This is a genomic window from Vibrio sp. NH-7, from assembly GCF_053643215.1.
Window position 1 is genome coordinate 691,942 of sequence record NZ_CM132187.1, and the last position, 922,746, is coordinate 1,614,687.

806 protein-coding genes, 6 tRNA genes, 1 other RNA gene, 4 pseudogenes, 3 riboswitches and 1 other annotated feature (2 of these 821 cut by a window edge) are annotated in these 922,746 nt (G+C 46.3%); of the genes and pseudogenes, 477 read left to right on the top strand and 340 right to left on the bottom strand.

Annotated elements, in window-relative coordinates:
* The 3 genes from mepA to ACUALS_RS03405 form a co-directional block, all read left to right on the top strand.
* A protein-coding gene (gene mepA / locus ACUALS_RS03395) for a penicillin-insensitive murein endopeptidase (RefSeq protein ID WP_005471495.1) crosses the window boundary here: on the top strand, window positions 1-737 show its 3' portion. It extends 121 nt beyond the left edge of the window; the window shows 737 of its 858 coding nt (coding positions 122-858); the start codon falls outside the window, past its left edge; the stop codon is at window positions 735-737.
* A 322-nt stretch (window positions 738-1,059) separates the two neighbouring features.
* Entirely contained in the window at window positions 1,060-2,391 is a 1,332-nt protein-coding gene (locus ACUALS_RS03400; RefSeq protein ID WP_454448853.1) for a cytochrome ubiquinol oxidase subunit I, read from the top strand.
* Between the two features lie 2 nt (window positions 2,392-2,393).
* Window positions 2,394-3,386: a cytochrome d ubiquinol oxidase subunit II gene (locus tag ACUALS_RS03405; protein ID WP_038139902.1), complete on the top strand. Its 993-nt coding sequence runs from the start codon at window positions 2,394-2,396 to the stop codon at window positions 3,384-3,386.
* 48 nt (window positions 3,387-3,434) lie between these two features.
* Here ACUALS_RS03405 and ACUALS_RS03410 read toward each other — a convergent pair whose 3' ends face one another.
* From ACUALS_RS03410 to rdgC, 3 genes are all read right to left on the bottom strand, one after another.
* A complete protein-coding gene (locus ACUALS_RS03410) occupies window positions 3,435-3,689 on the bottom strand; it encodes a YfhL family 4Fe-4S dicluster ferredoxin (RefSeq protein WP_038189740.1) in 255 nt (84 codons plus the stop codon).
* 2 nt (window positions 3,690-3,691) lie between these two features.
* Window positions 3,692-5,089, bottom strand: coding sequence for a prephenate-dependent tRNA uridine(34) hydroxylase TrhP (trhP, locus tag ACUALS_RS03415; RefSeq protein WP_038139905.1), 1,398 nt, complete (start codon window positions 5,087-5,089; stop codon window positions 3,692-3,694).
* A gap of 164 nt (window positions 5,090-5,253) precedes the next feature.
* Window positions 5,254-6,168 (bottom strand): recombination-associated protein RdgC, encoded by a 915-nt coding sequence (gene rdgC, locus ACUALS_RS03420; protein ID WP_005471494.1) that lies wholly within the window; start codon window positions 6,166-6,168, stop codon window positions 5,254-5,256.
* Window positions 6,169-6,375: 207 nt separating this feature from the next.
* Here rdgC and phoB point away from each other — a divergent pair, with 207 nt between their 5' ends.
* From phoB to ACUALS_RS03435, 3 genes are read left to right on the top strand one after another with little or no spacing between them, the layout of a single operon-like run.
* A complete protein-coding gene (phoB, locus tag ACUALS_RS03425; protein WP_004747931.1) occupies window positions 6,376-7,065 on the top strand; it encodes a phosphate regulon transcriptional regulator PhoB in 690 nt (229 codons plus the stop codon).
* Window positions 7,066-7,097: 32 nt separating this feature from the next.
* Window positions 7,098-8,396 carry a phosphate regulon sensor histidine kinase PhoR gene (gene phoR, locus ACUALS_RS03430; protein WP_454448854.1) on the top strand — a complete coding sequence of 433 codons (1,299 nt, stop codon included), beginning with the start codon at window positions 7,098-7,100 and terminating at the stop codon, window positions 8,394-8,396.
* The gene (locus ACUALS_RS03435) at window positions 8,396-9,352 is read left to right on the top strand and encodes a PstS family phosphate ABC transporter substrate-binding protein (protein ID WP_038139906.1); all 957 of its coding nucleotides are present in this window, start codon (window positions 8,396-8,398) and stop codon (window positions 9,350-9,352) included. Before phoR ends, ACUALS_RS03435 begins: the two co-directional genes overlap by 1 nt.
* A 25-nt stretch (window positions 9,353-9,377) precedes the next feature.
* Here ACUALS_RS03435 and ppx read toward each other — a convergent pair whose 3' ends face one another.
* The gene (ppx, locus tag ACUALS_RS03440) at window positions 9,378-10,877 is read right to left on the bottom strand and encodes an exopolyphosphatase (protein WP_454448855.1); all 1,500 of its coding nucleotides are present in this window, start codon (window positions 10,875-10,877) and stop codon (window positions 9,378-9,380) included.
* Entirely contained in the window at window positions 10,852-12,969 is a 2,118-nt protein-coding gene (ppk1, locus tag ACUALS_RS03445; protein ID WP_454448856.1) for a polyphosphate kinase 1, read from the bottom strand. Before ppk1 ends, ppx begins: the two co-directional genes overlap by 26 nt.
* Before the next feature lie 201 nt (window positions 12,970-13,170).
* Between ppk1 and ACUALS_RS03450 the strand changes: the two genes are divergently transcribed.
* From ACUALS_RS03450 to phoU, 4 genes are read left to right on the top strand one after another with little or no spacing between them, the layout of a single operon-like run.
* Window positions 13,171-15,354 carry an ABC transporter permease subunit gene (locus ACUALS_RS03450; RefSeq protein ID WP_454448857.1) on the top strand — a complete coding sequence of 728 codons (2,184 nt, stop codon included), beginning with the start codon at window positions 13,171-13,173 and terminating at the stop codon, window positions 15,352-15,354.
* A gap of 26 nt (window positions 15,355-15,380) precedes the next feature.
* Window positions 15,381-17,024, top strand: coding sequence for a phosphate ABC transporter permease PstA (gene pstA, locus ACUALS_RS03455; protein WP_454448858.1), 1,644 nt, complete (start codon window positions 15,381-15,383; stop codon window positions 17,022-17,024).
* Window positions 17,025-17,027: 3 nt separating this feature from the next.
* Entirely contained in the window at window positions 17,028-17,846 is an 819-nt protein-coding gene (gene pstB, locus ACUALS_RS03460) for a phosphate ABC transporter ATP-binding protein PstB (protein ID WP_005471455.1), read from the top strand.
* A gap of 27 nt (window positions 17,847-17,873) precedes the next feature.
* Window positions 17,874-18,572: a phosphate signaling complex protein PhoU gene (phoU, locus tag ACUALS_RS03465; RefSeq protein WP_005471437.1), complete on the top strand. Its 699-nt coding sequence runs from the start codon at window positions 17,874-17,876 to the stop codon at window positions 18,570-18,572.
* A gap of 5 nt (window positions 18,573-18,577) precedes the next feature.
* On the opposite strand, the gene ppk2 is transcribed toward phoU, so the two are convergent.
* From ppk2 to ACUALS_RS03485, 4 genes are all read right to left on the bottom strand, one after another.
* A complete protein-coding gene (ppk2, locus tag ACUALS_RS03470) occupies window positions 18,578-19,354 on the bottom strand; it encodes a polyphosphate kinase 2 (RefSeq protein WP_005471453.1) in 777 nt (258 codons plus the stop codon).
* Window positions 19,355-19,421: 67 nt separating this feature from the next.
* On the bottom strand, window positions 19,422-20,174 hold the full coding sequence (locus ACUALS_RS03475) for a copper homeostasis protein CutC (protein ID WP_454448859.1): 753 nt from the start codon (window positions 20,172-20,174) through the stop codon (window positions 19,422-19,424).
* A gap of 140 nt (window positions 20,175-20,314) precedes the next feature.
* Window positions 20,315-20,620: a YebG family protein gene (locus ACUALS_RS03480; RefSeq protein WP_038139926.1), complete on the bottom strand. Its 306-nt coding sequence runs from the start codon at window positions 20,618-20,620 to the stop codon at window positions 20,315-20,317.
* Between the two features lie 124 nt (window positions 20,621-20,744).
* Window positions 20,745-21,647 (bottom strand): LysR substrate-binding domain-containing protein, encoded by a 903-nt coding sequence (locus ACUALS_RS03485; RefSeq protein WP_454448860.1) that lies wholly within the window; start codon window positions 21,645-21,647, stop codon window positions 20,745-20,747.
* Window positions 21,648-21,751: 104 nt separating this feature from the next.
* Here ACUALS_RS03485 and ACUALS_RS03490 point away from each other — a divergent pair, with 104 nt between their 5' ends.
* From ACUALS_RS03490 to recD, 4 genes are all read left to right on the top strand, one after another.
* Window positions 21,752-22,729: a TDT family transporter gene (locus tag ACUALS_RS03490; protein ID WP_454448861.1), complete on the top strand. Its 978-nt coding sequence runs from the start codon at window positions 21,752-21,754 to the stop codon at window positions 22,727-22,729.
* Between the two features lie 155 nt (window positions 22,730-22,884).
* Complete coding sequence (gene recC / locus ACUALS_RS03495) at window positions 22,885-26,331, top strand: exodeoxyribonuclease V subunit gamma (protein WP_454448862.1); 3,447 nt, start codon at window positions 22,885-22,887, stop codon at window positions 26,329-26,331.
* 264 nt (window positions 26,332-26,595) lie between these two features.
* Window positions 26,596-30,216: an exodeoxyribonuclease V subunit beta gene (recB, locus tag ACUALS_RS03500; protein ID WP_454448863.1), complete on the top strand. Its 3,621-nt coding sequence runs from the start codon at window positions 26,596-26,598 to the stop codon at window positions 30,214-30,216.
* Window positions 30,216-32,336 (top strand): exodeoxyribonuclease V subunit alpha, encoded by a 2,121-nt coding sequence (gene recD / locus ACUALS_RS03505; RefSeq protein ID WP_454448864.1) that lies wholly within the window; start codon window positions 30,216-30,218, stop codon window positions 32,334-32,336. Before recB ends, recD begins: the two co-directional genes overlap by 1 nt.
* A gap of 11 nt (window positions 32,337-32,347) precedes the next feature.
* Here the strand turns inward: recD and ACUALS_RS03510 are convergent, their stop codons facing one another.
* Window positions 32,348-32,527 (bottom strand): hypothetical protein, encoded by a 180-nt coding sequence (locus tag ACUALS_RS03510; protein ID WP_038139940.1) that lies wholly within the window; start codon window positions 32,525-32,527, stop codon window positions 32,348-32,350.
* 204 nt (window positions 32,528-32,731) lie between these two features.
* Complete coding sequence (gene argA / locus ACUALS_RS03515) at window positions 32,732-34,069, bottom strand: amino-acid N-acetyltransferase (RefSeq protein ID WP_005471480.1); 1,338 nt, start codon at window positions 34,067-34,069, stop codon at window positions 32,732-32,734.
* Between the two features lie 236 nt (window positions 34,070-34,305).
* Between argA and ACUALS_RS03520 the strand changes: the two genes are divergently transcribed.
* The 12 genes from ACUALS_RS03520 (at window position 34,306) to ACUALS_RS03575 (ending at window position 46,693) form a co-directional block, all read left to right on the top strand.
* Window positions 34,306-34,710, top strand: coding sequence for a DUF2850 domain-containing protein (locus tag ACUALS_RS03520; protein ID WP_454448865.1), 405 nt, complete (start codon window positions 34,306-34,308; stop codon window positions 34,708-34,710).
* Between the two features lie 69 nt (window positions 34,711-34,779).
* The gene (gene mltA, locus ACUALS_RS03525) at window positions 34,780-35,883 is read left to right on the top strand and encodes a murein transglycosylase A (protein ID WP_269979115.1); all 1,104 of its coding nucleotides are present in this window, start codon (window positions 34,780-34,782) and stop codon (window positions 35,881-35,883) included.
* An 85-nt stretch (window positions 35,884-35,968) separates the two neighbouring features.
* On the top strand, window positions 35,969-36,778 hold the full coding sequence (gene tcdA / locus ACUALS_RS03530) for a tRNA cyclic N6-threonylcarbamoyladenosine(37) synthase TcdA (RefSeq protein ID WP_005471489.1): 810 nt from the start codon (window positions 35,969-35,971) through the stop codon (window positions 36,776-36,778).
* An 18-nt stretch (window positions 36,779-36,796) separates the two neighbouring features.
* A complete protein-coding gene (gene csdE, locus ACUALS_RS03535; protein WP_454448866.1) occupies window positions 36,797-37,225 on the top strand; it encodes a cysteine desulfurase sulfur acceptor subunit CsdE in 429 nt (142 codons plus the stop codon).
* Window positions 37,226-37,396: 171 nt separating this feature from the next.
* Window positions 37,397-38,521 carry a bifunctional tRNA (adenosine(37)-C2)-methyltransferase TrmG/ribosomal RNA large subunit methyltransferase RlmN gene (locus tag ACUALS_RS03540; RefSeq protein ID WP_005471486.1) on the top strand — a complete coding sequence of 375 codons (1,125 nt, stop codon included), beginning with the start codon at window positions 37,397-37,399 and terminating at the stop codon, window positions 38,519-38,521.
* A gap of 323 nt (window positions 38,522-38,844) precedes the next feature.
* Window positions 38,845-39,789 (top strand): cytoskeleton protein RodZ, encoded by a 945-nt coding sequence (gene rodZ / locus ACUALS_RS03545; protein ID WP_454448867.1) that lies wholly within the window; start codon window positions 38,845-38,847, stop codon window positions 39,787-39,789.
* A gap of 8 nt (window positions 39,790-39,797) precedes the next feature.
* The gene (ispG, locus tag ACUALS_RS03550) at window positions 39,798-40,916 is read left to right on the top strand and encodes a flavodoxin-dependent (E)-4-hydroxy-3-methylbut-2-enyl-diphosphate synthase (protein ID WP_005471599.1); all 1,119 of its coding nucleotides are present in this window, start codon (window positions 39,798-39,800) and stop codon (window positions 40,914-40,916) included.
* A gap of 46 nt (window positions 40,917-40,962) precedes the next feature.
* Entirely contained in the window at window positions 40,963-42,231 is a 1,269-nt protein-coding gene (gene hisS / locus ACUALS_RS03555) for a histidine--tRNA ligase (RefSeq protein WP_005471530.1), read from the top strand.
* 57 nt (window positions 42,232-42,288) lie between these two features.
* Entirely contained in the window at window positions 42,289-42,903 is a 615-nt protein-coding gene (locus ACUALS_RS03560; RefSeq protein ID WP_005471593.1) for a YfgM family protein, read from the top strand.
* A 10-nt stretch (window positions 42,904-42,913) separates the two neighbouring features.
* Entirely contained in the window at window positions 42,914-44,077 is a 1,164-nt protein-coding gene (bamB, locus tag ACUALS_RS03565) for an outer membrane protein assembly factor BamB (RefSeq protein ID WP_038139948.1), read from the top strand.
* Between the two features lie 168 nt (window positions 44,078-44,245).
* Window positions 44,246-45,730, top strand: a complete 1,485-nt coding sequence (der, locus tag ACUALS_RS03570; protein WP_005471526.1) for a ribosome biogenesis GTPase Der — start codon at window positions 44,246-44,248, stop codon at window positions 45,728-45,730.
* An 87-nt stretch (window positions 45,731-45,817) separates the two neighbouring features.
* A complete protein-coding gene (locus tag ACUALS_RS03575) occupies window positions 45,818-46,693 on the top strand; it encodes an alanyl-tRNA editing protein (protein WP_454448868.1) in 876 nt (291 codons plus the stop codon).
* Window positions 46,694-46,731: 38 nt separating this feature from the next.
* On the opposite strand, the gene ACUALS_RS03580 is transcribed toward ACUALS_RS03575, so the two are convergent.
* Window positions 46,732-48,138 carry a DASS family sodium-coupled anion symporter gene (locus ACUALS_RS03580; RefSeq protein ID WP_454448869.1) on the bottom strand — a complete coding sequence of 469 codons (1,407 nt, stop codon included), beginning with the start codon at window positions 48,136-48,138 and terminating at the stop codon, window positions 46,732-46,734.
* Between the two features lie 270 nt (window positions 48,139-48,408).
* Here ACUALS_RS03580 and ACUALS_RS03585 point away from each other — a divergent pair, with 270 nt between their 5' ends.
* The 3 genes from ACUALS_RS03585 to ACUALS_RS03595 all read left to right on the top strand — a co-directional run bounded on the left by ACUALS_RS03585 (window position 48,409) and on the right by ACUALS_RS03595 (window position 51,213).
* Window positions 48,409-49,995: a GHKL domain-containing protein gene (locus ACUALS_RS03585; RefSeq protein ID WP_454448870.1), complete on the top strand. Its 1,587-nt coding sequence runs from the start codon at window positions 48,409-48,411 to the stop codon at window positions 49,993-49,995.
* On the top strand, window positions 49,988-50,659 hold the full coding sequence (locus ACUALS_RS03590) for a response regulator (protein ID WP_454448871.1): 672 nt from the start codon (window positions 49,988-49,990) through the stop codon (window positions 50,657-50,659). The genes ACUALS_RS03585 and ACUALS_RS03590 overlap by 8 nt, the downstream gene beginning before the upstream one ends.
* Window positions 50,660-50,991: 332 nt before the next feature.
* A complete protein-coding gene (locus ACUALS_RS03595; RefSeq protein WP_005471497.1) occupies window positions 50,992-51,213 on the top strand; it encodes a zinc ribbon domain-containing protein in 222 nt (73 codons plus the stop codon).
* Between the two features lie 10 nt (window positions 51,214-51,223).
* Here the strand turns inward: ACUALS_RS03595 and xseA are convergent, their stop codons facing one another.
* Window positions 51,224-52,555, bottom strand: a complete 1,332-nt coding sequence (gene xseA / locus ACUALS_RS03600) for an exodeoxyribonuclease VII large subunit (protein ID WP_454448872.1) — start codon at window positions 52,553-52,555, stop codon at window positions 51,224-51,226.
* A 232-nt stretch (window positions 52,556-52,787) separates the two neighbouring features.
* On the opposite strand from xseA, the gene guaB reads away from it, so the two are divergent.
* The 5 genes from guaB to ACUALS_RS03625 all read left to right on the top strand — a co-directional run bounded on the left by guaB (window position 52,788) and on the right by ACUALS_RS03625 (window position 59,497).
* Window positions 52,788-54,251 (top strand): IMP dehydrogenase, encoded by a 1,464-nt coding sequence (guaB, locus tag ACUALS_RS03605; protein ID WP_005471456.1) that lies wholly within the window; start codon window positions 52,788-52,790, stop codon window positions 54,249-54,251.
* 115 nt (window positions 54,252-54,366) lie between these two features.
* Window positions 54,367-55,920: a glutamine-hydrolyzing GMP synthase gene (guaA, locus tag ACUALS_RS03610; RefSeq protein ID WP_454448873.1), complete on the top strand. Its 1,554-nt coding sequence runs from the start codon at window positions 54,367-54,369 to the stop codon at window positions 55,918-55,920.
* A 208-nt stretch (window positions 55,921-56,128) separates the two neighbouring features.
* On the top strand, window positions 56,129-57,826 hold the full coding sequence (locus ACUALS_RS03615; protein WP_454448874.1) for a chitinase: 1,698 nt from the start codon (window positions 56,129-56,131) through the stop codon (window positions 57,824-57,826).
* Window positions 57,827-57,979: 153 nt separating this feature from the next.
* Window positions 57,980-58,813: a hypothetical protein gene (locus ACUALS_RS03620; protein WP_454448875.1), complete on the top strand. Its 834-nt coding sequence runs from the start codon at window positions 57,980-57,982 to the stop codon at window positions 58,811-58,813.
* Window positions 58,814-58,900: 87 nt separating this feature from the next.
* The gene (locus ACUALS_RS03625; RefSeq protein WP_005471594.1) at window positions 58,901-59,497 is read left to right on the top strand and encodes an acetate uptake transporter; all 597 of its coding nucleotides are present in this window, start codon (window positions 58,901-58,903) and stop codon (window positions 59,495-59,497) included.
* Between the two features lie 127 nt (window positions 59,498-59,624).
* On the opposite strand, the gene ACUALS_RS03630 is transcribed toward ACUALS_RS03625, so the two are convergent.
* Window positions 59,625-61,163 (bottom strand): alanine/glycine:cation symporter family protein, encoded by a 1,539-nt coding sequence (locus tag ACUALS_RS03630; protein ID WP_005471470.1) that lies wholly within the window; start codon window positions 61,161-61,163, stop codon window positions 59,625-59,627.
* 286 nt (window positions 61,164-61,449) lie between these two features.
* A complete protein-coding gene (locus ACUALS_RS03635) occupies window positions 61,450-62,697 on the bottom strand; it encodes a D-amino acid dehydrogenase (RefSeq protein ID WP_454448876.1) in 1,248 nt (415 codons plus the stop codon).
* Between the two features lie 99 nt (window positions 62,698-62,796).
* Here ACUALS_RS03635 and ACUALS_RS03640 point away from each other — a divergent pair, with 99 nt between their 5' ends.
* The 8 genes from ACUALS_RS03640 to ACUALS_RS03675 all read left to right on the top strand — a co-directional run bounded on the left by ACUALS_RS03640 (window position 62,797) and on the right by ACUALS_RS03675 (window position 69,842).
* Window positions 62,797-63,693, top strand: a complete 897-nt coding sequence (locus ACUALS_RS03640; RefSeq protein ID WP_454449217.1) for a LysR substrate-binding domain-containing protein — start codon at window positions 62,797-62,799, stop codon at window positions 63,691-63,693.
* An 86-nt stretch (window positions 63,694-63,779) separates the two neighbouring features.
* The gene (locus ACUALS_RS03645; protein ID WP_038139965.1) at window positions 63,780-64,757 is read left to right on the top strand and encodes an ion channel; all 978 of its coding nucleotides are present in this window, start codon (window positions 63,780-63,782) and stop codon (window positions 64,755-64,757) included.
* A 206-nt stretch (window positions 64,758-64,963) separates the two neighbouring features.
* Window positions 64,964-65,731, top strand: coding sequence for a DUF3450 domain-containing protein (locus ACUALS_RS03650; RefSeq protein WP_454448877.1), 768 nt, complete (start codon window positions 64,964-64,966; stop codon window positions 65,729-65,731).
* A gap of 2 nt (window positions 65,732-65,733) precedes the next feature.
* Window positions 65,734-67,098, top strand: coding sequence for a MotA/TolQ/ExbB proton channel family protein (locus ACUALS_RS03655; protein ID WP_454448878.1), 1,365 nt, complete (start codon window positions 65,734-65,736; stop codon window positions 67,096-67,098).
* Window positions 67,098-67,652 carry a MotA/TolQ/ExbB proton channel family protein gene (locus tag ACUALS_RS03660; protein ID WP_454448879.1) on the top strand — a complete coding sequence of 185 codons (555 nt, stop codon included), beginning with the start codon at window positions 67,098-67,100 and terminating at the stop codon, window positions 67,650-67,652. Before ACUALS_RS03655 ends, ACUALS_RS03660 begins: the two co-directional genes overlap by 1 nt.
* Window positions 67,649-68,053, top strand: coding sequence for an ExbD/TolR family protein (locus ACUALS_RS03665; protein ID WP_454448880.1), 405 nt, complete (start codon window positions 67,649-67,651; stop codon window positions 68,051-68,053). Before ACUALS_RS03660 ends, ACUALS_RS03665 begins: the two co-directional genes overlap by 4 nt.
* Window positions 68,053-68,673: an energy transducer TonB gene (locus tag ACUALS_RS03670; protein ID WP_454448881.1), complete on the top strand. Its 621-nt coding sequence runs from the start codon at window positions 68,053-68,055 to the stop codon at window positions 68,671-68,673. Before ACUALS_RS03665 ends, ACUALS_RS03670 begins: the two co-directional genes overlap by 1 nt.
* Complete coding sequence (locus ACUALS_RS03675) at window positions 68,670-69,842, top strand: tetratricopeptide repeat protein (protein ID WP_454448882.1); 1,173 nt, start codon at window positions 68,670-68,672, stop codon at window positions 69,840-69,842. The genes ACUALS_RS03670 and ACUALS_RS03675 overlap by 4 nt, the downstream gene beginning before the upstream one ends.
* Before the next feature lie 54 nt (window positions 69,843-69,896).
* Here the strand turns inward: ACUALS_RS03675 and ACUALS_RS03680 are convergent, their stop codons facing one another.
* Window positions 69,897-70,622: a DUF3581 domain-containing protein gene (locus ACUALS_RS03680; protein WP_454448883.1), complete on the bottom strand. Its 726-nt coding sequence runs from the start codon at window positions 70,620-70,622 to the stop codon at window positions 69,897-69,899.
* A 197-nt stretch (window positions 70,623-70,819) separates the two neighbouring features.
* Here ACUALS_RS03680 and ACUALS_RS03685 point away from each other — a divergent pair, with 197 nt between their 5' ends.
* Window positions 70,820-72,067, top strand: coding sequence for a S1 family peptidase (locus ACUALS_RS03685; RefSeq protein ID WP_454448884.1), 1,248 nt, complete (start codon window positions 70,820-70,822; stop codon window positions 72,065-72,067).
* A 21-nt stretch (window positions 72,068-72,088) separates the two neighbouring features.
* Here ACUALS_RS03685 and ACUALS_RS03690 read toward each other — a convergent pair whose 3' ends face one another.
* From ACUALS_RS03690 to ACUALS_RS03700, 3 genes are all read right to left on the bottom strand, one after another.
* Complete coding sequence (locus ACUALS_RS03690; RefSeq protein WP_454448885.1) at window positions 72,089-72,616, bottom strand: hypothetical protein; 528 nt, start codon at window positions 72,614-72,616, stop codon at window positions 72,089-72,091.
* Between the two features lie 104 nt (window positions 72,617-72,720).
* Entirely contained in the window at window positions 72,721-73,041 is a 321-nt protein-coding gene (locus ACUALS_RS03695) for a hypothetical protein (RefSeq protein ID WP_038215352.1), read from the bottom strand.
* Between the two features lie 135 nt (window positions 73,042-73,176).
* Window positions 73,177-74,547: an endonuclease/exonuclease/phosphatase family protein gene (locus ACUALS_RS03700; protein ID WP_454448886.1), complete on the bottom strand. Its 1,371-nt coding sequence runs from the start codon at window positions 74,545-74,547 to the stop codon at window positions 73,177-73,179.
* A gap of 244 nt (window positions 74,548-74,791) precedes the next feature.
* Here ACUALS_RS03700 and ACUALS_RS03705 point away from each other — a divergent pair, with 244 nt between their 5' ends.
* A complete protein-coding gene (locus ACUALS_RS03705) occupies window positions 74,792-76,060 on the top strand; it encodes an O-acetylhomoserine aminocarboxypropyltransferase/cysteine synthase family protein (RefSeq protein ID WP_039476222.1) in 1,269 nt (422 codons plus the stop codon).
* Between the two features lie 70 nt (window positions 76,061-76,130).
* Here the strand turns inward: ACUALS_RS03705 and ACUALS_RS03710 are convergent, their stop codons facing one another.
* The 4 genes from ACUALS_RS03710 to ACUALS_RS03725 form a co-directional block, all read right to left on the bottom strand.
* Window positions 76,131-77,666, bottom strand: coding sequence for a bifunctional GNAT family N-acetyltransferase/carbon-nitrogen hydrolase family protein (locus ACUALS_RS03710; protein ID WP_038189859.1), 1,536 nt, complete (start codon window positions 77,664-77,666; stop codon window positions 76,131-76,133).
* Window positions 77,667-77,750: 84 nt separating this feature from the next.
* Entirely contained in the window at window positions 77,751-79,037 is a 1,287-nt protein-coding gene (locus ACUALS_RS03715; RefSeq protein ID WP_454448887.1) for a hemolysin family protein, read from the bottom strand.
* A 168-nt stretch (window positions 79,038-79,205) separates the two neighbouring features.
* Entirely contained in the window at window positions 79,206-80,231 is a 1,026-nt protein-coding gene (locus ACUALS_RS03720; RefSeq protein ID WP_454448888.1) for an alpha/beta hydrolase, read from the bottom strand.
* Window positions 80,232-80,386: 155 nt separating this feature from the next.
* Window positions 80,387-81,277: a LysR family transcriptional regulator gene (locus ACUALS_RS03725; protein ID WP_454448889.1), complete on the bottom strand. Its 891-nt coding sequence runs from the start codon at window positions 81,275-81,277 to the stop codon at window positions 80,387-80,389.
* A gap of 114 nt (window positions 81,278-81,391) precedes the next feature.
* Between ACUALS_RS03725 and ACUALS_RS03730 the strand changes: the two genes are divergently transcribed.
* Complete coding sequence (locus ACUALS_RS03730; protein ID WP_454448890.1) at window positions 81,392-82,252, top strand: MBL fold metallo-hydrolase; 861 nt, start codon at window positions 81,392-81,394, stop codon at window positions 82,250-82,252.
* 79 nt (window positions 82,253-82,331) lie between these two features.
* Here the strand turns inward: ACUALS_RS03730 and ACUALS_RS03735 are convergent, their stop codons facing one another.
* On the bottom strand, window positions 82,332-83,096 hold the full coding sequence (locus tag ACUALS_RS03735) for a 1-acylglycerol-3-phosphate O-acyltransferase (RefSeq protein WP_038189871.1): 765 nt from the start codon (window positions 83,094-83,096) through the stop codon (window positions 82,332-82,334).
* Between the two features lie 165 nt (window positions 83,097-83,261).
* Between ACUALS_RS03735 and ACUALS_RS03740 the strand changes: the two genes are divergently transcribed.
* The 3 genes from ACUALS_RS03740 (at window position 83,262) to ACUALS_RS03750 (ending at window position 87,935) form a co-directional block, all read left to right on the top strand.
* Window positions 83,262-84,950 (top strand): methyltransferase domain-containing protein, encoded by a 1,689-nt coding sequence (locus ACUALS_RS03740; RefSeq protein ID WP_454448891.1) that lies wholly within the window; start codon window positions 83,262-83,264, stop codon window positions 84,948-84,950.
* 267 nt (window positions 84,951-85,217) lie between these two features.
* On the top strand, window positions 85,218-87,590 hold the full coding sequence (locus ACUALS_RS03745; protein WP_454448892.1) for a S8 family serine peptidase: 2,373 nt from the start codon (window positions 85,218-85,220) through the stop codon (window positions 87,588-87,590).
* Window positions 87,591-87,599: 9 nt separating this feature from the next.
* Complete coding sequence (locus ACUALS_RS03750) at window positions 87,600-87,935, top strand: ATPase (RefSeq protein WP_454448893.1); 336 nt, start codon at window positions 87,600-87,602, stop codon at window positions 87,933-87,935.
* Between the two features lie 36 nt (window positions 87,936-87,971).
* Here ACUALS_RS03750 and ACUALS_RS03755 read toward each other — a convergent pair whose 3' ends face one another.
* Together ACUALS_RS03755 and ACUALS_RS03760 are read right to left on the bottom strand one after the other, a co-directional pair.
* Window positions 87,972-89,291: an aminotransferase class III-fold pyridoxal phosphate-dependent enzyme gene (locus tag ACUALS_RS03755; protein ID WP_454448894.1), complete on the bottom strand. Its 1,320-nt coding sequence runs from the start codon at window positions 89,289-89,291 to the stop codon at window positions 87,972-87,974.
* Between the two features lie 96 nt (window positions 89,292-89,387).
* Complete coding sequence (locus tag ACUALS_RS03760) at window positions 89,388-90,281, bottom strand: LysR family transcriptional regulator (RefSeq protein WP_005471500.1); 894 nt, start codon at window positions 90,279-90,281, stop codon at window positions 89,388-89,390.
* A 166-nt stretch (window positions 90,282-90,447) separates the two neighbouring features.
* On the opposite strand from ACUALS_RS03760, the gene glaH reads away from it, so the two are divergent.
* Window positions 90,448-91,407, top strand: a complete 960-nt coding sequence (gene glaH, locus ACUALS_RS03765) for a glutarate dioxygenase GlaH (protein ID WP_454448895.1) — start codon at window positions 90,448-90,450, stop codon at window positions 91,405-91,407.
* A gap of 106 nt (window positions 91,408-91,513) precedes the next feature.
* A complete protein-coding gene (gene lhgO, locus ACUALS_RS03770; RefSeq protein WP_454448896.1) occupies window positions 91,514-92,776 on the top strand; it encodes an L-2-hydroxyglutarate oxidase in 1,263 nt (420 codons plus the stop codon).
* Between the two features lie 74 nt (window positions 92,777-92,850).
* Here lhgO (ACUALS_RS03770) and ACUALS_RS03775 read toward each other — a convergent pair whose 3' ends face one another.
* A complete protein-coding gene (locus ACUALS_RS03775; RefSeq protein WP_038215375.1) occupies window positions 92,851-93,783 on the bottom strand; it encodes a LysR family transcriptional regulator in 933 nt (310 codons plus the stop codon).
* A 153-nt stretch (window positions 93,784-93,936) separates the two neighbouring features.
* On the opposite strand from ACUALS_RS03775, the gene ACUALS_RS03780 reads away from it, so the two are divergent.
* The 5 genes from ACUALS_RS03780 to ACUALS_RS03800 all read left to right on the top strand — a co-directional run bounded on the left by ACUALS_RS03780 (window position 93,937) and on the right by ACUALS_RS03800 (window position 99,147).
* The gene (locus ACUALS_RS03780; protein WP_454448897.1) at window positions 93,937-95,376 is read left to right on the top strand and encodes an NAD-dependent succinate-semialdehyde dehydrogenase; all 1,440 of its coding nucleotides are present in this window, start codon (window positions 93,937-93,939) and stop codon (window positions 95,374-95,376) included.
* Window positions 95,377-95,678: 302 nt separating this feature from the next.
* Window positions 95,679-96,710, top strand: coding sequence for a TRAP transporter substrate-binding protein (locus ACUALS_RS03785; protein ID WP_038189890.1), 1,032 nt, complete (start codon window positions 95,679-95,681; stop codon window positions 96,708-96,710).
* A 112-nt stretch (window positions 96,711-96,822) separates the two neighbouring features.
* Window positions 96,823-97,401: a TRAP transporter small permease subunit gene (locus tag ACUALS_RS03790; RefSeq protein WP_005471461.1), complete on the top strand. Its 579-nt coding sequence runs from the start codon at window positions 96,823-96,825 to the stop codon at window positions 97,399-97,401.
* Entirely contained in the window at window positions 97,398-98,720 is a 1,323-nt protein-coding gene (locus tag ACUALS_RS03795) for a TRAP transporter large permease (protein WP_454448898.1), read from the top strand. The genes ACUALS_RS03790 and ACUALS_RS03795 overlap by 4 nt, the downstream gene beginning before the upstream one ends.
* A gap of 1 nt (window position 98,721) precedes the next feature.
* The gene (locus ACUALS_RS03800) at window positions 98,722-99,147 is read left to right on the top strand and encodes a universal stress protein (protein ID WP_454448899.1); all 426 of its coding nucleotides are present in this window, start codon (window positions 98,722-98,724) and stop codon (window positions 99,145-99,147) included.
* 48 nt (window positions 99,148-99,195) lie between these two features.
* Here ACUALS_RS03800 and ACUALS_RS03805 read toward each other — a convergent pair whose 3' ends face one another.
* Together ACUALS_RS03805 and ACUALS_RS03810 are read right to left on the bottom strand one after the other, a co-directional pair.
* Complete coding sequence (locus tag ACUALS_RS03805) at window positions 99,196-100,347, bottom strand: amidohydrolase (protein ID WP_454448900.1); 1,152 nt, start codon at window positions 100,345-100,347, stop codon at window positions 99,196-99,198.
* Window positions 100,348-100,473: 126 nt separating this feature from the next.
* The gene (locus tag ACUALS_RS03810; protein WP_454448901.1) at window positions 100,474-100,905 is read right to left on the bottom strand and encodes a VOC family protein; all 432 of its coding nucleotides are present in this window, start codon (window positions 100,903-100,905) and stop codon (window positions 100,474-100,476) included.
* 376 nt (window positions 100,906-101,281) lie between these two features.
* Here ACUALS_RS03810 and ACUALS_RS03815 point away from each other — a divergent pair, with 376 nt between their 5' ends.
* Window positions 101,282-102,076 carry a M15 family metallopeptidase gene (locus ACUALS_RS03815; RefSeq protein ID WP_454449218.1) on the top strand — a complete coding sequence of 265 codons (795 nt, stop codon included), beginning with the start codon at window positions 101,282-101,284 and terminating at the stop codon, window positions 102,074-102,076.
* Window positions 102,077-102,458: 382 nt separating this feature from the next.
* Here ACUALS_RS03815 and ACUALS_RS03820 read toward each other — a convergent pair whose 3' ends face one another.
* The gene (locus ACUALS_RS03820) at window positions 102,459-102,983 is read right to left on the bottom strand and encodes a hypothetical protein (protein WP_069491619.1); all 525 of its coding nucleotides are present in this window, start codon (window positions 102,981-102,983) and stop codon (window positions 102,459-102,461) included.
* Between the two features lie 300 nt (window positions 102,984-103,283).
* Between ACUALS_RS03820 and ACUALS_RS03825 the strand changes: the two genes are divergently transcribed.
* The 5 genes from ACUALS_RS03825 to ACUALS_RS03845 all read left to right on the top strand — a co-directional run bounded on the left by ACUALS_RS03825 (window position 103,284) and on the right by ACUALS_RS03845 (window position 109,506).
* Window positions 103,284-103,523 carry a helix-turn-helix transcriptional regulator gene (locus ACUALS_RS03825; protein ID WP_053310372.1) on the top strand — a complete coding sequence of 80 codons (240 nt, stop codon included), beginning with the start codon at window positions 103,284-103,286 and terminating at the stop codon, window positions 103,521-103,523.
* Window positions 103,516-104,301: a hypothetical protein gene (locus tag ACUALS_RS03830; RefSeq protein ID WP_187567322.1), complete on the top strand. Its 786-nt coding sequence runs from the start codon at window positions 103,516-103,518 to the stop codon at window positions 104,299-104,301. The genes ACUALS_RS03825 and ACUALS_RS03830 overlap by 8 nt, the downstream gene beginning before the upstream one ends.
* Before the next feature lie 328 nt (window positions 104,302-104,629).
* Window positions 104,630-107,893 (top strand): hypothetical protein, encoded by a 3,264-nt coding sequence (locus ACUALS_RS03835; RefSeq protein ID WP_454448902.1) that lies wholly within the window; start codon window positions 104,630-104,632, stop codon window positions 107,891-107,893.
* Window positions 107,886-108,341 (top strand): response regulator, encoded by a 456-nt coding sequence (locus tag ACUALS_RS03840; RefSeq protein ID WP_187567320.1) that lies wholly within the window; start codon window positions 107,886-107,888, stop codon window positions 108,339-108,341. The genes ACUALS_RS03835 and ACUALS_RS03840 overlap by 8 nt, the downstream gene beginning before the upstream one ends.
* The gene (locus ACUALS_RS03845) at window positions 108,334-109,506 is read left to right on the top strand and encodes an alpha/beta hydrolase (protein WP_187567319.1); all 1,173 of its coding nucleotides are present in this window, start codon (window positions 108,334-108,336) and stop codon (window positions 109,504-109,506) included. Before ACUALS_RS03840 ends, ACUALS_RS03845 begins: the two co-directional genes overlap by 8 nt.
* Before the next feature lie 63 nt (window positions 109,507-109,569).
* Here ACUALS_RS03845 and ACUALS_RS03850 read toward each other — a convergent pair whose 3' ends face one another.
* From ACUALS_RS03850 to smpB, 3 genes are all read right to left on the bottom strand, one after another.
* Window positions 109,570-110,799, bottom strand: coding sequence for an integrase domain-containing protein (locus ACUALS_RS03850; protein WP_187567318.1), 1,230 nt, complete (start codon window positions 110,797-110,799; stop codon window positions 109,570-109,572).
* Window positions 110,800-110,989: 190 nt separating this feature from the next.
* Window positions 110,990-111,356: a transfer-messenger RNA gene (gene ssrA / locus ACUALS_RS03855) on the bottom strand.
* 67 nt (window positions 111,357-111,423) lie between these two features.
* Window positions 111,424-111,909: an SsrA-binding protein SmpB gene (smpB, locus tag ACUALS_RS03860; RefSeq protein WP_454448903.1), complete on the bottom strand. Its 486-nt coding sequence runs from the start codon at window positions 111,907-111,909 to the stop codon at window positions 111,424-111,426.
* A gap of 119 nt (window positions 111,910-112,028) precedes the next feature.
* Here smpB and ACUALS_RS03865 point away from each other — a divergent pair, with 119 nt between their 5' ends.
* Both ACUALS_RS03865 and ACUALS_RS03870 read left to right on the top strand, forming a co-directional pair.
* Window positions 112,029-112,472 carry an SRPBCC family protein gene (locus tag ACUALS_RS03865; protein WP_005471451.1) on the top strand — a complete coding sequence of 148 codons (444 nt, stop codon included), beginning with the start codon at window positions 112,029-112,031 and terminating at the stop codon, window positions 112,470-112,472.
* On the top strand, window positions 112,462-112,815 hold the full coding sequence (locus tag ACUALS_RS03870) for an RnfH family protein (protein ID WP_005471572.1): 354 nt from the start codon (window positions 112,462-112,464) through the stop codon (window positions 112,813-112,815). The genes ACUALS_RS03865 and ACUALS_RS03870 overlap by 11 nt, the downstream gene beginning before the upstream one ends.
* A 57-nt stretch (window positions 112,816-112,872) precedes the next feature.
* Here ACUALS_RS03870 and bamE read toward each other — a convergent pair whose 3' ends face one another.
* The 4 genes from bamE to nadK form a co-directional block, all read right to left on the bottom strand.
* Window positions 112,873-113,232 (bottom strand): outer membrane protein assembly factor BamE, encoded by a 360-nt coding sequence (bamE, locus tag ACUALS_RS03875; RefSeq protein WP_005471536.1) that lies wholly within the window; start codon window positions 113,230-113,232, stop codon window positions 112,873-112,875.
* A 176-nt stretch (window positions 113,233-113,408) separates the two neighbouring features.
* Complete coding sequence (recN, locus tag ACUALS_RS03880; protein WP_005471568.1) at window positions 113,409-115,073, bottom strand: DNA repair protein RecN; 1,665 nt, start codon at window positions 115,071-115,073, stop codon at window positions 113,409-113,411.
* Between the two features lie 165 nt (window positions 115,074-115,238).
* A complete protein-coding gene (locus tag ACUALS_RS03885) occupies window positions 115,239-116,426 on the bottom strand; it encodes a DUF3103 domain-containing protein (RefSeq protein WP_454448904.1) in 1,188 nt (395 codons plus the stop codon).
* 228 nt (window positions 116,427-116,654) lie between these two features.
* Complete coding sequence (gene nadK / locus ACUALS_RS03890) at window positions 116,655-117,539, bottom strand: NAD(+) kinase (RefSeq protein ID WP_005471457.1); 885 nt, start codon at window positions 117,537-117,539, stop codon at window positions 116,655-116,657.
* 144 nt (window positions 117,540-117,683) lie between these two features.
* On the opposite strand from nadK, the gene grpE reads away from it, so the two are divergent.
* The 4 genes from grpE to dnaJ all read left to right on the top strand — a co-directional run bounded on the left by grpE (window position 117,684) and on the right by dnaJ (window position 123,367).
* On the top strand, window positions 117,684-118,280 hold the full coding sequence (grpE, locus tag ACUALS_RS03895; RefSeq protein WP_038140035.1) for a nucleotide exchange factor GrpE: 597 nt from the start codon (window positions 117,684-117,686) through the stop codon (window positions 118,278-118,280).
* A 284-nt stretch (window positions 118,281-118,564) separates the two neighbouring features.
* The gene (locus ACUALS_RS03900) at window positions 118,565-119,833 is read left to right on the top strand and encodes a dicarboxylate/amino acid:cation symporter (RefSeq protein ID WP_454448905.1); all 1,269 of its coding nucleotides are present in this window, start codon (window positions 118,565-118,567) and stop codon (window positions 119,831-119,833) included.
* Window positions 119,834-120,074: 241 nt separating this feature from the next.
* A complete protein-coding gene (gene dnaK / locus ACUALS_RS03905; protein ID WP_038215401.1) occupies window positions 120,075-121,985 on the top strand; it encodes a molecular chaperone DnaK in 1,911 nt (636 codons plus the stop codon).
* 239 nt (window positions 121,986-122,224) lie between these two features.
* Window positions 122,225-123,367: a molecular chaperone DnaJ gene (dnaJ, locus tag ACUALS_RS03910; RefSeq protein WP_454448906.1), complete on the top strand. Its 1,143-nt coding sequence runs from the start codon at window positions 122,225-122,227 to the stop codon at window positions 123,365-123,367.
* Between the two features lie 133 nt (window positions 123,368-123,500).
* Here the strand turns inward: dnaJ and ACUALS_RS03915 are convergent, their stop codons facing one another.
* Window positions 123,501-123,938: a type IV pilin protein gene (locus tag ACUALS_RS03915; protein ID WP_038140045.1), complete on the bottom strand. Its 438-nt coding sequence runs from the start codon at window positions 123,936-123,938 to the stop codon at window positions 123,501-123,503.
* A gap of 103 nt (window positions 123,939-124,041) precedes the next feature.
* Between ACUALS_RS03915 and ACUALS_RS03920 the strand changes: the two genes are divergently transcribed.
* The 6 genes from ACUALS_RS03920 (at window position 124,042) to tadA (ending at window position 129,587) form a co-directional block, all read left to right on the top strand.
* Window positions 124,042-124,551, top strand: coding sequence for a GspH/FimT family pseudopilin (locus ACUALS_RS03920; protein ID WP_038140047.1), 510 nt, complete (start codon window positions 124,042-124,044; stop codon window positions 124,549-124,551).
* Window position 124,552: 1 nt separating this feature from the next.
* Window positions 124,553-125,188, top strand: a complete 636-nt coding sequence (locus ACUALS_RS03925; RefSeq protein ID WP_039482532.1) for a PilW family protein — start codon at window positions 124,553-124,555, stop codon at window positions 125,186-125,188.
* 1 nt (window position 125,189) lies between these two features.
* Window positions 125,190-126,515, top strand: a complete 1,326-nt coding sequence (locus ACUALS_RS03930) for a hypothetical protein (protein ID WP_454448907.1) — start codon at window positions 125,190-125,192, stop codon at window positions 126,513-126,515.
* Window positions 126,505-126,936: a type IV pilus modification PilV family protein gene (locus ACUALS_RS03935; RefSeq protein WP_334473248.1), complete on the top strand. Its 432-nt coding sequence runs from the start codon at window positions 126,505-126,507 to the stop codon at window positions 126,934-126,936. The genes ACUALS_RS03930 and ACUALS_RS03935 overlap by 11 nt, the downstream gene beginning before the upstream one ends.
* Window positions 126,937-127,207: 271 nt before the next feature.
* The gene (locus tag ACUALS_RS03940) at window positions 127,208-128,767 is read left to right on the top strand and encodes an AbgT family transporter (RefSeq protein WP_005476408.1); all 1,560 of its coding nucleotides are present in this window, start codon (window positions 127,208-127,210) and stop codon (window positions 128,765-128,767) included.
* Window positions 128,768-129,020: 253 nt separating this feature from the next.
* On the top strand, window positions 129,021-129,587 hold the full coding sequence (tadA, locus tag ACUALS_RS03945) for a tRNA adenosine(34) deaminase TadA (RefSeq protein WP_454448908.1): 567 nt from the start codon (window positions 129,021-129,023) through the stop codon (window positions 129,585-129,587).
* A 47-nt stretch (window positions 129,588-129,634) separates the two neighbouring features.
* Here tadA and ACUALS_RS03950 read toward each other — a convergent pair whose 3' ends face one another.
* Both ACUALS_RS03950 and mltF read right to left on the bottom strand, forming a co-directional pair.
* Complete coding sequence (locus ACUALS_RS03950; RefSeq protein ID WP_269977436.1) at window positions 129,635-129,772, bottom strand: hypothetical protein; 138 nt, start codon at window positions 129,770-129,772, stop codon at window positions 129,635-129,637.
* Window positions 129,773-129,982: 210 nt separating this feature from the next.
* Window positions 129,983-131,512, bottom strand: coding sequence for a membrane-bound lytic murein transglycosylase MltF (mltF, locus tag ACUALS_RS03955; protein WP_454448909.1), 1,530 nt, complete (start codon window positions 131,510-131,512; stop codon window positions 129,983-129,985).
* Between the two features lie 350 nt (window positions 131,513-131,862).
* On the opposite strand from mltF, the gene purL reads away from it, so the two are divergent.
* Window positions 131,863-135,759, top strand: a complete 3,897-nt coding sequence (purL, locus tag ACUALS_RS03960; RefSeq protein WP_454448910.1) for a phosphoribosylformylglycinamidine synthase — start codon at window positions 131,863-131,865, stop codon at window positions 135,757-135,759.
* 209 nt (window positions 135,760-135,968) lie between these two features.
* A complete protein-coding gene (locus tag ACUALS_RS03965) occupies window positions 135,969-136,295 on the top strand; it encodes a DUF3622 domain-containing protein (RefSeq protein ID WP_038140070.1) in 327 nt (108 codons plus the stop codon).
* 72 nt (window positions 136,296-136,367) lie between these two features.
* Here the strand turns inward: ACUALS_RS03965 and ACUALS_RS03970 are convergent, their stop codons facing one another.
* From ACUALS_RS03970 to purM, 5 genes are all read right to left on the bottom strand, one after another.
* Window positions 136,368-136,559, bottom strand: coding sequence for a DUF4250 domain-containing protein (locus ACUALS_RS03970; RefSeq protein ID WP_454448911.1), 192 nt, complete (start codon window positions 136,557-136,559; stop codon window positions 136,368-136,370).
* The gene (locus ACUALS_RS03975) at window positions 136,559-136,765 is read right to left on the bottom strand and encodes a YaeP family protein (protein ID WP_005476399.1); all 207 of its coding nucleotides are present in this window, start codon (window positions 136,763-136,765) and stop codon (window positions 136,559-136,561) included. Before ACUALS_RS03975 ends, ACUALS_RS03970 begins: the two co-directional genes overlap by 1 nt.
* Before the next feature lie 106 nt (window positions 136,766-136,871).
* Window positions 136,872-137,528 carry a tellurite resistance TerB family protein gene (locus ACUALS_RS03980; protein WP_454448912.1) on the bottom strand — a complete coding sequence of 219 codons (657 nt, stop codon included), beginning with the start codon at window positions 137,526-137,528 and terminating at the stop codon, window positions 136,872-136,874.
* Between the two features lie 103 nt (window positions 137,529-137,631).
* Window positions 137,632-138,276, bottom strand: coding sequence for a phosphoribosylglycinamide formyltransferase (gene purN, locus ACUALS_RS03985; RefSeq protein ID WP_005476405.1), 645 nt, complete (start codon window positions 138,274-138,276; stop codon window positions 137,632-137,634).
* Between the two features lie 2 nt (window positions 138,277-138,278).
* Window positions 138,279-139,319: a phosphoribosylformylglycinamidine cyclo-ligase gene (gene purM / locus ACUALS_RS03990; protein WP_454448913.1), complete on the bottom strand. Its 1,041-nt coding sequence runs from the start codon at window positions 139,317-139,319 to the stop codon at window positions 138,279-138,281.
* 178 nt (window positions 139,320-139,497) lie between these two features.
* On the opposite strand from purM, the gene upp reads away from it, so the two are divergent.
* Window positions 139,498-140,124 carry a uracil phosphoribosyltransferase gene (gene upp / locus ACUALS_RS03995; protein WP_038140072.1) on the top strand — a complete coding sequence of 209 codons (627 nt, stop codon included), beginning with the start codon at window positions 139,498-139,500 and terminating at the stop codon, window positions 140,122-140,124.
* 60 nt (window positions 140,125-140,184) lie between these two features.
* Here upp and rluF read toward each other — a convergent pair whose 3' ends face one another.
* The 3 genes from rluF to ACUALS_RS04010 all read right to left on the bottom strand — a co-directional run bounded on the left by rluF (window position 140,185) and on the right by ACUALS_RS04010 (window position 142,196).
* Entirely contained in the window at window positions 140,185-141,222 is a 1,038-nt protein-coding gene (gene rluF / locus ACUALS_RS04000; RefSeq protein ID WP_454448914.1) for a 23S rRNA pseudouridine(2604) synthase RluF, read from the bottom strand.
* A 94-nt stretch (window positions 141,223-141,316) separates the two neighbouring features.
* Complete coding sequence (smrA, locus tag ACUALS_RS04005; RefSeq protein ID WP_038189971.1) at window positions 141,317-141,898, bottom strand: DNA endonuclease SmrA; 582 nt, start codon at window positions 141,896-141,898, stop codon at window positions 141,317-141,319.
* Window positions 141,899-142,055: 157 nt separating this feature from the next.
* A complete protein-coding gene (locus tag ACUALS_RS04010) occupies window positions 142,056-142,196 on the bottom strand; it encodes a DUF3149 domain-containing protein (RefSeq protein WP_005476401.1) in 141 nt (46 codons plus the stop codon).
* Window positions 142,197-142,461: 265 nt separating this feature from the next.
* Here ACUALS_RS04010 and ACUALS_RS04015 point away from each other — a divergent pair.
* Window positions 142,462-142,538: transfer RNA gene (locus tag ACUALS_RS04015), tRNA-Pro, on the top strand.
* Between the two features lie 390 nt (window positions 142,539-142,928).
* On the opposite strand, the gene ACUALS_RS04020 is transcribed toward ACUALS_RS04015, so the two are convergent.
* Window positions 142,929-143,798, bottom strand: a complete 870-nt coding sequence (locus ACUALS_RS04020; protein WP_454448915.1) for a TraB/GumN family protein — start codon at window positions 143,796-143,798, stop codon at window positions 142,929-142,931.
* Window positions 143,799-144,201: 403 nt separating this feature from the next.
* Here ACUALS_RS04020 and ACUALS_RS04025 point away from each other — a divergent pair, with 403 nt between their 5' ends.
* Window positions 144,202-146,853, top strand: coding sequence for a beta-N-acetylhexosaminidase (locus ACUALS_RS04025; RefSeq protein ID WP_454448916.1), 2,652 nt, complete (start codon window positions 144,202-144,204; stop codon window positions 146,851-146,853).
* Window positions 146,854-146,948: 95 nt separating this feature from the next.
* Here ACUALS_RS04025 and ACUALS_RS04030 read toward each other — a convergent pair whose 3' ends face one another.
* Complete coding sequence (locus ACUALS_RS04030; RefSeq protein ID WP_454448917.1) at window positions 146,949-148,340, bottom strand: peptide MFS transporter; 1,392 nt, start codon at window positions 148,338-148,340, stop codon at window positions 146,949-146,951.
* Between the two features lie 308 nt (window positions 148,341-148,648).
* Between ACUALS_RS04030 and rfaH the strand changes: the two genes are divergently transcribed.
* Window positions 148,649-149,146, top strand: a complete 498-nt coding sequence (rfaH, locus tag ACUALS_RS04035) for a transcription/translation regulatory transformer protein RfaH (protein WP_005476728.1) — start codon at window positions 148,649-148,651, stop codon at window positions 149,144-149,146.
* Window positions 149,147-149,187: 41 nt separating this feature from the next.
* Here the strand turns inward: rfaH and asnB are convergent, their stop codons facing one another.
* The 4 genes from asnB to nagA form a co-directional block, all read right to left on the bottom strand.
* Window positions 149,188-150,852: an asparagine synthase B gene (gene asnB / locus ACUALS_RS04040; protein ID WP_005476726.1), complete on the bottom strand. Its 1,665-nt coding sequence runs from the start codon at window positions 150,850-150,852 to the stop codon at window positions 149,188-149,190.
* A 220-nt stretch (window positions 150,853-151,072) separates the two neighbouring features.
* Window positions 151,073-152,662, bottom strand: a complete 1,590-nt coding sequence (locus ACUALS_RS04045) for a cation:proton antiporter domain-containing protein (protein WP_454448918.1) — start codon at window positions 152,660-152,662, stop codon at window positions 151,073-151,075.
* Between the two features lie 84 nt (window positions 152,663-152,746).
* A complete protein-coding gene (gene nagC / locus ACUALS_RS04050; protein ID WP_038189982.1) occupies window positions 152,747-153,961 on the bottom strand; it encodes a DNA-binding transcriptional regulator NagC in 1,215 nt (404 codons plus the stop codon).
* A gap of 2 nt (window positions 153,962-153,963) precedes the next feature.
* Window positions 153,964-155,100: an N-acetylglucosamine-6-phosphate deacetylase gene (gene nagA / locus ACUALS_RS04055; protein ID WP_005476730.1), complete on the bottom strand. Its 1,137-nt coding sequence runs from the start codon at window positions 155,098-155,100 to the stop codon at window positions 153,964-153,966.
* A 480-nt stretch (window positions 155,101-155,580) separates the two neighbouring features.
* Between nagA and nagE the strand changes: the two genes are divergently transcribed.
* Together nagE and glnS are read left to right on the top strand one after the other, a co-directional pair.
* The gene (gene nagE / locus ACUALS_RS04060) at window positions 155,581-157,155 is read left to right on the top strand and encodes an N-acetylglucosamine-specific PTS transporter subunit IIBC (protein WP_454448919.1); all 1,575 of its coding nucleotides are present in this window, start codon (window positions 155,581-155,583) and stop codon (window positions 157,153-157,155) included.
* 258 nt (window positions 157,156-157,413) lie between these two features.
* Window positions 157,414-159,084 carry a glutamine--tRNA ligase gene (gene glnS, locus ACUALS_RS04065; RefSeq protein WP_038140105.1) on the top strand — a complete coding sequence of 557 codons (1,671 nt, stop codon included), beginning with the start codon at window positions 157,414-157,416 and terminating at the stop codon, window positions 159,082-159,084.
* Between the two features lie 121 nt (window positions 159,085-159,205).
* Here glnS and fcrX read toward each other — a convergent pair whose 3' ends face one another.
* Complete coding sequence (gene fcrX / locus ACUALS_RS04070) at window positions 159,206-159,655, bottom strand: ferric iron uptake transcriptional regulator FcrX (protein ID WP_038140106.1); 450 nt, start codon at window positions 159,653-159,655, stop codon at window positions 159,206-159,208.
* Between the two features lie 199 nt (window positions 159,656-159,854).
* Between fcrX and ACUALS_RS04075 the strand changes: the two genes are divergently transcribed.
* The gene (locus ACUALS_RS04075) at window positions 159,855-160,355 is read left to right on the top strand and encodes a DUF4442 domain-containing protein (protein WP_322413854.1); all 501 of its coding nucleotides are present in this window, start codon (window positions 159,855-159,857) and stop codon (window positions 160,353-160,355) included.
* A gap of 46 nt (window positions 160,356-160,401) precedes the next feature.
* Here ACUALS_RS04075 and fldA read toward each other — a convergent pair whose 3' ends face one another.
* The 3 genes from fldA to ACUALS_RS04090 form a co-directional block, all read right to left on the bottom strand.
* Complete coding sequence (fldA, locus tag ACUALS_RS04080) at window positions 160,402-160,935, bottom strand: flavodoxin FldA (protein ID WP_038140110.1); 534 nt, start codon at window positions 160,933-160,935, stop codon at window positions 160,402-160,404.
* Between the two features lie 44 nt (window positions 160,936-160,979).
* Complete coding sequence (locus ACUALS_RS04085; protein WP_004413180.1) at window positions 160,980-161,201, bottom strand: DUF2788 domain-containing protein; 222 nt, start codon at window positions 161,199-161,201, stop codon at window positions 160,980-160,982.
* Window positions 161,202-161,294: 93 nt separating this feature from the next.
* Window positions 161,295-162,059 carry an alpha/beta fold hydrolase gene (locus tag ACUALS_RS04090; protein ID WP_454448920.1) on the bottom strand — a complete coding sequence of 255 codons (765 nt, stop codon included), beginning with the start codon at window positions 162,057-162,059 and terminating at the stop codon, window positions 161,295-161,297.
* Window positions 162,060-162,151: 92 nt separating this feature from the next.
* Between ACUALS_RS04090 and seqA the strand changes: the two genes are divergently transcribed.
* The gene (seqA, locus tag ACUALS_RS04095) at window positions 162,152-162,694 is read left to right on the top strand and encodes a replication initiation negative regulator SeqA (protein WP_038140114.1); all 543 of its coding nucleotides are present in this window, start codon (window positions 162,152-162,154) and stop codon (window positions 162,692-162,694) included.
* 89 nt (window positions 162,695-162,783) lie between these two features.
* Window positions 162,784-164,430 (top strand): phosphoglucomutase (alpha-D-glucose-1,6-bisphosphate-dependent), encoded by a 1,647-nt coding sequence (gene pgm, locus ACUALS_RS04100; protein WP_038140116.1) that lies wholly within the window; start codon window positions 162,784-162,786, stop codon window positions 164,428-164,430.
* Window positions 164,431-164,486: 56 nt separating this feature from the next.
* Here the strand turns inward: pgm and ACUALS_RS04105 are convergent, their stop codons facing one another.
* The gene (locus tag ACUALS_RS04105; protein ID WP_454448921.1) at window positions 164,487-165,236 is read right to left on the bottom strand and encodes a DUF1853 family protein; all 750 of its coding nucleotides are present in this window, start codon (window positions 165,234-165,236) and stop codon (window positions 164,487-164,489) included.
* A gap of 122 nt (window positions 165,237-165,358) precedes the next feature.
* Between ACUALS_RS04105 and ACUALS_RS04110 the strand changes: the two genes are divergently transcribed.
* Window positions 165,359-166,117, top strand: a complete 759-nt coding sequence (locus tag ACUALS_RS04110) for a Nif3-like dinuclear metal center hexameric protein (protein ID WP_331398867.1) — start codon at window positions 165,359-165,361, stop codon at window positions 166,115-166,117.
* Between the two features lie 82 nt (window positions 166,118-166,199).
* On the opposite strand, the gene ACUALS_RS04115 is transcribed toward ACUALS_RS04110, so the two are convergent.
* Window positions 166,200-167,489 (bottom strand): citrate synthase, encoded by a 1,290-nt coding sequence (locus tag ACUALS_RS04115; RefSeq protein WP_005476008.1) that lies wholly within the window; start codon window positions 167,487-167,489, stop codon window positions 166,200-166,202.
* 397 nt (window positions 167,490-167,886) lie between these two features.
* Between ACUALS_RS04115 and sdhC the strand changes: the two genes are divergently transcribed.
* From sdhC to sucD, 8 genes are all read left to right on the top strand, one after another.
* Window positions 167,887-168,279, top strand: a complete 393-nt coding sequence (gene sdhC, locus ACUALS_RS04120; RefSeq protein ID WP_038140119.1) for a succinate dehydrogenase cytochrome b556 subunit — start codon at window positions 167,887-167,889, stop codon at window positions 168,277-168,279.
* Window positions 168,273-168,617, top strand: a complete 345-nt coding sequence (sdhD, locus tag ACUALS_RS04125) for a succinate dehydrogenase, hydrophobic membrane anchor protein (protein ID WP_038140120.1) — start codon at window positions 168,273-168,275, stop codon at window positions 168,615-168,617. Before sdhC ends, sdhD begins: the two co-directional genes overlap by 7 nt.
* On the top strand, window positions 168,618-170,384 hold the full coding sequence (gene sdhA / locus ACUALS_RS04130) for a succinate dehydrogenase flavoprotein subunit (RefSeq protein ID WP_038190004.1): 1,767 nt from the start codon (window positions 168,618-168,620) through the stop codon (window positions 170,382-170,384).
* An 18-nt stretch (window positions 170,385-170,402) separates the two neighbouring features.
* Complete coding sequence (locus ACUALS_RS04135) at window positions 170,403-171,113, top strand: succinate dehydrogenase iron-sulfur subunit (protein WP_005476046.1); 711 nt, start codon at window positions 170,403-170,405, stop codon at window positions 171,111-171,113.
* A 96-nt stretch (window positions 171,114-171,209) separates the two neighbouring features.
* A complete protein-coding gene (gene sucA / locus ACUALS_RS04140) occupies window positions 171,210-174,035 on the top strand; it encodes a 2-oxoglutarate dehydrogenase E1 component (protein WP_331398868.1) in 2,826 nt (941 codons plus the stop codon).
* A gap of 28 nt (window positions 174,036-174,063) precedes the next feature.
* Window positions 174,064-175,272: a 2-oxoglutarate dehydrogenase complex dihydrolipoyllysine-residue succinyltransferase gene (gene odhB / locus ACUALS_RS04145; RefSeq protein WP_454448922.1), complete on the top strand. Its 1,209-nt coding sequence runs from the start codon at window positions 174,064-174,066 to the stop codon at window positions 175,270-175,272.
* A 205-nt stretch (window positions 175,273-175,477) separates the two neighbouring features.
* Window positions 175,478-176,644, top strand: coding sequence for an ADP-forming succinate--CoA ligase subunit beta (sucC, locus tag ACUALS_RS04150; RefSeq protein ID WP_004744517.1), 1,167 nt, complete (start codon window positions 175,478-175,480; stop codon window positions 176,642-176,644).
* A complete protein-coding gene (gene sucD / locus ACUALS_RS04155; RefSeq protein WP_005476019.1) occupies window positions 176,644-177,516 on the top strand; it encodes a succinate--CoA ligase subunit alpha in 873 nt (290 codons plus the stop codon). The genes sucC and sucD overlap by 1 nt, the downstream gene beginning before the upstream one ends.
* Before the next feature lie 64 nt (window positions 177,517-177,580).
* On the opposite strand, the gene ACUALS_RS04160 is transcribed toward sucD, so the two are convergent.
* From ACUALS_RS04160 to ACUALS_RS04170, 3 genes are all read right to left on the bottom strand, one after another.
* Window positions 177,581-179,077, bottom strand: a complete 1,497-nt coding sequence (locus ACUALS_RS04160; RefSeq protein ID WP_005475994.1) for a diguanylate cyclase domain-containing protein — start codon at window positions 179,075-179,077, stop codon at window positions 177,581-177,583.
* A 2-nt stretch (window positions 179,078-179,079) separates the two neighbouring features.
* Entirely contained in the window at window positions 179,080-180,066 is a 987-nt protein-coding gene (locus tag ACUALS_RS04165; RefSeq protein ID WP_454448923.1) for a BMP family ABC transporter substrate-binding protein, read from the bottom strand.
* A 269-nt stretch (window positions 180,067-180,335) separates the two neighbouring features.
* Window positions 180,336-180,617, bottom strand: coding sequence for a hypothetical protein (locus ACUALS_RS04170; RefSeq protein ID WP_005476007.1), 282 nt, complete (start codon window positions 180,615-180,617; stop codon window positions 180,336-180,338).
* Between the two features lie 832 nt (window positions 180,618-181,449).
* On the opposite strand from ACUALS_RS04170, the gene ACUALS_RS04175 reads away from it, so the two are divergent.
* The gene (locus tag ACUALS_RS04175) at window positions 181,450-181,968 is read left to right on the top strand and encodes a GNAT family N-acetyltransferase (protein ID WP_038217789.1); all 519 of its coding nucleotides are present in this window, start codon (window positions 181,450-181,452) and stop codon (window positions 181,966-181,968) included.
* Here ACUALS_RS04175 and ACUALS_RS04180 read toward each other — a convergent pair.
* Both ACUALS_RS04180 and ACUALS_RS04185 read right to left on the bottom strand, forming a co-directional pair.
* Window positions 181,916-182,215, bottom strand: a complete 300-nt coding sequence (locus ACUALS_RS04180; RefSeq protein ID WP_039477971.1) for a DUF3301 domain-containing protein — start codon at window positions 182,213-182,215, stop codon at window positions 181,916-181,918. The genes ACUALS_RS04175 and ACUALS_RS04180 overlap by 53 nt on opposite strands.
* Window positions 182,216-182,218: 3 nt before the next feature.
* A complete protein-coding gene (locus ACUALS_RS04185; protein WP_454448924.1) occupies window positions 182,219-183,256 on the bottom strand; it encodes a DUF3549 family protein in 1,038 nt (345 codons plus the stop codon).
* Between the two features lie 76 nt (window positions 183,257-183,332).
* Here ACUALS_RS04185 and ACUALS_RS04190 point away from each other — a divergent pair, with 76 nt between their 5' ends.
* A complete protein-coding gene (locus ACUALS_RS04190) occupies window positions 183,333-183,647 on the top strand; it encodes a YqcC family protein (protein ID WP_331399327.1) in 315 nt (104 codons plus the stop codon).
* The gene (gene truC, locus ACUALS_RS04195; protein ID WP_454448925.1) at window positions 183,647-184,369 is read left to right on the top strand and encodes a tRNA pseudouridine(65) synthase TruC; all 723 of its coding nucleotides are present in this window, start codon (window positions 183,647-183,649) and stop codon (window positions 184,367-184,369) included. The genes ACUALS_RS04190 and truC overlap by 1 nt, the downstream gene beginning before the upstream one ends.
* A 53-nt stretch (window positions 184,370-184,422) precedes the next feature.
* Here the strand turns inward: truC and dxs are convergent, their stop codons facing one another.
* The 3 genes from dxs to xseB are packed head-to-tail and all read right to left on the bottom strand — an operon-like array spanning window position 184,423 to window position 187,456.
* Complete coding sequence (gene dxs / locus ACUALS_RS04200; RefSeq protein WP_454448926.1) at window positions 184,423-186,288, bottom strand: 1-deoxy-D-xylulose-5-phosphate synthase; 1,866 nt, start codon at window positions 186,286-186,288, stop codon at window positions 184,423-184,425.
* A gap of 20 nt (window positions 186,289-186,308) precedes the next feature.
* Window positions 186,309-187,193 (bottom strand): (2E,6E)-farnesyl diphosphate synthase, encoded by an 885-nt coding sequence (gene ispA, locus ACUALS_RS04205; RefSeq protein WP_038140151.1) that lies wholly within the window; start codon window positions 187,191-187,193, stop codon window positions 186,309-186,311.
* A gap of 20 nt (window positions 187,194-187,213) precedes the next feature.
* A complete protein-coding gene (gene xseB / locus ACUALS_RS04210; RefSeq protein ID WP_005476034.1) occupies window positions 187,214-187,456 on the bottom strand; it encodes an exodeoxyribonuclease VII small subunit in 243 nt (80 codons plus the stop codon).
* Window positions 187,457-187,706: 250 nt separating this feature from the next.
* Here xseB and pomA point away from each other — a divergent pair, with 250 nt between their 5' ends.
* From pomA to rlmM, 7 genes are all read left to right on the top strand, one after another.
* A complete protein-coding gene (pomA, locus tag ACUALS_RS04215) occupies window positions 187,707-188,471 on the top strand; it encodes a flagellar motor protein PomA (protein ID WP_005476021.1) in 765 nt (254 codons plus the stop codon).
* A 10-nt stretch (window positions 188,472-188,481) separates the two neighbouring features.
* On the top strand, window positions 188,482-189,426 hold the full coding sequence (locus tag ACUALS_RS04220; RefSeq protein ID WP_038217777.1) for a flagellar motor protein MotB: 945 nt from the start codon (window positions 188,482-188,484) through the stop codon (window positions 189,424-189,426).
* Window positions 189,427-189,591: 165 nt separating this feature from the next.
* Entirely contained in the window at window positions 189,592-191,040 is a 1,449-nt protein-coding gene (gene thiI / locus ACUALS_RS04225) for a tRNA uracil 4-sulfurtransferase ThiI (RefSeq protein WP_269977468.1), read from the top strand.
* A 378-nt stretch (window positions 191,041-191,418) separates the two neighbouring features.
* Window positions 191,419-192,327, top strand: coding sequence for a transcriptional regulator GcvA (locus ACUALS_RS04230; protein ID WP_038140155.1), 909 nt, complete (start codon window positions 191,419-191,421; stop codon window positions 192,325-192,327).
* On the top strand, window positions 192,320-192,946 hold the full coding sequence (locus ACUALS_RS04235; protein ID WP_454448927.1) for an alpha/beta fold hydrolase: 627 nt from the start codon (window positions 192,320-192,322) through the stop codon (window positions 192,944-192,946). The genes ACUALS_RS04230 and ACUALS_RS04235 overlap by 8 nt, the downstream gene beginning before the upstream one ends.
* Complete coding sequence (locus ACUALS_RS04240; RefSeq protein ID WP_005471814.1) at window positions 192,936-193,334, top strand: DUF423 domain-containing protein; 399 nt, start codon at window positions 192,936-192,938, stop codon at window positions 193,332-193,334. Before ACUALS_RS04235 ends, ACUALS_RS04240 begins: the two co-directional genes overlap by 11 nt.
* The gene (gene rlmM, locus ACUALS_RS04245) at window positions 193,331-194,422 is read left to right on the top strand and encodes a 23S rRNA (cytidine(2498)-2'-O)-methyltransferase RlmM (protein ID WP_038140159.1); all 1,092 of its coding nucleotides are present in this window, start codon (window positions 193,331-193,333) and stop codon (window positions 194,420-194,422) included. Before ACUALS_RS04240 ends, rlmM begins: the two co-directional genes overlap by 4 nt.
* 66 nt (window positions 194,423-194,488) lie before the next feature.
* Here the strand turns inward: rlmM and ACUALS_RS04250 are convergent, their stop codons facing one another.
* The 6 genes from ACUALS_RS04250 to queF all read right to left on the bottom strand — a co-directional run bounded on the left by ACUALS_RS04250 (window position 194,489) and on the right by queF (window position 202,636).
* Window positions 194,489-195,238 carry a DNA/RNA non-specific endonuclease gene (locus tag ACUALS_RS04250; protein ID WP_005471847.1) on the bottom strand — a complete coding sequence of 250 codons (750 nt, stop codon included), beginning with the start codon at window positions 195,236-195,238 and terminating at the stop codon, window positions 194,489-194,491.
* Window positions 195,239-195,452: 214 nt separating this feature from the next.
* Window positions 195,453-196,232, bottom strand: coding sequence for a flap endonuclease Xni (xni, locus tag ACUALS_RS04255; RefSeq protein WP_454448928.1), 780 nt, complete (start codon window positions 196,230-196,232; stop codon window positions 195,453-195,455).
* 62 nt (window positions 196,233-196,294) lie between these two features.
* Window positions 196,295-197,656 carry a nucleotide 5'-monophosphate nucleosidase PpnN gene (gene ppnN / locus ACUALS_RS04260; RefSeq protein WP_038190039.1) on the bottom strand — a complete coding sequence of 454 codons (1,362 nt, stop codon included), beginning with the start codon at window positions 197,654-197,656 and terminating at the stop codon, window positions 196,295-196,297.
* 173 nt (window positions 197,657-197,829) lie between these two features.
* Window positions 197,830-199,395, bottom strand: coding sequence for a GGDEF domain-containing protein (locus ACUALS_RS04265; protein ID WP_454448929.1), 1,566 nt, complete (start codon window positions 199,393-199,395; stop codon window positions 197,830-197,832).
* 110 nt (window positions 199,396-199,505) lie between these two features.
* Window positions 199,506-201,776, bottom strand: coding sequence for a tetratricopeptide repeat protein (locus ACUALS_RS04270; RefSeq protein ID WP_454448930.1), 2,271 nt, complete (start codon window positions 201,774-201,776; stop codon window positions 199,506-199,508).
* Between the two features lie 14 nt (window positions 201,777-201,790).
* Window positions 201,791-202,636 carry an NADPH-dependent 7-cyano-7-deazaguanine reductase QueF gene (gene queF / locus ACUALS_RS04275; RefSeq protein WP_454448931.1) on the bottom strand — a complete coding sequence of 282 codons (846 nt, stop codon included), beginning with the start codon at window positions 202,634-202,636 and terminating at the stop codon, window positions 201,791-201,793.
* Between the two features lie 82 nt (window positions 202,637-202,718).
* On the opposite strand from queF, the gene syd reads away from it, so the two are divergent.
* The 5 genes from syd (at window position 202,719) to ACUALS_RS04300 (ending at window position 208,858) form a co-directional block, all read left to right on the top strand.
* Complete coding sequence (gene syd / locus ACUALS_RS04280; protein ID WP_454448932.1) at window positions 202,719-203,264, top strand: SecY-interacting protein; 546 nt, start codon at window positions 202,719-202,721, stop codon at window positions 203,262-203,264.
* A 2-nt stretch (window positions 203,265-203,266) separates the two neighbouring features.
* Window positions 203,267-204,043: a Zn-ribbon-containing protein gene (locus ACUALS_RS04285; RefSeq protein ID WP_454448933.1), complete on the top strand. Its 777-nt coding sequence runs from the start codon at window positions 203,267-203,269 to the stop codon at window positions 204,041-204,043.
* 233 nt (window positions 204,044-204,276) lie between these two features.
* Window positions 204,277-206,424 carry a TonB-dependent receptor plug domain-containing protein gene (locus ACUALS_RS04290; protein ID WP_454448934.1) on the top strand — a complete coding sequence of 716 codons (2,148 nt, stop codon included), beginning with the start codon at window positions 204,277-204,279 and terminating at the stop codon, window positions 206,422-206,424.
* A gap of 2 nt (window positions 206,425-206,426) precedes the next feature.
* Entirely contained in the window at window positions 206,427-206,957 is a 531-nt protein-coding gene (locus ACUALS_RS04295; protein WP_454448935.1) for a YfiR family protein, read from the top strand.
* On the top strand, window positions 206,954-208,858 hold the full coding sequence (locus tag ACUALS_RS04300; RefSeq protein ID WP_454448936.1) for a diguanylate cyclase domain-containing protein: 1,905 nt from the start codon (window positions 206,954-206,956) through the stop codon (window positions 208,856-208,858). Before ACUALS_RS04295 ends, ACUALS_RS04300 begins: the two co-directional genes overlap by 4 nt.
* A gap of 15 nt (window positions 208,859-208,873) precedes the next feature.
* Here ACUALS_RS04300 and ACUALS_RS04305 read toward each other — a convergent pair whose 3' ends face one another.
* Genes ACUALS_RS04305 through ACUALS_RS04320 form a run of 4 tightly spaced genes read right to left on the bottom strand, consistent with a single transcriptional unit; the run spans window position 208,874 to window position 211,235 of the window.
* Window positions 208,874-209,047, bottom strand: coding sequence for a DUF2897 family protein (locus ACUALS_RS04305; RefSeq protein WP_454448937.1), 174 nt, complete (start codon window positions 209,045-209,047; stop codon window positions 208,874-208,876).
* Between the two features lie 8 nt (window positions 209,048-209,055).
* Window positions 209,056-209,730, bottom strand: a complete 675-nt coding sequence (locus tag ACUALS_RS04310; RefSeq protein ID WP_454448938.1) for a M15 family metallopeptidase — start codon at window positions 209,728-209,730, stop codon at window positions 209,056-209,058.
* A gap of 2 nt (window positions 209,731-209,732) precedes the next feature.
* A complete protein-coding gene (dapE, locus tag ACUALS_RS04315; protein ID WP_454448939.1) occupies window positions 209,733-210,866 on the bottom strand; it encodes a succinyl-diaminopimelate desuccinylase in 1,134 nt (377 codons plus the stop codon).
* Between the two features lie 21 nt (window positions 210,867-210,887).
* On the bottom strand, window positions 210,888-211,235 hold the full coding sequence (locus ACUALS_RS04320) for an ArsC family reductase (RefSeq protein WP_454448940.1): 348 nt from the start codon (window positions 211,233-211,235) through the stop codon (window positions 210,888-210,890).
* Between the two features lie 201 nt (window positions 211,236-211,436).
* Between ACUALS_RS04320 and ACUALS_RS04325 the strand changes: the two genes are divergently transcribed.
* A complete protein-coding gene (locus ACUALS_RS04325) occupies window positions 211,437-211,724 on the top strand; it encodes a winged helix-turn-helix domain-containing protein (RefSeq protein ID WP_038140190.1) in 288 nt (95 codons plus the stop codon).
* Here ACUALS_RS04325 and ACUALS_RS04330 read toward each other — a convergent pair.
* Together ACUALS_RS04330 and ACUALS_RS04335 are read right to left on the bottom strand one after the other, a co-directional pair.
* The gene (locus tag ACUALS_RS04330) at window positions 211,721-212,074 is read right to left on the bottom strand and encodes a DUF4156 domain-containing protein (RefSeq protein ID WP_454448941.1); all 354 of its coding nucleotides are present in this window, start codon (window positions 212,072-212,074) and stop codon (window positions 211,721-211,723) included. The two genes, ACUALS_RS04325 and ACUALS_RS04330, sit on opposite strands and share 4 nt — an antisense overlap.
* Entirely contained in the window at window positions 212,055-212,396 is a 342-nt protein-coding gene (locus tag ACUALS_RS04335) for a DUF2956 domain-containing protein (protein WP_005471769.1), read from the bottom strand. The genes ACUALS_RS04330 and ACUALS_RS04335 overlap by 20 nt, the downstream gene beginning before the upstream one ends.
* Before the next feature lie 88 nt (window positions 212,397-212,484).
* Between ACUALS_RS04335 and ACUALS_RS04340 the strand changes: the two genes are divergently transcribed.
* The gene (locus ACUALS_RS04340; RefSeq protein WP_454448942.1) at window positions 212,485-213,024 is read left to right on the top strand and encodes a TPR domain-containing protein; all 540 of its coding nucleotides are present in this window, start codon (window positions 212,485-212,487) and stop codon (window positions 213,022-213,024) included.
* Window positions 213,025-213,104: 80 nt separating this feature from the next.
* On the opposite strand, the gene nrfA is transcribed toward ACUALS_RS04340, so the two are convergent.
* Window positions 213,105-214,472: an ammonia-forming nitrite reductase cytochrome c552 subunit gene (gene nrfA, locus ACUALS_RS04345; protein WP_005471723.1), complete on the bottom strand. Its 1,368-nt coding sequence runs from the start codon at window positions 214,470-214,472 to the stop codon at window positions 213,105-213,107.
* A gap of 534 nt (window positions 214,473-215,006) precedes the next feature.
* Here nrfA and nrfB point away from each other — a divergent pair.
* From nrfB to flhB, 33 genes are all read left to right on the top strand, one after another.
* Window positions 215,007-215,594: a cytochrome c nitrite reductase pentaheme subunit gene (nrfB, locus tag ACUALS_RS04350; RefSeq protein WP_038217740.1), complete on the top strand. Its 588-nt coding sequence runs from the start codon at window positions 215,007-215,009 to the stop codon at window positions 215,592-215,594.
* Window position 215,595: 1 nt separating this feature from the next.
* Entirely contained in the window at window positions 215,596-216,288 is a 693-nt protein-coding gene (nrfC, locus tag ACUALS_RS04355) for a cytochrome c nitrite reductase Fe-S protein (protein ID WP_039477941.1), read from the top strand.
* Window positions 216,285-217,256 carry a cytochrome c nitrite reductase subunit NrfD gene (nrfD, locus tag ACUALS_RS04360; protein ID WP_331402246.1) on the top strand — a complete coding sequence of 324 codons (972 nt, stop codon included), beginning with the start codon at window positions 216,285-216,287 and terminating at the stop codon, window positions 217,254-217,256. The genes nrfC and nrfD overlap by 4 nt, the downstream gene beginning before the upstream one ends.
* 2 nt (window positions 217,257-217,258) lie before the next feature.
* Window positions 217,259-219,166 carry a heme lyase CcmF/NrfE family subunit gene (locus ACUALS_RS04365; RefSeq protein ID WP_454448943.1) on the top strand — a complete coding sequence of 636 codons (1,908 nt, stop codon included), beginning with the start codon at window positions 217,259-217,261 and terminating at the stop codon, window positions 219,164-219,166.
* On the top strand, window positions 219,144-219,692 hold the full coding sequence (locus ACUALS_RS04370; RefSeq protein ID WP_454448944.1) for a DsbE family thiol:disulfide interchange protein: 549 nt from the start codon (window positions 219,144-219,146) through the stop codon (window positions 219,690-219,692). The genes ACUALS_RS04365 and ACUALS_RS04370 overlap by 23 nt, the downstream gene beginning before the upstream one ends.
* Window positions 219,682-220,116, top strand: coding sequence for a cytochrome c-type biogenesis protein (locus ACUALS_RS04375; protein WP_454448945.1), 435 nt, complete (start codon window positions 219,682-219,684; stop codon window positions 220,114-220,116). The genes ACUALS_RS04370 and ACUALS_RS04375 overlap by 11 nt, the downstream gene beginning before the upstream one ends.
* A 73-nt stretch (window positions 220,117-220,189) precedes the next feature.
* Window positions 220,190-220,648, top strand: a complete 459-nt coding sequence (locus ACUALS_RS04380) for a DUF2919 domain-containing protein (RefSeq protein ID WP_454448946.1) — start codon at window positions 220,190-220,192, stop codon at window positions 220,646-220,648.
* Between the two features lie 81 nt (window positions 220,649-220,729).
* A complete protein-coding gene (locus ACUALS_RS04385; protein ID WP_454448947.1) occupies window positions 220,730-221,632 on the top strand; it encodes a Dyp-type peroxidase in 903 nt (300 codons plus the stop codon).
* A gap of 113 nt (window positions 221,633-221,745) precedes the next feature.
* The gene (locus ACUALS_RS04390; RefSeq protein WP_005471846.1) at window positions 221,746-222,879 is read left to right on the top strand and encodes a flagellin; all 1,134 of its coding nucleotides are present in this window, start codon (window positions 221,746-221,748) and stop codon (window positions 222,877-222,879) included.
* 264 nt (window positions 222,880-223,143) lie between these two features.
* On the top strand, window positions 223,144-224,277 hold the full coding sequence (locus ACUALS_RS04395) for a flagellin (RefSeq protein ID WP_038140221.1): 1,134 nt from the start codon (window positions 223,144-223,146) through the stop codon (window positions 224,275-224,277).
* Window positions 224,278-224,536: 259 nt separating this feature from the next.
* Window positions 224,537-225,667: a flagellin gene (locus tag ACUALS_RS04400; protein ID WP_005471766.1), complete on the top strand. Its 1,131-nt coding sequence runs from the start codon at window positions 224,537-224,539 to the stop codon at window positions 225,665-225,667.
* 69 nt (window positions 225,668-225,736) lie between these two features.
* A complete protein-coding gene (gene flaG / locus ACUALS_RS04405; RefSeq protein ID WP_005471797.1) occupies window positions 225,737-226,165 on the top strand; it encodes a flagellar protein FlaG in 429 nt (142 codons plus the stop codon).
* Window positions 226,166-226,186: 21 nt separating this feature from the next.
* Complete coding sequence (gene fliD / locus ACUALS_RS04410) at window positions 226,187-228,208, top strand: flagellar filament capping protein FliD (RefSeq protein WP_454448948.1); 2,022 nt, start codon at window positions 226,187-226,189, stop codon at window positions 228,206-228,208.
* The gene (locus ACUALS_RS04415) at window positions 228,195-228,518 is read left to right on the top strand and encodes a flagellar protein FliT (protein WP_039482426.1); all 324 of its coding nucleotides are present in this window, start codon (window positions 228,195-228,197) and stop codon (window positions 228,516-228,518) included. Before fliD ends, ACUALS_RS04415 begins: the two co-directional genes overlap by 14 nt.
* 11 nt (window positions 228,519-228,529) lie before the next feature.
* Window positions 228,530-228,940 (top strand): flagellar export chaperone FliS, encoded by a 411-nt coding sequence (gene fliS, locus ACUALS_RS04420; protein WP_005471670.1) that lies wholly within the window; start codon window positions 228,530-228,532, stop codon window positions 228,938-228,940.
* Window positions 228,941-229,197: 257 nt separating this feature from the next.
* Complete coding sequence (locus ACUALS_RS04425) at window positions 229,198-230,664, top strand: sigma-54 dependent transcriptional regulator (RefSeq protein ID WP_331399690.1); 1,467 nt, start codon at window positions 229,198-229,200, stop codon at window positions 230,662-230,664.
* Window positions 230,665-230,789: 125 nt separating this feature from the next.
* Window positions 230,790-231,848 (top strand): sensor histidine kinase, encoded by a 1,059-nt coding sequence (locus ACUALS_RS04430; protein WP_454448949.1) that lies wholly within the window; start codon window positions 230,790-230,792, stop codon window positions 231,846-231,848.
* 2 nt (window positions 231,849-231,850) lie between these two features.
* A complete protein-coding gene (locus ACUALS_RS04435; protein ID WP_038190094.1) occupies window positions 231,851-233,257 on the top strand; it encodes a sigma-54-dependent transcriptional regulator in 1,407 nt (468 codons plus the stop codon).
* Window positions 233,258-233,354: 97 nt separating this feature from the next.
* Window positions 233,355-233,666, top strand: coding sequence for a flagellar hook-basal body complex protein FliE (gene fliE / locus ACUALS_RS04440; RefSeq protein ID WP_005471738.1), 312 nt, complete (start codon window positions 233,355-233,357; stop codon window positions 233,664-233,666).
* A gap of 15 nt (window positions 233,667-233,681) precedes the next feature.
* Window positions 233,682-235,430 carry a flagellar basal-body MS-ring/collar protein FliF gene (fliF, locus tag ACUALS_RS04445; protein ID WP_038217714.1) on the top strand — a complete coding sequence of 583 codons (1,749 nt, stop codon included), beginning with the start codon at window positions 233,682-233,684 and terminating at the stop codon, window positions 235,428-235,430.
* Entirely contained in the window at window positions 235,423-236,481 is a 1,059-nt protein-coding gene (gene fliG / locus ACUALS_RS04450; protein WP_005471842.1) for a flagellar motor switch protein FliG, read from the top strand. Before fliF ends, fliG begins: the two co-directional genes overlap by 8 nt.
* Before the next feature lie 23 nt (window positions 236,482-236,504).
* Window positions 236,505-237,305 carry a flagellar assembly protein FliH gene (gene fliH / locus ACUALS_RS04455; RefSeq protein ID WP_038140232.1) on the top strand — a complete coding sequence of 267 codons (801 nt, stop codon included), beginning with the start codon at window positions 236,505-236,507 and terminating at the stop codon, window positions 237,303-237,305.
* A complete protein-coding gene (gene fliI, locus ACUALS_RS04460) occupies window positions 237,305-238,627 on the top strand; it encodes a flagellar protein export ATPase FliI (protein WP_005471816.1) in 1,323 nt (440 codons plus the stop codon). The genes fliH and fliI overlap by 1 nt, the downstream gene beginning before the upstream one ends.
* 6 nt (window positions 238,628-238,633) lie before the next feature.
* Window positions 238,634-239,074 (top strand): flagellar export protein FliJ, encoded by a 441-nt coding sequence (gene fliJ, locus ACUALS_RS04465; RefSeq protein WP_038190095.1) that lies wholly within the window; start codon window positions 238,634-238,636, stop codon window positions 239,072-239,074.
* A 109-nt stretch (window positions 239,075-239,183) separates the two neighbouring features.
* Window positions 239,184-241,445, top strand: coding sequence for a flagellar hook-length control protein FliK (locus ACUALS_RS04470; protein ID WP_454448950.1), 2,262 nt, complete (start codon window positions 239,184-239,186; stop codon window positions 241,443-241,445).
* A gap of 35 nt (window positions 241,446-241,480) precedes the next feature.
* Window positions 241,481-241,978 carry a flagellar basal body-associated protein FliL gene (gene fliL / locus ACUALS_RS04475; RefSeq protein WP_039477418.1) on the top strand — a complete coding sequence of 166 codons (498 nt, stop codon included), beginning with the start codon at window positions 241,481-241,483 and terminating at the stop codon, window positions 241,976-241,978.
* Between the two features lie 7 nt (window positions 241,979-241,985).
* Window positions 241,986-243,035: a flagellar motor switch protein FliM gene (gene fliM / locus ACUALS_RS04480; protein ID WP_038140243.1), complete on the top strand. Its 1,050-nt coding sequence runs from the start codon at window positions 241,986-241,988 to the stop codon at window positions 243,033-243,035.
* 20 nt (window positions 243,036-243,055) lie between these two features.
* Window positions 243,056-243,466 (top strand): flagellar motor switch protein FliN, encoded by a 411-nt coding sequence (fliN, locus tag ACUALS_RS04485; protein WP_005471831.1) that lies wholly within the window; start codon window positions 243,056-243,058, stop codon window positions 243,464-243,466.
* A 3-nt stretch (window positions 243,467-243,469) separates the two neighbouring features.
* Complete coding sequence (gene fliO, locus ACUALS_RS04490; RefSeq protein ID WP_038217705.1) at window positions 243,470-243,886, top strand: flagellar biosynthetic protein FliO; 417 nt, start codon at window positions 243,470-243,472, stop codon at window positions 243,884-243,886.
* Entirely contained in the window at window positions 243,873-244,748 is an 876-nt protein-coding gene (gene fliP, locus ACUALS_RS04495; RefSeq protein ID WP_038140250.1) for a flagellar type III secretion system pore protein FliP, read from the top strand. Before fliO ends, fliP begins: the two co-directional genes overlap by 14 nt.
* Before the next feature lie 12 nt (window positions 244,749-244,760).
* Window positions 244,761-245,030, top strand: coding sequence for a flagellar biosynthesis protein FliQ (gene fliQ, locus ACUALS_RS04500; RefSeq protein WP_005471695.1), 270 nt, complete (start codon window positions 244,761-244,763; stop codon window positions 245,028-245,030).
* 3 nt (window positions 245,031-245,033) lie between these two features.
* Window positions 245,034-245,816, top strand: coding sequence for a flagellar biosynthetic protein FliR (fliR, locus tag ACUALS_RS04505; RefSeq protein WP_005471856.1), 783 nt, complete (start codon window positions 245,034-245,036; stop codon window positions 245,814-245,816).
* Window positions 245,817-245,831: 15 nt separating this feature from the next.
* Window positions 245,832-246,962 (top strand): flagellar biosynthesis protein FlhB, encoded by a 1,131-nt coding sequence (flhB, locus tag ACUALS_RS04510; RefSeq protein ID WP_454448951.1) that lies wholly within the window; start codon window positions 245,832-245,834, stop codon window positions 246,960-246,962.
* Window positions 246,963-247,073: 111 nt separating this feature from the next.
* Here the strand turns inward: flhB and smrB are convergent, their stop codons facing one another.
* Window positions 247,074-247,604 (bottom strand): endonuclease SmrB, encoded by a 531-nt coding sequence (gene smrB, locus ACUALS_RS04515; RefSeq protein ID WP_005471744.1) that lies wholly within the window; start codon window positions 247,602-247,604, stop codon window positions 247,074-247,076.
* Window positions 247,605-247,666: 62 nt separating this feature from the next.
* On the opposite strand from smrB, the gene prmB reads away from it, so the two are divergent.
* Together prmB and aroC are read left to right on the top strand one after the other, a co-directional pair.
* A complete protein-coding gene (gene prmB, locus ACUALS_RS04520) occupies window positions 247,667-248,599 on the top strand; it encodes a 50S ribosomal protein L3 N(5)-glutamine methyltransferase (protein ID WP_038140256.1) in 933 nt (310 codons plus the stop codon).
* Between the two features lie 190 nt (window positions 248,600-248,789).
* Window positions 248,790-249,875 carry a chorismate synthase gene (aroC, locus tag ACUALS_RS04525; RefSeq protein WP_454448952.1) on the top strand — a complete coding sequence of 362 codons (1,086 nt, stop codon included), beginning with the start codon at window positions 248,790-248,792 and terminating at the stop codon, window positions 249,873-249,875.
* 56 nt (window positions 249,876-249,931) lie between these two features.
* Here aroC and ACUALS_RS04530 read toward each other — a convergent pair whose 3' ends face one another.
* Together ACUALS_RS04530 and ACUALS_RS04535 are read right to left on the bottom strand one after the other, a co-directional pair.
* Window positions 249,932-250,156: a hypothetical protein gene (locus tag ACUALS_RS04530; protein ID WP_331400139.1), complete on the bottom strand. Its 225-nt coding sequence runs from the start codon at window positions 250,154-250,156 to the stop codon at window positions 249,932-249,934.
* 188 nt (window positions 250,157-250,344) lie between these two features.
* Complete coding sequence (locus ACUALS_RS04535; RefSeq protein WP_454448953.1) at window positions 250,345-252,351, bottom strand: DUF885 domain-containing protein; 2,007 nt, start codon at window positions 252,349-252,351, stop codon at window positions 250,345-250,347.
* A 563-nt stretch (window positions 252,352-252,914) separates the two neighbouring features.
* Between ACUALS_RS04535 and ACUALS_RS04540 the strand changes: the two genes are divergently transcribed.
* Entirely contained in the window at window positions 252,915-254,819 is a 1,905-nt protein-coding gene (locus tag ACUALS_RS04540; protein ID WP_454448954.1) for a bifunctional metallophosphatase/5'-nucleotidase, read from the top strand.
* Window positions 254,820-254,855: 36 nt separating this feature from the next.
* On the opposite strand, the gene ACUALS_RS04545 is transcribed toward ACUALS_RS04540, so the two are convergent.
* The gene (locus ACUALS_RS04545; protein WP_005471875.1) at window positions 254,856-255,479 is read right to left on the bottom strand and encodes a trimeric intracellular cation channel family protein; all 624 of its coding nucleotides are present in this window, start codon (window positions 255,477-255,479) and stop codon (window positions 254,856-254,858) included.
* 219 nt (window positions 255,480-255,698) lie between these two features.
* Here ACUALS_RS04545 and ACUALS_RS04550 point away from each other — a divergent pair, with 219 nt between their 5' ends.
* Window positions 255,699-256,229, top strand: coding sequence for an elongation factor P hydroxylase (locus tag ACUALS_RS04550; RefSeq protein ID WP_039477436.1), 531 nt, complete (start codon window positions 255,699-255,701; stop codon window positions 256,227-256,229).
* A 74-nt stretch (window positions 256,230-256,303) separates the two neighbouring features.
* Here ACUALS_RS04550 and ACUALS_RS04555 read toward each other — a convergent pair whose 3' ends face one another.
* Together ACUALS_RS04555 and ACUALS_RS04560 are read right to left on the bottom strand one after the other, a co-directional pair.
* A complete protein-coding gene (locus tag ACUALS_RS04555; RefSeq protein ID WP_454448955.1) occupies window positions 256,304-256,747 on the bottom strand; it encodes a hypothetical protein in 444 nt (147 codons plus the stop codon).
* A 10-nt stretch (window positions 256,748-256,757) separates the two neighbouring features.
* Window positions 256,758-258,896 carry an LruC domain-containing protein gene (locus tag ACUALS_RS04560; RefSeq protein ID WP_454448956.1) on the bottom strand — a complete coding sequence of 713 codons (2,139 nt, stop codon included), beginning with the start codon at window positions 258,894-258,896 and terminating at the stop codon, window positions 256,758-256,760.
* A 157-nt stretch (window positions 258,897-259,053) separates the two neighbouring features.
* Between ACUALS_RS04560 and ACUALS_RS04565 the strand changes: the two genes are divergently transcribed.
* Window positions 259,054-259,317, top strand: a complete 264-nt coding sequence (locus ACUALS_RS04565; protein ID WP_005471697.1) for a YfcL family protein — start codon at window positions 259,054-259,056, stop codon at window positions 259,315-259,317.
* Window positions 259,318-259,447: 130 nt separating this feature from the next.
* A complete protein-coding gene (locus tag ACUALS_RS04570; RefSeq protein ID WP_454448957.1) occupies window positions 259,448-259,972 on the top strand; it encodes an NADPH-dependent FMN reductase in 525 nt (174 codons plus the stop codon).
* A gap of 65 nt (window positions 259,973-260,037) precedes the next feature.
* Here the strand turns inward: ACUALS_RS04570 and mnmC are convergent, their stop codons facing one another.
* The gene (gene mnmC, locus ACUALS_RS04575; protein WP_454448958.1) at window positions 260,038-262,056 is read right to left on the bottom strand and encodes a bifunctional tRNA (5-methylaminomethyl-2-thiouridine)(34)-methyltransferase MnmD/FAD-dependent 5-carboxymethylaminomethyl-2-thiouridine(34) oxidoreductase MnmC; all 2,019 of its coding nucleotides are present in this window, start codon (window positions 262,054-262,056) and stop codon (window positions 260,038-260,040) included.
* Between the two features lie 128 nt (window positions 262,057-262,184).
* On the opposite strand from mnmC, the gene fabB reads away from it, so the two are divergent.
* The 10 genes from fabB (at window position 262,185) to purF (ending at window position 277,243) form a co-directional block, all read left to right on the top strand.
* Window positions 262,185-263,396 carry a beta-ketoacyl-ACP synthase I gene (fabB, locus tag ACUALS_RS04580; RefSeq protein ID WP_039484595.1) on the top strand — a complete coding sequence of 404 codons (1,212 nt, stop codon included), beginning with the start codon at window positions 262,185-262,187 and terminating at the stop codon, window positions 263,394-263,396.
* A gap of 248 nt (window positions 263,397-263,644) precedes the next feature.
* The gene (locus tag ACUALS_RS04585; protein WP_039477388.1) at window positions 263,645-264,778 is read left to right on the top strand and encodes a 4-phosphoerythronate dehydrogenase; all 1,134 of its coding nucleotides are present in this window, start codon (window positions 263,645-263,647) and stop codon (window positions 264,776-264,778) included.
* Window positions 264,775-265,788, top strand: coding sequence for an aspartate-semialdehyde dehydrogenase (locus ACUALS_RS04590; protein ID WP_038190124.1), 1,014 nt, complete (start codon window positions 264,775-264,777; stop codon window positions 265,786-265,788). Before ACUALS_RS04585 ends, ACUALS_RS04590 begins: the two co-directional genes overlap by 4 nt.
* A 203-nt stretch (window positions 265,789-265,991) precedes the next feature.
* Window positions 265,992-271,280 carry a FimV/HubP family polar landmark protein gene (locus ACUALS_RS04595; RefSeq protein WP_454448959.1) on the top strand — a complete coding sequence of 1,763 codons (5,289 nt, stop codon included), beginning with the start codon at window positions 265,992-265,994 and terminating at the stop codon, window positions 271,278-271,280.
* 98 nt (window positions 271,281-271,378) lie between these two features.
* Complete coding sequence (gene truA, locus ACUALS_RS04600; protein ID WP_038141519.1) at window positions 271,379-272,173, top strand: tRNA pseudouridine(38-40) synthase TruA; 795 nt, start codon at window positions 271,379-271,381, stop codon at window positions 272,171-272,173.
* Between the two features lie 176 nt (window positions 272,174-272,349).
* Window positions 272,350-273,276: an acetyl-CoA carboxylase, carboxyltransferase subunit beta gene (gene accD / locus ACUALS_RS04605; protein ID WP_005471616.1), complete on the top strand. Its 927-nt coding sequence runs from the start codon at window positions 272,350-272,352 to the stop codon at window positions 273,274-273,276.
* A gap of 44 nt (window positions 273,277-273,320) precedes the next feature.
* Window positions 273,321-274,586 carry a bifunctional tetrahydrofolate synthase/dihydrofolate synthase gene (gene folC / locus ACUALS_RS04610; protein WP_454448960.1) on the top strand — a complete coding sequence of 422 codons (1,266 nt, stop codon included), beginning with the start codon at window positions 273,321-273,323 and terminating at the stop codon, window positions 274,584-274,586.
* Window positions 274,587-275,138 carry an SPOR domain-containing protein gene (locus tag ACUALS_RS04615; RefSeq protein ID WP_454448961.1) on the top strand — a complete coding sequence of 184 codons (552 nt, stop codon included), beginning with the start codon at window positions 274,587-274,589 and terminating at the stop codon, window positions 275,136-275,138.
* A gap of 63 nt (window positions 275,139-275,201) precedes the next feature.
* Window positions 275,202-275,693, top strand: a complete 492-nt coding sequence (locus ACUALS_RS04620; protein WP_005471775.1) for a CvpA family protein — start codon at window positions 275,202-275,204, stop codon at window positions 275,691-275,693.
* A 35-nt stretch (window positions 275,694-275,728) separates the two neighbouring features.
* Complete coding sequence (gene purF, locus ACUALS_RS04625) at window positions 275,729-277,243, top strand: amidophosphoribosyltransferase (protein ID WP_454448962.1); 1,515 nt, start codon at window positions 275,729-275,731, stop codon at window positions 277,241-277,243.
* A 48-nt stretch (window positions 277,244-277,291) separates the two neighbouring features.
* Here the strand turns inward: purF and znuB are convergent, their stop codons facing one another.
* Complete coding sequence (gene znuB / locus ACUALS_RS04630; RefSeq protein WP_454448963.1) at window positions 277,292-278,077, bottom strand: zinc ABC transporter permease subunit ZnuB; 786 nt, start codon at window positions 278,075-278,077, stop codon at window positions 277,292-277,294.
* Window positions 278,070-278,855, bottom strand: coding sequence for a zinc ABC transporter ATP-binding protein ZnuC (gene znuC, locus ACUALS_RS04635; RefSeq protein ID WP_039477763.1), 786 nt, complete (start codon window positions 278,853-278,855; stop codon window positions 278,070-278,072). The genes znuB and znuC overlap by 8 nt, the downstream gene beginning before the upstream one ends.
* Window positions 278,856-278,933: 78 nt before the next feature.
* Between znuC and znuA the strand changes: the two genes are divergently transcribed.
* From znuA to ACUALS_RS04660, 5 genes are all read left to right on the top strand, one after another.
* The gene (gene znuA, locus ACUALS_RS04640; protein WP_454448964.1) at window positions 278,934-279,812 is read left to right on the top strand and encodes a zinc ABC transporter substrate-binding protein ZnuA; all 879 of its coding nucleotides are present in this window, start codon (window positions 278,934-278,936) and stop codon (window positions 279,810-279,812) included.
* Window positions 279,813-280,034: 222 nt separating this feature from the next.
* On the top strand, window positions 280,035-283,361 hold the full coding sequence (locus ACUALS_RS04645) for a helix-turn-helix domain-containing protein (protein WP_454448965.1): 3,327 nt from the start codon (window positions 280,035-280,037) through the stop codon (window positions 283,359-283,361).
* A gap of 655 nt (window positions 283,362-284,016) precedes the next feature.
* On the top strand, window positions 284,017-284,244 hold the full coding sequence (locus ACUALS_RS04650; protein WP_005471674.1) for a FeoA family protein: 228 nt from the start codon (window positions 284,017-284,019) through the stop codon (window positions 284,242-284,244).
* A complete protein-coding gene (gene feoB, locus ACUALS_RS04655) occupies window positions 284,244-286,520 on the top strand; it encodes a Fe(2+) transporter permease subunit FeoB (protein ID WP_454448966.1) in 2,277 nt (758 codons plus the stop codon). Before ACUALS_RS04650 ends, feoB begins: the two co-directional genes overlap by 1 nt.
* Complete coding sequence (locus ACUALS_RS04660; RefSeq protein WP_038191740.1) at window positions 286,517-286,747, top strand: FeoC-like transcriptional regulator; 231 nt, start codon at window positions 286,517-286,519, stop codon at window positions 286,745-286,747. The genes feoB and ACUALS_RS04660 overlap by 4 nt, the downstream gene beginning before the upstream one ends.
* A gap of 45 nt (window positions 286,748-286,792) precedes the next feature.
* Here the strand turns inward: ACUALS_RS04660 and ACUALS_RS04665 are convergent, their stop codons facing one another.
* Window positions 286,793-287,221, bottom strand: coding sequence for an HIT family protein (locus ACUALS_RS04665; RefSeq protein WP_038141006.1), 429 nt, complete (start codon window positions 287,219-287,221; stop codon window positions 286,793-286,795).
* Window positions 287,222-287,327: 106 nt separating this feature from the next.
* Complete coding sequence (argS, locus tag ACUALS_RS04670; protein WP_038141007.1) at window positions 287,328-289,061, bottom strand: arginine--tRNA ligase; 1,734 nt, start codon at window positions 289,059-289,061, stop codon at window positions 287,328-287,330.
* A 242-nt stretch (window positions 289,062-289,303) separates the two neighbouring features.
* Between argS and ACUALS_RS04675 the strand changes: the two genes are divergently transcribed.
* A complete protein-coding gene (locus ACUALS_RS04675; protein ID WP_454448967.1) occupies window positions 289,304-289,903 on the top strand; it encodes a VOC family protein in 600 nt (199 codons plus the stop codon).
* 12 nt (window positions 289,904-289,915) lie between these two features.
* Here ACUALS_RS04675 and ACUALS_RS04680 read toward each other — a convergent pair whose 3' ends face one another.
* Window positions 289,916-292,690 carry an insulinase family protein gene (locus ACUALS_RS04680; RefSeq protein ID WP_454448968.1) on the bottom strand — a complete coding sequence of 925 codons (2,775 nt, stop codon included), beginning with the start codon at window positions 292,688-292,690 and terminating at the stop codon, window positions 289,916-289,918.
* A gap of 317 nt (window positions 292,691-293,007) precedes the next feature.
* Between ACUALS_RS04680 and sixA the strand changes: the two genes are divergently transcribed.
* From sixA to ACUALS_RS04795, 23 genes are all read left to right on the top strand, one after another.
* On the top strand, window positions 293,008-293,472 hold the full coding sequence (gene sixA / locus ACUALS_RS04685; RefSeq protein WP_005471726.1) for a phosphohistidine phosphatase SixA: 465 nt from the start codon (window positions 293,008-293,010) through the stop codon (window positions 293,470-293,472).
* A gap of 200 nt (window positions 293,473-293,672) precedes the next feature.
* Window positions 293,673-295,766, top strand: a complete 2,094-nt coding sequence (gene flhA / locus ACUALS_RS04690; protein ID WP_038141013.1) for a flagellar biosynthesis protein FlhA — start codon at window positions 293,673-293,675, stop codon at window positions 295,764-295,766.
* 30 nt (window positions 295,767-295,796) lie between these two features.
* Window positions 295,797-297,281: a flagellar biosynthesis protein FlhF gene (gene flhF / locus ACUALS_RS04695; RefSeq protein ID WP_454448969.1), complete on the top strand. Its 1,485-nt coding sequence runs from the start codon at window positions 295,797-295,799 to the stop codon at window positions 297,279-297,281.
* Between the two features lie 12 nt (window positions 297,282-297,293).
* Complete coding sequence (locus ACUALS_RS04700) at window positions 297,294-298,181, top strand: MinD/ParA family protein (protein WP_038141016.1); 888 nt, start codon at window positions 297,294-297,296, stop codon at window positions 298,179-298,181.
* Window positions 298,174-298,908 carry an RNA polymerase sigma factor FliA gene (locus ACUALS_RS04705; protein WP_038141019.1) on the top strand — a complete coding sequence of 245 codons (735 nt, stop codon included), beginning with the start codon at window positions 298,174-298,176 and terminating at the stop codon, window positions 298,906-298,908. Before ACUALS_RS04700 ends, ACUALS_RS04705 begins: the two co-directional genes overlap by 8 nt.
* Window positions 298,909-298,951: 43 nt before the next feature.
* On the top strand, window positions 298,952-299,320 hold the full coding sequence (cheY, locus tag ACUALS_RS04710; RefSeq protein ID WP_009600177.1) for a chemotaxis response regulator CheY: 369 nt from the start codon (window positions 298,952-298,954) through the stop codon (window positions 299,318-299,320).
* Window positions 299,321-299,356: 36 nt separating this feature from the next.
* The gene (locus ACUALS_RS04715) at window positions 299,357-300,076 is read left to right on the top strand and encodes a protein phosphatase CheZ (protein ID WP_005471768.1); all 720 of its coding nucleotides are present in this window, start codon (window positions 299,357-299,359) and stop codon (window positions 300,074-300,076) included.
* A gap of 9 nt (window positions 300,077-300,085) precedes the next feature.
* A complete protein-coding gene (locus ACUALS_RS04720; protein WP_454448970.1) occupies window positions 300,086-302,314 on the top strand; it encodes a chemotaxis protein CheA in 2,229 nt (742 codons plus the stop codon).
* Between the two features lie 24 nt (window positions 302,315-302,338).
* A complete protein-coding gene (locus ACUALS_RS04725; protein ID WP_005471743.1) occupies window positions 302,339-303,460 on the top strand; it encodes a protein-glutamate methylesterase/protein-glutamine glutaminase in 1,122 nt (373 codons plus the stop codon).
* A gap of 9 nt (window positions 303,461-303,469) precedes the next feature.
* Entirely contained in the window at window positions 303,470-304,246 is a 777-nt protein-coding gene (locus ACUALS_RS04730; RefSeq protein ID WP_005471673.1) for a ParA family protein, read from the top strand.
* Complete coding sequence (locus tag ACUALS_RS04735) at window positions 304,239-305,399, top strand: chemotaxis protein CheW (RefSeq protein WP_454448971.1); 1,161 nt, start codon at window positions 304,239-304,241, stop codon at window positions 305,397-305,399. The genes ACUALS_RS04730 and ACUALS_RS04735 overlap by 8 nt, the downstream gene beginning before the upstream one ends.
* A gap of 37 nt (window positions 305,400-305,436) precedes the next feature.
* Window positions 305,437-305,931 carry a chemotaxis protein CheW gene (locus tag ACUALS_RS04740; RefSeq protein ID WP_005471655.1) on the top strand — a complete coding sequence of 165 codons (495 nt, stop codon included), beginning with the start codon at window positions 305,437-305,439 and terminating at the stop codon, window positions 305,929-305,931.
* On the top strand, window positions 305,931-306,425 hold the full coding sequence (locus ACUALS_RS04745; RefSeq protein ID WP_005471638.1) for a DUF2802 domain-containing protein: 495 nt from the start codon (window positions 305,931-305,933) through the stop codon (window positions 306,423-306,425). Before ACUALS_RS04740 ends, ACUALS_RS04745 begins: the two co-directional genes overlap by 1 nt.
* A gap of 192 nt (window positions 306,426-306,617) precedes the next feature.
* Window positions 306,618-307,238 carry a cytochrome c biogenesis heme-transporting ATPase CcmA gene (gene ccmA, locus ACUALS_RS04750; RefSeq protein WP_005471661.1) on the top strand — a complete coding sequence of 207 codons (621 nt, stop codon included), beginning with the start codon at window positions 306,618-306,620 and terminating at the stop codon, window positions 307,236-307,238.
* Window position 307,239: 1 nt separating this feature from the next.
* Complete coding sequence (gene ccmB / locus ACUALS_RS04755; RefSeq protein ID WP_038139041.1) at window positions 307,240-307,908, top strand: heme exporter protein CcmB; 669 nt, start codon at window positions 307,240-307,242, stop codon at window positions 307,906-307,908.
* Between the two features lie 110 nt (window positions 307,909-308,018).
* A complete protein-coding gene (locus tag ACUALS_RS04760; RefSeq protein WP_038139038.1) occupies window positions 308,019-308,771 on the top strand; it encodes a heme ABC transporter permease in 753 nt (250 codons plus the stop codon).
* Window positions 308,772-308,773: 2 nt separating this feature from the next.
* Window positions 308,774-308,980 carry a heme exporter protein CcmD gene (gene ccmD / locus ACUALS_RS04765; RefSeq protein ID WP_038139035.1) on the top strand — a complete coding sequence of 69 codons (207 nt, stop codon included), beginning with the start codon at window positions 308,774-308,776 and terminating at the stop codon, window positions 308,978-308,980.
* The gene (ccmE, locus tag ACUALS_RS04770) at window positions 308,977-309,462 is read left to right on the top strand and encodes a cytochrome c maturation protein CcmE (RefSeq protein ID WP_005471672.1); all 486 of its coding nucleotides are present in this window, start codon (window positions 308,977-308,979) and stop codon (window positions 309,460-309,462) included. The genes ccmD and ccmE overlap by 4 nt, the downstream gene beginning before the upstream one ends.
* Window positions 309,459-311,417 (top strand): heme lyase CcmF/NrfE family subunit, encoded by a 1,959-nt coding sequence (locus ACUALS_RS04775; RefSeq protein ID WP_334472988.1) that lies wholly within the window; start codon window positions 309,459-309,461, stop codon window positions 311,415-311,417. Before ccmE ends, ACUALS_RS04775 begins: the two co-directional genes overlap by 4 nt.
* Window positions 311,417-311,971: a DsbE family thiol:disulfide interchange protein gene (locus tag ACUALS_RS04780; RefSeq protein WP_038139030.1), complete on the top strand. Its 555-nt coding sequence runs from the start codon at window positions 311,417-311,419 to the stop codon at window positions 311,969-311,971. The genes ACUALS_RS04775 and ACUALS_RS04780 overlap by 1 nt, the downstream gene beginning before the upstream one ends.
* Window positions 311,968-312,447, top strand: coding sequence for a cytochrome c-type biogenesis protein (locus ACUALS_RS04785; RefSeq protein WP_454448972.1), 480 nt, complete (start codon window positions 311,968-311,970; stop codon window positions 312,445-312,447). Before ACUALS_RS04780 ends, ACUALS_RS04785 begins: the two co-directional genes overlap by 4 nt.
* Window positions 312,447-313,664 carry a c-type cytochrome biogenesis protein CcmI gene (ccmI, locus tag ACUALS_RS04790; RefSeq protein ID WP_269977543.1) on the top strand — a complete coding sequence of 406 codons (1,218 nt, stop codon included), beginning with the start codon at window positions 312,447-312,449 and terminating at the stop codon, window positions 313,662-313,664. The genes ACUALS_RS04785 and ccmI overlap by 1 nt, the downstream gene beginning before the upstream one ends.
* Window positions 313,665-313,729: 65 nt before the next feature.
* Window positions 313,730-314,500, top strand: a complete 771-nt coding sequence (locus tag ACUALS_RS04795) for an MlaA family lipoprotein (RefSeq protein WP_005471878.1) — start codon at window positions 313,730-313,732, stop codon at window positions 314,498-314,500.
* Window positions 314,501-314,568: 68 nt separating this feature from the next.
* On the opposite strand, the gene ACUALS_RS04800 is transcribed toward ACUALS_RS04795, so the two are convergent.
* The 4 genes from ACUALS_RS04800 to ACUALS_RS04815 all read right to left on the bottom strand — a co-directional run bounded on the left by ACUALS_RS04800 (window position 314,569) and on the right by ACUALS_RS04815 (window position 319,049).
* Window positions 314,569-315,867: an outer membrane protein transport protein gene (locus tag ACUALS_RS04800; protein WP_454448973.1), complete on the bottom strand. Its 1,299-nt coding sequence runs from the start codon at window positions 315,865-315,867 to the stop codon at window positions 314,569-314,571.
* 324 nt (window positions 315,868-316,191) lie between these two features.
* Window positions 316,192-317,496 carry an outer membrane protein transport protein gene (locus ACUALS_RS04805; protein ID WP_039477238.1) on the bottom strand — a complete coding sequence of 435 codons (1,305 nt, stop codon included), beginning with the start codon at window positions 317,494-317,496 and terminating at the stop codon, window positions 316,192-316,194.
* Window positions 317,497-317,761: 265 nt separating this feature from the next.
* A complete protein-coding gene (locus ACUALS_RS04810; RefSeq protein WP_331399368.1) occupies window positions 317,762-318,493 on the bottom strand; it encodes a DUF3379 domain-containing protein in 732 nt (243 codons plus the stop codon).
* Window positions 318,486-319,049 carry a sigma-70 family RNA polymerase sigma factor gene (locus tag ACUALS_RS04815; protein ID WP_038139014.1) on the bottom strand — a complete coding sequence of 188 codons (564 nt, stop codon included), beginning with the start codon at window positions 319,047-319,049 and terminating at the stop codon, window positions 318,486-318,488. The genes ACUALS_RS04810 and ACUALS_RS04815 overlap by 8 nt, the downstream gene beginning before the upstream one ends.
* Window positions 319,050-319,670: 621 nt before the next feature.
* On the opposite strand from ACUALS_RS04815, the gene fadI reads away from it, so the two are divergent.
* The 3 genes from fadI (at window position 319,671) to ACUALS_RS04830 (ending at window position 323,747) form a co-directional block, all read left to right on the top strand.
* The gene (gene fadI / locus ACUALS_RS04820; protein ID WP_038192973.1) at window positions 319,671-320,978 is read left to right on the top strand and encodes an acetyl-CoA C-acyltransferase FadI; all 1,308 of its coding nucleotides are present in this window, start codon (window positions 319,671-319,673) and stop codon (window positions 320,976-320,978) included.
* The gene (fadJ, locus tag ACUALS_RS04825) at window positions 320,978-323,101 is read left to right on the top strand and encodes a fatty acid oxidation complex subunit alpha FadJ (protein ID WP_454448974.1); all 2,124 of its coding nucleotides are present in this window, start codon (window positions 320,978-320,980) and stop codon (window positions 323,099-323,101) included. Before fadI ends, fadJ begins: the two co-directional genes overlap by 1 nt.
* A gap of 97 nt (window positions 323,102-323,198) precedes the next feature.
* Entirely contained in the window at window positions 323,199-323,747 is a 549-nt protein-coding gene (locus ACUALS_RS04830) for an NAD(P)H nitroreductase (protein WP_038212861.1), read from the top strand.
* Window positions 323,748-323,789: 42 nt separating this feature from the next.
* On the opposite strand, the gene ACUALS_RS04835 is transcribed toward ACUALS_RS04830, so the two are convergent.
* Entirely contained in the window at window positions 323,790-324,665 is an 876-nt protein-coding gene (locus ACUALS_RS04835) for a LysR family transcriptional regulator (protein ID WP_038139001.1), read from the bottom strand.
* Between the two features lie 250 nt (window positions 324,666-324,915).
* On the opposite strand from ACUALS_RS04835, the gene ACUALS_RS04840 reads away from it, so the two are divergent.
* The 6 genes from ACUALS_RS04840 to recR all read left to right on the top strand — a co-directional run bounded on the left by ACUALS_RS04840 (window position 324,916) and on the right by recR (window position 330,629).
* Window positions 324,916-326,016: a response regulator gene (locus ACUALS_RS04840; protein WP_454448975.1), complete on the top strand. Its 1,101-nt coding sequence runs from the start codon at window positions 324,916-324,918 to the stop codon at window positions 326,014-326,016.
* 342 nt (window positions 326,017-326,358) lie between these two features.
* Entirely contained in the window at window positions 326,359-326,724 is a 366-nt protein-coding gene (locus ACUALS_RS04845) for a YbaN family protein (RefSeq protein ID WP_454449219.1), read from the top strand.
* Window positions 326,725-326,894: 170 nt separating this feature from the next.
* Window positions 326,895-327,440 (top strand): adenine phosphoribosyltransferase, encoded by a 546-nt coding sequence (apt, locus tag ACUALS_RS04850; protein ID WP_005471880.1) that lies wholly within the window; start codon window positions 326,895-326,897, stop codon window positions 327,438-327,440.
* A 28-nt stretch (window positions 327,441-327,468) separates the two neighbouring features.
* Window positions 327,469-329,607 carry a DNA polymerase III subunit gamma/tau gene (gene dnaX / locus ACUALS_RS04855; protein ID WP_454448976.1) on the top strand — a complete coding sequence of 713 codons (2,139 nt, stop codon included), beginning with the start codon at window positions 327,469-327,471 and terminating at the stop codon, window positions 329,605-329,607.
* Between the two features lie 73 nt (window positions 329,608-329,680).
* Complete coding sequence (locus tag ACUALS_RS04860) at window positions 329,681-330,010, top strand: YbaB/EbfC family nucleoid-associated protein (RefSeq protein ID WP_005471689.1); 330 nt, start codon at window positions 329,681-329,683, stop codon at window positions 330,008-330,010.
* 16 nt (window positions 330,011-330,026) lie between these two features.
* Window positions 330,027-330,629, top strand: coding sequence for a recombination mediator RecR (gene recR, locus ACUALS_RS04865; RefSeq protein ID WP_005471790.1), 603 nt, complete (start codon window positions 330,027-330,029; stop codon window positions 330,627-330,629).
* A gap of 56 nt (window positions 330,630-330,685) precedes the next feature.
* On the opposite strand, the gene ACUALS_RS04870 is transcribed toward recR, so the two are convergent.
* The 5 genes from ACUALS_RS04870 to ACUALS_RS04890 all read right to left on the bottom strand — a co-directional run bounded on the left by ACUALS_RS04870 (window position 330,686) and on the right by ACUALS_RS04890 (window position 335,564).
* On the bottom strand, window positions 330,686-331,729 hold the full coding sequence (locus tag ACUALS_RS04870; protein ID WP_454448977.1) for a PKD domain-containing protein: 1,044 nt from the start codon (window positions 331,727-331,729) through the stop codon (window positions 330,686-330,688).
* A gap of 15 nt (window positions 331,730-331,744) precedes the next feature.
* Entirely contained in the window at window positions 331,745-332,746 is a 1,002-nt protein-coding gene (locus ACUALS_RS04875) for a DUF2860 family protein (RefSeq protein WP_454448978.1), read from the bottom strand.
* Window positions 332,747-332,862: 116 nt separating this feature from the next.
* A complete protein-coding gene (locus tag ACUALS_RS04880) occupies window positions 332,863-334,461 on the bottom strand; it encodes an ATP-binding protein (protein ID WP_454448979.1) in 1,599 nt (532 codons plus the stop codon).
* Between the two features lies 1 nt (window position 334,462).
* Window positions 334,463-335,170 carry a winged helix-turn-helix domain-containing protein gene (locus ACUALS_RS04885; protein ID WP_454448980.1) on the bottom strand — a complete coding sequence of 236 codons (708 nt, stop codon included), beginning with the start codon at window positions 335,168-335,170 and terminating at the stop codon, window positions 334,463-334,465.
* A 145-nt stretch (window positions 335,171-335,315) separates the two neighbouring features.
* Window positions 335,316-335,564 (bottom strand): YkgJ family cysteine cluster protein, encoded by a 249-nt coding sequence (locus ACUALS_RS04890; RefSeq protein ID WP_072016683.1) that lies wholly within the window; start codon window positions 335,562-335,564, stop codon window positions 335,316-335,318.
* A 134-nt stretch (window positions 335,565-335,698) separates the two neighbouring features.
* Here ACUALS_RS04890 and ACUALS_RS04895 point away from each other — a divergent pair, with 134 nt between their 5' ends.
* Entirely contained in the window at window positions 335,699-336,136 is a 438-nt protein-coding gene (locus ACUALS_RS04895; RefSeq protein WP_038138978.1) for a YcgN family cysteine cluster protein, read from the top strand.
* Between the two features lie 139 nt (window positions 336,137-336,275).
* A complete protein-coding gene (locus ACUALS_RS04900; RefSeq protein WP_454448981.1) occupies window positions 336,276-337,949 on the top strand; it encodes a mechanosensitive ion channel domain-containing protein in 1,674 nt (557 codons plus the stop codon).
* Window positions 337,950-337,980: 31 nt separating this feature from the next.
* On the opposite strand, the gene ACUALS_RS04905 is transcribed toward ACUALS_RS04900, so the two are convergent.
* From ACUALS_RS04905 to gap, 15 genes are all read right to left on the bottom strand, one after another.
* Window positions 337,981-338,268 (bottom strand): putative quinol monooxygenase, encoded by a 288-nt coding sequence (locus tag ACUALS_RS04905; protein WP_039483696.1) that lies wholly within the window; start codon window positions 338,266-338,268, stop codon window positions 337,981-337,983.
* 11 nt (window positions 338,269-338,279) lie between these two features.
* Window positions 338,280-338,675, bottom strand: a complete 396-nt coding sequence (locus ACUALS_RS04910) for a VOC family protein (RefSeq protein WP_038192947.1) — start codon at window positions 338,673-338,675, stop codon at window positions 338,280-338,282.
* Window positions 338,676-338,756: 81 nt separating this feature from the next.
* A complete protein-coding gene (locus tag ACUALS_RS04915; RefSeq protein WP_005471854.1) occupies window positions 338,757-339,062 on the bottom strand; it encodes a ribbon-helix-helix domain-containing protein in 306 nt (101 codons plus the stop codon).
* A 124-nt stretch (window positions 339,063-339,186) separates the two neighbouring features.
* Window positions 339,187-340,764, bottom strand: coding sequence for an alkaline phosphatase (locus ACUALS_RS04920; RefSeq protein ID WP_454448982.1), 1,578 nt, complete (start codon window positions 340,762-340,764; stop codon window positions 339,187-339,189).
* A gap of 166 nt (window positions 340,765-340,930) precedes the next feature.
* Complete coding sequence (locus tag ACUALS_RS04925) at window positions 340,931-342,820, bottom strand: BCCT family transporter (RefSeq protein ID WP_454448983.1); 1,890 nt, start codon at window positions 342,818-342,820, stop codon at window positions 340,931-340,933.
* 115 nt (window positions 342,821-342,935) lie between these two features.
* On the bottom strand, window positions 342,936-343,289 hold the full coding sequence (locus ACUALS_RS04930; protein ID WP_038138962.1) for a hypothetical protein: 354 nt from the start codon (window positions 343,287-343,289) through the stop codon (window positions 342,936-342,938).
* A gap of 176 nt (window positions 343,290-343,465) precedes the next feature.
* Window positions 343,466-344,395, bottom strand: coding sequence for a ChaN family lipoprotein (locus ACUALS_RS04935; RefSeq protein ID WP_454448984.1), 930 nt, complete (start codon window positions 344,393-344,395; stop codon window positions 343,466-343,468).
* Window positions 344,396-344,474: 79 nt separating this feature from the next.
* The gene (gene rlmA / locus ACUALS_RS04940; RefSeq protein WP_454448985.1) at window positions 344,475-345,296 is read right to left on the bottom strand and encodes a 23S rRNA (guanine(745)-N(1))-methyltransferase; all 822 of its coding nucleotides are present in this window, start codon (window positions 345,294-345,296) and stop codon (window positions 344,475-344,477) included.
* A gap of 95 nt (window positions 345,297-345,391) precedes the next feature.
* Window positions 345,392-347,428 (bottom strand): methyl-accepting chemotaxis protein, encoded by a 2,037-nt coding sequence (locus ACUALS_RS04945; protein WP_454448986.1) that lies wholly within the window; start codon window positions 347,426-347,428, stop codon window positions 345,392-345,394.
* A gap of 321 nt (window positions 347,429-347,749) precedes the next feature.
* Complete coding sequence (locus ACUALS_RS04950; RefSeq protein ID WP_454448987.1) at window positions 347,750-349,447, bottom strand: NAD-dependent malic enzyme; 1,698 nt, start codon at window positions 349,445-349,447, stop codon at window positions 347,750-347,752.
* A gap of 73 nt (window positions 349,448-349,520) precedes the next feature.
* Window positions 349,521-350,963 carry an SLC13 family permease gene (locus ACUALS_RS04955; protein ID WP_331401958.1) on the bottom strand — a complete coding sequence of 481 codons (1,443 nt, stop codon included), beginning with the start codon at window positions 350,961-350,963 and terminating at the stop codon, window positions 349,521-349,523.
* Between the two features lie 222 nt (window positions 350,964-351,185).
* Entirely contained in the window at window positions 351,186-352,544 is a 1,359-nt protein-coding gene (locus ACUALS_RS04960; RefSeq protein WP_005471705.1) for a sigma-54-dependent transcriptional regulator, read from the bottom strand.
* On the bottom strand, window positions 352,531-354,282 hold the full coding sequence (locus tag ACUALS_RS04965) for a sensor histidine kinase (RefSeq protein WP_005471758.1): 1,752 nt from the start codon (window positions 354,280-354,282) through the stop codon (window positions 352,531-352,533). The genes ACUALS_RS04960 and ACUALS_RS04965 overlap by 14 nt, the downstream gene beginning before the upstream one ends.
* Before the next feature lie 195 nt (window positions 354,283-354,477).
* The gene (locus tag ACUALS_RS04970) at window positions 354,478-355,353 is read right to left on the bottom strand and encodes a D-hexose-6-phosphate mutarotase (RefSeq protein ID WP_454448988.1); all 876 of its coding nucleotides are present in this window, start codon (window positions 355,351-355,353) and stop codon (window positions 354,478-354,480) included.
* A 125-nt stretch (window positions 355,354-355,478) separates the two neighbouring features.
* The gene (gap, locus tag ACUALS_RS04975) at window positions 355,479-356,474 is read right to left on the bottom strand and encodes a type I glyceraldehyde-3-phosphate dehydrogenase (protein WP_006878169.1); all 996 of its coding nucleotides are present in this window, start codon (window positions 356,472-356,474) and stop codon (window positions 355,479-355,481) included.
* Window positions 356,475-356,809: 335 nt separating this feature from the next.
* On the opposite strand from gap, the gene msrB reads away from it, so the two are divergent.
* Window positions 356,810-357,214 (top strand): peptide-methionine (R)-S-oxide reductase MsrB, encoded by a 405-nt coding sequence (gene msrB / locus ACUALS_RS04980; RefSeq protein WP_038192921.1) that lies wholly within the window; start codon window positions 356,810-356,812, stop codon window positions 357,212-357,214.
* Between the two features lie 39 nt (window positions 357,215-357,253).
* Here msrB and ACUALS_RS04985 read toward each other — a convergent pair whose 3' ends face one another.
* Window positions 357,254-358,081 (bottom strand): DUF2989 domain-containing protein, encoded by an 828-nt coding sequence (locus ACUALS_RS04985; protein ID WP_322413862.1) that lies wholly within the window; start codon window positions 358,079-358,081, stop codon window positions 357,254-357,256.
* 105 nt (window positions 358,082-358,186) lie between these two features.
* Here ACUALS_RS04985 and ACUALS_RS04990 point away from each other — a divergent pair, with 105 nt between their 5' ends.
* A complete protein-coding gene (locus tag ACUALS_RS04990) occupies window positions 358,187-358,471 on the top strand; it encodes a YeaC family protein (protein ID WP_038138929.1) in 285 nt (94 codons plus the stop codon).
* 36 nt (window positions 358,472-358,507) lie between these two features.
* Here ACUALS_RS04990 and ACUALS_RS04995 read toward each other — a convergent pair whose 3' ends face one another.
* The 4 genes from ACUALS_RS04995 to ACUALS_RS05010 all read right to left on the bottom strand — a co-directional run bounded on the left by ACUALS_RS04995 (window position 358,508) and on the right by ACUALS_RS05010 (window position 361,604).
* The gene (locus ACUALS_RS04995; protein ID WP_454448989.1) at window positions 358,508-359,002 is read right to left on the bottom strand and encodes a YchJ family protein; all 495 of its coding nucleotides are present in this window, start codon (window positions 359,000-359,002) and stop codon (window positions 358,508-358,510) included.
* A gap of 14 nt (window positions 359,003-359,016) precedes the next feature.
* The gene (locus tag ACUALS_RS05000; protein WP_454448990.1) at window positions 359,017-360,231 is read right to left on the bottom strand and encodes an EAL and HDOD domain-containing protein; all 1,215 of its coding nucleotides are present in this window, start codon (window positions 360,229-360,231) and stop codon (window positions 359,017-359,019) included.
* A 93-nt stretch (window positions 360,232-360,324) separates the two neighbouring features.
* The gene (lpxH, locus tag ACUALS_RS05005; RefSeq protein WP_038192913.1) at window positions 360,325-361,056 is read right to left on the bottom strand and encodes a UDP-2,3-diacylglucosamine diphosphatase; all 732 of its coding nucleotides are present in this window, start codon (window positions 361,054-361,056) and stop codon (window positions 360,325-360,327) included.
* Window positions 361,057-361,109: 53 nt separating this feature from the next.
* Window positions 361,110-361,604, bottom strand: a complete 495-nt coding sequence (locus tag ACUALS_RS05010) for a peptidylprolyl isomerase (RefSeq protein WP_038138919.1) — start codon at window positions 361,602-361,604, stop codon at window positions 361,110-361,112.
* A 203-nt stretch (window positions 361,605-361,807) separates the two neighbouring features.
* Here ACUALS_RS05010 and cysS point away from each other — a divergent pair, with 203 nt between their 5' ends.
* Together cysS and ACUALS_RS05020 are read left to right on the top strand one after the other, a co-directional pair.
* Window positions 361,808-363,190, top strand: a complete 1,383-nt coding sequence (cysS, locus tag ACUALS_RS05015; protein WP_038138917.1) for a cysteine--tRNA ligase — start codon at window positions 361,808-361,810, stop codon at window positions 363,188-363,190.
* Window positions 363,191-363,265: 75 nt separating this feature from the next.
* Window positions 363,266-363,844 (top strand): thymidine kinase, encoded by a 579-nt coding sequence (locus ACUALS_RS05020; RefSeq protein WP_454448991.1) that lies wholly within the window; start codon window positions 363,266-363,268, stop codon window positions 363,842-363,844.
* Window positions 363,845-364,109: 265 nt separating this feature from the next.
* Here the strand turns inward: ACUALS_RS05020 and infA are convergent, their stop codons facing one another.
* From infA to aat, 3 genes are all read right to left on the bottom strand, one after another.
* A complete protein-coding gene (infA, locus tag ACUALS_RS05025; RefSeq protein WP_001040192.1) occupies window positions 364,110-364,328 on the bottom strand; it encodes a translation initiation factor IF-1 in 219 nt (72 codons plus the stop codon).
* Between the two features lie 80 nt (window positions 364,329-364,408).
* Window positions 364,409-365,107 carry an arginyltransferase gene (locus tag ACUALS_RS05030; protein ID WP_038192906.1) on the bottom strand — a complete coding sequence of 233 codons (699 nt, stop codon included), beginning with the start codon at window positions 365,105-365,107 and terminating at the stop codon, window positions 364,409-364,411.
* A complete protein-coding gene (gene aat, locus ACUALS_RS05035; RefSeq protein WP_454449220.1) occupies window positions 365,097-365,825 on the bottom strand; it encodes a leucyl/phenylalanyl-tRNA--protein transferase in 729 nt (242 codons plus the stop codon). Before aat ends, ACUALS_RS05030 begins: the two co-directional genes overlap by 11 nt.
* 16 nt (window positions 365,826-365,841) lie before the next feature.
* On the opposite strand from aat, the gene ACUALS_RS05040 reads away from it, so the two are divergent.
* Both ACUALS_RS05040 and aroA read left to right on the top strand, forming a co-directional pair.
* A complete protein-coding gene (locus ACUALS_RS05040; protein ID WP_454448992.1) occupies window positions 365,842-366,297 on the top strand; it encodes a glycine zipper 2TM domain-containing protein in 456 nt (151 codons plus the stop codon).
* A gap of 158 nt (window positions 366,298-366,455) precedes the next feature.
* Complete coding sequence (gene aroA / locus ACUALS_RS05045; protein WP_454448993.1) at window positions 366,456-367,736, top strand: 3-phosphoshikimate 1-carboxyvinyltransferase; 1,281 nt, start codon at window positions 366,456-366,458, stop codon at window positions 367,734-367,736.
* A gap of 76 nt (window positions 367,737-367,812) precedes the next feature.
* Here the strand turns inward: aroA and ACUALS_RS05050 are convergent, their stop codons facing one another.
* Window positions 367,813-368,061: a YciN family protein gene (locus ACUALS_RS05050; RefSeq protein WP_038138902.1), complete on the bottom strand. Its 249-nt coding sequence runs from the start codon at window positions 368,059-368,061 to the stop codon at window positions 367,813-367,815.
* Between the two features lie 367 nt (window positions 368,062-368,428).
* Between ACUALS_RS05050 and topA the strand changes: the two genes are divergently transcribed.
* The 5 genes from topA to ACUALS_RS05075 all read left to right on the top strand — a co-directional run bounded on the left by topA (window position 368,429) and on the right by ACUALS_RS05075 (window position 376,982).
* Complete coding sequence (gene topA, locus ACUALS_RS05055) at window positions 368,429-371,062, top strand: type I DNA topoisomerase (protein WP_454448994.1); 2,634 nt, start codon at window positions 368,429-368,431, stop codon at window positions 371,060-371,062.
* A gap of 196 nt (window positions 371,063-371,258) precedes the next feature.
* The gene (locus tag ACUALS_RS05060) at window positions 371,259-372,956 is read left to right on the top strand and encodes a GGDEF domain-containing protein (RefSeq protein WP_454448995.1); all 1,698 of its coding nucleotides are present in this window, start codon (window positions 371,259-371,261) and stop codon (window positions 372,954-372,956) included.
* Window positions 372,957-373,343: 387 nt separating this feature from the next.
* Window positions 373,344-374,561: a glucose-1-phosphate adenylyltransferase gene (gene glgC, locus ACUALS_RS05065; RefSeq protein WP_038138894.1), complete on the top strand. Its 1,218-nt coding sequence runs from the start codon at window positions 373,344-373,346 to the stop codon at window positions 374,559-374,561.
* A complete protein-coding gene (gene glgA, locus ACUALS_RS05070; RefSeq protein ID WP_454448996.1) occupies window positions 374,551-376,011 on the top strand; it encodes a glycogen synthase GlgA in 1,461 nt (486 codons plus the stop codon). Before glgC ends, glgA begins: the two co-directional genes overlap by 11 nt.
* Window positions 376,012-376,178: 167 nt before the next feature.
* Window positions 376,179-376,982 (top strand): alpha/beta fold hydrolase, encoded by an 804-nt coding sequence (locus tag ACUALS_RS05075; RefSeq protein WP_005470478.1) that lies wholly within the window; start codon window positions 376,179-376,181, stop codon window positions 376,980-376,982.
* On the opposite strand, the pseudogene ACUALS_RS05080 reads toward ACUALS_RS05075, so the two are convergent.
* From ACUALS_RS05080 to torD, 5 genes and pseudogenes are all read right to left on the bottom strand, one after another.
* Window positions 376,979-377,283, bottom strand: a pseudogene (locus tag ACUALS_RS05080) (putative signal transducing protein). The gene ACUALS_RS05075 and the pseudogene ACUALS_RS05080 sit on opposite strands and share 4 nt — an antisense overlap.
* Window positions 377,280-377,975: a TVP38/TMEM64 family protein gene (locus ACUALS_RS05085; RefSeq protein WP_038192887.1), complete on the bottom strand. Its 696-nt coding sequence runs from the start codon at window positions 377,973-377,975 to the stop codon at window positions 377,280-377,282. The pseudogene ACUALS_RS05080 and the gene ACUALS_RS05085 overlap by 4 nt, the downstream one beginning before the upstream one ends.
* A 170-nt stretch (window positions 377,976-378,145) precedes the next feature.
* Window positions 378,146-378,739, bottom strand: coding sequence for a TfoX/Sxy family DNA transformation protein (locus ACUALS_RS05090; protein WP_005470434.1), 594 nt, complete (start codon window positions 378,737-378,739; stop codon window positions 378,146-378,148).
* 201 nt (window positions 378,740-378,940) lie between these two features.
* A riboswitch (cyclic di-GMP riboswitch) is annotated at window positions 378,941-379,027 on the bottom strand.
* 145 nt (window positions 379,028-379,172) lie between these two features.
* Complete coding sequence (gene purR / locus ACUALS_RS05095) at window positions 379,173-380,180, bottom strand: HTH-type transcriptional repressor PurR (RefSeq protein ID WP_005470597.1); 1,008 nt, start codon at window positions 380,178-380,180, stop codon at window positions 379,173-379,175.
* A gap of 215 nt (window positions 380,181-380,395) precedes the next feature.
* Complete coding sequence (gene torD / locus ACUALS_RS05100; protein ID WP_454448997.1) at window positions 380,396-381,043, bottom strand: molecular chaperone TorD; 648 nt, start codon at window positions 381,041-381,043, stop codon at window positions 380,396-380,398.
* A gap of 235 nt (window positions 381,044-381,278) precedes the next feature.
* Between torD and torR the strand changes: the two genes are divergently transcribed.
* Window positions 381,279-381,992: a two-component system response regulator TorR gene (gene torR / locus ACUALS_RS05105; protein WP_005470487.1), complete on the top strand. Its 714-nt coding sequence runs from the start codon at window positions 381,279-381,281 to the stop codon at window positions 381,990-381,992.
* Between the two features lie 48 nt (window positions 381,993-382,040).
* On the opposite strand, the gene elyC is transcribed toward torR, so the two are convergent.
* On the bottom strand, window positions 382,041-382,847 hold the full coding sequence (gene elyC, locus ACUALS_RS05110) for an envelope biogenesis factor ElyC (protein WP_454448998.1): 807 nt from the start codon (window positions 382,845-382,847) through the stop codon (window positions 382,041-382,043).
* 113 nt (window positions 382,848-382,960) lie between these two features.
* Here elyC and cmoM point away from each other — a divergent pair, with 113 nt between their 5' ends.
* The 4 genes from cmoM to mukB are packed head-to-tail and all read left to right on the top strand — an operon-like array spanning window position 382,961 to window position 390,258.
* Window positions 382,961-383,755 carry a tRNA uridine 5-oxyacetic acid(34) methyltransferase CmoM gene (cmoM, locus tag ACUALS_RS05115; protein ID WP_454448999.1) on the top strand — a complete coding sequence of 265 codons (795 nt, stop codon included), beginning with the start codon at window positions 382,961-382,963 and terminating at the stop codon, window positions 383,753-383,755.
* A complete protein-coding gene (gene mukF / locus ACUALS_RS05120) occupies window positions 383,755-385,092 on the top strand; it encodes a chromosome partition protein MukF (protein ID WP_454449000.1) in 1,338 nt (445 codons plus the stop codon). The genes cmoM and mukF overlap by 1 nt, the downstream gene beginning before the upstream one ends.
* The gene (mukE, locus tag ACUALS_RS05125; protein ID WP_038138875.1) at window positions 385,073-385,798 is read left to right on the top strand and encodes a chromosome partition protein MukE; all 726 of its coding nucleotides are present in this window, start codon (window positions 385,073-385,075) and stop codon (window positions 385,796-385,798) included. Before mukF ends, mukE begins: the two co-directional genes overlap by 20 nt.
* Before the next feature lie 2 nt (window positions 385,799-385,800).
* On the top strand, window positions 385,801-390,258 hold the full coding sequence (gene mukB / locus ACUALS_RS05130) for a chromosome partition protein MukB (RefSeq protein ID WP_454449221.1): 4,458 nt from the start codon (window positions 385,801-385,803) through the stop codon (window positions 390,256-390,258).
* A 140-nt stretch (window positions 390,259-390,398) separates the two neighbouring features.
* On the opposite strand, the gene ACUALS_RS05135 is transcribed toward mukB, so the two are convergent.
* From ACUALS_RS05135 to ACUALS_RS05160, 6 genes are all read right to left on the bottom strand, one after another.
* Window positions 390,399-391,388 (bottom strand): alpha-L-glutamate ligase-like protein, encoded by a 990-nt coding sequence (locus ACUALS_RS05135; protein WP_038212957.1) that lies wholly within the window; start codon window positions 391,386-391,388, stop codon window positions 390,399-390,401.
* Window positions 391,389-391,391: 3 nt separating this feature from the next.
* Window positions 391,392-392,897 carry an inactive transglutaminase family protein gene (locus tag ACUALS_RS05140; protein WP_039626244.1) on the bottom strand — a complete coding sequence of 502 codons (1,506 nt, stop codon included), beginning with the start codon at window positions 392,895-392,897 and terminating at the stop codon, window positions 391,392-391,394.
* Between the two features lie 11 nt (window positions 392,898-392,908).
* On the bottom strand, window positions 392,909-393,649 hold the full coding sequence (locus ACUALS_RS05145; protein WP_454449001.1) for an ATP-dependent zinc protease family protein: 741 nt from the start codon (window positions 393,647-393,649) through the stop codon (window positions 392,909-392,911).
* 241 nt (window positions 393,650-393,890) lie between these two features.
* Window positions 393,891-394,862, bottom strand: coding sequence for a tRNA 5-methoxyuridine(34)/uridine 5-oxyacetic acid(34) synthase CmoB (gene cmoB / locus ACUALS_RS05150; RefSeq protein ID WP_005470563.1), 972 nt, complete (start codon window positions 394,860-394,862; stop codon window positions 393,891-393,893).
* A gap of 58 nt (window positions 394,863-394,920) precedes the next feature.
* Entirely contained in the window at window positions 394,921-395,658 is a 738-nt protein-coding gene (gene cmoA, locus ACUALS_RS05155; RefSeq protein WP_038138861.1) for a carboxy-S-adenosyl-L-methionine synthase CmoA, read from the bottom strand.
* Between the two features lie 111 nt (window positions 395,659-395,769).
* Window positions 395,770-396,651 (bottom strand): DUF72 domain-containing protein, encoded by an 882-nt coding sequence (locus tag ACUALS_RS05160; protein ID WP_454449002.1) that lies wholly within the window; start codon window positions 396,649-396,651, stop codon window positions 395,770-395,772.
* A gap of 275 nt (window positions 396,652-396,926) precedes the next feature.
* Between ACUALS_RS05160 and aspS the strand changes: the two genes are divergently transcribed.
* Window positions 396,927-398,705 (top strand): aspartate--tRNA ligase, encoded by a 1,779-nt coding sequence (gene aspS, locus ACUALS_RS05165; protein WP_454449003.1) that lies wholly within the window; start codon window positions 396,927-396,929, stop codon window positions 398,703-398,705.
* A 125-nt stretch (window positions 398,706-398,830) separates the two neighbouring features.
* A complete protein-coding gene (locus tag ACUALS_RS05170; protein WP_454449004.1) occupies window positions 398,831-399,865 on the top strand; it encodes a GGDEF domain-containing protein in 1,035 nt (344 codons plus the stop codon).
* Between the two features lie 13 nt (window positions 399,866-399,878).
* Here the strand turns inward: ACUALS_RS05170 and ACUALS_RS05175 are convergent, their stop codons facing one another.
* Window positions 399,879-400,574 carry a pseudouridine synthase gene (locus tag ACUALS_RS05175; RefSeq protein ID WP_454449005.1) on the bottom strand — a complete coding sequence of 232 codons (696 nt, stop codon included), beginning with the start codon at window positions 400,572-400,574 and terminating at the stop codon, window positions 399,879-399,881.
* Between the two features lie 289 nt (window positions 400,575-400,863).
* On the opposite strand from ACUALS_RS05175, the gene ACUALS_RS05180 reads away from it, so the two are divergent.
* Window positions 400,864-403,089, top strand: a complete 2,226-nt coding sequence (locus ACUALS_RS05180) for an NADP-dependent isocitrate dehydrogenase (RefSeq protein ID WP_454449006.1) — start codon at window positions 400,864-400,866, stop codon at window positions 403,087-403,089.
* A gap of 90 nt (window positions 403,090-403,179) precedes the next feature.
* Here the strand turns inward: ACUALS_RS05180 and cspD are convergent, their stop codons facing one another.
* Window positions 403,180-403,401 carry a cold shock domain-containing protein CspD gene (cspD, locus tag ACUALS_RS05185; protein WP_005470476.1) on the bottom strand — a complete coding sequence of 74 codons (222 nt, stop codon included), beginning with the start codon at window positions 403,399-403,401 and terminating at the stop codon, window positions 403,180-403,182.
* 465 nt (window positions 403,402-403,866) lie between these two features.
* Here cspD and clpS point away from each other — a divergent pair, with 465 nt between their 5' ends.
* Both clpS and clpA read left to right on the top strand, forming a co-directional pair.
* Window positions 403,867-404,187, top strand: coding sequence for an ATP-dependent Clp protease adapter ClpS (clpS, locus tag ACUALS_RS05190; RefSeq protein ID WP_005470535.1), 321 nt, complete (start codon window positions 403,867-403,869; stop codon window positions 404,185-404,187).
* Between the two features lie 42 nt (window positions 404,188-404,229).
* Window positions 404,230-406,500, top strand: coding sequence for an ATP-dependent Clp protease ATP-binding subunit ClpA (clpA, locus tag ACUALS_RS05195; RefSeq protein WP_005470436.1), 2,271 nt, complete (start codon window positions 404,230-404,232; stop codon window positions 406,498-406,500).
* Between the two features lie 60 nt (window positions 406,501-406,560).
* On the opposite strand, the gene ACUALS_RS05200 is transcribed toward clpA, so the two are convergent.
* Genes ACUALS_RS05200 through ACUALS_RS05210 form a run of 3 tightly spaced genes read right to left on the bottom strand, consistent with a single transcriptional unit; the run spans window position 406,561 to window position 408,921 of the window.
* The gene (locus ACUALS_RS05200) at window positions 406,561-407,157 is read right to left on the bottom strand and encodes a YdcF family protein (protein ID WP_454449222.1); all 597 of its coding nucleotides are present in this window, start codon (window positions 407,155-407,157) and stop codon (window positions 406,561-406,563) included.
* A gap of 55 nt (window positions 407,158-407,212) precedes the next feature.
* Window positions 407,213-408,034 (bottom strand): NAD-dependent epimerase/dehydratase family protein, encoded by an 822-nt coding sequence (locus ACUALS_RS05205; RefSeq protein WP_454449007.1) that lies wholly within the window; start codon window positions 408,032-408,034, stop codon window positions 407,213-407,215.
* Window positions 408,031-408,921, bottom strand: coding sequence for a LysR family transcriptional regulator (locus ACUALS_RS05210; protein WP_005470324.1), 891 nt, complete (start codon window positions 408,919-408,921; stop codon window positions 408,031-408,033). The genes ACUALS_RS05205 and ACUALS_RS05210 overlap by 4 nt, the downstream gene beginning before the upstream one ends.
* A gap of 91 nt (window positions 408,922-409,012) precedes the next feature.
* Here ACUALS_RS05210 and ACUALS_RS05215 point away from each other — a divergent pair, with 91 nt between their 5' ends.
* Entirely contained in the window at window positions 409,013-409,432 is a 420-nt protein-coding gene (locus tag ACUALS_RS05215) for a PACE efflux transporter (RefSeq protein WP_454449008.1), read from the top strand.
* A 57-nt stretch (window positions 409,433-409,489) separates the two neighbouring features.
* A complete protein-coding gene (locus ACUALS_RS05220) occupies window positions 409,490-410,230 on the top strand; it encodes a substrate-binding periplasmic protein (RefSeq protein ID WP_038189560.1) in 741 nt (246 codons plus the stop codon).
* 4 nt (window positions 410,231-410,234) lie between these two features.
* Here the strand turns inward: ACUALS_RS05220 and ACUALS_RS05225 are convergent, their stop codons facing one another.
* Window positions 410,235-410,471, bottom strand: coding sequence for a TIGR02647 family protein (locus tag ACUALS_RS05225; RefSeq protein ID WP_005470448.1), 237 nt, complete (start codon window positions 410,469-410,471; stop codon window positions 410,235-410,237).
* Window positions 410,472-410,967: 496 nt separating this feature from the next.
* On the opposite strand from ACUALS_RS05225, the gene focA reads away from it, so the two are divergent.
* Window positions 410,968-411,810, top strand: coding sequence for a formate transporter FocA (gene focA, locus ACUALS_RS05230; RefSeq protein ID WP_005470547.1), 843 nt, complete (start codon window positions 410,968-410,970; stop codon window positions 411,808-411,810).
* Window positions 411,811-411,858: 48 nt separating this feature from the next.
* On the opposite strand, the gene ACUALS_RS05235 is transcribed toward focA, so the two are convergent.
* Together ACUALS_RS05235 and ACUALS_RS05240 are read right to left on the bottom strand one after the other, a co-directional pair.
* Window positions 411,859-411,984: a hypothetical protein gene (locus ACUALS_RS05235; RefSeq protein ID WP_005470556.1), complete on the bottom strand. Its 126-nt coding sequence runs from the start codon at window positions 411,982-411,984 to the stop codon at window positions 411,859-411,861.
* Window positions 411,985-412,200: 216 nt separating this feature from the next.
* Window positions 412,201-412,995, bottom strand: coding sequence for an ABC transporter permease (locus tag ACUALS_RS05240; protein ID WP_454449009.1), 795 nt, complete (start codon window positions 412,993-412,995; stop codon window positions 412,201-412,203).
* A gap of 471 nt (window positions 412,996-413,466) precedes the next feature.
* Here ACUALS_RS05240 and torE point away from each other — a divergent pair, with 471 nt between their 5' ends.
* Genes torE through torA form a run of 3 tightly spaced genes read left to right on the top strand, consistent with a single transcriptional unit; the run spans window position 413,467 to window position 417,368 of the window.
* Window positions 413,467-413,646, top strand: coding sequence for a trimethylamine N-oxide reductase system protein TorE (gene torE / locus ACUALS_RS05245; RefSeq protein ID WP_005470508.1), 180 nt, complete (start codon window positions 413,467-413,469; stop codon window positions 413,644-413,646).
* 49 nt (window positions 413,647-413,695) lie between these two features.
* Window positions 413,696-414,880: a pentaheme c-type cytochrome TorC gene (gene torC, locus ACUALS_RS05250; RefSeq protein WP_005470444.1), complete on the top strand. Its 1,185-nt coding sequence runs from the start codon at window positions 413,696-413,698 to the stop codon at window positions 414,878-414,880.
* A 25-nt stretch (window positions 414,881-414,905) separates the two neighbouring features.
* Window positions 414,906-417,368 (top strand): trimethylamine-N-oxide reductase TorA, encoded by a 2,463-nt coding sequence (gene torA / locus ACUALS_RS05255; RefSeq protein ID WP_005470414.1) that lies wholly within the window; start codon window positions 414,906-414,908, stop codon window positions 417,366-417,368.
* A gap of 27 nt (window positions 417,369-417,395) precedes the next feature.
* Here torA and ACUALS_RS05260 read toward each other — a convergent pair whose 3' ends face one another.
* The gene (locus ACUALS_RS05260) at window positions 417,396-418,166 is read right to left on the bottom strand and encodes a substrate-binding periplasmic protein (RefSeq protein WP_454449010.1); all 771 of its coding nucleotides are present in this window, start codon (window positions 418,164-418,166) and stop codon (window positions 417,396-417,398) included.
* Window positions 418,167-418,542: 376 nt separating this feature from the next.
* Between ACUALS_RS05260 and ACUALS_RS05265 the strand changes: the two genes are divergently transcribed.
* The 21 genes from ACUALS_RS05265 to ACUALS_RS05365 all read left to right on the top strand — a co-directional run bounded on the left by ACUALS_RS05265 (window position 418,543) and on the right by ACUALS_RS05365 (window position 437,538).
* Window positions 418,543-419,538, top strand: coding sequence for a porin (locus tag ACUALS_RS05265; protein WP_005470354.1), 996 nt, complete (start codon window positions 418,543-418,545; stop codon window positions 419,536-419,538).
* Window positions 419,539-419,832: 294 nt separating this feature from the next.
* The gene (locus tag ACUALS_RS05270) at window positions 419,833-421,572 is read left to right on the top strand and encodes a glycoside hydrolase family 36 protein (RefSeq protein ID WP_454449011.1); all 1,740 of its coding nucleotides are present in this window, start codon (window positions 419,833-419,835) and stop codon (window positions 421,570-421,572) included.
* Between the two features lie 53 nt (window positions 421,573-421,625).
* The gene (gene ruvC, locus ACUALS_RS05275; RefSeq protein ID WP_005470321.1) at window positions 421,626-422,147 is read left to right on the top strand and encodes a crossover junction endodeoxyribonuclease RuvC; all 522 of its coding nucleotides are present in this window, start codon (window positions 421,626-421,628) and stop codon (window positions 422,145-422,147) included.
* A gap of 99 nt (window positions 422,148-422,246) precedes the next feature.
* A complete protein-coding gene (gene ruvA, locus ACUALS_RS05280) occupies window positions 422,247-422,861 on the top strand; it encodes a Holliday junction branch migration protein RuvA (protein ID WP_454449223.1) in 615 nt (204 codons plus the stop codon).
* A 17-nt stretch (window positions 422,862-422,878) separates the two neighbouring features.
* Window positions 422,879-423,883: a Holliday junction branch migration DNA helicase RuvB gene (ruvB, locus tag ACUALS_RS05285; protein ID WP_005470368.1), complete on the top strand. Its 1,005-nt coding sequence runs from the start codon at window positions 422,879-422,881 to the stop codon at window positions 423,881-423,883.
* Window positions 423,884-424,342: 459 nt separating this feature from the next.
* Entirely contained in the window at window positions 424,343-425,929 is a 1,587-nt protein-coding gene (gene cydA, locus ACUALS_RS05290) for a cytochrome ubiquinol oxidase subunit I (RefSeq protein WP_038189546.1), read from the top strand.
* An 18-nt stretch (window positions 425,930-425,947) separates the two neighbouring features.
* Complete coding sequence (gene cydB / locus ACUALS_RS05295; RefSeq protein ID WP_038189543.1) at window positions 425,948-427,084, top strand: cytochrome d ubiquinol oxidase subunit II; 1,137 nt, start codon at window positions 425,948-425,950, stop codon at window positions 427,082-427,084.
* A 12-nt stretch (window positions 427,085-427,096) separates the two neighbouring features.
* On the top strand, window positions 427,097-427,204 hold the full coding sequence (gene cydX, locus ACUALS_RS05300) for a cytochrome bd-I oxidase subunit CydX (RefSeq protein ID WP_000270284.1): 108 nt from the start codon (window positions 427,097-427,099) through the stop codon (window positions 427,202-427,204).
* Window positions 427,197-427,499, top strand: a complete 303-nt coding sequence (ybgE, locus tag ACUALS_RS05305; protein WP_038138814.1) for a cyd operon protein YbgE — start codon at window positions 427,197-427,199, stop codon at window positions 427,497-427,499. The genes cydX and ybgE overlap by 8 nt, the downstream gene beginning before the upstream one ends.
* A gap of 165 nt (window positions 427,500-427,664) precedes the next feature.
* A complete protein-coding gene (gene ybgC, locus ACUALS_RS05310; RefSeq protein WP_334472832.1) occupies window positions 427,665-428,084 on the top strand; it encodes a tol-pal system-associated acyl-CoA thioesterase in 420 nt (139 codons plus the stop codon).
* Window positions 428,074-428,772 carry a protein TolQ gene (gene tolQ / locus ACUALS_RS05315; RefSeq protein ID WP_454449012.1) on the top strand — a complete coding sequence of 233 codons (699 nt, stop codon included), beginning with the start codon at window positions 428,074-428,076 and terminating at the stop codon, window positions 428,770-428,772. Before ybgC ends, tolQ begins: the two co-directional genes overlap by 11 nt.
* A gap of 5 nt (window positions 428,773-428,777) precedes the next feature.
* Window positions 428,778-429,221 carry an ExbD/TolR family protein gene (locus ACUALS_RS05320; RefSeq protein WP_005470524.1) on the top strand — a complete coding sequence of 148 codons (444 nt, stop codon included), beginning with the start codon at window positions 428,778-428,780 and terminating at the stop codon, window positions 429,219-429,221.
* A 13-nt stretch (window positions 429,222-429,234) separates the two neighbouring features.
* Window positions 429,235-430,302, top strand: coding sequence for a cell envelope integrity protein TolA (gene tolA, locus ACUALS_RS05325; RefSeq protein ID WP_454449013.1), 1,068 nt, complete (start codon window positions 429,235-429,237; stop codon window positions 430,300-430,302).
* A gap of 30 nt (window positions 430,303-430,332) precedes the next feature.
* Entirely contained in the window at window positions 430,333-431,673 is a 1,341-nt protein-coding gene (tolB, locus tag ACUALS_RS05330; RefSeq protein ID WP_416200452.1) for a Tol-Pal system beta propeller repeat protein TolB, read from the top strand.
* Window positions 431,674-431,707: 34 nt separating this feature from the next.
* Entirely contained in the window at window positions 431,708-432,235 is a 528-nt protein-coding gene (gene pal / locus ACUALS_RS05335) for a peptidoglycan-associated lipoprotein Pal (RefSeq protein ID WP_005470537.1), read from the top strand.
* A gap of 16 nt (window positions 432,236-432,251) precedes the next feature.
* A complete protein-coding gene (gene ybgF, locus ACUALS_RS05340; protein WP_038138802.1) occupies window positions 432,252-433,034 on the top strand; it encodes a tol-pal system protein YbgF in 783 nt (260 codons plus the stop codon).
* 141 nt (window positions 433,035-433,175) lie between these two features.
* Window positions 433,176-434,237, top strand: coding sequence for a quinolinate synthase NadA (gene nadA, locus ACUALS_RS05345; protein ID WP_038138800.1), 1,062 nt, complete (start codon window positions 433,176-433,178; stop codon window positions 434,235-434,237).
* Between the two features lie 106 nt (window positions 434,238-434,343).
* Window positions 434,344-435,387: a potassium channel family protein gene (locus ACUALS_RS05350; RefSeq protein ID WP_454449014.1), complete on the top strand. Its 1,044-nt coding sequence runs from the start codon at window positions 434,344-434,346 to the stop codon at window positions 435,385-435,387.
* Window positions 435,387-435,803 (top strand): DUF350 domain-containing protein, encoded by a 417-nt coding sequence (locus tag ACUALS_RS05355; RefSeq protein WP_005470379.1) that lies wholly within the window; start codon window positions 435,387-435,389, stop codon window positions 435,801-435,803. The genes ACUALS_RS05350 and ACUALS_RS05355 overlap by 1 nt, the downstream gene beginning before the upstream one ends.
* Window positions 435,804-435,811: 8 nt before the next feature.
* Window positions 435,812-436,372, top strand: a complete 561-nt coding sequence (locus tag ACUALS_RS05360) for a DUF1190 domain-containing protein (protein WP_454449224.1) — start codon at window positions 435,812-435,814, stop codon at window positions 436,370-436,372.
* 2 nt (window positions 436,373-436,374) lie between these two features.
* The gene (locus ACUALS_RS05365; protein WP_454449015.1) at window positions 436,375-437,538 is read left to right on the top strand and encodes a glutathionylspermidine synthase family protein; all 1,164 of its coding nucleotides are present in this window, start codon (window positions 436,375-436,377) and stop codon (window positions 437,536-437,538) included.
* A gap of 52 nt (window positions 437,539-437,590) precedes the next feature.
* Here ACUALS_RS05365 and ACUALS_RS05370 read toward each other — a convergent pair whose 3' ends face one another.
* From ACUALS_RS05370 to ACUALS_RS05395, 6 genes are all read right to left on the bottom strand, one after another.
* Window positions 437,591-438,049: a copper chaperone PCu(A)C gene (locus tag ACUALS_RS05370; protein WP_454449225.1), complete on the bottom strand. Its 459-nt coding sequence runs from the start codon at window positions 438,047-438,049 to the stop codon at window positions 437,591-437,593.
* A gap of 24 nt (window positions 438,050-438,073) precedes the next feature.
* Complete coding sequence (locus ACUALS_RS05375; RefSeq protein WP_005470402.1) at window positions 438,074-439,213, bottom strand: porin family protein; 1,140 nt, start codon at window positions 439,211-439,213, stop codon at window positions 438,074-438,076.
* On the bottom strand, window positions 439,210-440,373 hold the full coding sequence (locus tag ACUALS_RS05380; RefSeq protein ID WP_334472812.1) for an MbnH family di-heme enzyme: 1,164 nt from the start codon (window positions 440,371-440,373) through the stop codon (window positions 439,210-439,212). Before ACUALS_RS05380 ends, ACUALS_RS05375 begins: the two co-directional genes overlap by 4 nt.
* Before the next feature lie 5 nt (window positions 440,374-440,378).
* Window positions 440,379-441,275 carry an MbnP family copper-binding protein gene (locus ACUALS_RS05385; RefSeq protein WP_005470552.1) on the bottom strand — a complete coding sequence of 299 codons (897 nt, stop codon included), beginning with the start codon at window positions 441,273-441,275 and terminating at the stop codon, window positions 440,379-440,381.
* Window positions 441,276-441,407: 132 nt separating this feature from the next.
* Window positions 441,408-441,821, bottom strand: coding sequence for a hypothetical protein (locus tag ACUALS_RS05390; protein WP_334473511.1), 414 nt, complete (start codon window positions 441,819-441,821; stop codon window positions 441,408-441,410).
* A 218-nt stretch (window positions 441,822-442,039) separates the two neighbouring features.
* Window positions 442,040-442,609 (bottom strand): UPF0149 family protein, encoded by a 570-nt coding sequence (locus tag ACUALS_RS05395; RefSeq protein ID WP_038214734.1) that lies wholly within the window; start codon window positions 442,607-442,609, stop codon window positions 442,040-442,042.
* Between the two features lie 126 nt (window positions 442,610-442,735).
* Here ACUALS_RS05395 and ACUALS_RS05400 point away from each other — a divergent pair, with 126 nt between their 5' ends.
* From ACUALS_RS05400 to ACUALS_RS05425, 6 genes are all read left to right on the top strand, one after another.
* Window positions 442,736-445,168 (top strand): ATP-binding protein, encoded by a 2,433-nt coding sequence (locus tag ACUALS_RS05400; protein WP_454449016.1) that lies wholly within the window; start codon window positions 442,736-442,738, stop codon window positions 445,166-445,168.
* A 222-nt stretch (window positions 445,169-445,390) separates the two neighbouring features.
* Complete coding sequence (locus tag ACUALS_RS05405) at window positions 445,391-445,840, top strand: L-alanine exporter AlaE (RefSeq protein WP_038138780.1); 450 nt, start codon at window positions 445,391-445,393, stop codon at window positions 445,838-445,840.
* A 146-nt stretch (window positions 445,841-445,986) separates the two neighbouring features.
* Window positions 445,987-446,074, top strand: a tRNA-Ser gene (locus ACUALS_RS05410).
* Window positions 446,075-446,370: 296 nt separating this feature from the next.
* Window positions 446,371-447,108, top strand: a complete 738-nt coding sequence (gene pnuC / locus ACUALS_RS05415; RefSeq protein WP_331400315.1) for a nicotinamide riboside transporter PnuC — start codon at window positions 446,371-446,373, stop codon at window positions 447,106-447,108.
* A gap of 4 nt (window positions 447,109-447,112) precedes the next feature.
* On the top strand, window positions 447,113-447,844 hold the full coding sequence (locus tag ACUALS_RS05420) for a nucleoside phosphorylase (protein WP_454449017.1): 732 nt from the start codon (window positions 447,113-447,115) through the stop codon (window positions 447,842-447,844).
* A gap of 122 nt (window positions 447,845-447,966) precedes the next feature.
* Window positions 447,967-448,647, top strand: a complete 681-nt coding sequence (locus tag ACUALS_RS05425; RefSeq protein WP_331400313.1) for a Crp/Fnr family transcriptional regulator — start codon at window positions 447,967-447,969, stop codon at window positions 448,645-448,647.
* A gap of 113 nt (window positions 448,648-448,760) precedes the next feature.
* Here the strand turns inward: ACUALS_RS05425 and ACUALS_RS05430 are convergent, their stop codons facing one another.
* Together ACUALS_RS05430 and ACUALS_RS05435 are read right to left on the bottom strand one after the other, a co-directional pair.
* A complete protein-coding gene (locus tag ACUALS_RS05430) occupies window positions 448,761-450,380 on the bottom strand; it encodes a methyl-accepting chemotaxis protein (protein ID WP_454449018.1) in 1,620 nt (539 codons plus the stop codon).
* A 246-nt stretch (window positions 450,381-450,626) separates the two neighbouring features.
* Complete coding sequence (locus ACUALS_RS05435; RefSeq protein WP_454449019.1) at window positions 450,627-452,693, bottom strand: PAS domain-containing sensor histidine kinase; 2,067 nt, start codon at window positions 452,691-452,693, stop codon at window positions 450,627-450,629.
* Window positions 452,694-452,856: 163 nt separating this feature from the next.
* Here ACUALS_RS05435 and ACUALS_RS05440 point away from each other — a divergent pair, with 163 nt between their 5' ends.
* From ACUALS_RS05440 to lhgO (ACUALS_RS05455), 4 genes are all read left to right on the top strand, one after another.
* Window positions 452,857-454,215: a sigma-54-dependent transcriptional regulator gene (locus tag ACUALS_RS05440; RefSeq protein ID WP_454449020.1), complete on the top strand. Its 1,359-nt coding sequence runs from the start codon at window positions 452,857-452,859 to the stop codon at window positions 454,213-454,215.
* Between the two features lie 303 nt (window positions 454,216-454,518).
* Entirely contained in the window at window positions 454,519-455,529 is a 1,011-nt protein-coding gene (locus ACUALS_RS05445; RefSeq protein ID WP_454449021.1) for a TAXI family TRAP transporter solute-binding subunit, read from the top strand.
* Between the two features lie 91 nt (window positions 455,530-455,620).
* Window positions 455,621-457,756 (top strand): TRAP transporter permease, encoded by a 2,136-nt coding sequence (locus ACUALS_RS05450; RefSeq protein WP_454449022.1) that lies wholly within the window; start codon window positions 455,621-455,623, stop codon window positions 457,754-457,756.
* Window positions 457,757-457,763: 7 nt separating this feature from the next.
* Window positions 457,764-458,978 carry an L-2-hydroxyglutarate oxidase gene (lhgO, locus tag ACUALS_RS05455; RefSeq protein WP_334473507.1) on the top strand — a complete coding sequence of 405 codons (1,215 nt, stop codon included), beginning with the start codon at window positions 457,764-457,766 and terminating at the stop codon, window positions 458,976-458,978.
* 6 nt (window positions 458,979-458,984) lie between these two features.
* Here the strand turns inward: lhgO (ACUALS_RS05455) and ACUALS_RS05460 are convergent, their stop codons facing one another.
* The 5 genes from ACUALS_RS05460 to ACUALS_RS05480 form a co-directional block, all read right to left on the bottom strand.
* Window positions 458,985-459,440 (bottom strand): hypothetical protein, encoded by a 456-nt coding sequence (locus ACUALS_RS05460; RefSeq protein ID WP_334472791.1) that lies wholly within the window; start codon window positions 459,438-459,440, stop codon window positions 458,985-458,987.
* Between the two features lie 195 nt (window positions 459,441-459,635).
* Window positions 459,636-461,033 carry a fructose-specific PTS transporter subunit EIIC gene (locus ACUALS_RS05465; RefSeq protein WP_334472789.1) on the bottom strand — a complete coding sequence of 466 codons (1,398 nt, stop codon included), beginning with the start codon at window positions 461,031-461,033 and terminating at the stop codon, window positions 459,636-459,638.
* 12 nt (window positions 461,034-461,045) lie between these two features.
* A complete protein-coding gene (locus ACUALS_RS05470; RefSeq protein WP_334472787.1) occupies window positions 461,046-461,486 on the bottom strand; it encodes a PTS sugar transporter subunit IIA in 441 nt (146 codons plus the stop codon).
* A 249-nt stretch (window positions 461,487-461,735) separates the two neighbouring features.
* The gene (manA, locus tag ACUALS_RS05475) at window positions 461,736-462,953 is read right to left on the bottom strand and encodes a mannose-6-phosphate isomerase, class I (RefSeq protein WP_454449023.1); all 1,218 of its coding nucleotides are present in this window, start codon (window positions 462,951-462,953) and stop codon (window positions 461,736-461,738) included.
* A gap of 64 nt (window positions 462,954-463,017) precedes the next feature.
* On the bottom strand, window positions 463,018-464,922 hold the full coding sequence (locus tag ACUALS_RS05480; protein WP_454449024.1) for a PTS fructose transporter subunit IIABC: 1,905 nt from the start codon (window positions 464,920-464,922) through the stop codon (window positions 463,018-463,020).
* Window positions 464,923-465,303: 381 nt separating this feature from the next.
* Between ACUALS_RS05480 and ACUALS_RS05485 the strand changes: the two genes are divergently transcribed.
* Window positions 465,304-466,143 (top strand): helix-turn-helix transcriptional regulator, encoded by an 840-nt coding sequence (locus ACUALS_RS05485; protein WP_334472781.1) that lies wholly within the window; start codon window positions 465,304-465,306, stop codon window positions 466,141-466,143.
* Between the two features lie 2 nt (window positions 466,144-466,145).
* Here ACUALS_RS05485 and ACUALS_RS05490 read toward each other — a convergent pair whose 3' ends face one another.
* Both ACUALS_RS05490 and ACUALS_RS05495 read right to left on the bottom strand, forming a co-directional pair.
* Window positions 466,146-466,922: a PTS sugar transporter subunit IIA gene (locus ACUALS_RS05490; protein WP_454449025.1), complete on the bottom strand. Its 777-nt coding sequence runs from the start codon at window positions 466,920-466,922 to the stop codon at window positions 466,146-466,148.
* A gap of 24 nt (window positions 466,923-466,946) precedes the next feature.
* A complete protein-coding gene (locus tag ACUALS_RS05495) occupies window positions 466,947-467,249 on the bottom strand; it encodes a PTS fructose transporter subunit IIB (protein WP_038214772.1) in 303 nt (100 codons plus the stop codon).
* A gap of 201 nt (window positions 467,250-467,450) precedes the next feature.
* Here ACUALS_RS05495 and ACUALS_RS05500 point away from each other — a divergent pair, with 201 nt between their 5' ends.
* Window positions 467,451-469,316: a fructose-specific PTS transporter subunit EIIC gene (locus ACUALS_RS05500; protein WP_454449026.1), complete on the top strand. Its 1,866-nt coding sequence runs from the start codon at window positions 467,451-467,453 to the stop codon at window positions 469,314-469,316.
* Window positions 469,317-469,368: 52 nt separating this feature from the next.
* Here ACUALS_RS05500 and ACUALS_RS05505 read toward each other — a convergent pair whose 3' ends face one another.
* Entirely contained in the window at window positions 469,369-470,463 is a 1,095-nt protein-coding gene (locus ACUALS_RS05505; protein WP_454449027.1) for an HD-GYP domain-containing protein, read from the bottom strand.
* Window positions 470,464-470,568: 105 nt separating this feature from the next.
* Between ACUALS_RS05505 and ACUALS_RS05510 the strand changes: the two genes are divergently transcribed.
* A complete protein-coding gene (locus ACUALS_RS05510; RefSeq protein ID WP_454449028.1) occupies window positions 470,569-474,522 on the top strand; it encodes a response regulator in 3,954 nt (1,317 codons plus the stop codon).
* 73 nt (window positions 474,523-474,595) lie between these two features.
* On the top strand, window positions 474,596-476,332 hold the full coding sequence (locus tag ACUALS_RS05515; RefSeq protein WP_454449029.1) for a methyl-accepting chemotaxis protein: 1,737 nt from the start codon (window positions 474,596-474,598) through the stop codon (window positions 476,330-476,332).
* Here ACUALS_RS05515 and ACUALS_RS05520 read toward each other — a convergent pair.
* Window positions 476,329-476,634, bottom strand: coding sequence for a DUF1496 domain-containing protein (locus ACUALS_RS05520; RefSeq protein ID WP_038189490.1), 306 nt, complete (start codon window positions 476,632-476,634; stop codon window positions 476,329-476,331). The two genes, ACUALS_RS05515 and ACUALS_RS05520, sit on opposite strands and share 4 nt — an antisense overlap.
* A 4-nt stretch (window positions 476,635-476,638) precedes the next feature.
* Window positions 476,639-477,553 (bottom strand): pyridoxal-phosphate dependent enzyme, encoded by a 915-nt coding sequence (locus ACUALS_RS05525; RefSeq protein WP_454449030.1) that lies wholly within the window; start codon window positions 477,551-477,553, stop codon window positions 476,639-476,641.
* A 408-nt stretch (window positions 477,554-477,961) separates the two neighbouring features.
* On the opposite strand from ACUALS_RS05525, the gene ACUALS_RS05530 reads away from it, so the two are divergent.
* From ACUALS_RS05530 to fabV, 3 genes are all read left to right on the top strand, one after another.
* Window positions 477,962-478,588, top strand: coding sequence for a TetR/AcrR family transcriptional regulator (locus tag ACUALS_RS05530; RefSeq protein ID WP_454449031.1), 627 nt, complete (start codon window positions 477,962-477,964; stop codon window positions 478,586-478,588).
* Window positions 478,589-478,658: 70 nt separating this feature from the next.
* Window positions 478,659-480,950, top strand: a complete 2,292-nt coding sequence (locus ACUALS_RS05535) for an acyl-CoA dehydrogenase (protein ID WP_038138727.1) — start codon at window positions 478,659-478,661, stop codon at window positions 480,948-480,950.
* A 202-nt stretch (window positions 480,951-481,152) separates the two neighbouring features.
* On the top strand, window positions 481,153-482,355 hold the full coding sequence (gene fabV / locus ACUALS_RS05540; protein WP_454449032.1) for an enoyl-ACP reductase FabV: 1,203 nt from the start codon (window positions 481,153-481,155) through the stop codon (window positions 482,353-482,355).
* 73 nt (window positions 482,356-482,428) lie between these two features.
* Here fabV and xthA read toward each other — a convergent pair whose 3' ends face one another.
* On the bottom strand, window positions 482,429-483,235 hold the full coding sequence (gene xthA / locus ACUALS_RS05545; RefSeq protein ID WP_454449033.1) for an exodeoxyribonuclease III: 807 nt from the start codon (window positions 483,233-483,235) through the stop codon (window positions 482,429-482,431).
* 209 nt (window positions 483,236-483,444) lie between these two features.
* On the opposite strand from xthA, the gene ACUALS_RS05550 reads away from it, so the two are divergent.
* Entirely contained in the window at window positions 483,445-485,562 is a 2,118-nt protein-coding gene (locus tag ACUALS_RS05550; protein WP_454449034.1) for a methyl-accepting chemotaxis protein, read from the top strand.
* A gap of 58 nt (window positions 485,563-485,620) precedes the next feature.
* Here ACUALS_RS05550 and ACUALS_RS05555 read toward each other — a convergent pair whose 3' ends face one another.
* From ACUALS_RS05555 to dinG, 5 genes are read right to left on the bottom strand one after another with little or no spacing between them, the layout of a single operon-like run.
* Window positions 485,621-486,748 carry a JmjC domain-containing protein gene (locus tag ACUALS_RS05555; protein ID WP_454449035.1) on the bottom strand — a complete coding sequence of 376 codons (1,128 nt, stop codon included), beginning with the start codon at window positions 486,746-486,748 and terminating at the stop codon, window positions 485,621-485,623.
* A complete protein-coding gene (rsmS, locus tag ACUALS_RS05560) occupies window positions 486,748-486,903 on the bottom strand; it encodes a pleiotropic regulatory protein RsmS (RefSeq protein ID WP_454449036.1) in 156 nt (51 codons plus the stop codon). The genes ACUALS_RS05555 and rsmS overlap by 1 nt, the downstream gene beginning before the upstream one ends.
* Window positions 486,904-487,452, bottom strand: coding sequence for a primosomal replication protein (locus ACUALS_RS05565; protein WP_454449037.1), 549 nt, complete (start codon window positions 487,450-487,452; stop codon window positions 486,904-486,906). It lies immediately after the preceding gene.
* Window positions 487,449-488,228, bottom strand: a complete 780-nt coding sequence (locus tag ACUALS_RS05570; protein ID WP_454449038.1) for a sulfite exporter TauE/SafE family protein — start codon at window positions 488,226-488,228, stop codon at window positions 487,449-487,451. Before ACUALS_RS05570 ends, ACUALS_RS05565 begins: the two co-directional genes overlap by 4 nt.
* A gap of 38 nt (window positions 488,229-488,266) precedes the next feature.
* The gene (dinG, locus tag ACUALS_RS05575; RefSeq protein WP_454449039.1) at window positions 488,267-490,342 is read right to left on the bottom strand and encodes an ATP-dependent DNA helicase DinG; all 2,076 of its coding nucleotides are present in this window, start codon (window positions 490,340-490,342) and stop codon (window positions 488,267-488,269) included.
* A gap of 518 nt (window positions 490,343-490,860) precedes the next feature.
* Here dinG and ACUALS_RS05580 point away from each other — a divergent pair.
* Both ACUALS_RS05580 and ACUALS_RS05585 read left to right on the top strand, forming a co-directional pair.
* Window positions 490,861-491,817, top strand: coding sequence for a porin (locus ACUALS_RS05580; RefSeq protein WP_005470355.1), 957 nt, complete (start codon window positions 490,861-490,863; stop codon window positions 491,815-491,817).
* Window positions 491,818-491,881: 64 nt separating this feature from the next.
* The gene (locus tag ACUALS_RS05585; RefSeq protein WP_454449040.1) at window positions 491,882-492,538 is read left to right on the top strand and encodes a YccT family protein; all 657 of its coding nucleotides are present in this window, start codon (window positions 491,882-491,884) and stop codon (window positions 492,536-492,538) included.
* Between the two features lie 64 nt (window positions 492,539-492,602).
* Here the strand turns inward: ACUALS_RS05585 and bioA are convergent, their stop codons facing one another.
* Window positions 492,603-493,883, bottom strand: coding sequence for an adenosylmethionine--8-amino-7-oxononanoate transaminase (gene bioA / locus ACUALS_RS05590; protein ID WP_454449041.1), 1,281 nt, complete (start codon window positions 493,881-493,883; stop codon window positions 492,603-492,605).
* A 128-nt stretch (window positions 493,884-494,011) separates the two neighbouring features.
* On the opposite strand from bioA, the gene bioB reads away from it, so the two are divergent.
* From bioB to bioD, 4 genes are read left to right on the top strand one after another with little or no spacing between them, the layout of a single operon-like run.
* On the top strand, window positions 494,012-495,064 hold the full coding sequence (bioB, locus tag ACUALS_RS05595) for a biotin synthase BioB (protein ID WP_038138701.1): 1,053 nt from the start codon (window positions 494,012-494,014) through the stop codon (window positions 495,062-495,064).
* A complete protein-coding gene (locus ACUALS_RS05600; RefSeq protein WP_454449042.1) occupies window positions 495,036-496,202 on the top strand; it encodes an 8-amino-7-oxononanoate synthase in 1,167 nt (388 codons plus the stop codon). The genes bioB and ACUALS_RS05600 overlap by 29 nt, the downstream gene beginning before the upstream one ends.
* A gap of 4 nt (window positions 496,203-496,206) precedes the next feature.
* Window positions 496,207-497,010, top strand: a complete 804-nt coding sequence (gene bioC / locus ACUALS_RS05605; protein WP_454449043.1) for a malonyl-ACP O-methyltransferase BioC — start codon at window positions 496,207-496,209, stop codon at window positions 497,008-497,010.
* Complete coding sequence (gene bioD, locus ACUALS_RS05610; RefSeq protein WP_005470440.1) at window positions 497,007-497,693, top strand: dethiobiotin synthase; 687 nt, start codon at window positions 497,007-497,009, stop codon at window positions 497,691-497,693. The genes bioC and bioD overlap by 4 nt, the downstream gene beginning before the upstream one ends.
* 50 nt (window positions 497,694-497,743) lie before the next feature.
* Here bioD and ACUALS_RS05615 read toward each other — a convergent pair whose 3' ends face one another.
* Window positions 497,744-497,911 carry a hypothetical protein gene (locus ACUALS_RS05615; protein ID WP_005470396.1) on the bottom strand — a complete coding sequence of 56 codons (168 nt, stop codon included), beginning with the start codon at window positions 497,909-497,911 and terminating at the stop codon, window positions 497,744-497,746.
* Between the two features lie 306 nt (window positions 497,912-498,217).
* Between ACUALS_RS05615 and htpX the strand changes: the two genes are divergently transcribed.
* From htpX to ACUALS_RS05660, 9 genes are all read left to right on the top strand, one after another.
* Entirely contained in the window at window positions 498,218-499,081 is an 864-nt protein-coding gene (gene htpX / locus ACUALS_RS05620) for a protease HtpX (protein WP_005470593.1), read from the top strand.
* Window positions 499,082-499,262: 181 nt separating this feature from the next.
* A complete protein-coding gene (locus ACUALS_RS05625; protein ID WP_038138692.1) occupies window positions 499,263-499,682 on the top strand; it encodes a nuclear transport factor 2 family protein in 420 nt (139 codons plus the stop codon).
* Window positions 499,679-500,404 (top strand): SDR family oxidoreductase, encoded by a 726-nt coding sequence (locus ACUALS_RS05630; RefSeq protein WP_454449044.1) that lies wholly within the window; start codon window positions 499,679-499,681, stop codon window positions 500,402-500,404. The genes ACUALS_RS05625 and ACUALS_RS05630 overlap by 4 nt, the downstream gene beginning before the upstream one ends.
* 10 nt (window positions 500,405-500,414) lie before the next feature.
* Complete coding sequence (locus tag ACUALS_RS05635; RefSeq protein WP_454449045.1) at window positions 500,415-501,695, top strand: NAD(P)/FAD-dependent oxidoreductase; 1,281 nt, start codon at window positions 500,415-500,417, stop codon at window positions 501,693-501,695.
* Window positions 501,695-502,486: a DUF1365 domain-containing protein gene (locus tag ACUALS_RS05640; protein WP_005470503.1), complete on the top strand. Its 792-nt coding sequence runs from the start codon at window positions 501,695-501,697 to the stop codon at window positions 502,484-502,486. The genes ACUALS_RS05635 and ACUALS_RS05640 overlap by 1 nt, the downstream gene beginning before the upstream one ends.
* Window positions 502,483-503,727 (top strand): class I SAM-dependent methyltransferase, encoded by a 1,245-nt coding sequence (locus ACUALS_RS05645; RefSeq protein ID WP_454449046.1) that lies wholly within the window; start codon window positions 502,483-502,485, stop codon window positions 503,725-503,727. Before ACUALS_RS05640 ends, ACUALS_RS05645 begins: the two co-directional genes overlap by 4 nt.
* A gap of 1 nt (window position 503,728) precedes the next feature.
* Entirely contained in the window at window positions 503,729-504,253 is a 525-nt protein-coding gene (locus ACUALS_RS05650; RefSeq protein ID WP_454449047.1) for a DUF2878 domain-containing protein, read from the top strand.
* Complete coding sequence (locus tag ACUALS_RS05655) at window positions 504,210-504,770, top strand: chalcone isomerase family protein (protein WP_454449048.1); 561 nt, start codon at window positions 504,210-504,212, stop codon at window positions 504,768-504,770. The genes ACUALS_RS05650 and ACUALS_RS05655 overlap by 44 nt, the downstream gene beginning before the upstream one ends.
* Window positions 504,770-505,294 carry a DUF3833 domain-containing protein gene (locus ACUALS_RS05660; RefSeq protein ID WP_454449049.1) on the top strand — a complete coding sequence of 175 codons (525 nt, stop codon included), beginning with the start codon at window positions 504,770-504,772 and terminating at the stop codon, window positions 505,292-505,294. Before ACUALS_RS05655 ends, ACUALS_RS05660 begins: the two co-directional genes overlap by 1 nt.
* A gap of 79 nt (window positions 505,295-505,373) precedes the next feature.
* Here the strand turns inward: ACUALS_RS05660 and purB are convergent, their stop codons facing one another.
* From purB to mnmA, 3 genes are all read right to left on the bottom strand, one after another.
* Window positions 505,374-506,744: an adenylosuccinate lyase gene (purB, locus tag ACUALS_RS05665; RefSeq protein ID WP_454449050.1), complete on the bottom strand. Its 1,371-nt coding sequence runs from the start codon at window positions 506,742-506,744 to the stop codon at window positions 505,374-505,376.
* A 158-nt stretch (window positions 506,745-506,902) separates the two neighbouring features.
* Window positions 506,903-507,523 (bottom strand): high frequency lysogenization protein HflD, encoded by a 621-nt coding sequence (gene hflD / locus ACUALS_RS05670; protein ID WP_005470549.1) that lies wholly within the window; start codon window positions 507,521-507,523, stop codon window positions 506,903-506,905.
* Window positions 507,524-507,552: 29 nt separating this feature from the next.
* Complete coding sequence (mnmA, locus tag ACUALS_RS05675; RefSeq protein ID WP_005470427.1) at window positions 507,553-508,677, bottom strand: tRNA 2-thiouridine(34) synthase MnmA; 1,125 nt, start codon at window positions 508,675-508,677, stop codon at window positions 507,553-507,555.
* Window positions 508,678-508,871: 194 nt separating this feature from the next.
* On the opposite strand from mnmA, the gene ACUALS_RS05680 reads away from it, so the two are divergent.
* Together ACUALS_RS05680 and ACUALS_RS05685 are read left to right on the top strand one after the other, a co-directional pair.
* Window positions 508,872-509,141: a hypothetical protein gene (locus tag ACUALS_RS05680; protein WP_005470329.1), complete on the top strand. Its 270-nt coding sequence runs from the start codon at window positions 508,872-508,874 to the stop codon at window positions 509,139-509,141.
* Window positions 509,142-509,294: 153 nt separating this feature from the next.
* Window positions 509,295-510,599, top strand: a complete 1,305-nt coding sequence (locus ACUALS_RS05685) for an inosine/guanosine kinase (protein WP_038138668.1) — start codon at window positions 509,295-509,297, stop codon at window positions 510,597-510,599.
* A gap of 78 nt (window positions 510,600-510,677) precedes the next feature.
* Here ACUALS_RS05685 and ACUALS_RS05690 read toward each other — a convergent pair whose 3' ends face one another.
* Window positions 510,678-511,091, bottom strand: coding sequence for an H-NS family histone-like protein (locus ACUALS_RS05690; protein WP_005470435.1), 414 nt, complete (start codon window positions 511,089-511,091; stop codon window positions 510,678-510,680).
* Window positions 511,092-511,646: 555 nt separating this feature from the next.
* Window positions 511,647-511,828: riboswitch (Lysine riboswitch) on the top strand.
* A 113-nt stretch (window positions 511,829-511,941) separates the two neighbouring features.
* Between ACUALS_RS05690 and tet(35) the strand changes: the two genes are divergently transcribed.
* The 9 genes from tet(35) to hisIE all read left to right on the top strand — a co-directional run bounded on the left by tet(35) (window position 511,942) and on the right by hisIE (window position 521,100).
* Entirely contained in the window at window positions 511,942-513,543 is a 1,602-nt protein-coding gene (gene tet(35) / locus ACUALS_RS05695) for a tetracycline efflux Na+/H+ antiporter family transporter Tet(35) (RefSeq protein WP_005470493.1), read from the top strand.
* 177 nt (window positions 513,544-513,720) lie between these two features.
* Window positions 513,721-513,857, top strand: a sequence feature (His leader region).
* Window positions 513,858-513,912: 55 nt separating this feature from the next.
* Window positions 513,913-514,809, top strand: coding sequence for an ATP phosphoribosyltransferase (hisG, locus tag ACUALS_RS05700; protein WP_038189418.1), 897 nt, complete (start codon window positions 513,913-513,915; stop codon window positions 514,807-514,809).
* A gap of 5 nt (window positions 514,810-514,814) precedes the next feature.
* Complete coding sequence (gene hisD / locus ACUALS_RS05705) at window positions 514,815-516,125, top strand: histidinol dehydrogenase (RefSeq protein ID WP_039626395.1); 1,311 nt, start codon at window positions 514,815-514,817, stop codon at window positions 516,123-516,125.
* A gap of 12 nt (window positions 516,126-516,137) precedes the next feature.
* On the top strand, window positions 516,138-517,178 hold the full coding sequence (gene hisC, locus ACUALS_RS05710; RefSeq protein ID WP_454449051.1) for a histidinol-phosphate transaminase: 1,041 nt from the start codon (window positions 516,138-516,140) through the stop codon (window positions 517,176-517,178).
* Window positions 517,179-517,248: 70 nt separating this feature from the next.
* Window positions 517,249-518,322: a bifunctional histidinol-phosphatase/imidazoleglycerol-phosphate dehydratase HisB gene (gene hisB, locus ACUALS_RS05715; RefSeq protein WP_454449052.1), complete on the top strand. Its 1,074-nt coding sequence runs from the start codon at window positions 517,249-517,251 to the stop codon at window positions 518,320-518,322.
* A 26-nt stretch (window positions 518,323-518,348) separates the two neighbouring features.
* Window positions 518,349-518,963: an imidazole glycerol phosphate synthase subunit HisH gene (gene hisH / locus ACUALS_RS05720; protein ID WP_454449053.1), complete on the top strand. Its 615-nt coding sequence runs from the start codon at window positions 518,349-518,351 to the stop codon at window positions 518,961-518,963.
* Window positions 518,964-518,975: 12 nt separating this feature from the next.
* Window positions 518,976-519,713, top strand: coding sequence for a 1-(5-phosphoribosyl)-5-[(5-phosphoribosylamino)methylideneamino]imidazole-4-carboxamide isomerase (gene hisA / locus ACUALS_RS05725; RefSeq protein ID WP_454449054.1), 738 nt, complete (start codon window positions 518,976-518,978; stop codon window positions 519,711-519,713).
* Window positions 519,695-520,468 (top strand): imidazole glycerol phosphate synthase subunit HisF, encoded by a 774-nt coding sequence (gene hisF, locus ACUALS_RS05730; protein WP_004749837.1) that lies wholly within the window; start codon window positions 519,695-519,697, stop codon window positions 520,466-520,468. Before hisA ends, hisF begins: the two co-directional genes overlap by 19 nt.
* The gene (gene hisIE / locus ACUALS_RS05735; protein ID WP_454449055.1) at window positions 520,465-521,100 is read left to right on the top strand and encodes a bifunctional phosphoribosyl-AMP cyclohydrolase/phosphoribosyl-ATP diphosphatase HisIE; all 636 of its coding nucleotides are present in this window, start codon (window positions 520,465-520,467) and stop codon (window positions 521,098-521,100) included. Before hisF ends, hisIE begins: the two co-directional genes overlap by 4 nt.
* A 102-nt stretch (window positions 521,101-521,202) precedes the next feature.
* Here hisIE and ACUALS_RS05740 read toward each other — a convergent pair whose 3' ends face one another.
* Window positions 521,203-522,411, bottom strand: coding sequence for a putative manganese transporter (locus tag ACUALS_RS05740; protein ID WP_454449056.1), 1,209 nt, complete (start codon window positions 522,409-522,411; stop codon window positions 521,203-521,205).
* A gap of 183 nt (window positions 522,412-522,594) precedes the next feature.
* Between ACUALS_RS05740 and ACUALS_RS05745 the strand changes: the two genes are divergently transcribed.
* On the top strand, window positions 522,595-523,500 hold the full coding sequence (locus tag ACUALS_RS05745) for a manganese-dependent inorganic pyrophosphatase (protein WP_038189393.1): 906 nt from the start codon (window positions 522,595-522,597) through the stop codon (window positions 523,498-523,500).
* A gap of 87 nt (window positions 523,501-523,587) precedes the next feature.
* On the top strand, window positions 523,588-523,968 hold the full coding sequence (locus ACUALS_RS05750; protein WP_454449057.1) for a DUF2750 domain-containing protein: 381 nt from the start codon (window positions 523,588-523,590) through the stop codon (window positions 523,966-523,968).
* Window positions 523,969-524,001: 33 nt separating this feature from the next.
* Here the strand turns inward: ACUALS_RS05750 and ACUALS_RS05755 are convergent, their stop codons facing one another.
* The 8 genes from ACUALS_RS05755 to pspF all read right to left on the bottom strand — a co-directional run bounded on the left by ACUALS_RS05755 (window position 524,002) and on the right by pspF (window position 532,720).
* Window positions 524,002-525,591, bottom strand: coding sequence for a hypothetical protein (locus tag ACUALS_RS05755; protein ID WP_454449058.1), 1,590 nt, complete (start codon window positions 525,589-525,591; stop codon window positions 524,002-524,004).
* Window positions 525,578-526,360 (bottom strand): DUF2927 domain-containing protein, encoded by a 783-nt coding sequence (locus ACUALS_RS05760; RefSeq protein ID WP_454449059.1) that lies wholly within the window; start codon window positions 526,358-526,360, stop codon window positions 525,578-525,580. The genes ACUALS_RS05755 and ACUALS_RS05760 overlap by 14 nt, the downstream gene beginning before the upstream one ends.
* Before the next feature lie 7 nt (window positions 526,361-526,367).
* Window positions 526,368-527,153, bottom strand: a complete 786-nt coding sequence (locus ACUALS_RS05765; protein ID WP_005470433.1) for a peptide ABC transporter ATP-binding protein — start codon at window positions 527,151-527,153, stop codon at window positions 526,368-526,370.
* On the bottom strand, window positions 527,150-528,163 hold the full coding sequence (locus ACUALS_RS05770; RefSeq protein WP_005470366.1) for a peptide ABC transporter ATP-binding protein: 1,014 nt from the start codon (window positions 528,161-528,163) through the stop codon (window positions 527,150-527,152). The genes ACUALS_RS05765 and ACUALS_RS05770 overlap by 4 nt, the downstream gene beginning before the upstream one ends.
* A complete protein-coding gene (gene sapC, locus ACUALS_RS05775) occupies window positions 528,163-529,050 on the bottom strand; it encodes a putrescine export ABC transporter permease SapC (RefSeq protein WP_038189384.1) in 888 nt (295 codons plus the stop codon). Before sapC ends, ACUALS_RS05770 begins: the two co-directional genes overlap by 1 nt.
* Window positions 529,037-529,999 (bottom strand): ABC transporter permease, encoded by a 963-nt coding sequence (locus ACUALS_RS05780; protein ID WP_038138643.1) that lies wholly within the window; start codon window positions 529,997-529,999, stop codon window positions 529,037-529,039. The genes sapC and ACUALS_RS05780 overlap by 14 nt, the downstream gene beginning before the upstream one ends.
* Window positions 529,999-531,612, bottom strand: a complete 1,614-nt coding sequence (gene sapA, locus ACUALS_RS05785; protein ID WP_454449060.1) for an ABC transporter substrate-binding protein SapA — start codon at window positions 531,610-531,612, stop codon at window positions 529,999-530,001. Before sapA ends, ACUALS_RS05780 begins: the two co-directional genes overlap by 1 nt.
* 115 nt (window positions 531,613-531,727) lie before the next feature.
* The gene (gene pspF / locus ACUALS_RS05790; protein ID WP_454449061.1) at window positions 531,728-532,720 is read right to left on the bottom strand and encodes a phage shock protein operon transcriptional activator; all 993 of its coding nucleotides are present in this window, start codon (window positions 532,718-532,720) and stop codon (window positions 531,728-531,730) included.
* Window positions 532,721-532,939: 219 nt separating this feature from the next.
* On the opposite strand from pspF, the gene pspA reads away from it, so the two are divergent.
* From pspA to ACUALS_RS05825, 7 genes are all read left to right on the top strand, one after another.
* Entirely contained in the window at window positions 532,940-533,608 is a 669-nt protein-coding gene (gene pspA, locus ACUALS_RS05795) for a phage shock protein PspA (RefSeq protein ID WP_454449062.1), read from the top strand.
* 168 nt (window positions 533,609-533,776) lie between these two features.
* The gene (pspB, locus tag ACUALS_RS05800; RefSeq protein WP_005470370.1) at window positions 533,777-534,010 is read left to right on the top strand and encodes an envelope stress response membrane protein PspB; all 234 of its coding nucleotides are present in this window, start codon (window positions 533,777-533,779) and stop codon (window positions 534,008-534,010) included.
* Window positions 534,003-534,392 (top strand): envelope stress response membrane protein PspC, encoded by a 390-nt coding sequence (gene pspC, locus ACUALS_RS05805; protein WP_038138641.1) that lies wholly within the window; start codon window positions 534,003-534,005, stop codon window positions 534,390-534,392. The genes pspB and pspC overlap by 8 nt, the downstream gene beginning before the upstream one ends.
* 134 nt (window positions 534,393-534,526) lie before the next feature.
* On the top strand, window positions 534,527-535,558 hold the full coding sequence (locus ACUALS_RS05810) for an efflux RND transporter periplasmic adaptor subunit (RefSeq protein ID WP_454449063.1): 1,032 nt from the start codon (window positions 534,527-534,529) through the stop codon (window positions 535,556-535,558).
* A 1-nt stretch (window position 535,559) separates the two neighbouring features.
* On the top strand, window positions 535,560-536,648 hold the full coding sequence (locus ACUALS_RS05815) for an efflux RND transporter periplasmic adaptor subunit (RefSeq protein ID WP_454449064.1): 1,089 nt from the start codon (window positions 535,560-535,562) through the stop codon (window positions 536,646-536,648).
* The gene (locus tag ACUALS_RS05820; protein WP_038138633.1) at window positions 536,641-539,742 is read left to right on the top strand and encodes an efflux RND transporter permease subunit; all 3,102 of its coding nucleotides are present in this window, start codon (window positions 536,641-536,643) and stop codon (window positions 539,740-539,742) included. The genes ACUALS_RS05815 and ACUALS_RS05820 overlap by 8 nt, the downstream gene beginning before the upstream one ends.
* Before the next feature lie 70 nt (window positions 539,743-539,812).
* Window positions 539,813-540,373, top strand: a complete 561-nt coding sequence (locus tag ACUALS_RS05825; RefSeq protein ID WP_038138630.1) for a DNA-3-methyladenine glycosylase I — start codon at window positions 539,813-539,815, stop codon at window positions 540,371-540,373.
* On the opposite strand, the gene ACUALS_RS05830 is transcribed toward ACUALS_RS05825, so the two are convergent.
* The 4 genes from ACUALS_RS05830 to cls all read right to left on the bottom strand — a co-directional run bounded on the left by ACUALS_RS05830 (window position 540,370) and on the right by cls (window position 545,110).
* On the bottom strand, window positions 540,370-541,227 hold the full coding sequence (locus ACUALS_RS05830) for a lipase secretion chaperone (protein WP_454449065.1): 858 nt from the start codon (window positions 541,225-541,227) through the stop codon (window positions 540,370-540,372). The genes ACUALS_RS05825 and ACUALS_RS05830 overlap by 4 nt on opposite strands.
* 10 nt (window positions 541,228-541,237) lie before the next feature.
* The gene (locus tag ACUALS_RS05835; protein WP_454449226.1) at window positions 541,238-542,152 is read right to left on the bottom strand and encodes a lipase family alpha/beta hydrolase; all 915 of its coding nucleotides are present in this window, start codon (window positions 542,150-542,152) and stop codon (window positions 541,238-541,240) included.
* 235 nt (window positions 542,153-542,387) lie between these two features.
* Entirely contained in the window at window positions 542,388-543,593 is a 1,206-nt protein-coding gene (locus tag ACUALS_RS05840) for a cystathionine beta-lyase (protein WP_454449066.1), read from the bottom strand.
* Window positions 543,594-543,655: 62 nt separating this feature from the next.
* Window positions 543,656-545,110 (bottom strand): cardiolipin synthase, encoded by a 1,455-nt coding sequence (gene cls, locus ACUALS_RS05845; protein WP_454449067.1) that lies wholly within the window; start codon window positions 545,108-545,110, stop codon window positions 543,656-543,658.
* Between the two features lie 429 nt (window positions 545,111-545,539).
* On the opposite strand from cls, the gene ACUALS_RS05850 reads away from it, so the two are divergent.
* From ACUALS_RS05850 to ACUALS_RS05940, 19 genes are all read left to right on the top strand, one after another.
* Window positions 545,540-546,910 (top strand): sodium-dependent transporter, encoded by a 1,371-nt coding sequence (locus tag ACUALS_RS05850; RefSeq protein ID WP_231566159.1) that lies wholly within the window; start codon window positions 545,540-545,542, stop codon window positions 546,908-546,910.
* Between the two features lie 130 nt (window positions 546,911-547,040).
* Entirely contained in the window at window positions 547,041-548,657 is a 1,617-nt protein-coding gene (locus ACUALS_RS05855; RefSeq protein WP_454449068.1) for a methyl-accepting chemotaxis protein, read from the top strand.
* A gap of 71 nt (window positions 548,658-548,728) precedes the next feature.
* Window positions 548,729-549,424 (top strand): TIGR01621 family pseudouridine synthase, encoded by a 696-nt coding sequence (locus ACUALS_RS05860; RefSeq protein ID WP_454449069.1) that lies wholly within the window; start codon window positions 548,729-548,731, stop codon window positions 549,422-549,424.
* Window positions 549,425-549,435: 11 nt separating this feature from the next.
* The gene (locus tag ACUALS_RS05865) at window positions 549,436-550,371 is read left to right on the top strand and encodes a class I SAM-dependent methyltransferase (RefSeq protein ID WP_454449227.1); all 936 of its coding nucleotides are present in this window, start codon (window positions 549,436-549,438) and stop codon (window positions 550,369-550,371) included.
* 385 nt (window positions 550,372-550,756) lie between these two features.
* On the top strand, window positions 550,757-550,966 hold the full coding sequence (locus ACUALS_RS05870; protein ID WP_454449070.1) for a Flp family type IVb pilin: 210 nt from the start codon (window positions 550,757-550,759) through the stop codon (window positions 550,964-550,966).
* An 87-nt stretch (window positions 550,967-551,053) separates the two neighbouring features.
* On the top strand, window positions 551,054-551,410 hold the full coding sequence (locus ACUALS_RS05875) for a hypothetical protein (protein WP_454449228.1): 357 nt from the start codon (window positions 551,054-551,056) through the stop codon (window positions 551,408-551,410).
* A gap of 9 nt (window positions 551,411-551,419) precedes the next feature.
* The gene (gene cpaB / locus ACUALS_RS05880) at window positions 551,420-552,223 is read left to right on the top strand and encodes a Flp pilus assembly protein CpaB (RefSeq protein WP_454449071.1); all 804 of its coding nucleotides are present in this window, start codon (window positions 551,420-551,422) and stop codon (window positions 552,221-552,223) included.
* A 53-nt stretch (window positions 552,224-552,276) separates the two neighbouring features.
* A complete protein-coding gene (locus tag ACUALS_RS05885) occupies window positions 552,277-553,569 on the top strand; it encodes a type II and III secretion system protein family protein (RefSeq protein ID WP_454449229.1) in 1,293 nt (430 codons plus the stop codon).
* Window positions 553,566-554,081, top strand: a complete 516-nt coding sequence (locus ACUALS_RS05890) for a hypothetical protein (protein ID WP_454449072.1) — start codon at window positions 553,566-553,568, stop codon at window positions 554,079-554,081. Before ACUALS_RS05885 ends, ACUALS_RS05890 begins: the two co-directional genes overlap by 4 nt.
* A 3-nt stretch (window positions 554,082-554,084) precedes the next feature.
* Window positions 554,085-555,320, top strand: a complete 1,236-nt coding sequence (locus ACUALS_RS05895) for an AAA family ATPase (protein WP_454449073.1) — start codon at window positions 554,085-554,087, stop codon at window positions 555,318-555,320.
* Entirely contained in the window at window positions 555,320-556,603 is a 1,284-nt protein-coding gene (locus tag ACUALS_RS05900; protein ID WP_005470579.1) for a CpaF family protein, read from the top strand. Before ACUALS_RS05895 ends, ACUALS_RS05900 begins: the two co-directional genes overlap by 1 nt.
* Window positions 556,600-557,520 (top strand): type II secretion system F family protein, encoded by a 921-nt coding sequence (locus tag ACUALS_RS05905; RefSeq protein ID WP_454449074.1) that lies wholly within the window; start codon window positions 556,600-556,602, stop codon window positions 557,518-557,520. Before ACUALS_RS05900 ends, ACUALS_RS05905 begins: the two co-directional genes overlap by 4 nt.
* Complete coding sequence (locus ACUALS_RS05910; protein ID WP_454449075.1) at window positions 557,520-558,410, top strand: type II secretion system F family protein; 891 nt, start codon at window positions 557,520-557,522, stop codon at window positions 558,408-558,410. Before ACUALS_RS05905 ends, ACUALS_RS05910 begins: the two co-directional genes overlap by 1 nt.
* The gene (locus ACUALS_RS05915; RefSeq protein ID WP_454449076.1) at window positions 558,403-559,164 is read left to right on the top strand and encodes a tetratricopeptide repeat protein; all 762 of its coding nucleotides are present in this window, start codon (window positions 558,403-558,405) and stop codon (window positions 559,162-559,164) included. Before ACUALS_RS05910 ends, ACUALS_RS05915 begins: the two co-directional genes overlap by 8 nt.
* A complete protein-coding gene (locus ACUALS_RS05920; protein WP_052125097.1) occupies window positions 559,161-559,652 on the top strand; it encodes a TadE/TadG family type IV pilus assembly protein in 492 nt (163 codons plus the stop codon). The genes ACUALS_RS05915 and ACUALS_RS05920 overlap by 4 nt, the downstream gene beginning before the upstream one ends.
* Complete coding sequence (gene tadF / locus ACUALS_RS05925; protein WP_039472765.1) at window positions 559,642-560,193, top strand: tight adherence pilus pseudopilin TadF; 552 nt, start codon at window positions 559,642-559,644, stop codon at window positions 560,191-560,193. Before ACUALS_RS05920 ends, tadF begins: the two co-directional genes overlap by 11 nt.
* Window positions 560,194-560,197: 4 nt before the next feature.
* Entirely contained in the window at window positions 560,198-561,445 is a 1,248-nt protein-coding gene (locus ACUALS_RS05930) for a TadE/TadG family type IV pilus assembly protein (protein WP_454449077.1), read from the top strand.
* Window positions 561,446-561,470: 25 nt separating this feature from the next.
* Window positions 561,471-562,097 carry an OmpA family protein gene (locus ACUALS_RS05935; protein ID WP_454449078.1) on the top strand — a complete coding sequence of 209 codons (627 nt, stop codon included), beginning with the start codon at window positions 561,471-561,473 and terminating at the stop codon, window positions 562,095-562,097.
* 287 nt (window positions 562,098-562,384) lie between these two features.
* A complete protein-coding gene (locus ACUALS_RS05940) occupies window positions 562,385-563,779 on the top strand; it encodes a phosphoethanolamine transferase (protein ID WP_454449079.1) in 1,395 nt (464 codons plus the stop codon).
* On the opposite strand, the gene ACUALS_RS05945 is transcribed toward ACUALS_RS05940, so the two are convergent.
* From ACUALS_RS05945 to ACUALS_RS05975, 7 genes are all read right to left on the bottom strand, one after another.
* Window positions 563,776-565,263, bottom strand: a complete 1,488-nt coding sequence (locus tag ACUALS_RS05945; protein ID WP_454449080.1) for a diguanylate cyclase domain-containing protein — start codon at window positions 565,261-565,263, stop codon at window positions 563,776-563,778. The genes ACUALS_RS05940 and ACUALS_RS05945 overlap by 4 nt on opposite strands.
* Window positions 565,263-566,279: a BMP family ABC transporter substrate-binding protein gene (locus ACUALS_RS05950; protein ID WP_454449081.1), complete on the bottom strand. Its 1,017-nt coding sequence runs from the start codon at window positions 566,277-566,279 to the stop codon at window positions 565,263-565,265. Before ACUALS_RS05950 ends, ACUALS_RS05945 begins: the two co-directional genes overlap by 1 nt.
* A 158-nt stretch (window positions 566,280-566,437) precedes the next feature.
* Window positions 566,438-567,043 carry a CDP-alcohol phosphatidyltransferase family protein gene (locus ACUALS_RS05955; RefSeq protein ID WP_454449082.1) on the bottom strand — a complete coding sequence of 202 codons (606 nt, stop codon included), beginning with the start codon at window positions 567,041-567,043 and terminating at the stop codon, window positions 566,438-566,440.
* Window positions 567,036-567,683 (bottom strand): ATP-binding cassette domain-containing protein, encoded by a 648-nt coding sequence (locus tag ACUALS_RS05960; protein ID WP_454449083.1) that lies wholly within the window; start codon window positions 567,681-567,683, stop codon window positions 567,036-567,038. Before ACUALS_RS05960 ends, ACUALS_RS05955 begins: the two co-directional genes overlap by 8 nt.
* On the bottom strand, window positions 567,649-569,355 hold the full coding sequence (locus ACUALS_RS05965) for an ABC transporter permease (RefSeq protein WP_454449084.1): 1,707 nt from the start codon (window positions 569,353-569,355) through the stop codon (window positions 567,649-567,651). The genes ACUALS_RS05960 and ACUALS_RS05965 overlap by 35 nt, the downstream gene beginning before the upstream one ends.
* Window positions 569,356-569,379: 24 nt before the next feature.
* Window positions 569,380-570,522 carry an ABC transporter substrate-binding protein gene (locus ACUALS_RS05970; protein ID WP_005470385.1) on the bottom strand — a complete coding sequence of 381 codons (1,143 nt, stop codon included), beginning with the start codon at window positions 570,520-570,522 and terminating at the stop codon, window positions 569,380-569,382.
* A 182-nt stretch (window positions 570,523-570,704) separates the two neighbouring features.
* Window positions 570,705-571,151: an META domain-containing protein gene (locus ACUALS_RS05975; RefSeq protein ID WP_005470520.1), complete on the bottom strand. Its 447-nt coding sequence runs from the start codon at window positions 571,149-571,151 to the stop codon at window positions 570,705-570,707.
* Between the two features lie 191 nt (window positions 571,152-571,342).
* On the opposite strand from ACUALS_RS05975, the gene ACUALS_RS05980 reads away from it, so the two are divergent.
* Entirely contained in the window at window positions 571,343-571,591 is a 249-nt protein-coding gene (locus tag ACUALS_RS05980; protein ID WP_039472739.1) for a DUF1289 domain-containing protein, read from the top strand.
* 128 nt (window positions 571,592-571,719) lie between these two features.
* Here ACUALS_RS05980 and ACUALS_RS05985 read toward each other — a convergent pair whose 3' ends face one another.
* The 7 genes from ACUALS_RS05985 to ACUALS_RS06015 form a co-directional block, all read right to left on the bottom strand.
* Window positions 571,720-571,941: a hypothetical protein gene (locus ACUALS_RS05985; RefSeq protein WP_454449085.1), complete on the bottom strand. Its 222-nt coding sequence runs from the start codon at window positions 571,939-571,941 to the stop codon at window positions 571,720-571,722.
* A 298-nt stretch (window positions 571,942-572,239) separates the two neighbouring features.
* Window positions 572,240-572,638: a GspS/AspS pilotin family protein gene (locus tag ACUALS_RS05990; protein WP_454449086.1), complete on the bottom strand. Its 399-nt coding sequence runs from the start codon at window positions 572,636-572,638 to the stop codon at window positions 572,240-572,242.
* A 2-nt stretch (window positions 572,639-572,640) separates the two neighbouring features.
* Complete coding sequence (locus ACUALS_RS05995) at window positions 572,641-572,937, bottom strand: YciI family protein (protein ID WP_038189306.1); 297 nt, start codon at window positions 572,935-572,937, stop codon at window positions 572,641-572,643.
* 101 nt (window positions 572,938-573,038) lie between these two features.
* A complete protein-coding gene (gene yciA, locus ACUALS_RS06000) occupies window positions 573,039-573,437 on the bottom strand; it encodes an acyl-CoA thioester hydrolase YciA (RefSeq protein ID WP_038138566.1) in 399 nt (132 codons plus the stop codon).
* Between the two features lie 177 nt (window positions 573,438-573,614).
* Window positions 573,615-573,842, bottom strand: coding sequence for a hypothetical protein (locus tag ACUALS_RS06005; protein WP_038138563.1), 228 nt, complete (start codon window positions 573,840-573,842; stop codon window positions 573,615-573,617).
* A gap of 182 nt (window positions 573,843-574,024) precedes the next feature.
* Window positions 574,025-576,520 carry a response regulator gene (locus ACUALS_RS06010; protein ID WP_454449087.1) on the bottom strand — a complete coding sequence of 832 codons (2,496 nt, stop codon included), beginning with the start codon at window positions 576,518-576,520 and terminating at the stop codon, window positions 574,025-574,027.
* A complete protein-coding gene (locus ACUALS_RS06015) occupies window positions 576,513-577,715 on the bottom strand; it encodes an acyl-homoserine-lactone synthase (RefSeq protein ID WP_005476971.1) in 1,203 nt (400 codons plus the stop codon). Before ACUALS_RS06015 ends, ACUALS_RS06010 begins: the two co-directional genes overlap by 8 nt.
* A 576-nt stretch (window positions 577,716-578,291) precedes the next feature.
* Between ACUALS_RS06015 and ihfA the strand changes: the two genes are divergently transcribed.
* A complete protein-coding gene (ihfA, locus tag ACUALS_RS06020; protein WP_005476979.1) occupies window positions 578,292-578,588 on the top strand; it encodes an integration host factor subunit alpha in 297 nt (98 codons plus the stop codon).
* Window positions 578,589-578,691: 103 nt separating this feature from the next.
* Here ihfA and ACUALS_RS06025 read toward each other — a convergent pair whose 3' ends face one another.
* Window positions 578,692-579,012, bottom strand: coding sequence for an HI1450 family dsDNA-mimic protein (locus ACUALS_RS06025; RefSeq protein ID WP_038138556.1), 321 nt, complete (start codon window positions 579,010-579,012; stop codon window positions 578,692-578,694).
* Between the two features lie 2 nt (window positions 579,013-579,014).
* Window positions 579,015-579,581, bottom strand: a complete 567-nt coding sequence (yeiP, locus tag ACUALS_RS06030; RefSeq protein ID WP_322413891.1) for an elongation factor P-like protein YeiP — start codon at window positions 579,579-579,581, stop codon at window positions 579,015-579,017.
* 129 nt (window positions 579,582-579,710) lie between these two features.
* On the opposite strand from yeiP, the gene ACUALS_RS06035 reads away from it, so the two are divergent.
* Together ACUALS_RS06035 and ACUALS_RS06040 are read left to right on the top strand one after the other, a co-directional pair.
* Window positions 579,711-580,478, top strand: a complete 768-nt coding sequence (locus ACUALS_RS06035; RefSeq protein WP_005476892.1) for a nucleotidyltransferase domain-containing protein — start codon at window positions 579,711-579,713, stop codon at window positions 580,476-580,478.
* Between the two features lie 90 nt (window positions 580,479-580,568).
* Window positions 580,569-582,632: a PTS sugar transporter subunit IIC/EAL domain-containing protein gene (locus ACUALS_RS06040; RefSeq protein WP_043887543.1), complete on the top strand. Its 2,064-nt coding sequence runs from the start codon at window positions 580,569-580,571 to the stop codon at window positions 582,630-582,632.
* Here ACUALS_RS06040 and ACUALS_RS06045 read toward each other — a convergent pair.
* From ACUALS_RS06045 to ACUALS_RS06055, 3 genes are all read right to left on the bottom strand, one after another.
* On the bottom strand, window positions 582,624-584,987 hold the full coding sequence (locus tag ACUALS_RS06045; protein ID WP_454449088.1) for a DNA polymerase II: 2,364 nt from the start codon (window positions 584,985-584,987) through the stop codon (window positions 582,624-582,626). The genes ACUALS_RS06040 and ACUALS_RS06045 overlap by 9 nt on opposite strands.
* A gap of 69 nt (window positions 584,988-585,056) precedes the next feature.
* A complete protein-coding gene (locus tag ACUALS_RS06050; protein WP_454449089.1) occupies window positions 585,057-586,910 on the bottom strand; it encodes an Lnb N-terminal periplasmic domain-containing protein in 1,854 nt (617 codons plus the stop codon).
* Window positions 586,911-587,044: 134 nt separating this feature from the next.
* Window positions 587,045-587,530: a DUF3015 domain-containing protein gene (locus ACUALS_RS06055; protein WP_454449090.1), complete on the bottom strand. Its 486-nt coding sequence runs from the start codon at window positions 587,528-587,530 to the stop codon at window positions 587,045-587,047.
* Between the two features lie 352 nt (window positions 587,531-587,882).
* Between ACUALS_RS06055 and uvrY the strand changes: the two genes are divergently transcribed.
* From uvrY to ACUALS_RS06100, 9 genes are all read left to right on the top strand, one after another.
* Window positions 587,883-588,527 carry a UvrY/SirA/GacA family response regulator transcription factor gene (gene uvrY / locus ACUALS_RS06060; RefSeq protein ID WP_038138544.1) on the top strand — a complete coding sequence of 215 codons (645 nt, stop codon included), beginning with the start codon at window positions 587,883-587,885 and terminating at the stop codon, window positions 588,525-588,527.
* Entirely contained in the window at window positions 588,527-590,359 is a 1,833-nt protein-coding gene (gene uvrC, locus ACUALS_RS06065; RefSeq protein WP_454449091.1) for an excinuclease ABC subunit UvrC, read from the top strand. Before uvrY ends, uvrC begins: the two co-directional genes overlap by 1 nt.
* Before the next feature lie 72 nt (window positions 590,360-590,431).
* Window positions 590,432-590,989 carry a CDP-diacylglycerol--glycerol-3-phosphate 3-phosphatidyltransferase gene (gene pgsA / locus ACUALS_RS06070; RefSeq protein ID WP_038138539.1) on the top strand — a complete coding sequence of 186 codons (558 nt, stop codon included), beginning with the start codon at window positions 590,432-590,434 and terminating at the stop codon, window positions 590,987-590,989.
* 240 nt (window positions 590,990-591,229) lie between these two features.
* Window positions 591,230-591,303, top strand: a tRNA-Cys gene (locus ACUALS_RS06075).
* A 3-nt stretch (window positions 591,304-591,306) separates the two neighbouring features.
* Window positions 591,307-591,382: transfer RNA gene (locus ACUALS_RS06080), tRNA-Gly, on the top strand.
* Window positions 591,383-591,466: 84 nt separating this feature from the next.
* Window positions 591,467-591,553, top strand: a tRNA-Leu gene (locus tag ACUALS_RS06085).
* A gap of 16 nt (window positions 591,554-591,569) precedes the next feature.
* Window positions 591,570-591,645: transfer RNA gene (locus ACUALS_RS06090), tRNA-Gly, on the top strand.
* 158 nt (window positions 591,646-591,803) lie between these two features.
* A complete protein-coding gene (locus ACUALS_RS06095) occupies window positions 591,804-592,313 on the top strand; it encodes a hypothetical protein (RefSeq protein WP_005470624.1) in 510 nt (169 codons plus the stop codon).
* Window positions 592,314-592,321: 8 nt separating this feature from the next.
* Window positions 592,322-593,791, top strand: a complete 1,470-nt coding sequence (locus ACUALS_RS06100) for a sensor domain-containing diguanylate cyclase (protein ID WP_454449092.1) — start codon at window positions 592,322-592,324, stop codon at window positions 593,789-593,791.
* 12 nt (window positions 593,792-593,803) lie between these two features.
* Here the strand turns inward: ACUALS_RS06100 and ACUALS_RS06105 are convergent, their stop codons facing one another.
* Entirely contained in the window at window positions 593,804-594,880 is a 1,077-nt protein-coding gene (locus tag ACUALS_RS06105) for a PQQ-dependent sugar dehydrogenase (RefSeq protein ID WP_454449093.1), read from the bottom strand.
* Window positions 594,881-595,107: 227 nt separating this feature from the next.
* On the opposite strand from ACUALS_RS06105, the gene ACUALS_RS06110 reads away from it, so the two are divergent.
* From ACUALS_RS06110 to ACUALS_RS06130, 5 genes are all read left to right on the top strand, one after another.
* On the top strand, window positions 595,108-595,896 hold the full coding sequence (locus ACUALS_RS06110; protein ID WP_454449094.1) for a TetR/AcrR family transcriptional regulator: 789 nt from the start codon (window positions 595,108-595,110) through the stop codon (window positions 595,894-595,896).
* A 174-nt stretch (window positions 595,897-596,070) separates the two neighbouring features.
* Window positions 596,071-598,446, top strand: a complete 2,376-nt coding sequence (locus ACUALS_RS06115) for an efflux RND transporter permease subunit (protein WP_454449095.1) — start codon at window positions 596,071-596,073, stop codon at window positions 598,444-598,446.
* 46 nt (window positions 598,447-598,492) lie between these two features.
* Window positions 598,493-599,254, top strand: coding sequence for an outer membrane lipoprotein-sorting protein (locus tag ACUALS_RS06120; RefSeq protein ID WP_443088963.1), 762 nt, complete (start codon window positions 598,493-598,495; stop codon window positions 599,252-599,254).
* Window positions 599,255-599,257: 3 nt separating this feature from the next.
* Window positions 599,258-600,442 carry a hypothetical protein gene (locus ACUALS_RS06125; RefSeq protein ID WP_454449096.1) on the top strand — a complete coding sequence of 395 codons (1,185 nt, stop codon included), beginning with the start codon at window positions 599,258-599,260 and terminating at the stop codon, window positions 600,440-600,442.
* A 187-nt stretch (window positions 600,443-600,629) separates the two neighbouring features.
* A complete protein-coding gene (locus tag ACUALS_RS06130) occupies window positions 600,630-601,793 on the top strand; it encodes a GGDEF domain-containing protein (RefSeq protein WP_038189277.1) in 1,164 nt (387 codons plus the stop codon).
* Here ACUALS_RS06130 and ACUALS_RS06135 read toward each other — a convergent pair.
* Entirely contained in the window at window positions 601,730-602,215 is a 486-nt protein-coding gene (locus ACUALS_RS06135; RefSeq protein ID WP_038214936.1) for a GNAT family N-acetyltransferase, read from the bottom strand. The genes ACUALS_RS06130 and ACUALS_RS06135 overlap by 64 nt on opposite strands.
* Before the next feature lie 253 nt (window positions 602,216-602,468).
* On the opposite strand from ACUALS_RS06135, the gene pheS reads away from it, so the two are divergent.
* Window positions 602,469-603,452 carry a phenylalanine--tRNA ligase subunit alpha gene (gene pheS, locus ACUALS_RS06140; protein ID WP_004413586.1) on the top strand — a complete coding sequence of 328 codons (984 nt, stop codon included), beginning with the start codon at window positions 602,469-602,471 and terminating at the stop codon, window positions 603,450-603,452.
* Window positions 603,453-603,470: 18 nt separating this feature from the next.
* Window positions 603,471-605,876 carry a phenylalanine--tRNA ligase subunit beta gene (gene pheT, locus ACUALS_RS06145; RefSeq protein WP_454449097.1) on the top strand — a complete coding sequence of 802 codons (2,406 nt, stop codon included), beginning with the start codon at window positions 603,471-603,473 and terminating at the stop codon, window positions 605,874-605,876.
* Window positions 605,877-606,016: 140 nt separating this feature from the next.
* On the opposite strand, the gene ACUALS_RS06150 is transcribed toward pheT, so the two are convergent.
* Both ACUALS_RS06150 and ACUALS_RS06155 read right to left on the bottom strand, forming a co-directional pair.
* Window positions 606,017-607,651, bottom strand: a complete 1,635-nt coding sequence (locus tag ACUALS_RS06150) for a hypothetical protein (protein ID WP_454449098.1) — start codon at window positions 607,649-607,651, stop codon at window positions 606,017-606,019.
* A 320-nt stretch (window positions 607,652-607,971) separates the two neighbouring features.
* Complete coding sequence (locus tag ACUALS_RS06155; protein WP_454449099.1) at window positions 607,972-609,480, bottom strand: DUF3360 domain-containing protein; 1,509 nt, start codon at window positions 609,478-609,480, stop codon at window positions 607,972-607,974.
* Window positions 609,481-610,296: 816 nt separating this feature from the next.
* Between ACUALS_RS06155 and ACUALS_RS06160 the strand changes: the two genes are divergently transcribed.
* Window positions 610,297-614,010 (top strand): AAA family ATPase, encoded by a 3,714-nt coding sequence (locus tag ACUALS_RS06160; RefSeq protein WP_454449100.1) that lies wholly within the window; start codon window positions 610,297-610,299, stop codon window positions 614,008-614,010.
* Window positions 614,011-614,180: 170 nt separating this feature from the next.
* On the opposite strand, the gene ACUALS_RS06165 is transcribed toward ACUALS_RS06160, so the two are convergent.
* On the bottom strand, window positions 614,181-615,620 hold the full coding sequence (locus ACUALS_RS06165) for a sucrose-specific PTS transporter subunit IIBC (protein ID WP_454449101.1): 1,440 nt from the start codon (window positions 615,618-615,620) through the stop codon (window positions 614,181-614,183).
* A 243-nt stretch (window positions 615,621-615,863) separates the two neighbouring features.
* On the opposite strand from ACUALS_RS06165, the gene ACUALS_RS06170 reads away from it, so the two are divergent.
* Window positions 615,864-616,853 carry a LacI family DNA-binding transcriptional regulator gene (locus ACUALS_RS06170; RefSeq protein WP_454449102.1) on the top strand — a complete coding sequence of 330 codons (990 nt, stop codon included), beginning with the start codon at window positions 615,864-615,866 and terminating at the stop codon, window positions 616,851-616,853.
* Between the two features lie 155 nt (window positions 616,854-617,008).
* On the top strand, window positions 617,009-618,637 hold the full coding sequence (locus ACUALS_RS06175) for a glycoside hydrolase family 32 protein (RefSeq protein WP_454449103.1): 1,629 nt from the start codon (window positions 617,009-617,011) through the stop codon (window positions 618,635-618,637).
* 69 nt (window positions 618,638-618,706) lie between these two features.
* Here ACUALS_RS06175 and ACUALS_RS06180 read toward each other — a convergent pair whose 3' ends face one another.
* Window positions 618,707-619,627 carry an aminoimidazole riboside kinase gene (locus ACUALS_RS06180; protein WP_454449104.1) on the bottom strand — a complete coding sequence of 307 codons (921 nt, stop codon included), beginning with the start codon at window positions 619,625-619,627 and terminating at the stop codon, window positions 618,707-618,709.
* Window positions 619,628-619,853: 226 nt separating this feature from the next.
* On the opposite strand from ACUALS_RS06180, the gene ACUALS_RS06185 reads away from it, so the two are divergent.
* Window positions 619,854-620,870: a substrate-binding domain-containing protein gene (locus tag ACUALS_RS06185; protein ID WP_454449105.1), complete on the top strand. Its 1,017-nt coding sequence runs from the start codon at window positions 619,854-619,856 to the stop codon at window positions 620,868-620,870.
* Here the strand turns inward: ACUALS_RS06185 and ACUALS_RS06190 are convergent.
* Together ACUALS_RS06190 and ACUALS_RS06195 are read right to left on the bottom strand one after the other, a co-directional pair.
* Window positions 620,849-621,304, bottom strand: coding sequence for a hypothetical protein (locus ACUALS_RS06190; RefSeq protein WP_454449106.1), 456 nt, complete (start codon window positions 621,302-621,304; stop codon window positions 620,849-620,851). The genes ACUALS_RS06185 and ACUALS_RS06190 overlap by 22 nt on opposite strands.
* Window positions 621,305-621,341: 37 nt before the next feature.
* Window positions 621,342-622,682 (bottom strand): MATE family efflux transporter, encoded by a 1,341-nt coding sequence (locus ACUALS_RS06195; RefSeq protein WP_038189214.1) that lies wholly within the window; start codon window positions 622,680-622,682, stop codon window positions 621,342-621,344.
* A 103-nt stretch (window positions 622,683-622,785) separates the two neighbouring features.
* Here ACUALS_RS06195 and ACUALS_RS06200 point away from each other — a divergent pair, with 103 nt between their 5' ends.
* Both ACUALS_RS06200 and ACUALS_RS06205 read left to right on the top strand, forming a co-directional pair.
* The gene (locus ACUALS_RS06200) at window positions 622,786-623,745 is read left to right on the top strand and encodes a LysR family transcriptional regulator (RefSeq protein ID WP_454449107.1); all 960 of its coding nucleotides are present in this window, start codon (window positions 622,786-622,788) and stop codon (window positions 623,743-623,745) included.
* Window positions 623,746-623,935: 190 nt separating this feature from the next.
* The gene (locus ACUALS_RS06205) at window positions 623,936-625,408 is read left to right on the top strand and encodes a C69 family dipeptidase (protein WP_454449108.1); all 1,473 of its coding nucleotides are present in this window, start codon (window positions 623,936-623,938) and stop codon (window positions 625,406-625,408) included.
* Between the two features lie 49 nt (window positions 625,409-625,457).
* Here ACUALS_RS06205 and pncB read toward each other — a convergent pair whose 3' ends face one another.
* A complete protein-coding gene (gene pncB / locus ACUALS_RS06210) occupies window positions 625,458-626,711 on the bottom strand; it encodes a nicotinate phosphoribosyltransferase (protein WP_454449109.1) in 1,254 nt (417 codons plus the stop codon).
* A gap of 264 nt (window positions 626,712-626,975) precedes the next feature.
* Between pncB and ACUALS_RS06215 the strand changes: the two genes are divergently transcribed.
* Both ACUALS_RS06215 and ACUALS_RS06220 read left to right on the top strand, forming a co-directional pair.
* Window positions 626,976-627,689 (top strand): NUDIX domain-containing protein, encoded by a 714-nt coding sequence (locus ACUALS_RS06215; protein WP_454449110.1) that lies wholly within the window; start codon window positions 626,976-626,978, stop codon window positions 627,687-627,689.
* 19 nt (window positions 627,690-627,708) lie between these two features.
* Window positions 627,709-628,365: an isochorismatase family protein gene (locus ACUALS_RS06220; protein WP_454449111.1), complete on the top strand. Its 657-nt coding sequence runs from the start codon at window positions 627,709-627,711 to the stop codon at window positions 628,363-628,365.
* A 51-nt stretch (window positions 628,366-628,416) separates the two neighbouring features.
* On the opposite strand, the gene ACUALS_RS06225 is transcribed toward ACUALS_RS06220, so the two are convergent.
* The gene (locus ACUALS_RS06225; RefSeq protein WP_454449112.1) at window positions 628,417-629,370 is read right to left on the bottom strand and encodes an AEC family transporter; all 954 of its coding nucleotides are present in this window, start codon (window positions 629,368-629,370) and stop codon (window positions 628,417-628,419) included.
* A 217-nt stretch (window positions 629,371-629,587) separates the two neighbouring features.
* Between ACUALS_RS06225 and ACUALS_RS06230 the strand changes: the two genes are divergently transcribed.
* From ACUALS_RS06230 to ACUALS_RS06250, 5 genes are all read left to right on the top strand, one after another.
* Window positions 629,588-631,123, top strand: coding sequence for an ABC transporter substrate-binding protein (locus tag ACUALS_RS06230; RefSeq protein WP_454449113.1), 1,536 nt, complete (start codon window positions 629,588-629,590; stop codon window positions 631,121-631,123).
* The gene (locus ACUALS_RS06235) at window positions 631,116-632,060 is read left to right on the top strand and encodes an ABC transporter permease (protein WP_454449114.1); all 945 of its coding nucleotides are present in this window, start codon (window positions 631,116-631,118) and stop codon (window positions 632,058-632,060) included. Before ACUALS_RS06230 ends, ACUALS_RS06235 begins: the two co-directional genes overlap by 8 nt.
* Complete coding sequence (locus tag ACUALS_RS06240; RefSeq protein ID WP_454449115.1) at window positions 632,057-632,842, top strand: ABC transporter permease; 786 nt, start codon at window positions 632,057-632,059, stop codon at window positions 632,840-632,842. The genes ACUALS_RS06235 and ACUALS_RS06240 overlap by 4 nt, the downstream gene beginning before the upstream one ends.
* The gene (locus tag ACUALS_RS06245) at window positions 632,839-634,272 is read left to right on the top strand and encodes an ABC transporter ATP-binding protein (protein ID WP_454449116.1); all 1,434 of its coding nucleotides are present in this window, start codon (window positions 632,839-632,841) and stop codon (window positions 634,270-634,272) included. The genes ACUALS_RS06240 and ACUALS_RS06245 overlap by 4 nt, the downstream gene beginning before the upstream one ends.
* A 157-nt stretch (window positions 634,273-634,429) precedes the next feature.
* Complete coding sequence (locus tag ACUALS_RS06250) at window positions 634,430-634,984, top strand: hypothetical protein (protein WP_454449117.1); 555 nt, start codon at window positions 634,430-634,432, stop codon at window positions 634,982-634,984.
* A gap of 87 nt (window positions 634,985-635,071) precedes the next feature.
* On the opposite strand, the gene ACUALS_RS06255 is transcribed toward ACUALS_RS06250, so the two are convergent.
* Window positions 635,072-636,031 (bottom strand): chromosome partitioning protein ParA, encoded by a 960-nt coding sequence (locus ACUALS_RS06255; protein ID WP_454449118.1) that lies wholly within the window; start codon window positions 636,029-636,031, stop codon window positions 635,072-635,074.
* Entirely contained in the window at window positions 636,028-637,356 is a 1,329-nt protein-coding gene (locus tag ACUALS_RS06260) for a sphingomyelin phosphodiesterase (RefSeq protein ID WP_454449119.1), read from the bottom strand. Before ACUALS_RS06260 ends, ACUALS_RS06255 begins: the two co-directional genes overlap by 4 nt.
* A 183-nt stretch (window positions 637,357-637,539) precedes the next feature.
* Here ACUALS_RS06260 and ACUALS_RS06265 point away from each other — a divergent pair.
* The 4 genes and pseudogenes from ACUALS_RS06265 (at window position 637,540) to ACUALS_RS06280 (ending at window position 643,397) form a co-directional block, all read left to right on the top strand.
* Window positions 637,540-637,879: pseudogene (locus ACUALS_RS06265) on the top strand (GFA family protein).
* 235 nt (window positions 637,880-638,114) lie between these two features.
* Window positions 638,115-640,532, top strand: coding sequence for a M9 family metallopeptidase (locus tag ACUALS_RS06270; protein ID WP_454449120.1), 2,418 nt, complete (start codon window positions 638,115-638,117; stop codon window positions 640,530-640,532).
* 409 nt (window positions 640,533-640,941) lie between these two features.
* Window positions 640,942-641,928, top strand: a complete 987-nt coding sequence (locus tag ACUALS_RS06275; RefSeq protein ID WP_039476891.1) for a cytochrome-c peroxidase — start codon at window positions 640,942-640,944, stop codon at window positions 641,926-641,928.
* A 188-nt stretch (window positions 641,929-642,116) separates the two neighbouring features.
* Window positions 642,117-643,397, top strand: a complete 1,281-nt coding sequence (locus tag ACUALS_RS06280) for a DEAD/DEAH box helicase (protein WP_005470718.1) — start codon at window positions 642,117-642,119, stop codon at window positions 643,395-643,397.
* Window positions 643,398-643,451: 54 nt separating this feature from the next.
* On the opposite strand, the gene ACUALS_RS06285 is transcribed toward ACUALS_RS06280, so the two are convergent.
* The 12 genes from ACUALS_RS06285 to ACUALS_RS06340 all read right to left on the bottom strand — a co-directional run bounded on the left by ACUALS_RS06285 (window position 643,452) and on the right by ACUALS_RS06340 (window position 655,135).
* On the bottom strand, window positions 643,452-643,949 hold the full coding sequence (locus ACUALS_RS06285; RefSeq protein ID WP_454449121.1) for a copper resistance protein NlpE: 498 nt from the start codon (window positions 643,947-643,949) through the stop codon (window positions 643,452-643,454).
* 187 nt (window positions 643,950-644,136) lie between these two features.
* The gene (locus ACUALS_RS06290) at window positions 644,137-644,985 is read right to left on the bottom strand and encodes a tetratricopeptide repeat protein (protein ID WP_038138390.1); all 849 of its coding nucleotides are present in this window, start codon (window positions 644,983-644,985) and stop codon (window positions 644,137-644,139) included.
* A 135-nt stretch (window positions 644,986-645,120) separates the two neighbouring features.
* On the bottom strand, window positions 645,121-645,786 hold the full coding sequence (locus ACUALS_RS06295) for a response regulator transcription factor (RefSeq protein ID WP_454449122.1): 666 nt from the start codon (window positions 645,784-645,786) through the stop codon (window positions 645,121-645,123).
* Window positions 645,787-645,875: 89 nt separating this feature from the next.
* The gene (locus ACUALS_RS06300; protein WP_454449123.1) at window positions 645,876-646,754 is read right to left on the bottom strand and encodes a hypothetical protein; all 879 of its coding nucleotides are present in this window, start codon (window positions 646,752-646,754) and stop codon (window positions 645,876-645,878) included.
* The gene (locus ACUALS_RS06305; RefSeq protein ID WP_454449124.1) at window positions 646,744-649,224 is read right to left on the bottom strand and encodes a fimbria/pilus outer membrane usher protein; all 2,481 of its coding nucleotides are present in this window, start codon (window positions 649,222-649,224) and stop codon (window positions 646,744-646,746) included. Before ACUALS_RS06305 ends, ACUALS_RS06300 begins: the two co-directional genes overlap by 11 nt.
* Window positions 649,205-649,879 (bottom strand): fimbrial biogenesis chaperone, encoded by a 675-nt coding sequence (locus ACUALS_RS06310; RefSeq protein ID WP_334475278.1) that lies wholly within the window; start codon window positions 649,877-649,879, stop codon window positions 649,205-649,207. The genes ACUALS_RS06305 and ACUALS_RS06310 overlap by 20 nt, the downstream gene beginning before the upstream one ends.
* A gap of 1 nt (window position 649,880) precedes the next feature.
* Complete coding sequence (locus ACUALS_RS06315; RefSeq protein WP_005470849.1) at window positions 649,881-650,585, bottom strand: fimbrial biogenesis chaperone; 705 nt, start codon at window positions 650,583-650,585, stop codon at window positions 649,881-649,883.
* A gap of 66 nt (window positions 650,586-650,651) precedes the next feature.
* Complete coding sequence (locus ACUALS_RS06320; protein ID WP_005470712.1) at window positions 650,652-651,146, bottom strand: hypothetical protein; 495 nt, start codon at window positions 651,144-651,146, stop codon at window positions 650,652-650,654.
* An 85-nt stretch (window positions 651,147-651,231) separates the two neighbouring features.
* Window positions 651,232-651,732, bottom strand: coding sequence for a hypothetical protein (locus tag ACUALS_RS06325; protein WP_454449125.1), 501 nt, complete (start codon window positions 651,730-651,732; stop codon window positions 651,232-651,234).
* A gap of 187 nt (window positions 651,733-651,919) precedes the next feature.
* A complete protein-coding gene (locus ACUALS_RS06330; protein WP_331399619.1) occupies window positions 651,920-652,525 on the bottom strand; it encodes an alpha-ketoglutarate-dependent dioxygenase AlkB family protein in 606 nt (201 codons plus the stop codon).
* Between the two features lie 19 nt (window positions 652,526-652,544).
* Window positions 652,545-653,489: an endonuclease/exonuclease/phosphatase family protein gene (locus ACUALS_RS06335; protein ID WP_331402452.1), complete on the bottom strand. Its 945-nt coding sequence runs from the start codon at window positions 653,487-653,489 to the stop codon at window positions 652,545-652,547.
* 164 nt (window positions 653,490-653,653) lie between these two features.
* Window positions 653,654-655,135, bottom strand: a complete 1,482-nt coding sequence (locus ACUALS_RS06340; protein WP_454449126.1) for a carboxypeptidase M32 — start codon at window positions 655,133-655,135, stop codon at window positions 653,654-653,656.
* 191 nt (window positions 655,136-655,326) lie between these two features.
* On the opposite strand from ACUALS_RS06340, the gene ACUALS_RS06345 reads away from it, so the two are divergent.
* Window positions 655,327-655,974, top strand: a complete 648-nt coding sequence (locus ACUALS_RS06345; RefSeq protein WP_454449230.1) for a LysE family translocator — start codon at window positions 655,327-655,329, stop codon at window positions 655,972-655,974.
* Window positions 655,975-656,006: 32 nt separating this feature from the next.
* Here the strand turns inward: ACUALS_RS06345 and ACUALS_RS06350 are convergent, their stop codons facing one another.
* On the bottom strand, window positions 656,007-657,374 hold the full coding sequence (locus ACUALS_RS06350) for an alanine/glycine:cation symporter family protein (protein ID WP_454449127.1): 1,368 nt from the start codon (window positions 657,372-657,374) through the stop codon (window positions 656,007-656,009).
* A 108-nt stretch (window positions 657,375-657,482) separates the two neighbouring features.
* Window positions 657,483-657,584: riboswitch (glycine riboswitch) on the bottom strand.
* 391 nt (window positions 657,585-657,975) lie between these two features.
* Between ACUALS_RS06350 and ACUALS_RS06355 the strand changes: the two genes are divergently transcribed.
* Window positions 657,976-658,218, top strand: a complete 243-nt coding sequence (locus tag ACUALS_RS06355; protein WP_454449128.1) for a hypothetical protein — start codon at window positions 657,976-657,978, stop codon at window positions 658,216-658,218.
* A gap of 56 nt (window positions 658,219-658,274) precedes the next feature.
* Here the strand turns inward: ACUALS_RS06355 and ACUALS_RS06360 are convergent, their stop codons facing one another.
* The gene (locus ACUALS_RS06360; RefSeq protein ID WP_038138362.1) at window positions 658,275-658,613 is read right to left on the bottom strand and encodes a YggL 50S ribosome-binding family protein; all 339 of its coding nucleotides are present in this window, start codon (window positions 658,611-658,613) and stop codon (window positions 658,275-658,277) included.
* Between the two features lie 252 nt (window positions 658,614-658,865).
* Between ACUALS_RS06360 and ACUALS_RS06365 the strand changes: the two genes are divergently transcribed.
* The 4 genes from ACUALS_RS06365 (at window position 658,866) to ACUALS_RS06380 (ending at window position 663,710) form a co-directional block, all read left to right on the top strand.
* On the top strand, window positions 658,866-659,024 hold the full coding sequence (locus tag ACUALS_RS06365; protein ID WP_005470825.1) for a hypothetical protein: 159 nt from the start codon (window positions 658,866-658,868) through the stop codon (window positions 659,022-659,024).
* Between the two features lie 18 nt (window positions 659,025-659,042).
* Window positions 659,043-659,777 carry a chromosome partitioning protein ParA gene (locus ACUALS_RS06370; protein ID WP_038215048.1) on the top strand — a complete coding sequence of 245 codons (735 nt, stop codon included), beginning with the start codon at window positions 659,043-659,045 and terminating at the stop codon, window positions 659,775-659,777.
* A 187-nt stretch (window positions 659,778-659,964) separates the two neighbouring features.
* Entirely contained in the window at window positions 659,965-661,746 is a 1,782-nt protein-coding gene (locus ACUALS_RS06375) for a putative bifunctional diguanylate cyclase/phosphodiesterase (RefSeq protein ID WP_005470672.1), read from the top strand.
* A 188-nt stretch (window positions 661,747-661,934) separates the two neighbouring features.
* The gene (locus ACUALS_RS06380) at window positions 661,935-663,710 is read left to right on the top strand and encodes a putative bifunctional diguanylate cyclase/phosphodiesterase (protein ID WP_454449129.1); all 1,776 of its coding nucleotides are present in this window, start codon (window positions 661,935-661,937) and stop codon (window positions 663,708-663,710) included.
* A gap of 33 nt (window positions 663,711-663,743) precedes the next feature.
* On the opposite strand, the gene ACUALS_RS06385 is transcribed toward ACUALS_RS06380, so the two are convergent.
* Window positions 663,744-664,850, bottom strand: a complete 1,107-nt coding sequence (locus ACUALS_RS06385; RefSeq protein WP_043886702.1) for a M20/M25/M40 family metallo-hydrolase — start codon at window positions 664,848-664,850, stop codon at window positions 663,744-663,746.
* Between the two features lie 355 nt (window positions 664,851-665,205).
* On the opposite strand from ACUALS_RS06385, the gene hppD reads away from it, so the two are divergent.
* Genes hppD through maiA form a run of 4 tightly spaced genes read left to right on the top strand, consistent with a single transcriptional unit; the run spans window position 665,206 to window position 669,074 of the window.
* Window positions 665,206-666,279 (top strand): 4-hydroxyphenylpyruvate dioxygenase, encoded by a 1,074-nt coding sequence (gene hppD / locus ACUALS_RS06390; protein ID WP_454449130.1) that lies wholly within the window; start codon window positions 665,206-665,208, stop codon window positions 666,277-666,279.
* Entirely contained in the window at window positions 666,272-667,399 is a 1,128-nt protein-coding gene (locus tag ACUALS_RS06395; RefSeq protein ID WP_454449131.1) for a homogentisate 1,2-dioxygenase, read from the top strand. Before hppD ends, ACUALS_RS06395 begins: the two co-directional genes overlap by 8 nt.
* Before the next feature lie 17 nt (window positions 667,400-667,416).
* Window positions 667,417-668,427, top strand: coding sequence for a fumarylacetoacetate hydrolase family protein (locus ACUALS_RS06400; protein ID WP_454449132.1), 1,011 nt, complete (start codon window positions 667,417-667,419; stop codon window positions 668,425-668,427).
* Window positions 668,427-669,074 carry a maleylacetoacetate isomerase gene (gene maiA / locus ACUALS_RS06405; RefSeq protein WP_454449133.1) on the top strand — a complete coding sequence of 216 codons (648 nt, stop codon included), beginning with the start codon at window positions 668,427-668,429 and terminating at the stop codon, window positions 669,072-669,074. Before ACUALS_RS06400 ends, maiA begins: the two co-directional genes overlap by 1 nt.
* Before the next feature lie 97 nt (window positions 669,075-669,171).
* On the opposite strand, the gene ACUALS_RS06410 is transcribed toward maiA, so the two are convergent.
* The 5 genes from ACUALS_RS06410 to ACUALS_RS06430 form a co-directional block, all read right to left on the bottom strand.
* Entirely contained in the window at window positions 669,172-669,354 is a 183-nt protein-coding gene (locus ACUALS_RS06410; protein ID WP_005470666.1) for a hypothetical protein, read from the bottom strand.
* Window positions 669,355-669,524: 170 nt separating this feature from the next.
* Window positions 669,525-670,559 carry a hypothetical protein gene (locus ACUALS_RS06415; protein ID WP_454449134.1) on the bottom strand — a complete coding sequence of 345 codons (1,035 nt, stop codon included), beginning with the start codon at window positions 670,557-670,559 and terminating at the stop codon, window positions 669,525-669,527.
* 114 nt (window positions 670,560-670,673) lie between these two features.
* Window positions 670,674-671,342: an OmpA family protein gene (locus tag ACUALS_RS06420; protein ID WP_038139069.1), complete on the bottom strand. Its 669-nt coding sequence runs from the start codon at window positions 671,340-671,342 to the stop codon at window positions 670,674-670,676.
* 132 nt (window positions 671,343-671,474) lie between these two features.
* Window positions 671,475-672,158, bottom strand: a complete 684-nt coding sequence (locus tag ACUALS_RS06425) for a DUF2786 domain-containing protein (protein ID WP_454449135.1) — start codon at window positions 672,156-672,158, stop codon at window positions 671,475-671,477.
* A gap of 179 nt (window positions 672,159-672,337) precedes the next feature.
* The gene (locus tag ACUALS_RS06430) at window positions 672,338-673,018 is read right to left on the bottom strand and encodes a DUF3334 family protein (RefSeq protein WP_038139067.1); all 681 of its coding nucleotides are present in this window, start codon (window positions 673,016-673,018) and stop codon (window positions 672,338-672,340) included.
* 201 nt (window positions 673,019-673,219) lie between these two features.
* Between ACUALS_RS06430 and ydiJ the strand changes: the two genes are divergently transcribed.
* From ydiJ to ACUALS_RS06445, 3 genes are all read left to right on the top strand, one after another.
* Window positions 673,220-676,252, top strand: coding sequence for a D-2-hydroxyglutarate dehydrogenase YdiJ (gene ydiJ / locus ACUALS_RS06435; RefSeq protein ID WP_454449136.1), 3,033 nt, complete (start codon window positions 673,220-673,222; stop codon window positions 676,250-676,252).
* Between the two features lie 67 nt (window positions 676,253-676,319).
* Complete coding sequence (locus ACUALS_RS06440; protein WP_454449231.1) at window positions 676,320-676,781, top strand: methyltransferase family protein; 462 nt, start codon at window positions 676,320-676,322, stop codon at window positions 676,779-676,781.
* A gap of 278 nt (window positions 676,782-677,059) precedes the next feature.
* Window positions 677,060-678,658: a S1 family peptidase gene (locus ACUALS_RS06445; protein WP_454449137.1), complete on the top strand. Its 1,599-nt coding sequence runs from the start codon at window positions 677,060-677,062 to the stop codon at window positions 678,656-678,658.
* 35 nt (window positions 678,659-678,693) lie between these two features.
* Here ACUALS_RS06445 and hutH read toward each other — a convergent pair whose 3' ends face one another.
* From hutH to hutC, 5 genes are all read right to left on the bottom strand, one after another.
* On the bottom strand, window positions 678,694-680,232 hold the full coding sequence (hutH, locus tag ACUALS_RS06450; protein ID WP_454449138.1) for a histidine ammonia-lyase: 1,539 nt from the start codon (window positions 680,230-680,232) through the stop codon (window positions 678,694-678,696).
* A gap of 20 nt (window positions 680,233-680,252) precedes the next feature.
* Window positions 680,253-681,950, bottom strand: coding sequence for a urocanate hydratase (gene hutU / locus ACUALS_RS06455; RefSeq protein WP_269977777.1), 1,698 nt, complete (start codon window positions 681,948-681,950; stop codon window positions 680,253-680,255).
* 88 nt (window positions 681,951-682,038) lie between these two features.
* On the bottom strand, window positions 682,039-683,052 hold the full coding sequence (gene hutG, locus ACUALS_RS06460; protein WP_454449139.1) for a formimidoylglutamase: 1,014 nt from the start codon (window positions 683,050-683,052) through the stop codon (window positions 682,039-682,041).
* A complete protein-coding gene (gene hutI, locus ACUALS_RS06465) occupies window positions 683,045-684,274 on the bottom strand; it encodes an imidazolonepropionase (RefSeq protein ID WP_454449140.1) in 1,230 nt (409 codons plus the stop codon). The genes hutG and hutI overlap by 8 nt, the downstream gene beginning before the upstream one ends.
* A gap of 107 nt (window positions 684,275-684,381) precedes the next feature.
* The gene (gene hutC, locus ACUALS_RS06470) at window positions 684,382-685,095 is read right to left on the bottom strand and encodes a histidine utilization repressor (RefSeq protein ID WP_454449141.1); all 714 of its coding nucleotides are present in this window, start codon (window positions 685,093-685,095) and stop codon (window positions 684,382-684,384) included.
* Window positions 685,096-685,305: 210 nt separating this feature from the next.
* Here hutC and ACUALS_RS06475 point away from each other — a divergent pair, with 210 nt between their 5' ends.
* A complete protein-coding gene (locus ACUALS_RS06475; RefSeq protein WP_005470689.1) occupies window positions 685,306-686,049 on the top strand; it encodes a sporulation protein in 744 nt (247 codons plus the stop codon).
* A gap of 55 nt (window positions 686,050-686,104) precedes the next feature.
* Here the strand turns inward: ACUALS_RS06475 and ACUALS_RS06480 are convergent, their stop codons facing one another.
* Complete coding sequence (locus ACUALS_RS06480; protein ID WP_038215080.1) at window positions 686,105-686,878, bottom strand: nucleotidyltransferase family protein; 774 nt, start codon at window positions 686,876-686,878, stop codon at window positions 686,105-686,107.
* Window positions 686,879-687,192: 314 nt separating this feature from the next.
* Between ACUALS_RS06480 and ACUALS_RS06485 the strand changes: the two genes are divergently transcribed.
* Window positions 687,193-687,840, top strand: a complete 648-nt coding sequence (locus ACUALS_RS06485) for a thiopurine S-methyltransferase (RefSeq protein WP_454449142.1) — start codon at window positions 687,193-687,195, stop codon at window positions 687,838-687,840.
* 44 nt (window positions 687,841-687,884) lie between these two features.
* Here ACUALS_RS06485 and purT read toward each other — a convergent pair whose 3' ends face one another.
* A complete protein-coding gene (purT, locus tag ACUALS_RS06490; protein WP_454449143.1) occupies window positions 687,885-689,060 on the bottom strand; it encodes a formate-dependent phosphoribosylglycinamide formyltransferase in 1,176 nt (391 codons plus the stop codon).
* Window positions 689,061-689,429: 369 nt separating this feature from the next.
* Between purT and ACUALS_RS06495 the strand changes: the two genes are divergently transcribed.
* Complete coding sequence (locus ACUALS_RS06495) at window positions 689,430-690,635, top strand: HD-GYP domain-containing protein (protein WP_454449144.1); 1,206 nt, start codon at window positions 689,430-689,432, stop codon at window positions 690,633-690,635.
* Between the two features lie 49 nt (window positions 690,636-690,684).
* Here the strand turns inward: ACUALS_RS06495 and cdd are convergent, their stop codons facing one another.
* From cdd to ACUALS_RS06545, 10 genes are all read right to left on the bottom strand, one after another.
* The gene (gene cdd, locus ACUALS_RS06500; RefSeq protein ID WP_334475254.1) at window positions 690,685-691,572 is read right to left on the bottom strand and encodes a cytidine deaminase; all 888 of its coding nucleotides are present in this window, start codon (window positions 691,570-691,572) and stop codon (window positions 690,685-690,687) included.
* Window positions 691,573-691,827: 255 nt separating this feature from the next.
* Complete coding sequence (locus ACUALS_RS06505; RefSeq protein WP_454449145.1) at window positions 691,828-692,505, bottom strand: CidB/LrgB family autolysis modulator; 678 nt, start codon at window positions 692,503-692,505, stop codon at window positions 691,828-691,830.
* Window positions 692,505-692,870, bottom strand: a complete 366-nt coding sequence (locus tag ACUALS_RS06510) for a CidA/LrgA family protein (protein ID WP_038138294.1) — start codon at window positions 692,868-692,870, stop codon at window positions 692,505-692,507. The genes ACUALS_RS06505 and ACUALS_RS06510 overlap by 1 nt, the downstream gene beginning before the upstream one ends.
* Window positions 692,871-693,025: 155 nt before the next feature.
* Window positions 693,026-694,450 (bottom strand): exodeoxyribonuclease I, encoded by a 1,425-nt coding sequence (gene sbcB / locus ACUALS_RS06515; RefSeq protein ID WP_039484820.1) that lies wholly within the window; start codon window positions 694,448-694,450, stop codon window positions 693,026-693,028.
* 144 nt (window positions 694,451-694,594) lie between these two features.
* The gene (locus ACUALS_RS06520) at window positions 694,595-695,389 is read right to left on the bottom strand and encodes a TrmB family transcriptional regulator (RefSeq protein ID WP_038189096.1); all 795 of its coding nucleotides are present in this window, start codon (window positions 695,387-695,389) and stop codon (window positions 694,595-694,597) included.
* Window positions 695,390-695,441: 52 nt separating this feature from the next.
* Window positions 695,442-696,338 carry an ROK family protein gene (locus ACUALS_RS06525; protein ID WP_454449146.1) on the bottom strand — a complete coding sequence of 299 codons (897 nt, stop codon included), beginning with the start codon at window positions 696,336-696,338 and terminating at the stop codon, window positions 695,442-695,444.
* Complete coding sequence (locus ACUALS_RS06530) at window positions 696,338-698,119, bottom strand: glycoside hydrolase family 13 protein (protein WP_454449147.1); 1,782 nt, start codon at window positions 698,117-698,119, stop codon at window positions 696,338-696,340. Before ACUALS_RS06530 ends, ACUALS_RS06525 begins: the two co-directional genes overlap by 1 nt.
* Before the next feature lie 18 nt (window positions 698,120-698,137).
* Window positions 698,138-698,971 carry a sugar ABC transporter permease gene (locus ACUALS_RS06535; protein ID WP_005470771.1) on the bottom strand — a complete coding sequence of 278 codons (834 nt, stop codon included), beginning with the start codon at window positions 698,969-698,971 and terminating at the stop codon, window positions 698,138-698,140.
* Window position 698,972: 1 nt separating this feature from the next.
* Window positions 698,973-700,256 (bottom strand): carbohydrate ABC transporter permease, encoded by a 1,284-nt coding sequence (locus ACUALS_RS06540; protein WP_454449232.1) that lies wholly within the window; start codon window positions 700,254-700,256, stop codon window positions 698,973-698,975.
* Between the two features lie 8 nt (window positions 700,257-700,264).
* Window positions 700,265-701,491, bottom strand: a complete 1,227-nt coding sequence (locus ACUALS_RS06545; protein ID WP_454449148.1) for a sugar ABC transporter substrate-binding protein — start codon at window positions 701,489-701,491, stop codon at window positions 700,265-700,267.
* A gap of 404 nt (window positions 701,492-701,895) precedes the next feature.
* On the opposite strand from ACUALS_RS06545, the gene ACUALS_RS06550 reads away from it, so the two are divergent.
* The 7 genes from ACUALS_RS06550 (at window position 701,896) to ACUALS_RS06580 (ending at window position 710,292) form a co-directional block, all read left to right on the top strand.
* A complete protein-coding gene (locus ACUALS_RS06550; RefSeq protein ID WP_454449149.1) occupies window positions 701,896-702,921 on the top strand; it encodes a porin in 1,026 nt (341 codons plus the stop codon).
* A 29-nt stretch (window positions 702,922-702,950) separates the two neighbouring features.
* A complete protein-coding gene (gene lpxD / locus ACUALS_RS06555; protein WP_454449150.1) occupies window positions 702,951-703,943 on the top strand; it encodes a UDP-3-O-(3-hydroxymyristoyl)glucosamine N-acyltransferase in 993 nt (330 codons plus the stop codon).
* Window positions 703,944-703,995: 52 nt separating this feature from the next.
* A complete protein-coding gene (locus ACUALS_RS06560; protein ID WP_005470722.1) occupies window positions 703,996-704,478 on the top strand; it encodes a hypothetical protein in 483 nt (160 codons plus the stop codon).
* A 108-nt stretch (window positions 704,479-704,586) separates the two neighbouring features.
* Complete coding sequence (locus ACUALS_RS06565; RefSeq protein ID WP_454449151.1) at window positions 704,587-705,708, top strand: ABC transporter ATP-binding protein; 1,122 nt, start codon at window positions 704,587-704,589, stop codon at window positions 705,706-705,708.
* 121 nt (window positions 705,709-705,829) lie between these two features.
* Window positions 705,830-707,677, top strand: a complete 1,848-nt coding sequence (locus ACUALS_RS06570; protein WP_454449152.1) for an alpha-amylase family glycosyl hydrolase — start codon at window positions 705,830-705,832, stop codon at window positions 707,675-707,677.
* A 206-nt stretch (window positions 707,678-707,883) separates the two neighbouring features.
* Window positions 707,884-709,218, top strand: coding sequence for a YadA-like family protein (locus ACUALS_RS06575; RefSeq protein ID WP_454449153.1), 1,335 nt, complete (start codon window positions 707,884-707,886; stop codon window positions 709,216-709,218).
* A gap of 138 nt (window positions 709,219-709,356) precedes the next feature.
* Entirely contained in the window at window positions 709,357-710,292 is a 936-nt protein-coding gene (locus ACUALS_RS06580) for a LysR family transcriptional regulator (protein ID WP_454449154.1), read from the top strand.
* Window positions 710,293-710,324: 32 nt separating this feature from the next.
* Here ACUALS_RS06580 and ACUALS_RS06585 read toward each other — a convergent pair whose 3' ends face one another.
* Together ACUALS_RS06585 and ACUALS_RS06590 are read right to left on the bottom strand one after the other, a co-directional pair.
* The gene (locus ACUALS_RS06585) at window positions 710,325-711,698 is read right to left on the bottom strand and encodes an L-cystine transporter (protein WP_038215113.1); all 1,374 of its coding nucleotides are present in this window, start codon (window positions 711,696-711,698) and stop codon (window positions 710,325-710,327) included.
* Window positions 711,699-711,884: 186 nt separating this feature from the next.
* The gene (locus tag ACUALS_RS06590; protein ID WP_454449233.1) at window positions 711,885-712,496 is read right to left on the bottom strand and encodes an oxidoreductase; all 612 of its coding nucleotides are present in this window, start codon (window positions 712,494-712,496) and stop codon (window positions 711,885-711,887) included.
* Window positions 712,497-712,752: 256 nt separating this feature from the next.
* Between ACUALS_RS06590 and ACUALS_RS06595 the strand changes: the two genes are divergently transcribed.
* The 10 genes from ACUALS_RS06595 to btuD all read left to right on the top strand — a co-directional run bounded on the left by ACUALS_RS06595 (window position 712,753) and on the right by btuD (window position 723,894).
* Window positions 712,753-714,711: a methyl-accepting chemotaxis protein gene (locus tag ACUALS_RS06595; RefSeq protein ID WP_454449155.1), complete on the top strand. Its 1,959-nt coding sequence runs from the start codon at window positions 712,753-712,755 to the stop codon at window positions 714,709-714,711.
* Window positions 714,712-715,430: 719 nt separating this feature from the next.
* Window positions 715,431-716,042, top strand: a complete 612-nt coding sequence (locus ACUALS_RS06600; protein ID WP_454449156.1) for a flavin reductase family protein — start codon at window positions 715,431-715,433, stop codon at window positions 716,040-716,042.
* Entirely contained in the window at window positions 716,042-717,076 is a 1,035-nt protein-coding gene (gene cobT / locus ACUALS_RS06605; RefSeq protein WP_454449157.1) for a nicotinate-nucleotide--dimethylbenzimidazole phosphoribosyltransferase, read from the top strand. Before ACUALS_RS06600 ends, cobT begins: the two co-directional genes overlap by 1 nt.
* Window positions 717,073-717,849: an adenosylcobinamide-GDP ribazoletransferase gene (locus tag ACUALS_RS06610; RefSeq protein ID WP_454449158.1), complete on the top strand. Its 777-nt coding sequence runs from the start codon at window positions 717,073-717,075 to the stop codon at window positions 717,847-717,849. Before cobT ends, ACUALS_RS06610 begins: the two co-directional genes overlap by 4 nt.
* A gap of 1 nt (window position 717,850) precedes the next feature.
* On the top strand, window positions 717,851-718,390 hold the full coding sequence (cobU, locus tag ACUALS_RS06615) for a bifunctional adenosylcobinamide kinase/adenosylcobinamide-phosphate guanylyltransferase (protein WP_454449159.1): 540 nt from the start codon (window positions 717,851-717,853) through the stop codon (window positions 718,388-718,390).
* A complete protein-coding gene (locus ACUALS_RS06620) occupies window positions 718,383-719,018 on the top strand; it encodes a histidine phosphatase family protein (RefSeq protein WP_454449160.1) in 636 nt (211 codons plus the stop codon). The genes cobU and ACUALS_RS06620 overlap by 8 nt, the downstream gene beginning before the upstream one ends.
* A gap of 2 nt (window positions 719,019-719,020) precedes the next feature.
* Window positions 719,021-720,811 (top strand): M3 family oligoendopeptidase, encoded by a 1,791-nt coding sequence (locus ACUALS_RS06625; RefSeq protein ID WP_038192071.1) that lies wholly within the window; start codon window positions 719,021-719,023, stop codon window positions 720,809-720,811.
* Window positions 720,812-721,014: 203 nt separating this feature from the next.
* A complete protein-coding gene (locus tag ACUALS_RS06630; RefSeq protein ID WP_005470831.1) occupies window positions 721,015-722,043 on the top strand; it encodes a succinylglutamate desuccinylase in 1,029 nt (342 codons plus the stop codon).
* A 113-nt stretch (window positions 722,044-722,156) separates the two neighbouring features.
* Window positions 722,157-723,152, top strand: a complete 996-nt coding sequence (gene btuC / locus ACUALS_RS06635; RefSeq protein ID WP_038192075.1) for a vitamin B12 ABC transporter permease BtuC — start codon at window positions 722,157-722,159, stop codon at window positions 723,150-723,152.
* Window positions 723,139-723,894 carry a vitamin B12 ABC transporter ATP-binding protein BtuD gene (btuD, locus tag ACUALS_RS06640; protein WP_454449161.1) on the top strand — a complete coding sequence of 252 codons (756 nt, stop codon included), beginning with the start codon at window positions 723,139-723,141 and terminating at the stop codon, window positions 723,892-723,894. The genes btuC and btuD overlap by 14 nt, the downstream gene beginning before the upstream one ends.
* A 317-nt stretch (window positions 723,895-724,211) precedes the next feature.
* Here the strand turns inward: btuD and ACUALS_RS06645 are convergent, their stop codons facing one another.
* On the bottom strand, window positions 724,212-724,787 hold the full coding sequence (locus ACUALS_RS06645; protein WP_038139055.1) for a nucleoside triphosphate pyrophosphohydrolase family protein: 576 nt from the start codon (window positions 724,785-724,787) through the stop codon (window positions 724,212-724,214).
* 185 nt (window positions 724,788-724,972) lie between these two features.
* On the opposite strand from ACUALS_RS06645, the gene ACUALS_RS06650 reads away from it, so the two are divergent.
* Entirely contained in the window at window positions 724,973-726,034 is a 1,062-nt protein-coding gene (locus tag ACUALS_RS06650) for a diguanylate cyclase (RefSeq protein ID WP_454449162.1), read from the top strand.
* Window positions 726,035-726,097: 63 nt separating this feature from the next.
* Here the strand turns inward: ACUALS_RS06650 and ACUALS_RS06655 are convergent, their stop codons facing one another.
* Entirely contained in the window at window positions 726,098-726,658 is a 561-nt protein-coding gene (locus tag ACUALS_RS06655) for a DUF1415 domain-containing protein (protein ID WP_038192081.1), read from the bottom strand.
* A complete protein-coding gene (locus ACUALS_RS06660) occupies window positions 726,655-727,902 on the bottom strand; it encodes an MFS transporter (protein WP_454449163.1) in 1,248 nt (415 codons plus the stop codon). The genes ACUALS_RS06655 and ACUALS_RS06660 overlap by 4 nt, the downstream gene beginning before the upstream one ends.
* A 101-nt stretch (window positions 727,903-728,003) precedes the next feature.
* Between ACUALS_RS06660 and ACUALS_RS06665 the strand changes: the two genes are divergently transcribed.
* The 3 genes from ACUALS_RS06665 to ACUALS_RS06675 all read left to right on the top strand — a co-directional run bounded on the left by ACUALS_RS06665 (window position 728,004) and on the right by ACUALS_RS06675 (window position 730,810).
* Entirely contained in the window at window positions 728,004-728,873 is an 870-nt protein-coding gene (locus ACUALS_RS06665) for a LysR family transcriptional regulator (protein ID WP_331403102.1), read from the top strand.
* Window positions 728,874-728,980: 107 nt separating this feature from the next.
* Window positions 728,981-730,435 (top strand): molybdate ABC transporter ATP-binding protein ModF, encoded by a 1,455-nt coding sequence (gene modF, locus ACUALS_RS06670; protein ID WP_454449164.1) that lies wholly within the window; start codon window positions 728,981-728,983, stop codon window positions 730,433-730,435.
* A gap of 15 nt (window positions 730,436-730,450) precedes the next feature.
* Complete coding sequence (locus ACUALS_RS06675; RefSeq protein ID WP_454449165.1) at window positions 730,451-730,810, top strand: hypothetical protein; 360 nt, start codon at window positions 730,451-730,453, stop codon at window positions 730,808-730,810.
* Between the two features lie 30 nt (window positions 730,811-730,840).
* Here the strand turns inward: ACUALS_RS06675 and ACUALS_RS06680 are convergent, their stop codons facing one another.
* Window positions 730,841-731,071: a glutaredoxin family protein gene (locus tag ACUALS_RS06680; protein WP_038138206.1), complete on the bottom strand. Its 231-nt coding sequence runs from the start codon at window positions 731,069-731,071 to the stop codon at window positions 730,841-730,843.
* A 129-nt stretch (window positions 731,072-731,200) separates the two neighbouring features.
* Here ACUALS_RS06680 and ACUALS_RS06685 point away from each other — a divergent pair, with 129 nt between their 5' ends.
* Window positions 731,201-731,704 (top strand): M48 metallopeptidase family protein, encoded by a 504-nt coding sequence (locus ACUALS_RS06685; protein ID WP_005470726.1) that lies wholly within the window; start codon window positions 731,201-731,203, stop codon window positions 731,702-731,704.
* A gap of 5 nt (window positions 731,705-731,709) precedes the next feature.
* On the top strand, window positions 731,710-732,735 hold the full coding sequence (gene rlmF / locus ACUALS_RS06690; RefSeq protein ID WP_454449166.1) for a 23S rRNA (adenine(1618)-N(6))-methyltransferase RlmF: 1,026 nt from the start codon (window positions 731,710-731,712) through the stop codon (window positions 732,733-732,735).
* 213 nt (window positions 732,736-732,948) lie between these two features.
* Here rlmF and pilW read toward each other — a convergent pair whose 3' ends face one another.
* A complete protein-coding gene (gene pilW, locus ACUALS_RS06695) occupies window positions 732,949-733,659 on the bottom strand; it encodes a type IV pilus biogenesis/stability protein PilW (RefSeq protein WP_454449167.1) in 711 nt (236 codons plus the stop codon).
* A gap of 164 nt (window positions 733,660-733,823) precedes the next feature.
* Window positions 733,824-734,765, bottom strand: coding sequence for a homoserine O-acetyltransferase MetA (gene metA, locus ACUALS_RS06700; RefSeq protein WP_038138192.1), 942 nt, complete (start codon window positions 734,763-734,765; stop codon window positions 733,824-733,826).
* A gap of 179 nt (window positions 734,766-734,944) precedes the next feature.
* Between metA and ACUALS_RS06705 the strand changes: the two genes are divergently transcribed.
* Both ACUALS_RS06705 and ACUALS_RS06710 read left to right on the top strand, forming a co-directional pair.
* On the top strand, window positions 734,945-735,382 hold the full coding sequence (locus ACUALS_RS06705) for a DUF3859 domain-containing protein (RefSeq protein ID WP_454449168.1): 438 nt from the start codon (window positions 734,945-734,947) through the stop codon (window positions 735,380-735,382).
* A gap of 127 nt (window positions 735,383-735,509) precedes the next feature.
* On the top strand, window positions 735,510-738,224 hold the full coding sequence (locus tag ACUALS_RS06710) for a bifunctional diguanylate cyclase/phosphodiesterase (protein ID WP_454449169.1): 2,715 nt from the start codon (window positions 735,510-735,512) through the stop codon (window positions 738,222-738,224).
* A gap of 61 nt (window positions 738,225-738,285) precedes the next feature.
* Here ACUALS_RS06710 and ACUALS_RS06715 read toward each other — a convergent pair whose 3' ends face one another.
* From ACUALS_RS06715 to ACUALS_RS06750, 8 genes are all read right to left on the bottom strand, one after another.
* Window positions 738,286-738,918: a MarC family protein gene (locus ACUALS_RS06715; RefSeq protein ID WP_038212049.1), complete on the bottom strand. Its 633-nt coding sequence runs from the start codon at window positions 738,916-738,918 to the stop codon at window positions 738,286-738,288.
* Between the two features lie 78 nt (window positions 738,919-738,996).
* A complete protein-coding gene (locus ACUALS_RS06720) occupies window positions 738,997-740,124 on the bottom strand; it encodes an ABC transporter permease (RefSeq protein WP_454449170.1) in 1,128 nt (375 codons plus the stop codon).
* The gene (locus ACUALS_RS06725) at window positions 740,121-741,290 is read right to left on the bottom strand and encodes an ABC transporter permease (RefSeq protein ID WP_454449171.1); all 1,170 of its coding nucleotides are present in this window, start codon (window positions 741,288-741,290) and stop codon (window positions 740,121-740,123) included. Before ACUALS_RS06725 ends, ACUALS_RS06720 begins: the two co-directional genes overlap by 4 nt.
* 10 nt (window positions 741,291-741,300) lie before the next feature.
* The gene (locus ACUALS_RS06730) at window positions 741,301-742,278 is read right to left on the bottom strand and encodes an HlyD family secretion protein (protein ID WP_038138175.1); all 978 of its coding nucleotides are present in this window, start codon (window positions 742,276-742,278) and stop codon (window positions 741,301-741,303) included.
* A gap of 9 nt (window positions 742,279-742,287) precedes the next feature.
* Window positions 742,288-743,688, bottom strand: coding sequence for a TolC family protein (locus ACUALS_RS06735; RefSeq protein WP_038192107.1), 1,401 nt, complete (start codon window positions 743,686-743,688; stop codon window positions 742,288-742,290).
* Between the two features lie 168 nt (window positions 743,689-743,856).
* Window positions 743,857-745,383, bottom strand: a complete 1,527-nt coding sequence (locus ACUALS_RS06740; protein WP_005470690.1) for a tripartite tricarboxylate transporter permease — start codon at window positions 745,381-745,383, stop codon at window positions 743,857-743,859.
* Window positions 745,384-745,401: 18 nt separating this feature from the next.
* The gene (locus ACUALS_RS06745; protein WP_334475214.1) at window positions 745,402-745,920 is read right to left on the bottom strand and encodes a tripartite tricarboxylate transporter TctB family protein; all 519 of its coding nucleotides are present in this window, start codon (window positions 745,918-745,920) and stop codon (window positions 745,402-745,404) included.
* A 195-nt stretch (window positions 745,921-746,115) separates the two neighbouring features.
* A complete protein-coding gene (locus ACUALS_RS06750) occupies window positions 746,116-747,087 on the bottom strand; it encodes a tripartite tricarboxylate transporter substrate binding protein (RefSeq protein WP_038138167.1) in 972 nt (323 codons plus the stop codon).
* A gap of 357 nt (window positions 747,088-747,444) precedes the next feature.
* Between ACUALS_RS06750 and ACUALS_RS06755 the strand changes: the two genes are divergently transcribed.
* From ACUALS_RS06755 to ACUALS_RS06805, 11 genes and pseudogenes are all read left to right on the top strand, one after another.
* On the top strand, window positions 747,445-750,579 hold the full coding sequence (locus tag ACUALS_RS06755; RefSeq protein WP_454449172.1) for an HD domain-containing phosphohydrolase: 3,135 nt from the start codon (window positions 747,445-747,447) through the stop codon (window positions 750,577-750,579).
* Window positions 750,580-750,767: 188 nt separating this feature from the next.
* Entirely contained in the window at window positions 750,768-751,463 is a 696-nt protein-coding gene (locus ACUALS_RS06760; protein WP_038138162.1) for a GntR family transcriptional regulator, read from the top strand.
* 11 nt (window positions 751,464-751,474) lie between these two features.
* Window positions 751,475-752,371, top strand: a complete 897-nt coding sequence (gene prpB, locus ACUALS_RS06765; protein WP_039626691.1) for a methylisocitrate lyase — start codon at window positions 751,475-751,477, stop codon at window positions 752,369-752,371.
* A 111-nt stretch (window positions 752,372-752,482) separates the two neighbouring features.
* Window positions 752,483-753,607, top strand: coding sequence for a bifunctional 2-methylcitrate synthase/citrate synthase (gene prpC, locus ACUALS_RS06770; RefSeq protein ID WP_005470692.1), 1,125 nt, complete (start codon window positions 752,483-752,485; stop codon window positions 753,605-753,607).
* Between the two features lie 71 nt (window positions 753,608-753,678).
* Window positions 753,679-756,264 (top strand): Fe/S-dependent 2-methylisocitrate dehydratase AcnD, encoded by a 2,586-nt coding sequence (gene acnD / locus ACUALS_RS06775; RefSeq protein WP_454449173.1) that lies wholly within the window; start codon window positions 753,679-753,681, stop codon window positions 756,262-756,264.
* Between the two features lie 19 nt (window positions 756,265-756,283).
* On the top strand, window positions 756,284-757,471 hold the full coding sequence (prpF, locus tag ACUALS_RS06780; protein ID WP_454449174.1) for a 2-methylaconitate cis-trans isomerase PrpF: 1,188 nt from the start codon (window positions 756,284-756,286) through the stop codon (window positions 757,469-757,471).
* A 48-nt stretch (window positions 757,472-757,519) separates the two neighbouring features.
* The gene (locus ACUALS_RS06785; RefSeq protein WP_454449175.1) at window positions 757,520-759,403 is read left to right on the top strand and encodes a propionyl-CoA synthetase; all 1,884 of its coding nucleotides are present in this window, start codon (window positions 757,520-757,522) and stop codon (window positions 759,401-759,403) included.
* A pseudogene (locus ACUALS_RS06790) lies at window positions 759,369-759,548 on the top strand (glutathione S-transferase N-terminal domain-containing protein); the annotation flags it as partial. The gene ACUALS_RS06785 and the pseudogene ACUALS_RS06790, both read left to right, overlap by 35 nt.
* Window positions 759,549-759,762: 214 nt before the next feature.
* Window positions 759,763-760,137, top strand: coding sequence for a VOC family protein (locus tag ACUALS_RS06795; protein ID WP_454449176.1), 375 nt, complete (start codon window positions 759,763-759,765; stop codon window positions 760,135-760,137).
* 151 nt (window positions 760,138-760,288) lie between these two features.
* Window positions 760,289-760,768 carry an N-acetyltransferase family protein gene (locus ACUALS_RS06800; RefSeq protein ID WP_454449177.1) on the top strand — a complete coding sequence of 160 codons (480 nt, stop codon included), beginning with the start codon at window positions 760,289-760,291 and terminating at the stop codon, window positions 760,766-760,768.
* Between the two features lie 7 nt (window positions 760,769-760,775).
* Window positions 760,776-762,203, top strand: a complete 1,428-nt coding sequence (locus ACUALS_RS06805) for a bifunctional NUDIX hydrolase/phosphatase PAP2 family protein (protein WP_454449178.1) — start codon at window positions 760,776-760,778, stop codon at window positions 762,201-762,203.
* 20 nt (window positions 762,204-762,223) lie between these two features.
* Here the strand turns inward: ACUALS_RS06805 and ACUALS_RS06810 are convergent, their stop codons facing one another.
* Both ACUALS_RS06810 and ACUALS_RS06815 read right to left on the bottom strand, forming a co-directional pair.
* Complete coding sequence (locus tag ACUALS_RS06810; protein WP_454449179.1) at window positions 762,224-763,861, bottom strand: methyl-accepting chemotaxis protein; 1,638 nt, start codon at window positions 763,859-763,861, stop codon at window positions 762,224-762,226.
* Window positions 763,862-764,008: 147 nt separating this feature from the next.
* Window positions 764,009-764,815 carry a Cof-type HAD-IIB family hydrolase gene (locus ACUALS_RS06815; RefSeq protein WP_454449180.1) on the bottom strand — a complete coding sequence of 269 codons (807 nt, stop codon included), beginning with the start codon at window positions 764,813-764,815 and terminating at the stop codon, window positions 764,009-764,011.
* A gap of 165 nt (window positions 764,816-764,980) precedes the next feature.
* Here ACUALS_RS06815 and queE point away from each other — a divergent pair, with 165 nt between their 5' ends.
* Together queE and queC are read left to right on the top strand one after the other, a co-directional pair.
* Window positions 764,981-765,631, top strand: coding sequence for a 7-carboxy-7-deazaguanine synthase QueE (queE, locus tag ACUALS_RS06820; RefSeq protein ID WP_005470618.1), 651 nt, complete (start codon window positions 764,981-764,983; stop codon window positions 765,629-765,631).
* Window positions 765,632-765,643: 12 nt separating this feature from the next.
* Window positions 765,644-766,351: a 7-cyano-7-deazaguanine synthase QueC gene (gene queC, locus ACUALS_RS06825; protein ID WP_334475201.1), complete on the top strand. Its 708-nt coding sequence runs from the start codon at window positions 765,644-765,646 to the stop codon at window positions 766,349-766,351.
* Here the strand turns inward: queC and ACUALS_RS06830 are convergent.
* The 4 genes from ACUALS_RS06830 to ACUALS_RS06845 form a co-directional block, all read right to left on the bottom strand.
* Window positions 766,299-768,269 (bottom strand): diguanylate cyclase, encoded by a 1,971-nt coding sequence (locus ACUALS_RS06830; protein ID WP_454449181.1) that lies wholly within the window; start codon window positions 768,267-768,269, stop codon window positions 766,299-766,301. The two genes, queC and ACUALS_RS06830, sit on opposite strands and share 53 nt — an antisense overlap.
* 138 nt (window positions 768,270-768,407) lie before the next feature.
* Window positions 768,408-768,761, bottom strand: coding sequence for a DUF2750 domain-containing protein (locus tag ACUALS_RS06835; RefSeq protein WP_038192139.1), 354 nt, complete (start codon window positions 768,759-768,761; stop codon window positions 768,408-768,410).
* Window positions 768,762-768,849: 88 nt separating this feature from the next.
* Window positions 768,850-769,461, bottom strand: coding sequence for an OmpA family protein (locus tag ACUALS_RS06840; protein ID WP_005470626.1), 612 nt, complete (start codon window positions 769,459-769,461; stop codon window positions 768,850-768,852).
* Window position 769,462: 1 nt separating this feature from the next.
* Window positions 769,463-770,767 (bottom strand): TolC family outer membrane protein, encoded by a 1,305-nt coding sequence (locus tag ACUALS_RS06845; protein ID WP_038138120.1) that lies wholly within the window; start codon window positions 770,765-770,767, stop codon window positions 769,463-769,465.
* A gap of 416 nt (window positions 770,768-771,183) precedes the next feature.
* On the opposite strand from ACUALS_RS06845, the gene ACUALS_RS06850 reads away from it, so the two are divergent.
* Window positions 771,184-791,961 carry a Calx-beta domain-containing protein gene (locus ACUALS_RS06850; protein WP_454449182.1) on the top strand — a complete coding sequence of 6,926 codons (20,778 nt, stop codon included), beginning with the start codon at window positions 771,184-771,186 and terminating at the stop codon, window positions 791,959-791,961.
* Window positions 791,962-792,090: 129 nt separating this feature from the next.
* On the opposite strand, the gene ACUALS_RS06855 is transcribed toward ACUALS_RS06850, so the two are convergent.
* Window positions 792,091-793,284 carry a class I SAM-dependent methyltransferase gene (locus tag ACUALS_RS06855; RefSeq protein WP_454449183.1) on the bottom strand — a complete coding sequence of 398 codons (1,194 nt, stop codon included), beginning with the start codon at window positions 793,282-793,284 and terminating at the stop codon, window positions 792,091-792,093.
* Between the two features lie 97 nt (window positions 793,285-793,381).
* Window positions 793,382-794,785, bottom strand: a complete 1,404-nt coding sequence (locus tag ACUALS_RS06860; protein WP_322413906.1) for a methyl-accepting chemotaxis protein — start codon at window positions 794,783-794,785, stop codon at window positions 793,382-793,384.
* Between the two features lie 95 nt (window positions 794,786-794,880).
* On the opposite strand from ACUALS_RS06860, the gene yccX reads away from it, so the two are divergent.
* Complete coding sequence (yccX, locus tag ACUALS_RS06865) at window positions 794,881-795,153, top strand: acylphosphatase (RefSeq protein WP_454449184.1); 273 nt, start codon at window positions 794,881-794,883, stop codon at window positions 795,151-795,153.
* Here yccX and ACUALS_RS06870 read toward each other — a convergent pair.
* The 6 genes from ACUALS_RS06870 to ACUALS_RS06895 all read right to left on the bottom strand — a co-directional run bounded on the left by ACUALS_RS06870 (window position 795,148) and on the right by ACUALS_RS06895 (window position 800,643).
* Window positions 795,148-795,477 (bottom strand): TusE/DsrC/DsvC family sulfur relay protein, encoded by a 330-nt coding sequence (locus ACUALS_RS06870; protein WP_038141429.1) that lies wholly within the window; start codon window positions 795,475-795,477, stop codon window positions 795,148-795,150. The two genes, yccX and ACUALS_RS06870, sit on opposite strands and share 6 nt — an antisense overlap.
* A gap of 127 nt (window positions 795,478-795,604) precedes the next feature.
* The gene (locus ACUALS_RS06875; RefSeq protein ID WP_038141430.1) at window positions 795,605-796,267 is read right to left on the bottom strand and encodes a Bax inhibitor-1/YccA family protein; all 663 of its coding nucleotides are present in this window, start codon (window positions 796,265-796,267) and stop codon (window positions 795,605-795,607) included.
* Window positions 796,268-796,465: 198 nt separating this feature from the next.
* Window positions 796,466-797,215 carry an amino acid ABC transporter ATP-binding protein gene (locus tag ACUALS_RS06880; RefSeq protein WP_005475576.1) on the bottom strand — a complete coding sequence of 250 codons (750 nt, stop codon included), beginning with the start codon at window positions 797,213-797,215 and terminating at the stop codon, window positions 796,466-796,468.
* A 22-nt stretch (window positions 797,216-797,237) separates the two neighbouring features.
* Window positions 797,238-798,335, bottom strand: a complete 1,098-nt coding sequence (locus ACUALS_RS06885) for an amino acid ABC transporter permease (protein ID WP_005475562.1) — start codon at window positions 798,333-798,335, stop codon at window positions 797,238-797,240.
* A gap of 1 nt (window position 798,336) precedes the next feature.
* Window positions 798,337-799,542, bottom strand: a complete 1,206-nt coding sequence (locus ACUALS_RS06890) for an amino acid ABC transporter permease (protein ID WP_454449185.1) — start codon at window positions 799,540-799,542, stop codon at window positions 798,337-798,339.
* Between the two features lie 72 nt (window positions 799,543-799,614).
* Complete coding sequence (locus ACUALS_RS06895; protein ID WP_005475574.1) at window positions 799,615-800,643, bottom strand: amino acid ABC transporter substrate-binding protein; 1,029 nt, start codon at window positions 800,641-800,643, stop codon at window positions 799,615-799,617.
* A 458-nt stretch (window positions 800,644-801,101) separates the two neighbouring features.
* On the opposite strand from ACUALS_RS06895, the gene ACUALS_RS06900 reads away from it, so the two are divergent.
* Window positions 801,102-802,040, top strand: coding sequence for a siroheme synthase (locus ACUALS_RS06900; protein ID WP_454449186.1), 939 nt, complete (start codon window positions 801,102-801,104; stop codon window positions 802,038-802,040).
* Between the two features lie 48 nt (window positions 802,041-802,088).
* On the opposite strand, the gene ACUALS_RS06905 is transcribed toward ACUALS_RS06900, so the two are convergent.
* On the bottom strand, window positions 802,089-802,574 hold the full coding sequence (locus ACUALS_RS06905) for a YajQ family cyclic di-GMP-binding protein (protein WP_005475578.1): 486 nt from the start codon (window positions 802,572-802,574) through the stop codon (window positions 802,089-802,091).
* A 23-nt stretch (window positions 802,575-802,597) separates the two neighbouring features.
* Window positions 802,598-803,647: a 3-deoxy-7-phosphoheptulonate synthase gene (locus ACUALS_RS06910; RefSeq protein WP_454449187.1), complete on the bottom strand. Its 1,050-nt coding sequence runs from the start codon at window positions 803,645-803,647 to the stop codon at window positions 802,598-802,600.
* Between the two features lie 211 nt (window positions 803,648-803,858).
* On the opposite strand from ACUALS_RS06910, the gene ACUALS_RS06915 reads away from it, so the two are divergent.
* Together ACUALS_RS06915 and ACUALS_RS06920 are read left to right on the top strand one after the other, a co-directional pair.
* Entirely contained in the window at window positions 803,859-804,746 is an 888-nt protein-coding gene (locus ACUALS_RS06915) for a putative PEP-binding protein (RefSeq protein WP_454449188.1), read from the top strand.
* Window positions 804,747-804,857: 111 nt separating this feature from the next.
* The gene (locus ACUALS_RS06920; protein WP_038186821.1) at window positions 804,858-805,337 is read left to right on the top strand and encodes a PaaI family thioesterase; all 480 of its coding nucleotides are present in this window, start codon (window positions 804,858-804,860) and stop codon (window positions 805,335-805,337) included.
* Here ACUALS_RS06920 and ACUALS_RS06925 read toward each other — a convergent pair.
* Window positions 805,306-806,691 carry a hypothetical protein gene (locus ACUALS_RS06925; protein ID WP_038141444.1) on the bottom strand — a complete coding sequence of 462 codons (1,386 nt, stop codon included), beginning with the start codon at window positions 806,689-806,691 and terminating at the stop codon, window positions 805,306-805,308. The two genes, ACUALS_RS06920 and ACUALS_RS06925, sit on opposite strands and share 32 nt — an antisense overlap.
* Window positions 806,692-806,780: 89 nt before the next feature.
* Here ACUALS_RS06925 and ACUALS_RS06930 point away from each other — a divergent pair, with 89 nt between their 5' ends.
* Window positions 806,781-807,614: a CvfB family protein gene (locus ACUALS_RS06930; RefSeq protein ID WP_454449189.1), complete on the top strand. Its 834-nt coding sequence runs from the start codon at window positions 806,781-806,783 to the stop codon at window positions 807,612-807,614.
* Window positions 807,615-807,805: 191 nt separating this feature from the next.
* Here ACUALS_RS06930 and rsmF read toward each other — a convergent pair whose 3' ends face one another.
* The 4 genes from rsmF to ACUALS_RS06950 all read right to left on the bottom strand — a co-directional run bounded on the left by rsmF (window position 807,806) and on the right by ACUALS_RS06950 (window position 815,039).
* On the bottom strand, window positions 807,806-809,230 hold the full coding sequence (gene rsmF, locus ACUALS_RS06935; protein ID WP_454449190.1) for a 16S rRNA (cytosine(1407)-C(5))-methyltransferase RsmF: 1,425 nt from the start codon (window positions 809,228-809,230) through the stop codon (window positions 807,806-807,808).
* Window positions 809,231-809,317: 87 nt separating this feature from the next.
* Window positions 809,318-811,951, bottom strand: a complete 2,634-nt coding sequence (locus ACUALS_RS06940; RefSeq protein WP_334474720.1) for a PqiB family protein — start codon at window positions 811,949-811,951, stop codon at window positions 809,318-809,320.
* Complete coding sequence (locus ACUALS_RS06945) at window positions 811,944-813,209, bottom strand: PqiA/YebS family transporter subunit (RefSeq protein WP_454449191.1); 1,266 nt, start codon at window positions 813,207-813,209, stop codon at window positions 811,944-811,946. The genes ACUALS_RS06940 and ACUALS_RS06945 overlap by 8 nt, the downstream gene beginning before the upstream one ends.
* Before the next feature lie 33 nt (window positions 813,210-813,242).
* The gene (locus ACUALS_RS06950) at window positions 813,243-815,039 is read right to left on the bottom strand and encodes an ABC transporter ATP-binding protein (protein ID WP_454449192.1); all 1,797 of its coding nucleotides are present in this window, start codon (window positions 815,037-815,039) and stop codon (window positions 813,243-813,245) included.
* A 91-nt stretch (window positions 815,040-815,130) separates the two neighbouring features.
* On the opposite strand from ACUALS_RS06950, the gene ACUALS_RS06955 reads away from it, so the two are divergent.
* From ACUALS_RS06955 to rmf, 14 genes are all read left to right on the top strand, one after another.
* Complete coding sequence (locus tag ACUALS_RS06955) at window positions 815,131-815,604, top strand: GAF domain-containing protein (RefSeq protein ID WP_454449193.1); 474 nt, start codon at window positions 815,131-815,133, stop codon at window positions 815,602-815,604.
* Between the two features lie 98 nt (window positions 815,605-815,702).
* Complete coding sequence (proQ, locus tag ACUALS_RS06960; protein ID WP_454449194.1) at window positions 815,703-816,332, top strand: RNA chaperone ProQ; 630 nt, start codon at window positions 815,703-815,705, stop codon at window positions 816,330-816,332.
* A gap of 17 nt (window positions 816,333-816,349) precedes the next feature.
* Window positions 816,350-818,347: a carboxy terminal-processing peptidase gene (gene prc, locus ACUALS_RS06965; protein ID WP_454449195.1), complete on the top strand. Its 1,998-nt coding sequence runs from the start codon at window positions 816,350-816,352 to the stop codon at window positions 818,345-818,347.
* A gap of 132 nt (window positions 818,348-818,479) precedes the next feature.
* Entirely contained in the window at window positions 818,480-819,142 is a 663-nt protein-coding gene (locus ACUALS_RS06970; RefSeq protein WP_038141466.1) for a hypothetical protein, read from the top strand.
* A gap of 230 nt (window positions 819,143-819,372) precedes the next feature.
* Complete coding sequence (pepN, locus tag ACUALS_RS06975; protein ID WP_454449196.1) at window positions 819,373-821,979, top strand: aminopeptidase N; 2,607 nt, start codon at window positions 819,373-819,375, stop codon at window positions 821,977-821,979.
* A gap of 90 nt (window positions 821,980-822,069) precedes the next feature.
* A complete protein-coding gene (locus ACUALS_RS06980; RefSeq protein ID WP_038141471.1) occupies window positions 822,070-822,288 on the top strand; it encodes a DUF2835 domain-containing protein in 219 nt (72 codons plus the stop codon).
* 189 nt (window positions 822,289-822,477) lie between these two features.
* Window positions 822,478-827,319, top strand: a complete 4,842-nt coding sequence (locus ACUALS_RS06985; protein WP_454449197.1) for an NAD-glutamate dehydrogenase — start codon at window positions 822,478-822,480, stop codon at window positions 827,317-827,319.
* An 87-nt stretch (window positions 827,320-827,406) separates the two neighbouring features.
* Window positions 827,407-828,417: a quinone-dependent dihydroorotate dehydrogenase gene (pyrD, locus tag ACUALS_RS06990; RefSeq protein WP_038186851.1), complete on the top strand. Its 1,011-nt coding sequence runs from the start codon at window positions 827,407-827,409 to the stop codon at window positions 828,415-828,417.
* A 191-nt stretch (window positions 828,418-828,608) separates the two neighbouring features.
* Window positions 828,609-829,154, top strand: coding sequence for a cell division protein ZapC (locus tag ACUALS_RS06995; protein WP_454449234.1), 546 nt, complete (start codon window positions 828,609-828,611; stop codon window positions 829,152-829,154).
* 480 nt (window positions 829,155-829,634) lie between these two features.
* The gene (gene rlmKL, locus ACUALS_RS07000; RefSeq protein ID WP_454449198.1) at window positions 829,635-831,758 is read left to right on the top strand and encodes a bifunctional 23S rRNA (guanine(2069)-N(7))-methyltransferase RlmK/23S rRNA (guanine(2445)-N(2))-methyltransferase RlmL; all 2,124 of its coding nucleotides are present in this window, start codon (window positions 829,635-829,637) and stop codon (window positions 831,756-831,758) included.
* 9 nt (window positions 831,759-831,767) lie between these two features.
* Window positions 831,768-832,010 (top strand): glutaredoxin family protein, encoded by a 243-nt coding sequence (locus tag ACUALS_RS07005; protein ID WP_072036472.1) that lies wholly within the window; start codon window positions 831,768-831,770, stop codon window positions 832,008-832,010.
* Complete coding sequence (locus tag ACUALS_RS07010; RefSeq protein WP_454449199.1) at window positions 831,988-833,904, top strand: ABC transporter ATP-binding protein; 1,917 nt, start codon at window positions 831,988-831,990, stop codon at window positions 833,902-833,904. Before ACUALS_RS07005 ends, ACUALS_RS07010 begins: the two co-directional genes overlap by 23 nt.
* Before the next feature lie 6 nt (window positions 833,905-833,910).
* Complete coding sequence (locus ACUALS_RS07015; RefSeq protein ID WP_454449200.1) at window positions 833,911-835,497, top strand: DUF3466 family protein; 1,587 nt, start codon at window positions 833,911-833,913, stop codon at window positions 835,495-835,497.
* 166 nt (window positions 835,498-835,663) lie between these two features.
* Window positions 835,664-835,837, top strand: coding sequence for a ribosome modulation factor (gene rmf, locus ACUALS_RS07020; protein ID WP_008078149.1), 174 nt, complete (start codon window positions 835,664-835,666; stop codon window positions 835,835-835,837).
* Between the two features lie 148 nt (window positions 835,838-835,985).
* On the opposite strand, the gene fabA is transcribed toward rmf, so the two are convergent.
* Window positions 835,986-836,504: a bifunctional 3-hydroxydecanoyl-ACP dehydratase/trans-2-decenoyl-ACP isomerase gene (fabA, locus tag ACUALS_RS07025; protein WP_038141483.1), complete on the bottom strand. Its 519-nt coding sequence runs from the start codon at window positions 836,502-836,504 to the stop codon at window positions 835,986-835,988.
* A 91-nt stretch (window positions 836,505-836,595) separates the two neighbouring features.
* Window positions 836,596-838,242: a S16 family serine protease gene (locus ACUALS_RS07030; RefSeq protein WP_454449201.1), complete on the bottom strand. Its 1,647-nt coding sequence runs from the start codon at window positions 838,240-838,242 to the stop codon at window positions 836,596-836,598.
* Window positions 838,243-838,413: 171 nt separating this feature from the next.
* On the opposite strand from ACUALS_RS07030, the gene matP reads away from it, so the two are divergent.
* The 7 genes and pseudogenes from matP to ACUALS_RS07065 all read left to right on the top strand — a co-directional run bounded on the left by matP (window position 838,414) and on the right by ACUALS_RS07065 (window position 842,224).
* The gene (matP, locus tag ACUALS_RS07035) at window positions 838,414-838,860 is read left to right on the top strand and encodes a macrodomain Ter protein MatP (RefSeq protein WP_038141497.1); all 447 of its coding nucleotides are present in this window, start codon (window positions 838,414-838,416) and stop codon (window positions 838,858-838,860) included.
* A gap of 12 nt (window positions 838,861-838,872) precedes the next feature.
* Entirely contained in the window at window positions 838,873-839,184 is a 312-nt protein-coding gene (locus tag ACUALS_RS07040) for a DUF3634 family protein (protein WP_038211878.1), read from the top strand.
* 102 nt (window positions 839,185-839,286) lie between these two features.
* Entirely contained in the window at window positions 839,287-839,601 is a 315-nt protein-coding gene (locus ACUALS_RS07045) for a hypothetical protein (protein ID WP_334474708.1), read from the top strand.
* 58 nt (window positions 839,602-839,659) lie between these two features.
* Window positions 839,660-840,886, top strand: coding sequence for an HDOD domain-containing protein (locus ACUALS_RS07050; RefSeq protein ID WP_454449202.1), 1,227 nt, complete (start codon window positions 839,660-839,662; stop codon window positions 840,884-840,886).
* A 514-nt stretch (window positions 840,887-841,400) separates the two neighbouring features.
* Window positions 841,401-841,711, top strand: a pseudogene (locus ACUALS_RS07055) (DUF3693 domain-containing protein); the annotation flags it as partial.
* Window positions 841,712-841,802: 91 nt separating this feature from the next.
* Window positions 841,803-842,042 (top strand): hypothetical protein, encoded by a 240-nt coding sequence (locus ACUALS_RS07060; protein ID WP_454449203.1) that lies wholly within the window; start codon window positions 841,803-841,805, stop codon window positions 842,040-842,042.
* Window positions 842,042-842,224, top strand: coding sequence for a hypothetical protein (locus ACUALS_RS07065; RefSeq protein WP_039438199.1), 183 nt, complete (start codon window positions 842,042-842,044; stop codon window positions 842,222-842,224). Before ACUALS_RS07060 ends, ACUALS_RS07065 begins: the two co-directional genes overlap by 1 nt.
* Before the next feature lie 4 nt (window positions 842,225-842,228).
* On the opposite strand, the gene ACUALS_RS07070 is transcribed toward ACUALS_RS07065, so the two are convergent.
* On the bottom strand, window positions 842,229-843,428 hold the full coding sequence (locus ACUALS_RS07070; protein ID WP_454449235.1) for an ISNCY family transposase: 1,200 nt from the start codon (window positions 843,426-843,428) through the stop codon (window positions 842,229-842,231).
* 123 nt (window positions 843,429-843,551) lie between these two features.
* Here ACUALS_RS07070 and ACUALS_RS07075 point away from each other — a divergent pair, with 123 nt between their 5' ends.
* Window positions 843,552-843,920, top strand: a complete 369-nt coding sequence (locus ACUALS_RS07075) for a regulator (RefSeq protein ID WP_454449204.1) — start codon at window positions 843,552-843,554, stop codon at window positions 843,918-843,920.
* On the opposite strand, the gene ACUALS_RS07080 is transcribed toward ACUALS_RS07075, so the two are convergent.
* From ACUALS_RS07080 to ACUALS_RS07135, 12 genes are all read right to left on the bottom strand, one after another.
* A complete protein-coding gene (locus ACUALS_RS07080) occupies window positions 843,917-844,864 on the bottom strand; it encodes a hypothetical protein (RefSeq protein WP_454449205.1) in 948 nt (315 codons plus the stop codon). The two genes, ACUALS_RS07075 and ACUALS_RS07080, sit on opposite strands and share 4 nt — an antisense overlap.
* A complete protein-coding gene (locus ACUALS_RS07085) occupies window positions 844,861-846,042 on the bottom strand; it encodes a hypothetical protein (protein ID WP_454449206.1) in 1,182 nt (393 codons plus the stop codon). The genes ACUALS_RS07080 and ACUALS_RS07085 overlap by 4 nt, the downstream gene beginning before the upstream one ends.
* 325 nt (window positions 846,043-846,367) lie before the next feature.
* A complete protein-coding gene (locus ACUALS_RS07090; protein WP_454449207.1) occupies window positions 846,368-846,751 on the bottom strand; it encodes a hypothetical protein in 384 nt (127 codons plus the stop codon).
* A gap of 358 nt (window positions 846,752-847,109) precedes the next feature.
* Complete coding sequence (locus ACUALS_RS07095; RefSeq protein ID WP_454449208.1) at window positions 847,110-848,489, bottom strand: zonular occludens toxin domain-containing protein; 1,380 nt, start codon at window positions 848,487-848,489, stop codon at window positions 847,110-847,112.
* A 1-nt stretch (window position 848,490) separates the two neighbouring features.
* Window positions 848,491-848,832 (bottom strand): DUF2523 domain-containing protein, encoded by a 342-nt coding sequence (locus tag ACUALS_RS07100; protein ID WP_454448018.1) that lies wholly within the window; start codon window positions 848,830-848,832, stop codon window positions 848,491-848,493.
* Entirely contained in the window at window positions 848,832-850,439 is a 1,608-nt protein-coding gene (locus tag ACUALS_RS07105) for a hypothetical protein (RefSeq protein ID WP_454448019.1), read from the bottom strand. Before ACUALS_RS07105 ends, ACUALS_RS07100 begins: the two co-directional genes overlap by 1 nt.
* 130 nt (window positions 850,440-850,569) lie before the next feature.
* Window positions 850,570-850,776, bottom strand: a complete 207-nt coding sequence (locus ACUALS_RS07110; protein ID WP_005473248.1) for a hypothetical protein — start codon at window positions 850,774-850,776, stop codon at window positions 850,570-850,572.
* Window positions 850,777-850,811: 35 nt separating this feature from the next.
* Window positions 850,812-851,054, bottom strand: coding sequence for a hypothetical protein (locus ACUALS_RS07115; RefSeq protein WP_043887106.1), 243 nt, complete (start codon window positions 851,052-851,054; stop codon window positions 850,812-850,814).
* Window positions 851,055-851,067: 13 nt separating this feature from the next.
* Complete coding sequence (locus ACUALS_RS07120) at window positions 851,068-851,370, bottom strand: hypothetical protein (protein WP_005473268.1); 303 nt, start codon at window positions 851,368-851,370, stop codon at window positions 851,068-851,070.
* Window positions 851,361-852,623, bottom strand: coding sequence for a replication initiation factor domain-containing protein (locus ACUALS_RS07125; protein WP_454448020.1), 1,263 nt, complete (start codon window positions 852,621-852,623; stop codon window positions 851,361-851,363). Before ACUALS_RS07125 ends, ACUALS_RS07120 begins: the two co-directional genes overlap by 10 nt.
* On the bottom strand, window positions 852,613-852,837 hold the full coding sequence (locus tag ACUALS_RS07130; protein WP_454448021.1) for a hypothetical protein: 225 nt from the start codon (window positions 852,835-852,837) through the stop codon (window positions 852,613-852,615). The genes ACUALS_RS07125 and ACUALS_RS07130 overlap by 11 nt, the downstream gene beginning before the upstream one ends.
* A 10-nt stretch (window positions 852,838-852,847) precedes the next feature.
* A complete protein-coding gene (locus tag ACUALS_RS07135) occupies window positions 852,848-853,408 on the bottom strand; it encodes a 3'-5' exonuclease (protein ID WP_454448022.1) in 561 nt (186 codons plus the stop codon).
* Window positions 853,409-853,617: 209 nt separating this feature from the next.
* Here ACUALS_RS07135 and ACUALS_RS07140 point away from each other — a divergent pair, with 209 nt between their 5' ends.
* Window positions 853,618-853,986 carry a DUF3693 domain-containing protein gene (locus tag ACUALS_RS07140; RefSeq protein WP_454448023.1) on the top strand — a complete coding sequence of 123 codons (369 nt, stop codon included), beginning with the start codon at window positions 853,618-853,620 and terminating at the stop codon, window positions 853,984-853,986.
* Between the two features lie 137 nt (window positions 853,987-854,123).
* Here the strand turns inward: ACUALS_RS07140 and ACUALS_RS07145 are convergent, their stop codons facing one another.
* Genes ACUALS_RS07145 through ACUALS_RS07155 form a run of 3 tightly spaced genes read right to left on the bottom strand, consistent with a single transcriptional unit; the run spans window position 854,124 to window position 857,408 of the window.
* Window positions 854,124-855,845 carry an ATP-binding protein gene (locus tag ACUALS_RS07145; protein WP_454448024.1) on the bottom strand — a complete coding sequence of 574 codons (1,722 nt, stop codon included), beginning with the start codon at window positions 855,843-855,845 and terminating at the stop codon, window positions 854,124-854,126.
* 9 nt (window positions 855,846-855,854) lie between these two features.
* Window positions 855,855-857,039 carry an FIST signal transduction protein gene (locus tag ACUALS_RS07150; RefSeq protein WP_454448025.1) on the bottom strand — a complete coding sequence of 395 codons (1,185 nt, stop codon included), beginning with the start codon at window positions 857,037-857,039 and terminating at the stop codon, window positions 855,855-855,857.
* Window positions 857,040-857,408: a hypothetical protein gene (locus ACUALS_RS07155; protein ID WP_454448026.1), complete on the bottom strand. Its 369-nt coding sequence runs from the start codon at window positions 857,406-857,408 to the stop codon at window positions 857,040-857,042. It lies immediately after the preceding gene.
* 258 nt (window positions 857,409-857,666) lie between these two features.
* On the opposite strand from ACUALS_RS07155, the gene ccoN reads away from it, so the two are divergent.
* From ccoN to uspE, 10 genes are all read left to right on the top strand, one after another.
* Window positions 857,667-859,094 (top strand): cytochrome-c oxidase, cbb3-type subunit I, encoded by a 1,428-nt coding sequence (ccoN, locus tag ACUALS_RS07160; RefSeq protein ID WP_038134667.1) that lies wholly within the window; start codon window positions 857,667-857,669, stop codon window positions 859,092-859,094.
* A 12-nt stretch (window positions 859,095-859,106) separates the two neighbouring features.
* Complete coding sequence (gene ccoO, locus ACUALS_RS07165) at window positions 859,107-859,727, top strand: cytochrome-c oxidase, cbb3-type subunit II (protein WP_005476573.1); 621 nt, start codon at window positions 859,107-859,109, stop codon at window positions 859,725-859,727.
* A 14-nt stretch (window positions 859,728-859,741) separates the two neighbouring features.
* Window positions 859,742-859,918 (top strand): CcoQ/FixQ family Cbb3-type cytochrome c oxidase assembly chaperone, encoded by a 177-nt coding sequence (locus tag ACUALS_RS07170; protein ID WP_005476581.1) that lies wholly within the window; start codon window positions 859,742-859,744, stop codon window positions 859,916-859,918.
* A complete protein-coding gene (ccoP, locus tag ACUALS_RS07175) occupies window positions 859,915-860,892 on the top strand; it encodes a cytochrome-c oxidase, cbb3-type subunit III (protein WP_454448027.1) in 978 nt (325 codons plus the stop codon). Before ACUALS_RS07170 ends, ccoP begins: the two co-directional genes overlap by 4 nt.
* 104 nt (window positions 860,893-860,996) lie before the next feature.
* Window positions 860,997-861,476: a FixH family protein gene (locus ACUALS_RS07180; protein WP_005476564.1), complete on the top strand. Its 480-nt coding sequence runs from the start codon at window positions 860,997-860,999 to the stop codon at window positions 861,474-861,476.
* Between the two features lie 9 nt (window positions 861,477-861,485).
* Window positions 861,486-863,858, top strand: a complete 2,373-nt coding sequence (locus ACUALS_RS07185; RefSeq protein WP_454448028.1) for a heavy metal translocating P-type ATPase — start codon at window positions 861,486-861,488, stop codon at window positions 863,856-863,858.
* Complete coding sequence (gene ccoS, locus ACUALS_RS07190) at window positions 863,859-864,029, top strand: cbb3-type cytochrome oxidase assembly protein CcoS (protein ID WP_038134660.1); 171 nt, start codon at window positions 863,859-863,861, stop codon at window positions 864,027-864,029.
* Window positions 864,026-864,700, top strand: a complete 675-nt coding sequence (locus tag ACUALS_RS07195; RefSeq protein WP_454448029.1) for a sulfite exporter TauE/SafE family protein — start codon at window positions 864,026-864,028, stop codon at window positions 864,698-864,700. Before ccoS ends, ACUALS_RS07195 begins: the two co-directional genes overlap by 4 nt.
* Before the next feature lie 88 nt (window positions 864,701-864,788).
* On the top strand, window positions 864,789-865,538 hold the full coding sequence (locus ACUALS_RS07200) for an FNR family transcription factor (protein WP_005476583.1): 750 nt from the start codon (window positions 864,789-864,791) through the stop codon (window positions 865,536-865,538).
* 140 nt (window positions 865,539-865,678) lie between these two features.
* Window positions 865,679-866,626 (top strand): universal stress protein UspE, encoded by a 948-nt coding sequence (gene uspE, locus ACUALS_RS07205; protein ID WP_038134656.1) that lies wholly within the window; start codon window positions 865,679-865,681, stop codon window positions 866,624-866,626.
* Between the two features lie 58 nt (window positions 866,627-866,684).
* On the opposite strand, the gene ttcA is transcribed toward uspE, so the two are convergent.
* From ttcA to ACUALS_RS07225, 4 genes are all read right to left on the bottom strand, one after another.
* Window positions 866,685-867,578, bottom strand: coding sequence for a tRNA 2-thiocytidine(32) synthetase TtcA (ttcA, locus tag ACUALS_RS07210; protein WP_454448030.1), 894 nt, complete (start codon window positions 867,576-867,578; stop codon window positions 866,685-866,687).
* A 209-nt stretch (window positions 867,579-867,787) separates the two neighbouring features.
* Window positions 867,788-868,447 carry a DUF2987 domain-containing protein gene (locus ACUALS_RS07215; protein ID WP_454448031.1) on the bottom strand — a complete coding sequence of 220 codons (660 nt, stop codon included), beginning with the start codon at window positions 868,445-868,447 and terminating at the stop codon, window positions 867,788-867,790.
* A gap of 52 nt (window positions 868,448-868,499) precedes the next feature.
* Entirely contained in the window at window positions 868,500-869,339 is an 840-nt protein-coding gene (locus ACUALS_RS07220) for a glucosaminidase domain-containing protein (RefSeq protein WP_454448032.1), read from the bottom strand.
* The gene (locus ACUALS_RS07225) at window positions 869,332-870,135 is read right to left on the bottom strand and encodes a DUF2189 domain-containing protein (RefSeq protein WP_038134759.1); all 804 of its coding nucleotides are present in this window, start codon (window positions 870,133-870,135) and stop codon (window positions 869,332-869,334) included. Before ACUALS_RS07225 ends, ACUALS_RS07220 begins: the two co-directional genes overlap by 8 nt.
* A gap of 384 nt (window positions 870,136-870,519) precedes the next feature.
* Here ACUALS_RS07225 and potA point away from each other — a divergent pair, with 384 nt between their 5' ends.
* From potA to ACUALS_RS07255, 6 genes are all read left to right on the top strand, one after another.
* On the top strand, window positions 870,520-871,653 hold the full coding sequence (gene potA / locus ACUALS_RS07230) for a spermidine/putrescine ABC transporter ATP-binding protein PotA (protein WP_150114021.1): 1,134 nt from the start codon (window positions 870,520-870,522) through the stop codon (window positions 871,651-871,653).
* The gene (gene potB / locus ACUALS_RS07235; protein ID WP_038134647.1) at window positions 871,634-872,494 is read left to right on the top strand and encodes a spermidine/putrescine ABC transporter permease PotB; all 861 of its coding nucleotides are present in this window, start codon (window positions 871,634-871,636) and stop codon (window positions 872,492-872,494) included. Before potA ends, potB begins: the two co-directional genes overlap by 20 nt.
* On the top strand, window positions 872,494-873,264 hold the full coding sequence (potC, locus tag ACUALS_RS07240; RefSeq protein WP_038134645.1) for a spermidine/putrescine ABC transporter permease PotC: 771 nt from the start codon (window positions 872,494-872,496) through the stop codon (window positions 873,262-873,264). The genes potB and potC overlap by 1 nt, the downstream gene beginning before the upstream one ends.
* A gap of 99 nt (window positions 873,265-873,363) precedes the next feature.
* Window positions 873,364-874,398, top strand: coding sequence for an extracellular solute-binding protein (locus tag ACUALS_RS07245; RefSeq protein WP_038186892.1), 1,035 nt, complete (start codon window positions 873,364-873,366; stop codon window positions 874,396-874,398).
* 173 nt (window positions 874,399-874,571) lie between these two features.
* Window positions 874,572-875,609 (top strand): extracellular solute-binding protein, encoded by a 1,038-nt coding sequence (locus tag ACUALS_RS07250; RefSeq protein WP_454448033.1) that lies wholly within the window; start codon window positions 874,572-874,574, stop codon window positions 875,607-875,609.
* 58 nt (window positions 875,610-875,667) lie between these two features.
* Window positions 875,668-876,444 (top strand): GGDEF domain-containing protein, encoded by a 777-nt coding sequence (locus tag ACUALS_RS07255; RefSeq protein WP_454448034.1) that lies wholly within the window; start codon window positions 875,668-875,670, stop codon window positions 876,442-876,444.
* A 22-nt stretch (window positions 876,445-876,466) separates the two neighbouring features.
* Here ACUALS_RS07255 and cobB read toward each other — a convergent pair whose 3' ends face one another.
* The 11 genes from cobB to ACUALS_RS07310 all read right to left on the bottom strand — a co-directional run bounded on the left by cobB (window position 876,467) and on the right by ACUALS_RS07310 (window position 887,625).
* Entirely contained in the window at window positions 876,467-877,204 is a 738-nt protein-coding gene (gene cobB / locus ACUALS_RS07260) for a Sir2 family NAD+-dependent deacetylase (RefSeq protein ID WP_005475808.1), read from the bottom strand.
* A 160-nt stretch (window positions 877,205-877,364) separates the two neighbouring features.
* Window positions 877,365-878,585, bottom strand: coding sequence for an ammonium transporter (locus tag ACUALS_RS07265; protein WP_005475804.1), 1,221 nt, complete (start codon window positions 878,583-878,585; stop codon window positions 877,365-877,367).
* A 316-nt stretch (window positions 878,586-878,901) separates the two neighbouring features.
* A complete protein-coding gene (locus ACUALS_RS07270) occupies window positions 878,902-879,318 on the bottom strand; it encodes a hypothetical protein (RefSeq protein WP_005475807.1) in 417 nt (138 codons plus the stop codon).
* The gene (locus ACUALS_RS07275) at window positions 879,302-880,369 is read right to left on the bottom strand and encodes a formate dehydrogenase subunit gamma (RefSeq protein ID WP_005475792.1); all 1,068 of its coding nucleotides are present in this window, start codon (window positions 880,367-880,369) and stop codon (window positions 879,302-879,304) included. Before ACUALS_RS07275 ends, ACUALS_RS07270 begins: the two co-directional genes overlap by 17 nt.
* A gap of 14 nt (window positions 880,370-880,383) precedes the next feature.
* Window positions 880,384-880,992, bottom strand: a complete 609-nt coding sequence (fdh3B, locus tag ACUALS_RS07280) for a formate dehydrogenase FDH3 subunit beta (RefSeq protein WP_038134624.1) — start codon at window positions 880,990-880,992, stop codon at window positions 880,384-880,386.
* An 11-nt stretch (window positions 880,993-881,003) separates the two neighbouring features.
* Entirely contained in the window at window positions 881,004-883,859 is a 2,856-nt protein-coding gene (locus ACUALS_RS07285; protein ID WP_454448035.1) for a formate dehydrogenase subunit alpha, read from the bottom strand.
* Between the two features lie 10 nt (window positions 883,860-883,869).
* Window positions 883,870-884,067 (bottom strand): twin-arginine translocation signal domain-containing protein, encoded by a 198-nt coding sequence (locus ACUALS_RS07290; protein WP_005475799.1) that lies wholly within the window; start codon window positions 884,065-884,067, stop codon window positions 883,870-883,872.
* 61 nt (window positions 884,068-884,128) lie between these two features.
* Window positions 884,129-884,764, bottom strand: a complete 636-nt coding sequence (locus ACUALS_RS07295) for a TorD/DmsD family molecular chaperone (protein WP_454448036.1) — start codon at window positions 884,762-884,764, stop codon at window positions 884,129-884,131.
* 9 nt (window positions 884,765-884,773) lie between these two features.
* Window positions 884,774-886,435, bottom strand: a complete 1,662-nt coding sequence (locus tag ACUALS_RS07300; protein WP_454448037.1) for a 4Fe-4S binding protein — start codon at window positions 886,433-886,435, stop codon at window positions 884,774-884,776.
* Between the two features lie 190 nt (window positions 886,436-886,625).
* A complete protein-coding gene (locus tag ACUALS_RS07305) occupies window positions 886,626-887,171 on the bottom strand; it encodes a DUF3306 domain-containing protein (RefSeq protein WP_454448038.1) in 546 nt (181 codons plus the stop codon).
* The gene (locus ACUALS_RS07310; protein WP_038134608.1) at window positions 887,161-887,625 is read right to left on the bottom strand and encodes a DUF3305 domain-containing protein; all 465 of its coding nucleotides are present in this window, start codon (window positions 887,623-887,625) and stop codon (window positions 887,161-887,163) included. The genes ACUALS_RS07305 and ACUALS_RS07310 overlap by 11 nt, the downstream gene beginning before the upstream one ends.
* Before the next feature lie 193 nt (window positions 887,626-887,818).
* Between ACUALS_RS07310 and fdhD the strand changes: the two genes are divergently transcribed.
* Window positions 887,819-888,643, top strand: coding sequence for a formate dehydrogenase accessory sulfurtransferase FdhD (gene fdhD, locus ACUALS_RS07315; RefSeq protein WP_005475816.1), 825 nt, complete (start codon window positions 887,819-887,821; stop codon window positions 888,641-888,643).
* Between the two features lie 127 nt (window positions 888,644-888,770).
* Complete coding sequence (locus ACUALS_RS07320; protein WP_454448039.1) at window positions 888,771-890,660, top strand: methyl-accepting chemotaxis protein; 1,890 nt, start codon at window positions 888,771-888,773, stop codon at window positions 890,658-890,660.
* Window positions 890,661-890,738: 78 nt separating this feature from the next.
* On the opposite strand, the gene ACUALS_RS07325 is transcribed toward ACUALS_RS07320, so the two are convergent.
* From ACUALS_RS07325 to ACUALS_RS07335, 3 genes are all read right to left on the bottom strand, one after another.
* On the bottom strand, window positions 890,739-892,331 hold the full coding sequence (locus ACUALS_RS07325; RefSeq protein ID WP_005475831.1) for an ABC-F family ATPase: 1,593 nt from the start codon (window positions 892,329-892,331) through the stop codon (window positions 890,739-890,741).
* A gap of 171 nt (window positions 892,332-892,502) precedes the next feature.
* Window positions 892,503-894,530 carry a sensor histidine kinase gene (locus ACUALS_RS07330; RefSeq protein WP_038186919.1) on the bottom strand — a complete coding sequence of 676 codons (2,028 nt, stop codon included), beginning with the start codon at window positions 894,528-894,530 and terminating at the stop codon, window positions 892,503-892,505.
* The gene (locus ACUALS_RS07335; protein WP_454448040.1) at window positions 894,520-895,965 is read right to left on the bottom strand and encodes a sigma-54-dependent transcriptional regulator; all 1,446 of its coding nucleotides are present in this window, start codon (window positions 895,963-895,965) and stop codon (window positions 894,520-894,522) included. The genes ACUALS_RS07330 and ACUALS_RS07335 overlap by 11 nt, the downstream gene beginning before the upstream one ends.
* A 260-nt stretch (window positions 895,966-896,225) precedes the next feature.
* On the opposite strand from ACUALS_RS07335, the gene ACUALS_RS07340 reads away from it, so the two are divergent.
* From ACUALS_RS07340 to ACUALS_RS07365, 6 genes are read left to right on the top strand one after another with little or no spacing between them, the layout of a single operon-like run.
* A complete protein-coding gene (locus ACUALS_RS07340; protein ID WP_038134597.1) occupies window positions 896,226-897,044 on the top strand; it encodes a substrate-binding domain-containing protein in 819 nt (272 codons plus the stop codon).
* A gap of 5 nt (window positions 897,045-897,049) precedes the next feature.
* The gene (locus tag ACUALS_RS07345) at window positions 897,050-897,748 is read left to right on the top strand and encodes an ABC transporter permease (protein ID WP_038186927.1); all 699 of its coding nucleotides are present in this window, start codon (window positions 897,050-897,052) and stop codon (window positions 897,746-897,748) included.
* 9 nt (window positions 897,749-897,757) lie between these two features.
* Complete coding sequence (locus ACUALS_RS07350; RefSeq protein WP_454448041.1) at window positions 897,758-898,474, top strand: energy-coupling factor ABC transporter ATP-binding protein; 717 nt, start codon at window positions 897,758-897,760, stop codon at window positions 898,472-898,474.
* Window positions 898,452-899,039: a molybdenum cofactor guanylyltransferase MobA gene (gene mobA, locus ACUALS_RS07355; protein ID WP_038211905.1), complete on the top strand. Its 588-nt coding sequence runs from the start codon at window positions 898,452-898,454 to the stop codon at window positions 899,037-899,039. The genes ACUALS_RS07350 and mobA overlap by 23 nt, the downstream gene beginning before the upstream one ends.
* Window positions 899,036-900,814: a bifunctional molybdopterin-guanine dinucleotide biosynthesis adaptor protein MobB/molybdopterin molybdotransferase MoeA gene (locus tag ACUALS_RS07360; RefSeq protein WP_454448042.1), complete on the top strand. Its 1,779-nt coding sequence runs from the start codon at window positions 899,036-899,038 to the stop codon at window positions 900,812-900,814. Before mobA ends, ACUALS_RS07360 begins: the two co-directional genes overlap by 4 nt.
* A 60-nt stretch (window positions 900,815-900,874) precedes the next feature.
* The gene (locus tag ACUALS_RS07365) at window positions 900,875-901,141 is read left to right on the top strand and encodes a DUF2960 family protein (protein ID WP_005475809.1); all 267 of its coding nucleotides are present in this window, start codon (window positions 900,875-900,877) and stop codon (window positions 901,139-901,141) included.
* A 38-nt stretch (window positions 901,142-901,179) separates the two neighbouring features.
* Here ACUALS_RS07365 and ACUALS_RS07370 read toward each other — a convergent pair whose 3' ends face one another.
* From ACUALS_RS07370 to ACUALS_RS07385, 4 genes are all read right to left on the bottom strand, one after another.
* Complete coding sequence (locus ACUALS_RS07370) at window positions 901,180-901,638, bottom strand: GNAT family N-acetyltransferase (protein WP_454448043.1); 459 nt, start codon at window positions 901,636-901,638, stop codon at window positions 901,180-901,182.
* A 32-nt stretch (window positions 901,639-901,670) separates the two neighbouring features.
* A complete protein-coding gene (locus ACUALS_RS07375; protein ID WP_454448044.1) occupies window positions 901,671-902,144 on the bottom strand; it encodes an N-acetyltransferase family protein in 474 nt (157 codons plus the stop codon).
* A 71-nt stretch (window positions 902,145-902,215) separates the two neighbouring features.
* A complete protein-coding gene (gene nagK / locus ACUALS_RS07380; protein ID WP_005475795.1) occupies window positions 902,216-903,124 on the bottom strand; it encodes an N-acetylglucosamine kinase in 909 nt (302 codons plus the stop codon).
* Window positions 903,125-903,268: 144 nt separating this feature from the next.
* The gene (locus ACUALS_RS07385; RefSeq protein ID WP_454448045.1) at window positions 903,269-904,009 is read right to left on the bottom strand and encodes a tRNA-uridine aminocarboxypropyltransferase; all 741 of its coding nucleotides are present in this window, start codon (window positions 904,007-904,009) and stop codon (window positions 903,269-903,271) included.
* Between the two features lie 81 nt (window positions 904,010-904,090).
* Between ACUALS_RS07385 and ACUALS_RS07390 the strand changes: the two genes are divergently transcribed.
* Window positions 904,091-904,879, top strand: a complete 789-nt coding sequence (locus ACUALS_RS07390; protein WP_454448046.1) for a sterol desaturase family protein — start codon at window positions 904,091-904,093, stop codon at window positions 904,877-904,879.
* A gap of 6 nt (window positions 904,880-904,885) precedes the next feature.
* Here the strand turns inward: ACUALS_RS07390 and ACUALS_RS07395 are convergent, their stop codons facing one another.
* Window positions 904,886-906,916 (bottom strand): methyl-accepting chemotaxis protein, encoded by a 2,031-nt coding sequence (locus ACUALS_RS07395; RefSeq protein WP_454448047.1) that lies wholly within the window; start codon window positions 906,914-906,916, stop codon window positions 904,886-904,888.
* A 95-nt stretch (window positions 906,917-907,011) separates the two neighbouring features.
* Here ACUALS_RS07395 and ACUALS_RS07400 point away from each other — a divergent pair, with 95 nt between their 5' ends.
* Window positions 907,012-907,521: an NlpC/P60 family protein gene (locus ACUALS_RS07400; RefSeq protein ID WP_454448048.1), complete on the top strand. Its 510-nt coding sequence runs from the start codon at window positions 907,012-907,014 to the stop codon at window positions 907,519-907,521.
* Between the two features lie 6 nt (window positions 907,522-907,527).
* Here the strand turns inward: ACUALS_RS07400 and ACUALS_RS07405 are convergent, their stop codons facing one another.
* Entirely contained in the window at window positions 907,528-907,872 is a 345-nt protein-coding gene (locus ACUALS_RS07405) for a DUF3802 family protein (RefSeq protein WP_038134570.1), read from the bottom strand.
* 362 nt (window positions 907,873-908,234) lie between these two features.
* Here ACUALS_RS07405 and ACUALS_RS07410 point away from each other — a divergent pair, with 362 nt between their 5' ends.
* Complete coding sequence (locus ACUALS_RS07410) at window positions 908,235-909,101, top strand: fructosamine kinase family protein (protein WP_038134567.1); 867 nt, start codon at window positions 908,235-908,237, stop codon at window positions 909,099-909,101.
* 236 nt (window positions 909,102-909,337) lie between these two features.
* Entirely contained in the window at window positions 909,338-909,541 is a 204-nt protein-coding gene (locus tag ACUALS_RS07415; protein ID WP_038134565.1) for a CPXCG motif-containing cysteine-rich protein, read from the top strand.
* An 80-nt stretch (window positions 909,542-909,621) separates the two neighbouring features.
* Here the strand turns inward: ACUALS_RS07415 and ACUALS_RS07420 are convergent, their stop codons facing one another.
* Window positions 909,622-910,227, bottom strand: coding sequence for a riboflavin synthase subunit alpha (locus ACUALS_RS07420; protein ID WP_454448049.1), 606 nt, complete (start codon window positions 910,225-910,227; stop codon window positions 909,622-909,624).
* A gap of 145 nt (window positions 910,228-910,372) precedes the next feature.
* Here ACUALS_RS07420 and ACUALS_RS07425 point away from each other — a divergent pair, with 145 nt between their 5' ends.
* Window positions 910,373-911,743: an MATE family efflux transporter gene (locus tag ACUALS_RS07425; RefSeq protein WP_454448050.1), complete on the top strand. Its 1,371-nt coding sequence runs from the start codon at window positions 910,373-910,375 to the stop codon at window positions 911,741-911,743.
* A gap of 93 nt (window positions 911,744-911,836) precedes the next feature.
* Window positions 911,837-912,835 carry a DUF3080 family protein gene (locus ACUALS_RS07430; RefSeq protein WP_454448051.1) on the top strand — a complete coding sequence of 333 codons (999 nt, stop codon included), beginning with the start codon at window positions 911,837-911,839 and terminating at the stop codon, window positions 912,833-912,835.
* A gap of 3 nt (window positions 912,836-912,838) precedes the next feature.
* On the opposite strand, the gene ACUALS_RS07435 is transcribed toward ACUALS_RS07430, so the two are convergent.
* On the bottom strand, window positions 912,839-913,690 hold the full coding sequence (locus tag ACUALS_RS07435) for a DNA ligase (RefSeq protein WP_454448052.1): 852 nt from the start codon (window positions 913,688-913,690) through the stop codon (window positions 912,839-912,841).
* 283 nt (window positions 913,691-913,973) lie between these two features.
* Here ACUALS_RS07435 and ACUALS_RS07440 point away from each other — a divergent pair, with 283 nt between their 5' ends.
* The 8 genes in view from ACUALS_RS07440 to ACUALS_RS07475 are tightly spaced (at most 24 nt apart) and all read left to right on the top strand, a layout consistent with a single transcriptional unit that may run on beyond the window.
* On the top strand, window positions 913,974-914,294 hold the full coding sequence (locus ACUALS_RS07440) for an STAS domain-containing protein (RefSeq protein ID WP_005473746.1): 321 nt from the start codon (window positions 913,974-913,976) through the stop codon (window positions 914,292-914,294).
* A 24-nt stretch (window positions 914,295-914,318) separates the two neighbouring features.
* On the top strand, window positions 914,319-915,155 hold the full coding sequence (locus tag ACUALS_RS07445) for an OmpA family protein (protein ID WP_039486061.1): 837 nt from the start codon (window positions 914,319-914,321) through the stop codon (window positions 915,153-915,155).
* Window positions 915,142-917,241 carry an SLBB domain-containing protein gene (locus ACUALS_RS07450; RefSeq protein WP_454448053.1) on the top strand — a complete coding sequence of 700 codons (2,100 nt, stop codon included), beginning with the start codon at window positions 915,142-915,144 and terminating at the stop codon, window positions 917,239-917,241. The genes ACUALS_RS07445 and ACUALS_RS07450 overlap by 14 nt, the downstream gene beginning before the upstream one ends.
* On the top strand, window positions 917,241-917,936 hold the full coding sequence (locus tag ACUALS_RS07455) for a chromosome partitioning protein ParA (protein WP_454448054.1): 696 nt from the start codon (window positions 917,241-917,243) through the stop codon (window positions 917,934-917,936). The genes ACUALS_RS07450 and ACUALS_RS07455 overlap by 1 nt, the downstream gene beginning before the upstream one ends.
* Window positions 917,937-917,944: 8 nt before the next feature.
* Complete coding sequence (locus tag ACUALS_RS07460; RefSeq protein WP_454448055.1) at window positions 917,945-918,748, top strand: phosphate/phosphite/phosphonate ABC transporter substrate-binding protein; 804 nt, start codon at window positions 917,945-917,947, stop codon at window positions 918,746-918,748.
* Window positions 918,749-918,757: 9 nt separating this feature from the next.
* The gene (locus ACUALS_RS07465) at window positions 918,758-921,082 is read left to right on the top strand and encodes a response regulator (RefSeq protein WP_454448056.1); all 2,325 of its coding nucleotides are present in this window, start codon (window positions 918,758-918,760) and stop codon (window positions 921,080-921,082) included.
* A 19-nt stretch (window positions 921,083-921,101) separates the two neighbouring features.
* Window positions 921,102-922,571 (top strand): sigma-54-dependent transcriptional regulator, encoded by a 1,470-nt coding sequence (locus tag ACUALS_RS07470; RefSeq protein ID WP_454448057.1) that lies wholly within the window; start codon window positions 921,102-921,104, stop codon window positions 922,569-922,571.
* Window positions 922,549-922,746, top strand: partial view of a glycosyltransferase family 4 protein gene (locus ACUALS_RS07475; protein ID WP_454448058.1) — the beginning only. 822 nt of this gene lie beyond the right edge of the window; the window shows 198 of its 1,020 coding nt (coding positions 1-198); it begins with the start codon at window positions 922,549-922,551; its stop codon lies beyond the right edge, outside the window. Before ACUALS_RS07470 ends, ACUALS_RS07475 begins: the two co-directional genes overlap by 23 nt.

Here is a 922,746-nt window from a genome sequence, read left to right on the forward strand (position 1 = left end):
CAATCGGCAGTTATGCTAATGGGTGTCTTGCTGGCGGTGCCTCTCTACCGTTAAGTGGCGATGGTTATCAAGTGATTCGAAGTCAGCGGGCTCGTTACTATGGTCACCCTGACGCAATTGGCTTTATCCAGCGTCTTGGTGCCTTGTCTCAGCAGCAGCTCTCCACACATATTTTGATCGGTGATATGTCACTGCCTCAAGGCGGCCGATTCTCTTCAGGGCATTCCAGCCATCAAACCGGATTAGATATTGATATCTGGTTAAAACTGGCCGATGAGCCGTTGTCACAGACTCAGTTGGCAGAGCCTAAACCGCTTAGTGTCGTTAACATCGAGCAATACCAACTGCTGAAAAACAATTGGAACCCGCGACATTTTGAGCTGGTTAAACTGGCTGCAAGCGATGAGCAGGTGGCGCGAATTTTTGTTCACCCTGTGATTAAAGAGAAGTTATGTGCCAGTGAACAAGCGAGTGATCGGGCTTGGTTACGCAAAGTGCGCCCGTGGTGGGGTCATCACTACCATATGCACGTGAGGTTAAAGTGCCCGCAAGATAGCCGTCACTGTAAGCCACAAGCAGCGCCACCACAAGGTGATGGTTGTGGTGCTGAGTTGGCGAGTTGGAAACCACAGCCTAAGCCGGCAGCCCCAAAAGCCGCTTCTGTAAAAGCGAAGAAGAAATCACCAAAAGTGATGCCCGAACAGTGTCGACAACTTCTGGCTGTAAATGGTCGTTGATAAATTCATAATAGCCACACAGTTACTCTTGTTTTTGTAATTTTATTTCATATATCCCGAACTCTAAGTACGAATAATTCGAACTCTGATTTTTCGTCTCTATCTCGTTACATTTCTTTTCTCTTTTTCAATTTTCGCTACGCTTTCACGTCTTTTGTGACGATTTTTACGGCTCTTTTTATCACTTGAGTTGATATAAATCATGGCTGTAGAGAACCAGAGCCCCTGATTTTCTCTGACCATAAATCCAAACGGTCTCTTTTTTCGTAAAAAAATTACAGTTAACTACGTTTTAAGCACGACACGTTATTGAGGAACCGAGATGTTAGATACCCTCATGCTGTCGCGGATTCAGTTCGCGGCCAATATCAGCTTTCACATTCTTTTTCCGACCATCACTATCGCTTTGGCTTGGATGCTGGTCTTTTTTAAGTGGCGCTACAATCGCACTCAAGCACCTGTTTGGCTCGATGTTTATTATTTCTGGGTCAAAATTTTCGCCCTGACATTCGCTTTGGGCGTCGTGTCGGGCATTACGATGAGTTTTCAATTTGGAACCAACTGGCCTGGTTTTATGGAGCGAGTCGGCAATGTCGCAGGACCGCTATTGGGCTATGAGGTGATGACTGCATTCTTTATGGAAGCGACTTTCCTTGGGGTGATGTTGTTTGGTCGAGGCCGCGTCCCTGATTGGTTTCATACCCTTGCGACGGTATTGGTTGCGGTGGGGACAACCATGTCAGCGTTTTGGATCTTAGTACTCAACAGTTGGATGCATACGCCAAGTGGCTACGAAGTGGTCGATGGCATCGTGCACGTCACCAGTTGGAAAGAAGTGATTCTCAACCCATCGCTGCCTTACCGCTTTGCTCATACTTTGCTCGCCTCTGCCTTGACGGCAAGTTTCTTGATCGCCGGTATCTCAGCTTATCAAGTGATCAAGCAACCGAATCATCGAGCCGCTAAATTGGGCTTGAAAGTCTCTCTATTTGCGGCAGCAGGATTTATACCACTGCAGATAGTCGTTGGGGATTTACATGGATTGAATACCCTAGAGCATCAACCTGCCAAAATCGCGGCGATGGAAGGGGTTTGGGAAACGGAGCAAGGAGCACCTTTGCTGTTGTTTGCAGTGCCGAACGAAGAGACGCGAAGCAACGATTTTGCTGTTGGCATTCCTAAGCTCGCGAGTCTGATATTGACGCATGACCTTAACGGGGAGATTGCGGGGTTAAATGAGTTTTCGCCGGATCACCCACCGGTTAAGCCGCTTTTCTTTGGTTTCAGAGTCATGGTTGGGGTCGGTGTGTTGATGTTATTGGTCAGTTGGTTTGGGGCGGCTAGGTTGGCTCGCAAAAAAGCACTGCCGAAGCCATATCTTTATACCGTGCTGGCGATGACGTTTTCCGGCTGGGTAGCAACATTGGCGGGATGGTACGTGACAGAGATAGGCAGGCAGCCGTGGCTTGTGAGTGGAGTTCTGAGAACCTCTGAAGCCGTGACCCCAGTTGCGAGCAGCCAAGTCATGATTTCGCTGGTTATGTATTTAGTGATCTACGCGATTTTGCTGGTGGCGTACATTCACACTCTGTTCTATTTGGCACGTAAAGACGTGGCAGCGCATCAAGTTACCCTAGAGCAACAAGAGGCCTAATCATGCTCGACTATTTACCAGAAATTTATCTTTTGCTGCTTGGCTTTTCGGTCTTTATGTATGCAGTGCTAGACGGCTACGATTTGGGCGTGGGGATCTTGTTGCCTAGTGATAATGAAGTTCAACGCGATAGGATGATTGCCTCGATCGGACCATTTTGGGATGCCAATGAAACCTGGTTGGTACTCGCAGTAGGTATTTTGTTGATCGCTTTTCCTACCGCACACAGTTTGATTCTTACCGAGCTTTATCTACCAACGGCGATTATGCTGATTGCGCTGATCATGCGTGGGGTAGCGTTTGATTTCCGAGCCAAAGCAAACGCTGACCACAAACCGCGCTGGGATTGGTGTTTTAGGATCGGATCATTGGTGACTGCGCTGACTCAGGGTTACATGGTTGGCCGATACATCATGGGCTTTGAGCACAGTAGTGAGGCGTTTGGTTTTGCTTGGTTAAGTGCTTTATGTGTCGCGGCCGCGTATGTCTACATTGGTGGTGCTTGGCTGGTACTCAAAACGGAAGGGGATTTACAGGTCCGTTCAGCGCGATGGTCAAGGCGCGCGGGTTGGCTTGCTGCTCTGGGCATTCTGGCTGTGAGTGTGATTAACCCTATCGTCAACGAGCAGGTTGCTCTTCGCTGGTTCAGCTTCCCAGAAATCTTGCTATTAACCCCTGTACCACTTGTGGTGCTGGCTACGATATTTCTAGTCGACCGTTATTTGCGTCAAGTCCCTATGGTCAATGACCTCGGTGTCCGCTGGCCATTCTTTGGCGTTACTCTGATTTTTGCTCTCAGCTTCCTTGGCTTAGCGTACAGCTTTTTCCCTGAGGTGGTACCGGGCACCATGTCAGCAAAAGAGGCGGCGTCTTCTCCTGCAACTTTGATGATTGTCGGGTATGGGGTAATGATCGTGATGCCGATGATCTTGCTTTATACCTTCGCGGTGTATCGAATTTTTAAGGGGAAAGCGACGGAGTTGAGCTACAAGTAAAACATCAGATACGAAAACGCCGCTCGAGGATGAGCGGCGTTTTATTTATTAAGCTAAGCCCTGAATAATAACGAACTTTTCGAGCAGTTCTTCTTCAGTCTCAACATGGTCTGGATCGGTGATGATACATTTAGTAATCGGACACACCGACTGACACGTTGGCTTCTCGTAGTGACCTTTACACTCAGTGCAGAGATCGGGGTCGATCTCAAAGATAGTGTCACCCATAGTAATCGCGCCGTTTGGGCACTCTGGGTCACACATATCGCAGTTAATGCACTTGTCAGTGATCAGTAAAGCCATGCTTATTTACCTGTTGGGTTACGGGTATCCTGACCTGCATTTAAGTTACGCATTAATAGGCCGTATTCTAGGTCCATGTCTTGTGGAACTGGGATGAATACGAAGTGGCCGTTTCCTTTTGCGTCGTCGATAACTTCTGACTTGCGGTTTTCCATCGCTTCAAGTGTGAAGATTACATTGCCTTTTGGTGTCATCAGCTCAAGGCTGTCACCGACAACGAATTTGTTCTTCACTTCAACTTCAGCAAGGTCACCACGGCGTTTGCCAGTGAACTCACCCACAAATTGCTGAGCGTCAGATACCGAGTAACCGTAGTCGTAGTTTTGGTACGCATCATGCGTGTGACGACGTAGGAAACCTTCGGTGTAACCACGGTGCGCTAGGCTCTCTAGTGTACCCATTAGGCTTTCATCAAATGGTTTGCCTGCAACTGCGTCATCAATCGCTTTACGGTAAACCTGAGCAGTACGAGCACAGTAGTAGAATGATTTAGTACGACCTTCGATCTTCAGTGAGTGAACACCCATCTTAGTTAGACGCTCAACGTGCTGAACAGCGCGCAGGTCTTTAGAGTTCATGATGTAGGTACCGTGCTCGTCTTCGTAAGCGGCCATCTTCTCTTCTGGACGGTGCGCTTCCGAAAGCAGAACCACTTCATCAGTAGGTTTGCCACGACCGATAGTCGTTTCAGGACGCTCGTCTTGAACTTCAACCGCTTGCGCTTCTGCCGGGTCAAATTTCTCTACGATGTCGCCAGTGTCGTTTTCCTTGCCTTCTTCAACTTTGTATTCCCAACGACATGCGTTAGTACATGTACCTTGGTTAGGGTCACGTTTGTTGATGTAACCAGAAAGTAGGCAGCGGCCAGAGTAAGCCATACATAGAGCGCCGTGAACAAATACTTCCAGTTCAGTCTCAGGACAGTGCTCACGAATCTCTTCGATCTCTTCTAGAGAAAGCTCACGAGAAACAATCACACGCTCAACGCCGTTAGCTGCCCAGAACTTCACTGTTGCCCAGTTTACTGCGTTCGCTTGAACAGACAGGTGGATTGGCATTTCAGGGAAGGCTTCACGAACCATCATGATAAGACCAGGGTCAGACATGATTAGTGCGTCAGGGCCCATCTCAACAACCGGTTTAAGATCGCGGATAAAGGTTTTTAGCTTAGAGTTGTGCGGTTGGATGTTACATACCACGTAAAGCTTTTTGCCTAGGGCATGAGCTTCATCGATACCGATTTTTAGGTTTTCGTGGTTGAACTCGTTGTTACGTACGCGAAGGCTGTAACGAGGTTGGCCTGCGTATACCGCGTCTGCGCCGTAGGCAAATGCGTAACGCATGTTTTTAAGGCTACCTGCAGGTGACAGTAGCTCAGGTACGAATGCTTTCTCAGTCATGTGTAATTCTCTTAATCTGATCTCAAGTCAGGCCGAACCCACCAGATGGGATCGGGGGCGCAAATTTTACGCCAAAATGTGACTTGTGACTAGGAAAAAGTCCATGACTACGGTGAGGGAATTGGCAAGCAGGTGCCCGACGGGTCGAGCACCTTAAAGAGAAGTTAAGCGTTAGGGTGAGGCAAACCGCCTAAGCACTCGTACAAGTTTGGTAAGAAGGCACTGAACTCACCGCACATTAGAGAAAAATCGGCATCGAAGCGAGCTGCTTGATCTTCGCGAGGAATATCATCGTTTTGATCTTTCAGTTCATCTGAGAATTTCAGGCGTTTGATACTGCCATCTTCTGCCAGAATAAACTCGATACGCTCTTGCCACCAAATCGCCAGCTTGGTCACCATCTTATCTGCTTCGATATGGCTGCGAATTTCATCGGCGGTCAGTTCTTGTTTCTTACAACGGATCACGCCGCCTTCTTCGAGTACTGATTTAAGCTCTGCTTCATCAAGCATTTGGATACCAACGGGAGTTTCACCCGTTTTGACCCACTCTGTCAGCGTGTTTTCAATCGGCTTTTCAGGGATTGCAGGCACAACAGGTAGGCTACCCATGGTTTTGCGCAGCAGAGCTAGTACATCTTCAGCTTTCTTCGAGCTGCTTGCATCAACCAGAATAAAGCCTTCTTTTGGCAGGATGAGCACGTAAGTATGGCTGCTGCGGCTAAATGCACGTGGCAGAAGATCCATCACGATATCGTCTTTTAGATTGTCTTTCTCTTTCTTTTTAAGAGGGCGACCTTCTTGTGCTTCCATCGCTTCAATTTTTGCGTTCAATGAATCTTTGATCACTGACGCAGGCAGCATTTTTTCTTCTTTTTTGGCACACACAAGAATGCGGTTTTCAGAGACGTGAGTCATCATGTCGCCATGTTTACCCATCGCTGTAACCCAGCCAAACTTTTGCTTATCTTGGCTGCCACATGGGGTAAAACGAAACTCAGCTAACTGCTTTTCTAGTTGATCTGCATTGAATTCGATTTCACGGTTAAAACGATATACCAGACAGTTTTTAAACCACATACTCTTTCTCTATACCTTAAAAATTGCAGCTAATCATAAAGACTTTTGTCGAGTTTGTCTTACTGCAAACACACAATAGTGGGATGAAAGTTATATGAAAATTTGTTTTCAAAGGTCACAAAAGTGTCATAATTGCTAGTAATAATGCTTATCGTTGCAAAGGGTTAATGCCCGATTAAATTCAACTAAAACAAAGGTTATTCAATTATGTCTAGAAGGATTCTGGTTGTTGAAGACGAAGCGCCAATTCGCGAAATGCTATGCTTTGTTCTTGAGCAAAAAGGTTACCAAGCAGTAGAAGCGGAAGATTACGACTCTGCGGTAACTAAATTGGCTGAACCCTTCCCAGATCTAGTACTGCTAGATTGGATGCTACCTGGTGGCAGTGGTATCAACTTCATTAAGCACATGAAGCGTGAAGAGCTGACGCGTAATATCCCAGTTGTGATGTTGACTGCGCGTGGTGAAGAGGAAGACAAAGTTCGCGGTTTGGAAGTGGGTGCAGATGATTACATCACTAAGCCATTTTCACCGAAAGAGCTGGTGGCTCGACTAAAAGCGGTGATCCGTCGCGTTACTCCGACGGCGCTAGAAGACGTCATTGATGTCCAAGGTCTTAAATTAGACCCCGTTTCTCACCGAGTGACCGCGAATGATGAAGCGCTCGATATGGGACCAACTGAATTTAAAATGTTGCACTTCTTTATGACGCACCAAGAGCGCGTGTATAGTCGTGAGCAATTGCTTAACAACGTATGGGGCACCAACGTGTATGTCGAAGATCGTACTGTTGATGTTCACATTCGTCGTTTACGTAAAGCCTTAGAAGCCGCCGGTCATGATAAGCTGATCCAAACAGTGCGCGGTGCTGGCTACCGTTTCTCGACCAAAGCGTAATTGAGAGACGAATTCGAAACACGGAGTATTAGGTGGTAGAGCGGTTAACTTGGAAGAAGCTAGCCTGGGAGCTGGCTTTTTTTTACGCCCCTTGGGTTATCGTGGGCTGGATTTTTGGTTACATGCCTTGGTTGCTGTTGGCAGCAACGGTATTGCAGCTTGGATGGCACTTGCATAATCAAATGCGCTTGTCCGCTTGGTTGTGGGATGAAAAGCGCCTAACACCACCTTCAGGGTCTGGAAACTGGGAGTCGCTTTTTAATGGCATCTACCGCTTACAGCAGCGCCAACGCAAAAAGCGCAAAGAGCTGACCAATCTTATTCGCCGTTTTCGCAACGGTGCTGAATCTCTGCCCGATGCGGTCGTGGTTTTTCGTAGCGAAGGCAACATTGTGTGGTGTAATAAGCTCGCACAGCATCTCCTTGGCTTTAAATGGCCCGATGATACGGGTCAGCCCATCTCAAATTTGATCCGCACGCCAGACTTTATTAAGTACCTCAATAAACAGAATTTCGCCGAGCCACTCGAAATGCGTTCGCCACTCAATGTTGAGCGTATGCTCGAGTTGCGTATTGTGCCTTACACAGAAGGCGAGCACCTGATGGTGGTACGTGATGTGACTCAGCTTAAGCAACTTGAGGGTATGCGTCGCAACTTCTTTGCCAATGTCTCCCATGAGCTACGCACGCCAATGACGGTACTGCAAGGTTATCTCGAGATGACGGAAGACCCAGATATGGTCGTTGGGCCTATGTGGCCGAAAGCTCACGGAGTGATGACGGAGCAGCTCAACCGAATGAACAGTTTGGTGAACCAGCTGCTGACCTTATCCAAGATTGAAGCGGCGCCGATGCACGACCTCGATGAAGTCGTGAATGTGCCTGCAATGCTCGATGTACTTGAAAAAGAGGCGGCGAGCCTTAGTGGCGAACAGGGGCACCAACTCCGATTTGAAGTAGATACTGGATTGCGAGTGTTTGCCGATGAGGACCAACTGCGCAGTGCGATTTCCAACCTTGTCTACAATGCCGTGAAGTATACGCCCGCTGGCGCTGAGGTTTACGTCCGCTGGTATCAAACGCCTCAAGGTGCGCATTTAGAAGTTGAAGATAAAGGTGATGGTATCGAGCCCCAACACTTGCATCGCTTAACAGAGCGTTTCTACCGAGTTGATAAAGCACGTTCGCGCGATACTGGTGGTAGTGGTCTTGGCCTAGCCATTGTGAAGCATGCGTTGACCCACCACGATTCTCATCTAGAAATTCAGAGTGAAGTGGGAGTGGGGAGTAAGTTCTCATTTATCTTGCCACAGCGTTTGGTGGTGAGTTAATGAAGTTAGTGCTTACTACGATTCTATCTTCTGTTTTGGCTCTTTCTGCTCATGCTGCTGAATTGTCTGAGTACACAAAAGTGCCGGGCGTCACAGGCACTTTGACCAGTGTAGGATCCGACACGTTAGCAGGTATGACCACGCTTTGGGTTGAAGAGTTTAAGCAGCAGTACCCGAGCGTTTATGGTCAGGTTCAAGCGTCTGGTTCATCGACGGCACCTCCAGCCTTGACCGAACGCACGGCACAGTTTGGCCCGATGAGTCGCCCGATGCGAAATCGAGAAATCGAAGCGTTTGAGCGGGCGCATGGTTATAAGCCGACAGAGTTGCGAGTCGCGATCGATGCGATCGGCATTTTTGTTCATCGAGACAACCCGATCAAAGGGCTGAACTTCTCTCAGCTCGATAGTATTTTCTCTGCCACGCTGCGTTGCGGTGCTAATGCGCCTGTTGAGACGTGGTCAGAGTTGGGGTTAGATTATCAATGGGCCAAGCGTAGCATTCAGTTGTTTGGCCGTAATTCCGTATCAGGAACGTATGGTTACTTTAAGAACAATGCTTTGTGTGGTGGTGACTTTAAGAACAGCGTCAATGAGCAGCCTGGATCGGCTTCTGTGGTACAATCGGTGGCTTCTGCTATCAACACCATTGGCTATTCTGGGGTCGGCTATCAGGTGTCGGGAGTAAAGTTGCTGCCAGTAGCCAAAAATGGCACCGACTACATACAAGCAAGCCAAGAGAATATTCTTTCAGGTAAGTACCCACTTTCACGTTACCTTTATGTTTACGTGAATAAACATCCCTCTAAACCACTTTCTCCCATCGAACGAGAGTTCATACGTTTCATTTTTTCGGTGCAGGGGCAAGCGTTGGTGAAGAAGGATGGTTACATTCCTATTTCCGCAGAACTAGCAGAGCAAGAGCTCAAAAAAGTAGGCATTAAGCGCGACCGCTAACCGATCAATTAGCGGTCACTCAGGCTTAAAAGTTTAACGCCCACCCAGCATTTTCCCACTGCTGCCGTTCTGTCATTAGGTCAGCGTGAAGCAGAAGGTTGTTTTGCAGCCACTGCTCATCTTTTGAGGTGAGTGTCCAAGTATCTCCTTCAATCGACAACTCAAGCTCCGGAAGTGGGTCATCATTGCGCTGACCGTGGACCAAAATCGCCAGTCGCAAGACGCGGATTAAGCCGATAACATCTTTCTTTTTGAATAGAGAGAACTCTTCCATCTCGTGAAGTTTAAGGGCTTTACGTTGGAATCGTACTAACATCGCCAACACGCGTTGCTGTTCTTGGTTGAAGCCGGGCATATAGGTATGGCGCAAAATATACGCGGAATGACGGTGAAACGCTTGCAAGCTGATACTTAAGCCGACTTCGTGCAGTAATGCTCCCCAGTCAAGCAAGTCAAACAGCTCAGAGCTGCGTTTAATACCCAAGACTTGGTGGACTTGTTGCAGAAACTCTTGCGCTTGTCCTTTGACGCGCGCAGCATGCTCTAAATCCACTAGATGCTTACTGGCCAGATTTTCGGTGGTTCGCATACGAATATCCGAACGCTTGAAGTTGTCTTCCATCTCAAACAGTAAGCCCTCTCTCAATGCGCCTTGAGAAAAGTGCATTTCTGAAATCTTGAGCGCTTTGAATATGGCAGACAAAATGGCGACGCCAGCAGCAAAAACCGGTTTTCTTTCCGCTGTTAAACCATCAAGTTCGATCTCATCAATGGTTTGCCATTCACACAACTTTTCAATCAGTTTGTCTAGGCGTTTGCTGGTGACAATGCCATCGTCATGGCCCATGCCAATCAACACTTCACGGATGGCTTTGATGGTTCCTGAAGAACCAAAAGCGATGTCCCAACCTTTTTTACGATAGCGTGATGCAATGGATTCAAGACGCTGCTCGGCGGCAAGGGTGGCCTGCGCAAAGTTCTTTTTGGACAGTTTGCTGTTTGCGAAATAACGGTTGGTGTAGCTCACGCAGCCCATCTGTTTGCTGTTGATAAGCTCTGGCTCGAACCCTTTACCTATGATCATCTCCGTACTGCCACCGCCGATATCAACGACCAGTTTGGAGTCGGATTCTGGTTGGGTATGCGCGACACCTAAATAGATCAGACGGGCTTCTTCGACTCCGGGGATCACTTCGATGGGGAAGGGCAATACCTCTTTCGCTCGTTGGAGGAAAATGTGCGCGTTGTTTGCTTGGCGCAATGTATGGGTGGCGGCTATGCGGACGTTTTCGACGTCAAACCCTTGCAGGCGTTCAGCAAACATGGCTAAGCATTCAAGCCCACGTTCAATGGCGGCATTGTCTAAATTTTTTTGCGCATCAAGGCCTGAAGCGAGGTGAACACGCTGTTTGTGGCGGCTAACGAGTTGCAAATCTTGGTCGACGACACGAGCTACCACCATATGGAAACTGTTGGAACCAAGGTCTATCGCAGCAACATCACGAATTTCCTGTGCTTGAGTCATAACTCTCCGACTGCTGTTTACGTTTTTGATTTTTCGTTTGTTTCTCTACTTGTTTAAGATAGTCGTAAATGGCAATTTGTGAGCGAAGTTTCTTGCGATTTCCACGCGGAACATAGGTATTGCTCATTTCTTTGTCTATCCAACGCGCCTTTACTGTATCGGTAAAGTGAATGTTAATGATATCAATAATGCGTTGTTTAAGACGTGGGTCACGAACTGGCGCGGTCACTTCAATTCGGTGATCGATGTTGCGAGTCATCCAGTCGGCGGACGAGATGTAAACTTGCGGGTCACCATCGTTGTGTGTGATGAGTACTCTCGGATGCTCTAAGAAGCGGTCAACAATACTGATGATTTTGATGTTGTCACTGATCCCTTCGACGCCCGGAACCAGAGAACACATTCCGCGAATGATCATATTCACTTCGACCCCAGAAGCGCTCGCGCCGTAGAGTTTGTTGATAAGCCCCTTATCCACCAAGTTGTTCACTTTTAAGGTGATTGACGCCGGTTTGCCGATTTTCGCGTTTGCAATCTCTGCATCAATAAGACGATATAACTGCTTGCGCGAGTTACGTGGTGACACAATCAGATGTTCAAACTTGACGGGGCGGTATGGGTTTTCAATGTAACCGAAGACGCTACGCACCTCATTGGTGATTTCTGGGTCCGCGGTTAGCAGGGCAAAGTCAGTGTAGATGCGAGCGGTTTTTTCGTGGAAGTTACCTGTACCAATGTGAGCGTAGCGTACGATCTCTTCTTCTTCACGGCGGCTGATGAGAAGAAGTTTTGAGTGAATCTTCAAACCGGGCGCACCGAAAATAACGTGTACACCAGCGTCGGTGAGGATTCGCGCCCACTCGATGTTTGCTTCTTCGTCGAAACGCGCTTGCAGCTCAACTACCACGGTGACCTGTTTACCATTGTGAACCGCATCGATGAGCGAGTTCATCAAACGAGAGTGTTTTGCGACACGGTAAATGTTGATTTTGATGCTCAGAACCTTAGGGTCGAATGAAGCTTGGCGCACCAATTCAGAGATATGTTCAAAGGTGTGATACGGGTAGTAGAGCAGAATATCTTGATTTTTGATCGCATCGAACTTGTTGGCATAGCCGTCGAAGTCGGCGCATTTCATCGGCGGCAGAGGTTTGTTTTCGAGGTAGTCACGTCCAACGTTAGGGAAGCCAATAAAGTCTTTGAAGTTGTGGTAGCGACCACCAGGGATCAAGCTGTCGTAGTTGGAAATTTGCAATTTATCACATAAGAAATCGAGCATTTCGCTTGGCATATCACGCTCATAAACGAAACGCACTGGCATCGCGGTTAGGCGCTGACTTAATCCCTCAGACATTTGTTCAAGCAGACTGTGTTCCACTTCATGGCTCAGATCGTATTCGGCGTCGCGAGTCATTTTCACTGCGTAGCCATTGAGCTCGTCGTAATCGAAGAAGCCACTAAACAGTTCGTCTAAACAGTAGCGAATAATGTTGTCGAGTAAGATGATGGTTTTGCGCCGCTTGCCTTTTTGTTCTGGCACCATAACAAAGCGCGGAAGGTGATCGGTGGGGATTTCAATAAGCGCATAATCGCTCTGTTCTTTCTTATGTAAATCGACAGCGATGTAGGCGTATTCATCTTTGAGGAATTGCAGCACATCGATATCTTCACGGAGTAACAGTGGGGTGATATGCGGAAGCACCTCATTACTGAAATATTTTTTGACCCACTTTTGTTGCACTTCATCCAGCTGCGTCTCGTTTACGAGAAAGATTCGACGTCTCGCCATCTCTCTGATCAAGTCTGCGTAGAGTTCATCAAAACGTTCGTTGAGTCGCAGCGCTTTGGTCTGCATTTTCGTCAGCAGGTGTTTGGAATTATCATTGCCTCCACGCTCTTGGTTAATCAAAATTCGGCGTTTAACGTCGGCGAATCTGACTTTATAGAACTCATCTAAGTTATTGGAGAATATGCCTAAAAATCGAATTCTCTCAATCAAGGGTACGTCTTTGTCTGCCGCTTCTTGGAGGACTCGCTCATTGAATGATAACCAGCTCAGTTCCTTTTCGATGTAGAGTTTTTCTGCGCTCATGAACGTACCTTTTTAACCTGACTGACGAAGAGAGTGAGAGGGGGGCGATCCCCTTTAAGCGTAAGCAAATTAAGATCTTTGTGTGACATTTTTATTGCAATTTTTTATTGCATTGTTTTCAGCAGTTTAATGCGATCTGTAATATAATTGTCACCTAAATTAAATATTATACGTCTGGGCAAATCTAGTTAAGTGGGACAAATGGCTAAAGCCGAATTTTCATTGCGAGAACGTGATCGTAAGCGACTAATTAAAGATCGTTTTGTTCGGCTTGCAGTATCGACCGGAGGAGTCGGCGTTTTGGCGGCTCTCGTTTTGATCTTCGTCTATCTGGCGATGATGGTCTTGCCTCTGTTTGCTGATGCCCAATTTTCCCCAAATATCGCCCGCAAAAACATTCACCACACTCAATCACTCGCGCTGGGCGTGGACGATTATGGCGAGCATGCGTTTGTGGTGTCGCGGGACGGCAATGTGGACTTTTGGCGATTAGATGCCCAATCTGACTCGCCGGAATTTCGTCAGAGTGTCGCTTCAGGCTTTCCATTGTTTGCTCAGTCGGTGGCGTCTCAAGGCTGGTTTGCCTTTGCCAATGAAGCCGGAGAAGTTCAAATCTTTCGTCCAGAAATGAACAGCACCCTAGAAGGGCAAGCGCGTGTTTTTAAGCCGAGAGTTGAAACGTTTAAGACGGCTTTACGCTTTAATGAATCCTCGCTACTTACCGCTCTGAGTTTCTCCGTTGACGCTTCTCCGACCTTGGCTGGCTTTTTTGCGGACAAGTCGGTGGTAGTGCAGTGGCTCAACGCACAAGGTCAAGAGCAGCGCTATCGTTTCAATGTCCCCTTTCCTAACTTAGACCAAATTTTATTGACTCCGGATGGTTCGACCCTGTATCTGCGTAGCGGCTCTGAGCTGGTGGTCGCGAAAAAGACAGAATCTGAGTTTGTTACTCGTGAGGTCGTAGACTTAAGCCTCGGTCAAGAAAAGCACGCGGTGACCGACGTTAAGCTACTCAGCGGAGCGTATTCTTTGTTGGTCAGTCATGCTGATGGGCTGGTCTCGCAATGGTTTGATGTGCTCGAAGATGGCCAGCGAACCTTAACTCATATCCGCGAATTTAAGTTGGCATCTGAGCTGCAATTTCTCCTGCCCGATACGTTTCGCAAAGGCTTTTACAGTTTCTACATTAACGGCACGGTGCAAAGCCATTACACCACGAGCGAAAAACTGGTGATGTTCAACCGCGCCTACGATAAAGCGCCCGATCTCGCGGCGATGTCGAGTAATGAAAAGTATCTGGTTGCGATTACCGGCTCGACCATTTTGTTAGCAGGTATTGATAATCCGTTTCCTGAAATTTCAGTTTCGTCGCTTTGGCAGAAAGTCTGGTATGAAAGCTACCCTGAGCCACAGTATGTATGGCAAACCACTTCCGCCAACGATGAGTTCGAAGCTAAGTTCAGCTTGGTTCCGATAGCGTTTGGTACCTTGAAAGCGGCGGCGTTTGCGATGCTGTTTGCTGTGCCAATTGCAGTATTTGGCGCGATTTACACCGCCTACTTTATGACGCCGAAAATGCGCCGTGTAGTGAAACCTTCGATTGAACTCATGGAGGCACTGCCTACGGTGATCATCGGCTTCTTAGCGGGGCTTTGGTTTGCGCCCATCGTTGAGCGCAATCTCGCCGCAGTTATTGCTTTGATGCTGTTTTTACCGCTGTCGACCGTTATTATTGGTGCGATTTGGCACAAGTTGCCACGCGCTTGGGTGGGACGTTTTCCCAATGGGTTGCATGCGATGATCCTGATGCCAGTGATCGTCGTGTTGGCTGTCATCATTCTTTCTCAAAGTGCCAACATCGAGCAGTGGCTTTTCGCTGGCGATGTGCGAGTCTATCTTGCAGAGCATGGCATTGACTTTGATCAGCGCAACGCTTTGGTGGTTGGCTTTGCAATGGGTTTTGCTGTGATTCCCACGATTTTTACCATCGCCGAAGATGCCATTTTCTCTGTGCCAAAGCACTTGTCGGATGGCTCCCTCGCTTTGGGAGCGACGCCTTGGCAGACCCTCATTCACGTTGTGTTACTTACTGCCAGTCCGGGAATTTTTTCAGCCATTATGATGGGGCTTGGGCGTGCAGTAGGCGAGACCATGATTGTCCTGATGGCGACAGGTAACACACCAATTATGGATTGGAATATTCTTGAAGGGATGCGTACCTTGTCTGCGACTATCGCGGTAGAAATGCCTGAGTCTGAGGTTGGAAGCTCCCATTATCGAATTCTATTTTTGGCTGCGTTAATTTTGCTGATTTTCACCTTTGCAGTGAACTCAATCGCTGAGTGGGTAAGACAACGATTGAGAGAAAAATACCGTGCGTTGTAATCGAATTTTTGTGGGAAGCGTTATTTGTGTTTAAGTGGCTAAAATCGGGTTCACCTTGGATATGGTTAACAGGCGGTGCGGTGAGCATCAGCTTGTTGTCTGTGTTGGGGCTGTTGTTACTGATTGGCTGGAAGGGGCTCTCTTACTTTTGGCCAGCGCCACTTTATCAATGGCAAACCCAGCAAGGGGATAGCTTAGTGGGTCAACTCTACGCCGAAGAGTATGTGCCCATAAGCCACTTGCGAGAGATGGACATTGTTCTGCCCGCGACGGTAGAAAAAAAAGGGCAGGTCAAACGGCTCAGTATCAAGGTGGCCAACCGAGATATCTACCCTGCGGATTTTATCTCACTGTTGGAATTAGACTTGCTCGAAGCAACGCGACCGCAAGGCTGGGCTGTAGTGGAGCGGACGCGTGGGGGAGACTTCTTTGGTATCCCTCGTGGCTACTATCACGGTGAAGAGGTTTCTGACGATCATTTAACCCATATTACTCGCGGTTTGGCTTTTGCAGGTGAACTGCGTGACGACATTGATCGATTGGTCACCAAGCAAATTCGTGTCTTGAGTGGTCAAGCTGAGCAATTGCGCTTAGAGAAACGCCGACGAGAGTTGAATGGAAAACTCGAACAAGCCTTTATCACCCGCTACGACACGCAGACTCGTATCATCAGCCAGCAACTTGTTGATATGGAAGCCGAGTTAGATAGATTGAGATCGCAACTGCTCGAACAAGGGCTGGTGATTGAAGATATGCATGGCGATCAATACCGAATTCCTTTGAGCGATATTCTCGATATTTGGTATCCGAATCAGATGTCGATGCTGGATAAAATTGGCCATTGGGCGCAGCAAGCGTGGAAGTTTTTGTCTAGCGACCCTCGTGAGTCCAATTCTGAAGGCGGGGTTTTCCCTGCAATGTTTGGTACAGTGTTGATGGTACTGATCATGTCGATCGTTGTGATGCCATTAGGGGTTATTGCGGCGGTCTATCTTCATGAATACGCGAAGAACAATGCGTTTACACGAATCATCCGTGTGGCAGTGATTAACCTTGCAGGTGTCCCATCGATTGTATACGGTGTGTTTGGTTTGGGCTTTTTTGTCTATACCTTAGGTGGCTCAATTGATGCGTTGTTTTACACCGAGCGGTTGCCATCGCCGACCTTTGGTACTCCGGGGCTGTTATGGTCGGCGCTGACACTTGCGGTATTGACACTCCCGGTAGTGATTGTCGCGACCGAGGAAGGGTTAACTCGAATCCCGAGTTCCGTTCGACATGGTTCACTGGCGTTGGGTGCGACGCAATTTGAAACCATGTGGCGTATCGTTCTGCCTATGGCAAGCCCAGCAATTATCACCGGACTTATTCTTGCGGTTGCTCGCGCAGCGGGAGAAGTGGCGCCATTGATGCTCGTAGGTGTGGTTAAGTTGGCTTCGACACTGCCTGTTGATAGCCAGTTTCCGTTTCTACACTTAGAAAGAAAGTTTATGCACCTAGGCTTTCATATCTACGATGTTGGTTTTCAAACCACCAATATTGAGGCAGCAAGACCGTTGGTTTATGCGACCTCTTTCTTGCTCGTGACGGTCATCATCGGACTTAACTTAACGGCAATCAGTATTCGTAATAACTTGCGTGAAAAATACCGCACATTAGGACAAGATTAGAGCATGTTTTCAGTCGATCAAACATTGGGCTATCAGCCGCCATTAGATGTAAATAATTTGAGCGATGAGCAGACCTCGATTTCGATCGAGGGGCTTAACTTGTTCTATCAAAATGCTCAGGCGCTCACCGATATTTCGATGCGAATCCCAAAAGGTCAGGTGACTGCGTTTATCGGCCCGTCAGGTTGCGGTAAGTCGACGCTGCTTCGCTGCATCAATCGTATGAACGACTTGGTGGAAGGGTGTCAGGTATCTGGCAAAGTAAAACTGCACAATAAAAACGTCTATGACGCTGACGTTGATGTCGCCACCTTACGCCGCCGAGTTGGCATGGTGTTTCAACGACCGAATCCATTCCCGAAATCGATCTATGAAAACGTTGTTTATGGCTTGCGTCTTCAAGGTATCAAAAATAGCCGAGTCTTGGATGATGCAGTAGAGCGTTCGCTCCGATCCGCCGCTTTGTGGGATGAGGTTAAAGACCGATTACACGAAAATGCGTTTGGTTTGTCTGGCGGTCAGCAGCAGCGTTTGGTGATTGCAAGAGCGATCGCGATTGAGCCCGAGGTTTTATTATTGGATGAGCCAACATCCGCGTTGGACCCGATTTCGACGCTAACCATCGAAGAGCTGATCAACGATTTAAAAACCAAGTACACGGTTGTGATAGTCACACACAACATGCAACAGGCGGCTCGTGTGAGCGATCATACGGCGTTCATCCACATGGGTAAGTTGATAGAGTACTCAGATACTGACTCTATTTTTACCTCTCCATTGAAAAAGCAGACCGAAGACTATATTACAGGTAGATACGGTTAATACACTTATAGGATTTAAGGATAATTAATGAACTTTGGGCGCCATATTTCAGGTCAATTTAATGTCGAACTCGAATCCATTCGAACCCATGTTCTGACTATGGGCGGATTAGTAGAGCAGCAATTGTCATTTGCGATGCAAGCTCTGCACAAAGAAGACATTGAGTTAGCGCGCAAAGTGGTCCGCGATGATCATAAAGTGAATGCGATGGAAGTGTCGATTGATGAAGCCTGCACTCGGATCATTGCCAAGCGTCAGCCAACGGCCAAAGATTTGCGCCTCATTATGGCGATCATCAAAACCATCACCGATCTTGAGCGTATTGGGGATGTGGCGACGAAAATCGCCTACGTTGCGATAGAGAGCCCATCTTCTAAAGAGCGTCAGTTTCAAGTGTCGCTTGAACCCTTGTGTCGCCAAGCCATTGCCATGTTACACCAAGTACTGGATGCCTTTGCACGAATGGATGTCGATGCCGCCGCTGAAGTGTATAAGCTTGATGACAAGATAGACGCGGAATATGAGGCGGTCATTCGCCAGTTAATGACCTACATGATGGAAGACCCTAAGAACATTCCGAATATCTTGCAGGTCATGTGGTCTGCGCGTGCGATTGAGCGCGTTGGCGATCGTTGTCAAAACATTTGTGAGTACATCATCTACTTTGTCAAAGGCAAAGATGTTCGCCACTTGGGCGAACAAAGTATTGATGATGCGTTGAAATAAAATTTCTAATACTTTTCGGGGACAAACGTTTGATCTTCAATAGGCGCTCGAATATACCCTTCTTTGTTTAATTCAGGTAGTTCTACGGCAGGGTATTCTACTTCGTGATAATCAATTTGGCTCAAAAGGTGACTGATGCAGTTGAGGCGAGCGCGTTTTTTATCATCAGAAGGGACCACCCACCAAGGGCAATGCTTGGTATCGGTATAGGCGAACATTTTGTCTTTAGCCTCTGAGTATTCAGCCCAGCGGTTGCGTGACTCTAAGTCCATGGGGCTGAACTTCCAGCGCTTGATTGGGGTGTTGATGCGTCCTAAAAAGCGTTTTTCTTGCTCTTCATCGGATACGGAAAACCAATACTTGAGCAGAATAATCCCAGAACGCTGCAACATGCGTTCGAACTCAGGGCATGAGCGCAGGAACTCGTCGTATTGATCATCACTGCAAAAGCCCATTACTTTCTCTACACCCGCGCGGTTGTACCAACTGCGGTCAAACAGTACGATTTCTCCAGCGGCAGGCAAATGCGCCACGTAACGTTGAAAGTACCATTGAGTTTTCTCTTTTTCGGTCGGAGTCGGCAGCGCGGCAATTCGACAAATACGTGGGTTAAGTTTTTCGGTGATGCGTTTAATAACACCGCCTTTACCGGCGGCGTCTCGTCCTTCGAAGATAACAACGACCTTCAGACCTTCTTGCTTAACCCACTCTTGTAGCTTGACCAGTTCGACTTGAAGCTTCTCGAGTTCGTTCTCGTAAAACTTTTTATCCAGTTTCGCCATCTGCTTCTCCCTACTGCGGCTGCTCTAACTATCAATATGTTAGCACTAGAGCCGAGTAAGATAAGAATTACCGCTGAGAACTGAGAGCCTTTACGACCTTTTGAATTTTGTCTGCGCAGGTAACCGGAATGGTGAAGTCATCTACGTCATTCGCGCCCATCTTAGCTTTACTGTCGGCGAGCGCCATGTGACTGCGACGAGTCGACTTCCCTGAAAGGTGAACCTCTCTCACGCCAGTCTTCGTAACGATTTGAACCACGTTGCTATCGGTTAATCCCGCGCCTGCCATGATAGAGACACGTCCGTCGGCTAAGCGCACCATCTCTGCGAGCACATCAATGCCTTGTTCAACATTTTCCGCGAGTCCAGAGGTGAGTATACGTTCACAGCCTAGTGTTGTGATTTGCTCAATGGCTTCGCGGTAATTACTGCATTGATCAATGGCTCGGTGAAAGGTTGTTCCTAAGCCATACAGGTTAGCGCGGTCCATGATTTGTTGAGCCAAAGCGATATTGATTGTGCCGTCGGCATTCAACATACCAAATACGATGCCTTGTAAGCCCGCTTCTGCCGCAGCTTCAATGTCGAGCAGCATGGCATCTATATCATCTTGATCGTAAAGAAAATCCCCTTGGCGAGGACGAATCATGGCATAGACTGGGACGGTGGAAATCTGCGCCGCTTTTTTCATAAAACCAAAGCTCGGTGTGAGTCCGCCTAAAGCAAGAGAGGAGCAGAGCTCTATTCGAGTCGCGCCACCTTGAATGGCTTGATGGAGGGATTCTAAGTTGTCGATACAGACTTCGATATGATGGTTCATCGTGATTCTCGGTAGCAGGAAACTGTCTCAATCATAGCGCGAGGACTCATCAGGTATTAGGGTAAAGCTGAGGAATTTACTTTCCCTAAAAGCAAAAGCCTCAGCGTAGTGCTGAGGCTTGAATGCATTTTGGAGGTTGATTAAGCGGCGTCTTCTTGCGGCTCGTCAGCAGTATCTTCGACTGCTTCAACTTTCTTTGCTTTCTTCGGAGCTGGCTTGCGCTTCGCTCCAAGTGCATACAGCACTTCTTCTTTGTTTTGAGCTAGGAACATCGCCAAGTCTTCTTGCTTGCCTTCGTCTTCTAGCAGGTCACTTTTACCCAGTAGCTCGAACAGCTCATCCGCCATATCAAGCATTTTGTCATATGCGTCAGCTTCCGCTTTAGAGGTAAAAGTCATTTTCTCTTCTCCATTGCGTTCTACCACGTACTTGACGATTACAGCCATGGTTGGTCCTCTAGTCAAAATTTATCAAAATCATTACTGGCTTTTTATACAGTTTTTGACCAATTAAGTCTAGATGAGGCGGTGATTCTGAGATCCAAGTGGCTACTCTTTGCGCCCGTGCTGTCTAACTTGTTGAATCTTTCCGCCACTGATAGCAAAACTCAATAAAGGTTTTCAGCAGTGGGCTTTGATACTTCTCTTTATGGACCAGCAACCAGTAGCGTCTTTTCATATCGAGAGGCAACTTGAGCTCAACAACGCGGCCGTTTTGAATCGCGGGCTCAGCGGATAATCTCGACAAACAGCCCAACCCCAACCCTGCTGAAACACTATTAATCAATGCTTCGGTGGTATTGAGCTGAAAGGACTCATGCCAATGCTCAAGGCGAGGCGCTATCACGCGAAGGAAAAACTCTCTTGAGCCCGAGCCTGGCTCTCGGAGTATCCACTCGCTGTTTTCTAAGTCGCCCACGCGAACGTGAGTTTGTTTCACTAGCGGGGAATCTGGCGGGCAGATTACGCACATTTCATCCTCACTGAACTGCTGAGAGATTAATTGCGGATGCAAGGTCTTCCCTTCGATCAACGCGAGATCGAGTTCATAGTCGACCAACTTTTCGCAGATCAACGCTGAGTTGGAGATAAACAAGCTTTGCGACCTATGTTGCGTCTGTTGACGAAAATCACTAAGCAGATAAGGCGCGACTTGGTTGCCTATGGTGTCACTGGCGCCAATTTTCAGCTCGCCCGACAAGGTTTGGTCGTTATCGAAGAGTTGCTCAATATCTTGCGCTCGCTCAATAAGCTCATCAGCCAATGGCAGTAACTTCTGCCCCTCTTGATTGAGAATAAGACGGTTGTTTACCCGGTCAAATAGGGAGTGGCCGATCTGTTTCTCGAGTTCTGAGAGCGCCATGCTGACGGCGGCTTTGGATAGAAACAGCGCTTCAGACGCGGAGGTGAGCGTCTTGTGCTGAGTAATCGTGATAAACACTTTGAGTTGTTTGAGCGAAATATTGGCTGCCATAAAGTCGTTTAGTTTGGTTGAACAAGTGTTTTAAATAATTAGATGTTTTCGAACGTTTGGCAAGCGTAAACTGAACGCCTAAACAAAGAGTGTGTGAGGCAACAATGATTAAAGCAGCAAAAGCAAAAGTGATGGGTGCGCCAACCCCAATGGCTGGCTTAGCGCTAGGGATTGCCAGTTTAGGTTGGTGTTGGGAAAACGCCGCGTCGTTTAGTGGTTATGCGCAATGGACAGGAGCTGCGCTAGCGAGTGTGTTGCTCATTGTGCTAGCCGTTAAATTTCTTTTTCACCGTCATTTGTTGAGTGAAGATTTAGCGCACCCTGTCGTGGGCAGTGTGGTGCCGACCTTCGCGATGGGCACCATGGTGGTGTCTAACTCTTTGGGGCACTTTCACCCGATGCTAGGAGATGGACTGTGGCTGGTGGCCGTTGGTTTACACGTTGTCTTTTTGGTGAGTTTTCTTTACCACCGCGCTAAGGACTTTGAGCTACACCATATGGTTCCGAGCTGGTTTGTACCACCGGTAGGCATTATCGTTGCCGATGTATCGTTTTCAGGTAACCCTGCACTGAGCGGTATTGCTAATGGTGCCTTGATGTTTGGTATGTTGGCGTATGCGGTCATGCTACCCATGATGATTTATCGCTTTATGTTCAGTCAGGAAATTCCTGATGCTGCTAAACCGACAATGGCAATTCTTGCGGCGCCTGCAAGCTTATCACTGGCGGGCTACCTAACAGTGAGTAGCGAGCCTTCACCAGTGATCGTGGGTCTGCTGTTTGGCATTGCGGTATTAATGACTGCGATCATCTATCTGGCCTTCTTTAAACTACTGAGATTGCCATTTAGTCCTGGCTATGCGGCGTTTACCTTCCCAATGGTGATCGGCTCAACGGCGCTCTATAAACTTGCAGCATGGATGGAACACGTTGGCGTAGCGGCAGAGTATGTTTGCCAAGTGCACTGGCTGGCTGGGTTTGAACTGGTCATCGCGACCGCGGTGGTGAGCTACGTGGCGCTGCGTTACTTAGCCTTTTATCGACCAGTCAGTCAGGCTTTGGGTTTTACTGCCCGCCCTTAGAATTGCATCTGTAGGATCTGACTTGCCGCTCAACTTGTTCAAGGGTTGAGCGGCTATTTTGATTCGAGCCAAATCATACGCTTATAGTGCTCTGCTAACCGTCTTGCTTGTGCTAGTCTCAATCCTAATTAGGGCAAGATCAGCGTGAGTACATTTTGTTTACTGTTTATCATTCCAATCAAGTCGATGTTTTAAAGTCACTCCTCGTTGAGCTGGTAAGACTCAATCCACTAGAAAACCCTTTTGAAGCCGAGCAAATTCTGGTGCAAAGCCCGGGTATGTCGCAGTGGCTGAAGATGGAGCTTGCCAAAGAATTTGGTGTTGCTGCCAACATTGAGTTTCCGCTGCCAGCGACCTTCATCTGGAACATGTTTACTGAAGTGTTGCCTGACGTTCCCAAACGCAGTGCCTTTAATAAAGAAGCGATGACTTGGAAGTTAATGCGCATCTTGCCTGACATGCTGACGCAAGCGGAATTTGAACCGCTGCGCCGCTACTTGGACAAGGATCAAGACAGCAGCAAGCTCTATCAACTGTCCGAGAAAATTGCCGATATCTTTGATGGCTATTTGGTTTACAGACCTGAGTGGATCGCCAGTTGGGAAGCAGGTCAGCCTGTTCTAGAACTGGAAGAGGAGCACCCATGGCAGCCCATTTTGTGGCAAGCGCTGTATGACCATACCATCGCGTTAGACCAATCACCTTACCATCGCGCCAATCTGTACGAGCATTTTATCGACACCTTGGAAAACTATAACGGTGACTTTTCACATCTGCCTAAGCGTCTGTTTGTCTTCGGTATTACTTCGCTTCCACCCCGTTATATGGATGCTTTGAAAGCGATTGGTGAGCACATTGACGTCCACCTTATGTTTACCAACCCGTGCCGTTATTACTGGGGGGAAGTGCGAGACAGAAAATACCTTGCGCGTTTGGCGGCGAAACATCGTAAACATCTGGTTTGGAAAGAGAACCACTCAGAACTGGAAGGTGAGTCCGCACAGCTAAAAGGCGGTATTGACGATAACCTAGATGATGAGCTACACACTGACGTTGTCGGCAACAGTTTGTTGGCGTCCATGGGCAAACTTGGCCGCGACAACATGTACTTACTATCGCAACTTGAATCGAACGAGATTGAAGCCTTTGTTGATGTCGAGCGAGATTCTCTGCTCCATCAACTGCAAGCCGACATTCTCAATCTAGAAGAGCATCAAGACGATGAGCAGCTTGAAACCAGCCAGCATAAGCAAGTCGTTATTGGTGGGGACAACTCGGTATCTTTGCACGCTTGCCATAGCCCAATGCGCGAAGTGGAAGTGCTTCATGATCAGTTGCTAGGGATGTTTGATGCAGATCCAACGCTAAAACCACGCGATATCATCGTGATGGTGGCAGACATCAATGCTTACAGTCCTGCGATTCAGGCGGTGTTTGGTAATGCGCCAGGTGAGCGCTTTATTCCTTACTCTATTTCTGACCGAACCGCTGATCAAGAGAGCCCCATTCTCAACGCTTTCATGCAACTGGTGAACTTACCCAACACACGTTGTCTTGCTTCAGAACTATTGGAGCTGCTAGAAACGCCCGCTATTTTGGCTCGTTTTGGTTTGACGGAAGATGACTTCATTCAGGCTAAGCAGTGGGTCGAGGAGTCGGGGATTCGCTGGGGGCTAAATAGAGCCACAGGGCGCGAATTTGAGTTGCCAGACACTCAGCAAAATACGTGGCAGTTTGGTATCGAGCGTATGCTGCTTGGCTACGCAATGCCTGAATCGGCGGGCTTGTTTAATGGTGCGAATGGCGCGCTTGCACCCTATAACGAAGTGCAAGGAATGGGTGCTGAGTTGGCAGGGAAACTGGCGCACTTTATTCAGTGTATCGAGGCATACCGGGCCCAACTCAGTTTGACTCAGTCGATTGACGCATGGCGGGAAACCTTAACGCACCTTCTCGATGATTTCTTTTCGGTAGAATTAGAAGGTGAAGTTGCATTAAAGTCTATTCGCGATACGTTATCGGCGTTAAAAGAACAATTAAGTGACGCCGCGTTTGAACAAGATCTAACCCCTTCGGTTATCACTCAGTATTTGCAAAACAAGCTTTCGGGGACCAGAGTGAGCCAGCGCTTCCTAGCGGGTCAAGTAAACTTCTGTACCTTGATGCCGATGCGCTCAATACCGTTTAGAACCGTCTGTTTGCTGGGCATGAATGACGGAGTGTATCCGCGTTCAATGCCACCTGAAGGTTTTGATTTGATGACAGGGCGAGCAAAGCCCGGCGATCGATCTCGCCGAGATGATGACCGCTATCTGTTCTTAGAAGCGATGCTCTCTGCGCAGCAGACGTTATACATCAGCTATGTGGGACGCTCGATTCAAGACAACACCGAGCGCGTCCCTTCGGTGCTGGTGTCTGAGTTGTTGGAGTATTGCCATCAAAATTACTGCTTAGAAGGCGATCAGGCACTGGCGTGCGATGAATCGGGTGATCGTTTGTTGGCTTCCTTAATCTCCCATCATCCGATGGTGCCGTTCAGCCCAACCGCATTTATTGGCACGCAGCCAAGCTATGCGAAAGAGTGGTTACCCGCGGCCAATCGGCAAGGGCAGCAAAGTGGTCTGTTTAATCGCCAGCTTGAAGATTATCTTTTGGATGCTACTTACCCACTGGAGTTGGATCTCGTTGAGTTGCAGCGTTTCTGGCGATTGCCTGTGCAATATTTCTTTAACCGCCGTCTAAAAGTGATGTTTGAGCCGCCATTACCTGTTATGGAAGATGATGAGCCATTTGTGCTTGGAGGGCTAGAGAGCTACCAAATTCGAGACAGTTTGTTAGCTGCGTTATTAGAGCCGCAACAAGATAGCCAAACCGTGATTGAGCAATTTATTGCTACCCAACGTGCGCAAGGCAAACTGCCCGTTGGCGCATTTGGCGATATCGAGTTTGAAACCAATCGCGTCCAAACCGAAGAGTTGGTCGAGAAGATTGGCTTCTTGTGCCAATCTGCCGCTGACGATCTTGAAGTCAAGCTTGAGTTTGATGCGTTAGGAGAGAACAAGCCTGTGCTGTTTACTGGTTGGCTTACCCAGTTTTATCAGTCGGGGCTGATTCGTTTTCGCAGTGGTCAAATCCGCTCGCAAGATTACCTATCGGCATGGATTGATCACCTTGCTATGTCTGCAATGGGGCACGCTAAACGAACGCATATGATTGGTTACGATCGCAAAGAAGGCGTGGTGCACTTAGTCTACCCAGCAATGGAGGATGCACAGCAAGCGAAAGCTCTGCTGGCCGAGCTCATTGGCCTGTTCTACCAAGGGATGACCGAGCCTTTGTGCTATTTCCCGAAAACGGCATTGGCTTGTATTGAGGCTGGATTTAGTCGAGGGAATTGGGTGGACGATGAAGAAAAGTCACGCAAGAAAATGGCGGACGTCTTCAACGACAGTTATATGGCGACTGGTGAAGGCAACAATGCATACATTTCCCGGATTTGGCCCGCTTGGAACGAAGAGTTGGCGACCAAAGCTCGAGACATATCAGTAAGGGTGATTCAAGCACCAAGGCTCATGGTGAAATCAAATGATGAGTTGGAATAAGAAAGTAGGTGGCCGCCAGTAAATCATTATAGTGTAGGGCGTTCGCTGTACGGCCACAGGTCAGAGGGACCATGATTCGGTTGGTCTCTTGCAGCACAGATGGCTGCTCAACACGTGGGGCGCATACTAACGGTTAGAATAATATTCTGCTGTGAGAGGGATCGCATAAAACTCTCACTTTTAAAGGATATTTATTAATAAGTCGCATTTTTAAGCCGGGATCACAGTTGGTTGTCGGCTTTACATTCAAAGGGCAAATATTCTATGACTGCATCGTCTATGGTGACTCCGCTAAATACCATGACTTTTCCTCTTCATGGCGCACGTCTGATAGAGGCTTCTGCGGGTACAGGTAAAACCTTTACCATCGCAGGTCTCTATTTGCGGTTGTTATTGGGGCACGGTAGTTCAGAAACTCAACATCAAACTCCGTTAACAGTCGATCAAATCTTAGTTGTGACGTTTACCGAGGCGGCAACCGCAGAGCTACGAGATCGAATTCGAGCGCGAATCCATGATGCTAGATTAGCCTTTGCCCGAGGCCAAAGTCATGACCCTGTGATTCAGCCCTTGCTTGACGAGATTGACGATCACAAGCAGGCGGCTAACATTCTTCTGCAAGCAGAACGGCAGATGGACGAAGCGGCGGTCTACACCATCCACGGTTTTTGCCAAAGAATGTTGACTCAAAACGCCTTTGAATCTGGCAGTCGATTTAACAACGAGTTTGTGACCGATGAAAGCCACCTAAAAGCGCAAATTGTTGCCGACTACTGGCGACGTAATTTTTATCCTCTGCCGATTCAATTGGCAGGTGAAGTGCGCCGAATTTGGGGATCGCCAGCTGCATTGCTGTCGGAAGTGTCCAGTTACCTAACCGGAGCGCCGTTGGCATTGTCGGTGAAGGCTATGCAGGGCAGCTTAGCGGATCTTCATCAACAAAACCTTGCGGCGATTGATGCGCTTAAAGCGCAGTGGCGTGCTGGACAAGATGACTATTTAGCGTTGATCAGTGAGTCTGACATCAACAAACGTAGCTACAGCAAAAAGTCGTTGCCGGCATGGCTAGAGACCGTCAATGTCTGGGCTAGCACTGAGACGGTCAGTTATGACTTTCCTGATAAGCTGGAAAAGTTTGCCCAAACCGTATTGATAGAAAAAACGCCGAAAGGCAGTGCGCCGCAGCACGATACTTTTATCGCGATTGACGATTTTCTTGCCAATCCAATCAGCTTAAAAGCGCCGATCTTGGCGCACGCGATTGAACATTGCCGTGAGATGCTTACCAGCGCGAAACAGCAGAAGCAGTGGCTATCATTTGACGATTTACTCACCCAGCTATCGGCATCGATAGACGGTGATGAAATGGGCTTACTTGCTGAGCGAATTCGCACCTTGTATCCAGTGGCGATGATCGATGAGTTTCAAGATACCGACCCACTACAATACAGCATTTTTAGCCGTATCTACCTCGACCATCTTCAGTGTGGCTTGTTTATGATCGGAGACCCGAAACAAGCCATCTACGGTTTTCGCGGCGCTGATATTTTTACTTACATCAAAGCAAGAAATCAGGTCTCTTCCCATTTCACCTTGGGCACTAACTGGCGTTCGAGCGCGGATATGGTTGCGGCGGTCAACCAAATTTTCTCTTTGCCGACAAGCCCATTTATCTACGACCAAGATATTCCCTTTCTTCCTGTTAATCACAGTCCAAACGCTGAAAAAAGGGTTTGGACTATGGCAGGCCAAAAGCAACCCGCGCTGACGTATTGGCTGCAAGATGCCGACGAAAAGCCGCTGCCAAAAGGGGAATATTTGTCGGCAATGGCGAAAGCAACGGCGGACCAAATTCAAACCATTCTTTCAGCGGCGCAAATTGGTGAAGCCCACTTTGAAGATGGTAAAGGAGCGCAGGCAGTTCAAGCCGGCGACATTGCGGTGCTGGTGAGAACTGGCAGCGAAGGACGAATGGTGAAAGAGGCATTGGCGAAACAAGGGATCGCCAGTGTCTACCTATCTAACCGAGACAGCGTATTTACCTCAGTGGTGGCGGCAGATTTACAACGTTTGCTGCAAGCGGTGCTGACGCCGGAAAATGATCGGGCACTGCGAGCGAGTTTGGCGTCTGAACTGTTTGCCTTAGATGCCGGAACCCTAGACAAGCTCAACAACGATGAAAATGAGTGGGAAAGCGCCATCAATGAGTTCAAAGAGTATCGTAAGCTTTGGGTTCAGCGAGGTGTTCTACCTATGCTGCGTAGTGTGATGAGCAAACGTCACATTGCAGAACGACTCCTCGAAGAAGACAACGGTGAGCGTAACCTGACCGACTTAATGCACATCGGCGAATTGTTGCAGCAAGCCAGTACAGAACTGGACAGTGACCATGGGTTACTGCGTTGGTTGGCGCAAGCGATCAGCGATGCACAAAATGGGCTCGGGGGCAGCGAAGACCAAATCCAACGCTTAGAATCTGAACGTAACCTCGTCCAGATTGTGACGATTCATAAGTCGAAAGGTTTGGAATATGACTTAGTCTTTTTGCCTTTTGTGCTCAGTTACCGCGAAGCAAGCGAGGCCAAATACTACGACGCGACTCAAGACAGAACCATTCTCGATATCACCAAGCATGAAGCATCCCTCAAGCAAGCGGATAAAGAGCGTTTAGCGGAGGATCTCCGTTTGATTTATGTTGCATTGACGCGTGCGGTCTATGGTTGTTTTATTGGCGCTGCACCACTGAGAAATGGCCGCTCAACCAAGGAGCCAACAGGCGTTCACCACAGTGCGATGGGCTATCTTCTTCAAGACGGGCAAGAAGGTGGAATCAATGATTTAGCGCGAGCGATTCAAGCTCAGGTTGAAGCGTTGGATCCGGTGGTTTGCACGGGATTACCTGATGAGCATGAGGCACCGTTGCACGTTGTGGCAACGGAGACAGAGACGCTTCACGCTCGCACCTTGGCGCAAAGCATCGACCGAAACTGGCGGATCACCAGTTATTCTGGCTTAGTGAAGCAAGGACACAGTCACCATGGTGATGACGCGCTAAGTGATTTGATGCGTCTGGATGTGGACTCATCCGGTGAGCAAGATGAAGACGAGCTTTTAGAGCCTGAGCAGACGATCTTTACCTTCCCACGTGGCGCAAGGCCGGGGACGTTCTTGCATAGCTTATTTGAAGAGATTGAATTCACTCAGCCAGCCTGCAGTGAAGAGAATCAACACGCGATCATCACGTTAATGGAGAGTGAGCAATTAGACCCAAGTTGGTTACCTATTTTGCAGTCGCTGATTGATACCGTATTGGCCACACCGTTAGACGGCAAATCGATCATCTTGAACCAGAAAAAGCCATCACAACGACTGGTTGAGATGGAGTTTTTACTGCCGATTGAAGTACTGTCAGCTCCCGCCTTAAATCGCGTTATTCAACGTCACGATCCGCTCTCGGCGAAAGCGGGGGATCTTGGTTTTCAAAACGTGCAAGGGATGCTAAAGGGCTTTATCGATTTGGTCTTTGAAGACAAGGGTAAATACTACGTCTTGGACTGGAAATCGAACCATTTGGGGGACGATGTTTCTTACTATCATGGCGAGGCGCTGAAAGCCGCGATGGCCGATCACCGCTACGACTTGCAGTACCAGATTTATGCATTGGCGCTGCACCGTTTCTTGCGCAGCCGCTTGCCCAACTACGACTATCAGCAACATTTTGGTGGGGTCTACTACCTATTTTTGCGTGGTATGGACGGCGAGAGCAGCCATGGTATTTTCTCAGCAAAACCGAGCTTGGAGTTTCTCGATGATATGGATCGCTTGATTGACGGCTTACCCATTGATACCAAATACAACAGTGCAGGTCAGGGGGAGTTAATCTGATGGCATTACCACTCATTTCAACATTAGAACAGCTAGCCCACAAAGGTTTATTACGCCAATTGGACTATCAGTTTGCGCGATTTATTTACGCTCAATCCAATGATGAAGCGTTGGCGTTTATATCCGGTGTGGTCAGTAGCGAATTGGGCAAAGGCCATGTCTGTTTGCCGCTGTTTGATGGGGAAGGTCAAGCTGTCGACTTGGCGAGTAAACTGGGCTTGTTTGGTGACGGTGCAATGGCGCTGAACTTATTATTAGTCGGTGTTGACTGGATCAAACTGCTAGAAAGCTCGCCATGGGTAGCAAAAAGTGCCCAAGCTCTGCCATTGGTCTTTGATGGCGAACGGCTTTATCTGCATCGTTATTGGCATTACGAAGTGACGTTGGCCGAGCGGTTAAACAGCTTTGGGACACCCATGATCCTAAAGCCCTCTGAACAGCAAAAATTGACTGAACTTCTTAATCATTTGTTTGCCAGAAATTATCGATATTTATTTGAAAGCATTGAAAATTCTCCTTCTCTGACTGCGGTTCAAAGGCAGCAGTTAGTGTGTGACCATTTGGACGTGGTGGCAGAGGAACAGATCGATTGGCCTGCCATAGACCAAAAGCTCGCAGAGGTGCGAACAATCGAGCAATTATCAGTGCTCGATGAACTTGTCCCACAGGCTGCCTGTGTAAACTGGCAAAAAGTGGCGGCGGCGGTGGCATTAACGCGTCAATTCGCAGTTATTTCGGGTGGACCTGGTACGGGCAAAACGACGACGGTGACCAAATTACTGGCAGCGCTTATCGAACAGGCTAAACAATCTGGCGATGTGCCGACCATCAAACTGGTCGCGCCAACGGGCAAAGCCGCAGCGCGATTGACTGAGTCAATAGGTAAAGCCATCTCACAGTTACCCGTTGACCCTAAGCTCAAAGAGGCGATTCCAACCGATGCAAGCACGCTTCATCGCTTGTTGGGCGCTTTGCCAAACAGCGCTGAATTTCGCCATAACCAAAACAACCCGTTACACCTCGATATTTTGGTTGTCGATGAAGCGTCAATGGTCGATTTGCCTATGATGTACAAATTGGTCGACGCTCTGCCCAAACATGCGCGACTGATATTGCTAGGGGACAAGGATCAGCTGGCCTCAGTGGAAGCAGGGGCGGTGCTTGGTGATATCTGTTCATTCCATCAATTTGGCTATGGCAGTGCTCAAGCTCAGCAGATCAGCCAACTGACGGGATATCAAACCTTGGCACATAGCCATCATAACGCCGCGACCATTGCCGATAGCTTATGCATGCTACAAAAAAGCTACCGATTTGACGCTCGTTCGGGGATCGGTCAGCTAGCGAAAGCGATCAATGCGGGCTCGGCACAGCAAGTGGATTGGGTTTGGCAAAAAGAGTTTACTGACATCGCTAAATTCCCCATTGATAGCCAACACTACAGTCAGATGGTTCAGAGCTTGGTGAGTGAGTATCGCGTTTACTTAAAGCGTATTGAGCAGACATTGACTGATCCTGAAACCGGTAAGCTTGAAACCACCAAGCAAATGGCGAAAGCGGCACTCGACGCCTTTAGCCGATGTCGACTTTTGTGCGCGATTCGCGAAGGTGACTTTGGCGTATCTGGATTAAACCAGCGCATTGAGCGAGCGTTACTTAATCGCAAGCTAATTCAAGTTCAAGATGAGCTTTGGTATCACGGTAGGCCAGTGATGGTGACGCGAAACGATCACGCTCTGGGTTTGTACAATGGTGACATTGGGCTGTGTATTCGCGATGAACAAGAGGGCAAGCTGAAAGTCTTCTTTGAGTTACCTGATGGCAGTGTCAAAGCGGTGTTACCGAGCCGAGTGCCCGAGCATGAAACGGCGTACGCCATGACGATCCATAAATCTCAGGGGAGTGAGTTCGAGCATACGCTAATGATTCTACCGCCAGACTTTACGCCAATACTGACTCGAGAACTTATTTATACCGGTATTACCCGAGCTAAAAAGCGTTTGAGTTTGTATATCGATGAGCGAGTGATGAAGCGAGGTATTCGAGTTCAAACTGAACGGGCGAGTGGTCTAATAAAGCGTCTGAGTGAGGTGCTTAACCATCCCTGGTTAGCGAAATGAGTGTGCAGCGTTTAAGCAAGAGCGGTTGAAAAAGAGATACTGCGGATTTGATACTTTTCTTGGTAGTTCAAGATAAAGGCTTTCAAACCTTCCGTAACGGGAAAGACACAGTGTACATCTAAGCCTTCTAGCAGTTCATTGTCCGCCATATCCCAAAAGCTCTGGACTGAGTTACAAATAATAGTTTTCATCGAATAGTGCTCTTAGTGACGTTGTTATCAACCTAAAGCAATCCGTGCAACCTAACTTGAAAAGTTAAGTAGAGATGAGTCCCATGGGCTCCTTGAACAAGGAGCCGAAATTTTAACCAAATGAAGATATGAAATAAAGGGAATAAAGTAGGTTTTTTATGTCAATTTTATGAAATCATGTCTCCAATATGAGAATTTCATAACCTAGAGCTCGATCGCAAGCACTTTGGACTTTCGTTGGTAGTTGTACAAGTTTTGCTTCTGTGACGGTAGAAAGTTGACATCCATCTCATGGAAACCCTGTTCTCTGAACCAATGTAGGCTGTGTGTCGTCAACACAAATATCTGCTTAATGCCTTGCGCTTTTGATTGTAGACGCATGTGGTTAAACAGCAGCAAACCACGGTTGCCATCGCGATATTCCGGGTGGATTGCGACACAAGCCATTTCCGCCATTTTCTCTTCAGGGTACGGGTAGAGTGCTGCGCAGCCAATGATCAAACCATCTTTCTCGATAATAGTGAATTGGTGGATCTCTTGCTCAAGCTGTTCACGAGAGCGGCGCACCAAAATGCCTTGCTCTTCTAATGGGCGAATCAAATCTAAAATCCCCCCGATATCATCAATATCCGCTTGTCTGACTTGTTCTGCACTGGCTTGAACCACTTGGGTGCCTATTCCGTCCAATGAGAACAGCTCTTGTACTAAGGCTCCGTCGACTTTATAGCTAACTAAGTGGCTACGAGGTACACCAGCATGACATGCTGAGATGGCCGCTCGAAGAAAGCGCAATGTACCTGAAGAGTTATCGCTGCTTGCGTCGATATCTTGTTCTAGTTTTTGCAGTATTTGCTCTGCTTCGCGAGGGAAGAGCTCCGCGACCGCATCACCGTTTTCATCAATAATGCCTTGCTCAGAACAAAAGCCGATAAGTTTGTCTGCTTTGAGTTTGATCGCGACTTGAGTCGCAACCTCTTCAGAGAGGAGATTAAATGACTCACCAGTTACCGAGCTTGCGATTGGGCCAAGTAAGACAATAGATCCTTGATCGAGCATTCTGTTGATGCCTTCCACATCGATGCGGCGAATACGACCACTGTGGCAGTAATCAATGCCGTCATCAACGCCCAATGGCTGAGAGATAATAAAGTTTCCACTCACCACATTCAGTTGAGTACCTGCCATAGGCGTATTGCTTAAGCTCATCGAAAGTTGCGCTGTGATGGCTAGCTGAAGTTGCCCAGACGCTTGCATGACATAGTTGAGTGACGTTTCATCGGTCACTCGAATGCCTTTGTGATAGGGTGAGTTGTGGTTATTTTGCTGTAAGATGGCATTGATCTGCGGGCGAGCACCATGGACTAAGACGATCTTAACCCCAAGGCTATGTAACAAAGCTAAATCGCTAATAATGTTTGAAAAATTCCCATCTGCGACCGCTTCACCGCCCAGCATGATGACCATGGTTTTACCGCGGTGTGCGTTAACATAAGGAACGGACTGTCTGAATCCTTTTACGAGTGCTGTGTTTCTTATTTTCATGGTACGACTTGAATGAATTTATATTTAATAATACTGCAATTTTATTCCTTTTTGGGCAAGCGGTATTTTGGAACAATTGTCAAAAAGCCATTTACAGAGAGTGGTTCTGTTTATCGTTAAGTGGTATAGAATGACCCAATATGTCCGGTATGTTGGTATTGAACCAACTTATGGCCTGATTTCGTCGTACACTAGTAGAAGGTGAGCTTATCAGTAGCGCAACGGTCAAGAACAAAGTGGACAATTCGAGTTCTTATAAAAAGAAAATAGTCGAGCGTACGATTCAACTGCTTTTTATCGCGGTATTCGCTGCAGTGGTCGCGTTGTCTATTCCTCTGTATCAACACTATCTTTCGGTCACGTTTCCTAAGTCGAGCGTATTTGGCACTTGGATTGAGCAAGATGTAGCGCTCTATTCTGCCGAAGAGTTCACCTTGGGACCGAATGGCGTTTCCATCAACGGCGGTATTGTCGATACAGCGTTCAGCTTTGATGGTCAGTTCGTTGAGTATCGCGTCGGAGACTCCGTTCGCCGTTATAAAATGCTCAATGAATCCTTTAGTGAGATGAAGTTAGTCTCTCAGGCGCATTATCAACCCGTGTTTCGTTTGTCAGAAAAATTCAAAAATAACATTCGTTAACCTCTCTTTGATTGCGCAATTTGGCTCAGTTTGTCATGCTGAGCCCATTGCTGGAGAGGAATCTAACCTGTGTTAAAAAAATATCTTCCTATCGTTGCAGCCACCGTACTGTTTGGCTGCGCACAACCAACCGAGCGAGCTCAACAATATCGTGATGGTGAATTCAATTCGATTTTGAATAAAACGGCAGTGGTCGAGTCCGACAAGCCGCGTGATTTTACCGAGTTCCACCGTCAAGCCGAGCAAGTGGTTGTGAATTCCCCGTCCATGGCTGCGTTGTATCAACCGCTCTACGAGAAGCTCAATGAGTGGGTGTTACAAAGTGGTGAGCCAAGCGAGCTAAGCCAATTTGGTATTCAAACCGCGCAATTAGGTGGCGGTGACAAACAAGGTAATGTGCTTTTTACAGGCTACTTTTCACCGGTTATGGAGCTCCGCCACCAACCGAACGAAACATACAAATACCCTGTGTATCGCAAACCCAACTGTGAGGCCGAGTGCCCAACTCGCGCTGAAATCTATTCAGGTGCATTGGAAGGGTTAGGGCTTGAGCTAGGTTATGCAGCCAACATGATCGATCCCTTTTTAATGGAAGTGCAGGGGAGTGGCTTTGTTCATTTTGAAGATGACGACACACTTGAATACTTTGCCTACGGCGGTAAAAACAACAAGGCTTACGTTAGTATTGGTCGAGTGCTGATTGAGCGTGGTGAAGTCCCACGCGAGAAAATGTCGATGAAAGCCATCAAGGAGTGGGTACTTGCCAATGATGAAGCGACGGTCCGTGAGTTGTTAGAGCAAAACCCTTCCTATGTATTCTTTAGCCCTAGAGCTGATGCACCAGTGACTGGTTCCGCAGGGATCCCTCTGTTGCCTATGGCGTCGGTGGCGGGCGATCGTTCTATCTTTCCTATGGGCACTCCTATTTTAGCCGAGGTGCCGTTACTCAAACCGGATGGCACTTGGAGCGGTGCTCACCAATTACGCTTACTGATTGTGCTTGATACCGGTGGTGCGGTGAAACAGAACCACCTTGACCTCTACCATGGAATGGGGCCAAGAGCGGGCACTGAAGCTGGTCACTATAAGCATTTTGGTCGAGTGTGGAAATTAGGCCTAGAGGGCACAGCCACGCAAGCGCCTTGGGCATTGCCACCAGAGAAGCTACAATAGGCGTTCTCATCTAGACTTTTCAATAAAGAGTGCGTATAAATCGCACTCTTTGTTTTTGTACTCGAACCTAGCGGAAGATAGCACCATGCGCGAACTCGACACTCCAGCTTCTGACAACTACAACCAACGATTTGGTGGTACTCGCCGCCTTTATGGTCACAGTGAGGTAGATATCCTGCGCGCAGCGCATGTCTGTGTCATTGGTATTGGTGGAGTGGGCTCTTGGGCGGTCGAAGCTTTAGCTAGAACAGGCGTTGGTGAGCTCACCCTGATCGATATGGATGACGTCTGCGTGACCAATATTAACCGCCAGATTCATGCGATGTCTGGAACGGTAGGGCAAAGTAAAATTGAAGTCATGGCAGAACGTGTAAAGCTTATCAACCCTGAGTGCAAAGTGAATTTGATCGATGACTTTATTACGCCTGATAACCAGCATGAGTATTTGAGTAAAGAATATGACTACGTGCTTGATGCGATAGATAGTGTAAAAGCGAAAGCATCACTATTGGCGTATTGCCGCAGTAATAAAATCAAAGTGATTACAACTGGTGGAGCTGGCGGACAAATCGACCCAACACAGATAAAAGTGGCCGATTTAACCAAGACCATTCAAGACCCGTTAGCGAAAAAGATCAAAGATACTTTGCGTCGCCATCATAACTTTCCAACCAATCCTGCACGTAAGTTTGGGATCGACTGTGTCTTCTCGACCGAACAACTTAAGTATCCACAGCCAGATGGCAGTGTGTGCGGTGTGAAATCTACAGCAGAAGGGCCGAAGCGTATGGATTGTGCCAGCGGTTTTGGTGCTGCGACAGTGGTGACGGCGACATTTGGTTTTGTTGCGGTTTCACGCATCGTAGAAAAACTGATTCAGAAATACAGTAAGTAATCGAGTTTGGAGAAAAGAATGTCCCCCTTTGCAAAGTCGCCATTTGGTCAAGAAATTAGCGCTGATGATATCGTTCAAACCATGCAAGGTTTTAAAGGCTGGGAAGACCGCTACCGCCAGGTGATTCAATGGGGTAAAAAGCTGCCGATCATGTCGGATGCGTTGAAGTCAGATCAAGTGACAGTATCTGGCTGTGAGAGCCAAGTGTGGCTTGTTAGCCAACAAGTGGACGGTAAATGGTACTTCTGCGCTGATTCAGACGCGCGAATTGTTCGCGGCTTAATTGCGTTGGTGATAGCCGCCTACGATGGTAAGAGTGTTCGAGAGATTCAGGCATTTGATGTAGACGACTACTTTGACAAGCTCGGTTTGATCGCTCACTTAAGCCCATCAAGAGGTAATGGCTTGAAAGCGATTGTGGAGCAAATTCAACAGATCGCCCAGTAACGATTGATTACCACAACCCGCCGAATTGGCGGGTTGTTTGTTTCTGTGCAAAATTTAATCGCTTTGATATTAAAGTCTTAAAAAATACGTGGCTTTACAACCCTTGTTGTCCCTGCATAAAGGCTGTACAATTCGCGCCCTTAATTAATGTTCCGTCGCTTGAGAGGCCACATGACCACTGAAAAAATCAATCTACTCGACTTTGATCGCCAAGGTATGCGTAAGTTCTTTGCTGATGAACTCGGCGAGAAGGCGTTCCGTGCAGATCAGGTTATGAAGTGGATCTACCATTTCGGGGTCGATAACTTCGACAACATGACCAACATTAACAAGAAGCTCCGTGAGAAGTTGCAACACCGCTGCGAAATCAAAGCGCCGACGGTTGCTGAAGCTCAGCATTCTTCGGATGGCACTATCAAATGGGCGATGAAAGTCGGCGACCAAGACGTTGAAACGGTCTACATTCCAGAAGATGACCGTGCGACATTGTGTGTGTCATCTCAGGTTGGCTGTGCTCTTGAATGTAAATTCTGTTCAACTGCGCAACAGGGTTTCAACCGTAACCTAAAAGTGTCAGAAATCATTGGTCAGGTTTGGCGTGCTGCACGTGAAATTGGTCTAGAGAAAGAGACGGGCCGTCGTCCTATTACTAACGTCGTAATGATGGGAATGGGTGAGCCACTGCTTAACATGAAGAACTTGATTCCAGCTCTGGAAATCATGCTCGATGACTTAGGCTTTGGTTTATCTAAGCGTCGCGTGACCGTATCAACATCGGGTGTTGTTTCTGGTCTAGATCAAATGACAGGCAAAATTGACGTCGCGCTGGCGATTTCTCTTCATGCGCCAAATGACAAGCTTCGCAGTGAGATCATGCCTATCAACGATCGTTGGGATATCCAAGATTTCCTTGCGTCAGTGCGTCGTTACATCGCTTCTTCTAATGCGAACCGTGGTAAAGTGACGGTTGAATACGTACTGCTTGATCACGTTAACGATGATATGGATCACGCCCGCGAACTCGCTGAGCTAATGAAAGATACGCCTTGTAAGATTAACTTGATTCCGTTTAACCCATACCCAGGGTCACCGTACAAGAAGCCAAGTAATTCACGTATCGATCGCTTCCAAAAGACATTGATGCAATACGAACACACGGTGACGATTCGTAAGACACGTGGTGATGATATCGATGCAGCGTGTGGTCAATTAGTCGGGGATGTTATTGACCGTACTAAACGAACTGCGATGATCAAAGCGGCGAAAGGTGACACCATCGAAGTAAAAGCGGTGTAATACTTAAGTCTAAAGTTGTACAGCCAGAGCCTAGCTCTGGCTTTTTTGTTACATCGGGACACAGATATTGTGTCAAATTACGGAAAAACCTTGAGCTGACTGTAAATTATGCACATCTCTTGTGTTGTTTCATCCTTGATATCTATTAGAATTGATAGTTAACGCTCTAAAGAGTCATCTTTGAAATTTTGTGGAGTGTTGTTTGATTCGGAGCGTTAGTCTCCAGCGAATAATTATTGAGTCGGCTCAATCTGTCACTACCCATAACGAATAACAAAAGTGATGAAAACCGCGCTCATTCAGTCAAGAGAACCATTACGACCATGACAGCTGATAAAGACATGACAGCACCAGAGCAGACTCAGTCTGCCGTCGAAGCAGGGACGCTGCTAAAACAAAAACGAGAACAACTAGGACTGAGCCAAAAGCAAATCGCTGATCGCTTGCGTTTGCGTGTCTCGATCATCGAAAGTATCGAGAGTAACCAGTTTACTACCGACCTTGTTGCCACTTTCACTAAGGGTTACCTTCGCTCTTACGCCAAGGCCGTTGGACTTGATGAATCAGAAGTGCTTGCAGCGTATGCGCAGCACAACAAGGTTGAGACCGAAGAACAACCAATGCAGAGTTTTTCGCGTCAGACCAAGCGTGAAAAACACGACAGCAGAATCATGATCATTACTTGGGGGATCCTGCTTGTTATCGTGGGCATCTCCTCGGTTTGGTGGTGGCAGAATCAACAATCTTCCATTGTGGATTTAACGGAAGTTACCGAGCAAGAACTTGAGCTCGAGCAGCAACTTGAAAACGCTCAAATGACAGAGCTGCCTGCCTCAATCATTCCAGAGGTCGATCACGAAACAGAACTCAATGTCGTTGAAGAGCCAATTCTTCAGGAGCCAGCAGAGGAAGTGCCAGCTTCAGAAACCGTGGACACCGTGCAAGAGACGGCTCAACAAGAGCAAGTAACGTCAGTGGAGGAAACCGCTGAAGTAGCTGAGCCGGTCGAAGAATCTGTTCCTCAAGTTGCGGCCAACCTATTGGTCATGACTTTTGAAGGTGATTGCTGGATTCAAGTAAAAGACAAATCGGGCAAAACCGTTTCGACTGGGGTTAAAAAAGCAGGCGAAACGTTGGAGTTGAGCGGCGAATTACCTTACAAACTGGTTTTAGGCGCGCCTGAAAACGTTTCAATGACATTAGCAAGTGAACCTGTCGACCTTTCTGGGTATACTTCAGGCAAAGTAGCAAGATTCACCTTACCTTAGAAATTACTATGCAATACGAATCTCCTATCAAACGTCGCCCATCGACTCGTATCTATGTGGGCGATGTGCCTATTGGTGACGGCGCACCTATCGCGGTGCAGTCTATGACAAACACTCGAACAACAGACGTGGAAGCGACTGTTGCTCAAATCCGTGCACTGGAAAATGTGGGTGCGGACATTGTTCGTGTCTCCGTACCGACCATGGACGCCGCTGAAGCGTTTAAGCAGATCAAACAACAAGTGAACGTACCGTTAGTCGCGGACATCCACTTTGACTACCGAATTGCGCTTAAAGTTGCTGAATACGGCGTTGACTGTTTACGTATCAACCCTGGCAACATTGGTAACGAAGATCGAATTCGTTCAGTTGTCGATTGTGCTCGCGACAAAAATATCCCAATCCGAATTGGCGTGAATGGTGGCTCTCTGGAGAAAGATATTCAGATGAAATACGGTGAGCCGACACCAGAAGCGTTGGTTGAGTCCGCAATGCGTCACGTTGATATTCTTGACCGTTTAAACTTTGACCAATTCAAAGTGAGTGTCAAAGCATCGGATGTTTTCCTAGCAGTAGACTCATACCGTTTACTCGCCAAAAAGATCGACCAGCCACTTCACTTAGGTATTACCGAAGCCGGTGGTGCTCGTGCTGGCGCTGTGAAATCCTCGGTTGGTTTAGGAATGCTACTCGCGGAAGGCATTGGTGACACGCTGCGTATCTCGCTAGCGGCAAACCCGGTTGAAGAGATCAAAGTCGGTTTTGATATTCTTAAATCGCTGCGCATTCGCTCGCGCGGAATTAACTTTATTGCTTGTCCAAGTTGTTCACGCCAAGAGTTTGATGTTATTGGCACGGTCAACGCACTTGAAGAGCGTCTAGAAGACATCATTACTCCGATGGATGTTTCGATTATCGGATGTGTCGTGAATGGCCCTGGTGAAGCAGAAGTTTCTCACCTTGGTTTAGCGGGCAGCAATAAAAAGAGTGCTTTCTACGAAGATGGCAAACGTCAAAAAGAACGTTTTGACAACAACGATCTCGTCAATCAACTGGAAGCAAAAATTCGAGCGAAAGCGTCAACGCTTGATGAATCGAATCGCATTGACATCAAAGTACAAGATTAATCTCAACGTAACGTAAATTACGGTGACAACTTTACGGTAAACAACTGTGGCAAAGAAAATCCAAGCAATTCGAGGCATGAATGACTGCCTCCCAACTCAATCACCACTGTGGCAAAAGTTAGAAAACACAGTGAAAAACGTAATCAGCGCCTACGGTTATAACGAAGTGCGCATGCCAATCGTTGAGATGACACATCTATTTAGTCGCGCTATCGGTGAAGTGACCGACGTGGTTGAAAAAGAGATGTACACGTTTGAAGACCGTAACGGTGACAGCCTAACGCTGCGTCCTGAAGGCACTGCTGGTTGTGTACGTTCGTGCATTGAAAACAGCCTTATAAACCGCGATGAGCAACGCCTATGGTACATGGGACCAATGTTCCGTCATGAGCGTCCGCAAAAAGGTCGTTACCGTCAGTTCCACCAATGTGGCGTGGAAGTGTTTGGTCTAGAGGGGCCAGATGTTGACGCAGAACTTATCATGATGACAGCTCGTCTATGGCGTGAGCTGGGCATCGATAAGCATGTTCGCTTAGAGCTGAACTCGATAGGCTCTCTAGAAGATCGTGCTAACTACCGTACCGCATTGATTGAGTTCCTTGAGCAGCATATTGATATCCTTGATGACGACTGCAAACGTCGCATGCACACAAACCCGCTGCGTGTTTTGGATACCAAGAACCCAGACGTACAAGCGATTTTAGGTGATGCTCCTCGTCTATCGGATTACCTAGGTGAAGAGTCAAAAGAACATTTTGCTGGTCTTTGTGAACTTCTGGACGCTGCAGGTATCGAATACACAGTTAACGAGCGTTTAGTTCGTGGTTTGGATTACTACAACCGCACGGTATTTGAGTGGATCACAGAAAGCCTAGGTGCTCAAGGCACAGTATGTGGCGGTGGTCGTTACGACGGTCTGGTTGAGCAACTTGGCGGTAAAGCAACACCAGCGGTTGGCTTCGCAATGGGTCTAGAGCGTTTGGTGCTTATGCTAGAAACGCTTGAACTGACTGACGTTCGTCGCAGTGTTGATGTGTACATGGTTACAGCGGGCGAAGGCACCATGCTAGCCGGTATGAAGCTGGCTGAAACGCTACGTGAGCAAGTACCAGGATTACGTGTAATGAGCCACTTTGGTGGTGGTAACTTTAAGAAGCAGTTTAAGCGCGCTGATAAAGTAGGTGCTGCGGTTGCCCTCGTTCTTGGTGAGAACGAAGTTGCCGACAATACCGTCGTGGTTAAGGATCTGATTGGCGGTACGCAAGATACCCTGAGCCAAGCAGATGTTGTCGCTAAACTGGCTGAACTGGTTTAATTTTTTGATTTTTGAGTGGCAGTTAAGGCTGCCACTTTTGATGTAAGAGGACAGGAAGTGGAACTCTACGATTCTGAAGAACAACAAGTAGAAGCAATCAAAGATTGGTGGAAAGAGAACGGTAAAGCCGTTATTTTCGGCGCGGTTCTTGGCCTTGGTGGCCTGTTCGGTTGGCGATACTATCAAGATTCGGTGACGGCGGCTCAAGAAGCGGCATCTGAAAGCTACACTCAAGCGGTTCAAGAGTTGGCTGCGAACGGTGCAGCGGGTGAAGCAGCAGTACAGAGCTTTATTGACGCAAATAAAGAGACTCAATATGCCGTACTAGCAGCGTTGCAACTGGCTAAAGTACAAGTTGAAGCGAACAATCTAGACGAAGCGCTTGCGCAGCTCGAGTGGGCAAAAACGGCAACCAAAGATGAAGCGGTTCTGTCTGTGATCAATTACCGTCTAGCACGTCTGAAAGCAGAGCAAGGTAACTTTGATGCGGCATTAAGTGAACTTGCTGCTATTACAGATGAAAGCTGGGCTGGTCGTGTGGCAGAGCAAAAAGGCGACATTTTACTGCGCAAGGGTGACGAGCAAGCGGCTTATGCAGCTTACACCGAAGCACAGCAGTCAGGTGATGCGAGCCAGACGCTACAAATGAAGTTGGATGACCTAGCCAAGTAAGGGCGAAAGCATGAAGGAAATGCTGAAAAAAGCACTTGCAGTGGCCGTATTGACCGGTGTTCTTGCAGGTTGTGCAAGTGAAGAAGATACCATTGTCATGGCGCCTGTCCCTCAGGTAGACAGTGAGTTCACACCAAGCGGTGTATGGAGCAACTCCATTGGAAATGGTGTTGACACTTACTACTCAAAGCTTTCACCAGAATATGCTTATGGCAAAGTGTTTGTCGCAAGTCGTGACGGTAAGGTTAAAGCGCTAGACCCAGAAACAGGGAAAACGCTGTGGGAGCAAACCATCAAAGCAGAGGGTGTTTCTCCGCGTCTTGCGGGTGGTATCACTGCTGGTTACAGCCAACTTTTTATCGGTAGCGAAAACGGTGAAGTGATTGCCCTAAATGAAGAAACCGGTGAACTCAATTGGCGTGTTGCGGTAGATGGTGAAGTACTCGCTGCGCCTGCCACAGACAGCAACCTTGTCATTGTTCATACCAATGAAGGTACGGTACTCGCGCTTGACCAAAAAGATGGCAATCAAAAATGGGCCATTAGTACCGAAGTTCCAAACCTGACTCTACGTGGCAACAGTGCTCCTGTTACCGTTTCTGGTGGGGTATTCTGGGGCACGGCAAATGGTCGTCTTGCTGCTGCGATTGCAGAGCGTGGGCAGCTAATTTGGCAACAACCAATTGGTCTTCCTCAAGGTGCGACTGAAATTGATCGTCTAGTCGATGTCGATGCCACGCCACTTGTTTTGGGTAGCACGCTTTACATCATCGGCTATAACGGCCAACTGACTGCGATTGATTTGCGCTCGGGTAAACCGGCTTGGAAGCGTAATTACTCATCAGCAACCGATATTGCCAGTGACGGCAGCCGTTTGTTTGTCGTCACAGACAAAGACCATCTGGCTGCATTTGATGCTCGAAGCGGTACTGAGCTGTGGAAAAATGAGCGTCTCGAGCACCGTCTATTAACCGCTCCAACTGTGATTAACGGTTATGTGGTTGTGGGTGATAATGAAGGGTACTTGTACTGGATTGATCGCAACAGTGGCGAGTTTGTTTCTAAGCAGCTTGTCGACAGCAGTGGTTTTGCTGTACCGCCAGTGGTTATTCCTGGTGGTTATGTGCTTACCACGCGTGATGGCAATGTAAAGAAACTGACGATCAACGAGTAATCGTGTGATATAATTCACATTCGGCTCCTAGCTGGTAACAGTTGGGAGCCGTTTGTTTGTTTTGAAAACAAGAAGTTATGTGTGGTTATAGGTAAATCGCTGTAAGTATGATTTTAGGCGAATTGTTACCTATAACTACATAAAGAAAAGTATATTGTAGAGGTTGTTATGGTACCTGTTGTTGCTCTAGTAGGGCGTCCAAACGTTGGTAAATCAACGTTGTTTAACCGACTGACTCGCACTCGTGACGCTTTGGTTGCGGACTTCCCTGGCTTAACTCGTGACCGTAAATATGGCCAAGCCAAGCTTGGTGAACACGAATTTATCGTTATCGATACCGGCGGTATCGATGGTACGGAAGAAGGTGTAGAAACCAAAATGGCGCAGCAGTCGCTGGCAGCAATTGATGAAGCTGACGTTGTGCTATTTATGGTGGACGGTCGCGCTGGCTTAACGGCAGCAGATGAAGCGATCGCCAAGCACCTGCGTAAACTTGAAAAGCCATCCATGCTTGTGGTGAACAAGGTTGATGGAATCGATGCTGACGCAGCAAGTGCAGAGTTCTGGCAACTTGGTGTAGAGAACATGTATCAAATTGCCGCAGCGCATGGCCGTGGCGTGACTGCATTGATCGAGCTAGCCTTGAATCCGTTTGCCGAGAAGCTACTGGATGAGAGCAAAGGCGAACTCGAAGATTTGACTGAGTTTGAAGATGAAGAAGAGAAGCTAGATTACAGCGAAGAAGAAGCTGAAGAAGAGTTTACTCGTCTGCAGGATCAACCTATCAAGTTAGCAATCATCGGTCGTCCAAACGTAGGTAAATCGACACTTACTAACCGCATTCTTGGTGAAGAGCGAGTGGTTGTCTACGACATGCCGGGCACAACGCGTGATTCTATCTATATTCCGATGGAACGTGATGGCCGTGAGTACGTATTGATCGATACTGCAGGTGTTCGTCGTCGTACCCGTATCAATGAAACGGTAGAGAAGTTCTCGGTTGTTAAAACGCTAAAAGCCGTTGAAGATGCTAACGTTGTGCTTCTTGTTATCGATGCTCGTGAAAACATCTCAGACCAAGATTTAAGCCTACTTGGCTTTGCCCTAAACGCGGGCCGTTCAATTGTTATTGCGGTCAACAAGTGGGATGGTCTGGATATGGATGTGAAAGAGCACGTGAAAAAGGAACTCGACCGTCGTTTAGGTTTCGTTGATTTCGCGCGTATTCACTTCATCTCAGCATTGCACGGGACAGGCGTTGGTCACCTATTTGAATCGGTACAAGAAGCGTACAAGTCGGCGACGACACGTGTTGGTACATCTGTTCTAACTCGCATCATGAAGATGGCAACAGAAGATCACCAACCGCCAATGGTTCGTGGTCGTCGTGTTAAGCTGAAATATGCACACGCTGGTGGTTACAACCCGCCTATCGTTGTTATTCACGGTAACCAAGTAAACGATCTGCCTGATTCGTACAAACGTTATCTAATGAACTACTTCCGTAAATCATTAGAGATCATGGGCACGCCAATTCGTATCATCTTCCAAAACAGCGATAACCCGTTTGAAGGCAAGTCGAATAAGATGACACTCTCTCAAGAGCGCAAACGCAAGCGCCTAATGAGTGTGATGAAGAATCGTAAGAAGTAACTCTAGCGGATAATTTCTAGAGATTTTATATATTGTAAAAGCGCCGTTGTTCTCCAGTGGCGCTTTTTTGTATTTATAGGTTAAGACATGCAAGTTACTCCAACCATAACCCAATTTTGCCACAACCTCTGGCAGCTTGACGCTAAGGTTCAACTGCTCAAGCAAGAGGGGGAACTGCTCTACGTGGTGACTGATAAAACGCCATTTCACCCAGTAAGTCATATTTGGCCAGACCATCCTGCCGATCGCGGTCAACTTAACGGTTGTTCAGTCGTTGATTGTCAAGTCGGGGCGGTAGAGCTTGCGACTAATGAGCTTTATGTCGGTCAAGCCATCCCTGTGAAGCGCAATGAAGCAGGTTGGGCGTTTGTGGTCGTCCACTGTTTAAATAAAGGCGTGTTGGAGTTATCTGTTGGTGAAAACGTTAAGCTTAACGTTGATAAGCATTATCAAGATGCGTTGAGCCGAGGTCACAGTGCGGGTCATATTGCCTATTTAGCACTCAACAAAGTCTTGGTTGAAGGCCAGTATTGGCGAAAGGATGCAGACCGAAAAGATCCTCATGGTTACTACGACTTCAACAGTTACGCACAAGAAACCAGTTTTGTGAGCGAAGATCGCTGCCTCGACACTTACCGCTTAGGAAAGACACTGCGTAAGCGCGGCCTCAATAGTGCGGATGTCGTGGCAGATTTGAAGTCAATCGAGAGTCGAGTTAATGAGCAAATTCGGTTGTGGCTGACCTTGCCATCGAGTATTGAGGTTTTCTGCGATGGGGATGCCCTCACCGATTCTCGCTATTGGCGCTGCGATCTTAACGAAGCTCAGTTGGCAGAGATCCCTTGTGGCGGAACTCACGCAACATCGTTAGGCGTTTATGAGCAAATCTCAGTAACCCTGACTCAATTAGATGAACAGAACATCGAAATGGATACACGCGTGATAGCGAAAGCGGCGTTGTAAAGGAAAAGCCCGCTGTTTCATCAGCGGGCTTTGCGTGATTACCACATTCCTAGAAGCTTCCACCAAGCCCCGCCGATAAATAAGAACACAGGAATAACGATGAGCGAGAAAACGAATCCTATCTTCCACCAGTTCTTTAGGCTCAAGAAACCTGCGCCAAACAGAATCGGTGCAGGGCCAGAGGAGTAATGGGTGGTTGACATATAAAGGTTACTAAAAATACCCAACACAATGGCAGCCAGCATTGGCGGTGCGCCCGCTGCTATCGCAATGGCTAGGAACGCCGAGTACATGGCACTGATGTGCGCCATGGCACTGGCCATCAAATAGTGGCTGTAGTAGTAGACCAGCAGCAGCACGACTAAGGTCATCCCCCATTCAAATCCTGACAAAGAATTACCCACGATGTCACCAAACCAAGCGATAAAGCCGAACTTGTTGAGCTGAGCGGCCATCATCACCAAGACCGCAAACCAAGTGATGGTATGCCACGCTTCTTTCTCTTGAAGAACTGCATCCCAAGTTATGGTTCGAGTGATCAACAAGAAGACCAAACCGAGTAGTGCCGTTACCGTTGAGTGAATACCAAGTGTCGGACCTAAAACCCAAAGACTCACCATGCCGATAAAGGTGATGCACACCATCCATTCATCGCGTGTCATTGCGCCCATTTCTTGCAGTTTTTGGCGAGCAATCAGGCGCATTTCCGGGGTTTTCTTCAGTTCAGGTGGAAAGACGTAGTACATCACTAACGGGATTAAAAACAGACACACAAGCCCAGGTACGATGGCGGCAATTGCCCAACCTGCCCAAGTGATTTCGACACCTTGCTCTTTAGCAAAGTTAGCAGCCAGAGGGTTACCTGCCATAGACGTTAAGAACATGGCACAGGTAATCGCATTACACTGAAAAATACATTGAACAAGAAATGCGCCGATTTTGTTTTCCGTGCCTTTTTCAGGATCCGAGTCATAAGCGCTGGCGACTGAGCGAAATAGGGGAGAAATGATCCCGCCACAGCGAGCGGTGGTACTCGGTGTTGCAGGTGCAAACAGCAAATCGGTCAACACCAGTCCGTAAGCCAATCCGAGTGAACTGTTGCCCAGTTTAGCGATAAACCAATAGCCGACGCGTCGCCCAAACCCTGTGCTGATGAAGCCACGCGAAATGAAGAATGCCGCGGCGATCATCCAAATCGTTGGATGAGCAAACCCGGTTAATGCGGTGCGTATCGGGAGCACATCCAACAGTGTCGCGGCGGTCAATCCCATCAAAGCCATCGCTCCAAGTGGCAGTGGAGCGATGATCAAACTCAGAACCGTGACCACGAAGATGGTCATCATGTGCCAAGCCTGAAGCGTAAGCCCCTCAGGGACTGGGCTAAACCATAAAATAGCGCCGATAATGACCAGCATGAGTAGCCGTATATTGCTTGAAGTCAGCATAATAAACTCCTTAGTTTTTTTGCTAACTTACTCAGTGGTAGAAGATGGAAACCTGTTGTAAATCAAAAAGCTGACCGCTCGAGGTTTTGGCTTTTAAGCTATCAAATCGAGTCCTAACTCTGTTTGAAAAAAGGGTGAGATAAGGGTGATTAAAATAATAAAAGCCATTAACGTTATTACTGGGATCTTGTTCAACTTCACCATCAATAGCGCTGAAGTTGTGTCGATTTGACCGTATTCTATGAAATTATTGAGTAAGAAAAAGATCTCATGGCAACACAACTATTCCCTCGCTCTTTTACCATGCATTTGACTCTGCTGTTGTGCGGCGCGCTTTCTTTGGGCTCTGTTGGATGGTGGCTAATGAGCACGGAGCGCTTGAACCAAGTGTTGGCAGAGCAAGTCGCGCTCAGAGCGCAAGTTCAGTCTCAACAACTGTCGCGTCTGCCATCACTGCTTGATGCTGTGGCTAGGCAAGACGCCGTTGCGGTGACAAGTATTGTGGAGCAGTTGCAAAAAGCAACCGACGCTGATTTTATTACCGTGAGCGATAAAAACGGTATTCGCTTAGCACACCCCGTAAAAAGCCGAATCGGTTTTCCAGTTGTCGGTGGCGACATCGAACATGCTCTTGAAGCGGGGGAGTCTTACCTATCACATAGCGTTGGCTCACTTGGCCCTTCGGTGCGCTACATTACTCCGCTTTTTGGTCACAAAGGTGAAGTTATTGGGATGATCAAAGTGGGTTACTTGAAACAATCCATCGCGATTCTCAACGATCAAATGCTCTCCCCGTTACTTTTATTTGCTGGCTTCAGTTTACTTGTTTCAGGCCTAGCCGCATGGCGATTCTCACGCTATGTGCGTGACAAAATGCAGCATTTGGAGCCCTGGCAGCTACAGCAAGCATTACGCACCAGTCAAGGTGTCTTGCAAGCTGCTCATGAGGGACTGGTTGCGGTTAACTGCCGTGGGGAGATTTATCTCGCAAATGACAGCGCAAGGCAGCTACTGAGTATTCCACCTGATGCGACGCTTCCTCTGCCTGTTGAATTCTACATTCCTGATAGCGCAGCATTTGCCTTGTCGGGAGAGGACTTTATCGACCAGCTTGTTCGGGTAAATGGCATGAACCTGGTGCTAACAAGAGTCACCTTGCAAGTCGATCATCGTAGTGACGGGGCGGTGTTTAGCTTGCGGGCGCAAAAAGAGTTGCAGCTGCTTTCGAACAAAATTTCCCAAGTGAGCAGTTATCTAGACTCAATTCGCGTTACTCGGCATGAATATCAGAACAAGTTATCGACGGTGACGGGGTTATTGCAACTTGGCCACGCTGAACAAGCGCTAGAAGTATTGTTGTCACAGGCGCAAGAAAGCCAAGCCAATATGGATAGACTCGCTCAGTTGCAATCTCTACCTTTGGTGTCGGGATTGTTACTTGCCAACTTAGGTAAAGCGTCAGAGCGTGGTATTCATATTGATCTCAACGAGTTAGATGGATGGCGTTCACTGCCCAGCAAGCTAGATGAACAGCTGCTCAGTACCCTAGTCGGGAATTTAGTCAGCAACAGCATAGAGGCACTTCATCGAGTGGATAACGGGCAAATCCGCATTGCAATGTATCAAACGGAATACGAGCGCATACTGGCTGTTGCCAATAATGGTCCAGTGATTAATGTTGGACTAGATGTTTTATGCCAGCTTGGATACACCACGAAAGGTGAGTTCCGTGATCATGGCATTGGCTTGCATTTGGTCCAGTCGATTGTCGAAGAAGCCGGTGGATACATGGAAATGGATAGTGATTGTGATGAAACCGTGTTTACGGTCTATTTTCCGGAGGAACAAGGTGTTTAATGTACTGATTATTGAAGATGACCGAAATATCGCTGCGTTGCACAGCCAATTTATTAGCCGAGATAATCGGTTTCAGGTGTTAACGATTGCGGAGAATCTTGCTCAAGCGCACTCCAAACTGGCGCAAACCGTTTTCGATCTCGTGATTATCGATAATTACCTTCCGGATGGTTTAGGAATTGATTTTCTGCAACAGATGCGCAAACTTCCCAACCCGCCGGAAAGCATTTTAGTGACTGCGGCGAACGATGTTGAAACCGTGCAAAAAGCGTTGCGTTGCGGCGCACTCGATTATTTGGTCAAACCACTCGATTATCAACGCTTTGCCCAAAGTTTAGAGAAGTTCGCGCTGGTTCAACACACCTTGAGTCATGGAATAAGCCTTGCGCAAGGAGAGCTTGATGCACTATTTCAGAAAGGAGTGCCGAGTAACAAAAAGTCGTCAACCGATGCCCATACTTTGAAGCAGATTTTGGATGAGTTTTATCATGCGAATGTGGAGCTCAGCGTTAGTGCGATCGCTGAGAGTTTTTCTATCAGCAAGAGCACCGCAAGACGTTATCTAGATAAAGGTGTAGAGCAAGGCGAGCTTGAAGCCTTTTTGGCTCATGGAAAGGTAGGGCGCCCTACGCGGATTTACCGCCGGATACGTTTCGAGCTATAACTTGAATTACGGGTATCTGTAAATCAAGGTTTCTAAAATACGATCTTTTTATTAAATTCTGATTTTTCTTCTCATGTAAGTGTAATTGGTGTTTTATTCTTTTTAAAATGCAAATGCAGCACATGTAACTTATGCTTTCGGTGTGTGGTGATATAAATATTCTTATTGAGGCAGATCGCTGATCAAAATGGATTTAGCCGATGATCTTGTTTCGATCTTTAACTCTGTGTGAGTTGGAGAGGAGAGTGATTGATTTGCCTATGAGCCAGATCATAGTAACAAGGGTACAAAACCTTAAAGTGACAAGTAAATAAAGAGTTAAGGGGTCACCAATGAACGAAAATCATTGTCCAACATGTGAGCAAGAGTTGGAGTGGCAAGGGCACTACCACTGTAATCAATGCGATATCGATTATACAAAAGTCGGTTTTTGCCCAGACTGCAATGCGCAGCTAGAAAAACTGCAAGCGTGTGGTGCGGCGAACTATTTTTGCAATACTTGCAACGAGTTGAAGTCTAAATCTCGAGTGCGCTTCGAGTTTCAAGCTAATTAGGGAGCGGCGCTTAATGGGCGGTGGAACGAATTTCACCATCAGACAAACGGGTGACTAAGGTGTCGCCCGTTTTGGTTTGTGACGCCTTAGTAATGACGTCGCCTTGTTGATTTTGTGTAATTGAATAGCCGCGCTTGAGTGTAGCGAGTGGGCTAACCGTATCCAGTTTTTCTGCAGCCAAAGCCAGTTGATGGCGCGTGTTCAGCAGTTTTCTATCCATCGCATCCAACAGTTTTTGTTCGAGTCTTTGCAGTGAAGAGGCTTGTTCATTGAGGCGCTTGATAGGTGAATGAAGCTGCAGCTTATGCTGCTGGCGTTCAATCTTCTGAGCTCGGCCGCTGAGATAGCGCTCCATCCCTCGCTGTAGGCGCATGTCCAGATCATCCAGTTGCTGGCTTTGGCGTTGCAATTGATGACGAGGATGCTGCTTTTCTAAGCGATGCAGTAGACTTGCATTGGTTTGCTTATGTTGCGATAGGTAGTGGCGCATTGCACTGGCGAGCTTATGTTGTCGGCTCGCAATGACTTGATCTTTATGACTGTTGTCGCGGCTAACTAACTCTGCTGCAGCAGAAGGCGTCGGTGCGCGCATATCGGCAACAAAATCGGCGATGGTGACATCAATCTCATGCCCAACGGCACTGATGATTGGAATTTGGCTCGCCGCTATCGTTCGTGCCAAGATTTCATTATTGAAACACCAAAGGTCTTCTAAGGAGCCTCCACCACGGCCGACAATTAGCACATCACACTCATTACGGCTATTGGCACAACCAATTGCTTGAGCAATCTGAATGGCCGCCTCTTCACCTTGCACCATGGTCGGGTAGATGACGACAGGAAGAGAAGGATCGCGACGTTTAAGTACATCAAGAATATCGAAAAGTGCCGCCCCAGTTTTAGAGGTGACAATACCCACGCATTTTGGATGCTCTGGCAAAGGCTGCTTACTGGTTTGAGCAAACAAGCCTTCTCCCGCCAGTTTCATCTTAAGCTCGTCAAACTGCTGCTGCAGTCGACCGTCGCCTTCAGGCTGCATGCTTTCAATGATCAGCTGGTAGTCACCACGAGGCTCGTAAAGCGATAAACGGGCTTTAACCAATACTTGATTACCATTTTGTGGCTTGAACGTAACGCGACGATTGTTACCACGAAACATGGCGCATTTTACTTGAGCGCGAGAATCTTTAAGAGTGAGGTACCAGTGTCCAGAAACCGGAGCGGAGAAGTTAGAGATTTCACCCACCAACCAAACGATACCCATTTCATTTTCTAGTAACAGGCGTACTTCAGAATTAAGACGAGAAACCGTGAAGATATTTTGATTGGTCAGAGAAGACAAGACTAATTCCGTAGACGTGAGTATGGAAATTAGCGGCAATATAATACATAGCAAGGGGGTAAATGCAAGAAAAAAATTAAAAAATTTGTGGTCAAGCGATTACGTAAGCCGTATAATCCGTCCGCAATATCTAATCCAAATGTAGCCAACAACCTAAAATCGGTTACCCTCATTATGCGAAACGATGAGATTGGATTGTTCTTTTTACTCCTCTAATTGTGAGATATTGCAAATGCTAAGAATTGCCAAAGAAGCGCTGACATTCGATGACGTACTCCTTGTGCCAGCACACTCCACCGTTCTCCCAAACACAGCTGATCTTCGCACTCAGCTTACTAAGAACATCACCCTAAACATCCCAATGATTTCAGCGTCTATGGACACTGTTACTGAAGCTCGTCTAGCAATCGCGCTAGCGCAAGAGGGTGGCATTGGCTTTATCCACAAGAACATGTCTATTGAGCAGCAAGCTCAGATGGTTCACCAGGTGAAGATTTACGAAGCGGGCGTGGTTTCTCACCCAGTAACCGTAAATCCGGATGCGACAATTGCAGATGTTGTTGCACTTACAGAAAAGCACGGTTTTGCAGGTTTCCCAGTAGTGACGGACAACAATGAACTTGTTGGTATCATTACTGGCCGTGACGTTCGCTTTGTTACAGACCTTTCTAAGAAAGTTGAAGTTGTAATGACGCCAAAAGAGCGCCTTGCAGCGGTAAAAGAAGGTGCAACTCGCGAAGAAGTTCAAGAGAAAATGCACAAAGCGCGTGTTGAAAAAGTACTGGTTGTTAACGACGAGTTCCAACTAACCGGTATGATCACCGCAAAAGATTTCCACAAAGCAGAGCGTAAGCCTAACGCATGTAAAGATGCGCAAGGTCGTCTACGTGTTGGTGCAGCAGTTGGTGCTGGCGCTGGTAACGAAGAGCGTGTTAAAGCTCTAGTTGAAGCAGGCGTTGACGTACTACTTATCGACTCTTCACACGGTCACTCTGAAGGTGTTCTTAACCGTATCCGCGAAACTCGCGCAGCATACCCAGATCTAGACATCATCGGTGGTAACGTTGCGACAGGCGCAGGTGCCAAAGCACTTATCGAAGCTGGCGTAAGCGCAGTGAAAGTGGGTATTGGCCCTGGCTCTATCTGTACAACTCGTATCGTAACGGGTGTGGGTGTTCCTCAAGTGACTGCAATCGCAGATGCTGCAGAAGTGGCAAACGAGTATGGTATTCCAGTGATCGCTGACGGTGGTATTCGTTTCTCAGGTGACATCTGTAAAGCAATCGTAGCGGGCGCATCTTGTGTCATGGTTGGTTCAATGTTCGCAGGTACTGAAGAAGCACCAGGCGAAGTAATCCTATACAACGGCCGCTCATACAAAGCTTACCGCGGCATGGGTTCACTTGGCGCTATGTCTCAAGGTTCTTCTGACCGTTACTTCCAGTCTGACAACGCAGCAGACAAGCTAGTACCAGAAGGTATCGAAGGCCGTATCGCATACAAAGGTCGCCTAAAAGAGATCGTTCACCAACAAATGGGTGGTCTACGTTCAAGCATGGGTCTAACAGGCAGCGCAACCATTGAAGATATGCGTACGAAAGCTGAATTCGTTCGTATCTCAGGCGCTGGCATGAAAGAGTCTCATGTACACGACGTTCAAATAACCAAGGAAGCACCAAACTACCGTCTAGGTTAATCTCGCTAGAGATTTATACACCTAACGTAAACGTTTGCTTTTTTCCTTGAAGCATTAAGAAGAGGCGAGTACACTCGCCTCCGTTTTAATAACCTAGCTTATAAGACTGCTCAAAATGACTAAAAATATCCATGACCAACGTATTCTGATCTTGGACTTCGGTTCTCAGTACACTCAACTTGTAGCGCGCCGCGTACGTGAAATCGGCGTTTACTGTGAGCTTTGGAGCTGGGATGTAGAAGAAGCGGATATTCGTGAATTCAACCCAGATGGCATCATCCTATCTGGTGGCCCTGAGAGTGTTACAGAAGACAACTCTCCACGCGCTCCTCAATATGTATTTGACTCAGGTGTTCCCGTTCTTGGTGTATGTTACGGCATGCAAACCATGGCAGAACAGCTGGGTGGTAAAGTTTCAACGTCTGATGAGCGTGAATTCGGTTACGCAGCGGTTCAGGTTTCTGGTGAGTCTTCGATCTTTAAAGATCTAGAAGCATCACAAGACGTTTGGATGAGCCACGGTGATAAAGTCGTAGAAATCCCTCAAGGTTTCGTGAAAGTTGGCGAGACAGACACGTGTCCTTACGCTGCGATGGCGAACGAAGAGAAGAAATACTACGGCGTTCAGTTCCACCCAGAAGTAACGCACACTAAAAACGGTCTGCAAATGCTAGAGAACTTTGTTCTTGGCGTATGTGGCTGTGAGCGTCTATGGACTTCAGAATCCATCATCGAAGATGCAGTTGCTCGTATTAAAGAGCAAGTGGGTGACGACGAAGTGATCCTAGGTCTATCTGGTGGTGTTGATTCATCGGTTGTTGCTATGTTGGTTCACCGCGCAATCGGCGACAAGTTAACGTGTGTATTCGTTGATAACGGTCTGCTTCGTTTGAACGAAGGCCAGCAAGTAATGGATATGTTTGGCGATCAGTTCGGTCTAAACATCATTAAAGTAGATGCAGAAGAGCGCTTCCTAAAAGCACTTGAAGGCAAATCTGATCCAGAAGAGAAGCGTAAGACAATTGGTCACGTATTCGTAGACGTATTTGATGAAGAGTCTAAGAAGCTTAAGAATGCTAAATGGCTAGCTCAAGGTACTATCTACCCAGACGTCATCGAATCAGCGGCATCTAAGACAGGTAAAGCGCACGTAATCAAATCTCACCATAACGTTGGCGGTCTGCCAGATGATATGGAAATGGGTCTTGTTGAGCCACTACGTGAGCTGTTCAAAGATGAAGTACGTAAGATCGGTCTAGAGCTAGGTCTACCTTACAACATGCTTTACCGCCACCCATTCCCAGGTCCTGGTCTAGGTGTTCGCGTGCTTGGCGAAATCAAGAAAGAGTACTGTGACTTGCTACGTCGTGCTGATGCTATCTTCATTGAAGAGCTGCACGCTGCTGACCTATACAACAAAGTCTCTCAAGCGTTCACGGTATTCCTACCAGTACGTTCGGTTGGTGTAATGGGCGATGGCCGCAAGTACGATTGGGTTGTATCGCTACGTGCTGTTGAAACAATCGACTTTATGACAGCGCATTGGGCGCACCTACCATATGATTTCTTAGGTAAGGTTTCTAACCGCATTATCAACGAAATTGACGGTATTTCTCGTGTCGTTTACGACATTTCTGGTAAGCCACCAGCGACAATTGAGTGGGAATAATTCTGCTGAAAATTGAACGCAATTAAGCACATATGAAACCAGCCCTCGGGCTGGTTTTTTTGAACCCAGCTATCGATTCTTACGATACAGTTAAAGGTTTATTACGTTGCTTTTGGCCTTGCCTCGCAAGTTGACTTTTGATTGAGTCTATTCGGATCTCTCCTCAACTATTCTCATACAACTTCGAAACGAAAGGAGTTGTAAAACAATGAAAACCCTACCTATTATTGCTGTAGCCAGCGCGCTGAGTATGAGCTCTTCCGCTTGGGCGGCAATGAACATTCAACCCGATCCACAGAACCCTACAGGCTACGTGGTCTCACGCGCAGACATTACGGCTGCGGAGCAGCAAAAAACGTCAAACCCGATGTACGGGATATGGTCGCAAGCACTAAGAACGGCACCAAATACCGTGGTCGATGCGATCGATGCTGGGCTCGCCACCAACCCAGATAACGTTAAGCGCGCAGAACGCGTTTTTCCACGAGCTGAGTGGGATTTTCTTACTCAGATGGCCGCTCCAGAATACACCTACACTCGATTTCTGAAAGCGATTGGTAAGTTCCCAGCGTTTTGTGCGGAGTATACCGATGGCCGTGATTCTGATGCGATTTGTAAGCGTTCTATCGTGACTGCTTTCGCTCATTTTGCGCAAGAGACGGGCGGCCACATTGCCAAAGACAACATCTCAGATAACCCTCAGGCACTAGAAGAGTGGCAACAAGCTTTGGTTCATGTCCGTGAAATGGGTTGGTCTGAAGGTCAAGAGGGCTACACCACTGGCTGCGGTCAAAATGACTGGCAAAACAGAAAATGGCCATGTGCCGCAGGGCAGGGCTACTTTGGGCGTGGGGCAAAACAGCTTTCTTACCACTTTAACTACGGCGCGTTCTCTGAGGTAATGTTTGACGGAGACGCATCTGTGTTACTAAACAACCCGGGTTTAGTCGCAGATTCATGGTTGAATCTTGCTTCTGCGGTGTGGTTCTTTTTAACCCCGCAAGCACCAAAACCAGCGATGCTGCACGTGATTGATAAAACGTGGACGCCTTCTCAACGCGAAATTGATGCAGGTATCGGCTACGGTTTTGGTACCACAATCAATATCATCAACGGCGGTATCGAGTGTGGTGAGCAAAATAAAGATAAAGGCCAGCCAGTTAACCGAATCCGCTACTGGGAAGGCTTGGCAGCCCATTATCAAATCCCTATTGGCGCAGATGAAAAGAACACCTGTTGGCAACAAACTCCATACGGTAGCTTGAACTTAAATGGTGCGACCGATGTGCTTTACACCAACTGGGATGGCAACTGGAAGTACTACGCTGATCGCCCTGGTGGTTACTCATTTGAATGTGAATTGGTTGGATTCCAAACGGCATACTCTGCCTTGGTTCCGGGCGATTACGAGAAGTGTGTAACGAACTTCTACGGCTCTCACTCAAGCTGGCCTGAGGTTCGAGTGGTTGAAAAACTTGACCCTGTTGATCCCGGCACAGGTCCAGGTACGGGGACTGATTGGGATGCAAACAAAGTTTATACCGGCGGTGAGCAGGTGACTTACAAAGGCGCGACGTACAAAGCGAAGTGGTGGACTCAAGGGGATGATCCAAGCTTAGGTGGACCATGGGAACTGATTGCCGGCACGCCAACTGAGCCTACTCCGGATCCCGTTCCAACCCCTACGCCAGATCCTGAGCCGACTCCAACACCCGACCCAGAGCCTACTCCAGAACCAACTCCGGTTCCAGGTACCTTTATTCAGTGGGAGCCAGGTGTAACACAAGTGGCCAATGGTGAGAAAGTAACATTCAACGGTAAATGCTTTATTGCCAAGAATGGACCGGGAGTGTGGGAAAGCCCGACACAATCTAACTGGTTCTGGGATGAAATCAGCTGCCAGTAGTTAACCTCTTTTAACTCCTATGTAAGCAAGTCTCCTAGAGGCTTGCTTTCTCTGTGACAATCCCACGACACTCTCCTTACGTTTCATTACAGTACCTTCTGCTGAATCTCTATACAATTGCGGCATCAGTTATAGGGTTTAGAGGTAATAAAGATGAAAGCAAAGATTTCGTTATTAACAATCCTGGTTGCCAGTGTGGTCGGTTGTGCTAACGCTGAAACAGCAGAACCAGTAGAAACGCCAAGCTGGCTAACCGTTAACAATGAAGGGAGTAATCCGCATAGCTGGAACAATTTCGGTAGCCTAAGCTTTGAAGCGAGCACCAGCGGCGTTGCCACGCAAAAGTATGAAATCCACAAAGCACCAGTTGGTCAGGTTATGTCAATTACAGGACCAGATGGCCAGTTTTACATGATTGGAACACAGCAAAATGAGTTACTCAAAGGTGTTGGTCTGTCAGGTGTACTGTCACATGAAGAGTGTATGGAGCAGATCGGCGAGATCGGAACCGCGGCAAAAGCTCAACCTTCTGTTGTTCGATTTTTCTTAGAGCAGGGGAGACCACAGGGTCCTCGTTCCATTACATCTGCACAAGATTTTAGCGTGAATGAGTCTGTTAACGATGCAGAGATTGCAATTGGAGAGGCGACCACTGTTGAGATCGAGGGAGAGAGTTACCCTATTGGCCCAATGCTCGAATTGCCTGCCCCGTGGGGAGCCTCTGGCACCATAACTCCGACTAAATCTATTGAGTTTGCCTTTCAGTACTACTCAACAACGGATGGTCAAAAAGAGACGGTCAATATTTCAGGTAAATGGAGCCCAGAGATGGGACCAATGGACAAGTTTAATCATGAACCAATGACGAAGTGGCTGGCGTGTGTGACACCGGAAGTGAAGGCAACATTGGTTGAACAGAAAGTTAAGTTAGTGGGTGAAACGCTCGAAATCATGACCCAAGCAGAACTTGCTAACGGTGCAATCTAAGATTGCGATTTAGCTATCTATCTTTTTACGGCGTTCGGATTAAACTTTGCGCGTAATTTTTATTAACTTTTTTTAAAGGCGCGCAAAATGTCAACTAAATTGGCGAACCCAGCCCCATTGGGTCTAATGGGTTTCGGTATGACAACCATCTTACTTAACATCCACAATGCAGGTTTTTTCCCGATTGACTCGATGATCCTAGCGATGGGTATTTTTTATGGTGGTCTTAGCCAAGTTTTGGTGGGCATGATGTGTTTCAAACGCGGTGACACATTTGGTACTACGGCGTTCACTTCTTACGGTCTATTCTGGCTGACATTGGTTGGCCTGATTGTTATGCCTTACATGGGGCTGCCAGCAAGTCCTGCTAGCTTTATGGGTTGGTACCTATTGCTATGGGGTGTGTTCACAGGCTTCATGTTTATCGGCTCGCTATGCTACCCAGTTGCTAAGCAAATTGTCTTTGGTTCTTTGACCATTCTATTTTTCCTATTGGCGGCGCGTGACTTTACAGGCAGTGAGCTTATTGGCACGATTGCCGGATTTGAAGGTATTTTCTGTGGCGCGAGCGCAATTTACTTTGCGATGGCACAGGTGCTTAACAATGAGTACGGCCGTACCATTTTGCCTATCGGTGAAAAGAAGGCAGAGCAGCACGTAGAGCTTGAGCAAGTTGCTGCGTAATGAAATAAATATGATGTTACGCTGCTTGCCTGAAGCATCGTGACGGACATATACGGGAACAGTAAATGAAAGGGGTTAGCCGATTGGCTAACCCCTTTTTTTACCACTGCATTTCTTATTGAATGAATTAGGTTGATGGCTGCTCGACTGGCGTCGCTTCAACCTCTTCACTTGGCTCTTTACCCGTTTTGCGGCGGTACTTATCTTCCCAGTAGTCCGCGCCTTTGATACCAAGTTTTACAGGGTTAAAGGTGTACTCTTCAACGCCTTTCTTTTGTTGTTCTTCGTAATCGTGCAGCGCTTTAAGTGCTGGCTTAGACATAAAGAAGATAATCAAAATACCCACAATGTTGAGCCAAGCCATGAGACCTACGCCCACATCACCCATAGCCCAAGCTAAGTTAGCCGTTTTCACCGTGCCGTAGAAGACAACCGCGATAAGTGCGACTTTTAGCATGAACATCAAACCGCTCACTTTGAATGTGCGACGGATGTAAGCGATGTTTGTTTCTGCGATGTAGTAGTAAGCCAGAATGGTGGTGAAAGCAAAGAAGAACAGTGCAATCGCAATGAAGGGTTTACCAATGCCTGGTAGCGCACTTTCGATAGCCATCTGGGTGAACACAGGGCCGTTGGCTGCGATGTCTGCCGCAACGTTTTGCACTAGGAAACCCTCTGCGCCATGTACGTTGTAAGCACCAGTAATGATGATCATAAACGCGGTTGCAGAACAAACCAACAGGGTATCAATGTAAATTGAGAAAGATTGAACAAGACCTTGCTGAGCTGGGTGATCAACACTTGCTGCTGCTGCCGCGTGAGGACCTGTACCTTGGCCTGCTTCGTTTGAGTAAACGCCGCGTTTCACGCCCCAGCCGATTGCTGCACCTACACCTGCCATAGGGGTAAAGGCATCACCAACAATCATCGCAAATACGCGTGGTACTTCACCGATGTTGAGTAGAATGATGACAAACGCGGTGATGATGTAAGCCAGAGCCATAAACGGCACGACGATCTGCGTGAAGTTTGCAATACGCTTAACACCACCGAAAATGATGAAGGCAAGAATGACAGAAATCAGCGTACCAGTGAAAATTTTCGCAAAACTGAATGTACCAATCGCGGTTTCAATCATTTCACCTGAGCCGAATGCTGCTTCTACCGCGTTACCAATACTGTTAGATTGCACGCCTGGAAGTAAGAAGCCACATGCAAAGATGGTCGCGATCGCAAAGATCCAAGCGTACCATTTTTGTCCCATCGCTTTTTCAATGTAGTAAGCTGGACCGCCACGGAATTCGCCGTTGTCTTCCTCTTTATAAATCTGCGCGAGTGTTGATTCTGCGTATGCCGTTGCAGCGCCGAAGAAAGCAACCACCCACATCCAGAATACCGCTCCTGGGCCACCAAAACCAATGGCTGCTGCAACACCTGCGATGTTACCGGTACCCACACGGCCTGAAAGTGACACGGCTAAAGCTTGGAACGATGAAATGCCTTTCGAAGAACTTTTTCCTGATAGAAGTAAGCGCCACATTTCCCCAAAGTGACGAACTTGAACAAAACGAGTCATGATTGAGTAGAACAAACCAGCGCCTAGACACAGATAGATCAGTACCGGGCTCCAGATGATTCCATTCAAAAAATCAACAAGTGACTGCATAAGTATTTCCCTGTTATTAGTTTGTAATGGTTGTTTTCTGAGCAGAATATTACCCTTTCTGTAACTCAATTGTTAATGAATTTGTTCTTTAAAGTTGATTTGCGTGAACTTAGGCACAAAATGCTAAATAAATGTTAAAAATTGAAGCTAATTCTCAAAATGTGCGGATTTGGTAAGGTTTTGTGGGTGAAAATGCACGAAAAGCCGATAACTTAATCATTATCGGCTAGGTGTGTGGGGTGTTTATATATTCTGTAAATTGATAAATGCTTGGCGATAGCTTCTATTATTGGTATCGATCGCAGCTCAACTCGCGATATTGGGCAGCATCGGCCGTCATTATTTGAGTGAGAATTTCCGCAGAGCCACAGGCCATTGTCCAACCTAAGGTGCCATGTCCGGTGTTGGTGTAAAGGTTGCGAATCGGAGTCTGCCCTATGATCGGTGTGCCATCTGGCGTCATTGGGCGAAAGCCTGTCCAATACTCTGCTTTCGCTAAATCGGTACCCTGCGGGAACAAGTTGGAAACCACATGATTAAGCGTCGCGAGTCGCTTGTCGGGCAGCGCCGGATCAAAGCCTGCCAATTCGGCGGTACCAGCGACACGAATTCGTTGCTCAAAGCGTGTCACCGCGACTTTATAGGTTTCATCCATAATCGTTGACTGAGGGGCGCTGAGCTCATCAATCACCGGTAAGGTCAGCGAATAACCTTTGACAGGGTAGATGGGCAAATCCACGCCGACAGATTCCAGCAAATGCTTAGAGTAGCTACCTAACGCCACGACAAAGCGATCCGCCGTTATCTCCCCATGACGGGTTTTGACGGCCTTTATCTCACCATCTTGCTGAATCAATCTATCGATATCGGTGTTGTAGAGGAAGGTGACACCTGCTTGCTGCGCCATTTTCTGAAGCTGCTGGCAAAATAGGTAGCAATCACCAGTTTCATCGTCTGGCAGATACAAGCCTCCGACCAAGTTGCCGCGCATATTGGCCAGCCCGGGCTCTTGGGCCAAGCATTGATGGCTATCCATGAGTTGGTAGCGTGTTCCACTCTCTTCGAGTAAAGCGATGTCTTTTTCAACCGCTTTGAGCTGCGCGGCAGAGCGAAATATCTGCAAAGTGCCTTGGGTTCGACCTTGGTATTCAATTGCGTATTGCTTGTTTAACTCAGCTAAACATTCTCGGCTGCGATTAGCGATCGTCAACATTCGTGCTTTGTTGATTCGGTATCGATCAAGCTGACAATTGAGCAGCATTTTACTTGCCCAACTCATTAGTTCAGGGCTAAGGGAAGGCTTTACTTTCAATGGTGCGTGCTCTTCAAATAGCCACTTGAGGGCTTTCATTGGTATGCCAGGCGCCGCCCAAGGTGACGAATAGCCATAAGAGATTTGACCCGCATTGGCAAAGCTGGTCTCCTCTGCGGCTCGCGGTTGACGATCAATAACCGTGACCTCACACCCTGCTTGAGATAAATACCACGCCGTGGTTAAACCTACGACACCACTTCCTAATACAACGACCTTCACTGTTTACTCCTGAAGAACAATTTTGCCAAGAATGGGGTGTTTACATCTGGTTAACAATCGATAAGAATTAATATCACCCTTTAGAAAAACTAAATGCTTATGAAGTCTGCTTTATTACATGGTGTTCATCTGATTTGCATTGTGTCTCGCCATGCGAGCTTGACCAGCGCCGCTCGCGAGCTGAATTTGACAACGGGAGCGGTGAGTCAGCAATTGCAAGCAATCGAAGAGCGCTTGGGTTTTAGTGTATTTGAACGCCATGCTCGTGGGATTCGGCTGACAGACTTGGGGCAAAAGTTGGTCGATTCTGTTGCTCATCACCTGTTGGCGATTGAAGAAAACGTCTATCAACTCACCCGAGTGTCAGACAGTCAGCAGATCCGTTTGAAACTCACGCCATCGCTCGCCTTTAAATGGTTAGTGCCAAGGCTAGAAGATTTTCAAAAGCAGTATCCCGAGATCCAAATACACACCTTTGCCGAAGGTGCCCTAGTTGACAGTGACAATCGAAACTTTGACGTTGCCATTGATTACGGAGCGATTCCGTACAAGCTGACGGAGGCGGAATTGTTGATGGAAGAGTGTTTAGTTCCAGTGATGAGCCCAAGCTATTTGTCGAAGCATCAAGCGACGCTCGAAGCGGGGCAGTTTTGGCAGAGTGTGACGCTTTTGCATGATGCTATGCCGTGGCAGGGAGCGCCGAAAGATTACGAGTGGCTTTATTGGGCGTCACAGCAACAACTCGATTTTAATACCCAGCAAGGGCATTTCTTTAACCGTACAGATATGGCAATGTCGGCCGCCGAAGCCGGGGTTGGCGTCGCGCTGGCACGAACCGCACTGCTCGGTGATGAAATCGCTCAGGGTCGGCTGGTGGCTCCCTTTGAACCAATCAAAGCCAATGCTGGCTATTTCATTATCACTCATGTCGACAATCCGCCAACACGACTGTTCAAACAGTGGCTTCGTCAGCAGAGTGTTATTGATAAATCATAAAATAGTCTTACATCTTCATATGCACCCACTACACTTTAGGGTGAACAAGCGATAACGCGACGTTTGTACACTTTAGGGCAGCAACTATGAAATCTGAACATGGCCAATGCAGCTATCGAAACCCTGATGGCTGGTGCTGCGATCAACCGAGTGGAGAGTCCGGGCTTTGTTACTGGCACGATCCCGATATAGATAAAAGCAACGATGACGTAAAAAATAAGGTTGAGCAATGGGCCGCAGCGGGTAAACCTCTCGACGGATTTCAGTTGGCAAAAACAAACTTGGTTGACATCGATTTGGTCAACCGAGGGTGCAAAACAGGCTTTTCTTGTCGGGATGCGGATTTTTACCGTGCCGATTTATCTGATGCTCACTTTTTTGGCTTAGATCTACGTGGTTCTTCGTTGATGAAGTCAAAAATGCTTGGCGCAAATCTACATTGTGCCAAGTTAGACAACTGCAACTTGCTTGGGGCAGAGCTTGGGCGAGCTAAGTTAGAAAACGTAGAGTGGGGCAAGCGGCTTAAACAAGAAGTGCAGGCTAAACAAGCGTTGAAGCGGCGAGACTCCTCAATGGCGGCTTCACTTTACCAAGAAGCGGAAGAGGTGTGCCGCAATATCCGTAAGCAGTGTGAGAAGCAGGGTTTATTTGAAACCGCGGGCGAGTTCTTTAAGCGAGAGATGCGCTTTCGGCGTTATCAAATGCCGAGACTGAGCATGAAGCGCTGGATATCTAAATCGGTCGATATGTTTTGTGGCTACGGCGAGGATCCGCTTAGGGTAGTCCTGTTCTCTATCTTCTTAATTTTTGTCTGTGCGATGGCGTATTTCTTTTTAGATACCACAGGGGCGCACCCCATCTATGAAGGCGTAACTGGATGGCAGTTTTATCTGCTTGAGTTCTTTAACTCGCTTTACTTTAGTGTGGTGACATTCACAACCTTGGGTTACGGAGACATATCCCCAGTGGGAGTCGCTCGGTTTATAGCAGCGTTTGAGGCCTTTTTAGGCAGCTTTACCATGGCGCTGTTTGTGGTGGTCTTCGTGAAGAAAATGACCCGTTAAAGAGTTGAGAATGTATTGGATAATCAGGCTCTGGTCGGAGTTGGTGGAACAAGCATTAAGCAAAAAAGGGCGAGTGGTGTAACATTAGGCTCAGACCGAAACTACTTGGCGACAATTCGGTTCAAACACTGAATACAATCAGTTCGTTTAAAGGGGAGGAGATGTCTTCCCCTTTAGTAGTTTTTAGAAATCAAAATGTAGCTTGTATGAATCTAATTAAACCCAGTATTGCGTTGTTGATCTCATCGACTTTGATTCCCGCCTACGCGGATGCTCTTAGTGATGCGCAAGCGGTTCAGAGTAAAACCAATCAAGCCTCAGCCGTGAGTCAGAAACGCATCGACGCAAGTGCTGAAAAGGCATTGACGCTCGAAGCAGAAATTGAACTGTTGCAAGAGGAAGTCAGCAACTTAACGATCTATCGCAACCACCTTTCTAGTTTGGTCAACAGCCAAAATGAAGAGGTGGCGAGTCTCAATGAGCAAATCGAGCAAATTGCGCAAACTCGACAGGGTGTGGTGCCATTGATGTATCACATGATTGATGGCCTCAAGCGCATCGTGGCTAATGACAAACCTATTCGAAAAACACAACGTGAAGAGCGCATTGCCAAGCTAGAGGCAATGATGACGCGTGCTGATGTCGCTGACGCGGAAAAATTTCGTCGTATTTTAGAGGCGCACCAAATTGAGATGGACTACGGCACGAAGATGGGCGTCTACCAAGGCAAGATTGCATTAGATGGTGATGACCAAGTGGAAGCCGACATTTTTTACTTAGGGCGGATATCACTTGTGGCGCGCAGTTTGTCAGGCGAACGCTTCTGGAGTTGGTCACAGCAGCAACAATCATGGCAAGCGGTTGGCAGTGAGCAAAAAGCGGAACTAGATAAAGCGTTTGCCGTCGCGAACAAGCAGATTGCCCCGAGCATGCTAACTCTGCCTATCTCTCTGAATGTTAGGGAGGGAAATTAGCGATGAAAAAATGGCTATCGGTTGTGTTGATTTCTACTGCGGCTCTTTTCCCTCATTTCACTGTGGCGAGTGATACGCTACTGGACAAAGCGCAACAAGAAAATCGTCAGCAGCAGTCACACAATGTGGCTCGTGAAGCGGGGTTTAAGAAAACTCAGCAAGAATTACAAGCCTTGAAGAACCAGCTTGTTGCCGAGCGTGCAGCGTTGCAAGCAGAAGCCGATTCTTTGAGTGTGACCTTCAGCGATAACGAATCGCAGCTTGCCCAGCTTGAAGAGAAACTTCGCCTAGAAACCGGCAGCTTAGGTGAGCTTTTTGGCGTCGTGCGTCAAAATGCCAAAGAGCTGCAGTCAGAGCTTAAGTTCTCTGTCACAGGGGTTGATGCCAACTCATTTCAACAAAACATCGATGATATCGTTGCTGCGAAATCATTGCCGACATTGTCTCAATTACGCGCAATGTGGCGCAGTATGGAAGAGCAAATTAAAGCCAGTGGTGAAATCGCCAATGTGCAATTTGCTTTGCTAGATGGTGAGGGCCGCGAACAAACCGCTAACGGTGTTCGTCTCGGGTCTATGGCGCTATTGAATGATGCGGGCTACGTGAAGTGGAATGGTCAGCGCGGCGATGCCGTGAGCTATCTACGCCAGCCAGAAAATGGTCCCACGGCAAGCAGCCTGAGCTCAGGTGATATTGACTCACTGGTGGTTGACCCTTCCAGAGGCATTTTGCTAGAGCAATTGGCAAACTCTCCAAGCATGACCGAACGGCTGAATGCTGGTGGTATCGTGGGTAAGATTATCCTTGGCTTGCTCGCCATAGGTTTGATCATCGCGCTGGTCCGTGGTGTCTCATTGTTCATCGAACGGCAAAAGATTGCGAAGCAGTTAAAGAGTCCAACTCAGCCAAGCGACAATCCACTGGGGCGTATTCTTTCTGTATATCAAAAAGACAAACATCGCAGTGTTGAAGCGCTGGAACTGCGTTTATTAGAAGCAGTCGTTGATGAGCAAACTCACCTTGAGAAAGGCTTGTCGATGCTAAAGTTGCTTGCCGCCCTTGCCCCTATGCTGGGTCTGCTTGGTACGGTAACGGGGATGATTGAAACTTTCCAAGTGATCACTCAGTTTGGCAATAGCGATCCAAAAGTTATGGCCGGGGGGATCTCGATGGCACTTGTGACGACGGTTCTGGGTCTAGTGGCTGCAATGCCGTTGCTTCTGGCGCACAACCTACTGAGTTCTCAAGCTGAGAACATTCGCAATATTTTAGAAAAGCAGGGGATTGGCCTTGTGGCTGAGCAAGCTGAACGCGATACGTCCACAGGGAGCATGGCGTCGCATACGGTCGCGGAGAGCGCAGCGTAATGGAGCCGATCCTACTCAACACATTGGGTTTGATCAGCGAAGATTGGGCCTCAACCTTAGTGCGATTTATGCACCAAGGCGGCCCTGTTTTATGGTGGTTGGCGGCGGTTGTGACACTATGCTGGCTGCTGGTTATGGAGCGCATTCTCTACCTTGTGGTGACTTTCCCTAAAGTGAAGAATCGGCTTTGTGAGCAGTGGTCTGCAAGAGCGGAACACCACTCTTGGTACGCGTATCAAATCCGTAACGGATGGATTGCAAAGGCTCAAATTGAACTGCGCCAAAATCTATCAACCATCAAAGTTTTGGTCGCGATTTGCCCAATGCTCGGTTTGTTGGGTACGGTCACCGGTATGATCGCGGTCTTTGACGTGATGGCGACACAAGGCAGCAGCAATCCTAAATTTATGGCTTCCGGCATTTCACTGGCAACATTGCCCACAATGGCTGGTATGGTTGCCGCACTTGCTGGTATGTTTGCTCACGCTCGTTTAAGCAAAGTGTGTCAGCGCAAAGCCCTCCAGTTAGAACAATCTTTAAGGAGTCAGAAGTGAGACTCGGACGTAGAGACCGCCGTCAAGAGGAAGCGCAAATCGACTTAACCTCAATGCTCGATATCGTGTTCATCATGCTTATCTTCTTCATAGTGACGAGTTCATTTGTGCGTGAGTCAGGCGTAGAGGTGAACCGCCCACAAGTGTCGAATGTGGCGAGCCAGAAAGACGCAGGGATCTTTATTGCCATTAACGCCGCGAACGATGTGTTTATTGATAAACGTATGGTTGATATTGAACGTGTTGAAGCCACTATCGAGCATCTATTACTTGATCAACCTGAGGCGTCGCTGGTGATTCAAGCGGACCAACATGCTTACAATGGCACGGTGGTGAAAGTGATGGATGCAGCAAAAGGCGCTGGCGTTAAACGCATTGCATTGGCGGCGGAGAAGCCTTAATGGCAAGACTCTTCCTTGCGTTGCCTCTATCAGTGCTGATTTCGCTGAGCTTGTTTAGCTTGATGGCCTGGATGGTGGATAAAAGTCATCAAGGGGCACCTCAGGCTTCTGAAGCCGTGCGGTTTGATATGGTGATGTTAGAAAACGATGCGGATGTGCAACGTCGCCAACGCTCAGTACCAGAACTGCCAAAGCCGCCTTCGTCTCCCGAACCGATGAGCCTAGCGCAAGTGCAGACGCAGATTAAGCCAGTTAGCCCAGTGATACCTATTAGTGCCTTGGGGCTCAATACCGCTATTGACGGCATTGCCATCAGCGCTCCAAATCTAACAGGGGCGATGGGAAACCAGCGTGCTCTGCCTTTGTATCGTGTAGAACCTCGTTACCCAAACAAAGCATTGAAAAGGCGAATGGAAGGGTATGTGATCATGCAGTTCACGATTGATGCTGCTGGGCGCCCTAAAGACATTAAGGTGATTGAAGCAAATCCAAAACGTGTGTTTGAGAAAGAAGCGGTTAACGCCCTGAAAAAATGGAAGTATCAGCCAAAAATTGAAGCGGGCGTATCGGTTGAGCAGTTTGGGCAAACCGCTAAAGTGGAGTTCAAATTAGCCAAATGATGAAAACGCTCTTAATCGGGGTGCTGCTGAGTATGAGCACCTTTGCCACCCTCGCCAACGAGCTCAGTGAATATAACGCTGTGCGAGTTCAACGCGCGCATAACTTGGCTCAAGAAGGCAAGCTCCAAGACGCCATCTCAGCACTGGAAACACTGGAAACGTCTCGTGATTACGATCGGGCATTTATCGCCCGTATGCTGGGGATACTTTATTGGCAGAGCGATCAAGTAAGTTCGGCGATAAAACAGCTTGATACAGCGGTCACAAGTGGGCTCTTAAATGACGATCAAGCTTGGCAAACGCGTAAGATGCTGGCGGATTTATTGCTTAATGAACAGCGATTTTCGCAAGCGTTGCCTCATTACTATGAGCTAAGCCAGTCGGTGCCTGAAAACCAGAAAGCGCATGAAGTGTGGCTACGTATCGTTCAGTCTCATTACCAACTAAGACAATGGCGAGAGGTGCTCTCTTCGATGGCTCGTTATGAGCAATTTGGCTTACCCGATGCGTTGTCGTCATTGTCGATTAAGCTCTCTGCAGAACTTGAACTCAAACAATGGGCGTCTGCCATAGACACGATTAAGCGTTTAATTGTCATTGAACCTGAGCGTATGGAATGGTGGCGACAGCTTGTCGCTTTGTACCTGCGGATTAATGACAGTAAACGGGCTTTGGATACGCTCGCCTTAGCCAAACTGCAAGGTGCGGCGTTCACTCAAGATGATGTTATGTTGCTGGCTCAGTTGTACGGCCAAAGGGGAATTCCAGAACGTGCTGCCAAGGTGCTAGGTGAGCTAAAAGACCTAAACTCAGACAGTAAGCTCAAAGCGCAACAAGCGACGTTTTGGCAAATGGCGAAGGAGTGGGATAAGTCGATTGCAAGCTGGCGAGTCGCCGCCAAACTCGATCGCCAGTACTATTGGAACTTGTCTCAGCTCTTGGTTCAAGAAGGTCATTATGAGCAAGCATTGGTCGCGCTAAAGCAGGTGCCTGGACGAAAGGCCGAGGTGGCACTGATGAAAGCCAGAGCTTACTACAAGTTGCAACGCTTTGAGGATGCACTGGCAAGTGCGAAACGTGCCAATGCGATTGAGCCTTCAGCTCAAGCTGAGAGTTGGGTGAAATATCTAACTCAACTGCGCAAAACAAAAGCGCGCCAAAGTAGCTAATAGAGTGTTGTCGAGCGGAAAACAAAAAAGGCTACCCGAGGTAGCCTTTGTCGATTATGCCGCGTTAGCAAATTGCGCTAGGAAGGTATCTTTACGAGCGTTAAAACGTTCGACCAAATCATCTACAGAGGCTTGGTCGTAAGGTTTTAGACCACTTGCCACCATACGCTTGATGCCTTTGCCAACCACTTCGCCATCTTCTTTAAAGGCAAAGTTTAACGTCACCACACCACGCTTGCCATCCACGTCGAAGGTCGCGCCAGTAAAGTCGACTTCAGGGTGAGTCAAATCTAAGCGGTCAAACTCCACTTCCATGCTTTCATAAATAACCAAAGGACGCTGGCAGTTGATCATCGCCTGTTGCTCTTCCATCAGCGGTACCATGATGTGCGGGAAGTTCATACCAGAAAACTGCACGTAGCTTGTTACGACGTGTTCGATGAACTCTGGGTTACGGTTTACTTCACCTTCATGGGACATGTGTAGGTATTCTTTACCGTTGGCATCGACAACCGCACTCTCTTTTTCGCATTTATTATCCACCGATAACGCGACGCCATCATTCACCATTCCTGAGAAATCAAAACGCATTTTCTGGCTGATGCCTTCTTTGCTAAGCAAAACGGCAAAGAGGAGATCGCCAGGTACACAGAAGCGTTTGTTGTCTTCGTCATGGATTGGGTTGAAATCACCCGCCACTTTCTTAGCGAAATGGCTCGCTTGTTGACGAGTAAACTGAAATTGGTCGCTATTTTGCGAAAAATACGGTGTCAGAAACATAGTTGAATTCATGTGGCTATAACTGGAGCGAAGTATACATGAAGGCAGTCAATCAAATGGTCTATCCAGATGAGAAGCTGCAGTGAATATTGAAAATAATATTTTTGTGCGATATTTGCACAACTGGTCAATACTAAGATAAGTGATTAGTTTAGTAACAGTGTCATTCTAACGTTAAGTTTGGACAAGGAGGTGACATGTCACGACTTCACCTAACCTGGGTGGCTTTCTCTCTTTGGCCGCTTTCTGTTTATGCGATAGTTTCAGGCAATGCCGTCAGCCAAATTGAGTACACAAGTGATTACAGTCATGTGGTATCAGTGGGAGCGAGTGTTAAGGCTGAAGACCACTTTTGTGGTGGTACCATCATCGCTCCGCAATGGGTATTGACTGCGGCGCACTGTTTAGTTGCATCAAGCTCTAGCCAAGAAGACTCGGAAGAGAACCCAGAGAACATAACGCAATACGATGTTGCGAAACCAATAGAGTTGTCGGTGACAGCAGGTGTGGCTGATTTGAGTGATACCGCCATTGGCAATTTGTATCGCGTTACGCATGTTGTCATACACCCAGATTACTATCCGACTGCCGGCGCAACCACAACAGCTTATCAAAATGATATTGCGCTACTTTATGTTGAGCGCACTTTCTCTGGTACCCCAATCTCTTTAGTTGATTCGACAAGATATACTGAATTGCTCGCGCTAGGACCTCTATGGGATCCTGCTAACCCGCAGCCTAATGTAAAAGTAGCAGGTTGGGGAGATGGTGACACCTCGGAGCCGGATCCCGCTTTTGGTGGTAGTGATACCATATTGGATGAAGTCGACGTTGCTTTTAACCCTATCGCCGATTGTTATGCTCGTCTAGAGAGCGGACGTGATACGCCCAGATACATTGCGTCGACAACCGATCCTACCAAGCTATGCACGATGTCGACGTTGGTCGTGACAAATGACCAAGATGAAGCGTATGGAAACGGAGCCTGTGAGGGTGATCCTGGCGGCCCTTTGACCTTTGTTGCTGCTGACTCTAACACTTACCAAGTTGGCATTATTAGCGCTAGCCCTGTGAGCAACACGATATGCAGTTCTGCGACTATTCCAGCTTGGCACACCAATCTCAATCACTATCTGACTTGGATATCGACATACACAAGTGCGCCAACACCACCGACTCAAACTGTCATCAAGCCGACATTTTTGACCTCAACCACGACTCCTGATCCCGGCGATACCCCCGATGAAGAGGCAGAAGAAGGCAGCACCACACCTGAAACCTCGCCCAACTGTTCGGGCAGTGCCAATATCGGCGTGGGCAGTGGGACGGCGCAGCTTGGTTGCGATTCGGGCTCAAGCAGTGGTGGCAGCAACGGGTGGTTAACCATGATTGGGCTGAGCTTGATGTTTTACCGTCGTTATCGGCTCCCAGCACCCAAGAGCTAAGGTTTGTGAAAACTGAGCAAGTTACCGCTCCGCAAGCCAAGTCTCAGCCAAGATCTCATCATCTTTATATTGATTTGAAAAATGCTCTAATAGCGCTGCCAAATGTTCGCCCGTATCGCAAAGCGTGTTGGCGACTAAATCTTCAGACACATGAATTGGGCTGGCTTGGGGCTGAGCTTTTGGTGTTACCAGAACTGGAATGATGAACTTGTCTCGACTTGGTTGATGCTGCTCTTTGAACTGGCGAGCAAAGTGATGGACTTGGTCGGCTTTGGCACAATCGTAATCGTGACTGACGTGATCAATTAATAGCACGAAAATCAAACCGCGATAGAGAACCACGCAATCCACGTTTTCAGACGAGTTTGGCACTGGAACTGACAAGAAAAGGTGTCCGGCTAAGTGGGGAAGCTCGTTCAGTGACGTTTTCAGTAGTTCGATGTCTTGGCTGTGTTTTGCAACTGTGGAGTTGGCTGAATCTTGAGTGAGTAAAGGCGTGTTGGGGGTATGACAAAAGTCAAACAAAGGAATCGAAAGTTGTGGGTTCATTGTGCGTTGTGGTCTGGCTATATCAAAGCCCTAGTATAAAAGGCGCAAAGCAAGAGTGCGACGAGGCCGGTTGCAAAATGCGCCTAGAAGCCAGATACACGTCTTTAGAACATGTATTGAGATACCGAGTGGTGCACACCATGATCGGTTTTTGCTTTCGCAGGTAAGTTAGTTTGAGCCAACACCAGTTGGTTATCTTTTATTTTGAATTGGATCTCTTCGCCAGATTCAAACGTCAGCGTATAGCCTGTCGTGATAGAGCTGAGCATGCCTGCTCCTTCAAAGTACTGTTCAATCGCTTTGAAGTTAGCCACGGTTCTAAGTTGGATACCATCGTTGAACAGATAGGTCGTTTCAGATGGAAAGGTTTCATCCTGCAAGTAACGACACATAGTCAGCAGAGAGTCATTCGTGAAGGTAATCATAGTGCTTTCCCGATGGTTGTTGGTCGAAAATCAGGAACGGACTATAGCGGAATTTATAATTGATATTTAAATCACTTACTTTTGCTTACGTGTCAGGAAAAGTAAGCCCTACCTATGCAGTAGGGCTTGTTCAGATTAGAACTTGGCCTTCACCCAAATCATGCGGTGATCTGAAGAAACATCTTTTCCATTGCCATATTTGCCGACACGTTTGTCGTTAAACAGACGATAGCTTTCTTCCGTTGGCGTCGACCAGTATACGCCCGAGTCGATCACGTTTAGCGTTGCAGATGGCATTGCGTAATCCACTCCTAACCCGAAGGTTGAGGTCACATGTTCAGGCTTTGGATGGCGCTTACCACTTGCTTCGATGTGTTTGACCGCGCCTTGGCTTGATGGGTAGAGCTCACCATTCATCACTTTTTGATTGAGCAATGGGTCATTGTGCAGCGTTTGCATCACCGAGCTTACTCCGTCGCCAGCTACAGGGTCGAGGTTTAGGTCACCCATGATCACAAAGTGTTTGCCCTTTTCCAGACCGCCCGTGTTACCCGCATCGTCATAGAAGTATGGCTTACCTTGAATGTATTGATGCCAGAAGGCGACTTCAGCTGCGTTTTGCATCTGGTTTTTGCCAGTATCGAACACAGGTGGTGTTGGGTGTGACATCAATAGGTGAACCACTTGGTCGCCCTTGTCAGTTGGGATAATGATTGGCGCATCGACGTGGTTTTTCGACGAGAGACGAACCTGTTGCCACTCTTCGTCGCTGTACCAAGGATCACCACATTTCATGCCTTGCGGGATCTTATTGTACTTATCATTGCATTTGGTGATGGTTGGGATCGTTGCACCGGCGAGATCTTTCCATTTGAACTCTTGGAAAGTACGCGTGTTTTCAGTGTCAATCTCATACTTGGACATTAAAGCGAACGCGTATTGGCCATGGTAAAAACCAAAGCCCCATGCATCGCCTGGCAGTTGACCTTTCTTGCCATTGTTGTCCAAGTCGAGATCGCTCAATAACCCCGTGTTAGTCGCGTAAGATTCAAAAAACGGGTACTCAATAGCGGTTAGGTTAGGTTGGCCGCCCGCGCCCTCACTGCTTTGCGGAACTGACAGGTAGTTGGTTTGAAAACCAATAAGCGCGGCTTTATCTTCGCCGGCACCGTCGTTGTTGAATTCAGCCATCATGATCACATCAGGGCGGTTTTTCTGGATGATTGCCGCAACGTTGCGAATCTGAATGACTTTCTCAGCCGTTTGCTTGTCTTCCTCACTGATCGAGCCATCAAGGTAGCGAGTAACTAAAGCCGTTTGTTGCTTAGGTTCGATCTGCATCTCTTTCACTAAGTCTTCGAAGGTCGCTCGGTCGAAAGAGAGGTTGTAAGTCGCGATGGTTACTTCAGTCATTGGGGACTCGGTCGTTTGGGTGGTCATAGCGCCGCAGCCAGTTAGCAGTGTTGCGCTAATGGCGAGAGCCAAAGGAGTTGTTAGCTTTTTCATCTAAGAAGCATTCTGGTTATGAATATCAAAGGAATGGTAGTGTGAATACCCTAAATGTAAAGTGACCCGAGTCGCGGTGTAATTGTTCTGTCGACCGTTTGCAGGATTTATGAGCACAGTCTCAAGGTGCATAAAAAAATGAATGTGATTCACCGCCCATATTTGCATTAATAATCAGCATGCTTGGTTTTTATCGGGTTAATTGGTTGGACACTATTTCACCGATAACAAGCAAGGAAAGCGCATGAAAGACGAAACGCTATCTATCCATTTTGGCTATGAGACAGACCCAACCACCAAATCAGTCGCGACGCCCATCTATCAAACGGTTGCCTACGAGTTTGACAATGCACAACATGGTGCTGACCTATTTAACCTCGAAGTTCCTGGCAATATCTACACCCGAATCATGAACCCAACCAACGATGTGTTGGAAAAACGCATGGCGGCCCTAGAAGGCGGAATTGCGGGTTTGGTTGTTAGTGCAGGCAGCGCCGCGATTAACTACGCAATTCTCACGCTAGCACAAGCGGGGGATAATATCGTCTCAACGCCGCAGCTATATGGTGGTACCTATACGTTGTTTGCCCACATGCTGCCAAACCAAGGCATCAAGGTGAAATTTGCCAAAGACGATAAGCCGGAAAGTTTGGCTGAACTTATCGATGAGAATACCAAAGCGGTGTACTGTGAAAGTATCGGCAACCCCGCTGGCAATATCATTGATCTAGAGCGAGTGGCGGAGTTGGCGCACGCACAAGGCGTTCCTGTGATTGTTGATAATACTGTAGCCACTCCTGCGCTGTGCAAACCGATAGAGTTTGGTGCGGATATTGTTGTTCACTCATTGACTAAATACGTGGGCGGCCATGGCACCACGCTAGGCGGCATTATTATCGATTCCGGTAAGTTTCCATGGGCGGAGCACAAAGAACGATTCCCGGTCTTTAATCAACCAGAGCCTTCGTATCATGGTGTGGTCTACACTGAGGCATTCGGTGAGGCGGCGTTTATTGGTCGTGCACGCACGGTTCCGTTAAGAAATACCGGTGCGGCGTTATCGCCAATGAATGCGTTCATGTTGATGCAAGGTTTAGAGACCTTATCTTTGCGCATGGAACGACACACTGAAAACGCCATGAAAGTGGCGCAGTACCTTGAGCAGCATGACAAAGTCAGTTGGGTGAGCTACGCGGGATTACCGAGCTCCGAGTTCTACCCACTGGCGGAAAAATATATGCAGGGCAAGCCGTCTGCGATTCTCTCGTTTGGTTTGAAAGGTGGCTATGATGCTGGCGTCAGCTTCTATGATGCGCTGCAAATCTTCAAGCGTTTGGTCAACATTGGTGATGCTAAATCATTGGCTTGCCACCCGGCGTCTACCACGCACCGTCAATTGAGTGAGGCGGAGCAAAAACAAGCGGGCGTTTCACCAGAGATGATTCGCCTGTCAGTGGGCATTGAGCACATAGATGACATCATCGCTGACCTAGAGCAAGCCTTAAACGCTTAACGGTCATAAACAGCAAACGGCGCTGAAATTGTCAGCGCCGTTTTTTATTTTACCCTAGTGACCTTTGGGCTTACTCGTTGGTTGGCTTGATGAAAGAGCCATAAATATCATGACGTCGGTGTTTCAGGTTGGTGACCGAGCCTTCGGTATTGAGCTGCTTGAGCTTAGTAAGATCGACATCGGCAAAGATGATCATTTCAGTATTGGCACTGGCCTCTGTGAGCGTGGCATCGTGGGGGAAGTAGATGTCAGAAGGTGAGAAGACCGCCGATTGCGCGTACTGAATATCAACGTTGTCCACGCGCGGTAGGTTGCCCACACTACCACCAATCGCCACATAACATTCGTTTTCAATTGCCCTTGCTTGAGAACAGATTCTGACTCGTTGATAACCATTTTTGGTGTCTGTCCAGAAGGGGACAAAAATGATCTGCACGCCTTGCTCTGCCATCATGCGGCCAAGTTCCGGAAATTCGCTGTCGTAACAAATCAAAATACCAATTCGACCCGCGTCGGTTTCGAACACTTTGACGTTGTCTCCACCATCAATAACCCAATCTTTCTCTTCATGAGGGGTAATGTGGATTTTGTATTGCGCCTCAATGTGACCATCACGCTGCAACAAATAGGAGACATTGTAGAGCTTGTCATCCTCCAATACCGGCACACTACCCGCGATGATGTTGATGTTGTAGGTCACCGCCATTTGTGAAAATCGGTTTTTGATCTCTTCACTAAATTGGGCAAGGAAGCGAATCGCCTCTACAGAGTTTTGACCTTTTTGCATACCCATCAGCGGTGCATTAAAAAATTCGGGGAAGAGGGCGAAGTCCGCTTTGTAGTTAGATAGCGAGGTCACAAAGAACTCCGCTTGATCCATCAAGTCATCCAAGTCTCGCATGGCGCGCATTTGCCATTGCACCACCCCAATGCGAACTAACGTCTTTTCGATATCGTGTACAGACTGAATGTCTTCTTCATAAAAGAAGTTATCCCACTCAAGCAAGGTTGCGTAACCTTGCGAGGCGTCGTCTTCGGGCAGGTAGTTGCGCATCAAGCGTTTGACGTCGAAATCGTTCGCCAGTTGGAACGACAAGATAGGATCATGCAGCTCACGACGTTTTATTTTGTCGATGTATTCTGGAACCGTCAGTGAATCAGCGTGCTCCTGATAATTAGGAATACGGCCGCCTGTGAGAATCGCTTTAAAGTTTTTACTGCGACATAACTCTTTACGTGCGTCGTAGAGACGGCGTCCTAATCTGAGCCCGCGATAATCAGGGTGAACGAAGACATCCAAGCCATACATGGCATCGCCTTTCGGGTTGTTTTGGATGACATTGTTTTCATCAATGATGTCGGTGTAAACGTGCGGCAAAGAGAAGCGATTGTAGTCGACTTTGATAGTCAGAGCGGCGCCAACGATCTTTCCATTATCCTCGATACACACTTGCCCATCAGGGAACTGGCGAATCAATTCCATGATGGTACTGCGTGGCCAAGCGCCTCCAACATCTGGGAAGACGAGATCCATGAGCTCGGCAATTTCTGGGTAGTCCTCTTTCTCGATGGTTCGTAGAGAAAGTTTTGGCGTCGTGTTGTCCATAACAGTGTTCCATTTTTTACAGCATTAACATAAGCCTAACACATTCAGGCTCAATGCTTAATGAGCCTGAATGAAGGAAAGGCGTTACTCTGGGAGGGTATCGGCTCGCGTCGCTTTGACCTGAAGAATCCGGTTGTTATCGACCTTGATGATCTCAAACTGCCATTCTTGATAGCGAATGCACTCGCCTACATCTGGTACTCGACCGATCATCCAAGTCAACAATCCGTTCAGTGTTTGGAAGCCTTCTGTCTCTTCGCCCTCAATAACACTGATTTCTAAGCGATGCTTAAGCTCATTGAGTGGAATCAAGGCATCCATCCACCAACTGCCATCATGTTGCTGTTTTGCCCACGAGTGCAGTGGAGTCATGCCCAGCTCGCCAGCAATCGATTCGAGCAAATCGTAGTGGGTAACTAAGCCTTGAACATCGCCGTATTCGTCGACGATAAATGCCATCTCACTGTTGCTTTTCTGCATATCGTTCAGCAGTGGTAAGCCTTTGATAGACTCTGGCACATAACGTGGTCGGCGAGCTTGTTTCACTATGGTGGTGATGGAGAGCTCGTCATATTGATCGAGCAGCACTTTGGATGAAATCGTTCCTATGATGTTATCTAAACTGCCGTGAACCAAAGGCCAAACGGAGTGCTGAGTTTGGCGCATCTGTTTGAGAACCTGTTCAATCGGCTGGCTGACATCCAGATATTCAATATCGCAGCGCGGCGTCATTAGTGACGTCGCTAAGCGGTCATTCAGGTGGAGCAGATTGCTGATCATTTGCTGCTCTTGCGGTTCAATCGCTCCAGACTCTGACCCTTCTGTCACCAAGGCGACGATGTCTTCTTCAGTGACTTGATCGCTGTCATCTCCGTTTTGACGCAGCAGCGTTAACAGAGCGTCGGTCGAGCGGCTTAGCAGCACCACAAACGGAGTGGTCAATATCGCCAGCCAGTGGATAGGGTAAGCCACGATCACCGCGATGTATTCGGCGTTCCTTTGTGCGAAGCGTTTCGGTACCAACTCACCGACCACAATGGCGAAGTAGGTGATCAAAATAACCACACTCGCGGTCGCAACAATAGAAGCGAGTTCGGCTTCAAGCCCTTGTGATGTCAACCAAATTGCAAACGGGGCAGATAAGGTCGCCTCACCGAAAATACCGCTCAAAATACCGATCGCGGTAATACCGATTTGAATTGTAGAGAGGAATCGGGTTGGGTTGTTCTTTAGCTCTAATGCGAGTTGTGCGGAGGGTTGCGTTTCAGCGAGCTTTTTCAAGCGGCTTGATTTTGCTGCGACGAGCGCCAGTTCTGACATGGCAAAAATGCCGTTAAGGGTGATAAGCCCCACCAGTATGAAAATATCCATTGATTGTTCCAGTAATAAACACGTCGTCAGGATAACGAGAGCAACCTATAAAAGATAGGCAATAAGTCCACGATAACGCTAAATATTTTTACGGTGACGATAGGATATTCTGATTGAAAGTTTGAGCCAAGTTTCGACCTACCTTGTGGTCGGTAGGTCGAATCTTCATTATTGCTCGCTCACTTTGAGGTGCAACTCACCATCGATCTTTTCACGAGTCTCGATACTGGCTCGGTCAACATCCCCTTGCAAAGTAAACAGCAGATCGCGAGCAAACTGTTTGTCGTCAAAATGCCAAGAATGTGTCCAATTGGCGTCTGGGTGAACGGCGCTTTTATCTTCGTCGAGTTGCTTCCAGTGACGATCCACTCGGACATTGACCAAGTTGTCGGGGGCGCTGTCATCAAGTCCCACACGGCCGACTCTCGGGGCGGCACCGAGCCGTTTTATGTTCGAGATCTTCAGTGCGTTGTCGTGCGGATTTTGGTAGTTAGTGATACGAATGGCGTGTTCAAAGAGGGCTTGAGATTTGCCATCTTTTCGGTGCGTGGATTTACGTGCGATATCGCCACCAATCAAAGCGATTTGGCTGACGTTCCATTTAATGCGTTGCAAATAGCGATCGAACTTGGCTTCATAAAAGGCCTCACGAATGACGTAAGCGCCAGTGGAATGACCAAGCAGGTGGACATCAATATCGCAGTGGTTTCTGTCTTGCTCCAGTTGGTTTTTCGCTAACACTACGATACCGTCTTTGACTAACTTTAGTGCGGTCTGCTTGGCGTCGCAGCGATCTTCAGCGTAGTTAAGGGTGCATTGCGCACTTGGCCAATCGAAGCTAACGATAGCGCCTTTATAACCGACCTCTCGCAACCTTTTTTGCAGCAAGTCATGTCGATGCATGATGGCGGTAATCGAATTGTTGTACCCGTGAACAAAGATAAGAATATCGCCAATGGTGTAGCCTGAAACGGGCGATTTCTCAATGGTGTCGTGCTGGCCTGTGCGGGCCCTTATTAACAAGCGTTCTAGCCACTCGGTTCGTGTCAGCCTGTGCTGTTGAGGGTGAGGGGACTGCCCATCAGGTACTTCCAAGTAACGGGTTGTCCCGGGCTCATTACCAAACTCCGCCTGTTCCCCTTTACCTTTTACGTTACGAACACTGATAACAAAATTGCTGCTCATATCACTCATAGCCACACCTTTATTGTTGGTTTTTCACAGCTTAATTGTGGAAGGTGTCGCGGTAATCCTGCTGTCACAAAAATTGGAAACCAAACAATATCTTTAGGTAATTGCGTTGTTTGTCATATTGATTCTGTGAGACCCAGAGAAGCGCTCGAATTCGATTACCGTGAGCTGCGTGTTTTAAAGTGGTCGATGATAAAGTCGATCAGTGCTCGTACCGGCGGTGAGAGATGTTTGCGTGACGGATAAAGTAAGTACATTTGCAAAGTCATCAACTGCCATTCAGGCAATACCCAAACCAGTTTACCTTGGTCAATCCACTCTTGAGCCAAGTAGTCCGGCTGCATCGAGATGCCCAAGCCCGCCAAAGAGCCATGCAGTAACACCGTTGCTTCATTGGCGGTCACGTCACAGTTCACCTCGACATCGTGCTGCTGTTCTCCTTGTGTGAGCTGCCAGATCTGACGACCAAAATTCTTATAGCCCAAACAAGCGTGACGGGTTAAGTCTTGAGGGTGAGTAATTGGATCATGGCAGGCCAAATACTCGGGCGCGGCCACCAGCTTTGAATAGCACACTGAAAACGGACGACCAATCAAAGCAGGGTTAGGCTCATTGGTGGTGCGAATCGCCAAATCAATGCGCTCTGCCACCATATCTACCGCACGATCTTGGGCATCAATGTCTAGCTTAATGCCGGGATAGCGTTGGCGAAATGCTTGCAGTGCAGGCATCAATTGAGAAAATCCAAAAGACATACTCACCGACAAGCGCACGTAACCTGTGACGGCTTGCGATGGCATCAAGCTCTCTTCCATTTGCTGCGCTTGCTCAACCCAGTGCTGCAAGTTCGGTAGCAACTGCTCTCCTGCGCTGGTTAAAGAGACTTTTCTTGTAGTGCGCTGTAGCAAGCGTGCGCCCAACCAGTTTTCAGCTGCTTCCACGTAGCGAGTCACCATAGGCCGAGACATCTCTAGCCTTTCGGCTGTGGCAGTAAAACTTTCTGTTTGAGCGACGTCTAGCATCACTTTAGCGGCGGTCAGTTTATCCATTTACTTGCTCGAATTAAGAAATAATGATGCAAAGAATAGGCTCTATTTCGAAATAAAACCAGTCGCTACTATGACGACGACTGAACAGAAAACCTTCGAATTAGGACACAGACTATGAAAAACATCACCACTTTAGCACTACTCCTTGCGACTTCTCAGGCGGCCATGGCGAAAGGTGATCTCACGTTTGACGTCTACAACGCCGACGAGAACAGCTTCAACGTGACATCGACGCTCGTTATCGGCGAGACGGAAACTCTGCTGATTGATACTGGTTTTACTCGCGCCGATGCACTGCGTATTGCGGCCAAAGTGATGGATGCGGGCAAACCATTGAAAACAATATTCATCAGCCAAGCGGATCCTGACTACTATTTTGGCGCGTCTCAGCTGCTTGAGATATTCCCTGAAGCGAACGTGATCACCACTCCGGCGGTTCGAGAGGCGATTGCCAAAAAGCTCGAAACCAAAGTGAGCTTCTGGGGGCCAAAAATGGGGTTAAATGCGCCAGAGAATCCTAAGTTACCAACTGCGATTAATGCGCGTCAGATTACGGTAGACAACAAAATTATCGAGATTCGCGATGCCGAAGGTGTGCTTGCTCATCGCCCTTACTTATGGGTACCGAGCGAGAAAGCCATCTTAGGTAACGTGGGCATTGTGCAAGGCATGCACGTATGGATGGCAGACACCCAATCTCAGCAAGAAGTGGATGCTTGGCTAACTCAGCTTGAAGAGATGCAAGCCCTTAAACCTAAGCTGGTGGTGCCGGGTCATATGATGGAAGACGGCAAACTCGATGCAAGCACGATTTCGTTTACTCATACGTGGATTGAACGTTTTGAAGCGGCGAAGAAGCGCAGTGACAATAGCGCAGAGGTGATCGACGCGATGGTAAAGCATTACCCTCAGTTCGGTTCCGATTTTAGCCTAGAGCTTGGCGCTAAAGTTCACATGAAAGAAGCGAGTTGGTAACGGATACTCTGTGTTCAGTCAGCGGCGAGTCCACTGACTGAACATTCATTTGTTACGTGTGAGCTAACCTTAGACTCCCTCAAACGAAGCGGTTTGGGCTCTCTTTATGATTGGCCGCCTGAGCCTCTAATTGCGCGACTTCCTCATCCAGTTGCGCAATCTTTTCAGCCATAAGTTGATGGCAGTGATCGGCGAGTGCACGAGCATCTTGTAGCTCATAGTTTGAGACATCAATGGGCGCTAACATTTCGGTGATGACAATGCCGTTGTTGGCGCGATTAAGTTGGATCTTGTTATGCGTGGTGCTGGTGCACATAGGGGTAATTGGCACGCCAGCTTCAATGGCCATACGAAACGCCCCCGTTTTAAACGGAAGTAAACCTCGCCCTTTACTGCGCGTCCCTTCCGGATAGACCCACACCGATAAGTCACGTTGGTGAATTGCCTCGGCGACTTGCTTGATGGTGTCCCGCGCTTTGGATTTGTCTTCTCGGTTGATCAAAATATTGCCGGTAATCCAATAAAGCTGTCCAAAAAAAGGAATCCACAGCAGATCGCGCTTACCCAGAGAGACCGCCCGAGGTCTGAGCATTCCGGGATCCGTAACAAAATCAAACACGCTTTGGTGGTTGGAAATATAGACACTGTTTTTTGGCGTTGGCGCGTTCTCTAATCCTCTTTGGATTAGCGTTAAGCCCACGATCTTGTGCAGTTGATTGAACCAGCGGCAAAAGAAATAGACGTGTTTTGGGTTCCTTGGACTAAACAAACAATAGATCAGGGCGAATAGGGTGGTAAACACCACAAAAACCGCAGCCAAGATTAAACGTAGAACAGCAAGCACAGCTAACTCCTTCTGGGCTCTAGGCGAGTAGAACGCATGGGTTGGAATAAGATTAGAGTTTTAATTCTATTTAACGAAATTGCAACAATTTTTCTGAGAGCTGTCGGTGGTAATCACTTTTGAAGCGATTTATGATGCAACGAGTTTAATCACCAATGTTGATTTATGTCTTCAACTCTCTCTTTTTACGAACAAAATGCCAACCAACTGATGGAGCAATACCAATCGGTGGCGTTTGAACGCGTGCATCAAAGTTGGCAGTCTTTCTGGCCATTGACAGGCGACAAGGTGCTTGATGTTGGCGCTGGAAGCGGAAGAGATGCGAAGTGGATGGCAGAGCAAGGTTGTGAGGTCATTGCGATTGAGCCTTGTCATTCATTGAGAGAGTTGGGCAATCAGTTTACGGGGCACTCTGTGACATGGTTGGATGACGCCCTGCCAGAGTTAACGGCGACACAAAACCTCGGGATGCGTTTTGATCTGATTTTGGTCAGTGCCGTTTGGATGCATTTGGCACCCAGCCACAGAGAGCGCGCGTTTCGAAAACTGTCTAATTTGCTGGCACCAAATGGTAAGTTGGTGGTTTCACTTCGTCATGGTGAGTTTGATGATACGCGTAAAAGCTTTCCTGTTTCTGTTGAGGAGTTAGAAAGGCTAGCGAAAAACAGCGCCTTACTCGTGCGAGAGATTTCAGACAGTGATGACCAAATGCGCCGTCAAGATGTGTGGTGGCAGACGGTTGTTTTAACACTGCCTGATGACGGTTCTGGTGATTTGAATAAAGTGCGCCACATTATCGTCAATGACAGCAAATCGGCGACGTATAAGTTAGCACTGTTAAGGACAATTTTACGGATTGCAGATGCGCATTCTGGTGCGGTGGTTGACCGCTCTGAAGGGAAAGTAGCCATTCCGTTGGGGTTAGTGGCCTTGTATTGGGTTCGCCAGTTTAAACGTCTGATCGATAAAGAAAACCTTCAGCAAAGCTCCGATGTGTCGAAAGGTTTGGGTTTTGTGAAGCCTGATGGTTGGGGCAAACTCGCACACTTGTCGGCGGATGATTTAGCGATTGGGGCGCTTTTTATCGATGGCGAGGCTAAAGCATTAGATAAAGCGATTCGTGACACCATCAGCACATTAAAGAGTGGCCCTGTTAAATTCACCTACCACGGCGATATTTCCAATCCTTACTTCCACATCCATCGAAAAACGCCCAAGAAATCTGATTCTTGCCTCATCGATAGTCAGTTTTTGCAAAGCTATGGTGTACTTACCTTAGATGAGAGTCTTTGGGACTGTTTCCGACTTTACCATGCGTGGATTGAACCTCTGGTAGTCAATCAATGGATCATGGAGATGCAGCGATTTAGTCGCAATCAAGAGCGAAACATCACGCTGCAAACCTATCATGACTGCTTGGTATGGCTGGATAAAGTCCACGATACTAAAGATGTCAGAAGCAGGGTTGATGAGCTGCGAGTTGCCGATATCGATGTTCGCAGTGTCTGGAGTGGTTCGAGTCTGGCAAAAGGGTATCACGTCGATCATTGCTTGCCGTTCGCCCATTGGCCAAATAATGACAGATGGAACCTTGTTCCAACCACAGCAAAAGAAAACCTAGATAAAAAAGATCGCCTGCCCGCCAAGAAGCGCTTGTCGGACTCTAAGCATCGTATTGTCAGTTGGTGGCAAACGGCTTGGGATTCTCCGAACGAGCAAACGCGATTTTTCTCAGAGGCCTCCTTGTCTCTACCCAATATTCCACCTCAGTGTCGCGACTTCGAGGAAGTCTTTGATGCGATGGGACTCCAAATCCGCGGCGTGAAAAGCCGCTTACTCGTCAATGAGTGGTAATAAGCGTCTCTCCTGAGCCCACTTTGTTCATATTTACCCACTTTTAGCGTTACTAAGTAATTGCTTTTTAAAGCCTTATTTTTCTATTGAGTGTTCACTCTTTTTATTTATTTGGTGATATTCAGTCTGGATATAGTGTATTTGCTCTATAAATTTTTGGTGATTTTATCAATCTGCCTTATAGCTAAAGCGCTTATGCATAGTCAGCTTTAATGACTAGACATAGCAAAAAAGTGAATAAAAATAGCTCAATAAGGAAACGAGCAGATGCACAACATTAATAATAAAACCAAGGGCTTATTTGCCCTTTCAACAATCGCAGTGGCTTTGGCCAGTACATCAGCAGTCAACGCAGCACCACTGATGGGGTTCAATGAGGCAGACTTGCCAACCAAATACATCGTTAAATTCAAGGAAGATGCGCCAGTGCCATTTTCACGCTCTGGTGAGGCTTTAATGGCTCCAACAGAGGTGCGTGAAAATGTACTGCAAGCGGTGCAAGCACGTCAGGTCGAAAGGCTAGGCTCAGACACGATTTACAGCGTTGAGATGGATGACAGTGAAGTGTCTAACCTACGTGGCAATGCACAAGTCGAGTATGTCGAGGTGGATCCGCCGCGCTACCTACTGAGTGAGACAACGCCATGGGGTTTTAACGCGGTGAACGCGCAGCTTCTTAGTGACGCCAATGCGGGTAATCGCACTGTGTGTATTATCGACTCGGGCTATGATCTTAGCCACAACGATTTGAGCGGTAACCGTGTGACTGGAACTAACGACAGCGGCACGGGCTCTTGGAGTTCTCCAGGTAATAACAATGCGCACGGCACTCACGTTGCGGGCACCATCGCGGCTATCGCTAACACGGAAGGTGTGAAAGGCGTGATGCCAAATCAAAACGTTAATCTGCACATTGTAAAAGTGTTCAATGAATCGGGTTGGGGCTATTCGTCAAGCCTAGTTAAAGCGATTCAAACCTGTGCGGACAACAATGCCGATGTGGTCAACATGAGCCTAGGGGGCAGTCAGTCGAGCCGCACGGAACAAAACGCGCTGCAAGATCTGTATGACCAAGGCGTATTGCTGATCGCGGCGGCGGGTAACTCTGGTAATACCGCACACAGCTATCCTGCATCTTACGATGCGGTGATGTCAGTTGCAGCGGTCGATACTAATAACGATCACGCGGCCTTCTCTCAAGCGACTGACCAAGTCGACATCGCAGCTCCGGGTGTGGCGGTACTGTCGACCGTTACGGTTGGCGAGGGTGTACTTTCTGACATTACCATCGGCGGTGTGAGCAACTTTGATCGCGGTGTGGTGCCGCATAACCGTAAGAGCAAAACATCGGGCAGCTACGTGTCGGATCCTGTTGCTGGCAGCGTGACTGGCGCGCTGGCAAGTTGTGATATCTCATCGGGCAGTTACAACTGTGGTGATATGAGCGACAAAGTCTGTTTGACTGAACGTATCGAAAACCAACGTAGCGGCGTTCGCCCGGAAATCGATCCTGTCAAAGCGTGTTACAACGCGGGGGCGAAAGCGGCGATTGTTTACAGTAACGCTGATTTGCCAGGTCTACAGAACCCATTTGTACTCGATGATTACGATCGCTACCGCTTGGTGTCGGTTACGGTTGACCGAGCGTTTGGTCTTGAGCTTGCTGGCCAAGTAGGTCAAGAGGTGGCGGTATCTACGACGACAGGAGAAGATTACGAGTACTACAACGGTACATCAATGGCAACGCCGCACGTGGCGGGTGTTGCTGGCTTGGTATGGAGCTACCACCCAACCTGTACGGCGCAGCAAGTACGTAAAGCGCTAACCGCGAGTGCGACGGATATTGATGTCGCAGGTCGTGATAACCGCACCGGCTATGGTCTAGTGAATGCTGATGCCGCCAAGACCTATTTAGACGCGGGCTGTAATGGTCCAGATGGTGGTCAAACGGACAATGTTTTGGAAAACGGTGTTGCAAAAGGCCCGCTATCAGGCGCATCTAAATCAGGCATCTTATTTACCTTTGACGTTCCAGCCGATGCCACGCAAGCCAGCTTTACGCTAGCAGGCGGCAGTGGTGATGCAGACATGTACGTACGCTTTGAAGGCACGCCAACAACGCGCACCTACGATTGTCGTTCATGGGAAAGTGGTAACAACGAGAGCTGTACGCTGAATGTGACGTCAGCAGGCACTTATCAAGTTCTGATTGATGGTTACTCTGCCTATTCTGGCGCGACGTTAACGGCCACTCACAATGGCAGTACGGGCGGTGGAAACTCTGGTGGTGAAGCGCCATCAAGCTACAGCAATACCAACGCGGTGAGCATCCCAGATAACAGTGCGTTAGGTGTTGTTAGCGATATTGATGTTCTGCGCTCGGGCGATTCAGGCACGGTTTCGATTGATGTTGATATTAGCCACAGCTACATTGGTGACCTTAAAGTAACGCTGACGTCGCCAACTGGCGGTCAAGTGGTGCTACACGAAAATACGGGTGGCTCGGCAAACGATATTAACACCAGCTACCAAGTGGATTTCACTGGCTTTGAATCCAAAGGTAAGTGGGAGCTTAAAGCAGTCGACAGTGCTCGCCAAGATACCGGTACGATCAACAGTTGGACACTATCCTTTCAGTAAGGAGTCAATATGAAGAAGCAAATCGTGGCAAGTGCGCTGTTTATGGTGCTTGCTGGTGGTGTAACGACATTGGTTGTCGCGGGCAACTCGGCGTTTCCTCCGGTGGATGACCGCGTCGCAGAGGCTGAGCAGCAAATGCCTCGTTTCTTTGTGAAGTATTATCCAGAAAAAGAAGGGCAAGCGCGTGCGCTTCTTCAGCAACATCAACTGGAAATTGTGGAAACCCTGAGCAAGCAAGAGGTGTTTGTGGTGAAGGGGAGCAAAGATAAGCTCGATCAACTCATCATTAGTGAGTTCATTGATTACATTGAGCCTGAGCCCATCCGCAGTTTGTACTCTCAATAAGCAAAACGCCCCGTTTGGGGCGTTTTTTGTAGCTTGCTATTCGCTTGGCAGTTCTTTGGCGACTTGACCCAGGGTGTCGACGATAACATCGATGTGCTGTTTTTCGATGATAAGCGGCGGCGACAAGGCGATGGTATTACCCATGCTGCGCACCATAACGCCCTTGTCATAACAACGCTTCAAAATATCGAAACCAATCGGTTTACCATGAGCGGGCTGGGCAAACTGTACCGCGCCAATCAAGCCATAGTTACGAATGTCGACGATAGAGCCGACCCCTTTAAGTGAGTGCAGCCCCTGCTCAAAGTATTGGCCGATTTCACCACTGGCTCTATTAAGTAGCCCTTCCTGCTCGTAGATATCGAGCGTCGCCAAACCCGCTGCACAAGCTACCGGATGACCGGAATAGGTGTAACCATGGAAGAATTCAACGCTGCCTAGTGGGGCACTGTTGACGACCGTTTGATAGATCTCGTCTTGAGCGAACACCGCGCCGAGTGGCACAACGCCACTGCTGATGCCTTTCGCTGAGGTAATCAAATCAGGAATCACATCAAACTCTTCGGCCGCAAATGCAGAGCCAAGGCGTCCCCATCCGGTAATCACTTCATCGAAAATCAAAACAATATCGTGTTGAGTACAGATTTCGCGTAAACGACGCAGGTATCCTTTTGGCGGGAGGATAACACCGCCCGCTCCTGAGATAGGTTCAACAATCACGGCTGCGATGGAGTCTGCGCCATGGAACTGAATGAGTCTTTCTAGTTGCTCGGCTTTTTCTACCCCATGTTCAGGCAGGCCGCGGCTAAAGGCGTTACGTTCAATATCGAGCGTATGATCCAGATGATCGGTTGGCAGCAGTGGGCCAAAGCCTTTGCGGTTTGGTGTTAAACCTCCCACAGAAATGCCGCCAAAGTTCACGCCATGGTAGCCAAGCTCGCGACCAATCAATTTGAACTTTCCAGTGTTGCCTTTGGCTTGTTGGTAAGCCAGTGCGATTTTTAGTGCGCTTTCGACGGCTTCAGAACCAGAGTTAGTAAAGAAGACTTTGTTTAGCCCCGGCGGTGTGTATTTAACCAATCGCTCGGCGAACTCAAACCCAATGTCGTGACCAAAGTTAAACGGCGAGCTGTAATCCAACTCGGCCACTTGTTTTGCCATCGCCTCGCCAATTTCTTTGCGTCCATGACCAGCGTTGACACACCAAAGGCCGGCGGTAGCGTCAAGCAGTTGGGTATTTTGGTCTGAGTAGCAATACATGCCTTCAGCTCGATTAATGATACGAGGGTTCTGTTTGAAATCACGGTTCGCGGTAAATGGCATCCAGAAGGCATCGTAACTGACTTTTCTTTCCATGTTCGACAAGCTCTGCGGTTGTTAATGTTGCAGAGATGTTATCGATGCCAGTAGGGCGGTAAAATCACGCGCGATAAATATAAAGGTTTAGATACATCAAACTTTCTCTGTGTCGCTTTGCTTTAGCGTGCCTTGGAGAAAATCAACAAAGGCTTTTGCGGCGGTCGATAGATAGTGACTCGATTTCCAACCAATGCCCAGTTGCAAAGGGATCGGCGGGTCAAATGGGATCGCTTTTAACTCGGGATCATCGGCGACCAAAATGGGCAGACAGGTGCCAATTCCGACTTGGCGCCTAACCATGGATTTGAGTAGTTCAGGGAGGTTGGTCTCAAAATGCACTTGCGGGGTGAGTTTGTTTTGCTGGCAATAGCTGTTCACCGTTTCACGCAAAAAGTAGCCGTTTTTAAACAGCACTAAAGGTTGTTGGCAAAACTCATCAAGGGTGATGGCGCTGCGCTTTGCGAAAGGGTGAGAGATAGGTACACAAGCGGCGATTTGATCTTGAGCGAGCAAACTTTGGCGGATTTGTTCGTGCTCGCGATCGCCACGAATAAGGGCCAAGTCAAGCTCACCGTTAACCAGCATTTGTGCCAATGTCGCGGTCCCTGCCTCGTGAATGTTGATTTGAATACCTGGGTAGGCTTTTTTGAACTGCTCTAACGCATCGGGCAGAAAGTAAGAGGCGAGCATTGCCGGGGCACCAAACTTGATCACTCCGCTTGTCAGCCCTTTGAGCTCTTGGAGCTCTTTTTCCGCTTGTTCGACATCTTCCAAAATGATTTTGGCGTGGCGCAGTAGCACTTGGCCTTCGGCGGTCAGGCTCATTTGTCGTTCGGTGCGGTTCACCAGTTTTAGACCGAGCTGCTGCTCAAGTTTTTTGATACTGGTACTTAAAGCGGACTGCGCAATCCCTAGCTGATCCGCCGCCTTGGTGAAGTTACCGGTCTTGGCCAGTTGATTGAAATAGTGCAAGCGTTTGAGATCCATTATTAACTCACTATCTATTTTGTATATGAAAACTATACATACCATATATTGTTAATATGATCTCGCAATCGTTATAGTTTTGTTAACTCAAGTGTCGACGCTTAGCCAAAACAACAAATGACGACAACGGCAGATTTGCTGCTTAGCCAAATAAGGAAGTGAAACAATGAACATTGCGAAGGTTTTTAATCAAAACGTCGAAGAACGTAGCGGGTTTACCATCTCTTTGCACCCAGAAAGCCCACGTTTACAAGTGGTGACGTTAGCCAAAGAAACCTTGGATGCCTTTGGCGATTTAATCCAAAACTACAATTTGCAATCGTTGGAATACAAGCCATTTCTCCGCTTTGCAGTGGCTGATGCATTGGACAAAGCGTGTGATTATCAACTTGGTAAGTTCTTGGTCGAAACGATGGAAGATCGTGAAACTGGCGCGTTTCTACTGGAGCCGTCTGAAGAGGCGAAAGCGGCATTTGACGACAGTGATGAGCAGCGCGACTTCTTTGTCATCTTATCCACTGCGATTTCTCACCTTATCGGGATTCCTAACTTCGACGCGATGTATGGCAAATATTACGCGCGCTTCACAGTAAAAAATGAGGACAACAGTGATAGTTACTTGCGTCAAGCGCATCGTCGTATGGAGCTGCACAATGATGGTACTTACGTGAATGAGCGTACCGATTTTGTCCTGATGATGAAAATGGATGAGAAGAACATGCAAATGGGGGACTCGCTGCTGCTTCATGTGGATGATTGGCAAGACCTTGAGCGTTTTTATCATCACCCAATGGCGAAGAAAAACATTGTTTGGGGGGCGCCACCGAGTAAAAATGTTGGCTACACCATCGAGCATCCAGTGTTCTTTGAAGAGGACAAGAATGGTAAACCGCACATGTTGTTCATTGACCAGTTTGCTCAACCACAGAACATGCAGCAAGGGCTCTATTTGCATCAGATGAGCGAGTCACTAGAGAGTGACAGCAACTGTTTCAATGTTCGCGTCAACGTTGGCAGCATGCTGGTGGTACAAAACCACTGTTGGCTGCATGGTCGCGATAAGTTCGTCGCGCACGAAGGGTTGAAGCGTGAACTGTTGCGCCAACGCGGTCACTTTACGCGTTAGCGGCTAGCCTCTAAACGGGGCGTATAGTCAAACGGCTTTGCTGGGGAGTGGTGAAGCCGTTTCGCTATAAACAACAATAACAACGGCAGTGAAGGAGCAGGTAAGCGTGGAAAAAATGTATGACTACATCGTAATTGGTGGTGGCATTGTGGGTGTCTCGACAGCGTGGCAGTTGCAAAGTCGCTATCCAGAGAAAACGATATTGCTGATCGAAAAAGAATCGGGCTTTTCGCACCATCAAACTGGTCACAATAGCGGCGTGATTCATGCGGGCGTTTACTATGCTCCGGGCAGTTTAAAGGCAGAGTTTTGTAAAGCAGGCGTGGCAGCGACAACGGAGTTCTGCGCCAAACACGATATCCCAGTGGAGAACTGTGGCAAGTTGCTGGTGGCAACCTCAGAGCAAGAAGTCGAGCGGATGCAAGCACTGTACGAGCGTTGTCATCAAAATGGCTTAGACGTAGAACTGATCGATCAAGCTGAGCTGAAAAGGCGTGAACCGAACATCGTGGGCTTGGGCGCGATTGCAGTATCGACCACCAGCATTGTCAACTATCGCCAAGTGACGGAAAAAATGGCGCAGGAGTTCGTTGCCGCGGGTGGTGAAGTGCAGCTCAACACTCAAGTAACGGGACTGGTGGAAACGCCTGAGCTGATCACGGTTCAAGGTGAGTGTCAGCAGCATAGCGTCGATTTTCATGGTCAGTTCTTGGTCGCTTGTTCAGGGCTAATGGCCGACAGATTAACCCGTATGCTGGGCCTCGAAACCGATTTCCAAATTGTGCCTTATCGCGGCGAGTACTACCGTTTGCCAGAGAAGTACAACAACATCGTTAATCACCTTATCTACCCGATCCCTGATCCTGATTTGCCGTTTTTGGGTGTTCACTTAACACGGATGATCGATGGTTCAGTGACGGTTGGCCCCAACGCGGTCCAAGGCTGGAAGCGTGAAGGTTACGGCAAAATTAATTTCAACTTGCGCGATGTGCTCGACATGGTGAGCTTCAGCGGATTTTGGAAAGTGAGCGCCAAACACCTCAAAACAGGCTTAATTGAAACAAAAAACTCGTGGTGGAAACCGGGCTATTTAAAGCTGGTTAATAAATACTGCCCGCAGATAACCGTAGAGGATCTGCAGCCCTACCCAGCGGGTATTCGCGCACAAGCCGTGTTAAAAGATGGCACCTTAGTGCATGACTTTTTGTTTGCGGAAAGTGAGCGCAGCTTGCATGTTTGCAATGCGCCATCGCCTGCGGCCACCTCTGCCATTCCAATCGGTGGTTATATTTGTGACAAAATTGCCACCAAACAGGGGATAGGCAATCCTCAGCAAGATTCAAATGAGCCTATCTCAGAGGTCGCATAACGATTAAATTCCCTTGAGTCAAAAGCCTGAACATCGCTTCAGGCTTTTTGCTTTTTGGTGCACACGGCGCACCGCTATTTATTATGCTTGCGGTAGTAATCGCGCATGGTCTTAATAAATAGTGAGCGCACCTTGTTCAGCGCATTGGTCTTTTTGGTAATGGCCATGATCTCAAGGTGGTAGTAGCGACGCTCTGGTGCGATTGTTACCAGCTCACCAGAGTCAACGTAAGGTTTGGCGTAGTGTTCTGGCAAGTAACCAATAAAGCGCGAAGAGAGCAACAGCGCCATGCGAGACTCATAGTTGTACGCAGTGGCTTTGAGGTTCATATTGGCAAGATGGCCGTTAATGCGCTCTTGGGTTTTCATTCCGGCATAGGCGACGGGGAAGCCGTCAATGATCTCATCGGTCAGTTCGTCATCAGACAGCGCCGCCAACGGATTCTCTTTACTCGCATAGAGGTAGCAAATGTCGGTATAGATATGTTCGTATTCCAATCCATCCAACTCACGGTGAAAAGGAATAAAGCCAATATCGGCCTCTTCTTGCATTACCATGCGCTCAATTTCTGTCATCCGAGCGACTTCGGCGGTGAGATAGACCTCTTGTGCCAATTTTGAAAACTTACCAACCACCTCAGGAATGCAGGCTCGTTGATCTAAACTGATGGTGTCACTAAACAGAACTGTCAGGCTGCCTGACAGCTGTATGTCTAGGTGATTGATCGTGTTTCGAAAATCCTCCAGTTCGCCGAGCAGTTTGACTGTCGCTTCATAGACAACCACGCCTTCTTCGGTTAGCGCAAAGCCAGAACGGCCACGACGGCAGAGGATGAGATTAAGTCGAGACTCCAAGTTTGAAATGTGGATACTGATGGTGGAGCGGCTGATATTCAGCTCGGTTTCCGCCGCAGAAAAGCCACCGCAATCTGCGACAACTTTAAAGATTTTGAGTTGCTTGATTTCGTAGTCACCAATTTGACCGACAGGCGAAGGGTTTTTAGTCATAGTTTTAGGCTCATAAAACTTCATGTTTAGCCAAGGGCATTTATATACCTCGGCTGTTTGTTATTATTTTGTTATGTGTTTTGGTGATTATGCGCGATTTAGATTGATTAATCTTTGACGTTGATAATATTTATAACAGTAGGAATCTAAGTGATGAGAGATTTGGTTCTATCCCAAGGTTGGATAAACGGAGAATGGGTCGATGCTAACGATGGTAAGCGAGTCGAGGTACTCAATCCCGCGACCGGAGATGTCATTACCACTGTGCCAGATATGGGAAAAGTGGAATCGGAAGCCGCGGTTAACGCAGCGCATACGGCATTCCAAGAGTGGCGTAAAACCACGGCGAAGCATCGTGCGGGATTACTCAAACGTTGGTTTGACTTGATTGTTGAAAACGCGGATGGGCTCGCTAAGTTGCTGACTAGTGAGCAAGGTAAGCCTTATAAAGAAGCCTACGGAGAAGTGATGTATGGCGCGTCGTTTATCGAATGGTTCGCTGAAGAAGCGAAGCGAATGTACGGCGATGTGATTCCTGCTGCCAACCCTAACAATCGCTACATGACCATAAAACAACCCGTCGGTGTTGTGAGTGCCATTACGCCGTGGAACTTTCCAGTTGCGATGATCACCCGCAAAGTCGGCCCTGCGCTCGCGGCGGGCTGTACCGTGGTGGTAAAACCTGGTGAAGATACGCCGTTGTGTGCATTGGCGATGGCTTCTCTTGCTGAGCAAGTAGGTATTCCTAAAGGGGTGATTAACGTGGTGACCACGTCTCGCCCAGCCGAAGTTGGTGAGGTACTGTGCTGCCATCCTTTAGTTCGTAAGGTGTCATTTACGGGGTCCACTCCCGTTGGCAAACTGATTTTGCGTCAAGCGGCTGATACGGTGAAAAAGGTCTCCCTTGAGCTGGGCGGTAACGCGCCATTTATTGTTTTTGAGGACGCAGATCTAGACAAAGCAGTGCAGGGTGCGTTGATTTCCAAGTATCGTAATGCCGGTCAAACCTGCGTTTGTACCAACCGTTTGTACATCCATGATGCGATTTACGATGAATTTGTACAGCGCTATACCCAAGCTGTGAGTGAGCTGAAAGTTGGTCAAGGTCTTGCAGAAGGAACGGACATCGGGCCTCTGATTAATCAAAAAGCCATCGACAAAGTGGACGAGCTGGTGGCAACGGCGCAGCAACAAGGTGCCCAGTTAGTGCTAGGCGGCGCGGTCTCATCGGTCGGTGAGCACTATTACCTACCGACGATTTTAACGAATGTGACCGAAGCGATGGATATTGCGCATCAGGAGTTGTTTGGCCCGGTCTCTACGATATTCCGTTTCGATGATGAACAAGATGTGATCCGCCGAGCCAATGACACCCCATTTGGTCTGGCTGCCTATTTTTATACCCAAAACCATAGCCGTGTGTGGCGAGTGAGTGAGGCGCTGGAATACGGCATTATCGGCATCAATGAAGGCATTATCTCAACCGAAGTTGCGCCGTTTGGTGGCGTGAAAGAGTCTGGTTGCGGGCGTGAAGGATCCAAATACGGTATTGATGATTATTTAGAGATCAAATACCTCTGTCACGGGTTGTAATCAACTCGTTTAAAACAGTTTCCCTATCATTGTTAGTTTGTTCAGGCCCCCTGGGGTTCATGCTTTGAGCAGCACTTCGGTGCTGCTTTTTTTGTTTTTGTAGTTTGTAACAGGTGCATAGTTAAGCACCAAAAATGAAAAGGTTTGATGATGGTAAAACTTTAGGTGGATAAATATGAATTTAATAAATGTAAATGAATTGTAATTATTTCTAACAAGGTGACAACGAGGAAGAGAAATGTCACGTCAATACTGTGCCTGACTCAGTCAGAGTAAACAGGAATAATTCAAGGAGAACCTTCATGTTTAAAACCTTACGCAAGCTGCACTCTAAAAGCATTACCAAGATGGTCGCAGGGTACGCACTGGCCATTTCCAGTACTTTTTTTACTGCGTCGCAAGCCTTTGCCGCTGAGCATAACTGGCGTTTTGTAAACCTTTATTCACGCGGTACCGCTTATGGTGAGGTGTATAAAAGCTTTGCGGAAAATATTGAAGCGATGTCGAACGGACGAATCTCAGTACAAGTTATGTATGCCGGAGAAGGCGTTGGACAAACTGGCGTTCTTGGCTCGGTGAAATCTGGCTTAATGACCATGGGAGCGCCTTTTCAGCCAATGCATGCGGGTGAGTTTCCTGCCGGCGTGGTGGAAGTTGGTCTACCGGGAATGACGGACGATGTCGGTGAACTCAGCGCGCTATTCCACGAAAAAGGTTGGGGTGACGTTTTAGAGGAGGCTTATGACAAACAAAACCTTGTTTGGCTAGAACCTTACATTCAGTTGCCTGTTTACGTATTAACCAAAAAGCCGATTAACTCCGTGGAAGAGTTTAAAGGGCTGAAGATCCGCGCGCCAGGGGCATACGGTAAGTTCCTTCGCAATCTAGGCGCTTCACCTGCCTCACTTTCTTGGAGTGAAATCTACACCAGTCTAGCCACTGGGGTTATTGATGGCTCAATTGGTAGTAACCTCATCGACCACCGAGATGGTAACCACGTCGAAGTTGCGAAGTACATGTACCGCTTACCGATTGCTGGCGCTCAGGCGTTGCCAATCGTGGTGAACAAAAGCGCGTGGAACAAACTTCCTGAAGATCTACAAGCGATCGTTCGAGCGGCAAGCGCAGTACATGCTCGTGAGCAGATGACAAAGTCGAGACTGTGGGAATCTCAAGCTATCGCAGATATGGAAGCGAAAGGCATGAAGTGGAGCCCAGAGCCAAGTGCTGAAGATGTGGCGAAATGGAACGATGCGGCAGGCTCACTGTGGAGCGAGTACGCCGATTCAGACAAGTACAGCCAACGTCTAATTAAGATTGTACAAAATAACTAAAACTTGCCCACTTCGCTTTGTTCAAATCTTGGGGTAGATATCGAATTACAGGCGAAGTGGTCAATCTAGGGGGCTTGCCCCCTTTTCTCATTTGCTGGCAGGGATAGCGTCTATGTTAAGTAAGGTTTTGGCAGCGTATTGCCTTGGTATTAATCGCTTGGTTTATTGGATTGGTGTGTCCGCATCGGTATTGATGCCGATATTAGCACTCACCGTTGCCTTTGAAGTGTTCTCTCGTTACGTGCTTGGTAAACCCACTATTTGGGCATATGACGTGTCATTGTTTCTGTTTGGCTATATTGCTGCCTTGGGTGGCGCGTTAGCCCAGCAGAATAAAGCGCACATCAATGTGGATGTGTTCTACCTTTCCGTTTCTATGCGCGTTCGCTCGCTGTTTAATCTCGTTTCTTATTCACTGGCAATCTTCTTCTTGTCGGTTGTGCTGATGATGGCACTGGGCAAGTTTGAAGAAGCGATTGAGTTTAACTATCGACGCCAATCCGAGTGGGCTCCGTCTATGGCTCATTTCTGGGTGATGATGATGGTGGCATGCGGCGCATTTATTGTTCAATTTACCAGTGACATGATCCAAGACCTTTACTATGTGGTGACGGGAAAATCGCTGATTGAACAGCAGGTTGAAGAGCAACAACCAAGCGAAAGCTTACTTGAACAGGCGGGGGATGTATGAGTATTGAAGTATTAACCCTGCTGTTAATCGGCTGTATTTTATTTAGTTTCGCACTCGGTGCGCCGGTTGGCCTTGCTCTGGGCGGCATTGCTATGGGCATGGGGTACATGACGTGGGGAGAGGGAATTTTTAACCTTGTGCCTACTACGATAGAAAGTAACTTTTTCAGTTTTATCTTGCTCGCTATTCCGCTTTACATCTACATGGGGCAATTGCTGACTCGCTCTGGGATTGGTGATGCGATGTTCAACGCCAGCCAAATGGTGATAGGCCGTTTGCGAGGATCGTTGGCGATCAGCGTGATCGGCGTTTGCTCAATGATTGGGGCGATGGTTGGCATCATCGGTGCGGGCATCATGACGTCAGGCAGTATCGCGCTCAAGCCAATGCTTGAAAGAGGTTATGACAAGCGATTGGCTCTCGGGGTCATTATGGCGGGCGGTGGTTTGGGGATTCTGATCCCGCCGAGCATTCCAATGATAATGTATGCCGCGACGACGCAAAACTCGGTTGGGCGTATGTTTCTTGCCGCCATCATCCCCGCGCTTATCTCGATCAGCTTGCTGATTGCTTATGTCATTATTAGTTGCAAGCTCAACCCAAAAAAAGCGCCGTTAGGCACAGGTGTGGAAAGCAGCATGACAGGCAAAGAGAAGGTGCGAACAGCTCGTGATGGTTTGTTCTCACTACTGCTGATTGTTGCTGTACTTGGCAGTATTATAACGGGGATTGCGACGCCCACTGAGTCGGGAGCAATTGGTGTGGTTGGCGCCATTTTGCTTGCGGTGATCTTTAAACGCTTCCGTTTTGAGATGTTTAAGTCATCAGGGTTTGAAACGGCCATGTTGGTCAGCGTGTCGATGTGGATCATTCTCGGCGCATCTTTGTTTAGTAATTTCCACATGCTCAGTGGAGTGCAAAACATGGTGGCGCAAATTACCCAAGATCTCGGCTTGCCTCCGCTTGGCGTCATCATATTACTGCAGGTTATCATGCTGCTTCTGGGCTTCATCATTGATGAGCTGATCATTGTATTAATGTGTGCACCACTCTTCACACCGATTGTGGTATCGCTGGGCTATGACCCGATATGGTTTGGCATTTTGATGATTTTGAACATCGAAATCGCGGTCCAAACACCGCCATATGGGTTTGCCCTTTTCTATCTCAAAGGTATTGCGCCGCCGGGGGTGAGCATGATGGATATCTACCGTTCGATATTGCCATTTATCTTGCTCAAGCTCTGCGTCTTGGTGCTTTGTATGCTGTTCCCTGAAGTGGTGATGTGGCTGCCTAATAAAGTGATGGGAGTAAGTTGATATGAGCCTGCAACGAATCTTAATGCCAGTAGATTTGGCTTACCCAGATGTGGTTAAACTAGAGGTTGAAATGGCACTCAAATTGATTGCTGAAGATGGGGTTATCGACATGCTGTATGTGGATGATGCCAGAGTGCACCACAGTATGGTTCCGACGGTGACAGGAAACGCGTTTTCTGAACACCACCTTAGTGCCTTTGACCGCGTACAAATCATGCTTGAACAGCTTGTTCCTCGGCCACATCGCGGCAAAAGTATCGTCAGAAATGGCGTTGTGTTTGATGAAGTCGTGGCTCAAGCCAAGCGTTCAAATGCGGATGCCATCGTGATGGCGTCTGCCAAACCTAGGTTAGGTTCCTATTTGTTGGGTTCGAATGCCGCCAAAGTGGTGCGTCATGCGCCGTGTTCGGTGTTTGTCGTTCGTTAAAAGCTGAACAATAGAGCCTGAGCCGAAACTTGGGCTCTATTTGGAGATTCAGTCTAATCCATTGATTTGCTTTATTAGATCTAAAAACAGCGCTTTGCCAATCGGAATCAGTTGGTCATCGAAGTCGTAGTCTGGGTTGTGAAGCTGTGGGCTAGTTTCTCCTGCGCCTAGGGCAAACATCGCACCTTGTTTCGCGACCGCGGTAAACTGGCCGAAATCTTCTGACCAGCGCATTGGCTCGTCCATCAATACATAGTCAGTATTTGTGTGGCGACATGCAGCCACGACCCGCTTGCATCCTTCATCGCTATTGACGCTCGCTTGGAAGACATCATCGTAAGAAAAGCTCACCTCAAGCCTAGACTCCTTAGCATACAAACGAGCCCAAGTTTCTGCTTGCTCAACCAAGGTTTGCATGCACAAGTTTGTTTCACTGCGTAACGTTGCCATAACCACCGCTTCACCTGGAGAGGTGCCGAACGCCACTTCCCCAAGTTTGGCGTGGATAACCGTCACCCAACTTTTACCCTTGAGCCCTTGCTGTGTAAGTAGTGTTGGCAGTTGGTTGAGCTGTTGAATAATTTGGCACATGGCAATCGCTGGGCTAATGCCATCTTCTGGATGGGCTGCGTGTGAGGTTTTTCCACTCAATTTGATGATCAGCCCGCGAGAGGCGCAATTGAAGGTGCCGCTTCTTACTGCCACCTTGCCAAGCGCTAGCCCCGGATAATTGTGCAATGCAAAGGCGTAGTCTGGCAGAATCTTGGCAAATTGCGCATCTTTTACTACATCAATGGCACCCGTTCCGGTTTCTTCTGCGGGTTGAAAGCAAAGCACAACGCGCCCATTTTTCGGTCTTTGATCACTTAATGCTGCTCCTAGCGATGAAACAATCGCCATATGACCATCGTGGCCGCATTTATGGGAAACCCCATCCACGACTGAGCGGTGATCAAACTGATTGATTTCTTGGATGGGCAACGCATCGAGTTCACTACGAATCAAGGTGGTAGGGCCCGCCTGTGCGCCATTAAACACAAAGGCTAAACCATGACCGCCCAAGTTTCGATAGGTTTCATCCGGCGAAAATTGCTCGAATAGTGATTCAACGCGTGCGGCTGTATTTGCCTCGCAACACGATAACTCAGGGTGTTGATGAAGCTCCTTCCGTAAGTCAGTCAGTTGAGCGTGGGTTAGCATGGGCGGTTCCTAGTTCTGGATCTGAGCAATAAGGTTTTGACTATACGCCGAGCCAAAACCTCAGACATTGATGAGGCTCTGATTATTGAATGTGCCCAGCTTGGAAGAGTGGGACTTAGCCTTCTGCTAACATTCATCGATGGGCTTAGACGGCTTTATTTCAACGACATTGCCCTCAGGATCGGTGAGGTAGACTGAACGACCAAATCCTTGGGCTCCATAGCGCTCTGCAAAGTCTTCCACGGTAATGTTGTGGCGATTGAGATATTCTCGCAGTTGTTGCTCGTCAAAAGGTGCGACCTGAAGGCAAAAGTGATCCATGTTGCGTCCATTTTGGCGTGGTGGTTCACCGCCAAGTTTCCCGAGTTCACTGTCTACTGTCACAATATCAATCAAGGCACTGCCTGCCCGCAGCTGCGTTAAGCCAAGATCAGGCAGTTCTCGCTCAAGCTGACACCCCAAAATTTGCTGATAGAAGTGGAGCATGGCGTCAAGTTTAGTGGTGCGTAGCACGACATGATCGAGTGCAAGAACCGAAATCGGTGAATGAGCAGTCATTAAAATACTCCGAGTCGTAGTACAAATCAGTATATACCGCACGACGTGATTATCTAGGATCAGACTTTGACGCTATGCCCCTAAATGCACCAATGTCACTCCAAATTGTCACTAATCCTAAAGTTTAGCTCAAACTATTTTCGTAAATAGATGGCGAAGAGAACGCGCACAGCAAAGTTCATTTTTTTATGTATGAAGGGAAATACTCACTCGATGAATACCTCGATTTAGCGTGGATGTCATCGTCGTATTAAATAACGATGGGTAGTCCGCGACTTGGATTGAGAGCATTGCAAAAATCGTTATTCAAGGCACACTACCTCTATATAAGTATATCTTTTTTGGGAATGCCATGTTTTACCTCAAGCGAGCTTCTATGATGCTCGCGGCGTCGATATTTAGTGCTTCAAGCCTTGCTAAAGTCGCTCCTATCTCACAATGGCAATGTGACATGATGCTCAAGACCAACGTGTTAGCTCAGGGCGCGCCAGTGGGGTGTGAGCGCCTATCCAAAGTAGACTTTGAGTTTATCGATTTTCAAGGGCAGTCAAAGCAGGGGAGTGTGATTGTTCTTGATGTCGTTGCGCCTTCAGTTGAGAAAATATTTTCTGATCTCAAACAGCGAAACTTCCCTCTACACTCTGCTCGCTTAATGCGAGAGTTCAAAGGCGATGATGATGCCTCAATGAACGCTAATAACAGCAGTGCTTTCAACGCGAGGCCAATAACCGGTGGTTCCAGCTGGTCTAAACATGCCTATGGTGTCGCGATTGATATCAACCCAGTGCAAAACCCATTCTTAGAGTTTAGTGATAACGGCACTATTAAGGTTAAGCCGATTCAGTCAGCGGCCAAGTACATTAACCGAACTCAGTTTAGAGCAAGAGATGAAATAGAACGCTCAGGTATGGCGGAAGCGGTGGTGGATCTCTTTGCTCATCATGGTTTTCTAATTTGGGGCGGGGATTGGAACACACCCATCGATACTCAGCACTTTGAAGTTGGCTCTAGGCAGTTCGTAAACCAATTAGTTTCCAAACCTAAGCCTGAAGCGACGAAACTGTTTAACCGTTATATCGTGTCGTACCGAACGTGCTACCTGCGAAACAAAGCGCAAGGGGTAGAGAAAGCGAGAGCGATGTGTGCTTATAAAACGGTAAATGCATTCTAGTAGAGAATCAAATACCTCATGGAACAAATCATTTGGTATTTTTGTGTTGGAATAATTGATGCTTTGGATTTAGTTTCATCGCTTTGAGATTACGCGGTTTAGTACCTATTTTTAGTTCCAACCGCGATAAGTATAAGTTGTTAAATACAAAAAAGGCGCTAACTCAAATAGTTAGCGCCTTTCCCAAACGTTTGGTGGAGCTGGCGTCATCTGAATTCTATTTTTAAGTTTTTGATATTAAAGGCTTTTTATCGTGCGAGTGATTTTTTTGGGTAAATATTTGGGTAACTACCAAATATGTGACGTTCTTCAAATAAATCATTGGTGTTTAGCATTGGGTAAGTTATTGCACTCACATTTAGATGAGTGAGTCACTGAGTAATCACAAAACACTTCTAATCAAGTTTAATCTGGAAATGTAATCATCAACTCTCTTTTTATCGCTTAATTTGGCAACTAAATTCCTCGTCCACTCAACTGGGCAGTAGACAACAGTGTCGTAATCATCGATTGCCGAACCTTGTCTTGCTATGGCTGGGGGAGTGCAGTGAGCCCAGGAATTCATGAAATCAACGATACTTGCGTTGTCTTTACCATTGGATTTGAGATGTTTAACTATGAGGTGATACTTCCAAAGTTGCAACGCGAATTTGGAACTCGGTGGATCATTAGCGAAATCATCTTCCTCATTAAAATGCATGTCATACGCATTAGTAATACAGTATTCGACAAGAAGGGATAAATTTTCTTCTTGGTTTAACACTTTGTAGTCAAATCCTAGCTCCGTAGCTAAAAAACTAAGACCATCAAGAGAATATTCTGAGAGGTGTATTTTCTTAGTCGTCAACCCAGACTCTTTTCGCCTTGTACTAATATCACGCCTTCTTTCCGCGCTAGTTTTAGCCATACAACTACCTGCCAATGATGTCTTATGCGTTTAGATTTTATAGAAGTGTGATTCTCACGTAAAACACTAATTAACCTATTGATTATATGAAGATTAGTTTTATGTGATCTCGTTAGATAGGTTTAAGTTAGAGCTAATAGCGTTCTCTTAGTGTGAGTCTCACGGTTTTGTTTTATTATCTTGTTGATTTTAAATGCTTTATTTCGTGAGGCTCACGGTTGTTTGTGACAAAAAATCATGAAAAACAGTAAAACTGTAAAGCAGTTCATGGGTTAACCACAAAAGGGAAAATTCGTGAACATGAAAAACGAGTTCGAAATCGAACTATTAAGCGTAGATAACGTCGCTAAGATTTTGGATGTACACAGGACGACTGTTTATCGTTGGTCTAAGAAGGGAATCTTACCTGCACAAGTAGATATGGTAGGTAAATCTAGGTGGGATAAGGCTGAACTTTACGCATGGATTAGAAAGCTTCCAAAAGCTACTTCAGTCGATACAGGAGAAGAGAATCTGCTGAGGAGTGTTTTCCATGACTAGAGGAAAAATGACATCAGTAGTTCAGATGCGTAAATTTGAAACTGTTAGAAAAGCGGTCGAGGAAAACTACACTAGAATTTCGATACTAAGAGGTGTCAGTGGTGAACAGAATCTTGAGCTTGCAAGGCGGCTAGATGAATGTTCGGAAGGTATAAAGAAGTGTAACAGTCTTGCTTGCAAGCTCTGTAACAGGACATATCGACTTATGAGAGTTAATGAACTAGTCCACAAATTAAGATGTAGTAAGGTTAAAAAGGGGTGGTGGCTAATCACACTGGTTGACTACACGCGAGCGTTCAATCATGAGGAGCTTGATAGATTTGATGTTGGAAAAGCAAAGGGACGCTTAAGTAAGCTTCTCAAAAGGTGCGGGTTTGAGGGACCGGTGCTTGGTTGCTTTGAAATTGACTTTCATCAGTCATGCGGCGTATGGCTTCCTCACTTCCATGTTATATGTCCAAAAACAGAAGACAACATCAGAGCTGCCAGTAAGCTGAAGAATCGCCTAAGTCTTCAGCAGATATCACACATAAGGGAAGGAATAGAGCCAAGACCTTGCAAGTTTCAGAAGATTAAAAACCCTTATCGCCAGATCAGTTACATACATAAATTAGTATATTCAAGGGTTGTTCACTTTGAGAGTTGCTTCACTGGTACGGAAAGATCTGTCAAGAGACGTCCAAAGGCTGAAATGTACTGTGACTCTCTTCGTTGGGCTGATCGAATTGGCAGGATGGGAGTATTGTTCAGGTATGGAGAAAGGAAATGGAATCCATAGAGTGTCATAGTTTTAAAATATTGGGTTACGGATTAGATGGGTTCTACGGCAGCTATACCTCCGAGTATGGTGTATATACTATATCTACCTAGTAACACTAGATGAGTTAACTGTTTGAATGCTTTGCTAGCAGCTGCAGAGCAGTTAACTCGAATGGATCTGTTCGTCGAACGAAGCGATAAAGTGTCTGTTTAGTCCTAGTCTTGGGTATTGATGAGGAAGGATCTAAATATTTAGTTAATCAAGTGATATACTCTTTATAACAATAACTTATGTATGATAAAAAGTGTCAATCACAGATTGAAACAAGACAAAAAGCGAAAAGATAATGAGAAGGTTTCGTAACAACAAAGAAGTAGACCTCAGGGTTTTTTTTAGAAAAGAGCTTAGTACTCTTGTTAGCATTGGCGCTCTAAGTGATTTTAGAAAAGCTTTAAAACTAAAGCAGAGAAACCCACTGTTTCAATCAACCTATTTTTTCAATAGAAATCGATTTAAGCTTTCAGGGTTTGGTGGTGATAATATTCAGTTTCCTAGCTCTAATCTGGAATATCTACTATCAGTTATTTTTGATAAAATTAATAGAGAGAAAAAACTTCTAAACAACTATATTTCAAAAAAAGAGAAGTATGAAGAATTAATATTAAATGGGGATTATTGCTCTGCTCTGGAAGTTGTTGAAGAAATAGGTAAAGAATCTGGGTATTCTTTTTGGTATTTAGAGGCTAAATTTTCCACATTGTCTCTTCTAGAAGATGTTGACGAAATACGAAGTTTCTACGACAAGGTTGCAAGTAAAAAATTAACTGATGTTGAGCAAAGAGATTTAGACCTTATTTTTGACAGAACGTCTCCAATTAGTAAGGTCGAACGAATATCATATTCTCTAGATTCTTTGAAAGATGGACTAGCTATAGATGATGCTATTGATAGTTACATAATTGACTTCATGCATAGATTTAACTGCTCAAACAAATATAATTCTACACAGGTATTATCTTATTATTGGCAATGTAATATTGTTGATATTTATAATGCAGTTTTAAGATTGATATTTACGGAATCGATTGACTTTGGTGAGTTAGATCAATCTTTATATGAAGAGTTTAAGTCGTTAAAGGAAAGTATTAAAGATAAAAAATTATCTAACTACTTTGTAAGAGCTGATGACTGTGATGACGATCTTAAAGATTGTTATTTGAAAATGTGTGATTTATATATATATGGAGATTATCATGGATGTAAGGAATTCTATGAAAATAACTTTAATAATAATCCATTAGTATTCTCTCTTTATGAGTTATACATTAATTCTTTAATCAATTTGGGATTGGAATCAGGCATAGATAGAAATGGTGTTCTACGAAAGATAATTGATCATGCTATAATTTCTGGATCGAAGTACGAGAAAAAAGAAGAAATTGATAAGTTGTTTTATATGTTAAATCATATAGATGCTTTACAGTATTCCTGCTTAAGAGAAGAGAAGCGCGTAGTCAATTTTGAAAAACAGAGAATTGAAAAGATTTATAGGTATTTCGAGTGCACCTCATTTCCTTCAAACCCTTTTAACCCTAACAATTGTTATGAAAACTGCATAAGTTCAAAAATTACGTTGTCGAGTATTGATACAGATCTTGGAATGGCTATACCAGAATATAGAAATAAAAAAAGAATTGCTGATTTTTATTTTCATAGAAAGGATTTTTCAAGCGCAATTAAAGTGTATTTAAGTATAAATGATGCACCGGAACACATGAAGGATGAAATAAGTAACAAGATAATATTATGTCATTTTTATAACAATGAAATTTCAAAGGCATGTGTTTTTATCTGTGATTTATATTTTAATGGAATGCTCAATATAAATCGCATAGATGGTAAAAAAATATTAGAGGTTATGGAAGAGTGTGAACCTCCTGAAGAAACATCTATAAATATACCGATAGCGGTTTATTTAATAGCATCGAATTTGTCTGAAGATCAAGTAATTGCATTATATTTGGATGACTTCTTGGACTTTTCTAATGTGGAAAAACCGAGTGAGTTGAGTGCGCTAGATGAAAAACATAGATTTTTAATGCATAAAGTATGTAACCTTAATGTGCTGGAATCGTTGCACACAGTAAGGAATATATATGCTTCGTCATCAGATAGGCTTTTGGATAGAATGCTAATACTATCAAAGTTAGACTCTAATGATATGCCAGAAATTAAAAAAGAAATTAAGTTTCTAACTACACAATACTCGAGGAACCTTTGTGTAAAAGATGTTGGTGGCGGTAAGATTAATATAAATTTTGAAGTTCTTTTGGAAATCATTAAAGAAGAAAAGTCTCTATATATAGAAAACATGAATGATGCATATTATAGAGAGAAGGATGATTTTGATTTTGATTTTGATTGTATTGAAAAACAAAAGAATACTGACATATATAATTCAGTTTATGAGTTTTTAAGTGCAGTAAGAGATGTATATAGCCTAGATGGAAAATACGGTCTGGATTATCAACTAAACACTAAAATACGACATAATGGTATAGTACCTGCTATAAGATCTATTTTTGAGAAAGAAGGGATATTGTGTAAGAGGCTAGAAGGCAAATACATTGATAATGAAAATTTTGAACATGAATGTAAACACTTGTTATTAGAGTCCTCTTATAATACAGCTCAACAAAAAATAAAATACTTTTCTAAACATATAGACACTCGATTGTCAAAATTAAAGAGTGTTTATATGCAAATAATGACTAATGACAAGACAGAAAAGGATAGGCTATTCAGATTCCCTATTACTGGAAAAGATATAGCTAGCTTCATTTTATATTTAGACTCGGATAGGACAAAAGATGACTATGTCATTCAAGCTCTAGAGTTAATGAAGTCAAAAACGAACTCTTGTCTTTCTGTTGGTAGAGCATTAATCGCTGAAGGGTTAGCGAATGATTTCTCCAATGAATTAAAAGAGTTAAAGAATTCATTTAGAGCTGGATATGGTAAAAATTATAAATCAGCTCTTTCTTTAGTTCTAAATGATATTGATTCTAAGCTTTTGACCATCTCTGAGTGGCTGTCTTTTTCTGAAGTGATAGGTGAAAATTTTAAGCTTGATGTTGCTATTTTTGAGGCAGAAAATTTTACTAAAACAATATTTCCACAAGTAAACCTTAATGTAAGTGTAAATAATGAAGAAGAGCTTATCTTTGATGGCAAACATCTAGATTCATTTGTACATATGTTTATACTGCTTTTTGAAAATGCTTCCAAGAGAAGAAAAGAACATAGCTTTATAAATATTAATGTTTCTATTACTCTATCCCAACATGGATTTATAGAGATGCGTGTATCTAATGAATCTTCTAGTATTGACCTAGAGGAATTAGAAAGAATTAATTCAGAGATAAATAATCTTGATTTCTTACATAATGCAAATAGAGAAAAAAGAAGTGGAGTTTTTAAAGTTAAAAAAATACTAGAGCTGGATTTTCAGTGTAGAAATAAAGTTACTCTAGAGGCAGAGAAGGATATATTTACGTTTGTGGCTAACCTTGACGTGTCTAATTTAATAGAGGGTGATTGCAATGAATAATAGTATTAATTTTCTTGTGGTTGAAGATAATCCGAGTAAAGTGTCTTCAATCCAAGATCTATTAGATGGTCTAGAGGTGGAGTTCACAGTAGATTATGTAATGACTCCTTCCGAAACTATCCAAAAATTAAAAAAGAATAATTACGACTTTTTTATATTAGATATGAGTCTACCTGCGTATAGCGAAGAAAGCCACTCTATCGGTTCGCTTTCTGGCAAACAAATATTGCAGACAATGAAACACAAAAAGATATCAGTTCCAACTGTAATATTGACTCAATGGGATGTATTTGGTCATCACGAAAATACCATTTCATTAAATGGGCTTAAAAAAGAATTATTAGACAAATTCGACAAATTTCTATTAGGGGTGGTTTTTTGGGATTCATCGAGCGAGTTATGGAAGGAGCAAATTTTGGAATATATAGCGGTATCTGTTAATGATTGATTTTCTTATTGTTGAGGATAGTTGTGAAAAATATGATAACATCTGTAAAGTTATCCGAACTATTCAAGCTGATTTTGATATTAAAAGAGCTGAAAATGTAGCTGATGCTATTACTTTGGTTAAAAAAAGAAAGTTTTCATTTCTTATAGTAGATATCCAATTGCCGGATTCTCAAAATGAGAATGGTGAAGTTAATTCTAATGCCGGATTGGAACTCATCAAATGGATTAAACATAGCCAAAAAAGAAAGAAGTGTTTGCCGCCAGACAATATATTGATATTGAGTCAATATTCAGAACTGATAGAAAAACACAGTAGTGACTTTACAAGAACAAGAGTTTTTTCTTATCTTTATAGCCACGAAGATTGTAAATGGGAGTCCGATGTTAAAGATTGTATAGAAGAATATATACTAAAGAAAACTGACAATATTAAAAAATCAGACGAAGAAAATATCATTTACTCTGTGCATGGCATTAATACCTATGGAGAGTGGCAAGATGAACTGAGCCAATTTATTAAGTCTAAGTTTAATGGTTTATTTAATCATATTCCTTATAAGTACCAATACTATCCAATATACTCTTTTTTAATTCCTTTTCTGAGAAAAAGTGAAGTTAACCGTCTTGTTAAAGACTTAGAGCATTGCGCAAGAAGAGCTCCAAATGCGACTGTTCACTTAGTTGGACACAGTTTTGGTACACATGTAATTTGTGAGGCGTTGGATAAAATATCGGTTGAGTTATCCCCTAAAATAGGAAATGTCATATTAGTCAATTCTGTAATAAAAAGTGGCTATGACTGGTCTAATACAGTGAAAAAACACGGGATAAATAAAATCGTTAATGAGTGTGGTATTAATGATAGAGTACTTATTTTAAGTCAAATGACAGCCGTTGGTTTAGGGATGGCTGGAAGAACTGGATTCAAAGGCAAGCTATACGATACTTTAACGAATAGGTATTTTAAGGGGGGGCATAGCTCTCTTTTTACAGACCAACATTTTCATGATTGGTGTACTGTATTAGCTAGTGATACCATCAAAAATATTGATGAAAGAGGTAAAGTGACGAAATCAGATGCGTTTAAAAACTCTTTAATAATTGCATCGCCATATGTATTGGGTTTGTTTCTTTCATATTTATCTTATAGAGTGTTTTTTTAACACCTAACTATTGAGGAATATATTAAGTATTCCTCAATAGATTATATAGTGTCAGTTTTTATTTTAGCTATTTTTCATATTTATCGTCGAAAGTCTTATATGAGAGGAACTCATAATAAAGTTGCTCCACCATTCCATCATTGGTATTCGCTGATCGAGAAAATCAGTTCTACAATACACTTTTCTTGTCTTGACCTTGATTGTATGAGCCAATGCTGCTTCGATGTGATCGCCTGCAAATCCATGCTCATTAAGAGCAGTGCTCGCTATTGAGCGAAAACCATGAGCGACTAACTTTCCATAGTAACCCATTCTTTTAAGTGCAGAATTTGCAGTTTGGTTGTTCATATGTTTTTTGGGATTTCGGTCTGCCGGAAAAACATACTCAAGGTGACCAGATATATCTCGCATTATATTCAGAATTTCCAATGTTTCGTTTGTGAGAGGGACTCGGTGCTCAAGTCTTTTTTTCATTCGCTCTGGTGGAATAGTCCAAAGTCTTTTATCTAAGTCAATTTCGTCCCATCTGGCTCCTGCTGCCTCATTTGGTCTTGTCATAGTATGCAATTGAAATTCTAATAGACAACGCGTAGTGCGCTTTATGCTCGCATTTGCGATGGTGCACATCAATCGTGGTAGTTCAGATGGCTCAATAGCTTTCATGTTTTCCTCTACGGGCTTTTTAAAGGCTGATTTAATACCCGATAGTGGATTGTCTGTCCTGAGCCCACTGTTCATTGCGAATGTCATTATCTCGTTCAACCTCTGGCATAAGCGCCTGACTGTCTCAAGAGAGCCTTTCTGTTCAAGTCTTTTGAGGACCTTTATTACATCTGGAGCACTTAGCATTGCTATTGGAACATTTTTCAATTCAGGGAAAATATGTAGTTCTAAGGATCTCCAAGTATCATTAGCATAATCTTCGGTTACTTTATGTTTCTTTATTTCGAACCATTGTTGAGCTGTTTTTAAAAGCGTGTTTTGCGTCATTGCTTCATATTTTCGTCGTTGTTCTTCTAGATGTGCTTTTGGATCAATTCCTTGTGCAACTAACTCTCTGTGTTCTCTTGTTAGCTTTCTCGCGTTGGCTAGTGTCAAAGCTGGAAACGTCCCCATACTTAACCTAGCTCGTTGTCTGGTTACTGGGTTTTGATAGACAAATCTCCAAGACTTGGTTCCATTCTTCATCACTCTAAGTTGCAATCCAAATCCATCAGATAAAACGTACTCGCGTTCTCGTGGAATTGCATTTTCGATTTGTTTATTGCTAAGTGGTGTGGCGATACGTGGCATAGTTTCCCTCTGTTTTGTTACCCAATGAGTAGATAGGGAAACAGTCTAGGGTAACAAAATGGGGATTAAAAATTAGCTACACTATGCGACACCATGAAATGTCATGCTACTTTACATAGTGCTAAAGTGTTGATAATGATGGGATTTAGATACAAAAAAAGACGCTCTAAGGCGTCTTTTTTATTTTGTTTGGTGGAGCTGGCGGGAGTTGAACCCGCGTCCAAAAACCATTCATCATTGGTACTACATGCTTAGTCGATCTTTAATTTCACCAGTGACCTGCGAACCGACACGCCAGCCAAAGGCTATCCTGAATTAAAATTCGCCGTTCATCTCTCAGGCGGGAGAATCCGGGCTAGCGCGTTTGGGTTTGATCTCTCGTTGGTCCCCGTCTTACGTGCGGAAGCTAGGGCGAGAGAGCTCTGAGCAGGTTATTAAGCTGCTAGTGCGTAGTTTTCGTCGTTTGCGACTATTTTTTTGCGGCTTTTTACGTGGCCAACCGCCCCACGGCATGCACCTCAGACTGCAAAATTCCTGTCGAATCCTAAATCAGCCCCAAAGTGTTCTTCGCATAGTACCAGAAAAGTCTAACCTGTCTAGCCTTGTGCGTTTAAGTGCTCAATATTAGCGCAGTGAGCTCTTCATCACGCGCGCTTTTTCACGAGCCCAATCTTTTTCTTTTAGATCAGTACGTTTGTCGTGCAGCTTTTTACCTTTTGCTACACCAATTTTCATCTTCACCCATGAGCGAGACCAGTAGACCGAAAGCGCTGCTAGTGTCATACCTTCACGGTTGATGCGACCGAGTAGGTTGTCGAGTTCACGACGGCTCATTAAGAGCTTACGTACACGCGTTGGGTTTGCCACCACGTGTGTGGATGCTTGATTAAGAGGAGTGATGGTCATACCGCTGACAAAAGCTTCTCCGTCACGCATAAATACGTAACTTTCGGCGATGTTTGCTTTGCCTTGACGCAGTGCCTTAACTTCCCAGCCTTGTAGCTCTAAGCCAGCTTCAATTTCATCATCAATGAAGTATTCGTGGCGAGCTTTCTTATTGACCGCGATGGTATTGCTACCCGCTTTTTGTTTAGATTTTTTCTTTGCCATAATGGCTGCATTATACGGTTAGGATTTAAGTTAGGAAATCCCTTTATTTGCGCTGAGTGCAAATAAAAGTAAAATTGCTTACAAGCTTGAAGTTCAAGCAATTGATACGAGGAGTCAATATGAAGCAAGTCAGCCGTTCTGCTTTGGTTTCGTTTAGTGCAGAACAGATGTTCAATCTAGTGAACGATGTTGCCAGTTATCCGGAGTTTTTGCCAGGGTGCTCAGGTTCGCGTGTGATTGAATCGAGCTCAGAGGCAATGGTGGCTTCAGTTGATGTTTCTAAGGCAGGGATTAGCAAAACATTTACCACATCCAACTCGCTAGTTTCTGGTGAAGCGATCATGATGAATTTGGTGGATGGTCCATTTAAGACGCTCAAAGGAGGGTGGTTCTTTACTCCTCTTGATGAGCAGGCGTGCAAAGTAGAACTGAAACTAGAATTCGAGTTTTCTAGTAAGATGATCGAAATGGCCTTTGGTAAAGTATTCAATGAGTTAACCAATAATATGGTTAACGCTTTTACACAGCGCGCAAAACAGGTATACCCAGCTTATGAGTATTGAGTCTGATATGATCCACGTTGAGGTGGTGTACGCTTTACCGCAAGAGCAGCGTGTTTACACCTTGGTGGTCAACAAAGCGATGACGGTTGAAGAAATCATCAAACAATCTGGTGTATTGGAGCAATACCCAGAAGTGGATTTGAGCAAGAATAAAGTCGGCGTGTTTAGTCGCAATGTGAAGTTAGATTCAACGGTACGTGATAAGGACCGTATTGAGATTTACCGCCCATTACTCGCTGACCCTAAGGAGATTCGCCGTAAGCGTGCAGAACAAGCGAAAGCCTCTGGCGCTGCTGACCCTGTGACTGGCGGAAAAAAGAACCCACTTCGCAAAGAGGGTTAGGGGCAAATAAAAAAGGTTGGCATCAGCCAACCTTTTAAAATCATTCTTACTTTTCGATCAGTTAATACTCTCGAAAAAATCTTTACTTGCAGGGAAGTCTCCCTGAATCTCAACGAGCTGACCTTGACCATTGAAATTGACAATTAAGTCTTTTTGAATTGAGTCATTGTGGCCGTCAGTGTGGTGGTAAATGTAGTACCAAGTATCAGGGTAGCCATTTTCCACTAGCATTGGTGAGCCCATAACAAAACGAACTTGCTCTTTTGTCATGCCAAATTTCAGTTTTTCTACTGAGCCCTGTTCAATGTAGTTACCTTGGTTGATATCAATACGATAAACCAATTTTTCTAATAAAGAGCAGCCTGTCAGGGTAGACACAGCGAGCGGTACAGCGATAAGCCACTTTGTGAATTGCATACTTAAATTCTTGCTACTGATATTGGTTAAACTTTGCCGATAATAAACAAGCTGAGCCTTAATGTAAAAAACTCATGCGGTTTTGAATTGTTTCAGACTGCGATTTTTGAGTTTTGTTGCAAAGTCGAGCCAAAAAAGTGACTTTAGGGAACTTTGACTCGACTTTCTAAGCGGATCTAGGCTGCGATCAATAACTCTCGAGCATTGGCTAGGGTGGATTCAGTAATCTGGCTGCCACCAAGCAGGCGAGCAAGCTCAGAGATTCTTTGGTCATCATTGAGCGAGTTCATTTGGGTTTCTGTTTTGCCAGCCTTGGTTTGTTTGGCCACAAACAGTTGTTGATGACCACACCCTGCGACTTGAGGCAAGTGAGTGACACACAGAACCTGTGTTGATTCCCCCAGTTTTCTGAGCATTCTTCCAACAACTGCGGCAGTTGGTCCGCTAATGCCGACATCGACTTCATCAAAGATGAGGCTTGGCGTATCAACTTTCTGAGCGGTAATGACCTGGATAGCCAATGAAATACGGGAAAGCTCACCACCAGATGCCACTTTTGCGATTGGCTGCATTGGTTGCCCTGGGTTGGTTGAAACCACAAAGCAAACACTATCCATGCCTAATGGCGAAGGGTGCGTACCTTCGTTGTTTACTTCGATACTGAACTGGGCTTTTTCCATGCTCAACTCATGCATGCTCGCTGTAATGAGTTTATTTAGCTCTTTTGCGTAACGACCGCGGGATTTGTGTAACTTTTCAGCGGCGACTAAGAAGGCTTGGTATTTAGCTTCTACTTCTTGTTCGAGGGCGTCGAGCTTCTCATCTGAGCAGTCAAGGGCTTCAATTTGTGCAAGCAGATCTTGATGGTGCTGGAACAACTCTTCTGGCATCACGTGGTGCTTACGCGCAATCGACATGACTTTAGAAAAGCGCTCTTCGACGTACGCCATTCGACCAGGGTCAACGTCAATATTATCGAGGTAGTTACGCAGTTCGCTGTTTGCTTCTTCTAATTGGATGATCGCTTCCGCAACCATATTTGGTAGTTCAGCTAACTTGTCATCGAGCTCTGCGAGCTGAATCAGGGAGTGATTGGCTGATTGGAGAATACCAAGCGCATTAACTTCTTCACCTTCGTAAATAAGTTCGATGGCTTGCTGACAGGTAGAGGCAAGTTCACCGCTGTTGGACAGTCTTTTGTGCTCTTGTTCAAGCTCTTCATATTCGTCCTCACCAATTGACAGCTCGTTAAGTTCTTTGATTTGGTATTCGAGCAGTTGCTTCTGCGCCAAATTGGCTGCACTGTTTTCTTTTAGCTGTTTTAAATTGTTGTCTGCCTGGCGCCACGTCTGGTAGGCGTTTCGGGTGCTTTTTAAAAGGTTAGTATGCCCCGCATATTGGTCAAGCATGGCCATTTGGTAGTCGCTTTTCATCAATTGATGGTGCGCGTGTTGGCCGTGAATATTAATCAATAATTGACCCAGAGACTTGAGTTGAGAAAGGGGAACGGGACTGCCATTAATAAACGCACGAGAACGACCTTCTTTATTGATGATACGACGCAAAATGCAGTCAGAACCATCGAGTAGATCGTTATCCTCTAACCAACGAGTTGCGTGAATATTGTTCTCAAGAGAAAACGCGGCACTGACTTCGGTTTTCTCTTCCCCTTGTCGGACCATGCTGGCTTCTGCGCGTCCGCCCAAACATAAACCTAATGCATCAATCGCGATAGATTTACCTGCGCCAGTTTCGCCTGTGATGGTCGTCATTCCTTTGGATAGCTCTAGCTGTAGAGACTTAACAATCGCAAAATTATTAACACTTAGATGAGCCAGCATGTAGTTGTACCTGTTTAAATGAACAATACTGTATATAAGTGCAGTATATACTGTTTCTTTATACAGTAAAGTGGGTGGTGTGGATTTTTTTATTGAGAATCTAATTTTGTGATAGGCATGAAAAAACCGCAGTCGAGGCTGCGGTTTAGTTGCAAGGGGAGGATGCTAAAGTCTGGTTGGGTTTATCGTTAAAGGCTCAAGAGTAACGACGGCATTAACGCCTGCTCCTGGATGATCAACGTAGGATGTGTCTTGCATAAGGGTGTAATAGACATCAACAAAGTCGTCATCATTGGTCAGAGCGCCATCTGGGATTGCGTCGATGATTTTGTTGGTAATTTGAGGAATGATAGCGTAAGCCTGCACTTCAGGATCTGGGATGGCTTTCAATACTTCTTCTGCGACTTGAACTAGCAGCTTCGCCAGTTTTTTATAGTCAGTGCCGTCATCTTGTTCCATTAGCACGATGTCAGCTGCTCCCCAACGATAGCGGGACCAATGGATAATGATTTGGTTCGGGTAGTAATCTTGGTTGTCGTAGTCCAAGTATGGCATTTCAACCAGATCAAGCGCGGGCTCATCTCGGCTTGGATTCACTCCGGTGACCAAAGCATAAATTTCTGCTTTTCCGGAAATCCAAGGTTCTTGATCATCAGCAAGGCGAATTTTCTTCAGTTGGGTGGTATGGATAGGTGACGTCGTGGCACTGGATACACGAGTTGAAAACGCTTCTTTTGCGTTGCGATCTTGTACAAATGGCTGCACCTGAGTGGTTTGACCCAGCTTACGCATTTCGGATCGCATTGCTTGTAGACCCGCTTTGAGTTCTGCTGAGCTGTTGCTGTCGACAACCAGTACTGGTACTTCCGGTAATTGATAAACGTCTAATTGGTGTATTTGGCCGTAAACGTCATACGCCTCGATGTATTGCCACTGTTCATCGTCACCACTTGGCTCAAAAGCAAACAGAGGATCGACTTTTCCTTGCTGCCAAGCTGCGAGCATTTGTTCATTTGCTAGGCGAACTTCCAGTATTTGGTCAGCGTATTGTGTAATCCCTTTCCAGCTCCGAATTTGTTCATCGGCGATTTCAAGTCGTTGACTGAACTTAGAAAGCGGTTGTTGCTCAACAAATTCTGATACCGCAATGCTTGTGTCCTGCGCGGTAATTTCCTTTCGTAAAGTAGACTCGATATCGACATAGTTTTTACTAAGCTGTAACGCCAACTCTCGCTTGGTTTGAGTTATGTCATTCGCTCGAGCGTTTGATGTATCGGTAACCTTTGCCTCATCTGATTGGCAGCCAGCAAGCGCTAATGTAGAGAGAGCGGACAATATAATCGTTTTTTTCATAGTGTGTCCTTTATAGATGAATTGAAAATAGAGTTATTGTTCTATTCATCACGAGAATAACACTGGGTGCTTTTCATTCAATCCGCTCGACAGATGAAAAGTAGAATTTGCCCACAGGATCAAGTTTTAAAATTTGTAATTTAGCAGGCTCTTATGTAGGAAATGGTTATGAATATAGAGAATTTGTCTGTTTGAAAAGGGCTAGTACTGCCACTAGCCCTTACTGGGTTAAAACAACCGGCTTGACCAACCGAGCTTGTTTCTTAACACGTGGTAATAACTGTAGTTTTTAGGATGAATGAGTTTGAGCACGTTGGGGCTTTGGTATACGTGCACTTCATCCCCCGGCGAGACGGGGAGAGAAACTTGACCATCACAGCCGACCTCTTGAGTTCCTCGGTTGTCTGGCGAGACCACGAGTTTGATTCGACGGTTACCATCGACCACCAGAGGGCGGCTTGATAGTGTGTGTGGGAACATAGGAACAAGTGAAATCGCATTGAGGCTTGGAGAGAGAATAGGGCCACCGCCAGATAAGGAATAAGCTGTCGATCCTGTTGGGGTGGATACGATTAATCCATCCGCACGTAAAGAGAACGCAAAGCTATCATCGATATAAACTTCGAATTCAATCATATGTGCCACTTGACCAGGGTGAAGCACCGCTTCGTTCAACGCGGCGTTGTGACTTTTTACTTGGCCGTGACGGTGTACTTCCGCTTCAAGTAAGAAACGTTCTTCTTGGATAAATTCGCCATCTAAGACGGCTTTTAGGGCTGTTTGGAAGTCTTCAGGGTTTAGGTCGGTCAGGAAACCCAAATTCCCTCGGTTGACGCCAATCACTGAAATATCAAACCGAGACAAAACGCGTGCCGCGCCAAGCATATTCCCATCACCGCCAACTACGATCGCGAGATCCGCCGCTTTGCCCAATTGAATCAAGCTAGCAAAGTCCTCTTTAGGTACGTCGTCAAGAATTTCGATTAAGCGATCGTCGATAAAAACTTGATAGCCTTCAGATTTAAGCCAGGTATAGAGCTCGCGATGAGTCTGAATGGCTTGCTGATTTCGGGGTTTTCCGATGATGGCGATCACTTGAAAAGGTTTTTTCATAGGTTTTCCGCACTAAATAGGCTTGATTCGGTAATCTTCATCCCCATAATAATGGCAAGTTAGCTATTTATGCGAGTTTTTGTGTATCTAAACGCGATAAACGTGAAGCGTTAGGTACCAATGGATATGTATTTCGGAGATAACATGAGCAACGAAGAAAACAAAGTTACAGAAGAAGAGCTAGATCAAATCATCGAAGAAGCGGAAAAAGTGGAAGCGGCAGCGCAAGAAGCGGAAGCAGAGCTTGAAGAGATCGGTGATGAGAAAGACGCGAAGATTGCTCAACTAGAAGCGGCTTTACTGACTAGCGAAGCAAAAGTTCAAGAGCAGCAAGACAGCGTGCTACGTGCGAAAGCAGAAGTAGAAAACATGCGCCGTCGTACTGAGCAGGAAATCGATAAAGCTCGTAAATACGCACTAAACAAATTTGCTGAAGAGCTATTGCCGGTTATCGATAACCTTGAACGTGCGATTCAAGCCGCTGATACAGATGCAGAAGTTGTTAAGCCACTGCTTGAAGGTGTAGAGCTGACTCACAAGACGTTTGTTGACACGGTGGCTAAGTTCGGTCTTAAAGAGATTAACCCAGAAGGTGAAGCCTTTAATCCTGAATTGCACCAGGCAATGTCTATTCAAGAAAGCCCTGATCATGAGTCAAACACCGTGATGTTTGTAATGCAAAAAGGCTACGAGCTGAATGGTCGTGTGGTTCGCCCAGCGATGGTCATGGTGGCGAAATAATTCAGCTATCCCCTACGTTTTAAACACAAGAGAGGCATTCGCCTCTCTTTTTTTATCCCCTAAGACCAGTCTTACCTGCCTCTAATAACTGATTGATTTAGTGAATTATTCTCAGAATGAAATTTAACCAAAAATTAATTTCTGATTTGAAACTTGTAACATTATCTTAAACAAAGTCTTTATTTTGTAACCTTGATGTGTATTATGTGCGAACTCCGTCGGAAATAATGGCGGAATAAACTATAAAATCATAATTTAATAACACAACATTCTGGAGATGAAAGATGGATAAATCGCTTTCAAGCAAGATATTTGTAGGCTTGTTTGCTGGTCTGCTCATTGGTACTGCGATTCAGTACCTATTCAGTGGAATTGCAATCTTTGATACCTACCTCCTTGGTGCCGCAGAAGGCGCTGGTGGTATGTTCGTATCATTGATCAAACTGCTTGTTGTCCCATTGGTCTATGTTTCAATTGTATGTGGTATTGTTGATCTGAAAGACATCACTGCATTTGGTCGCCTTGGTGGTAAAACTTTTGCTCTTTACATTATCAACACCATTATCGCGATCACAGCCGCTCTAACAGTAGGTATGATTTTCCAGCCAGGCGCTGATGCGAATCTAGCTGGCACGATTTCAGAGACCGTTAAACTCACCACAACTGAAACACCGGACATCTTCTCACTTGTCGTTAACATTGTTCCTAGCAACCCAGTTCAGGCGTTTGCTAACGGTGACATGTTACAAATCATCTTTATGGCAATCCTGACAGGTCTTGCTATCCAAGCTCTTGACTCACGCGGTGGTCCAGCTATCCGTACGTTCAAGATGGCGAATGAAATCATGATGAAGCTAGTGGGTCTTGTCATGAGCCTAGCGCCATACGGTGTATTCGCGCTGATGATTCAACTAGGTGCAACACTAGACGCAAACACACTAATGTCGGTAGCAGGCTACGTAGCATTGGTTGTAGCAATGCTAGTATTTTGGATTTTCTTCTTCTACCCGATGGCGGTTGGCATCGCGACAGGGACTTCGCCGAAGACATTCCTACGAGCAACACGTGAGCAGATTCTGTTCTCTCTATCTACGGCGAGCTCAAATGCAACGATTCCTGTAACGATGCGCACTTTGACTGAGAAGCTACACGTTTCTAAATCAGTCGCAGGTTTTGGTGTTCCACTCGGTGCAACCATGAACATGTCTGGTGTATCAATCTACATCGCACTAGCAACTATTTTCGTGGCGAACGCATTTGGTCAGCCAATCAACACTGCTGACGTATTCACTCTAGGTCTAACTATCCTTCTACTGTCTATCGGTGCTGGTGGTGTTCCTGGCGGTGGCGTTGTAATGGTAGGTGTTCTTCTTCACCAACTAGGTCTTCCACCAGAAGGTCTTGCAATCATCGCCGCTGTAGACCGTATCAACGATATGTTCTGTACTTCATCGAACGTAGTGGGCGATACCGCAGTAAACACTATCGTTGCGAAAACGGAAGGTGAAATCGGCAAAGAAGAGGAAGCGCAACCAGTTCAAGCAAATGCTTAATTTGTAAACTTCCTGATTCTAAAAGCGAGCCATATGGCTCGCTTTTGTTTTGTCAGAGGAAATCTTTTTTCACTTTTTTTTACTCTTTCCCTTGAAAAGCCATTTGCCGCCCTTATCTATGTGGCATAGAAGAAGCAAACAACCTTATTTTTGTTTGTGAGCAAGGGTTGAAACCCGATTCTACATCCCCACATAGGGGATATAGCAAAACGAAAATAGAAAATTATTCGGAGATAGCCTGATGGGTAAAATCATTGGTATTGACTTAGGTACTACTAACTCATGTGTTGCTGTACTAGACGGCGACAAACCACGCGTTATTGAAAACGCAGAGGGTGAGCGTACAACTGCATCGGTAATTGCATACACAGATGGTGAGACGCTAGTAGGTCAACCTGCGAAACGTCAAGCAGTTACAAACCCAACTAACACGCTATTTGCAATTAAGCGTCTTATCGGTCGTCGCTTTGAAGACGAAGAAGTACAACGTGACATCGAAATCATGCCTTACAAAATCGTTAAGGCTGACAACGGTGATGCTTGGGTAGAAGCGAAAGGCCAAAAAATGGCAGCTCCTCAGGTTTCTGCTGAAGTACTGAAGAAAATGAAGAAAACTGCTGAAGACTTCCTAGGTGAGGAAGTAACGGGTGCAGTTATCACAGTTCCTGCTTACTTTAACGATGCTCAGCGTCAAGCGACTAAAGATGCTGGTCGTATTGCAGGTCTAGAAGTTAAACGTATCATCAACGAACCAACTGCGGCTGCTCTAGCTTACGGTCTAGACAAGTCAGGCGGCGACCGCACTATCGCGGTATACGACCTTGGTGGTGGTACATTCGATATCTCTATCATCGAAATCGATGAAGTTGAAGGCGAGAAAACGTTCGAAGTACTAGCAACTAACGGTGACACGCACCTAGGTGGTGAAGACTTCGACAACCGCATGATCAACTACCTAGTTGAAGAGTTCAAGAAAGAGCAAGGCATCGATCTTAAGAACGATCCACTAGCAATGCAGCGTGTTAAAGAAGCAGCAGAAAAAGCGAAAATCGAGCTTTCTTCTACTTCTCAAACTGACGTAAACCTACCTTACGTGACTGCAGATGCGACTGGTCCTAAGCACATGAACGTGAAGGTTACTCGTGCGAAACTAGAATCTCTAGTTGAAGACCTAGTACAACGTTCTCTTGAGCCACTAAAAGTTGCTCTAGCTGACGCAGACCTATCGGTAAACGATATCACTGACGTAATCCTAGTGGGTGGTCAGACTCGTATGCCAATGGTTCAAGCGAAAGTTGCTGAATTCTTCGGTAAAGAAGCGCGCCGTGACGTGAACCCTGACGAAGCAGTAGCAATGGGTGCTGCAGTTCAAGGTGGTGTACTTGCTGGTGATGTTAAAGACGTACTTCTACTAGACGTTACTCCTCTGTCTCTAGGTATCGAGACGATGGGCGGCGTAATGACTAAGCTAGTTGAGAAGAACACTACGATCCCAACAAAAGCGAACCAAGTTTTCTCTACAGCAGAAGACAATCAGAACGCGGTAACCATCCACGTTCTACAAGGTGAGCGTAAGCAAGCGATGTACAACAAGTCTCTAGGCCAGTTCAACCTAGAAGGTATCCAGCCTGCGCCACGTGGTATGCCACAAATCGAAGTTACTTTCGACCTAGATGCGGACGGTATCCTACACGTATCAGCGAAAGATAAGCAGACTGGTAAAGAGCAGAAGATCACTATCCAAGCTTCTGGTGGTCTAAGCGATGAAGACATCGAGAAAATGGTACAAGAAGCAGAAGCGAACAAAGAAGCGGACAAGAAGTTCGAAGAGCTAGCGACTGCACGTAACCAAGCTGACCAAATGATTCACGGTACTCGTAAGCAAGTAGAAGAAGCTGGTGAAGCGCTACCTGCAGAAGAGAAAGAGAAGATTGAAGCAGCTATCTCTGAGCTAGAAGAAGCACGTAAGGGCGAAGACAAAGAAGCGATCGACGCGAAAGTTCAAGCACTTATGACTGCGGCTCAAAAGCTTATGGAAATCGCTCAGCAGCAAGCTCAAGCACAACAAGGCGCGGAAGCGGGTGAACAGCCTAAGCAAGATGACGATGTTGTAGATGCAGAGTTTGAAGAAGTTAAAGAAGACAAGAAGTAATTTCTTCACAGAGTGACTTGATTTCCTTCTAGAACTCAAGTCATCTGTTTTGAAATTAGTGTCCTGACTTAATGCGGGCGTTTGAGGAAACTCATACGCCCGTATGTTTGTAACTAACCTGTCAGTCTAGATAATGGTTCTCGAACATTAACTCTCGAATCTTTATCTAGAATGATACAAACACCAAGCGGTGTAATGATAAATCCTCCGTTTGCAGTACTACATTGGTGACGAAGAACATGTCAAAACGTGATTTTTACGAAGTATTAGGCGTAAGCCGCGATGCGTCAGAGCGTGATATTAAAAAGGCGTACAAGCGTCTAGCAATGAAATTCCACCCAGACCGTAATCAGGGTGATGAGAACGCAGCAGATAAGTTTAAAGAAGTAAAAGAAGCGTACGAAATTCTTCTCGATCCGCAAAAGAAAGCGGCTTACGATCAATACGGTCATGCTGCTTTTGAACAAGGCGGTATGGGTGGCGGCGGCTTCGGTGGTGGCGGCGCTGATTTTGGAGACATCTTTGGTGATGTGTTCGGCGATATCTTCGGTGGTGGTCGTCGTGGTGGCGGTCAGCAGCGTGCTCAGCGTGGTGCAGATCTGCGTTACAACATGGAATTGACTCTTGAAGAGGCCGTGCGTGGCGTATCTAAAGAGATCGAAGTCCCAACCTTGGTAGAATGTGATTCATGTGATGGTAGCGGTGCTGAGAAAGGTTCAGCAGTAGAGACATGTGGTACCTGTCACGGTCACGGTCAAGTTCAAATGCGTCAAGGATTCTTTGCGGTTCAACAAACCTGTCCTACCTGTCACGGTAAAGGCAAAATCATCAAGAATCCATGTAAGTCTTGTCATGGCCAAGGTCGCAAGCAGAAAACCAAAACACTTAACGTTAAGATTCCTGCTGGTGTGGATACTGGTGATCGCATTCGTCTATCTGGTGAGGGTGAAGCAGGTGAAATGGGCGCGCCAGCGGGCGACCTATATGTACAAGTTCATGTGAAAGAGCACCATATCTTCGAGCGTGACGGTAACAACTTGTACTGTGAAGTACCAGTAAGCTTTGCTATGGCAGCGCTTGGCGGTGAGGTCGAAGTTCCGACTCTTGATGGCCGTGTTAACTTGAAAGTACCAACAGAAACGCAAACGGGTCGTATGTTCCGTATGCGTGGTAAAGGTGTCAAAGGCGTTCGTGGCGGTGGTATTGGCGACTTGATCGTTAAACTAGTGGTTGAAACTCCGGTTAACCTAAGCTCGCGTCAAAAAGAACTACTTAAAGAGTTTGAAGAGTCTTGCGGCGGTGAAGCGGCGACGAAACACAAGCCGAAATCTGAAGGATTCTTCAACGGTGTGAAGAAGTTCTTTGATGATTTAACCAGCTAAACGGGTTAGAAGAGTATTTTAAAGCCTGCGACTAACGCAGGCTTTTTAGTTTTCAGCCAACCGAGTTAGAAGGTAAGTGGCTCAAGGTGGTTGAGAGTCACTCTCTGTCAAACAACGTCAATAAATGGCTAGCCTAAATCCAGCAATCCTCGGGATATTGCGCATTCGTCGCATCAAGCGTCATGTAATCCACACTCTCATCCGTTAAGCATTTGTCTTTTGTTTGTCCGCTCCCTGATTGTGCCTCGGCTTTAATGACATAAGCCTTGCCTGCTTGACTCGCGATGGAAAAAACATAGCGGCTTGAAGGGGTATCGCACACGCTACAGTTGCTTCCTGAGATAATCCCACTCCAGTTGTAGCCACTGTTGTAACTCGACTCCAACTTGAGCTGAATTTTTGAAAGGTCAGCAATGGCTTTCGCTCGATATGACTTGAGTACGTAACTTTGATAACTCGGGTAGGCGATCGCTGCCAGTATGGCCACGACAGAGACAGCGATCATTAATTCGATCAATGTCATTCCATTTAGTCGTTTCTTTCCTACTTTACATCCATTTCTTCGAATCATTCCGCGTAGTTCCTTATTAGCTGTCTGGCTATTTTTCTTTGGTGTTAGTCTTTGCGCAAGACTGAATACGGTTACTTACTGTTTTTGCATAGGATTTTGGGAAATGTCTCGCGGCTTTACCTTATTAGAACTCTTGGTCTCTATTGCGGTGCTCGGCACATTGATGGTTTGGGCGCTGCCGAATTACAGCGATATGACGGATACGGTCAAAATGCGAAGGCTGGCCAAAGAGTTAAATGGTTTCGTTCTGATGGCCAAATCAGAGGCCGTGCTGAGACGTGAAAGACTTTGGGTTCATTTGATTATGTCTGGTGCATCAGACAGCAACGGAGATTGGCGCTTAGAGCTGACTAATAGCGATGTCAATGGTGCAGGCGACGTCTATTCTGCGTTGTCCGGTGTCCCGTTTGAAGGAGTCACGCTTTCAACAACATACACCTCTAATCAAATCAGTTTCGATGAGACTCATGGTCGACCAAAAGCTGGACGTTTTACTTTTCACCCCAAGAGCAGCCCATCATCAGCACTGGACTTACGTACTTACCATCGCAGCGCCATTGTTCGCGTTTGTTCTCCTAGTGCCAATACCTACTTAAGTTATGAGAAGTGTTGATATGAAGTTGTCGAAGGAGAGAGGGGCGAGTCTTATTGAGTTTATGGTTGCTGCGACCATCGGTGTTTTCGCGTTGGGCATCATAGGTTCGATGTTTTTAAGCGGCTACAAAACGGCGACTAAGCGAACGCAAGAGCTCACTTTATTACAGTCAACCAATAGCGTACTGCAGATGATGAAATTGGATATGCATCGTGCTGGGTACAATGGCGTCTCCCCAAACTTGGTCAAGCTATCTGGCGCGGATCATACTTTTTACGTTGAAAATTCGGCCACAACGGGACTGCTCGCTTATGCGTATGTTGCCGAAGTCTCAGGTGCTTCTTATACCTACTCAAATGTCGTGTATGAGCAGACCTCTGCCGCAAGTGATGTACTGCGTATATGTGAAAAAAAACAATCGACGGTGATGTCAGTATTGGATGCTCAAGACTTTCCTGGAAGAGTGGGCCACAACTGCAACACCCTATTTCATAAAGATCGCATTAAGGTCGATGGATTTAATCTCACTTTAGTTGAGTTACCGGGAAGCAATATTTCATCAGCAATGGTGACCGTAGAGCTTCAAACCTCACTAAAGAATGCGCCAACTTATACCAAGTCACTCTCGTTTACGACAAAACAAAGGAACTGGTGATATGCAGAAAAATCGAGGGTTAGCGACGCTTCTTATTACTAGTTTGCTGCTAGTTGCCTCACTACTTGTGGTTTTAGGGAGCTACAAAGGACTGTTTTACCAAGTGAAGCGTGCACAAAATGAAGTTCAAGCGCGCAAAGATCACTGGGCGGCAGAGGGAGGGTTGGAGTGTGTTTATACCAAAGCAAAACAGTTGAATGCTGTTCCTGCTTCCGTTTCCGATTGCAAAAATCTATTGAATTTAGATTCTCTTAATATTGTTGGCGGCACCCCAAATGTCATTCATTCCAAGAGTGGTTATATCACCTTAAAAAAAGCTTTTGTTTCACCGATTGTTTCCAGTACAGGAGCCATTCGCTCAAAGTCTGATTTAGTTATCAATGGTGCCTACACATCTTCCCCAGACCCAGGTAAAAGCTTGGGTTCAAATCTTTGGGAGTGTACCTCTGTACGATACTTTAATTATTTTCATGCAAAAACCGGATATAACACTTTCCACCCCTTTGAGACAATCAAGCCCTATGCGACTTTTCCTGACAGCATTAATCCAAATTTCCAAAAATGCTCGCCAGCTAATCACTCATGGTCGGTATTGGACTTAGCAGATACGGCGGAAGACTTTAAGAAAGATACCGATATGGACCCATTTCGAGACGTGTTTAACGTCCCAAGAGCCGAGTGGTTTCCATTAATGTCAGATAAAAGCCTTTTTGGCTATGTGCCCTATACATTGAATGGCGAAACGTTAACAAAAGTGGAAGACCTGGGCTCCCCAACCTTTAATACTCAATGTGCGGAAGAGATTAAAAAGAATATCGAGCAGGGCAAAGACACTATTTGGGTGTACGGTGGGTGTGAAATTAATGATGCAGACTTCGACATAATCAGCACGGCAATTGACACCCACTTGAGTAGCGGAATCATACTAGTGATTCATAACGGTATATTGTCCGTTACAGGCTCTCAAGGATTTAAGGGAATGTTATACCATTTTGTTTCCGATGAGTTTACCGACAGCAGCGGTCAAGTGTTGGACTTTAGCGATTGGCCTCTCACCGAAAATGACACGAGTGCCGGAGGAGGAAGTAGTGTTTTAGAAGGGGTGATTTCAGCTTTGGGGTCGACGGTAATAATGCCCAAAGAGAAAATTGGCTACTTCCAAAACGGAGCCTTTAATCCAAGTGGTGGCTATGTGATGGATGCGCCAGGGACTTATGCTTTGTTCAATGCATCCCTAAACTTTACTTTCAATCGAGATGTTATAGAGGGGCCGTCAAAAAAATTCAAAGTGGTGAAATGGTACAGAGGATCATGGCATGATTTATAAGCAGCGGGGCGCCAGCTTAATCGAAGTGTTGATCGCTTTTGTATTGATAGGGATAGGAGCGATGGGGCTCATCAAGTTGCAGGCAGTGGCTGAGTCCAAAGCCGATTTTGCAGAGCTGAGCCTTGAAGCGCTTTATCTTGCAGAAAACAAACTTGAGTCTTTTACGCGCAGGGGGATCTCTTCTGCTTCTGGGTCATACCATTACTCTGATATAGCAGATGATAGCTGCGTGAGTTCAAGTTTATGCTCTACGAAAGCCTCCGGATTTATAACCCAATGTGAGGTCTCCCCTTTTGCCAGCTTAAGTAACGCGCTGAGTGTAGTGACCGTTGAAGTGTGCTGGTGGGACCGATTCGGTGACAAACAATCCGTGACGTTAAAGAGCGCAATCTCACAATATAGCGAGTTCGACAGTAACTAGTTGTATATCTAGACGGTGTTGAGATTTTTTACTAACAAGCGTGCGTTATATTTTTCAAAATAGTATTTAAATTGTTTCATAACCTGATCTGGTTGTGTTCTTATTTTGTTGCACGTTAATGGTGTTTTTGCAAAATATGTCTCCATATATGGAAAAAACTCTAGAACCTTGTGCTTTTTGTGACCCTATTTAATAGAATGTGTGGTGAATCATAGGCTGAAAAAAGAATAACCAGAAGCCTGAGGCAACAACATCACACTATGGAGTTACCATGAGTAACCAAGCTGTAAATCAAGCGCCATCCAATAAGCCGAGTGGTATGGATCGCTTTTTAAACTTTATTGAACGCGCAGGTAATAAGATCCCAGATCCTGCAATTTTGTTTTTCTGGGCTCTTGTTATTACTTGGGCGGCGTCTGCTCTCCTTTCAAACGTTTCGTTTGATCTGCTAAACCCTCGCACAGGTGAAGCGCTTGCAATCAACAACCTTTTAACTGGCGAATCTCTAGCAAGCTTCCTAGCGAACATGGTGACTACGTTCACTGGTTTTGCACCTTTAGGTATCGTTCTAGTTGCGATGTTGGGTGTGGGCGTTGCGGACTCTTCTGGCTTTATTACTACAGGCCTTAAGAAGATGCTGAACTTCACGCCAGCTAAGCTTCTTACTCCAATGCTAATTCTTGTTGCAATCGTATCGCACACTGCAGCAGATGCGGGTTACGTATTGGTTATCCCATTGGGTGGTATCATCTTCCACGCGGCAGGTCGTCACCCTCTAGCGGGTATCGCAGCGGCGTTTGCCGGTGTATCAGGTGGTTTCTCAGCGAACTTTATTCCATCAGGTATTGACCCGCTACTAGCTGGTTTTACGCAAACAGCGGCTCAAGTTCTAGATCCTGAGTACGTGGTTAACCCTCTAGCGAACATCTTCTTTACTGGTCTATCTTCAGTCATCATCGTTGCTATCGGTTGGTACGTCACTGAGAAAATTATCGAGCCACGTTTAGCGAACACGCCAATCGATGAAGACGCAGAAAAAGCGCCTGATCTTGGCTCGTTCACTGAACTAGAATCGAAAGCATTCCGTTACGCGGGTTGGGCGATGATGGCAGGTATTGCTGTTTTGATCGCAGCAATAATTCCTGAAAACTCAGCACTACGTTCTCCGGAAGGCGAAATTACAGCGTTCTCAGCACCGCTAATGAAGTCAATCGTTCCATTGATCTTCATTCTATTCATCATCCCAGGTTACGTTTACGGTAAAGTTTCGGGCACCTTCAAAACAAGCAACGACATCATCAAAGCCATGTCTGACACCATGTCAACAATGGGTGCTTACATTGTAATGTCGTTCTTCTGTGCTCAGTTCCTTTCTGCGTTTGCACAATCAAACATTGGTACCATGCTAGCGCTATACGGTGCGGAAGGTCTGAAAGCGATGAACTTACCGGGTGAAGCGACAATCATTGGTATGATTCTTCTAACGGCTTCTGTAAACCTGCTAATTGGTTCTGCATCAGCGAAGTGGGCACTTATCGGTCCAATCTTAGTTCCTATGCTAATGGCTGTAGGCATTTCTCCAGAACTGTCTCAAGCGGCATACCGTGTAGGTGATTCGGTATCAAACATCATTTCACCTCTGATGGTCTTCTTCCCTCTAGTGGTGGTTTACTGTCAGCGTTACGTGAAGTCGACTGGTATTGGTACTTTGGCGTCTCTGATGATGCCATTCTCAATTGCAATGCTTATTGGCTGGTCTATCTTCCTAGTCGCTTACTGGGCGTTAGGTATTCCACTAGGTATTCAAGCGCCATACACTTACACTATGTAAATACCGTCATATTTGGCGCTGTAGCGTTGTTAACTGCGCAAGTTCCCCGGAGCGCCGGCCGCCCTAATCACATAGGACATCTATGCTCATAGGGCTGAACTTGCTTGTTGCCTAGCTACAACACCAACTATTTAGGTATTGGTAATTCGAAAGCGCTGGTCGAGAGGCCAGCGTTTTTTTGTTTGTATTTTCGCCCATTCAGTGCGCTTTTACTCTTGGTGGGTTAAGGGTAAAATCGTGGCACACAGCATTTATGCTAGATTTTGGAGCCCCAGTGTCAGATTCCCAGTTTACCCCTCAAGACGAACAATATATGCGCCGCGCAATGGAACTTGCAGCACATGCGGAAACTGAAGGTGAAGTCCCGGTCGGTGCCGTGCTTGTGAAAGATGGTGAAATCATCGCAGAGGGCTGGAACCAGTCTATTGGTTGTCATGATGCCACTGCGCATGCCGAAATGCAGACCATCAGAAAAGCGGGTCAAGTACTTGAGAATTATCGATTACTGGATACCACCCTTTACGTAACGCTAGAGCCTTGTCCTATGTGTGCTGGCGCGTTGTTGCACAGCCGTGTAAAGCGTGTTGTGTTTGGCGCACCAGATTTGAAAGCCGGCGCTGCAGGAACGGTATTAAACCTTTTTGAACATCAAGCGGCTTATCACTATGCAGATGTAGAGCAGGGGCTGTTGGAGGAAGAATGCCGAGTACAACTTCAGTCCTTTTTTAAACGTCGTCGCAAAGAGAAAAAGACCGAGCGTAAAGCAACACGAGTTCAGCAGGTGAATGAAGCGAAGAAGGGACGAAAGAAATCAGAATAGTCGCTTTTAAGCAAACATCTTATCGATAAGATGTTTGCTCCTTGGTGTTACGCTGCACAGATAAGTTGCATGAATGCTCGGTGACGTGCGATCACCTTTTTCTTGTTGTTGCTAAGCAGCCGCTTACGACGGTTAGCTGCAACGGTTTTGTTAAGGCGTTTTGACTGTAGTTTACGTCTAGCCATAGAACAACCTCCTATATGAGTGAATACAATATTACTGACATTCATTGATGAATGTTCATGATTATCTGATCGTATCGGTTTTATACTCGCCAATTGTTACCATTTTAAGAAACTTCGCAAGTGATCAAGTACACGATATTATGTATGGGTTGCAGTGAAGGATTTCAAGTGCGCAATCTTTGTTCAAAAATTGCGCACTTGAGAGTGAAGCTAGTCAGCTTCTAACTGGTCAACAGTTGATTCTGCCGCAGAAAGAGGTTGCGCTTGAGAGGCAACTTGATCCGGCACTTGAATAACGGTCAAGTCATCAACGTTGTCATTGTCTTCCGCCAATGTCTGCTTCTCAACATGCCCAATGATGCTTTGGTAGTAGCGACGAATGTTTTCGACATAGTTACGCGCCTCATCACCGCGAGCATAGCCGTAGCGAGTTTGGCTGTAGTACTTTTTCTGACGCAGTAATGGTAGGCGGTCTTTTACGTCTGACCAAGCGTCTGGATTCCCACCTTGCCGCTTGGTTAAGCGTCTTGCGTCCATAACATGACCGTAGCCTACGTTGTAGGATGCGAGTGCAAACCAGATTTTCTCATGTTCTTCAATGGAGTCGGGGATACGTGCAACCATACGGCGTAAATACTCTACCCCCCCTTTTACGGATTGCTCTGGGTCTAAACGGTCGGTAACACCAACACTTTTCGCGGTTGGCAGTGTTAGCATCATCATGCCGCGGACACCAGTAGGAGATTTCGCCAATGGATTCCAATGCGACTCTTGGTAGGCGAGCGCTGCAACTAAACGCCAATCAAATTCATCAGAATACTTTTTAAACAGTGGTGACCATTTAGGCAGCTTAGAATCGAGAGCACGAATGAACGCGCGAGTATCCACGTAGTCAAATGAGTCGACATGACCGATGTACTTCTCTTCAAGTGATGCCAAGTGCCCTGATTGTTTGATATAGCCAAAAAACTCTATAAGTAAGGCGTAGAGACTCTCATCTTGGGAGCGACGCAGAAACCAAGAAGTCGGCTGATCTTCTGTTAGCTCAAAGGCTAATGCAATCTCAGGATAGATACGTTGAGAGAGTGAAACTTCAACAGAGTCCGCAACCGTAAATTGCAAATCTCCTTCAGAGACCTTTTTGAGCAGGTCGTTAACGTCTGCGTTTGGGTCGACTTTATAAATAAATTGTGGGTGTTCTTGTTGGATGGCCGCCAAGGTTTGGTTGAAATGCGAATCTCCCACAATTTGAATAACCGGTTCGTTGTCATTGCTTTGTTCTAACTCAGATTGCAGTTCGAGCAACTGTTCTAAGTTACGTGGTCGCCATTGACCCTTTTTATAGACCACCTGTTGGCTCACGTAATAGTAAGCGGGGCCGGGTCTAAACGCTTTCAATCTTTCCGGTGATTGGCTTAACCCAGCCGCAATAATATCGATTTCGCCGTTTCGTAGGGCAGGATAGAGGCTCGAGATACGATAGGCAGGCTTCATCTCGAGCTGCACGCCGAGCTCATTGGCAAACTCTCGAGCTAACTCATAATCAAGTCCAGCGGGGCCATCAGGACCAATATAGTAAGAGAGTTGGTTGTTTAATGTTCCAACCCTTAGCACACCACGTTCTTTAATTTGCTCCAGTTCACTCTTAGGTTCTGACTCAATTTGACAGCCTGATAGTAGGAGCATCCCAAGCAGCACAGTAGCTAACGTGTGCAGTTGGGACAGGTAATTCTTATTCATTTAATGACAATCTCGTACATCCAGTAGGGCATTTATATCAAAGTGTCATAACAAGGCAAGATAATCAGTGTGGCTTCGGGAGAAGTGATCTTAATTTCGGAATTATGTTGTATTTCAAAATTGACAAAAAAAATGACGCAAACGGTTGCTTTTGGTGTTACATCACAAAAACAATTGCTATATAATGCGCCCGCAACCAAGAGGTGGAATCGGCATAGGTTTGGAAAACCTTCGGGAATAGCTTCGAAGAAAACAGTGAATAGCATAAGGTGAAGTGGCCTTGTGTGACATTTAACCCACTGAATTTATTCCAATATCACCTTCATCAATTGCATAAGAGACCTAAGCACATGAGAATTTTTCGTGGCTCCCCAGCTCTATCTGAATTTCGTGTTAACAAGCTTCTAGAGCTTTGTCGTGAACTTAGCCTGCCTGTCACTGGCATTTACGCTGAGTTTGCCCATTTTGCTGAACTTTCAGCAGAGCTAGATGATCAAGAAGTTGAGAAACTTGAAAAACTACTGACTTACGGTCCAACAATTGAAGAGCACGAGCCAGAAGGTTTGCTTCTGCTCGCAACTCCTCGTCCTGGTACTATTTCTCCTTGGTCTTCAAAATCGACCGATATCGCCAACAACTGTGGTTTAGACAAAGTGGTACGCCTAGAGCGCGGTACTGCTTACTACATCGAAACATCCTCTGAACTTTCAGAGCTTCAACTGGTTGAGCTTAAAGCGATTCTGCACGACCGTATGATGGAAGTTATCTTCACTGACTTCGATTCAGCAGCGGCACTTTTCCAAGTAGCAGAGCCAGCGCCAGTAGCAGATGTAGACCTACTCAATGGTGGTCGTGCTGCGCTTGAAAACGCAAACGTTACCCTCGGTCTTGCACTTGCAGATGATGAAATCGAGTACCTTTACGATGCGTTCGTAAACAAGCTAGATCGTAACCCAACAGACATCGAGCTAATGATGTTTGCACAGGCGAACTCAGAGCACTGTCGTCACAAGATCTTCAACGCAGACTGGTCTATCGACGGCGTTAAGCAAGAGAAGTCTCTGTTCAAGATGATCAAAAATACATTCGAAGTAACACCAGACAATGTGTTATCTGCCTATAAAGATAACGCGGCAGTCATGGTGGGTTCAGATGTAGGTCGTTTCTTCCCGAACCCAGAAACTCGTCAGTACGGTTACAGCCAAGAGAAAGCGCACATCCTAATGAAGGTGGAAACGCACAACCACCCAACCGCTATCTCTCCTTGGCCGGGTGCTTCTACAGGCTCTGGTGGTGAAATTCGTGATGAAGGCGCAACGGGTATCGGTGGCAAGCCAAAAGCTGGTCTGGTTGGTTTCACAACCTCTAACCTACGTATACCTGGTTTTGAACAGCCATGGGAAACAGATTTTGGTAAGCCAGGTCGCATCGTTAACGCACTAGATATCATGCTAGAAGGCCCACTTGGTGGTGCGGCGTTCAATAACGAATTTGGTCGTCCAAACCTACTGGGTTACTTCCGTACTTACGAAGAAAAAGTTAACTCTCACGCAGGTGAAGAAGTTCGTGGTTACCATAAGCCAATCATGATTGCTGGTGGTATGGGTAACATCCGCGACGAGCACGTGCAGAAGAAAGAGATCCCAGTAGGTGCAAGCCTAATCGTATTGGGTGGTCCTGCAATGAACATCGGTCTTGGCGGTGGTGCTGCATCTTCAATGGCGTCTGGTCAATCAGCTGAAGACCTAGATTTCGCTTCAGTACAGCGTGAAAACCCAGAGATGGAACGCCGATGTCAGGAAGTGATCGACCGTTGTTGGCAACTTGGCGATGCTAACCCAATCGCATTTATCCACGATGTGGGCGCGGGCGGTATCTCTAACGCACTTCCAGAGCTTGTTGATGATGGCGAGCGTGGTGGTATCTTCCAACTACGTGACGTACCAAACGACGAACCAGGCATGAGCCCACTTGAAATCTGGTGTAACGAATCTCAAGAGCGTTACGTAATGGCAGTTGCGCCAGAGAATATGGAAGTATTCGATGCGATCTGTAAGCGTGAGCGCGCACCATACGCAGTAGTAGGTATCGCAACTGAAGAGCGTGAGCTTAAACTAGAAGATTCACACTTTGAGAACACGCCAATCGACATGCCAATGGATGTGCTTCTTGGTAAGACGCCTAAGATGCACCGCGATGCGAAGACGCTAAAAGCGAATAACCCTGCAGTTAACCGTGATGGCATTGAGCTAAACGAAGCAGCAGATCGTGTTCTACGTCTTCCAACGGTAGCTGAGAAAACATTCCTTATTACTATCGGTGACCGTACTGTAACTGGCCTTGTTGCACGTGACCAAATGGTTGGCCCTTGGCAGGTACCTGTTGCTAACTGTGCAGTAACAGCGGCAAGCTACGACACTTACCACGGCGAAGCAATGTCGATGGGGGAGCGTACGCCAGTTGCTCTACTAGACTTCGGTGCTTCGGCTCGTCTAGCGGTGGGTGAAGCGATCACTAACATCGCAGCGACTAACATCGGTGATATCAAACACATTAAACTGTCTGCAAACTGGATGTCTCCAGCAGGTCACCCAGGTGAAGACGCAGGTCTTTACGAAGCGGTAAAAGCAGTAGGCGAAGAGCTATGTCCAGCACTTGGCCTAACTATCCCTGTGGGTAAAGACTCAATGTCGATGAAGACTAAGTGGGAAGAGAACGGTGAGCAGAAAGAAGTAACGTCTCCGCTATCTCTGATCATCACTGCGTTTGCACGTGTTGAAGATGTTCGTAAGACAATCACACCGCAACTACGTACAGACAAAGGTGACACGTCACTGGTTCTTATCGACCTAGGTAACGGTCAAAACCGTCTAGGCGCAACAGCGCTAGCACAGGTTTACAAGCAGCTTGGTGATAAGCCAGCAGACGTAGATAACGCAGCACAGCTAAAAGGTTTCTACGAAGGCGTTCAAACTCTAGTAGCGAACGACCAAGTTGTGGCTTACCACGATAAGGGCGATGGCGGTTTGTTTGTTACTCTTGCTGAGATGGCATTCGCAGGCCACTGTGGCGTGAAAGCAGACATTGCTGACCTTGGCGAAGATACTCTAGCAGCACTATTTAACGAAGAGCTAGGTGCGGTACTTCAGGTTAAGAACGAAGATTTAGACGCTGTACTTTCAACGCTAGCAGCAAATGGCCTAGAAGCGTGTTCACACGTAATCGGCTCTGTAGAAGCATCTGATGAGCTAGTGATTACTTCTGGTGACACAGTCGTTCTAGAGCGTAACCGTACTGAACTACGTACAATCTGGGCTGAGACTACGCACAAGATGCAAGGTCTACGTGATAACCCAGCATGTGCTGACCAAGAACACGAAGCGAAGAAAGATAACTCTGACCCAGGTCTGAACGTTAAGCTAAGCTTCGATGTGAACGAAGACATTGCTGCGCCTTACATTGCTAAAGGTGCTAAGCCTAAGATGGCAATCCTACGTGAGCAGGGTGTTAACTCTCACGTTGAGATGGCAGCAGCATTTGACCGTGCTGGCTTTGAAGCAACTGATATTCACATGAGCGACATCCTAACCGGTCAAGCGGTTCTAGAAGAGTACAACGGTCTAGTGGCTTGTGGCGGTTTCTCTTACGGTGACGTACTTGGTGCGGGTGAAGGTTGGGCGAAGTCTATCCTGTTCAATGAGCAAGCTCGCAACCAGTTCCAAGGCTTCTTCGAGCGTGAAGATACTTTCTCTCTAGGTGTGTGTAATGGCTGTCAGATGCTATCAAACCTGAAAGAGCTAATCCCAGGTGCAGACCTGTGGCCACGCTTCGTTCGTAACGAATCTGAGCGTTTTGAAGCTCGCTTCAGCCTCGTTGAAGTCCAGAAGTCTGATTCTGTATTCTTTGATGGTATGGCAGGTTCTCGTATGCCAATCGCAGTGTCTCACGGTGAAGGTCGCGTAGAAGTTCGTGATGCTGACCACCTAGCGGCGATTGAAGCATCAGGTACGGTTGCGGTTCGTTACGTTGATAACCACGGTAACCCAACTCAGCAATACCCGAACAACCCGAACGGTTCACCAAACGCAATCACAGGTCTTACGACTCAAGATGGCCGCGTAACTATCATGATGCCACACCCAGAGCGTGTATTCCGCACAGTGGCTAACTCATGGTCTCCAGAAGGTTGGGGCGAGAACGGTGCTTGGATGCGTATGTTCCAAAACGCACGTAAGAACTTAGGTTAACTTGATTTAGTCGAAGGTTCACAAAAATAGTAAAGCGCTGGTTGAGAGACCAGCGCTTTATTTTTGGTACAATACGACGAAAAATTTGCAGCATAGATCTCACTTTTATGCTCTAATACCGCGCTTACCAAGGGATGGTGTTAAACAGCTCAGCTTAGATGGAGTGATCAAGTTGACCGAATCCCTGATTAATCCCTTAGGAATGAAAAATGTCTAAAAATAGAAAATTTGCCATCCGTACTACTGAAAAACGTAACGGTTGGTGTGCAGAAATTACTCGCCAAGTTACATCACGTAAGACGACAGTATCAAAACGTGAGTCAGGTTTTGAAACAGAAGCTGCAGCTCAAGAATGGGCAGAAAAAGAGTTAGCGGGTTTCATCAAAAACCAAGCCGCGCGAAATGAGCGTAAAGGCGAAGCTCGTAAAGAGCGTGAAGAACGCGAAGCGCGTCTAGCTCAAGAAGCGGCTGAGAAAAAAGCGCGTTACCTTGCGGCAAAAGCAGCACGCGAAGAAGAGATGTTTGACGAAGAGTAATCGTCTATATTGTCTTAAAGAAAAACCGCCTCAAACAGGGCGGTTTTTTTGTAACTGAATAGTGGATTCTTATTATCGGAATTGGCCAGCATCAGGTAGGAAGTCAAAGCCAGCGGTCGCTAATTTTGCTTCAAGCGCCGCTTTGTCGATATCGAAGTAAGCAGCGAGTTTGTCCAGATCACCACCAAAGTCATCACGTAGTTTCATGTTCACGATGCTCATCAACATGATAGGATCCATCGTTTCAAAGTTGGCTAAGTCCATTACTTATCCTCGAAGTCCGAGATAAGTAGATTAGCAGCTGCAAAAGCGGCTTTTTCTCTGGCTTCCTTTGGTAAAGAGTCATCCGCAGCGATGTCATTTAGTGCTCGTACTGCACAAGATATTGCCTGAGGGACATAAGCTTGATCGCCACTACCGATCTGAGCGTACAGCTCACGAACCAATTCACAACAGCCGTATACTTGCATGGCTAATTCTCCAATAAATGATAACTGCTCTCAAATATACACACTCGTCTGAACAAACTCAAAAGCTAAGGTTGTTCTAGCGCAAGACCAAGAGGCTGTCGACCAATTATTGCTCAATACGCAGTTGTGCCTCAAGCTGGTTGATAACTTCTGGCGCCAGTTGCATTTGTTTAGCGAGTTCTTGCAAATAGGCTTTTTCCATAAAGTTCTGCTCGTCTATCACTATCAAGGAGGCGAGGTAAATTTCAGCGGCTTGCTGCGGTGTCGCGGCTAAACGTGCGACTTCATTTGGGTCGAGTGGTTTATGTAGTTCATTGTGGATAATGCTTTGAAGTTGGTGGCCAACTTCCGACTCTTTGAGTGCGTTCTCGATGCGATCCATCTCTTGTGTGTCTACATGGCCGTCAGCTTTTGCAGCTGCGATCATGGCTTTTAAGATGAGTTCACTATGTATTGGATCATCTTCGCGAAACTCACTTTGAGGTTCAGGAGACACCGGACTGCTTTGAGAGTCGTTGTATACCTTATAGGCCAGCGCGCCAAGCGCAGCGACACCTCCAATTTTTAACGCGTTGATCCCCATTTTTTTGCCAAGCTTCTTGCTCTTCTTGGAGCCCATCAGAAGGTTCACTAATCCGCCGCCAACTGCTCCAGCGCCAAGTGATTTGAGCGTACCTGAGCTGGATTGCTGTTTGAGTTGTTTTTGACCTTGCTGGACTATATCTGAGTGGAGTGCTTGATTGAGTAAGCTTTTTAAATCCATGACTATTCTCCTATGCGTTCAATCTGAATTTACCTAACCCAAGATGAACGAGAGATGAAAAAAAGGCGAGCATGAAAGCTCGCCAAAAGGATTGAAAACCAAATTACTCTTGGGCAGCGTAGCCATGAATACCCAGAAGCTCTCCATCAAGGTAGGCTTCCTTTTCATCTTTCATTACTAAGCGCTCTTCCACTAGCCATTTTACGACCAGTGGGTAGATTCTGTGCTCTTGCGTTTGTACGCGTTCAGTCAATGTTTCGACCGTATCCTCATCGAAAATTGGCACTTTAGCTTGTAGGATGACAGGGCCGCCATCAAGTTGCTCTGTTACGAAGTGAACACTGGTGCCATGTTCTTCGTCACCAGCATGAATGGCACGCTGATAGGTATTTAAGCCAGGGTATTTGGGCAGAAGAGAAGGGTGAATATTGATCATACGTCCTTGGTAGTGACGAACAAACTCACCGCTCAGAATACGCATATAGCCAGCAAGTACAACGACATCAGGTTGATATTCGTCGATCTGCTTCATGAGCTCTTTATCAAACGCGTCACGAGTATCGAAAGCTTTAGGATCAAGGAAGTGAGCGGCTGCCCCTGCTTTTTCTGCTCGCTCTAAGGCAAAGACATTCGCTTTGTTGGAAAAGACCGCCGTGACACGACCGTTAGTAATGTCTTTGCTGCAAGCATCAATAATTGCTTGTAGGTTAGAACCGTTTCCTGAAACTAAAACAACGATACTCTTCATGCTTATTTGATCTCTACTTGTTCTTCGCCGGCTTCAGCTGAAACGATCTCACCGATTACCCAAGCGTTTTCACCTTCTGCATTTAGAAGTTCAACCGCTGCATCAGCTTGATCTTTCGGAAGAGCAATCACTAGGCCAACACCACAGTTGAATGTGCGATACATTTCGTGAGTCGTTACGTTGCCTTTCTCTTGTAGCCATTTGAAGATGATTGGCCATTCCCAGCTGTTACCATCAACAACCGCTTTAGTACCTTCAGGAAGTACGCGCGGGATGTTTTCCCAGAAACCACCACCTGTGATGTGAGAAATCGCGTGAATGTCGTGTTTCTCAATCATTTTTAGTGCTGATTTGATGTAAATCTTGGTTGGTTCTAGTAGGTGCTCGCCGATTGTGCGACCTGCTAGCTCTTCGTTTTTGTCTGCGCCAGATACTTCAAGGATCTTACGGATTAATGAGTAACCGTTTGAGTGTGGACCACTTGAGCCGACCGCGATAAGCGCATCGCCAGCAGCAACTTTGGTGCCGTCGATCACGTCTTCTTTTTCTACCACGCCGACACAGAAGCCAGCGACGTCGTAGTCTTCGCCTTCGTACATGCCTGGCATTTCAGCGGTTTCACCACCAATTAGCGCACAACCTGCCTGAATACAACCATCAGCGATGCCAGAGACAACGTCTGCTGCGGTGTCAACGTCGAGTTTGCCCGTAGCGTAGTAATCTAGGAAAAATAGAGGCTCCGCGCCTTGAACAATAAGATCGTTCACACACATAGCAACAAGGTCAACGCCGATTGTGTCGTGCTTGTTCATATCCAAAGCGAGGCGAAGTTTGGTTCCTACGCCATCAGTACCTGATACCAACACAGGTTGTTTGTATTTTGTTGGCAGTTCACACAATGCGCCAAAACCACCAATACCACCCATTACTTCTGGGCGACGTGTGCGTTTTACAGCACCTTTAATACGGTCAACAAGCGCGTTGCCTGCATCGATATCTACGCCAGCGTCTTTATAGCTAAGAGATGTGTTATCAGCACTCACAGGGAAGTCCTCGGTTTTTAAGTTGGATATGAAAACGGCGCTATTCTAACAGCGGATAAACCCATATAGCAAACGTTTGCGTGAGTTTTTTCTTTTGTCTTTACGCAAGAAATTGAGAACGAAATCGTTTATAATCTGAAGGTTTGTTTAAAAATCACCACATAAGCCGGAGATGGAAATGAAAGTTGTTGAAGTAAAACACCCTCTTGTTAAGCACAAACTAGGTCTAATGAGAGAAGGTGACATCAGCACGAAGCGCTTTCGCGAGCTAGCCACAGAAGTTGGTAGCCTACTAACGTACGAAGCGACTGCAGACTTTGAAACGGAAAAAGTAACCATTGAAGGTTGGAATGGTCCTGTTGAAGTTGACCAAATCAAAGGTAAAAAGGTAACCGTTGTGCCTATCCTACGTGCAGGTTTGGGTATGATGGATGGCGTTCTTGAGCACATGCCAAGTGCTCGTATCAGCGTTGTTGGTATCTACCGTGATGAAGAAACACTTGAGCCAGTACCATACTTCAACAAGCTAGCGTCTAACATGGATGAGCGTATTGCGCTTGTTGTTGACCCTATGCTAGCGACAGGTGGTTCAATGATCGCTACTATCGACCTACTTAAAGAGAAAGGTTGTAAAGCGATTAAAGTTCTCGTTTTAGTTTCTGCTCCTGAAGGTATCGAAGCGTTAGAAAAAGCACACCCAGATGTTGAACTATTCACTGCTGCGATCGATGAGAAGCTAAACGATAAAGGCTACATCGTCCCTGGTCTTGGTGACGCAGGCGATAAAATCTTCGGTACGCTATAAGTTGTCGATAGCTATGATTTAAAAAGGGAGCCGATTGTCGGCTCCCTTTTCGTTTGCTAATTATTTCTTCAGACTTAATGTGCCGCCGCGCTTTGGCTTACTAGGGCGTTGACTATTCTCAGACGTAGACCTATGGAAGGTCTTCCCTTTATTGCCACTTGGCTTACCTTTAAACTCACTTTGCTTACCGCTGTGGCGACCTTTCTTAGAGTTCGGTGCGTGACGGAATTCATCCGCGTTACGGCCTTTGAAGGTTCGTTGTTTCTGGTTGCGACGAGCGGTCGAGTCTTGGTTTTCTTCTCGGCTATCAAACAGTTTAGCGTCTGTCGCTTTGCGAATACGTTTACCTTTAGCATCGATCTTTGAAGCTTCTTCAGTGTTACTTGAGCCTTCACACATGGCAAGAATCTCAGCCACTTCTGCATCTGTTAAGTAGCGCCACTGGCCATTCGGAATACCATCAAGAGAGATATTCATAATACGCACACGGCGAAGTTTGAATACTTCATAGCCCAAGGCTTCACACATGCGGCGGATTTGGCGGTTGAGGCCTTGAGTTAGAACAATACGGAATGAAAACTTGGTCTCTTTGGTCACTTTACACGGCAAGGTGATGGTATCGAGAATATTCACGCCCGAAGACATCTTCTTGATGAAGTCATCGCTGATTGGTTTATCGACTCGAACCACATACTCTTTTTCGTGGTTATTGCCAGCACGAAGTATTTTGTTAACGATATCACCATCGTTGGTCAGAAAGATAAGACCGTCTGAAGGCTTATCAAGGCGACCAATCGGGAAAATGCGTTTTTTATGACCAACGAAATCAACGATATTGCCCGGAATATCGCGCTCGGTGGTGCAGGTGATGCCGGTTGGTTTGTTTAGCGCAATGTAGACAGGCTTATCAGTGACCGCGTTGATTGGTTTATCATCGACGCGAACATCGTCTCCTGGCATCACTTTTGTCCCCATTTCAGGAACTTGACCATTGATGGTGACGCGACCTTGCTCAATCAATCGATCAGCTTCTCGGCGAGAGCAAAAGCCCGTTTCGCTGATGAACTTATTGAGGCGTTTTGCATTATCTTGTGACATGTTGTTCTCCTAACGTTTCACAACGGCGGTTAATAAAAAGTGCTGATGAAAACATCAGCACATTGAGGGCGCGCATTCTAGCACCGCAGGGGCGTTAACCCAATCGTTTTTGATGTCGCTCACGTGTCTCAATCTTTTTCTCAGCGCTTTTTCGTAACAAAACGTACACCGCTCCAGTGCCACCATGAAAGCGTTGGGCACTGTGAACACATTGCACCTCTTTGATTTGCATCAGCCATTGTGCGACGAAACTTTTCATAAGAGCTGGTGGGTTAGAGCGTTCACCCTTGCCATGAACAATGACCACGGTGCGGATGTCCAGCCGCATACATTGCTTTAAAAACTTGACGACTTCATCTCGCGCTTGCTCTAGGGTCCGTTTGTGTAGATCTAGTCTGGCTTGAATAGGGTACTTTGCTAGACGCAGTTTTTTATAGACGCCGTCTTGTACGCCATCTCGCTTAAACTCGATAATGTCGTCAGGCTTAAGCATTTCAGCGTGATCGATAGAGAGGTATTCTGGATCCTCTTCGGTCAACCAAATAGCGGCTTCACGCTTGGCAAGTTGAGCTTCAGATACTTTATGTTGTTTCTTTAGCTCTGCTGTATCGTTATGGATAGGTTTTACGTCGCCCATCATTTGTTGAAAGAGGGCGAAATCGTCATCGTGAGACATAGTGATATCTCAGAGTAGGAAATCAATACCGACATTATACCTTTGGCCGCATAGGATGATCACTATTTGACTGACCAAAAAATAAAAAACCGAAGCAGACAATGTATCTACTTCGGTGCATAGCGAATATCTATTCTGTGAATAGGGCTAAGCGATTCTAGTGAGGAGATTTGTCGTTCATCACTTTGTAGATGATGAAACCGCCATAGAATAGCATTAGACCTAAGGCGCCAAAGATCACAATCATTGAAGATAGACCTACCGCATTACCAAATAGGAGATCAAGCCAAAAGTCCATAGTTCCTCCATTGAGTACAAAGTGAGATGACAGGAGATACCGTAAACTGTGGTTAATTATGCAACACTGATCTGGATCAAATGTTGTTATTAGGTTGCAGCTTTGTTTTTGTTGGTGTGTTTTTGCTCACAGTTTGTGGCCCGTTGATGTTGTTTTAGTCAAACAAACTAATAATTTGAAAAAGTTAATCGATAGGGGTTGCGTTAGCTTCGAGAATCCGTAATATACGCTCTCGTTGACGGGCAATGAGCTCGAAGAAACATCTCGGTGAATAGCGCAGCTTGGTAGCGCATCTGGTTTGGGACCAGAGGGTCGGGGGTTCGAATCCCTCTTCACCGACCATATTTAGAAAAAGCTCTGCAGAAATGTAGAGCTTTTTATCGTTGATAAGATTTGGGATCAGAGGGACGGGGGCTGGAGCGCCAGTCCGATCGAATCTCTCTTCACCGACCACATTAAGAAAGCCTGCTTTTATAGCAGGCTTTCCTCGTTTTAGAGCATAGGAAATAGGATTAAAACCCGAGTGGGGTTCGTCTGAAATTAGAATCTGGCTCTTCAGCGGTCATATTTAAAGAAGTGCTCTACATAAATGTAGGGCACTTTTTGCATTTGTGGTTTAGAGATTCGAGCCGAGGTGGGTTCGCCTGATGTTCAAAGAATGTCTCTTCACTAACTACATTAAGAGAGCGTGCTTTCTTAGCAGGCTAGTGAACTGGCGGGAGACCTGCGGGACTAATACTGAAACTCACAAAATGCCTGTTTACTCTCTGAAAGTTGTTTTACCGCAAAGCCATCTTGTTTGAGTAACTCAATCACACTGTGCTCACCAATGAGGTGTAGTGTACCCACGACCATCATGTAAGAGCCTTTATTGCCTTTAGACCAATCAGGACTGACCAACTGCTTCACCCAATTTAGATTACGATCTATTAAAAATGACTGTTCAAACTCTGGTGACATTTCCGTAAGAGAGGAAAACTCGATTAATTTATCTAAGTCACCCGCTTGCCAACTTTTAATCAAGCAGCGAGTTGCGTCTTCAGAGTGGTCAAACTCTTCAATCGCACTTACGAGTAGTTCTTTCCCTGATTGAGCTTGCCCTGTCAGCAAATCGATTTGCGACTGAAGGCTTTCTAGGCTGATGATCTGCGTATCTCTTAACGATGCCTTGTTCATCAAGTGCGTGTCGACTCCCTTCTCGGCTTGATAGCCTAAGTACTCAATTTGTTTCATCTGAATGGCCAAGGCGGCTGCCCATGGCGGTGAGTTGAGTAATTGGTCGGAGTTCAGTTCGAGCAAGGTCGCGATCCCCTTCAACTCATCCTGATGTTTGTTCGTTAGGACATCTTTGCTCAAAAGGGTGATGGGTGGATAACTGATCCCTTGTGTATTTCGAATATCGGCTTCAATAATCAACCCATCGCTCTCCTGAAGCTTATTTGTCACTTTATTTGGGAGAGGGTACATACTCTCATCTCCGACATGGACTGAACCGAATATGTAGTAGGTGAGCGCGCCTTTGTTCGCTTGCCAGAAAAGCGGTTCGGCTACCAATGTGGGGCTAGTTAGTAAGCCAGCCACCGTGGCGATGAGAATTCGCATATGAGATACAGCCCTTACTGAAAAATTGTTTAAACTAAAAAAAACGACGTGTTTTGACGAGTGGAAAGTGTGCGTTAATTCACGCTTTTCACGCCATGAGTCAATTTTATTTTAAGACATGAATTAAGCCAGTGTGATCTTTATTCGTCATTCAATCTAAACCTAGTGAAAAGCTGTGACTTACTTCTCAGTAATCCCGTCAAAATAAGTCCGACGAAATTGACGTTAATTATAAGTTTATGTTTTATATGGCTTTATAAGTTTAGGGATTTATAAAGTTTGAAATTGATCACTTTCGAAGATGATTAATTTTACGATGAAAAATAACTCGGGCTATTGTGATTACATCTTGATTTTGACGCCTACTTTTTCAGGCTTCGCTCCACTTTTAAGGGTAAGTAAGATGTTTAAACAAACGCTCATCGCGACTTCTTTGTTGGCTACGCTAGCAGGTTGCGCATCATTCCAGTCTACTGATCAAAATGTTGTTAACTCAATTGCAGCAAACTTAGATGTTCAATACGAAGTACTAACAAACCACGGCGCAAATGAAGGTCTTGCATGTCAAGAGATGGGTGCTGAGTGGGCGTCTTGTAACAAAGTAAACATGACGCTAGTTAACCAAGGTGAAGCGGTTGACTCTAAAGATTGGGCTATTTACTTCCACAGCATTCGTCTGATTCTGGATGTTGAAAACGAACAGTTCAAAATCTCTCGCGTAACGGGTGACCTACACAAACTAGAACCAACAGATAAGTTTGATGGTTTTGCTGCGGGTGAAGAGGTTGTGCTTCCTCTTGTTGCTGAATACTGGCAGCTATTTGAAACTGACTTCATGCCAGGCGCCTTCGTTGCTGCACCAAATGCAGAGCCTAAGATGATCGCTTCTCTTAACACCGAAGACGTTGCATCTTTCGTGACTGGCCTTGAGGGTAACAACCTAAAACGTACGCCAGATGACAACAACGTATTTGCAAACGCTGTGTCTCGTTTCGAGAAGAACGAAGACCTAGCAAAGCAAGACGTATCAACCACGTTACTACCAACGCCAATGTCTGTTGAAGCAGGTAAAGGTACGGTAGATATCGCGGCGGGTATCGCGCTGCCTAAAGACGCATTCGATGCGACTCAATACGCAGCAATTCAAGATCGTGCAGAAGTGGTAGGTGTGGATGTTCGTGGTGATCTTCCTGTAAGCATCATTGTTGTTCCTGCAGACTTCACCGGTGAATTAGCAAAATCTGGTGCTTACGAAATGAGCATCAAAGGCGACGGTATTGCGATTAAAGCGTTTGACCAAGCGGGCGCTTTCTACGCAGTACAATCTATCTTTGGCCTGGTAGATAGCCAAAATGCTGATTCTCTACCACAACTGTCTATTAAAGATGCGCCGCGTTTTGATTACCGTGGTGTGATGGTGGACGTGGCTCGTAACTTCCACTCTAAAGACGCAATTCTTGCAACGCTTGACCAAATGGCAGCGTACAAGATGAACAAACTACACCTTCACCTAACGGATGATGAAGGCTGGCGTTTAGAAATCCCGGGTCTGCCTGAGCTGACTGAAGTGGGTGCTAACCGTTGTTTCGATTTGGAAGAGAAAAGCTGTTTACTGCCTCAGCTTGGCTCAGGTGCAACGACGGACAACTTTGGTTCTGGCTTCTTCAGCAAAGCAGACTACGTGGAGATCTTGAAGTACGCGAAAGCGCGTAACATCGAAGTGATTCCTGAAATTGATATGCCAGCGCACGCTCGTGCAGCAGTGGTATCAATGGAAGCACGTTACGACCGTCTAATGGAAGAAGGTAAAGAAGCAGAAGCGAACGAGTACCGCCTGATGGATCCTCAAGATACATCGAACGTAACGACGGTTCAGTTCTACAACAAGCAAAGCTTCATCAACCCATGTATGGAATCTTCAACTCGCTTTGTTGATAAAGTGATTTCAGAAGTAGCAGCAATGCACCAAGAAGCGGGCACGCCGCTAACAACATGGCACTTTGGTGGTGACGAAGCGAAGAACATCAAGCTAGGCGCTGGTTTCCAAGATGTGAATGCTGAAGACAAAGTAAGCTGGAAAGGTACGATTGACCTGTCTAAACAAGACAAGCCATTCGCACAATCTCCACAATGTCAGACGCTAATTGCGGACGGTACAGTAAGCGACTTTGCTCATCTACCAAGCCACTTTGCAGAAGAAGTGTCTAAGATTGTGGCAGAGAAGGGCATTCCAAACTTCCAAGCTTGGCAAGATGGTCTTAAATACAGTGAAGGTGAGAAAGCGTTCGCAACAGAAAACACACGTGTTAACTTCTGGGATGTTCTTTACTGGGGTGGCACATCATCAGTGTACGAGTGGTCTAAGAAAGGTTACGACGTGATCGTTTCTAACCCAGACTACGTGTACATGGACATGCCATACGAAGTTGACCCGAAAGAGCGTGGCTACTACTGGGCAACACGTGCAACAGATACTCGTAAGATGTTTGGCTTTGCACCAGAGAACATGCCTCAGAACGCAGAAACCTCTGTAGACCGCGATGGTAACGGCTTCACTGGTAAAGGTGAAATCGAAGCGAAACCTTTCTACGGTCTATCAGCACAGCTTTGGTCTGAGACAGTACGTAACGACGAGCAATACGAGTACATGGTATTCCCTCGCGTACTAGCAGCCGCTGAGCGTGCATGGCACCGTGCTGATTGGGAAAACGACTACAAAGTGGGTGTTGAATACTCGCAAAACTCTAACCTAGTAGACAAAGCTGCGCTAAACCAAGACTACAACCGCTTTGCGAACGTACTTGGCCAACGTGAACTGGCTAAGCTAGAGAAATCAGGTATCGACTACCGCCTACCTGTACCAGGTGCGAAAGTAGAAGATGGCAAGCTGTCAATGAACGTTCAGTTCCCAGGTGTGGAGCTGCAATACTCTCTAGACGGTGAAAATTGGCTGACTTACTCTGACAGCGCGCGTCCAGCAGTAGAAGGTGAAGTATTCATCCGTTCAGTGTCTGTGACTGGCGAGAAAGCGAGTCGAGTGACTAGCGTGAAATAATTCCCCCTCCCTGCCAATCTAAACAGAATGGAAAGGGAAAAGCGCCCGGCCAGTGATGGTCGGGCGTTTTTATTTTTATAGCGAGTAGGCTGCTATTAAGCGATTTGAGTTTGTTGCTCTTCTACTTGCTCAGCATTGCTCATTGGGCTTTCTGCGCCATGCATCCAGCGAACTAGCGTGTTTGAGAACAATAGCAAGATGACACCAGATACCGTTGCTGTCACCGCAATACCGCTAAAGATTGCCATTGCACCTAGTTCACCAACGTGAGAGCCCACATAGCCAGCAACGTAGTTAGCTATCGCATTACAGCCAAACCATGCACCCATCATCAGCGAGGCGAGACGTAGTGGGGCTAGTTTAGTTACCAGAGAAAGGCCAATTGGCGATAAGCAAAGCTCACCAAGGGTATGGAAGAAAAATGCACCGACTAACCATAGCATTGATGTTTTCACTGTCGTGTCGCCACCTTGTTCCATTACAGCGCCAACCATACATAAGAAGCCAAGCGCTAGGAAGAACATAGCCAGTGCAAACTTCACTGGAGAGTTTGGCTCGCGTTTGCCGAGTTTAACCCATAATACGGCCAATACTGGCGCTAGGGTGATAATGAAGAATGGATTCAAAGATTGGAACCAAGCAGCAGGAACTTCAAATCCACCAATCATGCGATCGGTGTACTGTTGGGTGTAGATGTTCATTAGGCCGCCAGCTTGCTCGAAACCTGCCCAGAATACGATAGTGAACAAGCTCATCACTAGAATAACTTTGATACGATCAAACTCTTCTTTTGTTAGTGGCTGCTTTTGGACTGAATTTTTAGTCGATAAATCTCGTTTCGCTGCGGGTTCACGGCCAATATCACCGAGCCATGATTGAGCCAAAGTCATTTGCATCACAAGGCTAATGACCATACCAATACCTGCAACGACAAAACCTGCTTTCCAGCCAAAAGAAGTAGTGACTGAACCTGACACAAACCCTGCTAGCAGGGCACCAATGTTGATCCCCATATAAAAAATGGTAAAGGCGCCATCGCGACGGTTGTCTCCCTCTTGGTACAAATTACCAACCATAGTAGAAATGTTTGGCTTAAACATACCGTTACCAGCAATTAATAGCGCCAGGCCAAGGTAAAAGGCACTGAGGGTATCAAGGCCAAAAGCGTTTGCTGGCATTGCGAGGGTGAATTGGCCACAAGCCATCAGCATACCGCCAATCAAGACAGAGCGACGTTGACCTAAATAGTTATCCGCTAAGTAACCACCAATCAAAGGTGTAATGTAAACAAGCCCTGTATAAGTACCGTATAGGTCAAGGGCATCCTTAGTTGTCCATCCTAACCCTCCATTTATCGTTGTATCGGTTAAATAGAGCACCAAGATTGCGCGCATCGCATAGTAAGAAAATCGCTCCCATAGTTCGGTTCCGAACAGTAGGAACAGGCCACGAGGATGGCCGAAGAATTGTTGATGTTGGTTTGACATAAATATTACTAATCTTATCTATTAAAGAATTTTATTTTTGATTACATATACCTCTCAGATTAATTGACTGCAATGGGCGGTTTGATGGTATCTGTTCTCATGTTTTCTGTAAGTGTTTGAAAATAAGTAATAAAAGCCAAGAAAGGGGAGAGGTAACGCTGTGCTACAAACTAACTTTGCAAAATCGGTGGTTGTAAATGACAGTCAGCTGTTATTTTTCGCGCTTAAATATGCTTGCAATTTTAGCCTTACTAACAATAGTGAAAATTGCTAGGATGTTAGGCAAAACAACAGTTGGCTAAATAATAATGAAACAGTGGTACTTGCTTTACTGTAAACGCAGTGAACAGCAGCGTGCGAAGATGCACTTAGAAAACCAAGGGGTAGAGTGTTACTACCCGGAAATACAAATCGAAAAAATGGTTCGTGGTAAGAGACAAGTAAAAAAAGAGCCACTCTTCCCGTCATACATATTTGCTCGGTTTGATGTAGAGCAGGGACCGACGTTCACGACGATCCGTTCTACTCGTGGTGTTGTCGATTTCGTTCGTCGAGGAGCGCTTCCTCAAATTTTACAAGGTGACTTGATCGTTACTCTCAAGGAGATCGAAACAGAGCAAGAGGGCTTAATGCAGGCTGGATTACCTGAAAAGGGAGACACAGTGAATGTCGCCACGGGGCAGTTCGCTGGGATGGAAGCGATTTATCAAGAGCCCGATGGCGAGAGACGCTCCATATTGCTTGTCAATATGCTAAGTAAGCAAGTCGAAGTGACGGTTGACAACAAAGATTTAGATTTACAGTAAAGAAATAAGGCTCCTAATATTAGGAGCCTTATTTTTAGAGGTTAGTAGGAATCATTGTGGACGCTTTGTACTGCGCGACCAGATGGGTCTGCCATGTTCTTAAATGATTCATCCCACTCGATAGCTTTTGCCGAAGAACAGGCGACTGAAGGACCACCAGGGACACATTCAGCTGCTGATGGTAGTGGGAACAACTCTTCGAAAATTTCGCGGTAAACGTAACCTTCTTTAGTCGTTGGTGTGTTGTATGGGAATCGGAATGCCGCTGTTTCCATCTGTTGATCAGTGACTTTCTCTTCAGCAACCTCTTTCAAGGTATCAATCCAGCTATAACCTACACCATCAGAGAACTGCTCTTTTTGGCGCCATGCGATTGACTCTGGTAGGTAATGTTCAAAACATTCACGCAGGATGTGTTTTTCCATCTTACCGTTACCACACATCTTGTCTTCTGGGTTTAAGCGCATCGCAACGTCGATAAATTCTTTGTCTAGGAAAGGAACGCGACCTTCGACGCCCCATGCAGCCAGCGATTTGTTCGCACGAGCACAGTCAAACATGTTCAGAGCAAGCAGTTTACGAACTGTCTCTTCGTGGAACTCTTTAGCGTTCGGCGCTTTGTGGAAGTAGAGATAACCTCCAAAGATTTCATCCGCACCTTCGCCAGACAGAACCATCTTGATACCCATTGCTTTGATCTTACGACCCATTAGGAACATTGGGGTAGACGCTCGGATGGTTGTGACATCATAGGTTTCGATGTGGTAGATAACGTCACGAATTGCATCTAAGCCTTCTTGAATCGTATAGGTCATCTCGTGGTGAACCGTACCGATTTGGTCCGCAACTTCACGAGCGGCTTTTAGATCCGGCGCACCTTCTAGGCCGACAGCGAAGGAGTGCAGTTGAGGCCACCATGCTTCCGACTTTTCATCGTCTTCAATACGCATTGCCGCAAATCGTTTCGCTACCGCAGAAGTAATAGAAGAATCAAGACCACCAGAAAGAAGGACGCCGTATGGTACATCGGTCATTAGCTGACGTTTCACAGCGGCTTCCAAAGCTTCCGTCAGTTCTTCTTTACTTGTGCTGTTACCTTGAACAGCAGCATATTCATTCCAGTCACGGATGTAATAGCGTTGTGGTTCTGTATCTGCGCTGCTGTAATGACAACCAGGAGGGAACTCACTGACCGTTTTACACACTGGCACCAGTGCTTTCATCTCTGAAGCGACATAGTAGTTACCATGCTCGTCATAACCTTGGTATAGAGGGATGATACCGATATGGTCGCGGCCTACTAAGTATGTGTCTTTTTCTTCATCGTAGAGAACGAAGGCAAAAATACCGTTTAGCTCTTCAAGTAGATCGGCCCCCATATCTTGGTATAGCGCTAGAATAACTTCACAGTCAGAGTCAGTTTGGAAGTCATATTTACCTTCGTAACGTGCGCGAATCTCTTTGTGGTTATAGATTTCACCGTTTACGGCAAGGATGTGTTTTTTATCTGGGCTGTAAAGTGGTTGCGCACCACTGTTTAGGCCAACGATGGCTAAACGTTCGTGCGCTAGAATCGCTTTGTCTGAGGAGTAGATACCTGACCAATCAGGCCCACGATGGCGAAGCTTTTTAGACATTTCTAGTGCGATTGGGCGCAGCGCCGCAGCATCACTTTTTATATCTAAAATACCGAAAATCGAACACATACAACTTCCCTTTAATAATTAATTAACTTGCTGAGTTCAATTTGCCATTCTGATTAAAAAAATCAACCGTGATTGATGAAAAAAGTACTACAAAGCGCTTCTTGGTGAATTTTATCTAATTAAAATGAGCTTTAGATGAATGAAATTGATGTTTTGGTGGTTAAGTGAGCGTTTTCTGAAAAAAAGGCTGCCAAATGGCAGCCAGGAAATGGAGTTTGAATTAACGAAGTGGATTGAACTCGGGTTTCAATTGGTCACATACGTGACGTGCAAAACCGCTACCAGCCTCGTTGTAAATGTTAAAGGCTGCATCAACGCCTTTTTCTGTTAAAGCTTCTAATTGGTCGGGATATTCTGCGATAGCCGCGATTTGACCTTTAAAGTGTCGGCGCTGTAGCTGCTCAAGCGCGATTTGGTTACCTTGGTGATGGGGCATCGCAAGTAGCACGAGTTTTACGTTTGCCGTGTCGAGGATCCGTTCCCAGAAGTCAGGGTCGGTTGCATCACCCGCAATAACGTTTCTGCCTTGAGCTTTGTGCTCTTTTGCGGCTTCCTCTCGCACTTCAATCCCTAGACTGATTTTTCCGTATCGATTGCGAAGCTCGTCGTACGCGCCTGTTCCAATACGTCCCATGCCCAAGATAAGAATTTGTGCGTGGCCAGGATTAATTAATTGGTCTCGAGTATTGAGTTTTTCTGCGGCAGTCTCTTTTAACCAACGGCTTGATCGCTGATAAATTTGGTGTCCGTAGCGGTTGATTGGCGCAGAAAGAACAAATGAAATCGATACTGCGAGTGCAAGAGCGACCAGAATGTCACCACTCATCCAACCCATTTTAAAGGCCAAACCGCCGACGATTAAGCCAAACTCACTGAAGTTGAACAGGCACAGAGAGGCTAGTAACGAGGTGCGCACGCGGAATTTAAACGCGTTTAAAACCACAAAATAAAGAATGCCTTTTAGTGGCAACAATAATAAGAACAGAATTGATAGGGCGAAGCCTGACAGGGTTGGCTGCTCAGATAATCCTATATTGAGGAAGAAGCAGACTAAGAACAGTTCTTTTAAATTGAATAATGATTTGGAGAGTTCTGAAGCCTTTTTATGCCCCGCAAGTAGCATCCCCAATATCAGGGCGCCGAGGTCCGGCTTCATTCCAACGAATTCAAACAAGCCTGCACCAACAACGAGGGCGAAGAATATGCCAAATAGCACTAGCATTTCTCCATGGCCCACCCAGTCTAATAACCGATAGAAGAGTGGACGCATCAATGGAAGTGCGAATAGGGCAATAGCATACCACTCGGGCATTTTACCTGTTGATGCCGTTAGGAATACCACCGCAAAAATATCTTGCATGACTAAGATACCAATAGCGATGGTACCGTAAGTCGCATTCATTTCGCCTTTTTCTTGCAATGATTTCACCGCAAACACAGTACTGGAGAATGACAATGCGAAGCCAAGCAAGACGACTTGGTCAATGGTCATTGCTGCCAGAGAGCTGATCCCTAGAAACTTAAAGCAGAGAAGCGCACCACTAAACAGAGCAGTAGACAAAAGGTTATGTATGGTTGCGCCTGCCCAAATCTCTTTAGACAGTAGAGTTTTGATATCGAGCTTCAAGCCGATAGTAAACAGCAGCAGAGTCACGCCCAAATCGGCGAGAGTGATGATGGTGTCATTAGTTTGAAAGCCGATTGCGTGCAAGCCAAAGCCCGCGAGCAAAAAGCCAACTAATGGCGGAAGGTTGCATTTCAGCGCAATAAAGCCCGCGAGAAAAGCGGTGGTGATTAAGATCAGTTCCATAGTTGTTTGTATTCTATCCTAAAAAAACAGGGCCATGTTTTTCAACATAGCCCCGTATTCTAACTCAACTAATTGCGTAGGCGATCAGTCTTCGAGTAATTTTTGTAACAAAACGCCGTTTAACATCGCACGTTTGATCATTGCGAATGCACCTAAGGTTGGTTGTTTGTCTATCTGAGAGGCAACAATCGGTAGGTCACTGTGGAACGTTGTTAAAGATTGGTTTTCAACATTGCGGCGAATTGCAGGGAAGACGATATCCTCACACTGAGTGATGTTACCCGCAATGATGACTTTTTGTGGGTTGAACAAGTTAATGGTTATCGCGATGGCTTTACCCAACTGATTACCGACGCGCACTAAGCTTTGCTTGGCCAGTTCATCGCCAAGATTTGCGTGCTCACACACGTCACCAATGGTGATGGATTCTAAGGTTGTTAAACTCGATTCATAACCTTGCGCAATCAGTTTGTTGACGCGCTCAACAATTGCTGGGTTTGCGGCAACGGTTTCTAAACAACCAAAGTTCCCGCATTGACACTGTTCACCGAGTGGGTCGATTTGAATATGACCAATCTCACCAACATTTCGGTTATAACCAAGGAAAACTTGCCCATTAACAATGATGCCCGCACCGGTACCTCTGTGAACACTGACTAAAATGGAGTCTTGGCAGTCTTTGCTGGCGCCAAAGTAGTGCTCAGCGAGCGCCATGCCACGAACGTCGTTACCCACGAAACACTGAACGTGGAAGGTATTTTTAACGAGTTCAGCCAAACCAAGGTTATCAATAGTGATGTTAGGCATGTATTCGACAACCCCTGTTTCTGGGTTGACTAGACCAGGTAAAGAGATGCCGATGGCGATAAGTTGATTGATAATCGTGTGGTTATCAGTGATGAACTGTTTGAGATGAGAGAGTAAACCGTCAACGAGTTCATCTTGCGTGGTGTAGAAGAATTCTGTGTAGTCAGAAGCAAGCTCTTTACCACCCAAGTTGTACAAACTGAATTGGATGTAGTCTCGTCCAATACGTACTGCCACTGAATGGAACGGTTCCACTTCTGTTGTCAAAGAGATCGCTCTGCGTCCCCCTGTCGAAGCTTGTTGCGCGACCTCCTTTATTAGGCCGCGCTCGAGAAGTTGGCGGGTAATTTTGGTAACACTGGCAGGAGCAAGTTGGCTGACATCAGCGACTTGGATCCTAGAAATCGGGCCTTGCTGGTCAATCAATCTGTATACAGCTGCACTGTTTAGTTGCTTAACTAAATCTACGTTACCTATTTGTCCGCCATTCATTCTTAATTTTGCTCGTATTGTCCGTTAACAACAGTCGCTTGAACATTGAAGTCACGATCAAATACGGTCAGGTTAGCAACCATGCCTTTTTTAACGCGGCCTAGTTTATCTTCCATACCGATCGCTTTCGCTGCATACAAAGTAGCCATACGAAGTGCTTCGTCCAATGCGATTCCGACGTGCTCAACTGTATTTTGAACTGCTTCAATCATAGTGAGTGCTGAGCCGCCAAGTGTGCCATTTTCATCAACACACTTACCATCACGGTAATATACTTTCTTACCTACAAAAATAAAGTAATCCATGTCAGCGCCTGCAGGAGCTGTGGCATCGGTCACTAATACTAATTTTTCACCCTTAATTTTGTGAGCAATACGGATGTTTGCATAATCCACATGGAACCCGTCTGCGATGATACCGGCGTATACGTCAGGCGTGTCGTAGATTGCCCCAACAACACCGGGTTCACGACCAACCATTGGCGTCATCGCGTTAAATAGGTGAGTCGCAAAAGTAATACCTGCATCGAAGCTACGGCGAGCTTCCGCATAAGTTGCATTGGTGTGACCAATTGACACAACAATCCCCGCATTCTTTAAGCGTTCGATGTGTGTTGGCTCATTGTGTTCTGGTGCTAGCGTCACTTTAGCGATGACATCTGCATTTTCACACATGAAATCGATCATGCTGTCATCGGAAGGGCGAATGTAATCGACGCTATGGATACCTTTTTTCGCTACGTTAAGGTAAGGGCCCTCAAGGTGAAGACCAAGTGATTGGTTTTGGTATTTTGCGTGATATTCACGAGCTGCTGCAACCGCTTGGCGCATGTCTTCATCTGATGAAGTGATGAGCGTAGGAAGGAAGCTTGTACAACCTGACTTAAGGTTAGCTTCGTGCATGATTTGCATGGTGTCTGCGGTGATCTCATCGTTTAGCATAACGCCACCGCAGCCGTTTAACTGTAGGTCAATAAAGCCTGGGCTAACATTCGCGCCGCCAAGATCGCGTGTTTCAATGCCCTCAGGTAGCTCTGAAATTGGGCAAACAGCGTCAATCAACTCATTCTTGATTACGACCGCATGATCAACGAGAACTTCGTTACCGGTATAGATTTTACAGTTAGTTAGCGCATACATGGTTAGCTAATCCTTATGTTTAGATTCTTAATACTTTTTAGTCATCTAATTGAAGTCATTATGCCACAAACTGAGACTTTATTTGTACGCTTCAATTAGGTTGCAAAATATCTTTAGCAAACGAAAAATGATTCAATCTATGTCGTGCTTTCGAGCGATAAAAGCTTGCCATGAAAAGAATAGGAGTAAAAGGATGGGAATCTATTCACCCGTTGTATGGCAAGACTTGAAAGCTTTTCTACGATAAGAGAATACTTCGAATCTTATCCGATGATTGCTATTTTTTTGTATTGTAAAATAAGTTTTATGATCTAGCTAGCAAAAACCTTCCCTATTGGCTGTTTCTGGTGATTAGGATCACAAATGATGAGGTTTTAATTTGCGGAGCAAAATTAATGTCATAAACTGACCTTGACTAAATTGAGCGACTAAAAAAAGTGGCTCGGCCAAAATACAAAAATCCTATAGGGGGAACTTAAGGTGAATATTCTTGGATATGCGCAAAAGTTAGGTAAAGCTCTTATGCTACCTATCGCAACGCTTCCAGTTGCGGCGCTTTTACTACGCTTAGGTCAAGGTGACCTATTAGACATTCCGTTTATGGCACAAGCTGGTGGTGCTATCTTCGGTAACCTTCCACTACTATTCGGTCTAGGTATCGCGATCGGTCTTTCTAAAGACGGAAACGGTGCTGCAGGTCTGGCGGGTGCGGTTGCGTACTTCGTACTAACTGCTACGGCAACAACAATCGACGCAAGTGTAAACATGTCGTTCTTCGGCGGTATTATCGCTGGTATCATCGCGGGTCACTCTTACAACGCTTTCCACGCAACTCGCCTTCCAGAGTGGCTAGCATTCTTCGCTGGTAAACGTCTAGTTCCTATTATGGCTGGTCTGTTTGCTCTCGTAGCAGGTGCTATCGGTGGTGTTGTATGGCCAACTATTCAAGGTGGTCTTGACGCTCTAGCACACGCAGTATCTACATCTGGCGCTATCGGTCAGTTCGTATACGGTACTCTTAACCGTGCACTTATCCCTGTAGGTCTTCACCACGTTCTTAACTCATACTTCTGGTTCGGTATGGGTACTTGTCAAGAGATCCTAGTTACTGGCGCGCAAGCTGCTGGTCAGGCTCTACCGTCACTACAACAGCTTTGTGTTGACCCAGCTCTAGCGAAGACTCTTGTTGCTGGCCAAACTCACACATTTGAGTTTGCTAACTCTGTAACTCCAGAAATCACTGCAACAGTTAAAGAAGTTACTGAAACTGTTAAATCTGGTGACCTACACCGCTTCTTCGGTGGCGATAAAGGCGCTGGCGTATTCATGAACGGCTTCTTCCCAATCATGATGTTCGGTCTACCAGGTGCAGCACTTGCAATGTACCTAGCAGCTCCTGTTGAAAAACGTAGCCAAGTTGGTGGTGCACTATTCTCAGTAGCATTCTGTTCTTTCCTAACAGGTATCACTGAGCCGCTAGAATTCATGTTTGTATTCCTAGCGCCTGCTCTATACGCAATGCACGCTGTATTTACAGGTCTGTCTCTAGTTGTTGCTAACATGTTTGGTACGCTACACGGCTTCGGTTTCTCTGCGGGTCTAATCGACTACCTATTGAACTTCGGTCTTGCTACTAAGCCTCTACTACTGGGTGCAATCGGTCTTGGCTTCGGTGCTCTATACTTCTTCACATTCAGCTTCGCAATCCGCGCTTTCAACCTGAAATCACCAGGTCGTGAAGATGACGAAGAAGCTGCAGGCTCAGCGTCAACTGGCGAAGCTAAAAATGGTGACCTAGCACGCCAATACCTAAAAGCTCTAGGTGGTCATGACAACCTAACTTCTATCGATGCTTGTATCACTCGTCTACGTCTTACTCTTAAAGACCGCTCTGTTGCTGACGAAGCTGTACTTAAGAAACTAGGTGCGAAAGGTGTGGTTAAGCTAGGTGAAAACAACCTTCAAGTTATCTTAGGTCCTCTAGCGGAAATCGTTGCTGGCGAAATGAAAGCAATCGGTGCAAACGAAGACCTATCAGATGTAAAGCTTCCTTAATTACCTCGAGTAAGTTAAGCAAGTAACAAAAGCCTCCTTCGGGAGGCTTTTTTGCGTTTATGAGCTTTGTGACGAAATTTGAGGACAAACAATGCTAGCTTCTTAACCAGACAATGAAAAAAAAGGTGTTTTCGCTCGAGATATTGTTGTGTATTCCACCAGAATTGTGGATCATTAGTCGCTATGTGCTTGACGGAGGGAGATGCCGTCAAGATAAAGAATTATCTGAACAATACTACAACAATTGAGGTGCTATAGATGAGTGAAGCTGAGGCTCGTCCATCGAATTTCATTCGCCAAATCATCGATAAAGATTTAGCGGATGGTACACACACAAGCGTGCATACTCGTTTCCCGCCAGAGCCGAACGGTTATCTGCATATCGGTCACGCTAAGTCAATTTGCTTGAACTTCGGTATTGCTCAGGACTACCAGGGTCAGTGTAATCTTCGTTTTGATGACACAAACCCAGAAAAAGAAGACGTTGAATACGTTGAGTCAATTAAGAATGATGTGAGCTGGTTGGGCTTCGAGTGGAGCGGTGATGTATGTTACTCATCAAACTACTTTGACAAGCTTTACGGCTACGCAGTGGAATTAATTAACAAAGGCTTAGCGTACGTTGAAGAGCTAAGTCCTGAGCAGATCCGTGAATACCGTGGCACACTTACCCAGCCTGGTAAGCCAAGCCCGTACCGTGATCGTACGCCTGAAGAGAACCTAGCGTTATTCGAAAAGATGCGTGATGGTGGCTTTGAAGAAGGTAAAGCGTGTCTACGCGCGAAGATTGACCTTGCGTCTTCATTCATCGTATTACGCGATCCTGTTCTTTACCGTGTTCGTTTTGCTGAGCATCACCAAACGGGTGACAAATGGTGCATTTACCCAATGTACGATTTCACGCACTGTATCTCTGATGCGTTAGAGGGCATTACACACTCTATCTGTACGCTTGAGTTCCAAGATAACCGTCGTCTGTACGACTGGGTTCTAGACAACATTACGATTGATTGTCAGCCTCGTCAGTACGAGTTCAGTCGCCTGAACCTCGAGTACACGGTAATGTCTAAGCGTAAGCTAAACCAGCTAGTGACTGAGAAACTGGTTGATGGTTGGGATGACCCACGTATGCCAACCATTTCGGGTCTACGTCGCCGTGGTTTCACGCCTGCTTCTATCCGTGAATTCTGTAAGCGTATTGGTGTAACTAAGCAAGACAACATGATTGAAATGGGCTCACTAGAGTCTTGTATTCGTGATGACTTAAATGAAAATGCACCACGTGCAATGGCCGTTCTTGATCCTGTTAAGATTGTGATTGAAAACTTCGAAGAAGGTAAAGTTGAGTCACTAACGGTTGCGAACCACCCGAACAAACCAGAAATGGGCGAGCGTGAAGTGCCGTTTACTCGTGAAGTTTGGATTGAGCGTGAAGACTTCCGTGAAGAAGCGAATAAGAAATACAAGCGCTTGGTTCTAGGTAAAGAAGTTCGCCTACGTGGTGCGTATGTGATCAAGGCTGAGCGTATCGAGAAAGATGCTGAAGGTAACATCACAACTATCTTCTGTACGTACGACAATGAGACGCTAGGTAAGAACCCAGCAGATGGTCGTAAAGTGAAAGGTGTAATCCACTGGGTATCAGCGGATAAAGGTCTTCCTGCTGAAATTCGTTTGTACGATCGTCTATTTACAGTACCTAACCCGGCTGCAGCAGACAACTTTGCAGAAACGATAAACCCTGACTCTTTAGTTAAGCTTAATGGTTTTGTAGAACCAAGCTTGGCTAATGCGAAAGCTGAAGCAGGTTATCAATTTGAACGTATGGGTTACTTCTGTGCAGATGCGAAAGACTCAAAGCCAGAAGCTCTCGTCTTCAACCGTACAGTAGGTTTGCGTGATACATGGGCTAAGATTGAAGCTAAGTAATCACCATTTGTAAACGCCATAAAGCCAGTCCTTGAGACTGGCTTTTTTATCGATATCTAAAATAAGTAATAAAAAAACGCCAGCTTATCGCTGACGTTCTCATTTGGGTGTTTAGATCGAATTACTTTTTCGATTTATGTGCATCTGGGTTGTCTTTGCAACTGCCATCAGCGCATTTTCCGTATAGGTATAAACTGTGGTTGGTCAACGTTACATTGTATTGTGCGGCAATTTCTTTTTGGCGCTCTTCAATAACATCGTCCGAAAACTCAATCACTTCGCCACAGTCTAGACACACAAGGTGATCGTGGTGGTGCTGAGTTGAAAGTTCGAACACAGACTTGCCACCCTCAAAATGGTGGCGGGTCACAATACCTGCGTCATCAAATTGGTTCAAGACACGATACACAGTCGCAAGACCGATCTCTTCCCCAAGATCAATCAGCTTTTTATATAAATCTTCAGCGCTAATGTGTTGGCATTCTGGCTGCTGGAGTACTTCTAAAATCTTTAGTCTAGGAAGGGTTACCTTTAGACCAGCATCCTTAAGCGCTTGGTTATTGTCTGACATATACTTTCCTGTTGATGATCTGCAGTAATTAACAGAATTCAATATTCCTATCATTATAGGGCAGTCGCAAGCAACAATAAACCACGAAGTTCAAAGGGTTACTAGGGATTTTTAATAAACAAGGTTTACGTCACTGATATTAGAGGTCTAACCAGTTACAATTGTGTAACATTGTTCATATTTATTCAGGGTAGTTTGAATGGGAAACTGGATGTCTAAGATCTACAAACCGAAGATCGTTAAACTTGCATTGAACAGTTGGCCGCCATTCTGGGGTGCTGGCATTAAGATTCTCTCCATCAGCGATGATTTCCGCGAAGTTAAAATGAAACTTAAGTTGCGTTGGTGGAATAAAAATGCCAATCGCACCCAATATGGCGGAAGCATTTTTTCGCTCACCGATCCCGTCTATTCTCTGATGCTAATGGGAATTCTGGGTGACCAATACTATGTTTGGGATAAAGAAGCGAGCATCAACTTCATCAAACCTGGACAAAGCGATTTGTATGCAGATTTTATTGTGCCTTCTGAGCAACTGGAAGAGATACTTCGTCAAACCGCTAACGGAGAGAAGTGCTTTCCAGAGTTTGTCATTCACGTTAAAGATAAAAATGGCAATGTGGTTTCTGAGGTTCAACGTAAGCTGTATGTACGAAAAAAACCAAAATATAGGGAAGAGGCTCAGCAGCAGACGGCATAAAAAACCTCCGCACGCGGAGGTTTTGAATGTTATATGAAGAAAGCGATTAGTCTTCTAATTCGGCAAGACACATCTCTTCGTGAATTTGCTTACACCAATTGTTTACGCGCTCTTCAGTCAATTCTGGTTGACGATCTTCATCAATACACAAACCAACAAATAGGCTGTCGTCGCCTTCAACCAAGCCTTTAGAAGCTTCGAATTCATAGCCTTCAGTTGATGTGTAACCTAGGATAGTACCGCCTTTTGCTTCAACGATGTCACGAACCGTACCCATCGCATCACAGAAATACTCAGCGTAGTCCTCTTGGTCACCACAACCAAAGATAGCGACTAGCTTAGTCGAGAAATCGATTTGCTCAAGCTCTGGGAAAAAGTCATCCCAATCACACTGTGCTTCACCGTAGTACCAAGTTGGGATACCTAGTAGCAGAAGATCGAAGTTGTCGATATCTTCTTTGCTGCTTTTCGCGATATCTTGTACGTGAACCAGTTGTTTACCTAGTTGCTTTTGAATCATCTTTGCAACAGCTTCAGTGTTACCTGTATCGCTACCAAAGAAGATGCCTACACTTGCCATAGATTCGTTACCTTTACTAATTTCTGTTGTGGGCACGGTTAATATCAGCCGATACCACCACCTTCCCAACTAAGCTGAATAATACCTTTGGCGATAAACCCAGCACAGCCTAGGAAAAGGACTAACCATACAATACGACGACCGAAAGGGGGAACATTACCCGCTTTTAAGACATCTTTTATTGCCATACCGATAAGAAAAAAGATAGACGCAAAAAGTAAATCGAGACCAATTGACTCGAGCATGTTCATGTAGTCGTAGAGCATGGAATCCCTTTATGCCAAATTACTTGCGCCGCACTATACCACTGTTAGTAGATAAAGTTAACGGTGAGAATGTAACTCATCTCTCAATCTGTTTTACCTAAGATGCTTTCGTATAACACGCAAAACTTCGGTAGGTTTTTCTGCGTGTAACCAGTGTCCAGTATTTGCAATCACATGTGCCTTTACATTGGAAAACTGTTGTTGAACGTGAGTCTGGTGCTCGGCAGTCAGATAGTCGGAATCACCGCCCTTTATGAACAAGGTAGGAGTATCGACTTGTTGGATTGGGGTCCAACCGAGAATATGCCAGTAGTTATCCCAAAGGCTCTGAACGTTGAAACGCCAGGTAAAGTGATCACCAGCGTTGTAGAGCGATTTTCCGAGAAACTGTCGAACGCCACCTAGCTCAATATGGTTGGCTAAAACTTCGAGTGCTTGTTTGCGACTTGTTGGACGCTCGCTCAGTACCGCTTTTAATCCATTGAACACGTTATCGTGGCGGCTCTGTGTATATTGTACTGGGGCCATGTCAAGGACGATCAATTGTTCCACTCGATCGTGGTCGATGGCACACACTTGCATTGCGACTTTTCCTCCCATCGAGTGGCCAATAAGAGTGTAAGTCTCGAGCTTGAGCTCATTCACCAGTTGGCTCAAGTCTTGAGCCATTAAGTCGTATGTGTGTTGGTCGCTTTGAAAGGATTGACCGTGGTTGCGCATATCGACACTAATCACTTGGTAGTCTGCGCGTAGGTCGCGTGCAAGTAATCCAAGGTTGTCCAAGTTACCAAAGAGACCGTGGATCAATATGATCGGCTGGCCATTCCCTTCGACTTTATAGTTGAGCAGTTGTGACATTTTATTATATTCGTAGCAGGTTAACCGTAGAGTCTCTGTAAAGATCTCGCTATAATCCCCCAGAGTTTAAACATAGAGATTGTGAAAAGCGAATGAAAACAATTGAGGTTGATGAGGATCTATACCGTTACATCGCAAGTCAAACCCAACACATTGGTGAGAGTGCGTCCGATATTTTGCGCCGTCTTTTAAATGTTGACGGTCAAAATGCGCAACCAACACCTGTTGCAAATCCGGTTGAGCCAAAAGGCATTGTCGTAAGCCGTGATGCAGGTATGGAAGAGACAGTCGATACTGTCAAAGAGATGCGTTCTTTATTAATTTCAGATGAGTTTGCAGGGCTTAAAAAAGCGATTGATCGATTTATGTTGGTGTTATCAACTCTTCATCGCATTGACCCAAATGGTTTCTCCGAAGCAACACAAGTGAAAGGCCGTAAGCGCGTTTACTTTGCCAATGATGAGCAAACCCTTCTAGCTAGCGGCAATACGACTAAACCGAAAGCGATTCCCCATTCACCATTTTGGGTGATTACAAACACAAACACGAGTCGTAAACGGCAGATGGTCGATCAACTGATGGGAAGAATGAATTTCCCGTCAGATTTGACAGAAAAAGTTGTCAACTCAATTTAAAGAAGTCTGATAAAAACCTCATAATGCTCAAGTCACTTCCAGTATTATGAGGTTTTTTGTTTTATATAATTTTAAGAAAGGATGTCAACATGGCTATGCACCCACGTGCTGGAGAAAAGGCCCAACAACAGGATTTACACAATATTCCTGCTTTGGTCTCTAACTACTTCTTACTTCAACCCGATCCTGCAAACACTGATCACAAAGTCGAGTTCGGTACATCCGGTCACCGAGGAACGGCGGACAAATCCACTTTCAATGAACATCATATTCTTGCAATCGCTCAGGCAATTGCAGAAGTTCGCGCTGAAAAAGGCACAACAGGTCCTCTGTTTGTTGGTAAAGATACGCATGCGTTGTCTGAGCCTGCGTTTTCAAGTGTTGTTGAAGTTTTGATCGCAAATGGTGTGCAGGTGATTGTGCAGCAAGATAATGGTTACACTCCAACTCCGGGTGTGTCGCACGCAATTCTGACATATAACCTCCAGCATGAAGATAAAGCGGATGGTATTGTCATCACGCCATCGCACAACCCGCCGCAAGATGGTGGTATTAAGTACAACCCGACACACGGTGGCCCAGCGGAAGGTGAGCTTACTAAAGCGATTCAAGATCGCGCGAATGTTCTCATTGCTGAGGGGTTGCAAGGTGTTAAGCGTATGCCGCTTGCGGATGCAAAGGCGTCAGAACTGTTCGTTCAAATGGATCTCGTTAAGCCGTACATTGATGACCTAGTGAATGTTATCGACATGGAAGCGATCCAAAAGGCGAATCTAAAGCTTGGTGTTGACCCACTTGGTGGCAGTGGTATTGATTACTGGCGTCAAATTGCTCAAGCGTACAATCTTGACCTGACGCTAGTGAGCGAAGCCATCGACCCATCGTTCCAGTTTATGTCGTTAGATAAAGATGGCGTGGTTCGTATGGACTGTTCATCTCCTTACGCGATGGCAGGCTTGCTAGCACTTAAAGATGAGTATGATCTAGCGTTTGGTAATGACCCAGATTATGACCGTCATGGTATCGTGACGCCAAAAGGTTTGATGAACCCTAACCACTTCCTAGCTGTATGTATCGATTACCTATACCGCCATCGCGAGGGTTGGGGTAAAGAGGTTGCTGTCGGTAAGACGCTGGTATCAAGTGCGTTGATTGACCGTGTTGTCGCTGATCTTGGTCGCGAACTTTGTGAAGTGCCAGTTGGCTTCAAATGGTTTGTTGACGGTCTTTATGAAGGTAAATTCGGCTTTGGCGGTGAGGAGTCTGCAGGTGCTTCATTCCTACGCAAAGACGGTACGCCGTGGTCAACTGATAAAGATGGCATCATCTTATGTCTGCTAGCCGCTGAAATCACAGCGGTAACAGGCAAGAATCCACAAGAATACTACGAAGAGCTAGCAGCGAAACACGGTGCGTCTGAGTACAACCGTATTCAAGCTGTAGCAAATGGCCCGCAAAAAGCCGTGCTGTCCAAGCTTTCTGCTGAAATGGTAACGGCTGAGACACTCGCGGGTGATGCAATTACGGCTCGTCTTACTCACGCTCCGGGTAATGGCGCTGCGATTGGCGGTCTTAAAGTGACTACTGAAAATGGCTGGTTTGCTGCGCGTCCATCGGGCACTGAAGATATCTACAAAATCTACTGTGAGAGCTTTAAAGGTGCCGAACACTTAAAGCAGATCGAAGCAGAAGCGCAAGAGATCGTAAATCAGGTATTCGCTAACGCAGGCCTGTAATTCAATCGATGACCTGTTTTGTTAAGGGCTGACAATTGTCAGCCCTTTTTTTACCTTTAATTTGGCCAACTATCAGGCACAACAAACCAAAATTGACCACCTTGGGTCTGAGCATGAACAAATCGTCCATTGGGTTTGTCGATTGGGGTATTGAGCTCTTCCAGACCAATAGCCCAAAGCGGCTTTTCGAGTTCATAGAGTGGTTCGTCTATCAGCTCCCATTGACTTTGATAGCACCAATAACCAGTAATTTGGCTAGGGTTTATCGTAAGCCCTAGGCATTCTTTCGGAGTTGTCTCTGGCGAAAAAGGATTGATATATAGCCGCCCTTGAATTAGCAGACGCTCAGTGAGATCAGAGTAGTGAGGGTACTGTTCAAGGAACTCAGGGGAAGCGCTCATTTTTAGTTGATGAGAGAGCATCCTAGCGAGCTTTTTATCGAGTTGATCATGAGCATTAGGACCATACCAGATCCCTTGGTGTAACAAGTAAAACTTGATGGCGACTTCCCAATGTTCATTTTGTTGGGATTGACGGTTTTTTAAAATGAGATCAATCGCCCCTAATGTTTGGCCTGACGTTTTGTTGATTTGAATCTCTTCTTCTAGCAGCGAGTACTCTTCGCTATTCCTTAAGAGCTCTGTGCATAGGTGTTGGTAGATGAAACCGAGTCGAGGGTTTCCCTGATAATCATCGTGTTTTAGAGAAGTGATATTCAGTGCTTTGATATCGACAAATGGTGGTGTTATCTCAAACAGTGACGGCGTCTCATGGACCCAGTGATAAAAACGTTCTAAAGCGTTCATCCTTAAACCTATATCTACTCAAACACCAGTATTGTAGCGAGGTGCTGGTAAGGTTGCTATGGTTCGAATACACTTTGCTCACTAAGATAAAGCACAATGTTAGCAATTAGATGGAAGCTGTCATGAACAACTTGCAATTAGAAAGAATCCTTAACGAGAAGCTCTCCCCACAGCTAATCAAAGACTATGCACCGAACGGTTTGCAGGTGGAAGGGAAGGAGCAGATAAGAAAGATCGTAACCGGCGTGACGGCTTCGCAGGCATTAATTGATAAAGCAGTAGAGCTCAATGCTGACGCGCTGTTAGTTCATCATGGCTATTTTTGGAAGGGTGAACCTGAACCAATCCGCGGTATGAAGGGCAAGCGTATTCGTACCTTGATTAAAAATGATATCAACTTGTTTGGCTATCACTTGCCGTTGGATATCCACCCTGAACTGGGTAACAATGCAGAACTGGCAAGGCTGCTAGATATTCAAGTGGAAGGAGGGATGGAAGGGCACCCTCAATCTGTTGCCATGTATGGTCGTCTCAAGACGGCTATTTCTGGTGAAGAATTTGCTGAACGTATCAACAAGGTGTTGCAACGTGCGCCATTACATATTGTTCCCGAAGGGGCGGATAAGATGATCGAAACCGTAGGTTGGTGTACTGGTGGTGGTCAAGATTTTATTGAGCTAGCTGTTCAGCAGGGGTTAGATGCCTTTATTTCAGGTGAGATCTCCGAGCGTACTACATACACAGCACGTGAAATGGGTATCCATTATTTCTCCGCGGGTCACCATGCGACTGAGCGATACGGTGTGAAAGCGTTAGGCGAGTGGTTGGCAGATGAACATGGCTTGGATGTTGAGTTTATAGATATCGATAATCCCGTATAGGGCCAAGATATTCTTGAATGTTGAAGATAAAAGAAAGGGTTGATGTTTGCACATCAACCCTTTTTTAGTTACTTGTTAGCGATTATTCGCGTTCATGAATAGGCTGGAAGTCACGTTGTACTTCACCAGTGTAAAGCTGACGTGGACGACCGATGCGGTTTAGAGGATCACTGTGCATTTCGTTCCAGTGTGCAATCCAACCGATAGTACGAGAAATAGCGAAGATCACGGTAAACATTGATACGGGAATACCGATCGCTTTAAGAATGATACCTGAGTAGAAATCTACGTTCGGGTAGAGTTTCTTAGACACGAAGTAATCATCAGAAAGTGCGATACGCTCAAGTTCCATCGCTACGTCTAGTAGTGGATCTTTGATATTGAGCTCTTTCAGTACTTGGTGACAAGTTTCACGCATTACCGTAGCACGTGGGTCGTAGTTTTTGTAAACACGGTGACCAAATCCCATTAGGCGGAACGGGTCATCTTTGTCTTTCGCGCGCTCAACATACTCAGGAATGTTTTCAACGCTGCCGATTTCTTCAAGCATCTTCAGACATGCTTCGTTAGCACCACCGTGCGCAGGGCCCCATAGTGAAGCAATACCTGCAGCGATACATGCGAATGGGTTAGCGCCTGAAGAGCCAGACAAGCGAACCGTAGATGTAGATGCGTTTTGCTCGTGATCCGCGTGTAGCGTGAAGATTTTATCCATTGCCTGAGCAACAACAGGGTTAACTTCATACTCTTCACAAGGATTTGCGAACATCATATGTAGGAAGTTCTCTGCGTAGCTTAGGTCGTTGCGAGGGTAGATAAATGGCTGGCCGATAGAGTACTTGTAACACATCGCTGCCAGTGTAGGCATCTTCGATAATAGACGATATGCCGCAATTTCACGGTGCTCGTCATTGTTGATGTCTAGTGAATCGTGATAAAACGCAGCGAGTGCGCCAACCACACCACACATAACCGCCATTGGGTGAGCGTCGCGACGGAAGCCATGGAAGAAGCTTGCGATTTGCTCATGTACCATTGTATGGCGAGTTACTGTCGTTTTGAATTGCTCGTATTGTTCACGGGTAGGGGCTTCACCATAAAGAAGGATGTAACACACTTCTAAATAATCAGCATTATTAGCTAACTGATCAATCGGGTAACCGCGGTGCAAAAGAATACCTTTGCCGCCATCGATGTAGGTGATTTGAGATTCACAAGATGCAGTGGCAAGAAAACCTGGGTCAAAAGTGAAAAATCCATTCGCTCCAAGTTTACGAACGTCAATTACAGGTGTACCTAGGGCACCTTCCATAATTGGCAGTTCGATTGGCGCTTGACCTTCAACATGAAGGGTAGCTTTCTTATCCGCCATAACAATCTCCTTTGTTTTATTATTTAATCCGTCCAGGATGTTTGTGTGACATTTTTGTACGTGTATTCGTTATCAAAGTCAATTTCTCTCCTCTGATGTGTGCACTTGTTATGATTTTTTGAACACGTAAGGTTAAAAATCTGTGCTGTGTAGCAAAAATTGTTACATCAATTGTATTAGAATGTTGCCAGCCGTATAGTGGCGCAGTAAATTTTGGTGGAAACCTAATAAATTCAAGGCTTGAAACAAATGTGAGGTGAAGTTTTTAGTCTTGTTGTTAACAAATATTCTACAAAATACCCAGCCCAGTATGAGGGTTAATTGTTAAGTAAATGTTAACTTTTGCAGGTTTTGCAACCAAAATTCGTTCATAACTATAAATGCTCAATGGAGCTGAGTGAGCAAGCCCGTGAAAGAAAGAAAGTCAAGACCTGTTAATTTAGATTTACAGACCATCCGCTTTCCGATCACAGCAATCGCATCTATCTTACACCGTGTCTCCGGTGTAATTACGTTTGTCGCGGTCGGGATCCTACTTTGGTTACTATCCATATCCTTATCTTCCCCTGTCGGTTATGCAGAAGCAGTCGACATCGTAGATGGCTTCTTTGTGAAGTTTATCTTGTGGGGAATCCTAACGGCATTGGCCTACCACATTGCTGGTGGTATCCGTCACTTGTTGATGGACCTTGGCCATTTTGAAGAGCTGGAATCTGGTGCAATGAGCGCTAAGGTTGCATTCGCAGCGACAGCCGTATTGTCATTATTAGCGGGGATCATGGTGTGGTAAAACATATTTCATCTTTTGGTCGTAATGGCGTGCACGATTTCTTACTGATTCGTGCTACTGCGATCATTATGACACTTTACACAATTTATCTGGTTAGCTTTTGTGCTTTCACAGATATTTCTTACGTATCTTGGACTCAGTTCTTTGGTGGCACGTTCACTAAAGTGTTCACGATGCTAGCGCTCGTTTCAGTACTTATCCACGCTTGGATAGGCTTATGGCAGGTACTGACGGATTACATTAAATGCGCGAAGCTTCGTGGTGGCCTTCAACTCGGTGTGATTGCTGTGTTGTTAGGTTATTTCTTCTCTGGTCTATTTATTTTGTGGGGTGCGTAAGTGTCTATTCCAGTTCGTGAATTTGATGCCGTAGTAATCGGCGCAGGTGGTGCAGGTATGCGTGCTGCACTGCAAATCTCTGAGCAAGGCCTTTCATGTGCATTGCTCTCAAAAGTATTTCCAACTCGTTCACACACAGTTTCAGCTCAAGGTGGTATTACGGTCGCGCTAGGTAATGCGCACGAAGACCACTGGGAACAGCACATGTACGATACAGTCAAAGGTTCTGATTACATTGGTGATCAGGATGCGATAGAGTACATGTGTAAGAACGGTCCAGAATCTGTCATCGAACTAGAGAGAATGGGTCTCCCATTTTCACGCTTCGACAATGGTAAAATCTATCAACGCCCATTCGGCGGGCAGTCTAAGAACTTTGGTGGTGAGCAAGCGGCTCGCACCGCAGCGGCTGCTGACCGTACTGGTCACGCGCTTCTTCACACGTTGTACCAACAAAATATCAAGCACAAGACAACGATCTTTTCTGAATGGTATGCGCTTGATCTAGTTAAGAATGAAGATGGTGCTGTGCTTGGCTGTACGGCTCTTAGCATGGAAACTGGTGAAGTTTGTTACTTCAAGTCTAAAGCGACCGTTCTTGCGACTGGCGGTGCAGGTCGTATTTACGCGTCTACCACTAATGCTCACATTAACACGGGTGACGGTGTTGGTATGGCGCTACGTGCAGGCGTTCCAATGCAAGACATGGAAATGTGGCAGTTCCACCCAACGGGTATCGCTGGCGCGGGTGTTCTTGTTACAGAAGGTTGTCGTGGTGAAGGTGGCTACCTTCTTAATAAAGATGGCGAGCGCTTCATGGAGCGTTACGCGCCTAACGCGAAAGACCTTGCAGGTCGTGACGTGGTAGCACGTTCAATGATGATCGAAATCCGTGAAGGTCGCGGCTGCGATGGCCCTTGGGGTCCTCACATTAAATTGAAACTGGATCACTTAGGTAAAGAGACGCTTGAGTCACGCCTACCGGGTGTATGTGAACTGTCGCGTACCTTCGCACACGTTGACCCAGTGAAAGAACCAATTCCAGTAATCCCAACCTGTCACTACATGATGGGGGGCATTCCAACGCAAGTATCAGGTCAAGCGATTAAGCAAGACGAAGCTGGCGCAGATGTCGAAGTTCAAGGCTTATTCGCTTGTGGTGAGATTGCCTCGGTATCAGTACACGGCGCAAACCGTCTGGGTGGCAACTCGCTACTCGACTTAGTGGTGTTCGGCCGTGCAACAGGTTTACACCTTGGCGAAACGCTAGCGAAACAAGCAGATGCGAAACCAGCGACCGAAGCCGATATTGAGCGTTCTCTAGAGCGTTACAACCGTTGGGAAAACAGCACTGAAGGTGAAGACCCAGCACAAATCCGTAAAGATCTACAGCAGTGTATGCAAAACAACTTCTCGGTATTCCGTGAGGGCGACGCAATGGCTAAAGGTCTAGAAGAGCTAAAAGTGATTCGCGAGCGTCTGAAAAACGCACACCTTGCGGACAAATCGACAGAGTTCAACACTCAACGTATTGAATGTCTAGAGCTTGAAAACCTGATGGAAACAGCTTACGCAACGGCTGTAGCGGCAAACTACCGTACAGAAAGCCGTGGTGCGCACGCTCGTTTTGACTTCCCAGATCGTGATGACGCGCAGTGGTTATGTCACTCGATTTACAATCCGGAAACAGAAGCGATGGCGAAACGTGACGTGAACATGGAACCTGTTCATCGTGACGCATTCCCGCCAAAAGCTCGTACGTACTAAGGAAAGGAGGACATAATTATGAAACTGAATTTCTCTTTGTACCGCTACAATCCGGATGTCGACCAAAAGCCCTACATGAAAGACTACACGCTTGAGGTAGAAGAAGGTTCGGACATGATGCTATTGGATGCTTTGATTCTGCTTAAAGAGCAAGATCCGAGTATTTCATTCCGTCGCTCTTGCCGTGAAGGTGTATGTGGTTCAGATGGTTTGAACATGAATGGTAAAAATGGCCTAGCGTGTATCACGCCACTATCTGCACTAAAAGCAGACAAGATAGTGATTCGTCCACTACCAGGCTTACCTGTTGTGCGTGATCTTATCGTTGACATGACACAGTTCTATGATAACTATGCGAAAGTTAAGCCATTCTTGATGGATGATGGTGCGTTGCCACCTTCACGAGAGAATCTACAAACACCAGATGAGCGTGCTCACTTAGATGGATTGTATGAATGTATCATGTGTGCATGTTGTACAACATCTTGCCCATCTTTCTGGTGGAACCCGGACAAATTTATCGGCCCTGCTGGTCTACTTGCAGCGTATCGCTGGCTAATTGATAGTCGAGATACAGCGACAGATGAACGTTTGTCAAATCTTGATGACGCATTTAGCGTTTTCCGTTGCCACGGCATCATGAATTGTGTAAGTGTTTGTCCTAAGGGGCTAAATCCGACGAAAGCTATTGGCCACATCAAGACAATGCTGGTAAATCGCTCCGTCTAATTTAACAACAAAAATTGCCGACCCACCAACGGGTCGGCTCTTAATAGCTCGGCATAAGACCGAAGCAAACGTGAAAACTACTGGTTAAGGGAAAATATGCACAACGGCGTGATGAAGGCATGGCTCGAGTCTTCACACTTGGCTGGCGCCAATGCAACGTATGTAGAGGACCTCTACGAACTGTATCTAAGTGACCCCGATCTGGTAAGTGAGGAGTGGAAACGCGTATTTGATGGTTTACCCAAGCCATCAGAAGAAGTGGTAGAACAACCACATTCGCGTGTCCGTGACTACTTCCGACGACTCGCTCAAGAAACAAAGCATTACAGTGTCCAGGTTAGTGATCCAGATGTCGACGCTAAACAAGTAAAAGTACTCCAATTAATCAATGCTTACCGATTCCGTGGACACGAAGCGGCAGAGCTTGACCCTCTTGGTTTATGGCAACGCCCACCTGTGGCGGAGCTTGACCCAGCATTCCACAATCTTACCGAAGATGACCTAGAAGAGACGTTCAACGTTGGTTCTTTTGCCGTTGGCCAAGAGACGATGCCGTTGAAAGATATCTATTCAGCTCTTAAGAAAACGTACTGTGGTTCTATCGGTGCAGAATACATGCACATGACAGACACAGAACAAAAACGTTGGATCCAGCAACGTTTAGAGTCTGTTGTTGGTCAGCCTTCTTTTACTAATGAAGAAAAGCACACGTTCCTAGACGAGCTGACAGCAGCAGAAGGTCTAGAGCGTTACCTAGGGGCAAAATTCCCGGGTGCTAAGCGATTCTCATTGGAAGGTGGTGATGCACTGATTCCTATGACGAAAGAATTGATTCGTCATGCGGGTGCGAGTGGCATGCGTGAAGTGGTTATCGGTATGGCTCACCGTGGTCGTCTAAACATGTTAGTCAACGTGTTAGGTAAGAAACCACAAGATCTATTCGATGAATTTGCTGGTAAGCATGACGAAACATGGGGTACGGGTGATGTTAAGTATCACCAAGGTTTCTCAGCAGATTTCGCAACGCCAGGTGGTGATGTCCACTTAGCGCTAGCTTTCAACCCATCTCACCTTGAGATCGTAAACCCAGTAGTTATTGGTTCGGTACGAGCTCGTCAAGACCGCTTAGGCGACACGACAGGCAGCACAGTTCTTCCTATTACTATTCACGGTGACTCTGCAATTGCGGGTCAAGGCGTGGTTGCTGAAACGTTCAATATGTCTCAGGCGCGTGGTTTCCAAGTGGGTGGTACGGTTCGTATTGTCGTGAATAACCAAGTTGGTTTCACAACCTCCAATCCGAACGATACGCGTTCTACCATGTACTGTACTGACATCGCTAAGATGGTACAGGCACCAATTTTCCACGTGAATGCTGATGATCCAGAGGCGGTTGCTTTTGTTACTCGTATCGCGCTGGATTACCGAAATGAGTTCAAGCGTGATGTTGTGATCGATCTGGTTTGTTATCGCCGTCACGGCCACAATGAAGCTGATGAGCCTAATGCCACTCAGCCTCTGATGTACCAGAAGATTAAAAAACACCCAACGCCACGTAAGCTATACGCTGATGTGCTGATGGAAAAAGGTGTTCTCGGTATTGATACCGCTACTCAGCTCGTGAACGAGTATCGTGATGCGCTTGATCATGGTGAAGTTGTGGTTAAAGAGTGGCGTCCGATGGCTCTGCATTCGGTTGACTGGTCTCCATACTTAGGGCATGACTGGGACGTAGAGTGGAACAGCAAGTTTGATACAACCCGCTTAGTTGAGCTTGGTCAACGCTTGTGTAACTACCCAGAGAGTCACAAGCTGCAAAGTCGAGTTAACAAGCTCTACAATGATCGCAAAGCGATGGTTAGTGGTGAAAAAGCGATTGACTGGGGTATGGCTGAAACGTTGGCGTATGCGACACTTGTCGACGATGGCAAGCGTATTCGTATCTCGGGTCAGGACTCTGGGCGTGGTACTTTCTTCCATCGCCACTCTGTACTTCATAACCAGAATGATGCAAGTACTTACATTCCACTGGCAAATATCCATGACAAACAAGGTCCTTTCCAAGTTTTTGACTCTGTATTGTCTGAAGAAGCGGTTCTCGCATTCGAGTATGGTTACGCAACGGCTGAGCCGGGCGGTTTAACCATTTGGGAAGCGCAATTTGGTGATTTTGCCAACGGTGCACAGGTGGTGATTGACCAATTCATTTCGTCTGGTGAGCAGAAGTGGGCACGTCTATGTGGTCTAACGATGTTGCTCCCTCACGGCTATGAAGGTCAAGGCCCTGAGCACTCATCCGCACGTTTAGAGCGCTACCTTCAGTTGTGTGCTGAGCAAAACATGCAGGTTGTTGTACCATCAACTCCGGCTCAGGTTTACCACATGATTCGCCGCCAGGTTGTTCGCCCAATGCGTCGACCACTGGTTGTTATGTCACCTAAGTCACTGCTTCGTCACCCACTGTGTACGTCGACATTAGAGGATCTGGCGGAAGGTACATTCCAACCAGCGATTCCAGAAATCGACAGCTTGGACGCATCGAAAGTGAAACGTGTTGTGTTCTGTTCAGGTAAGGTTTACTTCGACCTACTAGAACAGCGCCGCAATAATGAGCAAGACGATGTGGCAATTGTTCGTATTGAGCAGCTATACCCATTCCCGATGGATGAAGTGAAAGCGGCGATCGAACAGTACACCAATGTAGAAGACTTTGTATGGTGTCAAGAAGAGCCTCAAAACCAGGGTGCTTGGTACTGTAGTCAACATAACTTCCGTGCTGCCATTCCAGCAGGTGCAGATCTTAAATACGCTGGTCGTCCAGCATCAGCATCACCTGCGGTAGGTTACATGTCAGTACACTTGAAACAACAGAAAGCGTTAGTTGAAGACGCACTAAACGTGAATACAAAAACTTCGGACTAAGAACTAGAAGTTAAAGGAAGAAACCGATATGACAATTGAAATTCTGGTTCCAGATTTACCTGAATCTGTCGCTGACGCTACGGTAGCGACATGGCACAAACAACCAGGCGACACGGTAGAGCGTGATGAAGTTCTGGTTGATATCGAAACAGACAAAGTTGTACTTGAAGTACCAGCTCCAGAAGCGGGCGTACTTGAAGCAATCATCGAGGAAGAAGGCGCGACAGTACTTTCTAAGCAGCTAATCGCTAAGCTTAAACCAGGTGCAGTTGCCGGCGAGCCTACGACGGACACAACTGAATCAACAGAAGCGTCTCCAGATAAGCGCCACAAAGCGTCTCTAACTGAAGAAAGCAACGATGCGTTAAGCCCAGCGGTTCGCCGTCTTCTGGCTGAACATAGCCTAGAAGCTAGCCAAGTGAAAGGCACTGGTGTGGGTGGTCGTATTACTCGTGAAGATGTGGAAGCTCACCTAGCGAATGCGAAAGCGGCGCCTAAAGCAGAAGATCCTGCGGCAGTAGAAGCTCCAGCAGCAGCTCGTAGCCAAAAACGTGTACCAATGACTCGCCTACGTAAGACTGTTGCAAACCGTCTTCTAGAAGCGAAGAACAACACGGCAATGCTAACGACGTTTAACGAAGTGAATATGAAGCCAATCATGGACCTTCGTAAGCAGTACAAAGACCAGTTCGAAGAGCGTCACGGTATTCGTCTAGGCTTTATGTCTTTCTACGTGAAAGCGGTAACGGAAGCACTAAAACGCTACCCAGAAGTGAACGCGTCTATCGACGGTGATGACATTGTTTACCACAACTACTTCGACATCAGCATGGCGGTATCTACGCCACGTGGTCTAGTAACGCCAGTACTGAAAGACTGCGACACACTAGGTTTTGCTGACGTAGAGAAAGGCATCAAAGAGCTAGCAATCAAAGGCCGTGACGGCAAGCTAACGGTTGATGAACTAATGGGTGGTAACTTCACTATCACTAACGGTGGTGTATTTGGTTCACTAATGTCTACGCCAATCATCAACCCGCCGCAATCTGCAATTCTTGGCATGCACAAGATCCAAGAACGTCCTATGGCAGTTGATGGCAAAGTAGAAATTCTGCCGATGATGTACCTAGCGTTATCTTACGACCACCGTCTAATCGATGGCCGTGAGTCAGTGGGCTTCTTAGTAACCATTAAAGAGCTACTAGAAGATCCAGCACGTCTGCTATTAGACGTTTAATATCGCTAAAACGTCTAGTTGCCGTTGGTAACTAGACGTTCGATAGTTTCAAAGGCTAGACTGGCTCAGCGTCTGGCCTTCACTTGAGTCACTATTTGTTGTTGAAATAATTAGTGATTTATTTGAGAAGACCCTACAGACGCCCGCAACATAGCGGCGTTATGGAAATAATAATCCCTTAAGGGAAAATAAACGGAATATCAAAATGAATTTGCATGAATACCAAGCCAAACAGCTGTTTGCAGAATTCGGTTTGCCTGTACCGGAAGGTTACGCGTGTGATACACCTCAAGAAGCTTTTGAAGCGGCGGGTCGTATCTCTACAGAGAAAAAAGTCGTTAAATGTCAGGTTCACGCTGGTGGACGTGGTAAAGCGGGTGGCGTAGAGCTACACGACACTAAAGACGGCGTGAAAGAGTTCGCACAGAAGTGGCTAGGTAAAAATCTAGTGACTTACCAAACAGATGCAAACGGCCAGCCTGTAACAAAAATCCTAGTTGAAGAAGCGTCGAACATCGCGAATGAACTATACCTAGGTGCAGTGGTAGACCGCGCAACGCGTAAAGTTGTATTCATGGCATCGACTGAAGGTGGTGTTGAAATCGAGAAAGTTGCAGAAGAGACTCCAGAGTTGATTCACAAAGCAGCTATCGATCCACTAGTCGGTCCTCAAGCTTACCAAGGCCGTGAACTTGCGTTCAAATTAGGTCTTGAAGGCGACCAAATCAAACAATTTGTTAAGATCTTCATGGGTCTTGGCAACATGTTCTCTCAGTACGATCTTGCTCTACTAGAGATCAACCCTCTTGTGATTACTGGTGAAGGCAATCTTCTTTGTCTTGACGGTAAGATCAACATCGACTCTAACGCGATGTACCGTCAGCCTAAGCTACGTGAAATGCACGATCCTTCGCAAGAAGATGAGCGTGAAGCGCATGCAGCTCAGTGGGAACTGAACTACGTAGCACTAGATGGTAACGTTGGCTGTATGGTTAACGGTGCTGGCCTAGCAATGGGTACGATGGATATCGTAAACCTACACGGCGGCAAACCAGCTAACTTCCTAGATGTAGGTGGCGGCGCTACCAAAGAGCGTGTAGCTGAAGCATTCAAGATCATCCTATCTGATGACAATGTAAAAGCAGTACTCGTCAACATCTTCGGTGGTATCGTGCGTTGTGACATGATCGCTGAAGGTATTATCGGTGCGGTTAAAGAGGTAGGCGTAAGCGTACCAGTCGTTGTTCGTCTAGAAGGTACTAACGCAGACCTAGGTCGCGAAGTTCTTGCTAATTCTGATGTTGATATCATTGCAGCTGAGTCACTAACTGACGCAGCTCAGAAAGTTGTTGCTGCTGCGGAGGGCAAATAATGTCTGTACTAATTAATAAAGACACGAAAGTAATCTGTCAGGGTTTCACTGGTGGTCAAGGTACTTTCCACTCTGAGCAAGCTATTGCATACGGTACACAGATGGTAGGTGGTGTTTCTCCAGGTAAAGGTGGTCAAACTCACCTAGGTCTACCTGTGTTCAACACAGTACGTGAAGCCGTAGAAGCAACTGGCGCAACAGCGACGGTAATCTACGTACCAGCACCTTTCTGTAAAGATGCAATCCTAGAAGCGATTGATGCAGGTATTGAGCTTATCGTAACAATCACGGAAGGTATCCCTACAACAGACATGATCGATGTAAAAGTGAAGCTAGAAGAGACTGGCGTTCGCATGATCGGTCCTAACTGTCCGGGTCTAATCACTCCAGACGAGTGTAAGATTGGTATCATGCCTGGCCATATCCACAAGAAAGGTAAAGTGGGTATTGTTTCACGCTCAGGTACGCTAACGTATGAAGCAGTTAAGCAGACGACAGACGAAGGTTTCGGTCAGTCTACTTGTGTTGGTATTGGTGGTGACCCAATCCCAGGTTCAAACTTCATCGACATCCTGAAGTTATTCCAAGAAGACCCTGAAACAGAAGCAATCGTAATGATTGGTGAAATCGGTGGTACAGCGGAAGAAGAAGCGGCAGCATTCATCAAAGAGAACGTCACTAAGCCAGTGGTTTCTTACATTGCAGGTGTGACTGCTCCTCCAGGTAAACGTATGGGCCACGCTGGTGCAATCATCTCTGGTGGTAAAGGTACAGCGGAAGACAAGTTTGCAGCTCTAGAAGCAGCAGGTGTTAAGACCGTGAAGTCTCTAGCGGACATCGGTAAAGGTCTACGTGAAATCACTGGTTGGTAATCAAACCAATTAGTAAACAAAGGCTTGGTCTGACCAAGCCTTTTTTGATCGTCGACTCTGACTTCTAAAAAGAGTTTTCAGGGTGTTCACTCGCGTAAACAATACCTGTTTTGCTCGTTTTTGCTAAATACATTGCGGCGTCGGCATTATTTAGGCAACGCTCTAAGTCGAGATGAATGTCGCTGCTAAAACTTTCGACACCAATACTTAGGCTAACGCTAAAGCTTTTGTTTATGTACTGAACTGGCTGGCTGCACGCTGCTTGGATTCTCATGGCGAGATCTTGTACTTCATCTTTTGTGATTGAATCGAGAACGGTCACGACAAACTCATCACCTCCAAGTCTATATACCGTTTGAGTCGACAGCTTAAGTTGTTGCTTTATGCGCTTGGCGATTTCTACCAGCAGATAGTCACCTGCGGCGTGTCCGTAAGTATCATTAATTTGCTTAAAGCCATTCAGGTCAATCATTAGAACCGTGACCGTATTTAGCTCACCGTTGTTCACTCGCCAGATTAATTGATTAAAACGATAGCGATTAGGTACTTGCGTAAGTACATCTGTAACCAGCTGCGACTCCAAAGTCTGCTTTGCGGTCACCAGTTCGGTGATGTCGAGCGCTGAGCACTCAATTTCATGGTTGTAGATATCACTTCGGTTGATTTGAAAGTATCGTTGTTTACCACCCACGTCGAGTGAGTGTCGAAAGCTCTCGGTAGAGGCGCAGGTAAGCAGTTCATCAATGAAGCGCTGAAGTGCTGATTGCCTGACTGATTGAGGGATGCGCTCGAGTACCTGATTGAACTTTTGGTTTGAACGTACGATCTTGCCATGCTTTACGTTGACAACGAACAAGCAGACTTGGGTCAAATTATAGGTGCGTGAATAACGTTCTTCGCTCAATTTTAGCTTGCTGATTGATTCTTTTAACTTTGCACGCATCGTCTCTAACGCGCGGAATATATTGGTGATCTCAACAAAGCTGGAGTCGGTTTTCGAAGGTGTTTGGTAGTCACCACTTGCGATCTGCAGGGCGAACCGCTGTAAGTCTAAAAATGGTTTTTTGAGTGCAGAAGTGAGTATTCGGCTAAACAGCAGTGAGATAGCGCATAAGATAAGTAAAAAGCCGATAGCCCTAGGAAGCACATTGTAGATTACTTGAGTGTAATAGGCTGAATAATCTTTGACGACGATGAGCTGGCCGATCTGTTGACGTTGGTCATCAAATATAGGGTAGTAAAGAGGGACACCTCTGGTTGAGTTGGAGTTGATAATCTCCGCCATTTTCATCCCGTATTGATAGGAGTCGAGCGTAACTGAGACGATGTAATCGAGCTGTGAGATACGCGTTGCGACGAGCTCGGCTTCCAATAAGTCGAAGTTTAGTAGCGCCCGTTTTGAATCGGTTTGTTGCTGAGCGATAACCCGTTGATATTGTGCATTCTCCACATTGTGGGTGAAGTAAATATCGTTTGCGATATCCAACCCGCCGAAAATGAAGAATGGGATGGTGGTCAGCAATAAATAGTTCTTAATGACGTAAGAGTATAGATTTTTCATCTTTAGCTGGCACAGCGCTGGTCAATTCGTTGAGAGATGACGCTGCTTTTTCCTTTGAGATCGAGCAAGATGTTCTTAACCGCTTGCTTGTCGTCTTCGCTTAAGTTTGGGTTGTCTTGATTTAATGAGATAGAGATAACGCCCTGTTTCACGCCAAATTTTTTCTGGTTTCCATTCCAAATACCATTTTTGAGTTGCATTAGAGCGGCGTAAACGGCTAGGTCCACCTTCTTCTCCATCGACGCTAGGGTTGTTTCTGGGTAGCGTTGAGAGTAGTCGTAATCAACCCCGAAGCTAAAGCCATGGCCACTGTTTTTAATGGTTTCAACCACACTTAAACTTGCGAACCCCGCCACAGGGAAGATTACGTCAACCCCCTGGTCTAACAAGGATTGAGTGATGGTCTCAGCCCCTTGAGTATCTTCCCAAGAGAATGCGCCTTTGTTTATATATTGCGCATTAACCGTTGCTAGCGGGTTGGCATCTTGAGCGCCGAGTTCAAAGCCGCAGCGAAACTGATTGATGACGTCAACATCTACACCACCGACAAAACCAAGCTTATTGCTTTCAGTCTTACGACCGGCTAGGTAGCCAATGACATAGGCTCCTTCCGCATGGCTGAAAGTAAGGCCGAGGATATTGGGGACGTGATAGGCGACATCGAGCGAAATAAACCGTGTAGACGGATAACGCAGAGCCACATCAGGAAAGGTTGTGATGATGTTCGATTCTTGGACGATGATTGGACTCAATCCGTCCTTGGCTGCCTGCTCGAGTTCAGCTAGATATTTCTCATTATTGGGTTTTAAATGAATTCGCTTAACCAAAATCCCAGTGTTTTGCTCGAACCTTGCCACGCCTTGCTCGATCAGCTGCAGGTATGAGCCAGGCTGAACCTCACCTTGGAACAATACAACTGGCTTAAAGTTGTCATCGCTTGCGACTGCCGAAGTCACGAATGACAGACACAGCGAAAATAGGAGAAACAAGGGTTTCAACCGAATGAAATAATGGGGGATTGATGTTTGATTAATTTCATGACCGCATAGCATCATCTTGATACACACTTTTTTGCACAAAGTTAGGCATCACAGATTTAGGAAACAGTAATGCAATTAATAAGTTAAGTGTGGATTTTATTATCAGATGTGACGCTAAACAATGACCTGAATCGCAAATAATTGATGCATATGCGGTGAATTGCATTTCGAATTTGAGATATCGTGAATGTCAGCTTCAATAGCGAAGCCGACATCGATTAATTGAACTTTGATTCTAGTTGCTCAATTCGTTTAGTCAGCTCGGCGACCTGTTGTTCCAACTCACTGATGCGATCCTGCTCAGTCTTCGGAGCGGCTGCCACTTCAACTTTTGGTACTCGTTTGGAACTCTTCCAACTTTTGAGCGTTGTGATCAGGGCTGGCATAGGGACTGAGGTTGTTAGGCGCGCCTTGACTAGCGCTACGGTCGGCTCTTTTCCCTCTTGATGCAGTTGTTCTAATACATCTTTGAGCTCTTGGCTTACGTTTTGTGTGAGCATACTGCCTCCATTTCTATCGTTGGCTTCATATTACTGCGGCCTCCCACATTTGGCGAATGGAAATTTTGGTAACCGCGCGTGCGAGATCTCTTACAAATGATGTAAGACAAGCAGAATTGATACGCAGAGTTTTCTTGTGATTTTATCTTAAGTGTCTGATTTATATTTAAATGATGAGTTGTATAACAATTGTTACAGAAAAAGATGACTATTACTCCATTGTTTAAGTCAGTGGTTGGAGTAAATTGGAAGGTGTCGGAAGGATACTGACAGGGAATAGGAATAACCAAGGATGCGGTTATCTTCAGGAAGAAGATTTGATTGACTAGGAGGTCGTTCGGCAGGATGCGAAGGACGCTGTATGGATACGTTCATCGATAGGAAATCGGTGACAAAGGATTGAGATGGACACCTTTTGGAAGAGGAAGGACTGTATCAGGACGATACCAAGGACACCGCTCAAGGAACAAGTGAAGTGCGCTAACGGGGAATGTTGGCTTTCAGGATGATTAGGACACCGCTAGGATGGCGATGAATGGAAATTGCTGATGGAATCAGCAACTATTATGGAAGATGCATGGAGCAACTTTTGTAGCCGGACTGCTGCGAGTAAGACTATAGCCCCGATACGTGAGTGTCGGGGCTTTTCTTAATACTCTTTTTCTTTATCACTTCGACCAAAAAACAACCTAGATCAATAATATATTTGTCCAGTTGGTATAACTTTTCGGCTTTGTTTTCTACCATAGCTCGTGTTTATCATTTTAGTGATGTGAGTTCTCTATGGTGATGATTAAAACAATAGACAGCACGCTGTTTACAAGGATGTCTTATGACAATAGTGACTCGCCGTTCGTTATTGGTCCCCTATAACGAGTCGTTACAATCAGACTTCTTATTGCTTAATTGCTGCGCCAAAAACCGTGCTCAGATGAATGGGCCTCATACCGTGTCGTCTGCAAAGCAGTTGTTTGAACGAGTAATGCATGATCCAAATATCTACGCCAGAGCGGTATTAGATAGCCACACTCGCGAGTACATGGGACATGTGTTCATCAGTGATTTAGACAACAAACCTGAACTTGGCTATTTGTTCGATAAAGCATTTTGGGGGAAGGGAATTGCGACCGAAGTACTGGCTGCTTTCTTTCCTAAAGCAGTCAGAGATCTAAACCTGACTCAGGTATCTGCAACCTCCAATGTCGAGCATCATGCTTCTATCAAGCTGCTGACAAAATTGGGCTTTCAGTTCTCTGCACATAAGCGTGATACATTCGGCCCTTATGACGAGTTTGTTTTCACATCCGATGCGGTGGAAGGTCAATCTTGGTTAAGTGGAATCCCTGCATAACAAGAGAGCCTTGGTAGCAGTCATCTCCTAAAGATGAAAACTCAAATTGATAGATAGAATGCCAACGCCAGATACCCTCTGGCGTTTTTAGTTTATGGCCTTTTAACGCCACACTGATCAGTTGCAACTCCATCTGCTCGCACTTTCTTGCTGCGATCATTTTTGCCAGTTCGGCCTGACGTCGTTGCTGCCAAAAGGCAAAGCAGACAATAGCAAGGGTGAGAATAGCAAGGAGGTCTCCGATCATAGGTTACCCTCGCGCAGCTTGTTGCAATGAAAGAAGCGCTTTTGCGAGTTCTTCTGAAGGACTAGAGTGAAGCAGGGGTAGCAATACCATGCGAAGCTCCGGCAGCATGACCAAATCTGCAAATAACTGATTGAACAAGGTTTGATTGCCTGTTTGAGCCAAGCGCAGCAAGTAAGATGCTGCGATGTCGCTATCTGCTAATAGGTGCCAGCTTCGTCCTGCGATGCCAATGAGGACCTCTTGATGACTTAGGCGAGGGGAGCTAAGTATCTGTTGTAAAATTGGCGTAGCAATACTATCTTCCGCGCCAGAGAGTGCTCGACTTAATGCGCCTAGTAAAAAGATATCGGGGTCGTTGCTGTTGATTTGATCCATCGCCAGTTCAGCAAGCCGATGGGCCAGTTTGGTCGGTAATGTGCTATGTTCGAGCGCGCCGAGCAGGGCATAGAGAGGCTCATTGGGAAGGTGTTTTAACGCTTTGCGAATATTCACCCCATTTTGTTCTTGTCCCAACCGAGCACACATATCTGTGACACCTTGCAGACCAACAGTTTGCCACTTATCCCACCCTAAGCCTCCGGCAAAGTAATGCTGTGCGTGTTCGTAATATTGGCTACACGGTAAATCCAGTTGGGCGCGAATTTGGCTGTGGAAAACCGCCATTTTGTCTTCAGATGGTTTGAAAGTATATGGATTGTTCGACAGTTTTTGTTGTTGCTCTTCGCTCATATCTTGGCTAATGCGAGTACCCATTGCTTCGATAACGTATTTGAGGAAGTTGCCAATATCCGCTTGCTTAAATAGACCGCGCTCATCCAGTTCGAACTTTAGAAACCAAATCCAAGGCTGTTTTTGCTCATTCCAGTAAGCGATGGCAAGGTGAGCCTTGCGTTGCATTGGAAATGGATAGGGCATTGAGCCTTGCTCGACATCAGCAAATACTTTGCTGTCAATATGGCGGATACGACGGCCGAGATCATAAACTTGATACTGACAGTGACTGTTGGTGAGAAGTTGGGTCAGAGTATGAATGGTTTCCATTAGAGAATAGTCCTAACTTTATTTCTACTATAAATGGTACCCTTACGGCATTTTTCAAGGCCAACACGAACGGTTTATGACAAAAGCACAACAATTGTTACCTCTTTTACAGCAACTTCCTTTAGTTATGAGAGAATTAGGGCTGTGGCAGCAAGACACCCCATCAACGGAAGAGCTGTCAAGCAATGAGCCTTTTTCTGTCGATACTTTGAAGCCAGAGCAATGGTTGCAATGGGTTTTCCTTCCTAAAATGACGGCTCTAGTCGAGCAAAAAATGCCTTTGCCGACGGGGTTTTCGATTTCCCCTTACTTTGAGGAGAGCTGGAAATCTTGCCCAGAGTACGCACCTGTGCTCAGTTTATTAGTTTCCATTGATGAGGTGTGCCGATAATGCTCGAGATTATTTATCAAGACGACTACTTTGTTGCCGTCAATAAGCCCGCAGGGATGCTCGTCCATCGCAGTTGGCTCGATAAGCATGAAACACAGTTCGTCATGCAAACCCTACGTGACCAAATTGGTCAGCATGTATTTCCACTTCATCGCTTAGATAGGCCGACTTCGGGGGTGCTGATTTTTGCTTTATCCAGTGAAGTGGCTTCACAGGTGATGCCGATGTTTGCCAACCATGAGATGGAGAAAACCTATCATGCAATCGTGCGCGGTTGGATAGAAGAGTCTGGGCGGCTGGATTATGCACTGAAAGTGGAGCTGGATAAGATTGCCGATAAACATGCTAGCCAAGATAAAGAAGCGCAAGAAGCGATTACGGACTATTGGCCTCTTGCCAAAGTCGAGGTTCCTCACTCGACAGGTAAATTCCCAACGACTCGTTATTGTTTGATGGAGATGAAGCCACTGACAGGACGAAAACACCAGCTTAGGCGGCACATGGCCCATCTAAGGCACCCTATTGTTGGAGACACCACTCACGGTGATGGAAAACACAATAAGTTATTTAGAGACGTGTATGACTCGCACCGATTACTGCTTCACGCGTCAAGTCTAGAATTTGTTCACCCTTTCACCAATGAGAAACTGCTCATTAAAGCGAGTGTGGGCGAGACGTGGCAAGCGCTGTGTCAGGAGTTTGATTGGCAGATGCCGAACTAGACAAAAAAGCCCTCACAGCAGTGTGAGGGCTTTTGGGTTTGAGAGAGTCTACTTTATTTAGCGAGATACTCTAGGATCGATTTTTCGATGCCCTTGGCGTCTAAGCCGAGCTCTTCATGGAGCTCATCTTGAGTGCCTTGAGCAATGAATTTGTCCGGTAAGCCAAGATTTAAGACGGGCTTCATGATCTTCTCTTTCATCATGAACTCAATGACACCCGCACCTGCGCCACCAGCAATCGCATTCTCTTCGAGCGTAACAATGACGTCGTGCTCATCGGCTAGCTGCTTAATGAGTGCTTCGTCGAGGGGTTTTACAAATCGCATATCCGCCACAGTAGCGTTCAATTTCTCGGCGGCTTCTAGCGCATTAGCCAAGAAAGTACCGAAGCTCAATATCGCGACTTTTTCACCTTGGCGAATTTGGCGTCCTTTACCAATCTCTAGTGCGGTAAATTCTTGTTTTATCTCGGCTCCCATACCTGTACCACGCGGGTAGCGCACTGCTGAAGGGCCAGTGTGCTTATGGCCAGTGTAGAGCATTTGACGACATTCGTTCTCGTCACTTGGTGCCATGATCACCATATTTGGTATGCAGCGCATGAAGCTAAGATCGAACGCGCCTTGGTGAGTTTGACCATCGGCGCCCACCAAACCAGCACGGTCAATGGCAAACATCACAGGAAGGTCCATGATGGCAACATCGTGGATTAACTGGTCATAACCACGCTGAAGGAACGTTGAATAAATCGCGACGATAGGGTTATCACCAGCAATCGCCATACCCGTAGCTAGCGTCACCGCATGTTGCTCAGCGATGGCGACATCAAAGTATTGGTCTGGATACTCTTTCGAAAAGCGTACCATGCCAGAGCCTTCACGCATGGCTGGCGTGATTGCCATTAGCTTAGGGTCTTGCGCAGCCATGTCACATAGGAAATCACCAAAAATCTTGGAGAAACTTGGCTTTCCGCCGCTGCTCTTTGGCAGTGAGTTGTGGCTAGGGTCGAACTTAGGCACGCCATGATAACCAATTGGGTCTTTCTCTGCCGGCTCGTACCCTTTACCCTTTTTCGTCATGATGTGTAGGAACTGTGGGCCTTTAAGCTCTCGCATATTTTTGAGAGTTTTGACCAGCTCGTTCACGTCATGGCCATCAACTGGGCCTATGTAGTTAAAGCCAAGTTCTTCAAAAAGCGTCCCTGGAACAACCATGCCTTTCAAGTGCTCTTCTGTGCGGCGCACCAACTCTTTGATTGGCGGAACGCCCGACAGTACTTTTTTTCCGCCTTCGCGAATCGAGGTGTAAAGGCTGCCGGAAAGAACTTGTGCTAAGTGGTTGTTCAGTGCTCCAACGTTTTCTGAAATGGACATTTCATTGTCGTTGAGAATCACCAGCATATCAGGGTGGACATCACCCGCGTGGTTCATTGCCTCGAAGGCCATGCCTGCGGTGATGGCGCCATCACCAATCACGCTGACAACTTTTCGATTCTTGTCTTCTTTGCCCGCACTGATCGCCATGCCTAGCGCGGCACTGATAGAAGTAGAGGAGTGACCAACAGACAAGGTGTCGTATTCACTTTCTTCTCGCCATGGGAAAGGGTGTAAACCGTCTTTCTGACGAATGGTCGACAACTGATCGCGACGTCCAGTCAAAATCTTATGCGGGTAGGCTTGGTGGCCGACGTCCCACACCAATTGGTCAAACGGCGTGTTGTAGACGTAATGAAGTGCAACGGTCAGTTCGACCGTCCCTAAGCCTGAGGCAAGGTGACCACTAGATTGGCTAACTGAGTTTAAAAGGTAAGTACGTAACTCATCACACAGCTTGGGCAGCACTTCTTTCGGAAGGCTGCGTAACTCATCTGGCGTATCAGCCAGTGCCAGTGTTGGGTACTTTGAAATATCAAGAGTCATAGTTTTGCGCGCTTATTCTGTTAGTTCTTGCGCTCGATGACGTATCGGGCGAACTCTTCGAGTAACTCTGTATTGTATGGGATAGCATCCAAGGCTTGAAGTGCTTCTTTTAACAGAGTGTGAGCTTTGTTAATAGCGCCTTCCAGTCCAAGCAAGGCTGGGTAGGTGCTCTTGTTTAATTCTTGGTCAGAACCTTGCGGCTTACCTAAGGTTTCTGTATCGCTAATGACGTCTAAAATGTCGTCTTGAACTTGAAACGCCAGACCAATCGCGTCGGCGTATTTATCAAGTAGAGGAAGGACCTCAATGCCTTTCTCTCCGGCTGCTAACGCGCCCATACGGATGGCGCATTTCATTAATGCTCCGGTCTTGTTGCGGTGGATTTCTTCGAGCTCTTGCAGTGAAACAACACGATTTTCCGCCGCCAAATCGAGCGCTTGCCCCATACACATACCTGCAGCGCCAGAGGCTTCTGCCAGTACTTTAACCATCATTATACGTTGAGCTTCTGCCTCGGGGCTCAACTGACCTTCTGCCAAAATTGTAAACGCAAGTGTCTGCAGAGCGTCGCCAGTTAGGATTGCAGTCGCTTCATCAAACTTAATGTGACAGGTCGGCTGTCCGCGACGCAGTTCGTCGTCATCCATCGCAGGCAAATCATCATGGATCAATGAATAGGCGTGAATGCACTCAATGGCCGCTGCGGGCGTATCAAGTTGCTCAAGTGAGCAGCCTAGCATTTGGCCTGTAATATAGACCAAAAATGGTCTTGCACGCTTGCCACCTAGCAGCAGTCCGTAGCGCATTGCGTCGATAAGCGGTTGTTGCTGGTGAGGGAGCGTATCAAGCCAACGTTCAAGCTGTTGGTTGCTACGTTGTTGGAGTGAGGTTAGAGCCTCTTGCATAGGGGTATCTTCTAAATCAATTATTCTGGCTGAGCGTTAAAGTCAGTAAGTGGCGATTGGTCATCATTATTGAGCAAAATGCTGACGCGCTGTTCGGCGTCTTGAAGTTTGCTTTGACCTGAGCGTGCTAGGGCAATGCCGCGTTCAAATTTTTTGAGTGCATCATCTAAAGCTAAGTCACCATTTTCCAAACTGTCTACGATAACATCGAGCTCTTCGATTGTGGCTTCGAAGGTCATATTTTCAGGTTTTTTGCTCGCCATAATATGTCTACGTTGATAAAGATGCACGAAAGTTACCTTAGCGGCCAATGATGGTCAAATTTAACCGAGTAAATTTGTCAGAAAAGTCGAACTGAGACGTCGATAAGCGAGGGAAAGGTCAACAGTTGACGAAAGGCTAGTTTACTAGTTGGGATAAGTATCTATAGTAGAAGTAGAGAAAACACTAAAGATCTGAAGATGTTGCCGATATAATTTGGTAGAAGCTTTGAGATAGCATGAGGAGTGCTTTGTGGATTTAGCAACGCTGGTAGGACTGATCGGTGGTTTTGCTTTCGTTATCATGGCGATGATACTGGGCGGAAGCATCATGATGTTCGTCGACGTAACGTCGATTCTGATCGTAGTAGGTGGTTCAACATTTGTAGTGTTGATGAAGTTTACTATGGGCCAGTTCTTCGGAGCCGCGAAGATCGCGGGGAAAGCTTTCATGTTTAAAGCGGATGAACCAGAAGATCTCATCGCTAAAGTCGTCGAAATGGCAGATGCAGCGCGTAAAGGTGGCTTCCTTGCTCTAGAAGAGATGGAGATCACCAACAGCTTTATGCAGAAAGGCATCGACTTGCTGGTGGATGGTCACGATGCGGATGTGGTTCGAGCAGCCCTGCAAAAAGACATCGCCCTCACGGACGAGCGTCACGATTTTGGTTCCAGTGTATTTAGAGCCTTTGGTGACGTAGCACCAGCGATGGGAATGATCGGTACCCTCGTCGGTCTGGTAGCCATGCTGTCTAACATGGATGACCCGAAATCGATCGGTCCGGCAATGGCGGTAGCACTTTTGACCACTCTCTACGGTGCAATCCTGTCAAACATGGTCTTCTTCCCGATTGCCGATAAACTGTCGCTTCGTCGTGAACAAGAAAAACTCAATCGCCGCCTAATCATGGATGGTGTGTTAGCAATCCAAGATGGCCAGAACCCTCGTGTCATTGATAGTTATCTGAAGAACTACCTCAACGAAGGTAAACGTGCTCTTGATGTAGATAACGAGTAAGGGTGAAGGGATGGAAGAAGAAGAACCAAAATGCCCGCCCCCCGGTTTACCACTGTGGATGGGTACTTTTGCTGACTTGATGTCTCTGTTGATGTGCTTCTTCGTACTTCTGCTCTCGTTTTCTGAGATGGATGTACTGAAGTTCAAGCAGATTGCTGGTTCGATGAAATTTGCCTTTGGGGTACAAAACCGTTTGGAAGTGAAAGACATTCCAAAAGGGACCAGTATCATTGCACAAGAGTTTCGTCCGGGGCGTCCTGAGCCGACACCGATTGACGTCATCATGCAGCAAACCATCGATATTACTCAACAGACGTTGGAGTTCCACGAAGGGGAGTCTGACCGAGCGGGGGGCACGCAGCGTGACCAAGGTAAGTTAACGGGTGGGCAATCGCCTGATACGTCAACCCAGAACAACCAGAACTCGGAATCCGACAGCCAGCAACAGCAGTCAGCGGAAATGTCTCAAGAGCTTGAAACCTTGATGGAAAGCATCAAGAAAGCGCTCGAGCGAGAGATTGAACAAGGAGCCATTGAAGTGGAGAACCTTGGTCAGCAAATCGATATTCGAATTCGAGAAAAAGGCGCATTTCCTGAAGGCTCTGCATTCTTGCAGCCTAAGTTCCGTCCATTAGTGAGGCAGATTGCGGATCTCGTCAAAGACATTCCGGGCATTGTGCGAGTATCGGGCCATACGGACAATCAGCGAATTGAGTCGGAGCTGTATCGTTCAAACTGGGATCTTTCTGCTCAACGCGCCGTGTCGGTTGCCCAAGAGATGGAAAAAGTCCGTGGATTTACCTCGCAGAGGTTGCGTGTTCGAGGCATGGCAGATACCGAGCCTCTCGGTCCAAACGATACTGAAGCGCAGCGTTCGCGTAACCGCCGCGTGGAAATCAGCATCATGCAAGGCGAAGCGCTCCAAAGCGACGAAGTGCCTGTCCTCAATAATTGATCCCCACTAAACAATGAGACGAGCATCACGCTCGTCTTTTTTATGTCTGTCGCTTAATGTATAATCTTGCGCCCTTAGAGGGTGGTGACCGTACAAATAGTATGACTACTATTATGGTAGCGACCCAAAGCGAATCTACAAACCTGTTAACTTGTGAAGTGAACCATGAAATTTATCGTTAAGCCCCATCCAGAAATCTTCGTTAAAAGTGAATCGGTGCGCAAGCGCTTCACAAAGATTCTTGAATGTAATATTCGCAACATCATTAAAAGCCGCTGTGAGTCTGTCGCTGTCTTCAACCGTCGTGACCATATTGAAGTGACGTCAGAGTCCGATCAATATCGCCAGGAAGTGATTGAAGTCTTAACGCACACTCCAGGTATTCACCATGTTCTGGAAGTGCAGCAGTCTGGCTTTAAAGATCTGCACGATATCTTTGAACAGGTATTGGAACTAAACCGAGACAGCTTGGTTGGCAAAACGTTTGTTGTTCGTGCGAAACGTCGTGGCAAGCATGACTTTACCTCAATTGAGTTAGAGCGCTACGTGGGTGGCGGCTTAAACCAAGCGATCGAAAGCGCGAGCGTTAAGCTGCGTAATCCTGATGTTACGGTGAACGTTGAAGTGTCAGGTGAGACTCTCAACCAAGTGATCGCTCGCTACAAAGGTCTTGGTGGCTTCCCACTGGGCACTCAAGAAGATGTGCTTAGCCTTATCTCGGGTGGATTTGATTCGGGTGTTTCAAGCTACCTGCACATTAAACGTGGTTCTAAAGTGCACTACTGTTTCTTCAACTTAGGTGGTCCTGCACACGAGATTGGGGTTAAGCAAGTTTCTCACTACTTATGGAACAAATACGGATCTTCAGCCAAAGTGCGTTTCATTTCTGTCGACTTTGAGCCAGTTGTGGCCGAAATTCTTGAGAAAGTGGATGATGGCCAAATGGGCGTTATCCTAAAACGTATGTTTATGCGTGCGGCAGGTATGGTAGCCAGCAAGTTTAAGATTGAAGCCTTGGTAACTGGTGAAGCGCTTGGTCAGGTTTCAAGCCAAACACTGACAAACCTTCGTCATATCGACAACGTGACTGATACATTGATTCTACGTCCACTGATTAACTGGGATAAAGAAGACATCATCAATCTTGCACGTGAGATCGGTACGGAAGATTTTGCGAAAACAATGCCGGAATACTGCGGCGTCATCTCGAAGAAGCCAACAGTCAAAGCGGTGAAAGCCAAGTTGGATGAGGAAGAAGCGAAGTTTGACTTTGATATCCTAGAGCAGGTTGTTCGTGACGCACGTATGATGGACATTCGTGATATCGCTAAAGAGACCGAGCAAGCAGCACCAGAAGTTGAACAGGTTCAAGCGGTCGAAGAGCACGCAATCGTGCTGGATATCCGCAGTCCTGAAGAGGAAGACGATAACCCGCTTGAAATCGATGGCGTAGAAGTGAAGCACATCCCATTCTTCAAGTTGGGCACGCAGTTTGGTGATTTAGACCAATCTAAAACGTACCTTCTGTACTGTGACCGTGGTGTGATGAGCCGCCTACAAGCTCTGTATTTGCAAGAGCAAGGTTTCAACAACGTTAAGGTTTATCGCCCTTAGTCGTTGAGACTTGCCTTCAGAATAAACAAAGCGCAAATCGTTCATTCGGTTTGCGCTTTTTTCATTGTATTGGGTAATCGCAGACATAAAAAAACACCGCCATATAGGCGGTGCTAAAAAATTTGACAGACAGGTCAAAATAAATACAGGAAGTATATGTTTCGTCTCGGGAGACAAAACTTGGTAGAAACCTACCTAACTCGAAATACGAGTTTGCAAACACAACATCGCAACAATATGCCAATTGATTCGAAAAGGAATCAAGCCGTTCTGGCTCTTTGCTGCGGGGTGAAATATAGAATTTCTCTGGTCGTCAGGCAATGGACATTTTATAATGTTTCAGATTAAAAAAACTAATCCAATTTATAGAAGGCCAACATGTCCAGAAGATTGCCTCCACTTAACTCGCTAAAAGTGTTTGAAGCCGCCGCGCGCCATCTCAGTTTTACGCGTGCCGCGGAAGAGTTATTCGTCACACAAGCTGCAGTGAGTCATCAAATCAAAGCGTTAGAAGAATTCCTTGGCTTAAAACTCTTTCGTCGTCGAAATCGCTCCTTACTTCTTACTGAAGAAGGGCAAAGTTATTTTCTCGATATCAAAGATATCTTTACCTCACTAGCAGAAGCGACTGATAAAGTGCTTGAACGTAGTGAAAAAGGTGCGTTGACCATTAGCTTACCGCCAAGTTTCGCTATTCAATGGTTGGTGCCGCGTTTGGCCGACTTTAACCAACAAGAGCCTGATATCGATGTACGCATCAAAGCCGTTGATATGGATGAAGGCTCATTAACGGACGATGTTGATGTCGCTATTTACTACGGGCGAGGAAACTGGCCTGGGTTAAGAGCCGACAAACTTTACCAAGAATTCCTAATCCCGCTCTGTTCCCCATCGCTTCTTCTTGGACCCAAACCATTAGAAACGCTAAGTGATTTGAAACAACATACGTTATTGCACGACACATCTCGAAAAGACTGGAAACAATTTGCCAAGCAGAATGGTATTGAGGGGGTGAACGTCAATCATGGTCCCATCTTCAGTCACTCGACAATGGTTCTGCAAGCAGCCGCGCATGGCCAAGGGGTGGCATTAGGTAACAACGTTCTTGCTCAGCCAGAGATGGAAGCGGGTCGTTTGATTGCGCCGTTTGATGAAGTGCTCGTCACTAAGAATGCGTTTTATGTCGTGTGTCACGAAAAACAAGCTGATATGGGACGAATTGCAACGTTTCGAGATTGGATGTTGGCAAAAGCGCAAAGTGAACAAGAGGAGTTGTTGGATGAGTAGCTATCTTATTGATGGGCAGAAAACACAGCCGATTTTTGTTTTCGCGCATGGTGCGGGGGCAGGGATGGATCATCCTTTTATGGCGGCGGTGGCCGAAGGGCTGGCAAGTAAAGGTATTCAAGTGGTGCGCTTTAATTTCCCATACATGATTAAGCGTGCGGAAGATGGCAAAAAGCGTCCGCCAGATCGTGCTCCAAAGTTGCTGGAAGCGTATCAAGCTGTGATTGCTGATGTCGCAGGCCAGAAGCCGTTCGTGATTGGTGGCAAGTCGATGGGGGGGCGAATGGCAAGTCTTCTATCAGGTGAGAGCCAAGTGGCCGGCGTTGCTTGTTTGGGTTTTCCATTTCATCCTCCTGGCAAACCTGAAAACTACAAGGGTGCGCACTTAGCCGAACTCGATAAGCCAACACTCATCCTTCAAGGAGAGCGTGACACCTTTGGTAAAAAGGAGGAGTTCTCCGATTTTGACTTGTCTTCAGCGGTGCAAGTTGAGTTTATTCCTGATGGGGACCACAGTTTTAAACCACGCAAAAGCTCTGGCTATACGGAGCAAGGCAATATTGAGTTAGCGGTCGATAAGTTAGCTCAGTTCATCTTCGAGGTTCAGCGTGAAAAGTAAGCAGTTACTTACCATCGGTGGTTTGTTTGCGGGTACTGGCGTAGTGCTTGGCGCATTTGCTGCGCATGGGCTAAAGAAAACACTCACTCCGTATTTGTTAGATGTGTTTAACACAGGCGTTCAGTATCAATTTATCCATGCTATTGGGATAATCTTATGCGGCGCTCTGTTGCTGATAAAATTACCACCTAAGTCACAAAAATATTTCTTCCTAGCCGCGATTTGCTTTATCATCGGCATCTTTTGTTTTAGCGGCAGCCTTTACGCTTTAGCGATAACGGGAATCAAATGGTTCGGTCCAGTCACGCCATTCGGTGGATTGACGTTTATGCTTGGGTGGGGAATGTTCGTTTACGCAGCACTACAGATTAAAGAGGTGAATCAGTGAAACAATTAATGCTCTATTGCCGCAGCGGCTTTGAAAAAGAGTGTGCAGGTGAAATTCAAGATCGTGCCACTCAGCTAGAAGTGTTTGGTTTCCCTCGCGTTAAGAAAAACAGTGGCTACGTTATTTTTGAATGTTACCAAGAAGGTGACGCGCAGCGATTGGTTAAAGAACTCGATTTTAAGTCTTTGATCTTCGCTCGCCAGATCTTTGCGGTTGCGGCTGAAATCCAAGAGTTGCCACGTGAAGACCGTATTTCCCCAATCTTGCACGATCTGAGCTATGTAGAAACCATGCCTCGTTGTGGCGATATTCGTATTGAAACGCCCGACACCAATGAAGCAAAAGAGTTACTGAAATTCTGCCGTAAGTTCACCGTACCTATGCGTCAAGCACTTCGCGGAAAAGGCATTTTGTTTCCAAAAGACAGCCCGAAAAAGCCTGTGTTACACATCTGCTTTGTTGCGCCTGGCCACTGTTTTGTCGGTTACTCTCTGCCAACAAACAACTCGCAGTTCTTTATGGGTATTCCTCGACTCAAGTTCCCAGCGGATGCTCCAAGTCGCTCTACGCTAAAACTTGAAGAAGCATTTCATGTCTTTATCCCTCGTGAAGAGTGGGACGAGCGTCTTGCTGCTGGCATGTGGGGAGTGGACCTCGGTGCTTGCCCTGGTGGTTGGACGTATCAGCTTGTGAAACGCTCGATGTTTGTTCACTCAGTTGATAATGGCATGATGGCAGACAGCCTGATGGAAACCGGACAGGTAAAGCATCATCAAGAAGATGGCTTTAAATTTGAACCTGCGCGTAAGAACGTTACTTGGCTTGTTTGTGACATGATTGAAAAGCCATCTCGCGTCGCTCAGTTGATGGGCGAGTGGATCATCAGTGGTTGGGCTAAAGAAGCGATCTTTAACCTTAAATTGCCGATGAAAGGGCGTTACGATGAAGTGCTTCAGGATATCGAAAACCTGAAAATCTTCTTAAAAGACAATGAGGTAAAGTTCAAGCTGCAGGCTAAGCACCTTTACCATGACCGTGAAGAAATCACCGTCCATGTCCAGTGCTTGTCGAATATCTCGCCGCGATAGTTAAACCAACAAAAACGCTCCGATTGGAGCGTTTTTTTGTAGCAGAAGTACTAGGGTTAATAGACCCTAATTAGACGTTGGCCACATTTCCCATAGTTGTGACTCCATTGTGTTTTCAGCGCTGTCATCAATCATCGAGAAGAAATCTAACCCTGTCTGCTGTTCCACGTCATCGACTGTAGTGACAAAGTTTGCTAGCTCGCTGCCAGACACATCACGGTGCGGCACGATAAAGGCAATCGCGTCATTAAAGTAAGGGTCTAAGATGACCTTGTAAAACGCGCTTGGAATCACCACGCCATCACCAATGGTGCTTTCATTGCCGTTATAAATTGGTCCGGTGACCACGTACACTTCATTGTACTCATTAGTGACATCGCGCACGTGCTCTTCAAGTAAACGCCATCCTACTCGGTTGAACCCCGGAAGTTGTGGCGACATATTACTCATAAGAAAACTCTGCTTCATAGATTCTTGAGTAAAGTCCATCGCCGCTGAAGGGGCCAAATGACCGCGGTCGTAACCAGAGCTTCGATAGTCATCCAAGGTTGATTGCGCATAGTCAGGCAGCTCAGCGTCGATTTTAAAGCTGTTGCTCCGCTTGTAACTGGCGTTAACGCTTTCAGCAGTGAGGTGATAGGCCACCCAGTCGGCGTTCTTCGTTTGATAGTTGTAGCCAACGGCATATCCGTCACGGCATAACAGTTGATCTGAAAGTTCTGAGGGCGTGCCCATCGCAAGGTGCTGACCACATGTAGCAGCCAAAGCGGGTAGAGAGAATAGACACGTAAGGGAGAGAATTAGACCTTTTTTCATTATTGTGCTCCGTGTTAGTGGAGCACTAAAAATAGATTAATCAGTAGCGGCTTCTGTGATGAAAGTGCGACTTTGCACCGTACTTGATCGGGTAAGAGCTAGGTAACTGTCGAAGTTGAGAGGGCAACGGTTTACCCAACAGCTAAGTTTAACAACCGTAAACTAATCAATAACTTACTAATAAACATGTCGTGAGAACGTGATGTACTGAGTCCTAAGCGGTTTGCGGACCAGTATAGCGAATCGCTTGCAAGTTAAAGCCGAGTTCGATGTCTGTTTTTAACGCAGCAATCTGTTTGCAACGTCGAGCCGAATCGATGTGTTCGTCGAGCTTCTTCCGATATTTGCTTGGTAACTCGTCGCTGGCATAGGCGGCTTCGATATCGTTAAACTGGGTCAAGATCTCTTTCGCAGCTTTCGGACCAATACCCGGCACTCCTGGAACTTGGCTCGAACTCACCCCTGTAAGACCCCAGTAATCGGCCAGTTGCTTTGGCGTGACACCAAACTCTTTTTCGATAAAAGGCGCATCTAGCCAACGGTGCTGGAAGTAGTCTCGGATCTGCAGTGTCGGAGAGAGCAACTGACAGTATCCTTTGTCCGTAGAAATGATGGTGACCTTTTCACCATGATTGGCCACCTTCATAGCGAGTGTCGCGACCAAATCATCCGCTTCATCGCCATCCGACAGGAGTGAATCAATGCCCAGCTGCCACCAAGCATCTTGAATGGACTCGAGTCCGTTTAATAAAGGCTCAGGCATTGGCTTTCGGTTCTGTTTATATTCAGGCAGGATCGCCGCGCGCCAGCCACGTTCTTGGAGGTGGTGATCGAAAACCGCAATCATGTGACTCGGCTTTGATTCGTTGATGATTTTATTCAGCGTTCGCGTCGTGGTGGTGATGGTTCTTGCTATATCGTTAGGATCCGGTTGTGCGGAGTGAACGCGTCGGATTAAGTTGAGGGCATCGATAATAACAAGATGAATAGACATAAAACTCAAAAAATAAGGGCATTAAGCCCTTATTGTATCGAATGAGAGTGAGAATACCACCGCTAGCCTGTCTTGATCTCGTAGCAAGGCTCGTAAGCTGAGCCTCCAGGCAGTTTCATTCTATCTTGCTCAACGAAATCGCGGAGCAACTTGTCCATTTTCTTCATTAAGCTGCTGTCGCCGTCGAGCTTGAATCGACCGTGACGCTCAATTTCACGAATGCCTTCTGCTTTTACGTTACCCGCGACAATACCTGAGAAGGCTTGGCGTAAAGCGGCAGCGAGGTTTTCAGGTCTTTGATTAAGATGCAAGTCGAGGCTGGCCATGTTGTCATGGGTTGGCTCGAAGGGAAGCTGAAACTCAGGTTCGATTTTGAGCGACCAGTTAAAGCTGTAGGCATCACCGGTATCTTTGCGATACTGGCGAACATCCGTCATGCTTTGCTTCATGATTTGTGCAACGCGAGCTGGATCATCGACCACGATCTCATAGTGTTTCTGTGCATCTTCACCCAGAGTCTCACCGATAAAGCGGTCAATAGAGCGGAAGTACTCTTCACTCTCTTTTGGTCCGGTCAGCACAATTGGCAACGGTTGATCTTTGTTCTCTGGGTGCATCATGATGCCAAGAATGTAGAGAAGTTCTTCGGCCGTTCCTGCGCCGCCAGGGAAAATGACGATGCCATGCGCCATACGCACGAATGCCTCGAGACGCTTCTCGATGTCTGGCATGATCACCAGCTCATTGACGATAGGGTTTGGTGGCTCTGCCGCGATGATTGACGGTTCTGTAAGGCCGAGGTAACGCTGATCGTAGTAGCGCTGTTTGGCATGACCGATCGCCGCCCCTTTCATTGGTCCTTCCATCGCACCTGGGCCACAACCAGTACAGATATTGAGTTCACGTAAGCCTAGCTCATGGCCGACTTCACGTGTGTATTGGTACTCTGTTGCATTTATTGAGTGACCGCCCCAACACACCACTAGGTTGGGTTCAATCCCTGGGGTCAGCGCGCCAGCATTGCGTAAAATACCAAAGACGAGGTTAGTAATGTGGCTGGCGTTGGTGAGGTTGAGCCGCTGGTTGTCGGCCAAATGCATATTGACGTAGACGATATCACGCAGAACAGAGAACAAGTGCTCTTGAATTCCTTTGATGATTTCACCGTCGACAAACGCATGCTCTGGCGCATTGTGCAGCTCGAGCTTGATGCCGCGCTCTCGGCGCACCACATTAACGTCGAAGGATTTGTATTTGTCTAATAGCTCTTTTGAGTTATCGGTGTGACTGCCTGAATTCAAAACCGCCAACGTACAGTTGCGGTAAAGCTGGTAGAGATCACTGGCAGCGGTTTTTTTAAGGCGCTCAACTTCAAGTTGAGAGAGTAGATCCATACTACCAGCTGGACTGATATGAGTGATCATAAGAACCTCCTTGACTAGAGACGAACTCTCCAAGAGTCGCTAATTATTATTGTCCTCAGTCATTGTTGTTATTGTTCAATAAACAGGTAGGACTTTAGTTAGCTTAGCACGCTTAAATGGTTTTATAGCTAACTATTTGATATTTCTATGACAATGGTAGGAATTTATTAGGACTATTTCCACACAAGCTGATTGGTGCCAATCGCTTTGCCTTCTTTAAGGAAGAGATTCAAACGTTCCAGTAATTCTTCTGGTGTATCAGATTCTTTGAACGCAGTACTGGATGCCGACAAGGTAATGGTGAGGTGCTGATCTCTAAACTTGAATGGCAGTTTAGACACTTGACCTTGGATGGTTTGGATAAGGTTAAAGCAGTCAGAGTCAGAGCGTTCAGGCAAAAGAATAATAAATTCCTCACCGCCAAAACGAGCCACGGTGTCGGTCTCTGAAAGCTCTTTTTTGATCGTTCGGGCGATGATCTTGAGGGCTTTGTCACCTGCAGTATAACCAAAGCTATCATTGATGGTTTTAAAACCATCGACATCAAATAGGATGACTCTTAGGTTGTGCTGCGCGCGAATCCAACGACGATACTCGAGCTCCATACGATCGCCAAATGCGGTTCGGTTATAGACTTTTGTGAGTGGGTCTAACAGCATTCGCTGCGCTTGGTCTTCCAGTCGGCGTCGGTAATCTTGAGTCATTTCAAACAGCGCCTCAAGTTGACCTTTGCCATAATTCATTCGCTCTATCAGCGCTTGTTCTCGCTGCTCGGCATGACGAAGGCGCTCAGAGAGAGAGTTTAACTGTGCCACAAGTGGGTTAATTTCAGACTTGAGTTGGCTTAGGTCTGTCGCGGAAGCCACTTTTGCTTCGGTTTGCTCGATCAGCCCAGACAGTTCGTCGTTCATCTCTTGACGCTGTTCAAAGTAGCTTTGCGATTGACTGACGTTTTGTTCAGAGCTTTTCATCGAAGAAGAGAGTGAGGTGTTGACTTGCTCTAGGAACTGCTCCGATGTTTTACGCTCAAACTGAGTACCTTCAATGACGAGTTTCAGCGTTTGGAGCGTCAACTCAAGTAACGAGTGGGTATTCACGCCCACAAGAAGTTTGGCGCGAATGTCGATCAGCAGCTCGCCCGATTCACCCTCGAAATCGAGTTCGGTGATCAGATGCTGGAGTTCGTCAGAGAGCCGAGTGAGAAGTTCTCGATCAGAGCTGCTTGAAATTTGGCAAAGTGGGGTGTCTGGGTTTGAGGTGATGATTTTGATTGAGCGCTCGTACAAACCAAGCAGCTTCATGGCCTGTTCGGCTTTCGGTCGTTGAAGCCCTTTCGAGTAACTCAATAGATCACGCAGATCGCGTTTCACCTTGGCTGGTAACCCAGTCAGGCGCAGTAGTGTTTCGCCGCTGTGTTGAATCTGAGCGTCGAGATGTTCCGTCTGTTTTTCCATAGCCAAGCCTTGTTGTTTAAGCAAGCGCTCAAGCACCGCAAGTTTGGGTATGAGGGAGCTGACATCTTGTTGTTGTTCGAGTGCCTGTTTTAGCTCAATCAGCCCAGTTTTAAGTCGCGGGTCTTCACTTCTGTGAGCGTCAGTCATAGATGCAATGATGCGCTTGAGTACCTTCTGCTCTCTCTTAAATTTGAACGAGGTATCTCTCTGTGTCAATCGGACTTGTTCCAATTGAGATTTCAGATTGTGCAGCTGTGACTGAAGATCTTGCTCTAGGACGCCCATCAAAACTTAACTTACAGACAGGCGGAATGGTCCACCTCTATTTATGAATTTATTGATAATATCAAATAAAACTCATCCGTCACGGGTTACAACGTTTGATTGATGAGGTTTTACTCATCTTTTAATAGTTTTTTGATGCTGTCCTCATTCTTGTACGAAGAGTGCACCTTTATTAACCCTTGATTTATAGAATGCTTGCAGGCCTTGCGTATATTACCTGTTGCTAAACTGGCTGCTGGCGCATTTTCGATGGCTTTTAGGTAGACCCATTGGCTGCAATGTTCTTTCATGCTGAGCGTGCGCGCAGTACTGGTTGACATTAGTAGCACATCAACTAGTTCCTTATCATTAACCGCGGTATACGCTCTAGGTAGGAAAGGATAGTCAGCCATGCCCATACGAATGATGCGATTGATGCGGCGTTCTGGCTCAAACTCCATCACCCACTGTTGAATTTTGTTGAACAACTCTTCTGGGTCACTCATTTGCTCTTTATTCGGTTCTATATAAAGCAGGTTCGCGTCCGAGAAGTGATAGATTCGCGCAGGTGACTCGACTTTCTCTCGCAAGTAATCGCCAAACGCGCGCTCAAGTTTTAGCCCTTCTTCATAACCGTGTTGCAAATACATGTTGCGAAGGAATGGGACGTCAATCATCACAAAGCGAAGCCGATCATTAAGCGGTTCGTGGATCAATTCGCCCACGTGCCACTGCTCAAACTTGCTGATGCTCTCTTCAAGTGATGCTGGTAAACGGGCATTAAGCATTCTTAAATTGCGTAGGCCAGAACGAGAGTGAGTGAATAAGTCTTGGTTTAGTCTGTCGAGTTCTTCACGTTGGACATTAATTATGTGGCCGCGACGAAGAATGAATACAAACAGCAACGCACATAGTACAAACAGTGTGAAGGTGATTTTTTGGAACTTGTGATACTCGGTTCGCGTCTGTTCTAACTCTTCTTTTTGACCAGTGAGATGCAAAGTTTGCTCGACAAACTCTTTTTGCTGGCGAAACGCATCTTCGTTCAAGAGATCAATCTCTTGCTGTTCAATGTTTGCCAACGAGTTGTATTGCTTGAGGTACTCGAGTGATTGTCGATAATCGCCCTTGAGTTCATAGCCCAAGTAGAGCAACTGATAGGCGGATTTCTGGGTACTGATATCGGACGATTGCTGGGCAATGTCCAACGCTTGTTGCGCTTTTTCGATCACCTTGTCGGCGTTAAATTGATGCCTCGCCAACCCAGATTCTAGCAATAGGGCGTACGCTTTTAGGCGCGGGATATCGGCATATTCGAGTAGCTTTTGTGCTCGGTCCAAGTACTGCTCAGCCAAGGGGAAGTTGACCAAATGCAAATAGGTGGCAGCGAGTGATACGCGAATGTCGATGACGCTTTCAATGTTGTTTTGAATACGCTCATGGTCCATGGCGTTAAAGTAATGAACGAGAGCAAGGTTGTATTTACCTTGGTGGTAATAAATATCGCCCATTCGCTTTAAAATTGGAGCGAGTAGCGGAGAGTGTTCGTAATTGTCGTAAAAGTCTGCGGCTTGAGATAAGTGCTCGTTGGCTTTATCCAGCACTTTTCGTTCATAAAACAACTGGCCAAGTAAGCGGTTTACTTTTGCCAGTTCAACGCCTGAATCACTTTCGATGGCTCTCCAGTAACTGAAGAGTAACTCAGAGAGTGCCGGGTTGTATTTTTTCGCGGCAAGATAGTGGCTTCCCAACGTTGTGTGGTAGCTGATCATGACTTGGTTAGATTTTGCTTCGTCGGCATAGGGTTTTGCCTGCAAGTAAAGTCTATCGGCAACGCTCATATCCCCTTCCGCAGAGGCGATGTCAGCGAGCAGCATGGTGTGTTTGTATTGTAGACCACGCGCCAATTGCTGCGGGTTTTGGATTTCTCCAAACGACGTTTCCCATTCTTCCAGTGCTTTTCTTGCCGTAATGGCGTCGCCCGAAATTTGCCAACGAAGTCGGATATCAACCAAGCGAATATCCAGCAGTAAGTAAGGAAGATTGTAGTTGGTGGCCAGCACTGCCGCTTCTTTTAAATGTCGAAGCGCGTCACGCTGGTTACCGAGGTTGAACTCGGCACGCGCGAGAATTCGTAGTGCGTCGATTGTTCCACCGGGAGTGCGTGTTCGAGCATCCGTTTCATCACGTGAGATGGAAGAGGGGCTTTTCTCGGTTTTGTCAGTCAAAGTACGCTGAGTAATATAGTCGGTCGCGAGCTGCTTGGCTTGCTTAGGGACGATATCCACCAAACTGTTTGCTTCGCTTAACATTGGCGATGAATAAACAGTCGCAAATGCCAGCGAAGAGGAGAACAGCAGTATTAGTGCGCCAATATGGCGTGCCCAGCGTAGTAAATTCATGCTTGTCCGAGTCCTTATTGACGGGCCATACGTTGGTTGTGTGCCGGCTGAGCATCTTGATTGGAGCGGTACGGGTTGATGTCCAATCCACCTCGACGGGTGTAGCGAGCATAGACAGTCAATTGCTGCGGCTGGCAGAACTTCATGATGTCAGTAAAGATACGCTCAACGCATTGCTCATGAAATTCATTGTGCTCGCGGAAAGAGACAATGTAACGCAGCAGCGCTTCACGGTTGATTTTGTTGCCGCGATAGCGAATTTCGACGCTGCCCCAATCTGGTTGGTTGGTGATCAAGCAGTTTGATTTTAGCAGGTGGCTGTGAAGGCTCTCTTCAACAACCTCATTGTTAGTGGCATTTTGCAGCAGAGTTTCGTCGAAATCGTAGTGGGTGATTTCGATGTCTTGGTCATCGATACATTCACCATCCATCGATACGATGACTGAATCCGTGTAATCGACCACCGAACGTAGTGTAACGGCAACGGTTTCACCAGCGCACTGAGACAGATCTTGGATGAGTGTGCTTTCTACCTCATCCCAGCTAGAAAAACGCGTTTGATTGAAGCTGTTTAAGTAGAGTTTGAACGATTTGGATTCGATCAGGTTTGCGCTGGTGGCTGGAATGGAAACTTCACCGACAGCGACTTGTGGCAAGCCTTTCTCATTAAGCCAAGATAGCTCATACAATGTCCAAATATCGCAGCCTTGGAATGGCAGTTCGTCACCAAGATTGAGGTCGTCTCGGTTCAAGCTGCGTGGTACAGGTTGCAAAAGGCTAGGGTCGTATTGATTTGAGTAATCTGTTTTTTGGCCAAGGGTTAGGCCAGCAAGCTCTTTTGCGTCAGAATATTTGCTCATACTTTTGTTCATTTTCTATTAGAATGTCGAGAATTTTACGCAATCTCGCCTCTAAAAGCGACCATTCATGTTGGAGAATCTAATGGCTGATAATGCTCAACAAGCGTTACTCACATTCACTGAAAACTACCACCAAGCTTACCTTGACGCTCATGGTCATCTTCCACGCAGTGAAGAGTTGTACGATCTTGTCTCACCATGTGTTGAAAGCAAAAGTGACGGTGCAGTGGATTGGAAAGCGTTTGTAAGAGAGCAGCAAGCCGATTTTGCGAACGTGGAAGCAGGCATTGAGTTGACGTTACATGAAGACATCAAAATCTTTTATGGCGTCCAATATTGCGGAGATATGGAGGCAACGTGGAATGGCAACGAACTGACGTTGCTGCAAGTTTGGAGTGACGATGATTTTGTCCGCTTACAAGAAAACATTCTTGGTCATTTGGTGACTCAGCGCCGACTCAAACTGAAACCTACGGTGTTTATTGCGGCGACTGATGCGGAATTGGATGTCATCTCAATTTGCAACTTAACCGGTCAAGTTGTTCTTGAACGGTTGGGGACCGATAAGCGTGATGTTTTGGCTCAAAACGTGGCTGAGTTTTTAGCTAAGCTTGAGCCAGCGGTGTAACCATGTACGTAGTTGAACTTCAATTTGAGTGCTTTGATAACACCACTATCTCTGCGGTAGATAAGGCGATTAATGGCTTAATGGATGCGCTGCGTTACAACGGTCAAGTGTTAGGGCGAGAGTTTCCTATCGTGATGGGCGACGGTGAGTTTTTCGTTCGTGCAGTGTGCCCAGAGCAGCAGAGTTTGCATCCGAACAACCACTCTGACTTTGTGAATGTTTGTATCCGCCGCCTTGCGGATGCGTCTCTTTTGGCACCTAAGGTTCGTTTGCTGGGTCGAGATATTAACTCAGAGGAAGCGGCAGAAGAGGGTACCCCAAGTTGGCAAGTGCTATACACGACTTACGTTCACACCTGCTCACCGCTTAGAAGTGGTGATACCTTGCTGCCTATTCCACTGTATCGAAATGGTCCAACTCTTAACGGCGATCACAAAGCGGTGATTAAGTGGCAAACGGAGTGGCAAGCCTGCGATGAAATCCAAATGGCGGGGGGATGTCGAGCAGAGCATGCCGCATTACACGAGATTTGTGATGCTGACAGTGTGCTATTTAAGCGCGGTTGGGACCTGCGTGGTCGAATTGAATACATCACTAAAGTCCCTACCTATTACTACCAGTACCGAGTGGGCGGCCAAAGTCTTACTGATGAAAAAGCGCGCAAGTGCCCCAAGTGTGGGGGTGATTGGTTGTTGGATGAACCGCTACACGACATCTTCTATTTCAAATGTGATGACTGCCGGATAGTCTCCAATATGTCGTGGGACCATATAAAGTAATGATAATAAACCTCTCTTCGGAGAGGTTTTTTTGTAGCTAAAGGGCGACAGAAAGTGTGAAAACAAATCCTTTTTGTCGTGAGGATTTGAAACTTGATAGGAGATCATGCGGTTAGCAAATGATTGAATAATATGAAAACGCTATACTGTTTTTTGTTTAAAACTGTTCATTCGTTGCGCGCGGCTTAAGGGAATATTGCCGTTTGTTGGCAACGTGCTACGAGAAACCAACCATGCGTTTTACATTCCCAATTGCGATCGCCTCATCGCTATTGACTGCCCCGCTCGCTGCGGCTGATTTTGACCTCGACTCATTGCTTGAAATGCCTCTCTGTTCGTTAGCGGATACAAAAGTTGTCTCGGCTACTCGCACGGCGCAGAGCCTTGCTGATACTGCCGCGTCTGTATATGTGATCACGGCGAAAGAGATCAACCGCTCAGGCGCGCGCTCTGTCGCAGATGCGTTAGCTCTGGCGCCAGGGTTACATGTCGCCAAATATTCTAACTATGACTGGGGTATTACCGCGCGAGGTCAGAATCAAGCGTTGAGTAATACACTTCTTGTAATGGTGGATGGTCGCAGTGTATTCAACCCAATGTTTTCAGGTGTCGACTGGGATCTGATTCCGGTAAGCATGGACAACATTGCCCAAATTGAAGTGGTACTCGGGCCAGTTGGCACCATCTGGGGAGGGAACGCAGTCAATGGCGTTATCAACATCATCACCTCTGAAGCCGAGAGTGCACCCGATGGCAAGTTCGCGATTAAAGAAGGCAACTATGGTTATTCTGAGTATCAGCTACATGAGTCAACCCAGATTGGGGAGTATGGCTATCTAAGCGGATATTTTGAGTTTGTCGACCATATGCCGTGGACCAGTGACGAAGAGCGTGTACAACCGGTTCAAGATTACAACGTCTATACCGAGCGTTTTGGTATGCGGTTCGACTATCAAAAGTTTGCCCACACCGTGAGTGTCCAAGCGGGTGGGATTCGCTCACGTGAGGACTATCAATGGGTGAAATACCACCCTCACTTTCTCAATCCCGGTCAGCCAAGTGCCAGCGTTTACGATACTGAAATGACGATGCAAGAGTACTTCTCAGGCTTACAACACATTTATGATGTTGAAAATGGCGATAGTTGGGAAAACAAGCTTTGGCTCACTTACAGTTCAAACGATAGTACCGCTCGAGATGCGCAATTTTGGCGTGTCGATCTTGATTCCCACTACACCATTAAAGATTGGTGGGGAACACAGCTTAGTTTAGGTGGCAATGTTCGGATAATTGATGAACAACTAGGTCAATACAGTGACAGTGAGCGCTATTCTGTTCCTTATATTAGAGTGACGGATAACGCCGATTTCTTGAACCAAAGTTACGGTTTGTATGCGAACTGGAACATTGATATCAGCGATAAGTCGACGTTAACCTTGGGTAACCGCTGGCAATACAACAACTTGACGCATAGTGTCGATGCCCAGCCTCAGATTAGATTGAGTTACCAACTGTCCGACAACCAACGTTTGTGGGCAGGATGGGGACGCGCGGTGGTGACCCCTTCGCGATTGGAGTTGGAGACCACCTTCCAAGAGAACTACTACGTTGAATCTGGGGCGCACGATGGCGCAGGAAACAAGTACGACTACATTGCGACGTATCACTATCGAGGTGGAGATGACCTTAGTATAGAGAGTGTTGAAACTTACGAACTTGGTTATCGCTTCTGGGATACTAACAAAGTGCAGCTTAATATGAGTGGTTTCTACAGCATTCACGAGAATATTCGAGCCTTAAAAGGGGTGAGTGCTCAAGGCTGGGTGATTGCAGGTGACTCATCACCAGGCACGGTCGGGACTTACATTGAACAGTACGTATCAGAATACGTTGACCCTCTTTGGTCTGAAACCATGGGTGGAGAAATTGCACTCAAATGGCAGCCGATTGAACCCCTTCAAATCAACACCAACTACAGCTATAAGCGAATTGTTGGTCATTGTGAAGGTGCGATATGTGGCTCTAACGATGCGGTAGAACGTCAGTTGGAAAACCAACCTAACCACTATGTGAATGCCCAAGTGATGTGGGACATCACTCCGCAGTGGTGGGCAAGTGCGTCTATGCAGTATGTCTCCGAGTCAAAATTGCATCGTGATTTTGTCGATGATCCAAGTTACATCTGGCCGAAAGTATTGAGTTTCGATGCCTCGGTGAGTTGGCAGTACGCCGATTGCACCCCAAGAATTACAGGTTCGGTTGAGAATCTAGGCGCAGATCAGTCGACGGAATTCCCAGATAGCCAGCAGCCATTTCAAAATGGCACTCAGTACTGGTTGACGCTTGACTGGAATTACGGCGCCGTCGACTGGACAAGATAAGCATGGGCTCACATTTTTCTATTTTGGCGACCAAATGTTTGGTCGCTTTGGGTTTATTGATTGTTCCACTTCTCGTGCAGGCAAAAGTGGATGATGTTGACCTAAAAGCGGTCTACCTGTTTCGTTTTGCGCTGCTGTCGGACTGGAATCACACCGATATAGCGACTGACCACATTGACTACTGTGTTGCTCAACAAAGTGATGTCGGCTTTCGGTTGGAAGCGATTGTGGCGACAAAGCCAGATATGGCAAGGTTTCATGACATGTTAAGTGGTGTTGCGCCTTCGGTATGCCATATCTTGTTTATCGAAAACGGCGATGAGGCGATCATTGCCAACCTGCATATTAGATATCCTAATGCACTGCTGGTTGGCAATGGCGTTGAATTCGTCGCTAACGGCGGCATGGTCGCCTTTATTAAAGTTCGCAACCGCATTCGTCCGTTGATCTCACGTCAAAACGTCGAAAAGTCTCGGGTACAGATTCGCTCTCAACTGCTTGAAGTCTCTGAAATCTATGAGGAGGCGACATGATCAGCGCGCGTTTTACTCAGCTTCCACTACGCTACAAGATGATCTTACCGACTTGGTTTATGGTGATGTTCATTGTCTTGATCATAGGGACTCCCGCGATTCACTTATTGTTCTTGTCTCAGCGAGAAGCGCAAGAGCATCGCGTTCATATCTTGTCTCAAGGCGTGGCAAGTACACTGCAAGCCGCTCTGATGTTTGATGATCCGATTACCGCCAAAGAGCAGTTGGTGAATCTCACGTTTGACCCAGACATCATTGCTGCCAAGGTGATCAACGAGTATGGCGAGACCATCACAAGCATTCACCAACTTCCAACGCAGTGCCAGTGGACACAAGAGTCGGTGACCTGTGCAGATACCAGGTTTCAGGTGGATAATACCGATATTTTCCTTGAAGGAGAAAAGCTTGGTACGCTCGTCGTGTGGGAATCGTTGGAGTCTATTCAGAGTAATGAAAGGCGACTATTTAGCTATTTAGGCGCGTTGACAGTGTTTATTTCTCTGCTGTCTTTGGCATTTGCGCAGTTGTTGCACGGTGTGATTGTCAAGCCTTTAACCGCATTGCACAGCACCATGGAAAGAATGATTACTCAAGGGATCGCAAAAAGCTCGATAGATATTGTTCATGATGATGAAGTGGGCAAGTTGACCCGTTGCTTTAACGAAATGATCGCTAACCTCCTTGACCGAGAGAGCCAGCTGCAAAGTGCATTGCAGCGTGTTGAACAGAAAAATCGCTACATTCACGGCGCCCTTGATGCAATGAAGCGAGGGGTTCTTGTGGTTTCTCCGGGCAATAAGATCAACTACGGTAATCCGGTGGCGATCAGTGAATTGATGGAAAACCAGAGCCGATTCACAACGCGTGAAATGTTGGCAAGCCGCTTTGAGCCCAAAGCGGCAATCGAGCAGGTGATTGACGCGATTGAGAGACATCAGCCACTGGCGGCAGTTGAGCTTCGTACACTGGATGGACAAAAGTGCTATCGAGTGAGTTGTCACCCAATGGAAGAGGCGAGTCAATCTCTGTTGCAGTTTCAAGATGTCACGTCCCAAAATCTGTCAGAGCAAAGACGTAAGTTGTTAGAGCTCATGTTCGATCAAAACCAAGACGCTATTTTTGTTTTGGATAGAGACTTAAACGTAACGACGCAAAATACAACCTCGCTGGAACGATTTGGTGTGTTGAGTGCCATTCAAGAGCTGGTGGTGAAAAAGCCGCTCTATTTCTCGCTAGCCTTGACCAAAACCTTGCTCAACAGTGGCGTTATGATCAGCAAAACCATTATTCGACATACTAATCAGACTTGGTCGCCCTATCGCTTGAAAGCGAAAGCGTTAAAAAGTGGCGAAGGTCGAGTTGAAGCCTTCGTGATCAGTTTGACGGATTTGACTCTGGGTCTTGAGCTGGAAAGACTGAGCTTTGCGGCTAACCATGACACCTTGACCGGACTGGCTAATCGCTCTAAAGCGCTGAAGAGTTTGCAAGCTCGTCATCGCAAAGGGCAAGCTCAGTTTATCTTTTTCCTCGATCTTGATGGCTTCAAAGCGGTGAACGATCAATATGGGCATGGTGTGGGAGATGAGTTGCTGCGCATTGTCGCTAAGCGGCTAACAGGCTGCATATCAGCAAAAGACTTGGTCGCACGGATTGCTGGGGACGAGTTCTTAATCGCGATTCGCAGTTCTGGCCAATGTCAGCCAATCGCACAGCGCATCATTGATACATTGGCCGTTCCGATTGTGATCAACGAGAAAACCTGTCAAGTGACGGCAAGTATTGGCATCAGCTACTGGGCCGCGGAAGATGAGGTGATCTTGGATGAGAAAATTGACCAAGCTGATCGCAATATGTATGTCGCGAAGCGTTTAGGGAAAAACCGTTTTTATTACGCACTCTGAGCGGAAAAAAAGACGCTAGGGTGCGTCTTTAGGGGCATCGTCATCTTTCTCTTGCTCGTCTTTGGGCTTGGGCTGTTTGGGTTTGTAATCAAACTTCATTTTTGCGGTGTACTTCAGCGCCATGATATTGCCAACGACCACGCTCAATACAATCGCAATAATCACCCAAGGGTTGGTCAATAAATCCATAACGGCTCCTAGCGAGAAAGATTAGTAATATACTGATTGTAGATGGTTTCTAAATTATCTAACACGACTTGTTTGCCAATAATTGCGCTAGATTCGATCTCTTTGTGTAACACATCTAAAGTCAGGTGGTTAAGGCACCGCTGCGCAGTCTCGCGATGACTAATGTGCCAAGGTTCAATCGCAACACCGCCGTTATCCTCTTGGTACGGAAAATAGAAGCCAAACAGCGCCAAGTTATCTTTTAACCACAGATAAAACGGTCGTTGGTGAGCGTTGAAGTACTCCCAAGGTTCGAGTTGTAAGGCCTCCCCCTGAGGAAGCGCATCACGATCGAATAGGTCAAAATCGCTGCCCCAGTGATGTCGACTGGTACCTGGCAGTGCCGACCAGCGCAATATCGCGAATACCTTGTCTTGCTCGCTCAAGGTTTCTGGGGCGAGCGGTTGGCTTTGCACGTCTAAAATTGTTGCAGCGCCCGTCATTTTGCGATTCCAAATCATCAATTGACGCTCGAAATCCCGAAACCCACTGGCGATATTGAGGTTAAAGCCTGCCCCATCGGCAGCCTGCTTGAGCGCGAGTAGATCCTCTCGCGCCTCAGGGTGAACGAGAAAGTGTTTCTGGCCAATCAAAGCATCCACCAAATGGGTGGATACTTTTCCGGTTAGTTGCGCTGCGTTCATTGCTAAGTGAGCAGGTTTTCGAGGGTTTTTTGATACATCTGGGTGAGTTTTTCCAGATCATCAATTTTGACGCACTCGTTCACTTTATGAATGGTTGCGTTAACAGGACCAAGCTCGACCACTTGGCAATCCATTCGGGCGATGAATCGGCCATCAGATGTACCACCAGTGGTGAGTAGTGCTGGTTTGGTTTGGTTAACTGAATCCACTGCATCGACGACTGCGTCCAATAGCGCGCCAGTATCGGTCAAGAATGGGTCACCATTGAAGGTCCATTTGAGGTCGTAGTCCAGCTCATGTTTATCCAAGGTCTCAACAACACGGTTAACGATCATGTCGTTATTAAGTTCGGTGCTGAATCTTAGATTGAACTGAACGTTAAACTCACCTGGAATGACATTCGACGCCCCAGTGCCTGCATGAACATTTGGGATTTGGAAACTGGTTGGTGGGAAGTAAGCGTTACCTTGATCCCATTCGGTGGTCGCGAGTTCGTGAATCGCCATTAGTGACTGGTGCACGGGGTTATTCGCAAGGTGAGGGTACGCCACGTGACCTTGCGTGCCTTTGACCGTGAGATCGCCAGTAATCGAGCCGCGACGACCGTTTTTCACTACGTCTCCCACCACTTCGGTACTTGATGGTTCACCGACAATACACATGTCGATGTTCTCACCACGTGCCATTAGAGTTTCTACCACACGGACAGTACCATTAATGAATGGCCCTTCTTCATCCGACGTAATCAAGAAACCGATCGACCCTTTATGATTTGGGTTGTCTGCGATGAACTGCTCCACGGCGACAATCATACTGGCTAACGAGCCTTTCATATCGGCCGCGCCACGGCCATGCAGATAGCCATCAATTTCAGTCGGTTCGAATGGGGGCGTGTGCCATTGGTCTAAGTTACCAGCCGGTACGACGTCAGTATGGCCCGCAAATGCAAACAGTGGAGCCTCCGTACCACGGCGTGCCCAGAAGTTAGTGGTGTCTTCAAACACCATCACTTCAATTTCGAAGCCGAGGGCTTTTAAACGTTCGATCATCGCATCTTGGCAACCAGCATCTTCAGGGGTTACCGACTGGCGGCTGATTAAGTACTTTGCGAGAGCCAGTGTCGGGCTATCTGTCATCCTTGAAATCCTTTACTTACTTTATGAAAAAATCGCAGCGTATTGATCTGCTTTAAAACCTAGGTGGTAGCTATCACCTGACAGGAGAATAGGGCGTTTAATCATTGCTGGTTGTTCTACCAGCAATGCAATCGCATTGGCTTCGTTTAGCCCATCTTTTTGCTCTTGGGTCAGTTGGCGGTAGGTGGTTCCACGTTTATTGAGGACATTTTCCCAACCGAGCTGTTGGCAAAACGTTTCCACCATGGCTTGGTCTACGCCTTGCTTACGGTAGTCGTGAAACTGGAACTCAATGCCTTCTGCTTCTAACCATTTCTTAGCTTTTTTAATGGTGTCGCAGTTAGGAATACCGTACATGGTAATTGTCATAATAAACCCTTTGAAGTGACTTTTTTGTTATTTCAGCATCCTATCAGGAACTCTGTGTCGAGACAAAAAGTGTGATCGATATATTTCAATGGGCAAAAAAAATGTGTTTCAGGAAGTTGGGATTGTAGAGTTATTGATCAAACGCAACACATGACCCGACAAAACAGAAATAATGACTCTAGAATTTTATAGGAGGTATCAATGGAATTGAGTCCTGTTTTTGCAAGGCGACTGTATTTAGCGCTACTTGTCGAGAATCTAGAACGACCTAACGTTCCAAAACTGATTGAAAAGACTGGGTGGCCACGCCGAACAATTCAAGATGTCATTAAGGCTCTTCCTGGCATAGGTATTGAGTTGATGTTTGTTCAAGATGGGCGACGTCACAATGATGGGTATTACCAACTCTCTGATTGGGGCCCATTTGATAGCCAGTGGGTAATAGACCGAGAGCCAGACATCGCCGCCAGTTTAGGTTTTAAAGCCTAGTCTTTATTGCTGCACCGATAAGCACTCCCCATCACAGTAAAGGAGGTGGTGAAGTCTTGAGGAGCAGTGACAAACACAGTATTCGCGCCAAGTTTCTTGGCGCGATTTTTTATGTCATTCATCGCACCTTGCACCATCACATCATTGGTAAAAAACAGATAGCTGTACCAATGACCCTCACTGCCAGTCACTTCGCCCAGCCATTGGCAATCATCAGCATCAAATCCAGCATCCATTCTTAAGTGAACAGCTTGAGCTGGGCTGTCTAGATGGTTCATCGGCGAGGTACAACCTGCCATGAACACGGCAACCAGAGAAAGGGTTAGTGCATTATTGAATTTGAGTAACATAGGCGATAAATCCAATCCAGCTCAGGGCTAGCAACACCCAAGGCAGTCGAGTTGGGGTTGAGGGTTGTGAGTGAGAATCCATTGGCAGCTCTGCTTCAACGTCGGTTTGTTCAACACGTTTGGCTTTCTGCGCTTTCTTTCTTGCTTTGTCGGCTTGACGGGACTTCTCTTTTTGCTGCTTTTTGTATTGCGCAATCCCTTTTTCAATCCCTTGAGCGATCAGTTTGGTTTGCTCTTTGGTCTGTCCGGGCTTTTGGGTGGCTTTGGCAATTTTCATTGCTTCTTGCTGGGTTTCTTGCGACGGAACGACTTTTTTGTTCATGAGATAAATACTGCTGGATCAAAGATACGTTTATCCTAACACGATATAATTAAAGCGGAATTGAGATTTACAGCATGAGGCGTATTGTGTGAAAAAAATAGTGCTTTTCAGTGCGGTTATCGCCGTGCCTCTGTTTTTTTGGTTTAAAGGTTCACCGCCTCTCCCGCCCGAAGCCTCTGAGCAGGTCACTCGTCAGCGTGACCCAATGAGCGATATTCAGGGCAAGCTCAAGCAAGATCCAAATCAAGCTCCGTTGTGGTTTAAATTGGGTCATGGTTATCTGAACCAGCAAGAGTTTGATGCGGCCTTGACGAGCTTTGACTACGCAATTCGACTGAGCCCAGAGCCAGTGGCCAGCCACTACGCGGCGAAAGCAACCGCGCGTTACTACTTGAACAACCAAGTGCTCGATGATGAGGTCAGCGCATTGTTGAACAAGGCTCTTAAGATAGAACCGCTCAATTTAACCGCCCTTTCTTTGATTGCCAGTGATCATTTCATTAGCTTTCGTTATCAGCAAGCGATTGACACTTGGACAAAGATGCTCGATTCACAAGACCGTGATTTAGACCGAGCTTCCATCATTCATTCTTTAAACCTCGCTAAGCAGATGCAGAACAATCAGTAGCGTTTTGCTTGGCCACGAGTTGATAAATGCAACGAATATAAAAAACCGGCGAAGTTCGCCGGTTTTTTGGTTGTTAACGCTTAGTACTGAGATTCACGTTCTTTTGCGGCTTTGTCCCATTCTGGTACTACGGTATCTAAGAAGTGCGCCTTGTCTGCGTTCATCTTCTCCATATCCATCCCCAGAGCTTTCTGGGCCGCTTCTTTGGTAGAGATGTCCGGCAGAACAACGGGATCGGTGATGCCTTTTTTCGCTAACAAACGGACCAACTTGGTTCGCGCGTCGGCGGCTTTGTCTACCGCGGTACCCAGCACTTCAAGCGCGACTTCTGGAGCGTGCATGTGAACGCCGTGTGATGCAATCGCATAGTCCCAGCGCCATTGCGCATGGCGAATGTCTTGCAAGATATCTTTCATCTCTGCGTCAGTCGCGCCAGCATCCCACGCCGCTCCTGCTTCAAAGTGAGCTGCAACAATTTGCTTCTCAGCCGTCAGCTTCATGTTGAGAACTTGCGCTTTGCGGCTCGAAACGATTTCATACATTTGCTCTTTGCTTTGAGTGTGGCAGTTAGCGCAGGTGTCTTCGAAGCGATCAAACGGGTTGCCTACTTTGTGGTCGGTGTAAACCGTGCCATCTTCTTTGGTCACTTTTGGCATATGACAATCCACACAGACCACTTTGTTTTTACCATGAACGCCGTCACGCCACGTCTCATACCCAGGGTGCTGAGCTTTTAGCATTGGCGCTTTTGAGACTTTATGCGTCCAGTCTTTAAAATTGAGCGCGTCATAGTACTGTTCCATTTCATCGACAGAGGTGCCCATATCCCAAGGGAACTTGACCGCTTTGGTTGGCCCAGTGAAGTAGTACTCAACGTGGCATTGTGCACAAACCGACGCTTGTTGATCAAGGCGAGACTGTTTTTCAAACGGTTTATTGATGGCTTGGAACGCGCGATCAACATAAGGTTTTGCAAGCGCTAGTGCTGGCTCTCCCTTTTTGAAACCCTCGCTACGAGTGTCGTGACAGTCGGCGCAGCCAATTGGATTGGCAATTTCTTCACCTAAGCGAGCCCACTTACCTTCGAAGTAGCCATCTTCTCCACGTTCGTCAATGACTCGCCCGACATCAGGGCTTTTACAGCTCCAACATGCCATTGGCATAGGGCCAGATTTGTCATCTTGGGGAGCGCCCGTACGAAGCGTTTGACGCACATCGTCGAGTGCATAAAAGTGGCCGCGAGCTTTATTGTAGTCTTTGGCAAACCCATACCCCGCCCACATGATCACCATATTGGGATCTTCGGCTAGTGCGTCTTCAATGTGGTCGCTTTCAGACGTTGCTTTCCAGCTTTGGTATTGATCTGGGTGGTTTTGCTCATAGGCATCGTTTCTAGGATCGATGAGATCGTTGTTTTCAGACGCCGCGAAGCTGGCTGAGCTCATCATTGAGCCTGCCAACAGGAATATTGCCGCGGCGGATGTTGGTATCCAGTGCAATTTTTTCACAGTGCTATCTCCGTAATTCCGTTTGTTATAAACAGCGTTGTGAACTGGCTATATCCAAATTAAGAATTGGAGAACTGAAATAAATTGTAATAAAGAGAAATAAATAAAATAACTTGGTAACAACTCATCATTGCGTTAGATCAATTTAGCTAAGTGACGCCGTTCAAATTACCTCGCCAATACCTCTAAAGGGGTATATGAGAATTTCCTTGTTGTTAATGAAAGTTATTATCATCAAACACTTATGGCGAAAACCGCGCGAAATTTATGGTGATTTAGATCGTTTTTTAGACAGTAAATACTACCTCTAAAGAGTGGGTGGAGTAGACTATTTATATAGCGTTGTGGCTTTTCCAAAATAAGAATTGATCTCATTTGATATGGATATTTCGTCGATATCGAAGGGCATTAATTTTGACCAGATTTCTATTGTTGCTTTCGGCGATGGTGGGTCTGGAATAAGGAAAGGATAATATGGGCAATATAAAGTTGGCCATAGTCATAATGCTAAAGTCTCTCCTAGCATTCTGCCTCTATGGTTATTCGCTTCATGCCGTTGCCGACACTTCAAGCTTGCAAACTGAAGGCCAAAGCGCTCGCCATGAAGTCACGCTTATCCGTGACAAGGACTATAAATGTGTCCAGTGTCATAAGGATTCGAAACAATCTTTACAAGGTTCACACGGTGAGGATGCACACAAGATCCTTGGCCGTGAAGTAACGTGTACCGAATGTCATAACAACATTGGACCAGACCACCGTGAAGGTGCTCCGATTGTCACTAAGTATTCAAGTGCTCAGTCACAACCAGGGACCGATAAAGTCTTCCTCGATCCTGAGCAGATACTCAAAGCGAATAGTCAATGTACAGACTGTCACCAGCCTAAGTATTTGCGCGACGATAGCTGGACTCACGATGTGCACGCAAAGAATTTGACCTGTTCGAATTGTCACGATGTACATGCCAGCAAAACCAAAGTGCTTGGTTTGGAACGCAAAGAGAAAATTAAGCTTTGTGTCGACTGCCATTCTGACTTTAACCAGCAGAAAAAGGAGCAGTGATATGAGTTGTTCTAGACGAAACTTTTTAGCCGGAACAGGGGCGCTTATCTTTACGACAGGCGTTGCGGGTACTGCGGTGTTAAGTAGCCGAAAAACATTGGCCAATGTAGAAGAAGACGGAAACAAACTCTACGGCATGGTTCATGATGAAACCGCATGCATTGGTTGTACAGCATGTACCGATGCTTGCCGCGAAGTGAATAAGGTCCCTGAGGGCGTCTCGCGCTTAGAAATAATTCGCAGTGAGCCCCAAGGTGAGTTCCCAAATGTTGATTACCGTTTTACTCGCAAATCTTGTCAACACTGTGAAAATCCACCTTGCGTTTATGTTTGCCCAACGGGAGCCGCCTACAAAGATGAGAAAACGGGCATTGTGGATGTTCATAAAGAGAAGTGCGTGGGGTGTGGCTATTGCTTGGCGGCATGTCCTTATCAAGTGCGTTTCTTTAACCCTGAAGACCATTCCGCTGACAAGTGTAACTTCTGCCGCGATACCAATTTAGCACAAGGCAAACTTCCAGCCTGTGTGGAATCTTGTCCAACGAACGCGTTGATTTTTGGTGATCTTAACGATCCCAATAGTGACATTAACCAAGTGTTGAATACCGAAGTGGTTTATCGCGATAAGGCGCATTTGGGGACGAAGCCCAAACTGTACAAAGTGCCTCATCAGAAAGGGGAGATCTCATCATGAATGGATTTGAAAGTGCGTTTCACTTTGACTCGTTAGTGTGGGATTGGATCATCGCCATCTATCTCTTCTTAGCGGGTATGTCTGCGGGGGCGGTGATGATTGGTCTCTACCTACGCCGCAACGTTATTGAGGGGGACCCTGCGAATAATGGCATTTTGAAAGCGGTGGCTTGGCTTGCGCCGTTTGGCATTATCGTCGGGTTATTGATCTTGGTTTTCCACTTAACCAAGCCGCTCGAGTTTTGGAAGATTATGATTTACTTCAACGTGACCTCGGTCATGTCGATGGGCGTCATTTTATTCCAAGTCTATATGGCGGTATTGTTTGTTTGGATCGGCGTGCTATTTCGCCATCAAATCATCAGCTTCTGTGAAGGAAAACTGCCAAGCGGGTTGCTGGATTTAGTGGATGGTTTGCTCATTAAAGCCAAGCAAGTCAATAATCCGTTGGAGCTGTTTCTTGGTTTCCTTGCCTTGGTTTTGGCTGCCTATACCGGCTTCTTATTGTCGGCATTGAAAACGTATCCGATGCTAAACAACCCAGTGTTACCGATACTGTTTTTGTTCTCGAGCCTCTCTTCCGGCGCGGCAGCCTGCTTGCTGTTTGGAATCTTAGTCTTTAAAGAATCAGCGAGCAGCCCTAGCGTGTCTTGGGTGCATGGCTTTGAACGTCCAGTTGTCCTGTTTGAGTTGTTTGTTCTGGTTACCTTCTTTACGGGATTGATTTTCAGCGGTGGACAAAACGAAGTGGCGGCTTGGAATGCGATTGGAGGTGGGTTCTGGTCGAACTGGTTCTGGTTTGGTGTCGTATTGATTGGGATGTTATTGCCACTCACATTGAACGCGGTGTCGCCAAAAGAGGTTCGCCATAATGGTGGGTACATCTTTGTTGTGACCATGCTGAGCCTAGTTGGCGTGCTCATGTTGCGTACCTTTATTTTGTACGCTGGCCAGATGACGGTCGTGTAACTATGGTGGGAGAGCTAGGGCTATTGTCGTTGGTGTGGATCGCGGTGCTCAGCAGTTTGAGTGTGGCGATGTTTGCTTGGCAACGCTATCGCAATGCAGTCTCAGTGCTCTCCCTTGTTTGCATTGCACGTTTGGTTGCGGTGGGGGCGATTCTCAGTTTAGGGCTTCTGGCGTTCCTATTTTTAAATGATCAGTTCCAGTTTGCCTATGTCGCTACCCATTCCAACTCGGCGCTCCCTCAATTTTTCAAACTCGCTGCCGTGTGGGGGGGGCATGAGGGCTCCATGCTGTTTTGGGTGTTTACCTTAAGTTTATGGAGTGCGTTAATCTCATTTCATCCGCGTAAACCGTCGCGCTACATTCAGCATGTTTTGTGGATTATGTTGGCGTTTGTTGCGGCGTTTAGTTGGTTTACCTTGTTGGCGTCAAACCCGTTTAGCTACAGTGATGTTTATGTCACTGAAGGGCGAGATTTGAATCCGATGCTTCAAGATGTCGGGCTGATCTTTCACCCGCCTCTGCTTTATCTCGGCTATATAGGATTCTCTACCGTCTTGGCTTTTGCTTTAGCGGCATTGCTTGAACCCAAATTTGATGCTCACTGGGTGAAAGAGTGTCGACTGTGGGCGGTGTCATCATGGATGCTACTGACATTAGGCATCTTGGTCGGTTCTTGGTGGGCGTACAATGAACTAGGTTGGGGCGGCTGGTGGTTTTGGGACCCAGTAGAAAACGCGTCGTTACTGCCTTGGCTCACGGGGACGGCACTTCTGCATACCTTGATTGCTTCATCGCGCTATCAGCAGCTTACATTGTGGTCACTCAGCTTGGCGCTGGTGACATTCAGTTTGAGTATTCTCGGGACTTTTATTGTCCGGTCAGGAATCTTAACTTCGGTGCATGCTTTTGCGGTTGACCCTAGCAAAGGGATTGCCTTGATCGCGATTTTAGCCCTCACCTTACTCGGCTCATTTGTTCTGCTTCTTCGCCAAAGCGATGCCATTCGTAGCGAAGCATTGCACTCGGTGCTGGGTCGAAGCTACTTGATATTGGTGTCTGCAGGCTTATTGATTGTGGCAATGTTTACGGTGTTTTTGGGTACCTTTTATCCGATGCTATACGATTTGCTGGGTTTAGGCTCCATATCGGTCGGAGCGCCTTACTTCAATACTCTGATTCAACCTTTGGCTTTGCTCGCTTTGTTGGGGATGGGGATTGCGCCTCTTATGAAGTGGCATCATGGGGGCTATCTGAGTTGGCGCGCGATAGTGCTTTTGTTTGCGACTGCCTCATTCGTTGGCGCTGCGGCGTATCGGCTTCAAGCGACGGACTGGCGCTTCGCTACCTTGCTGGTTTGGATGCTCGGCGCTTGGGTTATTGGTAGTCATTTGCTGATAGCTGCCAAGAACCGAACGGTGAGCTTTATGGTGCTGGCTCATGTGGGGCTAGCTGTCGTTTGTATTGGGGCGAGTATGAACAGCCAGCACTCTTATGAGCTCAATCGTAAAATGGAGCCAGGCACAACTACTGAACTGGCGCAGTGGCAAGTGACCTACCTTGCTACCGAATGGTACGTTGGCCCCAATTATACTGCCGAGCAGGGGGTGATTGAGTTTTCGTCTCCGACCGGCGCGAGCTTTAGGCTGGCACCAGAACGTCGCCACTATCCAGTGCGTGTCATGAATATGAGTGAGCCAGCGACTCGCTCAACATGGCATGGTGATTACTATGTCACATTGGGCGCGAAGGTTAATAGCAAGGCGTACGCGGTCAAAATACAATATCGTTCCTATATTGCATGGATTTGGGCGGGCGCAATTATGGCGATACTGGGTGGATTGTTGCCATTGCTGCGCTCTTTTTCGTTGATCAAGTCGAGAGTGACTCATGGCGCTATTCAACAATCGTAAAGTGTTTATTTTTATCCTGCTGTTGGCGGGTTTTATTGGTTTCTTGGTGGCGGGGCTTCAATCGGGAAACTTTGGTCCTAGTCAGCAGCCGGTCGTTCGTCAACTCCCTTCCATACCTGTCACATTGTTAGCCAGTGGCTCTGTGGTTCACAGTGATACGCTTCTCGGACAAGATTATCAGTTAGTGAATGTGTGGGCGTCTTGGTGTGGAGTGTGCAAGGCTGAGCATGCTTTTCTCAATCAACTCGCCAGTGCGGGGGTTCCAATCATTGGTCTAAACTATCGAGACAAAAAAGCCGCGGCGCAAAACTATTTAGCCTTGGGAGGCGACCCTTATCGACACGTTGTGTTTGATCCCAAAGGTCAGTTTGGAATAGAACTAGGAGTCGTGGGGACGCCGGAAACGTATGTGGTCAATCGTGAGGGCGAGATCGTCTACAAACATTTTGGTGTACTGAATCAAGCTTCATGGGATGCTCGTTTCGCCCAATATTTTAGTCAAGAAGCGGATGACCATGATTCGTAATATAGGGATCGTCGTTGCGGTGTTGATGTCGCTCAACCTCTGTGCCCAAGAGCCACAACTCTTCGCGGCATCAGACAGTGAGCTTGAAGTCAAAGTTGAGTTGTATGAGTTTGAAAGTCCGGCTCATCAAAAGCGAGCGATTGCGCTGGCCAAATCATTGCGCTGTCCTCAATGCCAAAATCAAAACCTTGTCGAGTCAAACTCCCCCCTTGCCAAAGATTTGCGCTTAATTGTGTTTGAGAAAATAAATGCAGGGGAAGATGAGCAACAAGTGATTGATTTTATGACGGCAAGGTATGGTGAGTTTGTCCGCTACAAGCCAAGATTTTCTTGGCAAAATAGCCTGCTTTGGGGGTTACCGATTTTGTTGTTGGTTGGATTCTTTTGGCTCTCTGTAAAGTCAGTGCGAAATCGACAGGCTTAACAAAAATCTGATAGATCTTTTTTCTCATTGGGTTACATTGAATCCCATTGAAATGAAGATGTTGTAGGAATTAGTGCGGTACTCAATAGAACAATACGACAAACATGGATTTTTGAAAGCGCCGAAATGGCTGTGGCTCGGCTGGTTATTTATGGCCAAAGCTTGGGTCGTTTTTGTTGTCGCGGGCGCAAGTCGTGAAAGTGGCAGTAAGATTCTCAATATCGTCTATCCTGATCATTCCATGCTGTATCTAGGCTTGGCAATGGGCTTACCGAGCATCTTTTTGATGTGGTTAATTAGCTTACGAAACCCTGAAAGGGGCTGGGTAAACAAATTAGTCAGCTGGGGAAAAAGCATTACTCTTGTGACCGTAGTTAGCCAATTTTCGCAAAGCGTTTATCATGTATCTCTAGAGCAAGGGGCCTTTAGTTGGGCAAATGGCATCACCATGCTTGTCCTGCTTTGGTTTGGTCTTTACGTGATGAAAAGCCGCAGCGTGCGAGACAGCTTTTACAATCCGCCAGCTTCCTAATTGAGTGAGCTCTGATCGGTGTCAATATCCCAAACATAAAACAAAATACACTGTGCAAAATAACAATGTGAGGAATCTTCTATGTCAAACCCTCAAAGTGCAATACTTCCTGAAGCGGGCCCATTCGCTCAGTATACGTTACTGAAAATCAAACAAAATCCGCAGTCGGTCGTAGAGAAACTCAAAGCATTACCGCAACTCGTCGAAGAGCTTAACCAGCAGCAACCTGGCGCAGATTTGACGCTCTCGATTGCTTTCACCAAGTCGTTCTGGACTCAACTTGACGCTGCAATGCCGCCAGAACTGATTGATTTCCCGGTTCTAGGTGAAGGCGAGGTGGTCGCGCCGAGCTCAGACGTTGATGTGTTGCTTCATTGCCACTCAAACCGTCATGATTTGCATTTCTATCTACTGCGCAAGTTGATGGCTGACATTGAGCAAGACGTGCAAGTTGTTGATGAAACTTACGGTTACCGTTACCTTGACTCTCGCGATATGACGGACTTTATCGATGGTACCGAGAATCCGAAGGAAGGCCAGCGCGCGGAAGTGGCGATCATTCCGGAAGGTGAGTTTGCTGGTGGCAGTTATGTCATGGTGCAACGCTTCATTCATAATCTGCCTTCTTGGAATCGCTTGAATGTGTCGGCGCAAGAGAAAGTGATTGGTCGTACCAAGCCAGACTCTATCGAGCTAGACGATGTGCCTGCGGCTTCCCATGTTGGTCGCGTGGATATTAAAGAAGAAGGCAAAGGGTTGAAGATTGTTCGCCACAGTCTTCCATATGGCAGTGTCTCTGGCGAACATGGCCTACTGTTTATTGCCTACTGCAACACTCTCCATAACTTCAAAGCCATGCTAGAAAGCATGTATGGCGTGACTGACGGTAAAACCGATCAACTTCTGCGCTTTACTAAAGCGGTGACGGGGGCTTATTTCTTCTCACCGTCTGCACAGATGCTTCAGTCGCTGAAACTAAAGTAAGCCATCAATGAAACCACAGCCGAGCAACTCGCTCGGCTTTTTTGTGCAATTTTTCTAAAGATCTCGCGTTTAGGCCGATAACTTAGGTAGCCCATAAAAGGAAACCGTCATTCATGGCCATCACTGTTAATACCAATGTTTCTGCAATGACCGCGCAGCGTCACCTGACGAATGCGACGGATTTGCTGAACCAATCTCTGGAGCGTTTAGCTTCGGGGAGCCGGATTAATAGTGCAAAAGATGATGCGGCTGGCCTGCAAATATCTAACCGACTCGAAACTCAAATGAGTGGTTTGGATGTGGCGGTGCGAAACGCCAATGATGGGATCTCCATCATGCAGACGGCGGAAGGGGCGATGAATGAAACCACCAACATTCTTCAGCGTATGCGTGACTTGTCACTTCAATCGTCCAATGGCTCCAATAGCCAAGCTGAACGAACCGCATTACAAGAAGAAATGGCAGCTTTGAACGATGAACTGAATCGAATCGCTGAAACCACCTCTTTTGGTGGTCGAAAATTGCTCAATGGTTCGTTCGCTTCGTCGTCTTTTCAAATTGGTGCCAGCTCAGGTGAAGCGGTTCAAGTGTCACTCAAGAACATGCGTTCTGACAGCTTAGAAATGGGCGGTTTTAGTTACGTTGCAGCAGGCAAAGCTGATGCCAATTGGCAGGTTGGGCAGGGAAATCATGTCTTGAACATGGAATACACCAATGCTCGCGGTGAACAAGAGGTCATTCAAATCAAAGCCAAAGCGGGCGATGATATAGAAGAGTTGGCGACCTATATCAATGGTCAAACCGATAAAGTCTCCGCTTCGGTGAATGAGGAAGGCCAGCTACAAATCTTTATGGCGGGTAAAGAAACCGCAGGGACACTCTCGTTCTCGGGTAACTTAGCCAATGAACTGCAAATGAACCTAGCGGGTTATGAAGCGGTTGATAACCTCGACATTTCTGATGTCGGCGGCGCTCAGCGAGCGGTATCCGTGATTGATACGGCGCTAAAGTATGTTGATAGCCATCGAGCAGAACTTGGCGCACTGCAAAACCGATTCAATCACGCCATTACCAATCTAGATAATGTGCATGAGAACCTCGCGGCGTCGAACAGTCGAATCAAAGATACAGACTACGCGAAAGAGACCACACAGCTGGTCAAGCAACAGATCTTGCAACAAGTGAGCACGTCGATATTGGCGCAGGCTAAACAACAGCCGAACCTTGCGATTACCTTGTTAGGTTAATCGAATCTGAGAATCTGTTTTTCTCATAAAAGAGAACGGTATCGACAGGCGAATAGAAAGCTTTAGTAAAAAAAACACTTTTTTTAAGTTTTTCTCCTGTTGGTCACGCTTTCCTCCCCAAATGCACTTTTTTCAAAAAAAACTTAAAAAAATTCTCAAGGTTTTCCAAACCGTGCCGTTAATAAAAGTAACTTTGAGAGAACTACTTGGTTTTCCGAGACGTCGGAAACCGGAAACATCGGAAAATCAATTGGAGAAATCACCATGGCAGTGAATGTAAATACTAACGTAGCAGCGATGACAGCACAGCGTTACCTAAATAGCGCAACGAACGCACAGCAAACTTCAATGGAGCGTTTGTCATCAGGTTCTAAGATCAACAGTGCAAAAGACGATGCAGCGGGTCTACAAATCTCGAACCGCTTAAACGTACAAAGCCGCGGTCTAGACGTAGCGGTACGTAACGCGAACGACGGTATCTCAATCGCGCAAACTGCTGAAGGTGCGATGAACGAGACAACCAACATCCTGCAACGTATGCGTGACCTATCACTACAATCTGCGAACGGTTCAAACTCTAAGTCTGAGCGTGTAGCAATTCAGGAAGAGGTGACGGCACTAAACGACGAGCTTAACCGTATCGCGGAAACCACATCATTTGGTGGTAACAAACTGCTAAACGGTACGTTTACAACCAAATCAATGCAGATTGGTGCGGATAACGGTGAAGCAGTTATGCTGACTCTGAACGACATGCGCTCTGATAACGTTGGCATGGGTGGTACGAGCTACAAAGCTGAAAACGGTAAAGACAAGAACTGGTCTGTTCAAGCTGGCTCAAATGACCTAACAATCACGCTAACACCAAAAGATGGTGAAGAGCAGACGATCAATATCTCTGCAAAAGAGGGGGATGATATTGAAGAACTGGCGACTTACATCAACGGCCAAACAGACATGGTAAAAGCGTCTGTCGATGAAGATGGCAAGCTGCAAGTGTTTGCGGGCACCAACAAAGTTGAAGGTGAGGTAAGTTTCGGTGGTGGTCTAGCTGGTGAGCTAGGTATGCAAGATGGTCAAGCGGTAACCGTTGACACTATCAACGTAACATCTGTAGGTGGCGCACAAGAATCGGTAGCGATTATCGATGCGGCTCTAAACTATGTTGATAGCCACCGTGCCGAACTGGGTGCATTCCAGAACCGTTTCAACCACGCGATTAACAACTTAGACAACATCAACGAAAACGTGAACGCGTCTAAGAGCCGAATCAAAGATACGGACTTTGCGAAAGAAACAACGGCAATGACCAAGTCGCAAATCCTATCTCAAGCATCAAGCTCGATTCTTGCTCAAGCGAAGCAAGCACCGAACTCGGCACTAAGCCTACTAGGCTAAGCGTCAGCTTTAGAAAAAAATCCAGCTTCGGCTGGATTTTTTGTTTTTAGCTAAGTGATTGATATTGAATGGCGCTATAGAAATCACTTTTAGACCCAAATCACACTTTAGTGTTCAATCTAGAAAAATTCGTAAAAAAGTTAATTTTCTCCTAAAGGTTAATCTAAGTCCGCCGTTAAAGGATTGAGAGAAATGAGATGTGCCAATGCGAGGTGAGAGACGCAGAGGCACATCGCCCTAATGCCTAAGGAGATCAAATATGGCAATTAACGTAAACACTAACGTGTCTGCGATGACTGCTCAGCGACACCTGAACGGTGCTGCTGAAGGTATGCAGAAATCGATGGAGCGTTTGTCATCGGGCTACAAAATCAACAGTGCTCGTGACGATGCTGCTGGCCTACAAATCTCAAACCGTTTGACATCACAAAGCCGTGGCTTGGACATGGCGGTGAAAAACGCAAACGATGGTATCTCTATTGCACAAACTGCTGAAGGTGCAATGAATGAGAGTACCAACATCCTGCAACGTATGCGTGACCTAGCGCTGCAATCTTCAAACGGCTCTAACTCGCGTTCAGAGCGTATCGCTATTCAAGAAGAAGTAACGGCGTTAAACGACGAGTTAAATCGTATCGCTGAAACGACCTCTTTTGGTGGTAACAAACTTCTAAACGGTACTTACGGTAGCCAATCATTCCAAATCGGTGCGAGCTCAGGTGAAGCGGTACAGCTTTCTATGGGTAACATGCGTTCTGACACGGCAGACATGGGTGGTAAAGCGTATGTTGCTGAAGAAGGCAAAGGTGCAGATTGGAGAGTTTCAGATAATACCGATCTGACTCTTGGCTATACTGATGTACATGGTGAAGAGAAAGAGCTAACGATCAACGCTAAAGTCGGCGACGACATTGAGCAGGTTGCGACTTACATCAACGGTCAAAGCGAAGATGTAAAAGCGTCTGTAGGCGAAGATGGTAAGCTTCAACTGTTTGCTGCAACCAATAAAGTGGCAACAGACGTTGAAATTACGGGCGGTCTTGGCGGTGAAATCGGTTTCGGTGACGCTCAAAACAAGACAGTTGCAGACGTTGATGTCACCACGGTAGCGGGTTCTCAAATGGCCGTATCGATCATTGATGGCGCATTGAAGAACGTAGACAGCCAGCGTGCTGGTCTGGGTGCTTTCCAAAACCGTTTTGGTCATGCGATCAATAACCTAGACAACATCAACGAGAACGTAAACGCATCTCGTAGCCGTATCTTGGACACAGACTTTGCGAAAGAAACAACCGCAATGACTAAGTCTCAGATTCTGCAGCAAGCGAGTACTTCAATCCTAGCTCAAGCTAAGCAGTCACCATCGTCTGCACTTAGCTTGTTAGGTTAATCGATAGGTTCGACGGAGCTTATTGGTAGCAGCTTTGTGCTGTGACCTAAAGGTGGAAGGGAGATCGTTATGGACATATCATCCTACACATCGAACATCCAGCCTTACGGCTCAGAAAGTGGCACTAAAATTGCTTCAAAAAACGAAGGAGTACTGCTCGATTCCTTGAAAAAGGAACCGCAAGTAAATGAAAAGGTAAGTGAATCTGCCGCTCAAGCAGTCGAAAGAGTGATCGAAGCAACGAAAGAGCGAGAGAAACTCAATCGAGAAGAGCGCGAGCGGGTTGTTGAGCAGGTGAATGACTTCATCTCATCCATCAACAAAGGCTTATCGTTTCGTGTCGACGAAGAGTCCGGTCGGGACGTCGTGACCATTTACGAAGCGGATACCGGTGATATTATTCGCCAGATTCCTGATGAGGAACTGTTGGAGATTCTTCGACGCCTAAGGGACCAAACCGCGAGGTATTCGTCGGGATTGGTAAACCAAACGGTGTAATCGTAATTTGAGGTGATGTAGATGAGTTTTGGCCCTATAGGGATGAATTCTGGCATGGATATCAATTCCATGGTCAGCAAAATTGTAGATTCGGAGCGCGTACCTAAGCAGCAACGTATCGACAATGAGCGGGCCCAAATTGATACCGGGATCAGTGCCTATGGTCGGCTCAGAGAGTCGCTGGATACGATGAAAAACTTGATGGCGAGCTTTCGTCAGGAGAAAGCTTTCGCCGCAAGAAAAGTCGAAACGACAAATGATACCGTTGTATCAGCGACAGCAACCACTGATGCCATCGCTGGTCGCTATGCTATCGATGTGTTGCAGCTTGCGCAGAGCCATAAAATTGCGTCAGACGTACTTCCTGAAGACGCAAAGTATGGCCCTGGTAAGCTGCAGGTTTCGCTTGGCGACAAAAAATTCACCGTCGAAATCTCTAATAACTCCAAATTGGTTGATGTCGTTAGAGGCATTAACAACAGCAAATCTAACCCTGGGGTTCGGGCGTCTATCATCAACGACACCGAAGGCCCACGACTCATTGTCGCTTCAACCAAATCCGGTGAAGCGAACGACCTCTCGATTGTCGCTGACGCAAAACCTGGCGATAACCTAAAAAGACTTGAATATAAAACGCTAGAACAGCGTGTCAAAGACCTCGAGAAAGCGCGGTCTGCGGCTCAAGAGTTGTTGAGTCCTCTTTCCCCGAAAGAACAAGAATTCGCCGATAAGATTGCCCAGCGAAACATTGAAGCGGCAAAAATTGTCGATCAAGAAATTGCCGACAACTCAAAACAAGCGGCAATCAAAGCCGATCCTAAAGCCGCCAAAGATGCGAGTGCGGATAATGAGTTATCGACGCAAGCGGCGGCCGCAGCGGCTAAAGCTGGTGTGGAAGCAAACAAATATCTCAAACCAGAAGAGCGTATCCCAGGCTGGACAGAAACGGCATCAGGAACACTTCTGGATTCTTACTGGGAGCCAGAACCAGAGCTAGACGATAAAGCGATTGAGAAGTCGGGTGATGTTCCAGGCTGGTCAAACACCGCGTCTGGTACTCTTACCGACTCTTACGTGACCCCAAAAGAAGCGCAGGCCAAGCTCGAAGAAGAGAAAGCTCAGATCGAGCAGAAGTTGGTTAATGAAAAAGTTGAGATCGAGCGAAAAGTCGCCAGTGGTGAGCTAACGCCAGAACAGGCGAAGCAGCTTGAACGAGCCAAATTGACCCAAGAAGAGCGAGACTACCTTGAGCGCGTGGATAAAGCTCAAGCGGATCTAGAGGCGGCACAAACCTCTTTTGATACCTATAATGGTATGACCGAAGTTCAAAGCGCCCAAGATGCGAAAGTGATGCTCGATGGTGTGGCGCAATTGTCCAGTGACAACAACATCATTGAAGATGCCATTGAAGGGGTCGATTTGACACTCAAAGGCCGCACCGAAGTTGGAAAACCAGTATCGGAAATTGACATTGAATATGACCGTCAACGAGTAAGAGACGATATTGAACGATTCGTGGCTGCCTACAATCAGTTCTACCAACTTTCTCAAGAACTCGCGGGGGTTGATCCTCGAACGGGTAGGGCGGGGCCATTATCGGGTGACAGTGTGGTTCGTAATGCCGATGCTCGCCTGAAGTCGGTTTTCTCTGCTGATGTCGAAACAGCACCGGAAGATCTTAAAACCTTGACTGAGTTTGGTGTGACCACGACTCGTCAAGGTAACTTGGAAATCAATTACGACATGCTCGACCGCCAGCTAAACAACAACTTCAATAAACTCGAAGGGTTCTTTGGTGGCAATAAAGGCTTTGCCAAAAAAGTGGAAGATGCGATTCAAGGGCTCACTGGTGTGACAGGCGCAATCCGCACACGTGAAAAGAGCATGCTAGAGCGCACTTACTCATTGCAAGATGATCAAGCGGCATTGGATCGCCGTATGGAGAGTTTAGAAAAGCGGACTCACGCCAAATTTACGGCAATGCAAGATGCAACGAGCAAAATGCAGTCTCAACTGGCTGGGATGATGAATGCACTTGGTTGAAGAGTTTGAGCAAAATCTAGATAAATTGCGTGATGTAAATCACACTATTTCATCAGTGATTACACAAGAGGCGTTTGAGACTGAAGAAATCCTCGCTTTGGTCGATACAAGGGAACGAATATTGCAGAACTTGTTCAGCTTGATAGAACGCGATGCCGAGTTGGCGCAAACGGCGCAGTGGCACTCAGCAATTCAAGAAACAAAAGCTATCGTAGAGTTGATGCAAGTAAAAACGGCTGAAGTCGGCAAATCATTACAAAAGTACCGACATGGTCAACGTTCTGTTCAGCAGTACAAGAAATTTTTATAGAGAGGTTATTTATGCGTGGTTCATTACAGGCTTACAAAAAGGTATCAGTTGATAGCCAACTGAGTGCGGCCTCCCCGCATAAAATTGTGCAAATGCTTATGGCAGGCGCAATCGAACGTCTGATTCAAGGCAAAGCTGCAATGGAGCAGGGCAACATTCCTGTCAAAGGTGAGCGCCTAGGTAAGGCTCTTGATATTATTATTAGCTTACGCAGCTGTTTGTCGATGGATGACGGTGGTGACATCGCACAAAACCTAGACCAACTGTATGAGTTCATGATTACGCAAATCACAGAAGCGAATCATCAAAATAATCCTGCCAAGATCGATGATGTGATCGATATTATTCGCGAGATCAAATCGGCATGGGATCAAATTCCAAATGAATATCACAATTTAACTGCGTCAGATGTGGGTATTTAGAGTCAAATAATCACCAATTGGTTGCTTATGTAGTCAAAATCGCGCCAATTGGTTTTGGGCTAACATCACACCGACTAATTGCTTGGTTGCCTTATTTTTTTTATCAAATAGAATAGAAGCCACTCACGAGCCTAGTGGCTTATTTTGTTGCTGAAATTTATAAATTGTTAATCGTTATTTCTGTTCTATAGTTAGAATTGACGTTAGAAACATAAATCAGCCACAACGTTTCAAAAGAAAGGCAATTATTCTCACCCATGCAAGGTTTAGCGAAACTACTTGTGATTGAGGACGACGCACAAGCGCGGACGAATCTCAGTAATATTTTAGAATTTGTTGGAGAGCAGTGCGAAGCGATCAGCTCTGACCAAGTTGAAGAAATTGACTGGTCGGCGATTTGGGCTGGATGCATTGTCGGCTCTGTGGCTGGTGGAAAGCTAGCCCCTAACCTAAGCGAGAAGCTAGCCCGTGCAAATCATGTCCCACTCTTGATTGCTGGTAAACACTCTTACCCTGTCGATGAACTGACTCACTATGTTGGTGAGCTCGATTTCCCTCTTAACTACCCACAACTAAGCGAAGCACTAAGACACTGTAAAGACTTTCTTGGCCGTAAAGGCATGAATGTCGTCTCATCTGCGCGCAAAAATACTTTGTTCCGCAGCCTCGTTGGCCAAAGTCATGGGATTAAGGAAGTTCGTCATCTTATAGAGCAGGTGTCGAGTACAGAAGCGAATGTGCTCATCTTGGGTGAATCAGGGACAGGTAAAGAAGTTGTTGCAAGAAACATTCATTACCATTCTACTCGTCGAAGCGGTCCTTTTGTTCCGATTAACTGTGGCGCAATCCCACCTGACTTGCTAGAGAGTGAGTTATTCGGTCACGAAAAGGGCGCATTTACCGGTGCCATTACTTCGCGAAAAGGGCGCTTTGAACTGGCTGAAGGCGGGACACTGTTCCTTGATGAAATTGGTGATATGCCAATGCCGATGCAGGTCAAGTTATTGCGTGTGCTGCAAGAGCGATGCTTTGAGCGTGTTGGTGGCAATACCACGATTAAGGTTGATGTTCGTGTTATCGCGGCAACTCACAGAAACTTAGAGTCAATGATCGAAGATGAGTCGTTCCGTGAAGATCTCTATTATCGTTTGAATGTGTTCCCAATCGAGATGCCAGCGCTTCGTGATCGCAAAGATGACATCCCACTTCTACTTCAAGAACTAATGACACGGATGGAAGCGGAAGGCGCGCAACCAATCTGCTTCACACCACGTTCTATTAACTCTTTGATGGAGCACGACTGGCCAGGTAACGTTCGTGAGCTTGCCAACTTAGTTGAGAGAATGATCATTCTTTATCCGAACAGTCTTGTCGATGTCAACCACTTGCCAACCAAATACCGCTACAGTGATATTCCTGAGTTTCAACCTGGGTATAACACCGGACGCACGGTTGAAGAACAAGAGCGCGATGCGTTTTACGACATCTTCTCTGAAGATTTTAGCTTAGAGTCGAATGACCTTTTCCAAGATAGCGAGGCAGCGCCGCAAAACTTACCGCCTGAAGGGGTTAATTTGAAAGAGATGCTCGCTGACTTGGAAGTGAACATGATCAACCAAGCACTTGAAGCACAGGGTGGCGTTGTCGCGAGAGCGGCCGATATGCTCGGTATGCGCCGGACAACCTTGGTTGAAAAAATGCGCAAATACAATCTGCAACGTTAGAAAACTGCACGTTCACGAGACTGTCAAAATCTCGACCTTTCTCTAACTGTTTGAAAATAATGAACAATAGCCTGGAATGATTTTTGCATTCTAGGCTATTGTAGTTTTTAAGGCAGAAATACGTCATGCAGCCCAACCCAGTTACTGAGAATCAAACCTCACTTGGTACCTTAGAAGAACAAGTAGAACGTTATCAGCAAGTGCTCAATGTGATGCCTGCAGGCGTAATTCTACTCGACACTCAAGGTACGGTGTGTGAAGCAAACCCAGAATCGCAGCGCTTACTTGAAGTTCCTCTTGTCGGTCAAAAGTGGTTCGACATCATTCAACAAGCTTTCGCCCCGCGTGAAGATGACGGGCACGAGATCTCTTTGCGAAATGGACGTAAGGTTCGCCTTGCGATCTCGGCGTCGGCAACAGGCCAGCTTATTTTGATCACGGACCTCACCGAGACGCGCTTGCTTCAGTCGAGAATCAGTGATTTACAGCGTTTGTCATCGCTGGGTCGAATGGTAGCCTCTTTGGCTCATCAGGTACGAACTCCGTTATCGAGTGCCATGTTGTACGCTTCAAACCTTGGTGCTCCTAATCTACCGCCTGCAACCAAAGATCGCTTTCAAAGCAAGCTAATGGATCGTCTGCATGATTTAGAAAAGCAGGTCAACGACATGTTGTTGTTTGCAAAAGGCGGCGACAATAAAGTCGTCAAACCCTTTACCATCTCAGACCTTGTGGCTGAATACTCGCCCATGGTCGAAACTGCGCTGAAGAATAATCAGATCGATTACTTCATCGAAGTGGAACAAGAAGAGACTGAGCTTCTTGGTAACGCAAACGCGATTGCGTCTGCTTTAAGTAACTTGGTGATGAACGCGATCCAAATCGCGGGCAAAGCCTCTCAAGTTGACGTCTTTTTTAGACCAGTAAATAACGAATTGAGAATTTCGGTGCAAGACAGTGGCCCAGGCGTGCCCAAGGAATTGCAAAGTAAAATTATGGAACCTTTCTTTACGACTCGCTCTCAGGGGACCGGCCTTGGCTTAGCGGTTGTACAAATGGTTTGTCGTGCTCACGACGGAAGGTTAGAGCTGATCTCAGAAGAGGGGGATGGTGCCTGTTTTACCATGTGCATCCCGCTAGAGCGCCACACCACTTCTGAACAACATATTGAGACTGGAGAGTAATAATGGCTCAAAGTAAGGTACTGATTGTTGAAGACGATGAAGGTCTACGCGAAGCCCTAGTCGATACGCTCGCTTTGGCTGGTTACGAATGGCTAGAAGCAGATAGCGCAGAAGATGCGTTGGTCAAACTTAAATCCAATACGGTTGATATTGTGGTCTCCGATGTTCAGATGGCGGGGATGGGAGGACTGGCTCTTCTGCGTAATATCAAACAGCATTGGCCAAACCTCCCAGTGCTGTTGATGACGGCGTATGCAAATATTGAAGATGCCGTCTCGGCCATGAAAGATGGCGCGATAGACTACATGGCGAAACCTTTTGCGCCGGAAGTGTTGCTTAACATGGTTAGCCGCTATGCGCCGGTAAAGTCGGATGACAATGGCGATGCGGTGGTTGCCGACGAAAAGAGCATTAAGTTGTTGGCACTGGCCGATAAAGTGGCAAAAACTGACGCCAGCGTGATGGTCTTAGGGCCTAGTGGCTCAGGTAAAGAGGTGATGTCTCGCTACATCCACAATGCGTCAAATCGTAAAGATGGGCCGTTTGTCGCGATAAACTGTGCAGCAATTCCTGACAACATGCTCGAAGCGACCTTATTCGGCTATGAAAAAGGTGCGTTTACTGGCGCGGTTCAAGCGTGTCCGGGTAAGTTTGAGCAAGCGCAAGGCGGCACTATTTTACTTGATGAAATCAGTGAAATGGATTTGAACCTGCAAGCCAAGTTATTGCGTGTTCTTCAAGAGCGAGAAGTCGAGCGCTTAGGTAGCAGAAAGAGCATTAAGTTGGATGTTCGTGTTTTGGCTACCAGTAACCGAGACCTTAAGCAATATGTTCAAGAAGGTAACTTCCGCGAAGACTTGTACTACCGTTTAAATGTGTTCCCAATTGCGTGGCCTGCATTGTGCGACCGTCCTGGCGATATTGAGCCTCTTGCTGTCCACCTTATTGAACGTAACTGCAAAAAACTGGGGATGCCGGTACCGACCCTAAGCCCACAAGCGATAAGCAAACTTGCCGCGTATGCTTGGCCAGGTAATGTTCGTGAACTCGACAACGTCGTTCAGCGTGCGCTTATTTTGAGTGAAAACAATCACATTGGCGCAGAGCAGATTTTGTTAGAAGGGTTAGATTGGCAAGACGCCTCGGGTTTACAGCAAGTGGTGGAAAATTCTGACGCCCGTGCGCCCGTGATTCAGCCTGTTGCAGAAGTGGATTCGAGCAAAGTGGCTTCATCGGTTGGTGGACTGGGTGGTGAACTAAGAGACCAAGAATTCGCCATCATTCTTGAAACTTTAGTGGAGTGTAACGGACGCCGAAAAGAAATGGCGGAAAAACTTGGAATCAGTCCGAGAACTTTGCGCTACAAGTTAGCAAAAATGCGCGATGCGGGGATTGATATTCCAAACTAACATGCTATTTTCGACGCTCATAAGGAAATGGCACACACTTTGCAGCGTCATAAATACAACAAAAGTTTTAGTCAAAGAGTTGACGACCGAGGTATCGATGAAAATTGATGGTTTCCAAAGCGAAATGCAAGCGATGATGTTTGAAGCAGGGAATACCAAGCCCGCAGTAACAGGCCATACGGTCGGCGCGGATTTTGGTGAGCTGCTCAATAATGCGATTAACAACGTCAACAGTCTTTCTAAAGCATCAGGTGATCTACAAACACGTTTTGATCGAGGTGATGAAAACGTATCACTGTCTGATGTCATGATCGCCCGAAATAAGTCCAGCGTGGCGTTTGAAGCAACAATTCAAGTACGTAACAAACTTGTGGAAGCGTACAAAGAATTGATGAACATGCCAGTGTAAAGATAGGTAACACCTGTGTCAGAGCAAAATCAATCAACAGACCTAACCGTAGCAGAAGCGGGTACTGACAGCGCAATGTTGGCGACATCTGATCTTGATTCAGGTGTGCAAAACCCCGATCTCGACGAGAAAAGCAGCTCCAAGTTTGACATGGCGGTGGGTGACCTCGACCTGCTTCGCCAAGTCGTGTTAGTCCTCTCTATTTCCATTTGTGTTGCCTTGATAGTGATGTTGTTCTTCTGGGTGAAAGAGCCGGAGATGAGACCTCTTGGAGCTTATGAGACCGAAGAGCTGATTCCTGTTCTGGACTACCTTGATCAACAAAAACTTGATTACAAACTTGATGGCAACACTATCCTAGTGCCTTCAAGTGAATACAACACGCTTAAGTTGGATATGGTTCGTGCTGGATTGAACCAAGAGAAAAACGCGGGCGATGATATTTTGCTTCAAGATATGGGTTTTGGCGTTTCTCAGCGTCTTGAACTTGAGCGCTTGAAGCTCAGTCGTGAGCGCCAGCTTTCTAAAGCAATTGAAGAAATGAAGCAAGTGCGCAAGGCTCGTGTACTGCTTGCGCTACCAAAACAAAGCGTGTTTGTTCGCCACAACCAAGAAGCATCTGCGTCTGTCTTTTTGACCTTGGCAACTGGGGCAAACCTCAAACAAGAAGAAGTCGATTCTGTGGTCGATATGGTGTCAAGTGCCGTTCCTGGCATGAAACCGAATCGCATCACGGTCACCGATCAACATGGTCGATTGTTGAGTTCGGGTTCCCAAGACCCTGCCTCTGCCGCTCGCCGTAAAGAACACGAGCTTGAGCGCAAGCAAGAACAAGCGCTACGTGACAAAATCGATTCTGTATTAATTCCTATTCTTGGTTTTGGTAACTACACCGCTCAGGTTGATATTCAGCTCGATTTCAGCGCTGTTGAACAAACACGTAAAAGCTTTGACCCCAATACCCCATCAACGCGAAGCGAATACACACTTGAAGACTATAATAATGGAAGTGTGGTAGCGGGCGTACCGGGTGCGTTGAGTAATCAACCGCCAGCGGATGCCTCAATTCCACAAGATGTCGCGCAAATGAAAGATGGGACAGGTTTAGGTCAGGGCTCTGTTCACAAAGAAGCAACGCGCAATTACGAGCTTGATACGACCATCAGCCATGAACGTCGCCAGACAGGTGTGGTGAACCGTCAAACCGTTGCTGTCGCTATCAAAAATCGCGCGATTGTGAATCCAGATACGGGTGAGACAACGTATCAACCTTTATCGGACGCTGACCTATCCTCGATCCGCCAAGTACTGATTGGGGCAGTTGGATACAGCGAAGCGCGCGGCGATCTGCTAAACGTATTGAGTATGCAGTTTGCAGAGCCTGAAGTTGAAGTGCTGCAAGATGTGCCGATTTGGGATCACCCGAACTTCAATGATTGGGTACGTTGGTTCGCAAGTGCACTCGTAATTATTGTGGTTGTGTTGGTGCTTGTTCGCCCAGCGATGAAGAAACTGCTCAACCCTGCGTCGGATGACGACGATGACCAGTTGTATGGACCAGATGGATTGCCAATTGGCGCTGATGGTGAAACCAGCTTAATTGGTAGCGACCTTGAAGGTGGTGAGCTGTTTGAATTTGGTTCAAGCATTGACTTACCTAACCTACACAAAGATGAAGACGTATTGAAAGCCGTCCGTGCTCTTGTGGCAAATGAACCAGAGCTTGCGGCTCAAGTAGTGAAGAATTGGATGCAAGATGCCTAACGAAATAGTGCCTCAACAAGAGGGCGGTGGTGACGTTGCCGAAAACGCCGTAGACATATCAACCATTCCTGGGGAAGAGCGTGCAGCGATTCTTCTTCTTAGCCTGAACGAGGAAGACGCCGCGGGCATCATCCGCCATTTGGAGCCGAAACAGGTTCAACGCGTGGGTAGCGCAATGGCGCGTGCTGCGGATCTCAGCCAAGAAAAAGTCGGTGCGGTACACCGTGCATTTTTGGAAGACATTCAAAAATACACCAACATTGGTATGGGCAGTGAAGACTTCATGCGTAATGCCCTTGTTGCGGCGCTGGGTGAAGACAAAGCGAACAACCTTGTTGACCAAATCCTGTTGGGTACAGGCTCAAAAGGTCTCGACTCATTGAAATGGATGGACCCACGCCAAGTGGCCAGCATTATTATCAACGAGCACCCACAGATTCAGACTATCGTACTTTCCTACTTAGAGCCGGATCAATCAGCCGAGATCTTGTCTCAGTTTGCTGAGCGTGACCGCCTCGATTTGATGATGCGTATTGCCAACCTTGAAGAAGTTCAGCCATCGGCACTGGCAGAGTTGAACGAAATCATGGAGAAACAATTCGCGGGTCAAGCAGGTGCACAAGCGGCCAAGATTGGCGGCCTGAAGGCAGCGGCAGAGATCATGAACTACATGGACAACAACGTCGAAGGTATCTTGATGGATCAAATCCGCGATCAAGACGAGGACATGGCGACTCAGATCCAAGACTTGATGTTCGTGTTCGAAAACCTTATCGAAGTGGACGACCAAGGTATTCAAAAATTGCTGCGTGATGTACCACAAGATGCGCTACAGCGCGCGCTCAAGGGTGCAGACGATGGCTTGCGTGAGAAGATCTTCAAGAACATGTCTAAGCGTGCCGCTGAGATGATGCGTGATGATCTTGAAGCGATGCCACCAATTAAAGTGTCTGATGTTGAAGCCGCGCAGAAAGAGATTCTGGCAATCGCTCGTCGTATGGCTGACTCCGGTGAGATCATGCTGGGTGGCGGTGCGGACGAGTTCTTATAATCAGTTGAGTAAATAAGGTGTCTATGTCTGGGGAAAGAAAACGCGGTTTCTTGCGTTTAGATGATGACGAAGTCGTTCAAAAAGCCGAGCGTTGGGGAATGCCTGACTACACGTCTAAAACGCACGCCAAAGCAAAACAAACGGCGATGAACTATGACCCTAGCTGGACACCAACAGTCTCGGAGCCTGTTGATGAAGCGCCTGTTGAACTGACTGAAGAAGAGATTGAGCTAATCAAGCAGCAAGCTTACCAAGAAGGTTTGCACCAAGGTCAAGAGGCGGGCTTTAAGCAAGGCTATGAAAAAGGCAAAGAACAAGGTTTAGAGGAAGGTCATCAAGAAGGGCTTGAAGCGGGCAAACTCGAAGGCGTTGCTGCGGGACAAGAGTTTATTCAGCAACAAGTTCAAACCTTCATTGGCTTGGCTAATCAGTTTGCACAGCCACTTGAACTGATGAACGCGCAAGTTGAAAAGCAACTGGTCGACATGGTTTTGACACTAGTGAAAGAAGTGGTTCACGTTGAAGTGCAGACTAATCCACAAGTGATTCTAGATACCATCAAACAATCGGTCGAATCTTTGCCTATTTCGGGGCATGCCATCACATTAAAGCTTCATCCTGAAGACATAGAAATTATCCGCTCTTCCTATGGTGAAGAGGAACTTAACTTCCGTAACTGGACACTGATGCCTGAGCCTGCACTCAATCGCGGCGATGTCCAGATTGAAGCGGGCGAATCAAGTGTCAACTACCGTATGGAAGAACGAATTCGCAGCGTGATTCAAAGTTTTTGTGGGGTGAATCGTCACCAAGGTGGTGAGTAGTGCTCGCCCTCGCAGAACGCCTTTCTCAATACACCACAAGCGGCTTAACATGCCGTCCTGTTGCCTCAGGCAAGTTGGTTCGTGTCGTCGGATTAACTCTCGAAGCGACAGGATGCCGAGCACCTATCGGTAGCTTATGCCGCGTTGAAACCATGCATGGAGAAATGGAAGCCGAAGTGGTTGGCTTCTCTGGCGAAAGTCTCTATTTGATGCCGAGCGAGCAAATTACTGGCGTACTTCCAGGAGCGAAAGTTACCCCGTTGACCAGTGAAACTGGCTTACCTGTTGGTATGGAATTGCTCGGACGGGTGATTGACGGAGTGGGAAATCCGCTTGATGGACTCGGTCCGATCTACACGGAAAAACGCGCGTCGTTCAACGCTCAACCAATCAACCCTCTCGCGCGCAAGCCCATTTCTGAACCTCTCGATGTCGGCATCAAAGCCATTAACGGTCTTCTTACCGTCGGTAAAGGGCAGCGTATCGGTCTGTTTGCGGGTTCAGGTGTCGGTAAGTCGGTAACCTTGGGTATGATGACTCGAGGCACGACAGCCCAAGTCGTTGTGGTTGGGCTTATCGGTGAACGTGGACGAGAAGTTAAAGAGTTTATTGAAGAAATACTGGGCGTTGATGGTCGTCAGCGCTCTGTGGTGGTGGCCGCGCCCGCCGACGCTTCACCTTTGATGCGTTTGAAGGGATGTCAAACTGCTCTAACCATTGCTGAATATTTCCGTGACCAAGGTTTGGATGTGCTACTGCTGATGGATTCACTGACCCGCTTTGCCCAAGCTCAGCGTGAAATTGCTCTGTCGGTTGGTGAGCCGCCAGCAACCAAAGGTTATCCACCTTCGGTGTTTGCTAAGTTACCAGCGCTTGTGGAGCGAGCGGGGAATGGCAGTCCAGAACAAGGCTCTATCACCGCCTTCTTTACCGTCCTGACCGAAGGGGATGACTTACAAGACCCTATCGCCGATGCCTCCCGAGCGATTCTAGATGGTCACGTTGTGCTGTCTCGTGAAATGGCTGATGCGGGGCATTACCCAGCTATCGATGTCGAAAAGTCAGTCAGCCGTGTTATGCCTCAGATTACTTCGGAAGAGCATGTACTGATGTCGAAAGCGGTTCGCCAAGTGCTGTCAGTATGTCGTAAGAATCAAGATTTGGTGTCGATCGGTGCCTACAAGCCAGGGACCGATCCGGCTATTGATGGTGCGTTTACCATCAAGCCGAAGCTCGATGCCTATTTGCAGCAGTCGATGAAAGAAAGCGTCCCTTACGATATGTGTGTCAACATGCTTCGTGGTTTGCTGCAAGGGGAGTAGTAGACAATGGACAATGCACTAGAGTTTCTACTTGAACAGGCAAAAGAGCGCGAAAATCAAGCCGTTTTGGCACTCAGTCAAGCACGCAAAGAGCTTGAAGGCTATTACCAGCAACTAGAGCAAATCGAAAAGTACCGTTTAGACTATTGTAAACAATTGGTCGAGCGTGGACAGCAAGGCTTAACGGCTAGCCAATATAGCCATTTGAATCGATTTTTGACCACTTTGGATGAAACACTCGCCAAACAAAAACAAGCGGAAGAGCATTTTAAAGGTCAGGTGGAAGGGTGCGAGCAGCATTGGCTTGAGAGCCGTAAGCAGAGACGCTCTTACGAATGGTTGATTGAAAAGAAACAGAAAGAAAAAGCCCACCTAGAAAATGCGCGCGAGCAAAAGCAAATGGATGAGTTTGCGACGCTGCAATTTTCCCGTCGTTTATCGAACTAACATCACTTTTATTGATAAGTAATGTGGCTCACTTCTTGCAGTGTAAGTGAATAACTTGGCGATCTTGCCACCCTAACAGAGCGTTACGTTCAGCCGCAGGTGTTTGACTATGAATATAAATCTATCAACAGTGACTGAGAGCCCAAAGGCGACCAAAGCTGCCGTTGTTGACGGCAGTTCCGAAGTCAGTGAGGAATCAAGCTCAGAGGGCTTCTTCTCTAAGTTGGCAGCATTGATCAAAGGTGAATCAGCGACTGACGAGAAAACCGTCAAAGCCGACGTAACAAAAGAAGCAGAGGTTTCCGAAGAACCAGCGGCAGTGAAAGGCGCTGGAAATGCTGCGAGCGCGGATAAAATCAAAAATAGCTCTGCAGATGAACTGCTTAGCGACGATGCCTCAAGCGATAATGCGCAGAATACTAGTCCGAAATCGGTCAAAGAGTCGGATGTTACCCACTCAGAGCGTGCTAAGACTGACCAAGAATCGAGCTCTGCGAGTCAAGAACAATCGCAACCAACGTTGTCTGCGTCAAGCAACACCACTGAGGCTGACGAGAAACAGCCTGTTCAAGCGCGCGACCCAGAAACAAAATCCGCTCCAAGTGATGCCGAAAAAATAGTCGCGGATAATCAAGAAATCCTTAACCGCTTAGATCAGTCTAACAGTGCTTTGCAATCGAACAACGGCAAGGCTTTGCCTCAAGTAGAGAGTCAAACTCAAGTGACAGCGGCAGCGACCCACGCAGAAACAGTGAGCCGTTCCAAGCCTTCCGAAGTTGCCTCCCTCCAAACAGAGGCACAAATCGTAGATGAGAAAGCAAAGGGCGCCGAATCATTGCAGTCGCAACCTAAGTTGCAAGCTAGTACTGGCAAAATAACAGAGCAGCCTGATCCAAGTGTTAAGATGACTGCTTCGGAATTGGCTTCCGCACAACCGTCGGATGAATCTGATACCGCTATCCCCGCAGCGATAAAACCGTTTGTCGAACAGCAAGTTTCTGATGAGCAAGTTGCGCAGCAAGGTCCCAATGCACTCAATCCAGATACCGTGAAGGAACAGCGTATCACCGCTACTGTTCAAACAGGTGCTACAGACGCTGAAGTGCTTGAAAATGTTGAGGTGCAGCTAAACGGCGATGAAGTAAAACCGTTGAAGGTAGACGCGAATCAGCGTGATACCGCAACGGAGCCGGAGGCACTTCAACAGCAGCTGGGAATGCTGCATGAAGCTCAGAGTGTCGCTGTCGATGAAGTGCCAGAGGGACAGACGCCAGAAAGCGAAACTGCGGTCTCACCCGAATTAGTCGCAGCATCAGCCACTCCAGTGATGATGGAAAAAGCCAAACCTCAGGAAGTGCCCGTAGAGAGTGGAAACTCGCCTAAATTGAACGCTCAACCTGCTGCCGTCACCCCAAACGTCGTTGAGTCGGCCACATTAAGCGCTGAAACACCGGTGGCGGCATCCGTAGCGGCTGCAACAGCCATCCCGTGGGCCGTCAGTAGTGATGAAGTTATTGTGGATGAGGACGCAGTCCCGAAACATAAACAACCGCAAGTTCAGCAGGCAGTGGTGGCTCAATCTGTTCATCAAGCTCTTAGCCAGTCGCAAGCAACACAAATGGCAAATGCAGCGCAGCTGAATGCGGCGTCGGCCATGCCTGCAGCAAGTGCTGAAGCCTTGGCAGGACAACTGCAAACCGTGGTGAATTCGCCAGCAAACGTAGCGGCCTCTCCAGTTGTTACTGAGCAGGCTATGCTAAAAGCTGCGATGGGCGCGAAAGCAACAGGCACTATGCTTAATAATGGTAAAGGTGCGCCTGGTGAACAAGGCGGAACAGAATCTGGATTCTCGCAACAATTGGCGCAAGCAGCAGGTGTTCAACAGGCTAACTCCCCAACGGGACAACTTCGCGCTGATCAAACCGCTCAAGTCCCGCTACAATTGAATCGTGAGATTGCCAGTGATCAAGTGGCAGAGCGCGTTCAGATGATGATGTCTAAGAACCTTAAAAACATCGATATACGCCTTGACCCGCCGGAACTGGGGCGCATGCAGATTCGTATGAACATGAATGGTGATGGTGCGACTGTCCACTTTACTGTCGCGAACCAGCAGGCTCGTGATGCACTAGAACAGTCGATGCCTCGCCTTCGTGAGATGCTTGCTCAACAGGGGGTTCAATTAGGCGATACCTCCGTTCAGCAACAATCGAGTGGACAGCAGCAAAACCGATATGCCGCGAGCGGGCAGGGGCAAGGTGGTCAACCAAGCAGCAATCAAGCTGGGTTAGGTGAAGAAAACCTTGAACCAGACATCAATCTTGATTTGAATGTCGCAGCAAAGCGTGATGGAATTAGTTATTACGCTTAAACTATAAAATACCAACATAAAGAGAACGTTAAGTTATGGCAGTTGAAGAAGTCGAAACGGAAGCGCCCAAAGGAAAAGGTAAACTGATCATCATTATTGTTGCGGTCGTTGTTCTTTTACTCGGTGGCGGTGGTGCGGCGTTTTTCTTGATGGGATCAGATGAAGAAGCAGCAGCAGAAGAATCCGTAGAGCAAGAAGTGGTGGTGTCTACTGAGCCGGTCGCTTATGTCAATATCGCTCAACCCTTCATATTTAACGTGACCGGCGATAAACGAGACCGCTTGGTTCAGATTAAAGTCCAGTTGATGGTACGCGGATCTGAAAACGAAAACTTGGCGCGTTATCATTCGCCATTAGTTGAAAGCTCATTGCTGAGCACCTTCGCATCGGCAACGGTAGAGCAACTGCGCAGTGCTAATGGTCGTGTTGAACTACGAGAAAAAGCCACAGAAGACATTAAAGCCAGCTTAACTCGAGCGGTTGGGCAACCTGTTATTGAACGTGTTCTATTTACCGACTTTGTCATTCAATAGGTGAGCTGTGACAGATCTATTAAGCCAAGACGAAATTGATGCGCTACTTCATGGTGTTGATGACGTTGATGAGGTAGAAGAAGAATCGGTTGCTAGCGACTCCAGCGCCGTTGATTTCGACTTTTCATCTCAAGACCGCATTGTTCGTGGTCGAATGCCAACACTGGAGCTTATCAACGAGCGCTTCGCTCGACACATGCGCATTAGCTTATTTAACATGCTAAGAAAGACCGCTGAAGTGTCGATCAACGGCGTGCAGATGATGAAGTTTGGTGAGTACCAAAACACCCTATACGTACCGACCAGTCTTAACATGGTGCGCTTTAGACCTTTAAAAGGGACAGCGTTAATCACCATGGAAGCGCGCTTAGTGTTTATTTTGGTGGAGAACTTCTTTGGCGGGGATGGACGCTTTCACGCGCGTATCGAAGGCCGTGAATTTACTCCAACCGAACGTCGCATCGTGCAACTGCTGCTCAAAATCGTCTTTGAAGATTACAAAGAAGCGTGGTCACCTGTGATGGGAGTTGAGTTTGAGTACTTGGATTCGGAAGTTAACCCAAGTATGGCAAACATTGTTAGCCCGACGGAAGTCATTGTGGTTAGCTCATTCCACATTGAAGTGGATGGCGGCGGCGGTGATTTCCACGTAGTTATGCCTTACTCCATGGTGGAGCCAATCCGTGAACTGCTCGATGCGGGTGTCCAATCCGATAAGATGGAAACCGACGTTCGTTGGAGTACGGCACTGCGTGAAGAGATCATGGATGTGCCTGTTAACTTCCGAGTGAACTTACTCGAGCAAGATATTTCATTGCGTGATCTGATGGAGTTGAGACCTGGCGATATCATCCCAATCGCGATGCCAGAGCACGCAACCATGTTTGTTGAAGAGCTGCCAACGTACCGAGTAAAAATGGGGCGCTCAGGTGATAAATTAGCGGTACAAGTGTCAGAAAAAATCAAACGACCGGATGTGGTCAAAACTGACATTGCCTTCCTTGGTAAAGATGTCATCTCTGAATTAGAAGATGATGACGGTGAAATCGAAGATTAAAAGAATTGTAGGTAATAGGTATGGAACCAAGTGACGACCAAAAACTGGCTGACGAATGGGCGGCAGCCTTAGGTGAAGATCCAAGCGCACCAGAAATCGATGTTGATGAGGTCATGTCGGCTCAACTTGATGAGCTTGAAGATACCTCAAGCCCGATCTCTGACGACGAGCGCCGTAAGCTCGATACGATTCTCGACATTCCAGTCACAATTTCGATGGAAGTTGGGCGTTCACAAATCAGCATTCGTAACTTGTTGCAGCTAAACCAAGGCTCTGTAGTAGAGCTCGAGCGTTTAGCGGGCGAATCTCTGGATGTGTTGGTTAACGGCACCTTGATCGCTCATGGCGAAGTGGTGGTGGTGAACGATAAGTTTGGTATCCGTCTTACTGACGTAATCAGCCAGACCGAGCGCATTAAGAAGCTAAGGTAAACTATGGCTTATTTGGTGAAAGGATTAGGGCTCGGGTCTCTGGTTCTCTTTTCCTCATCCGTACTGGCTGCGACACCAAGTAGCCAGCTTGATTGGGCGACCACGTTTGGGTCGCTCTTATTCGTTATTGTCTTCATTCTATTTCTCGCATGGCTTTTAAAAAGAATGCGCATTCCTGCTTTGGTTAATCAGCAAGGTTTGAGTGTGGTAAGGCAAATCCCTGTTGGGACTCGAGAGCGAATCATGATTGTTCAAGCTGGTGAAGAGCAATTTTTGGTTGGTGTCACCGCGCAATCCATTCAATTGATTTCCAAGTTGGATAAACCCATTTCTCAGGAGGAGCTGAACAAACCGGCGTTCGCGGCTAGTCCATTCGCCAGTCAACTCAGTCAGCTATTGAAAAAGCATGATAAAAACTAGCTCCATACTTGCCTTTGTCTTGACGCTTTTTGTCCAGCTATTTTCCGTTTCTTCGTTTGCGCAAGAAGAGATCGACACGCCAATCCCTGCCAATGCGGCGGCGTCAGAGTCGGTCACAGTGAGCGCCATGACGCAAGAACAAGGCGCGGCACGAACCCTCACGACGGGCAGCTTTACGGGCGGGGGAGGCGGAGTTCCTGCCTTCACCATGACAACCAATGCCGATGGCAGCGAAGATTACTCAGTTAACCTACAAATCTTAGCTTTAATGACAATGCTGGGCTTTTTGCCTGCCATGGTCATTTTGATGACGTCGTTCACTCGCATTGTCGTTGTCATGTCGATATTGCGTCAGGCGATGGGTTTGCAGCAAACACCATCGAATCAGGTGATCATCGGTATCGCGATTTTCTTGACCTTTTTTATCATGTCACCGGTTTTGAACAAAATTAACGATGTTGCTGTGCAGCCCTACATCAACGAGCAAATCACCGCTCGCGAGGCATTTGATTTGGCCCAAGCGCCAATGAAAGACTTCATGCTGAAGCAGACGCGCGTGAAAGATTTGGAGACGTTTGTGAATATCTCGGGGTCGACGGCAACGGCCCCCGAAGATGTGTCGATGGCGGTGTTGATCCCAGCATTTATCACCTCAGAGCTAAAAACCGCGTTCCAGATTGGCTTTATGCTTTTCTTGCCGTTTTTGATTATCGACTTGGTGGTCGCTTCTGTTCTGATGGCGATGGGTATGATGATGCTCTCGCCGATGATCGTATCTTTACCATTTAAGCTCATGTTGTTTGTCTTGGTTGATGGTTGGAACTTGATACTCTCCACCTTGGCCGGCAGTTTCGCCTTGTAGCGGGAGATAACAATGACGCCTGAGATATTTGTTGAGCTGTTTCGTGATGCACTTTGGATGGTACTCATCATGGTGTGTGCCATCATCATTCCCAGCTTGCTGATTGGTTTGGTGGTTGCCATCTTCCAAGCGGCGACCTCGATCAACGAACAAACCTTGAGTTTTCTGCCGCGTTTGATCGTGACCTTATTAGCTTTGATGCTTTTTGCTCACTGGATGACGCAGATGATGATGGAATTTTTCTTCGGCATCATCGAGCGACTTCCTCAGGTGCTGTACTAGGCTATGGAATTCCCAGCAAGCGTCGTATTGGATTGGCTCGCCAACTACTTTTGGCCCTACACCCGCATATCGGCGATGCTCATGGTGATGTCAGTCACTGGCGCACGTTTTGTTCCAACCCGAGTTCGTTTGTACTTGGGGCTTGCCCTGACTTTTGCTGTGATGCCCGTAATTCCTGCTGTGCCCAAAGAGATTGAACTGCTCTCATTTGAAGGCTTTTTGACCTTGCTAGAGCAAATTGTCATTGGCGTGGCAATGGGGACAGTCACCCAATTTATGATTCAAACCTTTGTTATCTTGGGTCAAATACTGGGTATGCAGTCGAGTTTGGGTTTCGCGTCAATGGTGGATCCTGCTAATGGACAGAATACTCCGTTGCTTGGTCAGCTATTTATGTTTCTCGCCACAATGTTTTTCTTAGCGACCGATGGGCACTTAAAGATGATCATGTTGGTGGTGATGAGTTTTCAATCGCTACCTATCGGCGCCGGCTCCTTGACGACCGTTGATTTTCGAGAGCTTGCCTCATGGCTTGGTATCATGTTTAAAGTGTCGCTGAGTATGTCGCTCTCCGGCATTATTGCTTTGTTGACCATTAACCTATCGTTCGGTGTGATGACGCGTGCCGCGCCTCAGTTAAACATTTTCTCGTTGGGCTTTGCGTTTGCATTGATGGTCGGTTTGTTGCTGTGTTGGTATATCCTTGGCGGATTGTACAGCCACTATGAGCTATTCTGGTTACAAGGTGAGCAGCAAATATGTCGCTTTATCCGTTTGAATTGTTAACTGCTGGGAGATTAAATGGCAGAGTCTGACGGTCAAGAACGTACCGAAGACGCCACGCCCAGACGCTTGCAACAGGCTCGAGAAAAAGGGCAGGTTGCAAGGTCAAAAGAGCTGGCGTCCGTATCAGTGTTGGTTGTGGGTGCCGTCGCGCTGATGTGGTTTGGCGACTCGTTGGCGCGCGGACTATATACCGTTATGGAACGCCTTTTCTCGCTCTCAAGAGAAGAGGTTTTCGATCATGTAAAGCTGTTCGATATTGCGCTCGGCTCGTTGACCAGTCTTATCTTGCCTCTGATTCTTATCCTTGTGACGCTATTTGTTGCTGCTGTCGCAGGTGCTGCGGGGGTGGGAGGCATCAGCTTTTCCGTTGAAGCGGCCATGCCAAAACTGTCCAAGATGAATCCATTGAGCGGCTTAAAACGTATGGTCGGGATTCAAAGTTGGGTTGAGCTTATCAAATCGATACTAAAAGTAGCCTTGGTATCTGGTATGGCGTTTTACCTTATCAATGCTGCCAAGGAAGATTTGTTTCAGCTGAGTATGGATGTCTTCCCGCAGAATATTTTCCATGCGCTCGATATTTTGCTCAACTTTGTCTTATTGATTAGCTGTTCTTTATTGATCGTGGTGGCGATAGATATTCCATTCCAGATCTGGCAACACGCCAACCAACTGAAAATGACCAAACAAGAGGTCAAAGACGAGTACAAAGAGACAGAAGGTAAGCCGGAAGTTAAAGGTCGTATTCGGATGTTGCAGCGTGAAGCTGCCCAACGCCGAATGATGGCAGAAGTGCCGCAAGCGGACGTGATTGTCACTAACCCAGAGCACTTTTCTGTTGCACTTCGTTATAAGCAAAATACCGATCGCGCGCCGATTGTAGTGGCGAAAGGTACCGACCATATGGCGCTGAAAATCCGCGAAATTGCCCGCGAGCACGATATTTACGTTATTCCTGCGCCGCCATTAGCGCGTGCGCTTTACCACTCTACAGAGCTCGAGCAAGAGATTCCTGATGGACTCTTTACGGCAGTAGCACAAGTGCTGGCTTATGTATTCCAGCTAAAACAGTACCGCAAGCGTGGTGGTCAGAGACCTAACTTGAAAACATCGGAGCTGCCAATTCCGCCTGATTTGAGGAAGTAGGCGCTATCCATCTTAGTCGATAGCGTGACGCTCACTTAGACAAGATTGTGCGACTATCAACTAAAAAGGCTGACGAATGATGCGTCAGCCTTTTTACGTTATCTCTTCTCATTACTTTTCTGGAATCGAGAGGAGCACTAATAGCGCACCATCGCCACCAAACTCGAGCGGTGCTTGGTGAAAGGCCATCACATCAGGATGCTGAGCCAGCCATAGCGGCGCTTTCTGCTTCAAAATATGCTTACCAATACCGTGTTGTACACAGGCACACGAAATTTCGTTTTTCACACAATAGGCGATCATGGAGCCGAGTTCGCGCTTGGCTTCAAGTTGCGTCATGCCATGCATATCCAAAAAGACATCCGGCACATAGACGCCACGGCGTAGGCGCTTGACCTCGTAGGTCGACACGTCATCACGTGCGTAGCGGGTTGGGCCATCCTCGCTAAGCAGCGGCACAAATTCATCTGAAAAGTAGAACTCAGAATCACTGGCTTCACGGCTGGTTCGGACGATTTCTTTTTGCTTAGTATTTCTTTTTGGTTGCTGGACTATGGTATCCTGTGACAACTTTTTTACGCCTTGTACTGCATCCCTAAAAAGGGCGAAATCATCGTCGATATCGGTCTCTTTTTTACTCATGGGTCATTTATACGTATTTAAAAATGCGATTGGCAGTATTGTAGCGCTTTTCGGAGGCAATTTTGGATAAGATTTTTGTAGAAGAAGCGGTATCGGAACTTCACACGCTTCAAGATATGATTCGTTGGACAGTGAGTCGTTTCAACGCCGCTAACCTTTTTTATGGTCACGGTACTGATAACGCATGGGATGAAGCGGTTCAGCTTGTCCTGCCAACACTGTACCTGCCAATTGATGTGCCTCCGCATGTTCTTAATTCTCGCTTGACGAGCAGCGAGCGTCTGCGCGTTGTTGAACGAGTGGTGAAACGTATCAATGAACGTACACCAACAGCTTACCTGACTAACCGAGCATGGTTCTGTGGTTTGGAGTTCTTTGTTGATGAGCGCGTACTTGTGCCTCGCTCGCCAATTGGTGAGCTAATCCAAGCTGAGTTCCAACCTTGGTTGATTGAAGAACCGGCTCGCATTATGGACTTATGTACAGGCAGCGGTTGTATCGCGATTGCCTGCGCGCACGCTTTCCCAGATGCAGAAGTGGATGCGATTGATATTTCAACCGACGCCCTGCAAGTTGCTGAGCAAAACATCCAAGACCACGGCATGGAGCAACAAGTTTTCCCTATCCGTTCTGATCTGTTCCGTGATCTACCAAAAGAGCAGTACAACCTGATTGTTTCGAATCCTCCTTACGTGGATGAAGAAGACATGAACAGCCTGCCAGAAGAGTTTACCCATGAGCCAGAACTGGGTTTGGCTGCCGGTACAGACGGTTTGAAGTTGGTACGTCGCATTCTTGCAAACGCGCCAGACTACCTAACTGAAAACGGTATTCTTATCTGTGAGGTTGGTAACTCAATGATCCACATGATGGAGCAATACCCGCATATTCCATTTACATGGTTAGAGTTTGAAAATGGTGGCCACGGCGTGTTTATGCTAACTCGTGAGCAAATGTTAGAGCACGCTGCAGAGTTCTCTATCTACAAAGACTAACGCAACGCTTAGACAAACATATCAACGCCAAGCCGAATGTATCGTTCGGCTTGGCGTTTTTTTATGCGTGGCAAAAAGCAAAATAGTTGCCGTTTGGGGTTTACATCAATCGGTAATAAAGACACTATGAAATTATGAAAAATTAAAGTGTAAAGCTCTGTGTACAGAGTGAAACCAGTTTGAGGAAGTAATGGCAGGAAACAGTATCGGACAACATTTCCGCGTAACCACATTCGGGGAAAGTCACGGTATCGCACTAGGATGTATCGTCGACGGATGCCCTCCAGGTCTGGAAATTAGCGAAGCAGATATTCAGATTGACTTGGACCGTCGTCGTCCGGGTACTTCTCGTTATACCACCCAACGCCGCGAACCTGATGAGGTGAAAATCCTTTCAGGTGTATTTGAAGGCCAAACCACAGGCACTTCAATTGGCTTGTTGATTGAAAATACCGATCAACGTTCTAAAGATTATTCAGAAATCAAAGATAAGTTCCGCCCAGGTCATGCGGATTACACCTACCATCAAAAATATGGGGTGCGTGATTACCGCGGCGGCGGTCGCTCTTCTGCGCGTGAAACCGCCATGCGTGTTGCAGCAGGCTCGATTGCTAAAAAGTACCTTAAGCAAGAGTTTGGTGTAGAGATTCGTGCCTATCTATCGCAAATGGGCGATGTTTCGATTGATAAAGTCGACTGGGATGAAATCGAAAACAACGCTTTCTTCTGTCCAGATGCAGATAAAGTGGACGCATTCGACCAACTAATTCGTGAGCTTAAAAAGCAGGGCGACTCCATTGGGGCGAAACTACAAGTGGTTGCTACCAATGTACCTGTAGGCTTGGGTGAACCAGTATTTGACCGCTTGGATGCTGATATTGCGCATGCGTTAATGAGTATCAACGCGGTGAAAGGCGTTGAAATTGGTGATGGCTTTGATGTTGTCAGCCAAAAAGGCAGTGAACACCGCGACATTCTTACTCCGGATGGATTTGGTAGTAACCATGCGGGGGGGATCTTAGGCGGCATTTCAACAGGCCAAGATATTGTTGTTAACATTGCACTTAAGCCAACTTCGAGCATCACGGTGCCGGGTGAGACCATCACTAAGCAAGGTGAGTCAACGGAGCTGATTACTAAAGGACGTCATGACCCGTGTGTGGGTATTCGTGCAGTGCCGATTGCGGAAGCGATGTTAGCCATTGTGGTTTTGGATCACTTGCTGCGCCATCGTGGTCAAAACCATGGCGTGACGACAGAAACGCCACAAATCTAATTATAGATAGTGTGTAGATTAAGATAGCCCCGACAGTCATATCGGGGCTATTTTTTTTATGCGGTCAAAACGTCGTGGAAATCGATCTTTTTACCCGTCTCTCTATCCACGAGTAGCACACGTGTTTCTTCTTCAATGGCGGCGTTGATCGCTAGCGGCGCAAGGTCAGCAAGCTCGAATGTGCAGTTGGTTTCAAGAAGTCGAGGCTGTCCATTCAGGTGAACAGTTATAGTTCGTAGCTCTGGGTTAACGAAGGCGAAGCGAGGCTGTGTTTGAGTCATGGTGATCTCTAATTTATATTTTTGTAAATTTCAGCACGTTATTCGACCAACCACAAAACTTTGTTCGTAAGCATAAGTAATTAATTTGCTTACGTGTGCTTACGTCCTATGTACGAGATACCACACTCACCCTCTCTCCAAAAAAAGCCAAAAGCCGATAGGAGATCAACTTTTGGCTACGCGGAGGATTACGATTTAGACGCTATCCAGTTGTTGATATTTTCTTCTACTACTTCCATCGGTTGTTGACCGTAACGAAGCAACTGATCATGGAACTCAGCATAATCGAACTTGTTACCGAGTTTCGATTGCGCTTTGTCGAGCATCTCCTTAATCACCAAATAGCCAGATTTATAGGAAACGGCTTGTCCCACATGAGCGGCGTAGCGATAGCTTTCCGATTCAATGTCGCCATCTCCGAGGGCAGAATTCGCCCGCATATAGTCGCGAGCCTGTTGAATACTCCAACCTTTGGCGTGAATACCTGTGTCGACGGCTAGGCGCATATTTCTCAATTGGGCTTCGTTGAGGCTACCAAAGTACTGTAAGGCATTGCACTCTTGCTCATCGGTATAGATGCCTCCTTGGAATTGGCTGTAGTCCAAGTTTGGCAAACACATGCCGTTACCATTGGTGAAGTTAGGCACGCCGTTGTCGTTCAGCTCTCCGTAGATACCCATTTCTAATCCTAGCCACTCGGTGTAAAGCGCCCAACCCTCGCCATAGGCGGTGTACCAAATGTCATCCATATAGCTTGGGATATTTGCTGGTGGGTACTCGCTTGCGTAGGCGTGCTGGAAGTGGTGACCTGGCGCAGCCTCATGGAGCAGGAGGGTTGAAACGTTCCATTTTTGCAAACTGTAGTCTGGATTGGTATTGAGGGTGAACACATTGTTGTCGTAGGACGCGACACCATCGTAGCGCTCGCCGCCAGCTGGGGTTGGTTCAATCGTGTAGTCTGTCTTGATTGGCTTAAAATATTGCGCAACCACGTCATTCGCGTTGTTTTTGAACGCATAGTAATCGAGTAGTGCACTTTCACAAGCTGATAGATTCGAAGCCGCCTTACAGGTTGTTTCATGGGGTGTGCCAGAGATTAGCGCGCCATCTCGACCATAGAAAAATTGCTCACTGTTCAAGTAAGCAAAAAATTCGGGCAGGTCAATTTCTCCCATATTGGTGACAAGATGGAATGTACGAGTTGTGACGGCTTGCGTCTCTGGATCTCTAAATGCTGCTTTTACTGTGGAGCCGCGTTTGTCGACGACTAATCGCGCGACTCGGATCATCTCAGCCTTTGCCTCGGCGACCAGTTTTTCGCCTAATGAGTAGAGCTCCTGAGCCGGCTTCCCTGTGGTACTGTTTCTATCCAAGTGCCACTGATACCAAGCTTGCCCATTGGGTAAATCACCCCAACCGATATGTTGATCGCTCAGTGTGCCTTCTCCACGTGCCGTTTGCAGGTAGTCGGCATTTAGATAATTGAGCAAGTCGTCGCTCGCTTTTATGGCACTATCTACAGCAGACTGATACTCCTCAACAAAACTTGGTTCATACCCTGATTGCGTTTTCAAATCGTTCAAGCCAACTTTCAATATCGCCCAATCATCAGCTGCTATGGTAGCAAGGCTATTTTGATAGAGTCTTTCTACCAGTACTTTGGGCAGTTGGATCTGCTCTAACTGACCAAGTTGGTATTGGCTATGTAGGTTGCGTACCCAAGACGTGTAGTCATTGAGTTTGGTTAACTGAGCAAAATAAGCTTGGCGATTTTCAGCATCATTTTCAATCGCTGCGCCTGCGTCTTCAGCGTTCCACTGCATAAAGTTGTAGAAATGGGTCAGGGGTACATCAGGGTTGCCAAATCTGGCATTGGCAAAGGTCGCTCCTCGAATAGCAATTTCCCGATCAAAGCGAAAGGTATCGAAGTAGACCTTTTCCTCATCGGTCAGCTGTGAGCGATCAATTTGCATCAGTTGGTCAAGGTGGCTTCTATCCAACGTCTGACGTGTCAACGCCATTTGATCATTCACGAGACCATATTCTGTCGCATCGAGTTGAGCGCTTTGTGCCGAATAGTTATCGATAAGTTGATTTAACTGCAAAGAAGCTGAAGGGGTAGGTGCAGTCGAACAGCCTGAGAGTACAAAGGTGATGAGAGCCGAACATGCAGTAACAGATAAGTGCTTTTTCATCGTTGAGTCCTTATTTGGATTAGTGGTCAGCGCTGTGGTGAACGGTATGTCGATTGTCGTTATTAGGAGGTGACACACGATGGGCACCAAAGCTCATGATTACTCCCTGTCTGTTTAGATTATCGAACCCATCCGCAAAAAATTGTGTATTGGTTCACAGTCGATCTAGCCGAATTTTTAGTCCATTTACGTTGGTTTTATGCATGATGAATGGATATCCGATATCGGTGTGAATCGTCACCAAGTGTCTTTTTCTGAATGCAGATTCAAGCGCAAGAACTGCATATATTTCAATAATGTCCTGAAGCTTGTGATGGCATTTTGTTCAATAGTGCCAAAGCGTTCACATAAATGGCAGTTTGATTATTGATCGGTGGATATTTATGTGGCGAATGATTTTGGGGCGTTATTAGGGACAAATCCCTGTTGAATGTAAGCGTTCTCTCTCATATGCGTGCAATTGAATGTTACAGGGATGTTTTTAGGTGAATTAAATCACATTTGAGGTGTGGTTAAGTTAATAGTATTCATGCTGTTTATTAACAACATAATGAATAATGCAAATGAAGAAGACCCTACTATCCAGCGCGATCTTTTTATCGCTCTCTTTTCCCGCGTTAGCCGCAGACGGCGACATTCACCAAGTCACGATCCTTGGTACCTCTGATTTACATGGTCATTTCATGCCGTGGGATTACGCTGCGGACAAACTGAACATGCGTGGCAGCTTGAGCCAGATAGCAACCAAGGTGAAAGAGATTCGAACAGAGCAACCAAACACCATTCTTGTTGACGCAGGTGACACCATTCAAGGCAACTTTGTCGAGACATTCAAAGATGAACCTGTTGACCCAATGATGCTTGGTTTCAACGAAATGAAATACGATGTTTGGGTATTAGGCAACCACGAGTTTGATTTTGGCTTGAGCGTGTTAAATCGTTCACTAAAGCAGTTTAAAGGCCAGTCGCTAGGTGGAAACATCAAACGTCCAGACGGCAATCCATTTCTTCCAGGTTACACAGTGATTGAGCGCGGAGGCATCAAAATTGGTGTGATAGGGATGGATACGCCGATGACACAAGTGTTTGCAGAAGGGACGAATCGTCTCGAAGGCGTAACGTTTACTAATCCAACGCTAGAAGTGAAAAAAGTCATTGAGCAAATTGATGACAAGGTTGATGCCATCGTACTTGTCGCACATATGGGGTTAGACAATGAAAACGATATCGCCAATACCGGCGTGACTGATATTGCTAATGCCAACCCAGAGCTTGATGCCATCGTCGCAGGTCACATGCATACCCGCATTGATAAGGCAGTGGTCAATGGCGTGATCATCACAGAGCCAGATAAATATGGTCGAGCGCTCTCTCGTGTCGATTTACAATTTGAGGAGCGAGATGGCCAGTTCACCCTCGTCAACAAAGACAGCTTTACCTACAAAATCAAAGGTATCGACTCCGACGAGAAAATGGAGGCGCTGTATCAGCCATATCATAAGCGTTTAAGAGAGATGGCTAACAGAGAGGTTGCTGAGTTAACGGGCGTCGACTTGGTTCCTGAAAATGAAATCCGCGGTATCCCTCAGGTACATATTCAAGATACAGGTATCAGTGCTTTGTTCCAAGAAGCGAGCTTCCATTACGCACCAAAGGCGAATGTGATTGCTCTGCAAATTGATAACGACAACGCTGAGCTTGATGTCGGTCCTATCAAAGCGAAAGACATTGCTTACAACTACCAGTATGCGGGCGGCGAAATTACGGTTTACCAAATGACGGGTAAAGAGCTGAAAACGTACATGGAGTGGTCTGCGGGTTACTTTAACTCTGTGAAACCGGGGGATGTAACCTACAGCTTTGATCCAGAGCGACGAGCGTCTAAATACTCGACCAATGACTTTTTTGCTGGCGTGACGTACAAGATTGACTTGACCAAGCCAAAAGGAGAGCGCATTACCGACCTTAAATTTGCTGACGGTTCAGCCGTTACAGATAAGAGTGATGTGCGCATCGGTATGAATAGCTATCGTATGGGTCACCTGACCAAAAAAGGCGGTGTACTTGAAGGGCGTTCGTTCCCTGTGTTGTTTGATACAGAGGCGGAATATGGTGAAGAGCAGGGCACCATTCGCAACTTGACGATTCGCTACTTAACAGAGCAAAAGCACGGTACTTATGAAGGTAAACCACAACAGCGTTGGCAACTTGTCGGGTTGGATGATAGCTACAATGAACAACGCGAGATCGTTAAGACGCTGATCAATAGCGGCGAAATTTCTGTGCCAAGCAGTGAAGATGGTCGATACACCAACATTGCTTCGATCAACGTGAAAGAATGGTTGTTTACTTCGGCGAAAGAGCAACAAAAGGCGTTGGCTCTTCGCGAAGCTCAGTTGGTTGATGCGTCCGAGGGGGAAAAACGCAAGCTTGAGCGAGAGATAGCCTTGATTAAAGCGTTAAACTAATAGCGAAAAGGCTTGGGGTTTCCAAGCCTTTTTTAATCAATGAATCGAGCTCTCAGCTTCCAATTGGAAGGAAGGGAGACGCCATTTGAATCGTACCGCCGCCATTCGCAGCACGTAGCCAACGACCAAGGTGGATATGGTGGCCGTGACATCATTGATGCCAAACTCGAGCAGAGCAAGGTACAGTCCAGAGGCAACGAGGGCAACTGACGCATAGAGCTCTTCATGTAGGACTAACGGGGTTTGACGACAAATCAGGTCACGAAGAAGACCACCAAAAACGCCGGTCACAAGGGCGGAAACCATACAAATCATCGCATGATGTCCCATGCCCATCGCAATCTTAGTGCCGATGATACTAAAGACAATTAAACCCAGCGCATCAAGGCGGATAAACAAACCTTTCAGTTTAATCACCCATTTTGCCAAGCCAGTGGTAAGCACGCCCGCAATGCAGGTGATGGCCAAAAATTCAGGATTTTTCACCCAACCTAGCGGGTAGTGACCCAGCAAAATATCACGCACAGTACCGCCACCAATCGCGGTCGCACTGGCTACCAACATAACCCCAAACCAGTCCATCTTTCTGCGACCGGCGCTCAAAGCCCCAGTCATCGCTTCTGCTGTGATACCAATGATATATAAAACGCTGAGTAACATTGTTGTTGCCTTAAATCGTGCAGATTTATGCTTCTGCCATCATATAAATTAAGGCGTGAGTGTAGTGGGAAATGTGATCGGTGACGAATGAGTTTTTGTGACCGCGAAAACGTTTATCCGATAACTTTTTCTAATGCCAGTATCATTTGTGTGGGGATTTGCATTGAAGACAGAACATGCGACAATGCTCGCGCTGTAAATATCACCGAATATCAAGCTATGACCCACGAGTATCAAGACTTAATCACCATTTTTAACCGTACATTTTTGGCTGAGTACAACACCCAATTAGAACTGGGTGGTGACGAACCCATTTACCTGCCTGCCGATGAATCTCATCCCCATCATCGGATTATTTTTGCTCGTGGTTTTTACGCCTCTGCTTTGCATGAAATTGCCCATTGGTGTGTCGCAGGGCCTGAGCGTCGGTTACTGGAAGACTTTGGCTATTGGTATGAGCCTGATGGACGTACCGAGCAAGTCCAAGCTGAGTTTGAAAAAGTAGAGATTCGTCCGCAAGCCTATGAGTGGATACTCGCAATGAGTGCTGGGTTTCCGTTTAGCGTCAGTTGCGACAACTTAAATGGCGATTTTGAGCCAGACCGAATCGGGTTCATGACCAAAGTGCATGCTGAAGTGGAAAAGATTTTCGATCAAGGCATACCTCTACGAGTCAAAATGCTATCGGATGCATTGAGAGACTTTTACCAGATACCACCGTTGACCCTTGATCAATTTGTTGTCCAGTAAATTCAAAGAAAGAAGCCGCTTGGAGCGGCTTCTTTGTGTATCTTCTTTGTGAAAATAGGCGAGTAAGTTTAAGCCTATTGGATGTACCAAACCGTCTTCGCTTGACCATCATGCTGATGTTGATAGTAACGGACTGGTACCCCTTGCTCCATAACGGAAACGACCGCCACCAATGAATCACAATGATTCGCAACCCGAAGATCAAACTGCCCACTGCCTTGTTTCAAGCTGGCTTTGATTAAACACTGGTCATAGTCAATGTTTGCTTCACCCGCGCTGTTGTCACAAATCGCAATATAGGCTTGTTTGCCATCAAGGTCGGCGAGGTCGACATCCACAGACAAGTGGTACACCGACTCAAGCGTGTTTTCTTTGTCTATTTTAAGATCTTGCAGTGTAGGGGTTGCTGCGCCAGAACTTCCAGCGCTTGGCGAGGAAGAACCGCCGCCACCACCACCACAGGCAGTCAGACTTAATGAGAAGCAGGTGACTAGGTAAAGTTTCGTTAACGTGTTCATCGGCTTCTCCTTAGTCTTGATAAATTTTGTTGAGGTTTGAGTTGGCGTACCAGGTCGGAGACGTACCGCCTGAGCTGTCTTGTGCGAAGCCAGCAAATTGAGAATAGGCTTCAAGAATGTTGACTCTTTCAAGCGGGTGCTTCCAACTGATAGGGATCTCGATTGCCCAAGGTAGACCGTTAGCGTCGTGATAGTGGGTGCTTCCCGACGATGCATCTACGCCTTTGGACTTGTACGCTGGATTAAACTTACTGGTCGGTGCTTTGTTCTTAAGGTGAATCTCGAGTCCACGCCCAGGGTAGCCGCCAGACACTTCCAGACCAACATCGCCGTAGTAATGACCAGGTGCAGCAAAGATGAATGGGTCATAAGGGAACGCGGGCATCACATCTGTGCTAATCGCGTTTTGCATCGACAGTGTGAGCTGCCAAGTTGGGCGATAGCTGGTTCCACAGTTTACTTGAGTTCGGAACATGGTGCAGTTTTCGGCTTCGCCAGCTTCTGTAATGTCCCAAAGGTCTTCGTGAATGATAAAAACGGCGTCTGTTGTACCTTCTTCCAGCACTGCGCCTTCTGCTTCAACGTTGTTGACCGTCAACACAACTGAGTCTTGTTTAATGTCGCTGCGAGCAACGTTAGGTAAGCGGATCGCGAAGCCTGAACGGTTGTCCCCACCTAATGCGGCGATTTGACCTTCAATCTTAAGTCGAATCACCTGATCGTCTAGCTGATACTCGGTGAACTTGACGTTCATCAGGACGTCGTTCATATCGTAGTCTCCGACAAGTGGGTACTGGTCTTCATAAGCAAAGGTGACGTGGGATGCGCCCGTTGGATAGCTTTCCGTGACCACACCACTTTCGGTAATGTCTATCTGGTAATCTTCGACCTCACCTGCGGGAACGCCGCCAGATGGACCGATCCCCGATGTGTTAGACAGTCTAAATCTTGCCCAAGTTTGCCCTACATTTGCCCACGTCGGAACTGAAAAAAAGACGTCACTGGTACCGTCACTGACACTAAGATCGCTAATGATGCGTTCGCTACTTTCAAAGCTGCCATCTCGATCGAAGTCTATCCATGCATTAAGGACAGAATCACTGCTTGCGCCATTAACGGTGGCGATGATTTTACTGGTTTGTCCGATCTGAACTGGGACGGGAAACTGGATACCATCGTCGTCATTGCTGCCATCTGATTCATCATCGCTGAGTGGGTATGGGCTGCCATCTGACTCACCATCCACTAATGCGCCGAGTTTAAGATCCGACAGACCGTGTCTTGCCCCAAGCTGAGCGTAAGAGGTTTGATAGCTATCCGGGGCATCGCCGAAATCGGTGTAAATGCTCGGTTCTACCGGAGCGAGGGCACAACGCGCGCCATCGTTCGAATTACTTGATGGTCCGTACGCGAAAAAGGCGGCGCTTGAGGTACTGCCGTTGATGTTTATCCGAAATATGTAACCATTACTGTTGTTACTTCCGTAAAGATTGCCATCGACATCAAAATAGATCGCGCCAAACGTCAATTTGTATCCTAATTCGACTTTGTCTAACACTTGGTTGAGTCGCGTTGATGTGCCGCTGTTAACATCAATCTCCCACAAATATCCGTTCGCATCGATGGAGTAGGCGAGGCCGTTATCGGGATGAAAGGCGAGATCATAAATGGCTGGATTACCAAATTGGCTTGAGTTGGCGACGAGCGTCATTACTTGCGTGACAAGATCGATCCTATAGAGTCCGTAGTTCGGGCGATAGCCATACCAAGCATTTTCATCCAAAGCGACATCACCTACGTAAATTGAAGCAGGAGCGCCTGTTGGCTTGCTGATAGATAGCGGATATTTGACAAAGTTCGCGTCAATTTTGGTCAGTGATTGTGCTCCGTAATCCCAACCGTAGATAAAGTCATCATGCTGGCTGTACCCTACCGCGTTAATTTTGTCAGCTCCCAACGAAGAGTCGAGAACAACGTAACTGCCCAAATCGATATTCACGCCATAGGCGACAGGCGCACTTGACGGACTTTGAATAAGAAATGCTTCTGATGGGCAATCCGTAAAAGGCGTTTCAGCATTGGCGTACGTGGTGAAACCTTGCGCGGTTAAGAATAGCGTTAACCCTTGGAGGATCTGATTTAATTTCATTGTACTTCCTCGGTCTGGTGTGTGGTTATCACTGAAACTGCACAGAGCGTGCCATACTCTCAAGCCTTGCTGTATATAGGGTTTGCGTTCACATTCTCAATGTGAGAAGCTTCATCATCCTTTTTGAGACGCAAACTGATTTAGGCAACGCATCACCATGATTATTGAATTTGAAGAGAAGCTTCTTGAGCTGATTGACGCACGAATTTCCTCCGCCTCAGATGATGAACTGTTCGCGGGTGGTTACTTGCGAGGCCATATTTCCTTGTCTGCTGCTGCTTGTGAAGAAGAGGGCATCAATGATATTGAAACGCTGCGAGCTCGTATTGAAGCAAGTCTGGATGCGGCTCGCTCAGAGTTAACGCCAGCAGACAGAACCATCGTCAATGATCTATGGCAAGAGCTTGCAAACATGGCGTGATGCCGGGCAGAATTGTATTGAATAAGGGGTTGTTCGAATTTTTCGAACAACCCCTTTCTATTTTTGCGCTTGTTGGTCTTTCGCTCGCTCGATAATCTAGTCACACAAACCAAGAGACAGGATAGACATCATGAGAATCGTAGCATTTGGCGCATCAACCAGTTCAACTTCAATCAACAAAGCACTAGCAACCTATGCTGCTCAACAAGTAGAAGGCGCAGAAGTTCAAGTTCTCGACATCAATAATTATGATGTCCCTATGTTTAGCGAAGACAAAGAGAAAGAAATTGGCCAAGCAGAGGGTGCGCAACAGTTTTTGGCAGATTTAGCTGAAGCGGACGCAATTGTCGTTTCATACGCCGAGCACAATGGTTACTACCCAGCGGCGTACAAAAACTTGTTTGACTGGGCTAGTCGTATCGATCGCAGTGTGTTCCAAAACAAACCAGTGGTGTACTTAGCGACCTCTTCAGGTCCTGGTGGCGCGCAAACGGTGTTGGCCGCGGCAGTCGCTTCAGCTCCTTATTTTGGTGCAGAGGTGAAAGCGTCGGTTTCCGTACCAAGCTTCTACGACAACTTCGACTTTGAAACAGGTAGCATCAACAATCCAGAGATTGCAGCCGAGATAAAACAAGCGGTAAGTCAGCTGGCGTAAACAGCTCTATTAGTAATGAAAAGGAACGCGAAGTGCGTTCCTTTTTGGTTTCCGATAGCTGGGAATTACAGCTCGGTAATGGCTTTGCCTTTTTTCAGTTTTCGCACCCACATTCGACTTGGGTGCAACTGCTCCAATACATCGACAGGCAAGGGAAGCGGGTCTCCACAGATTTGCGAAGCCAACGTTTCAGCCATTAACGGAGCTGAGCTCAATCCGCGTGAGCCTAACCCAAGTATGCAGAACAAGTTGTCGTACTGAGGAACGGGTTCAATGTGATCGTCGCGTTTTTGGTTTAAATCCTGATACGTATCCAAGATTTGTTCGAACTGGCCAACGTTGCCAACAAACGGTAAGTGATCACGACTGACGCAGCGAATACCTTGGCGCGATTGGTTGCTGGTAGTATCGACCTCTTGTGGCCAAGTTTGGTTTGGAATGCAGTGACGAAGCTTGTCGCCGTTTTCCTGTTGAGCGACAGGATCAAATTGGTTGTCTAAATTTGAACGATCATAGCTCGCGCCAATGCAGTGGTGTCCGTTATTGGGATTAACCGGTGTCATATACCCGTCGTAGCACAGTACAGTCTTCAGATTCTTTAGAGCATCCGTGGTTGGTATATGGCTAACTTGGCCCTTGACTTGCCCTAGTGGCACTTTGGCCGTTTGCATCAGTTCGTTAAATTGATGGCCATTAGCAATCACTACTGCGTCGTGTTGGAAGGTGTTGTCTCTCGAGACAACAATCCAAGCTTGCGTCTCTTCGTCCCACTTTAAAGAGTCAACCTTGCAATCAAAATACGCAGTGAACTGATCGCTTTGCGATAAATGGGAGAAAAGCCCTTGGGTTAGTTGGAATGGGCACAACCACCCTGCGAGCGGGTAGTGAACGCTCGACATATCAATGGGCAATCCAATCACTTCACTGGTTTGCTCAGGGGAGAGTTTATGGATGAGTTGGGCGTCAAAATTGCCTTCGAGCATCTTATCGAGTTTTTTGCTTGATGATTCGTCCCACATCAACTGTGTGACGCCGCACCAATCATGGTCAAAATCAATGTGCTCTGCAGTTTGCTCTACGAACTGACGTGCAAAAAGAAAACCAGGTGCAAAAACGCGAGAAACGCCACTGTGTGAGCCATTCAGTAATGGATAAACGGCACCTTGTCGATTGCCTGATGCCCCTTGTGCAGGCTCCTCATCTTGGCAGTACAGAGTGACAGATTTACCACGGCGAATCAGCGTTGTGGCGAGGGTCGCGCTGGCGATGCCACCACCAATAATAGCAATCGATTCGGCTTTACTACTCTGGCTACGAGCAAACCAAGGCTTGATGTTGCTGTTTTTCACTCGTTGGTTCAACGTACCCGCAATCATTTCTCGCTTAGTGCCAAAACCTTTGACCTTTTTCATCTCGAAACCGGCTTCGATCAATCCTCGGCGTACGAAACCAGCGGCGGTGAACGTCGCGCAGCTACAGTTCTCTTTAGCTAAGCTAGCCATGCCGTTAAATAGTTCTTGGTTCCACATTTCCGGATTTTTGCTTGGCGCAAAGCCATCAAGGAACCAAGCATCAATAATGCCGCTTTCCGTGACTGGAACCTTGGGCATGCAGTCTTTGATATCACCAAACCACAAATCGAGGGTGATCGCGCCATCTTCAAGCACGATGCGGTGACACTCTGGTACTGCGATAGGGTAGTGCTGTTGAAGTTTCTGAGCGAGCTCTGCAAGTTCTGGCCACGCTTGATGCGCTTTGATGAGATCGGCTTTACTTAGGGGGTACTTCTCAAAACTGATAAAATGCAGCTCTTTTAGTGGAGCTTGCGGGTTTTGCTGCCTAAATTGATTGAACCATTGCCAAACAGCCAGAAAATTAAGCCCAGTACCAAAACCCGTTTCACCAATCACAAAGCGTTGTTGGTCAAATTCTTGCCAACGTTGTGGCAGATGATTTTGCTGTAAAAACACGTAACGAGTTTCTTCTAAGCCATTGACGTTAGAAAAATAGACATCGTCAAATTGGTCAGAAACGGGGGTGCCAGCGTCATTCCAGCCAAGTTGTGCATTGGTAATCGAGGTCATAGCGTCTGATTTTTTGTGATAAAGGCAATAAAGTTGGTGCGATTGTACGGATTTATGGGAAAGCTGACCACTTTTCCGGGGTAACTTAGTTATTATCTAGCGGATTTTAGAATTATAGGAATGTCATAATGAAACGTGTCGTAATCACCGGTATGGGTATTGTTTCAAGTATCGGTAACAACGTCGAAGAAGTTTTAGCGTCTCTACAAGAAGGTAAATCTGGTATTACTGCCTCTGAGCAGTTCAAAGAGCAAGGTCTTCGTTCTCAAGTTTGGGGTGATCTAAAAATCAATCCTGCTGAGCACATTGATCGCAAACAGATGCGCTTTATGGGTGATGCGGCTGCGTATGCATACCTATCCATGCAGCAAGCAATCGAAGATGCTGGCCTGTCTGAAGAGCAAGTATCAAACGAACGTACAGGTATCGTTGCAGGCTCTGGTGGTGCTTCTGCGCTAAACCAAGCACTGGCAGTAGATACAATGCGTGCGAAAGGCGTGAAACGTGTAGGTCCTTACATGGTACCTCGTACAATGTCTTCGACCGTTTCTGCTTGTTTAGCAACTCCATTTAAAATCCGTGGCGTTAACTACTCAATGAGCTCTGCGTGTGCAACGTCTGCTCACTGTATTGGTCACGCAATGGAGCTTATCCAACTTGGTAAACAAGACATCGTATTTGCAGGTGGTGGTGAAGAGCTAGATTGGTCTCAAACCATGATGTTTGATGCGATGGGTGCACTGTCGACTAAGTACAACGAAACGCCTGAGAAAGCCTCTCGTACGTACGATGCAAACCGCGATGGTTTCGTTATCTCCGGTGGCGGCGGTATGCTAGTGGTTGAAGAACTAGAGCACGCATTGGCTCGCGGCGCGAAAATCTACGGTGAGATCGTGGGCTACGGTGCGACTTCTGATGGCTACGACATGGTAGCGCCATCAGGCGAAGGTGCGGTGCGTTGTATGAAGATGGCAATGCAAGACGTTGACGGTATCGACTACATCAACACTCACGGCACTTCAACGCCGGTTGGCGACGTGAAAGAGCTTGGTGCTATCCAAGAGCTATTCGGTGAGAGCAGCCCTGCAATCTCTGCAACAAAAGCAATGACAGGTCACGCGCTAGGTGCGGCTGGCGTGCATGAAGCAATTTACTCAACACTGATGCTAGACAACAACTTCGTTGCACCAAGTATCAATGTCGAGAATCTAGACGAAGCTGCTCAAGGTCTTGATATCGTGACAGAAAAACGCGATGTAGAATTGACCACAGTAATGTCTAACAGTTTTGGTTTTGGTGGTACTAACGCAACTCTAGTTATCAAGAAGTACCAAGGCTAACTGAACTTGCTGAGTTATCTCGGCAATCCAGTTTCCAGAGCTGACTGGTTCTTTTGTTAGTACTGGTCGAACAGACGCAGACTCTGACCCATGGAGAGCGGGTCAGGATCCTTTTGTTCTGGAACTTTGCCCGGCTTAATGCCGGGCATTTTTCTTTCTGCTCAACAATCACCTCGACACCGTGAGTGCTTTTCTGCACAATCAAATAAATTTTTTACACTTCACATGAAAGTCGCGCATTTAAAGTCATGAAAATCCTTATCGATGAAAATATGCCTTACGCCGAGCAGCTTTTTAGTCAGCTTGGTGAGGTAGTCTTAAAGCCTGGTCGAACACTTACCGCCGATGATCTGATTGATGTCGATGCATTGATGATTCGTTCAGTCACTAAAGTTAACGCCGAGCTCATTTCTAAAGCCAATAAACTGAAGTTTGTTGGTACCGCAACCGCAGGTATGGATCACGTTGACCAAGCTTTGCTGACAGAGAAAGGCATCTTTTTTACGGCGGCACCTGGCTGCAATAAAGTTGGCGTGGCTGAATATGCGTTTAGCGTGATGATGGTATTGGCTCAGCAGCATGGTTTCTCTGTATTTGATAAAACCATAGGTATCATTGGTGCAGGACAAGTGGGAAGCTACCTTCAGCAATGCCTTGAAGGTATCGGTTTAAATGTATTGATCAACGATCCGCCTAAACAGGCAGCGGGCGACCCACGTGAATTTACTGAGCTTGATACCCTGTTGGAGCAAGCTGACATCATCACTCTGCACACTCCGATCACTCGTGATGGTGAGTATCCAACTCACCATATTCTTGATTCGGCGCGTTTAGAGCAACTGCGTGGCGATCAGATTCTGATCAATGCGGCCCGTGGTCCAGTGGTCGACAACGCTGCGTTGAAAGCGCGTTTACAGCGAAATGATGGCTTTATTGCAGCGCTGGACGTATTTGAATTCGAACCAGAGGTTGATATGGAGCTTCTGCCTCTGCTAGCATTCGCAACCCCCCATGTTGCAGGCTATGGCCTCGAAGGGAAAGCTCGCGGTACGACGATGATCTTTAATAGTTACTGCGAGTTCTTAAACAACGAATTACATGCGCATGCCAGTGATTTACTGCCAACCGCGCCTGTCCCTACTATGGTATTGGACAGAGCGTGGGATGAAGCAACGCTGCACAACATCACGCAGTTAATCTATGATGTGCGCAAAGATGACGCCTTGTTCCGTCGAGAAATCAGTAAGCCAGGTTCGTTTGACCTGATGCGTAAAAATTACTGGGATCGTCGAGAGTACAGCGCGGTCACGCTAGTCGGTGATGAGTCATGCAACTTAGCACCACTGGCTAAATTAGGTTTTCAGGTTGAGGTAAGTCAATGAGCCAACAGTATAATGTTGCCGTTTTAGGTGCGACCGGTGCGGTCGGTGAAACAATTTTGGAAGTGCTGCAAGAGCGCAAATTCCCTGTCGGTGAGATCTTTCTTCTAGCCAGTGAACGTAGCGAAGGCAAGACCTACCGCTTTAATGGTAAGACAGTTCGCGTACAAAACGTCGAAGAGTTTGATTGGTCTCAAGCGCACATTGCCCTATTCTCTGCAGGCGGTGAGCTATCTGCAAAATGGGCGCCAATCGCCGCAGATGAAGGTGTGATCGTGATTGATAACACCTCGCAGTTCCGCTACGAGTACGATATCCCGCTTGTTGTTCCAGAAGTGAACCCAGAAGCGATCGCCGAGTTTCGTAACCGCAATATCATTGCTAACCCGAACTGCTCAACCATCCAAATGCTGGTGGCACTAAAACCAATCCATGATGCAGTAGGTATCGAGCGAATCAACGTTTCGACATATCAATCTGTTTCTGGTGCTGGCAAAGCGGGTATTGATGAGCTTGCAGGACAAACAGCAAAACTGTTGAACGGTATGCCAGCAGAAAATAATCAGTTCTCTCAACAGATTGCATTTAACTGTATTCCACAAATCGATCAGTTCATGGAGAACGGCTACACCCGTGAAGAAATGAAAATGGTGTGGGAGACGCAAAAAATCTTCAACGATCCAGCTATCACAGTGAACCCAACGTGCGTTCGTGTGCCGGTTTTCTACGGTCATGCAGAAGCCATTCACCTAGAAACCTGTGCGCCAATTGATGCTCAAGAAGTGATCAACTTACTTGAAAATACTGACGGTATTGAAGTATTCCAAGGGGAAGATTTCCCAACGCAAGTGCGTGATGCAGGCGGTAAAGATCACGTAATGGTTGGTCGTATTCGCAACGACATCAGCCATCACAGTGGCGTGAACTTGTGGGTGGTTGCTGACAACGTTCGTAAAGGTGCGGCAACCAATGCCGTGCAGATTGCAGAAGTGCTGATCCGCGATTACTACTGATTTGCATATTGATACGATTGTCAAAGCCTCACCATTGTGTGAGGCTTTTTTAATCGATTAAAGAAAAATTGTGTGAGATTACTGCGATTATCGCTTTAGCCACACATTTTTTGGTTCTATATCTATAGTTTTGCCCGCTTTATCCGATATATTTAACAGATCACTGTATATTTAAATTAATTGAGCACATAGCTGAGCCTTATATGCGTCGACTTCTACAGCGTCTACTATTGCCACTCGCAATGGTTGCCGTGACTCAAACATCTATCGTAAGCGCAGAGAGTATCCGCCTAAAGGGACCGAATGGCGAGATCCAATCGTCTCCTCAATTCTCTGAGTCTGTATCTAATGGCCTGCGCAGTGCAGAGCCTTCTCTTTTCTATGGCCCAACAACAGGGCAAGAAACCTTATGGGGAATTGCTACTCAACTGCGCCCTAATACGTCTGTTTCAATTCAACAAACGCTTTATTCCATTTTCCAACTTAACCCTCAAGCGTTTGACAACCAGAACATCCATGAACTCATACCAGGTAGCACACTGCGTGTTCCATCACTAGCGCAGATTCAAGGCGTTTCCACTCAGCAAGCCGTTAATGTTATGGCGGCGCACAAAGCTCGATTAGAGCAAGTTACTCCAAATTCAACGCCAACGGCGGCTCAACCGAGTGCACCTAAAGCTCCAGTTGCTGAGGCTAGCACCTCTACTCAACCAAAGACTGACGCCGCTGTTGAGACAAAGCCTGAAACGCCACTTGAGAAAATTGCTCAGCAGGAAAAGACCGCGCAGGTCAATACGCTAGAGCGCCAACTAGAAAGCTCCGAAGGCGAGCTAATGGCGCTAGAAGAAAAGAACCACAAGCTTCGATTAATGCTAGCGCAGGTTCAGTCAGAAGTTGATGTACTTAAAGACGAGCTCGGTGATGAAGAACGCATCCGCAACGAAGTCGAAAAACTGCTAGAAGCAGAGAGAATGCGTGTTGCGGAAGAGCAAAAAATGGCGCCTTCGTCTCTCGATAAATTCTTCTCCAACACTTGGTTGGTGGCTGCGCTCGCAATCATTCCTGGGCTACTTATCGGCTTGTTAGTAGTTATGCTACTTGGCCGTCGTAATAAGCAAGATGAGAGTGCGCCAGAGGCTCAGCAAGAAACTCCGCAACCTCAAACTGTTGCTCCGGTTGCCGCGGAAACGATGAATGAAGACATCGATGATGATTTGTTACTCGATGACGATCTGTTCGGCGACTCAAATGACGATGAAGCCTTGTTTGGTGATGAAGGTGAATTAGGTAAGTCGGACGAAGATGATGTCTTTGCTGATTTGGACGATAGCGATTTAGATTTCAACCTAGAAGGTGAGGACGGCGATGACCCATTCGCGGGTATCGGTGACGATGGGGATCTAGATGAATCCCTCACTGATGGTGATATGGGCTCTAGCGGCATCAGTGTCAACAGCGACGACAAAGCGCTCGGTCTAGAAGAGATGGAGCGTGCGCTGGACGAAGTCGTGATCGATGACGGAGATGACGAAGGTTTCGATCTCTCTGATGAAGGCGATATGTCGCAAGAAGCGCTCGACTCATTGCTTGCGGAAGACGGTGAGTCGGAAGAGCTTGATGGCGGCAGTCTTGACCAATCAATGTTGGATGATCTGTTCAGTGAGATCGAAGATGACGGCAATGAAAGTCTAGATTTCGATAATTTGCTAGATGAAGGGGACGACTTCGATCTTAGTGATGAAGATGAAACATCGCTAGAAGAGCCGAGTTTGGCCTCCGATAGTGAGATCGACGATATTTTCGCTCAGATGGAAGCACAGGCCGACTTAGAAACACTTGAAGCCAATTCAATCGATGAAACGGCTCTCCTTGATGAGATGCTTGAGGAAGAGACCACTGCGATTGATGAAAATAGCACAGATCTTCTTGATGAGTTGCTGGCGGATAACGTTGAAGAGCCAAAACCACAAGCTTCAGAGTTGGAAGGTGAAGACCTCTTTGACGAACTGATCGGCCTCAATGATGACGAATCGGCCATTGACACTGAAAGCACCGACCTGCTGGATGAGTTGATTGATGAGTCTGAAGAGAGTGACGAGTTTAATCTTGATAGTGAGTTAGATGAGCTGATTGGTGCCGATGCAGTCAGTGAAGAGTCGAGCTCGCTTGATGATAGTACAGACTTACTTGACGAACTTTTTGACAGTGCAGATGAAGAAGAGTCGTTAGGTGATGAAGGAACCGATCTATTTGAAGAGTTGCTTGAGATTGAAAAGCAGAATCTACAAGACGATGCGCAACCTGAGCCTGAAGCCGACATCACCGAAGCGAGCCAACCACAAGCGTTGGAAGAGCAACCTCTGGCAGAAGAGGTTCCTGCAGAGCAGGATCAAGATCTAAGCGCCGAAGACTACTTATTAGATAACGAACAACCTGAGGCAAGTGATGAATCACTTGATGAGTCTGATATTGCCAGTTTATTAGATGAAACTGCGCAGATTGACTCTGAAGCTGATTCTGAGAATAGCCTCGAGCCGTTGAATGAAGAGCCACAAACGTTAGAGACCTCTGCAGACTTCTCTAGCCAAGACTTTATGGATGACATGTTGAGTGTTGCCCCTGAAGCCGACCCTCTTCTGGATGAGCTCGACCTCGATGACCTTGTTGACACACAACCAAGCTCTGAACTGGATGACATTTCTGTTGATTTGTCGGATGACGTACAAACACTTGCAGAGCCAGAGCCAGAGCCAGAGCCAGAGCCAGAGCCAGAGCCAGAGCCAGAGCCAGAGCCAGAGCCAGAGCCAGAGCCAGAGCCAGAGCCAGAAGATGAAGAAGATGAAGAAGATGATTGGCTAACGGCGGCGATAGAAGAAGTTGAAAGCCCAGACTTTGACACCATCGAACAAGCATTAGCAAACGATGACGAATCGACCATCGATGAGTTAGCCAATGAGCAACAAGATGTCGACGTATCATCAAGCAACGATGAGGACGACGATTGGCTGACCGCTGCGATTGATGAAGTTGAATCCCCTCAGGATACCCAACCAAGCCTTGAGCAGGAAGACGAATTGCACAAGGGGCTAGATGAGCCTCTGCCTGTTAGCGGCGAAGAAAACATTGCTGTAGAGCAAGAAGATACACTTGCACAACAAGAGCAAGCACAGGCACCATCTAAAGAGACTCCAGAGACTCCAGAGACTCCAGAGACTCCAGAGACTCCAGAGACTCCAGAGACTCCAGAGACTCCAGAGACTCCAGAGACTCCAGAGACTCCAGAGACTCCAGAGACTCCAGAGACTCCAGAGACTCCAGAGACTCCAGAAGTGGACGAAAGTCGTCCGCCAATGCCAGAAGCGATTCCAAACGAGTTTGGTATTCCGCAAGATGATGACTGGTTAGTCGATGAACCGGAACAAGCGATTGCTCAGGAAGACTCAATTGCATCATTGTCACAAGAAGCGCCGTCTTCTGATGTAAGCGCAGAGTCTGTTGATGAATCCATTGAGCTAGACGATCTTGACCTTCCTGAATACAGCGAAGAAGACGCGCTGGCGGATATGGCGTCAGAGCCAGAGATGCCAGCAGCAGAGCAACCGGACTTAGAGCCAAGCGCTGAGCCTGCCGATGAATCCATTGAGCTAGACGATTTAGACCTTCCCGAATACAGCGAAGAAGACGCGCTAGCGGATATGGCGTCAGAGCCAGAGATGCCAACGGCAGAGCAATCGGACTTGGAGCCAAGCGCTGAGCCTACTGACGAATCCATTGAGCTAGAAGACTTCGACCTTCCTGAATACAGCGAAGAAGACGCGCTGGCGGATATGGCGTCAGAGACAGAGATGCCAGCGGCAGAGCAGTCGGACTTGGAGCCAAGCACTGAGCTTGCCGATGAATCCATTGAACTAGACGACCTCGATCTTCCTGAATACAGCGAAGAAGACGCGCTGGCGGATTTGGCGTCAGAGCCAGAGATTCCTGCGGCAGAGCAACCGGACTTGGAGCAAAGCGCTGAGCCTGTTGATGAATCTATTGAGCTAGACGACCTCGATCTTCCTGAATACAGCGAAGAAGACGCGTTGGCGGATATAGCGTCAGAGCCAGAGCTTCCTGAAGCAGAGCAATCGGTGGTTGAGCCAAGCGTTGAGCCTGCTGATGAATCCATTGAACTAGATGACTTCGATCTTCCTGAATACAGCGAAGAAGATGCGCTGGCGGATATGGCATCAGAGCTAGAGGTTCCAACGGCGGAACAACCGGACTTGGATCCAAGCGCTGAGCCTGTTGACGAATCTATTGAGCTAGACGACCTCGATCTTCCTGAATACAGCGAAGAAGATGCGCTGGCGGATATGGCGTCAGAGCCAGAGTTACCAGCAGCAGAGCAATCGGACTTGGAGCCAAGCGTTGAGCCTGCCGATGAAGCCGTTGAACTAGACGACCTCGACCTTCCTGAATATAGCGAAGAAGACGCGCTGGCGGATATGGCGTCAGAGCCAGAGTTGCCAGCAGCAGAGCAAGCTGATGTGGAGCCAAGCGCTGAGCCTGTTGACGAATCTATTGAACTAGATGACCTCGATCTTCCAGAATACAGCGAAGAAGAGGCGCTAGCGGATATGGCGTCAGAGCCAGAGCTACCAGCGGCAGAGCAATCGGACTTGGAGCCAAGCGCTGAGTCTGTCGATGAAGCCATTGAGCTAGACGATCTCGATCTTCCTGAGTACGACGAGCAAGACGCACTTGCGGATATGTTCAGTGAGAGCAGTGAAGAACTCTCTGAGCAAGATGATGATACAAGCTTCAATCTTGATGATATTGAACTTCCAGATTTGGAAGACGCAACAGAATCGGTTGAAGGTTTGTCTGAAAGCGAGTTCAATGAACAAGCGTTTGATGAGCTGCTCTCCGATACAGAAGAGAACCAAACGGCAAGTTTCTCATTTGATAACCCAATTGATGCGACAACGTCAGATAGTGCTGGTATGGACATCGACGCTATGTTGGAAGTGGGTGGAGAAGATTGGAATGGATTTACACTGTCTGATGATCAACAAGCGCAAATCAGTGATGATATTCCAGAAGAAGAGCAAGACATTTGGTCTCAAGAAAACCTTCCAGAGCAAGCTCAAGTTCTTGATGAAAATTGGGAAGACCAACAATCACTCGATGATTTCAATCCTCGAGAAAACCAGTTCCGAACCATTGATGAACTGATGGCGGAAGTGGACGCCGAAGAAGCACAAGAGATTGATGACTCGCTGAAGCTTGATGTTGGTCTGAATGATTTCCCTGATGTTATCGGTGATATTGGCAGTGAAGATGTTGACTCAAATGCAGAGGCTGCAGGAAAACTGGATCTTGCTAAAATTTACATGGAAATGAACGACGCTCAAGGAGCGAAAAAGTTACTTGAAGAAGCCATTGTAGATGGAAGCGACGAAATTCGACGCGAAGCAAAACGCTTAATCGACGATATAAACCGCAGCTAAACAATCAAACCCAAGGGGGACAGGCGTCCCCCTTATTTTTTTTCTGGAAAGTGTTTATACTTGCCGCCCTTACTGAGCAGACCCTGAGAGATCCCCTGATGAGAATAGCTTTAGGTATCGAATACAACGGTACTCAATACTATGGTTGGCAGCGTCAACAAGACGTGAAAAGCGTTCAAGAGGAATTGGAGAAAGCGCTGAGTGTTGTCGCAAACCATCCGGTCGAAGTTCAATGCGCAGGCCGAACAGATGCAGGTGTGCACGGTACAGGTCAAGTGGTCCACTTTGATACGACGGCAAGCCGTAAAATGGTGGCTTGGACAATGGGTGCCAATGCGAATCTTCCCGGTGATATTGCCGTGCGTTGGGCGAAAGAAGTGCCTGAAGAGTTTCACGCGCGCTTCACTGCAACCGCTCGTCGCTATCGCTACATCATCTTTAATAGCGCGCTACGACCAGGCATCCTCTCTACGGGTGTAAGCCACTATCATGGTGAGCTAGATGAAAAGAAAATGCATTTAGCGGCACAATACTTACTTGGTGAAAACGATTTTACTTCGTTTCGAGCGACCCACTGTCAATCACGTAGCCCTTGGCGCAATATGATGCACATTAATGTCACACGGCATAATCAGTACGTGGTGATTGATATTAAAGCCAATGCGTTTGTTCACCACATGGTTCGCAATATTACAGGCAGCCTGATTTGTGTTGGTCGTGGCGAGCAAGAGCCTGAATGGATTCAATGGTTGCTTGGGGCGAAAGATCGCAAGCTCGCAGGTGCAACAGCAAAAGCGGAAGGGTTGTACCTAGTCGATGTGGATTACCCTGCAGAGTTTGAATTGCCAAGAGTGCCGATTGGGCCACTATTTTTGCCCGATAACTTGAACTAATTCGTGTTAAATTGTCGAAACAATCAGTTGTTTAGGGTGTGAGAGATAGGTACAGAAAATAGGTACAACCAGTTTTTTGTGCACAGCTGGCATTTTATATGCTTTAATCCTCACGCATAAATTCAGAATTTGTATCCTTCGCACTTTGCGCGGGAGTAGTAGAGAAAAGGTCTTCCATGAGTTGGCTTGAAAAGATTTTAGAAAAAAGCAACATCGGTAGTTCACGCAAAGCTTCTATCCCAGAAGGTGTATGGACGAAATGTACGTCATGTGAACAAGTGCTATATCACGCTGAACTAGAGCGTAACCTAGAAGTGTGTCCAAAATGTGACCATCACATGCGCATGAAGGCTCGTCGTCGTCTAGAAACGTTCCTAGATGAAGGTGAGCGCGTTGAACTAGCAGATGAGTTAGAGCCGAAAGATAAACTGAAGTTCAAAGACTCAAAGAAATACAAAGATCGTTTGTCAGCGGCTCAAAAGAGTAGCGGCGAAAAAGACGCGCTTGTGGTTATGAAAGGTGAGCTACTTGGTTTACCGGTTGTCGCCTGTGCGTTTGAGTTTTCCTTCATGGGCGGTTCAATGGGCTCTGTTGTTGGTGCTCGTTTTGTTCGTGCTGTGGAAGCAGCAATGGAAAACAATTGCGGTCTTGTTTGTTTCTCAGCAAGTGGCGGCGCACGTATGCAAGAGGCACTGATGTCGCTAATGCAAATGGCCAAAACCAGTGCAGCGTTAGAGCGTTTATCAGCGAAAGGTTTGCCGTTTATCTCAGTGATGACAGATCCAACTATGGGCGGTGTCTCTGCGAGTCTTGCAATGCTTGGTGATGTGAACATCGGTGAGCCTAAAGCTCTGATTGGCTTCGCTGGCCGTCGTGTTATCGAACAAACGGTTCGTGAAGATCTACCAGAAGGCTTCCAGCGCAGTGAGTTCTTACTTGAGCACGGCGCGATTGATATGATCGTCGACCGTCGTGAAATGCGTCAGCGTATCGGTAGTCTATTGGCTAAAATGACTAACCAAGCGTCTCCTTTGGTGGTTTCTGTGAATGATTCACCAAATGAAGCGCACTATGATGTACCAGAAGTAGAAGAAAAAGGGTAAAGTAACACACTAACAAACCACCACTAATTTTTGGTTTTAGTTAGATGAGTCAAACCCAAATTCCTCAAGCCACATCTCCACTTTCGATGTGGCTTGATTATTTAGCAAATATCCATACGTCTGCCATTGATCTTGGTTTAGAACGTGTTCAAGCCGTGGCAGAGTCTGCCAATCTTACCAAACCCGCACCTACCGTTATCACTGTTGCAGGAACCAACGGCAAAGGTTCTACTTGTGCATTAATGGAAGCCATCTTACTTGATGCTGGCTATTCCGTTGGTGTCTACAGCTCTCCTCATTTGATTCGTTACAATGAACGGGTTCGAATCAATGGCCAAGATTTAAGTGATGAAAAGCACACCGAAGCCTTTGACTTTGTTGAACAGCAGCGTGGCGATATCAGTTTAAGTTTCTTTGAGTATGGCACTTTGGCCGCTTTACGGTTATTTCAAACTGAAAAAGTCGATGTTGTTTTGCTTGAGGTTGGTCTTGGTGGGCGCTTGGATGCGACTAATGTCGTTGCTCACGATGTGTCTGTGATCACCAGCCTTGCTCTCGACCACATCGATTGGCTTGGCGATGACATCAATGTGATTGGTTTCGAAAAAGCAGGGATCTACCGTAGTGGTAAACCCGCTATTTGCGGTCAGCCAAAAGCGCCTTCTACTGTCGCTGCACATGCTGATGACATCGGTGCTGAGCTTTATCAAGTCGACATTCAATATCGATATGAGCAAACTTCCGAAACCGAGTGGACGTGGACTCATGGGTCTTATGACCTCGAAGCGCTCCCTATACCGAGTTTACCTTTGCAAAATGCTGCGACGGCGTTAATGGCGCTTGCAACAGCAAATCTAGACATTACTGACGTTAACATCGTCAACGGATTGAACAACGCTCAGTTGCCTGGCCGAATGCAAATCATCAATCATTCGCCAACCGTTTTGCTTGATGTCGCTCATAACCCGCATTCTGCGGAGTACTTAGTTGGCCGCGTTCACCAACAATATCCCGGCAAAACGATACATGCAGTGGTCGCGATGCTGCACGACAAAGACATTAAAGCAACGCTTGAAGCACTAGCGCCAATTGCGACGCACTGGTATCCGGCATCTCTCACTGGGCCAAGAGCAGCAACGGCGGATGAGCTTTGTCAGCACCTACCTGCCGGCAACGTCCAGTTTGAATCCCCTCTGGCCGCTTTTGATGCGGCAATGACACACGCGGCCCCCGAAGATGTCATCCTCGTGGTAGGCTCTTTCCACACGGTAGGGGAAGTGCTTGAACACTGGGAAAGAAAAGGAGAGTAAATGGCCAGTAAGTTTCAAAGCCGTTTAGTCGGTACCATCATCTTGGTTGCAATTGGGGTGATTGTTTTACCTGATGTCTTAGATGGTAAGAAAACACATTACAAAGAAGAGATTGCGAGTATTCCGATTAAACCTGAAGTCGGCAATGATCTTGAGTCATTCGAAGTTCTTGATCCCGTCGACGACTCTGCGAGTTTACCCGAAACGCCAGTAGAGGTGACGCTTGAGGAGACTTCTCTAGCACAGTCCGAAGGGGCAAAAGAAGAACCGTTACCTGTTATCGTTAAGGAAATTCCGGAACGTAATGAGTATCAAGAAAACGCGTGGATCATTCAGTTGATGGCCCTCAAAAATGCTGACAATGCGAAGAATCTTGTCAAAGATCTGCAAAAGCGTGGCTATCAAGCGCATGTGAAGCCAGAGAACAATTTTACGCGAGTAATAATCGGCCCAGATGTGTCGAAGAGCAAACTTGAACGCCAAGTGATTGAACTCGAAAAAATTACCGGCTCAAAAGGTCAATTGCTCAAATTTAAACCACTAAACCCATAAGAAAACGTTTGCGTCAGCGTTTTTTCTGTTAAAATGCGCGCCAACTTAAGATGTAAGTAAAGAATGAATCCGTTAGATATTGTCATTTTAAGTGTGATCGGCCTTTCGGCTTTGATCAGTTTAGTTCGTGGTTTCGCTAAAGAAGCGTTGTCATTAGTGATTTGGTTTGGCGCTTTTTTTATCGCCAGTCAGTACTACGCAAAGTTAGCGGTGTACTTTACCAATATCCAAGATGAGATGTTTCGAAACGGAGCGGCGATTGCAGCCTTGTTTGTCGCAACACTCATTGTTGGAGCGGTCGTGAACTACGTGATCGGACAATTGGTGCAAAAAACAGGCTTATCAGGAACTGACCGAGTACTGGGTATTGTGTTTGGTGCTTTACGCGGTGTTCTGATTGTCTCGGCTGCACTATTTTTTCTGGATACGTTTACATCGTTTCCAGAGACGGAGTGGTTTAAGGGCTCGCAATTGGTGCCGCAGTTTAAGCACATCATTGCTCCGTTCTTTGAACACTTACAAGCAACATCAAGTTTCTTATCTGACGCGCTGTAGCGCGTCAGCCATTGTCGAAAATCGAGGGTTAGGACATGTGTGGTATTGTTGGAATCGTGGGCACAACGCCTGTAAACCAGTCTATCTATGATGCATTGACGGTCTTGCAGCATCGTGGCCAAGATGCCGCGGGTATTTGTACCATAGAAAGCAATCGTTTTCGTCTGCGTAAGGCGAATGGTTTGGTGAAAGATGTGTTTGAAGTAAAGCACATGCAAAGACTGCAAGGTACAGTTGGTATTGGCCATGTTCGCTACCCAACGGCAGGCAGCTCAAGTGCGTCTGAAGCGCAGCCTTTCTATGTTAACTCTCCATTTGGTATCACGTTGGCTCATAACGGTAACCTAACGAATGCCAATGAAATTCGTCAGAAATTATTTGAAAAAGACCGTCGTCACCTTAACACGACGTCGGATTCAGAAGTATTGCTTAACGTACTGGCGCATGAAATAGATACGGTTAAAGGCAATGTGACAGCCGAAGATGTTTTCCGCGCTGTAACGAATGTTCACCGTGCAATTCGCGGAGCGTACGCGGTAACGGCAATGATCATCGGCCATGGTATGATTGCTTTCCGTGACCCACATGGCATTCGCCCTCTATGCCTAGGTAAGCGTGAAGTGGACGGCCGTACGGAATACATGGTGGCTTCTGAATCGGTCGCATTGGATGCGGTTGGTTTTGATTTTATTCGTGATGTGGCTCCTGGTGAGGCGATCTACGCTACGTTTGATGGTGAGCTGCATACCAAGCAGTGCGCTGACAACCCAGCACTTAACCCATGTATCTTCGAGTTTGTTTATTTCGCTCGCCCTGACTCGTTTATCGATAAAATCTCGGTATACAGCGCTCGAGTAGAAATGGGTAAGAAACTTGGTGATCGTATTCGTGATGAGTACGCGCATTTAGATATTGATGTGGTTATTCCAATCCCAGAGACATCGTGTGATATTGCCCTGCAGATTGCTCAAGCGATTGACAAACCCTACCGCCAAGGTTTTGTGAAAAACCGTTATGTTGGACGTACCTTCATCATGCCTGGTCAGCAGCAGCGTAAAAAGTCGGTCCGTCGCAAGCTCAACGCGATTCGCTCAGAATTTAAAGATAAGAATGTTCTGCTTGTGGACGACTCCATTGTGCGCGGTACGACCTCTGAGCAAATTATCGAAATGGCGCGTGATTCAGGTGCTAAGAAAGTGTTCATGGTCTCTGCTGCCCCAGAAATTCGTTTCCCGAACGTTTATGGCATCGATATGCCAAGCGCAAATGAGCTGATTGCTCATGGCCGTGATAACGATGCAATCTGTAAGCAGATTGGTGCTGATGAACTGATTTTCCAAACGCTTGAAGATTTAGTAGAAGCTGTCGGTATTGGTAATAGTGATATCGCTCGTTTCGAAACATCGGTGTTTAACGGCGAATATGTCACCGGAGATATCGATCAGAAGTATCTAGAGTTTTTGGAGTCTTTACGAAACGATGATGCGAAAGTCCAGCGTGAGATTCAACAAGAACTCGCTAACCTAGAGTTACATAACGAAGGCGCGTAAACGCAAGAGTTAGACTGAAAAGCCGACGTAAAATACGTCGGCTTTTTATTATGCCTTGGTTCTAACTAGTTGAGAGAGCATAAACATGGTGGTCGCGCTAATCACTACCGATGGCCCTGCCGGTGTGTCAAAGTGCCAAGATAGGCTTAAACCAAACACGACAGCGAGAGCACCAATAAGTGAAGCCAACAGTGCCATCTGTTCTGGCGTTGATGAGAATCGACGTGCAGCAGCAGCCGGAATAATCAGTAGCGATGTCATTATCAACGCACCGACAAACTTCATCCCGATAGCGATAACCAAACCGACCATCAGCATCAAAACAAGGCGCATCAAATCCACATTATGGCCGTCAACCGCTGCTAAATCTTCACTGACGGTTGTTGCAAGTAGCGAGCGCCAGAAGATTGCCAATATCGTGGAAACAACAATCACACCGCCGTAGATGTACATTAAGTCGGTGGGGGTTACAGAAAGCAAATCACCGAACAGGTAGCTCATCAGATCAATTCGCACATCGTCTAAAAAGCTGACGGCAACCAAACCGAGAGATAAAGCGCTGTGGGCCAAAATGCCAAGTAGGGTATCCGTCGCAACCAGTTGTTGTTTTTGCAGAGTCACCAGGATCAGTGCAAGAGCGAGACAACAAACCACCAGTGCGAGATAAAGGTTTACATTAAGCAAAAAACCAAACGCAATACCCATGAGTGATGCGTGTGCCAGTGTGTCACCGAAGTACGCCATTTTGCGCCACACGACAAAGGAGCCAAGCGGGCCCGCAATAATGGCAATGCCAAGCCCAGCAAGCAGAGATGGTAGTAAAAACTCAATCATGGTGGTGTCCGTGTGAATGATGTGAACAGCTTGAAGCATCGCCAGACACAGGTTGCCCTGCCAAATCATGGTGGTGGTGAGTATGCTGATGGTTATACAGAGCAAGCGCCTCTTGGTGGCCATGGCCGAAGAGTGCGATATAGCTTGGGTGCTGGCTTATTGCTGCTGGCGAGCCAGAACAACAGATGTGATGATGCAAACAAATGACATCATCGGTTTTCGCCATAACAAGATGCAGATCATGAGACACCATAAAAACGGCGCAATTGAAACGATGGCGTATGGTATCGATTAAATCGTAAAGATCGATTTGCCCTTGAACATCAACGCCTTGTGCTGGCTCATCAAGCACCAATAAATCTGGACGTTGCAGTAGAGCACGAGCGAGTAAGACACGCTGGTTTTCACCACCCGATAGGCTGTGCATGTTTGAGGTTAACAAGTGCTCGGCGCCAACCAGTTTCAATGCTTCTATGATCTCTTGTTGGCTGAATCGGCCAGAGAGTTTCAAAAACCTTGTTACGTTGAGCGGCAGTGAATCATTAAGCTTGAGCTTTTGAGGTACATAGCCGATCTTTAGACCTTTGCTCTTGGTTACTTTTCCTTGATACTTGCGCTGTAAACCGAGTAGCACTTTTACTAGCGTTGATTTGCCTGCACCATTAGGGCCGATTAACGTGGTAATTTCTCCACGGTTCAGCTTTAAAGAGACTCTATCTAGTACTTTGCGTTCTTCAAATTGAACGCAGATGTCAGTGAGTTCGACCAATGTCGACATGAATAGCACTCATTTGCAATTACTTAGTGTTATAATGTAACATTTAATCCCTTGTTAGACTAGACGACTGTTCCCTTTATGAAGCGTATTTTTTCTTTTGTCAGTGTTTTATTGGCGGCATTTAGTGCAAATGCTGCGACCGTGTTAACCAGTATCAAACCCATTCAAATGATAGCTACCGAGTTGACGCAAGAAGTGTCCCAAGTTGATGTTTTGATCCCAGCGAATGCTTCCCCTCATGATTACGCGTTGAGACCATCTGACGTAAAGCGTATTCAAAGTGCCGATATGATTGTTTGGTTTGGCAATGACCTCGAACCTTTCCTTGCTAAAATTCTTGAAAATCGCGATAGCGTACTCACTCTGAGTGACGTTGATGGATTGGAGCTACGAGAGTACAACGGCGATCATCATGACCATCACGGCCATGATCATGGCAGCCACGACCCTCATTTTTGGTTGGGTTACAAAACCACTCAGCAGGTAGCAAAAGCGATCGTTGCCAAGTTGAGTCGTTTAGATGAGAAAAATGCTCAGCGATATCAGGATAACTTGGCCGCGTTCTTACTAAAGCTAGAGAAGCAACAAGTGGCATTGATGTCTCAGCTTACTCCCGTGAAAGAGAAAGGTTACTACGTTTTTCATGATGCATACGGATACTTTGAGAGTGATTTTGAGCTGAACCACTTAGGTCACTTTACGGTAAGCCCTGACAGAAAACCGGGGGCAAAAACATTAATTAAAATTCGTAAAGCCCTGTCTTCGAAGCAGGCAGTCTGCGTGTTCTCAGAACCACAGTTTACGCCAGCTGTTATTGACTCTGTTACTCGAGGAAGCGATGCTCGTGTTGGTGTCCTTGACCCTTTGGGTACCAGTGTGGTCGTACAGTCAGGGTCTTATTTTCAGTTTAGGCAGAATTTAGCCGACAGCTTTTTCAACTGTCTAGGTGGTGTGTAATAGGGGAGGGAGTGTTGGCTCCCTTTTTCAACATTTTTCTTCAGTAAGCCATTTAGATGTGAATTTCGCTTTAAAAGTCAGCGGAATGTCGCAGACTCACTTGTTTATTCTCCCTATTCTTAGATAATTATTTTCACAAAATAAATATTCAGTTGTTCGGCGCTACCACTAGTGAACGAACACTATTCTGTTTTAATTCTATTGCTGTTAGGGAAAGTTTAGGTGATAAGAGCCTTATGGGTTACGGTTCTAATTTGGTTAGCGCCTATCGTCAGTGCTGTCGAGTCAACGCCAACCGTTTTCTACCCGTTACCCACACAAGCCCAAGGAAAAGTATTTGCCGCTAAGGATCTGTTTTTAGCTGATGGTGGTGGCGTTTGGTTCCAAGACGTTCGCAATCAAATACTGTTCTTTGATGGTCAAAATATCATGCCTCAGTCTGGCTCTGCGTTGGAGCATGAGGTTGATCGCGTTGCCTTTTTAGACAATGCTTTTTGGTCGTTTTTCCGCAATGAGATTTATCGTACTGAACCAAACAAAGAACGAGAGCTCATTTTCAGTCTCCAACCTGGCGTCGAAATCAAGAGAATAGGGGCATCCAAGCGCTATATTTGGCTCTCTGACGATACCAGTTTTTACACCTATGACGTTGATAGCGGCAGCTTCAACACCTATTCGCTGCTGTCCCTTTATCAGTACAGCCAATCCGCATCGATTGAGATAAATGACGCAAAGTTCATCCTGTCAAAATGGGTGTTGGGTACGAACGCAGGGGTTTACCTTTCTCAGAATGAGAACTTTGAACATGTAGCGAGTTCAGGGAAAAAGCACGTTGAAAAGATCTACTTTTCTGACAAGCGTCGAGAATTAGTGATCGGCTCACTTAAGGGCGCGTTGATCTTTGATATCCAAAACCCCAACAAACCCATACAAAAGATACCCGGCTCACATGTGCTAAGTATCGCTGAAACGAGTCAAGAATACTGGATCGGGACCGAGAAAGGTCTCGTTGTCTATTCCTTTTTGACTGGCGAAAGTAAGCGTCTGACGTCCTCTGGCTTCAATGACAATGTTGTCAGCCAAGGCAAAATATATGCGCTGCTAAACGATCAATCTGGTGGTATTTGGATTGCGACCGATCGTGGGGTACGTTACTTCTCGCTTTTTTCGCACAAGTTCGAACGATTCCCCGATCGTCTACTCTCGACGAATTTATCCATGGACGAGCCTCGTTATCTGACTCGTATGAAGACCAAAGACGGTTATTGGATAATCAGTGATAATGGCGTGTATCGATTAAGCTTGAATAAAGTCAGCAGACGCGAGCTTTTTTACCGAGGGAAAGTGCACGATTTGGTTGAACACAATGGTGTCTTGTGGCTTGCGACAAACAACGGGATAGTGTGTGTCGACTCGATGACTGGGCAGGTTATTAAAGATGACAATCTACCTATCTATCTGAAGTCTTTCCCAACCAAACTGCTCGAATTGGATGGAAAGGGGCTGTTGTGGGGAGCAAGCGATCAGCAGCTGTGGAGTTATGAGATGACGACCAATACGCTGACGCAATATGGCTCTGAGTGGATGATTAAAAGGTACTTGCCTGCTCAGCTCACGCAAATGATGGTTACGTCTCAAGGTCATCTGGTTCTGGGTACAGAGCACGGCGTGTATGTAATGCGCGACGGGCAAGTGAACTTCGTAGGTGAGAGTGTTCCGTTTGGATTGGTCATTAATCTTGTTCAGGTTGCGGATGAGCAAGTTTGGGTTGCCAGCCGCTACGGCCTTTATCGTTTTGGTCTCTACAACGGACATGTCGATCCGATTCCTTTACTTGATGGACACATCACGCCCAAGTGCTTACTCAAAAACCAAGATGGCATTTGGCTGACGTCATCGGCTGGATTTACACGATATTCTGAGCAGGGCGACCTGATACGCCACTACGGCGAGCCCTTTGGTTTGATAAGCAATGAGTTTTCTCCACGCCTGTGTAGTTACAGCACTGACAGTGAACGTACTCTGCTATTGGGAGCCAAATCGAGTTTGATTAAAGTGAATACTCACGAATTGGTTGTGAGCCGTTTGCCTGATATTAAAGTCATTATTAGCCAAGTAAAAGTCAATCAAACCCTTCATTCGCTCGGTGAAACGTCAGAGCAATTATTGGAAGTTGGCTACGGTGAATCGGTATCGTTCCAATTTGGTGTGCTACCTCAAGTAAATAAAGTCTCTGTAGAGTACCGTCTTAATGAGGAACAATGGCAGCTGCTAGATGGCGCGACGCTGAATATTGACCATATGATGCCCGGCCACTACAGGCTAGAGGTTAGAGCGGTGATCAACACAAACCAGCGTGGTCAAAGCAACGAGTTTCTGTTTTATGTTACCAAACCGTGGTTCTTAACGACTTATGCTCTTGTAGCCTATGCACTTATAACGCTGTTTGTTTTGGCCACGGTCGTTTATTGGCGTTCACGAATCATGACCAAAGCCAACAGACAGCTTAAAGCTCAGGTAGCCCTGAAAACCAACCAACTGCGTCACCAAAGTCGTATCTTGTTGAGCAATAACCAGCAATTAAGAAAGCAACTGCAAATTCGACGCTTAATCACAACGCAGTCCATTGAGGCGATGAAGCACCGTCTGATCAGTTCGTCTGTAGAGCACCCTTCAGAGCAGAGTGGTGGTCATCAACATATGCTTAACTATCTGGTCAAAGAGTTGGATCTACTACTCCATGTCAGAACAACCAATGGTCAAGCGGTTCCGGTTTACAACCTCAATTTGATTCTGCACTCGGTATTGAATGGTTGGGAAGAAGAATTGGTTAAATCGGGGATTCAGGTTGAATTTCAGCGCAATGATGACTCGGATCATTACATCACTTTGGCGACGTTTAATCTCGACGAGTTGCTCAATACGTTATTGGATAGCATTACCAAACGTTGTTACCGAAACCAAGTCGTGATCATCTCGATACGTCAAGAAGAGCAGTGGGTGACGCTGTCGGTTGTTGAACAAGGTGAGTCACTGGAGAACTACAGCCACTCTTCAACCCTACAAACCCTTCATTCCTTGGTTGATCAAAGTGGTGGCTCTATTAGCACTCACAGTTCAGTTGAGCGTAATCTAATGGAAATCACTTGGCAGGGCAGTGAGTCGTTTGATGAAGAGTCAGTGATCGAGCTACCTACTGAGGAAGACCGCCTTGAAGCGCCAGCTGAAGACCCGTGGCTTATAAAAGTAAAAGCATTAGTGCAAGAGAGCTACTCTGACCCAGAGTTCAGTACGTCTGTTGCTGCGAAGATGTTGTATGTGTCAGAACGTAGTTTACAGAGACGAGTCAAAGCTGCGATTGAAAAAACCTTCACCGAATATTTAACGGAGGTGCGTTTGGATCAAGCTTGTCGCCGTTTATTGGCTGGCGAGAAAGTGTCTGACGTTGCCTTTGAGTGCGGATTCAACGACCCTTCCTATTTTAGTCAACGTTTCAAACATCGCTTTGGCGTCCCACCTACGCAGTTTGTCGAGCAGCAAGAGTCGTAAAGACCACTTTGTCTTGGTTAGAGAAGGACTTCGTTTCCTTTTTCATCGTAAGCTCCAATCCCGAAATCTACAACCTACTTAAGCCATAGCACCGCATCGTAGCAGTCTTATTGCGCAAGCATGATTATACGTACAACAGTTATCTTAGACGGAAACTGAGTGGTTTAAGCTAGTCAATGGATTGAGGTTTGAAGTGTAACAATGGAGATGAGATGAAAAAAAATATCGTGGTATAGCCGGGGGGACTATACCACGGGTGCCAATGACACCTTCGCTTGCTGCCGGAGTGACGCTGGATGCGCCACCTCTGGAATTCTTGTCTTAAGGTCTCCCTCTCGACGTGATTAACTATAAATCCATGGCCTTTTTTTACTTATAAAATTAACGCCAGTATTACATAAGAAAAGCGACAAGTTATGTAAACTGTTGAATTTAAATAACTAAAAGTCAATCCTGTCTGGTTTTTTTTGTTCTTGGTAATTCGGCTTCCTTGTTCATTTCTAGTTTTTAACGTTTTTGACGGCGCTTCTTTTAACGAAAATGACATTTCCAAAAGTGCAAAGATTGATTTCAGACAAGAATTGTTACATTTGAAGGAAGTACTATTGGAAGCGTTAATAAAAATACTTTTCATTTGTATATAGCTGGCCTGTTTATGACATTATCAGAACTACAACAAGGGCAAAAAGCCATTATTACTGGATTCAATGAGCTCTCTATTGATGTGAGAAAAAAACTTATGGTGATGGGGCTGCTGCCTCAAACATCGGTGACTTTGATTCGTCGAGCGCCAATGGGCGATCCACTTCAAGTTGAAGTTCGCGGTGTATCACTTGCTGTTCGCGAAAATATTGCCAGTGCAATTAGCGTGGAGGTGAACTAGTGGACTATCAAATTCTCACCGTAGGTAACCCGAACAGTGGTAAAACAACACTCTTTAATGGGCTAACAGGGGCCAAGCAGCAGGTTGGCAACTGGGCGGGCGTAACGGTCGAAAAGAAAACCGGTAAGTTCTTCCACTCTGGGGATCAATTCTTTTTGACAGACCTACCCGGTATCTATGCGCTTGATAGCGGCAATGACAGTAACAGTATCGATGAGTCTATCGCCTCTAGAGCGGTGTTAACTCATCCAGCGGATCTGATCATTAATGTCGTTGATGCCACCTGTCTTGAACGTAGTCTCTATATGACTCTTCAGTTGCGTGAATTGGGTCGTCCTATGATTGTTGTGTTGAACAAGATGGATGCACTGAAGCGCGAGCGACAAACGATCGACATCAAAGCGCTAGAAAACATGTTGGGTTGCCCAGTCTTTGCTATCTCAGCCAACAGTCGAAGCCAAGTGCTTACTCTAAAAGATCGACTTCACAAAGCTATTGTGCAAGGGGTTGCGTTGGATGAGTTGCGTTTGGACTATGGTTTTGAGTTTGAAAGCGCCATTAAAGAGCTGGAGCCAGTATTCGCTGAGAATAGAAATGTCGCGGCGCGAGCGATGGCTATTCGCGCATTAGAGAATGATCGCCTAGTGCTTAACGCATTGTCGCAGCAAGAGAGAAAGCGGGTGATTAGTACGCAATCTCAAGTGAGCATCGATATTGATTTGTTGGTTGCAGATACGAAGTACACCTTTTTGCATGACCAATGTAAAAAAGTGCGTCGTAGTGAGGGAAAGCTTAGCCACAGTTTTACCGAAAAAGTTGACAGCATCATCTTGAACAAATGGATTGGCGTGCCGTTTTTCTTTGTTGTGATGTATTTAATGTTCATGTTCTCTATCAACATTGGTGGCGCTTTTATTGATTTCTTCGATATTGGCGTGGGAGCCTTGCTGGTTGATGGGGGGCATTATTTGTTAGATAGCCATCTCCCTGTTTGGTTGGTGACTTTAATCGCTGATGGTTTAGGTGGGGGTATTCAAACGGTAGCCACCTTTATTCCCGTTATCGCTTGTTTGTACTTGTTCCTTGCTGTGCTTGAAAGCTCAGGTTACATGTCTCGTGCTGCGTTTGTATTAGACAAAGTGATGCAAAAAATTGGCTTGCCGGGAAAAGCATTTGTTCCGCTTGTTCTTGGGTTTGGCTGTAACGTCCCATCAATAATGGCGACGCGTACATTGGATCAAGAGCGTGAACGTAAGTTAGCTGCCTCTATGGCGCCATTTATGTCATGTGGTGCGCGCTTGCCTGTCTATGCATTGTTTGCAGCGGCCTTCTTTCCAGAGAGTGGCCAAAATGTGGTTTTCGCATTGTATTTAATCGGTATTTTTGCCGCTGTGTTGACGGGATTCGTGCTCAAGCACACCATCTATCCCGGTTCTAGCGATAGTTTGGTTATGGAAATGCCAGACTATGAATTGCCGACCATGCGTAATGTGGTGATTAAGACTTGGCAAAAACTGAAGCGCTTTGTATTGGGGGCAGGAAAAACCATAGTGGTGGTAGTGACCATCCTTAGCTTCCTCAACTCTGTTGGTGCAGATGGAACGTTTGGCAACGAAGATAGCGATAACTCAGTACTCTCCAAAGTATCCCAAGTCGTCACACCAGTCTTTGCCCCTATCGGTATCGAGAACGACAACTGGCCTGCAACGGTGGGTATTATTACGGGTATTTTTGCTAAAGAAGCGGTTGTCGGGACTCTCAATAGTCTCTACGCGCCAGCGGAAGATGAAGCGGGTGAGTATGATTTAATCGCAAGTCTCGAAGAGGCCGTAATGTCAATTCCTGATAACCTTTCAGGCTTGAGTTACTCAGACCCGCTCGGTATTGAAGTGGGAGATTTGACAGACAGCCAAGCTGTTGCGCAAGAGCAGGAAGTTGATGCGTCTATCTTTGGTAATCTAAAGTCTCACTTTGCTTCTGGTCACGCTGCATTTGCCTATTTACTGTTTATCTTGCTCTACACTCCTTGTGTCGCAGCTATGGGGGCTTATGTGCGTGAATTTGGCGCCAAATACGCGAGATTTATTGCGGTTTGGACGATGGGATTGGCCTATGGAAGTGCCGCCCTCTATTACCAAGTGACTCACTTTGCTGATCATCCAGTAACCAGCGCCGCTTGGATTGGTGGTGTGATGTTGACAAGTTTGATCGTTTTCAAGCTATTGAAAAGAGCTGGTCAGAAGGCGCAGCCGGAGCTAGAGGTGCAAGTCGCATGATATTGTCTGAGTTAAAGTACTACATCGAGCGCAACGGCACTGCTTCTCAGCGTGAACTAGCTAAGCAGTTTGCGCTTAGCGAAGATGGGGTGGATGCCATGCTCTCCGTTTGGATCAGGAAAGGGGTGATATCACGCTTGGTTGATACCAATGCGGCGAATCATATCACTCGTGTGCGTTATTCTATGGTTGCACGTAATGCTTTAGCCGTGACAGTGACAATGTAGTCAAGTCAATTAAATGGGCCGTTCTAGCAATAGAACGGCCTTTTTTTATGCGCGAGTGAACAGCTTACTTAATGAAAGGACGTTGCCGATTCTTGTTTGGATCTCAGACTGCTCTTGCTCAGTCCTAAACTCTCCCTTGGTATTTCCCCATACCGGCCCTGGCCACGCAATATCGTCTTCAAATCGGGCGATGTGATGGATGTGGAGTTGAGGAACCATGTTACCAAGCGCGCCGAGGTTGAGTTTCTGTGGCTTGAAGGTCGCTTCTAGCGCTTGGCTTACCGCTTGAGATTCATGCAAAAATTGCTGTTGCTCTTGCATCGGTAAGTGATGCAGCTCTTTTAGATTGGCGCGTTTAGGCACTAAGATAACCCAAGGTACGGCATTGTCTTTATGCAGCAGTGCAACACACAGCGGGAAGTGACCAATGATGGTGGTATCTTTTGCCAATTGAGGGTGCAGTTCAAAACTCATTATCATTTTCCATTTTGAATTGAATGACGTCAGTATACGCCAGATAAAACAAAAGGTTGACGCTTTCACGCCAACCTTTCTGATTATCTAAAAGCTTGATGCTGAATTACATGCGCTCTAGCGTTTCGATACCTAGCAGAGATAGACCTTGCTTGATTGTCTTCGCAGTCAGAGCTGCAAGCTTCAAGCGGCTCTGCTTCACTGACTCGTCTTCAGTGTTAAGGATTGGGCACGCTTCGTAGAAGCTAGAGAACTGACCCGCTAGTTCGAATAGGTAGCTACACATGATGTGTGGTTGACCTTCACGAGCAACAGATTGTACCGCTTCTTCAAACTGAAGCAGTTTAGCGATAAGCGCTTTTTCTTTCTCTTCAGTCACTTTGATTTCGCCTGCTAGGTTATCCATAGAGATACCTGCTTTAGCGAAGATAGAAGAGACACGAGTGTAAGCGTACTGCATGTAAGGCGCTGTGTTGCCTTCAAACGCTAGCATGTTGTCCCAGTCAAACACGTAGTCTGTTGTACGGTGCTTAGATAGGTCTGCGTACTTAACCGCTGCCATAGCAACAGTGTTAGCGATTTTGACTTTCTCTTCTGAATCAAGATCTGCGTTCTTAGATTCGATCAGCTTGATTGCGCGCTCTTCTGCTTCATCTAATAGATCAGCAAGACGAACCGTACCACCTGCACGAGTCTTAAATGGACGACCATCTTTACCTAGCATCATGCCGAACGCGTGGTGCTCAAGTGATACTTCTTCTGGCACATAACCTGCTTTACGAACGATAGTCCAAGCTTGCATTAGGTGCTGATGTTGACGTGAGTCGATGAAGTAAAGTACGCGGTTTGCACCTAGTGTTTCGTAACGGTACTTAGCACATGCGATATCCGTCGTGGTGTATAGGAAGCCACCATCACGTTTTTGGATGATAACACCCATCGCTTCGCCATCTTTGTTCTTGTATTCTTCTAGGAAGACAACTTGAGCGCCATCATCTTCTTGAGCAATACCACGCTCTTTCAGATCGGCAACAATGCCAGGTAGCATGTCGTTGTACATGCTTTCACCCATAACATCGTCACGAGTTAGAGATACGTTTAGGCGGTCGTAGTTACGTTGGTTTTGAACCATAGTAACGTCAACCAGTTTCTTCCACATCTCAGCGCAGTATTCGTCGCCGCTTTGTAGTTTCACTACGTAGTTACGTGCACGAACAGCGAACTCTTCGTCTTCGTCGTAGAGCTTTTTCGATTCGCGGTAGAAGGCTTCAAGGTCAGACAGTTCCATTGAAACTTCGCCAGACTCTTTTTGAACGCGTTCTAGGTTAGCGATAAGCATGCCGAACTGAGTACCCCAGTCACCGATGTGGTTGGCACGAATCACTTTGTGACCTAGGAATTCAAGAGTACGAACAACTGCGTCACCGATGATGGTTGAGCGTAGGTGACCGACGTGCATTTCTTTAGCAACGTTTGGCGCAGAGTAGTCTGCTACGATCGTTTGCTGCGCTTCTTGCGCGACACCTAGGCGAGCATCTGCCAATGCAGACTCGGCTTGCTTCGCTAGAAACTCTTCACTTAGGAAGATGTTAATGAAACCAGGACCTGCAATTTCAGTTTTGCTTGCGATACCGTCTAGGTCCAGAACATCCAATACTTTCTGTGCAAATTCGCGTGGGTTCGTGCCTAGCTTTTTCGCTACGCCCATTACGCCATTCGCTTGGTAATCACCAAACTGTGGTTTTGCAGATTGGCGGACTGCGGCAGGGCTGCCTGCAGGTGCGCCAGCGGCTTCTAGAGCCTGAGAAACTTTGTCATTAATAAGTGCTTGGATATTCACACGCGCTTCCTTCAATTCTAGGGAATTGGTTGGGTATACATTCGCTATTGCTAGGCTTGCAGTTGTTGCCTGAATAATATCCACCGAAATGGAATGAATGTATATCTCGATCTAGTTCATAATTTGGAGCACATAATAGCAACTTTATTGGATTCCTTATAGGGAGTGAACTGGGAAATTTTCTACTTTTCCTGATGATCTTGTTAGTATTGAAGAAAAATTAATGTTTTAGGTGAAATTAAATGTCTCAAAGACTGATTGATGCTGAATTAATGCCCCAACAGATGAAGCAAAAATTGAACGATTTTATGCATAAAATCCAACAGTTAGGCGAAATCTTGCATATTAATTTGTCGGATTTTCAAGCAGATCATATTGCACTGCGCATCAACGAAGCAGAATTGGCACATTTAGCCCATCAAGAATGGCTAAAAGCGGGGAAAGAAATTTCCAACGCGATGATCAATGGTCGACCGATATTCGTTCTTGAATTCAATCAGCCACTTAACGCATTAGAGTGGCAAATCGAGTGCTTGGAGCTACCTTATCCCGCAGAGGGTAAGTATTACCCCGAACAAAGCTGGGAGCATGTGGAGTTTGTTGTACCATCTCACGCTAAAACGGCGGAAGAATATTTGGCAGATCTCAAACGCCAATTTCCTTGTTTCGCTGAGAAGTATGATGTCTTGTCGGATCAAGGCGTGAAAATCAAACTATCGAGCCCAAAAGGAGAAGGGGAACGTTTGAACAATCCGACGGTGGCATTTAAACGAAGCGGGGTGTGCATCAAGCTACACCCACATTCGTTAAAGAAGATTGTTGAATCTGAACAAGCGAGTTAATGGCGACGCGAGTTAACCGAGTTCGATGTCTTTTGGTCTTAACTGAAACTCTTCAATTGATCCGATCTCAGATCCAAGTTCGAGCTTCTCTGACTCGTGGTGCGCATTGCCTTGTGTGTGCATGATGAGTCGATTGGCGGTACGAGGTTTGAGCTCGTTGACGACAAAACGAATCATGTCGGAGCGATCCAGAGTCTTAAGTTCTTCTAGCACTTTTTCTTTTTGGTTGAAGTCGAGATCTTTGTTACCAATCGCAACCCACAACCGCTGTGCCCGAGACCTCAATGTCGTATCGGGTGCCGCGATTTGGTTCCATAGCCCTCGTTTACTGCTGTGCCACTGGTATTCATTCAGCTCTAGCAGGACCATATAAAAGGCGTTTAAAAACTCATCAATGGACTGGATTAGGTCGCTTGGAGCGGCATTGGGGGATTGAACATAGAGCACAATACCTGGATGCTTGTTTAGTGGTAGGTTTCCTGTTCCTACCATGTAGCCAAGCTGCTGCTTTGTCCGAATCTCATGGAAAAACGTCGCCGACATTAAGTGGTTAGCCAGTGAATACAGCGCAATACTGCGGGGGCTCTTATCTTCACATTGATAGTAAAGCACCACGGCTGAGTCTTCTTGGTCACAAAACACTTCCCGCTGAAACGACCCGTTTTTACCCAACATGACAAGCGGTCGTAACGACTCTTCGTACTGTTGATTCTTGACTCTTAGCGCGTCTTTTAGCGTATTACCGAGGCTGAGCGCTTCTTCTTTCGTCCAGTCACCATACACAAACATCTCAACATGCAATTCAGAGAGAATGTCTTCAACAAAACTGGATAACTCTTCAACGCTTATGGGCTCTAACGCGTCGACTAGCACCGAGTAGGGGGGATTGTTCGGCTGTAAGATTCCGGTTAGAGCATTAAAGAGTTGCGAAATTGGACGATCTTGCGAAGCATTGCGCCAATTTCTTAGCATTTGCGTTTTTATCGTGTCAAAGCGTTGCTGACTAAAGTCCCGTTTAGCGAATCGCTGCAAAATGAGTTGCATCAACTCCGGCTGCTTCTGGGTGAAACCTGACAAGGTTAAGGTAACGCCACCTTGATGGGCGTACATGTTGTAACCCATGCCCGCAATTTCTGCTTGGTATGTCTCTTTCGCCAAGCTGTCTAAGAACATCTCAACGCAAAGTCTTGTTTTTACGATGTTTGTCGGGGTTGAAACTGCTTGGGGGCTGTCGATAGCAACGTACAAGACGCCTTTCGGTACTCGGTATTCGGTGTCTTGCAAATGCCAAAGTTTAAAGCCGGGTAACTCTTCAATCACCTGAGGTACAGTGTCATTGCCCTCAATGGGTTGAGGGTCGAGATCGTAGCAAATGAAAGGGTTTTTATCAGGCAGAGAAAATTTGAGCGGCGATGGCTTTTGATAATGTGATCGCTGCTGGTCACTAATCGGGTGAACCGCGTATGGTGTGAAGTACCACTTCGCTTCTTTATCGTAATCTAGCCCTTGAGCAATCAGTGTGACACGAAGATTGTCGACTGAGAAATAATCAGTCAGAGAAGTGAGTAGTTGCTCGTTATAGCCTCGCATCATGTAGTCGCCGTAAACCACATCTTCGGCTTGATAGTGCTGCATATTGATAACAAGGTGGCTGACAAGATCAAGTGGTCTTGTTGGCTCTTGAAAGCGAAACGCAGATTCAAGGACGGCTTTTTTCTCAAGGTATCGCCATTCATCCATACCTTTTGTTTTGATAAGGGTTATGTAGCTGAATACCGACTGAATGATATCGTCTGTATGCGACATCCCTTCCTGCGTCAGTGAGCAACTAATGGTGAAATCCCGATAGTTGCTGCCGCTTGCGCCTCCACCTGCGGAGAGGGATGTAATCCAGCCTTGTTCTTTGAGTGCGACCATCAGGCTTCCAGGTCCTTCATCGCCCAGCAGATGCGCGAAGTAAGAGAGTGGCTTGGTTTGGTAGTACTTATCCATACCAGGCATTGGGAAGGCGAGAATCAGCTTGCGCAGATCTTTTATCGGCTCTACATGCACCGAAATCGAGGTTGAATCAGCGTCCGAGTATTCAGCATCGATTTTTTTGCCCGCAAGTTGATGATTGGGAATGTCGTTAAACATCTCTTCGCACAGGGTTTGAAGCTCATCAAGCTCTTGTGGACCAATGATGGCCAATGTCATCAGATCCGCAGAGTAATGCGAATAGTGGAAGTCGATTATCTCATCTCGAATGGATTTTCCGCCCCGATCGCCCAGCGTTTCCAGATTACCGACTGAAAACTTACTGAACGGATGCGCTTGGTTGATCACTTCTTTATTGACTTGATATAAGCGACGCGAGTCATCATTGAGTTTCAACTTGTATTCAGAGTCAACCGCTTGGCGTTCTTTATCTAATGCTTCCGGATTGAATAGTGGAGCGGTAAAGAATTGACTGAAGCGATCTAAGGCTGATGGGAAAGCGTTGGGGGATACATCGAAAAAGAAACAAGTATGTTCAGTCCCAGTCCACGCATTGTTGCTGCCACCATGTTGATTAATATAACTTTGAAATTCGCCCACTTTCGGGTACTTTTCGGTCCCCAAAAATAGCATGTGTTCCAAATAGTGGGCTAACCCTTCTCGGTCTTGAGGATCATCGAAGTGGCCCACGTTGACGGCCAACGCCGCGGCACTCTTTTGCGCATTGGCGTCATGCGTCAGCAACACTCTGATACCATTAGGTAAAGTGAGGTAACGGTATGTATTGCTATCATTGGGGCTGATGTGCACGTGATTGTCTCCGATGAGGTAATTATGTGTAAGCCAGTTCAGTATTGATAATGTCAATAGGCCCTAATAATTATGACTCGGATATCCATCAGTGCAAACTATCTGTTTGAGAAATCTGAGCAAAATAGGGTTTCGCAGGCTGTGGGATTTGTCGCAAAGAGTGTTAACGAAGTCTGAGTCTTTGCCACAGTACTTGATATAATTATTGACGAGAGTGATCGATTTGAAGCTCCCAAAGCGCATTGTGTGGGCGACAATTCAAATAATATAAATTCTGATCACCAATAATAATTCAGAGAATAGTTTAGGATGAAGCCATGAAAATTTTTATCATGCGTCACGGAGAAGCGGAGCATTACGCGCCCAGTGACGCAGAGCGTGAGTTAACCGACCGAGGCCGAAGCGCTTCAGTTGCGGTTGCGAAGGCTTGTGCTCAGCAAGGATTCCAGCAGTTTGATAAGGTAATCGTTAGCCCATACATTCGTGCCCAGCAAACATGGCAAGAGATTTCGACCTATTTAAGTGCTAAAAGCATCGAAACGAATGAAGATATTACGCCTTACGGCCAAGCTGAAGAGGTTGCGGATTACCTACAAGCCGTAGCCGATTTGGAAAAGCTGGATTCGGTTTTGCTGGTTTCTCATCTGCCGTTAGTAGGCTATTTGACAGCGGAGTTTGTTCCCGGGATGGTGCCACCAATGTTCCCAACTTCAGGGCTCATTTGTATCGACTATTCACTTGAAAAGCAGCGCGGTGACGTCGCTTTTAATATTCAACCGTGACCTTCTTGTAAACACCCTAAATCACTGCGCATTGTGCCAACGACAATGCGTATTTATCAAATCGGAAGTTACCTTTGTTTCTCCGTATTATGGTGGGGTGTTTATCCATCATTGTCAGTCATTTATTTGACATGATAAATGGACTGAAACTTGCATATTCCAATAAGTTTCTCATTCCATAGAAAATTTAACGCCTATCTATGAAGTTTTCTTTACCATTTGCGGATAAATTACCCTCTATCCCACAAAGAGCGATGCCTGCGATTGGCGCCCCCGTCATGGTTTTGGCCACGTTGGGGATGGTTGTATTACCTATTCCTGCATTTTTGCTCGATTTATTCTTTACCTTCAATATTGCGCTTGCAATGGTTGTCTTGCTGGTCACGGTTTACACTCGCAGACCCCTTGATTTTGCGGCATTTCCAACAGTACTTCTGATTGCGACCTTGTTGCGCTTAGCGCTAAACGTCGCATCAACTCGAGTGGTATTGCTCTATGGGCATGAGGGTTCTGGTGCGGCAGGTAGTGTGATTGAAGCCTTTGGTAGCGTGGTTATTGGCGGTAACTACGCAGTTGGTTTGGTCGTGTTCCTTATCTTGATGATCATCAACTTCATGGTTGTAACCAAGGGTGCTGGGCGTATATCTGAAGTAAGCGCTCGTTTTACGTTGGATGCATTACCCGGTAAACAAATGGCCATCGATGCCGACTTGAATGCGGGGTTAATCGATCAAGACCAAGCCAGAACCCGTCGCCAAGAAGTGACGAAAGAGGCGGATTTCTATGGTTCGATGGACGGTGCATCAAAGTTTGTTAAAGGTGATGCCATTGCCGGTATTTTGATTCTGTTTATCAATATTATCGGTGGTCTCTCAATCGGTATGGCGCAATACGGTTTAGGGTTTGGTGAAGCGATTCAAATCTATACTCTACTGACGATCGGTGATGGCCTAGTTGCACAAATCCCATCGTTACTACTTTCGATTGGCGCAGCCATTATGGTTACACGCCAAAATACCGATGAAGATATGGGTCAACAGGTTGTCTTTCAAATGTTTGACAACCCTAAAGCCCTGACAATCACGGCGATAATCTTGGGCGTAATGGGTATTGTTCCAGGCATGCCCCACTTTGCATTCTTACTGCTGGCTGCTTTGGCTGGTGGCGCCGCTTATTGGATCAATCGCAAACATAAAAAAGCGGCAGAAAAACCCAACTTGCCCGCGACGACAGAAGCAGAAGCGCCCACGCCAAAAGAGCTCTCTTGGGATGATGTTCAGCCTGTCGATATTGTCGGACTAGAAGTCGGTTATCGATTAATTCCTTTAGTTGATAAAGACCAAGGCGGGGAGCTGTTAGAGCGCGTGAAAGGTGTACGTAAGAAACTTTCCCAAGATTTCGGATTCCTCATTCCTGCGGTACATATCCGTGACAATCTAGAACTGACGCCAAACAGCTATCGCATCACTTTGATGGGCGTCGCTGTTGGAGAAGCCGAGATTCGCCCTGATATGGAGCTCGCGATTAACCCAGGACAAGTGTATGGAATGATTGATGGTGAGCCCACAATTGACCCCGCCTTCGGCCTAGAGGCTATCTGGATTCGAGAAGAGCAGCGCGAACACGCTCAAGCGTTAGGGTACACGGTTGTCGATTCTTCGACGGTCCTTGCGACGCACCTGAGCCAACTGCTGACCAACAATGCATCGCAGTTAATTGGTCATGAAGAAGTACAGAACCTACTTGAGATGCTAGGCCGTAGTACGCCTAAACTGGTGGAAAGCTTTGTACCCGACCAACTCCAATTGGGCGTTGTGGTTAAAGTGCTACAAAACTTGCTTAACGAAGGTGTGCCAATCCGTGATATTCGTACTATCGTTCAAACCTTGTCCGAATACTCGAGCAAAAGTCAAGAACCTGACATTCTCACCGCTGCGGTTCGCATTTCCCTTAAACGCCTAATTGTTCAAGAAATCAATGGTATAGAGCCAGAATTGCCAGTAATCACTCTAATCCCGGAGTTGGAACAAATTTTGCATCAGACCATGCAGGCTTCTGGTGGTGAATCTGCTGGGATCGAGCCTGGTTTAGCTGAGCGACTACAATCATCATTGAGTCAAGCCACTCAAGAACAAGAGCTCAAAGGCGAACCTGCGGTGTTACTAACCTCCGGAGTTTTGCGCTCAACCTTGGCGAAGTTTGTTAAGAACACGATTCCGTCTTTGAGAGTACTCTCATATCAGGAAATCCCAGACGAGAAACAAATTCGCATTGTTCAGGCGGTTGGTAACTAGCTCCAAATGCGAGAATAAACGGTACCCAAATTGAAGATTAAACGATTTTTTGCCAAAGACATGCGTACAGCACTGCTCCAAGTGAAAGGGGAGCTCGGTGATGATGCGGTGATCATGTCTAATAAAAAAGTCGCAGGTGGTGTGGAGATTGTTGCCGCGGTAGACAGCGATGGGTCGACAAATCGTCCGGCAAACAACAGCTATGGTTCCAGTCCAAGACATGCTGCTCCTCGCCAAGCGCCTGCTACGATACCGACGCCGTCAAAACGTCAACTTGAAGATGATCGTGTTACCCTGCAAGCACACGCGGATTCGGGACGCTCGATGACGCAACGTTTCGCCAATATGCTCAAGCAATACAGCGGCGGTAAGCCAGAGCATGAAGATGAAACCGATGAAAGAGAGACCGACTCGCTTTCTGCTTTGCTCCAAAGACAAGCGGCATCTCGTTCAAACAGCAACGAGCGCGTGCAACTTAAAGAAGATTCTCCATTAGCCCGTCTTATCGCGGAAGATCGCCGGATAGAAAGACCACAAGCCAAGCTAGACCCTAGCCGCTATGAGCGTGGCAAGCCGAACGAGCAAGCCGTTTCAAATGAAGATCTTGAAGAAATGAAAGAAGAGATGATGTCCATTCGTCGTCTTCTTGAACACCAAGTGTCTGGCTTAATGTGGCAAGAAGTGGAGCGAAGAGAACCGCTCAGAGCGATGTTGATTAAGCGTCTTGAGCGAATGGGTGTCTCGTCAGATCTTGCTGACCAACTTGCTTGTTACATCCCTGAAGACACGCCACCAACCAAAGCTTGGAAGGCGCTGCTAGGTCTTGTTTCGGACCAGATCCCAATTTCTAAGCAAGACATCTTGAAGCGAGGTGGTGTTGTTGCACTGCTTGGCCCTACGGGGGTGGGGAAAACCACCACTGTTGCAAAACTTGCTGCGCGAGCGGCAATGGAGTGGGGAGCAGACAACGTTGCTTTGGTCACCACGGACACATACAGAATTGGTGCCCATGAGCAGTTGGCCATATATGGTCGAATTATGGGATGTGCTGTAAAAGTCGCTAAAGATTCCAAAGAGTTAGCCGATGTAATATATCAGTTAAGGAATCGCCGCCTGATTCTTGTCGATACTGCGGGTATGGGACAGCGTGATGTCAGGCTGTCTGAGCAGCTCGACACCTTAATGCACGAAAGCGGTGAAATGATCCATAGTTATCTGGTATTGCCTGCAACGGCGCAGAGAAAAGTTCTACAGGAAACGATTGATCATTTTAAGCGCATACCGTTATCGGGGTGCATTATGACTAAGCTTGATGAATCTCTAAGCCTTGGCGAATTTGTAAGTGTGGTAGTGCAAAATGCCCTACCTGTCGCCTACATCGCGAATGGACAGCGTGTCCCTGAAGACATAGTGATTGCACAGCCAAAATACATGGTAGCTAAGGCAAACGAATTATTAGAGAAGTCGGCAGACGACGAGCCTCACTACTGGAATAGTGAAGCGGAAAGGTTCTAGCGGCGGACGATTATGACAAATACTATGATACAAGACCAAGCAAGCGGATTACGCCGCTTAACACAACCTTCGTTAACAAAGGTCATATCAGTCACAGGCGGTAAAGGTGGCGTTGGTAAATCTAATGTAACGTTAGGAATGGCCATTTGCATGGCGCGTCAGGGCAAAAAAGTCATGGTTCTTGATGCCGACTTGGGCCTGGCAAACGTCGATGTCATGTTAGGGATTCGACCGAAGCGAAACTTAGGGCATGTACTGGCCGGAGAATGTGACCTAAAAGATGCCATCGTTGAAGGTCCGCACGGAATTAAAATTATTCCCGCGACATCCGGTACACAGTCGATGACAGAACTGTCTCATGCGCAGCATATCGGTTTGATTCGTGCCTTTGGCAGCCTTGAAGACGAAATGGATGTATTATTAATTGATACGGCGGCTGGTATCTCTGATATGGTAGTCAGCTTTTCGCGCGCTGCCCAAGATGTTGTTGTTGTTGTGTGCGATGAACCTACGTCGATCACCGATGCATATGCTTTAATTAAACTATTGAGCAAAGAGCATCATGTTCAGCGTTTTAAAATCGTTGCAAATATGGTCAGAAGTTATCGAGAAGGGCGAGAATTGTTCGCAAAGTTGACCTTGGTCACAGAGCGATTCTTGAATGTTAGCCTTGAGCTCGTAGCATGTATTCCATTAGATGATAAAGTGCGACAAGCGGTTAAGAAACAAAAGATTGTTGTTGATGCTTTCCCGCGTTCACCTGCGGCTTTGGCGATTGGTTCACTGGCGAATAAAGCGTTAACTTGGCCAATTCCGAAAACCCCGAGTGGACACTTGGAGTTTTTTGTCGAACGATTACTAAATAGAACAGAAATGCTAGAGGAACCATTTGGTGAATAAGGCCCTGACCTATGACCAATATGCAAACCAAAACAGTCAGCGAGCTTTTTTAGAAAAGTATTCGGTGCTAGTGAAGCGTATTGCCCACCATCTACTCGGGCGGTTACCTCCTAGTGTTCAGGTCGAAGACCTTATTCAAGCAGGCATGATTGGTTTGCTTGAGGCCCAGAAAAACTACGATGGTACAAAAGGCGCCAGTTTTGAAACTTATGCGGGTATTCGTATCCGCGGTGCTATGCTAGATGACATAAGACGTGGAGACTGGGTGCCACGTTCTGTACATAAACACAGCCGCGAGATTAGCCAAGCAATCTCGGTACTTGAAGGGGAACTCAATCGAGACCCAACAGATGCCGAAGTCGCACAGCACTTAGGGTTGAGTTTAACTCAATACCATACCGCGTTAACGGACATAAATTGTTCGAGATTGGTTGGGATTGAAGACCTAGGAGTCTCGGAAGATGTCATCACCCCTGATGGTGACGAAGAGGCAAATACGCCTTTTCAAGGGGTTGCAGACGAATATTTTCGCAAAGCGTTAATCGATTCGATCAAATCTTTACCAGAACGAGAGGCACTAGTACTTTCGCTTTATTACGATGAAGAGTTAAACTTAAAAGAAATCGGCGACGTTATTGGGGTTAGCGAGTCACGCGTTAGCCAAATACTAAGTCAATCAATGCAGCGTCTACGCACTAAATTAAGTGCATGGACAAATAATGAGTAAAACACTGATATCGAACTCAGTGGAGGCAATTTTGAATAAAAACATGAAGATCCTTATTGTTGATGATTTTTCAACAATGCGCCGTATCGTTAAGAACCTACTTCGCGACTTGGGTTTCAATAATACCCAAGAAGCTGATGACGGCTTAACGGCGTTACCGATGTTGAAGAAAGGCGACTTCGAGTTTGTCGTAACAGACTGGAACATGCCTGGTATGCAAGGTATCGACCTTCTGAAGCATATTCGTGCAGACGATGAGCTGAAGCACCTACCTGTATTGATGATTACCGCTGAAGCAAAACGCGAGCAGATCATTGAAGCTGCACAAGCAGGTGTAAACGGTTATATCGTTAAGCCTTTTACTGCCGCTACGCTTAAAGAAAAACTAGATAAGATTTTTGAGCGTCTATAGTCAAGGTAAGACTTAGCGAAGCTAAAGGTCAAAAGAATGATTTCATTAGAACAGGCAAAGCAACTCGTCGAGCTGTTGGAAAATGACCAGCAGCAAGAAGCAGATACTCTTTTTCGAGAGGTTTACGAGACGTCGACCAACCCTATGCTTCAAGAAATAGGGGAGTTAACTCGTGATCTGCATGAGTCAATCAAGCAATTCACAATTGATGAACGCATGAGTGAAATTGCCAATGACGAAATCCCGGACGCAAGGGATCGCCTTCAATACGTCATTGACAAAACAGAGGTTGCGGCAAATAAAACCATGGACGCTGTCGACCGCTGTATGCCGATTGCAGACAATTTGCATGAAGGCCTACTGAAAGTGCGACCACAATGGAATGAGCTGATGCATGGCAGAATTGATCTCGCCGAATTCAAAGCGCTGTGCCATCGAATTGACGACTTACTGAGTCAAGTCGAAGGGGACAGTTCAGAACTTCGAGGTCAGCTGACGGAAATTCTAATGGCTCAGGACTTCCAAGATTTAACCGGCCAAATCATTTCTCGCGTTATTACGCTAGTTAATGAAGTTGAAGGCCGGTTGGTTGAAATCCTAACGGCGTTTAGCACCACCCAACTGGATGACAACTCAGATAACAAGAAAGATGCATCTACGGCGCCGGAAGGTCCGATTCTTAACCCTCATGAAAGGGATGATGCCGTTTCATCACAAGACGAAGTAGACGATTTGCTCTCGAGTCTTGGGTTTTAGAGGTAACATATGAGCTACGATTTAGACGAAGATATTCTTCAGGATTTTTTGGTGGAAGCAGGGGAGATTCTAGAACTACTCTCCGAGCAGTTGGTAGAACTAGAAAATAACCCTGACGACAAAGATCTACTGAACGCGATATTCCGTGGTTTCCACACCGTTAAAGGTGGTGCGGGCTTCCTGTCATTGACTGAACTGGTTGACACCTGTCACGGTGCAGAAAACGTGTTCGATATCTTGCGCAATGGGCAGCGTTCTGTTAGTGCAAGCTTGATGGATACGATGCTTAAGGCGTTAGATACTGTCAATGAACAGTTCCAAGCCGTTCAAGACCGCGAGCCTTTGCCACTCGCTGAGCAATCTTTGCTAGATGAACTTCATCGTCTAAGTAACCCTGAATCACAAGACGAAGCTCCCGTAGCTCAAGAGCCGGCGCCTGTAGTAGCTCCAGAGCCTGTTCAGCCAGAGCCGGTTGCTGCGCCTGAACCAGCGCCAAGTGCGGATGTTTCGGCAGGGTCTATTGACGAAATTACGCAAGATGAATTCGAAAAACTATTGGACGAATTGCACGGTAAAGGCAGTGCGCCAGGCACAGTAGAAGCACCTGCTGCGCCTACGCCACCCGTTTCGCAGCCTGCGGCTGATATGAGCGGTGACATTACCGATGATGAGTTTGAGAAGTTACTGGATGAACTGCATGGTGTTGGTAAAGCGCCAGGCGAGAACGAACCAGCGGCTGCGGCTGCTCCGCCACCACCACCTCCAACTTCTCCATCAGCACCTTCTGCGGCGATGGCTGGTGACAGTGATTTGATGACTGACGAGGAGTTTGAAAAACTGCTCGATGAACTGCATGGTTCGGGTAAAGGCCCGTCTATTGAAGAACTAGAAGCGGCGACCAAACCAGCAGCAGTTAACGCTCAAGCTGCGCCGACTCCTGCTCCTGCACAACCTGCCGCTCCTGCACCAGCGCCAAAACCTGCCGCGCAACCAGCAGCAAAGGCTGAAGTGAAACCAGCAGCGAAGAAAGAAGTCGCCACTCAAGCTAAGAAGCCTCAAGCAGAGGCAACGGTTCGTGTTGATACCTCGACGTTAGACATCATCATGAATATGGTGGGTGAACTCGTTCTGGTTCGAAATCGACTGCTGAGTCTTGGCTTAAATAGCAACGACGAAGAGATGTCGAAAGCGGTTGCTAACCTTGATGTGGTTACAGCAGACCTTCAAGGCGCGGTGATGAAGACGCGTATGCAGCCAATCAAGAAAGTATTTGGTCGCTTCCCTCGCGTTGTACGTGATTTGGCGCGTAGCTTAAATAAAGACATCACGCTTGAAATGCGTGGTGAAGATACAGACTTAGATAAAAATTTGGTAGAAGCGCTCGCGGATCCACTGATCCACTTGGTTCGAAATTCAGTCGACCATGGTATCGAGATGCCTGATGATCGTGTTGCTGCTGGCAAGTCTAGAACGGGTAAAGTGATTCTGTCTGCAGCCCAAGAAGGTGACCATATTGAACTTGCCATCGTCGATGATGGTGGCGGTATGGACCCTGATAAACTTCGTGGTATCGCGGTTAAACGTGGCATCATGGACGAAGACGCAGCATCTCGCTTGACCAACAAAGAGTGTTTCAACCTTATTTTCATGCCTGGTTTCTCAAGTAAAGAGCAAATCTCAGATATTTCTGGTCGAGGCGTGGGTATGGACGTAGTGAAGACGGCCATCAATACGTTGAACGGTTCTATCGATATCGACTCTGAAATGGGTAAAGGAACGAAGATCACCATTAAAGTACCGTTAACATTGGCTATTTTGCCAACGCTGATGGTCGGTGTTGCTGGTCACCCATTTGCGCTTCCGTTAGCAAGTGTGAACGAAATATTCCACTTGGATTTAAGCAGAACTAACGTGGTTGATGGTCAATTGACAATTATTGTTCGTGACAAGTCAATTCCATTGTTCTACTTGCAAAACTGGTTAGCTCCGCAGGCTGGTCGCGTCGAGCTACGCAAAGGTCACGGCCACGTCGTGATTGTTCAGCTTGGTAGCCAGCGCGTTGGTTTTGTTGTGGATACCTTAATCGGTCAGGAAGAGGTTGTTATTAAACCTCTAGACAACCTTCTACAAGGTACTCCAGGTATGGCGGGTGCAACAATCACCAGTGATGGTCATATCGCGTTGATCCTCGATGTGCCTGACTTGCTTAAGCAGTATGCCGCTGCTTCTCGAATCTAAGTCGCGAGATATAAAAGGAAATATATGGCGATCAAAGTATTAGTTGTTGACGATTCGAGTTTTTTCCGCCGCAGAGTGAGTGAAATTATCAACTCTGAAGCGAGGCTGGAAGTCATTGATGTAGCAACCAATGGTAAAGAAGCGGTAGAGAAAGCGCTCAAAATAAAACCTGACGTTATTACCATGGATATTGAGATGCCAGTCATGGACGGTATAACCGCCGTCCGTGAAATCATGGCAAAATGTCCTATCCCAATTTTGATGTTCTCATCACTTACACATGATGGAGCGAAAGCGACACTAGACGCTCTAGACGCTGGTGCTTTGGACTTTTTACCGAAGAAGTTTGAAGACATAGCTCGCAATCGAGATGAGGCTGTTTCTTTGCTTCAGCAACGTGTTATTCAAATCGCGTCGAAGCGTACGTTCATGCGTCGCCCAACGATTGCTCCGGTAACCAAGCCAAGAACGTCAACCACTCCAACCGCTCCGAGTCGTACACCGTTACAAACGAAAGCGGCTCCTCAGGTAAAAGCAAAACCTGCGGCGCGTTTTAAAGCAACGGGTAAAAAATATCAGTTAACCGCGATTGGTACGTCAACAGGCGGTCCGGTTGCATTGCAAAAAATATTGACAAAATTACCGGCCAATTACCCGCATCCGATTGTGTTGATCCAACATATGCCGGCGACATTCACTGCTGCTTTCGCTAGTCGCTTGAATTCATTATGCAAAATTCAGGTTAAGGAAGCGGAAGATGGTGATGTTCTCAGACCCGGTGTCGCTTATTTGGCGCCAGGCGGTAAACAGATGATGATAGACGGTCGCCCAGGAAATGCGAAGCTTCGCATTATCGATGGCGGTGAGCGTATGAACTACAAACCTTGTGTTGATGTAACCTTTGGAAGTGCGGCGAAAATCTATGCAGATCAAGTGCTTTCAATGGTTCTGACGGGGATGGGTGCAGATGGCCGAGAAGGCGCGCGCATGCTCAAGGGCACTGGTGCGACAATCTGGGCGCAAGATGAAGAAAGTTGCGTGGTCTATGGCATGCCCCAAGCGGTGGCTAAAGCTGGCATTTCAACAGAAGACCTACCGCTCGACCGTATTGCAGAGCGCATGTTAGTTGAAGTTGGTCTAGCATAGAGGTTACGCATGATTGTATGGAGCATAGCAAACCAGAAAGGCGGTGTAGGTAAAACTACAACCACCATTACGTTGGCTGGTTTGCTAAGTAAGCAAGGGAAACGCGTTCTACTTGTAGACACGGATCCTCACGCTTCATTGACGACTTATCTTGGTTATGACTCTGACGGTGTGCCAGCAAGCCTCTTTGATCTGTTTCAGCTTAAAGAGTTTAACGAGCATACAGTGATGCCGTTAGTCATGAAGTCAGATATTGAGGGTATCGATTTGATACCCGCTCACATGTCGTTAGCAACCTTAGATCGTGTGATGGGTAATCGTAGTGGCATGGGTTTGATTTTGAAGCGAGCATTGAATGCGTTACGTCAGCGCTACGACTACGTGCTCATCGATTGTCCACCGATTTTGGGTGTCATGATGGTCAACGCGCTTGCCGCGAGCGATCGTATTCTTATCCCTGTACAAACAGAGTTTTTAGCGATGAAAGGCTTAGAGCGTATGGTTCGTACGCTCGCGATTATGCAGAAATCGAGAGGTCAAGAGTTCAAAGTTACGATCGTACCAACCATGTACGACAAGCGAACGCGCGCATCGCTACAAACGCTTCAACAACTCAAAAAAGATTACCCAAGCCAAGTTTGGTCTTCTGCGGTACCGATCGACACTAAGTTCCGCGATGCAAGCTTAAAGCACTTACCTGTGTCTCATTTTGCATCGGGTAGTAGAGGTGTATTCGCTTACAAGCAGTTGTTGATTTATTTAGAGAGGCTGTCTATCGATGAGTAGCCAGTCGTTGCTTTCCAGTGAGCAAGCGCTAGACGATTATTTCACTGCGCTACTTGAAGAAAGTGTAGAAGAGGAAGAAATTCTGGTTGCCAAAGAGCAGTCAGAGGGTAGTCTCTCTGCAGAGCCAGAGCCAGAGCCAGAGCCAGAGCCAGAGCCAGAGCCAGAGCCAGAGCCAGAGCCAGAGCCAGAGCCAGAGCCAGAGCCAGAGCCAGAGCCAGAGCCAGAGCCAGAGCCAGAGCCAGAGCCAGAGCCAGAGCCAGAGCCAGAGCCAGAGCCAGAGGAACTTGAAGATTACTCTTTGCAGCCGATGCTGCAGTCTGTCGATGAAAAAAGCTATTTCCAGTTGCCATCAGAAGAGATAGAAGTCCCAAATCTTGATGATGTCGAAAGGCTGCTTAAGCAGTTGGAAACGACTAACCCTGTTGCAGAGCTTGATTTAGAAGAGGTCTTAGAGCAAAACACGGTAGAGATCGCTCAAGCTCAAGTTGTTGAAGAAGAGATTCAAGAATGGGATATTTCTGAGCCTGAAATAGTCGTCGAGAGCGTATCTCAAGAAGCGCTAGCAGAACCAGCAGTCGAGATTGAAATTGCTGATGACGTCGCTGAGGTCGATCAAATTGACGAAGTTGAACCAGAAGTTAGTGTTCAACTAGAAACCGAGACTGGTGGCAATGGGCTGGATAACTGGCAATCCACAGCGAGAAGTACCGATTTTCAAGTCCTCTACTTTGATGTCAATGGTGTGACATTTGCGGTTCCACTCGATGAGTTAGGGGGAATACATCGCATTGCTGAGCTTAACCATCTGATTGGTCGACCTGTTTGGTATTTAGGGTTACAAACCAGTCGAGAAGCGCAACTTGACGTAGTAGACACCGCTAAATGGGTCATGCCAGAAAAACTTAATGATGATTCTCACAAAGAGGCTTATCAATACATTGTGATGCTAGGTGCGAGTATGTGGGGCCTTGCCTCTACAGAGTTAAAGGGCACCGAAGCTCTCGACCCAAGCATGGTTCGCTGGCGAGAAACGGCGGGTAAACGCCCGTGGTTAGCTGGTATGGTAAAAGAAAAAATGTGTGCATTGATTCATGTTGAAGCATTGATAGCTATGCTTAATGCAGGACTTGATGTAAAAGCGTTAGACAAATAGTACATGAGTGCCAATTTAGGCGTAGAGAGGAATAGGTATGTCTCAAACTAGTGAAGTAGAAGTAAGAAAAGACCAGTCTAATGACGAAGTGCTTCAGTGGGTGACGTTCCAGTTAGAGGAAGAAACTTACGGCATCAACGTAATGCAAGTTCGTGAAGTTCTTCGTTACACTGAAATTGCGCCAGTACCGGGTGCTCCAGATTACGTACTAGGTATTATCAACCTACGTGGTAATGTTGTTACCGTTATCGATACACGTTCTCGTTTTGGTTTAATCGAAGGCGAAATTACGGATAACACACGTATTATTGTTATTGAATCTGAACACCAAGTTATCGGTATTCTGGTAGACAGTGTGGCTGAAGTGGTTTACTTGCGTTCTTCAGAAATCGATACCACGCCAAGTGTGGGTACCGATGAAAGTGCGAAGTTCATTCAGGGTGTGAGCAACCGAGACGGTAAGCTGCTTATCCTTGTTGATTTGAACAAGCTGCTAACTGATGAAGAATGGGATGAGATGGCTCACCTATAATGGATGAGAGTATGTTAGCCAGTATGCCAGTGATCGCTGGCGTAGTGGCTCTGGTCATTCTGTTATTTGTGCTAGCACTGATACGTCTGCGCTCAGGGCAAACCAAAGTGGCTGATCAACTGCGTCAACAGAATCGCCACTTAGAAAAAGAGCTGCAAAAGTCGAACAAACAACTGCTTGAAGTACGTTCAGTGGTTGTTGGGTTGGGGCAGCGAGTCAGTGAACAGCAGGATATCATTCAGCATCTAAACGAACGTATTACCGAACTAGAGCAAGAAGATAGCGACGGTCGTCTTTACTCAAGAGCGAGTAAAATGGTTCAGCTTGGGGCAGATTTAAACGAACTCATTGAAGAGTGCGAGCTACCTAAAGCCGAAGCTGAACTGATGATGTCACTGCAGAAAAAGATAGCAGGTAAAGAGAAAGTTCCTCCGTTGGAGAGCAGTCCTGAACGGCAAAAATCTCAACCTCGTCAAAGACGTGCTAGAAAATAACCAAACTTATGAAGGTGCCATACGGCACCTTTTTTTATGTAAGCATGTAACTATTTAGTGGTAGTTGAGTCACGATATGTTTAATTGTTAACAGATTCTTACTTAGTTTCGTGATTCGTATAGGTCTAATGCTGTGTTGTGGCGATATGGCTGTGGTAATATAGCGACTCAAAAATTTAGTAGTGACCGACCATGTTAGAAGTATCACAACTTACCGCCATCCGAGATGAAAGAATTCTCTTCGAATCCCTCTCTTTTAGTATAGATTCCGGTGAATTAGTCCAAATAGAAGGGCGCAATGGTACGGGTAAAACGACTCTCTTGCGCATCATCACCGGACTAGGTGACCGCGATCAGGGAGAGATTTTTTGGAACGGCGAGAGTATTGAATCTAACCGTGATGCTTTTCATGAAGATTTGCTGTTTTTAGGTCATTCAACAGGCGTAAAGCGCGACTTAACAGCTTACGAGAATTTACGCTTTTATCTGTCGGTTCATTCAAAAGCGTCAATTGATAAAGAAACTATTTACCAAGCTTTGACCAAAGTAGGCTTGGCTGGTCGAGAAGATGTTCCCGTTGCCCAACTCTCTGCGGGCCAGCAGCGACGTGTAGCGTTAGCCAGATTATGGTTGAGCCAACACAAATTGTGGATCTTAGATGAGCCGCTAACGGCGATTGATAAACAGGGTGTGAAGGTATTGGAAGCGCTGTTTCTCAACCATGCGGAGCAAGGCGGCATCGTCATGTTAACGACGCACCAAGATATGTTCACTGACAACCCGAAACTTAGAAAAATTAAACTGGGTGAATAACATGATAGGAACCATGAATAGTATCGTTCGTCGAGAGCTTTTAATCGCTTTTCGTCGACAAGCTGATGTTCTAAATCCTTTGTGGTTTTTCATCATTGTTATCACTCTGTTTCCGTTGAGCATCGGACCAGAGCCTAACCTGTTAGCGAGAATCGCGGCTGGTATTGTTTGGGTAGCAGCATTGCTTTCGGCGTTATTGTCTTTGGAGCGATTGTTTCGTGACGACTTTCAGGATGGCTCGCTAGAGCAGATGATGCTAATGCCTGTTCCATTGCCTGTCGTGGTGATCTCCAAAGTTGCAGCACATTGGATATTAACGGGATTACCTCTAATTTTAATCAGCCCTCTTTTAGCAATATTATTGTCGTTGGATTTTAATACCTGGCTTTCGGTTGTCTTGACGTTACTTGTCGGTACACCAACCTTAAGTTTCATCGGCGCGATTGGTGTTGCATTAACAGTTGGCTTGCAAAAAGGCGGAGTGCTACTCAGTCTTCTAGTGCTTCCGCTGTACATTCCAATTTTGATTTTTGCGACGTCTGCCATTGATGCAGCCTCGCTGGGTATTGCGTATAACGGTCAACTGGCAATCTTAGGAGCAATGTTTATGGGAGCGTTGACTCTGACACCTTTTGCGATTGCGGCAGCGCTTCGAGTAAGCGTCAATTAATTGTTTTTGATCAAGCACGAATTTTTCCCTTTCTATAAATTACAAAACTAATAATTGTCAAAGTCGTGAATACGATGAAAGACAGACTGAAGTAAGAGTGAGAACTAAACATGTGGAAATGGCTCCATCCCTATGCCAAGCCTGAATCTGCTTACCAGCTCAGCGGTAAGCTATTGCCCTGGTTTTCCATACTAGCCCTGCTGTGTTTATCCGTAGGGACCGTATGGGGACTTGCATTTGCACCGTCAGATTACCAACAGGGTGACAGTTTCAGAATTATCTATATCCACGTCCCATCCGCTATTTGGTCGATGGGTGTCTATATGTCGATGGCGATAGCAGCCTTTATTGGCTTAGTATGGCAAATTCGCTTGTCAGATTTAGCCGCATCGGCGATGGCACCAATCGGAGCCGTGTATACCTTTATTGCCCTTCTAACAGGGGCTATCTGGGGAAAGCCAATGTGGGGTACTTGGTGGGTGTGGGATGCACGCCTTACCTCAGAACTGATTCTTTTGTTCCTCTATCTTGGCGTTATCGCGCTCTATCACGCGTTTGATGACCAAAAAACAGCCTCAAAAGCGGCTGGTATCTTGGCAATTGTTGGCGTGGTTAACCTGCCTATCATCCACTTCTCTGTTGAATGGTGGAATACATTGCACCAAGGCGCGACCATCACCAAATTTGAAAAGCCATCAATTTCAAGCAACATGCTTTGGCCGCTGTTACTAAACATATTTGGTTTCGCATTCTTCTTTGGTTCTGTAACTATGATCCGTTTCCGTAACGAAATCATTAAAAACGAGAGTCATCGCCCTTGGGTGGCGAAGCTTGCGGCAGCTAAGTCTCAGAGAGGTAACTAAACATGCATTTTGAATCTTTGAGCGACTTTTTCGCTATGGGCGGTTACGCCGGTTATGTATGGAGTGCTTTTGGCATTACGTTTTTATCCATGTTGATTATTCTTTGGACCAGTGTCCGTCGCGGTAACGCTTTATTAAAAGAAGTCCAATCAAAAATTGATCGACAAGCACGCATTGACGCAGCTAAGAATTTGGAGAACACATTATGAACCCAAGACGTAAAAAGAGGCTCGGCATTGTTCTTGCCATCTTTATTGGTATCAGCGCGACCATCGGTTTAATGCTGTATGCGCTCAATCAAAACATGGATTTGTTTTACACACCGACTGAACTTGTCCATGGTAAACCAGACGGTACCAAACCAGAGGTTGGTCAGCGATTGCGTATCGGCGGTATGGTTGTGGAAGGTTCTGTAAAGCGTGACCCTAGTTCACTACAGGTATCGTTTGACCTACATGATGTTGGCCCTAAAGTGACGATTCTCTACAACGGGATTCTTCCTGATCTATTTCGAGAAGGACAGGGCATTGTTGCACAAGGCGTTTTGAAAAACGCAACGACTATTGAAGCGTTTGAAGTGCTAGCGAAACACGATGAAGAGTACATGCCACCGGAGATCGCAGAAGCGATGAAGAAAACGCATGAACCTCTTCAATACACAGAACAACAAAAACAAGGAAGCGGTCAATGATTGCTGAAATTGGTCACTTTGCCCTCATCGTATCGCTAGCGATGGCAGTATTACTCAGTATTCTGCCGTTGGTGGGGGCTTCAAGAAACAACACCATGCTCATGAACACCGCAAGACCTCTGTCTTGGGGTATGTTCTTGTTGATTCTGGTGTCTTTTATCGTTCTTCTTTGGGCGTTTTACACCAATGATTTTACCCTTAACTATGTTGCGACGAACTCCAATAGCCAGTTGCCTTGGTACTATCGTTTAACTGCGGTTTGGGGGGCTCACGAGGGCTCTTTATTGCTTTGGGTTCTCATTCAAGCGGCGTGGACGGTTGCTGTTGCGAGTTTCAGTCGCGGTATGCCACAAGAATCTGTAGCCCGAGTACTCGCGGTGATGGGGATGATTACGGTTGGCTTCCTGCTGTTTATTATCGTGACTTCAAACCCATTCTTGCGCACACTGCCATTCTTCCCAGTAGACGGGCGCGACCTAAACCCTCTACTGCAAGATCCAGGGTTAATCATTCACCCGCCAATGCTTTACATGGGCTACGTTGGTTTTTCTGTGGCGTTCTCGTTTGCGATTGCCTCGTTAATGACGGGTCGTCTTGATACTGCGTGGGCTCGTTGGTCACGTCCATGGACTACCGCAGCGTGGCTTTTCCTAACGCTGGGTATCGCACTTGGTTCATGGTGGGCGTATTACGAACTTGGCTGGGGCGGCTGGTGGTTCTGGGATCCCGTTGAAAACGCTTCCTTTATGCCATGGCTCGCAGGTACGGCACTAATGCACTCATTAGCGGTGACGGAAAAACGTGGCACCTTCAAAGCATGGACTGTGTTACTGGCGATCTCGGCGTTCTCTTTGAGTTTGTTAGGTACATTCCTAGTGCGTTCGGGGATCTTGGTCTCGGTTCATGCCTTCGCGTCTGATCCTTCTCGCGGTATGTTTATCCTTGGCTTCCTGGTGTTTGTCATTGGTGGCTCTTTGCTACTGTTTGCACTCAAAGGTGCATCGGTGCGAGTTCGAGGCAACTTTGATTTGGTCTCACGTGAAAACGCATTGTTGGCTAACAACGTATTGTTGATTGCAGCCCTTGTGGTTGTTCTTGTGGGTACCTTATTGCCTTTGGTTCACAAGCAAGTTGGTCTGGGTTCAGTATCGATCGGTGCGCCTTTCTTTGACATGTTGTTTGCTTGGCTGATGATTCCTTTCTCATTCTTGCTAGGTATTGGTCCTCTGATCCGTTGGAAGCGTGATGATCTGTCATCTCTGAAAAAGCCTATGCTCATCTCAGGTGTTGCGTCGGTTGTTTTGGCGGGTATTTTCACCCTGATTTTCTCGGACTTCTTCTTGCCGATGGCTTACTTGGGCTGGTTGATGGCACTTTGGATCATCTTCATGCACGGCTTTGAGCTTCATCAGCGAGCGACACACCGCCACCCATTTATGGAAGGTGTTAAAAAGCTTCAGCGTAGCCACTGGGCGATGATGCTTGGTCATATCGGTCTTGCTGTTTCTATCATTGGTATCGCAATGGTGCAAAATTACAGTATCGAGCGAGATGTACGTTTAGCGCCGGGTGAGCATTATCAAATCCAAGGTTACGATTTTTACTTCAAAGGTCTACGTGACAAAGATGGCCCGAACTATGACGGGTACATTGCTGATTTTGAAATTACGCTAGACGGAAAATATGTAAACACGCTCCACGCAGAAAAACGTTTCTACCGAACCGCTCGTTCAATGATGACTGAGGCTGCTATTGATCGCGGTATCACGCGTGATTTGTATATTGCGATGGGTGAGCGTCTTGATGACAACAAATCGTGGGCAGTACGCATTTATTACAAACCATTTGTTCGTTGGATTTGGGCTGGCTCATTACTGATGTCATTAGGTGGTGCGATTGCCATCAGCGATAGACGTTACCGTTTCAGAAAAAGCGCCAAAAAGCAGGAGGCATAATGAATAAGAAACTACTGTTTATTCCGCTCGTCGCATTTTTGGGTTTAGTGGCTATCTTTGCTACTCAGTTGGTAAAAAACTCTCAAGGTGACGACCCAACCAAACTGGAATCTGTCTTGGTGGGTAAACCTGTGCCAGAGTTTCGTCTCGAGGATCTTGCTGAACCGGGTAAATTGTACGATCAAGCAATTTTCAAGGGTGAACCTCTATTGCTGAACGTATGGGCGACATGGTGTCCTACTTGTTATGCAGAGCACCAATACCTAAACCAACTAGCTGGTGAGGGCGTGAAGATCATTGGTATGAACTACAAAGATGATCGAACCAAAGCGATTGGTTGGTTGAATGATCTTGGTAATCCTTACCTTATTAGCCTGTTTGATGGTAACGGTATGTTGGGATTAGACCTTGGCGTATATGGTGCACCTGAAACTTTCCTGATTGATGCGAATGGCGTGATTCGATACCGCCATGTTGGAGACGTCAACGATCGCAATTGGAACGAAAAGCTTAAGCCTATGTACGAAGGGCTACTTGCGGAGGCGAAACAATGAAAAAGCTGATGCTTTCACTGTTTGCGGCGATGGCATTCTCAATGGCAGCTCATGCGGCCATTGAAGTCCATGAGTTCGATACGCTTGAGCAAGAACAGCAATTTAAAGAGCTTGGAAACACGCTGCGCTGTCCAAAATGTCAAAACAATACCATTGCTGATTCCAATGCAGAACTGGCTGTTGATCTGCGCGAAAAAGTGTATGAAATGACCAAAGCGGGTAAATCAAAGCAAGAAATTATTGATTACATGATCGCTCGCTACGGAAACTTTGTAACCTACAATCCTCCGTTTACCGCGGCCACTGCCATTCTTTGGCTCGGTCCGATCAGCGTGCTCTTATTTGGTTTCGGATTCATTGTATTGAGAAGCCGAGCTAGGAAAGTAACGCCTGAACAGGCTGAAGATTGGGACCAAGACAAAGAAGCGCGTTTAAAAGCGCTACTTGATGAAAAGAATGATGGAGACAAGCAGTAATGACACTATTTTGGATAGCTTCGATCATTCTTGTTGTATTCAGCTGCGTACTTATCGCATTGCCAGTGATGAGACAAAAAGCGAACAATGATGAAGCGCTACGCGATGAATTAAACAAAGCGTTTTATAAAGATCGTTTGACGGAACTCGAAGAGGAAGCAGAAGAAGGTTTAGTCGAAAATCAACAAGACCTGATCGACGACCTCAAGCAGTCGTTGCTCGACGACATTCCAGCTGATAACAAAAACTCGCAGGAAAACGCGATATCACCAATGGCGGTGATGATACCTTCTATGCTCTTGGTTGTCGGTTTGTCTTATGGAATGTACTACAAATTTGGTGCGCAGCAAGATGTCCTACAATGGCAGGAAGTGACATCAAACTTGCCAGCGTTATCGAAGAAGCTCATGTCACCAGAAGGCGCTCAGCTGAGTGATGATGAAATGCGTGATCTTACATTGGCATTGCGCACTCGACTTCATTACGAGCCTGAAGACTCAACCGGTTGGTTGTTACTTGGGCGAATTGCTTTAGCTAACCGTGACGTTGATACCGCTATCGGTTCAATGAAAAAGGCATACAACTTAGAGCCAGAGAGCAATGATATTATGCTGGGTTATGCTCAAGCATTGATGTTGTCTCAAGATGATGTTGACCAGGAAAACGCACGTCGCATTCTGGGTAACCTAGTCCAGAAAGATTATGTCGATTTGCGTGTCTTCTCGCTACTGGCGTTTGATGCGTTTGAGCGTCAAGACTTCCCAGCCGCGGTTCGATACTGGAGCATCATGCAGCAAATGATTGGTCCAGAAGACAGCCGTTATGAAATGCTTAGCCGAAGCATTGAAAATGCCCAAAAGCAAATGGGTCAACAAGTGGGCTCAGGGCAGTCAGTGTCTGTAACGATCAACATTGCGGATGACGTGACGGCTGATCCAAATGCAGCGCTGATCGTATCTGTTCACACGGCAGATGGTTCACCGATGCCTGTGGCGGCCGCGCGATACCCAGTTGGCAGTTTACCGCGCACCGTTGTACTCGATGACGGCAACAGTATGATCGCTGAGCGCAAGCTTTCTTCTCTTGAATCTTTAATGGTACGAGCACGCATCGACAGTGATGGCAATGTGGCGACCAAAGAAGGGGACTGGTTTGGTGAAAGTGAAGCCGTTACAATGGGCGAACCTGTTGAAGTTATGATTGATAAGCGTTATTAATAGCAGCGGATTATCATTGATTAGAGGCCGGTGATTAACCGGCCTTTTTTATGGAAAAAATAATAATGAAAAGCTTTACGTCTCAGATTTGGCTCGCATTGATTGCAAGTGTTCTACTTGCTGGCTGCGCAAGCGCTCCCGACACTACTGAAGAGTCTGAGTCAACGTCTTATGAGTCTCATAGTAGCGATCCCATCGAAGGTTTTAACCGTGCGATGTGGAGTATTAACTACGATTATTTAGACCCTTATTTAGTTAGACCCGTGTCATTGGCCTATGTGGACTACGTTCCTGTCCCTGTCAGGCAAGGTGTAGCGAACTTCTTAAGTAATCTTGACGAGCCATCAAGCATGATCAACAACATTGTGATGGGTAACGGCGAGAAGGCAGTGGATCACTTTAATCGCTTTTGGATTAACTCTACATTCGGCTTGCTTGGTTTAATAGATGTCGCGTCTGCTGCGGGAATTACTGACCACAATGAAAAAGCATTCAGTGATGCTGTAGGTCATTATGGTGTTGGCAATGGTCCCTATGTCATGGTTCCTGGTTACGGACCTTGGACAGTTCGTGAAGCGACAGACGTGGTGGATGGCATGTATGTTCCGCTCTCTTATTTGAATATCTGGGCAGGACTAGGAAAATGGGCGTTGGAAGGAATGGAAAGCCGCGCTGCTTTAGTCCCGCAAGAGTCAATGCTGCATAACTCTCCCGATCCTTATGCGCTGACACGAGATGCGTATTTGCAACGTCAAGACTTCAAAGCGGAAATCGAAACTCAGCAGTACGATGAAGAAGAAGAAGCTTACTTAGATGAATATCTAGATGATTTTTAGTCTAACTCTTAAATAAAACAAAGGCTTGGATTGACCAAGCCTTTTTCGTTTTTGTCTTTTAGCGAGAGTTAAAACGTGTAGTTGGCTTGTAGACCGATTAGCCAAACATTGCCCGTTGTCTCACCCTCAAACTTACCACCGATAAGCTGAGCTTTGTCATCCGACTCATAGCCGCGAGATTCAGTGATTGATGCATCTTTAGCAAAGATGTAAGTAAAGCCGCCGTCTAGAGAGAACTGTTTGGTAAATTCGTAGCTTGCACCTAAGCTCAACCATGTGCGATCCGTTTCTGGAATCGTGATAGTACGGTTTTTATCACTCACTGCGGATGTGTCATAGGCAATACCTGTGCGTAGCGCAAGCTTTGGATCCACTTGGTAAGTTGCGCCGATTGCAAAGCGGTAGTTGTCTTTCCAGTTTTCAACTTTTACTGTCTGAGATTCTAGAGTGTCTAGATCTGCATAAAGCTCTTTAAAGCTGCTCCAATCTGTCCAGTTAATACTTGCGTGCATCGCCAACTTTTCTGTCAGTTGGTGGAAACTTGCTAGTTCAGCAGTTTGCGGTAGAGTTAAATCCATTGAGCCAGTATCTTCTGCAACAGGCGTACCTGGGGCAACTTGCATTATTTTGGCATCACCTTCAAGTGTAAGGTCAACCGCTGATTTATATGTAAAGCCGATACGGTGCTGATCGTTGATTTGCCACGCAGTGCCTAGCTGCCAGCCCCAAGCGGTATCTTCCCCTTCCATATATTTGAGAGGTGTGCCTTTCTTGAGTCCCAAGAATGCGAGTGCATTTTTCTCTGGAGCCGTCGCGCCAAAGCTACCTTCGCCCATCACATAGCGAACGCCGCCACCAATGCTTACCGCTTCGTTAAGTTGGTAAGCAAGGTTTAGGTTAGCTTCTTTTGTAATAATGCTTGCTTCGTTGCCAAAGTGAGAGGCAGCAAAGTCTTTGCCTAAGTCGGTTTCCATCCCGTAGTTGGTACCAAGCGCAAAGCCAATCGCAAGCTCTTCAGTGTAACGGTGCGAGATATAGAAGTTAGGAATGATTGCATCGTGAGCGAAGTCGTTTGATTTCGCTTCCATCTTATTTCCTGCGAATGTTGTTGTACCTTTCACATCAACATTTGGGTTCACGTAGATTGCACCAACAGACACTTGAGTGCCATCAAGTTGAGTTAGCATCGCTGGGTTGCGCCATTGTGCACTTGCGTTGTCTGCCATTGCTGCTTCGCCAGCGTACGCACGGCCTAGACCTGTTGCTGAGTATTCTGCCAGTTGGAAGCCTGCAGCATTAACGGCTGCAGAGGTGCTCACTAGGCTACACGCCACTGCGAGTGATAAGAGAGTCTTGTTCGTTTTCATTATAATGTTCGCTGAGATTCGAATTAATCAGTCGGGTGATGATAAGGTTAGAGCTATTACTTTAAAAATTAAAAACAGTGTATTGCAGGTATTTGAAATTTAATTTGTCACAAATCGAATACTAAAGATGAAAACACTAAATGTTAACGTCTTGTTTTGATATTTCAGCGTACACATGTAGTGTCTGAGAGGGGTTTATCGATACACGTGTAAGCTCAGTAACCGAAAGGGGATAGGGAAAGCTTGTTGTATCAAATGATTATTGACGTGTAGATAGCAAAAAGGCCAGTGAACACTGGCCTTTGAATCAGAGTTTTCGCTTTATTAGAAGCTACGGCTGTATTGTAGACCTAATAGAATTGCATCTGCGTGTGTTGTCGCTTCGATCGAAGAGACTAGAGCACCAGTTGCGTCATCATACTGAGACTCTTTCACGTCTACGTCTTTACCCATTAGGTAAGTAAAGCCGAAGTCAATGTTAGACTTTGAATCTAGGTGGTAAGTGAAACCTGCAGAGAACCACTGACGATCTGAATCTGGAACAGAAATCGAAGTCACTTTATCTTGAGCGCTTGTGTCATACATGTAGCCAGCACGCAACGTCCAGTCTTGGTTTAGGTAGTAAGTACCACCCAGTGCATAGTGCATGCCCGTTTGCCACTCGTAAGTGTTTAGTTCGCCAGCTTTATCAGCTTCTAGTTTGTCAAAAACACCCCAGCCAATGTATTGAACGCTGTAGTGAACGGCAAACTTAGTATCTTCAATACGGTGGTAGCCAGAGAACTCCGCCATATCTGGTAGCGGCATGTACAAAGTGTCGCTCTGCTCTTGACCGCCGTAGTAGATGTCGCCTTTAGCTGCTAGTGTTGGGCTGTAGCGGTATGAGAAACCAAAGCGGTTATTTTCATCAAGCTCGTAGACTGTACCTACATTGAAGCCTAGTGCAAAACCAGACGCATCGGCATCAAGCGCTTTAGCACCTGTAAGTTGCGGTTTGCCAGGAACGTTAAGTTCATTACTTAGGTTACGCTCAAGTTTACCTTGACCATAAATTAGATCTAGGCCAGCACCAACACTCCATTGTTCATTGATTCTTAGAGAACCAGCAAGACCAATGTTCATGCTTTTCACATCTGTTAGGCCTGCATATTCGCTGGCTACGTAATCATCGCTAAATTCGGTTTTGGTGCCGAAATTAGAGTAGGCGTTAATACCCCAAGCAAACGTATCGTTAACTGGAACAATTAGGTGAATATTTGGTGCAATTGAAGTATCACCCGCGTCGTCGTAATCCGCATCTTTCGTTGAATACTTTGGTCCCGGAGTTGGAACAAATGTAATGCCATCCATATGCGTGTACTTTGCATCTTTCACTTCAATCATTGAAGTGATGCTTTCAAAACCTAGAGAAAGTTCTGTCTTGTCGAATAGCGCCATCGCTGCTGGGTTACGTGCCATAACAGAAGCATTATCTGCAATAACTGCGTCACCGGCGAATGCTCGGCCGATACCTGTTGCTGATTGAGCGTTAAGTTGGAAGCCTGCAGCGAGAGCTTGCTGCGAAGCGAGAGTTGCTGTGGTAATGGTCACTGCTAATAGTGATTTTTTAAACAGACGCGTCTTGTTCATTTGTGCTTTTTCCTTTTTGGTTCGCCTCTAGTTGGGCGATATTTTTGAGCAAAAGCTCAGTTGTGGCTGATACTAGACCCAAGTATAGGATATAGAAATCCGACCATTGGCTAATTGGAAGGGAAAATTACAGAAATGACGCCTATTTGGCAGGATTGTGCTGTAAAAAGTACGGTTTTAGAGTTTTAGCTCTATATGGTGGGTAAAAAATAAGGCTCAGATATTGAATCGAGCCTTATTTTATCTGTTTGAAGATTGTTTCCTATTAACCCATAGGTTTGATGATATCTAGTATGTTTTCGGCGATTTTAGCGACATTTTCGCCTTCATCTCCGACCAAAATGAGGCTCACTTCGCCCATTGGTTCAATGATACCTACCATACCATCTTCCGCAAACTCAGATACGTCATTGGCGGCAATGCCTGTCAGAAACAGAGTTACTTTGCCTTTTTCGCCCCTAAACACCATATGCAGTGCGTTAGACTCACCAAAACCACAGTGATTTAAGTAATACACGTGGTAAGGGAAGTGCGCACTCAATGAATGAGAAAACGGCACCATTTTCGCGTTGATTTGCGAAGATTTGACTTGTTCGTCTAGATGATTCACGAACGGCTTTTCGTCAACAACATGCTTGATCGCTGTTGATGCTAAACTCGCTTGTGCAGGAGAAACAACGATGTTTCCCCAGTTAACTTGTCCAACCAACAAGCCAGCGACAAAAGCAACTGATGCTGCCATGGCCATTGCTCGGCGGGCAAAATTAGGTCGAACGACATTATCTTCTTTAACATTTGAGGTTTGATTGAACAAAATGCGATCAGCCAGATCCTCAGGGACATCAACATTCATCGCTTTAGCGATTTGAGCATCCAGATCTAAAATCTCATCGGCGAATTTAGCGTTGGATTCACTCTCTTTTATCGCGGCGTTGAGTTCGCTATCTCTGCATTTAGGGTCGGACATGATGCGGCGACGAAATTCTAAATCATCCATTATGCTGTCCTCTTTGGTTACTCTCTGGGTCGATCATCTCTTTTAGCTGATTGCGAGCTCTGAATAAGCGTGTCATTACAGTATTCTTATTAAGATCAAGAATCTCGCTGATCTCTTCACCGCTAAAGCCCCCAACAACTTGAAGAAATAGTGGCTCTCGATAATCGGTATCAAGTTTCATAATTTGTGCCTGAATCCACTCGGTCTGATGATGCGGGTCATCGCTGACCTTAGCATCGTTTCCGTGGTCATCGATATCAACCAGATCAAATTGCTTGCGCTCGAAGCGACGAGCGTTTTCTCTGCGTAATATGGTGATTAACCAAGATTTGGCGGCTTTCTCGTCTTGAAGACTATCGAGAGACTTCCACGCACGTAAACAGGTCTCTTGTACTAAATCCTCGGAGATAGTGGGATCTTTGCACAACCAATACGCGTAGCGATAGAGGTCTCTGTGATAGGCTCTCACGAGCGCTTCATATTTTCTTTGTCTGTCCATATCCGAGTTGACCGGATCGGAAGACTTTTTCTTTCCAAAAAAATTGAGAATCGACACAAGAGCCTCCCTAACTGCTCTGTGGATGAGTTTGCTGAACGTTTTTAACGTGCGTTCAACCTGTCCCGTTGGAATCAAAAGCCAGCAAGCGATGGGTTACTGCTTCTATTTTATACAATGTGCGCCTTCTAGGAGCGCCTTCAACAATTTCGTTGCAACATAAATGCTATTGAGCTTTAGAAACTCACCTAAAATTGATCTATTTCAAAATCTACCGTCTCACAGCGGTTATAGTAACACCTGTCATCTAGTCAGTGTTTCACTGACATGTTGAGCAAGATGACACTTCCTTTTGAAGGCTGACTTTACTTTCTCCTAATCAGGAAACTGATTATTTCAATTGGCGTAAGTTAATTGCTTTATACATTCCGACCACACAGTTTTGTGTGGTTTTTTTTTGCCTCTAGATTCGCCAAAGATCGGTTGATGTGCTCTTTGATTCAAAAGTCTAACAACATCTTGATAATATTTATATAAATAGCCGTTATTGTTTTCTCTTTTCGCAAAGTCTATGCGACCACTTTTCTATTCTAAATCACGTTTATTCAAACGATCGTTTGATTGCGTTAACAATCTCGTTACAATGACGTGGTCAGACCTCTTAATATCCAAGGAGAAACAATGGGCAAGCAGGAAGTGAAAACCCGCTCTGGTGAGCGCGTTGCAATTGTCGCTGGTTTGCGTACCCCTTTTGCGCGTCAAAGCACTGAGTTCAGCAAAGTGCCAGCTGTTGACCTAGGCAAAATGGTAGTAAGCGAAATGATGGCACGGACAGAGATCGACCCAAAACTGATCGATCAAGTTGTGTTTGGTCAAGTGGTTCAAATGCCAGAAGCACCGAATATCGCACGTGAAATTGTGCTCGGAACGGGTATGGACATTAACACTGATGCCTACAGCGTGACGCGAGCATGTGCAACGAGCTTTCAGTCTGCGGTCAATGTTGCGGAAAGCATCATGTCTGGGACTATTGATGTCGGTATTGCTGGCGGGGCAGATTCTTCCTCGGTATTGCCTATTGGTGTCTCCAAAAAGTTGGCTGCGAACCTATTAGCACTGAGCAAAACCAAAACAGTTGGCCAAAAGCTCAAGATTCTAAAAAGCCTATCCCTGAAAGACTTAATGCCAGTTCCACCGGCGGTGGCTGAATACTCAACAGGCTTATCGATGGGCCAGACTGCAGAGCAAATGGCCAAATCACACGGCATTTCTCGTCAAGAGCAAGATGCTTTAGCGCACCGTTCTCACACGTTAGCGGCTCAGGCTTGGCAAGACGGCAAGATTGAAGGCGAGGTGATGACCGCGTTCCCAGAGCCGTATAAAAAGTGGATCTCGCAAGACAACAATATCCGTTATGACTCGACGCTAGAAGGGTATGCGAAGTTGCGTCCGGCTTTTGATAGACAGTACGGCAGTGTGACCGCAGCAAACAGTACACCGCTGACTGATGGCGCCGCAGCAATCATGCTGATGCGTGAGGGGAAAGCCAAAGAGCTCGGCCTAGACATTATGGGCTATATCCGTTCTTACGCTTTTTCTGCGATTGGCGTTGAAACGGATATGCTGATGGGGCCGTCATTCGCAACGCCTATGGCTCTAGAGCGAGCGGGAATTGAGCTTTCGGATCTTACCTTGATTGACATGCATGAAGCCTTTGCTGCTCAAGCGCTTTCAAACGTGAAAATGTTTGCTAGCGATGCATTTGCACAACAACACCTTGGCCGCTCTAAAGCAATTGGTGAAATCGACATGGATAAGTTCAACGTCCTTGGCGGCTCTATCGCCTATGGCCACCCCTTCGCTGCAACGGGCGCACGAATGATTACCCAAACATTACGAGAGCTAAAACGCCGCGGTGGCGGTTTGGCGCTGAACACAGCGTGTGCGGCAGGTGGGCTTGGTGCAGCTATGATTTTGGAGGTTGAGTAATGAGCGAGCAGAAAGCATTTAAGCTAAACATTGATGAAAATGACTTCGCTTGGTTGGCGATAGACGTCCCAGGCGAAAAGATGAATACGCTTCAAGCGGCTTTTGCTGATGAAATGGAAGACGTGTTTGCTCAACTTGATGAGAAAAAATCGTCCATTAAAGGATTGATCGTACATTCATTGAAGCCAGACAACTTTGTCGCTGGCGCTGACGTTCGAATGTTAGATGCATGTACAACGGTAGCAGAAGCACAGGCATTGGCTGAGAAAGGTCAGCAGATGTTCCAACATCTTTCGGATTTGCCTTATCCCGTTGTTGCCGCGATCCACGGTCCTTGTTTGGGTGGCGGTTTAGAGTTGGCACTAGCGTGTGATTACCGAGTATGTACTGACTCCGATAAAACTCGCCTAGGGCTGCCAGAAGTGCAGCTTGGATTACTGCCCGGTTCAGGTGGCACGCAACGTCTGCCTCGTTTGATTGGTTTACTGCCGTCGCTAGATTTGATCTTAACCGGTAAGCAGCTTCGCACCAAGAAAGCGAAAAAGCTCGGTGTCGTAGATGCTGTAGTGCCTGAGACCATCTTGCTCGATGTGGCGAAAAGCTTTGTTGAAAAGAACGCGGGCAAAAGCAAAGGCAAGCGTAAAGTCTCGACCAAAGAGAAACTTATTTCAAACACCGGTCTTGGACGTAAGGTGATCTTTGATCAAGCGGCAAAGAAAACGTTCGAGAAAACTCGCGGAAACTACCCAGCCGCAGACGCCATCTTAGAAGTGATTCGCTACGGTTTAGAGAAAGGCTTCGAGCAGGGCCAGAAGAAGGAAGCTGAGCGTTTTGCTGAGCTTGTGATGACCTCTGAATCTAAGGCGCTACGTTCAATCTTCTTTGCAACAACAGAGATGAAAAAAGAGAACGGCAGTGACGCAGAGCCGTTACCTGTCAAGCGTGCGGCTGTTTTAGGCGGTGGTTTGATGGGCGCGGGGATTAGTCATGTCAGCGTGGCTAAAGCGAAAGTGCCGGTGCGCATCAAAGATGTCTCAGAAGATGGGGTATTGAATGCGTTGAAGTACAACTACAAGTTGTTCGAAACTCAGCGCAAGCGCCGTATTATCTCGAAAGCTCAATTGCAATCGAAGATGTTACAGCTTTCTGGCGGGACAGATTTCACCAGCTTCAACCATACCGACATTGTGATCGAAGCGGTGTTCGAAGATCTCGACCTCAAGCAGAAAATGGTCGCAGATATCGAAGAGAATGCTAAAGATAGCACCATTTTCGCAACAAATACGTCGTCACTTCCAATCGAGCAGATTGCCGAGAAAGCGCAGCGACCTGAAAACGTTGTCGGTCTGCATTACTTCAGCCCGGTTGAAAAAATGCCACTAGTGGAAGTGATTCCGCACGAGGGAACTTCGAACGAGACGGTATCGACGGTTGTGGAATTTGCTCGCAAACAAGGCAAAACGCCAATTGTTGTCAAAGACTGCGCGGGTTTTTATGTCAACCGCATTCTTGCCCCTTACATGAACGAAGCGGCGCAAGTTTTGATGTCTGGTGAGCCGATTGGACACCTCGATAAAGCGCTGCTCAACTTCGGCTTCCCCGTTGGACCAATCACTTTGCTTGACGAAGTCGGCGTTGATATCGGTGCGAAGATTATGCCTATCTTGGTCAATGAGCTTGGCGAGCGATTTAAAGGGCCAGACGTATTCGATACGCTTTTGAATGATGGTCGCAAAGGGCGTAAAAGCGGCAAAGGTTTTTACACCTACAAGGGCAAAAAGAAGGAAGTTGACAAGTCTGTCTACAAACTGCTTGGACTGAGCCCTGAATCCAAGATGGCGCAAGAAGAGATGGCGATGCGATGTGTGTTACCTATGCTCAATGAAGCCGTTCGCTGTTTGGATGAAGGTATTATTCGCAGCCCTCGTGACGGTGATATTGGTGCCATTTTTGGTATCGGATTCCCACCATTCTTGGGTGGTCCTTTCCGTTACATGGACCAAATCGGCGTGAAGAAACTGGTCGAGATCATGAATCAACACGCTGAGAAATACGGTGATCGATTTGCACCTTGCGATGGCCTACTGACGAGAGCAGGGCTAGATAAACCGTTCTACGAGTAATTTCATGTAACAGGCATAGGCGAACCATAAGGTTCGCCTTTTTTCTATTTGAGAGTTATTATCAAGAAAAACAAGAAGTAAAGCTTAAGGATTTCAAATGGACGCTTTAGAACTATTGCTCAACCGTCGCTCAATTGCCAAATTGTCAGCGCCAGCTCCTGAAGGGAAAGCGCTAGAAAACATCATACGCGCCGGTTTGCGAGCACCTGATCACGCGGGCTTAACACCGTGGAGATTTGTGATTTCACAAGGGTCTGGGTTAAACAAACTATCGGACATTCTGGTGAAAGCGGCGGTAGAAGATAAGAGTGACGACGCTGTCATTGAAAAGGTGAAAAACGCGCCGTTTCGAGCTCCGATGGTGATCACTGTGATCGCGAAAGTGACCGAACATGAAAAAGTGCCCGCCTTTGAGCAACATTTGTCTGCGGGTTGTGCCGTTCAAGCAATGCAAATGGCGGCTGTTGCGCAGGGCTTTCAGGCGTTTTGGCGCTCAGGAAAATGGATGTTCCATCCAACCGTCCACAAGGCATTTGGTCTCGAGGGGGAGGATGAAATCGTCGGCTTCCTTTACCTAGGCACTCCAGGGTGTACGCCAATGAAGGTGCCAGAGCGCGACCTGAGTAAATTCGTTGAATATTTGTAATCAAATCAAAAAGAGCTTGGTCATACCAAGCTCTTTTTTTTGTCAGTGGATGTTGTAGGCGATAACAAAATCGATGAACAGGCGCACTTTTTCTGGCAGATGATCTTTATGGTTGTAAAGCATATAGATATCGCGAGGGTTTGCGCTCCAGTCTTCGAGAACTCGTACCAAACTACCGTCGTCGATGAACTCTTTTAGCATCACATCAGGCATCAAGGTGATACCTAAGCCGTCACTGCAAGCGCTACGAACTACATTAAGTGCGTTGGCTTGAAAGCGACCTTTGTCATTGTTAACCACTGTTTCACCGTTTTGGTTAGACAGTTGCCACTTTAACAGTGGGGCGCCTTTTAACAGGCTGTGATTGTGTAACTCTTCTGCGTGTTTTGGTGCAGGGTTCGTTTTTAAATATTCTGGACTCGCGACCAAAATATCTTCCACCGAGTTAATTTTTCGAGCGATCAAGCTGGAATCTCGTTGAGGGCCGACTCGGAAGATCACGTCCCATTCCGTTGGATCAAGTTGTTCTGAATGGTTACTTGTTGTCAGCTCCAGATTGATATCTGGGTATTGTTTCATGAAGTCGTTAAACATTGGCATCATCATACGCTTGGTTAAGTTTGATGGCGCCGTTATACGAATCTTACCTGCAGCACCGCGACATTCATCGGAGATCTCTTCTGCGGTGAGCGTTAAGCGGTCTAGCAGCGGTGAACATTCGCTGTAAAAGCGCTCTCCCGCCTCTGTCAGGGAAAGTTTACGCGCGTGCCTATTCAGTAGACGCAGGTTTAGAGAATCCTCCAAAGCCTGTATGCGTCGAGTAATCGTTGCAACAGGGATCATAGTTTTTCGGGAAGTCGCGGTGTAGCTCCCATTTTCGACCACAAGCCTGAACAAGTTGAGATCATCTAATTTCATTTTAGTAGACACATTTTTTTACGAATTTGGTTAATTTATATCTATATCAAATGTCAAAGGTTGAGACATATCAACATCTTTATCGATATTTGATATTCCATACATATAGTATGCAACCCAGAGCAAAAGTGGAAGATTTGTATAAACAGCCGTTCGTGACTACTTTTAAAGGGCGTTTGAAACAAAGGTCACTAGACCGAATAACAATAATAAACACGTTGTACTTTATAGTTGTGTGAGGCAAAGGTTTATGTATAAAACAGTTGAAGTTGCACCGAGCGATACTCCCACTATTGCCCCTGGTGAAAAACTTGTCATGTTGGTTGACGATGATCCTATCTTCCGTCGTATCACCTCGGGCTTCTTGCTATCTCAAGGATACAAAGTCGTCGAGGCTGAGAACGGGTTAGACGGGTTAAGGAAGCTTAAGAGTGCAGAGCCCGACATCATCATGTGCGATCTCGCCATGCCAGTACTCGATGGCATCGAGTTTGTAGAAGAGGTGAGCTTGGAGTATCCATCGCTGCCTTTGATTGTGGTGTCTGCGACAGACGATATGGCCGATGTCGCAAAAGCGCTTCGTTACGGGATAAAGGATTTCTTGCCCAAGCCGATTGGCAATTACGAGCATTTGATGTGCGCGATTGAGAATACCTTAGACGACTCGGACAATCATTTGAGTGACCAACGCGATTTTGCAAGCCAATGGTTCCGTGTTGATAGTGGGGATGTGCCCGAAGAGCAAGAGCTGCATTGGCATCTTGAGTTCTTGCAGGAAAATCGCAGTGCCGCCAAAGATTTGCTTCACGCCCTGCTTCCTGATCGGGATACCTCGCAAGGGGACTGGAAGTGCAGTTACCGCATTTTGCAGTCTACCGAAGTGATGCCTATCGTGTTTGATTACGCTTGGTTAATGAACGGACAGTTTGCGTTTTATATCGTTGACTCAGCAAGTGAAGGGGAGCACGGTGCTGCAACCACACTCTTGATTCGTGCCTTGTTCCATGACTATTTACGCAACCTCAAGTGTTTCAACGCCGATTTAAAAGACATCGCCTATTTGCTAGAGAAGGGGATCAAGTGCTCGCAATGCTCTACGCCAGTTAAAGCTTTGTTTGGCGTTGCAGACCTCTCTGAAGGGACGCTATCTATTTTACCCGCTGGTCTTGATTGCCAGTGGTCAAATGGTTATATCTCTCAACATATTCAGCCCGGGGTTACGCTTGGCGATAACTGCGTGAAGAACTTTATCACCAACGAGTTGCCGATTCAGTCTGCTTGTCAGATTGCCCTTAGTTGCTTGGGATCGAGTAGCTTTACCTTAGACATCTACCGTGGTGGCAGTGCTTAAGCGCTGCTCGCCTCAAGTCATAAAATCTTAATAACCCTTTTTTTACTCGGTGTTTCCAGAACACAGAATAGGGTATAGTCCGCCGAAACAAAAAAAGCCCATAGTGTTAACCCTTATTTCACTTGGTCTTAAATAAATCGTCACCTACATCAGAGAAGTAATCCATGGCAGACAAAGATTTTAAAGAACCTTATAATATCTTTTACTTTTTAGGTTTTATTGCAGTCCTACTTATCCCTACACTTCCAGCTACTTTGACTTGGATTCGTGTACTTAACGGATACGCGGGCTTCTAAATTTTTCTAGGGGCATGCCATCAGTATTCGCAGACTTAGCTTAAATATTGTTGGTATCCTGAGTTTGTGCCTGGGCATTCTGGGCATATTCCTACCTTTGTTACCGACCACGCCCTTCATTTTACTTTCTAGCGCGTGCTTTATGCGCAGCAGTCCTCGATTTCATCGGTGGTTGCACCAACACAAAACCTTTGGACCAATATTAGACAATTGGCATAACCACAAAGCGGTTACCACCAAGGTGAAAACCCGAGGTGCCGTTTATATTTTGCTGAGCTTCAGTTTCTCAATATGGTTTGTTCCCCATTTTTGGCTAAAAATCATGCTAGTGATCATGCTGGTGGCACTTCTGGTTTGGTTTATTCGGTTGCCTGTGATTGAGCACCTTGCTGACGAGCAAGAAAATCACTAAGATTGCAAGGAAGCGTGCCCACCTTCGAGTGGGCGTTTGTTTTTTAGGCACAAACCTTTTAGTCAGCATGTTGAATAGATTCAGCAATGCATTGTGCAGAGAACCCACGCTATTGCTTGAAAATACTAATTATATAAACCTACAAGCCTAGCCAATCTAAGTAATGAATTATGACAACTGAAACACTCCAACTGATCAAATCTAGTATTAAAAGCATTCAAGACTACCCGAAACCAGGCATTCTATTTCGCGATGTCACTAGCTTGATGGAAGATCCAGCGGCGTACCGCGCAACCATCAAACTTCTGGTGGAAAAGTACCAATCGATGGGATTCACTAAAGTTGTGGGCACCGAAGCACGAGGCTTCTTATTTGGCGCGCCTTTAGCACTAGAGCTTGGTGTTGGTTTCGTTCCTGTCCGTAAGCCTGGCAAACTGCCACGTGAAACTGTCGCTCAATCTTATGAACTTGAGTACGGTACTGACACACTAGAAATTCACACAGACGCGATCAAAGAAGGCGACAAAGTCCTTGTGGTTGATGACCTACTGGCAACAGGCGGCACAATCGAAGCGACGACTAAACTGATTCGTCAGCTTGGTGGTGTGGTAGAGCACGCGGCGTTTGTGATCAATCTTCCTGAAATTGGCGGAGACAAGCGTCTTGAGGGCCTAGGTCTTAATGTTTACAGCATCTGTGAATTTGAAGGTCACTAATCGGGTAAGTTATTAATAGGTTTAGTTCATGAGTTATCTTGCCTTAGCGCGAAAATGGCGTCCGACAAAATTTACGGAAGTTGTCGGTCAAAGCCATGTCTTAACAGCACTCGAAAATGCGTTAGCCCAGAATCGACTGCATCACGCGTATCTATTTAGCGGTACGCGAGGGGTCGGCAAGACGACAATCGGTCGTTTGTTTGCCAAAGGGTTAAACTGTGAAACAGGCATTACCTCGACGCCATGTGGTCAATGTGCCACTTGTAAAGAAATCGATGAAGGTCGCTTTGTTGATTTGCTAGAGATTGATGCTGCGTCGCGCACAAAGGTCGAAGATACTCGTGAATTGCTGGACAACGTTCAGTACAAACCGGCTCGCGGTCGATTCAAAGTTTACCTCATCGATGAAGTTCATATGCTCTCGCGTCATAGTTTTAATGCATTGCTAAAAACGCTTGAAGAGCCACCAGAGTATGTGAAGTTTTTGCTGGCGACCACGGATCCTCAAAAACTACCAGTGACAATATTGTCTCGCTGTTTACAGTTCCATCTGAAGCCAATCAGTGTGGATACTATACATGAGCAGCTAGACCACATTTTAGCTAAAGAGCAAGTGACCAGTGAGGCTCGTGCTCTTGGTATGATCGCACACGCTGCGGATGGCAGTATGCGCGATGCACTCAGTTTGACCGATCAAGCTATCGCACTTGGCAATGGTACTGTGTTAACTGATAGCGTTGCCCACATGTTGGGAACGCTAGATACGGATCAGGCACTGCATTTACTTGAAGCCATCAGCTCCAAACAGCCACAACAAGCAATGGAGATGGTGACCCAGCTCGCGCAAAACGGGGTAGAGTGGGATGGGTTGCTGCAACAACTCGCGACCCAACTGCACCGTATGGCGATGTTCCAAGCGTTGCCTTCAACGCTAGACAAAGCGCAGCCTGACGCTGAAAAGATAGAGCTGCTTAGCCGAGCGCTCTCTCCGCAAGATGTACAGTTGTACTACCAAATTGCGTTGAAAGGTCGACAAGATCTGCCGTTAGCACCGTCGGAGCGAATTGGCTTAGAGATGGTTGTGCTGCGCATGATGGCATTTAGACCCGCCTCTCAGCCACAGGCAAACGCAATTTCAACCGCACCTGAGGTCAGCCCTGCGCCAGTTGCTAGTGCTCCGCAGTCAACGTCACAACCTCAACCTGCTCCGGCTCCCCAAAGCGCTATGACTGAGCAACGCCCCTCAGCGCCAATGCCGTACACTCAGCCATCGGTGCCAGATCAAGGTTATGACGCTCCCCCTCCGGGCTATATGAATGAGCCTGTGCAATACGATGCGCCGCCAATGTATGACGATGCTCCAATGCAAGGGCATGCTCCCTCTCAAGGCGCGCCTCAACAGCGCCCACCTGCACAGTCAGAGCAGCCGCCTAAGAGCAGAGGAACATCACCGATAAGCGGATTGCGCCATCAACTGCGATCTCAGCGTAAAGGTTTGACACCAAATCCTGACGCATCAGGAAACGCGCCAAAAAAGGCTAGAGCGACATCTGCTAAACCAGATTCTGTGCTCGACCGTGTTGCTCAAAAGCACGGTGGAGCATCGCAGGTGTCGCCTTTGTCAAACCCACAATCGACTGCAACACCTGTAGAAGAGAATGAGCCTTATCGCTGGAAGCCAACTCTGCCGCAAAAAGAGCAGCAGAAAACTGAGCTTACACCGACGCAGTTAAAGAAAGCCCTAGAGCATGAAAAAACACCAGAAATGATACAGAAGCTGGTGGTTGAGAGCTTAGAGCAAAGTGACTGGGCGTCATTGATCAGCAAGTTAGAGACCGCCAAATTGACTGAGCAGCTCGCGCTGAACTCGCATTTTGAGCGCAGTGGTTCGTCTATTTCATTAACGCTAAGACCAGAGCAGGCGCACCTGAACACCGACCGCGCGCAGAGCGAACTGCTTCAGGCGCTCAATAGCGTATTGGGTGAAGAGTGCCACTTGAGCGTGGAAGTGGGCGATAAGGGGGAAACCCCGTTAGAATTAAGAGACAAACTTTATCAGGGTAAATTGCAGCAAGCATTCACCAGCCTAGAAAATGATGAACACGTTCGCTTTATCGAGCGACGTTTCGCGGCTGAACTTGATAAAGAGAGTGTACGACCAATTTAATTGTCGGGGTTGAAAGCGATTGAGTTCAGCCCCATCTAATAACGAAACAAGCTAACTAACCAGAGAGATAAACATGTTTGGTAAAGGCGGTATGGGCACTCTAATGAAGCAAGCCCAGCAAATGCAAGAGCGTATGCAAAAGCTTCAAGAAGAAATCGCAAATATGGAAGTGACCGGTGAGTCTGGTGCTGGCCTTGTGAAAGTGACGATTACTGGTAGTCACAGTGTGCGTCGTGTTGAAATCGATGAAAGCTTGATGGAAGACGACAAAGAGATGCTTGAAGATCTTATCGCTGCTGCATTTAACGATGCTGCTCGCCGCGTTGAAGAAACTCAAAAAGAGAAAATGGCTGGCGTAACTGGCGGTATGCAATTACCACCAGGTATGAAAATGCCGTTCTAATCGACAAGGTTAGTTAATGCGTACCAGTCATATGCTGGAACAATTGATGGAGGCCTTACGTTGTCTACCTGGGGTTGGCCCCAAGTCGGCGCAGCGTATGGCCTTTCATTTGTTACAGCGAGATAGAAAAGGTGGCTTGCAACTGGCGGATGCCCTAAGCCAGTCAATGACCGAAATTGGCCACTGTAGCGAATGTCGTACTTTCACAGAAGAGGAAGTGTGTCATATCTGCACTAACCCGAAGCGGCAAGAAAATGGCCAGCTTTGTGTGGTTGAAAGCCCTGCTGATATTGCAGCCGTGGAAGCAACGGGGCAGTATTCCGGACGTTACTTTGTCTTGATGGGGCACTTGTCGCCGTTAGACGGTATCGGACCGAGCGATATTGGTCTTGACGTGTTGGACTATCGTTTACGCCGTGGTGATATTAGCGAAGTGATTTTGGCGACAAATCCCACCGTTGAAGGCGAAGCAACAGCACACTACATTGCAGAGCTATGTAAAGAAAGCCAAGTATCGGCAAGCCGGATAGCTCACGGGGTTCCTGTCGGTGGCGAACTCGAATTGGTAGACGGTACAACGTTATCCCACTCGTTGTTAGGTCGACAAAAGTTAAGTTGATAAAGCGATGCCATGAGCATCGCTTTTTGTTGTGAGACCGGTTTGTTCTTGTTGGCTTAGTGTCTAAAGCGCTCTATTTCTTGAGTCACTGTAGGGCTTATCACAAGACGGCTTTCACCATTTTGGCTTGCAAGTAAAAATCGACTCAAAACGCTATCGCGACTGGTATCTGAAGCGAAGAGGCGTTTACCTTCAAGCCGCTTGTTGGCATTGACCGTGACGCAAGAGTTAGATTTCTCTCCATCCAGTAAGCACACATCCATCGTTTGTTGAGCGAAGCTCTCCATCAAGGTCCATCGGATCTGCTCGGTAAGCGGCGAACTGCTTTTCACGTTAATGTGAACCTCATGGCTATCGGTTAACGCTGCCCATAGTGAGTCTATCGCCTTACTCAGTTCGGTCGGTGTAACTTGATTGGGCTCGATTAGGGTGACAGCCGCAATACCATTTTCGCTCGACCAGTCAACGGCAAACGTCGGTTGATCATCTCGCACTGGTTGCTCTCGTTGATTATGCTCGCTTGCCATTTCACGTTTTAGGGTATCGATGAGTTGTTGCCATTCTGATTCATTGGCGACGTCTGCTGCTTTTACCCAGTAGGCTTGATAGATTCGGTGCCACTGCTGCTCGACGTCATACTGATCGGCAAAACGATGGAACACTGAATCCCACATCAACTGGTAGTCATCAAGGTAAGTTGATGTCGATCGAGCGTTGACCAACACTTGCTGCTCTCTAAGAATGATTTTGACCCTATCAGTATTGGTTCTTCCGATACTGTCTTTTGCATACAGTTCAAACTCGTAAGTGCCCGCAATGGTTGGATTGATCAGTGTTGCGGTCAAACTGTCACCGTTCAAAATAGCAAGTTGCTGAGGACCTGAGATCTGGCTCCATCGCGTCGTTTTAATCTTGTAGAGGTGTTTGGGGTAAGTTTTGGCTGAGCCTCTTAAGGTGACACTTGCCTGCGGAAGCGTGTGCAACTGATCCGAGCCTGCGTTCACAGTGGGTTTAGTGTATTTTTCAGTATCGCTTGCATCATCGACACAGCCGAATGTGAACAGCACTAACGCAATACTCAGTACTTTCAAGTAGTTCATCGTGTTATTCCTTGGTTAAAAGCTGTAGCTAATGCCCGTTGAAAGAAAGGTATTTTCGCTATCGTAGAAGTTGATGTCGGAGTCCTGTTTTTGATAACCCGCCATCACATGCAACTGAGTACCTTGCCAGCCAAAGAGTTGCTGATAGCTATAAACAGAAAAGACGCCGACAGTGTTCTGATCTTGTTTTTGATTGAATACAGGGTTCTCTTTGTTAAAGGCGCTACTGCTATTTCGAATTGTGGTGGTAATACTATGTTGACGCAGACTCAAAATGACGGACAGTTGCGCGCTGAACTGTTCGAAGTCGTGTGCAGCGCCCTTCGCATCTCTAACCGTGTAGTAAAGTGCAGGTGCCAAAACGAGACTTGGATGAAGGGGGAAAGTTAACTCGGTCCCAAAGCGGTGATATTGGCTATCTCTAGCAAGTTGATCACGCTGCACGGGCGAGAGGCTGAGTGACAAACCAATATCATCTTGTTCTATGTCGCTGGTGGCGTACGCATATTTTACAGACACAGGGAAAGGAGCATTGAAGTCTAGTGAGAGGCGGCCTCCCGATACGCGTTGGTCGGTCGTTTGTCTGTCTTGATTGGTTAGATATGGGTCTTCCCACACCTCATCCATTCCGGGTAAGTTTCCAAACAGAGCGCCAGTCGCCACAAGGTGTTTCGTGATTTTTTGGGAGACTCCTAGCTCGGCCTGAAACTGCGCTTGCGTGATTTGATCTTCGCTATTTCCCAAGTAGATCAATGTATTGCCAAAACTGTATTGTAAGCGACCAAGAATAAATGGCGCGGCTTGAGCGATGCGTTCACCTTCATCATCTAGACTTGCAGTGCTGGCATTGTCATCGTGGGTGCTCGATTGCGACTGGTTTTGACTCCATCCTGCATTGATGCTGAGAGTACCACTGAATCCGGGATTAAATGCGTCGGTTTGTGCGAGACTACTCATGGGCAAGAGTGCGAGCAGCGTGCAGCATGACCAACGATATAGAGTGAAGCGAGAAATCATGTGACGTCCTTTTAATTAGCAATAAAGTAATGCGAATTAAAATTACCATTCACTCTGCTTATGGGTCGTTGGCGAATCGTGGACAGTTTGTGTCCATTTTGGTCACATTAAGATGATTAGGACGGTTGCATCGTAAAAGACTGAGGCCACTGAATGACAAATTTAGCGCCTCCGAGTGAAGAGTCGTCAACGAGTACTTGTCCACTGTGCCAATGGGCGATTTGTTTGACGATCGCTAAGCCTAATCCGTGTCCTTTCCCACTGCCACGCTCTTGGTTTTCAAGTTGTGCAAAAGGTTCGAAAACGCGTTCTACATCCGTTTTCGCGATTCCAACCCCATCGTCTTCGACACAAATGACGTAGTGCTTGTGCTGGCACTGAAAACTGAGCGTGATGGTTGTGGCAGCGTAACGACTGGCATTACTCAGAAGATTTTTGACCGCCCGCATCAGTCCGTTTTGGTCAATGAATACCTGTTGCTGTTGCAGATCTTGCGACACCTCAAGGTTGATGATCAAGTTGGGATGCTCAAGGGTGAAGTGTTCGACTTCTTGCTTTAAGCAGTCGGCGAAATGGCAGTGAGAGAACTGGTTAATATCTGCGACTCGATTGTAGCGGGCCAACACTAAATTCTGATTGATGAGATGGTCGAGATCTTCAATGCTCGAGTCGATAGTACGGCGATACTTTTCCCTCTGAGCTGCCGATGTTTGTTCGTCATCCAGCATTTCGAGGGCAAAGCGCAACCGGTATAAAGGCGTGCGTAAATCGTGGGCGATGGCATTGGTCAGCTCTCTTTGGCCTGCGATTAAATTCTCGATATTGTCTGCCATTTTGTTGAATGAAAGGCTAAGTTGGGATGCGACCGTCATTTTGCATGCTTTTGCTCGTCGTGACAGATGCCCACGCCCAAATTCATTGGCAGTAGCAACAAGCTGTTTTAAGTCTCGCCACAACGGGAAGATCCACAGTACCAGAGCAAGTGAGATCAATAAGAAAAACAGAACGCCAATGGCTGAGGTTAACTTCAGCTGAGTGGTTTGCGATAGGTCGTCTTGTACATGAAGCCACAGCCCAGGCTCAATGGCGGCGAGTAACTCAACTTGTCCCATGTTGTTCACGTAGCTCACGGGACCATGGATGGTTTGTTTAAGAGCAGACAGGGCGTCATCGGATAATTCAGACTGTGTTTTTAACCGAATAGAGAAGGGAATCAACTGATTTTGCCTTGCCAGATCGGCATCCCATTCTTCCTTCGGGAGTGACCGAAGATGCTCAGCGGCAAGAAATAACGTCCCTCTGGCTTGGTTAAGAACCGCAAGTTCTGTGGATTCATTGAGGGCAAAATAGATGACTTTATCGCTAGAACCGACACGTTGAACCAGTGCCATAGGGTCACCGTAAAGAAAGGATACTTGCCCATTTTGCAGTGATTCATGCAGTGATTGATCAAACTCGTAGTCAGACAATGAGTCGAGCTTTAATGGGTAGGCGAACTCAGTGGCATAGCGCTGAATGGTGATGTCCCATTGCTCGTTGGGTTGGTTAAGCAGTTTGTCTGACAGCAGCTCAAAGTTAACCGAGTAGATCTGCTGATAAAAGTGTTCAGAGAAGGCTTCGTTGAGCCGCTGAATCGGGTTGATTTTCGTGGGAATGATGAGCAGGACAATCGGCACAAAAACCACTAGCCACAAAATAGAAAACGCTCGAATCATATCAAGCCCCTAGTGATGTCATGCAGAGTTGGTATCCAACGCCGCGGATTGTTTTTATCAATTCAGGTTGGTTTGGATCGTCATTGAGCGAACGCCGTAATCGAGAGATTCGTCTGTCAATCGAGCGATCTAAACCATCATACTCAAACCCTCTAATGTGCTGCGCAATGTCATCTCTTGAGACCACCTCACCAACATTCTTGGCTAATAAAAGCAATAATTCGAATTCGGATGTCGTGAGTTTGATGGCTTGCTGATTGAGTTCGACACTACGATGCTGCAAGTTGATCGCTAAATCACCAAAGCGAAGCTCGTGCTTAGAGGAAAACGTCCGCTCTTGGCGACGCAGCAGCGCTCTGATTCGCGACAAGAGCAGCCTTGGTTTTACTTGTTTTACGATGTAATCGTCGGCACCCAACTCGAGTCCCATCACTTGATCAATATCGTCATCTAGTGCGGTTTGCATCAATATCATTCCCGTGTATCCAGAACGAATTGCACGACATACATCCATGCCACTTTGACCAGGTAACATGACATCAAGGATCACCAGATCGGGCTGTTGGCTAAGAATGGTATCTACGGCGCGAATGCCGTCACCGACGATGCTTACGCTGAATTCGTAGTTTTGTAAGAAGTCTTGAATCAACTCTGCGAGTTCATTGTCATCTTCAACTAGGATGATGTGAAAAGTAGGAGTGATGGTCATAGTTCCGCATCAGTGAATCTGTGATGTGGGAACTATAACCTGAATGAATGACCACCAGTGTGACCGATTGTGACGAAGAGAAAAACTTGTGATGAGTTTTATAAAATAAATGCAAAGGGCAGATGTAACTCGAGCGTGGGTGTTTTTAGGTCAGGCTCTCTAACTCTGCAATATTGTTCAGTGCTTGCTGATTGGTTTTTCCGCACACTACCGGACAAGGCTTAAACTCATGGCAGACTTTGGGGCGTTCTGGCTTACCAAACAATTTACACAGATTGTCGTCATTCAATTGGATACACCGAACCCCAGCAGGCTTGCCATTGGGCATCCCCGGGATAAAAGAAGAGATACTGGGCGCAATACAGCACGCGCCGCAACCTAAGCGACAATCCATCAAACTGACCTCGAAATTTGCAAGAGCGGGATATTAGCAAAAAAGCCAAGCGTGATCAGCTCAAACTTTGCCCTTGAATTTTGGAAGTCTAAACGGTATAAATCGCACCCCTGTTTGATAACGAAGTAACACCAATGAGCGCACCATTTTGGCAAACAAAAAAACTAGAGCAGATGACCGAACAAGAGTGGGAGTCTCTTTGCGATGGTTGTGGTAAATGCTGCCTACACAAGCTCATGGATGAAGATACCGACGAAATCTATTACACCAATGTTGCGTGCAGCTTGTTAAATAGTAAGACATGCTCGTGTAAAGATTACCCGAATCGTTTCAATTACGATGAAGAGTGTACCAAGCTGACTCAAGACGATATTGAAGACTTCACGTGGCTTCCTCACACCTGCGCGTATCGTTTGCTCGCCGAAGGGCAGAGCTTGCCTGAGTGGCATCCATTGATTACAGGCTCTAAATCGGCCATGCATGCGGCAGGGGAAAGTGTGCGCAACAAAGTGGTCTATGAGATAGAAGTGGTCAATTGGGAGGACCACATCTTAAATCATCCTAACCGTTAATCTCTTTGAAACAGCCGCATTATGCGGCTGTTTTTCTATTTGCTGTTCTTTAACGTTCAGCACGCATTTCTTTTTCTGTTTGTGGTGTACACTTACTGCTATCTACAAAAGAAACAAAGACTTATTGTTTGAGGTTGTCATGCGATTGCTTTCTCACCGTTGTATAGGGTTACCAAAAGGTATTGTGTTTGTGCTACTGGCGGCCATGCTGAGTTTCTCGGCGTTTGCTGCGCAAGAAGTGACAGAGCCGGTTAAGTCTGAAGCTCAGTTGAACATCGAAACCATCAACTCGGACTTAAAAGATCTCTCCGATGCGCTAATGAATGCCAGTGGCGAAGAAAAAGACGCGTTGCAGCTTAAGCTTTTCCAGAAAAATGAGGATTTAAGAAGCGCTTTATCTGCGGCCATCAATCGAGACTCGATTCCGAAGAATGAGCTCGTTAGACAAGTTGAGATGCAGCAAAAGTATTCCCAAAATGCATCAGTTTTTTTGGAAGAGAAAATCAAAACGCTATCAGAAAAAATCAACACAGCCAAAGAAGAAGAACGGCTGACGTTACTCAATGACTATCAAGAGTTGCAGCATTATCTCGATACCATCATAGAAGCCAACTGGCAGAATATTCAGTGGTTGAAGCAGTTGGGTGTTGATGAAACGCTCGCTGAACAGACGTTTAGTGAGTTAGTGAGTAAACGCTTACGCTTGATATCTGCGTCTGTCGAGTATTTCAATCAGCAGGTGAGTGTCGTTGGCAAGCAGTTAACGGTGAGCCCTGAATCTGAAAAGTCGTCGCTTCAATTGACTCAGTTGGTGATTAAGCAACGCATGAACATCGCGGTCGACAGCTTAAACTCGCTTATCTCGATCGCTGATCAGTTGAATATCGATACGTCTGAGTACAAGCGATTGATCTTTGAGGTGACGGGCAGCATTACCCAGGATTTACTCGACGGGCAAGTCTTGTTGTCGATTCTGTCCAATTGGTCGACCAATATTTGGGATTGGATTGCCAACAACGCGCCTCAGCACCTGTTCCAACTGTTTGTGTTTGCACTACTGATTTTAGCGACCAGCATGGTGGCGAAGTTGACTCGTAAAGTCGTCAGTAAAACGGTGATCTCGAAGAACTTAAAACTCTCTCAGTTGATGCAAGAGTTCTTTATTAACATGTCGGGTAACGTCGTATGGGTGATTGGTATTTTGGTTTCGCTGTCACAAGTCGGCTTGAACCTTGCGCCAGTGTTAACCGGTTTTGGTATTGCTGGGGTAATTATCGGTTTTGCATTGCAAGATACGCTATCCAATTTTGCGGCGGGCATGATGCTGCTGATTTATCGCCCATTTGATGTTGGCGATTTCGTGTTTGCGGGTGGTGTGGATGGTAAGGTGAGCCATATGAGTTTGGTCAATACGACGATTAAAACGTTCGACAACCAAATCATCATCATTCCTAACAGCAAAATTTGGGGGGATGTGATTAAGAACGTGACTCATGAGCGTGTTCGTCGCGTCGATATGGTATTTGGGATAGGTTACAGTGATGACTTGCTCAAAGCAGAACAAGTATTGACTGATATCGTCACCTCGCACCCATTGGTCCTACGTTCACCTGAGCCGAACATCAAAGTACACACCTTGAATACGTCATCCGTCGATTTTATTGTCCGCCCTTGGGTAAAAACGGACGATTACTGGGATGTCTATTGGGACGTCACTAAGGAAGTGAAACTGCGCTTTGACCAAGAAGGAATTTCTATTCCGTTCCCACAGCAAGATGTTCATTTGCACATGGTGAAAGAGCAAGAGGGATAAACAATAAGAGCGCCACTTAGGGCGCTCTTTGTTATTCGATTTCTTCGAAGAAAGTAATGACGGGTTCACCTTTCAAGACGCCATCAAGCTGGCCGAGTAAGTTTTGCAAATAGGGTTGCTGGCTATGAAAGTCGAAAGCTTCTTGGTCGGCAAATTGTTCTTGAAAAACAAAACGGCCTGCTACGTTTGTATCTTTAAATAAACGGTAAGACACACAGCCTGGCTCATTGCGAGTGGGTTCAATTAACGCTGTTAATAGCGTCTGTAAATCTTGCTCGGCGCCATCTTTGGCATCAAAAGTCGCGGTTAAATGGATCATAGTCATACTCTTTAAAGATAACGCCCTTGGCGCTGCAAAAACTCGATTTTGTAGCCGTCTGGGTCGGTGATGAAAAAGAAGGTCGCAAGGTGAGCGCCATTGTGATCGAGCGCTTTGACATCCGATGCGTCAATTCCCAGAGCTTTGATGCGTTTGTGTGCTTGCTCAATATCTTCGACACTTACCGCCAAATGCCCATATCCAGTGCCATGACTGTAGGGTTCTTCTTGGCCGTGGTTGTGCGTCAGTTCTAGCTCGAACCCGGTTTCCGCATTTGCCAAGTAGGTTAAGCTAAAGCCATCAAACATAAACTGGTCTTTGATTTCTAGCTCTAAGGCTTGGCGATAAAAAACGATTGAGCGGGCAAGGTCGCTAACCCTGACCATGGAGTGAATGAGTTTTGTCATAACTGCCTCTTACTTCTGATTTAGGTAGGATACGGGCAGCGAAAACAGATTAGGTAGTACTAGAGTACGACACGACCATTTTTACGCGAACTCATGCAGTTGCTGTTTTACTTCTTCCATTACATTGTTTGGTTGGCGCAGGTAAATGAGGCACGCGCAGCGAAGCAGCGAAGTGAAGTTGCTAATCTCACCGTTGTGCTGCAAGGCTTCGTTGTGAATGGAGCTAATAAAGCGAGGGAGTGACATCTCTTGCTTTGCAGCGATCTCTTCGAGGATTTGCCAAAAGCTGGCCTCAAGTTTAATGCTGGTGGCGTGGCCATCAATGCGAATGGAGCGAGCGACCGTTTGGTAGTTTTCTTGTGGCTGTTGGGAGAATATTTCACACATGTTCGAAGACCTTAGTTATTGCTGGGTCTATTCTTATCTCTCCCTCGCTGAGAGTCAATCACTGCGCCGCAAACAAAAAAACGCCCCGAAGGGCGCTGCGTAGTGCAAGTTGGTGATAATCAGCTTAGTTAACCTGCTGTTTAATGAACTCACCCAGTTCTGAGTGGTGCATGATTTTGGAAACAGGCAGGATCTTTTCAGCGGGTCCCCATGCAAAAACGTTTACCGGAGTGTGAGTGTGTGTTCCTGTTCCCCAAACAATATTTTGCCCAGTAGCATGCTCTCTTGCTAACAGGTTGCCACGGTCGTTGTATGGGAAGAAGGCGTCAAAGTCGTTTATCGCAGGGACGTTCTCTTCCGCTAAGTATTTGTGTTGCGCAAGACGGTAAGGGTTTGGCTTGCTCGCCAGGACGTTTTCCGCTTGTTTTGCGGTAATCGGGAACGCGCTGTTTTGGTTGACAATCTCAGCCAGTTTTTGCGGGGTTTGCTGTGATTTGTCCAGTTTTTGAAATTGGCTGATCATGCCATAGTAGCTTTGCTTTTGGTTGTACAATCCGTCTAGGATATCAAATGAACCAAAGTTGAAGTTCGGTGCGTAGTCTCGTTTAGCAAAGGCTTCACCAGAACGCTTTTGGGGCTTCGGCAAGTTTTGAGACGAGTAACTGAAACCAAACGATCCGGTTTCATGATCCGCAGTGACAATCACGATGGTATCGTCACGATCTTTGGCCCACTGGTATACCGATTCAACCGCTTCATCAAACTTGATCATTTCATGCAGCATGGTTCCTGCATCATTGCTATGACCCGCCCAGTCTATTTGACCGCCTTCTACCATTAAGAAAAAGCCGTCTTTGTCTTTTGATAGAACATCGATCGCTTTCTCGGTCATCTCTTTAAGGCTTGGCTGAGTGCGTTTTGCATCCGCTTTTTTGTTGCTGTATGCGATGCCGTCATCCATTCCTGAGTAGGAGAACAAGCCTAGCAATTTGTCACCGTTCGCATCATTGAGCATTGAGCGGTTGAAAGCTAACTGGTATCCGTCTTGCTGAGCTTCGGTAAGCAGGTTGCGTTCATCTTTACGTTTTGATTTGAGGTAAACGTCACCTTGCGTCAGAGTTTGAAGCGCTTTGTATGTTTCCCCTTTGTCATTGGTGGATTTTGGGATCCAATGGCGTAAGCCGCCAGACAGCATGACATCCACACCTGTCGCCAGCATATCTGACGCAATTTCGTTTTCCAGTGAGCGGTGAGGCTGATGCGCTGCAAAAGCGGCTGGTGTGGCGTGGGTTAAACGAGTATCCGAAACCAGACCGGTCGCTTTACCTGCTTTTTTCGCTTTTTCCAAAACGGTTTCAATGTGGTTGCCCTGAGAGTCAACGCCAATCACTTCCGAGGCGGTGTATTGACCCGTTGCAAGCATGGTCGCTGAACAGGCAGAGTCGACGACAATCGCGTCTTCAGGGTGGGTGAGGGATGAACCAATCACACCCTCTTGAGCCAGTTTGTACAGCGCGGTTTTGTTACCGTTGTAGATGGAGTTCGGCGCTTGATTGGCATAGGTCTCAAGCAGGCCAACTTGCTGCGGTCCCATTCCATCACCAATCATCAAAATCACGTTTTTGATTTCCGCTGAAAGTGCGTTGAACGAGAGCGTAGACGTTGCCACTGCGGCAATAACAGGTTTGATTAAGTGCTTCATTGAATTGTCCTTATTTGATAAGCGAGCTGATTAAAGCACTGGTTTGTGTCAACTGTGTTTCGTATTTATGTCATAAATATAAAACTGAGTATTTATTCGATTTTGATTGAAAAGAATGAAAAAAGCCTACGTTCAGTAGGCTTGAGTTAAGGAAGGCTAAAGAAAACTAGTTAGCGGCGTTGAGAACCACTTGATTGAACTCGCTTCGTGCGGTTTGCGCTTGTTCCGATGCTGCTTCTTTGGCATCTTGCGCTTTTGCTACGGCATCAAGCGCAGACTGAAGTTCGTCTTGCAGCTCTTGCGGCAGGTGATGATCTGAAAATGCCTCTTCTCCATCATGTTCAAGAGCAAACGCACGGATGCGTTTTTTCACGTTCATCACGTTTGCCAATGCTTGACGTTCTTGTTCAGCCGCTTCTTGAGCGGCGTCACGGCTTCGCTCAAAACGTGCCAGTGCCATGCCTTCCAAAGACCAAGGGTCCATTTCAGGCAGCTCTTCGATATTGATGGTTGGTTCAACATAATCCTCTTGATGGCGCAAGTCCAACGAGGTGGCACGAACGGCTGAAATCATCAGCATCACCGAGATGCCAAGCAGTGGCAGACCACCAACAATGGCGGCGGTTTGCAGTGTGCTTAACCCACCTAGGAACATTAAAACCGTCGGCAAGAACGAAAGAGCAAACGCCCAGAACATACGGTTCCAACGCATCGGCTCTTCGGTGACGTTGTTTTGGACCACAGACGCCAGAATGTAAGAGATGGAGTCGAATGTGGTGGCAGTGAAAATGACGCAGAGCAGGGTGAACACCGCAATCACCAAGGTACCCAGTGGTAGTGCATCCAGCATCGAGAAAATGGCTTTGGTTGCCCCTTGTGTATTGAGGATGCTAACCACATCGAGCTCTCCTGATAGCTGAAGTGACAAACCGTAGTTGCCAAGCACCATGAAGAACAAAAAACAGCCCAATGAACCAAAGAAAATTGAGCCCGACACCATCTGTTTAATTGTGCGGCCTCGTGAAATGCGAGCAACAAACAGGCCCATGCTCGGAGCAAAGACTAGCCACCATGCCCAGTAGAATATCGTCCAATCCTGAGGGAAATGTGTGTCATCAAAACTGCCATATCCCCCGAAAGGCTCTGCCCAAGTCGCCATGACGAAAAAGTTCGACAACATGCGGCCAATCGAGTCGAGACCGGTTTCCAGCATGAAGATGGTAGGACCGACGGCTAGGACAAAGGCGAGTAGCCCCATCGCTCCCCAAAAGTTGATGTTGCTGAGGATTTTGATGCCTTTTTCCATCCCCGCATACGATGAGTAAGCAAAGATTGCCGTACAAACCAGCAGAATAGCAATTTGGCTAAGTGTGCTTTGCTCTATCCCGAACAAGAAATAGAGTCCTTCACCAATGAGAGGGGCAGCCAAGCCAAGCGTGGTAGCGGCGCCGCCAAGAAGACCAAAAATAAACAGAATATCCACCACTTTGCCAGCGGTGCCTTGGGTGCGCTCTTCGCCAATCACAGGCATGAGTGCGCTGGACACTTTGAGTACCGGCTGTTTTCGGACATAGAAGAAGTAAGCAATTGGCAGGGCAGGGATAAGGTAAATAGACCAAGCGATTGGCCCCCAGTGGAAGATACCGTATGTCGCGGCCCAGCGAACCGCCTCTTCGCTGCCAGGCTCTAGTTGAAACGGTGGGTTTTGGTAGTAATAGGCCCACTCGATACAGCCCCAGTAGAGGATACTTGCGCCGATACCGCCACAAAACAGCATGGCTGCCCAAGAAGAGGTCGCGAACTCGGGCTTTTCATCAGGGTCGCCAAGTTTGATTTGGCCCATGTCGCTAAATACGACATAAATCATGAAGAAGAAGGCTGTAATACCAAGTGCAAGGTACAAGAAACCGAGTTTGTCGGTCATGAAGGTTTTGGCGACAGCTATCCAGTCAGCCCCTTGCTGCGGGAACAAAATGAGAGGGAATACAACGGCAAGCAGAAGGCCAATCGCGCCAAAAAAGGTGGGCTTATCTATAAGCGAAAATGCGTTTTTCACGATCTTTTTCCATAAACAAAAACTGGTTGATTATGGAATGCGGCATGGCTCCTCAACAAACGTCATCGTTTGTCGATAAGAGCAATAATTCTAATCGGTTACAGCGTATACAGGGTTACAAAACAGCGAGTAGAATTCCGCCTACAGTTGCCGCTGCGGAAAGGAATTGCCCTGCCGTGTATGAACTATCGTCTTCCTCTTTTATTTTATCGGGGTGATCCATCCCGAGCGCGCCGTGTGCAAAAGACTCGACTTTATCGCCAACTGTCTTCTCGCTTTTGTCTACGTTAGACTCTTTGTCTATTTCCTGTAGAGCCGCCAAGAGCGCTTTGCCTTCTTCTGACAGGGTAACTTTGTTTTGCTCGACTTTCAGTGGTGTCGTAGGTTGTGCGTTATCCATCGGACGTGTCTGAGGCTTAATCTGCTGGGTAGTCGCTAGCTTTGCTGGCTCCATTCCTACTGGCGTCATAGTGAACTCCTTATACTGTCCTTAGCCAATGTATCGGCCGTCATGTGAAAAACTTGTGCAAAATATGCGTAATTTGTATGAAATTCACACAAGCATAAAGTATGCCTGTTTGGCGGAAAGAGGAAACTGGAAGAAATGTTGACGGGCCACACGGTGAAATAGCCCGTCATAAGGCTTTAGCGACAAGTCAGATTGTCGTTGCGTCCCTTCAATTTTTGGTAGGCTTTCATACGGTTTTCCATTTGTACATAACGAACCGGAGGCGCGCTCACCAACAAGCGGTAGTCGTCGCCACTGTCAGTGTCGGTGCTTGCCACCGGCGTAATCACCACAACATTTAGATCAGGGTTACGCTTTAAAATGGATGCTTTGGTTCCTAGACCAAGCTCAGTGTGGAACTTGCCTGCGACATGAACGACCTGAGTGCCAGGATGCTGCGCTAAATAAGAGACAATGCTTTCTGCCATGGTTTCATCCCATGTGACTTGAGCGGCAAATTGTTTCTCTGTTTGTTCTGGTTTGCCATGGTGCATTGAGGCCATGAACTTCTCTTTGTATGGCGAGTTTGAGGTATCGATGTCACTGGCGAGGAATGAGCGCTCTTTGATCGTCAGTTTATCGAGGTAATCGACACCTTGGCGCCCGATGCAGCGCACAATAGGCTTAGGCGCGTTGGCGGCAATGATGTCAAGGCCGCTTGTTTTGGCAAACTCAACCAATGGGCGATAGTCGCTCTCGTAGTTTGGCCAAGCGTTGCCGTTATTGATTAGGACTTGCTCACCAATGGTTCCCGCGAGGTACTCATCCAGCACATTTTGTTTGTCGCGCGAGAATTGCTCCATAGAAAGGGCAATGGTTTTCTGCTCTTGCACCAATTGTCTCAATAAGTCGGTTTGAAAGCGATGAACACCTGCATGAGTGTGCCATTCACCGACTAAGATGACATCGGCGTTCGCAAGCGATTTTGGCAGTTGAGTCAACGAGAGCGGTTGAGCGTCAGGAGAGAGCAAGCTGTAATCATAGAAGGTAGTCTGACGCTGCTCTGGCGTGGTTGAACAGGCTGTTAGGAAAAGAGTAATAAGCGAAGTTGCGAATAGAGTACGCATTAAAAAGCCTCCAGAAATTAGTGCGTGCATACTACTGGAGGCTTATCGATGTTTCAATAATAATGAGAATTATTATCCATTAACTCTGTTTGCGATAAACGCGTAACATGAAATCCGCCTCACATTCGTACAGTGTAGCCGATTGAAGTTCTTCTCTTAGTGTGTCTGAGGCTTTCCATGCGAACGGCGTCATCTGTAGCAGATCGTAAGCATCACCTTGAGCAAGTGGCATCACGTAGCTGAGCTTTTCTTCTCTCTCTAAGGTAAAACCTAAAATTTCTTCAGGGGCTTCACTGTGAAGTCGCACATCTGAGTAGATCGCTTCGCGCAATTGGTAGAGGTGACGCGCTGCTGGTGTCACGGTGATTACAACGCCCTGATCGGTTACTACTCTCGCTAATTCTTTAGTGTTGCAAGGTGCATATATTCGTACAACGGCATCTAAGCTGTTGTCGGAAAACGGCAGACGATGGCTCGAGGCGACACTGAACGCACAGTTTGTGTAGCGTTTCGCCGCATACCGGATGGCCACTTTCGAGATATCTAGGCCATAGGTTTGTGCATTGGGATATTTTTCCGTTAAGCGCGTAGCCATTTCGGTAGTGTAATAGCCTTCACCGCAGCCGATGTCTAACAGGCTTGGCGCATCACTTTCTATAAATTCAGCACAAAGCTCAGCGACCTTTTGCTTCATCGGTTGATAGTAGTCCTTTTCCAAAAAGCGTCGGCGCGCTTGCATCATCTCTTTGTTGTCGCCGGGATCTTTAGAGCGCTTATGCTGTACTGGCATCAAATTGACGTAACCTTCTTTGGCTAAGTCAAAGGTGTGATTGTTGACGCAACGAAAGCTACGCTGTGAAAAGGAAAGTGCTTGATGGCATAGAGGGCACTGGTAGTTCATATCATGCTCAATACAGATGTGGGAGCGAGATTTTAACAAAAACAGGCAACTGAGGCGAAGGAAAAAGAGCCGAATGACTTCGGCTCTTGATGAGGTTAGTGGAAGAAGTCAACTTGCTGCTTCAAGTCTTGCGCTTGCTTTTGAAGCTCTGCAGCACTTTCTGACGTTTTCGCACTGGTGTCTCGGCTTTGGCGGTTAAGTTCATTGATCGAATGCGCACTGGTCGCAATCTCTTGAGAGACTTGTGCTTGCTCTTCGGATGTCGCCGCAATCGCATCTGCTTGGGTTGCAATTGCTTCGACTTGGCTCGCGATGGCTTCCAGTGCATTGCCTGCTTCTTGGGCTTTATCCAAAACTTTATTCGCATTTTGTTGGCTTTGCGCCATCATATTGACCGCATTACTGGTTGACCCTCTTAACTTCTCGATAATGGAGACAACGTCTTGCACTGAGGTTTGAGTTCGATGTGCGAGAGTGCGCACTTCATCCGCGACTACCGCAAAACCTCGGCCTTGTTCTCCGGCTCTTGCCGCTTCAATCGCGGCGTTAAGTGCTAACAGATTTGTCTGCTCAGCGATTTCATCAATCATTTTTGTGACGGTCTGAATGCTTTCGCTATCAACATTGACTTGTTCAATAGCCGCAGCCGATTGATCGAGTTGATCATTCAATTGAGCGACGTCTATGCAAACTCCCTCAACGACTTCTAAACCTGATTGGCTATCGGTATTGGCTGAGCGAACGTTTTCAGCAATGCTTTCCACTTGTTGGGCGACAGATTGAGCTGACGCAGCCATTTCTTCGATGGCGGTAACGACTTGCTCTACTTGTTCTTGCTGCAAGTCGGATTGGTCTAGATTGCGCTGTGCATCGCTTACCACGCTGGTGGAGTTTTGCTCTACTTGATCGCTGGTTGAACGAATTTGGCCGACTAGATTGTCCAGCTGACTTGCCATGTTCGCTACACCAAGGTTTAAGTTGTTGATCTCATTGCGTGATTCGCTGCCTGTTTTCGGGATGGAGATACTAACTTCACCTTTAGCAAGTCGACTCATATAACCATTGAGGATGGTCAGTGGTTTGAGTGTTTTGTTGAGCACGAGGGTCAGAATAGCAAATGTGCCAACAGCAACGATCAGAGAAATAATGACGATAATGTTCAGTAATGTGCGGCTGCCTTTTGTCACTTCGCTAATAAAAGTACCGCCTAGCAGTTTCCAATTCCACCCTGGCACTTCAGTATAAACAAGGTATTTCTCTCCAACGTTTCCATTACTTTCATAAGGGTAACGAATCAGTCCGCTTGTCTGTTCAAATATTTTGTTGAAGGGCTTATTGCCATTGTAGTCCTGAGTGTTTTGAATCGGTGGATCGGTTTCTTTGTTCTTCGGGTGCAGCAGGTAGCGCCCTAAGTTGTCTTTTGCATTGTCTAGAATAATGGTGTATCCGGTGTCACCCCATTTGACGTCTTCCAAAGAGGAAAACAAATTCTGAGTAGCGCGCTCTACGGGGAGTCCGATAAAGGTAATCCCGTTCACCTTGCCATGCACGTCTTTAAGTGGCGCGTAATAAGTAATGAAGCGTTGACCATACAGTTTTATCTGAGCGTAGTACGGCTGACCATTCATAAGCTGTCGATAACCAGGGTGGTTTTGGCCAAGTGTTGTACCTACAGCCCGATTGCCTTGCGGGTCTTTGAGGGATGTGGATACGCGAATAAAATCATTGCCCAGAGGCGCGAAAATGGTGGCAATTGCACCCGTATCTCGAGTGAAGCTATCCACGATATTGGTATCATTGATCAAACTTTCGCTGTATTGGGTAATATTTGCAACCTGATGGCCTTGGAAATCAACGGTGTAATCTTCGATAAAAACGCCGGCAAGGTAACCATTGCGAAAAGTCGATTCCAGAACTTTCGCTGTATGCAGATACGCATTGAATTGTCCTGCGATGGTTTTGGCCATAGCCTCAACCTTGGACTGATGCTCTTTAAGGGTACTTTCAAGTAATACATCAGACGCATTGTGGTAAACCAGTACCGATATGCTTGAAAATGCGACCGCCAGACACAAGGTGATCACCAACTTGAGTTGGAAACCGACGCTTTGATTTCTATATTTTTGCAACATGTCGTGTCGTTCCTAGTATTTATAATTGATTGGTTATTATGGAATGTATGCTATCGACTTATATAAATGACTTAATTGATATTTATTAAGTAATTTGTCAAAAGTAGGGCGTTAGCCAACGGCTAGCTAGGAGTAGACCCGAAGAGCAAGTGCTTTATTGCATGAGGGTGGAAATTTTGCCTTATGTATTTGTTGCGTTCACTTTTCAGCTGATTGTTCTTGAATTAACAATGAATCCGTCAGGTCCCTACAACGTAACCTCCTGATAATGAAACTTAGCCGTTAAGCGAGCAGGAGCCATGGTTGCTCCTGCTATATGGATTAGAACGATGTGCGTCGATAATGGCGGTATTGAGGTTGCCAGAAGGTAGTTTCAATCGCGTTGTTCAGTGCAGCCTCTGAAAGGGGAAGCGCCAACCCTTCCACAATGGCTTGTTTGCCAACTGCGAAGGCAATGTGCTTACTTATCGCTTGTATTTCGTCCAGTGGAGGAAGTATTGCTCCTTGGTTGCTTTCGCTATGTTCTGCGCACTCTGCCAAAGCTCGGCTTGCTGCCATTAGCATTGAATCACTGATGCGCGTTGCGCTCACTGCCACAACGCCAAGTCCTACTCCCGGAAAAATATAACTGTTGTTACATTGTGAAATCACTTTTGTTTGTCGATGACCATGTTCATCGTAATACTCAACAGGTTCAAAAGGGCTGCCCGTTGCCACGATTGCTTTGCCTTTACTCCAGTTCAGAATATTGTCTGGTGTACCTTCAACCCGTGATGTGGGGTTAGAAAGGGGTAACACAATCGGTTGGTGTGCGTTATTGCAAAGCAGTTCTATTGCGGTTTGATCAAACAGTCCAGGTTGCCCGCTGACGCCAATGAGTACGCTTGCGCCACTTTGTTCGATGACATTGTGTAAGGTCAACTCTTGTTGATTTGACCATGTTGATAAGTCCGCTTTTTTCTGTACTAACGTGGTTTGAATTTCAGCCAAGTGAGGAGTGTCGTCGGTAAGGAGTCCTTCACGATCAATCATAAAGAGGTTTTTTGTCGCGACTTGTTCTGTGACACCTTCGGCCATCATTTGACGGATGATCTGCTTGGCAATGCCGCACCCCGCGGAGCCAGCACCGACAAAGACAATGCGTTGATCAGAAAGCCTCTCATTTTTACGCCGACATGCGGCCAGCAGGGTGCCAACCACGACGGCGGCGGTACCTTGGATGTCATCATTAAAGCAACAAAGTTGATCTCGATATCGCTCCAGAAGAGGAGTGGCATTCGACTGGGCGAAATCTTCGAATTGCAGCAGCACATTTGGCCAGCGTCGTTTTACCGCTTGGATAAATGTGTCGACGAACTCTTGGTATTGGTCTGCCGAAATTCGTGGATGACGCCACCCCATATACATAGGGTCGGAAAGCAGTTCGCGATTATTGGTACCCACATCAAGAACGATCGGCAAGCAATGAGCTGGGCTGATCCCCCCGCATGAGGTATACAGCGCCAATTTGCCAATAGGGATACCCATGCCGCCGATGCCTTGGTCTCCTAATCCAAGAATCCTTTCGCCGTCGGTCACAACTATCACTTTGATGTTTCGTTTGGTCGCGTTTTGGAGCATGTCATCAATTAAGTGCTGCTCGGGATAGGAGAGCAGTAAGCCACGTTTGCGGCGATAAATTTTTGAGAATTGCTCACACGCTTCTCCGACGGTCGGAGTGTAGATGAGTGGCATGATCTCTTCGAGATGTCGATTGATTAAGTGGTGGAAGAGGGTTTCATTGGTGTCTTGAATGTTGCGCAGATAAATGTGTTTCTCTAGTGCAGATTGAAACGAGCAAAGTTGCTGGTAGGCACGTTCCGATTGAGATTCTATGGTTTCTACCGTATGGGGTAGGAGTCCTATCAAGTTGAACTCTTGGCGCTCTTTTCTTGTGAAAGCACTGCCCTTATTGAGAAGTGGGGTTTCAAGCAGAGCTGGCCCAGAAAATGGAATGTAGAGAGGGCGTTTGTCAGTCATAGTCGGTTACATCTTTGAGCTAGGAAGGTGCCTAACTGAAACGCTAGGCACCTTGAGTGGGACAATTTCGCTGTTATAGGTTAAATATCAGTGGGAGTAGCGTGATACTTGCAATAGTGATCAGCGCGATGGCGACGATATTGAGCAAGAAGCCTGCACGAATCATGTCGCCCATTTTCAATTGACCCGAACCAAAAACAATCGCATTTGGTGGTGTCGCGACTGGCATCATGAAGGCGCAACTTGCGGCGATCGCAGCCGGAATGACCCACACCATCGGAGTGCCAGTAATCGACTCCGCGACAGGACCGAGGAGTGGTAGAAACCCTGCTGCAGTTGCTGTGTTGCTGGTGATTTCGGTTAGGAAAGTAATCAGAGCTGTGACTATCAATATGCCCATCACCAGCGAAATGGTATCTGCGCCTTGAATTTGCAGAGCAATGTACTCAGCAAGTCCAGATGACTTAATTTTGGCTGCCAAAGCTAGACCGCCACCAAATAGAATTAAGATACCCCAAGGCACACTTTTCGCCGATTCCCAATCGAGTACACGTTGGTTGCTGCCTGATTTGACCGGAAGTGCGAACAGTAAGATCGCCGCCATCATTGCCACTCCCGTGTCTGATAGACCGATTCCCGTTGCCTTCGCGATGTAAGGACGGAAAATCCAACCGAGTGCGGCGAATGCGAAGATGAACAATACTTTCTTCTCGCCCGCTGACATTGCGCCTAGCTTGTCGAGTTGGTCCTTAAACACGGACTTAGAGCTCACCTCGCCAGCTTGATCGACTTTGTAGCTAAATTTGGTCAACCACAACCAAGTGAACACCAGCAGCACGATAGAAAGAGGCAGGCCAAGCATCATCCATTGGCCAAATCCAATCTCAATGTTATAGCTATCGGATAAGTAAGCCGCCATCAACGCGTTTGGTGGCGTACCAATGAGCGTGGCAATACCACCGATGCTAGCGCCGTAGGCAATCGCGAGGAGCATCGCTTTGCCAAATTGATTGTTGTTCGGGTCGCGGTCGGTAACGATCTTAATCACCGACAGGGCGATAGGGAGCATCATCACTGCGGTTGCGGTATTAGACATCCACATTGATAGAAACGCCGTGACCAACATAATCCCCAACACTTGAATACTGGGTTTGCTGCCTGCGTAGAGCATGGTTTTTAGGGCTATTCGACGGTGTAGGTTCCAACGCTCCATGGCGATAGAAATGAGAAATCCACCCAAAAATAGGAAAATTAGCGGGTGAGCATAAGGCGCGGCGACCTGTTTGATACTGGCGATGCCAGCAATAGGGACCACAACCAGAGGGAGTAGTGAGGCGGCGGGAATGGGGACCGCTTCCGAGATCCACCAACTCGCCATCCAAAATGCTAAACCTGCAGTGCGCCAAGCATCGACACTTAGCCCTGCTACAGGCGGTTCCATCACTAGGGTCGCGAGCATAACCAAAGGTCCGAGGCATAACATGAACCATGGTGTTTTTTTATTATTTTCACTCATTCTTTCATCCTTTAATAACACCAATATTGCACTTGGTGAGAGGTTTTAAATAGGCTGCTGCTTCCGAGCAGACCTCCTGTAGTGCAAAAGTGTTGCCAGATTGTGAAAATAATATTTATGTAAATTAAAACAAATACTTACGTGTTATTTAGTTTGTCGATTTCGACTCTTTGTGCGGATTTTCACACAGAAATAAAAGTGTATTTGTCACCTTTTCCACACTCAAGGTGTGATGAACTTATTGCGTTCTATTCCGTATTTGGACACTTTATCGTAGAAGGTTTTTCTTGGCAGTTTTAGCAACGTGAGCGCCTCTTTGACTGACCCTGAGGTTTGACTCAAGGCCTCCTCAATCAGTGCGCATTCATAAAAGGCGACCTTCTCTGCAAGCGACAGATCATCTGCTGGCATTTCTAACGCGTTGGTTTGGCTTAGCTCCAGTGGTAGACCGAGTAAAACATGCCTCTCTGCAACGTTCCTTAACTCGCGTACATTTCCGGGCCAGTCGTAGCGCATGAGTTGTTCAAGATCCTCACTTTTCAATGACCTCAATGGTTTATGAAATCTCCCGGCGGCTATCGAGCTAAAATGCCTAAACAAGAGTGGAATGTCTGCTTTGCGTGCCCTTAGAGGCGGGATATGAATGGTAACGAGATTCAAGCGATAGTAGAGATCCGAGCGAAAGAGCCCTTCGTCTGCAATCGCTAATAAATCCACCTTGGTAGCGGCGACGAATCGAATATCAAGATTGATCGCTTTGTTGCTGCCTACGGGGGTAACTTTGCGCTCTTCGATGACCCGCAGGATCTTAACTTGCATAGCCAGTGGCATGCTTTCGATTTCATCGAGAAAAACGGTGCCTCCTTGGGCAAATTCAAGTTTGCCAATGCGATTAGCATCAGCGCCTGTGTAGGCACCTTTGCGGCTGCCAAAGAGTTCGCTCTCTATTAAGTGCTCGGGCACGGCTCCACAGTTGATGGCAACAAAGTTTGCTTTGCAGCGCTGCTCGCTATGCTCATGAAGATAACGCGCGACCATCTCTTTGCCCGCGCCAGTTTCCCCTTGAATTAATACATCAGTCGGGGTGTCGACAACCGTATTGAGAAGTTGCATCATCTTTTGCATTTCGGGCGTGTCACCGAGAATTTGTGGTCCTGTTTTTGCGCTCTTTAGGTAGTTTTTTAAATGGCGGTTCTCTAACACCAGTTGCCGTTTTTCTACCGCTCTGCTCACGCTATCGAGCAAGGTTTCATTGATGGGCTTTTCGAAAAAATCGTAAGCACCTTCTCTAAGTGCTGTAACTGCGATTTGCACGTCGGCATAGCCAGTCAGCATTATCACCGGAATATCGGCGTCGATGGTTTGAATCTGCTTTAGAACGTCTAAGCCATGCAGTTGAGCCATGTTGAGATCGGTAATGACGATACCATCAAAATCTTTGTTGATGGCTTTCAACGCATCTTCACCGAGCTCATAAGCTTGAGTCAGGTAGCCTTCAATGCTGAGAAGTTGAGATAGAGAATCACGAATGATTTGCTCATCGTCAATAATGATGATGTGGGCTTGTTTAGTCGTTGGCATCTGTTTTTCTTTTTAACCTCAATGTGAAGGTTGCCCCTTGATGGTCGGCGTTGTTTTGTGCGGTGAGATCGCCACCAAATGACTGAATAATGTTCTTCGATATCGCTAAGCCTAATCCCAGACCAATGTCGGATTTGGTGGTAAAAAAAGGTTCGAAAATAGACTCGATGGTTTGTAGATCGATACCTGTTCCAGTATCCGAGAGGGTTATGTCTACCCACTCCCCATTTTCTTGGGCTCGAAGGATGATACATTTTTCATCGCTTTCAGCCATGGCTTCTACGGCATTAGAGAAAAGGTTGACTAACACCTGCTCGAATTTGAGCGTCTCACCCCAAACCTCATAGCGAACGGGTTCGATGTCAGCCGTAACGTTCTGATTGTTAATCTTGGGGCCTACAACGATAAGGGCATTGTTGATACAGGTTTGTAGTGAGCACCAGCCTAGCTGATGTTCACTGGCACGACTAAATTGCTTGAGCTGGGAGACGATACGATGAACTCGTGTAATTAGAGATTCAAGCTTGGCGATATTTTCACAGGCTGGTTCGACCATACCCTTGCTTAGCATCCGTTTGGTGCTAACTAAGTAGGTGCTCATCGCGCTAAGAGGTTGATTGATTTCGTGGTTAATACTCGCCGATAGTTGGCCAATGGTCGCCAGTTTGGTTGATTGAACCAGCGCATGATGGACTTGTTCTAGCTGGTGGGTGCGTTGAGTGACCTCTTTCTCCAATGAGTTGCGGGTATAAATAAGTTGTCTGTAGCCCGCCAATCGGCGAAAAACGAAAATGCCGACTCCTATCACTGTGAAATAGCTGAGTGTGGCGAGTATCAAAGCGACTTGTACTTTTTGATGAGTTTGGCTTATCGGTCTCAACACCACTAACGTGAAGTCGAGTAAATCTAGCTGTGTTTCGCCAAATACGTACCGGGATTGAGTGTTTGGAGAGTGCTCAAGCAACCATATTTTACCATCAAGGTAGGCGGTGGATTCTTGGGAATTTGGGATTCGTTGCTGCTTGAGGTCAAGGTATCTATAGGTCGCTTGAATATCTTGCCAAGAATAGTCTTCGCTCTCCCTAAGTTGTTTTAACCGCCAGTAGGGGTGGTTGGAGATAAACACGACTTCATCTCGGCCGAACACCATAAACTTGGTACTGGTTTCACCAGCAAGCCATTCAGTATCTTGCTCAAACTTGTCGATATCGACTTTGACCGCAATCGCTCCGATGATTTCCTCTTCGCTGTAAATCGGAGCCGAGAAGAATATACCTCGCTCTCCAGAGCGAAGCCCAAGAGCGTAGTCGACCCAACGTTTTCCTTGCATCGCTCGATAGAAGTAGGGGCGAAAAGCGTAGTTGGAACCAATATAGCTGTCGTTTGAGTCGTAGTTACTCGAGGCAATCACATCGCCAGTGGCATTGAGCACATAAACATCGCTCGCGCCGCTGGTTTTCTGTATGTCGCTTAACACTTTGCTTAGCGCCAAAGCAGCGGTGTCTTGCTGTAGGGCTTGCCGGATTCTGTAGTGGCTAGTCAACAGATCAGGAATGTGCTCATAACGCTCGAGTTGAGTGTTGAAGTATTGCCCAACATTGATAGCTTCCATTGAAACCTGTTGGTTCAAACGCTGCACCCAATATCGCTCTGTGGCAAAAGCGGTAATAATCAATACAAGGACCAACCCCAGTGATAAAAGGGCAATCCAGCTATAGAGCTTACGTGGCTTATACATTCATTCGAATCCGTCCGAATATAAGAAAAGTGGCACCTGAGTATATGAGACAGGTAACCTATGTTGAGGCAAAAGTATAATGACAAGAATATAAAGAGGAACGCGAAAAAAAGATAGGCGTATATTGTTACGTCTTGAGAATGAGCTTGGTGGAAAAGAAAGGCAGGTTGTTCGACCTGCCAATCAAGGAAAAGATTATGCTGAGATTTTGGTGATCAGTTGATGACGCTCACCAGGCTGTAAAGTCTTACCTTGCTCGAGACTTGGAGCATGCAGAGTCGATTCCACACATAGGAAGGTTTTATAGCCATCGTCTTGCATGTCCCCCATACTTTCTGCACCTGCCGCCCATGGGTTCCAAAGTACAGCAGAGTTATGACCTTGGTTTTCAACGCTGATTGTACGGGTACCATCAGCAACATTGATTACCGATTCAGGCTTGGTGTATACGCGGTCGATGGTATCAGTCAGGACTAGTTCGTCACCGCCTTGGCAAACTTTATTGTCGAGAAGGCTATCGATGTACTCCGCGCCCATACCTGTGGTTTTAGCTGTTTCAATATCAGCAACGTTTAGGTAGGTATGAAGTGCGCCAGAGAATGTCCAAGGTTGCTCGTCGGTGTTAATGACATCCAGAGTTACTTTTAACTCATCACTGATTTCAACTAATAAGTGAGCTTGGAACTGGTGCGGCCAAACAGATAAAGTGGATTCTGATGTCATCAAACCGAGTTCAATAATCACACCATGTTCATTTTCTCGGTGTTCAAGCAAGGTCCACTCGCTGTTGCGTGCAAAGCCGTGAGCGGGTGCTGCAATGCGTCCAAACCAAGGCCAGCAGACAGGAATACCGCCTCGAAGAGCCGCCTTTCCATCAAAGATTGCTTGTTCGCTCATCCAAATCAGATCTTCTTGACCTTCAGGCTTAAATGAAATGACATGCCCGCCGTGTAAAGCGATACCAGCTGTTGCTTTTTCATGGATGACGCGAACGACTTTAACTTGGTCAACTTCAACGATCGTGACGTTGTCCGATAGTACAGTAAGGGCAGGGAGAATTTTCAAATCCATGTATGTTTCCTATCGCAGGGAGAGCTTAGCTTGAAAGCATGCTCTCAAATTCCAGATACAAAAAAGGCGACTCAAGAGCCGCCTTTTACAAGATTCTGCGCTAAACGCTTATCTTAAAGTAATAATTACTTAGAGATGTGAGCGATTAGGTCTAGAACTTTGTTTGAGTAACCGATTTCGTTGTCGTACCAAGATACAACTTTAACGAAGTTGTCAGTTAGAGCGATACCAGCTTTAGCATCGAACACTGAAGTTTGAACTTCACCGATGAAGTCTTGAGAAACAACTTGGTCTTCAGTGTAGCCTAGAACGCCTTTTAGTTCGCCTTCAGAAGCTTCTTTCATTGCTGCACAGATAGCTTCGTAAGATGCGCCTTTCTCTAGGTTAACTGTTAGGTCAACTACAGAAACGTTAGCTGTTGGTACGCGGAAAGCCATACCAGTTAGTTTGCCGTTTAGTTCTGGAAGAACAACGCCTACAGCTTTAGCAGCACCAGTTGAAGATGGGATGATGTTCTGAGAAGCACCACGACCACCGCGCCAGTCTTTAGCAGAAGGACCGTCTACAGTTTTTTGAGTAGCTGTAGTAGCGTGAACTGTAGTCATAAGACCAGAAACGATACCGAACTTGTCGTTAAGAACTTTAGCAACAGGTGCTAGACAGTTAGTAGTACAAGAAGCGTTAGAAACGATGTCTTGACCTTCGTAAGTAGAGTGGTTAACACCCATTACGAACATTGGAGTCGCGTCTTTAGAAGGACCAGTTAGAACAACTTTCTTAGCGCCAGCTGTGATGTGCTTACGTGCAGTCTCGTCAGTTAGGAAAAGACCAGTTGCTTCAGCTACAACGTCAACACCGATTTCGTCCCACTTAAGGTCTTCTGGGTTGCGCTCAGCTGTAACGCGTACAGTTTTACCGTTAACGATTAGGTTACCGCCTTCAACTTCAACAGTACCGTTGAAACGGCCGTGAGTTGAGTCGTACTTAAGCATGTATGCCATGTAATCTACATCGATAAGATCGTTAATACCTACTACTTCGATGTCTGCGCGCTCTTGCGCTGCACGGAATACGAAACGACCGATACGGCCAAAACCGTTAATACCTACTTTGATAGTCATTATAGTTGCTCCACAACTTAATTTCTGATTAAAGATAACTGGTAGTAAAATTACAGAATCCAGTCAAAATCTGCAACAGATAATCGGACTTAACTTGTTTAAAGTCAAAAAAAAGCGTCGCTTTTTTTCACAATTAGTCGCAAATGGTTATGTTTTGAACGGATTACTGGTTTTTTCCCTAACCAGTTGACGTAAAATAGTTCAGATGTTGACAGCGCTGCTGAAAGTTTAATCATCCTGTTATGGTGTCAAAGTATGTGCTACAAAAGTGATTATTCGCAAGTTTTTCGCGAAAAAAGTCATAACTAAAAATGAGAACATGGAGATCTAATCCAGTGAAACATAAGGTAGAAAAAGTCGTTAAGCCTGATGAATACTGGCGTGAGGCTTTAACAGAAGAGCAATTTCGTGTGTGTAGAGAGCAGGGGACAGAGGCGCCGTTCTCTGGGAAACTGCTCCACAATAAACAGACAGGTGTCTATTCATGTACGTGTTGCCAAGCCCCTCTGTTCCAGTCAGATAACAAATACGACTCAGGGTGTGGGTGGCCAAGCTTTGATGCCCCTATAAATGATAGTGCTATTCGCTATTTAGAAGACTTAAGTCACGGAATGGTGAGAACAGAGATACGCTGCGCAGCATGCGATAGCCACTTAGGTCACGTTTTTCCCGATGGACCGAAGACAACCGGTGAGCGATTCTGTGTAAACTCAGTGTCGTTAATTTTCAACAATTCATAAAAAAGCGGTGATTTAATCACCGCCGTTTGTTTTATCCTTTCAACTGTCTTGTTGGAATCTAGGCACCTGCTCTTTTTTAAAGGTGCCTTGTTCTATCGATTCCTTAAGTTGCTCTGCAATCTGTTCCAACTGTTTGTATTTACCGCTCTCAAAACCATACAAAAGCTGCAGTTCTTGTTCTGTTGCAATAGGAACACCAAAATCACTGGCAACCATTGCCCAAATATAGGCTTCTTCCCGTTGGTTCATTCGGTAGGTAATACTTGCCAATGACTTGAACACCTCATTGTTGATATTCGTTCGGTTGGTCAATTCGAGCGCTCGCAGCAACAATTGACGTGTTTTGAATAGATCACGGCTCGTGTAGAAGGTCGCGAGTGCATATTGCATCTCTGCGGTATCGAGTTGAGGGCTGCCTTCTAGTTGCAAAAATGCGCGTTTTGCTTGGTCACTGCCCATCCGGCTCCATAAAAAGTAGAGCGCATCTGGCGATGAGGACTTTGATAGGTCGTCAGCGATAGTCTCTAGATCGCTACCTGCGTTCACTAGTGCTTGGAATCGTCTTTGTTTGAGTTCTGTTTGGTCGATAGCTTGAATCTGAGAAGCGAGCTCTAAGCACTTTTTATACTCCGCAACCAGTTCATACTCTTTTATTCTGTTAACTGGTGTTGGATTCTTAAGTACTTCGAAGCGATGCCAAATCAAATCAGTTCTTGGTAATCGGCATTGGCCATCGTCCATGTTTAAGCGTTCGCATTTTAGCCCTGGGTTGCTCTCACAAAGTTGTTCTGTATTTTGTCGGCCTTCAAAACAGCCAACCAAGGGAAGGGTTAAAAGGCTGAGTGTAAGAGCATATCGTTTTTTCATAGTTTGGTCGCTTGTGATCCGTTAGACTTATTTGTTGTTCTTTCCTTGACTCAGGAGTGTAGCTCGCTATGTTCACTGCTGTTCGATTTATATTAAGGATACACCATGGACGCAAAGCAGTTAATTGATGCCATCACACCTGAGGCTTATGAGCGTCTACTTTTTGCTGTTGAAACAGGAAAGTGGCCTGAAGGTACGGTATTAACCCAAGAGCAACGAGATTCATGCATGCAGGCAGTGATGATGTATCAGTCAAAGCACAATAGTGATGCTCAGCATATGACAGTGGCTCAAGGTGGGGAAATTAGCTTTAAATCAAAATCAGAATTGAAAAAGCAGTTTCAACCCGAGCAACAAGACATTGTGCGAGTTAATCCCAATAAACAGTAGTGTAAAAAGGCAGGAAGGTTCCTGCCTTTTTAGTTATTAACCGCAGCACTTTTTAAATTTTTTCCCGCTACCACAGAGACATGGATCATTGCGGCCGACTTTAAGGCTAGACACTGTCTGAGAGAGGCGCTCGTCTTTTGCCTCGTCAGGGAAGGTGCCATCTATGTAATACCACTGGCCATTTTCTCGCAGGAAGCGTGAACGCTCTTCCATGCAGTATTCATCACCATCCTGATAAAACCGTGCTTTGAAAGTGACAAAGCCTTCATCCTCGTTGTGACCAGGCTCGGTCGATATGACTTCCAAACCTCGCCAGTCCCCGTATACCGATTCTGCTATGTCATCTCGCTGGGATTGCGCATTGCAGCTAGGGTGGTAGGTGTCAACCACGAAGTCGACCAATTGTTTCACGTGAGCAGAGTACCTTGAGCGCATCAGTTGTTCAGGCTGGTGTGCAAGGCTTGAGTCAAGGTGAATAGGCTCGCAGCATTGCGCGTACTCTTGCATGCTGCCACAAGGACATAGAGACATGTTTACTCCAAGTTTTATCGTTGTACGGCGAGAAGTTCAGCGGTCCATTTTACGGACTTCTCGTAACTTTCGCTCAGTGCGAGTTGGTCTAATTTTAGCACTGAGCAGTACTGAGAGACGTCATCCCATTGTGCTCTCTCATAAGCACGGATTAGCCCAAGTAGTTGCCCAAGTTCGCCGGCACCGTCTGTCAATGCGAGTTTGATTGACTCTTCGACGGGAACCTCATTAATGATTTGCTCGATTGGGCGATCAAGTAAGCTATCGAGTAGAGAAAACATCCCCATTAAAAAGGCTTGTCCAGCTTCGAGCTTTGGGCTTAATGAGCGGGAAAGTAATTCGCAATGACGAGCCCGTTGAATTGACAACCCATACAAGTAATCGGGTTTGTGTTCTTGGGTTGAAGCCAGCGCCACCAATGAGATGAACTTGCGAAGCTTGTCTTCTCCTAGATAAACCAATGCCTGCTTAAACGATTGAATCTTGTTGCTAACAAGCGCTGAAGAGTTGACGTAGGTGAGCAGTTTATAAGACAAGGTGACGTCTGTGCTGATCAGCGATTCGACTTTGGCATAGTTGATCTCTTGATGGGAAATTTCCGTCAACAGTTGCACAACAGTCATAAATGAAGGCTCAAGCGACTTTCTTTGAATCATCTCAGGCTTGCTGAAAAAGTATCCTTGAAAGTAGTCAAAACCCATTTTTTTGGCTTTAGCGAACTCCTCGTGGGTTTCTACTTTCTCAGCCAAGAACTGAATGTTGCTATTTGAGAATCGATCAATAAACAGCTGTGCTTTGTCCAGCGAAATCGCTTGAATATCAAACTTTATGATGGATACAAAAGGTAGAAAAGCCCGCCATTCTTTGGAGGGAACAAAATCGTCGAGTGCGATTTTATAGCCGAGCGCAGCCATCTCTTTGACTGCGTCTAACAAGTCGCTTGTAGGTTCACAATCTTCAAGAATCTCAATCACCAAACTGTCTGCAGGGAACAATGTTGGCACCTTATTGATCAAACTTTGATAGGGAAAGTTCACAAACCCAAGTTTGTCTCCCAAGGTAGCGTAATGAGTAGACAGAAAGTGGTCGGAGAGTAATCGACTGGTTGCGTGCTCAGGGTCAATCGCGGGAAATGTGTTTTTGGGTCCGTCCCTAAAAAGTAGCTCGTAACCAACCGTTTTTTTGGATTTATCAAGTATAGGTTGTCTTGCAATGTACGAATATTTCAAGGTTTATGCCGCGCTCAATGAATAGGTTTACGACTCGCAGCAGATATTCTGCTGCATAAAAAATATCAGAGCTGATTGAGAAAAATCAATCGTTTAGTCGGTGCTGAACGGTCTAGTTTGCAGTTCGAAGGATTCTTTATCGTAGCTCAACACGGAACCTTGAGTGTACCAATCCCCTAATACAATTCTAGTATTTGTCGTACCACTTCTATCAAATGTGTGAACCATAGGGCGGTGAGTATGGCCATGGATCATCAGATCAACACCATGAGCTGCCATTACGCGTGCGACTTCACTTTGAGTCACATCCATGATCTCTAACGATTTGGTTTGCTTGTCATCTTTAATATCAGACTGAACCTTAGACACGATCTTCTTTTTGATGAACATCGGAATGCGATTGAACACCCATTGGAGCCAAGGTTGGTGAACTTTCTCTCGATATTTTAGGTAATTGACATCGCGGGTACATAGTGTGTCGCCATGTAGGACAACGGCCTTTCTTCCGTATAAGTCTATCGTCGTTTCATCACCAAGCAGAGTAACACCAGTTTGTTTAGCAAAGCGTTTCCCCACTAGAAAGTCACGATTTCCTTGTGTGAAGAAGACAGGAACGCCGTTCTCTGTGAGCCTCTTAAATTCTTCGCGGATGGTGGAGGCAAAGTCGGACTTGTCGTCATCGCCAATCCAAAACTCAAACAAATCGCCCAATACGTAAAGGGCTTCTGCATGAATCGCTTCTTCTCGCATGAATTTGCGGAAACAAGCATTGATCTCAGGAGTAGAAGGGGACAGGTGTAAGTCGGAGATAAATAGTGTTGTCATGGTTGAGCTTACCTAAAAGAAAAGGAAGAGCGCGAGGCTCTTCCTAACTACCGTTATTCTTCGATAGTTGTGCCTGTGATTAGCACATCTTCTAGAGGTACGTCTTGGTGCATGCCGTATGAACCAGTGCTAACACCTTTAATTTTGTTAACGATGTCCATGCCTTCAACCACTTCACCGAATACACAGTAACCCCAACCATCTAGGCTTTCGCTACGGAAATCTAGGAATGTGTTGTTGTTTACGTTGATAAAGAACTGAGAACTTGCTGAGTGCGGTTCCATAGTACGAGCCATTGCTAGCGTGCCCACTTTATTGCTCAGGCCGTTATTTGCTTCGTTCTTGATTGGAGCGCGAGTTGCTTTCTCACGAAGGCCAGACTCCATACCGCCACCTTGAATCATGAAACCATCGATAACACGGTGGAAAAGAGTGTTGTCGTAGAAACCATCACGGCAGTACTGTAGGAAGTTCGCGCTTGTTTCTGGTGCTTTCTCTTCGTTTAGCTGAATTTTGATGTCACCAAAATTAGTGTGAAGGGTGATCATGACTATGTCCTTTACATATGGTTTTTGATTTGAACCCAAGATTCTATCTTAACTTTTATGACATTAATACGTGAAAAGTGAGGGTTGAGACTTGAGTATCGGTGTTATTGACGGCTTTTTGCGCATTCGAGGGATTACCTTAGCGAAGACTAGTTGATATACTGACACACTATTTTATTTCACCTAATTATTAGATAGAGATCATGTTAAAGATATACAACACACTCACGAGACAGAAAGAGGAATTCAAACCAATCACTGCCGGTAAAGTAGGCATGTATGTCTGTGGGGTAACCATCTACGATCTCTGTCATATCGGTCATGGTCGCACATTCGTTTCATTTGATGTGGTTTCGCGTTACCTACGTTACTTGGGCTACGATCTTACGTTCGTTCGCAACATTACCGACATCGATGACAAAATCATTAAGCGTGCGAATGAAAATGGTGAGTCATGCGACTCGCTAACCGAGCGTTTAATTGGCGAAATGCACGCTGACTTTGACGCGCTAAACATGAAGCGTCCAGACGTAGAGCCTCGCGCGACGGAGTTCATCGCAGAAATCATCGAGCTGGTTGAAAAGCTGATTGAGCGTGGTTTTGCATACGTTGCAAGCAACGGTGATGTGATGTTTGAAGTGAAGAAGTTTGACGAATACGGCAAGCTATCTAAGCAAGACTTGGATCAACTGCAAGCGGGAGCGCGCGTTGATGTGGAATCGGCGAAGCGCAGCCCGCTAGATTTTGTGCTTTGGAAAATGTCTAAACCAGGAGAGCCTACGTGGGAGTCGCCTTGGGGTGCAGGTCGCCCTGGTTGGCATATTGAGTGTTCAGCCATGAACTCGTCTATTTTAGGCAACCACTTTGACATTCATGGCGGTGGTTCAGACCTTCAGTTCCCGCACCATGAAAATGAGATCGCTCAATCTTGCTGTGCTCATGGTACCGACTACGTGAACACGTGGATGCACAGTGGCATGGTGATGGTCGATCGTGAAAAGATGTCTAAGTCACTTGGTAACTTCTTCACAATTCGTGATGTACTAGGTCATTACGATGCCGAAACGGTGCGCTACTTCCTAATGTCTGGCCATTACCGTAGCCAATTGAACTACAGCGAAGAGAACCTTAACCAAGCCCGCGCTTCTCTAGAACGCCTATATACTTCACTTCGTGGTTTAGATGCATCTGTAGACGCCGCTGGCGGTGAAGAGTATGTGACACGCTTTACGGATGCGATGAATGACGACTTCAATACACCAGAAGCGTATTCAGTTCTGTTCGATATGGCTCGTGAGATCAACCGTCTTAAAACGGAAAACATCACAGCAGCGAGTGCATTGGGTGCATTAATGCGTGAACTCGCTGACGTGATCGGTATTCTCCATCAAGATCCAGAGGCCTTCCTAAAAGGTGATGCAGGCAATGACGATGAAGTGGCTGAAATTGAGGCTCTCATCAAACTGCGTAATGATTCGCGTGCATCAAAAGATTGGGCGAATGCTGATATGGCGCGCGATAAGCTTACTGAAATGGGCATCGTCCTAGAAGATGGCCCTGAAGGCACGACATGGCGTCGTAAGTAAGCGTTAAGCATTTATAAGGGCTGTTAATTCAGCCCTTTTCTTTAGTTTTTATACATTTCTAAACAGGAAACCCCAGTGGCTCAGATGTACTTCTATTACTCGGCAATGAATGCGGGTAAATCAACCACTCTTCTTCAATCATCATTTAATTACCAAGAGCGCGGTATGACACCAGTCATCTTTACTGCAGCACTCGATGATCGTTACGGAGTTGGAAAAGTTAGCTCTAGAATCGGTTTACAGTCTGACGCGCAGCTATTTAATGGCGAAACGGATCTTTACAGAGAAATCTCTGCTCTCAATGAAGTCGAAAAACGTCACTGTATTTTAGTGGATGAATGCCAGTTTTTATCGAAAGAGCAGGTGTATCAACTTACGGAAGTGGTGGATAAACTCCATATCCCTGTACTTTGCTATGGCTTAAGAACGGACTTTCTCGGGGAGCTTTTTGAGGGGAGTAAATATTTGCTGTCATGGGCAGACAAACTGGTTGAGCTAAAAACCATTTGTCACTGTGGTCGTAAAGCCAACATGGTTATCCGTACCGATGAGCATGGCGTGGCGATTGCGGAAGGTGATCAAGTTGCGATTGGTGGCAACGATCGTTACGTGTCAGTATGTCGTCAGCACTACAAAGAAGCACTGGGTAAATAGCTTAAGAGTCAGAGGGTGCCTAAGTAGGTATTATTCCACAAGCCGCTAAATCAATATTGCCACCTAGTGATGAGTTATCCGAATTTGGCGCATGCATGTTGCATAATACTTACTCAGAAGCCCAATCATGAACAAGCGGCTTGTAGAAGCAATACCTATTTACTTGGCTGAGAACAGGATAATCATGAGATACAAAAAAGCGAAGCACTAGGCTTCGCTTTTTTGTTGTATTCGACTAATTCTGATTGCACGAGGCAGTCGGAGATTAACGAGCACGGAAGACGATGCGACCTTTAGATAGATCGTATGGAGTCATCTCTACAGTTACTTTGTCACCAGTAAGAATACGGATGTAGTTCTTACGCATTTTACCAGAGATGTGAGCTGTAACTACGTGGCCGTTTTCTAGCTCAACACGGAACATTGTGTTTGGAAGAGTATCAAGGACAGTGCCTTGCATCTCAATTACGTCTTCTTTAGCCATTTAATCCTCTTTTCAAAATGGGCAATTTTTACCAGCGCATAATGCCGCTAAAAATGAATTATGTAAAGTTGGGGCGTATTCTACCCTTGCCAACGCTGATTTACTAGCCTTTGATGGCGTTGAAAGCGGACTTTGTAATTCATCGCTGGGCATTCATCAATTTGATAGCCTAAATAGAGCCACTGTTTGCCTTGCTGCTGACAATATTGAAGCTGGAACAACACGCCTAATGTACCGAGAGAGAGGTCATAGTCGGGGTCAAAGAAGGTATAGAAAGCACTGGCACTATTGGACAAAATGTCGGTCACCGCAACAGCGATCAGCTTTCCATCATCGTAGACGTGCAAGTATTGAGTATTCAGCCACGCACAAGCAGAAAATGAGGAAAATTCATTTTTCCTGGGAGGGTACATGGAGCCCGCTTGGTGGCGCGCCTCAATGTAACGGGCGTAAAGCTCAAACCAATCCTCATCCATGCTTTCTTTCAGCGTCCATTCAAAGGATTTGGCTTTGTTTAACAGTCGCTTTTGACTCTTTGACATCTGAAAGTCAGGGACAGAAACTCGCAACGCATGACAAGCACTGCAGTTGTCGCAGTGAGGTTTATAAATGGTATCACCACTGCGACGAAATCCGTTGGCAAGCAGGACTTCGTAACTCGAACCACAATGCATTGACGGATCAAGAGCAACGGCGACGCGCTCTTGTCTGTCGGTCAAATAACTGCATTGATGGCTGTCTGTGAGTCCAATTCGGATCTGTTGTAGATCAGAGCTCATTTAATCCCTCAGTTGGTGACTTTAGCCACTGTTGTTTAAAACAATCTTTCATTACGGGGTGTTGATTAAATGATAGCAGGCTTTGAGCAAATTCTTCTCTTTCAAGTTCAAACGCGCCTAACGATTGAAGGTGTGGATTCATCACCTGGCAATCGATCAATTGACCACCATGCTCTTTGAAGTGTTGGCAGAAAAACCAAAGTGCTATTTTGGACGCGTTGGTTTTTACGCTAAACATCGACTCACCACAAAAGATCTGGCCAATGGATAAACCGTAGAGACCGCCTACTAACTCGTCGTTTGACCAAACTTCCACAGAGTGACAATAACCTAAACTGGCAAGGCGTTTATAGGCAGACCGCATATCGGGATTCAGCCAAGTTTCTTCTGGGCTCCTTAGCGCTGCACATTGGTCAATGACTAACTCTGTTGCTCTATTTATACTGACGGAGTAACCGTGTTTACGTTGAAACTTTTTGAGACTTTTGGAGGGTTTGAATGTCTTAGGGTTAAACACCGCTCTTGGCGAGGGACTCCACCATAGGATGGGCTCATTGGGGCCATACCAAGGGAAAATGCCGTTTTGATAAGCAAAGACAAGCCGCTCAGGGCGGAGGTCGCCTCCGATAGCAAGTAAACCATTGGGGTCGTCCAAGGCATCTTGTGGCGAAGGGAACCAAATCTCATCTGGATCAAGTTCGGTAAGATAGAGCGTCATGAAATAGGGTATGAAAATGAAAAAATTATTGTGGATCATATTGGTTTTTCCGCTAATTGCCAATGCAGCATATCAGCGAAATACGGCTCGTCCGGTTAATGATGTCGTGTTTGGCAAAGTTGAAACAGTCCGTTACATCAGTCAGCAAGATATTGTAAAAGCTCAAGGTTCTGGTTGGGAAACCTTATTGGGGGCGGTTTTTGGCGGGGTTATCGGCAACCAATTTGGCGATGGGCGTGGAAAGGAAGTGGCCACTGCAGTGGGCGCAATCGCTGGATCGGGCGTTGCTCGAAACCACGCCAACCAAGAGTATCGAATAGAATATAGATTGGTTGAAATTCTGATCAAAACAGAGAAAGGTCAGCTCATCGATGTGATTCAAGACGTTGATAATCAGATGTTATTCGAACGAGGGGATGACGTCCGAATTCTCTATTTTGATGAAGGCGTCAGAGTCGATAAAACCTATTGAGCATCTCGTTTTCTATCATGAGCTCGGATGACATAATTATTCAGTGTTAATCCCCGTTTTGGTCTGGTTTTACGTAGGGATTTTAGATAGTCTGCAAGTACGAAGAATTTTTCATCGCCCAGTAAGTAACGCTGGGCGAGCAAGGAATATCAATTTTAATGGAAAGCCTTACGTTACAACCAATCAATAAAGTCTCTGGACAAGTGAACCTGCCTGGTTCAAAAAGTGTATCAAACCGCGCCCTGCTACTGGCCGCTCTTGCTAAAGGCAAGACTCGACTCACCAATCTACTTGATAGTGATGACGTTCGTCATATGTTGAACGCGCTGACTCAGCTTGGTGTTCACTATCAACTCTCCGAAGATAAGACAGTATGTGAAGTCGAAGGCTTGGGTCAGCCCTTTCAGTCTGCACAAGCGTTAGAGCTTTTCCTTGGTAATGCCGGAACGGCTATGCGCCCTTTGGCTGCAGCGCTATGTCTTGGCCAAGGTGAATACGTATTAACTGGTGAGCCTCGCATGAAGGAGCGCCCGATTGGCCATTTGGTTGATGCCCTACGTCAAGCGGGTGCAGAAGTTGAGTACCTAGAGAACGAGAATTTCCCGCCACTTAAAATTCACGGTACGGGACTAAAAGGTGGAACGGTCGAAATCGACGGTTCGATTTCAAGCCAGTTTCTGACAGCATTTTTGATGTCTGCGCCACTCGCACAAGATGATGTAACGATTAAAATTGTGGGCGATTTAGTCTCGAAGCCGTACATCGATATTACTCTACACATCATGGCACAGTTTGGTGTTAACGTTGAAAATAATAACTACCAAGAGTTTGTTATCCGCAAAGGCCAATCGTATGTAGCGCCAGGGGATTTCTTGGTTGAAGGCGATGCGTCATCTGCATCTTACTTCCTTGCTGCCGCCGCGATTAAAGGTGGGGAAATTAAAGTTACGGGTATCGGTAAAAACAGCATTCAAGGCGATATTCAATTTGCGGATGCGCTAGAGAAAATGGGTGCACAGATCGAATGGGGCGACGACTATGTTATTTCGCGAGTTGGCGAATTGAAAGCCGTTGATATGGATTTCAACCACATTCCCGACGCGGCAATGACGATCGCTACGACGGCTCTATTTGCAAAAGGGACCACGGCAATTCGTAACGTGTATAACTGGCGTGTAAAAGAGACCGATCGTCTGTCTGCAATGGCAACCGAACTACGAAAAGTTGGGGCAGAAGTTGAAGAGGGTGAAGACTACATCATCGTCAATCCACCAGCGAAGCTAACTCACGCAGCGATCGATACTTATGATGACCACCGTATGGCGATGTGTTTTTCATTGGTTGCATTAAGCGATACGCCAGTGACAATCAACGACCCTAAGTGTACGTCAAAAACCTTCCCTGACTACTTTGATAAGTTGGCGGGGTTGAGCGCTTAAGTTTGATCGTCATATTCGATAGGGCATAACAGAAACAAGGGTTGGTACTGAATACCAACCCTTGTTCTATTTATCTTCAACCTTCTAAGGTGAATTCTTTTGATAGGTGATGAGCTAAGTATTTAAACATGTTAAATACGGCTGTGGTATTTGGGGTTGGGAGCCCATTGTCATCAAGAAAGTAATTGCCTTTAAAAACCAACACACCGTCTTTTTCTTCTACGCTGTCCGCGCGCATACCTTCAATGTAGTCGTCGTGTTCTTGGATGATGTGATTCGCAATCATCAGCAGTTCAAACTGCGAGATAACTTTCTTATCGCTCATAGTCGTACTCGTTTGTGGTAATGGTTAACACTAAGAAATGATGCGTTGATTCTAAAAGTAATCCATTGGATTGCAAATGGTCTAGATCAAGGGTTTACCGAGCTGCCTGGAATCCCCCATACGATTGGTTTTGTGACAAGAGGCATAAAAACTATTGAGAAACTGGCATCTAGGATTAACAGACGTTTAGTATGTGGCCCTTTCTAGTCCATCGACTTTCGTCGAATTGTCGAGCAGTTAAAGTTTATTTTTGAAAAAGATATTGATCTTCTTGCAATCTCGCTCAATAGTAAAAAAAGAACTGAAGCATTAAGTATGCCATACGCTAATGTCGTTTGGCCGTCATTATAGGACACTTGAGTCAATTATGGGTAAGTCACTGGTTATTGTGGAGTCGCCAGCCAAAGCGAAAACCATCAATAAGTATTTAGGTAAAGACTTTATTGTAAAGTCGAGTGTGGGTCACGTACGTGATCTGCCGACCGCTGGCCAAAGCACGGGTCAAAAAGCAGCTGCGGTATCAACCAAAGGCTTAAGTGCTGAAGAAAAAGCGCGAATCAAAAAAGAAAAAGATCGCAAAGCGCTCATCAAAAAAATGGGTATCGACCCTTACCACGGCTGGGAAGCAAACTATCAAGTGCTTCCGGGCAAAGAAAAAGTGGTCGCTGAGTTGCAAAAATTAGCCAAAGACGCTGACAGCGTTTATCTCGCAACCGATTTGGACCGCGAAGGAGAAGCCATCGCTTGGCACCTTCGTGAGATCATCGGTGGCGATGAAGAGCGATACAAGCGCGTGGTGTTCAATGAGATCACCAAAAACGCAATTCAACAAGCTTTTGAAAAACCGGGCGAGTTAAGCATGCCGGGTGTCAATGCTCAGCAAGCGCGTCGTTTTATGGACCGTGTTGTTGGCTTTATGGTCTCTCCTTTACTTTGGAAAAAAGTTGCGCGAGGTTTGTCAGCAGGTCGTGTTCAATCGGTAGCGGTGAAGTTATTGGTAGAACGTGAACGCGAAATCAAAGCCTTTGTTCCTGAGGAGTTTTGGGACATTCATGCTGATACTAAAACGGCTGACAAAACAGATTTCCGCTTGCAAGTGGCGCAAAAAGACGGCGTTGCGTTTAAGCCGGTTAACGAAGCAGAAACCAATTCGGCGATGTCAGTGCTTGAGAAAGCGGCATACGAAGTCTGTAAACGTGAAGACCGCCCAACGTCTAGTAAGCCATCAGCACCTTACATCACATCGACGCTTCAACAAGCCGCCAGCACGCGTTTAGGCTACGGCGTTAAGAAAACCATGATGTTAGCTCAACGACTCTATGAGGCGGGCTACATCACGTATATGCGTACCGACTCAACTAACTTGAGTTCAGAAGCCGTGGATGCTGTGCGTGGTTTCATTGGCAGCGAGTTTGGTGATGCGTACTTACCCGCTAAGCCGAATGTTTATGGAAGCAAAGAGGGAGCACAAGAAGCGCACGAGGCAATTCGACCTTCTGATGTTTCTGTCAAAGCCGAAGACCTAAATGGTATGGAAGCTGACGCGCACAAACTGTACTCATTAATTTGGAACCAGTTCGTTGCATGTCAAATGACGCCTGCGAAATACGACTCAACAACGGTGAGTGTGAAAGCGGCAGAGTACACCCTTAAAGCCAAAGGACGTATTCTGAAGTTCGATGGTTGGACTCGTGTTCAACGTCCTATGGGCAAAAACGAAGACCAAATCCTTCCAGCGGTTCAAGTTGGCGACAAAATTGATCTGGTCGCACTTGATCCTAAGCAGCACTTTACCAAGCCACCAGCGCGCTTTACTGAAGCAGCACTTGTTAAAGAGCTTGAGAAACGTGGTATCGGTCGACCTTCTACTTACGCTTCTATTATTTCAACGATCCAAGATCGTGGATACGTAAAAGTTGAACAACGCCGTTTCTATGCAGAGAAGATGGGTGAGATTGTGACTGACCGCTTAGACGGCAGTTTTGACGACCTAATGAACTATGAGTTCACTTCACGCATGGAAGAAAAGCTCGACCAGATCGCTGAAGGTGATGCGGACTGGAAGAATGTACTCGATGACTTCTTCGCGGATTTCACTGGCGACTTAGCGAAAGCGGAACTGGATGAAGCAGAAGGCGGTATGAAGCCAAATCATATCGTTTATACCGATATTGAATGCCCGACGTGTTCTCGTCAAATGGGCATTCGTACGGCATCGACGGGTGTTTTCCTAGGCTGTTCTGGATACGCACTCCCACCGAAAGAGCGCTGTAAAACAACGATTAACCTTGGTGATGAAGACGGTATTATCAACGTTCTTGAAGAAGACGTCGAAACCGCTGCCCTTCGTGCGAAAAAACGTTGTCCAATTTGTGAAACGGCAATGGACGCTTACCTGATTGATGACAAGCGTAAACTTCATGTATGTGGTAATAACCCAAATTGTGAAGGCTATGTCGTCGAGCATGGTGAGTACAAAGTAAAAGGTTACGATGGCCCCGTTGTCGAGTGTGACAAATGTGGCAGCGACATGGTACTGAAAAACGGTCGTTTTGGTAAATACATGGATTGTACGAGTGAAGAGTGTAAAAACACGCGTAAAATCCTAAAGAATGGCGAAGTGGCTCCACCGAAAGAAGATCCAGTGCATCTGCCTGAGCTAGAGTGTGAAAACTCTGATGCTTACTTTGTGTTGCGTGATGGCGCATCGGGCTTGTTCTTAGCCGCTAGCACTTTCCCTAAATCGCGCGAGACTCGAGCACCATTAGTAGAAGAGCTGATTCGATTTAAAGAGCGTATTTCACCTAAGTTCCACTACTTAACTGAAGCGCCAGAGAAAGATCCAGACGGCTTACCAATGGTTGTGCGCTTCAGCCGTAAAACGAAAGAGAATTATGTCCGCTCTGAAGTAGACGGTAAGCCATCAGGCTACACGGCGCTCTACATTGACGGTAAATGGGAAATTACGGATAAGCGTAAAAAGCCAGCTAAGAAAAAGTAACGACTTTTCGCTCAACACAACGAAAGCAGCCAATTGGCTGCTTTTTTAATACGCGTCATATCACTAAAGTAGTAGATAGTTGCAGTGAATGTATGCTTTTTGAGCATTCAAGATGTTTATTGCTTATTTCATGGTTATCTCTTTTGACAACTTAGTTAGTAGCTTCTATTGGTTAAGTGTTAGTTGGGATAATAATATGAAATTAAGAGAAACCTTGTTGCTGTTCTTGATACTGGTCAGTGGTGTGTTTGCTGTAACCGCGTATACCGTATCAAAGAAAGCTGTAGATAGCGTCGTACAAGATTTGATTTGGAAGTACAGCCAAGTGGCTGCGCAGCATGACATTGAGCAAACGCTAGCACCAATATTAGAAGAAGTCGCACTTGCCCAAAAGATTGCTACAGACCCGCACATCGTGTCATGGGGCCGAAATGCGAGCGATGAAGTCTATCGTAGTACCGCAGAAGCTGTTTTGGAACGATATCGTTGGCAATTCAAATCCAAGAATTTCTTTATCGCGCTTGACGGTGACTTGTCATATCACTACAACGATGTCCCTAGCATTCGCCAGCCATCATATCTTCGTTACTATTTAGAGCCAACCTCTGTAACTGACACTTGGTATTTTGACCAAAAAGCGCAAGGCCAACGTCTTTCAGTCAATATCGCGAAAGACATCCATATCGATCGAACTAAGGTTTGGATCAACCAAGCTATTCTCGACAAAGGTCAGTTTCTCGGCATCGTAGGGACTGGGATGGATATTGATCTCTTTACGAGTCAGTTGGCGCATCTTGATACCTCTTCATTAAGAACGTTTTTTGTAGATGAGAAGCACAGGGTTCAACTAATTTTAGAATCTGGCCAGTTCGATTATCCACTGAGAAGTGCGAAGTTTGAGAAGCCCGACTTGGCATCGATGATACCCAATCGCCAAGATTTGGAGGTGCTGACCCAATTCATGCGCAAGCAAAAATACGGTCAAGAGGCGGAGTCCCTGATGATTGAGCAAAATCAAGGACGAGCGGTCGTCTCCATCAACTACATTGAAGAGTTGGGATGGTATGAGCTCACGTTTGTTGATGTAGAGAGCATGTTGCCGCCTTGGACGTACAGCAATTTGGGTTACATCTTTGTCGTGATCACGCTGTTGTTTGGAGGGTTTTCTTACTATTACTGGCTGAATGTTTGGGTTAAGCCCCTTGAAATCTCTGCCCAGCGAGTTCACAAACTCGCGAAGGAGAGTGACTATTTTGTTAGTGAACGCAGTAGCGACTTGGCAAACCATTTGTCTGTTATAGAAGAAGAACTGACGAAAAGTCGCCACTCACTCCATAAAATGGTGGTTTCGCGCACTGCTGCGCTGGATGAATTAACCACGGTCGATGTTGTTACTCAGTTGTGGAATAAGAAGGGGTTGGAGAAGGAGTTGGCAATGGAAATTGCACGCTCTAAAAGAGAGCAAACTGCCTTTGGCCTTATTTGGATAGATCTGGGGTTAACGGATGACGAAACGATTGAAACGGCGTCGGCAAGTTTTGAATCTACGTTGTCAGCCGCGGGGCGAGGGATTTGTCACGCGATCCGAGTCTATGACCAAGCGGCTCGTTGGGAGGACGATGAGTTTATAGTCTTGGTACGAACAAAGTACCCGTGCAGTTTGAATCAGCTTGCAGGACGAATTAAATCTTGCATCTTATCAGAACAAATGGACAGCGAGCACCTTCAACGCCTAACCGACAGTTTGGCCATAGGAGGGACCGTTATTCATCCAGGCTCCTCAGAAAGAGAGGCTTTGACCATGGCAGACAGAGCGCTTTATCTTGCTAAGGGAAAATCGGGCGAAAAGGTCTACATCCATCATTGTCGAGCACCTGCGGATCAAATTGCATAACATGCATCTGCAATCCTTTTTTAATCATATATTTACAATCTCAATTGTTCTAAAAGTCGAGTAATGCCTCAGTTATTCATGCAAGTATCACTAATTTGTAGTTAATCTGTTACGGAGTTGTACCAGCTGGAGGGCAATGTGTGAGCTAACCCAGAGTGATGGAAAGTAATGCGTGTGCGGCTGTTAGTACAGCATATTTTAAATTGTAATCTTTTTGAAATACGATAACTTATAATAAACCTCTTGCACATTTTTTGTGTAGGGATTGCTAACGACGTTAGGTTGTAGAGTGGCATGCTTTTCGTGTCGTGCGCTCTTAGGAAATGAGATAAGCCCCCCAATAAAAAAATATGCTTATCCGAAAAAATATTATATGGAGAGAATAGAATGGCTGGTGTTTTAGGTATGATCCTTGCTGGTGGAGAAGGCTCGCGTTTGCGTCCGTTGACCGAGTCTCGTAGTAAACCTTCGGTGCCATTTGGCGGCAGTTACCGATTGATCGATTTTGCATTGAATAACTTTGTTAATGCAGATTTGATGCGCATTTACGTACTGACTCAGTTTAAATCACAATCTTTGTTCCACCACCTGAAGAAAGGCTGGAACATTAATGGAATTACCGATCGCTTTATCGACCCTATTCCTGCTCAAATGCGCACTGGTAAGCGTTGGTATGAAGGGACAGCCGATGCGATCTATCAAAACTTACGTTTTATGGAGTTGGCAGAACCGGATCAAGTATGTATTTTTGGCTCTGACCATATTTACAAAATGGACATCAAGCAGATGCTCGATTTCCACAAAGAAAAGCAAGCGGCCTTGACCGTTTCTGCGCTTCGTATGCCATTGTCTGAAGCTTCGCAGTTTGGCGTAATTGAAGTCGATGCAGAAGGGCGTATGGTCGGCTTCCAAGAGAAACCAGAAAATCCAAAGTCAATCCCAGGGGACCCAGAGCACGCATTGGTTTCAATGGGTAACTACGTTTTTGAAGCGGATCGATTGTTCTCTGAGTTAATTGAAGACGCGGACAACCCAGATTCGTCCCATGATTTCGGCAAAGACATCATTCCAAAAATGTTCCCATGCGGAGACGTTTACGTTTACGACTTTAGCACTAACCGAATCACAGGTGAAAAGGAAGAAGTATATTGGCGTGATGTAGGTACGATTGGCGCGTACTGGGAAGCGCATATGGACTTGTTGGAGAAAGATGCACCTTTCTCACTCTACAACCGTAAGTGGCCACTACACACTTACTACCCACCATTACCACCCGCAACGTTTACTGACTCAGATAACGGGCGTGTGCAAATCATCGATAGTCTAGTATGTAACGGCAGCTATGTACGTGGCTCAAGAATCGAAAAATGTGTGCTTGGCTTCCGCAGTAATATTGCATCGGCGTGTGATATCAGTGAAAGTATCCTTCTGGGCGACGTGAAAGTCGGCGAAGGCTGTGTATTGCGTCGTGTAATTGTCGATAAAGATGCTGATATTGCACCGGGCACTCAAATTGGTGTGAACCTTACAGAAGATAAAAAGCACTTCCATGTGTCCGATGAAGGCATCGTAGTTATTCCAAAAGGAGCTCGTGTTGGCTACTAAGAATTTATCTATTCTATTCGTAGCATCGGAAGTCGAAGGATTGATCAAAAGTGGCGGCTTGGCGGACGTGGCCAAGGCGCTTCCTGAAGCGCTCCGAGAACTCAATCAAGACGTTCGTTTAGCGTTGCCCGCTTATCGAAATGTAAAAGGGATAGAGCAAGCGCAAGTCATTCTGGAAACACAGCTAGAGCACTGGCCGCATACCTCGTATAAAGTTCGTGAACTGTCGATTTCTGGTGTTGTTGTTTATGCGATCGATTGTCCTCAATATTTTGACCGTCCTGAAATGTACGCTGAAAATAACCAAGCTTACTCCGACAATGGTGAGCGATTTGCCTTTTTCAGCGCTGCGTCTCTAGATATGCTGCAAAAGCTTGATTTTCAACCGCATATTGTTCACGCCAATGATTGGCACACTGGACTGGTCCCGTTTTTGCTTACACATCGTTATGGCTCTTGTCCATTTTTCGCTAAAACTAAAAGTGTTTTATCGATTCACAATGCAGTCTTTAAAGGTGTGTTTAGCTATGATGAGTTGCAATGCCTACCTGAGTTTCATGCTCGTTACGCACCTGATGCGGCGGTGAGCCCTTCGCACGTCACTATGCTAAAAGCTGGGGTGCTAAATGCAGATAAAATTAATGCTGTGAGTCCTAGCTACGCAAACGAACTGAAAACCGAACTGGGTAGCCATGGCATGGCCGCCGAGTTTCAGCGTCGTGCGGATGATCTAGTGGGGATTCTAAATGGTTGTGACTATTCTGCTTGGAATCCAGAAACGGACGCATACCTGCCTGCCAACTATCGAGCTAACCGCCAAAGTATGGTTAGGGGTAAGCGAGCGTGTAAGCGCAGTTTGCAGGAAACGGTAGGGCTGGCTGAAAAAGATGTCGCTATGTATGGAATGGTGTGTCGCCTTACCAATCAAAAAGGTGTGCATTACCTATTGCCTATCCTGTCACAGTTTTTGAAGCACGATGTTCAACTTGTCATTGTTGGTACCGGTGACCCAGTATTGGCTTCGCGCCTGAAAGAGGTGGAAGCGCTGTTCAGTGACAAGTTCAAGTTTGTCGAGGCCTATGACAATGGGTTAGCTCACTTAGTTGAAGCGGGTTCGGATTTCTTCTTGATGCCTTCGGAGTTTGAGCCTTGTGGTTTAAACCAAATCTATAGTATGGCTTATGGCACTTTGCCTATCGTCCGAGGTGTTGGAGGGCTGAAAGATAGCGTTAACGACTACGATGAGAACCCTGCGAGCGCAACGGGGTTTGTATTCGATGAGCCTGAACCGATTGCGTTGCTTCTTGTTTTACAGCGCTCGTTATTGCTTTACGCACAACAACCTAACGAAGTAAAACGCGTGCAACTATACGCAATGGAGCAAAATTTCTGCTGGAGCAAAGCGGCGGATGAGTATTTGACGCTTTATCACAGTGCGCTTAATAGCTAACGGAACAAGCTAAGTATATTGAGGCGTCGTATGACGCCTTTTTTTGTATTTTTTCAATTTTAGACAAGATAAGTAACACGAAATGACATAAGCTGAATTAAAATTGCATTAGTTTGTGCTAATCTTCTGCTTCCAAGTTATTCCAGTAAGAAACTCTGAACGTCACTATGAACTCTGAAATGCTATTTCACAAAACATTTGAACACCCAACAAGCAATGAGTGGGTGGTTTTTGTGCATGGAGCCGGAGGCAGTTCGTCTATTTGGTTCAAACAAATCAAAGCGTACAAGCAGCACTTCAATTTGTTGCTCATAGACCTAAGAGGGCACGGGCGATCAAATCAGCTGCTAAAGGAGATCATGGCGAACCGCTACACGTTTAAGGCGGTCACGCAAGACATTCTCCAAGTTCTGGATCATCTCAAGATTCGATCAGCACACTTCGTTGGGATGTCTTTAGGCACGATCATCGTAAGAAATATCGCAGAGCTTGCTTCGGAGCGAGTGAAATCCATGGTGCTGGGTGGGGCAGTAACACGCCTGAATACGCGTTCACAAGTGTTGGTGCGTCTGGGCAACTTATGTAAACACATCGTGCCTTATATGTGGTTATACAGCTTGTTTGCTTATATTGTAATGCCACAGCGTACACAGAAAGAATCACGTCACCTGTTTATCCGCGAAGCCAAAAAACTGTGTCAGAAAGAGTTTAAGCGCTGGTTTATACTCACGGCAGAAGTAAACCCATTAATGAAGTATTTCAAAGATAGAGAATTGCCAATTCCGACGCTGTATCTAATGGGAGAGCGAGACTACATGTTTATTAAGCCAGTGAAAGAGATGGTTGCCGTTCACCAACAGAGTCAATTGCTTGAGATTCCTGATTGTGGACATGTATGTAATGTAGAGCGTCCGGAAGAGTTCAATCAGCATTCGATTGCCTTTATACAACAGCAAATTAAGGCGACTTAATCTGCCGCGGTGCCGCATTGCCAGCAAACCCCAAATTGTGATTCGTTGACTTCTCCACATTGACTGCAGTGCCAGTCACTACCATTTTGCATTGTCCTAAATTGGTCGATGATCTCATTCGCCTTATTGCACTTATTTGGTTCTAAAAGCCAAACATAAGGCTCGCTGTTTTCACCAAATGGGACTTCTCCCTGCAACCCGAATATCCCTTCACCACGGACTTCACAGCTGTGTCTTGAGACTTTAAAAGCTCACAGACAATGTGAGCTTCGGGGGGATTACTCGCTGAGTAGATTTTCATGACGCCGAGCCATTTTGTGCGGATGGCGATGATTTAATTTTATTCATGACCCATTTCGCAATGACTGGGAAAAGACCCAGTAAAGCAAATGACGCTAAGACAGAAGGCGAGACAATGCCAGAAAGGCTCTCGATTTGCGCTAACTGAGTACCCGCATTTAAGTAAACGGCTGTGCCGGGTAACATACCTAGTTGGCTGACAAAATAGAATCGAGCTACCGAAATAGGCGTTAATCCCATGAGTAAATTAATAAGAAAGAAAGGGAAGACAGGAATCAACCTTAGTGAGAATAGATAAAACGCCCCATCACGCTCTACACCTTGGTTAATCGCACTCAGCTTATCGCCAAACTTTCCTTGCACCCAGTCTCGCAATAGGAAACGGCTGCTTAAAAAGGCGAGCGTGGCACCAATGGTGCTGGCGAAAGAGACCAACAGCAAACTTGTCCAAAACCCAAAGAGCGCAGCGCCCAGAAGCGTAACAACGGCTGCTCCAGGAATGGAAAACGCGGTTATGGCGACGTAGGCGAAAAAGTAAGTCAATGCGGCGAAGACGAAGTTTTCGCTGATGTAATCTGAGAGTGCAAGCTGCTGAGCTTTCGCATTTTCAAGCGTCAGGTATTGTCCAAAGTTCATCGCCAGAAAGGCGATAAGCGCAACTAAGACTATCCCCAAGATCAATTTTTTATTCATAATCGCGTCCTTTAATACTCTTCGCAAGGATAACTCTGACCCTATAGTTACATACTTAAGTTAGTATAGGGAATGATTGATATAGACAATAAGAACGAGAGCGAGAAGAAAATATTTCCTTAGAGACTAAAAAAGCCAGCAAGTGCTGGCTTTTTCATCGATTGATTGAGCTAGTTGCTCAATTTATTCAGTAGTTCTTGTCTTCGGCTTTGTGGTATAACAGACCAATGTGTGCCCCTGATTGCTCCCTCTAGTGCCCACAGCAGTTCAACGCTCACTTCTGCTGAGTGTGTCGATTGAATCGCCTTGTACGCTTTAACAGCGCCCGCTTCTTCTAAAGATTCGACATCGTCAATCCCGGCTTTCTTTAGCATTCTTTCCGTTGCCAAGCGCAGGTTGGGTAGGTCTTTCAAGCGATTTGGTTTCGCTTTCGATTGTACTTTTTTCTCTTCTTTTGCTGCGATCAGCGCTTGTCTTGCCAATGCCAGTGTTTTTTCATTGTCTGAGGAAATGTCATCGCTTAAAGCAAAATATTTAGTCACAACGGGAAAACCACGTTTTTTGTAGACGTAGGGTTCCAAAGAAAGGGCATTGCACTGTTTGATTAACTGAGCATCCGCTCTTACATGAAGCTTATCGTTGACCACTAAAGCAAACATCGTCTCATCTGCGAATATGCCGAAGCCGCCAAACATTGAACGAGACTTAATTTGACCAAGTTGCTCAAATAGTCTCATTGAGTCTTTAAGTATTGGTTTATCCATGCTGTATTTTCTCGGTGTATATGTATACGCCACCAATTCAGGTCCGAGAGATTAGCAAAATAATGCAGAAATTTTGTCAGTAAGGTGTCATACAAGAAAACACTTCGTAAAATCTCGACGAATTCCATGTCTGCTCATACTCAGTATTGAGACGCGTCCAGTTTACGAGAAAGCTTAATGTACTAGTTTTGCATTTTTGCCATCGGCAACCCCGCTACCTTGTATAAGTATACTTAAGGCCGGAGGCTTTGCGTCCCATCCTTTCGAAATGGTTTGCCCTGTTCGTGGCATTGATCGAACAAGTTAAGAATAAATAATATTTGAGGTAAGTATCACACTTGTAGTGAGTAAATGTGATCTTAGTCCAGTAATTTGGCGGGTTATATGCGCCTGACTGATAATTAATCAAAGAGTCAGGCGCTGAGTGATGATGTTATTTGTTGAGGTTGCGCACGGTACAGCGCTCGACAATTTCAGGGTGCATCTCAAACACTCGCTTGTCGTGTTCTTTGTCCTTGATACGCTCTAACAAAATTTCGAACGCGTTCTTACCGACACGTCGTTTCGGTTGGTGAACAGTCGTGAGCGGTGGAGAGAAGTATTCCGCTAACTCGATGTTGTCGTAACCAATAATGGACATATCTTCTGGAATGCGGATACCTTTTTGTTGTAGGCGGCTCATTAGACCCAGTGCCATCGTATCATTGAAGCAGAAAACGGCACTCGGGCGTTTATCCATTGCAACAATCTTGTCTGCGGCTAGGACTGCAGTGTCACATTCAAAGTTACCTTCAAGGATCCAGTCTTCATCAACTGCCAAGTTCGCTTCGTTCATTGCTCGCTTGAAGCCTGCGATACGCTCCTGACATGCTGCTTTTTCGAAGTGCCCGCTCAAACAAGCAATATCTTTGTGGCCACGCTCAATCAGGTATTTAGTCGCTAGATAGCCGCCTTCTTCTGAGTTGTCGATGATTTTGTCAGCTTGTGAGCTCTCAGGACCCCAGTCCATGACCACTTTAGGAATGTCTTTATGACGGTCAAGCATTTCGCTGAGTTCTTCTGTGAGGTCAGAACACATTACCAAGATGCCGTCTACGCGCTTTTCTGCAAGCATGCGGATATAATCGCGTTGCTTCTCATAGATGCCGCCGGTATTACACAAAATCAGCGTGTAACCTTGGCGGTAACAGTAACTCTCAACACCATCAATAACTTCTGAAAAGAAGAGGTTTGTTGATTGAGTCACCAGCATGCCAATCGTTCGTGTTGTATTACACTTTAAGCTTCGAGCAACGGCACTAGGCGCATAGTTTAGCTCTGTTACTGCTTCCATGACCTTTTCTTGGGTCGCTTCGGCAACAAAACGCGTTTTATTAATTACGTGAGATACAGTAGTTGTTGATACGCCGGCTAAGCGCGCTACGTCTTTTATGGTGGCCATAAGGTTTTGTCCTGTCGATGACTGCCACGAAACAATATTCCTAAGTGTAGGATAATCTGGCAGAAAGTATCAGAAACACAAAAACCGCTTATAATTAGCGGTTTGTATTTAATTCGTTCATTTTTATCGTTTGCGGTCACGATTCTAGACCGCAAACAAACTAAGCGCAAATAAAAACGTTTTTGTTCCCTGCTCGTGGTCACAAAAGCTCGTATTTATTCGCCTTTTAGGTAGCGAGAGTCAAGTTCCATAAACGCAACCATTAACATCACAATGGCAGAGTAGAATCCGAAATCATCTAAAGCTTTGCACTTAGCGGCGAACTTTGGCACCCAATTAAGTAGTGCGTGGTTGATGAACTTGTCTTGCTCTTCAAGTGCGTTTTCCATTTCACCATCACTTTCAAGCTCATTCGAGCGAATAATCAGATTACCAAGGAAGTCGAGTTCAATCGCGATATGATCCGCAGGTTCGTTTAGGCTTTCATCAACTTGGACGCCATGCTTTTGCATTAGTGCTTCCATTTCTCTTGCTGGCTCGTCATTAAGTAGTCCGCTTTTGCCCACATACATAGAGGCATATGGAAGGGCAGAGTCTCTGTCTGATTTAAGGAACAAGTCGCAAAAATCTGCGGCTAACTCAAGTTGCGCGTCTTCACGGTCCATAAGTCGATTTAGTGCATCAACTAAGTTGTCGACAGAAGGTTTTAGGTCTGGGTTGTCGCCAAGCCCAGAGAGAAACGAACGAATCTCGGCTGAATGGTATTGGTCTAACGCCTCTTGAGTGAGCTCTTTCGCCAATAAGCTCGATAGCCACCAATAGATTTCCGCGCGTTTTTCATTGAATGATTTAATTTCTTGCATTAGGTCAGGCTCCTAAAATAACTGCGTTTAGTGTACCCAATAAAGATGAACAGCGATAATGTCAGCTGTATAGAATTGAGTCTAAAAATGGAAAAATATGAACAGATGACCTAGGTTTGTCTTGAATCAAGAAAAAATCATCTTTCTTGGTTTTAAAGTAACAAATACTAGAAATGTTACTGTTTATGAATAGAATACTCGTTAGAACGATGACCAATGTAAATAAGTGGTGTAAATGAGCTATCACGTATTAGTTGTAGAAGATGACGCAGTAACTCGCAGCAAGCTAGTTGGTTACTTTCAGAATGAAGGTTACCACGTAAGCGAAGCCGAAAGTGGCGAGCAAATGCGTGATTCACTACAAAACAATGCGATAGATTTAGTGATGTTGGATATCAATCTTCCTGGAGAGGATGGTTTGATGCTAACACGCGAACTTCGCAGTCAGTCAGACATTGGGATTATCCTGGTTACAGGACGCACGGATAGCATTGATAAGATTGTCGGTCTAGAAATGGGCGCCGACGATTATGTCACAAAACCATTTGAGCTAAGAGAGTTGTTAGTTCGTGTCAAAAACTTGCTGTGGCGTATTTCGGCAGCGCGCAATTCATCAGGCACGGTCGATGCAGACAAACAAGATGGCAACATAGTACGCTTTGGTGAGTGGACATTTGATGTTCAACGACGAGCGTTAAGTCGTGCTGGTGAACCAGTGAAGTTGACTAAAGCTGAGTATGAACTGCTGGTTGCGCTGTCGTCTTACCCAAATCAAGTATTGAGCCGTGAGCGCATTTTGAACATGATTAGCCATCGAGTGGATGCACCAAACGATCGTACGATCGATGTTCTCATTCGTCGCATGCGCGCTAAGATGGAATTTGATCCTAAGAACCCTCAAATTTTTGTGACGGTTCACGGTGAAGGTTACATGTTTGCTGGGGACTAACCCTTGAATTGAGTAAAAAACCGAGGCATGTACCTCGGTTTTTTTGTTTTATAGTTGGCTTTCTGGAGCTTCGATGACGTGTTGTTCCTCATACTCCGACGCCCAATCTCTGAGTTTTTGCCACAAGATTCCTAGTGTCTCATGCCAGTAGCGTTCGGTTTGCTCTAGGTAGACTGCCTTGGGTGTGTACTTAGACCAAGGCTCTGTAACGTTATCGTGAGCTAAGTAGTTTGTTGGTGCAGGGTAGGGTTTTAAGCCCGCTGAGTGAAACTCGTTTAATGCCCGTTTCATGTGGCTCGCGGAAGTCACCACGACCATTTTCTTGTGTTTCACAAAGGCGGCAGCTTGGCGTGCTTCTTCCCATGTGTCTTTTGCAGTCTCAAGCAAAATAATATCAGATTTAGACACGCCTAGAGCGAGTGCCACTTTGGCCATCATGCGAGCATTGCTTATGTCTGATTCTCCCGAGTAACCCGACAATATGAGCTTCGAACCAGGATAAATACGCATAACACGAATGCCTTCAGCAAGGCGCATTAAACCTGTGCGGCTTAACTCGGACGTTGGTGGGATTTTGTCATCCACCACATGGCCGCTGCCTAGTACCATCACGTAATCAATCGACTCGTCAACGGGAAAGAACGCAGAATATTGACGCTCAAGTGGCATCAATAGCCGTGAGGAGACTGGCTGAAACGCAATAAGGAACATACCAATAAAAGAGAAAAGAACGATAAAACAGCCGGTCTTTTGATTTCGAGTGAACATGATCAACATCAAGCCCAATAGGCCGATGATAAGCATTGCCGGTAGCGGCATCAGAAGAGAAGAAACCACTTTTTTCAGCTCAAACATACTAAATAGTCCGAAAAAACATCAGTTGATTATTTTTTAAGAGAAACCCTCTTTATTCCTGCTTTTCTTGTGACAGAATAGCAGCACGATTGGACATGATACCCTAAGCTGCTGTGACTGAAGACCGTAATTTCGACGATATTGCCCACAAATTTGCAAAAAATATTTACGGCTCCGATAAAGGAGAGATTCGCCAAGTCATTGTTTGGGAAGACTTAGAGCAACTACTGTCTTCTATTGACGGCGACAAACGTGAATTAACGATATTGGATGCAGGTGGTGGATTAGCACAAATGTCGCAAAAGCTTGCCAAGCTCGGACACCAAGTCGCGTTATGTGATCTATCTTCGGAAATGCTGCAACTGGCGAAACAGGATATTGAAAAAAATAACTTGCTTGAGCAGTATCGCTTGATTCATTCTCCAGTCCAAGAAATTGGTCAACATCTCGATAGTCCAGTTGATATGGTGATGTTCCATGCGGTGATGGAGTGGTTAGTCGACCCGAAAACGGCGCTAGAAAAAGTACTAGAGCAAGTGAAATCTGATGGCGCGGCATCCATCATGTTCTACAACCATCACGGCTTGGTCTACAAAAATGTGGTTTGTGGCAATATTCCTCATGTTCTTGAGGGCATGCCACATCGGAAACGATTTAAATTACAGCCACAGAAAGGCTTAAAACCAGAAGACGTCTACCAATGGATAGAAGATGCTGGGTTTGAAATCTGTGGCAAATCTGGAATTCGTTGTTTTAGTGATTACATAGGGAATATGGAATACACAGGGGATTACCAGTATGAAGATGTATTGGCTTTAGAAAAACAATTGTGTCGACAAGAGCCATACCTCTCATTAGGCCGTTACATTCATGTATGGGCCAAAAAGAAACAGAAACAGGAACAATAATGAGTGAGATAACTCTCAATGCTGCAGAGCAACCAATCGATGAATTGGTGGGCTGGGTAAAGCAGCACGATTTCTCATTAAACCTGACGACAGAGCGGTTAGCATTTTTGATTGCTATCGCGGTACTCAGCAACGAAAGGTTTGATGAAGAATTGGGTGAAGGTGAACTGCATGATGCGTTTACAATCGTCACTCGATTATTTGAAGAGACAGGAGACGCTTCCGCGTTTCGTGCCAACAACGCCATCAATGAGATGGTTAAGCAGCGTCTTATTAGCCGCTTTGTCAGTGAGATTACTGACGGAGCCGCCATATACCGCTTGTCTCCATTAGCGGTAGGTATTACCGACTACTACGTACGCCATCGTGAGTTTTCAAAGCTACGTCTTTCTATCCAGCTGTCTATGGTCGCGGATGAAATGGCGAAAGCGATTGAGGCGGCACAAAAGGGTGGCACACCGGGCCACTGGAAGAAAAACGTATACGGGATCTTGAAATATTCTGTAGGCGAGATCTTCGATCAAATCGACCTCAACCAACGTGTGATGGATGAGCAGCAACAGTCTGTGAAACAACAAATCGCAGACCTGTTAAACAAAGACTGGCGTGAAGCAATCAACAACTGTGAAGCGCTACTGTCAGAAACATCCAGCACGTTGCGTGAACTTCAAGATACGCTGCAAGCTGCCAGCGATGAACTGCAAACTCAGATCCTAGATATTCAAGAAATTGTTCACGGCGATCCTGAGCTTGAGTTCATTGAAGAAGCCTTGTTTGGTCTGCAGATGAAACTGGACCGAATTACAAGCTGGGGTCAGCAAGCGATCGACCTTTGGATTGGTTACGACCGTCACGTACACAAGTTCATCCGTACCGCGATTGATATGGATAAGAACCGTGCATTTAGCTCGCGTCTGCGCCAGTCGGTCAAAGACTATTTTGACGCGCCTTGGTACCTCACCTATGCCGATGCAGAGCGTTTAACTGACCTGCGTGATGAAGCGTTAGTTCTGCGTGATGACGAGGTTACCGGTCAAGTGCCACTGGAAGTGGAATACGAAGAATTTCAACAAGTCAATGATGAGCTGTCTGAGCGTATTGGTGACATGCTCAAAGCGCACAAAGAGCAAGGCTCACCGATTGATCTTGGGGTTGTGTTACGCGATTACCTCGCACAGCATCCTCGCACTCATCATTTCGATTTAGCCCGAATCGTTATCGACCAAGCCGTCCGTCTTGGTTATTCAGAATCGGATTACCAAGCGATTCAGCCAGATTGGCAAGCCATCAACGATTTTGGGGCAAAGGTACAAGCAAATGTCATCGACAGATACTAATGAATACATGCCAGAGAATCTGGTCAAAGCACTCTCTAACCCTCTGTTCCCAGCACTCGACAGTATGCTTCGAGCAGGGCGTCATATCTCAAGCGAAGACTTGGATAACCATGCACTACTCTCCGATTTTGAGGTAGAGCTTTCTTCTTTCTACCAGCGTTACAACACCGAATTGGTGAAAGCGCCAGAAGGTTTCTTTTACCTTCGTCCGCGTTCAACCTCTTTGATTGGCCGTAGTGTGCTTTCTGAACTGGATATGCTGGTGGGGAAGGTACTGTGTTTCCTTTATCTAAGCCCAGAGCGTCTTGCGCACGAAGGCATCTTCACTAACCAAGAGCTCTATGAAGAGCTGTTGGCGCTTGCCGATGAAGCGAAGTTGATGAAGCTAGTAACAAACCGTGCTACCGGCTCTGACCTTGATAAAGAAAAGCTGTTTGAAAAAGTGCGTACGTCACTTCGTCGTCTGCGTCGTCTAGGGATGATCATCAACATCGGTGAAACCGGTAAGTTCAGCATCAGTGAATCGGTATTCCGTTTTGGTGCCGATGTACGTGTTGGCGATGATATGCGTGAAGCGCAGCTACGTCTGATCCGTGACGGTGAAGCGGTCGTGCACACCAAAGAGCCAAGCCAAGGCAGCCTATTGTCTGAAGAAGATCAAGACGACCAAGCCCAAGAAGAAACAACAGAAGAGGGTGAAGCATGAGCATGATTGAACGCGGTAAGTACCAATCGCTGACCATGGTCAACTGGAACGGCTTCTTTGCCCGTACGTTTGACATCGATGGTCTGGTCACCACGCTATCAGGTGGCAACGGTGCAGGTAAATCAACCACAATGGCGGCGTTCATCACCGCATTGATTCCTGACCAAACGCTACTGCACTTCCGTAACACCACAGAAGCAGGCAGCAGCCAATCGTCTCGCGACAAAGGTCTGTACGGTAAGCTACAGCCGGGCGCGTGTTATGCGGCGCTAGATGTGGTGAACTCACGTAACCAACGCCTATTGTTTGCAGTAAAACTGCAGCAAGTAGCGGGTCGTGATAAGAAAGTAGACATCAAACCGTTTGTTATCCAAGGTCTTCCAAGCCATGTGAAACCAACGGATATCTTGATTGAAAGCGTATCAGCGACTCAAGCTCGTGTACGTCAAATCAATGAAGTAAAAGAATCGATCGCAGAATTTGAAGGTGTTCAATTCAAAGCGTTCTCTTCTATCGTGGATTACCACGCGCAAATGTTTGAATTCGGTGTGATTCCGAAGAAACTGCGTAACTCTGGTGACCGTTCTAAATTCTACCGCCTGATCGAAGCATCGCTTTACGGTGGTATCTCAAGTGCGATTACACGCTCGCTACGTGACTACCTTCTGCCACAAAACGGCGGCGTAAAGAAAGCGTTCCAAGATATGGAATCTGCACTGCGTGAAAACCGCATGACGCTAGAAGCGATCAAAACCACGCAAGCAGACCGTGACTTGTTCAAACACTTGATCACAGAGTCGACCAACTACGTGGCGGCGGACTACATGCGTCACGCGAACGATCGTCGTAACAAGCTGGATAAAACGCTGTCATTGCGTTCAGAGCTGTTCGGTTCTCGTGAAACTCTCGTTGAGCAAAACAACCTGCTTAACCGTGTTCAAGAAGAGTTAGAACTGTTAATTGAGTCGGAATCTGCACTAGAGCAAGATTACCAAGCGGCTTCGGATCACTTGCAACTGGTGCAAAACGCATTACGCCAGCAAGAGAAGATCGAACGCTACCAAGAAGATCTTGAAGAGCTGAGTGAGCGTCTTGAAGAACAGATGATGGTAGTGGAAGAAGCGCAAGAACGCGTGATGATGGTGGAAGAGCAAGCTACTGTTGCGGAAGAAGAGGTGGACAGCCTTAAAACGCAACTGGCGGACTACCAACAAGCACTCGACGTTCAGCAAACTCGCGCCCTTCAATACCAACAAGCGGTTCAAGCACTGGAGAAAGCAAAACAGCTACTTGGCGATGACAGCCTAACGGCAGAATTGGCACAAGCGCTTGTCTCTGAGCTTAAGAGCAAAGAATCAGAAAGCACCAACGCGTTGCTATCGGTTAAGCACAAACTGGACATGTCTTCTGCAGCAGCAGAGCAGTTCGAAACGGCGCTTAAACTGGTACAAAGCATCGTTGGTCAAGTTGAGCGTAAAGACGCGTCTGAACATGCGAAAACCGCAATTGCGAAAGCGCGTGAATCTCAGCAAGTTGCGCAAAACGAACAACAATGGCGTGCACAGCACCGTGATCTTGAACGTAGCCTAAACCAGCAACGTCAGGCGCGTGAGCTAGTCAACGAATACCAGAAGCAGTTCCATGTTGAACTGACTGACGAAATCACGTTTGAACAAGAACGTGAGCGTCACGCGATGCAAATCGACTCGCTAGAAATGACGCAAGAAGACGTGCGTGAGCAACGCAGCGAACAGCGTCGTCTAGAGCAAGATGCAGCAGCGGAAATCAACAAGCTAGAAGCCATTGCTCCAACTTGGATTGCGGCGAACGATGCGCTAGAAAAACTGCGTGAACAAAGTGGCGCTGAGCTAGAAGATAGCCAGTCAGTCATGAGCCAAATGCAAGTGGTACTTGAGCAAGAGAAGACCCTTTCTCTGGCGAAAGACAAACTGGCAGAGCGTCGCAGCCAACTTGACTCTGAAATTGAGCGTCTTGCTTCTCCTGGTGGTTCAAACGACCCTCGTCTGAAAGGTTTGGCTGATACTCTGGGCGGCGTATTGCTGTCTGAGATCTACGATGACATCACTATTGATGACGCACCTTACTTCAGTGCGATGTACGGCCCGGCTCGTCACGCTATCGTTGTATCTGACCTATCTGGTATCGAAGAGAAACTGGTAGAGCTAGACGACTGTCCAGAAGACTTGTACATCATTGAAGGTGATATCGATGCCTTTGATGACAGCTCATTCGATGCAGAAGAGTTAGAAGGCGCGGTATGCGTTCGTATGAACGATCGCCAAATGCGTTACTCTCGTTTGCCTGAAATCCCATTGTTTGGTCGTGCAGCACGTGAGCAACGTTTAGAACTGCTACGTAACGAACGTGAGGAAGTGGTTGAGAAGCACGCGAAAGCAGCATTCGATTCGCAAAAAATGCAGCGTCTGTACCAAGCGTTCAACCAGTTTGTGGCAAGCCACATTCAAGTAGCATTCGAAGCTGACCCAGAGCAAGCACTGGCAACCATCCGTGACAAGCGTAACCAAATCGCTCGCGTACTGGCTGATCTGGATGCGAAAGAGCAGCAGCAACGTTCTCAGCTTCAAACCAGCAAGCAAGCGTTGTCTTCTCTAGACAAGCTAGCACCAAACATGGCGTTGATTGAAGATGAATCGCTGCAAGCACGCTTTGATGAGTTGGAAGAGAAAATCGCCCAGCTTTCAGAAGCAAAAGCTTTCCTAAATAACCACGCGAAAGCGGTGGCGGAACTGGAAAAAGTCGCAGTTGCCCTAGATGCTGACCCAGAGCAATTCGATGCGCTAGAAGCAGAATACAAAGCGGCAGACGAACAGCTACAAGTTCTTAAGAAGCAAATTTTTGCACTTTCAGATCTCGTTGAACGTCGCCACTACTTCGCTTACTCAGATTCAGTAGACCTACTGAACAAGAGCAGTGAGCTGAGCGAGCAGCTAAAAGCGAAATTGGTACAAGCTGAACAAATGCGTACCCGCTCTCGTGAAGAGTTGAAACAGTCGCAAGGTCAAATGAACCAATACAACCAAGTATTGGCGTCATTGAAGAGCTCACACCAAGCGAAACTGGAAACGGTTCAAGAATTCAAACAAGAACTTCAAGAGTTTGGCGTTAACGCGGACGAAGGTGCAGAAGAACGTGCAATGCGTCGTCGTGATGAATTGCATGAGCGTCTACACACGTCTCGTAGCCGTAAGAGCGAATACGAGCGCACGATCACCTCTACTGAACTAGAGATGAAAGGCTTGGCGAAACGTCTGAAGAAAGTTCAGAAAGAATACGTTGAGCTACGTACGTTTGTAGTTGCAGCGAAAGCTGGTTGGTGTTCAGTACTTCGTCTGGCGCGCGAAAACGATGTTGAGCGTCGTCTACACAAGCGTGAACTGGCTTACATGTCAGCGGATGAGCTTCGTTCGATGTCGGATAAATCATTGGGTGCGCTGCGTCTAGCGGTTGCGAACAATGACGACTTGCGTGATGCGCTGCGTCTATCAGAAGACAACGCACGTCCAGAGCGTAAAGTTCTGTTCTACATCGCGGTTTACCAACATCTCCGTGAGCGCATTCGTCAGGATATCATCCGTACTGATGATCCAGTTGAAGCGATCGAAGAGATGGAAGTAGAGCTAGCGCGTCTAACAGAAGAGCTAACGCAACGTGAAAACCGCCTAGCGATCAGTTCTGAGTCGGTAGCGAGCATCATCAAGAAGACGATTCAGCGTGAGCAAAACCGTATTCGTATGCTGAACCAAGGCCTGTCGAATATTTCGTTTGGTCAGGTGAAGGGCGTACGTCTAAACGTGAAGATCCGCGAAAGTCACGAAGTGCTATTGAATGGTTTGGCGACACAACAGGAGCAGCATAAAGATCTGTTTGAATCGACTCGCTTTACCTTCTCTGAAGCAATGGCGAAACTGTTCCAACGCGTAAACCCACACATCGATATGGGTCAACGTTCTCCTCAGGTTCTGGGTGAAGAACTGCTGGATTACCGTAACTACCTAGAGCTAAGTGTGGAAGTGAACCGTGGTTCTGACGGTTGGCTACAAGCAGAATCTGGTGCGTTATCAACGGGTGAAGCGATCGGTACTGGTCAGTCAATCCTACTGATGGTTGTTCAAAGCTGGGAAGAAGAATCACGCCGTCTGCGCAGCAAAGACATCGTGCCTTGTCGTCTGTTGTTCCTTGATGAGGCAGCACGTCTGGATGCTAAGTCTATCTCAACGCTATTCGAACTGTGTGACCGCCTGGATATGCAGCTTCTTATCGCAGCACCAGAAAACATCAGCCCAGAGAAAGGTACGACCTACAAACTGGTGCGTAAGGTGTTTAAAGACCACGAGCATGTACACGTAGTGGGTCTGCGTGGTTTTGGTCAAACCGAGAAACCCAAAAGTGAAGTGCAAGAGCTAATCGAAACGCTCTAGAACTGTACTTCAAGTCGTTCATTAAAAAATCCCGCAGTGATAAGCTGCGGGATTTTTTTTATTGTGTAGTTTCGAGTAATGGTCGAACTATCTATATGACAAAACCCGCTAGTTAAGCGGGCTTTGATTGCTGAGAGTGGTTATGTGGTCAGCTCTTTGGCGAAAATACCGAATTGTCTGGCAGCATAAGCGACTCGCTCTTCGGGTTTAGGGTAGTCTGCGCCTAATCCTAAACTTTCGATATGATGCAGTCTTGGCAGTAATCCTGCGCCGTTGGCAATTTGAATTGCTAACCCCGGTCTGGCGTTGAGCTCAAGTACCATGGGACCTTCCTCTTTATCCAAAACCATATCGGTGCCCATGTATCCAAGCCCGGTCATCTCCCAAGCGCTGGAAGCGAGAACCAATAGGCGCTCCCAGTGGGGGACTTGCAGTGTGGCGAGCTCTTTTCCTGTGTCAGGATGATGGGTGATGGGTTGATCAAACTGAACGGCTCGCACAGCGCGTCCTGTCGCGATATCAATGCCCACACCAACAGCGCCTTGGTGCAAGTTGGCTTTCCCATCGGATGCCGCCGTCGAGCAGCGCATCATCGCCATGACAGGGTAGCCTTTGAAAACGATGATACGAACATCAGGTACGCCTTCGTAGCTGAAACCGTCGAAGCAGTCATCGAACTTAATTAGGTTCTCGACAACCGCAACATCGTTCTTACCCCCTAACGAGAAAAGACCAGCGAGCGCGTTACTGATATGGCGCTCAACATCTTCTTGGTTAATGGTCGAGCCAGAAGGTTTGGTATAGATACCATCTTTGTGCGATGTGATAACTAAAATGCCTTTACCACCACTTCCTTGGGCTGGCTTAATCACAAAGCCTGGCCAGTCTTTCACCATATTGTGAATGGTTTTGACTTCGGCCTGATTACTGATCACGCCGATAAGCTCAGGTGTGGTCGCACCATGTTGTTGGGCGATGATTTTGGTTTTCAGTTTGTCGTCCACTAAAGGGTATTTTGCACGATCATTATAACGACCAATGTAACTGTGGTTACGTTGGTTCATCCCCATGATCCCCTTATGGCGGAGTTTGCCCGGCGACGTAAATTGCGAAGTAAAACGTGAGAACATCGTTTAGTCCTCCGCAAGTGGCTTAAAGCGGCGTAGCTCTGTCAAACGGTAACCGGTGTAGGTACCAAGTAGTAAAATACCGGATAGTACAATCAGCTGTAGACCAATAAAGTTAAAGGTTAAGTGCTGGATGTACGGGTTAGTCATCGCTAAATAAACCAGTACAGCAGTCAGTAGTGAACCACCACCTTGCAGAACCACTTCTTTGGCGCCTTCCTCTTCCCATAGAATCGACATACGTTCGATGGTCCATGACAAGATGATCATTGGGAAGAACGTAATCGATAGACCTTCGGTTAAGCCGATCTTAAACGCCACCACAGTAAAGACAGAGATGATCATGATAACCGTGATGATCACCGCCGAAATACGTGCAACAAGCAGTAAGTTAAGCCTTGATAGATAACTTCGAATGACCAAGCCAGTGCCCACAATCAGCAAGAATCCGACGATACCCGTGATCAGCTGAGTCTGAACAAAAGCAACCGCTATCAGAACAGGCATGAAGGTGCCAGATGTTTTCAGACCAATAATGACACGCAAGAAGACCACGATAAGAGCACCAATAGGAATGAGCATGATGGTCTTAAACATCGCTTGCTCTTCAAGCGGTAAGCTGTGGATCGAGAAGTTGATCAAACCATCGGCGGAGACTTTGTCGTTGGTTGCTTGCTGTGGGGAAACCTCTTGAGCAATCATCGAGAAGTGGACTTGGCTGTTTTGCCCACCCATAAGATCAAGTAGAGACACATTTGATTCATCCCAAACCAAGATATTTTCTGCAATAACTTGGTCTGCCTTTTCTGGATTAAACAGAACCCATTGTTTTCCGTCCCATACTTGGTTCATGTGCTGAATGGATTGACGGCGGCGACCATCTTCCAGCTCGATAACACCAACAACCTTTCCTGGAACCTTGGCGTAAGCCAGCATTTTGTCGATCGCTTCGACTTTCGACATCTTATTCAGAAGCAAAGACGCATTTTGGCTTTCTGAATCGTTGATAGTCTTGACCAGTTCACGAGTAAAAGTGACATCGTCGGCTGAACGCTGATTGGCTCGTTCAATCAAGGCAATCGCAGCGGCTTCTGTTGGCCCATCGAAAGTGGGTTGAGTGATTTCTTGGCTTGGCGGAATCGCGTCGACTTTGGCTTGTGGGTCAACAAGAAACTTCACTTTGTAGTAGATGGTTTGAGCGCCAGTCGCTTGGCGAATAGACCATTCTGCGCGACGACCAGAGTCGGTATTGACGTAAGAGACGCCGTAGCCTGGAGAAGAGGAGGATTCATCAATTAACGTGAAGCCGTTTTGGGTATGAGGTGCCGCCAATGATGCCTTAACTGGCTTAGCTTGGGCATTGAACTCAACTCGCGCTTCAATATCCCACACTTGACGGGTTTCACCTGGAGTCCAAGGAACACCGTATGTTTGATGACGGAACATGCTGAGCGCTATACCGGCTAAAATGAGTAGCACAACCGATATATAAAAAGGGACTTTGGATGTCATAAGCTACCTTATTATTTTTGGACGTCCGTGTGGATGTATTTTTTACTTACATCAACCACTGCAATGTCGCGAATGAACTCGCGGCCTAGAAGCACAGGATGACTCATTTGCGAGCGATCTGCCAAGGTAAATTGCGCTTTTTCATGGATTTTTCCGAGCTTAACCCATAATTCGATCACCGCACGTCTTTCAACTTCATCATTGGTGGATTGGCGTATTTTCACATAGCGGATAATAGGCGATTCGATCCAGTTTTCTTCCGTGAGCGGTGTTTCACCATCAGACAAGTGGAAACGAACCCAGTTTTTTCCGTTGCGCTCAAACTCTTCAATATCCACGGCATTGAGCGACGACGTTGCCGCGCCAGTATCAACACGTGCATCAAATGCTTGTTTGATCGCATCGATAGTTACTTTTTCTACTTCCCCAAGGACAATCTGATGTGTTGGTGTCGCTTTTACAGGGGCAGGCGCTGGGATAACGACGGGTTTATTTTTAATTTTTACTTCCGCCATGATTTCATCTTTAAACGTGGCCAACTCACGATCGAGCGTATCAATCTGAGCTTCAAGGCTTTCGATGTAATCGTTTTGGTTATTGATCTGGAGCGAGAGGTTCTCCATTTTGTTCGAGAAGTTAGATTCAGAAGCTTGAATGGCTGCGAGCGTTTCATTGTGGTACTGCTCGCCTTTTGTCAGCGCGCAGCCTGAAAGCAAGACTAATGCGACAACGGGAGTCAATCTGGTTAGCATGAATAAACCTGACATTGATTAAAGTAGTGTGAAATAAGAAGTTTAGCGTATTAACCGAATCCCTCACAACCAACAGTTGAGACAGAGCTCTCATCCTGTAAGGATTGATAAGTGATTACAAAAAATAAGGGCGCAACGCACCCCTATTTAGGAAATATCGATGTTTGCGCAGAGTAACCTTTAATCGCTGAAAATGGGTTAACTCTTTGTCAAATCATCGGCTGTGAATCTCAAACTATCATTATGGCTTGTTTGCAACCAACACGGCTCGACGAGGTGCGGGATGCCCTTCGACGGTTTTACTTGGATCGTTTGGATCAAGGTAGTCGGGAAGTGAATTGTGAGTCATCCACTCCGTCGTGCGCTGCTCACCCGTCGTGGTGACGTTTTCGTCGACAATACGCACGTTTTCAAAGCCAACATTTTCCAGCCAGACTTTTAACGCACGCGCTGAAGGGAAGAAGTAGACATTACGCATCTGAGCGTAGCGATCTACTGGAACCAACACCGCATTCTCATCTCCTTCGATGACGAGCGTCTCAAGTACCAGCTCTCCGCCAGATACGAGTTGGTTTTTAAGTTGGATAAGGTGCTCAAGAGGAGAGACTCGATGGTAAAGCACCCCCATGCTAAATACAGTATCAAATGCTTCAAGCTTTGGTAGTTGCTCAATACCAAGTGGTAATAAATGCGCGCGTTGATCGCCACCCATCAATTTGCGAATAGCTTCAAACTGAATAAGGAATAAGTGAGAAGGATCAATACCGACAGTAAGTCGAGCGCCTTCACCGAGCATGCGCCACATGTGGTAGCCGTTACCACAGCCAACATCCAATACGCTGCGGTTTTTCAGTGGTGAGATATGCGGAAGAACGCGATCCCATTTCCAGTCACTGCGCCATTCAGTATCGATATGAATGCCGTGCACGGTGTAAGGACCTTTACGCCATGGATGAAACGTGCGTAACAGGTTCTCCAGTTTTTTTAATTCACCAGTGTGGAATGGTACATCATTGGCGATGGTGACGGAGTTCTTGATGTCGATCTGATCAGGCGAACCTTCAGGGATTTTGTTCAGTGCTTTTACCCAGCGACCAAAATCGCCATGTTCTGCGTTTGCCCAATCGGTTAATTGTTGAGGTAGTACATTTAGCCACGGTTGAAGACGCGTGTCTTGCGCGATTAACTGATAAAAATTAGCAAAATTAAACATAGTTTTTCACTGAGTAAGTAATTAAAAAATTTAGCAAAGAGCGGGCTGTGTTCTGTTTCTATTTGATAGCGAACATCGAGCCAAAGTTAAAGCACTGGAACCAAACATCGTAGCTGCTGAAGCCAATTTGAGCAAAACGCTCTTTGTGCTCTTTTTTCGAGTCTGGGCGCATGACGTTCTCAATTGCGCTCCGTTTTTGGCTGATCTCGAGTTCACTGTAGCCATTGGCGCGTTTGAAATCATGGTGAAGATCGATAAGGAGCTCATTTGAGACCTGATCTTCGAATACATATTTTTCAGATAGAATTAAAATACCGCCAGGGCGCAGGCCAGCGTAGATCTTTTCCAACAGCGTGTAGCGATCTTCTGGTGATAAGAACTGAAGGGTGAAGTTTAAGACGACAACGGACGCATTTTCGATATCAATATTGCGAATATCAGCTTCCACGACATTGACCGGCGTGTCGCTGCGGTAAGCATTCACATGAAGCTTACAACGCTCTACCATCGCTGAAGAATTATCGACAGCAATAATCTGACAACCTTCTTGTTTGATATGGCGACGCATTGAAAGTGTTGCCGCACCCAACGAACAGCCAAGGTCGTAAATGTTTGAGTGTGGTTTTACAAACCGTTCTGCCAGCATGCCAATTGCAGAGATGATGTTGCTGTAACCCGGCACCGAACGTTGAATCATGTCAGGAAAGACTTCCGCCACACGCTCATCGAAGGTGAAATCCCCAATTTTATCGATTGGAGCCGAAAAAATAGTATCTGGATTGCTCTTAGGGTTCATAAATCATTTCTCATCAGGCACAAACACGAAGTTTGCGTGGTCTACAGACGTTAAAAAGGCGCGTATTTTATGGGAAATTCGCGCCTATGTCATGCTTTGCCGCAATTGAGTTTAGAACATCTGTATTTGATTATTGCCATTATCGGCAGGAAAGCGGCTCAAATCCGGTAACGAACACGTCGTTTGCAGTTGTTGATAGAGTTTCAGTGCCAGTTCCGGTGCGATTAGATTGTCTGAAGTATGGATAAATAAGTAGGGTTGCTTTCCCTGTGAAATCCACTCTGGGAGCTTTTTTATCCAAGGCTGGAAAAAAGCGTTGTTGACGTCATCAACAGGGTGGCCAATAAAACGAATCATTGGATGGTCGGATGTGGCTATCGCGTGTACAGGGACTTTGGGCTTTTTCTTTTGCGCGTCCAATAGCGATTCATAGTGCGGGTGCGAGGGCGTGATCTGCTCTGAAAAAACAGGTCTGCTATCCATAATAATTCGGTCGTATTGTTGCTCTATTAACCACTGGTTGAGTGCTTTTTCTGCGTACCCCTTGGCAAAAAAATCGGGATGACGTACTTCGATACCGATTGGAAAATTGGGTGGGAATAAGGTGCAAAAACGTTTCAGAGTATCCAAGTTTTGTGGGCCAAATGCGGCTGGCAGTTGAATCGTCCACTGACCTATGCGTTCGTGTAAAGGCGCCATAATTTGCATGAACTCTTTTAACTGAGCTTGGCAGCCTTTCAACATGTGTTGGTGGGTTATTGCTTGCGGCAATTTAAAGGTGAAACGGAAGTCTTCATGGGTGGCGGCTTTCCAGTTGTTCACCGTACTTGAACTTGGCGTAGCGTAAAAGGTGGTATTCCCCTCAACGGTGTGGAACACCTGCGCGTATTTTTCAAGGCGTTCGGCAGGCTTGGTACCGCTACCGTAAAAGCTTTGTTGCCAGTTGTTGTGCGACCACATTGTGAGGCCAAGTCGAAGGGGTAAACTGTCCATATCTCGTTATCGTTGTGAGTGTCTATATTTAGCTCATCAGAGCTTTGCCCAGAGGCCTGTAATAAGGCTATAATCTGCAGCTATTTTTCCATATTGCGACTGTTTTAAGCCGTTATTGGTTTAAAAAGCATCAATGGATAATAAATCGCAATAAATTGTACGCTAGGTGGTCGATTTCATCCCACTTTCAGCGTATAAATGGACTTTTGCTCTATCGATAACGTTAACATCGATAGATAGTAATCAACAAATTTTAAGAGATTGGGAATTTCATTATGCGTACCCATTACTGTGGTCACCTGAACAAGTCCCTTGCAGGACAAACTGTAGAACTTTGCGGCTGGGTTAACCGTCGTCGTGATTTAGGCGGTCTTATTTTTATCGATATGCGAGATCGTGAAGGCGTTGTTCAGGTAGTTGTCGATCCAGATATGGCAGACGCGTATGAGGTGGCTAACACACTGCGTAATGAATTCTGTATCAAGCTAACGGGTGAAGTTCGCGTTCGTCCAGACAGCCAAGTAAACAAAGACATGGCAACAGGTGAAGTTGAAATTATCGCTAAAGGCCTTGAGATCATCAACCGCTCAGATGTGCTGCCTCTAGACTTCAACCAGAAGAACTCAGAAGAGCAACGTCTGAAGTACCGTTACCTAGATCTACGTCGTCCAGAAATGAGCGATCGCATCAAGCTACGTGCTAAAGCGTCTAGCTTTGTTCGTCGTTTCCTAGATGACAACGGCTTCCTAGACATCGAAACACCAGTACTAACTAAAGCGACACCAGAAGGCGCTCGTGACTACCTAGTACCAAGTCGTGTGCACAAAGGCAGCTTTTACGCGCTTCCTCAGTCTCCACAGTTATTCAAACAGCTTCTAATGATGTCTGGTTTTGACCGTTACTACCAAATCGTTAAGTGTTTCCGTGATGAAGACTTGCGTGCTGACCGTCAACCAGAATTCACTCAGATCGATATCGAAACGTCATTCATGACGGCTGATGAAGTTCGTGCAACGACTGAAAAAATGGTTCGCGATATGTGGCAAGAGCTACTAAGCGTTGACCTAGGTGAGTTCCCGGTAATGCCGTTCAGCGAAGCAATTCGTCGTTTCGGTAGCGACAAGCCAGACCTACGTAACCCACTAGAGCTAGTAGATGTTGCTGACCTAGTAAAAGACGTTGAGTTCAAAGTATTCTCAGGCCCTGCAAACGATGAGAAAGGTCGCGTTGCGGTAATCCGCGTTCCGGGTGGTGCATCTTTGACTCGTAAACAAATCGACGGTTACGGTGAGTTTGTAGGTATCTACGGTGCGAAAGGTCTAGCTTGGATGAAGGTGAACGACCGCGCTGCAGGCTTGGAAGGTATCCAATCTCCAGTTGCTAAATTCCTAAGCGAAGACGTGATCAACGGTATTCTAGATCGCACTCAAGCGGAATCTGGCGACATCATCCTATTCGGTGCAGACAAAGCGAACATCGTTGCTGAAGCTCTGGGCGCACTTCGTCTTAAGTTAGGTAAAGATCTAGAGTTGACAGACGAGAACGCATGGGCGCCGCTATGGGTTGTGGATTTCCCAATGTTTGAAGAAGATGATGAAGGCAACCTACACGCAATGCACCACCCATTCACATCGCCTCTAGGTGTGACTGCGGAAGAGCTAAAAGCGAACCCTGCAGCGGCAAACTCTAACGCTTACGACATGGTTCTAAACGGCTACGAAGTAGGCGGTGGTTCTGTTCGTATCCACGATGCAGAGATGCAAGCGGCAGTCTTTGATATTCTGGGCATCGAAGCTGATGAGCAACAACTGAAATTCGGCTTCCTACTGGACGCTCTAAAATTCGGTACGCCTCCACACGCTGGCCTTGCTTTCGGTCTAGACCGTCTAGTGATGCTGCTATGTGGTACAGAGAACATCCGTGATGTTATCGCGTTCCCTAAAACAACAGCGGCGGCGTGTCTACTAACAGACGCACCAAGCCTTGCGAACCCAGCGGCTCTAGAAGAGCTAGCGATTGCCGTAAAAGCTGCAGAGAAGAAAGACGAAGAGTAAGCTTCTCATTGAAACTTTTTGTGACAAACCGCTTCGATTGAAGCGGTTTTTTTGTCTCTGAAGTATGGAGTTTTGTTGCTGATGTGTTAAAAGATACGTAACGCTATACAAGTAATGATAAAAACATGAGTAACCACCCAGTTCACTGTAATGCCACGCATCAATTGAGGCGCAAAGTACTAATCGGTATGTGTGTCGTTCTTGGAATCGTTGGTTTGTTGTTTGGGCTCGCGAATCTTTTCTATTTTGACGCTCAAGCCAATACGCTGGGCATGATCGAAATTGTTTACTCGATTGCATCGTTTTCAATGCTTTGGTATGTCTGGAGGAATGAGCCGCCAAGTTGGTTTCTTGTCTTTCATTGCGCGGTCCTCACCGCTTTGATCTGCTACGGCACTTATGCCAGTCGTATAGAGAGCTCCGTTTACTTGTGGGCAATAGCGTTACCAACCGTTTTCTACTTAGCTCTTGGGTTGCGTGTTGGCTTCTACTGGAGCTTGATTTGTCTTCTTATCGAATTGTTGGTGCTCAACAGCGCAATGACTGACTCGCAATTGATGCGACCTGCCGTTTTCCTCAACTTTGTCCTTGCCTATGTTTTTGTCTGGACCATATCCCATGTCTATGAAGATAGTAGGGTGAAAGGCGTGGACAGGCTGAACTCTCTTGCCCATCAAGATGCTTTGACCGGGGCACAGAATCGTCTGTCACTTGTCACCACCTTTGACCAAAAAGGGGAACAACTCAATGGAAGTTATTTATTAACGTTGGACATTGATGATTTTAAGGTTATCAATGACAGTTACGGTCATGCGGCGGGGGATGATGTACTAAAACAAGTCGTTAGCCGATTATCGAGCTTGGTTGGAGAGCAAAATATTTTTCGCATGGGAGGTGAAGAGTTTGTCTTGGTGCTCCCTAATAAGATCGTCAAGCATCAAGGGCTTTCTACTCTTGCACACAAGTTGCAGGGCTGCATTGTTGCAAAACCAATTCTTTTTCAGGGTAACGAACTTGAGGTGACTTTTAGCGCTGGCATTGATCAGTACTTGAAAAATAAAGGGTTAGATAAGACTCTGTCGAACGCGGATCACGATCTCTATCTTGCAAAAAAAGCGGGCAAGAGAAGCACTTACTATCAAGGAGAAGTGCTTTCTTGACGGTGTTTAACTCTTAATCAACCTGTACTTCTTTCCATTCGCCAGGTTGTAAATCACCTAATTTGATGTCCCCCATCGAGTAGCGAATCAAACGCAGGGTAGGGAAGCCGATATTGGCGGTCATACGACGAACTTGTCGATTTCGTCCTTCAATGATGGTGATTGCTAACCAAGTGGTTGGAATGTTCGCTCTGAAACGCACTGGCGGGTTACGCTCCCAAATTTCAGGGGCTTCCATCATCTCGACTTTCGCGGGGAGTGTCATACCATCTTTTAGTTCTACCCCTTTTCGCAGCTTGTCTAAATCGGCTTCTGACGGAGCGCCGTCAACTTGCACCCAATACGTTTTTGGAGATTTGGATTTCGGCTGAGTTAATTTCGCTTGGAGAGCGCCATCATTGGTGAGAATCAACAATCCTTCACTGTCTCGATCCAGTCTGCCCGCGGCATAAACATCTTTCACTGGAATAAAGTCAGCTAGGGTTTTGCGCCCGTCTCCATCTGTAAATTGGCTTAAGGTATCAAATGGCTTGTTAAACGCGATTACCTTGCGATCCTCTGGCGCGATTTTGGGTTTACTGCTGGCAGTTTTTTTGCGATTGCGCGAAGAATGCTTAGCGCTTGTTCTGTGACTAGATGGACGTTTAAAACCGGGTTTTCCATTCCTAACGGACGAAGAACTAGACTCACGACGTGAGCGTGGTGACATGTTAACTACCTTGCAAAAATGTAAATGAAGTGTGGGTAAAACTTTTAACCAAGTGCGGAATAAGCTACCATTTGCGCGCCCAAAAACAGGATTGGCGAACAAGATAATAGACTATTCTGCCAAATTTGTTTAATTATAACGAAACGCTCTCAAGGATGTCGCACGCTGGCGACGAAAAAATAAAGAGACGGGCAAAGCGCAACAAGTGAGGGGATTATTCATAACTTGTTAGCGAACACACACATAGGACCAATCACCAACGGTCCAGTCAGAACAATAGGGAAATTTCATGCCTACAGAAAAACCTACAATTATCTATACAATTACCGATGAAGCACCTGCGCTAGCAACTTATTCACTACTGCCGATTATCCAATCATTTACTGCTTCTTCAGGTATTAACGTTGATACACGTGATATCTCTCTAGCTGGGCGTATTATTGCTAACTTCCCAGAGCACCTAACCGAAGAGCAACGCATCGGCGATGCATTATCAGAGCTTGGCGAGCTTGCGAAAACTCCAGAAGCAAACATCATTAAACTGCCAAACATCTCTGCTTCAATTCCTCAATTGAAAGCTGCGATCAAAGAGCTGCAAGAGAAGGGTTACAACCTACCTAACTACCCAGAAGAGCCAAGCACGTACGAAGAAGAAGCGATCAAAGCAACGTACGACAAAATCAAAGGCAGTGCGGTAAACCCAGTTCTACGTGAAGGTAACTCAGACCGTCGTGCACCTCTATCAGTTAAGAACTATGCGAAGAAAAATCCTCATTCAATGGGCGCATGGTCTGCAGATTCTAAATCTCACGTTTCTAGCATGTCTGACAACGACTTCTTTGGCAGTGAAAAATCACACACAGTAGACGGCGCAACAGAAGTTAAGATTGAATTCGTTGGCGCGGATGGTGCAGTCAAAGAGCTAAAGGGTGCTTTCCCACTACAAGACAAAGAAATCATCGACTGTTCAGTCATGAACAAGAAAGCGTTAGTCGAGTTCTTTGAAGAGCAAATCGCTGAAGCAAAAGAGCAAGACGTTCTTTTATCACTTCACATGAAAGCGACCATGATGAAGGTGTCTGACCCAGTTATCTTCGGTCATGCGGTTAAGGTTTACTACAAAGACGTATTCGCGAAGTACGGTGAGCTATTTGACAAGCTAGGCGTTGACGTAAACAACGGCATCGGCGACGTATACGCTAAGATCCAAGCGCTTCCTGCCGCTCAAAAAGAAGAGATTGAAGCGGCGCTACAGGCTGTTTACGAAACTCAACCGCCATTAGCGATGGTTGATTCTGATCGTGGTATCACCAACCTACACGTACCAAGCGACATCATCGTTGATGCTTCTATGCCGGCAATGCTGCGTTCGTCTGGTCAAATGTGGGGACCAGATGGTAAGCAGAAAGATACCAAAGCAATGATTCCAGATCGTAGCTATGCAGGTATTTACCAAGCGGTTATCGACTTCTGTAAAGAAAACGGTGCCTTTGACCCAACCACAATGGGTAGTGTGCCAAACGTGGGTCTAATGGCTCAAAAAGCTGAGGAATACGGTTCACACGATAAGACGTTCATTCTAGATGCTGCGGGCACAGTGCGTGTTGTTGATGCGTCTGGCGCAGTGCTACTTGAGCAATCGGTAGAAGAAGGCGATATCTTCCGTATGTGTCAGGTGAAAGACGCGCCAATCCAAGATTGGGTTAAGCTAGCGGTGACACGTGCTCGTGCAACTGGTGTACCAGCCGTTTTCTGGCTCGATGAAAACCGTGCACACGATGCTCAGCTCATCAAGAAAGTAAACGCATACCTTCCACAGCACGATACGTCAGGGTTAGAGATCAAGATCTTGGCTCCACTAGAAGCGTGTCAGTTCTCTCTTGTTCGTATCAAAGAAGGTAAAGACACTATCTCAGTCACTGGTAACGTACTGCGTGATTACCTAACTGACTTGTTCCCAATTCTAGAGCTGGGTACTTCGGCGAAGATGCTATCTATCGTTCCGCTAATGAACGGTGGTGGTCTTTTTGAAACGGGGGCTGGTGGTTCAGCGCCTAAGCACGTTCAACAGGTAGAAAAAGAAAACCACCTACGTTGGGACTCTCTTGGCGAGTTCTTAGCTCTTGCGGCATCACTAGAGCACCTGAGCACAGTCGCTGGCAACCCGAAAGCGCAAGTTCTTGCTGATGCACTAGATAAAGCGACAGGTGATTTCCTAGATAACAACAAGTCGCCATCGCGTCGTGTTGGTGAGCTAGACAACCGTGGTAGCCACTACTATCTAGCAACTTACTGGGCGCAAGCACTTGCAAGTCAAACCGCTGACGCAGAATTAGCGGCTGAGTTCGCTCCAATCGCAGAAGCACTTGCAGCGAATGAAGAAAAGATCGTTGCCGAGCTAAACGATGCTCAAGGGGTTGCGGCAGACCTTGGTGGTTACTACGCGCCTGTATTTGAGAAAGCGGCGCCGCTAATGCGTCCAAGCACAACACTAAACAGCATCATCAATCGATAATGATGGTTTAGAGCAATAAAAAACCCGCTACTTAGCGGGTTTTTTCTTTACTGATATATGTGTTTAGTGGTTATTTCACTATGGCAGCGGTTATTTAGCTAGTTGAGCTTCCACTGGTGTTACAACACTTGCGTGAGAACCCTTTGGACCTTCTTCCACTTCAAAGTTGACTTGTTGGCCTGCTTTCAGAGTACGATAACCATCCATCTGAATTGTGGAGTAGTGTGCAAACACATCCCCGTCTTCACCTTCTGGACAGATAAAACCAAATCCCTTGGCGTTGTTAAACCATTTTACTGTACCTGTAGCCATGCTATACATCCCTCATGCATTTTGTTACTGATGTTGTTTGAACGTTCACAGTTCTTCCATTGTGAACAAAAAGTGAATTTCCATTCAGCCGCTGCCAAATTTTCAGTCACTATTTGACCAATTTAGCCAATGATTGAGCACAGTCAATAAGAAAAAGGTCTTAGACTCTACATATTTGCAAACAAATCACTTTTGAGATTTACATTTTTATAACTATGTGAGCGATATTTACGTGTAACCCATTTTTGTCTTGAATGGTTTTTGGTTTCTTTTTAATCAATTAGATAGATAAATCCAAACCGGAAGAATCTTTTATTTGCAGCCACTCAATTGCTGCATTAGTCTCTAAGTAAGGGCAAAACGTTTCTTATCGATTTATGCCCCAAAATCTAAGAGCTAAATTCAAAACTTCTGCTCACTATAGTGGTAAAATTAAAGCAAGTCGTACATCAACGTTGATAGATCATGAGCAAGCATTTTGAATGGGTGACTCCAGACTCAGATTTACTGGAGTTAGAAAAAACAAAAGTTAAACCACCATCCATGTATAACGTCGTACTAAATAACGATGACTACACGCCGATGGACTTTGTAATTGAAATTCTGGAACGTTTTTTTTCAATGGATGCGGACAAAGCAACCCAGGTGATGCTCCAAGTGCATTATGAAGGGAAAGCGATTTGTGGCACATATACTGCAGAAGTTGCTGAAACCAAAGTGGCCCAAGTCACGATGTATTCCAAGGAAAATGAGCATCCTTTGCTTTGTACAATGGAACAAGCGTGAGGTTTGTTCGTACAACCTGAGTTGTTGTTGAAGGAGGTACTTATGCTAAATAAAGAATTAGAGTCGAGCCTGAACAGTGCGTTCTCTCGAGCTCGAGACAAGCGACATGAGTTTATGACTGTCGAGCACCTCCTGCTAGCATTGCTGGAAAATGATGCAGCTAGAGAGGCCCTTCAAGCTTGTCAGGCCGATATTGAGGCTCTCAGAAATGAGCTCGATATTTTTATTGACCAAACAACGCCTCTTATCCCAGAAAATGATGAGACTCGAGAAACCCAACCAACGCTGAGCTTTCAACGTGTGCTACAGCGAGCGGTTTTCCACGTCCAATCTTCTGGTCGAAGCGAAGTGACTGGCGCTAACGTTTTGGTCGCTATTTTTAGCGAACAAGAGTCTCACGCTGCCTACTTACTCAAGAAGAATGATGTTAGTCGTTTAGACATCGTTAACTTCATTTCCCACGGCATCACGAAGGCATCCAGTGCAGGCGATGATGCCTCATCTCACGATTCATTCAGCAGTGATAATGTTGAGGAAAGCGGCTCTGAAGAGCGTTTAGAAAGTTTTGCTACAAACCTAAACCAAGTGGCCAAGCAAGGCCAAATTGATCCATTGATTGGTCGCGATAAAGAGCTTGAGCGAACAATTCAAGTCTTGTGTCGTCGCCGCAAAAACAACCCGCTGTTAGTTGGTGAGGCGGGCGTAGGTAAAACTGCCATTGCGGAAGGTTTAGCGTGGAGAATTGTAGAAGGGCAAGTGCCTGAAATCATTCAAGATAGCGTGATTTACTCGCTAGATATCGGTTCTTTGCTCGCAGGTACGAAATACCGTGGTGACTTTGAGAAACGTTTTAAAGCGATTCTTAAGCAGCTAGAAAAAGAAGACGATGCGATTCTTTTCATTGATGAAATCCATACCATCATTGGTGCGGGTGCAGCATCAGGCGGGCAAGTCGATGCAGCAAACCTAATCAAGCCGCTCCTAAGTAGTGGTAAACTCCGCTGTATTGGTTCGACTACATACCAAGAATACAGCAACATCTTTGAAAAAGAGCGTGCGTTGTCCCGTCGTTTCCAAAAGATTGACGTGGTTGAACCTTCGGTTGATGACACGACCAAGATTTTGATGGGTCTAAAAACTAAGTATGAAGCGCACCACGAAGTTCGTTATACCAACAAAGCACTTCGTGCCGCGGTTGAGCTGTCTGCCAAATACATTAATGAACGCCATCTGCCGGATAAGGCTATCGACGTTATTGATGAGGCCGGAGCTCGTAGCCGTTTAGCGCCAGCAAGTCGTCGTAAGAAAACGGTCGGTGTAGCTGATATTGAAGCCATGGTAGCTAAGATGGCGCGTATACCTGAGAAGTCAGTCTCTTCTTCAGACAAAGAGATCCTAAAAAATCTTGATGAGAAGATGAAGATGTTGGTATTTGGGCAAGATGATGCGATTGATGTACTAAGTGAAGCGATTAAGCTAACCCGTGCGGGGCTGGGTGCCGAGAATAAACCAGTCGGCTCTTTCTTGTTTGCAGGCCCAACAGGGGTGGGTAAAACGGAAGTGACGGTACAACTTTCCAAACTGCTGGGCATCGAGCTATTGCGCTTTGATATGTCTGAGTATGGTGAGCGCCACTCTGTAAGCCGATTGATCGGTGCGCCTCCAGGTTATGTCGGTTACGACCAAGGCGGTTTGCTGACCGATGCGGTCATTAAGAACCCTCATGCCGTCGTGTTGCTAGACGAGATCGAAAAAGCGCACCCAGACATCTTTAACTTGCTCCTTCAAGTCATGGATAACGGTACGCTTACAGACAATAACGGACGTAAAGCTGATTTCCGTAATGTCATATTGGTGATGACAACCAATGCTGGCGTACAAATGACTGAGAAGAAATCGATCGGTCTGATCCAGCAAGATCACAGCCATGATGCGATGTCAGAAATCAAGAAAGTGTTCACACCGGAGTTTCGCAACCGCTTGGATAACATCATTTGGTTTAATAGCCTAGATGAGCATGTTATTCATCAGGTGGTGGATAAGTTCATTGTCGAGTTGCAGGCTCAACTGGATGTTCGCGGCGTGTCACTGGAAGTGTCAGATGATGCTCGCCACTGGTTGGCGATGAAAGGCTACGACAAAGCGATGGGCGCCCGACCAATGGGACGAGTCATCCAAGAGAAACTCAAGAAGCCGTTGGCGAATGAGTTGTTGTTTGGTTGCTTAGTCGATGGCGGTACAGTGAAAGTCAATCTGAAAGGTGAAGAGCTCAAGTTTGAGTATCTGAGCGAGAAAGAAGCGGCTGTTCACTAAAACGTAGCTGTTTAAGCGTAAGGCAAAAGCCAGAGTATTTACTCTGGCTTTTTCATTTCTCTACTCATTGTCGTGAAACACGGCTCTTAAGGCTTTGAATGACATTTCAATGCTGTCAGGGATTTCTTGCTCAATTTGATAGCCCATCGCAGGGTAACGCTTGATTCGGTCGAAGTCCCCCAACATTGCTCGCACAGTGGTATCGAGGTCGATATCGTCGTTAAAGTAGTCACTAAACTCAATACGGGGTGAGGTGACACAAAAACGCTCTAAAACACCAGGCCATTGCTTTATAAATGTCGCATACGTTCTTCTTTCCATATAAGGCTTTTGGACAAGTATGAGGGAAGAAAAGCGGTGACCAAGTTGGTTTAACAACGAGGCAGTATAAAGGACATTCTCGCCGGTGTTGGTCGCTTTGTTTTCGACAATAATGGCATTGCTCGGAACGCCCATATCTTTTGCAATCTCTGCGAAGGTCTCTGCTTCAGATTTATCGAAGACGCCGTCGGTAAGCCGTCCAACACCGCCAGATAAAATCAGCGTCTTCGCCCATCCCTCAAGATAAAGCTGTGCTGCGTATTCCGCGACACGCAAGTCATTGCTGCCGAGCACGAAGATACAGTCAGAGACTTGCAGTTTGTGTCCGAGCTGCATATACGACCACAGTTGTTCTATATGTTGATATAGCTTCAAAGGCCGTCCTTATGGTTCAAACCAACTCAAGAGTGTGCTGATGGTGGAAGCGGTAGCCAAGTTCCAGTAGTGAATCAGCCAAAATCAGTTTATCGGCGATAGAAACGATAGGTGGTAAAGGGTAGGTTGCACCAACGTTATCTAGAGCAGCTTGATAAAACTCAGCCTTGCTCACCGTGTTAGGGGTTGTTGCGTTGACCACGAAATTTTTATCTAGCGTTGAGACAAAGCTGACCGCCCCAATTGCGTCTGTTAGGTGGAGCATGTTTGCAGGAGCGAGATCGCTGACCTGCTTTAGCCTTGGAGCGAATCGAGAAGGATGTCGATCAGGACCAACAAGACCACTGCATCGCACGATGGCAAATTTCAGTCCTGAGTCTTTGACATACTGCTCGGCGAGTAACATGATTTTGGCTTTCTCGCTGAACGAATCGTGCTGTTCACTGAGTGTTAACGATGCGTGTTCTTCAGACATCGGCTCCGCGGTACTTGGATAAACCGTCGTTGAACTCACCATGACAACTTTGCCCACGTTTGCTGTTTGACAGGCATGAACAAGCTTGCGCCAATGTTCTGCATACTGCTGACCACCTCCAGCGCGAAAGCCCGGAGGGAAACAACCAATCACAATGTCGGGCGCTTGGTTTTGCAGGTGTGAGACAAAGGCGTCTTCAGCCTCATTTAGATCGCAGTGAAAAGCGTTAAGCGCTTCTTCTTGTAGCGTTTTTACACCTTCGACGGTTGTTTTGCTGACGTAAACTTTATGTCCAATCGTCTCGAGGTAGTGTGCCAGAGGTCGGCCGAGCCAGCCCCCTCCAATGACAGTAATCGTTTTCACATTTCACTCCCTGTAATTAAATCTCGTATTTCACTGCGTAGCATCTTGTGAATAGGTAAAGCGCTGCAGCTAGGGTGCTGGATAACATCGACGTTCGCATGCCAAGTCAGTCTCTCGAACTCTACGGGAACACGAACCACGTCCCCCGTCTCCAATAAGGGTTTGACCATGTGAGTAGGTAGTACTCCCCAACCAAACCCTCGATTAATCAGGTCCATAAGGATGTAGTAGTTGTCAGCATACCAAACATTTGGGCTGTAAGCTTTTTGAAAACTGCTCGTCTTCGCGGTTTTAGAACGTATCAGCAGCTGACGGTGTAAGGTTAAGTTTTCAAGGTTTGGTGAGGTCGCTTTGGCCAGTTCATGTTGGCTCGAGACGTAAACATCAAACTCAATACTCCCCACCGATTCAAAATCGATACCGACGGGAAGATCCAGCTCCGAAAACAAGATCCCAGTCGTTGCACGTTTTGATACCACTAGTTCGATCACATCAACGCTCGAGGCGGCTAAGAACTCAAAGCTCACTCCTGGATAACGATCCAGAAGGCGATGGATCGCGCCATAGAGCTGTGAAGTCGGAATACCTTCATCAATTGCGATAGATAGATTAGTTTGCTCTTGATTGAATATCTGCTCAGCACTTTGTTTTAGCCTGTCGTGCTGCTGCAACGTTGCTCTAGCGTGAGGTAGCAACTGCTGTCCCTCGTTGGTTAACACAGGGTATCTACCCGTTCGATCAAAGAGATCGAAACCACTGTCTATTTCGAGGTTGATGATGTGTTGACTGATGGCAGACTGCACTTTGTTCAATGAGCGAGCCGCAGCGGAAAATGAGCCGCTCTCCACAGTGGCAACAAACGCTTGGAGTTGTTCAATGCTAAACATATCTTTAATACTGATAGTACCTAACTACATTCCATCATAATTACTCATGATAATAGTCGCAAATGATTGCAAACTTATTGTGAGAGATACAATGAAATCCAAAGAAAGAGTTTTTCACGCTGTGCTGTTTGAAATGGTCGCATTAGCGATACTGATTCCAGCGTCTGCGGTTGTTACAGGAAAGGGAGCGAGCGATCTTGCCATGGTGGGGATTGGTTTAAGCTTATTTACCGTTATTTGGAATTACCAATACAACATCTTATTTGATCGCTGTTTTGGTGGTGACAGAGAGCAGCGATCGTTGAAGCTTCGCATCGGACATACCGCGGGATTTGAAGGTGGTTTAATATTTATCACGGTACCGAGTATTGCTTGGTTCCTCGATATCTCCATCATTGATGCTTTATTGTTAGAGGCTGGGTTTTTGGTGTTCTTTTTCATTTATGCAACAGGGTTTAATTGGTTCTACGATCGATATCAACCATACCGCTTTATCAATGTAAGTCGCTAGATTATTGACGCTCTGAGCCTATCCTTATAGTAAGGAATCGGTTTGAGGGGGAAGAGAATGAAGTGGTGGCTAGTTCTATTCTTTATGTGTAGTAGTGCTCAAGCGCAAAAAGTCTATATGACATCGCTTGATTGGCCGCCGTATTCTGGAGAGACACTTGTTGAGAATGGACTCTCAGTCGCCATCGCACGTGAAGCGTTTGCGGTGATGGGGTATGAACTCGTTGTAGAGTTTAAACCTTGGGTCAGGACGGTAACCACGGCATCAAAGAGGGAAAAGTATATTGGTTATTTTCCTGAATATGCGTTTGAAACTGAGGATTTTGTTTTCTCTGATTCTATTGGCTCTGGACCACTAGGGTTTGTGCAAAATAGGGAGAGGCCAATACTGTGGTCAGAGTTGATTGATTTATCTGATTATCGGATTGGTGTTGTCCAAGGCTATATCAACACGCAAGCCTTCGATGCCTTAGTGGAAAAAGGAGAGCTCAGTGTTGAAGCGGCAGAGAATGACATTCTCAACATTTACAAAGTTGCCAAAGGCAGAGTCGAATTAGCGGTGATCGATGCCAATGTACTGCGTTACCTCATTGAAATCGATCCTCGTAGAGAAGTGCTTCAGAGTCGAGTAGAAATGAACCGCCAACTATTAGAAGTAAAGCATCTGTATTTAGCGTTTAAAAACACCCCTGAAGGGCACAGTTGGCGGCGTATATTCAATCAAGGTTTAAGGCAAATTGACATAGAAAGCATCGAAGCTCGCCTATTGAACACAACTTCCCCTAAACGCTTGCAATGAGTTCTTATTGGCTCGAGAGTACGCGCAAAATCTTGTCAGCATGTTCAGCGACTTCGATTCCCTCGTCGGTTAGATATCCACCATCAGGTAATGTACATAGGCCTTTAGCATATAGGCGAGCGACAGCGGCTTGCATTTCCTCTGATGCATCGTGGTGAACTTTGATGCCTGTTGCCGCACTGCTTAAATCGAATTGAAGCAATAAGTTAAGTTCAGCGATATGGTCTTGTGTGTACTTCATAATTAATACCTTTACGAATCAATACGGTTACCTTAGTTCTGGTGCTATGCAGCGGCAATTTAATTAACAGAGAAGTGTTATCTACGGCATAAAAATCGATTTTATTTGAACAAATTCGCTCAGCATTTGAGCCACAACAAAGCTGGACAGATAACCGCCGCAGTTGTTCGTTGTGGGGCGACAGGCATGAAAAATGAAATCTAATAATGCGAAAAGTGTATAAAACAAAGGTTCCATATAAGAAATTAGACTAAAGTCTATGATAGGAAGGTGGGTAGGTGTTTTTTGTTTTGTAACTTATTGAAATTTAGGTTTTTTATATCTATCGCTTTGGCCTGTTTTATCTATTTTTAGTCTAAGAACAATGTCTCAATGATTAAACTTTTTATAAGATAAATGACTATCTATCTTTTGATGAGATTTAACGCTTGAAATTGAGCACATTTCGAGTAATTATCCGCGCCCACTATTCCACATGTTTCAAGATGTTAATCTGATGAACCTTAACCAATTTGATTCACTGCTACCGCCTCAAGTAGCTGAACGTGCGGCTGAGATCGGCGTTGATAAAGCGACTAAAGATCCGATGAAGTCGTTTCTTCTTGCGATATCTGCGGGTATCCACATTGGTATCGCTTTCGTTTTTTATACCATTGTCACCACTGGCGCTGGCGATATTCCTTGGGGGATATCACGTTTACTTGGTGGGTTAGCATTTAGCTTAGGATTGATTCTGGTAGTGGTCACTGGCGGAGAGCTCTTTACTAGCTCGGTCCTAACGTTAGTGGCTCGCGCGAGCGGTAAGATCACATGGCGATGCTTGTTTAAAAACTGGGCAGTGGTCTATGGAGGCAACCTGGTTGGTGCATTGTTGCTGGTGGCGTGCATGCTTCTTACCAAGCAGTACATGTTTGACCATGGTCAAGTTGGCTTAAACGCGATGAGCATTTCTCAACATAAGTTACACCATACGTTTATCTCGGCTGTCGCGCTAGGCATTATGTGTAACGTTTTGGTGTGCATTGCCGTGTGGATGACGTTCAGCGGTCGGACTCTAACCGATAAAATAGCGGTGATGATTTTGCCTGTCGCGATGTTTGTCTCTGCGGGTTTTGAACACTGTATCGCAAACATGTTCCAAGTGCCGATGGCCATCGGGATCAAAAACTTCGCGCCTGCAGAGTTTTGGCAGATGACCGGCGCGAATATTGCTGACTACGCTGACTTGAATTTGATTGACTTTATTCTTAACAACCTGATCCCTGTGACGTTAGGTAATATCATCGGTGGCGGGCTGTTTGTCGGGATGTGGTACTGGCTCATCTATCTGCGAGATTAACCCCTTCCTTTATCCGAAGCACATTACAGTGCTTCGGAACGCGTATCATCACTCCACCAGACCAAACTCCTCGGCGTTCACTATGTGTTCAGGCTCATCCCAGAGCCAATTGTGCATTTCTTCATCACGATGACCTTGATTAAAGGTTTGATCCTTTGTGCTATCAAATTTCATGGCTGCCCCTCCTTGTTTGATTAGAAATCAATCTAAGTTGGCGTTATGACGAAATTATTACGCGTTCTGAATTAATTTATATGTGTGTGTTTGCAAAGGGTTTTATTGTTTTAAGAACGCTTGAAGGGGGATCGCTACTCAGATTGAAACAGGTATCACCACTGTTATCCACAGATTCTGTGGATAAGATCATTTGGTTCAAGTGGGAAGGTGATCTTATTTGTTTGAGAGTGGTTTTATCATGACAAGGCCGTGGGGATGAATGCCTCGGCGCACAGTCAAATTTAAGCAAATCGTGATTGATACTGACATCATGACGAAAATCGCAATCATGATCATAATCTGGTACTTAATGGCGACAATAGGGTTCGCCCCGCCAAGTATTTGACCTGTCATCATCCCAGGTAGCGTGACTAATCCGCTCGTCGTCATCGAGGCAAGGGTTGGGGCGAGCGATTTTCGAATCGCTTCTCTCAAAAATGGCAACGTCGCAAACCTTACGCTCGCGCCAAGTGCAATTGCCGCTTCATATTCTGACTTTCGTTCTTCCAATGCGGAGAAAAAATTCTGTAAAGCGACGATGTTTCCCCCTAGCGAATTGCCAAGCAACATACCCGCGAGTGGGATTACGTACTGAGCATTGTACAGTGGGGTAGGTCGAACAATTGCTAGGCAAATGAGAAGCAAAATGGGGGCTAGACCAACGACTAACCCTCCTACCACAGGGAGAAAAAGTCGTTGTTTTGGAAGCCTTGCCTTATCCAGTATCGAGCTTGACCCTATCATGATCATCACAGCAAGCCACAACAAGTTGACCGTCATACTGTCGAGCTGGAACAAAAACTCTAAATAGACGCCAACTAAAGTGAGCTGTATTCCCATCCTTAACACACCGATGGCCGTGTCTTTTGCTAGACCTAATTGGTAGTAGTAATTGATTGCTAATGGAACCAATAGCGTTGCACCGAACAAGATCAATAGTGGCCACGGTATGTCGACGACAGCGTTCATGATGAGCTCCATTTTCTCCGCAGTAATAGTCGATTTGTTGACATATTACCTTGATTTGATGAGAGGTTACACGGCGAGCACTAGAAATGCATTGAGTGGGAGATAGATCATTTTGTTAACAAATTGCACTTTATACAAGTAACAAAGCGGCAGGTTTTTGGTGAAAAATGCGTGCTTCATACACTGTTTAATTAAGCGGACTTTACTTGGTTGTTGTCAATTTGTTTCCATTTTAACAGAGTGTTTACTATTAATATTTTTTCATATTTCAATGCAATCTAACACATCAAATGTTAATTAAACACATCTCTGGATGAGCTCAAAAAAGTATTGAATAACAAGGTTGAGAGACGATCTATAGATTGAACCTTACTAAGAGTATGGTCTAACATTTCTTATTAGAGATTGTAAAAAATATAAGCTTGCTTTGAAAAGCTACCCAATAACACTAGATACAAAATAGGCAAATGTATGAGTGATGTTAATAAAATTGAGAGTGGTGAAAAACGCTCACTGGAGTGGAAATCATTCCTCTTCATCGCAGTCGTTCTCTTCCCTGTGTTGAGTGTGGCATTTGTTGGTGGTTACGGATTCCTTGTATGGGCACTACAAGTTTTCTTCTTTGGACCTCCAGGTGCACACGGCCTGTAAGCCGTGAGCTCATTTCCACATTTTTGAACAGATTTTAAGAGAGCAAACTATGAAATCATTTATCATCAAGCTGTGGCGCACCATGACACGCCCGGCAGTTCATATCAGCTTAGGTGTGCTGACTATGGGCGGCTTTATTGCTGGTGTTATTTTCTGGGGTGGCTTTAACACCGCACTGGAAGCGACCAACACAGAAGAGTTCTGTATTAGCTGTCACACCATGCGTGACAATGTATACGTGGAACTGCAAGAAACGGTTCACTGGAAAAACCACTCTGGTGTACGTGCTACGTGTCCTGACTGTCACGTTCCTCATAACTGGACAGATAAAATTGCACGTAAGATGCAGGCTTCTAAAGAAGTATTCGCTCAAGTATTTGGTAACTATGATGAACCAGGTGCGTTTGAAGAGCGCCGTATCGAACTTGCTAAACACGAATGGGATCGTTTCTCTGCAAACAAATCCCTAGAGTGTAAAAACTGTCACAACTACGAGTCGATGGATTTTGAGCAAATGTCTCCTACTGCTCGCATCCAAATGAAGCAAGCAGCAGAGAAAGATCAAAGCTGTGTTGACTGTCACAAAGGTATTGCGCACAAACTTCCAGCTGGTATGGACAGCATCGGCGGTATCGTTGGCGACCTAGAAGGTCTAGCTTCGAACACTAACTACGATGTCGGTCAAACGCTAGTGAGTGTGCGTCATCTACCTATCTACTTCGACGCTGAAGGTACAACTGAAGCAGGTCTACTAAACCCTGCGTCTTCAGTGAAAGTTATTGCTGACAAAGGTGATTACGCGGAAATCGAAATTGACGGTTGGCGCAAAGCGAAAGGCTTTGGTCGTGTAATCCAAGAAGACTTTGGTAAGAACATTGCGGTGGCTTCTCTTCTTAAAGAAGCATCAACAGACAGCAACGTTGTGACAACCGGCGAGAAAAAAGTGGATGAGCTAACTGGTCTTCCATGGGAAAAAGTGGCGGCGAAAGTATGGATCAAGAAAGAATCTATGCTGAACGATATTACGCCTGTATGGGAAAAATCAGCGGAAGCATACAAAACCAACTGTTCTGTATGTCACACGCAGCCTGACGAAGCGCACTTCGATGCGAACACATGGCCTGGTATGTTTGACGGTATGCTTGCATTCGTTAACCTAGATACAGACAGCGAAGCACTGATCTTGAAGTACCTACAGAAACACTCTTCAGATTATGCTGAAGGCCACCACTAATAAGCGTCGGATTGGAGTAAATTAAATGGCTATTTCACGAAGAAGTTTTCTTAAAGGTGTTGCAACAACAAGTGCAGCATCAGTAATCGGTCCAAGCTTATTGGCATCAGCATCTGCAAGTGCGGCTGAGTCTACAGGTACTTGGAAGGTTTCAGGTTCACACTGGGGCGCATTCCGCGCCCACATCTACGCGGGTAAAGTTCAAGAAATCAAACCACTTGAGCTTGATAAAAACCCAACAGAGATGTTGAACGGTATTAAAGGCATTATCTACAGCCCATCACGTGTTCGTTACCCAATGGTACGTCTAGATTGGTTGAAGAAGCACAAATACAGCGCAGATACACGCGGTGACAACCGTTTTATCCGTGTCACTTGGGATGAAGCACTTGACCTGTTCTACCGTGAGCTAGAACGTGTGCAAAAAGATTACGGTCCATGGGCTCTACACGCGGGTCAAACCGGTTGGAACCAGACTGGTGCATTCAACAACTGTACAGCTCACATGCAGCGTGCTGTTGGTATGCATGGTAACTTCATTACTAAAGTGGGTGACTACTCAACAGGTGCGGGTCAAACAATCCTGCCTTACGTTCTAGGTTCAACAGAAGTATACGCACAAGGTACTTCTTGGTCTGAAATCCTAGAAAACGCAGATAACATTGTTCTTTGGGCAAACGACCCAGTGAAGAACCTGCAAGTAGGTTGGAACTGTGAAACGCACGAATCTTTTGACTACCTAGCTCAACTGAAAGAGAAAGTAGCAAAAGGCGAGATCAACGTACTTTCTGTTGACCCAGTTAAGAACAAGACTCAGCGTTACCTAGAGAATGATCACCTGTACATCAACCCAATGACAGACGTTGCATTCATGCTGGCTGTTGCGCACGTGCTGTACAACGAAGATCTATACGACAAGAAGTTCATCGAAACTTACTGTCTAGGTTTTGACGAGTTTATCCAGTACGTTCAGGGCGAAACCAAAGACAAAGTGGTTAAGACTCCTGAGTGGGCGGCTGAGATCTGTGGCGTTAAAGCTGACAAGATCCGTGAATTTGCTCGTATGCTTGTAAGCGGTCGTACACAGATCCTGATGGGTTGGTGTATCCAGCGTCAAGAACACGGTGAGCAACCTTACTGGGCAGCAGCGGTTATTGCAGCAATGGTTGGCCAAATCGGTCTACCTGGCGGTGGTATCTCTTACGGTCACCATTACTCAAGTATCGGTGTTCCTTCTACTGGTTTTGCTGGCCCTGGTGGTTTCCCACGTAACCTTGACCAAGGTATGAAGCCTAAATGGGATAACAACGACTTTAACGGTTACAGCCGCACAATCCCGGTTGCGCGTTGGATCGACTGTCTACTAGAACCAGGTAAAGAGATCCGTTACAACGGCGGTAAAGTCAAACTGCCTGACTTCAAGATGATGGTTATTTCGGGTAACAACCCGTGGCATCACCACCAAGATCGTAACCGCATGAAGAAAGCATTTAAGAAGCTTCAGACTGTGGTAACGGTTGAGTTTGCATGGACTGCAACATGTCGTTTCTCTGATATCGTGCTTCCTGCATGTACTCAGTGGGAACGTAACGACATCGACGTTTACGGTTCATACTCAAGCAAAGGTTTGATCGCGATGCATCGCTTAGTGGATCCTCTGTTCCAATCTAAGCCTGACTTCCAGATCATGAGTGAACTGACTCAACGCTTTGGCCGTCGTGATGAATACACGCGTGGCATGAGCGAAATGGAGTGGATCCAAAGCCTATACAATGACTGCCGTGCAGCGAACAAAGGTAAGTTCGAAATGCCAGAATTCAACGAGTTCTGGGAGAAGAGCGTACTAGACTTCGGTCAAGGTAAACCTTGGGTTCGTCACGCTGACTTCCGTCAAGATCCAGAAATCAACCCACTGGGTACGCCTTCTGGCTTCATCGAGATCACGTCTCGTAAGATCGGTCGTTACGGTTACGAACACTGTCAAGAGCACCCAATGTGGTTTGAGAAATCAGAACGTTCACACGGTGGTCCTGGTTCTGATAAACACCCATACTGGCTGCAATCTTGTCACCCAGACAAGCGTCTGCACTCTCAGATGTGTGAATCAGAAGAGTTCCGTGCAACTTACGCAGTTCAAGGTCGTGAGCCTGTTTACATCAACCCAGTTGATGCCAAAGCCAAAGGCATTAAAGATGGTGATCTAGTACGCGTATTCAACGACCGTGGTCAACTACTAGCGGGCGCAGTTGTTACAGATAGCTACCCACGTGGTGTTATCCGTATCGAAGAAGGTGCGTGGTATGGTCCTCTGAACGAGAAAGAAGGCGCTATCTGTACGTACGGCGATCCAAACACGCTGACTCAAGACATCGGTTCTTCTGAGCTAGCTCAAGCGACGTCAGCGAACACGTGTATCGTAGACTTCGAGAAGTTCACAGGAAAAGTACCTCCAGTAACTTCATTCGGTGGTCCAATCGAAGTGGCGTAAGCTCAATCGTATTGAACAAAAACCAGCCTACGGGCTGGTTTTTTTGTGTCTGTCATCTCCATCTTGTTCCAATCCGTATTTAAATTTGAGCTGTTGAAGACGCTCTTGCGCATAAGTTCTGAAATAATAGTTCAGGCTGTACACAACCTGTTGAGCGTATGGATGGTCTTTCCTAACCGCGGCGTATAGGGGAGTGGTAATAAATGGAGTGGAATGAATGGTTAAGCGCTTAAGCGGCAGCCCCATCTCTTTAACAACCCACCGTGCCACATACTCATCGGTAATGATGACGTCAACACGCTGCGAGAGCAGTAAGCGGATGCTAGTTTCCAAATTGGCTGACGATACCTTTTGGATTCCCTTGTGGTTAAGCAGTTCTGGAGGGTAGGCATAGTTGTCAATCAGTGCGACGCGCTGACCATTCAAACTCTCTGGTGACTGATAGCTGAATGCCGTGTCCTCAGAACGTGATATTACCGATAAGTGATTGCTCATGTACGGCTCGGTAAAATAGTAATGTCGCATTCGTTCGTCGTTTTTCCACACAGCGACAATCACGTCATTCTTACCGTAGAAAGTCTCTTTTAACACTCTTGGCCAAGGCTTCAGCTCATAGATAAATTTGTAGCCGGAATGCGTTAATCCCTCGATAACGATGTCGTGAGCAATTCCTTTCCCAATCGGTGAATCCATAACATAGGGCGCCCATTTGCTCTGCGCGACCTTTAACGGAACGGCAAATGCTGTTGAGATCATCAGTAAATAAATCAGGGAAACAACAAATAACCAGTGTCTCAATCCGTTAATCCTTGTTGAAAAGCTCTCTGTTCAGTCTAGTCAATGATGTGTCTTAGAGTATTTAGGTGATATTTCGTCTCATAGATTGAGAAAATGACTGCCAAAGAACGCAAAGATACGAAAAAGTTCCACTGACGTTGATTTTAGGTTTTGTTGATTTTATTTGTGATAAAGGTCTCTTTTATTAGCTTATTGTGCTTATTTATTGTTCGTTTTTTATATTGATTTATGTTTTTGGCTAATTTGCGGGCTATGCAATTAGATCTCTTTTGATTGTTTTATTTGTGAATTATTGGGTGGGCGAATAATTTGCTCAACCAGAGCGAGCAGGTGGTAGATGACGCTCATAAATAAAAATTTATAGGAACAAATAAAAATGAAAAAGACAGTATTAGCAGTAGCTCTTTCTCTTGTTGCGGGTTCAGCAATCGCAGCAGACGTTAACCAAACAACGTCTGAGCGTGCACGTGAATCTCTAATCGACCTAATCCTATCTGGTGAAGAATTCTCTGTTGGCGGTCAAGTGGCTGTTGGTGGTGAATACCTAGAAGGTCGTAAAAACGAGAATGGCGAAGACCGTGAATTCCACAACTACGACGTAACTGGTTTTGACCTTTTCGTTAACTACCAAAAAGGTAACGTACTAGGCCAATTCGCAGGTGAATTCGACCTAGACAACAACTACTCTTCAATGGATGCGTCTTTCGCAGTCATCGATGCATGGGTTGGTTACAAAACTGGTTTCGGTGTAGCTTCTGTTGGTTACGCAGCTGATTCAGCACTAGATGCAGTTGACGGTGCGGCAGACTTAACAGTTGAGTACGGTGCATCAGCATCTGACGCTTCAGACGTTAACCAAGTTGTTAAGTTTGAAGGCATCAAAGAAGGCTTCAAATACGGCGTATCTTACTACGGTGACCGTGAAGCAGACGCTTCTGGCCACAAAGGTTTCAACGGTTACGTTGGCTTCCAAAACGAACAGTTCCAAGTTAACGCAGGTTACGAAAAGAACGAAGACAACGATGTTGAAGGCGATCTAGAGCAAATCATGCTAGTAAACGGTGTGGTAAATCTAGGCGATATCGCGCTAGGTGCAAACATTGCTAAGCACGAACTATTCTCTGGCGATGACTCAATGCTTTACAGCGCATCTGCTGGCTACACAATCGACAAACTATACCTAGCAGTTGGTTACGCTCAATCTGAAGCATACACTTCTGATGCAGAAGACACTAAGTGGACTAACTTCGGTGCAACTTACCAGTTCACTAACAAGCTATCTGCTCTAGTTGACTTCCGTGTTGACCTATCAGAAGAGAAAGACAGCAGCGAAGACCTAGCTGCATTCTTCAAAGTTGCTTACGACTTCTAATCAAGTTTAGGCTTAAAAATTTACGGCCTGTTCTGCAGGCCGTTTACCATCAAAGCAGGAAGCTTTTAGCGCAATAATCCACTGCCTTTTTCGCCCTCCGGAGTTGGAGGGCTTTTTCTGTTTTAGACAAGTACATCGCGCTTCTATCGATACCTCTATTGCCTGTGACTTCGCGGTGGTCACAATAAAAAGGAAAAATGTGAAGCTTGTACGGCTTTGTGTTTTTGATTAAATAGACAATAAAAATATCCAATGCTGTAATGTGCCGATACTCCTTTGTCTTAGAGCACAGTTATGGCCCTGCATGTAGAACTCGCCAATAGCCGCCTTGTTGTCATACCCAATCACGATATAACCGCTACAAAAAAAGATAATCAGCTGCACTTCTTGTTTCAGGGGCTGAGCAACTACAAGTTCAATGATCGCTTTTTACTGTGTCAGACTGAGTTTAATTTCGAACGCAGTGCAACGATATTGGGTGACGGGTTTCAAATGCTTGCCCAAACGACTGGCACCATCGAGCAACCAATCGATATAGGTCGTTGTCCAGATAATTCTCCCAGCTATCGCATTTACTCAAGCCAAGATCCCAAGCGCTACTACAACTATCTTATGGTTGAAGATTCTCTGGGCTACAGTCTGTTTGGCTTCACTTCGTGTCATCGCTTCGCGGGCTACTTTGAAGTACAGGAGCAAGAAGGACGTTGGTTAGTCAGCGCTTACATTGATGGCGAAGGAACCTATCCTCAAGATTGGCCTACTACGGCTTTAGAGTCGATTGTGTGCCTGCAAGGCGATTCCATGTCTCAGCTTTACACAGAGTATTCCAAGCTGATTGCGAAGCATCACCCTGTCCGAGCGGGCGTTGAGGCAAAAGCCCCAATCGGGTGGTGTTCTTGGTACGCATACTATGCTGAAGTCAATCAAGACAACATCTATCACAATCTCGAGGTGATGTCTGCCGATGCCAAGCAGCTTGAATACGTCTTGCTCGACGATGGTTATCAAGCCTTTATGGGGGATTGGTTAACACCTTCGGACAAATTTCCATCGGGAGTTCGAGCTGTCATTGAAGCAATCAAAGTAAAAGGCAAAAAGCCAGCAATTTGGCTAGCTCCTTTTATTGCTCAGCCTGAATCTGAGCTGTTCAAACAACACCCTGATTGGTTTGTAAAACATCAAGACGGCCGTTTACTTAAAGCAGAAGAAGTCACTTACGCGGGGTGGCGTTGTACGCCATGGTATGTGTTAGATACCTCTAATCCTGAGGTCCAAGAGCACTTGACTCATGTTGTTCGCGTCATGCGCGAAGAGTGGGGAGTCGAGCTGTTTAAGTTGGATGCCAACTATTGGGGTACTTTGAAAGGTCAGCGTTATCAGACAGGAACAACGGGGATCGAAGCTTACCGAATGGGGATGGAAGCAATCGCTGAAGGAGCAGGAGACGCATGGATTCTAGGTTGCAACGCACCGATGTGGCCATCACTTGGTTTAGTTGATGCGATGCGCGTGTCTGATGATGTAGAACGCAATGAGCATCGATTTGAACAGATCGCAAAAGAGACCCTTTATCGCAGTTGGCAGCACCGCAAACTCTGGCAGATTGACCCAGACTGCGCGACGTTGGTATCGCTGCCTAATCAAGCCGCAGAGCGTCAAAGCTACGAGTTTCACCGTAATGTACTGTTGGCCAGTTCAGGTCTTCTGCTTTCGGGCGACCCGTTGCCTGAGCTCACGCCTTGGGCAAAGCAGACACTATCCAAACTGATACTGCGACACAAACACTGCCAAGAGAGTGCGCGATTTACCGCGCTAAACCTCCATCATGCCTTCTTGCCTATTACAGAGCGCAATGACCTCCATTGCCTGTTTAACTATCAGCAGCCTGCAAGGGAAGTCACATTGACTGCGGAGCAGCCCGTCTATTGGTATGACTATTGGACAGGCGAACGATTGGTTGAAGAGCCGACCCAAGTCATTGAAGTTGGTCTTGAGTCCGGTTTGTCGAGTCGAGCGATAATTACCTCGATATAGTGGCGGCTCTGCTTTACCATACGCTTTGAAGCAGTCACATTGATTAGGTATTCATGTCAATCATTCTAGGTATTGACCCCGGCTCACGCATTACTGGGTACGGGGTTATCCGACAAAACGGACGCCATTTGCACTACTTAGGTAGTGGATGCATTCGTACATCAGAAAAAGATCTTCCGGGCCGTTTGAAGCAGATCTATGCTGGAGTTTCGGAAATCATTACCCAATTCCAACCGGATGTGTTCGCCATTGAGCAAGTCTTCATGGCACGCAACGCAGATTCAGCACTCAAACTTGGTCAAGCACGAGGGAGTGCTATAGTCGCCGCCGTGAACGCGGAACTTCCAGTTCACGAATACGCGGCTCGTTTGATTAAACAGGCGGTTACTGGAACGGGCGGGGCAGACAAAGAGCAAGTGCAGCACATGGTGCAACAAATGTTGAAACTTCCTGGCAAACCCCAAGCCGATGCCGCAGATGCACTGGGTGTGGCAATTTGTCACGCCAATACCAACAAAACCTTAATTGCAATGGCAGGTAAAGCGACCAGTGCACGTCGCGGGCGCTACCGCTAACGCTCAATCTCAAAATTCACCTTCGAGGCGACAAAGAACTGGATGTCTATCCAGTTCTTTATTATCCTGTCGCAAATTCATTTCCAAAGAGTATTTACCGTGATTGGACGTCTGCGCGGCATTCTGATTGAAAAACAACCCCCTGAACTGCTGATTGAAGTTAATGGTATTGGCTATGAAGTCCAAATGCCGATGAGCTGCTTTTATGAGCTGCCTAATGTCGGTGAAGAAGCGATTATCTATATTCACTTTGTTGTTCGCGAAGATGCTCAGTTGCTTTATGGGTTTAACACGGTAAAAGAGCGTGCTTTGTTCCGCGAAGTGATTAAAGCCAATGGTGTTGGGCCAAAATTGGGTCTTGGGATTCTTTCGGGTATGACGGCAAGCCAATTTGTGGCATCTGTCGAGCGAGAAGACATTTCGACCTTGGTGAAATTGCCTGGAGTGGGCAAGAAAACCGCTGAGCGTTTGGTGGTCGAAATGAAAGATCGCCTTAAAGGGTGGAGTGCCGGTGATCTCTTTACGCCGTTCACTGATGCCGCTCCTGTTGATTCTACGCCAACTGCAACAAACAGCGCAGAAGAAGAGGCAGTGAGCGCACTGCTCGCCTTGGGCTACAAACCGACGCAAGCCTCTAAAGTTGTCGCGCAAATTATTAAGCCAGGAATGAGCAGTGAAGAGCTGATTCGTGACGCTCTGAAATCGATGGTTTAACGGATAGGAAATAACTCATGATTGAAGCCGATCGTCTTATCGCGCCAGAAAACCCAGTGTATCGAGAAGAGGATGTTATCGATCGCGCTATCCGTCCAAAAAAGCTGGAGGATTACAAAGGTCAAGACCACGTGCGTGACCAAATGGAGATCTTCATCAAAGCGGCTCAGTTACGTGAAGAAGCGCTCGACCACCTGCTGATTTTTGGTCCGCCGGGATTGGGTAAGACTACGTTAGCTAACATTGTTGCCAACGAAATGGGCGTGAACATCCGCACGACGTCAGGACCTGTGCTAGAAAAGGCCGGGGATTTAGCCGCATTGCTGACGAATCTAGAAGAGAACGATGTTCTGTTCATTGATGAGATTCACCGCTTAAGTCCGATGGTTGAAGAAGTACTTTATCCGGCAATGGAAGATTATCAGCTTGATATCATGATTGGCGAAGGACCAGCGGCGCGCTCGATTAAAATCGACTTACCTCCATTTACCTTAATCGGTGCGACAACTCGCGCAGGTTCATTAACATCGCCACTGCGCGACCGTTTTGGTATTACCCAACGCCTAGAGTATTACAAGATTCCTGATTTGCAGAACATCGTTCAACGCAGTGCAGACTGCCTAGGTTTGTCGATGGAAGCAGAAGGTGCCCTTGAGGTCGCAAGACGGGCACGAGGGACGCCACGTATCGCCAACCGACTGCTTCGTCGCGTGCGTGACTACGCAGAAGTTAAGGGTAATGGTCATATTTGCGCAGAGGTTGCCGATAAGGCGCTAAACATGCTGGATGTCGATGCCCAAGGTTTTGACTACATGGATAGGAAGTTGCTGCTCGCCATCATGGAGAAGTTCGGTGGTGGTCCTGTTGGTCTCGATAACATGGCGGCTGCCATCGGTGAAGAGAAAGACACCATTGAAGACGTGCTTGAGCCTTACTTGATCCAACAAGGCTATCTGCAAAGGACGCCAAGAGGGCGTATCGCGACTGATCGCGCTTACCTACATTTCGGAATTGAAAAATAAGTTTTCACGCCGGTCAACGAGACCGGCGTCTTACCACTTGTGACCAATGTCACGTTTGTAAAATCTCGCCTACCACTAATTAGGTAAGTAAAATGGATGAGATGTTAAGTATTTGTTTTGCATAAATACCTATTTCGCCTTGTTCATTACTCTCGGGTAACATTAAACTCGCGAAACGCTTGATATAGATCAAGTTGGCGCTTTTTTAAACAAAAATGCCAAGCAAAACTTGACTCAAGTCAAAGCGGAACTCTCCTATAAACCTTTTGAAACAATCTGTTTTTAGCAGTAATATTAGCCGCAGCTATATTAGCTGATGCTTAACAATTAACTAACCGTTACGGTACATTTTTGCAACAGAGTGTTGCTATTTAATAACAATCTTTAAGATTGGATAACGACTATTTATGCTTGGCAAAAATGTAAGAAAGTGTCTTCAGCCGACACATAGGAGTAATCATGATCGATGTTGTTGATCTATCGCGGTTGCAGTTTGCACTGACTGCGATGTATCACTTCCTATTCGTACCATTGACTCTAGGTATGGCCTTCCTACTGGCTATTATGGAATCAATGTACGTAATGACGAACAAGCAAATCTATAAGGACATGACCAAGTTCTGGGGTAAGCTATTCGGTATTAACTTCGCCCTAGGGGTAGCGACTGGCCTAACCATGGAATTCCAGTTCGGTACTAACTGGTCGTACTATTCGCATTACGTAGGTGATATCTTTGGTGCACCTCTTGCGATCGAAGCCCTTGTTGCCTTCTTCCTAGAATCCACTTTTGTGGGCTTATTCTTCTTTGGTTGGGATCGCTTATCAAAACGTCAACACCTTGTTGTCACTTGGCTTGTCGCTCTGGGTTCTAACTTCTCTGCACTTTGGATCTTGGTGGCGAATGGCTGGATGCAAAACCCAGTTGGCGCAGAATTTAACTTCGAAACCATGCGTATGGAAATGGTGAGCTTTGCTGAGGTTGTCCTTAACCCAGTTGCTCAGGTTAAGTTTGTACACACCGTCGCTTCTGGTTACACGACTGGCGCAATGTTCGTTTTAGGCATCAGTTCATACTACCTTCTTAAAGGTCGTGATATTGCATTCGCTCGTCGTTCATTTGCTATTGCAGCGTCATTTGGTATGGCTGCGATTCTTTCAACTATCGTTCTAGGCGATGAATCTGGTTACGAGTTGGGTGAAGTTCAAAAAGTGAAACTCGCAGCTGTTGAAGCAGAGTGGCACACGGAGCCTGCACCAGCGGCATTCACCTTGTTTGGTCTTCCGAATCAGGAAACCATGCACACCGACTACGCGATCAAAATTCCTTACGTAATGGGTATCATCGCGACGCGTTCTCTTGATGAGCAAGTTACGGGTCTTCGCGATCTTCGTGATGATCACGTAGAACGTATCCGTACTGGTATGTATGCATACGAACTGCTAGAAAAATTGCGAGCAGGTGATAAATCTGAAGCAAACATGGCAGCCTTCGACGAAGTGAAGGGTGACCTAGGCTACGGTCTTCTTCTTAAGCGCTACACCGACAATGTTGTCGACGCAACAGAAGAGCAAATTCAAGCCGCTGCGGATGACTCAATCCCAACGGTATGGCCACTATTCTGGTCGTTCCGCATTATGGTTGCGTGTGGCTTTATCATGCTATTCGTCTTCGGTGCAGCGTTTATTCAAACTTGTCGTCAGAAGATTGAGCAGAAACAGTGGGTTCTTAAAGCGGCACTATTTAGTATTCCACTGCCGTGGATCGCTGTAGAAGCAGGTTGGTTCGTTGCCGAATACGGCCGTCAGCCTTGGGCTGTGGGTGAAATCCTACCGGTGAACGTTGCGGCATCTGCACTGAGCGCTTCAGAAATCTGGACGTCACTATTTGCAATCATCGCGCTGTACACTGTGTTCTTAATTGCAGAAGTTTACCTGATGCTGAAGTTCGCACGTAAAGGTCCAAGTAGTCTGAAAACAGGCCGCTACCACTTTGAGCAAAACGCTGACTCTGTCGAAGACAAAGTTAGTCGCCAAGTAGAAGCGTAAGACAAGGAGAAACAAAACATGTTTGATTACGAAATCTTACGACTGATCTGGTGGATCCTGATTGGTGTTCTGATGGTCGGATTCGCGGTCACTGATGGCTTCGATATGGGCGTTGCTTCTTTATCACCGGTTATCGGTAAGAACGATACTGAGCGCCGTATTATGCTCAACACCATTGCTCCGCACTGGGATGGCAACCAAGTTTGGCTAATCACAGCAGGTGGTGCTTTGTTTGCTGCTTGGCCATTGGTTTACGCTACATCGTTCTCTGGTTTCTATTTAGCGATGTACGTGACGCTAGCGGCACTTTGGATGCGTCCACTGGCACTTGATTACCGTTCAAAGATCGAGAATCCAAAATGGCGTCAAGCTTGGGACTATGCGCTTTGCTTTAGTGGTACTGTGCCTCCAGTCATTTTCGGTGTCGCATTTGGTAACTTACTGCAAGGTGTGCCGTTTGAACTAAACGACCTGCTGATGTCTGAGTACAAAGGTACATTCTTCGCGCTGCTGAACCCATTTGCACTGCTATGTGGTGTGCTTAGCCTAATGCTATTTGTGCTTCAAGGCGCAACTTGGCTACAAATGAAAACGACTGAGGCGATTCACCAGCGCGCAAGAAATGCCGCTCAAATCGCAGGTCTGGTTGCTGTCGCGCTGTTTGTTGCAGGTGGCTTCTGGGTTCAGTCGATTGAAGGCTTTGTAGTTACAAGCACTATCGATACGTTGGCGGATTCAAACCCGCTAAATAAAGAAGTAGTGCAGCAAGCGGGTGCTTGGATGACGAACTTCGAAACGTACCCTGCAATGTGGGCAGCGCCTGTTCTAGGTGTGTTAATGCCGCTACTTGCAGTAATTGCATCTCGTTTTGAGCGTGGTGGTTTTGCATTCTTGTTCTCAAGCTTGGCGAATGCTGGGGTAATCTTGACGGCAGGTTTTGCAATGTTCCCATTCGTTATGCCTTCAAGCCTTGTACCAAACCACAGTTTGACTATGTGGGATTCAACGGCGAGTGAACTAACACTAGGCCTTATGACACTTGTCGCGGCTGTGTTTGTTCCTGTGATTCTTGGTTACACAACGTGGACGTACTACAAAATGTTTGGACGTTTAGACAAGAAGCACATTGAAGACAACGACGTATCGGCTTACTAAGGAGTATTAACTATGTGGTATTTCGCATGGATTCTGGGTGTCTTGCTAGCATGTGCATTCGGCATCATTAACGCTCTTTGGCTAGAGCACTCAGAAATGATGGACAAAGACAGTGAGTAATCTCGCTGCGCAGGTAGCCAAGCTACATGCACCATTAGATAAGACCCTGTTTAGGGTCTTATCACTTGTATTAGGTTTTTATCATGTCGCGATGGTGATGTGGGATCCGGAGGCATACTCCGCTTCTATCGGCGGTTTTAATGCGCTGATTTCGCCACTACTGATTTGGGCAATCTGCTCGAGCATGGTATTTGGCTTGAGTTTCAAACCACGAAACTGGTACTGGCAGATACTATTTAGCCCGTATTTCTCGTTGGCAATCTTAAGTTATCTAACCCTGCTTAGAGTGTTCTAATAAGCCTTGATTAAAATCTATTCGCATTCTTATCAAAATAGCGCCACTAAATGATAGTTGGCGCTATTTTTTTGTTTCAATCATTGAAAACCTCCATTATCCCTTGCATAAACCCGCTTGAGTTGCGTTATAGTAATGCTCTTCAATGAGTTAAAGAGGTGAGGCGTGCAACAAGAGCAATCCACTTTCGAATGGCCGATAACGGTCTATTACGAAGACACTGATGCAGGTGGGGTGGTGTACCACTCGAATTACCTAAAGTTCTTTGAAAGAGCGAGAACAGAATTGCTTCGCAATGTTGGCGTTTCACAGCACACTCTTTTGGAACAAAACATTGGATTTGTAGTCCGACACATGGACATCGATTTTCTGCAAGGTGCTCGTCTTGACGATCAACTGACGGTAAGAACACACGTTGCAGAATTAAAGAAAGCTTCGCTGACTTTCTGTCAGGAGATCGTCAATCCTGATGGCAAATCATTGTGTAAGGCAATGGTTAAGGTAGCATGTATCGACAATGAGAAAATGAGGCCAATAGCGATCCCTCAATCAATAGTTATGGAGTTTACTCATAGTGACCGCTGATATTTCAATGCTTGACCTGTTTTTACAAGCAAGTCTGTTAGTAAAAATGGTGATGTTGACCTTGTTAGGTATGTCTGTTGTCTCTTGGGCAATGATCATCAAGCGCAGTAAAGTTTTGTCGCAGGCCTCAAAGGATGCTGACGCATTCGAAGACAAGTTCTGGTCAGGCACCGATCTTTCCATTCTTTATCAAAACGCCAAAAAAAGAAAAGACGAGCTTTCAGGTACCGAAGAGATTTTCTACTCGGGCTTTACTGAGTTTGCTCGATTACGCAAATCCAATAGCGACTCGCCTGATTACATTATGGAAGGTACCGGTCGAGCTATGCGTGTATCGGTCGCGCGCGAAGTCGATGAGCTTGAAACCAACCTGCCATTTCTAGCGACCGTGGGCTCAATCAGTCCATATATCGGTCTTTTTGGTACAGTGTGGGGCATTATGCATGCCTTTATCGCTCTTGGCGAAGTTAAGCAGGCAACCCTAGCTATGGTTGCTCCAGGTATTGCTGAAGCGCTTGTCGCAACGGCGATGGGCTTATTTGCTGCTATTCCAGCAGTTATGGCGTACAACCGCCTAAGCAACAAAGTCAGTAAGTTAGAACACAACTACGCAACGTTTTCTGAAGAATTCCACAGTATCTTGCATCGTCAAGCGATGGCTGGCCGCGATAACGCTCATAAGGAGTAATTAACATGGCCGGTTACCAACGTAAAAAAAGAAAGATGACAGCCGAAATCAACGTCGTACCCTATATCGACGTCATGTTGGTTTTGCTGATCATCTTTATGGTGACATCGCCATTTGTCACTCAAGGGGTTGATGTCGAGCTGCCTAAAACCGCAACGGCAAAGCCAGCCTCAGAACTAGCCGGTGAGAGCGATGCCAGCTTCATTATTGTTGAGATCGATCGTGACGGTAATTTGGGATTAAGCGTCAATGATGAAGAGGTGATGCGAGGTCTTTCGCTGCAAGACATTATTGTTCGCGTCAAAGCTGAACTGTCTTTAAAACCAGATTCGCCTGTCGCTGTGGGTGGTGACGCGGCAACACCTTATGCTGAGGTGGTTTTGGTTTTGGATGAACTTGGCCGTGCAGGTATCCCTAAAGTGGGCTTGTTGACGGACATTAAGGAATAAGCGCTCTTAGTGTATGAAAGAGATTAAGCCCAAGAAGAAAAGTGATTACAAAAAGCCGCTCGCGATATCGGCTTCTTTGCATGCGCTGTTGGTTGTTGCCCTAATTTGGGGAGCAGATTTTACCATGTCTAAGCCAGAGCCAACGGGACAGTTGGTTCAAGCTGTTGTGATTGATCCTGCAAGGGTACGCGAGCAAGCTCAGCAAATTCGTAATCAACGTCAAGAAGCGGCGAAGAAAGAGCAAGATCGCCTCGATAAACTAAGACGAGAAAGCGAGCAGCTCGAGAAGAACCGCAAAGCTGAAGAGGAACGCATTCGCAAGCTTAAGGAGCAGCAAGCCAAAGAAGCTAAAGCGGCTCGTGAGGCAGAAAAGCGTCGCATTGCAAAAGAGAAAGAGCGCAAAGAGGAAGAGCTGCGCGCTAAGAAAGAGAAAGAACGCGTTGCCAAGCTAGAAGCAGAGCGCAAAGCCAAAGAGCAGGCAATTAAAAAAGCAGAGCAAGAACGCTTGGCTAAAGAAGCGGCCGTAGCAAAAGCGGAGCAAGAGCGTATTGAGCGTGAAAAGGCGGCTAAGGCAGCAGAAGAGAAGGCTCGCAGAGAACGCGAAGCGGCTGAAAAAGCCGAACAAGAACGCATAGCGAAAGAGAAAGCAGCAAAAGAAGCCGCAGAAAAAGCCCGCAAAGAAAAAGAGCGTTTAGAGCAGCTAGAGCAAGAGCGAAAACAGCAAGAAGCGGTGCTTAATGACATTTTTGCTGGTTTAGAAACCGAAGCGGAGCAAAACAGCTCTGCGCGAAATCAGCACATAAACTCAGAAGTGAGTCGATATGCGGCGATATATACCCAACTTATTCAAAGTCGCATCATTAAGGATGACTACTTAGTGGGAAAGTCGTGTAGGTTGAACGTAAAGTTGGTTCCGACAGGAACGGACGGTATTGTGAGTAGTGTTTCTGTACTTAATGGTGACGCCCGTCTCTGTACCGCTGCTAAGAGTGCGGTCAGCCAAGTAGGTAACTTCCCGATGCCGAAAGATCGGGACATTATTGATAAGATTCGCGATATTAACTTAACTGTTGATTACTAAATTAAGGAATATGACGTGATTAAACGCCTTATGACTGGAGTACTTGTTATTTGTGCAAGTCTCTCCAACGTGGCTCACGCCGCACTCGAGCTTGTCATTACGGATGGCATTGATTCGGCTCGCCCAATTGCGATTGTGCCTTTTAAATGGGAAGGCGCGAGTAAACTTCCTCAAGACGTATCTGCTGTGGTTGCCTCCGATCTACAGCGCAGTGGTAAGTTCAGCCCTATTGCTACCAACAGAATGCCGCAAACTCCTTACAGTGAGGCAGAAGTCAATTTTGATGCTTGGACTGGGCTCGGTGTGGACTCCTTGCTTACGGGGACGATCACACAAAATGCAGAGGGTAATTATGTCATCAATTACCAATTGGTCGATGTGGTTCGCGGCCAACTGACTCAAGGTCAAAGCAAAGCGCTAAGCCCAGATGGACAATTGGTCCTATCCAAAGACCACGTGCTTTTCAACAAGCAAGCAACGGTACCAGGGGATCGTCTACGTGAATACGCCCACCGTATCTCAGACTTGGTTTATCAGGAACTGACGGGCGAGCGTGGTGCGTTTTTAACTCGCATCGCTTATGTCGTCGTTAATGATAAGGATCAGAAATTCCCATACCAACTGCGTGTCTCGGATTACGATGGCTATAACGAACGCCTAGTGCTACGTTCTAAGCAACCGCTTATGTCACCAGCTTGGTCTCCTGATGGCAAAAAACTCGCTTATGTGAGCTTTCAAAATGGTCAAGCTGAAATCTATATAATGAATATTTATACCGGTGAGCGAGAGAAGGTTACGTCATACCCTCGTCACAATGGTGCGCCAAGATTTTCTCCTGATGGCAATAGCTTAGCGTTAGTTTTGTCTAAAACGGGTAGCCTTCAAGTCTACACTTTGGACTTGAAAACGCGAAAATTGACGCAAATTACTCGTGGCCGTTCAAATAATACTGAACCGTATTGGCATCCGGATGGTAAATCCCTTATCTTTACGTCGGACCGCGGTGGGCGTCCACAGATCTATCAAGTTGACTTGGCGGGTGGTTCTCCAAATCGTCTCACTTGGCAAGGCACTCAAAACTTGGGCGGGCAAATCACTCCAGATGGTCGGTTCCTTGTGATGGTTAACCGCAGTAATGCAGGTTTCAACTTAGCGAAGCAAGATCTCGAGACAGGTGCGGTACAAATTTTAACTCAGACTCTACTTGATGAGTCACCAAGCATTGCGCCAAATGGCGGAATGGTTATTTATAGCTCTATCTATAACAAAGCCAACGTGTTGTCGATGGTTTCAATTGATGGACGCTTTAAAGCTCGATTACCGGCAACAAATGGACGAGTTCGTGCGCCCGCATGGTCACCGTTTTTGTAGCAAGTAAGTATCAAAAAGTAAGGAAAATATATCAATGCGACTAAACAAAGTTCTTAAAGGGCTACTCATTGCGCTACCAGTTCTAGCTGTTACAGCTTGTAGTTCAAGCGACGACGCGGCTAACGCTTCTGGCTCTACAGAAACAAACCAAGCTCAAACAACTGACGGTACAGTGGTTTCACCAATCGATCAGAACGGTCTACTAACCGAGCAAGAGCTTAAAGAGCAAGCACTGCGCGAAACTCAAACTATCTACTTTGCGTTTGACAATGCGACTATCGCTGGCGACTACGAAGAGATGCTTGCAGCACACGCGGCATACCTAAGCAAAAACCCAGCTCTTAAAGTAACGGTTGAAGGTCACGCGGACGAGCGTGGTACTCCAGAGTACAACATTGCACTTGGTGAGCGTCGTGCGACAGCTGTGGCTAAATACCTTCAAGCACTAGGTGTTCAAGCTGATCAAATCTCGATTGTTAGCTACGGTGAAGAGAAACCTCTTCTACTAGGCCAATCTGAAGATGTGTACGCTAAGAACCGTCGTGCTGTTCTAGTCTACTAATTCAAGGACTATCCTTATGTTCAGTAACCTTAAGCGCGTAGTTACGCTTACGTTACTGGCAAGTGCGGCGGGCTCTGTGCTCGCTGCACCAGCTCCAGTATCCGATCTCAATAGCAGTAACTCTGCCACATCAACCTCTTCAGTTCGCTCGAACGAAACCGAAGTTCAGCGTCTTGAGCGCCTATTAGAAAACCGCAATCGCGTCCAGTTACAAATGCAGCAGCAGTTGGATGAAATGGCACTCGAAATCAGCGAATTACGCGGCCAACTGGAAAAGAATAATTACGACATGCAGCAAATGTTGCAACGTCAACGTGAGCTGTTTATCGAACTAGATAAAGTTCGTGGTCAAGTCAATACGGTGCCTGCCGTTGTCGACAATCAAGAAGGCAATGAAACGCCCGCTTCCGGTGGCACGTTCAGCTCAAATGCGGATGAGCAAACCGCGTATCAAAATGCTGTTGATTTGATTCTGAAGAAACGTGACTACACAGGAGCCATCGCAGCGTTCCAGCAGTTCCAGAAAGACTACCCAGATTCATCATTTACGCCAAACTCACACTATTGGTTAGGCCAACTTTATTTTGCGAAGAAACAAGATAAAGAAGCAGTGAAGAGTTTCGCTGCCGTGATTTCTTACCAAGATTCCAATAAACGTGCGGATGCATTGGTTAAGTTAGGCGACATTGCCTCTCGCAACAACAACGCAGAGCAAGCGAACAAGTACTACCAACAAGTATTGGATGAGTATCCAAGCAGTGCGTCGGCTAAGCTTGCGAAAGAACGCATCAAAAACTAAGCATGATGCAATAACTGAAAAGGAGTGGTTACACTCCTTTTTTGTTGTTTGCGCAATAAGTAATTCCAGGCGGTACTGGCATCTTGGATTCGGTTGAGGTTACAATACTCGGATTACTGGAAGTTGCGTAGAGCAAGAGCAATGAGCCACATTTTAGATAAAATCGATACTGTATACCCATTTCCTCCAAAACCAGTCCCTCTAACAGAAGATGAAAAACAAGCCTATATTGCGAACATTAAAAAGCTTCTGAAAGAGAAAGACGCGGTTTTAATTGCCCACTATTACACGGATCCAGAGATCCAAGCCCTTGCAGAAGAGACGGGTGGTTTCGTTGGTGACTCGTTAGAGATGGCGAAGTTTGGCAATCGACACCCTGCAAGCACACTGATCATCGGTGGGGTTCGCTTTATGGGTGAGTCTGCAAAGATCCTGACGCCAGAAAAACGTATTTTGATGCCAACACTGGAAGCAGAGTGTTCGCTCGATTTGGGTTGTCCTGCAGATAAGTTCACCGAGTTCTGTGACGCACACCCTGACCACACCGTTGTGGTTTACGCAAACACTTCAGCGGCGGTGAAAGCGCGCGCAGATTGGGTTGTGACCTCTAGTATAGCGCTTGAAATTGTTGAGCACTTGGATGCAGAAGATAAGCCGATTATCTGGGGTCCTGACCGCCATCTAGGTTCTTATATCTCGAATAAAACCGGCGCAGATATGCTGCTATGGCAAGGCGAGTGTATTGTTCACGATGAGTTTTCAGCGGACGCTCTACGCAAGATGAAGTCTGTCTACCCAGACGCGGCTATTCTTGTTCACCCAGAGTCACCTGCGAGCGTTGTAGAACTAGCAGACGCAGTCGGCTCAACAAGCCAGCTGATTAAAGCGGCGAAAGAATTGCCTCATCAACAGATGATCGTTGCGACCGACAAAGGCATCTTCTTTAAGATGCAACAATTAGTACCAGAGAAAGAACTGATTGAAGCCCCTACTGCAGGAGCAGGCGCGACATGTCGTAGTTGTGCTCACTGTCCATGGATGGCTATGAATGGCTTGAAAGCGATCGAAGCAGCGCTGCGAGATGGCGGAGAAGAGCACGAAATCTTTGTTGATGAAGAACTGCGTGTTAAGTCATTGATTCCACTAAACAGAATGCTAGACTTTGCCGAGCAACTGAATATGCAAGTTAAAGGAAATGCGTAATTAGGTGATTGGCGTCACATTTTAAAAACCAGCTGATTTGGCTGGTTTTTTTGTATCTGTTTTTTATTTTATATTCACTGTCGAAATTATTTGAAGTGGTGTGATTATGACCGTTTGGTTATTGGTAAAGAAATGGTTCAAGTCGCATGTCTTTCATTTGAGTAACCGAAACTTAATTATATTGAGTTTGGTGTATGTTGCTCTCTCGTGGGGAATGCTCAAACTGGCCGGTGAGCAGGCTCTCACACAAGATATTGCGACCTTCGTTTACTACCTCATGGTAACAGCCTCGACGGTGGGCTATGGTGACCTGTCGCCAAGCAGTAACCTAGGTAAGTGGATTGTTGTTTTATTCGTTATCCCTGGTGGTTTAAGTCTTTTTGCTGCTTTGCTGGGACGTGTAGCAAGTGGCGCCATTGAATATTGGCGTGCAGGTATTTTAGGTAAGCGGAGGGTTCGCGTGGAAAATCATATTTTATTGTTGGGTTGGAATAACGCTCGTACCATCCACCTTATTCGGATGTTGCAACACGAAGAGGAAGGGAAACGACCAATTGTGCTTTGCAGTCGCTCCGACATCGAAAACCCGCTACCTGGCGAAATCCAATTCGTTAAGGTGACCAGTTACACAGACAGCCAACAAATGGAAATGGCCCATGTGGAAGGTGCAAGCTGCATAATCGTGGATAATTTGGAAGACGATATCACCTTATCGGCCTCACTCTATTGTGCGAATATCAATCCCAACGCTCACCTGCTGGCTTACTTTAAGGATGAAGCATTGGGTCACTTGTTGAGTCAACATTGCCCTAAAGCAGAATGCATTCCAGCGGTTGGTGCTGAAATGCTCGCCAAAGCGGCGGTAGATCCAGGATCGAGTGCTTTGCATCAAGAACTGCTTGCTTCAACTCGAGGTATGACTCAGTACTCGACGATATACCCGCAAGATCAGTCTACAGCTAAGGTCGAGCAAGTCTTTAGCTTCATTAAAAAACACTACCAAGCGACGTTGATCGCATTCGATGTTGGGCACGGAATAGAGCTGAATCCTGATCTTGACCGCTCAATTCCAGCTGGTAGCAAACTCTTCTATATCGCCGATGAACGGATTGACTCGTTCAATTGGTCTTCCATGCATAAGGAAAAATAATGGAACTGTTAGCAGGCCTGTTGTCGGGCTTCCCAAACTTTGTGTTGTACTTTGGATTATCGATCGTATTCGTGATCGCGTTTAAGTTTATCTATGTTCGTCTTACTCCATACGATGAGTGGACCCTGATTAAAGAACAACAAAACACAACCGCAGCAGTCGCATTAAGTGGTGCATTTCTTGGTTACTGTTTAGCGATTGCGGGCGCTGCTAAAAACTCGGTCAGCATTTTAGATTTTGCTGTTTGGGGATTGGTTGCCATGTTCGCTCAAATGATCGCTTTTGGTATTGTACGCTTTGTTTTAGTGCCGAAAATTGCTGAGCGTGTCGAGAATGACGAGCTGCCAGCAGGTATTGTTTTGGCGACAGTCTCTGTATCGATTGGCGTTTTGAACGCTGCGTGTATGTCTTACTAGGAGGCATGATGAAACGCAGTTCTAATGTTCAACGTCCATCAATGGAAAAGGCGATTGGAAAAGCCTTTCCGTTTGTGATGTTCGGGACCTTTATGGTTTTTTCTCAATACGAGTCTAAAACAGAAGGTGCGATTTACCTCGATAGCAACGAGTGTAAGAACAATAACCCCGAGCAAGCAGAGGAGTGTGAGCTCGCTTATCAAGAGGCGGTGGCGGAAGCAGAGCGTACAGGACCTAAGTACAAAACCGAGCGCGAGTGTGAATACGATTTTCGTGAAGATGACTGTTATTACAGCTCTCGCTACTTTTCGTACATCCCCCGTATGGGCGGTTACTATTATTCAACCGATCTCGACGATTTTGATGGCTACAAAAAACGTTACTACTCCCAACCTATGTACCGTTACAAAAAAGGGTATTACTCAGGCAGCGGGCAGTTTTTTGGCTCTCACCGAATCACCCCAGTTACTCTTGCCAGTACGAGTTTGAAAAAAGGGGCAGGCACAATCGGCAGCGCGATGTCACGTGGTGGGTTTGGTAAAGCCGTGTCATCTAGTCGCGGCGGTTAACCATGTTACGCCGAGAAATCAAAGAGCGACCAGACTGGAAAGCCCTCGCGCAAAGGTACGGGTTTGGCTTTCATTCGATGTACGATAAACCGTATTGGGATGAGTCTGCGTTCTATCAATTCAATTTGCAGCAGATTGAACACGATCTTGAAGCGCCGACGGAAGAGCTTCATCAGATGTGCTTATCCATCGTCGACAAAGTACTTCGTGATGAGCAGTTGATGCGCCGCTGCGCGATCCCAGAAGCTATGTGGGATCAAGTGAGAGCCTCGTGGCTACGCAATGAACCGTCGCTCTATTCTCGATTGGATTTCGCTTATAACGGTAGCGGCCCAGCCAAGCTGTATGAAAATAATGCCGATACGCCGACAAGTTTGTTCGAAACCGCGTTTTGGCAGTGGGTCTGGTTGGAAGATGTGGTCAATCAAGGGGCAATGGCGCGAAATGCCGATCAGTTTAATATTCTACAAGACTATCTTATTGAGCGCTTTAAAGAGATCTCGACCTTGCAGCCGGGTCAGGTACTGCACTTTAGTTGCTGCAAATACACGGAAGAAGATAAGGGCACGGTTCAATATCTAGAAGATTGTGCCAAGGAGGCTGGCTTGCAAACGGCCTTTGTTTACGTCGAAGATATTGGCGTCAGCCGACAAGGCCACTTTGTTGACAGTCATGATCGCGAAATTCGTTGGATGTTCAAACTCTACCCTTGGGAGTTTATGTTTGAGGACCCTTATTCGGTTCATTTAGCGACGGCGAACGTGAACTGGTTAGAGCCTATGTGGAAGTCCATTTTATCCAACAAAGCCTTGCTGCCCTTATTGTGGCAAGAGTTTGAAGGCCACCCCAATTTGCTTCCAGCCTATTTTAGTGATGATGCTAAGGCGGCAACACTCAAAGACTATGTGATTAAACCTCTGTTTTCCCGCGAGGGGGCGAACATCGAGATTGTAAGAGAGGGGCGTTCAATCGTTAAGACGGACGGGCCTTACCAATCTGACTTATCGATTGTGCAGCAATACGCACCACTGCCAAAGTTTGGTGACAACCACACCTTAGTTGGCAGTTGGTTAGTTAATGATCGCGCGGCGGGTATTTCAATTCGGGAAGACGCATCATTAGTGACCCAAGATATGGCGCGCTACATTCCTCACGTGATTTTGTAGTCTAGATGTAAAGTGATTAGCCCCTTAGAATCAGCGCTAAGGGGCTTTTTCTTTAATGAGCGTGTACGTGTCCGTTCGCTTCAACCGCTAATTCGACTTCAACCTTGCCAGCGTGCTTAAATTGCAACGTCATCGGGAATCGGTCACCTTGCTTGTATGATTGCTTAGGATTAAAAATCATTAAGTGATAACCCCCTGGCTCAAACATTACCGTCTTCATGCTGCCAATGCGCACGCTATCAATTTTCTTCATTTTCATGACACCATCCGCCATCTCATGCGTGTGAATCTCGACATGATCGGCGATTGGTGTAGAAGCGCTGATTAGAAAATCGTCTTTACTCGCTAGGTTTTTAAACTGGAAAAAACCAGCAATGACCGCGGCATTAGGCGGCGCTTCACGGCTCCATGGGTGATCGATTTGCATGCTGTCAGCAGTGTATTCGTGGGCGAACAGCTGAGTGCTAAATAGCGTTGCCACTAGGGCGAACAGTTGAGCGTATTTTTTCATCATTTACCTTCTTATATCGTTAGATTACCAAGTTAAATTGCCTTGATAGACAAGCCAGAACGCCGTCTGATTTTGCTCATCTATCTGTTCATAATTTGCTTGTAGTCGCAGTAGCTGCATCGGAGCGAAACGCCAGTTAACCACGGCACTGTAGCGCTGAGGCGTGAGGCCTTTGGCATCTAGTGCTTGTTCAAAGTCTCGACTGGTGTTGGTGACTCGATTATCTGTGTGCAGCCAGTCGTATCTCAGTCCCAACTCTAGTTGGTCATTCTGCCATCGCAGTTGACTTGAAAGCCCTTGCTGGAAGGCCGAGAGCTCGGTGTTGATTTGCTGAGAATCGACCAGGTTTGCGTCTAGCCGTTGTCCCATCCACTCGACATCCCAGGTCAGCTGTTGCCATTTCAGCTGGCTAGACACACTCACTAGTTGGGTGTCTCCTGCGAAAGTCATCGGACTGGTTTGGCTGGTATGCTTGTGGCTGTGTCCATCATCTTGCTGGTTGCTTCTCTGCTGAGCCGTAAACTGCGCTGCACTCGCGACCAATGTCAGCTGGTACTGCGAGCGCAGTTGATACCACTGATAAAGTGCGCCAAATGCTGCTGGAGAGGCAGAGTCGGCTTGTGCAGGAAATTGATCGCCCCGGCCGAGCCATAAAGTCAGGTCTTGGCGATTGGTCGCATAGGTCACATGCACACTGTCATCTTGGTATTGATTAGCCAAGAACGCCTGTTGGGCTAGGGTAGGATCTAAAAATGACCAATCATGCTCATGGGTCGCATTATAGAGACCGATAGGGCTGAGCTGCCGACCGATACGCAGTGTCCAGTTTTGATGAAGGTAAGGTTGTAGCCACAGCTCTTCAATCTCGATAGCCTCTCCGTGGTGACTTCCAACCACTAATTTGGCCGCTAAAATCTGATCTAAGCTGGCTAACAATCCCAACTCGCCATGCATCAGTTGCAACCCTTGTTCATGGTGGGAAACGTGCGCATCAGTGATCACGCCGGGGACTGAATACGGCTCTTCCCGGCTGGTTTGGTAATAGCCGAACTGGGCAAACAGATTGGACTGGAGGTTAACCTGTTGCCAGATAGGTTCAATCGGGTTTGCACTTGCTACGCTTGAAAAGGCGCACAAAGCGGTTGCGATGTTTATGACTCTCATTGGCTTACCTCTGCAACGAATGGGTTGGCGTAACGAGGGTTACTAATGAATACGGGGTCGCTTAAAGCGTTGAGAAATGCCAACATGTCTTGCTTTTCTTGTGCGCTGAGCGTGAAACCTTTAACAAACTCACTCTTATTGGGATTAATGCGCCCGTCACCTTGATGTTCACCTGAGGTGATGTTTCGACCGCCATTGGCATAAAAGTCGAGCACTTCCGCTAAACTCGCGATGCTTCCATCGTGCATGTATGGCGCGGTAAAGGCGACGTTTCTCAGCGTTGGTGGTCGGAATTTACCTTTATCGCTTGGGTTTTGGGTGACGCTAAACAGGCCGTTATCTTCAATTGGGTAACTGCCTTGTGAGTCAAGGTTGTATAAGCCGGTATTAAAGAAGGGCCGAGACACAAACACCGAACCGTCATGCAAGGTAGAGTCGCTGAAATTGAACCCATTATGGCAGTGAAAACACTCCATCTTTTCACTGTTGAACAGGTCTTGGCCCCGCATTGCAGAGCTGCTCATTGTACCGCGGTCAAAAGGCGAATCTTTGGAGATCAAAGCTCGGTTAAACACGGCCAACGCTTTAATCACATTGGGGAACGTAAAACTGTCTTGTTGATTGGGAAAGGCGTTATTGAACAACTCTTGATACAAAACGTCATCGCGAAAGCGCTGTAAAATGGTCTCTCGGTTGCTATCGTTGATGCCCATCTCAACGGGAAACTCACCAAAGAGCGGGATCACCAATTGCTGCTCAATCTCCTTGAGGATCGGATTAGCCCATGTGTAGGAAGCGTTATAGGCGATATTGGTTAGAGTTTGTGAGTTCCTATGCAGCACTTCTCCAGTCGAGCCAGTGGGAACTTTTACCCCATCAGAAAAAGCCAGCGCTTGCTGGTGGCAAGATTCGCACGACATGGTTTGATTGCCCGACAATCGAACGTCATAGAATAGATGGCGACCAAGCTGAAATTTTTCTTCCGTTGCGGGATTCTCTGCAGGCTCTTTAGGCAGCGGAAGCGTGCCCGTTTGATAGTCGAAACCGTATGCGTTCACTGAGCTTTGCGGCTCTACCGTATAATTAGATTCACTGCCACAGCCCGCGACCAATGCGATCGCGAGCAATGCCAGCAAAGCAAACTTAAGGTCTGCTGGCATATTGATTACTCCACTGACACCCAAGTTTGCGCACTGCTACAATCATCAGCAACGCATTGACCTGTGACGAGATCAAGCCCTAAATTGTCGAAGATGCCCTGACAATCTGGATCGCTACTGGAAGACATGCAGCCCGGAGGAGTATTGGCGGTATTGGCGCTAATATCGCTGTTTGCGACCAGCTTTTGATAGTCAAACACTATGGTGTGATCTTTAACGTTGTAGCTATCAAACTGATAAGTCGGGCGATTAGGACGAGAGGTCGCGCAGTTGATGATTTCGTTTTCAGCGTCGAGCACTTCACATCCTGTGGTGCCTAAATGAATATTCCAACCTGAGACATCTAAACGCAGATGTTTATGGCCGTTTTGCCAGCTCCAATTCATGCCCATCACATCCAACGGGGAGACCGCATCATCGCCATCGATACCAAAATGATTCAGCTCGGTAGGTACACCAATGGTGAAGCGCACTCCCGAGTAATCTCCTTGTGGGACGTAGCCTTTAATTTGTGTATTGATCGACTCGTTACCGTTTGCGCAGCTATCTGCGCCAGTTTCAAAGTCGAGTAGGGCGACATTTTGGTACTGCCATCTACCATCTTGTTCAAGTTGCACAGCGGTCTTATCGCCATTGTCGTTGATAAGTTGAATGTCTGACAGATATAGGCGAGCGTCTTTAAACTCAGGGTTAACATTCGTGGTGCCTGCCAGTGCATTGTCCATTTGACGACACTCAACTGGGTGTTCGCCAACACGGGCGTTAAAGGTTAAGGTGACGGGTTGCAGTGAGCGCTGCTCTGCTGATGGCGAATCTGAGCCAGAGCCGCCTCCGCAGCCAGCAATGAAACCGACGAAGAGAGAAGCCGCAATCATCTGCGAGCTGTTAGATTGGTTGAACATGGACTTTCCTTCCTTGTTTCTGGCATGCGTATTATCGATTGGCTAAAAGCAACGCAAGCCAGCGCCTCGAGGTCATAGCATCGCGGCGAATATTGTATTTTTGAGGGTTTTTAAGTAGGCCGATAAGGCCAATTAAGCGAGGAAAGCCAAAGGTGGAGACTGCTTGGGAGCCACCGAAAGATAGAACTTACGTTGGCAAAGCAGTAAAGGTGAAGCAATGCTGCGGGTGTTGACTCGGCATAGCCACAAAGCGATAGCTGCCAAGACAATGGCCATGATGAGAACAGAAAGTTTGCACACATCCAGCAGTGGACAGCTGAACTTTAACGGATCGTGTATCTCGTTGCTATCGAGCGTAGCGCTGTTGTTATCTTCGATCAGTTCGTTGATGTCCACCCATTTAAAGCCGTCTGCGGTACACAGTAAGACTTTCTCACCCTGTGCTTCTGCTAGCCAGTTGTTGTTGTGGACTTGTGACGGGTTAAGTGACAGCGTGGCAAGCAAATAGAGCTGGAACAGCAGAGCGGTAATGACGTATAACGCCATCACTCTACGTTTTCTCTGCGAAATCCCTGTTATTTGCATCATTACAATCAGTTAACCAAAAACGGCGCGGATACTAACAAAGAAATTAAGGGATTGTAATAATTGTTTTATAAAATGGTGATATTGGTGTCGTTTGGGGAATATAACAGCGCGTTAGTTATTCGGAAGGAATGACTAGAGTTGAAAAAGCCGCCAACTGTGTGGCGGCTATAGGAGGGTTAAGCTTCTTCGGTCAGCGCTGCACCGCGCATGGTTAAGCCGCACAGCATCATAGGAACAGAATTAAAGATCTCTTCGAACTGCTCTAGACCCTCCATCCCTTGCTCTGCGAGAGTGGCTATCGATGTTTCTGGGTCGTAGAGCATACTCAGTGAAAGCAACACACCACCGAGCAGCGCACTGTCCTCGCTATCTTCTGGCATGATGGTTTCCCAATCATCTCGCGCTAACTGCCAACCTTGGAGAAAGCCTTCACAGAAATCACGCGTCGCTTCATTGACGATTTCTTCCTCATCCAATGCGCACTCTTGCGGCCATTGCCACTCGTTACTGAGAAGTGCAGGGCGGTATTCATTCCAAAGAGCGACAATCAATTCAACATAGGTTTCAAATTGCTCACCATCAGAAAATGGCGCCACTTCTTCGCCCCCCCATAAAAACGGGAGCCACTCTTCAGGAGGAAGAATGTTTGGCGCTGTGGCCATTGCCGTGACAAAGCCATGAGTTTTAGCTTGATTGATTAGCTTGTCTTGAAGCTCAGGAAGAGCAAGAAGGTTTTGTAAGCTCAAGGTAAATACCATAAATGTGATTGAGTAGTGATTGCGTCATGGTAACAGGCTCACTATCCGATAAAAAGGTTGAAGGGTTCAATTATTCACTATAATTTTTGGTAAACGACAAAAATTCAGTTGGTTATGGAAAGAAGTTATTCGCTCAAACGGAAAAGCATTTATGCTTTAGCATTTTATCTTGCTGTCGTGGTGACCTTAATTGGCACCATCAGCTATCGGGTGGTTGAGCCACCGACTCGAATGCAGTTGGAACGCAATCTCGATCTTAGAACCGAGCTGATTTCTGCTCAAATTCGAGAGCCAATTAACAGCTCTTTAGGGATTCTTCAGGCAGTAGTCACCATCGGCAGCAACCATGAAACGCAATCGCATCAAGCCGAGCTACTTTTTAAGCTCTTTTCTCTGACGGATGGTTTGACTGTGAGTGGCGGGCTTTGGCCAGTGCCTCGTTCTATCGATAAAGACGTGGCATACAAAAGCATCTTTTTCAATCGAGCTGGTGATGGTGTCGTCGATCGTGTCTATTCATGGGATAACCCTGAGTCGGGTGGTTACGACAACGAAGCGTGGTATACCTCGGTGGTCAATAAACCAGTAGGTACCACGGTCTGGTCTCAGGTCTATATTGATCCTTTTACCCAGGTGCAAATGATCACCGCATCATCGCCATACTATATTGATGGTGTGTTTGCTGGCGTCGCAACGGTCGATTTATCCCTTGAAAACTTAGTTTCGTTTGTCAGGAAACACGCAGAAGAATATGACTTAGGAGTCATACTAAAAGACTCCTATGGTGATGTAATTACCGAGCATAACTTCCAATTGGTGGACGATATATACATCAGCCAACACACCTTTGGAGACTTCAACTGGAGTGTGGATGTAGTTAATGCGAAGCGTTTGGTTGCGGAGCAAGTTTACGATGTGGTCAGAAATGTTGAGCTGGGACTTGTTCCCATCATGCTGGCGTGTGTCATGCTTGGCTATCTTCTTATCAACCGCTTTCTTATCGCGCCCATCGTGTTGATTGCTAAGAAAGTCGATGACTCAAAACGCGGCGGGATCATTGATATCACTTATGACAGCAATGATGAAATCAGACACCTCATTGACAAATTTAATCAAAAAACCGTTTTTCTAGAAGCTGAGAAGGTAAAAGCGCAGGCATCGACCAAAGCCAAAAGTGCCTTTCTAGCCACGCTATCGCATGAAATTCGCACTCCTATGAACGGTGTATTGGGTACCGCGCAAATTCTGTTAAAAACGGATTTGACCGAAGAGCAGCGCAAGCATCTCAAAACACTCTATGAATCCGGCGACCACATGATGACCTTACTTAATGAAATCTTGGACTTTTCCAAAATTGAGCAAGGGCATCTTGAGTTGGAGCACCAGCCATTCCCACTTGAATCGATCATAGGCAGTATCAACAGCGTTTATTTCACGTTGTGTTCTGAAAAAGGTCTGCAATTTAAAGTGATCTCTGAGGTGCCTCAAGGTCGTTGGTATCGTTCGGATAAAGCTCGCCTGCGGCAAATCTTGTTCAACTTGCTGACCAACGCGGTCAAGTTTACTTCAAGAGGGTATGTTGAAGTTTATTTCACCGAAAAGCGTGCAAATGGTGTTGATTATCTACATATACGAGTGAGAGATACTGGGATTGGCATAGCCAAAGAGTCGCAAGAAAAAATCTTTAAGCCGTTTGAGCAAGCAGAGTCATCCACAACGCGGAGATTCGGGGGGACAGGGCTTGGTCTTGCTATCGTTAAACAATTGTGTGAACTGATGGATGGCGATATTCACCTTACCAGCGAGGTCGGCATCGGCTCTTGCTTTGAAGTTCAACTCAAAATGGAGTCTTGTGAGCCAGCGTTAACCACAGTGACTGAACATAAAAAACTGAGCTACAACGGGTTGAGAGCATTGATTGTTGAGGATAACCGAACCAACGCCATCATTCTGACCACCTTTATGTCCAGCAAAGGTTTTGTTTGTGATTGTGTGGAAAATGGTGAGCTGGCGGTGCATGCGGTGGCAACAGGCGAATATGATCTCGTCTTAATGGACAATCATATGCCCGTTATGGACGGTGTTGAATCCACAACGGCTATCCGAGGTCTACACGACAGCAAAGCCAACATCTTAATCTTCGGTTGTACAGCGGATGTCTTTAAAGAGACCAGAGAACGTATGTTGGGTGTAGGCGTTGACTACATTGTCTCAAAGCCTGTCGATGAAACGGATCTGGATGACGCTCTGTTCGCATACGCAGATAAGTTGTACCAGTACAAACCAAGCTTGCTTAAGTCGCAAAACGAGGCTGAAGGTGAGGGCGTAGAAGGGGTATTGCTCAAGTGTTTTATGGCAATAGAGAATAAGGAATTCAGCGCCGCGTTGATGGAGTTTAATCAGATCAAACAGATCATTGGCGAGTCAGATGATGCATTTTTGCGTGCTTGTTTGATGCGTATTGAAGAAAGCCTTGTGAGGGAAGAAAGCCCTTCTCAAGAAGATTTGGACATACTGACAGTGCAAATTACTGATTTTTGTAACTAACTTTCATAGATTGACTTGGTTTTGAGCGTTTCTAATAGTTTTAGTGATTCAAACCAAGTTTATTACCAAATCTGGTTATTTATTTACCTAAATTAATTAAATTCAAAACCAAAAACTACAAAAATGGTGTTCTAATAGCGCCATTAACTACCTATATATTCATTTGGTGGTTGATTGTTTTAATTATTGTCGTTTTTGTTGGTTTTTTATTTGGGTAGGTAGATGAAGTCAAGAGGTCCTTTCTGTATTCGCAATGCTGCTGCAGATACTTTCGCTATGGTCGTGTTCTGTTTTGTTTCTGGCATGTTGATTGAGATTTTGATCTCTGGCATGACATTTGAGCAGTCACTGGCATCACGAACTTTGTCGATCCCCGTCAATATTGCTATCGCTTGGCCTTATGGTTTGTTTAGAGATTACGTTCTTCGACAAGGAGCAAGGATCTCTGACACGGGTGTAATGAAGAATGTCTCTGATCTCGTGGCGTACGTTTTGTTCCAATCACCAGTGTACGCAGCGATTCTGTTTACCGTTGGCGCTTCTACCGATCAAATTATCACAGCGGTTACCTCTAACGCGGTTGTTTCTTGCGGTATGGGTGTCCTATATGGCTACTTCTTGGATATGTGCCGCAAGTGGTTCCGAGTGCCTGGCTACTATCAAGAAGCCTGATGTGTTCGAATCATCAACGATTTAGACAGTTAGTGACCAAACAATCACGTTAAGGCGCTTTTTTTTCCTCTTTAGGCTTGACCTAACCCAATAGAATCATTAAATTAGCGCCTCGTTAGCCAATGATGCTAACCACAATCTGATTCGGTGAGTTGTCCGAGTGGCTGAAGGAGCACGCCTGGAAAGTGTGTATACGGCAACGTATCGAGAGTTCGAATCTCTCACTCACCGCCACATTCTAAGCCCCAGCAGAAATGCTGGGGCTTTTTCGTTTTTCTCACGGTGGAGAAGACGAGTGTGCACCTCTATTGCGATGTACTAGTGTATCGCAATAGTACTATTCGCATAAAATGGCACCGTAATTATTTTAATCAGCCAACTGTTAGATGACCATGTATTCTGAGCTTCTAACTCAATATTGATCTGATTTATGATCGGGTACATCGAAGGGAGGACAAATGTCCTCCTTTTTGTTTGTTGCGACGCCATAAGATGAGCGCATTCCAAGCACAAAAATAAAGGACATCTTCATGGACCTATTTGCCCTGTTAGACATCAACAACACCCTAGTTACCATTCCTATTGGTGATGGTTATGCAATGAGCTGGATTGAAGCCTTTGGTACGGTTTTCGGTTTGCTTTGCATTTGGTTTGCGAGCCAAGAAAAAACCATCAATTACTTATTCGGTTTGCTGAACGTTACACTTTTTGCCGTCATCTTTTTCCAGATTCAGCTTTACGGATTGCTTCTGCTTCAATTGTTCTTCTTCTGCGCCAACATTTATGGCTGGTATGCGTGGACAAGACCTAATGCCCAAGGTGAGACACTTGAGGTGCGTTGGTTAAGCAAACATAAGCTGATCGCGACGGCTTCAGTTAGCATTGTTGCGATTGCGATGTTAACGATTTACATCGACCCATTCTTCTTTGCGTTAGCGAACATTGCCGTCGATACCTTAAATGCATTCGGCGCTGGTTTATCGGAACCCGTCTTAGAGCCAGATGCATTTCCGTTCTGGGATGCAACCATGACCGTGCTTTCTATCGTGGCGCAAATCTTGATGACACGTAAGTACGTTGAGAACTGGATCCTGTGGGTAGTCATCAATATCATCAGCGTTGGCATCTACGCGACACAAGGTGTGTACGCAATGTCGGTTCAATATGCGATTCTGATGTTCATTGCGGCAAATGGCACAAGAGAGTGGGCACGTAGCGCAAAACGCAACGGTGAGAAGACCCTAACTCAAGCGACAGCACAAGGTTAAGCCAATGATGAAGCAACCTCATATTGGCGTAGATAGCACGCAAGTAGCCCCTCGAGTGATCGTGTGTGGCGAACCAGATCGAGCAAACCGCATTGCCGCGTTGTTTGATAACGCAGAACTGGTTTCTGAAAACCGCGAGTATCGAGTGTTTACCGGCACATACCAAGGTCAACGAGTCTCAGTGTGCAGTACTGGTATCGGAGCACCATCGATGATCATTGCGGTAGAAGAGCTAAAACAGTGTGGTGTAACAGATGTGATTCGTGTCGGATCCGCGGGTGCAATGCAATCTGGCATTAAACTTGGTGAGTTAATTGTGGCAGAAGGTGCGGTAAGAGATGAAGGGGGGTCAAACGCTTACGTTCATTCTTCTTATCCGGCTTATGCGAGCTTTTCGTTGCTCAAAGCGCTCGACAGCTATTTAGCGGAACAAGAAGCGCGCTACCATCTAGGTGTGGTTCGCTCCCATGACAGTTTCTATACCGATGACGAAGAAGCGATCTGCGAGTACTGGAACAAGAAGGATATTCTCGGTGCGGATATGGAAACATCAGCGCTGTTTACTGTTGGTCGTCTGCGTGGTTTAAACGTCGCTTCCATTTTGAACAATGTGGTTTTGTATCAACAAGATGTGAAGGAAGGCGTAGGGCAGTACGTAGACGAAGCGCAAGTCATGATGGAAGGGGAGCGTTTAGCGTCTTACGCTGCTCTTGAAGCCTTAATTGCACAGAGTTAACCAGATCACAGCTTAGTCAATTTTATAAGCGGCACCTTGGTGTCGCTTTTTTATTGGCTGTCATCAAACGATTCTAGCGAGTACAATCTATTTGAGATTGTTGTCATTAAAGAGAAACTCACGTGAAAATAAGCCCTTACCCCACTGGACGTTTCCAACGCTTTCTAGAGCAGAAAAGTGCCGAGTTTCGTGACTTAATCTTTCAATGCCAAATCGGCAGTCGCTACTTTGATTCTGGTGAGGAGATCCTTCGCCAAGGTGAGCAGCTTCAATATCTGTACGTTGTACCAGTCGGTCGAGTTTCGATGAGCATAATTGCTGCCAACGGTCGTCGTTTTCAACTGGGCGAAGCCAATTGCGATTACCATCTTTATGGTGAAATGGAGTACTTCACTCAGACACCCTGTCAGTGGAATGTAGTGGCAGATGAACACATGCAAGTGGACATCATCTGTATTCAAAAACTGACTGAAGCACTGCATCAGCACCCCGACATGATGTTCTTTTTTGCTTCTGCCTTGGCAGAGGATTATCAAGACTCAATGGACATCTACACCAATCGCTTGTTACATCCTATCACCTACAACATCGCTTATGACTTGCTGGTGCAAAAACAAACCAACACCTTGCTCGGTGGATTCGATAAAGTGAATCAAGAAGCGGAACGCTTTGGTACCTCAGGGCGAGTTTATCGCCGAGCCGTAAAAGATTTGATGGATAAGGGATTGATCAAAAAGGGAGAACAGGGGCTTGAGATTATTGATGAAGCGGCGTTAATAACGTTTCTTGATACCTACGAGTAAGCTGCCAGTTATCCCGCAGGCTCTGAATTAAAAAGTGTTTAGTTACGCCGTTGTTTAGATAAACAGCGACCGCCATTGCAGCGGTAGCTGTTCCAATTTGAGGTTTGTCAGGGTCAAACCTTAAAATACTTCAGCTGATCATTGAGGTGCTCTGCGGTGTTGGCCATGGCTTGGCTGTCTTGTGCGAGCGATTGTGACGCTTGGAGCACTTCGTTTGCGGCGAGGTGGATGCCTGTTACGTTTTCATTCATCTCTGTGGCAACAGCACTTTGCTGCTCTGAGGCGGCGGCGATTTGTGCCACCATATCGTTGGCGTTTTGCATTTCAACCACAATGAGATCTAACTGCTTGCGAGTATGTTCTGATGATTCAACGCTTTGAGCGACATTCTCATTACTTGTTTGCATTGCTTCGAAGGTTTTGTTGGCTTGTTCAGTTAGCTTCTCGATGGTGTGTTGCACTTCATTGGTCGAGTTTTGCGTGCGGCTCGCGAGATTGCGGACCTCATCCGCGACAACCGCAAAGCCTCGGCCTTGTTCACCCGCGCGCGCCGCTTCAATCGCCGCATTGAGTGCGAGTAGGTTGGTTTGCTCAGAGACGTCACGGATGACTTCAACCACATTGCTGATTTCATTAACCCCTGCCTGTAAACCGCGAACCAAATCATTGGCGAGGGAGATATTGTCAGAAACATGCGCAATCGACTTTGATGTAACCTTCATTGCTTCATCGTTGACTTGAACGTGGTTGACCACTTTGCCTGTACTTTCTGAGGTGTTTTCAGCATTCGTGGCAACATCCGAAATTGTTGCGCTCATCTCTGTCATTGCGGTTGAGAGCAACTCTAGCTGGCTATGCTGAGAGTTGACGCTGGTGGCAGCTTCTTCACTGGCTTGAGCAATTTGACTCGCCATGGTACTTGATTGAATCGCCGAGTCATGGGCGGTGCTGAGGGTGGTTTGCAGCTTGTCGAGCATTTTATCCATTTGCTTACCCATATCACCTAGCTCATCTTTACGTGTAAGGTTAAGACGACCTCGCAAATCTCCATCGGCGATGTTGTGCATATGGGTGATGAGTTTTTCTAGAGGGGTAAGGATATTATTTGAGATCACGTAACCCATGGCGAACAGAAGCCCAGTGAGTATAAGTGCTACGACGGTCTCTTTGATAGCAAGTGCGTAAAATGCCTCCTGAATGTCAGAGACCAGAATGCCAGAGCCAATAACCCATCCCCATTCAGGAAATAGTTGCACGTAAGAGATCTTATCTTTCATCGCGCCTTGAGGGCTTTTCCATTGATAGTCTAGGAAACCTTTTTGCGCTGGCGTGTTTGAAATGGCCACCATTTCCTGCCAGTGGTGCTTGCCCGCACCATCGGTAAAGTCTTTGGCCGTTTTGCCATTCAACTCAGGTTTGAGCGGGTGCTGAACGACACGTGTTTGCTGGTCAACAATCCAGAAATAATTATTGCCATCGTATCGGATGGCTTCAATCGCTTTGAGCGCTTGCTGTTTAGCGGTCTCTTCTCCGAGGGTTTGACGTTGATTGTAGTAATGCTGAGTCAAACTGAGCACAGATTCGACCTGCGCCTGAAGTTTGTCTTGGCGCTCCAGCATTGAGGAGTTACGTTGTTGCAATAGGTTGTATGCGCATGCCATCGCGATAAGAATTGCCGACAATAAGACAATCGACGCGAGTTTGGATTTTATTGTTAGGTTACTTAGTTTCATTATTGATCCGTTATTATTGTTCTGACGTCACCGCGAACTTTAACAAGGATCCGTTTTCTTTGAGCGATTGAGTTCATAAAACCACACTGTTCATAAGTTTTCATATCAGTAAGGTGCATTTGATCAAATAATGCGAAAAATGAATAAAATACGGTAAATTTTCATGGCGTTAGGCGCAGTTTGCTTAGGTAGGACGGCTGCTAGGGCTGACTAAGAGATGTGGTGAATGAGAGAGCGGTAGGTTTGCTAGCGTCCGTTTGTGCAACTGTCCAACGTCAGGGTGAATGTCATCCCTGATTCCGTGTTGAGCGAGGCGTGAATGGTGCCTCGCATGTCTCTGACATTATTGGCGGTGATGGCAAGACCCAAGCCAAGACCTTCGCCAATTTTTTTATTGGTTTGGAATGGTTCAAAGATGGAGCCCAGTTGGTCAGGGTCAATGCCGCAGCCATTATCGGAAACATCGAGAGTGACCTTATCACCGATGCGCTTGGCGTTGATGCTAATGGCTGGATTAGCGCAACCTTTGAGCGCATCAATCGCGTTGCGAATCAGGTTACCTAGTACTTGACGCAGGCGTACCTCTTCTCCCAACACCCAGTTCACATCTTGCGCCACCCGCACTCGAACATCGATCGATTTGAGGGCGTCTTGCTCTAGCCGCAGTACTTCTTCTAGGGCCAAGGTCAGAGAGACGGGTTCAGGATTTTCCAGCTTCTGAAAGGCAAAGGATTTCAACTGAGAGGTCATGTTAGCCATCCGATCAATTAGGGTGTTGACCAGTTCTAAATTGGCTTGGGCCAGTTTTGTTTCACCCCGTTCAATAAGCAGTTGATTACTGGATAATAGTGTTCTCAATCCTGTTAGCGGCTGGTTGAGTTCATGCGTAATCGCGCTCGACATTCGACCTAATGCTGCCAATTTACTGGTTTCGATAAGCTCCTTCTGCGCTTCCTCTAGCGCTTGGCTTCGCTCTTCTACTCGTTGTTGCAGCAGTCGATTTGCCGATTCCAGTGCGATTTCTGCCTTCTTACGTTTACTGATGTCCATGATGGTACATAAGTAGTAGGAGTGTGCATCCCAGCGGAATTGGCTGATTGAAAATAGGACCGGGAAATGGCTGCCGTCACTGCGTCGGGCGAAGGTTTCGACGCTACTCAGTTCGGCGACTTCTCGATGTTGGGAAAGGTTTTTGAGCAGCCTAAGTGTGGTTGAGTTTGGATTCCCCGTATCGAACAACTGCCAAGCATCCACTGAACCAATCATGGAATCGGCGAGGTTAAAGTAGCGTTTTGCCATCGAGTTAATGTCGGTGATCAAACCGTCTTTATTGACTAATAGGATCCCTACGTGAGTTTTGTTGATCATGGCATTGAGCCGCTTTTCCGACTCGACCAACAATTTCTGAATTCTCACTTGGCTCAAGGCTTTTTGATGCTTCTGATAGCGAATGATGAGTAGCAAACAGACCACCACACAAGCCACGGCAATGCTCCAGCTTAACCAGGCAACATTGTTTTCCATTGTACTGATTGGGGTGAGATAGGTGAGCTCCCATTGCAGATCGTCTAGCAGGACAGATTGCGCGAGGTAACGCGTTTTACCGAGCGGCCAAATTGAAAAACGTGTGTCGTCGAACAAAGTGGTTGGCTCGCTCATTTGTTGTTTGTCGAACGCATCATTAAACCAGTCCGCGGTGTAAGTCTTGCTACTAGAGAGAAAAACGTGGCTGTTGGGCTTCTCCGCTAAAATGATCTCTTCACTGGTAAGCCACTGTTCGGTGAGTAAGCTCAGATCGATCTGGACGACGACAATACCTGCGATATCAAGCCCCAAGTACATCGGCGCGGCTAGGAAATACTCGGCAAAGGTTCCCTTGTTTTTGGTGACGACCGCCACGCCTTCACGCTGTTTATGGATTTGTTTAACAATGGATTCGATATCTGTGGGGGGGAGTTGGTATTGCTTTGAGCTTGACGCCAACACATCACCGCCTGATGAGAGAATCGACCAACCGAGCGTGTTGGCGGCTTTGTCGAGCTTAGCCAGTTGCTCTTCGATATCAGGTTGTAATGTTAGGTTGCCTTTGAGGTAGTCGAGGCTTTGTGAGTCGTTAGTCACGAGGTAAGGCAAATGGTAGAAACGTTGCAACGAGCGGCGAGCATCACCGATATAATCGAGCAATCGCTGTTCAGTTTGGCTTTGAATGGCACTCAAACTCCATTGAGTAGCGATCTCTCTGCTGGCGATCTGAATGGCGCTGATGGCCGAGATCACGAGAATCAATAGCCAATAACGATGACCTCTACTCATTGGCGTTTCCTAACTCAAACGGATGGGCTTCTCATTGGTGTTACCGTCAACACGCTAGCAAATTCACGATTTTTTGTTAAGAACTTGTAGATGAAAAGTGGGAGCTAGCTCCTTTCCGTTGTTGACTTTTTCTCATACCGTTGCCGAAGGAGGAATGCATCGTATGGAAGAAGTAATGGAAGCATGTGTCGCACTGGTGGAAGATGATGCCATTGTTCGTCAAGCGACCAGTCAGTGGCTGCAGCTCGCTGGGTTTGAAGTGAGCCCTTTTGATGATGGTGAGCAGTTGATGGCCTCGCTCCAGCACAGTGAATTCGACGTAATCGTCAGTGATGTAAGACTGCCCGGCATGGATGGCGTAGAGCTTCTGAGCCAAGTTAAGCAGCGATTTCCAACTATTCCCGTGATATTGATTACCGGCCATGGTGATGTGGATATGGCGGTGAAAGCGCTGCAAATGGGCGCTTATGACTTTATAGAAAAGCCGTTTGATCCTCAGCGTTTGTCCGATACCGTGTTAGCCGCGGCTGCCCATTATCAACAGGGCAAAGAGCGAGAAGATAGACGCTCTTATCTTGAGAGCGTCGACGGGATTGAAGAAATCATCATTGGTCGTAGTCAGGTGATGTGCGATCTTCGGGAGCAAATCGCCAAAGTGGCGACCATCGATACCAATGTGATCATATACGGCGATACCGGCTGTGGTAAGGAGTTGGTTGCGACATGTTTGCATCAGTTCAGTCGCCGGCAGCGTCATCCTTTCGTTCCCCTAAATTGCGGAGCGATTCCAGAAAACCTATTTGAGAGCGAGCTGTTTGGTCATGAGGCAGGGGCGTTTACAGGAGCGACCAAACGTCGCGTTGGAAAGCTGGAGTATGCCAACAAAGGGACCCTGTTTTTTGATGAAATCGAGAGTATGCCGCTCGCGATGCAAGTGAAAGTATTGCGCTCTTTGCAAGACCATATGGTTGAGCGAGTGGGCGGCAATCAGCCAATCTCAGTCGATTTGCGCGTTGTGGCCGCCGCTAAACACGATCTGATGAATCATCCTGATTTTCGCCAAGACCTTTACTATCGATTGAACGTCGCTCAGCTTTATCTTCCGCCCCTTTGCGAACGCGAAGATGATGCTTTGCTGCTGTTTGAGCACTTTTCCCATCAAGCCAATCAGAGTACGCGTTTAGCCAGTGAAGCAGACAGGCAAGCCCTATTGACTTACTCGTGGCCTGGCAATGTTCGTGAACTGCGCAATGTCGCGATCCGGTTTGCACTCGATGAATCGGTCACGGTGGGTGAGATTCTCTCTTCTCGACCGAATACTTTAAGCGAAACCTCCAACGCCGGAATTCCGTTAGCGATTCAGGTCCAGAGCTTTGAACGCAAAGTGATTCATGATGCGCTGGTACGTCACAACGGCAAAATTACCCAAGTGATGCAAGAGCTGGATCTTCCACGGCGAACGCTCAACCAAAAAATGGCGCGCTATGCGTTGAATCGAAGTGATTATGTGAGTGGTGATTAATACTGACTTGTGGTGGGATAAGCGAAATTTTGCTCACCACAAATTTGCTGCGGTTTGTTTGAATGATCACATTTATTTAACTTTTTAGTCATTAATAAGGGTTATATGGCCAATATGACTCTGTGAAATGAGCGATTTTTTGCTCATCGTTCTCTTTGTAAATGAGCAAGATTTTGCTCATTTACGTCACTATATGATTTTCTATCTAAATAATTCAATAACTTACGGTTTGGCACCGCTTTTGCTCTTACAGAATTGATTTAACAAAATAATAACGTGAACAACTCTACATGGAGAGTAAAGATGAAATACAACAAACTGGTGAAAACCCTAGCGGTCGCGATGGCTTCTTTTGGCTTGGTATCGAATGCGGTAGCAGAAGATCGCAGCTACATCCTTGCAACGGCATCGACAGGGGGAACGTATTATCCAGTGGGGGTTGCTTTGGCGACCTTGAGCAAAGTGAAACTGGCACCTAAGCATCACTTCTCTTTGTCAGCGATCAGCTCAGCAGGATCTGGTGAGAACGTTAAGCTGCTGAATAAAAACGAAGCGCAATTTGCCATCCTGCAGGGGTTGTACGGCGCTTGGGCTTGGTCTGGTCAAGGTCCTTACGAGAAAAGTGGTCGCCAAGAAGGGCTACGCTCTGTGTCTATGCTTTGGCAAAACGTTGAGCACTTCATTGTCCGTTCAGACCTTGTGGAAAGTGGGACGGTAAGCGATCTGAACAATCTAGATGGCAAGAAGTTTTCCATCGGTAAGAAGAACTCAGGAACAGAGAACTCTGGTCGTCAAATCATGAAAGGCTTAGAGGTCGACCCAGACAAGTTTAATCTTGCGTACATGGGCTATGGCGGTAGTGCGAGTGCACTGCAAAATGGCACCATTGATGGCATGAACACGCCAGCGGGTGTTCCTGTCGGAGCGGTAACTCAAGCATTTGCCGCACTGGGTGATGATATCCAAATCCTATCGTTTACCGATCAGCAGATCAAAATGGCGAATGGCAAATACAATCTTTGGACGAAATATGAAATCCCAGCCAACACCTACCCGGGTGTCGACAAGCCGATCACAACCATTGCTCAACCTAACTTCTTAGCGGTTCGACAAGATATTTCTGAAGAAGATGTTTACCAACTAACCAAAACGATTTACGAAAACCTACCATTCCTACAAGGCATTCACAAAGCAACAAAAGCGATGGCGATTGAAAAAGCGATCGCGGGTTTGCCACTTCCTCTTCATCCGGGAGCTGCTCGTTACTACAAAGAAGTGGGTGTCGAGATCCCGTCTGAACTATTGATCAACTGATCACCTGATAACGCGCACCCGATGAGCGGTGCGCGCTTCAATTATTATTTGTTTTGCTCTACTGAGAAGTTGGAGTGCCTTGGAGTGGATTATGAGCGATTCGATGCAAGAGGAATTGCAAAAATTTGAGTTACCTACCCGAACGGATTTTCCGTGGGTGGGCAAAGTCATTACCGCGTTTGGTGTGGTGCTATCGCTGTTACATATTTGGTTCAATACCTTGTCGACCTTACCCGAGTTATGGACTTCAGCAACGCACTTTGCGGGTTTTGCTGTGATTTGTGCGCTGTGGTACCCAGCACATATTTCGTTGAAAAAGAGTAAGTTCGCGCTTGGGGTCGATGTGCTGATTGCGATTGCGGCGCTTGCTTGTCTGGTGTACATCCCATTTGCGGAAGATGCGCTGTATGAGCGAGGAGTTAAGTTTGTCGCCAGTGATTGGTTTTTTGCCATTCTTGCTATTGCCATTGTTATCGAATTGATTCGCCGAACCATGGGTTGGTTTATTCCCATGCTGATCTTGGTGTGTTTAAGCTACGTTGTGGTGTGGGGACAGTGGGCAAGTGGCATTTTCCATTTCCCGGGTTTAAGCCTTGAAACATTGCTGTACCGCAGCTTTTACTCTTCTGAAGGTATGTTTGGTTCGATCTCTCGGATCAGCTGGACCTTCGTTTTCATGTTCATCTTGTTTGGCGCCTTCTTAGTGCGTTCAGGGGTGGGCGATTACATTATTGATGTTGCACGAGCGGCCGCGGGTAAAATCATTGGCGGCCCTGGGTTTATCGCCGTGATCGGCTCTGGTTTAATGGGGTCTGTCTCTGGCTCGAGTGTCGCGAATACTGTGTCTACTGGGGTTATTAGTATCCCTTTGATGCAAAAAGCGGGCTTTCCGTCTCGATTTGCTGCAGGGGTTGAAGCCGCGGCATCCACCGGAGGGCAACTGATGCCTCCTGTTATGGGGGCGGGTGCCTTCATAATGGCCTCGTATACGCAGATTCCTTATGTCGACATCATCGCGGTGTCGTTTATTCCTGCGCTGATTTACTTCTTATCCGTAGCGTTTTTTGTCCGTATCGAAGCAAAGCGCAGCGGGGTACAAAAAGTAACGACGAGCGATGAGTCTCTGTTTAAGGTGCTGATTTCCGGTTGGCACAATCTGATTCCATTGGCTGTGTTAGTTACCTTGTTGGTGCAGGGCTTCACGCCCACCTATGCAGCTGGGCTGTCTATCATTTCAGTGGTTGTCGCGTCGTGGTTTTCCAAAAATCACAAAATGGGCCCTAGAGCGATCATTGAAGCGCTTTCCCAAGGGGCGAAAAACATGGCAACGACAGCGGTGTTACTGGTGGGAATTGGCTTAGTGATTAACGTTATCAGTACCACGGGGATCGGAAACACCTTCTCGCTTATGATTGATGGCTGGGCGAATGGTGATTTGTTTACCATGATCGTGTTGATTGCACTAGCTTCATTGGTACTCGGTATGGGGCTTCCTGTTACCGCAGCGTATATTGTGCTGGGCACGCTTTCTGCCCCGGCGTTGTACAAGTTGCTGGCTGAGAATCAGCTACTTGATCTGCTTGTGGCTGGTCAACTGCCTGAACAAGCAAAAGCGATCTTTATGCTTGCCGCACCTGATAAGCTGGCGCTGTTGAGTGCACCCATGACGCTTGAGACGGCAAAAGAGATGGTTGCGCTTGTTCCTGCTGATTTCATGGAAACGTTACTAGAGCAAAGCCTTGGTTTAGAAGCGGTTGGCCTAGCGCTGCTGTCGGCTCACTTAATCATTTTCTGGCTTTCTCAAGACAGTAACGTGACGCCGCCAGTATGTTTGACTGCGTTTGCGGCGGCGACAATCGCCAAAACGCCACCAATGCGAACAGGCTTGATGGCATGGAAAATTGCCAAGGGATTGTATCTTGTCCCATTGCTGATTGCGTATACCGGATTGGTCAGTTGGGATGTGACGTCAGTACTTGTCACGGGTGTGTTTGCCATTGTCGGCACTTACGCTTTTATCGGCGCAATCGAAGGATACCTTGAGGGAGAGCTCAATGTGCTAGTTCGTATTGGGTTGGTTGCGATTGGTTTGGCGCTCGTTTGGCCTGATGTATCGATCTGGATCCGCTTAGTGTTAAGTGGGGCGTTCATTGCGATTTTCCTTCACAGTGGTCGTCAATCTTCGGCATTGAGCGTGAAGGGACCAGCGGACAAGGTGGCCAATTAACATGAATATGGAACGAGTGTACGACTATGTGGTTGTAGGTGGCGGGATCGTCGGTGTGTCTACCGCTTGGCAACTCAAACAAGCCCAGCCTGATAAAACCATCCTATTGATTGAAAAAGAGTCGGGATTTGCCCATCACCAAACGGGGCATAACAGCGGTGTTATTCACGCGGGTGTCTATTATCAACCGGGAAGCCTCAAAGCCGAGTTTTGTAAACGAGGGGTAGAGCGAACGATCGATTTCTGCCGTCAACACAATATAGCGGTCGAGAACTGCGGGAAATTGTTGGTCGCGACAAATGATGTGGAGCTGCAACGGATGCATGCCCTCTACCAACGCTGTGATGAGAATGGGATTGAGGTTGAGCTGTTGGACCAAGCTCAGCTAAGTTTGGCTGAGCCTAATATCACAGGGCTTGGCGCCATTTACGTTAAATCGACCAGCATAGTGGATTACAAACAAGTCACCGCTCAGATGGCCAAGGAGTTTGTCGAACTCGGTGGAGAGGTGCAACTTGAATCGGAAGTGATTGCGGCTCAAGAGACCAGTGATGACATCTATCTCACTTGTATGAGCAAAGGCGAAAGCTCGGTGGTGGTGGGTCAGTTCTTAATCACGTGTTCAGGTCTGATGGCCGATCGAATGACCAAGATGTTATCTATTGAGACTGACTTTCAAATCGTGCCTTATCGCGGGGAGTATTATCGACTTGATTCCAAGCATAATGGCATAGTGAATCATCTTATATACCCCATTCCTGACCCTGATTTGCCATTTCTGGGCGTGCACCTCACCAGAATGATTGATGGTTCGGTGACGGTGGGCCCTAATGCCGTTCAGGGTTGGAAGCGGGAAGGGTATGGGGCGATCAATTTTAGTCTCAAAGACACTATGCAGATGCTGCGTTTCAGTGGCTTTTGGAAAGTAACAGCGAAACACCTCAAAACTGGGTTGGTGGAATTTAAAAACTCATGGTGGAAGCCCGGCTACTTGAAACTAGTTAACAAGTATTGCCCTAGCATTCGACTCAGTGATCTGAAGCCTTATCCTGCCGGTATTCGCGCTCAGGCGGTGATGAAAGATGGTACGCTCGTTCATGACTTTCTGTTTGCTGAAAGCCCTCGCAGTTTGCATGTTTGTAACGCACCATCTCCTGCTGCGACTTCAGCGATGCCTATTGGTGAATATATCTGCCAAAAGGTCATCGCTAAAGTGGGGTAAGTGAAGTTAAGGGGTTGGAATGGTGTTGAAGGTTGCATCGAATACGCTTCTATCACCTTCTGACAACTTAGCCTGATAATTAACTGCTTGCTGGTAGTGCTCTGCGGCTTGCGCTTTGTGATCGGATATAGATAACCCATGGCTTAACACTGCGTTGGTGAATGCTTGAATCCAGTCTGCCCCTTTACCGTCAAAGTGTTCAAACGCGCTTTGGGCAAATGACAGGCTCAGCGTTGACCCACTGATGCAAAGAGCTCTTGCAACTGCGAGTTCAGCGAGGTGTATGTTGTCTGCCGTGCCTACGCTTGACCAATGATAGAGCGACGAAAATGCAACCGTGAGTAATCGTTGCTGGTCTTGTGTTGTACTGGCTTTTTCAGACAAGCTCCAAAACTCATTATTACTTTCAATCGCGAAGTAGCGGTTTAGGCGAGTGATGTCATCCTGTGTCGGTTTTGCCATGAGACGTCCTTTTGTTATTTTTGGATTGATAGATATAGGCTGAATTCTCATCGTATCTATCGCCAACGAAAAGGCACGATTTCAGAATAAGCTCTTGGAAGCACTCTAGGTTTTTTTTGAGCAAGAGAGCTGCAAACGATGGAACGATAAAAGCCCGAGCATCTATTTGCTCGGGCTTAGTTTGTATAGCTAAATTTAAGCTTGAATTAACTCTGCGGCTTTTTTCATTGCTTCTTTGGTCGAACACTCAACCACATTCGCGTTAGCAAAGCGCTGTGCGTCTTTCACTTGAATGTCGTGAGCGAGAATTACCAGCTTCGCGTTTGCAACATCTAGGTCAGTGATGCGGTTCTGGATACCGTTTTGACCTTGAGTTTCTACCTTAATCTTAATGCCTGCTGCCGCACCTGCTTTCTCTAGTGCTTTCGCTGCCATGAAAGTGTGTGCTACGCCAGATGGGCAACATGTTACCGCTACTACGTCATACTCGCCTTCGCCTGCTGCTGGAGCCGCTTGAGCTTGCACAGGTGCTGCTGGTTCGAGTTCTTCTTCTGATTCTTCAGCCACTGGTTTCCAGAAGCCTACGATAAGAGCGGTTGTTAGCGAACCTAGCGCAATACCCACCACGTACATTGGGATGTTGCTTGACACAGGCGCCGTAATTAGACCGCCCCATGGTGCGTGCAGTAGCACGTCAGTCAGGAAACCGAACACACAGCCAACGATACCACCAGCAACAATTGAAGGAAGAACGCGCATTGGGTCGTTAGCTGCGAATGGAATCGCGCCTTCAGAAATGCCGATAGAGCCCATGATTGCTGCCGCTTTACCTGCTTCTTGCTCTTGCTTAGTGAACTTCTTCTTGAATAGGAAGGTTGCTAGCGCCATGCCTAGAGGAGGCGTACAGATTGCGATGCCCACACCGCCCATTAGCCATGGTTGAGTGTCTACTTGAGTTTGAGCGAATAGCGTCGCGACTTTGTTGATTGGACCGCCCATATCGAACGCCGTCATACCACCAAGAATCGTACCTAGAACTACTTTAGACGCGCCAGCCATTGAAGCTAGGAATTCGTTCATAGACGCCATGAACAGTTTGATTGGCTCACCGATACCCCATAAAACGATACCTGCGGAGATAAGCGTACCGATAAGTGGGTAGATGAAATAAGCGCCGAGTGCCGTCATGTTAGCAGAAAGAGGGATTTTCTTAAGTTGGAAAACTACGCCACCAGCAATGAAACCTGCCACGATACAACCTAAGAAGCCGCCGCCCATATCCGCCATAATGCCAGAAGAGATCATCGCTGGCGCAAGTGCTGGTTTATCAGCAATAGAATAGCCGATGAAGCCACCCAAAATAATTGGGAACAGCACCAGACCTTTAATACCGATATTAGAAATATCAGCCAATAAACCGTCTGCTGGAACCGCACCTTTACCTGATGCCATTACCGCTAGTGCCAGAAGTACACCACCCGCAACAATAAATGGAAGCATATGAGAAGTACCGAATAAAAGGTGTCCTTTCATGGTGCTGAGTAGTTTTTTAAAATCGCTATTGTTAGTAGCTTGAGCTGTTAGGGTACTCATAATTACTACGCCTTATGAATTGATTAAAATATTAAGGATTTGTTGTTCGTCTCTTGCGTTTTGGACCTCTTCAATAAACTCTTCGCTGAATTTTCCGAATAGTTCTTGAAGAACATAAATATGATGATCGGCGCCGTTATCCGGTGATGCGATCATAAAAAATAGGCTGGGTTTGATGCCGTCTTCATCGCCGTACTCAAGGCCTTCACGCTTTACGCCAACAGCAATGGCAGGGTTAGTGACGGCTTGGCTTTTGGCATGTGGGTAAGCAATGCCATCCATAGAGGTGACGCTTAAGGATTCACGCGTTTCAATATCATTCAAGAATGCGGATTTGTTATTAATACGCTCGTTGTTGAATAACATTTCTGCAAGCTCTTCGAAGGCTTCTTTTTTATTATTTGCTTGAAGGTTGACTTTAATTAAATTGACGTTGGTTAGTTCGGTAATCATTTGTTTTACTCATCAGTGCTTATGCAATGGAGTTAATTTAATCCTTGCTATCAAACTCGGAAATAGTAAAAAAAATCCAACTACTAGACTTTTGTATCCGCTAATTTTAAGTGTGATAGGCGTCATTTTTAGCCTGTGTTAACGGTCACAAAATAAACTCGAATCAACACATAGAAAGAGATAAAAAAGCCCCGCATAAGCAGGGCAATAAACGAGTGCTGACCTTGGGGGAAGGCAGGAGCACAGTCGTTAACTGTATGCGCGAGCGACTCGACCTGCGCAGGCTATGGTGTATTGCTGAGCGTAAGCAGGAATAAATACCGACTTGCCCTTTTCGATGACGCACTGCTCACCGCAAATGTGGGTTAGGAGCATGGCTTCATCCAGAGGAAGCAGTATTTCAGCGCCTTGTGTTTTAATTTCTCGCCGTTCAGAGTGTTCAATAATCGCGAATTTAAAATCTTCGACCGGAATCGGGTATTCGAGCATACCGTTGTTTTGTGTCGGCTCTAACAACAGGCTATCGAGTCGCTTTTCGTTAAAGCGAGTGCAAGAAACCAGCTCTTTCACATCCATGTATTTTGGCGTGAGTCCTGCGCGCAGCACATTGTCGGAGTTTGCCATGATCTCAAGCCCAGTACCTTTGATATAGGCATGAGGCGTTTCGGCATCTAAATACATTGCTTGGCCAGGTTTTAAAACGATCACATTGAGGATCAACGGAGCGAACAAGCCCACATCGCCCGGATACTGCTCTTCAAGCTCCACAATCAGGTTAAACAGTGGCGTCGGCGACAGCTTGCCTTTTATGATCAGCTTCATTAGTGCCACTTCTCTCTGCTTACCTTGCAGTGATAACAAGGCTGAGAAGAAGTTTGCTAAGCCATTAGGGCTTTGATCGCCTGACAGATCGTTCACCAGCGAATTGAGTTCAGGAATATCAAGGTAGTTGAAATGGGCAAGGATCTCGTTAATCGGTCTAAAGCCATTCATCGCCGTGTACTCGGTTAACGCGTAAACAAGCTCAGGTTTGTGGTTGGCATCTTTGTAGTTACGCTGGCTTGCAGAAAGTGGAATACCTTGCTGCTCTTCGCGCTTAAACCCAAACTCCGCCTGATGTTTGTTCGGATGGACTTGAATCGAGAGCGCTTTTTCGGCCGCGAGCACTTTAAACAGGTAAGGTAGTTCACCAAAGCGGCGAGCAATCTTATCACTCAAAAACAGATTAAGGTTTTGGCCGATTAGATTAGACAGTTTGGTCTGCTTGGTTCCAGTATCAACCAGTGAGCAACCATTTGGGTGTGCTCCCATCCAGATCTCGGCTTGTGGCTCACCTGACGCGTTTGCGGTGCCAAACAGTTGAGTAAACGATGATGGGCTGCCCCATTCGTAGTTTTGAATCACGTTTGTCATTGGGTAAAACACACGCTTTAGCAGCGATTCAGTATTGATAGGTAGTTCAGACATAGAGATCACCATAAAGAGAAAAGTGGCTTGGACGTGTTGCCCAAGCCAATATCAAAGGGAAGAGTTAAGCCGCAGCAGCGGTGTATTTCGCTTTGCGAAGGTTCTTTAAGGTGATGCAAGTTAGAGCGGTTACGCCCGCACCTGCCGCCATACAAACAAGGGCGAGCAGTGGGTAGTTCATTGCACCAAGTAGAGCGACAACTGGGCCACCGTGAGCAACGCTGTTAGTAATGCCAAATGAGAACGCCATCACGGCTGCAACCATAGAGCCCAATACGTTGGCAGGAATCACCGACATAGGATCTTGCGCCGCAAATGGAATCGCACCTTCAGAGATGCCAACTAAGCCCATTGCGCCTGCGGCTTTACCTGCTTCAATTTCAGAAGATTCAAACAGCTCAAACTTACGACCAAGTACCGTTGCTAGAGCCATACCTAATGGCGCGACAGGGATTGCACATGCCATTGCACCCATAAATTGAGTTTGGCCGCTTGCAATCATGCCGACAGAGAATAGGAACGCGACCTTGTTAAATGGACCGCCCATATCAAAGCCAGCCATGCCGCCGAGTACGATACCCAGTAGAACCACGTTGCCTGTGCTCATGCTAGTAAGTAGTGCGGTCAAACTGTCCATCAATCCTGCGATTGGAGCGCCAATAACAAAGATAAACAGACCGGCAATAAACAGTGAGCCTGTGATCGGGGCGATCATGATTGGCACAAGAGGTTGAATGAACTTGTGGTAGTTGATTGAAGTGATCCACTTAACGAAGTAACCCACTAATAGACCTGCAACGATAGCACCAATAAAGCCTGTTCCAGCTTCAGCGCCATAAAATGATCCGTTGTTGGCAATCCAGCCACCAATCAGACCAGGTGCGAGTGCTGGGCGATCAGCGATGGCGTAGGCGATGTAACCGGCAAGAATTGGGATCATCAGGGTGAAGGCGACCACGCCGACCTCTAAGATTTGATTCCACATGCTGCCTGCAGGAATTGCCATACCCGCTTCCGTCGGTTCACCACCAACAGCGAGAGCAAGAGCAATTAGAAGACCACCCGTTACCACGAATGGGATCATGTGTGATACGCCGTTCATAAGGTAACGGTAAAGATCAGAGCGTGCTTGAGACGCTTTATCAGAGACTGATTGCCCAGTGCTGGTGGCTTCGGCTTGGTAAGCTGGAGCATTCAGCGCTTGCGTAATCAAACCTTGCGCGTCACGAATCGGCGCTTTTACGTTCGTTTTTATGACTCGTTTACCAGCGAAGCGTGCCATATCCACTTGTTTATCACAGGCGACAACAATCGCATCCGCGCGAGCAATCTCTTCTTCGGTAGGGCTGTTTTTCACTCCGATAGAGCCGTTGGTTTCGACTTTGACCTCAAAGCCCATAGCATGTGCGCCTTTTTCTAACGCTTCCGCTGCGAGGTAAGTGTGGGCAACGCCTGCGGGGCAACCAGTCACGCCAATGATAAAGCCTTTGGAGTTATCTAAAGGTTGCGCCTGTTCGGTTTGCGGTTTTTGAAGCAGCAACTCAAGTGCTTGCTGAGGGGAGGTTGCATTGATAAAGCGTTCAACAAAGCCATCTTCAATCAGCTTGGATGAGAGTTCTGCCAATACTTGAATATGGTGATCATCGCCGCCATCAGGAGAAGCAATCATAAAAAAGAGTGTTGATGGCTGGCCGTCATCTGCGCCGTATTCGATACCTGCTTTGCGAACGCCGATAACGACGGCAGGTTCAAGCACGGCTGCACTTTTGGCGTGCGGGATGGCAATGCCTTCCTCAAAGCCCGTGTTACCCTCAGCTTCGCGTTTTAGAATGTCTGCCAAAAAATCGCTTTTATTGGAAATTCGACCTTGTTGGTATAGCACCTCGACAAGCTCTTCAAACACCTCTTGTTTGGAGGTGGCCTCAAGCTCAAGCTTAATTAGATTTTCATTGATCAATTTGGTGATCATAGTGGACCCCTAGTACGTTTCTTGTTGTGTTAGGGGTATTTTGAAATCTATCAGCAGTGCTCTGTAGTGAAGAAAAAACGCATTTACTGGAGGATTGTTGCGTCCCTTTTAGAGTGTGATTTCGATCGTTTCAGAGTGGTGATTGGTAAGGGTGTTGACAGTGGTTAACCTTCCTTAATACCTTTATTTATGGGGAGGTTGGCAAACTGTTTAGCTCGACTTCTTGTCGATTTAAGGCTTTTTGATACTGGAAATTTATTGCTATTACTGGATTTTTGTAACTCAGATCTCGAGTTGTGATTTTGCTCAATAGCGCTACTCTTCACTAAAGAGTATACCTAGGCTTCCAGCACGCAGGGTGCAGTTTGAGATAATGCTACGATGGTATTTCATGATTTAATTTCGTCCGTACTTAACGAGCGAGAGCCTTTCCACAACATCTGGTTTGCCGGAGATTTTCATACGCCTCCGGCGTTTAGCTATCAGGTTAACTTTCCGCGTTTAGAACTGGTGTTGGATGGGGAATATGTCAATGAAATGGAAACCCACGAACGTAAAGTGACGAACATTGTCGCGAAAGCGGGCGACGCGATTTTCATCCCGCCTAACTGCTGGAACAAGCCTGACTGGGATACCAACTGTTCGGTATTGAGTATGTTGTTTGGGCGGCGTCAGTTAGGGCTAAGCTTGGTCAGTAAACGCAAAGGGGAGGCGAGCTTTTACGACATTCAAAAGCACAGTATTCAAACCCGTTCAGGTTTTGCCATCGATAATATTTTAGAGGCGCTGAGCGCATTGGCGAGAGAAAGTAATAAGAAGCCAATGGATGAGCTATTGCTGCAAGCGCTGTTGCAATACAGCAAAACTATGCTTGATGCGCCAATCGAGCAATCACATAGTCGCGTGCAAGATCTCTATCAGGGGATTTGTATCTATATCCAAGAGAACTTCCACCGCCAGATTACCCGAGATAGTATCGCGACACGCTTTAGTATCTCATCCAATCATCTTTCTCGGCTGTTCCGCCAGCAAGGGCATATGACGTTAGCGGACTATATTACTTGGGTGCGTATTGACCGCGCGAAGTTCATGCTCAAAAAGTACAACTTTAAGCTTAATGAAGTCGCGATGCGCTGTGGTTTTAAAGACGTGAACTACTTCTGCCGCGTGTTTAAAAATCGAACCGGAAGAACCCCAACCGAGTATCGTGGCTCTGTTTGAGTTCAGGACAACAGTTGCGACATGGAGTACATCAGCAGCGCTTGAAGATCGACGCTGCTACGTGTCAGCCTTAGACGTTGAGAAAGTTGGTCACAAAGAAGGTTGCGAGTCAGATTGGTTGCGGCAATGATCTGCTCTCTCGTTGGTTTGGCAGGCATCACCAGTGCTATCGCAAGATGCACATTGCCCATTTGCGATGCCCAATCAATCGGGGTGTCACTGGCAATGACAGCAATAGCGATATGATCGATATCGTCAAACATGACATGAGGCAGCGCAATTCCCGGCGTGACACAGGTTGATGAGCGCTCTTCTCGTTTAATAAAGGCGAGGAGCAGTTCGTCTGGATGGCCAGGGTGGATTAGCTGGGCGAGCCCTTTTAAGCACTCAAACTTGGTTAACTCAGTATGCGCTTTCGCATAGTGCCATTTGGTTTCACTGGCAGGGCAGAGCTGCGGCAATCGCGTCGCAAGTTCGCTAGAAAACTCATAGTTAATCTTCGAACCAATAAGCGTGTAGTGCTCCGCAATCACATCTTTGAGGACAAAGCAGGCGAGCTCAGCATCCATACCCATTGCGGTAATCTGGCACAGGTCACCCTCTACCAATCCGACCTGTAACATGGCGACCGCTTTGGTAAGGTCGGCGCGACGATCTCGGGTGATGTTGATGATTTGAAGGGTACTTTTGAACTTTTTGGCTAGCACCCGAAGCGGCTGTGCTGCGAGGGCGTTGGCGTCTGAGTTTTCGACTAAGAAGGTCATCTGGTATTCGTTCATAGGTACCTGTTGTTTTGTTTGAGGTTAAGAGCGACAGTGCAAGAGAAACACTTTGTCGACATTAACCAGTACATCCTCAATTGACACTCTAATCGCGTTGCAACCTTCAAAGCGAGCTGCTTGGTCAATTTCAATATCAGAGACGATAAGTACTCTATCGGCTTGGGTTATGTCTTGTGGTGTCAGTTGATTTTCAATCCCCATTGCGCCTTGGGTTTCGACTTTGATTTGGACCTGATATTTAGGGGCAGCTTTGATGAGTGCATCTGCTGCCATATAGGTATGTGCAATGCCTGTTGGACAGGCGGTGACAGCGACTATTTTCACGACGTTTCTCAGTTTATAACGTTGCAGACATTAGCACAGCATACGGGGGAATCAGTGATTTGGCATCAGGATTTGAAAGACGCGCTTCACAGTTTGTCTTGGATGTTACAATAATCCAGTTAATGGTGTTTTCGTCCTATATCTAACACCATGGTCGGTGGTTAATCTATGTTCGAGCGCGAATCATTCAAGGCAGAGAAAATGGACATTACGACTCTCATTGAGCCAGACACAATCTGTTTGGATCTAAAGGCAACCACCAAAGAGGGAGTGCTCAAAGAGTTGGTCGATATTCTTGATGCGGCAGGAAAGCTCGCGGATAAGACGCAATTTCTCGACGATATCTGGCAACGCGAACAGATTGGGAATACCGGCTTTGAAGATGGTGTTGCGATCCCTCATGCAAAAAGTGATGCGGTCACAAAACCTTCGATCGCTGTAGGTATCAGTCGAACAGGTATCGATTATGGTGCTGAAGATGGGGAACTGTCCGATGTGTTTTTTATGTTGGCTTCACCGGATGGCGGCGATCATCATCACATAGAAGTGCTTGCCCAGCTCTCAACCAAGCTCATCGAAGAAGAGTTTATTGGCCAACTGAAAGCGGCGCAAAATATCGAAGAGGCACGCGCTCTGCTCACCGATATTCAACAACCCTCGCATGAATTTTGGGATGAGCCGTCTATACCTCACCCAACACCACTAAGCCCTTGGAAACTCCATCTCGCAAGGGCCAAAGAGCATCTGTTGTTTGGCACTTCTCACATGATTCCGTTCATTGTCGCGGGAGGCGTCCTGCTTTCTCTCTCCGTAATGATCTCCGGCCATGGCGCCGTTCCAGAGACAGGAGTACTCGCGGATATCGCCAAAATGGGCATTGCCGGTTTGACTCTGTTTACCGCAGTGCTCGGTGGCTACATCGCTTACTCCATTGCCGACAAGCCTGGATTAGCTCCGGGCATGATTGGTTCTTGGGTAGCAATAGAGCAATACCATACCGGCTTTTTAGGCGCGATTGTGGTGGGATTTTTCGCGGGCATTGTCGTGCGGATGCTAAAGAAGATCCCATTGCCAGATAGCATGACGTCGCTAGGTTCGATTTTTATCTATCCACTGGTTGGTACGTTTGCGACCTGTGGTTTAGTGATGTGGCTAATTGGCGCACCAATTTCCGCAGCCATGGCGGGGCTTAATGAGTGGCTTACTGGTATGGCGGGAGCGAGTAAAGTGATGCTTGGTACGGTATTGGGCGCCATGACGGCGTTTGATATGGGTGGGCCAATTAATAAAGTGGCGACCTTATTTGCTCAAACTCAGGTCAACACTCAACCGTGGCTGATGGGCGGTGTCGGGATAGCCATCTGTACACCACCCCTGGGTTTAGCATTGGCAACCTTTTTATCGCCGAAAAAGTTTAAACGGGACGAGCGTGAAGCGGGCAAAGCGGCAGGCATTATGGGCATGATTGGCATCAGTGAAGGTGCGATCCCGTTTGCTGCGGCCGATCCTGCCCGAGTATTACCGGCTATTGTGCTTGGTGGCATTGTCGGTAACGTTGTCGGTTTTATGTTTCATGTAATTAACCATGCTCCGTGGGGAGGCTGGATTGTTCTTCCGGTCGTCGATGGCAAAATTGGCTACATCATTGGAACGCTCGCAGGAGCACTGACCACCGCATTAACGGTGATTCTCCTAAAGAAAAACGTCCTTGATGAAGAACAAGAGGCGGCACTTGCACGGGCTTACCATGCGATGGAAGGTGAGGGTGAGGCAGAAATTCTTGCTGTCACATCTTGCCCTTCTGGAGTAGCACACACCTTTTTAGCAGCAAAATCGCTAGAGAAAGCCGCCTACACCATGGGCGTGAAAATCAAAGTCGAGACCCAAGGTGCGAACGGGATAAACAACCGATTGACCGACAAGGACATTCAACATGCCAGGCTTGTGATATTTGCCCACGATGTGGCGATTAAAGAGCCTGAACGCTTCAAAGGGTTAACGGTCATTGATGTACCCACCCGAGATGCGATATTGAACCCACGCGCAGTGCTTTACAGTCGCAAATAGTGTGATGTGTTGGCGTGCTTGCATTGGCTTAATCGCTGAGTAGTTATCTTACTTAATCATCAGAGAACTCACTGGCGATTTTAATAAAGAGGTCTTCCTGCGCGAGAAACGCTTCAATCACTAGCGGATCGAAATGCTGGCCATTGCCTTCCAATATGATGTTTTTTGCCTCTTCGTGAGTCATTGCGTCTTTATAAACCCTTTTACAGATAAGCGCGTCATACACGTCTGCCACCGCCATTAAACGAGCACTGAGCGGAATATCATCACCTGCATAGCCATTTGGGTAGCCAGAACCGTCCCATTTTTCATGATGCCCGTATGCGATCTCTTTTGCGGCGCTGATCAGATCGTTATGCGCCCCTGAGAGTTGTTCCGCACGTTCAAGCGCCTGCAATCCCAAGGTAGTGTGGGATTTCATGATCTCAAACTCCTCTTTGGTCAGCTTTCCAGGTTTAAGTAAGATCGAATCGATGATGCCGACTTTTCCAATATCGTGCAGTGGGGCAGCTTTGAAGTAAGTATCGATCTTTTTCGGGGTGAGTAACTCGCGGTACTTTTCATTTTCTGCCAAGTATTCGGCAAGCAGCTTCACGTAATGTTGAGTCCGCAATATGTGGTTGCCGGTTTCTGGATCGCGAGTTTCCGCGAGGCTAGCAAGTGCAAACACTACCGCGTCCTGCATTCGATCCAGTTCACTCGAACGTTTGAGCACTTCCGTTTCTAGATAGCCGTTTTGATCGCGCAAAAAATCTTTCGATCGTTTGTTCTGCAAATGGGTCCTGACCCGAGAGCGAAGAAGCGGAATACTGACAGGTTTGTGGATGTAGTCTGCCGCGCCTAACTCGAATCCCAGCTTTTCGTCCTCTTGCGAATCTTTCCCGGTTAAGAAGACCACTGGGATATGGCGTGTTTTGGGGTTGCTCGTGACAAAGCGAATGACGTCATAGCCGGACATTTCGGGCATCACCACGTCGAGCAAGATCAGATCAACATCGAACTGTTCAAGAACATGCAGTGCCATTTGGCCCGATTTGGCAGCCTTAATCTGGTAGCGACCTGCTAATCCTTGCGCCATAAACGCTAAGTTGTCCGGTGAATCATCCACCAATAAGACGGTGCAATCATCTAATTTTTCAATCGGCATCTCGTGATCTCATGCAAAGTTTTTAAGCATCTTGTTAAGTACTTACTAAACTATAGTCAAGTAGTGCTGAAAATCACCTTAACTCATTAGTATTAGAAGATATCGATGCCATCAATCCGAATTTTATTTACTGCACTGTTTTTGGCGATGGGCCTATGCTCTGTTGCCATGTTTGCCGTATCGGTGAAGCTGTCCGATTTGCATGTTGATAGTCGCAATCACCAGAAGCAACTTCACTTGTTTTATCGACTTTCGCATGAGCTCAAGCAAAGCTCTGACAATTTGACCAAATTTGCGCGGGCATACAGCGTGACCGGTGATGAGCACTGGGAAACCTTATTTAATCGAGTTTTAAGCGTACGGACTGGCCAAGCTCCCATACCTGAGGGTAACGAATATGAGTACTGGGATGTGGTTGCCAATGCGGATCTCGATTTAACCATCTTGACCCTAGGTAGCAGTAAACCGCTGTTAGATCGAATCAGAGACTCAGGGATCAGTGCAGTCGAGTTTTTTGAGCTCAAAAATGCGCTGGCGTTGTCAGATTCTTTAGTTCAGCTCGAACGTGAAGCATTTCTGGCTATTAAGGGGTATCAGCAAGTTGACGATGGAAAATTGGTTTACATGGGGGAGCCCGATCTCGAAAAAGCGCAATCACTGCTTTATGGTAACGAGTACTTCGCCGAGAAAGAAAGAATCATGAAAGCCATCGCCTCGGCAAATCAGTCGATTCTAGACCGTATTGAAGGACAAATCGCTGAGGCAAACCTTCTTGCCGATAAGTATGAAGCGATCAAGCGCGCCATATTGGGCATCCTCTTGCTCTCCATTGCAGTCTCGTTTTTATTGCTTTGGCGACTCTACATTAGCCCGTTAAGTCAATTGCTGCGCACCGTTGTTGGTCAAGTGAAACGGAAAGACTACGCGTTTACGATTACCCAAACTGCCTATGCGGAACTGCAAAAATTTATCGATAGCTTGAATGTGGTGTTCCATCACATATCCGAGCAATTGAGCCACAATACCTTGGTCAAAGATTTCAATATTGTTTTGCGTACCAGTCAATCGACGCAAGCCCTAGCACGAGAGGTGACTCAGTTCCTCCTCCACCAATTTCCTGTTCAGCAGATTGGGGTCTATATCCACCAAGATGACGAGTTAAAGCGCATTGCGGGCGTCGGTTTTGGTGAAGGAAGTACCAATGTTATTCGAGATGATTCTGCAACTGAAATGAGTGTTTTGTTGTCAGGGGAGCCGTATAGCATGAAGTCTCTGAAAGGCAAATACGCTATGCAGGTGAATGGCGCGTCGTTGGAGTTAAATGAGATTTACTACTTCCCACTTTGCGTCAATGCTAAGCCAGTGGCGCTTCTTGAACTTGGCACAGTTGATGTTTTAACCGCGCAGCAATACCAATGGCTGATTCAAATGCTCGACGATTTGTCTGTCAGCATTCAATTGAGCCAGAACGTGGAGTTGCAAAGAAAAGCAGAGAAAAAAGTGCTTGAGCAGTCCCAGCTCAATCAAGAGATTTTGAATGCGACACCAAACCCAATGTATTGCTTATCGCCTCACGGCAAATATCTCACGGTAAATGCGAAATTTTGTGAAATGTTTGGTTTGACAATGCAAGAGATCGTTGGCCGAACGCCCAATGATGTGTTTAATGCCAGTACTGGTCAGGTGTTTACGACCGTTCACCAAGAGCTTCGCCAAACAAAAGGCAGTCGAAACTACGAGCTCTCTCTTTGTGATGGCAGTAGTCAAAACCGCGAAATGCTGGTGTATGAAGCGTCTTTCAGCAATGGGGATGGCGAGATTTCGGGCATTGTCGGCATTCTACTCGACCTGACAGAACGCAAGCAGTTTGAAAATGAGTTGCGAGAAGCAAAAGAACTGGCCGATGCCATGAGCCAAGCGAAAGGGGATTTCTTGGCCAATATGAGTCACGAGATACGAACGCCAATGAACGCTATCCTTGGCATGGCGCATTTAGCACTCAATACAGAACTTGATCCTTCGCAGAAAAAGTACCTCACGCGGATTAATGAATCGGCCAAAAATTTGCTCGGTATTATCAACGACATTCTCGACTTTTCTAAAATCGAAGCCGGTAAGCTCACCGTCGAGTCAATCGACTTCAGTCTTGATGAGGTGTTTGACAACCTTGTTAATGTCGTTTCCTACAAAGCCCATGAGAAAGGGGTCGAGTTCTTGCTCGATATTGACCCTAAAGTCCCGATCGGCTTGGTCGGGGATCCACTTCGCTTAGGTCAGGTATTGGTTAACTTGTGCAGTAATGCGGTGAAGTTTACCGAAAAAGGCGAAATCGTTGTCTCTGCTTTGGTCGAGCAATTGGATGAGAATCGAGCAACGATCCGATTCTCAGTGAAAGATACCGGAATTGGCATCGCGAAAGAGAAAATTGAGCATCTATTTAGAGCATTTTCTCAAGCTGACAGCAGCATCACGCGTCAATTTGGTGGAACGGGGCTTGGGCTGAGCATCAGTAAACAGCTTGTCGAACTCATGGGTGGCGAGCTTGTGGTGTCGAGTTCAGAAGGTACTGGGTCGGTATTCAGTTTTACCATCGAGTGTGGTTTGCAAGAAGCCAAAATGCGTGACCTTTCTGAGCCAGTAAGTGCACTCGCGGGTAAATGTGCGCTAATCGTTGATGACAATGATTCTGCACGCAGTATTTTGCGAACGTTGCTCACCGCCATGCACTTTGATGCCAAGGCGGTCAGCAATGCCTACGAAGCACTCGATGAACTTAAGGTGTGCACTTATGACATGCTGTTTGTTGATTGGACTATGCCGGGTATGAATGGCCTAGAGCTGCTGCAAAAGGCTCACGATGAGCGCCTCCTGCCGGATTGTAAAGTCTTCCTGGTTACCGCATATGGGCGCGAGCTTTCATTGACCGAGCAGAGCAGCAAACTTATCGATGCGCTTATCGTTAAGCCGGTCAATCCATCCAATTTGCTTGACGCTGTAATGGACAGCTTTGGCATTGAACACGTCACCAGCAAGGTCACCCCTTCTGATAATGTTCGACCTCGTTTCGAGAAGCAGACCGTGTTGCTCGTCGAAGATAACGAAGTGAATCAAGAAGTGGCGCTCGGACTATTGAGCGATACAAACCTAGACGTTTTGGTAGCCAATCACGGCCAAGAAGCGATAAAAATGCTTGGTCATCATAAGGTCAGTTTAGTGCTGATGGATATGCAAATGCCGGTGATGGATGGCATTACAGCGTGTCAAGAAATTCGAAAAAAAGACGAATGGCAAGAACTGCCGATTGTCGCCATGACGGCCAATGCCATGCAAAGTGATGTCGAACGCTGCATTAACGCCGGGATGAATGGCCACATAGCTAAGCCGATCAATGTCGCCAACCTTTACCAAACGTTACAGCAATATTTACCGCTTGAAGGCGATCAGCCGCCAAGCGTATCTCCACCTCAAGACAAAGAGTCTTCGACTGAATCCTACCCAGAGCTCACAGGGGTTGATGTTGCCCAAGCAATCTTCGACACGGGTGGTAACGCCGATTCGTATTTCTCCATATTGGAACGCTTTTTAGACGCTCAAAAAATAGATACGCACTCGCTGCGAGCGATCATCGCCAAAGAAGATTGGGAAGGCGCTGAAAGAATGGCGCATACCCTGAAGGGAGCCTCAGCAAACTTAGGGATCCATGATTTGACCGACTTAGCGATAAGAATTGAAAAACGAGTGAAAGCGAGTGATGGCAGTGCCATTGAACTGGTGGATCAAGCTCAGCAGATGGTTCTTATGCTCAGAGGGCAAATGCAAGCGTGGCGCGGTAAACACACCGCGTCTGATCAACCATCATGTGATGAGATGAAAGCAATGTACCTGAGCTTGGTGGATAAAGTTGAGAATTATGATGTGACAGCATTGGATATTATCAATCAGGCTAAACATTGTGATTTATGGAATGACAAAGAGAAACAACAACTTATCGAACTCATAGAGAACTTTGAGTTTGAGCAAGCAAAACAATTACTAGATAAGCTACCACAGCCAGAATGAAGTAGGCACACCGAGTAGCTCCAAGATAAATAGACAACGTTAGGCGGTTTTCTTTAAGGATAGGGGAAACGATATGAATATTAACAACACTATGAAATTGGTGTTTGTTGTAATAGGCCTCGGTATCATCATTAGTGTGGTTACGGTGTTACAGCTCAATGGTCTACTGCAGCAAGTGGATACAATGGCTAAGGTGCGGTATCAATCGTATCAAGCGGCGGATGAGCTCAGACAGAGTTCGGATGACTTAACACGTCTGGGTAGGACCTACGTACTGACAGGCGATGAGACCTACGAAAAAATGTACATGGACATCCTCGCGATTCGAAATGGGGATAAGCCAAGACCACAAAACTATCACACCATCTACTGGGATTTGGTTCTAAATTACGGTGAAAAGCCCAAGCCAGATGGCAAGCGAGTCTCGCTTCAAGCCATTATGGAAGAACTCGGTTTCACTGACAAAGAGTTTCGGTTGCTGAAAGAAGCGCAAGGTAACTCTGATGCTTTGGTGAACATGGAAGTCAAAGCGATGAATGCGGTAAAAGGGCTCTATCCTGACGCCAGTGGTAACTACACCAAGCGGGGCGAGCCCGATTTGGCGATGGCAGCGCAGTTACTCCATAGTAAGCAATACCATCAAGAGAAAGCTAAAATCATGGCGCCGATTGATGAGTTTTTTACCGCTCTAGAAGCGCGGACCTCTTCTCAGTTCAACAGCGCGGCTCAAGATGTCAGAACAACGGTGTTGATCGGTAACATCTCTTTGATTGCAGTGTTTGTTATTGCGATTGTGGGATACGTCATTGTTAATCGCAAAGTAGTAAAACCGATTGATGAGATGGCGAAAGTCCTCAAGCAAGTTGATGTGGATTCCGATCTTACCTTGCGGGTTGAAGATGGAAGCCAAAATGAACTCGGCGTGATTGGCACGACCATCAATAAAGTACTCGTTAGTTACGCCACGACCATCACTAAGATCAACCAAGTGAATTCGACGATTTCTCAGATTTCTGAAGCGATCCAAGGCATTACTCAGCGCAATATCACTATGGCGAATCAGCAGAACCAAGAGATGGAGATGGCCGCCACAGCAATGGAAGAGATGACAGCGGCGCTTTCGAATGTTGCCCAAAGCACCAATATGGCGGAAGAGTATGCGGGCAGCGCAGAAAAAGAAGCCTCCACCAGTAAGCAAGTGTTTGATAAAACCACCTCAGAGTTTGGACAGCTTGAGGGCGAGTTCCTCAACACCGCAGAGATCATTCAACAATTGGCTGAAGAATCGAACAATGTTGGTAACGTGTTGGATGTGATTAAAGCCATTGCCGAACAAACGAATTTGTTGGCACTGAATGCGGCGATCGAGGCAGCCCGTGCGGGTGAACAAGGCCGAGGGTTCGCCGTGGTTGCTGATGAAGTTCGTTCCTTAGCGCAAAGAACCCAAGATTCAACGGGTGAGATTGAAGGCATTATTCAAACGCTGCAAGAAAAAGCGAAGCAGTCGACGGTGACGATTCAAAGCAGCTCGGAAAAAATGCAGTCAACGCGAGAAAATATGGGCGTCGCGAATGATGCACTTGGCACCATCCAAGGCTCTGCAATTGAAATTCATAAACTGAATACGTCAATCGCCGCAGCGACTGAAGAACAATTGACGGTCAGTGATGAGATCTCAGGTAACCTATCTAATATCAAGAACTTGTCATCGGATATGAACGAGGCCATCAATCAGCTGGAACCGATTGTTCTCGATCTGAAACGCAATGTCGACGATCTAAATGGTGCGATTCACCATATTCGTACTTAGCGTTTATTGGCTGGTTTAGTTTGCTGTGGGGTGTAAGGCTCCCACAGTAAACTGCCATTGGTTTCGAACTTATTGGCTGCTTGGCAGATTAGATAATGCTCACCAACTTGCAAAATAGCGCCAAGTGAGTAGGCCTGATCTTGATAGTAGCAGACCCGTTTACCTACTTGGTTGGCATCAACTCCGATGCCAATAACCGCTTTGGTCGCATCGGACTGGCTCGGTAGCCCCACCACTTTTTCTGCTTGTGCACCACTCGCGACACACAGCAGGAGACTGAGCATGCAAATTTTTGATTTCATGGCCTTACCACTCCTCATGTTGTGAGAAGACTCCGTATTTTCGCTCGTATCGCGGCAGCATACTTTCATTTCCAAGTAGCCCACCTTGATGAACGTAAATCAGTTTCTTGTCGAGATTCTCTGGATACCAATAGTGTAGACATTGCCACATCATCGGATCGTATAGCAGGTCAAACTCGATGTGGGTTTGCTGTTTTAATTCATGCCAGATTTCATAGTCTCGTTGGTACAACTTACCAAAGTGGTGCTTAAACGGAAGCTCCAAAATGGTCGGAAAACTGGTTTCACCAAGATCCACAAATTGCTGCTTAAGATATTCCTTACCGCCGACGCAAGGGCAAGTAATCACTTCTATTCCATGAGCTGCCAAATGCTTGTGAAGGTAGAGTGCAGTGGTGCCCGTTCCGGAGGGAAGTGCTACAACGAACTTTTGTCCGGCTTCAAACCGAGTCCAAGAAAGGATCTCTCGTGCTAACTGAGAGATGCCATGTTCAGCCTGTGCGAAACGCCCACCTTCTGGGACGATAAGGCAATGCTCATCTGGTTGACGAACCTGCTTAATGTATGTTTCAGGATGAAGTTCAGACTGGCCAGTAACATGAATATTTGCACCAAGTTCAAGTGCTGCGCGATAGTTTCCGCGCGGGTGCTCGGCGAGCCATTGCGGTATATGGTCGACGTAGAATTCAAACTGCCACCCTTTGATTGCGCAAAGCGCCGACAAGGAGTACATCGCATTCGACTGTGCGCTTCCATAGCTGATGAGTGTCTTTATCTGTTCATGCGGTTGTTCAAGTAGCGCCATAAACTTTCGCGCTTTGTTTCCTGAAAAGTGGCTGTGCAGTTGGTCATCTCGCTTTAGATAAAACTCGATATCGTCAAATTGGTGTTGGGTTATCGGGGTGTCAGCTAATTTCATAAATCGAAGCCGTCGAGGGTAAGCGGCCCGCTATTTTAGCTAAATCGGGCTAGTGGACCAAATGATCCTAATCATGAAGATAAAAAAAGCCCAGAGCAACAGTGCTCTGGGCGGATACAAACATAGGAGTTAATAAGAAAAAGCAGCGTAAATTAGTAGCTTCAGTAAGAAAACAAGTTCGACGGCCTGTCAACTTAGGAAATGCTCTGCTAACTACAATTAATCAGACTGGCGTAATTCAAAACAGTTCAATAAAAAACGGAAAAATTTTAATTTTTTTCTTTCAGCGGTTTAGTTGCTTGAAAAACACTCTGGTCGGACCAATGCGCAAAAATGTGATGTTAACAGCTTGTTGATTATTTGTGTCAGGTGTATATTTCAAACAGTTGTTTAATACGAGTGATTGAAATGGCAGGCAGAAACAGTACCAAAGAAAAAATCCTTGATGTCGCCGAAGCGCTTTTTGCAGAGCACGGGTTTAATGATACTTCTCTACGTACGATAACCAGTAAAGCAGGGGTTAACCTTGCTTCGGTGAACTACCATTTCGGAGATAAGAAAACTTTAGTTCGAGCGGTACTTAATCGATACCTAGAAGCGTTTATGCCAGCGGTGCAGGATGCGCTGATTACGCTGAACTTGAACGATCGCTATGAAATGTCGGATGTGTTTGAGTCGCTCAGAGCACCGCTGCGCAACTTAAATGATGTCAGACCGAATGGGACAAGCCGTTTTATGTTGTTGATTGGCCGCGGGTACACCGATGTTCAAGGTCACTTACGCTGGTTTATAACCACCCGTTATCAAGACACCTTGTCTCTATTTACGGATTCAGTGATGAAAGCCAACCCTAAATTGACTCAAGAAGATTTGTTTTGGCGGCTGCATTTTACGCTCGGAACTTGCGTTTTCACTATGGCTTCGAGCCAAGCTCTGCTTGAAATCGCAGAAAATGATTATGGCAAATCGATGGATGCAAAATCGGTTGTCGACCAACTTATTCCATTTTTAGCAGCAGGCGTCGCTGCGGAATAACGCACTAAAACTCTACGAATACATATAAGAAAAATATTGGAACACCTACAGTGAACAAAAGGATCGGATTATGAGCTCTCTAAGACAAAAATGGATCAGTGACCCAGCTTTCAAAATGTTTAAGAAAGTGCTACCACCACTATCCAGCACCGAAAAGGAAGCAATGGAAGCGGGTAGCGTTTGGTGGGATGGAGAGTTGTTCTCTGGTCGTCCTGATTTCACCAAACTGCACCAGTACCCAACACCAACGTTGACCGCAGAAGAGCAGTCGTTCATGGACAATGAACTGGAAACACTGCTGGCAATGTTGGATGACCATAAAATCGTGAAAGAAGATCGCGACTTACCGCCAGAGGTATGGGAATACCTACGTAAAGAACGTTTCTTTTCACTGATCATTTCCAAAGAATACGGCGGGCGTGAATTCTCATCATTGGCGAACTCGACCATCGTATCGCGTATAGCAACACGCAGTATCAGTACCGCGGTTTCAGTGATGGTACCGAACTCGCTCGGCCCAGGTGAACTTCTCTCTCACTATGGTACCCAAGAGCAGAAAGACTACTGGCTACCGCGTTTAGCAGACGGGACTGACATTCCTTGTTTTGCCTTGACGGGGCCGGAAGCAGGCTCAGATGCAGGCGGTATCCCAGACGAAGGCATTGTGTGTTACGGCGAACATGAAGGCGAAGAAGTCCTTGGTATTCGTTTGAACTGGAACAAGCGTTACATCACGCTAGCACCGGTTGCGACGGTTCTTGGTCTTGCATTTAAAATGTACGACCCTGACGGTTTGATGGGCGAGAAAAAAGAGCTCGGCATTACTTGTGCGTTGATTCCAGCAGACCATACCGGCGTGGAAATCGGTGAGCGCCATGACCCACTAGGTCTTGCGTTCATGAATGGTCCAACACGCGGTAACGATGTGTTTATCCCTATGGAATGGTTAATCGGTGGCCAAGAATACGCAGGCAAAGGTTGGCGTATGCTGGTGGAGTGTCTTTCAGCAGGTCGTGGTATTTCATTGCCGGCGCTAGGTACGGCAATGGGCCACTTAACAGCACGTACAACGGGTGCTTATGCTTATGTTCGCAAACAGTTCGGTATGTCGATTGGTAAATTTGAAGGTGTGGCTGAATCGCTTGGTCGCATCGGTGGATTAACGTATCTGCTTGAAGCGAGCCGCACATTAACGACAACGTCGCTCGACCTGAAAGAAAAACCAGGCATTGTCACTGCAATTGCCAAATACCACATGACCGAAATGGCGAGAACGATCCTTAATGACTCGATGGATATCCACTCTGGTCGTGCTATTCAAGATGGGCCAATGAACTACTTGGCAGCGCCTTACCTCGGTATCCCAGTTGCTATCACGGTCGAAGGGGCAAACATTCTGACCCGTAACCTGATGATCTTTGGCCAGGGCGCGACACGCTGTCATCCATACGTCCTTAAGGAGATGGAAGCGGCGGCAAATCCAGATGAGAAGCAAGGCGCGAAAGAGTTTGATGATCTGCTGTTCAAGCACATCGGTCACGCAATGAAGAACACCTTCGGTGCATTTGGTGCAGCATTGACGGGTTCACGCTTTATCAAAGCCAGCATGAGCGGTCCAACTCAGACGTACTACAAAGAGATGACTCGCCTAAGCCGTGCTTTAGCGGTGAGTGCAGATATCGCGATGGCAACTTTGGGTGGCGATCTGAAACGTAAAGAGATGATCTCTGCACGTTTAGGTGATGTGCTTGCTTACCTGTACATGGCATCAGCGGCACTGAAGAAGTATGAAGACGAAGGACGTCAGCAACAAGATTTAGACTATGTTCACTACGCAGTGCAGCACTGTTTGTTCCATGCCGCTCAGTCACTTCAAGAAGCGTTTACTAACTACCCACAGAAAGCGGTCGGTCGTCTATTGAAAGTGTTGGTATTCCCACTTGGTAATCACTATCAGAAACCAAGTGATACCCTAACCGTCAAATTGGCGGAAAGCTTAATGACTCCGGGCGCGCATCGCGACCGTCTGACTCATCTTTGCTACATCGGCGCGGATGAAAACGACAGCGTAGGCTTAATGGAAAATGCTTTCTTGGCTATGTATGGCGTGAAGAGCTTGGAGCGTAAACTGATGCGAGCTGCCAAAGAGGGCAAAGTCGCGCGTAAAGGGTTATTGAAAGACCGTTTGGCACAAGCTTTGGAAGCGAATGTCCTGACGCAAGAGGAAGTGGATCAAATTGTCGAAGCAGACAAACTGCGCTACAAAGCGATTCAAGTTGACCACTTTAGCCATGATTTCAGCGAAGTTCGCACGCATGGTGAGCAAAAAAAGCGTAAAGCGAAGCTAGATAGCGCAGCGTAATATCGCGATTTTTGGTCAAAACTGTGCTTAACCAGCACACCAATAAGGCATCTCAATGAGGTGCCTTTGTTTTGCGTGGAATCTAGCAGAAGTGTTTGAAAGTGCTCCAACCACTTGCATTTTAGCGACATTTTTACAGAAATTAGGTGCGATTTTATGTTGAACCTTTTATCCTAGCGGGGTTTTGTTAAGGAAGTTGAATATGATCATCAAACCTAGAATTCGCGGATTTATCTGTACTACTACGCATCCTGTAGGCTGTGAAGCTAACGTAAAAGAACAAATTGCTTACACTAAAGCGCAAGGCCCAATCAAAAATGCACCTAAACGTGTGCTTGTTGTTGGTGCTTCAAGTGGCTACGGTCTATCTTCTCGTATCGCTGCGGCATTTGGTGGCGGTGCTTCAACCATTGGTATTTTCTTCGAAAAAGAAGGCACAGAGAAAAAGCCAGGCACAGCGGGTTTCTACAACTCAGTTGCCTTTGAAAAGCTTGCGCGTGAAGAGGGCCTTTACGCGAAAAGCCTTAACGGCGACGCGTTCTCAAACGAAGCAAAAGAAAAGACAATTGAGCTGATCAAACAAGATCTTGGCCAGATTGATATGGTGGTTTACTCACTGGCGTCTCCAGTACGTAAAATGCCTGAAACCGGTGAGCTTGTTCGTTCATCTCTAAAACCTATCGGTGAGACTTACACTTCAACAGCAGTTGATACCAACAAAGATGTCATCATCGAAGCAAGCGTTGAACCTGCAACGGAAGAAGAGATCAAAGACACTGTTACTGTAATGGGCGGTGAAGATTGGGAACTTTGGATCAACGCACTGTCTGAAGCTGGCGTTCTAGCTGACGGCTGTAAGACTGTGGCGTACAGCTACATCGGTACTGAGCTGACTTGGCCAATCTACTGGGATGGTGCGCTAGGTAAAGCGAAGATGGACCTAGACCGCGCAGCAACAGCTCTTAACGAGAAACTAGCAGCAACTGGCGGCACAGCAAACGTTGCGGTACTTAAATCTGTAGTCACTCAAGCAAGTTCTGCAATTCCTGTAATGCCACTGTACATTGCAATGGTATTTAAGAAGATGCGTGAAGAAGGCGTTCATGAAGGTTGTATGGAGCAAATCTACCGTATGTTCAGCCAACGTCTGTACAAAGAAGATGGCAGCGCAGCGGAGGTGGATGAGAAAAACCGCCTACGTCTAGATGACTGGGAACTGCGTGATGACATCCAACAGCACTGTCGTGATCTGTGGCCACAAATCACTTCTGAAAACCTAAAAGAGCTTACTGATTACGTTGAGTACAAAGAAGAGTTCTTGAAGCTGTTTGGTTTCGGTGTGGAAGGCGTTGACTACGAAGCGGACGTTAACCCAGACTACAAAGCAGATTTCATCGCAATCTAATCTAGATTAGCAGCGCGAGAAGTAAAAAATCCGGAGTATGACTCCGGATTTTTGTATTTGTCACTTTGAAAAACTATTTAAACGTTGACCAAATTGGCGCATGGTCAGACGGTTTTTCAATGCCACGCAATTCGTAATCGATATCGGCTTCGATACATTTCGCTGCGAGTTTATGCGTTGCCAATACCACATCAATGCGCAGACCGCGATTATCAGGGAAACCTTTTGAGCGGTAGTCAAACCACGAAAAACGGTCATTTACGTCAGGGTGAATCTGACGGAAAGTATCAACAAACCCCCAATCTAGCAGTTGCTTTAACCACTCTCGCTCTTCAGGTTGGAACGAGCATTTACCCGTTTTCAGCCAGCGCTTGCGGTTTGGTTCACCGATACCGATATCGGCATCGATCGGGCTAATGTTAATGTCACCCATCACGATCAACTGCTCATCGTTGTTGTGATGATCGTTTAGGTAAGTCATCAAGTCCTTGTAAAACTGGCGTTTATACGGGAACTTTGTCTCGTGACCGATGTTGTCGCCTTGAGGAAAGTACCCATTCAGTACGGTGACTTTCTCACCGTTGTCATCTTCTAACGTCACCATAATCATGCGCTTTTGGTGCTCATCATTATCGGTCGGAAAGCCTTTCTGTACCGAAATTGGCTCCTTCTTACACAGCATCGCGACACCGTAATGGGCTTTTTGACCATGGAAGTAGACTTTGTAACCCATCGCCTCGACGTCTTCGAGAGGGAAGGCTTCATTGTGCACTTTGATTTCCTGTAAACCAATCACATCAGGCTGATGTTTATCAATGACCGCTTGCAGTTGGTGAAGTCTGGCGCGAAGCCCGTTGATGTTGAAGGAGATGACTTTCATCCGGATTCCTTTTTATTTTTCTGTGACGAAATTTATTTGATGTTATCACTTTCTTTCTAAGGATACGAAAGTAACGCGAACGTTTGATTCGCATTAACACATTCGTAAACTTTTAATTGATATATCAGTGCATTGTGTTGTAATTAAATTGTTAATATTTTGCTCGCTGTGGTGTGGATGCACAAAGTGTCCGCTAAAAAGGATGTAATATGCGAACTCTATCTGTTCAATGGAAAATCTCTTTATTAGCAGGGTGCTGCCTGCTCCTCACATCGTTATCTCTGATTGGTTTCTCAATCTATAACGCGGTCACGAATCAACAATTGATCAAGCAACAGAGCACTCAATCGGTACTCAAGAAATCAGAGCAACTGATTGAGACACAAGCGCGCTTGAATGCGACGGTGGTGGCAGAATATCTGAATGAAGCGCTTTACCGCGCAGAAATGCTCGCGGCGAGCGCTCTATTTCAAAAGACTAACAGCGAAGAAAATTTTGGCGATAGTGAAGAGCTCAGAACGGCGTTGGATGAGATGGTCAGAAAGTCGGTGCTTAACTTTGACTCGATTCAAGGTGCGTATTTGGTGTTTGAACCCAACATGCTCGACAATGAAGATGCCAATTATGAAGGGGCGGAATATGTGGGTTCGAATGAAAAAGGACGCTTTGCTCCGTACTGGGTGACCGCCGAGAATGGCGAAAACATCATCCCTAATGTGTTGAGTGAGTCCACCCTTTCTGCGAACGAAAACAGTGAACGTTTCTTTTGTCCGATTTCCAGTGGCGCATCGTGTATTTCCTCACCCAAACAGGTTAATCATCAAGACAGTTCATTTCTTGCCTCTTCGCTTTCCGTTCCTATTTTGATCGATGATATGGCGGTGGGCTTTTTTGGTATCGATTTGCGCCTTGACCCGCTTAAGGCGTTGGCGGTTGAATCGGATGCAAAGTTGTTTGAAGGGCAGGGCTCGGTATCTATTGTCAGTCTCGATGGCACTTTGATCGCCAGTGATGATAGCAGCAAAATCCTTGGTCAGCCGTTTAACAGCGCGTATGTAACGGGCGATCAGCTGACCGATCTTCTCTTTGGACAATCGGTAGAAACTCATTGGAGTAGCGATGGCGAGCGCTTGACCGTATTTGCACCTATCGTGGTTGCCAACCAAACATGGGGCGTTCTGTTTGATATGCCAAGAAGCAGCGTTTTAAGGGATGCAGTACAACTGGATAACATCATCAGCGAGCAGGTGAGCGCCAGTATTCAGACTGAAATATTGGCAGGCTCGGCTTTGGTTATTTTCGGTTTGCTTACCGTTGCATTTATGGCGTCTCGTTTGGTTAAGCCGATACGCGAAGTGGTCGCAAGGCTCGACGATATTGCGTCTGGTGAAGGCGACCTTACTCAAAGGATTGAAGTAAAGTCAGGCGATGAAATTGGCCAGTTAGCCAACGGTTTCAACCTCTTTTTAGGTAAGTTGCAAGCAACAATTAAAGATATTATCGATAACACAATGCAGGTTGCGACAACTTCAGAGCAATCAAAAGTCGCGGCGCAAAATACCAGTAGCAGCAGTGACGCTCAGTTTAAAGAGGTCGATTTAGTCGCGACCGCGGCCGAGGAAATGACTCAGACCGCTGGACTTGTCGTACAAAACGCGCAAGTGGCTGTGAGAGAAGCGGAAAGAGCCAACGACGCAGCATCGGTTGGGCAACAGGTTATCGAGAAGTCACAACATGAAATGGAACGTTTGGTAGAGAGAATGACCTCGGCAGTCCCAGTGGTTGAAGACCTCGCTAAAAATAACGCGAATATCACCGAGATCTTAACGGTGATTGAAGGCATTTCTGAGCAAACAAATCTGCTTGCTCTCAACGCGGCAATTGAAGCGGCGCGAGCTGGCGATCAAGGCCGTGGTTTCGCAGTGGTTGCTGAAGAAGTGAGAAACTTGGCAAGTCGTACACAATCTTCGGTGGGTGAAATTCGAGAAGTGATCGCCAGCGTTCAAACGGGTACCCAGGATGTGGTGTCAGCCATCCAAGAAGGGAATGAACTGGCGCAACATTCATCAAATCAAGTTGAACAAGCGGTGGGCGAACTGAACCATATATTTGAGTCGATTGCGTCGATTAATGATATGAACAGCCAAATCGTTAAGGCAGCTGAAGAGCAGCAGTCGGTGTCTGGAGAGGTTAACCAAAGCGTCAGTAATATCAGAGATCTCAGCGCGCAGATATTGTCGCAAGCCGAAGAATCTGAGACGGTCAGTGTGCAGATTGGCGAGCTCTCGAAAAACCAACAACAGCTCGTTAATCAGTTTAAAGTGTAATGAAAAGCCGCAGTGTTGCGGCTTTTTTGATCTTGAGGCAGTCAGATGCTCAGTCGAGTTAATCTAAATACCAGTACCCTAGGTTCACTAAGCGTGTCAGTAACGCGATCCAAGACGGGGATTCAATTGAATAGCTATCGAGCGTGATAGACGCTTGATCGCAAAGAATAGGCGCAAACGCGGGCTCCGCCACAGAAAACTCTTCACCATTGATGAATATATGATTTGCGTCATTGGCGTGGTACAGCGCTCTCAAGCCCGAAACTTTAACCACATGACCGAGCGCTTCTAAGTGAGCGTATACTTGCTCTTGCGATACGATTTCTTCAGGTTCGACAATATCAAGTTGGTGACGAGATTGGCTTAAGTTGAGGGCTAAGAAGTTTTCAATATCTTGCTTGGATTTAAGCGCAGACTGCAGCATTTGCGTCAGTAGGGTAAGATCAGAGCGTAAAATTTCACCATGATTGTGTTGAGTTTGCATTTGAGGGTTATGCAGATGCACATCGCCTTTTTCTTTGGCGAGAACATAATCAGCAAAATGGCTCAGTAATTCTTGCTCTTTAGGGGAGCGAAAACCCATCGAATAGCTCATGCTCGGCTCAATGGTATTCCCCTCATGCGGGAACCCAGGGGGAATATAAAGAATATCTCCAGGCTCCAAGACTTCGTCGATTATTGCGTCAAAGCCTTCGATTTGGCGCAGAGCACCTTGGATGGATTCTTGGTATTGACCTTCGTCGGCAGCGCCTACGCGCCAACGTCGTTTCCCGCTGCCTTGAATGATAAATACATCATATTGATCGATATGTGGGCCAACACCACCTTGTGGAGCGGAATAGCAGACCATCAGATCGTCAAACAACCATTGAGGCAGCGCTTTAAATGGAGCGACTAACTCTGCTGCGCCCATATGCCAGTGATTACACGCTTGAACAATCAATTGCCAGTGGCTTTCCTCGAGTTGAGAAAAGAGTGACTCGGGTAGCGGGCCATGTTTCGCTTGCCAATGACCGTCCTTATTGGTGACAAATCTAGAATCAACTTCTTCTTCCATCGCCAAGCCGGCAAGTTCTTCTGGCGAAATAGGATCGATAAAGTTGGCAATGCCATGCTTTATAACGGTCGGTTGCTTGTGCCAATATTTGGCTAAGAAAGAGTCGAGATCAAAAGAGAGTTGATACATTACTCTGCCTGTTCCAGTTTGGTTTCTAAATCAGACTTAACGATCTTGATCGCTTCGAGCGCGACTTTTGGATCGACTTCGTTGCTTTCCAATAAGTAAATCAAATCAACAGCGAGTTTGATTTCGTCAGGGGCATTATCGAGTCCGGAAGACATTTATTGATTTCTCTCACGGTAAGTTATTTGGTTTTCAATTTTCAGCTTCGCCTCTTGGCACCGTTTTAAGCGTTGCTCGGTGGCGAGCAATTCCTGCTGAGCCGCTTGTTGCTGAAAGGGCGGGGCATACTGCAGTGCGAGCTCTTTGTCTCGTACCATTTCCATTAAACGCCGCTCCCACTCTTGATGCTGAGATAGGTGTTGATACAGCTCGTTAATGGGCTTTTGGAAGTAGCTTCGGTGCTTTGGTTCGTTCTTGCGTATCGTTACCGTCGCAAGTTCTCGCTGAATCGCACTGATTTGAGATAAGAGGCGCTCGGTTAAGTATTCGGCACGTAAGGCGGTGAGTTTCCCTGCCGCTTCTTCGCGAATAATGCTGTCTAGGGTCGATTGGGTCTCTTTGACGCAAGGGACCAAAAGCTTGGACCGACCTTTGAATAGGCGTTCGTCGAAAAGAGGCAAGTGGTGCTCGCCCCTTTTTCTATCGACCGCGGCTGCTTGCTGCGCTAACTCGTCGAGAGTATTGGAGAGTTGATTAATCCGGCTCATAAATTAACAAACCACGCTTCGTAGGCCAGTTTTACGGCAAGGATGCTGACAACAGTAACAAAGACTGGGCGAATAAACTTTGCGCCAAATCGGATTGCTGAGTGTGCGCCCACGAAGGCACCAGCCATCAAACACAGACCCATGGTTAAACCTAATACCCAGTCGATATGGCCGAGAATGGCAAACGTCACCAAAGAGGTGAAGTTGCTGGTAAAGTTCATTGCTTTGGATAGACCAGAAGCGAGCAAAATATTGAGCTTATAGAGCGCCATTGAGCTGACTGTCCAAAAAGCACCCGTTCCGGGCCCTGCGACACCATCATAAAAACCGAGAATGAGACCTTGTCCATACTGTTTATTGTTTAGTACAGGGCATGGTTCTGGCATCTCGTTTTTAACTGCATTTGGTGTTTTATGCCAAATGGTGTAGACGGCAGCGGCTAATATGATCAGTGGAAGGATTTTCTCTAGCCACTCTGTCGAAATCAAATCGACAAACAAGGTACCAAGGGTGGCACCGATTAGCGTAGAGACAAATGCCCGTTTCCAGCAGCGCGGCTTGAATAAGCGTTTGCGGTAATAAGTAAATGCCGCCGTTGAAGACGCGAAGGTAGCAGCAAGTTTATTGGTGCCGAGTGCGATATGCGGGGGTAAACCCAGTGATAGCAGTGCAGGGACAGTGAGCATTCCACCTCCACCAGCTACCGCATCAATGAATCCAGCAGCAAAAGCAACAAGGGCCAACACCAACAGCACAGTTGGCTCAAACAATTCCATAGAGTTATCTTTTTATAGTTGTTTTTGGTCAACGGACCTTAGTATTCAATCACACGTTTAAACGGTGGTAGGGACTCTAACAATGATTTCCCGTATCGTTTGGTTACAATACGGCGATCAAGGATGATGACTTTACCAGAATCCCTCTCTTTACGCAGCAAGCGTCCCACTGATTGAATCAGTTTTTTACTTGCTTCCGGTACCGTGATTTGCATAAAAGGGTTGCCGCCACGGTTTTCAATATATTCTGCATGTGCTTGCTCTACCGGCGAAGTGGGAACACCAAAGGGAATCTTGGTGATGATTAAGTTCTCTAATAGCTCTCCCGGTAGGTCGAGCCCCTCAGAAAAGCTCCCAGTCCCAAACAGCACACTGGTTTTTTGGCATTGAACGAGTGTTTTATGTTTTTTTAGTATTTCCGCCCTCGACTCTTGGCCTTGAACTTGAAGTGCCCATCCTTTTTTAACGAAATATGTTGAGAGCGCTTCAGCAACCTGATTCATTTGCCAATAGGATGAGAATAAAACTAAATTAGCCTGTTTGTCCTCGATTAAGTTAGGCAAAATATCGATAAGATATTCCGTAAACAGAGGAGCCTGCGGTTCATATTTCATTTTAGGCACACGAAGCTCAGCTTGATTTTGATAATCAAACGGAGACGCGAGTGCTAAGAAACGTACGCCATCTTCCGGTTTTTCGCTGATGCCTGCTTGGCGGCAAAAAAAACTAAATGAGTTGAGTGCACGCATTGTCGCTGAGGTGAGTACCGCACCAATACAGCGACTCCATAGCTGTTGATCGAGCTGCCAGCCCACTTCAAGAGGCGAAACATTGACAACAAAATCGCCTTCACGTTCTGGGCTTACTTCAAGCCATCTTGCAAGAGGGGCGCCTTTTTCGCGTTGAGGCTCTGCCATTAGGTTCCAGACGGCTGCAAGGTTGTCCATCCTCTGAATATAGAAACCCAACTCCGCCAATGCTGGCTCAGCCAACCGGTTGGAGAGTTCGCCATCTTTAACTCTCTCGGCAATCAAATCCGCAATTTTCCCGACGGCTTGAGCTCCTTTTTGAGAGAGCTTCTTTAGTTCTTTAGACTCTTCATCAAGCCATGACGGCAGCTCGCCGTTTTCAAATCGATAGATATTTTCTTCAAAATGAGCAGGATCAAATCGGGTGGCGAGTTGAGATAAAGAGGGAATCAACTGTTGAATCGCATCCTGTAGTTCGTTGCGAAATCGGCTGACTCGTTTTTCATCGGCGAGATTGACAAACTTGGTCACGGACTGGTTCAAACGCTCTAGCCAACTCGCAGCGCCTTTCAAGCTTGCAGCGGCGGAAGAGTGATCCCGAGCGACATGGGGTAGGTGATGCGCTTCATCGAATACATAGATAGTGTTTTCTGGCTCAGGAAGTATGACGCCGCCACCAAGATCTGCGTCCGCCATAACCAAACTATGATTGGCAATGATGATGTCGGCTTTATCCATTTCAGAGCGGGCTTTCTGGAATGGGCAACCTCTATGAGCAGGCATACTCCCATTACAGCTGTGTTTGTCACTGACGATGAGCTGCCAAATGGCATCATCGATAGGCTTTGGCCAAGAATCTCTGTCTCCGTCCCATTTATTTTCGGCGAGTCTCTTATACATCAACTCCAGCTGATCGATCTCTTTCTTCTTTGGCTTGGTCTCAAACATCGCCAGTTGACCGCCGTCCACACCCGAGGCCGCTGCCAGCTTTTCTGCGCAGCAGTAACGCTGTCTGCCTTTAGCGAGTATAAAAGAGAACTCACGATCCGTGATGCGTCTATATAGAGGAAGGTCTTTATTCACCAACTGTTCTTGCAGCGCGACGGTTGCGGTCGATATGACAACCTTTCTGTTGTTGTGCAAGGCGACAGGAATCGTTGCCATCAAATAAGAAAGCGATTTACCGATTCCTGTCCCCGCTTCTGCGACAATCATCCGAGTTGATTTGTGATACTCACCACACAGTGTCTTTGTTATTTCCGCGACAAGGTAGTTCTGGGCACGTCGAGGTACAAAGTTATCTAACTGGAATTGGAGGTTTTGATAGCTGTTGCGGATGGATTGCTGGATTTTACTGGTTGTCATACGGAGATCTCTAAAACGGGATGAGGATGATAGCACACTTCTCTAAGCGCTACTCAGCTCACGAAATAGAATCCTTAATCCGCAAATGTGGATCTTGTTCACAAAAAAAAACTGAACCATCAGCGACTTAGATTAATTTCTAAATGTAAAAAATATATAACTCTATCTCATATAATATCGTGGTGATAAATATCATAATTTTTACTTAAATGTCATATTTTTGGTGTTTAATTCTGTTTTTTATTTTTGTGCTTTTACGGATATTTGTCGGGTTTAGGGTATGAACTTGGTCGTAAAATACACGCAAAACAATGTAAGTTACTGTTATTAAATGTTTTTATGTTTTTTTACGTGAGATTTTTAGAACATTTGACACGCAGGGGATTCTTTTGCAATCTAGACCCCGCAATTTAGATGGCGATGACATCAAACCCAATTAGAGGTGAGAGTCATCATCAAAAAACATAAAGGGAACCGGATAAGGATTTCCCAGTTTTAAGAAAAGGCAGTGGATTATTATGAAAAAGACTCTAGTAGCTCTTTCAGTTCTAGCAGCAGCATCAGCACAAGCTGGTATTGAACTATACAACCAAGATGGCGTAACAGTAGCTCTTGGCGGTGACGTTGAAGTTGTTTACGTTAAAGACAAAGCAAAAGGTTCTGAAGCTGAACAACAAATTCAAGACGCTGACATCAGCCTTGATGTTCGTTATGCAATCAACGACGCGCTTCAATTTGGTGGTTTCTGGCAAATCAACGATGTAGGTGTTGACAAAGACGCTGCAAACGATGGTGACGCTTACGTTGCTTTCTACTCAGACGATTACGGTTCAATCAAGTTTGGTCGTACTTGTGCAAACCTAGATGACGCTGGTATCGGTTCTGACTTCCAGTTTGGTCTAAGCACGTTCTTCGGCGGTGACGACAGCCACTTCTGTGCAGACGAAACAATCCGTTACGATCTTGACAAAGGCGCGTTTTACGGCGGCTTTGCTCTAGTACAAGACAAAAACGGTGACGAAGGTCTAAACAACGACGCTACTTACTTCGATGGTAAACTAGGCTACCGCGTTGCAGACTTCGACTTTACTGCATTCTACGGTGCTGGTGAAGTTGGCGAGGGCGCAGCTGCTCATGATGAGAAGCTATGGTCTGCTCAAGCTCGTTACAACGGTGTAGAGAACCTAGAGCTAGCTGCTGCTTACTACAACATCGATGACTCTGACGTATCAATCGATACTATCGGCCTAGCTGCAACATACACAATCGAAAAAGTTGTGTTTGCTGGTGGTTACAGCACTTCTAAGTCTGACGCTTCAGGCTCAGACAGCTTCAATGCTTGGTATGTAAACGCTGGTTACAAGCTAGCTCCAAACACTACAGCGTATGCTGAAGTTGGTGGTGACAACGGTGAAAACGACCAAGGCGAAAGCAACGAAACTGGCGTTGCTGTAGGTATCAAAGCTTACTTCTAAGCCTAAATACTAGACACTTAAGCCACCCATAGGGTGGCTTTTTTAGTTCATAAAGAGGGATTATATGAAAGCTTTATCAATTGTGATTATGATGTTGCTAACGGCGAGTGTGAATGCTGCTAGCCTAGAGCCTAAAAAAGGCACAAACTTCTTGTTTCTTAACGGTGTCGAGCTTGATGATAAGCGTGAAGTTGTCGATATTCAGTCTGGGCCTATTCAGATAATTGTAAAATATAGTAAGAAGCTAAAAGACTCTGGAGAGGACCGAGTGTTCGACTCAAATCCATTTGTTATTAGCTTCGAAGCTACAAACGATGATATTTCTGTAGTTCCTCCTAAACTGTATACGTATGAGCAAGCAAATAGAGCATTCAAGAACAGCCCAGAATGGGTGATTAGAACAGCAGATGGAAAACCAATAGAATACACTCAAGAAGCACTTGATCGTTCAGAAGGTTTTATGCCTTATTTTAATATGCCAGAACGAGTAGCAAAACATAATGAAGCGCGAGGTATCGTGTTCGGCTCTTCGGCAGCACTTGTAGCAAAAGCAGCTGTTGCAGAACAAGCAACTCCTGCAGTGCCAAATACACAGGCTAAGTCAGATAAAGTTATCAAGCCCCTAGACACCAACAACCTTGAACAACTAAAGGCTTGGTACGTTAAAGCGTCTAAGCAAGAGCGAAAAGAATTCCGACGTTGGATGATTGACCAAGAGTAGTCATTCGCTGACGTTTACCATAAGAAAGGCTTCCGTTGCGGAAGCCTTTTTGCGTATCAGCGCTTTAATACTGAAAACAATCGGGAGATGTTAACGCTGACTCAATTGCGGCAATGAGCTTCTCAATATCCGCAGGTTGGCTAATAAACGGAGGCATTATGTAGATGAGTTTACCAAATGGCCGTATCCAAACGCCTTGCTTAACAAAGTGTGCTTGAATGGCATCCATACTGACGGGGTGAGTGGTTTCAACCACACCTATAGCGCCTAGCCAGCGAACGTCTTTCACTAGAGAGTATTTCATCAGTTTAGGTAATAGCTCTGAAAAAATACTTTCGATCTGTTTGGTTTGCTTTTGCCAATTACCGCTTTCTAATATCTCCATGCTCGCCGTAGCAACAGCGCACGCTAACGGGTTGCCCATAAAGGTCGGTCCATGCATAAAACATCCTGCCTCACCACCACATACCGTATCTGCGACCTCTTTTGATGCTAGGGTCGCCGATAATGTCATGTAACCCCCTGTTAAGGCTTTACCGACGCAAAGTATGTCTGGTTGGATGTTGGCGTGTTCGCAAGCAAACATCTTCCCAGTTCTGCCAAATCCAGTCGCAATCTCGTCCAAGATCAAAAGTAATCCATATTGATCACACAGATCTCTAACTCCTTTTAAGAACTCAGGGTGATAGATTCGCATTCCTCCAGCACCTTGTACTATCGGTTCTAAAATGACAGCTGCGATGTCCTTATGATTCTCCTCGACTTTACGTGTGATATCGTCAAGGTCACTTGGTTGAAACTCCTGCCAGAAACCGGACTTTGGTGATGACGCAAAGATATGTTCAGGCAAGAAGCCTTTGTAAAGTGAGTGCATTGAATTATCGGGATCAGTGACAGACATTGCTGCAAAAGTATCACCGTGGTAACCGTCTCGTAAGGTAAGGAACTTTGCTCGCCTCTCACCCTTAGCATGCCAATACTGGAGTGCCATCTTTAAACTTACTTCGACCGCAACCGAGCCAGAATCGGCTAAAAATACGTGTTCTAAGTTATCCGGTGCAAAGTTGAGCAGTTTTTTGCAAAGCTCAATAGCTGGCTCGTGAGTGATTCCCCCAAACATAACATGTGACACCGTATCGATTTGGCGGTGCGCAGCCGCGTTGAGCTGAGGGTGATTATACCCATGTATCGCACTCCACCATGACGACATTCCGTCAACGAGTTGATTTCCGTCTTCCAATTGAATCAATACACCATTAGCAGAGACAACAGGGTAGCAGGTCAGAGGTGTTAGCGTTGATGTGTAGGGATGCCAGATATGACGGCGGTCAAAGGCGAGATCCATAGATGTGCGTCCTATTTTATTGGTTAAAAAATAACCATCTGTAAACTTTTAATTTTCTTAATTGTTGACAGTCTACCTGCCGAGGTTAGACTAGCCAAGTAACAAATCTAATAACTAAAGGAATGCACGTGGAAGTACGTCACAACTGGACTGTTGCAGAAGTTCGTGAGCTTATGGAAAAACCATTTATGGATCTGCTCTTCGAAGCGCAACTGGTTCACCGTCAATACCAGCAACACAACCATGTTCAAGTCAGCACACTGCTGTCGATCAAAACAGGAGCATGTCCAGAAGACTGTAAGTACTGTCCGCAAAGTGCGCGCTATAAAACCGATGTAGAGAAAGAGCGCCTGATGGAAGTTGAGCGTGTTTTAGACGCTGCGCAAAAAGCGAAAAGTGCGGGGTCAACACGTTTCTGTATGGGAGCGGCTTGGAAGAATCCTAAAGAGCGTGACATGCCACACCTTAAAAAGATGATTGAAGGTGTTAAAGGCATGGGGCTGGAAACCTGTATGACGCTTGGTATGCTTACGCCAGATCAGGCAAACGAGCTAGCCGATGCGGGTTTGGATTACTACAACCATAACCTCGATACGTCACCAGAGTTCTACGGCAACATTATTACCACTCGTACTTACCAAGATCGCCTTGATACTTTGTCTCATGTCCGTGATGCCGGCATGAAGATTTGTTCGGGTGGCATCATTGGCATGGGTGAAAGCGTCAATGACCGAGCGGGTCTTTTTGTAGAATTGGCAAACTTGCCGGTTCACCCAGAAAGCGTGCCGATCAACATGTTAGTAAAGGTGAAAGGCACACCACTTGAAGAGGTGGATGATGTCGAGCCTTTCGACTTTATTCGCTTGATTGCCATTGCACGTATTATGATGCCAAAGTCGGCGGTTCGCCTTTCTGCTGGCCGTGAGAACATGAATGAACAGATGCAAGCGCTCTGTTTTATGGCTGGAGCCAACTCGGTATTTTATGGCTGCAAACTGCTCACTACACCAAACCCTTCCGAAGACAAAGATATGCTGCTGTTTGATAAGTTAGGAATCAATAGTCAGCAAGTTTCTCAAAAACCAGATGAGATACAAGAAAATGACCTTTTAGACCGAGTTGTCGAGCGCGTAGCTGCAAGACCGGCTAAAGATGATTTGTTCTACGATGCCAGCGTTTAAAGCGCGTATAAAGCGCGAGTTGCAGCGTCGTCAAGAACTCGGGCTTTCTCGTCAAGTCAAAGAGGTCAATTTTGGCAACTTCCCCGTGCTTGAGCATGGGGGGGAGACATTCTTAAATTTTTCGAGTAATGATTATTTGGGCTTGGCTTGCGACGATGAACTGCGTAGGGCTTGGCAAAAAGGGCTTGAGATCTATGGCTGCGGAAGTGGTGCATCGCCACTGGTTACGGGTTTTAGCTCTGCCCATGCGGGGTTAAAGTCCGCGTTATGTGAATGGTTGGGCTTTGAGAGCGCAGTACTATTTGGTTCGGGCTTTGCGGCAAATCAGGCATTGATTTTTGGCTTATTAGAAAAGGGCGATTTATTGCTGCAAGATAAGCTCAATCATGCTTCTTTGATGGAAGCGGGTATGCTTTCCCCTACAACAATGAAACGCTTTAAGCACAATGATGTTGCATCGCTTAAGGCACTCCTGACCGACGATGCGTTTGTCATCACAGAGGGGGTCTTCAGCATGGATGGCGATCTGTCACCACTTGCAGATATCCGTGATGTGGTAAAGGAGGATTCCTTGTTGGCGGTCGATGATGCTCATGGTATCGGTGTTCTGGGTAGCGAAGGCCAAGGCAGTTGTCATATGGCTCAAATCACTCCTGACGTTTTGGTTGTCACGTTTGGTAAAGCATTTGGCCTTTCTGGCGCGGCAATTCTATGCAGTGAAGAAATGGGCGACTACCTAACTCAATTTGCTCGTCACCACGTTTACTCAACGGCGATTCCGCCTTCACAAGCGTATGCCTTAACTCACGCAGTGGCCATGCTGCAAACTCAGCATTGGCGTCGAGAAAAGCTTGCGGAATTACAAAATAGCTTCAAAGAGAACCTTAGCCGTTTTCCTGGTTATGTAGAAACAGTAACCCCCATAAAACCGGTGTTACTTGGTGACAGTCACTTTGCTGTGAAAGTATCACAAGCTTTGAAAAGTAAAGGGTTATGGACCACCGCCATCCGTCCACCAACTGTGCCCCAAGGTACTGCGAGACTGCGAATCACGTTGACGGCCAATCATGAGTTGTCACACATCGTGTCTTTGGCTAAGAACTTAGAACAACTACTTGAGAATGGAAGTATAGGGTGATTGGATGGAACAAGCGTTAGCGGTACACGGATCGTCATCCAATGATAAAACCGCCATAGCTGAGGCGTTTGGCAAAGCGGCTCAAACTTACGATGCTCACGCGGCTTTCCAGCGTGAGGTCGGCCATCGGTTACTTGATTTGATGCCCGCAGACCTGACTGGGCGAGTTGTGCTCGACCTTGGTTGTGGCACTGGGTATTTTTCGCAGGTTCTACAGCAAAGGGGCGCTCATGTTGTTTGTTGTGATTTATCGCAGCAGATGCTCGACACTGCTCGAAAACGCTGTGGCGAGCGGAATATGAGTTACCACTTGGGAGATGCAGAAAAGCTACCATTTAAGTTTGAGCAGTTTGATATGGTGTTTTCGAGCTTGGCACTGCAATGGTGTGAGGATCTCGCTGAACCACTTAGAGAGATTCGCCGCGTACTAAAACATAACGGACAGGCCTATTTCTCTACGTTGCTGGATGGCTCATTGAGCGAGCTTAAGCAGTCTTGGGCGAAAATTGACTCATATCAACACGTGAATGACTTTATCAGTACCAATCAGGTAAAAATTGCGTTAGCGCAATCCGGCTGCGTAAACCATCGACTAGACTTGCCCTCGATCACAGTTTGGTACACGACGGCTTTTTCTCTCATGCGTGATTTAAAAGGCATTGGAGCAACTCATGTTCACGGTCGCTCTCATGGCTTGACAAGCCGTACAGTGCTTCGCCAAGTCGAGCAAGCATACCAGACGTTCAGAAACCATCAGGGTCTTCTTCCTGCCACTTATCAGGTTTGTTTAGGGGTTATTCATCGATGATTGATGCATTTTTTATAGCTGGTACGGATACCGATGTTGGAAAAACAGTTGCTTCAAAAGCAATTTTAAACGCGCTTGCTGAAAATGGCTTAAATACTATTGGTTACAAACCAGTAGCAGCAGGCAGTGAACGAACAGAGCAAGGCTTTCGCAACTCTGATGCACTGTATTTGCAAAGTGCAGCGACAGTTGATGTCGCCTACGATGATGTGAACCCTTATGCGTTAGAATTACCGGCGTCTCCGCATATTGCAGCGCGCCGTGAAGGGGTCGAAATCAATTACTCAGTGTTGAGTGCAAAGTTAACTGAGCACAAAGCGAATTCGGACATTGTTTTAGTCGAGGGGGCAGGCGGTTGGCGCGTTCCGGTATCAGACAGCGACTGCCTTTCATCATGGGTACAACAAGAAAAGCTGCCTGTCGTGTTGGTCGTCGGGATTAAGCTAGGCTGTTTGAGCCACGCAATGCTTACGCTAGATGCGATCAAAGCAGATGGCTTAGAAGTAGTCGGTTGGGTTGCAAACCGTGTAAACCCAGGCACAGAACACTACGCTGAAATTATTGAAATGCTAGAGCAAAAAATTGATGCGCCAAAAATTGGTGAGATTCCTTATGTTCCTAGCGTCAAGCGTAAGGGCTTAGCAAAGTACATTAATGTCGAACCATTAATTAAACGCAATTAATACAAAAAAGGGCAGCCAAGTGGCTGCCCTTTGACTTTTAGAGGGTCGAGCTATTTCTCGTTGCTCAATCCAATCATCGCTTGCTGCATTTCATTAACATGAGTTTGAGCGCCCTGTTCGGATGAAATGCCGAGTTGCTGTTTTGCTTCTTCCTCTGAAATACCAAGGTGACAGCAAAGTAAATCAATAGCCATTTGATAGTTGCTAGTTTCAACCATGATGTTATCCCTTATTCCCATGGATTTATTATCTAAACAAAACTTAGCATGTTTCGCTAATTAGACAATAAGACCAAAGTCTAAAGTTAGATTTGAACGCTTATCTCTCGCTGGGCAGGTATAATCTGGCTGAATGTGAACTGTAGCTAAATGGCATTGACGAGAGATGGAAAACAAATGTTTCAATTTGAGACTTAACCTTGTTTTTAAAGCCGTTAGACTATATCTATATGTTAACTCTGCTGATGCCATCAATCGTGGCACTTAGGGCCAATAATAATAAGCTTCCAGTTTCGGAGAAAAGTCATGAAGCGTGTAATGTTGTTTCTCGCAACCAACTTAGCCGTTGTACTCGTGCTAAGTGTTGTACTAAATATTGTTTATGCTGTAACGGGGATGCAGCCTGGTAGCCTTTCTGGCCTACTTCTTATGGCTGCAGTGTTTGGTTTCGGCGGTTCTTTTATCTCTTTGATGATGTCAAAGAGTATGGCTCTGCGCTCAGTTGGCGGTATGGTCATTGAAAGTCCTCGCAATGAGACCGAGCATTGGCTACTAGAGACGGTTCGCCGCCAATCAGAGCAAGTGGGCATTGGTATGCCTACGGTCGCGATCTATGACTCGGCTGATATCAACGCTTTTGCAACAGGCGCAAAGCGAGATGACTCTTTGGTTGCAGTGTCAACGGGCTTGCTACACAACATGAGCCGAGATGAGGCGGAAGCGGTGCTAGCACATGAGGTTAGCCACATCGCAAATGGTGATATGGTCACTATGACGTTGATGCAAGGTGTAGTGAACACCTTCGTAATTTTCTTATCTCGTTTCATTGCTAACATTGTTTCTTCTAACAGTGACGAGGAAGAAGGCGGCAGCAACATGATGGTTTACTTCGGTGTTTCCATTGTACTGGAACTTGTATTTGGCTTCTTGGCAAGCTTCATCACTATGTGGTACAGCCGTCATCGTGAGTTCCACGCAGATGCGGGAGCGGCCCGATTAGTCGGTAAACACAAGATGATCGCGGCGCTAGAGCGTTTGAAAGTGAGTCACGAATCTCAGCTTGAAGGCTCAATGATGGCGTTTGGTATTAACGGTAAACGTTCAATGACTGAATTGCTGATGAGTCATCCTCCACTCGATAAACGTATCGCAGCACTCAGAAATTCTTAACAGGTCTACAATGTATTGAAAAGGCTTGGCTTTATGCCAAGCCTTTTTTGATCCAAATTTTTGAGTATTACGTAACAAATTAAGCAAGTGTATGCATTTTAATTTGTACAACGTTCTCTAATGTTCTAAGCTGAATTTGTTGTACAAAAATATCACTTGTATAACAAATTGAGAGGTAACGATGAACGTAGAGTCTGTTGGCAACATTTATCAGTGTCTAAATAAAGCGAATTTGCACCTGCTAGAAGGTGTCTATCATCAGGACGTTGTTTTTGAGGATGCAGCCCATCGATTGGAAGGCTGGGATGCGTTGCAAAAATACTTTGTCTCATTATACGAGAACGTAAAGCGCTGCGATTTCGACATTGAGGAACACCAACAGGTCGGGGATGCTGGCTTTCTGACATGGACGATGACGCTCGAACACCCGAAGTTGCAGCGGGGAAGTAAGGTCGAGGTGAAAGGAGTAAGTCACCTCAAGTTCGCTGACGGTAGAGTCGTCTACCACCGGGACTACTTTGATCTCGGTGAGATGCTTTATGAAAACCTGCCACTTCTTGGTTCTGTCATCAAGACCATCAAGCAGAGGTTAGGGCAATGAACCGAGTATTGATTACAGGCGCAACATCGGGCATCGGCCAGCGTTTGGCTCAAGATTATGCCGATGATGGTTGGGAGGTGGTTGCTTGCGGCAGAAACATAGCCAAGCTTTCCGAGTTGGAAGTGTACTCTGACAGGATTCATTCTGTTGCCTTTGACGTAACAGATTTTGAAAACACTCGCGACGCTCTCGCTACTTTACCCTTTACTCCCACCCTTTGGATTATGAACGCTGGAGACTGTGAATACATTGACGATGGGCACGTTGACGCCTCTCTGGTGAAGCGAGTATTCGATATCAACGTTGTGGGATTAGCGAACGTGATCGAAGCGTGTCAGCATCACTTTGAATCTGGCCATCGTGTTGCAGTTGTTGGTTCCATCGCGAGTGAGTTGGCACTCCCTCGAGCTGAAGCCTATGGCGCGTCTAAAGCCGCGGTAAGTTATTTTGCTCGCGCTTTACAAGTCGATTTAAAAAGCAAATCAATTGACGTTTCTGTTATCTATCCGGGGTTTGTTGAAACTCCACTCACCGACAAAAACACATTTCCTATGCCCATGCTTGTAAGTGTCGAATACGCCTCGAAAGCGATACGACTCGGGCTGGCTAAGGGCAAATCACATATTTACTTTCCAAGTAGATTTACTTCAATTTTAAGGTTACTTGGGTTACTGCCATACAGTTGGCAAAACAAACTGACATCAAAGCTCATTTCTGGTTAAGGAGTCCAAAGTGAAAATTGCGATTATTGGTACAGGTATTTCAGGGCTTACTTGTAGTTACCATCTACATAAAGAGCATGATGTTACCGTGTTTGAGGCCAACGACTACATTGGCGGTCATACTGCGACGATCGATGTCCAACTCGAAAATAAGACCTACGCCGTCGATACTGGTTTTATTGTTTACAACGACCGAACATACCCAAATTTTATTCAAATGATGAATGAAATCGGTGTAAAAGGTTTGCCGACGCAAATGAGCTTTAGTGTTCGCAATGATGCCACTGGACTCGAGTACAACGGCCACACTGTGACAACACTTTTTGCGCAAAAGCGAAACTGGTTCAACCCAAAATTCTACTCATTTATCTTTGAAATCCTTAAGTTTAACAAAGCAGTAAAACAGGTTGTGGAACTTAATCAAGGCCAGCAACAGACGCTGGGTGAGTTCTTAAACACTCAAGGCTTTAGTGACTATTTTTGCGATAACTACATTCTACCGATGGGGGCGGCGATATGGTCGTCAACGTTAGCCGATATGCGCGCCTTTCCTCTCGACTTCTTTGCGCGTTTCTTCCTAAATCATGGTTTGCTTGATGTTACCAATCGACCGCAATGGTATGTCATTGAAGGGGGCTCTAGAGCCTATGTCGAGCCGCTGATTTCCGGTTTTAAAGATCGTATTCGCCTGTCGACGCCTGTCGAGTCAGTAACAAGAGATTCATCTGGTGTTGTGATTAAAGCAAATGGAAGCGTGGAGCGTTTCGATCACGTTATTTTTGCTTGTCACAGTGACCAAGCAATGGCTCTGTTGCAAGATGCCAGTTCAACGGAAACCGATATATTGACAGGATTGGAATATCAAGAGAACGAAGTGATTCTTCACCACGATGAAGAACTGCTCCCCAAATTGAGAGCAGCATGGGCTTCTTGGAACTATCGATTGAGTGGCGGTCAAGATGAGCAAGAGAGAAGGCCAACACTCACTTACAACATGAACATACTCCAACATATTGAATCACCAAAAACCTTCTGCGTGTCGCTGAACAGTTCAGAGCAAATTTCTCCAGATAAGATACTGCGTACCTTCCACTACGATCATCCGGTGTTTAATCAAAAGTCTCTGGCTTCCCAGAAGCGCCGTAATGAAATCAATGGTATCAATCAAACCTGGTTCTGCGGGGCATACTGGTATAACGGGTTCCATGAAGATGGTGTTCGAAGCGCGTTGGATGTGGTGAAAGGTCTACAATCTCAAACTGCTGCGGTGCCTCAAAAAGGGGCCGCTTAATGAAGACAGATACACGGTCCACAAGTGCATTGCTCGTCGGCAGCGTCAGGCACCGTCGATTTTCGCCAATCAAACACCAGCTCAGTTATCCACTATTCATGCCTTGCTTAGATCTTGATGGCTTGGCAGAGCTAGAAAAGGATGTGTGGTGTTTTGGTCAGCGCTGGTGGCACTGGGCACGGTTTAAGCGCGAGGACTACCTAGGGTCAGGTTGCCTAAAAACGGCTGTCCAAGACAAAGTGTACGAGCTTACTGGAGATCGGGTCGATGGTAAGGTCGAGGCCGTGGTTCACCTAAGATATCTAGGTATTTACTTCAGCCCGGTAAACTTTTACTACCTTTATAACAAACAGGGGCAGTGGTGTTACCTGCTGGCTGAAGTGAGTAACACTCCTTGGAACGAGAGACACTATTATGCAGTTCCAGCATCGAGCACGCAGGGTTTTGAACAAGATAAGGCTTTCCATGTCTCACCTTTCAATCCCATCGAACAAAAGTATCAATGGCGAGTAAAACCTTTAGACAGCCGACTGTTTGTACATTTGGAATGTCACCGAGAAAACAAAGAGTTTGACGCGACGTTGACGATGAAAAAGCATCCGTTGTCGTCTAAATTTTTACTTAAGCAACTGATCGTGACACCGATTATGGCAGTAAAAGTAGTTATTGGAATTTACTGGCATGCGCTAAAGCTATGGTTAAAAGGGGCGCCGTTCTATTCACACCCCAAATATCAGTCTGGCGATGACAAACAGGATAAGAGAAAAGAAGTCGAGGAGAATCGAACATGATCAACTCTCAAGCAATACCTTTTAATGGGACACTGACGACTGGGCAAAAAACGGCAAGGTCTATCGCGTTTACTTGTTTATACAAAATATCTAAGGGCTGCCTCACCATTGTCGAGTCATTTGATGGCGCTGAGAGCAACCAAAGAACAATGTTTGGTCGTCCGAAAAGTGGTGAGCCAAGCGCGCTTATTGAAGTAAAAAATCCTGCATTTTATTCGCGTTTGTTAACGGGTGGTAGTATTGCGGCCGGTGAAGCCTACATGGAAGCTTGGTGGGACAGCCCTGACTTGACCGCGCTTATGGAGCTGATGGCACTGAATATGTCAACGCTGGATTCAATCGAAAACCGCACCAGTTTTATCTCCAAGCTCTCTTACAAGGTAGGGCACTGGCTCAACCGTAATACGGTTGCCAACTCTCAGAAAAACATACACGCGCATTACGATTTAAGTAATGACCTTTACGACACCTTCCTCGATGAAAACATGTTGTATTCATCGGCGATTTTCTCATCTCCCAACGATACGCTGGAGCAAGCGCAAATCAATAAGATGGAGCGCTTGTGTCAGCAACTAAAGTTGCAATCTTCCGATCGCGTCGTTGAGATCGGTACGGGGTGGGGTGCAATGGCTATTTATATGGCAGAGAAGTATGGCTGTCATGTTACAACAACGACCATCTCTGAACAGCAATTTGACTATGCGCAAGCCCAAGTTAAAGCTCGAGGATTAGAAGACAAAATAACGTTACTAAAAGAAGATTATCGCAACTTAACGGGTGAGTTCGATAAACTCGTGTCGATTGAAATGATCGAAGCGGTCGGCAAAGAGTACCTCAATTCATACATCCAGAAATGCCAGTCTTTACTTAAACCTAAAGGTTTGATGGCGATACAAGCAATTACCATTGCTGACCAACGTTACGATTACTACAGCAATAACGTCGACTTTATCCAAAAATATATTTTCCCAGGGGGATTCCTACCTTCAATTACGGCGCTAACACAAGCCGCGACCAAGCAGAGTGACCTTGTGTTGCGAGATTTGTTCGATATCGGTGAGGACTACGCCCATACATTGCGCCAGTGGTATCTCCGCTTCAATGCTGCGGAGGCGCGGGTTAGAGAGCTTGGCTTTGATGATACTTTCATTCGAATGTGGAACTATTATTTCTGTTATTGTGAGGGTGGCTTTAAAGCGAAAAGTATCAGCACCGTACATATGACATTTGAAAGACCCTAATATGAGTGCTCGACGTTTAATCCTCTTATCCACATGGTTTCAGATCATCTGGTTTCTTGCCATATTGGGTAGAGAAGAGTGGGTATGGCTGACGTTGAGCCTTGTGTTTGTTACCCAGCTCTTGACCGTTGGGCTCAGCCAAATTCGATTGGGGGCATGGTTAGGGTTGCTAGTACTCGGTGTATGTACAGACTACGCCAACTACTATTTTGGCTTGTTTCAGTTTGAACCAAGCCGTTTTCCAATCTGGCTCATCCTCCTTTGGGCTATCTTCCTCTGGTATGCCAACTATTTAACGCCGATTCTGAACCAATACCACCCAGTTCTCGTATCAATAGTGAGTGGGATAGCTGGCGCAATGAGTTACTTTGCCGGCATGAAACTCCAAGCGGTTGCCTTCCCACATGGTAACGTGACGACTCTATTGGTTCTGTTCATCGAGTGGTCACTCCTTATTATTGTGATTAAGAAGGTGTATAGCCATGAGCCGAGTCTTTCAGTTGATCAAAAGGGGGCTAACTTTTAGCCTGCTAGTCTCATCCACGAGCTATGCGGCACCAATAGACAGCGAAACTGAATGGAACACGTGGCCTGCTGTGGGAGAAGCTCAGTTGTCGGTATTTATTTTTGATGTCTATCAGTCACGACTCCAAACGCCCAATGGAACCTATTCTGTTGATGCTGACATTACGCCTCATCCTCTAGCACTTTCGATCGATTACCAAAGAGATATAAGCCAGCAGCAATTGCTTGATGCAACCGAAGACCAGTGGGAAGAAATGGGTTTCGACAAGCAACTCTCACAGAGATGGATTCAAGAGTTGGTGACCATCTTCCCAAATATCGAGAAAGGACAAAACCTCACTTACGTGACCGATGGCCAAAGCGGGCACTTTTATTTTCGTTCGAATGAAATGGCATCGCCGACACGTATCGGCTCAATCACCGACGAGAGCTTGAATGACGCCTTTCTCGCTATCTGGCTTTCACCCAAAACTACGTACCCTAAACTGCGAGCACAACTAATAGGACTTAGCCAATAATGAAACTTTTGAAAACCTTTCTTCTAACGTTAGTTTTTGCCGTCACGGGGTGTTCCGCTGACTTAGACAGCTACCAAGCATCAAATCCACGCTTTGACCTTTTCGACTATTTTGAAGGTAAAGTGACCGCTTGGGGTATGGTTCAAGATTACACCGACAAGCAAACCCGTCGTTTTACGGTTGAGATTATTGGCAGCGTTGAAGGTGACACGCTCACACTGGTTGAAGATTTCGTGTTTGATGACGGAGAGATAGACCAGCGAATTTGGGTGATTAATCGAGATGGTGAAGGTAGTTATGTCGGCCAAGCAGATGACATCATCGGACAGGCAACGGGCAAAGAAGTTGGCAACGCACTTCAATGGCGGTACGACTTTGAACTAAAAATGGATGATTCATCCGTGGTGGTTGGGTTTGATGATTGGTTATATCGCCAAGACGAAAATCACGTATTCAATTTAACCAAAATCAAAAAGTTTGGCATTGAGGTTGGAACGATAACTCTTTTCTTTCAAAAGCAATAACGCTCAACTTAATCACACTCATAAACAAAAAGGGCTGATATGTTTACATCAGCCCTTTGATATTTAACTGTTGAGAGGATTACAGCTTATCTGTCAGCTCGATTGCTTGACCGATGTAGTTCGCTGGCGTCATCTCTTTAAGGCGCGCTTTCTCGTGCTCAGGAAGCTCAAGACCGTCGATGAAGTTACGCATTGCTTCGCCGTCTACACGCTTACCACGAGTTAGTTCTTTTAGCTTCTCGTATGGTTTTTCGATGCCGTAACGACGCATTACCGTTTGTACAGGCTCTGCCAATACTTCCCAGTTTTGGTCTAGTTCAGCAAGAAGCGCTTCACGGTTAACTTCTAGCTTGCTGATACCTTTAAGCGTAGAAGTGTAAGCGATGATAGCGTAGCCCACACCCACACCTAGGTTACGTAGAACCGTTGAGTCAGTTAGGTCACGCTGCCAGCGAGAGATAGGTAGTTTCTGTGCTAGGTGGCCGAATACAGCGTTCGCAAGACCTAGGTTACCTTCTGAGTTTTCAAAGTCGATTGGGTTAACTTTGTGAGGCATGGTTGAAGAGCCGATCTCACCAGCAATAGTTTTTTGCTTGAAGTGGCCAAGTGCAATGTAACCCCAAACGTCACGGTCGAAGTCAATCAGGATAGTGTTGAAACGAGCGATAGCGTCGAACAGCTCAGCGATGTAATCGTGCGGTTCGATTTGAGTTGTGTAAGGGTTCCAAGTAACGCCTAGAGACTCAGTGATGAACTCTTCAGAGAACTTGTGCCAATCTAGCTCTGGGTAAGCAGAAAGGTGTGCGTTGTAGTTACCTACTGCACCGTTGATTTTCGCTAGAATCTCAACGTTTTCGATTTGCTTGAATTGACGCTCCATACGGTACGCCACGTTTGCCATTTCTTTACCCATAGTAGATGGAGAAGCAGGCTGACCGTGTGTACGAGATAGTAGAGGAATATCGCGGTATTCCACTGCTAGCGCTTTGATAGCGTCGATTAGGTTACGGATTTCTGGAAGAATCACGTTCTCACGCGCTTCTTTAAGCATTAGAGCGTGTGATGTGTTGTTGATGTCTTCAGAAGTACATGCGAAGTGGAAGAACTCGTTTACTGCGTGCAGTTCAGGAACGTCTGCTACTTTCTCTTTTAGGAAGTACTCAACCGCTTTTACGTCGTGGTTAGTTGTACGCTCGATCTCTTTGATACGGCGCGCGTCTTCTTCTGAGAAGTTTGCAGCAAGGTCGTCTAGGAATTGGTTTGCTTCTGCGCTAAACGCTGGCACTTCTGCAATTTCAGCAGTAGCAGCAAGCTTTTGTAGCCAGCGGATTTCAACGATAGTACGGTACTTTAGTAGACCGTATTCACTGAAAATTTCGCGTAACGCAATTGTCTTGCTTCCGTAACGACCGTCTACTGGTGAAACAGCAGTCAATGCTGACAGTTCCATGATGTTCTCCTGAATTGAGTTTCTAAATTTCGTGAGCTTTATACCAATATCGAAAGCGTTTGTCACTAGCATTGCGCAAACGTTTGCCTTGGTTGTCTTTGATACGAAGTTTTTTGGTATAAACGAAGAGCTCGCGACAAGTCGCGAGCTCATAGTGATTATTGCATTCTTGCTAACAGGATTTGAGCTTGTTCGACCATCTTCTTACGCCCAAAAATCAGGTGGCGGCGTTTGCCTCCAACTTGACGCCAAAGGACAGAGCAGCGAATACCGGAAAGAAGCAGCGCTCTTACTTTGTGTTGGTTGGTCGTCTGTTGGAGTACAGATGGGGTGCCCGTAACTTGAATTCGGGGGCCAATAGGGCTCACTACATCAAGATAGACACTCGCGAGATTGCTGAGCATTTGCTCGTCGAGTAGCTCGAAATGGTCAAGTTGGCGCTCTAGCATTTGGATGCGATCACCTAGCTGTGCCATAGCATCATTACGTCCGCTTAGCTTACGTTCTAATGCCATCAAGCTAATGATGTAACGGGTAATTTCGCTGCCAGTTGGCGTACTGTCAATGCCCTTGACTAAACATTCTAAACCCAGTTTAAGATCTGACTCGCGGCCAAATACACTTACCGTATTGCTCGGGTTCGTGTTCATGATCGCTTTGAGAGACGTTTCAAACGCGTCGTTGTCGCAGTGACCGTTTTTCGCTACTTGTTGGACCAAAGCAACGGCTTGGCAAATTCCTGCGAATGCGATGGTGCGGTCATATAATGCGTTAGCCACGTAGTCATACTCCTAAATGTAAGCGTAAATTAAATGCGTTTTTCGATAATACCACCACCAAGACAGACTTCGCCTTGGTAGAATACCGCAGATTGACCAGGGGTGACGGCGATCTGAGGCTCATCAAAAATAACTTTAATGTTTTCATCATCAATTGGGATGATTGTACAAGGTATATCTGTTTGACGGTAACGTGTTTTTACCGTGCACTTCAAAACATCAGTAATTGGTGTGCGATCTACCCAGTGGAGTTGGGAAGCGATCAAGCCTTCTGATTTTAGAAGAGGGTGATCTTTACCCTGAACGGCAATCAATACGTTGCGTTTTAGGTCTTTGTCGCCAACAAACCAAGGCTCTTCATTACCACCGCCGCCTTTTTGACCACCGATGTGAAGCCCTTTACGTTGGCCCAAAGTATGGTACATCAACCCTTGGTGTTTACCGATAACTTTGCCTTCAGGCGTTTCGATGTTGCCTGGCTGCGCGGGTAGGTATTTGCCAAGGAATTCAGTAAACTTACGTTCACCGATGAAGCAGATACCTGTTGAGTCTTTTTTCTTCGCGGTGATGAGATCTTGCTCTTCCGCGATGCGTCGAACTTCAGGCTTTTCAAGCTCACCAACAGGGAACAGACTACGGGCAACTTGGTCACTGCTTAGTGTATATAGGAAGTAACTTTGGTCTTTATTACTGTCCAGACCACGCAGCATCTCAGGTTTTGCTCCCGCATCAAGCTCTTCCTGAGTTGGGAAAGTGCGGCGAACATAATGCCCCATGGCGATATAATCCGCGTCGAGTACTTCATCTGCAAACTCTAGGAAGGCTTTAAACTTGATTTCTTTGTTACAAAGAATGTCTGGGTTTGGCGTTCGTCCTGCTTTGTATTCCGCAAGGAAATATTCGAATACATTATCCCAGTACTCAGCCGCAAAGTTGATGGTGTGAAGGTGAATGCCTAACTTGTCACACACTGCTTGAGCGTCAGCTAGATCTTCAGCTGCCGTGCAATACTCCTCATTGTCATCTTCTTCCCAGTTCTTCATGAACAGGCCTTCTACTTGGTAACCTTGCTGTTGTAGCAGGTACGCAGAAACAGATGAATCAACGCCGCCGGACATACCGACGATGACTTTCTTTTGGCTGTTGTCAGACATTACTTAACACCACTTAAATTAACTGGACGCAGATTCTAACAGAAAGCCGTTCGAGGTGACAGATCCGAGATCGGACTCACACTTCGAAAACAGAGCGAATTTTGTTCTGTTAATCACTATATCTGCGCTTTTTTAACAATAGAGTGTCTATATATGGCATAGTTGCCGAAAATCAAGCCTAACGGGTTAAACAAATGAGTGAAGAAAACCAAGTTTTAGAAGAATCCCATTTGATCGAAGTGGTCGAGAATCAATTGGAAGATGGCAACCCTATTAAAGTCAAAGAGACCCTCATGCGGTTGATGATGACAGGAACCCCGCGTGATGAAGCCGTAGCAATGATGGCCTGTGCCATGTCGATTGAAATATTCGATGTAATGAAAAACGACGGGGAATTTAATCTTAAACGCTACTCTGAAAACCTAGATCGTTTGCCTGATTTGAGCTTCATGGAAGGGGAATAACTTCCTCTTATTTAAAACGTTCTGAAACGTTCGTAAATTAATTATGCCTGCAAACGTTTGCTATGCTTGCGATTGTTGCCGCGCCCAATTGTGCGCGGTAGAATCCGGCATCCTTTCATCCCTTACTCGAATCCTTTACCACAGAATATAGCTATGAAATTTCCTGGCCAACGTAAATCGAAACACTACTTTCCCGTACACGCACGCGATCCTTTGGTGAGCCAAGCACAAGAAAGCAAGAAAATGTCTCGCACCCACATTATCGGTATTGATCAAACCTTGGTTGATATTGAAGCAAAGGTGAGTTCAGAGCTAATCGAAAAATATAACTTGAGTAAGGGACACTCATTAGTTATCGACGATGTCACGGCAGAAGCTTTATATGTTGAGCTGAAACAGAACGAGCTTATCACCAATGAATATGCAGGCGGCACCATTGGTAATACGCTACACAACTATTCTGTTCTTGCTGATGATCGTTCAACGCTACTAGGGGTGATGAGCCAAGATATTAAAATTGGCAGCTATGGCTATCGTTATCTGTGTAATACATCCAGCCGAATGGATTTGAATTACCTGCAAGGGGTTGAGGGCGCGATTGGACGTTGCTTTGCACTCATTACCGAAGATGGTGAGCGTACTTTTGCGATCAGTGAAGGCCAGATGAACCAACTTCACCCTGATAGCATTCCTGAAAAAATCTTTAAAAACGCGTCTGCGCTGGTATTAACGGCCTATTTGGTACGTTGTAAAGAGGGCGACCCGATGCCAGAAGCGACAATGCGCGCGATTGAGTACGCTAAAAAGCATGAAGTACCGGTAGTACTTACGTTAGGTACCAAATTTGTCATTCAAGACGATCCTCAATTTTGGCAAGCTTTCTTGCGTGACCACGTTTCTGTTGTGGCCATGAATGAAGATGAAGCTGAAGCTCTGACGGGCGAGTCTGACCCATTGGCTGCGTCTGATAAAGCGCTTGATTGGGTGGACTTGGTGCTATGTACCGCTGGTCCTGTTGGCTTGTTTATGGCTGGCTATACTGAAGAAGCGGCTAAGCGCGAGACTTCTCTACCTTTATTGCCAGGTAGTATCGCAGAATTTAACCGTTTTGAATTTAGTCGACCAGCAGTAAAAGATAACTGCGAAAACCCAATTAAAGTGTATTCGCATATTTCACCTTATATGGGTGGGCCTGAGAAGATTAAAAATACAAATGGTGCAGGGGATGCAGCGTTATCTGCCTTACTGCACGACATGGCGGCAAACAAGTATCACAAAGAAAACGTGCCTAACTCAAGCAAACATGCCCATGCTTATTTGACTTACTCGTCGTTTTCTCAGGTATGCAAGTATTCAAACCGTGCTAGCTATGAAGTTCTGGTACAACACTCGCCACGTTTGTCTAAAGGCTTGCCTGAAAGAGAAGACAGCTTGGAAGAAGCGTATTGGGAACGATAGAAAAGAAAGCCTCAAAATTATGAGGTTTTTGACTTATAAAAAAAGCGCCATGAAGGCGCTTTTTTGTTTTTACGTATTTTAGATAAGGAAATCGTCTAGTGATTTACCTGCATCTAATTGTTCTTGAATTGCTGAAGGTGTACGACCTTGGCCAGTCCAAGTTTTTTCTTCGCCATTCGCATCGGTGTATTTGTACTTCGCAGGGCGAGGCGCACGCTTTGATTTCGCTTTAGTTTTTGCTTTTGAGTCACCAGCAAGCGCAGAAATCAATGCTTCTACATCGATGCCATCTTTTGCGATTTGCTCTGCAATAGCCGACAGTTTAGCTTCTTGCTCAGCTGCTGCCGCACGTTCTGCTTCTTCTGCTTCTCGGCGTTCTTCTACAACTGTCGTCAATTTTTCTAGTGCTTCTTCCAATTGCTCCAGTGTTAATTCACGAGAGAAAGCACGCAAGCTGCGAATGTTTAATAGTGTTTTTGTTAGTTCCGACATATTTAAATCTCACTTTTATAAGGAGTGCCTAATATGAAAGATAATAATCCTGAAAAATGGATATTACAATATATAGAATGTAAATTTAGTTAAATCCTGACAAATATAATTCATCGCAGAAGATTTGTATTTTTTTACGCAAGTTTTCGTGACCTAGTTTAGTTTTTACTGGCTGGTTTAGACCATATTGATAAATAATCAACTCATGATTAAGTATTTGGTTTCATATATTGGAAACTGTTTCTAATTTAAGAATAAACAAATCGTCAAAAAATAGTCGGCGACAAACATTTGAATTTTTAGGTGCCACATTATTAATGTCTATTTTAGATGCTTACCAAGATAGTCATTCCTTAGTTGTATGAGATGGTATGCAAAGAATGTCTATGCACAAAAGTTGGAAGGTTAATCTTTTCGGCATAAAAATATTTTTAACAATAAATCTGGCACGATGTATTGAAAAGAAGTGTGACTTAAGTACAATAAGCGGAACCTAATGCATTATGCTGGTTAAATTATTGTTAAAATGACTTTTCGATAGTTTAAAGTTTCAGCATGTGCGGTAGAGGCGCGGAATAAATAAGTAATGCTTGTTGGGGTGATGCCAATGAACAAGTAGGAAAGGTTATTTCGCCGAAGTGGGCTATCAAATCAACGATGCTTGCTGGGGTTACACTCGAAAGGGGTAACACTGCCATAGTCTATAATTTGTAAAACTATGGAGCGCTACTGTAGGGCTGGGTAAGCATTCGCTTGCCTGTCGCTTATTTTTAGTTAATTGTTTGGAAATGAGTTCCTTCAATTAGTCTGCAGTAGATCTCTAACCATTTATTACTGGTTTTTGAAGATCATGAATTTAATTGATTTTGCATCATCTCCTTTATCTCTTTTGCCTCCTTTAGTGGCGTTGAGTCTTGCTATTGTTACGCGTCGCGTACTTGTTTCTCTAGGTGTCGGTATTGTTCTTGGTGCTGTCTTGCTTAATGACTACTCATTGGGTAATGCGCTTGGATATGTTGGCTCTACTGTATCTAGTGTGTTCATCGAAGACGGTGGGATTAACACTTGGAACATGAGTATTGTCGGCTTCCTATTGTTGCTCGGTATGATGACTGCGCTGTTAACACTGTCGGGTGGTACTCGCGCTTTTGCTGAGTGGGCGCAGACACGCGTGAAAAGCAAACGTGGTTCTAAGCTTTTGGCTGCGTTTCTTGGCGTGTTCATCTTCGTCGATGACTACTTTAATAGTTTAGCGGTAGGGGCAATCTCTCGACCTGTTACTGACCGTTTCTACGTGTCTCGCGCTAAGCTTGCTTATATCCTCGATTCTACAGCGGCACCTATGTGTGTGATCATGCCTGCGTCTAGCTGGGGTGCTTACATCATGACAATCATCGGCGGCATTCTTGTCTCACACGGCATTACAGAATACTCGGCATTGGGCGCATACTTACGTTTGGTTCCGATGAACTTCTACGCAATCTTTGCGCTATTGATGGTATTCGCTGTGGCTTGGTTTGGCTTAGATATTGGCAAGATGCGTGACCACGAGATCGCTGCGTCTCAGGGCCGAGGTTTTGACAAAGACCAAGAGAATGATACCGAGGAAGCTCATGAGCTGAACGAAGAGCTAGATATCCGCGAAAGCGAAGGCGGCAAAGTGTCTGATCTTGTTTTGCCGATTGTTTTCCTAATTATTGCGACGGTTGCGTCAATGCTTTATACCGGTGGTCAAGCGTTGGCTTCAGACGGTATTGAGTTCAATCTATTGGGCGCGTTTGAGAATACTGATGTTGGTACCTCTTTAATTTACGGTGGTTTGGTTGGCCTAGCGGTTGCTCTATTCACGGTATTCAAACAAGGTATCGCCGCATCGGAAATTGGCCGTACGCTTTGGATCGGTGCCAAATCAATGTTTGGCGCAATTCTTATCCTAGTCTTCGCATGGACAATTGGTTCTGTCATTGGCGACATGAACACAGGTAAATATCTGTCAACGCTTGCGCAAGGCAATATTAACCCACACTGGTTACCTGTAATCTTGTTCCTATTGTCTGGCTTGATGGCGTTCTCGACGGGCACATCATGGGGTACGTTTGGTATCATGTTACCAATCGCAGGTGATATGGCTGGCGCAACCGATCTTGCGTTAATGCTTCCGATGCTAAGTGCTGTTTTAGCCGGTTCGGTATTTGGTGATCACTGTTCACCAATCTCAGATACGACCATTCTGTCTTCGACAGGCGCACGTTGTAATCACATTGATCACGTTGCGACACAGCTACCTTACGCCTTGTCTGTTGCAGCCGTATCCTGCATTGGTTTCATCACATTGGGTATGACGGCGTCGGTCGGTATTTCGTTTGCCGTCTCGTCTGTGGCGTTTGTAGCGGTTTGTGTATTGCTATCTGTCCTGTCTAAATCGAAAATGGCCAGTTGTCAAAATGCTTAACTGAGCAATAGTGCATCATGTTAAAAAGGGAGCTTCGGCTCCCTTTTTTAATTGTCATATACAAATGGAAAAAAGTTTAAATAAATGGTTGAAAAATGTTTACACCTTAGTTAGTGTGGATATCAACAAAGCGAACACGAAGAGCTATATAAGTATGCGTCCAACAGTAATGAACATTCATCACCATCATCACCCAGTCTAGTCTTTCGGGAGATGCGCGCATACCCGGGAGGCAGGAAACTCCCGGAGGCTAAAATCGTAAACTACAAGATTTAGAACCCTCGGGAGACCAACTCTTCCGAGGGTTTTTTAGTATTCGATTAACGTAAAATTTCATAAATTTCAAATATTTGCACAGGGATTACAGCAATGCAAACACAACGCCTAAGAATCGCAATTCAGAAAAAAGGTCGCCTCAGCAAAGAGAGCCAAGCTCTACTTAAAAAATGTGGCGTGAAGTTCAATGTTATGGGTGAGCGATTAGTTGTTCATTCAGAAAATATGCCAATTGACTTGCTGTTAGTCCGTGACGACGATATTCCAGGTCTGATTATGGATGGTGTGGTTGACCTAGGCTTCATTGGCGAAAACGAACTGGAAGAAGTTCGTCTCGATCGTAAAGCGTTGGGTGAGCCGTCTGAATTTGTTCAACTTCGTCGACTTGATTTCGGTGGTTGCCGTTTGTCTATCGCAATCGATAAAGACGAAGAGTATAACGGCCCTCAAGACCTTGCTGGAAAACGTATTGCCACAACTTACCCGCAGCTATTAAAAGCTTACATGGATGAAGCGGGCGTTCCATTCTCAACATGTATGCTGACAGGTTCAGTAGAAGTTGCCCCTCGTGCGGGTCTTGCTGATGCCATTGCTGACTTAGTTTCTACTGGTGCAACGTTGGAAGCGAATGGCCTTAAAGAAGCTGAGATCATCTTCAAATCAAAAGCGACACTGATTCAACGTACTGGTGAGTTCGACGCAGACAAAGTCGCGCTAATTGAAAAGCTCCTGACTCGTATGCAGGGCGTACAGCAAGCGAAAGAGTCTAAGTACATCATGCTACACGCGCCAGCTGAGAAGTTAGACCAAATCAAAGCACTACTGCCAGGCGCGGAAGATCCAACGGTATTACCTCTGTCTGCCGACAAGCAAAAAGTTGCGGTTCATTTGGTAAGTACTGAAAACCTGTTCTGGGAAACCATGGAACAACTGAAAGAACTGGGTGCGAGCTCAATTCTAGTACTACCAATTGACAAAATGATGGAGTAACGGCAATGAGAACTGTTGTATGGCAATCACTCAGTGAAACGCAACAAGACGCGATTTTGGAACGCCCAGCGATTAGCGAAGGGGCAAATATTACCGCGTCAGTTGCCGAAGTTATTGCGAAGGTTCGCGAAGAAGGTGACGCTGCGCTGTTTGAGCTGACTGAAAAGTTTGACCGTGTAACTCCAGATTCGCTAAGAGTCTCTGAGCAAGAAGTGACAGCGGCGTGTGGTCGTTTGTCTGACAATATGAAAAAGGCGTTGGATCAAGCGTACTCAAACATTGCTAAGTTTCACAAAGCGCAGAAGCCACAGCCCATCAAGGTAGAAACTCAACCGGGTGTACTTTGTGAACAGGTCACGCGCCCAATTCAAAAAGTGGGTTTGTATATTCCTGGTGGCAGTGCGCCATTGCCATCAACGGTTTTGATGCTTGGTGTTCCAGCAAAAATTGCAGGTTGTCGTAAAGTAGTCTTGTGCTCACCACCACCAATTGCTGATGAAATTTTATATGTTGCAAGACTGTGCGGCATTGATGAAGTCTACAATGTCGGCGGTGGACAGGCGGTTGCTGCGATGGCTTACGGTACAGAGACCGTATCGAAAGTCGACAAAATCTTTGGTCCGGGCAACGCTTACGTGACCGAGGCAAAGCGACAGGTGAGCAATGATTTCCGTGGCGCAGCGATTGATATGCCAGCAGGTCCATCAGAAGTGCTAGTGATTGCCGATGAAACCTCAGATGCAGACTTCATTGCGGCAGACCTTCTAAGCCAAGCTGAGCACGGCCCTGATTCTCAAGTGGTGTTGGTCACGCCTTCTCCTGTGATTGCCGATCAAGTGACGGACGCGGTTCAACGCCAGCTGAAAGAACTGTCTCGAGCTGATATTGCTGAAAAGGCGTTGGCATCGAGTTTGATCATTATCTCTGAATCTCTTACTCAAGCGGTTTCTATCTCGAATTACTACGGTCCTGAGCACTTAATTGTTCAGACTAAGAACCCACGCGAGCTTCTGCCTCTATTAGATAACGCAGGCTCAATTTTCCTTGGTGATTGGTCGCCTGAATCAGCAGGTGATTATGCATCGGGCACCAACCACGTTCTTCCTACTTACGGTTACACACGCACGTATTCAAGCTTAGGTTTGGCGGACTTCTCGAAACGTATGACGGTTCAAGAGCTGTCTGCTGATGGCCTAAAGAACCTTGCACCAACAGTGGTCACCATGGCGGAAGCGGAAGGTTTGGATGCGCACAAACGTGCAGTGACTATTCGTACTGAAAAATTAACCCGCGTAGAAAAATTGGCAGCTAAGTAAGAGGATATTGAGATGGAAAAGCTAGCGCGTAAACAAGTCCAAAAACTTACCCCTTATTTATCGGCTCGCCGAATTGGTGGTACTGGTGACGTTTGGCTAAATGCCAACGAATCACCATTCAACAATGAATATACAACAGACTTTGCCCGTCTTAATCGTTACAGCGAATGTCAGCCAAAAGAGTTGATTTCCGCTTATGCAGCCTATGCGGGTGTGAAACCAGAACAAACGCTGACCTCTCGCGGGGCAGATGAAGGTATTGAACTACTGATTCGTGCATTCTGTGAGCCGGGTGAAGATGCGATTCTTTACTGTCCACCAACTTACGGTATGTATGCCATCAGCGCGGAAACCATCGGTGTAGAGCGTAAAACTGTGCCGCTAACGTCAGATTGGCAACTAGACCTTGCAGGTATCGAAGCCAATCTGGATAACGTGAAACTGGTTTTTGTATGTTCGCCAAACAATCCAACAGGTAACTTAGTTAAGCGTGAAGATATTGTCTCTCTGCTTGAGATGACAAAAGACCGTGCAATCGTGGTGATGGATGAAGCGTATATTGATTTTTGTCCAGAAGCGTCAACGGTAGATTTGCTGGCGCAATATCCGAACCTTGCCATACTGCGTACTCTGTCGAAAGCTTTCGCGCTTGCTGGTCTGCGTTGTGGATTTACGCTTGCGAACGAAGAGCTGATTAATGTACTTCTTAAAGTTATCGCACCGTACCCAGTCCCAGTTCCGGTGGCAGAAATTGCTATTCAAGCGCTGTCTGAAGCAGGTCTAGCGCGAGCTAAGTTCCAAGTTCTCGACTTGAATGCAAACCGAGCTTACTTGCAAGTTGGTCTTTCAATGATTCCGGGTTTGGAAGTGTTTGAAGGGTGGGGAAACTACCTATTGGTGAAATTCCCAGATGGCGATGATCTTTTCAAAGCAGCTTGGGATACGGGCATTATTTTGCGTAACTCGCCAATTGAGAACTGCGTACGTATCAGTGTTGGTAACCGCGACGAGTGTGAAAAAACGCTTGGATTTATTAGAAACTACTACTCATAAGTTGAGAAAGAATTAATCGCTCTTGCTCAATAGCGGGAGCGCCAAAAAGAATAGCAATAAGGAAGTTCGAGTGAGCAAACAACAAAAAATCCTTTTTATCGACCGTGACGGCACCTTAATTGTCGAGCCGCCGATTGATTTTCAAGTAGACCGTTTAGACAAACTAAAGCTAGAGCCATTTGTTATCCCAAGCCTGTTGTCGTTGCAGGATGCAGGATACCGCCTAGTGATGGTCACGAACCAAGATGGTTTGGGTACCGACAGCTACCCACAAGCTGATTTTGATGCACCACACAACATGATGATGGAGATCTTCGAATCTCAGGGCGTGAAGTTCGATGACGTGCTGATTTGTCCTCACTTCGATGAAGATAACTGCTCTTGCCGTAAGCCTAAGCTAGGCTTGGTAAAAGATTATCTTCAAGGTGGCAAAGTCGATTTCCAAAACTCTGTTGTGATTGGCGATCGTCAAACCGATCTTCAGCTTGCAGAAAACATGGCAATTCGTGGCATTCAATACAACCCAGAAACCATGGGTTGGAAACAGATCTTGAAAGATCTGACGGTGAAGGCACGTGTTGCTGAAGTCATTCGTACTACGAAAGAAACAGACATCAAAGTATTCGTTAATCTTGATGAGCAAGGCGGTAACGATATTTCTACAGGTCTTGGCTTCTTCGACCACATGCTGGATCAAATCGCGACGCACGGCGGATTCCAGATGGTGTGCAAAGTAGAAGGTGACCTGCACATTGATGATCACCACACGGTAGAAGATACCGCTCTTGCTTTGGGTCAGGCGTTGAAAGAAGCACTGGGTGACAAACGTGGTATTGGTCGCTTTGGTTTCAGCCTGCCAATGGATGAGTGCTTGGCACAATGTGCACTGGACCTATCTGGTCGTCCATACCTTAAATTCGACGCGCAGTTTAGCCGTGAGCAAGTGGGTGACCTTTCAACAGAGATGGTGGTTCATTTCTTCCGATCTCTGACTGACACATTAGCGTGTACGCTGCACCTGTCTTCTGCGGGCAATAATGACCACCACATCATTGAAAGCTTGTTTAAAGCGTTTGGTCGTACTTTACGTCAAGCAATCAAAGTAGAAGGCACTGAGCTACCAAGTAGTAAAGGCGTGCTTTAAGGCTCACGTTAGCAAGGAGAAAAACAGTGACAGAACAGAAAGTTGTCATTATCGATACTGGCTGTGCCAACGTTTCTTCGGTGAAGTTTGCCATCGAACGCCTAGGCTATGACGTAACTATTTCAAAAGATCCACAAGTTGTATTGGCAGCTGACAAGCTATTTCTACCGGGAGTGGGGACTGCCAGTGAAGCGATGAAGAACCTAGAAGAGCGCGATCTTATCAGCTTGGTAAAACAGGTAGAAAAGCCTTTGCTAGGTATCTGTTTAGGCATGCAACTATTGGGCAAAGTGTCTCAAGAAAAAGGCCAGAAAGCCGACGAGTTAGTCGAGTGCCTTGGACTTTGTGACGGTGAAGTGAAGTTGCTACAGACTGGCGACTTACCGCTGCCGCATATGGGCTGGAACACGGTGTCTGCAAAAGCAGGTAACCCACTGTTCAAAGGTATTGAAGAAGGTGAGTACTTCTACTTCGTGCACAGCTTTGCGATGCCTGTTGGGGATTACACGATTGCTCAATGTGAATACGGTAACCCGTTCACAGCCGCAGTACAAAGCGGTAACTACTACGGTGTGCAATTCCACCCTGAGCGTTCTTCAAAAGCGGGCGCGAAGCTTATTCAAAACTTCTTAGAATTATAAAAGGGATTTAGTGTGATTATTCCAGCTCTTGATTTAATTGAAGGACAGGTGGTTCGCCTTTATCAAGGTGATTACGGCCAAGTAACTGAGTACAAAGTCGACCCAGCAGAGCAGTTCAACTTGTACCACCAAGCGGGTGCTAACTGGCTGCACTTGGTGGATTTAACTGGTGCGAAAGACACGACAGCACGCCAGCTTGATTTGATTGCAAAGCTACTAGCAAGCACGCCAGCGAACATCCAAATTGGTGGTGGAGTGCGTACAGAGCAGGACGTGATTGATCTGCTAGAAGCCGGTGCGCAGCGCGTTGTCGTTGGTTCTACAGCGGTAAAACAGCCAGAGCTTGTGAAAGGTTGGATGGAAAAATACGGTGCAGAGAAAATCGTTCTCGCGCTAGACATCAACATCGATCAAGACGGCACACGTAAGGTAGCGATCTCTGGTTGGCAAGAAGACTCAGGCGTGACTATCGAAGCTTTAATCAACGATTACCTGACGGTAGGTCTACAACACGTGCTTTGCACGGACATTTCTCGTGACGGTACGCTAGTAGGCTCAAACGTTGAGCTTTACGTCGACTTATGTAAACAGTACCCACAAGTGCAGTTCCAATCTTCAGGCGGCATCGGTTCATTAGCGGATATCGAAGCACTAAAAGGCAGCGGTGTTGCTGGTGTGATTGTTGGTCGTGCATTGTTAGATGGTAAATTCACAGCAGAGGAGGCATTTGCATGCTGGCAAAGCGAATAATTCCATGTCTTGATGTTCGTGATGGACAAGTGGTAAAGGGCGTCCAGTTCCGTAACCATGAAATCATTGGCGATATCGTTCCTCTGGCGCAGCGTTATGCGGAAGAGGGCGCAGACGAGCTTGTGTTCTACGATATTACTGCTTCAAGTGATGGTCGTGTCGTCGATAAAAGTTGGGTCGCTCGCGTTGCTGAAGTGATTGATATTCCGTTCTGTGTGGCTGGTGGCATTAAATCAGCAGAAGACGCAGCGCGCATTCTTGAGTTTGGTGCAGACAAAGTGTCTATCAACTCACCTGCACTGGCGAACCCTCAGTTAATTACTGACCTTGCTGATAAGTTTGGTGTGCAATGTATCGTCGTAGGTATCGATTCATACTACGACAAAGAGACCGGCAAGTATCAGGTTTACCAGTTTACTGGTGATGAAGAACGTACCAAAGCGACCCAATGGGAAACGCGTGATTGGGTGCAAGAAGTGCAAAAACGTGGCGCTGGTGAAATCGTACTGAACATGATGAACCAAGATGGCGTGCGTAACGGCTACGATATTGAACAACTTAATATGGTGCGTGAAGTGTGTAACGTGCCATTGATTGCATCGGGTGGTGCAGGTGCCATGGAGCACTTCGCAGAAGCCTACCAAAAAGCAAATGTGGATGGTGCGCTTGCCGCGTCGGTATTCCACAAACAAGTCATCAATATTGGTGAACTAAAGCAGTATTTGAAACAACAAGGCATTGAGGTACGACTATGAGTGTGAAAGCCGCCGAAGTAAGTTCGCTAGCTGAGCGAATCAACTGGGAAAAGGTGGATGGTCTGGTACCTGCCATCGTACAAGATTTCCAATCAAGCCAAGTGCTGATGATGGGTTACATGAACCAAGATGCGTTGGCAAAAACGGGCGAAACAGGTCAAGTGACGTTTTTCTCTCGTACCAAAGAGCGCCTTTGGACCAAAGGGGAAACTTCAGGTAACGTATTGCAACTAGTGAACATGCAGCTTGATTGCGACAACGATACGCTATTGGTGAAGGTGAATCCCATTGGTCCAACTTGCCATACTGGAACGACGACTTGTTGGGATGGAGATCCGCAAGAGGAGTCACAAATGGTGTGGCTTCATCAACTTGAGCAGCTATTGGCTGCCCGCAAGAGTGCCGACCCAGATTCCTCTTATACTGCCAGTCTTTATGCCCGTGGCACCAAGCGTATTTCGCAAAAAGTGGGCGAAGAAGGCGTTGAAGTCGCGCTTGCGGCGACGTCGGGCGATAAGGCGGAGTTAGTGTGTGAATCGGCAGACTTGATTTACCACTTGCTGGTATTGCTTCAAGACCAAGGCTTATCGATGAATGATGTGGTGAATAAACTGAAAGAGCGTCATAAATAACCACGTTTAAAGCAACTACTCATAGAGTACGAATGCTTCATTAGATATGTAAACGCCCTCAGTTGAGGGCGTTTGATTTTAATGCTTTGCAATAAACTTGCGTTATATTTCGAATAAGAAATAGTAGCCGTAGCCAACGATAAAAGCAGGTATCGCGGAATAAATTGTCGCGACAAGCGCTGCTTTAGGGGCAAGAGCTATAGCTGGGAATAAGGCGTCACCATCATTTGAAATGGCGTTGGCAAGTTGTGCCGAGAGAGGGGCAGCACCTGCAATATAAAGACTAGTGACCAATATTTGAGGGCCACAGCCAGGTAACAGGCCAATAGCAACGCCCATTAGAGGCATCCACATTCCCCATCCTGAGAAGCTCGCTGCCAAGTCGATGTGCCCAAAGAAAGCAATCAGTTCAAAAGCCATAAAGGCGAGGATTACCCATGCTGTGACGAAGTTTGTGTCTTGTGCGGCTTTTTGTAAAGGGTGAGAAGAAATTTGCTTAGTATCCTCAGAAACAGTCGATTCGTAGTCCTTGATCTCTTTGGTCAGCGACCAAAGCAGCATGCTCGTGATGATTAAAACTGCGCCAATCCATTCAATTGTCATGGCTGGAAGTGATAGTAGTTCGTTTACATCGACTTGGAATGACCCAAGCGCGGCGATGATAGTCGCAGGAACGATCAACCATTTCCAAAATGCGCCTTGGAGATTAATCGCCTTTCTCTCTAGCTTGCTTTGTTCACTAGCTTTTTGACATGAAAATCGCTCACTAATAGATTTCAACTCTGGGCGTAAAAAGTCATCGTCGTGAATAGCGTTGACGGCCCAACCAGATACACATCCGACAATAACGCCAAGACCAACGACGGCAAATCCCACGTCAGGTTTGCTTGCCAGCAATAAGAAGGCCGCGTCGCCCATTGTGGAAGTTAACACCGCTACAATTGCGCCAAATCCGACTCGACCACTTACAAACTGGGTAGTCACAATGATCGCACCGCCACACCCGGGTAAGGCCCCGAGTAACGCAGCAAACATAACCTGGTATCGTCGAGAGCTTTGATAAAGAGTCACCACCTTGCTTTCTTTACTCATTAAAAGTGACAAGTAATGGTAAAGGGTTAGGGTAAAGGCGACATACGCGGAAACGGCCCAAAACGCGTCAGAAAGTGTGTTGACAGTCAGTTCGCTTGTTGTCCCATTAGCGACAAGGGCAATCAATGCAACCGGTAAGAATAAACGTTTGTAAGCGGGCTTAAACTGTGAAAACGAAAGCCAGTCAGGGGCAATTTGAGAGAGTCTAAGTGAGTCCATAGTGATATCAATGCAAATGATAATGATTCTCATTATAGTTAAGTGAGAATTATTTGCAACAAAAAGTTGAAAGAAACAGTTTTCTTTTTGCTAACCCATGACAAATCTCAAAATTCAGGTAAAGTAACGCCTTCGTGAGTAATTTGCCCAGAACGGGCCTATTTTAGTCGTATAGGAAATAAGATGATTCTAGTTGTAGGTCACAAGAACCCTGATAGTGATAGTATCTGTAGTGCGCTTGTAGCAACTGAGCTACTGAAAGCGCGTGGTGTTGAAGCAATGCCAATTCGCCAAGGCGAAATCAACCGTGAAACGCAACACATTCTAGAAGTTGCGGGCGCTGAAGTTCCTGAACTTCGCACGTCTGTAGCGGGCGAGAAAATTTGGTTGGTAGACTACTCAGATCTTGCACAAGCTCCGGATGATGTGGCTGAAGCTGAAATCCTAGGCATTGTTGACCACCACCGTTTGGGTGACGTTATGACAGTTAACCCAATGGAAGCTTGGATTTGGCCTGTTGGCTGTACAAACACTGTACTATTCAACATGTTCAAAATTGAAGGTCACGAAATCACACCTCAGATCGCTAAACTAATGATGTCTGCAATCCTTTCAGACACAGTAGGTTTTGCATCTCCGACTTGTACTCAAAAAGACAAAGATGCTGTTGAAGAACTCGCTAAAATCGCTGACGTGTGTGATGTTGATGCCTTCATCAAAGATCTTCTCATCGCAAAAACAAACATCGAAGGTCTATCAGCTGCTGAACTAGTAGAAAAAGACCTGAAAGGCTACCCATTCAACGGCCGCGATGTTGTTGTAGGCCAAGTTGAACTTGCAACTCTTGAGCAAGTAGATGGCATGATTGATGCACTTGAAGCTGACCTAGAGCGCCGCTGTGCTGAAGAAGGTTTAGCGTTTGCTGCTGTTATGCTAACAGACATCACTACGGCGCAAACTCGTCTACTATACAAAGGTGAGTGGGCTGAGAAGCTAGTGAAGCATGAAAAAGATGGCATGCTTATGATGGAAAACACACTAAGCCGTAAGAAACAAGGTTGGCCTTGGCTACAAGGTGAGCTTGCATAAGCTGGCAATTGTTTGAATGACTCAAACGCCCACAGTTTCATACTGTGGGCGTTTGTTTTTTTAGCTAATCAATTCGTGGAGAGGCTGATGTCTGAATTACTTTCACAAGATCAAATCGCAACAGTTAATAAAATGCGCGCGGAAGAGCGTTTCAACTACTGCATTAAAGAAATCGCTAAGCATCGAAAAGTGTGGATCCTTACTGATGAACATGGCTGTGTGATGCTTAACACGGAAGATGAAGACTGTGTACCTGTATGGCCACATGAAGAGTTTGCAAATCAGTGGGCAACAGGTGAATGGGAGCATTGCAAAGCGGAGTCTATCTCTACAGCAAAATGGTTCAGTCGCTGGACTTACGGTCTAGAAGACGATGAGCTTGCTGTTGCTGTTTTTCCAAACAACGAGGAAGAAGGAGTCGTTCTTTATCCTGACGAGTTTGAATTCGAACTCAAAAAGCGCGGTTAATCTTCCCTTAGACCAAGTGACAGTCAACTTGGTCTAACTCTTTTCTCTTCTCACATAAACAGTCCAGTTGCTCTCGGGCGTGGTATAGGTGTTATCGCGTTCGTAATGTTGAAAAGCGTCCGCGAATTCCGGGTATTGACTAAAGTGTTCGATAAAACCAAAGCCTTTCGGGTAGCGCAGCAGCTGTTCTGACTCTTCGACCAAAATGACTTTAGGCTGATTGCGTTGGATATCTTCCGTCACGATTTGGCTAACCAATTGTAAACGTTGTTGGTTCTCTTCACTTTCTGAGTGCTTTAGCGATTCGGGTAATGGCCAAAGAACGGGGAAGCGACCTGCCCACTTTTGTTCAAGATGGATCGCAATCGGGTGTCCGACAAATAATCGAGCGCTAAATGCGTACAACTGTTCTCCTGGCTGCGTCACTTCGCTGACCGCGTTGTAAACCACGTGATAGGGGTTATGCTCAATGACTTTTTCAGGTGCGTAGCTGTGCTTGGCTAGGAGTTGTGTTGCCGCCGTTTCATAGTCCACTCTATCGATATCAATAAAATGAAATTGTCTTAAGAACACTAGGATGGCGCTAAAAAATAGAAACTGAACTAGGTGCTTTATCGAAAATCTTTGACTTAACTCGCCAGCCGCATAGAGCCAACTGCTGATAGAGACAATACCAAGTAGAGCAAATACCAGAACTAAGTGATAACTGAATCCAGCTCGGCCAAGCACGTAGGCAACAAATGCGGAAGCCAATGTGACATAGAGACAATCAATGGTTTGGGGCGATTGAGTTGCGTGTCGTAAGTAACGATAGGGCAAATAGGAGACTACGGCCAAAAGAGCCACACGAGTGAGCAGACTATAAATCGGCTCAAAATAGGCAATGTAAGTCTGTTTAGCGAGGGGGGCGACGTTATCGAAATAACTCGGGTGGGCAAAGTATACGTAAGTAATGTACGTAGCGCCCAGCAAGCCTAGATATAGGTTTTGCCATCGAAACAACAAGGATAATCGACGTGCCGTCCATAGGTAGTAGATCTCGAGCAACACAAAAACAGTCACATACTGAGGTTTCAAGCAGACACTAAGACCTGCGAGCGTCAATGTTAGCCATTGGATGGCAACAGAGCACGATTGATTCTGTATGCGGCACAAAATCATGCACAAGTATGCGATCATTGCTGCAGCGATGATGTGTTCGCGCTGCAAGAATGCTGCTGGTAGGACAAAAACAAGGCTTAATCCTATTGCAGCGATCCAGATGTATGGCTGACGAATGGGCAGCTTAACCACGTAATAGTGGCAGAGTACGGTTATCCCAAGTAAGTAACCAATCATCGATATCCGCAGTGAAGAGACAACGCTCCAATCGCCCAAATAATAAGGTACTAAGAAAAGCCGATAGATATATACGATCAACGGCGGATTGATTTCAAAATATTGGGTATACAGGTCACCGGGTTGGCCATAGAGTGCCATCTGCGTCAGAAAGGCAACATCTGCATTTAAGAAATAATGCGTCTGGCTAATAAGTGAATGCAGTGCCCCAACAAGAATTACACTCCAAGCAAGGATTGACCATAGCTTGTAATTCGGTTGCGACTGATGATTAGTTTCCAACAAGCTGATAAAGCTCCCCTGAATTAGCTGTAGCGACGGCTTTGTCCAAGACGCCCTGTTTTTGATAGCGGCGCAGTATTTTTCTGACGATAGGTCTAACTTGCTCAGCGTTCATCCCGACGGTTAACTCTGGCTCGTACAGCAACTGAAGTAAGACAACATCTAACGGCGACAGTAAGTCTTCGGGTGTCTCGTCATTGAAGATTGATGGGAATGCACTCTCTGCATCATTTGGAAGCCCCATGACTTGGGTTACCTCCTCAACAATACAGGCTAGCAGTTTGCCGTGGTTGCGAGCTTGATCGACGGGAATGATAATCGCCGCTGACGTGATAGCGCCAGAGCGAGAGTCTAGGCGATAACCTGCTTTGCATATCGCGCCATGCATATTGTTTAATGCAGATTTGCCAAGCTCTTTTTCAACTTCTTTTCGCCACTGAGACTCGCGAGTGAATATCCAGATAACATTCGCTTGGCTACGAGCGTTGACTCTAGTTATTGGAACGCCAGTCAGCTGAGAAAGGTGCGTTAAGTGTGCGTTGGTAAGCAGGTCATGAAGTTCTTGATCGCCAACTTGATGGTTAACCCAAATCTTGATTGGTTGGTTCCATTTAACCAGTTGCCAATTGCCAGAGTTGTACTCGCGCTTTAGTGCCACATCGACAAAAGCGCGTTCCACAAATTCAGGATCAAGCCAAGTACGATTTTGAGGGTAATTCGCGTACACGCTGCACGCGAACACACCACATATCAAGAGAGCTATCCTTAGCATAATCGTGTTACTTAAAGCAGGTCGATTTATTGAAGTGGCTTTCTACAAGTCGCTGGGTGACGATGTGTTCAGGGCAAGAGAGTACCTGCTGAGTATCGCCACTTTCCACCACTTCACCCTCATGCATCACCATTATTTTATCCGTGATGTGTTTCATGATTCCAATGTGCTGCGAAACGTAAACGAAGGAGACACCCATCTCTTCTTGTAGCTCAAGGAACAGGTTAATGATCTGCGAACGCATCGCCATATCCAATCCGTTTAGCGCCTCGTCGGCAACAATAATGGAAGGTTGCAGAATGAGCGCCCGCGCCAAACAGACCCTCTGTTTTTGACCGGTAGCCAACATTTGTGGGTAAAAATAGGCGTGCTCAGGGAGTAAGCCGACGCGCAGCAAGGTGTCCTTAACGCGTTTCATACGCGCTTCGGGAGGCATGCTGGTGTTTCGTTTTAGAGGGCCTTCCAGAATTCGCCCAATTTGAATTCTCGGGTTGAGCGACGTGTTCGGGTCTTGGAAGATCATTCGAATCAACTTGCAGCGCGTTTCGTAATCTTTGTGCGACAGAAGCTCACCATTGACTCGGATCTCGCCCTGAGTGGGTTCCACTACACCTGCAAGCATTCTTGCTAACGTCGACTTTCCAGAACCGTTTTGGCCAATAAAACCAATGGTTTGTCCTGCCTCTAAGTCAAAACTGACAGGCTTAACCGCTTGGTGAACTTTTTTACGAAACAATCCAGAGCGCGTAGTAAACACTTTGGAAAGATCAGTGACTTCTAATAGAGCACTCATGCTTTTTTCTTCTCCCTCTCTTTTGGAGAGTGATTGAGTGGGAAGTGACAAGCAAATTTATGATTTTTGATTCGTCTCGTCATAGGGATTTCGACACATTGTCGCTGCGCATATGGGCAGCGTGGACCCAAACGACACCCAATGGGTAAATGCTGCAGTGGGGGAATGGAGCCCGGCAGCGACTGTAGTTTCTCTTTGTGAGGAATCCAGTCGTTAAAGTCAGGCATCGCTTTCAGAAGGGCAACAGTATAAGGGTGCTTGGGTTTTTCGAGAATCTTCTTCGTGTCAGCAGATTCAACGGATTGGCCGCAGTACATTACGGTGATTCGATTTGCCCACTGAGTGATGGTTGTCAGGTCATGACCGATTAGCATGATCGATGTATTGTGAACCTGATTCATTCGACTCAGCAGACGCAGAATTTGCGATTGAGTAATCGGGTCTAAATCGTTTGTCGGCTCGTCCGCTATCAGCAGTTTAGGTTTCGCTGCGATGGCCATCGCAATCATCACCTTTTGACACTCACCGTCGGTCAGTTCATAGGGGTAGCTACTCATCAACTGACGGTGGTTTTTGATACCGACTTTATGCAGTAGGGCAATCGCTTGTTTTTTACGCCACTTAAAACGCTCCCACCATTTCCCTTCGAATGATTTCGATGGAATGGCCTCGATAAGCTGCTTTCCAACTTCTTCGGAAGGATCTAAACAAGTGGAAGGCTCTTGGAAAATCATTGCAATATCACGCGCAATGACACGTCGGCGCTCTCTTGGGGTGAGTTGCAATAAGTCAATGTTGCCAAGTCGCATACGATCGGCCGTCACTTTCCAGTTGTCTTTGCAGACGCCAACAATGGCTTTCGCGACTAAGCTTTTGCCTGAGCCCGACTCGCCTACAAGACCGCGAATTTCGCCCTCATTTAAGGTCAGGCTCATGCGGTCGACCGCTTTCATCATCCCTTGCGGGGTTTCGATTTCTATCGTCAGATGTCGAATATCAAGTAAAGGCATTATTCGATTCCTGCATTAAGGGCTTGGCGAACACCTTCACCTACAAGGTTGATGGCAATCACTGTAAACATAATCGCAAGTCCGGGTAAGGTCACGGTCCAAGGCGCAAGGTAAATCAACTCAACAGAGTCTCCAAGTATTGCGCCCCATTCGGTACTCGGTGCCTGCGCGCCAAGGCCTAAGAAGCCTAGCGCGGTAATATCCAAGATAGCGATTGATAGCGCGAGGGTGACCTCTGATGCAATAACCACCAATATATTTGGCAGTATTGAGTTCCACAGCAAGTAGAAGTCGTTGGCGCCATCAAGTCTCGCCGCCATGATGTAATCTTTTTCTACTTCTGTATGAACCGCGATATAGACAGAGCGAACAAAACGTGGAATGAGCGCCAAGCAGATGGCGAGCAGAATATTGAATTCGCCGAACCCCAAAAAGGCGACAAAGATGATCGCCAGCAAGAGTGAAGGGATCGACATCACCGTATCCAACAGGTGGTTCAAAATGCTTGAAACCAGACCTTTTGTCATCCCGGCAAGAATACCGATCAAACAGCCGACAGTACCCGCAATCAAGGTGATAATCACCGCCGCTCCGAAGGTGAGCTGCGAACCGCCAATCAGGCGCGATAGAATATCTCTACCGAGATCGTCAGTCCCTAAAAAGTACTCGACGGTGCCCGCTGGGTTCCAAGAGGGTGGAATGAGTAGTTCGCCTGATTGCGCTTGCGGATCGTGCGGAGTGATCCAAGGTGCGATTATGGTAATGATGACAATCAATCCCAAGCACCACAGACCAAACATCGCAAGATTGTTGGATCGATAGCTTCTCCAGAACCGCTCAAATTGAGTCGGAACCTGCTCTTCCTGATAAATGTTATCGGTTAGCATACCATTCCTTCCTCACTAACGGGTTGATCATCGCGCCGATCAAGTCAGACAAGATATTAGCGGTCAAGACTAGCGTGGCCACGACAATTACGCCTGCTTGAATGGCGACATAATCTTGATTTGAGAGTGCATCGAGCAGCCAGCGTCCGATGCCTGGCCAGTTGAAAATAGACTCGGTAATGATTGCCAAGGTCAACATGCTTGATAGCTGCACGCCAATCTTGGGAATAATGGGTGGAATGGCATTTCTCATCACATGCTGAGTGACGATTTCTCGCGTCGATAAACCTTTGATTCGGGCTGCGCGAATGTAGTTTTGCCCCATCACTTCTGCCACTGAAGTACGCATTAAGCCGATGACCTGAGTGGTCGGCGCGAGCGCAAGCACTAGGCAAGGCAGAATCAGATGCTCTATGACACTCTGTAATGCGTGGGCACGGTATGGACCCTCGGCAAAGAACGCGTCGATGATGGCGAAGCCCGTCACGTGATCAATTTGATACAGCAAGTCATAACGGCCCGCGACAGGAAACAACTCGAAATGGAGCGAGAACGCCATAATCATCAGCAGTGCGACCCAAAAAAGAGGCGCAGAGTACCCAGACATCGAGGTGAATGAGATAAGCGTATCAACCCATTTTCCTTGTTTCATGCCCGCGATAGTGCCAATAGGGATGCCAATTAGTAGCGAAATAACAAACGCGATAAAGCACAATTCAAGGGTGGCAGGAAACACGACCGCGAGCTCATCAGCAATCGGAACTCCATAGTGATTGACGCCGAAATTTAGCTGCATCAATTCGCCCAGGTAGGTTAACCAACCCGGCCAAAAATCTTGCAGTGCCCAAACCGAATCTGGAGCTAAACGTAAAATGCTAAAACCAACCATCGTCAGAATTAACATTGTAATAATGAAAAGGTTAAGTCGCCTTACGGTGTAAAGAAACATTATCTGACCCTCTCTACATTATCGAAAGGCTGCGCATTAAACGGGCTCACTTTAAATCCTTGTAATGAATGATGCTGCGCCTGCAGTTGCATTCCGTGGTTGAGTGGAATGACAGGGACTTCTTCATTCAAAATATTTTGGGCTTGTTTGTATAGGTTTAAGCGGTATCGCTTCTTATCGACTTCTAGTGCGAGGTCGAGCAAAAAGTCGAAATCTGGATTACACCAGCTCGAGACGTTGAGCCCGACACGTTTTGAGTCACATGAGAGCAATGGTCGGAAAAAACTGTCTGGGTCACCCGTATTAGCAATCCAACCCGTCAAATAAAGATCTACGCTTGCATCGAGTTCAGTACGATTAAATCTGTCATCGGTCATAAGGTTCAGCTTTATGCCCACATCCGCAAGGTTAGCTTGAATAAGTTCGGCTGTTTTGCGTGGGCTTGGGTTGTAAGCTCTTGGCTCTAAAGGTACCGACATGGTTAACTCTAAGCCCTTGCTGTATCCCGCCTCACGAAGCAACGCGATTGCGTAATTGCGGTCATAGCGAAGCTGGGTGGTATCTTTTTGATACGCCCACGATGAAGGTGGAAGCACAGAATAGGCTTGGCTGCCTGTACCGTAATAAACGGAATCGAGGATGTTTTGCCTGTTAATCGCGTAACTGAGTGCTTTACGGACTCTTGAATCATTCAGCGCAGGATGAAGGGTATTGATGGCCACAAATGAAATGTTCATCGCAGGTTTGGCCGTCAGCTTAATATCATCTCGTTGCTCAATGACAGGCAGTTGGCTTGATAACGGCGCGTTGAGAATATCGCACTCTTCCCTAAGCATCTTAGCTAATGTGCCGGTTCCGCGATTTGAGATATCAAATACGACTTGCTTCATTTTGGCTTTGCCTTGCCAATAGTCGTTGTGTCTTTTTAGCCGAATCAAGTCATTAATTTGGTACTCGGACAGGTAAAACGGACCAGTACCAATCGGGTGAGAGTCGATCATCCCTTTCTCGTCACGCAGCTCTAACTGGCTGCCATACTCTTTTGAGTGAATTACCGCGTGGCTGGTTGCGATGTTGGACAAAAAAGAGTTATCCGGTCTACTCAGAGTGAAACGGACTTGGTTGCGAGACAAGGCAACAACATCAACCAATAAGTTTTGGAAATCGATGCCATTAAACCAAGGGTATAACCCACCGCCTACGTAATGAAAGGGGTGACTAGAATCGATAATGCGACGAAAGCTGAAGACCACGTCATCTGCCGTTAATGAACGAGATGGTGTAAACCATGCAGCGGACTGGAACGCGATGTTGTCTTGAAGTGTAAACGTATACTCCGTCCCTGACTTATTCACTGTCCAACTCTTAGCGATATTTGGAACGGGCTCGAACGTTTCAGGATCAAGGGTAAGCAAGGTGTCGAAAAGTTGCGGACTGAGGGTTTCAGGCGTGATGCCACTGTCAATCAATTGCGGGTTAAATGTCTCCGGCCCGCCTTGACCACAATAGACAAACCCTTGTTGTCGAATTTTATTGTGGTCGATGGCTTCGCCACAGCCAGGTAACAGGCTGAAGCTAAATATACCAAGTGTAAGTTGTAAGAATGCTTTCATAGAAAGATTAACTGCTGAAGACAAGCACAAAGGGATCTCCAATTGTGCCTTATTCTGCCACCCGTTTACCATCAATAATTACGTTAAACCTCAGTAAACCTTAACTTATGTCATGTTACTCAGACTGAGTTAGGTTGTATTTGCGCACCATGCCTCTTAGCTGGTGATAACTTAAGTCTAGCAATTGAGCCGCTTTCCTTTGATTGAATTTCGCTTCTTCCATGGCAGCATTGAGAATTTTCAAGTCTTGTTCTTCTTGCCATTGCTTGTAATTAAGCGGAAAGGTTATGGTGTCACTGCTTATTGATAGCTCGCTCTCCGAGCCCGATTCTGGCTCTGACCAAGTATTGGCGAAGGGGTCGAAAATCATGTGAGAGATAGGCTCGTCTTGCTGCCCATGTTGATAGACGGCTCGCTCGATAACGTTTTTTAGCTCACGAACGTTACCTGGCCACGCGTAGTCTAATAAGCTCTGCTTTGCGTGTTCACTAAACCCGACAAAATACTCGAACCCGAGTTCACGACACATTTTGATTGCGTAGTATTCGGCGAGAAGCAAGATGTCTTCCGTTCGTTCGCGCAGAGGTGGAAGTTGAATGACATCGAAAGCAAGCCTGTCGAGAAGGTCGGCACGAAACTCCCCGTTGGCGGCCATTTCAGGAAGATTGGCATTGGTGGCACACACCAAACGTACATTCGCGTTGAGTAATTGGTGCCCACCAACCCGCTCATATTGACCATATTCAATCACTCGCAGCAATTTTTCCTGAACAAGGAGTGGGGCGGTCGCAAGCTCGTCTAGAAACAAAGTGCCATTTTCTGCGCGCTCAAAGCGACCTTTATGCCTGCCTTTTGAGCCTGTAAATGCGCCTTGTTCATGACCGAACAACTCAGAGTCAATAAGCCCCTCACTCAATGTTGAACAGTTCAACGAGATAAGAGGCTGATCCCAACGTTTAGATAAATAATGCAGACGCTGTGCGATGAGTTCTTTGCCGGTTCCGCGCTCTCCAATAATCAGGATAGGGCGCTCAATCGCTGCAAGTTTTGATACTTTATCTAGTACCGCAAGAAAAGCGGGAGACTCACCAATCAGGTTTTGTTGCATGACTTCACTCCGTTGGTCAAATTTACCTAAAGTTGGCTAAATTCATCATACATTGAATCGGCTTGCAAGTTGATATTTGTTAAGTTTATGATTTTTAATAAATAAAAAGTTGGCACACATATTGGAATAGTTAAACCAGCATAAAGAGTTCGATGATGACTCAAACCCCAATGACTACTATCGGCCTAAGTGCCAACATATAAAATGAGGAGCTGTGCTATGGGTATTTTTTCTCGATTCGCAGATATTGTAAATTCAAACATCAGCGCACTACTGGATAAAGCGGAAGATCCAGAAAAGATGATTCGCCTTATCATTCAAGAAATGGAAGACACCTTGGTTGAAGTGCGTACTAACTCGGCAAAAGCGATTGCAGATAAAAAAGAGTTGGCACGTAAAGTGGAAACTTTGGAAGATCAAATTACGCAATGGCAAACCAAAGCCACATTGGCGTTGACCAAAGAGCGTGAGGATCTGGCTCGAGCAGCATTGATTGAGAAGCAAAAGCTGCAAGATGTCTTAAAGGGTTTACATACTGAGCAAACGCTTGTTGAAGAAACTATCGATAAGCTAACGGGTGAAATTGGTAAGCTAGAAACTAAGATCACGGAAACCCGAGCTAAGCAGCAAGCATTGGCTATTCGCTCTCAAGCTGCGTCAAATCGTCGCGATGTGCAAAAGCACCTTCATACTGCTCGTACGTCAGAAGCGATGGCGAAATTCGAACAGTATTCGAGAAAAATTGACGAGCTTGAGGCGGAAGCGGACGTTTATTCCAAAACCGGCAATACGAAATCGCTTGATCAAGAGTTCGCAGAACTTCAAGCTCAAGATGAAATTGAACAAGAACTGGCCAAGTTAAAAGAGCAGATGGGAGAGAAGAAATAATCCGTCGCATTCTTTAACTCAAATAAATGTGCACCGATCTAGGTATTGAGGTTTCACTGCCTGAGCTTGATACTTAGATTGGTGACTTAGGCTTAATTGTTTTATCTAAATTGTCAGTCGGTTGTCTATGAAATCAATCTGATTGAGCGCTATCAGTAGGAGTTGTTTATGTCGACATTTATTATTGCCGGGCCATTGATTGTTTTTTTGATTTTTGTCGCCCCCTTGTGGCTCATCTTACACTATCGCAGTAAGAAGAAAGCGGCAGGTGGACTATCAGAAGATGATTTCCAACGCTTGCAATCTTTATCAGAGAAAGCTGATCAGATGCAAGATCGTGTTAACACGCTAGAAAGAATTTTAGATTCAGAGGCGCCTGAATGGAGACGTCGCTATGAGTAAACAAGAGCTTTATCGTGATACTGATAATGGAAAAATTGCTGGTGTTTGCGCAGGGTTGGCCAATTATTTCGGATTGGAGGTATGGTTAGTCCGAATCTTAGTCATATCCGCCGCGTTACTTGGTGGTAGTTTTCTTGTATTGCTCGCGTATGTTGCATTTGCATTTATGATCGAGAAGCAGCCCCCAAACTACGTAGAAGCGATGAAAAGCAAACAAGAGCATAAGTTGAAAAGTAAACCTTGGACTCAGGGCCAAGCGCCTGATGCGTTGCTGACAACGCTCGAAAATGATTTTTCTACGCTAGAGACTCGAATTCGCTCCATCGAGGCGTATGTCACATCCGATACGTTTAAGGTTAATCGCGAGTTTAACAAGCTGTAAGTCGTTTATGAGACTTAGTCGCGTTTTCTCTTAGCAAATTATTAATTTTAATAAGTTTTTACCACCCCTACTGTGGAAGTCATTAATCCAATCATCTATCTTTGTTATTAATTGTGATAACTGGATGATTAGACATGCAAAAATCAATGCTGCTTCTCGCCATAGCTGCGTCACTCAGTGGCTGTGGTAAGGAGCTTCCACCCGTACCTGAGCCCGATTCTCGGCCTGCGAAACTCTTCACTATTTCAGTCGGCAATGCCACTTTTGAACGCCATTTTCCAGCCACTTCTGAAGCCGGTGATAAAGCAGTTCTTGCATTTAGAGTACCTGGTCAGCTTCAAACCATTGATGTTGTTGCCGGGCAACGGGTCAAAAAAGGGGATGTGCTTGCGTCTCTAAACCCTGATGAGTACACCCTGTTGGCGAAGCAGGCAGAGGCTCAATTTAAACTTGCCGATGTACAATACCAACGCTACAAAAAGTTGAGAAAAGATAAAGTGGTTTCCGAGCAAGATTTTGATCAAGCTAAAGCCAACCACAATTCCGCACGGGCAACCCTTGAGCAAGCAAAAGCGAACCTCAGATACACCAAGTTGGTCGCGCCGTATGATGGGACAATCTCACTCGTTCCCGCAGAGAATCACGAATACATAGCCGCTAAGTCTGGCGTGTTAAACATTCAAACCAATCAGTTGATGAAGGTGATTTTCCAGCTCCCCGATCACTTGTTAAGCCGATTTTCTACCGGGATTAACCTGACGGCGACAATGACTTTTGATGCCTTTCCTCAAAATACCTACGATCTAACCTTCCAAGAGGTTGATACTGAAGCCGATCCCAAAACGGGCTCTTACAAAGTCACCATGATCATGGAACGTCCTGAAGATACTGGGATCCTACCTGGTATGGCAGGCTCTGTTCACGTCGCGGTCGAATCGTCAGGCGCGACTCGTATTCCGGAAGCCGCTTTGTTTGAAGAGCAAGGAGACACCTTTGTTTGGCGTGTTGACGACCAAGGTATTGTTTCCAAAGCGGCGGTTGAACTGAACGATAAGCGACAAGTGGAAAGCGGCTTAGCCGATGGCGAGAGAATCGTCGTGTCCGGAGTGAGTGGTATTGAACCGGGAATTAAAGTTCGCGAATGGATCAAAGAGCGAGGTCTGTAAGATGAAGCAATGGTTAGGGATAAGTGTGTTATCCACGGCAGCGTTCTTAGCGGGCTGTAGCGGTGAGGCAGAATATGTCGATTTTGGTCTTGCCAAAGTGAAAGTGTTGGAGTTGTCGAATCACGAAGTGAGCGAGGACAGATTGTATTTTCCCGCTGTTGCCAATGCAGCGGAACGCTCACACCTCAGCTTTAGGGTGGCGGGTGAAATTAGCAAGATTTACGTCAAGGAAGGGGATCAAGTTAAGCAAGGAGACCTGATTGCCGAGATTGAACCAACGGATTACAAACTTGACGTTGATAACGCAAGTGCTCGTTATTCGGTCGTCGATAGTCAGTATAAACGCTCCAAGCCTCTGGTCGACAAAGGCTTACTTGCCAAGTCTCAGTTCGACGAAATAGCGGCTAATCGTCAAATTGCCTACGCAGAGTTGCAGTTAGCGAAGTTACGATTGTCTTTTACTCAGCTGAAAGCGCCTGTTGACGGGATCATATCCCGTGTGAGTGCTGATCAGTTTGAGAACATTCAAGTTGGCCAGCAAATCGTTAACATTCATAGTCTAGATAACGTAGAGATCCTGATTCAATTGCCTGATCGCCTCTACACCAATCAGCCTAGCCAAGAGGTTTTGGAAAAAGTCGATGCTGTGGTTAAAGTACCAAGCGGTAATGAATACAGCGCAAAAATCAAAGAATTTACCACAGAGCCGGATCCGGCGACGGGGACGTTCACTGTGACCCTGTCGATGCCGATGCCAGAGCAAGAGTACATCTTGGATGGTATGGCGGTCGAAGTGACTTCTAGAGGCGAAGACATTGGATTGGAGCTGAACACCGGTGTCCAAGTCCCGATTGAGTCAATATTCAATGCAGATGGCGATGACTTAGCGCGTGAAAACAAGTACGTGTGGACGGTAGAGCCCGACAACACGGTTACGAAGAGAAAAGTCGTTGTTGGTAAGGCAAATAAGGAAACCGTTCAGGTCCTTGAAGGGCTAGATAAAGACCAAATTGTCGTGGTCGCAGGTGTATCACGATTAAGGGAAGGTATGCAGGTAGAAGTGATTGAGAAGGAGGCGGGTCATGAGTGAACAAAACCTCAACGCGCCTCAACGTGATGAAGACGTAACGGGCATTGCAGCGTACTTTATTCGAAATCGAGTCATCAGCTGGATGATCTCGCTGATCTTCCTTATTGGCGGCACCGCAGCATTCTTTGGATTGGGGCGCCTCGAAGACCCTGCATTCACCATCAAAGATGCGATGGTTGTTACTTCATACCCTGGTGCGACACCTCAGCAGGTCGAAGAAGAAGTGACGTACCCACTGGAAAAAGCCATCCAGCAATTAACTTATGTGGATGAGGTGAACTCGATATCCAGTCGGGGGTTGTCGCAAATCACGGTGACGATGAAAAACAACTATGGTCCCGATGATTTGCCACAGATCTGGGATGAGCTACGCCGTAAGGTCAATGACTTAAAAGGTCAGTTACCTCCGGGTGTCAATGATCCACAAGTGATTGATGATTTCGGTGATGTTTACGGAATCCTACTAGCGGTCACAGGTGAAGGTTACAGTTACAAAGAGTTGCTCGATTATGTTGACTATTTGCGTCGAGAATTAGAGCTCATTGATGGTGTAAGTAAGGTCTCGGTATCGGGTCAGCAGCAAGAGCAAGTGTTTATCGAAATCTCGATGAAACGCATGAGCAGTTTAGGGCTTTCGCCAAACACCGTGTTCAATCTGCTGTCTACTCAAAACGTTGTCTCTGATGCAGGCGCGATTCGAATTGGTGACGAGTACATTCGTATTCAGCCTACGGGTGAGTTCCAAAATGTGGACCAACTTGGGGACTTGATCCTCACTGAGAGTGGTGCTCAGGGGCTTATCTACTTGCGGGATGTTGCTGACATCAAACGTGGTTACGTTGAAGTACCAAGCAATATCATCACGTTTAACGGCGATCTAGCGCTCAACCTGGGCGTCTCCTTTGCGCAGGGTGTAAACGTCGTCGAAGTTGGTAAACGCTTTGACCGACGCCTCGCCGAGCTCAAGTACCAACAACCCGTTGGTGTCGATATTTCGGAAATTTACAGTCAGCCAAAAGAAGTCGACAAATCAGTCAGTGGTTTTGTCGTCAGTTTGGGACAGGCTGTTGCTATCGTAATCATCGTGCTCCTTTTCTTTATGGGATTGCGCTCTGGTTTGCTCATCGGCTTGATTCTTCTTCTTACGGTGCTCGGTACATTCATCTTCATGAAGTACTTCGCTATCGATTTGCAACGAATCTCTCTTGGGGCGCTTGTTATCGCTTTGGGTATGCTGGTGGACAACGCCATCGTGGTAGTCGAAGGGATATTGATAGGGACGCAAAAAGGTCGAACGAGGCTGCAAGCTGCGACAGATATTGTCACACAAACCAAGTGGCCGTTGCTTGGCGCGACGGTGATTGCCGTGACGGCGTTTGCTCCTATCGGCTTGTCGGAAGATGCGACCGGTGAGTATTGTGGCACGTTGTTTACAGTGCTGTTGATCTCGTTGATGTTGAGTTGGTTTACCGCAATTTCATTGACGCCTTTCTTCGCAGATATCTTCTTTAAAGGCCAAAAAGTCCAACAAGATGGTGCAGAGAGCGATCCGTACAATGGCATGATCTTTGTGGTGTACAAAAACTTCCTTGAGTTTTGTATGAAACGAGCTTGGTTGACCGTCGTTGTACTGATTCTTGGATTAGCCGCGAGTGTGGTTGGCTTTACCCATGTTAAGCAATCGTTCTTCCCATCTTCTACAACACCGATTTTCCAAGCGGATATTTGGCTGCCTGAAGGGACGGACATTAGAGCGACCAACACTAAGTTGAAAGCCCTTGAAACGTGGATCTCTGAGCAAGATGGAGTGGACCATATCACCACAACCGCGGGTAAAGGTTTGCAGCGCTTTATGCTCACCTACGCGCCAGAGAAAAGCTATGCCGGTTACGGAGAGATTACGACTCGAGTGACCGATTATGAGAAACTTCATGACCTTATGGCACGTTTTCGTCTGCACGTAGAAGAGAACTTCCCTGAGATTAACTACAAGTTGAAGCAAATTGAGCTTGGTCCTGGCGGCGGTGCTAAGATTGAGGCGCGTCTTGTAGGCTCTGATCCTACCGTATTGCGTAGCCTTGCAAAGCAAGTGGAAGACATCATGCACGCGGATCCAGGTACGACAAACGTCCGTCATGACTGGCGTGAAAGAACGAAGGTACTTGAGCCTCAGTTTAATGAAAGTCAGGCTCGTCGCTATGGTATTACCAAGTCAGACGTCGATGAGTTTCTCGCGATGTCTTTCTCAGGAAAAGCGGTGGGTGTCTATCGTGACGGAACCACTCTAATGCCAATCGTGGCGCGTTTGCCAGAGGACGAGCGTGTAGATATCCGTAACATTGAAGGTATGAAGATCTGGAGTCCAGCGCTCAGTGAATATATTCCTTTGCAACAAGTGACGATGGGCTATGACCTTCGCTGGGAAGACCCGATCATCGTGCGCAAAAACCGTAAACGTGTCTTAACCGTTATGGCAGACCCCGATCTGTTGGGTGAAGAGACGGCGGCGACGTTACAAAAACGTTTGATGCCACAAATCGAAGCAATCGAGCTTCCTCCTGGCTATTCGTTGGAGTGGGGCGGTGAGTATGAGTCTTCAGGTGACGCTCAAGCTTCGCTGTTCACAACGATGCCAATGGGTTATCTATTCATGTTCTTAGTGACGGTGTTCTTGTTTAACTCGGTCAAAGAGCCTCTGATTGTGTGGCTGACGGTACCTCTCGCGATTATCGGTGTGACGACAGGACTGTTGGCGCTCAATACCCCATTTGGTTTCATGGCACTACTTGGTTTCTTGAGTCTGTCGGGGATGCTTTTGAAAAATGGCATCGTATTGTTGGATCAGATCGAGATCGAAATGCATTCAGGCAAAGATCCTTATGTTGCCGTGGTCGATGCAGCGCTGAGCCGCGTGCGTCCAGTGTGTATGGCGGCCATCACCACGATTCTTGGCATGATTCCTTTGCTGCCTGACATATTCTTTAAGCCAATGGCGGTAACGATTATGTTTGGTTTAGGTTTTGCGACTGTTCTGACACTAATCGTTGTGCCAGTGTTGTATCGTTTATTCCACAAGGTCGCGATACCAAAATAGCGTAACTCGCTAATAATATTTTTCAAACGCCCTTGATGAAGAATCCGGGGCGTTTTTATAAGGATCGAAAATGGATAACAAAACATGTGCTTGGGCGATGAACCACCCACTTGAGCGCGAATATCATGATGCAGAGTGGGGCGTACCCGTTTATGACGACAACGTGTTGTTTGAGTTCATCACGTTAGAAGGCGCGCAAGCCGGTTTAAGTTGGATTACGATTTTGAAAAAGCGAGAAGGCTATCGCCAAGCATTTGAAAATTATGACTTAGATAAGCTCATTCAACGTGATGAAGTACGTACTGAGTTTATCGTTGAACACTTCGACGTGGTTAAGCACCGTGGCAAAATTAACTCGGTATTTAGCAACGCTAAAGCGGCAAAGCAATTAATCGAAGAATACGGGAGCTTATCTAATGCGCTATGGCAGTTTGTTGATGGCAAGCCTATTGTGAATCACTGGACAGATATGAGCCAAGTGCCAGTCTCTACGGAACAGTCCAAAGCGATGAGTAAGTTCCTTAAAAAGAAAGGCTTTAAGTTTGTGGGTGAAACAATTTGCTACGCCTTTATGCAGGCCGTCGGCATGGTGGATGATCATGTTATTGGTTGCCCTAAAAAGCCTAATTAGTTTTTTGATTGTTCGTCGTAAATACGCTCTAGAGCTTTGATTCGCCTTTGTTGGTGTGGTTCAAAACTCTGATTTCTTAGCGTGGTGATTTCTTGTTGAATTGCTTCAGGTCCTAAAGCGGGATTGCTTAAAATGTCTGACCTTTGGGCTAAATAGTGGTCGAGGGACGCTTTAAAGGCAGCCCTTTTGTCGTCAAGATCTTGCAGTCGCTGAGCACCTTGTTCACCAACCAACTCAACCCTCGCTAGATACTTTTGCTGTGAACTTAACTGTGATGTATTGACTAGTTGAAGCGTGAGAGCATTATTTCGTTGGCTTTCCTGAATGTGGCTTGGTTGCGCGATTAAGAGTTGTTCTAAACGCTGCTTTTGGTCTACTGCGTCTAAGGTGTTCTCTTTAATGACCAGTTTGTCGACCGCGAGTTGGCGTAACCTGTTTTCCTCATCAAAAAGTTGTTTAATTTGCTCGTCAGTAAAGAACTGCCGCTGCAGCGCCAGAATTTCATCATTGATTCGCTGTAACTCCAAAACTGAAAGTGACGTCGCGCCTAACGGCTCAAGATTCGTAAGCGCTCGTTTGTAGGCGAGGTAGGTGTCAAAGAGCGCAATACTGACGTTGATCGATGTTTGTTCAGCAGCATCAGAACGCACATTTGTCCGCACTTGATCAAGTGATTGCTCGCCAACACTGCTTAACGAATATTCAAAAAAATCCTTTTGGGAAGAAAGGTCAACAGCAACATCTTGTTGTGATTCTGCTTTGATTGGCATTGGTGAGGTCAGCGGATGAAAATAAGTCGCTCCAACGAAAAAAAGAGAAACGACAAACAGTGAGAACAGAGCGACTTTTTTCATAACGGACTCCTTACAAACCTTGTTGTTTCAGGCGGTTTGCATGTTGACGGTATAGCGTTACTGGATCTGTCTCGAATAAATGATGAATACCAAGCAACCCATTGATTTCATCGAGATGGTTCATCTTGTAATCGTCGCGAATGACTTTGCCTAAATGCGTACTGCAAGTGGCAACCAACCCATCGTTTGGACCATCAAACGCCAGCCCTAAAACCATCATGGCACCGTCCGTTGGATCAAAGACGTTGGTAAAGTTTGCTGCACCTGTCCAAGAGTAATAGTACACACCATTAGATGCCAACAGGTCGCCGTTACCGCATTCGGTGCTTGGGATGCCCTCTGGGTAATATCGGTTAAAAGTCAGAGAGCCTTCGGTCGTAAGAGCATCTAATGACGCCAAAGGATCTTGCTCAAGCTCGGAGCCTCCAGATAGCAAGTTAATCAATGTCACTAGCCCTTGTGCGAGTTTGACGGCTACTCCTTCACTGATTGAGCCTTCAGATACCGTTCCACGAACAATATCTGCCACCTTTGACCCTTTATGTACCCCACCAACACTGGTTACTGAAGCGACCAAATCTGGGCGAATCGATGCAACGTAACGGGCGGTAGGGCCACCATGACTGTGTCCAATCAAGTTGACCTTTTGAGCGCCAGTGGCCGCGAGTAGAGTCTCAACTTGGTTTAAGAGCTGTTCACCTCGCGCTTCGCTACTATTAGTCGCAGATACTTGAGCGACATAGACGGTGGCGCCATCTTTAGTCAGTGATTGAGGTATGCCGTAGAAATAATCGACGCCAGCCAATGAATCAAAACCGAACAGCCCATGTACTAAAACGATAGGGTACTTGGTTTCGGTATACCCTGATGCATGGGCGAGGTTGACGACGGGTTGGACTATTGCCAAAGAGACGAAAAGCGTCAGTGCTTGATAGAGTTTCAAATTGTTGCTCCTTCTGGTTAGACCTCTGATGAGATATTACAACGTAGAAGAAACGTGACAGATAAGGCAAGAAACAATGTAAATAAAATGTTAACTCGTGAGCTTGAGATAAAAAACAACAGATTGGTTTAACTCGACCAAAGGTATGAGAAATATTGATGAGTGTAGATAAAATAAAAAGCCCCGCATAGGCGAGGCTATAAGTTTGTTAGCGTCGTTACGCTGTCGCTTCTTTCTCTAAAATCAACGCGTTGTAACGCTCTAACCCTGCTTCTAGATCGGAAATTAAGTCGTCTACGTCTTCTAGACCAATGTGGACGCGAATCAATGTACCTTCAAAATTGGGATTCGCGACGGTACGCAAACTGTTGAAACTTTTTGGCTCGTTGGCAAGGATTAAACTCTCAAATCCTCCCCATGAATAGCCCATACTGAAATGTTTCATTCCATCAAGCAATGCTGTCGTCGCGCGAGGATAACTGGTTTTCAATACGAAAGAGAACAGACCGTTTCCACCCGTAAAGTCGCGAGTAAAGAACTCATGACCTGGACATGTCTCAAGGGCAGGGTGTCGAACATGATCGACTTCTGGACGGCTTTGCAACCACTTGGCCACTTTTAAGCTATTTTCCGCATGTTGGCGAAGTCGAACATCCAGGGTACGAATCCCTCGCAGGCCCAAGTAGGCATCATCAGGAGAAACGCATTGGCCCATTAGGTAGCTTTGCTCGCGCAATTGATCCCAATGCTTTTCGTTAGCGACTGCGGTACCCAGCATAACGTCGGAATGTCCCACGATGTACTTTGTAGCCGCTTGAATTGAAATATCTACACCGCACTCAAAAGGAGAAAAGTTAACGCCAGCGGCCCATGTGTTATCAAGCATTACAACAATGTCAGTTTCGTGAGCAATACGGGACAGAGTGGGAACGTCTTGTACTTCCATCGTGATTGAACCAGGCGACTCTAAAAATAGAACTTTAGTATTTGGCTGGATGAGTTCACGAATGCCTTCACCAATTGTTGGGTTGTAATAGGTTGTTTCTACGCCCATTTTCTTCATGATCTTGTCGCAGAAATCTCTTGTAGGTTCGTAGCACGTATCAACCATCAAGATGTGATCGCCAGTCTCTACAAAGGCAAGTATGGCGTTTGATATTGCTGCGGTGCCACAAGGGTATAAAGCGCATCCCGCCCCGCCTTCGATCTCAACCATCGCGTCTTGGAATGCAAAGTGGGTATTTGTCCCTCTGCGCCCATAGAACAGAGTCTTGTTTGCTCTGTTGACGGTGGCGTGGTGCTTTTCGGCTACGGTGTTGAAGACAACGGTAGAGGCGCGTTGTACTGGCGGGTTAACGACTCCGTTTGTCCATTTTCCATCACGGCCGGCTGTGACAAACTTGGTTTGTTTCTTTTCTGACATTTGAAGTCCCTATCTCTAACTGTTGCCTTATTTAAAACATGACAACACTCAATAAGCAAGGGCTAGAGCAGGGGATTAAACAAGTAAAAGACTCGCTCAAGAAAACGTGAGTACAATGAGCGCTTCTGCCATTGTTTCAAACTGACTCGATGCGACTCCTGCATGTAGCTGTTTTGTAGCCAGAACATTTCTTTGGTAAATGACTCGTCGTCAATAGCCAGTGTCAGCTCGAAATTGAGCCATAAGCTACGCATATCCATGTTTACGGTGCCAACAAGGCAAAATTGTTCGTCGATCACGACCGATTTTGTATGCAGAAGGCCGCCATAGAATTCGTAGATCTCAACACCTGCCTGCATCAGTTCGGTATAGAAGGCGCGCGATGCCCATTGAACCATCGTTGAATCGTTCTTATATGGAATGATTAGCTCGACTTTGATACCCCGCTGAGCGGTCATTTTAAGCGTTTCAAGTAAATCGGAGCTCGGGACAAAGTACGGCGTGGTGATCCGCACCGACTGATTCGCTTGGTTAATCGCCAATGTAAGCACTTGAGAGATCAGATGCTCTGGCATTCCCGGTCCAGATGGCACAACTTGAACAGGGTGTTGCGGTTCTTCGGGATTAATTCTGCATTCAGGCAGTTTGGGTAGCCTACGATTTCCTGTTTCGACCTCCCAATCCCAACCGTGAATAGCGGATAGGACGTTCACGGTCGGTCCGGTCAAGCGAACCATAATGTCTATCCACTGGCCAACACCGCTGCTTTGTTTAAAAAAGGCCGGGTCAACCATATTCATCGATCCCGTGTAGCCAATGCTATCGTCGATAACGATGATTTTTCTGTGCTGCCGAAGATCGAGGCGGCGAAGAAAAATACGCCAAGGGCTGACTTCTAGCGCTTGCACTACCTCTATGCCAGCGGATTTCATCATCTTGTACCATTCGCTTCGAAAGAAACGCGGGCTACCCGCAGAGTCGAGTAAGAGTCTAACTTTAACTCCACGTTTAGCCGCTTTAATCAGAGAAGCGGAGACGGCATCAACAAGGCCGCCCGGGTGCCAGATATAGAAAACCATGTGGATGCTTGATTTTGCCGTCTCAATATCTTGAATGACGGAATGTAGGATCTCATTGGGTGAACTTTGCAGAGAAAGAGTGTTGCCGCTTAATGCAGGCAAGCCTAGGCGATTATTACAAAGTTCATCGATTCGGTAGATATGGCGACCAAAACTCTCTGGTGCGTGCGCATGGCATTCATTCAAACTAGAAAACCATTGCTCGAAGGGAGCAAACATAAGCTTCGCTCTCTCGGCTCGCTTCCTGCCCAAGTTCAGTTCTCCAAACAGGAAGTAGCAGGCAACACCAACGATCGGGATGATATAGATGATCATCAACCAAGCAAGGGAAACACTAACAGCACGCCGTTTTAATACAACGCGAATCGTTACACCGGCCACAAGAATCCAGTAAAACACGATCCCGGCAAGGGTTAGAAAGTGATAAAACTTGTCCATTCAACTACCTAGAACACATATCGAGCGACTTAATAGTAATCTGCCATAGTCATAGTCACAACAACAAACTGGGTTGAATTAAGAGAGTATTGCAAAGTTTACAAAAAGAGGATTTGTGTTAGAAGAGTGTTAAATCTAGTGGGTAGAGCTTGCTATTGTGTAAAAAATCAGCATTTAAACACAATAATTACATTTGTGGTGAAGAAATGTACTTTTCGGGGTTTCAATTTTACTTTTAAACTGCTTTACTTGCTACAACGTTAGCGTCACTCAAAATTCTAATTAGTGTAAAAAAATATATACACCCACTTTTAAAGACGCCTAACAGAAGCAAACACAACTTATAAAATGATTTTAATGGAGTAAATCGTGGCTACTAGTTCAAGTTCAAAGCCCCGTGATACGTGGGGGTCTAAATTAGGCTTCGTTATGGCTGCAGCAGGTTCTGCTGTTGGCCTTGGTAACATTTGGAAGTTTCCTTATACGGCAGGTGAAAGTGGCGGTGGTGCATTCGTTGCTATCTATCTTCTTTTTGTCATCTTTATCGGTTTTAGCGTCATGCTTACCGAATTCACGATTGGTCGTAAGACAGGTCTATCAGCAGTAGGTGCGTTCAAATCGACTGACCGTCGTTGGACGTTTACCGGTGTTATGGGAGTATTAAGTGGTCTACTTATTATGGGTTTTTACCCTGTAGTAGGTGGTTGGGCACTAGCTTACATCTTCAAAGTAGGCGGCGGTCTACTAAGCACACCTGAAGCGATCGGTGACAGCTTTGGTGGTTTTATCTCTGATCCAGTTCAGCCACTTATGTGGATGGCTGTATACCTATTCCTTAACATCGTAATTGTTATGAAAGGTATCTCTGGTGGTATCGAGAAAGCAGGTAAGGTTCTAATGCCTTTATTATTCCTGATTCTGATTGTTGTATCAGTGAAAGGTTTAATGCTGCCAGGTGCAATGGCAGGTCTAGAATTCTTGTTCATGCCTGATTTCTCTAAAGTAGACAGTAATGTTGTTCTAGCGGCGCTAGGTCAAGCATTCTTCTCTCTATCACTTGGTATGGGTTGTATGATGACATACGGTTCTTACCTTAAGAAGAAAGAGAACCTAGTTCAGACGACAGGTATGGTTACTGCGATGGATACAGGTGTTGCTATCCTAGCGGGTGTTGCAATGTTCCCTGCAATGTTCGCATTTGGTATGGAGCCAGCAGCAGGTCCAGGTCTAGTGTTCGTCGTTGTTCCTCAACTATTTGCGGAAATGGGTGGCGTAATTGGTCTTCTATTCGCTCTAATGTTCTTCATCGGTCTAACAGTCGCGGCTCTCACTTCTTCAGTATCTCTTCTAGAAGTTGTCGTGTCTTACCTAATCGATGAAAAAGGCATGAAGCGTTCAACTGCGGTAATCTCTTCAAGTGTTGTTATGGCGACACTATGTGTGTTCGCATCATTATCGCTTGGCGGTGTTGGTCCAACACTATTCGGTACTGGCGCGTTTGATATCTTCGACCTACTGACAGATAAGATCTTCCTAGCGGTTGGCGGTATGTTAGTGTGTATCTTTGCTGGCTGGCGTCTATCTCGCGCAGAGCTTGAGAAAGAAATCACTAACGACGGCAAAGTATCTTTCCCACTATTCGGTCTATGGTACAACCTAGTGAAGTACGTAATTCCAGTTGCAATCGCAATCGTTGCGTTCATGGGCATTAAGTCTGGCTTTGATAGCGGTAAAGGTGAAATCATGCTGCTTGGTATCGGTATCATTGCTTTAGCTGGTATTTTCTCGAAGAAGCTATAACGCTAAGAAAGAACGAATCAAAAACCTCCCAATTGGGAGGTTTTTTCGTTTCTGTCAGCTACTTTTATTAAAGTTATTGATAATTAGTGTCGATACAGAACGATATCGGCAATAAATTGGAAGGTGCTTTGTGAAGTGGTCTGTTCGTAAAAAAATGTATGCAGGTTTTGGTTGTGTTTTAGCAATTATGACGATTATGGCCGCAACGATATGGGCTGAAGTCATTCGCTCACACGCAGTTGCGCATGAGATTCGTACGGATGATGTACCAGAAGTTGTCGGTTATCTTGTTCTTATTGATGAAGCCGGTGATGTTTACCGTGATGCGACTGGAGCCATTACAGGTGTCCCTGGCGCTATCAATGACTATCGAACCAACAAACAAGAATTTTCTGACGCGATAACCGTAGTAAAAAACCTCGAGGTTAGAGGAGGGGCGGATTATCAACGAGTTGAAAAGATTGAGCGTTTGATGTCTGGTTTTACACAAGGCTTTGAGCGAGAAATCGTCCCTTTGCTTGGTAACAAAGATCAGTTGGATAAACAAATTTCCCAACTTCGGCAATTATATGAGACTTACTTATCGCCGATAGAAGCGTATTTAGATGAAGCATCGTCGACCGAGGTAGTAGAAACTGATGCAGCGTTGTTGGCGCTCACTGAGTCGTTCTACACAATCGAAACGACTATTATCATACTCTTTGTTGTTGCGCTGGTGCTGACATGTATTGTGGCATATTGGCTATCTCATTCGATTACAACTCGTTTATCTAAACTTGATTCAGTTGCCCAGAAAGTGGCGAATGGCGACTTGACCACGGAGGATATAGTCGATAACTCAGGTGATGAGCTCTCTAATCTAGCCGGTTCAATCAACCAGATGCAAGCCTCCTTAACAACCCTGATTGGTAGTATATCTGCCGTTGCAGAAGAAGTGAAAGTGGTAACCAAAGAGCTTTCCGATGTAAGCCAAGACATTGTAAGTGGAGCTTCATCCCAAGCCGATAAAGCTAATCTGATTGCCACTGCCGCAGAAGAGTTGAGTTTGACGATTTCAGAAGTGGCACAGCAAGGTAATGCGACTTTCGAGGAAGCGCAGCGTTCTGAAGGAAACGCAGAGTCGGGGCGTAAAGTAATCAATGAAATGGTCGCGTCGATACAGCAAGTCAGCGTGCAAATGACAGAGATGTCAAAGCAAATGAATGAACTCGGGACGCATAGCGAGCAAATCGGTTCGGTTATTCGAGTGATTGAAGAAATCGCAGAACAAACAAACTTGTTGGCGTTAAACGCTGCTATTGAAGCCGCGCGGGCTGGAGAGTTCGGTCGCGGCTTCGCCGTTGTAGCGGACGAAGTTCGAGCGTTGGCAGAACGCACAACGAAAGCGACACAAGAGGTAGGCGGAATCATCCAACAAATTCAATCAGGCACTCAAGAGGCTGTGACCTACACGGTAGAAAACTGTCAGCTAGTAGAAATCGGTGTCGAGCGCAGCTCTGGTGCAGTGAGTGCTTTGGATGAAATTGTATCAGGCGCTGCCAACGTCCAGTCGATGGTTAATTCGATTGCGACTGCGGCGGAAGAACAGACAGCTGTAACTAAAGAGATAGCCGCTGACATCACGGCAATCAGTGACATTTCGGAGCGTTCGCTACAGCTAGCGAACAACAGCTCACACAATGTCAATGGGTTGAACGCAAAAGTATTGGAACTTGAATCCCTCGTTGGCAAGTTTAAATTGAATTAACCTCATTTTCTCGCTACTGGCTTTCACTAGGATTAAAGGTATACTCTTGCGTCCTAAGTGGAGCCAGTTGTATGTTTGATATCCTTTATACCCACCCAGATTTTATTGTCGTCGTTAAACACCCAAACGTGTCTGTGCATAAAGACGAAGGCGAGACCATGCTACTCCAAGAAGTTGCAGCCAAGACGGGTGACCCTAAGTTGTATCTTGTCCACCGTTTGGACAAAATGACATCAGGTTTGTTATTGCTCGCAAGAAGTTCCAAAGCGGCGAGTGCCTTGGCAACACTCTTCTCTGACAGAGAAATTGAGAAATACTACCTAGCTATTGGCAGTAGTAAGCCGAAGAAAAAGCAGGGCGCAGTAATTGGCGATATGGAACGTTCGAGGCGTTCTACCTGGAAACTTATCAATCGGCGAGACAATCCTGCTATAACCCAGTTTTTCTCGACTGCTAGTGGTCAGGGAGAACGCCTTTTATTGTGTAAGCCTCACACTGGCAAGACCCACCAAATCAGAGTCGCCTTGAAGTCGATTGGTTCCGCGATTGTTGGAGACGCGATTTACAACGCATCATGTAAAGCCGATAGAGGCTACTTGCATGCTTTTGCTTTGCGCTTTAATTATCTAAATGAAGAATATAAGTTCATTAGTGACCCAAGAGAGAGTACTGAACTTGGCACTAAATGGAGAGATGAAACAACGAGTCAGGCGATTGAATCCTGGCTCAAGCCTTGGGAGTTGTCATGGCCGAAGATCAAAAAGTAATTCCACTACCAATGCAATCAAATCAATTACCTGTCTTCTTTGAACAGCTTACGCAGCGATTAACCGATGCTCCAAACGAAGTAAGACGCCTGTTTCATGGGCGAGGACGCTGCTTCTCTGGTCTAGAGCAAATTACCTGTGACTGGGTAAACGGACAGCTGATTGTTGCATTGTTTAAAGAGGGAGATGCGCTCTTTGTTGAAGAATTAAAGCGTGGCTTGCTTGCCCTGGCGACTTCAGAATTGTGGCGTTCAACAGCTGGACGCTCAATCGTCATACAGTATCGATACAAGGAAGGGGCTCCTTCTGAAGTGCTTATCGGTGAACTGGAGAGCAACCCAGTAGTTATTGAATCTGGAATCAAATACCAACTCAACATTGGGCGCAATCAAAACTTCGGTCTGTTTCTTGATATGCGCTTTGGGCGAGATTGGGTCAGAGAGCATGCGCAAAACAAAAACATACTCAACTTGTTCGCCTATACCTGCGGGTTTTCTGTCGCCGCTGTAGAAGGCGGAGCAGACAAGGTTGTAAATGTCGATATGTCGAGGAGCTCGCTTTCAAAAGGGCGTGAAAACCATAAGCTAAATGGACACAACCTAAACAGCGTGAGTTTTCTTGGCTATGACATCTTTCGGTCATGGGGGAAAATTCGCAAGCTTGGTCCTTATGACTTAATCATCATAGACCCACCTTCATTTCAAAAGGGGAGTTTCGCCCTAACGAAAGATTATAAAAGAATATTAAGACGCCTACCTGAACTGCTTACTTCAGACGGTAGAGTGTTGGCATGTGTAAACTCTCCTCAAGTAAGTTGCGACTTCTTGATAGACAGCATGAGAGAAGAAGCGCCGAGTTTGTGCTTTGTCCAACGTATTGATAATCCACCTGAGTTTAAGGACATCGATTCAGAAGCCAGCTTGAAAGTGATGGAATTTGCTTACTAGTCACAAAATTTCATCTGACTTATTTTTTTTTAAAAAAAAAGATAAGTGTATTTCCAAATGTGACCGTTTCAAAAATGAGAATTTTTAACCTTGCAAACTTCTGTGCGAGAATTTTCGAAGCGAACTATATTATATAGGAGTGTGTTTAGGTGTGTTCCATGTCGAAATGTTCGTTTTTTGTGAATAGGTATGTTTTTTCAGAACACATCATGTCACATAAATAACTCCTAATTAGTGCTAAGATAGGTATGCTGTTTATTTTTTGGTGTAAAATAAGTGCCATTAATTGTTTGTCACGTCGCATTTACTTATATAGAATGCGGTCATCTTTGATGCATATGTTGTTACAGAATATATGCAATAGTTCTAGTAAAGGAAAAATATCATGTTAACTAAAGCTTTTGTTGCTGCTCAAAGCGCACTTTACTCTTTCAAAAACGACGAGCGCGGTGTAACTGCAATCGAATATGCAATCATCGGTGTTGCTGTATCTGCAATTGTACTGGCAATGTTCAACGGCGAATTAAAAGAATCACTAACTGGTGCGATGACTAAAATCACAGGTAATATCGACAACGCTAACTCTAGCTCTTAATACTTGGCACAAAGTCTATATTTTTTTTGGTGGCTATCACTGGCCACCATTTGTCTATTTATATGTTGGCGCGACTATCGTTTCCGATTGGTTTCCAACAATAGTGTTTTGTCACTGGGATGTGTGTTACTTAGCTCTGCTTTCATCAACGGTTCACAAATATATCCTTCTACTGCACTGATGCTATTTATACCTGGCTTACTTCTCTGGCGGTTAGGAGTGTTTGGTGCTGGTGACATAAAATTGATATGTGTATTCTCACTGCTTATTCAGCCCGATTTTTTACTCTTAGTCGGAGTGATTCTTATGCTGCTGGGTGGGCTCGAGGCGCTAGTCTACATACTAATTAAAAAATTTAAGCCTATAAGTATTGTCCATGACGGGCTGCCCTTTGCGATACCAATTGTGTTAAGTGGTGTGTTTGGCATAGGTGCTTCAATTTAGGAATTTAACATGCGCACAAAACTTATTCTCGCTGTCGCCGTTTTAGCCATCATCTTTGGTCTTTATGGATTAGCGGATAACTTAACACGCCCCACAGACTCCAGCAGCCCACAAACGGCTAAACCACTCAAATTCTATTCCGTCTGGCAAGTTAGCAGCCAAGTATCTGCTACTGACGTTGTGCGTCCGGAACACTTGCAAGTACTAAAAATCCAAGAAGACGACGCGGCCCTTCAGGGAATTACGGAAGACATGTTGTTCGAATACCCGCTAGGTTCTATTTATCGCTCTGATATGGCCGAGGGTAGTTTACTGTATCCAACAGATATCGTGGCCCCCAATTCGCCAGAATATTTAGATTTAACGCTTGCTGACGGGTATGTTCCATATCCACTAAAGGTTTCCCCCGAAGCGGTTGTAGGTGGGGTAATAAGAGCTAGTAGTTATATTGATATTTTGGCGTTGACGGTGCCCGGTAATGCGGCATCTATAGAAGTAGGGGCTTCTGTTTCTGCGCGAGGCAAGGCAATTTCAATATCGCCTGTATTGATGGGCGTCAAAGTGTTGCGCGTCGATCAATCAGATGCAAAAGAAGCGACCGGTGAAGACGTCGCATTGGAGACTCACCTCATACTCGAACTTGATAGAAAACAAGTTTCTATATTGAGTGTCGCGAAGCAGATTGCGACACTGGAAGTTCACAAATCTGTAGGGAATTATCGCCCTGCGGATCTTAGTGCTGATGCTGGTGACGTATTACCGGGATTTAAATCAGTGATTGAATATCGAGCTGATGCTGTAACCATAAAGTAGGGAAAACGACAATAATGTATTTAGTTAGAGCGAGCGTTGCTATTTTCATTGCTATGTGGAGCAGTATCACCTTCGCGCAGGTTTTGATGAACCTTGGAGAGGGGGAAGCAAAAGCGATCAATACCAAGGCTGAAATAGCATCAGTTTTTATCTCAGACCCCCAAATTGCTGACTATCAAGTGGTTGATAAGAATAAGTTGGTAATCTTTGGTAAGAAAGTGGGTACAGTTTCGTTGCTCGCTTTCGATGATAACTCTGAGACGATCATCAGCCGAAAACTTGTCGTAAACCAAAGTCTCATCCATATCCAGCAACAGGTTCAAATTCGTTACCCTGATGTCAGTATCTCAATATACAACTTGGGTGAGCAGGTTGTGCTTGCTGGCAAAGTACCTAGTGAGAAAATTCGTGATGAGATAAATATTCTTGTGGGCGAACTCCTTAACAAAAAGTATGAGGATTATAAGATTGAGTGGGATCTAGGCGATAAAACCTACGAGATGGAGTTCATGACTAGGCGTCACTACAAGGGCATCGTTAACAATATTGAAGTCTCTACAACAAAGCAGGTCAATGTCAAACTATCGATTGCAGAAGTGTCACAGTCCTTTCTCGAGCAGTTTGGTGTTAAGTATGGCACAGTCGGACAAGATACATTTATGCCAGGAACTTTTGTCGACCAACTAATCAATTTCAGTGCCTCGGATATTGTCTCTGTGATATCAGCAATTGGTGATGATTCAGTAGGGCAAGTATTAGCAGAGCCGAATCTATCGGTCATATCGGGAGAGACCGCTAGCTTTTTGGTTGGTGGGGAAATCCCTGTGGTGACGATAGTCGATGGTGGGACCAACGTTCTTTTCAAAGAGTTCGGTATTCGACTAGAGATGATGGCGAAAGTTTTGCAAGACGACAAGATCAAGCTATCACTAATGCCAGAGGTCAGCTCGTTAGATACCCAGTATCAAAATGACCGCTATAACCTCCCTGCACTTAAAACACGTCGTGCACGCACAACCGTAGAGTTGGGTGATGGTCAGAGCTTCGTGTTAGGTGGTTTGTTAAGTACCGAGGATCGCGAGTCGTTAAGCCGAGTTCCGTTTATTGGTGATGTACCCATTTTAGGCGCGTTATTTAGACACACAGAAACAGTCCGAAACAAAACAGAGCTTGTTATTGTCGCGACGGTAAACTTAGTTAAACCAGTTAATCCTTCGCAAATCCAATTACCGACTATGAAACGAACAACGACCATGCAAAGATTTTTTAATGTCGAGTACAGCTATACGCCAGCAAGTAAGGCGTGGGCGGAAGAAGTACTGCAGGCTGGAGGCTTCAAGAAATGAGAAGTTTATCGGTTGTGCTAATGTCGAGTGTGTTACTTTTTGGTTGTGCCGAACGTGTAGCAGAGCGAAATGGTACTTCAGTAGATTTGGTTCCAGTGACCTATACCTTTAAAGCGAAAGTAGATAAAACGAACCGTGATAAAGTCGATAAACAAGTGAACGAGTATCTCGATACGCATCGTGAAAAGGTGCAAACTGAGCAGCTATTTTTTACATGGTCTTCTGAACTGGCTAAAGAGCATGTATTGAAAACAAAGAAAATGCTTTTACAGCAAGGTATCGATCCTCAAAATATCCATGTAGCAGAACAATCAAATGGTATAGGGCCGTTCAACCTGACTTTATCATTGCAGCAATACCAAGTGCTTGTACCAAGATGTGAAGGTGCCCAAGTCAATCGATTCGACTTTACGACACATGACTGTTTTGTTGAAGGGAATCGTTGGCATTCATTACAGCATCCCGAAAAAATGGTCGATAATAAAGCGCAATACAACGACATGGATGAGTAGCAAATGTTAGATCTTGTTGAACTATTAAAGCCTTCTGAATCCAAAGAGCCTGAAACGCAAGGGCTGTCTTCTGTCCTTTTTTATCAAACAGAGGTCTGCAGAAAATTAGTTGAAGAAGCGTTCACTTTTGAAGGCCTTGCTGTACCTAAATTATTAGAAAACGACGACGAAGTAATAAAGAAGTATGCGCGTAGTAGTGCGTTAGAGATTGTTATTGTAGAGCTGAATGAAAGCAACAATGTCACAGAAGATATGCGACGTATCAGTCATTTGTTGCCAAATTCTGCGTCAGTGATTGTAGTCGGAAGTGAAGATGCGATTTCGACTATTCGGAATCTTAAGGAGATGGGTTTTTATTACCTGTTCTGGCCTGTAAGTAAGCAAGAACTGATAGATTTCGTCAAAAACGTTTCTGATAACCGTCAGAGAAATGCTGGCTTGGGTAAGGCGCGAGAAGCAAAAAAAGTCGCGTTTTGGGGAGCGAGTGGTGGCGTTGGTAACTCGCTGCTCGTTGCTGAGATTGCTTGTGAACTCTCGAGTAAGAAAAACAGTTCTTGTGTTGTGATTGATCACGACTTTGTCGGGGGCAACCTAGACATACTGCTTGGTCTCAAGAAGTTCGAGAAAAAAGACATCCCACCAGGAGCGTTAACTTCTAATCTGGATACCTCTTATGCGCTCAATATGACGCAAAAGATCACCCCAATGCTGTCCATACTCTCTGTTCAGTCAAAAGATCTCAACGAATTTCAGATGAAGGAATACGTAAGAACGTTATCTGATGAGCTTTCAGAGCAAACTAATTTTTTGATTGAAGATCTTTCCTGCTCAGTGAATTGTAAGCAAGACTTAGAGTACAGTGCAAAAGAGTGCGATGCGATTGTATTGGTATTGAAGCCGACTGTTTCATGTCTTCGCGACGCCAGCCGGATAGTCTCTCAATTAAAAGAGTTAGAAACTAAAGCTCGAATCATAGTGGTAATTAACCACACGAGTCCCGAAAAGCACGCGACGGTGACAGGAGAAGAGATCGAGAAGTATCTTCGCAGGCCTATCGATGTAATGTGTCCTTATGATGGACAAATGAGCAAAGCGCTGCTTGAAGGAAAACACCTTCATGAACTAAAGCTACCAATTAGTAAAAGCATAAATCAGATTACTGCAGCACTATTGGGCGAAAAACATGAAATCGGAAAAGTTGGTGTGTTGAGTAAGTTGTTTAAGAGGAGCCGTAAATAATGGATCACTCTAAGTCAATTTTCATTGCTATTCGCAGCCAAATTTTTGAGGCTTTAGATAGCGAAGCGGTCACCGTTTTATCTAAAGAGCAGTTGAGTAAACAGTTAGCTGAAGCTGTCGAGCTTTTGATTGAACGACAAGGGTGGTCAGTGCCATCTATTGTGAAAGCCGATTATGTTCAAAGCCTAGTCAACGAAATCCATGGTTTAGGTCCGATGCAGTCACTTATGGAAGACGAGTCCATAAGTGATATCATGATTAACGGGTGTGATAACGTTTTCGTCGAACGCAATGGCTTGGTTGAGAAGTCAGAAGTTACCTTTATCGACGAAGATCAGTTGATTCAGATAGCGAAACGTATCGCTGCACGTGTTGGACGTCGTGTTGACGATTCTTCACCAACTTGTGATGCGCGTTTACCAGATGGCAGCCGTGTAAACATTGTTATCCCACCTATTGCGATCGATGGCACTTCGATTTCAATTCGTAAGTTTAAAAAGGGCAGTTTGAGCTTCGATGCACTGGTTGAGTTCGGTGCTATGAGCCCGGAAATGGCCAAGTTACTTATGATTGCTGCACGTTGCCGCCTTAATATTCTTATCTCAGGGGGGACGGGCTCGGGTAAAACAACCATGCTGAATGCCCTTTCCCAGTTTATTTCCGAAAAAGAACGTATCGTAACGATCGAAGATGCCGCCGAACTTAAGCTACAACAGCCACATGTTGTACGATTAGAGACGCGTACCTCCGGTATTGAAGGAACTGGTGCGATTGACCAGCGTGATCTTGTGATCAACTCACTTCGTATGCGACCAGACAGAATCATTGTCGGTGAGTGTCGTGGTGGAGAAGCGTTTGAAATGCTTCAAGCAATGAACACTGGTCACGATGGCTCAATGTCGACCCTCCACGCCAACACGCCCCGTGATGCGTTAGCACGTGTTGAAGCGATGGTTATGATGGCCACCAACAACCTACCACTTGAGGCAATCCGTCGGAACATTGTTAGTGCGGTTGACTTGGTCATTCAGATTAGCCGCCTGCATGATGGCTCTCGTAAAGTGATGAGTATATCCGAAGTTGTTGGTCTAGAAGGACAAAGTGTTGTACTTGAAGAGATATTCCGCTTTGTTCCGAATCAGATGCAAGGGGATGATGGTAAAGTGCGCGGAAACTTTATGACTGCTGGCTTAATGCAGCGCTCTGTACTCGTTGAGAAAGCGAAATTTTTCGGCTTGGATGCACAATTGGGTCAGCTATTTGCTGCTAGAGAAGCGATATGATCTTCTGGCTTGCTCTCATTCTCGGAGGTGTTTTGTTCATCATTGCGTTTTGGCCCTCAAAGCGCAAAGAGAATGAGTACCTCGAACAGCTAAATAGAACGCTGTATGTCAACTCCATGGATGAAGACCACAAAGCCGTCAACCTTAATAGTCTGACAGGTGAAACCTTCCGCCAGACAATCCAACGTAGAGTTCGCAATATCAAAATGCAACTAGGGGCGTTTGCGCTACTTAAGGTATTGGCTTATTGTCTGGTCGTTGCTCTGGTTAGTTTCTATGCGAACAACACCTTCATCAGAGTCCATCCTCTGTATGCACTGGTGATAGGGCAAATAGTCGGTATATTTTCTGGTTTGACGATACTCGAGAGTCGTCAGCAAAAAGAGTTTGAAATGGCCTTTCCAGATGCCCTTAACATGCTTGCCAGTGCTGTCAGTTCTGGTGAAAGTTTGATGCACTCGATTATCTTTGTCGGTAAGTCATTAGAGGGCAGTGTAGGCGAAGAGTTTAAACGTATGGGGGAAAGACTCCAAATGGGGGAGTCGCCAGATACAGTATTTAGGAAATCTTGTAACCGTTTCCCTTATCGATCTTTCCAGTTTTTCGTCATCACCCTGAGAGCGAATATGCAACGTGGTGGCCAGTTGAAAGATGTGATTACAAGACTTAACAGGCTAATGTTTGACGCAAGAGCCATCGAGAAGAAGAAATACGCACTAACGTCGGAAGCTCGAACGTCAGCAAAAATTGTTGCCGCTATCCCTTTTTTCTTTCTATTTATGTTGCAGTACTTGAGCCCAGAGAACTATGACTTTGTGATGAACCACCCTAAAGGTCAGCCGATTTTGTATTATATGCTGATCAGTGAAGCGATAGGAATCAGCATCGTTTGGGGACTCATGAGAGGGGTTCGATAATGGATATCTCACCGCAACTTTATGTCTTCCTTCAGTTATGTGCGGTTTTTTTAGGTGTATTGTTAATCGCACTTGTTATTTTTCGTCTGACTAAGCGAAAGATGTTTTTAAACCAGCTTTCTTTAAAATCTGACTCGAATCGGATGGCTGGCTTTGTCGAGTTTATGTCTGAGAAAGTCGCGAAACCGGCAGTAGAACACAGCAACCAGGAAATAAACGACAAGTTTAAGCGTGCTGGCATATCATCGAAAAGTAAATGGGTTGCCCTTTATATGCCCCTAAAATATGGGGCGTTGATGTTAGGCTGTGCTGCGATATATATCTATTCGATTAAAAGCGCAATTTCTACACCGACATTAATCGCGTTTATGGCCACATGGCTAATTATTTGCATTGTGGTCCCTGATGCACTTCTGGATGGCAGAGGTAAGGCAAGGATATCTCGAGTATCTGGTCAGTTACCTTACCTGCTAGACCTGTTAGCTGTATGTGTACAAACAGGTATGACAATCGAGTCTGCTATGAGCTATTTGTCGAAGGAGATGATTGGTTTTGATAAGGAATTAGCTGGACTACTCAAAAAAACAAATGATCGCGCTAGATTGGTCGGTATGCAAAAAGCCTTGGATGAACTATACGAAGATATTCCTTCCAGTGAGATGCGCAGTTTTGTTATGACCTTGAAACAAAGCCTCCAATACGGTTCTTCCATTTACGGTGTGCTTACAACGCTTGCTGGAGATATACGTGACGTCCAGATGCTTACTTTAGAAGAAAAAATCGGTAAGTTGGCCGCGAAAATGTCGGTACCTTTGATCCTATTTATAATGATGCCAATTGTTATTCTCATTGCAGCACCGGGTATTCTGAGGATGATGTCCAATGTCTAAATTAAGTTGTTTTTTACTCGTTGTTTTTTTAGTCGGATGCGCGAGCACAAACTCTGATGATCGCTCTCTGAATAAAGAGGCGTTGCTTATACAGGCTCAGAACTACAATGAGCTCGTTGGTTACTATAAATCTCAACTCAGTGTCAGAGATACAGAAGAAGTACGAATCAAGTTAGCAAGAAGCTACCTTAAAATTAAAGATGCGGATTCTGCACTATTTATCCTGAAACCTCTGATGGCACAAAAAAAGATATCTGCTGAGGCATTGTTGTTAAATGCCAACAGCTTATACGAACTGGGAGAATTTGAACAAGGTCTTCGAGACATCGAAAAGGCAAAAGAGATAGACCCCAAAAACGCTGAAATTCAAAATATGGCGGGTTTATTGTACTCGGCAAATGGAGATTATAACCGTGCGAGAATGATGTTTAATCACGCACGTAGTAATTTCTATGATGATATAACGGTCAAAAACAACCTAGCTGTATTGGATATAATTGAAGGCCACTATTTAGATGCGGTACAGCGTTTGATGCCTATTTACACTAATGATAAAGCAGATGCTCAAGTTCAAGCAAACCTGATGTTAGCGTTGGCCAAGTTGGGGAATTTTGGTTACGTGAAAACTATGCTTGGTCCTGAAGTAACGGAAGAAGAGGCATTTAACCATTTTGCAGCACTAAGAAACAGTGAGCCCACTAGCCAAGTCAACCCTGAGCTCTTAAAACAAAACGAAGAGAAGACACTGCAATGATAAAAAAAGTGCGATCGTTTTATCAAAGAGGCATTGCGAGTATAGAGTTTGCTCTTGGGTTTATGGCTTTTTGGCTTATGTGTATGGCGTGGGTAGAAATGAGTTACCTCTCTTATGTTAGCGCTATATCTGACTTAGCCATTTCTGAAGCAGCACGTTCGGCGAAAGTCTCGAAAGGAAACTATAAACAGTCTTTTTCTAGTGTCATTGAAGATAGCAACGCCCTTTGGTCTGGAGTCGTCGATGAATCGAATTTTCGTATGTCGGTAAACTATATACGTAAGGTTGCCGATCTAACCAATGTGAATCCTTGTGAAGTGCCCGATGGCGATACTTTTGCTGAGTGCGGCATAGCGGCGAATAGTGCGATGGCAATATATCGTGTTGACTACGATTTCAACTCTATCTTCACCTTTTTCATGGATACCTCGAATCTGGTAAGCCGTGAGGTGATTGTAGTGCAGGAGTACGAACGCGATGCCTTCTAAACCATCGCCTCGTAAACAACGAGGCACTTTTAGTGTTGAATTCGCCATTGTTGGCTTGTTCTTTAGTATTCTACTCGTCTTCAGCGGAGATGTGGTGATGAAACTGTCTTTGAAAGGCAAGCTTGACCGCCTTTCGTATTCGATGGTTAATATTCTTAAAGAGCGTACCCAACTTTATGATGAAGAGTATCGAATTAACAGCAGCGAAGCGCGTCAACTCTATGTGATTTCTCAAGGCTCTCTTGAACGAATGGGAGGATCCTCATTTGACAATACTAAGTATCGAGTCGTAGTTGAGGAGCTGACATTTGCATCGAATGGTTCGCCAAATCCATCTACCACTTTTTCGTTTGGTCCAAATGTATGCACGTTAAGCAATAGGTTGAGTGATTTACGCCATCTATCTGTCATTACATCTTGGGATCGCCAAGCCACCCTTTATCGTGTGACCTTGTGTTATGAGACTGATAATTGGATAGGCGACATTTTGGGTAAAGACTTTAAGCTAGTCTCTTCAGACGCGGTCATTATAGGTAGGTAGCAAGATGAGAAAGATCAAAAAGCAATCCGGTCATGCTGCTCTGCTATTCGCAATGATCATACCAGGCCTCTTTGGGATATTTACACTCGCGACTGATGGAGCACGTGCGTTGCAAACTAAGGCGCGTATCGAAGATGCCTCAGAAATCGCAGTGCTTGCAATAGCGGCTCACAACGATGACAACCAGGACTCTCAGGGAGTAGGCTCAGGAAGCCGGGTTAACCGCCAAATTGCCACCGATTATTTAAACGCTTATTTGCGTGATTCTACACAGCTCACAGGTTTAAAAGTTAAAAAATACAATTGTGACCAAATCGCTGAATGTAGAGCGGGCTTGGCACGCGGTGAACCTCGTTTCTTCCAATACGAGATTGAAGTTTCTAGCGTTCAGGATACCTGGTTCCCAGGAAACGATTCGATAGAAGGGTTCGGAGATACTTTCTCTGCAAAAGGCGCAGCTGTTGCTCGCAAGTATCAAAGCGAGGCTGTTGATATTATATTTGTATCAGACTACTCAGGATCTATGGCTTGGAATTGGAGTGGGGGCAGGAATCGAAAGTATATTGACTTGCGGAATATTATCCAAGAAGTGACCAATGAGTTGCAAAAATTCAATGATTTGAATAATACCGATAACAATACAGTTGGCCTTACTGCGTTTAACTTTTACACCAAAACGATACCGAGTAATCGCAGTAGACACTGTTTTATGACTCAGATGGTCAACCAAAATGGCAGGTTCAATGCGTCAAAGACTGTGCGAAATATATTTGTAGAGAAAAATAACCGGTATTGCGTAAGCCACGGAGACAGCTCTAGGTTCCAAGATTTACCGTTGACGGATAACTATTCTTCATTCAACAACAGTGTACGTAGCTTTTACCCCAATCATGGTACGGCGTCTTTTCAAGGGATAATTCGAGGGGCTCAAATGCTCCGAAAAGGTCGAAACCCTAGGCGTTTGCTCATTGTGTTGTCTGATGGCGAGGATGGGGATCCAAGCAGGCATATGCAACTTGTTAACGCGGGCATGTGTAGTACTATCGTCAACACATTGTCAGCAGATCTAACGCCTGACGGGCATAAAGTAAAAGCTAGACTGGCTGTTGTTGGTTTTGACTATGATGTGAATAAGAACAGGGCTTTACAGAAGTGTGTTGGCGCAGAAAATGTCTATAAAGCACAAAATCGAGACGATATACTCAATAAGATTCTTGAGCTTATTACAGAAGAAATTGGTCACTTAAAATGATATTAAGCGAATTAAAATGATTACTATGCGAACTGTTATTGCAACCTCTCTTTTCCTTGTTTCTTTTCATGGTTTTGCCCAGGAAAATCAAGACCCTCTTGCATTATATTGTAATCAAGACGGGTTGGAGTTTGAGCACTCTATGAAAGTTGGGCAAAGTATACAAGTGATGACTCACCAAGGTGGTTTTCAACAAATTGTCAAGCAGGGAGAAGTTGCTCCCGAGATGGCTTGGTTGAAAGAAGAATTAAAAGCAATTGGTCTTTCCCTAAACTGCACAGAATATCTTCTAACTAACTCCGAAGTCCGACTTTCTAATGATCCGGAAGTGATTGCAAGAGTCTATTTTAACTTCGATCAATCAACACTGACACAGCAGTCGGAATATGTACTTACGCGGGTTATCAGAATGGTTGAATCCAACTCCTCTAACCTTGAGTTGGCTGGTCACACGGATAACGTAGGGGATGCTGGCTATAACTTTTCACTGGGTCTAAAAAGGTCTAAGTCGGTAGAAGACTATTTGATAGACCAAGGAGTGGATCCCAAACGCGTGACTACAACCAGTTATGGTGAAACGAAACCATTCGTCGATAATATGAGTGATGAGAATAGAAAGCTCAATCGACGTGTTGAGATTTTCACACTTTAGTTGTGACCACTATACGTAGTGGTAGAAACCGCCAATGGACCATGCCCGGAGAGATGTTTACTGGGCATGTTCTCAAGCATCTAAACATTAAATACTTTCCTACCTCAATCTAACAGGTCTTTCGTTTGCTATCTTTGCTTGCTCTGCTTTCGTTGAATATTATCCTTTTATCTATTGGGGTAATCCTCTGCTGGAGTAATGAACATCTACTGATATCACTTTTGTCATTCTATTTTACTGTTTTAACGATCTTATATTTGGGTCGGAAAACCAAACTTCCATTGTTGATGTCTGCACTACTGTTTCTCTATGTGGGACTGTTAGTTTTTGCGAAGCTATATTATGGTGGCTTCACCGTCGGAGTTATCGGTGCATTATACGAAAGTAACTATCAGGAAAGTATCGAGTTTATAAGCTCTTTAGGAGCTGTTAATTTAATTTTCTTCTTTTTCTTTGTGTTGGTTTTTGCTGTTTACACTGCAAGTTTTGTAGTGATAAGAAAAAAACACTACGTGGTAATGCTATTAATTTTCCTTGTCTCAAATGTTTATGTGGCGCACTTTGCAAAAAATATTAATTCTGACTTAAAGTATACTTTTTCAGAATATGGCTTAGAAGGAAATGATTTGATGATAATCAGATTGTTAGATACTAATCCATTTTCTCAACCGCTTTCTTCTTTATATGTTTTCTACAATATTCTCAACTACCATAACTCTAACAACGGTGAGGGTTGGAATCGAATTAACTATGCCAACGCTTCTAATAACAATGAGATTTATGTGGTTGTCATTGGTGAGTCGGCACTAAAATCGCATTTTAGTATATACGGGTACAAACTGCCGACTATGAAGGATGTTAGTGGATTAACGGTATATGATGGTGTGATTGCCCCCTCGGTGGTTACCCGTCTTTCTGTTCCGAGAATGCTATCAAAGAATGAGAGTTCAGCGATATATCAACCGGGTAAGAACATTATCGCTCTTGCCAATCAGGCTGGCCTAGAAACGTATTGGCTGTCAAATCAGGCGAAATACGGTATTTTTGATACGCAAGTATCTAAACTAGCATCAGAAGCGAATCATGTTATATACACAAGCTTAGATTATTTGTCTTCGCGGCCAGATTCTGTCTTGCTGCCAATATTTGAACGCATTGTGTCAAAGCCTAGTGAGAAAAACAGAGTTGTATTCATTAACACTATGGGTTCTCATAGTGATTTTTGTTCTAGATTCGACTCAATAACCAAACCGATAGAAACAAATAGACCTAAACAGTTGGACTGTTACGACAATTCAATCAAGGCTAGTTTTGACTTTTTGTTGGAACTAAGGTTTATTCTTGACCAAAGTAATCTCGCCTACCAGATGATATATTTCTCTGATCACGGTTTGAGGTCTATCGATGCTCCCCCTTACTATATTCATGATACTAGTGGGAGAATATCGAATTCATCCGTTGAGATCCCCTTTTTCTTATTTGACAGTAAAAAAAGAAATAATATGACAAAAATAATTCAACGACCTTATAATATGCGGGATTTCAGTGCGACGTTTGCCGATTGGACAAATATTGAGGTAGATGGTCTAAATATGGATAACAGTATATTTAGGGATGAGAATAATTACCTCATGAGCTATGAAGTTATCGATGCGAATCTGAGAATACAAACCGTTAACTAAGATTCACTAACTGGCTCATGACGACTTATTTCCCAACCAGTTTGTTTTTCTTTCGCTTCATACATGGCTAGATCGGCGTTGTGAATGATTGCGGATATATCCTTGTGATTTTTAGGCTTAGACGCAATACCAATGCTGGCAGAAACATGAAGTAACGAACCCCTATATTTGATCGGTGAGCTTATTGTTGCAACAAGGCTTTTTGCAAGTTTAGTCGCGTCATCTGAATTAAACGCCTGTTCACAAATAAGAACAAATTCATCCCCTCCTAGGCGATAAACTTTTGTATTTGAGTTAGCTTGCTCATGAAGCCGAGACGCAATCTCTTTTAACAAAAAGTCCCCAGCACTGTGCCCATAGGTATCATTAATAGGTTTAAACCCATTTAAGTCTACCATTACAAAGTAGACTGCTTGGTTTGGAGTCCTCTCTAGTTTTTCGATGTGTCGATTAAATCCTACACGATTGCCAATCTTCGTCAGTGAGTCAGTGATAAGCTGTGTCTCTAGCTCACGTTTAGTGGCAATAAGAGAGGTTACATCAAGGGCTGAGCACTCTACGATAAAATCATCGCTGTCAGTTGTATTAAAGTGAAATGACCGTTCGCCTTGCAATGTACTGACTTGGAAGTACTTTCCGTTTCGAATCTGTTCATTTGCAATGCGCATAATTAGGCTAAGTTGTAGGTCATTCACGTCGTCCGAAGTACTGCCAAAATGTCGTTTGAACTCGTTGTTAGAACGGACGATAGTTTTGTTCTTTGTGTCTACGACAAACTGGCAGACCTGAGTTAGGTTATAGCTTGTGTTTAATCGCTGCTCACTTTTCTTGAGTTCGTTGATATTATCGAGCAGTCGTTCTCTAAGGTTATCTATTGAAGCGAATAGGGCACTGAACTCCACATATTGGTGCTCTGGTGGTGCAACGTTTATTTCTCCTTTTGCCATCAGATAGCCGTACCGCTGTGCGTCATAAAATGGTTTGCTGAGTAGAGCTAAAACTTTGCGACTAAACAAAAAGCCAAGAATTAAGAATGAAAGTACAAACAACATGGCAAAAGGAAGAATGGCGGCAATTTCGCTTTTTCCTATCGCATCGGTGTTTTTTTCAACCAAAATAGATCCGACTTTATTGTGAAGGTGATCATACAGAGGGAATTTGAACTGTTCCGTCTCTGCTGAGTCGGTAGTGGAGATCACCTCGGACAGAACAAGGTCATATACGGAAGAAGTTAACGTCACTTTGGTGACATGTTCTACATGGGAAATGTGTATCGCGACTTGTTGCGCAATTTCAGTATCGAGCTCAGTAGCGGCGTGCACCGCATTTAAAGTTTGTGACTCGATAACCTCATAAAACTGGTGGTTAAGAGACTGTAGGTTGGTTTGGTAGTAGAAAACAAAACCAATCGTTCCAAGAACAGTAAGAGGGAGTAAGGTAAAGATCGTGTAGTAGAAAATAATCTTGTGTGTTAGTCGTTTCATTAGAAGTGTCTGCTACAGTTCCGGTTAAGCGCTTTTAAAGGCCCACTCGAGGTCATTTTCATCTTATTGCTCAGTTGTTCTAACAACACTTTGTCCTCTTCACGAACGGCTTGGTGCTCTGGATTTAGAATAATCTCAACCATATTTTGAGAGGTTCCAAAGTGTTTGTGGTTGCTATTCCATATGCCAAGATAAAGCTGTTTCATCACCGCAAATGTTGCATCGTCAACGTGCTTGAGCATAGATGCCATAACAACGTGCGAATAAGCATCATTTTGGTTGGTGTCTACGCCAAAGGTGGTGATGCCGTTCTCACTTGCTGCTTTATACACACCTCGGCTTGCAAAGCCTGCTACTGGAAATAGAACATCTATCTCTTGTTCAATTAAGCCCTCTGCGATTTCCTCAGCTTTACTACTGTTTAGCCACGCATCAGATGTTGTCCCGACATATTCGCTATAGAGGGCCGCATTTGGGCTTGCGTCGTGTAACCCAAGCTCAAAACCACACCGAAAGTTCTCAACTGCTGGGTTGTCTATGCCGCCAATAAAGCCCACTTTTCCTGATTCGGTTTTCGAACCAGCAAGGTAGCCTAAAATGTATGCAGCATGACTGCTGTCAAATAGTATTCCCAGGCTATTAGCGATATCGAAACTGATATCGTAAAGGACGAATCGCGTGCCTGGATAGGCTTTCATCACGTTACTTAGTTGAGGTGTACTCGTCGCATAAACGGATATGATTGGGTCGTATCCAGCTTTTACCGCGCTAATTATCGACGCTGTATAACTCTCTTTTTTTGTGATGATCTTACGTGTCGTTTCAATCCCTAACAGCTTGTCCGTTTTATCAAGCCCTTTTTCTATCAATCCAAGAAAGCTTTGTGGATTTGGCTTTGATTTATAAATAACGATTGGCTTTAAACCAAGCGACTGAGATTCTGCCAAAGCACTCTGAGTGAAAACTAGCGATGAGAATATCGCTAGTAGGGCAACAATGTTTAAAATAGGTTTCACTAAATCAAAGCCTGTATGTGCGCATTTGATATGCATCTAGTTATTGACAGCAAACGCAGGATTTTATTGTATGTTTAATCGTCATTCAATTGTCGTCGTCAAAAAGCCAGATATTTAGTAATAAAACCTTATATCCAATTATTTAGCAGTGAAAATTATCACTTGAGAGTCTGATAGCCTGAGTAGATTCGGGTAAAGGTTGTAAACCAACAGGCAAAACCAAATGCATATGCAATGATGGAATAATGCGCAGGCATTAGACAGAACAGCACGAAACATCCGATGGTTTCTGTTCCCTCGGTTAAACCACTCATGTAGTACAACGACTTGTTTTTGTAGATTGGATTTTCTATGCCTCTTTTGTTTGCCATTACTGCAAACGCGAGGAAACTGCTCCCGGTGCCAATAAATGCAAAGATTAAAAAGGCACTCGCTAATGCATTTTGTGCAGGGTTAGCAAGCGCGAAACCAAATGGAATTAATGAGTAGAACAGGAAGTCTAAACTGATATCCAGAAAACCTCCCGCATCAGTAATGCCTTGTATCCGCGCCAGTGCACCATCAAGCCCATCAGCTATTCGATTGAGCAAAATAAAGATAAGCGCTAATTCAAATTGTTGATAATACAGCGCAGGTAGAGCAAAACAGCCAACAATAAAACCTCCCACAGTGATTTGATTCGCCCTAATGCCAAAGGTATCAAGACGTTTTGCTATCGAGGAGAGTGGGCTTCGAATGAGTTTTATACTGTAACGATCAAGCATGGTCTATGTTCCAGCTAGGTAATATTAAGTTGCCATCTTTAGGTATGTCGCTTTGGTCATGCGTCACGAGCAGAGTGGGAATATTCGCTTTTCTGAGTTGGTCAAATACCCAGTCTCTGAACTGTATACGTAGCTGTTTGTCTAGCTTGCTAAATGGCTCATCGAGCAACACTGCCGAAGGTTTAGTGAGCAACATGCGTGCTAAGCTGACTCGAGCGCGCTGTCCTCCGGATATTTGTTCTGGATACGAATGTGCGATTTTCTCCAACCCTATATGGCCCAATGCGCGTAAAGCGTGAACCTCTCTATCATTCGGTTTGACCGACTCTGGGAGAGCAAACGCCAAATTTTGCCAAACGTTTAGATGAGGAAAGAGCAAATCGTCTTGAAACAGTATCCCTACGCCTCTTTTGTGGGGGGGAATGTCTAATAAGCTCTTACCATTAAGTATCACATCGCCTTGATAGTGAAAGTCGTCGCTGAGATGACCTGCTACTAGGTTGAGCAGCGTCGATTTTCCACAGCCACTTGGCCCCATAATTACTGCTACCGTACCTGCTTCAATATCTAACGTTAGGGGAGAAAACAGAGGTTGCTTGTGCTTATCATGGATGACGATGTTTTCGAGCCGTAGCGTCATTGATTCGTGATTCCTTATGTATGATTTGAGGTGCTTTCTTCCTACTTAGGTAGAACCGAGGTAGGAGTATCGCCAAAGAGAAAAATGCGAAAGGAAGAAGCACTTGCCACAATGCGTAAATCGCGGTCACACGACGATCGTAGCCACTCGAGAGTGCGACAGCTTCCGTAGTTATGGTAGCGATGCGCCCCGCCCCCAGCATCAGTGTCGGTAAGTATTGCGCCAAACTGACGCTCGCCCCAATTGCCCATGCATAAAAAATGGGTTGAAGTAATATTTTTGCCTTTATCTGAACAAATACTTGCCAAGGGGTTTTACCGAGGCTCAGCGCAACCTGAGAGTATTGATTGTTGTAACTTTTCCAAGAGCCATCCAACGCTAGGTAGACAAATGGAAAAGCGAAAAAGACGTGCGACCAAATCACCCAAACGTAATAGCTATCATTGGATACATAGAGCGTTGAAACTTGCAAACCAAATAACAGTGAAAGCTGTGGCATCAACATGGGTAATACAATGACATAGCTTGGTAAGTGAAGCCGATACTTGAGCCGGTACTCATGTGCCAATATCGCCAAACCGAGAGCGATTAAAGCGCTGATGAGAGCGAGGTTGATACTTTCGCCCAGTATCGGTAAAAAAGAGCCCGATTCGTTTGCCCAAAATCGAAAGCTAAAGTTGGAAGGAAGCAGATCAGGAAACCGCCACCTATGGGCCACAGACCATATGGCCATGATTGGCATAAGTAACACATTAATAAACGCAATACTCAGAACAACAAATGTGCCTGGTAAACGAAGCCCGAAGCGGCCAGAGTATTGCCAGCTTTTCTTGTTGACCAGATATCGCTCCACTAAGTAGACTGTCAATAACAGGCACGCGCAAATGACAAAGAGTAACATCGCCCCCGCAGCGGCTCGGGGCAACAGTGATAAATCTGGCTCTGCAAACCACTGCCATACCAATACGGCAAGTGTTGGTGGCGTAGTTGGGCCTAGCACTAGTGCGAAATCAACGACAGAAGCTCCGTAAGCGATGACGGCAAACAGAGGGAAGCGCATTTTATTTAGCCATTGGGGTAAAACGACTTTCCACCAAAATTGGTGAGGAGAATATCCCAGAGACGTCGAGACTTTAGCTAAGTTGTCGACGTTGATCTGATGCAAGATTGGGATACTCATCAAAAGCAAGAAAGGTAACTCTTTCAAGGCAAGGGCTAACGTCAGCCCGATAGCAAACGGATCGTGCACCAGCCAAGATGCCGCCGATTGGTCACCTTGAAACCAAGGGAGTGTATTTAACACTCGATTGGATAAACCGGTTGAAGCAAACAAAAAAGCGAATCCGATAGCAAAGGCGACGTGAGGCACGGCTAGCAGAGGGGACAACAAGTTTTCGACGTATTTCCAACGTCTGCTGTTCCAAAGGCTTTGCAACACCATAAAGCACAAAGCTAATGATAAGTAGGTACTGACTAATGCAGAGAATATCGTCAATAAGCTTGAAGTTATAAACCCAGGCCACGCCAAGGCTTGGCGATAGCCTGAGAGTGATAGTTCGAATGAACCAATGGGTGGCAAGTAACCTACAGACGAGAGCATGACGCCTAATATCCCAGGAAGTGTGGGTAGGATCACGATGAAAATCAATAATAAATACGCAGCTCTAAACATCAGGCTCTCGTTGTAACACTCAATTTAATTTCCGTAACGCTTCTGCCATTCGGTCTCAATCGCAGTTTGCCAACTAGGATGAGGCTCCGCGACTGACTTGAACAGTTTCGTGTTTTTAGCTGAACCACTAACAAACTCGTTTTTAAGCACAGATGGATCACCCCATATAGTTAAATCGCCTTTGCGAGATTGAGCCTCTGGGCTTAGGAGGAAGTTGATCGCCACTCGTGCACCTTCGGAAGCATTTGCATTCCAAGGAATGGCGAGAAAGTGAATATTAGATAGCGCCCCAGATTCCATTGCATACGCCTTAGTCGTTTCTGCTAGCGTGCCATTCGCTTGAGAAGAAAACACTGCGTTTGGGTTAAAGGTAATGGCTAGATCCAACTGTCCGTCATCCAACAGTTGGAATGTTTCTGCGCTACCTCCGGGAAACTGCTCGCCTTTACGCCAAGCTACTTTGTGAAACTCTTCTAGGTATTGCCATAACGGCGCTGTCACCTGTTCGAAGTTATCAGCGTTTACCGGTTGACTCAGCGACGGATCGTTTGCTGTAAGCTCGATGAGAAGCGCTTTTAAAAAGCTGGTGCCATGAAACTCAGGTGGCTGAGGATACGTCACTTTATTTGGGTAGGCTTTTGCGTAGCTCAATAGTTCAGTAAAAGACATAGGTGGATTGTTCAGCGTTTGAGTATCGTGAATAAAAACCAACTGGCCAACTCCCCAAGGCGCTTCCAGTCCTTCGGTTGGTTCGGAGAAATCACTATCGACAGGTAAAGTTTTATCAACATATTCCCAATTTGGTAATTGCTCTACAAACGGTCCAAACAGCAATTGATTGGATTTCATAGACTTGAAGTTTTCACCGTTGATCCAAACCATATCAACGCTGCCGCCTTGGTTTTTCCCCGCGGCTTTTTCAGCAATCAGTCGTGTTGTTGTTTCGGCTATATCTGAGACTTTTACGTGCTTTAACGTTACGCCATATTGTTGATTCAGTTGCTCGCCGGCCCAACGAATGTAGTTATTGATTTCTTGGCTGCCTCCCCAAGCGTGAAAATACACGGTTTGGCCTTTTGCTTGTTCGGTAATATCTTGCCAAGTATTGCTGGCATAGGCAGCAGTGGAAAGTAATGTGGTGAAAAGTAAACTGATAAGCCTTGTCATAACATTCCCTGAGTATGATTAAAATGGTCTATTTCCATGTAGAGACCGAGCACCGGCCCACATTCTTTCATTATGACGGAAAAATACTAATTTTTTTATGTATTTGCTGATTAAATGTATCAATGAGTTAGGAACAAAAAAAAAGCAGCCACGTTGGGCTGCTTATTTGCATTAAGAGTCAGTTACTTTTTCCAGTCACTGAGCTTGAATGTAAGAGTGTGCACATCATTCTTTAGCGTTAAATTCTCTTCAGTTAGAGAAATTGTGCTCCAATCAGAAAGGGTTTGAGAAAATGCTTGCTCAATATCCATGATATCTCCAACACACATCTTCATCGTCATTCCCATTTTCTCGACACGAAACTGATTGTCTTTTAACTCCGCTTGGCCAAAGAAGTTGTTGCAGCCAGCATTGCCGTTTGCCATCATTTTTTCGCCGATCTCTAGGTTTGGTGATTGCTGGCGTCCTTCAGTTTTCACTTCGTTTCCGTCGACACTGACCAGTACCCAATTATGGTGTAGTAGATCGTTTGCGGAGATCTGCTTTACATCGTCACTGTTGCTTGCGCAAGCCGTCATCAGAAAAGGCAGCGATACTGCAGCAAGGAATGTTTTTGGACTAAACTTCATAATAATCGACTCCAATATACGGATAGACTCGTCGGAAGTACGACGACAAATATGGGTGCCAGTATAGTTAATAAAACGCTGTTTTTGTCAGCTTTGCGTCATAGTTTGTTGCAAATCACATTGTGGAAGTTATTGATAAACATTCGGTTACGCTTATCGTAAATTAGAATCTGGTGATTAAAGGAGGCTGGATGGAGCAACTAGAATTTTTTAACGTTCCAAGTCCTTGTATCGGAGTATGCACCGTCGATGAGCGGGGCTACTGCAAAGGATGCATGCGAAAGCGAGAAGAGCGTTTTAATTGGTTGTCAATGACTCCCGCCCAGCAGCTGCATGTCATTAAGTTGTGCCGTCAGAGATACTTGCGGAAAATAAAGCAAGGAAAGAGCAATCCAGAAGACATTTCTTCTTCTACTAGCCCTCAACAAGAACTTTTTTAACTCTCGTGGTGAGGTAAAGAAAGTACAAACGTGTAAATGTCATACCAGATGCCTTCGCATCGTTCTTAATCAATAAAAGAGACGCATTAAAAGTCGTTTCACGCCTCTTCACTTAATGTTACTCACGGTTATTTCATACCCCAGCGATCGCTTACCCAACCACCAGCTGTTTCGTCAAAGTGATTACCAGAAAAACGGTGGTTTTTATCGATGGTATTGTCAGCTTCTGGTCGAGCATCGATAAGGGATTGGATATAACTGGCCATTGGATCACCGCAACTAAGCCGCTCTCTCCGAGTTGCGACCTCTTTAATCAGTTGAAGTCGATATGAGTTGCTTGCACGTTTCATTTTGTGATCCTCCGTGGTTGTGACACTAATATGAAAAGTTAGAAGCTCAAATCGATCCCGTCAACGCAGGAACACTGTTTTTTAGCATTATTCTCTTTATCGAAAGCGATAGGTTGGAGCTAAGAATCACTTGAGATTGTTAAGTGGTTAAAATGTCGAATAATTCACTAAATACGCGACTCGAACATTCACAAAAAATTAACAAAGGGGGCTAATGACGAAAAGTCTTGGGGTATTTTAGGCAGGATGCTTTGTTCTAGTTATTCAAAGCCCCACGATTGCAGAGCTTTGAATTGAATTAGTTGCTTTCACAGGTTTGTGCAGACACTAACTCGTCAGCCATCAGTTGACCGCGGGTATTGCGTATTTTTATCCGGTAGGTTAATCCAGCGTTGAGGTTTCCTCGAATCGATGGATTAGTGCAATATGTATTGATGCTGTGCTTTAAAACCGCTGAAGTTGGTTTTGCACCGGCTTGATCTTGGTTGTATACCATCATCAATTCAATCGTTGTACCACTTGCTGACGCGCGCATTACAGAGAGAGGGCCAACTTCAAGTGGTAGCTCAGAAGAAAGAAGTTGAGCACGGTTGTCTGCCAACAACTCCAAATTTCGTTGTTGTTGCGCATTAGACGAACATCCAAACATCGCGGCCAAAACAGCGAGCAATAGAGTGTTTTTGATGGAATTCGTCATGGTTAGAACACTTTCTTAAAGGGTTTGACGATGACTTTCTCGTAAACTCCAGCTGCAACATACGGGTCGGCATCTGCCCAAGATTGAGCCTCGGCGAGAGAGTCAAACTCTGCAATAACGGTTGAACCAGTAAAACCTGCTTCCGCTGGGTTCTCTGAATCAACAGCAGGCATTGGCCCAGCTGTCAATAAACGGCCTTGGTCTTGTAATGCTTGGAGTCTTTCTAGATGAGCAGGGCGAACGCTGAGTCGTTTTTCTAGAGAGTTTTCCACATCTTGAGAAAATATAACGTACCACATGACGAGATATCCTTATTTGGTATTGGGCAGATAGGCTAACACTTTACTTAAATTCGATTCATTTAAAAGTAGTTACGACAATATTTTTGTGAAATCAAACATTAAGCGGTGACAATAGGACGTGGTTTACCGTTACCATCAATTGCCACGTAATTAAAGGTGGCTTCACAAACTTGATAGCGAGATTGTATGCCATCTTCAGTTACGGGTTTTACCCAGACTTCCAAATTGATTGACATTGACGTCCGGCCAATTTTGGTACATTCACCGTAGCAACATACCACGTCGCCTACTTTTACCGGTTTTTTAAACGTGATACTCGATACGGATACGGTAACGATACGACCTGCTGAAATCTCTTTCGCTAAGATACCGCCAGCCAAGTCAAGTTGAGACATAATCCATCCGCCAAAAATATCCCCATTAGCGTTGGTATCGGCAGGCATGGCTAAAGTGCGCAATAAAAGTTGGCCTCTTGGGGCGCAATTTTCTGAATTCATAAGTAACATCCACAACAAACAAAACAGCGGCTAGTGAGCCGCTGGAAATCCTTTACAAGGAGAATGAGGTAGATTGTAACAAAACTTGCCGCGTTGTCGCCAGAACCACGCCTATGAGCGAAATAATCTCGCGATGTGTATATCTAAGAATCGATAAAGCAAACGCATTGTAAATGGTTAAGTGTGAATTTGGCGCTTCCAGTCTTCTAGATAACCTTCATTACGTAAGTTATCGACGGTTGATTCTAACTCTTCGTCGCTCATCGCAAAGCAACTAGATTTACCCGTCATCAGGTTTAGATATTCGTGATATTCCATTTCTGTAAAGTGACCCAATCGGTCGACTAGAAGACTTTTAATCCCATGATGGATAAGTCGGTAATATGTGTGACGATGAACTTCCATAACCAGCCCCTTACAGCTACCAGCAAAGTCGAGACTTTGCCGCTTTGAGTGATGTAGTGGAAAGATGCATGATTGGTGCCATAAAAAACGTCAAAAATAGGGGGATGTTGCCTCAAAAATCGTAGCGATGAGTCATTCTGAGAATTGACGTTTCAAAATGAGAAAATCAGTGTGTGGCGTTACTATGCAGGCTCTTTCGTCTCAAACGTTCCGATTAAAATTCGTTCCAAGGCATTTTTTGTTGTCGGTTTAGAGAGACGACCATCCATGAGCTGACTCATGCGTAATATGTCTTGTTCACCTGATTCACCGGAGAGAGCAATGATCGGTATAGCAGGGTAGGATTGTTTGATGATGCCCGCTGCTTCGAATCCATCCATTACTGGCATCTGTATATCCATAAAGATTAGGTCAATTGGGTTATTGTGGATGATTTCGATCGCCACTTTTCCATTGTTAGCGAGTACCACACGGTAGCCAAGTTGTTCCAAATAAAGTTTTACCAACGCTCGTTGGACTTCTTTATCGTCAACCACAAGGATTAATTGAGGCTTACTGGCGACACTAAGAGGCTTCGCTTGAATTGTGGCTGAAGTCGCAACTCGCGGAGGCAGTGGAGTTTCTTCCGGTGCGATTGAGATGTTACTGATCGGAAATGACAGCGTAAACTCCGTATAACGCCCATACTCGGAACGGCACCGAATAGAACCTCCAAACGACTTCATTACACGTTGACAATAGCCTAAACCAAGCCCGCTACCACCGCTCTTGTTGTGACTGAAAAAATCATCAAAGATTCGACTGAGCAGATCTTCGGGGATTCCTGGGCCTAAGTCTTTAATTATTATGCTATTTTCATAGTCATTGACGTCAGTTCGGATCTCGATACAGCTTGAAGGGTAGGAGTCAAAATAGTAAACCGCATTTCTTAATATGTTGAACATTACAAAGTTAAACAAGGTTTCATTTATCTTGGCAATAAAGTCATGTTCGGCGGTTATCTTTACTTTCTTGGCGTCCTCGTTGCTATCGAACCCATACAGTGAAACTGCGTTGTTGATTGCTGTGCGGATGGATGTAGGTTCGACAGGCTCTTGGTCAAGAGACGAGTTGTTCACCTCTCTTAAAATGATGTCGATTAACTGGCGACCACGCGCGATTGCTGAGCGACCTTGTTCCACGTGATGGTACAGCTCTTTAGTGGTTGCATGAGCCAACAGTTTTTCATTCAAGCATTCAAACTCTAACTGCACTTGAGCCAAAGGGTTTCTCATCTCGTGAGCGATTGAGTTAGCTAATGCTTGGGCTTGTCGCAAACGCTGATCGTAGTTGATATGGACTTGAGCTTTTTTCAATACGCGAGACAACGCGACCAACTCCTCATAAGAGAAGTTGTGTCCATCTGGTTTATGGCTTGAGACGAGCACATGAGAAAGCTTGTTTTTCGACTCGTATAGCGGTAGGACTAGAGCATAATCAGTCTCGTTCATTTGGCTATGAAGTTCAGACAACTCTTTCGTTTTGGTTTGCTCCAGTTCATCTTCGAGTTCATCAATTACCAAAGGATCGGTGTGGCTTTCAAAATATTGCCTGTAGGTGTTTGCCCCTTGGTAGTCATCGAGCAGTTTTAGCTTGTCATTCGGGACACCTAGATATCGCGCAAGGTGTGAAACAGCTTGAGAAGGAGACTGCTGAAACATATCTTCGAGACGCACGATTTTGTCAGCGGGTGAGAGTGTCGAGCCATACATCAAGAAATTGGCAATGACCTTGGTTCTTTTGTACAGATATGGCCAAGTAGCCCCGATGACAATCGTGCTCAATAGAAGAGATGTGGTTGTGAGTTCGATTGAGTTACTAACCAATAACAGTGTCAAGGTGTAGATAAGACCTGCAAGGATGGCAGCAATCGAGACAGTACAAATATGACGGAAGCTGTAAAAGCGAGACGCCAAGATGGCGTAACCCATAAAGAGCATCTCACTAACAGATAGAGCTGGTGGTAGCCAAGTTAACGAGAAATCTTGGAAAAAATAGGTGAACCCTAGCTGAATGATGGCGGTAGAACACATGAAAATAGTCATCCCCAGCAACATATAGTTGATTCTGGTTCGACGTATTCTCTTCGCACTACCGCGAATCGAGAATAGATTAATAAACGTGAGTACTACCAAGGTTGTTAAGCCTAGGAAGAAGGGCTTGGTGTAGTCACCAAAATCAATGATAAATTGACTGGGTGCGACGATAGTGACGCCGCGAATGGTTAGATCTGGGATAAGGTTCCAAGATAGGCATAACACAAATGTGATGAGTGCGAGCGCTCGTTGAATGTCCCAAGGCTTACTGCGAGTGTAATGATGTTTGAGCTTTACGGTGAACTGATAAGCGGATGCAAATGCGACCAAAGCAGATAAGTTTGCCACTATTGCCATCCATACGGCAGTGCTTTCACCAAAATCGACCAAGTACCCGGTATGGAAGTAGGCGTTACTCAATATCCATATTGATAGTCCTAGCGTGTAGCTTATGTAGTAGCTGTATGATTTAACACTCTTACCGCCAAAACGCTTGTGTAAAGATAAACAGAAGTAGCCCGCCCACACAAAAACGAGTACTGCGGTAAGAATCAGAACGATGGCTTTGGGGTAAAAAGTGTTCGCAGCAAAAGTACTAAGCATGGTTGAGCTCATTATGACGTGTCTTTTTTATTTGTTGTAAAGTTTGTTGCTTGTAGCGGCGATAATCTGAGGATGTTAAAGCGTGGTGCATTTGAGGAACAACCCAAGCCCCTTTATACGTTGGATTATCTGATCCCACTAACGTGCATGACCCAAATTGGCAATAAGATCCCAAAGATAAGCTTTCATAGTACTTGATCATCAAAGGTTGTTCGACTACCACGAACGACAGCATCATTTGTTGTTCGTACAACTGTTTCATCAAACGCTTTTGCGAAAGGTACAAGTAATACATTTTTTGTAATTTGGTTCCGCTCACGGTTAGCCGAATCACTTCACAAGATCTTTCAGGGCAAACTAGGTGCTCCCAGACTAATTTATCAAACTCTTGTTGACTCCGTGGCTCTTGAAGCAATGCTTCCGCAGAGAGCAGCCCCTTTTGTATCAGTGTTGTAAGTTGCTGTGTGTGGCTGATGCTTCGCCAATGTTTGCTTTGGAAAAAAGAGGAGAAGTAGAGCCAGTCTTGCATCCCGACGGCAAAGTTCACTCTTGCGGTTGAGACGAGCAGTGGATGCTCAAGCTGTGGATCTGAATAGGTGAGTAAGAAGTGTGTACCAGACTTAGACAGTTCGATATGTTCGAGCAGCTCATACCATTGAAGTTCTAAAACCAAAGTCGACAGATTGATCATCGCCACTGCATCTTTTAGGACCATAGCGAAAGGAGAGTGAAGCGTGAAAAACAATTTCTGGTTTTGGTCGATATCGTTGACAAGGCCATCGTCATACTCTGCTTCGTTTTCCGGCAGTGCTTGCCAATGGTTTAGATTTATACGTCGAGTTTGTAGTGCTGTGTATTTTTGCTCTAGCGACCAAATTTGAAAGTGCGTCCATGCTTCAGCCCAGTGCGAAAAGTGCGCGAGCAGTAAGGATTCATAGTAACACCAATCTGAAGGCCAAAAGGTTAGGGGCGTGCGCGAGCTAACGTTGAACTCAGAAGAATTTATTTTGCTTGAAATATTATCGTCGCGCTTTTCGGGGAATCGCTCGTGAAACTGTTCGAGCCGGGATTTGAGACATTGAGAAAACAGCTGATTCGCGGAATCGCCAAATTGACTTTGGATGCGATAAAAGACATCGGAGTAGGTTTCAGACGCTGAGAGACAAACCGAATTTGTATGATCGTAACTAGCCATCACGAAGTTTGGTTCTGTTGTTATAATTTGACATCATTATTGATTTGTTGTGAATGATACGCAAATTATTTTATAGCAAATAAACACATCTATCAGTATCTTGCAACGAAAGTTGTAGCGAGTTTGCGTTTTCAGCGGGAGAAATCATCGTTTATCCAACGTGTCGATCGACTGTTGTGGTTTAAGTGAACTTTTTCTTTCGGGTGGCGCTGACACTGAAATATAGGACAAGATGACTTAACGTATTGATTTAATAATCAATAAACTAGCATGTAACAGCAATCTTTTGGTTTTTAGCGTTTTATATTGACGGTTATATCAATTTGGTTTGTTGTTTTGATGAGTAGTGTTTTTATGGCGTTTTTTGGCATTAACGTCTGTTTTGATTTGCGCTAAGTTTGCGACTTTGAAGCGTTTTTTGTCTCAAATGATCAACATTTCATAAAAAAGTTGGCGAAAATCATAAGCTTGGCATACACTTTCCAAAGTGAGGCCGATATGTTGTTGATTGGCTTGACGAAAGTGATGGTGTCGCCCTTGGGTGACGAGGTTTAACACAGCTTTGAGGAAAGTTTTATGGCGCTCACAAAGGCCGATTTGGCTGAGAACCTGTTTGAGAAGCATGGATTCAGTAAACGGGATGCCAAGGAAACGGTTGAGGCGTTTTTCGAAGAGGTGCGTAAGGCACTAGAAGGTGGCGAGCAGGTTAAACTATCTGGTTTTGGCAACTTCGATCTTCGAGATAAAAATGAACGTCCAGGTCGAAACCCTAAAACAGGGGAAGACATTCCTATCAGTGCTAGACGCGTAGTTACCTTCCGTCCGGGTCAAAAGCTAAAAGCACGTGTAGAAAACATTTCAATTGATGAGTAATGACAGCTAAATTGGCTAAGCGTTGACTCATTCGCCATTTTCTAAAGCAGACAATGGCAGATAAAACACCCAAGTCTATTTACTTGGGTGTTTTTCTATTTAGCTAGTCTCTTTTCCACAGAATGTGGCAAAACTTGTGGTCTGGGTCTCGGCTTACCAGCAGTCGAGCAAATACGTCATCAAGGACGTCGTTTTCCTCGTTAACCAGTCCAACTCTGACTTCTGCATAGACCTCTTTGTCCACATCAAAGCCAACATGGCCAGACCAATCATCACCTGTCTCAACCAGTTCAGCAGCGCCGCGCTCTTCAAATTGTGCGGTGAAGATAATGACGTCCGCCGCCTCTAGGTTGTCTGGTGCCATTTCCAAGAAGATGTCGTAGGCCGTGTCGATGGCATCATCGTAAGAGATCAAATCGGTCATCACTACGCGCGGCTCATGTATTTACGTTCAGCAGTGTTCACGATGATACGATCACCTGTCGCGATGTACTCTGGTACTTGTACTGTTAGACCAGTAGGAAGACGCGCTGGCTTAGTGCGTGCAGACGCTGAAGCACCTTTGATCGATGGGTCTGTCTCTTCGATGGTTAGCTCAACGGTTGCTGGAAGTTCAATGCCTACCGAATTTCCGTTTACCAAAATGATATGCAAACCTTGGATCTCTTCAGTGATGAACAGCAGCTCGTCTTCGATTTCGTCTTTTTTGAATGTGAACTGAGTGTAATCTTCGTTATCCATGAAGATGTACTCGTCGCCATCAACGTAAGAGAATGCTGCCGCACGCTTAAACATATCTACCGTTTCAACAACGTCATCAGACTTGAAGCGCTCATCAACACGAGCTCCTGTGTTTAGGTCTGTGCAACGCAGCTTGTAGATTTTTGCGCCGCCGCGACCACCAGGCGTTGTTACTTCGATATCTTTGATTAACAGTGTTTTACCATTAGATTCAATAGCAAAACCTTTTTTAAGCTCACTTGCCTTAGGCATGAACGTTTTCCTTTGTATGGTGTTGAATTCGAGCATTATATACTTAGCAAGAGGTAGAAGGAATATCTTGATTCACAACCTTCTCTAAGCGAACATTGTAGGATTACCAAGAATAAGCTCCTTTACGTTATGTATCTGTCAACTATCGATTCCGACCAACCATTTCAAACGCCATACCGACCGGCGGTTAAAGAGCTGATTGGCTTTTTGACAAGCGGGTTGGAAGACAATCTGCATAGCATTTATTTGTATGGCAGTGTCGCTAGGCGCACTGCGAAACCCGGCTCGTCTAATCTCGATGTGATTGTGGTGACTCACAAATCATTTAATGACTCTAAGGCGGCTCTGTTTAATACCATCAAGTGGCGTTTTCAGAAGAGTTATCCATTTATCACTGAGGTGAATTTTAAAACCGCATTGGTTAGCGACGTAGTCAGCTTAGACAGTATTTTCTCTTGGGGCTTTCAGTTGCGACATTGCGCAGTTTGCGTTCACGGTGAGAACCTAGCGGAGTGTTTTGGTGATTACGAGCCAAGCTGGGAAATCGCCAAGCATTGGAATATGGACGTGGAAGATTGGGTAGCGGTTTATCGCAATCGAATAGCACGAGCAGATAAAACGGAAGACTTGATAAAATCACAAAAAATTATCGCCAAAAAACTGCTTCGTGCGAGTTACTCAGTGGTGATGTATCGTGATAAAAATTGGTTTGATGATCCGTTAGAATGTGGCCAACAATTCTTACGTTACTTCCCCGAAAAACAGGTAGAAATTGAGCGTCTTGGTATCTTGCTGTCAGGCCGCCTCATTGCCAAACGCTCTGTTATTGGGATCTTGGATAGCTTCGGTGATTGGCTGGTGAAACAGTATAAAAAAACCGAATTTAAAATTGGTTAAACCTCCGAATACACTCATTTTTTGATATGTCTGTTACTAATTGTGCTAGCTTTATTAAAGGAGAGGGTTCCACCGAGAGGTTAGATACCAGTGCAGGACCATGCGAAAAATCATCAACTTTCTAAGGTGATTACTTCAAGCCACATTCGACGTTATATTGTCCCTTCCTTACAAGCGATACGAGAGGGGATGTTGTGGCTGATTCCATGCCTTATGATCTCCTCGTTTGCTCTATTCTTTGCCAGTATTGGTGAGTTTATTGCGGGGCATAGATACCCTTGGATCGAGCTTTTTTATCAAGCTCATTCCGCGATTGCGACCTTTTTCCCTTATTTAATGACCTCTACCATTTCCTATGTTCTAGCGATGCAGTGGAAATTGCCTCGCCCTCCCATCGCGTTGTTGATGATGACGTTTCTAGTGACGGTCAGTAACCTTTTGCCAGCTGAGAATACGGTGCTGACATTCCATATCATCATGGCGATTACGATGCCCTTGTATGCCATTCCCTTGCTTGCGTATTTACTCAAGTTTGACGCGTTGAAGTTGACTAAAACCGACTCCGCAGGACAAATAGTCAAAGAGTCGCTGAATTTCGTGCTGCCTGCATTGATTACGGCTTTCATTGTATTGGCGGTTAACTATGGTGTTGTTACCGCGTTGGTGAATGTTGAATTTTTGTCTTTGCTTTCCGTCGACTATTCCAATGAACCCACGCTATTTGGTGTGACCTTCGCTGCTTTGAACTCAACACTCTGGTTTATGGGCGTACATGGGTACTACGCACTATTGCCATTGGTGGAACTATTACAAGAAGCCAGCAACTTAAACTACTCCACAACGTTAGCGGGTGGTGCTGCCCAGTATCACATGAACCTGTCCTTCATGGGCGCGTTTGTTTTTATCGGCGGTAGTGGCGCTACCTTTTCTCTGGTCATTGCACTTCTGTTATTTGCCAAGCAGCGAAGTTTAAGGCTGATCGCGCTTGCTAGCATCCCGATAGGAATACTGAATATCAACGAGATTCTACTCTTTGGTCTGCCTATTATCTTTAATCCGAGACTATTTTTGCCTTTCTTGATAGCGCCCATCGTGAATGTAATGACGGGAATGGTCGCAGTCTCATTTGGCTTGGTGGATTCGCCCTCCGTGTCGGTGCCGTTCAATAGTCCCATCTTGCTCAACGCATGGATGGCCACTGACGGTGACTTTAGCGCAGTGATGCTTCAGTTGGTCAACATCGCGGTTGGCGTTCTCATCTACTACCCAGCAGTTAACTCGTTGAGCAGTCATCAGGAGAAAGCAAGTATTCGCCTGTCCGCATTTGATACTTCGTATACGCGCAGACAAGAAGAGGCCAAAACCCTGATGGATGATCCAATTGCACAGGCGGTAAACCGTGAAAAGGCCACCATACAAGTGGAACAAGCACTAGAGCAAATTAGCCAAAGAGACTTTTGTTTAGAGTATCAACCGCAAGTTTGTTCATTGACTGGAAAAGTGATTGGTTGCGAAGCCTTGATTCGTTCTGTGGATACGAAAGGGCATATGCAGTATCCGAACACCTTTTTACCATGGCTAGAAAAAGCTAATCTCATGAAAGATGTCGATTTATGGGTATGTAAACAAGTTGTGCGTGATCTTGCCGATATGCAAGCGAAAGGACTATACATCGCGGTAAGTGTCAACGTGACGGCTGATGTGCTCACTGATGAAGAATATCTGACTGAGTTAGAGAAAACGATAGAGCCTTATGCGCGTTTCATTCACATTGAAATTACCGAAGAGACCTTGCTGGCAGATGAGCAGGTATTGGCGCTTGCCTTTAATCGGCTCCATATACTGGGAACTAAAATTCATATTGATGACTTTGGTACTGGGTATTCTTCCCTGAGCTATTTAAACAAGTTTGAAGTGGATGTGCTCAAAGTTGATCGTTCTTTTGTCTTAGCATTGAGCAGTGACAAAGGGCAGAAAGTTTTTTCCAGTATTATGTCTACCGCTCAATTGCTTGACTTGGATGTGATTGTTGAAGGCGTGGAGACCGACGAACAACTTTCCCATATTCCCAAACAGAAAGGGACGTCTATTCAAGGCTGGTATTATGCAAAATCCCTGTCGCTCGAGAAGCTCATTGAGTTCGTCTTAAAATAGCCCCATTTGAGGTTCACTTAGCGATGTAAAGTCCAGTCCGATAAACGGCAAGATCGCATCCGCGACAGGTTTGAGCTGTTTATCGATGTAGTGCTGGTAGTCAATCGCACTTTTGACATACTCCTTGGGTTCGGGGCCTGAGAGCGTGATCAGATATTCGATTCGCCCCTTGTTTTGGTACTGTAACGGTCTACCGAGTTGAGTATTTATCTCGTCAGCCATTCTTGCTGCCCTTACTTGAGGGGGCACATTCTTTTGATATTCGTGCAGTTTACGGCGTAGGCGCTTTTGATAGATTAACTCCGCATCAAAATCACCTGCCATGGTCTTTTCAACCATTTCACGCACGTATTCGCTTGGGTTTTCTCCATGGAACACCATTGAGTAGAGCGTTGACTGAAACCTCTGCGCGAGAGGGGTCCAGTCAGTACGAGCACTTTCAAGCCCTTTGAATACGATGCGTTCGTTATCACCCTCGCCAATCAAACCAGCATAGCGTTTTTTGGAGCCTGTTTCTTGGCCTCGAATGGTTGGCATTAAAAAGCGGCGATAGTGGGTCTCATATTCCAATTCAAGAATAGACGTTAAGTTGTATTGCTCTTTTAGATGTTCAGTCCACCACCTATTGATGTGATCCACCAATGCTAGGCCAATTTGGTCGGCGTCTTGTTGCGAATAGGCGCTGTTAAGAGACACAAACGTCGAATCGGTGTCGCCATAAATAACCTGATAGCCTTGCTCTTCAATCAACTTTTTGGTCTGCTTCATGATCTCGTGACCGCGCATGGTAATGCTTGAGGCTAAACGGGTATCAAAGAAACGGCACCCCGACGAACCAAGCACGCCATAGAAGGAGTTCATGATGATTTTTATCGCTTGAGAGAACGCCTTTTCGTTATTCTGCTTGGCAATATCGCGGGCTGCCCACAAGTCTTCGATCATCTTAGGCAAAAAGTGTTTACTCCTGTGGAACTGACCGCCGCGAAAACCCGGCACAGCTTGATCCATTTGATTGCCGATCTCTAAGCGAAGGCCTTCAATCAAGCCCATAGGGTCGATGAGAAATGACCGAATGATCGACGGGTAGAGGCTTTTAAAGTCCAATACCAGTACTGAATCATAGAGATTTGGAATCGAGTCCATCACATAACCACCAGGGCTTGCGATCCAGTTTTCTGAATGAAGATTGGGCGCGACATAGCCTGCTCGATGTATCTGAGGAAGATAGAGGTTGGTGAATGCCGCAACTGAGCCACCGACACGATCGAGCTCAACGCCGGTTAACCTTGAGCGCTCTATGGCAAACTCAAGCAGGTGTGTACGAGCAAAGATTTTATTAACCAGAACGCAATCTTGCAGGTTGTATTTTGCCAGTGACGGTTTGTCGTTGCGAAACATCTGGTTGATTTCGTCCATACGATCATGGACGTTATGAATCTCTTTTCCTTCACCGAGCAGCTCTTGGGAAACCGATTCTAAAGACCAACTTCGAAAGTGATAGGTTGCTGTCTTGAGAGTGTCAATACCATCTAATACCACCCGGCCTGGAATCGAAATAAAGCCTTGCTGAGTGGTATTTGACGAGCGGAAAAAACTGGATTGTTTTGCTCGACCTAGCGTTAGTTTGACTTGGTTCCACTCAGCTCGTTTATGCAGTAAGCGGAAGTCGAAGTCGATAACGTTCCAACCGATAATGACATCTGGATCAAAGCGTTCAAACCAACTTACTAAAGCGTGCAGTAGCGCGCGTTCATCGTTGACCCATTCGACGGGCGTGTCGCAAGGTTGTGGTGCGCCAACCATTATTACTCGGCTATCCATAGGGCTATCTAAACCGACAGAGTAAAGAATTCCTTTCTCAGAACATTCAATATCCAAAGAGACAACCTTCAATTGGGGAAGGTAACTACCTTGGCGAATTTTGGTTTGAGTGACGCGTTTGTAGCCGGATTTCTGAGCAATTGAGCCAGTAAACTCAAGGCTCCCTTTTACAAACCGTTCCATGAGGTAGCGATCTGCGAGGCGGATGTCGTCCTCAAGCACTAAAACGTCGTGATCTTTTAATCGTTGGCAAAGAGCTTTAGAGTCTTTGATGGTATTGCAGTAACATGCCGACAGGTCAGTTTGCTCAAAGTCTTTGAGTGCTAACGATTTGAACGTGACCGATAGGTTCAGAGAATCTGCGACCTGCTGCGCTTTGTTGCATTCAGCTTGAGGGATGAAGAACACGGGTTGCTCATCTGTGATTATAAGCTGGGCTGGCCCGTTATCAGTGGTTACCCAAAGTTCAATTTGAGTTGTGCCTGATACATCTCTTGCTTGTCGAGTGAGAAGGAAACCTTGTTCAACTGTCATTCTTGCGCTACTACATAGTGAAATCGAAACACCGTTGTGATGCCTCGAACTCGCATATTATCACAGACCTCAGTAATAGAAGTAGCCAGTCAACCTAGTGGTGAGCTCTTCGCTTGTCCAATGTTGGTAGTTCACCTGACTGCGAAGCGCAAAGTGACGATTCAGTGACCAGTGCCAAGTCGCGGTTGCGTTGGCATTTTGCTTCGCTTTGGAGTTAAACAAAGAAAGGTATTGCCCTTCTAGACCAAGTCTGTGCTGGTCGTTCAGTTGGTAAAAGATGCCACTTTCGACACCGACTCCCAGTGTTGATTGATAGTCAGTGAGTTCTCCGCCACTCAGTTCCCCTGAGAGTAAGCTATAAACGTGGACTTTCTCTGAATTTCCCCAAGCTTTGCCAAATCCAGCTTGCCCAAACCAACGTCCCAACGAGTCATTTAGGTGAGGTTTACGATCAAAGCCTGTGCGGATGTTCCAAGCCCAACTGTCGAAGACACGATTACTGGGCGCGAGAGACATTGCGTCAAGTATGTAAAGCTTATCGATCTGAGTGCGTGAATGACCATCGATGCTTGCTTGAAGGTCAAGGAAGCTAATTTGTGCGCCTGGGATAAAGCCCGCAGGTGAATCGAGAAGGTCATGATAGGCGGCCCGCCATTCAATCAAGCCTTGATTAAGGTAAGAATCACTGTATTGATAACTGAGACCAATTCGAGCGGAGCCATGACCTTTCTCTGGGCTAACGTTTGGTTTTGGTACAGGCGTAAACGGTGAATCAACTTTTATGAGGCTTCTTTGGTAAAGGAGCGCGGTAAGCTGTTTTGCGGTCGGGTCTCTTTCAAGTCCTAAGTCATACAACTCAAAGTTTAGCCACTCATAGGCAAACTCGAGGATGGCAGCTCGCTCAGCGTCAGTGTATTCATCTTTTGACGGGAACTTTCCTTGTTTCGCTCTTTCAGCCGCATCAAACAGTTGCTGCTCGATCTCGTTGGCTTGATGGAGTAACCGAGTACCGAATGCCTCGCGATAGTTCGGCTCTTCTAGCAGGTTGTTATTCGCCAGTGCCTCTACGGTATCCGATGGAATTGCCTTGAAAGGAAAATCTTTGACCAAATACAAATCATCTCGCGCAAGCTCTAACAGTGCCAGCAATTGATACGAGCAGTTTTCGTCAAGAAAATAGTAGTCAAACTCGGCGTCTTGCATTTCCCAAAGGTGCAGCAACACCCTCTCGACTTCCAGCGGGGATAATTTGAGTTTGTATTCCCAAATGTCCCTTGACTCTATGTCATTGTACTCACGGACTTTTCGGTAGTAGGGCATAACCGTATACCTACCTGGGTAACTGCCGATTAGACCTTTAATGGCGTAAAGTGCAGCGTTGTCATCACTGTCTGGCTCGGCCGCAAAATTGATCGCAAAAGCAACAAGCTCTTTATGTCGTGTTTGGTCTTTGGCGTCCACACGAAGTAGCGTGTGCCCAAACATAGAAGAAGGGTTGTTCATAAATGCAGTGGGGAATACCAATGTTAGACCTTCTGGGGCCAACACATCACGCCATCGATTTAACTCCTCACAGTTTAACTTAGCCTCACGCCCAAGCTTAGCTTCGAGCCAGGTATAACGAGCGGGAAAACGACATTGCGCAACCTTCGCTTCATCATTGGACTGTCTATAGAATGCCTCATAGGTTGCTTGCAGTTCGTTGGCTGGGGATGTCTTACCGTCTTTCGCAAAGAAGAATGCCTCTGAGTCAACCGTGCTTGTATGTCCAGTCAGCGTGTTGGGTAAATAGTGTCCTAGTTTCAACCAGTATGGGTCGTTAGCTAGATCGGCCATGTCAGGAACTGGGTTCGCAAAACTGACAACCGAGGTTAGTGCGCCAATTCCTATAAGGAAGGAGTGCTTAAGATGGATTAACTTCATGACGACTGCTTACCTGTAGACAGTTTCCAAACGAGAGTGGTTTCTATAACGTATTGAACAATAGGGAATAATACAATAGGAAAGAAAGGTGCTCACAAAGGAGCACCTTAATAGGAGACACTTATCGATCGAGATTAAATCGCGTAAGTTGCAAGTGCACCGTTGTTAGCAACAAGCGCATTAAGGTTTACGAAAACCTCTTCTGACGTTACGTTTTCAGATTGGAAGATTGACGCAAAGTTTTCTTGTGCAAGTTCGTTGAATGCTGCTTTGTCAGACTCTTGAATGCCCCACACTTCAGAAAGTGTCGCTAGGGTTTCACCTTCGCCTTTCGCGATGTCACGCGCTAGGTTGTCCATATTGCCATCAATGAATAGCGCTAATTTTTGCGATGAACTGATGGTGCCAGAGCCGTCACAGCCCAGTGTACCGAATGTGATACCAAAAGTTTGGTTACCCGAGGTGCCGTTTGTTGTCGCACCAAGGACTTTAAAAACTTTGCCTGATTGACCGTCAAAGATCATTGTACCTAGACCACAACCGATGTCTGAGTCAGCCATTGCGATGTTTGAAAGAGGAAGCGTTGTTGCCAAAGCTGCCACTGCGAATAGCTTTTTCATAGTATATCCTTATGAAGTTATCGTTCACTAATGAAGTAATTCGTTTTTATGCAACTCAATGAGTTCAGCTAAGAAAAAATAGTGGAAAGTTAACATATAAGCAATGTGAATTATTGCATAACCATGCATTGTTCCAACAGCTGAGACACTTGGCATAGTTGAGTGCCAAGTTATTGATTAATAGCTAAATAAAGATTTAGTCATCAGATATGAGAATAAGTACTTGCTAAAGTTTGCGTTTCGGCACATATTCAGAATACGTAAATTCTCGAATTTGCGCTAGAATGCAACCATCCTGCTTTTCTCATAGTGAGAAGTAGCAGAGCTGAACAAAAAGTGTGGAGATACAAGTTTGATAAGTGTTTTCCTTGTAGATGATCACGAGCTGGTTCGCACAGGGATACGACGTATTATTGAAGACGTCCGTGGAATGAACGTAGCAGGGGAAGCTGAGAGCGGTGAAGATGCGGTAAAATGGTGTCGTAGCAATCATGCAGATGTCATTTTAATGGACATGAATATGCCGGGTATTGGTGGTTTAGAAGCAACCAAAAAAATCCTGCGATTCAATCCAGATGTCAAAATCATCGTTTTAACTGTTCATACGGAAAATCCGTTTCCAACTAAAGTGATGCAGGCCGGTGCTGCCGGATACCTGACAAAAGGCGCAGGGCCAGATGAAATGGTCAATGCAATACGTGTGGTGAACAGTGGTCAACGCTACATTTCACCAGAAATCGCGCAACAGATGGCTCTTAGTCAATTTTCTCCAGCATCGGAAAATCCTTTTGCCGATCTATCTGAGCGTGAATTGCAGATCATGATGATGATTACCAAAGGGCAGAAAGTGACAGACATTTCTGAGCAACTGAATTTAAGCCCTAAAACGGTAAACAGCTATCGTTACAGACTGTTTAACAAGCTCGATATCTCCGGTGATGTAGAGTTAACCCATCTTGCCATCCGTCATGGAATGTTAGACACCGAGACATTGTAGTGACCTCTTCATTTGACTCGGTTTCGTTCCTCAAAACAGTAACGAATCAGCCCGGCGTTTATCGTATGTATAACGCCGACGCTGTCGTTATTTACGTGGGCAAAGCGAAAGACCTCAAAAAACGCCTTTCTAGTTATTTCCGTAAAAAAGTCGACAGTGAAAAAACACGTGCTTTAGTTGCCAATATTAACAAGATTGATGTCACGGTCACCCACACTGAGACCGAAGCGCTCATACTTGAGCACAACTACATCAAACAGTATTTGCCCAAGTACAATGTATTGCTGCGTGACGATAAATCTTACCCTTACATATTCATTAGTGGTCATAAGCACCCAAGAATATCTATGCACCGTGGGGCTAAGAAGCGCAAAGGTGAATACTTCGGTCCCTACCCAGACTCGGGTGCGGTGAGAGAAACACTCCACCTCATTCAAAAGATTTTCCCCGTTCGTCAATGCGAAGACACCGTATACAGCAATCGAACCCGACCTTGTTTGATGTACCAAATTGGCCGTTGTGCCGCACCTTGTGTCAGCTCAGTCATCAGTGATGAACAGTACGCTGAGCTCGTAGAGCTCGTACGACTGTTTTTGCAGGGCAAAGATCAACAGGTGCTTGAAACCTTGATTGAGAAAATGGAACAGGCGAGCAAGACCCTTCGTTTTGAAGATGCGGCGAAATTTCGTGATCAAATCCAAGCTATCCGCCGTGTTCAAGAGCAACAGTTTGTTTCTGAAGACTCGATGGATGATATGGATGTACTTGGGTTCGCCCAAGAAAATGGCATTGCCTGTGTTCATATATTGATGATTCGCCAAGGTAAAATTCTTGGTAGTCGAAGCCATTTCCCCAAAATTCCAAATGACACCAATCGTGAAGAAGTGTTCTACAGCTTTTTGAGCCAATATTATTTGAGCCATAATGAAGCGAGAACGATCCCAACTCGTATTCTACTCAACAGTGGACTTCTTGATGACTCAGAACCGTTGCAGCAGGCGTTGACCAGTATTGCCGGACGAAAAGTGCGTTTTCATGTCAACCCAAGCGGTACGCGAGGTCGATATCTTAAATTGTCGAATACGAACGCGTTGACGGCGATTACCACCAAAATTAACCATAAGATGACCATTTCCCAACGTTTTAAAGAGCTGAGAGAAGTCTTGGGGATGGAGGGTATCTCGCGAATGGAGTGTTTCGATATCTCACACACAATGGGAGAGAACACCATAGCTTCATGTGTGGTGTTCAATCATGAGGGACCGCTCAAGCAAGAATATCGTCGCTACAACATTAGTGGTATTACTGGTGGGGATGACTACGCGGCGATGGGGCAGGCGTTAGAGCGTCGCTACTCCAAGCAACTCGACGTTGAGAAAATTCCGGATATTGTTTTTATCGATGGTGGTAAAGGGCAATTAAATCGTGCTCACGACATCATTTCTCAATATTGGTCTGACTGGCCGAAGCGGCCAAAGCTCATTGGTATTGCTAAAGGTGTGACTCGCAAACCAGGTTTGGAAACTTTGATTACGACGGATGGTGATGAGTTTAACTTGTCAAGTGATGCGCCTGCTTTGCATTTGATGCAACACATTCGCGATGAGAGCCACAATCACGCCATCGCTGGCCATCGCGCGAAACGCGGTAAAGCGAGAAGAACCAGTGCTTTGGAAGGTATAGAGGGCGTGGGGCCTAAGCGTCGTCAGTCGCTTTTGAAGTACATGGGCGGATTGCAAGAGCTTAAACGTGCAAGCGTTGAAGAAATCGCCAAAGTGCCTGGCATTAGTCACTCTTTGGCAGAAAACATTTATCAAGCATTGAAACAATAAGAAAAATCCCGCACCATAAGGGCCTGTTTTCAAGCAGTAAACAGCGCAACACGATAAGAGCCATTAATAAATATGCGTTTAAACATCCCTAATATTCTATCTTTGCTTCGACTTTTTCTGATTCCAGTCTTCGTCGTGGTCTTTTATCTTCCTTATAGCTGGGCTCCGTTTGCGGCTGCTATGGTTTTCTGGGTAGCAGGTTTCACCGACTGGTTAGACGGTATGCTAGCAAGAAAATTAGGGCAAACCTCTCGATTCGGTGCGTTTATCGACCCAGTTGCAGATAAAGTGCTTGTCGCTACCGCTCTTATTTTGATTACGGAACATTATCATTCGATTTGGGTCACCATTCCTGCCGTCACCATGATTGCTCGAGAAATTATTATTTCGGCGCTCCGAGAATGGATGGCGGAAATTGGTAAACGCGCGAGTGTTGCTGTCTCTTGGGTCGGTAAGGTAAAAACCGTCAGCCAGATGTTTGCTTTGTGGGTGTTAATTTGGCGCTACGATGATTGGATGATTTGGGTCGGCTTTGCTGCGCTTTACATCGCGACCATCCTCACTTATTGGTCGATGGGGCAGTATTTACTTGCCGCCAAAGATGACTTGCTCAATGAGGAGCATCACTGATTTAAACAAACGGGCTCAGGCCCGTTTTTTTTGTATCTGTTTTAGCGTTTATCCTAGGAAACTTACCGTTATTCAAAGAATTAACGCGAGTAAATTGAGCAATTTGGCGCTTTTTGAACGTTAATTAGACAAACGATTCAAAAAATTAAAAATAGTGTTGACTCATTAGTTCGAATCCGTAGAATGCATCCCGTACCCAAGAGGAACGCAGCAATTAAGCGAGCTGATTGGAGTATCGAAGGCGTGTTGGCAGAGTGGCTATGCAGCGGATTGCAAATCCGTGGACCTCGGTTCGACTCCGGGACGCGCCTCCATTTGCGACACTAGCTCAGTTGGTAGAGCGCAACCTTGCCAAGGTTGAGGTCACGAGTTCGAACCTCGTGTGTCGCTCCAAATTATTGGATAGCGAAACAAACTTCGATATCTAGATGGTGTTTTACTTACTTCAGTAAAGGCCTCACAAATTTAGATTTGTGTGCCCTGGTGGTGGAATTGGTAGACACAAGGGATTTAAAATCCCTCGGCGTTCGCGCTGTGCCGGTTCAAGTCCGGCCCGGGGCACCATCTAACAAAGATTATTGCGACACTAGCTCAGTTGGTAGAGCGCAACCTTGCCAAGGTTGAGGTCACGAGTTCGAACCTCGTGTGTCGCTCCAAATTATAAAAGACCAGCCATTCGGCTGGTTTTTTTGTGCTCTCACATTTCCTTTGATGATAAAATACTCAAATAAGTGTTAATTCACTCGTAAATCCCATAAAATACGCCACAGTTTATAAGGTTGTTCTTGCTACGCGAAAGGGTGTTGGATTGCGTATGAAAAAAGTTTTGCTGTTGAGCCTGTCGGCAATACTGTCTTTGGCGTCCTCCTGCGTGTTATCCCAATCATTAGCGAGTTACCCTCAAAATTGGTCTCAGTGGCCTGTAGTCAAAGAGTCGATGAACCTTCCTGCAGATACCGTCCTTCCTGACGACGCTTCGCTGTTTTTACAAGAATCTGTAAAAGCATACAGCTGGATCAATAATGGGCAAGGCTCCCCCCTGACGATTCGGGTCAATCCTGAAAAAATTGAACAATATCAGAATCATGGCCCCTATACTGACGGGCCAACCGCGGTCGCTATTTCAGAAGTTCAAGGTATTGTTTGGGTTACCGAGCACATAGGTGGAGAGGCCATTTACGGCAGTTACAACCGAAAAGGTGAGGATATTAGCCACACTCATCCTTCACTCCAGCCAAGTTACTGTCAAAGCTGTCATACGACTTACAAAGATATTTGTCGCAACGGGACATGCGCTTCGTCAACTTCTCTTGATACAGAGTGACGCTGTTTATGAGATTTAGTGCCCCGCTGCTTAAAATGACCATTAAACAAATGCTGATAGTCTCTCACTTGGTATTGGTGGTGATGATTGTGCTAGGCATGAGCTACGCCCGCTATTCCAGTGAATGGGATCGACAAGTCAGATATTCGGCGTTGCTGGCAAAACATTCGCTTGATACGCAGGTAAACTTCTTCTCTGGCTCCGTTGCTGGCGTAAACTATGCCAATCTCACGATGTCATCGACCAAGCTGGTGATAAGTTCTATCGAGGACATTCTGTTTTTTGAAGTTAAAGGCGTCTCAGACTACTCTAAGCGAAATGTCCATGTCCGGTATTTAGCGGAACGTGATTTGCTTTGGCGAAATGATGTTGAAGCTCAAGAACTGATAACGGTAGCTCGGCGAATAGAGATACTTGAGCAGAGGTTAGCGGACTCAGCAAACAGCAATCCGGTGACGGTCAAGAAGCTCAACTACCTGTTGAAAAGGAATAAGACTGAATATGATTCACTGCTCCGCAGTCAGGAGTTGAGTGAAACCATCACGCTCGATTGGGATAAGCCAAAGTATCAAGGGTTACGATATTATCTTGATCAAGAACGGTGTGCTTTGCACATCGAAGTGCCGCTCACTAACGCAAATGGTGGCTACATTTGGGCGGTTATCGACGCGAGCAATTTGACGAAAATCAGAACTCACTTGATCAAAGAACTTGTTCTGGAAGCCAGCGTTGCGTTACTGATCTCTTTACTGTTGATAGGTTGGGTAACGCACTGGATTGTGTCACCGATGAAAAATCTGGCTCGCAGCATGGACTCGGAAAATGCCTATCAAGAGATTGATTCTCTGGTGGAGCTCAAGCGGTCCGATGAAATCGGCCAACTTGCCAGAGCGTATAAAGGGTTGTTGGTTAAAATTGAAAACCAGCTGAACATATTGCGCACGAAATCCGACACGGACCCTCTTACTGGCTTAGGATCTCGTAATAAATACACTCGCATGGTGCAACCGTTTATCAAACGCCACCTCAGTAAAGACTATTACGTTGGAATGATTGTCTGCGACGTGGATAACTTCAAAGCGTTTAATGATTTGTATGGGCACACAGAAGGTGACAATGCATTAGCGAAAGTAGGAAGCAAAATTGCTGAGTTAGTGCGCGATACCGATCTTGCTTTTCGTTATGGTGGAGAGGAATTTGTGATTCTTTGCGCGCGCCCGTCCGGGTCTCAGCTGGACTACTTTACAGAACGGCTAAGGCTAGAAATTGAAGGTTTAGCCATTCTACATGGAGGCAATGATCCGCACCGAGTTATTACGGTGTCTGCGGGAGGAGCTCGAGTTCGGGCTTTCAAACCGACATCGGAAACGGATTACGAAGCATTGCAAGATCAACTGTTTAACGCTGCCGATAAATCACTATACCTGAGCAAAGAGCAGGGACGAAACTGCGTCAACTGGAAGAGTATTGACGCATAACTCGTTTGTTACCTACTCCACGAGACGGTAGATATTCCCGCTGTCAGTGCTAAACAGAATCTCTCCTGATGGTGTAACTTCTAGATCTCGTATTCGTTCTCCTAAGGATTCTAGTAGCCGCTCTTCAGCAACAATATTTGCTTTCTCATCGAGTGTGACGACATTGAGGTGGGTGAGCTTCAATGCGCCAGATACCAGTTTGCCATTTAGGGATGGGTACTTATCCCCTCTGTAAAGGATGATTGAGCTAGGTGCGATAGAAGGCACGTACACTTTCTTCGGTGTTTGAATACCCGGTAGGGTTTTGGCTTCACCAACCGAGATTGGCCCCCAATACTCTTTGCCGTGGGAGGTAACAGGCCAGCCATAGTTTTCTCCTTTGAGAATCAAGTTGATTTCATCTCCGCCGCGCGGACCATGCTCTATAGACCATAGCTGTTGAGTGCTGCGGTCATAAAACAGTCCTTGAGGATTGCGGTGACCATAGCTCCATATCTCGTTTAACGCTGAGTTTACTTTGGTAAACGGGTTGTCTTCTGGGGCTACCCCGTTTGGTAACAGGCGCAGGATCGAGCCAGCGTGTGTTTTCTGATTTTGTCCGTTGTCGCGAACGCCTCTATCGCCGACAGACATATACACGTAGCGTTCGTCAAAGGTGATTCGGCTACCAAAATGCCTGCCCGTATCAGATCCAGACTGAGTCACGAGAAGCTCTTTCCACCCAATCAGTTCACCTTGTTGATATTGAGCGGAAGCTAATACCGTTTCGTATGCATCTTCCACTTGCTTTGAATAGGTGAAATAGAACGCATTGTCTTCAAAAGGAGACTTGGCAACATCAAGCAAGCCTCCCTGACCAACAGCACTCACCTGTGTCGGTGTAGCGACAGTACGATAGATGCCATCATCAAGGTCGACTACACCTACTTCGCCGTGGCGTTGTGTGACAAGCAATTGGTTGTCGTCAATAGAGCTCATCCCCCAAGGTACCTTGAGGCCAGACGCAACAAGCTCGGCTTGCCAAGCGTATACGGAAGTTGAGAGCACTGCTCCAATCGCGCTAAGAGCCAAATATATGTGTATCTTCATTGTCTGCCGCACCTCTCAATTGGGTTTAATTACCATCTAAGTTGTATACGTTAAATGGGTTGTCATCAATCATTCTTATAAATGCACTTGAAATGATCAATAAATGCACTATTATGACGATGTGTCAAAAATGACGAATCGTCATAAATTGCTGTTTATCACGTTTATGGTAATCGTGTTACAATGACTAGGTTAAGGAGTAACGGATTAGTACGGATTGATACATCATGTTTGGCTTTAGCTGTAGTAAAAATGACAAAAGTGAACGTTCTGGTGGTGGTGGCGCTCTTTCGAAGAAGCAACAGGCAATCGCTGACAGAGAGGTTGAGTTAACGCTTCTCGCTAAGTCGATAGTGCAAGAGCAAGGTTGGAGTAACTTGACAATGGACAAGTTGACCGCGGCGAGTGCTTATTCGAAAGGAACGATCTACAACCATTTTTCGAGCAAAGAAGATGCAGTGATCGCACTGTGTATTCATTCGCTCAAGAGTGAAGCCATTTTGTTTGCTAGAGCCGCAGCTTTTGAGGGAACAACACGTGAAAAAGTGATGGCGATGCACGTAGGTTATCGAATTTACGCCCGCATGGAGCCAGTTCTTTCAACGTGTGCCATTATGGCCAAGAGCCCGTGGGTGCTTGAGAAAGCGTCACCTGAGCGAGTCAAAGAGCTCAACGAGCTGGAGGAACAAGTGATTGGCCACGCCGACTTGCTTGTGAATACCGCGGTAGAGCAGGGGGACTTGAAGTTTTCGCCTGGCATAGGCTCTGATGCCATTGTTTATGCGAACTGGTCCATTGCTTTTGGCTCCAATGCTCTAAACCAAAATGCCTCAAACAGTCATTGTATTAAGCGTATTCAAGATCCATTCTCTGCATTGCATAACGCGAATATGTTGTTGGATGGGTTGAACTGGAAGCCACTTTCAAGCGAGTGGGATTACCGGAAAACCTGGCAGCGTGTGGAACGAGAAATGTTCTCCCAAGAGATCGAGTATTTGGAATCGGTGGGAAGGTAACACTTTATTTTAGAAGCCCTAGCGGGCTTTTAAATTGCCAATAGATGACGAATCGTCAAAAAAGACACAAAAACAAAATGATAGTGGTCTATGACCATTAACGATGTGTAGAAACCAGCTTAGTCTGGTTTTTAAATGTATATTTTTGACGAAACGTCACAAACGGAGAATGTGATGAATACCGAACAACCGATCCCAAAACAGCCTCCCTATTGGCTAACCATGCCCACCCGTTTTAGCTGGTGGATGTTATTCGCAACAATGTTGCTTGTCGTTGTGGCAACCATTGGCGGGAAAAACCTCTACTTCAGAGGGGACTACAACATATTTTTTGATGGGCAGAATGCTCAATTAAGAGCGTACGACGAGATCCAAACGACATTCGCAAAATCAGACAATTTGTCTATAGTGATTGCGCCGAAAAGCGGCGAGGTTTTTGAAGGTGAAACCTTGTCTCTTGTCCAGCAACTGACCAAAGATGCGTGGCAAATCCCTTATTCGAGTCGCGTCGACTCACTCGCCAATTATCAGCATACCGAAGCGCTAGAAGATGACTTGATTGTCGAAGACTTGCTGTTAGAAGAATACGAACTAACAGATGCACGAATCGATAAGATCAAACGTATCGCGTTGTCGGAGCCTGTTGTAAAACACTCGCTTATTTCCGGGAAAGGGGATGTCACGGTCGTGAACATTACCGTCCAATTACCGCAAATTGATGAAACGGCAGAAGCGATTGAAGTGATCGACAGTGCAAATGCGTTGATTGAGAAGTATCAGCAGCAATACCCAAACGTTGAGTTTTATAAAGCGGGCATTGTTGCGATGAACCACGCCTTTATGGTCGCCGCGCAAGATGATAGCGCGACACTCGTCCCGACCATGCTATTGGTTATTTTGCTGTTTCTCACCATTATGTTGCGCTCTTTTCTTAGCGTGATTGCTACTCTCGTGGTCATTATCGCGTCTGTGATGGCAACTATGGGGTTATCAGGTTGGGCTGGCATGTTCCTTAGTACAGCAACGGTTAATATCCCCACCTTGGTAATGACCCTTGCAGTAGCCGACTGTGTCCATGTAATTGCCACTATGCGTCAGAACATAAAAAAAGGGCACTCAAAGCCGTTCGCCATTGATCAAAGTGTTGCGATTAACTTTATGCCAATTCTAATGACGTCGGTCACCACGGCAATTGGCTTTTTGATGATGAACATGTCTGACTCACCGGTTCTGAGAGACTTTGGCAACCTGGCTGCACTGGGCGTGATGATCGCGTGTTTTCTTTCTGTTTCGTTGCTTCCTGCGTTACTACGGGTGTTACCAATCAAAGTCAAACAGGTGGATAAGACGCAACAAGGCTCTCATGATTTTATGGACAAGTTGGGCGATTGGGTTGTCTCGAACCGCAACGCCTTGCTACCGGTATCTGCGATTGTGATTGCAATATCCGCAGCGCTCGTGCCTTTGAACAAGGTGAATGACGAGTCGGTGAAGTACTTCGATTCACGAAGTGAGTTTCGACAAGCGGCAGATTTTATGGAAGCGCGAATCAGCGGTATGACGAATATAAGTATTGCGGTTAAGACCAATGAATCCCAAGGCATAGCGGATCCTGTGTTCCTAAAAGCGATTGGTGATTTCTCTCAATGGTTAAGAGATCAACCAGAAGCGGATCACGTCGCGACGCTTTCTGATGTGTATAAGCGTCTCAACAAAAATATGCATGCTGATGATCAAAGTTACTACACACTTCCGTTGGATCGAGAGTTAGCCGCTCAATACTTGCTTCTTTACGAGATGTCTCTTCCTTACGGGTTGGACTTAAACAACCAAGTTAACGTCGATAAGTCCTCGATTAAAATGGTGGTTACAGTCGATAACCTAGGTAGTGTTGAGTTGGTCGATCTAGAAAACCGAATCTACGCGTGGTTTGCACAACATGCTCCTCAATATGAGGTGGTCGCATCAAGTCCATCATTGATGTTTGCCCACATCGGAGAAACAAACATGGCAAGTATGCTGTCCACTCTTCCGGTGACACTCATTCTAATTTCTGCACTGATGATTTTTGCGCTTCGCTCACTACGTTTGGGCTTAATCAGCGTCGTGCCTAACATGGCCCCAGCGATAATTGGCTTTGGTTTGTGGGCTCTTCTATCCGGAGAAATCAATTTGGGGCTCTCTGTGGTCGTGACGCTGACGCTGGGAATTGTTGTCGATGATTCCGTGCATTTTCTATCGAAATACCAACGCGCCCGCCTGCAAGGTCAATCTGCGGAGCAGGCAGTTCGATACGCATTTCACACGGTAGGGCGCGCGCTATGGATAACTACGGTTGTTCTGGTTGCTGGTTTTTCCGTACTCGCGATGTCGAGTTTTAGGCTGAACGCCGACATGGGCCAGCTAAGTGCACTTGTCATTTTCATTGCACTGGTTGTGGACTTTATTTTCCTTCCTGCATTGTTAATGAAGTTTGATACGGCGAGTTATACCGAAAAGCAAGAAGAACAAACATTGTCTACCACGGCTGTAGCTCCAACCCAAGGTTAATGAGGATATAACGATGAACACATTGAGAAAGACACTGATTAATACAATGGCATTGGCGGTTTTGATTACGTTTACTGGACCAGTGATCGCATCTCCAGAGCGTGGTCTGGAGATCGCCAAGGAGCGCAAAGCAAGAGATGAAGGTTGGAAAGACTCCATCGCTACCATGGAAATGGTTTTGAAAAACGCACAAGGCGAGAGCAGCACGCGTGCAATGAGGCTGAAGTCATTTGAGGTCGATGGCGATGGCGACAAAGGGCTCACGATATTTGACCAACCGAGAGATGTGAAAGGGACGGCTTTTCTAAATCATTCCCACACCTTGGATGCGGACGACCAATGGCTTTATTTGCCTGCATTGAAGCGAGTGAAAAGAATCTCCTCACGCAACAAGTCAGGCCCTTTTATGGGCAGCGAATTCGCTTACGAGGATCTGAGCTCATTTGAACTCGAAAAGTACTCCTTTAACTATCTACGCAATGAGGCGATAGAAGGCGTCGAAAGCTACGTGTTGGAGCAAGTACCGACGGACAAAAACTCAGGTTACACCAAGCAACTTGTGTGGCTAGATCAGCAACATTATCGACCAATAAAAGTCGAGTTTTATGATCGCAAAGGTGCACTGCTTAAAACATTGCAATTTGAAGATTATAAACAGTATCTCAATCAATACTGGCGAGCTCACACCATGGCGATGGTGAATCATCAAACGGGTAAAAGTACGTTGCTGACCACCAGCCAATTAGATTTCCAAACGGGGCTCAGCGAAAAAGATTTCGAGAAAAACATACTCAAAAGGGTGAAATAAACCATGAAGCAAAGTGTTAATGCTTGCGCTTGGCGACTGGCAGCGAGCTCAATTCTGACTCTGTTTGCGTTACATTGTCACGCTTTCGAGTTGGCGGGGAAGTCCACCGTCGAGCATCGTCAATTTTTCTCTGAAGGGCTACAAGGTCAGGATAAAGGGCAAAGCTCGCTTATTTTAGAGCCCGAGCTGTATTGGGAAATTAATGACAGCTCTGATTTTACATTTGTGCCTTTTTATCGTGTCGACAGCTTGGACGAAGAGCGAACACATGGTGATATCCGTGAGGCGCTCTATCTGAAATATTGGGACGACTTCGAAGTTCGAGTTGGCGTCGGTAAAGTGTTTTGGGGAGTCACGGAGTCTGCGCACCTTGTTGATGTTGTCAATCAAACCGATGCAATTGAGTCACTGGATGGAGAAGATAAGCTAGGCCAACCAATGGTTCACTTTACGTCGATTCAAGATTGGGGAACGCTTGATGCCATGATACTGCCGTACTTTCGAGAACGAACGTTTGCAGGGGAAGATGGGCGTTTAAGGCCAACAGTGCCTGTCTCGAGCCACGCTATTTATGAATCAAGCCGAGAAGAGAAGCACGTCGATGTGGCGTTTCGTTATTCACAAATGCTGGGGGATTGGGACTTAGGCGTCAGCTATTTTCAGGGGACAAACCGAGATCCCTATTATCGCTTCAATGGTCGAGAGCTTCAGCCTTATTATGCTCAAGCAAAGCAAGTAGGGGTCGATCTACAAGGGATCGTGGGTGATTGGTTGTGGAAACTTGAAAGCATCTACCGAGATAGTGACGACCACCACACAGGTATGGTCGGTGGGTTTGAATACACCATTGTGGGGGCGTTTGGTACAGTTTGGGACATCGGCTTGATCGCTGAGTATTTGTATGACAGCCGTGGAAACAATGCCCAATCGATTGGACAAAACGACGTATTTGCGGGGACCAGAATTGCCCTCAATGATGAGGACAGCACTGAAATCTTGGTTGGCATCACTCAAGACCTCGATAATCAGGACGTATACAGTGCGAAACTTGAGGCATCAAGTCGCTTAACGAATCATTTGTCCTGGACTGTGAATGGCTGGTTGTTTGAAAACGATACGCCAGACGATCTGTTGTACTTTGCTCGAAAAGACGATTTCGTTGAAATTTCATTAGAGTATTACTTCTAAAGAGATCCGAATCACTATTTAAATAAGTGATATGGATTCCAAACCATGGGGAGCTGATCTAGCTCCCTTTTTTCGTGTTTCAGTCGGTGAAATGAATAAAATCTATGTAGAATTCCATATACAAGGTATGGTTATTATAAATTTATTAAATTAAACCCAGTAAATTATAGACAAGGGCGAACGGTCGATGCAGTCATTTCAATGGGACAAATGCTACACGACAGGTATTGATGAAGTAGATGAACAGCATCAGTATCTCGTTGAGATCATCAATCGGTATGGAGAGTTAATCGCTAAAAACAGTATCTCAATTCAAGATATTCGAATGGCGTTATTTGAACTTTCTCGTTATGCAGAATTTCATTTCAAAGAAGAAGAAAACCTCATGCGCAGTGCTGGGGTTTACTCGGAACATATTGAAGAGCATGTGAAGGTTCATCGCGCGTTTATGGCTGACATCATTAGCATGCAAGCGTTTATCAGCGACGAGAACAAAAAGGCGTCGGAACACTTACTTAACTTTTTGATTCATTGGCTTGCCTACCATATTCTCGGCATCGATCAGAATATGTCTCGCCAAGTCAAACAGATAGAAGCAGGGGTAGACCCAAAGACCGCTTGGCTCAATGAAGAGAGAAAACAAGACAGCTCAACGGAGCCGCTGCTTAAGGCACTCAATGGTTTGTTTGAACAAGTTTCAGAGCGCAACAAAGAGCTGCTCGAGTTAAATCAATGCTTGGAAGACAAGGTAGAGCAGCGAACCAAAGCGCTATCTGAAGCAAACAAGCAGTTAGAAGAACTGTCGTTGACGGACTCCTTGACCAATTTACCAAACCGACGCTGCGCCATCCGAAAACTCAAGGTTTACTGGCAAGAATCAGTGCAAAACAACGAGCCTTTGGTTTGCATCATGATTGACGCGGATTACTTTAAACAAGTGAACGACACGGCAGGTCATGATGCAGGGGATAGACTGCTAATCGAGTTGTCGCAAAATCTTGCTCATTCGTTTAGAAGTGATGACTTGGTATGTCGCTTAGGTGGAGATGAGTTCTTTGTCATTTGTCCAAACACCGATCTTGAAGGTGGGCTGCACATCGCCGAAATTACACGAGATAGAGTAAGCCAAATGTTGGTTCCGGTGGGAGAAAGCGTTTGGCGAGGTAGCATCAGTGTCGGGGTTGGTGTACGCACGCCAAATATGAACGATTATAATGACTTGATTAAAGTGGCCGACAATGCGGTGTACTTAGCGAAGTCGTCGGGGCGAAATCAAGTTGCCACGGTTCAATCGAGTGACTTCAGCATCCAGACATCACAGCCACTGTGTTCGGTTCCATCTAAAGGCTGATCTAGGTGGGCAAACCCCAGTTTTTCGTACAATCGAATAGCGGATTTCATAGAAGTGAGTGTATCGAGATAACACTCACGAAATCCTTGTTCTTTCGCATAGGTTAAGCACTGCTCGCTGAGCGCTTGGCCTATGCCATGACCGCGACTTTCTTCCAATAAGAACAGCTTTTTTAGCTCGCAAACTGTGTTCGAACCTTGAAAAGGCGCGATGCCGCACCCGCCAACAATTTTTCCATTTAGGCTTGCTACAAGATATAAGCTTCGGTTTTGTGCGGTGTAGTACTGGCTCATGGCAAGAACTTCTGGGTCCGATGGACCAAACCCTTCGCCGATGGCACCAAATTCGGCACCAACCGCTTTGATTATCTTGCAGATCTGATCATCTTGATGTGCCTTAATCGGTTCAATTAACACTGCCATTTCTCTTCCTTTGGGTTCAGTCATTGCTTTATAGATTGGTCTGAAAGCCTGTTTTATCAAGCATTGAGGCGAATTTTTACCCAAAGGCGGTAAATAGCAAGATTTCAATTTGGATTTGACCCTGTCATTCGTTACTATGTAGAGCTATTTATAGACCCAAAATCCCTGTCGGGTAATCGCACTTTGCGAGTAGCCCAGAATGGACACTACCACTTATGCCTATTGCATGTAGGTGTAGGTAGATGAGGAAACGATGCAACATCTAGAAGAGATCATTGCTAATGCGAACGCCGCTATTGAAGCAGCAGATTCGTTAGTTGCACTTGATGAAGTGCGTGTTCAGTATCTAGGTAAGAAAGGTGAGCTAACAGCTCAACTTCAAAGCCTAGGTAAACTACCACCAGAAGAGCGCCGTGAAGCTGGTCAAGAGATCAACAAAGCGAAAGGCGTTGTTCAACAAGCGATCGCAGCTCGTAAAGATGCACTACAACGTGCAGAGCTAGAAGCGAAGCTAGCAGCAGAAACAATCGACGTGACTCTACCAGGTCGTCGTATCGAGAACGGTGGTCTACACCCTGTGACTCGTACTGTTGAGCGTATTGAACAGTTCTTTGGTGAGCTAGGCTTTAACACTGAGTCTGGTCCTGAGATTGAAGATGCATTCCACAACTTTGATGCACTAAACATCGCAGAAGATCACCCAGCGCGTACTGACCACGACACGTTCTTCTTTAACCCAGATCTCATGCTACGTACTCACACGTCTGGCGTTCAGATCCGTACGATGGAAAATGGCAAACCACCATTCCGCTTCATCGCACCGGGCCGTGTTTACCGTAACGACTACGACCAAACGCACACGCCAATGTTCCACCAAGTGGAAGGCATGCTAGTAGACGAAAACGTAAACTTCGCACAGCTTAAAGGCATTCTGCACGACTTCCTATGTAACTTCTTTGAAGAAGAAGTGGAAGTTCGTTTCCGTCCTTCTTACTTCCCATTCACTGAGCCTTCAGCAGAAGTAGACGTGAAAGGTAAGAACGGCAAATGGCTTGAAGTTCTAGGTTGTGGCATGGTTCACCCGAACGTACTTCGCAGTGTAGGCATCGACCCTGAGAAATACTCTGGTTTCGCATTTGGTATGGGCGTTGAGCGTCTAACTATGCTTCGTTACGGCGTAAACGATCTTCGTGCGTTCTTCGAGAACGACCTTCGTTTCCTAAAACAGTTCAAGTAATCCAGGGGAACCATCACTATGAAATTTAGCGAATCTTGGCTTCGTGAGTGGGTAAACCCTGCGGTATCGACTGACGAACTTACACACCAAATCACAATGGCGGGTCTAGAAGTAGACGACGTACTACCTGTCGCTGGTTCTTTTACTGGCGTTAAAGTAGGTAAAGTGGTTGAGTGTGGTCAACACCCAGACGCTGACAAACTACGTGTAACTAAAGTAGATGTTGGCGCGGAAGAACTTCTAGACATCGTTTGTGGCGCGTCTAACTGTCGTCTAGGTATCAAAGTTGCTGTAGCGACTGTTGGTGCTGTTCTACCAGGCGATTTCAAAATCAAAAAAGCAAAACTACGTGGTCAACCATCACACGGCATGCTGTGTTCATTCTCTGAGCTAGGTATCGACGTTGAATCAGATGGCATCATGGAACTAGCAGAAGACGCAGTAATCGGTACTGATTTCCGTGAATTCCTAGGTCTTGACGACGTAACCGTAGACGTAGACCTAACGGCTAACCGCGCTGACTGTTTCAGCATCCGTGGTATGGCGCGTGAAGTTGGCGTTCTAAACCGTGCTGACGTAACTGAGCCTGCAGTAAACGCAGTAGCACCAGCCATCGACGACACTGTTTCTATCGAAGTGAAAGCGACTGCAGCATGTCCACGTTACCTTGGCCGCGTGGTTAAGAACGTAAATGTTCAAGCTGAAACGCCACTATGGATGCAAGAAAAACTGCGCCGTTGTGGTATCCGCTCTATCGATCCAGTAGTAGACATCACTAACTTTGTTCTTCTAGAGCAAGGCCAGCCAATGCACGCATTCGATCTAGCTAAGATTGAAGGCGGCATCGTCGTTCGTATGGCAGAGCAAGGCGAGAAGCTAACTCTTCTAGACGGCAATGAAGCTGAGCTAAACGCTGATACTCTAGTAGTAGCAGACCACAACAAAGCACTTGCTATCGCAGGTATCTTTGGCGGTGAAGAGTCTGGTGTAACGACTGAAACTAAAGACGTACTACTTGAGTGTGCATTCTTCGCACCAGACCACATCCGTGGCCGCGCTCGTAGCTACGGTCTACACACGGATTCTTCAATGCGTTTTGAGCGTGGTGTCGATTTCGCACTGCAAACAAGCGCAATGGAGCGTGCAACAGAGCTTCTCGTTGAGATCTGTGGCGGTGAAGTAGCCCCTGTTGTTGCTGTAGAGTCAGAAGCTGACCTACCAAAAGCAAACACAGTATCACTACGTCGCACTAAGCTAGACAGCCTACTAGGTCATCACATTGCTGATAGCGATGTTGTTGAAATTCTAGAGCGTCTTGGCCTAACGGTTGAAACAACAGACGCAGGTTGGACAGCAACTGCACCAACATGGCGTTTTGATATCGCAATCGAGCAAGACCTAATTGAAGAAGTAGGTCGTATCTACGGTTACGATAACATCCCTAATCAAAACCCAGCGGCAGCACTTAAGATGCACGACCACGTTGAAGCGAACATTCCGCTAAAACGCGTTCGTAACCTACTTGTTGACCGTGGTTACCAAGAAGCGATCACTTACAGCTTCGTTGAACCAGAGCAGCAAAAGCTTGTTGTTCCAGGTGTTGAGCCGCTAATCCTGCCATTCCCAATCTCTGCGGATATGTCAGCAATGCGCTTAGGCCTAATCCAAGGTCTACTAAACACTGTGGTTCACAACCAGAAACGTCAACAGCCACGCGTTCGTCTATTCGAATACGGCCTACGTTTCATCCCTTGTGAGTCTGCTGAAAACGGTATGCGCCAAGAGCCTATGCTTGCAGGTGTTATCGCAGGTACTCGCAGCGAAGAGCACTGGGACATCGAAACTAACACAGTTGATTTCTTTGACCTTAAAGGCGATCTAGAAGCGGTTCTTGAGCTAACAGCTAACGAAGCAGCTTACTCTTTCGCAGCACTATCTGCTGAAGATAAAGCAGCGAACCCAGCGCTTCACCCAGGTCAATCTGCAGCTATCATCGTTGATGGTAAGCAGGTAGGTGTGATTGGTACCGTTCACCCAGAACTAGAGCGTAAGTTTGGCCTAAACGGTCGTACTATCGTATTCGAAGTGGAATGGTCTGCAATCAGCACGAAAGTGATCCCTGAAGCAGTTCAGCTTTCTAAGTTCCCATCAAACCGTCGTGACATCGCAGTAGTTGTTGACGAAGCAGTCGCTTCTGGCGACATCGTTGCAGCGTGTCTAGAGCAAGGTGGTGAGTTCCTGAAAGACGCGAAACTGTTCGACGTTTACGTTGGTAAAGGCGTTGAAGAAGGTAAGAAGAGCCTAGCAATCGCGCTAACACTACAATCTGTAGAGCGTACGCTTGAAGATGCAGACATCGCTGGCGCGGTTGACGCTATCGTTGCTCACGTATCTGAGAAGTTCGGTGCGTCACTGCGTGACTAATCAATTCTGATTAGATAGAAAACCAAAGGCCTCGCATTGCGAGGCCTTTTTTGTTTGGAGTGGTGTTAGCTCATTAGTGGACATTTCTGAGTCAAGTCCTTTGGAGCACTCTAATTAATCGGATTACTCAAATGCGTATACTAGTTTTGAAACTTACCCATTCGGTACGCGTTTAAGTCACTAATACTTGATATTTTGGTCAGAGCTTCATGAACCTTAGTTGCCAAATCCTCGTTGCTTCCTGCAAGTAATAAAAAGACACGAATGTATTCCGTTAACTCTTCACCTTTAAAGCTCATAAATAAGTCATAAATTTCATTAACGTCGAGCTTAGCCAATACAGCTGCTTCAGGCGTGTTATAAGAATTTGAGCCACGTCGCAAGTCCAATATATCCTGCACTGTCAGTTCTGGTTTTAACTCTAAATATGATTCACGCAACCTTTCAACAAACAATTTATCTTTAACTTCAAATGAAAATGCACTATCAACATCAAGAGCTTCAGGATTGTCACGCCTAGAGTCGATAAACAGCTCAATCAATTCATCCGCTTTATCGTTTTGCCCGATCGTACGTAACACCTTCAATCCAGAGCTATATTGAGAAGCCGAAGTATTAGGTGCTATATCTCGCATTCCCTCTTCAAAAGCTAAAGCAATATCATTTTCGTTATTGTCAAAAGAGCCGTGAAATAGCTTCCAAGCATGCTCCCACTTTTTACTAGCTTTCTGAATTTCTAACTCTTTTTGTTTATGCACACAAAGAGGAACCAACTTTTCTTTGTCAAGAAAACCTTGCTCAATACCACGAGCAACAGCCAAGTCGATTTCATCGGTATATCCGTAACCATATCGATTTAACGTCATATTCCAACGAACGGTTATTTCTTTCGTCCATCCCGATTCTTCGTTTTCCTTTCTAATCCCTGATTGATTTACAAACGCAAACTCTGGAATGTGCACCTCATCAGCACCATGGCAGTAGTAACACCAACTGAGTACTATAGTGGAGTGAATCACTTGCTTCTTGATGCTTTCATCGAAGTCATCAACAAGCTCCAAAAACTCATTTGTGTGGTCGACTATCTTTCTGATGACTCGTTTGTTTCTGATGTTCAATCCAATACAGCAATCACGAACATAATCTCTAAACTCGAAGTCGTCAGCAAACATTATATCGAAGCACTGTTCAGCGGTTGGTTCGAAGTGAAGTTGTCTATCTACGATTTTCTCTTTGTACTTCTTGTAATCTTTGAAAGTATCGTCACCAGCTTCCTCATTAAGCAATAAAACAACCTTGCAACCTTTTTGTTCCTTGAAGAAAGAAACTAACCCCATGAAGTCTTTGATAGTGATTCCCTTGCTATGACGCTCTAAGTCATCAAAGCAAATTATTGTCTTGTTCATTGCTAGCTGAGAAACTGAATTAATAAGGCTGCCAATACCCCCAACATACTTACTCACATAGGGAATTTTTGTATCCTTCACCAAGTCAGCAACTTTCTTTGAATAGCCTTTGATGTTAGGCGCTTCTCCAATTCGCTTGGTATCAATCGTGTTTAAGAACGTAGTTTGCTTTAGCTCGGCAATAGAATTAATCCCAAACAATGAAACGTAGGAGTATGATTTTAAGGCGCATTCGATTTTGAACTCTTCGATGTACTGCTCCCAACTATAAGTCTTACCGACCCCCCAATCACCTTTAATAGCAAGTACTTCGGGAGTATCGTTGGAAACGAACCTTCGAACTTGCTCTTTAACTAATTCAACTGACATGTTTACAAATTTCCCTACAAAAGAATGGTACTCCGACAACTATAAACCTGCTAATCAATCTGTTGAATAGAAAAGGTGTGTACATAGGCATTCATCAAAAAAGCGTAAGGGGACAGATTTCTTTCTTGTCCAATTATTTTTAGTATGGAAAAAACGAAAAGCAGAATGAGGTGTATTGAGGTTCTAATTCACTTTGGGGCAAAAATGAGCTAGCTGTTCATCACCTCAGAAAACCAAAGACCTCGCAATTGCGAGGCCTTAGTTTTTACAGATATAACCGAGAGGTTAAATACCTATTGGATTCAACCCGTACTTAGCGGTTAGCGAAAGCTTGGAATAATCGCTGGAATCCCTGGCAAAAGCCCAACCAACGCCATCACACTGGTTAGCACCACAAACATAATGCCCGGCAACACCCAACGGCTCATTTTGCTTAGTTCACCGCTACGTTCTTTACAACCGATTAAGCCTAAGTTGTCTAACAGCATAGTGAGTGACCAACCAAATGCAGGGTTTACTAGCGCTGATGAAAACACAACAATCGCAGCAGATTGGGTGGTTTTCCCTTCGCGCGTCATTTCCATTCCAGCTTCTAGCAATGGGACGAATACACCTACGATTAGCGCAACACAAAGTACCGGTTGCCAGATAGCTAAATCCATCGGGTAACCCCAAATTGCGGCGATGATGCAAAACAGAGCCGTCAACAGAGCACCCGCAGGAATAGGGCGTTTAGCAATTGCGGCTGGCACGATATATGTCCCCCACGAAGAGGTAAAGTTAGTACCACCGAGCAAAGAACCAAATGTTTGACGAATAGAAGCCGTGGTCATGGTATCGTCAATGTTCATGTGTACTTTTTCGGTACGTTCTGGGTAGCTGATTTTTTGAAACACTTGGTGCCCTAAGAAGTCTGGTGACCACATTGCCACGGCTAAAATCGCGAACGGCAACACCACCATGAAGTGTTCAATTGTCGGAAGGCCTAGCATCCAACCTGTCTCTTCTCCCCACCAATACATAGGGTTCAGGTGAGGTAAACCAGGCTCGGTTTGGAAAGAAAACGGAGCGCCCATAGCAAAAGCTAGCGTGCCGCCTAGCAAGCAACTAAGAGGGACGGCTAGCCAACGCTTGCGGAAATGCTCTAACAGCGCATACAAAACAATGGTACAAAAGATCACGACGAAAGCGATGTGGCTCATACCAATGCCTTCTGCCCAAGCAAATAGCTTTTTAACTTGAGAAACGGTCCCAACAAAACCTAGGTAGAGCAACAAGCCGCCACACACGCCCTTACTGGTGAGATTTGCCAACATGCTGCCGCCTTTGCTGATGGCCAACAGTAAGCCAAAAGCGCCAATCAGCAAGCCAAAGGCCATCGGGTGCCCGCCAGCGGCAACAACAATAGGAATTAGCGGGATAAGTGGGCCGTGTGTACCTGCGAGGTTAGCGGTCGGCAATAAAAAACCAGAGAAAAGAATAATGAAAACGGAAGCGATCAGTAATTCATATCGAACATTTTCTAGAATAAATCCTTCATTTAGCCCTAGAGCCCCAGCAAAGGTTGCTGCAATAGCGCCCACCATGACCACTTTACCAATGGTCGCCGCCATTGCTGGGATGGTGTCTTCAATCTCAAATCGATAATCTTTAAACGGTAAGTTTGGACGCCAGCGTTTAGGCGACATTATTTGCAATTCGTGCTCTAGATACTGTTCTCGGGACTCAAATTCAGAGCTTGGTTTGTGTTGTTGTTCATAACTGAGTTCATCCTCATTGGCTTGAGGCTTGTCTGTTCTTATATTTACGGACTCTAAAGTGCTGCTCATTTTGATTCCTTTCGTTCACACTCTGAGGTGTGTTGTTCCAACAAACGTAATTTACTCTCGGTATTAAGAAGTAACGGAGTAGTCAGTATTCGGTGTTACTTGAGTCATTGTTAAAAAATGAAGGTGGCTGACTAGGAATAGGGGCGGAAACAAGCTTGAATATCATTGGTATTGTTGTAAAAGCTTGAGGTTCACGGATAAAGACCAAGAACAAATTACCCTATAACTAAACGCAATCATTCAAGTCGTTAGTACCTTAAACCAAACTCAAAAAAACAAATAGTCTCAGTGAGTTAGACATTGGTCGTAGAGTTAGCCTACAAGTATGAAGAAGCAGATATCGCAGGTGTGGTTGACGCTATCGCCGCTCACGTATCTGAGAAGGTCGGCGCGTCTCTTCGCGCCTAACTACAACTAAAGTCATACCAAAACCTTGTTACTGCTCTTCAGTAACAGGGCTTATTTATGATGTGTCACTTTAAAGTGATACTGTTTTTGACAAAAATGGGAGTAGGAAGTCACCGAAACGGATTTTGGCTAGTGCAACTACTGCATTAATTCACAAAATTCGCAGTGTGTTAAAAAAAATTTAAAAGTTAAGTAACTACTTAATTAGCAAGGTTAATTATTCATTCAATAAATGATTTGGGTTTGATGCTCTTTATCGAACTACTATTCTATCTTTTTGAAATATCGATGAATTTGGTACATCAACAACTATTCTAACTTAATAGTTTGGTATGGCTCGCAAATTGGCGGATATGGTCATTTCGCACTAGCTTATATGTGTTGGTTAGTTAACTAATGGATATAGGTATGAAACTAAACAAAATTTCCTTAGCTCTTGGCTTGGCTAGTGCTGTTGTTTTATCGGGCTGTGGTGGCGGTAGCTCATCCTCCTCAGACTCCTCCGGAAGTAGTACATACAGCGTGAAAGCGATCGATGGTTACCTAAAAGGGGCCTTGGTATGGCTTGATATTGACGGTGACTTCGTATTGGACGACAACGAACCTTCAGCGACGTCTGGCGATGGCGGCGTGGCCAACTTAGACGTGTCGAACGTTTCCAATCCGGGGCAATACGCAGTGGTCGTCAAAGCGATTCCTGGCCAAACTATTGATGAAGATAATGGCCCAGTTTCAACGGGTTATGTGATGTCTGCGCCTGCAGGCGAAACCAATGTCACTCCTCTTTCTACACTTGTTCATGTCACGCTAAAACAGACGACAGACGACGATGCGACTGAAGAAGAGATTGAGCAAGCGAAACAAGATGCTGTCGATAAAATTGCGGCTGACTTGGGTATTGATCCCGATGATGTACTTGGCGACTTTATTGAAGAAGACCTTGATGACGCTGCTTTCGCCGCAGAAACACTAGTAGAACAAAATGTGCTCCCCGATGATGAAGAAGATTTGGGTGATGCGGCAGAAGGGACCGATGACACACTTCTTGAATCAGCCAACACCGTTTCTTCCTCCATCAAAACGGTCAATGATACCGACCCAGAAGATTACGACACCATCGATTTGGATACCGATACGGATGGCGATGGTGTGCCAGATTTGCTAGATGCGTTCGATGATAATCCAAACGAACAGTACGACCTTGACGGCGATGGCACGGGTGACAACTCTGACTTAGATAAAGATGGCGATGGCGTAAACAACGATGACGATGCCTTCCCTACTAACGCTAGTGAAACTGCCGATTTCGATAAAGATAAAATTGGTGACAATGCCGACTTAGACGACGATAACGACGGCGTCAAAGATACGGATGATGACTACCCAAATGATAAAACGCGAGCGGGCGACTCAGATGGTGATGGCACCGATGACCTCTACGATGAATTCCCAGATGATCCAGAACGTGTCGGTGACTCAGACGGGGATGGAGTTGATAGTGCGCAAGACGAATACCCTGGCGATCCTACCAGAGCAGGGGACAGCGATGGTGACGGCGTTGATGACTTAGATGATGAGTTCCCGGACGACAACACCAAAGCGGGTGATGCAGATGGCGATGGCGTCGACGGTCTACAAGACGCATTCCCGGGCGATGCGAGCGAATCCGTCGACACGGATAGTGATGGTATTGGTAATAACGCAGATGATGACGATGATGGTGACGGTGTCCTTGATGAGTTTGATACCAAACCATTAGACGGAGATTCCAAAGAGAGCAACAACGCAATCGCGGCAAGCTTCTTCTCAACCCTTGACCACGCGTTTATTTTTGACGGCGACATTGAAGATGGATACATCGACATTGAAACGCTCGATGTTGCTAATGGTATGGCAAACCTAACAGGCATCGCGACGTTAAACAGCTTTGGTGAGTTTAGTTTCGATCTAGATGAAGACAGCAGCATCGTACTGACAGCAACAGGTTGGCAGCAGTTGGATGGCCTTTACACCATCGATTTCTCTGAAGGCGACGATATTTATGCGTATGCGACCAACTTTAAATCAACCGTTAGTTATACCGTATCGGCACTTCTGACTGATCTTGAAGGCAGCAATGTTTCAGACTATGCGAATGAGGATGAGATTTGGGACGAATTTACCGACACCACTAAGCTGTTTAGCAAAGATGCCAAAGAAGTCGAAGCCACGCTGACACCTGAAGATGATATCTATCAACTGTGGGAAGAGAGCGAAGCGTATGTGTTCCAAGGTGATGGTGGCGCGACCGATGGCAAGGTAACTGATCTTGATGAGTTGATCACGAGCACTTCGGTCGGGACTCCAGCCAACACTGGCGACTTTATCGGTGTTTACTTGTCAGGTAATGGTGACATGGCCGCTGCTGTGGAGTTGTTGGATACCAATGTCGCAAACTACTACCTGATGAATTGGATGGCTGAAGACCCAGAGATGAGCGCGACGCAAGTTGCGACTGGCACATGGTCAGGCAGCCCAGTAGTTGGTGTGGAATTGATTGAATTCACTGTACCTGATACAGCCATAACCGCATGGGGCAGTATTTGGGATGAAGATAACACTACATTCATCTTCTCTGAATACGATGGTGTTGTTCGTCAAGGTCGTGTAGAGAAGGCGGGTGAAGCTCTCGAAGACGATGAGGTTCTCTTTGTCAGTGAAGTCGCGAAAGAAGACATCGTAAGCGTTCTCGATCTGCCATTGGGCGAATGTTACGCCAATAATGCTGAGTCCGGCGCGACTGAATCTGACTTCTTGCTTGCGATTGCAGGATGTGGTGGTCTGGAAAGTAAGATCACATCGGAGATGATCGTTGGGAATACGTTTGAACGATTCAGAGGTGATGACAGCTCTCGTCAGTACACCTTTGTTGAAAGTGGTACTGTTCATGTTGGTAAAGATGGTGTCTACTCGTTCGATGCTCAATGGGCAATTGAAGAATCTACGGGTTACTTAGTCGTAACGTACGATGATGGCAGCATATGGAAGTGGGCACTTGTTGGTAAAGAAACTGGGCCAAGCAGCGATTCTGTCTCTGCATCAATCACTAAATTTGCTATTGCTGAAGAAAGTGAAGTAGACAAGGTTTGGTCGGTAAAACACTTTGAAACCTATACTAATGATTCGGGCGTATCTGTCAGTGAAATATGGTCAGAAACGTTTGAGCTAATCGACAAAGCCGTTTGCCCATTCGGTGAAATGGAAACCGGTGCGACTCAGCAAGATTTCGATAATGCTATAACGGCGTATCAAACTTGTTCTGGTAGCACGCTCATGGCTTCCAATGACGATGTCTCGGGTAAAACGATACTACGAACCAACAGCCGCGGTGAAATGAGAGCCAACATGTACAATGGTGATGGCTCAGGGTCTTCATACCGTAATGGTGTGTACACGGGAGATTTCGCTTGGACGATTGTTGATGGTCAGAAAATCCAAGTCACTGACCCTAATAATACCAGCATGGTCTATGAACAATATGTGATTGCTCAACGTGGCGAAGACAGCTACCAAATGGTGGTGTTCGAGCCAGAGGAAGGTGCATATTGGGCGGATGAATACATTGATAGTTCAATGGAGAATGTTCAAGAGTGTCAAACAGGTAACACTGAGTGGGATGAGGTCAATGATGTTCCTCTCACCACTGCCACATTTGAAGAGTATCTAGAGGCTATTGATGAGTGTAAGTCTGACCTTGCGGAAGAAGTGTGGTTCAGCAACGAGTTCTTCGACAGAGATGATCGCCAGATTGTCATTTCCCAGACAGGAATGGATGCAGATGAGAAGTACACGTTCAATAGTGATGGCAGTGGCTTCTACACCGATTTAGGTGAAGAGCCATCGGTTGACTACAACTTTACGTGGACTGCCGATTCTGAAAATAAACTCTTGGTAGTTACGATAACCGCTGGCGAGTTAACGGCGATTGATTACATGGCTATTGTCGGAACGGATGGAAAACTGCTTTCAGTGAAAGCGCTCTCCAAAGCTAACGAAACGGGTTGGCCTGGTATCGGTGAGGACGATGAAGGGGATCTATGGAGTCATGTTTACATGATTGAGCAAGTATTCCCTGAAGAATAGCAACCACGTTTAGGGGAAACATTTCTCCCAAACAGAAACAAAAACGGGATTGCCTAGCGCAATCCCGTTTTTATTGACTGATCATTCAAATAGCAAGAATGCCCCACCGTGGGTGGGGCTGGCGTCAAAAACATGTTTTGACTACGGGGACCTTCCTAGTCCAGCAAGGATTAAGCGGTTGCCGCTTTTCCTGCTTTTACGCTTTCACGGGCACCCAAAACTAGAGTGAGACCGAAAGCGACAGCAAACGAGATTGCCATACCAGCAACGTAATATCCGATTTGGCTTGGTATGATTGAGATGATACCCGGCAAGCCTGCTGCACCTAATGCTTGTGCTTTGACATTGAACAGTGTGATAAACGCACTTGCTGTCGCTGCGCCAATAACCGCAGCAATGAATGGGTAGCGAAGCTTCAAGTTAACACCAAACATCGCTGGCTCTGTGATACCAAGTAATGCCGTAACACCTGATGGCATCGCAATCCCTTTCAGTTTGATGTCTTTGGTCTTAAAGCCTACCGCCAATGCTGCTGCGCCTTGCGCAACGTTAGACATTGCCGCGATTGGGAAAATAAACGTCCCGCCAGTGACCGCAATATCGGCAAGTAACTGAGTCTCAATGGCGATAAAACTGTGGTGCATACCTGTGATAACAAAAGGCGCATAAATGAAGCCAAATAGGGCGCCACCAATGAAGCCAGCTGAGTCGTACAACCAGTTCAAACCATCACCGAGTAGGAAACCGATGTCACGAGTGATAGGACCAACCAGTGTGAAGGTTAGGAAACCCGTGATGAAAATCGCCAACATCGGAGTGAGCAGATTATCCAGTACCGACGGGATGAACTTGCGTAAACCGTTTTCCACTTTTGCAAGAATGAAGGCAGAGACTAATACCGGTAATACAGAGCCTTGGTAACCGACTTTCTGGATCTCGAAACCAAAGATGTTCCAAGTCGGGATGGTGCCTGCAACGCTAGCGCCACCAAATCCCCAGCCGTTTAACAGGTCTGGGTGAACCATCAACATACCAAGCGCCGCACCTAAAAATGGGTTACCGCCAAACTTTTTACTGGCAGAAAATGCAAGAAGAACAGGCAAGTAGACAAATGGTGCATTGGCGAAGGTATTGATCATGCTCGCGAGATCCGCAAGGCCTGGGTTTGCTTCGATCAGTGACTGACCTTCAATAAACAACCCCTGAGCGGTCAGCAGGTTGAAAATACCCATCAACAGACCACCAGCAACAATGGCAGGGATGATCGGGACGAAAATATCTGAAAGACCTTTCACCGCGCGCTGTACAATGTTTTGCTTTTCTGCACCCGCACTTGCGACGTCGTTGGTCGACATATCACTCATGCCAGTCAACTTCGCCATTTCCGCGTGGACTTGGTTAACGATGCCAGATCCAAAAATGATCTGGTACTGCCCAGCAACTTTAAATTGGCCTTTGACACCTTCTAGGTTCGAGATAGCGTCTTCATCAATAATTGAATCATCTTTTAGTGCTAAACGTAGGCGTGTCGCACAGTGGGCGAGCGCTTGAAGGTTGTCTTTGCCTCCAAGAAGCTCCAGCAGCTCTTTTGCAATAATCGGATAGTTCATTCCAAACCCCAGTTGTTGTTTTTGCTATTTAATGAATCTTTGGAAAAGGTGGTTAAACTCTTTTCGGGAACGTTTGCAAAGTCGATTTTTGGTGATCTATTCAATTCAGTCAAAACATATTGGGTTTTTATGTGAGATGGATCTGCTAAAATATTTTGCTAAACCGATTGGGCAAAGTGGATTTTGTTTCCAGATCTGGTAGTTTTTGCAAACAATCCCAATAACTTAATTAGAGATCTCGCAATGGCAAGTCTACACGATGTCGCGGAACTGGCTGGTGTCTCCAAGTCGACCGTTTCTCGAGTCATCAATAACGAATACGGCGTCAAAGAGGCGACCAAAGCCAAAGTGATGAAGGCGGTGGAAGAGGTTGGTTATGTGGTCAACCAAGTTGCCAAAGACCTCAAATCGCAGAAGACAAACTTAGTGGGTGTTATTGTCCCGCGCGTTTCATCCCACGCGACGGCGCAAGGAATGGATGGCTTAAGCCGCATATTTGAGTGGGCAGGAAAACAGGTTTTACTGGCCAGCACGCAGCAATCAAATGAAAAAGAAATTGAATATATTCAATTGTTTAATCAGAAACGAGTCGAAGGGATTGTGCTCTACGCCACTCATATTGATGCGGACTTGGTCAAAGCGATCTCTCAATCACAAGCGCCTGTAGTGCTGGTGGGTCAAGATGGTTCGTTGTTCAACATTCCGAGCGTTGTGCATGATGACTTAAGGGTCGGGTTCGAAGCAGGGAATCGACTCATTGCAGCAGGGTGTGAGCAGATTGGATTTTTGGGTGTGGCGGATTCTGACTTGGCGGTAGATAAACTGCGCTCTGATGGTTTGGCGCAAGCCATGGCAATGTCTGAAGGAAAGAAGCTACTTTTCCACTGTCACGGAGAGTTCACCATAGATTCAGGCTATGCCAACACAAAACAGATTCTGCAAGACTACCCAAATGTTGATGGCATCTTCTGCGCGACCGACCGAATTGCTGTAGGGGCGATTAAGGCACTGCAAGAGGCGGGAATTGAAGTAGGCAAGCAGGTTAAAGTACTGGGCGTGGGTAATGATGAGCTCGGTTGTATTAGTTCTCCTACGTTATCGACGTTTAACTATGCTTTTGATAAAGCAGGAGAAAATGGTGCAAAAATGCTACTTGAGCTGATCGAAGGTAAGCCTCAAGTTATGAGCAAACTGGTTTTGACTTTCCAAAATGTAGAGCGAGAAACCTGCTAGCAGCGACTTAATTATTCCTTTTACCAAGCCTGATTCGTCAGGCTTTTTTTGTGCGTGAGATCACGGAGTGCCAGTATGAACAGTTGTGAGTAGCTTGTAGTTTCCAGATTGATGATGTATTTTGCAAACGTTCCCAATTTTTTAGGTAAGGTCCAATGTCCGTTGAGCACTATCTCTCACTCTGTGGTGGAAAAAACAATATAACTCGGGTTTTGGCCCCCGATGACGAGCTAATAATTGCGGTAGAGGATGTCAGCAAAGTGACTGATAGCTCCTCAATCGTTGCAATTAGAGAGGTACTTGGAGAGCATCAAGTCGCCTTTAAGCGCACTCGCTGTTTTGATGAAGAAGCACTGCTTAAAATAGGTCGTATGATTTCAGAGCAACAGCAGTTAGCACTAGCGAGCGCTACCAAGCCAGCCCAATGCCCCCATCGACCAAGTTGGCACATTTCACCGCCACAAGGTTTGCTCAACGATCCAAATGGTTTCATTTTCCACAATGGCGAGTACCACCTGTTTTATCAGTGGTACCCACATGCGTGCGTGCATAAAGACAAACACTGGGCGCATCTAACCAGTCCTGATTTGGTCAATTGGCAGTGGCAACCTGTTGCGCTTACGCCCTCGGATTGGTTTGACGCACACGGTGTTTTCTCCGGTCATGCCTTAAGCCATCAGAATCAACTTATGTTGTTTTACACTGGCAATACACGGATTGGTGAACAGCGTGACCGCCATACCACCCAGTGTTTAGCCACTTCACAAGATGGTATTCACTTCACCAAGCATGGCCCTATTGTCGAGCAACTGCCTGAAGGGGTAACTCCCCATATTCGTGACCCTAAAATTGTGCGCCACAATGATTCTTGGTTGATGTTGCTTGGTGCTCAAACGTCGGATCTTAAAGGGCGACTCGCCATATACCGATCTGAGGATTTGCACACTTGGCAGTTTGACGGTTTATATGGTCAAGAGTTCGGCGATTTTGGCTACATGTGGGAATGTCCCGATTTATTCAGCATTGGGGACGAAACGTTTGCGGTCATTGGCCCGCAAGGCATTGAGTCGTTTTCAGAGCACAACACAATTCCGCACCACAATGGCATCGCTCGGGCAAGGTTCAATTCAGACAAGGGTATTGAGCTGTCGGACTTTGAGCACCTAGACTATGGTTTTGATTTTTACGCACCGCAAACCATGTTAACACCTGATGGGCGACGCGTGATGTGCGGCTGGATGGGATTACCCGATGAAATTGACCAACCTTCGGTCGATAATGGCTGGCTTCATCAATTAACGCTGATGAGAGAGTTATCGGTCAAAGATGGTCGATTGGTGCAGTGGCCCATCGCTGAGCTAGATGCCTTGGCTCAGCCGGAGCAATCGATAATGCTCAGTGATCAAGGCTACAATCTCGAGACCAAGAGTTTCGATTTAAGCATTGAGTTAGAGTGGGGCAGCCAGCTAAACCTATTTGAGGGTGAGGGAAGTCAGTTGATGCTGATCGCTGATCAATTGCGCCGAGCGTTCGTGATGGATCGCTCTCAAACTCTTAATCGCGCTCAGGATACGATACGCGAATTGCCGCTAACCGGTGACAAGATTCGCTTGCGCATTTTAGCCGATAGTTCCTCGGTTGAAGTGTTCATCAATGATGGCGACGCGGTAATGACATCTAGAGTGTTTACCGAGCCGCACGCCACGGGAATCTCACTCTCAGGTACGCCGAGCTTGGCGCGAGTGAAGCGGTTAAATCCAAGTCGAGCGCCATTTGCAGATTAAGTCATCCATAACTGAAAAGCCCCAACTCGAAACGTTGGGGCTTTTTACTGTTTGGGTTTATGGAATGAACTAACGAATGTAATCGAGCAGTGCTTGTTCGCTAGGCAAAGCCGTCATCGCGCCTTTTTGAGTGGTGGCTAGTGCGCCACAACCGTTCGCCCATTGCACCGCGGCTTCGATTGTATCCGTATTGGCCCAGTCATTATGTTGTGACAGTTTGGCAAGCAATCCGCCAACGAACGCGTCCCCTGCGCCTGTGGTATCCACCGGTTTGACCGCTTGACCTGATAGCAAGCGTTGTTGCTGGTTAAACACAACCAGTGCGCCTTTGGCGCCTTGAGTGATCAGTACCAGCGTGTTGTTGTATTTCTCAATAGCCTGTAATCCGGTTTCTAACGAATCTGAATCTGTCAGCAACATCAACTCATCATCAGAAAACTTCACCACATCGGCTAACTCAATCGCTTGGTTAACCACAGGTTTTAGCTCCTCTGGATTTACCCAAACTTCTTCACGCAAATTGGGATCAAAACTGACAAAACCACCTGCCGCCTTAATCTGACGCATGGCTTCTAAAGTGGTGCTGCGGCTTGGTTCGTTCGCGAGGGCAATAGAGCACACGTGCAGCCACTCACCCGCGTGAAAGGTTGGGATATCGGCAAGTTCGAGAAACTGATCAGCGCTCGGCTTCACCATAAAGGTAAAGCTACGTTCGCCAGAATCATCAAGATCAACAATCACGGTGGAAGTACGCTGAGCTTCATCAAGCCGCATAAACTCTGTGTCGACATGCTCATCTGAGAGTGTTTGTTTCATAAAACGACCGAGTGGGTCTTGACCAACGCGACCAAAGAAAGCGCTGTTGCCTCCTAATCGAGCGATAGCGACCGCGACATTAGCAGGCGCCCCACCTGGACACTTTAGGTAGGTAAATGGTGTATCTGGAATCAAGTCGACAACCGCGTCTCCCGTTACCCAAACTCTGTTCATGATTGTTACCTCAGTCGTTCATAGTTGATGCGCTAATTATATGGCTAAAACGGTTTAGCTTGCTATTCGAATCCGCCAAAACAGCCAAGAGCGAGTGTAATTTGTGATCTAAAACGATCTTTTGAGCGGCTATGCTAAGCGATCGTCATTCCATTCGGAAAGCATTAGAAATCTTTCTCAATGACAGTAGAATAGACGGGCAAAGTGTCAAATGCTCAGGGAAAAAATGACCACTAAAAAATTAAAACTGGCTGATATTGCTCAGTTAGCGGGTGTCTCAAAATCAACGGTGAGTTTTGTGCTCAACGGGCACGCGAAAAAACACCGAATCAACCAAGAGACGGTTAAGAAAGTTGAGGCAATTGCCGCAGCCCACAATTATTCCCCTAGTATTTATGCGCGAGCGTTAAAGTCTAAACAGACATATACCGCAGGTTTAGTGATTCCGGATCTTGCCAACATGGGCTTTGCCTCTATTGCCAAGCGGCTTGAGGTTTTATGCCGAAATCACGGTTATCAGCTGTTGATTGCGTCGTCCGATGACAACCCTGAGATGGAAAAGCAAGTCATCCAAAGTTTGGTGGATAGACAAGTTGATGTGCTGTTTGTCGCGACCTCTTTCACCAATGAGCAGTATTTACAACAAATTAAGCAAACAACTCCGATCATCTTGTTTGACCGAGTGTTTGAGGATAGTGCGTTTACAACCATTAAAACGGACGCTGCGAGTGCAACTCAGGAGGTGGTGAGCAAACTGGTTGAGGGAGTAGACGAGTGCTGGTACATCGGCGGGCAGATGGATTTGTCGCCCAGCCGAGATAGATTTATCGGTTACCAAGCGGCTTTGCTGCAAGCGGGTATCGACTTTCGACAAGAACATGTGCTCAACAAAGACTATCAACCTTCATCAGGTTACGACTTGATGGCGAATGCAGTTTCTAGTCGTGGCTGTGCACCCAAAGCGGTGTTTACCGCCTCTTACTCCTTGCTTGAAGGGGTACTGCGCTATCTGACAGAGCACGACATGCTGTCGGAAGACATTCAGATCGCAACGTTTGACAACTATGACATTCTTGATTGCTTACCGCTGAAAATTGACTCGGTAGAGCAAGATTGCGAATCTATTGCTCAAGCCCTCTTCAATGCCGGACAATCCGTGTTAGAGCACCCAAGCAAAGCGCCAGAACAGATCAGCATTCCTGCCAAAATACATTATCGTCGTCAGGTATCAGCCAACAAATGAATGTTAACCTGAGCAAAGCGTGCCATCGGGTCTCTTTGCTCCGATTGATACCAGCAAGCGGGCATTGCCTTTTCTAGTCCTGCGTTTTTGAGGGCGGATTTTTCTTGTTTGTCGATGGTGATGAAGCGCAGCAAACTATCCAAAATTCGTCTGAGTCTACTTGGTGTCAGATCGCCATCTCGCCAGTAACGTTTGATCTCGCCAATGATCACATCAAGTGGCACGATTGGTTCAAGTGTTGAGTGCTTTAAAGAGTGAACGTTAGAAGAACGCGGGCAAGAGGCGCGAGCAAGTTCCCAATCGGGTTTGCCTTTGCTTGAGATAAACCCTTCCCGATAGCAGAAGTAACTCAACAAGAATCGCTCGATGTGCTGCCATCTTTGGCCGCGAACTTCTAAGTAGATGTGTTCAAATTCCAGTTCTAAATCAGTCATGCACCGCCTCGCCTTAATTTCGGCGACATAGTAACGGCTAGCCAGCCGCGACAGCAAGGGGTTGATGATGACGGGTTTTCTTAATGGCAAACAGTAACTGCGCCAGTAACAGTACTCCAGTTACGCCCAAACCAATGCCAATACCACCCCAAATGCCTGCTAATTCAAATTGCGGCATCAATATCCACGCAGCCGGTAAGCCAAATGCCCAGTAGCCAATGGCGGTCATAATGGTCGGTCCCATCACGATCTTCATTCCGCGTAATAGGTTAATTGCTAACAGTTGCCAAGCGTCGACCACAAACGACAGTGCTACTACCCATAACACCATGGTCAAAAGAGTGCTGAGCTCAGCATCAAGATTGAACAGGCTAGCTATAAACTCGGGCCACAGCATAAATCCACCCGCTAACACCACACTTAACACGGTGGTAATGCCAAAACTGCGCAGGGCGGTACGTTTGATACCGTCGTAGTTTTCGGCACCGAAGTCTTGCCCAACAAGAATGGCCGCGGCTTGCGAGAAACCAAAGTTGATGTTCCAAGTGAAACTCAAACATTGCAGCAAAATTTGGTGTAAAGCTAACGCAGCGATACTGATTGTCCCTGCCATTAACGTTCCGCCATAAATCAGACCATGCTCAAGCAGCGCAGCAAGGGCAATGGGCAATCCCATGGCGAGCAACGGTTTTAGCAATGACCAAGAATACTCATCTCGATTCAACCATGGGGCAAATGCCATGTACTCAGGGCGCTTAAATACCCAGATGCCATAGCCAACCATCACGATTGTCGCCGCAAGTGCCGTTCCTGCGCCCAATCCAGCTAACCCAAAACCCAGTGAGAAAGCGAGTACATAACTGATTGGCACATTGAGCAACACGGTAAGCAGTGACATCACCATAATTGAACGCACGTTGCCAAAGGCGCTGGTTAAACCACGTAATACGAGCAGCAGTAGGGAAGGCAACATGGCCCACTTTAAGGTGTCGACATACGCCATCGCCGGCTGTGCGAGCTCAGTGGGTTGGTTTGCCAGTGCAAGCAGTTGAGGAACAAACGCAAAGCTAATTGTGAGTACAACAGAAAGCACCAAAGACAGAAGGACCGCGCCTTTCACGGCTAAACGAATTTGTTGATTGCCATACTCAGGGCGAGCGATTCGCTGCCCATAAGCGATGGCAATCAAATTCGCTACGCAGCCAACGGTGCTGCCTGCAATGATAAACACAAAAGAGTAGACCGACGCCCCTAAACCACCTGCTGCGATCGCAGAAACACTCAAGCGCGACATCATCCAAACATCCGTTAACACCAATGCCATGGAGATCATTTGCGAAATGATGAGTGGGATAGCAAGTGAGAGAATTTTTTTCATTGGGCGCCTCGTGATCAGTATCACACAAAGGTACGAATAATCTTACTGGCGTTCAAATGACATTTATGCCAATCTGACATAACTTAAACTCATGAGAAAGACGATGCGACCTTATTCCAATCTTCCATACTCTCACAATGCCTTCAAAGTGTTTGAAGCTGTCGCGCGTTTGATGAGTTTTACCGCCGCGGCAGATGAACTCAATGTGACGCAAAGCGCCGTGAGTCGGCAGATCAAGCAACTTGAAACCGAACTTGGTGTCAGCTTGGCTACCCGCAAGCACCGCTCTATTGAACTGACTGAACATGGCAAAGATCTCTACCAAGTTTTACGTCAAAACTACCATAACCTAGATGCATTGATTGCCCAGTGGAAAGCGCCAGTTAAAAAGCGGATTGTGATTAAGAGCGCACTAAGTTATGCGACGCGTGTTTTGATGCCTAACGTCGCGTTGCTCAATGAGAAATACCCCGAACACGAGATTGTTATCATCCCATCGATTGAAGAAGATCCGGTACTGGAGCACGAAGACTGCGATCTACTGATCTTAAACACTCGCCATAGAGACCGCTACTTGGGTCTGCCGGGGATTCGCTTTTTACGAGCAGAATACATGGCTCCGGTTTATGCAGAGTTGATGTCTGAACAAACCATTCAAATTGAAGATGTGCTTGAGTTGCCTCACCTCCACGCGACGCTTGATCATCAAGATTGGAAACTGTGGCTTGCTAACGCGAATTTGAAGGGGAAAAAGCGCGGCAGAGATACGGTCTTTTTCAGTTTAGATTTAGCGTTAAGTGCATGTTTGTCTGGTCAAGGAGTGACGGTGACTGATCTGTTATTGGTATTACCTGAACTCAAACGAAGGTTCCTCAAGTGCCCAGAAAACATCGCGCTGCAGCACAGTGATTGGCACTACCTCTGTTATCAGAAAAACCATACTCCAATCGCCAATGAGATCCTTGAATGGCTGACCGAGCAAACCAAAGCAGAAGTGCAAGAGTTGCAATCGCTTTGCGAACAGTTTGGTTGGCAGTGTGAACACGTTGAGTGGGCTCGCTAAAATATCCATAAATTGCATATTTTTCAGATATTTATTCAATGTTTTGTTGTCTGTATTCTGTGATCCATTGATCATTAATCTCGCCAATACCTCGCTAGACTGCCAACAACAGCTTTCCAAACAATAATAATTTGCAAACACAGATTGAAGCTGAATTCGCCTAATTTGATCCAAAATGGAGATAGAAGAGATGAAAACATGGTCTGTGACATTCGCCGCGAGCGCCATTGCTGTGGCGCTCAGTGGTAATGCAATTGCGTGTACGGGTTTAATTGTTGGTAAAGGAGCATCGGCTGATGGCAGCATTATGATTGCTCGCAACGAAGACTTTGGCATCAACAACTGGAACAAGTACCTTGAGTATCGCTCTGCACAAGATAACGAGCCTGGAGATTGGACACTCGGCAATGGCTTGGTGGTGCCAATGCCTGAGCACTTCTTGGCTTACTCTTCTATTCCCGATTGGGACGCCATCACCGTTGACAGTGACGGCAAATACTACGAAGAACGCGGCATTAACGAGTACAACGTCGCGGTGTCGGCTACCACCAGTGCTGAAGTGAATGACAAAGTTGCCAAAGCGGACCCTTTGGTGAAACCAGGCATTATTGAAGCGATTATTCCCACTTTGATTCTCCCGCAAGCGAAGAGCGCCAAGCAAGGCGTGGAACTGCTTGGAGACTACATTGAAAAATATGGGGCGGGGGAAGGAAATAGCCTCTATATCGCCGACGTCAACGAAGCTTGGCTGTTTGAAATTGGCTCCGGTCATCACTGGATTGCGGTTAAAGTGCCTGATAACAGCTACGCGATGATTGCCAATGGACTGCGTATTCATGGCGTCGACCTTGCCAGTGAGGACGTTCTGCATTCGCAAGGCATGCTCGAGTTTGTAGAAAAGCACAAGTTGCTCGACAAGGTTGATCGCCAATCATTCAACTTTGCTAAAGCGTTTGGCGTGGTGGGGGATGAATACAACATTGACCGTGAATGGCTCGGGCAAAAAATGTTGACGCCATCGAAGTATCAGCAAAGCCGATTAGCACAATATCCGCTGTTTATGCAGCCGGATGACAAAATCAGTGTTGAAGATGTGGCTGAAGTGTTGAGTGCAACTTACGATGGAACTGCACTAGAAGGAAAAGCGAAACGTCCAATTCGGGTTGAACGCCAGTTAGAATCTCACATTATTCAGCTTCGTGCAGAGATGCCCAAAGAGCTGCAAGGTGTGATTTGGCAAAGCTTTGGCGTATTGCCAGAGTCTGTTCTGGTTCCGCTCTACTCAACGTTACAGGAATACCCTAAGGCTTACCAAGTGGGGGATGATACCTACAGCGACGACTCAGCTTATTGGCAGTTTAGAAGCTTGACCGCTCTTGCATCAGCGAACCCAGAAAAATATTTGCCCATGCTAAAACAGACGTGGGACAAAGAAGAAACGCGTTTGTATAAACAAGTGCAGCACCTAGATGCGACGCTCAGTGACATGTACAAGCAAGATAAGCAAGCGGCTCTCGATATGGCGGCGGATTATTCTTATGGTCAGCTTAAACGGACACTCAATATGGCGACAGACATTCGCTATAAAATGATGACCGATTTGACCAAGAGTACAGAGAAGAAGTATTCCGAAGAAGAGTTCAAAAAGATCATGAGTTTATAGCTCACCCAACCAAAAACGGAGCCACTGGCTCCGTTCTTGGTTAAAGAATCTAACTTGCTTTATCTAGCGCAGAGATAAGACCAAAGCTCTGCTTTAACTCCGTCAGAAATACCTCATCTTCGCACATCGCTTTTTCAGGCTCGTCACTGATTTTGGCGACCGCCTGTCCATTACATTCTGCCAGTTTTACGACCATGGACAGAGGCTGGTACTGAATCTGACCATCACGCCAGTCGCCCATATCATTGGCTAAAAAGGTGCCGATTCCAAAACTGACATTAGCGCGATCTTTGAAGTAGTCGCAAATGTCTAATGCGCGTTCAAAATTGAGTCCATCGGTAAAGATCAGTACTTTGGATTTCGGGTCGATTCCCAATGCTTCGTAGTGCGCGATCATTTTGTCACCCCACGCGTAGGGGCAACCGGAATCATGGCGCACGCCAGCATACGCATTCGCGCGTTCAAGACTGAAGTCAGCGAGAAAGGCGTCAATCCCAATGGTGTCGGTGAGTGCAATACCGAGTTGACCGCCAAAGGTTGTATGCCATTGATCAAGGGCAACCTGTTGAGACTTTGCGGGCTCTGTTAATTGCTGATGTGCCATAAACCACTCGTGGGCGACAGTACCAATAGGTGTGAGACCAAACTGTTTAGCTAAGTGATAGTTACTCGTGCCCGACATTAGATCTGAGGCGTGTTGGCGCAAATAATCCACCACGTCATGTTGAACCTGCGCGCTAAATCGGCGGCGGCTGCCCATTTCTGAAAACTGGAAGTTGGTGATGTTTCGGCGCTTGAGTTCGCGACGTAACCAATCCACTTTATCGACTAACGTTTTCTGAAATTGTGCATAGGGAATAGAGGGCCAACGGCGGCGATTTCGCACTTCGGAAATGATGCTCATCACCAGAGTTTCATACAAGATCGTCTCATGCCAAAGACCTCGAATAGACACTCGTAGTTGGTCTTTACCCTTTGTTGGTAAAACACACACTTCCACCTGAGACTCTGGACGAAAACGAAACTCTGCTAGGAAGTCAATAAACGTGCTATCAAGGTAAGGCGCTTGCTCAGTCAGGTAGCGGCGCTCTTCATTGCTGAAGTTGACCTCGGCGAGGCGTAGAATCTCATGTTCGACGTCATGTTTAAGATCGGACAAGTCTTCATCCGAACGAACAATAAGTTCATATCGCACTTGGGTGCTGGGATACAGCTTGTAAGCGGCGTGCATCATATTAATTTTGTACACGTCGAGATCGAGTGCACTTTGAATAATGCTTTGATTGAAAAGCGAGGTGGTCATGATGCCATCCTATCTATTACTCAGCTTAATTACTTGCTCGAACTCTAATCAACCCAAATTAGTTTGTCAAATTGTGTTACTAACTAGCCTTGCCATAAACCTAAGATCTACGCTCATAGTAATCGGGAAAAGTTTCTATCAGTTTTGAAGGAGACTAACTCGAGTAAGAAATGAATATTAGTTAATCACAAAAGGTTACTTTCTAGTTGAAATTGTATTGGACGGTGATAATGTACGCACTATAGAAGGATGTAGGAAACGTAAATGATTGTCACCATTGACATGATATGTCTTAGGCTAGGCAGCCGAGGGTTGGAAGTGTTGTTGATCAAGCGCAACAATCCAGAGCGACCGCAACATGGTATGTGGTCGATTCCCGGTGGATTCGTGTTTGAACAAGATTGGACGAAGCGAGGTGGGCAACCCGCCGATCAAGATTTTGATGCCGCGAGGCGACGCATTTGTCGGCAAAAGATTCACACGTACCCCAATTACATCAGCGAACCTATGGTAGATGGTAACCCCAAACGCGACCCTGAAGGGTGGAGCGTGACAATTGCGCACTACGCGCTGCTCAATCAAGCCAATGTCGAGCAAATCGAAAACTGTGGTTTATGCCAAGAGCAGCTTCGCTGGTTTGCGTTAGAAGACGTGCTTCAAGATGCGTTAGACCTCGCGTTTGATCATGCGGAGCTGATTAAACTGGCGTGGCGTAAGTTACGTGCAGCCGTTGAGTACACATCGGTGGCGTTATTTGCTCTCGATAAAGAGTTTTTAGTCTCTGACATTATTGCCGCGTACGCTGAGTTTGGCGTTGAAATTAACCGAATGACGGTCAAACGACGCCTGATAGAAACAGGCGTGATTGTGAGTGCCAACAAGATGGCGTCTACCAACAAAGGAAAAGGCGGCAAGCCTGCTCAGGTTTACAGTTTGAGCGAAAAAAGCGTGACATATTTTCAAACGTGCCTGCGTTGAACAGCATAAGGAATAACCCATGTCTTTGAAATCGGTACAGATTGAGAAATCGAAAACAGCGGCCGTCGATGTTGACCCGCAAAAAGGCTTTAGCGAGCTTTGCCCGAACGAACTGCCTGTAGCGGGGGCGCTGGAAATCGTCGACGAATTGATTGCCAACCACAGTAAAGCGAGTATTAAGCTCGTGTCGCGCGATATGCACCCTCCAGGCGCTGCGTGGGAAGCGGAAACTCCAGCGAACATGCTGGAACCTGTTGGGCTGCCAGAAGTGGATATTAAGTGGAACCCGCATTGTGTGGTCGGTACCACGGGTGTTGAGCTATTACCTGGCTTGCCAGCGATTCGCGATTACGACTTCCAAATGAACAAAGGCATCGACCCAGACGCGCACCCTTATGGCGCTTTCTACCATGACCAAGCAGATACGCTGTCGACAGGCGGGATCGAGTTTCTGCAATCTAAAGGCGTAAATACCGTGATTGTCGGGGGCTTGGCGTTAGATTTTTGTGTTAAGAAATCGGTAGAACAGCTGGTGGATGCGGGTTTTCGGGTGATTCTGAATCTAGCCTCGACGCGAGCGGTGTTTCCAGAGAATGCTGAACAGGTGGCTGAGGAGTTAGCGAGCAAAGGTGTGATTCTGGTGACAAGTTCCGAGCAAATCGAATGTCGTGAGTAAGTGTTAAAGTGTCGGGCTGTAAATTAGCGAAGCGACTTAATGCTTCGCTTTTTATATCAAACTAAACACGCTCAAAAGCAGCAACCCTAACGTACAAGTCACGGTAGAAATTGTCGTGGTTAGCGCAATAATATTGGCCGCGAGCACTGCGTTTCCGTTCATTGCTCTTGCCATAATGTAACTCGCAGACGCCACTGGCGCAGCGTTCATAAAGAAGATGATTCCAAGCTCCATTCCCTCAAATCCTAACCAATAGGCGCATCCAGTTATAAGGACGGGTGCGGCCACCAATTTAAATCCGCTTGCCGTCCAAGAGGGCGCTTGTTCCTTTTTGAGAGAGCTTAAATTGAGTGAGCCGCCAATACATAGAAGGGCGAGAGGCAATGTCATTTTGGCAAGGTAGTTACCTGCATCAATCGCAATGGTTGGTACAGGAATACTAAGAACGTAAAAGGCGATGCCGAGTAGAATCGAGATAATGAGGGGATTTTTGGTTAACGTAGCCGCCATCATTTTGCCTACTTTTACCCCCGATTCCTGATGCTTGGGAGTGAGGCAAATCACCGCTAACACGTTGTAAACCAATGTGGTTGCGGCGACAAATATCGCGCCTAATGCGATGCCTTGCTCACCATAGGCATTGGCAACATAAGCGATGCCGATAATGCCAGTATTTGCACGAAACCCGCCCTGTATGATTACGCCTTGGTCTGGAGAGGTTGGAAAGAGCGCCTTTACGCAAACTGATGTAAACACGAAAAACGCCACACTGGACAGCACTCCGTACAAGATGAAGTGACTCGCGGCAGAGATATCATGTTCTGAAACTACGATGCTCAGAAACAGCATGGTAGGGAGTGTCACCTGAAACACCAGTTTCGAGGCGACCTCAATGAAGTTATCGTTTATCAAACCAATACGTTTGAATACGATACCCAGCACCAACATCAAACAAATTGGCCCCGTGATTGATACAGAAAATTGCAACTGGCTGAGTAAATCCATTCGACTCATCACACAAAAAATCATCCCTTCTCAATACCTTATCAGAGTGCGTCGGTTAGAGATGTAAGAAATGTTCCAGATTTTAGAGGTTTGGCAAGATTTCATGTCGGATACAAGCTGACACGTTACGGTTTCTTATTGATATCCATTCTCATATTGATTGATAATATTGTTATGTTATAACATTGCGCTGAATTTATTTTTAAGGACATGAATAATGAAATTTAGGATAGCGGGTATCGCCGCAGTCGTTGCTATTGCGGCGGTCACTGTGTCGCAATTCACTCAATCAACGTCAAGCCAAGCATTAAAAATCTCTGGACCGTTTGAATACTCAAGCCAAGATCTCTCGAAAGATGGTTATATGTTCACCCGAATGCAGGTTGTTGAATCTTTGGTCGCGATCAATAAAAAGGGCCAAGTGGAGCCGCAACTCGCTGTTGCGTGGACCGTGAGTCCTGATGACCTAGAGTGGACGTTCGATATCCGAGAGGGGGTAACGTTTCACGATGGCGAAAAACTGGATGCGGCAGCGGTTAAATTGGCGCTTGAAAATGCGATGGCGAAGCCGGACGTGATTAAGCGTGCGCCTATTTCAGAGATAGTGGCGAACGGGAATCAGCTGACACTTCGCCTGTCTAAACCTTACAACCCTATGTTGTCGGTTCTGGCTCATTACACGGTAGCGATCGCTTCTCCGAGTAGTTACAACGAAGAAGGAACCTCTACGTCACTGGCTGGTACTGGCCCTTACAAAATTGCTGAACTTGTCCCGCCCCATAAAATTCATGTGACCCGTAACGAGGGCTATTGGGGCAACAAAGCCAAGATTGAAAACGTTGAATATCTTGCTGGTCATCGTGCTGAAAGTCGTGCTCTGCTCGCCCAAACAGGTCAGGCTGATATCGTGTACACCCTCGATCCGGCAAGCATCGCGCCATTGCAGCAAACAGAGAATGTCGATGTCGTGAGTGAATCTATTCCTCGGACAATTTTGCTCAAACTGAACAACGAGCATCCGTATCTTAACTCGTACCAAACACGCCAAGCGCTGAGCTTAGCGCTCGATCGTACCGGTATTTCCAAGCAGATCATTCGCATGCCTGGATCTGAAGCCTACCAGCTTTTTGCGCCTTCATTAGGGGCTTGGCACATTGAAGCGTTCGCGCAGACGTCTCGTGATATTGCCAAAGCGAAATCGTTGCTTGCTTCTCAAGGATGGCAGCAAAACGGTCAAGGAATCCTAGAGCGAGAAGGCAAGCCGTTTGTTGTCAATCTGACTACCTATTCAGATCGTCCAGAACTGCCCGTGGTCGCTACCGCTATTCAAGCGCAATTGAAGGAAGTCGGCATTCAAGTTGATATCTCCATTGATAACTCCAGTGCGATTCCAGCGAAGCATCAAGATGGCACAATTGAGTTGGCACTCGTGGCGCGCAACTTCGGCGCCACGGTCGATCCCCTTGCGCTGCTTCTTAAAGATTTTGCTGAGCATAAAGGTAGCGATTGGGGACCAACGAACTGGTCATCGGAAGAGTTTAGCGCATTGCTAAGCCGCTTGAGCGCAACAAAAGATCGCGCTGATTACCAACAACAAGCGCAGCAAGCGTCTCAAATTCTTGCGCAAGAGATGCCACTGATTCCAATCACCTTCTACACCCAACTTGTGGCGGTGAATAAGAAAGTCGGCAACTTTAGCTTTGACCCGTTTGAGATCAACTACCGAATTTCAGAGATGACGCTGAATGATTAACATCCTTCTTAGAAGAGTATTCCAAGCCACGTTGGTGGCTTGGAGTATCGGCACGTTGACATTCATTTTGATGCGCCTGCTTCCGGGTGATTTTGCGTTTCGTATTGCTGCGGGTCGATATGGTTACGACTATGTGGATGCAGAAGCGGCGCAAGCAGTCAGTGCGGAGCTCGGCTTAGACCGATCTGGGTTTGAACTCTATGCTCAATGGTTGTGGGATCTGCTCCAGTTTGACCTTGGTCATTCCCTGATTAGCGGCGCCCCCGTCATTGAAGAGATAACGCATCAGCTTGGTCACTCATTGCTGCTCGCATTGGTTGCTTTGTTGCTGTCTGCCCTCATCGCGATACCTATTGGTGTTTATTGTGGGAAACATGCTAACTCGGCGGCTGACAAGTGGAGTTTGATTACTTCGGTGTTTATCCGCGCTCAGCCAGTATTTGTGATTGGCTTAGTGATGACGATTCTATTTGCATTGCACTTAGGGCTGTTTCCTGTGGCGGGGTTTGGCAGTGCAGCACATCTCTTTTTACCGGGACTGACGTTAGCGCTCTCACTGGCGGCGATGTCAAATCGGCTTATTCGTAACGCGACGCGCAGTACGATTACAGCGCCATACTTTAAGTTTGCCAGACTAAAAGGATTAACCTTTGAGCAAGCATTCCAGCATCACGCACAGCGCCATATTGCGATTCCGATTGTCACTTTCTTAGCGATTCAAACCATTGGCTTGATGGAAGGCATCATCATGATCGAGTCACTTTTCTCTTGGCCAGGTATCGGCCACGCGTTGGCGCACGCGATTTTTGCTCGAGATATCCCAATGATCCAAGGAACAGCATTGGTGATGGGCTTGTTGTTTGTTGCGATCAACACCTTTATTGACCTCGTGACCTACCAACTTGATCCAAGACAACAGCAGGAGGCGACGCAATGAAACTGCTTCCTAAACAAATCTGGGGCATTGCGATTATCGGCGCAGCAATGCTGCTCGTGTTGACGCAAAAACTGCTCTTCAACAGTGACCCAGCCGCACAGCAACTCTCATTGGCGTTTTCTTTGCCAGATTTCTCCGAGCCACTGGGGCGCGATCATTTTGGTCGGAGTAACTTTGCTCGTTTAAGTGATGCGATTGTTACCTCGTTAACATTGGCTTGGTTAAGTGTATTGACCTCTGCTGCGTTAGGGGTTGTTGCGGGCGTACTCGCAGGGTGGCGCAAAGGGTGGTGGGAGAAAAGTTTCTCTTTTGTGATGAATATTATCCTCGCAATGCCGGGGCTGATTTTAGTGCTGTTATTTGCCGCATTAGTACCGGGATCCTTTACGATTTTGTACGTCGCAATCGCCCTAATTTTGTGGGTTGAGTTCTACCGAGTGGTGCGTAATAGAACGCTATCTCTGATTCATTCTCCGGAAGTTGAAGCGTCTGTGTTGTATGGGTTTGGCTCTTGGTATGTATTTAAGCGCCATATTTGGCCTCACTGCCGTCAAGATGTATTCACCCTCTGCTGCTTTGGGGCTGGAAACACCATACTCGCGCTTGCCTCGCTCGGCTTTTTGCATGTAGGGCTTAAGCCACCAGAGGCGGAGTTAGGACTCATGATGGTAGAGCTGTTTCGTTACTACCAAGTTGCACCTTGGGTGTTAGCGCAGCCACTGATCACCTTGTTTGTTTTAGTACTCGGTTTCCATTTACTCGCGAGTGGGGAAAAGTCATGAGTTATTTTCTTCGTGTCGAATCATTGTCAGTAAAAACGGCGCAGCAAGTCTTAGTTGACCCGGTCAGTTTTACCCTCGCTAAGGGAAAGCCGCTTACGATTCTTGGCGAAACAGGGGCGGGAAAAAGTTTGATTGCGGCTGCGCTCACCGGAACCCTGCCAAAAGAGTTGGTTGCCAAGGGGCAGATTTACCTCCATGACCGAGCGGTCAGTGAAAACGAGTTGCAGCAGATGTGGGGGCGAAAAATCGCGTTGCTTCCTCAAGAACCGTGGCTCGCGCTAGACCCTATTATGCCTGCACACCAACAGATTGAAGAGGTTCATACCCTCGTTAATCAGGCTGCTGCGTCGACGGCCAAAAAACGAGCTCAATCAGCGCTTGAAAGCATGAATCTTAGCCACGCGAAACAAAAATATCCTTTCCAGCTTTCAGGGGGAATGGCGCAGCGAGTCGCTTATTTATGTGCGACTCAGGCTGGCGGAGAATTGCTGTTAGCGGACGAACCCACCAAAGGGCTAGATCGAGACCATTGCGACATTGTTGGTGACATGCTTGCAGAGCACGCAAAACAGGGCGCATTGATTACCATCACTCATGATATCGAACTGGCGCAAAGGCTAGGGGGAGACATGATTGTGATGAAACAGGGTGAAGTGGTGGAATCCGGAATCGCACATGAGATCTTAGCCAATCCGAAATCTGAGTACGCTAAAGCGCTTATCGAGTCGAGCCCGAACCATTGGCCAAAGCGAAGCTCCGCGAGCTCAGGTCAGCCTTTGGTGAGTATAGAAAACCTATCACTGCGTCGAAATCAAACCACCCTGTTTGACAAGGTTTCTCTTCGCGTCGATGAAGGGGAAGTGGTTGGAATCTATGGTCAAAGTGGTTGTGGTAAAACCAGTTTGGCGGATGCGGTGCTTGGGCTACTCACGCCAAGTTCTGGAGAGATTGTGTTTCACCAAACGGTCGGTGTTGGGCAAAAGCTAAAACTCTATCAAGACCCGCCAAGTGCATTTGCTACACACGTTACGCTCAATCAACTGCTGAATGATTTACAGCAGATTCACTCTTTTGATGAGGCGGAGATAGCGCCCTTGATGCGATTACTGAAATTAGACTTGGGGTTACTACAACGAACACCTAGGCAGATTTCAGGAGGAGAATTACAGCGTTTCGCTATTTTACGTGCGTTGTTAATGAAACCTAAGCTGTTGATTGCAGATGAACCCACTTCAAGGCTTGACCCCATAACAGCGGCAGAAACCTTGCAGTTGCTCACTTCTCTGGCGACTGAGCGACAATGTAGCGTGATCATCATTGGCCACGACGAGGAGGCGCTGCGAAAGCTATGCGATAAGGTCATCAATTTGCATCAATATTCGCTTGAAACCTTGAGTAATAAGATGGCGATGACGCCCGTGGCGACTTAGTCCCCATTCGGCTCCTTCAATTGTGCCTTTTTGGTAAAAGAGGTTAGCGAAGGAGCCAGTCGTGCACATGCGCTGAATTTCAAATAAATCAATTGATAATAATTATCATTACTATATCTTTAATGTCTCGCGATAAACTTCAATCTTGGAGACTAAAATGGGACATTCCGACATCACACAACTTCTGATTCCAAAAAGCGACTGGGTATCTCCAAATCTCTATTTGTATGAAGGTGAAGACCGACTGAAATTAAGCTTGGAAGGAGCCATTCAGTTTAGTGGTTTAAATAGTATTGGTGGGGTCGTGCTCGGCTTTCGGATGATGCAATATGCGGTGCAACTGTCCACTGGAGACTTCCCGCTGCAGCGTGACGGCATTAGCATCTATACGGCGTTTCCTGGTCGCGGTGTCCAAGACGCTTTTGAATATACCTGCCGAGCGCTACGAGATCGTCGCTACTGCTGCGATACGACATTGAATCACCCTGCCGCCCAATCTGGTCAACGTGGACAGTTCTTGTTTACCATTCGAGCCAACGAGCAATCCATGGTGATGACGCCAGCGAATGGTTTGCCTCGACAAACCTATTTTGAAGCCGATCGCCAATCACAAGATAGCCGCGAAGCTGCGGCAAGATGGCGAGATGAGAAGATAAACTTCGCAAACACGCTGTTGAGCTTGCCGCCAGAAGAGTGCTTGCGCGTATTGTAATCATGAATTCGAATTAGTGGCTGTCGCTCACATTCTGGTGGGCGACATGCCTTGCATCTAAGTGTTTTCTATCCATTTATTTCGGCTTTAGCTTGCAAAGAAATCACGACGAAAGCTCGCGATCTGCTGTTGGTAATAGCTCTGCCATTGTGCCTCTGACATGTGGGCATGGCTGCTTGAACGCTGCGCTTCTAGGGTAAATTTCAGCTGTTCTAACTCGTGTTGATAGTCACGAACTTGCTGTTGCTGATCGACGACTTGCTGCTCGCGAGCCTGAATGTCGTGACTCTGTTTTTGCGTCAAGTATTGTTGCGCAAGTGCTCGAACTAATGCCTCGCGTTCGCTGTGGCTAATATGGTTCGGAATTAACGTGACGGCTCGTTCGTATTTTGCTTGCTCACTGGCTAATCCCAGAGCTTCCTCACTGCCTTGCCAATTTTTCACTAAATCGTCAAAGGCTTGCACGTAGTCTTGCGCGGGCGCTGCGCCTAGCTGTTCTGCCTGTAAACTGAAGTCATACAGCGCATACTCATCAGCAAAAATGACATCTGCCAACTCTCCCCAGACCTTTCTTGCTTCCGATTTGAGAAGAGCAATGCGAGAGGCGAGCGGTTGCTGATCATCAAACAACAAATTGCCGACACTTTGCTGCCACTCATTATTGAGCCGATGGTAGTTCGCGAGCAAAGCAAACCGCTCGTTCGATAAACGGCTTTCCAATTCGGTAAGTTGAGATTCGCAGTCGTTGCGAGTTGTGCAACGATGCCAAAAGGATTCGATTTCACCTTTCAATGCTCGTCCCTTGGCGCCACTTAACACCTCAGCAAGCCCATTGATTGGGGATATTGAGTGTTTTCCTTTTGACTCTGGTTGTTCGTCTGCGCTTTGAACTGAACTTGCAAAAACGTCGTTGGGCGATGGAACTTCTGCCTTGTTTGAAGAGGGTGCTATCGGTAATGGCGCTTCTTTATTCTCATCCCCAGCAACAGAAACCCAAACTATGCCCGCCAAAATGGCGGGCACAGAGATTAATAGAATACGCTTCATGGCTTGATCACGGCGCTAACAGGGAAATGATCCGACAGATTGTAGTGTTTCCACAAACTCTCAGCGGTAGAGCGCGGAACGTCGACACGGTTATCGTTAAATGACTTCACGCCGTATTCATTACTCACCATCACGTAGTCGAGGTACTCCACATTCTCGCCACCGGATAAAGCCTCACCGGCAAAGTTGTTGATGCGAGGATCGAAGGTCGAAGCTGTATAACCAGAGTACTGGGGCTCGATTGCACTTAAGTTGGCAATCATTTGTTGATAGTCATCTGGGAACTTCAGTTTGTTGACGTTGAAGTCACCACTGTAAACCACAGTTTCACCGCTTGGGATGTTCAGAGTCTTCGCCATAGCACGCATCTGCTTGAACTGACGCTGACGATACTCACGTGCGGTGTCGGTGTCAAAAGAGGCGGTATGCGTTGCGAACACGTGGTAAGCCTGTCCGCCTTTAATTATCTCCGCATAGTTCACGCCTTTATCGGCAAAGCAATCCGTACCCGAGCAATCTGGGAATACGTATTGAGCCTGATTGACAATAGGGTAGCGGCTCACAATGACGACGCCGCCGTCATGGATGTTAAAGCCATCTTTGTCGAGCATTTTTGTTTGATAAGGGTACTCTTTTGCGAGCTCCCGCAAGAAGGCATCACGACCACTGGCAAACACCTCTTGCAGCGCTAAGACATCGTAGCCTTTGACGTAATCAGGAATTAGTTCGTAACGATCGCCAATGTGAGAAGCAATCGCCGGAAGTGCCCAGATGTTGTAAGTCATCAGCTTGAGGTTTTGCTCATCGGTATCGACGATTTCATCTACCTTGTTAGGCGTGATGGTGTAGTACAAATCATCGTATCGCGCAGTACTGGCAGACTTAAACGCCAGTTCTGACGTGCGGTCGCCAAATGCATTGGTACTAGAGCGGTGAATATTGCGATCGTCTTTCAGCGCGAGATCTACATCCGCCGCAGAGACGCCGTATTCAATGCTTGAGTTGTACCAATGACCTTTCATTACTTGATTTAAGGTGACGCTTTCACCTCGCGGGTTAGAAACCACAGTGTCGAAGCGATAGTGCTGGCCAGACTTTACGCCCTCCCAGCGGTTAAAGCTCAATATTGATTTGGTTTCCCAAGGGCCGAGCACTTGCACATGCTGTTGCCATTCTTCACCGTATTTCAGTAAATCACTGCCTTCGTGTTTCACTTGAATGGTTAGCGGCTGAGCTGAGTTATTCGTCAGGTATACATCCGTATCTGCTAAGCTAGGTAGCGCAACCAACGCGCCTAGCAAAAGAGTCCACTGCGTCAATTTCATCTTGTTTTTCCATAGTTTGTGTTAGAGCAATCATTCTTATTTATTAATATGACTGGCACGTTAAATATGGATGACAAGTGACGATTCACCAGAAAGAGTTCGTGAGTTGTGATCTTTATTCGGATTAAATTAAGGGATTTGTGGTTAGTTATTGTATCGATATAGTTAGAGATAAGAGTGGATATGGAAATCTCCTGCCATTGCGGAAACATCGTTGTTAAAGCGGATTTACCAAAAGAGATAGCGTCATGTAATTGCCTCGATCTGCCGCCGATACGCAGCGTATTGGGCGTACTACTCACCAGAGCAAGTAACGGTTCGCTACTTAAAGGAGCCACCTGTGTTTTACATCTGGGGAGACAAAGAAGTAGAGTTTCATCGCTGTAATCTGTGCGGGTGCTTGACGCACTACGTAACGACAGAGGCGTGCGATGCTGATGTCGTCGCAATTAATATGCGAATGGCAGAAGAGGAAGTCTTGAAAGATATCCCGCTAAGACTCATTGACGGTAAAAATTACTAACCAAATCCAGGCTCAAGTCTGGCTTTTCTCTTCCTGTCAGTTGATTTTATCTTTGATATTTCAATCAGTTGTACAACATTCTCCAGATGTATAGTCGGCAAAAGCCTTTATAAATTAGAGTTAAATATCTATTTTATGAACCGGCTTCATAAATTTTATGCAACTCAATTCATTTTGGATGCTGTAGTGAATATAACAACGCGCTCAAATATATAACTAATCAATGAGTGTTGTTATGTCTCATACCCGTCTATTCCCACGTCATCGCTTGGCGCTCGCTTGCATGCTTGCTGGTGTTTCCAGTTTCTCATTCGCTCAACAGCCGTGCGATGTTACAGATCTTCAACGAGCTTCTGATCTTGCGTCTGCTGTGTCAGAAGCCACTCATCATTGTTACAGTGATTGGTTTTCTGCCCCCGCTGATTCACTCAACGATATTTACAGTGAAGCGAGCTTAAGCCGTATTCAAATCGCGTTAAATCAAGCCATCGCAAGCTATCGCGGTAAAGCAGAACAAGCGCGCAAACTCGAAAACCTGGGTGAGTTTGTCCGCGCGGCTTATTACGTTCGTTACAACGCGCAACAGCCGGACTTTTCTCCGGCATTGAGCCAACGTTTTGCTCAGTCGATTAATGCGTTCTTAGCCAATCAACACGCACTAGACCAAGGGCGAGAACAAGTCGGGGCGATGAAAAGCTTGACGTTGATGGTTGACAATGTGAAGCAACTGCCTCTCACGATGGACGCACAACTTGCGGCGCTTGGTCACTTCAATCGTGAGACGGCGCAAGACACACAATGGGTTGATGGGCTGAATAATCTTTTCCGTGCGATGGCTGGTCATGCCTCGCGAGATGATTTTTACCAATACATGGTGAGCCATACACAACACATTGATACGTTAGCAGCGTTTGCTCGTGATAATACTTGGGCATTGGATACGGATGCGAGCTTCTTGGTTTACAACGCCGTTCGCGAAACCGGACGTTTACTAGCCAGCCCAAACCCAGCCACTAAAGAGAAAGCTCTGCGTGCTATGCAGCAAGTGATGGAGCAAAACCCGCTTGGTAGTGAACACGACAAGTTATGGCTGGCCGCCGTCGAGATGATGAGCTTTTACGCGCCAGAGGGGTTGAATGGTTTGGATATCGAGCAGGCGAAACGTGATTTGGCGGCTCGCGTACTGCCTAATCGTCATGAGTGTCAAGGACCTGCGATCATTCGTTCTCAAGATCTCACGCAAGATCAAGCGATTCGTGCCTGTGAGGTCTTGGCTGAAAAAGAGGCTGACTTCCATCAAGTGGCGAATACGGGCTATCAACCTGTGGCGGACGACAACAACGAACGAGTTGAAGTCGCCGTGTTTGCCAACAACAGCAGCTATGTGGATTACTCCTCTTTCTTGTTTGGTAACACGACAGACAATGGCGGTCAGTATTTGGAAGGTAATCCGGCACAAGCAGGCAACGTGGCGCGCTTTGTCGCTTACCGCTATGACAACGGTGAGGCGCTCTCTATTCTTAATCTAGAGCATGAATATGTTCATTACCTCGATGCTCGCTTTAATCAGTATGGATCGTTCAGTGACAATTTGGCGCATGGCTACGTTGTTTGGTGGCTAGAAGGCTTTGCTGAATACATGCATTACAAACAAGGTTACGATGCGGCGATTAGCTTAATTACTGATGGCAAGATGAGCCTATCTGATGTGTTGGCGACCACTTATTCTCACGATACCAATCGTATTTATCGCTGGGGCTACTTAGCGGTTCGCTTTATGTTGGAAGAGCATCCGCAAGAGGTAGATAGCTTACTGGTACTTTCTCGTTCTGGTCAGTTTGCTGAGTGGGCAAAGCAGGTTCAATTATTGGGTGAGCAATACAATGGCGAGTTTTCCCGTTGGTTAGACTCTGTCTCTAGTGAGCCACAGCAGCCTGAACCAAATCCGGGAGAGCCGATAGAGCCTTCTGATCAAGTCACGCATCTTGTAGCAAATCAGAGTGTGGTGCTTAGCGGCGCAGCATACAGCGAGCAACTGTTCTATGTGGATGTGCCTGAGAACACCACTCATTTTGATGTGGCAATTCATGGTGATAGCCAAGGTGACGCAGATTTATATATCAGCTATGAAAATGAAGCCCATTACTATGACTTCGAATACAGCCAATATGGCGATGGCAGCAACGAGACAGTGACATTTGAGCCAGAGCAATCGGGTTACATCAAACCGGGTCGTTACTACATCAGCATTGCGGGCCGTTCGGACTTTAATGACGTAACGTTACAGGCGTCACTAGTGACAGAAACCCCAACACCGCCAGCACAAGAGCAAGATGACTTAACTCCAGTGGTATTTGAATCTGGCCAAGCGCAAACCTTAACAGTGCACCAACAGCGTTACGCAGCGGTTTATGTACCGCAAGGCGTGCAACACGTAAGAGTATGGCTGACGGACAAGTCAGGACGCGGCAACGTTGATTTATACGCCAGCCAAACCTATTGGCCAACCAAGGGGCAGCACGAGTACGCATCCAACTATTGGGGCAGTAATGAATACCTAGAGGTTCCGGTAACGGAGGCGGGGTATGTGCACTTTTCACTGGTTGCCGATGGACAAGGCGACGATGTTGAGATGGTCGTCTATTTCCAGTAGTGGAAACCAAGCAAAGCCGAGCAGCTGTTCGGCTTTGCAACGTCATTAGATTGGTTGAATTAAGATGGTCAGATTAGCTAACGAGTTTATACTGTTCTTAAACTTATGATTTAAATGACGTTATTTGGTTGGTTTACAGTGATAAGTCGTTAATTGATATAGGTCAATCTTATCATTGATTATTTTGTTAATAGATTTGTTTCATGAATGTTAATTAAATCCTGTGCGCTTTATTGGCTGTGGTGTTCAAAAAGCAATCAGTTTTAACATCGTTTTTTGCCATAAAAACCATCGATTTTTTGCATTTCATTGCTCAAATCAATTCTATTACCGTGGTTTCCAGAGCGCATCAATAAGAAATTGCGCCACTCTAGTGAGATATACCATCACTTGAAAAGGAAGCCATGCTATGAAAACAGTGATAGCTGCCAGTCTCTTAACTGCGTTGTCGTTTTCTGCCTTTGCCGAGCGGCAATCGAGCGAGCCAATCCAAGTCATAGAGCCTGTAGTTGGCTTGGACCAGAGCAAAGTCGACTTGGGTAAAACACTTTGGTTTGAGCCACGTCTATCGGCCTCGAACACCATCTCTTGTAACTCCTGCCATAACCTAGCGAAAGGTGGGGTAGACAACCTCCCAAGTTCCATTGGTCACAAATGGGCGATAGGTCCTATTAACTCTCCAACTGTCTTGAACTCCGATCTTAACTTCGTTCAATTTTGGAACGGCAGGGCAAAAGATTTGCGCGAGCAGGCGGCGGGTCCCATTGAAAATCCATTGGAAATGGCGTTCAGCCACGATTTAGCGGTTGATACGTTACAGTCTATTCCCCAATATCAGGCTTGGTTTAAGGCGGCCTATGGCGTCGACACGATTACAATTACTGAAGTCACCGACGCGATTGCCACTTTCGAGCAAACCCTTCGCACGCCCAACTCGCCATTTGATCAATGGCTCAAAGGCGATGACAGCGCCCTGACTACCGCTCAAATTGAAGGTTATCAGCTCTTCAAAGAGAAAGGGTGTACCGCGTGTCACAGTGGCCCGCTTGCTGGTGGTCAGATGTACCAGAAAATGGGACTCGTGAAACCGTTCGCGACCGATAACCCAGATATTGGGCGCAAAGCCATTACTGGAAACGAGTTTGATAAGTTTGTCTTTAAGGTTCCGACCTTACGAAACGTTGAACTTACTTATCCCTACTTCCATGATGGTTCTGTCTGGCAGTTGGAAGAGGCCGTTTCGATGATGGCGGATTTACAGCTGGGCAAAAAGTTGACTAAAGATGAATCCGGTAAGATTACTGAGTTCCTCAAATCGTTAACGGGTGAGCAGCCGAGTATTACGTTGCCACACTTGCCGCCTTCCGCTGACGAGACTGCAAGACCTAACATCTAACGTTCTAGAGCCCTTAATTGGGCTCTTTTCGTTTACATTGCTGGCAAATTTCGACAAGTTCGCTGCGATTTTCACCGTTATGTTGACTAAATTTAAAATAACTCCCCAATGATTCGAATATTGCTCTATAATCTGCGACCGTTATTTTGGTTATGCTTTGAATTAGCCGTTAGCTTTAGGAACAACATATGTCATTTGCATCACAAAACTTTTCTCCAGAAATCGTGAAAGCACTTACAGAGTGTGGCTATGAGAAACTGACTCCAGTCCAACAAAAGGCGATCCCTTTTGCTCGTAAAGGGCATGACATTCTAGCTAATGCGCAAACCGGCACAGGTAAAACTGCAGCGTTTGCTCTGCCTATTGTTCAGAACATTCTGGATAACGAAAAGCCGCGCCAACGTCACCAAACTCGTGCGGTCATTCTGGCTCCAACCCGAGAGCTTGCGGCGCAAATCGCATCAAACATCCAAGATTACACCAAGTACACAGACGTAAAGACCGTGGCCATTTACGGCGGCGCGAAAATGTCATCTCAACAGAAAGCGTTGGAAGCAGGCGTAGATGTGTTAGTCGCGACTCCTGGTCGTCTGATTGAGCACATGGACATGAACAATGTGTCGCTTGCAAATCTTGAGTTCTTAGTTTTTGATGAAGCAGATCGTATGTTGGATATGGGCTTTATCTCTGCGATTGAGAGCATTATGGCGGGCGTTAATACCAAGCCACAAACGATGCTTTTCTCAGCCACATTCTCAGCTCAAATGAATACCTTGGCGGGCAAAATTCTTCGCCAACCAAAACGTGTTTCCGTCGCGCGTGAAAACGTGACTGCCGACACAATTGCGCACGTGGTTTACCCAGTTGAGCAAGAGCGTAAACGTGAACTGCTTTCTGAACTGATTGGGCGTAAAAACTGGCAGCAAGTGCTGGTTTTCGTCAACTACAAAGAGACAGCGAACGAGCTTGTGAAAGAGCTGAAGTTAGACGGCATTAAAGCGGTACTTTGTCACGGTGATAAAGCGCAGAGTGCACGTCGTCGTGCCTTAGATGAGTTTAAGTCTGGCAAAGCGCGCGTGATGATTGCAACAGACGTCGCCGCTCGTGGCCTCGACATTCAAAATCTGCCACACGTGGTGAACTTTGATATGCCATTCTTAGCGGAAGATTATGTGCATCGTATTGGCCGTACTGGACGTGCGGGTCAGCGAGGTAACGCGGTATCTTTTGTAAACCGCGAAGAAGAGCTGACGCTGCAACAGGTTGAGACCTTAATCGGCCAGCGTATCTATCGTAAAGAGCTCGAAGGGTACGAGCCGAAAAACCGAGACGCGCTACTAGAACGTATGCACACTAAGCCAGCGTTTAAGAACCGCAGAACGCGTCAAAACAACCCAAGTGATTCAAACCAAGGGGCAGCAGAGCGACGCTCTCGTTTACGCCGAATGATTCGCAGTAAAAACTCTTAAAAACAAAAGGAGCCTAGATGGCTCCTTTTGTTTTATGTAAGTATGTTGAAGCTATTACTGTTTTTGCAGTTGATAGTGCTCGGCGAGATCTCCTTTAACGCGTTGACCGTTTTTATCGAGCATGAACAAGATGTTTTCGCCGACGAAGAATTGATTCGCGCCAGTTTCATTTTCAAGCGTGATGATGTTGCCCTCATCATTCCAACTCAGTTGGCCATGAGATTCAAAGAAGCCATCCTCTTTACCTAAATAGGTTTGATTTACGCTGTAACTGCCATCATGATTGAGGGTGATTTGTGTTTCAATGCCTTCGCAATCTGCACAAGGTAAAATCCCGAAGTAGGTGCCGTTCCAATCTAACGAGTTGTTCGCGGTGTGTTGGTCAATCACCTCAAAATCCGTCTCGGTTGACTCTTGAGTTGGGGTTGCAGCTTCTGCTTCGGCAACGACATTGTCCATTGAGGCTGTTGTCTCGTTTGTCTGCTCATCTTGGCAGCCCGCCAGTGCGATTGCCGCGACGCTAAGACCCACCATTAAAATTACTTTTTTCATCTGACTATCCTATCTATTGGGGAGGTGCAGTAATGGTAAGTTATGACACTGAGCACTCGTCAGAACTGAGTGAGATCATTTACAAGTTTTAGTGAGTTTATTAGCCAAACCATAACAATAGCCAAAGGTGGGCTAAGGGCGGGGGCTTAGTGTTTAGGAGCCAGCGAGTTCACTGGCTCTTAGAGAATCAATCATCAAGTACAGGAAGTAGGGCATCAAAGTGAGGGTTGCCATGCAGCCCCTCAAGATCGGGTTCGGTGTTAATCAAGTCTCTAATTGAAGGTGTCGCTTCAATTGCGCGTTCTAGGTCTTCAATGGCTTGCTCCTCAACGCCCAATCGCGAGAATGCACATGCGCGTTGGTATAAAGCAGGACCGTTTGTGGTGTCTAGCTCAAGAACACGGTTACACAGACTTAGCGCCCAGTTGTACTCTTTGATCTCCATTGCTGCGTCGGCTTTGTAGGTGAGCGCTTCGAGGTCACCTGGACGAATGTTTAAGATCTCGTCATAGACATCGATACGTTGTTCGGCAGTCGGCATACTTTGCGCGCGAAGCCAGAGGTTATGGATCTCGTTAATGCGTTCAATTTCTTTGTTGTTTTCGCTGATGATGCGGGTTTTACGTTTCAAGTCACGCTCTAGAGCGCTGAACTTTTTCTCGTATTCGCCTGCGATCGCTTCCAGACGCTTATCGGCCATCTCTTTGGTGTTGTTTTTAAACTCGCGAAGGGACTGCCATCCAACAAACGCGATAAGAGAAGCTACACCAGCAATAATATAGAAGAAGTAGGTGACCGTGACGTTGGCGTAGTTCAGAGACTTATCCGCGACCGCAAGTTCTCGGTCTGTCATTTGGATGGTCAGGCGTCTTTCTAAATCTTGCTGATCCTGACGCAACGATTTGAGTTCATCGATGATGTAGCGCTCCATCAATGGGCGATCGAGCAGATCACTTTCTGAGTACTTGGTGGATTCGGCATGGCTAAGGGAAGCGAAGGTGAGAAAGAAAGCTATAAAAAGAGGAAATAATCGCATAATCAATGGGTACTGTTGTCGTTCTCAATAAGTAAACAGTAACAAAATCACACGCAGTTGAGTATGGTTAGGCAAGATTAATCCGAGATTAGGGGAGAGCAATGACTGATGGCAGCACCATCAGCCATACCCGAATCAGTTGCTGTGTTCAAAAAATTGATTCGATACTTTGTTGATGACCTCTTTTCGACAACGGACATTGAGCTTTTTGTAGAGCTTATACACGTGAGTTTTGACGGTACTTTCCGCCACAAAAAGCGCTTCAGCAATTTCCAAGTTGGATTGCCCTTGAATAATGCGCTCCAATGTTTGTTGCTCCCGTTTTGTTAAGGTTGTGTTCAACTCTTGATAGTTGATGGCATAGGGTCGAAACTCATTGAGCATCTTTACCATCAGTTTACGCGGAAGCCACATGTCATTGTTACTAACGGCATCTAAACAGCGAAATAAATGATCAATCGGCGCCTCTTGGTAGAGAATGCCTTTGAGTCCCCGGTAGCGACACAACTCTATGTCGACACCTGTCTCAGGGACATCATAAACGATCAGGGTAGCGGTTTCCTGAGAGAAAAAATCAATCAATTCGCTTGTTGCATTGCTTAACACGTTGTATGAAACAAGAGTAATAGTTCTTTGGTTTATTGTTTGAACACCATCGTCACAAAAGTATTGTGGTAACTTCCTCGTAAAGCGGAATTTGTTTTTCTTTTCAATTTCTCGTCGAATAAACTGATTCTGTATACAGTTAAAACCAACCAGCACCACATCCAAAATTTCTCCATTGTTCTTATTCTTTACCATGACCAACCTCGTGATGATATTTGTCCCTGTCAACATAGACCACGGAAATGTCAGCAGCTAGGTCATATTTGTCTCACGCATGAGAATTCTCAGGGTTGGAGAGTCAAATTCGGCTCAATCGAGATCTGTATCGTGTCTCTGTATTTGCCTCCTGGCCTATTGTTGGTGTCACCCACCTCAAATTGAATGTCCATTGGTGAGCCAGAAGTGGGCTGGTTACGAGTAAGTTGGGCGATGGTTTGTCTAAGGTCTAGTCGCCGCTGGTCGATACTCATTGAGTAGTCGATATCCCAGTTATTGTCGTCGCTCTCATGTCGCAGTTTTCCTTGGTTGTCTGAGCTTACCGATATTGAATAACCGGAGTTGGTTTGGACCCAAAGTTTAGGCGCGGAAGTAATGATTTTATGCGAACTCAGTTCACCCATATCCAATTGGTAATAATTCTGAGCCAAACCATAAAACTGAATTTTTGCAATTGGTAGTACAGTCATTGAAATAGGCAGTGTTTTGGTGAACGTTAACGATGAACTTGTTGATGGCTGGTTGAGAAGGCTTGCTTCTAATTTGCCCTGATAGTTTCCGGCCTCAATCCACTGGAGTGAAGGGTAGCGCAGTTGAAATGTGGTTGTAGGTTGTTGGCTTGTCAGTTCTACTTTCCATTGGTTACCGCTTAAATGCCCTTGACCAAACCACTCGAAAATTAACGCTTCGTTCGCTCCGTTGAGAAGGCTTTTGTTTCCGTCTTCAAGTTCGACTGTGATGGTTGCTACGCAATCTTGTCCGATAAATTCAGCGGCAACTCTGTAGTTGTTTGATACTGAAAACTGAGAGGAGGAAAGTACGTTGTAGTTTGTTTGCTCGGACAGAGTTTCTAGGGCTAACCCTCTGAGTTCACATTGACCAAAGGCGAATGTTGAACAGAGCAGAAGCGAAAGTGCCACAGTTTGTGCATGGATGTTATTCAACATATAAATCTCCTAAGCGAATGAGAACCTCACTGTTTGGGCTAAGCGTTATGGTGACTGACTGCTGACGTTTGTTGCTTAAAGTCAGTGTGTATGTGCCCGCTTTTAGACCGGATATTGCGAACAACCCGTTTCGGTTAGTGAAGAATTCAATTGGGTCTTGTGTATCGTCAGTGCGATATGCTTTGCCTGCAATTAGCGAAATTGGCGCATTTGTATTTGGGTCAATGAGGGTACCGATTACCGTCAGAACGGCATCAGAGCCCACTTGAAGTAAGTAGCCTTGTTTGTATCCTGGGTTTAGCCAAAAAGCACCGTCACCTAAGTCATACCCAGGGGGCAGGTCTTCAACGTCGTACGTGAGTAGTCTTGTGTTGTATGCAACTAAATCAGGGACAAGTGCGCTACTCTCACCATCACTGTGCACACGTGCGTGTTCACCATCATTGCTGGGTTCTACGGTGAGGCGGTTTTCTCTGAGACTTGAGTGCTTAGTGACGATCGCGAAGGCATCTCGGACTGGGCGACCAACAGCCAGTTTAGTTCCAGCAAAGGCGATGGCACTACTGAGCTCCACACGGGTGTTGTGGCTTCGAGTCTGCTCACTGTAACTATCAACGCGTGTAGTATGATCTGCGTTAGCGATGAATTGATTCCCAGTGTAGTTGACTCCCATGTCAACACTCGTATCGACATCTCGGTTGCGTGTGATTGAGGCAAAACTCGACACACCACCCGTGTTACCAATGTTATTTTGGTACGTGTAGTCTAGTGAGGCTTGGTCAGTGTCGCTGTTGTAGCGCCCCACCAGTCGAGTTGTTTTACCAAACGGCCAACTTAGCGTGATGGAGGCGCTCCAGTCGTCATCCTCGATTTTATTGTATCGATAGTTGAGTTTCGTACTCCAAGTCGCTGGCGTCGCAAAGAAGGAACCAGACAAACTGGGGCTTACGGTGACATAGTCTTTGTCTCGGTCGACTCCAGAACTGTAACCAACTGAAAGAGCGGATCGTATGTTGTCTATCAGATACATCGAACCAAACAGTGACGCATAATGGGTAGTCGGATTTATAGGGGACTCCGTCACGTCGTGGCTATTTATGCCCGCATAATCCTCGGATTGGTACTCATAAATGAAGCTTAATTGCGGTCTTAGGTGATTATCATCATCAAACTCTGCGTCGAAAGCGAGACGGTAAGCGCGGCCAGAACCCAATGTTGGATGGTGACTGAAAGAGGGCGAAAACTCGGTTACACCCAACGACGAGGCAAGTAGAACCGTTCCACCATATTGGTACAGATCGTCTCTGGTTTGGGCGTTTATTCCCGCTGTCATCCAAGGTGTAAAGCCGATATCCAAGTAGCCGTGAAAAACCTTTTGGTCCGTTAGGTACTCGATTTGTCTTTCTTTGCGTTGGCTTGGTACACCGTACATTACGCTGTATTCGAATTCCCCAGAGTTGAGCAGGTCGTTGCCGGTAGCAACGGAAAACTCGATACGCTCCTGAGCGCCACTCGGGTCGGTAATGAGCAGTTCGACGTCATTGTTTCCCTGCGCTAATGGAATGTCGTTGAGGTTATAGCTACCCGCGCCAAGAGTGAGTCGTTGTACGACGACGCCATCGACCACAACGTCAACACTGGATGTTCTTTGCAACGTAAAGGACTGATTGGCTTTTGGTCTTACATTGCGTGTCGGTATGAGTGTAAAGTCTCTTGTTATGCCTAGCCCGAATACATCGGTTGCATCTTGCAATAGTTTTCCTGTGTTGAACATATCGCCGACAACGACTCGAGTTCCTTGGCCTGGGATATCGAAATTCAACCGTGTTCCTTCACGTACATAAATAGCATCACTGTTGGTGCTGTTTTCAAACGCAGATTCATATTCTAGGTTTAGGCTGCCTAGAGTGAAACCTGCATCAAATCGAGAGTTATACGAGTCGATACGCTCTCTATCAACGTCAATGGATTGGCTAGTATTCGCATTGACACTAACGTTGAGGTATCCAGAGAGAAACTGTGGTGAGAGGTATTCGAAACCACTATTATCTTTCTCCAGTGAAATGTTCCTTGTGAGCCCTGCATCAGCTGGCACGGTAATGATGCACTCAAGCGTAGAGAGATCGAATGTCATATCTAGTCCAGCACGTTGGAAGTCTTCTTTGGTGAGGCGGTTTGGATTCTGCGCTTGCTCGAGCTTTCTAATTGTCTCCTCAGAAACCAAGCTGGAAAGCAGGGTTATAGTGCTTTGTTTAGGTAGCTCGATCTCGTTATCAGCGGTAATGGTGATCAGCGCCTCGCCAAGAACGGTATCGCTGACTTTGAGTAGGGAAGAAAGCTCCAAATCACGACCAGTGGGATTTAACACGACCTCAGTTTGGCTAGCGTATGACTTGGATATCCCTAACAACCATAGGCACAAGGAAGTAAGGATGATGTCTCGAACAACATTAGTTATTTTCTTGGCCATAGTAATTTCCCATTGGAATATCGACTGGCTCACTCAACTCGACATAGGAATATGGAGGGATAAAATACTCGCCAAAACCATCCTCTAAGCGGTTCATAGCGCCAGAAGGAAATTGAAAAGACAGTTGGCTGGAATATATAAAACGATTACCATTGTTCTCCAACTTTGCTAGACCTAGGTTATTAACACGTAACATCACATTGGGTTTGTTATTATCTGAGTAGACATGAACCAAAGTATTGTAGTGAATTTGAAAGTTGACGCTTGGTACTATACCTTGGTTATCTTCATTAGGTGTCTTGAGGTTTATTTGACTGAATCTAACAAAATAACTCTCAGATTGGTCAAGGTACTTATTGTCCAACCATTGTAATCGAAAGAGTTGGCTTTCATCTGGTTTTAAAATAACGGCCATAGGAAATATAAGTAATGAACTGTCGTCGGGCTGCCGTTCATAAAGCTGGCCCTTGTCGTTGAACTTAAGTTTAAATACATTCGCTTCAATGGCTATTCGTTCAGTGGAGTTGTTGGTTAGAACTATCTTTCCTGATTGATTTTTAGAAATATTAAATTCCAGGGTTGTTGGTGACAGAACAATGCCATAGGAGTTGCAAGCGAATAAAGTAAATAGTAGCCCTATAGCAATTCTGTGCATATTACTCTTCCTCAGCAATATCTATTTTTAATTTGCGTACATTAAAGTTATCAATTGGTGTCATTTCAAAGAAGCGAGTAGAATATGGAAGCACTAGAGTTCCTGCAATTAATTTGCTGATCTCAACGCCTTTCAAATATAGAGAATTATTTCCGTCATCCAATGTCCAGTTCGTTCTGGAGAGTCGCCCATAGCTGTCACCGCTATTTTCAACTTCGACAAGCCATTTCGCGTCTTTTTGTGTAACGCTTCGGATGCTCAGCTTTGGATTGGTGTTCTTGGGACGAATGTTTACCAGCGTATTGAACTGTAGTAGCAAGCCCATTTGCCCGCTCTCTTCTTTAGAGTTTTCTACTTTTACCTGTTTAACCGCGACTCGGTACGACTTGGATTGAGAGATTGAAGGATCACCCAAGTATCGAACCATGACAGATTGAGAACGACCTGGTTTAACAATTGCCGTAACTGGGATAACTAAGAGGTCGTCATCTGCGGGAGAAATGGTCTCATTGCCATATTGGTCCATAGTCATGGAGAGTGGGTAAAGTTCGACGGTAAGTGGCTTGGATGACGTGTTGTCAATGCGCATTGTCATTTGGGCGCGTTTTCCGATAGGCTCCATTTCTGCAATCATGGGCTCGACACGGTAGGCATGCGCCGTTGAAGAAACGATCAATAATCCAATTAAACTCATCCAGCGCAACATGTTTGGCTCCGATTAGAAGTTGAATAAAAAGGAGACTGCGCAAACACAGCCTCCTAACAAGTGGTATTAGTTTGAAGTAATGTTTACGGTCAATGTGTCTGAGTAACCACCCGCCCATGCCGCTGTTTCTGTTGTGGCTACATCCAATGTTGCAGCGACACCAGTCGCAAGAGTTGATGAGCCCGCGTAAGAGAGCGAGTTAGAAACATCGTTTGGACCTGGGCCCCCAGGAGTGTTTAGTACAAGAGGAGCCAAACCTGCTGGAGTGAATGTTGCTGTGTACTTCAGAGCGTAGTCTTCGTTATCATCAGATTCTAGACCGCCTTCCGCACTGGTAAGCTTCACAGTTGCGCCATCAATATCGTTACATTGAATTGCTAGGGGAATAGAAACAGACTGAGTGCTCGTAACTAAACCAAGGTCAACGAGTTGTGTAGAAAGACCGGACACTTCACATACAGGCGATACGTAACCGACGAGCTGAACATCGCCTGGTGCAGCGTGGATAGGTGTTGTCAAAACAGCAGTTACTGCAGCGGCACAAAAAGTTAGTTTTTTCATAAGAAAATTCCTTTAACTCAAATTGAAACATTATGTTTAGCCCGTTTCCGACGAGCTATGGAGCCTACCTAAATAGGCTGAGTTTCTACTTCACGGTACTGAGAATAGAGGGGATGATGTCTATTTCAACAGTATCTCGATAATGGCCTGCGTAAAGAAGGCCACGTTCTAACGTTACTCTCAATTCTCCAGTTGATGAGAATGGAATAACGCCAAAGCTGCTAATTCTATTTACATTAGTTAGGTCTTTACTTTCCGTCTTAAAACGAGTTTTTGTTTTGTCGATTTGAACTTCAAAAATGTAATCTTCAACAATATTATGGTTTTTACTCCCTAGTTTTAGCCCTCCGTTGTGTGAAGAAACCTCAATTAGAAACGGTTGATTGCAATACAACTCGAAAGGTAATGTCTCTAACTTTTTATGTGAGAGGTTTATTTCATTTCCTTGATTAAAAGAAATTTCACATCGATTGCTAATGTGACCTTCGATATCCATGGTCAAAGATTGGGCGTGCAAATTAAAACCAGCTAATAGACAGGTAAATACAATGAAAATTTGTGTGTAATTATTTGCAATCAAGCTCATTGTTATTTCCAACACAATAGTCATTAACTATTATGAAGTGTACGCAGAGAGCCTCATCTGCAAGTGGTAAACTAGGTTGATATAATTTGAGAAAGTAGTAGAAAAAGTTGGAGGTTTTATCGTGGGGGTAAACGGTATTATCTATATGATCTGAAAACTAAGTGAACCTTATTTTTTCTCCAGCTAACTATTCGACAAGATTACGAAAAGTAAGGTTAATTCTTGCGGCTCGCTGTTGTTTGGTTTTGGCTAACGTATGGAGCCAGTGGTGCTGCATTTCTCCAGCCATGATCAATAAGCTCCCTGATGTTAGGTCAAAGGTCACCTTCTGTTTTGATTGTTTGTGCTTTAGGTGAAACCTTCTTGTCTCGCCCAAGCTCAAAGAGGCGATTGTTGGGTTTATCCCTAACTCTGGTTCGTTGTCGCTGTGCCATCCATTAGAGTCTTGACCGTTACGGTAGAGGTTGGCGAGAACCGAGTTAAACGGCGCATCGGCGGCAGATTCGCAGCGGCGTTTAAGATCAAGTAAGGTCGGCAACCACGGTTCAGGGTGCATGGTTAAATTGGAATAGCGATAAGGTGAGTCTCCGTACCAACATTGAAGTCGAGGGATCGGCATGCGTTTGCCAAACAGCGTGATCTCATCTTCTCGCCAACGGATTTGTTGATTGAGTTGCTCAAACAATCGGCACGCTTCGTCAGAAGGGATGAAATTGGGCGACCAAAAGAGTTTGCCATTTTCGACCGTATGCCATGTGTTTGGGGTCACAAGTGGTTGCTCGATTTGTGTCATGCTCAGTGCCTCCCTTAGATTACAATACGAAACGCGTGGTTATGGACACAAACGCGTGATCGCTTGCATATTTGTCTTGCTCATAGCTTGGGTTAATAAGATGGGTATCAGCGACTTGATAGTCAATAATATCAGCGAGCGATACTTGAGAATTGGCCTGGAACTCTTGCGAGACCAAAATGTAGTCAAGAACATTTCCATTCGCAAAGTGGTAGTGAGTAGGTGTGCGCTGGAGTTGCCCTTCAGCATTATACACCTGCCAACTGTCTACTAATCTCAACCCACGCTCAATGCCCGTATCTTTGACCAGTAAGCCTGTTGAATCACTGTCTAATGACTGATTCATGTCTCCCATAAGCAACGTTGGACAGGGGCTACTCAGATATTCATGTTCCATAAACAAACGCAGCATGACCGCTTCCCAACCTCGTTGTTGAAAAGAGAGCCAATGACCTACGAGAGGTTGCTCTTCACCGTTGTCGTCACTTTCCGTGGGACGCTGTGACTTTAAATGACAAACATATACAGCGATGTCTCCCAGGTCAGGTACCTCAACGATCGCAAAGATGGGGTGGCGACTGAACTCTGGTAAAAGGACAGGGTAGCCGCTAAACAATTCCGCCAATGGGGTAACTGGTTTCACCTGCTTGATCGGAAACTTTGAGGCAATAGCGACAACGGGTTTTGAATAAATATAGTCGTCTTCCACATGTGGGGTTTCAACGGTTGCAAAGTGGGGGAATCCCATTTCGGTGCATAAACGTCTAGCAGCCTCAATGCTGAAAACTTCCTGTAGACCGATAATGTCAGCATCAAGGCTCATAAATCGATTTTTTGTCCAACGACATTTTCCCTCCCACGCCTCTTTCTCATAGATGTTGTCAAAATCATAGAATGCCGATGGCGGCTCTATAAAATTGAAGAGGTTGGCAGTAGCGAACGTGAGCGTTTTGTCTGTGAGCAATGGGCTTCTCTTGGATGGTGAACTATTGGTTTCAGTGTAGCGAAGAGTTGAAGGGACAGAAACCGCTTTGTTGCTGAGGTGTACTCATATCAGAATGAGGCTCTCGGTTGTTTCCGTTGATTGAATGAGAGCGGCAATTAGTTTACCGCTCTCAATTTGTCGCATTACAGGTAACGACTTCTCAGATGAGATTGGAAGTGCTGCGCGTTCAAGGTTTCTCCCGTTGCGCGAGTAACAAGCTCATCAGTAGTTAAGATGCTACCTTGGCTCCAGATATTCTCTGATAGCCATGCAAAGATAGGTGATAAATCACCGCTTTCAATTGCGCCTTCGACGTCAACGGTTTTCTTCATCGATGCCATAAATTGCGCCGCGTACATCGCGCCTAGAGTGTAGGAAGGGAAGTATCCAAACGCGCCATCTGTCCAGTGAATGTCTTGCATACAACCATTTTTAAAGTTGCCTTCTGTCGACAAACCCAGATATTTCTGCATCTTCTGATTCCAAAGTTCAGGTACATCAGTATGCTTAATCTTACCGTTAATTAAATCTCGCTCGATCTCGTAGCGCAAAATAACGTGGGCAGGGTAAGTTAATTCATCGGCATCAACTCGAATAAAATCTTTCTTTACGCGAGTGTAGAGCTTTTGGAAGTTATCTTGAGAGAAGAGTGCTTGATCGTGAGCAGCAAAATGCTGACCTGCAAGGCGTGATAGATGAGCGATAAACGCGTCACTGCGGCCAACTTGCATCTCAAAAAAGAGTGACTGAGATTCGTGAATACCCATAGAGCGAGCTTCACCTGAAGGCAGTCCCGCAAGATATTTAGGCAACCCTTGTTCGTAACGTGCATGGCCAGTTTCATGTACGATCCCCATTAGCGATTGGACGAACTCATTTTCGTCGTAGCGAGTAGTGATACGAACATCGGTAGGAACGCCGCCGCAAAACGGGTGAACACTTTCATCCAAGCGACCGTGATTAAAGTCAAACTGCAGCAGCTTCATCACATCTAATCCCATGGCTTTTTGCTGCTCAGTAGCAAACTGTCCTTTAGGTTCAATAAAGCGCTCTGAAGACTGTTTTTCGATAACGTCGTCGATAAGAGCAGGAAGCCAGGTTTTGACGTCACTAAACAAGGTGTCGAGAGATTCGGAATGGGTGCCAGGCTCGTATATGTCTAGCATCGCATCGTATGGCGATAATCCGGTTGCTTGCGCACGAATTTGTGCTTCTTCTTGAGATAACTTGACTACTTCGGCCCAGTTCTTCTCGAAACCTTGCCAGTCATTTTCACCACGCTGGGTGCGCCATGCGTGTTCACACTTCGAACCGGCTAAAGATTTCGCTTCAACTAACGCTTCTGGGAGTACGTTGGCTTGTTGCCAGTTACGTTTAAGTTCTCGAAGTGTGGCTTTTTCTTGAGTTGTAAGATCTTCTTGTTCGGCTTGCGCAAACCAATCACTGAGCTGTGGTTGAGTTTGCAAGTTATGCATGTGAACAGAGAGTTCTGCCATCGCTTCGGAACGAGCTTGGTTACCACCACTTGGCATGACGGATGCTTGATCCCATCCGCAGATTGCGCCTAAGTGCGCAAAGCGAGAAATTTTCAGTGAATGATCGGTGAGTTTTTTGAATGCGCTCATGGTTCGCCTTCCGTGACTAATAAAAACGAAAGTCTATCAATCAACCATCGACTGTCCAAGTAATTGAACACATTATTATTTGCTAAGTCTATTGAGTCAGCGAGAGTTAAATGTTGGCATGGGTCATTTATTGGTTGAAATAGACCAGCAAACCTCGCTATAACAGAGATGAAGCATATTTGGGCCAAGGAATGGGGGCGACCTTGATAGCGAACTTTGAAGCATTTTTACTTGCGATAACCATACTGACATTAACTCCGGGGCTTGATACTGCGCTTGTGATACGCAATTCCTCGCGTGGTGGGTTTAATGATGGGGCGATGACCAGTCTTGGGATCTGCTTGGGGTTGTTTGTTCACGCGACATTTAATGCGATTGGAATCTCAGCGCTATTGGCGCAATCAGCTGAGTTGTTTAATGTGGTTAAGATGCTCGGTGCGGGCTATCTAATCTATCTGGGTCTGAGCAGTTTAAAAACCTTGTTTTTGGCAAAGGGCGATCCGCAGTCAGCAAGTATCTCAGCAAAACCGCAAAGCCTCAGCCGATGGAAGTCATTGCGTGAAGGTTTTTTGTCTAACGTTTTGAATCCTAAAACTGCGGTCTTCTATCTTGCGTTTCTACCTCAGTTTATTAACCCTGAAGGATCTGCGTTTTTGCAATCGACCTTGATGGCGAGCATTCACTTTGTGATAGCGATGGTTTGGCAATGTGGCCTGGCTGGCGCATTAACTAAAGCCAAAGCGTTGTTACAGAGTGCGCGTTTTATGCACTGGATGGAAGCCACAACGGGAATGGTGTTAGTTGGACTGGGCGTTAAACTGATACTGGAAGAGCAATAAAAAAACAGCGACCTAAGTCGCTGTTTTTTGGTTTATGCTTGAGCAGATTTCATCGAAGCAAACTGCGCTGCAAAGTATTGTTTGGTTTCTTCTAGCACTACATTGCGCAGGAGAATCAAGCCAATCAGATTCGGTATCGCCATCAAGCCATTTACGATATCGGCGATAATCCAAATCATGTCTAGATGCAAGAAGGCGCCCGATGCCACCAAAGCCACGAAAATAAATTTGTAAGGTAGCACCGCTTTGGTACCAAACAAGAACACCACACAACGCTCACCATAGTAGTTCCAACCAAGAATGGTGGTGAAGGCAAAGAACATCAAACCAATTGACACGAGCATTGGACCAAAGGTGTCTGCGTTTAAGCCAACTGCAAAGGCATGCGTTGTCATTGCAGCCCCAGCAAAATCACTTTGCCACGCACCCGTCAGAATCAGCGCAAGACCTGTCATAGTACAAATGATGATGGTGTCAAAGAAGGTACCCGTCATCGAGATCAAACCTTGCTTTACACAAGAGTCGGTTTTGGCGGCGGCGGCGGCCATCGGCGCACTGCCAAGACCAGACTCGTTTGAGAAGACCCCACGAGCGATACCCGATTGAATCGCAAGCATGATGCTCGCGCCCAAGAATCCTCCAGTAGCGGCAGTCGAAGTGAACGCTGAGATAAGAACCAGTTCAACAGCGTCGAGCAGTTTGTCGGCGTTCATGATGATTACGCTTAGACAAGCCAGTACGTAGAATAGCGCCATAGTTGGAACAACTTTACCCGCGACTTTGGCGATGGATTGAATACCACCTAGAGTGACAAACGCGACAAGCAAAGTCAGGATGCTCGCTGAAATCTCGCGAGAAACGCCGAATGAAATTTCAGACGCATCTAAAATCGCATTCACTTGCGGGAAGGTACCGATACCGAAGCAGGCAACACCCAAAGCAAACACAGCAAAAAGGACCGCCAATGCCTTCGAGCCCAAGCCATATTGAAGGTAGTACATTGGCCCACCGACCATCTGCCCGTTGTCGTCTACCTTGCGATATTTTACTGCCAATAGACATTCCGCGTATTTGGTCGCCATGCCAAAGAGCGCAGCAAGCCACATCCAGAATAAAGCGCCCGGTCCACCTAGTTTGATTGCGGTGGCAACACCAACAATGTTACCTGTACCAATGGTGGCTGATAGCGCCGTACACAGCGCAGCAAAGCTCGATACGTCACCTTGCTTGTTAGAATCTTCTTTACTAAAAACCATTTTTAGCGCGGTAGGGAGGTGTCGAAATTGGATTAAGCCGAGGCTAAAAGTGAAGTAAACACCGGTACCAACAAGCAAAATGAGCAGTGGTGGTCCCCAGACGAAGCTATCTATGGTTTTCAGTAAAGTGTATAGGTTATCCATGGTTTCCCCTTAATTGATAAAGCATTACTAAGGAGAAGAGAGAAAAGCAGAGATCAAGGATCTCAAAAAAGCTAATAAAAGACAGGAAGTCTATAGCTGGTTGGTACTTTCCACTCCTCTGTCCTTTTGCCTGAGAGTTTCACTAAAACGAACTCGTTATAGCTTGCTCCTTCGGCGACCGATTTAACGGTTCTCTCCAGAGGTTCCTCCAACTACAGTCCCCGCTACCTAGGTAGCTCCTGAAATAGTTAATTCTTCGGCGAGTTATTCTGTCTAAATGTTAACATTTAGATAACAACTACTCTCCTGCAGTCTTCATCGGAACAATTACTCATTAAAACGAGTAAAAGATGGTCAATAACTCTGTTTTATTGACGTGTGAACTCTATCATAAAAAATCGCTAGTTCAACATCTGTTTTCAATTTTTATTTAATATTTAAACTGACATATAGGTGTCATAATGACCAGTTTCTATGTGTGTCTATTTGACTCTTTTGGGTGGGCTTTTGATAGTAAGTTGTTGAAATTTTGGTGAGTTTTAGATGGCACGGGTTGTGCTAAAACAAGAGTGATAATAAAAGCAGCTCTAGTGAGGTTCTTATGTTTGCTCAACAAAAAACAGACAATTTCAATTTATTACTTAATGTCTCAAATGTGGTTTTGCTCGTCACAACGTTAGCGATGCTCTTAAGTGTCTTGATTTCATACCCTTATGCAGAATACTTCAGTTTGCCAGTCCAGATTGCTGCGCACATTAGTACCATCGTAATTGCCGCTTTTCTTAAAATCAGCTACGTCGCCCGTTGCCTCGCACAATACCAGCTTGGCCTAGAGGTACGATAACGTCCCAGACAAAAAAATAGCGCCGTGATAGGCGCTATTGCTTTATTGAATTGAGGTTAGAAGTAGTTTGCGTCTAGCAGCTCACTACTTTCTACTGATTTCACTTCACTGCGAGCTTCAAGCCAAGCGATAACCTGCGCTTTTTGCTCTTCCGTTGCGTCGATGTAACGCTTTTGAGCACATAAGAAGCCTTCAAAGTGCTCAAGACCACCGCCGCCGAAGCAAAGGCCTAGACTGTCGATGTAGTCGATGAAGTCATCAACGAACGCATCGTAGCTATCAAAGTCTGTGATAGTGGTTTCACAGCTGATTTCAAAGCCAAGCATAGCAAACTCGCCCAGATAGAGCTTTTTAAGAATGCGGCGTTTTTTGTTGTCTAGTTTGTAAGGTTTCATTAGGTAGCCTCGTTGGATTTTGTCATTCTTTTATACCTTGTTTCTATTAAAGCACCAAACTTTATTCTGTGGAAACCCAGCGAGTTGGCGATAATCTGCGCATCATGCAGATACAAGGTGGTATTGCTCTAGGATAATTCGTTTTTGAAAGCAGAAAACTACCGAATGCTGACCATTTTTCCTTGTTTAGTGGTATAAATGAAGTAGTTAAACTATTCAATCCACGATGTGCAGTTAAGCTAAGGAGAGTGTATGACTCGTTTGATCGCAATCGCGTTTCTCATCGCGCTAGCGTTTGTTTTAATTCGATATCGTACCAGCGAAAAACTACAAAAATACGTCGTGGTGACATTGATTTCCGGCTTTTTATTTTACACTGCCACATTGATGGTGACAGAGTTAATCCGCTAGTGGTTAGGAGCGAGTTAAGTGAGCAAACAGACAGATATTGAAGACAATGAAGACGTTGTTGTTATAGAAGAGCGAGATCGTCGCAGTTATCTTTACATTGCGATTGCTGGTGTGCTCGGACTTGCTATTGGTGGTCTTGCTGGATCGTCGCTCACAGCCGGTAAATGGGAGAGCGCCTATCAAGAGATGGAACAAAAGTATCATACGATGATGAGCGACAAGCAGAAACTGGTGGAGCAGGTGGAAGTGCGGGTCGCCAATGTGGATTCTGAAGTCGAAGATAAACTTAAGCAAGCCATCAAAGATCAGGCCCAAGAACATGAAGCGGCACTAACCGCATTACAGTCTCAAATTGCGGAGCTTGAAAAGGTGAATCTATCGCTTGAAGAGCAAGTTGCCAGTCAGAAACAGAGCTTGAGCCAAGCATCCCAACAAAATGCGCAACTTAACCGTCAAGCGGATATCCAAGCGACGTTGTTTGAGCGCTCTCGAGAGTTGTTTCAACAAGAACTCAAAGTGAAAATGGAGCTTGAAGCGCTAGAAAAAGAGCGCGAACAATTATTGCCTAAAATAGATGCGTTGAAAGCGGATTGCGACGCCTATCTTGAAGGAACTTCTTGGGATGCGAAGTCTGATTCGTGTGATAAACAAGACGAAGCAAACTCACGCTTAAGTCAGATTAATCAGATGATTAAAGTGCATCAGATGGATCTGCAACAAATGAAAGAGCTGGCGGAGCAACTAGGTTTATAGCGATTTTCTGTTATGTACAGGCATTTTTGTGGCGTGATTCAAACTATGATCTTCGATTCCTAATATTCTTATCACATTAGTATCGGTAGTACTGAAATAAGCTCTATAGTTAAGAATGTTAATTCGTTCTTTCAATAGAGCTTTTTTATTGCGCCCGTGTCGGGAGCAACGGGAGTCATAGCTAAGGTTGGATGTGCTAGAAGATACGGTACCTAAATCAGTGAAAGTTACAGCAGCAGTGTTATTTTTGGCGTCTGTTGCTTTGATTACCCACACGCTTGTGACAGAGCATGAGGTTTGGAAGGAAGCCTATTTGTTGTTCCCACTTGGCATTCTCGGGGCATTTTTTGTCACTAAACCACGCCTAAAAGTCCTGTTGAGTGGCTTGTCCATTGCTGTCATCTTTGTCGGTGGTCTGTTTGAGCCCCTAGAGCTCGATGCGATTGAAGAAAGCTTTATCCTACTGCCTCTTTGTTATCTGGTTTTGTTTCCTGGTTCATTCTTCCCTATTGGGGTGGCTCTCGCGCTCGTTGCTAGTTATCTCTACAATCTCCCGGCTGAGGAGTTCGAAGAGTTTATTGAAGATGCCATCGAAGTCCTAGCGATTACGGTGCTCGCTACCATCATGACGTATTACTACGAGAAGGCTTCTCGCCAAGCATTACGCTATCGTAAAAGCACTTATACAGATGTGCTAACAAAGCTACCCAACTTAAACGCGTTTTATGAGGATATCGGCGAGGTGACGCCCGACAATGCGGATCGTTACGCCGTTATTCAAATCGGTTTAAATAACTTTAAGAGCGTCAACGATAGGTTGGGGTATCGAAATGGCGATGAACTGCTACAAACGTTTTCTCAACAATTGAATTCAAAAGTCCCGTCCTTTGCCAAATTCTATCGCTTAGGTGGGGATGAGTTTGTCTTTATGGTTGAAGCGGAGAAGGAGCAACTGAAGGATCAAATTCATCAGTTGGTTGAAGTCTTGCACAATTATCACTCTGACTTGTATGTGGTCAGTGATATGTCACACCGGCTTTCATTTAGCCTTGGCGTCGCGTTTGCCAAAGATGCGTTAGGTAACGTACTGGTGTGGGGAAAGAACGCCGACTTAGCTTTGTTTAAAGCGAGGCAAGAGGGCGCAGGCGCGGTGTGTTGGTATGATGATGTGTTGTTAGATGAGACCGTAAGGCAGCACCAAATTGAGGCAGAGTTACAACGGGCACTTGATGAGCAGCACTTTGTCTTGCACTACCAACCCAAGGTATCTATTGGTACCAATGAATTGGTTGGCGCCGAAGCTCTAATCCGTTGGATGCACCCCAATTTAGGAATGGTTTCCCCAGCCGAGTTTATTCCGGTAGCGGAGCGGACAGGGAAAATTGTCCCGCTTGGACGTTGGGTGGCGAGAGAAGCCTGTCGAGAAGCAAAAAGTTGGTTTGACAAAGGCCACGCTATCGTTGTCTCAATCAATGTTTCCAACGTTCAGTTTGCCCACGATGATGTGTTTAAATTTATCAGTGATGCTCTTGATGAACATCAGTTGCCCGCAAATCTTCTGCAAATCGAAATTACGGAATCTACCTTGATGCAGCAGCCTGAATTTGTGATTGCTGCGTGCGAGAAGTTGCAAGAGCTGGGTGTCTCTATTGCAATTGATGATTTTGGCGTTGAGTACTCATCTCTGAATTATCTCAAAAAGCTTCCCATTGATGTGCTTAAGATCGATAAGTCGTTTGTCGACGATTGTGTCAGGCTACACACCGACCACATGTTGGTTAGGACGATCATCCAAATGGGCCACAACCTCAATAAACGCGTGATTGCCGAAGGGGTAGAAACTGAAGACCAACTGGCGCTTCTCGAAAAAGAAGGATGTCAGGAGTACCAAGGGTACTTTTTCTCTCGGCCGTTGCCTGCTTATGACTTTGTGGGTTTAATTGATGGCTATCGAAGCGACTCCAACTGAGTGAAGTAGGCGTCAAAATCGCGAAATAGTGTGATTTGAACTAGTGTTTATAGAGACTGTTTACATATGAGCGGCTCGTTATCACAGAGTGTGTAAGCGTTGCATCGTTGAGCTAGAGGGTGATTCGGTGAACTTGACGCCTCTGGTGTTGAGAGACAACACACGATAACTCATTAGTAGGGATCACTATGCGCCAGAATCAACTAACAGACGGCTTGCAGGTCTTGGGTTACTTGGCTTACCTTTCTGCCGTTGGATGGGTGACTTATACCCTGACCATGATTCCGCACTCTTGGAATTATGTTTACTATCTATTCCCACTGATGATGATGATCGCACTCTTTGTGAAAGAGGTGTCTCTTAAGCATTTGTTTGCGTTTTCGTCATTGGCTCTGTTCGTTGTTGGTGGGCTGATTGACCCTTTTAACCTCGACGATATCCAGCTCTGCTTAATACTGCTTCCACTTTGTTATATCGTCCTTTTCCCTGGAACGTTGTGGCCGATCGCGGTCGGTGCCGCATTAATCAATAGTTACTTGTACCAACTTTCCGTGTCAGATTTTGATGCGTTTGTGGATTTCTCCATCCAACTCACGGCAATCACCCTGTTTTCGACGCTACTTGTCTACTTTTATGTGCAAACGCGTAAGCAAGCAGAGCAATTCCATCGCGATAGCGTCACTGACTATCTGACAAAATTGCCGAATGCGAATGCTTACAACGAATCTTTACAAAGAGTCGATAAGTCAAACTTGGCACGCTTTGGTTTGATTCATATCGGGATGGAAGGCTTTAAGAACGTCAATGATCGCCTAGGTTATCGACACGGTGATGCGCTGCTAATTGCTTTTGCACATCATCTTAAAGACTTGGTTGAGTCTAAAGGCGAAATATTCCGGTTTGGTGGGGATGAATTTGTCATCCTAGTTGAAAGCAAGCACATTGAAGAGACGCTTCAAGAGCTGGTCGATGAGTTATTGAAGCACCATAAAATGATGTTCAGCATCGAAAATACCTCGCACCGGATTACTTACTGTATCGGTGTCGCATACGCAACCGATGCGAAGGGGAACATGGAACTTTGGGCAAAAAATGCCGATTTTGCTTTGTATAAAGCGCGCACCGAAGGGGCTGGGTCGGTTTGTTGGTTCGATAACGAACTATTGAGTGAGACTATTCGCCAGCACCAAATCGAAACAGAGATCAAAGATGCGTTGGCCAACAACCAATTTGTCTTACAGTACCAACCCAAAGTGTCGATTAAAGAGTCGAGGATTGTTGGCGCAGAAGCGCTAATTCGTTGGCTGCATCCAGAGCTTGGTCCTATTTCGCCTGCTGAGTTCATTCCAGTTGCGGAAAAAACCACTCAGATTGTGCCGCTTGGACAATGGATCATCTACCAAGCGTGTGCGCAAGCGAAGCAGCTTAACGATCAAGGTCTCGATGTGTGCATTGCCATCAATGTATCAACAGTGCAGTTTGCCCACGCTGATCTGTTTGACGTGCTGTGCAAAGCGCTTAAGCAAACCAAACTTCCTTCTCATCTCCTACAAGTCGAGATCACGGAATCCACGCTGATGAGTGATCCTGAACATATCACCGATATTTGCCGACAACTTCGTGCAATCGGCGTCACTATTGCGATAGACGACTTTGGTGTTGAGTATTCGTGCCTCAAATACCTCAAGCAACTGCCTATCGATGTGCTGAAAATTGACAAGTGCTTCGTTGATGAATGCTCAGTCAGCCATTCAGATCGAGTGCTGGTGAATACCATTGTTCAAATGGGGCACAGTCTGGGCATTAAGGTGATTGCTGAAGGTGTTGAACATGAAGAGCAGTTGGCAGTGCTTGAAGAACTTGGCTGCGACCAATATCAGGGTTACCTATTTTCACAACCGCTCTCTTATCAAGAGTTCTCTTCGATGCTTCTACAAGAGCGTATTGAAGCGAGCTCCGCATAAAAGCCGCAACATGCACTGCGGCTTAGCTTGGCGTTAATGAGTTAAATAGTGTTTCACAAACTCAGTAATCTTAACCATGTCATCAATTGCGATGAACTCTTCGGTGGTATGAACTTTCGCCATGCCCGTAGACACATTGACGGTGGTGAGTCCTTTGGCATTGAAGTTGTTCGCGTCACTGCCGCCACCTGTGCCCTTGGTGTAAGGGCTAGCACCAATCGCTTCAAACGACGCTTTTACCGACTGAATATGAGGGTGATCGTCAGCGATAACAAAGGCGTTGTAGGCACGTGTTGATTCAATGTCCACTTCGGCGCCGTGCTGTTTGGCAACTGATTGGAAAGTCTCGACCATGTGGTTGACCTGCGCATCGAGCTTATCACCGTTTAGTGAGCGCGCTTCCGCGACGATCTTAAGTTCTGGCATGACGATGTTAGTTGCGTTTCCGCCTTCGACAATACCAATGTTTGCGGTGGTTTCTTCATCAATACGAAGCAATTTCATCTGTGTAATGGCGTCAGCCGCGACTTGGATCGCACTGATGCCTTCTTCTGGCGCTAAGCCTGCGTGGGCTGGGCGACCTTTGATGTTAGCGACGATTTTTTGCTGTCCAGGCGCCGCGTTGACTATCGTACCAATTGGACCACCTGTATCGAGTACGATGGCTTTGTCCGATGTGATGAAAGACATGTCAAAATGCTCTGAGCCAAACAATCCGCCTTCTTCGTGAACAGTGAACGCCAGTTCAATAGTTTTATGGTCGAGGTTTTCTGATTGAATGCAGCGAACGGCTTCCATGATCGCTGCAATGCCTGATTTGTCGTCACCACCGAGAATGGTGTTGCCTTTGGAGCGGATGATGCCGTCTTCGATGATGGGCTCAATACCAATGCCTGGAGTCACGGTATCCATGTGACAGCTCAAAACAATGCTGTCTTCAATTTTGCCTTCGAGTCGAGCATAAACGTTGAAGCCATTAGAGACCTCTTCAGGCACAGGTAGCTTGTGAACCGTAAAGCCCAGTTCGCCTAATTGCTCTGAAAGTGCTTGCGCGATGGCTTTCTCGTTTCTTGATTCACTGTCGATCTGAACGAGTTGGATAAAATGGTCAACAAGACGGTCGCGATTAATATGTGTCATTTTTATACCTAGGTAGAGAACAGAGGCGACCACCTTAGCCTTACTGGCAGTGAATAAATCTGAGGTAAATCAATCTAACCAACAACTTTACCTGTTTCTGACCAACTAACTGGTAACGGAGTAAAACGTACTCTCATTGTGTAAAGCAAACTTTTCTTTAATGTAAAATATTTGTTACCAAGTTGCTTTGTTTAATTCATTGTTTTTATTGGTTTTAGTGTTCATCGTAGGCGATGTTTTACAGGTTATGTTGCAAGTTTGTGCGAGTGTAAAATGTCCGCCGTTGGTTCCTTTTATAAGTGAGATCGGCAAATCTTAGCTAAGACACGCTGAAACTAAAAAAGAGGGAACGACAATGAATCAAGCGTTTAATCCACTAGGCACTGACGGATTTGAATTTGTGGAGTACACGGCAGCGGATGAAAAAGGCATTCAAGACCTAAAATCACTGTTTAGCTCGCTGGGCTTTGCAGAAGTGGCTAAGCACCGTTCCAAAAATGCGTGGCTGTATCGCCAGGGTGACATCAACTTCATCGTCAATGCACAGCCTCACAGCCAAGCTGAAGCCTTCGCCAAAGTTCATGGTCCTTCGGTTTGTGGCATGGCATTTAGAGTGAAAGATGCCGCTGTTGCACACGCTCATGCTCTTGAGAATGGTGGGGAAGAGTACAAAACAGAAATCGGACCGATGGAGCTGAGTATTCCGGCGATTTATGGCATTGGCGAAAGCTTGCTCTATTTCGTTGACCGATACGGCAAGCAGAGCATCTACGATGTGGACTTTGTATTTTACCCTGATGCAGAGGAACGTTTGGCGAAAATGGACGTCGGTATGTATGAAATTGACCACCTGACGCACAACGTCAAACAGGGCAACATGGATGTCTGGTCGGGTTTCTATGAGCGAATCGGTAACTTCCGTGAGATTCGATACTTCGATATTGAGGGCAAACTGACGGGGCTTGTGAGCCGAGCGATGACCGCACCGTGTGGCAAAATTCGCATTCCGATCAATGAGTCGTCTGACGATAAGTCGCAGATCGAAGAGTTCATTCGTGAATACAACGGCGAGGGGATTCAGCATATTGCATTGACGACAGATGACATCTACCAAACCGTGCAAACTCTACGAGATCGCGGAATGGACTTTATGCCAACACCGGGTACTTACTACGAGAAGGTGAATAGCCGCGTAGAGGGGCACTCAGAGGATGTAAACCGTCTTCGTGAGCTCGAAATCTTGATTGATGGCGCGCCGATGAAAGATGGCATCTTGCTGCAAATCTTTACACAGACGGTCATTGGTCCTGTGTTCTTTGAAATCATTCAACGTAAAGGCAATGAAGGATTTGGAGAAGGTAATTTCAAAGCTCTATTTGAGTCGATCGAAGAAGACCAAATTCGCCGTGGAGTACTAAACGATGCATAAATGGATCACATTCCCTCACCGGGAGGGAGTGTGCTCCAAGCAAGCGCACGCAGACTTCCCGGAAGAGGCAATATACGAAAGAGAAGCAGGGAGAAGCGGCTTTTTTGGCCCCGCAGCACACTTTCATCATCAATACGCACCTACAGGATGGAGTGAGTGGGAAGGGGAACTGCGCCCGAGAGCATTCAACTTCAATCTTGTCGAGAAAGCGAGCCAACTCTCTCCTTGGGCGGTCCCCCATCTGCTTCACAATGCGGATTGCAAAATTCGCGTTTGGCGCATGGATGAAAAAATGGAATTTCTGGTTAGGAATGCAGACGGTGACGAACTGCTGTTTATCCACCAAGGGAAGGCCGATTTTTACAGTGACTATGGGCATTTAGAGGTAGGGGAAGGTGACTATGTGGTGATTCCTCGTTCAACCAATTGGCGCCTCGAACCGTCTGAGCCCATGTTTATTCTCATGGTTGAAAACACCGACGCCGCGTACACCTTGCCCGACAAAGGCATGGTCGGCAACCACGCTGTGTTTGATCCAGCCGTTCTGGAAGTGCCAGCGATTAATGAAAAATTTAAGGCGCAATATTCTGAGCAGCCAACCCAAGTGCAGGTAAAACGCCATGAGCAAATCAGCACGGTCACTTATCCGTTTAATCCATTGGACGCAATTGGTTGGCACGGCGATTTGGCGGTTGTCAAAGTAAACTGGCGTGACATAAGACCATTGATGTCACATCGCTACCATTTGCCGCCGTCGGCGCACACGACCTTTGTGGGCGCGGGCTTTGTGATTTGTACCTTTGTTCCAAGGCCCATCGAAAGTGACCCAGGCGCATTGAAAGTGCCGTTTTACCACAACAATGATGATTACGACGAAGTGCTTTTCTACCACGCAGGGGACTTCTTTAGCCGAGACAATATCGAAGCAGGGATGGTCACTTTCCACCCAGCTGGATTTACTCATGGGCCGCACCCAAAAGCGTTTCAGGCTGGCCAAGAGTACAAGAAGAAGTTTACCGATGAAGTCGCTGTGATGATTGATACCCGCCACGCTCTCTCGTTTGGTGAAGAGGCCACCGCGGTTGAAAATCAAGAATACGTCTACAGCTGGAAAGGATAAGAATTAAGGGATTGAGTATGAAGTTAGCAACCTTAAAAAATGGCCGCCGAGATGGTTTGCTGGTGGTCGTCAATAGAGCATTAACCAAGTGTGTTGCGGTTCCTGAAATCGCAGAGACCATGCAGCAAGCCTTAGATGATTGGGATCGCGTTGAGCCTCAACTCCATGAAGTCTATCTCGCGCTGAATGAAGGCGAGCTGGTGCAGGAGCTGCCGTTTGACCAAAGTCGATGCGAATCACCGCTTCCTAGGGCTTACCAGTGGGCGGATGGCAGTGCATACGTCAATCACGTAGAGCTGGTTCGCAAGGCGCGTGGCGCGGAAATGCCCCCAAGCTTTTGGACTGACCCGTTAATGTACCAAGGAGGCTCTGATGCGTTTATTGGTCCTCGTGATGATATTCCACTAGGAAGCGAAGAGTGGGGCATCGATTTCGAAGGTGAAGTCGCGGTGGTAACAGGCGATGTGCCAATGGGCGTCACACCGGAGCAAGCCGCAAAGAGAATTAAACTGGTGATGTTGGTTAATGACGTGTCGCTACGCGGTCTGATCCCCAATGAATTGGGTAAAGGGTTTGGCTTTTTCCAATCGAAACCGTCGTCGGTCTTTTCCCCAGTAGCGGTGACGCCAGATGAGCTCGGTGATGACTGGGATGGCGGCAAACTAAGCCTGCCGCTTATGTCTTACTACAATCATGAATTGTTTGGTAAACCGAATGCGGGCGTCGATATGACATTTGAATTTCCAGAGCTTATCGCTCACGCGGCGAAAACCCGTCCGCTTTGTGCTGGGGCGATCATCGGGTCTGGTACGGTTTCTAATAAGCAGGGCACTGATCATGGAACCTCAATAGTTGAGGGTGGCGTCGGGTATTCGTGCATTGCTGAAGTCAGAATGATTGAGACGATCCGTGATGGCAAACCTACCACTTCTTTTATGAAGTTTGGCGACCATATAAAGATCGAGATGCTGGATAAGCAAGGTCACTCTATCTTTGGTTCGATTGATCAGCACGTGGTGAAATACTAATGTCAGACATCACGCTTTATGGATATTGGCGTTCGTCAGCGGCCTATCGAGTTCGGATCGCCCTGAACTTGAAGCAATTGCCCTACAAACAGGCGTCCGTCCACTTAGTCAGAAATGGCGGAGAGCAGCACTCTGCCGATTTTCAGATGCTCAATCCCAGTGAACTTGTGCCCGTATTGGTCGATGGTGACGTGCGGCTTAATCAGTCGTTAGCCATCATCGATTACCTTGATGAGCAATACCCGGATGTTTTGCTGACCCCAGTAGAAAAAGAGAAGCGATATCTGGTGAAAGCGATGGCGCAAGACATCGCAATAGATATTCATCCACTCAACAACTTGCGCGTATTACAGTACCTTGCTGGCCCAATGGGTATTGATGACATGAGTAAACAGGCGTGGTACGCGCATTGGATTGATGTTGGCTTTACGGGGTTGGAAAAGAAGTTGGCTCAAACAAGTGGTCGATACTGTGTCGGAGATGATGTTAGTTTGGTTGATGTATGCTTGGTGCCACAAGTGTATAACGCCGAGCGATTCAACATCGATATCACGCGCTATCCACATATCGAAAAAGTGACGTCGTCACTTAGAGCGTTGAGCGCTTTTGCTGATGCCGCACCAGAGAATCAGCCAGACGCAGAATGATTGTGCGTGAATGAATGAGTGGTTGTGATTAGGCAAGATTCGAAAACAAAAAGGCCACCGATCTGGTGGCCTGCTCATCCCTGGAGAAATCTAATGCTTAACGCATTGCCTGCTGTTTTTCACGCTGTGCAAGTTCAGCAATGTTGAATTGACGGACATCCAATGTGGCCAGTTCATTACACTCTTGACAAGAGTGGTGGCGCAGACCATCAATGTAATCATGCGAGGTTAGTAGGCTTGGTTTTTTGCACCAATCGCATATGCCTTCGATAGTAAACATAGTGTTCTCCCCACCTTTATATACTAGGTGTTATCATCGCGGCATATTATGACATGACACCTATCAATAGGTTAATCATTTGTTATGGTTAATGGGAGAGTGATCGATTGCGCGAGCCCGTAACTTAAAGCCTGTCGAATATTTTGCTCTCGGCTTACTATGATTTGTAACTATTTATTAACGCTGCTTAGTATGATTTTCAACGCTGCATTCAAACGTTTCATATCTTCTTCACTGCCTTTCAAATCAGGATGGTAAATTTTACACAGCTGCTTATAGCGTGTTTTTATTTGCTTTGTATCTGGAATGGTATCTGGCTTGTAGCCAAACAGTGCACATGCCAAGGAGAGCTTATTCTCGCTCGCCGTTTTAGTCGGCTGAGAAGGTTGAGGTCTTTGCTGGGTCGCTTGCTGTTTTTTAAACTGGCGGTAAAGCGTTTCTAACTGGCGCTTTTGTGTTTTGATCGTCGCTTCGTGTTGTTTGATTTTGTTCTGTAGCTGGCGCTGCTCCTGCTTATTCTCTGACATAGAATGTTGGCTACTTTTACTTAGAGAGCGAGTTGCCTTTAGGTGCCAAAAGAGCAAAGCAATGAGTGCAATACTCAGCGCGATGGATAAGTAAATAAAATCGTTGTTTGCTGTGCTCTCGGATTTTGATTGGGCCACAGGGCTTAACTCAATACCGCTATCGTCAAAGGCGACTTCTAACTGATCGATAGATGACACCTGTTTGGCTCGTTGGGCGTTAAACTGCATCTCAAGCACCTTCGCATAGGCGTCTTCAGCCTCTGGCACGTTTGGGGCGGCAATTTGATACCAAACTTCCGCCAAGGCAAGGTTGGATGGTGGTTGACTCAACCCTTCGTACACTTTGCCTAAATTGAACTGAGCTTGGTAGTTATCGCTAAGAGCAAGTCGAGTTAGCCAGTAGATGGATTTTGCAACATCAGGCTGATGACTTTGATTGGCTAAGTAGACGTTAGCGAGATCAATCGCCGCTTGTTGGCTTCCAGAATCAGCAGCTTGTTCAAGCCAGTAGATGGCTTCGTCTCGAGAGGCTTCAACACCGTCTCCGCTAAGGTACTTCTGACCGAGTTGCAACTGCGCATCGACATTCTGATTTTGAGCTTGCTCGGTTAATGCTTCGATCGAAGCGGCATAGCTCAATGGACAAAAGATGAGCAGAATGAAAGCAATCAGTTTCAAGGCAATCCCTTACAGCGAATTTGGCGTTAGTCCTATAGTTTAAATCATTTGCGAGACAAATAAAAAAAGTGGCTTCAAGGACGCCACTTATCTTTTATCAAAACGTATTCTCAGTTACTTCAATGGAAGAATCTGAATCTCAACACGGCGGTTACACGCACGGCCTTCTGCTGTACTGTTGGTGCAAAGTGGGTAACGTTCACCATTGCCACGAGCAATAGCACGACCAGCCGCAACGCCTTGTGACACTAGGTAAGAGCGGACCGATTCAGCGCGACGCTCTGATAGGATTTGGTTGGTCGTATCGCTGCCTGTACTGTCTGTATGGCCTTCAATAACCAAACTTGTGTCCGGGTATTCAACCAGAATACGAGCGACACCGCGCAGGGTATTGTGGATGCTGCTATCGAGTTGATAAGAGCTAGAGCTGAATCCGATGCCATTTTCTAAGCGCAGAAGAAGTTGGTTTTCGCCAACACGTTCGACCTGAACACCAGAATTTAGCAGCTCTTGACGCAAAGCGGCTTCTTGTTGGTCAAAGTAGTAGCCTACGCCGCCACCGACCGCAGCACCACCCGCTGCGCCGATCAGGGCACGCTTACGGCGATCTTTCGCGTCATCACCGGTTGCAACGCCAATCGCTGCACCTGCGATAGCGCCAATGATTGCGCCGGAAGTTGCTGAATTTGTCTCTGATTCACCAGTTGTCGCGTTTTGGCGCTGAGTCGCCTGACAACCAGACAGTGCGATTGCGACAGCAAGGGCTAAGGTAATTTTCTTCACAATAAACATCTCCGTGTATCCAGATTCATTGCTCTGGAGTTTTGATTTGCCGAGGAATAAACCCCATCGACGCCTCTATGTCAATTCTGAACAGTGTATTTTACCAAACCTTAACCGAACCTGAACAAGCGCCTAACGCAGCATTTTAGGGGCTTGAGCACCGTCAATAGGGCGGTTGACTGATACTTTTCGCCCTTTTTTCAAGCCGACCTCGTAATCTTCAGTGAGATTTTTCATCGCCTCTCGAAGCTGTTGCTTAAAGGTCTCTCGGTCTATGTTTTGGAACTCTTTATCGATGTAGTCGTCAATCTTTTTTGCGGACTCTTCATCTGGAGTAATAATAGGCAATTTTTCTAGTGCGCCTTCCACCCAGCCCGATAAAAATGAGTTTACGCGGCGCGTAACTTCGGTAGATGCAGTGCCCGTGCCGGCAAAACTGTTTCTAAAACGGCCCGTTTGCTCGTTCATTTCTCGGTAAATAATGTCAAAAGCAAAGGCAGCAAAAATAGCGCGGTCGGCTTCACCGATGAATTCAGCGCGCTTGAGTCCTTTATGATTTAGAAGTACCGCTTCTACGCCAAACTTGGTGTTAATACCACGAATGATACGTAGCAGCTGAGAGCCAATGTTAGCAGGAAGGAGATGTGTCGATTGGGTTTTGCCCATTTTGATGAACTCAATATCGTCTTTGTCGAGACCATATTTGAGCATCAAGCTATGAGCCATCTTGATGGCGTTTGCTGCTTCATTCACATTCGCAGAGTTACCAAGTTCAAGGCATTTAGCAATTTTCTTCAGGGCTTTCTGTTTATTCATCGACAACTAAGAGGTACCTAATTTTGCAAAGTCGGCTATTTTAGCGTGTTCTGAGGAAAAACGGAAATGTCGGCAGGGCTCTGATCACGAAGAATAATAGGGCGTGGTTTAAAAGGCAGTGGTGGGCAAAACGCCACTGATTATCCAGTGGCGCTCTAATGTTTTGAAGAACCGAGTAATTAAATACCTAGTTCATCGAAAAGGTCGTCAGCTGCAGATGCGCTTTCTTGCTTTGGTTCAGACTTGCTTGCCATGTTTTGACGTGCTTTCTCTAAAATCTCATCAGGGCACTCGTCTTCCACGGTTTCAAACTCTTCAAGCTGAATAAACTCTGTCTTATCCATCGCTAGCTCAAGGTAGAAAATGTTGCCTTTTTCCGTAGAGAAAGTAACTCGGCGAGCTTGCGGTCGATCAAGGTTTGTATCTACCGACAAGATTACCTGCTTATTCAGCGTTAGCATCTTAGGTTGGTTTTGTGTGATGTGAGTTTGCAAGTCTTTGCGTACTTGGTTGGTAAAGTCACCGACCAGTTGGTTCATTAGCTCGCCCAGTACATCCGCCACTTCATCTGAGGTGTGCAGTACAGCCAGTTCGTCTTCAGGCATGCCCATATTGCGCATGTAGTTTGTATACACTTCCAACGCCGCCTTGGCCGTGAAGTTGATGACGACGAGCCCTGAAAAACCACCATCGAATAGAACAAAGCAGCCAAAGTCTGGCTTTAGGCTGGTTTTGGTGATTTTTTGCACCATTGCTGAATAGGTGACAGGCGAGCTAGTTGCTGAAGTCAGTACCCCGGATACCGATTGGCAAAGTTTTAAAAGAATATCTTCTGTGGTGATAATTTTATTTTTCTTCATTGATGATTCGCTCATAAAGACACTTTAAATCAAGTCCATGATTTCTAAGTGTGGGAAAGAATTGCGATAAGTTCCAATTTGACACTGCATTTCTGTTTTGATCACCCTTTTAAATGTTGTAAAGTGACACAACTCAAAGATTATAACTTTATATAAAGAACCCAATGCTGATTGGATCAGCGTAGTAGGGGCAGGAAGCAAATGTTACCAAGATTACACTCTCAATCTGATGTGGATCCCGTCGTCATCAGTTTTCTCGACAAATTGCGCCAATCTGGCTTTAGCGGGGACATCGAAAGCCAATATTCTAGCCGTTTAGCGGTCGCCACGGACAACAGTGTTTATCAACAACTCCCACAAGCTGTTGTTCATCCAAAAACCACTCAAGATGTTACTCTCATTGGTAAGTTAAGCGCACATTCCGATTTTGAACGCATCACGTTTTCACCTCGTGGAGGCGGTACCGGGACCAATGGCCAATCCCTGACTTCGGGTATCGTGGTCGATCTGTCTCGCCATATGAATAAGGTACTTGAAATCAATGAGCAGGAAGGTTGGGTCCGAGTTCAAACTGGTGTGGTTAAAGATCAGCTAAATGATGCCGTCCGACCTTACGGGTACTTTTTCTCTCCTGACCTTTCGACCAGTAATCGCGCCACCCTGGGTGGCATGATCAATACCGACGCGTCTGGTCAAGGCTCCTTAAAGTACGGTAAAACGTCAGATCACGTGCTATCGCTTCAAGCGGTATTCGCTGATGGGTCGGTTTTAGAATCAGACCTTTCTCATGGTCTGCCGAAAGAAGGTGAGTTCGCCTATCAAGCACTTAAACTGACCGAGCAGGTTTGTCGAGAAAAGAGAGAGCAAATCAACAAAAAGTTTCCACCGCTGAACCGTTTTTTGACAGGTTATGATCTGAAAAACGCGCTCGATGATGAGACCAATGAGTTCGACTTGACTCGCGTTCTATGTGGCGCTGAAGGGTCATTGGCGTTTATCACTGAAGCGAAACTTAATTTAACACCGATTCCTAAAGCCCGTACTTTGGTTAATGTGAAGTACGACTCGTTTGATTCAGCATTGCGCAACGCCCCCTTTATGGTCGAAGCCAATGCGCTATCGGTTGAAACCGTCGACTCTCGAGTGCTCAATTTGGCCAAGCAAGATATTGTTTGGCACACCGTGAGCGATCTTCTTACGGACGTCCCGGGCAAAGATATGCAAGGGATCAACATGGTGGAGTTTGCTGGCCAAGATGTCGATGAGGTCGAGTCTCAAGTCTCGGCGTTAACTGCGCGCATTGACCAGATGCTAGAGAATAGCGAGGCGGGCATTATCGGCTATCAAGTGTGTGATGATGTCGCAAGCATTGGTCGTATTTACAACATGCGTAAAAAAGCGGTCGGCTTACTCGGTGCAGCTAAAGGTCGAGCAAAGCCTGTCGCGTTTGCAGAAGATACTTGTGTACCTCCTGAGAACTTGGCTGATTTTATTGCAGAGTTCCGCGAGCTGCTAGATGCCAAACAGCTTAACTACGGCATGTTTGGCCACGTTGATGCTGGTGTTCTTCACGTGAGGCCCGCTTTGGATCTTTGCGATCCGAAGCAAGAGGCGCTAATGCATCAGATTTCTGATGAAGTGGTGAAGCTGGTCGCCAAATATGGCGGTTTAATGTGGGGCGAGCACGGCAAGGGTTATCGTTCTGAATATGGCCCTGAGTTCTTTGGGCAAGAGCTATTTACAGAGCTGAGACGAGTTAAAGGTGCCTTTGACCCTCACAACAAGATGAATCCGGGTAAGATTTGTACACCGCTTGAAAGCAATGCTGAACTGGTCAAAGTGACCGATACCAAGCGTGGCTTCTATGACCGACAAATCGATGTGCAGGTGCGTGATAGCTTTAAGCAGGCGATGGAGTGTAATGGCAACGGATTGTGTTTTAACTACGATACGTCATCGCCAATGTGTCCATCGATGAAAGTTAGCGCAGATCGTCGTCATTCGCCGAAAGGTCGCGCTGGTTTGGTTCGAGAGTGGCTGCGACAGTTAACCGAGCAAGGCATCGATATTCTCGATTTAGAAAAGCAAACCCTAGAGCAAACGGCATCGATAAAAACCATGCTCGATCGGGTTCGCAACAGTTTTAATAAGCGCCATGAGTACGATTTTTCGCATGAAGTCCATGAGGCAATGAATGGCTGTTTGGCGTGTAAAGCGTGTGCCAGCCAGTGCCCGATTAAAGTCGATGTACCGAGTTTCCGCTCGCGCTTCCTCAATATCTACTACTCACGTTATCAACGTCCTGCGAAGGACTACTTAGTCGCTAATATTGAAACCATGCTGCCTTTGATGGCGAAAGCACCAAAGGTTGTGAATACCGCTCTGAAACAGAAGTGGGTGCAAGATCTGACGGCATCAACGGTTGGCTATGTGGATGCGCCGTTAATGTCGGTTCCGACACTAGAGAAGCGTTTGTCAGGGTTAAAGCCATTTGATTTGCAGGCGCTAGCAGCGTTGTCAAAAGAAGACAAAGCAAATCACGTCGTTATCGTTCAAGACCCGTTCACGAGCTATTACGATGCAGAAGTGGTCGAAGACTTTGCAAACCTGATTGTGAAACTTGGTAAAACACCAGTACTGCTCCCGTTTAAACCAAATGGAAAAGCGCAACACGTAAAAGGTTTCCTTAAGCGCTTCGCCAGCAATGCCGCAAATACTGCAGCGTTCTTACAGCAAGTTGCGGATATTGATATTCCCTTAGTGGGCGTCGATCCTGCGTTAGTGCTTTGCTACCGCGATGAGTACACGGAAGTGCTTGGAGACAAGCGTGGCGACTTCAACGTACTGACGGCACATGAATGGCTAGAGCCTCGTCTGAGTGAGTTCGAAGGGGTGAAAGAAGGGGCACAAGAGCCTTGGTACTTACTCGCTCACTGTACTGAAAAAACAAAGATGCCGAATGCAGAAAAAGAGTGGGGCAGCATCTTTGAGCATTTCGGTGCAGTATTAAATACGGTACCTGTTGGCTGCTGTGGAATGGCAGGCACGTTCGGCCATGAAGTGGATAAGCTGCAAATGTCGAAAGACATCTATGGTTTGAGTTGGAAACCAAACTTAGAGCAATTACCGAAAGAGCGCTGCCTAATTACGGGCTATTCTTGCCGAAGCCAAGTCAAACGCTTTGAAGGCATGAAAGTAAAACACCCAGTACAAGCACTGCTTTCGATTCTTTAATAAAAAATAGCCCAGCATAAAGTTGGGCTATTTTTTAATTGTTAACGCAAGGTATTACGTTATGTTTATGGATAAGCTCGAGTTAAAAGTTCCGCCCGTCGCCGTCTTTATCGTTCTTATGGTTATCGTTAATCGTTTGGCTCATGCTTTTACTGGGTTGACGATTTCTCTACCAGCACCTGGTGTGGTGTTTTTATTATGCTTCATAGCGTCAGGAATTATCGGCATTGCAGGCGTAGTGGAATTTCGGCGTTCAAAAACAACAGTGAATCCGATAAAAGTCGAGAGTGCTTCAACAGTCGTCGACACTGGAATATTTTCATACAGCAGAAACCCTATGTATCTGGCTTTGTTGTTATTATTAATCGGGTTTTCATATTGGCACCAAAATATACTGTCTATCATTTTTGCTTGTTCTTTTATCTACTATATGAATCGATTTCAAATAAAACCCGAAGAGAGAGCATTAGAGAAACTGTTTGGTGCGGAATATTTAGATTACAAGCAGAGAGTTAGGCGTTGGATATAAGTTGTAGATCTAACTTACAAATTGAAACACTATTTAGGGCTTTTATAGTGATTGTTTTTCCTATTAAAACAGAACGTTGTGCGAGTTTAAAATAAAGCAATATCTTAATAAGCATTTGTTAATGTAAGCATGGTCATTTCATTGTGATTTTAAAAATAGTGATTCCGCTCTCGTATTTAAAATTTACTTAAATAATTATCAAGGGAGCAATGTTAGAAGTAGGTATCATCCGGCAGGCGAATGCTTTCGCTATAAATAACAATTTTTAAGGATGTATTATGTCACGTTGGTTTAAGCCTACTTTGCTTGGAGCATCTTTGCTCACCGCAATTTCTCTTCCCGCCCATAGTTCGAACACTCCGAGAATCATCGACGGCACAGATGCCAGTGTGAATGACTGGCCGTTTATCGTTGCGATGGTCTCTAAAGGTGTCAACGCGTATGAAGGTCAGCACTGTGGTGGTAGCTACATTGGTGGTCGTTATGTATTGACGGCAGCACACTGTGTAAACAATACCGATGAATCTGATATTGAAATGGTTGTGGGGATTAATAATCTCAACAATGAAAGCTCTGAAGGTGAACGATTTGCTGTCAATAAGATCTATGTTCATCCAGACTATAATGACAATACTCTCGAAAATGATATTGCAATCATTGAATTAACTCGTGATGCGAGTCAGTTTAGCTCTGTTCGCTTAGCCGATGAGAATACAAGAGCAAACACCGCTGATGGTACCGTGTTAACTGTGGCTGGCTGGGGCTCTACCACTCCAGAATATGGCAATCACACGCAACCAGCACAGTTGCAACAAGTTGATGCACCTATGGTCAATCAAGGAACGTGTGCGGCGACATTTGCAGGCGTAAGTAGTAATGTCGATTCAGTAAATTTCTGTGCGGGCACGGCTCAGGAGGGCTTCGATTCATGTCGTGGTGACAGTGGCGGTCCTCTCGTTGTCAAGGATACAGGCATTCAGCTTGGTATCGTCAGTTACGGTAAATCTCGTTGTGGTGAAGCAAACTCTTATGGGGTTTACACTAATATCAGCCAATATACAGATTGGATCGAGCAACACACGTCAGGCTTCTCGTACGAGCAAACCAAATTCATTGGCTTTTTCTCTCCAGGAAACCATACCCACACATTTGACTTTGTAAACGATTCTGGCGCTGCCATGAGTTTCTCAAACATGACACCTAGTACGGGTTCGATTACGAACAATACCTGTCTGAGTGGTTTGGCATCGGGATCTTCTTGTGCTGTCACAGTACGCTTCCCTGTTGCAATATACGATAGTGGGACAGCAACACTATCGTTCGACTACCAAATTAACGGTAAAAACTACCAAACCGCAGCGAAGGCAAATTATGTAGGATCAGAGAGAGGCTCGGCTCTACTAGCTGACCGCATGGGCGTTGACGCTGGCAACGTTTACGTCAATGAAAACCCATGGGTTGCTTATGGTGATAACGGTATTCGCTCTGCAACAATCGGTGATAGCCAACAGTCGGCAGTGTTTTTCGATAAATTGCCGAGAGGTTTATATGCATTTGATGTAGGCATCGATTCGGAAGAGGGTTTTGACCACCTTTATCTACTAGTTAATGGTGAACGAAAAGGGCAAGTAAGTGGAAAAACTTCATTCAGCGATCAAATTTTCTTAAGTGGAGATTCTAACTGGATTGGGTTGGTGTATAAAAAGGACGGTTCTCAGGCAACAAGCAATGACTTTGCATCTGTTTCTAACTTTAGACATGTAGATCCTACAACACAAGGTTCTGCCAATACTGGTGGATCTTCTTCTGGTGGCGGCGGTAGCTTGGGTTGGCTATCCTTGTTAGCGTTATTTCCTTTAATGCGTAGACGCAAATAATCAAAGCCCCTCAATGAGGGGCTTAATTTTATCTGTTAAAAACTCGGTAATATCGCTTCTGGTATAAGGTGGTTGTGAACGGCCAGTTTAAGCAGCGAGTTTGCTTGCTCAATATCCGGTGCAAAGTAGCGATCTTTATCATAGAAGCTGACTTTCTCACGTAGAATCTGTTTCGCTTCTTCAACTCTTGGCGATGACTTTAGTGGTGCTCGAAAGTCAATGCCCTGCGCCGCAGATAAGTACTCTACAGCCAAAATGCCTCGAGTGTTTTCCGCCATATCACGTAGTCTGCGACCTGCAAATGTCGCCATAGAAACATGATCTTCTTGGTTGGCTGACGTTGGCAAGCTATCGACGGAAGCGGGGTGAGCTAGGGTCTTGTTTTCGCTAGCGAGTGCTGCAGACGTTACCTGAGCAATCATAAAGCCAGAGTTTACTCCACCGTTGTCCACCAAGAATGGCGGAAGCTTACTCAAAGCGCTGTCAATCAACAGAGCCATACGTCTTTCTGAGAGGCTGCCGATTTCTGCGATAGCAAGCGCTAGGTTATCGGCGGCCATAGCAACAGGTTCTGCGTGGAAGTTACCACCGGAGATGATGTCGCCATCTTCTGCGAACACAAGTGGGTTATCAGACACTGAGTTTGCTTCAATTTCCAAGATGTCAGCGGCGTTTCGAATTTGCTGCAAACAAGCACCCATTACCTGTGGCTGACAGCGCAGTGAATAAGGGTCTTGCACTTTTTCGCAACCCGTATGTGATTCTCCAATCTCGCTGCTGACATCTAGCATGTGGCGATAGGCTAGAGCGGCGTCCATTTGTCCTCTGTGTCCACGAACGCGGTGAATACGTGGGTCGAACGGGCGTCTACTACCTAATGCGGCTTCTACCGACATCGCACCACATACCGTGGCTGAAGCGAACAGATCTTCTGCGGCAAATAAACCTTCTAGAGCAAAGGCTGTTGAAGCTTGGGTACCATTTAGCAGTGCTAAACCTTCTTTAGGTGCTAACGTAATGGGCTCAAGGCCGGCGATTTTCAGTGCTTCTAGTCCGGAAATGATCTTTCCGTTGTGGCGCGCTTGACCTTCACCCAATAGAACCGTGCTCATGTGAGCAAGAGGTGCTAGGTCCCCAGAAGCACCTACAGAGCCTTTCTGCGGAACGCATGGATAAACCTGAGAGTTAACCAAATCAATCAAGGCTTGAATCACTTTCAGGCGAATACCGGAATAGCCGCGAGACAAGCTATTGATCTTCAAGACCATCATCATGCGGACGGTTTCATCTGCCATAAGCTCGCCGATACCTGCAGCATGCGAAAGCACGATACTTTTTTGCAGTGTTTCGAGATCTTCAGGGGCGATACGAGTGTTGGCCAGCAAACCGAAGCCAGTGTTGATGCCATAAACCGTGCGATCTTCAGCAATCACTTGCTCGACAACTTTCGTACTTTCGTCAATGGCTGGAATCGCTTCTGGGTCCAATGAAAGAATCACTGGAGAGCGACTCACTTGACGCAGTTCTTTTAAGCTAATAAATCCAGGCTTTAGCTGTAAATTTAACATCTTCATCTTCCTTTATTCAGCTGAGCTTATTTTAGCTTTTTCAGTTCTTCGTTAAGCATCGGTAAATCAAGACCTTGCTGTGCTGCACAGTTTTTCGCGATGTCATAGCCGGCATCAGCGTGGCGCATTACGCCCGTTGCAGGATCGTTATGTAACACGCGAGAAATACGTTGAGACGCGTCATCACTACCATCACAACAGATAACCATACCTGAGTGTTGAGAGAAGCCCATACCAACGCCACCACCATGATGTAATGATACCCATGTTGCGCCGCCTGCCGTGTTCAGTAGAGCATTGAGAAGTGGCCAGTCAGAAACGGCATCTGAGCCATCCATCATGCCCTCTGTTTCTCGGTTTGGACTTGCTACCGAACCTGAATCTAGATGATCACGGCCGATGACGATTGGCGCTTTTAGCTCGCCGTTTTTGACCATTTCATTGAATGCCTGACCGAGACGTTCGCGATCTTTCAATCCGACCCAACAAATACGAGCTGGTAAGCCTTGGAACTGGATTCGTTCGCGGGCCATGTCCAGCCAATTGTGGAGGTGTGGGTTGTCTGGGATAAGCTCTTTTACTTTTTGGTCAGTTTTGTAAATGTCTTCTGGATCGCCTGATAGCGCAGCCCAGCGGAATGGACCAATTCCCTCACAAAACAGAGGACGAATGTACGCAGGGACAAAGCCTGGGAAGTCGAATGCGTTTTCTACGCCTTCTTCTAGTGCCATCTGACGGATATTGTTGCCGTAATCAAGTGTTGCCGCGCCACGTTCTTGAAGGTCAAGCATCGCTTTGACTTGCACTGCCATTGATTCTTTTGCCGCTTTAACCACCGCCGCTTCATCTTTAAGGCGCATGTCAGCAGCGTGTTCCATTGACCAGCCCAGTGGTAGGTAACCATTTAATGGGTCGTGCGCAGAGGTTTGGTCGGTTACAACATCTGGAGTAATGTTACGCTCTACAAGTTCAGGGAATACATCGGCTGCATTGGCAAGTAGGCCCACAGAAACCGGAGTGTCTGATTCGTAGATAATCGCGAGTGCTTCGTCTAGGCTCGTGGCTTTCTTGTCGACGTAGCCAGTACGTAAGCGGTAGTCAATGCGCGACTCATCGCACTCGACAGCAATCATAGAAAAGCCAGCCATAGTGCCAGCGAGAGGCTGAGCCCCCCCCATTCCCCCTAAGCCACCTGTTAGGATCCAGCGCCCTTTAGGATCGCCGTTGAAGTGCTTTTTCGCTACAGAGACAAAGGTTTCGTAGGTGCCTTGGACGATGCCTTGTGAGCCGATGTAAATCCAGCTTCCCGCGGTCATTTGTCCGTACATCATCAAACCCTGTTTATCGAGTTCGTTGAAGTGCTCCCAGTTAGCCCAGTGCGGGACCAAATTAGAGTTAGCGATCAGTACGCGCGGTGCATTTTTATGAGTTGGGAATACACCAACAGGTTTACCCGATTGAACGAGTAAGGTTTGGTCGTCTTCAAGGCGCTCTAGCACTTCGACAATTTTATCGTAGCACTCCCAGTTTCGTGCAGCTCGACCAATGCCACCGTACACAACGAGTGAGTGAGGGTGCTCGGCAACATCTGGGTCTAGGTTGTTCATCAGCATGCGAAGTGGGGCTTCCGTCAGCCAAGATTTTGCTCTCAACTGCGTGCCATGTGGGGCACGAATTGTACGGCTAGTATCGAGACGCTTATCTTCTACTTGGCGTTCCGTCATGGTAAGACTCCTTGTGTTTCATGTTATTCAAGTAGTACGAAGCTCTCCAAGACACGAAAGTGACTTGGTTCCACTACTTGGTTAAATGTTATTTTTCTGAAAATGCGTTGGCGATATCCCAACAAAGTCGAGCGGCTAATCTCGCCGTCTGACTGTCTACATCGTAGGTTGGGTTGTACTCGGCAATATCGGCAATCACTAACTTCTGCTTATAGTGCAAAATTCTGTCTAGGAATGGTGCGACAGTATCTATACTCACGCCTCTCGCAGCCGGGGCACTCACACCAGGCGCTGTCGCCGCTGGAAAAACATCTAGGTCTATGGTGAGGTAGATATAATCACAGTTATCAATAAAGTGCTGTAATTGAGTTAAGTGGTACATGTGGTTGAGATGCGCAAGATCTTTGTCTTCCACGTACCAGACGCCAAGCTCTTCAGCTCGTTTAAACAGTGCTTCAGTATTACTCGCTCGACTGACCCCAAGGCAGGCGTAATGGAATGGCCAGTCATGCTTGTTACAGTAATCATAAATTTGATTGAATGGCGTACCTGAGCTTGGTTTTACATCGGCGTGGCTACTTTCAAAGGTCCGGAGATCAAAGTGCGCATCAAAGTTTATGATGCCAATCTTTGGCGGCTGTAACGGGCTAAGGTATTCAAAATATCTCGCGAGGCCTTGAAAGGAAGCCCAAGCGACTTCATGACCACCCCCTAAAGTGATGACAGGCGTTGAGCGTAACGCGGTTGCAATCACGTCTGCACAAATCGACTGGTAGTGTTCCAGTAGATCATCTTCGCAGACAACATTGCCCAAATCGATAAGCGAGCTTTTCTTATGCCAAGCCATATTCGCTAAAGCACGGCGGATGAGATCGGGGGCTTTGCGTGCGCCTATTCGGCCTTTGTTGCGAGCAACGCCGGCATCGCACGCAAAACCAAGCAAGCTAACGGCATTGTGATAGGGCTCTAGATCGCGAACTGGAATCTGTTTAATGACATGATGGACGCGTTTCCCGAGCGCACCATCTTCAGCGTCGTGACGTCCTTGCCAATGAAATTCTTGAACTGTTGTCAGCGTTTTATCGCGAGATTGTTCAGACATGATCCAACTCTCCCTGTACGATGCGACTCGATAGGCGTGACACGCCTTGTTGATAGCTAAAGTCAGCAGGGTGGGACACGTCCCAAATGGCTAAATCAGCATCAAACCCTACTTGTATCTGGCCACGACTTTGCCCATATCCTAATGCTTTTGCTGCATGGCAAGTGACACCACGCAGCGCTTCTTCAGGTGTGAGACCAAAGAGGGTACACCCCATATTCATCATCATAGTCAAATCTGCGAACGGTGATGTACCAGGATTCAAATCGGTCGCGATGGCCATGGGCACTTTGTACTTTCTTAGTAGCTCGATAGGAGGACGTTTTGTCTCTTTTAAAAAGTAGAATGCGCCAGGGAGCAATGTCGCGACAGTGCCTGATTGAGCCAATGCCTCAACGCCCGCTTGGTCGAGGTATTCGATATGATCGGCGGATAAGCCCTCGTACTGAGCGGTTAACGCGCTGCCCCCTAGATTAGATAATTGTTCCGTATGTCCCTTAACGCGGAGACCATACTCTTTAGCGGCAACGAATACTCGCTCTGTTTGCGCTAAATCGAAGCCTATCGACTCACAAAACACATCAACGCTGGTGGCGAGTTGCTCTTCTGCTACAAGCGGAATGATCTCTCGACACACGAAGTCAATGTAGTCATCTGGTTTGCCTGCAAACTCTGGAGGAAGAGCGTGAGCGGCTAATAGGGTCGTGGTCACGCGCACTTTACGATGTTCTTGCAATGCTTTAGCAGCACGCAACATCTTGATTTCATCATGCAGCGTTAAGCCGTAGCCAGATTTTACTTCGACCGACGTCACACCGCTGCGTAGCAAACCGTCTAACCGAGGCAACGCTAGTTCAATTAACGCCTCTTCGCTGGCTTCGCGAGTTGCACGTACTGTCGAGAGGATCCCGCCACCCTGTTTAGCAATCTCCTGATAAGGCACACCTTTCAAACGCATCTCGAATTCGTTGGCACGGTTGCCCGCGTAGACGAGGTGAGTGTGGCAGTCAATAAAGCCGGGAGTCACCAGTTGTCCTTGGCAATCATAGCTTTCCGACTTGGCGGTCTCTACGTTATCTCCAATCTCGGCGATGATTCCTTGTCGAATAGCAATATTTGTTGGCTCGCTAATCTCATAACCACAATCACCAGGCACCATAGACACGAGTCTGGCGTTAGTAAGCACCAAATCAAATGACGGAGATCGTTGCTGTTCGAACATACTGCATATTCCATTAATTAAATGTATATACAAATACTCGTTCAGGATAGTCAATTGATCAAGTGAGATGTTGCGAAAATGTGATCGATGAAAAAGTATGAAATGCTCTAAGAGAGCAGAACTTTAGAACTTAATTTGTAGCGAGTGCCGGGGTGGTAGAGCAATGCGGAGCTCACAAGCTTGTCTTGACTCCACGTACGTCGGTTAAGCAAAAGGCAGGGTTCATTTGATCCTAACTTTAACGCAGAGCGAACGTGGTCGTCGGCGACAATCGCTTCAACGGTATGCTCGATAGCACTGAGTGGACAGTTTTGCGATAAGTATTGATTGGGTGTGACTTCGGTAAAGTCTTGCTCGAGATACCCTGGAGCGTAAGCAGCATTGACCCAACGTAGTTCATATTGAATGGGAGATTTATCTTCAAAGTGAATGATTTCACTGTAAAAAACAGCCGTCCCTAACATAACGCCGAGTTTAGTCGCGATGGTTTCGTCAGCTTGGAGCACGGTTTGAGTCACCACTTTGCTTGAGTAGGATTTACCCCTATGAGCGACTTCTTCTGCAATATTTCGGATATCGAGCAAAGGTGATTCCGCTTTATCTTCGTTGCTACAGACAAACGAACCTAGGCGAGGTCTGCGCTGTAACTTTCCTTCAGCTACGAGATCCCGAATTGCTTTATTTACCGTCATCCGACTGACATTAAACTGTTTGGTCAATTCGATTTCAGTGGTAATTCGGTGCCCGATTGGCCACTGACCAGACTCAATTTTATCGTTAATGTACTTTTTGATTTGAAGATAAAGCGGGGAGTTACTCATTGGATGACATCGCTGTATACTTATTGACTATACAAATGGTTATACATTTGAATTGATATTGCAAGTCGCACTGCTAAAGCCTTGATGGTAATCCTCATTAAAAAGTGAGAAAGCCTATGTGTTTTCAGGAAAATAGTCGATAAAGGGCTTGCTTAGTTGTAGCGGTACACGTTAAATCAATGCAAACAACGACAATCATAAGGAAAGAAGATGTTTGGTAAGTTGAAAGCATCCTTGGGTATCGGAGCTGCAAAAGTCGATACCGTTTTAGAAAGTATGTCAGTATTTCAAGGTGAAACCCTTAAAGGGACAGTTCACATTCAAGGTGGTGACGTCGAGCAGCAAATTGATGCCATCAATTTAAAGCTGTGTACGGAAGTAAAAGTGGAAAGTGATGATAGTGTGAGCTACCAAGACTTCATCATCGGCAAGCTGCAAGCCGTTCAGCCTTTCACCATTCAGCCTGGTGAAAACAAGCAAGTTCCATTTGAATTGAAATTAGATGATGAGACGCCAATTACGGCGCTTAATGCATTAAAAAATCAGTGTCACGTCTGGGTAGAAACCACGCTTGATATCGATTTTGCGATTGACCCGAAAGATCGTGATTTTGTTGAAGTGAAACCACTCCCTGTGGCAGCGAAAGTGATTGGCTTGATTGAGCAAGCCGGCTTTTCGATGGTAAAAGCAGACGTTGAAAAAGGGCACTTACGTGGTAGTAATTTCTCTTCGAAGTCTGGCTGCTACCAAGAGATTGAGTTTCGAAACAATGGCTTCATCAATAAGAAAGAGATCGAACTGTCGTTTATTTTAGATGGTCGTGTCATGCACTGTTTAGCAGAGGTCGACCGCTCACTCAGCATGAGAGGCGATCAGTATGTCTCTTTCACACTGGCGTTAGATGCGAGTGACGCTGAAATCAGTTCGGCAGTGAATCGAGTGCTCTCAGTCTAATTGAGCACTAAACAATACATTAAGAGCCCTCATTTGAGGGCTCTTTTGATAATGACTATGCAGCGCTGAGGTGTGTGGTGAGGTATGGTTGCCAAGCATGTTGATAAAGCGCTTTAGATTGACTGCGCATCGATTTGATTTGTGCGACCTCAAACTCGCTAAACTCACGGCGCTCTGATGCCGCTTTACGTTCTATTTTCTGAATTTTCTCGTACAGATCATGCTCTGGACCGCTTTTCACATCGGCAATGGCTTTCAAATGGACCTGAACTTCCGCAATCAGCTTAGTTTTTGGAAGCTGAACCAGAAGATTCAAATCACGATAACCCGATGCCGCTGGATTTTTGAAGCGGTTTTTCACCTTAACAATGGTGGTTTCGCGATTAAGTACCTCGTACGCAGACATCAGGCTTTCAATGTCGTCTGCAACGATGGTCGCGCGAGCTAAATCGGTAATGCGTTCAGTTTGGCCGTCTAGCTCATAGGCGATCTTTTCTTTTGCACGTTCAGCGGATTTTACGCCTGCGAAATAAGCGTCTGTGGATGTGAGTAGTGCAGTACTTTTACAGATGGTTTCAAGTTCAGCTTGAGCTTGGTGTGCTTTGCTATAAAGGATATCGAAGTCTGAGTAGGGTTGAAGTGGTGTAGAAGCGATCGGTTTAATACCGTAAAGGCCGCTTAAATTATGCTTGAATGCTTTTGAACAGACTTCATTTTGATTCGCTGGACGGTTTTCCTCACTGCCAGGTGCTGGTGGTACAGCAGCAAAAGCAGGCGCTCGGCTGAGCATTAAAAGCATTAGGGCCGTCGTACGTAGGAAAAGGCTCATTCACTCTCCTTAGAGTCGTTGCTTAGGAAAAAGGTGTCGAAAAAGGTTTCAATCACTAAGCTTTACGATTCTACATTTCATATCTTGGGGCTAAAGCTCCGATTCCAATAGCGATTTTTGCTTCTCTATCCAATCTTTGAACTCTGTCCCATTTCTTTTGAGTGACCAATTTGGATTAAGTTCATCACCAAGATGTAACCAAGTATAAAGGGCGTAGCTGAACCTAATCTGAACGTAAATTTGAGATTCGGATTGTCAATAGATAGGGCTTTCGCTAGGCTAAGCGCAAGTGAAGTCAGTGACAGAGAATAACAATGAAAGACCCAGAATTTTGGCATTCTAAGTGGGCGGCCAATCAAATTGGATTCCACCTAGAAGATGTTAACCCACTGCTTATCGAGTATTGGAAGCATACAAACCCAACGCATGACTCGAAAGTGTTTGTTCCCTTGTGTGGGAAGTCGGAAGATCTTGTTTGGCTGGCGACAAAACACGCCGACGTACAAGGTGTTGAGCTAAGCAATATTGCGGTACGCGCTTTTTTTGCTGAACACTTCTATACACCAATGGTGATGCCAGTTAATGGTCAACACGAGCTGTTTCAGTTTGATGAGCTCTCGATCTATGTGGGAGATTTTTTCACGGCGCCGATTCAGCCAGTTGATATAGTTTATGATCGCGCCTCTCTTGTCGCATTACCGCAAGAAATGCGTGGCGAGTACGCTGAGCGCATTAAATCATTGTTAAACCCAGGTGGAAGAATGCTATTGGTGACACTTGAGTACGATCAATCTCTGATGGCGGGGCCTCCGTTTTCGGTACCGGAGCAAGAAGTAAGAAGCTTGTATGAAGGCTACAAAATTACCCAGTTGCATCGTAATGATGAGGCGGACATGCCACCGAAACTTTCAAAAATTGAAGGGGCACGAATGACCGAAGTGGTGTATTTGATCGAGTCTTAAATGAAAAGAGCGTTTGGGAAACCAAACGCTCTTTTCGATCGCGATTAGTAAATCACTTTTACTTGAGCAGCGCTAGTGACGGCATCTTCGATTGCTTGCTCAATGGAGTCACGACGAGTAATTGCGACACCTAAGCGGCGGCGTCCATCAATATCTGGCTTACCAAAAAGGCGAACTTGGGTTTGAGGTGCTGCGAGCGCTTGCTCTAAACCTTCAAAACGGATGTTTTGCGAAGTGCCTTGGCCAAGAATCACCGCCGATGCTGCTGGGCCAAATTGTGTAATGCCAGCAATTGGCATACCTGTAAAGGCGCGCACATGCAGCGCGAATTCAGAGCTGTCTTGCGACATCAAGGTGACGAGACCTGTATCGTGTGGGCGAGGGGAGACTTCATTGAAAATAACGGTGTCACCCTTGATGAAAAGTTCTACACCAAAAATGCCATAGCCGCCCAAAGCGTTGACGACTTTTCCTGCGGCATCTTGAGCGGCGGACAGTGCTGCATCTGACATTGCTTGTGGCTGCCACGATTCGCGGTAGTCACCATCTTCTTGGCGGTGACCAATCGGAGCACAGAAGTGTACACCGTCAACCGCGCGCACAGTCAGCAGCGTAATTTCATAATCAAAATCGATAAAGCCTTCAACGATTACGCGTCCAGCCCCCGTGCGACCACCTTGTTGAGCGTAATCCCACGCTTTTTGGACATCATCAGCAGACTTAATCACACTTTGCCCTTTGCCTGATGAGCTCATTACAGGTTTACACACGCATGGAATACCTACGGCTTCAATGGCGGCAGTAAAGTCTTGGTAGTTGTCAGCAAAGCGGTAAGGAGAGGTTGTCAGCTCCAGTTCCTCTGCGGCTAAACGGCGGATTCCTTCACGGTTCATGGTCAGTTTCGTTGCGTTCGCAGTTGGGACAACATTAAGTCCTTTCGCTTCAAGCTCGACCAACTTATCTGTTGCGATAGCTTCGATTTCAGGCACAACGAAATCCGGTTGTTCTTTTTCGATGATCGCCTCGAGAGCCTCTCCATCAAGCATATCCAAGGTGTAGCTGCGATGAGCGACTTGCATTGCTGGTGCATTTTCGTAGCGATCACAGGCAATCACTTCAAGCCCGAGGCGTTGGCACTCGATTGCGACCTCTTTTCCAAGTTCACCAGACCCAAGCAGTAGAACGCGTGTTGCGTTTTGACGTGTAGCCGTACCAAACATAGATAACCCTTATTATTCAGAGGAGAATGAAATTGTAGGCGATCATACGTATCTCGAACCAAAAAGCAAACGTTTGCGTTGGCTGCGCATAAGATAATGGGTGCATGTACTGTAAATTGGTTTTAAAATGCCGCGCAATAGTATGATTTGTAACTAATAATTACTTAATATTATTGATTGTCTTGTAGTTTATGTCGATTGAGATGAGGAAATTGTTTCGATTGCGATTATAATGATATCAATATAGAAGCCGTGTGAATTATAAGTCAACAGAGCGCCAACTCACTGAAATTTCGTCGAAATCTTGTTTCAAGTTTTCCCCAGACGTAAAGGTGATAAAAACAAATGCTCGGGATATAAAAAGAACAGATGCAGTACGACCCAAAACAATCCATCAAGATACCGATTGATACGCTGACGGTGGGCATGTTTGTTACCGCCATTGAAGACAGCAAACGCGTCAACCTTGCTAATGCAGGGCGAGTACCTACTCAACAAGCAATTCGTCAATTGGTGAAAAATGGCGTTAAGTATGCTTGGGTAGATCAAAGTCTGTCGGTAAAGGGCAGTGTATTTAAACCAGTAAGCGATCAGCCAGAGATGGAGCCAGAAGGCGCGCCTCCCGCACCGACAAAGCGTAAGAAAATGAGCCGCTTTTCCCAACAGAAAAAAGCCTCGAAGATTATCCGCGAAGCAAAAGGTCTGGCGCAAAAAATTCTTAATCAGACGTTTGAAGGCAAGTCTATTCATGTAGATGAGCTAGATGGCTGGGCGGATGATTTGATTGAGTCCGTGCTGATCGATTCTGATGCGCTTCACTGCGTTTCTGCGTTAAGAAGTAAAGATGAGTACCTGCTGGAACACTCGGTCAATGTTGCGACCTTATTGGTCTCATTTGGTAAGCATCTAAACTTACCCAAAGAGACGTTAAAACAGATGGCGATTGGCGGCATTATCCATGATGTTGGCAAAATCAAAGTCGACGACAAAGTGCTCCATAAACCCGCACGCTTAACGCCAGAAGAGTTTGAGCACATGAAGCTGCATCAGGTTTATGCGGGTGAAATCATCAGTACCGTTACTGGGCTGAGCGATATCGCTCGTGACGTATGCTTGATGCACCACGAGAAATTGGATGGGACAGGGTACCCAAGAGGCTTGACTGCTGAGCAGATGCCAACTCATGGGCGTATGAGCTGTATTGTCGATATATATGACGCTCTAACCGCGGATCGCTGTTACAAAAAGGGGATGAGCTCCGCAGAGGCGTTTAAGATTTTGCTTAGCCTGACACCATTTCACCTAGACCGAGACTTGGTCTATAAGTTCATCAACTGTATTGGTGTATACCCAGTCGGTGCTTTGGTTGAGCTGAGTGATGGTCGGGTCGGCATCGTATGGACTTCTAATGCGGCGGAACCACTTAAACCTGAGGTGAAGTGTTTCTACTCTCGAAAGTACAAGCGTTTCATTGATGTGTCATACGTTGATGTAAAACACAGTAAAGTAACCATCGAACGAGCGATTGCCCCAAGCGGCTTAGAAGTGGATCCGACACCGTTCTTTGACGTTTAGGTAAGTGGCAAAGTGAAACAAAAGGCGCTCATTGAGCGCCTTTTGTATTTTATATCGCTAAGTAGGCGACCGGAATATCGGGATTGATTGCTTCCAGTGTTGCCTGTGTATCCGCAAGGTGACTGATGGTACCGTCGGCCATTTCCGCCAGTGCTGCAGACTCTATATTTTGTAAAGACTTACCATCTAGTAGTAGTTGAATCATCGCCACTTGCAGTGGTGGTAAGCTAGGGTTAAACGCCGCATTTTCAGCGTATGCACCTAAGTAAACCTCACCGCTATCGAGTCTAATACACACGCCACTTAAGTTCTTAGTGTAAGGGGCGTGGCTGCGGTTAAGTGCCTCGACGGCTTTGTTAACCATTTCATCGGTTTCATTCGTATGCTTGCCATGGTCAACGCTAGACATGAGTCCAGACTCGATACCAAGATCGGAAGGACCAAACGACTCCGGTAGATACTCTTGCAAGGTCATTTCATCACGCTGTGGTAGCTGCACCACTAACTTATCTGCGGTGGTCAATTCATTCATAAACTGACGACAGTGGCCACAAGGGCTAAAGTTAATCGTAATGTCTGAAATACCTTGTTCGCCTTTCATCCATGCGTGGCTAATGGCTGACTGCTCTGCGTGAACGGTTTGGCCGAGTTGTGCGCCGAGGATTTCAACGTTCGCGCCAAAGTATAAGCGTCCTGACAAACCGCGTACGATCGCGCCTACATAAAAATTTGAGATAGGTGCATAGGAATAAGCGGCAGCAAAAGGAAGCAGCGCGACGCGAAGTTCGTCGTCTTCTAGCCCTGAAATGGACAGAAGCTCTGAAAATTGCTGAGGGGAAAGCGTTGCGTCAAAGTCATCAGCTAACAGAATGGGTGATAGGTATTCTGCGATTTGGCTTGGCGCATCAGATAGCGCTTTTTCAATGCGGCTTCTCATGGTGAATCCTTGTGTATACGTTAATTGATATCTTTGGCACGGGCGTCTTTACAGTACAGACATGCCTTGATACTGGTATTTCATTTTATGCGAAGAGTAAAACATTACTGAGATTTAAATCACATTAATCCGTGTAACGAATTTATTGTTTACATAATTAGAGTGAGGTCACACATGGTATCGATTACATAAGAGAGAGAAGTGAGGTCGGTCGAGCTGCGACTGAACAGCTCGACCAAACGTCGCAAAAGTGAGTTAGGCAGCAAGCCAAACGGCAAATGCGAAGAAAGAAGGGGCAAGGATAGAAGTAATCACACCACAAACCACTAAGGCGAGAGAGCTAAATGCAGCGTCTTGACCATCTTTTTCAGCGCAGGTTGCGGTACCCAGCGCGTGGGATACCGTTCCCATGGTAAGTCCTTTGGCAATAGGGTGAGTAATGTTAAGCAAGTTGTAGACAGGGTACGCCACAATCGCGCCAAACAGACCGACGATTAGGACTAAGATCGCGGCAATTGCCGGCTCTCCGCCTAGATGGCTAGAGACTTCCATCGCGATAGGCGTGGTGACAGATTTACCAAGTAGGCTTGCGATCAGTGTGATGTCGGCTTGCATGTAGACGGCAATCATACTGGCAGTGAGCATCGACATCACGCTACCTACACCGCAGGCAAGCATGATGATTCGCCAGTTTGCTCGGATCTGCGGCAATTGCTCATACAGAGGGTAAGCTAGTGCGACGACAGCGGGTTGAAGCAGATAGTTGATCCACTGGTTGTCAGCATAATATGTCTCAAACGGAACCTTCATATACGTCAGAAGTGGAATGAGTACAGCTAAGCTGATCAAAAGCGGGTTCATAAATGGGCTTTTGATTTTTTGACACAACCAGCGAGCAGCGAAAAAGACAACAAGGGTAGCGAGTAGCCACATTACTTTTGTCCCCCTTTTAGCATTCGATCAAGCATAAGCCCAAGCAATACAAGAACAATGAATGTCCCACCTACCGCGCTGGCGAGAATCGGCAGCGCATTAGCGAGTAACATATCGAAATGCTCCATCAACCCAACACTGATGGGTACAAACAGCAGCACCATATAGCGAATAAATAAACTTGCGCTTGGGCGTACCCAGTCGACGGGAACAAGTCCACTTGCAAGCAATCCAAAGAGAATCAGCATGCCGATGATGCTACCAGGAATCGAAATATCGAGAAGATGTTGAATGTTGATGCCCGCGATGAGGCAGAGGAAAATCAGCCCCATTGACACAACGTATTTCAGCACTGTTTTTGCCATAAGTTGTTATCGTCCGAAATTATCATGCGTTGCAAAAACGCAACGTAAAAAACCAACACGGTGTAAACCCATGTTGGTTGGGTGTCAGTGCCTCATGACTGGTAATTATTGTGTATGTGGCTGAGGCATCTGTTAGGGTGCAGGCGTTCTGGTATCTAAGATACTAGCTTTTGTACGTATTGATAAACGGATTTTAAAATAGCTAGCTTCTTTTCATCACTTTCATGTTCGTGAACTAAGTTTTCCAAATTGAGCATATAGTCTTCAATACGACTTTCGAAGTAGTCTCGGCAATGATTTGCCCAGCGTTGCTGCTCTGACTCATCTAAAGTGGCAGGGAAGTTGCGTGCTCGGTAGCGAAATAGCAGCGGTGCAATTCGGTCATCATTAAACGAGATATCAAGCGCCGCTAAATTATTTGGGTCGGTTTGGCGAATAATGTCCATCGAGGCTTTATCCGCCGGAGAAAAGAATCCGTCATAAAGCATGCTATCGACATCGTTATCTTTCGCGTATTCCCGGTCGATACTGTATAAACCAATCAGCTTTTCGCGTATTTCAGGGGTTTGGCGCAGCCGTGCCAAGTTCTCAAGGCATTGCTCTCGGTTGATACCAATATTCGCGGCGTTTTCTGCGGTTAAGGTTTTCGCAGGTGCAAGTATCGGACACTTATTAAGGTGGACCAGTTTTACCGGGACCGGAAGTTCATCGTCTGCCAGTTCCGAGTGTTTGGTGTACAGGCGCTCATTGAGCTGCTCAACATCCAAATCGAACAGGGGTTGCGGGTCTTTGGCCAAATCGACCATGATCACCGCATTTTGGTTGGTTGGATGCCAAGCCACAGGAACCATCCAACTGGTGTAATTACACTCTCGACCCAACATGCCCGAGACATGCATTAATGGCGTCATGTTAACAATATCAATCAGATCGTTGAGCTTGCGTTTGTGGCGCATACTGAGGAAATAATCAAACAGCTTAGGTTGCGCAGCTTTGATCTTCTTCGCCATTTCAATGGTGGCAATCACGTCGGCCATCGCATCGTGAGCATTTTCGTGTTCAATTCCGTTGGCTTTAGACAGATGCTCTAGCTTGAAGCTGATAAACCCTTCATCATTTTCTGGCCACTCAACGCCTTCTGGGCGTAGTGCATAACAAGCGCGCATCACGTCGAGCAGATCCCAGCGAGAGTTGCCGTTTTGCCAGCTCCAAGCGTAGGGGTCGATGAAATTGCGATAACACGTATAGCGAGTCACTTCATCGTCGAATCGAATGCTGTTGTAACCCAGGTTAATGGTGTTTGGTGTAGCGAGCTGCTCATGGATCTTGGCGATGAACTCTGGCTCAGACAATCCTTTGGCAACGGCAGTTTGAGGAGTGATACCGGTAATTAATGCCGCTTCTGGTGCGGGTAAGTAATCTGTCGGTGGTTGGCAATAGATAACCAGAGGCTCACCAATGATGTTGAAATCCATATCGGTACGCACACCTGCAAATTGGCAAGGACGATCCTTTGCAGGGCTGGTTCCCCACGTTTCATAGTCGAAAAAGAAAAACGTAGGTTGATGCTCATGTTGCATTATCTATTTACCAAGTGGTTGAAAATCACTTGAGTATTAGACCACTGCGACGCGAGCAAGGCAACGGTATCGAAGAAATCAGAGCGGTTCTGGCGAGGGTTTAATCAGAGCAAGAGGAGGGTGAGCATGTCACCCTCATGATTGTTAGTGTTTGGCGAGATCGTCCATCACCATCGAGTTGTGTTGTTCGTGAATGGTATTGACGCGGATGCGCTTCTCAGGTTCCAGCTTTTCATATTCCGTGAGGTAGATGTCACTGTGGATGTGCTCAGCGATCATTTTCACCATCAAGCGGTTGTTGGCATAAAGGCCCAAGGTTTCGTCACGGTGAGAAAACATCAGTGCTAGCTTCATATCAGCTACACACATAAAGCGGTGGGAAGGGTACTCGATTTCTTCGTTGTCAGAGCGAGAATACATTTCGATCTTCTCGTGCGGACTCGCTACTTTATTGAATGAGAAAACAATCACGCGCACGCCACGTTCAATGGCATCACAAAGCTCTTGTGCAAACAGATTTAAGTTAAAGTCGGTATTGAGGTAAATCTCCAAGTTGGCTTGGTTAATCACTTCTTTGGCTTTTTGCAGCACATTTTCATAGCCGGTGACGTTGTACACAAACTGCTTTTCTTCTTGCAGCATCATCTTCGACAGTTCGGTTTTAAGAATATTGATATTCTCGACGGTCTTTTTCTCAATTTGATTGAAGATCAGTTCTGGCGATTTGGCTTCGTACTCTTTGGTATCACCGTCTGAAAGGAAGATGTAGCCGTTGGCATAGAGGTTATCGATCGATGAATAAACTGAAGAGCGAGACAAAGAGATGTCTTTAGCGATTTTGTATCCGCTTGCACGGCCGTTTTTGAGTAGGTTGATGTACACAAGCGCGTCGGTTTTAGAAAAGCCGAAATCCATCAGTTTGGTCACTAGATCTGACACAGGTTGTCCTCTGAAGCTGTTCAATTTATTTACCTACTTTAGATTATCATTGTCATCGTGCGGAGAGAAAACGATTGTTGTGATTTTTTTCCGAGAAGAGTGCCGCACCCTGAGCAAAAGCAAAGGCATCACTGGATAAGGTGATCGAGTCGGGGAGCAAAGAGACGTCGATGTATCGACTCAGCGCCACGAGTAAATCGTCATTGATGCGGCCGTGGCAAACCACGTCGCCAGAGAGCAGAAGAGTCTCGGGCATTAATTTGGTTATTGGCTTGGCCAAACTGCGAGCCAGCTGGTCGATAAAGGTACGATACACCCGTGTTTCGGTTGGGACCGCGTTGGCGACACCAGCAAAGATCACCGCAAGCGGTTTGTCTTGCAAGACAATTTGGTGATACTGCCTTTCAATTCCGCCGACCGACAAAAATTGCTCAATACAGTGTTCACTGCTGCACCGACATACCGGCGTTAAGCCATCGACGAGCCAGTCAAAACCAGGAAGTTCGGAGTGTGCCCACGTCTCACACAGACGGCTTGGGCGTAGTTTGCCGTTCTCAAACAACGCCAAACCACAACTGTCGCCGAGCGAAACGCTTAACAAACGCTGATGGTGTGCAGACACATGCATCGCAGCCGCTTGCGAGTGGCTGACAAGCTGGCATTCGATCGTGAATGTTTGGCTCAGGGCACTCGCGAGTTGTTCTGGAGACGGCTGATGGTGGCTATTGGCAGCGGTGAAGTATTCAGAACAACTTAGTGTCAGCGCTTTGAGTTCACCAAATTGAATTCGGCTTTTGTTGACCAAGCGCTTTAAGGTGTCGAGAAGCGAAGCTGAGTTTGAAGAGAGAGGCTCTCGGGCTCGGAGTCGCTCGTGGCCTGCAGCATCACTGGTGTATGTGTGAATGGATTGGGAATCCAAAGAGATTCCCAAATGAATGGCGCCTTGCATTAGCGAGACACTTGTTCCATGACATAACCATAGGCGTTAAGCTCGTACGGTTTACCACTACATACGACGGTTTTCACTTGGTCGCTGTTATTGAGAATAAAGCGCCACTCACCACGTTGATAGGCGATGCAGTGATCGTCATCTACATCAAGCCAGTCGAGGTAAGGTAGATTGAACGCCGCTGAGCTTTTACGCAGCGAAATGAGGTCCTGAATAAACCCCTTAAATTCAAGATCTTGCTCTGACTCGTCCCAAATCATGCATTTGCGGTTATCTTCACTCCCCATACCACGTTGCCCATCGAGACCCACTTCGCCGCCGTAGTAGATGCAAGGTGCACCAACTTGGGTGAACATAAAGAGGTAAGCCAGTTTTGCTTTGCGTTTGTCACCGCCACACAGCGAGATGATTCGGGTAGTATCGTGGCTATCGAGCAAATTAAACATTGCTTCATTAACATTGCGCGGGTAGGCCATGTAAGATGTCGTGACCGCATTCTTAAACTCCGACTTATTCAAGCTGGCGATGGCAAAATAATCGGTGATTGCCTGAGTTAACGGGTAGTTCATCAATGAATCATATTGATCACCGCGCAGCCAAGGCATCCCTTCATGCCAAATTTCACCGAGGATGTAGCAGTCTGGATTGGCTTGCTTCACTACCTTACGGAACTCTCGCCAGAAGCTGTGATCGACTTCGTTGGCAACGTCTAAGCGCCATCCATCAATACCAAATTCTTCAACCCAATGCTTGGCAACATCAAGTAAATAAGCGCGACACTCTTCATTCTCTGTATTGAGTTTTGGCATCTCCGCAACGTTGGCGAACGTTTCGTAGTTAAGGTTCCAAAAGTCCCATTCCTCTCTTGGCGTGTCTGGGTAAACAGGGAACTGGTTGATCCAAAACCAATCTGCGTATTGAGAGTCTTTACCTTTCTCAACCACATCAAGCCATAGCGGTGATTGATCGCCAATATGATTAAACACCGCATCGAGCATCACTTTCATACCGCGTTTATGTGCTTCGCTAACCAATGCTTTAAACGCTTCGTTACCTCCAAAATGAGGGTCGACATTGTAGTAGTCCACCGTGTCGTATTTGTGGTTGGCATTGGCGGTGAAAATAGGGCAAAGGTAGAGTCCGTTCACGCCTAGATCTTGAAGGTAATCGAGCTTATCGATCACACCCCATAAATCGCCGCCCATAAAGCTGTCGCTGGTGGGTTGGCTGCCCCATGGTAATACGTTGCTCGGGGAAATTTCTGGGCGTCCATTGGCGAAACGCTCAGGAAAAATCTGGTACCAAACCGTCTCTTTAACCCACTTAGGTGTGGTCAATACATCGCGAGGGTTAATAAACGGAAAGCAGAAAAAGTTGCTTAAGTTACTCAGTTCCACTTCTGCTTGAGCATCCTCGGCGATGTCGACAATGCGCTTTTCGCCAAACAGCAGTTTTTCACCACCTTTACCGTAAAGGATAAAGCCGTAACGTGTGCGCTTTTTGGGTGGGGTAAATTCGGCGAACCAGTGGTCGTGATGCTCTGATTGGCCTTCAAAACTCATTTCCACTTCATTACCACCGACCCAACCGTGGGCGTCACTGCCACCTAGGTTACCACCATCTAAGCCGCCTTCTGCCCAGTGATATGGGTCTCCAATCCAAAGGGCGACTTTTTCGATTTCACCTTTGGCGCTGCGTAAGCGGATATGCAGCGTGTCATTATCGTAGGCGTAACTGTCCGCACTCTTTGCCGAGTGTGAAAGGGAGCTTCTTGTAATCATGTGTATATCCTGACGTTGTTATTCTTTTACTGCGCCACTGACTAAGCCTGTGGTGATGTGTTTTTGCGTGACCACAAACAGCAGCGTGATAGGTACGGCGACTAAGAGAGAGCCGGCGGCAAACAGAGTAAAGTTCTCTGCGGAGTTGGAAGAGATCCAACTAAAGATGCCAATCGCTAAGGTCATTTTCTCTTCGCTGCGCAGGATGAGCGTTGGCAAAATGAAGTCCATCCACGGGCCTGTAAATGACACAAGGGCGACGAAAACCAGAATCGGCTTGGCGAGCGGCAAAATGATCTCTAGAAAAATGGTCATGTGACCGGCACCATCAATTTTTGCTGCTTCATCGAGTGAGGTTGGAATCGCATCAAAATAGCCTTTGACCAACCAAACCATGAAGGGAAGTGAGCCTGTCACATAGACGAACAACAAGCCAGCGTAGGTGTCGATAAGGTTCATCTTCGATAGCAAAATGTAGATTGCTGTCATGGAGAGAAACGCGGGGAACATCTGTAGCACAAGAATGCTCATCATAATGTTGCGTTTGCCTTTAAAACGGTATCGTGAAAAGACAAAAGCTGACAGGGTCACCACTACCAGTGAAATCAACATATTCGCCGTTGCTAACAGAAAGGTGTTTTTGTACCAATCAAAGTAAGGCGTATCGTTAAATAGTGCTCGGTAATGGTCCAACGTGAACTCAATTTCCGTAAAAGATGAGCTGAACAAGTTAGTGCCGACTTTGAAAGAAGCCAAGATCGTCCAAAGCACAGGGCCGAGCACCAATAGCGCATTTGCTGTGAGAAACAGATAGACGATCGCGGTGCCGATTTTTCCGATAAATTTGTCCATGTTACATACCTACGTCGTCTTTAAAGGATTTCATGCGTCGGAACTGCCAAATCGCGATGCCAGACAAGAACAAGAAAATGATGATCGAGATAACAGAGGCAATTTGATACTGCTGGAAGTCGAGCGTGAGCTTGTAGATCCAAGTAATCAGGATGTCTGTGTGACCCGCAAATCGATACTGAGGGTTAATCGGTCCGCCTTCAGTTAGAAGGAAAATGGCGCCAAAGTTGTTGAAGTTATGCGCAAACGTCATCACTAAAGATGGCGCAACTTGGTGTAACACCATAGGTAAGGTGATTTCCCAAAACTGTTGGAACTTACTGGCACCGTCCACTTCACTCGCTTCGTACAGATCGGAAGGAATATTGGTCAATGCACCTGAAATTAACAACATGAAGTAAGGAGCGCCAACCCACACACTGACAGCGATAACCGTAATTTTTGCCGTGAATGGATCAGAGAGAAATGCAACAGAATCAAAGCCCCAAGCGTTTAACGTCGCATTAACCGGTCCGACACCATTAAGCAGTAAACGGAACATCAGCAAGGTAACGAAAGCGGGAATGGCATAAGGCAAAATGAAGATAAAGCGCCACGCTTTTTTTGCCTTGATGTCTTTCTTTTGCAGCGCCAGAGCAAGCAGAAAACCGAATCCGCAGGTGCACACTGTGGCAAAGAACGCCCAAATTACCGTCCAAGAAGCCACGCCGAAGAAGGTGCTGGACCAGATTTTTAGCTCAAACAGCGCAATAAAGTTTTTAAATCCAACCCAATCCACCAGGTTACGCGGCGGGATATGGTGCGGCGCCGAATAGTTGGTAAACGAGACCAACACGGTGATGACGATTGGCAAAATGATGAACGCGATGCTGGCCAAAAAGGCTGGTGACAGCATGATAAAGGCGAATTTCTCGTCGTAGATCTGCTTGAATTGCTCTGAGAGTGACGCGTGGCTCGGCGTTACACTTAGCGCATCCTTCACGTTAATGGCGTAGACACACAAGAACAGAAAGCAGTAAATCAGCGCGATCACCCCTTCAACCAGCATAAAGATAGAGTTGTCGCCGGGGATGATGTCAAAGCCATTACGCACTTGAGCCACATCGCCGAGCGTCACTAATCCTTTTAGTGCGATAGTGATGTCGACGAGAAACAACAAGGTGACGATTTGCAAGGCGAGGAACGCAGCCCCTTTGACCCAATGGCCAAAGCGTAGCTGAGTCGCGCCCATAATCAGGAGCGAAGCGGGCACCTTAGGTGCCGGCTGAGTTTGTGATAACAACATAGACATCTTTACTCTTGTAATTCAATCTGTTCTGCGATGATTGAGCGAGCACGTTCAAGAACCTCTTTCGGAGACTTATCATTGACCCACATTGCCGTAATGGCACTCGCCATTGGTGACCAAATAAAGCCCATTTCAGGGATGGATGGCATCGCATCGGAATAGAAACCTTGAGTGATGATGGCGTAGGTTGCTTCGTCTGCATCAACAATGATCTCTTCCATCACCGATTGGACTGGTGGAATAGCCTTGGTCATCTCAAAGCGTTTTTTCAGCATCTTGTCGCTCGACAGATAATCTGCGAAAAGCTGCGCGGCTCTTGGGTATTCCGTGTAAGAAGAGACAACGGCTAGGCGCACGGTTGAAAACGTTCTAGGCTGCTGACCTTCAAGTTTTGGTAGAGGCACAACGCCGTAATTGACACCAGAATCTTGGTAGCCTTTGATGGCCCAAGGACCATCGATGATTGCCGCGACTTTACCTTCGCTAAACAAACCACGACGCACCTGCGCATTTCTCATGTCGATTGGGTTGGAGTTGTTTGCAACGCGCAGCTTCTTCATTGCCTCTAAGCCTTGCTGCGCTTTCTCTGAGTTGATACCGATGTCTTTTGCGTCGGTGCCGTGATTACCAAACTCATACGCGCCGTACAACGTGACAAACGAGCGCGACTCATAGTAGTTCTGAATGTCCCACAGCAGTGCGTACTTGTGAGATTTTTTATCGTTGAAAGTTTTCGAAAACTCAATGAGCTCTTCAAATGTGTTGGGTGCTTTTGGCAGTAAGTCCTTGTTATAGAAGAGTGCCGTGGTGGCGAAACTTACCGGGAAACCATAGCTCTTACCTTCTGATTTAGAGGCGTCGATGGCATTTTGCATAAAGGTTTCATTGATGCGTGGTGCAGACACCAAGTTTTCCATCGCGCCACCAGCGACAACCAGTCTACCTAGCAGGTCATGTTCGATTTCGGCAACGTCCGCGACGCGAGCCGAGCCGCCATCTTGGATCAGTCTTGAGGCTGCATCGATAGGAGCAAGGCCACGGAAAGAAAACTCAACATCGTAGTTGAAGTCTTGGTTAAACGCTTTAGCCGCGTACTCCATGTAGTCGACGGTTGTCGAATCCGTCCAGATCAACAGCTCTGCGTTGTCTTCTGGGGAGATGGCTTGTGCATTGACCGTTGCCGCGACCAAAAGAGATCCAATCAGTCCTGCTGTAATTAGGTTTTTTTTCATACCCACACCGCTCATTAGGTTAGTAGTCCATAAGATACTACTAGGTTAAAATGCCGTCGTAATAAGTCAATATAATAAACATGGAAATGGTATCTATATGTGATTCTTGTCACTAATATCGGTCGGTGTTATGGGGTTGCTGGTTGTTATATGAAACCAGGTTGAATAAGGGCTCAACGTAAAATTCACTTGTTAATTTTGCTTTATGCTTATGAAAAACAGGGTTTTTGTGACAAAATTCAAAAATAACATCATTAATGGTGATGCAAGTCTCATTTGTAGAATCAATAGGAGGAAATCTTAAAATATTTCCAGAACAATAATTAGGCGTTCAACGTGAACTACTAAAATTCATGGCCAGAATTTTTCTAATATCCACTGCCTGGAACAATTAAGGAAATACCGTGAAACGAACAACATTGTCTGTACTCATTGCTAACACACTGCTTTTAAGTACGACCGCATTTGCTGCTAATGATCGAGGCTTTGCCCCTGAAGATACTTTTTTTGATGACGCTTTAAAGTTCGGTGGTCATGTCGGTTCTTCAATCGAATATGAAGATAAAACCGTCTCGAATTACGATTCGTTTGGTGGCGGCGAGCGTCATGAAAGAACCATGACACACGAGGTATTGGGCGCTTACTACAACAACCCAACATGGAATGCGACTGCGCTTTACGCTTTCAAGCTAGAAAATCGTGAAGTGAAAGATGGCAAATACGCAGAGACAGAAGATGGCTACAAACATCTTTTCTCAATAAACAAAGGCTTCAACTTAGGTGACGGTTGGGACACGGGTTTAATCTATGAACTCGAGTACAGCCGCGGCAAAGTGGTCAATACTGGCGGCGAAACGGGATTACGCACCAAGAGTGCAGAGCACAGTATTCGCCCTTATTTGACCTACTGGAACAATGAGTACAGTGCGGGCTTCTATTCAAACCTCGAGTACTTGTTTAACGACGAAGACAAGAGTGATTGGGGTACGCGTGAAGAAAAAGGCTACAGCTTACTTTTCAAACCATACAAGCGTTTTGGTCAGTGGGAGCTGGGCGTCGAGTTCTTCTACCAAATCAAAGACAACGAAGCGAAGAACGGTGCCGGTCAAATCAATGAGGTCAGCGACTTCACTGAAAAATACATTGAGCCTATTGTCCAGTATACCTTTGAAGAAGCGGGTACGGCTTACGTACGTGCACGAATCGGTCAGAATGAAACCAAATTTACTGATGGCTGGGCTGAAGATGAAGAGTTCTTGAAAGACATTCGTAAAGCAACCATCGGCTATGAGCAAGCGATTGGTGAAGACTGGCTAATGAAAGCCGAATATGAGTGGGCTAAAGATACCGAAACCTTCAGTAAGCTCAAAGGTGAAGAGAAAGTCGTTGAGCAAAATACTCTATTTGTTCAAGCGCTATACCGCTTCTAAATCCTTCAATCAATAATGGATAACCTGTAATGATTAAAGTTTCAGAAATTGCCCAACTATTGGGGGGGGAAGTCATCGGTGACGAGACACTTGAAATCTCTCAGATTCGCCCTGTAAAGAGCGATGTAAAAGGTGGTCTTGCGATTGTCTTCTCTAAATCTGATTTTAAAGGGCTTTCTGAAACTTTAGCGGACGTCATTATTGGCCCCAAATCGGTTCTCCAATCAAACGCTAAAGTCAAAATCGTCATTGATAAACTCAGTGCTGAGCGTATCAATCAGGTGATGCGCTTTTACAAAGTACACAAGTACCAGCTGTTTGATCAAGGCAACACGTCAGACATTGAAGGTGTGTACATTGGTAAACATTGTCAGATTGGCGAAGGCTGCCATTTTATGCCCGGTGTCAAAATCATGAATGGCGTAACGATTGGCAATAACGTTGCCATTCATGCCAACACGGTGATCAAAGAGGGGACGATTATCGGTGACAATGTCACGATTGATTCAAACAACTCGATTGGTAACTACAGTTTCGAATATATGGCCGGCACGCGCACACGTTATGAACGCGTGGAAAGTGTGGGGCGGGTGATTATCGAAGATGATGTCGAGATCGGTTGCAACAACACTATTGACAGAGGCACCTTGGGTGACACCGTGATTGGTCGAGGGACTAAGATCGATAACTTGGTGCAAATCGGTCACGACTGCAAGATTGGTCAGCACTGTCTGCTGGTATCGCAAACGGGATTTGCTGGGCATACCGTATTAGAAGATCACGTTATCGTTCACGGTCAAGCAGGCACAGCGGGCCATTTGACCATAGGTAAGAACTCAGTCGTGAAAGCAAAATCGGGTGTTAGTCACTCCTTTCCGGCCAACAGCGATATCTTTGGCTATCCCGCTAAGAATGCCCGCGAGTATTACAAAAATCTCGCGGTACTAAACAAACTCACCAAAGAAAACAAAAACAAACCGACCAAGAAAAAAGGCTGGCTTGCGCGCTTGTTTGGACGCTAGCCGCACAAATCTTTGAACGAATTAACTCATCATAATAACAAGGAATTGCAACATGAAACGTACGCTACTGGTTACGGCATTACTCTCAAGTGCGCTGATGGGCTGTGCATCTACATCTGATGATGCGAGTTTACAAGCGACGCTGGCGACAGGCCCTTTTGCTGACTGTAACTTGGCCAGCGTTGAAGAACGCGGTCCAATTCGACCTTCACTGTTTGTGGTTGGCACTTTCCCAGATGGCCAATGGCTACACACGGAAAACCGCCAAATGTCTTACAAAGGCAATGGCATTTATCAGGTTGTAAGCGCTGAAAAAGCGGGCAATGTTAGCTTACAGTTTGCAACCATGAGCTGGACACCACAATTTACCGCAGCGGGAATGGAAATGCAGGTTGGGTATGAGAAAGTGCTTAAGCGCGGCGGGTTTGCCAAGAACACGGTCGTTAAGCTGCCAGAAGACGGTAACTACTTATGGTCTATTGAAATCGGGGAAGATAAAAAACCAGTCCGTGCACTAGTGAAACCTTGTCAGTGAATTAAATAGCACTTCGTTATTTTGGAGTGCTGTTTGATTAGCCGAGCGATGTTAGTTCGGTTAACCAAACAGTTTTAACCAGTTGAAAGTCCATATTCGGAGTATGAGATGGCAACAGTAAGCCTACGTAAAGTAGAAAAAGAATATGACAATGGCTTTAAAGCCGTACACGGCGTCGATCTCGACATTCACGAAGGCGAATTTATGGTCTTTGTCGGGCCATCGGGCTGCGCCAAGTCAACCACATTGCGAATGATTGCAGGCTTAGAGGCGATCACGGGGGGAGAAATCAAAATTGGCGGCCGAGTTGTCAATGATCTGCCACCAAAAGATCGCGGTATCGCCATGGTGTTCCAAAACTACGCGCTTTACCCGCACAAGACGGTGTTTGATAACATGGCGTTTGGTCTAAAGATGCAAAAGCGACCAAAAGAAGAAATCAAACAACGCGTAGAGGAAGCGGCTGAAAAGCTAGAAATTACCGATCTTCTATATCGTAAGCCAAAAGAGATGTCCGGTGGTCAAAGGCAGCGTGTCGCCGTAGGGCGCGCAATCGTACGTAAGCCAGATGTGTTTCTGTTTGATGAACCGTTGTCCAACCTAGACGCGAAGCTGCGAGTCTCGATGAGAGTGAAGATCGCTCAGTTGCATCAATCGCTCAAGGAAGAGGGCAACCCTGCGACCATGATCTACGTAACACACGATCAAACTGAGGCACTGACTCTCGGTGATCGAATCTGCGTGTTAAACAAAGGTGAGATCATGCAGGTGGATACGCCAGCGAACTTATACAACTATCCAGCTAATAAGTTTGTGGCAGGGTTTATTGGCTCTCCTGCGATGAATTTGGTGAAAACCACGCTACGCCAAATTGGTGAAGATGTGTACGTGGAGCTTGCGCCAGAAGCCAGAATCATCATCCCCAAAGAAAAGCAGCAAAAACTACTCAACCATATCGACAAGCCCGTTTGGCTAGGTATTCGCCCTGAGCATATTTCGTTAGCTCAAGATGATGAGTCCATTAACGTCCATGCTGGGGAATTAACGGTGGTTGAAAACCTAGGCAATGAACGATACCTCTACTTTAAACTGGGTGAGAATGAAATCGTCTCGCGCGTTAGCAATCAAGAGATCACCACATCGGACATTGGCAAATCTATTCGTTTCAACTTCGATTCAGGTTTCTGTCATATTTTTGATGGTGAAACAGAACAAAACCTAACCCTATAAGAGACAAGCCGCCACAACCGAGGTGGCTTTTTTAATAATGAAAACAGTCATTTAGCTCTGCGGAAAGGACTCTTGCGCCCTGAATTCAGGGATAACAATAACGTGAAGTAGGAAAATAAAAATGAAACACAAGCTCGTGCTGCTGTCGACATTGCTTGCCTCACTGCCTGCCATGGCAGATTGGAACCAAGCGTATTTCCGTGGAACGGCCAATGATTGGCAAGCGGAAGCTATGGTGAAAGTTGGGGCCAACCACTGGCAGATTACTAAGAAATTTAACACTGGTGATGGTACCAACCCACCAAGCTTTAAAGTGGATAGGTTCGGCGATTGGTCGGAGAACTACCCACTCAGCAACTATGTGGTTGATGCGAACAAGTCTTACGAAATCAACTTCTATGACGATACCAACACGGTCGTTGTGCATGAGAAATTGGGCTTCGACATGCGTGACGAAACCATGTACTTCGTCTTTTTGGACCGCTTTGCCGATGGTGACTCATCAAACAACACTGGCAACAACGCCAGTACGTACTCTGCTGATAAGTCAGATTTCAAAAAATACTTTGGTGGTGACATCAAAGGATTACTAGGCAAGTTAGATTACCTAAAAGAGATGGGCATTACTGCTATCTGGATTACGCCACCAGTCAATAACGTAGATCAGCTTAACAAAGATGGTTCTGCAGGCTACCACGGATACTGGGGAAGAGACTTTTTCCAAGTTGATGAACACTTAGGCACCATTGAAGAGTTTCGTGCGCTGAGTACCAAAATGGAAGAGTACGGCATGAAGCTAGTCTTAGACTATGCACCAAACCACTCAAATCCGAACGATGAAAACGAATATGGCGCGCTGTACAAAAATGGCGTTTTCCAAACCGACTTTAACAGCGATACAGAAAACTGGTATCACCACAATGGTGGCGTGACCAATTGGGACGACTACTATCAGGTACGAAACCACAATCTATTTAACCTTTCTGATTTCGACCAAAGCAATGAAAAAACTTACCAATATCTTGCAGAGGGCGCTAAGTTTTGGATTGATCTAGGTGTTGATGCGATTCGCATTGACGCGATTAAACACATGGATAAGTCATTTATTCAGCGTTGGACATCAGAGCTGTACAGCTACGCGAAATCTAAGGGCAAACCGGGTTTCTACTTCTTTGGTGAATGGATGGATGCGGGCGCTGGCGCGACGGGTATCAATGGCTTGTCTGTCGATTTTGCCAATACCTCAGGCTCGGCACTGCTTGATTTTGGTTTAAGAAACATCATTGAAGATGCGTTGATTGGTCATCATGGAACGGGCATGTACGCCATCAATAATTACATGAAGTTGCGTGACCAAGAATTTACCTCAAGCGATTGGCAGGTGGTCTTTTTAGATAACCACGATGCGCCGCGTCTATCGACAGTTCTTCGTTCAGATGCGACCAACTTTGGCCCAGGCAAAGATAAGTGGGGCGGTCGTCAGAGCATTCCATTTGCCCAAGATCGTTTAGAGCTCGGTTTGGCCCTGATCATGACGTCTCGCGGTATTCCTTGTATCTATTACGGCACAGAGCACTACGCAGCGAACTTTACGACGAATGGCTTTGGTCAAGTCGGCAACGATCCGTATAACCGTGAGATGATGCCAAGTTTTGATACGACAACTCCCGCGTTCCAAATCATCAAAAAGCTAAGTAAGTTGCGTAAAGAGAGTTACGCAATCCAGCAGGGCAGTTACATCGAACGTTGGGTCAGCAATGACGTGTTAGTGTATGAACGTAATGCGGGTGACGATGTTGTTGTCGTGGCGATGAACATCGGTGGCAACACTTCTGTCAACGCGATCAACCTTGGTTTGGCGAACGGCACTTATGACAATGTGATTGGGGGCGACCAAGTCGTGGTAGCGAACGGTAGCGCAACCTTTAATCTTGGTCAGAATGAAGTGATCGTGATTCGCAGCAAATAACTCATTTAAGAGCGTTAACTGGCCGACATTTGTCGGCCTTTTTTGTATGTAAAGTTTATTTGTGATTTGCGTACATATACAAAATCTAAATGACATGAAATTATTTCATGCCTCCCAGTCGTTTATTCCATTTTTCTCTGTTGCATATCCCGCCTAATCTAGCTGGGAAAATAGAGTTAGTATTCTAATTAAGCAATGGTGATTACATGAAAAATAAAAAAATTGCAGCAGCGGCGCTTGTTTTGGGGAGTGCTTCATTTGCTTCACATGCTGATGACGCAGTGCAAACCGCTCTTCAAGATGTAAAGAAAGTTCAAACCGATCAGACGCAAAGGCTCGACTTGCAAGATGAGCTTATTGCCCAAACTCATGGGGAATTGATGAAACTTGGTTCTGAGGTATTGAGCAGTACAGGTCAGTTGCAATCACAAATCCGCGATCAAGGCGCAAGAATTGATACTAGCGACAAAATGGACGGCGAGCAAAATCGATTTATCGTCCAAAACGAACAAAAAATACAATCACTAGAAGCGGTAGATAAGCAGCAGGGACAAAGGCTGGATGCTTATGGCAAGCTTATTACAAGCAATGCGCACCGGACTACTGAAGCGTTAGATAAGATCAATACCTTAGATACCACTCTAAAGGTGCAACAGTACGCAATTGATGCAAACCATCAACTCGGTGTGGATAACCAAAATGCCTTAAAAGCGAATGAGCAAACCGACACACAACAAGCGAATGCAATTCTTCACAACCAACAGCAGGCACAATCGCTGGCGTCGACACAGCAGCAGCACGCTCACAGACTTGATGCGCTTGATCAATCTATCGCAAGCAACACTCAAAGTGCTCAGAAAGCACTAAGCGATGTTCACAAGTTGCAAGCAACGCAAATCACGCAGCAGCAAAGTATAGCGTCTAACCAACACGCGAGTGCTCATAATCAACAGCTGATAACTGCCAATACGGATTCTATTGCCCAGCAAGATAAAGCGATCCAACGAAATCAACAAAAAACACAGGTATTAGACACTGTGCAGCAGCAACATAGCCAGTCAATTGCGAGCAATACACAGCAGGCTAAAACAAACGCGCAAAACATTGCTGCCACAGGTCAAATCGCGTCGGCAAATAGCCAAGCGATCAGTCAGCAACAAAGTGTTATGCGAAATGAAGATCAACAAATTGCTCAAAATCATCGAGCGATTGAACAAGAGCAACGTGATGTCGCGACTAACAGTGCCGCGATAGCGAAAAACCGCAATGATATCGACGAGTTGCGTCAAGATATGGAAAACATGGCGAAGAATATTGATGGCGCTTACGCTGAGTCAGCTGCATTTGCGGGTTTAGTTGACCCTTACGGTGTTGGTAATATCGCAGTGACTGCAGCGTTAGGCTACCACGGTGACGCTGAAGCAATAGCCGTTGGTATCGGTGACCGATTCAACGAGCATTTAACTGGGAAACTTGGTGGTGCTTACGATACCGCGACTGAGTCAATGAGCGCATACGTGGGTATTGGTTACGAGTTCTAGTTAGGCCGAAGGCAGTATAAGTATTCCTCGCGAGTCAGGTTAAAACGCCGGCTCACGAGTGAATACTTTAACTCATTGTTTCTTAGCGGATATTAGGGTAATTTCGGTGGATGGATTGTGAACATTTAGGGTCAACCAATGCGAAACTATAAGTTACTCAAAGCGCTCGCTTCGGTGTTGGAAACTCAGAACTTAACCGAGAGTGCGAAACAACTTAACGTGACTCAATCGGCGATGAGTAAAACTTTATCGCAGATTAGGCTCGAGTTTTCTGACCCAATTTTAATTCGAGAAGGGAACCGTTCGGTATTAACCCAACGAGCGAAATACCTTAAGCTCAAACTTCCTCAGCTACTCCAGCAGCTCGATGATCTCTATCTCACAGAGGATATTCAGCCACAAAAGATTGAACGCAAATTTACCATTGGATTCAATGCCTATGTAGCGCCGACCATTCTTCCCCAGATTTGCGCAAAGATGGAGCTAGAATCGCCCAATTCGACTATTGAATGCCGATTATGGCAAACCGAGCAGTTTGATGAGTTGGGAGAATCGTCGATTGATCTAGTTGCAACCATGGCGGCAGACATTCCTGAGAACATTTATGGTAAGTCTCTCGGGCAAGATCAGTTTGTGGTCATGATGTGCAGTCAGCACCCAAAAGCCAACAGCGAATTTGGTTTGCAAGAACTGGCCGATGCCAAACATATTCTGGTCAACGGAATTATAGAGCGGCGGGAAATGGTCGATGCTCTGCTGTCACCAACAGGCAAAAAGCGCAAAGTATTTGCTGTGGTGCCTTCCTTTCTCTCTGCGGTGGAGTCTTTAAAGTTGACGCAGGCAATCATGGTGGCGCCCGCTCATATTGCCGCAATGTATGTGGAGCGGTTCAGCTTAGTAGTAAAGCCGCTGCCGATTGATTTACCCGAGCATGATTATTACCTTTTGTGGCATGCCAAAAATCAAAACGACAACGAGCACAAATGGTTTCGAGAACGGATATTTCCGCAGTTACGAGATAATTTGTCCAGTGCTATTGAGCAAGGGAAGTTGTTGCTCAATATGTCTCAATAAAAATGGCCGACAATTGTCGGCCATTTTCTCTTTTAAACGTTTTGCGTCTTTAACTCCGATTCGTTGGATTTGTCTCCAAGCAAACGGCTAGTAATGGTACCCGCTGTCATTGCACCCGAAACGTTAAGTGCAGTGCGCGCCATGTCGATTAATGGTTCAATCGAGATAAGCAGAGCCGCGATCGTCACCGGCAGCCCCATTGCAGGAAGAACAATCAGTGCCGCGAATGTTGCACCGCCACCTACACCGGCAATACCGAACGAGCTGATCACAATCATCGCAACGAGTGACAGAATGAAGTTAATTTCCATTGGGTTGATACCCACCGTTGGTGCAACCATTACTGCCAGCATAGCAGGGTAGATACCGGCACAGCCATTTTGACCAATGGTAGCGCCAAAAGATGCGGAAAGGTTAGCGATCGCTGGTGGGACATTGAGTTTGTTAATTTGCGCTTCCACATTGAGCGGAATGGTCGCAGCAGAACTACGTGAGGTGAAAGCGAACGTCAGTACTGGCCAGATTTTCTGGAAGTACTCTTTTGGATTCACGCCAACGAATGAAACCAATAAACCATGAACAACAAACATAAGTGCGATAGCAACGTACGAAGCGACGATAAAGCCAAGCAAGTTAAGAATGTCTGATGCGCTAGAGGTTGCAACCACCTTCGCCATTAAGGCTGCGATGCCATAAGGGGTTAGCGCCATGATCATTTTTACTAAGCGCATCACAATGGATTGAGCCGCTTCAACAAAAGTACGAATTGGTGACTCGAGCTCTTCTTTTTCCGCCATCACTTTGCGCGCGGCAATGCCCGTAAGCACACCAAATATCACTACAGCGATAATCGAAGTCGAGCGAGAGCCCGTCAGATCGGCAAATGGATTGGTTGGAATGAAACTGACTAGCATTTGAGGAATGGTAAGATCGCTGACACGATCCGCGCGTGTCTCTAGTGCTGCTAAGCGGGCGGTCTCTCGCGCACCTTCAGTGAGTCCTTCAGCAGTTAAACCGAATGCTTGAGTTACCATGATACCGATAATGGCAGATATCGCCGTGGTTGCGAGCAAAACAGAAATAGTCAAACCAGAGATTTTACCCAGAGAGCCGCCTTTTTCTAGCTTCACGACAGCAGCGATCATGGATACCAATACCAATGGCATAATGATCATCTTCAGCAGGCCAACGTAGCCTTTGCCCACGACGTTTACCCATTCTAACGTTTGCGAAATGGCCGCGTTTCCTTCACCAAAAACCAGTTGAAGCGCCAAACCAAATGCACTGCCCGATATGAGCCCTAGCAGAACAAGTCGTGAGAGAGTGTGTTGATTACTTTGCTGTTTGTATAGAAACAGCAAAATACCCGCAAATATTGCCAATGAAGCAATAGAGGCAACTGACATAATCGAAATCCTTATATTTATAGATGACACATTTCAAGGGTGAATGTGTTACAGAATGTGGTTCGAAGGAACGATAATGATTCCAAAGCCTGCTTTAAAGTGACGATTGGGAATGGATTAGAACGAAAGGTTATTTACGTGAAAAGGTGCTACGAAAACAACCTTATTGAAGAAATTAAACTCAGATTATTGATACTTTTTCAGCAGCTTACGCATCAAAACACTATCAAGGAACTGAACTTTTTTGTTTGAGTGAGCAAAAATACTGTACTGCATTGCTCGGGCGACAAGCCCCGCTTTAATCGGAATCAACTTAGCAAGCGGGCCAATCATTATCGGGCGCAAGATCGTCACGACCGCTTGAACGATCCGCTCATCGGTTCGCGGCTGTTCACGCAGGCCAACCAACGGCCCTGGACGGACAAACGTGACGTGTTCAAACTCGAGACGCTCGATGGCCATTTCCATTTTGCCCTTGCACCTAAAGTAGTGTGAAAACGAATGAATGGAAGCGCCGACACTTGAGACCACACAGAGTCGTTTAACGCCAATGACCTTCATTTGCTGAGCGACCTTGCACACCAATTCATAGTCGATTTTCTCTAACGCTTCGTTACTGCCTGCTTGCTTTTTGGTTGTGCCAAGGCAGATAAACCCGTAAAGCGGGACTGGCTTGGCATCATCCCAATCGTGGATGTCTAAGGTTTGATTTTTGATGACTTCAAGTTTTGAATGGAAAAATGGCAGATCTTGTCGACTTAGGGCATAAATATGCTCGATCGGTTGCTCGTCTAACATCTGCTTGATGAGTTCGGTACCAATAAGCCCGGAGCTGCCGGCGATGATCACGATGGGTCGGTCTGTACTGTACAAGTGGAAGTACCAATTACGTTAAGTGATTGACGGGGTTTGAACGAGAGCATCGCTTAAATGCGATAAAAAGTCTGTGATCAACGCTTTACTTGTCAAATGGCTTGTTTTCATAAATGGCATCTCTAGTTGAATCGACTAACTTTATAAAAAGGTCATCAACGAAAGCATAAGGCGCTGAGTTATGAAAATTAAACAAAAATTACTACTAGGGCTTGTTGCTGCAACTTTGCTGCCAGTGGCGATCATTTCATATGTCGTCATATCAAGCTCCAGAAGTGAGGCGGTAACCGACTTTATCGAACGAAGTCGCGGAGAAATCAGTCAGGTCGACAACGCGATTCGAATCTATTTTGACGCCATAGAAGATAATGTTCGCATGTTGTCCGAACACCCTGCTGTCAAAGCAGCCAATGAGTCCATAACCACATACACCGATAAGCCTTCAGTACAGATGACGCCAGACCAAAATAGTCCGGTTGAGCAGCAGATCTATCAATTGCTGGCTCAATTGGGTAACTCGCATTCTGGGTACTCCTACGTCTACATGGGAACTCAAAAGGGTGGATACATTCAATGGCCTAAGGGGAAAACCACGGCAGGTTACGATCCAAGAAGTCGTCCATGGTTTACAACTGCCCAGTCTTCCCCCGGTAGTGTGGGTAGAACCTCCGCTTACTATTGGGCAGCAGACGATGCCACCATCGTTGGCACGGTAAAGTCGTTCACCGCCAATGACACTTCGGCGTCTGGGGTGGTGGCGATTGACGTGTCACTCAAGAATCTGACTGATATTGTGAAACAGATAAAACTGGGTGAGACCGGGTATTTAATGATGATTGAGGACTCAGGCAATGTGCTGGTCGATGCCAACAATCCAGACAACAATTTCAAGGACGTGAACTCTCTTGGTAAAGCATATCAGCAGATAGGTCAGACTCGCGAAGGGGTGTTAGATGTCACCCTAAACGGCGAACACTACATGGCGAATGTATATCACTCAGAGAAACTGGGGTGGAAGTTTGTGGGTTTGATTACCTATGACGAGGTGATGGAAGATAGCCAGAGTCTTCTAAGCTACATTTCAGTCATCGTGATCGTTCTAGTGGTGATATTCATTGCAGGAGCCATTTTCCTTGCGAACCTGATCGCTAAGCCTCTTACGCTTGTTTCTACAGGCTTAAAGGAAATCTCTGAAGGGGAAGGGGATTTAACCAAAGAGCTGCAAGTTCGATCTAGTGACGAAACGGGCGAGCTAGCGGGTTACTTTAATGCGTTCCTTAAAGCGATCAGACAGCTTATCCAACAAATATCACAAGCGGGCCATGCGATGGGTGAATCAGCTTCCCGTGCTTTGACGGTATCTGAAGATCTCGCGCAGGTTTCCGAACGTCAAAACCAAGCGGTAGAAATGGTTTCGACGGCGTTTAACGAAATGGTTGCCACGGCTAACGAAGTCGCGACCTTATGTACTACTGCCGCCCAAGCCGCAGACAGCAGCCAAGCTCTTGTTAGTCAGGGACAAAAGGACATTAACCAAGCGGTCGCAAGCGTGAATGAGTTGGCACAACTTATCTCCGCATCTTCTGAAACCATTGCAGAGTTGGAGCAAGACAGCCAAGGCATCACCGCGATTTTGGATACGATTCGAGGTATTGCAGAACAAACTAACTTGCTGGCATTAAACGCAGCCATTGAAGCGGCAAGGGCGGGCGAACAAGGGCGCGGTTTTGCGGTTGTGGCTGATGAAGTGAGAGCGCTTGCTAAGCGTACCCAAGACTCCACCGAAGAGATCAACGAGTTGGTCATGCGTTTGCAAAACCGAACCAAAGAGGTCACACAGCAGATGTCTGTCAGCTTAAATGCCTCTCACGAAACGGTTGAAATGACTGAGTCAGTTAACACCAGCTTCAGTGGCATTTCCGAGTCAGTCTCTTCGATTCACGATATGAACACTCAGATCGCAACTGCAGCGGAAGAGCAGCATTTAGTGGCAGAAGAGATCAATCGCAACATTCAGCAAGTGCACGAGGACACACAAAAAGTCGATGACGTAGCGGGTCGAGCTCAGTTGAACTCGCAGTCGATGCAGCAATCTGCAGATGAGCTTAACGCCTTAGTTACCAAGTTTAAAACCGATTAATTCCCCCCAAACAACAAAGACCTCGCCTGTTAGCGAGGTCTTTTTCTATGAGAGAAAGTGATTAAACGTTAAGTGAGAGACAATGGCACGCGCTTTTGAGTTTTTTGGCCATTCTTAACTGGTTTTTGTTTTTTGGAACGTTGATTGGCAAACATAACTACCTCCTTTGCTATCAACTTGAGCGCACATTACGCGTCAACATTTCTCCCTTGCACTTTTGGTGCCATGGAGTGTTAGGCTCTGTATTAAGTAAGGTTTATGAGCCATAGGAGAACGTCAATACTTATAAGGATAGTATCAATTTAGGATTTCTTTCATATTGATTATCAAAATGAAACGTCTTACTAGGGTCTGTTGATCTTTCGAGCTGATTTTTGCAGCAGTTTGTGGGAAATTTATACAAGGAAGAGGCTTTGAAGTGTAGCTAGCCTACATGAAAAGCCGATAACGCAGTAGAAATGAACCACAAATGCTGCCCGAAGGGTTCGGCTAAAATCGTTTTATGCTTTGTTAAGGGGTATTTACTTAGAATGACTAGGCTACACACCCCTTGCCGCGCCTAAAACGATTTTATCTCGAACAAAATTTAACCGCGAAAGGTCAACAGACCCTAACAAACGTACGGGTTTCATGTTTAGGAAAAGTAAAAGTGGATGTCTAGGCTAAGATTTCGCGATACACTCATCTCCAATCAAGGACTTAGCCACTAAGGAAAGACAATGAATCTCGAGATGAGTACCCTTTCACCGACTCAAATCTATCATTTGATGACCCAAACGATCATTCCGCGTCCCATCGCTTGGGTACTCACGGATTCGGGGGAAGAAAACTATAACCTTGCACCTTTTTCCTACTTCAGCCCTGTTTCAAGCAATCCGCCACTTATGATGTTCTCTGTCGGGAAAAAGCCCTCGGGAGAAATCAAAGACACGACACGCAATGTGTTAGAAACAGGAAAAATGGTGATTCACATCGCCAACGTTGATTTGGCGCAGCAAGTGACACAGAGCGCGGCAACACTAGAGCATGGCGTCTCCGAAGTTAAAGAGAGTGACATTGAGCTGGTGGAATTTGAGGGCTTTTCATTGCCGAGAGTGAAAGCGTGCCCTGTCGCGTTTGGATGCTCACTATTCGAGGTGAAAGAGATTGGCAATACACCGCAAAGCCTGATCTTTGCCGAGATTGAGACCATGTATATTGACCCGTCAGTCATCGGTGAGCGAAGTGATCGAGTGGTGGTCGATGCTCTGAGTATCAACCCTTTGTCACGCTTAGGAGGCACGGAATACGCTGTGCTTGAGAAAACCTTTTCTGTCGCGAGGCCACAATAATGAGCTTAAACACCCAACACTCTGAAGCAATCTGGTATCGCATCAATAACAAAACCAAACCTTTGGGCTCGCTAGGCCAGCTAGAAGCGTTAGCGCACCAACTTGCTCTTATTCAAAGCCAATCGAAACCAGAAGCGGTCGAACGGATTGATATCAAAACGCCGACTGCGGTGGTTTTCGCCGGCGATCACGGGATCGCGGAAGAGGGCGTCAGCATTGCCCCAAGTGCGGTGACCCAGCAAATGGTATTGAACTTTCTAGGGGGTGGTGCCGCGATCAACTGTTTCTGCCGAGCGAATGAGATTGCACTCAAAGTGGTCGATTGTGGGATCTTGTGTCCAGTCGATCAGCAACGCGAAGACTTTATTATTCAGCGATTGGGCGAACGTACCAACAACCTTGCCAACGAAGCCGCGATGAGCATGGCGCAAGTCAATGACGGAATAGCATTCGGGCGCCGAGTCGTTCAGCATCTGACAGAGCAGGGCAGCAATTTACTTATGTTTGGTGAAATGGGCATAGGGAACACTTCAAGTGCAGCTGCGATACTGGCGGCGATTTCTCAGCGTCCTGTTGAAACGTGTGTTGGTTTGGGCACGGGAATTAGCCAAGAGCAGCTAGAGAAGAAAATTACCCTCATAGCAAAAGGCGTTGAGCGCTGTGTTGGCCAAGATGTTCATACCATTCTTTCCCATGTAGGCGGTTTCGAAATTGTGCAAATGGTCGGCGCGTTTCTTGAGTGTGCCGAGACGAAAACGCCCGTGCTTGTCGATGGTTTTATTGCCACAGCCGCTGCGTATGCCGCGTACCAAATCAATCCAGATTGTCGAGCATTGATGATCTTCGCGCATAAATCTCATGAAGCAGGGCATCAATACCTGCTGCAAGAGCTTGATGCAACGCCTCTTTTGGATTTGTCATTGCGCCTTGGTGAAGGAACAGGCGCAGCGTTGGCTGTCCCTTTGATTCGAGCTGCGGCCGAGTTTTACAACAACATGGCGAGCTTTGAAGAAGCAGGAGTGGAGGTTGAATGACCGCCAAAGCTAGATACCAAGCTGAGCTCTTTTTGTTAGCGCTGGGCTTTTTCTCCCGTCTCCCAATCCCGAAAGAGACGCCATACAGCGAAGAGCGGATGAATCAAGCTGGGCGCTATTTCGCCTTGGTTGGGTTGCTACTTGGCGTGCTGTGTGCGGGCGTTTATACACTCTCGCATCTTCTGTTTAGTGCCGAGGTGTCGCTTTTTCTCACCATGGCTTTTAGTTTGTTGCTCACAGGGGCTTTCCATGAAGATGGATTGACCGACATGGCGGATGGTATTGGTGGTGGGATGACGCAGCAAAAACGTCTGACCATCATGAAAGACAGCCGTATCGGTACCTACGGAGCGACGGCTCTAATTATGGCCCTGCTAGGCAAGTACCTGTTTTTGTCTGAGTTGGCTCAACATGCTGTCTTAATCCCAACCTTGATCGCAGGCTACGTGGTGAGCCGCGCGGTCGCTGCGTCACTGATCTACGACATGCCCTATGTTTCGGACTCCGACACAAGTAAGAGCAAGCCGTTGGCAAACAAGCAAAGTAAGGTTGAACTGGGCATCTTGATAGTGTCTGGACTTATCCCAGCGCTATGGTTAGGCGTTCCCTTGATGCTAGCTGTGTTGTTGGTGTTATTGCTGTTTCGTTGGCTGTTTAAGCGTTGGTTGATAAAACGCATCGGTGGTTTTACCGGTGACTGTTTAGGTGCCGCTCAGCAAATCAGCGAACTGCTTGCTTATTTGGTCGTACTTAGTTGGTTGGGAGTTCATTGATATGGCTGTGCATTTAATTCTGGGAGGCGCGCGCTCGGGTAAATCGAGCTATGCTGAGACGCTTATTCTCAACGAACAAGGCAACCGACAGCGGCATTATGTCGCAACCGCACAGGTTTTTGATGAAGAAATGAGTCGCCGAGTCGCTCATCATCGACAGCGGCGCGGAAATAACTGGCAAGAACACGAATGCCCCTACGACTTACCTTCATTGCTGGCCCGTTTTACCCATAACGATATTGTGCTGGTGGATTGTTTGACCTTGTGGATGAACAACGTCATATACAACCACGGAGAGACGGCAAGTGAAGCGCAGATTCGATCGCAAGTTTCGCAGTTGGTCGATGCGTTGAACAAATCCACAGCGACTTTTGTGATAGTGTCCAACGAAGTCGGTTTAGGCGTTATCCCAATGGGAGAGGTCACTCGGTTGTTTGTCGATCACGCAGGGTGGATGAACCAAGCGGTGGCGAAAGTTGCAGATAACGTTACTTTTATCGCGGCAGGTTTACCTATGCAACTGAAGGGCGCTCATGGATAAGGTTGTTAATATTTATCTGCTGCGCCATGGAAAGACCGTCGGAGCGACTGCCTTGTATGGTCATACCGATGTGGCGGTAGACGAGCAAACGCAGCAACAGATATACGAGCGTATCAAGGCAAGCGCAATGAACATTGAGCGGGTGATTTCGTCACCACTAAAACGCTGCGCACAATTAGCCCAGTTCTTTGACGCGTCACCAGCCAATATTGACGTTGCCATATGGCCTGCGCTAAAAGAAATGCACTTTGGCGAGCTAGATGGGGTACCATTTGACGCTGCCAAATCTTTTTGGCCAGAGCTCGAGCAATTTTGGCGCTCTCCCGCAGAGAACACGCTTCCTGGGGCTGAGAACCTAAGCGACTTTTATACAAGAATAACCAAGAGCTGGGAACAGCTTGTAACAGATGTCGAACAAGACACATTAGTCATTTGTCATGGTGGAACTATCAGGATGATTCTCGCGTCGCTACTGCCACTTGATTGGCAGGACAGCCGCTTGTATTCAACGTTACAAATAGGGCACCAGACAATCAGTCACATTCAGATCATTAAAGCCGATGCGATTTATAAGCGTGTGTGCTCTATTGGCGCACCCATCGAATCATCGCGAGGGCAAGGAATATAACAATGACGACACCAAATTGGGATTTGTCGATCGCTTACCAAGGATTAAGCGACAGCAAAATCACTCAAGATATTGAACTAATCCAACAATGTATCCAAACGTTAATTATTCACGCAGACTCAAGGACCTCTGTGTCTGTCGTGCAAAACGCGATTCAAACTAGCGAAGCGGCAGGTAAGCTCCTCGCCACGATCAACACCTTCGCTAACTGTCATGCATCAACAGACGCGACCAACAGTGAGGCAAAAGCGCTGATTGGCCGAGTTGCCAAACTGAGCTCAGAGTTGAGCCAAGCGTTTACGCCGTTCCAAGATATTTTGGTAACGTCACCGGATAGTTTTGTTGAACAGGTACTTAGTCATGAGAGTACGGACGTTTCAGGACAAAGCTTCCAAATAGAGTCGATGCGAAAATTGGCTGATACCAAGCTAAGTATTGCTGAAGAGCAATTGCTGTCGGCGATGGAAGTAGATGGCAAAGATGCGTGGGGCCGCCTTTACGATAACATCACCGGTTCACTGCAAGTCACCTTGGAAGATGGCATCAAGACTCAAGTGGGCTTTTCCCACGCAGCGAGCACCTTGTATGGCACCGAGTTTAATGCTCAAGAGCCAGCGTGGCGCGGTATCCAAAATGCGATGCGACAAAATCAAGAGTCGTTCGCTGCGATCTTAAATGCCTTGGCGGGATGGCGTTTAACCGAATACCAAAAACGCTCTAAAGTTCGCGATGTCCATTTTCTAGAGCCAAGCCTGCACGATAGCCGGATCCAAGCCGAAACCTTGGATGCCATGATGAGCACAGCCAAGGCCAATCGTCATGTAGGGCAGAAGGCGGGTAAGCTAATGGCTCGCGTTCATGGCTTAGCGCAGATGACACCTTGGAATCACTTAGCAGGAATGCCAAGTCTCACTGACGCAGAACCTAAAACTTACCCATTCGACGAAGCGATAGAAATCATTCGTTCGGCTTTTGCCACTGTGGACAATGAGATGGCTGAGTTTGTGACGCTGATGGTTAAAAATGGTTGGATTGACGCCGCGCCGAGTGAGAATCGACGTTTAGGCGCCTACTGTACTAAATTTGCTGCAACACGCACGCCGTTGGTATTTATGACTTGGGGTGGCAGTCGCTCTGACTTGCTGACACTTGCCCATGAGATTGGTCATGCGTTCCATAACTGGGTGATGCGCGATATGCCGTTGTGTCAAACCCGTTATCCAATGACGTTGGCGGAAACCGCCTCGATATTTGCCGAAAATATCGTACGTGATTATCTGCTTGAACAAGTTGAGAGCCGTGAAGAAAAGCTCGAAATGCTGTGGGAAGAGCTGTCTAGCTGCTATGCCTTGATGGTCAATATCCCAGTTCGCTACGAGTTCGAAAAACAGTTTTACGAGCAGCGTCAGGGGGGCGAACTCGATGCGTCTCAGCTTTGTGATTTGATGGGCGAAACGTGGAAGGAGTGGTACGGAGATTCCATGTCTGAACCAGACCGCTATTTTTGGGCGAGCAAACTGCACTTCTCAATCTCTCAAGTGAGTTTCTATAACTACCCGTATTTGTTTGGTTATCTATTCAGTATCGGCGTGTATGCGCAAAGAGAAAGCAAAGGTGAACAGTTCTATCAAGATTACGTCAGCTTGCTGCGAGATACCGGGTCAATGATGGCTGAAGACGTGGTTAACAAGCATCTCGGCATGGATCTGACGACGCCTGATTTTTGGCAGCAAAGTATTGATAGAGTTGCAACTAAAATAGATGAGTTCGAATCGTTGCTAGATCAAAAATAGCCGATTCTTGTTTATGATATGATCATCAAGCCGAGCGAGCGCTCGGCTATTTTGCATTGCGAGTGCTTTCCGTTTACACCTCTGTGTAGCAATTTGACAATTTACGATGCGGCACACGATTTGTGTCGATAAGTGGGATCGCTCCTACATAATTTGTCAGAACAATTCATTAACATACTCGCTGTGCAATAAAGGAGTAGCGCATGACGAAAAACCTCTTTCGCCAATCTTTTCTTTTTGACAGCTTAGACTTAGAACAAGAAATGCCAGCTGGAGAGATCACAGTAGCTGGTGGAGCGGTCTTTAAATTACACCAACGTGGTGTACTTGAAGTCATTCCTGCAACCGTCACGCAGGAAACAAAACATATAATCTTCTCTTGTGGAATCCATGGTGACGAAACCGCGCCCATGGAGATCGTTGATAAAATTGTGACCGATATTCAGTCGGGATTTCAGCCTGTTACTGAACGTTTGTTATTTATTATCGCTCATCCGGCAGCGACCAACGCTCATACCCGCTTTTTAGATGTGAACTTAAATCGTCTATTTGACGAGAAAGAGTATGAGCCATCTATTGAGCTGGATATCGCAAGCAACCTAAAACGTATCGTCACGGACTTTTATCAAGACACGGTTCAAGAGCAGCGTTGGCATCTGGATCTTCATTGTGCGATTCGTTTATCCAAACACTATTCGTTTGTCGTTAGCCCGAAAACACGCCATGCAGTGCGCAGTAAGGCATTAATGGATTTTGTCTCGAGTGCTCATTTGGAAGCGGTGATGTTCTCCAATGCGCCATCGAGTACATTTAGCTGGTTCAGTGCCGAGAATTTTGGCGCTCAAGCACTCACCATTGAACTGGGTCGAGTGGCGCGCATCGGTGAAAACGAGCTCGATAAACTGGTCGCTTTTGATTTAGCAATGCGTGATTTGCTGAGCGCGTCTAAACCAGAGCACTTGCCGCGTCCGCCTGTGATGTACCGAGTGAGCCGAACCATTGTTCGCTTACACGATGATTTCGACTTTATGTTTGATGACAATGTGGAAAACTTTACGGCGTTCAAACATGGCGAAGTGTTCGGTCATGATGGCGATAAGCCGCTGATGGCGAAAAATGAAGGCGAAGCGATTGTATTCCCAAATCGTCATGTCGCCATTGGGCAACGAGCTGCGCTTATGGTTTGTCCGGTCAAGACAAGGTATGAAGAAGGGCAGGTTGTTTACGATTAGCACGCTCAATGAGTAAACTTCGTCTTCAGACTTCCTATTTCAATGGCTTAACGGTATCGTTAAGCCATTATTTTTACCCACAGGGAATCGGCCTCACCAGCGTTAAATCATCCATGGAATTTAGTCAATTACTCTTTCGTAAGCAAAGGCGCTGGAATCTGTTTGCTTTCTTCATGACCACGTTACTCCTTGTCTTGAGTAGTATTTATCTTGCGGTCGGTGAGCTTACGATCTCCCCATTCTCCGAAATAACCCCTTTGATGGAACAGTTGGTCATGCAACTGCGATTTCCACGTCTGCTAACTGCGATAGTCATTGGTGCGTCGCTCGCCTTGTCTGGCGCTGTACTTCAGGTGCTCCTTGGCAATGTATTGGCAGAGCCTGGTGTTATTGGCATCTCAGGCGGCGCAAGTGTGATGATGGTGTTGGTGCTGTTCTTTTTGCCCGCAATGGCGACGCCAATTGGTTTTATGTCTGCGGCCGTGTGCGGCGCCTTGCTGTTTACTGGACTACTGGTTGCTTTTGCGCGAATGGCTAGGCTTACCACAACGCGCTTGCTGCTCGTTGGTGTTGCATTAGGTATCTTGAGCGGCGCAGTGGTGACATGGGCATTTTATTTCAGTGATGACTTGAGCCTGCGTCAACTGATGTACTGGTTGATGGGCAGCATTGGGGGCGCAAGTTGGGGGCATCATATTCTCAGCTTAGTTTTACTGCCTGTGATGATTTGGCTCTGTTTTAAAGGGCAATTGCTCGACAAGCTCATGATGGGCGAGCTTCATGCCAAGCAGTTGGGCATTGATGTAGACGCGGTGCGTTGGAAGCTTATTTTGGCGGTGTCAATCTTAGTGGGTGGCGCGGTTGCATTGGGCGGCATTATTGGTTTTGTAGGTTTAGTAGTGCCTCATCTACTTAGGCTCTCTTTGGGCAGTGAAAATCGCTACCTGCTGCCAATGTCTGCCCTAAGCGGGGCGACCTTATTGGTGCTCGCGGACATTGTCGCAAGAACAGCGCTTGATTCGGCAGAGTTACCCTTGGGAGTGGTGACCACAACGATCGGTGCGCCTGTGTTTATCTGGATGTTGGTAAAAAATCATGATTCGCGTTAGCCATTTATCTGTCGGTAAGCGTTTGCTGCCGTTCTCTTTGCAGGTCGAATCCGGTGAGGTTCTACACGTTGTCGGACCAAATGGCAGCGGGAAGAGTACGTTTCTCAATGCGTTAGCAGGAATGATTGAACATCAGGGCGAGGTATATTATGACCAGACTGAGATTCGCCACTGCTCCTTTGAACGTTTAGCCAATCATCGCGCTTTACTGTCACAATCGGATCGACCCGCCTTCAATTTGGTTGTGGCTCATTATCTTGCGCTGTCTATCCCTAGTGCTAAAACCCACCCGACAACGCTTATTGATGCGACAGTCAATGAACTGGCTGACATTTTGCAGCTTTCTGACAAGCTTCATCGTCCTATTCATCACCTTTCCGGCGGAGAGTGGCAACGCGTTCGTCTGTGTGCCATTTGCTTGCAGATCTGGCCAACATTAAACCCGACTGCGAAGCTGCTCATTTTGGATGAACCCGCTGCGCCTTTGGATATTGGTCAAGAGAGCATGTTGTATCGCCTAATCCGCAGAGTTGCTTCCATGGGACTAGCGGTCGTCATGTCTAACCACGACCTGAATAGGACTTTGAACTACGCTGATCGCGTGGTGCTATTTGATAAGGGTGTGATGCAGCAGTTTGGATCGCCACAAGAGGTATTGACCGAAGAACAACTGGCAAACGTATTCAACACTCATGTGACAAAGGCGGTTGTCAATCAAAAGCCAGTGTTGCTGTTTGATTAGTTTGACAAGCGCGAACTCAGCAAGTTTGCCCAGCCAGATGAATCATATTTGGGTGCAGTCTGCACCACGACAGCGCAGGGTATTCATTAGCTTAGGCTGAGTTTTGACTTCTGCTTATTTAAAATCAATTGCTTACGTTGAGTTGAAAAACTGGCATGCCAATCGCAATAGAGAGAGTGATACATTCTCGTTCTTGTTTGACTCTACTGGGATGTGAAAGGGTGGGAACGTTTTTCTCGTCTTAGATGAAATGGAGTCGTAATTTTCGATATGGCAGCTTCCGCCACCTAGGTTTTACCTCAGGTGGCGGCTTTTTATTATTTGGTCAGTGGCGCCAAATCTGCCGGACGGTAGTACACCGACTTTAACACCTTGCCTTGACGAATGGTCTTGCCTTCAGACACAAAATCTTCGGCACATTTTGCAATAATGTAATCGCCTTTTTGCACGGCCATCAGCTTGATGCCTTGCTCTGCGTAGTGAGACTCTGTCTCTGCGTACTCTTTCTCACTGCGGCACACTTTGCTCATGTTGCTTGAATGCACTTCATCCCAACATGGAACGAAATCAATTCCACGGTTTACTGCCACATTCAAAAGCAGGTCAATCAAATAGTTAATCGCTAGATTGTCTTCGATTTTGTCATGGCCAAGGTGGACCAAACGACCCATCAACACGTAGACGCTATCAACAATCGCATCCGCTTGCTCTGTTTTACAATCTGCTTCCGCTAGCTCGGTAAGCTCCTCAATGGCAAGAGAAGTATGCAGGGTGTCTGCTTTCTCGTCTAAGCTTTCAGGAGAGGCGACGGGAAGGTCAAACGTGCTTCGAAATTCAGAAATGTCGCGGTACAGGTGGTCAAAAATGTCGTTGGTGAGTTTAGAAAGGTGCATATCCATTAACCCGGATGTCTTTAAGATTGGCCAATACTACCAAAGCCATTTCGCTGCGGCTATCTGGGGAGCAAAATTAATGGAGTGAGCGGCAAATAATTGAACGCCATTTTGAAAAATACGTTGCATTGTTTGGTTGGCTAACTCTATCTTAAATATACAGTTTATAAATTGGTGGGAAGAGTATGGTCGTAGAGAGTGAAAGTGAGAAAGTGATTCGCCGCTTGTATCAAATCACCAATGACTATCAAAAAGGGTTTGATATCCAAGTAAGCCAACTGATCATGATGGGCTTAGAACGCTTTGATTTGGATATCGGTATTTTGTCCCACATTGAGGGTGATAAATACACCGTGCTGCATTGCGTAACACCTGAAGGGATTGAATTAAACATCGGTGATACGTTTGAGTTTGATAAAACCTATTGCCAAATCACCTGCGGTTCGTTTGGACCGGTGATGATTGAAAACATGGGAGAAAGTGATAAATACGCGACTCACCCAGCCTATCAAGCTTTTGGACTTGAGTCGTACATCGGTGTGCCGATTTTCATTGATGATGAAATATTTGGTACGTTGAACTTCTCGTCTGCCGTCCCTTACCCGAGAAAGTTCAGAGAGATCGATGTCGATGCGTTGAAGCTGATGGCTTCTTGGATAGAGGTTGAACTGATTCGCCGTAAGCAGGAAGAGCGACTACAGCAGCTAAATGCGAGGCTTGAATACCAAGCCTATCACGACACACTAACAGGCGTGGCGAATCGCAGAAGTTTGTTTAAAACCGTTCATCTGGATATTGAACGAATGAAACGCGCAGGCGGAAAAGGGACATTAGCCATCGTGGATATTGACCACTTTAAACTGGTCAATGATAACCACGGCCACCAAATCGGCGATGACGTACTAAAGAAAGTCGCCACAGCCATCCAAGCCCAATTGGTTGAGAGCGATTTTATCGCTCGTTTTGGTGGCGAGGAGTTTGTAGTTTGGTTACCTGAACGAGCACTCGAAGAGAGACGAAGCATCGTTGAGAAAGTGCGCACCTGTGTGAACAGCATTTTGGTTGATGGTCAGCCGATTACCGTGTCTGTCGGAGCGTGTGAGTTTGATTTTTCCAGCCTGGTGAATCAGCAGTGCAACAAAGCCACCTTGGATGAAATTATTCATATTGCTGACGATAATCTCTACCGCGCGAAAGATGCAGGAAGGAATACAACCGTTCGATCATGTTGGAGCGAGCCAATCTAATCCCTCTAGTCTCACCCATAGAAAAAGCGCCGTTTGGCGCTTTTTGGGAATGTGCAGACCGTGTTAACTGAATAAATACGGGAACAGTTTTTTACGCTCTTCTGGCGTGAGGGATTCGACACGGGCGATGTTAGTGTCAGGAATCGCTTCAGGGTTGGGATAGTGTTTGAGGACTTTTTCCATGCTCTCTTCGCGAATCAAGTGAAATACGGGATAAGGAGAGCGGTTGGTTAAGTTTTCTGCGTCTTCAGGCTCAGTTCCACCGAAACAATAGTCGGGGTGGAAGGTGGCCAACTGGAAAATTCCTTCCCAATCTTGCTGTTTAATAAGCGCTTCGACCCAATCAATAAACAAGTTGTAGTCATAAAAATCAGCCAACATATTTGGCGCCACAACCAGCGTCGTTTCAAGCTCTTCGGCCGGCGTTGCGTCTAGCTCAAGCAGTTGAGTCAAGATATCTTCAAGCAGAGTTTCTTCTGTGTTTGCTTCGCTGACAAAGATCTTAATCTGCTTATTGCGCTGTGGCTTTGCGGCGAACGGGCACAAATTGAGCCCGATCACGACGTCGTTGAGCCATTGTTCGACTTGCTGAGCAATTTCGTTGTTAGAGCGTGTTGTTATCATTTTGCTTCCAAGTTTGAATTTGCCGCTAGAATAGCAGATTTCCCTCCTTGCGGCTTGTCTTGCGATAAGCGTTTGTCGTGCTTGGCGAGGCGATAGCTCAAGAAAAATAGGCCGAGATAGAGTGCGCTTCCGCCCTGCATAACCCCATACCAACCTGCGTGTTGCCAACAGTAGATAAGAAAGAAACCGCCCAGACTGCCACCGATATAATAGTGAACTAAGTACAACGCAGTTGCCGTCGCTTTAGCCTGCGTCGCTTTGCGGCTGACCCATGAATAAGCCAAAGTATGAGTGAAAAAAGCGCCAAAGCTGATGCACATTAAGCCCAATATCATGGCCCACAATGAATCGATATAGGCAATGCACATGCCCAAAAGACTGAGTATCGAGCCAGCGATGATGCCTGAGATGGGTGAGTGGCGCTTGCTCCAAGTTGAGGTCAGCTTCGAGCTAAGCGTTCCCGCTAGATAGCAAAGAAAGATCAAGGATGCTAAACCAATCGGCAAATTATGCGGTGCGGCAACCAGCCTAAATCCCATCACGGAGTAGAGGTTAACGAACAAGGCAAAGTTAATACCACCAATCAACATCGCCAGCCACAATGTTGGGTTTTGTACATGCTTAATCAGCGCTTTATTGTGATAACGAAGCATGCCGCGCTGTGGAGTAAAATTACGTTGTGCAGGCAGTAAGCGAATCACAAGGAGCGCGCCTGCGAAAGTAAAGATGGCAATCGCAAGCACAGCATATTGCCAACCAAGGTGCTCGGTGAGCATGCCCCCTGCAATACGACCGAAAATTCCGCCTAAAGAGTTTGCAGCAATGTAAGTACCAATTGCGCGAGCAAAGGCGGTTTCTGATAACTCTTCTACCATGTAGGCAACCGCCACCGACGCAAAAGCCGCGAGTGCGACGCCAAGTAACGCTCGAAGGGCAACAATGGCAATCAATGATTCACTGACAAGCATGGCGACGTTGATGAAAGGAATCGCAATAAGCCCGATCAACATGATTCGACGGCGGCCAAAGGACTCCGATGCCACAGCCCAAGGCACCAAACAAATTGACAGTGCCAGCGTTGACGCAGCGAACACCCAGTTGATCTGAGTTTCACTGACGGAAAAGTGCTGAGCCATAAATGGCAGCATGGGCTGAAAGAGGTACAGATTACAAAAAATCAGAAATGACGCCAGTGCTAAGCCCCAGGTGACATGGTGATATTGCTTGGTGCCGATTTGGATCATGGTTTTAGGCTGCTAAAGAGTAATTAATGTGATCAAAGTATCAGTGAGATGGGGATTGATAAAATATATTAAAAATATCATCTCAATATATTTTTAATATCATGGAATCGAAGCAGCTTAAGCACTTTCTGGCCGTCGCGGAGCATCAACACTTCACGTTGGCGGCGAAAGCGCTGCACATTGCTCAACCAGCGTTGAGTATCTCTATCAAGAAGTTTGAACAGCAGTTGGGCGTGGATTTGTTTCGGCGCGAAGATCGCCAAGTGATGTTAACCGATGAAGGTAAAGTCTTGCTTGAGCACGCCAAGCGAGTTCAGCAGCAAATAGACGATGCACAGTTGGCGATTGATGAGCTAAAAGGCCTCGAGAAAGGGGAAGTTAGGTTAGGGGCGCCAAGCATGATGGGCTCGTATTTTTTTCCTCAAGTCTTGATGGCATTTAAGCTGCGCTATCCCAACCTAAAATTAACCTTGGTGGATGCCGGAACCGAATCGATTCGACAAATGCTTCTTGATGGAGAGCTCGATATTGGGGTGATTAACAACGACCACGTCCCAAACGATCTCGAGGTGGATCACCTATTTGATACGGAAATGGTCGCCGTTGTGGGTAAAGAGCATGAGCTCGCGGGGCAAAAAAGTCTCTCATTTGAGCAGTTTTTCCAGCACGAGCTGATCATGTTTAAACCCGGTTACTTTCACCGAGAGTACATCGAGAAGAAAGCGGCCCAACATGGAACGGAAATGCGCTTTTCTTTCGAAACGAACTTGTTACCCATGATCCTCAGTATTGTTCAGCACGAGTTTGCGATTACCGCGTTACTTAAATTGGTCACTGAACATGAACCTTCGGTGGTCGGCATTCCATTTGATGAGCCCGTGAAGCTTAGCCTCGCGCTGGCATGGCGTAAAGATGGCTACCTTTCGATCGCGGATCGCACCTTTATCGATTTTGTGAAGCAGTACGCTTAACTTCGCGGCTCGGTTTTGCGCTTCACACTTTCAAGAATCGCTATCGCATCCATTCAAATCATCAAGTAACGTTCTACATCAGGAAGTGAAGGAAAGGATATCCAATAATGCAGATTGCGTTTAACAATCTAGAGCTCGAGACAAAAACGAGCCATCTTTCAATCAAACACTGGCAAATCCAGCCGGGTGAGTCTTGGGGGGTATTTAGCACCGAAGGGGACATCGGCTCTGCGTTGGGCTGCCTATTGTGTGGCGAGTTTGATGTCGACGCTGAAAGTCTAGCCAAGGCTGCGGGATCAATTGCTCAAGTTTCACTGGTGGAGCAACAGCGTTTATTGGAAGAAGAAATAGCAAAAGACGAGACCGACTTTCTCGATAAGATCGATAAGGGAACCAATGTCTTTACCCTGATTTATGAGCAATGTGATGACGGCGTGTTAACGGAGAAGTTACTCCATGACCTCGATTTGTACCATTTGAAAGAGAGTGGCTTTCGCGTTTTGTCTACAGGGGAAACTCGCCGCGTTATGTTGGCAAGAGCGCTAGCAACCAAGCCTGATTTGATCGTGCTGGATAACCCGTTTACTGGGTTGGATATGGAGCACCGTGCGTCTTTAGCGAACTACTTGGCGGAACTTGCTCGTCAGATTCAGATGATAGTGACGTTTAACCGCGAAGAAGATATACCGAGTTGGATTGATCAAGTCGCGTTGTTTAATCATGGTAAGCTCGAAAGCATAATGGGACGAGATGAGTGGGAATCTCACCCCGTGATTAGCCAAATCAAAGCGCAATCGAAGCAGCAAAGCGACGAGATGCTCGCACTCATTAGACGCCATCAGCACAACGCTGTGTTTGCCAATCCCGTATTCGAAATCACTAATGGGCAGGTGGCATACAGCGATAAAACCATTTTTACAGGATTGAACTGGCGGATTGACAACGGACAGCATTGGCAAGTTAAAGGCCCAAATGGGTGCGGAAAAAGCACCTTGCTTGGTTTAATTTTTGGTGACCATCCACAGTGCTATTCCAACGATATTCAGATTTTTGGCAAACAGCGTGGCAGTGGCGAATCGATTTGGGAAATCAAAAAGAATATTGGCATGGTCTCGTCTGCACTTCATTTGCAGTACCGAGTCAGTTGCAGTGCTTTGGACGTGATTTTATCGGGTTTTTATGACTCGATCGGTCTTTATCAGCAACCGAGTAAAAAAGAAGTGCAGTTGGCACAGGAATGGCTCGAAATTTTGCATATGAGTGACTACGCGAAGACCTCATTCAAAGCGTTAGAATATGGTCAGCAGCGGTTACTTTTGATTGCAAGAGCCATTGTGAAGCAGCCGGCGCTATTAATTTTGGATGAGCCGTATCAAGGTTTGGATTACTTAGGGCGTCGGTTGGTGAAAAACACGCTAGAGCTGATCGCAAAAGAAAATTTGAGCCAACTGCTCTATGTTTCTCACTATCAAAAGGATAAGCTTGCCAGCATTAAAAATGAACTCGAGTTTGTCTTCTCCCCCGAACTCAACTGTTATCAAGCGGAGTTGACGACCAACTAATTCAAAAAAGTACGTATGGATTTAAGAAGTACCATTAAGTTTGCCATCATTGGCAATATCGTCGCCTTCTCCGTGGTGTTTGCCCTTGAATCAAGCACCCACTTTTTCGGCATTAAATACGCCTCGGATTACGCGTTTTTCGTGTTAATGCTGCTATGGGGCAGTGCGGCGCTGCTTTACATGTACCCACCGGGTACGGTTGCCGCGCTGAACACTAAGCAAGAACCGAGTGAAGAGCTGGAGAGTTTTGAAGAGGAAAAGGGGACCGATAACCCGACGAAGCGTCTAGATTCCAACAGTATCACTTGCCTTAAACTGCTTGTGTCAGGGGCGCCAGCTCTCGTTTATTGCGTTATCGCCCAGCTCATAAACTAAAAAGAGTGGCTCAAGCCACTCTTTTACTCGTTATTTGCTGTTGTACATTCGTTCGAAATTACCTGGATTCCAGCCAATCATATAGCGGTCACCAATCTTTAACACAGGCAGTGAGCGCGCACCAATGGCGTCTAGCTCTTTGCGGCCGCGCTGCATTTTTGCGTTGGTTAACCTGTACTTATAACCCTTGGAATCTAAGTAGCGCTGCGCATCTTTGCAGTGTGGGCATTTATCTTTTACATACAGTACAAGTCGTTTCATGGTCTGTTCCTACGATTATTTCTGGCGCTGAGTTTAACGAAAAGGCCGTGAATGGCAAGGGTGAATAAGGTAGACTGTCGCCCCTTTGTTGTTCGACCTACACCAGCGCACTACCTGTTATTGTTGATTATGAACCCTTTAATTCGTTACATCCAAGGCTACCCTCAGCACATTCTTGACCCCGTAAATCAGATGCTTGAATCTGGGCGCTTCAATGCTTGGTTTGAAAAGCGTTACCCAAACAATCACGACATCAAAAGTGAAAAGGCGCTATTTGACTATACGATGGCGATTAAAAATCGTTATATGAAGAAAACGTCTCCATTGAGTAAGGTGATTTACGACAGCAAGATCCACTTGATCAACAATGCATTGGGTTTACACACTTACGTTGCAAAAGTGCATGGTGGAAAAATTAAGTCGAAGAACGAGATTCGTATTGCGAGTGTATTTAAAAACGCCCCCGAACCCTTACTGCGTATGCTGGTGGTTCACGAGTTGGCTCACCTAAAAGAGAAAGAGCACAACAAAGCGTTTTATCAGCTTTGTTGCCATATGGAGCCGGATTACCATCAGCTGGAACTCGATGCGCGTCTATTTATGATTTACCAAGAAACATCAAAGCAAAAGTAATCGGTATGACAAAGCCAAAAAGTAAGCCTGCACGCAACAATGAAAAAGCGTCAAACATGAAAGTAGTCAAGGTGAAAGGCAAAGCCGGATTGCACAAAAACAACCTGCATCATGGTCGTTATGATTTCACCAAGCTTATTGCCGCATTGCCAGAGCTTAAGAAATACGTCATCAAAACGCCAAAAGGGGAGCAGAGTATTGCGTTCTCGGATCCGGTAGCGGTAACTCTTCTCAACAAAGCGCTGCTTGCTCACCATTACAACGTCACGTCGTGGGACATTCCTCAAGGCTATCTATGCCCACCCATTCCCGGACGTGCTGACTATGTTCACCGACTTGCTGAGTTATTAAGTACCGATTCTGGCGATGCTACACAGCAGCAAACTAACGCCTTAGACATTGGTGTGGGTGCAAACTGCATTTATCCTATTGTTGGGGTAACGCAATACGGCTGGCATTATGTGGGCTCAGACGTCGATCCGGTTTCCGTTGAGAATGCCAACAACATCGCCAAGCGCAATCGCGTGCTAAATGATCGGATAGAGTGTCGGTTACAAAAAGAGAGCCGTCACTTTTTCAAAGGAATCATTAAGCCTGGCGAGCGTTATCACGTGACAACGTGTAATCCGCCTTTTCATAAGTCATTGCAAGAGGCTCAGCAGGGGACAGAAAGGAAAATCAACAACCTGTCGGCCAATAAGTCCAAGCGCGGCCAAGCCGTAAATCGCGCTCAATCTAAGCCTTCTCCTATACTTAACTTTGGAGGCCAAAAAGCGGAGCTATGGTGCCCAGGTGGTGAAGCGGCCTTTATCAAGAACATGGCGTTTGAGAGCAAAGAGTTCGCGGATCAAGTGCTGTGGTTTTCAACGCTGATTTCCAAAAAAGAGAACGTTCGTTGGATGCGAAAAAACCTTGAAAAGGCTGGGGCGAGAGAAGTTAGGATTATCGAGATGAGCCAAGGGCAGAAGATAAGTCGCTTTATGGCTTGGACCTTTAAAACGGACGCTGAGCGCAAAGCTTGGTTTCAATAATCAGTTAACGTGAGGAGGGCATATGGAATTTGAAATTTATATGCCCTGTGAGCCCGCGTGGATCTGCACCAGTTTTTTATGGCTTTTTGCAATGCTGTTTCTGCTCGGTCTGATTGGCTTTATCTACATTCTTTACAACGAATATCAAAAAATACAACGCGCGAGTCGAGTTAGAAAACGGCGCCAAACGCATCATACTAAGCGTAAACCCCGTTAACCCATTTTATCCAATTTGGCCTGATATTGCTGTTGCAATGAGGGGTTTCCTGCCTGCTCTTCAAGATTGATCAGTAATTTGAGCGACGGCTTTTGCAGTCCATAAGATTGGTGGAACTTCATCAATCGGATGCGAGCCTGAGTATATTCCCCATCTTCAATCTCTAGCTTAGCAAGGTGCAAAATTGAGCTCGCGCGATATGGGTCATGATCGAGTGTGCGAGTAAAGTAGTATTTGGCTTGTTCGTTGTTTCCTGCTTTTAAGGCGCACATCGCGGCGTTTTCGTAACTACCTGAAATCAAATAGTAATAAGGTTGATCGATGGCTGCATTAAAGTATTTGTCAGCGCTGCTGTAGTCACCTTGTTTACAAAGAAAGGTACCAAAGTTATTCAACACGTTGCCATTTCTTGGATGCTGCTTGAGCGCCGTTTTGTACATTCGTTCGGCAGATTGAGTCTCGCCTACTTTTTCAAAATAGTGTGCCATTGAAAGTTGGGCGCGATAGTAATTGGGCGAGTGATCGAGTGCTTTCTCTAGATTTTCGCGCGCTTTTACCATGTTTCCTTGTTCAAGATAACCAATACCCAGTGCGATACGGGCTTCAGCACGTTCGGTTGGGTTGAAGGAGGGGTCAGACTGATTGGTGGCGTCAACGGTGACGCAACCAACGAGCATTAAGCTAAGAATGAAAGAAAGTGAACGCATAAGCTGTGTCTTTTTAAGGGTTTAACAGCATGTATAACGTAAAGCGCGAAAGAGTTTGATGGGCTCAGATTCACTATGCGACAGACACGGCACTATTGATTGTCTAAGTTGCATATATGCCGATGAAAGGAAGAAAGGGTTCAAACGAACCCTTCCATCTTGTCTTAGTCATCTTTGGTAAAGTTAGCTTCGCTAAAGTGGTCAAGATCGTACGGCGTTTGTTGGTAAACGCAGTAGTTTAACCAGTTGGCAAACAGCAGATGCCCGTGGCTTCGCCAACTGGCGATAGGTTTATTGTCTGGATTGTTGTTCGGGTAGTAGTTAACTGGAATTGCGGGCTCCATGCCTTCACCAAGGTCGCGAATGTACTCGTGATGTAAAGTGAGGGAATCGTATTCAGGGTGACCAGTTACAAACACGTTTCGCTTATCTTTGGTGGCGGCCAGGTAAACACCTGCGACATCGGATGTAGCAAGAATATCGAGATCGGTATGTTCCTCTAAATACTCTGCGGAGAAATCTGCGTAGCGAGAATGAGGTGCTAAGAAACTGTCATCAAACCCTCTCAAAATTGGGTGGTAAGGATGGTGAATTTGATGGTGATAAACCCCAGAGAGCTTCTCTTTGCGTGTTCGTTTGGGCAGATCATATAACAATTTGAGACCTGCTTGCGCCGCCCAACAGACATATAAGGTTGAAGTGACATGCTCTTTAGCCCATTGCATGATGGTCTTCAAATGGTCCCAATAGATCACGTCTTCAAACTGAACCAAGCCAAGAGGTGCACCTGTGATAATGAGTCCGTCGAAATTGCGCTCTTTGACCATTTCAAACTGGCGATAGAAGTTATCGAGGTGTTCAGTCGGGGTGTTTTTGCTTGGGCGGTTGTCAATACGCAGCAGCTCAATGTCTACTTGAAGCGGACTGTTCGACAGTAGACGTAAGAACTGGGTTTCCGTCTCGATTTTCTTCGGCATAAGATTGAGGATCAGAACCTTTAGCGGACGGATTTCCTGAGTCGAAGCGCGAGACTCTGGCATAATGAAAATGTTTTCCTGTCGCAGTACGTCAGATGCAGGTAATTGATCGGGGATCTTAATTGGCACAGCTTACTCCCTAAGCATGATTATGGACGTCTATACATCCAAACTTAGCGCAATCAGAATGAGATGTCGATAGCAAATGTGTGCCAATTTCTAATACACTTGCCGCTTGGACACTCGTTTCAACAGCAAAAAGCGACATCTGATATTCAGAAGAACTGTCACCATAACCGGAGTCAATCATGGCAAAGCGTTCACCCATCGTAGAAATCACGTCGTACGGCATCTATCAAGATTGGGACTCAAAATCCAAACACCTTCCGAAAATACAAGAGTTTACGACCAAGGTACCCGCGCAAGAGGAGACAGAGTTTGGTTTCATCGTCAATATCAAAAAAGCCAAGGGGTCAGTGATTGAATACTGTATTGACCACCCGGGGGTAAAAGGAAAAAAGGGGCAGGTTTTGGAGCCCTTTACTGGGGAGCTTCACATTGGCAGTAATGATTGGGACTTTTACCTTGGTGATACCATCCAGCTGTTAGACCCAATTGATGGCTATGACTCTAATATCGGTAAGTGGGCGATGAGTATTCGCTTAAAAGGTGAAGTCATTGCAAGTAAAACGTTTGAGGTGTTTGCAAAAGACGAAGGCGAATTTTGGCGCAAGCGAGGTTTTTAAACGCTGAATTTCGGCATTTAGTGAATCTGTTTCACATCTCTATTAATTAAATTAGACGCATATCAAGTCGAGCGGGCGGTTATTTCTATAATATTGATAATGACTTGTAAAATTATAACAAAATCATATGAATCGACTTCGCTTGTTTAACCTTAAGCTGGAAACCAAAACCGCCCTCTACTTTATCTTTGGTCTTCTTGGCATCACCCTCAGCTGTCTCTACATTACCCGATACTTTTTTTTGCTCAGCTTAGACAGCTTAGAAACCATGGAATCTAATCGTGCCAGTGCACAGGCGCAAAGCTTAATCACGACCATGGTTCAAGAGCTAGAGGTCCGCTCTTATGATTGGGCATACTGGGACGAGACGCATGAATTGCTGTTAGGTGCGAGCTTAAGTGACTATCGGGAAAGAAACCTTGTCCAAGAGTCCCTTGACGCGCTGAGTTTAGATCTGATGATTTTTACTGATCTGCAAGGGCAAGTTATCGATTCTATCGAGCGTCGTGACGGGGACAGCGAACCCGTCACCTTACCAGCCAAAATCATGTCTGAGTCTGCAGTCTTGGAGCACATTTCCAAGATGAACAAGGTACTGGATTCATTTCGAGAAAGTTTTAGTGGCTTGCTCAGCGTTGATGACCAAGTATGGATCATCACTCTGTCCCCAGTAAGAAACAGTGATGGCACATCTGCATCCTCTGGCTGGCTTATCTGGGGCCAGAACTTAACGGCACGTTTTCCCGGCAACTACAATTCGATCTTGATTGCTGATAATAAGATTGAGTACGTTTCTGACTCCCATCAAGGTTCATTGGTTCCAGAGATCGAGAAAACGCGGCGAACCTTAATTCAGACTGTCGATCTCGCGGGGATGTCAGGCGAACCTGTCGCACACCTCACGACGGTGGTTGAGCGCGTTCACTATTTAAAGGGCAGTGTGCTTTTTAGCTATTTGTTTGTGGCTGTCGCGATTGTTGCTGTGGTTATCTCATTGGCAACGTTTTTGATGTTTCGGCGCCGAGTTGCCGTTCGCTTTTCCGATCTCGAGAAAGACATTGATGAGCTGTTTTCATCCTATCAACTGGAAGGGTTAAACCAGCCAAACAAGGATGAACTCGATCGCTTGATTAAATTGGTCAAAACCCTAGCGAGTAATACGTCCAGTGCTCAAGAGCTGCTTCACGATACCCAACAAAAATTTGATGCCCTGTATCAAAGCCAAACCATTGCTATGGTTTTGGTGAGAGAGCGGGAGATTGTCGACATCAATCAGACCGCATTGCTGCTGCTTGACTATCAACATGAAGAAGTCGTCCACCAACCGCTGGATTTGTTGTGCCCAGACAGCGATCAACCTGAATGTCAGATCGACCGCATGTATCGCATGTACCATCAGGGGCAGACTCAGTTTGAGGCGCAAATGCTCACTAAAAATGGCGACAAAATTGATTGTCATATCGAAGTGCGCTCGATTCAGTACCAAGGTAGCGATGCAGTGATGCTCTCAATAAGGGATGTTCGCGAGAACAAGCAACAAGCGAAACTCATCGAAGATTTAGTAGAAAGGGATAACCTCTCAGGGCTGTGGAACCGGAAAGCGATCATGGAGAAGGCGAGAAATTTCGTTGAGGTTGCTCCAAACCAATTTAGCTTTTTCTATGTGACGATCCCAAGCCTAATGCATGCTTCAGAAGTGTACGGACACCAAGTCTATGATGAGTCGTTAGAGGCAATTGCAAACCTATTTGGCTCTGAACTGGGTGTGTTTCCTGTTGGTCGAATCAGTTCGCACGAGTTTTTAGTGTTAATTGAAGAACGAAAAGATTGTCACAAAGCGAAACGTGGCGTGATTCGTTTTAAAGAGGCTTTATCTCGCAAGTTGCAGATCCAAGATGTCACCATGGATTTGCAGTGTCAGATCGCGATGATTGCACCCGACATTACGCATCACTCATTGGATACCTTAATCCACGCCGCTATTCATGCAATCGAACTGGATGGCAACAAAGCCCATAACGGTGACCCCATTTATGTGGGTGAACAAACGTTTAATATTGCTCAAGCCTCTGCAGCGATTCTTAGAGATTTGAAGGGTGCGATTGAGTCTCGAGAGATTCATGCAAACTACCAACCGATTGTAGAGAGTAAAACGGGAGACATTGTGGGTTTTGAAGCCTTGGCGCGTTGGCAACATAGTGCGCATGGGTTTGTGTCACCCGGTGTTTTCATTCCTTTGGCTGAGCGTCATCATCACATTATCGAACTGGGTGAGAGCATCTTGGAGCAATCGTGCGAGTTTATCCAACGGGTGAATTTAATAAGGCGCCAACAAGGTAAAACACCATTAACCATTCACGTTAATCTAAGTGCCGCGCATTTTTATCATCAAGATCTTGCTCAGTTTTTGCAACGGGTCATCGAGGACTACGCCGTACAACCGGGGCAGTTGGTGATTGAAGTGACGGAAAGTATGCTGATGGGGATTGAAGAAGAAGTCATCAACCGAATGGAGATGATCAAATCTTTGGGGGTTTTGTTTGCGCTCGATGATTTTGGTACAGGGTACTCTTCTTTCACAACCCTGTGTTGCTTCCCGCTGGATATCGTTAAACTTGATAAGTCTTATATTGATCAAGTAGAAAGCAACGATAGAGCAAAAAGCTTGGTGAGAAACATTGCCAACATGGCGCAAGAACTGGGTTTAACAACCGTTGCTGAAGGGGTAGAAACCGCATCGCAAGCGAGAAAACTGAAAAACTGGAATATTGAAGAGATCCAAGGATTCTATTTTTATAAACCTATGCCAGAGGGTGAGGTTTTAGCGCTTTTGGGTGATTGAACTAGGTAACAATCAAACACGCATAAAGATAAAAACGCTTCTGATCGAAGCGTTTTTTTTGTCAGTGAAGCTGAAAAAGCTGGTAGGCATCGTGCACGCCTTGAATCAGCATTTGCATGCCAATCACGGTGAGTATTAACCCCATTAATCGAGTGACGATACTAATTCCACTTTCACCTAATTTATCGACCAACTTGGGACCAAATAGGAAGCAGATAAGAGTAATGGCACATAAAATGGCAAAGGCAGCAATCGTCACAGTGATGCTAAGCATATCGCCAGACGCCGAGTAGTTCATTGCGGTGGCTATGGTGCCAGGCCCAGCGAGAATCGGCAGCGCGAGAGGCGAAATTGCGACGTCTTTATGTTCATTCTGCTCATTTTCTGAGTGTGAATGAAGCTTCGATGAGCTGCCTTGTAGCATGTGATAGCCCACCAAAAAGACCAAAACGCCGCCCGCTAAACGGAGTGCAGGTAACGTGATGCCAAACAACTCGAAGATCCCTTTACCCAGTAAGCAAAATGCTGAGACGATGAAAAACGCGGTGACCAGCGCCTTGATGGCCGTCGCTCTGCGTTCGGTTGGTGTTTGCTCTCCTGTCATACCAACAAATACCGCTGTATTGGCTATCGGATTCATCATGGCGAAAAAACCCATAAAAACGGTGACCGCGGTCGTAGTGATGTCATGCATTGCGCCGTTATCCTAAAACTGAGTGATGGTTTGCACGGTAACATGGTTTATAGCCATGCTCTACTATCTAACTTGAGCTTATGGTCTGATTCTCTTTAACGAAAGCCAAGCCACTCCAAACCAGCTAATAGATTGAAGCCACAAAAGGGTGTATTCCCATCGAATATCTGCCCAGTTACCGCCCATCTGATTTAACGTTAAGAAACTCTTAATGGCGGCTGTACTCGGAAACAGTTGCGATGCCCAAACAATGGGCTGCGGAATTGACTCTACAGGCCAAATAAACCCAGCACTAAAGATGAGCGGCATGGAGCTGATCAACACGACTAAGGTGACCAACTCGCGTCGCGGTGTAACCGCGCCAAGCCAAAGGCCGATCGCGCAAGAGGCCAGCAAAAAGGGCAGCAACAAACTGAGTAACTCTCCTACGTGGGCAAGTTGGTTGACGCCGTGCATTGAAAAGCTCGCACCGAAGTAATACATGCTGAGCAGGTAATAAATAACGGTTAGAACCGTGACTCGAACAAGCATCAGCTTGCCGACCGAAGCTCGGCTCCAGTAGCCACGACCTTGCTTTTGGGTACCAACCATCAGACCAGACGCCATCGCCATCGTTTGCTGGAGGATCAACACAAACACCGCCGGTACCACATAGTCAACGTAACCCATACGCGGGTTAAATGTCGGCTTAAGGTTTAGTTTCGTGGCAGCGTAGTGGTTCTCTGCCTGTGACAACGGTTCGCCATCAAGCACTAACTTGGCGACTTTGGTCTGCGCGGCCAACGTTCCACCTGCTTGTGCCAGCCCTTCGACAATCGTACCGTAGACCAAAAAGTAAGATGCGTCACCTGCATAAGAAAGGGTTGGGCTTTTACCCAGTAGCAGCTCTTTGTAGAAATGCTCAGGAATGACGAGAATACCGCTGACTTCGCCGTTCAAGAAGGCTTGGTGGGCAGCGGCAATGGTGTGATCTCTTCGAACAACCTGCACTTGAGGCGTTGCGTCTACCATGCGTTCAAGCTTGAAGCTGGTTTGGCTCATATCGAGATTGACGACGCTTATCTTTTGTTCCCTCGGAGTTTGGTGGCTGTAGGGTAGCGGATAGAGGAATGAGTAGAAAATCACGCCGCCGAATACCGTCAGCAGGACAACAGGGTTTTGGAACAAGGCTTTGAGCTCTGCTTTGAAAAGTAGGGGAAGTTTCACGCATGCTCCTTATTATTCATTGCCTGACGCTGTTGCTCAGTAGCTAAGTGTTTTTGGATTAATGCTACGCAGAGCAAAATCACAGCGCCATACCCCAACATCGGAATGAGATGTTGCGATGACGCTACCCAAGTCTGTCCATAACTTACTTGGCTAACTTGCAACTCAATATAGTGACTGATTGGTAACAGCCCTCGCCAAAACTGAGCAAGTGAACCCATGTCGCTGACCGGAAAGGTGATGCCCATAAATGCAAAGCTTGGCGCGGTGAACGCCCCCGCAAAGCTCATGGCTCGCGCAGGGTCGAGGGTCAAAAAGAAAAACGCGCTGCCCATGATCATACACGCGACAATGGTAAATGCTTGCGCAATCACCAGAACCACCAAACTGCCGTGCATTGGCCATTTAAAGCCTAAATAGAACCAACATAAAAAGGCAAAGCCTTGTAACGCAAAGACAAGAAAGTAGGGGGCTAGCGTTGAGACCAAGTCAACAAGAGGGCGCTGACCAAGCCAAGGGAGCAAGCCTCTATCTCTATGGTTGGCGGCGAGGACGAGAATGGTGCTGACCACAATGACAATTTGCCATAGCGCAGGCACCACCGCAGAAACCAAAAATTGCGCATAGTTGGAGTTTTTATTAAACAGTGGTGTAATTTGAGTTCTTACTGGAACGGCTTTGCCCATCGCGGAGAGCATTGCTGTATCGCCCTTGACCAAACCAAACCCCGTGCTGACTTCGGCGTTAAACGTACCTTGAGCTTGAAGAAACGCAGAGTTAATCAGTTTACCCACTAATATCATCTGGCTGTTGTAGAAGACGCTCACTTGTGGGGCGAGTTGCTTGAGCGTATTTTGCTCAAACTGAGTCGGGATGATCGCATACCCATAGATGTCTCCTACAGTAAGCGCCTGTTTCGCCTCTTCGACACTGGCAAAATGATGCGTCACCTTCATTGCTGAGGTCGCATCGTAATACCTAACGAGCTTTTGAGAAAGCGACCCGTTGTCAAAGTTAACAACGCCAATGGGTAAGTCCCTCGCAATGCCTTGCGAGAAAATCGCCCAAATGGTTACCGCCAACACAATAGGGATCCAAGTTAAGCTCGATAAAAGCCATCGGTCGCGAAGAACAACGGACAATTGTGAAACCTTAGACGTAGTCATGGCGAAGGTCTTAATTCAGTTCAACGACGAGGCTCATACCCATTCGTAGACCTTGCTCTGGCTCTACTGGGTGAGCTTCTACTTCAAAGGTGCGCAGATCAAAACCTTGGGACGCATCGGTCGAGCGCCACGTCGCAAAGTCACCCATAACGGCAACGTGCGTCACTTTGAACTCAATCGATTTGTCGAGCGCTGGCAGATAGGCATTGAAGGTATCGCCTTTGTTAAAGTGTTTGAGCCAATCTTCACGCACGTTCAATACCGCCCATGAATCGTCACTATCGATAACCGTGACCACAGGGAAGCCTTGCGGGGCAAGCTCGCCACTTTGCAATAATACCTGTGACACTTCGCCATCAAACCAGCTTTCAATCGCGGTATCTTTTGCATAGGCTTCGACTTCTGCGACAGCTCCCGCTGCCATGCGCGCTTTTTCTGCTGCTGCGACTTTGGTTTCACTGCGAGCGCCTTCTTTCGCCATTTGGTACATTTGGAATGCTGCGCTCTCAGTGTATTTTGCTGCGTCCCACTGCGTTTTGGCTTCATCACGTTTTTGCTCTGCAACCACTCCATCGCTGTAGAGGTTATTCACGCGCAGGTAGGTTTTCTCCATTAACGCAGCTGCGGCTTTTGCTTTCAGCCATTGATCTTTTGCCGCTTGAATTTGTTGGGTGCGTGCGCCTTTTTCCGCTTCAAGTGCGAGGGCACCAGCGGCTTTTTCACCCGCTTTAGCTTGCTCTAGTTTGGCGGCAATTTCTGGGCTATGTAGAGTAAAAATTAGGTCGCCTTTTTCGACTTTATCTCCTTTGCGAACCAGAACTTGATCAATACGCCCTGGCACTTTAGAAGAAATGCTGTACTGCTGAGACTCGATTTGTCCCTGCAAACGCACAGGTTTTGGTTGGTACGCTTGGTAAAAGCTGTACCCAACCCAAGATGCTAGGGCTAACGCTGCTGCTGTCAGTACCAATGGTTTTGCTTTTTTCATCTTGGATCCTTAAAAATTTGAAACTGGGGTAGAGGTTTGTTGATATTGGCCAAAAGCGCTCATCTCATTTGAAAGGGCGAGCAATTTAGACAGAGAGAGTAAGTAGTTAAAGCTCGCTGCGGCTTTTTGGGTTTGTACGCTTGCAAGATAGAGCTGTGCGTCGACCACGTCTGTTGAGGTGGACAACCCTTGCGAGAATGCTTTGTCACGCAGCTTGAGGTTTTCCTTCGCTAGCTCAATGCTCGACTCAAGACCTTGCACTTCTTCTTGAGCTTGCTGTGCTTCTAAATAGGTTTTCTGCACCAAAACAGAGAGGTCTTGTTTGGCTTGAGCTTTGAGGAATTTCACTTGAGCGACAGCGCTCTTCGCCGCTTGCACGTGATCACTTCTGCCGTGGGAATCAATCAGTGGAATGTTGACGCCGATGCCCACAAGCCAATCAGGTTTCATTTGGCTTGCAAGAGAGTCATCCTCATACAAGCTGTAATCACCGTACAAATAGACTTCAGGGTAGTATTTGCCTTTCTCTGCCTTAATCAAGCTGTCTGCTTGCTTTTGCTTGGCATCAAGTAAGTCTAATCCGGGATACGTGTCTAAGGTACGTTCAACAAACGCATTCAACGGTGGCAAAGAGGTGTTAATAAACAGTGAGTCTGAGGGTTCAACTGCTGCCGTTTGATTGAGGATTTGAGTCAATGCCGCTTGGACGATATCTAACGACTTTTGCGCCTTTTTCCGTTCTATGATCGCCTTGTCTAGCGCAGATTCGGCTTGAAGTCGCTCGACACGCGCAATCTGACCTTGCTGTTCGAGCTTCAATGCGTTGTCGCGGTGCTTGGTTAACCCTTGCTCAACCAGTTGGCGAGTGTGGAGAACATCTTGAGCGAGCAACACAGAGAAGTAGTACTTACTCAGGTCTTCAAAACGCGCTTGGGTTTCCATTGCTAGCTCACTTTGCGCTTGCTCTTTCTTACCTTCGGCGGCCGATTGCGCGGCGTTAATGCGGCCACCAGTAAAAATCGGCCATACCGCTCGGATTGAGGAGCTGAAAATATCGCGCTCTGTGATGGTGGATGTGATGCCACCAACGCCAGCAAGTAGCGGATTTAGAGGCCCTAGGTTGGGTAGCGGTTGACCTGTACTCTCGAACAGTTGTTCACCTGATACGGTTACGTCGGTATCAAGGCGAGTATAGTTGGCTCCAAGGGTCACAGAAGGAAGGTTCAAACTGTCTGTTGCGTTTTGTAGGTGTTCGTAGCGATCCACGTTAGAGCGCTGGGCGGCGAGTGAGTTGTTCTCTTGCTGTAAGACTTGCCATGCTTGTTCAAAACTGATGGCAGCAGCATTCGAGACCGCAGAATAAGAAAGGCCAAGGCAACCAATAATGAGCGCTAACGGACGCAACGACATAGTAAATCTACTCTTGCTGTTAAAAAATAGAGTTTATACTCTAGATGAAAATGGGGCAATGAGTTTAGGGTAGCAGAGAGAAGTGATTCGAAGATAAGAAGCGCGCCAAGAATTGGCGTATAAAAAAAGGGACACCGAAGTGTCCCTAAAGGGTTAAATGGCCAATGTTTATTGCTCAACCTTTTTTGGTGAGGCTTTTAGTTTTTGGAACAGCTTGACAAAAATTGGGCTAAACAGCACGAGCACAGCAAGTACAGTGAAGGTCATAGTGATTGGACGTTCCCACAAGAAGCTCAGTTCACCGTCGCTAATCATCAACGCTCTACGCAAGTTTTCTTCCATCAAGCCGCCAAGAATAAAGCCGAGAAGCAGCGGGGCGAGTGGGAAGTTTGCCAACCTAAGTGCAATCGCAGCCATCGCAATCAACAACATGATAAACACATCCATGGTGTTGAAGGATACAAGGTAAACACCAGTGATAGAGAAGAACAAAATCATTGGTAGCAATACCGTTCTTGGCACGGCGAGAAGCTTAGAAATGTAAGGGATCAACGGCAAGTTCAGAATGACCAGTACGATGTTGCCAAAGTACATAGAGATGATCACTGACCAGAAGACATCTGGGTGCTCAACAAACAGGCGTGGACCTGGTTGAATGCCGTAAGCGATCAAAGCGCCAAGCATGATAGCCGTGGTACCAGAGCCCGGGATACCTAGCGTAAGCAGAGGAACGAACGAGCCACTCGACGCTGCGTTGTTTGCCGATTCTGGCGCAACCAAACCACGGATGCTGCCTTTACCAAATTCGGCTTTTTTCTCTTTCGGCGCGAGGTTGCGCTCCATACCATAGCTTAGGAAAGCTGCGATGGTTGCCCCTGCACCCGGAAGTACACCGGTGAAGAAGCCCAAGATCGATGAGCGAATCGAAACGGGCGCGACATCTTTGATCTCTTCTTTGGTGACTTTCATGCTACCAATGTTGCTGAGTTTACTTTGCTCGTCATCTCGTGTGTCTTGCTCTGGTTTTAAGATACCCATTAAGGTTTCGCCCAGTGCGAACGTTGCCATGGCAAGCAGTAAGAAGCTAAAGCCATCCATTAAGTCTGTTAAACCAAAAGTGAAGCGCTCAACGCCAACGCCTTTGTCGATACCGACCGTTGACAGCATCAAGCCAAGGACTGTCATCATCCATGCTTTAATCACTTGACCAGGGCCTGCAAACGCTGCCACGGCAGACAGACCTAGCAACATCAGCGCGAAGTAGTCTGACGATTGGAAGCTCAGCGAAACGCTAGCCAATGCTGGTGCAGCGACCAACAGCATGATGGCAGAAAGCGTGCCACCCGTAAAAGAAGAGTAGGCCGCCAAAGCGAGGGCTTTACCTGCTTGGCCTTTTTGCGCCATTGGGTAGCCGTCAAACGCGGTAACCACGGTTGAAGAACAGCCCGGAGCGTTGATCAAAATTGATGACGTTGAACCACCAAAAACGGCGCCGTAGTAAACACCAGCCATCAAGATAAGACCGGACGAAGGGTCTAAGCCGTAGGTGATCGGGATCATCAGCGCAATCGCTGAGATAGGGCCCAGTCCGGGAAGCATTCCGATAAAGGTACCCACGAAACATCCAACGATCACCATCATGATGTTCATTGGCATAACTGCGGTCGAAAGACCTTGTAAGATTCCATCTAACATTACGATTTCCCTATTAAATTACGACCACATAGTGAAAATAACGCCCGGCTCTAGGTAGATGTCTAGGCCTTGGGTAAGCAGTAGATAAAACGCCATCACAAACGGGAATGATGCCCCGAATAGAACCTTTTTACGTCGCTCACCGAGTAGGTAAAAGCCAGCAAGCAAGAAGACGCTCGTCGCGATAACGAAGCCTAAATAGGTAAGCCCAACGCCATAAAACGCCATCAAGACCAGAAAACCGATCAGCAGTTTCCAGTTAAAGTCCATCACTGCGCCGCTTTGCTTGTCTGGTTGCCCTGTCACAAGCAGCATTAAGGACAACCCAATGCCCGCGAAAGTCAGGAGTGTTGGAAGTGTCCTTGCGGTAAAGGGTTCGTACTCATCTCCGGGAAAGAGGGGGATTTGTGTGGTTTGATAGCCGTAACAAAGGCAGACGAGAAGAAATATCATCGCACCAACACGATCACGGCAGAGAAGGTTTTCTTTGCTAAAGAAATTTCCGTTGTTGAAAGAGTTCGTTGGCAAATCCGACATATCCAACTCCATTTGTATTTAGGGAAGAAAAAAGCCGTACATAAGAGCTAATGAGCATGGTTTCATTAACAAATTAAGCGTCATTGCTGCTAGTCAACTCGGCCTAAATGTTTACAACAACTATAAACAAGGAGATTGAAAGTATTCTTATGTACGGCGAAGAGGGTCAGGGCAGCGTTGCGCCGCCCTACAGGATTACTTCAAGAAACCAAGCTCGCGCATTAGGTCACCCATTTGCTTCTCTTGATCTTCAAGGAAGGCATAGAAGTCTTTGTCCGCTTTGTAGTTGTCGATCCAACCGTTACGGTCACGTACAACTTGCCATTGGTCGGTTTTGTACATCTTAGTCAGTGCGGCATTCCACTCGTCGATCTTCGCTTGTGAGGTACCCGGAGCGGCGAAGAAGCCACGCCAGTTCGCAAATACCGTTTCATTGCCGTATTCGGTTAGCGTTGGAATGTTTGGTGCGGCGTCTAGACGTTTTGGTGCCGTCACTGCTAGTACTTTGACTTGACCTGATTTAGACATCTCTAATACTTCGCCAAGGCCAGTAGACAGTAGCTGTGTCTCACCAGACAGTAGTGCCGCCATTGCTTTACCGCCTGCGTCGTAGGCGATGTAGCGAACTTTTTTCGCGTCAAACCCTTCGCCTTTGAATGCCGCTGCAACGACTAGGTGATCCATACTGCCTCGAGCTGAGCCACCTGCGATTTTTACTTTACGCGGGTTGGACTCAAAGTCTTTCACCACGTCTTCCCAAGTGTTGTACTTAGAATCTGCGGAAGCGACGATCGCACCATAGTCAGCGATGGTTGCTGCAACAGGTGTTAAATCACGGAATGATTGTGGGAAAATTCCCGTTAGAGAGCGTACAACGATTGGTGTTGAGTTCACCATAAGTGTGTCTTCTTGACGCTCTGCTGTCTCGATGAGGTGAGCTATCGCTTTACCGCCGCCGCCGCCCGATAGGTTTTGGAATGAGACGTTTTCAACGATGTCTGATTTAACCAGAACATCACCTGTGCCACGTGCGGTCATATCCCAACCACCACCAGCACCACCAGGAATCAAGAAGTGGATTTTTTCTACATCTGCTGCAAAAGCGTTGAATGAAAAAGACGCAGCGATGATCGAAGCCGCTAGGGTTGGTTTTAGTACCTTAAACATGATTCACGTTCCTTATGTCGTGTGCGCTTCTCTTTGGAAGCGCACTTATCGTTATCAAGAATCTATCAACAAGGGAGGGAGACTTGTTAATAGATGGGTTTAAGGTTAATGGAGTGTTAAAACTCTGTCTGCAATGCGTTGATAAAAACAATAAAGGTCATTTAGGTGGTTTTGTTCATAAAGTTCACGCGAGAAAAGAGGGAGAAATCAATTTGCGAAAAATGGCACTTTTTCTTTAAAGATGAGTGAGCTAGCACTAAAAGTTCGTATGTAGCGAATGAAAATAAAAAGAAAGTCATATGCAACTTCTACACTAATAGTGCTAGGTGACAACAACACAGTTTCGATTAGGAAGCCATGGAGGGTTCGCAGTTGGTCGGCTTAACACAAAAAAAGAAGAAGTTCTCGATACGATTTACGGTCGGAACCTTGTTTATCATCGCGACGATTGCGACGTCGCTGTTTGCGATTGCGCTTCAGTACATGTTTACCAAACAGATGTCTGAAGAGCATGTGCTTAATAAACTTGTCATGGCAACGAGCGATGTGAGTGAATACATTCAGCAGGTTGACCAGAATGCGAAAAGTAGTGCGCGAATCTTGAGCAGCGTGTCCAATACGCTCAACCACACCTTCAGTGAACAAGAAATCCGTACCTTATTGGTGCGAGTGCTTAAAGATAATCCACTGTTCTACAGCATCTATTTTGGCAACGAACAAGATGATTTTTACCAAATCATCAATTTAGAGTCATCGCCTATTGTTCGGCAACGTATTGAAGCGGCACCACAAGATCGTTGGGTAGTGATTAAGATATCAGGGCAAGAGCAAAACCGAGTTCGCCAGACGTTGTATTTCTCGGATGCGTTTACGTTGACTCAAGAGCGCACAGAAACGAGCAATTATTTCCCCACACGACGCCCTTGGTATGTGGGAGCCAGTGTTGAGCAAGTTTTTAAGACCGAGCCCTATCTCTTCAAGCATCTAAAGATTACCGGGCAGACCTACTCGATCCGAGCAAAGCAGTCAGTCATCGGCATCGATATTGTCCTGTCATCCATCAGTTCCAAATTGACACCTGCGGCATTGGGCTTACCGGAAGAATCAGGTGTTGAAGCGTATGTATTCCATCAGTCGGGTGAAGTGATTGCGTCCAATCGAGTTATCCAGGCAAGCAAAACGTCAGTCGACACTTCACGGATTATACTCAGTGAACAGGAACAAGCCCTTATTGATGCGACGCCCGCGTTGCTTACCTCCAATCAGCTTGACTGGCGACCTTACGACTACGCGAAAGCAGGTGAGCCACAAGGTTACGCCATCGATTTGTTGCAATTAATGGCTGCCAAACTAGGTATCACTTTAGAGTTTGTGAATGGGTTTGATAGCCAGTCATTGCTGAATAAGTTAGAGAGCGACGAGCTGGATATTGTCCACTCATTGACGGACCTTTCTGCCGGTGCCTATCAATTGAAATTGTTTGAAACACCATTAGCGCTGGCGACGCGCTCCGAGCAGTTGCCGAGTAAACCGGAGCGGGTGTTTGGTGTGTTGGCAGGTCATGATTTTTCTAAGCAGTTGAGACGAGTAGTCCCGGATGCCAACATCATTCAATTTGAAGAGAGTCAAGATGCTCGGCAAGCGCTAGTCAGTGGGAAAATCACAGTTTTGGTCGATGCGCAGCAAGCACTCGAGCAACTGCAAAAAACAACCTCTTTACCGATCCATTTGCATCCATTTTTTGACGATACTCAGATACCGTTTTACCTTGCCGTTAGCGCGCCGCATCGTCAGCTTATTCCGTTGTTTTCCAAAGCGCTTCAGAGCATTACGCCCGCTGAATACGCACAGTTGACCAACAAATGGTATCAGCAAGTTCGTGATAATCGTGTTCCCCATCATGAGTTGTTTGAATTGAGTCAATCAAGTTCGAAACAAAACAGGATTCAAAAACGTGAACTCGATGGAGAGCAAGCGTTTTTGTACGTCAGCGCGCTCAACGGACAAGCGGGCGAGCAATCTGAGTTCTTAGCCGTGGTTGTGCCTCAAGCATTAGTGATGGCCGAAGTCTATCAGCGACTATATACAACGGTTGGCGTGACCATGCTCGTGATGGCGGCACTACTGCCAGTATCCTGGATATTTGGTTCACCAATAGTCAATCCTATTCGTCAACTCACTCAGCAAACGAAAAAGATAAAACAGCGGGACTTTGATCATGTCGAGCTGATCGACTCGCAGATTAAAGAAGTTTGGCATCTATCAAAGTCCATTCAAGAGATGGCAAATGAAATCAAACAGCGTGAACAGCAGCAACAAGCGTTTGTGGACGCCTTTATTCAGTTAATTGCGCAGGCGATAGATGACAAATCTCCTTACACCGCAGGGCACTGTAATCGTGTGCCTGAACTGGGCATGATGCTGGCAAACGCTGCTGAAGAGGCCTCTTCTGGCAAGTTTAAAACCTTCCGCTTTGAAAACGATAATCAGCGCCGAGAGTTTAAGATTGCAGCGTGGCTACACGACTGTGGAAAGATCACCACTCCCGAGCATATTGTCGACAAAGGGACCAAACTGGAAGCGAATTACAATCGAATTCATGAAGTCCGAATGCGCTTTGAAGTGCTCTGGCGCGATGCGGAAATCACTTTTTTGCAGAGCCAATTAGCGCAATCTATGGACAAGGATGAAGCGCTCGAGCAATTGCGTAACACTAAGCGTCAGCTGCAAGAAGACTTCGAATTTGTGGCGGCGGCGAATGTAGGAGGTGAGTTTATGAGTGAAGAAAAAGTGCTGCGCATCAAGCAGATAGCCACGCAAACTTGGCAGCGGCACTTTGATGATCGGCTGGGCTTGTCACCGTTTGAAGAATTAAATCGGACCCAGAGTCAAACTCGCCTTCCTGTTACAGAGAATTTACTCAGCGACCGACCTGAGCACATCATCAAACGCATCCGACCATTGGTGTTTGACCCGAGCTTCGGCATCAATGTCGATATCCCTGAGCATCAATACAATTTAGGAGAGATTTATAACTTGTCCATAAGCCGTGGCACGTTAACCGCTGAAGATAGGTTCAAAATTAACGAACACATGATCAGTGGTATTAAGATGCTCGAAGCGCTGCCTTTCCCTGCGGAGCTTAGCAAGGTACCGCGTTATGCTTCTACTCACCATGAAACCCTTAAAGGGACAGGCTATCCGCGTAAGCTATCGGCAGAGGACCTCTCTATTCCTGAACGCATTCTGGTGATTGCCGATATATTTGAAGCCTTAACTGCCGCTGATAGACCATATAAGAAAGCTAAGCCCGTCAGTGTCGCCGTCGATATCTTGCACAAAATGGCACTTGATGAACACGTCGATATGGACTTGTTTAAACTGTTTCTTGAAAGCGGCGTGTATCAAGACTATGCCAAACAATTCCTGCCTGAAGCGCAAATCGACGAAGTAGACATCAGCAAGTACTTTACGGAGCAAAAAGTTGCGTAGGAAGCAAACTGACCGATCGAGCCTTGGGCGATTTACAAGGCGCACCGTGAACTCGATAGCCGAAGTTGGCTAAGACCTTAGTCTAAATTGTCGACAATCTGCTTGATTGTCGACAATCTTATAGTCTATTTTATATTCAAGTTAAGAAATTGTTGACACATTGCTAAAGTGTCTCATTGAGTTTGAGTATGAATGTAGAGCTAAAACCACACCACAAATCGGTCACGGGTGATAAAGAAAACACCAAGTCTGAATCGCTTACCGAATCCTTGGTTGAGGCGATTGTTAATGGTGACATCGAGCCCGGAAGTAAGATCTCAGAGCCAGAGCTGGCAAAGCGTTACCAAGTGAGTCGTGGGCCGCTTCGAGAAGCCATTATGCGCTTGGAAGGACTCGGGCTGATCGAGCGAATTCCCCACGTAGGGGCGCGTGTGATCACCTTGTCGCCAGAGAAGTTGATTGAGCTATACGCTGTTCGAGAAGCACTTGAAGGCATGGCGGCTCGATTGGCGGCTCGTTATATCTCTCAAGAAGAACTGCTCAGTTTAGAAACCTTATTGTCGACACATTCTCGACATATTGAAGAAGTCGAGGGATCGTCATATTTCCACCAGCATGGCGACTTTGATTTCCACTATCGAATCATTAAAGCCAGTCGAAACAGCAAGCTTATCGGTTTGCTCTGCAATGAGCTTTATCACTTGCTGAGAATGTATCGTTACCAATCGCCAAGAGCTCAATCAAGACCGGTTGAGGCACTAAACGAACACAAATTTATTCTTCAGGCGATACGCAATCGCGATGAGGAGCTCGCTGAAATGTTAATGCGTCGCCATATTTCGGGCAGTCGCAAGTTAATTGAACAACAAATACTAACGGACTAGAGGATAACGTCATGAGTTTATCTCCGGGGGCGAAGTTTAGACTCGCTGTAGAGCAAAATGATCCACTGCAAATTGTTGGCACCATCAACCCTTACTGCGCCATGATGGCAAAGAACCTAGGTCATCAAGCGATCTATCTTTCTGGTGGTGGTATTGCCAATGCGTCTTACGGTTTGCCGGATCTCGGTATCACAACGCTAAACGATGTGCTGGTTGATGTAGACCGAATCACCAATGCGTGTGATTTACCGTTACTTGTCGACATCGACACCGGTTTTGGCGGCGCATTCAATATTGCACGTACCATTAAAGCGATGGAAAAAGCAGGTGCAGCGGCGGTGCATATGGAAGATCAAGTGGCGCAAAAGCGCTGCGGTCACAGACCCAATAAAGCCATTGTTAGCCAGCAAGAGATGGTGGATCGAGTCAAAGCGGCGGTCGATGCACGTAATGATGAAAGCTTTGTGATTATGGCGCGAACCGATGCACTAGCAGTAGAAGGGATGGACAGCGCCATTGAGCGAGCCATCGCGTGCGTTGAAGCGGGTGCCGACATGATTTTCCCAGAAGCAATGATCGAACTTGAACAATACCAGCAGTTCTCGACGGCCTTGTCTCAAGCGACAGGCAAGCATGTGCCTATCTTGGCAAACATCACTGAATTTGGTCAAACCCCTCTTTACGGTGGAGAAGAGCTGGCGAAATCCAATGTTGATATGGTGCTTTATCCACTGAGTGCATTCCGAGCAATGAACAAAGCGGCGGAGATGGTCTACAAGCATTTGCTTGAGGTGGGTAACCAAGAAGCCTTGCTTGATTCGATGCAAACAAGAAAAGAGCTATACCAACACCTTAACTACCACGATTACGAAGATAAGCTCGACCAGCTTTTCTCTGAAGGAAAATAATCCCAAGCGGAAGTCCAAGAAAACGCTAATAACTTAATCCAACAACGTGAAACGCCTGATAAAAATCACCCCATCCAAGAGGGTAAGCTCAGGCAGAAAAGGAGTTCTATCATGCCTAATGAACTAGGTGGAGCAGGCCTACGTGGCCAAAGCGCTGGAAGCACAGCTTTGTGTACTGTCGGAAAAACGGGGACAGGTTTAACCTACCGAGGTTATGACATTACCGATCTGGCTAACAACGCCCAGTTTGAAGAAGTAGCACATTTACTGTTGCGTGGTCACTTACCGAATCAACAAGAGCTTGATGCTTACAAAACTCGTTTGCTCAGCTTAAGAGGGCTACCTCAAGCGTTGAAAGACGCATTGGAGCTGATTCCGGCGCAAGCACACCCAATGGATGTGATGCGAACAGGGTGTTCTGTGCTGGGTAATTTGGAGCAAGAGCAAGACTTTTCGCAACAACTTGATGCCACAGAACGCATGTTAGCGTTATTTCCAGCGATCATCTGTTACTGGTACCGCTTTAGTCATGACGGCGTTCGCATCGATACCGAAGATCAATCGCAAGACTGCTTAGGCGGTTACTTCTTGAAGATGCTCACGGACAAAGCGCCGAGCGAGCTACATAAACAGGTCATGCACTGCTCGCTGATCTTATACGCAGAGCATGAATTCAATGCGTCAACATTCGCCGCTCGAGTATGTGCCTCGACCCTGTCTGATATCCACTCATGTGTGACGGGGGCCATTGGGACTTTGCGCGGTCCTCTTCACGGCGGCGCCAATGAAGCTGCAATGGAAATGATTGAAAACTGGATGACTCCAGAAGAGGCGGAAGCCAATATCATGAAGATGCTTGCCAACAAAGATAAAATCATGGGTTTTGGTCATGCGATTTACCGCGAAAGCGACCCTCGTAATGCATTGATCAAACGTTGGTCAAAAGAGTTGTCTCAAGCGGTGGGCGATACTCACCTTTACGCAGTTTCAGAGCGGGTGGAATCAGTGATGAAGCGCGAAAAGGGACTATTCTGTAATGCGGATTTCTTCCATGCATCGGCCTATCACTTTATGGATATTCCAACCAAGTTGTTCACGCCAATTTTTGTCATGAGCCGACTGACCGGATGGGCTGCGCACGTCTATGAGCAACGTGCTAACAACCGAATTATCCGTCCAAGTGCCGATTACACAGGCCCAGATCATCAGGATTGGGTGCCAATCGACCAGCGTTAAAGACAGATGCGACCTCTCTTATCAAAGAGTCGATAAGAGAGGCGCCGCCCACATTGCATTGGAAGCATCACATGACTATAAACACACAATACCGAAAACCGCTAGAAGGTACGCAGCTTGATTATTTTGATGCGCGCGAAGCGGTCAATGATATTTCCCCAGGTGCTTACGACACCTTGCCATACACTTCCCGAGTGCTTGCTGAGCAATTGGTTCGTCGCTGTACCCCTGAGTCACTGATAGATAGCCTTAAACAACTCATTGAGCGAAAGCGTGACCTTGATTTTCCTTGGTACCCTGCGCGAGTCGTGTGTCACGACATTTTAGGTCAAACCGCGTTGGTGGATTTGGCTGGTCTGCGCGATGCGATTGCAGAGCAGGGCGGAGATCCATCTAAAGTGAACCCAGTGGTCGAGACGCAGCTGATCGTCGATCATTCACTCGCTGTTGAGCATGCTGGCTTCGAACCGGACGCGTTCGAGAAAAACCGCGCTATAGAAGAAAGACGCAACGAAGATCGTTTTCACTTTATTGAGTGGTGTAAAACCGCGTTTGAAAACGTCAGCGTGATACCTGCAGGTAACGGCATCATGCACCAAATCAATTTGGAGAAAATGTCGCCCGTCGTTCAAGCGAAACAAGGCATTGCTTATCCAGACACTTGTGTCGGCACAGATAGCCACACCCCCCATGTTGATGCGCTCGGCGTCATTGCTATCGGTGTTGGTGGACTAGAAGCGGAAACCGTCATGCTTGGTCGTCCTTCGATGATGAGGCTGCCGGATATTGTCGGAGTTCATTTAACTGGAAAGCGCCAACCGGGCATCACCGCGACAGACATCGTCTTGGCGATTACTGAGTTCCTACGCCAAGAGCGCGTGGTTTCCTCTTACTTGGAATTTTATGGCGAGGGCGCTCGAGACCTGACCATCGGAGACCGCGCGACTATTTCCAATATGACACCGGAATATGGTGCGACGGCGGGTATGTTCTACATTGATGAGCAAACCATCAACTACTTAAAACTCACTGGGCGAGATGAACAGCAAGTCGCGCTTGTTGAGCAATACGCCAAACAGACCGGTTTGTGGGCCGATGATTTAGAAAGTGCTCAGTATGAACGTGTGCTTGAGTTTGACTTGTCGTCAGTCACCCGCAACATGGCCGGGCCATCTAATCCTCACCGTCGCTTACCAACGTCAGAGCTACAAGCGCGCGGAATTTCCGGTGAGTGGCAAGAAAAACAAGGCGAACTGCCAGATGGTGCGGTGATCATCGCGGCCATTACCTCCTGTACCAACACCAGTAACCCACGCAATGTTGTGGCGGCGGGCTTAGTGGCGAAAAAAGCCAATGAGCTTGGTTTGGTTCGTAAACCTTGGGTCAAATCATCGTTTGCCCCAGGTTCAAAAGTCGCTAAGTTGTATCTCGAAGAGGCAGGCTTGTTGCCAGAACTCGAGAAGCTAGGCTTCGGTATTGTTGCTTACGCTTGTACAACCTGTAACGGTATGAGCGGCGCGTTAGACCCGAAAATTCAACAAGAAATCATCGACAGAGATCTGTATTCGACTGCGGTTCTTTCGGGCAACCGTAACTTTGATGGTCGAATCCACCCTTATGCCAAACAAGCGTTTTTAGCTTCTCCGCCTTTAGTGGTGGCCTACGCGTTGGCAGGCACGATTCGATTTGATATTGAGCGCGACGCGCTTGGGCATGATGCTAATGGCAACCCCATCTATCTTAATGATCTTTGGCCAAGTGACGAAGAGATCGATGCGGTGGTCGGTAAGCACGTTAAGCCTGAACAGTTCAAGCAAGTCTATATTCAGATGTTTAAGCTAGACGAAAGTGAACGCAGTCAAAGCCCACTTTACGAATGGCGTCCAAAGAGTACCTACATTCGCCGTCCACCTTATTGGGAAGGCGCGCTTGCGGGTGAGCGTTCCTTATCTGGAATGCGACCATTAGCGGTATTAGGTGACAACATCACGACCGATCACCTTTCTCCGTCAAACGCGATCTTAGCCAGTAGCGCGGCGGGTGAGTATCTAGCAAGTATGGGCGTCCCCGAAGAAGATTTTAACTCTTACGCGACGCATCGCGGCGATCACTTAACGGCGCAACGCGCAACGTTTGCTAACCCGAAACTGTTTAATGAGATGGTGAAACAGGACGGCGAAGTGGTGCAAGGCTCTCTTGCTCGAGTCGAGCCGGAAGGCGAAGTGACCCGAATGTGGGAAGCGATCGAAACTTACATGAACCGCAAACAGCCACTGATCGTTGTTGCTGGAGCGGATTATGGACAAGGTTCATCGCGCGACTGGGCAGCCAAAGGCGTCAGACTCGCAGGGGTTGAAGCGATCGTTGCCGAAGGGTTTGAACGTATCCACCGAACCAATTTGGTTGGCATGGGGGTGCTACCGCTGCAATTTAAATCGGGCGTCAACCGTAAAACGCTTGAACTAGATGGCAGCGAAACTTACGACGTGTTAGGTGAAATCCAACCCGGTACCGATTTAGCGTTGGTAATTACTCGCGCAAACGGCGAGCGTGTCGATGTGCCAGTGACATGCCGTTTGGACACGGCAGATGAAGTCTCTGTGTATCAGGCTGGTGGTGTTTTACAGCGTTTTGCTCAAGACTTTTTAGCTCAATAACGGCTTGGGAGGCGACGAAATGAATAGATCGACACCAAGCCAAATCAAAGTGCCAGCAACCTATATGCGTGGCGGCACGAGCAAAGGCGTCTTTTTTAACTTGGCTGACCTGCCGATTGAGGCTCAACAGCCCGGAAAACAGAGAGACGATCTGTTGCTGCGCGTGATAGGCAGCCCAGACCCTTATGCGAAGCAGATTGATGGCATGGGCGGGGCGACTTCGAGCACCAGTAAAACGGTGATCGTCAGCAAGAGTGCAACGTCAGACCATGATGTGGATTACCTGTTCGGACAGGTTTCGATTGATAAGCCGTTTGTCGATTGGAGTGGCAACTGCGGCAATCTGTCTGCTGCTGTCGGACCATTTGCCATTCATGCGGGGCTTATTGAACCTAAGCGACTACCAGACAATGGCATTGCTGAGATCCGTATTTGGCAGGTAAACATCCAAAAAACCATTATTGCTCATGTGCCAATTGTGAATGGGTTGGTGCAAGAAACAGGTGACTTCGAACTTGATGGCGTGACCTTTCCCGCAGCAGAAATTCAGGTGGACTTTGTCAAACCTGCGGACGGTGAGGGCAGTATGTTTCCAACTGGCCATATCACCGATAAGTTTGATGTTCCGGGGATTGGGACATTCAATGCCACGTTTATAAGCGCTGGTATCCCGACCATTTTTATTGATGCAGAAGCCCTTGGTTACAGCGGAACCGAGCTTCAAGATGATATCAACAATGACGTCGATGCCTTGGCTAAGTTTGAAACTATTCGAGCTCATGGCGCGTTAAAAATGGGCTTGATTGGTACGCTCGAAGAAGCTGAAAGTCGCCAACATACCCCTAAAATTGCGTTTGTTTCACCGCCAAAAACCTATCTTGCGTCGAGCGGCAGTCAAGTGAACAAAAGTGAGGTAGACGTGTTGGTTCGTGCTCTTTCTATGGGCAAGCTACATCACGCTATGATGGGAACCGCCGCCGTTGCGATTGCATCCGCCGCGTGCGTACCCGGTACGGTGGTCAACCTTGCTGCTGGAGGCGGAGAAAAGCAGTCAGTGACATTTGGACATCCTTCGGGGACGTTGAAGGTGGGAGCGGCTGCGACACAAACAGAGTCAGGTTGGGTGGTCGACAAAGCCATAATGAGTCGAAGTGCTCGTATTATCATGGAGGGCTTTGTGCGTGTTCCCTCCACTATTTTTGAATAATTCACTTGCTGTAAAAGTGCAATGTCAGGACATACTGGAGGAAGCAATATGTCTGCATATCAACAACAATATCAATGGGCGCAAAACGAGCCGGAACAGTTTTGGCAAGCTCAAGCTCAACACATCGACTGGTTTGAGAAGCCGAGCACCATCTTAAACACCGATGAAAATGGTATCGAGCGCTGGTTTCCAGATGGCTTGCTCAATACCTGCTGGTTGGCTCTGGACTACCATTGTGAGCAAGGACGGGGCGACAATACCGCGCTAATCTATGATTCACCGGTTACTGGTCAAAAGATTCGATACAGCTACCATGAAATGCGCGATCAAGTGGCGAAAATAGCCGGCATGTTGGCAGCGCAAGGTGTCGAAAAAGGCGATCGCGTAGTTATCTATATGCCAATGATTCCTGAAGCGGCGATGGCGATGTTGGCTTGCGCGCGATTGGGCGCGATTCACTCTGTTGTCTTTGGCGGGTTTGCACCTAATGAGCTGGCGGTACGTATCGAAGACGCAGAGCCTAAAGTCATCATGACGGCCTCTTGCGGTATCGAAGTCAATAAAGTCATCCCCTATAAACCAATGGTGGATAAAGCGATTATGGATAGCCGTTGGAAGCCAGAAAACGTGTTTGTCCTTCAGCGTCCTCAACTGCAAGCTGAGCTAGGAAGCGAGCGCGACATTGACTGGCAGCAAGCCTATCAAAATGCGCTGCCTCATGCCTGTGTACCAGTGCTTTCGACAGACCCTCTTTACATTCTTTATACCTCTGGTACCACGGGTAAACCGAAAGGCGTTGTCCGAGACAATGGCGGCCATGCAGTTGCAATGAAATATTCGATGAGTGCTATCTATAACATGCCGCAAGATGGCGTGTTCTGGGCAGCATCGGATGTCGGTTGGGTTGTTGGTCACTCATACATTGTTTATGCGCCGTTGATTCATGGCTGCACTACCATTTTATTTGAGGGCAAACCGGTAAGAACGCCTGATCCAGGCGCGTTCTGGCGAGTCTGTGAAGAATACAAAGTGGACGTGCTCTTCTCTGCGCCCACTGCGTTTCGTGCGATTAAGAAAGAAGATCCAGAGGGTAAGTTCCTTGAGCAGTATGACTTAACAGCACTTCAAACCATCTTTATGGCAGGCGAACGACTCGATCCACCAACCTTAGAGTGGGTAGAGTCCAAATCGCACAAGCCGGTTGTTGATCACTGGTGGCAAACAGAGACAGGTTGGGCCATCGCGGGAAATCCGACAGGGATTGAATCTATGCCTGTCAAAGCAGGTTCGGCAACCAAACCCATTCCTGGATACCAAGTGGAAATTCTCAATGAGTTAGGTGAAGCTTGCGCGCCGAACCAACAAGGCTTTGTGGCTCTTAAACGCCCATTACCACCAAGTTGCTTGCCGACAGTGTGGCGTAACCACGACCGATTTGAGTCAGGTTATCTAAGCCAGTTCTCGGGCTATTATGTGTCGGGTGACGGTGGTTATCTCGATGATGATGGTTATCTGTTCATTATGGGGCGGATTGACGATGTGATTAATGTCGCTGGCCATCGTCTGTCTACCGGAGAGATGGAAGAGATTGTTGGTGGTCACCCTGCGATTGCTGAGTGTGCGGTTGTTGGTGTTCACGATGAGCTAAAAGGGCAACTGCCTCTTGGGTTTGTGGTTTTGAAAGATGGTGTGAAAGTGGACGATCTTCAACTTGAGGGAGAGCTTGTTGGAAAAGTGCGTGACGAGATCGGCGCGGTAGCCTGTTTCAAACATGCACTTGTGGTCGAACGGTTACCCAAAACGCGTTCGGGTAAAATTCTGCGTCGTACTATTCGCCAAATTGCAGATGGAGAGCAATACACGGTTCCTTCAACAATAGATGATCCAACCAGCTTGGATGAAATTTCCAAAGCGCTGCACAGTGAATCATAGTCATATAACCTTATACAGCGCCCGTGGCTCCAATAGCTCGCAACGAGTGGAGTGGGCGCTGAAATATAAAAATATCGATTATCAACGAGTGGAAGTTCTCTCTGAAGAGCTCACTTCATCCTACCTTGAGATTAATCCATTCGGTATATATGAGATAGACCTCTACACTGAACACTTGCAATACCTTCGTACTCATTCATCGATTGCTGATGCTGAACCACTTTAGCCGTTTGTAGGCAAGTGCGAGGAAGATTTGAATCGCAACATTGCCATCCAAGAGTTGGAACGCGCTCAAAAATAGGCATCATGGCGACTGAGCAGTTTGCATACAAAATAGGTCATTAGGAAGGGCAGTAGAAATGATATTGAATCATATTTCATTGGGTACTAATCACGTAGAGCGTGCGATTACGTTTTATGATTCGATACTCAAAACCTTGGGTGTGCATCGAGCACATACGATTGAAGGTGTGGCCGCAGCTTACGGAGAACAGTTTGAGTTCTGGATTGGTACGCCTTGTGATAGTCAACAAGCAACACATGGCTGCGGTACTCATGTTGCGTTCAATGCGCCAAGTCGCGAGGCGGTCGACGCTTTCTATCACAACGCCATCGAGCACGGTGCGCAGTGTGAGGGAAAGCCAGGGCTAAGACCGGAATATGGCGACACCTATTATGCGGCTTACGTAAAAGATTTGGATGGCAACAAGATTGAGGCGGTACATTTCTCATAATCCGGCGGTGATTTATTAAATCCAAGTCGAGCGTCATAAACGAGAATAGACTCCGATTTCAACCGTGCCCTCTCGCATCAGAGGGCATTTTTGTTGATAATTTTCTGATAAATGCTCACACTGTCACTTTATTCGCTTCTCAAAAATATCTATGCAACGCCTATCAACAAGAGCTGCCAATCAAAACGACCTCGAACAACTCAACGAGCTTATGTATCTGCTTCATGATGAGCATCATCAGCAATCTCCCGAGTTTTTCAAAACTGCAGACGATATTGAGCAAGAAAAGAGCATTGCGCGTTACCTTGATAATCCAGAATGCCTTGTGTTTGTCGCTGTTCAGGAGGCGAACATCGTTGGATTTATCACAGGTCACTTTTGTGAATTGGTATCAACAGTCAGCAAGCCCGTTCAAATGGGCAGTATTGATGAGCTGTATGTTGTGCAGCCGCACCGTCAAAATGGCGTTGCACGGGCGCTGTGCCAAACAATTGAGAAGCGATTTGAGGAGTATGGGGTGAGAGAGATGTTTGTAGAGGTTTGGGATTTCAATCGCCCTGCGAACAGATTTTACCAAGAACTGGGTTTTGTAAACCACATCAATTGGCTTCGAAAACCTTTAGGAAGATAAAACTAGAATGAATAATCGTTTCAACGGGCTGAGTTACTTTTTTTTAATTATTTTAAGCGTTATGGCGTTCTCGTCGTATGCGCAGAGCGAAGTGGGCAACGTAAAAGGCGCGGCGTGTATCATTCGCGCTGACAACAAACTCGTGATGGTACACGAGATCATTACCAAAAAACTCTCCCTCCCCGCAGGTCGAGTTGAGCCTGGCGAAGATCCCGCGATCGCGGCTCAACGTGAAACATGGGAAGAGACAGGTCTGGTTGTTAAGATTGATGGCGTGTTAGGTCGCACCAAAGATGCGGTTTTTTATGACTGTGTGTCTGAATCTGACATCGTGTCTTTCCAGTTCAACAATATCTACGATGGCTATGAGCTGCCAATATGGTTTGCTCCCCATTATGGTGTCGAGATCGCATCAGCAATGCTTGTTAACTCAGAGAATATTCCTGCGAGCGATTACCGCTATCCGCAGCAAATGGAGTGGGTATCGCAGTTAACCAAGAAGGCGACGGATCAGTCGGTCGTGTATGTGGGGAACTTGGTTGAGGCAGCCCCCGGCTTTAACCAGATTGAATTAGCTTGGATGCTCAAATTCCAGCACCTCGTTTTGTCTTTGCCTGAGAGTATCAAGGAGATGGTGCGTGGCGTCATCATGAGTGGCAATATGCTGTCAGAGCCCTTCCTGCTGATCATTTTGCTGCCGTTGGTATTTTTGCGATATGGCAGAGCGTTTACTTATAAGATCTTTTTTGCTGTTACGGTGACTTCTCTGATGAGTCTTGTCGCCCAGCAAGGCTTTGCTTTTCCGAGGCCGCACGTGTATCTCCCCGCTGTAGAATTGGTGCAGACCTACGGTTACAGTTTTCCAAGCACACCTGCCGCGATTTGGCTTTGTATTGGCGTTCTCATACTGAACGAAGAGAAGAAGCTCTCTTTTAATCCGACATCGTTGGGCTTTGCCGCGTTGATGGTTTGGTTAGGGATGGCTAAGTTCTACACCGGCTCTGCGTTTATGATCGATATCGTAAGTGGTGCTTTGCTCGGATTCTTGTGCGCTTGGCATATCATTCGCTTGGAAGGCAAACAGGAAGTCAACGCTATTGAGTTACTTTCTTCGAAAGTAGTTTGGTTTATGCTTCTTGGAATATGTACTGTGATGGGGCTATTCTGGCCAAGTCCAATTGTCGTCTATTGGTTGGCGATTATCGTCACGGTGTTGGCATTGATTTTTGGCTTGAAAGAGGGAGAGGGCGTCAGACAGAGTAGGACAGTCTATTTGTTGATCTTCGCTCTTTTGGCGGTCAACGTGGTTATCTCACTTGCGGCGAGCATGCTCTCCTTTAACACTATGCTCGCATTAAGCGTCGAGGCAGCAAGATACCCAGTGTTAATTCTGATGTTTGTTTTCGCTGTCGGGAAGTTCAAACAGGCTGCGTAGTGCAGCCTGCTCTTGTTCAATTAACACTTAAATTGAGAAACCAGTTCATCCAAGCGTTGGCATTGCGCCCCGAGTGAATCCAATGAGCGCTCAGCAGTGTCAACCGTTGTCACCATGCTATTGCTGTTGTGGGCAATTTTCTGGATGTTTGCATTGAGATCTTCACTGACGGCATTTTGTTGCGCTGCTGCCGCAGCAATCTGAGCATTCATCTCATTCATTCTACTGATTGCAGACAGAATCTCATGGAGCGAGTGAGTCGCGCTACTTGCTGAAGCGATGGTCTCTTCACTGCTTGCTTTACTTGCTTGCATCACTTTTACAGCTTGTTCTGCACCGGTCTGAAGTCGTTCAATCATTGCCTGAATTTGACCAGTACTTTGCTGTGTGCGGCTTGCTAGAGAGCGTACTTCATCAGCAACAACAGCGAAGCCTCTTCCTTGTTCACCCGCACGCGCCGCTTCGATCGCAGCATTCAATGCGAGCAAGTTCGTTTGTTCTGCAATTCCACAAATGACATCAAGTATTGACGCGATGTTTGCCACATCTTGATCAAGTGTATGAATCACTGAGCTGGCGTTGTCTACGTCATCAGCCAGCCCTTGGATAGAGATAACCGTTGACTCCAATACTTGGTTCGTACTTTGAACTTCATCTACCGCGTTGCTGCTTGCTCCAGCAGCATCTGTCGCATTATCACTGACAGAAAGGCTTGTTGCCTGCATTTCATTGACCGCGGCAGCAACGAGTTCGCTTTCCTGCTGCTGCTGATTGGTCGATTCAGAAATCGACTGAGCAACGCTTGCCAAGTGCAGCATTTCACTACGAATGGATGCTGTGGTTCCAATAACTTGTTGGATTGTGGTTTGAATCTTAGTTGCGAAGAGGTTAAACGCTTCGCCAAGTTGACCGATCTCATCATTAGATTGGCTGACAATGCGTTGGCTTAAATCGCCGTCACCTGATGAAATCTCTCGCATCGCGCTGGTGATGTTCTCAATCGGTTTAACGATGACTCGAATCAGCAGCCAGCAGGTGACTACCGCTAGTATGATCACCAGTAGCGTGCCGATCTCTAAAGTCAGTTCAGCTTTTTGTTGTGCCAAAGTGTTTTCTGTTTGCGTTTTTTCGCGTGCTTCTTCAATAAGGTCTTTGACGACATTGAGCTGTTTGCGTACGGCAATAAACTGCTGTTCAAAGGTCTCTTTGTTTCTATCATATTGAAGCGACCAGTCCGCTCGTGGAGTGGTGATGAACTGCTCATAGCTTGCAAGCCAAGCCTCACCTAAGGAGACGAGCTTCTCGACGTCTCTCGCTGCTGATTTTGGCAGAAGGCCTAACTCGATGAGTGAGTTGGCATGTCTCATCCTTGGTAGCGCTTTGTAGGCGTTGTCTTTGTATTCAAATAGGTGATGCTCGACTTCGTCATTGGATGACGCAAGCACCAAACCTTGCACTGCGGAAGTGGCTTGATAAAGGTCGCGATAAGCATCCTCAATCGTGAACAACGCGGGTAGATAATGTTGTTGGATTGAATCGGAAATCTTCGCTTGCTGCTGCGATGTCAGCACATTAAGCATAGAGCTAACGCTGAAAAGTAAGATGAGAAGAGAGAGTGGTAACACAATCTTCTTTTTGATCGATAAATTGGAAAACATAGTAGTAGCCTGTAACAATTGGAACAGACTTTATACTAACAACGCCTTTAGCGTATGTCGTTTAAGGTTATGATTTTTAACAATAAAAATTTCTATCGTAAGGATAAAAGGCAATGAAATTTATCCAATTCATTGCCTTTTGGTTAATCAGTTGAGTACAAACTCTTCGATGACTTTAGCAACGCCATCTTCATTATTGCTGGTGGTTATGTAATCGGCGATTTGCTTGGTTTGTGGCATGGCATTACTCATTGCAACGCCAAGCCCCGCATACTGAATCATATGGTGATCGTTTTCCGCATCCCCAACACAAATTACTTCGCTTTGGTTAATACCGAGAAACTCTGCAATAGCGCTGACACCGACACCTTTATTACTATCTAGGTTAAGAAACTCGAGAAAAAACGGCGCGCTTTGTACGATGGTAAACTCGTTATGCAAATGGGCTGGGATTTGTTCTATTGCACGAGTGAGCTTGGTCGGCTCGCCAACGATCATCGCTTTGATGATTGGATGGTCATCTGTAAGAGTGTCGAAGGCCATTTCTGTTACAGGTACGCCATTAATCGTCGATTCGATATCGGTGTATTCGTTTTGTCTCGGTGTGATCAGACCATGTTCAACAGAGAATGCGTGGCAATCTAATCCTAAACTCTCAGCGAGCTTAGCGACCTGCTTAGCTTGTCGACCGTTAATCGTTGCTTGGTGAATCACTTTTCCAGAGCCGATTTCTTGTACGACAGAGCCGTTGAAGTAAACAACAAATTCGCCTTGTTCAGTTAGCCCCAGTTCACGCAATGCGCCTTTCATTCCGTCAAGTGGTCTTCCTGATGCCAACACGACTTTTACGCCTTGTTTTCGAGCGGCTGCGATGGCGTCTTTTGTTTTACTACTGATGGTTTTGTCGCTGGTTAACAGTGTCCCATCCATATCAAGTGCGATGAGTTTATACATAACTTACCTAAAATAAATGCATCAAAGAGTCGCAGGATAAAGGTTAGTAAAGTAATGATCAATTTATGAAGAGGTTGACCTTCTAACCTAGGTCATTTAAGGTCTCCGTCCTGCAAAATTTTGCGATTAAGTTAGGCTGAGAGTAAGTTGTATAAAGTTAACGAGATGTTTGAAACCATTCAGGGGGAAGGGGTCTTTACAGGTGTCCCTTCTGTATTTGTTCGTCTTCAGGAATGTCCTGTGGGATGTGCTTGGTGTGATACCAAGCAAACGTGGGATGCGACACCACAAGATGAAACGAGCTTCTCTGAAATTATGAAAAAAACACAAGACTCGCCAACTTGGTGCCAATCATCAGCGCAAGGCATCGTAGACGAGTATCGTAATCAAGAGTATACCGCTAAACATATCGTGATTACGGGCGGAGAGCCTTGTATCTATGACTTAACACCGCTTACTGAAGCCTTCGAAGCGATTGGCTGCCAATGCCAAATTGAAACCAGTGGTACTTCTGAAGTTCGAGCAACAGACAATACTTGGGTGACAGTGTCACCAAAGGTGGCGATGAAAGGAAAACTGCCAGTTCTCGATTCCGCACTTGTTCGCGCCAATGAGATAAAGCATCCCGTCGCAACGCAAAAAGACATCGATCAACTTGATGAGCTGCTTGAGCGCGCTAAGGTCCCAGAGACCACTGTGGTTGCATTGCAGCCGATCAGCCAGAAGCCAAGAGCCACTCAGCTCTGTATTGATGTATGTGTAAAGCGTAATTGGCGCTTATCCATTCAAACTCATAAATATCTCAGCATCGCGTAAAGGATAATCAAGATGAAAAAAGCAGTCGTCGTGTTTAGTGGTGGTCAGGACTCAACCACGTGTTTAGTCAAAGCGCTAAAAGAGTTTGATGAAGTTCATGCCATTACCTTTGATTATGGTCAACGTCATAAGTTAGAAATCGAAGTGGCTGAGCAACTGGCAACCAAGCTGGGCGTGAAGGCGCATAAAGTAATGGATGTGGGTCTGCTCAATGAACTTGCGATCAGCTCTTTGACTCGCGATGACATCCCAGTTTCACACGAGTTGCAAGATAATGGATTACCGAACTCATTTGTTCCAGGACGCAACATCCTGTTTCTTACTTTAGCGGGTATCTATGCTTATCAAATTGGTGCAGATGCTGTGATTACAGGTGTATGTGAGACGGACTTTTCTGGCTACCCAGATTGCCGAGACGAGTTTGTCCGTTCGATGAACAATTCTCTGGTTCTCGGCATGGATAGAACTTTTACTATTGAAACGCCGCTGATGTGGTTGAATAAAGCAGAAACATGGGCGCTGGCGGATCAGTATGACTCGTTGCAGCTCGTTCGTGAAAGCACTCTAACTTGCTACAACGGCATTGTGGGAGATGGTTGTGGAGATTGCCCTTCGTGTGATTTACGTAAGGCAGGTCTCAATGATTACCTATCCAACAAAGAAGCGATTATGTCTGAACTGGTGCGTAAGCAGAACTCTCAAGATAAATCGGCTCATTAAACGCGTCAATCGTACGGTTCTTGCCTGTTTGCTTCACTTGATACAAGGCTTGATCCAAGATCGAATAGAGCTCATCAAAGTCAGACAATGGCTTTGATGTCGCCAGATACGCCATACTGGCAGTGACATTTAGCTTTTGGCGACTCTCAGATTGGAAATAGGCCGTCGATATTGAATTATGCAGTTGTTCAACTCTGTCGGCCACATCGAGCTCATCAACTTTTGTCATCACAACGACAAACTCTTCTCCTCCTAAACGCCCAAACAGATCGCGGGCAGTGCATTGACTCTTCATTGCCTCTGCCACCTTTCTTAGCGCTTTATCGCCAGTTGGGTGGCCATACAGGTCATTGATCTGCTTGAAATCATCCAAATCAAGTAAGATTACAAGATGCTTTAAGCGAGAGTCACTGATTTTGGGTAGCAGCTTAATATCACGTATGGTCGATGCTCGATTTTTCGCTCCGGTCACCGCATCGAGCTCCGCAACGTTTAGCGCGCGCTTTCTCGAATAGGAAGAGAAGATCAACAAGCCAATAAGTGCAGCGCAGCCAAATGCAAAAATGTGGAATAACGACTTATATTCATTAAGCTCGTCTGCGAGTTGCTCGTTTTTCTCCATTAGATCAGACTGCTGGAGCTGCTGGATGTATTCCCTTTGAGCAGTTCCCAAAGCAAGGTAGGCAGATTGATGCTGTTTGTCACGTTTACTGATTTCTGCGGTCACGTAAGCTTGGTGATATTGCAAGGCTTTTTGATACTGTTCCTGCGCCTCGGCAATATCAGATAGGCTTTTCAGCGCGTCCCCTTTGAGAGGAGCACTGCCAATGGCATCCGCTAGGCTTAGGGCATTGTTGGCAAAGTCCTCAGCTCGAATGTGCATGGATTGTTTTTGGTATGCTTCAGAAAGAGTGAGGTAGATATCGCCCCTAATTTGGTCATTTCCTTGAATAGAGGCGTTTTCCAATGCTTCAAGTAAGAATGCGTTGCCCACATCGTAACTCTGCAATGCAATGTTCGCTTTGCCTAGCCCCAAAAGCGCATAAGTTAGCCCATAAACATGGTTGTACTTTACTAACGTGCGTCGTGATTGTTCGAAATGATGGATGGCTGATTCATAGTCTTGCGCACTAAGTAAAATATCCCCCATGCTGTGGTGGGTTTGCGCCAAAAGGAGTTCGCTTTTTGAGTCACTACGAAGTTTTAAAGCGATATTGGCATACTCTTTTGCCAGTGGTAGGTTACCAAGGTTTTTGAGTAGCAAGGAAGCATCATTATATACACCTGATGGATCGACGTGGCTCGGTATGATGGCGAGATACTCTTGATAAGCTTTCAGTGCGCTCTGATAATTCCCTAAATACTCTTGGTTGTTTGCGATAACGCGAAGCGCAAGATATTTCGGTAGCGTAGAGTGGCGGCTATCGTCCAAATGCGTGTTAAGTGAAGAGCAATAGAGTGCGGCTTTGTGGAACTGGCCCTGCCTATTGAGTGAGCGACATAGGTGATACTCAAACAGTATTTTGCCATTGAGATTGTTGGTTTCCATCGCATGGCGCAAAAGGGTTAAGTAGCCCTGTTTCGCTGCTCCAAACTTCAAGTGCTCTTCACTGTTGAGAGCGGAAATGAATGTTTGCTCAAGACGAGAGTACTCCTCTTGATGAGGGATTTGATTTCCATGGTAAGGCTGGCCACGCAAGATCATGAATCCGTGAATTTTTGAGCTGACATACAGCTTCTCAATGCTTGGAGGAAGAGCATTGTAGCGATCCTGCAGCATTGCCAGCGCTCGCTGCTCATCGGATGCTAATACTTGATTGTAGGCTTGTTCCCAACTTGCAAGGTCATCTTGCGCAAGTGTCATGGGAGATAGCAGCAAAGTAACGAGTGTTAACCTAGAAAATAGACGTGTCATCATTATAGTTTTATTTAGATTTTGACGTCATTTTAGTACTGACCGTCATTAACGCACAATATGTGGTTATCGGAAGGTTGAGAAATTGCGAGGTAGGATCATTTCGAATAAACAAAAGCGCCCGTTAGAGCGCTTTCGATGTTAGTTAAGGTAAAGCTTTGCTAGATCACTTGGCTCTAGCTCTTTGCCCTCAAGCGTTGCGTTCCAGTTAGTGCCAACCAAAACGCCATCTTCTGCAAGCGTTAGTAGCCAATCTTCAACAAAAATATCGAGAGGGATTTCTAAAACTTCGAAATCCGCCCACTCTTCAACATTGTGAGCCACGGCATCTTCTTTCGCAGACCAGAATGGCATAACTTCGCTATTCTCAAATTCTGTTGAGTCACACGATAGCCAACCTTCTTCATTGCGTAATCCCCAAACCAGTTTGTTTTGTTTGCTTTCAGCAACGAAAAGATCAAGGTTTGCTTGAATGTCTGAAGTTAATTTACTCATGAGGTTATTCTCTTAATTGCAATCGGGGATAGGGTAGCACTGATGGCGGATAATCAAAAATAAAAAGGGAGCTTTACGCTCCCTTTGCTTATTTCTCAATCTTGGTGAAGATGGTCCATTCTTCTTTTACCTGACCTTTGTGGCCAATGACGCTTGCAACAACCTTACGGTTTTGTGCGTGCGCTTGTTCATCATCACCTTCTACAGATAAGTTAGTATCACCAAAACCGACGATAGTTACGCGGTCGGCGTCAAGTTGATAGTCCAACAACAAGTTCTCAACCGCTTCGGCTCTTCGCTTAGACAGTTCAAGGTTGTAATCTGGGCGACCCACTTTACTTGCATAACCTTGCAGCTCTACAGTCGTCGATGGGTACTCTTCTAGGAAGTCTGCCAGTTCACGAATCTGAGTCATAAAGATTGGTTGAACGACATCTGAGTCATTCGCGAATAGGATGTGGAGATCAATCTTTTCTGAGGTGTTGATGTAAGTGCCACAACCGTCGTTATCAATTTCAGAACGAGCAGGTGTTTGTGGACATAAATCTCTCGCGTTGATCACGCCATCTTTGTCTTCGTCGAGCAGGTCATCAATTTGATTTGGTACAGGTGTCGCGATGTACTCGTACTCATCTTCTGCGTAGGCAACACCAGTAGAAAAAACGGTTGCGAGTATTAGGGAGTGTACTAGTGTTTTCATATTAATATTCTACAGCCTCGTTCCATTCATCAGGAGTGTCCACACGTAGCGCTGACAACAAACCACCTGTCGCGTTCATGACTCGGTATTTAGCATACTGTTCATCATATTTGGCGTCCAAATAACCTTTACGCGCCTCAAACAATTCGTTCTCAGTGTTCAAGAGATCCAATAGCGTACGTTTACCCAAACGGTATTGTTTTTCATAAGCGATAACTGTGTCTGATGCAGAATCAACATGGTCAGCTAGGAATTCTTTTTGCTGAACCGTTAAGTCTAAAGCACTCCACGACAAGCGTAAGCCTTCTTCTACTGTTCTAAAGGTGTAGTTGCGAAGGTCCTTAGCTTTATTCAGTTGATACGCTGCACTGTCTGAACGATCTGAATCTGAGCCACCATTATAGAGGTTGTATCTCATACGAAGCATCGCAGAAAATTCTTCGCTCGAGCCTTCGATACCGCCTGCGTCTTCACGCCAAGTTTGGTTCGCTTCAAATGACAAGGTCGGGTAGTTAACACCTTTAGTTTGATCGAATTGAAATCTTGCTGAATCGACATCCGCTTGAGCGATTTTGATCACTGGGTGATTGTTCATCGCATCTTCAAGAGCATCATCGATGGTGAATGGAATCGCGTTCTGGTCGGCTCTAGGGAAGGTCAATCCTTGCGGTGCTTGACCAACAATGCGTTTAAATTGTGTATGAACGTCAAATAGATTGTTTTGCGCAGCAAGAAGGTTTCCGTGTGCTTTAGCTAGGCGAGCTTCAACTTGTGACATATCAGCCGTAGAGCCAATGCCGGAGTCGACACGTTTTTTGATATCACGATAAATTTCTTTGTGTACCGCTAAGTTGCTTTCTGATAGCGCTAGCACTTCATAAGCTTTCGTCGCGTCGAGGTAGATCTTAGTGACTTCTAGCGCGATGTCCTGTGCGTCAGCAAGCAATTGATAACGAACAGACTCAGCGTCAGCGGCTGTGCGATCCATGTCGTTTAGAGTCGCGTTTCCATCCCAAATAAGTTGAGTCAGAGTAATTGTTGCTTCTTTACGGGTTAATTCGTTTTCAGTTCCCGATGCAAGATCAACTTTTTCGTAGCCGATACCAGCATCAAGGTCAATTTTAGGGAGATAAGCGCCGACTGAGGCTTCTGAGTCGTAGAATTTGCTCTGAAACTCATTATACGAAGCCTTAACCTTAGGGTTATTCGTTATTGTATACGCGACAGCCTGCTCTAACGTTTGGCTATGCGCAGGAAAGCTAAGTGCGACGGCGCAGCTTAGTACTTTCAACTTATTCCAATTCACTTCAACTCTCCTTAACAAGCTGTGATTCGCAGGATCTTACTCAATTTAAAGTCTCATTTTTGAGAAGGTCTCTACGTAAACGTCAATAAAGTAACACTAATCGATTCAGTTATCTAATAGAAACAACAATAAATGGCTTAAAAAACAGCGATGTTGATAAATCTGTGAGTCAGCCTACCGTAATTGGTTTAAGGAGCGCCATACCTTTTATAAACTGATACAATTGAGATCTTCATTCAATATTTATGATTGAGTAATGCAACATGTTTTTTATTGGTTGCAGATAGAGGGCGAAAAATTAGTTTTGCTAATTTATCAATAATGTTAATTTATACTGAATATAAATAGTAACATTGCCAATTTATTGTCGTTTTGAAACAAGACGATAGAGGTAGTAAAGGATTAGGGGCTCGTTTATGGGTTTTGGTGCATACGTGGCGTTAAGCAATCTAGCTAGTGGACAAATAGTTGTAATCGATACTAATGGTAACGTACGACTTCTTCTCGAAGGTGAAACTCCGAGACCGGGTGAGGTAGTGCTTAACAATGAAGAAGTGCTCTTTAACGGTGAGCCTCAAATTAGTGCTGAACTGATCGGTGATGATGGTGCTGCGCAGGATATTACCAGTGAATTGGAAGATATCTTTGCAGCATTAGAAGACGGCCAAGACCCAACACAGTTGGGTGAAGAGTTTGCTACTGCGGCTGGTGGCCAAAGTGGCTCCAGTCTGACCGCTTCAGGCACTGTAGCCCGTGACGGTACTGAAACCATTGCCTCTACCGAATTCGTTACTCAAGGTTTCGCATCGCTGGGTCTTTCAGAAACTCAGAGCCTCTCTTTACTTGAGCAATTCCAAATTCTTCAACAGCCGCCTGTTTTTGTCGATGGAAATTCGACGCCTCTAGGCAATGATATACAAGTTTCAACGGACGAAGATACCCCAGTCTCAGGGCAGTTAATCGCAACTGACCCAGACGGAGACGACCTAACCTTTACGCAAACCCAGCCTCCTACCAATGGCACCGTTACTGTAAATCCAGACGGCTCTTGGACCTACACACCTAACAACAACTTTGATGGCGGCGATAGCTTCCAAGTGACAGTTAGCGATGGAAACGGCGGTACTGATCAAATCACCGTCAATGTAGGTGTTAATCCTATCCCAGAGCTAAGTGTTAGTGGTGGTGGCGACGTTAATGAAGGGAATAGTGCAGAATTTACTATTGATCTAGACAAGCCATCGAATCAAGACACGACAGTTAAATTAACCGTTGTAACGGGAAGCGCTGAAAGCGAAGACTTAGGCGATATCACAGTTACCACGCCAAACGGAACGGTTTTGACCGTTAATCCTGATGGAACGGTAACAATTCCTGCTGGTGAAACATCAATTATTGTATCTATTAGTACCATTGATGACTCTGTCTTCGAAGGCGATGAAGATTTCAACTTAGTCGTTGAGCCTGTTGATGGTTTGATTGGCAGCGCGACCGGTACGGCAACCATCAAAGACGACGGTATGGGCCCAGGTCCGGGTACCCCAGATAACGATAAGCCTGAGCTTACCGTTACGGGCGGTGGCGATGTGAACGAAGGCACTGACGCCGTATTCACTGTTTCACTCTCTAACGAGACCGAAGCGCCAGTGGTGGTCAACCTTGCGCCAACCACCGACGGTTACACCGCGGAAGCGGGTGACATCGGCGAGATGGTGGTGACCTACGTCGACAGCAATAACCAGACGCAAACTCTTGCGTTGGATGGCAGCGGCAACGTGACCATCCCTGCGGGCATCACCGACATTACGGTGACGATCCCAACCACGGGTGACGACGTCTACGAAGGCGACGAGACCTTTGGTCTTGTGGTCACTGAATCGAACAACGTGACGTCAAACGGCAGCGCGACCGGCACGGCAACCATCAAAGACGACGGTACGGGCCCAGGTCCAGGCACGCCAGATAACGATAAGCCAGAGCTTACCGTGACGGGCGGTGGTGATGTGAACGAAGGCACCGACGCGGTGTTCACCGTTTCACTCTCTAACGAGACCGAAGCGCCAGTGGTCGTGAACCTTGCGCCAACCACCGATGGTTACACCGCCGAAGCGGGTGACATCGGCGAGATGGTCGTGACGTATGTCGACAGCAATAACCAGACGCAAACGCTCACGGTGGATGGCAGCGGCAACGTGACCATCCCAGCGGGCATCTCCGACATTACGGTGACCATCCCAACCACGGGCGATAACGTCTACGAAGGTGACGAGACCTTTGGTCTTGTGGTCACTGAATCGAACAACGTCACGTCAAACGGTGCAGCAACCGGTACCGCAACCATCAAAGACGACGGTACGGGCCCAGGTCCAGGTACGCCAGATAACGATAAGCCAGAGCTTACTGTCACTGGCGGTGGCAATGTGAACGAAGGCACTGACGCCGTATTCACGGTCTCGCTATCGAATGAAACGGAAGCGCCAGTGGTGGTCAACCTTGCGCCAACCACCGACGGTTACACCGCCGAAGCGGGTGACATTGGTGAGATGGTCGTGACGTATGTCGACAGCAATAACCAAACGCAAACACTGACGGTCGATGGCAGCGGCAACGTGACCATCCCTGCGGGCATCACCGACATTACCGTGACTATCCCAACTACGGGCGATAACGTCTACGAAGGTGACGAGACCTTTGGTCTTGTGGTGACGGAATCGAACAACGTGACCTCAAACGGCACGGCAACAGGCACCGCCACCATCAAAGACGACGGTACGGGCCCAGGTCCAGGCACGCCAGACAACGACAAGCCTGAGCTTACCGTGACAGGCGGTGGTGATGTGAACGAAGGCACTGACGCCGTATTCACGGTTTCACTCTCTAACGAGACCGAAGCGCCAGTGGTGGTCAACCTTGCGCCAACGACCGACGGTTACACGGCCGAAGCGGGTGACATTGGTGAGATGGTCGTGACCTACGTCGACAGCAACAACCAAACGCAAACACTGACTGTGGATGGCAGCGGCAACGTGACTATCCCAGCGGGCATCACCGACATTACCGTGACCATCCCAACTACGGGCGATGATGTCTACGAAGGTGACGAAACCTTTGGTCTTGTAGTTACTGAATCGAACAACGTCACCTCAAACGGCAGTGCGACCGGTACCGCAACCATCAAAGACGACGGTACGGGCCCAGGTCCAGGCACGCCAGATAACGACAAGCCAGAGCTTACTGTTACTGGCGGTGGTGATGTGAACGAAGGCACTGACGCGGTGTTCACGGTCTCGCTATCGAATGAAACCGAAGCACCAGTGGTGGTCAACCTTGCGCCAACCACTGACGGTTACACTGCGGAAGCGGGTGACATCGGTGAGATGGTTGTGACCTACGTCGACAGCAATAACCAGACGCAAACACTGACCGTGGACGGTAGCGGCAACGTGACCATCCCTGCAGGTATCACCGACATTACCGTGAATATCCCAACTACGGGCGATAACGTCTACGAAGGCGATGAGACGTTCGGCTTAGTCGTAACCGAAAATAATGGTGTGACCACGAATGGCTCTGCTACTGGTACAGCGACGATCCAAGATGATAGTTCTGGTAAACCAACCCTGTCTGTGACGGACGCGGGTGACGTAAACGAAGGCACTGATGCGGTATTCACTGTCTCGCTGTCGAATGAAACGGAAGCGCCAGTGGTGGTCAACCTTGCACCAACCACTGACGGTTACAGCGCGGAAGCGGGTGACATTGGTGAGATGGTCGTGACGTATGTCGACAGCAATAACCAAACCCAGACCTTGACGGTCGATGGCAGCGGCAACGTGACTATCCCAGCGGGCATCACCGACATTACCGTGACCATCCCAACTACGGGCGATGATGTCTACGAAGGTGACGAAACCTTTGGTCTTGTAGTGACGGAATCGAACAACGTGACCTCAAACGGCAGTGCGACCGGCAGCGCAACCATCAAAGACGACGGTACGGGCCCAGGTCCGGGTACCCCAGACAACGACAAGCCTGAGCTTACTGTCACTGGCGGTGGCGATGTGAACGAAGGCACTGACGCCGTATTCACGGTCTCGCTATCGAATGAAACCGAAGCGCCAGTCGTCGTAAACCTTGCACCAACCACCGACGGTAACTACACCGCCGAAGCGGGTGATATCGGCGAGATGGTCGTGACTTACGTTGATAGCAATAACCAGACGCAAACACTGACGGTCGATGGCAGCGGCAACGTGACTATCCCAGCGGGCATTACTGACATTACCGTGACCATCCCAACCACGGGAGATGATGTCTACGAAGGCGATGAGACCTTTGGTCTTGTGGTGACAGAATCAAACAACGTGACGTCAAACGGCAGTGCGACGGGTACCGCGACCATCAAAGACGACGGTACGGGCCCAGGTCCTGGCACGCCAGATAATGACAAGCCAACCCTGTCTGTGACAGACGCGGGTGATGTGAACGAAGGCACTGACGCCGTATTCACGGTCTCGCTGTCGAATGAAACCGAAGCGCCAGTCGTCGTAAACCTTGCGCCAACGACGGACGGTTACACCGCGGAAGCGGGTGATATCGGCGAGATGGTCGTGACTTACGTTGATAGCAATAACCAGACCCAAACACTGACCGTGGATGGCAGCGGCAACGTGACCATTCCTGCGGGCATCACCGACATTACCGTGACTATCCCAACTACGGGTGATGACGTCTACGAAGGCGACGAGACCTTTGGTCTTGTGGTCACTGATTCGAACAACGCCACCTCAAACGGCACGGCGATCGGTATCGCCACCATCAAAGACGACGGTACGGGCCCAGGTCCGGGTACCCCAGATAACGATAAACCAACCCTGTCTGTGACAGATGCGGGTGACGTCAACGAAGGCAGCAATGCGGTGTTCACGGTATCTCTGTCGAACGAAACCGAAGCACCAGTGGTGGTGAACCTTGCACCAACCACCGACGGTAACTACACCGCTGAAGCGGGTGATATCGGCGAGATGGTCGTGACGTATGTTGACAGCAACAACCAGACGCAAACACTGACGGTCGATGGCAGCGGCAACGTGACCATCCCAGCGGGCATCACTGACATTACCGTGACCATCCCAACCACGGGCGATGACGTCTACGAAGGCGATGAGACGTTTGGCTTAGTCGTAACCGAATCCAACAACGTGACGACGAACGGCACGGCGACCGGTACCGCCACCATCAAAGACGACGGTACGGGCCCAGGTCCGGGTACCCCAGATAACGACAAACCAACCCTGTCTGTGACAGATGCGGGTGACGTCAACGAAGGCAGCAATGCGGTGTTCACGGTATCTCTGTCGAACGAAACCGAAGCACCAGTGGTGGTGAACCTTGCACCAACCACCGACGGTAACTACACCGCTGAAGCGGGTGATATCGGCGAGATGGTCGTGACGTATGTTGACAGCAACAACCAAACGCAAACACTGACTGTCGATGGCAGCGGCAACGTGACTATCCCTGCGGGCATCACTGACATTACCGTGACCATCCCAACCACGGGCGATAACGTCTACGAAGGTGACGAGACCTTTGGTCTTGTGGTCACCGAGAGTAACAACGTGACCTCAAACGGCACGGCAACAGGCACCGCAACCATCAAAGACGACGGTACGGGCCCAGGTCCGGGTACCCCAGATAACGATAAGCCAGAGCTTAGCGTTACTGGCGGTGGCGATGTGAACGAAGGCACTGACGCGGTCTTCACTGTCTCGCTATCGAATGAAACCGAAGCGCCAGTGGTCGTGAACCTTGCGCCAACCACCGACGGTTACACGGCGGAAGCGGGTGACATCGGTGAGATGGTCGTGACTTACGTTGATAGCAATAACCAAACGCAAACACTGACGGTCGATGGCAGCGGCAACGTGACCATCCCTGCAGGTATCACCGACATTACCGTGACTATCCCAACTACAGGCGACGATGTCTACGAAGGTGATGAGACCTTTGGTCTTGTAGTTACTGAGAGTAACAACGTCACAACCAACGGCACGGCGACCGGCACCGCAACCATCAAAGACGACGGTACGGGCCCAGGACCGGGTACGCCAGACAACGACAAGCCGACGCTGTCTGTCACTGGCGGTGGTGATGTAAACGAAGGCACTGACGCTGTGTTCACTGTCTCGCTTTCAAACGAAACCGAAGCGCCAGTCGTCGTAAACCTTGCGCCAACGACGGACGGTTACACCGCGGAAGCGGGTGACATCGGCGAGATGGTCGTGACGTATGTCGACAGCAACAACCAAACGCAAACACTGACGGTCGATGGCAGCGGCAACGTGACTATCCCTGCGGGCATCACTGACATTACCGTGACCGTCCCAACTACGGGCGATAACGTCTACGAAGGCGACGAGACCTTTGGTCTTGTGGTCACTGAAAGTAACAATGTCACTTCAAACGGCACGGCAACAGGTACTGCCACCATCAAAGACGACGGTACGGGCCCTGGTCCGGGTACCCCAGACAACGACAAGCCTGAGCTTAGCGTCACTGGCGGTGGCGACGTGAACGAAGGCACCGATGCGGTCTTCACCGTTTCACTCTCTAACGAAACCGAAGCGCCAGTCGTCGTAAACCTTGCGCCAACGACGGACGGTTACACGGCGGAAGCGGGTGACATCGGCGAGATGGTCGTGACGTATGTCGACAGCAACAATCAAACGCAAACACTGACGGTTGATGGCAGCGGCAACGTGACCATCCCAGCGGGCATCACTGACATTACCGTGACCATCCCAACCACGGGCGATGATGTCTACGAAGGTGACGAAACCTTTGGCCTTGTGGTGACGGAATCGAACAACGTCACCTCAAACGGTGCAGCAACCGGTACCGCAACCATCAAAGACGACGGTACGGGCCCAGGTCCAGGCACGCCAGATAACGACAAGCCAGAGCTTACTGTCACTGGCGGTGGTGATGTGAACGAAGGTACCGATGCGGTATTCACTGTCTCGCTATCGAATGAAACCGAAGCGCCAGTGATGGTCAACCTAGCGCCAACCACCGACGGCTACACGGCAGAAGCGGGTGACATTGGTGAGATGGTCGTGACTTACGTTGATAGCAATAACCAGACGCAAACGCTGACGGTCGATGGCAGCGGTAACGTGACTATCCCAGCGGGCATCACTGACATTACCGTGACCATCCCAACCACGGGCGATAACGTCTACGAAGGCGACGAGACGTTCGGCTTAGTCGTAACCGAAAATAATGGTGTGACCACGAATGGCTCTGCTACTGGTACGGCGACGATCCAAGATGATAGTTCTGGTAAACCAACGCTGTCTGTAACGGACGCCGGTGACGTAAACGAAGGTACTGACGCGGTATTTACTGTGTCACTCTCTAACGAAACCGAAGCGCCAGTGGTGGTCAACCTTACACCAACCACCGATGGTTACACGGCAGAAGCGGGTGACATCGGTGAGATGGTCGTGACGTATGTCGACAGCAACAACCAAACGCAAACGCTCACTGTGGACGGCAGCGGCAACGTGACCATCCCAGCGGGCATCACCGACATTACGGTGACCATCCCAACCACGGGCGATGACGTCTACGAAGGCGACGAGACCTTTGGTCTTGTGGTGACAGAATCAAACAACGTCACCTCAAACGGCAGTGCGACCGGCAGCGCAACCATCAAAGACGACGGTACGGGCCCAGGTCCAGGCACGCCAGATAATGACAAGCCAGAGCTTACTGTCACTGGCGGTGGTGATGTAAACGAAGGCACTGACGCTGTGTTCACTGTCTCGCTTTCAAACGAAACCGAAGCGCCAGTCGTCGTAAACCTTGCGCCAACGACGGACGGTTACACCGCGGAAGCGGGTGACATCGGCGAGATGGTCGTGACGTATGTCGACAGCAACAACCAAACGCAAACACTGACGGTCGATGGCAGCGGCAACGTGACTATCCCTGCGGGCATCACTGACATTACCGTGACCATCCCAACTACGGGCGATAACGTCTACGAAGGCGACGAGACCTTTGGTCTTGTGGTCACTGAAAGTAACAATGTCACTTCAAACGGCACGGCAACAGGTACTGCCACCATCAAAGACGACGGTACGGGCCCTGGTCCGGGTACCCCAGACAACGACAAGCCTGAGCTTAGCGTCACTGGCGGTGGCGACGTGAACGAAGGCACCGATGCGGTCTTCACCGTTTCACTCTCTAACGAAACCGAAGCGCCAGTCGTCGTAAACCTTGCGCCAACGACGGACGGTTACACCGCGAAAGCGGGTGACATCGGCGAGATGGTCGTGACGTATGTCGACAGCAACAATCAAACGCAAACACTGACCGTGGATGGCGGCGGTAACGTAACCATCCCAGCGGGTATCACCGACATTACGGTCACCATCCCAACCACGGGCGATGATGTCTACGAAGGTGACGAGACCTTTGGTCTTGTGGTCACCGAGAGTAACAACGTGACCTCAAACGGCACGGCAACAGGCACCGCAACCATCAAAGACGACGGTACAGGCCCAGGTCCGGGTACCCCAGATAACGATAAGCCAGAGCTTAGCGTTACTGGCGGTGGCGATGTGAACGAAGGCACTGACGCGGTCTTCACGGTCTCGCTATCGAATGAAACCGAAGCGCCAGTGGTCGTGAACCTAGCGCCAACCACTGACGGTTACACGGCGGAAGCGGGTGACATCGGTGAGATGGTCGTGACGTATGTCGACAGCAACAACCAAACGCAAACACTGACTGTGGACGGCAGCGGCAACGTGACCATCCCTGCAGGTATCACCGACATTACCGTGACTATCCCAACTACAGGCGACGATGTCTACGAAGGTGATGAGACCTTTGGTCTTGTAGTTACTGAGAGTAACAACGTCACCTCAAACGGCAGTGCGACGGGCAGCGCGACCATCAAAGACGACGGTACGGGCCCAGGTCCGGGTACCCCAGACAACGACAAGCCAGAGCTTACTGTCACTGGCGGTGGTGACGTAAACGAAGGCACTGACGCGGTCTTCACGGTCTCGCTATCGAATGAAACCGAAGCGCCAGTGGTCGTGAACCTAGCGCCAACCACTGACGGTTACACGGCGGAAGCGGGTGACATCGGTGAGATGGTCGTGACGTATGTCGACAGCAACAACCAAACGCAAACACTGACTGTGGACGGCAGCGGCAACGTGACCATCCCAGCGGGTATCACCGACATTACCGTGACTATCCCAACCACGGGCGATGATGTCTACGAAGGCGATGAGACGTTCGGCTTAGTCGTAACCGAAAATAATGGTGTGACCACGAATGGCTCTGCTACTGGTACAGCGACGATCCAAGATGATAGTTCTGGTAAACCAACCCTGTCTGTGACGGACGCGGGTGACGTCAACGAAGGCACTGACGCGGTGTTTACGGTTTCACTCTCTAACGAAGCCGAAGCGCCAGTGGTCGTGAACCTTGCGCCAACCACCGACGGTTACACGGCTGAAGCGGGTGACATCGGCGAGATGGTCGTGACTTACGTTGACAGTAATAACCAAACGCAAACACTGACGGTCGATGGCAGCGGCAACGTGACCATCCCTGCGGGTATCACCGACATTACCGTGACCATCCCAACCACGGGCGATGATGTCTACGAAGGCGACGAGACCTTTGGTCTTGTGGTCACTGAATCGAACAACGTCACCTCAAACGGCAGTGCGACGGGCAGCGCGACCATCAAAGACGACGGTACGGGCCCAGGTCCGGGTACGCCAGATAACGACAAGCCGACCCTGTCTGTGACGGACGCGGGTGATGTCAACGAAGGCACTGATGCCGTGTTCACGGTTTCACTCTCTAACGAGACCGAAGCGCCAGTGGTGGTCAACCTTGCGCCAACCGCCGACGGTTACACCGCGGAAGCGGGTGACATCGGTGAGATGGTCGTGACTTACGTCGACAGTAATAACCAGACGCAAACACTGACCGTGGACGGCAGCGGCAACGTGACCATCCCTGCGGGCATCACCGACATTACCGTGACCATCCCAACTACGGGTGATGATGTCTACGAAGGTGACGAGACCTTTGGTCTTGTGGTGACAGAGAGTAACAACGTGACCTCAAACGGCAGTGCGACCGGTACCGCAACCATCAAAGACGACGGTACGGGCCCAGGTCCGGGTACGCCAGATAACGACAAGCCGACCCTGTCTGTGACGGACGCGGGTGATGTCAACGAAGGCACTGATGCCGTGTTCACGGTTTCACTCTCTAACGAAACTGAAGCGCCAGTCGTCGTAAACCTTGCACCAACCACCGACGGTAACTACACCGCCGAAGCGGGTGACATCGGCGAGATGGTCGTGACGTATGTCGATAGCAACAACCAGACTCAAACACTGACCGTGGATGGCAGCGGCAACGTGACGATCCCAGCGGGTGTCACCGACATTACGGTCACCATCCCAACCACGGGCGATGATGTCTACGAAGGCGACGAGACGTTCGGTCTTGTGGTGACAGAATCAAACAACGTGACCTCAAACGGCAGTGCGACCGGTACCGCGACCATCAAAGACGACGGTACGGGCCCAGGTCCAGGTACGCCAGACAACGACAAGCCAGAGCTTACTGTCACTGGCGGTGGTGACGTAAACGAAGGCACTGACGCGGTGTTTACGGTTGCACTCTCTAATGAAACCGAAGCGCCAGTGGTCGTGAACCTTGCGCCAACCACCGACGGTTACACGGCAGAAGCGGGTGACATTGGTGAGATGGTCGTGACTTACGTTGATAGCAATAACCAAACGCAAACACTGACGGTTGATGGCAGCGGCAACGTAACCATCCCAGCGGGCATCACCGACATTACGGTGACCATCCCAACCACGGGAGATGATGTCTACGAAGGTGACGAGACGTTCGGTCTTGTGGTGACAGAATCAAACAACGTGACCTCAAACGGCACGGCGACCGGCACCGCAACCATCAAAGACGACGGTACGGGCCCAGGTCCGGGTACCCCAGACAACGACAAGCCAGAGCTTACTGTCACTGGCGGTGGTGACGTAAACGAAGGCACTGACGCGGTCTTCACTGTCTCGCTATCGAATGAAACCGAAGCGCCAGTGGTCGTGAACCTAGCGCCAACCACTGACGGTTACACGGCGGAAGCGGGTGACATCGGTGAGATGGTCGTGACGTATGTCGACAGCAATAACCAAACGCAAACACTGACTGTGGACGGCAGCGGCAACGTGACCATCCCAGCGGGTATCACCGACATTACCGTGACCATCCCAACTACGGGCGATAACGTCTACGAAGGCGACGAGACGTTCGGTCTTGTGGTCACTGAGAGTAACAACGTGACGTCAAACGGCAGTGCGACCGGTACTGCCACCATCAAAGACGACGGTACGGGCCCTGGTCCGGGTACCCCAGACAACGACAAGCCTGAGCTTAGCGTTACTGGCGGTGGCGATGTAAACGAAGGCACTGATGCTGTGTTCACTGTCTCGCTTTCCAATGAAACCGAAGCGCCAGTGGTGGTCAACCTAGCGCCAACCACTGATGGTTACACGGCAGAAGCGGGTGACATCGGCAAGATGGTCGTGACTTACGTTGACAGCAATAACCAAACGCAAACACTGACGGTTGACGGCAGCGGCAACGTGACCATCCCAGCGGGTATCACCGACATTACCGTGACCATCCCAACTACGGGCGATAACGTCTACGAAGGCGACGAGACGTTCGGTCTTGTGGTGACAGAATCAAACAACGTCACCTCAAACGGTGCAGCAACCGGTACCGCAACCATCAAAGACGACGGTACGGGCCCAGGTCCAGGCACGCCAGATAACGACAAGCCAGAGCTTACCGTGACGGGCGGTGGTGACGTAAACGAAGGCACTGATGCGGTATTCACCGTATCGCTGTCGAATGAAACCGAAGCGCCAGTGATGGTCAACCTTGCGCCAACCACCGACGGTTACACCGCCGAAGCGGGTGATATCGGCGAGATGGTCGTGACGTATGTCGACAGCAACAACCAGACGCAAACACTGACGGTCGATGGCAGCGGTAACGTGACTATCCCAGCGGGCATCACCGACATTACGGTGACTATCCCAACTACGGGCGATGACGTCTACGAAGGCGATGAGACGTTTGGATTAGTCGTCACCGAATCGAACAACGTCACAACCAACGGCAGTGCGACGGGCAGCGCAACCATCAAAGACGACGGTACGGGCCCAGGTCCAGGCACGCCAGACAACGATAAGCCTGAGCTTACCGTTACAGGCGGTGGTGATGTGAACGAAGGCACTGATGCCGTGTTCACGGTTTCACTCTCTAACGAGACTGAAGCGCCAGTGGTGGTCAACCTAGCGCCCACCACCGACGGTTACACGGCAGAAGCGGGTGACATCGGCGAGATGGTCGTGACCTACGTTGACAGCAATAACCAAACGCAAACACTGACGGTCGATGGCAGCGGCAACGTGACCATCCCTGCGGGCATCACTGACATTACCGTCACTATCCCAACTACGGGCGATAACGTCTACGAAGGCGATGAGACGTTCGGCTTAGTCGTAACCGAAAATAATGGTGTGACCACGAATGGCTCTGCTACTGGTACAGCGACGATCCAAGATGATAGTTCTGGTAAACCAACCCTGTCTGTGACGGACGCGGGTGAGGTAAACGAAGGCACCGACGCCGTATTCACTGTCTCGCTGTCGAATGAAACGGAAGCACCAGTGGTGATCAACCTTGCGCCAACCACTGATGGTTACACGGCAGAAGCGGGTGACATCGGTGAGATGGTGGTAACGTACGTCGACAGCAACAACCAAACGCAAACACTGACTGTCGATGGCAGCGGCAACGTGACTATCCCTGCGGGCATCACTGACATTACCGTGACCATCCCAACTACGGGCGATAACGTCTACGAAGGCGACGAGACCTTTGGTCTTGTGGTCACTGAAAGTAACAATGTCACTTCAAACGGCACGGCAACAGGTACTGCCACCATCAAAGACGACGGTACGGGCCCTGGTCCGGGTACCCCAGACAACGACAAGCCTGAGCTTAGCGTCACTGGCGGTGGCGACGTGAACGAAGGCACCGATGCGGTCTTCACCGTTTCACTCTCTAACGAAACCGAAGCGCCAGTCGTCGTAAACCTTGCACCAACCACCGACGGTAACTACACCGCCGAAGCGGGTGACATCGGCGAGATGGTCGTGACGTATGTCGATAGCAACAACCAGACTCAAACACTGACCGTGGATGGCAGCGGCAACGTGACGATCCCAGCGGGTGTCACCGACATTACGGTCACCATCCCAACCACGGGCGATGATGTCTACGAAGGCGACGAGACGTTCGGTCTTGTGGTGACAGAATCAAACAACGTGACCTCAAACGGCAGTGCGACCGGTACCGCGACCATCAAAGACGACGGTACGGACCCAGGTCCAGGTACGCCAGACAACGACAAGCCAGAGCTTACTGTCACTGGCGGTGGTGACGTAAACGAAGGCACTGACGCGGTGTTTACGGTTGCACTCTCTAATGAAACCGAAGCGCCAGTGGTCGTGAACCTTGCGCCAACCACCGACGGTTACACGGCGGAAGCGGGTGACATCGGTGAGATGGTCGTGACTTACGTTGATAGCAATAACCAAACGCAAACACTGACGGTCGATGGCAGCGGCAACGTGACCATCCCTGCAGGTATCACCGACATTACCGTGACTATCCCAACTACAGGCGACGATGTCTACGAAGGTGATGAGACCTTTGGTCTTGTAGTTACTGAGAGTAACAACGTCACAACCAACGGCACGGCGACCGGCACCGCAACCATCAAAGACGACGGTACGGGCCCAGGACCGGGTACGCCAGACAACGACAAGCCGACGCTGTCTGTCACTGGCGGTGGTGATGTAAACGAAGGCACTGACGCTGTGTTCACTGTCTCGCTTTCAAACGAAACCGAAGCGCCAGTCGTCGTAAACCTTGCGCCAACGACGGACGGTTACACCGCGGAAGCGGGTGACATCGGCGAGATGGTCGTGACGTATGTCGACAGCAACAACCAAACGCAAACACTGACGGTCGATGGCAGCGGCAACGTGACTATCCCTGCGGGCATCACTGACATTACCGTGACCATCCCAACTACGGGCGATAACGTCTACGAAGGCGACGAGACCTTTGGTCTTGTGGTCACTGAAAGTAACAATGTCACTTCAAACGGCACGGCAACAGGTACTGCCACCATCAAAGACGACGGTACGGGCCCTGGTCCGGGTACCCCAGACAACGACAAGCCTGAGCTTAGCGTCACTGGCGGTGGCGACGTGAACGAAGGCACCGATGCGGTCTTCACCGTTTCACTCTCTAACGAAACCGAAGCGCCAGTCGTCGTAAACCTTGCGCCAACGACGGACGGTTACACCGCGGAAGCGGGTGACATCGGCGAGATGGTCGTGACGTATGTCGACAGCAACAATCAAACGCAAACACTGACGGTTGATGGCAGCGGCAACGTGACCATCCCAGCGGGCATCACTGACATTACCGTGACCATCCCAACCACGGGCGATGATGTCTACGAAGGTGACGAAACCTTTGGCCTTGTGGTGACGGAATCGAACAACGTCACCTCAAACGGTGCAGCAACCGGTACCGCAACCATCAAAGACGACGGTACGGGCCCAGGTCCAGGCACGCCAGATAACGACAAGCCAGAGCTTACTGTCACTGGCGGTGGTGATGTGAACGAAGGTACCGATGCGGTATTCACTGTCTCGCTATCGAATGAAACCGAAGCGCCAGTGATGGTCAACCTAGCGCCAACCACCGACGGCTACACGGCAGAAGCGGGTGACATTGGTGAGATGGTCGTGACTTACGTTGATAGCAATAACCAAACGCAAACACTGACGGTCGATGGCAGCGGCAACGTAACCATCCCAGCGGGCATCACCGACATTACCGTGACTATCCCAACTACAGGCGACGATGTCTACGAAGGTGATGAGACCTTTGGTCTTGTAGTTACTGAGAGTAACAACGTCACAACCAACGGCACGGCGACCGGCACCGCAACCATCAAAGACGACGGTACGGGCCCAGGACCGGGTACGCCAGACAACGACAAGCCGACGCTGTCTGTCACTGGCGGTGGTGATGTAAACGAAGGCACTGACGCTGTGTTCACTGTCTCGCTTTCAAACGAAACCGAAGCGCCAGTCGTCGTAAACCTTGCGCCAACGACGGACGGTTACACCGCGGAAGCGGGTGACATCGGCGAGATGGTCGTGACGTATGTCGACAGCAACAACCAAACGCAAACACTGACGGTCGATGGCAGCGGCAACGTGACTATCCCTGCGGGCATCACTGACATTACCGTGACCGTCCCAACTACGGGCGATAACGTCTACGAAGGCGACGAGACCTTTGGTCTTGTGGTCACTGAAAGTAACAATGTCACTTCAAACGGCACGGCAACAGGTACTGCCACCATCAAAGACGACGGTACGGGCCCTGGTCCGGGTACGCCAGATAACGACAAGCCAGAGCTTACTGTCACTGGCGGTGGTGATGTGAACGAAGGCACTGACGCCGTATTCACGGTTTCACTCTCTAACGAGACCGAAGCGCCAGTGGTGGTCAACCTTGCGCCAACGACGGACGGTTACACGGCGGAAGCGGGTGACATCGGTGAGATGGTCGTAACCTACGTGGACAGCAACAACCAAACGCAAACACTGACGGTCGATGGCAGCGGCAATGTGACCATCCCAGCGGGCATCACCGACATTACGGTGACCATCCCAACCACGGGCGATAACGTCTACGAAGGCGACGAGACCTTTGGTCTTGTCGTCACTGAATCAAACAACGTGACGTCAAACGGCAGTGCGACCGGCAGCGCAACCATCAAAGACGACGGTACGGGCCCAGGTCCAGGCACGCCAGATAATGACAAGCCAGAGCTTACTGTCACTGGCGGTGGCGACGTGAACGAAGGCACCGATGCGGTGTTCACCGTTTCACTCTCTAACGAAACCGAAGCGCCAGTCGTCGTGAACCTTGCACCAACCACCGATGGTTACAGCGCCGAAGCGGGTGACATCGGCGAGATGGTCGTAACCTACGTGGACAGCAACAACCAAACGCAAACACTGACTGTGGATGGCAACGGTAACGTGACCATCCCTGCGGGCATCACCGACATTACGGTGACGATCCCAACTACGGGTGATGACGTCTACGAAGGCGATGAGACCTTTGGCCTTGTGGTCACTGAGTCGAACAACGTGACGACGAATGGTCAGGCTACAGCTGAAGCTAATATTATCGATGCACAAAATGCGCCGAACGTGAGCATCAGTGCTGACGCTGATAGCGTGACCGAAGGGGGCGATGCGAGCTTCAGCGTGAGCATCGACCAAGCGGCGCAAGAAGATGTGGTGGTTACGTTCACCATTGGTGGTGACGTGGATGGCGACGATTACATTGCGCCAGCGACTTACACAGTAACGATTCCAGCGGGTCAAACGTCGGTCCCATTAGACATCAAGACGCTTGATGACGGCATCTATGAAGGTGCGGAAGACTTAGACATCACACTCGTGAGCACAAGCGGTGCAGGCTCAACGATTGATAGCAACGCTTCTCAAGCCAGCGTGAGCGTGGAAGACGCTCAACACGCTCCTGAATTCATTTCAGATGGTGACGCTGCCGGCGATGCGCCAAATGCTGATAGTTATGATTTCGGTTCTGTAAGTGAGAACTCTACAAGTGGAACAGTTGTTGGCACTGTCGTGGCCGAAGATCAAGATAATGATGACCTGCACTATAGTTTTGCTGATGGCTCGTTGAGCAATGGATTATTTGATATCGACCCTATAAGTGGTGATATCACTCTCAATCAAACAATCGATGATGCTCATCTGGGGGATTATACCTTAAACGTCAAGGTCAAAGATGGTACTGGCGGTGAGGACACTGCTGTGGTTGACGTTTCGTTGACAAATGTTAACGATGCACCGGAAGCTTCACCTTCAGAGGTGACTATTGCGGAGGATGCTCAAGGCATGGCCTTGATGCTCGCATGGTCATCGTTTGGGATTTCAGACGTCGACTCGCCAGATGCATCTTTGTCTGTTGTTATTACGTCTGTACCAGTTGACGGTGTGTTGGAGTATCAAGATGCCCAAGGTGTTTGGCAAGCAGTCCAGCAGGGACAAGTGCTAAGCAAAGACCAATTTGACTCAAATGAAGTTCGTTTCACTCCTGATTACAATGAGTCTGGTGATGATAGCTTCGGTGGTTCAAATGTAGGTGATCAAGCATCTGACTATGCGCAAATTGGGTTTAAACCAACAGATGGTCAAGATGAAGGCCAAGAGTCGACACTAACGATTGATGTTACGCCTGTCGCAGACAAACCAAACCTTGCTACGGTTACGCCTGGACTTTCGTTGCCTCAACAAGAATTTAACGTTACAACGTGGAATAACGTTAATATTGGTGGTCACAACGGGCTTGGTGTAGCTGGTCTTGTGCTCATTAATTCTATTGATGCACTTGACCCAGCAAACGGCGTGCAATCAACGACTGCAAATGCTGAAGACACGGGTACAAACGCAACACTGCAAGATGAGGCTGTGTTAGTTACAGCGTTGGTATACCTTGAAGCTGGAACTAGCTATGATTTTGTCGGAACAGCTGACGATAGCATGGCGATCACAATTGGGGGAGTTTTAGTCGATGAAGCTCGATGGGGAAATGACAGTGGTGACATTAAAGGTGGAGCCTTTGTTCCGTCAGTATCTGGCTTCTACCCAATAGAAATTTATCACCATAATCAGAGTGGTCCTGGAAATTACAACGTAAATGTTTCCATAGATGGCAATACACCTGTCGACTTGAGCAATAGCAACCTTTATATCGTTCGTGATGAGAGCTCGCTAGATAGCGCAGACGTTCGTACTTCGGAACTTAAGGAAGTGGACGGCGTTGAGTTTTATGAAACGTATGAAGTTAATGAAGGGCTTCAAGATACAGAAATTCCATTGTCTGAAATCCGTGCGAGCCTGACTGATACCGACGGTTCAGAATCATTGGCTGTGACGTTGGCAGGCCTTCCTGTTGGCGCGATTATTTCTGATGGTAATACGTCAGTCACAATAAGTAGCGCAAATGAGTCAGTAGATGTTACGGGGTGGTCACTTGACTCCCTTACTGTCACTCCTCCTCAAGGAAGCCATGACGACTTTACTATATTCGTGACTGCGACAAGTACAGAGGATTCAAATGGCGACTCAGCTCAGTCACACGCAACGATTAATGTAGTTGTTCATGAGAACTTAGTAACGAATACGGTTGCTGATACTGGAACTGTCAATGAAGATAATACGTTACAAGGTAATGTATTAGAGAATGATACTGATGGAGATAATGTTCTTCAGGTTGACTTTATTACTGTTGATGGAACCGATTATGCGGTCGGCCAAACGATTTCTATCGATGCAGGCATTTTGGTAATGAATCAAGATGGTAGCTATAGCTTCGAGCCAGCAACACATTGGTCTGGTGATGTTCCAACGATTACCTACACAACCAATACAGGTGCCACAGAGAGCTTAGACATCGACGTTATCGCGGTCGCTGATGCTCCAACTGTTAAGATTACGCTTGGCGAAATGGTTAAATCAGATGCGACTTCAGTTCATCACGCTGATGTTATTGCTGCTGTAGGTAAGACCCAAGCCGAAAACAATGACCTTGCCGTTGAGATGGGACTAGACAATTCGCTACCGTCTCACTTAGGTAATAACAATGACTATAGTGACACCGATACGCTCTTTGTGGGCGGAAACAACGTCGACACCATGTATGGTGGTGGCGGTGACGACACTTTTGTTGGTGGTGCGCAAAACGATTCATTCTATGGCGATGATGCGACTAGTAACACTGCCCATGATGGTACAGATACCGTTTATCTATCTGGAAACTTTGAAGACTACAAGTTTACCTTCAAAGACAACCATGGAGGTGGTGTTCCATACTGGATTGTATTAGATACTAACTCTGTTGATTCAGTGAATGACCATACAGGTCAAGAAGACCGCGGTGACCATCTGTATGAAATTGAGCGTGTTGTGTTTGCTGATAAGGTAATTGAGCTTAATCCTGATGGTACATATGAAGTGCTTCAAGATAGAACGATTCCAGTTGATGTAGACGTAGATCTCGTTGATACAGACGGAAGCGAAAGCTTGGTTCAGACAGTTACAGTAGATGGACTTCCTGAAGGCATTGAAGTCTATGTTAATGGACAAGCTATTGACGCTGAGGCAGACGGCACGTTCCTTGTACCAATCGATGCGAATGGTAATGCTTCATTTGATATTAAGGTACCGTTTGACTACGAGGGTAGCCTCGACTTCCCACTAAGCGTAACCGCAACGTCGGTAGAGTCATCAAATAGTGATAGTGCATCTACCACTGAAACTGTTGATGTCACAGCGCGTGACTACGTGATGGAATCTGGCTCTCATGGTGATGATACAATTACAGGCACTGCGGATCATGATTTGATTGTTGGCGATGTTCAGGGTATTGAGATAATTGCTGGTGAAGATTACAACATTGCGTTTGTGCTTGATACATCAGGTAGTATGGGGCACTGGGTTGGTACAGCAAAACAAGAGATACTAGATGTATTTGATGAGCTACAGGCTGCCGCGACACAAGGTTCTCAACCAGGCACCGTTAATGTTCTATTAACTGAATTTGCCACAGGCGCTACCTTTATCGTTTCTGTTGATTTGAGCTCTTCAACAGCAAGACAAGACTTTGTCACGCAGCTTAATACAATTGAAAATGAGGGTAAGGGTGCGACAAACTATGAATCTGGCTTGCAGTCAGCAGTAGACTGGTTTGGTGGGCAGCCGAATCCAAACGGTCAGAACATTACTTACTTTATTACAGATGGACAACCGAATAGGCATACAGATCTAGACGACATACCTCAAAATCAATTTTCTAAAGTGATTTTGGATGTAGATTCAAACGGTGAGTTGGTGACGTTAGCGAACATCGTTAATGACTTCAATTACACCTACGGTCAGACCGTGAACTACAAAGGTAACGTTCTAATTGATAGCCACGGTGGTATTTACTCTCCATTTACTGGTCAGAAAATAGGTGATATCGATTCATCATCCGGCAATTTATACTATGACGATGAAGGTACTAATTCAGTGCAAGCTCAGCATATGTATCAAGTGCTGGCAGCGTTGTCGACGGTAGAAGCTATCGGTATTGGCAGTGGTGTTAGTGGAAGCATACTTCAACAGTATGATACAGATGGCGTGGTTGACTCGCATATTGACGTAACTAAACTTGCCGAGACAATCCTTGGTCAAGATGTCCCACTTAAACAAGGTGAAGATACACTGAGTGGAGGTGAAGGTGATGATATCTTGTTGGGTGATTTGATTGAATTTGGCACTAACGAGCAGGGGTTGAGTGCAATTCAATCACATGTTGCTAGCCAAACAGGTCAAGACATTTCAACAGTTGACGCTGAAGACATTCACAACTATGTAAAAGATAACATCCAAGAGTTTGATCAAAGCCATACTGGGGACAAGTCAGATGTTCTTGATGGCGGAAAAGGTGATGATATCTTATTCGGTCATGGTGGCAGTGATACCTTAGATGGCGGTGAAGGTGAGGATATCTTAGTCGGCGGTTTAGGTAATGACATCCTAACTGGTGGTGATGATGCGGATATCTTCATGTGGACTGAGATGGAATCATCTACAGACCGTGTGACGGACTTTAATGTTAGCGAAGGTGACTCTATTGATGTTAGTGACTTGTTTGAAGACTTATCTAATGATGACATCAGTCAGTTGCTAATTGATTTAGGAAGTGGCGACTTCCACGGACAAGTTGGTGATGTTTCCATCACGGTAACAGACGATCAGAGCGCATCTCATTTGACCATTGTGAAAGGTGGACAAACGTTAACTATCGACTTTGATGGAGCATCAGCTGCTGACGTTACTAACAGCCTTATGGATAATCTCAGTCACTTAAAAGACTAGGTATGTAACAACTGGGCTGCTGTTAGCCCAGTTAACATCCTTAATAAAAAGCCTCGCTATATTAGCGAGGCTTTTTTCGATTTGTTTATCTTGTTGTAACTGTCGGATTACATAGACGAAGAACAATAATTATAAAACTTTACAAGCAAAGCCTTTGAGATAGAAGCCTTCTGGGTAGGCTGAGTCTGTAGGGTGGTCAGCCGCTTGTTCAAAACGTTCTACGAATTTTACCTGGCGTCCTGAGTCTACCGCTGCGTCTGCGATAATCTTTTGGAAAAGGTCAGAGCTCATTAGCCCTGAGCATGAATAAGTGAGTAACGTGCCTCCAGGTTTCAGTATTTGCATCGCCAACATGTTGATGTCTTTGTAGCCATTAGCGCCTGAAGTTAAGTTATTCTTACTCGAAACGAATTTAGGCGGGTCCATGATCACAACGTCAAACTTGGTACCTTGGTCTCGATATTCACGTAATAACTTGAATACATCGGCGTTTAGGAAGACCGCACGTTTTTTGGAAATATCAAAGTTATTTAACTCAGCATTGTACTTTGCAGTATCAAGTGCCGGTTGAGATACATCTGCGTTGATAACACGTTTCGCGCCACCTTTTAGAGAATACAACCCGAATCCTCCAGTGTACGAGAAGCAATTAAGGACCTCTTTATCTTTGACGTACTTCATCGTTTGCTGGCGGCTATCACGTTGATCAAGGTAGAAGCCTGTTTTGTGGCCGCCAATGATATCAACACTGATTTTCACGCCATTTTCTTCAATAACAACAGATTTTGGCGGCTCTTCACCGTGTAAAACGCCTGTAACTTCTTCTAAGCCTTCTTTTTTACGCACTGCAACATCCGAACGCTCATATACGCTACATTCAGGAAACACGTCGAGTAGAGCTTCAACTAGTGTCTGCTTATTGTATTCAGCGCCAGCACTTAGCAGTTGGCAGACCAAATAATCTTGGTATTTATCGATAGTAATGCCCGGTAAACCGTCAGACTCAGCAGCGATTAAGCGATAGCCTGTTAGACCGTCGCGGTCGATAATATCGGCTCTGAGTAAATGAGCGTCTTTAATACGCTTGACGAAGAACGATTTGTCGATGGTTTCTTTTTCAAATGACCAAACCCGAGCGCGGATTTGAGAGTTAGGCGAGTATGCTGCTTTTGCCAGCCATTTGCCGTCGTGAGCAAACACATCCACTGTTTCGCCAAGCTCAGGCTTACCTTCAACTTTGCTTATACCACGCGAAAACACCCAAGGGTGTTTACGGCGAAGGGATTTATCACGGCCTTTTACGAGATAGATAGATGGAGTCATGAGTTTGCTCAATAGGTTTAATTTGAAAGGAGGGGTATTGTCTGGGAAGTGCTTTGGAAAATCAAATAAAAGAGCCGCCAATTTGGCGGCTCTTCGTCTAGGCTTTTAACCCTGTAAGTAGTGACTCCATGGTGTCACTTTGTCTGCGCAGTTGTTCAATGTTGTTGTTGGTTGCGTTAATCATTTCGCACACTTGATTTGATTGAACCCGAATCTCTTCGACACTCGCCGCAATGTTATCAGCAACGACGCCTTGCTCTTCTGCAGCAGTCGCAATTTGAATGCTGCTGTCTGAGATGGATTGGTTTTTGTCGGCTAATGAGGCGATTTCAGAGTCGACTTCAGACATTCGGCTTTGGCCTTCGCTAGCATTAATAACGGTTGTTTCCATTAATTTGGTGAGTGACTGACTATTGCGTTGTAGCGCTTCAATCATGGATTGGATCTCAACCGTTGCCTGTTGAGTTCGACCTGCCAACGCTCGAACTTCATCGGCAACAACTGCAAAGCCGCGACCTTGCTCGCCCGCACGCGCGGCTTCAATGGCGGCGTTCAAAGCAAGTAGATTGGTTTGTTCTGAGATGCCGTTAATTGTCGTGACCACTTCATCGATTTGAGCGGCGTTTGCGTCAAGTTCTGCCACTGCTTCGGAAGCGGATTGAATTTCACTCGATAACTGCGAAATAGAAGATAAGGTATGCTCAACTTTTTGTTGTCCTTGATGGGCAACAGAACGCGCATCTTCTGTCTGTGCACTTGAGTCGTGTGCAAGATTCGCGACTTCGCGAATGGTAGATGCCATTTGCTCTGTGGCACTCGCAAGTGAGTTCAGGTGTTCTTGTTGAGAGCCAGAAATATCCGCGCTTTGACGATTTGATAGATTGAGGTCAGAACTAATTTGTTGCATAAGCGCAATAGATTCTTGAATGGAGAGAACCATGTTTTGCTCACGTTCTGCGACCTTATCGATTGTGATGGCAATTTCACTAAACTCATCTCGCACTTTGAAAAAGTTCATACGACTGGTGAGGTCACCACTAGATAAGGTCGTGAGTGCCTTGTTCATTGTGAACATCGCACCGCCAATAAAGGTCATGATGTAATAAACACCCATTGCGATAAGGAAAAGTGTGACCGCAATAATGGTAATATGAGTAGTAGAAAGCGCAGTCCATAGGTTTTGGTTATGAATCGCAACTAAACTGAATTCACCATTGTTGACGGATATTGAACCAAGACCAGAGCCTATTGCGATGGTTTCTGAACCCGCTATTAAACTTGCCACTTGGGAGCGATTAAGGTTCCCTGATTCAATGAGATCGCGCATAAGCACCAACTCATCTTTGTAAAGGTGACTCAACATGTTGTCTGCAGCATTATCCAGTACAAAGGTGAGGACTAAGAGTGCGATGACTGGGAGAGCGAAGAGTAGATAGAACTTCTCTTGAATTTTTAGATGAATGAGATATTTGTCAATCCAGCGAAAAGGTATTTCTTTCATAATAATAATTCCGTGAAAACCCTGTCTGTTCCATAGAGGGTTATAAAAAACACATTTACAAATATATCACTGCACGATGTATTGAGGTATTAAATATGGTCCAAAAATGCGAGAAGTTCACAGTGTCAGGTCTAGTTCAAGGGGTTGGATTCCGTTATCACACGTCACACCAAGGAGTGAAGCTCAGTCTTAGCGGCTATGCGATGAATCTTAACAATGGGGATGTCGAAGTCGTAGTGTGTGGGGAAGAAGGGAATATTGCGCGAATGGCAAAGTGGCTTCAACATGGCCCTAAAACGTCACGAGTTGATAAGGTTGTTTCAGAGCCAATCGCATACAAACCGTTTAACGGTTTTAAGATTCTATAGGCATTTTGCTGGCTTAGGCAGTCCCGCCAGTTTAGTCGCTTGCTTCGCAGGTCCTTGCTTAAAAAGCTTAAACAAATACTTGCTGTTGCCTTTTTCTGGACCGTGGGCTTTTTCCATCGCTTTCACCAACATGCGGACGGCTGGTGAGGTATTAAACTCTACATAGAAATCACGAACAAAGTGAATCACTTCAAGGTGCGCGTCAGTTAGCTCGATACCTTCTTGTTGGGCGAGAAGCTCTATCATGCCTTCTTCCCACTGAGTGTAGTCTAGTAAGTAACCTTGAGCATCGGTTTCAATCTGCTTGCCGTTGTATTCGAACATCTCTAATAACCCTAAAATCAACGTATGGAGAGTAGGGTACTTACCCGTAGGCTGTTTCACAATAGACAAATAACAAAAAGCCCTAAAGAGAGTCTCTTTCGGGCTTTGTTTAACGAGATATGTTCAATTAGTCGTCGTTCATAATACCTAGAATTTGAAGTAGGCTGATGAAGATGTTGTAGATTGATACGTATAGCGTCACGGTCGCTGAGATGTAGTTGGTTTCACCGCCACGAATAATACCTTGAGTAGTCATCAAGATAGCCATGGTCGAGAACACAATAAACAAGCTGCTTAGTGCTAGGTGCAGGATTGTTGATTGGATGAAGATGCTTGCAATCATACCTACAACAAGTACAACAAATAGTGACAGCATTAAGCCACCCATCATTGATAGGTCACGCTTAGTTGTAAGTGCATAAGCTGACGCAGCAAGGAATGACAGTGCAGTACCACCAAGCGCTGTTACGATCAAATCACCCATTCCCGCGCCAACATAAGCGTTTAGGATAGGGCCAAGTGTGTAACCCATAAAGCCAGTCAGTGCGAAGGTAAATACTAGACCCATTCCGTTGTTGCGGTTTTTCTCAGTTAGGAAAAGGAGTCCGTAGAAGCCAACTAGAGTGATGATAAGGCCAGGGTGAGGAAGGTTCATCACCATAGCGACACCAGCAACGATAGCTGACCAAAGTAAAGTCATAGAAAGTAGCGCGTATGTGTTACGCAGTACTTTGTTTGTTTGCAGTGCACTTTCTTGTGTAGATGTGCGAGAAAACATAGGGCTGTTCATGGTCTTCCTCATTAGGTTTTTCTGTTTATCACTTACATTTATGGGGCTGCACGATGAAAAGATCAAGCCCTCATTGAATAAGTAGTATCTAAAATAATAATAGAATTAGAGTGTTAAGTATTTTTGAAGATGTAACACAATATAACACAAATGAAAGAGGCGACCGTAGCCGCCTCTTTGGATAGTATCGCGATGTGATTAATGGCTCAAAATCTGCGACAAGAAGTTTTGAGTTCTCTCAGATTGAGGATTTTCAAAGAATTCAACTGGGTTGTTTTCTTCAATGATTTCACCTGCATCCATAAAGATGACTCGGTCCGCAACCTCTTTGGCAAATCCCATTTCATGGGTTACACAAAGCATGGTCATCCCTTCTTCTGCAAGTTCTACCATTACATCCAGCACTTCACGAACCATTTCTGGGTCAAGGGCTGACGTTGGTTCATCAAACAGCATCACTTGAGGACTCATACAAAGAGAGCGTGCAATAGCCACACGTTGCTGCTGACCGCCTGATAATTGACCAGGAAACTTATCCGCTTGGTCTGGGATCTTCACTCGCTCCAAGTACTTCATCGCCACTTTTTCTGCTTCCTCTTTGGGCATCTTCTTGACCCAAATTGGCGCCAATGTGCAGTTTTCTAGCACAGTTAGGTGAGGGAAGAGGTTGAAGTGTTGGAAACACATCCCGACTTCTCGACGAACGGCTTCGATGTTTTTTAGGTCTTCCGTTAGCTCATTACCAGAGACAATGATCTGACCCTTCTGGTGTTCTTCGAGGCGGTTAATACAACGGATCATGGTTGACTTACCAGAACCCGATGGGCCACAAATTACGATTTTCTCACCCTTTTTTACATCCAGGTTGATGTTCTTTAGTACGTGAAACTCACCGTACCATTTGTTCATATCCTTAATTTGGATCATGTAATCTTGTTGCTGCGTCATAATACGTCCTTGAGCTTTTTGATTATCGTTTGTGACCGGTATGAAGTTTGTTTTCTAACCATATCGAGTATCTCGACATGCCGAAACAAAATACCCAGAACACTAACGCGACAAATACATAACTTTCTGTTGCAAAGCCTAACCACTCAGGGTCAGTGTTCGCTGCCTGTCCAATACCGAGAACGTCAAACATACCGATGATGAGTACCAGACTGGTATCTTTAAACAAGCCGATAAAGGTGTTTACTATAGAAGGGATGGTGATTTTCAACGCTTGCGGCAAAATGATGAGCCCCATCTTCTTCCAATAGCTTAACCCCAGCGCATCGGCAGCTTCATACTGTCCTTTTGGAATGGCTTGTAAGCCACCGCGGACCACTTCCGCCATGTAGGCAGCACTGAACATGACTACACCAATCAGAGCGCGAATGAGTTTGTCTGTCTCTGAGCCTTCTGAAAGGAAAAGAGGCAGCATTACCGACGCCATAAACAGAACAGTAATGAGTGGAACGCCACGCCATACCTCAATGTAGACGGTACAGATGCTTCGGATAATTGGCATTTCGGACCGTCGACCCAAGGCTAAAGCGACACCGATTGGCAATGACACAACGATACCCACCAACGCAATGATCAGAGTAACTAGCAAGCCACCCCATTTGTGAGTTTCGACAACTTCAAGGCCAAAGACACCACCGTAAAGCAATGCGGCAATAATGAAAGGATAAACGTTGACAAAGAACAGCCAAATCCACATACGCTTCGGCGTTTTCTCATACGCAAGCAATACAGTAAAGATTGCTAACGTAATATAAAACAAGCGTGGACGCCACAGCTCTTCTTGCGGATAGAAGCCGTACATAAACTGCTCCCATCTCACGCTGATAAATACCCAGCAAGCGCCATCTCTTGAGCAAGCGTCGCGGGTAGTACCAACCCAATCTGCTTTTAGGAATGCCCAGTCAACGATATTCCAAAGCAGCACGGCTGCAAGATAAGCAAGAATGACGGTAACGACTGAGTTAACAGGGCCATTAAATAGGTTTTTACGTAGCCAACCGACGACACCCACTGTATTGGACGGTGGTGGCAGATCGGGCAAAAACTGATGCTCTTTCATATTATCTCTCCACCAAGGCAACTTTACGGTTGTAGATGTTCATCAGCGCTGATGTCAACAGACTCAACGTGAGGTAAACCGCCATTGTCATCGCGATGATTTCAATCGCCTGACCCGTTTGGTTCAACGTTGTCCCAGCGAAAACCGAGACTAGGTCAGGGTAACCAATCGCCATCGCCAGCGAAGAGTTCTTCGTTAGGTTTAAATATTGGCTTGTCAGAGGCGGAATGATAATCCTTAATGCTTGAGGGATAATCACCAACTTAAGCGTTCTGGACTTTGGTAGACCAAGAGACATGGCTGCTTCGGTTTGACCATGGCTAACCGCGTTGATACCCGAACGGACGATTTCCGCAATGAAAGACGCCGTGTAAATACTCAGGGCAAGCAATAACGCAGCGAGTTCAGGAATGATGCTAATGCCGCCACGGAAGTTGAACCCCTTGAGTTCAGGATACTCTGCCGAGATCGGTGAGCCCATCACAAAGTAGACAATCGTTGGTAAGACCACAACAAGGCCAAAAATAATGCGCCCCATCGGGGTTTGTTGACCCGTTATACGTTGTTTGTTTCTCGCCCAGATACCGACAAATATCGATGCCAGAACCCCAATAACCAAACTTGCAATCACCACTCCTGATCCCGCTTCAAAAATGGGGGCTGGAAAGTAAAGACCGCGAACATTGAGGAAAATGGCTTCTCCAAGACTTAAACTTTGGCGTGCCGATGGCAATGCCTGTAGTACTGCGAAATACCAAAAGAAAATTTGTAGCAGCAGCGGTACGTTACGGAAAATCTCGATATAAACAGCGGCTAGTCGGCTGACAAGCCAGTTGTTTGAAAGCCGAGCAACACCCATAACAAAACCCACGACAGTCGCTAGGATAATACCCAGAAATGATACTAGAGCGGTGTTAAGTAGGCCGATGAGAAATGTGCGTCCGTAAGAATAGGTTTCGTCGTATTCAATCAATGTTAGGCCAATCCCAAAGCCAGCTTCTTGATCAAGGAAACCAAAACCCGTGGCGATGCCGCGAGCCTCTAAGTTAGACAGTGCATTATTGACAATTGTATAAAAGAAAAAGAACAGTGCGAGTATCGCGATAATCTGGAACACGACTGAGCGAAAGGTGGGATTGTAAATAAGGCTAGCACCTGAAGACGGTCCGTTATCCGCTTTAGATGCAACAGTATTAGTAGGTTTCATACAGCTATAACCTCAAATCCATATTTTGTAAAAAGGGCGGCCTAAACCGCCCATTTTGTTGTTATGTGTTGCTTAACGGATTGGCGGAGCGTACATAAAGCCACCCGCATTCCATAGTGCGTTTACACCACGAGAGATTTGAAGAGGAGAGCCTGTACCAACCGTGCGCTCGAAGCTTTCGCCGTAGTTACCGACTTGCTTGATAACTTGGTAGCCCCAATCGTCACGGATTCCAAGACCTTTACCTTTAGGACCATCCACACCAAGGATGCGCTTCACGTTTGGATCTTTAGACTTCAGCATTTCGTCGGCATTTTTCGACGAAATTCCGTACTCTTCTGCGTTAATCATTGCATTTAGCGTCCATTTAGCAATGTTGAACCATTGGTCGTCGCCTTGACGAACTACTGGGCCAAGCGGCTCTTTAGAAATGATTTCAGGAAGTACCTGTGCAGACGCTGGATCTTGAAGATTTAGACGAAGCGCATATAGACCTGATTGGTCTGTGGTTAGCACGTCACAACGACCAGCATCGAAACCTTTCGATGTTTGAGCGGCGGTATCAAATACCACAGGTTTGTAAGACATACCGCTGTTACGGAAGTAGTCAGCTAGGTTAAGCTCTGTCGTTGTACCAGATTGAACACATACTGAAGCACCGTCTAGCTCCTTCGCACTCTTAAGGCCAAGATCTTTTTTGACCATGAAACCCTGACCGTCGTAGTAGTTAACGCCTACAAAGTTCAAGCCAAGCGCGGTGTCGCGGTGAAGTGTCCACGTTGTGTTACGCGATAGAACATCAATTTCGCCTGATTGAAGCGCCGTAAAACGCTCTTTTGCGGTGAGTGGTACGTATTTCACTTTTGATTTGTCGCCCAGTACTGCTGCGGCAAGTGCCTGACAATACTCAACGTCAATGCCTTCCCATTCCCCCTTTGAGTTCGGGTTAGAGAAACCTGGCAGACCAGTACTTACACCACAAGTAATAAAACCTTGTTTCGTTACTTTATCAAGCGTGCTATCAGCTGCCGATGCGCTTGTAGCCATGAAAGCAGTAGATGCCGCTACAACTGAAGCAAGAAGTGTTAGTTTATTTGCCATTTGTATCCTTCCTGTATGATCCATGTTAAATCAGGTGTTGCCTGATACAACGAATGAAATATGTTGTGTATCTCTATTATGAGTTGATTTCGCAATCATAGTGCTTTTTAAAAATCAACTGTTTATAAGCGTAGGAAAGGATTTGTGTTTTCTCAAATGTATAATTTAAAAAGATTTTTGATTGAAATCACAAACCCGTTCAGTCACTAGAATGACGAAATGTTACGTGAATGTAAATAGTGCAAGAGTTCACAAATTTAGTGCAATAGGCCTTACTGACTAAAGTGTCATGTTTACTTAGATTTAACGTGATGTGATTGAAAAGTAGCCTAAGATTTAATTCTATAAATAGTGGAAAATTTGGTGATAAATTATCCAAAATCAAACTGTAGTTTCGTTGTGTGCCCCAATTTTGGTAGTATCAGTCAAATAGTTAGTTGAATTATTCAAGGAATGAAATGCAGTATTTTCCTCTGTTTCTCGATTTAAAAGGTAAGCCAGTACTTGTTGTGGGTGGTGGAGAAGTGGCAAGCCGAAAAGTCGATAGTCTGGTTCGCGCTGGCGCTATCGTTACGATTGTCTCTCCTCAGATCGACCCCTTCTTGCAAAAACTCGTAGAAGACGGGGAGTGTATTTGGGTACAGAATTTCTATTCCCAAGATTTGATGGACGAAAAATACATTCAAGTTTGGGCAACAACAGATAACCCTGAATTAAACCATCAAGTCCATCACCATGCGAAGTCATTGGGAATCTTGGTTAATGTGGTTGACGATCAACCTTACTGCGATTTTATCACTCCTTCTATGATCAATCGGGGGCGTATCCAGTTAGCCATTTCAAGTGGTGGAGCCTCTCCCGTTTTGGTTCGTAATATCCGAGAAAAGCTCGAAGCTGCGCTGCCGCAGAACTTGTCTTTACTTGCAGACTTTGGCGCCTCCAAACGAAGTGACATCAAAAAGGTGATGCCGAGTGTCGATTTAAGGCGCAAGTTTTGGGAACGTTTTTTCGCGCTGCCACAAGTGGATTCAGCAACCTCAAGCGGTGAGCTGGAGAGTGCTTATCAGGGCTTGCTGGCGAATGAAGTTGATGATGTAGGGAGCGTTACTTGGATAGACTTTGGCGAGGATGTCGAGTTGCTGCCAATGAAGGCGTTACGCTACATGCAAGAAGCTGAATTGGTTCTCTATCCTCAAGACTGTCCGTACACATTTGTTGACCTAGTGCGTCGTGATGCGGAGCGCGAAACATACCACAGCCATACGGAACTTGCTGAGCGTTTGGTGGCGGCGAGAGAAGAGAGTTTGCGAATCGTGGTGTTTGTTTCTCCAAATAGTAACCAACACAATCTATTAAAGCAGCGTGATTTACATTTAGCTTTAGCGACAACGAGATAAAAGAAAACCCGCGTAAAGCGGGTTTTTCACATTGGTCACATTCAGAGACTAGTCTCGGAAGTTTTCATACTGGAAAGGTTGACCCAGCTCTGCCTCACGAATCACAGCGATAACCGCTTGGAGGTCGTCACGTTTTTTACCAGTCACTCGAACTTTTTCACCCTGAATAGAGGCTTGGACTTTCATCTTCTTATCTTTAATCAGCTTGACGATCTTCTTCGCCATCACGGTTTCAATACCTTGCTTAAAGACAATGATTTGATGCCAGTTTTTACCCGTTGCTTCCTCTGGTTTTGCGTCCATTGCGTTTGCATCGACACCGCGTTTTGCCAGATTACCGCGTAGGATGTCGCGCATCTGTTTAAGTTGGAAGTCGCCTTCCGCATTCATTCGCACTGACTCGTCTTTTTGAAGCTCAAAAGAGGCTGAGACACCACGAAAATCGAATCGAGTTGATAGCTCTCGAGATGCATTATCAACAGCGTTACGCAGTTCTACAGTATCGATTTCAGATACAATATCAAAAGATGGCATTGTTCATTACTCCTCAGATTCAGTTAGCGCGATTTTACAGCGTCAGCAAGTAGGGCAAGCATTTGTTCAGTATCATCCCAGCCTAGGCATGGGTCCGTAATAGATTGGCCGTAGGTGAGATTGTTGATGTCTGCCATTGACTGGTTACCTTCAACAATAAAGCTTTCTGCCATAATACCTGCAATCTGGTTTTTACCTGACTTTATTTGAGCACACAGCTCTTTTGCAACATCGAGTTGCTTGCGGTGCTGCTTTTGACAGTTCGCGTGGCTGAAGTCAACAACCAAACGTTGTGGCAAGCCAAACTCAGCAAGTTGCTCACAAGCCGCGTTGACGGACTCGACATCGTAGTTTGGCCCTTTATCACCACCGCGAAGGATCACGTGGCCAAATGGGTTACCACTTGTGCGATAAACCGTCATACGTCCATTTTTGTCTGGAGAGTAAAAGTAATGTGACGCTTGAGAGGCGCGGATAGCATCAATAGCAATCTTAATGTTGCCATTGGTACCGTTCTTAAAACCTACTGGACAAGAGAGTGCAGAGGCCATCTCGCGGTGAATTTGAGATTCCGTTGTACGGGCACCAATTGCCCCCCAAGTGATGAGATCAGCAATGTACTGGCCGGTAATCATATCTAGGAACTCAGTCGCTGTCGCCAACCCAAGTTTGTTGATGTCGAGTAGCAGTTTGCGCGCTTTGTTCAAGCCCGCTTCCAGAGCATAAGAACCGTCTAGATTTGGATCTGTGATAAGGCCTTTCCAGCCAACGACAGTACGCGGCTTTTCAAAGTAAGTACGCATGACGATAAACAACTCGTCTTTATATTGCTCTTGAGTTTGAGCAAGGCGCTGAGCGTAATCCAGCGCGGCATCTGTATCGTGAACAGAGCAAGGGCCAACAATGACAAGCAGTCGATCATCTAGGCCTGTAAGAATTTGTTCGATTTGACGACGAGAGTTGGCAATGCGTTCTGCAACATCATCAGTAATAGGGTGTGCGCTCCCAAGTTCTGCCGGAGTTGGCATTGGACCCAGTGGTTGGGTTCTTAATTCATCGGTTTTGAGTGGCATACCATAGCCTGTTCTTTTTATTGCGAAGCGGTAAAGATAACGGAAACGCTGCTAGGAATAAACCACTTATCGATAATCTTCATATTCAATTTGTGTAAAAATGAAAAATTATTCACTTTCAAGAACTAAAAATGTATTTCGCCCTTGTTTAAGCCTGCGCTTGTGGGTATGTTCGAAGTAACGAAACAACAATAAATTGCACGGAGCAGTAATGAGTGTAGAGACTTTTATCGGTTTACATCCGGCACTAACTTTGGGTAGTGCACTTCCAAGCGCAGATGACAGTGGTGATGGAACCCATTTGTATGTGTCATTTTCAGATCTCATTCTAGGGAACGTCTTTTATCACCCTGAATTTAAAGAAAATACAGAGAACCTCTCCGAAGTTGAAAAGAGTTCGATAGAGGCAATCTTAGCGGGGCAGTCATTGGAGCAACACTTTGTAGACACCTTGGTCACCAGTGTCAAAGCGGCGATCAAACCTGAACATGAGTCCATTAGAGTGAGCCTGAGCAGTGCTGATAGTTATGCGTTCAGTTCACTACTTGGAGGCAGTGCTGAAATCGAAGAGGTAAACCCTGCGCTAGGTTTGCGAGGAGTCTCTCGTTATGCATCTGACCAGTTCAGTTCAACGTTTGCGTTAGAGTGCCAAGCGATCAAACAGTTGAGGGAAGAGGGTATTCAAGTCGATATCATTGTTCCCTTTGTTCGCGCTCTGTCTGACGCTGCAAAAGTTATTGATCTCCTTGCGGAGCAGGGATTACCTCGAGGGCTAAATGGGCTTAAAGTTATCTACACCGTGGACGTGCCTTCTGCTGCGCTCCTTTGCGAGCGACTTCTTCCTTATTTCGACGGTGTGGTGATCAATCTAGAGAACTTGGCCCAGTTTACCTTAGGCGTTGATAGGATCAGTGAGGCGTTAGAGTATCTATTTGACCCACAAAGCGAAGCCGTGGTGCAACTTCTCGATATTGTGGTTAAATCGGCAACAACGAGCAATAAGCCGGTCTTACTCACTTCGTCTAACCTTACTCAATATCCCAAAATACAAGAGTATATTTTGGAGCGAGGCTCGATTGATTGTGTAGTGACGCTGTAACTAGCAGCGTAGCAACATCACCTTTTGCAAAGCTCAATGTTAACAAAATGTTGACATTGAGCTTTGTTCGTTATGAACTAAAGCGACTATTGTAACTAATCGGACCAGTTCATGATCACTTCAATCGCAAAAGCCAATATGTACCTCAATTGGTTTGGATTTTTCAAAGTACCGTTTATATGGTTGTGTAGACCGAAGATCCTAAGGTTGGATGATCAAAGCGTTGAAATCAAAATCCCCCTGAAACGACGAACAAAAAATCACCTAAACAGCATGTATTTCGGTGTACTCGCGGTGGGCGCTGATGTGGCGGGCGGTTTCATGGCGATGAGTAAAGCGCAGGAGCGAGGGGAGCGTGTTTCTTTGGCGTTTAAGGAAGTCGAAGGGAAGTTTCTCAAAAGACCGGAAGCTGACGTTCATTTTGTGTGTCACGATGGCAAATTGATTGACGACATGCTCGATGAAACCTTTAAGACTGGCGAGCGCGTAAACCAGGCGGTCAAGATAACCGCCATATGCCCATCTCTGCACGGAGATGAACCCATGGCGGAATTTCTTCTTACTCTTTCACTGAAGAAAAAGGGTGGATAGCCGCTTCCACCTCGATCTGTTCAACGGCAACAATTTTGCTTCGATTGAGGACAATCTTCCAGCGATAATACTTCGGCTCGCCATCGTGATTGTCTTCTTTGGCGATCAAATTGACTAGGTGGCGTTTTTCCACTGACTCCTTGCTGACTTGATTATTGTTCAGCACATACACCTTGTTTGAACCTTTATCCATGAGCCGCATTAGGGGTCTCATGCTTATGAGCAGTGATTCCCGGGTCTCTTCATAACCACTCATAAACTTAGAGGTCGACATTTCAACCCCCGCGCGATAGTGGAGGATGGTTTCTTCTCTTTGTACGACTCTCTTTTTACGAATGTTCTTAATTCGGTCGGGAAGTTTCTCTAAGTTTTTGTAGTCGAGCCACTCTAGTTTCTGACCGACGGCTTTCTTAGTGGTTGGGTCTAAGTAGAGCTTGCGCCACTTTGGTCGCCCTTTGCGAAGCCAGCGCCAAAGCACGTCTCTCAAGTCGTCTTTAAAAATCTCACGTAATGCGTAAACAAAGGACATCAATACGATGAAAGAGACGGTGATCTCTCCCCAGTAATCTCTGGCTAAGATCGCTGCAATTGTTACAAACACCATCACAAAACCAGTCGCGCCGCCTTTGACCATTCGCTGCATATTGCTGCCAAGGGATTGGGTTTTCTCTTGCAATACCACGGGGTGCTCGATCAATCGGCGCAGCAAGCGCATCTTGTTACTCAAACGTGTTACGTCGTCACGTACATTTTTCGAGTTGTAATTGTTCAGCTTACGATGCGCCGCTTCTTTTTCGACAATGGCGAGTAAACTCTCTTTCACGGCTTTGTAGTCACCCTCACGAGGCATGTGTGCCACCAGCGACATCAAACGTTGGCCTGTGTACCAAGAGAGATAGTTGTCTATATTCGCGTAGTAGCGTTTTAAATTCTCTTCGTATGGTGCGCCTCTACGTAGCTTCTTTAGGATATCTAGCGCGAGGTCAATGACTTCATCTACTTCGTCTGTGGTGACACTGTCGGTATTGTTTTTATTGAGTTGGTTTACCGCTTTGTCTAATGCAATAACATATTGGTAGGCAAACAAACTCAAACTTACGCGATACTGGGTAGAAGAGAGTCGGCCTCGTTTTGCTAAGCGGCTGTGCACGAGTGGAAGAAGGGTTTTGTCACTGTAATAGGCGCGCTTTTGAATCAAAGACTCGTAGTAAAACTCGCTTTCTTTAAGTACATCTGAGGATAGACCGAGTTCACCTGGAACAAAAAAGTAGAGATCGAGAGTCGATTTCTTGGTAGACGCCATCGCATGAGAGACTTTTAAGGTGATGCCGTCCTGCTTATCAACGGTGATCAAGGAAAGCTCCTAAAAAAAGTAACAATAACTGGCGAAAGCATATCAGAGATTCGCTATAATCACCGTAAATTTAACAAGAGACAGTTGAAATGATTAAAGTTGGTCAGATTAACCACTTAGAAGTAGTAAAGAAGGCAGATTTTGGGGTATTTCTTGATGCCGGAGATTACGGCACGACCTTACTTCCAAATCGCTATGTCCCAGAAGGACTCAAGGTTGGCGATTTCGTTGATGCTTTTTTGTACTTTGATTCTGACAGCCAGTTAGTCGCAACAACTGAAACACCTATTGCTCAAGTTGGTGAGTGGGGATTGATGACCATTGAAGGTGTCAATAGCACAGGTGCATTCGCGAGTTGGGGCATTAAAGAGAAAGATCTGCTGATTCCATTTAGCGAACAGCGCACGCGTTTCAGTGCGGGTCAAAACGTTCTTGTTTATGTCTACACCGACAAAGCGTCTGGACGTATTGTTGGAACCACGAAGTTCAACAAACTGCTCGATAAAACGCCCGCCAACTATAAACGAAATCAACAGGTTGATCTTATTATCGCTGAGCGTAGTGACTTGGGCTACAAAGCGATTGTGGAAGGCCAACACTGGGGAATGATTTTTAAATCTGACGTATTTGGAAAGCTGTTTATCGGTAAAAAGTTGAAAGGCTACATTAAGTCAGTTCGTGAAGATGGCAAGATCGATCTTTCCCTGCAAAAGGTTGGTGTCGCTAAGATGGACGATTTGAGCGAGAAGATTATTGAGTTGCTCGAGAAGAAAGGCGGATTTTTGCCACTGAATGATAAATCTTCACCTGAAGCGATCTTCTCGGCTTTCCGTACCAGCAAAGGGACATTTAAAAAGTCGATCGGTGGTTTGTACAAACAAGGTAAAATCGTTATCGAGAAAGAAGGCATTCGACTCGCTTAACGTTTGTCGATTGAGCAATAACCCAATCGACAAAAAATGGCCCAAAGCTTATCCTGCTTTGGGCCTAGGGGAATGGCTCCTACAGAGCCTGCGCTAATGAGTGTAATACATAACAATTCTTATCTTTTAGTGTAGTGCATCGTAGTCAGTTCGCGAGGCTTAGCTAGAATTTCATACTATTGGTTTAGACACTAAAATAAGTTTTTGTCTCTAACCAATTCTCGAGGCAGGCCATTTTTAACTCTGTTTCCAACCCATTTCCCTAGTCCAATCACATCGTTACCTAGCTTGACGAATACTTCCCCTTTACCTGATTGACCTTCTGGTCTTACATCGCGTCCCATATACCATTCACGAGCCTCTTCAACACTAAGTACTACACATTGACGCTCGTTTCCCGTTGCCAGTGCTGTCGCGACCTGATGTTGCCAGCGATAGCCTTTCTTGTGGGCTTCAGCAATTTTGATCCCCATACGTGAGAACTTAAACTCACCGAGCATGGCTTCAAGCGTGTTAGGAAAAAGCCATACATCGTTATCACGTAGCCAGACAGAACTGTTGCTAGGTAACTGAACATCAAGCGTTTGGGCCAGTTGCTTCTCAATATCTTGTTGGACCTTGGCTGATGCTTTCTCGAAAGGAAATTTGCCGAGACGTTTTTTAACGTTTGGCGCTTCGACCGAGCTTACTTTGCGCAGCCGTGCCACAAAAAATCCCTCACAATCATAGGTTTGGGGGAATATATGTAAAAAGCCTTCAGGCGTTAGTGATTTGTCCGCATTTGGAAATAGATCTTCAAGGCTGTCGAATTCTACCGCTTCACCAAAAGTCTCCTTTAAGTGATGACACACTTGCTGGTTTTCTTCAACGCTCAAGGTACAGGTTGAGTAGACAAGATGGCCACCGACTTTGAGGGCGTGAAATGCGCTTTCGATAAGATCTTTCTGAGTGTTAGAGATGTCAATAACCGAGGCTTTACTCCAGTTCTTCATCGCATCTGCGTCTTTACGAACGGTGCCTTCACCGGAGCAAGGGGCATCGATCAACACCGCTTCAAATTGTTCTGGCAACCACCCCCCGAACACTCTGCCATCATAGTTGCTTAATGCGGTATTTCGTACTCCACAACGTTCAATGTTGGCATGAAGTACTTTTACGCGGCTAGACGAATATTCGTTGGCTACTAATACACCCTCATTGGCCATTTTTGCGGCTATTTGCGTTGTTTTAGAACCAGGAGCGGCAGCCATGTCGAGAACCGTGTCATACACATCACTGTCTGATTTAAACAGCGCAGAAACAGGCATCATTGAGCTCGCTTCTTGTATGTAAAAAAGCCCGGACATGTGTTCAGCAGTATTGCCCAGTGGAACTACACTCTCATCTGCTTCAATCCAGAACCCTTCGTCACACCATGGCACAGGGTACAGTTGCCAGCCTTTTTCGTCCGCGTGAGTGAGAAAGTCGGCAACCGTTGTTTTCAATGTGTTGACACGAATGCTCTTGCGAAGGGGGCGTTGGCAAGCGGCAACAAACTCATCCAAAGTTGATGATGTTGGAATGATGGCCGCCATTTCATCAAGGAATTCTTGGGGCAGATAAACGTTAGAGTGCAATGTTCTATCTCTGAGGAGGTAAAGGGGCAGGGATTATAACCAATCAAAACAAAAAACGCAGCGGTTGGCTGCGTTTTAAAAGTCTTGTTAGGGTTTAGGTATCGGTGTGCGCCACTGTTTCCATTGTTCTTCACCTTGTGCGTGTAGGAAGAATGATTGGCCTTGTTTCGCTACCGGACGAAGCTGCTTATCTTGAGGCGTTGCGAACGTGATACCACCACGAACCAAGCTATCTACTGTTCCTGCCTTAATGTTGGCACCGCTAATGCCAATTGACACGTCAAGTCCTGAGGTATTCCAAAAAATACTGTTTTGACGCACCAAGTAGGCGTATTGAGGATGAATGGAAATCTCTGTGATCACTCGGTCAGCGAACTTTCCAAGTTCGACTCCAGTCACACTGCCCACTTCAATTTCTCGATAGAGTACAGGCGTCCCCTTGGCAATCGAGCCGCGTGTCTCGCTTTGAAGAGTGAACGTCACCCCTTTTACTGCTGGCTCTTGCGTGTGTAAGGCAAATTGAGTAGCTGCCTTACCTTTACCTGGGCTGACGCTAATGGTTTGACTGATCAAGTTTTCTAGATTACGTACTCCACTTAAGCTGACCTCCGCTTTGGCTAACCAAAAGTAAGATCCGCTGACCGCTATTTTGCTCGCATACTCGGGCAAAATACGCGCTTTGATATCCACTTTATTGCTATTGAATCGAGGCGTCACCAGTGTAACTTCACCGACTTTTACTCCGTTGTATTTGATGTCGGTTCCTTGAGTGAGCGAATTTTCTCCGCTAAGAGAGAGGGTAATAACCTGACCAAACTTACGTGCTGTTTTGAAATCTTTGTAGAGTACCCACTTGCCGTTTTGTTTGTTGTCTACTCCGGGTAATGAATCAAAGGCGATGCCACCTTGGATAAGAGATTTTAATGGTGCTGCTTTAACGCTCACGCCAGATAATCCCGCGTCGACCTCGATGCCAGAGCGGTTCCAGAAAACGGTTTGTTCAGTAACCAAGTGCTTGTATTGGTTCTCTATACTGGCAGAAATCACCACGCCACCATCGACAAGATGGAAGTCGGCAATTGAGCCCACTTGTAGGTTGCGATAGAGCAGAGGGCTTCCCTTGCTTACGGGAGGAAGTTCTGGAGCAAAGAGTGTTAACTTCGAAGAACCTGACAAGTTATATTTAGCCAACTCAGCTAATGATTTACTTTGATAAAGCTGATAGCTCTCTTTGGCTGAGTTTTCCCCTTCGCTGACAAAGCTAATCGAGCCTGTTAGTAGTTGCTTGGCGGGTGGAACATTGATGTTTAAGCCAGATTCAGTAAGCTCTGCGCTTGCACTGCCTGTTACAAAGAAGCGATTTTTAGATTTGATGAGGTGAGCGTATTCGGCATCCACTAAGGTGTCGATATGGATTTTGTCATCCACGAGCTTCACGCCAGCAACCGAGCCGACTGATATACCTTTATAGAGGATGTTCGCGCCTTTATCTAACCCGAATGAGTTGTCGGCAAGCAGCTTAACCTCGATTGAACGGGCTTGCTGGCGGTCAAAATCATTCTGACGAATTGCGGTGAAGTTTCTTGTGCGTTTGCCTTCACCGGGTACGATGGTCAGGAAGTTGCCTTTTACTAAGTTGGATAGATTTTTAACTTCAGAAAGTGACACGGTCGCTTCCTCTAGAATGAAACGCGACCCTGATGTCAGCATGTCGCTGAAAGCAGGTTGGATCGCCGCAAATGCAACGATGTTTTTCCGTTCATCTCTAAGCTGTAGGTCGGTGACTTGGCCGATTTCTATGCCGCGGTACATGATAGGGGCACCTGATGCACTGATGTTATTGTCATCCGGCAATTGGATCTTAACGGCGATACCGCGACCGGCCGTTTTTAAGTCTGGGTAGAGGCGAAATACCGTGTCATCTCCAATGGGCTCGCCCCCTTCAGGAGAGTCAACGGCAATAGCGCCGCCAATAAGTGCGCTCATGCTTTCCAATCGAACGTCGACACCGTCAAAACCAATTTTTGTGCCGATGCCACTGACATTCCAAAAACGGCTATCACCGGTGATAATGTGACGATACTCTTCTTTGATGGCGGCCTTGATAAGAACATTTTTTGCCTCGTCATCAAGTTGATAACTGTACACTTCACCGATAGGAATCTTCCGATACACAATCTTCGACCCTATGGAAACGCCACCCAAGTCTCGCGCGCGCAGTGTCACTGACAATCCTTGCTCTGCTAGCAAATCCGCAGGTGCTCTATCTAACGCACGGAAAACAGTCTCGGGATCGCCGGGCTCGTCACTCGGAGATATCGCGATATAGTTACCCGAAACTAGTGCATCTAGCCCTGAGATGCCAGAAAGGCTCGCGGTTGGTTTGACCATCCAAAAACGAGTGTTTTCGTTAAGCAGTTTGGTTGCTTCAGGGTAGATATCCGCTTCGACGTAGATGCTTTGAAGATCTTTCGCTAAGTTGATGTCTCTGACCATTCCCACTTCAAGGCCTTGATAGCGAATTGTGGTTCTTCCCGCAATCAAACCAGAGGCTTCCGAGAAGTAGATTTGAACCCGCTCGCCCGCATCTTGAATGGCCTTGAAAACCAACCATCCGGCTAAGATAACGGTGAGAATAGGCAACAACCATAAGGGGGAGATGCCGCGACTCTTCTTAACGTCGGGTGAATACGAATTTTGTGACGGGGAAGGGTTACTCATTTATCGATTCTCTATTGTTCGATGGTTGCTTATAGTTGTCCCAAATCAAGCGGGGATCGAGGCTTTCTGCTGCCAGCATAGTAAAAATGACCACCAAGCCAAACGCTACTGCGCCAAAGCCTGGGGTGAAATCAAGAATTTGTCCACGGTCTACGAGAGTCATCATGATGGAAATAACAAACAGGTCCATCATCGACCAACGACCAATCCATTTTACGACAAAATAGATGATCATCCGTTGCCTGTGGAAGATGCTTCGCTTGAACTTGATCGCGAGAAGGATGTAACTCAGGCCAAGAATCTTAGCCACAGGTACCGCAATGCTGGCAATAAAAATAATCGCGGCGATACCAGGCATTCCATTTTTAACCAGACCAGCAACACCAGAAAAAATGGTGTCCTCTAATCGTTTTCCGTTGGTCATCAAGATTGAAATCGGGATAAAGTTTGCTGGGAATATGGCGATAGAAGCAGCAAACAAATAGGCCCAAGTCTTTTGGATAGAGTTGGGTTTGCGATGATGGATCGGGTTATGGCAACGAATACAGTGCTCACCTTCTGGTTGAGAGAGGTGACAACTGTGACAGTGTAGCGTTTTGTTCTTCATCGGCAGCATACGCTCTGGCATATATTCTTCCCAGTAACGACGTACGCTAACTCGAGTCACTAGTAATACCGTTGCTACCTGAAGCAAAACCAATCCAATCAACCCAGGGCCAACAAATATGTCTGAATAATCTTGAAGTTTAAAACACGAAATAGCCACGCTGATAAGGAAAACATCAATCATCACCCAGGCTTTAAGGTGTTGAATTAAGGCTAGCGAATACTTGAGTGCACGGAAAGCTCGCTGTTGAACCGCGATATGAGCGACAACAACCGAGGTTGATAGAATCAGCGGGGCAATAGAACTGCAGAAAAAAATCAATAAAGCCAGCATGACAAACCCTTCCTGCATCAAGGTCCATACTCCATGAGGGAGCGTTGCAGGAATCATGACACCAAACAGGCGAATACTGATGAAGTTGAAAAAGTGTGAGGGTATAAAAAGCAGTAGACAAGTTACCGCGATCGCCAAATTGCCAGAAAGTGAAGGATTGCCCCCTCGGTACAATTGCGTTCCGCAGCGGGGACAGTATGCGTTTTTACCCTTTTCGAGGGCGAAAGTATCAACGGGTAACTCACACCCTTGGCAAAGGCGAAGTGACTTCACTTGAGTTTGGTGATATTGCGGTTTTATTCGAGGAGGGTGATTCATAACCACCCTCTATTATTAGTGGCGAGTTGAGTTTTAGGCGTGCGATTGTACGCTGCCATACAGGGTTTGATATAAGCCTTGTTGTTCAACCAACTCACCATGTGTACCCGTTTGTGTCACCTGACCATCTTCCAAAACATAAATGAGGTCAGCTTGTTTAACTGCTGAAAGTCGATGAGCGACAATCAACGTCGTGCGTCCTTGTAAGAACTCGGTCAATGCTTTATGCAAGGCCGCTTCTGTTGCAGTATCTAGCGCTGACGTGGCTTCATCGAGAATCACAAATTTTGGATCGCTCAATATCATCCGAGCAATTGCTAGTCGCTGCCGCTGCCCGCCAGATAAACGAATGCCACTTCGTCCTATCTGTGTCTCTAACCCATCACTGAGCTGTTCAATGACATCGTGGAGCTGTGCCACTTCCAACGCATGCCATAACTTCAAGTCATCGTAATGTGCGCCGAGCGTTAGATTATGCCTTAAAGTGTCATTAAAGAGTATAGGTTGTTGTAAAACCACAGCAATCTGATCGCGGATTACCTCAAAACTGATATCTTCAACCGTTTCATCATTGAAGCGAATGGTTCCAGAGTTGGCACGATATACTCCAATGAGTAATTGAATTAAGGTTGATTTTCCGCCTCCGCTCGCTCCGACTAAAGCTACTTTTTTACCCGCTGGAATGTGCAAGCTCAGATTTCTTAACACTTCATTTTCTTCGTTGTATGAAAAGCAAATGTTCTCGAGTTTGATATCTACATCGGACTCTTTGTTAAATGGATTTACTTTACTTACAGGGCGGTGCTCTTCCTCAAGCTCAAGCAATTGATTGATTCGGCCAAGCGCTGCTTTTGCACTGTACCATGAGAATTGGATGCCGAGCAGCTCCTGAACCGGACTTAACATAAACCAAAGATAACCAAATACAGCGAAGATTTGCCCGATCGTGAGGTCACTAAATAGAACCATTAACATGGCAACGGCGCGGAACAATTCAAATCCGAGCAAGAACAACAAAAAAGATACTCTTCCTGCTGCCTCAGATTGCCACGCGTATTTATCTGCATCAATACGGATAGCATTAGCCTGTTGCTTTAGTTCATCAAGAAACTCGCGCTCTCTGTTGGCGGCCCTAAGCTGATAGATACCATCCAATGTTTCGACGAGTCGATTTTGAAAGTGTTCAAACGACTGGTTTTCTTTCTTTTTTAGGTGCTTAACTTTGCTCCCTAACTTGCGAGAAAAATAGATAACAATGGGGTTGACCAGCAAAATGAACAGACCTAGGCGCCAATCTAACCACAACAGCACGCCAGCGGTACCGATAACAGTGAACAGGCTGATTAAGAACTTGCTCAGTGTAGAGCCTATGAATTGATCAATTGTCTCGACGTCAGTGACGAGATGAGCATTGATGCCGCCACTACCGCGGGTTTCATATTGACGAATGCTTATGCGACCGAGCTTATCGATCATCTTACTTCGCATTTGAAAAGTGATGGTTTTTGACACCAAAGTAAATTGGCGACTTTGCAGGATGTTCAACGCTTGGCTCGCGCTTCGCATTACAATCACTAACGCAAGAGTTAGGAAAATATAGCCTGTTGGCGTTTGCCATGAAGACGGCAGCACCGAGTTCATGACTGCAACGCCATTTGCAGGTTGATTGAGAAGGACCTCATCAACCATCAGTGGCATTAAAAGTGGGATCGGGACACTGATTAACGTCGCTATGATGGCGATGATGTTGGCAAACACGAGTTTAGACTTGTGTAATTTTACTTGTCTTATCAACCAAGAACGGCTAATAGTGTTGTTACTAGGATTCATTATAATGAGAATGCTTACTATTTAATGGTTTATGGAATTGTACGTAAATTCATTAACGAAGTCTCTAAATTCAAACGGAACAGCAGTCACTATGACATTAGAACAGTATCAACGTTTAACCAAACAAGCCGTCGCACTACTTGAAGGCGAGCAAGACCTGATTGCTAACTTAGCCAACTTGAGCGCCTTGCTTAACATGGAACTCGACAACATCAACTGGGTCGGATTCTATTTGGTGAAAGAAGGAGAGTTGGTGCTCGGTCCTTTTCAAGGGAACCCTGCATGTGTCCGAATCCCAGTAGGGCGCGGGGTGTGCGGGACATCAGTCTCAACGAACAGTGTTCAGCGTGTCTATGATGTTCATCAATTTGAAGGGCACATTGCGTGTGATGCGGCAAGTAACTCTGAAATCGTGATTCCATTTTCGATCTCGGGTGAGGTTGCTGGCGTATTAGATATCGATAGCCCTGTGGTTGGTCGTTTTAGTGAGATCGACGAAGAAGGACTGACGTTTTTAATGGCAGAAGTAGAAAAGCTGCTCAATTCACACGCTATCAAGGCATAAATTGGCTTTTCACTGTGGTTTTTCCCATGCAGGTCACTATAATACCTGAAATATTTATCTTAATGCTCGCGGACAGTCCGCAATAACCAGGAACCCACATGGAAAACACTGAAAAGTTAAAAAACAGCAAAGAAATCATTGCATACATTGCTGAATGTTTCCCTAAGTGCTTTACTTTAGAAGGTGAAGCAAAGCCACTTAAAATTGGTATTTTTCAAGATCTTGCGGAACGTCTAAGTGACGATCCAAAAGTGAGTAAAACACAACTTCGTGCAGCGTTAAGACAGTACACTTCATCATGGCGTTACCTACACGGTGTAAAACCTGGTGCAGTACGTGTTGATTTAGATGGTAACCCAGCGGGTGAACTTGAAGAAGAACACGTAGAACATGCAAAAACAGCATTAGCTGAAAGTAAAGCGAAAGTTCAAGCTCGTCGTAAAGAGCAAGCTCAAAAAGCGCGCGAAGAGGGTAAGGCGAAAGCTAAGCCGGCTGCGAAGAAGCCTCAAAGCCGTCGCCCACAACAAAACAAGCCGCAAAAAGCCAAGAAGCCAGTGGAAACACGCGCTCTGACTGCTGACGAAGTGAAAGTTGGCAACTCAGTGAACGTGAACATGGGCAAAGGAAATATGGCTGCGACTATCGTTGAAATCAATAAGGAAGATGTGCGTGTTCAACTGTCTAACGGCCTACAAATGGTTGTGAAAGCGGAGCACCTACGCGCATAAAGGAGAGTCTCCTACGCATGAAATGCCGTTCAAAACTGTCGCTGATTGCTGCTAGCTTATGGCTAGCAGCGTCTTCAGCCCAAGCTCTAGAAGCAAAGATTGGTCTAGAAGATTTACCCACATTAGCACCGGAAGCTCAGCACGCCACAGCAAGTAAGCGTGTGACCTCTCGCTTTACTCGTTCCCATTACAAACACTTCACGTTGAATGATCAGTTCTCAAAAGCGATTTTTGACCGCTATATCGGGATGCTTGATTACAATCGTAATGTGTTCACTCAATCTGACATTGACCAACTAGATAAATTGGCCCTGGGCATTGATGATCAGTTGAAGTCGGGTGAAAACCAGATTGCCTTTGATGCGTACAATCTATCCATGAAACGTCGTTATGAACGCTTCCAGTATGCTTTGTCTTTGTTGGACAAAGAGATGACGTTCGATACCGACGAGACTATCGAGCTTGATCGCAGTGAATCTGCTTGGCCGAAAGACACCGCTGAGCTAAACGAGTTGTGGCGCAAACGTGTTAAGTATGACGCGCTCAACTTGAAGATGACGGGTAAAGACTGGAATGAGATAAAAGATGTTCTCGGCAAGCGTTACAACAATGCGCTTAAACGTCTTAGTCAAACTCACAACGAAGATGCGTTTCAACTTTACATGAACGCGTTTGCTCGTGAAGTCGATCCTCATACAAGTTACCTTTCTCCTCGAAGCGCCGACCAATTCCAAACTGAAATGAACCTGTCTCTTGAGGGCATTGGAGCTGTTTTGCAAATGACAGATGATTACACGGTCATTCGCTCGTTAGTTGCTGGTGGACCTGCTGCTAACAGCAAGCAACTTGCCGAAGGTGACAGGATTATCGGTGTCGGACAAGATGGTGAAGAAGTCGTTGATGTGATTGGCTGGCGTCTAGATGATGTCGTGCAACTGATCAAAGGCCCGAAAGGCACCAAAGTTAACTTACAAATTCTACCAGAAGGTAAGGATAGCAAAGCGGAAGTGATCACCATCGTACGAGATAAGATTCGACTTGAAGATCGTGCAGTGAAAGCGGAAGTTATCGAACAAGATGGCAAGAAAATTGGGGTGCTTGAAGTTCCAAGTTTCTACGTTGGTCTTGCAAAAGATACGGACAAGCTGATTAGTGAACTCAAACAGAAAGGTGTTGCCGGTATTGTTGTTGATTTGCGTAACAATGGCGGTGGTGCGTTAACGGAAGCGACGGCGTTGTCCGGGCTGTTTATTACCAGTGGCCCAGTGGTACAGGTTAGAGACAGCTACGGTAGAGTGAATGTTAATAGCGATACCGACGGTAAGATTAGCTACGAAGGACCGTTGACGGTTTTGGTGAATCGTTACAGTGCATCAGCCTCTGAAATTTTTGCTGCGGCGTTGCAAGATTACGGACGTGCAATAGTGTTGGGTGAGAACTCTTTTGGTAAGGGGACTGTTCAACAGCATCGCTCGTTAAATCATATCTATGATTTGTTCGACAAAGAGCTGGGCTATGTGCAATACACAATCCAAAAGTTTTATCGAATAGACGGCGGTAGTACACAAAATCGAGGCGTTGCACCGGATATTGCTTTTCCAACGGCAGTCGATCCTAGTGAAACAGGCGAGAGCGTAGAAGATAATGCGTTGCCTTGGGATAGTATCGACAAGGCAAAATATGATGTGTTACGCCGTAACGAAAAGCTTATCAGTGAGTTAAGTGCTAAGCACCAAGCAAGAATTGCGGAAGACTTGGAGTTTCGTTTCATTGCCGAGGACATTGAAAAGTACAAGGCAGAGAAAGATGACAACACGCTCTCTTTGAATGAAAAAGTTCGTAAAGCCGAAGCAGATAAAGCTGACGCTGATCGTCTAGCACGAATTAACCAACGTCAGAAAGCAAAAGGTGAAGCAGAATTCAAATCTTTGGACGATATCCCTAAAGATTATGAAGCGCCAGACGCTTACTTGAATGAAGCTGTCGCGATTACGGTAGACATGATTAAATCGTAGTTTCAACAGCTTAGAAAGGCGAGCCCACGTGGCTCGCTTTTTTTATGTCAATAATTAATGTGATTTAGATCAATTTTTTAGCCAAATAGAACGAATCTGCCTAAGCTTAAAGAAAAAGAGTGAGGGTATGTTATGAAATGGTTTGGACTTTTTTGCTTGCTTTTTAGCCTAACTGCGTCTGCAAATCAAAACAAAGACAATGCGGATCTTACCCAATTTGATCAGCCGTTTTTATTAGGGGACTGGTACTTAATCAATCCTAACCCAGAAAACTCTCAAGAAAACTTTCTAGCGATTAAGCTTTCACTCAACTCGAACTATAGTTTTGTTATTGATATACAGAAAAAAGACTACTCGGTAGATCACTGGGAAGGGCTATACAACGCTAACGATGACACCATCATTCTTGGTCTCAATACATCTGAGCCTCAAGTGTACCAGTATTCAGCCAATCACAATCTGCTTAACCTAAATGGTGTGACCTTTACCAAAGCGCTGTCTAATTCTCTTGCCGGTATGTGGTCTAGTGAGCATCTTGCTGGTGATGATTTGCTTGCTAGTGACGTTCGAAGAATGGATTTGGTCCTTCAGCCCGATTTTGTTTTTACTTTCCGCGTGGCTAACGAAGATGGTGATGAGGCTGTTCATCAAGGTGTCTACTATACGGAAGGGGATCAACTGGTTCTTTTGTATGAAGATGGTGAGCACGACACACGTTACACACTCAATCGAGACGTCCTAACGTTAGAAGGTGAAGAAGGTGGTATGTACGCGGTGCTTAATAGAATACGGTGATCACCAAGGATATGACAGTCATTTTATATGACGAACGACGCTTTTGTAGCCATATAGTTTGATTTATGTTTGAACAATAGGCAAAAAACGAGGTATTTGTAGAGAATACCTCGTTTTTTTGCACATAGAGTTGTAAGCTAACTGCCACTTTGCGGATGAGAATCTTTTATCGTTCGCCCCACTCATAGAATGTGAGTGTCTTCATTAGTATCAGTCAGAAGGATTTCGACATGGCTCAGACTCCACAAGCCAAGTATCGTAAAGATTATTTATCACCGTCACACACCATTACTGATTTGGATTTGACGTTTGATTTGCATGACAAAGAAACGATCGTTACCGCCGTTTCAAAAGTAAAACAACTCAGAGACGAGGCATCACTGCGCCTTGATGGTGAAAGCCTCAAACTGGTGAGTGTCTCTGTAAATGGCACTGCTTGGGAAGATTATCAAGAAGTGGAAGGCGCGCTGGTGCTTAACGCACTTCCTGCAGAATTCGAACTCACCATTGTCACTGAAATTGATCCGGAAGCGAACACTGCGTTAGAAGGTTTGTACAAGTCGGGCGGTGCATTTTGTACGCAATGTGAAGCTGAAGGCTTCCGTCGCATTACCTACTATCTAGACCGCCCAGATGTGTTGGCCAAGTACACCACCAAGGTCATCGCAGAAAAAGCCCAATACCCATACTTGTTGAGCAACGGTAACCGTATTGCAGAAGGGAATCTTGAAGGCGGCCGCCACTGGGTTCAATGGCAAGATCCGCACCCAAAACCAGCCTACTTGTTTGCACTTGTAGCGGGTGACTTTGATGTTCTGCACGGCCAATATGTGACGCAATCTGGTCGCAATGTTGAGCTAGAAATCTTCGTTGACAAAGGCAACCTTGATCGCGCGCCACATGCGATGACCTCGCTCATCAATTCCATGAAGTGGGATGAGGAGCGCTTTGGCTTAGAGTACGACCTAGACATCTACATGATTGTGGCGGTTGATTTCTTCAATATGGGCGCAATGGAGAACAAAGGTCTAAACATCTTCAACTCTAAATATGTTTTAGCCAATGAGAAAACAGCGACAGACACAGACTACCTAGGTATCGAAGCGGTTATTGGTCACGAATACTTCCACAACTGGACGGGCAACCGAGTTACATGTCGAGATTGGTTCCAGCTGAGCTTAAAAGAAGGCTTAACCGTCTTCCGCGATCAGGAGTTCTCCTCTGATTTAGGTTCTCGTGCAGTAAACCGAATCAACAATGTCCGAATCATTCGTGGCCCTCAGTTTGCCGAAGATGCAAGTCCGATGTCTCATCCGATTCGCCCTGAAAAAGTGATCGAGATGAATAACTTCTACACCCTAACCGTTTATGAAAAGGGCAGTGAAGTTATTCGCATGATGCACACTTTACTAGGTGAAGAAGGTTTCCAAGCGGGCATGAAGCTCTACTTTGAGCGTCATGACGGTACTGCTGCAACCTGTGAAGACTTTGTTGCGGCAATGGAAGATGCTTCCGGCGTGGACTTGAAACAGTTCCGCTTGTGGTACAGCCAATCTGGTACACCAACCGTGTCTGTGGAAAGCACTTACGATGCAGAACAGAAGACTTATGCACTAACAATCTCTCAATCAACAGAGCCGACACACGAGCAAAAAGAGAAGCAAGCGTTACACATTCCTTTCGATGTGGAACTGTATGCCGCGAATGGTGATGTTATTGAGTTACGCCGTAACGGTGAAAAAGTTCATAACGTCCTAGACGTAACAGAAGACAAGCAGACGTTTGTGTTTGAAAACGTAAATGAAGAGCCGATTCCGTCATTGCTAAGAGAGTTCTCAGCGCCCGTTATTCTAGAATACGATTACAGTGATGAAGAGCTGATCTTTTTGATGGTTCACGCGCGCAATGAGTTTGCACGCTGGGATGCAGGGCAGATGCTGCTTGCGAAATACATTCGTAGTAATGTGACGGCTGTGCAAAATGGTGAGGAAGTCGTCTTGCCTGAATCACTGATCGATGCGTTCCGAGGTGTTCTGCTTTCTGATTCTCTTGAACCTGCCTTCATTGCGGAAATGATGTCAGTTCCGAGTCACAACGAAGTGTCTGGTTGGTACAAAACCGTAGACGTTGATGCGGTTGCGAGCGTTCTTAAAGCAATTAAGGTGAAACTGGCGACAGAACTTGAAGACGAGTTGACAGCGTTGTACCACAGTTTGAATCAAGCTGAGTACACAGTGGATCACCCTGCTATTGGCAAGCGCTCGTTGCGTAATACAGCGTTAGCGTATTTGGCGTACACAGAGCAAGGTAATCAATTGGCAGAAAAACAGTACTTCGAAGCCAATAATATGACCGATACTGTGGCGGCGATGTCAGCGGCAAACAGCGCACAACTCCCTTGTCGTGAAACCTTGATGGCTGATTACAGCGATAAATGGAAGCACGATGGTCTGGTTATGGATAAGTGGTTTGCGCTACAAGGCTGTAATCCGGCAGAGAACGTGTTGGAAGTGATTAAAGAGACAATGAATCATGAAGCATTCAGTCTTAAGAATCCAAACCGTACTCGTAGCTTGATCGGCTCGTTCCTAAACATGAACCCAGTACGTTTCCATGCGAAAACGGGCGAAGGGTACAAGTTTGCAGGTGAGATCCTCAAAGAGATGAACAGCAGTAACCCGCAAGTCGCCTCTCGATTGATTGATCCGTTGCTGAAGTTCCGTAAATACGATGAAGAGCGTCAAGCCTTGATAAAAGCTGAGCTTGAAGCGCTTAAATCAATGGACAACTTGGCAAAAGACCTGTTCGAAAAAGTAACGAAAGCGCTCGAAGCTTAATCGAATGGTTAAAACAGTAGCACAATTATGTGCTACTGTTTATTTATACAGTATTTTTCGGTTGGTACCAAAAGTGTTACTTTATTGACCATGAACTACTATTACTTCTCCTTAAACATCTCATATCAAACTTTCCTTGCTCACTACAATGGTGCTGCAAGCAGTGTTTTAGTCGTTACTGACAACGGGTTACGTCTACAATTACCTGCAACCAAGTTCAGACCATTTCTTAGTCAAATTGGTGTAAAAGGGCGGTTTCGTTTAACAACTGACCAAAATAATAAGTTTCTCAAGTTAGAAGTTCTGTGAGCGACTGATTTCTTAGAAGTTTAAATAGAACCTCAATCACATTCTCAAACATTTCACCTCTTACCACTCCTAAAAGAATTAACTATTTATCAATAAAGCTTTTACAATAAAGCGGCATTACCCGTGTTAAGCACTATGCTTACAACATCCCTACAAAAACATACAATTCTATAATAGTGGAGTGTGATTATGACCGCGCGTGAAACATTGATGCCGGTTCTGCTTGAAAAAGTGTACCAACTGATTCAAGACAAACTCGAGCTTGCTCATCAACCTTTAGTCACTCAACTTGCTCAACATTTATTTAGCAATATCTCTCAGGACGACTTAGTCGAACGCAACGAATCCGATCTTTACGGTGCAGTGGTAAGCCTTTGGCATCACATCAGCGAAAAGAAAGCCGATGACGTTTCTGTCCGAGTCTTCAACCCAACTGTTAGTCGTCAAGGCTGGCAATCCACACACACTATTGTTGAAATCGTCGTACAAGACAGCCCGTTCTTGGTCGATTCGATTAAGATGGCATTGAGTCGTTTGGATCTTGCATCACACCTGATGCTGCATGGTCCTACGCAAGTTGCTCGCAATGCCAAAGGTGAGATTACCGGTATCAACGAAGGTGAAGGGGCGCTGCAGTCACTTTTCCATATCGAAGTTGACCGCTTAAGTGACAAAGGCGCAATGGCTTCTTTGAAGGAAGAGTTGCTGAGTATTCTGAAAGACACCGGCCTTGTTGTTCAGGATTGGTTACTGATGGTTGAAAAACTTGAAGAAGTCACCAATCAAGTCGAAGCTCAGCAAGATACAGTCACCGTTGAGCGCGATCGTTACGATGAAACGATAAACTTCCTGCGTTGGTTAGGAAGACACAACTTTACCTTTATGGGATACAAGGAATACGATCTTGTTTCCGTCGATGGTGATACGGAGTTGCGTCCAACGCCAGACAAAGGCTTGGGTCTTTTTGCGAATCGTGACCGTGTTCGAAGCGTTAAACTGTCAGACTTCCCTGATTCGGCAAGACTTGAAGCGAAAAAACCATTTTTACTGATCCTCACCAAAGGCAATACGCCTTCGCGGATCCACAGACCAGCATACACCGATTACATCGGCATTAAGAAATTCGATAAGAATGGCAAAGTGATCGGCGAACACCGCTTCACAGGTCTTTACACTTCAGCGGTTTACAACCAAAGCGTAGAGAGCATTCCTCTAATACGTGAAAAAGTCGAACGTATCCTAGAAGCGAGTCGATACCGTGAAGGGTCATACTCCTATAAAGCGCTGCACAACATTCTAGAAAACTACCCACGTGATGAGCTGCTTCAGGCAAAAGAAGAAGAGTTGCTTGAAGTGGGTATGGGTGTGGTTCAAATGCAGGATCGTGATTTACTGCGTTTGTTCGTGCGTAAAGACCCGTTTGGCCGTTTCTTCAGCTGCATGGTTTATGTGACAAAAGATCGTTACAACACCGAGCTTCGCCGTCAGACGCAACGAATTCTTAAACAGTATTTCGGTTGTGATAAAGAGGTTGAGTTCACTACCTATTTCTCCGAAAGCCCACTTGCCCGTACACACTACATTGTTCGTGTGGACAACAACAACTCAGATATTAATGTCAAAACGATTGAGCAAAACTTAATGGAAGCATCTTCGACTTGGGATGATCGTTTGTCAGATGCGATCGTTGCGAACTTTGGTGAGAGCAAAGGCTTACCTTTATCAAAAGATTACAACCGCGCGTTCCCACGTTCATACAAAGAAGATGTTATGCCTGGCTCGGCGGTGGCTGATATCGAGCGATTAGAAGCACTTAGCGATGACAACAAGCTGGGAATGCTGTTCTACCGTCCGCAAGAGCTTGGTTCCGACTCTAAAGCAGTACGCCTGAAACTGTACCACCGCGATGAACCTATCCACCTTTCCGACGTCATGCCGATGCTTGAAAACCTAGGATTGCGAGTGATCGGAGAGTCTCCTTATGAAGTGCGTAAGGCGAATGGCCAAGTTTATTGGATCCTTGATTTCTCAATGCTGCATAAGAGCGAGAAAACCGTCGACTTGCGTGAAGCGAGAGATCGTTTTCAACAAGCCTTTGCTGCGATTTGGGCTGGCGATCTAGAAAGCGATGGTTTCAACCGTTTGGTTCTTGGTGCTTCGTTGACCGGTCGCGAGATTTCCATTTTACGTGCTTACGCGCGTTATATGCGTCAAGTCGGTTTCCCATTCAGTCAACAGTACATTGAAGATACGCTCAGCCATTATCCTGATTTGGCGAAAGCTCTGGTTGATCTATTCGCTAAACGTTTTGATCCTAAGTTCAAAGGAAGTCAAAAAGGACAGGCGGATCTTGTTAAGAAGATTACTGAGCAACTTGATCACGTCGAAAGTCTCGATGACGACCGTATTATTCGTCGTTATGTAGAAATGATCTCGGCAACGCTGCGTACCAACTACTATCAACTTGACGCAGACAAACAACCTAAGCCTTGGTTATCACTCAAGATGAAACCAAGTGAAATCCCAGAAATCCCGCAGCCCGTTCCGGCGTTTGAGATTTTTGTCTACGCACCTGATATTGAAGGTGTCCATCTACGTGGTGGTAAAGTAGCACGTGGTGGTCTGCGCTGGTCAGACCGTCAAGAGGATTTCCGTACAGAAATTCTTGGTCTTGTGAAAGCGCAACAAGTTAAAAACACCGTAATCGTACCAGTTGGTGCGAAAGGTGGCTTTGTTTGTAAACGTCAGCACAATTTTAGTGGCCGCGATGAAATCTTTGCTGAAGGCCAGCGTTGCTACAAACGCTTTATCCGTGCGTTGCTGGATGTCTCTGATAACATCATTGAAGGCGAAGTTATCCCTCCGAAGAGCGTGGTTCGTCATGATGAAGATGACCCGTATTTGGTTGTAGCGGCAGATAAAGGCACTGCAACGTTCTCAGACTTGGCTAACTCAGTATCTGAGGAGTACAACTTCTGGCTAGGTGATGCGTTTGCATCAGGCGGCTCTAACGGTTATGACCACAAAGCGATGGGGATTACTGCGAAGGGCGGTTGGGAGTCGGTGAAACGCCACTTCCGTGAGATGGGCGTCGATTGTCAAACAACCGATTTTACTGCGATTGGTGTTGGTGATATGGCTGGAGACGTGTTTGGTAACGGTATGCTTCTATCTAAGCATATTCGTTTGCAAGCGGCGTTTAACCACATGCATATCTTTATTGATCCAAACCCAGACTCGGCTACAGGATGGGAAGAGCGCAATCGCCTATTCAACTTGCCGCGTTCAAGCTGGGAAGACTACAATGCCGAGCTTATCTCTAAAGGTGGTGGCATTTTCTCTCGCCGTGCGAAGTCAATCACACTGACTCCTGAGATTCAAAAAATGCTGGGCACCAAAAAAGCATCTCTAGCACCAAACGAACTCATCAAGATGATCCTAAAAATGGAAGTTGATCTTCTATGGAATGGCGGGATCGGTACTTATGTTAAAGCTTCATCGGAAACACACACAGATGTCGGCGACCGAGCAAACGATGTGTTACGTATTGACGGACGTGAACTGCGTGCCAAAGTCGTCGGCGAAGGCGGTAACTTAGGTATGACCCAGCTTGGCCGCGTTGAATACGCGCTAACAGGTGGTCGCGTCAACACGGACTTTGTCGACAACGTTGGTGGTGTGGATTGTTCGGATAACGAAGTAAATATCAAAATCTTCCTAAATGGTTTGGTTGCAAATGGTGACCTTACGGTTAAGCAACGCAACCAAATCCTAGAATCGATGGAAGATGAGGTAGGAGAGATCGTACTGGATGATGCCTACTGTCAATCAGAGTCTATTTCTGTGACAGAGCAGCAGGGCACTTCGCTGGTTAAAGAACAAATCCGTTTCATCCATACGATGGAAAAATCAGGTCATCTTGATCGCGCTCTTGAGTACATCCCAGACGATGAGACCTTGATTGAACGTGAGAAACAAGGCCAAGCATTGACGCGTCCTGAGCTATCTGTGCTTGTTGCCTACGGAAAGATGGTTCTTAAAGAAGAGCTTGTTCATGATGACATTGCCAATGATGCATTCCATGCACAGCAATTAGTACAATACTTCCCAACTGAGTTACGCCGTAACTATTCTACACAAATGGACAATCATCCACTACGTGCAGAAATAATTGCAACGGCACTTGCGAACCAAATGGTTAACGAGATGGGTTGTAATTTCGTGACCCGTTTGCAAGAAGAGACTGGTGCTCATGTTGTGGATATCGCAAATGCGTATGTTGCTGCGAGAGAGATATTCGGCTTAGGCAAAGTCTTTGAAGAGGTACGCTCGCTAGACAACCAAGCAACAACTGAAGCTCAGTACGACATGATGTTCTATGTTCGCCGTACGTTACGTCGTTTATCTCGTTGGTTATTGCGTAACCGCAATGGCCGTCAATGCGTTAAAGCCTTGATTGACCTTTACCAGTCTGACGTTGAAGTGATCAAGTTAAACCTTGATGACATGTTGGTACCGTCAGAAGTGGAAGAACACAACGAGATGGCGAAAGCGTGGATCGAGCAGGGTATTACGCCTGAATTGGCGAGTTATGTGTCTCGCTTATCTAGCCTATACTCAGCACTGGATATATCTACAGTATCTCGTGAGAAAGGTAAATCGGTCGAGCAAAGTGCTAAGTTGTACTACAACCTAGGCGATCGATTGTCGCTACATTGGTTCTTGAAGCAAATCAATACTCAGGCTGTTGACAACCATTGGCAGGCACTCGCTCGAGCAGCGTTCCGTGAAGATCTTGATTGGCAGCAGCGTCAATTGACTGGACAAGTGTTGAGTTGTAGCTGTGCGCCTGAAGAGCTTGATGTTATGCAAGCGCTAGAGGATTGGATTTCAACGAACGAAACATCTCTTCATCGTTGGGAGAATATCTTGAACGAATTCAAGATTGGTTCAGTTCATGAGTTTGCCAAGTTCTCTGTGGCTCTGCGAGAACTGATGCTGCTAAATCTGAATTGTTCAGCAAATGAGTAAACGTTTGCCATAATAGATTGAATTGTTCGGTAAAACCATTAATAATACAGCCCCGTTTACACGGGGCTTTTTTCTTTCGGAGGCACAATGCTTTACCGTCTAGCCAGAGCTGGCTTTTTCCAACTTGATGCCGAAAAGGCACATGATCTTGCAATTCAGAACTTCAAACGTTTCACCGGCACTCCAGTCGATCTTCTTTACCGTCAACAACTCCCACATCGCCCAGTCGAATGCATGGGTCTGACATTCCGAAATCCAGTTGGCCTTGCGGCTGGCCTGGATAAAAATGGTGAGTGTATCGAAGCGTTCGATGCAATGGGTTTTGGCTTTGTTGAAGTGGGGACTGTTACACCTCGTCCACAATCCGGAAACGACAAACCACGTTTGTTCCGTCTTGTTGAAGCGGAAGGTATCATCAACCGTATGGGCTTTAACAACCTAGGTGTTGATAACCTTGTCGAGAATGTTAAGAACTCCAAATATTCTTGCGTGCTGGGGATCAATATCGGTAAGAACAAAGACACTCCGATTGAAAAGGGTGCTGAAGATTACCTTATCTGTATGGAAAAGGTATACGAGTACGCTGGCTACATCGCGGTAAACATTTCTTCTCCAAATACACCAGGGCTTCGCTCTCTTCAATATGGTGAAGCGCTGGATGATCTTCTATCTGAGCTAAAAGCGAAACAAGCTGAATTGGCAGAGAAGCACGGCAAGTATGTACCGCTTGCTCTGAAGATCGCTCCGGATCTAAGTGACGATGAGATCAAACAGATCTGTGAATCGTTACTTAAAAACAAGATTGATGGCGTTATCGCAACCAACACGACGCTAGACAGAACCGTAGTAGAAGGCATGAAGCACGCAAACGAGGCTGGTGGTTTAAGCGGTCGTCCGGTGCAATCGCGCAGTACTGAAGTGGTTCGTCGTTTGCACGAAGAGCTTGGTGACCAGATCCCAGTAATCGGGGTAGGTGGTGTTGACTCTTATGTTGCCGCGAAAGAGAAACTGATGGCAGGAGCAAAACTTGTTCAGGTTTACTCTGGCTTCATTTACCACGGCCCGGGTCTTGTAAAAGATATTGTCAAAAACCTGTAGCTTTACGCCTAACATATTGATTGGCGTGACATTGTCACACTGAGCTAGATAGGTTTCAAACACCGAATTTGAAGAGGAAATGAGTTTTCATTTCCTCTTTTTTTTATTGGTATAGCGAATAAAATTCAAATCATTGCTTGGACAGGTAATTAAGCGTTTACCTAAATTCAAACGACATAGAGATTGGAATGATGCTTAAACCCAGTGACAAATGGACTTGGTACTACGATGACTCAGAAGGGCACCTGATGCTCGATCTGGGTGATGGTATGCTGTTTAAGACCAACCTTCCTCGCAAACTAATCGTCGAGTGTGCGATTGGCATCAACGAGTTTTCTGTCGACGATGCATCCGCTTATCAAACCTACAAAGAACAAATTGCGTTGCTTGGGCTTTCTGAGCCACGTCAAGCCGAATTAGCCTTGTACTGTGTGGCAGCGAAACGCTTTCACAAACCTGTGCAACCCAAGAGCTGGTTTTTTGATTCACTATCGGATGGAAATCTAGCGCTTGAGGAAGGTGACTTCGTTCAGTTGTCAACGTCAAGCGGTTCGAGCTCTTTTATTGTCATCGAAGTCGGGGAGTGCGCCAGCTTATGTGTGTCTGTCTCACTTGACGAATTCCAGTTGAATGGCATTAAGTCGTTGTCGTTTGGTGAGGCAATCAAAGTGATGCATGACCGAATGCTGCTTATAAACCACCAGTTTCAAGCTCAACCAATCGCTTTGGTTGGCTAATTTTTCGTTCCTTTTATGATTTCCCATCGGCCTTATGGCCGATTTTTTTTGCCCATAACCCATCTTATTCCATCTAAATTCCTTCGTATCCTCGCGGAGAACTGATTATTGAATGTGAGAATCGTTCGGTTTTCAGACAATAATTTGAGTCAGTTTCATCGGCAATTTTGGCTTAATCGCTTCTATCAATATGTAAAATTCCCCCTTTAAGTGGTATTTGGTAATAAATTTACGTCTTTTAGGGTGATTGGTATAGACCAATTCTTAAGTAAATAAGTATTCACTATCTCCTTAGACCAAGAAATCCGATAGGAAGTTGACGATTTATTAGAAAGGTTGGTAACTATCTGACTAGATGAGAGTTGATGGTTATTTCATCAGACAGCAGCGGAAAGGCTGAATAACGCTATTTGGATTAACGATGTTGCTCGGTTGTCAGGTATAATGAGAGGTCCTTTTCAACAGAATAATAAGTTCACTATGCATCAATATCTTGCGGTTACATCCAATGGTTTGGAGAACCTGTTAGTAGAAGAGTTAACAAAGCTAGGGATTAACGACGCAAAACCTGTACAAGCAGGTGTCCGTTTTAAAGCATCAATTGAGCAGATTTATCGCTGCTGTCTATGGAGCCGTTTGGCTTCTCGCTTTGTTCGCGTTCTATCAGAGTTCACTTGTAACGACGATATGGATCTATACCTTGCGACATCATCAGTAAACTGGGTCAACCATTTCCATAGTTCGAAAAAGTTCGTCGTTGACTTTAATGGTACGAACCGAGAGATTCGTAACAGTCAGTACGGAGCGATGAAAGTCAAAGATGCGGTAGTGGACTGTTATGAGAAGAAGAACCTCCCACGACCGTCGATCAGTAAAGATCGTGCCGATCTTCGTATCCACGTTCGCTTGCATAAAGATAAAGCGTTACTTGGTATCGATATGGTCGGTGGAGGTCTACATCAGCGTGGTTATCGTCCAGAATCAGGCCGTGCGCCTCTGCGTGAGACGTTAGCGGCGGCTATAATTCTTCGCAGTGGCTGGGATGAGAGCAAGTCGATGTTGGACCCTATGTGTGGTTCAGGAACGCTTTTGATTGAAGCTGCGATGATGGCTGCGAATATGGCGCCAGGTGTTAACCGCAAAAAATGGGGTTTCGAATCCCTTGAAGACTTTGATCCAGAGCTTTGGGCTGAAATAAAGTCTGAAGCTTCCGTGCAGGCTCGGCGTGGTGTCAAAAAAGTTGACGCTAAGTTCTACGGCTTTGACAACGATGCTCGTGTACTTAAAACCGCAAAAGACAATGCGCGCCGCGCAGGTGTTGAGTCTCTTATTGAGTTTCAAGAAGGGGATGCAGCTAAGGTTATGCGACCTGCTGGTTTTGAGCATGGCGTCATCGTGTCAAACCCACCTTATGGTGAACGTTTAGGTACTCATCCTGGTCTGATTGCTCTATATACCGCCTTTGGTGCACAGCTCAAAGACCAGTTCGGCGGATGTCAGGCGTCTATTTTCTCAAGCTCTGATGAGCTGCTCAGTTGTCTGCGTATGCGAGCTGATAAGCAGTTCAAATTGAACAATGGCGCGTTGCCTTGTCATCAAAAAAACTACTCCATTTCAGATCGCCCTGCAGAATCTAGAGGTGACGCTGTCACTGAATCTTTAATCGCACCAGATTTTGCCAACCGTCTAAAGAAGAACATTGGCAAGATTGGCAAATGGGCGCGTAAAGAGCAGCTCGATTGCTACCGTATTTATGATGCAGATTTACCAGAGTACAACGTGGCTATCGATGTCTACCTTGATCACCTAGTGATTCAGGAATACGCGGCACCAAAGAATATCCCTGAAGAGAAAGCAAAGCGTCGTCTTACAGACATTATCCGCGCAGCAATTCAAGTGACCGGCACTGAGGCTAATAAAGTTGTGCTGAAAGTGCGTGAGAAGCAAAAAGGGCGCTCTCAGTATCAAAAGCTCTCTCAGGAGTCAGAAACAATGCAAGTCAACGAGTATGGCGTGAAGCTGCTCGTTAACCTTCACGATTACCTAGATACTGGATTGTTCCTTGATCATAAAATCACCCGTCGTAAATTGGGTGAACTCTCGCAAGGTAAAGATTTCTTAAACCTATTTGCTTACACTGGGTCAGGCACAGTTCACGCCGCATGTGGCGGTGCAAAGTCCACGACCACGGTCGACATGTCTAAGACCTACTTGGAATGGGCGAAAGAGAACATGAAGCTCAACGGGCAGGTCGGCAGACAACATCGGTACGAGCAGGCAGATTGCTTGCAGTGGTTGGCAAACTCTACAGAGAAGTTTGATTTAATCTTTATTGACCCACCGACGTTTTCTAACTCGAAACGTATGGAACAGTCATTTGATGTTCAGCGTGACCACATTCAATTGATGAAAGATCTTAAGCGACTCCTTCGTGCCGGTGGAACCATTGTTTTTTCAAACAACAAACGCCACTTTAAAATGGACTTGGACGCATTGAATGAGTTGGGGCTAGAGGCGAAAAACATTTCAAATCAAACTCTGCCGCTTGATTTTTCTCGCAACAAGCATATTCATAACTGCTGGATCTTAACCCACAAGGAATAAGTTGGTTTCGTGATCACTTTATATAGTACAGAAGGGTGCCATCTCTGTGAGATGGCTTTTCAATTGTGTCAGCAAGCAGGTATTGCAGAGCACATCCGCATCATCGATATTGCCTTTGACGATGAGCTGTTTTCTCGTTACGGCGTCACTATTCCAGTGCTCAATTACAACGATACCGAGCTTAACTGGCCTTTCGACTTACAAGAATTGAAACTTTGGTTAGATAAAAATGGCATTACTTACCATCAATAATGGATTGCTGGCTTACGGTGATCACCCTCTACTTGACCATGCAGATTTTGCATTACAAGATAATGAACGAGTCTGTTTAGTTGGTCGCAATGGCGCGGGTAAATCCACGCTGATGAAAGTCCTAGCAGGCGATGTATTACTTGATGATGGTAAACTGACCGTTACGCAAGATGTCATTGTCTCTCGTCTCGAACAAGATCCGCCCCGAAATCAAGAGGGAACCGTGCTTGAATACGTTGCTGGTGGATTAGCCGAAGTCGGCGAGCAGCTTAAGATCTATCAAGATCAGCTTGATCTGATTGCCATTTACCCTTCAGAGCAAAACATCAACAAGCTCGCCCGAATTCAAGAGCAGCTCGAACACTCAGGCGCTTGGCGTTTTGAAGATCGCATTAAAAACGTCCTTACGGCTCTTAAGCTTGATGGGCATACCCAATTGACCGACCTATCTGGCGGCTGGCAGCGTAAAGCTGCGTTAGCGCGTGCGTTGGTATGCGATCCGGATGTTCTGCTACTTGACGAACCAACTAACCACCTAGACGTTACGACTATCGAATGGTTAGAAAACTTCCTGAGAGACTTCCGCGGCTCGATCATTTTTATCTCCCATGACCGTGCATTCATTAAATCGATGGCGACACGCATTGTTGACTTAGATCGCGGTAAGCTCTCTTCTTTTCCTGGTGATTATGAGAACTACTTGGTTGAAAAAGAGGAGATGCTACGCGTCGAAGAGATGCAAAACGCAGAGTTTGATAAAAAACTGGCTCAGGAAGAGGTGTGGATTCGCCAAGGGATTAAAGCGCGCCGTACACGCAACGAAGGCCGAGTTCGCGCGCTCAAAAAGCTCCGTGAAGAGCGTTCAGACAGACGCGAAGTCCAAGGTAAAGCGAATATCCAAATCGATGATGCATCTCGTTCAGGCAAGATTGTGTTTGAAGCGCAAAACATCAATTACTCCATTGAAGGAAAGAGTATTGTCAAAGATTTCTCTTTCAACATCATGCGCGGCGATCGGATCGCGCTTATCGGTCCGAATGGTTGTGGTAAGAGTACGCTGCTGAAACTACTGCTTAACGAACTTGAACCGCAAAGCGGCCGTTTACACTGTGGTACCAAACTGGAAGTTGCCTACTTTGATCAGTATCGCGAAGTGCTTGATCCAGAGAAATCTGTGATCGACAACCTGGCTGATGGCAAGCAAGAAGTGATGGTCGGTGGGCGCCAGAGACATGCCTTGAGCTACCTGCAAGACTTTTTGTTTGCGCCCAAGCGAGCGCGTACACCAGTTAAAGCGCTGTCCGGAGGAGAGAAGAACCGATTACTTCTTGCGCGCATATTCCTCCGAGCGAACAACTTATTGGTGCTAGATGAACCAACTAACGATTTAGACATCGAAACGTTGGAACTTTTAGAAGATTTGCTTGCCAATTATCAGGGTACGCTTCTTTTAGTCAGCCACGATCGTCAATTTGTTGATAACACGGTAACGACGAGCTGGATCTTTGAAGGTGAAGGCGTTATTGAAGAGTTTGTCGGCGGCTACCATGACGCTCAGCAACAACGAGCTCAAGCGCACAGTCAACGTACGGTTGAAAAACCAACGAAAAATGAAAAACAGCTTGAGGAAACTCCCAAAACTGCACCTGTTAAGAATAAGCCTAAGAAATTATCTTATAAACTGCAGCGAGAGTTAGAGGCACTACCAGCCAAGCTTGAAGAGTTAGAAGCCGAGATTGAAAGTCTGCAAGAGCAGGTGAACAATCCTGAGTTTTTCTCAAAATCAGTAGAGCAGACACAACCCATTTTAGATAAGCTTGCTGCCACCGAGCAGGAGCTTGAAGTTGCTTTTGAGCGCTGGGAAGAGCTCGAAGCAATGCAACAGGAAAGTTAACGTCTAATGAGTAGTAAGATTTTTAAAATTTCAATGGTTGCGGCAACGGTTGCCGCATCTTTTAGCGCAAGTGCCGCTATCTATCAGGTCCATGCTTATCAACCTGCGAATGGTGGTGAAACGTTTGGTGCTGCGATTCAAAGTTCAACGGAGAACTGCTGGGTAGATACCGACTGTAACGACGCTTCAGCGCTCGATCACACAGTTGATCTGAAAATAGCGATTGAAGAAAAACAAAACCCAGAAGGTTTCAACTACCGAAACGAAGCGCCGTTTTTGCTCGAAAACGGTTATGACTATCTTGAAGATGGCTACGATGGCTTTCGTAAGTACTGTGATAACTTTTTAGATTACTCTAAAGAGCTATGTAAGCGTTGGGCGAGTAGACAGTATTCTTCGGGTTATGCGACAGAAGGATCGTTGAACAACTCGTATGCTTATATTGAAGATACAGCGATTGAAAGTGCACGTGACAACGTAATTATTAATCAAATTGTTGATCCAGCGAATAACAATGCTATCGGTACTTACTATGGCGACAGTCTTAAAGAACGGACGCAGTCTTTTGCTGACGTCACTATTGTTGATAGTGGTGTTCAAAGTAAAGTCTTCTCTAAATTGGAAGGCCAAGACCTATATGTAGGTAGTGTTTCTTTCGAGACGAGTAACGCTAACGATTTCCGCTCTCAAGCGGCTATTTGGACCAACAGTGGTGCTACGCAAACTTTGATAGCATCTGGTGGTAGCATTAGCAGCCGCTCAATCCCTCAAGGCAGTGCAAGAGACGTCGCTGAAGTTAAAGATGATAGCAATAACCCAGTAGGGGTTTACGCGGTTGGTTATGATTCCAACAGTGACGAGATTCCTCTTGCTGCGGTATTTAAGATCAATGGAACCACGGTAAACAAAACCTACGTCGGTACATACAACGACGACAATAAATACCTTAATTCCTTGTTAACGTCAGTCAACGACAAAGGTGTTGCGATTGGTACGGTAAAATACCGTGAGCCAATTGACGGTGCATACGCGAATCGTTTGTTCTATGTACCTGACGTGACGAAGTCTTCACTTGGTGGTGCAGATTTTCCTGGTGACATCTTCTTTACTAGTGCCAATGGCATTGCTGGCGCAATCAACAACAACAGTGAAGCAGTTGGACAGGTTGACTTTGAACGCCACCAGGAATCAAACGGTGGTAAACCGAGAGCTAAGCGAGCGTTCATCGCACCACTTTCGTCCACAGACGCGAAAGCTCCGTTAGGCAATAAAGCTTGGTATCTTGACGATCTTACCTATGGTTTAAGTAGCAATAATGCTTATCGTGTGATCGATGCGACTGATATCAATGATGCTGGTGTTATTGCCGGTACTGCCTACTATTGTGCTGGTGGTTTTGATAGTTCTGCAATTGATGCAAGTTGTAAAGCAGGCGCTTCAATCGTAGCGGTTAAGTTGGTCCCAATTAATGGTAAGACTTCTAGCGATATTCAATCGCGTCCTCGCGAAACGACTAAGGTTGAGCGACAAGGTGCTGGATTTGGTCTTTTTGCTCTGACAGTACTTGGCCTGATAGGGTTCCGTAGAAAATAGGTGATTTTTTAATCTAGGGCACAGGTTCACATTTTTGGATCTGTGCTTTTTTTATACCTTGAGAAAGGCTCTGTTTTGATCGATTCTTAATTGTGGAGTCACAAAAGCTCCACATTAGTTTAATAGTAGTACGTTAGAAAACACTTTCTTGTATGAGGACGACACTATGAAGAGACAAAAGCGTGACCGCATGGAAAGAGCGCAATCTCAAGGTTATAAGGCAGGCTTAAATGGCCGTTCTATGGACGCATGTCCATACCAACAGATGGATGCTCGATCCTATTGGCTTGGTGGTTGGCGCGATGCCAGAGAAGATAAACAATCTGGTCTCTACAAATAACGACTCAAATCCACATACATATAGGAATAAAGCCCCGAAAGGGGCTTTAACCGTTATTAGCGCACAATAAATAGTAGCATAATGCACTATAACTAAATTGTTAGGGGATAAAAAACGACTCCGAAGAGTCGTCTTAAAAAGGATAGCGTTAGAACGCAGATGTATCTTGGAAAAGACCCACTTTTAAATCTTTTGCTACGTAGATTTCTTTACCGTCCACAAGAACACGACCGTCAGCTAAACCCATAACTAGCTTGCGGTTAACAACGCGTTTCATGTGAATTTCATAAGTCACTTTTTTCGCTGTCGGTAGGATTTGGCCCGTAAACTTAACTTCGCCAACACCTAGAGCTCGACCTTTACCTTTGCCGCCAACCCAGCCAAGGAAGAAGCCAACAAGCTGCCACATTGCATCCAGTCCTAAACAACCTGGCATTACAGGGTCGCCAGGGAAGTGGCAATCAAAGAACCACAGGTCAGGTGTGATATCTAACTCCGCAAGGATAAGACCTTTACCAAAATCACCTTCAGTCTCAGACATCTTGGTGATGCGGTCCATCATCAGCATGTTTGGTGCAGGCAGTTGAGGATATCCAGGGCCAAAAAGCTCGCCTTGGCTCGACGCTAGAAGATCTTCACGGTTATATGATTCACGTTTGTTTTGCATTATCAATGACTCCAATATTTGATAGCCGCATCTTAGTGAACACGTGTACGCTAAACAACTCCAACCAGTCTGAATCTAATGAATACTTACATTATCTAAACCAGTTTTTGAAGCGTTCCACAATTCCTTGTGGGTGTTCGTGTTTTTCAAAGTTTTCAATTCGTTGCGCGATTTTGTTGATGACACTTGCTTCATCATCACCGCGGAAAGGTTTGCCCATGATGAGAGGGATAGCTTCATCGACCGTTGATACAGACCAGATGTGAAACTGATCCTGTTTAATGCTATCGACTACATCCTGATTCAGTGCAAGATGCTTTAGGTTAGATTTTGGAAGAATCACACCTTGCTCGCCGGTCAGTCCTTGATGTTTACATACGTGATAGAAGCCTTCGATTTTTTCATTCAAGCCGCCTACAGCTTGCACTCGTCCAAATTGGTCTACCGCGCCGGTGACTGCAATTTGTTGATTAATTGGTATCTCAGACAAAGCACTGACAAATGTACATAACTCGGCGAGAGTTGCACTGTCACCATCGACTTCACTATAAGACTGTTCGAACACCACAGAAGCAGAATAGGGTAACGGTTCCTCTAACTGCAATGCGCTACTCACGAAGGCTTGCATAATCATCATACCTTTCGCGTGTAGATTACCGCCAAGCTCCGCTTTACGTTCAACGTCTGAAATATCACCGTCACCAAAATGGATAACACATGAGATTCGAGCGGGCTCTCCATACGACATCGGGTGGCCAGGCACATCGATGACGGTCAACCCGTTGACCTGACCAACGCATTCGCCTTGTGTCTCTATGATAACTTGCCCGTCGGTGATGTCAGCAAGAGCGCGTTCAGGAAGATAAGCCTCACGATGGTACTTGTTGTTTACAGCGTTTGAGATGTCATTTTCATCAAGGACATTACCTGACGACGAAAGCAAAGACTCTTGGAAAAGAGCGAGATACCAAAGTATTTCGATAGGCATATACTCCTGATCTTCGGTATATCGAGCTCCTGCGACCAAAAGTCGATGCAACGCGCCAAATGTCAGCGTAGGAAGTTGATAGGTACTAAGAATCCATCGAATGAAGCCCAACAGCTTTGCACATGACTCTTCACCAAAAGCTATCTCGTTTTCGATTTCGGTATACATGGCTAGGCCGCTGTATAGCTCGTCATCTAAATACTCAAGATCAGAGATTTGATGTCGGTCGCCGACAATGACTACTTTTACATCATAGGTTTGGCTTGGGACTAGGGTGGCAACCTTGCGTGGATTTGCATTCAGCGGCGAGATAGGTTGCCCTAAAAGAATGGTTTTGAGTGCTTGCCAACTCGCGGGGTTTGCTAGAATTAAGTTAACCGGTATGACGAGAAACCCGCCATCTGCTCGATCAAGTAGCCCCTTATGGCGAACGGTAATTTGTCCGTCATCGTCGCATGAGTAAGAACCAAGTAAAGAGTCTGCTGTGAGTGATTCAGTCACATGAACACAATCATTTTGTGTATGTTGCTCTATCGCTTCTTTTACCAAGTGTCGGTAGAAAGCATTGTCAATCGAGTTAATGATGAGTGCGCGCGTATAGCCGCTGACTCTAGAAAAGGTGTCTATAGATTGTTTGAGTCGGGGTTGAATGTCGATAAATCTGACAAGATCCAGTTCATTAAATCGCTTTAGAATTCCGTCATATTGGGAGTACTGAGGCGTTACTGAACGCCAGCTTTCTTGCTTCATCAAATTGGTTCATTAATCTCTAAATGCGCGAAATTATATAGAAAAAGCCAATGATGAGATACTGGTAATTTAATCTGATGATCTGGATCGCTTTTCGATTACAATGGGGATTGTAACGAACGCTTAATGCAGTTACGCTGTCACCAGAAACTCAATGGAACATTGTTACTCATGAAATATCAACAGCTTGAAAATCTAGAATGTGGATGGAAGTGGACCTATTTAATCAACAAATGGAAGGCTGGTGAAGCCATCACTCGACACATTGATTCAAGTGAAGCTGAAGCCGCTATCAATGAGCTTCGCAATATCGAGCATGAGCCAACTCAAGTTTTAGAGTGGATTGAAAACCACATGTCACTTGAGTTAGACAACAAACTCAAACAAGCCATTCGAGCTAAGCGTAAAAGACACTTCAACGCTGAACAGATTCACACCAAGAAAAAATCGATCGACCTAGACTATCGGGTTTGGGAAAAACTGTCCTATCGAGCAAACGAGCTAGGATGTACGTTGTCCGACGCAATTGAATACTTGCTGTCAGAGGCTTCAAGAAGCGAGAAAGCAAGTAAAACGGTGAGTAGCCTTAAAGAAGATTTGTCGAAGTTATTGGATTAAGGAGTAGTAGGGATGCTGTATGTCATTTTGATTGCTGCAGTGGTTGTTTTTTGGCTAGTTGCAGTCGACAGACCTGTGTTGAAGGTGAAGTTTTCAAACGGGAAGATCGTAACCGAAAAGGGGCATTTCCCTCCAACGTTTAAGCACAACGTTGTTGATATAGCTGAGCGTGACCCTTTTACTGGTGAGCTTAAGGTGTATCAACTTCGAACGGGAACCAAACTGGTTTTCAGCAAGGAAATCCCTAAAAAAGTGCAGCAAAGAATCCGCAATGTATTTCCGCATCAAGGATTTAAAAGTAAAGGTACAAAAAAACGTGGGTGATAAACCTATCAATTACACATAAGTGAATTTTCCCTTCAGTTCCATTTCCTTCTCCCCACATTCATCTCAGACACTTGGTAGACTCGTCTCTGAGGTGAATGTATGAAAAAAAATATCCTAATATTAAGTCTGCTTTTATCAACTAACGCACACTGTGCAGATGATTCAGAATGGAACGTCATTGCAAAAAAACTTAAAGCCAGAATTGAAACAAAAATAGCCAAACATAGCCTGCCTGGGTATTGCAATGTCTTCATCGAATTCAGACACTCTAAATATCATGCGATTGTCACTAGAGTGAACACGAATGGAGATTTTAAAATTTGCAAGGTAAGTAAGCATCTCATCAAGAAGGGAGAAAAGTTCAGATACCGTACGCCAGAGAAATATTTGAGAATTCATGTTGCAAACGAATGAATAGACACAGAGAATGTGTGCTAAATTATTAATATGTTTATTGAACCGAAGTCTCACTTTGTTAGTAACAAATAAGAAATACAATAGCGAAGCGTTAGCAATAGCCCAAAAAGTTAACCACCTTACGCGAGAGCGTCATGCGAAGTGGTTGGTTAGCCTCAAGTACATTCTTGATCAGTCCGACGTGGACGCGACGCTCAGTCGTCAAAGCGAGTTTTGTGACAGTGTAATTTTAAAAGAAGAAGAACGTATCACGAACAACCAACGTTTGCTCTTGGAGTGTGAAAGCGAGCGAGTCCAGGAAAGAAGGCAAGCCGCTGAAGATAAGCAACGAATTCTGGGCAATGTCGTTGACGACGTTACGAAACATGCAGAGCAACTGATTACCGAAACGCTCTTAAACATGCCGGCAATTAAACTATTTGGACGTTTTCCAGACTTCTCGTACTTCTCAAGCATTGCCTATTCTCCGTCTGTCAGCTACAGCAAACTAACCGTACTCTCAACTAACGATAACCAGCTACGAAACAATCTACTGATGTTGGTTAACGATCCCAAGTTTTGTGCCCGAATTGGCAAGATGGCTCGCGGAATAAACGAGCCTCAAGTAGCGATCGGTACTTTAGGTACTGAAAATTGCCGAGTACTTTTGCCCATTTTAATGGTTAAACCTATTTTGCGGTGGCACAACCCACTAACAAAAAACATCGCTCCTAAACTATGGCAACACATGATTTTAACTTCAAACGTGACGCGAATGCGTTTGGATAAGGCAGGAATTGCAAATCCGGAACAGGGGGTCTTGCTCGGAGTTCTAAGAACGATAGGGTACTTCGCGGTAGTGAATCAGTTTCCCCAACTGTTCGAGGATGCATTGGTCGAGAAGATGCGTTATTACCGTGAAAACAACCTAAGGGACGAATACTACGCCTGCGCAGAGGTTACCCCTAATTTAAATCTTCTGCCCAAGTTATTAGTTAATTTGGATAATGCGGTTACTCGAAAAGTCATAGAGGAAATAGAGTGGGGTCCAAATACGGTACACTTAAAAAATGCGCTCTTGGATGATCTTGAAGAACGCCCAATCCTAGAGCGAAGTGAGTTTGGTGTAGCGCTAGCACAAGGCCAAGCATACGCTATTTTTGATATGCTTGATCGAAGTGATGCGTTTGTCGAAAAGCATAAACCCTTCTGGTTTGCCCATGTTCAAATGCCACCAAGCGCTCTTAACGAGCTACGAGCTAAACATCCGGGTCGAATTGGCTTATCTAACGCAAATAGTTAAACACGTTTGTTCACTCAGAGTACGTTGGGAAGACAACATAAGGCACTATAACTAAAAACTAACTTACAAACGATATAAAACAAGATCACTAAATTAAATAACTGAATCAAAAATATAGCAAAATTCAGATAAAGACTTATCTCGTAGCGAGACAATTTAGTAATATGACATAAGCATTGTGACGCGGTCACTTGATCAGCTTTGCTCACTGCAGATAACTGTGTTCGGCGCAAGGCCATTTCCTATGTGAAATTTGAAACGAACTAAACGATGGCGCTTTGATAGAACACAACTCAGTTCTTCCAGTTATAGAGACGGTTATGGAGTTCAATCACAATATTGAGTTTCGTTTGATGGCTTGGCGATAGCGGCTGTCATATGCTTAGGCTAAACAAAAAGGCCAGTTGTTTGGCTACTTTAATGATCAACAAGCAGAGAGCCAACGTGCATGGTCTCGAATGTACCCAAAGACACAGTGCAGGGATTGAATCAGCTACGCTGACATAAAAGTTCTGTACAAGATAAGCAAATTGCACATGATTTAGGGATAAGAGTGAAAAATTTTCGGATATTAGAAAAGGACAGCGCTATCTAACTGAAGATGAAGCACTTTTTCTAGCAGAAACTATAGGTTTATCTAGTGAAGAGGTTCTAGTGTACTTAGCAGCAGATAAGGCAAAGACGTTCAAGGCTCAGCAAGCTTGGAGTAACATTGCAAAAAAGTTTAACTGGCTGAATTTACAAGGAATATCAATAGCTTGTGTGGGTTTGGCTATGTGGATTGGCAGCCCTAACGAAGCTATCGCTCTGTCAATCCCAGTTTAAAATGTCCTGTCCTCAGCAAAGTAGAAATGTCCTGTTGTTAACTGAACTATCCTTATGCATTAAAACTCATAAAAGTTACTCGGGCGAAATTATGTCTTTTGATGCAATGTCAGTTATTCAGTCTCATCTTGAACATAGAGAAGGAGATCATATTCCTTTCAACACGCAAGAATTTGTAGATTGGTGTCAAGAAACTGAAGGGGTTAACCGTAGTTTAACGCTGTCAGAAGCGAATGAAGTACTCAAACTACTGAATGACAGCCATGACCATATAGAGCTCACTCATAGTTATTTCCCAGAGAACAATCTGGGCTGGTTTTACCACAAATAATGTTTCGACATACGATTATTGCATTGAGCTTCACTCTTGCTGCATGCGAGCAACGCACTGACTTTGACGCTTGTGTTGAGTATTGGACAGACATGGTTAAGAAGCAGGGCATCAGTGATGAAAAGTCAGAACAAGACGCAATTCACTACACTATTAGCTCTGAGTGTCGTTTATCTAAGTAGGTTCTTAACCGTTTTTGCTGTGGCTTGACTTAAAACTATCCGGCTCAGCTAAAACAGGATTCAGAGCCCTTAGCTGAGACATAGCGCGCTTCTGAGCCGTTCTTTTAGGCGCGTTTTGACTTCTTTCCCTAAGCTGGGCTTTATCAAATTCTTCTTGGTTCTCTAGGGCAAATTGAAGGACTTTACCCAATCTTTTGTTGTCGACGACTTGAGTTTGATCCACTTTAGCCAGCTTATCGAAGGTTCTGAAACTTAACTTTCTCTCGCCATACTGGACGGCAATTCGACCATCTGGATAGTCGAGTATTTTGACCACTTCATTGACAAGACGGCTATTTTTCTCTGTTTCTTCACTTAGATAAAGTACTTTGTCATATTGGAATGTCAATGACTTCGAGAGTTTACGCGTGGTCTGCCAAGCAAAAATGTCATCCAACTCATCTTGATCTTCGCGAACTGGACGGTGGAGATCTTTAGGGTAGTTGGCAGGCTTCGCAAAGCGGTGATTAAAATTCTCGATAAAGTAGGGCAGCCATGCGTTCGCTTCTTCTATAGTATTAATGCCTTGTAGACGCATCTCTTTGATTAATCGGTCTTGTAACGTCTTGTTTGCTCGCTCAACACGTCCTTTGGCTTGAGAGCTGTTCGCACAAATCAGTTCAATGCCAAGTTCATCAAGTATACGACCAAATTGGGTTAATCCCACTTTTTTGAGATGCTCTTGGTTGACACGAAATATCGAGTGTTTATCGCTGTAAAAAGCCACAGGCTTGCCATGTTGATCCAGATATTCCCGTGTGGCCACCATATAGTCAAAGGCAGATTCGGTATCACTGAAGCGTAGGTTCATCAAACGTCCGGTCGCATCATCGATGTAGACCAAGAGACAGCACTTAGAGCTGCGTCCTTCAAACCAGTCGTGGTGTGAGCCATCAATCTGAACCAGTTCGCCTAGGCAGTCACGACGATAACGAGGCTGGTAAATACGAGGCTGGCGTTGTGAGTGTGGGACCCAGAGACCATCGGCGATCATCCACTGGCGTAATGTTTCGACAGACAGGAGCAGGTTGTGTTGCTCGGTAAGCTTCTCAAAAGCAAACTGTCGAGTGCTTATATTAAGTATGTCGGCGGCGTCAACTTGACGAAGTCGGCGTTCGCGAACATCTTGCAGCACTTTAAAACGATTAATGTCTCGGTCACTCATTGGAATTAGCATCGGTTAAGATTCTCAAAGCTCAGTGCGCATTATATGCCCTTATGTTAAGTGCAATTCGTATCATTTGTATGTATGGATTTGTAGACTCTCTCACTTTTGAGAGAGTTAATCATGAAGTATCACGAAATGACTAAAAACTATATTTTTCGTGAATTTGAGTGCGGCTTATCGATTGAACAAACGGCTGAACTTTGTTTTAAAAGTGTGAGAACCGTCAAAGATTGGGATAAAGGAAAAGAGATACCTAAAGAGTGCAAGAGACTAATGCGCAATCAATGCCGTTTAGAGTTGTCTTACCGCGAAGAGTGGGAAGGCTTTAGGATGAACAACCAAAAGCTCGAGCTTCCCACTGGTAAAAGTGTCACACCGCAAGAAATTTTAGCGGGGATTGGTTTATTGGAGATAGGGTCGGAACTCGAATTGAAGACCAGCATCAAAATACTCAGATACGCTAGAGCAATCGCAAGACTGTTACGCTAATAAACAATCCAACCCACTGGGCGCCAATCTAACCGTGAGTTTTGGCGCTTTTTAACCATCTGATTAACCTCGTGTTCGATATTTAATAAATTCATTGGTTCTAGAATAGGCTTATTAAAATCGGTAAAAGGGTCGAAAGAAGGAAGCCTATAGACAAAATCTTTATTGTCGCTAGCAACTTTCTTGAAATGATCATCTAGAATAATCGGCAGCTCATACATTAATAAAGACAACTCTTCTATAAGGATATCAATTTCTCTTATTTGTTGCTCTGTAACAACAAGGAAGTTGACGAAGTTATTAAACCCAAATTCCTCTTCTAAGAATTGGATATGCACACTAGCAATGCTGCCAGACATGGCGTTGACATCTGCCTTTGTTAGACATTCATTAACCTTTAGTGCCATCTCATTTCGAGTTTCAAATATAGATATTATGGTGTTATATTTTTCAATTATATTGTAAATATGATTCGGGTTCTTCGGCGACCGTTCTGGTGTAGTGCCTTGTTTCATTAAAAAGTGGAGTGTGGTTGGGTCGAAATTTATAGGCTTAACACTTTGACGTATCATATAAGGGTACATCATACCTCGCGTAAACTCCGTGCGTCCCCTAAGCCTTGAACAATACCCAAACTTAATAGACCCTAGATCACCGAAACACTTAGATAGTAAGACTATTGCTTTGGTGGCATTCTCCAGATCTTCTCTATTTCGCTTGTTTTGGTCATCCAAGGCTTGTTTTCTGAGTGAATATCTATATGCCAAAGTTGCTGAGACAAAAACACCGCAAAAAGAACCAATCCACGAAGGCATTTTAAGGATTGAATATGATAAAACGCAAAATGAAAAACTGTCAGTATTACAAGAACTCAATGCTGGTTGATACGTCACGAAAAAACCTAAAGAAAGCAATGATGCTACTACAAAAAAAATAGATTTCATTTCGCAGAAACTTCCGATGTTAAGTATTTTTTCTTGAGGTTGTTTACTTCTTGCTCAACAGCTTGTTCAAACTGACTTTCTACTAACAATGAATCCTGTACATCATTGAAGTCTAAGATCGCGAATAACTTAATATAATCTTTGAATGGGTTGATAGTTACGATGTTATCCGTATTTTCCATCATATCTAAGTCCAAGTTAATTATGTCAATGAACAGAGATATGGAAGGCTCATATTTCCAGTTGTTAACAAAAAGGATAAGGCCAACAAAAGCATCCAAAAAGGATTGTTCGTATTTTGTCCTAAATTGATATGGAATATGCTGCGTTACAAATGTTTTGACTTTTGACATCATCATGTATTCATCGCGCAAGACTCTTACGTCAAACAACACTTTGTTTTTCTTTGCAAGTCTTTCTACTTCACTTCTCTGAGGTGGCCGAAGTTGATGCATAGCCACTTGTTCTTTTAAAGAAACATCACTCTTAATGATGTTTTGAATTGCATAGATTTTCCAATTTATACTTTTTAGTTCTGCGAGCTTTGGGAAAAAATCTATTGAACTATGAAAACGTAGTTTGTTGTAATGAGAAAGTTTGTCAGTATCCAAAGAAATATCTACTATGTGTTTTCTTTTTACTTCCAAGTGCCACTTTCGAAAATTTTGTATGTCTAATCGGTTGATTAAACCGACTTTAATGGCCTTGGATACATATGAACCAACAAACTTGGTAGCTGCACTTCGACTTTGAGAGAACGACAGTTTTTCGATAGTTTGATCCTTAAATGCTTTGTCTTCTCGTAAGTCACACAGTTCATGATGGCTTTCTTTGCCATCTTCACCTAAAAACCTGAAATGTGGTTGCTTTAGGCTTTTAGTTCCAGCTTTATTTCTTGCCCCAGAAACCAAAATTGCTCCAACAGCGCCGCAAGAAGGACAAACCAAATCAGTGTGAATACGTTTTCGAGTTTCCGAGTCAACATTTCTCAACTCAGGGTCACTGCTCAAATCATAACTTAGAAACTGAAGGTACTCTGCCGCATCCAGCTCTCGATTAAGCGATATGCTAAAACTTGTTAAAGCCACAAATTTCTCCAATGTAAAACGAAAGTATGGAACCAGTTGGCCATGATTATACTGTACTAATTGAAGTGCAACTAAGTTAATTTTTGCCATTGATTTGGAGACTTTCACCCCGTATTACTATACGGGGCGGTCGAACTCCCTTGGAACCATCGCCCACAAAGCAAAAGAGCGTAGTGCCTCGCAAGAATCGGGAAACAATAAATTGATACAGTGTGGGTCATTTCGAGACAGGTCTAATACTGGCTATTGATGTTTCCCACAGCTAGGTCGGACTTGCTAACTTGGATTGGCATCTTGAGCCCCGGAGGTGCGGTAAAACCTTTCTGATTTAATCGTACGGGGCAACCTTTGCTTGATTGCCAAACTGGAATTAATGAGCCAATACCGTATATGTATTGGCTCTTTCTTTTTCTGGCTAACGTTTCTCTCTGAACTCAGCCAAGTTGACCACATTGTTGTAATAACGAATGGGCTCTAGAGGGGAATAGGGGATTGAGCGAGGAACGCCGTCATACAAAACAACATAGAGCATGTCCCACCTTACAACACCAACCAGATAAGTATTCTTATCAAAATCAACCCAAGTATGGCCACCATCTTTGCTATAGGACGTAAAACCCACGAGCTTAGCCCTTTGGAGCTTCCCGCATTGGCCTTTTTCAATAAAGCCACCAAAGTGCTTATGTCCTTGGGTTCCATCTTGTTTTAGGTAGGCAACACTGCATTTCTGTCCTTTATAGTCGTGACCGTTCTCATCCAAAACAGTACCGACTTGGCTTTTTGTCCAACGTATTATCATACTCACACCCAATACTGTATATATATACATATATTAGCAATCTTGGTACTTTTCATCAATGCGCGTTCAGTTCAGTGTGTTGCAGTGGCAAGAGCCCCATTGACGCTTTAAATCTCTGCAAGGGAGGCTTGGCAGGGCGAGGGGTGGCGATAGGTCTTGGAGATAACAGCAGCTAACCGCGCCAATCGAGATAGGTGATCCTTTTTAGATCATCGTGTGGCTTGGTGCCTCGCTTGCACTTCGTGCATTGCTTATCCCTGCGGGGCTTTGATATTTAGAAAGAGAAACGCCATAGGGCTTAATGCTCGCTGCTCAGTCTTCGCGACTGCGCGTTGCACCCTATGGCTATAAGTGAGGACTAAAATAGTGAGACGTTGGCACTTTGTATTTCTCGCTCTTTGACTAGAGTCTCTAAGGGCTTACAGGTGATGGTTTTGGATACATTGCCGCGCGTTAGCTTCAAGAGACATTCGTTTATCACTTGGTAAGTGATGTCGTATGCCTTAAAGAACTCTTGGTTGAGGCTATAGACTCCATCCGTTGCTACCGCTTCCACTGATATATAGTGTTCAAAGTGGCGTTGATTAGCTCGTATCTTAACCGCATGATTAACCCCCGTTACAAAGGCTTTTTGTATGCCCTCAAGAGGCAACACATCGCCTATATAAACACTCGGAATCCGGCCATTGTTATCAACTTGACCGCTAGTCCCACCATCACGTAATAAGCCAGAACCTTGAGCCCCCGTTTTAACCAGCTTGTCAGCTTGGTTAGGTGAGGCACTGTCCAATTGCGACGTTCCCGCTTGCGGAGCCGTCTCAGGAGTATCAGTAATGCGGTTGGATATTTCATTGATTGCCCATCCCATGCAAAGAATAAAGAGAAGAAAAACCCCGATGACCTTTGGGTTGCGAAAGAGGGTATTCATTGCTCCGGCTCGCTTAGCCACTCCGGTACTGGTTGATTTGTAGAGCAAGAACGCATCAAGGGGGATTTTCTGTGTCGTCAGGTTCACGTCCTTGGTTTTGGGTATCACAGGCGTTGATACTGACTTGTCGTGTTTCCAGATAAACGGTTTGCGTACCGCCCAGAAAAATTGGTCACGGCCTTTGTGATAAAAGTTCTGCTCACCACACGCTTTAATCCCCGAATCAATTTGCTTCCAGTCCGGAGACAGCAGCTCAATATCCCAGTTGTATTTCCGGTGGCGCATGAATCCTTCGTTAAAGGTGTGAGGGTAGATAATCCTGCCTTGTTCGTCGTATTCGGCAATGCCTCTATCGTCGGTTTCCGAAGCCTTAAGCGCAGACATATCCGCAGGGACATATCGAGAGTAAAAGAAGTCGAGATAATCCGTAGGCAATAGGCCATCTTTGCCAGTGTCTTGAGTGATGAAATCCTCGATAGGCTTGTACGTCACCTTTCTCATATCAAAGCCGATGTTCTTTGAATAGATGTCCTGACACTCATCGATAACAATCAATGCACCAAGCGGGCACCAACAGAAAAAGTGCGTCCAAAGATGGACACCCGCCTTATCTCGCGAAGTAATGCGAAAGAGCTTCGCGGTCGTTGGAAACTGAATGTCCATCAGCTTTTCGATTTCTTCCAATGGCTGCATACCTTCCATATTGGTCACGACCACGCGACCCGCCTTGAGCGCCTGATAGATACGAAAGTATGCGGTGTATGCCGATTTGTATGAGCCGTTAGCTCCGGTTCTGATTGTGATAGCCATATCAGCGCGTCATCCTCATTACAAAAGCAGTGGTAAAGAAGTTAGCCAAGATAGAGAGCCCTTGAGGTAGTCCAAATTTAAACGCATAAAAACGTAGCTCGCTTGGCATGGCGTTAAATGTCGCTGCAAGCAGGTCATTGAATCCAATTTCTTCGAGTAGCAGTTGTGCCGTGTTGTAAGACAGTTGGATAAACTGAATTTGAAAGTAGATTTTCATCTTGATGACAAATAGCTGAATGTAACTGAAGAGGTCAGTCATCATCACCGGTATGGATTCGAAGAAGCCCACGACCGTATTGGCTTGTAAAGAGATCCAATCGATAAAGCTGTACAGTGTTTCCATTACTCTTTCCCCAACATGCGTATACCTATAAGCACAAAGATAAACAAGACAACGGCCTTGATGATGTTCGCGTTATCCAACAGCGCTGACAGGACGCCCGTTTGAAAGCTGCGGGTTTGACCATCCAGTTCGAGGTCTAAGGTATGCTCTTTGTACTCCCCATCTTGAAACGAATCCGTGTCGAAGCTGAACAGAGTTTTAAAGGAATCCATTTCGGTTTTTAGCTGCTTTTCTAGCTCGACGATTTCCGTTTCAATCTTGGTTTTCTTGTTGTCTTGAAAGAGAAAACCGGAGTCAAATTGATTAGACTTGGTTGGGGTTTGGAACTGATTTTGTCCACCAAGGAGCGATTCAATATTGCCGATACCCTCAGCCAATCCATCAATCGAAGTTTGGAGCGTGTTACCTAAGGCTTTGATTTCACCTGTTACACCAGAAAGGTCAATATTTGGATTCTCTCCATCACCGGAGCCCGTATCCATCTCAGTGATTAAACGCTTTAATTCGTCTACCTTTCCATCAACAGCCGTAATCTTATCGGTGGCCGCTTTAATCTTGTTGCCGTTCGCCTTGGCTGCTGCTGCGTTTCTAAGTTGTCTCGATTGGGTGGCGTTGAGTTGCAGACCTGAATCGAGAGAGTTGTTGATAGCGGATGTGACTTGGTTATACGCCTCATTGCCGATGCTGTGGGAGATATTGTAAATATCGTTCCTAACGTTACCGACCTGAACCCCTAAATTGTTCAGTGAAATGTGGTAGAGGAGGTGATTGTTCGCATACTCATCCGAGACGCTTTTAATATCAGACAGCATTTGTCGGTCACTGTCGGTAAAACTCGGGTCTGAGCTGCCTACATCGAGGTTAGAAATCTGTGAGCGCAGACGGTTGTATTGCTCATTTTGAACCCGACTTGAGTCATCAATTCTATCGGTCTGTTGGCGGATAGCTTGAGACAGTGTGTTGCTCATTTGTTTGATGTCATCCGTCATCACGGTATTGCTCACGAACTCTCGAACCAGACGAACCAAATCCCCATTGTTAGACGCGATTTCGGCCATTTGCTGGGTCAGAGTTTGCATGTGCTCAGGACAACCCGCCGTTGTACAGTTGACTTGCGTGATGTCGAGCTGCGGATTGAGCTTATCAAGATAGGCTTCGAGTTCATCTGGGATACCGTTTTGGTTGTCATCCGTTAAATACTGAACCTTTTGAAATGGATCATCATCGACGGAGTTGGGAATACCATCACCGTCAAAGTCATCAATATCATCATGGATACCATTACCGTTTAAATCGTCACTGACTATCGGCGGTGGAATGTAGCCACCTGGCACGAACCCATCTTGTGCGCAGGCTTCACCCAAAGACATAAAGTAAGAAGCCGAGGCGGAGTCATTGGCAGGGGCTTCCACAATGACTTCTGGCTTGAATCGACATTGAGCTAAACACGCAGTAGGCATAGTTCCGTAAAGGCTGAGTTTCCAAGACTTTGAAACATCAAGTCGCGTCCCTTTGACGCACTCAGAAGCAAAGGACGGTTGAGCAACCAACAAACTCAACAGCATCAACGAAAGGATAACTAACAGTGTGTTAATAGCGGATTTCATTGCCTAAGCCCTTAAACAAAAAAACGCCCACTAAGAGGCGTTGATTCCCGTATATACGCCGTATATAAAGGATGAAGCCATGACCACCCCCAAGAGGATGGTCACGACATGAGACACTAGCTCGCCCATACTAGCCGCGCATTGCGCCCATGATGGCACGTAGACCGAAGCCCAAAGCACCTAGACCAATAAGACCCACCACCACTAGACCGTAGTTCGATTGACCAGAGCTGATAGCCCCATTAATCGCGGTAGTCACTGCCGAGTCTTCTGCGAATGAAGCACCTGACACTAGAACCGTAGATAGAGCAATGATTTTAGTCTTGACGTTTTTCATAATGTTCACCTTTTATAGTGTGTTTAAGTGTGTGCCTAGAACTTACCTAGGCTTTTGAGTATTCGCCCTAGCACATGACCAGAAACGAAGGAAAACAGGAGCCAACCAGAGACGAGAGAGTACAGTTCCGTGTCAATGTTCAGCTCATAATCCGTAGTGGATGCAGTCAATGTGAGTGTCTGAAACTCATTCACGCTCAGCGCATACATACTGCAATTGGTGTTTCCGTCTTGCAGGACGTAAATGTCAGCGGCAACTTGATTGAGACAGACAGCCATGCGTTGACCTCAACTACAGCGGTTTAATATCGACGACGATATTTCGAGCAGGGTTCTGAGGGTCTGCATCCAAAGAGAGCTCGCACATCAGCGGAAACTTCTCATTCAATTTGCCAAACTCAGCGACCAGAGATGGATTGGGGCTCATGGCGATTTGCTTTTGTGTGAGTCCTTTTGCTTCACATTGACCCTTAGCGGATTTCCAACCCTCGTTGACCGCTAAGTAGTTCACTTGAGCAAAGTTATAAGGCGTGTCGTCTTTTTTCGATAAGCCTTGCGAGTGTTCACAACCAATGACGATGACGGTTAATGGCATAATTGATAATCTCCAGTTTTTTCTAGATGTAAGCCCCGACCGACTGGATAGTTAATGCGGTCGGGAATGTCCGTGATGTCCAGCTCTTTGGTCAGGACATCGAGAATCTTTTGGTCTTTGTCGTACACTTGGCGCATCAAGTTGATGAGCTTGCCGTACTGGACGCGAGCATGTTTGATGGCGTTCTCCAACGTGGTGTTGAACAACACACGAACCGTTGAAATCGCCAGAGGTTCAACGTCCTCAATCAGAGAGGCAAGGGCAGGGTATGCGCCCGCAAAATATTGGTCAGGGTTGACCAACACATCAAAAGGAATGACGCGGAAACGGTTTCCGATTTGCACCTCGAAGCGATTCCAATTGGGGTATTTCTCGCACTTCATTTGAGACGCTTTGTCGTAAGCGCGGAAGATCTTTCCGTTCTCACGCGCACCCACGTAAAACGTATGACCAGCATCGGGAATTAATCCGCATTTCTTACGGTCAGCCGGACTCATACCTTGATAGCCGATAAACTCTCCGGCTTTGGGAGGCGTACCGCGAGTGATGAACTGACCATCAACATACTTTTGCTTAATGTCTTCAATCGTTACGTTACCTTCGAAGTCATCAAGGGCAATGTCCACGCGAGTCAGCTTTGCACCGACCATTTGTTTCAATGCTTTGTTGAGAGTTTCCATGTTGATGGCCTCGCAGCCCTTACCGGAAAACGACACGTAGTAACCGAAGTTTGCCGCGCCCCAAGCAACCAGACCCGCTTGAGTGCCATTGCAAAGTAACTTTGCAGAATACTTGTATCCTGAAAAACCACCTCGACGCTCAAGTGTCCATTCGTTCTTTTCGTAGCTGATTTCATCCGTTAGGACTTCCAGAAACGACTCGATTTCGCCATGACAAAGGGTATCAAGCATATCAATCCCGATATTCCCAATAAGACGTTGGTAACACTCATTAAAAGACACATCGGTATCAATAGTGACGTCAGCATCAATCAGCTCTTTCTCCAATGCCGCCATGTATAAGTCTTTGTTGGCAAAGTCTTCGGACTCGATACAACCAAGCATCTGCGCCAAGTTCTCAGCAAAGTGCGCAATCTTGGTGTTTTCACGCATCGCAATCGCCACCATGTTTTGAGACTCGAACTCGCCAAGCTGCTCAAAGGCAAAGCGCTGTTTTGCCATTTCCTTGCAGCGCTCTAGTAGAAGCGGGGAGCCGGAGAAACTCACATAATCGATAATCGTCTTATTCATCATCGAACACCCTGTCAAACGCACCGTTACGGCGTAACTCAGATTCATTTTCGTGAGTGATTTCAATCAGCTCGCGGTCTTCTTCACACGCATACAAGTACATTTCGTGCTTGGTTTTGAAATACTCAGGCATCCCATCTATCGAACACCAATAACCGTCAGCATGATGCTCGAAGTAAACGGGATTTTTGCGATTGGATTTAGATGCGAAAGCCATGAACAGACCTCTATAGCTTTGAGTTAACAGCAGTAACTAGACGGCGAGTCATTTCACAATCTGCCAATGCGCGGTGAGCGGTTAGGTCTGAGGTATCAATACCTTGCTGGCAACAAGCATTAACCAAAGATTGCCATTTATAGTTGCTGTAATACGGGTTTATCTCAGCATAAAAATCAGCGTACCAAAGCATTACGCAGTGAGACTTTTGGACAAGCATATCTTGAACTTCAAGAACATATAGCGATGAGCAAAAGCGCAACAATGACTGACAAATCAACCGAATATCATAGTCAGAGTTGTAAATAACTAAGGATTTACCAGTAAGCAGAGGCTCAATTTGCTCCCAAACCACCTTAAAGTTGGTTGATTTACAAACATCTTCATTTGAAATTCCGTGAATGGATTGCGCTTGCTCTGGAATTGGGTCGCAAGGATTAACAAGAGAGGTAAAAACAACATCACCAGATACAGCGTCGATAAGAGAGATTTCAACAATCTCAGCATTGGAATCGAGACCCGTTGTTTCAGTATCTAGAATGAGAGCGTTTTCTAAATTAATTCTTTCCATAACAACCACCTTGAACAGTTGAGTGAGAGCGACTCAGCAGCCCCAGAACATAAGTTTCAAGGACAAACGACCCAGAGCCGCTGAGCCAATTCGATTCAGTATGCGAATCTGCATATAGTTAAAACCCATTTTTGCATAGTGTAAATACCCGAATTTGCATGTTATTGAGCTAAACTGTGGGAATGAGGACTGTATAGCGAGGTTCAAAAATGTATATAAACCAACTGCTAGATGCTTACAAAGAGCAAAAAAGATATGTACAAGATAAGCAGATTGCGCACGACCTAGGGATAAGCACCCAAAAGTTGTCAAACATAAGACAAGGGGTTCGGTATCTAACTGAAAACGAAGCGCTTTTTTTAGCTGAGGAAGTCGGTGCAGATAAAGAAACTGTTTTAGTGTACTTAGCAGCCGATAAAGCAAAGAGCTACGAGGCGCAAACGCTTTGGAACAACATTGCAAAAAAGTATAACGGGCTAGGTTTACATGTAATATCAATGGTTTGTGTCGGCTTAGCCATGTGGATTGGCAGCCCTAACGAAGCTATGGCGCAGTGCGCATTATGTATATTATGTTAAATCATGACTAAGTCACTTAATATGTTCCCAATACAAACGCCTCACCCGTTTTTCTTCTCTAGAATTAAACATAACTGCATTTACCATAAAATACCTAATAAACACAAACAATTAATCAAGATTATTGTCCGTGTTTATTAGGATCTCCCTAAAACAGATTCTATTGAACGTTGTATTTCTTTACCTCTTATAGGCTTCGAGATAAATGCGTTCATTCCCGAGTTCAAACATGCCTGTTTATCTTGCTCCATTGCGTGGGCTGTCAAAGCGATAATGGGAGTATGTCTACAAAACTTTCGGATTTCTTTGGTTGCGGTAAGTCCATCCATGACAGGCATCGAAACGTCCATAAAAATCAGATCTACTGCTGCCATGTTCTCTTTGATGTATTTGACTGATTTTTTGCCATCGTTGACGATAGCTACTTTGTGTCCGAGCCGCTCTAGTAGTAATTTTAAAACCATTTGGTTTGTCTCAGTATCTTCTACTACCAACACTGACAATGGGCGTGTGCCTTGGCTCTTTGAAAGTCGCGGCTGCGTCAACTCATGCCCAGATTTAACCGATACAGGTAATTTTATTTTAAACCTAGAACCTTTCCCTTTTTCACTTTCAACGCGTATGCTTCCGTTCATTAAAGTGACTAAGTGTTTTGAAATGGTTAAGCCAAGTCCACTGCCACCATAGCGTCTAGTGATGGAGTCATCTGCTTGTTTAAACTGGTTAAACACTGTCTCAATACGAGAAGGATCAATACCAATGCCAGTATCTTCGACTTCGATGATAAGTTCTTGGCTAGTGACTTCTGCATTCAAAGATACATGACCAGCATGAGTAAACTTGATTGCATTGCCTAGCAAGTTGAAAACTATCTGTAAGATTCTTGCCGGATCAACCCAAACAGAATGATGAACATCAATGTCAAGATTTACATTTAGTTTCAAACCTTTAGCGTCCGATAGTGCGTAAAAGTGCTCTAGCATAAACTCGAGTTCGTTTTTCAGATTTACCCACTGACATTTGATTCGAAACTCACCACTTTCTATTCTGGACAACTCCAAAATGTCATTAATTAGCACCAACAAAAGCTCTGCTGATGATTCCATCTTTTCCAAGATTTCTATTTGATGATCGCACTTTGAATCAGCTAAAAGGACGTCGACATATCCTAGGACTGCACTGAGCGGCGTTCTGAGTTCATGGCTCATCATGGCAAGAAAGCGTGATTTCGCTTGGTTCGCTTGCTCTGCTCGAACTTGTGCCGATTTTAATTGGCGCGTTTTAATGTCAACAAGCTGTTGGAGCTGCTCAGTTCTTTCGATATCTATAAGGGCACGCTCCAGTAAGGGTCTAAAACGTGACAGGGTGTCACGCGATTCAAGTGTAAACTGCCCTACTTCTTCTCCCAACAGTACGATGATGGAATCGGTAATGGTGCCCTGTGCCCCAGTTATCAACGCGGAATTGATGTCGTAGTCTGTATTACCGACCAAATGGCTGAACTCTTGTGCATTATTTGGTTCGTATAGAATGATGCTTTCACCAGATAATGCGCGTTTGAAGCGGCTTTGATCCTGCCAGGCTAGATTTTGAAAGCACGAACTCGATGCTAGTAAAGTATGATACGCGTGTTCGTTTTTACTTGGTTTGCTCAACACCAAAAAGTCAGAAAAGTTGATATAGAGTGATAAGACTTTTTTGAGTTCTGTGAATATTTGTTGCTTGTCTGATGCGACGGTAATGCTTGATATTGCGTCTAAAATAGCGCGGTTCTCTTCGGCTAGTTTTGCCTCTCGCACTTGGCTCTGCTTTAGTTCAATTAGCGCTTCTTGTAGCTGTTCTTGTAATTTTAGACTCATAAATTTGTTCTAATCTGAGTAAAAAGTTGCTGCCGAAATCATTAGATTTCCATGACCATTGTCACCATTGATAAAGCGGCCTTGTTCACCAAACGTGAACGGACAAATAAATGGAATATCACCCATCTCGTGTTTTATTTTGTCATAGACCTTGCCCATATCTTCCTCTAAATGAAGCATTGCTCCGGCACAAATCACACAAATAGCGCCCGTAAGTTGCGTATTGAGCTCTGACTGACGTCTTGCTTCTCGAATCACTCTTGCAGGTCGAGAGATTAACTGTTGTCTATCACCAGACATAAGTGTGACAACGTCACCTTGACTCACATTAGTAAATAAGAGAATGCCTTGTTCATCCGTAACATTGATCGGATGTGAGAGCTTAAAGTAAGGTTGGTTGTATAACGTGCCTGCTATTCTTCCTAACGGGTATTGAGTCACAACCTGAAACTTAAACCATTCGGGAATGTCTTCACCTGAATATTCTGAAATCCAGCCTCGATACCTTTCTTGGGCAGGCATATGGTCAATTTCTATGATTTCTCTGTCTTGACACTTGGTAATCAAGCCCTGGTACTTCGTCGGCGAGTAACCCGCGCTGAAGCCTGTGGTGAGTGGTTTGGAAGGGAAAAGTAGCTGAATTGAAATTCCTTGGCTTGTTGATTCATCTTCGTTAAATATTGACCATTGGCCTTTGATAGCGTTGTCTGCCGCCGTAGCACCGATAATAGGGATAGGCGTTTTGAATACATTATCAAATGCGCTGATTAACTTTTCTTCAATGCCCGGCGTGCTATGAATAATTGCGAAACTGGGCACTTCTCCCACTCGCTCAGCTTTACGGAGAGCCACATCTATCGCTGCCCTTGTTGCTTCTTCTATGACCGACGTATCTTCAATAGAGACTACGCCGCCTCCATAGGCGGTTGAATTTGAATCATAGATTGCTATTACGCCAATAACTGAGCCAAAGTGTAGTCCCCGCTCTGTCATCAACCCCTTACATGTAGAGCATCCAGTGATTGAAACTTGAGGAAAGCAATTTTTAAAAGCCAATCTGAGTTTCTCAGCGCCATAATTCTGTGTGAAGTAGCAAATTATGCTGACTAAGTTAGTTCGGCAAATTTTGTTGCTCAGTTCCTCTATGGCCTCTTGCTCATTAAGCCGATGAGTAATGTGGGTCTTAAAATCCATTTATCTACTTTTAATACTGACGTAACGGTCGATATTCGCATTTTTTAAAGATAGTTGGAATGTTATTTCATCAATTTCTGGACTTAAATTGATGAGATATATGTTTCCATTTCTTGGCAATATTTCGTCGCTATCGATTAGTCGCACCCGCCAATCGTTTTCGTCCGTTTCCAGTTTTATATTTAGCTTTGAAAGAGTCGCATAGAAACGAAAGTCATTTACAAAAAAAGTACATTTTTCGTCGATGCTACAAGCCACATTTATCACTTTTTGATGGTCAACAGTACGCCAAATAAACGCCGCAATAAGTATGGTTAACATGATGATTATTTGAACAAAACGGCCTCTTGTGAGTTTTTCGGCAGCCATACTGTGGGGTTCTCCGTGTAACAAACTTCAAAGTTTTAAAATAAAAGGCCAAAACCTGACCGACTGTAAGGTTACTACTCTGTCATTGAATTGTTAAATGCAGTATAGTTGGCGGCTGAAAATGCCACTTTTTTTAAAAATCAGCAAGAAGATTTAACCGAAGTTATCGGTGCGAATTTCCTTAATGATTTGGGTGGCATTACGACATGTGTCGTGTTGGAAGTAAAGTGTAGTTAATTAGAAATTGGAAGCATGCAAATGAGCCAAGAAAAGCAGCTTGAACAAAACTACAACTATACGGTCGTCCGTCAATTTACCCTGGTTACTATTTTGTGGGGTATTGTCGGTATGGCTGTTGGTGTTTTGATTGCCGCTCAATTAGTTTGGCCACAGCTAAACTTTGATACGCCGTGGTTGACGTACAGTCGCTTACGTCCTCTGCATACTAATGCGGTTATTTTTGCGTTTGGTACAAGTGCCCTGTTCGCAACGTCTTATTACGTTGTACAGCGTACCTGTCAAACTCGTCTATTTGGTGGCCCTCTTGTCGCCTTCACCTTCTGGGGTTGGCAGGCAATCATCCTAGCAGCCGCGATTACTTTACCGTTGGGTTTTACCTCAGGTAAAGAGTACGCTGAACTAGAATGGCCTATCGATATTGCCATTGCGGTAGTATGGGTCTCTTACGCTATCGTGTTCTTCGGAACATTGATTACTCGTAAGACCTCCCACATCTACGTAGCAAACTGGTTCTTCGGTGCCTTTATTATCACTGTCGCGGTTCTTCATATCGTGAACAGCATGGCTATTCCTGTCTCTATGGGTAAATCGTATTCGATCTACTCTGGTGCAGTGGATGCGATGGTTCAGTGGTGGTACGGACACAACGCAGTAGGTTTCCTACTGACAGCTGGTTTCCTAGGCATGATGTACTACTTCGTTCCTAAGCAAGCTGAACGTCCTGTTTATTCATACCGTTTGTCTATCGTTCACTTCTGGGCATTAGTATCTCTATACATTTGGGCTGGTCCTCACCACCTACATTACACTGCGCTTCCAGATTGGACTCAGTCGCTAGGTATGGTGATGTCACTGGTTCTATTCGCGCCGTCTTGGGGTGGTATGATCAACGGTATTATGACGCTTTCTGGTGCTTGGCATAAGTTGCGTTATGACCCAATCCTTCGTTTCCTAATCGTTTCTCTATCGTTCTACGGTATGTCTACGTTTGAAGGTCCAATGATGTCTATCAAGACAGTTAACGCGCTGTCTCACTACACCGACTGGACTATCGGCCACGTACACTCTGGTGCATTAGGCTGGGTTGCTATGGTATCTATCGGTTCGGTATACCACTTAGTCCCTCGCTTGTTCGGCCAAGAGCGCATGTACTCTGTTAGCATGATCAATACGCACTTCTGGTTGGCAACAATCGGTACCGTTCTATACATCGTTGCGATGTGGATCTCTGGTGTAATGCAAGGTCTAATGTGGCGTGCGGTCAACTCAGACGGTACGTTGACGTACAGCTTTGTCGAATCTGTACAAGCGTCTTACCCGTTCTACTTTGTACGTTTCCTAGGTGGTTTCATCTTCCTAGCTGGTATGTTCCTAATGGCATACAACACGTACAAGACGGTAACAGCGCCTAAAGATAGCCTAAAAGCTATCCCACAACCGGCATAAGGAGATTAAAGAATGAGTTCTAATTCTAACAATCGCCACGAAATTGTAGAACGCAATGTCGGTTTACTAGCGATTCTTATCGTTTTTGCAATCAGTTTGGGGGCTCTTGTAGAAATCACGCCGCTGATTTTCCAAAAACAAACCACAGAGCCTGTTGAGAACCTACGTCCTTATACAGCGCTTGAAATGGAAGGTCGTGACGTCTACATCCGTGAAGGTTGTAACGTTTGTCACAGCCAAATGATTCGTCCATTCCGTTCTGAAACGGAGCGTTACGGTCACTACTCTGTTGCTGGTGAAAGTGTATACGAACACCCGTTCTTATGGGGTTCTAAGCGTACAGGTCCAGACCTAGCACGCGTAGGTGGTCGTTACTCTGATGAGTGGCACCGCGTTCACTTAATCGATCCACGCGAGTTGGTTCCTGAGTCAAACATGCCTGGTTTCCCATGGCTTGAGGAAAATGTTCTTGATGGTAAGGACACTCAGAAGAAACTGACTATTTTCCGTGATCAATTTGGTGTTCCATACACTGATGAACAGATCGCAAATGCGTCTAAAGAAGTAGAAGGTAAGACAGAGATGGATGCCATCATCGCTTATCTTCAGTCTCTTGGTCACGCGATGAAGTAAATAAGGAGGTAGTTATGGATATCGGTACTATTCACAGTATTTGGACCATAGTGCTATTCGTTAGCTTTTTAGGTGTAGTTTGGTGGGCTTACGGCAAGAGTCGAAAAGCTCGATTTGACGAAGCTGCAAACCTTGTTTTCGCTGATGAAGAGCAAGCGCCTTCAAAAGAACAAGGAGTGACTAAGCAATGACGACATTTTGGAGTCTTTGGATAATCATCATTACAGTCGGGACACTTGTCGGCTGTGCTGCACTACTTTTCTGGTGCCTTAAAGATAAAATGGGCGTTGAAGAAGGTGCAGATATGGGACACGAATACGATGGGATTCGTGAACTGAATAACCCACTACCTAAGTGGTGGACTTACCTTTTCGTTGGTACGTTTATTTTCGCTGCAATCTACCTAACCCTTTACCCAGGTTTAGGTAGCTTCAAAGGTGTACTAGGCTGGACAAGTTCAGACCAAACTGTACGCACTGTTGAAGAATCAAAGGCGTCGATTGCTGCAGCGCAAAGCAACAAGCAACTTAACCAGTTCGCTAAAGAGCTTGACGATGCTGATGCTTACTTCGGTGAGGCATTCAAAAAGCTTGCGCACGTAAACGGTACTGACGAGCTTCGTCCTATCCCAGAGATCGCAGCTGACTCGGAAGCAGTTAAAGTAGGGCAACGTCTGTTCCTACAAAACTGTTCTCAATGTCACGGTTCTGATGCTCGCGGTCTTAAGGGCTTCCCTAACCTAACTGACGATGCATGGCTATATGGTGGTGAGCCGCAAGCTATTGTAACGACTGTTATGCAGGGCCGCATTGGTCAAATGCCAGCTTGGAAAGAAGCACTTGGTGAGCAAGGTGTGAAAGAAGTAGTAAGCTACACACTAAGCCTATCTGGTCGTTCTGTTAACGCAAGAGAAGCAGAGGCTGGTAAAGCTCGTTTCGTTGTGTGTGCAGCATGTCATGGTACAGATGGTAAAGGTAACCCAGCAGTGGGTGCGCCTGACCTAACTGACCAAGACTGGCTATTTGGTGGTTCACGTGCGGAAGTAACCGAAACTGTGATGAACGGTCGCTCAGGCGTAATGCCAGCTTGGAAGGATATTCTAGGTGAAGACAAAGTTCAGCTTGTTTCAGCTTATGTTTGGAGTCTAAGCAACTCGGAACAATAAGTTACATTTCAATAACAGCCCCTTACTTTCTATCGATGGCAAAGGGGCTGTCTTTCCTTTAGAGTTAAATCCCTGATTCTATTTTATTAATTGAGAACTTTTTTATGGTAAAGCCTTGGTATAAGCAGTTTTGGCCGTGGTTTCTTATTATTCTGCCACTCACTGTTGTTGTATGGACGATCATCACGGTCATCGTTTTTTCTCAGAACTCTGTGTCATTGGTCACTGAGGATTACTATAAAAAAGGAAAAGGCATCAACATTGATATTTCTAAAATCAATGTCGCCAAAGATCTCGGCTTAAGTGCTTCAGTATCCTCAGAAGGCAACACTGTTATTATTCAATTTGAAAAAGGTCAGCTAGAGCATTATCCAGCACTTACTGCGATGTTTGCTCATCGAACATTGCCAGATCGAGACTTCTCACAACTTCTTACCTCTGATGCACAAGGATTCTACCGACTAAACTTGGACGCTGAACTTCAAGGCCCATGGTTTATTGAGCTAACTGGCCACGATAAGAAATGGCTAGTACAAGGTCGTGTCACTTTCCCATCTTCAACCCCTGTTTATTTAGAAAACTAGTCGGTGTCTATGTGTAAATCCTGTTATCACTGCGGTGAAGAAGTACCAGTCAACACGGATTTTAAAGTAGAAATCCTTGGTGAAATCAGAGAAATGTGTTGCCCTGGCTGTGAGACGGTCGCGCAGACGATCGTTGATAGCGGCCTGGTTTCTTACTACCAATATCGTACGACTCCAGCCGAAAAAGCGGACCTAGTACCAGAGCAGTTACAAGCACTTATCCACTACGACAATGAAGATGTCCAATCAGAGTTTGTCCGAAATGCCGATGACAGAGCAGAAGTCACTCTTTCACTTGATGGCGTTTCTTGTGCTGCTTGCGCGTGGTTAATTGAAAAACAAGTCTCTAACAAAACTGGTGTCCTATCGATTCGCGTTAATACAACGACTAACCGTGCGATTCTTGCCTGGGATAAAAGCAAGACTCGCCTTAGTGAACTGTTGTCTGCTATTCACCAATTAGGATATAAAGCGGCGCCTTTTGAAGCCGACAAGCAAGAGGCAGCTTATCATCAGCAAATGAAGCAGTACCTGTATCGTTTAGGTATAGCTGGGCTTGCGACCATGCAAGTTATGATGCTCGCTGTCGCGCTTTACCTCGAAGTGTTTGGCGATCTTGAACCCGAATTTAAAAACTACTTCCGCTGGGTGAGCTTAATCTTTGCGACTCCTGTGATGCTCTACTCTGCCCTACCTTTTTATATCAATGCTTGGCGAAGCATTCGAAGCAGAACATTGGGCATGGATGTTCCCGTGTCGATCGCTATGATCTTTGCCTATTTCGCCAGTTTAGTGGCAACCGTCACAGAGAAAGGCGAAGTCTTCTTTGAATCAATTTCAATGTTTGCGTTTTTCTTGCTGGTCGGACGCTTCCTAGAAATGCGCGCGCGCAGAAAAGCGGCAGCCGCCAGTGGTAACTTGCTAAAGTTGATTCCTGCAATTGCAACCAAGTTAGATGGCGATCAAGTTCCTGTCAAAACGCTTAATTTGGGAGACCGAATTCGAGTTCTACCCGGAGAGCACGTACCTGCAGATGGAAAGATTATTTCCGGACGAGTCCATATCGATGAATCAATGTTGACTGGAGAGTCTGTCCCCGTTGTAAAAACGATTGATGATCATGTATATGCGGGTACATTGAACGGAGAAGAATCTTTCGAACTGGAAGTCACCTCTTCAAAAGCTGATTCAATGATTTCTAACATTGTTCGCTTGCAGGATGAGGCGCAACTCTCCAAGCCAAAGATTGCTGAAATAGCCGATATAGTTGCTCGTTACTTTGTTGCCATCATTTTGGTGATTGCAGCAGGAACCTGGTATTACTGGCATCAAGCAAACCCAGATGATGCGTTTTGGATTATGCTTTCTGTGCTTGTCGCGACTTGTCCTTGCGCTCTATCTTTAGCGACACCGACAGCACTTACATGTGCGACCTCGAGAATGGGCAACTACGGTATATTGCTGCGTAAAAGTCATGTCTTTGAAACACTGTGTAAGGTGAATCATCTTATTGTCGATAAAACAGGGACGCTGACTCACGGCGATATTGTGATCAGTAAAGTTGACCTCATCGCCGATGTGACTGAATCAAAAGCGCTCGCGATAGCAGCAGCACTCGAAGCCCATGCAAATCACCCAATTGCTCGAGCGTTCAAGCGCTACAGTGACAAACAGACTGTTGTTGATAATGTCGAGAATGTGATTGGTTCTGGTATTGAAGGTACCTATCAAGGCAAGCAAGTAAAAATTGGCAGCGCCAGTTATATTCTTGGTGAAAGTGCTTTTGCTGAGCCTAATTCAGTCTACCTTTCTATTGATGGCGCCCACATCGCCACCTTCCGCTACCAAGATCCGATTCGCAAGGAAGCTCAATCCTTTATTGAACGATTTAAGAAATCAGGAATAAAAATCACCTTGCTGACAGGAGATTCTCAGGCCAACGCAGATGTCGTCGCTAAAGAAATAGGTATAGAAACAGTGATTGCCGGAGCGAAACCGCAAGACAAACTCGAGTACCTCAAACAGGTAGATGAGCGAGACATTACCATGATGATTGGTGATGGCATAAACGATGCCCCAACATTGGCAGGCGCTCATCTGTCTGTGGCCATGGGTGGCGGTGCCGATGTAGCAAAAGCGTCTGCTGATATGGTGCTCCTTGGCGATCATCTAGAACGTATTCTTGAAGCGCGCCAACTTGCCCTGCAAACACGAAAAATCATCCGTGAAAATCTGGCATGGTCTTTAGGGTACAACTTACTGATTCTGCCTTTAGCTGTGGCAGGACTGGTTGCTCCATATTTTGCGGTTGTCGGTATGTCTGCGAGCTCAATTATTGTAGTATCGAATTCTCTTCGCTTGCTCAAAGAACAAGGTAAATAGATGGAAAGCATATATATCCTCATTCCGATCGCCATAGTACTGGTCTGCGTCGCTGTCGCGGTATTCTTGTGGGCAGTGCGAAGTGAGCAGTTTGAAGACCTTGAAAGACAAGGCCACAACATACTGTTCGATGAAGACGAGAAGCAGAGTAACGAGAAGAAGCCTCAATGACCCCTGATTGGATTGGTGCTTTTGTTATTGGTTTAGTTGGTGCTGGCCACTGTATGGGGATGTGTGGGGGCATAGCCTCCATGTTATCTATTGGGCAGAATGCGCCTTCCAAGCTCACCCCTTTATTCTACAATCTTGGCCGTATAACCAGTTACGCTGTGATTGGTGCGCTGGTTGGAGGTGCTGTTTCATCCATCTCCCAAGTCAGCCAACTCAATGATGCACTTGCTTGGTTAAGATTGTTTGCGGCACTCTTTATGGTGCTGCTTGCCTGTTACATCGGGCGTTGGTGGCATGGTCTTCTGTATATTGAAAAACTTGGCCAATTACTGTGGAAGCGTATTTCTCCCGCAGGAAAAGCTTTGTTGCCGCTCAAAAGTCCAATACATGCACTCCCTTTCGGCTTCATCTGGGGTTGGTTGCCATGTGGACTTGTCTACTCCACTCTTACATGGTCTGCCGTCTCCGGTAGCGCTGCAAGCGGTGCACTTGTGATGCTCATGTTTGGACTGGGCACTCTCCCCGCCATGCTTGCTGTAGGGCACAGTGCAAGTGTGTTACATAGGCTGCAAAATTCCGTCATATTCCGTCACATAGTCGCAGTTATGCTGTTAATTTATGGCTTATATACCGGCTATGGTGCACTAAGTCTCTTATCAATTACTTTTTAGATCACTGTTTTTATGCGTCTTTTTCCACTACCCATTAGTGTTAAGGAATGCTAAAATATTGATGTATATCAAATAGTGAAAGGTTGTTATGATTTCTGAAAAACCTGCAACAAAGCGAATCCAGTCGGGTGGTTGTGCCATCCATTGCCAAGACTGCAGTATCAGCCAGCTTTGTATCCCCTTTACTCTGAATGAATCTGAGCTTGATCAGCTTGATCAAATTATCGAGCGTAAAAAGCCAATCCAGAAAGGACAAGAACTGTTCAAAGCGGGTGATGAGCTGAAATCGCTTTACGCTATTCGTTCAGGCACTATCAAAAGCTACACGATCACAGAACAAGGTGACGAGCAGATAACCGCCTTTCACCTAGCAGGTGACTTGGTTGGTTTTGATGCAATCACTGATGACGCGCATCCTAGTTTTGCTCAAGCGCTAGAGACTTCTATGGTGTGTGAGATCCCCTACGAGATCTTGGACGACCTTTCAGGAAAAATGCCGAAGCTGCGACAGCAAATTATGCGTTTGATGAGTAACGAGATTAAAGGCGATCAAGAGATGATCCTTTTGCTCTCGAAAAAGAATGCTGAAGAACGTCTAGCAGCATTCCTATACAACCTTTCTACTCGCTTTTCTCAGCGTGGATTCAGCCCGCGTGAGTTCCGCTTAACCATGACTCGCGGCGATATTGGTAACTACCTTGGATTAACCGTTGAGACGATTTCTCGCCTTCTTGGACGCTTCCAAAAGTCAGAAATTCTGAGCGTGAAAGGCAAATATATCACCATTCTCGATCACGACGCGTTGATGGAATTGGCTGGCGTTTCTACAGAATCTTAATAACTTCAATGATGTAGCTCTACTCCTCTCGATATAGAGCTACATCATACTTCTCTCATATTCCTGCATTTTTTCCTAAAACTCTTTCGCTAACTAAGCTACATTAATCATATGTTCCTCCTCTTTCTAAAGGAGTTTGTATGAGCATCTATAATAAAATATTAGTTGTTGCTGACATCAATAAAGATGAACAACCCGCATTAGCCCGCGCTATGCAGCTTGCTGCGAAAAGTCGCTCACCAAGTCAGGTGACTTTTTTCCTATCCATTTATGATTTTTCCTATGACATGACATCCATGCTGTCCATTGATGAGCGTGACGCAATGCGTCGAGGCGTTATCGGGCAACGAGAGCAATGGATGCGTAAGATTGCTCAAGATTATCTCCTCGACGGTGTTGAGTTCGATGTAAGAGTTGTCTGGCACAATCGTCCATATGAAGCGATTATCGCCGAGGTGTTTGGTGGTGAACACGACATCGTGATCAAAGGAACTCGCAAACACGATGTTCTTGAGTCGGTAATCTTCACTCCGACGGATTGGCATTTACTTCGTAAGTGTCCATGCCCTGTTCTATTAGTTAAGAACCAAGATTGGCCTGAGGATGCAAGCATCATCGCTTCGGTTCACGTTGGTTCGGAGAATGAAACGCACCTTAACCTCAACGATAGCATGGTTGAACAGCTCAATAGCCTAACCGAACGTTTGGGCGCCAAACCTTATTTGGTTAACGCCTACCCTGTCACACCGGCTAATATCACGATTGAATTACCCGAATTCGATCCCGCAACATATACAGATGCTGTGCGTGGGCATCACCTAACCGCCATGAAAGCGCTACGCCAAAAACACGGTTATGATGATGAACAGACTGTGGTTGAACAAGGGCTGCCAGAAGATATCATTCCTGAAGTCGCACAGCGCTTAAATGCCGCGATGGTAATCATTGGAACAACGGGACGCACTGGGTTATCTGCGGTGTTTATCGGTAATACCGCTGAGCACGTCATCGATAAAATTAACTGTGATGTCTTGGCATTGAAGCCTCAGGGTTACATTAGCCCGCTTGATCCAAGAACCGCAATTTAATCATCAGAAACAAAAAAGGAAGATAATCATTATCTTCCTTTTCTTTGCTTATCTGGAACTAGATGTTTGTCACATCGATAAACATGGACTCGTCAATGTTGGTTGACGACACGATGGCTTCACTAAATTCATACTCTTCTCGATCTCCATCACGATCAAGCGGCAAGTTTTCAAAGTCAAACAGGTTTTTATCTGCCAGTTGGCTAGGGCTGACGTTTTGAATGGACTTAAAGATCGCTTCAACGCGGCCAGGTGTTTTTTTATCCCAATCAATCAACATCGCTTTGATTGCTTGTCGTTGCAGGTTTTCTTGTGAACCACAAAGGTTACAAGGGATGATCGGGAACGCTTTATGTTCTGCGTACTTGATGAGATCTTTCTCACGACAGTAAGTCAGCGGGCGGATTACGACATTCCGGCCATCATCTGAACGTAGTTTTGGCGGCATTGCTTTAAGGCGAGAGCCATGGAACATATTCAAGAACATGGTTTCGACGATGTCGTCCATGTGGTGGCCAAGAGCAAGCTTCGTTGCACCGATCTTCTCAGCAAACGAGTAAAGCGTACCGCGGCGTAAACGTGAACAAAGACCACACGTCGTTTTTCCTTCTGGCACCTTCTCTTTTACAACCGAGTACGTATCTTTATCCACGATGTAATATGGGATGTTTAACGTTTCAAAGTAGTCAGGAAGAATGTGTTCAGGGAATCCTGGCTGCTTTTGATCTAGGTTAACCGCAACAACGCCAAACTTAATTGGCGCCGCTTTTTGTAGATTCAATAGGATATCCAGCATCGCGAATGAATCTTTACCACCACTGATACATGCCATCACAACATCGCCTTCTTCAATCATGTTGTAATCGGTAATAGCATTTCCAACGTTTCTTCTTAGGCGCTTTTGAAGTTTGTTGAATTCTAGGGTTTCTTTTCTTGTATCTAATTGTGTCATTGCGAGCTCTCACATCGTCGGCTAGGCCAACAGTAGGACTTCCTAACGTGTCATATTCGGGGCGTGGATTATACGAGCTTTTTGGAGAGGATTAAACGTCTGCAGTTAAATAGGTAAGCAAAATTCGATTCCATTTGATGGGAAATAAATGAAGAACGAGGAAACTCATTGGAATAGAGTCAAAAAAGGCCGCGTGGGCGGCCTTTTGGTTAGTTTGCTTTGGGTAGATAAGGAAGAACTCTCGCCGTTTCAGCCGGAAGTGTCATCGTGCCACCTTCACCAATCTCTGCTAACGACACTTGAGCCTTACCATCTACGATAGGTTTCGTGGTTCCATTAGAAAACTGGATGGTTGAATTTAGCTTATTTGGAAACTCTAACGTTACCCCTTCTACATCAGGCGTAAACCAGCTCGCGAACATGCCACCTAATTGCTCTAGAATAACCTGCATTTGCGGTAACAGTACTTTAACGTCATCGTAGCTGACCTCTCCGTTCATTGGCTCTTTTGTCATAACAACCATAGAGAAGTCACAGCGCATATCCCTCGGCGTGTGGACAAACACCAATGGATTGGCTGAGCGTAGATTGTTATCTAACGGGACAATCACTTCGTTATAAGGAGAAATCGTCAGCTCCTCATAATGCTCTTCTTTTTCCATCCAAGCTTTTTCAATATTGCACAACTGTTTGGTATTCGAGTTTAGGAAAAAGAAGCCCACTTTTACATCATCATGCCCTTCTTTCGCATTCTGCTTCATGTGAGAAAACAGTTTTGAATAGGTGAACATATATTCTTGAGCGTAACTTGGCATCGCTGCGGTAATACCAACTGCAGCGGTCAAAAGGGCTAACGATAGTTTCTTCATTGAATTTATAGTCTTGTTGTTTTAGTTGGATAACGGGCAGTGCTTATAAGATCTACCGACTCGCACTGGATTGAGAATTGCCTTCCCAGAACTGCTTATTATGACGAATCATGCTTTGCAAGTCGTTGACGTATGCCTCACCGCGCTCAGAGTATTTCAATAGTCCATTCGCAAGTGCCATCGCTGCCTCTGTGTCTATGAGACTTTCCCCTTGTGTATGGCGCTGGTATCGAATTTCTCTTAGCTCATGATAGGCTTTGTTTCGGTTTACATTCATGAAATACCCATGAATAGATTGCTGGGCTGAGGCGAACTTAGCCACTTCATGTGTCATTCCTTCTGAACGTTTCAGAGGAACAAGCCCACATCCTTTGCTATAACACCACTGACCAAAATAGTTATTTGCCTTAGTTGCAAAGCGAGAGGTCCCCCAGGCTGACTCATTAGCAGCTTGGACCAACACAAGCGCTTCGGGTATGACATCAACGCGGTGGCGCATTTTATCAAGCCAACTCTGAGTAATCCCTTCTTCGGCCAAATTGAGGTTGTAAAGACGCCCTAAGCGTTTCGCATCGCTGAGTTCAGACGAGGTCAAATTACCGGCATCAAACGACGTTTGGATAGCTTCAAGTCGTTTGCGTTCCTTTTTAACGCGTTCATTCTCTAGCGCGATACCCGGCCTTAAATAATCGAAAAACGTCTGTTTTTTTATGCGCGTTTCAGTAATTGCAGAGAAGTCAGGCGCAGCCCCCAAAGCCTTTGCTTTACTGTTGGTTTCGTTTTGATAGGCAGTTTGGCGCTCTTCTTCTATTCGGTTTTTCTCGTAGCCATAAAAACTACAGCTGGCTAATAGGCCAGCTGCAGCAATAGCAATAAATTCACTTTTACGCATTGAACACTTGTGAATCATTGTCGTTGTCATCCCCATTTTTCGGACGGTCTGAAGCGATGATCTTCAGTTTAATACCAAACATATTGCGATAAATGATGCCTTTTACGTGGAAGAAGAAAGGCAAAACAAAAATCAAACCAATGCCGTAAAGCATTACGCCAACCATGAACATAATCACGATGAAGAAATAAATGCCCAGCAGCGGGAATAATTTCTTGTTCACTGCACGAAGCGATAGCAGTAAAGACTGCATTGGTGGCACTTTCTTTTCGCAAATGAGTAACATCGAATTACTAAACGCGAGAGAAAAATACAAAGATAGAAACGGCAGCAATGTTCCCGCAATTCCTTGTAAAACAAGACTGGCCAGCGTCGCAATGATCACGGGAATGGTGAACTGCAAACCTTTACCAATATGTCGAGGTTTGGTTGATAGCCCGGCAGCGTGACTCATTGCCATAAGGCTAATTCCCGCATAGATTGGGGCGCTGATGACCTCAAAGCTGAAATTAGCAATCATGATCGCGCTGAAGATGCTCGGGTCGAATGACTCAGGATCTAAAACCGCATCAAAAATCACCGATGGGTCACCTAGTTGTAGCTTTAACGCGATGACGAATATGGCGACTTGAATCGCGATGAGCAACACGATGGCAGGTGAAAAGGACAAGAAGTTCTTTATCGTGTGATTCCACGCCTCTTTAAGGACATCGCCAGCATTGAGCTCATAGTTACCTTCAAGCGCACGCTCAATACTTCCACCTAAATTAAAATCTTTCTCTATGTCGTTATTCATTACTAAGTCCGATGCCTCATCAACTGACAAGGCAAACTGGTTGATTAATGCTTTGTTGCAAGTGAGAGACATTATACTGAAACCCCTCAAACTCCAAAATCAGATCCATGCCAATTACTTGCTTTCTTGACTTTATGGTTGATAATTGACCACTAAACGCATTTACAAAGCCTAGATTCCTGATTCAGAGAGAAAAATACCCTACTCCAAAGCGTGTAAAAGGTATAGAGAGAGTATGGTAAGAAAAGTTTACTTTTACCTGCAAAAATATTTCGGTTTCAGGATAAGAAAATGCTTTGATTTCACAATTTTGGTGATTATGATGCGCGCCTCTATTTTGTGTAACTACAGGTCTTCGCTAAAACTCGCGACTTAATGACCATTGTGGGAGAAAAACAGACGTTGAACGCTAAACAAAAAGCAGGACAACCAGTTATTCGTCTAACTGGTATCAGTAAAAGTTTCGATGGTAAGGAAATCATCGGTAATCTGAATTTAGATGTGAACCATGGTGAATTCCTTACCATTCTTGGTCCATCGGGTTGTGGTAAAACAACCGTTCTTAGAATGATTGCTGGTTTCGAAACCGCTGACCAAGGTGACATTATTCTTGATAATCAGAATGTAACCTCAGTCCCTGCAGAACAAAGGCATGTCAACACTGTATTCCAAAGTTACGCACTCTTCCCACATATGACCGTGTTTGAGAACGTAGCATTTGGTCTGCGTATGCAAAAAACACCGGCTGCGGATATCGAACCTCGCGTCATGGAAGCATTGCGCATGGTTCGCCTAGAGAAAATGGCGCAGCGTAAACCCCATCAGCTATCAGGTGGCCAGCAACAACGTATCGCTATCGCGCGCGCAGTTGTGAACAAACCTAAAGTCCTGTTGTTGGATGAATCTCTCTCTGCGCTTGATTACAAACTGCGTAAGCAAATGCAGATCGAATTGAAACAGCTTCAGCGCCAGCTAGGCATTACCTTCATCTTCGTGACACATGATCAGGAAGAAGCTCTCTCTATGTCTGACCGCATTATCGTTATGCGTGACGGTGTGATCGAGCAAGATGGTTCTCCACGTGAGATCTATGAAGAACCGAAGAACTTGTTCGTCGCTCGCTTTATCGGCGAAATCAATGTGTTCAATGCGACCATGCTCGAGCGTTTAGATGACAAGCGCATTCGTGCTGACATCGAAGGTGTTGAATCTGTTGTGTACTACGATCAAGACGCGCAATCGGGTGACAAACTACAAGTGCTTCTTCGTCCTGAAGACTTACGTATCGAAGAGATCAAAGAGTCTGAGCAAAAAGGCATTGTTGGTCATGTTACTGAGCGAACCTACAAAGGTATGACCTTAGACTCGGTCATCGAGCTCGAATCAGGTATGCGTGTGATGGTTAGCGAATTCTTCAATGAAGACGATCCCGATGTGGACCACTCTCTTGGACAAAAAGTCGCAATCACTTGGGTTGAGAGCTGGGAGGTGGTACTCAATGATAAGCAAGAAGCTTAATCTACAAAACGCCATCATTGCCCTAATTGTTGGTTGGTTAACACTGTTTGTGCTAATCCCTAACGTCATGATTATTGGTACCAGTTTCCTCACGCGTGATGAAGCTAACCTAATCGAAATGACGTTCACATTAGACAACTATGTGCGCTTGATGGACCCACTGTACGCCAAGGTACTCTGGCACTCATTCTACATGGCGATTGTCGCGACGCTGATCTGTTTGGTCATTGGTTATCCATTTGCCTACATCGTGGCAAAAATGCCTGAGAAATGGCGACCAATCATGTTGTTTCTGGTGATTGTTCCTTTCTGGACTAACTCGCTGATTCGTACGTACGGCCTTAAAATCGTATTGGGTACTCAAGGCATCTTGAACAAATCGCTGATGGCAATGGAAATCATCGATAAACCGATTCGATTGATGTACACCGAAACTGCGGTAATGATTGGTCTGGTCTATATTCTGCTGCCGTTTATGATACTTCCGCTCTACTCAGCGATTGAGAAGTTAGACCATACCTACACGGAAGCAGCGCAAGACTTAGGGGCAAACAAGTTCCAGATATTTACCAAAGTAACGCTCCCTCTGACCATGCCTGGCATTATTGGAGGCTGTTTATTGGTGCTACTGCCTGCACTGGGTATGTTCTACATTTCTGACTTACTCGGCGGAGCGAAAAACTTATTGATTGGTAACGTCATTAAGAGCCAAGTATTGAACGCACGTGATTGGCCATTTGGTGCCGCGACCAGTATCGCCCTAACCATTGCGATGGCAATCATGCTTTACGCCTACTACAGAGCGGGCAAATTATTGAATAAGAAAGTGGAGCTAGACTGATGGGCCGTACAGTTAGATTTAGCTTTATGACATTGGTGTATGCGTTTTTGTATCTGCCAATTATTGTCTTGATTGTTAACTCGTTTAACGCCAACAAATTTGGCATGAAATGGGGCGGTTTTACCACCAAGTGGTACGAAACCTTGATCAACAACGACAGCCTGATGCAAGCCGCGTGGCACTCGTTAAATGTTGCGATTTTTTCAGCAACAGCAGCAACCATCATTGGTAGCTTAACGGCTGTTGCCCTATTTCGTTATACCTTTAAGGGCAAGGGTGTGGTAAACGGGATGCTTTTTGTCGTGATGATGTCTCCAGACATCGTTATGGCGATTTCGCTGCTCGCGCTGTTTTTGGTGATGGGAGCACAACTAGGATTCTTCACCTTGTTGGTTGCTCACATTACATTCTGTCTGCCGTTTGTAGTCGTGAGCGTATACAGCCGCTTAAATGGCTTTGACGTCAAGATGCTCGAAGCGGCCAAAGATTTGGGTGCAAGCGAATGGGTTATCTTGAAGCAAATTATTTTGCCTCTTGCTAAACCAGCAGTTGCAGCAGGCTGGCTACTGAGTTTCACCCTATCACTAGACGACGTGATTATCAGCTCGTTCGTGACAGGCCCAACATATGAAATCTTACCGTTGAAGATTTATTCAATGGTGAAAGTCGGCATTTCACCTGAAGTGAATGCCCTCGCAACCGTGATGCTGATTGTCTCACTAATTTTGGTTGTAACATCTCAGTTGCTAGCCAGAGAAAAAGTGAAGTAGAATCCGCATCGAAAAACACGAAACAGAATGGCATGTCGCCATTCTGTTTTTCTATCCAATCTCCATTGTGGAGATACGTTTGGTTTGGAGCTAACGTCAATGAAAAAATGGGCTACTTTATTAGCTGGTAGTGCATGTGCGCTTTCTCTGTTCTCAGGATCAGTTGCAGCGGACGAAAACAAAGAACTTGTATTTATGAACTGGGGGCCTTACATCAACAGTAATATCCTAGAACAATTTACAAAGGAAACTGGCATCAAGGTGATTTACTCGACTTACGAGTCAAATGAAACACTGTATGCAAAGCTAAAAACTCATAATCAAGGTTATGATCTTGTCGTTCCGTCAACCTACTTCGTCGCTAAAATGCGCGATGAAGGAATGCTGCAAAAAATCGACAAGTCGAAACTGAGTAACTTCTCTAATCTAGATAAGAACTACTTGGACAAGCCTTACGATCCAAACAACGACTATTCGATTCCTCACGTAGTAGCGATTACTGGCCTTGCCGTTAACGCTGACATGTACGATCCGAATGACTTTACGAGCTGGGCTGATCTATGGAACCCAGAACTTGAAGGTCAGCTAATGTTGATGGACGACACCCGCGAAGTGTTCCACATCGCTTTGCGTAAACTGGGTTACTCTGGTAACTCAACCGATCCGAAACAGATCGACGAAGCGTACGCAGAACTACAGAAGCTAATGCCAAACGTATTGGTATTTAACTCTGACAACCCAGGAGCTCCATATATGTCTGGTGAAGTTGGCGTAGGTATGCTTTGGAACGGCAGTGCGGCTGCGGCTCAAAACGAAGGTATGAACCTAAAACTTGTCTTCCCTAAAGAAGGCGGTATCGGTTGGGTTGATAACTTTGCTATCTCTTCGGGTGCAAAGAACGTAGATGCGGCTCATAAGATGATCGATTTCCTACTTCGCCCAGAAATTGCAGAGCAAATCTCTCGTGATACCGGTTATTTAACAGCGGTTGCTGAGTCTAACGCCAAGTTTAAAGATGTGGCTCCCCTATTCCCTTCTCAAGAAGATCTGGACCGTGTGGAATGGCAAGATTCGGTGGGCGATTTAACCGTGAAGTATGAAGAATACTTCCTAAAGCTTAAAGCGGGTCAATAACCCAAACTAAACAGGAAAATAGGCAGCATTCGCTGCCTATTTTCGTCATTGGCTGATATAATTTCCGTTTGCATGGTTTGTTGTTCTAACAAGCGACTTAACTCACTGCTTACCCAGCGTACATAAGCTTGGAAATGCTTATGCTGTCTAAGCACAGGAAAAACGGAAAAATAATGAAAAGTAAATTCTATGCAAGCGCACTGTGCGCGGCGACTTTGATCGCTTCCCCTGCAATGGCTGCTGATCAAGAACTCTACTTCTACAACTGGTCTGAATACATTCCAAACGAAGTTCTTGAAGACTTTACAAAAGAAACCGGAATTAAGGTGATTTACTCAACTTACGAGTCTAACGAAAGCATGTACGCTAAGTTAAAGACTCAAGGTTCTGGTTACGATCTAGTAGTACCGTCTACTTACTTTGTCTCTAAGATGCGCAAAGAAGGCATGCTACAAAAAATTGACAAAGAGAAGCTTTCTCACTTTGCCGATCTTGATGCAAACTTCCTAAACAAACCGTTCGACCCAAACAACAGTTACTCTATCCCTTACATCTGGGGCGCGACAGGTATTGGCATTAACTCAGACATGCTAGACAGCTCTTCAGTAACGAAGTGGGATGACTTCTGGGACAGCAAATGGGAAGGTCAGCTAATGCTTATGGACGACTCACGTGAAGTCTTCCACATTGCTCTAACTAAACTTGGCTACTCGCCAAACACCACCGATCCAGATGAAATCAAAGCAGCTTATGAAGAGCTGAAGAAACTGATGCCAAACGTATTGGTGTTTAACTCAGATTTCCCGGCAAATCCATACTTAGCAGGCGAAGTTTCTCTTGGCATGCTTTGGAATGGTTCGGCATACATGGCGCGTCAAGAAGGCGCATCTATCAACATCATCTGGCCTGAAAAAGGCGCTATTTTCTGGATGGACAGCCTAGCTATTCCAGCAGGCGCGAAGAATATCGAAGCGGCACACAAAATGATCGACTTCCTACTTCGCCCAGAGAATGCAGCGAAAATCGCTCTTGAGATTGGCTACCCTACGCCAGTGGCTACAGCACACGATCTACTGCCTAAAGAGTTTGCGAACGATCCGAGCATTTTCCCACCACAAGAAGTGATGGAAAGTGGCACGTGGCAAGACGAAGTGGGTGAAGCAAGCGTGCTTTACGACGAATACTTCCAGAAACTTAAAGTAGATAATTAAGCGATTTATCTTACACTTAATAAAGCGGCATCTGCCGCTTTATTATTTTGAGAGGACTATGTACAGAGTCACCCTTTTCTTTCTTTCATTGCTGATCATCGTCCAATTATTACTATTGGTGATGAGCCATTTCTTCGCAGTTGATTCACGCTACGATCTGCTTTTCGAGACAAACACCCTCTTTCTGGTGATCTATTTAGCTTACATCTCTCTACGGACCGTGCGCTCCAACTCATTGGTTAATTATGGGGTTGGCTTACTGATCACAAACAGTTTTTATGAAGTCGTCACGGAAATCACTTACTTCAACGACATCGCAGCCCAACATCCGTTAGTTGACTCGTTTCTAGAAGACGGCTTGTTACAACTTTCGTTCTTGTTGTTGGCCTTTGGCATTACTCGTATGGTCAATAAAGCGAAAGAAAACGCCACTATTGATGAGTTAACTGGGCTATACAACCGAAAAAAACTCAACAACATCACCCTCGAAAAATTTGACTTAATCTACTTTGATTTGGATGGCTTAAAGCTAGTCAACGATACACAAGGTCACGCGCAAGGCGATATTATGTTGGTGCGATTTGCGCAGGCGTTACGAGAATCGACTTCTGAGGCGGAGCAAGCGTTTCGACTGGGTGGGGATGAATTTGCTGTTGTGGTGTCGCCAGGGGCAGGACTCGCGTTCATTCACAAGATCAACGCTCATCTAGAAGGTGAAGACATCAAGTTTAGCTATGGTATTGATTCAACGACCAAAACTCAGTTCCATCAAGCGTTGATCAATACAGATAAAGCCATGTATGAAATGAAAAAAGCTCAGCGAGGCAAGCGCTGAGCATCTATTCAAAACGCAACGTTTATGCGTGCTTTGCTTGAGGTTTCTGCAAAGCTAGGATTTCCTCAACCAGTTTCGGAACTTCCACACTGGCTTTTCCATAACGCTTCTCTTCAAACTCACTCTCAACAGCACTTGGCTCTAAATTGATTTCTATTGTGTGGGCACCATGCATTTTGGCATCGTGAACAAATCCAGCAGCGGGGAAAACAACCCCTGATGTACCAATCGAAATGAACAGATCTGCGTCTTCTAGGGATTGATAAATCTCGCCCATTCGTAATGGCATTTCGCCAAACCAAACAACATGAGGTCGCATTTGAGATGGCATTTGACAGCAATGACAAAGATCGCCCGTTTTGATTTCACCCAACTCTTCAACCACTTGATTCGATACGCTGCAACGTGCTTTTAGGAGTTCGCCATGCATGTGAATGACGTTCGAGCTGCCACCTCGCTCATGTAGGTTATCGATGTTCTGTGTAATCACGGTTACCGTCCCGTCTAGCTCGGCTTCCAGTTGCCCTAATGCGATGTGAGCTGCATTGGGTTCAATATGCGGTTCTTGTAGCATGATGCGGCGTTTATTATAGAAATCTTGAACAAGATCAGGGTCGCGGGCAAATCCTTCAGGGGTCGCGACATCTTCTATGCGGTGATCTTCCCACAAGCCATCTTGCGCTCGAAAAGTTTGAATACCTGATTCAGCTGAGATCCCTGCTCCAGTGAGAATTACGACATTACGATACGGAAACTTCATACCACATCCTTATATTTTTCCTTTAGATGTAGCTTAGCACTTCGCTAATAACATCAGAAGTTATGCGGATTAGACCATAGTCGAAATCAAACGAGTTATACAAGGTAATGTGAACTAAAACAAAAAAGGCGACCGAAGCCGCCCTATCTCAACCGATTGTTTAATCGTCACTCGTGGCAGAGATTTTATGAATCGCCAAGTCTGCACCATTGAACTCATCTTCTTCCGATAAGCGTAAGCCAGATACTTTGTTAATGATGCCGTACACAACCAAAGCGCCCCCAACCGCAATCCCAATGCCGACTAATGTACCGAGCAACTGAACCACAAAGCTCACGCCTCCGAGGCCACCTAACACAGTCTGGCCGAAAATACCGGCAGCAATGCCACCCCACGCCCCACAAACTCCGTGAAGCGGCCAAACTCCAAGAACATCATCGATTTTGGTTTTGTTTTGAAGGTAGGTAAATAGATAAACAAATAACGCCCCTGCGACAGCACCCGTAATCAAAGAGCCGATGGGATGCATTAAGTCAGAGCCGGCACAAATGGCAACCAGACCAGCTAAAGGACCATTGTGAATAAAGCCTGGGTCGTTTTTGCCTGCGATTAAAGCAGCAACAATTCCACCGACCATCGCCATCAATGAATTCATCGCGACGAGCCCGCTGATGCCATTAAGCGTTTGCGCTGACATCACGTTAAATCCAAACCAGCCAACACACAGAATCCATGCGCCGAGCGCTAAAAACGGGATATTCGATGGCGCAAAGTTGGTGTGCTTTCCTGCTCTGATTCGCCCTTTACGCATACCGAGGAAAAGAACTGCAACCAACGCAATCCAACCGCCGACACCATGCACAACAACGGAGCCTGCAAAATCATGGAACCCATAGCCAAATTGTGATTCGAACCAAGCCTGCAAACCAAAGTTGCCATTCCAGATCATGCCTTCAAACACTGGGTAGACCAATCCAACCGTAAAGAAGGTCGCCACAAGGATAGGATAAAAACGAGCTCGCTCAGCAATCCCGCCAGAAACGATGGCTGGAATCGCAGCGGCAAAGGTTAGTAAGAAGAAGAACTTGACCAGCTCATACCCATTTCCTTGTGAAAGAGTTTGTGCGTCAGCGAAGAAGTTTGCTCCATAAGCGACCCAATAACCGATGAAGAAATAGGCAAGCGCTGAAATACCGAAGTCTGCAAGAATTTTAACCAGAGCATTGACTTGGTTCTTATGTCTGACCGTACCGACTTCGAGAAATGCGAACCCAGCGTGCATTAAGAACACCATAATGGCACCAAGAAGAAGAAAAAGTGTGTCCGAACTTTGAGTCAGGGTTTGAACGGCTCCATGAACCTGACTGGCTGTTACGCTCATCCGTATAAGTCTCCATTTTTGTTTGTCGCGCACTTTTCCTGTGCGTCATATAACATCGCTCACCACATTGGTGATATTGCTTGAAGCCCTGATACGGCAAGTTACATGCCACTAAACTATAATTTTATAATCTACATCTTAGTGATTGAATTTATTAAAATAATTAAAGGATTCAAGTTGAAGGTGACGATTTGAATGTGCAAACTGGGTGAGAAAATGCACCATGAGAGGGATAGTTGCACCAGATAGAGGCGCAATCTTTTGGTGCATAAAAAAGAGCCCTGAAGAGATCAGGGCTCACTTAGTAAGAGGCTTTTTACAGGTTTGGTCCTTTTGAAAAACTAAATGGTTGGTTGTCTCTGAGTTTGCTCATGCCTTGGAACATGCGGATAAACCAAATCACTATCGCAATTACACCAAATAACATTCCTACGTATGGGATGTAATAAGCAATCTCGTCGATGATATGACTTTGATACCAGTAATCATTGACCCCTTTCAGGACACCATTTGACGTCGCTACCGTGATGATCAATACGACAAAGTAGGTTAAGTTCAGGAAGAAAGTTCGAATCAAGCCGTAATAGTGAGAATCGATCACTTCGCCATCTTCACCTCGGTCTAAACGGTAACCCGCGTAAACAATCGCAATCACACCTGAAATTAGGCAGGTAAACGGAGTAAAACAACTTAAGATGTACGCAACCCAAATACCATTATGAGGTTTGTTCATTCGTCTGCGCTCCTTTTACTTCGTGGTCAGAGCTCGCGGTGTTTGCATTTCCACCCTGCTCTTCTCGCTCTTTAGCCATCATCTCTTCATACCAAAGGTCATGGTGCTCTTTGGCCCAAGTTTCATCAACCTCGCCCGTTACCATACCTTCAAGTGCTCCTTCCATTCCGAATAAACCGATATAGATGTGGAACACGAAACCACAGATTAGAATCAGAGCCGCTAACATATGGACCAGGTTAGAAAGCTCCATATCACGTCGCGTCTGACCAAAGATTGGGAAATCCAATACCAACCCGCTGATCGCAACGACCGTTCCTACAACAATGAGTAACCAGAACAGCGCTTTTTCACCAGCGTTAGAAAACTCTGCTGATGGATGCGAGCCTTTATGTTTACCCACCATGCCACCAAGCTTCATAAACCAAGCAAGATCGACTTTTTTGAAGATCGACTTTCGCCACCACTTAATCAGCACACATAGCAGCAACACGTAGAAGATTGGACCAATGTAGTTATGGTATTGCTTCGCCAACATAATGATGAAGCCCCATAGCTCAGACGGAATGTACGGCTTAAGGAAATGTTTACCATAAACCAGCATTAGCCCACTAAACGCTAAGGTTAAGAAAGTGAATGCCATGCTCCAGTGAAGAGCGCGATCCAGTCGAGACCAACGCTTGATCTTCTTACCTGTTCTTGGCGCACTTAACATAAGTGGACCAATGACAATGTACATGAGAGTAACGAAAGCGATACTACCGAAAATCGCCACAGCTCCCGCTGGTGACATCCATTTCTCTTTCAAAATGTACCAGGTTTGCCCTGGGGTACTGATCAGCATTCCATGCTCTGGGAACTGAGACGTCGTGTAGCCCTCTTCGCCTTGACGAACTTGACGCCAAAAATCGGCGCCAGCCAATTGGGTCATTTCACGTTGTGCAACTTCAGACTCTTTTTGCTCAGCATGCGCAGGCAGCGATAAAGCAAAGAGTAATGCTGCCATCATTGACAGCATTACAAGAGATGCACGTTTAAACATTGAAAACATGAATCTCTCCACCCTTAACTTTTCGTTGCGTCGTAAGACAAGTCGTTACCATTCGTCCAACCCGCACCTTTCGCACCACGCTCAACCACACGTTGACGGAAGATATCTGAGACTTTCTCAGCATCACCCGCTAACAGCGCTTTAGTTGAGCAGAGCGAGGCACACATTGGCAGTTTGCCTTCAGCAATACGGTTCGCACCGTACTTCTGACGTTCTTCTACTGAACCTGGCTCTGTTTCAGGACCACCGGCACAGAAGGTACATTTGTCCATCTTACCGCGCTCGCCAAAGGCTTCCTGTTTCGGAAACTGAGGCGCACCAAACGGACAAGCAAACAGACAGTAACCACAACCGATACAAAGGTCTTTGTTGTGCAGCACGATGCCATCTTCTGTGTGCTCAAAACAGTCTGCCGGACACACCGCCATACAAGGCGCATCAGTACAGTGCATACAAGCAACCGAGATCGAGTTCTCACCCGGTTCACCATCGTTCAAGGTAACAACGCGGCGGCGCTGAATACCCCACTCTAGCGCGTCGTCATTTTCGTTCTTACATGCAGTGACACAGCCGTTACATTCGATACAGCGCTTGGTGTCACAAAGGAATTTCATTCTAGCCATTTGTTGACTCCTTAAGCTTTGCGAATGTTACATAGGGTGACTTTGGTTTCCTGCATTTGCGTGACAGGGTCATAACCGTAAGTCGTTGCAATGTTGGCAGATTCACCAATCACGTATGGGTCTGTCCCTTCAGGGTACTTGCCGCGAAGATCTTCACCTTGGAATTTGCCGCCGAAGTGGAATGGAATAAATGCCATACCCGGTTTAACGCGTCGCGTGACCATCGCTTTCACGTGGATTCGACCTTTTTCTGCACCTTCAACCCAAACCATTTCGCCATCTTTGAAGCCAAGATCATTGGCATCTTTCGGGTTCACCTCAACAAACATTTCTTGTTGAAGCTCTGCGAGCCATGGGTTTGAACGTGTCTCTTCACCACCACCTTCGTACTCAACCAGACGGCCTGAGGTTAGGATGATTGGGTACTCACCCGATACATCTTTATCTTGAATCGACTTGTACATGGTTGGTAGACGGTAGATAGACTCGCTGTCGTCCCACGTTGGGTAATCCGCGACTAGGTCACGACGTGGTGTGTAAAGCGGTTCACGGTGCAGTGGCACGCGATCTGGGAAGGTCCAAACTACCGCGCGCGCTTTCGCGTTACCAAAAGGAATACAACCGTGCTTGATGGCTACGCGCTGAATACCGCCAGATAGGTCGGTCTTCCAGTTTTTGCCTTCTGCTGCTGCTTTCTCTTCTGCAGTAAGATCATCCCACCAACCCAAAGATTTCAGCAGTTTGTCACTGAACTCTGGGTAGCCATCTTCAATCTCACAACCTTTTGAGTAGCTGTCTTCAGCGAGAATATTGGTGCCTTCAAATTCCACACCAAAACGAGCACGGAAGTTACCACCGCCCTGAGCAACGGGTTTAGACGTATCGTAAAGGATATGCGTACCCGGGTGTTTCATCTCAGGTGTACCCCAACATGGCCAAGGCAGACCATAGGTTTCACCGTGGGCAACACCGCCTTCCGCTTCCAGCGTGGTTTTGTGGAAGGTATGCCAGTTTTGTTGGTGCGCTTTTAAACGCTCTGGGCTTTGACCTGTATAACCAATCGTCCACATACCCTTATTAAATTCACGAGTAATGTCTTCGATAACCGGTTGGTTGTTTTCCACTTTCACGTTCTTGAACAGCTGCTCTGCAAAGCCTAGCTTCTTGGTCAGCAGGTACATGATTTCGTGGTCAGGCTTGGAGTCGAAAAGAGGCTCAACGACTTTGTCACGCCACTGGATAGAGCGGTTAGACGCTGTGACACTGCCGTAAGTTTCAAACTGAGTAGTAGCAGGTAGAAGATAAACACCATCGGTACGATCGTTCATTACCGCTGCGACGGTTGGGTATGGGTCAACAATAACCATCATATCCAGCTTTTGCATCGCCTTACGCATTTCCACGCCGCGAGTCTGGGAGTTAACCGCGTGACCCCAGTAGAACATAGCGCGAATGTTGTCGTTTTGTTCGATGTTATCTTTGTTTTCTAAAACACCATCAATCCAACGAGACACAGGAATACCCATGTTGTTCATTGGCTTTTTGCCGCGGTATTCGTTTTGGTCGAAGCGGTTTTGTACCCACGCATGGTCTAGATCCCAAACCTTAGACCAGTGTTTCCAAGCACCATCTGACAGACCGTAGTAACCAGGAAGTGTGTGCGAAAGTACTCCAAGGTCAGTTGCGCCCTGTACGTTATCGTGACCACGGAAGATGTTCGCACCGCCACCAGATTTACCCATGTTACCTAGCGCAAGCTCAAGTACACAGTATGCACGCGTGTTGTTGTTACCGGTTGTATGTTGAGTACCACCCATACACCAAACCACACAGCCAGGACGGTTTTCAGAAAGCAGTTTCGCGGTTTTGTAGACGTCAGCTTCTGCCACACCCGTTACACGCTCAACTTCTGCTGGGTTCCATTTAGCGACTTCTTCACGGATCTCATCCATGCCGAATACACGTTGGCGAATGAATTCTTTGTCTTCCCACTGGTTGGCGAAGACATGCCACAAGATACCCCAAATAAAGGCAACATCAGAGCCTGGACGCAGTGATACGTAGTGATCTGATTTTGCAGCGGTACGTGTGCGACGCGGGTCAGCCACTACGATCTTACAGTTGTTTTTCTCTTTGGCGATCAAGATGTGCTGCATGGCAACTGGGTGTGCCTCAGCTGGGTTTGAGCCAATGAACAGCATCGACTTACAGTTGTGCATGTCATTGAACGAGTTAGTCATAGCGCCATAGCCCCAAGTGTTGGCTACACCTGCTACAGTTGTTGAGTGACAGATACGCGCTTGGTGGTCAACGTTATTGGTACCCCACAGTGACGCCATTTTGCGGAACATGTACGCTTGCTCGTTATTGTGCTTCGCGCTACCAAGCCAATAAACAGAGTCAGGACCTGACTCTTTGCGAATATCGAGCACTTTATTGCCGATCTCTTCGATCGCTTGATCCCAAGAAAGCTTTTTCCACTTACCGCCTTCCAGTTTCATTGGGTATTTCAAGCGACGCTCACCATGTCCATGTTCACGCAGTGCTGCCCCTTTAGCACAGTGGCCACCAGCGTTGAATGGATGGTCAAACGCAGGCTCTTGACCTGTCCACACACCGTTTTGCACTTCGGCATAAATACCACAGCCCACAGAACAGTGAGAACAGATAGTACGTTTGACGTCGGTTTTAGCACTTGGATCAACAGATTTTGCTTCTGCTTTCTTGATCATGCCCGGTGTAAATAGGCACGCACCTGCAACCGCACCACCAGCAGCCAATGAGCTGTTTTTCATGAATGCGCGGCGTGAAATACCCAATTGATTTTGTTCTTTGCTCACACTATCGGAGCGTTTAACGAGTTTCATTGCTTAGCTCCTATAGGGTTTCGTAGTAATCACGGATATGTTGCGTTTCGCGATAACCTGTCTTCTTTGACTCTTTATCCACTGCTACCGTCTCCGATGCGTTTGCCACAGTTGCGGTACCTGTAACAACAGCACCCGCTACGGCAGCTGTGGTCAAGCCTTTAAGAAGATCCCTACGGCTTGTGTTTATTTCTTTATTATCTTTCATTTTGCTTCCTTACCTTTACGGTACTTGGAGACTCAGCGTCTCTCTTATCGACGCGAACTCGTTACTGCTGAGCTTGGTCGTACTCAGTGACGTTTTTCACATCAATTTTTAATTGTGTTTTGCTGCTTTTCGTTTTCTCGCTAAAGCGCACTTGCTCTAGCGAAAGGAATGCATCGAGCAATGCGGCAACGTTCAGATAAAAGTCAGCGCTCTTTGCCTCACTAATTTGATTAACGAGTGAGCCAAACCAAGGTGCAATGTGCTTATTGAAAAACGCTTGCTGAAGCGCTTCATCCTCTTGAGTGATCATCGCCATAACTTCACACAATGCCGCAATATGGTCTTCTGGTTCTTTCACCTGCTCTTCACGTTCAAACCCCATCTGGTCAAGATCATTGCGGATCTCTGCCAGTGGTTTTTCCATTAAAGAACCTGTGCGATGCCAAGAAGCAAATGGCACAACTTCTCCACGGCCAATGCCGATAAACAGCTCTTGGTATTCGTCTTCCAGTGCACTAATGTTTGCTTTGGCTGCCGCAGTAGAAATGCCCTGCCACGCTTTTTGCATGTCACTTTGTTCTGATTCCGCCTCGAGTTGACAAAGGAACGCTAGCATCTCTGCTGAAGGTGTATGACGCAGCAGTGCTGAAAGCAGCAAGTAAATCTCTGTACGTAATGTTTGTTGTTCGATACTCACACGCCACTCCTAGTATTTGAGTTGTTGCATCGGGTCTTGAGCCATTGACTCAAACATATCTACCACTCGGCAGTCTTCACACATGGCGATACGGTTGATCGCCGCTTCATCAGTGAAATGAGAGTGACCGCGTAACTTGTTTTGCAGCATGTCAATCATTGATTGCGGTGCGAACGGTTTATGGCAGCGAATACATTCCGCCGCTTTCTCTTCATGCAGAACCACCGCATTCTGACGCGTTTGACTGTCCCAATTCATTCGAGGCGTCAAACTAAGCGCATTCTCAGGGCACGCTTTTTCACATAGCCCACATTGAACACAGTCTTGTTCAACAAATTGAAGAGATGGCGAGGTGCCATCCGTGTGAAGTGCGCGTGTCGGACAAACCGCCACACAGCTCATACACAAGGTGCAGTCTTTGCTTTCGCATGAAACAGAACCAAACGGCGCGTTGGCTGGAAGATCCACGACATTTTCAACAGGGATACGCGCTTTAGCGAGTGCATCAAGCGCCGTAAATAAACGAGCGCGTTTATTGCCTTCAAGATCGCCCAACGCTAAGTCAAACGAATCCGTGCAAAGTGTTGGTTGACCTTCGCGTAGAGATTCCAAATACAAAATATCGATAGTCTCTTTCGCGATCCCGAGCTGACTTAATAACTCTTGAGCAATAGAGACTTCATTATTGAGCACTCGAATGATGGTCGGTGGCATAAAGCGACTTGCCGCAAAAAGAACCTGCGTGGCCCCATTCACCAATGCCGATAACCAACTGTCTATTCCCACGGAAGGCAACTCTTCTACAACGATTGGAACAACGTTATCTGGGAGGGCTTTCAATGCCATGACGTTGTACTGTTCATGACGAGAACTGCAGATTAGGACAATGGGGTCGACACCACCGGCTTGTTCGTAGTTCGCCAAGGTGCGCTCAACGAATTTTTGTGTCTCTTGCGGATTCGGCAGTGCATAGTGAATCGCTTCTGTCGGGCAAGCAGTCGCACATGTTCCTACGCCTTGACACAAATACGGGTTAATCTCGATGCGGTGACCCGTCTTATCTGAACCTTCACTCGATAACGCCCCCGCAGGACAAGCGTCGACACAGCGCTCACATCCTTTAACACCGCGTGAACTGTGTGCACACAAATCAGTATCTAGGCGAAAATACTTAGGCTTATCAAAGGTGCCCATCAAGGTTGGAATCTCTTCTAACGCTTCCGCCAATTTTGGATAGCCACGTCCAACTGGGTAATAACCAGGAACCGGCACTTCCTCTTTCATGCAGCTTTCAAGACACAGATCGAGCACGATATCAAAGCAGTCATGATTGATAGCGACTTTCGCAAGATTGCTCGAAGTGCCTTTGTTTTCGATCACAACGTCAAACGTGCCGAGAAAACCGGAGACTTGAACGCTGTTTGCGAAGTAAAGGTTAGCGTGTTGACCCATTTCCCCATCAGTGGAGAGAAGTGTCAGGCTTTTCATTTGAGCCAGCTGCTCAGCCGCGCTTTCGATAATCGCCGTAGGGCCAACGATCAAAGTGTGACCACCGCTTTCATAGCTGACTGTAGGTGGAATGAGATTCGTCAGTTCAACGGTATTGTCGAAGGCATATAAACGTGCCTTTCCGTTGGTTGACGTTGATTCTTGTAGTAGTTGTTTAAGCATTGCTCACTTCCAGTTCTATTCCAGTAAGAACATGAATATTCACTCTGCTCAGTGATAGCAATTGCTGTACCAACTTTTTAATACAAATTTATCAATAACTTAGAAGAAAATGCAGTGAGATAACGAGAAATGAAAAGCGGGCGAGACAAAATGTCCCACCCGCTTTAGTTAGTATTTAGTCAAAATGTACCTATTGTTTGTGTGGTATATTTTGTCCCACCTGTTCACTGCCATCATCTAAGGTCGAGTCCTCGCCTTCGGGGTTAATGGCGTATTGTGAGTCCGCAGCCAATTTGGCATCGGCTGGCTCAGTCGAGGGTTCATGGTCACCAGCGGAAGAGTGTGACTCCATGTCTTTGTCTTCGCTTTCATCATTGACCCAATCTCTAAGTTTACTGGCGACCTCACTCGACAGTGACTTAACCGATTGATAATCATGATCATAGTCATTGAGGCGGTCTACTTCACTAAACTCACCGGATAAAAACAACTTCCGAAGTGCGGCTTTCTTAACGCTACTCTCTACTTGTGACGCAAGCAGTGTCGCCACGCTCTGATCATCACTGCCATCAGAAAGATGTTGAGCGTCATCCGTTGGAGTCTCATGCGGCTTTTCGACATGGTTTTCAGCCTCACTGACTCGCGCTGATTCGTTGGTTTCTACGCTTTCTTCTGCCTTATCGGAACCGACATCCAGTTTGCGTTGAGACCAACGACTTAGAAAATTAGTTGCCACTAGCGCGCCCTGCTCCCTTACGTTTCTTTCTTCTTTGCTCGAGCAGTTCGCCATGTCGACCAATATAGGCTTCCATCCATGCTTGTACCGGAAGTGGCATCTCTTTAGAAAGGACGAGATAATCTCCATCCATATATTGCCCAGCAACGCTTTGAGAAGCGGTCAGCGCGACGATATTAGGCTCGTCGTCATTATCAACCGAATCAAGTACAAGAAAGAGTTTAGGCTGCTGGGAGCTAAGATTGAAACGATAGTCGGTTCTCTCGTCTCGATGAAGCTGAAGAAGCGCCACGTTTTGGCTAGCGTCACTAGGTGCGAGTTCAAAACCCGATAGCTGCCATTGCGTGGTTACCCAGATACCTGTAGAGATCTCATGAGAAATAAGCTCACATTGTATCGGCCATAACTCTTCTGTTTTTGTTAATGTGGCTTGAGTCGACGGTTGTTTTGACATTGTTTACCTACCCCGAGTTGTTGTTACTTTTGTCACAAGCAATATTTGTACCTACGCTGATTAAAAATGTAGTTCGATATCTTGTGGTAAGGTAATGGACAAGTTCAAAAACACGACACAGACAAACTTGGGAATGTTATTTGCAAGTAAGCTGTTTCAATAATAATAACCAACGTTATCAATAGGACCTCATGTGGTGAAAGCGAACATTATTAAAACCAGTGAAAATCCCCTACAAACCATCGAAGTAGAAGTGTTCGACGAGTATGGCGAAAAGCTTACCAAGCAAATTGCCTGTGAACGTCCTTTGACTGTGATGCTCAACTGGAAAGAAGTGGTCACGCTCATGACGTTGGGCTCTCGACCTGAATCGCTCGTCCTTGGCTATCTTAAGAACCAGAGCTTTATCTCTGATCCTGATGCGTTAGAGTCAGTGATTATTGATTGGGAAACGCACACAGCCGCGGTTGTAACGAAAGAAGATACAAAAGAAGTAGAAGGCGCACTTAAAAAGAAAACCGTCACCTCTGGCTGCGGTCAAGGGACCATGTATGGCAACGTCATGAAGCAACTTGAAAACTACCAAGTGCCGCAAATCAAAATCAAGCAGTCCGATATCTACTCCGCGCTTGAGGTGTTAACCCATTACAACGACACCTACAAAAAAGCTGGTGCAGTCCATGGTTGTGCGGTATGCAAATCTGATGAAGTTCTGTCATTTGTCGAGGATGTTGGTCGCCACAATGCTGTTGATACACTCGCTGGAGAAATGTGGCTCAACCAAGAGATTGGTGACGACAAAATCTTCTACACAACAGGACGACTCACCTCAGAAATGGTGATCAAAGTTGCCCAAATGGGAATTCCTATTTTGCTCTCCCGCTCGGGTGTTACGCAAATGGGACTCGACTTGGCGAAAAAATTTGGCATTACCACCATTGCACGTGCAAAAGGTTTGAGGTTTCAAGTCTTTACTGGAGCAGAAAAGATAGAATTTGATGTAAAAGGAAATCAATAACCTTTGACCTAGCTTGCAAACCATCCCCTTTAAGCTATTAGTTGTATAACCACTGAAACAAAAATGTAACAAAAATTTCATCATCAGTGGTTGTGCAACGTCATTGGTCTAATAAGGGGAGGTGTCCATGGTTGGTACACCGAAACGTCAGGGCTTTACGCTCTCGCTGTCGATCAGAACAAAACTGGTCTTAATTAATCTGACTCTACTTGTAGGTGTTGTTGTCTACGCCTACTACGAACAAAAAAGTTTGGCTGACCTCGCCTCACTGGAACGGGCAGCCAGTGACAACTTGAGTAGCTCTGTGGATTTGCTCATGCTTCGTCGACACGAGAAAGATTTTCTTGCTCGTAAAGACAGCAAATATGTCACTCGGTTTGATTCAACATTTGAACAACTATCTCGCCGTATCTCCGCTCTCCAAACGTCGCTAAACGAGCACCAACTCAACCTCAATCAACAAGGCGCACAAATCGTCTCCACGCTAAACCAGTATCAGCGTCAATTTCATCAATTGGCAGAGCAAGTCAATGAGCTTGATGCCCAAAATGGTCAGCAGAGTTTGTCTTTGCAAGTTGCAGGCGACCGAGAGCGCCTGAAAAAGACCGTGTCTACACATGAGGACTTTTTGCTTAAAGTCGCTTTGCTCGAGCTCATTGAGTCTGATTTGAGTTATCTCGCCGCTCCGTCCAGAGAAAGCATTGAAATGGTCAACCAAGCGATGGCGCGTTTTGCTCAGTTTTCACCGATGCCGTCGGATGTTTTTAATGCGTTTGAACAGTACAAAGAAAACTTATTAACCCATATCGACAAGACCGTGGTATTGGGTTTGAGCGCCAATGAAGGATTGCGAGGAGCGCTGAGAGATAACGTCCATACGACAGAGGATGCGATTGCAGGTCTCCAATCTGAAATCAACGCAGCGATTGTCACCAAAAGTGAGGCAATTAAAAGCCAACTTCATTCGATTGGCTTAGGGCTCGTTGTCTTGTTGTCCACACTCCTGTTTTTAATCGGCCGAAGCATTCTGAGCAGAATTAAAGCGATCAATTCACTCATGATGCAAATCGCGAGCGGTAACGGTGATTTAACCGTGAGAATGAATGCGAAAGGCAATGATGAACTGGCGAGTCTGGCCAATTCGTTTGACCTGTTTATTGCCAGCCTTCACGGCCACATCAAAGATCTGGCAGGCGTGATGAATGTTCTTAGCGAAAGTTCGTGTAGCTCCGAATATGCTGCGATTCAAAGCATGAAGAATGCGGAGCAGCAAAAACTGGAATCAGAATCGGTAGCCACAGCGGTTAATGAGCTGGTCATGACCACCAACGAGATTACCGCCAACATTGAATCAGCTGCTCAAAATGCTGAGCGTGTAAAAAGTGAAGCGCAAAACGCCCTCGATATGACTCATAATACTGGTGACCGAATTGATGAATTAGCAGAGAGCATTGAGCAGTCGCAAGCGCAAATCATGGCGCTTGAAGAACAAAGTAGAGAGATTCATCAGGTCGTCTCGACCATTCAAAGCATCGCAGAACAGACTAATTTACTTGCGCTAAACGCCGCGATTGAAGCTGCGCGTGCCGGTGAAAGTGGACGAGGCTTTGCTGTGGTCGCAGATGAAGTTCGCCAATTGTCGGTGATGACCAACGATTCCACCCACCAGATTGAATCAACCATCCAAGGATTAACCAATGGTATCTCGCAAACAGTGTCGAAAATGGCGTCCAGTGCTGAGCAAGCAAGAACCACCAACACCCATACTCATCAAGTGGTGACGGCGATTGAGAGTATCAGCACTCAAATCAGTGAAATGTTTGATATGAATACGCAAATCGCGACTGCCTCTGAAGAGCAGTCCGCTGTCTCTGCGGAAATCGATCGCAATATCACAGAGATTGCTCACCTTGCGGGCAACACCTATCAAATTGTCTCTAGTTCTGTGAAATGCAGTGAACAGGTATCAGGCGTTAGCCACAAGCTCGAAGGAATTGTCGCACAGTTCAAATATTAGAAAGCAGTCTATTTGAAAGTCAGTCGGATACAAAAAGAGCCTCAATCGTGAGGCTCTTTTAGCAATATTTTCAACGAATTATCCGTCAATACCACGCGCCTTTAGGAACTCTGCGTAAGTACCGCGGAAATCGTGAATCTGACCATCTTTGATCTCTAGAATACGGGTTGCCAGTGAGTCAACAAATACACGGTCATGAGAAACGAAGAACAGTGTGCCCTTGTATTGCTCAAGTGCGTTGTTCAGTGATTCGATAGATTCCATATCCATGTGGTTCGTCGGTTCGTCCATCAACAGCATGTTTGGCTTATGCATTTGCAGTTTACCTAGCAGCATACGACCTTGCTCACCACCCGATAGCACTTTTACAGATTTCTTAATGTCATCTTGCGAGAACAGCATACGTCCAAGGAAGCTACGCAGAACTTGCTCGTCGTCGCCCTCTTGACGCCATTGACCCATCCAATCCATCAAGTTCATGTCTTCTTCAAAGTCATGTGCATGGTCTTGAGCGTAGTAGCCAATGTTTGAGTTTTCTGACCACTTGTATTCACCTGTGCGTGGCTCGAGTACGCCCGCCAGTGTATTAAGCAACGTTGTTTTACCCACGCCGTTTTCACCGATGATGGCAACACGTTCGCCCACTTCAAAAATCGCATCAAAGTTGCTGAACAGATCGTCTTCAAAGCCTTGGCTTAGGTTCTCAACAATCAGAGCGTTACGGAACAGCTCTTTAGATTGCTCAAAACGAATGAACGGGTTCTGACGGCTTGATGCCTTAACTTCATCCAATTGAATCTTATCAATCTGTTTCGCACGAGACGTCGCTTGCTTCGCTTTTGATGCGTTTGCCGAGAAACGCGCTACGAAGGTTTGCAGCTCTGCAATTTGCGCTTTCTTCTTCGCGTTGTCAGACAGTAGACGTTCACGAGCTTGAGTTGCTGCCGTCATGTACTCATCGTAGTTACCGTGGTAAACACGCAGTTCACCGTAATCCAAATCGGCCATGTGTGTACACACAGAGTTTAGGAAGTGACGGTCGTGCGAGATGATGATCATTGTACAGTTACGCTGGTTAAGGGTTTCTTCTAGCCAGCGAATAGTGTCCATATCCAAGTTGTTGGTTGGTTCGTCAAGCAGCATGATGTGCGGGTCAGCGAAAAGAACCTGTGCAAGAAGAACACGAAGTTTCCAACCTGGCGCAACCTCGCTCATCAGACCGTAATGTTGCTCTTCTGGAATACCCACCGCTAGCAAGAGCTCGCCGGCTTTCGCGTCCGCCATGTAGCCATCCATCTCAGCGAACTGAACTTCAAGATCCGCAACCAGCATGCCTTCTTCTTCTGTCATTTCTGGCAGAGAGTAAATGCGGTCACGCTCTTTCTTCACTTCCCAAAGCTCTTTGTAGCCCATAATCACCGTATCGATGACAGTGAACTCTTCGTATGCGAACTGATCCTGATTCAGCTTGGCAACGCGCTCATTTGGGTCATAGCTTACGTTACCGCCTGTTGGCTCAAGCTCACCGCTTAGGATCTTCATAAAGGTTGATTTACCACAACCATTTGCACCAATAAGACCGTAGCGGTTACCTTCACCGAATTTTACCGAAATATTCTCAAACAGCGGCTTAGCACCAAATTGCTGCGTAATGTTATTAGTGGAAATCAATGTGTTTACCTTTAAATGATGAAAAACCGCGCCACACTACTGTTTACCGCGAATAACTTCAAGTATTGTTTTAACTTTGTTTCCTGACAGGCAAAGTGTGATTTAGATTCACTTTCCCCAAAGCAAGATGTCAGATAGAAGAAGCGGAGCACTTTGGCTCCGCGTTAGATGTTATAGGTTGGTGATTTTAAAGTCGGTTTCCGCTCGTTGAGGGAGATAGATACTAAAGGTTGTCCCCTTGCCCCATTGTGACTCCACCTTAAGCTCCCCACCCGTTTGGCTAAGAATACTCTGGGAGACAGACAGCCCAAGCCCAGTGCCTTCACGTTTGGTGGTATAGAAAGGTGAGAAAATGCGTTTCAGATTTTCAGGCTTAATTCCGCATCCTTGATCCGTTACGTGGATGATAGCGCCAACACAACGATCGCCTTCCAACCAATCCTCGGTGGTTATCGTCAGTTTGCCCTTTCCATCCATTGCGTGGATGCCGTTCATCTGCAAATTGACCAAGATCTGCAACAGCTGGTGACGATTGACCTCGACAGAGCTTTTGGCATTGAGCTTAGTAACAAACTCAACATCGCGTTTCTTGGTGCCCGTTTTCACCAGTGTAATGCTCTCATCCACAACGGGATTGACATGCTGCCAAGTGATCTCGTCTTGCACGCCACCTTGACGGCTGTATTGAAGCAAACTGCGTGTGATATTACGGATGCGATCAATTTGCGCGTGGATTGCGTCTATCTCTTCTTTTACTCGCTCGGCATCGTCGCCAAGTTCAAATTGAATCAACTCTACGTTGCCCAGTATTACCGCGCTTGGGTTGTTGATCTCATGCGCGATCCCAGCAGTTAACTCACCAAGCGCGGCAAGTTTTTCGTTTACAACCAACTTATCGCGAGTTTGATTTAAGAGTTGAATATGAAGCTCAAGATCTTCGGTTTTTTCCATCAAGCTGGCAGTACGCTCTTCTACCTTGGCTTCAAGCTCAATGGCCGCGGCTTTCAATTCGTTTTTCCGCTGTTTGAGCAAATCAAGCATGTTGTCAAATTGGCGAGCAAGTTGGGCGAGTTCATGGTTTTCGTCTAAACCCAAGGTGCCAATTCGGGTCTCTTTACCCATCTGAATCATTTTGACTACGCGATGAATATGCTCAATCGGGTTAAACAAATCTCGTGAACCACGGTAAACAATCAGACCAGATACCAACAGCAACAGCAGTGTCGTTACCGAGATTTCAGCGATGTTGGTCATGTACGCTTTGACAAACGGCCACAGCAAATAACCGGTGTAGAGCATTCCGATAACATTGTCATATTGGTCGCGTATCGGTTGGTATGCGGTGATGTACCAAGCATCATACACAAATGCGCGGTTGACCCACTCTCTACCTTCATGCAATACGGCGCGATTGACCTCTGAAGAAACGCGCGTACCAATGGCGCGTCCGACTCGATCATTGCTATCCAGGGGCACATTGGTACTGACACGGAGATCATCAAGAAAGACAGTTAAGGTCCCCACTGGTCTCAAGCTGTCATGTTTAGACGGATAGATAAGATCGCGAATTTGATCGACCAACACCGTGCTGTTGTTGAGCAGCAATCCCCCATCTAAAAAACCGATGATATTGTTTTTTTGATCGTAGATAGGGACGACAGTGCGGCTCACCAGCCCGCGCCTTTCAAGTTTTTGGCTGTTTAAAATCGGGATTTGCGCCCGCTTAACGAGTTCTTTATCAAGTTCATCCAGCTCATGCTCATCTAACACATCAAAAAAAGACTCTTTAAGCGTTAAATCTAGGAAGCGAAACTTGTCTTCTGGTCTCTCTACTCGGTGAAAACGGAGGAAGTCGAGATTGTAGCGATGCTTTTGCTCTGAAACCCAACCGCTAAAGTCATCAAACTCACTTTGATTGTTGATCGCGTAAACAAAATCGAATGATTCAGAAAACGCCTTAACGTGATTGGCTTGCTTCTCTTGAATTAACTCGATGCTATTATCGGCAACACCCAAGCGTTCAGAAACATCAAGCAGCGCGCTTTGCCATGTGTAATGAATCGACCAATAGATGGTGATCCCTATTAAGGCAACCAAGGTCAAAAATATCGGTGCAGACGTCAGAATCATCAAACGATAGCGCACCATGGTTTTGAAGCGATAGCGCCACTTTGTCCACAAGTTGCCGTTATTCGGCATAATTAGACTCCTCCGCATCCCACTCTTTGTATTTGCGCTCTAGTGTCTTGCGCGCTACGCCGAGTTCTCTTGCAGCGGCCGATTTGTTACCGTCATGCAAGTCAACTAATTGCTGGATATGCGCTTTCTCCACTTCTTTCAAGGTCCAACTGCTCGGATAGCCTTGAACATCATTGGCTTGCGGTAAGTCAATCATTTCGCAGCCACTTGATACCGTCACAGAGACATTTTGCTGTGGTGGTACGCCATTTACCTCACGCCAGTAATGAGCAGGAGGCTTACCAAGCAAGATACATCGTTCAATCAAGTTTTTTAGCTCACGGATGTTACCGGGCCAGTCGTAGTCATTCATGGCAATAATGTCTTCATGAGCCCACTTAGGATCCGTAACGCCTAGCTCGGCAGACAGCATTCGAGTGAAGAATGGTACCAACTCGATTAAGTCCGCTTTTCGGTCTCTCAGTGGAGCAACGTCAACCTTCAATACGTTGAGTCGGTAGAATAAGTCGCGACGAAAGTTTCCTTTGTCGACTTCTTCTTGTAGGTTTCGGTTCGTCGCAGCAACCACACGAACATCAATTGTGATCTCTTTCTCGCTACCTACCGGACGAATAGTGCGTTGCTCTAATACGCGTAACAATGCCGACTGCATAGAGAGTGGCATTTCCCCGATTTCGTCCAAAAATAGTGTGCCACCGCTGGCAACGCGGAACATGCCTTCACGGTTTTTCTTTGCTCCCGTAAACGCGCCGGAAGTATGGCCGAACAGTTCACTTTCGAGAAGCTCTGGGGCGATTGCCCCACAGTTAATAGGCACAAAGGGCCCTTTACGTTGGCTTGCTTCATGCACACCTCGCGCCACCAGCTCTTTGCCCGTTCCTGACTCTCCTTCGATTAGTACAGAAGCTCGAGACGGAGCAAACTGGCTGATCAACTGTTTAAGTTGTTTGGTGCGCTCTGACCCACCAACAATTTCTGTTTTAATATGGCGCTTAAAGTCGTGGCTTAGCGCGTACTGGTGTCGCTCAGCCAAGCGTTTATCCATACAGCGCTGGACGGCTTGCAGCATTTGTTCAAGGTTAAACGGCTTCAAGATAAAGTCTGAAGCCCCCAATTTAAGCGCTGAAATCGCGGTTTCTAGATCGGCGTAGCCTGTCATAAAGATAACGTCTGCCTTGCGATCTTCATCCGTGAACGCCTCTTTCCATTCTATCCCCGAGCGCCCCGGCAAATTGATGTCCAATATGATCAAATCATAATGATTGGCGACCCGCATTGTCTCAGCTTGTTCAATAGAGCCAGCGGTATCGACACGAGAAAACCATTTGCTGAGCGCCTTATTCAATATGGCCTGCATACCGGTTTCATCATCCACCACTAATACGGAAAAGGCCTGATATTGGGAGGTTTTATTGGGATCAAACGTTGGGGACATAATGACTCGTTCAATTAAATAGAGGTTGGGACAGAGTGTACCAAGGTTTAGGCCAAGGGAATAAACTAATCTGCGACATTTTGTCTCACATCAAATTTTGCATTGATAAATCATTGATATTTCGTGATTTATATCATCCCAATTATTGGCATTAAGATTGCTTTAAATGCGTGTCTATCGATAAAGTAGAGACCGCTACGTTATCTCAACTTAGAAGATTATTTTGGCAAGTCAATACCATCACATGGAATGATAATATAATGAAAACAATGACTTTAACTCTTGCAACAGCGTCCTTGGCCCTCGTTAGCTATTCAGCGTCATCGGCAGATGAACAGCCTCACGTCCGTTTAGCGACTACCACAAGCACCTACCACTCTGGCTTACTCGACTACCTACTTCCTGAATTCGAAAAAGATACAGGCTACAAAGTTGATGTGATTGCCGCGGGCACCGGTAAATCCCTAAAAATGGGCGAGAACGGCGATGTGGATTTGGTGATGACTCACGCACCAAAAGCAGAAGCGAATTTTGTTGAAAAAGGTTACGGTGTCTTACCACGTAAACTGATGTATAACGATTTCGTTATCGTTGGCCCAGAAAAAGATCCTGCGAAGATCGCTGAATCAGCAGACGTTGCTCAAGCATTCAAAAAGATCGCCAACATGAACATGACGTTTGTCTCACGCGGCGACGATTCTGGCACTCACAAAAAAGAGAAAGGCATTTGGCAGCAAAGCGAGATTGAACCAAACTTTGGCGGCTACCGAAGCGTGGGCCAAGGCATGGGGCCAACACTCAACATGGCGAATGAGATGCAAGGCTACACCATGACCGACCGCGGTACTTGGCTTGCGTACAACAATAAGCTCGATCTTAAAATTCTGTTCCAAGGTGACAAAAACCTATTTAACCCTTACCAAGTGATTTTGGTTAACCCTGAGCGCTACCCAACCATCAACTACCAAGGCGCGAAAGTATTCAGTGACTGGCTTGTAAATCCTAAAGGCCAGCAATTGATCAACGAGTTCAAGTTGAGCGGTAAGCAGTTGTTTGTCGCGAACGCGAACGAGAAATAACCTCTATGAGCCTTTGGCAAACTACCCTTGATGCCCTTGCCTTGTTGGTGAGTTTGGATCGAGAACTATGGGAGATCGTTGCGGTCTCCTTTAGTGTTTCTCTGACTGCGATTTCTTTGGTGCTTTTACCTGCGATCCTGTTCTCCTTTATTCTGGCGTATACAGAGTTTCGCGGGAAATGGTTGTTCTTATCGCTGGTCAATACTCTGCAAGCCATACCGACTGTAGTGATTGGTCTGCTGCTTTATATCCTACTCTCCCGCTCAGGTCCTATGGGAGATTGGCAAATGCTCTTCACTCAAAAGGCGATGATCGTTGGTCAAATGCTGATTGGCTTTCCGGTTTTAGTCTCAATGATGCACGGCGCACTGCAATCGAGTGATCGCCGCGCCATTGAAACTGCGATTACCCTCGGCGCTTCGCCAACTCGCATCGCCGCCACTATGATTTGGGAAACTCGATTTCCTTTGATGGCGGCAACCATTGCAGCTTTTTCAAGAATTGTGACCGAAGTGGGCTGCTCAACCATGGTCGGAGGCAATATCATGGGACTCACCCGTAATATTCCGACCGCCATCGCGATGGAAAGCCACAAAGGCGCATTTGCTCAAGGTGTTGCGCTAGGAATGGTGTTACTGGCACTGGCACTCGCGTTAAACTTCGCTCTTACCTCGATGCGTGGTAAAGGGTACCTAAGAACATAAGGACGCTGTATGACAATAAAAATCAATGCGCAGCAACTGTCCATGCGATACAAAGAGCGTGTGCTTTTTCATATCCCTCATCTTTCTATTGGCCCCAATGACGCGATCTATTTAAAAGGTGACAATGGCGTAGGCAAAACCACCCTACTAAAGATTTTGTCTGGTTTAATTAAACCAACCACAGGCTCGGTCAATGCGCCCAATGATCATTGGATTCACCGATTGTTTAGTCGCACCGGTCGTAAAGATGTTATCTATCTCCATCAATCTCCCTACCTTTTTGATGGCACTGTTTACCAAAACGTCGCTTACGGCATTCGTTTTCACAAAGAGTCGCAGAAAGATAAGCGAGCTCAAGTCATCACTGCATTAAGAATGGTAGGCTTGGAAACACTCGCTCATGAACACATCTCGGTGTTGTCTGGCGGTGAAAAACAGCGTGTGGCAATGGCACGAGCTTGGATCCTCAAGCCCTCAATCCTTCTAATGGATGAACCCAGTGCTTCATTGGATCAAGAGTCGATCGAACGCTTGGTTGTGATGGCGAAAGATTTACTTCAACGAGGGTCAAGTATCGTCGTCACTAGCCACCAAAAAAACGCGCTAACGGATTTATGTCGCAAGCAATGGTGGATAAAAGACACAACTTTGATAGAGTCTCCGCTGTTACAAGTGATTACTGATGCAAAACAAGAGAACAGCTATGCTTCTTCCAACGCAAACTAGTTGGGTTATTTTGGCTGGTGGTCAAGCCAGCCGTATGGGCGGAAAAGACAAAGGTTTAATAGAGTTAAACCATAAACCGCTGATACAACATGTTATTGAGCGACTCTCTCCTCAAACTCCAAATATATTGATCAACGCCAATCGTAACCATGATGCCTACGCTCAGTTTGGACAGGTGTTTAGTGACCAATTTGCCCATTTTCCTGGCCCAATGGGTGGGATTCACGCAGGGTTGGTTCACGCAACAACCGACTGGGTTGGATTTGTGCCTTGTGACAGCCCTCAAATCAACCACGATTTGGTCGAACGATTCTGCCGAGCGGCGAACAAAGATACCGACATCCTGGTCGCTCACGACGGTGAGTTTAAACAACCTGTCTTCACGCTCTATCACAAACGTGTGCTTCCTAAGCTCACCGCATTTCTAGAACGCGGCGACAGAAAAATCATCTTGCTTTACAAAGAATGTAATACCGCTTACGTCGATTTTAGTGATTCTCCCGATTGCTTCGTTAACTTAAACACTCCGGAAGAACTGGCTCAATTTGGAACGCTATCCGCATGATTAAATCTCTCCCAATTCCGATTCTTGGCTTTGCTGCCTACTCTGGCACGGGCAAGACAACGTTACTTGAAGCACTACTGCCTAAATTGACTGATGCAGGTTTACGCATCGGCATGTTGAAGCATGCCCACCACAACTTTGACGTCGATAAGGAAGGCAAAGACAGCTACCGCTTACGAAAAGCTGGTGCATCGCAAATGTTGATTTCCTCCCGAAACCGTTTCGCTCTCATGACCGAAACACCGGAGTCAGAGTCAGAGTTTGATTACCTGCTCAGCCGATTTGATACCGAAAAACTCGACATCATTCTTGTCGAGGGGTGCAAGAACATCGCCTTCCCTAAGATAGAGCTTCATCGTGAAGAAGTGGGAAAACCTTGGCTTTACCCGAACGATAACAACATTATCGCCATTGCTGCCGATGAAGTGGTAGCAGATACATCACTGCCACAAATGTCGATCAACGACCTTGAAGCGATTGCCAAATTTGTCGTCGATTATGCTCGTGCTTCGAAGCAGCCTTCGGCAGCGAAAACCGAATCCGCATGTTGTGACACTCTATCTCCTGCGTTTCTTTCGGTAACACAAGGGCAAGAGAAGATCCTGTCACTGGTCGATACCGTTACCGAGACTCAAACTTGCTCTATTGAACAAAGTTACGGCCGAGTATTGGCAAACGATGTTCAATCACCGGTCAACGTACCTCAATACACTAACTCTGCGATGGATGGTTATGCGATTCGCGGCGACGATTTAGACCGAGACCAATATCACGTGGTGGCGGAAGTCCTTGCAGGTCACGCTTATCCTCATGCTTTGGAAAAAGGCCAAGCGGTAAAAATCATGACGGGCGCACCAACGCCTGAGTTCGCGGACACGGTAGTGATGCGTGAGCAAGCGACCGAAATCGGTGACAATGTCACATTCAATGGTGCATCCATTAAGCGTGGGCAGAATGTTCGTCAAGCAGGGGAAGATCTACCACTCGGCGCCAATGTGTTTGATCAAGGCCAGCGCATCGCGTCAGCAGAGATGGGCATGATCGCCTCTCTCGGATTCGGTGAGTGCTCGGTCTTTCGTAAACTGAAAGTCGCCGTTTTCTCAACGGGTGATGAAGTGCAAGCGCCGGGAAGCAAGCAGCAAGAAAACACCATCTATGACTCAAACCGCTTCACGATTATGGGTCTATTAGAGAAGTTGGGCTGTGACATCATTGACTTTGGCATTTTAGAAGATAATGAAGCGTTAATGATCGACGCCTTGGAAAAGGCAGCCGAGCAGGCAGACGTCGTGATTACTTCAGGCGGCGTCTCTGTTGGCGATGCAGATTACATCAAACTAGCGCTCGATAAGCTTGGACAAATTGACTTTTGGCGAATCAACATGCGACCAGGACGCCCTCTCGCTTTTGGCCACATCAATCAAAAACCATTCTTTGGTCTGCCAGGAAACCCTGTTGCCGTTATGGTCTCATTCATCAACTTTGTTGAACCCGCACTTCGCAAAATGCAGGGGGAACACAATTGGACGCCGCTCAAGGTGAATGCGATGGCTTCTGAAAACCTTCGCTCTCGTCAAGGTCGCACAGAGTTTAGCCGAGGTATTTACCAACTTGACCACTCAGGCCAGCTAACCGTAAGAACCACTGGCAAGCAAGGCTCAGGAATACTGCGTTCTATGAGTGAAGCCAACTGCTTGATTGAGATTTCTCCCTCTGTCGATACAGTGAAAGTCGGTGAAAGCGTGACAATCATCCCGCTTCAAGGCAGAATCTAGCCCCATGAACTTAAGGCCGCTTTGTCGGCCTTAAACTTTTTGACTATTTGAGAGATCTTTATGGCTCGTACCATCCTTTACACCTACAAAGGTGAAGACAAGACCCTGACCTTTTCTTATGAAAAGCACCGCAACATTCATGAAGCCGTCGCTGAAGCAGAAGGGATCGATATTTCTCAGTACCTAAAAATGGAGCAGCAAATCGAGGCGGTTTCCGATACAAAAGCAGTACGAAACTACCGCGACAATCACTTCAGAAAACTCGGTTTTGAAAAGCTAACACTGCAACAAAAAGAAAACCTTGGGGTCGGCAAGAAAACCAAGTAAGCGTTAACATATTTGAAAGCAGAGCCGTGCGCTCTGCTTTATAACGATTTTTCCATACGATAGTTGATTAAAACCTGCCCCTCTTTTTCGTTGTGTTGTTCTTTCACCGCGACAAATCCAAAGCGCTCATAAAAGGGCCTCGCCGTGATACTCACGTTTGAATAGAGCTGACGAATCCCCTTATCTTTCGCCGTCTGATGAATCTTCTCCATTAGTTCCGTGCCAACACCCACACCTTGATATTCGCAATGGCAAAAAAAGTGGTCGATCAGTCCATCGGTTTGAAGGTCGGAGTAACCAAGGATCACGCCATCTCTGACACAAACAAAAGGTGACAGCGAGTTCATCTTCTCAGCCCATAATTGCTGAGAGAGATCTTCTTTTGCCCAGACGCGGACTTGATCGTCAGTGTAATCTCGAATGTTCACTTTTCGAATCGTATTGAAGTAGATTTGCCAAAGCTCGTAGGCATCGTCGGGGTGGTAGTTTCGTATCATTTCTTGTTGGTCCTTCTACTGTTTCGTTGGAGTTAAAGAGGTTTGCTCATATAGATCAGTTCCCAAGACTCCCCTTCAAACTCACGGACTCCCTGTTCCCGTTTTACTTCACTAAACCCTAGCGTCTGATAGCAATTGATCGCTTTTGTGTTGCTAACAAACACGCACAAATCTAATTGGAGGTAACTTCGCCCTTTGGCTATTTCGAACAAAGCCTGCATCATTTGCTGCGCAGTTCCTTTTCCCCGATAGGGCTCAGCCACAAACACTCGACATACGCGGGCGCAAACTGTGCTTTGTTCAACGAGCTCAATGTAGCCCGCAGGCGCAGCCTGATCACTAAGCAGAAACGCACTCACTTCAGGTTTGGCGATATGAGTCAGGATCGCTTCTCGAGAGAGGGGGTATTCAAAAGCGGGGCCACCCCACAAATAGTTGAGTTTGGCAGAATCAATCCAATCAATAAGATATTGGGCGTGGGAGGGTGAAAACGGTTCTAGCGTCATTGCGGTTTCCTTACTGCAATAAAAAAGAGCTTGCCAAAGCAAGCTCTCAAATTTAGTCATTTAAATCAAGACTATTTGATGTTTAGGAACGCCGCGCCGCGTACACCGCCTGAATCGCCGTGCTTCGCTTTAACGATCTTAGGGCACTTAGCGACAGAGAGTAGATATTTAGGAATACGCTTAGGCATTTCTTCGTAAATCAGTTCGAAGTTGGATAGCCCACCACCCAAAGCAACAACATGAGGATCATTCCCTGTGAAGATATTTGCAAAACAGATAGCCAATAGCTCCATGAAGCGTTCTACGTGCTCTACGGCTTTTTCTTCGCCTTCCGCATGCGCTTTAATGATCTCAACAGCCTTCTTCTTCTCACCAAAGTAGTGCTCGTAGATCAACTCAAAGCCGCGTCCAGAAAGATAACTGTCCAGACAGCCTTTTTTGCCACAACCACAACCAAGCAGCGGTGCGTTGTCGCCCAAATGGAACCATGCATCAATAGGTAAGCGCATATGACCCAGTTCGCCGGCTACGTTATTGCGACCTGAGAACACCTTACCTTCATAGATCAAACCACCACCAAAACCAGTGCCTAAGATAAGACCCATAACGGATGGTGCGTCTTGAAGCTCTTCATCCCAAGCTTCGGATAACGCAAAACAGTTTGCGTCGTTTTCAATTTTAACGGTGCGACCGATTTTCGCTTCAAGATCAGCGCGCAGTGGCTTGCCTTTCGCTGCTGGCACGTTGACGGTAAGTACAGTTGCGTCGTCCGCATCTTCCATACCCGGTAAACCCAAGCCAATTTTACCTTCGCAGCCAAATTCTTGGTCATACTTTTCAACCAAACCTGCAATGGTGTCGATCAGTAGTGCATAATCATCCGTCGGCGTTGGTACACGCTCTGTCGCTACACGCTCTAGTTTGTCATTAAATGCACCAAATTCAATTTTAGTGCCACCAACGTCAAAGCCGTAATACATTGGCTCTCTCCCATAAATACCAAAATATAAAATCAAAAACTGATTTATTATCCATATAGCTAAGCCTACAATCCGTGACCTATGACCGATTTAATTGCCAGCTCGTATTAAATGCGCAGACTATCGCCAACTAGGCCTCAACTTTTAGACAGGTTTCTCGTTTTCCCGCTCCTGCATGTAATGTTTCAACGCAAGACGGCGTTCATCGGTCTTCATTCGAGTCTTACTTAACAGGTAGCTTTCTCTAAAGGCATCAAACCACTCTGCTAGAACTTTAGATGCATGCACTTCGCCTAGCTGCTTGAGAACGATGGTTGCAACTTCTGCTGTAGCCAAATGTTGTTCGTTGTCTGAGCGACGCATCAAATACTGCGACAATGACTCTGGCTGAATCGACAAAACGGGCAATGAGTTGAGATAAGGCGATTTACGGAAAATACGCCGCGCTTCACGCCAACTGCCATCTAGAAAGATCAATAGCGGTTTTTTCTCACCACAGTACTCTCGGGGGTTAATCTCAATTAACCGAGAGCGCTCCTCAACATACTCGTCTGGGAAAATGATGAATGGCTGATACGCTTCGTTTGCCAGCAGCGCCAACATCTCTGCATCTGGTTCTGTTCGACTCCATTGATACGCATGGCCCTCTTCCACCGTATCTAAGATCAGTCGCCCTGTATTGCTTGGTTTAAAAACTTCGTTTTCAGACAGCAACAGCATCACTGCCACATCGGACTTTATCTTGGGTTGATGTTCGCAAATACAATATTGCTCTGACACCTGACAATATTGGCAGCGCTTAACCTTGCAGCCACGAGCATTGAACGGCTTGGTCGATTGCGCCAATCTGCGTTGATATAGATGGTGAAAAGCGTGGACTCTCATAGGTTTTTGGTAATAATGGCAAAGGGTGCAAAGTGTACCCCTCAGGCTTCAAGTTGCAAGATAAAGTATGGAACTCATCCTATGCAAAACCCGGAAATGATTCGTTTGACTGTTTTTCTCTCCGTACTAGTGGCCTGCGCCTTATGGGAGTGGTTGACGCCAAGAAAGGTACTAACTCAGAACAAACTCTACCGTTGGGCGAACAATCTTGGGCTAATCGCATTTAACTCGATTTGTCTCAGCTTATTTATGCCTATTTTGGCCTTTGAAGCCGCAACGCGAGCAGCGCAGTACCACTACGGTTTGTTTAATACTCTGGAATTGCCTTGGGTCGTCGAACTTTTAGTGAGTGTAATCCTGCTCGATCTGGTGATATACCTTCAGCACTTGGTGTTTCACCGCGTTCCTTGGCTATGGCGCTTACACAGAATGCACCACGCCGATCAAGATATTGATGTCACCACTGGCACTCGGTTCCACCCTATCGAAATTTTGATGTCGATGTGGATTAAAGTCGCGTTTATCTTCATTCTGGGCGTTTCGCCAATCGCGATTGTGGTGTTTGAAATCGTGCTTAATGCCAGTGCGATGTTTAATCACAGTAATGCAAAGTTACCCCTCAATGTCGACCGATGGTTGCGCCGTGTGATTGTGACGCCAGATATGCATCGAGTGCACCATTCAGTCATTGTCAAAGAGACGCACTCTAATTTCGGCTTTTTCTTGTCTGTTTGGGATCAATGGTTTGGCACCTATCGCGCCCAGCCTGAACTCGGTCATGACAAGGTTAAAATTGGTATTCCGCAATTTCAACGCCGTGAAGAGCAGCGGCTGGACAAGATGCTCACCCAGCCTTTTCGCCATCATTAATCTAGCCTAATTGAGTCGGTATTTGTGCAACTGCGTTTGCTGCTGACCAGCAATGTTGGAGACTTGCTGAGCGCTCTCAACCATGGATTCCAATTGAAGTTTGGTCTTCACGCCTTGGTCCGAAACAAGGGCCACCGCTTCGCTAACTTCAGCGGTCGCTCTTTTTTGCTCTTCGGTGGCGATGGTCACTTTCTCTACTCTAGAACGAATTTGGTTCACCGCGGTCTCAATATCTTCAAAGGCGACTTTAACTAAGTCACTCGACTCTAGGGCGTGCGACATCTCTTGGCGAGAATGATTCACTGCCGTTCGTGAGTGTTCTGCCGCTGCGACCAATTCATTCATTCGCTCACGAATGTTCGACGTTTGCTGCGAGGTATCGCTAGCGAGCTTTCTGACTTCGTCGGCAACCACAGCAAACCCTCGCCCTTGCTCACCTGCTCTTGCTGCTTCAATCGCCGCATTCAACGCCAACAAGTTGGTATTTTCTGCTATCCCTGAAATCATATCGACCATCTCTCGAATCTGCTTAACGCGGCTATCAAGCTCCTCCATAGAGGCATCATTTAGGTTCAATGATGCTTCAAGCGATTTAAGTCGTTGCTGATTCTGTTCAATGGCCTGAACACCGTGGCTAGAATGCTGAGCCGCAACCTTTGACTCCGAATAAGACTCATTGGTTACTGTTGTGATTTCAGATATCGACTGTTCAAGCTCTAAGAGTGTTTCTACCATACTAGCCAAAGATTGGTTCTGGATGGTTAAGCTTTGATTGGATGACTCTGCGGCGTCGTGACTGATTTCGGCCGTTTGGTATAAGGTTTCACAATTTCTTGTCACGCTAGAGATGGATGATCTGGTTGACTCCACAACGTCGTTAAGCTGAAGCGCGATTTCTTGCATTTCAAAGGGACCGACCCGTTTTGCTTGTTGGGTAAGATCATGTTGAGTTAGGCGCGATAGGCTTATAAGAATATTGCGTAATCCAAGGTTAACCCAGCCTCTTAGCACCAGCCAAGAAACAACGATTAACACTACCAGCCCGACGCCGCTCATCAACACGATGAACGCGATGTAATCAATTGTAGTAGAAACGTCTTGCTGGCTTTTGTGGACTAGCTGCTCCGCTTGATTGGATATCGCGTTGAGCAACAAAATTGTTTCGTTCGCCGATGTCACAACGTCACTATTGAGCGCTCTTTGTGTCTGCATCAGCTCGAGTTTTGCTAAGATTTGCTGCAGTACACCATCATCTTTGAAGCCCGAATTCACCATCTCATAAGGGGCGGTTAAACTCGCGAACTCTTCCGCTTCTGGATGCCACTGCGCAAAGTCGTCGAACGCCAACTGGATGCCTGCGATGCGATTACGCATTTCTTTATATTCTGGCAATGCCTTAGCTAAATCCGTTTGCATCATCAATACCAAAAACGTGCTTTCCATAGAGCTGGCACTGGCGATAAAGCGGTTCGCTGCATCGGCTGATTCTGGGTTGTCTCCCGTTAAAAAAGAGCTAATGCGATTCATCTCTGGACCAATTGAGCTAAGTCCGTAACGAAACCCTGATACCTGTGAATCGATCTTCTCTTGCATCTGCAGCAGCCTACGCTGGGTATCTAGAATGCTATTCGTGTTGCTCCGCAGCAAATCAAGGTTTACTTCAAGCTGCTCAAGTTGTTCCGTTTCTATTGACTGAGAAAAGTCTCTTGAGGTGGCGACAACATCTTGGACATACCCCTGGCTTTCCTGCCCCAAATTAGTGATGGTTGACTCAATGTCACTAAGATCACCAAGCGTCTCGACTTGCCGACTGTAGCTCAGTTGTTTGACTTGCTCTAGGATAGACTGCGTAAGCTTGGCGTTCGTCATAGAGAGCGGTAATGCGTTATCCGAAAGAACAGTAAACTGGTCGCTGACTCGGTTTATCCCCTTGACGGTAGTGACAGAGAGGGTCACGACGAGTAGAGTGATGGTAATAAAAATTGCGCTAAGTGACTGAATAAGTGACAAGGATCGCTTGCCAGATGTCTGAGCCATGTAAGCCTAACCTAAAGTAATACGTAAGTTTATATGGCGAAATACTATTTAGCGCTCATTACAGAAAGATTTCACTAATAAGTCATTAATGTTGCATGAAAAAAGTTTCGAGTTGCTTAACACTGATAGCCCTTACTTCTCTCTTTGGATGCACGTCATCACCAGAGCATGGAAGTATTGACGAACTGGTAGCAAACCAAAGTAGTAGCCCTTTCCATAGGGAGATGAAGGAAGCGTTTTTGGACGTGTATCAGGTTTGGCAAGGAGCTCCCTACCGACTGGGCGGCAGCTCATTAAATGGTGTTGACTGCTCTGCTTTTGTGCAAGTTGCGTTTCATGATGCGCTCAATCTATCGCTACCAAGAACAACAAAGCAACAAGTAAAGATCGGCGCTAAGCTCGCATACAACCAAGCACAAATCGGAGATTTAGCGTTTTTTAAAACGTCGCCCAACGTCAGGCATGTGGGTATTTATGTGGGAAATAAGCAGTTTATGCACGCCTCGACATCAAAAGGGGTGATTATTTCGAGGCTAGATAACCCATATTGGGCTTCAAAATTTTGGCATTTCAGACGAGTGATTTCCTCGCCTGAAATGAATTGACTTGGTTTAATCGTATTTCGCGACAGCAGAATCAAACAAGTTCTTTACGAGGGCGATGTATTCGTCTAAAAACTCGATCTGACCATTAGTCGCGGGCTTGGCCCAGACACCAGCCAATACTTCACCCAAATCTTCGACAACAGAGTCAGCTTCTTTCAACAGTTGGAAACGAACACTTGAGTGCAGCTCAGGGTTTTGTTCAAAAATAGCCATGATGTTACTAGCAACCATGTCGGTTACCACATCTTCTACGCTTTCTGAACCCGTATCCCCATCATCAGATGCAAACACGTCTAAATTAAACGCTAAGTGCTCGATCAAAGCCAAGTAACCATCGGTTTCAACAACCACAGCACATCTCCATTTATCACTATGACGACACAATACCTTTTAATACTATGCCATATCAATAAGTTTACACAACTCATGGGGATTCGGTTGCCGATAATTTCCCCAACAATCGTTAATATTGTGTATTTAAACCCAATATCTGCACTAATTCTTTGCTTTTGAACACGATAAGACTAAATAGACCAATTTTGCTTAGTTCGAAATACTGTTCTAATCCATAGCAGATAGAAGCGATTCAGGTCACAGTTTGCCTAATCAAGCATGAAAATTTGCTAAATGATTGAATTTTTTGCACTCCTGTCCAGTTTACTTCGGAACCATCTTCTACAATGAGTATGTTGCGTATTCAATGGAGAACAAGTATGTGGCAAGCCATCGCTCAGCAGCTGTCTGAAACTCTGATGTTTTCATTTAATATTGAAGAAAAGGTCCGTGTCTCGGGAGGTGATATTAACGAGTGCTACATGGTCTCGGACGGAGAGCAACGTTATTTCGTCAAAGTAAATACACGTCAATTCTTATCCAAGTTTGAAATCGAAGCGGAGAATATCCGCATCATGCGTGAGAGCAACACCGTTTTTGTGCCGGAAGTCATTCTAACGGGCAAATCAAAGCAAAACGCTTTTATCGTTCTCAACTACCTCCCGACTAAGCAGTTAGATGATGACAAGAACAGCTTTTTGTTCGGTCAGCAACTTGCACGTCTCCACAAATGGGGAGAGCAAAAAGAGTACGGATTTGATCACGATAATTACATTGGCGCAACGCTACAACCCAATAAATGGGACCGCAAATGGGCGCGTTTTTTTGCTGAGCAACGTATCGGTTGGCAACTGCAGTTGGTCAGAGAAAAGGGCGTGAATCTAGTCGATATCAACGAGTTTATTGAAGTCGTACACGATCAATTAGCCACTCATCAACCCACCCCGTCACTCCTACATGGTGACTTGTGGCATGGTAACGTCGCCAATTCCGTTTTTGGCCCGATTTGCTACGACCCAGCCTGCTACTGGGGCGACAGAGAGTGCGATATTGCAATGACCGAGTTGTTCGAGGGGTTCCAGCCAGAATTCTATCAAGGCTACGAGAGTATCTTACCTCTTGATTTTAAATACTCTGAACGAAAAGATATTTACAGCTTGTATCACCTATTGAATCACTACAATCAATTTGGCGGACACTATTTAGAACAATCACAGAAGTTGATTAATCGGATATTATCTTACTAGTAATTTTAGCAAAACCTATATTTAACAATTGGTTACAAGTGTTGATGGTAAGTTTTGTCAAACAGAAAAGAGGCAATAATAGACGCTGGTTATACCCAGTTTTGAAATTTATTAGCCAAATCAAAGTTTGTACTTAATTCACATCTAATACTAACTTCTCGACTTAAGATTGAAGTGTCACATGGACGTTTCACCTTGAAAGCCATTTATCTCATCGAGAAGTAAGGAAGAGAGTTATGCGAAATTACACCGAGAAAGTCGTTTCTTGTCCCCATTGCGGACATTCCATTTCAATCACATTGGATGCGTCTAACGGCAGTCAAAACTTTTACGATGACTGCCCAGCATGTTGCCATGCTATCCATCTCAATATGATGGTCAATGAGCAAATGGACTCCATTGAGTTGTTTGTTGATGCTGACGATGAGCAAATTTTTTAACGTTCTACCTTCATCAACACGGATGTTGATGGGTGATAATTCCGGCTAGTAACGCCGGAATCTAACGCTCTTTATCCCAGCTATTTACTCGCTAACACCCGTTCAACCGTATCAACGATAGCTTGTGTTTGTGGGTCAAATTCAACGTTGATTTTTTCTCCCACTTTACGCTGTCCAAACCGTGTGCGTTGCAGCGTCTCAGGAATTAAGTGGACAGAAAAGCGGTTATGTTCGACTTCCCCAATAGTGAGAGAGCAACCATCCAAACCAATGTACCCTTTCGCCAAAACGTATTTCATTGACGCTTGAGGTAATTCAAACCAAATTGTTCGGTTGTTGGGAGTATCGATGATATCGACGATTTCCCCTACCAGCGTGATGTGACCAGACATACTGTGGCCACCAATCTCATCACCAAACTTAGCGGCTCGTTCAATGTTTACGCAGTCTCCCACTTGAAGCTCACCTAAGTTTGTCAGCTTCAACGTCGCTTGCATTAAATCGAACGAAACAATCTCGCCTTCGATTTCGGTAACGGTAAGGCAGCAACCATTGTGCGCAACTGAAGCACCAATGGACAAGCCCTGATTCATTTCCCCAGTCAATCGAAGTTTGTGGGTTTGGAACGCTTCTTTCTTTTCTATGGCAACCACTTCCGCCATGCCTTGCACAATTCCCATAAACATATACAGATCCTTCAGTTTTTGATGGTGCTTAGTGTGACATTTCTTTATCATTCGGCACAATAGCGCAAAGCTAAATTTCCTTTTCTCTTTTCAATCGCATTCACTCCGCATTGTGTTGAAAAGATTGCTTCCTTTGGAGTTCTACGTGCATCGTTATAAAACAGAAGCCAACACCCTAGTTAAGTTGGCGACCCCCGTATTAATTGCTTCCGTGGCACAAACTGGTATGGGTTTTGTTGACACCGTGATGGCGGGTGGCGTAAGTGCTACAGACATGGCGGCGGTATCCATTGCAGCCAGCATTTGGCTGCCATCGATACTATTTGGGGTCGGATTGCTCATGGCGTTAGTGCCCGTTGTCGCTCAGCTCAATGGTTCTGGCCGACAAGTAAAAATTCCCTATGAGATCCAACAGGGTCTGGCCATGGCGCTAATCATCTCAGTGCCGATCATCGCCGTTTTATTTCAAACCAAAACGATTTTAGGCTTAATGGATGTCGAAACGCTGATGGCAGAAAAAACCAATGGCTATATGTCTGCGGTGATGTTTGCTGTTCCGGCATTCTTGCTTTTCCAAGCACTGCGCAGTTTTACTGATGGTATGTCTCTGACTCAACCTGCGATGGTGATTGGCTTTATTGGTCTGATGCTTAATATTCCATTGAACTGGATTTTTGTTTACGGAAAATTTGGCGCTCCAGCACTTGGCGGTGTGGGCTGTGGTGTGGCGACAGCGATTGTTTACTGGATCATGTTTGCAATGCTGCTGTTTTATGTACTGACATCAAACCGAGTCGCACACGTGAGCGTGTTTGGTCAGTTTCATCGCCCAGAGCTCAACCCCCTGATTCGCTTGCTCAAACTTGGCTTCCCTGTTGCCGCTGCGATGTTTTTTGAAGTGACACTCTTTGCGGTTGTTGCTCTTCTCGTCGCGCCCCTCGGGCCTTTAGTTGTCGCCGCGCACCAAGTTGCTATTAACTTCTCATCACTGGTATTTATGTTGCCAATGAGTATTGGCGCTGCAACCAGTATCCGCGTAGGTCATAGACTGGGTGAGAACAATGTCGACGGCGCAAAAGTCGCCTCTCGTGTGGGTCTGATTGTGGCAGTTGCACTGTCGCTCATTACCGCTGCATTGACGGTTCTATTTCGTGAACAAGTTGCGTTGCTATACACAGACAACCGAGCCGTTATCGAAATCGCGCTACAACTTTTATTGTTGGCGGCGGTTTATCAAGTCACCGATGCCATACAAGTCGTTGCCGCCGGCGCATTGCGTGGCTACAAAGATATGGCGGCGATTTTCAATCGTACCTTTATCGCCTATTGGATTCTGGGATTACCTGCGGGTTATATCTTGGGCATGACAGACTGGATTGTTGAGCCAATGGGCGCGCATGGTTTCTGGTATGGTTTTATTATTGGTCTGTCTTCTGCGGCAATTATGCTCGGAGTCCGACTCCACTGGATGCATAAACAGCCTGAGGCGATTCAATTAGAGTTGTCCGCTAAATAAACCCTAATTTGCTTTTAAAGGTCAGTTTAAACTGGCCTTTTTTTTATCTGTACGCGTATGATTTCGATAAGGTAAATTGTATCGAGGTTTTTTATGCGTTGGGTTGTGACTGTTTTAGGCACCGTCTTTATTTCTGGATGTTGGTGGAATCAACACCCTGTTGACGCGAGTTTCTCAACCTATACCAGTCGTATCTCAAACGTGCAGCAATCGCCTGACATCACACTGCCTGACAATGCTCTCGTTGCCTTACCTGAGAAGCGACAATTGATGCTCGAGGCCCCAGACATTCCATTCGGATTTTTAGACAGCTATGAGTTGAGGAAATGCGATCTCTTCAACTTGATCGCGGAGAAAAACTCCATATTGGGGAAAGTACAAGACGCTTTTCGTAATCTCGACTACCAAACTCAGCTCGTCGCTGGCCTCTCGCGCTGTCTGGCTTCGTCTGAGATTTCTGAAGAAATGAAAGCAGAGCTAAAAGTGGTTCTTGATGCAAAACAGCGTCAACTGCCAGCTCATTTCAATAATCTTGTTTTTGTCAGCCAAGAAATGCGCGTGCAACTAAATGGCAGCAACTGGGTAGCGACAGACATGTCGTCTCTTTCTGCTGAGTTAAAACAAGGACTACAAGCGGTATCAAAAACACACCAAGCGATCTCTCGTTCCCAAGTTGAAAGCAGCGACACTGTACTAACTGACTATCAAGAAGTGATAGAAAAACAACCGCTGGTCGGCTCTTTGAGTTATTCGATGCAAAATGCCTCGTCCAAGCTAGCGGCGATTACGCAACAACTCGAACAGTATGACGCTGCCATAGTGTGTGGCGTCGGAAGAAATGACACAAAGTTCAAAACACTGCGAAATGTCTTTCAGCTTTACTACGTTGAACAGTTGCAGCCCTACTTCGCCAAACTCGACCGTCTATACCTCCAAGTTTCACCGCAACTCGATTTTGTTCGCAATGCCAACGCTGATTACATCTACCCCATTGATACACTGCATACAGAGTTTAGACAGGCCATCGCCGATCACGTCAATTACTGGAAAACGCTGTTTAAACGCTGCGGCGCATCACCAACGCGCAACTAGAGGTTATTCGACACGCTCTCGCACAAACCGAGCAAACTTGGGGACACCATTTTGCGTATAGCCGTTGTAGCGAAAGGTAATCACCGACCCCAACTCAGGGGGATCTTTTCGTTGAATGTCACTAAACCCGCTGCCAATGTAGAATTTGATCCCCGAGTCCAGTTGAACGAGCAAAGCGCCCATCAGCCCATGGTACTTGCCTCGGCCAACTTTGTATCCAACCACTCGAGCTTCTGCATCTTGGTGCTTCTTTAACTTCAAAAGATCGTTGCTTCGGCCAGCTTGATAGCGACTGGTGATTTTCCGCAGCATCACCCCCTCTCCCTTTGCACTATCTATGCTATCTAAATAGCCGAACAACTCGGTTTCACTTTTGATCGGAGTGTGCTCAATATACTTAATGTGGTCTCGCTTGCTGGCTCGGGTAAAGTAGAGCACGTTGTAGTATCGCTTCTGGTAATCTCCGGCGGCCTCCGGCATATCAAACAACATGTAATCGATTTTACGCCACGCTGCGTCCGTTGGTTTGGTGTCTAACACGGTTTGTTGAACCAGATGAAAGTTACCTCTTCCTGCCCAGAGTTCTCCCTCAAGAGGATATGGAGGAAGCGGTTCTACAAACCAGTCGGGCGCATGTATTGGGTTCCCGTTGCGTGTAACGAGGCGCTTACCCGTCCAAATCGCTCTTATGCCATCAAGCTTCTCGCTTTTCCAATATTCTGACACCTCGATTTTTTGATCGTAACTGTGTGCTAACGGCACCGCGACAAGAAAGTCATCGACATTCGCAGCATTCGCTGACATAGACAAGGCGATAAGGACTGAAGCAGCAAGGCTCGTGAGTTGATAGTTCATGAGTAACGCTCGTTGATTGTGACCGGGCCATTTTGCGTTGCCTGTTTACTACGCTTCAATCTGTCCCTTTCATCATTACGAGCTAGATCTAGTTAGTTAAATAAAACGTTCTCTATCAATTACACATTTTCCTATTCACAAAAACTGGCTATCAAATTGAGAAAAACGCCGTTCTCAATTTGAGAAGCCACAAGTAAATAATATTAAGCCATTGAATATTAAAGCTTTAATTTTTGGCACGTATTCTGCTCTTTAGATATCAACCCAACAAGGAGATAGCATCATGGAACTACGTAAAATTGAAGCAAGCGACACTGTTCTTACTCTTGTCATCAACGGTAATTTAGATGCTGCCGGTAGTCGCAGTGCCCAGCCCCATATCGATGAAATCATTGCAGACAAAAGTGATCGCGAGATCGAAATCGACTTTAGCCAAGTGCAATTTCTGGACTCTTCGGGAGTCGGTGCCATTGTTTACTTATACAAACGATTGATCGAACGTCAGCGTGGTATGCGTTTAGAGAACGTTTCCGGTCAACCACTTGAAATTATGAACTTACTGAGAATCGATCAAGCGATTCCGGTGAACTCAAGCAAACACTAAAATAATAAAACAAAGGAAGTTGGCATGGTTTCTTACATCAAATACATAGCCCTAGCTGTATCTATTGCGAGCGTTGTCGGGTGTACCAGTTACCCGCAACAAAGCCAGGGCGGTCTCGCAGAAAATTACATTCAATCGAAGTTCACTCCTGTGATGCCAGACGAGCCGCTAGGCCCTGAACACGGTCTACGCTTTGACTGGCAACTCACTAAACTTCATCTTGACTCTCTAATCCGAGAAGGTGCTCGCTGGTGCTTCCCTGCTGCGGTCGTGCAAGCAATCGAAAAGCAAAACCGCATCGCTCGCGAGCTTGAGGGCGGGCTTCTTCTGGATGCTGCCAACGATATTGTGATTCAAAGAAAGCGCCTCAACGAGCTCGAACTGCAGCTTGATTACGTCACATCACAAACCAAGTGTGTCCCTCCGATGGACGAAGGTGCGTTCCATCAACGTTTAGCGGTGATTGATGAGCTGTTTAATCTGCTCAACGTGGACAATCAGTTCGCCTTTAACTCCTCTGAAGTGAACCCGAAATACATGGGGCATTTGGCTAAAGCGGCGAATATGCTCGCAGACCACCCAAGCTTGAATTTAAAAGTGACCGGCCATGCTGACTCTGTAGGCGACGTGGCGTACAACGAAAAGCTGGCGTTGGAGAGAGCTCAACAAGTTAAGCGCTACCTCTCTATATTTGGCCTAGCGCCAACCCGAATCGCGACTCACTCTGTTGGAGATACGCTGCCGTTGCACGAAGGCAATTCAGAGGGCGTTAAACTGACCAACCGCAGAGTAAGCATCGAAGTTATTGATACCCAAGAAAAAGACCTGCCGCTTCAAGGAGGTTACCATGCCATGGACTAAGCTTATTCTCATCGCGCTGTTAGTGGTCATCGGGTTACCGAACTCGCATGCAGAAGAAACAGTGCGCGTTCAAGTGGGTGACCTCATCCAAGTTGATTTACCAGGAGAAGCGTCGCTCAACAAAGGATTTCAAGTCGACAAACGCGGGCGCATTACCTTACCTGAAGTGGGCACCTTGTTTGTCGCAGGATATACCGAAGCACAACTCGAGCAAACCGTGTTAGATGCGTTGGAAAAAGTCTATCGTGACCTTTCTTCAGCTTCTGTTTTCGTTGCTGAACAGCAAATTCTCATTTCTGTGCAAGGCTATGTGAATTCTCCGGGTGAATATACCTTAACGAAAAGCGCCGATGTACAAATGGCGTTGCATGCCGCAGGCGGGATCCGCCCGGGCGCGCAGTTAAACAATCTGCTAATCAAGCGAGGCAAAGAAAAGATCACCTTCAATTACAAATCTTTTCTTGATTCGGGTGATGAAACCATCCTTCCTCAACTTAAGTCGCTTGATACCATTTTCGTCCCGACCTCTCCTTTGGTAGGCAACATCGAGCAAGAATTTGACTCGAGTAAACTGGCCGATGCAGGCGATAGCGCAGATGGACGCACAGCGATTAAAGTATTTGGCGAAGTGAATGCGCCAGGCTCGTACAGTTATAAAGCCAATACTGACTTGGTCGATATTCTTATGCGCGCCGGAGGTGTGACCCGCTACGCTTCTGTCGAGCAAATTCGCGTCATCACCAACAATGCGCCACAGCTATTCAACCTTAAAACCTACCTGGACAGCGGTGACGTGTCATTACTTCCGACTTTGAAACCCGGTGCGACCATCTTTGTGCCGAAACAAGAAGACGAAATCAAAGCTGGGGCAAATGTCATTTACATCATGGGTGAAGTTGCCCGCCCTGGCGCTTATGAAGGCAAACGCAATGCATCATTCATGGATATTTTGGCCAATGCTGGCGGCCCTACTCGATTTGCAGAGTCTCGCCAGATCCGTTTGATCAAGGCTAACGGCCAAGTTGTGAAGTTTGATTTGACGGCCTTTACCGAAGGGCTCTCACGTCGTAGTCCGCCGAAAATTGAAGCGGGTGATGCGATTTTTGTTCCTGAGAAAACGGACATGAACGAGAAGTCATGGCTAAAAATCGCACCAGACCGCGCCGTTAGTGTGATGGGTGAAGTGGTTCGTCCGGGACGCATTGAATGGTCTGATGAAATGAACCTGATTGACCTGCTCTCTCACGTTGGCGGTCCAACGCTGCGAGCTGATACATCAAAAATCGAGGTCGTAACACAAGCCGGACGCATGGAAGTGTTCAACTTAGATGAGTTTATCCTCAACGGGGCTCGCCCTGCCGAACTTCCTCAAATCTCAGCGGGCTCTATTGTGCGTATTCACGACCTTCCGCAAGACCCGTCGGACAACAAATCCCAGTGGGTGCGCCAAAGCTCAGATGCGTCAATCTACGTGTTTGGTCAAGTTAACGCACCAGGCCGCTACCGCTTCACTAAAGACATGCACTTTTTGGATATTTTGTCTGCGGCTGATGGCCCAACCAAAGACGCTGACATCCATAACATTCGCATCACTCATCGCGATAAGAGTTACTCGAAAGTGAGCCGATTGAATCTATCGCTCTATTTTGAAACTGGCGACGAAAGCCTACTACCCAACGTAACGATGGGCGACACCATCTACATTCCTGAAAAAGACAAGATCTGGCTCGACCGCTCGAAAGAGTCCACCGTAAGAGTGCTTGGCGCCGTCAACAAACCGGGTCGTTACGTCTTCGATGACAATATGACCATCTTAGACTTGTTAGCAGAGGCAGGAGGCCCTGCTGAGCGCGCATACCTAGAGAAGATATCGATCGTCAATATGTCTTGCTGCCAAGGTCAAGCTCGTACCTTTGATCTTATCGAGTTCAGCAAAACAGCCAATATCTACCAACTGCCGGTACTTCGCGCTGGTGACACCATTTATGTCCCTGACCGTGGCGAAAGTTTCTTGGAAAAAGCACGTGTTGGGCTTGAGGATATCCTAAGACTGACGACCACGATTGTACTGATAGGAGCATTGTAATGATTCCTGCAACGCACAGCGAAATTGAACAAATCTACTTGGCGGCTGAAATGAGCCAAAGCCGTTCTCTTTGTATTACGGCTTGCCAATCAGGTGACGGTGTCACGTCTGTCGCAACAGCACTGGCAGAGCGTTACTTACTCGCGGGGTTAAAAACCTTGATAGTGGATTTGAACACCTTTCATCCGGCGTTTGAATCTGCTGGGTTGGTTTCAAACATACTCCAACCTCAATGTGGCGTACTACTTGAGCATAAAGAGTCTCACCAACTCTTTACAGGGCTTCCGGTTCCTAGCCAGCAAGCGGAGTTATTAAGCTATCGAGACCCTGCTCAACTCTCTGTCAATGTTGAAAGTTGGCTCAATGATTTTGATCGGGTCATCTGCGATACCTCACCGCTATTGCAGATCAATCGCAGTAATATCCCAGCGCAAGTCGTGGCAAATGCCTGCGATCATACCATCTTGGTGGTCATGGGAGGGAAAACCACCTCGGGGCAACTCTCCAAAGCAACGGAGCTGCTTTCTCACTCATCGATTCAATTGCTTGGTTCCGTCCTTAATCTCCAACATCAAGCGACGTTAGGTCAAGAAATGGTCAGAGAACTTAACCGCCTGACATTTTTGCCCAAGCGCTGGAGAGAAAAGTTATGCAATCGAATTTTGGCCAACGATTTACTCGCACACTCGGCTTAGGAGCGACGATGAAACGGATAATTCTAGTCATAATGGCATGCTCAGTAAGCGTGCATAGCTACGCCAAAGTGTACATTTTTGGCATTGTGCCACAACAATCGGCCAGTCGATTGGCGCAGCAATGGGGGCCAATTTTAGACCACATCAGCGCACAAACAGGCGACAAAATCGTCTTTAGTACCGCCTCCGATATTCCAACCTTCGAGCATCGACTAGAGCAAGGCGACTACGACTTTGCCTACATGAATCCTTATCATTACAGTGTCTACAGTGAGCAAACCGGGTATCTTGCCGTCGCTAAAGCCAAAGACAAACTCATTAAAGGGATCATCGTTGTAAGAAAAGACAGCGGGATCACGTCAATCGAACAACTGGCCAACACAACTCTTGCGTTTCCTTCTCCTGCAGCGTTTGCGGCTTCCATCCTCACCCGTGGCGCTCTTGTTCAATCTGATATTCCGTTTGAGCCCGAGTACGTCTCTTCGCATGATTCTGTTTATCTGTCGGTCGCTAAAGGGTTCTACCCAGCCGGCGGCGGTATTTTCCGCACATTCAACTCCTTGCCTGCAGAGACACGCGATCAACTGACACCCATTTATGTCACCGAGGGTTACACGCCTCATGCTATCGCTGTACACCCTAGAGTCGCAGAGAAAACACGCCAAGAAGTGAGCCAAGCACTCTACAAGCTCGAGAATGACCCAGTAACCCTTGAACAACTCTCTACGCTCAATATTAAGGGCTTCGTCCCAGCTCAAGACCAAGACTGGGATGACGTTCGACGCTTAAACATCAATCTGTTATCTCAATAGGTGGTCGTTATGTCTATACGCACCAAAACCATCCTCGGCATCGCAGTGATTGAAATTGCACTTCTTATGGTCCTGACCTTCTACGCCATGAGTTTCTTGTCGCAATCAAACGAAAAACAGTTGATACAGCGCGCAAATGGAGCCGCGACCATGTTCAGCCATGCCGCGAAAAATGCAGTATTGTCCACTGACCTCGCGACGCTTAATGATCTCATTGATGAATTTATTCAACTTGAAGATGTGGCTTATGTCAGAGTGCTGCGAAATGGTGCAGAAATGGCGTGCGCTGGCGACAAAGATCTGCTGGCACGCCAGATGATTGAAGACAGCACTTTGAGTGGCGTGTCGGACGGAATTTTTGATGTTCGAGTCCCGATCAGTGTTGGAGCAACGGAATTCGCGACGGTCGACATCGGCTTTGAGACTGCGCCAATTAGTGCCATGTTGAGTGAGGCCAAACAAGCCATCATCGCCATTGCATCGATAGAAGTGGTGCTGGTGGCGCTCTTTTCATTTGTTTTAGGTACCTACTTAACGCGCAGTTTGACCCGCTTAGCAACGGCTGCCCACACACTTGGCCAAAGTGGACCGGGTTTCCAAATAAACGATCAACGCCCTGACGAACTGGGTGATGTGGCACGCGCTTTTGATAGCATGTCCGCCAAACTCGAGAAAGACTACATCGACCTCAACACCGCCAGAGCTGACGCGGAACAAGCGAGCAGCTCAAAAAGTCGTTTTCTCGCTTCAATGTCCCATGAAATTCGGACGCCCATGAACGGGGTGCTTGGCATTCTCAATATCCTCGAAGAGACAAACCTGACCAAAGAACAGCAAAAACTCGTCAACACGGCCACCGAGTCTGGCCACTTTTTGCTCTCTGTCATTAACGATATTCTCGACTTCACCCGCATGGAGTCTAATACGCTGATCCTCGAGAACCGCCCTTTTGACTTACATCGCTGCATTACCAGTGTTACAGACAGTTTCTACCCGACAGCGCGAGCTCAAGGATTGGTGCTGCACTGCTACATTGAACCGTCCGTTCCCGTGATGGTGCTTGGAGACAAAAACCGAGTAAAACAGATCTTACTTAACCTAATTGGAAACGCCGTCAAATTTACCCATGAAGGCAGTATTCGCATCCATGTAAGCAGCACCGTTAGCGAAGGCACCCATGCCACCATCAAGTGTGAAATTTCTGATACCGGAATCGGCATCAGCAAAAATGCCATCGATTATCTCTTCGACGAGTTCACCATGGTTGACCAGAGCTACTCTCGAAGCAAAGAAGGGTCAGGGCTTGGCTTAGCGATATGTAAAAGACTCTGTAATCTGATGGATGGGGACGTCAACGTACAGAGCGAACCCGATGTCGGCAGTACCTTCGCTTTCACCATCCAGCTAGAGCTCGCCGATGAAGAGTCCAGCACCAGCGAAAGCAACGAGAACACTAAAACGGCGGTACGAGATGATCTAGCCATCTTGGTTGCAGAAGACAACAAGGCCAACCAACTGGTAATTAAAGAGATGTTCAAACGGTTGAATCTAAAGATAGACATTGCCGAAAATGGGCACCAAGCCGTCAATCAAGTGAAACAATACAACTATGATTTGATTTTCATGGACATCTCCATGCCCGAAATGGATGGTATACAAGCTTGCCAAGCCATTCGAGCCATGCCAGATGCTCGCAGTGCCAGTACACCGATCATCGCCCTGACAGCGCACTCCCTCGCGGGCGACAAAGAAAAATTTTTGGCATGCGGCATGGACGATTACATTTCCAAACCCCTTCGCTTGTCACAACTTGTTGAAAAAATTGACCTATTTACCAATAAATCGATCACAAAGGCTACGCAAGCTAGCGAAGATACGTCTATAGTAAATATGCAACAGGACGTAACACTAACGGATGAAACATCAATGCCAAACATAGATACTCATCCTATCGAGAAGGACACTATTAATTTGGAACTCGTCGACGAAGCAATACTCCAGCAGATGATCGAAGACACCAGTGCGGATGTCATTCCTCTTCTGATCGACCACTATTTGGAAGAGTCCCACCAGCGTCTCGAAAAAATCTACCTTGCGATGGACAACAAAGACAAGGAAACGCTCGAGTTTGAAGCGCACACACTAGGCAGTTCTTCGCTTGCGCTCGGTAATAGAACGCTGTCGAATCTCGCACGGAAAATTGAGCACCAATGCTTAGATGGGCAGTGCCAACTTGCTTTCGAGCTAAAAGAAGAACTGCAGCAAGTGGCCAATGACTCACTCGAAGCCCTAGAACAACGAAAAAAGAAAGGATTCACTGAATCCACGAAATAAGGTGGCGAAGGATTTAACCATGAAACCAAAAGTATTACTTATTGAAGACTCAACGTCGCTCGCTATTTTGTACAAGCAGTACATCAAAGATGAACCCTATGACCTGTTCCATGTTGAAACGGGTCGCGAAGCCATCGCCTTTATTGAACGAAATGTTCCTCAGCTCGTTATTCTCGATCTTAAGCTGCCAGACATGGATGGCGAAGACATCTTGGATTGGATCAACGAACAGCAAATCCCAACTTCCGTGATTGTCGCTACCGCACATGGTTCAGTAAATGTCGCCGTTAGCCTAGTGCAAAAAGGGGCGAAAGACTTCCTTGAAAAACCCATCAATGCAGACCGCCTGAAGACTTCCATCAACCTTCATTTGCAACAAGTGAAACTCGAGCACTTGGTGGAAGATATAGAAACGAAATTTGACCGAAACCGTTTCCACGGCTTTATCGGTTCCAGTTTGCCGATGCAAGGTGTTTACAAAATTATCGACTCGGTCGCACCGACCACCGCGAGTGTTTTCATCGTTGGTGAAAGTGGCACAGGTAAAGAGGTGTGCGCGGAAGCCATTCACAAAGAGAGCAAACGATCAGACAAACCGTTCGTTGCAATTAACTGCGGGGCGATCCCGAAAGATCTGATGGAAAGTGAAATTTTCGGCCATGTAAAAGGCGCATTCACGGGCGCAACGACAGACCGAAAAGGCGCAGCATCACAAGCCCACGGCGGTACGTTATTTTTAGACGAGCTTTGCGAAATGGATTTGGAGATGCAGAAGAAGTTACTGCGTTTTCTTCAAACTGGGACGTTTACGCCACTGGGTGGTAGTCGAGAGGTCAAAGTCGATGTCCGCATCATTTGCGCCACCAACCGAGAGCCCTTAGTTGAAGTTGAAGAAGGACGCTTTCGTGAAGACCTCTATTACCGAGTCCATGTCGTCCCTGTCGACATGCCACCACTGCGCGAACGCGGTAACGACATTGTCACGCTCGCTAACCATTTCTTGAAGCTGTACGCTAAAGAAGATGGCAAACAATTTAGAGCAATCAATCGCGATGCGGAAACCTTGCTCAAACGTTACCGTTGGCCAGGCAATGTTAGGCAACTGCAGAACATCATCCGCAATATTGTGGTATTAAATGATGATACCAAGCTCACGGTTGATCATTTACCACAGCAGGTTCGCCAATCCACAGCCGCTAAAAATAACAGAACTGCGCCACCACCGACGCCACACTCTGTTGAAGCGTCCCCTGCTGAACCGATCATCGATGAAATAGAGAGCACGTATACCCCATCGCAAGCTGCAGACAATCCGCCAACGCATATTCGTCCAATGTGGCAGATTGAACGAGAAGCCATTCAACAAGCCATTGATTATTGCGATGGCAATGTTCTCAATGCAGCAGTTCTTTTGGAGTTAAGCCCATCGACGGTTTACCGCAAGAAGCAAGCATGGGAAGCGGAAGATGAGCAACAATACACCGACTAGTGTTTGGTTGATTATCGACAGCTTAACCTTTGGCGGGATCGAGAGTCACGTTATCGAGCTCGCCAAAGGTCTGAAACATTTCGATGTCGATGTCAAAGTTTGGTTAGTCCGCGCATATCAACAACCCTCACCTTTGTATGACAAACTAGCAGCACTCGATATTCCATGTGACTAT

Bases quoted from the DNA above. Each gene is read 5' to 3' on its own strand.
- ACUALS_RS03400 (WP_454448853.1), top strand. From the start codon at position 1,060: ATGTTAGATACCCTCATGCTGTCGCGGATTCAGTTCGCGGCCAATATC.
- ACUALS_RS03405 (WP_038139902.1), top strand. From the start codon at position 2,394: ATGCTCGACTATTTACCAGAAATTTATCTTTTGCTGCTTGGCTTTTCG.
- ACUALS_RS03410 (WP_038189740.1), bottom strand. From the start codon at position 3,689: ATGGCTTTACTGATCACTGACAAGTGCATTAACTGCGATATGTGTGAC.
- trhP (WP_038139905.1), bottom strand. From the start codon at position 5,089: ATGACTGAGAAAGCATTCGTACCTGAGCTACTGTCACCTGCAGGTAGC.
- rdgC (WP_005471494.1), bottom strand. From the start codon at position 6,168: ATGTGGTTTAAAAACTGTCTGGTATATCGTTTTAACCGTGAAATCGAA.
- phoB (WP_004747931.1), top strand. From the start codon at position 6,376: ATGTCTAGAAGGATTCTGGTTGTTGAAGACGAAGCGCCAATTCGCGAA.
- ACUALS_RS03435 (WP_038139906.1), top strand. From the start codon at position 8,396: ATGAAGTTAGTGCTTACTACGATTCTATCTTCTGTTTTGGCTCTTTCT.
- ppx (WP_454448855.1), bottom strand. From the start codon at position 10,877: ATGACTCAAGCACAGGAAATTCGTGATGTTGCTGCGATAGACCTTGGT.
- ppk1 (WP_454448856.1), bottom strand. From the start codon at position 12,969: ATGAGCGCAGAAAAACTCTACATCGAAAAGGAACTGAGCTGGTTATCA.
- ACUALS_RS03450 (WP_454448857.1), top strand. From the start codon at position 13,171: ATGGCTAAAGCCGAATTTTCATTGCGAGAACGTGATCGTAAGCGACTA.
- pstB (WP_005471455.1), top strand. From the start codon at position 17,028: ATGTTTTCAGTCGATCAAACATTGGGCTATCAGCCGCCATTAGATGTA.
- phoU (WP_005471437.1), top strand. From the start codon at position 17,874: ATGAACTTTGGGCGCCATATTTCAGGTCAATTTAATGTCGAACTCGAA.
- ppk2 (WP_005471453.1), bottom strand. From the start codon at position 19,354: ATGGCGAAACTGGATAAAAAGTTTTACGAGAACGAACTCGAGAAGCTT.
- ACUALS_RS03475 (WP_454448859.1), bottom strand. From the start codon at position 20,174: ATGAACCATCATATCGAAGTCTGTATCGACAACTTAGAATCCCTCCAT.
- ACUALS_RS03480 (WP_038139926.1), bottom strand. From the start codon at position 20,620: ATGGCTGTAATCGTCAAGTACGTGGTAGAACGCAATGGAGAAGAGAAA.
- ACUALS_RS03485 (WP_454448860.1), bottom strand. From the start codon at position 21,647: ATGGCAGCCAATATTTCGCTCAAACAACTCAAAGTGTTTATCACGATT.
- ACUALS_RS03490 (WP_454448861.1), top strand. From the start codon at position 21,752: ATGATTAAAGCAGCAAAAGCAAAAGTGATGGGTGCGCCAACCCCAATG.
- recB (WP_454448863.1), top strand. From the start codon at position 26,596: ATGACTGCATCGTCTATGGTGACTCCGCTAAATACCATGACTTTTCCT.
- recD (WP_454448864.1), top strand. From the start codon at position 30,216: ATGGCATTACCACTCATTTCAACATTAGAACAGCTAGCCCACAAAGGT.
- ACUALS_RS03510 (WP_038139940.1), bottom strand. From the start codon at position 32,527: ATGAAAACTATTATTTGTAACTCAGTCCAGAGCTTTTGGGATATGGCG.
- argA (WP_005471480.1), bottom strand. From the start codon at position 34,069: ATGAAAATAAGAAACACAGCACTCGTAAAAGGATTCAGACAGTCCGTT.
- tcdA (WP_005471489.1), top strand. From the start codon at position 35,969: ATGCGCGAACTCGACACTCCAGCTTCTGACAACTACAACCAACGATTT.
- csdE (WP_454448866.1), top strand. From the start codon at position 36,797: ATGTCCCCCTTTGCAAAGTCGCCATTTGGTCAAGAAATTAGCGCTGAT.
- ACUALS_RS03540 (WP_005471486.1), top strand. From the start codon at position 37,397: ATGACCACTGAAAAAATCAATCTACTCGACTTTGATCGCCAAGGTATG.
- rodZ (WP_454448867.1), top strand. From the start codon at position 38,845: ATGACAGCTGATAAAGACATGACAGCACCAGAGCAGACTCAGTCTGCC.
- ispG (WP_005471599.1), top strand. From the start codon at position 39,798: ATGCAATACGAATCTCCTATCAAACGTCGCCCATCGACTCGTATCTAT.
- bamB (WP_038139948.1), top strand. From the start codon at position 42,914: ATGAAGGAAATGCTGAAAAAAGCACTTGCAGTGGCCGTATTGACCGGT.
- der (WP_005471526.1), top strand. From the start codon at position 44,246: ATGGTACCTGTTGTTGCTCTAGTAGGGCGTCCAAACGTTGGTAAATCA.
- ACUALS_RS03575 (WP_454448868.1), top strand. From the start codon at position 45,818: ATGCAAGTTACTCCAACCATAACCCAATTTTGCCACAACCTCTGGCAG.
- ACUALS_RS03580 (WP_454448869.1), bottom strand. From the start codon at position 48,138: ATGCTGACTTCAAGCAATATACGGCTACTCATGCTGGTCATTATCGGC.
- ACUALS_RS03585 (WP_454448870.1), top strand. From the start codon at position 48,409: ATGGCAACACAACTATTCCCTCGCTCTTTTACCATGCATTTGACTCTG.
- ACUALS_RS03595 (WP_005471497.1), top strand. From the start codon at position 50,992: ATGAACGAAAATCATTGTCCAACATGTGAGCAAGAGTTGGAGTGGCAA.
- guaB (WP_005471456.1), top strand. From the start codon at position 52,788: ATGCTAAGAATTGCCAAAGAAGCGCTGACATTCGATGACGTACTCCTT.
- guaA (WP_454448873.1), top strand. From the start codon at position 54,367: ATGACTAAAAATATCCATGACCAACGTATTCTGATCTTGGACTTCGGT.
- ACUALS_RS03615 (WP_454448874.1), top strand. From the start codon at position 56,129: ATGAAAACCCTACCTATTATTGCTGTAGCCAGCGCGCTGAGTATGAGC.
- ACUALS_RS03620 (WP_454448875.1), top strand. From the start codon at position 57,980: ATGAAAGCAAAGATTTCGTTATTAACAATCCTGGTTGCCAGTGTGGTC.
- ACUALS_RS03625 (WP_005471594.1), top strand. From the start codon at position 58,901: ATGTCAACTAAATTGGCGAACCCAGCCCCATTGGGTCTAATGGGTTTC.
- ACUALS_RS03630 (WP_005471470.1), bottom strand. From the start codon at position 61,163: ATGCAGTCACTTGTTGATTTTTTGAATGGAATCATCTGGAGCCCGGTA.
- ACUALS_RS03640 (WP_454449217.1), top strand. From the start codon at position 62,797: ATGAAGTCTGCTTTATTACATGGTGTTCATCTGATTTGCATTGTGTCT.
- ACUALS_RS03645 (WP_038139965.1), top strand. From the start codon at position 63,780: ATGAAATCTGAACATGGCCAATGCAGCTATCGAAACCCTGATGGCTGG.
- ACUALS_RS03650 (WP_454448877.1), top strand. From the start codon at position 64,964: ATGAATCTAATTAAACCCAGTATTGCGTTGTTGATCTCATCGACTTTG.
- ACUALS_RS03655 (WP_454448878.1), top strand. From the start codon at position 65,734: ATGAAAAAATGGCTATCGGTTGTGTTGATTTCTACTGCGGCTCTTTTC.
- ACUALS_RS03660 (WP_454448879.1), top strand. From the start codon at position 67,098: ATGGAGCCGATCCTACTCAACACATTGGGTTTGATCAGCGAAGATTGG.
- ACUALS_RS03670 (WP_454448881.1), top strand. From the start codon at position 68,053: ATGGCAAGACTCTTCCTTGCGTTGCCTCTATCAGTGCTGATTTCGCTG.
- ACUALS_RS03675 (WP_454448882.1), top strand. From the start codon at position 68,670: ATGATGAAAACGCTCTTAATCGGGGTGCTGCTGAGTATGAGCACCTTT.
- ACUALS_RS03680 (WP_454448883.1), bottom strand. From the start codon at position 70,622: ATGTTTCTGACACCGTATTTTTCGCAAAATAGCGACCAATTTCAGTTT.
- ACUALS_RS03685 (WP_454448884.1), top strand. From the start codon at position 70,820: ATGTCACGACTTCACCTAACCTGGGTGGCTTTCTCTCTTTGGCCGCTT.
- ACUALS_RS03690 (WP_454448885.1), bottom strand. From the start codon at position 72,616: ATGAACCCACAACTTTCGATTCCTTTGTTTGACTTTTGTCATACCCCC.
- ACUALS_RS03695 (WP_038215352.1), bottom strand. From the start codon at position 73,041: ATGATTACCTTCACGAATGACTCTCTGCTGACTATGTGTCGTTACTTG.
- ACUALS_RS03700 (WP_454448886.1), bottom strand. From the start codon at position 74,547: ATGAAAAAGCTAACAACTCCTTTGGCTCTCGCCATTAGCGCAACACTG.
- ACUALS_RS03705 (WP_039476222.1), top strand. From the start codon at position 74,792: ATGAAAGACGAAACGCTATCTATCCATTTTGGCTATGAGACAGACCCA.
- ACUALS_RS03710 (WP_038189859.1), bottom strand. From the start codon at position 77,666: ATGGACAACACGACGCCAAAACTTTCTCTACGAACCATCGAGAAAGAG.
- ACUALS_RS03715 (WP_454448887.1), bottom strand. From the start codon at position 79,037: ATGGATATTTTCATACTGGTGGGGCTTATCACCCTTAACGGCATTTTT.
- ACUALS_RS03720 (WP_454448888.1), bottom strand. From the start codon at position 80,231: ATGAGTGATATGAGCAGCAATTTTGTTATCAGTGTTCGTAACGTAAAA.
- ACUALS_RS03725 (WP_454448889.1), bottom strand. From the start codon at position 81,277: ATGGATAAACTGACCGCCGCTAAAGTGATGCTAGACGTCGCTCAAACA.
- ACUALS_RS03730 (WP_454448890.1), top strand. From the start codon at position 81,392: ATGAAAAACATCACCACTTTAGCACTACTCCTTGCGACTTCTCAGGCG.
- ACUALS_RS03740 (WP_454448891.1), top strand. From the start codon at position 83,262: ATGTCTTCAACTCTCTCTTTTTACGAACAAAATGCCAACCAACTGATG.
- ACUALS_RS03745 (WP_454448892.1), top strand. From the start codon at position 85,218: ATGCACAACATTAATAATAAAACCAAGGGCTTATTTGCCCTTTCAACA.
- ACUALS_RS03750 (WP_454448893.1), top strand. From the start codon at position 87,600: ATGAAGAAGCAAATCGTGGCAAGTGCGCTGTTTATGGTGCTTGCTGGT.
- ACUALS_RS03755 (WP_454448894.1), bottom strand. From the start codon at position 89,291: ATGGAAAGAAAAGTCAGTTACGATGCCTTCTGGATGCCATTTACCGCG.
- ACUALS_RS03760 (WP_005471500.1), bottom strand. From the start codon at position 90,281: ATGGATCTCAAACGCTTGCACTATTTCAATCAACTGGCCAAGACCGGT.
- glaH (WP_454448895.1), top strand. From the start codon at position 90,448: ATGAACATTGCGAAGGTTTTTAATCAAAACGTCGAAGAACGTAGCGGG.
- ACUALS_RS03775 (WP_038215375.1), bottom strand. From the start codon at position 93,783: ATGACTAAAAACCCTTCGCCTGTCGGTCAAATTGGTGACTACGAAATC.
- ACUALS_RS03780 (WP_454448897.1), top strand. From the start codon at position 93,937: ATGAGAGATTTGGTTCTATCCCAAGGTTGGATAAACGGAGAATGGGTC.
- ACUALS_RS03785 (WP_038189890.1), top strand. From the start codon at position 95,679: ATGTTTAAAACCTTACGCAAGCTGCACTCTAAAAGCATTACCAAGATG.
- ACUALS_RS03790 (WP_005471461.1), top strand. From the start codon at position 96,823: ATGTTAAGTAAGGTTTTGGCAGCGTATTGCCTTGGTATTAATCGCTTG.
- ACUALS_RS03795 (WP_454448898.1), top strand. From the start codon at position 97,398: ATGAGTATTGAAGTATTAACCCTGCTGTTAATCGGCTGTATTTTATTT.
- ACUALS_RS03800 (WP_454448899.1), top strand. From the start codon at position 98,722: ATGAGCCTGCAACGAATCTTAATGCCAGTAGATTTGGCTTACCCAGAT.
- ACUALS_RS03805 (WP_454448900.1), bottom strand. From the start codon at position 100,347: ATGCTAACCCACGCTCAACTGACTGACTTACGGAAGGAGCTTCATCAA.
- ACUALS_RS03810 (WP_454448901.1), bottom strand. From the start codon at position 100,905: ATGACTGCTCATTCACCGATTTCGGTTCTTGCACTCGATCATGTCGTG.
- ACUALS_RS03815 (WP_454449218.1), top strand. From the start codon at position 101,282: ATGATGCTCGCGGCGTCGATATTTAGTGCTTCAAGCCTTGCTAAAGTC.
- ACUALS_RS03820 (WP_069491619.1), bottom strand. From the start codon at position 102,983: ATGGCTAAAACTAGCGCGGAAAGAAGGCGTGATATTAGTACAAGGCGA.
- ACUALS_RS03825 (WP_053310372.1), top strand. From the start codon at position 103,284: ATGAAAAACGAGTTCGAAATCGAACTATTAAGCGTAGATAACGTCGCT.
- ACUALS_RS03830 (WP_187567322.1), top strand. From the start codon at position 103,516: ATGACTAGAGGAAAAATGACATCAGTAGTTCAGATGCGTAAATTTGAA.
- ACUALS_RS03835 (WP_454448902.1), top strand. From the start codon at position 104,630: ATGAGAAGGTTTCGTAACAACAAAGAAGTAGACCTCAGGGTTTTTTTT.
- ACUALS_RS03840 (WP_187567320.1), top strand. From the start codon at position 107,886: ATGAATAATAGTATTAATTTTCTTGTGGTTGAAGATAATCCGAGTAAA.
- ACUALS_RS03845 (WP_187567319.1), top strand. From the start codon at position 108,334: ATGATTGATTTTCTTATTGTTGAGGATAGTTGTGAAAAATATGATAAC.
- ACUALS_RS03850 (WP_187567318.1), bottom strand. From the start codon at position 110,799: ATGCCACGTATCGCCACACCACTTAGCAATAAACAAATCGAAAATGCA.
- smpB (WP_454448903.1), bottom strand. From the start codon at position 111,909: ATGGCAAAGAAAAAATCTAAACAAAAAGCGGGTAGCAATACCATCGCG.
- ACUALS_RS03865 (WP_005471451.1), top strand. From the start codon at position 112,029: ATGAAGCAAGTCAGCCGTTCTGCTTTGGTTTCGTTTAGTGCAGAACAG.
- ACUALS_RS03870 (WP_005471572.1), top strand. From the start codon at position 112,462: ATGAGTATTGAGTCTGATATGATCCACGTTGAGGTGGTGTACGCTTTA.
- bamE (WP_005471536.1), bottom strand. From the start codon at position 113,232: ATGCAATTCACAAAGTGGCTTATCGCTGTACCGCTCGCTGTGTCTACC.
- recN (WP_005471568.1), bottom strand. From the start codon at position 115,073: ATGCTGGCTCATCTAAGTGTTAATAATTTTGCGATTGTTAAGTCTCTA.
- ACUALS_RS03885 (WP_454448904.1), bottom strand. From the start codon at position 116,426: ATGAAAAAAACGATTATATTGTCCGCTCTCTCTACATTAGCGCTTGCT.
- nadK (WP_005471457.1), bottom strand. From the start codon at position 117,539: ATGAAAAAACCTTTTCAAGTGATCGCCATCATCGGAAAACCCCGAAAT.
- grpE (WP_038140035.1), top strand. From the start codon at position 117,684: ATGAGCAACGAAGAAAACAAAGTTACAGAAGAAGAGCTAGATCAAATC.
- ACUALS_RS03900 (WP_454448905.1), top strand. From the start codon at position 118,565: ATGGATAAATCGCTTTCAAGCAAGATATTTGTAGGCTTGTTTGCTGGT.
- dnaK (WP_038215401.1), top strand. From the start codon at position 120,075: ATGGGTAAAATCATTGGTATTGACTTAGGTACTACTAACTCATGTGTT.
- dnaJ (WP_454448906.1), top strand. From the start codon at position 122,225: ATGTCAAAACGTGATTTTTACGAAGTATTAGGCGTAAGCCGCGATGCG.
- ACUALS_RS03915 (WP_038140045.1), bottom strand. From the start codon at position 123,938: ATGATTCGAAGAAATGGATGTAAAGTAGGAAAGAAACGACTAAATGGA.
- ACUALS_RS03920 (WP_038140047.1), top strand. From the start codon at position 124,042: ATGTCTCGCGGCTTTACCTTATTAGAACTCTTGGTCTCTATTGCGGTG.
- ACUALS_RS03925 (WP_039482532.1), top strand. From the start codon at position 124,553: ATGAAGTTGTCGAAGGAGAGAGGGGCGAGTCTTATTGAGTTTATGGTT.
- ACUALS_RS03930 (WP_454448907.1), top strand. From the start codon at position 125,190: ATGCAGAAAAATCGAGGGTTAGCGACGCTTCTTATTACTAGTTTGCTG.
- ACUALS_RS03935 (WP_334473248.1), top strand. From the start codon at position 126,505: ATGATTTATAAGCAGCGGGGCGCCAGCTTAATCGAAGTGTTGATCGCT.
- ACUALS_RS03940 (WP_005476408.1), top strand. From the start codon at position 127,208: ATGAGTAACCAAGCTGTAAATCAAGCGCCATCCAATAAGCCGAGTGGT.
- tadA (WP_454448908.1), top strand. From the start codon at position 129,021: ATGCTAGATTTTGGAGCCCCAGTGTCAGATTCCCAGTTTACCCCTCAA.
- ACUALS_RS03950 (WP_269977436.1), bottom strand. From the start codon at position 129,772: ATGGCTAGACGTAAACTACAGTCAAAACGCCTTAACAAAACCGTTGCA.
- mltF (WP_454448909.1), bottom strand. From the start codon at position 131,512: ATGAATAAGAATTACCTGTCCCAACTGCACACGTTAGCTACTGTGCTG.
- purL (WP_454448910.1), top strand. From the start codon at position 131,863: ATGAGAATTTTTCGTGGCTCCCCAGCTCTATCTGAATTTCGTGTTAAC.
- ACUALS_RS03965 (WP_038140070.1), top strand. From the start codon at position 135,969: ATGTCTAAAAATAGAAAATTTGCCATCCGTACTACTGAAAAACGTAAC.
- ACUALS_RS03970 (WP_454448911.1), bottom strand. From the start codon at position 136,559: ATGGACTTAGCCAACTTTGAAACGATGGATCCTATCATGTTGATGAGC.
- ACUALS_RS03975 (WP_005476399.1), bottom strand. From the start codon at position 136,765: ATGCAAGTATACGGCTGTTGTGAATTGGTTCGTGAGCTGTACGCTCAG.
- ACUALS_RS03980 (WP_454448912.1), bottom strand. From the start codon at position 137,528: ATGGATTTAAAAAGCTTACTCAATCAAGCACTCCACTCAGATATAGTC.
- purN (WP_005476405.1), bottom strand. From the start codon at position 138,276: ATGAAGAGTATCGTTGTTTTAGTTTCAGGAAACGGTTCTAACCTACAA.
- upp (WP_038140072.1), top strand. From the start codon at position 139,498: ATGAAAGTTGTTGAAGTAAAACACCCTCTTGTTAAGCACAAACTAGGT.
- rluF (WP_454448914.1), bottom strand. From the start codon at position 141,222: ATGTCACAAGATAATGCAAAACGCCTCAATAAGTTCATCAGCGAAACG.
- smrA (WP_038189971.1), bottom strand. From the start codon at position 141,898: ATGTCTCACGATGACGATTTCGCCCTCTTTCAACAAATGATGGGCGAC.
- ACUALS_RS04010 (WP_005476401.1), bottom strand. From the start codon at position 142,196: ATGGACTTTTGGCTTGATCTCCTATTTGGTAATGCGGTAGGTCTATCT.
- ACUALS_RS04020 (WP_454448915.1), bottom strand. From the start codon at position 143,798: ATGCGAATTCTCATCGCCACGGTGGCTGGCTTACTAACTAGCCCCACA.
- ACUALS_RS04025 (WP_454448916.1), top strand. From the start codon at position 144,202: ATGTTTAAACAAACGCTCATCGCGACTTCTTTGTTGGCTACGCTAGCA.
- ACUALS_RS04030 (WP_454448917.1), bottom strand. From the start codon at position 148,340: ATGTCAAACCAACATCAACAATTCTTCGGCCATCCTCGTGGCCTGTTC.
- rfaH (WP_005476728.1), top strand. From the start codon at position 148,649: ATGAAACAGTGGTACTTGCTTTACTGTAAACGCAGTGAACAGCAGCGT.
- asnB (WP_005476726.1), bottom strand. From the start codon at position 150,852: ATGTGTTCGATTTTCGGTATTTTAGATATAAAAAGTGATGCTGCGGCG.
- ACUALS_RS04045 (WP_454448918.1), bottom strand. From the start codon at position 152,662: ATGGAACTGATCTTAATCACCACCGCTTTTCTCGCGGGCTTTATTGCG.
- nagC (WP_038189982.1), bottom strand. From the start codon at position 153,961: ATGAATGGCGGACAAATAGGTAACGTAGATTTAGTTAAGCAACTAAAC.
- nagA (WP_005476730.1), bottom strand. From the start codon at position 155,100: ATGTATGCGCTAACTAACTGTAAAATCTATACCGGTAACGAAGTTCTC.
- glnS (WP_038140105.1), top strand. From the start codon at position 157,414: ATGAGTGAAGCTGAGGCTCGTCCATCGAATTTCATTCGCCAAATCATC.
- fcrX (WP_038140106.1), bottom strand. From the start codon at position 159,655: ATGTCAGACAATAACCAAGCGCTTAAGGATGCTGGTCTAAAGGTAACC.
- ACUALS_RS04075 (WP_322413854.1), top strand. From the start codon at position 159,855: ATGGGAAACTGGATGTCTAAGATCTACAAACCGAAGATCGTTAAACTT.
- fldA (WP_038140110.1), bottom strand. From the start codon at position 160,935: ATGGCAAGTGTAGGCATCTTCTTTGGTAGCGATACAGGTAACACTGAA.
- ACUALS_RS04085 (WP_004413180.1), bottom strand. From the start codon at position 161,201: ATGCTCTACGACTACATGAACATGCTCGAGTCAATTGGTCTCGATTTA.
- ACUALS_RS04090 (WP_454448920.1), bottom strand. From the start codon at position 162,059: ATGTCACAACTGCTCAACTATAAAGTCGAAGGGAATGGCCAGCCGATC.
- seqA (WP_038140114.1), top strand. From the start codon at position 162,152: ATGAAAACAATTGAGGTTGATGAGGATCTATACCGTTACATCGCAAGT.
- pgm (WP_038140116.1), top strand. From the start codon at position 162,784: ATGGCTATGCACCCACGTGCTGGAGAAAAGGCCCAACAACAGGATTTA.
- ACUALS_RS04105 (WP_454448921.1), bottom strand. From the start codon at position 165,236: ATGAACGCTTTAGAACGTTTTTATCACTGGGTCCATGAGACGCCGTCA.
- ACUALS_RS04110 (WP_331398867.1), top strand. From the start codon at position 165,359: ATGAACAACTTGCAATTAGAAAGAATCCTTAACGAGAAGCTCTCCCCA.
- ACUALS_RS04115 (WP_005476008.1), bottom strand. From the start codon at position 167,489: ATGGCGGATAAGAAAGCTACCCTTCATGTTGAAGGTCAAGCGCCAATC.
- ACUALS_RS04135 (WP_005476046.1), top strand. From the start codon at position 170,403: ATGAAACTGAATTTCTCTTTGTACCGCTACAATCCGGATGTCGACCAA.
- sucA (WP_331398868.1), top strand. From the start codon at position 171,210: ATGCACAACGGCGTGATGAAGGCATGGCTCGAGTCTTCACACTTGGCT.
- odhB (WP_454448922.1), top strand. From the start codon at position 174,064: ATGACAATTGAAATTCTGGTTCCAGATTTACCTGAATCTGTCGCTGAC.
- sucC (WP_004744517.1), top strand. From the start codon at position 175,478: ATGAATTTGCATGAATACCAAGCCAAACAGCTGTTTGCAGAATTCGGT.
- sucD (WP_005476019.1), top strand. From the start codon at position 176,644: ATGTCTGTACTAATTAATAAAGACACGAAAGTAATCTGTCAGGGTTTC.
- ACUALS_RS04160 (WP_005475994.1), bottom strand. From the start codon at position 179,077: ATGAAAAATCTATACTCTTACGTCATTAAGAACTATTTATTGCTGACC.
- ACUALS_RS04170 (WP_005476007.1), bottom strand. From the start codon at position 180,617: ATGCTCACACAAAACGTAAGCCAAGAGCTCAAAGATGTATTAGAACAA.
- ACUALS_RS04175 (WP_038217789.1), top strand. From the start codon at position 181,450: ATGACAATAGTGACTCGCCGTTCGTTATTGGTCCCCTATAACGAGTCG.
- ACUALS_RS04180 (WP_039477971.1), bottom strand. From the start codon at position 182,215: ATGATCGGAGACCTCCTTGCTATTCTCACCCTTGCTATTGTCTGCTTT.
- ACUALS_RS04185 (WP_454448924.1), bottom strand. From the start codon at position 183,256: ATGGAAACCATTCATACTCTGACCCAACTTCTCACCAACAGTCACTGT.
- ACUALS_RS04190 (WP_331399327.1), top strand. From the start codon at position 183,333: ATGACAAAAGCACAACAATTGTTACCTCTTTTACAGCAACTTCCTTTA.
- truC (WP_454448925.1), top strand. From the start codon at position 183,647: ATGCTCGAGATTATTTATCAAGACGACTACTTTGTTGCCGTCAATAAG.
- dxs (WP_454448926.1), bottom strand. From the start codon at position 186,288: ATGACTCTTGATATTTCAAAGTACCCAACACTGGCACTGGCTGATACG.
- ispA (WP_038140151.1), bottom strand. From the start codon at position 187,193: ATGCAAGAGGCTCTAACCTCACTCCAACAACGTAGCAACCAACAGCTT.
- xseB (WP_005476034.1), bottom strand. From the start codon at position 187,456: ATGGCGAGCAAAAAACCTGAAAATATGACCTTCGAAGCCACAATCGAA.
- ACUALS_RS04220 (WP_038217777.1), top strand. From the start codon at position 188,482: ATGGAAGAAGAAGAACCAAAATGCCCGCCCCCCGGTTTACCACTGTGG.
- thiI (WP_269977468.1), top strand. From the start codon at position 189,592: ATGAAATTTATCGTTAAGCCCCATCCAGAAATCTTCGTTAAAAGTGAA.
- ACUALS_RS04230 (WP_038140155.1), top strand. From the start codon at position 191,419: ATGTCCAGAAGATTGCCTCCACTTAACTCGCTAAAAGTGTTTGAAGCC.
- ACUALS_RS04235 (WP_454448927.1), top strand. From the start codon at position 192,320: ATGAGTAGCTATCTTATTGATGGGCAGAAAACACAGCCGATTTTTGTT.
- ACUALS_RS04250 (WP_005471847.1), bottom strand. From the start codon at position 195,238: ATGAAAAAAGGTCTAATTCTCTCCCTTACGTGTCTATTCTCTCTACCC.
- xni (WP_454448928.1), bottom strand. From the start codon at position 196,232: ATGTCTATTCATCTTGTTATTATCGATGCCCTCAACTTAATCCGACGC.
- ppnN (WP_038190039.1), bottom strand. From the start codon at position 197,656: ATGATCACTCATATCAGTCCAGCTGGTAGTATGGATCTACTCTCTCAA.
- ACUALS_RS04265 (WP_454448929.1), bottom strand. From the start codon at position 199,395: ATGGGCGTCCTAGAGCAAGATCTTCAGTCACAGCTGCACAATCTGAAA.
- ACUALS_RS04270 (WP_454448930.1), bottom strand. From the start codon at position 201,776: ATGAATTTACTACGCTGGGCACGCCATATTGGCGCACTAATACTGCTG.
- queF (WP_454448931.1), bottom strand. From the start codon at position 202,636: ATGAGCAAATATTCTGACGCAAAAGAGCTTGCTGGCCTAACCCTTGGC.
- syd (WP_454448932.1), top strand. From the start codon at position 202,719: ATGGCTGATAATGCTCAACAAGCGTTACTCACATTCACTGAAAACTAC.
- ACUALS_RS04285 (WP_454448933.1), top strand. From the start codon at position 203,267: ATGTACGTAGTTGAACTTCAATTTGAGTGCTTTGATAACACCACTATC.
- ACUALS_RS04290 (WP_454448934.1), top strand. From the start codon at position 204,277: ATGCGTTTTACATTCCCAATTGCGATCGCCTCATCGCTATTGACTGCC.
- ACUALS_RS04295 (WP_454448935.1), top strand. From the start codon at position 206,427: ATGGGCTCACATTTTTCTATTTTGGCGACCAAATGTTTGGTCGCTTTG.
- ACUALS_RS04300 (WP_454448936.1), top strand. From the start codon at position 206,954: ATGATCAGCGCGCGTTTTACTCAGCTTCCACTACGCTACAAGATGATC.
- ACUALS_RS04305 (WP_454448937.1), bottom strand. From the start codon at position 209,047: ATGGATTTATTGACCAACCCTTGGGTGATTATTGCGATTGTATTGAGC.
- ACUALS_RS04310 (WP_454448938.1), bottom strand. From the start codon at position 209,730: ATGAACGCAGCGCAACTAACCGGAAAAGTATCCACCCATTTGGTGGAT.
- dapE (WP_454448939.1), bottom strand. From the start codon at position 210,866: ATGACAGATAGCCCGACACTGGCTCTCGCAAAGTACTTAATCAGCCGC.
- ACUALS_RS04320 (WP_454448940.1), bottom strand. From the start codon at position 211,235: ATGACAATTACCATGTACGGTATTCCTAACTGCGACACCATTAAAAAA.
- ACUALS_RS04325 (WP_038140190.1), top strand. From the start codon at position 211,437: ATGGAATTGAGTCCTGTTTTTGCAAGGCGACTGTATTTAGCGCTACTT.
- ACUALS_RS04330 (WP_454448941.1), bottom strand. From the start codon at position 212,074: ATGTTACTCAAATTCAATAATGCACTAACCCTTTCTCTGGTTGCCGTG.
- ACUALS_RS04335 (WP_005471769.1), bottom strand. From the start codon at position 212,396: ATGAACAAAAAAGTCGTTCCGTCGCAAGAAACCCAGCAAGAAGCAATG.
- nrfA (WP_005471723.1), bottom strand. From the start codon at position 214,472: ATGATGAGCTCAGCCAGCTTCGCGGCGTCTGAAAACAACGATCTCATC.
- nrfB (WP_038217740.1), top strand. From the start codon at position 215,007: ATGGGCAATATAAAGTTGGCCATAGTCATAATGCTAAAGTCTCTCCTA.
- nrfC (WP_039477941.1), top strand. From the start codon at position 215,596: ATGAGTTGTTCTAGACGAAACTTTTTAGCCGGAACAGGGGCGCTTATC.
- nrfD (WP_331402246.1), top strand. From the start codon at position 216,285: ATGAATGGATTTGAAAGTGCGTTTCACTTTGACTCGTTAGTGTGGGAT.
- ACUALS_RS04365 (WP_454448943.1), top strand. From the start codon at position 217,259: ATGGTGGGAGAGCTAGGGCTATTGTCGTTGGTGTGGATCGCGGTGCTC.
- ACUALS_RS04370 (WP_454448944.1), top strand. From the start codon at position 219,144: ATGGCGCTATTCAACAATCGTAAAGTGTTTATTTTTATCCTGCTGTTG.
- ACUALS_RS04375 (WP_454448945.1), top strand. From the start codon at position 219,682: ATGATTCGTAATATAGGGATCGTCGTTGCGGTGTTGATGTCGCTCAAC.
- ACUALS_RS04385 (WP_454448947.1), top strand. From the start codon at position 220,730: ATGTCAAACCCTCAAAGTGCAATACTTCCTGAAGCGGGCCCATTCGCT.
- ACUALS_RS04390 (WP_005471846.1), top strand. From the start codon at position 221,746: ATGGCCATCACTGTTAATACCAATGTTTCTGCAATGACCGCGCAGCGT.
- ACUALS_RS04395 (WP_038140221.1), top strand. From the start codon at position 223,144: ATGGCAGTGAATGTAAATACTAACGTAGCAGCGATGACAGCACAGCGT.
- ACUALS_RS04400 (WP_005471766.1), top strand. From the start codon at position 224,537: ATGGCAATTAACGTAAACACTAACGTGTCTGCGATGACTGCTCAGCGA.
- flaG (WP_005471797.1), top strand. From the start codon at position 225,737: ATGGACATATCATCCTACACATCGAACATCCAGCCTTACGGCTCAGAA.
- fliD (WP_454448948.1), top strand. From the start codon at position 226,187: ATGAGTTTTGGCCCTATAGGGATGAATTCTGGCATGGATATCAATTCC.
- ACUALS_RS04415 (WP_039482426.1), top strand. From the start codon at position 228,195: ATGCACTTGGTTGAAGAGTTTGAGCAAAATCTAGATAAATTGCGTGAT.
- fliS (WP_005471670.1), top strand. From the start codon at position 228,530: ATGCGTGGTTCATTACAGGCTTACAAAAAGGTATCAGTTGATAGCCAA.
- ACUALS_RS04425 (WP_331399690.1), top strand. From the start codon at position 229,198: ATGCAAGGTTTAGCGAAACTACTTGTGATTGAGGACGACGCACAAGCG.
- ACUALS_RS04430 (WP_454448949.1), top strand. From the start codon at position 230,790: ATGCAGCCCAACCCAGTTACTGAGAATCAAACCTCACTTGGTACCTTA.
- ACUALS_RS04435 (WP_038190094.1), top strand. From the start codon at position 231,851: ATGGCTCAAAGTAAGGTACTGATTGTTGAAGACGATGAAGGTCTACGC.
- fliE (WP_005471738.1), top strand. From the start codon at position 233,355: ATGAAAATTGATGGTTTCCAAAGCGAAATGCAAGCGATGATGTTTGAA.
- fliG (WP_005471842.1), top strand. From the start codon at position 235,423: ATGCCTAACGAAATAGTGCCTCAACAAGAGGGCGGTGGTGACGTTGCC.
- fliH (WP_038140232.1), top strand. From the start codon at position 236,505: ATGTCTGGGGAAAGAAAACGCGGTTTCTTGCGTTTAGATGATGACGAA.
- fliJ (WP_038190095.1), top strand. From the start codon at position 238,634: ATGGACAATGCACTAGAGTTTCTACTTGAACAGGCAAAAGAGCGCGAA.
- ACUALS_RS04470 (WP_454448950.1), top strand. From the start codon at position 239,184: ATGAATATAAATCTATCAACAGTGACTGAGAGCCCAAAGGCGACCAAA.
- fliL (WP_039477418.1), top strand. From the start codon at position 241,481: ATGGCAGTTGAAGAAGTCGAAACGGAAGCGCCCAAAGGAAAAGGTAAA.
- fliN (WP_005471831.1), top strand. From the start codon at position 243,056: ATGGAACCAAGTGACGACCAAAAACTGGCTGACGAATGGGCGGCAGCC.
- fliO (WP_038217705.1), top strand. From the start codon at position 243,470: ATGGCTTATTTGGTGAAAGGATTAGGGCTCGGGTCTCTGGTTCTCTTT.
- fliP (WP_038140250.1), top strand. From the start codon at position 243,873: ATGATAAAAACTAGCTCCATACTTGCCTTTGTCTTGACGCTTTTTGTC.
- fliQ (WP_005471695.1), top strand. From the start codon at position 244,761: ATGACGCCTGAGATATTTGTTGAGCTGTTTCGTGATGCACTTTGGATG.
- fliR (WP_005471856.1), top strand. From the start codon at position 245,034: ATGGAATTCCCAGCAAGCGTCGTATTGGATTGGCTCGCCAACTACTTT.
- flhB (WP_454448951.1), top strand. From the start codon at position 245,832: ATGGCAGAGTCTGACGGTCAAGAACGTACCGAAGACGCCACGCCCAGA.
- smrB (WP_005471744.1), bottom strand. From the start codon at position 247,604: ATGAGTAAAAAAGAGACCGATATCGACGATGATTTCGCCCTTTTTAGG.
- aroC (WP_454448952.1), top strand. From the start codon at position 248,790: ATGGCAGGAAACAGTATCGGACAACATTTCCGCGTAACCACATTCGGG.
- ACUALS_RS04530 (WP_331400139.1), bottom strand. From the start codon at position 250,156: ATGACTCAAACACAGCCTCGCTTCGCCTTCGTTAACCCAGAGCTACGA.
- ACUALS_RS04535 (WP_454448953.1), bottom strand. From the start codon at position 252,351: ATGAAAAAGCACTTATCTGTTACTGCATGTTCGGCTCTCATCACCTTT.
- ACUALS_RS04540 (WP_454448954.1), top strand. From the start codon at position 252,915: ATGAAGAAGACCCTACTATCCAGCGCGATCTTTTTATCGCTCTCTTTT.
- ACUALS_RS04545 (WP_005471875.1), bottom strand. From the start codon at position 255,479: ATGTTACTCAGCGTTTTATATATCATTGGTATCACAGCAGAAGCGATG.
- ACUALS_RS04550 (WP_039477436.1), top strand. From the start codon at position 255,699: ATGACCCACGAGTATCAAGACTTAATCACCATTTTTAACCGTACATTT.
- ACUALS_RS04555 (WP_454448955.1), bottom strand. From the start codon at position 256,747: ATGAACACGTTAACGAAACTTTACCTAGTCACCTGCTTCTCATTAAGT.
- ACUALS_RS04560 (WP_454448956.1), bottom strand. From the start codon at position 258,896: ATGAAATTAAATCAGATCCTCCAAGGGTTAACGCTATTCTTAACCGCG.
- ACUALS_RS04565 (WP_005471697.1), top strand. From the start codon at position 259,054: ATGATTATTGAATTTGAAGAGAAGCTTCTTGAGCTGATTGACGCACGA.
- ACUALS_RS04570 (WP_454448957.1), top strand. From the start codon at position 259,448: ATGAGAATCGTAGCATTTGGCGCATCAACCAGTTCAACTTCAATCAAC.
- mnmC (WP_454448958.1), bottom strand. From the start codon at position 262,056: ATGACCTCGATTACCAATGCACAACTTGGCTGGAATGACGCTGGCACC.
- fabB (WP_039484595.1), top strand. From the start codon at position 262,185: ATGAAACGTGTCGTAATCACCGGTATGGGTATTGTTTCAAGTATCGGT.
- ACUALS_RS04585 (WP_039477388.1), top strand. From the start codon at position 263,645: ATGAAAATCCTTATCGATGAAAATATGCCTTACGCCGAGCAGCTTTTT.
- ACUALS_RS04590 (WP_038190124.1), top strand. From the start codon at position 264,775: ATGAGCCAACAGTATAATGTTGCCGTTTTAGGTGCGACCGGTGCGGTC.
- ACUALS_RS04595 (WP_454448959.1), top strand. From the start codon at position 265,992: ATGCGTCGACTTCTACAGCGTCTACTATTGCCACTCGCAATGGTTGCC.
- truA (WP_038141519.1), top strand. From the start codon at position 271,379: ATGAGAATAGCTTTAGGTATCGAATACAACGGTACTCAATACTATGGT.
- accD (WP_005471616.1), top strand. From the start codon at position 272,350: ATGAGTTGGCTTGAAAAGATTTTAGAAAAAAGCAACATCGGTAGTTCA.
- folC (WP_454448960.1), top strand. From the start codon at position 273,321: ATGAGTCAAACCCAAATTCCTCAAGCCACATCTCCACTTTCGATGTGG.
- ACUALS_RS04615 (WP_454448961.1), top strand. From the start codon at position 274,587: ATGGCCAGTAAGTTTCAAAGCCGTTTAGTCGGTACCATCATCTTGGTT.
- ACUALS_RS04620 (WP_005471775.1), top strand. From the start codon at position 275,202: ATGAATCCGTTAGATATTGTCATTTTAAGTGTGATCGGCCTTTCGGCT.
- purF (WP_454448962.1), top strand. From the start codon at position 275,729: ATGTGTGGTATTGTTGGAATCGTGGGCACAACGCCTGTAAACCAGTCT.
- znuB (WP_454448963.1), bottom strand. From the start codon at position 278,077: ATGATTGAGTTTTTACTACCATCTCTGCTTGCTGGGCTTGGCATTGCC.
- znuC (WP_039477763.1), bottom strand. From the start codon at position 278,855: ATGTCGACATTGGTCGAACTCACTGACATCTGCGTTCAATTTGAAGAA.
- znuA (WP_454448964.1), top strand. From the start codon at position 278,934: ATGAAGCGTATTTTTTCTTTTGTCAGTGTTTTATTGGCGGCATTTAGT.
- ACUALS_RS04650 (WP_005471674.1), top strand. From the start codon at position 284,017: ATGACATTATCAGAACTACAACAAGGGCAAAAAGCCATTATTACTGGA.
- ACUALS_RS04660 (WP_038191740.1), top strand. From the start codon at position 286,517: ATGATATTGTCTGAGTTAAAGTACTACATCGAGCGCAACGGCACTGCT.
- ACUALS_RS04665 (WP_038141006.1), bottom strand. From the start codon at position 287,221: ATGAGTTTTGAACTGCACCCTCAATTGGCAAAAGATACCACCATCATT.
- ACUALS_RS04675 (WP_454448967.1), top strand. From the start codon at position 289,304: ATGTCTCAAAGACTGATTGATGCTGAATTAATGCCCCAACAGATGAAG.
- sixA (WP_005471726.1), top strand. From the start codon at position 293,008: ATGAAAATTTTTATCATGCGTCACGGAGAAGCGGAGCATTACGCGCCC.
- flhA (WP_038141013.1), top strand. From the start codon at position 293,673: ATGAAGTTTTCTTTACCATTTGCGGATAAATTACCCTCTATCCCACAA.
- ACUALS_RS04700 (WP_038141016.1), top strand. From the start codon at position 297,294: ATGACAAATACTATGATACAAGACCAAGCAAGCGGATTACGCCGCTTA.
- cheY (WP_009600177.1), top strand. From the start codon at position 298,952: ATGAAGATCCTTATTGTTGATGATTTTTCAACAATGCGCCGTATCGTT.
- ACUALS_RS04715 (WP_005471768.1), top strand. From the start codon at position 299,357: ATGATTTCATTAGAACAGGCAAAGCAACTCGTCGAGCTGTTGGAAAAT.
- ACUALS_RS04720 (WP_454448970.1), top strand. From the start codon at position 300,086: ATGAGCTACGATTTAGACGAAGATATTCTTCAGGATTTTTTGGTGGAA.
- ACUALS_RS04725 (WP_005471743.1), top strand. From the start codon at position 302,339: ATGGCGATCAAAGTATTAGTTGTTGACGATTCGAGTTTTTTCCGCCGC.
- ACUALS_RS04730 (WP_005471673.1), top strand. From the start codon at position 303,470: ATGATTGTATGGAGCATAGCAAACCAGAAAGGCGGTGTAGGTAAAACT.
- ACUALS_RS04735 (WP_454448971.1), top strand. From the start codon at position 304,239: ATGAGTAGCCAGTCGTTGCTTTCCAGTGAGCAAGCGCTAGACGATTAT.
- ACUALS_RS04740 (WP_005471655.1), top strand. From the start codon at position 305,437: ATGTCTCAAACTAGTGAAGTAGAAGTAAGAAAAGACCAGTCTAATGAC.
- ACUALS_RS04745 (WP_005471638.1), top strand. From the start codon at position 305,931: ATGGATGAGAGTATGTTAGCCAGTATGCCAGTGATCGCTGGCGTAGTG.
- ccmA (WP_005471661.1), top strand. From the start codon at position 306,618: ATGTTAGAAGTATCACAACTTACCGCCATCCGAGATGAAAGAATTCTC.
- ccmB (WP_038139041.1), top strand. From the start codon at position 307,240: ATGATAGGAACCATGAATAGTATCGTTCGTCGAGAGCTTTTAATCGCT.
- ACUALS_RS04760 (WP_038139038.1), top strand. From the start codon at position 308,019: ATGTGGAAATGGCTCCATCCCTATGCCAAGCCTGAATCTGCTTACCAG.
- ccmD (WP_038139035.1), top strand. From the start codon at position 308,774: ATGCATTTTGAATCTTTGAGCGACTTTTTCGCTATGGGCGGTTACGCC.
- ccmE (WP_005471672.1), top strand. From the start codon at position 308,977: ATGAACCCAAGACGTAAAAAGAGGCTCGGCATTGTTCTTGCCATCTTT.
- ACUALS_RS04775 (WP_334472988.1), top strand. From the start codon at position 309,459: ATGATTGCTGAAATTGGTCACTTTGCCCTCATCGTATCGCTAGCGATG.
- ACUALS_RS04780 (WP_038139030.1), top strand. From the start codon at position 311,417: ATGAATAAGAAACTACTGTTTATTCCGCTCGTCGCATTTTTGGGTTTA.
- ACUALS_RS04785 (WP_454448972.1), top strand. From the start codon at position 311,968: ATGAAAAAGCTGATGCTTTCACTGTTTGCGGCGATGGCATTCTCAATG.
- ccmI (WP_269977543.1), top strand. From the start codon at position 312,447: ATGACACTATTTTGGATAGCTTCGATCATTCTTGTTGTATTCAGCTGC.
- ACUALS_RS04795 (WP_005471878.1), top strand. From the start codon at position 313,730: ATGAAAAGCTTTACGTCTCAGATTTGGCTCGCATTGATTGCAAGTGTT.
- ACUALS_RS04800 (WP_454448973.1), bottom strand. From the start codon at position 315,867: ATGAAAACGAACAAGACTCTCTTATCACTCGCAGTGGCGTGTAGCCTA.
- ACUALS_RS04805 (WP_039477238.1), bottom strand. From the start codon at position 317,496: ATGAACAAGACGCGTCTGTTTAAAAAATCACTATTAGCAGTGACCATT.
- ACUALS_RS04810 (WP_331399368.1), bottom strand. From the start codon at position 318,493: ATGGATGATTTAGAATTTCGTCGCCGCATCATGTCCGACCCTAAATGC.
- fadI (WP_038192973.1), top strand. From the start codon at position 319,671: ATGGGCAAGCAGGAAGTGAAAACCCGCTCTGGTGAGCGCGTTGCAATT.
- fadJ (WP_454448974.1), top strand. From the start codon at position 320,978: ATGAGCGAGCAGAAAGCATTTAAGCTAAACATTGATGAAAATGACTTC.
- ACUALS_RS04830 (WP_038212861.1), top strand. From the start codon at position 323,199: ATGGACGCTTTAGAACTATTGCTCAACCGTCGCTCAATTGCCAAATTG.
- ACUALS_RS04835 (WP_038139001.1), bottom strand. From the start codon at position 324,665: ATGAAATTAGATGATCTCAACTTGTTCAGGCTTGTGGTCGAAAATGGG.
- ACUALS_RS04840 (WP_454448975.1), top strand. From the start codon at position 324,916: ATGTATAAAACAGTTGAAGTTGCACCGAGCGATACTCCCACTATTGCC.
- apt (WP_005471880.1), top strand. From the start codon at position 326,895: ATGACAACTGAAACACTCCAACTGATCAAATCTAGTATTAAAAGCATT.
- dnaX (WP_454448976.1), top strand. From the start codon at position 327,469: ATGAGTTATCTTGCCTTAGCGCGAAAATGGCGTCCGACAAAATTTACG.
- ACUALS_RS04860 (WP_005471689.1), top strand. From the start codon at position 329,681: ATGTTTGGTAAAGGCGGTATGGGCACTCTAATGAAGCAAGCCCAGCAA.
- recR (WP_005471790.1), top strand. From the start codon at position 330,027: ATGCGTACCAGTCATATGCTGGAACAATTGATGGAGGCCTTACGTTGT.
- ACUALS_RS04870 (WP_454448977.1), bottom strand. From the start codon at position 331,729: ATGAACTACTTGAAAGTACTGAGTATTGCGTTAGTGCTGTTCACATTC.
- ACUALS_RS04875 (WP_454448978.1), bottom strand. From the start codon at position 332,746: ATGATTTCTCGCTTCACTCTATATCGTTGGTCATGCTGCACGCTGCTC.
- ACUALS_RS04880 (WP_454448979.1), bottom strand. From the start codon at position 334,461: ATGATTCGAGCGTTTTCTATTTTGTGGCTAGTGGTTTTTGTGCCGATT.
- ACUALS_RS04885 (WP_454448980.1), bottom strand. From the start codon at position 335,170: ATGACCATCACTCCTACTTTTCACATCATCCTAGTTGAAGATGACAAT.
- ACUALS_RS04890 (WP_072016683.1), bottom strand. From the start codon at position 335,564: ATGGATTGTCGCTTAGGTTGCGGCGCGTGCTGTATTGCGCCCAGTATC.
- ACUALS_RS04895 (WP_038138978.1), top strand. From the start codon at position 335,699: ATGAGCGCACCATTTTGGCAAACAAAAAAACTAGAGCAGATGACCGAA.
- ACUALS_RS04900 (WP_454448981.1), top strand. From the start codon at position 336,276: ATGCGATTGCTTTCTCACCGTTGTATAGGGTTACCAAAAGGTATTGTG.
- ACUALS_RS04905 (WP_039483696.1), bottom strand. From the start codon at position 338,268: ATGATCCATTTAACCGCGACTTTTGATGCCAAAGATGGCGCCGAGCAA.
- ACUALS_RS04910 (WP_038192947.1), bottom strand. From the start codon at position 338,675: ATGACAAAACTCATTCACTCCATGGTCAGGGTTAGCGACCTTGCCCGC.
- ACUALS_RS04915 (WP_005471854.1), bottom strand. From the start codon at position 339,062: ATGTGTGAAATATTCTCCCAACAGCCACAAGAAAACTACCAAACGGTC.
- ACUALS_RS04920 (WP_454448982.1), bottom strand. From the start codon at position 340,764: ATGAAGCACTTAATCAAACCTGTTATTGCCGCAGTGGCAACGTCTACG.
- ACUALS_RS04930 (WP_038138962.1), bottom strand. From the start codon at position 343,289: ATGACGCCAGTAGGAATGGAGCCAGCAAAGCTAGCGACTACCCAGCAG.
- ACUALS_RS04935 (WP_454448984.1), bottom strand. From the start codon at position 344,395: ATGCGTACTCTATTCGCAACTTCGCTTATTACTCTTTTCCTAACAGCC.
- rlmA (WP_454448985.1), bottom strand. From the start codon at position 345,296: ATGAACTACCAGTGCCCTCTATGCCATCAAGCACTTTCCTTTTCACAG.
- ACUALS_RS04945 (WP_454448986.1), bottom strand. From the start codon at position 347,428: ATGTTGCAAAAATATAGAAATCAAAGCGTCGGTTTCCAACTCAAGTTG.
- ACUALS_RS04950 (WP_454448987.1), bottom strand. From the start codon at position 349,447: ATGACTGACAAACGCCCTCTCTACATTCCATTTTCTGGGCCAGCTCTG.
- ACUALS_RS04955 (WP_331401958.1), bottom strand. From the start codon at position 350,963: ATGAGTGAAAATAATAAAAAAACACCATGGTTCATGTTATGCCTCGGA.
- ACUALS_RS04960 (WP_005471705.1), bottom strand. From the start codon at position 352,544: ATGCCAACGACTAAACAAGCCCACATCATCATTATTGACGATGAGCAA.
- ACUALS_RS04965 (WP_005471758.1), bottom strand. From the start codon at position 354,282: ATGTATAAGCCACGTAAGCTCTATAGCTGGATTGCCCTTTTATCACTG.
- ACUALS_RS04970 (WP_454448988.1), bottom strand. From the start codon at position 355,353: ATGGATTTGAAAATTCTCCCTGCCCTTACTGTACTATCGGACAACGTC.
- gap (WP_006878169.1), bottom strand. From the start codon at position 356,474: ATGACTATCAAAGTAGGTATTAACGGTTTTGGCCGTATCGGTCGTTTC.
- ACUALS_RS04985 (WP_322413862.1), bottom strand. From the start codon at position 358,081: ATGAAAAAACGATATGCTCTTACACTCAGCCTTTTAACCCTTCCCTTG.
- ACUALS_RS04990 (WP_038138929.1), top strand. From the start codon at position 358,187: ATGGACGCAAAGCAGTTAATTGATGCCATCACACCTGAGGCTTATGAG.
- ACUALS_RS04995 (WP_454448989.1), bottom strand. From the start codon at position 359,002: ATGTCTCTATGTCCTTGTGGCAGCATGCAAGAGTACGCGCAATGCTGC.
- lpxH (WP_038192913.1), bottom strand. From the start codon at position 361,056: ATGACAACACTATTTATCTCCGACTTACACCTGTCCCCTTCTACTCCT.
- ACUALS_RS05010 (WP_038138919.1), bottom strand. From the start codon at position 361,604: ATGATCACCCTTCACACTAATTTTGGTGACATCAAAATTCAGCTAAAC.
- cysS (WP_038138917.1), top strand. From the start codon at position 361,808: ATGTTAAAGATATACAACACACTCACGAGACAGAAAGAGGAATTCAAA.
- infA (WP_001040192.1), bottom strand. From the start codon at position 364,328: ATGGCTAAAGAAGACGTAATTGAGATGCAAGGCACTGTCCTTGATACT.
- ACUALS_RS05030 (WP_038192906.1), bottom strand. From the start codon at position 365,107: ATGAGCTCTGATCTACAACAGATCCGAATTGGACTCACAGACAGCCAT.
- aat (WP_454449220.1), bottom strand. From the start codon at position 365,825: ATGACGCTCTATCTTACCGAACTTGATCCAGATGAGATTTGGTTCCCT.
- ACUALS_RS05040 (WP_454448992.1), top strand. From the start codon at position 365,842: ATGAAAAAATTATTGTGGATCATATTGGTTTTTCCGCTAATTGCCAAT.
- aroA (WP_454448993.1), top strand. From the start codon at position 366,456: ATGGAAAGCCTTACGTTACAACCAATCAATAAAGTCTCTGGACAAGTG.
- ACUALS_RS05050 (WP_038138902.1), bottom strand. From the start codon at position 368,061: ATGAGCGATAAGAAAGTTATCTCGCAGTTTGAACTGCTGATGATTGCG.
- topA (WP_454448994.1), top strand. From the start codon at position 368,429: ATGGGTAAGTCACTGGTTATTGTGGAGTCGCCAGCCAAAGCGAAAACC.
- ACUALS_RS05060 (WP_454448995.1), top strand. From the start codon at position 371,259: ATGAAATTAAGAGAAACCTTGTTGCTGTTCTTGATACTGGTCAGTGGT.
- glgC (WP_038138894.1), top strand. From the start codon at position 373,344: ATGGCTGGTGTTTTAGGTATGATCCTTGCTGGTGGAGAAGGCTCGCGT.
- ACUALS_RS05075 (WP_005470478.1), top strand. From the start codon at position 376,179: ATGAACTCTGAAATGCTATTTCACAAAACATTTGAACACCCAACAAGC.
- ACUALS_RS05085 (WP_038192887.1), bottom strand. From the start codon at position 377,975: ATGAATAAAAAATTGATCTTGGGGATAGTCTTAGTTGCGCTTATCGCC.
- ACUALS_RS05090 (WP_005470434.1), bottom strand. From the start codon at position 378,739: ATGGATAAACCAATACTTAAAGACTCAATGAGACTATTTGAGCAACTT.
- purR (WP_005470597.1), bottom strand. From the start codon at position 380,180: ATGGCCACCATAAAAGACGTAGCGCGCTTAGCCGGCGTATCAACAACT.
- torD (WP_454448997.1), bottom strand. From the start codon at position 381,043: ATGCAAGAAATTAAATCATTCAATGAAAAACGCGCGGAAATCTATTGG.
- torR (WP_005470487.1), top strand. From the start codon at position 381,279: ATGAGCTATCACGTATTAGTTGTAGAAGATGACGCAGTAACTCGCAGC.
- elyC (WP_454448998.1), bottom strand. From the start codon at position 382,847: ATGTTTGAGCTGAAAAAAGTGGTTTCTTCTCTTCTGATGCCGCTACCG.
- mukF (WP_454449000.1), top strand. From the start codon at position 383,755: ATGAGTGAGATAACTCTCAATGCTGCAGAGCAACCAATCGATGAATTG.
- mukE (WP_038138875.1), top strand. From the start codon at position 385,073: ATGTCATCGACAGATACTAATGAATACATGCCAGAGAATCTGGTCAAA.
- mukB (WP_454449221.1), top strand. From the start codon at position 385,801: ATGATTGAACGCGGTAAGTACCAATCGCTGACCATGGTCAACTGGAAC.
- ACUALS_RS05135 (WP_038212957.1), bottom strand. From the start codon at position 391,388: ATGTTCTCACGTTTTACTTCGCAATTTACGTCGCCGGGCAAACTCCGC.
- ACUALS_RS05140 (WP_039626244.1), bottom strand. From the start codon at position 392,897: ATGACATCCAAAGTCCCTTTTTATATATCGGTTGTGCTACTCATTTTA.
- ACUALS_RS05145 (WP_454449001.1), bottom strand. From the start codon at position 393,649: ATGCTAACCAGATTGACTCCCGTTGTCGCATTAGTCTTGCTTTCAGGC.
- cmoB (WP_005470563.1), bottom strand. From the start codon at position 394,862: ATGTTTAATTTTGCTAATTTTTATCAGTTAATCGCGCAAGACACGCGT.
- cmoA (WP_038138861.1), bottom strand. From the start codon at position 395,658: ATGAACCCTAAGAGCAATCCAGATACTATTTTTTCGGCTCCAATCGAT.
- ACUALS_RS05160 (WP_454449002.1), bottom strand. From the start codon at position 396,651: ATGGACAGTTTACCCCTTCGACTTGGCCTCACAATGTGGTCGCACAAC.
- aspS (WP_454449003.1), top strand. From the start codon at position 396,927: ATGCGTACCCATTACTGTGGTCACCTGAACAAGTCCCTTGCAGGACAA.
- ACUALS_RS05170 (WP_454449004.1), top strand. From the start codon at position 398,831: ATGAGTAACCACCCAGTTCACTGTAATGCCACGCATCAATTGAGGCGC.
- ACUALS_RS05175 (WP_454449005.1), bottom strand. From the start codon at position 400,574: ATGTCACCACGCTCACGTCGTGAGTCTAGTTCTTCGTCCGTTAGGAAT.
- ACUALS_RS05180 (WP_454449006.1), top strand. From the start codon at position 400,864: ATGCCTACAGAAAAACCTACAATTATCTATACAATTACCGATGAAGCA.
- cspD (WP_005470476.1), bottom strand. From the start codon at position 403,401: ATGGCTACAGGTACAGTAAAATGGTTTAACAACGCCAAGGGATTTGGT.
- clpS (WP_005470535.1), top strand. From the start codon at position 403,867: ATGAGCAAGCATTTTGAATGGGTGACTCCAGACTCAGATTTACTGGAG.
- clpA (WP_005470436.1), top strand. From the start codon at position 404,230: ATGCTAAATAAAGAATTAGAGTCGAGCCTGAACAGTGCGTTCTCTCGA.
- ACUALS_RS05200 (WP_454449222.1), bottom strand. From the start codon at position 407,157: ATGCAGCTCGGACACAAACTGCAAGTCTCTGACTGTATCTTCGTGCTC.
- ACUALS_RS05210 (WP_005470324.1), bottom strand. From the start codon at position 408,921: ATGTTTAGCATTGAACAACTCCAAGCGTTTGTTGCCACTGTGGAGAGC.
- ACUALS_RS05215 (WP_454449008.1), top strand. From the start codon at position 409,013: ATGAAATCCAAAGAAAGAGTTTTTCACGCTGTGCTGTTTGAAATGGTC.
- ACUALS_RS05220 (WP_038189560.1), top strand. From the start codon at position 409,490: ATGAAGTGGTGGCTAGTTCTATTCTTTATGTGTAGTAGTGCTCAAGCG.
- ACUALS_RS05225 (WP_005470448.1), bottom strand. From the start codon at position 410,471: ATGAAGTACACACAAGACCATATCGCTGAACTTAACTTATTGCTTCAA.
- focA (WP_005470547.1), top strand. From the start codon at position 410,968: ATGAACCTTAACCAATTTGATTCACTGCTACCGCCTCAAGTAGCTGAA.
- ACUALS_RS05235 (WP_005470556.1), bottom strand. From the start codon at position 411,984: ATGAAATTTGATAGCACAAAGGATCAAACCTTTAATCAAGGTCATCGT.
- ACUALS_RS05240 (WP_454449009.1), bottom strand. From the start codon at position 412,995: ATGAACGCTGTCGTCGACATACCGTGGCCACTATTGATCTTGTTCGGT.
- torE (WP_005470508.1), top strand. From the start codon at position 413,467: ATGAGTGATGTTAATAAAATTGAGAGTGGTGAAAAACGCTCACTGGAG.
- torC (WP_005470444.1), top strand. From the start codon at position 413,696: ATGAAATCATTTATCATCAAGCTGTGGCGCACCATGACACGCCCGGCA.
- torA (WP_005470414.1), top strand. From the start codon at position 414,906: ATGGCTATTTCACGAAGAAGTTTTCTTAAAGGTGTTGCAACAACAAGT.
- ACUALS_RS05265 (WP_005470354.1), top strand. From the start codon at position 418,543: ATGAAAAAGACAGTATTAGCAGTAGCTCTTTCTCTTGTTGCGGGTTCA.
- ACUALS_RS05270 (WP_454449011.1), top strand. From the start codon at position 419,833: ATGGCCCTGCATGTAGAACTCGCCAATAGCCGCCTTGTTGTCATACCC.
- ruvC (WP_005470321.1), top strand. From the start codon at position 421,626: ATGTCAATCATTCTAGGTATTGACCCCGGCTCACGCATTACTGGGTAC.
- ruvB (WP_005470368.1), top strand. From the start codon at position 422,879: ATGATTGAAGCCGATCGTCTTATCGCGCCAGAAAACCCAGTGTATCGA.
- cydA (WP_038189546.1), top strand. From the start codon at position 424,343: ATGATCGATGTTGTTGATCTATCGCGGTTGCAGTTTGCACTGACTGCG.
- cydB (WP_038189543.1), top strand. From the start codon at position 425,948: ATGTTTGATTACGAAATCTTACGACTGATCTGGTGGATCCTGATTGGT.
- cydX (WP_000270284.1), top strand. From the start codon at position 427,097: ATGTGGTATTTCGCATGGATTCTGGGTGTCTTGCTAGCATGTGCATTC.
- ACUALS_RS05320 (WP_005470524.1), top strand. From the start codon at position 428,778: ATGGCCGGTTACCAACGTAAAAAAAGAAAGATGACAGCCGAAATCAAC.
- tolA (WP_454449013.1), top strand. From the start codon at position 429,235: ATGAAAGAGATTAAGCCCAAGAAGAAAAGTGATTACAAAAAGCCGCTC.
- tolB (WP_416200452.1), top strand. From the start codon at position 430,333: ATGACTGGAGTACTTGTTATTTGTGCAAGTCTCTCCAACGTGGCTCAC.
- pal (WP_005470537.1), top strand. From the start codon at position 431,708: ATGCGACTAAACAAAGTTCTTAAAGGGCTACTCATTGCGCTACCAGTT.
- ybgF (WP_038138802.1), top strand. From the start codon at position 432,252: ATGTTCAGTAACCTTAAGCGCGTAGTTACGCTTACGTTACTGGCAAGT.
- nadA (WP_038138800.1), top strand. From the start codon at position 433,176: ATGAGCCACATTTTAGATAAAATCGATACTGTATACCCATTTCCTCCA.
- ACUALS_RS05350 (WP_454449014.1), top strand. From the start codon at position 434,344: ATGACCGTTTGGTTATTGGTAAAGAAATGGTTCAAGTCGCATGTCTTT.
- ACUALS_RS05355 (WP_005470379.1), top strand. From the start codon at position 435,387: ATGGAACTGTTAGCAGGCCTGTTGTCGGGCTTCCCAAACTTTGTGTTG.
- ACUALS_RS05360 (WP_454449224.1), top strand. From the start codon at position 435,812: ATGAAACGCAGTTCTAATGTTCAACGTCCATCAATGGAAAAGGCGATT.
- ACUALS_RS05365 (WP_454449015.1), top strand. From the start codon at position 436,375: ATGTTACGCCGAGAAATCAAAGAGCGACCAGACTGGAAAGCCCTCGCG.
- ACUALS_RS05370 (WP_454449225.1), bottom strand. From the start codon at position 438,049: ATGAAAAAATACGCTCAACTGTTCGCCCTAGTGGCAACGCTATTTAGC.
- ACUALS_RS05375 (WP_005470402.1), bottom strand. From the start codon at position 439,213: ATGAGAGTCATAAACATCGCAACCGCTTTGTGCGCCTTTTCAAGCGTA.
- ACUALS_RS05380 (WP_334472812.1), bottom strand. From the start codon at position 440,373: ATGCCAGCAGACCTTAAGTTTGCTTTGCTGGCATTGCTCGCGATCGCA.
- ACUALS_RS05385 (WP_005470552.1), bottom strand. From the start codon at position 441,275: ATGTTCAACCAATCTAACAGCTCGCAGATGATTGCGGCTTCTCTCTTC.
- ACUALS_RS05390 (WP_334473511.1), bottom strand. From the start codon at position 441,821: ATGGCGTTATACGTCATTACCGCTCTGCTGTTCCAGCTCTATTTGCTT.
- ACUALS_RS05400 (WP_454449016.1), top strand. From the start codon at position 442,736: ATGGAAAGAAGTTATTCGCTCAAACGGAAAAGCATTTATGCTTTAGCA.
- ACUALS_RS05405 (WP_038138780.1), top strand. From the start codon at position 445,391: ATGAAGTCAAGAGGTCCTTTCTGTATTCGCAATGCTGCTGCAGATACT.
- pnuC (WP_331400315.1), top strand. From the start codon at position 446,371: ATGGACCTATTTGCCCTGTTAGACATCAACAACACCCTAGTTACCATT.
- ACUALS_RS05420 (WP_454449017.1), top strand. From the start codon at position 447,113: ATGATGAAGCAACCTCATATTGGCGTAGATAGCACGCAAGTAGCCCCT.
- ACUALS_RS05430 (WP_454449018.1), bottom strand. From the start codon at position 450,380: ATGAAACTAAGTAACCTAACAATAAAATCCAAACTCGCGTCGATTGTC.
- ACUALS_RS05435 (WP_454449019.1), bottom strand. From the start codon at position 452,693: ATGAGTAGAGGTCATCGTTATTGGCTATTGATTCTCGTGATCTCGGCC.
- ACUALS_RS05440 (WP_454449020.1), top strand. From the start codon at position 452,857: ATGGAAGAAGTAATGGAAGCATGTGTCGCACTGGTGGAAGATGATGCC.
- ACUALS_RS05445 (WP_454449021.1), top strand. From the start codon at position 454,519: ATGAAATACAACAAACTGGTGAAAACCCTAGCGGTCGCGATGGCTTCT.
- ACUALS_RS05450 (WP_454449022.1), top strand. From the start codon at position 455,621: ATGAGCGATTCGATGCAAGAGGAATTGCAAAAATTTGAGTTACCTACC.
- lhgO (WP_334473507.1), top strand. From the start codon at position 457,764: ATGGAACGAGTGTACGACTATGTGGTTGTAGGTGGCGGGATCGTCGGT.
- ACUALS_RS05460 (WP_334472791.1), bottom strand. From the start codon at position 459,440: ATGGCAAAACCGACACAGGATGACATCACTCGCCTAAACCGCTACTTC.
- ACUALS_RS05465 (WP_334472789.1), bottom strand. From the start codon at position 461,033: ATGAGTACCCTAACAGCTCAAGCTACTAACAATAGCGATTTTAAAAAA.
- ACUALS_RS05470 (WP_334472787.1), bottom strand. From the start codon at position 461,486: ATGATTACCGAACTAACCAACGTCAATTTAATTAAAGTCAACCTTCAA.
- manA (WP_454449023.1), bottom strand. From the start codon at position 462,953: ATGTCTGAACTACCTATCAATACTGAATCGCTGCTAAAGCGTGTGTTT.
- ACUALS_RS05480 (WP_454449024.1), bottom strand. From the start codon at position 464,922: ATGATCACCAAATTGATCAATGAAAATCTAATTAAGCTTGAGCTTGAG.
- ACUALS_RS05485 (WP_334472781.1), top strand. From the start codon at position 465,304: ATGGTATTTCATGATTTAATTTCGTCCGTACTTAACGAGCGAGAGCCT.
- ACUALS_RS05490 (WP_454449025.1), bottom strand. From the start codon at position 466,922: ATGAACGAATACCAGATGACCTTCTTAGTCGAAAACTCAGACGCCAAC.
- ACUALS_RS05500 (WP_454449026.1), top strand. From the start codon at position 467,451: ATGGACATTACGACTCTCATTGAGCCAGACACAATCTGTTTGGATCTA.
- ACUALS_RS05505 (WP_454449027.1), bottom strand. From the start codon at position 470,463: ATGCCGATTGAAAAATTAGATGATTGCACCGTCTTATTGGTGGATGAT.
- ACUALS_RS05510 (WP_454449028.1), top strand. From the start codon at position 470,569: ATGCCATCAATCCGAATTTTATTTACTGCACTGTTTTTGGCGATGGGC.
- ACUALS_RS05515 (WP_454449029.1), top strand. From the start codon at position 474,596: ATGAATATTAACAACACTATGAAATTGGTGTTTGTTGTAATAGGCCTC.
- ACUALS_RS05520 (WP_038189490.1), bottom strand. From the start codon at position 476,634: ATGAAATCAAAAATTTGCATGCTCAGTCTCCTGCTGTGTGTCGCGAGT.
- ACUALS_RS05525 (WP_454449030.1), bottom strand. From the start codon at position 477,553: ATGAAATTAGCTGACACCCCGATAACCCAACACCAATTTGACGATATC.
- ACUALS_RS05530 (WP_454449031.1), top strand. From the start codon at position 477,962: ATGGCAGGCAGAAACAGTACCAAAGAAAAAATCCTTGATGTCGCCGAA.
- ACUALS_RS05535 (WP_038138727.1), top strand. From the start codon at position 478,659: ATGAGCTCTCTAAGACAAAAATGGATCAGTGACCCAGCTTTCAAAATG.
- fabV (WP_454449032.1), top strand. From the start codon at position 481,153: ATGATCATCAAACCTAGAATTCGCGGATTTATCTGTACTACTACGCAT.
- xthA (WP_454449033.1), bottom strand. From the start codon at position 483,235: ATGAAAGTCATCTCCTTCAACATCAACGGGCTTCGCGCCAGACTTCAC.
- ACUALS_RS05550 (WP_454449034.1), top strand. From the start codon at position 483,445: ATGCGAACTCTATCTGTTCAATGGAAAATCTCTTTATTAGCAGGGTGC.
- ACUALS_RS05555 (WP_454449035.1), bottom strand. From the start codon at position 486,748: ATGTATCAACTCTCTTTTGATCTCGACTCTTTCTTAGCCAAATATTGG.
- rsmS (WP_454449036.1), bottom strand. From the start codon at position 486,903: ATGTCTTCCGGACTCGATAATGCCCCTGACGAAATCAAACTCGCTGTT.
- ACUALS_RS05565 (WP_454449037.1), bottom strand. From the start codon at position 487,452: ATGAGCCGGATTAATCAACTCTCCAATACTCTCGACGAGTTAGCGCAG.
- ACUALS_RS05570 (WP_454449038.1), bottom strand. From the start codon at position 488,228: ATGGAATTGTTTGAGCCAACTGTGCTGTTGGTGTTGGCCCTTGTTGCT.
- dinG (WP_454449039.1), bottom strand. From the start codon at position 490,342: ATGACAACCAGTAAAATCCAGCAATCCATCCGCAACAGCTATCAAAAC.
- ACUALS_RS05580 (WP_005470355.1), top strand. From the start codon at position 490,861: ATGAAAAAGACTCTAGTAGCTCTTTCAGTTCTAGCAGCAGCATCAGCA.
- ACUALS_RS05585 (WP_454449040.1), top strand. From the start codon at position 491,882: ATGAAAGCTTTATCAATTGTGATTATGATGTTGCTAACGGCGAGTGTG.
- bioA (WP_454449041.1), bottom strand. From the start codon at position 493,883: ATGGATCTCGCCTTTGACCGCCGTCATATCTGGCATCCCTACACATCA.
- ACUALS_RS05600 (WP_454449042.1), top strand. From the start codon at position 495,036: ATGATTTGTTCTACGATGCCAGCGTTTAAAGCGCGTATAAAGCGCGAG.
- bioC (WP_454449043.1), top strand. From the start codon at position 496,207: ATGGAACAAGCGTTAGCGGTACACGGATCGTCATCCAATGATAAAACC.
- bioD (WP_005470440.1), top strand. From the start codon at position 497,007: ATGATTGATGCATTTTTTATAGCTGGTACGGATACCGATGTTGGAAAA.
- ACUALS_RS05615 (WP_005470396.1), bottom strand. From the start codon at position 497,911: ATGGTTGAAACTAGCAACTATCAAATGGCTATTGATTTACTTTGCTGT.
- htpX (WP_005470593.1), top strand. From the start codon at position 498,218: ATGAAGCGTGTAATGTTGTTTCTCGCAACCAACTTAGCCGTTGTACTC.
- ACUALS_RS05625 (WP_038138692.1), top strand. From the start codon at position 499,263: ATGAACGTAGAGTCTGTTGGCAACATTTATCAGTGTCTAAATAAAGCG.
- ACUALS_RS05630 (WP_454449044.1), top strand. From the start codon at position 499,679: ATGAACCGAGTATTGATTACAGGCGCAACATCGGGCATCGGCCAGCGT.
- ACUALS_RS05640 (WP_005470503.1), top strand. From the start codon at position 501,695: ATGAAGACAGATACACGGTCCACAAGTGCATTGCTCGTCGGCAGCGTC.
- ACUALS_RS05645 (WP_454449046.1), top strand. From the start codon at position 502,483: ATGATCAACTCTCAAGCAATACCTTTTAATGGGACACTGACGACTGGG.
- ACUALS_RS05650 (WP_454449047.1), top strand. From the start codon at position 503,729: ATGAGTGCTCGACGTTTAATCCTCTTATCCACATGGTTTCAGATCATC.
- ACUALS_RS05655 (WP_454449048.1), top strand. From the start codon at position 504,210: ATGAGCCGAGTCTTTCAGTTGATCAAAAGGGGGCTAACTTTTAGCCTG.
- ACUALS_RS05660 (WP_454449049.1), top strand. From the start codon at position 504,770: ATGAAACTTTTGAAAACCTTTCTTCTAACGTTAGTTTTTGCCGTCACG.
- purB (WP_454449050.1), bottom strand. From the start codon at position 506,744: ATGGAACTGTCAGCATTGACTGCTGTTTCACCAGTAGACGGTCGTTAC.
- mnmA (WP_005470427.1), bottom strand. From the start codon at position 508,677: ATGTCTGACAACAGCCAAAAGAAAGTCATCGTCGGTATGTCCGGCGGC.
- ACUALS_RS05680 (WP_005470329.1), top strand. From the start codon at position 508,872: ATGAGTGAAGAAAACCAAGTTTTAGAAGAATCCCATTTGATCGAAGTG.
- ACUALS_RS05685 (WP_038138668.1), top strand. From the start codon at position 509,295: ATGAAATTTCCTGGCCAACGTAAATCGAAACACTACTTTCCCGTACAC.
- ACUALS_RS05690 (WP_005470435.1), bottom strand. From the start codon at position 511,091: ATGTCGGAACTAACAAAAACACTATTAAACATTCGCAGCTTGCGTGCT.
- hisG (WP_038189418.1), top strand. From the start codon at position 513,913: ATGCAAACACAACGCCTAAGAATCGCAATTCAGAAAAAAGGTCGCCTC.
- hisD (WP_039626395.1), top strand. From the start codon at position 514,815: ATGAGAACTGTTGTATGGCAATCACTCAGTGAAACGCAACAAGACGCG.
- hisC (WP_454449051.1), top strand. From the start codon at position 516,138: ATGGAAAAGCTAGCGCGTAAACAAGTCCAAAAACTTACCCCTTATTTA.
- hisF (WP_004749837.1), top strand. From the start codon at position 519,695: ATGCTGGCAAAGCGAATAATTCCATGTCTTGATGTTCGTGATGGACAA.
- hisIE (WP_454449055.1), top strand. From the start codon at position 520,465: ATGAGTGTGAAAGCCGCCGAAGTAAGTTCGCTAGCTGAGCGAATCAAC.
- ACUALS_RS05740 (WP_454449056.1), bottom strand. From the start codon at position 522,411: ATGGACTCACTTAGACTCTCTCAAATTGCCCCTGACTGGCTTTCGTTT.
- ACUALS_RS05745 (WP_038189393.1), top strand. From the start codon at position 522,595: ATGATTCTAGTTGTAGGTCACAAGAACCCTGATAGTGATAGTATCTGT.
- ACUALS_RS05750 (WP_454449057.1), top strand. From the start codon at position 523,588: ATGTCTGAATTACTTTCACAAGATCAAATCGCAACAGTTAATAAAATG.
- ACUALS_RS05760 (WP_454449059.1), bottom strand. From the start codon at position 526,360: ATGCTAAGGATAGCTCTCTTGATATGTGGTGTGTTCGCGTGCAGCGTG.
- ACUALS_RS05765 (WP_005470433.1), bottom strand. From the start codon at position 527,153: ATGAGTGCTCTATTAGAAGTCACTGATCTTTCCAAAGTGTTTACTACG.
- ACUALS_RS05770 (WP_005470366.1), bottom strand. From the start codon at position 528,163: ATGCCTTTACTTGATATTCGACATCTGACGATAGAAATCGAAACCCCG.
- sapC (WP_038189384.1), bottom strand. From the start codon at position 529,050: ATGCTAACCGATAACATTTATCAGGAAGAGCAGGTTCCGACTCAATTT.
- ACUALS_RS05780 (WP_038138643.1), bottom strand. From the start codon at position 529,999: ATGTTTCTTTACACCGTAAGGCGACTTAACCTTTTCATTATTACAATG.
- sapA (WP_454449060.1), bottom strand. From the start codon at position 531,612: ATGAAAGCATTCTTACAACTTACACTTGGTATATTTAGCTTCAGCCTG.
- pspF (WP_454449061.1), bottom strand. From the start codon at position 532,720: ATGCAACAAAACCTGATTGGTGAGTCTCCCGCTTTTCTTGCGGTACTA.
- pspA (WP_454449062.1), top strand. From the start codon at position 532,940: ATGGGTATTTTTTCTCGATTCGCAGATATTGTAAATTCAAACATCAGC.
- pspB (WP_005470370.1), top strand. From the start codon at position 533,777: ATGTCGACATTTATTATTGCCGGGCCATTGATTGTTTTTTTGATTTTT.
- pspC (WP_038138641.1), top strand. From the start codon at position 534,003: ATGAGTAAACAAGAGCTTTATCGTGATACTGATAATGGAAAAATTGCT.
- ACUALS_RS05810 (WP_454449063.1), top strand. From the start codon at position 534,527: ATGCAAAAATCAATGCTGCTTCTCGCCATAGCTGCGTCACTCAGTGGC.
- ACUALS_RS05815 (WP_454449064.1), top strand. From the start codon at position 535,560: ATGAAGCAATGGTTAGGGATAAGTGTGTTATCCACGGCAGCGTTCTTA.
- ACUALS_RS05820 (WP_038138633.1), top strand. From the start codon at position 536,641: ATGAGTGAACAAAACCTCAACGCGCCTCAACGTGATGAAGACGTAACG.
- ACUALS_RS05825 (WP_038138630.1), top strand. From the start codon at position 539,813: ATGGATAACAAAACATGTGCTTGGGCGATGAACCACCCACTTGAGCGC.
- ACUALS_RS05830 (WP_454449065.1), bottom strand. From the start codon at position 541,227: ATGAAAAAAGTCGCTCTGTTCTCACTGTTTGTCGTTTCTCTTTTTTTC.
- ACUALS_RS05840 (WP_454449066.1), bottom strand. From the start codon at position 543,593: ATGTCAGAAAAGAAACAAACCAAGTTTGTCACAGCCGGCCGTGATGGA.
- cls (WP_454449067.1), bottom strand. From the start codon at position 545,110: ATGGACAAGTTTTATCACTTTCTAACCCTTGCCGGGATCGTGTTTTAC.
- ACUALS_RS05850 (WP_231566159.1), top strand. From the start codon at position 545,540: ATGGCTGCAGCAGGTTCTGCTGTTGGCCTTGGTAACATTTGGAAGTTT.
- ACUALS_RS05860 (WP_454449069.1), top strand. From the start codon at position 548,729: ATGTTTGATATCCTTTATACCCACCCAGATTTTATTGTCGTCGTTAAA.
- ACUALS_RS05865 (WP_454449227.1), top strand. From the start codon at position 549,436: ATGCAATCAAATCAATTACCTGTCTTCTTTGAACAGCTTACGCAGCGA.
- ACUALS_RS05870 (WP_454449070.1), top strand. From the start codon at position 550,757: ATGTTAACTAAAGCTTTTGTTGCTGCTCAAAGCGCACTTTACTCTTTC.
- cpaB (WP_454449071.1), top strand. From the start codon at position 551,420: ATGCGCACAAAACTTATTCTCGCTGTCGCCGTTTTAGCCATCATCTTT.
- ACUALS_RS05885 (WP_454449229.1), top strand. From the start codon at position 552,277: ATGTGGAGCAGTATCACCTTCGCGCAGGTTTTGATGAACCTTGGAGAG.
- ACUALS_RS05890 (WP_454449072.1), top strand. From the start codon at position 553,566: ATGAGAAGTTTATCGGTTGTGCTAATGTCGAGTGTGTTACTTTTTGGT.
- ACUALS_RS05895 (WP_454449073.1), top strand. From the start codon at position 554,085: ATGTTAGATCTTGTTGAACTATTAAAGCCTTCTGAATCCAAAGAGCCT.
- ACUALS_RS05900 (WP_005470579.1), top strand. From the start codon at position 555,320: ATGGATCACTCTAAGTCAATTTTCATTGCTATTCGCAGCCAAATTTTT.
- ACUALS_RS05905 (WP_454449074.1), top strand. From the start codon at position 556,600: ATGATCTTCTGGCTTGCTCTCATTCTCGGAGGTGTTTTGTTCATCATT.
- ACUALS_RS05910 (WP_454449075.1), top strand. From the start codon at position 557,520: ATGGATATCTCACCGCAACTTTATGTCTTCCTTCAGTTATGTGCGGTT.
- ACUALS_RS05915 (WP_454449076.1), top strand. From the start codon at position 558,403: ATGTCTAAATTAAGTTGTTTTTTACTCGTTGTTTTTTTAGTCGGATGC.
- ACUALS_RS05920 (WP_052125097.1), top strand. From the start codon at position 559,161: ATGATAAAAAAAGTGCGATCGTTTTATCAAAGAGGCATTGCGAGTATA.
- tadF (WP_039472765.1), top strand. From the start codon at position 559,642: ATGCCTTCTAAACCATCGCCTCGTAAACAACGAGGCACTTTTAGTGTT.
- ACUALS_RS05930 (WP_454449077.1), top strand. From the start codon at position 560,198: ATGAGAAAGATCAAAAAGCAATCCGGTCATGCTGCTCTGCTATTCGCA.
- ACUALS_RS05935 (WP_454449078.1), top strand. From the start codon at position 561,471: ATGCGAACTGTTATTGCAACCTCTCTTTTCCTTGTTTCTTTTCATGGT.
- ACUALS_RS05940 (WP_454449079.1), top strand. From the start codon at position 562,385: ATGTCTGCACTACTGTTTCTCTATGTGGGACTGTTAGTTTTTGCGAAG.
- ACUALS_RS05945 (WP_454449080.1), bottom strand. From the start codon at position 565,263: ATGAAACGACTAACACACAAGATTATTTTCTACTACACGATCTTTACC.
- ACUALS_RS05955 (WP_454449082.1), bottom strand. From the start codon at position 567,043: ATGCTTGATCGTTACAGTATAAAACTCATTCGAAGCCCACTCTCCTCG.
- ACUALS_RS05960 (WP_454449083.1), bottom strand. From the start codon at position 567,683: ATGACGCTACGGCTCGAAAACATCGTCATCCATGATAAGCACAAGCAA.
- ACUALS_RS05965 (WP_454449084.1), bottom strand. From the start codon at position 569,355: ATGTTTAGAGCTGCGTATTTATTATTGATTTTCATCGTGATCCTACCC.
- ACUALS_RS05970 (WP_005470385.1), bottom strand. From the start codon at position 570,522: ATGACAAGGCTTATCAGTTTACTTTTCACCACATTACTTTCCACTGCT.
- ACUALS_RS05975 (WP_005470520.1), bottom strand. From the start codon at position 571,151: ATGAAGTTTAGTCCAAAAACATTCCTTGCTGCAGTATCGCTGCCTTTT.
- ACUALS_RS05980 (WP_039472739.1), top strand. From the start codon at position 571,343: ATGGAGCAACTAGAATTTTTTAACGTTCCAAGTCCTTGTATCGGAGTA.
- ACUALS_RS05985 (WP_454449085.1), bottom strand. From the start codon at position 571,941: ATGAAACGTGCAAGCAACTCATATCGACTTCAACTGATTAAAGAGGTC.
- ACUALS_RS05990 (WP_454449086.1), bottom strand. From the start codon at position 572,638: ATGACGAATTCCATCAAAAACACTCTATTGCTCGCTGTTTTGGCCGCG.
- ACUALS_RS05995 (WP_038189306.1), bottom strand. From the start codon at position 572,937: ATGTGGTACGTTATATTTTCTCAAGATGTGGAAAACTCTCTAGAAAAA.
- yciA (WP_038138566.1), bottom strand. From the start codon at position 573,437: ATGAATTCAGAAAATTGCGCCCCAAGAGGCCAACTTTTATTGCGCACT.
- ACUALS_RS06005 (WP_038138563.1), bottom strand. From the start codon at position 573,842: ATGGAAGTTCATCGTCACACATATTACCGACTTATCCATCATGGGATT.
- ACUALS_RS06010 (WP_454449087.1), bottom strand. From the start codon at position 576,520: ATGCTTAGTACTTTTGCTGCGAACACTTTTTACCCCAAAGCCATCGTT.
- ACUALS_RS06015 (WP_005476971.1), bottom strand. From the start codon at position 577,715: ATGGCTAGTTACGATCATACAAATTCGGTTTGTCTCTCAGCGTCTGAA.
- ihfA (WP_005476979.1), top strand. From the start codon at position 578,292: ATGGCGCTCACAAAGGCCGATTTGGCTGAGAACCTGTTTGAGAAGCAT.
- ACUALS_RS06025 (WP_038138556.1), bottom strand. From the start codon at position 579,012: ATGACCGATTTGATCTCTTACGATGATGCCATCGACACGGCCTACGAC.
- yeiP (WP_322413891.1), bottom strand. From the start codon at position 579,581: ATGCCTAAGGCAAGTGAGCTTAAAAAAGGTTTTGCTATTGAATCTAAT.
- ACUALS_RS06035 (WP_005476892.1), top strand. From the start codon at position 579,711: ATGTATCTGTCAACTATCGATTCCGACCAACCATTTCAAACGCCATAC.
- ACUALS_RS06045 (WP_454449088.1), bottom strand. From the start codon at position 584,987: ATGACAGTTGAACAAGGTTTCCTTCTCACTCGACAAGCAAGAGATGTA.
- ACUALS_RS06050 (WP_454449089.1), bottom strand. From the start codon at position 586,910: ATGAAGTTAATCCATCTTAAGCACTCCTTCCTTATAGGAATTGGCGCA.
- ACUALS_RS06055 (WP_454449090.1), bottom strand. From the start codon at position 587,530: ATGAAAAAGCTATTCGCAGTGGCAGCTTTGGCAACAACGCTTCCTCTT.
- pgsA (WP_038138539.1), top strand. From the start codon at position 590,432: ATGCGTTTAAACATCCCTAATATTCTATCTTTGCTTCGACTTTTTCTG.
- ACUALS_RS06095 (WP_005470624.1), top strand. From the start codon at position 591,804: ATGAAAAAAGTTTTGCTGTTGAGCCTGTCGGCAATACTGTCTTTGGCG.
- ACUALS_RS06100 (WP_454449092.1), top strand. From the start codon at position 592,322: ATGAGATTTAGTGCCCCGCTGCTTAAAATGACCATTAAACAAATGCTG.
- ACUALS_RS06105 (WP_454449093.1), bottom strand. From the start codon at position 594,880: ATGAAGATACACATATATTTGGCTCTTAGCGCGATTGGAGCAGTGCTC.
- ACUALS_RS06110 (WP_454449094.1), top strand. From the start codon at position 595,108: ATGTTTGGCTTTAGCTGTAGTAAAAATGACAAAAGTGAACGTTCTGGT.
- ACUALS_RS06115 (WP_454449095.1), top strand. From the start codon at position 596,071: ATGAATACCGAACAACCGATCCCAAAACAGCCTCCCTATTGGCTAACC.
- ACUALS_RS06120 (WP_443088963.1), top strand. From the start codon at position 598,493: ATGGCATTGGCGGTTTTGATTACGTTTACTGGACCAGTGATCGCATCT.
- ACUALS_RS06125 (WP_454449096.1), top strand. From the start codon at position 599,258: ATGAAGCAAAGTGTTAATGCTTGCGCTTGGCGACTGGCAGCGAGCTCA.
- ACUALS_RS06130 (WP_038189277.1), top strand. From the start codon at position 600,630: ATGCAGTCATTTCAATGGGACAAATGCTACACGACAGGTATTGATGAA.
- ACUALS_RS06135 (WP_038214936.1), bottom strand. From the start codon at position 602,215: ATGGCAGTGTTAATTGAACCGATTAAGGCACATCAAGATGATCAGATC.
- pheS (WP_004413586.1), top strand. From the start codon at position 602,469: ATGCAACATCTAGAAGAGATCATTGCTAATGCGAACGCCGCTATTGAA.
- pheT (WP_454449097.1), top strand. From the start codon at position 603,471: ATGAAATTTAGCGAATCTTGGCTTCGTGAGTGGGTAAACCCTGCGGTA.
- ACUALS_RS06150 (WP_454449098.1), bottom strand. From the start codon at position 607,651: ATGTCAGTTGAATTAGTTAAAGAGCAAGTTCGAAGGTTCGTTTCCAAC.
- ACUALS_RS06155 (WP_454449099.1), bottom strand. From the start codon at position 609,480: ATGAGCAGCACTTTAGAGTCCGTAAATATAAGAACAGACAAGCCTCAA.
- ACUALS_RS06160 (WP_454449100.1), top strand. From the start codon at position 610,297: ATGAAACTAAACAAAATTTCCTTAGCTCTTGGCTTGGCTAGTGCTGTT.
- ACUALS_RS06165 (WP_454449101.1), bottom strand. From the start codon at position 615,620: ATGAACTATCCGATTATTGCAAAAGAGCTGCTGGAGCTTCTTGGAGGC.
- ACUALS_RS06170 (WP_454449102.1), top strand. From the start codon at position 615,864: ATGGCAAGTCTACACGATGTCGCGGAACTGGCTGGTGTCTCCAAGTCG.
- ACUALS_RS06175 (WP_454449103.1), top strand. From the start codon at position 617,009: ATGTCCGTTGAGCACTATCTCTCACTCTGTGGTGGAAAAAACAATATA.
- ACUALS_RS06180 (WP_454449104.1), bottom strand. From the start codon at position 619,627: ATGAACAGAGTTTGGGTAACGGGAGACGCGGTTGTCGACTTGATTCCA.
- ACUALS_RS06185 (WP_454449105.1), top strand. From the start codon at position 619,854: ATGACCACTAAAAAATTAAAACTGGCTGATATTGCTCAGTTAGCGGGT.
- ACUALS_RS06190 (WP_454449106.1), bottom strand. From the start codon at position 621,304: ATGACTGATTTAGAACTGGAATTTGAACACATCTACTTAGAAGTTCGC.
- ACUALS_RS06195 (WP_038189214.1), bottom strand. From the start codon at position 622,682: ATGAAAAAAATTCTCTCACTTGCTATCCCACTCATCATTTCGCAAATG.
- ACUALS_RS06200 (WP_454449107.1), top strand. From the start codon at position 622,786: ATGCGACCTTATTCCAATCTTCCATACTCTCACAATGCCTTCAAAGTG.
- ACUALS_RS06205 (WP_454449108.1), top strand. From the start codon at position 623,936: ATGAAAACATGGTCTGTGACATTCGCCGCGAGCGCCATTGCTGTGGCG.
- pncB (WP_454449109.1), bottom strand. From the start codon at position 626,711: ATGACCACCTCGCTTTTCAATCAAAGCATTATTCAAAGTGCACTCGAT.
- ACUALS_RS06215 (WP_454449110.1), top strand. From the start codon at position 626,976: ATGATTGTCACCATTGACATGATATGTCTTAGGCTAGGCAGCCGAGGG.
- ACUALS_RS06220 (WP_454449111.1), top strand. From the start codon at position 627,709: ATGTCTTTGAAATCGGTACAGATTGAGAAATCGAAAACAGCGGCCGTC.
- ACUALS_RS06225 (WP_454449112.1), bottom strand. From the start codon at position 629,370: ATGGATTTACTCAGCCAGTTGCAATTTTCTGTATCAATCACGGGGCCA.
- ACUALS_RS06230 (WP_454449113.1), top strand. From the start codon at position 629,588: ATGAAATTTAGGATAGCGGGTATCGCCGCAGTCGTTGCTATTGCGGCG.
- ACUALS_RS06235 (WP_454449114.1), top strand. From the start codon at position 631,116: ATGATTAACATCCTTCTTAGAAGAGTATTCCAAGCCACGTTGGTGGCT.
- ACUALS_RS06240 (WP_454449115.1), top strand. From the start codon at position 632,057: ATGAAACTGCTTCCTAAACAAATCTGGGGCATTGCGATTATCGGCGCA.
- ACUALS_RS06245 (WP_454449116.1), top strand. From the start codon at position 632,839: ATGAGTTATTTTCTTCGTGTCGAATCATTGTCAGTAAAAACGGCGCAG.
- ACUALS_RS06250 (WP_454449117.1), top strand. From the start codon at position 634,430: ATGGGACATTCCGACATCACACAACTTCTGATTCCAAAAAGCGACTGG.
- ACUALS_RS06255 (WP_454449118.1), bottom strand. From the start codon at position 636,031: ATGAAGCGTATTCTATTAATCTCTGTGCCCGCCATTTTGGCGGGCATA.
- ACUALS_RS06260 (WP_454449119.1), bottom strand. From the start codon at position 637,356: ATGAAATTGACGCAGTGGACTCTTTTGCTAGGCGCGTTGGTTGCGCTA.
- ACUALS_RS06270 (WP_454449120.1), top strand. From the start codon at position 638,115: ATGTCTCATACCCGTCTATTCCCACGTCATCGCTTGGCGCTCGCTTGC.
- ACUALS_RS06275 (WP_039476891.1), top strand. From the start codon at position 640,942: ATGAAAACAGTGATAGCTGCCAGTCTCTTAACTGCGTTGTCGTTTTCT.
- ACUALS_RS06280 (WP_005470718.1), top strand. From the start codon at position 642,117: ATGTCATTTGCATCACAAAACTTTTCTCCAGAAATCGTGAAAGCACTT.
- ACUALS_RS06285 (WP_454449121.1), bottom strand. From the start codon at position 643,949: ATGAAAAAAGTAATTTTAATGGTGGGTCTTAGCGTCGCGGCAATCGCA.
- ACUALS_RS06290 (WP_038138390.1), bottom strand. From the start codon at position 644,985: ATGCGATTATTTCCTCTTTTTATAGCTTTCTTTCTCACCTTCGCTTCC.
- ACUALS_RS06295 (WP_454449122.1), bottom strand. From the start codon at position 645,786: ATGGTAAAGAATAAGAACAATGGAGAAATTTTGGATGTGGTGCTGGTT.
- ACUALS_RS06300 (WP_454449123.1), bottom strand. From the start codon at position 646,754: ATGTTGAATAACATCCATGCACAAACTGTGGCACTTTCGCTTCTGCTC.
- ACUALS_RS06305 (WP_454449124.1), bottom strand. From the start codon at position 649,224: ATGGCCAAGAAAATAACTAATGTTGTTCGAGACATCATCCTTACTTCC.
- ACUALS_RS06310 (WP_334475278.1), bottom strand. From the start codon at position 649,879: ATGCACAGAATTGCTATAGGGCTACTATTTACTTTATTCGCTTGCAAC.
- ACUALS_RS06315 (WP_005470849.1), bottom strand. From the start codon at position 650,585: ATGTTGCGCTGGATGAGTTTAATTGGATTATTGATCGTTTCTTCAACG.
- ACUALS_RS06320 (WP_005470712.1), bottom strand. From the start codon at position 651,146: ATGAAAAAACTAACTTTTTGTGCCGCTGCAGTAACTGCTGTTTTGACA.
- ACUALS_RS06325 (WP_454449125.1), bottom strand. From the start codon at position 651,732: ATGAGCTTGATTGCAAATAATTACACACAAATTTTCATTGTATTTACC.
- ACUALS_RS06330 (WP_331399619.1), bottom strand. From the start codon at position 652,525: ATGACACAAATCGAGCAACCACTTGTGACCCCAAACACATGGCATACG.
- ACUALS_RS06340 (WP_454449126.1), bottom strand. From the start codon at position 655,135: ATGAGCGCATTCAAAAAACTCACCGATCATTCACTGAAAATTTCTCGC.
- ACUALS_RS06345 (WP_454449230.1), top strand. From the start codon at position 655,327: ATGGGGGCGACCTTGATAGCGAACTTTGAAGCATTTTTACTTGCGATA.
- ACUALS_RS06350 (WP_454449127.1), bottom strand. From the start codon at position 657,374: ATGGATAACCTATACACTTTACTGAAAACCATAGATAGCTTCGTCTGG.
- ACUALS_RS06355 (WP_454449128.1), top strand. From the start codon at position 657,976: ATGTTTGCTCAACAAAAAACAGACAATTTCAATTTATTACTTAATGTC.
- ACUALS_RS06360 (WP_038138362.1), bottom strand. From the start codon at position 658,613: ATGAAACCTTACAAACTAGACAACAAAAAACGCCGCATTCTTAAAAAG.
- ACUALS_RS06365 (WP_005470825.1), top strand. From the start codon at position 658,866: ATGACTCGTTTGATCGCAATCGCGTTTCTCATCGCGCTAGCGTTTGTT.
- ACUALS_RS06380 (WP_454449129.1), top strand. From the start codon at position 661,935: ATGCGCCAGAATCAACTAACAGACGGCTTGCAGGTCTTGGGTTACTTG.
- ACUALS_RS06385 (WP_043886702.1), bottom strand. From the start codon at position 664,850: ATGACACATATTAATCGCGACCGTCTTGTTGACCATTTTATCCAACTC.
- hppD (WP_454449130.1), top strand. From the start codon at position 665,206: ATGAATCAAGCGTTTAATCCACTAGGCACTGACGGATTTGAATTTGTG.
- ACUALS_RS06395 (WP_454449131.1), top strand. From the start codon at position 666,272: ATGCATAAATGGATCACATTCCCTCACCGGGAGGGAGTGTGCTCCAAG.
- ACUALS_RS06400 (WP_454449132.1), top strand. From the start codon at position 667,417: ATGAAGTTAGCAACCTTAAAAAATGGCCGCCGAGATGGTTTGCTGGTG.
- maiA (WP_454449133.1), top strand. From the start codon at position 668,427: ATGTCAGACATCACGCTTTATGGATATTGGCGTTCGTCAGCGGCCTAT.
- ACUALS_RS06410 (WP_005470666.1), bottom strand. From the start codon at position 669,354: ATGTTTACTATCGAAGGCATATGCGATTGGTGCAAAAAACCAAGCCTA.
- ACUALS_RS06425 (WP_454449135.1), bottom strand. From the start codon at position 672,158: ATGAATAAACAGAAAGCCCTGAAGAAAATTGCTAAATGCCTTGAACTT.
- ACUALS_RS06430 (WP_038139067.1), bottom strand. From the start codon at position 673,018: ATGAAGAAAAATAAAATTATCACCACAGAAGATATTCTTTTAAAACTT.
- ydiJ (WP_454449136.1), top strand. From the start codon at position 673,220: ATGTTACCAAGATTACACTCTCAATCTGATGTGGATCCCGTCGTCATC.
- ACUALS_RS06440 (WP_454449231.1), top strand. From the start codon at position 676,320: ATGGATAAGCTCGAGTTAAAAGTTCCGCCCGTCGCCGTCTTTATCGTT.
- ACUALS_RS06445 (WP_454449137.1), top strand. From the start codon at position 677,060: ATGTCACGTTGGTTTAAGCCTACTTTGCTTGGAGCATCTTTGCTCACC.
- hutH (WP_454449138.1), bottom strand. From the start codon at position 680,232: ATGAAGATGTTAAATTTACAGCTAAAGCCTGGATTTATTAGCTTAAAA.
- hutU (WP_269977777.1), bottom strand. From the start codon at position 681,950: ATGACGGAACGCCAAGTAGAAGATAAGCGTCTCGATACTAGCCGTACA.
- hutG (WP_454449139.1), bottom strand. From the start codon at position 683,052: ATGTCTGAACAATCTCGCGATAAAACGCTGACAACAGTTCAAGAATTT.
- hutI (WP_454449140.1), bottom strand. From the start codon at position 684,274: ATGTTCGAACAGCAACGATCTCCGTCATTTGATTTGGTGCTTACTAAC.
- hutC (WP_454449141.1), bottom strand. From the start codon at position 685,095: ATGAGTAACTCCCCGCTTTATCTTCAAATCAAAAAGTACATTAACGAT.
- ACUALS_RS06475 (WP_005470689.1), top strand. From the start codon at position 685,306: ATGTTTGGTAAGTTGAAAGCATCCTTGGGTATCGGAGCTGCAAAAGTC.
- ACUALS_RS06480 (WP_038215080.1), bottom strand. From the start codon at position 686,878: ATGAGCCTTTTCCTACGTACGACGGCCCTAATGCTTTTAATGCTCAGC.
- ACUALS_RS06485 (WP_454449142.1), top strand. From the start codon at position 687,193: ATGAAAGACCCAGAATTTTGGCATTCTAAGTGGGCGGCCAATCAAATT.
- purT (WP_454449143.1), bottom strand. From the start codon at position 689,060: ATGTTTGGTACGGCTACACGTCAAAACGCAACACGCGTTCTACTGCTT.
- ACUALS_RS06495 (WP_454449144.1), top strand. From the start codon at position 689,430: ATGCAGTACGACCCAAAACAATCCATCAAGATACCGATTGATACGCTG.
- cdd (WP_334475254.1), bottom strand. From the start codon at position 691,572: ATGAGAAGCCGCATTGAAAAAGCGCTATCTGATGCGCCAAGCCAAATC.
- ACUALS_RS06505 (WP_454449145.1), bottom strand. From the start codon at position 692,505: ATGTGGCTACTCGCTACCCTTGTTGTCTTTTTCGCTGCTCGCTGGTTG.
- ACUALS_RS06510 (WP_038138294.1), bottom strand. From the start codon at position 692,870: ATGGCAAAAACAGTGCTGAAATACGTTGTGTCAATGGGGCTGATTTTC.
- sbcB (WP_039484820.1), bottom strand. From the start codon at position 694,450: ATGCAACATGAGCATCAACCTACGTTTTTCTTTTTCGACTATGAAACG.
- ACUALS_RS06525 (WP_454449146.1), bottom strand. From the start codon at position 696,338: ATGCAAGGCGCCATTCATTTGGGAATCTCTTTGGATTCCCAATCCATT.
- ACUALS_RS06530 (WP_454449147.1), bottom strand. From the start codon at position 698,119: ATGATTACAAGAAGCTCCCTTTCACACTCGGCAAAGAGTGCGGACAGT.
- ACUALS_RS06535 (WP_005470771.1), bottom strand. From the start codon at position 698,971: ATGGACAAATTTATCGGAAAAATCGGCACCGCGATCGTCTATCTGTTT.
- ACUALS_RS06540 (WP_454449232.1), bottom strand. From the start codon at position 700,256: ATGTTGTTATCACAAACTCAGCCGGCACCTAAGGTGCCCGCTTCGCTC.
- ACUALS_RS06545 (WP_454449148.1), bottom strand. From the start codon at position 701,491: ATGAAAAAAAACCTAATTACAGCAGGACTGATTGGATCTCTTTTGGTC.
- lpxD (WP_454449150.1), top strand. From the start codon at position 702,951: ATGATTAAAGTTTCAGAAATTGCCCAACTATTGGGGGGGGAAGTCATC.
- ACUALS_RS06560 (WP_005470722.1), top strand. From the start codon at position 703,996: ATGAAACGTACGCTACTGGTTACGGCATTACTCTCAAGTGCGCTGATG.
- ACUALS_RS06565 (WP_454449151.1), top strand. From the start codon at position 704,587: ATGGCAACAGTAAGCCTACGTAAAGTAGAAAAAGAATATGACAATGGC.
- ACUALS_RS06570 (WP_454449152.1), top strand. From the start codon at position 705,830: ATGAAACACAAGCTCGTGCTGCTGTCGACATTGCTTGCCTCACTGCCT.
- ACUALS_RS06575 (WP_454449153.1), top strand. From the start codon at position 707,884: ATGAAAAATAAAAAAATTGCAGCAGCGGCGCTTGTTTTGGGGAGTGCT.
- ACUALS_RS06580 (WP_454449154.1), top strand. From the start codon at position 709,357: ATGCGAAACTATAAGTTACTCAAAGCGCTCGCTTCGGTGTTGGAAACT.
- ACUALS_RS06585 (WP_038215113.1), bottom strand. From the start codon at position 711,698: ATGTCAGTTGCCTCTATTGCTTCATTGGCAATATTTGCGGGTATTTTG.
- ACUALS_RS06590 (WP_454449233.1), bottom strand. From the start codon at position 712,496: ATGTTAGACGAGCAACCGATCGAGCATATTTATGCCCTAAGTCGACAA.
- ACUALS_RS06595 (WP_454449155.1), top strand. From the start codon at position 712,753: ATGAAAATTAAACAAAAATTACTACTAGGGCTTGTTGCTGCAACTTTG.
- ACUALS_RS06600 (WP_454449156.1), top strand. From the start codon at position 715,431: ATGAATCTCGAGATGAGTACCCTTTCACCGACTCAAATCTATCATTTG.
- cobT (WP_454449157.1), top strand. From the start codon at position 716,042: ATGAGCTTAAACACCCAACACTCTGAAGCAATCTGGTATCGCATCAAT.
- ACUALS_RS06610 (WP_454449158.1), top strand. From the start codon at position 717,073: ATGACCGCCAAAGCTAGATACCAAGCTGAGCTCTTTTTGTTAGCGCTG.
- cobU (WP_454449159.1), top strand. From the start codon at position 717,851: ATGGCTGTGCATTTAATTCTGGGAGGCGCGCGCTCGGGTAAATCGAGC.
- ACUALS_RS06620 (WP_454449160.1), top strand. From the start codon at position 718,383: ATGGATAAGGTTGTTAATATTTATCTGCTGCGCCATGGAAAGACCGTC.
- ACUALS_RS06625 (WP_038192071.1), top strand. From the start codon at position 719,021: ATGACGACACCAAATTGGGATTTGTCGATCGCTTACCAAGGATTAAGC.
- ACUALS_RS06630 (WP_005470831.1), top strand. From the start codon at position 721,015: ATGACGAAAAACCTCTTTCGCCAATCTTTTCTTTTTGACAGCTTAGAC.
- btuC (WP_038192075.1), top strand. From the start codon at position 722,157: ATGGAATTTAGTCAATTACTCTTTCGTAAGCAAAGGCGCTGGAATCTG.
- btuD (WP_454449161.1), top strand. From the start codon at position 723,139: ATGATTCGCGTTAGCCATTTATCTGTCGGTAAGCGTTTGCTGCCGTTC.
- ACUALS_RS06645 (WP_038139055.1), bottom strand. From the start codon at position 724,787: ATGCACCTTTCTAAACTCACCAACGACATTTTTGACCACCTGTACCGC.
- ACUALS_RS06650 (WP_454449162.1), top strand. From the start codon at position 724,973: ATGGTCGTAGAGAGTGAAAGTGAGAAAGTGATTCGCCGCTTGTATCAA.
- ACUALS_RS06655 (WP_038192081.1), bottom strand. From the start codon at position 726,658: ATGATAACAACACGCTCTAACAACGAAATTGCTCAGCAAGTCGAACAA.
- ACUALS_RS06660 (WP_454449163.1), bottom strand. From the start codon at position 727,902: ATGATCCAAATCGGCACCAAGCAATATCACCATGTCACCTGGGGCTTA.
- ACUALS_RS06665 (WP_331403102.1), top strand. From the start codon at position 728,004: ATGGAATCGAAGCAGCTTAAGCACTTTCTGGCCGTCGCGGAGCATCAA.
- modF (WP_454449164.1), top strand. From the start codon at position 728,981: ATGCAGATTGCGTTTAACAATCTAGAGCTCGAGACAAAAACGAGCCAT.
- ACUALS_RS06675 (WP_454449165.1), top strand. From the start codon at position 730,451: ATGGATTTAAGAAGTACCATTAAGTTTGCCATCATTGGCAATATCGTC.
- ACUALS_RS06680 (WP_038138206.1), bottom strand. From the start codon at position 731,071: ATGAAACGACTTGTACTGTATGTAAAAGATAAATGCCCACACTGCAAA.
- ACUALS_RS06685 (WP_005470726.1), top strand. From the start codon at position 731,201: ATGAACCCTTTAATTCGTTACATCCAAGGCTACCCTCAGCACATTCTT.
- rlmF (WP_454449166.1), top strand. From the start codon at position 731,710: ATGACAAAGCCAAAAAGTAAGCCTGCACGCAACAATGAAAAAGCGTCA.
- pilW (WP_454449167.1), bottom strand. From the start codon at position 733,659: ATGCGTTCACTTTCTTTCATTCTTAGCTTAATGCTCGTTGGTTGCGTC.
- ACUALS_RS06705 (WP_454449168.1), top strand. From the start codon at position 734,945: ATGGCAAAGCGTTCACCCATCGTAGAAATCACGTCGTACGGCATCTAT.
- ACUALS_RS06710 (WP_454449169.1), top strand. From the start codon at position 735,510: ATGAATCGACTTCGCTTGTTTAACCTTAAGCTGGAAACCAAAACCGCC.
- ACUALS_RS06715 (WP_038212049.1), bottom strand. From the start codon at position 738,918: ATGCATGACATCACTACGACCGCGGTCACCGTTTTTATGGGTTTTTTC.
- ACUALS_RS06725 (WP_454449171.1), bottom strand. From the start codon at position 741,290: ATGACTACGTCTAAGGTTTCACAATTGTCCGTTGTTCTTCGCGACCGA.
- ACUALS_RS06730 (WP_038138175.1), bottom strand. From the start codon at position 742,278: ATGAAAAAAGCAAAACCATTGGTACTGACAGCAGCAGCGTTAGCCCTA.
- ACUALS_RS06735 (WP_038192107.1), bottom strand. From the start codon at position 743,688: ATGTCGTTGCGTCCGTTAGCGCTCATTATTGGTTGCCTTGGCCTTTCT.
- ACUALS_RS06740 (WP_005470690.1), bottom strand. From the start codon at position 745,383: ATGTTAGATGGAATCTTACAAGGTCTTTCGACCGCAGTTATGCCAATG.
- ACUALS_RS06745 (WP_334475214.1), bottom strand. From the start codon at position 745,920: ATGTCGGATTTGCCAACGAACTCTTTCAACAACGGAAATTTCTTTAGC.
- ACUALS_RS06750 (WP_038138167.1), bottom strand. From the start codon at position 747,087: ATGTTTAAGGTACTAAAACCAACCCTAGCGGCTTCGATCATCGCTGCG.
- ACUALS_RS06755 (WP_454449172.1), top strand. From the start codon at position 747,445: ATGGAGGGTTCGCAGTTGGTCGGCTTAACACAAAAAAAGAAGAAGTTC.
- ACUALS_RS06760 (WP_038138162.1), top strand. From the start codon at position 750,768: ATGAATGTAGAGCTAAAACCACACCACAAATCGGTCACGGGTGATAAA.
- prpB (WP_039626691.1), top strand. From the start codon at position 751,475: ATGAGTTTATCTCCGGGGGCGAAGTTTAGACTCGCTGTAGAGCAAAAT.
- prpC (WP_005470692.1), top strand. From the start codon at position 752,483: ATGCCTAATGAACTAGGTGGAGCAGGCCTACGTGGCCAAAGCGCTGGA.
- acnD (WP_454449173.1), top strand. From the start codon at position 753,679: ATGACTATAAACACACAATACCGAAAACCGCTAGAAGGTACGCAGCTT.
- prpF (WP_454449174.1), top strand. From the start codon at position 756,284: ATGAATAGATCGACACCAAGCCAAATCAAAGTGCCAGCAACCTATATG.
- ACUALS_RS06785 (WP_454449175.1), top strand. From the start codon at position 757,520: ATGTCTGCATATCAACAACAATATCAATGGGCGCAAAACGAGCCGGAA.
- ACUALS_RS06795 (WP_454449176.1), top strand. From the start codon at position 759,763: ATGATATTGAATCATATTTCATTGGGTACTAATCACGTAGAGCGTGCG.
- ACUALS_RS06800 (WP_454449177.1), top strand. From the start codon at position 760,289: ATGCAACGCCTATCAACAAGAGCTGCCAATCAAAACGACCTCGAACAA.
- ACUALS_RS06805 (WP_454449178.1), top strand. From the start codon at position 760,776: ATGAATAATCGTTTCAACGGGCTGAGTTACTTTTTTTTAATTATTTTA.
- ACUALS_RS06810 (WP_454449179.1), bottom strand. From the start codon at position 763,861: ATGTTTTCCAATTTATCGATCAAAAAGAAGATTGTGTTACCACTCTCT.
- ACUALS_RS06815 (WP_454449180.1), bottom strand. From the start codon at position 764,815: ATGTATAAACTCATCGCACTTGATATGGATGGGACACTGTTAACCAGC.
- queE (WP_005470618.1), top strand. From the start codon at position 764,981: ATGTTTGAAACCATTCAGGGGGAAGGGGTCTTTACAGGTGTCCCTTCT.
- queC (WP_334475201.1), top strand. From the start codon at position 765,644: ATGAAAAAAGCAGTCGTCGTGTTTAGTGGTGGTCAGGACTCAACCACG.
- ACUALS_RS06830 (WP_454449181.1), bottom strand. From the start codon at position 768,269: ATGATGACACGTCTATTTTCTAGGTTAACACTCGTTACTTTGCTGCTA.
- ACUALS_RS06835 (WP_038192139.1), bottom strand. From the start codon at position 768,761: ATGAGTAAATTAACTTCAGACATTCAAGCAAACCTTGATCTTTTCGTT.
- ACUALS_RS06840 (WP_005470626.1), bottom strand. From the start codon at position 769,461: ATGAAAACACTAGTACACTCCCTAATACTCGCAACCGTTTTTTCTACT.
- ACUALS_RS06850 (WP_454449182.1), top strand. From the start codon at position 771,184: ATGGGTTTTGGTGCATACGTGGCGTTAAGCAATCTAGCTAGTGGACAA.
- ACUALS_RS06855 (WP_454449183.1), bottom strand. From the start codon at position 793,284: ATGACTCCATCTATCTATCTCGTAAAAGGCCGTGATAAATCCCTTCGC.
- ACUALS_RS06860 (WP_322413906.1), bottom strand. From the start codon at position 794,785: ATGAAAGAAATACCTTTTCGCTGGATTGACAAATATCTCATTCATCTA.
- yccX (WP_454449184.1), top strand. From the start codon at position 794,881: ATGGTCCAAAAATGCGAGAAGTTCACAGTGTCAGGTCTAGTTCAAGGG.
- ACUALS_RS06870 (WP_038141429.1), bottom strand. From the start codon at position 795,477: ATGTTCGAATACAACGGCAAGCAGATTGAAACCGATGCTCAAGGTTAC.
- ACUALS_RS06875 (WP_038141430.1), bottom strand. From the start codon at position 796,267: ATGAACAGCCCTATGTTTTCTCGCACATCTACACAAGAAAGTGCACTG.
- ACUALS_RS06880 (WP_005475576.1), bottom strand. From the start codon at position 797,215: ATGACGCAGCAACAAGATTACATGATCCAAATTAAGGATATGAACAAA.
- ACUALS_RS06885 (WP_005475562.1), bottom strand. From the start codon at position 798,335: ATGAAAGAGCATCAGTTTTTGCCCGATCTGCCACCACCGTCCAATACA.
- ACUALS_RS06890 (WP_454449185.1), bottom strand. From the start codon at position 799,542: ATGAAACCTACTAATACTGTTGCATCTAAAGCGGATAACGGACCGTCT.
- ACUALS_RS06895 (WP_005475574.1), bottom strand. From the start codon at position 800,643: ATGGCAAATAAACTAACACTTCTTGCTTCAGTTGTAGCGGCATCTACT.
- ACUALS_RS06900 (WP_454449186.1), top strand. From the start codon at position 801,102: ATGCAGTATTTTCCTCTGTTTCTCGATTTAAAAGGTAAGCCAGTACTT.
- ACUALS_RS06905 (WP_005475578.1), bottom strand. From the start codon at position 802,574: ATGCCATCTTTTGATATTGTATCTGAAATCGATACTGTAGAACTGCGT.
- ACUALS_RS06910 (WP_454449187.1), bottom strand. From the start codon at position 803,647: ATGCCACTCAAAACCGATGAATTAAGAACCCAACCACTGGGTCCAATG.
- ACUALS_RS06915 (WP_454449188.1), top strand. From the start codon at position 803,859: ATGAGTGTAGAGACTTTTATCGGTTTACATCCGGCACTAACTTTGGGT.
- ACUALS_RS06920 (WP_038186821.1), top strand. From the start codon at position 804,858: ATGATCACTTCAATCGCAAAAGCCAATATGTACCTCAATTGGTTTGGA.
- ACUALS_RS06930 (WP_454449189.1), top strand. From the start codon at position 806,781: ATGATTAAAGTTGGTCAGATTAACCACTTAGAAGTAGTAAAGAAGGCA.
- ACUALS_RS06940 (WP_334474720.1), bottom strand. From the start codon at position 811,951: ATGAGTAACCCTTCCCCGTCACAAAATTCGTATTCACCCGACGTTAAG.
- ACUALS_RS06945 (WP_454449191.1), bottom strand. From the start codon at position 813,209: ATGAATCACCCTCCTCGAATAAAACCGCAATATCACCAAACTCAAGTG.
- ACUALS_RS06950 (WP_454449192.1), bottom strand. From the start codon at position 815,039: ATGAATCCTAGTAACAACACTATTAGCCGTTCTTGGTTGATAAGACAA.
- ACUALS_RS06955 (WP_454449193.1), top strand. From the start codon at position 815,131: ATGACATTAGAACAGTATCAACGTTTAACCAAACAAGCCGTCGCACTA.
- proQ (WP_454449194.1), top strand. From the start codon at position 815,703: ATGGAAAACACTGAAAAGTTAAAAAACAGCAAAGAAATCATTGCATAC.
- prc (WP_454449195.1), top strand. From the start codon at position 816,350: ATGAAATGCCGTTCAAAACTGTCGCTGATTGCTGCTAGCTTATGGCTA.
- ACUALS_RS06970 (WP_038141466.1), top strand. From the start codon at position 818,480: ATGAAATGGTTTGGACTTTTTTGCTTGCTTTTTAGCCTAACTGCGTCT.
- pepN (WP_454449196.1), top strand. From the start codon at position 819,373: ATGGCTCAGACTCCACAAGCCAAGTATCGTAAAGATTATTTATCACCG.
- ACUALS_RS06980 (WP_038141471.1), top strand. From the start codon at position 822,070: ATGAACTACTATTACTTCTCCTTAAACATCTCATATCAAACTTTCCTT.
- ACUALS_RS06985 (WP_454449197.1), top strand. From the start codon at position 822,478: ATGACCGCGCGTGAAACATTGATGCCGGTTCTGCTTGAAAAAGTGTAC.
- pyrD (WP_038186851.1), top strand. From the start codon at position 827,407: ATGCTTTACCGTCTAGCCAGAGCTGGCTTTTTCCAACTTGATGCCGAA.
- ACUALS_RS06995 (WP_454449234.1), top strand. From the start codon at position 828,609: ATGCTTAAACCCAGTGACAAATGGACTTGGTACTACGATGACTCAGAA.
- rlmKL (WP_454449198.1), top strand. From the start codon at position 829,635: ATGCATCAATATCTTGCGGTTACATCCAATGGTTTGGAGAACCTGTTA.
- ACUALS_RS07010 (WP_454449199.1), top strand. From the start codon at position 831,988: ATGGCATTACTTACCATCAATAATGGATTGCTGGCTTACGGTGATCAC.
- ACUALS_RS07015 (WP_454449200.1), top strand. From the start codon at position 833,911: ATGAGTAGTAAGATTTTTAAAATTTCAATGGTTGCGGCAACGGTTGCC.
- rmf (WP_008078149.1), top strand. From the start codon at position 835,664: ATGAAGAGACAAAAGCGTGACCGCATGGAAAGAGCGCAATCTCAAGGT.
- fabA (WP_038141483.1), bottom strand. From the start codon at position 836,504: ATGCAAAACAAACGTGAATCATATAACCGTGAAGATCTTCTAGCGTCG.
- ACUALS_RS07030 (WP_454449201.1), bottom strand. From the start codon at position 838,242: ATGAAGCAAGAAAGCTGGCGTTCAGTAACGCCTCAGTACTCCCAATAT.
- matP (WP_038141497.1), top strand. From the start codon at position 838,414: ATGAAATATCAACAGCTTGAAAATCTAGAATGTGGATGGAAGTGGACC.
- ACUALS_RS07040 (WP_038211878.1), top strand. From the start codon at position 838,873: ATGCTGTATGTCATTTTGATTGCTGCAGTGGTTGTTTTTTGGCTAGTT.
- ACUALS_RS07045 (WP_334474708.1), top strand. From the start codon at position 839,287: ATGAAAAAAAATATCCTAATATTAAGTCTGCTTTTATCAACTAACGCA.
- ACUALS_RS07060 (WP_454449203.1), top strand. From the start codon at position 841,803: ATGTCTTTTGATGCAATGTCAGTTATTCAGTCTCATCTTGAACATAGA.
- ACUALS_RS07065 (WP_039438199.1), top strand. From the start codon at position 842,042: ATGTTTCGACATACGATTATTGCATTGAGCTTCACTCTTGCTGCATGC.
- ACUALS_RS07070 (WP_454449235.1), bottom strand. From the start codon at position 843,428: ATGAGTGACCGAGACATTAATCGTTTTAAAGTGCTGCAAGATGTTCGC.
- ACUALS_RS07075 (WP_454449204.1), top strand. From the start codon at position 843,552: ATGAAGTATCACGAAATGACTAAAAACTATATTTTTCGTGAATTTGAG.
- ACUALS_RS07080 (WP_454449205.1), bottom strand. From the start codon at position 844,864: ATGAAATCTATTTTTTTTGTAGTAGCATCATTGCTTTCTTTAGGTTTT.
- ACUALS_RS07085 (WP_454449206.1), bottom strand. From the start codon at position 846,042: ATGGCAAAAATTAACTTAGTTGCACTTCAATTAGTACAGTATAATCAT.
- ACUALS_RS07090 (WP_454449207.1), bottom strand. From the start codon at position 846,751: ATGATAATACGTTGGACAAAAAGCCAAGTCGGTACTGTTTTGGATGAG.
- ACUALS_RS07095 (WP_454449208.1), bottom strand. From the start codon at position 848,489: ATGGCTATCACAATCAGAACCGGAGCTAACGGCTCATACAAATCGGCA.
- ACUALS_RS07100 (WP_454448018.1), bottom strand. From the start codon at position 848,832: ATGGAAACACTGTACAGCTTTATCGATTGGATCTCTTTACAAGCCAAT.
- ACUALS_RS07105 (WP_454448019.1), bottom strand. From the start codon at position 850,439: ATGAAATCCGCTATTAACACACTGTTAGTTATCCTTTCGTTGATGCTG.
- ACUALS_RS07110 (WP_005473248.1), bottom strand. From the start codon at position 850,776: ATGAAAAACGTCAAGACTAAAATCATTGCTCTATCTACGGTTCTAGTG.
- ACUALS_RS07115 (WP_043887106.1), bottom strand. From the start codon at position 851,054: ATGGCTGTCTGTCTCAATCAAGTTGCCGCTGACATTTACGTCCTGCAA.
- ACUALS_RS07120 (WP_005473268.1), bottom strand. From the start codon at position 851,370: ATGCCATTAACCGTCATCGTCATTGGTTGTGAACACTCGCAAGGCTTA.
- ACUALS_RS07125 (WP_454448020.1), bottom strand. From the start codon at position 852,623: ATGATGAATAAGACGATTATCGATTATGTGAGTTTCTCCGGCTCCCCG.
- ACUALS_RS07130 (WP_454448021.1), bottom strand. From the start codon at position 852,837: ATGGCTTTCGCATCTAAATCCAATCGCAAAAATCCCGTTTACTTCGAG.
- ACUALS_RS07135 (WP_454448022.1), bottom strand. From the start codon at position 853,408: ATGGAAAGAATTAATTTAGAAAACGCTCTCATTCTAGATACTGAAACA.
- ACUALS_RS07140 (WP_454448023.1), top strand. From the start codon at position 853,618: ATGTATATAAACCAACTGCTAGATGCTTACAAAGAGCAAAAAAGATAT.
- ACUALS_RS07145 (WP_454448024.1), bottom strand. From the start codon at position 855,845: ATGAGTCTAAAATTACAAGAACAGCTACAAGAAGCGCTAATTGAACTA.
- ACUALS_RS07150 (WP_454448025.1), bottom strand. From the start codon at position 857,039: ATGGATTTTAAGACCCACATTACTCATCGGCTTAATGAGCAAGAGGCC.
- ACUALS_RS07155 (WP_454448026.1), bottom strand. From the start codon at position 857,408: ATGGCTGCCGAAAAACTCACAAGAGGCCGTTTTGTTCAAATAATCATC.
- ccoN (WP_038134667.1), top strand. From the start codon at position 857,667: ATGAGCCAAGAAAAGCAGCTTGAACAAAACTACAACTATACGGTCGTC.
- ccoO (WP_005476573.1), top strand. From the start codon at position 859,107: ATGAGTTCTAATTCTAACAATCGCCACGAAATTGTAGAACGCAATGTC.
- ACUALS_RS07170 (WP_005476581.1), top strand. From the start codon at position 859,742: ATGGATATCGGTACTATTCACAGTATTTGGACCATAGTGCTATTCGTT.
- ccoP (WP_454448027.1), top strand. From the start codon at position 859,915: ATGACGACATTTTGGAGTCTTTGGATAATCATCATTACAGTCGGGACA.
- ACUALS_RS07180 (WP_005476564.1), top strand. From the start codon at position 860,997: ATGGTAAAGCCTTGGTATAAGCAGTTTTGGCCGTGGTTTCTTATTATT.
- ACUALS_RS07185 (WP_454448028.1), top strand. From the start codon at position 861,486: ATGTGTAAATCCTGTTATCACTGCGGTGAAGAAGTACCAGTCAACACG.
- ccoS (WP_038134660.1), top strand. From the start codon at position 863,859: ATGGAAAGCATATATATCCTCATTCCGATCGCCATAGTACTGGTCTGC.
- ACUALS_RS07195 (WP_454448029.1), top strand. From the start codon at position 864,026: ATGACCCCTGATTGGATTGGTGCTTTTGTTATTGGTTTAGTTGGTGCT.
- ACUALS_RS07200 (WP_005476583.1), top strand. From the start codon at position 864,789: ATGATTTCTGAAAAACCTGCAACAAAGCGAATCCAGTCGGGTGGTTGT.
- uspE (WP_038134656.1), top strand. From the start codon at position 865,679: ATGAGCATCTATAATAAAATATTAGTTGTTGCTGACATCAATAAAGAT.
- ttcA (WP_454448030.1), bottom strand. From the start codon at position 867,578: ATGACACAATTAGATACAAGAAAAGAAACCCTAGAATTCAACAAACTT.
- ACUALS_RS07215 (WP_454448031.1), bottom strand. From the start codon at position 868,447: ATGAAGAAACTATCGTTAGCCCTTTTGACCGCTGCAGTTGGTATTACC.
- ACUALS_RS07220 (WP_454448032.1), bottom strand. From the start codon at position 869,339: ATGCGTAAAAGTGAATTTATTGCTATTGCTGCAGCTGGCCTATTAGCC.
- ACUALS_RS07225 (WP_038134759.1), bottom strand. From the start codon at position 870,135: ATGAATAACGACATAGAGAAAGATTTTAATTTAGGTGGAAGTATTGAG.
- potB (WP_038134647.1), top strand. From the start codon at position 871,634: ATGATAAGCAAGAAGCTTAATCTACAAAACGCCATCATTGCCCTAATT.
- potC (WP_038134645.1), top strand. From the start codon at position 872,494: ATGGGCCGTACAGTTAGATTTAGCTTTATGACATTGGTGTATGCGTTT.
- ACUALS_RS07245 (WP_038186892.1), top strand. From the start codon at position 873,364: ATGAAAAAATGGGCTACTTTATTAGCTGGTAGTGCATGTGCGCTTTCT.
- ACUALS_RS07250 (WP_454448033.1), top strand. From the start codon at position 874,572: ATGAAAAGTAAATTCTATGCAAGCGCACTGTGCGCGGCGACTTTGATC.
- ACUALS_RS07255 (WP_454448034.1), top strand. From the start codon at position 875,668: ATGTACAGAGTCACCCTTTTCTTTCTTTCATTGCTGATCATCGTCCAA.
- cobB (WP_005475808.1), bottom strand. From the start codon at position 877,204: ATGAAGTTTCCGTATCGTAATGTCGTAATTCTCACTGGAGCAGGGATC.
- ACUALS_RS07265 (WP_005475804.1), bottom strand. From the start codon at position 878,585: ATGAGCGTAACAGCCAGTCAGGTTCATGGAGCCGTTCAAACCCTGACT.
- ACUALS_RS07270 (WP_005475807.1), bottom strand. From the start codon at position 879,318: ATGAACAAACCTCATAATGGTATTTGGGTTGCGTACATCTTAAGTTGT.
- ACUALS_RS07275 (WP_005475792.1), bottom strand. From the start codon at position 880,369: ATGTTTTCAATGTTTAAACGTGCATCTCTTGTAATGCTGTCAATGATG.
- fdh3B (WP_038134624.1), bottom strand. From the start codon at position 880,992: ATGGCTAGAATGAAATTCCTTTGTGACACCAAGCGCTGTATCGAATGT.
- ACUALS_RS07285 (WP_454448035.1), bottom strand. From the start codon at position 883,859: ATGAAACTCGTTAAACGCTCCGATAGTGTGAGCAAAGAACAAAATCAA.
- ACUALS_RS07290 (WP_005475799.1), bottom strand. From the start codon at position 884,067: ATGAAAGATAATAAAGAAATAAACACAAGCCGTAGGGATCTTCTTAAA.
- ACUALS_RS07300 (WP_454448037.1), bottom strand. From the start codon at position 886,435: ATGCTTAAACAACTACTACAAGAATCAACGTCAACCAACGGAAAGGCA.
- ACUALS_RS07310 (WP_038134608.1), bottom strand. From the start codon at position 887,625: ATGTCAAAACAACCGTCGACTCAAGCCACATTAACAAAAACAGAAGAG.
- ACUALS_RS07320 (WP_454448039.1), top strand. From the start codon at position 888,771: ATGGTTGGTACACCGAAACGTCAGGGCTTTACGCTCTCGCTGTCGATC.
- ACUALS_RS07330 (WP_038186919.1), bottom strand. From the start codon at position 894,530: ATGCCGAATAACGGCAACTTGTGGACAAAGTGGCGCTATCGCTTCAAA.
- ACUALS_RS07335 (WP_454448040.1), bottom strand. From the start codon at position 895,965: ATGTCCCCAACGTTTGATCCCAATAAAACCTCCCAATATCAGGCCTTT.
- ACUALS_RS07340 (WP_038134597.1), top strand. From the start codon at position 896,226: ATGAAAACAATGACTTTAACTCTTGCAACAGCGTCCTTGGCCCTCGTT.
- ACUALS_RS07345 (WP_038186927.1), top strand. From the start codon at position 897,050: ATGAGCCTTTGGCAAACTACCCTTGATGCCCTTGCCTTGTTGGTGAGT.
- ACUALS_RS07350 (WP_454448041.1), top strand. From the start codon at position 897,758: ATGACAATAAAAATCAATGCGCAGCAACTGTCCATGCGATACAAAGAG.
- mobA (WP_038211905.1), top strand. From the start codon at position 898,452: ATGCTTCTTCCAACGCAAACTAGTTGGGTTATTTTGGCTGGTGGTCAA.
- ACUALS_RS07360 (WP_454448042.1), top strand. From the start codon at position 899,036: ATGATTAAATCTCTCCCAATTCCGATTCTTGGCTTTGCTGCCTACTCT.
- ACUALS_RS07365 (WP_005475809.1), top strand. From the start codon at position 900,875: ATGGCTCGTACCATCCTTTACACCTACAAAGGTGAAGACAAGACCCTG.
- ACUALS_RS07370 (WP_454448043.1), bottom strand. From the start codon at position 901,638: ATGATACGAAACTACCACCCCGACGATGCCTACGAGCTTTGGCAAATC.
- ACUALS_RS07375 (WP_454448044.1), bottom strand. From the start codon at position 902,144: ATGACGCTAGAACCGTTTTCACCCTCCCACGCCCAATATCTTATTGAT.
- nagK (WP_005475795.1), bottom strand. From the start codon at position 903,124: ATGTATTACGGCTTTGACGTTGGTGGCACTAAAATTGAATTTGGTGCA.
- ACUALS_RS07385 (WP_454448045.1), bottom strand. From the start codon at position 904,009: ATGAGAGTCCACGCTTTTCACCATCTATATCAACGCAGATTGGCGCAA.
- ACUALS_RS07390 (WP_454448046.1), top strand. From the start codon at position 904,091: ATGCAAAACCCGGAAATGATTCGTTTGACTGTTTTTCTCTCCGTACTA.
- ACUALS_RS07395 (WP_454448047.1), bottom strand. From the start codon at position 906,916: ATGGCTCAGACATCTGGCAAGCGATCCTTGTCACTTATTCAGTCACTT.
- ACUALS_RS07400 (WP_454448048.1), top strand. From the start codon at position 907,012: ATGAAAAAAGTTTCGAGTTGCTTAACACTGATAGCCCTTACTTCTCTC.
- ACUALS_RS07410 (WP_038134567.1), top strand. From the start codon at position 908,235: ATGTGGCAAGCCATCGCTCAGCAGCTGTCTGAAACTCTGATGTTTTCA.
- ACUALS_RS07415 (WP_038134565.1), top strand. From the start codon at position 909,338: ATGCGAAATTACACCGAGAAAGTCGTTTCTTGTCCCCATTGCGGACAT.
- ACUALS_RS07420 (WP_454448049.1), bottom strand. From the start codon at position 910,227: ATGTTTATGGGAATTGTGCAAGGCATGGCGGAAGTGGTTGCCATAGAA.
- ACUALS_RS07430 (WP_454448051.1), top strand. From the start codon at position 911,837: ATGCGTTGGGTTGTGACTGTTTTAGGCACCGTCTTTATTTCTGGATGT.
- ACUALS_RS07435 (WP_454448052.1), bottom strand. From the start codon at position 913,690: ATGAACTATCAACTCACGAGCCTTGCTGCTTCAGTCCTTATCGCCTTG.
- ACUALS_RS07440 (WP_005473746.1), top strand. From the start codon at position 913,974: ATGGAACTACGTAAAATTGAAGCAAGCGACACTGTTCTTACTCTTGTC.
- ACUALS_RS07445 (WP_039486061.1), top strand. From the start codon at position 914,319: ATGGTTTCTTACATCAAATACATAGCCCTAGCTGTATCTATTGCGAGC.
- ACUALS_RS07450 (WP_454448053.1), top strand. From the start codon at position 915,142: ATGCCATGGACTAAGCTTATTCTCATCGCGCTGTTAGTGGTCATCGGG.
- ACUALS_RS07455 (WP_454448054.1), top strand. From the start codon at position 917,241: ATGATTCCTGCAACGCACAGCGAAATTGAACAAATCTACTTGGCGGCT.
- ACUALS_RS07460 (WP_454448055.1), top strand. From the start codon at position 917,945: ATGAAACGGATAATTCTAGTCATAATGGCATGCTCAGTAAGCGTGCAT.
- ACUALS_RS07465 (WP_454448056.1), top strand. From the start codon at position 918,758: ATGTCTATACGCACCAAAACCATCCTCGGCATCGCAGTGATTGAAATT.
- ACUALS_RS07470 (WP_454448057.1), top strand. From the start codon at position 921,102: ATGAAACCAAAAGTATTACTTATTGAAGACTCAACGTCGCTCGCTATT.